This is a genomic window from Fibrobacter sp. UWOV1, from assembly GCF_900142495.1.
GTDB lineage: Bacteria > Fibrobacterota > Fibrobacteria > Fibrobacterales > Fibrobacteraceae > Fibrobacter.
In genome coordinates this window covers 169,670-924,130 of record NZ_FRBA01000001.1, presented here as the reverse complement: position 1 = coordinate 924,130, position 754,461 = coordinate 169,670, and the positions used below count along the sequence as shown (strand labels likewise).

The 754,461-nt window shown below is 50.8% G+C and carries 608 protein-coding genes, 11 tRNA genes, 1 other RNA gene and 8 pseudogenes (1 of these 628 running past the window's edge); 375 read left to right on the top strand and 253 right to left on the bottom strand.

The features are described 5' to 3' along the window. Window positions 1–64: 64 nt before the first annotated feature. Entirely contained in the window at window positions 65–976 is a 912-nt protein-coding gene (gene galE / locus BUC02_RS03830) for a UDP-glucose 4-epimerase GalE (protein WP_083564368.1), read from the bottom strand. Between the two features lie 317 nt (window positions 977–1,293). On the opposite strand from galE, the gene BUC02_RS03825 reads away from it, so the two are divergent. The 11 genes and pseudogenes from BUC02_RS03825 (at window position 1,294) to BUC02_RS03775 (ending at window position 9,463) form a co-directional block, all read left to right on the top strand. After that, window positions 1,294–2,703, top strand: a complete 1,410-nt coding sequence (locus BUC02_RS03825) for an AAA family ATPase (RefSeq protein ID WP_139261003.1) — start codon at window positions 1,294–1,296, stop codon at window positions 2,701–2,703. Window positions 2,704–2,722: 19 nt separating this feature from the next. Then, on the top strand, window positions 2,723–3,403 hold the full coding sequence (locus tag BUC02_RS03820) for a hypothetical protein (RefSeq protein ID WP_073318787.1): 681 nt from the start codon (window positions 2,723–2,725) through the stop codon (window positions 3,401–3,403). 571 nt (window positions 3,404–3,974) lie between these two features. Next, a pseudogene (locus BUC02_RS03815) lies at window positions 3,975–4,199 on the top strand (helix-turn-helix domain-containing protein); the annotation flags it as partial. 41 nt (window positions 4,200–4,240) lie between these two features. Then, window positions 4,241–4,372: pseudogene (locus BUC02_RS16715) on the top strand (hypothetical protein); the annotation flags it as partial. A gap of 480 nt (window positions 4,373–4,852) precedes the next feature. Next, on the top strand, window positions 4,853–5,860 hold the full coding sequence (locus tag BUC02_RS03805) for a virulence RhuM family protein (protein WP_073318781.1): 1,008 nt from the start codon (window positions 4,853–4,855) through the stop codon (window positions 5,858–5,860). Window positions 5,861–5,944: 84 nt separating this feature from the next. Beyond that, complete coding sequence (locus tag BUC02_RS03800) at window positions 5,945–6,235, top strand: DUF3791 domain-containing protein (RefSeq protein ID WP_217653062.1); 291 nt, start codon at window positions 5,945–5,947, stop codon at window positions 6,233–6,235. A gap of 44 nt (window positions 6,236–6,279) precedes the next feature. Beyond that, window positions 6,280–6,531: a DUF3990 domain-containing protein gene (locus BUC02_RS03790; protein WP_073318778.1), complete on the top strand. Its 252-nt coding sequence runs from the start codon at window positions 6,280–6,282 to the stop codon at window positions 6,529–6,531. Beyond that, window positions 6,531–6,749, top strand: coding sequence for a hypothetical protein (locus tag BUC02_RS03785; protein WP_073318775.1), 219 nt, complete (start codon window positions 6,531–6,533; stop codon window positions 6,747–6,749). Before BUC02_RS03790 ends, BUC02_RS03785 begins: the two co-directional genes overlap by 1 nt. Window positions 6,750–7,040: 291 nt before the next feature. Beyond that, complete coding sequence (locus tag BUC02_RS03780) at window positions 7,041–7,454, top strand: hypothetical protein (protein WP_073318771.1); 414 nt, start codon at window positions 7,041–7,043, stop codon at window positions 7,452–7,454. A 191-nt stretch (window positions 7,455–7,645) separates the two neighbouring features. Continuing rightward, on the top strand, window positions 7,646–7,804 hold the full coding sequence (locus tag BUC02_RS16110; protein WP_175549790.1) for a hypothetical protein: 159 nt from the start codon (window positions 7,646–7,648) through the stop codon (window positions 7,802–7,804). A 297-nt stretch (window positions 7,805–8,101) separates the two neighbouring features. Further along, window positions 8,102–9,463 carry an ATP-binding protein gene (locus tag BUC02_RS03775; protein WP_073318769.1) on the top strand — a complete coding sequence of 454 codons (1,362 nt, stop codon included), beginning with the start codon at window positions 8,102–8,104 and terminating at the stop codon, window positions 9,461–9,463. Between the two features lie 53 nt (window positions 9,464–9,516). Here BUC02_RS03775 and BUC02_RS03770 read toward each other — a convergent pair whose 3' ends face one another. Beyond that, window positions 9,517–10,011, bottom strand: coding sequence for a glycoside hydrolase family 3 protein (locus BUC02_RS03770; protein ID WP_073318767.1), 495 nt, complete (start codon window positions 10,009–10,011; stop codon window positions 9,517–9,519). 227 nt (window positions 10,012–10,238) lie between these two features. Further along, window positions 10,239–12,431: an NADP-dependent isocitrate dehydrogenase gene (locus BUC02_RS03765; RefSeq protein ID WP_073318765.1), complete on the bottom strand. Its 2,193-nt coding sequence runs from the start codon at window positions 12,429–12,431 to the stop codon at window positions 10,239–10,241. A gap of 280 nt (window positions 12,432–12,711) precedes the next feature. Between BUC02_RS03765 and pelA the strand changes: the two genes are divergently transcribed. From pelA to BUC02_RS03745, 4 genes are all read left to right on the top strand, one after another. Further along, on the top strand, window positions 12,712–14,448 hold the full coding sequence (pelA, locus tag BUC02_RS03760; protein ID WP_073318762.1) for a pectate lyase: 1,737 nt from the start codon (window positions 12,712–12,714) through the stop codon (window positions 14,446–14,448). A gap of 248 nt (window positions 14,449–14,696) precedes the next feature. After that, window positions 14,697–16,808 (top strand): pectinesterase family protein, encoded by a 2,112-nt coding sequence (locus BUC02_RS03755; RefSeq protein WP_073318760.1) that lies wholly within the window; start codon window positions 14,697–14,699, stop codon window positions 16,806–16,808. Between the two features lie 286 nt (window positions 16,809–17,094). After that, window positions 17,095–18,030 (top strand): hypothetical protein, encoded by a 936-nt coding sequence (locus BUC02_RS03750; protein ID WP_073318757.1) that lies wholly within the window; start codon window positions 17,095–17,097, stop codon window positions 18,028–18,030. Then, complete coding sequence (locus BUC02_RS03745; RefSeq protein ID WP_073318754.1) at window positions 18,030–19,493, top strand: M16 family metallopeptidase; 1,464 nt, start codon at window positions 18,030–18,032, stop codon at window positions 19,491–19,493. Before BUC02_RS03750 ends, BUC02_RS03745 begins: the two co-directional genes overlap by 1 nt. Before the next feature lie 176 nt (window positions 19,494–19,669). Here BUC02_RS03745 and BUC02_RS03740 read toward each other — a convergent pair whose 3' ends face one another. Further along, window positions 19,670–20,569, bottom strand: coding sequence for a cation diffusion facilitator family transporter (locus tag BUC02_RS03740; RefSeq protein WP_073318751.1), 900 nt, complete (start codon window positions 20,567–20,569; stop codon window positions 19,670–19,672). A gap of 165 nt (window positions 20,570–20,734) precedes the next feature. Here BUC02_RS03740 and BUC02_RS03735 point away from each other — a divergent pair, with 165 nt between their 5' ends. The 9 genes from BUC02_RS03735 to rnc all read left to right on the top strand — a co-directional run bounded on the left by BUC02_RS03735 (window position 20,735) and on the right by rnc (window position 29,925). Further along, window positions 20,735–22,078 carry an efflux RND transporter periplasmic adaptor subunit gene (locus BUC02_RS03735; RefSeq protein ID WP_073318749.1) on the top strand — a complete coding sequence of 448 codons (1,344 nt, stop codon included), beginning with the start codon at window positions 20,735–20,737 and terminating at the stop codon, window positions 22,076–22,078. A 70-nt stretch (window positions 22,079–22,148) separates the two neighbouring features. Continuing rightward, the gene (locus tag BUC02_RS03730) at window positions 22,149–22,664 is read left to right on the top strand and encodes a YceD family protein (RefSeq protein ID WP_073056896.1); all 516 of its coding nucleotides are present in this window, start codon (window positions 22,149–22,151) and stop codon (window positions 22,662–22,664) included. Between the two features lie 2 nt (window positions 22,665–22,666). Continuing rightward, window positions 22,667–22,855, top strand: coding sequence for a 50S ribosomal protein L32 (gene rpmF / locus BUC02_RS03725; protein WP_072800982.1), 189 nt, complete (start codon window positions 22,667–22,669; stop codon window positions 22,853–22,855). Window positions 22,856–22,890: 35 nt separating this feature from the next. Continuing rightward, the gene (plsX, locus tag BUC02_RS03720; RefSeq protein ID WP_073318959.1) at window positions 22,891–23,874 is read left to right on the top strand and encodes a phosphate acyltransferase PlsX; all 984 of its coding nucleotides are present in this window, start codon (window positions 22,891–22,893) and stop codon (window positions 23,872–23,874) included. A 316-nt stretch (window positions 23,875–24,190) separates the two neighbouring features. Further along, window positions 24,191–26,635, top strand: a complete 2,445-nt coding sequence (locus tag BUC02_RS03715; RefSeq protein ID WP_073318747.1) for a glycoside hydrolase family 9 protein — start codon at window positions 24,191–24,193, stop codon at window positions 26,633–26,635. A 252-nt stretch (window positions 26,636–26,887) separates the two neighbouring features. Further along, window positions 26,888–27,805, top strand: coding sequence for an ACP S-malonyltransferase (fabD, locus tag BUC02_RS03710; RefSeq protein ID WP_073318745.1), 918 nt, complete (start codon window positions 26,888–26,890; stop codon window positions 27,803–27,805). Between the two features lie 89 nt (window positions 27,806–27,894). Beyond that, entirely contained in the window at window positions 27,895–28,635 is a 741-nt protein-coding gene (gene fabG, locus BUC02_RS03705; protein ID WP_072800985.1) for a 3-oxoacyl-[acyl-carrier-protein] reductase, read from the top strand. A 51-nt stretch (window positions 28,636–28,686) separates the two neighbouring features. After that, complete coding sequence (acpP, locus tag BUC02_RS03700) at window positions 28,687–28,926, top strand: acyl carrier protein (RefSeq protein WP_073056887.1); 240 nt, start codon at window positions 28,687–28,689, stop codon at window positions 28,924–28,926. A 180-nt stretch (window positions 28,927–29,106) separates the two neighbouring features. Further along, entirely contained in the window at window positions 29,107–29,925 is an 819-nt protein-coding gene (rnc, locus tag BUC02_RS03695; RefSeq protein ID WP_073318743.1) for a ribonuclease III, read from the top strand. Here the strand turns inward: rnc and BUC02_RS03690 are convergent. Both BUC02_RS03690 and BUC02_RS03685 read right to left on the bottom strand, forming a co-directional pair. Next, entirely contained in the window at window positions 29,922–31,136 is a 1,215-nt protein-coding gene (locus tag BUC02_RS03690; RefSeq protein WP_073318741.1) for a hypothetical protein, read from the bottom strand. The genes rnc and BUC02_RS03690 overlap by 4 nt on opposite strands. Window positions 31,137–31,139: 3 nt before the next feature. Continuing rightward, a complete protein-coding gene (locus BUC02_RS03685; protein ID WP_073318739.1) occupies window positions 31,140–31,985 on the bottom strand; it encodes a DUF4423 domain-containing protein in 846 nt (281 codons plus the stop codon). Window positions 31,986–32,160: 175 nt separating this feature from the next. Between BUC02_RS03685 and BUC02_RS03680 the strand changes: the two genes are divergently transcribed. After that, window positions 32,161–33,891, top strand: coding sequence for an arabinofuranosidase catalytic domain-containing protein (locus tag BUC02_RS03680; RefSeq protein ID WP_073318737.1), 1,731 nt, complete (start codon window positions 32,161–32,163; stop codon window positions 33,889–33,891). Window positions 33,892–33,966: 75 nt separating this feature from the next. Here the strand turns inward: BUC02_RS03680 and BUC02_RS03675 are convergent, their stop codons facing one another. Further along, window positions 33,967–35,604, bottom strand: a complete 1,638-nt coding sequence (locus BUC02_RS03675) for a fumarate hydratase (protein ID WP_073318735.1) — start codon at window positions 35,602–35,604, stop codon at window positions 33,967–33,969. A gap of 340 nt (window positions 35,605–35,944) precedes the next feature. Here BUC02_RS03675 and BUC02_RS16105 point away from each other — a divergent pair, with 340 nt between their 5' ends. Next, window positions 35,945–36,613, top strand: coding sequence for a hypothetical protein (locus tag BUC02_RS16105; protein ID WP_083564367.1), 669 nt, complete (start codon window positions 35,945–35,947; stop codon window positions 36,611–36,613). Between the two features lie 57 nt (window positions 36,614–36,670). Here BUC02_RS16105 and BUC02_RS03660 read toward each other — a convergent pair whose 3' ends face one another. Beyond that, on the bottom strand, window positions 36,671–37,900 hold the full coding sequence (locus tag BUC02_RS03660; RefSeq protein WP_073318731.1) for an ATP-binding protein: 1,230 nt from the start codon (window positions 37,898–37,900) through the stop codon (window positions 36,671–36,673). A 94-nt stretch (window positions 37,901–37,994) separates the two neighbouring features. Next, a complete protein-coding gene (locus BUC02_RS03655) occupies window positions 37,995–38,246 on the bottom strand; it encodes a hypothetical protein (protein ID WP_073318729.1) in 252 nt (83 codons plus the stop codon). Between the two features lie 34 nt (window positions 38,247–38,280). Between BUC02_RS03655 and BUC02_RS03650 the strand changes: the two genes are divergently transcribed. From BUC02_RS03650 to BUC02_RS03610, 9 genes are all read left to right on the top strand, one after another. Beyond that, window positions 38,281–44,730: a glycoside hydrolase family 9 protein gene (locus tag BUC02_RS03650; RefSeq protein WP_254794080.1), complete on the top strand. Its 6,450-nt coding sequence runs from the start codon at window positions 38,281–38,283 to the stop codon at window positions 44,728–44,730. 69 nt (window positions 44,731–44,799) lie between these two features. Continuing rightward, the gene (locus tag BUC02_RS03645; RefSeq protein WP_073318952.1) at window positions 44,800–50,670 is read left to right on the top strand and encodes a glycoside hydrolase family 9 protein; all 5,871 of its coding nucleotides are present in this window, start codon (window positions 44,800–44,802) and stop codon (window positions 50,668–50,670) included. Between the two features lies 1 nt (window position 50,671). Next, on the top strand, window positions 50,672–53,023 hold the full coding sequence (locus tag BUC02_RS03640; RefSeq protein WP_073318723.1) for a PAS domain-containing sensor histidine kinase: 2,352 nt from the start codon (window positions 50,672–50,674) through the stop codon (window positions 53,021–53,023). Then, window positions 53,023–53,397: a response regulator gene (locus BUC02_RS03635; RefSeq protein WP_073318720.1), complete on the top strand. Its 375-nt coding sequence runs from the start codon at window positions 53,023–53,025 to the stop codon at window positions 53,395–53,397. The genes BUC02_RS03640 and BUC02_RS03635 overlap by 1 nt, the downstream gene beginning before the upstream one ends. Before the next feature lie 9 nt (window positions 53,398–53,406). Further along, window positions 53,407–54,879, top strand: coding sequence for a sigma-54 dependent transcriptional regulator (locus BUC02_RS03630; protein WP_073318717.1), 1,473 nt, complete (start codon window positions 53,407–53,409; stop codon window positions 54,877–54,879). Then, window positions 54,872–56,284: a replicative DNA helicase gene (dnaB, locus tag BUC02_RS03625; protein ID WP_073318949.1), complete on the top strand. Its 1,413-nt coding sequence runs from the start codon at window positions 54,872–54,874 to the stop codon at window positions 56,282–56,284. Before BUC02_RS03630 ends, dnaB begins: the two co-directional genes overlap by 8 nt. A 10-nt stretch (window positions 56,285–56,294) precedes the next feature. Further along, complete coding sequence (locus BUC02_RS03620; RefSeq protein WP_073318714.1) at window positions 56,295–57,077, top strand: MlaE family ABC transporter permease; 783 nt, start codon at window positions 56,295–56,297, stop codon at window positions 57,075–57,077. 9 nt (window positions 57,078–57,086) lie between these two features. Then, complete coding sequence (locus BUC02_RS03615) at window positions 57,087–57,872, top strand: ABC transporter ATP-binding protein (RefSeq protein ID WP_073318712.1); 786 nt, start codon at window positions 57,087–57,089, stop codon at window positions 57,870–57,872. A 162-nt stretch (window positions 57,873–58,034) separates the two neighbouring features. Next, window positions 58,035–59,297, top strand: coding sequence for a hypothetical protein (locus BUC02_RS03610; protein ID WP_073318710.1), 1,263 nt, complete (start codon window positions 58,035–58,037; stop codon window positions 59,295–59,297). Between the two features lie 205 nt (window positions 59,298–59,502). Here the strand turns inward: BUC02_RS03610 and BUC02_RS03605 are convergent, their stop codons facing one another. From BUC02_RS03605 to BUC02_RS03575, 7 genes are all read right to left on the bottom strand, one after another. Beyond that, the gene (locus BUC02_RS03605) at window positions 59,503–60,234 is read right to left on the bottom strand and encodes a DedA family protein (protein ID WP_073318708.1); all 732 of its coding nucleotides are present in this window, start codon (window positions 60,232–60,234) and stop codon (window positions 59,503–59,505) included. A gap of 110 nt (window positions 60,235–60,344) precedes the next feature. Next, a complete protein-coding gene (locus tag BUC02_RS03600; protein WP_073318706.1) occupies window positions 60,345–62,003 on the bottom strand; it encodes a tetratricopeptide repeat protein in 1,659 nt (552 codons plus the stop codon). A gap of 82 nt (window positions 62,004–62,085) precedes the next feature. Then, the gene (locus BUC02_RS03595) at window positions 62,086–63,693 is read right to left on the bottom strand and encodes a peptidase associated/transthyretin-like domain-containing protein (RefSeq protein ID WP_139261002.1); all 1,608 of its coding nucleotides are present in this window, start codon (window positions 63,691–63,693) and stop codon (window positions 62,086–62,088) included. Window positions 63,694–63,699: 6 nt separating this feature from the next. Further along, window positions 63,700–64,317: a hypothetical protein gene (locus BUC02_RS03590; RefSeq protein ID WP_088656407.1), complete on the bottom strand. Its 618-nt coding sequence runs from the start codon at window positions 64,315–64,317 to the stop codon at window positions 63,700–63,702. Beyond that, window positions 64,318–65,688, bottom strand: coding sequence for a hypothetical protein (locus tag BUC02_RS03585; protein WP_073318701.1), 1,371 nt, complete (start codon window positions 65,686–65,688; stop codon window positions 64,318–64,320). Continuing rightward, the gene (locus BUC02_RS03580; protein ID WP_073318698.1) at window positions 65,681–66,958 is read right to left on the bottom strand and encodes a hypothetical protein; all 1,278 of its coding nucleotides are present in this window, start codon (window positions 66,956–66,958) and stop codon (window positions 65,681–65,683) included. Before BUC02_RS03580 ends, BUC02_RS03585 begins: the two co-directional genes overlap by 8 nt. After that, the gene (locus tag BUC02_RS03575) at window positions 66,955–67,659 is read right to left on the bottom strand and encodes a hypothetical protein (protein WP_139261001.1); all 705 of its coding nucleotides are present in this window, start codon (window positions 67,657–67,659) and stop codon (window positions 66,955–66,957) included. Before BUC02_RS03575 ends, BUC02_RS03580 begins: the two co-directional genes overlap by 4 nt. Before the next feature lie 37 nt (window positions 67,660–67,696). Between BUC02_RS03575 and xseB the strand changes: the two genes are divergently transcribed. The 22 genes from xseB to BUC02_RS03465 all read left to right on the top strand — a co-directional run bounded on the left by xseB (window position 67,697) and on the right by BUC02_RS03465 (window position 90,954). Further along, a complete protein-coding gene (gene xseB / locus BUC02_RS03570; RefSeq protein WP_073318946.1) occupies window positions 67,697–67,915 on the top strand; it encodes an exodeoxyribonuclease VII small subunit in 219 nt (72 codons plus the stop codon). A 2-nt stretch (window positions 67,916–67,917) separates the two neighbouring features. After that, window positions 67,918–68,718, top strand: a complete 801-nt coding sequence (locus tag BUC02_RS03565; protein WP_073318691.1) for an ATP-binding cassette domain-containing protein — start codon at window positions 67,918–67,920, stop codon at window positions 68,716–68,718. Window positions 68,719–68,749: 31 nt separating this feature from the next. Then, on the top strand, window positions 68,750–69,373 hold the full coding sequence (gene hisH, locus BUC02_RS03560) for an imidazole glycerol phosphate synthase subunit HisH (protein WP_073318688.1): 624 nt from the start codon (window positions 68,750–68,752) through the stop codon (window positions 69,371–69,373). 34 nt (window positions 69,374–69,407) lie between these two features. Then, window positions 69,408–70,544: a dTDP-glucose 4,6-dehydratase gene (locus BUC02_RS03555; protein ID WP_073318685.1), complete on the top strand. Its 1,137-nt coding sequence runs from the start codon at window positions 69,408–69,410 to the stop codon at window positions 70,542–70,544. 85 nt (window positions 70,545–70,629) lie between these two features. Continuing rightward, window positions 70,630–71,193, top strand: coding sequence for a dTDP-4-dehydrorhamnose 3,5-epimerase (gene rfbC / locus BUC02_RS03550; protein ID WP_073318682.1), 564 nt, complete (start codon window positions 70,630–70,632; stop codon window positions 71,191–71,193). 99 nt (window positions 71,194–71,292) lie between these two features. Then, a complete protein-coding gene (locus tag BUC02_RS03545; protein WP_249268773.1) occupies window positions 71,293–71,742 on the top strand; it encodes a low molecular weight protein-tyrosine-phosphatase in 450 nt (149 codons plus the stop codon). A 21-nt stretch (window positions 71,743–71,763) separates the two neighbouring features. Then, window positions 71,764–72,918: a polysaccharide biosynthesis/export family protein gene (locus tag BUC02_RS03540; protein ID WP_073318679.1), complete on the top strand. Its 1,155-nt coding sequence runs from the start codon at window positions 71,764–71,766 to the stop codon at window positions 72,916–72,918. Between the two features lie 13 nt (window positions 72,919–72,931). Next, complete coding sequence (locus BUC02_RS03535; RefSeq protein WP_073318676.1) at window positions 72,932–74,308, top strand: mannose-1-phosphate guanylyltransferase/mannose-6-phosphate isomerase; 1,377 nt, start codon at window positions 72,932–72,934, stop codon at window positions 74,306–74,308. 320 nt (window positions 74,309–74,628) lie between these two features. After that, window positions 74,629–75,438, top strand: a complete 810-nt coding sequence (locus tag BUC02_RS03530) for an alpha/beta fold hydrolase (protein WP_073318673.1) — start codon at window positions 74,629–74,631, stop codon at window positions 75,436–75,438. A gap of 11 nt (window positions 75,439–75,449) precedes the next feature. Further along, window positions 75,450–76,508 carry an acyltransferase family protein gene (locus tag BUC02_RS03525; RefSeq protein WP_073318670.1) on the top strand — a complete coding sequence of 353 codons (1,059 nt, stop codon included), beginning with the start codon at window positions 75,450–75,452 and terminating at the stop codon, window positions 76,506–76,508. A gap of 168 nt (window positions 76,509–76,676) precedes the next feature. After that, window positions 76,677–77,780, top strand: coding sequence for a vWA domain-containing protein (locus BUC02_RS03520; RefSeq protein WP_073318667.1), 1,104 nt, complete (start codon window positions 76,677–76,679; stop codon window positions 77,778–77,780). Window positions 77,781–77,792: 12 nt separating this feature from the next. Next, a complete protein-coding gene (locus BUC02_RS03515) occupies window positions 77,793–78,821 on the top strand; it encodes a vWA domain-containing protein (RefSeq protein ID WP_073318664.1) in 1,029 nt (342 codons plus the stop codon). 262 nt (window positions 78,822–79,083) lie between these two features. Further along, window positions 79,084–79,767 (top strand): DUF4956 domain-containing protein, encoded by a 684-nt coding sequence (locus BUC02_RS03510; RefSeq protein WP_073318661.1) that lies wholly within the window; start codon window positions 79,084–79,086, stop codon window positions 79,765–79,767. A gap of 10 nt (window positions 79,768–79,777) precedes the next feature. Beyond that, on the top strand, window positions 79,778–80,842 hold the full coding sequence (locus BUC02_RS03505; RefSeq protein WP_073318658.1) for an HlyD family secretion protein: 1,065 nt from the start codon (window positions 79,778–79,780) through the stop codon (window positions 80,840–80,842). Between the two features lie 8 nt (window positions 80,843–80,850). Continuing rightward, a complete protein-coding gene (locus BUC02_RS03500) occupies window positions 80,851–82,242 on the top strand; it encodes a hypothetical protein (protein WP_073318655.1) in 1,392 nt (463 codons plus the stop codon). 1 nt (window position 82,243) lies between these two features. Next, complete coding sequence (locus tag BUC02_RS03495; protein WP_073318652.1) at window positions 82,244–83,074, top strand: polyphosphate polymerase domain-containing protein; 831 nt, start codon at window positions 82,244–82,246, stop codon at window positions 83,072–83,074. Between the two features lie 31 nt (window positions 83,075–83,105). Next, window positions 83,106–84,815, top strand: a complete 1,710-nt coding sequence (locus BUC02_RS03490) for a lamin tail domain-containing protein (protein ID WP_073318649.1) — start codon at window positions 83,106–83,108, stop codon at window positions 84,813–84,815. Between the two features lie 80 nt (window positions 84,816–84,895). Further along, window positions 84,896–86,641, top strand: coding sequence for a TolC family protein (locus BUC02_RS03485; RefSeq protein WP_073318646.1), 1,746 nt, complete (start codon window positions 84,896–84,898; stop codon window positions 86,639–86,641). A 20-nt stretch (window positions 86,642–86,661) separates the two neighbouring features. Then, a complete protein-coding gene (locus tag BUC02_RS03480; protein WP_073318643.1) occupies window positions 86,662–87,660 on the top strand; it encodes an HlyD family secretion protein in 999 nt (332 codons plus the stop codon). Window positions 87,661–87,671: 11 nt separating this feature from the next. Continuing rightward, window positions 87,672–88,937, top strand: coding sequence for an ABC transporter permease (locus BUC02_RS03475; RefSeq protein WP_254794072.1), 1,266 nt, complete (start codon window positions 87,672–87,674; stop codon window positions 88,935–88,937). Continuing rightward, window positions 88,930–90,120, top strand: a complete 1,191-nt coding sequence (locus BUC02_RS03470; protein WP_073318637.1) for an ABC transporter permease — start codon at window positions 88,930–88,932, stop codon at window positions 90,118–90,120. Before BUC02_RS03475 ends, BUC02_RS03470 begins: the two co-directional genes overlap by 8 nt. A gap of 120 nt (window positions 90,121–90,240) precedes the next feature. Further along, entirely contained in the window at window positions 90,241–90,954 is a 714-nt protein-coding gene (locus BUC02_RS03465; RefSeq protein WP_083532327.1) for a zinc metallopeptidase, read from the top strand. Between the two features lie 36 nt (window positions 90,955–90,990). On the opposite strand, the gene BUC02_RS03460 is transcribed toward BUC02_RS03465, so the two are convergent. The 4 genes from BUC02_RS03460 to BUC02_RS03445 all read right to left on the bottom strand — a co-directional run bounded on the left by BUC02_RS03460 (window position 90,991) and on the right by BUC02_RS03445 (window position 95,102). Beyond that, window positions 90,991–92,412 carry a segregation and condensation protein A gene (locus BUC02_RS03460; protein ID WP_073318635.1) on the bottom strand — a complete coding sequence of 474 codons (1,422 nt, stop codon included), beginning with the start codon at window positions 92,410–92,412 and terminating at the stop codon, window positions 90,991–90,993. 74 nt (window positions 92,413–92,486) lie between these two features. Further along, a complete protein-coding gene (locus BUC02_RS03455) occupies window positions 92,487–92,888 on the bottom strand; it encodes an HI0074 family nucleotidyltransferase substrate-binding subunit (RefSeq protein WP_073056783.1) in 402 nt (133 codons plus the stop codon). After that, entirely contained in the window at window positions 92,875–93,159 is a 285-nt protein-coding gene (locus tag BUC02_RS03450) for a nucleotidyltransferase domain-containing protein (RefSeq protein WP_083564379.1), read from the bottom strand. Before BUC02_RS03450 ends, BUC02_RS03455 begins: the two co-directional genes overlap by 14 nt. Window positions 93,160–93,893: 734 nt before the next feature. After that, window positions 93,894–95,102, bottom strand: a complete 1,209-nt coding sequence (locus BUC02_RS03445) for an FISUMP domain-containing protein (protein ID WP_139261000.1) — start codon at window positions 95,100–95,102, stop codon at window positions 93,894–93,896. 206 nt (window positions 95,103–95,308) lie between these two features. On the opposite strand from BUC02_RS03445, the gene BUC02_RS03440 reads away from it, so the two are divergent. After that, window positions 95,309–95,866 (top strand): hypothetical protein, encoded by a 558-nt coding sequence (locus tag BUC02_RS03440; RefSeq protein WP_073056774.1) that lies wholly within the window; start codon window positions 95,309–95,311, stop codon window positions 95,864–95,866. Further along, on the top strand, window positions 95,853–96,041 hold the full coding sequence (locus BUC02_RS03435; protein WP_073318626.1) for a hypothetical protein: 189 nt from the start codon (window positions 95,853–95,855) through the stop codon (window positions 96,039–96,041). Before BUC02_RS03440 ends, BUC02_RS03435 begins: the two co-directional genes overlap by 14 nt. 76 nt (window positions 96,042–96,117) lie before the next feature. On the opposite strand, the gene glmS is transcribed toward BUC02_RS03435, so the two are convergent. Then, a complete protein-coding gene (gene glmS, locus BUC02_RS03430) occupies window positions 96,118–97,944 on the bottom strand; it encodes a glutamine--fructose-6-phosphate transaminase (isomerizing) (protein WP_073318623.1) in 1,827 nt (608 codons plus the stop codon). A gap of 128 nt (window positions 97,945–98,072) precedes the next feature. Between glmS and BUC02_RS03425 the strand changes: the two genes are divergently transcribed. Both BUC02_RS03425 and BUC02_RS03415 read left to right on the top strand, forming a co-directional pair. After that, window positions 98,073–99,062, top strand: a complete 990-nt coding sequence (locus BUC02_RS03425; RefSeq protein ID WP_083564366.1) for an FKBP-type peptidyl-prolyl cis-trans isomerase — start codon at window positions 98,073–98,075, stop codon at window positions 99,060–99,062. A gap of 365 nt (window positions 99,063–99,427) precedes the next feature. Continuing rightward, window positions 99,428–100,741, top strand: coding sequence for a M23 family metallopeptidase (locus BUC02_RS03415; RefSeq protein ID WP_254794071.1), 1,314 nt, complete (start codon window positions 99,428–99,430; stop codon window positions 100,739–100,741). Here BUC02_RS03415 and BUC02_RS03410 read toward each other — a convergent pair whose 3' ends face one another. The 3 genes from BUC02_RS03410 to BUC02_RS03400 all read right to left on the bottom strand — a co-directional run bounded on the left by BUC02_RS03410 (window position 100,742) and on the right by BUC02_RS03400 (window position 104,396). Continuing rightward, the gene (locus tag BUC02_RS03410) at window positions 100,742–102,166 is read right to left on the bottom strand and encodes a S41 family peptidase (RefSeq protein ID WP_073318617.1); all 1,425 of its coding nucleotides are present in this window, start codon (window positions 102,164–102,166) and stop codon (window positions 100,742–100,744) included. Beyond that, window positions 102,166–103,398, bottom strand: coding sequence for a S41 family peptidase (locus tag BUC02_RS03405; RefSeq protein ID WP_073318614.1), 1,233 nt, complete (start codon window positions 103,396–103,398; stop codon window positions 102,166–102,168). The genes BUC02_RS03410 and BUC02_RS03405 overlap by 1 nt, the downstream gene beginning before the upstream one ends. Window positions 103,399–103,643: 245 nt before the next feature. Next, window positions 103,644–104,396 (bottom strand): leucine-rich repeat domain-containing protein, encoded by a 753-nt coding sequence (locus BUC02_RS03400; RefSeq protein ID WP_073318611.1) that lies wholly within the window; start codon window positions 104,394–104,396, stop codon window positions 103,644–103,646. Window positions 104,397–104,661: 265 nt separating this feature from the next. On the opposite strand from BUC02_RS03400, the gene BUC02_RS03395 reads away from it, so the two are divergent. From BUC02_RS03395 to BUC02_RS03360, 8 genes are all read left to right on the top strand, one after another. Further along, window positions 104,662–106,554 carry an AIPR family protein gene (locus BUC02_RS03395; RefSeq protein WP_073318608.1) on the top strand — a complete coding sequence of 631 codons (1,893 nt, stop codon included), beginning with the start codon at window positions 104,662–104,664 and terminating at the stop codon, window positions 106,552–106,554. Window positions 106,555–106,875: 321 nt separating this feature from the next. Beyond that, a complete protein-coding gene (locus BUC02_RS03390; protein WP_139260999.1) occupies window positions 106,876–108,687 on the top strand; it encodes a hypothetical protein in 1,812 nt (603 codons plus the stop codon). A gap of 122 nt (window positions 108,688–108,809) precedes the next feature. Then, window positions 108,810–110,654: a hypothetical protein gene (locus BUC02_RS03385; protein ID WP_217653061.1), complete on the top strand. Its 1,845-nt coding sequence runs from the start codon at window positions 108,810–108,812 to the stop codon at window positions 110,652–110,654. Window positions 110,655–110,788: 134 nt separating this feature from the next. Beyond that, a complete protein-coding gene (locus BUC02_RS03380) occupies window positions 110,789–112,408 on the top strand; it encodes an acyl-CoA carboxylase subunit beta (RefSeq protein ID WP_073056754.1) in 1,620 nt (539 codons plus the stop codon). A 206-nt stretch (window positions 112,409–112,614) separates the two neighbouring features. Further along, entirely contained in the window at window positions 112,615–119,475 is a 6,861-nt protein-coding gene (gene sprA, locus BUC02_RS03375; RefSeq protein ID WP_254794070.1) for a T9SS outer membrane translocon Sov/SprA, read from the top strand. A 76-nt stretch (window positions 119,476–119,551) separates the two neighbouring features. Further along, a complete protein-coding gene (gene mnmA / locus BUC02_RS03370; RefSeq protein ID WP_073318943.1) occupies window positions 119,552–120,649 on the top strand; it encodes a tRNA 2-thiouridine(34) synthase MnmA in 1,098 nt (365 codons plus the stop codon). 126 nt (window positions 120,650–120,775) lie between these two features. Further along, window positions 120,776–122,644 carry a T9SS type A sorting domain-containing protein gene (locus tag BUC02_RS03365; protein ID WP_083564363.1) on the top strand — a complete coding sequence of 623 codons (1,869 nt, stop codon included), beginning with the start codon at window positions 120,776–120,778 and terminating at the stop codon, window positions 122,642–122,644. A 91-nt stretch (window positions 122,645–122,735) separates the two neighbouring features. Then, window positions 122,736–127,742 (top strand): autotransporter outer membrane beta-barrel domain-containing protein, encoded by a 5,007-nt coding sequence (locus BUC02_RS03360; RefSeq protein ID WP_139260998.1) that lies wholly within the window; start codon window positions 122,736–122,738, stop codon window positions 127,740–127,742. Between the two features lie 5 nt (window positions 127,743–127,747). Here BUC02_RS03360 and BUC02_RS03355 read toward each other — a convergent pair whose 3' ends face one another. Beyond that, on the bottom strand, window positions 127,748–128,797 hold the full coding sequence (locus BUC02_RS03355) for a glycoside hydrolase family 16 protein (RefSeq protein ID WP_073318595.1): 1,050 nt from the start codon (window positions 128,795–128,797) through the stop codon (window positions 127,748–127,750). Between the two features lie 135 nt (window positions 128,798–128,932). On the opposite strand from BUC02_RS03355, the gene BUC02_RS03350 reads away from it, so the two are divergent. From BUC02_RS03350 to BUC02_RS03325, 6 genes are all read left to right on the top strand, one after another. After that, window positions 128,933–129,976, top strand: coding sequence for an HD domain-containing phosphohydrolase (locus tag BUC02_RS03350; RefSeq protein WP_073318593.1), 1,044 nt, complete (start codon window positions 128,933–128,935; stop codon window positions 129,974–129,976). A gap of 14 nt (window positions 129,977–129,990) precedes the next feature. Further along, window positions 129,991–132,216, top strand: coding sequence for an ATP-binding protein (locus tag BUC02_RS03345; protein WP_073318591.1), 2,226 nt, complete (start codon window positions 129,991–129,993; stop codon window positions 132,214–132,216). 1 nt (window position 132,217) lies between these two features. Next, a complete protein-coding gene (locus BUC02_RS03340) occupies window positions 132,218–133,318 on the top strand; it encodes a BMP family ABC transporter substrate-binding protein (RefSeq protein WP_073318589.1) in 1,101 nt (366 codons plus the stop codon). Further along, window positions 133,308–134,414 carry a BMP family ABC transporter substrate-binding protein gene (locus tag BUC02_RS03335; protein ID WP_073318587.1) on the top strand — a complete coding sequence of 369 codons (1,107 nt, stop codon included), beginning with the start codon at window positions 133,308–133,310 and terminating at the stop codon, window positions 134,412–134,414. The genes BUC02_RS03340 and BUC02_RS03335 overlap by 11 nt, the downstream gene beginning before the upstream one ends. 71 nt (window positions 134,415–134,485) lie before the next feature. Next, window positions 134,486–136,942, top strand: a complete 2,457-nt coding sequence (locus BUC02_RS03330) for an ATP-binding protein (protein ID WP_175549788.1) — start codon at window positions 134,486–134,488, stop codon at window positions 136,940–136,942. 71 nt (window positions 136,943–137,013) lie between these two features. Then, the gene (locus tag BUC02_RS03325; protein WP_073318583.1) at window positions 137,014–138,015 is read left to right on the top strand and encodes a glycoside hydrolase family 11 protein; all 1,002 of its coding nucleotides are present in this window, start codon (window positions 137,014–137,016) and stop codon (window positions 138,013–138,015) included. Window positions 138,016–138,088: 73 nt separating this feature from the next. Here BUC02_RS03325 and ybaK read toward each other — a convergent pair whose 3' ends face one another. Further along, on the bottom strand, window positions 138,089–138,589 hold the full coding sequence (gene ybaK, locus BUC02_RS03320; RefSeq protein ID WP_073318580.1) for a Cys-tRNA(Pro) deacylase: 501 nt from the start codon (window positions 138,587–138,589) through the stop codon (window positions 138,089–138,091). A 157-nt stretch (window positions 138,590–138,746) separates the two neighbouring features. Then, complete coding sequence (locus BUC02_RS03315) at window positions 138,747–141,221, bottom strand: glycogen/starch/alpha-glucan phosphorylase (RefSeq protein ID WP_073318577.1); 2,475 nt, start codon at window positions 141,219–141,221, stop codon at window positions 138,747–138,749. A 158-nt stretch (window positions 141,222–141,379) separates the two neighbouring features. On the opposite strand from BUC02_RS03315, the gene BUC02_RS03310 reads away from it, so the two are divergent. Next, window positions 141,380–142,459 carry a histidine phosphatase family protein gene (locus BUC02_RS03310; RefSeq protein ID WP_139260997.1) on the top strand — a complete coding sequence of 360 codons (1,080 nt, stop codon included), beginning with the start codon at window positions 141,380–141,382 and terminating at the stop codon, window positions 142,457–142,459. Window positions 142,460–142,466: 7 nt separating this feature from the next. Beyond that, window positions 142,467–143,192, top strand: coding sequence for an NAD(P)H-binding protein (locus BUC02_RS03305; protein ID WP_073318574.1), 726 nt, complete (start codon window positions 142,467–142,469; stop codon window positions 143,190–143,192). A 53-nt stretch (window positions 143,193–143,245) separates the two neighbouring features. Here the strand turns inward: BUC02_RS03305 and BUC02_RS03300 are convergent, their stop codons facing one another. From BUC02_RS03300 to BUC02_RS03290, 3 genes are read right to left on the bottom strand one after another with little or no spacing between them, the layout of a single operon-like run. Further along, window positions 143,246–144,448 (bottom strand): NAD(P)/FAD-dependent oxidoreductase, encoded by a 1,203-nt coding sequence (locus BUC02_RS03300; protein WP_073318571.1) that lies wholly within the window; start codon window positions 144,446–144,448, stop codon window positions 143,246–143,248. Beyond that, window positions 144,441–144,632 carry a 4Fe-4S binding protein gene (locus tag BUC02_RS03295; protein ID WP_073318568.1) on the bottom strand — a complete coding sequence of 64 codons (192 nt, stop codon included), beginning with the start codon at window positions 144,630–144,632 and terminating at the stop codon, window positions 144,441–144,443. Before BUC02_RS03295 ends, BUC02_RS03300 begins: the two co-directional genes overlap by 8 nt. 36 nt (window positions 144,633–144,668) lie before the next feature. Next, window positions 144,669–146,357: a putative bifunctional diguanylate cyclase/phosphodiesterase gene (locus BUC02_RS03290; protein ID WP_073318565.1), complete on the bottom strand. Its 1,689-nt coding sequence runs from the start codon at window positions 146,355–146,357 to the stop codon at window positions 144,669–144,671. Between the two features lie 288 nt (window positions 146,358–146,645). On the opposite strand from BUC02_RS03290, the pseudogene BUC02_RS03285 reads away from it, so the two are divergent. The 19 genes and pseudogenes from BUC02_RS03285 to BUC02_RS03195 form a co-directional block, all read left to right on the top strand. Further along, window positions 146,646–147,146 (top strand): annotated as a pseudogene (locus BUC02_RS03285) (NADH-quinone oxidoreductase subunit B); the annotation flags it as partial. A 134-nt stretch (window positions 147,147–147,280) separates the two neighbouring features. Beyond that, window positions 147,281–147,880: an NADH-quinone oxidoreductase subunit C gene (locus BUC02_RS16395; RefSeq protein ID WP_073318562.1), complete on the top strand. Its 600-nt coding sequence runs from the start codon at window positions 147,281–147,283 to the stop codon at window positions 147,878–147,880. After that, window positions 147,877–149,070, top strand: coding sequence for an NADH-quinone oxidoreductase subunit D (locus BUC02_RS03275; RefSeq protein ID WP_073318559.1), 1,194 nt, complete (start codon window positions 147,877–147,879; stop codon window positions 149,068–149,070). Before BUC02_RS16395 ends, BUC02_RS03275 begins: the two co-directional genes overlap by 4 nt. Further along, on the top strand, window positions 149,067–150,128 hold the full coding sequence (locus BUC02_RS03270) for an NADH-quinone oxidoreductase subunit NuoE family protein (RefSeq protein WP_073318556.1): 1,062 nt from the start codon (window positions 149,067–149,069) through the stop codon (window positions 150,126–150,128). The genes BUC02_RS03275 and BUC02_RS03270 overlap by 4 nt, the downstream gene beginning before the upstream one ends. Window positions 150,129–150,130: 2 nt before the next feature. Further along, window positions 150,131–151,438: an NADH-quinone oxidoreductase subunit NuoF gene (nuoF, locus tag BUC02_RS03265; RefSeq protein ID WP_073318553.1), complete on the top strand. Its 1,308-nt coding sequence runs from the start codon at window positions 150,131–150,133 to the stop codon at window positions 151,436–151,438. A 4-nt stretch (window positions 151,439–151,442) separates the two neighbouring features. After that, window positions 151,443–153,062 (top strand): NADH-quinone oxidoreductase subunit G, encoded by a 1,620-nt coding sequence (locus tag BUC02_RS03260; protein ID WP_073318550.1) that lies wholly within the window; start codon window positions 151,443–151,445, stop codon window positions 153,060–153,062. Then, window positions 153,062–154,417: a complex I subunit 1/NuoH family protein gene (locus BUC02_RS03255; protein WP_073318547.1), complete on the top strand. Its 1,356-nt coding sequence runs from the start codon at window positions 153,062–153,064 to the stop codon at window positions 154,415–154,417. Before BUC02_RS03260 ends, BUC02_RS03255 begins: the two co-directional genes overlap by 1 nt. Beyond that, complete coding sequence (locus BUC02_RS03250) at window positions 154,417–154,989, top strand: NuoI/complex I 23 kDa subunit family protein (protein ID WP_249268777.1); 573 nt, start codon at window positions 154,417–154,419, stop codon at window positions 154,987–154,989. Before BUC02_RS03255 ends, BUC02_RS03250 begins: the two co-directional genes overlap by 1 nt. Then, on the top strand, window positions 154,989–155,534 hold the full coding sequence (locus BUC02_RS03245; protein WP_073318544.1) for an NADH-quinone oxidoreductase subunit J family protein: 546 nt from the start codon (window positions 154,989–154,991) through the stop codon (window positions 155,532–155,534). The genes BUC02_RS03250 and BUC02_RS03245 overlap by 1 nt, the downstream gene beginning before the upstream one ends. Then, a complete protein-coding gene (nuoK, locus tag BUC02_RS03240) occupies window positions 155,534–155,848 on the top strand; it encodes an NADH-quinone oxidoreductase subunit NuoK (protein WP_073318541.1) in 315 nt (104 codons plus the stop codon). Before BUC02_RS03245 ends, nuoK begins: the two co-directional genes overlap by 1 nt. Window positions 155,849–155,851: 3 nt before the next feature. Further along, entirely contained in the window at window positions 155,852–157,807 is a 1,956-nt protein-coding gene (gene nuoL / locus BUC02_RS03235) for an NADH-quinone oxidoreductase subunit L (RefSeq protein ID WP_073318538.1), read from the top strand. Continuing rightward, window positions 157,807–159,540, top strand: coding sequence for a complex I subunit 4 family protein (locus BUC02_RS03230; protein WP_073318535.1), 1,734 nt, complete (start codon window positions 157,807–157,809; stop codon window positions 159,538–159,540). The genes nuoL and BUC02_RS03230 overlap by 1 nt, the downstream gene beginning before the upstream one ends. After that, window positions 159,533–161,005 (top strand): NADH-quinone oxidoreductase subunit N, encoded by a 1,473-nt coding sequence (locus BUC02_RS03225; protein ID WP_073318531.1) that lies wholly within the window; start codon window positions 159,533–159,535, stop codon window positions 161,003–161,005. Before BUC02_RS03230 ends, BUC02_RS03225 begins: the two co-directional genes overlap by 8 nt. A 92-nt stretch (window positions 161,006–161,097) precedes the next feature. After that, window positions 161,098–161,583: a 2-C-methyl-D-erythritol 2,4-cyclodiphosphate synthase gene (gene ispF / locus BUC02_RS03220; RefSeq protein WP_073318528.1), complete on the top strand. Its 486-nt coding sequence runs from the start codon at window positions 161,098–161,100 to the stop codon at window positions 161,581–161,583. A 229-nt stretch (window positions 161,584–161,812) separates the two neighbouring features. After that, window positions 161,813–163,519 (top strand): Na/Pi cotransporter family protein, encoded by a 1,707-nt coding sequence (locus BUC02_RS03215; protein WP_073318525.1) that lies wholly within the window; start codon window positions 161,813–161,815, stop codon window positions 163,517–163,519. 220 nt (window positions 163,520–163,739) lie between these two features. Continuing rightward, window positions 163,740–165,953 (top strand): FISUMP domain-containing protein, encoded by a 2,214-nt coding sequence (locus BUC02_RS03210; RefSeq protein WP_083564359.1) that lies wholly within the window; start codon window positions 163,740–163,742, stop codon window positions 165,951–165,953. Between the two features lie 8 nt (window positions 165,954–165,961). After that, a complete protein-coding gene (locus BUC02_RS15635; RefSeq protein WP_083564358.1) occupies window positions 165,962–167,011 on the top strand; it encodes a fibrobacter succinogenes major paralogous domain-containing protein in 1,050 nt (349 codons plus the stop codon). 88 nt (window positions 167,012–167,099) lie between these two features. Then, a complete protein-coding gene (locus BUC02_RS03200; protein WP_073318520.1) occupies window positions 167,100–167,657 on the top strand; it encodes a ribonuclease domain-containing protein in 558 nt (185 codons plus the stop codon). 4 nt (window positions 167,658–167,661) lie between these two features. After that, window positions 167,662–168,774: an iron-containing alcohol dehydrogenase family protein gene (locus BUC02_RS03195; protein ID WP_073318517.1), complete on the top strand. Its 1,113-nt coding sequence runs from the start codon at window positions 167,662–167,664 to the stop codon at window positions 168,772–168,774. Window positions 168,775–168,828: 54 nt separating this feature from the next. On the opposite strand, the gene BUC02_RS03190 is transcribed toward BUC02_RS03195, so the two are convergent. Together BUC02_RS03190 and pgk are read right to left on the bottom strand one after the other, a co-directional pair. Further along, window positions 168,829–169,176, bottom strand: coding sequence for a hypothetical protein (locus BUC02_RS03190; RefSeq protein WP_073318514.1), 348 nt, complete (start codon window positions 169,174–169,176; stop codon window positions 168,829–168,831). A gap of 469 nt (window positions 169,177–169,645) precedes the next feature. Continuing rightward, window positions 169,646–170,902: a phosphoglycerate kinase gene (gene pgk, locus BUC02_RS03185; protein ID WP_073055898.1), complete on the bottom strand. Its 1,257-nt coding sequence runs from the start codon at window positions 170,900–170,902 to the stop codon at window positions 169,646–169,648. Between the two features lie 228 nt (window positions 170,903–171,130). Between pgk and BUC02_RS03180 the strand changes: the two genes are divergently transcribed. Together BUC02_RS03180 and BUC02_RS03175 are read left to right on the top strand one after the other, a co-directional pair. Further along, the gene (locus BUC02_RS03180) at window positions 171,131–172,168 is read left to right on the top strand and encodes a hypothetical protein (RefSeq protein ID WP_073318511.1); all 1,038 of its coding nucleotides are present in this window, start codon (window positions 171,131–171,133) and stop codon (window positions 172,166–172,168) included. Further along, window positions 172,162–172,527 carry a dihydroneopterin aldolase gene (locus BUC02_RS03175; RefSeq protein ID WP_073318508.1) on the top strand — a complete coding sequence of 122 codons (366 nt, stop codon included), beginning with the start codon at window positions 172,162–172,164 and terminating at the stop codon, window positions 172,525–172,527. The genes BUC02_RS03180 and BUC02_RS03175 overlap by 7 nt, the downstream gene beginning before the upstream one ends. Here BUC02_RS03175 and BUC02_RS03170 read toward each other — a convergent pair. Both BUC02_RS03170 and BUC02_RS03165 read right to left on the bottom strand, forming a co-directional pair. After that, window positions 172,524–174,059 carry a YifB family Mg chelatase-like AAA ATPase gene (locus BUC02_RS03170; protein ID WP_073318506.1) on the bottom strand — a complete coding sequence of 512 codons (1,536 nt, stop codon included), beginning with the start codon at window positions 174,057–174,059 and terminating at the stop codon, window positions 172,524–172,526. The two genes, BUC02_RS03175 and BUC02_RS03170, sit on opposite strands and share 4 nt — an antisense overlap. 8 nt (window positions 174,060–174,067) lie before the next feature. Next, the gene (locus BUC02_RS03165) at window positions 174,068–174,397 is read right to left on the bottom strand and encodes a SpoVG family protein (protein WP_249268779.1); all 330 of its coding nucleotides are present in this window, start codon (window positions 174,395–174,397) and stop codon (window positions 174,068–174,070) included. 201 nt (window positions 174,398–174,598) lie between these two features. Here BUC02_RS03165 and BUC02_RS03160 point away from each other — a divergent pair, with 201 nt between their 5' ends. Further along, the gene (locus BUC02_RS03160) at window positions 174,599–175,129 is read left to right on the top strand and encodes a carbohydrate-binding family 9-like protein (RefSeq protein WP_254794069.1); all 531 of its coding nucleotides are present in this window, start codon (window positions 174,599–174,601) and stop codon (window positions 175,127–175,129) included. 8 nt (window positions 175,130–175,137) lie between these two features. Here the strand turns inward: BUC02_RS03160 and BUC02_RS03155 are convergent, their stop codons facing one another. From BUC02_RS03155 to BUC02_RS03125, 7 genes are all read right to left on the bottom strand, one after another. After that, window positions 175,138–175,893 carry an acyl-[acyl-carrier-protein] thioesterase gene (locus tag BUC02_RS03155; protein ID WP_073318500.1) on the bottom strand — a complete coding sequence of 252 codons (756 nt, stop codon included), beginning with the start codon at window positions 175,891–175,893 and terminating at the stop codon, window positions 175,138–175,140. A gap of 101 nt (window positions 175,894–175,994) precedes the next feature. After that, window positions 175,995–177,725: a maltotransferase domain-containing protein gene (locus tag BUC02_RS03150; protein ID WP_073318497.1), complete on the bottom strand. Its 1,731-nt coding sequence runs from the start codon at window positions 177,723–177,725 to the stop codon at window positions 175,995–175,997. Between the two features lie 114 nt (window positions 177,726–177,839). Next, window positions 177,840–179,222: a carbohydrate binding domain-containing protein gene (locus tag BUC02_RS03145; RefSeq protein WP_073318494.1), complete on the bottom strand. Its 1,383-nt coding sequence runs from the start codon at window positions 179,220–179,222 to the stop codon at window positions 177,840–177,842. Then, window positions 179,222–180,070: a TIGR02147 family protein gene (locus BUC02_RS03140; protein ID WP_073318492.1), complete on the bottom strand. Its 849-nt coding sequence runs from the start codon at window positions 180,068–180,070 to the stop codon at window positions 179,222–179,224. Before BUC02_RS03140 ends, BUC02_RS03145 begins: the two co-directional genes overlap by 1 nt. A gap of 81 nt (window positions 180,071–180,151) precedes the next feature. Then, window positions 180,152–180,766 (bottom strand): GNAT family N-acetyltransferase, encoded by a 615-nt coding sequence (locus BUC02_RS03135; protein ID WP_073318489.1) that lies wholly within the window; start codon window positions 180,764–180,766, stop codon window positions 180,152–180,154. Window positions 180,767–180,930: 164 nt separating this feature from the next. After that, window positions 180,931–181,014, bottom strand: a tRNA-Leu gene (locus BUC02_RS03130). Window positions 181,015–181,059: 45 nt separating this feature from the next. Then, a complete protein-coding gene (locus BUC02_RS03125) occupies window positions 181,060–181,590 on the bottom strand; it encodes a hypothetical protein (protein WP_139260995.1) in 531 nt (176 codons plus the stop codon). 46 nt (window positions 181,591–181,636) lie between these two features. On the opposite strand from BUC02_RS03125, the gene BUC02_RS15825 reads away from it, so the two are divergent. After that, window positions 181,637–181,849 carry a hypothetical protein gene (locus BUC02_RS15825; RefSeq protein WP_088656475.1) on the top strand — a complete coding sequence of 71 codons (213 nt, stop codon included), beginning with the start codon at window positions 181,637–181,639 and terminating at the stop codon, window positions 181,847–181,849. Between the two features lie 17 nt (window positions 181,850–181,866). Here BUC02_RS15825 and BUC02_RS03120 read toward each other — a convergent pair whose 3' ends face one another. Both BUC02_RS03120 and BUC02_RS03115 read right to left on the bottom strand, forming a co-directional pair. Beyond that, entirely contained in the window at window positions 181,867–182,325 is a 459-nt protein-coding gene (locus BUC02_RS03120) for a hypothetical protein (RefSeq protein WP_139260994.1), read from the bottom strand. A gap of 67 nt (window positions 182,326–182,392) precedes the next feature. Next, window positions 182,393–183,196 (bottom strand): hypothetical protein, encoded by an 804-nt coding sequence (locus BUC02_RS03115; protein ID WP_139260993.1) that lies wholly within the window; start codon window positions 183,194–183,196, stop codon window positions 182,393–182,395. Window positions 183,197–183,281: 85 nt separating this feature from the next. Between BUC02_RS03115 and BUC02_RS03110 the strand changes: the two genes are divergently transcribed. Continuing rightward, entirely contained in the window at window positions 183,282–184,583 is a 1,302-nt protein-coding gene (locus BUC02_RS03110) for a toxin-antitoxin system YwqK family antitoxin (RefSeq protein ID WP_175549792.1), read from the top strand. Between the two features lie 147 nt (window positions 184,584–184,730). Here BUC02_RS03110 and BUC02_RS03105 read toward each other — a convergent pair. Further along, window positions 184,731–184,802, bottom strand: a tRNA-Gly gene (locus BUC02_RS03105). 155 nt (window positions 184,803–184,957) lie between these two features. On the opposite strand from BUC02_RS03105, the gene infC reads away from it, so the two are divergent. The 4 genes from infC (at window position 184,958) to BUC02_RS03085 (ending at window position 187,148) form a co-directional block, all read left to right on the top strand. Beyond that, window positions 184,958–185,554 carry a translation initiation factor IF-3 gene (gene infC, locus BUC02_RS03100; protein WP_072976708.1) on the top strand — a complete coding sequence of 199 codons (597 nt, stop codon included), beginning with the start codon at window positions 184,958–184,960 and terminating at the stop codon, window positions 185,552–185,554. 18 nt (window positions 185,555–185,572) lie between these two features. Then, a complete protein-coding gene (rpmI, locus tag BUC02_RS03095) occupies window positions 185,573–185,770 on the top strand; it encodes a 50S ribosomal protein L35 (RefSeq protein WP_072800243.1) in 198 nt (65 codons plus the stop codon). Between the two features lie 11 nt (window positions 185,771–185,781). Beyond that, the gene (gene rplT / locus BUC02_RS03090; RefSeq protein WP_073318484.1) at window positions 185,782–186,132 is read left to right on the top strand and encodes a 50S ribosomal protein L20; all 351 of its coding nucleotides are present in this window, start codon (window positions 185,782–185,784) and stop codon (window positions 186,130–186,132) included. Between the two features lie 131 nt (window positions 186,133–186,263). Next, window positions 186,264–187,148: a hypothetical protein gene (locus tag BUC02_RS03085; protein WP_073318481.1), complete on the top strand. Its 885-nt coding sequence runs from the start codon at window positions 186,264–186,266 to the stop codon at window positions 187,146–187,148. A gap of 423 nt (window positions 187,149–187,571) precedes the next feature. On the opposite strand, the gene BUC02_RS03080 is transcribed toward BUC02_RS03085, so the two are convergent. The 3 genes from BUC02_RS03080 to BUC02_RS03070 all read right to left on the bottom strand — a co-directional run bounded on the left by BUC02_RS03080 (window position 187,572) and on the right by BUC02_RS03070 (window position 188,939). After that, window positions 187,572–187,644: transfer RNA gene (locus BUC02_RS03080), tRNA-Gly, on the bottom strand. 31 nt (window positions 187,645–187,675) lie between these two features. Beyond that, complete coding sequence (locus BUC02_RS03075) at window positions 187,676–188,752, bottom strand: adenylate/guanylate cyclase domain-containing protein (RefSeq protein WP_073318478.1); 1,077 nt, start codon at window positions 188,750–188,752, stop codon at window positions 187,676–187,678. Between the two features lie 7 nt (window positions 188,753–188,759). After that, the gene (locus BUC02_RS03070; protein ID WP_139260992.1) at window positions 188,760–188,939 is read right to left on the bottom strand and encodes a hypothetical protein; all 180 of its coding nucleotides are present in this window, start codon (window positions 188,937–188,939) and stop codon (window positions 188,760–188,762) included. Between the two features lie 66 nt (window positions 188,940–189,005). On the opposite strand from BUC02_RS03070, the gene hemW reads away from it, so the two are divergent. From hemW to BUC02_RS03055, 3 genes are all read left to right on the top strand, one after another. Next, entirely contained in the window at window positions 189,006–190,175 is a 1,170-nt protein-coding gene (gene hemW / locus BUC02_RS03065) for a radical SAM family heme chaperone HemW (protein ID WP_073318472.1), read from the top strand. Between the two features lie 137 nt (window positions 190,176–190,312). Next, the gene (locus BUC02_RS03060) at window positions 190,313–193,018 is read left to right on the top strand and encodes a hypothetical protein (protein WP_139260991.1); all 2,706 of its coding nucleotides are present in this window, start codon (window positions 190,313–190,315) and stop codon (window positions 193,016–193,018) included. A 24-nt stretch (window positions 193,019–193,042) separates the two neighbouring features. After that, the gene (locus BUC02_RS03055; RefSeq protein ID WP_139260990.1) at window positions 193,043–197,251 is read left to right on the top strand and encodes a hypothetical protein; all 4,209 of its coding nucleotides are present in this window, start codon (window positions 193,043–193,045) and stop codon (window positions 197,249–197,251) included. Window positions 197,252–197,478: 227 nt separating this feature from the next. Here the strand turns inward: BUC02_RS03055 and BUC02_RS03050 are convergent, their stop codons facing one another. Beyond that, entirely contained in the window at window positions 197,479–198,291 is an 813-nt protein-coding gene (locus tag BUC02_RS03050) for a sigma-70 family RNA polymerase sigma factor (protein ID WP_072800257.1), read from the bottom strand. A gap of 470 nt (window positions 198,292–198,761) precedes the next feature. Between BUC02_RS03050 and BUC02_RS03045 the strand changes: the two genes are divergently transcribed. The 6 genes from BUC02_RS03045 to BUC02_RS03020 all read left to right on the top strand — a co-directional run bounded on the left by BUC02_RS03045 (window position 198,762) and on the right by BUC02_RS03020 (window position 205,620). Continuing rightward, entirely contained in the window at window positions 198,762–199,541 is a 780-nt protein-coding gene (locus tag BUC02_RS03045; protein WP_073318463.1) for a class I SAM-dependent methyltransferase, read from the top strand. 3 nt (window positions 199,542–199,544) lie between these two features. Continuing rightward, window positions 199,545–200,699: a glycosyltransferase family 4 protein gene (locus BUC02_RS03040; RefSeq protein ID WP_073318460.1), complete on the top strand. Its 1,155-nt coding sequence runs from the start codon at window positions 199,545–199,547 to the stop codon at window positions 200,697–200,699. Beyond that, entirely contained in the window at window positions 200,692–201,714 is a 1,023-nt protein-coding gene (locus tag BUC02_RS03035; RefSeq protein WP_073318457.1) for a lysylphosphatidylglycerol synthase transmembrane domain-containing protein, read from the top strand. The genes BUC02_RS03040 and BUC02_RS03035 overlap by 8 nt, the downstream gene beginning before the upstream one ends. A gap of 98 nt (window positions 201,715–201,812) precedes the next feature. Continuing rightward, a complete protein-coding gene (locus BUC02_RS03030; RefSeq protein WP_073318454.1) occupies window positions 201,813–204,035 on the top strand; it encodes a UvrD-helicase domain-containing protein in 2,223 nt (740 codons plus the stop codon). Next, window positions 204,032–204,841 (top strand): glutamate racemase, encoded by an 810-nt coding sequence (murI, locus tag BUC02_RS03025; protein ID WP_073318451.1) that lies wholly within the window; start codon window positions 204,032–204,034, stop codon window positions 204,839–204,841. The genes BUC02_RS03030 and murI overlap by 4 nt, the downstream gene beginning before the upstream one ends. 140 nt (window positions 204,842–204,981) lie before the next feature. Continuing rightward, the gene (locus BUC02_RS03020) at window positions 204,982–205,620 is read left to right on the top strand and encodes a hypothetical protein (protein WP_073318447.1); all 639 of its coding nucleotides are present in this window, start codon (window positions 204,982–204,984) and stop codon (window positions 205,618–205,620) included. 118 nt (window positions 205,621–205,738) lie between these two features. Here BUC02_RS03020 and BUC02_RS03015 read toward each other — a convergent pair whose 3' ends face one another. The 10 genes from BUC02_RS03015 to BUC02_RS02970 form a co-directional block, all read right to left on the bottom strand. Then, window positions 205,739–207,850 carry a glycoside hydrolase gene (locus BUC02_RS03015; protein WP_073318444.1) on the bottom strand — a complete coding sequence of 704 codons (2,112 nt, stop codon included), beginning with the start codon at window positions 207,848–207,850 and terminating at the stop codon, window positions 205,739–205,741. 154 nt (window positions 207,851–208,004) lie between these two features. After that, window positions 208,005–208,631 (bottom strand): endonuclease III, encoded by a 627-nt coding sequence (gene nth, locus BUC02_RS03010; protein ID WP_073318441.1) that lies wholly within the window; start codon window positions 208,629–208,631, stop codon window positions 208,005–208,007. A 61-nt stretch (window positions 208,632–208,692) separates the two neighbouring features. Further along, window positions 208,693–209,481 (bottom strand): serine O-acetyltransferase, encoded by a 789-nt coding sequence (gene cysE / locus BUC02_RS03005; RefSeq protein ID WP_073318438.1) that lies wholly within the window; start codon window positions 209,479–209,481, stop codon window positions 208,693–208,695. Continuing rightward, window positions 209,478–209,984, bottom strand: coding sequence for a hypothetical protein (locus BUC02_RS03000; RefSeq protein WP_073318435.1), 507 nt, complete (start codon window positions 209,982–209,984; stop codon window positions 209,478–209,480). The genes cysE and BUC02_RS03000 overlap by 4 nt, the downstream gene beginning before the upstream one ends. Then, entirely contained in the window at window positions 209,985–210,530 is a 546-nt protein-coding gene (hpt, locus tag BUC02_RS02995) for a hypoxanthine phosphoribosyltransferase (RefSeq protein WP_073318432.1), read from the bottom strand. A 1-nt stretch (window position 210,531) separates the two neighbouring features. Continuing rightward, a complete protein-coding gene (locus BUC02_RS02990) occupies window positions 210,532–212,946 on the bottom strand; it encodes a DUF3536 domain-containing protein (RefSeq protein WP_073318429.1) in 2,415 nt (804 codons plus the stop codon). A gap of 99 nt (window positions 212,947–213,045) precedes the next feature. Further along, window positions 213,046–214,905: a glycosyl hydrolase gene (locus BUC02_RS02985; RefSeq protein WP_083564354.1), complete on the bottom strand. Its 1,860-nt coding sequence runs from the start codon at window positions 214,903–214,905 to the stop codon at window positions 213,046–213,048. A gap of 130 nt (window positions 214,906–215,035) precedes the next feature. Then, complete coding sequence (locus BUC02_RS02980) at window positions 215,036–216,787, bottom strand: glycosyl hydrolase (protein WP_073318423.1); 1,752 nt, start codon at window positions 216,785–216,787, stop codon at window positions 215,036–215,038. 126 nt (window positions 216,788–216,913) lie between these two features. Then, the gene (locus BUC02_RS02975; protein ID WP_073318420.1) at window positions 216,914–219,220 is read right to left on the bottom strand and encodes a glycosyl hydrolase; all 2,307 of its coding nucleotides are present in this window, start codon (window positions 219,218–219,220) and stop codon (window positions 216,914–216,916) included. A gap of 159 nt (window positions 219,221–219,379) precedes the next feature. Beyond that, the gene (locus BUC02_RS02970; protein WP_073318416.1) at window positions 219,380–220,405 is read right to left on the bottom strand and encodes an aldose 1-epimerase; all 1,026 of its coding nucleotides are present in this window, start codon (window positions 220,403–220,405) and stop codon (window positions 219,380–219,382) included. Window positions 220,406–220,501: 96 nt separating this feature from the next. Between BUC02_RS02970 and mnmE the strand changes: the two genes are divergently transcribed. Both mnmE and BUC02_RS02960 read left to right on the top strand, forming a co-directional pair. After that, a complete protein-coding gene (mnmE, locus tag BUC02_RS02965; RefSeq protein WP_254794066.1) occupies window positions 220,502–221,854 on the top strand; it encodes a tRNA uridine-5-carboxymethylaminomethyl(34) synthesis GTPase MnmE in 1,353 nt (450 codons plus the stop codon). Continuing rightward, window positions 221,844–222,716, top strand: a complete 873-nt coding sequence (locus tag BUC02_RS02960; RefSeq protein ID WP_073318412.1) for a GRP family sugar transporter — start codon at window positions 221,844–221,846, stop codon at window positions 222,714–222,716. The genes mnmE and BUC02_RS02960 overlap by 11 nt, the downstream gene beginning before the upstream one ends. Before the next feature lie 19 nt (window positions 222,717–222,735). On the opposite strand, the gene BUC02_RS02955 is transcribed toward BUC02_RS02960, so the two are convergent. Next, window positions 222,736–224,859 carry a glycoside hydrolase family 9 protein gene (locus BUC02_RS02955; RefSeq protein ID WP_073318409.1) on the bottom strand — a complete coding sequence of 708 codons (2,124 nt, stop codon included), beginning with the start codon at window positions 224,857–224,859 and terminating at the stop codon, window positions 222,736–222,738. Between the two features lie 759 nt (window positions 224,860–225,618). Between BUC02_RS02955 and BUC02_RS02950 the strand changes: the two genes are divergently transcribed. Continuing rightward, window positions 225,619–225,855 carry a hypothetical protein gene (locus BUC02_RS02950; protein ID WP_073318406.1) on the top strand — a complete coding sequence of 79 codons (237 nt, stop codon included), beginning with the start codon at window positions 225,619–225,621 and terminating at the stop codon, window positions 225,853–225,855. Between the two features lie 373 nt (window positions 225,856–226,228). Here BUC02_RS02950 and BUC02_RS02945 read toward each other — a convergent pair whose 3' ends face one another. Beyond that, the gene (locus BUC02_RS02945) at window positions 226,229–227,830 is read right to left on the bottom strand and encodes an FISUMP domain-containing protein (protein ID WP_073318403.1); all 1,602 of its coding nucleotides are present in this window, start codon (window positions 227,828–227,830) and stop codon (window positions 226,229–226,231) included. 390 nt (window positions 227,831–228,220) lie between these two features. On the opposite strand from BUC02_RS02945, the gene BUC02_RS02940 reads away from it, so the two are divergent. From BUC02_RS02940 to rplI, 5 genes are all read left to right on the top strand, one after another. Then, window positions 228,221–229,162 (top strand): aldolase catalytic domain-containing protein, encoded by a 942-nt coding sequence (locus BUC02_RS02940; protein WP_073058176.1) that lies wholly within the window; start codon window positions 228,221–228,223, stop codon window positions 229,160–229,162. Window positions 229,163–229,430: 268 nt separating this feature from the next. Beyond that, on the top strand, window positions 229,431–230,264 hold the full coding sequence (locus BUC02_RS02935; RefSeq protein WP_139260989.1) for a hypothetical protein: 834 nt from the start codon (window positions 229,431–229,433) through the stop codon (window positions 230,262–230,264). A gap of 126 nt (window positions 230,265–230,390) precedes the next feature. Continuing rightward, window positions 230,391–230,762 (top strand): 30S ribosomal protein S6, encoded by a 372-nt coding sequence (rpsF, locus tag BUC02_RS02930; protein WP_073058172.1) that lies wholly within the window; start codon window positions 230,391–230,393, stop codon window positions 230,760–230,762. Further along, window positions 230,762–231,013 carry a 30S ribosomal protein S18 gene (gene rpsR / locus BUC02_RS02925; protein ID WP_072801474.1) on the top strand — a complete coding sequence of 84 codons (252 nt, stop codon included), beginning with the start codon at window positions 230,762–230,764 and terminating at the stop codon, window positions 231,011–231,013. The genes rpsF and rpsR overlap by 1 nt, the downstream gene beginning before the upstream one ends. A 14-nt stretch (window positions 231,014–231,027) precedes the next feature. After that, on the top strand, window positions 231,028–231,477 hold the full coding sequence (rplI, locus tag BUC02_RS02920) for a 50S ribosomal protein L9 (protein ID WP_073318396.1): 450 nt from the start codon (window positions 231,028–231,030) through the stop codon (window positions 231,475–231,477). Window positions 231,478–231,567: 90 nt separating this feature from the next. On the opposite strand, the gene BUC02_RS02915 is transcribed toward rplI, so the two are convergent. Then, window positions 231,568–232,206: a 3'-5' exonuclease gene (locus tag BUC02_RS02915; protein ID WP_254794079.1), complete on the bottom strand. Its 639-nt coding sequence runs from the start codon at window positions 232,204–232,206 to the stop codon at window positions 231,568–231,570. A 54-nt stretch (window positions 232,207–232,260) separates the two neighbouring features. Further along, window positions 232,261–232,773, bottom strand: a complete 513-nt coding sequence (locus tag BUC02_RS02910; RefSeq protein ID WP_073318393.1) for a lysophospholipid acyltransferase family protein — start codon at window positions 232,771–232,773, stop codon at window positions 232,261–232,263. Between the two features lie 82 nt (window positions 232,774–232,855). On the opposite strand from BUC02_RS02910, the gene BUC02_RS02905 reads away from it, so the two are divergent. After that, window positions 232,856–232,928 (top strand) — tRNA-Cys (locus BUC02_RS02905). Window positions 232,929–233,331: 403 nt separating this feature from the next. Here BUC02_RS02905 and BUC02_RS02900 read toward each other — a convergent pair. Further along, a complete protein-coding gene (locus tag BUC02_RS02900; protein ID WP_073318390.1) occupies window positions 233,332–233,994 on the bottom strand; it encodes a hypothetical protein in 663 nt (220 codons plus the stop codon). A gap of 148 nt (window positions 233,995–234,142) precedes the next feature. On the opposite strand from BUC02_RS02900, the gene BUC02_RS02895 reads away from it, so the two are divergent. The 8 genes from BUC02_RS02895 (at window position 234,143) to BUC02_RS02860 (ending at window position 250,561) form a co-directional block, all read left to right on the top strand. Then, entirely contained in the window at window positions 234,143–234,805 is a 663-nt protein-coding gene (locus BUC02_RS02895) for a DNA alkylation repair protein (RefSeq protein WP_073058164.1), read from the top strand. A gap of 117 nt (window positions 234,806–234,922) precedes the next feature. Beyond that, window positions 234,923–236,896 carry a 4-alpha-glucanotransferase gene (locus BUC02_RS02890; RefSeq protein WP_073318387.1) on the top strand — a complete coding sequence of 658 codons (1,974 nt, stop codon included), beginning with the start codon at window positions 234,923–234,925 and terminating at the stop codon, window positions 236,894–236,896. Window positions 236,897–236,967: 71 nt separating this feature from the next. Continuing rightward, the gene (locus tag BUC02_RS02885) at window positions 236,968–238,227 is read left to right on the top strand and encodes a glycoside hydrolase family 13 protein (RefSeq protein WP_073318384.1); all 1,260 of its coding nucleotides are present in this window, start codon (window positions 236,968–236,970) and stop codon (window positions 238,225–238,227) included. A 287-nt stretch (window positions 238,228–238,514) separates the two neighbouring features. After that, window positions 238,515–241,160 (top strand): protein translocase subunit SecDF, encoded by a 2,646-nt coding sequence (locus BUC02_RS02880; RefSeq protein ID WP_073318381.1) that lies wholly within the window; start codon window positions 238,515–238,517, stop codon window positions 241,158–241,160. A 90-nt stretch (window positions 241,161–241,250) separates the two neighbouring features. Next, on the top strand, window positions 241,251–242,186 hold the full coding sequence (locus BUC02_RS02875; protein WP_073318378.1) for a magnesium transporter CorA family protein: 936 nt from the start codon (window positions 241,251–241,253) through the stop codon (window positions 242,184–242,186). Window positions 242,187–242,257: 71 nt separating this feature from the next. Continuing rightward, on the top strand, window positions 242,258–247,570 hold the full coding sequence (gene uvrA / locus BUC02_RS02870; protein ID WP_073318372.1) for an excinuclease ABC subunit UvrA: 5,313 nt from the start codon (window positions 242,258–242,260) through the stop codon (window positions 247,568–247,570). Window positions 247,571–247,640: 70 nt separating this feature from the next. Continuing rightward, the gene (locus BUC02_RS02865) at window positions 247,641–249,998 is read left to right on the top strand and encodes a formylglycine-generating enzyme family protein (RefSeq protein ID WP_073318368.1); all 2,358 of its coding nucleotides are present in this window, start codon (window positions 247,641–247,643) and stop codon (window positions 249,996–249,998) included. Continuing rightward, on the top strand, window positions 249,998–250,561 hold the full coding sequence (locus BUC02_RS02860) for a hypothetical protein (protein WP_073318365.1): 564 nt from the start codon (window positions 249,998–250,000) through the stop codon (window positions 250,559–250,561). The genes BUC02_RS02865 and BUC02_RS02860 overlap by 1 nt, the downstream gene beginning before the upstream one ends. 96 nt (window positions 250,562–250,657) lie before the next feature. On the opposite strand, the gene ychF is transcribed toward BUC02_RS02860, so the two are convergent. Next, window positions 250,658–251,755: a redox-regulated ATPase YchF gene (ychF, locus tag BUC02_RS02855; RefSeq protein ID WP_073318362.1), complete on the bottom strand. Its 1,098-nt coding sequence runs from the start codon at window positions 251,753–251,755 to the stop codon at window positions 250,658–250,660. Between the two features lie 135 nt (window positions 251,756–251,890). On the opposite strand from ychF, the gene BUC02_RS02850 reads away from it, so the two are divergent. Genes BUC02_RS02850 through BUC02_RS02840 form a run of 3 tightly spaced genes read left to right on the top strand, consistent with a single transcriptional unit; the run spans window position 251,891 to window position 255,565 of the window. After that, the gene (locus BUC02_RS02850; protein ID WP_073318359.1) at window positions 251,891–253,240 is read left to right on the top strand and encodes an MATE family efflux transporter; all 1,350 of its coding nucleotides are present in this window, start codon (window positions 251,891–251,893) and stop codon (window positions 253,238–253,240) included. 13 nt (window positions 253,241–253,253) lie between these two features. After that, a complete protein-coding gene (locus BUC02_RS02845; RefSeq protein ID WP_073318357.1) occupies window positions 253,254–254,426 on the top strand; it encodes a hypothetical protein in 1,173 nt (390 codons plus the stop codon). An 8-nt stretch (window positions 254,427–254,434) separates the two neighbouring features. Continuing rightward, a complete protein-coding gene (locus BUC02_RS02840; RefSeq protein WP_073318354.1) occupies window positions 254,435–255,565 on the top strand; it encodes a hypothetical protein in 1,131 nt (376 codons plus the stop codon). Between the two features lie 100 nt (window positions 255,566–255,665). Here the strand turns inward: BUC02_RS02840 and BUC02_RS02835 are convergent, their stop codons facing one another. Beyond that, window positions 255,666–256,571, bottom strand: coding sequence for a tyrosine-type recombinase/integrase (locus BUC02_RS02835; RefSeq protein WP_073318351.1), 906 nt, complete (start codon window positions 256,569–256,571; stop codon window positions 255,666–255,668). Window positions 256,572–256,629: 58 nt separating this feature from the next. Here BUC02_RS02835 and BUC02_RS02830 point away from each other — a divergent pair, with 58 nt between their 5' ends. From BUC02_RS02830 to BUC02_RS02810, 5 genes are all read left to right on the top strand, one after another. Then, complete coding sequence (locus BUC02_RS02830) at window positions 256,630–257,913, top strand: PorV/PorQ family protein (RefSeq protein WP_073318348.1); 1,284 nt, start codon at window positions 256,630–256,632, stop codon at window positions 257,911–257,913. Between the two features lie 137 nt (window positions 257,914–258,050). Further along, window positions 258,051–258,677 carry an STAS domain-containing protein gene (locus tag BUC02_RS02825; protein ID WP_073318345.1) on the top strand — a complete coding sequence of 209 codons (627 nt, stop codon included), beginning with the start codon at window positions 258,051–258,053 and terminating at the stop codon, window positions 258,675–258,677. Between the two features lie 4 nt (window positions 258,678–258,681). After that, window positions 258,682–259,602, top strand: a complete 921-nt coding sequence (locus BUC02_RS02820; RefSeq protein WP_073318342.1) for a M23 family metallopeptidase — start codon at window positions 258,682–258,684, stop codon at window positions 259,600–259,602. A 13-nt stretch (window positions 259,603–259,615) separates the two neighbouring features. Then, complete coding sequence (locus tag BUC02_RS02815) at window positions 259,616–260,734, top strand: hypothetical protein (RefSeq protein ID WP_254794065.1); 1,119 nt, start codon at window positions 259,616–259,618, stop codon at window positions 260,732–260,734. Beyond that, window positions 260,731–261,456 (top strand): NUDIX domain-containing protein, encoded by a 726-nt coding sequence (locus BUC02_RS02810; RefSeq protein WP_073318339.1) that lies wholly within the window; start codon window positions 260,731–260,733, stop codon window positions 261,454–261,456. Before BUC02_RS02815 ends, BUC02_RS02810 begins: the two co-directional genes overlap by 4 nt. 66 nt (window positions 261,457–261,522) lie before the next feature. On the opposite strand, the gene BUC02_RS02805 is transcribed toward BUC02_RS02810, so the two are convergent. After that, on the bottom strand, window positions 261,523–261,735 hold the full coding sequence (locus BUC02_RS02805) for a hypothetical protein (RefSeq protein ID WP_073318336.1): 213 nt from the start codon (window positions 261,733–261,735) through the stop codon (window positions 261,523–261,525). Between the two features lie 238 nt (window positions 261,736–261,973). On the opposite strand from BUC02_RS02805, the gene rimP reads away from it, so the two are divergent. The 9 genes from rimP (at window position 261,974) to BUC02_RS02760 (ending at window position 276,143) form a co-directional block, all read left to right on the top strand. Continuing rightward, on the top strand, window positions 261,974–262,420 hold the full coding sequence (gene rimP / locus BUC02_RS02800; RefSeq protein ID WP_073318334.1) for a ribosome maturation factor RimP: 447 nt from the start codon (window positions 261,974–261,976) through the stop codon (window positions 262,418–262,420). A gap of 15 nt (window positions 262,421–262,435) precedes the next feature. Beyond that, complete coding sequence (gene nusA / locus BUC02_RS02795) at window positions 262,436–263,605, top strand: transcription termination factor NusA (RefSeq protein ID WP_073318331.1); 1,170 nt, start codon at window positions 262,436–262,438, stop codon at window positions 263,603–263,605. Between the two features lie 30 nt (window positions 263,606–263,635). After that, entirely contained in the window at window positions 263,636–266,707 is a 3,072-nt protein-coding gene (gene infB / locus BUC02_RS02790) for a translation initiation factor IF-2 (protein WP_073318329.1), read from the top strand. 105 nt (window positions 266,708–266,812) lie between these two features. After that, complete coding sequence (gene rbfA, locus BUC02_RS02785; RefSeq protein WP_072976600.1) at window positions 266,813–267,166, top strand: 30S ribosome-binding factor RbfA; 354 nt, start codon at window positions 266,813–266,815, stop codon at window positions 267,164–267,166. Continuing rightward, window positions 267,167–268,198 carry a tRNA pseudouridine synthase B gene (locus BUC02_RS16530; protein ID WP_073318326.1) on the top strand — a complete coding sequence of 344 codons (1,032 nt, stop codon included), beginning with the start codon at window positions 267,167–267,169 and terminating at the stop codon, window positions 268,196–268,198. After that, a complete protein-coding gene (ribF, locus tag BUC02_RS02775; protein WP_073318323.1) occupies window positions 268,195–269,097 on the top strand; it encodes a riboflavin biosynthesis protein RibF in 903 nt (300 codons plus the stop codon). The genes BUC02_RS16530 and ribF overlap by 4 nt, the downstream gene beginning before the upstream one ends. Before the next feature lie 67 nt (window positions 269,098–269,164). Beyond that, window positions 269,165–274,090, top strand: coding sequence for an InlB B-repeat-containing protein (locus BUC02_RS02770; protein ID WP_073318320.1), 4,926 nt, complete (start codon window positions 269,165–269,167; stop codon window positions 274,088–274,090). 22 nt (window positions 274,091–274,112) lie between these two features. Next, the gene (locus BUC02_RS02765) at window positions 274,113–275,522 is read left to right on the top strand and encodes a hypothetical protein (RefSeq protein WP_139260988.1); all 1,410 of its coding nucleotides are present in this window, start codon (window positions 274,113–274,115) and stop codon (window positions 275,520–275,522) included. Between the two features lie 3 nt (window positions 275,523–275,525). Then, window positions 275,526–276,143, top strand: a complete 618-nt coding sequence (locus BUC02_RS02760) for a hypothetical protein (RefSeq protein WP_073318315.1) — start codon at window positions 275,526–275,528, stop codon at window positions 276,141–276,143. Window positions 276,144–276,191: 48 nt separating this feature from the next. Here BUC02_RS02760 and BUC02_RS02755 read toward each other — a convergent pair whose 3' ends face one another. Then, window positions 276,192–276,638, bottom strand: coding sequence for a hypothetical protein (locus tag BUC02_RS02755; protein WP_073318923.1), 447 nt, complete (start codon window positions 276,636–276,638; stop codon window positions 276,192–276,194). A gap of 271 nt (window positions 276,639–276,909) precedes the next feature. Between BUC02_RS02755 and BUC02_RS02750 the strand changes: the two genes are divergently transcribed. The 15 genes from BUC02_RS02750 (at window position 276,910) to BUC02_RS02680 (ending at window position 296,739) form a co-directional block, all read left to right on the top strand. Then, a complete protein-coding gene (locus tag BUC02_RS02750) occupies window positions 276,910–277,383 on the top strand; it encodes a division/cell wall cluster transcriptional repressor MraZ (RefSeq protein WP_073318312.1) in 474 nt (157 codons plus the stop codon). After that, window positions 277,373–278,410, top strand: a complete 1,038-nt coding sequence (gene rsmH / locus BUC02_RS02745; RefSeq protein ID WP_073318310.1) for a 16S rRNA (cytosine(1402)-N(4))-methyltransferase RsmH — start codon at window positions 277,373–277,375, stop codon at window positions 278,408–278,410. The genes BUC02_RS02750 and rsmH overlap by 11 nt, the downstream gene beginning before the upstream one ends. Continuing rightward, on the top strand, window positions 278,407–278,715 hold the full coding sequence (locus BUC02_RS02740; RefSeq protein WP_073318308.1) for a hypothetical protein: 309 nt from the start codon (window positions 278,407–278,409) through the stop codon (window positions 278,713–278,715). The genes rsmH and BUC02_RS02740 overlap by 4 nt, the downstream gene beginning before the upstream one ends. After that, entirely contained in the window at window positions 278,712–280,610 is a 1,899-nt protein-coding gene (locus tag BUC02_RS02735) for a penicillin-binding protein (protein ID WP_073318306.1), read from the top strand. Before BUC02_RS02740 ends, BUC02_RS02735 begins: the two co-directional genes overlap by 4 nt. After that, window positions 280,611–282,038, top strand: coding sequence for a UDP-N-acetylmuramoyl-L-alanyl-D-glutamate--2,6-diaminopimelate ligase (locus BUC02_RS02730; RefSeq protein WP_073318304.1), 1,428 nt, complete (start codon window positions 280,611–280,613; stop codon window positions 282,036–282,038). Continuing rightward, window positions 282,031–283,413 carry a UDP-N-acetylmuramoyl-tripeptide--D-alanyl-D-alanine ligase gene (gene murF, locus BUC02_RS02725; RefSeq protein WP_073318302.1) on the top strand — a complete coding sequence of 461 codons (1,383 nt, stop codon included), beginning with the start codon at window positions 282,031–282,033 and terminating at the stop codon, window positions 283,411–283,413. Before BUC02_RS02730 ends, murF begins: the two co-directional genes overlap by 8 nt. Window positions 283,414–283,428: 15 nt before the next feature. Then, window positions 283,429–284,604, top strand: a complete 1,176-nt coding sequence (locus tag BUC02_RS02720) for an FtsW/RodA/SpoVE family cell cycle protein (protein WP_073318300.1) — start codon at window positions 283,429–283,431, stop codon at window positions 284,602–284,604. Further along, a complete protein-coding gene (gene murG, locus BUC02_RS02715) occupies window positions 284,601–285,671 on the top strand; it encodes an undecaprenyldiphospho-muramoylpentapeptide beta-N-acetylglucosaminyltransferase (RefSeq protein ID WP_073318298.1) in 1,071 nt (356 codons plus the stop codon). Before BUC02_RS02720 ends, murG begins: the two co-directional genes overlap by 4 nt. Beyond that, entirely contained in the window at window positions 285,671–287,053 is a 1,383-nt protein-coding gene (gene murC / locus BUC02_RS02710) for a UDP-N-acetylmuramate--L-alanine ligase (RefSeq protein ID WP_073318296.1), read from the top strand. The genes murG and murC overlap by 1 nt, the downstream gene beginning before the upstream one ends. 66 nt (window positions 287,054–287,119) lie before the next feature. Next, window positions 287,120–287,926 (top strand): cell division protein FtsQ/DivIB, encoded by an 807-nt coding sequence (locus BUC02_RS02705; protein ID WP_083564353.1) that lies wholly within the window; start codon window positions 287,120–287,122, stop codon window positions 287,924–287,926. Next, on the top strand, window positions 287,919–289,160 hold the full coding sequence (gene ftsA / locus BUC02_RS02700; RefSeq protein ID WP_073318291.1) for a cell division protein FtsA: 1,242 nt from the start codon (window positions 287,919–287,921) through the stop codon (window positions 289,158–289,160). The genes BUC02_RS02705 and ftsA overlap by 8 nt, the downstream gene beginning before the upstream one ends. Window positions 289,161–289,194: 34 nt before the next feature. Continuing rightward, on the top strand, window positions 289,195–290,841 hold the full coding sequence (ftsZ, locus tag BUC02_RS02695; RefSeq protein WP_073318288.1) for a cell division protein FtsZ: 1,647 nt from the start codon (window positions 289,195–289,197) through the stop codon (window positions 290,839–290,841). 749 nt (window positions 290,842–291,590) lie between these two features. Continuing rightward, window positions 291,591–293,099: a hypothetical protein gene (locus tag BUC02_RS02690; protein ID WP_139260987.1), complete on the top strand. Its 1,509-nt coding sequence runs from the start codon at window positions 291,591–291,593 to the stop codon at window positions 293,097–293,099. An 87-nt stretch (window positions 293,100–293,186) separates the two neighbouring features. Beyond that, the gene (gene purT / locus BUC02_RS02685) at window positions 293,187–294,371 is read left to right on the top strand and encodes a formate-dependent phosphoribosylglycinamide formyltransferase (RefSeq protein WP_072800186.1); all 1,185 of its coding nucleotides are present in this window, start codon (window positions 293,187–293,189) and stop codon (window positions 294,369–294,371) included. A gap of 70 nt (window positions 294,372–294,441) precedes the next feature. Beyond that, complete coding sequence (locus BUC02_RS02680; protein WP_073318282.1) at window positions 294,442–296,739, top strand: hypothetical protein; 2,298 nt, start codon at window positions 294,442–294,444, stop codon at window positions 296,737–296,739. A gap of 46 nt (window positions 296,740–296,785) precedes the next feature. Here BUC02_RS02680 and BUC02_RS02675 read toward each other — a convergent pair whose 3' ends face one another. Further along, window positions 296,786–297,514: an RsmE family RNA methyltransferase gene (locus BUC02_RS02675; RefSeq protein WP_073318279.1), complete on the bottom strand. Its 729-nt coding sequence runs from the start codon at window positions 297,512–297,514 to the stop codon at window positions 296,786–296,788. Between the two features lie 102 nt (window positions 297,515–297,616). Between BUC02_RS02675 and BUC02_RS02670 the strand changes: the two genes are divergently transcribed. Both BUC02_RS02670 and BUC02_RS02665 read left to right on the top strand, forming a co-directional pair. Continuing rightward, window positions 297,617–298,417 carry an HAD-IIA family hydrolase gene (locus BUC02_RS02670; protein WP_073318275.1) on the top strand — a complete coding sequence of 267 codons (801 nt, stop codon included), beginning with the start codon at window positions 297,617–297,619 and terminating at the stop codon, window positions 298,415–298,417. A 20-nt stretch (window positions 298,418–298,437) separates the two neighbouring features. Then, window positions 298,438–299,391: a hypothetical protein gene (locus BUC02_RS02665; protein ID WP_073318272.1), complete on the top strand. Its 954-nt coding sequence runs from the start codon at window positions 298,438–298,440 to the stop codon at window positions 299,389–299,391. Window positions 299,392–299,483: 92 nt separating this feature from the next. On the opposite strand, the gene BUC02_RS02660 is transcribed toward BUC02_RS02665, so the two are convergent. Both BUC02_RS02660 and BUC02_RS02655 read right to left on the bottom strand, forming a co-directional pair. Continuing rightward, complete coding sequence (locus tag BUC02_RS02660; RefSeq protein ID WP_073318268.1) at window positions 299,484–300,188, bottom strand: FISUMP domain-containing protein; 705 nt, start codon at window positions 300,186–300,188, stop codon at window positions 299,484–299,486. Window positions 300,189–300,265: 77 nt separating this feature from the next. Further along, window positions 300,266–301,072: a phosphatase PAP2 family protein gene (locus BUC02_RS02655; RefSeq protein WP_083564352.1), complete on the bottom strand. Its 807-nt coding sequence runs from the start codon at window positions 301,070–301,072 to the stop codon at window positions 300,266–300,268. 55 nt (window positions 301,073–301,127) lie between these two features. Between BUC02_RS02655 and BUC02_RS02650 the strand changes: the two genes are divergently transcribed. The 3 genes from BUC02_RS02650 to BUC02_RS02645 all read left to right on the top strand — a co-directional run bounded on the left by BUC02_RS02650 (window position 301,128) and on the right by BUC02_RS02645 (window position 305,189). Beyond that, window positions 301,128–302,075 (top strand): ArsR/SmtB family transcription factor, encoded by a 948-nt coding sequence (locus BUC02_RS02650; protein WP_249268788.1) that lies wholly within the window; start codon window positions 301,128–301,130, stop codon window positions 302,073–302,075. 67 nt (window positions 302,076–302,142) lie between these two features. Then, complete coding sequence (locus tag BUC02_RS16615) at window positions 302,143–302,265, top strand: hypothetical protein (protein WP_255396653.1); 123 nt, start codon at window positions 302,143–302,145, stop codon at window positions 302,263–302,265. 149 nt (window positions 302,266–302,414) lie between these two features. Then, window positions 302,415–305,189, top strand: a complete 2,775-nt coding sequence (locus tag BUC02_RS02645) for a glycosyltransferase family protein (protein WP_254794064.1) — start codon at window positions 302,415–302,417, stop codon at window positions 305,187–305,189. A gap of 73 nt (window positions 305,190–305,262) precedes the next feature. On the opposite strand, the gene BUC02_RS02640 is transcribed toward BUC02_RS02645, so the two are convergent. Beyond that, the gene (locus BUC02_RS02640; protein ID WP_073053440.1) at window positions 305,263–305,478 is read right to left on the bottom strand and encodes a hypothetical protein; all 216 of its coding nucleotides are present in this window, start codon (window positions 305,476–305,478) and stop codon (window positions 305,263–305,265) included. Window positions 305,479–305,545: 67 nt separating this feature from the next. Between BUC02_RS02640 and BUC02_RS02635 the strand changes: the two genes are divergently transcribed. Further along, a complete protein-coding gene (locus BUC02_RS02635) occupies window positions 305,546–306,919 on the top strand; it encodes a tetratricopeptide repeat protein (protein WP_073318260.1) in 1,374 nt (457 codons plus the stop codon). A gap of 220 nt (window positions 306,920–307,139) precedes the next feature. Next, complete coding sequence (locus BUC02_RS02630) at window positions 307,140–308,684, top strand: family 16 glycosylhydrolase (protein WP_139260986.1); 1,545 nt, start codon at window positions 307,140–307,142, stop codon at window positions 308,682–308,684. A gap of 68 nt (window positions 308,685–308,752) precedes the next feature. On the opposite strand, the gene BUC02_RS02620 is transcribed toward BUC02_RS02630, so the two are convergent. After that, window positions 308,753–309,946 (bottom strand): class I SAM-dependent rRNA methyltransferase, encoded by a 1,194-nt coding sequence (locus BUC02_RS02620; RefSeq protein ID WP_073318257.1) that lies wholly within the window; start codon window positions 309,944–309,946, stop codon window positions 308,753–308,755. 100 nt (window positions 309,947–310,046) lie between these two features. On the opposite strand from BUC02_RS02620, the gene BUC02_RS02615 reads away from it, so the two are divergent. Continuing rightward, complete coding sequence (locus BUC02_RS02615) at window positions 310,047–310,481, top strand: VanZ family protein (RefSeq protein ID WP_073318253.1); 435 nt, start codon at window positions 310,047–310,049, stop codon at window positions 310,479–310,481. Window positions 310,482–310,600: 119 nt separating this feature from the next. Here BUC02_RS02615 and murB read toward each other — a convergent pair whose 3' ends face one another. Further along, complete coding sequence (gene murB, locus BUC02_RS02610) at window positions 310,601–311,539, bottom strand: UDP-N-acetylmuramate dehydrogenase (protein ID WP_073318250.1); 939 nt, start codon at window positions 311,537–311,539, stop codon at window positions 310,601–310,603. Window positions 311,540–311,586: 47 nt separating this feature from the next. Here murB and BUC02_RS02605 point away from each other — a divergent pair, with 47 nt between their 5' ends. The 3 genes from BUC02_RS02605 to BUC02_RS02595 all read left to right on the top strand — a co-directional run bounded on the left by BUC02_RS02605 (window position 311,587) and on the right by BUC02_RS02595 (window position 315,116). Further along, the gene (locus tag BUC02_RS02605) at window positions 311,587–312,708 is read left to right on the top strand and encodes a CHC2 zinc finger domain-containing protein (RefSeq protein ID WP_073318245.1); all 1,122 of its coding nucleotides are present in this window, start codon (window positions 311,587–311,589) and stop codon (window positions 312,706–312,708) included. Then, a complete protein-coding gene (gene mtgA / locus BUC02_RS02600) occupies window positions 312,708–313,763 on the top strand; it encodes a monofunctional biosynthetic peptidoglycan transglycosylase (protein ID WP_073318242.1) in 1,056 nt (351 codons plus the stop codon). Before BUC02_RS02605 ends, mtgA begins: the two co-directional genes overlap by 1 nt. Before the next feature lie 81 nt (window positions 313,764–313,844). After that, window positions 313,845–315,116, top strand: coding sequence for an argininosuccinate synthase (locus tag BUC02_RS02595; protein ID WP_073318239.1), 1,272 nt, complete (start codon window positions 313,845–313,847; stop codon window positions 315,114–315,116). A gap of 171 nt (window positions 315,117–315,287) precedes the next feature. Here BUC02_RS02595 and BUC02_RS02590 read toward each other — a convergent pair whose 3' ends face one another. Then, window positions 315,288–315,791 (bottom strand): hypothetical protein, encoded by a 504-nt coding sequence (locus BUC02_RS02590; RefSeq protein ID WP_073318236.1) that lies wholly within the window; start codon window positions 315,789–315,791, stop codon window positions 315,288–315,290. A gap of 114 nt (window positions 315,792–315,905) precedes the next feature. Here BUC02_RS02590 and BUC02_RS02585 point away from each other — a divergent pair, with 114 nt between their 5' ends. Further along, window positions 315,906–316,778, top strand: a complete 873-nt coding sequence (locus BUC02_RS02585) for a DUF3078 domain-containing protein (RefSeq protein WP_073318233.1) — start codon at window positions 315,906–315,908, stop codon at window positions 316,776–316,778. 183 nt (window positions 316,779–316,961) lie between these two features. On the opposite strand, the gene rdgB is transcribed toward BUC02_RS02585, so the two are convergent. Both rdgB and BUC02_RS02575 read right to left on the bottom strand, forming a co-directional pair. Continuing rightward, the gene (gene rdgB / locus BUC02_RS02580; RefSeq protein WP_073318229.1) at window positions 316,962–317,591 is read right to left on the bottom strand and encodes an RdgB/HAM1 family non-canonical purine NTP pyrophosphatase; all 630 of its coding nucleotides are present in this window, start codon (window positions 317,589–317,591) and stop codon (window positions 316,962–316,964) included. A 75-nt stretch (window positions 317,592–317,666) separates the two neighbouring features. Next, on the bottom strand, window positions 317,667–317,858 hold the full coding sequence (locus BUC02_RS02575) for a TM2 domain-containing protein (protein WP_073053469.1): 192 nt from the start codon (window positions 317,856–317,858) through the stop codon (window positions 317,667–317,669). Window positions 317,859–317,942: 84 nt separating this feature from the next. On the opposite strand from BUC02_RS02575, the gene BUC02_RS02570 reads away from it, so the two are divergent. After that, window positions 317,943–318,587, top strand: a complete 645-nt coding sequence (locus tag BUC02_RS02570; protein WP_073318226.1) for an ABC transporter permease — start codon at window positions 317,943–317,945, stop codon at window positions 318,585–318,587. 5 nt (window positions 318,588–318,592) lie between these two features. On the opposite strand, the gene BUC02_RS02565 is transcribed toward BUC02_RS02570, so the two are convergent. After that, a complete protein-coding gene (locus tag BUC02_RS02565; RefSeq protein WP_139260985.1) occupies window positions 318,593–319,483 on the bottom strand; it encodes a hypothetical protein in 891 nt (296 codons plus the stop codon). Window positions 319,484–319,635: 152 nt separating this feature from the next. On the opposite strand from BUC02_RS02565, the gene BUC02_RS02560 reads away from it, so the two are divergent. The 5 genes from BUC02_RS02560 to BUC02_RS02540 all read left to right on the top strand — a co-directional run bounded on the left by BUC02_RS02560 (window position 319,636) and on the right by BUC02_RS02540 (window position 322,357). Then, the gene (locus BUC02_RS02560; protein ID WP_139260984.1) at window positions 319,636–320,100 is read left to right on the top strand and encodes a hypothetical protein; all 465 of its coding nucleotides are present in this window, start codon (window positions 319,636–319,638) and stop codon (window positions 320,098–320,100) included. Continuing rightward, window positions 320,097–320,693, top strand: coding sequence for a hypothetical protein (locus BUC02_RS02555; protein WP_073318217.1), 597 nt, complete (start codon window positions 320,097–320,099; stop codon window positions 320,691–320,693). The genes BUC02_RS02560 and BUC02_RS02555 overlap by 4 nt, the downstream gene beginning before the upstream one ends. A gap of 121 nt (window positions 320,694–320,814) precedes the next feature. After that, window positions 320,815–321,078 (top strand): type II toxin-antitoxin system RelB/DinJ family antitoxin, encoded by a 264-nt coding sequence (locus BUC02_RS02550; protein WP_073318214.1) that lies wholly within the window; start codon window positions 320,815–320,817, stop codon window positions 321,076–321,078. Between the two features lie 3 nt (window positions 321,079–321,081). After that, window positions 321,082–321,360 (top strand): type II toxin-antitoxin system YafQ family toxin, encoded by a 279-nt coding sequence (locus BUC02_RS02545; RefSeq protein WP_073318211.1) that lies wholly within the window; start codon window positions 321,082–321,084, stop codon window positions 321,358–321,360. Between the two features lie 385 nt (window positions 321,361–321,745). Next, window positions 321,746–322,357, top strand: coding sequence for a uroporphyrinogen-III synthase (locus tag BUC02_RS02540; RefSeq protein ID WP_217653060.1), 612 nt, complete (start codon window positions 321,746–321,748; stop codon window positions 322,355–322,357). A gap of 116 nt (window positions 322,358–322,473) precedes the next feature. On the opposite strand, the gene BUC02_RS02535 is transcribed toward BUC02_RS02540, so the two are convergent. After that, window positions 322,474–325,221, bottom strand: coding sequence for a valine--tRNA ligase (locus tag BUC02_RS02535; protein WP_073318204.1), 2,748 nt, complete (start codon window positions 325,219–325,221; stop codon window positions 322,474–322,476). Between the two features lie 305 nt (window positions 325,222–325,526). Continuing rightward, entirely contained in the window at window positions 325,527–326,387 is an 861-nt protein-coding gene (locus BUC02_RS02530; RefSeq protein WP_073318201.1) for a hypothetical protein, read from the bottom strand. A gap of 191 nt (window positions 326,388–326,578) precedes the next feature. Between BUC02_RS02530 and BUC02_RS02525 the strand changes: the two genes are divergently transcribed. Then, complete coding sequence (locus BUC02_RS02525) at window positions 326,579–327,532, top strand: AbaSI family restriction endonuclease (protein ID WP_073318198.1); 954 nt, start codon at window positions 326,579–326,581, stop codon at window positions 327,530–327,532. Window positions 327,533–327,704: 172 nt separating this feature from the next. After that, window positions 327,705–328,742: an ORF6N domain-containing protein gene (locus tag BUC02_RS02520; RefSeq protein ID WP_073318196.1), complete on the top strand. Its 1,038-nt coding sequence runs from the start codon at window positions 327,705–327,707 to the stop codon at window positions 328,740–328,742. A 14-nt stretch (window positions 328,743–328,756) separates the two neighbouring features. Here BUC02_RS02520 and BUC02_RS02515 read toward each other — a convergent pair whose 3' ends face one another. Further along, window positions 328,757–330,286, bottom strand: coding sequence for a hypothetical protein (locus BUC02_RS02515; RefSeq protein WP_073318193.1), 1,530 nt, complete (start codon window positions 330,284–330,286; stop codon window positions 328,757–328,759). Window positions 330,287–330,363: 77 nt separating this feature from the next. Next, window positions 330,364–331,569, bottom strand: a complete 1,206-nt coding sequence (locus BUC02_RS02510) for a glycoside hydrolase family 18 protein (protein ID WP_073318190.1) — start codon at window positions 331,567–331,569, stop codon at window positions 330,364–330,366. Window positions 331,570–331,707: 138 nt separating this feature from the next. Here BUC02_RS02510 and der point away from each other — a divergent pair, with 138 nt between their 5' ends. The 3 genes from der to BUC02_RS02495 all read left to right on the top strand — a co-directional run bounded on the left by der (window position 331,708) and on the right by BUC02_RS02495 (window position 334,862). Continuing rightward, window positions 331,708–333,153 (top strand): ribosome biogenesis GTPase Der, encoded by a 1,446-nt coding sequence (gene der / locus BUC02_RS02505; RefSeq protein WP_254794062.1) that lies wholly within the window; start codon window positions 331,708–331,710, stop codon window positions 333,151–333,153. Continuing rightward, window positions 333,086–333,721, top strand: a complete 636-nt coding sequence (plsY, locus tag BUC02_RS02500; RefSeq protein WP_175549787.1) for a glycerol-3-phosphate 1-O-acyltransferase PlsY — start codon at window positions 333,086–333,088, stop codon at window positions 333,719–333,721. The genes der and plsY overlap by 68 nt, the downstream gene beginning before the upstream one ends. Before the next feature lie 109 nt (window positions 333,722–333,830). Then, window positions 333,831–334,862: an NAD(P)H-dependent glycerol-3-phosphate dehydrogenase gene (locus BUC02_RS02495; protein ID WP_073318184.1), complete on the top strand. Its 1,032-nt coding sequence runs from the start codon at window positions 333,831–333,833 to the stop codon at window positions 334,860–334,862. An 83-nt stretch (window positions 334,863–334,945) separates the two neighbouring features. Here BUC02_RS02495 and BUC02_RS02490 read toward each other — a convergent pair whose 3' ends face one another. The 3 genes from BUC02_RS02490 to BUC02_RS02480 form a co-directional block, all read right to left on the bottom strand. Next, the gene (locus BUC02_RS02490; RefSeq protein ID WP_073318181.1) at window positions 334,946–336,397 is read right to left on the bottom strand and encodes a hypothetical protein; all 1,452 of its coding nucleotides are present in this window, start codon (window positions 336,395–336,397) and stop codon (window positions 334,946–334,948) included. Window positions 336,398–336,420: 23 nt separating this feature from the next. Beyond that, window positions 336,421–338,256 carry a hypothetical protein gene (locus BUC02_RS02485; protein WP_073318178.1) on the bottom strand — a complete coding sequence of 612 codons (1,836 nt, stop codon included), beginning with the start codon at window positions 338,254–338,256 and terminating at the stop codon, window positions 336,421–336,423. A gap of 65 nt (window positions 338,257–338,321) precedes the next feature. Then, window positions 338,322–339,284, bottom strand: coding sequence for a lysylphosphatidylglycerol synthase transmembrane domain-containing protein (locus tag BUC02_RS02480; protein ID WP_073318174.1), 963 nt, complete (start codon window positions 339,282–339,284; stop codon window positions 338,322–338,324). A gap of 60 nt (window positions 339,285–339,344) precedes the next feature. Here BUC02_RS02480 and BUC02_RS02475 point away from each other — a divergent pair, with 60 nt between their 5' ends. The 5 genes from BUC02_RS02475 (at window position 339,345) to BUC02_RS02455 (ending at window position 348,094) form a co-directional block, all read left to right on the top strand. After that, window positions 339,345–339,968 carry a class I SAM-dependent methyltransferase gene (locus tag BUC02_RS02475; protein WP_073318171.1) on the top strand — a complete coding sequence of 208 codons (624 nt, stop codon included), beginning with the start codon at window positions 339,345–339,347 and terminating at the stop codon, window positions 339,966–339,968. A gap of 87 nt (window positions 339,969–340,055) precedes the next feature. Then, a complete protein-coding gene (locus BUC02_RS02470) occupies window positions 340,056–341,984 on the top strand; it encodes a LamG-like jellyroll fold domain-containing protein (RefSeq protein WP_073318168.1) in 1,929 nt (642 codons plus the stop codon). Between the two features lie 66 nt (window positions 341,985–342,050). Further along, a complete protein-coding gene (locus BUC02_RS02465) occupies window positions 342,051–343,022 on the top strand; it encodes a glycosyltransferase family 2 protein (RefSeq protein WP_073318165.1) in 972 nt (323 codons plus the stop codon). Window positions 343,023–343,084: 62 nt separating this feature from the next. Then, entirely contained in the window at window positions 343,085–346,948 is a 3,864-nt protein-coding gene (dnaE, locus tag BUC02_RS02460) for a DNA polymerase III subunit alpha (protein WP_073318162.1), read from the top strand. 6 nt (window positions 346,949–346,954) lie between these two features. After that, entirely contained in the window at window positions 346,955–348,094 is a 1,140-nt protein-coding gene (locus BUC02_RS02455) for a lipid-A-disaccharide synthase (RefSeq protein WP_073318160.1), read from the top strand. Here BUC02_RS02455 and mutL read toward each other — a convergent pair. Next, entirely contained in the window at window positions 348,047–349,930 is a 1,884-nt protein-coding gene (gene mutL / locus BUC02_RS02450; RefSeq protein ID WP_073318158.1) for a DNA mismatch repair endonuclease MutL, read from the bottom strand. The genes BUC02_RS02455 and mutL overlap by 48 nt on opposite strands. A gap of 111 nt (window positions 349,931–350,041) precedes the next feature. Between mutL and BUC02_RS02445 the strand changes: the two genes are divergently transcribed. Beyond that, window positions 350,042–351,337 carry a hypothetical protein gene (locus BUC02_RS02445; protein ID WP_073318155.1) on the top strand — a complete coding sequence of 432 codons (1,296 nt, stop codon included), beginning with the start codon at window positions 350,042–350,044 and terminating at the stop codon, window positions 351,335–351,337. Between the two features lie 668 nt (window positions 351,338–352,005). On the opposite strand, the gene BUC02_RS02440 is transcribed toward BUC02_RS02445, so the two are convergent. After that, window positions 352,006–354,762 carry a type IA DNA topoisomerase gene (locus BUC02_RS02440; protein ID WP_254794061.1) on the bottom strand — a complete coding sequence of 919 codons (2,757 nt, stop codon included), beginning with the start codon at window positions 354,760–354,762 and terminating at the stop codon, window positions 352,006–352,008. A gap of 50 nt (window positions 354,763–354,812) precedes the next feature. Then, window positions 354,813–355,355, bottom strand: a complete 543-nt coding sequence (locus BUC02_RS02435; RefSeq protein ID WP_139260983.1) for a hypothetical protein — start codon at window positions 355,353–355,355, stop codon at window positions 354,813–354,815. Between the two features lie 280 nt (window positions 355,356–355,635). Here BUC02_RS02435 and BUC02_RS02430 point away from each other — a divergent pair, with 280 nt between their 5' ends. Beyond that, a complete protein-coding gene (locus BUC02_RS02430) occupies window positions 355,636–358,431 on the top strand; it encodes a fibro-slime domain-containing protein (protein WP_083564350.1) in 2,796 nt (931 codons plus the stop codon). A gap of 92 nt (window positions 358,432–358,523) precedes the next feature. On the opposite strand, the gene BUC02_RS02425 is transcribed toward BUC02_RS02430, so the two are convergent. The 11 genes from BUC02_RS02425 to BUC02_RS02375 all read right to left on the bottom strand — a co-directional run bounded on the left by BUC02_RS02425 (window position 358,524) and on the right by BUC02_RS02375 (window position 368,284). Beyond that, window positions 358,524–359,801 carry a tRNA (N(6)-L-threonylcarbamoyladenosine(37)-C(2))-methylthiotransferase gene (locus BUC02_RS02425; protein WP_073318144.1) on the bottom strand — a complete coding sequence of 426 codons (1,278 nt, stop codon included), beginning with the start codon at window positions 359,799–359,801 and terminating at the stop codon, window positions 358,524–358,526. 4 nt (window positions 359,802–359,805) lie between these two features. Continuing rightward, window positions 359,806–361,365, bottom strand: coding sequence for a SpoIID/LytB domain-containing protein (locus BUC02_RS02420; protein ID WP_175549785.1), 1,560 nt, complete (start codon window positions 361,363–361,365; stop codon window positions 359,806–359,808). Between the two features lie 62 nt (window positions 361,366–361,427). Continuing rightward, on the bottom strand, window positions 361,428–361,967 hold the full coding sequence (gene def / locus BUC02_RS02415) for a peptide deformylase (RefSeq protein WP_073318137.1): 540 nt from the start codon (window positions 361,965–361,967) through the stop codon (window positions 361,428–361,430). A gap of 3 nt (window positions 361,968–361,970) precedes the next feature. Continuing rightward, window positions 361,971–362,348 carry a preprotein translocase subunit YajC gene (yajC, locus tag BUC02_RS02410; RefSeq protein ID WP_083564348.1) on the bottom strand — a complete coding sequence of 126 codons (378 nt, stop codon included), beginning with the start codon at window positions 362,346–362,348 and terminating at the stop codon, window positions 361,971–361,973. Window positions 362,349–362,470: 122 nt separating this feature from the next. Further along, entirely contained in the window at window positions 362,471–363,415 is a 945-nt protein-coding gene (locus BUC02_RS02405) for a Crp/Fnr family transcriptional regulator (protein ID WP_073318133.1), read from the bottom strand. Next, the gene (locus tag BUC02_RS02400) at window positions 363,412–364,329 is read right to left on the bottom strand and encodes a cyclic nucleotide-binding domain-containing protein (RefSeq protein ID WP_139260982.1); all 918 of its coding nucleotides are present in this window, start codon (window positions 364,327–364,329) and stop codon (window positions 363,412–363,414) included. The genes BUC02_RS02405 and BUC02_RS02400 overlap by 4 nt, the downstream gene beginning before the upstream one ends. Window positions 364,330–364,350: 21 nt before the next feature. Beyond that, on the bottom strand, window positions 364,351–364,698 hold the full coding sequence (gene rplS, locus BUC02_RS02395) for a 50S ribosomal protein L19 (protein WP_073053577.1): 348 nt from the start codon (window positions 364,696–364,698) through the stop codon (window positions 364,351–364,353). Window positions 364,699–364,713: 15 nt separating this feature from the next. Next, window positions 364,714–365,418 carry a tRNA (guanosine(37)-N1)-methyltransferase TrmD gene (gene trmD / locus BUC02_RS02390; protein ID WP_073318127.1) on the bottom strand — a complete coding sequence of 235 codons (705 nt, stop codon included), beginning with the start codon at window positions 365,416–365,418 and terminating at the stop codon, window positions 364,714–364,716. Further along, on the bottom strand, window positions 365,415–365,972 hold the full coding sequence (rimM, locus tag BUC02_RS02385) for a ribosome maturation factor RimM (protein WP_073318123.1): 558 nt from the start codon (window positions 365,970–365,972) through the stop codon (window positions 365,415–365,417). The genes trmD and rimM overlap by 4 nt, the downstream gene beginning before the upstream one ends. A 123-nt stretch (window positions 365,973–366,095) precedes the next feature. After that, window positions 366,096–366,539, bottom strand: a complete 444-nt coding sequence (rpsP, locus tag BUC02_RS16660) for a 30S ribosomal protein S16 (RefSeq protein WP_073318120.1) — start codon at window positions 366,537–366,539, stop codon at window positions 366,096–366,098. A gap of 269 nt (window positions 366,540–366,808) precedes the next feature. Continuing rightward, a complete protein-coding gene (locus BUC02_RS02375; RefSeq protein ID WP_073318116.1) occupies window positions 366,809–368,284 on the bottom strand; it encodes an amidophosphoribosyltransferase in 1,476 nt (491 codons plus the stop codon). Window positions 368,285–368,566: 282 nt separating this feature from the next. Between BUC02_RS02375 and BUC02_RS02370 the strand changes: the two genes are divergently transcribed. Together BUC02_RS02370 and BUC02_RS02365 are read left to right on the top strand one after the other, a co-directional pair. Then, entirely contained in the window at window positions 368,567–369,943 is a 1,377-nt protein-coding gene (locus BUC02_RS02370; RefSeq protein ID WP_073318910.1) for a GGDEF domain-containing protein, read from the top strand. A 114-nt stretch (window positions 369,944–370,057) separates the two neighbouring features. Then, window positions 370,058–371,542 (top strand): DUF1846 domain-containing protein, encoded by a 1,485-nt coding sequence (locus tag BUC02_RS02365; protein WP_073318112.1) that lies wholly within the window; start codon window positions 370,058–370,060, stop codon window positions 371,540–371,542. A gap of 228 nt (window positions 371,543–371,770) precedes the next feature. Here the strand turns inward: BUC02_RS02365 and BUC02_RS02360 are convergent, their stop codons facing one another. From BUC02_RS02360 to BUC02_RS02350, 3 genes are all read right to left on the bottom strand, one after another. After that, entirely contained in the window at window positions 371,771–372,472 is a 702-nt protein-coding gene (locus BUC02_RS02360) for a hypothetical protein (RefSeq protein ID WP_073318110.1), read from the bottom strand. Window positions 372,473–372,634: 162 nt separating this feature from the next. After that, window positions 372,635–373,591, bottom strand: coding sequence for a 4-hydroxy-tetrahydrodipicolinate synthase (dapA, locus tag BUC02_RS02355; RefSeq protein ID WP_073318108.1), 957 nt, complete (start codon window positions 373,589–373,591; stop codon window positions 372,635–372,637). 127 nt (window positions 373,592–373,718) lie between these two features. After that, complete coding sequence (locus BUC02_RS02350; RefSeq protein WP_073318106.1) at window positions 373,719–374,228, bottom strand: hypothetical protein; 510 nt, start codon at window positions 374,226–374,228, stop codon at window positions 373,719–373,721. A 218-nt stretch (window positions 374,229–374,446) separates the two neighbouring features. Between BUC02_RS02350 and BUC02_RS02345 the strand changes: the two genes are divergently transcribed. From BUC02_RS02345 to BUC02_RS02335, 3 genes are all read left to right on the top strand, one after another. Continuing rightward, window positions 374,447–376,060, top strand: coding sequence for a phosphohexomutase domain-containing protein (locus BUC02_RS02345; protein ID WP_073318104.1), 1,614 nt, complete (start codon window positions 374,447–374,449; stop codon window positions 376,058–376,060). A gap of 24 nt (window positions 376,061–376,084) precedes the next feature. Further along, a complete protein-coding gene (locus tag BUC02_RS02340; RefSeq protein WP_175549784.1) occupies window positions 376,085–376,897 on the top strand; it encodes a hypothetical protein in 813 nt (270 codons plus the stop codon). A 105-nt stretch (window positions 376,898–377,002) separates the two neighbouring features. Then, window positions 377,003–377,746, top strand: coding sequence for a YebC/PmpR family DNA-binding transcriptional regulator (locus BUC02_RS02335; RefSeq protein WP_073318101.1), 744 nt, complete (start codon window positions 377,003–377,005; stop codon window positions 377,744–377,746). A gap of 146 nt (window positions 377,747–377,892) precedes the next feature. On the opposite strand, the gene BUC02_RS02330 is transcribed toward BUC02_RS02335, so the two are convergent. The 9 genes from BUC02_RS02330 to BUC02_RS02290 all read right to left on the bottom strand — a co-directional run bounded on the left by BUC02_RS02330 (window position 377,893) and on the right by BUC02_RS02290 (window position 384,885). Continuing rightward, window positions 377,893–379,053, bottom strand: a complete 1,161-nt coding sequence (locus BUC02_RS02330) for an N-acetylmuramoyl-L-alanine amidase family protein (RefSeq protein WP_073318098.1) — start codon at window positions 379,051–379,053, stop codon at window positions 377,893–377,895. Then, window positions 379,053–379,523 carry an SsrA-binding protein SmpB gene (smpB, locus tag BUC02_RS02325; RefSeq protein WP_073058148.1) on the bottom strand — a complete coding sequence of 157 codons (471 nt, stop codon included), beginning with the start codon at window positions 379,521–379,523 and terminating at the stop codon, window positions 379,053–379,055. The genes BUC02_RS02330 and smpB overlap by 1 nt, the downstream gene beginning before the upstream one ends. 3 nt (window positions 379,524–379,526) lie before the next feature. Continuing rightward, a complete protein-coding gene (gene obgE, locus BUC02_RS02320; protein WP_083564347.1) occupies window positions 379,527–380,666 on the bottom strand; it encodes a GTPase ObgE in 1,140 nt (379 codons plus the stop codon). 30 nt (window positions 380,667–380,696) lie between these two features. Beyond that, window positions 380,697–381,662, bottom strand: a complete 966-nt coding sequence (gene argC / locus BUC02_RS02315; RefSeq protein ID WP_073318095.1) for an N-acetyl-gamma-glutamyl-phosphate reductase — start codon at window positions 381,660–381,662, stop codon at window positions 380,697–380,699. A gap of 122 nt (window positions 381,663–381,784) precedes the next feature. Then, entirely contained in the window at window positions 381,785–382,282 is a 498-nt protein-coding gene (locus BUC02_RS02310; protein WP_073318092.1) for a YchJ family protein, read from the bottom strand. A 182-nt stretch (window positions 382,283–382,464) separates the two neighbouring features. Further along, window positions 382,465–383,085, bottom strand: a complete 621-nt coding sequence (locus BUC02_RS02305; RefSeq protein WP_073318089.1) for a methyltransferase — start codon at window positions 383,083–383,085, stop codon at window positions 382,465–382,467. Beyond that, complete coding sequence (gene rlmN / locus BUC02_RS02300; RefSeq protein ID WP_073318086.1) at window positions 383,085–384,152, bottom strand: dual-specificity RNA methyltransferase RlmN; 1,068 nt, start codon at window positions 384,150–384,152, stop codon at window positions 383,085–383,087. Before rlmN ends, BUC02_RS02305 begins: the two co-directional genes overlap by 1 nt. Before the next feature lie 93 nt (window positions 384,153–384,245). Beyond that, a complete protein-coding gene (locus BUC02_RS02295; RefSeq protein WP_083564346.1) occupies window positions 384,246–384,617 on the bottom strand; it encodes a helix-turn-helix domain-containing protein in 372 nt (123 codons plus the stop codon). A gap of 194 nt (window positions 384,618–384,811) precedes the next feature. Continuing rightward, window positions 384,812–384,885, bottom strand: a tRNA-Arg gene (locus tag BUC02_RS02290). Window positions 384,886–385,070: 185 nt separating this feature from the next. Here BUC02_RS02290 and BUC02_RS02285 point away from each other — a divergent pair. Further along, window positions 385,071–387,383, top strand: coding sequence for a penicillin-binding protein 1A (locus BUC02_RS02285; RefSeq protein ID WP_073318080.1), 2,313 nt, complete (start codon window positions 385,071–385,073; stop codon window positions 387,381–387,383). Window positions 387,384–387,501: 118 nt separating this feature from the next. Here the strand turns inward: BUC02_RS02285 and BUC02_RS02280 are convergent, their stop codons facing one another. Further along, window positions 387,502–388,047, bottom strand: a complete 546-nt coding sequence (locus tag BUC02_RS02280; RefSeq protein ID WP_073058136.1) for a TlpA disulfide reductase family protein — start codon at window positions 388,045–388,047, stop codon at window positions 387,502–387,504. A 105-nt stretch (window positions 388,048–388,152) separates the two neighbouring features. Then, window positions 388,153–389,910: a BamA/TamA family outer membrane protein gene (locus BUC02_RS02275; protein ID WP_073318077.1), complete on the bottom strand. Its 1,758-nt coding sequence runs from the start codon at window positions 389,908–389,910 to the stop codon at window positions 388,153–388,155. Window positions 389,911–390,077: 167 nt separating this feature from the next. Here BUC02_RS02275 and BUC02_RS02270 point away from each other — a divergent pair, with 167 nt between their 5' ends. The 4 genes from BUC02_RS02270 (at window position 390,078) to BUC02_RS02250 (ending at window position 395,388) form a co-directional block, all read left to right on the top strand. Continuing rightward, complete coding sequence (locus BUC02_RS02270) at window positions 390,078–391,016, top strand: PD-(D/E)XK nuclease family transposase (RefSeq protein WP_073318074.1); 939 nt, start codon at window positions 390,078–390,080, stop codon at window positions 391,014–391,016. 110 nt (window positions 391,017–391,126) lie between these two features. Then, window positions 391,127–392,344, top strand: coding sequence for an FISUMP domain-containing protein (locus BUC02_RS15805; protein WP_139260981.1), 1,218 nt, complete (start codon window positions 391,127–391,129; stop codon window positions 392,342–392,344). A 759-nt stretch (window positions 392,345–393,103) separates the two neighbouring features. Continuing rightward, entirely contained in the window at window positions 393,104–394,387 is a 1,284-nt protein-coding gene (gene glyA, locus BUC02_RS02255; RefSeq protein WP_073318062.1) for a serine hydroxymethyltransferase, read from the top strand. A 113-nt stretch (window positions 394,388–394,500) separates the two neighbouring features. Further along, a complete protein-coding gene (locus tag BUC02_RS02250) occupies window positions 394,501–395,388 on the top strand; it encodes an ABC transporter ATP-binding protein (protein WP_254794060.1) in 888 nt (295 codons plus the stop codon). A gap of 75 nt (window positions 395,389–395,463) precedes the next feature. On the opposite strand, the gene BUC02_RS02245 is transcribed toward BUC02_RS02250, so the two are convergent. From BUC02_RS02245 to BUC02_RS02235, 3 genes are all read right to left on the bottom strand, one after another. Beyond that, window positions 395,464–397,374, bottom strand: a complete 1,911-nt coding sequence (locus BUC02_RS02245; protein ID WP_073318058.1) for a BamA/TamA family outer membrane protein — start codon at window positions 397,372–397,374, stop codon at window positions 395,464–395,466. Continuing rightward, a complete protein-coding gene (locus BUC02_RS02240) occupies window positions 397,371–401,255 on the bottom strand; it encodes a translocation/assembly module TamB domain-containing protein (protein WP_073318055.1) in 3,885 nt (1,294 codons plus the stop codon). The genes BUC02_RS02245 and BUC02_RS02240 overlap by 4 nt, the downstream gene beginning before the upstream one ends. Before the next feature lie 152 nt (window positions 401,256–401,407). Beyond that, window positions 401,408–402,964, bottom strand: a complete 1,557-nt coding sequence (locus tag BUC02_RS02235; protein ID WP_073318051.1) for a right-handed parallel beta-helix repeat-containing protein — start codon at window positions 402,962–402,964, stop codon at window positions 401,408–401,410. A gap of 183 nt (window positions 402,965–403,147) precedes the next feature. Between BUC02_RS02235 and BUC02_RS02230 the strand changes: the two genes are divergently transcribed. Both BUC02_RS02230 and radA read left to right on the top strand, forming a co-directional pair. After that, the gene (locus tag BUC02_RS02230; RefSeq protein WP_073318046.1) at window positions 403,148–405,451 is read left to right on the top strand and encodes an ATP-dependent helicase; all 2,304 of its coding nucleotides are present in this window, start codon (window positions 403,148–403,150) and stop codon (window positions 405,449–405,451) included. Between the two features lie 75 nt (window positions 405,452–405,526). After that, window positions 405,527–406,921 (top strand): DNA repair protein RadA, encoded by a 1,395-nt coding sequence (radA, locus tag BUC02_RS02225; RefSeq protein WP_073318043.1) that lies wholly within the window; start codon window positions 405,527–405,529, stop codon window positions 406,919–406,921. Between the two features lie 74 nt (window positions 406,922–406,995). Here the strand turns inward: radA and BUC02_RS02220 are convergent, their stop codons facing one another. Then, window positions 406,996–408,390 (bottom strand): pentapeptide repeat-containing protein, encoded by a 1,395-nt coding sequence (locus BUC02_RS02220; RefSeq protein WP_083564345.1) that lies wholly within the window; start codon window positions 408,388–408,390, stop codon window positions 406,996–406,998. Between the two features lie 119 nt (window positions 408,391–408,509). On the opposite strand from BUC02_RS02220, the gene BUC02_RS02215 reads away from it, so the two are divergent. From BUC02_RS02215 to BUC02_RS16100, 5 genes are all read left to right on the top strand, one after another. Beyond that, the gene (locus BUC02_RS02215) at window positions 408,510–409,703 is read left to right on the top strand and encodes an NAD(P)/FAD-dependent oxidoreductase (protein WP_073318040.1); all 1,194 of its coding nucleotides are present in this window, start codon (window positions 408,510–408,512) and stop codon (window positions 409,701–409,703) included. A gap of 4 nt (window positions 409,704–409,707) precedes the next feature. Further along, entirely contained in the window at window positions 409,708–410,166 is a 459-nt protein-coding gene (locus BUC02_RS02210; RefSeq protein ID WP_249268891.1) for a SufE family protein, read from the top strand. Window positions 410,167–410,187: 21 nt separating this feature from the next. Further along, complete coding sequence (locus BUC02_RS02205) at window positions 410,188–410,778, top strand: hypothetical protein (RefSeq protein WP_073318037.1); 591 nt, start codon at window positions 410,188–410,190, stop codon at window positions 410,776–410,778. Between the two features lie 86 nt (window positions 410,779–410,864). Further along, window positions 410,865–414,485, top strand: a complete 3,621-nt coding sequence (locus BUC02_RS02200; RefSeq protein WP_139260980.1) for an InlB B-repeat-containing protein — start codon at window positions 410,865–410,867, stop codon at window positions 414,483–414,485. Window positions 414,486–414,496: 11 nt separating this feature from the next. After that, entirely contained in the window at window positions 414,497–415,648 is a 1,152-nt protein-coding gene (locus BUC02_RS16100) for a hypothetical protein (RefSeq protein ID WP_175549783.1), read from the top strand. A 9-nt stretch (window positions 415,649–415,657) separates the two neighbouring features. On the opposite strand, the gene tsaE is transcribed toward BUC02_RS16100, so the two are convergent. Together tsaE and nspC are read right to left on the bottom strand one after the other, a co-directional pair. After that, window positions 415,658–416,065 carry a tRNA (adenosine(37)-N6)-threonylcarbamoyltransferase complex ATPase subunit type 1 TsaE gene (gene tsaE, locus BUC02_RS02185; RefSeq protein WP_073318023.1) on the bottom strand — a complete coding sequence of 136 codons (408 nt, stop codon included), beginning with the start codon at window positions 416,063–416,065 and terminating at the stop codon, window positions 415,658–415,660. A 98-nt stretch (window positions 416,066–416,163) separates the two neighbouring features. Continuing rightward, window positions 416,164–417,303: a carboxynorspermidine decarboxylase gene (gene nspC / locus BUC02_RS02180; protein WP_073318020.1), complete on the bottom strand. Its 1,140-nt coding sequence runs from the start codon at window positions 417,301–417,303 to the stop codon at window positions 416,164–416,166. 82 nt (window positions 417,304–417,385) lie between these two features. Here nspC and BUC02_RS02175 point away from each other — a divergent pair, with 82 nt between their 5' ends. From BUC02_RS02175 to BUC02_RS02165, 3 genes are read left to right on the top strand one after another with little or no spacing between them, the layout of a single operon-like run. After that, on the top strand, window positions 417,386–418,174 hold the full coding sequence (locus BUC02_RS02175; protein WP_073318017.1) for a hypothetical protein: 789 nt from the start codon (window positions 417,386–417,388) through the stop codon (window positions 418,172–418,174). Window positions 418,175–418,193: 19 nt separating this feature from the next. Beyond that, on the top strand, window positions 418,194–419,171 hold the full coding sequence (locus BUC02_RS02170) for a FecCD family ABC transporter permease (protein WP_073318014.1): 978 nt from the start codon (window positions 418,194–418,196) through the stop codon (window positions 419,169–419,171). Beyond that, a complete protein-coding gene (locus tag BUC02_RS02165; protein ID WP_073318011.1) occupies window positions 419,168–419,911 on the top strand; it encodes an ABC transporter ATP-binding protein in 744 nt (247 codons plus the stop codon). Before BUC02_RS02170 ends, BUC02_RS02165 begins: the two co-directional genes overlap by 4 nt. 55 nt (window positions 419,912–419,966) lie before the next feature. Here the strand turns inward: BUC02_RS02165 and BUC02_RS02160 are convergent, their stop codons facing one another. The 3 genes from BUC02_RS02160 to rho all read right to left on the bottom strand — a co-directional run bounded on the left by BUC02_RS02160 (window position 419,967) and on the right by rho (window position 424,267). Beyond that, on the bottom strand, window positions 419,967–421,331 hold the full coding sequence (locus BUC02_RS02160; RefSeq protein ID WP_073318008.1) for a sigma-54 interaction domain-containing protein: 1,365 nt from the start codon (window positions 421,329–421,331) through the stop codon (window positions 419,967–419,969). A gap of 86 nt (window positions 421,332–421,417) precedes the next feature. Next, window positions 421,418–422,224, bottom strand: a complete 807-nt coding sequence (proC, locus tag BUC02_RS02155) for a pyrroline-5-carboxylate reductase (protein WP_073318005.1) — start codon at window positions 422,222–422,224, stop codon at window positions 421,418–421,420. Window positions 422,225–422,239: 15 nt separating this feature from the next. Further along, window positions 422,240–424,267, bottom strand: coding sequence for a transcription termination factor Rho (gene rho / locus BUC02_RS02150; RefSeq protein WP_254794059.1), 2,028 nt, complete (start codon window positions 424,265–424,267; stop codon window positions 422,240–422,242). A 243-nt stretch (window positions 424,268–424,510) separates the two neighbouring features. On the opposite strand from rho, the gene folK reads away from it, so the two are divergent. From folK to panC, 3 genes are read left to right on the top strand one after another with little or no spacing between them, the layout of a single operon-like run. Then, complete coding sequence (folK, locus tag BUC02_RS02145; RefSeq protein ID WP_073318002.1) at window positions 424,511–425,020, top strand: 2-amino-4-hydroxy-6-hydroxymethyldihydropteridine diphosphokinase; 510 nt, start codon at window positions 424,511–424,513, stop codon at window positions 425,018–425,020. Window position 425,021: 1 nt separating this feature from the next. Beyond that, the gene (locus tag BUC02_RS02140) at window positions 425,022–425,672 is read left to right on the top strand and encodes a deoxynucleoside kinase (RefSeq protein ID WP_073317999.1); all 651 of its coding nucleotides are present in this window, start codon (window positions 425,022–425,024) and stop codon (window positions 425,670–425,672) included. Then, window positions 425,672–426,523: a pantoate--beta-alanine ligase gene (gene panC, locus BUC02_RS02135; protein ID WP_073317995.1), complete on the top strand. Its 852-nt coding sequence runs from the start codon at window positions 425,672–425,674 to the stop codon at window positions 426,521–426,523. The genes BUC02_RS02140 and panC overlap by 1 nt, the downstream gene beginning before the upstream one ends. Window positions 426,524–426,573: 50 nt before the next feature. Here panC and BUC02_RS02130 read toward each other — a convergent pair whose 3' ends face one another. Then, window positions 426,574–429,723, bottom strand: coding sequence for a CHASE2 domain-containing protein (locus tag BUC02_RS02130; protein WP_254794058.1), 3,150 nt, complete (start codon window positions 429,721–429,723; stop codon window positions 426,574–426,576). A gap of 100 nt (window positions 429,724–429,823) precedes the next feature. Here BUC02_RS02130 and BUC02_RS02125 point away from each other — a divergent pair, with 100 nt between their 5' ends. After that, window positions 429,824–432,865 (top strand): FtsK/SpoIIIE family DNA translocase, encoded by a 3,042-nt coding sequence (locus BUC02_RS02125; RefSeq protein ID WP_073317989.1) that lies wholly within the window; start codon window positions 429,824–429,826, stop codon window positions 432,863–432,865. Window positions 432,866–432,879: 14 nt separating this feature from the next. On the opposite strand, the gene BUC02_RS02120 is transcribed toward BUC02_RS02125, so the two are convergent. Genes BUC02_RS02120 through BUC02_RS02075 form a run of 10 tightly spaced genes read right to left on the bottom strand, consistent with a single transcriptional unit; the run spans window position 432,880 to window position 446,576 of the window. Continuing rightward, complete coding sequence (locus tag BUC02_RS02120; protein WP_073317986.1) at window positions 432,880–434,340, bottom strand: PP2C family protein-serine/threonine phosphatase; 1,461 nt, start codon at window positions 434,338–434,340, stop codon at window positions 432,880–432,882. Between the two features lie 2 nt (window positions 434,341–434,342). Then, the gene (locus BUC02_RS02115) at window positions 434,343–436,064 is read right to left on the bottom strand and encodes an MATE family efflux transporter (RefSeq protein WP_073317983.1); all 1,722 of its coding nucleotides are present in this window, start codon (window positions 436,062–436,064) and stop codon (window positions 434,343–434,345) included. 41 nt (window positions 436,065–436,105) lie between these two features. Further along, window positions 436,106–439,117 (bottom strand): amino acid adenylation domain-containing protein, encoded by a 3,012-nt coding sequence (locus tag BUC02_RS02110; RefSeq protein WP_073317980.1) that lies wholly within the window; start codon window positions 439,115–439,117, stop codon window positions 436,106–436,108. Continuing rightward, complete coding sequence (locus BUC02_RS02105; protein ID WP_073317977.1) at window positions 439,117–440,250, bottom strand: PLP-dependent aminotransferase family protein; 1,134 nt, start codon at window positions 440,248–440,250, stop codon at window positions 439,117–439,119. Before BUC02_RS02105 ends, BUC02_RS02110 begins: the two co-directional genes overlap by 1 nt. Continuing rightward, the gene (locus tag BUC02_RS02100; protein ID WP_073317974.1) at window positions 440,251–440,550 is read right to left on the bottom strand and encodes an STAS domain-containing protein; all 300 of its coding nucleotides are present in this window, start codon (window positions 440,548–440,550) and stop codon (window positions 440,251–440,253) included. 44 nt (window positions 440,551–440,594) lie between these two features. Next, window positions 440,595–441,581: a hypothetical protein gene (locus tag BUC02_RS02095; RefSeq protein WP_073317971.1), complete on the bottom strand. Its 987-nt coding sequence runs from the start codon at window positions 441,579–441,581 to the stop codon at window positions 440,595–440,597. An 18-nt stretch (window positions 441,582–441,599) separates the two neighbouring features. After that, window positions 441,600–442,958, bottom strand: coding sequence for a DUF1302 family protein (locus BUC02_RS02090; protein ID WP_073317968.1), 1,359 nt, complete (start codon window positions 442,956–442,958; stop codon window positions 441,600–441,602). Further along, the gene (locus BUC02_RS02085) at window positions 442,955–445,354 is read right to left on the bottom strand and encodes an efflux RND transporter permease subunit (protein ID WP_073317965.1); all 2,400 of its coding nucleotides are present in this window, start codon (window positions 445,352–445,354) and stop codon (window positions 442,955–442,957) included. Before BUC02_RS02085 ends, BUC02_RS02090 begins: the two co-directional genes overlap by 4 nt. A 2-nt stretch (window positions 445,355–445,356) precedes the next feature. Further along, window positions 445,357–446,145, bottom strand: a complete 789-nt coding sequence (locus BUC02_RS02080) for an outer membrane lipoprotein-sorting protein (protein WP_073317962.1) — start codon at window positions 446,143–446,145, stop codon at window positions 445,357–445,359. A gap of 23 nt (window positions 446,146–446,168) precedes the next feature. Continuing rightward, a complete protein-coding gene (locus tag BUC02_RS02075; RefSeq protein ID WP_073057824.1) occupies window positions 446,169–446,576 on the bottom strand; it encodes a DUF2147 domain-containing protein in 408 nt (135 codons plus the stop codon). Between the two features lie 148 nt (window positions 446,577–446,724). On the opposite strand from BUC02_RS02075, the gene ispE reads away from it, so the two are divergent. The 3 genes from ispE to BUC02_RS02060 all read left to right on the top strand — a co-directional run bounded on the left by ispE (window position 446,725) and on the right by BUC02_RS02060 (window position 448,368). Next, window positions 446,725–447,591 carry a 4-(cytidine 5'-diphospho)-2-C-methyl-D-erythritol kinase gene (gene ispE / locus BUC02_RS02070; protein WP_073318902.1) on the top strand — a complete coding sequence of 289 codons (867 nt, stop codon included), beginning with the start codon at window positions 446,725–446,727 and terminating at the stop codon, window positions 447,589–447,591. A gap of 48 nt (window positions 447,592–447,639) precedes the next feature. Beyond that, window positions 447,640–447,711: transfer RNA gene (locus tag BUC02_RS02065), tRNA-Gln, on the top strand. A gap of 36 nt (window positions 447,712–447,747) precedes the next feature. Next, a complete protein-coding gene (locus BUC02_RS02060) occupies window positions 447,748–448,368 on the top strand; it encodes a 50S ribosomal protein L25 (protein WP_073317958.1) in 621 nt (206 codons plus the stop codon). Window positions 448,369–448,456: 88 nt separating this feature from the next. On the opposite strand, the gene BUC02_RS02055 is transcribed toward BUC02_RS02060, so the two are convergent. The 4 genes from BUC02_RS02055 to BUC02_RS02040 form a co-directional block, all read right to left on the bottom strand. Then, on the bottom strand, window positions 448,457–449,404 hold the full coding sequence (locus BUC02_RS02055; protein WP_073317955.1) for an asparaginase: 948 nt from the start codon (window positions 449,402–449,404) through the stop codon (window positions 448,457–448,459). An 11-nt stretch (window positions 449,405–449,415) separates the two neighbouring features. Beyond that, window positions 449,416–450,402, bottom strand: coding sequence for a tetratricopeptide repeat protein (locus tag BUC02_RS02050; RefSeq protein ID WP_073317951.1), 987 nt, complete (start codon window positions 450,400–450,402; stop codon window positions 449,416–449,418). 103 nt (window positions 450,403–450,505) lie between these two features. Then, window positions 450,506–451,036, bottom strand: coding sequence for a DUF4416 family protein (locus BUC02_RS02045; protein ID WP_073317948.1), 531 nt, complete (start codon window positions 451,034–451,036; stop codon window positions 450,506–450,508). Between the two features lie 4 nt (window positions 451,037–451,040). Next, on the bottom strand, window positions 451,041–452,315 hold the full coding sequence (locus BUC02_RS02040) for a zinc metalloprotease (protein ID WP_073317945.1): 1,275 nt from the start codon (window positions 452,313–452,315) through the stop codon (window positions 451,041–451,043). Between the two features lie 69 nt (window positions 452,316–452,384). Here BUC02_RS02040 and BUC02_RS02035 point away from each other — a divergent pair, with 69 nt between their 5' ends. Beyond that, on the top strand, window positions 452,385–454,757 hold the full coding sequence (locus BUC02_RS02035) for a DNA internalization-related competence protein ComEC/Rec2 (RefSeq protein WP_073317942.1): 2,373 nt from the start codon (window positions 452,385–452,387) through the stop codon (window positions 454,755–454,757). 66 nt (window positions 454,758–454,823) lie between these two features. Here the strand turns inward: BUC02_RS02035 and BUC02_RS02030 are convergent, their stop codons facing one another. Further along, window positions 454,824–455,531, bottom strand: a complete 708-nt coding sequence (locus BUC02_RS02030; protein WP_073317938.1) for a hypothetical protein — start codon at window positions 455,529–455,531, stop codon at window positions 454,824–454,826. Between the two features lie 45 nt (window positions 455,532–455,576). Here BUC02_RS02030 and hisC point away from each other — a divergent pair, with 45 nt between their 5' ends. The 3 genes from hisC to BUC02_RS02015 all read left to right on the top strand — a co-directional run bounded on the left by hisC (window position 455,577) and on the right by BUC02_RS02015 (window position 461,323). Continuing rightward, window positions 455,577–456,668: a histidinol-phosphate transaminase gene (gene hisC, locus BUC02_RS02025; protein ID WP_073317935.1), complete on the top strand. Its 1,092-nt coding sequence runs from the start codon at window positions 455,577–455,579 to the stop codon at window positions 456,666–456,668. A 14-nt stretch (window positions 456,669–456,682) separates the two neighbouring features. After that, on the top strand, window positions 456,683–457,492 hold the full coding sequence (hisN, locus tag BUC02_RS02020; RefSeq protein WP_073317932.1) for a histidinol-phosphatase: 810 nt from the start codon (window positions 456,683–456,685) through the stop codon (window positions 457,490–457,492). A 156-nt stretch (window positions 457,493–457,648) separates the two neighbouring features. Next, complete coding sequence (locus BUC02_RS02015; RefSeq protein WP_073317929.1) at window positions 457,649–461,323, top strand: FlgD immunoglobulin-like domain containing protein; 3,675 nt, start codon at window positions 457,649–457,651, stop codon at window positions 461,321–461,323. A gap of 90 nt (window positions 461,324–461,413) precedes the next feature. Here BUC02_RS02015 and BUC02_RS02010 read toward each other — a convergent pair whose 3' ends face one another. Both BUC02_RS02010 and BUC02_RS02005 read right to left on the bottom strand, forming a co-directional pair. Then, on the bottom strand, window positions 461,414–463,966 hold the full coding sequence (locus BUC02_RS02010) for an ATP-dependent Clp protease ATP-binding subunit (protein WP_073317926.1): 2,553 nt from the start codon (window positions 463,964–463,966) through the stop codon (window positions 461,414–461,416). 359 nt (window positions 463,967–464,325) lie between these two features. Continuing rightward, the gene (locus BUC02_RS02005; protein ID WP_073317923.1) at window positions 464,326–464,898 is read right to left on the bottom strand and encodes a hypothetical protein; all 573 of its coding nucleotides are present in this window, start codon (window positions 464,896–464,898) and stop codon (window positions 464,326–464,328) included. Between the two features lie 49 nt (window positions 464,899–464,947). On the opposite strand from BUC02_RS02005, the gene BUC02_RS02000 reads away from it, so the two are divergent. Beyond that, the gene (locus BUC02_RS02000) at window positions 464,948–465,547 is read left to right on the top strand and encodes a fibrobacter succinogenes major paralogous domain-containing protein (RefSeq protein ID WP_073317919.1); all 600 of its coding nucleotides are present in this window, start codon (window positions 464,948–464,950) and stop codon (window positions 465,545–465,547) included. Here the strand turns inward: BUC02_RS02000 and BUC02_RS01995 are convergent, their stop codons facing one another. The 7 genes and pseudogenes from BUC02_RS01995 to BUC02_RS01975 form a co-directional block, all read right to left on the bottom strand. Next, entirely contained in the window at window positions 465,548–465,850 is a 303-nt protein-coding gene (locus BUC02_RS01995; protein WP_073317916.1) for a type II toxin-antitoxin system YafQ family toxin, read from the bottom strand. Then, the gene (locus BUC02_RS01990; RefSeq protein WP_072977381.1) at window positions 465,847–466,122 is read right to left on the bottom strand and encodes a type II toxin-antitoxin system RelB/DinJ family antitoxin; all 276 of its coding nucleotides are present in this window, start codon (window positions 466,120–466,122) and stop codon (window positions 465,847–465,849) included. The genes BUC02_RS01995 and BUC02_RS01990 overlap by 4 nt, the downstream gene beginning before the upstream one ends. Window positions 466,123–466,391: 269 nt before the next feature. Continuing rightward, window positions 466,392–466,799 (bottom strand): annotated as a pseudogene (locus tag BUC02_RS01985) (PD-(D/E)XK nuclease family transposase); the annotation flags it as partial. Between the two features lie 30 nt (window positions 466,800–466,829). Continuing rightward, the gene (locus BUC02_RS16610; RefSeq protein WP_256375135.1) at window positions 466,830–466,955 is read right to left on the bottom strand and encodes a hypothetical protein; all 126 of its coding nucleotides are present in this window, start codon (window positions 466,953–466,955) and stop codon (window positions 466,830–466,832) included. A 389-nt stretch (window positions 466,956–467,344) separates the two neighbouring features. Then, window positions 467,345–467,449, bottom strand: coding sequence for an LEPR-XLL domain-containing protein (locus BUC02_RS15795; RefSeq protein ID WP_139260977.1), 105 nt, complete (start codon window positions 467,447–467,449; stop codon window positions 467,345–467,347). A 74-nt stretch (window positions 467,450–467,523) separates the two neighbouring features. Beyond that, window positions 467,524–467,916, bottom strand: coding sequence for a fibrobacter succinogenes major paralogous domain-containing protein (locus tag BUC02_RS01980; RefSeq protein WP_139260975.1), 393 nt, complete (start codon window positions 467,914–467,916; stop codon window positions 467,524–467,526). A gap of 45 nt (window positions 467,917–467,961) precedes the next feature. Further along, window positions 467,962–468,675, bottom strand: coding sequence for a hypothetical protein (locus tag BUC02_RS01975; RefSeq protein ID WP_139260973.1), 714 nt, complete (start codon window positions 468,673–468,675; stop codon window positions 467,962–467,964). A gap of 277 nt (window positions 468,676–468,952) precedes the next feature. Between BUC02_RS01975 and BUC02_RS16710 the strand changes: the two genes are divergently transcribed. Together BUC02_RS16710 and BUC02_RS01965 are read left to right on the top strand one after the other, a co-directional pair. Next, the gene (locus tag BUC02_RS16710; RefSeq protein ID WP_217653063.1) at window positions 468,953–469,258 is read left to right on the top strand and encodes a type II toxin-antitoxin system RelE/ParE family toxin; all 306 of its coding nucleotides are present in this window, start codon (window positions 468,953–468,955) and stop codon (window positions 469,256–469,258) included. Window positions 469,259–469,261: 3 nt separating this feature from the next. Then, window positions 469,262–469,588 carry a helix-turn-helix domain-containing protein gene (locus BUC02_RS01965; RefSeq protein WP_073317904.1) on the top strand — a complete coding sequence of 109 codons (327 nt, stop codon included), beginning with the start codon at window positions 469,262–469,264 and terminating at the stop codon, window positions 469,586–469,588. A gap of 377 nt (window positions 469,589–469,965) precedes the next feature. Here BUC02_RS01965 and BUC02_RS01960 read toward each other — a convergent pair. Next, window positions 469,966–470,039, bottom strand: a tRNA-Pro gene (locus tag BUC02_RS01960). A gap of 78 nt (window positions 470,040–470,117) precedes the next feature. Beyond that, window positions 470,118–470,588 carry a Smr/MutS family protein gene (locus tag BUC02_RS01955; RefSeq protein WP_073317901.1) on the bottom strand — a complete coding sequence of 157 codons (471 nt, stop codon included), beginning with the start codon at window positions 470,586–470,588 and terminating at the stop codon, window positions 470,118–470,120. Between the two features lie 257 nt (window positions 470,589–470,845). Between BUC02_RS01955 and BUC02_RS01950 the strand changes: the two genes are divergently transcribed. Next, window positions 470,846–471,577, top strand: coding sequence for a transporter substrate-binding domain-containing protein (locus tag BUC02_RS01950; RefSeq protein ID WP_170930572.1), 732 nt, complete (start codon window positions 470,846–470,848; stop codon window positions 471,575–471,577). Here BUC02_RS01950 and BUC02_RS01945 read toward each other — a convergent pair. Genes BUC02_RS01945 through mraY form a run of 3 tightly spaced genes read right to left on the bottom strand, consistent with a single transcriptional unit; the run spans window position 471,574 to window position 474,932 of the window. Beyond that, window positions 471,574–472,410 carry an LpxL/LpxP family acyltransferase gene (locus tag BUC02_RS01945; RefSeq protein WP_073317895.1) on the bottom strand — a complete coding sequence of 279 codons (837 nt, stop codon included), beginning with the start codon at window positions 472,408–472,410 and terminating at the stop codon, window positions 471,574–471,576. The genes BUC02_RS01950 and BUC02_RS01945 overlap by 4 nt on opposite strands. A 33-nt stretch (window positions 472,411–472,443) precedes the next feature. After that, window positions 472,444–473,778 (bottom strand): UTP--glucose-1-phosphate uridylyltransferase, encoded by a 1,335-nt coding sequence (locus tag BUC02_RS01940; RefSeq protein WP_073317892.1) that lies wholly within the window; start codon window positions 473,776–473,778, stop codon window positions 472,444–472,446. 5 nt (window positions 473,779–473,783) lie between these two features. Continuing rightward, window positions 473,784–474,932 carry a phospho-N-acetylmuramoyl-pentapeptide-transferase gene (mraY, locus tag BUC02_RS01935; protein WP_073317889.1) on the bottom strand — a complete coding sequence of 383 codons (1,149 nt, stop codon included), beginning with the start codon at window positions 474,930–474,932 and terminating at the stop codon, window positions 473,784–473,786. 139 nt (window positions 474,933–475,071) lie between these two features. Between mraY and BUC02_RS01930 the strand changes: the two genes are divergently transcribed. Together BUC02_RS01930 and BUC02_RS01925 are read left to right on the top strand one after the other, a co-directional pair. Then, a complete protein-coding gene (locus BUC02_RS01930) occupies window positions 475,072–475,560 on the top strand; it encodes a zinc ribbon domain-containing protein (RefSeq protein ID WP_073317886.1) in 489 nt (162 codons plus the stop codon). 69 nt (window positions 475,561–475,629) lie between these two features. Then, entirely contained in the window at window positions 475,630–476,256 is a 627-nt protein-coding gene (locus BUC02_RS01925; protein ID WP_073317883.1) for a LysE family translocator, read from the top strand. On the opposite strand, the gene BUC02_RS01920 is transcribed toward BUC02_RS01925, so the two are convergent. Next, window positions 476,253–477,212, bottom strand: coding sequence for a DHH family phosphoesterase (locus BUC02_RS01920; RefSeq protein ID WP_073317880.1), 960 nt, complete (start codon window positions 477,210–477,212; stop codon window positions 476,253–476,255). The genes BUC02_RS01925 and BUC02_RS01920 overlap by 4 nt on opposite strands. Before the next feature lie 121 nt (window positions 477,213–477,333). On the opposite strand from BUC02_RS01920, the gene BUC02_RS01915 reads away from it, so the two are divergent. The 7 genes from BUC02_RS01915 to BUC02_RS01885 all read left to right on the top strand — a co-directional run bounded on the left by BUC02_RS01915 (window position 477,334) and on the right by BUC02_RS01885 (window position 486,244). After that, entirely contained in the window at window positions 477,334–478,161 is an 828-nt protein-coding gene (locus BUC02_RS01915) for an HAD family hydrolase (RefSeq protein ID WP_073318899.1), read from the top strand. 116 nt (window positions 478,162–478,277) lie between these two features. Then, on the top strand, window positions 478,278–479,519 hold the full coding sequence (locus BUC02_RS01910) for an FIST signal transduction protein (protein WP_083564343.1): 1,242 nt from the start codon (window positions 478,278–478,280) through the stop codon (window positions 479,517–479,519). A 24-nt stretch (window positions 479,520–479,543) separates the two neighbouring features. Next, window positions 479,544–480,155, top strand: coding sequence for a GGDEF domain-containing protein (locus BUC02_RS01905; RefSeq protein WP_073317875.1), 612 nt, complete (start codon window positions 479,544–479,546; stop codon window positions 480,153–480,155). After that, window positions 480,145–481,803, top strand: a complete 1,659-nt coding sequence (locus BUC02_RS01900) for a bifunctional diguanylate cyclase/phosphodiesterase (protein ID WP_175549781.1) — start codon at window positions 480,145–480,147, stop codon at window positions 481,801–481,803. The genes BUC02_RS01905 and BUC02_RS01900 overlap by 11 nt, the downstream gene beginning before the upstream one ends. Before the next feature lie 166 nt (window positions 481,804–481,969). Next, window positions 481,970–484,459, top strand: coding sequence for an NPCBM/NEW2 domain-containing protein (locus BUC02_RS01895; RefSeq protein ID WP_073317869.1), 2,490 nt, complete (start codon window positions 481,970–481,972; stop codon window positions 484,457–484,459). Continuing rightward, on the top strand, window positions 484,456–485,541 hold the full coding sequence (locus BUC02_RS01890) for a glycosyltransferase (RefSeq protein WP_073317866.1): 1,086 nt from the start codon (window positions 484,456–484,458) through the stop codon (window positions 485,539–485,541). The genes BUC02_RS01895 and BUC02_RS01890 overlap by 4 nt, the downstream gene beginning before the upstream one ends. 16 nt (window positions 485,542–485,557) lie before the next feature. Then, window positions 485,558–486,244 carry a hypothetical protein gene (locus BUC02_RS01885; RefSeq protein WP_073317863.1) on the top strand — a complete coding sequence of 229 codons (687 nt, stop codon included), beginning with the start codon at window positions 485,558–485,560 and terminating at the stop codon, window positions 486,242–486,244. A gap of 124 nt (window positions 486,245–486,368) precedes the next feature. Here BUC02_RS01885 and BUC02_RS01880 read toward each other — a convergent pair whose 3' ends face one another. Both BUC02_RS01880 and BUC02_RS01875 read right to left on the bottom strand, forming a co-directional pair. Further along, the gene (locus tag BUC02_RS01880) at window positions 486,369–487,253 is read right to left on the bottom strand and encodes a phosphoribosylaminoimidazolesuccinocarboxamide synthase (RefSeq protein ID WP_073055694.1); all 885 of its coding nucleotides are present in this window, start codon (window positions 487,251–487,253) and stop codon (window positions 486,369–486,371) included. A 66-nt stretch (window positions 487,254–487,319) separates the two neighbouring features. Next, window positions 487,320–488,030, bottom strand: a complete 711-nt coding sequence (locus BUC02_RS01875; protein WP_073317860.1) for a polysaccharide deacetylase family protein — start codon at window positions 488,028–488,030, stop codon at window positions 487,320–487,322. Window positions 488,031–488,168: 138 nt separating this feature from the next. Here BUC02_RS01875 and BUC02_RS01870 point away from each other — a divergent pair, with 138 nt between their 5' ends. After that, complete coding sequence (locus BUC02_RS01870; protein ID WP_073317857.1) at window positions 488,169–489,014, top strand: undecaprenyl-diphosphate phosphatase; 846 nt, start codon at window positions 488,169–488,171, stop codon at window positions 489,012–489,014. Between the two features lie 363 nt (window positions 489,015–489,377). Then, window positions 489,378–491,264 carry a molecular chaperone HtpG gene (htpG, locus tag BUC02_RS01865; protein ID WP_083564377.1) on the top strand — a complete coding sequence of 629 codons (1,887 nt, stop codon included), beginning with the start codon at window positions 489,378–489,380 and terminating at the stop codon, window positions 491,262–491,264. Between the two features lie 115 nt (window positions 491,265–491,379). Here the strand turns inward: htpG and BUC02_RS01860 are convergent, their stop codons facing one another. Next, entirely contained in the window at window positions 491,380–492,423 is a 1,044-nt protein-coding gene (locus BUC02_RS01860) for a BamA/TamA family outer membrane protein (RefSeq protein ID WP_073317851.1), read from the bottom strand. Window positions 492,424–492,516: 93 nt separating this feature from the next. Between BUC02_RS01860 and ettA the strand changes: the two genes are divergently transcribed. Continuing rightward, window positions 492,517–494,211, top strand: a complete 1,695-nt coding sequence (ettA, locus tag BUC02_RS01855) for an energy-dependent translational throttle protein EttA (protein ID WP_073317848.1) — start codon at window positions 492,517–492,519, stop codon at window positions 494,209–494,211. 117 nt (window positions 494,212–494,328) lie between these two features. Here the strand turns inward: ettA and mqnE are convergent, their stop codons facing one another. The 4 genes from mqnE to BUC02_RS01835 form a co-directional block, all read right to left on the bottom strand. Continuing rightward, window positions 494,329–495,369, bottom strand: a complete 1,041-nt coding sequence (gene mqnE / locus BUC02_RS01850) for an aminofutalosine synthase MqnE (protein ID WP_073317845.1) — start codon at window positions 495,367–495,369, stop codon at window positions 494,329–494,331. A 1-nt stretch (window position 495,370) separates the two neighbouring features. After that, window positions 495,371–497,410 (bottom strand): M23 family metallopeptidase, encoded by a 2,040-nt coding sequence (locus BUC02_RS01845; protein WP_139260971.1) that lies wholly within the window; start codon window positions 497,408–497,410, stop codon window positions 495,371–495,373. Between the two features lie 111 nt (window positions 497,411–497,521). Beyond that, window positions 497,522–497,594: transfer RNA gene (locus tag BUC02_RS01840), tRNA-Ala, on the bottom strand. 175 nt (window positions 497,595–497,769) lie between these two features. Further along, a complete protein-coding gene (locus BUC02_RS01835) occupies window positions 497,770–498,315 on the bottom strand; it encodes a peptidylprolyl isomerase (protein ID WP_073317843.1) in 546 nt (181 codons plus the stop codon). Between the two features lie 167 nt (window positions 498,316–498,482). Here BUC02_RS01835 and pyrR point away from each other — a divergent pair, with 167 nt between their 5' ends. The 9 genes from pyrR to BUC02_RS01790 all read left to right on the top strand — a co-directional run bounded on the left by pyrR (window position 498,483) and on the right by BUC02_RS01790 (window position 508,343). Next, window positions 498,483–499,043: a bifunctional pyr operon transcriptional regulator/uracil phosphoribosyltransferase PyrR gene (pyrR, locus tag BUC02_RS01830; protein ID WP_073317840.1), complete on the top strand. Its 561-nt coding sequence runs from the start codon at window positions 498,483–498,485 to the stop codon at window positions 499,041–499,043. A 1-nt stretch (window position 499,044) separates the two neighbouring features. Then, a complete protein-coding gene (locus BUC02_RS01825) occupies window positions 499,045–500,004 on the top strand; it encodes an aspartate carbamoyltransferase catalytic subunit (RefSeq protein WP_073317837.1) in 960 nt (319 codons plus the stop codon). After that, window positions 499,991–501,277 carry a dihydroorotase gene (locus BUC02_RS01820; protein WP_073317834.1) on the top strand — a complete coding sequence of 429 codons (1,287 nt, stop codon included), beginning with the start codon at window positions 499,991–499,993 and terminating at the stop codon, window positions 501,275–501,277. The genes BUC02_RS01825 and BUC02_RS01820 overlap by 14 nt, the downstream gene beginning before the upstream one ends. Window positions 501,278–501,470: 193 nt before the next feature. Then, on the top strand, window positions 501,471–502,376 hold the full coding sequence (locus tag BUC02_RS01815) for a PilZ domain-containing protein (protein ID WP_175549780.1): 906 nt from the start codon (window positions 501,471–501,473) through the stop codon (window positions 502,374–502,376). A 98-nt stretch (window positions 502,377–502,474) separates the two neighbouring features. Further along, window positions 502,475–503,620, top strand: coding sequence for a pilus assembly protein PilM (pilM, locus tag BUC02_RS01810; protein ID WP_073317829.1), 1,146 nt, complete (start codon window positions 502,475–502,477; stop codon window positions 503,618–503,620). After that, window positions 503,620–504,243 carry a PilN domain-containing protein gene (locus BUC02_RS01805; RefSeq protein ID WP_073317826.1) on the top strand — a complete coding sequence of 208 codons (624 nt, stop codon included), beginning with the start codon at window positions 503,620–503,622 and terminating at the stop codon, window positions 504,241–504,243. The genes pilM and BUC02_RS01805 overlap by 1 nt, the downstream gene beginning before the upstream one ends. Beyond that, window positions 504,236–504,835, top strand: a complete 600-nt coding sequence (locus BUC02_RS01800) for a type IV pilus inner membrane component PilO (RefSeq protein ID WP_073317822.1) — start codon at window positions 504,236–504,238, stop codon at window positions 504,833–504,835. Before BUC02_RS01805 ends, BUC02_RS01800 begins: the two co-directional genes overlap by 8 nt. Window positions 504,836–504,840: 5 nt before the next feature. After that, window positions 504,841–506,829: a hypothetical protein gene (locus BUC02_RS01795; protein ID WP_254794057.1), complete on the top strand. Its 1,989-nt coding sequence runs from the start codon at window positions 504,841–504,843 to the stop codon at window positions 506,827–506,829. 5 nt (window positions 506,830–506,834) lie between these two features. After that, a complete protein-coding gene (locus BUC02_RS01790) occupies window positions 506,835–508,343 on the top strand; it encodes a secretin N-terminal domain-containing protein (protein ID WP_254794078.1) in 1,509 nt (502 codons plus the stop codon). Between the two features lie 131 nt (window positions 508,344–508,474). On the opposite strand, the gene holA is transcribed toward BUC02_RS01790, so the two are convergent. Next, window positions 508,475–509,452, bottom strand: a complete 978-nt coding sequence (holA, locus tag BUC02_RS01785; RefSeq protein ID WP_073317816.1) for a DNA polymerase III subunit delta — start codon at window positions 509,450–509,452, stop codon at window positions 508,475–508,477. A 3-nt stretch (window positions 509,453–509,455) separates the two neighbouring features. Next, window positions 509,456–509,920, bottom strand: a complete 465-nt coding sequence (gene greA, locus BUC02_RS01780; RefSeq protein WP_073317814.1) for a transcription elongation factor GreA — start codon at window positions 509,918–509,920, stop codon at window positions 509,456–509,458. A gap of 99 nt (window positions 509,921–510,019) precedes the next feature. On the opposite strand from greA, the gene argJ reads away from it, so the two are divergent. From argJ to BUC02_RS01760, 4 genes and pseudogenes are all read left to right on the top strand, one after another. Further along, a complete protein-coding gene (gene argJ / locus BUC02_RS01775; protein ID WP_073317811.1) occupies window positions 510,020–511,237 on the top strand; it encodes a bifunctional glutamate N-acetyltransferase/amino-acid acetyltransferase ArgJ in 1,218 nt (405 codons plus the stop codon). Between the two features lie 148 nt (window positions 511,238–511,385). Then, on the top strand, window positions 511,386–512,561 hold the full coding sequence (locus tag BUC02_RS01770; RefSeq protein WP_073317808.1) for an iron-containing alcohol dehydrogenase: 1,176 nt from the start codon (window positions 511,386–511,388) through the stop codon (window positions 512,559–512,561). A 128-nt stretch (window positions 512,562–512,689) separates the two neighbouring features. Further along, window positions 512,690–513,226: pseudogene (locus tag BUC02_RS01765) on the top strand (NAD-dependent dehydratase); the annotation flags it as partial. Window positions 513,227–513,319: 93 nt separating this feature from the next. Next, window positions 513,320–514,060 carry a hypothetical protein gene (locus BUC02_RS01760; protein ID WP_139260969.1) on the top strand — a complete coding sequence of 247 codons (741 nt, stop codon included), beginning with the start codon at window positions 513,320–513,322 and terminating at the stop codon, window positions 514,058–514,060. Window positions 514,061–514,088: 28 nt separating this feature from the next. Here the strand turns inward: BUC02_RS01760 and BUC02_RS01755 are convergent, their stop codons facing one another. Continuing rightward, window positions 514,089–516,449 carry an excinuclease ABC subunit UvrA gene (locus BUC02_RS01755; RefSeq protein ID WP_073317803.1) on the bottom strand — a complete coding sequence of 787 codons (2,361 nt, stop codon included), beginning with the start codon at window positions 516,447–516,449 and terminating at the stop codon, window positions 514,089–514,091. Between the two features lie 78 nt (window positions 516,450–516,527). Further along, window positions 516,528–517,109, bottom strand: a complete 582-nt coding sequence (locus tag BUC02_RS01750; RefSeq protein ID WP_073317800.1) for a hypothetical protein — start codon at window positions 517,107–517,109, stop codon at window positions 516,528–516,530. A 389-nt stretch (window positions 517,110–517,498) separates the two neighbouring features. Between BUC02_RS01750 and BUC02_RS01745 the strand changes: the two genes are divergently transcribed. Both BUC02_RS01745 and BUC02_RS16605 read left to right on the top strand, forming a co-directional pair. Continuing rightward, window positions 517,499–518,056 carry a hypothetical protein gene (locus tag BUC02_RS01745; protein ID WP_073317797.1) on the top strand — a complete coding sequence of 186 codons (558 nt, stop codon included), beginning with the start codon at window positions 517,499–517,501 and terminating at the stop codon, window positions 518,054–518,056. Between the two features lie 144 nt (window positions 518,057–518,200). Continuing rightward, window positions 518,201–518,329 (top strand): hypothetical protein, encoded by a 129-nt coding sequence (locus BUC02_RS16605; RefSeq protein WP_256375134.1) that lies wholly within the window; start codon window positions 518,201–518,203, stop codon window positions 518,327–518,329. A gap of 58 nt (window positions 518,330–518,387) precedes the next feature. Here BUC02_RS16605 and BUC02_RS01740 read toward each other — a convergent pair whose 3' ends face one another. Further along, window positions 518,388–519,338, bottom strand: coding sequence for a YihY/virulence factor BrkB family protein (locus tag BUC02_RS01740; RefSeq protein ID WP_249268894.1), 951 nt, complete (start codon window positions 519,336–519,338; stop codon window positions 518,388–518,390). A 45-nt stretch (window positions 519,339–519,383) separates the two neighbouring features. Beyond that, the gene (locus BUC02_RS01735) at window positions 519,384–520,442 is read right to left on the bottom strand and encodes a hypothetical protein (RefSeq protein WP_073317791.1); all 1,059 of its coding nucleotides are present in this window, start codon (window positions 520,440–520,442) and stop codon (window positions 519,384–519,386) included. 84 nt (window positions 520,443–520,526) lie between these two features. Between BUC02_RS01735 and BUC02_RS01730 the strand changes: the two genes are divergently transcribed. Continuing rightward, complete coding sequence (locus BUC02_RS01730; RefSeq protein ID WP_254794056.1) at window positions 520,527–521,258, top strand: OmpA family protein; 732 nt, start codon at window positions 520,527–520,529, stop codon at window positions 521,256–521,258. A 64-nt stretch (window positions 521,259–521,322) separates the two neighbouring features. Here the strand turns inward: BUC02_RS01730 and BUC02_RS01725 are convergent, their stop codons facing one another. Further along, window positions 521,323–522,156 (bottom strand): CvfB family protein, encoded by an 834-nt coding sequence (locus BUC02_RS01725; RefSeq protein ID WP_073317788.1) that lies wholly within the window; start codon window positions 522,154–522,156, stop codon window positions 521,323–521,325. A 112-nt stretch (window positions 522,157–522,268) separates the two neighbouring features. Here BUC02_RS01725 and radC point away from each other — a divergent pair, with 112 nt between their 5' ends. The 9 genes from radC (at window position 522,269) to BUC02_RS15790 (ending at window position 532,520) form a co-directional block, all read left to right on the top strand. After that, on the top strand, window positions 522,269–522,973 hold the full coding sequence (gene radC / locus BUC02_RS01720) for a RadC family protein (protein WP_233144339.1): 705 nt from the start codon (window positions 522,269–522,271) through the stop codon (window positions 522,971–522,973). Between the two features lie 163 nt (window positions 522,974–523,136). Further along, the gene (locus BUC02_RS01715; protein ID WP_139260967.1) at window positions 523,137–525,806 is read left to right on the top strand and encodes an OmpA family protein; all 2,670 of its coding nucleotides are present in this window, start codon (window positions 523,137–523,139) and stop codon (window positions 525,804–525,806) included. A gap of 111 nt (window positions 525,807–525,917) precedes the next feature. Beyond that, entirely contained in the window at window positions 525,918–526,157 is a 240-nt protein-coding gene (locus BUC02_RS01710) for a hypothetical protein (protein ID WP_073317782.1), read from the top strand. 87 nt (window positions 526,158–526,244) lie between these two features. Next, a complete protein-coding gene (locus BUC02_RS01705; RefSeq protein ID WP_073317779.1) occupies window positions 526,245–527,057 on the top strand; it encodes a thymidylate synthase in 813 nt (270 codons plus the stop codon). A 20-nt stretch (window positions 527,058–527,077) separates the two neighbouring features. Further along, window positions 527,078–527,563: a dihydrofolate reductase gene (locus tag BUC02_RS01700; RefSeq protein WP_073317776.1), complete on the top strand. Its 486-nt coding sequence runs from the start codon at window positions 527,078–527,080 to the stop codon at window positions 527,561–527,563. Continuing rightward, on the top strand, window positions 527,564–529,279 hold the full coding sequence (locus BUC02_RS01695; protein ID WP_073317773.1) for a sensor domain-containing diguanylate cyclase: 1,716 nt from the start codon (window positions 527,564–527,566) through the stop codon (window positions 529,277–529,279). It begins immediately after the preceding gene. A 69-nt stretch (window positions 529,280–529,348) separates the two neighbouring features. Then, window positions 529,349–530,656, top strand: a complete 1,308-nt coding sequence (locus BUC02_RS01690) for an MgtC/SapB family protein (protein ID WP_073317770.1) — start codon at window positions 529,349–529,351, stop codon at window positions 530,654–530,656. Window positions 530,657–530,669: 13 nt separating this feature from the next. Continuing rightward, window positions 530,670–531,413, top strand: coding sequence for a hydroxymethylpyrimidine/phosphomethylpyrimidine kinase (locus BUC02_RS01685; RefSeq protein ID WP_073317767.1), 744 nt, complete (start codon window positions 530,670–530,672; stop codon window positions 531,411–531,413). A gap of 90 nt (window positions 531,414–531,503) precedes the next feature. Further along, window positions 531,504–532,520, top strand: a complete 1,017-nt coding sequence (locus tag BUC02_RS15790) for a fibrobacter succinogenes major paralogous domain-containing protein (RefSeq protein WP_254794054.1) — start codon at window positions 531,504–531,506, stop codon at window positions 532,518–532,520. Window positions 532,521–532,729: 209 nt separating this feature from the next. Here BUC02_RS15790 and typA read toward each other — a convergent pair whose 3' ends face one another. Beyond that, window positions 532,730–534,562: a translational GTPase TypA gene (typA, locus tag BUC02_RS01675; protein ID WP_073317761.1), complete on the bottom strand. Its 1,833-nt coding sequence runs from the start codon at window positions 534,560–534,562 to the stop codon at window positions 532,730–532,732. Between the two features lie 100 nt (window positions 534,563–534,662). On the opposite strand from typA, the gene BUC02_RS01670 reads away from it, so the two are divergent. After that, window positions 534,663–535,118 (top strand): hypothetical protein, encoded by a 456-nt coding sequence (locus BUC02_RS01670; RefSeq protein ID WP_088657420.1) that lies wholly within the window; start codon window positions 534,663–534,665, stop codon window positions 535,116–535,118. A gap of 107 nt (window positions 535,119–535,225) precedes the next feature. Here the strand turns inward: BUC02_RS01670 and BUC02_RS01665 are convergent, their stop codons facing one another. Both BUC02_RS01665 and BUC02_RS01660 read right to left on the bottom strand, forming a co-directional pair. After that, a complete protein-coding gene (locus tag BUC02_RS01665) occupies window positions 535,226–536,464 on the bottom strand; it encodes a lamin tail domain-containing protein (RefSeq protein WP_073317755.1) in 1,239 nt (412 codons plus the stop codon). A 144-nt stretch (window positions 536,465–536,608) separates the two neighbouring features. Beyond that, a complete protein-coding gene (locus tag BUC02_RS01660; RefSeq protein ID WP_073317752.1) occupies window positions 536,609–537,100 on the bottom strand; it encodes a peptide chain release factor family protein in 492 nt (163 codons plus the stop codon). A 21-nt stretch (window positions 537,101–537,121) separates the two neighbouring features. Here BUC02_RS01660 and BUC02_RS01655 point away from each other — a divergent pair, with 21 nt between their 5' ends. From BUC02_RS01655 to BUC02_RS01640, 4 genes are all read left to right on the top strand, one after another. After that, entirely contained in the window at window positions 537,122–537,811 is a 690-nt protein-coding gene (locus tag BUC02_RS01655) for a hypothetical protein (protein ID WP_254794053.1), read from the top strand. Between the two features lie 62 nt (window positions 537,812–537,873). After that, a complete protein-coding gene (locus BUC02_RS01650; protein ID WP_139260965.1) occupies window positions 537,874–538,710 on the top strand; it encodes a hypothetical protein in 837 nt (278 codons plus the stop codon). Window positions 538,711–538,749: 39 nt separating this feature from the next. Next, window positions 538,750–542,853, top strand: a complete 4,104-nt coding sequence (locus BUC02_RS01645; protein ID WP_073317742.1) for a C25 family cysteine peptidase — start codon at window positions 538,750–538,752, stop codon at window positions 542,851–542,853. Between the two features lie 2 nt (window positions 542,854–542,855). Then, window positions 542,856–543,722: a hypothetical protein gene (locus BUC02_RS01640; protein ID WP_073317739.1), complete on the top strand. Its 867-nt coding sequence runs from the start codon at window positions 542,856–542,858 to the stop codon at window positions 543,720–543,722. A gap of 102 nt (window positions 543,723–543,824) precedes the next feature. On the opposite strand, the gene metK is transcribed toward BUC02_RS01640, so the two are convergent. Beyond that, a complete protein-coding gene (gene metK, locus BUC02_RS01635; protein ID WP_073317737.1) occupies window positions 543,825–545,015 on the bottom strand; it encodes a methionine adenosyltransferase in 1,191 nt (396 codons plus the stop codon). 250 nt (window positions 545,016–545,265) lie between these two features. Between metK and BUC02_RS01630 the strand changes: the two genes are divergently transcribed. The 5 genes from BUC02_RS01630 to BUC02_RS01610 all read left to right on the top strand — a co-directional run bounded on the left by BUC02_RS01630 (window position 545,266) and on the right by BUC02_RS01610 (window position 549,899). Further along, complete coding sequence (locus tag BUC02_RS01630; RefSeq protein WP_139260963.1) at window positions 545,266–547,041, top strand: type II and III secretion system protein; 1,776 nt, start codon at window positions 545,266–545,268, stop codon at window positions 547,039–547,041. Beyond that, entirely contained in the window at window positions 547,038–548,204 is a 1,167-nt protein-coding gene (locus BUC02_RS01625; RefSeq protein ID WP_073317731.1) for a hypothetical protein, read from the top strand. The genes BUC02_RS01630 and BUC02_RS01625 overlap by 4 nt, the downstream gene beginning before the upstream one ends. Then, window positions 548,194–549,114, top strand: a complete 921-nt coding sequence (locus tag BUC02_RS01620) for a hypothetical protein (protein ID WP_073317728.1) — start codon at window positions 548,194–548,196, stop codon at window positions 549,112–549,114. Before BUC02_RS01625 ends, BUC02_RS01620 begins: the two co-directional genes overlap by 11 nt. A gap of 219 nt (window positions 549,115–549,333) precedes the next feature. Further along, window positions 549,334–549,702, top strand: a complete 369-nt coding sequence (locus BUC02_RS01615) for a type II secretion system protein (protein WP_217653058.1) — start codon at window positions 549,334–549,336, stop codon at window positions 549,700–549,702. After that, on the top strand, window positions 549,690–549,899 hold the full coding sequence (locus BUC02_RS01610) for a PilW family protein (RefSeq protein WP_073055610.1): 210 nt from the start codon (window positions 549,690–549,692) through the stop codon (window positions 549,897–549,899). The genes BUC02_RS01615 and BUC02_RS01610 overlap by 13 nt, the downstream gene beginning before the upstream one ends. Here the strand turns inward: BUC02_RS01610 and BUC02_RS01605 are convergent. Then, the gene (locus BUC02_RS01605) at window positions 549,889–551,475 is read right to left on the bottom strand and encodes a glycosyltransferase (protein WP_254794052.1); all 1,587 of its coding nucleotides are present in this window, start codon (window positions 551,473–551,475) and stop codon (window positions 549,889–549,891) included. The genes BUC02_RS01610 and BUC02_RS01605 overlap by 11 nt on opposite strands. Window positions 551,476–551,504: 29 nt before the next feature. Between BUC02_RS01605 and BUC02_RS01600 the strand changes: the two genes are divergently transcribed. The 3 genes from BUC02_RS01600 to BUC02_RS01590 are packed head-to-tail and all read left to right on the top strand — an operon-like array spanning window position 551,505 to window position 553,082. After that, window positions 551,505–552,137 carry a sulfurtransferase TusA family protein gene (locus BUC02_RS01600; RefSeq protein WP_254794050.1) on the top strand — a complete coding sequence of 211 codons (633 nt, stop codon included), beginning with the start codon at window positions 551,505–551,507 and terminating at the stop codon, window positions 552,135–552,137. A 12-nt stretch (window positions 552,138–552,149) separates the two neighbouring features. Next, a complete protein-coding gene (locus tag BUC02_RS01595) occupies window positions 552,150–552,734 on the top strand; it encodes a hypothetical protein (RefSeq protein WP_073055598.1) in 585 nt (194 codons plus the stop codon). Between the two features lie 12 nt (window positions 552,735–552,746). Further along, window positions 552,747–553,082, top strand: coding sequence for a hypothetical protein (locus BUC02_RS01590; RefSeq protein WP_073055596.1), 336 nt, complete (start codon window positions 552,747–552,749; stop codon window positions 553,080–553,082). A gap of 230 nt (window positions 553,083–553,312) precedes the next feature. On the opposite strand, the gene BUC02_RS01585 is transcribed toward BUC02_RS01590, so the two are convergent. From BUC02_RS01585 to BUC02_RS16510, 7 genes and pseudogenes are all read right to left on the bottom strand, one after another. After that, the gene (locus BUC02_RS01585) at window positions 553,313–554,587 is read right to left on the bottom strand and encodes an ammonium transporter (RefSeq protein WP_073317722.1); all 1,275 of its coding nucleotides are present in this window, start codon (window positions 554,585–554,587) and stop codon (window positions 553,313–553,315) included. Between the two features lie 131 nt (window positions 554,588–554,718). Next, window positions 554,719–555,060, bottom strand: coding sequence for a P-II family nitrogen regulator (locus BUC02_RS01580; RefSeq protein WP_073317718.1), 342 nt, complete (start codon window positions 555,058–555,060; stop codon window positions 554,719–554,721). A gap of 189 nt (window positions 555,061–555,249) precedes the next feature. Next, window positions 555,250–555,420 (bottom strand): diguanylate cyclase domain-containing protein, encoded by a 171-nt coding sequence (locus BUC02_RS16520; protein ID WP_254794049.1) that lies wholly within the window; start codon window positions 555,418–555,420, stop codon window positions 555,250–555,252. Window positions 555,421–555,436: 16 nt separating this feature from the next. Next, the gene (locus BUC02_RS16515; protein WP_254794048.1) at window positions 555,437–555,715 is read right to left on the bottom strand and encodes a hypothetical protein; all 279 of its coding nucleotides are present in this window, start codon (window positions 555,713–555,715) and stop codon (window positions 555,437–555,439) included. Window positions 555,716–555,761: 46 nt separating this feature from the next. Further along, a complete protein-coding gene (locus tag BUC02_RS01565; protein ID WP_073317712.1) occupies window positions 555,762–556,250 on the bottom strand; it encodes a GNAT family N-acetyltransferase in 489 nt (162 codons plus the stop codon). Between the two features lie 23 nt (window positions 556,251–556,273). Further along, window positions 556,274–556,936, bottom strand: coding sequence for a LysR family transcriptional regulator substrate-binding protein (locus BUC02_RS01560; RefSeq protein ID WP_254794077.1), 663 nt, complete (start codon window positions 556,934–556,936; stop codon window positions 556,274–556,276). Between the two features lie 45 nt (window positions 556,937–556,981). Further along, a pseudogene (locus BUC02_RS16510) lies at window positions 556,982–557,155 on the bottom strand (LysR family transcriptional regulator); the annotation flags it as partial. Window positions 557,156–557,633: 478 nt separating this feature from the next. Here BUC02_RS16510 and BUC02_RS01555 point away from each other — a divergent pair. From BUC02_RS01555 to BUC02_RS01480, 17 genes and pseudogenes are all read left to right on the top strand, one after another. Continuing rightward, window positions 557,634–559,460 carry an HsdM family class I SAM-dependent methyltransferase gene (locus BUC02_RS01555; protein ID WP_073317706.1) on the top strand — a complete coding sequence of 609 codons (1,827 nt, stop codon included), beginning with the start codon at window positions 557,634–557,636 and terminating at the stop codon, window positions 559,458–559,460. A gap of 2 nt (window positions 559,461–559,462) precedes the next feature. After that, complete coding sequence (locus BUC02_RS01550; RefSeq protein WP_073317703.1) at window positions 559,463–560,413, top strand: restriction endonuclease subunit S; 951 nt, start codon at window positions 559,463–559,465, stop codon at window positions 560,411–560,413. Window positions 560,414–560,432: 19 nt separating this feature from the next. Continuing rightward, a complete protein-coding gene (locus tag BUC02_RS01545; protein WP_217653057.1) occupies window positions 560,433–560,780 on the top strand; it encodes a hypothetical protein in 348 nt (115 codons plus the stop codon). A gap of 139 nt (window positions 560,781–560,919) precedes the next feature. Beyond that, entirely contained in the window at window positions 560,920–561,105 is a 186-nt protein-coding gene (locus BUC02_RS16505) for a hypothetical protein (protein WP_254794047.1), read from the top strand. Window positions 561,106–561,356: 251 nt separating this feature from the next. Beyond that, entirely contained in the window at window positions 561,357–561,518 is a 162-nt protein-coding gene (locus BUC02_RS16500; RefSeq protein WP_254794046.1) for a hypothetical protein, read from the top strand. Between the two features lie 384 nt (window positions 561,519–561,902). Then, window positions 561,903–562,907 (top strand): PDDEXK nuclease domain-containing protein, encoded by a 1,005-nt coding sequence (locus BUC02_RS01535; protein ID WP_073317700.1) that lies wholly within the window; start codon window positions 561,903–561,905, stop codon window positions 562,905–562,907. 139 nt (window positions 562,908–563,046) lie between these two features. Continuing rightward, on the top strand, window positions 563,047–563,586 hold the full coding sequence (locus BUC02_RS01530) for a flavodoxin family protein (protein ID WP_073317697.1): 540 nt from the start codon (window positions 563,047–563,049) through the stop codon (window positions 563,584–563,586). A 71-nt stretch (window positions 563,587–563,657) separates the two neighbouring features. After that, window positions 563,658–564,788, top strand: a complete 1,131-nt coding sequence (locus tag BUC02_RS01525) for an alpha/beta hydrolase (protein ID WP_083564374.1) — start codon at window positions 563,658–563,660, stop codon at window positions 564,786–564,788. Window positions 564,789–564,975: 187 nt separating this feature from the next. After that, the gene (locus BUC02_RS01520) at window positions 564,976–566,094 is read left to right on the top strand and encodes an AAA family ATPase (protein WP_072812999.1); all 1,119 of its coding nucleotides are present in this window, start codon (window positions 564,976–564,978) and stop codon (window positions 566,092–566,094) included. Between the two features lie 3 nt (window positions 566,095–566,097). Continuing rightward, window positions 566,098–567,333, top strand: coding sequence for a YecA family protein (locus BUC02_RS16495; RefSeq protein WP_072813002.1), 1,236 nt, complete (start codon window positions 566,098–566,100; stop codon window positions 567,331–567,333). Between the two features lie 76 nt (window positions 567,334–567,409). After that, window positions 567,410–567,787 carry a hypothetical protein gene (locus BUC02_RS01510; protein ID WP_139260959.1) on the top strand — a complete coding sequence of 126 codons (378 nt, stop codon included), beginning with the start codon at window positions 567,410–567,412 and terminating at the stop codon, window positions 567,785–567,787. Window positions 567,788–567,789: 2 nt separating this feature from the next. Further along, a complete protein-coding gene (locus BUC02_RS01505; RefSeq protein WP_014546385.1) occupies window positions 567,790–568,401 on the top strand; it encodes a GNAT family N-acetyltransferase in 612 nt (203 codons plus the stop codon). Window positions 568,402–568,533: 132 nt separating this feature from the next. Further along, the gene (locus BUC02_RS01500; protein WP_254794045.1) at window positions 568,534–569,034 is read left to right on the top strand and encodes a cyclophilin-like fold protein; all 501 of its coding nucleotides are present in this window, start codon (window positions 568,534–568,536) and stop codon (window positions 569,032–569,034) included. Between the two features lie 155 nt (window positions 569,035–569,189). Continuing rightward, on the top strand, window positions 569,190–569,987 hold the full coding sequence (locus BUC02_RS01495) for a hypothetical protein (RefSeq protein ID WP_073317684.1): 798 nt from the start codon (window positions 569,190–569,192) through the stop codon (window positions 569,985–569,987). A 46-nt stretch (window positions 569,988–570,033) separates the two neighbouring features. Then, window positions 570,034–570,450 (top strand): annotated as a pseudogene (locus tag BUC02_RS01490) (Rrf2 family transcriptional regulator); the annotation flags it as partial. A gap of 31 nt (window positions 570,451–570,481) precedes the next feature. Next, window positions 570,482–571,303, top strand: a complete 822-nt coding sequence (locus tag BUC02_RS01485; RefSeq protein WP_072977149.1) for a protein-ADP-ribose hydrolase — start codon at window positions 570,482–570,484, stop codon at window positions 571,301–571,303. Beyond that, a complete protein-coding gene (locus BUC02_RS01480) occupies window positions 571,272–572,171 on the top strand; it encodes an SIR2 family NAD-dependent protein deacylase (protein ID WP_073317681.1) in 900 nt (299 codons plus the stop codon). Before BUC02_RS01485 ends, BUC02_RS01480 begins: the two co-directional genes overlap by 32 nt. Window positions 572,172–572,187: 16 nt before the next feature. Here the strand turns inward: BUC02_RS01480 and BUC02_RS01475 are convergent, their stop codons facing one another. Next, window positions 572,188–572,652: a GNAT family N-acetyltransferase gene (locus BUC02_RS01475; protein WP_073317676.1), complete on the bottom strand. Its 465-nt coding sequence runs from the start codon at window positions 572,650–572,652 to the stop codon at window positions 572,188–572,190. 119 nt (window positions 572,653–572,771) lie between these two features. Between BUC02_RS01475 and BUC02_RS01470 the strand changes: the two genes are divergently transcribed. From BUC02_RS01470 to BUC02_RS01455, 4 genes are all read left to right on the top strand, one after another. Continuing rightward, window positions 572,772–573,389: a flavodoxin family protein gene (locus BUC02_RS01470; protein WP_073317671.1), complete on the top strand. Its 618-nt coding sequence runs from the start codon at window positions 572,772–572,774 to the stop codon at window positions 573,387–573,389. 52 nt (window positions 573,390–573,441) lie between these two features. Then, window positions 573,442–574,275, top strand: a complete 834-nt coding sequence (locus BUC02_RS01465; RefSeq protein WP_073317669.1) for a phosphatase PAP2 family protein — start codon at window positions 573,442–573,444, stop codon at window positions 574,273–574,275. A gap of 158 nt (window positions 574,276–574,433) precedes the next feature. Continuing rightward, on the top strand, window positions 574,434–575,855 hold the full coding sequence (locus BUC02_RS01460; RefSeq protein ID WP_072813031.1) for an AAA family ATPase: 1,422 nt from the start codon (window positions 574,434–574,436) through the stop codon (window positions 575,853–575,855). Window positions 575,856–576,035: 180 nt separating this feature from the next. Beyond that, window positions 576,036–576,368, top strand: coding sequence for a putative quinol monooxygenase (locus BUC02_RS01455; RefSeq protein ID WP_072813190.1), 333 nt, complete (start codon window positions 576,036–576,038; stop codon window positions 576,366–576,368). Between the two features lie 79 nt (window positions 576,369–576,447). On the opposite strand, the gene BUC02_RS01450 is transcribed toward BUC02_RS01455, so the two are convergent. Further along, a complete protein-coding gene (locus BUC02_RS01450) occupies window positions 576,448–577,203 on the bottom strand; it encodes a class I SAM-dependent methyltransferase (RefSeq protein ID WP_072813192.1) in 756 nt (251 codons plus the stop codon). 186 nt (window positions 577,204–577,389) lie between these two features. Here BUC02_RS01450 and BUC02_RS01445 point away from each other — a divergent pair, with 186 nt between their 5' ends. Next, complete coding sequence (locus tag BUC02_RS01445) at window positions 577,390–578,955, top strand: DUF3943 domain-containing protein (protein ID WP_073317666.1); 1,566 nt, start codon at window positions 577,390–577,392, stop codon at window positions 578,953–578,955. On the opposite strand, the gene BUC02_RS01440 is transcribed toward BUC02_RS01445, so the two are convergent. The 3 genes from BUC02_RS01440 to BUC02_RS01430 form a co-directional block, all read right to left on the bottom strand. After that, a complete protein-coding gene (locus BUC02_RS01440) occupies window positions 578,944–579,756 on the bottom strand; it encodes a LysR family transcriptional regulator (protein ID WP_072813033.1) in 813 nt (270 codons plus the stop codon). The two genes, BUC02_RS01445 and BUC02_RS01440, sit on opposite strands and share 12 nt — an antisense overlap. A 62-nt stretch (window positions 579,757–579,818) precedes the next feature. Further along, window positions 579,819–581,036, bottom strand: coding sequence for an ATP-binding protein (locus tag BUC02_RS01435; protein ID WP_073317663.1), 1,218 nt, complete (start codon window positions 581,034–581,036; stop codon window positions 579,819–579,821). Between the two features lie 109 nt (window positions 581,037–581,145). Then, entirely contained in the window at window positions 581,146–582,084 is a 939-nt protein-coding gene (locus BUC02_RS01430) for an aldo/keto reductase (RefSeq protein ID WP_254794044.1), read from the bottom strand. Window positions 582,085–582,493: 409 nt separating this feature from the next. On the opposite strand from BUC02_RS01430, the gene BUC02_RS01425 reads away from it, so the two are divergent. Then, window positions 582,494–583,441 (top strand): fibrobacter succinogenes major paralogous domain-containing protein, encoded by a 948-nt coding sequence (locus tag BUC02_RS01425; protein ID WP_073317660.1) that lies wholly within the window; start codon window positions 582,494–582,496, stop codon window positions 583,439–583,441. Window positions 583,442–583,600: 159 nt separating this feature from the next. Then, window positions 583,601–585,031: an AAA family ATPase gene (locus BUC02_RS01420; protein ID WP_073317657.1), complete on the top strand. Its 1,431-nt coding sequence runs from the start codon at window positions 583,601–583,603 to the stop codon at window positions 585,029–585,031. 165 nt (window positions 585,032–585,196) lie between these two features. Here the strand turns inward: BUC02_RS01420 and BUC02_RS16090 are convergent, their stop codons facing one another. Continuing rightward, a complete protein-coding gene (locus BUC02_RS16090; RefSeq protein ID WP_073317654.1) occupies window positions 585,197–585,628 on the bottom strand; it encodes a hypothetical protein in 432 nt (143 codons plus the stop codon). Between the two features lie 91 nt (window positions 585,629–585,719). On the opposite strand from BUC02_RS16090, the gene BUC02_RS16085 reads away from it, so the two are divergent. The 6 genes from BUC02_RS16085 to BUC02_RS01385 all read left to right on the top strand — a co-directional run bounded on the left by BUC02_RS16085 (window position 585,720) and on the right by BUC02_RS01385 (window position 590,703). Continuing rightward, window positions 585,720–586,283, top strand: coding sequence for an FISUMP domain-containing protein (locus BUC02_RS16085; protein ID WP_073317651.1), 564 nt, complete (start codon window positions 585,720–585,722; stop codon window positions 586,281–586,283). A 316-nt stretch (window positions 586,284–586,599) separates the two neighbouring features. Next, window positions 586,600–587,790: an FISUMP domain-containing protein gene (locus tag BUC02_RS15615; RefSeq protein ID WP_083564336.1), complete on the top strand. Its 1,191-nt coding sequence runs from the start codon at window positions 586,600–586,602 to the stop codon at window positions 587,788–587,790. A gap of 42 nt (window positions 587,791–587,832) precedes the next feature. Next, window positions 587,833–587,931 carry an LEPR-XLL domain-containing protein gene (locus tag BUC02_RS16705; protein ID WP_139260957.1) on the top strand — a complete coding sequence of 33 codons (99 nt, stop codon included), beginning with the start codon at window positions 587,833–587,835 and terminating at the stop codon, window positions 587,929–587,931. A gap of 285 nt (window positions 587,932–588,216) precedes the next feature. Then, window positions 588,217–589,581, top strand: coding sequence for an ATP-binding protein (locus BUC02_RS01395; RefSeq protein ID WP_073317642.1), 1,365 nt, complete (start codon window positions 588,217–588,219; stop codon window positions 589,579–589,581). A 51-nt stretch (window positions 589,582–589,632) separates the two neighbouring features. After that, complete coding sequence (locus BUC02_RS01390; protein ID WP_073317639.1) at window positions 589,633–589,998, top strand: aldo/keto reductase; 366 nt, start codon at window positions 589,633–589,635, stop codon at window positions 589,996–589,998. 192 nt (window positions 589,999–590,190) lie between these two features. Then, window positions 590,191–590,703, top strand: coding sequence for a flavodoxin (locus BUC02_RS01385; protein WP_073317635.1), 513 nt, complete (start codon window positions 590,191–590,193; stop codon window positions 590,701–590,703). Between the two features lie 12 nt (window positions 590,704–590,715). Here the strand turns inward: BUC02_RS01385 and BUC02_RS01380 are convergent, their stop codons facing one another. The 4 genes from BUC02_RS01380 to BUC02_RS01365 form a co-directional block, all read right to left on the bottom strand. Next, entirely contained in the window at window positions 590,716–591,324 is a 609-nt protein-coding gene (locus tag BUC02_RS01380) for a hypothetical protein (protein ID WP_073317618.1), read from the bottom strand. Next, the gene (locus tag BUC02_RS16080) at window positions 591,324–591,491 is read right to left on the bottom strand and encodes a hypothetical protein (RefSeq protein ID WP_173319863.1); all 168 of its coding nucleotides are present in this window, start codon (window positions 591,489–591,491) and stop codon (window positions 591,324–591,326) included. Before BUC02_RS16080 ends, BUC02_RS01380 begins: the two co-directional genes overlap by 1 nt. Before the next feature lie 249 nt (window positions 591,492–591,740). Then, window positions 591,741–592,604: a nucleotidyl transferase AbiEii/AbiGii toxin family protein gene (locus BUC02_RS01370; protein ID WP_073317615.1), complete on the bottom strand. Its 864-nt coding sequence runs from the start codon at window positions 592,602–592,604 to the stop codon at window positions 591,741–591,743. Window positions 592,605–592,606: 2 nt separating this feature from the next. Beyond that, window positions 592,607–593,122, bottom strand: a complete 516-nt coding sequence (locus BUC02_RS01365; protein ID WP_254793998.1) for a type IV toxin-antitoxin system AbiEi family antitoxin domain-containing protein — start codon at window positions 593,120–593,122, stop codon at window positions 592,607–592,609. A gap of 263 nt (window positions 593,123–593,385) precedes the next feature. Between BUC02_RS01365 and BUC02_RS01360 the strand changes: the two genes are divergently transcribed. Together BUC02_RS01360 and BUC02_RS16490 are read left to right on the top strand one after the other, a co-directional pair. Then, a complete protein-coding gene (locus BUC02_RS01360; protein WP_083564335.1) occupies window positions 593,386–594,144 on the top strand; it encodes a fibrobacter succinogenes major paralogous domain-containing protein in 759 nt (252 codons plus the stop codon). Window positions 594,145–594,162: 18 nt separating this feature from the next. Then, window positions 594,163–595,812, top strand: coding sequence for a fibrobacter succinogenes major paralogous domain-containing protein (locus BUC02_RS16490; protein WP_073317612.1), 1,650 nt, complete (start codon window positions 594,163–594,165; stop codon window positions 595,810–595,812). Between the two features lie 36 nt (window positions 595,813–595,848). Here the strand turns inward: BUC02_RS16490 and BUC02_RS01350 are convergent, their stop codons facing one another. Then, window positions 595,849–596,457, bottom strand: a complete 609-nt coding sequence (locus tag BUC02_RS01350; RefSeq protein WP_073317609.1) for a hypothetical protein — start codon at window positions 596,455–596,457, stop codon at window positions 595,849–595,851. Further along, complete coding sequence (locus tag BUC02_RS16075) at window positions 596,457–596,624, bottom strand: hypothetical protein (protein WP_173347696.1); 168 nt, start codon at window positions 596,622–596,624, stop codon at window positions 596,457–596,459. The genes BUC02_RS01350 and BUC02_RS16075 overlap by 1 nt, the downstream gene beginning before the upstream one ends. Before the next feature lie 286 nt (window positions 596,625–596,910). Here BUC02_RS16075 and BUC02_RS16700 point away from each other — a divergent pair. From BUC02_RS16700 to BUC02_RS01330, 4 genes and pseudogenes are all read left to right on the top strand, one after another. After that, window positions 596,911–597,252, top strand: a pseudogene (locus BUC02_RS16700) (carboxymuconolactone decarboxylase family protein); the annotation flags it as partial. 132 nt (window positions 597,253–597,384) lie between these two features. Further along, complete coding sequence (locus tag BUC02_RS16695) at window positions 597,385–598,140, top strand: carboxymuconolactone decarboxylase family protein (RefSeq protein ID WP_371340934.1); 756 nt, start codon at window positions 597,385–597,387, stop codon at window positions 598,138–598,140. Further along, window positions 598,140–599,576, top strand: coding sequence for a flavodoxin (locus BUC02_RS01335; RefSeq protein ID WP_073317603.1), 1,437 nt, complete (start codon window positions 598,140–598,142; stop codon window positions 599,574–599,576). Before BUC02_RS16695 ends, BUC02_RS01335 begins: the two co-directional genes overlap by 1 nt. 15 nt (window positions 599,577–599,591) lie before the next feature. Then, window positions 599,592–600,275, top strand: coding sequence for a DUF4405 domain-containing protein (locus BUC02_RS01330; protein WP_073317600.1), 684 nt, complete (start codon window positions 599,592–599,594; stop codon window positions 600,273–600,275). On the opposite strand, the gene BUC02_RS01325 is transcribed toward BUC02_RS01330, so the two are convergent. Continuing rightward, window positions 600,235–600,549, bottom strand: a complete 315-nt coding sequence (locus BUC02_RS01325; protein WP_073318870.1) for a DMT family transporter — start codon at window positions 600,547–600,549, stop codon at window positions 600,235–600,237. The two genes, BUC02_RS01330 and BUC02_RS01325, sit on opposite strands and share 41 nt — an antisense overlap. 143 nt (window positions 600,550–600,692) lie before the next feature. On the opposite strand from BUC02_RS01325, the gene BUC02_RS01320 reads away from it, so the two are divergent. Next, entirely contained in the window at window positions 600,693–601,118 is a 426-nt protein-coding gene (locus BUC02_RS01320; protein WP_073317598.1) for a hypothetical protein, read from the top strand. A gap of 93 nt (window positions 601,119–601,211) precedes the next feature. Beyond that, window positions 601,212–601,613, top strand: a complete 402-nt coding sequence (locus BUC02_RS01315; protein ID WP_073317595.1) for a hypothetical protein — start codon at window positions 601,212–601,214, stop codon at window positions 601,611–601,613. Between the two features lie 131 nt (window positions 601,614–601,744). On the opposite strand, the gene tatC is transcribed toward BUC02_RS01315, so the two are convergent. Further along, the gene (gene tatC, locus BUC02_RS01310) at window positions 601,745–602,545 is read right to left on the bottom strand and encodes a twin-arginine translocase subunit TatC (protein WP_073317592.1); all 801 of its coding nucleotides are present in this window, start codon (window positions 602,543–602,545) and stop codon (window positions 601,745–601,747) included. Continuing rightward, window positions 602,545–602,748 carry a twin-arginine translocase TatA/TatE family subunit gene (tatA, locus tag BUC02_RS01305; RefSeq protein WP_073317589.1) on the bottom strand — a complete coding sequence of 68 codons (204 nt, stop codon included), beginning with the start codon at window positions 602,746–602,748 and terminating at the stop codon, window positions 602,545–602,547. Before tatA ends, tatC begins: the two co-directional genes overlap by 1 nt. 74 nt (window positions 602,749–602,822) lie before the next feature. On the opposite strand from tatA, the gene BUC02_RS01300 reads away from it, so the two are divergent. The 6 genes from BUC02_RS01300 (at window position 602,823) to bioD (ending at window position 608,669) form a co-directional block, all read left to right on the top strand. After that, window positions 602,823–603,404: a flavodoxin family protein gene (locus BUC02_RS01300; protein ID WP_073318867.1), complete on the top strand. Its 582-nt coding sequence runs from the start codon at window positions 602,823–602,825 to the stop codon at window positions 603,402–603,404. Window position 603,405: 1 nt separating this feature from the next. Further along, the gene (locus tag BUC02_RS01295; RefSeq protein WP_175549776.1) at window positions 603,406–604,506 is read left to right on the top strand and encodes an MBL fold metallo-hydrolase; all 1,101 of its coding nucleotides are present in this window, start codon (window positions 603,406–603,408) and stop codon (window positions 604,504–604,506) included. Between the two features lie 61 nt (window positions 604,507–604,567). Further along, complete coding sequence (gene bioA / locus BUC02_RS01290) at window positions 604,568–605,878, top strand: adenosylmethionine--8-amino-7-oxononanoate transaminase (RefSeq protein ID WP_073317585.1); 1,311 nt, start codon at window positions 604,568–604,570, stop codon at window positions 605,876–605,878. Between the two features lie 3 nt (window positions 605,879–605,881). Further along, window positions 605,882–606,730, top strand: coding sequence for a 6-carboxyhexanoate--CoA ligase (locus BUC02_RS01285; RefSeq protein ID WP_073317582.1), 849 nt, complete (start codon window positions 605,882–605,884; stop codon window positions 606,728–606,730). A 59-nt stretch (window positions 606,731–606,789) separates the two neighbouring features. Then, on the top strand, window positions 606,790–608,007 hold the full coding sequence (gene bioF, locus BUC02_RS01280) for an 8-amino-7-oxononanoate synthase (RefSeq protein WP_073317579.1): 1,218 nt from the start codon (window positions 606,790–606,792) through the stop codon (window positions 608,005–608,007). Next, window positions 608,004–608,669 carry a dethiobiotin synthase gene (bioD, locus tag BUC02_RS01275; RefSeq protein WP_073317576.1) on the top strand — a complete coding sequence of 222 codons (666 nt, stop codon included), beginning with the start codon at window positions 608,004–608,006 and terminating at the stop codon, window positions 608,667–608,669. Before bioF ends, bioD begins: the two co-directional genes overlap by 4 nt. A 26-nt stretch (window positions 608,670–608,695) precedes the next feature. Here the strand turns inward: bioD and BUC02_RS01270 are convergent, their stop codons facing one another. After that, window positions 608,696–609,808, bottom strand: a complete 1,113-nt coding sequence (locus BUC02_RS01270) for a cation diffusion facilitator family transporter (RefSeq protein ID WP_073317572.1) — start codon at window positions 609,806–609,808, stop codon at window positions 608,696–608,698. A gap of 269 nt (window positions 609,809–610,077) precedes the next feature. Between BUC02_RS01270 and BUC02_RS01265 the strand changes: the two genes are divergently transcribed. Further along, complete coding sequence (locus BUC02_RS01265) at window positions 610,078–611,571, top strand: glycoside hydrolase (RefSeq protein ID WP_073318861.1); 1,494 nt, start codon at window positions 610,078–610,080, stop codon at window positions 611,569–611,571. Window positions 611,572–611,644: 73 nt separating this feature from the next. Here BUC02_RS01265 and BUC02_RS01260 read toward each other — a convergent pair whose 3' ends face one another. Beyond that, window positions 611,645–612,583 carry a PD-(D/E)XK nuclease family transposase gene (locus BUC02_RS01260; protein WP_073317569.1) on the bottom strand — a complete coding sequence of 313 codons (939 nt, stop codon included), beginning with the start codon at window positions 612,581–612,583 and terminating at the stop codon, window positions 611,645–611,647. Window positions 612,584–612,790: 207 nt separating this feature from the next. Between BUC02_RS01260 and BUC02_RS16385 the strand changes: the two genes are divergently transcribed. Further along, the gene (locus tag BUC02_RS16385; protein ID WP_217653065.1) at window positions 612,791–613,231 is read left to right on the top strand and encodes a hypothetical protein; all 441 of its coding nucleotides are present in this window, start codon (window positions 612,791–612,793) and stop codon (window positions 613,229–613,231) included. A 23-nt stretch (window positions 613,232–613,254) separates the two neighbouring features. Here BUC02_RS16385 and BUC02_RS01250 read toward each other — a convergent pair whose 3' ends face one another. The 3 genes from BUC02_RS01250 to BUC02_RS01240 all read right to left on the bottom strand — a co-directional run bounded on the left by BUC02_RS01250 (window position 613,255) and on the right by BUC02_RS01240 (window position 614,370). Continuing rightward, on the bottom strand, window positions 613,255–613,434 hold the full coding sequence (locus BUC02_RS01250; protein WP_073317566.1) for a hypothetical protein: 180 nt from the start codon (window positions 613,432–613,434) through the stop codon (window positions 613,255–613,257). Between the two features lie 334 nt (window positions 613,435–613,768). Then, entirely contained in the window at window positions 613,769–614,146 is a 378-nt protein-coding gene (locus BUC02_RS16690) for a PIN domain-containing protein (protein WP_073317563.1), read from the bottom strand. Then, window positions 614,146–614,370, bottom strand: a complete 225-nt coding sequence (locus BUC02_RS01240) for a hypothetical protein (protein ID WP_073317560.1) — start codon at window positions 614,368–614,370, stop codon at window positions 614,146–614,148. The genes BUC02_RS16690 and BUC02_RS01240 overlap by 1 nt, the downstream gene beginning before the upstream one ends. A 482-nt stretch (window positions 614,371–614,852) precedes the next feature. Between BUC02_RS01240 and BUC02_RS01230 the strand changes: the two genes are divergently transcribed. The 6 genes from BUC02_RS01230 to BUC02_RS01205 are packed head-to-tail and all read left to right on the top strand — an operon-like array spanning window position 614,853 to window position 619,782. After that, window positions 614,853–616,307, top strand: coding sequence for an SPFH domain-containing protein (locus tag BUC02_RS01230; RefSeq protein ID WP_073318858.1), 1,455 nt, complete (start codon window positions 614,853–614,855; stop codon window positions 616,305–616,307). Between the two features lie 9 nt (window positions 616,308–616,316). Continuing rightward, window positions 616,317–616,685: a DUF4339 domain-containing protein gene (locus tag BUC02_RS01225; protein WP_073317554.1), complete on the top strand. Its 369-nt coding sequence runs from the start codon at window positions 616,317–616,319 to the stop codon at window positions 616,683–616,685. Between the two features lie 9 nt (window positions 616,686–616,694). After that, entirely contained in the window at window positions 616,695–617,042 is a 348-nt protein-coding gene (locus tag BUC02_RS01220) for a hypothetical protein (RefSeq protein WP_073317551.1), read from the top strand. Between the two features lie 19 nt (window positions 617,043–617,061). After that, window positions 617,062–618,393: an FISUMP domain-containing protein gene (locus BUC02_RS01215; protein ID WP_073317548.1), complete on the top strand. Its 1,332-nt coding sequence runs from the start codon at window positions 617,062–617,064 to the stop codon at window positions 618,391–618,393. 3 nt (window positions 618,394–618,396) lie between these two features. Beyond that, window positions 618,397–618,732, top strand: a complete 336-nt coding sequence (locus BUC02_RS01210) for a TM2 domain-containing protein (protein ID WP_083564334.1) — start codon at window positions 618,397–618,399, stop codon at window positions 618,730–618,732. A 24-nt stretch (window positions 618,733–618,756) separates the two neighbouring features. Next, window positions 618,757–619,782, top strand: coding sequence for a hypothetical protein (locus BUC02_RS01205; RefSeq protein ID WP_139260953.1), 1,026 nt, complete (start codon window positions 618,757–618,759; stop codon window positions 619,780–619,782). A 206-nt stretch (window positions 619,783–619,988) separates the two neighbouring features. Here the strand turns inward: BUC02_RS01205 and carB are convergent, their stop codons facing one another. The 6 genes from carB to BUC02_RS01175 all read right to left on the bottom strand — a co-directional run bounded on the left by carB (window position 619,989) and on the right by BUC02_RS01175 (window position 630,123). After that, entirely contained in the window at window positions 619,989–623,252 is a 3,264-nt protein-coding gene (gene carB, locus BUC02_RS01200) for a carbamoyl-phosphate synthase large subunit (protein ID WP_073317542.1), read from the bottom strand. Further along, entirely contained in the window at window positions 623,245–624,942 is a 1,698-nt protein-coding gene (locus BUC02_RS01195; protein WP_073317539.1) for a CTP synthase, read from the bottom strand. Before BUC02_RS01195 ends, carB begins: the two co-directional genes overlap by 8 nt. Next, window positions 624,929–626,107: a glutamine-hydrolyzing carbamoyl-phosphate synthase small subunit gene (carA, locus tag BUC02_RS01190; protein ID WP_073317535.1), complete on the bottom strand. Its 1,179-nt coding sequence runs from the start codon at window positions 626,105–626,107 to the stop codon at window positions 624,929–624,931. The genes BUC02_RS01195 and carA overlap by 14 nt, the downstream gene beginning before the upstream one ends. Window positions 626,108–626,119: 12 nt before the next feature. After that, a complete protein-coding gene (locus BUC02_RS01185; RefSeq protein WP_139260951.1) occupies window positions 626,120–626,356 on the bottom strand; it encodes a hypothetical protein in 237 nt (78 codons plus the stop codon). A gap of 252 nt (window positions 626,357–626,608) precedes the next feature. Next, complete coding sequence (locus BUC02_RS01180) at window positions 626,609–628,729, bottom strand: glutamine synthetase III family protein (protein WP_073317528.1); 2,121 nt, start codon at window positions 628,727–628,729, stop codon at window positions 626,609–626,611. Window positions 628,730–628,869: 140 nt separating this feature from the next. Beyond that, the gene (locus tag BUC02_RS01175) at window positions 628,870–630,123 is read right to left on the bottom strand and encodes an FISUMP domain-containing protein (RefSeq protein WP_083564333.1); all 1,254 of its coding nucleotides are present in this window, start codon (window positions 630,121–630,123) and stop codon (window positions 628,870–628,872) included. Between the two features lie 158 nt (window positions 630,124–630,281). Here BUC02_RS01175 and BUC02_RS01170 point away from each other — a divergent pair, with 158 nt between their 5' ends. Next, window positions 630,282–630,848 (top strand): DUF1007 family protein, encoded by a 567-nt coding sequence (locus BUC02_RS01170; RefSeq protein WP_163415708.1) that lies wholly within the window; start codon window positions 630,282–630,284, stop codon window positions 630,846–630,848. 13 nt (window positions 630,849–630,861) lie between these two features. Further along, complete coding sequence (locus BUC02_RS01165; RefSeq protein WP_073317516.1) at window positions 630,862–631,887, top strand: nickel/cobalt transporter; 1,026 nt, start codon at window positions 630,862–630,864, stop codon at window positions 631,885–631,887. 17 nt (window positions 631,888–631,904) lie between these two features. On the opposite strand, the gene BUC02_RS01160 is transcribed toward BUC02_RS01165, so the two are convergent. The 6 genes from BUC02_RS01160 to BUC02_RS01135 form a co-directional block, all read right to left on the bottom strand. Then, entirely contained in the window at window positions 631,905–632,300 is a 396-nt protein-coding gene (locus tag BUC02_RS01160) for an ExbD/TolR family protein (protein ID WP_072809024.1), read from the bottom strand. Next, window positions 632,301–632,882 carry a MotA/TolQ/ExbB proton channel family protein gene (locus BUC02_RS01155; RefSeq protein WP_072799342.1) on the bottom strand — a complete coding sequence of 194 codons (582 nt, stop codon included), beginning with the start codon at window positions 632,880–632,882 and terminating at the stop codon, window positions 632,301–632,303. Window positions 632,883–632,953: 71 nt separating this feature from the next. Continuing rightward, complete coding sequence (locus BUC02_RS01150; protein ID WP_073317513.1) at window positions 632,954–633,664, bottom strand: energy transducer TonB family protein; 711 nt, start codon at window positions 633,662–633,664, stop codon at window positions 632,954–632,956. 9 nt (window positions 633,665–633,673) lie between these two features. After that, the gene (locus tag BUC02_RS01145) at window positions 633,674–634,894 is read right to left on the bottom strand and encodes a DUF1302 family protein (RefSeq protein WP_073317510.1); all 1,221 of its coding nucleotides are present in this window, start codon (window positions 634,892–634,894) and stop codon (window positions 633,674–633,676) included. A gap of 95 nt (window positions 634,895–634,989) precedes the next feature. Next, the gene (locus BUC02_RS01140) at window positions 634,990–635,772 is read right to left on the bottom strand and encodes an outer membrane lipoprotein-sorting protein (protein WP_254794040.1); all 783 of its coding nucleotides are present in this window, start codon (window positions 635,770–635,772) and stop codon (window positions 634,990–634,992) included. Window positions 635,773–635,781: 9 nt separating this feature from the next. Continuing rightward, a complete protein-coding gene (locus tag BUC02_RS01135) occupies window positions 635,782–638,157 on the bottom strand; it encodes an efflux RND transporter permease subunit (protein ID WP_083564332.1) in 2,376 nt (791 codons plus the stop codon). 158 nt (window positions 638,158–638,315) lie between these two features. On the opposite strand from BUC02_RS01135, the gene BUC02_RS01130 reads away from it, so the two are divergent. Further along, window positions 638,316–638,567 carry a FeoA family protein gene (locus BUC02_RS01130; protein ID WP_254794039.1) on the top strand — a complete coding sequence of 84 codons (252 nt, stop codon included), beginning with the start codon at window positions 638,316–638,318 and terminating at the stop codon, window positions 638,565–638,567. Between the two features lie 2 nt (window positions 638,568–638,569). Continuing rightward, window positions 638,570–640,618: a ferrous iron transport protein B gene (gene feoB / locus BUC02_RS01125; protein ID WP_073317504.1), complete on the top strand. Its 2,049-nt coding sequence runs from the start codon at window positions 638,570–638,572 to the stop codon at window positions 640,616–640,618. An 8-nt stretch (window positions 640,619–640,626) separates the two neighbouring features. On the opposite strand, the gene BUC02_RS01120 is transcribed toward feoB (BUC02_RS01125), so the two are convergent. Further along, entirely contained in the window at window positions 640,627–641,415 is a 789-nt protein-coding gene (locus BUC02_RS01120) for a ZIP family metal transporter (protein ID WP_073317501.1), read from the bottom strand. A 228-nt stretch (window positions 641,416–641,643) separates the two neighbouring features. Here BUC02_RS01120 and BUC02_RS01110 point away from each other — a divergent pair, with 228 nt between their 5' ends. Continuing rightward, window positions 641,644–642,486 (top strand): nuclease-related domain-containing protein, encoded by an 843-nt coding sequence (locus BUC02_RS01110; RefSeq protein ID WP_073317494.1) that lies wholly within the window; start codon window positions 641,644–641,646, stop codon window positions 642,484–642,486. A gap of 198 nt (window positions 642,487–642,684) precedes the next feature. Here the strand turns inward: BUC02_RS01110 and BUC02_RS01105 are convergent, their stop codons facing one another. The 8 genes from BUC02_RS01105 to BUC02_RS01070 all read right to left on the bottom strand — a co-directional run bounded on the left by BUC02_RS01105 (window position 642,685) and on the right by BUC02_RS01070 (window position 652,789). Further along, complete coding sequence (locus BUC02_RS01105) at window positions 642,685–645,039, bottom strand: efflux RND transporter permease subunit (protein ID WP_073317491.1); 2,355 nt, start codon at window positions 645,037–645,039, stop codon at window positions 642,685–642,687. Between the two features lie 85 nt (window positions 645,040–645,124). Continuing rightward, window positions 645,125–645,985 carry a tRNA 2-thiocytidine biosynthesis TtcA family protein gene (locus BUC02_RS01100; protein WP_073318846.1) on the bottom strand — a complete coding sequence of 287 codons (861 nt, stop codon included), beginning with the start codon at window positions 645,983–645,985 and terminating at the stop codon, window positions 645,125–645,127. 20 nt (window positions 645,986–646,005) lie between these two features. Further along, window positions 646,006–647,127: a cysteine desulfurase family protein gene (locus tag BUC02_RS01095; RefSeq protein ID WP_073318843.1), complete on the bottom strand. Its 1,122-nt coding sequence runs from the start codon at window positions 647,125–647,127 to the stop codon at window positions 646,006–646,008. Between the two features lie 104 nt (window positions 647,128–647,231). Then, on the bottom strand, window positions 647,232–647,660 hold the full coding sequence (locus BUC02_RS01090) for a flavodoxin (RefSeq protein WP_073317487.1): 429 nt from the start codon (window positions 647,658–647,660) through the stop codon (window positions 647,232–647,234). A 41-nt stretch (window positions 647,661–647,701) separates the two neighbouring features. Further along, the gene (locus BUC02_RS01085; protein ID WP_073317484.1) at window positions 647,702–648,268 is read right to left on the bottom strand and encodes a DUF3793 family protein; all 567 of its coding nucleotides are present in this window, start codon (window positions 648,266–648,268) and stop codon (window positions 647,702–647,704) included. A gap of 91 nt (window positions 648,269–648,359) precedes the next feature. Further along, window positions 648,360–650,090, bottom strand: a complete 1,731-nt coding sequence (locus tag BUC02_RS01080; protein WP_073317481.1) for an ABC transporter ATP-binding protein — start codon at window positions 650,088–650,090, stop codon at window positions 648,360–648,362. Next, window positions 650,083–651,867, bottom strand: coding sequence for an ABC transporter ATP-binding protein (locus BUC02_RS01075; RefSeq protein WP_073317478.1), 1,785 nt, complete (start codon window positions 651,865–651,867; stop codon window positions 650,083–650,085). The genes BUC02_RS01080 and BUC02_RS01075 overlap by 8 nt, the downstream gene beginning before the upstream one ends. An 85-nt stretch (window positions 651,868–651,952) precedes the next feature. After that, a complete protein-coding gene (locus BUC02_RS01070; RefSeq protein WP_073317476.1) occupies window positions 651,953–652,789 on the bottom strand; it encodes a helix-turn-helix domain-containing protein in 837 nt (278 codons plus the stop codon). Window positions 652,790–653,113: 324 nt separating this feature from the next. Between BUC02_RS01070 and BUC02_RS01065 the strand changes: the two genes are divergently transcribed. From BUC02_RS01065 to BUC02_RS16070, 8 genes are all read left to right on the top strand, one after another. Continuing rightward, window positions 653,114–654,433 carry a hypothetical protein gene (locus BUC02_RS01065; RefSeq protein ID WP_139260949.1) on the top strand — a complete coding sequence of 440 codons (1,320 nt, stop codon included), beginning with the start codon at window positions 653,114–653,116 and terminating at the stop codon, window positions 654,431–654,433. Between the two features lie 168 nt (window positions 654,434–654,601). Next, entirely contained in the window at window positions 654,602–656,857 is a 2,256-nt protein-coding gene (locus tag BUC02_RS01060; protein ID WP_254794038.1) for a TonB-dependent receptor, read from the top strand. A gap of 267 nt (window positions 656,858–657,124) precedes the next feature. Beyond that, window positions 657,125–657,349 carry a DUF1490 domain-containing protein gene (locus tag BUC02_RS01055; protein WP_073317470.1) on the top strand — a complete coding sequence of 75 codons (225 nt, stop codon included), beginning with the start codon at window positions 657,125–657,127 and terminating at the stop codon, window positions 657,347–657,349. 3 nt (window positions 657,350–657,352) lie between these two features. Continuing rightward, complete coding sequence (locus tag BUC02_RS01050) at window positions 657,353–659,434, top strand: heavy metal translocating P-type ATPase (protein ID WP_073317467.1); 2,082 nt, start codon at window positions 657,353–657,355, stop codon at window positions 659,432–659,434. Between the two features lie 348 nt (window positions 659,435–659,782). Further along, entirely contained in the window at window positions 659,783–660,220 is a 438-nt protein-coding gene (locus BUC02_RS01045; protein ID WP_073317464.1) for a metal-dependent transcriptional regulator, read from the top strand. Window positions 660,221–660,268: 48 nt separating this feature from the next. Further along, window positions 660,269–660,553: a FeoA family protein gene (locus tag BUC02_RS01040; RefSeq protein ID WP_073317461.1), complete on the top strand. Its 285-nt coding sequence runs from the start codon at window positions 660,269–660,271 to the stop codon at window positions 660,551–660,553. After that, a complete protein-coding gene (gene feoB / locus BUC02_RS01035) occupies window positions 660,553–663,474 on the top strand; it encodes a ferrous iron transport protein B (protein WP_073317458.1) in 2,922 nt (973 codons plus the stop codon). The genes BUC02_RS01040 and feoB (BUC02_RS01035) overlap by 1 nt, the downstream gene beginning before the upstream one ends. 227 nt (window positions 663,475–663,701) lie before the next feature. Continuing rightward, window positions 663,702–665,105, top strand: coding sequence for a hypothetical protein (locus tag BUC02_RS16070; RefSeq protein WP_175549773.1), 1,404 nt, complete (start codon window positions 663,702–663,704; stop codon window positions 665,103–665,105). A 220-nt stretch (window positions 665,106–665,325) separates the two neighbouring features. Here the strand turns inward: BUC02_RS16070 and BUC02_RS01025 are convergent, their stop codons facing one another. The 3 genes from BUC02_RS01025 to BUC02_RS01015 form a co-directional block, all read right to left on the bottom strand. After that, window positions 665,326–665,889, bottom strand: coding sequence for a hypothetical protein (locus BUC02_RS01025; RefSeq protein WP_073317455.1), 564 nt, complete (start codon window positions 665,887–665,889; stop codon window positions 665,326–665,328). A 3-nt stretch (window positions 665,890–665,892) separates the two neighbouring features. Then, window positions 665,893–666,681, bottom strand: coding sequence for a hypothetical protein (locus BUC02_RS01020; RefSeq protein WP_073317452.1), 789 nt, complete (start codon window positions 666,679–666,681; stop codon window positions 665,893–665,895). A gap of 93 nt (window positions 666,682–666,774) precedes the next feature. Continuing rightward, window positions 666,775–670,422: a type IIG restriction enzyme/methyltransferase gene (locus BUC02_RS01015; protein WP_073317449.1), complete on the bottom strand. Its 3,648-nt coding sequence runs from the start codon at window positions 670,420–670,422 to the stop codon at window positions 666,775–666,777. A 471-nt stretch (window positions 670,423–670,893) separates the two neighbouring features. Between BUC02_RS01015 and BUC02_RS01010 the strand changes: the two genes are divergently transcribed. The 5 genes from BUC02_RS01010 to BUC02_RS00990 all read left to right on the top strand — a co-directional run bounded on the left by BUC02_RS01010 (window position 670,894) and on the right by BUC02_RS00990 (window position 680,172). Then, window positions 670,894–671,313, top strand: a complete 420-nt coding sequence (locus tag BUC02_RS01010; protein WP_073317446.1) for a metal-dependent transcriptional regulator — start codon at window positions 670,894–670,896, stop codon at window positions 671,311–671,313. An 11-nt stretch (window positions 671,314–671,324) separates the two neighbouring features. Beyond that, window positions 671,325–671,564, top strand: a complete 240-nt coding sequence (locus BUC02_RS01005) for a FeoA family protein (RefSeq protein ID WP_072799394.1) — start codon at window positions 671,325–671,327, stop codon at window positions 671,562–671,564. Then, the gene (gene feoB, locus BUC02_RS01000) at window positions 671,564–673,885 is read left to right on the top strand and encodes a Fe(2+) transporter permease subunit FeoB (RefSeq protein WP_073317443.1); all 2,322 of its coding nucleotides are present in this window, start codon (window positions 671,564–671,566) and stop codon (window positions 673,883–673,885) included. Before BUC02_RS01005 ends, feoB (BUC02_RS01000) begins: the two co-directional genes overlap by 1 nt. Window positions 673,886–674,255: 370 nt before the next feature. Continuing rightward, the gene (gene gltB, locus BUC02_RS00995; protein ID WP_073317440.1) at window positions 674,256–678,674 is read left to right on the top strand and encodes a glutamate synthase large subunit; all 4,419 of its coding nucleotides are present in this window, start codon (window positions 674,256–674,258) and stop codon (window positions 678,672–678,674) included. 136 nt (window positions 678,675–678,810) lie between these two features. After that, complete coding sequence (locus BUC02_RS00990; RefSeq protein WP_073317437.1) at window positions 678,811–680,172, top strand: glutamate synthase subunit beta; 1,362 nt, start codon at window positions 678,811–678,813, stop codon at window positions 680,170–680,172. A 13-nt stretch (window positions 680,173–680,185) separates the two neighbouring features. Here BUC02_RS00990 and BUC02_RS00985 read toward each other — a convergent pair whose 3' ends face one another. The 3 genes from BUC02_RS00985 to BUC02_RS00975 form a co-directional block, all read right to left on the bottom strand. Continuing rightward, window positions 680,186–681,724 carry a hypothetical protein gene (locus BUC02_RS00985; protein ID WP_073317434.1) on the bottom strand — a complete coding sequence of 513 codons (1,539 nt, stop codon included), beginning with the start codon at window positions 681,722–681,724 and terminating at the stop codon, window positions 680,186–680,188. Next, window positions 681,711–682,547: a TIGR02147 family protein gene (locus tag BUC02_RS00980; RefSeq protein ID WP_073317430.1), complete on the bottom strand. Its 837-nt coding sequence runs from the start codon at window positions 682,545–682,547 to the stop codon at window positions 681,711–681,713. Before BUC02_RS00980 ends, BUC02_RS00985 begins: the two co-directional genes overlap by 14 nt. A gap of 219 nt (window positions 682,548–682,766) precedes the next feature. After that, a complete protein-coding gene (locus BUC02_RS00975) occupies window positions 682,767–684,077 on the bottom strand; it encodes a CobW family GTP-binding protein (RefSeq protein WP_073317427.1) in 1,311 nt (436 codons plus the stop codon). A 326-nt stretch (window positions 684,078–684,403) separates the two neighbouring features. Between BUC02_RS00975 and BUC02_RS00970 the strand changes: the two genes are divergently transcribed. Then, the gene (locus BUC02_RS00970) at window positions 684,404–684,817 is read left to right on the top strand and encodes a hypothetical protein (RefSeq protein WP_073054722.1); all 414 of its coding nucleotides are present in this window, start codon (window positions 684,404–684,406) and stop codon (window positions 684,815–684,817) included. Between the two features lie 139 nt (window positions 684,818–684,956). Here BUC02_RS00970 and BUC02_RS00965 read toward each other — a convergent pair whose 3' ends face one another. The 7 genes from BUC02_RS00965 to BUC02_RS00935 form a co-directional block, all read right to left on the bottom strand. Continuing rightward, on the bottom strand, window positions 684,957–686,039 hold the full coding sequence (locus tag BUC02_RS00965; RefSeq protein WP_073317424.1) for a radical SAM protein: 1,083 nt from the start codon (window positions 686,037–686,039) through the stop codon (window positions 684,957–684,959). Continuing rightward, window positions 686,036–686,722: a hypothetical protein gene (locus BUC02_RS00960; RefSeq protein WP_073317421.1), complete on the bottom strand. Its 687-nt coding sequence runs from the start codon at window positions 686,720–686,722 to the stop codon at window positions 686,036–686,038. Before BUC02_RS00960 ends, BUC02_RS00965 begins: the two co-directional genes overlap by 4 nt. 162 nt (window positions 686,723–686,884) lie before the next feature. Continuing rightward, window positions 686,885–687,382: an acetolactate synthase small subunit gene (gene ilvN / locus BUC02_RS00955; protein WP_072799415.1), complete on the bottom strand. Its 498-nt coding sequence runs from the start codon at window positions 687,380–687,382 to the stop codon at window positions 686,885–686,887. Window positions 687,383–687,393: 11 nt separating this feature from the next. Continuing rightward, window positions 687,394–689,112 carry a biosynthetic-type acetolactate synthase large subunit gene (ilvB, locus tag BUC02_RS00950; RefSeq protein ID WP_073317419.1) on the bottom strand — a complete coding sequence of 573 codons (1,719 nt, stop codon included), beginning with the start codon at window positions 689,110–689,112 and terminating at the stop codon, window positions 687,394–687,396. 353 nt (window positions 689,113–689,465) lie between these two features. Then, window positions 689,466–689,972 carry a RidA family protein gene (locus BUC02_RS00945; protein ID WP_073317417.1) on the bottom strand — a complete coding sequence of 169 codons (507 nt, stop codon included), beginning with the start codon at window positions 689,970–689,972 and terminating at the stop codon, window positions 689,466–689,468. Window positions 689,973–690,076: 104 nt separating this feature from the next. Beyond that, window positions 690,077–693,472, bottom strand: coding sequence for an MFS transporter (locus BUC02_RS00940; protein WP_083564330.1), 3,396 nt, complete (start codon window positions 693,470–693,472; stop codon window positions 690,077–690,079). A 218-nt stretch (window positions 693,473–693,690) separates the two neighbouring features. Beyond that, window positions 693,691–695,340 (bottom strand): SLC5/6 family protein, encoded by a 1,650-nt coding sequence (locus BUC02_RS00935; RefSeq protein ID WP_073317415.1) that lies wholly within the window; start codon window positions 695,338–695,340, stop codon window positions 693,691–693,693. Between the two features lie 213 nt (window positions 695,341–695,553). Between BUC02_RS00935 and BUC02_RS00930 the strand changes: the two genes are divergently transcribed. Further along, on the top strand, window positions 695,554–696,288 hold the full coding sequence (locus tag BUC02_RS00930) for an SDR family NAD(P)-dependent oxidoreductase (RefSeq protein WP_073317413.1): 735 nt from the start codon (window positions 695,554–695,556) through the stop codon (window positions 696,286–696,288). Window positions 696,289–696,499: 211 nt separating this feature from the next. Further along, window positions 696,500–699,220: a CIA30 family protein gene (locus tag BUC02_RS00925; RefSeq protein WP_073317411.1), complete on the top strand. Its 2,721-nt coding sequence runs from the start codon at window positions 696,500–696,502 to the stop codon at window positions 699,218–699,220. A 94-nt stretch (window positions 699,221–699,314) separates the two neighbouring features. Here the strand turns inward: BUC02_RS00925 and tgt are convergent, their stop codons facing one another. Continuing rightward, window positions 699,315–700,451, bottom strand: a complete 1,137-nt coding sequence (gene tgt / locus BUC02_RS00920) for a tRNA guanosine(34) transglycosylase Tgt (RefSeq protein ID WP_073317409.1) — start codon at window positions 700,449–700,451, stop codon at window positions 699,315–699,317. Between the two features lie 181 nt (window positions 700,452–700,632). On the opposite strand from tgt, the gene BUC02_RS00915 reads away from it, so the two are divergent. Next, window positions 700,633–702,846 (top strand): carbohydrate-binding protein, encoded by a 2,214-nt coding sequence (locus BUC02_RS00915; RefSeq protein ID WP_073317407.1) that lies wholly within the window; start codon window positions 700,633–700,635, stop codon window positions 702,844–702,846. A gap of 272 nt (window positions 702,847–703,118) precedes the next feature. On the opposite strand, the gene BUC02_RS00910 is transcribed toward BUC02_RS00915, so the two are convergent. The 7 genes from BUC02_RS00910 to BUC02_RS00880 form a co-directional block, all read right to left on the bottom strand. Continuing rightward, window positions 703,119–703,202, bottom strand: a tRNA-Leu gene (locus tag BUC02_RS00910). Between the two features lie 350 nt (window positions 703,203–703,552). After that, a complete protein-coding gene (gene murD, locus BUC02_RS00905; RefSeq protein ID WP_073317405.1) occupies window positions 703,553–704,905 on the bottom strand; it encodes a UDP-N-acetylmuramoyl-L-alanine--D-glutamate ligase in 1,353 nt (450 codons plus the stop codon). Further along, window positions 704,895–705,170, bottom strand: a complete 276-nt coding sequence (locus BUC02_RS00900) for a hypothetical protein (protein WP_073317403.1) — start codon at window positions 705,168–705,170, stop codon at window positions 704,895–704,897. The genes murD and BUC02_RS00900 overlap by 11 nt, the downstream gene beginning before the upstream one ends. Before the next feature lie 61 nt (window positions 705,171–705,231). Beyond that, a tRNA-Leu gene (locus tag BUC02_RS00895) sits at window positions 705,232–705,315 on the bottom strand. A 39-nt stretch (window positions 705,316–705,354) separates the two neighbouring features. Next, the gene (secG, locus tag BUC02_RS00890) at window positions 705,355–705,783 is read right to left on the bottom strand and encodes a preprotein translocase subunit SecG (protein WP_073317401.1); all 429 of its coding nucleotides are present in this window, start codon (window positions 705,781–705,783) and stop codon (window positions 705,355–705,357) included. Between the two features lie 30 nt (window positions 705,784–705,813). Further along, entirely contained in the window at window positions 705,814–706,575 is a 762-nt protein-coding gene (gene tpiA / locus BUC02_RS00885; RefSeq protein ID WP_073053882.1) for a triose-phosphate isomerase, read from the bottom strand. A 102-nt stretch (window positions 706,576–706,677) separates the two neighbouring features. After that, entirely contained in the window at window positions 706,678–707,118 is a 441-nt protein-coding gene (locus BUC02_RS00880) for a hypothetical protein (RefSeq protein WP_073317399.1), read from the bottom strand. 211 nt (window positions 707,119–707,329) lie between these two features. Here BUC02_RS00880 and BUC02_RS00875 point away from each other — a divergent pair, with 211 nt between their 5' ends. Next, window positions 707,330–708,175, top strand: coding sequence for a hypothetical protein (locus BUC02_RS00875; protein ID WP_139260947.1), 846 nt, complete (start codon window positions 707,330–707,332; stop codon window positions 708,173–708,175). Here BUC02_RS00875 and BUC02_RS00870 read toward each other — a convergent pair. From BUC02_RS00870 to BUC02_RS00860, 3 genes are all read right to left on the bottom strand, one after another. Further along, window positions 708,095–708,880, bottom strand: a complete 786-nt coding sequence (locus tag BUC02_RS00870; RefSeq protein ID WP_073317395.1) for a hypothetical protein — start codon at window positions 708,878–708,880, stop codon at window positions 708,095–708,097. The two genes, BUC02_RS00875 and BUC02_RS00870, sit on opposite strands and share 81 nt — an antisense overlap. A 110-nt stretch (window positions 708,881–708,990) precedes the next feature. After that, complete coding sequence (recA, locus tag BUC02_RS00865; RefSeq protein ID WP_073318834.1) at window positions 708,991–710,091, bottom strand: recombinase RecA; 1,101 nt, start codon at window positions 710,089–710,091, stop codon at window positions 708,991–708,993. Window positions 710,092–710,131: 40 nt separating this feature from the next. Continuing rightward, window positions 710,132–710,650, bottom strand: a complete 519-nt coding sequence (locus BUC02_RS00860; protein WP_073317392.1) for a CinA family protein — start codon at window positions 710,648–710,650, stop codon at window positions 710,132–710,134. A 147-nt stretch (window positions 710,651–710,797) separates the two neighbouring features. Here BUC02_RS00860 and BUC02_RS00855 point away from each other — a divergent pair, with 147 nt between their 5' ends. Continuing rightward, window positions 710,798–711,826, top strand: coding sequence for a DUF5683 domain-containing protein (locus BUC02_RS00855; protein ID WP_073317389.1), 1,029 nt, complete (start codon window positions 710,798–710,800; stop codon window positions 711,824–711,826). Window positions 711,827–711,897: 71 nt separating this feature from the next. On the opposite strand, the gene BUC02_RS00850 is transcribed toward BUC02_RS00855, so the two are convergent. Both BUC02_RS00850 and ffs read right to left on the bottom strand, forming a co-directional pair. Beyond that, on the bottom strand, window positions 711,898–712,515 hold the full coding sequence (locus tag BUC02_RS00850; RefSeq protein WP_073317386.1) for a histidine phosphatase family protein: 618 nt from the start codon (window positions 712,513–712,515) through the stop codon (window positions 711,898–711,900). Window positions 712,516–712,630: 115 nt separating this feature from the next. After that, window positions 712,631–712,727: signal recognition particle sRNA small type (gene ffs / locus BUC02_RS00845), an RNA gene on the bottom strand. A 205-nt stretch (window positions 712,728–712,932) separates the two neighbouring features. On the opposite strand from ffs, the gene BUC02_RS00840 reads away from it, so the two are divergent. The 7 genes from BUC02_RS00840 to BUC02_RS00810 all read left to right on the top strand — a co-directional run bounded on the left by BUC02_RS00840 (window position 712,933) and on the right by BUC02_RS00810 (window position 736,617). Beyond that, window positions 712,933–717,474: a cadherin repeat domain-containing protein gene (locus tag BUC02_RS00840; RefSeq protein ID WP_073317383.1), complete on the top strand. Its 4,542-nt coding sequence runs from the start codon at window positions 712,933–712,935 to the stop codon at window positions 717,472–717,474. Between the two features lie 330 nt (window positions 717,475–717,804). Then, window positions 717,805–725,934 (top strand): cadherin repeat domain-containing protein, encoded by an 8,130-nt coding sequence (locus BUC02_RS00835; protein ID WP_083564329.1) that lies wholly within the window; start codon window positions 717,805–717,807, stop codon window positions 725,932–725,934. A 116-nt stretch (window positions 725,935–726,050) separates the two neighbouring features. Then, entirely contained in the window at window positions 726,051–729,503 is a 3,453-nt protein-coding gene (locus tag BUC02_RS00830) for an MFS transporter (protein ID WP_073317377.1), read from the top strand. Between the two features lie 9 nt (window positions 729,504–729,512). After that, the gene (locus BUC02_RS00825; protein WP_073317374.1) at window positions 729,513–729,842 is read left to right on the top strand and encodes an SUI1 family translation initiation factor; all 330 of its coding nucleotides are present in this window, start codon (window positions 729,513–729,515) and stop codon (window positions 729,840–729,842) included. A gap of 101 nt (window positions 729,843–729,943) precedes the next feature. Continuing rightward, window positions 729,944–731,575, top strand: coding sequence for a FecR family protein (locus BUC02_RS00820; protein ID WP_083564328.1), 1,632 nt, complete (start codon window positions 729,944–729,946; stop codon window positions 731,573–731,575). Next, window positions 731,575–734,688, top strand: a complete 3,114-nt coding sequence (locus tag BUC02_RS00815; protein WP_139260945.1) for a right-handed parallel beta-helix repeat-containing protein — start codon at window positions 731,575–731,577, stop codon at window positions 734,686–734,688. The genes BUC02_RS00820 and BUC02_RS00815 overlap by 1 nt, the downstream gene beginning before the upstream one ends. Window positions 734,689–734,841: 153 nt before the next feature. After that, entirely contained in the window at window positions 734,842–736,617 is a 1,776-nt protein-coding gene (locus tag BUC02_RS00810; protein ID WP_254794037.1) for a glycoside hydrolase family 9 protein, read from the top strand. A 17-nt stretch (window positions 736,618–736,634) separates the two neighbouring features. Here the strand turns inward: BUC02_RS00810 and BUC02_RS00805 are convergent, their stop codons facing one another. From BUC02_RS00805 to BUC02_RS00790, 4 genes are all read right to left on the bottom strand, one after another. Next, complete coding sequence (locus tag BUC02_RS00805) at window positions 736,635–737,549, bottom strand: ElyC/SanA/YdcF family protein (RefSeq protein ID WP_073317364.1); 915 nt, start codon at window positions 737,547–737,549, stop codon at window positions 736,635–736,637. Next, window positions 737,542–737,985, bottom strand: coding sequence for a ribosomal protein S18-alanine N-acetyltransferase (rimI, locus tag BUC02_RS00800; RefSeq protein WP_073317361.1), 444 nt, complete (start codon window positions 737,983–737,985; stop codon window positions 737,542–737,544). The genes BUC02_RS00805 and rimI overlap by 8 nt, the downstream gene beginning before the upstream one ends. Before the next feature lie 29 nt (window positions 737,986–738,014). After that, a complete protein-coding gene (gene tsaB, locus BUC02_RS00795) occupies window positions 738,015–738,647 on the bottom strand; it encodes a tRNA (adenosine(37)-N6)-threonylcarbamoyltransferase complex dimerization subunit type 1 TsaB (protein ID WP_073317358.1) in 633 nt (210 codons plus the stop codon). A 93-nt stretch (window positions 738,648–738,740) separates the two neighbouring features. Further along, on the bottom strand, window positions 738,741–739,775 hold the full coding sequence (locus tag BUC02_RS00790) for a D-alanine--D-alanine ligase family protein (RefSeq protein ID WP_073053903.1): 1,035 nt from the start codon (window positions 739,773–739,775) through the stop codon (window positions 738,741–738,743). Window positions 739,776–739,984: 209 nt separating this feature from the next. Between BUC02_RS00790 and BUC02_RS00785 the strand changes: the two genes are divergently transcribed. Further along, on the top strand, window positions 739,985–740,905 hold the full coding sequence (locus BUC02_RS00785; RefSeq protein WP_073317355.1) for an NAD-dependent epimerase/dehydratase family protein: 921 nt from the start codon (window positions 739,985–739,987) through the stop codon (window positions 740,903–740,905). Here the strand turns inward: BUC02_RS00785 and purF are convergent, their stop codons facing one another. From purF to BUC02_RS00770, 4 genes are all read right to left on the bottom strand, one after another. Further along, the gene (purF, locus tag BUC02_RS00780) at window positions 740,906–742,291 is read right to left on the bottom strand and encodes an amidophosphoribosyltransferase (RefSeq protein WP_073317352.1); all 1,386 of its coding nucleotides are present in this window, start codon (window positions 742,289–742,291) and stop codon (window positions 740,906–740,908) included. A gap of 208 nt (window positions 742,292–742,499) precedes the next feature. Beyond that, on the bottom strand, window positions 742,500–742,649 hold the full coding sequence (locus BUC02_RS16065; RefSeq protein ID WP_175549772.1) for a hypothetical protein: 150 nt from the start codon (window positions 742,647–742,649) through the stop codon (window positions 742,500–742,502). A gap of 10 nt (window positions 742,650–742,659) precedes the next feature. Further along, window positions 742,660–743,922, bottom strand: coding sequence for a hypothetical protein (locus BUC02_RS00775; protein WP_139260941.1), 1,263 nt, complete (start codon window positions 743,920–743,922; stop codon window positions 742,660–742,662). Between the two features lie 593 nt (window positions 743,923–744,515). Beyond that, window positions 744,516–745,388, bottom strand: coding sequence for a geranylgeranylglycerol-phosphate geranylgeranyltransferase (locus BUC02_RS00770; RefSeq protein ID WP_254794036.1), 873 nt, complete (start codon window positions 745,386–745,388; stop codon window positions 744,516–744,518). 174 nt (window positions 745,389–745,562) lie between these two features. On the opposite strand from BUC02_RS00770, the gene BUC02_RS16485 reads away from it, so the two are divergent. The 13 genes from BUC02_RS16485 to BUC02_RS00700 form a co-directional block, all read left to right on the top strand. Continuing rightward, a complete protein-coding gene (locus tag BUC02_RS16485; protein ID WP_073317341.1) occupies window positions 745,563–746,150 on the top strand; it encodes a PD-(D/E)XK nuclease family transposase in 588 nt (195 codons plus the stop codon). 41 nt (window positions 746,151–746,191) lie between these two features. Continuing rightward, entirely contained in the window at window positions 746,192–746,404 is a 213-nt protein-coding gene (locus BUC02_RS16480; RefSeq protein ID WP_254794035.1) for a hypothetical protein, read from the top strand. Window positions 746,405–746,514: 110 nt separating this feature from the next. Then, window positions 746,515–747,696, top strand: a complete 1,182-nt coding sequence (locus tag BUC02_RS00755) for an FISUMP domain-containing protein (protein ID WP_073317335.1) — start codon at window positions 746,515–746,517, stop codon at window positions 747,694–747,696. A 361-nt stretch (window positions 747,697–748,057) separates the two neighbouring features. After that, entirely contained in the window at window positions 748,058–748,342 is a 285-nt protein-coding gene (locus BUC02_RS00750) for a hypothetical protein (protein WP_073317332.1), read from the top strand. Next, window positions 748,342–749,556, top strand: a complete 1,215-nt coding sequence (rsgA, locus tag BUC02_RS00745; RefSeq protein ID WP_073317329.1) for a ribosome small subunit-dependent GTPase A — start codon at window positions 748,342–748,344, stop codon at window positions 749,554–749,556. The genes BUC02_RS00750 and rsgA overlap by 1 nt, the downstream gene beginning before the upstream one ends. Before the next feature lie 2 nt (window positions 749,557–749,558). Continuing rightward, complete coding sequence (locus BUC02_RS00740) at window positions 749,559–749,969, top strand: hypothetical protein (RefSeq protein WP_139260937.1); 411 nt, start codon at window positions 749,559–749,561, stop codon at window positions 749,967–749,969. 7 nt (window positions 749,970–749,976) lie between these two features. Further along, complete coding sequence (locus BUC02_RS00735; protein ID WP_139260935.1) at window positions 749,977–750,585, top strand: hypothetical protein; 609 nt, start codon at window positions 749,977–749,979, stop codon at window positions 750,583–750,585. Window positions 750,586–750,616: 31 nt separating this feature from the next. After that, entirely contained in the window at window positions 750,617–751,252 is a 636-nt protein-coding gene (locus tag BUC02_RS00730; RefSeq protein ID WP_233247809.1) for a nicotinate-nicotinamide nucleotide adenylyltransferase, read from the top strand. A gap of 123 nt (window positions 751,253–751,375) precedes the next feature. Further along, window positions 751,376–752,395, top strand: a complete 1,020-nt coding sequence (locus BUC02_RS00725) for an RluA family pseudouridine synthase (protein WP_254794034.1) — start codon at window positions 751,376–751,378, stop codon at window positions 752,393–752,395. Between the two features lie 133 nt (window positions 752,396–752,528). Then, window positions 752,529–752,601: transfer RNA gene (locus BUC02_RS00720), tRNA-Asn, on the top strand. Between the two features lie 141 nt (window positions 752,602–752,742). Beyond that, a complete protein-coding gene (locus tag BUC02_RS15605) occupies window positions 752,743–753,789 on the top strand; it encodes an FISUMP domain-containing protein (RefSeq protein ID WP_083564327.1) in 1,047 nt (348 codons plus the stop codon). 37 nt (window positions 753,790–753,826) lie between these two features. Continuing rightward, a complete protein-coding gene (locus BUC02_RS00705; RefSeq protein WP_073317313.1) occupies window positions 753,827–754,225 on the top strand; it encodes a hypothetical protein in 399 nt (132 codons plus the stop codon). Between the two features lie 90 nt (window positions 754,226–754,315). Then, window positions 754,316–754,461, top strand: partial view of an MBOAT family O-acyltransferase gene (locus BUC02_RS00700; protein ID WP_073317310.1) — the beginning only. Its footprint extends 1,273 nt past the window's final position; the window shows 146 of its 1,419 coding nt (coding positions 1–146); it begins with the start codon at window positions 754,316–754,318; the stop codon falls past the right edge of the window.

Sequence of the window (754,461 nt, the reverse complement as noted above, 5' to 3'; positions counted from 1 at the left end):
ACTCCTTAAACAACCTCGCTCCAATGGAGTATCGGTTGATGAGAACAGGGTGATTTTGTATACTTTAAACCAGTCCTAAAAATGGGTAGCTGACACCTACACGGCGGGGCTTGATGCTGTAGGGCACCTTGACGCCGTTTACTTTTTCAAAGGCGTTTACCACGTCGAGTACGGAGTAGCCGTGGCCTGTACCCAGGTTGTAAATGGCGAGTCCGCACTTGTTTTCGATGGCCTTGAGGGCGCTCACGTGGCCCGAGGCGAGGTCGCAGACGTGAATGTAGTCACGCACGCCGGTTCCATCGGGGGTGTCGTAGTCGTTGCCGAACACGCCGAGTTCCTTGCGGATGCCCACGGCGGTCTGCGTGATGTAAGGCATTAGGTTGTTCGGAATGCCGTTTGGGTCTTCGCCGATTTTGCCGCTCGGGTGGGCGCCAATCGGGTTGAAGTAGCGCAGCAGCACCACGTTCCATTCGGGGTCTGCCTTCTGCACGTCGATCAGCACTTCTTCGAGCATGGACTTTGTCTGTCCGTAGGGGTTCGTGCATTTGCCCTTGGGGCATTCTTCGGTAATCGGGATCATGACCGGGTTGCCGTATACGGTGGCCGACGATGAAAAGATGAGGTTCTTGCAGCCGTTGTTGCGCATGGCGTTCAGGAGCACGAACGTGGCGTTCATGTTGTTTTCGTAGTATTCGAGCGGCATGGAGACTGATTCGCCTACGGCCTTGAGGCCGGCAAAGTGGATGCAGGCGTCAAAGTGGTTTTCTTTGAAGATCTTGTCCATGGCGGCGGCATCGCGGACGTCTGCCTTGATGAAGGGGATGGGCTGCCCGACAATTTCGGCGACCCTGCGGAGTGATTCCTCGCAAGAGTTCACGAGGTTGTCGACGGCGACAACGGTATGACCCTTTTTGTAGAGTTCAATAATTGTATGCGATGCAATGTATCCGGCTCCACCTGTCAACAAGACTTTCATAACAAATCCTTCTCGAGTTTGTCTTTTGAAGGGTAAATATAACAATAAACCAGCCAATCCAAGTGTATCGCGGGCCGGGGAAGTCCGCCCACCCGCCCCTTTGAGGGCGTATTATGGCGGGGGGGGATTTTGATGCATGTGAAATAATCCGTTAATATCCTGTTTGTAGCTGCAAACAATGTTTTGCAAAATGTAAAACTCATTGCCTGTCCCGTAGAGACGTGAGTTTTTTTCCGCTTATTAGTTATATTTTATCTAAATGTCTCCTAGTAATAAAAGTTGTCTTTGCTATTATTAACGGCGAAGGATATGAAAATATGCAAATCAAACTTGATAATGTTGGAATTGTAAAGAACTCGTCAATAGATATTGACGGATTGACTGTGATTACAGGGGCGAATAACAGTGGAAAGTCTACTGTGGGTAAGGCCGCCTATGCATTAGTTCGTAGTGTCGAAAACTACGAGTTTAAAGCGATGATTGATCGTTTTGATTACGCTGTTACTCATTTGAAAGAAATACCAAATTTTTTCCCGTTAATGGTAAAATCGGCTCTAAAATCATTTGCATCAACCGCAGATATGACGCTTAGGGCTGTTTTTGTAGATTCGAAGTTGTTTAATGATGTTGAGGTTTCTGAAATAGACAATTTTCTGTCGTCCTTTAAAAAGGCTTTGGTTCAAGTAGACTTTAATAATGTGAAAGAAAAGGAGACCTTTTTTTGGGGCTTCATGGACGATCCTACATATTCATCAGAAAAATTTGAGATGGATAAGGGAAAGTCTATAGCTTATGTTGATGAGATTATCCAAAAAATAAACGATGACCCTGAGTTAGAAAATTATATAAAGGAAGCTGTTAGATCACAGCTGGATGTTGAATTCTCTGGTCAAGTTGCCCCTGTCAAAGAACCTTCTTCAAAAGTTTCAATTGAAATTACGTCGGGGGGCCAAAGATGTATGTATGTTGTTTTACAGGATGGGGGGTATCCGGAAGGCTTTCGAAAGGTCCTTGATCGGAAACCATATTCTAATGTATTTTACATAGATGATCCATTTGTTGTTGAAGATGATTATCAGTTCTCAAAGTTTGCTTTATCGGCACAACATAAGGAATCCTTTATTAATTCTAACATAATATTACGCCATAGAGATGATCTGCGTTTTCGGTTAAAAAATATGCAGGAATTAAATGTCTGGGAAAAAGTACAGGCTATGGCGAAGTTCAAACAAATTTCGAACCGAATGAATGCTGTGTTACCTGGTACATTTGTGTCTGAAAACAAGACGAAATTCTATAAAGGTACTGACGGAGCCAAGCTGGATATTTCCAATCTGGCTACTGGTGCAAAAATGTTTTCGATATTAAAAATGCTCATTATGTCGGGAGATCTTTCTGAACGATCATTGCTGATTCTTGATGAGCCAGAATGTCATTTGCACCCGGACTGGCAGAATAAGTTTGCCGAGATGGTTGTTCTTCTTGTAAAGGAAATCGGATGCCATGTGTTGTTGACGACGCATAGTCAGAATTTCTTGTTGGCTTTGGATGCAATGACTCGCCAATATGATATCAAAAATCGCACAAATTTTTATCAAGCTATAAAAAGCGACAATTCTTTTGTTAATTATGTTGATGTCTCGCAAGATTTAAAACCGATTTATGCGGATTTTGTAAAGGGCTTTTCAGAAATGAAAAATCTTTACGATAATATTGTAGGCATGTAACTGCGCTAGGAGTGCTTTTATGGCTGTTGATTTGTTTGGTTCTGCGGAAGAGTACTTAAATACGTCGTGTGGCAAATATAAAAGTACTGTTTCGGCCATATCAAAATCCGATGATGGAAATTTTTTCGTTGAGTCAAATATTGAAGGTTGGAATTTTGATAAGATAAGCGATTCTTTTTTTCCAAAGCAGCATGCATGTTCTGCTGATGGAATTTTTATGCGATCCAAAAGAATCTGTTTTGTGGAATTTAAATCAGGTTTTGAAAAACTGATAAATGAATCTAATTTTAATCCGGCATTGACAATATGTCCCATAATTAAAAATCAGCCATGCAAAGAATATGGAAAATTGCTAAAGGAAAGGGACCGATATAAAAATAAGGGACTTCAGGAAAACATCCAACTTAAAGCAATGGAAAGTTTTCATACGTTTGAAAAAATAATGAGCCCCCAAATTAATGAGCAAAAAAGGTCTACGACGAAATATATGTTGACCTTTTACGCCGTGATTGATGGTGAAAATTCTGAAAACGAAATTTATGAAAAAATTGGCTCAGACATGGGCGGTGTGGATGTGTCTAAAACAAATTATTTTTCAAAATTGCAATCTTGCTTGATTCGCTTCAGAAATTCCAAATTATGGTATGATGAAGTGGAAGTTCTAAGTGCAGATCAGTTTTTGAAAAAAATAAGTTCGTAGTTTCAGCCCGCTATCCATTTTTGTAATTTTCCCTGCGAATGCGGGGAATTGTTTTTATTTTTAGTTTTTCTTTCTTTTTAAAGGTCGAATTGTATGCTTCCCCATAATTGTCTGCTACCCATTTTTAGGACAGATTTAAAGTATACAAAATCACCTTGTTTTTGCCAACCGATGTTGCATCAAGGCGAGATTGTTTAGAGAATCTTGCGGTCTTTGTATGCGAAGAGTCTCAGTTTTGCTCATACAAGCATTAGATGGGCGGCTGGTCTGTGTTTCCATAATTGCTTTTGAACATCCCTGCGTTAGGGATCAAAGCCCGAAGGGCCGGGAGGGCCGCCGGTGTCCCGCGCTCGGCCCTCAGGTCCTTCGGCTTCGCTCAGGATAAACTCGGCCACGAGAGCCCGCCCCTGCGCAGCAGGGAACGCCCGTAGCCCATTGATGTCAACTATAGTTGCATAATGAAAAATTTTCGCCGCGGGTATTGACTAGGACATAATCTTTTTGTATATTGACATAGTGAACAAATGTACATGTATTTTGCAAAATATTTATGAAAAATTTAGAAGACGATATGCTTGAATCAAAGTCGGAGTCGCAGAATGTCGAGTTCAAAAAGAACTGGCGGGACGAATACCTGCAATGGGTATGCGGTTTTGCCAATGCCCAAGGCGGGACTTTGTACGTTGGAGTCGATGACGACGGTAATGTTGTCGGCGTGGAAAAGGCGAAAAATTTGGCTGAGGATATCCCGAATAAGATTATTTCGCTTATGGGGATTGTTCCTGATGTGAATATCCTTAAAACGCCGGTCTTGTTGCACCGTCGATCCAGGCGACTATGGGTGGCATGATGGTCAGCATTTTGAGGCGGGAAAACCCGTATGTAAATCCGTATGAAAATGCGTCTGGGCTTGATGCGCGAATTATATCAGAAATTCAAAGCAATGCAAGAATAACTATCCAAGCGTTAGCGGAAATATGCGGAAAGAATCGCGATACGATAAGGGTTCATCTCAGAATATGCAACAAAAGGGTCTTGTCAAGCGTGTTGGCCCCGACAAGGGCGGTCACTGGGAAGTCGTCAAAAAATAGCTTTTATAATCTAGGCAGTTTCAAGTCGCTAATGCAACAATTGCCTTTCTTGCGATTAAGTTGGGCCTCCAGCCGCTTGCAATAGAGCATCTTTTTTCCCGCTTTCTGCGTTAGGCCTCCAGCCACTTGGCAACTCGTTGCCTTAGTGGCTATGGTCCCCTTTAGGGGAGATCGAAGCCCGAAGGGCCGGGAGGGCCGCTGGTGTCCTTCGCTCGGCCCTCTAGGTGGAAAAATTGCGGCGTGAGGCCGCAATTTTATGCCGCAAGAGCCCGCCCCTGCGCAGCAGGGAACGCCCTTTTTTCAAAAAAAACGAATTTGGGTATTGACTTTTTGATAAAATAGTGTATATTTGTGCAGTATGAAAAGCGAGCTGGAAAATACATTTCTGCTATATCACGATAAAGACGGCAAAACTGACGTTTCGGTGCGTTTTGCCGATGAAGATGTATGGGTGACTCAGGTTCAGCTTGCCGAACTGTATGAGACCACTCAGCAAAATATAAGCTTACACATCGACAACATATACAAGGACGAGGAACTGCCTAAGGAGGCAACTCACAAGGAATTCTTGTTAGTTCAACAAGAAGGAAAACGGCAGGTTCATCGAAAGATTGCTCATTACAATCTCGATGTCATCATCGCCATCGGTTACCGTGTCCAGTCCCCTGTAGCCACAAGATTTAGGCGGTGGGCCACGGCAAGGCTGCATGAATTCATTCAGAAGGGTTTTTCCCTTGACGATGAAAGGCTGAAAAACGGCCGAAACCGTTATTTCAAGGAACTTTTGCAGCGAATCCGCGACATTCGCTCGTCTGAACGCAATTTCTACCAGCAGGTCACGGATATCTATGCGACATCTATTGACTACGACCCCCGCAAAAAAATTACGAAGGATTTCTTTGCTACCGTCCAGAACAAGCTGCATTATGCCGTCCACGAGCATACGGCGGCAGAGCTTATCTACGAGCGTGTTGATAGCGAGAAACCGTTCGTCGGCATGACAAATTTCAAGGGGAACTACATCACGGAAGACGATGTGAAAATCGCCAAGAACTACCTATCGGAAAAGGAACTCCAGCGTTTGAACCTGATGGTGTCGCAATTTCTTGATTTCGCCGAATTGCAGGCCCTTGACGAAAAGCCGATGAAAATGCAGGACTGGGTTGCGGCTCTGGACAGTCAGATTGTCATGAGCCAGCGGAAAATCCTGGAAGGCAAGGGGAAGATAAGCCACGATGAGGCCATGGAGAAGGCGGAGCGAGAATACAGCCTGTTCCGTCAAAAGGAATTGGCCAACCTGAAAAGCGATTTCGATCTATTCTTGGAAGAGACAAAGAAACTGTCCAACGATAAGTCTGCGAAATAAGCCACGGCTTCGTGCCGCGAGAGCCCGCCCCTGCGCAGCAGGGAACGCCTTTTATATGTTTTTGACTCCTTTTTCTGCCCGAAAATGAAAACCTGGCTTGTTTTTAACGACTACATAATCTATATTCAAATTATGGCCGACAAGTACAAAATACCTTACGTGAACATGTGCATCCGTCTTTTTGCGCGGCGTTTCCAAATGACGCTTCAGGGGGCGGCAGATTACCTGTGCAAGTTTAAGGGAATTCGGTTTCTGGATGACTGCTATCCTTCGGAACATCTTCTGCCTGTGGAGATGCCTTGGACGACCTTGTCGCCGTCTGCAAGAATAACGGTGGGGCCATTGGATGATTCTGTATCATGGGACCAATTCTGACTTTTCCCAAATTAATCTGGGGAAGACCAAGCCCTACAAGGATTTTGGAAAAGGTTTGCGTAGAATGGGCGGATTTCATATACAAGAATCGGAGCCGTTCGGCGGGATTTACCCATCAATATGATGTCGTTATAGGGCCCATTGCAGATGACGGAGTTGCCTATTTGTTGAATTTGTACGAAGAGGGCCTGCGGACTCTGGAAGAATTGGCAAAGGAACTTGAATACAAGGACCTGAACAATCAGTTCTGCTTTTTGACGGATCGGGCAATTTCACTTTTGCATCGGGTAAAATAATGACGGCAGCTCAAAGCGAATCTCTCGTATCAAAAATTGTCGAGAAAAACGTTCAGCTTTTGATGAACGAGTTCTCCTTGGATTTGGAATCCGCTTTCGCCTTCATATACAAGACGAAGGTGTTCGAGTCATTGAACGCGCCTGACACGGGATTGCGTGCCCGTAGCGCCGATTACATTTACGAACTTGTGCGCGAAGAATTTTTAGCTAAGCGGTAGTTTTTGCGTTAGGCCTACAGCCACTTGCAGCTCTGCTGCTTAGTGGCTATGGTCCCCTTTAGGGGAGATCGAAGCCCGTAGGGCCGGGAGGGCCGCTCGTATCCCGCGCTCGGCCCTCAGGTCCTTCGGCTTCGCTCAGGATAAACTCGGCCGCGAGAGCCCGCCCCTGCGCAGCAGGGAACGCCCGTATAGATTTTCGTGAAATCCTTTTTTTATAGGCTACATTTTTTGTGCCTATGTTGGGAGGCTTTTTATAACCCGACATGTTAAACAAACAAAAAAGGATTAAACATGAAAAATGAAAATGTGGCCAAGAGTATTACCCCAGAAGTGCTTCAGGAGTTGTTCCTGGATTATGCTCGTGAGCTTTGCGTAGAAGAAATTGAATTAACGAAAAAGGTTTCCCCTTATAAAGAGCATTCGGAGTGGGCTTATGAGGAGTATCGGTGTTGGTTTGATGCCTTGTTTGGGTGGATTGATAATATAAAGACCGGCAAGATTATGCGTGTGTTGAAGTTTGTCGGTGCCTATGATGGTAGAAAAATTGACCATGATCGTCTTTTGACTGCGCTGAGGACACTCTGTTATATAGCCCGCTTTGACGATGGTGTCGATGGGAAACTCTTTGCTTTCGAAGGATGTCGTTATGAAATTCCTTATGATTATATTTATCGCTTAGAACGATTTGTAAGAACCGCTATGTGAAATAAGATTGCCTGAAATTGTGTCCCCGGCCCCGCCGGGGATTTCCGCCCGCCCAACCCACCCTTTTGAGAAATTTTTTTACAAACCTTGCAATCAATAGATTGCACGATTTTTGATTTTAGTGTCTAGATTTGGAGTGTTCCATTATGGTTGTTGTTGCATTTTGGTTGAGTTGATTCTATATTTATACTATGGCACTTGAAATCAGACCTATACCGACCTTGAAGGGGCAAGAAGCCCTTGCGTTCGCCCTGGCGGCCGAACGCGCTACCAAGGTGCGCGGAAAGCAGGACTTTTCCGAGCAAATTCGTAAGGCTGATTTGATTTTGAAAGAGGCCGGATTCATTTGATTCTAGAAAAAGATTTTCTTTTAGCAGAAAGTACCGGAACCAGAAAATCGGCTCGCAAATAATTGATTTTTGAAATTGGTGATTTGTCTGATATTGCTCAATCCTGCAAGCCGGCTGATTTAAATGGATTGCTTGAAATTAACTTTGGGTATTTTTTTCCAGCCCCTGCGCAGCAGGGAACGCCCGCAAGTCACTTTTGTCAACAATAAGTTGCTTAATTAACTTTTTTTGCCGCGGCTATTGACAACCGCCCCGCGTTTGTGTATATTTGATAGTGAACAAATGTGCAGGTTGTAAATGCGGTACGAATCGGTAATCAAGGCTGGCGAATCCTCTACGGTGGAATTCAAATCCTCTTTCAATCAAGAGGTTATCGAGGCTGTGGGCGCGTTTGCCAACAAGCACGGAGGTGTCATCTTTGTTGGGCTGAAGTCGTGCGATAGAGTACTTGGTTTGGAACTTGCCGAGGAATCTTTACAGAAATGGCTTAACGAAATCAAGAGTAAGACGGAACCTGTGCAGGTCCCCGATGTTGAAGTCGTAAAGTACAAAGGGAAGACGCTTGTTGCGATAAATGTCAAGGAAAGCCCGATAAAGCCGGTGGCGGTGCAGGGACGTTACTTTATTCGGCACGAGAACAGTGTTCATGCGATGAACCCGATTGAGATTGGGGATTGCACGTTGCGTACTCAGAATTCTAGCTGGGATTTTGTACTTGACGATTCCGGTTCGATGGACGACATCTCCCTCAAAAAGGTCGTGCAGAGTATTCGGCGTATCAACGAGCGAGGGTATCATATCTCCAAGGATCCCCTTGATTTTTTGCGCAAGAATCGATTGCTGCGGGAAGGAAAGCTTACTTTTGCTGCCGAAATGCTTTTCGCAAAGGATTGGCATGTAAACACGGCTGTGCAGATGGGCTTTTTCCAGTCCCCGACAATAATCAAGGACAGGGGCGAAGCCCATGGCGATTTGGTGAGCCAGGTAGAAGAAATTTATGAGTTCGTGAAAAAGCACATCAATTGTCAGGTCGTCATAAGCGACAAACTTGAAAATGATCTTGTTTGGGATTATCCGCTAAAGGCCATCAGGGAAATAATCTTGAATATGATTGTTCACAGGGATTATCGTTCGGCATCGGAATCGTGCGTCAAAATTTTTGATGATCGTATAGAGTTTTTCAATCCGGGAAAACTGATGGATGGGATGACTCCTGACGATTTGAATTCGGGAAATTACTTGTCCACTCTTCGGAATAAGGCGATTGCAAACCACTTCAATATGTTGGGCGAGATTGAAAAGTACGGTTCCGGTGTTACCCGCGTTATAGGGCTGTTCCAAGAGGCCGGTTTACCTGTTCCCAGGATTGAGGAAATTGGTTGCGGAATACGTGTGACCGTGTGGAAAGCTGTTGACAGGGATACAGAAAAGGATACAGAAAAGGATACAGAAAAAGATACAGAAAATATTACAGAAAATCAAAGGAAGATTCTTTCCGCTATAGAGCAAAACCCCTCTGCGCCGCAGGAGGGAATTGCACAGGTTGTTGGGATTAACCGCGCCAATGTCGCTAAAAACTTGAAAAAACTTGTTGAAATGGGGCTTGTCAAACGTATTGGTCCCGACAGGGGCGGTCACTGGGAAGTCGTCAAGAAATAGCTTTTATAATCTAGGCGTTTTGAAAGAGGCCGGTAAGTTGCTTTAAAATGTAGCTAGTACGTCAGCCCGTAGCCGTACGGGTATAATCCTTTTTTGCCGTCACCGACGTTGATCGGGATTTGCTTGGCGTCTTTGGGCCAGGTGTGGGGGAGTTTGCCGGTGGGCTTTACCTTGCCGTAGAGAACGTCTGCGACGCCTGCGCCTTCGCTGCCGGGGAGCCATGCCACGACAAAGGCGTCGGCGGTCTTGATGAACGAGGTGATGGGGAGCGGGCGGCCGGTATTGTTGGCGTGGCTGCCGGTTACAAAAACTTTGCTGTTGGTATCCAGCGGAAGAACCTTGTCGTTCTTGAGGATGACGAGACTTTTTTGAACGGCTTCGCGGGCGATTTGGCGGTGTTCGTTGCTACCGATGTTCTTGGTGACGCCTACATAGGCGGCGGGGCCGTTGGGGTTGTCGATTCGGCCGGCGCGGATTTTGGCGCGCAATATTCTGCGGCAGGCGTCCTTGATGTGGTCTTCGCTAATGTTCCCTTCGGCAAGATTCATCGACGACGTTGCCCGTAATGGCTGCTTGCGAAAAACCGTAGGCGGCAACGGCGAAAAGAGCGATTTTAGAAAAATTCATAATAATACCTTCCAAGGTAAATTTACATTCAAAAGGTCTTTGGGTGAAAAAGAACTCGTGATTTCGCGTGTACATAAGAAAACGGCCTTATTTCGCGAGGAAATAAGACCGAATTTCGTTTGTGGCGTGCGAATTACAGCGCGTAAAATTACAACGCGTCAATCACCGCATTGAATTCCGCTACCGGGCGCATCCACTTCTTCAGCAGATCGGCCTTCGGCAGGTAATAGCCACCGATGTCGGCGGGTTTGCCCTGCTCGGCGGCAAACGCGGCGACGATTTCGGCTTCGCGGGCCTTCAATGCGTCGGCGACCGGGGCGAACTTCTTGGCAAGTTCCGCGTCGTCCTTCTGGGCGGCAAGAGCCTCGGACCAGTAGAGGGCCAGGTAGAAGTGTGAGCCGCGGTTGTCGAGCTCGCCGATCTTGCGGGCGGGCGTGCGGTTGAATTCGAGAATCTTGCCGTTCGCTTCGTCCAGCGTGTCGGCGAGGACCTTCGCCTTCTTGTTACCGTCCTTGAGGGCGACCTGTTCGAAGGCGGGTACGAGCGCGAAGTATTCGCCGAGGGAATCCCAGCGGAGGTAGTTTTCGGCGAGGAACTGCTGCACCTGCTTGGGGGCGGATCCACCTGCACCTGTTTCGTACAGGCCACCGCCCGCCATGAGCGGCACGATGCTGAGCATCTTGGCGGATGTTCCGACTTCGAGAATCGGGAAGAGGTCGGTGAGGTAGTCGCGCATCACGTTGCCCGTCACGCCGATGGTATCGAGACCGGCTTTCGCGCGCTTCATGGTTTCCACAATCGCCTTGCGCGGGCTCATAATCTTGATGTCGAGGCCGTTCAAGTCGTGTTCCGGCAAGTAGGCTTCCACCTTCTTCTGAATTTCGCGGTCGTGAGCGCGTTCCGGGTCCAGCCAGAAAATCGCGGGCGTGTTGCTGAGGCGGGCGCGCGTCACAGCGAGCTTCACCCAGTCGCGCACCGGAGCGTCTTTCGCCTGACACATGCGGAAAATGTCACCTGCTTCTACATTCTGCTGCAAAAGGACTTCGCCCTTGCTGTTGACGGCGCGGATAACGCCCTTTCCCTTTGCAACGAAAGTCTTGTCGTGGCTGCCGTATTCTTCGGCACCCTGAGCCATGAGGCCCACGTTCGGCACAGTGCCCATCGTCTTCGGGTCGAATGCGCCGTTCTTCTTGCAGAATTCAATCGTCTCGTCGTAAATGCCGGCGTAACAGCGGTCCGGAATGCAGGCGATCGTCTCTTGCAGCTTGCCTTCCTTGTTCCACATGCAGCCGGAATTGCGGATCATCGCAGGCATCGAGGCGTCGATAATCACGTCGCTCGGCACATGCAGATTTGTAACGCCCTTGGCAGAATCCACCATGGCGAGGTCCGGACCCGCAGCGAGAGCGGCGTCAATGGCGGCCTTAACTTCGGCTTCCTTGGCGTTGCCTTCGAGGCGCTTGTACAAATCACCCAGACCGTTGTTGGCATCGATGCCCAGTTCCTTGAACAAGTCGGCGTACTTCGTGAATACATCCTTGAAGAACACGCGCACGAACGCACCGAACAGCACCGGGTCAGAAACCTTCATCATGGTAGCCTTCAGGTGCACCGAGAAGAGAAGACCCTTGGCTTTTGCTTCGGCCATCGCGTTGGCGATAAACTTTTCGAGCGATGCCATGCGCATCACGGTAGCGTCGATGATTTCGCCCTTCAGGAGTGGCTTTGCAGCGCGGAGTTCCGTGACTTCGCCTGCTTCGTTGACAAATTCAATCTTGAATGTGTCGGCATCGGTCATGGTGATGGACTTTTCGTTGCCGTAAAAGTCGTCCGCATCCATGCTCGCCACGTGAGTCTTTACAGAAGTGTTCCAGTTGCCGTTGCTGTGTGGGTTGTTGCGGGCAAAGTTCTTCACTGCCTTGGGGGCGCGGCGGTCGGAGTTGCCCTGGCGAAGCACCGGGTTCACGGCGGAACCCTTCACCTTGTCGTACTTCGCGCGGATTGCCTTTTCTTCGTCGTTCGCCGGAGCGTCCGGATAGTCGGGCACGTCAAAGCCGTTCTTCTGGAGTTCGGCGATGGCGGCCTTGAGCTGCGGCACAGACGCCGAAATGTTCGGGAGCTTGATGATGTTCGCATCCGGTTCAAGCGTAAGCTTACCCAAAAAATCCAGGTCGTCGCTCGCCTTGCCGAAGGCGGCCAGAATGCGACCCGGCAGGGAGATGTTCTTGGTTTCTACATCGATATCGGCGGCCTTTGCAAAACCGCGCACGATGGGGAGCAGGGATTGAGTCGCCAGGAACGGCGATTCGTCTGTGAGGGTATAGTAAATTTTGGTATTCATACGGGGGTAAAGATAGAAATTTCAGGGCAATCCCCGGCTCGCCGGGGCGGGCTGTACTCGCTAATGAAAAATTCTGTTGTTTGCTTAATTGTGGACTACAATTTCTGTAAAATTTTTCTTTAATTTCTTGCGAAAACCTTCATTTTTGTATAAATGTGGACTAAAATACGCGAAAAAGTTGTCTGCAGACTGCGAAAAAATGCTTTTATTTGACCGCAATTTCTATAAATAAGGTAGATTTAAAACGAATGTGCGGGTGTGCCCGCAAAAAGAGGATGCTATGAGTGTTTGGAAGTTGCCTGCGCCGGTCATGAGCGCGTTCGGTTTGGCGTTTGCCGTGTCGTCGTTTGCGGCGGATTATGTTCCCCCTTCGACGGCGGTTTCGAAGGTTAACAGCTACCGCGGTTTTTCGGAGCTTACCACGGCTGCGTCTGGTATGGACATTGACCAGTACACCTACAACATGACCACGTGGCAAATTAGCAACGGCGGTTTTTACAAGGCCATGGCCGACAAGTACAAGAGTGCCTATTCCGGTGGGCAGAAGTCGGAATGGCGAGCTAAAGATGGTGGCGACCTCGGCACTATCGACAACAATGCAACCATCCAAGAAATGCGTTTATTGGCTCTCCGGTATAAGGAGACAACGAATTCCAACTACAAGGCTGCTTTTAAGACAAGCTTTAACAAGGCTCTGAACTTTATTCTCACCATGCAACGCTCCGCGGGCGGGCTTCCGCAGGTGTGGCCCAAGCGCGGTAACTACAGCGACCACGTGACGCTCAACGACAATGCCATGGTGCGCGCTATGGTCACTATGATGGATATCGCTAACAAGACTTCGCCTTTTGATTCCGATATCATTGACGATGCGACACGAAGCAAGATGAAGTCTGCACTCGACAAGGCAATTCAATACTTGCTCAAGGCGCAGATTGTGAACAATGGAAATTTGACGGTTTGGTGCGCCCAGCATGATACCGCAAATTATGCACCGCGACCGGCCCGCGCCTATGAACTGGAATCTAAGTCGGGGAGCGAATCTGCCGGCGTTGTGTGGTTCCTGATGAATTGGCCCGAACAGACCGAAGCGATCCAGAAGGCGGTCAAGGGGGCTATTGCCTGGTATAAGAAGACTAAGGTTACGGGGCTTTACTTTAACAAGAAAGCGGGTACATTTGACAAGCGCGACGGTAATGTTTTGTGGTATCGCTTTTACGAAGTGAACAACGACAACTATTTCTTCTGCGACCGCGACGGTGCCAGCACCAAGACGCAGGACTTTACCAAAATTAGCGAAGAACGTCGCACGGGTTACCAGTGGGCGGGCGACTACGGCAGTGCGCTTCTCTCGACGGAAGCCGCTTATTTAGAAGCGCTTGAAAAGATGTCTGGCACCTACGTTCCGCCTCCACCGCCGGCAGTACTTTGCGGGAGCGATACCTGCAAGACATTCATCGATGGCGTGAACTTTGTAGACATCAAGGGCGTCAAGGAAACGACGAATACGGGCTTTGTGGGCGAGGGCTACGCCAATGTAGACAACGAAACGGGTAGCTACGTGACTTACGGCGTAACCGCAGCGAAGGCGGGCGAATACGATTTGACAATCCGCTTTGCAAATGGTGGCTCGGGCGCTCGCGGCTACGACATATATGTGGGCGATGTGCTTGTTGTTCAAGGCGTGAGCATGGGTTCTACTGGTGGCTGGACCACTTGGGAGGCACAAACCATTAAGGTGCCGCTCGAAAAGGGCTACAGCGAACTCAAGTTTGTGAGCACCTCGAAAGACGGCATGGCAAACATCGATTACGTTGGCTGGATGAGCGCTGACCTGTACGCCGGCGAAAAGGATGTCGGTGGAACGACCGTGATCGGGGACCGCGCCGTGCAGGCTGTTCCGGCAAATGCTGCCGCCCGCTACTATGTAGATTTCGGTCGCGTCGGTGGCGCTAGCGCAGGTGTTTACCTGAAAAAAGCAAACGGCAAGATTTTCCGCGTGAACGGAGCGAGGTGACGAACGTCTTAGTGTGAATGTCTTCCCGGCCTTGAGCCGGGATCTCCTCTAGCAGCCTACAAGAAAAGAATCTTGGAAAGCCGTAAAAGGAGGTGCCACCTTGGTGGCCATGCGCACTAAGCACTTCCCCAAAGAGGATAACTCTACTATGGCAACAAGTTGCCAAGTATCGTATAAAAGTGTTAAGTGCTGTCCGCCCGGGTCAAGCCCGGCATGACAGTGGGAGAGGAACGAAGAAAAGGAATTTTATGAATACGAATACTTGTAAATTTCTTCTGGTAACGACGCTTGCTTTTGCGGTAAGTGCCTCCGCGGTCGAGAAAAAGAAAATCGATTTCGTGGTCGGTGTCGATGGCGACTTTAAGGCGGCTGTTGCGGCAGCGGGCAAGTCGGGTGCGTCTGCCAGCAACCGCTTCGTCATCTTTGTTCCCGATGGCGAATACGACATCACCAAGCTTACGGGCGACAGCCACGGAAAATCGACCGTGAGCGCATCGTACCTCTCGATTATCGGGCAGAGCCTCGAAAAGACGATCATCGCGAACAAAACTGACACCGAAGGCATCAGCCTTACGGCGACAATATACTTCCCGAAGAACAACGAGATGTACATGCAGGATATTACCCTGCAGAACAAGGGCACCTATAATTCTGGCAATGCGGCGCGCCAGGTGGCGCTGCAGCAGAACGAAGGCGACAAGTTTATCTACAAGAACGTGCGCCTTTTAAGCGGCCAGGACACCTACTACACCAAGAAAGGCCGCACTTACTGGGAAGGTGGCGAAATTGACGGAACGGTCGACTTTATCTGCGGTGGCGGCGACGTGTTTTTCGAAGGCACCAAACTCGTGATGACGCGCAACGGCGGGTACATTACCGCATCGCAAAATCCGGGAGACTGGGGCTACGTCTTCAACAACGCGACCATTACCGTGAGCAACAACAGTTTCAACGGCACGTTCTATCTCGGGCGTTCCTGGGGGCACGCGAAGACGGTCTTCCTGAACACGAAAATGATTGCGCAGCCCAAGGGCGAAGGCTGGGGGCCCGACATGAATTCCGCCCCGCAGGTTTTTGGCGAATACAACAGCAAGGACGGCAACGGCAACGCGGTGAACACAAGCCAGCGCAAGACGTATTTCAATGGTGGCAAGGACGCATCGACCGCGACTACGCTCAAGACGGTGTGGAACGCAAGCGATGCTGCGAAGTATACGCTCGCAAACGTGCTCAAGGGTAGCGACAACTGGGATCCGACCAAGTTGACGGCGCAGGTTTCCGCCCCGAAAATCACGCAGGAAGGCGCCGAAATTGTCTGGGCCGACGACAATAATGCCCGCTGCTGGGTGGTGTTCGTAAACGGCAAGTACAAGGCGAATGTAGTCGCTCCGAGTTTTTCGCTCGATGGTGTAGCTACGGGTTCCAAGATTACAGTGCGTGCTGCAAACAGCATGGGTGGCCTCGGCGCGTATTCCAACGAAGTCGCAACAGTCGATGCGAATGTGACTTACTACAAAGTAACGCTTGGCGATGCGATCGGCGGCAAGGTGACGACAAATCTTTCGGGCGACAAGGTGGCCGAGGGCAAGACGGCGACCTTTACCGCAGTCCCGAATGCGGGCTGGGAATTCGCAGGCTGGGGCGGCAAGAACGCAAGCCTGATTGATGCGGGTAAGGCTGCGGTTGAAATCGTTGCGGCAGGCGATATCGAACTCATTCCGAGTTTTACCGCCAAGGGAACGACCGTGTTCCAAGCGGAAGACGGAATCATTACGAACGCCGCAGCCGAAAGCAACAATGCAGGCTTTAACGGAAGTGCCTTCGTGAATTTTGCTGCCGGCGACTTGAGCATGATTCAAGTGCCCGTATACGCTGAAGTCGCGGGCGAGTACGAAGTTATGGTGCGCTATGCCAACGGTAGTGGCAATGCACGTAGCCTGGCGGCCGCGGCCCCGGGCGTGTGCACCGCCGGCATTGACGGCTGCAAAAGTGCCGAGTCGCTGTCCTTTGCGGCGACCACGAATTGGACGACCTGGGAAACGCTTTCGTTCAAGGCGAAACTCGCCGAGGGCGCAGGCTACATGACGTTTGCGACTATGGGCGGTAACGATGGCCCGAACCTGGACCAGGTGGAACTCAAGCTGCTCAAGGCCGATGTAACGACTGCAATTCGCGGGCTTGCAACGCCGAGCCAGCAGTTGGTCCCGACAACTCGCGTGCGCCTGTTTACCTTGACGGGGCAACTGGTTCGCGAATCCGTGGGTTCAAGCGTAAGCACCGAAAATCTGGCGCCGGGCATGTACCTGCTGCAGCGTGGCAACGGCTCCCTACTCCGCCAGCAAATCATCCGCGTGAAGTAGCGGCGGACAGCACTTAGTACTTTTGGTGCTTAGTGCGCATGGCCATCAGGGTGGGGCGTTGCGGGGTGGAACCCCGCTCGATGGGGTAGTGAACAACGAAGTGTGAACGAGGGGCAGACCTGCCCCTTTTTTATATAATCTCACGTTTGTACTTTCGCTACGCTCAAGTACCAAATGCTAAGCTCGGCCATGTTCAAGTAAACTTGACCGCGGCGCTCGCTTTTTGCATTTGTCACATCCCACATCTCACATTTCACATCTAACATCTTTCTATATTGCTTTCTGTATGTTAGGTATTGAGCAGAAAAAAGGAAACGACGATAACCTGTGCGGGCGTATGATTGCCTACGCCAAGATTTTGCCGAACCCCGACGAACGGGATAGCGGCACACCGTTCGATGACATGATCAAGAACGGGCTCTTGGCGCTCGAAGGCGATTTCCGCATGTTCTCGCCGCGCGTACCTAGCAAGAAGGCGATTGACCGTGCTGTCGATGACAAGCTGAACGACATGCTGGAATCGATGCAGGCCGATGGCGTGGAACTCCCGCCCGATATGGATGTGGAACAGATGCGCGAACGCCTGCACGAACTTTCAAGCATGGAAGTCATCCCGATTCCGGCAAAGATCGGCAACTTCACCCGCGAAGAGGACATTCTCGCCGAAGACGCCGACATCTATTACATCGGTGAATTCATTGGCGCGGGGCAGGCTCACTTTTGCCTGACGACGCTCCCGATTTATTACCAGGCAAGGTTCCGCGAACAGGCCCGCAAAAAAGAGATGGACTTTTTGAACGAGGCGCTCACGCAGATCGAATCGGGCGAATTCATGGATGCCGAAGACCTGCAGAACGATACCGAGGAATTGTTCCCGAAGGGGCTCACGTTGAATACCTTCGTGGGCGACTTGGGCAAACTTTTGAACGTGCGCGTGATTCCGTTTTTGCTCGCACTCGAAACGGATGCCCAGTACGACGAACAAATCAAGCTTTTTTATGACTTTATGAAGGGCTACCCGGCAAAGGCCGACATCAAGCTGATTGACTTGGCTATTCGCGATTTGCGCAATCAGAAGGATTCTGCGCTGGCCCGCCGCATTCTGGAACTGGGTTGCCAAAAAATCGATGCCATCTACAACGAAGACACGCAGAAGGCAAACGAAATCGCAGAAGAAATTGTCAAGTTCGCTAAAGATAAAAGTAGCGGGGAGCAGTCGTAATGAATTGGCTCAATAAAATTTCGTGTGGTGTGGCGCTGGCCGCTGCCTTGTTTACGCAGCCTTTTGCACAGGTGAACTTGGTGGTTCACAAAGAAGTCTTGCCGAACGGGCTCACGGTGCTTTTGCACCCGAACAAGCAGGCTCCTACGGTAAGTTGCCGCTTGTTCTACGTGACAGGTTCCGTGCACGAAGTCCCGGGCAAGTCGGGCCTGGCACACATTCTGGAACATGAACTCTTTAAGGGCACCAAGAAGGTGGGCATTACCGACAGCATTGCCGACGCCAAGTTCATGGCGGTGCAAGATAGCCTGCAGGCACTCATCCGTCCGGCGATTTTGGCGGGCGATACCGCGAAGGTGAAAAAGCTTACCGCCGAACACGATTCCGTGGTGAACGAACACCGCAAGATTTTTGTGAAGGACGAACTTTGGAGCGCTTACCAGGCCGCAGGCGGTACGGGGCTCAACGCCTTTACGAGCGACCTCATGACCGCCTACATCGTGACGCTCCCGAAGAATAAAATTGAACTGTTCATGTGGCTGGAAGCCGACCGCATGCAGAACGCCGTGCTCCGCGAATTCTATTCCGAACGCATGGTTGTGCGCGAAGAACGCCGCATGCGCTACGATGATAAACCTACGGGTCGCTATTACGAAACGCTGAATTCCATGATTTACGAGGCGTTCCCGTACCGCGTGCCAACAATCGGCTGGCCAAGTGACATCATGAACTTGACGCGCGAAATGGCCGACGAACATTACCGCAAGTATTACAAGCCGCGCAATGCGATTTTGGTGCTGGCAGGTGACATCGATACCACCGCCACCATGGAAATGGTCAAGAAGTACTTTGGCCCGATTCCTACAGGCGAGGCGTTCCCTCCGCTCACGATTCGCGACCCCGAGCAGGCCGGCGAAAAGCGCCTGACCGTAAAGCGCCCGGACGCTCCGAACCTGTATACGCTCGTGTTCACGACGCCTGCCGTGGGCGACCAGATTCTGTACCCGCTGGACATTGCCGAGGGCGTTTTGAATGGCCGTTCCGGCAGACTCTACAGGCGCCTGATTCAAGAAGAAAAGCTCGCCGTGAGCGTGAAGGCGTCTAATTCGCCCAACAAGTACGTGTCTGAATTCGGTGTGACGGTGAACTTGCGCCCGGATGCCGACCCCGCGAAGGTCGAAAAAATCGTGTGGGAAGAACTGGAACGCCTTAAGACCGAAACGGTGAGCGAACGCGATTTCCAGAAGGTGAAGAACCACGCCTACGCCGGCCTGGTGCGTAGCCTGACCGATATGGAAAACGTGGCCACGATGCTTGCCTGGTACGAAATGTACGGCGACTACCGCATTTTCCTCAACTGGGCGGACGAACTCAATAAGGTCTCTGCCGCCGACGTACAAGCGGCCGCGCAGAAAACCTTCGTCCGCGAAAAGAGCGTCGCCGGCTTCCTGCTGAAGAAGTAGCCCCGATTGTCTTCCCGGATGCTTCCTAATTGTCTTCCTGCACGTAGATGCGGGATCTCCCTTTACGGCTTTCCAAAGCGCTTGCAGTAAAAATGCAAGCGTTTTTTCAAACAACTAGAGGAGATGCCGGGTCAAGCCCGGCATGACATGTGCAATATCCGGGAAGACAGTATGGATTATACTTTATTAGGATCGTACGGGTCGATGTGCACAAGCGCATCGACTACATTTTCTCCCGCCTCGATCATACGGCGCTCTACTTCTTCGGCCAGGTCGTGGGCGGCCAAGAGTGTCATGTCGGCGGGAACGACCACATGCAAATCCACGTGCAAATCGCTGCCCACGTAACGCGTGCGGAACCCGTGAATGCTAATCACGTTCGGGCAGGCGAGTGCCACTTCGCGCAACTTTTGGGCCACCTCGGCGCTCGCGCCTTCGTCGGCCACGCGGTGAATGCCCGGCCATGCAATTTCAAAGCCCGAATGCAAAATGAAAACGGAAACGATAATCGCGCCTACGGAGTCTGCAAACCAGAGTGTGGGGCAAAGAATCCCGAACAAGACCGCGATCAAAACAGGAATAGAACTGTAGGCGTCGCTCCTATGGTGCCAAGCGTTTGCCTCGACGGCCTCGCTGCGGATGGCGCGACCTTTCGCCCGCGTGTAGCGGAAAAGCGCCTCTTTCACGATAATCGAAACCGCCGCCATAATCGCCGCAATCCATTCGGGGTGCGACTGCTCGCCGTTCATGAGCGCTACCACCGCATTGTAGCCGAGCCCGAGACCCACGGCGCAAACCGCAAGCCCGATTCCGACCGAAATCAAGGTCTCGAATCGCCTGTGCCCATACGGGTGTTTCGCGTCGGGTGGCGAATTCCAGAAGCGGGCCCCTACGATAATCGCTATGTCCGTGATAAAATCAGATGCACTGTGAATGGCGTCGGCGATAAGTGCCTGTGATCCGCCAAAATAACCCGCAAAAAACTTGCCAACCGACAAGGCGACGTTCCAGCCGAGCCCCACCCACGTAACGCGGCGGACCTCTGCGGAATCATCTTTTTTAGCAATGCGAGTCATAGGTAGTAGGAAGTAGACGGTAGGAAGTAGACAGTTGTTAGCGATTAATGCTGCATAATATAAAAAAATGGGGATAAACTCTTGCGAATAGGCAACCTTTTGTCGTGTGTGCGCATCTAAATACCCGAAAACGTCGGTAATACTTTTTATTTTTGGGTCTGTTGTATGAAACGATTGCTCAAATTCATCATAAAATTTATCGTGGTGCTTGCCGTATTGGCGGGTATCGGGTTTGGGGTGAAAACCTTTTTCTTTGACGCGAAGACTGAAAATGCTGCAGGTCCGCTCGTGAGCGTGAAGGTTACGCAGACTACGATTTCGACCACCATTTCGGCAACGGGTACGCTTGAACCTGTCGACCAGGTGGAAGTCGGTACTCAGGTGTCGGGCGACATTGCGAAAATCAACGTAGACTTCAATTCCAAAGTCAAAAAGGGCCAGGTCATTGCCGAACTGGACAAGTCCAAGCTCAAGGCCACGCTCACGCAGGCCGAAATCGCCTACAAGTCGGCCGAAAACGATTTCAAGTTCAAGGAATCGACTTACAACCGCGTCAAGAAACTTTCCGAAAGCAATTCCGCGAGCGCCGTGGAACTCGAAACCGCCGAATACAACATGAATTCGGCAAAGCTCGCCGTAGAACGTAGTCAGAACGAAGTCAACCAGGCGCGCCTCAACTTGAGCTACGCCACCATCAAGAGCCCCATCGACGGCGTGGTTTTAAAGCGTGCGGTAGAAGTCGGCCAGACGGTGGCTGCCTCCATGAGCACTCCTACTTTGTTTGTAATCGCAAAGGACTTGAGCCAGATGAAGGTCATGGCCGATGTCGACGAAGCCGATATCGGTCAGGTCAAGCAAGGCCAAAAGGTGACCTTTACGGTCGATGCCTTCCAGAACGATACCTTTAACGGAACGGTACAAGAAGTCCGCCTGAATCCGACGACCACGAGCAACGTGGTGACATACACCGTCGTGATTACCGCCGAGAACCCGGAACAGAAGTTGCTCCCGGGCATGACGGCGACCTGCACCATTGTGACTCAAGAAATCACCGATGCCATCGCGATCCCGGTGAAGGCGCTCAAGTTCACGCCTGCCGACGGTACCCCGATGGCAGAACCGCCTAAGGGCATGCGCCCGCCGCGCCCCGAATCCGGCGACTCCACCTCCGGCGATTTTACTGCCGGCAATTTCCCGAAAGGCGACTTTAAAAAGGGCGATTTCAAGAAGGGCAACTTCCCGCCTCCTGGCAGTTTCCCCAAGTCTTTCAAGAAACGTGCTGACGGCAAAAAGCCGAGCGGCAACCTGGTGTGGGTAAACATCGACGGCAAGGCCGCCCCTCGCCCCGTCAAGACCGGCATTAGCGACGGCGTGAACATCCAGATTCTCAAGGGGCTTTCCGTGGGCGATTCCGTGGTCGTAAGTCAAGAAACGGTGACTGCCACCAAGGAAAAGTCTGCGGCAAGCAGCCCCTTCATGCCCACTCCACCGGGTAAAAAGAAAAAGTAAACGCAAACTTTAACCGGGATACTCGTCAAATATTGACTTGTATCCCTGTTTTTACTAAATTTGGGCTACTTTGAGATTAGATATCGCACAAAAACTTACTGATTCCGAAGACCGCCGGGTGGTCTGGTGCCGTACCGATGCCCCCGAAATCTTCGACGAACTGCACCTCAAGGGCGATCTGGTAGCCGAGGTGCTGGTAAGCCCCGAAGGCGAAAGCAAGTGTCTTGTGACTGGATCAATCTCCGGAGTGCAAACTCTGACCTGCTCCCGTACCTTGGAACCGTTCGACCGCCCCTTTTCGACCGAAATCGTGGCAGAAATAACGCGCACCGGGGTTTCGCAACAGGAACTCGATGAAGACGATGTAGACGTCTTTGCCTACCGAATTCCCCAGGGGCAGAACTTCGTGGACCTTTCCGAGTGCGTCCGACAGCTGGTTATTCTACAAGAACCGCAAGCGCCCGTGAAAAATCCTGACGAAGATTTTATCTTTGTAACAAACAAACCCGCCGACGAGGAGCCTCAAACCGACCCTCGTTGGGACAAACTCAAGGCTCTTAAGAGCAAAATGGAAAATAGGAGTTAAAAATGGCAGTACCTAAAAGAAAAACCTCGACCGCCCGTCGTGACAAGCGCCGCACCCACTGGAAGATGGAAGTGCCCGCTATGGCTACCTGCGATCATTGCGGTTCCGTGAAGCGCCCGCACCGTGTGTGCCCGGTTTGCGGCTACTACAATGGTGTCGAAGTGATTAATATGAAGGATGCCGAAGCCTAATTTGGCGTTGCAATTGAATTTGCAAGGAGATGTGCATGGTTAAAGTTGCTCTTGATGCTCTTGGAGGCGATTTCGCCCCGGACGTAGTGATTGAAGGTGCGGTTAACGCCGTCAACAAGAATGCCAACCTTCACGTGGTTCTGTGCGGACCGGAGGCCGAGGTCAAGGCTAAGCTCCAAAAGCTTGGCTATGCTGGCAACGGTATTTCCGTGGTCGATGCACCGGACCCTGTGGCCATGGACGAACACCCTGTACAGGTCCTCAAGACAAAGCCCCATTCTGGCCTGGTGACTTGCGTTGCCTTGCAGAAGAAGGGCATGGTAGATGCCTCCGTGAGTGCCGGTAACTCCGGCGCCATGATGGCCAGCTGCCTCATGCTCTTGGGCCGTACTACAGACAAATTCAGCCGTCCGCCTATCGGTTGCGTGATTCCGACTGCTGACCGCCCGATCATCTTGGTCGATGCCGGTGCTAACGTCGATGAACGCGCTGCTACTCTGGTGGATTTCGCCATTGCTGGTTCTGCCTTCGCCGAGACCTACTTCGGTTACGAAAACCCGAAGGTTGGTTTGTTGAACATGGGCGAAGAAGAACACAAGGGCCCGGCTGTGCTGCAGGAAGCTCACCAGTTGCTGAAGTCCGCTCCGGTAAACTTTATCGGTAACATCGAAGGCGAAACCCTTATCGAAGGTGTCGCCGACGTAGTCGTGACTTCTGGCTTTACGGGTAACGTGGTTCTGAAGATGCTCGAAGGCTTCTACGAACTGCACAAGAAGATGTTCGGTGTTATCGATACCCCGAACGGCCGCCGCTTCGACGAAATGTGGGACTACCGCATGACGGGTGGCGCTCTTCTTCTCGGCTTGAATGGTACGGGCATTATCGCTCATGGCCGCTCCGATGCTCTCGCAATCGAAAAGGCTGTCGAAGTCGCTGCCAAGTATGCCGAAAAGGGTGTGTCCAAGAATGTGAATGAACGACTGCTCGCAATCAAGGACGATTCCTCCGAAGCAAAGTAACGCTAATTTGTGCGAAAATTTTGAACAGAGCCTGCCTCGCGCGGGCTCTGTTTTTTTTATGGGGCTGCTCGACCCCACTCCCAATCGCTTGCAGACAGAATGTCTTCCCGCACGTAGATGCGGGATCTCCTCTTGTAGCATGAAAAAAGAACACATGCAGTAAGAAATACAAGTGCTCTGGAAAGCCGTAAAAGGAGATCCCGGGTCAGAGCCCGGGAAGACAGCGGGCGGCGTGCAGGAAGACAAGAATTGCTCAAGTCCTCAGCAGACTTTTGTTATATTACGTATTACAGAGAACAAAAGAGAGGAGAAACACATGCGTTTAGCATCCCTTATTCCGTTTATAGCGGTTGGCGCGTTTGCTGTGGAAACCCCGTACGACCTGATTCGCCCGGTTTATCCGATGGAATGGTGCACTGCCGCCGTAGAAGATGGCGGAACGGTCTACGACTTTGCCAATTTCACCGTAAACGAAAAGGATACTTTGGTCGGTACCCCGAAGTCCGGAGCAAAGCCGGCGGACTTCAAGGCGAACGCCTACATTGCGGACACCTTGAACCAGGCCTTCATCGATGCCTTGAACCTCAAGGTCAGCAATATCCGCGTGAACCAGGCCGGTTACTTGCCGGACGACCCTGAAAAGCTGTTTTATTACGTTTCGGATAAATGCGAATCGGCGACCTATTCTGTTGTGGACTTAGAAGGTGAAGAAGTTGCCGCGGGAGGCAAGTTCTCGGCTTTCGGGAAAATTGACCAAACCGTCAGAGTGGTAAAGGCGTATGTCAATTCTCTTGACAAGCGTTACACGGTGGAAAAGACCGCTCCTGAAGCCAAGGTATGCGCAGGCAAACTGGCCGAACTTGCAGCGCTCCCCACAGACAAGCGCCTCCGCATCAAGGTGGGTAAGGAATATTCCTCGACATTCATCGTGAGCGACAAGGTCTATTCCATGGTGCGCGACGCGAACCTCAAGTTCTTTGGCGTGCAGCGCAGTGGTGATTCGGAGTCCTGGTTCCATGGGCCGAGCCATGTACACGACTCCATTCCCGGTGGCTGGTACGATGCAGGTGACTTCTTGAAGATGGCTCCGACGATGGGCTATACCTTCTTGGTGCTTTCGGTACTTTCGGCAGTCCATCCGGAACGCGACGAAGACCATTACGCCTTTAACCACAACGAAATCGTAAAGACAGACGGCATTCCGGACATGTTGCGCGAAGCTCGCCATGGTGCAGAATTTTACCTGCGTTCTTATGAGTACGCCAAGGGCGAAATCAAGGATATGATTGTAAACATTGGTGATGAAACTGATCATAATTATTGGACTCGTGCGGACAGCATGGAATCGATGAACCCGGTGCCTCCAAGACCGGTTATGCACGGCATTGGCCCCGGCATGTCGGCGCAGGTTGCAGCAGGCCTTGCTTTGTTGAGTGTGCGTTATGCAACGTATGATAAAGCCTTTGCGGATAGTTGCCTTAAGGTGGCTGAAAAACTGTATGCCTATGCCAAGGAACACTTTGGTGACCCGGAAGTTTGTGACGAAACTTTGTATGCCTGTGGGGTACAGAAGCCTTATGATGTTCTTGCGATGGCGGCTATCGCGCTCCATTATGCGACCTACGAAAAATCAAAGAAGATGGATTACCTGAACGATGCTGCCGAAGACAAGACGATTAATGACAATATAAATGCCAAGTATAGTTTTGAGTATTTCCCTGCGGGTTGGTTGGGCGCTGATCGTGGCTTTACTTCAGGCGGCTGGACTTCAGATTATGACAATCGCTTTGCAATAACATTGTATGCCTTCTACAAGTTGCTTTTGGCAGACAAGGAAACCGCTGCAAAATATGGCATTAAGGATTCTGTGAGAATCGATTATACTAAAAGATTGGTGAATTCTCTTGTAAGAAGTGTGAGTGATGATTTAGGAAACGGTGATGATGAACACGTGGATTTGCCTGGGAGTCATTATGAGTTCCGTTATGATAAGCCATGGTTTGTAACAAATCATTTTGATTGGCACCCGAATCGTTATGAAACTGGCACGATTTTAAATTTGCTTATTTATGCAGAAGTTGCAAAATCTGCTGAAATCCGTCAGCTAGCCATAAACAAGATGAATTACATTCTGGGTGCAAACCAGTGGGATATCTGTTTTATGACGGGGGTGGGCGACAAGAATGAAGCGCATGTCCACAACCGTACGGCAAACCCGGAAGGTTGGAATGGAATGACTGTTGATGAATATCTTAACTATAAAGATTTTTTGGCGTCGTATAGCTACAGGCCACCGGTTGGAGCTCTTATGGGTGGCTCGATGACGGATTCTTTGATTTCTGACTGGGTAATATTTACTGCAACAGAAACTTACATAGACGCCAACGCGTCGTTCCTTGTGGCAAACGTACTTCTTTCTCCGGAAAAATCTGCTGCTGACACGTCCAAGAAAGATACCACCAAGGCCGACTCCACGAAGGAAGCGATTGTCGAAATTGCGAAAATCGGCGAAGCCCGTCTGGCTGTCGTGAACAACGGTGTGACCCTGGATGTGAACTACACGCTCCCCACGGAACAGAACGTGAAGATTTCGCTGGTGTCTGTGAAGGGCAAGGTCCAGAAACTTTATGCACCGGGCCGTGAATCCGCCGGCAGCCATGCATTGCAGTGGAATGTGGAATCAATCCCCGCTGGCGCATACATCGTGAACTACTCCGCCGGCAGCTTCCGTAAGCACAAACTGGTGACAATTACCCGCTAAAATGTCTTCCCGGCCTTGAGCCGGGATCTCCTTTTACGGCTTTCCAAAGCGCTTGCAATTTTTATTGCAAGTGCTTCTTTCGTTTGGGGAGGGGCTTTGGCGGGGGAGATGTTTTGTTATAAAATTATGTCAAAACTCTTTCATTTACAATTTCTTGTATACAGGGGCAGGCGGTCCGATGACACCGGCCCTTATTTTCTAAATTGTAGCGCGAAACAAAAAATGCGGTCTAGCCGCAGAGGTATATATATAATGTCTAAGACGATTCTTCTTTTCCCCGGCCAGGGTGCTCAGTATGTGGGCATGGGCCAGACGCTCGCTTCTACTTTTGAACCGGCCAAGAAACTCATGATGCAGGCCGACGAAATTCTCGGTTTCTCGCTTTCCAAGCTCATGGCCGAAGGTCCGGAAGACGTGCTCAAGAGCACCGACAACACGCAGCCGGCTCTCTTTACCGTGTCTGCCATGGTGATGGAACTCCTCAAGTCCGAAGGTTTTGCCTTTGATTACGTGGCCGGGCACTCCCTCGGTGAATACTCCGCCATCTACGCTGCCGGCGGTTTCAGCTTCGAAGACGGTCTCCGTCTGGTGCGTACCCGTGGCGAACTTATGGCTAGCGCCGGTTCCAAGAATCCGGGTGCCATGGCCGCCATCATGGGCCAGGACGAAGCCAAGATTCTCGAACTCTGCGAAGCCGTGAAGGATGTCGGTACCGTGGTTCCGGCAAACATCAACTGCCCGGGCCAGATCGTGGTGTCTGGTGCGGTCGCCGGCGTGAACAAGCTGGTTGAAAACTGCGCTGCCGCAGGCATCAAGGCCATTCCGCTTGCCGTGTCGGGCGCCTTCCACAGCCCGCTCATGCAGTTCGCTCAGGCTGGCCTTGCCGAAGCCATTGCAAAGACCAAGTTTAACGATGTCGAAAAGCCGGTCATTGCCAACGTGATTGCCGAACCGGTGACGAAGGGTTCTGAAATTGCCGACCTTCTGGTGCGCCAACTGGTGTCTCCGGTCCGCTGGAACGACTGCATGAACAAGGCCATGTCCCTGGGTGTGACGCAGGGTGTCGAAGTGGGTTCCGGCAAGGTGCTCATGGGCCTCATGCGCAAGATCAGCCGCGACGTGAAGGTCACTCCGGTCGAAACAATCGAGGCTTTTGAGGCACTTAAATAAATAGTAGACAGTAGGAAGTAGACGGTAGACAGTGAATGTTTCCAACTTCCAACTTCCTACTTCCTACTTCTAACTAAGAGGAACACTCTATGGGTAAACTTACTGGTAAAAAGGCAATTGTGACTGGCGCTTCCCGCGGTATCGGTCTTGCCATTGCAACCAAGCTCGCCAGCGAAGGCGCTGACGTCGCTATCCTTTCCACCTCGGTCAAGGAAGAATTGGCCGCCAAACTTTCCGCCGAACTTGGGGTGCAGGTCAAGAGCTATGCCTGCAACGTGGCCGACTCCGAAACGGTGCAGAACGTGTTCAAGCAGATTATTGCTGACATGGGCACGGTCGACATTCTGGTGAACAACGCCGGTATTACCCGCGATGGCCTCTTGATGCGCATGAAGGACGAAGACTTCGACGCCGTGATCGCCACGAACCTGCGTTCCGTGTTCCTTTGCACCCGCGCTGTCGCCCGCACCATGATGGGCAAGCGTACCGGCCGCATCATTAACATTTCGAGCATCAACGCCCTGCACGGCCAGGCCGGTCAGGCCAACTACGCCGCTGCCAAGGCTGGCATTATCGGTATGACCCGCTCGAACGCCATGGAATTTGCCTCTCGCGGCATTACCGTGAACGCCATTGCCCCCGGTTTTATCGGTACCGACATGACCGCCGCCATGGATGAGGCCACCAAGGAAAAGTATGCCGCCCAGATTCCGCTTGGCCGCATCGGAAAACCCGAAGATATTGCTAACGCTGCCGCATTTTTGGCATCGGACGACGCCTGCTACATCACCGGCCAGATTCTTGGCGTCGATGGTGGGTTGAACGCCTAGGCATTTTTTACTAAATTTGAACTCAAACAATCAATCCAAATGGAGATTACAATGAACGAAGAAATTTTCAAGAAGGTCACCGCTGTTATCGTTGACAAGCTCGGCGTTAAGGCTGAAGATGTGAAGCCGGAATCCGAATTCGGTAACGACCTCGGTGCCGACTCTCTCGACCGCGTGGAACTCGTGATGGCCCTCGAAGACGAATTCGAAGTCGAAATCCTCGACTCCGACGCCGAAAAGTTCCAGAAGGTTGCTGACGTGGTCGCCTTCATCGAAGCGAAGAAGGCTTAATTTATTAGCCTCTCTCGATAAGAAACTAGACTGGGTGGCCCGGCTCGGGTTGCCCCTTCTTTATTTAGTTCGGAGTTCGGATTTCAGACTTCTGAATTACAATCAGCTAAGTGATTCATAATTCCGAAATCCGAATTCTGAATTACTTCCAACTTCCTACTCCCTACTCCCTACTATTTAATGTCTGATACAAACCTTCTCCACAAAGTGCTTAAACTCTGGTTTCGCCAGAAGTCCGATGGCGGGCTTGAGGCGAAGCTCGGGTACCGGTTCAAGGATCCTGAACTTTTGGCGCATGCGCTGGTGCACCGCTCGTTCTTGACGGGCACGGACATGCCCTACGAGAGCAACAACGAACGCCTGGAATTTTTGGGCGATTCGGTGCTGAACATGCTCACCACCGAATTCCTTTACAAGACTTACCCCGACGACCCGGAAGGCGAACTTTCCAAGCGCAAGAGCGCGATTGTTTCGGGACATGCCTGCGCGCAGTCGTCCAAGGAATGGAGCCTGAGCGAATACGTGAAGGTGGGCAAGGCCGAAGAAAAGCTCGGCGGCCGCGGCAAAGAAAGCATTCTGGCCGATGCCTACGAAGCGGTTCTTGGCGCCGTCTACCTGGATGGTGGCCTCGACGAGGTCCGCGTGATTCTGAACAAGTTCCACTTTCCGCGGGTGCAAGAGATTATTTCTGCCGAAGATTTCATCAACCACAAGAGCGAACTCCTGGAATACCTGCAGGGCAAGCTCCGCACGGTTCCGGAATACGTGGTGGTCGATGAATCGGGCCCGGAACACCAGAAGCTGTTCACGGTCGAAGTCCATGTGGACGGTCGCGTGTACGGTCGCGGTCAGGGTGGCAACAAGAAGAAGGCCGAGCAGGAGGCTTCTCGCGTGTCGCTTGAAATGCTTTTAGCCGAAGCCGCCAAGGCCGAAGCTGAAAAAGGCTCCGAGCAACCCAAGCCCAAGAAGCAGAAACAGCGCCACGTCGGCCTGCCCTAGCGGGCGGTAAAATCACTCGGTTTGACGCCGTAGAACACGACGTCGTCAATCCAGAATTGCGTGCTGTCGTAGGCGGCGATCGAAATCGTCGTCACCGACTTGCTGATGACTTCCCAGCCGAGGTTGCCGTACAAGTCGTCGCGGGGCTTGAAGTTTTCGGGCTTTATAACTCGGCGCGTCCACTCGTCGCTAGTCTTGAGCGTGTCGTAGGCGAGTGTCTTGCCTTCGGTGTTTGATTCGCCCAAGGTTTCCAGGATAATCGAGATGACGCCTGTGCCGCGAGCGTAGTAAACGATAGAATCGGTTGCGGACAAGTCGCAGGGCGATTCTTCCTTGCAAATCCAGATTCCGTAGAACGACCAGGAACCAGGCTTTGCTGCCGAAGTCTCCCAATAAATAGCGTTCCCTTCGCGGTCTGCGCCCGCTTCGACAATGAAATCCGAGAGGTCTTTGCGGGTTTCGGGAATGATTTCGACTTCGGGAGTCGTCTTGACGCTTGTGTCGGTAGAAGACATGTAGCCCGTTTCGCTGATGCCGAGTTCCTTGATTGTGAATTGGGCGCTTGCCGATTCAAAATCCAGCACCTTGACCGAGTCGGGCTCGAAGGTGCGCACGTTTGCAGAAACATTTTCGCCGGCGTCGATTTTCGCGGACTGTTCGATAATGCTGTCGCCAACGATCACGCGCATGTCGTATTCATACGGCGGCAGGGAATCCATTTCGTAAAAGCCTTCGCTGTCGGTTTTAACCAGACGGTCGGTGCCGTACACTTGCACCCAGGCGTAGTCGACGCTGTCGGGCAAGTAAACCTTGCCGCGCAGGCTGCCCGTTTTTTCGAGGGCGTACTGTACGGAATCGCCTTCTTGAATGTCTTCGGCAGAAATCTTGGTGAACAGGCCTTCGCCGGCGTCCACAATTTCAATCGTCGCGACATCGACGGCGAGGCTGTCAATACGGATTTGCCCCAAGGAATCGGTTTTGAATTCCTCGAAGAAGAATGCCTTTGGAGAATCGTCTTCGATGTTGCGGACAAAGTCCACCGAGCGCATGCGGGCGACAACGCCCACCGCCGGTTTAGAATCTTCACGGACAATCTGAATCAAGAAGGCGTTTTCGGTTTCAACGGTACTAATGCCCGCGACTTCTTTGTCGGAGCAAGCCCAAAAGGCCAGGGGCGCTAAACACGCGAGTAGCAAAAACAGTCGTTTCATGTTTTACCCCTCTTTCTTGGTTCGTGGATCGTTAGAAATGTCGGCCACCGGGTAAAGCGCAAATACAAACTGCATAGCGCGGTTAGGCTTGTTGACCTCGGCCACTCTGCGTTGTACCTGGCGCCTGAACTCCAGAGTCATTTCGTTCAAGTCGGCAAAGCAGTCCTCATCGACTCCCACCAGCAGCGAAGAAATATTGCGCTTGGCAGGTTCCACTGCAATCAGGGAGTTCTGCGCGAGCGCCAAAAGTTGATTCTGGTAGCTGCGGATGGCGGCGGTCTTTGTGGCTGACCCTGCCGATGTAAAGTTAGCAGTTGTTGCGGCGTAGCGTTCCGAGGCAAGCGGCGTAATGAGCTTTAAATCCTTCAAAACGGTTATGGCTTCGCGGACTTGGTCTTCAGAAACCGTCGGCGATATCTGTTTGACCAGGTGCGAAACTTCGGCATGCCCGCCGTTCATTTCAATCAGGGCGCGCACCACGGGAATCCACCACTTGCTTAAGAACAGGTATTCGCTTGCACTCAGCTTGCGCAAGTCCACATCTTGCAAGGCGAGCGCCATCTTGTAAAGCTTGTCCTTTTTGGCGGGGGACTTGGTCTTGGAGGCGGCAACGAGGATTTCGAAAAGTTCGCCCTTGCGGCCCTTCAAGTCGAGTAAGTCTTTTGCCAAGGGAATGCTGCGGTTCGGCAGGTGCAGTTCCTTGTTCAGCACGCGGAAAACCTGACTCGTGTCGAGCCCGAGCTTTTGGCCCATCATTTTATAGGAATACAGCGGCATATCCAGCTTGCGCTGGGTATAGTAATTCTTGAGCAAGTCCCTGTAATCGCTTATTTCGTCAATGTTGAGCATAGGCCAGTTCCCTAAACAGTGATCCATTCAATAAAATAACCTTTTCTCGGGCCGAAAAGCAAAAAAAGAGCGAATCGTTTTTGACAAAAATGCAATAGAAGAATCTCCAAAGGCGTGATTTTGGCCCGTTTTAGAGGTAATTTGATATTGGTTGGTAAAAAAGAGGGATGTTGGGATGAAATACAATTCATTTTTGACAGTGCTGGCGCTTGTGGCACCCACCATGGTCTTGGCCAAAGAAGGCCCCTGTGACATTTACGCAAAGGCAAACACCCCGTGCGTGGCGGCGCATAGTTTGACGCGCGCGCTTTTCGGGGAGTATAATGGCAACCTGTACCAGGTTCGTCGAGCCGATGGAGCCACTAAAGATATTCCGCTCGAAGAAAAGGGCGGGTATGTCAATTCCTCCGTGCAAGATGATTTTTGCGCCGGTTCCAAATGCACCATTTCGATTATTTACGACCAGAGCAGCTACAAAAACGACTTAAAAAAATCCCCACCAGTCTATTGGCTAAAGGATGGAGCCAAGGAAGCAGACGCCAACAGGGCCCCGATTTACATCAGCGGGCGCAGGGCATACGGATTCTATCGCGACGCCTGGTCTGCCACCGGTTACCGCAATAACAATACCAAAGGTGTAGCCACCGGCGACGAAGAAGAATCCATGTACATGGTCGTTGACGGCAGACATTACAACGACTTGTGCTGTTTCAACTACGGAAATGCAGAAACAACCGGTAACGATGACGGCCCTGGAACCATGGAATGCATCTACTTCGGAAGCGACAAGGACTGGGGCGGTCCAGGACAAGGAAACGGTCCGTGGGTTGCCGCCGACTTGGAAGACGGCGTATTCAAGGGAAACGATGCTGGTTGGCAATGGGGCAAGACCCATACAACACCGTGGCCAGACGCACTTTCTATTGAAGCAGACTATGTGACCGCCATGCTCAAAGGACCGAATGACGGAACGTTCAAGCTCAAGGGCGGCAGCGCTCAAAAAGGAACCCTCAACACCATGTGGGACGGACCGCGCAAAAGAGGCTACAGCCCACGCAAGCTGCAAGGCGCCATCGTGCTCGGCAATGGCGGTGACGGCAGCGACGGCGGTGCAGGAACGTTCTTCGAAGGTGTGATGACCATCGGAAACCCGCCCGATTCCGTTGACGATTTGGTACAGGCAAACATCGTTGCCGCCGGTTACGGAAGCAAAATTGACATTTTCAAAAAAGTCGAAATTGAACCGTTCAAAGATACACTTACCATCCCCGGAAAAATCGAAGTCGAGAACTATGATAAAGGCGGCAACGGCCGCGGATTCCTGGACAGCGATATCGAAAACGAAAACAGCCTCTACCGCGATGACAACGCAGGCCTCGACAGCGCAGAAGGCGCCATCATTTACGGCTGGGGTTATGCCGATGACTGGTTACGTTACACGGTAAAAGCGTCCAAGAACGACTCGCTCACGCTCACGGCGCGCGTCGCCTCCCCAAGCGATAGCACATTCTTCTCCGTACTCGTTGACGAGAAAAAAGTCGTCACCGTGATGGTCCCGAATACCGGCGACTGGAAGACGTTTGAAACGGTTGCGGTTTCCGTGCCCGCAATTGCAGAAGGTGCGCATGTGCTAAAAATAAAGATTGACAAGCCGTACTTCAATCTCGACTGGATTGAATTTACAATCGCAAAATCCACCACCCAAATGCCGAGATTCAAAAGCAACTTCACTTCAACACCACAAACGGCTACCGTATATGACGTTCTCGGAAATCGCGTTATCACTTTCCGTGCAGATGAAAAGACGATATATAGAGCATGGGATAAAGTTCGTATGAATCTTCCCAACGGAATTTATGTCATCAAAACGAACAATAAAATTGTCCGAGCAGTAAAGACAAAATAAGACACCTCCACACACCCCAAAAACACCCCGCAGGCTCTAGCTTGCGGGGCGTTTCTATTGAAAGGGTGGTTTCGACTAGATCAGTCCTTCGAAGAAGTTGTTGCCCTTGTCGTCGACCAAGATGAATGCCGGGAAGTCCTTGATGGTAATCTTGCGGATGGCTTCCATGCCGAGTTCCGGGAAGGCCACGATATCGTTGCTGAGGATGTTCTGTTCAGCGAGGATGGCTGCCGGACCGCCAATAGAGCCGAGGAAGAATCCACCGTACTTCTTGCAGGCGTCAGTCACGTCCTGGCTGCGGTTGCCCTTCGCGACCATGATCATCGAAGCGCCCTTGCTCTGGAAGCGCATCACGTACGGGTCCATGCGGTTGGCAGTCGTCGGGCCGAAGCTACCGGTGGGCATGCCTGCCGGAGTCTTGGCCGGGCCGGCGTAGTAAATCGGGTGGTCAGACACGACCTTGAGCACGGTCTTTTCTTCGTCGGTGAGTTCTTCGCCGCGTTCCTGCTTGTCGAAGATTTCGGCAATCTTCGCATGAGCCATGTCGCGGGCCACAATCATCGTGCCCTTGAGGCTGAGGCGCGTCTTCACCGGATACTTGGTGAGGTCGGCGAGCACTTCCTTCATCGGGCGGTCGAGGTCGATTTCCACAGCCGGAGCGAGGTTCACGGCGTTGCCTGCCGGAATATAGTTTTCCGGATGGTGTTCCATCTTTTCGAGCCAGAGACCGTTCTCGTCAATCTTTGCCTTGATGTTGCGGTCGGCAGAGCAGCTGACGCCGATAGAAACCGGGCAGCTTGCAGCGTGGCGCGGAGCGCGAATCACGCGAACATCGTGCACCAGGTACTTGCCGCCGAACTGGGCGCCAATGCCCGTCTTCTGGCAAATGTGCAGAACCTTTTCTTCCATTTCGAGGTCGCGGAAAATGCGGCCGCCTTCGGAACCGCTGGTCGGAATATCGTCGAGGTAGCCGCAGCTAGCGAGCTTTACCATGTGGGTGTTCATTTCGGCAGAGGTACCGCCAATCACAATGGCGAGGTGGTACGGAGGGCAGGCCGCAGTACCCAAGGTCTTCACCTTTTCGGCGAGGAACTTTTCCAAGGACTTCGGGTTGAGGAGCGCCTTGGTCATGGGCCAGTAGTAAGTCTTGTTCGCCGAGCCACCGCCCTTCGCCACAAAGAGGAACTTCATCTCGGCGCCTTCTTCGGCGTGGATGTCGATCTGGGCAGGCAGGTTGCAACCGGTGTTCTTTTCTTCGTACATGGTAAGCGGTGCAATCTGGCTGTAGCGAAGGTTCTTGGTGGTGTAGGCGTTGTAGACACCTTCCGAAATGGCTTCGGCATCGTCAAAGCCCGTCCAGACCTGCTGGCCCTTGTGGGCAACGCAAATAGCCGTACCGGTGTCCTGGCAGAACGGGAGGATGCCCTTGGCGGCAACGCAGGCGTTCTTGAGCATGGTGAGGGCCACGAACTTGTCGTTGTCCGAAGCTTCCGGGTCCTGCAAAATCTTTGCGACCTTGGCCGTGTGGGCCGGGCGCAGGCAGAATTCCACTTCTTCAAAGGCGGCCTGGGCAATCTTGGTCAAAGCTTCCTTAGAAACCTTGAGAATCTTCTTGCCTTCGAATTCGGCGACGGAAACGCCGTCTTTACCGAGGTTCACGTATTCGGTAGTATCTTCACCGTGCTGGACGGTAGCTTCGTATTTGAATGCCATAGTTAATTAGGGGTTAGGGTTAGAATCAAGGGTTAGTGTGTGGTGTGGAATGTGGGCGGCTTGCGCCGCAATGTGGGAAGTGGAATGACTAATTACACATCACACATTACACATTTCACATTGTTTTTATGTGTGTAATTTAAAATTTCTAGCGGTTTTGGTCTAAAATTTTCGACTGAATGGAGCGGTTTAGCCCGCGACGGTGTGCGAAAAATCGCAAAATGCCGATGAAAAGACGAAAATAGCGGACAATTTGAACTTTTTTTATAAAAAACTTGGCGAACGGCCGAAATTTGTACTATTTTTTACATCGTAAAAAGTTTAAACTGAAGAGGATACTATGAAGATCAAGACTCTCATGCTGGCAACCATGCTTGCCTCTGCTGTTGTTTTTGCAGCCCCGGCTGCCAAGAAGGAAGCTGCTCCGGCCGCTAAGCCCGCCGCTGCCGCTCCTGCTGCCGAAGCCGCCAAGCCGGCTCCCGCAGCTGCTCCTGCCGCAGCCCCCGCTGCTCAGCCCGCTGCCGCTGCTGCTCCTGCTGCAGCACCCGCTGCCGAAGCCGCCAAGGCTGAACCGGCTCCCGCCGCCGCACCGGCTGCCGCCGCTGCTCCTGCCGCTGCCGACACCGCCAAGGCTGCCGAAGCTGCCGCTCCGGCTGCTGCTCCTGCTGATTCTGCTGCCGCTGCTGCCGCACCGGCTGACTCCGCCGCCGCTCCGGCCGAAGCCGTAGCCGCCGCCGACACCGCCAAGGCCGATACCGCCAAGACCGAAGTGCTCGAAGCCAAGGCCGAAGAAGCCCCGGTCGACAGCGCCGCTCTCGCCAAGGCCGAAGAAGAAAAGAAGGCTGCCGAAGAAGCTGCCAAGGCCAAGGCCGAAGAACAGGCTGCTCTCGAAAACAGCTCTGCCGGTTCTGCCAAGACCTCTATCATGGAAAACCCGTGGGAATTCCTGATCGTGTCTGCCGCCTTCGTTGCCTCCGTGCTCGTGATTATCTTCACCGGCAAGGACTAATCGAAGCCCTCTAAAACAAGGTTTTGAAAACGGTACCCAGAGCGGGTGCCGTTTTTTCTATATCACCCATGCAGGAACGTAGGAATTTTTCTTGTCGATGGGAATGATGTCGCTGGCGAGGCATACGACTGCTCCTTGCCCGACTTCGGTTTTTATTTCGGTCTCCTGTATTGGATTCAGGACAGAGAAATTCTTTATTGCATCTTTAGGAGTGGTGCTTTTCTTGATTTCGATAGGGTAGGCCGCTCCGTCGCGGTAAATGATAAGGTCGATTTCCTTGCGGTTGGAATCCCTGTAGAAATAGAGTGGGGGGCGTTCGCCCGCATTCAGGAAACTTTTGTAAATCTCCATGACGACCCAGGTCTCGAAAAATTCACCACTCATGGCACTGTTCTCGAGAACTTGCGGGCTGCCCCAGCCCATCAGATGGGCACAGAGGCCCGTGTCCGAAAAATACATTCGTGGTGCCTTGATGACGCGCTTGAGAGCGTTGTTGTAGAACGGCTCGATTAGTGTAACAAGTCCACTGGAAACTAACAGAGAAAGCCATGCTTTGGCGGTCGGCCCAGAAATCCCTGTTTCTGTTGCGAGTGCGTCGTAGTTCAGATTAGTTGCGGTGCGGGCGGCAACGACCTTGACGAATTTCAGGAATGCGGTCTCGTCGCCGACCTGGGCGAGATCCCGGATATCTCTGCTGATGTATGTATCAAGATAAGATTCGAAATAGGTACTCAACCTGACGCGGCTATTTTCGTAAAGGCGGGGCATGGATCCGCGGAAAATTCGCGCAAAAATTTCTGAGACGTTCATCGCCTTGGCGTATTGCAGGCGGGGGAGAAGCTTTTCCGGATCCGTTGAAAAAGCTTCTGGGTGGAACCCGTTTATTTCACTGTTGCTAAGACCTTGTATGGGGATTATACCTGCACGGCCTGCCAATGATTCCGAAACGTTTTTCATAGTCCTGAACATCTGTGAACCGGTTAGCCAGAAGTCCCCGCTTTGTTTGCGGCTATCTACAAGAATCTTGATGAACGGGAAAAGTTCCGGGGCATATTGCACCTCGTCAATAAGCACGGGGGGCGAATACCTTTGCAAAAATAATTCTGGGTCCTTTTGAGCGAGGGCGCGAATGGTTGGGTTGTCCAGGGAGACTCGCTTGCGGTCGGGTTCGGCAAGACTTTCTAGCAGGGTGGATTTGCCAACTTGTCGGGGGCCAGTCAGGAGGACGACAGGGAATGTCTCGCTAGCCTGTAAAATTGTGTTTTTTATGGTGCGCTCAAAAAGCATAAAAACCTCGTTTTCTGCTTAAAATATATAATTTTTTTTTATGCAAAAGTAAAAGCATATTTTAGATTTGCATAAATATTTCTGCAGTCATCCTTCATCCCATATTCCTCATTCCAAATCGACTTCTAGCTTCCATCTTTGTAAACTTTTTTAAGCTTTGTTCTACATAATTCTTACCAAAATCTTTTATACGAAACGGCGTGTTCCAAATCATTGAAAATTGCCGTTTTTGAGAGCAAAAAGCGAACATTTTATGATTTTCACGCAACCGCTTTTTGACCAATAAATCTATTTTTAATTTTGTGTATTTGGGCGTTTGCTTACGGGTGCTGACCGCATCCGCCATTTGGTTGTATACAAAGGAGGCTATTGTGCCTAAAATGAAGTGTCTTGTGTCTGCGATGCTTATCGCGATGTCTGCCGTGGCCGCCATGGCGGCAACTCAGGAACAACCTACTCCTTACGATTTGCTACGTCCGGTTTATCCACTGACTTGGGATACGACTGTCTTTGATCATTACGATACAACGGTGACGGTTAAGCACAACATGGTTCCCAAGAACCGCACTCCGGCCTCTTACGTACCGAACGCTCTTATTCCCGATACCTTGAACCAGGCTTATTTGGATGCGATTAATTACCGCATGTCGCCGATTCGTATTAACCAGGCCGGTTACTTGGAAAGCGACCCCGAAAAGCAGTTCTACTACATTGGAACGGCGAGCTCTTTTGAAGTGGTGGATATCGATGGTAAATCATTGGATCCGAAAGTGACGGGAGAATTTGCCAGTAGCGGTCAGCAAACGTCTTCTGACTGGACTATTATTGCTGGTACAAATGCGGCCACCAATGACCAGAAACGTTATCAGGTGGATATTACCGGTCAGTCCGGCATTATCCAGATTGGTCGTATTCCGGGCAACGTTCCTACGGAAACCCGACTGCGTATCAAGGTGGGCAACGATATTTCCAGTACCTTCATTGTGAGCAATAAGGTGTATTCCATGGTGAAGGACGCTGCCCTGAAGTTCTATGGAATTAACCGTAGCGGTTATGGCGATTCCTGGTTCCATCCGGCAAGCCATACCTTGGATGGCGGAGCTTCTTCTGATTCCGGTGTATATGCTTTTGACCAGTCTCTGGCAGGGACCCTGGAAGGCGGCTATTATGACTGCGGTGACCACTTGAAGGAATCCCAGACTCAGATGTATGCCTTTATGGTGGCAGCGGTTTTGGCGGCAACCAATGCGGATGCCGATGAGGACCACTATGCCTTTAACCATGGCGAAACCGTCAATAGGGATGGTATCCCGGACATGTTGCGCGAAGCAAAGCATGGTGCTGACTTTGTGTTGCGTTCTTACAGACGAGCCAAGGGCGTGATTGACGACATGGCCCTTTCGGTGGGTGATTTCGGTTCGGACCATGGTTGGTGGGGCCGCCCGGAATCTCAGGATAAGTTGCCTTTGGATCCTACTAAGGGTGACCCGGCGCTTCGTAGAGGTGGTCCGCTTTCTAGAACGGTGCGCTTGGGCGAAATCGGTGCCAATATCGGTGGCGAAACGGCTGCAGGTCTGGCTATTCTTGGTAAAATGTACGCCGAATACGATAAACCTTTCGCTGACAGCTGCTTAAAGGTTGCTAGAGAAATGTATAAGTTCGGTAAGGATCTTGCCCAAGGGAAATCTTTCACGCACAACAAGAAGGCGGCAGGATGGTCTAGCCCTGCCTATAACGGTAACAACGAATTCGTGGATGACATGGCTTTGGCTTCTGTGGCCCTCCTTTATGCGACGGGCGAAAAGGAATACGCCGACGACATGATTCGTAACTCGGGAATGTATACAGGCCAGCAGATGCCGGACCAAGATGGTCCCGGTTATTTCAAGGGCGGTTGGTTCGTGTCGCCGGACAAGGGCTTCTTGAAAAATGGCAAGAACACCAGCTGGGCAAATTCTTACGCCTATGCCACCTATGCTCTTTATAAGTTGATTCTTGCTGACGAAAATAAGGCTATCAACGAGTACGGACTTACTGCAGAGGAACGCCTTAACGCAATTGAAGACTGTATCGTGAACATGATTTTCAATTTGGGCGATGTTAGTAAAGGTACCGCGACGATTGTGTTGCCTAAGAGTACTGGCTGGAATGGAATTGGCTGGAAAATGAATGAGGTGAAGTATGACCCGATTTGGTATTCCATGCAGACTGACCAGGACTGGATTTACAACCGTTACCAGGCGGGCAATATCTTTGAAGTCTTGGCCTACGCCGATGTGGCAAAGGATATCGAGAAGCAGAATTTGACACTCCCGAATATGGGTGCTGTGGACTGGAAAGCTGACGAAATGCACCAGTTGGCCATTAACCAGTTGAACTACTTGTTGGGAGTGAACCCGTGGGATGTATCGTACATTCTGGGTATTGGTGACAAGAACGATGCTCACCCGCACCACCGTGCCGCCAACCCCGAAGGCAAGAATATGCCGGGTGCTTCTTACAAGTACAGGCCGCCTGTGGGAGCTCTTTATGGTGGCGTTGTGCCGGGAACGAATAATTCAATGGTTCCTGACAATAAAAGCTGGGAAGACTATCATAAGTCTGAAACCTGTATTGACGCCGCAGCAACGCTCGTGAGCTCGGGTATGCTTGCCTCTGCCAAGTTCGACCGTACGGTCGCTCCTGGTGTGAACGTGGAAATTCGCCATGTGAGTGCGGACTCTGCCATTGTGATGGTCAAGCTTTCTTCTCGCGGTACCGCGACGCTCTACTATGGTACTAGCGAAACGGACATGAGCGTGAATGCGACGACCGACGACGGCAAGGCCGGCGTGCAACATGAAATTATCTTGCGTGGCTTGCAACCGGGAACAGGATACTACTTTTATGTTGTGGGCCAGAACGCCTACGTTCCGGAAAACAAGACCACCAAGTACATGGTCGATAGCACCAAGACTCCGTTCAGCTTTACTACGCTCAATACGGTGGAAAGTGCCCAGATTACCAACGTGACCGTATGTAACCTGTTTGGCGACAGTGCCGAAATCATGTGGTACACCCCGAACGGCGAATATGAATCCAAGATTTACTGGGATACGGTTCCGCATACGAATGCCTCTGATTACGCCTTTAACAGTGGTGCAGGCAATGCCGATGTGTCTGGCATTCCGACCAAGTTCCATTATGTAAGAATCGGTGGCCTTAAGGAACAGACGACTTACTACTACATGGTCGAAAGTAACGGTCAGCGCACCAACGTGAACGACAAGACAGGTGATATGCTCAAGTTCACCACGCCGGTAATGTGGTACGACTTTAGCGTCCGTGCCTACCAGTATATGGACAACGGGCTCGATGCCTTGGACCTCAATATTTACAATAATGAATCACGACCTTTTGATAGTCTTGAATTGCGCTTGTACTTTACGGCTACGCCCGAAGAAGTTGAAAATTGCGCCTTCCTTGTAGATACGGACATTCTGCAGGCTTACGATGAATCCGGCTTTAACCATCCGCTCCTCGACAAGAATGGCAACGATGTGGGCAATACGGTTCGCATGCTTATGAGAGATGCTCAGCCGCAAAAATTGAATGATACCTATGATGCGGCCACAGGCAAGTATTCTTACTACTTCCCTGTACCTCTCGGTCCTACAGAAATGAAGTCCGCTTCTAGAATCCGATTGGATTTCGATTTCTCTTATGGCCTTACAAATGATGGTGTACATTGTGAAACGCTCCGCCAACGCCAAAAGAAAAAGCTAGATGCAAGTACGGGTGACTGGTCCTGGGCTCCGCATGAATTCTTGAAAGACGGTGCCGATTATGCGGGTATGCCGGTCGAAAGCAAGGATTACGGCGACTTCGATACGGATATTCCTATCAACCAGTTCATTACAGTTTACCGTAAGAATGAATTTATTTGGGGCTACAGCCCGTCTCGTCAGGAAATGACCACGAAGCGTGCCCATTACGAAATGGATGTGCATTTTGATGCTCCGTTCAATGTGTCTGACGGTTCTTACGTGCAGATTGACCAGACTAGCAGTACCGTGTACGTGAAGGGTTATGCCCAGGTTTCGGAACAGGGCTACATTACCCGCATCTGGGCGAACGGTCAAGAAATCAAGACGTATATCCAAAGATACGGTGACGAAATCTTCTTGATCGATGCCGAAAACAATGTTGACGTTGCCCACTACAATGTAAAGAGAGGTGATGGTCCCATTGACTCGACGGGCCTTTGGACCTTGAATATTCCTGTGAAGATGAAGATCGGTAGCAACAAGATTGACTTGACGATTTTCGCAGGAGCGAACCCGGAATGCGAAGAATGTGCCGAAAACGGCGGCTGCGCTTTCATTAACCGCAGTTACTACGTGCAGTTCACTCGCGGTAACATGACGCAGTCCTCGCTCACGATCAAGGATGAATCGGGCAACCCGGTGACATCGCCGGCCGACCCGTCCAAGACTCGCTTCTATGTTTACCTGAACGACAAGGACAAGGCCGGTTCTTCTGCTCCGGTCGAAGTCCTGATTGTGAACAACAAGAAGAACGATACCTTAAAGGTGAAGATGGTGGAAGACGCCTCTAACCCGGGTAGCTTCAAGAGCGCATTTGCCATTACGGCAACTTCTATTGCGCCGGAAGCCAGAAACGGCAATCAGATTTCGTTCTTTGCGGGCGACACCATCCAGGTGATTTACGTGGACCCGGACGACGAAGAAGATGTATCGAAGCAGAGCTTCTATGCCGAAGCCAAGTACCCCGAACCCACGAAGGTGCTGGCCCAGGATACCGACTGCGACAACGTGGCCGACAAACTCTTGGTAGAGTTCAGCAACACGCTCATTAGCGACTATAGCTTCGACAGCATTCGCGTGTTCTTGCCTGGCATGGCCGACACGGTGACCTTGAAGGTAGACGCCTCCAAGGCGCTCAACAAGTCCGAGGTACAGGTTGACTTACCGGCAACGCTTGGCATTGCCGAAAATGCGGCGCCCTCTGGAAAGGCTACGGTTTACCTGAAGGCAGAAGGTGCAACCAACGCGACCAAGGTGGCCATTGGCGACGGCATTATGCCGCAGCTGTTGAGCGTGACGATTCTCGAAAACGAAGGTCATGAATATCCGGAAGATACCTTGATGGTCGCCTTTACCGAACCGGTGATCTTGGCGTCTGAAACGGAATGGCCCTTGGAAGTTGTGGGCGCTACGGGTGCTGTCTTTAGCGTGGTGGGTAGAGCTACCACCAGTAACGATGGCAAGAGCTGGATGTTTGCGCTTTCTGGAAACACGAACGGCCAGTTTATCAAGGAAGGCGTGACTGTCACCGTGAAGCCGAATTCCGTGGCCGACAATGCGTACAACTTGCTCGACCCGTCCTTGGCCTGTAAGACAGTCAAGGTGGTCGAAACGCCGAGGCCGGTACCTGTGACGCTTGCCGAAATGCGCGACAACGAAGGCGACGGCTACGCCGACGAACTCTACATGAAGTTTGCCAAGAAACTCCGCGACAAGGACATGCTCGACAGCTTTGTGGTAGAATGGGGCTTGAAGGGCGAAATCAGGAACCTGAAGCCGGAATGGGAACATACGTTCGAATTCGGCGAACGCTGGGAAAAGGTCTCGTCTGTGGATTCTTCGGGCGCAACGCCTGTCGTAAAGATTGATTCTGTGCTCAAGAATGATACGGTGTCTGTCATTACAATCAAGTTCAATACCGTGAATGGATTTGCCCGCGGCGCAACCACAGGCCCGTACGGCACCTACGGCCGTGTGACTCCGCGCCTTGGCCCCGAAGGCGGATTCTTTGACAACTTCTATCCGGTGGTCGACAAGTGCCCGCCGATTATTATGACGGCGGTGTGGCAGGGCTTTGACGTGGACGACGATTCTTACGGTTCTCGCGACTACGTGACCTTGACTATGTCTGAACCGCTCGATACCGTTGCCGGCCACCCGTATGTGGTGGAACGTAGCCGCGACGGTTCTGCGGGTGTGTTCTTCAACCCGAGCCGCAACCCGAATCTCTCGGTAACCTACCTGACCAATTCGACGACGGTAAAGCTGGGCTACAGGCACAAGTATGACGAAGCCATTTGGATTGCTGACTCCGTGCGCCTGATTTCGGATATCGAGACGGGTTACTTCAAGGATATGGCGGGCCAGTATCCTGGCTATGCAACGCCTTGGGTGCCTGTGACCGGTACGGTGTCTAACATCAAGTTCACCATTACGGCGGTCGATGGCGTGACCAAGTCCAGAAACCCCGATTCCATTTACTACGGTGGAATCCCGCTGGATCCGAACGTGAACTTCCGCTTGACGACGCTTAACAAGAACGAAGAAACGATTGTGATTGCCGAAGGCGACAGCAAACTGCACGATGTGTTTAGCGCTCCGATCAGGGGTTACCGCAATGCAGGTCCGACGTTCATGATCGAAATCGCCTTGCCCGATGTGCTCGACAAGACCGAACTCGGCGAAGCCAAGCGCGACTATAAGGTCAACCTCGAAATGGATGTCTTCAGTAACCTTGGTTCTTACATAAACAAGGCGACGTATTCGTTCATGTCTTCGACCATGCAGGAATACATTTCGGCGGCCAGTACCATGACCTTGTATCTGGAATGGTGCGCCCCCGAAGATTACCCTGTAAGTTCGACGGGCAAGAAGATCGGTACTGGGCCTTACATTGCGAAGTTCAATACCGAGGCGAAGAGCGATTATCTGCCGGCGAAGGCTGACGATGGTGACCGCACCGAGGCTCTGAAGGATTCCGACACGTTTACCAGGACGTTTGGTTTCAGAAGGGCTAAAAAATAAAGTGTAGGGGAGAATGAGCCTGGGGAGGCTCTTTCTCTTTTTTAGTATTTTGGGAGGAAGAGTATGATTATGAAAAAAGTGTTAAAGGCTGTATTACTGTTGATGTTCTTTGCCGTGGACTTTGCCGTGGCAAGTGAACTCCCTAATTTGGACCGTACCGACAAGGTACATAGCCGTCGGTATCTTGATTCGCTGAATGCGTTTGCGCGTAGGCCCATTCGAATAAACCAGAGTGGCTTTAGACCGCAGGATTACAAGTACGCCTATGTGGCCGACCCGAAGGCGACAAAGTTCCAGGTGATTGACGCCAATAGCGGTGCCGAGGCCTGGAGCGGTTCGTTAAGCCTGATCAAGCAGAATGTGGTAAAGCCAAACATCTGGATTAACGGCGCTTTTAATTCGATATCGAGTGTGTATGAGTTCGGTAGTCAAGATTCAGTCAGTACTGCAAAGGAAACTCTTTATCGAGCCGACTTTACGGGGCTTGCACCGAGTACGCCGGGTGAATATTTTGTGGTGGTGGGGAACGATACTTCGGCAACGTTCCATATTCACCCTTCTATATTCAATTCGATTCTCGAAATGTCTTTGCAGTTCTTTGGTATTCAGCGTTGCGGTAATACCAAGTCTCACTTTCATGGCGCGTGCCACTTGAAAGACGGTTCCAAGATTGGACATGACTTGACGGGTGGTTGGCATGACTGTGGTGACCACTTTAAAGTGTCCGAAACATTGGGCTATGCCACTTACGTGCTTTCGATGGTGTACCTGACTTACCAAGACAAGGCCGAAGACCGCTACGGAAATTCCTATGCCGATACGGTGTTTACCGATGGTATTCCCGATGTGCTGTACGAAGCAAAAATCGGTGCGGACTATCTTTTAAAACTTTATAGGGCGTCTAAAGCAGATGGCCTGATTGCTCAGGGTGATATGTACCATTCGGTTGGCGTCGATGAAGTGGACCATGCCTTTTGGGATTTGCCGGAACGCCAAGATGCTCAGGCTCCGTCTAAAGGTGGCCCAGACCGTGTAGTGCTTACGGATATCGGTACGAATACGGCAGGCATGTTTGCCGCTGCCATGGCAAACGTGGCGGTGGGCTACAAGGTGTATGATGCTGCTTATTCTGATTCTCTGTTGGAGGCGGCAAAAGATATCTATGAAAATGTGGTGATGAAACAGGTCGATGAATACATTACGGCTGGTTCACCTGGCCGTAATACCGCTTTCCCTGGATTCTATACCGGTGGCGGTCCTCTTTATGATGATGGCGCTGCCGCATCTTTAGCTCTTTGGTATGCGACAAAGGATACCGTTTATCAGTATAACCTTTACAAAAACAAGAATATTTTTGACAACGAAACCAACTACCATTATAACCTGGATTACTTTAGGGCCGGCTTCCTAGGAAATACGAGTGGATTTACGCCGGGTGGTTGGGCTACGGACTACCAGAACATTCATTCGTATGTGCTGTTCGCTTTCCAGAAGATGATTTTAAGTAACCCTACGGTTGCTGCCGAGTATGGGCTTTCTGAAACGGAACGTGATTCGCTTTCGATGCGAACCATGGCAACCTTTAGAAAACTTATTGACAACAGCACGAACGATGGCGACTCTCTGGTGCTCGAAAATCCGGGAGTTGGCTCGGGAGATCCGCACGAAGGCCCGTCTAAACTGCATGTGATAACACCTTACAACTTGGTATGGACCAGCTTTGACTGGGGTGTGATGCGCTACAATATGGGTACTGCGGTGTCCATCTTCTTGATGTATGAGCTTACTGGCGATGAACGCTACTTGAAGGTGGCTCTCGATAACATGTACTTTATTTTGGGTGCCAACCCTTGGGACATTTCGTTCTTGATGGGTGCCGGTGAAAAGAATCCGCAGCATCCGCATAACCGTGCTTCGAACCCTGATGGTTACAACGCGGGTAGTATGCCCTACAAGTACAAGTGCCCGATTGGAGCCTTGATGGGTGCACGCGAACCGACCAAAACTTTGATCGAAGACTGGAACAAATATACCTCGACCGAAACCTGTATCGATTTTACGGCTCAGTTCTTGTTCCCGGCGCAGAGCTTGGCGCAGACACTCCCGATCGATGCCGAAGGCCCCTTGTTCAGTAACATTCAAGGTACCCCGATTACCGAGACGTCTGCTATTGTAAGCTGGGATGCGAACGAAGTTGCCCTAGTGACGGTGTTCTACAATACGACTCCGGATTTGGCCGGCGCAAAGTCGGTGGGACAGACCAAGGCAACCAAGGGCGGCGAAGTCACGCTTGAAGGCCTTGAAATGGGCCAGACCTACTACTTCTTCTTGGAGGGTATGGACACCAAGCGTAACATGACGACGGACGATAACCATGGTCAGTGGTACCAGTTTACCATGACCAATGTGAAGCCTAATATTAGCGGTGTGACGATTTGCCAGGTGGACCACCGCAGTGCCAAGATTTACTGGTGGACCGATGTCCGTTCTAACGGCGTGGTAAAATATGGAACCTCTATGAGCGCCTTGAACGAATCTGCAACTGCAAAGGATGGCGCCGTACTCTTCCACGAAGTGGAATTGACCGATCTTAAGGCAGGAACAACCTACTACTTTAGCGTTTCTTCGGGAATGTCTAGCGACGATAACGGTGGCGCTGGTTACAGCTTTACGACCGAAAGCGAGGCCTCGTATGCGGATCTTGCCATATTCGTGAAACCGAGTTCCTATGGTGACGAGGCTGCTTGCAGTAATTGGGAAGACTGCCATGCGTTTATCGTGTCTATTGCAAACAACGATACTATGCCCTTTGAAGATTTCGAAGTCCGCATGTACTTGAATGATCCTAACCTTGCCGCTTTAGGTAATTGCCATCAGAACTTTGGTGGTGATGGCCAAATGGGTAAGGCCATTAATATCACGTTTGGCAGTGCTCAATCCGACGGCTTGGGTGGATACTATTTGCCTATCAATGTAAAGGGTGTTCTGGAAGTTTCGGGACAGTTGATTATTCAGGTCGTATTCCATGATTATAACCCCAGTGTAAAAACGGTGAAGTATAAGGATATCGAAGGTTCTTGGTCGCTCCGGGCACACACTGCTGAAGACGATCCCGTATACTTTGAAGGGATAGATTTGACCCAGGCGCCTTACTTCAAGGGCTCGGAAACAACCTTCCTAGAATACAATTCCAATAACGAAAAGGTCGTTGCCTTTACAGAAGACCCCTACATTGCAGTTTTCTACCATGGCAAGCATATCTTTGGTTACACTCCGGATTACACTCCCGAAAATGGTCCGCAGGTTCGCCGCACGGTAACGCTCGAATTCGAAAAGCCGTTCAAGACTCCGTTCTATTCTGTAGAAAAAGAAGACTACAAGACAAGTTACGAAGGCTATAGCAAAGTTTCGCCGACGGGTTTCCTGGATGACCTTGAAATGAACGGTAAGCCGCAGAGCTTTATTTACGACAACGGAACCCGTACCGATTCTTACGTGTTCGCCAAGGATACGAACCTTGCTTACGGCAACAACTACATGGAATGGGTCAGCTGGCATAACCATGGCGCTAATAACAAGACCGAAAACAAGTACGACTGCGCCTGCGCCGTGGTGCGTAGCAACGTAGAAATCGATACCATTACGACTCCGCTCGAAAAACGCTATCTCAGCTTCGACAAGAATTCTTACAAGACTTATCAGACGTCTGCGGGCGGTACACCCAAGATGGTCGAAGTCCGTGTGCAATTGCTCGATTCCTTGGCCCAGCTTCTGGATACGGTGAACGTTACGCTCACTTTGGGCACTACCAGCGGAAACGTTCTCTTCTGGAGTTCTGCAACTTCGACGATTCCTATTACGAGCATCCAGTTGGTGAATGGCGAAGCGACGTTCTACGTAAGCTCCGAACAGGTGATGGTGACGACCTTGTTCGCGAAGGTCGGTAACTCGACCCAGTTCGATTACGAGCCTGCAATGGCTGATTTGATTATCGAGGAACTGCCGCCTTGGCCGATTATCGATGTCGCAAAGATGGTCGACACGGATTGCGACAACAAGCCGGATGCCATAAAGATTACGATTTCGAACGAATACCAGGAAAACCAGTCGTTCAACTCGGTGCAGTTCGTTTATAATGGCGACACGCTCAAGACGACCGATGTCATTAGCCAGAACGGCAAGGAAATCGTGGTGAAGGCAAACATCAAGGATACCGCCATCAACACGAATCCGAGCGGTTCCATTACGCTGTATTCTAACGTGGGCGGCAAGGTCGAAAGCCATACGGACTTCTACCAGGACGGCATTGCGCCGACGTTGTTGGCTGTCTCGGTGTTGGAACGCTTGGATACCGCGACAAGTGACCGCGTTTACATGCAGTTTAGCGAACCGATTTCTAGCCCGGGCACCGATTGGCCTACACAGCTGTTCGCAACGAACGGTTCTACAGCGGTCAATGCGCCTACGGTCAAGTTCACGCAGATTTATAACGAATCGATGAACGTCTGGGAATTTGTAATCGGCTTTGACGCCAGCGGCAATTCCATTGTGACCGAAGGCATGTTCGCGCAGCTCCTGTCGAATGCATCCATTAAGGACAAGAGCGGTAACGAAGTGTCGGCCACTTGCGGCCAGCCCAAGCTCCCGATTACCTTGAAGCTGATTCCGGTGCCCATGACGTATGCCTCTATTTCGGATGCCGACGAAGACGGCGTTGCCGAACGCGTTTACATTGAATACGCCCGCGCCATTGACCAGAAGCATTATCCGGACAGTATTTCGGTAATCTTTGGCCGTACCGCTCCCGAAACCCTTTGGGTGGCGGGCACGGTTCCGACTTACGCTGCCGACGGCATGACTTCTGTTCTTGACTTGCCCAAGCCCTTTACCTATGGCATTACCAGCGGTACTTACGAGGGCGCTTCGAAGGGCGTGAATATTACGGGCGCAGGCCTTGTCGCCCAGCACTTGGGCAAGGGCGCTTCTTACGAGACGAATTCCGTGCTCGGCGAAGACCTGGCCGGCCCCGTGATCGTGACGGCGACGATTGACATGTCCAAGTCCGATAAATTCGACATGCTCGACATGGTGCTGAGCGAACCGGTGGCTGTCGTGGATTCTTCGCTGGTGTATTACCGCGAAAAGATTGCCGATGTCGACACCGCCATTTACAAGCGCTCGGTGCAGACGCTCACCATTGCGGCCACCAAGACGAGCATGGCTGCCATTTACGACAAGGATAGCCGCCTCGCCGTGACCGACGGTGACTTTGTCCGCCTGCATCCAAAGGAATTCAGTGCCCTGCGCGATGCGCACGGCAATATGCCGGCAACCAATTCTCCGTGGATTCCGATCTTGAGCAGCGGCAATCCGCAGGTCAAGTTCGTGGTGACCATGCAAGACGTGGTGTCCCGTTCGGGCGGCGAATTGCGTTCGCAGGTGCCGTCGCAAGACAACATGCGCATGTACGTGCTGAACCCCGCTACCCACAAGCTCGACTTGATCCAGAACGGTCAGGTGGTTGCAGCGGGTATCGATTCCGCAAGCGTGCAGGGGGCGGTCTGGAAAATCGAAATGACTGTCCCGAGAGGTTCTTCGGGCAACGAAGAGCCCGCCTGGGATTCCTTGCGGGTCAAGTACAACATGCCGATTTATACCAACCTGGGTAGCTACGTGAACCGCTTGGCTGGCAGGTACAGCGTGCCGTCTGGCGTGTACCTGTCTTCGTCCGGCAAGATCGTGTTCTACGTGGAATGGGCAAATACGGCCGTCGGATTACAGTCTGAACAGGGTAGGGCTGTTGCCACGGGCGCGTATATTTATAAATTGGATATGGAAACGCAGTTCGTCCCGAATGAAAATTCCACGAACGCAGAAAAATTCAGCGGTAAGAACTCTTACGATAAAACATCCACATTTGGTATTAAACGGGTAAAGTAAAATGGCAGAGAGCCTGTATTCCGATTCTCCATACCTTTTGGTGCTTTCGGTACTAGCCCTTCTTGTATCGTTTTACTACCCGGTACTGCTTGAACACAAGATGACGGCACGTCGCTTGCCGAAACCCTTGCGCATGATGGTGATTTCGAACATCGCCTGGAATGCGTGCAGTATTTTGGGGATTCTCTTTTTCAGCGGTACCATCACGCCCGAAATGTCGAACTATTACATAGGCCGCCAGCTTATCTTTGGCTTGCAGGCGCTTTGCTGGGTTCGCGTGGGAGTTGCCCTTTACGACATGGGCGAACTGGTGCTGTTCAGCCACCGCACTCCGTACAAGACGATTTCGGGTTCTGTGGGAATCATGATTGTCATTGCCCTCACGTTCCTGTTCGTGGTCAGTCCCGAGACCATTTCGGGTTTTGACTTTTTCGGAATCTTGCCGTTTGCGTACATGCCGATATTCAAGACGTTCACCGTTGTGTATTTGCTGTTCTTCTTGCCGCCATGCCTGCTGATTGTTTACCAGCTCATGCGCAGTTCGCTACGCTCGCTAGATCCGACGGTGTTGCATACCGGCGCCTACATGGCGGGTAGCCTGAGCGTGTGCCTTGTGGTGGCGGTGCTGTTCGACTTCGTGATTCCGCTGATCAAGGGCTATGGCGCCTGGAATGGCGGTTTCCAGTTCTTTGTGTGGCACCAGTTCCTTACATTGTTCATTGCGGTTCTTTGCGGCCAATACTATACCTCGGCCAGGTTCCGCGATATGGGTGCCTACTGGTTCTTGCAGAAACTGATCAACAAGATCGAAGACGGTATCATCTATTATGACGAAGCCGGAAAAATCAAGGCGGTAAATCACGGCGCAACCAAGTTGCTCGGCCAGTCTTCTATTAGTTTGTGTGGAAGGTCCATCAAGAACGTGCTCCCGCCGAACCTCGACTTTTTCAGGGAGACGGTGTATAGCGATGTGCGCATGAACATCAATGGCGAAACCCATGTGATGAAGATTTATTTCTTCAAGTGCCGCCAGACGTTGATGACGATTGTGAATGTCGCATTTTTCATGGACCAGTCCAAGACGCTTTTGCTGCAGCAGAACCTGAAAACCTTGAACGAGCAGTACGTGGAATACACGCATGACCTGGTGCGCTATCAGGACCGCTTGAACAAGGAAGCGTCTATCAAGGTCGAAAAGGAAAACGTGCTGAACACGCTGATTAACGCCTTGCCGTTTAGAGTGTGGTACAAGAGCGAACTCGGCGTTTACCAGAAGCAGAACCGCTTGGACTTGGAAAAACGCGGCTCGCGCGAGGGCGCCCGCGACAACGACGAAGATATTTCGGTCTACGAAAAGGAAGCCCGCGAAAAGGGCGAAGTCAAGATGTACACCTCGTTCGAGGACAAGGACGGCGCCGAGATTTCGCAGGACGAAGCGAACCGCCTTACGGGTATGGGCGAACTGGTGCAGACCTTCGACAACATGTATATCCCGATTCTGCAGGCGGGCAAGGCTCCTTACAAGACGCTTTGCCTCAAGGTCGACATGACCGAACAGCGCAGGCTCGAATACGAACGGAACATGTTGCGCGAACAGAAGTTCATTCATTCCCGCCTCGAAGAACTGGGTACCATTTGCGGCGCGTTCGCGCACGACTACAACAACATTTTGGGCTCGCAGCTCGGCTTCCTGGAAATTGCTCAGGAAGTGATCGAAGATAAGCAGTCCCAGGTGTACACGTTTATTTCGGAAGCGAAAAAGGCCGCCCAGCGCGGCAAGGATTCGCTCAACGAACTGCTGAACGCCATTCGCGGCAATGCGAACGCGGCAACGCCTGCGATCGTGTTCTCGCCTTACATGATTATCGAAGATGTGGTCCGCAAGATTTCTCTGACCTTGCCGCCTAACGTGAAGGTGCATAGCGAAGAACTCGACAAGAGCCTCAAGATCCGTGGCATTGTGGCCTCTCTCGATCGCATTATCAGTAACCTCGCCAACAACGCCCTGTTCGCCATGAAAGAAACGGGCGGCGGTTCGCTGACCTTCAAACTTTATCCTGAAACCCTCGAATCCCAGCTGGTAACGCCCTACGCTCCGCCGGTACCTGCGGGCAGTTATGCCAAGTTCGAAATCTCCGATACGGGTACGGGCATGGATTCGGGAACGCTTGAACGTATCTTTGCACCGTTTTTCACGACAAAGGCCCCCGGCGAAGGCCTGGGACTTGGTCTATCTTCTGCCTTAAGGCTGTTAAAAGAGGGAAATGCCTACTTTACGGTGCAGACAATTTTGGGCAAAGGAACTACATTTTATCTATATTGGCCTATGGAAACTGAAACGAAGGAGGGCTAGTGCCTACGATCCTGATTATTGATGACGACGAGCAGTTTAATTTGATGCTCAAGTCCGCTCTTGAAATCAAGGGCTACAATGTGGAAACGGCTAAGAACGGTAAGGAAGCCAAGGCTCTTTACCAGAATAAGACCTATGACGTGATCATTACCGACATCATTATGCCGGATGTCGATGGTTACGAAGTGATTTTGGACCTGCGCCGCTTGAACATGAGTGACCGCACTATCGCCGTGAGCGGTGGTGGCCGTACCTCTGCCGAAGACTATCTGATGACTGCCCAGCACTTTGATGCCGCGGCAACCTTCAACAAGCCTGTGGACTTGCAAGCCCTTCGCGCGAAGGTCGAAGAAATCATCAAGAGCCATTCGTAGTAGGTCGCGATGAATATCCTGATCGCGGATTTGGATCAGAAATTTGTCGGCGATATCCAGCACTCTTGGTCGGTTGCGGGGACAACCTTGTTCACCTGCACCCGCGAAAGTGACCTCATGCCCATCGTCAAGAAGAATTCGATAGACCTTGCGTTTATCGAAGTTCCTTTCTTAATGCAAGACAACATGGACATGGTGAGCTTTTTAAAGGAACGCCACCCTGGAATCGAAATCTTTGTGTTGTGCGATGACCGCAACTGGCAAGGGGCCGCCTCTGCAATTACCCGCGGTGCAAACACCTTCCTCAAAAAGCCGATTTCGATATCTCAACTTGAATCGACGGCTCAAAAAGTTCGTGCCCAGCAACTGAACAAGTCCAACAACCAGCTCATGGAATCCCAGGTGCTGGACGGCCTTTTGGGGAATACCCCCGAAATGCGCAAGATTCTAAAGACTGTCTACAAGGTCGCTCCCACGAACAGCACCGTGCTCATTACCGGCGAATCCGGCTCGGGCAAGGAATTCCTCGCTAACGTGATTCACCGCTACAGCAAACGTGCGGGCGAACCGTTTGTGGCGGTAAACTGTGGCGCCATTCCCGAAAACCTGGTCGAAAGCGAACTCTTCGGAAGTAAGAAGGGTGCGTACACGGGGTCTACCGCCGACAAGAAGGGCCTGTTCGAATCCGCAAACGGCGGAACGCTCTTTCTGGACGAAGTCGGCGAACTCTCGGCGGCGACCCAGGTCAAGCTTTTACGTTTTTTACAGAGCCACGAAATCAGGCGTGTGGGCGATACCCAGCCGCAGTACCTGGACGTGCGCGTGCTTGCTGCAACGAACCGCGACCTGCAAGAGGCCATGCAAGAAGGCCGCTTCCGCGAAGACCTTTACTACCGCCTGAATACATTCCATTTGCTTTTGCCCCCGCTCCGCGAACGCAAGCCCGCGCTCCCGAACCTGATCAAGTATTTCATCTTGAAGAACAAGGACGCCCAGGGCAAGGACATTGTGGACCTTGAACCGGCGGCCCTGTATGCGCTGACTAAGTATTCGTACCCGGGCAACATTCGCGAACTCGAAAACATTATCGAGCATGCGACCGTACTTGCCGAAGGCGGCGTGATTCGCCTGGAAGACTTGCCCGAAGAGGTGCAGGCCTGCGCCCGCGAACAGACGATGGCGATTCCGCACATCAAGGGCGACCACAACGCCGACCCCCAGGTGATCGAAGCCGAACCGATCGACTTGCCGGGAATCTCTTTTGAAAGCAGCGCGAAAGCAGAAAAGAAGCCTGCCACCGAAACCGAAGATAACGGCGAACTCTTGTCGCTCGAAGAAATGGAACGCAGGCATATTCTGCGCGCCCTGAGCGTGTGTGGCGGCAACCGCACCGAAGTCTGCAAGCGCTTGGGCATTAGCCGCGCGACCCTGTGGCGTAAATTGAAAGAACTTAAGATTATGATGGATGGCGACGATGCCTGATTTTGAAAATCAACAGAATTCTTACGAAGGCCGCCAGGTCCCGATGGACCTGGATGCTGAACGTTGCCTGCTTGGAAGTATTTTGCGCGATCCTGACGTGATGGGCGAAGCCATCATGATTATCAAGGACGAAAGCTTTTTCTACCTGGAAAAGCATCAGTTGATTTGGACTGCCCTGTGTACGCTCAACCGCAACGTGACGCCGATTGACTTGGTGACGCTTGCAGCCGAGCTCGAGACCATGAACAAGCTTACGCTGGTGGGCGGTCGCGAATACCTGTTCGAACTCATGGAATCGGTGGCCTCTTCGGCCAACGCCAGCTGGCATATTGAACTCTTGCGCAAGAAGGCGACGCTCCGCAAGCTGATCAAATCTTCTTCTGCGGTTATCAAGAATGCCATGGACCCGGCGGCAGTGCCCGACGAGGTCTTGCAAGATGCCGAACGCGATATCTTCGCCATTGCCGACGACCAGATTCGCGATTCTCTGAAGCCGATCCAGAATTTTGTGACGCCTCTTTTGGAACGCCTGAACAACCGCAAGGACGGCATTACAGGCATTCGCACGGGCATTACCGAACTCGACGAACTCACCAACGGCCTGCAAAAGTCCGACTTGATTATTCTCGCGGCACGCCCGGGTGTAGGTAAGACGTCTTTCGCTTTGACGATTGCGGCGAATGCGGCCATCAACTTCCAGCAGAATGTGGCCTTCTTCAGCCTCGAAATGGATGGCGTGCAGTTGGCCCAGCGTCTGCTTTGCTCGCAGGCACAAATCGACCAGAGCAAGCTCCGTAACGGCTACTTGAACAGCGACGAAAAGAAGAAGTTGATTGCCGCCGTGACGCCGATTCAAAAGGCACCGCTCTATGTGGACGATAACGCAGACCTCGGCATCATGGAACTCATGAGCAAGGCCCGCCAGCTCAAACGCAAAGGCAAGCTCGATCTTTTGATTATCGACTACCTGCAGCTCATGAAGACGGGTAAAGAAGAAAACCGTGCCGTCGCTATCGGTGCCATTTCCCGCGGCCTCAAGATTCTTGCAAAGGAGATGCAGATTCCGGTTATCGCGCTCGCACAGCTCAGCCGTAAAGTCGAAGAAAAGGGCCGCGAACGCCCGCAGCTCTCTGACCTTCGAGAATCGGGTTCTATCGAACAGGATGCCGACATGGTGTGGTTCGTGGAACGCAAGTTCGTGCAGACCCACCGCGAAGAAGACAAGCATACCGCAGAACTGATTGTGGCCAAGCACCGTAACGGTTCGGTCAAGGATATTCCCATGACCTTCATTCCGGAATACACCACGTTCTACGATGCCGCCCCCGAAGGCGAAGGCGGTGGCGAAGCCTATGCCTACGACGACGCAAGCGACATGGGCCCGACGGATTTCGGAAGTTACTAAGGGGTTCTAGATGCAGATTCTGATAGCTCCATTTCTCTGGATTGGCGAGGTTATCGTAACCGGTATTTCGGCTATTGGCGAAGTGGTCTGCATTTTTTTGAACACGCTCAAGCAGTTGCGTTTTATCCACAAGAATCCGGTGCTCATCGTAAAGCAGATGATTTCGATTGGCGTGTCGTCGCTTCCGCTTTTGTTCGTGACGTCTATTTTTACGGGCATGGTGGCCACGGTGCAGGCAGAATTCGAATTCCATAACCTGGTGGCCGACAAGTTCGTGGGTACGGCTGCCTGTAAAATGATCCTGATCGAGCTTGGCCCCCTGCTGACGGCGATTGTGCTTTCGGGCCGCGTGGGCTCTGCCGTCGCTGCAGAACTGGGCTCCATGAAAGAAAAAGAGGAACTGGCCGCCTACACGGTGCTGGGCCTTGACCCGTACCGCTATTTGGCGATGCCGCGCTTTGTGGCCTTCTTTACCATGGTGCCTTGCCTTACCGTTATTTCGAATGCGCTGGGTATTATCGGTGGCTGGATTGTTTGCGTGCTCGGCCTCGACATTACTACCTATACTTACGTGACCGGTATGCAGTACCTGTTTGATCCCATGGATTTGTGGTCGGGTACGCTCAAGTCCTTTGTCTTTGGAACCTTGATTTTCTTGCTGGGTTACTACCATGGCGTTAATGCCAAGCCGGGTGCCCGCGGTGTCGGAATTGCGACCATGAGCGTGGTGGTTTCAAGCTGCCTCATGATTTTGATTGCAGACTTTGTTTTGGACGCTATCCTATTCTTCTAAGGTGTCACTATGCCAAACGTAAAAATAGACCCGAACGATATCGCCATCCGTCTTAAGGGATTAAAGAAGTCCTTTGGTCCGCAGGACGTTCTTTGCGACGTGAACCTGGATATTCGCCGTGGCGAGACGATGGTGATTATCGGAAAGTCCGGTGGCGGAAAGTCCGTGATTCTAAAACACATGATTGGGCTTTTGCAGCCCGATGGCGGCGAAGTGACTGTGGACGGCGTGACTATCAGTACGCCCAAGTTCTTCGACACGCACACGATTCGCCGCAAGATGGGCATGCTGTTCCAGATGGGTGCCCTTTTTGACTCCATGGACACGGGCGAAAATATTGCGTTTGCCTTGCGCGAACATCACCCTGAAATGAGCGAAAAAGAAATTCAGGACGTGGTGACTGAAAAGCTCAAGATGATCAACTTGGTGCCGGAATTCCGTACCAAGATGCCGTCTGAACTTTCGGGCGGTATGCGCAAGCGTGTGGCCCTTGCCCGAGCCATCGCCTTGAACCCGGAAATCCTTTTGTACGACGAACCGACTACGGGTTTGGACCCCATTACCAGCGACGTGATCAACGACTTGATTCTCGATATGCAGAGCAAGCTTGGCGTGACGTCCGTGGTGGTGACTCACGACATGGTGAGTGCTTTCAAGGTGGCCGACCGAATTGCCATGCTGTATAATGGTCGTATTATCGAAGTGGGCACAGTTGACGAAATCAAGAACACCAGTAATCCTTACGTACACCAGTTTATTACGGGCCAGCGCAGGATTTCGGTGGACGAAGAATAACCACTTTAAGTTGAACTCGATTTTATTGTAAATTTGACTTTACGTTTGTCAAATGGTCATGGCGAATGTATGCAAAAAATATGTGCTTTTCTGCACGAAATTTAGCACGCCTATAGCGTTTTGATTTTTAAAAATGTATTTTTCCGACAAAGAGGTTTTATTATGAATAAGAAACTATTCGTAGGTATTTCTATGGTGACTGCGGTCAGTGCAGGCTTCTGGGCCTGTGGTGAAGGCACCATCAATGAAATGACCGAAATGGATAACGTTATTTCGATGCAGTATCCCTTGGATCCGACGACTGGCGGCGCTAGCCCGGAAATTAAGACCCTGAGGGATAACGCCAAGAACACTTGTAAAGAAGACATGGGTTGCTACACCCAGTATCAGAGTTACCTCGAAGGTACGGAACCGGTAGATGTTCCCGAATCCTCTTCCTCCGAAGAAAATCAGGGCCCAATCACGAACCCCACGATGTCGTCCTCTTCTCGTGGCGATTTCAACATCGTGACCAAGCCGTCTTCTTCTTCCATGCAGATTATCGATAACCCGGAGCCGACGTCCTCTGCTGGTGGAGAAATCGTTGTCCCGGTGACTGGCCTCGGTTCTTGTGCTCCGGCCTCTACGCCTATCAGCAAGGGCGGTAAGGTCAAGTGGAAGTTCTCTGCAAACATGAACAATTCGACTTACAGGCCCGCTGATTTCGCCAAGGCCCAGTTTGACTGGACTTTCGAGGGCGGTACTCCGGCTACGGGTACTGGTGCTACGACTGGCGACATTACATATAGCGCATCCGGTGCTGTAGGTGCTTCTTTGACCGTGACCATGATGGGTGATGGCGCTTCTGAAACGATTCAGTGCTCTAAGCTCCAGGTGAACGGCGACCCGATTACGGGTTGTAAGTGTGCGCCTGTTGGTGTGACTGGTTCTGTTGACTTCACTGCGACGCCTGACGTGACTTGGTCCGTAGCTGGTTGTACGTCTGCATCTGACATCATCTCTTATACATGGGAAGGCACCGCAGGTGAAACTTCCTTCACCAAGACATTTACTGCTGAAGCCCAGTCGTACGCTCCGACCCTCAAGGTTGGAAATGCTGACAATACGGTGATTGACGTGGCTTGCGATCCTGTTAAGGTTACTGAAGGCGCTGAATATACGATTAAGGCTCCTAACGACGCGGGTACCATTAAGTTGCCCGCAGGCTCTTCGCTGGTTGTGTTGGCTGCAGACGGCTATAACAATACCTTCTTCTGTAAGGTTGAACGTTCTGATTCTCCGACGGGAGCCTTGACTATTACTGTGAATGAGGAATCCCTTGGTGGTGGAGACTATGTCGCTCTGAAGTTGACGAAGACTCAATTGAAGAGTGGTACTTCGCTGTCTGTTACTCTGGATTATCCCGCAACCTGCGGTATCCAGTAGTCGCTAAGATATATCGAATTGATTAAGAAAGGCTCCCTTCGGGGAGCTTTTTTGTTGCCTACGTTTTATGCCTACGAAAAAAGAGACGTCCTAAAAGGACGCCTCATTTTCTTTCCGGTTAGATCCTGTCTCAGCCCATAGCCAACTTCCTGCTTCCAACTTCCTACTTCCAACTTCCTACTTCCAACTTCCTACTTCCAACTTCCTACTTCTTCTTGACCGCGTTCCAGACCATGTAGCCAATGAATAGGGCGCCAAAGGCGAGGAGCGCAATAGCGAGCTCGGAATTGTACTTCTCGATAATATCCTTCTGGCCGTGGGCGAGGTAGCCGAGGCCGGCCAGCACGCAGTTCCAGATGGTGGCTCCCAAGAAGGTGTAAACCGTAAAGGGCAACAGCTTCATGTTGGCGATGCCGGCCGGAATCGAAATCAGCTGGCGGATTACGGTAATCAGGCGGCCCACGAAGGTAGAGATGGCGCCGTGTTCGCGGAAATAGTTCTCGGCCTTTTCGAGTTTCTGCGTGTCGAGCAGCAAGAAATGCCCCAGGCGGCTGTCGGCAAACTTGTAGATAATCGGACGGCCCAGGAACTTGGCCAAGAAATAGTTGATGTAGGCGCCCACGAGTGCGCCGATGCTTGCGGCAACTACGATCAGGGCTATGTTCAGGCCGGACCCGGGTTGCAAGGCCTTGTAGGCGGCCGGCGGCACTACCAGTTCCGACGGGAACGGAATGAAGGAACTTTCGACGGCCATCAGGAGCGCGATGGACCAGTAATTCAGGTGTGCGTTGTACCAATCGATAATTTGCGTGTAGAGTCCGGCGGACTTGGCGGCTGGGGCCGCCTGCGCGATAGAATCGGCGGCTGCGTCGGGGGCGGCAAATGCCACAGTTGCAAACAAAGTAATAATTGCGAGAGCTAGGAGTTTTTTATTCATAGGGGCAAATATAGAATTTGGGAAAGGGGCCGGGGTGACATAGGAGGGGAATGTCGATAAACAAAAAAGTCCAGACGCTGTCTGGACTTTTAAAAATCAGTCAAAAGAGATTATCTCTTTTTCTTCTTGGCGGCGCGAGCCTTCTTGGCTTCGAGCTGCTTCTGTCTAGCCTTCTTCTTGGCTTCCATCTTGGCGGCTCTCTTGTTTGCGGCTGCGCTGTTGTTGTGCTGAACGGCAGGCTGTTCTTCTTCGACAGCTTCTTCTTCGGCCGGCTGTTCCGGTTCGCTGTAGCTTTCGCCAGTCTGGTATTCAATGATAGACTGTTCTTCGGCTGCCGGAGCGGCGCCGCCGTTCTTGGCCTGCTGCAATGCTGCCTTGGCTTCTTCGACGTACTTGCCGTTCGGGAAGCGCTTCAGGTAGATTTCGTAGTCCTTGAGACGGTTGCCGGCCTTCACCAGTTCAAAGATTCCGGCTTCGGCTTCGTCGCGGAAAGCACCGTTCGGATTGTCGTTCAGGTAAGTGAGGTAAGCCTTGAAGGTGTTCTGGGCCTGGATGGCGCGGAACTTGTCGTATTCGCTGAGAGAGCGGAGCTTGGCTTCGACTTCGGCTCTACGCGGAGAGTCGGGGTAGTACAGCAAGAACATTTCGAGCATTTCGGGATCGTTGCTTGCCATGACCTGGTCGAAACGAGAATCTTCCTGCTTGGCCTGGTATTCCTTGATCTGCACCTTGCCGCTGTCGAGCGTGGAGTAGAGTTTTTCCTTGGTGGCGAGGTCTGCCGGGTGGCAGAAGGCGAGGAAGCTTTCAAGCACGTCGGCGAACTGCGTACGGGTGTAGGCTTCGCTCATGTCGGGGAGTTCACCGTTTTCGTCGAGGTAGAAGCGGTAGTCGCGTTCAATGGCCATGCAGTCCCAATCGCTAAGCGTGTCCTTGACTTCGCTGTACTTGCGCAGCACGTCGTCGCGGTCATGCAGGTTGTAGCGCATACGGCGGTCACGGCGGCTTTCACGACCGAAGTCAAGCGAAATTTCCAAGCCTACGCGAACGGGCCACTTGTATTCGATCTTGTCGAACTTGAGGTCGGAGTACGGCGAGGGGCTCGGGTTGTTGTCCTTGTCGCGAGCCTTGACATTTTCGTACGGGAGGAATTCCTTGCGGACATTGATGCCGATCTTGAAGTCGACATCCTGGAAGAGTTCGCCAATGCGGTATTCCAAGGCGCTGGACACAAAGCCTGTCTTGAGCATTTCGGTATGGGACTTGGTGTTGCCGGCATAGTCGTCGTAGAAAGAGAAGAACTGGAAGCCAAAGCCGCCGAGCACGCGCAGGTCGAAGTCGCCACCCAGGTTAAAGGTGAAACCGGCAAGCACGGACGGAGCGTAAGCGAGGAACCAGAGTTCTTCGTCGTTGTGCGGGCTCTTCTTGTTTACTTTACCGGTTTCTTCGTCCTTGAAGGTGTACTTCGGGCTGTCTTCAATCGTTCCAAGCTGAATGGAATTGACTTCGGCACCGAGCCAAAGGGTGAACGGAATGTCCGCTTTCCAAAACGGAGTAATCAGCGGCGACCACAGGAAACCGACCGAGGCCGGAATCGTGAGAAGCTTGGTGTCGATACCATCGTCGAGCAAGGTCTTGTTTTTGTCGGCCTTGAAGTTCAGGAATGCAGGTTCACCCTGCAGGTACAGCTGGTGACGCCAGTTGATTCTTTCAAAATCGGCGGCCTGAGAAGCCGCAGCTAATAAAGTCAGTGCAAGTAACAGTTTACGCATCAGTCTAAATTTAATTTTTACTTTGGGATTGAGTGACAGAAAAAATAAATATTAAGCTTTTTTTAATGATTTTTCGCTCTTTTTAGAAGGTTAAAACGAATCCGACGCCCAATAGGACGATTCCGGTACCTAGCAAGGCGCCTCCGACAGTCATTTTCTTGTCGCCCTTGTCGACCAAATCCTTGTTTTCGGCGGCCCTGGCCTGGAAGTTTTCGCCACCGGCGGCGGGGCGGTCCAGTTCCTGCTTTATCTTGTCAGCATCTTCGTAATCGATGTTTGCAAGGTAAATAAAGAGCGTGCCCAAAAGGATCGGGGCAACGGACGAACCCATCAGCGTGCGTCCGATAAAGTCCTTCTTGCGTTCATGCTGCCATTCCTGCTGCGCCACGAGTTCCTGCTTGTCAGAAATCGGTGTGAGGTTGATTTCGACATTGGTCAGTTCGGTGGGCGGGGTGAACACAGTCAGTACGGTATCGCGGTAGCCGATTTTGCGGATCTGGAAGGTCGAAAGTCCGGGTTCGTAAATGGAGTACTTGTTCGGCGTAGAACCGATAGGTTTCGTTTTCTTGGTTACAGGTGTTGTGCCGCCAAAGATCGATGCGCCTTCGGGAATGGTGTGGATCAGAAGCTCGGGTTTTACGCGCTTGAGCTTCAGCGAAATCTTTGCGGTGTCGCCCGGAATCGGCTTGATGGCGGCCTTTGCGCCCCACATCTGGCGGTCTACACTCCAGTAGGCGTAGACTTCGGTTTTGCTGGAATCGTCAATAATGAATGTGCAGGGGCTCTTGCAAATGTCGTCGTTCCCGCGAGTCATGATGTTTGCACCTTCGGGGTTGGTTTCGACATGCAGGTAGCTCTTGTTGTTTGCCGCATGCTGCACGGGGACGTTTTGAATAGGGACCTTTTCGCCTTGGAGCTGGAGCACGAATCCGCGGAGCTTGTCTTTAGAAAGGGCATCGCTCATGGACTTGATTGCAGACAAGCTTGTTTGGGCGACGTAGTCGGTCTTGGCCGAATCGCTAAACTGGAAATGCGACATCTGGACCATGACCGAGTCCGGGGTTCTCGCCGAGGTAATCCGTCCGATATAGGCTGACGCCGCTCCGTGCTTTTTCAAGAAATCCTTGATGCAGACAGCGTCATTGCAGAAGTCGAATTCCTGGCGGTTGACAAAGATGGCTGGCGTTCCGGATTCCTTGAGCAAGCGGATGATCAAGTTCTCCAGTTGTTCGGCAAGTGCCGATTCGGAATTGCGGCGTTCGAACGAAACAAAGATATGCAGGCCTTCGACTGGAGTCTCGATAGAATGCTCGACAGTGAGAGAATCTGCCTGCGTGGAATCTTGAAGGGTTGAATCCAGGGCGACCGTATCTTGAATGGAGGAATCCTGGATGGCGGGCTCCTGTGCGGCGGAATCTGGGGCGCTTGCCTCCGCGGGGGCGGCCTGGGGCTGATTCAAGAGGTCGTTGCCTTGGTCGTCGACAATGCTCTTGAAGCGGTCCTTGTGAATGCGGATGACAGTGAACTTGCCCTGGATGGTTCCGCCGAGGCTCACGGTGTCGTTCTTGACACCCAGGAATTGGGCGTCCTGCTTGGCGCCGGTCACGAGTTCTACGTGGCTTGGGATTCCTTCTTCGGCCCAAATGACGCTCACCCAAAAGAGTGCAAATGTCAGTAGAATCTTTTTCATAAAGCCCTAGAATGAAAAAATGAATCCAATAGAAAGTAATGAGACACCTGTGATAAACGAGGCGTAGGTAAAGCCCTTCGCGGTTCTTGCCTTGCGCTGGTAACTCCTGAATTCGTCGCGGGCGTCTTGGTTGCGGTCTGATTCGATAGAAGAGTTCTTGATGGCCTTTTTGCTGTCGTCGGCCTTGCTGATTTCGTAATAGGTAATGGCACCAGACAAAAGGCCCAAGGCAAAGGGAACGAGCGAAAGCTTCATGAGGTCCTTGCCTAGCACTCTGCGCTTGCGCTTGGATATGTCGGACTGCTGGGCTTGCAGAAATCCTTCGTCGAGAATCGGCTGCTGCGAAACGATAATGAACGAGGTGTCCTTGGCAGAAAGTCTCACTCGAATCGTGGTGTCCGTAAATCCCGGGTTGAACAAGGATATCAGAACGTCGGAGGCGAGCGAATCGTTTACGTCGATGAATGCCGGCGACACGTAAGCCGGTTCCCTGGAATGGTCGGGGCTCACTTCGTCGATGTAAATGTCGGCGTTGCTCGGAATGGTCGAAACATGCAGGACCTTGGATTCTGCAAAGGCGTAGCCCATCAGGGAACAGAGGAGTATCATGAGTATCTTGTTCATTTAGTACTCCCTGTTCGGGAACGGTCCCGTAATCACCCGGTAGCTGGACATGTTCTCGATGTACCAGTGGACATCGGAGACCTTGTTGCGGGCGTTGTCTTCGCCCAGAAATTCAATTTTGCACCTGCCGAAACAGCGGGTGTGGAACGACAGCACCGGATTGGAATAGGTGGGCTGAATCGTGTCGAAATCCACAATGACCGAAAGCCTAGATTCGTTGATGCCGGAGCCGTCGTCAAAAAGCAGGAATTCGACATCTTCGGCGGCGCCGATAGTGTCGTGGTAAGAGGAAATTTGCGGCGCGACGTTGTCCTTGAGTACAATGGTGTCAGTCGTGAGTACGGTGTAGGCGGGCACGTCTACGATAAGGCTTTCGCTCGCGTATTCCCTGCGGTAAGTTTCTTTCACTAGAACCTTGAGCCCAAGCTGCGGCTTGACCTTGGCGACCAGCGTGTTCGAAATCCGGTCGCCCGTGAGTGTTTCGAGCGTGTCGCCGTTGTTGGCGATCAAGTAGGCGACCGTCTGCAAAATGGAATTGTCGCGGTAGCGGTCGTAAACCAGCGGAATCTTGATGGTCGAAGTCTCGTTCAGAATCTTTGTCGAGAAATGGAAAATCTCGGTGGAGTCGCGGTACTGGCGTCCGCTTACGCTGGTAACCAGCATCTTGGTGCCCCAATACAGCGTGAAGGAACTGTCGTTCAGGTCAATAGCTTTCTGGGCGACGGAGTCGAAATCTTCGACGAGAGAACCCATCAAGGTCCCTTCGGAATTGCAGTCGATGGCTCCGAGCGGAGAAATCCAAACGGAATCCGGATCGTAAGACAGGTAAACTTCGCAACGGGAAGTTTCCCACGGGTCGATTCCCGAAACCGTCCAGCGGAGCGGTAAGGACTGGTCGTCGGTAGGTTCGGCCTGGTTGTAGCCATTGTACGGGAAATCCAGGGAAATGGAGTTGGGCGTGTTCACGTAAATCTTGAAGGTGGAACGCAAGGTGTCGCCGTAGGTGTCGGTGGTTTCGAGTGAACCGTCCATGACTCCGGGCTCATTGAAGGTGTAACGGAAGGAATTCAGGTTGAAGGTGCTTTCGCCGATTTTCCAGAGGATCCCGTTGTAATAGGGTTGCAATGTTTCGTCGGTGTAAATGAGCCCGCCTATGGAATAGCCGGCGTAGAACCGGAGCGTTTGCCCCTGCTCCACGAAAACATCTTCCAGGGGGGCGAAACGGTTGGCAATTTCCGTGTTGTATCCGTCGGGGCCGGCAAAGGCGAATTGCCTGAGGACGTTGGAATCCTTGTCGACGAGGTGCTCGTCTCCGCAGGCGACCAACGCAAAGACTGCGGCCAAAAGCCAAATGTTCAAGAGCTTATTCACTGAATACCTCCGGGAATGTCGCATTGGGGCGGAGGTAGAATGTCCTTTTACTCCTGTTGTAGCTGGCGTCAAAGACGACGACTGTTATCGGCTTGTAAGACCAGCTCTGCATCGCGGCTTCCTTGGTAAACGGGACATAGAGCGTGTCGTTAGAAAGCTTGAAATCGTAGAGGTAGTCGTTTTCGTAGAAGATGTGGATTTTCGATGTCGGAATGTCGCCGCCGAGGTCTTCGATGAAGAATCGCAGCGTGTCGATAATGTTGATTGTGTCGCGGTTCCTGAAGGTTGAAATTCGCGGCGGAATATCGTCGTTCAGGACAATGGTGTCGAGTTCCAGAATCTGGTTTGCGCCCAAGTGGAACGGAATGGATTGTGCCGTAAAGTCGCTTTCCTGGTTGACCGAGACGACGATGCGGTAGTCGCCCTCCGATAAGGGCTTGATGGCAAAATCGACGTCGTGCAGCTTGGAGGTAGTCAGGGTCTTGATCGTGTCATGGGCTTGATCGAGAAGGCTAACCTTGAATTCGAAGGTCCCGAACTCGGTGCTTGTGGTGATTGTCCCAGAAATTGCGTTTTCGCCGTTAAGCCCGTTGGTGTAGAACGACGACAAAAGGACTTCGTTGGATTTTTGGTTGAATTCGTTGTAGGCGGTCACGGTCCAGGTGTATTTCTGCAAGGGCGAAAGTCCCTTGAGATACGTAAAGTAAGCCTGATTCAGGATAGTGTCTACAAGGACGTTCTTTTCGTTGTCCATCAAGATAAAATGCGAATAGATATCCCAAAGGGAATCCGGGTCGTAAAGGTTCCAGGCGAAATTGACTGCGGTGTCGGCGGCGATGTTCTGGGTCTTGTTTGCCGGAATGAAATGCTCTGTGTCTATGGACGGGGGCGAGGCGACGGTTATAGAAAGCGTGTCGCTCAAGGTGTCGCCGAAAAAGTCGACAAAGACGAAGGCTACCTTGTGTTCGCCGGGCGTTTCGATGCTTTTCTTGAAACTGTATTCGCTTGCAAAGGAATTGCCGTCGATGGTCCAGTAGTACTGCTTGTTGCGAATGGACTTAGACGGGTAAACCGTCGTCAAGAAGATGAGCGAGTCGCCCGGCTGGACCGTGTCGGATTTTGCCTTTACGGCATCGACGTCGAAAGACTTGGAAATGGTTGCGGATACTTTTATGTCCTGAACGGGCTGCCCGTTGAACAGGTAGTCGTCAGAGTCGGTACAGGCAACAAACGAGAGAATCAGTAAACCCAGGGCGGCAAGACGCTTCATTTTGCCTCCGGGGTGCCAAAGACGAAAAATTCCTGCTTGTCGGTAGAATCCTTGTCGCCCAAGGAATCTGTGACCAGAATGCGGAAGGTGTGGCGGCCTTCGCTAAAACCGGACTGCATGACTTGTTGCAGTTCTCCCACCTTGTATTGGACGCCATCAATTTCCAGGACGTTTTCTAGCCCTTTACTGCCGTCGCGGTCAAAGGATTGCCAAGAAAACAGGAACGGTGTGTGGCTGTTGCCGTAAAGCGTGTCGCCATTGGCCGGAATCGTTTCGGCTAGAATCTGCGGCGGGTTGTTGACGTTTACGGAGAAGGTGGTTTCGAGCGTGTTGCCCTCGTTGTCTTTAATGAGAAGCCGGTCGGGAATGAAATTACGCGACAAGAAACTGGATGCCATGTAAGTGGTGCTGATGGTGTAGGTCGCGCCGCTGTCCAGGATTTCGTCGCCGTTGTACCAGTAGTACTTGATTCTATTCTTGTACTTGCCGGGGGTGACTTCGGCAATCAGTTCGGCTTGCTCGTTGGAGTTGATTTTGATGGGCTCTTCGATTGCTTCGTCGAATTGCCTTGCGAAGACGCTCACTTCCGAAATTTTTTGGGTGTCGTTTGGAGCGTGAGGAACATCCAGGCATGCAGAAAAAAGGGCTCCTGCCGCAAGTGCAAGGCTGATGGCCAAAAGACACTGATTGTTCTTACTCAATAAACTCACCTTGTTAAAGATAACTATATTCGTAAACATGAGTACCGAAAACTTTGAATATAAAACCGCAATGGAGCGTTTGGAGAATATCCTGGAGCGAATAGACAACTCCGAGATGGAAATCGACGAATTGGCCGGAGCGGTACAGGAAGCGACGGATTTGTTGCGCAAATGCCGCCAGATTTTGCTCGCGACCGAAAAGAACGTGCAAGAAGCCCTTTCGGGGCTCGACGGCGAGACTGAAACCGGGGCGTAAGGATGGCAGATGTTCCTGCAATGGAAGTTTCGGGGCTTACAGTAAAGTTCCCGATTCGCGGCGGAGTGCTCGGCAAGGTCCAGAAGTACTTTACGGCGGTCGAAAACGTGTCGTTTTCGGTGCAGGCCGGGCAAATTCTTTCGATTGTGGGGGAGTCGGGCTGCGGAAAGTCGACTCTGGTGAAGTCGCTGGTGGGGCTTGTCCCCATGGACAGTGGCGAATTCAAGCTTTTTGGCGAAAAAGTGGTAAAGGGCCGGACTGCTTCCGGAAAGCGGGTCTCGGACTTGGTACAGATGATTTTCCAGGACCCGTTCAGCAGCCTGAATCCGCGCCAGACGGTGTCTGAAATTCTGACGGCGCCGCTGGTTGCACGCGGAGTGAAGGTGCTTGACGCCGAGGCGCGTGCAAGAGAACTTTTGGAGCGCGTGTCGTTACCGAAAGAGGCTCTCCAAAAGTTCCCCCACGAATTCTCGGGGGGCCAGCGGCAGCGCCTCTGCATTGCCCGCAGCCTGATGGTCAAGCCCAAGATTCTTTTGTGCGACGAAGTCACCAGCGCTCTGGATGTATCGGTGCAGGCGCAGATTCTGCATTTGCTCGACGACTTGCGGGGCGAATTCGGGCTTTCGATTGTGTTTATCAGTCACGACATGCAGGTTGTCCGCGCTCTGAGCGACGAGGTCTTGGTCATGTACTTTGGGCACGTGGTGGAACGTGGTGCGGCCGATTCTGTGCTCACTGATCCACAACATGAATACACGAAAAAACTGCTGGCGAGCGTCCCGACCATTCGCCGCGACAGGTAATTTCTATCTTTGCGTGCGAAAAAGAGGTTTTATGTCCGCGAATCCGATTATCGTAGTAGATTACAATGCCGGCAACTTGACTTCGGTGATGAATGCTCTTGCCCACATTGGCGCAGAGGCGAAGTCTAGCCGCGATGCCGAAGAAATTGCGAAGGCGACCCGCCTGATTTTCCCGGGCGTAGGAGCTGCTGCTTCTGCCATGGAAACTCTGACCCGCACGGGTATCGGGGAGGCCATCAAGGCTGTCGTCAAGGCCGGAAATCCGGTACTCGGTATATGCATTGGCTGTCAGATTATTCTCGAAGAAAGCGAAGAAGACGGTGGAGTCAAGACTTTGGGCCTTATTCCCGGCAAGGCAGTGCGATTCAAGGATGAACCGGGCCTCAAGATTCCGCACATGGGCTGGAACCAGGTGAACTTTACGCGTGAACACCCGATTATGAAGGGTATCAAGAGCGGAAGCGATTTCTATTACGTGCATTCGTACCATCCGGTGGTGAGCGCCGAATACGCTTTCGCCGAAACGACTTACGGTTCGCAGACATTCCAGGGAATGGTGGGCAAGGACAACTTGATTGCAACCCAGTTCCACCAGGAAAAGAGCGGAGACGTGGGCCTTGCCATGCTCAAGAATTTCTGCGATTGGAAAGTCTAGTATTACTATATTGTCCCCGTAATTGGAGAAAAATATGAAAAGATCCATCGTTATCACCGGCGGCGCAGGCTTCATTGGTAGCCACGTGGTGCGCCTGTTCGTGAACAAGTACCCGGACTACAAGATTATCAATCTTGACAAGCTGACCTACGCTGGCAACCTTGCAAACCTCAAGGACGTCGAAGACAAACCGAACTACAAGTTCGTGAAGATGGACATTTGCGACTTTGACGCTTTCTACAAGCTCATGCAAGACGAGCATGTTGACGGCATCATTCATTTGGCTGCAGAAAGCCACGTGGACCGCTCCATCAAGGATCCGTTCACTTTTGCCAAGACAAATGTGATGGGGACTCTCGCACTTCTCCAGGCTGCCAAGCTCTACTGGGAATCCTTGCCCGAAAAGTACGAAGGCAAGCGCTTCTATCATATTTCGACCGACGAAGTTTATGGCGCCCTCAAGATGAACCACCCCGAAGGCATTACGCCTCCGTTCACGACTACGGCGTCCAGTTCGGAACACCACCTGGCCTATGGCGATGACTTCTTCTACGAAACCACGAAGTACACGCCGCACTCTCCGTATTCCGCTAGTAAGGCCGGTTCCGACCACTTTGTGCGTGCATTCCACGACACCTACGGCATGCCGACGATTGTCACGAACTGCAGCAATAACTACGGTCCGTACCAGTTCCCCGAAAAGTTGATTCCGCTCTTCATCAACAACATCCGCCACAAGAAACCGCTCCCGGTTTACGGCAAGGGCGAAAATGTGCGCGACTGGCTCTTCGTGGAAGACCATGCCCGCGCTATCGACGTGATTTTCCATAACGGCAAAATCGCCGAAACCTACAACATCGGTGGCTTCAACGAATGGAAGAACATCGACATCATCAAGGTCGTCATCAAGACCGTCGACAGGCTCTTGGGTCGAGCGGAAGGCGAGGACATGAACCTCATCACCTATGTCACAGACCGTCTGGGCCACGATGCCCGCTATGCCATCGACTCCACCAAGCTCCAGAAGGAACTGGGCTGGGAACCGTCGTTGCAGTTCGAAGAAGGCATCGAGAAAACCGTGCGCTGGTACCTGGACAACCAGGAATGGCTGGACAACATCACCAGCGGCGACTACGAGAAGTATTACGAAAGTATGTACAAGGGAAAGTAGAACTTAGAATTTAGAACTTAGAACTTAGATTTATTTGTTCGTCTAAGAGCGAAGCGGTCTAAGTTCTGCCAACTACCAACTAAATATGTCCAAATTCAACTTTATCAAAACCTCTATCGAGGGCGTGACAATCATCGAGCCGACGGTCTTTGGCGACCATCGCGGCTATTTTATGGAAACCTACAACAAGGCTGAATTCGACGCAGCCGGCTTAAACATGGTTTTCGTACAAGATAACGAATCCAGAAGCAAGAAGGGCGTGCTTCGCGGGCTCCACTTCCAGAAAAAGAATCCGCAGGGCAAACTTGTCCGCGTCATCGAAGGCGAAGTCTTTGACGTGGCGGTGGACCTGCGCAAGGGAAGCCCCACGTTCGGCAAGTGGGAAGGTGTCGTGCTTTCTGCCGAAAACAAGAAGCAGTTCTACATTCCCGAAGGCTTTGCACACGGTTTCGTGGTTCTTAGCGAAACGGCGACGTTCGTGTACAAGTGCACCCGCCTTTACGATCCGAAGGACGAAGGTGGCCTGATGTGGAATGATCCCGAAATCGGCATTAAGTGGCCGGTAGGCAATGGTTTCGAGCCGCTGCTTTCCGAAAAGGATACCAAGAATCCGACGCTCAAGAATCTGGGATTCGCTTTCGAATTGTAATCCCGCTCTGCAAACGATATTTTGTGCTTAAAGAGTCGTCTTTGGACGGCTCTTTTTATTTTATTCTTGTCCCGGTTGTAATAATTTTTTAATTTTTAGATGATGAAACACATTCTCGTTGTATGTACCGGTAATATTTGCCGTAGCCCCACGGGTGAATATTGCCTAAAGAAAGAATTGGGGCCTGATTTTGAAGTGATGAGTGCTGGGCTTGGCGCCTTGGTGGACCATCCGGCGCACGAGCTCAGCCAAAAAATTGCTCTTGAACATGGTATCGATATGAGCGCACACCGCGCTCGCCAGATTAATCTGGATATTTTGAAGTGGGCCGATCTCATCCTGGTGATGGAAAACGGCCACAAGATGGATTTGTTGCACCGTTATCCGTGGCTTGAAGGCAAGGTTTTCCGTTATGGCGAACCGCAGCGGGTGGATGTCCCCGACCCGTACCGCCGTCCCGAAAACGCTTTCGTGCTGGCGTGGAATTTTATCTCTAAACTGACCCCGTACTGGGTAGAAAAAATCAAACAAAGCGAAGGCCAGGCTTAAGCTGGCCAAAAGGGTTAATTTATGAAGAAAATGAGTTTGGGTCTTGGCCTTATTGTCGCCGCCTTCTTGAGTGGTTGCGCTCTCGGACCTCAGATGCAAATGTCTGTACCAGGAGATTCTGCCGAATACAATGGCATGATGGTACATATTCACGACATTGGCGCCGGCGATTTCGGCACCGCTGTGGCTGCCTCCGGCTCTGACAGTGCCAGTGCTAGTGATTTTGGTGACTTGAAGGAATTGATGGTGGATTCCCTGCCGGAACTGGAATACCGCATTGGACCTCTGGACATGGTTCAGGTCGTGGTGTGGGAACACCCGGAACTGACTTCCCCGATGGGTCAGTACCAGCCGGCCGGCCAGAAGGTGACTACCGATGGTAAGCTTTTCTACCCCTATGCCGGTGAACTCCAGGCTGCAGGTCTTACCGCCCAGGAACTCCGCGCCGAAATTACCAAGCGCCTTTCTGACAAGATTTTGAACGATCCGCAGGTGGATGTCCGCGTGACGGGCTACCATAGCCGCAAGATGTCCGTGTCTGGTGCCGTTTCCAAGCCGGGCTATGTTTCGTTCGATGAACATCCGATGACTCTCCCCGATGCAATTGCCGGCGTTGGCGGTTTCTCCAAGGAAGCTGACCCGTCCGTGATGCAGCTCCGTCGCGGCGACAAGGTCTATACCATTAACTATCTCGATGCCTTCAAGGCCAACCTGCCGCTTGAACGCATTGTGGTGCAGCCCGATGACCAGATCTTTGTGCCGTCGCTTTCTGAAACCCAGAAAGACCAGAAGGCCTACGTGATGGGTGAAGTCGGCAGACCCGGTATCGTGAATATCTATAACGGCAAACTGACTCTGGCCGAAGCCTTGGCTACCGCCGGTGGCCTGCAGGCTCTGAACGCTACCGCCCGCGGAATTTACGTTATCCGTAATACCTCTGACAAGCAAATCGATGTGTTCCAGCTGAATGCAAAGAACGCAATGGCCTTGGCTATGGCCGATCGCTTCCAGTTGAATGCCCGCGATGTCGTCTACGTCGACGCTTCCGAACTCGCAACCTGGAACCGTCTCGTCAGCTTGATTTTCCCGTCTGTTAACATGGTTTACTATGGCGCTTTGGCTGCTCATGAAGTTCATGTGGTCAAGGATGACTATACTCCTGATAACAAGAAATAAGGTTCGATAGACTATGATTAACTTGATTCTTTGTGGTGGTTCGGGCACGCGCCTTTGGCCCGTGAGCCGTTCCCTGATGCCCAAGCAGTTCGCCCCGCTTTTTGACGGACAGTCCCTGTTCCGCAAGACCGTGGTCACGAACTCCGCCGTTTGCGAATCCCAGTTTATTGTTTCTAACGCCGACCAGTTCTTCCTCGCGAAGGACCAGCTCGAGATGGAAGGCATGACCGGAAGCAAGTTCCTCCTGGAACCCGTGGGCCGCAACACCGCCCCCGCGATCGCTCTCGCCTGCCTCACCATGGATCCGGAGACCATCGTGCTCGTTTCCCCGTCGGACCACGTGATCCGCAAGAAGGACGAGTACAAGAAGGTCCTTCTCCGTGCTCAGGAACTCGCCGAGGCGGGCAACCTCGTGACCTTCGGCATCACGCCGACGAGCCCCGAGACCGGCTACGGCTACATCGAGGCCGCAGGCGAAGACGTCAAGCGCTTCGTGGAAAAGCCCGACCTCGCCACCGCCGAGAAGTATCTGCTCTCCGGCAACTTCTACTGGAACAGCGGCATCTTCTGCTTCAAGGCGAAGACCTTCCTCGCCGAGCTCGGCAAGTACTCCCCCAAGATGCTCGCCACCGCCCAGAAGGCGCTCGCGAACGCATCCATCGAGGACGGCGAGCCCATCCGCATTGACCGCGACGACATGATGGCTATCCCGTCGAATTCCATCGACTATGCCGTCATGGAAAAGTCCAACAAGGTGAAGGTGGTTCCCAGCGATATCGGCTGGAGCGACCTCGGCAGCTTCGACAGCCTTTATGGCGAATACCAGCATGATGGAAACGGCAACAACGTGAACCCGCGCCACATTGCCGTGGACTCCAAGAATTCCCTTGTGATGGGCGGTCAGCGTACCATCGCGACGATCGACCTCGACAAGATGCTCATCGTGGACACCCCGGACGCCCTCCTGGTCGCTCCGCTCAGCAGCAGCCAGAAGGTCAAGAAGGTGGTGGAAGAACTCAAGGAACGCGGCTCCGACCTCATTAACGTGCCGCAGACTGTGAGCCGCCCGTGGGGTACGTATTCCGTGTTGGAATCTACCGAGCGCTACAAGATGAAGCGTATCGTGGTAAAACCGGGCAAGCGCCTCAGCCTGCAGAAACACTTGCACCGCTCGGAACACTGGGTGGTCGTAAGCGGGACTGCTACTGTGACCGTAGGCAAGAACGTGTTCTACGTGCGTTCGAACGAATCCACCTATATCCCAGTGGGTGAAGTTCACCGCCTGCAGAACGAAGGCAAGCTCCCGCTGGTTATCGTTGAAGTCCAGGTGGGCGAATACACCGGCGAAGACGACATCATCCGCATGGAAGACGACTTCCACAGAAACTAAACCAGATTCGGAATTCAGAATTCGGATTTCGGAGTTGAGCAATAATTACATGCCGGACAAAGTTCCGGCATTTTTTTTAACCGTCACAGCCCACTGTCAACTTCTAACTTCCTACTGTCTACTTGTACTTTCGCTTCGCTCAAGTACCAAAAGTGTGCAAGGTTATGACGCAGCTGAATACTTGTATTCAGATATGGCATAACCGCAGCCACGAACGCCAACGGCGTTAAATGCTAGCCTCGGTCATGTCCAAGCAAGCTTGATCGCGACACTCGACTTACGCATTTGTCTTACTTCCTACTACTTACTATATTTCTAGCATGAGCGAAAATCTTGTACATACGGTTCGTGCGGGAACCATTGAAATGGAATATGCCCGTATTGGTTCGGGCCCCAAACCCCTGATTGTAATCCCAGGGCTTTCGATCAAGAGCGTCATGAAATCGGCGGCCTCGTTAGAGGGACCGTTCAAGATTTTTAAGGAAAAGTACACGCTCTACTTTTTTGATCGCAAAAAAGACGCCAAGCCCGGTTACTCTTTGCCCGAAATGGCCGACGACCAGGTGGCGGCCCTCAAGGCTTTAGGCATAGAAAAGGCCGATATCTACGGTATGTCGCAGGGCGGCATGATTGCGCAGTATATGGCGGTCCGCAATCCCGAAGTCGTGAACAAGCTGGTGCTCGGTTCCTCGACATCGAAGGCGGAACCGCGACAGATTACGACGATTCAGAATTGGGCGCGCCTTGCGCGGGCCCGCGAAGCCTCGGCGCTTGTAAACAGCTTTATTGACGACTGCTTTAGTGAAAAGTTTGCGGTTCGTTACCGTAGGGCGTTGCTGGCCTTGTACAAGGAAATCTCGGATGAAGAACTGGATCGCTTTGCCTTGTTTGCGGACGCCTGCGATTACGTGAATACTTACGACGAACTCGGCAAAATCAAGAGCCCGGTGCTTGTGCTTGGCGCAGGCAAGGACCTTGTAACGACTCCCGAAGCGTCTGTCAAATTGGCAGAAAAGTTAAAGGCCGAGGGTGTTCCTTGCGAATTCTACATGTACGAAGATTGCGGCCATGCCGTGTTCGATGAATTGCCCGATTACAAGAAACGGATTTTCGATTTCCTGGAAAAGTAATAACGGTATTTATGGAACCTGTGACGCCCACATCTGTTGCAAAGCCGCGCTACGCTTTTGTCGATTTGGCGAAAGGCATTTGCATTATGCTGGTGGTGTGGCATCATGTGGTGAGCACGTGGGGGCTTGAAACCTACCCGCTAAAAGAGGCCGTATCTTCGTTCAGAATGCCTTTGTACTTCTTTTTGTCGGGGCTGTTCTTTAAGGAATATGCGGGCTTTTTCGATTTTTGCAAGCGCAAAATCAACAAGTTGCTGATTCCGTTTGCCTTCTTTTTCGTGACGCTTTCGTGCATATTCCCGTTCGTATTGCATTACCTGCACTTGCGAGGAAATCCCGGCGCCTCCGTTTGGTATTCATTTGTCTGGAAACAGGCTTTCCCGAATATTCCGGTTTGGTTTTTGCTGAGCCTGTTTTGGACGAACTTGATGTTTTACGGGCTGTACTTGGTCGCGAAGAAATTCGTTGCCAAAAAATTCCCGCAGCATGCGACATCATCGCTGGTGGTGCTTTCGATAGCGGTTGGATTGGTCGGATTTTTCCTGGGCCGCTACAATATCAAGCTTCCGCTGTTTTGGGCGTCTTCGATGACGTCGATTCCTTATTTTTGCGCGGGGCATGTGGCTTTTCGCTATACCAAGATTCTAGCGCCGAATCCCATGGATAAGTTCAACATTCCGTTTGCGCTTTTGGGCTTTGGCCTTGTGGTGGCGCTTGCGTGGAATGCTCCCCCTGATTCGGTGAGTTATGTGAGCAACCGTTATTGGTTTCCGATCTGGAGTGTTTACCTGTGCGGCATTCTTGGGACTCTCTCGGTGCTGTTCTTGTCGAAGGCCATCAAGAAAATTCCGTTGGTATCGTATTTTGGTCGTTACTCCATCATGGTGCTTGTGACGCATGGATGGGTGCAGTGGGGTATCATTAAAATTTTGCAGGAAAACCATGTGCATTGGCCGCGGCCCGTGGCGCTCGCCGTTGTTTTTGTGGTGACCATGCTGCTGTATTTGGGCATCATACCGCTCATGAAGCGCTTCTTGCCCCATGTAACTGCACAGAAAGACTTGATATAGAACTTAGAGCTTAGAACTTAGAGCTTTGATTATTCATCTAAGTTCTACCAACTAAGCTCTACCAACTATCTTCTAACAACTGCGGCGAAGCCGCGCTACTCTTTTCTCGCACATTTTTGTATATTCTTCTGCGAAAAGATTTGATTTTTGCGATTTTTCGGAGATTTTATGGATATTGGTGCGCTACATTTTCAGAATCCCGAAGCCTTCTGGCTTTTGCTTTTAGTCCCTGTTTTAGTCGGTTGGTATGTTTATCGTGAACACCGCCGCAAGAGTACGATTAAATTCCCGGCCCTTTCGATTGCAAAGCGTGCGGTTCCGAGCCGTCGCGTTAAATTCCGCCATATTGTGCCGATTTTGCGCCTTGCTGCTCTCGTTTGCTTTGTGGTGGCCCTTGCCCGTCCGCAGAACGCCATGGAAGTCGAATACACCTCGACTGACGGTGTCGATATCATGCTTGCGCTCGATGTTTCGGGTTCTATGGGTACGCTCGATATGCTTACCCGCATGGAGCAGGCGAAGCTCGGCGTGATGAATGCAGAACGCATATTGAAATCCGGCGATTACTGGAAGTATAGCCGCTTGGGTTATGCCCAACAGGTGATTGCTGATTTTATCCAGAAACGCCATAGCGACCGAATCGGTTTGTCCGCTTTCGGAGCCCGTTCCGTTACTCAGTGCCCGCTGACGCTCGATTACGGATCCCTCCTTGAAATCCTGAAAGCGACCGATGACTTGGCCCGCGATTCCATTATGGGGAGTCGTACGGCCATTGGAGACGGCCTTATGAATTCCCTTGCGCGCTTGCAAAAGTCCGAGGCGAAATCCAAGGTGGTGGTACTCTTGACCGATGGCCGCGATAACGCCAGCGTGGTGCCGCCCATGCGTGCTGCCGACGTCGCGCAATCTCTCGGAGTCAAGGTCTATACCGTTGGCGTGGGCAAAAGAAACGGCAAGATTCTTGCCTTTCAGCAAAATCCGTGGACTGGCGATATCTCTTGGGGTGAACGCGATATTACGCCCGAAGAAGGTATCGACGAAGGCGTGTTAAAGTCTGTGGCCCAAAAGACAGGTGGCCGATTCTACCGCGCCGAAAACAAGGAAGAACTCGAAAAGATCTATTCCGAAATCGACGAACTCGAAAAGACCGAAATCGAAACGGTTGCCTATGCCCGCTACGCCGAAAAGTTCTATCCGTGGCTATTGGCGGGTGCACTCTTGATTTTACTTGAATTGTTGCTTGCGAATACGCGCTTTGTGCGCATCCCGTAATGGAGGCTTTAGATGCGATTTGCTGAACCGATGTTCTTGTGGGGCCTTTTAACGCTCCCGTTGTTTGCGCTTCTTTTTGTGTATGCATACCACCGTCGCAAAAAGCTTGCCGCACGCTTTGTTTCGCTTTCGATGTTGCCTAAGCTTTCGACTTCGGTGTCGCCCTGGCGTAGGCTTGCGAAGGTGACCATTTTGTTGTTTGCGATAGCCTTCTTGTTTGTGGCTCTTGCGCGCCCGCAGTGGGGCCGTAAAATGGAACATATCGAACGCCGCGGCCTTGATCTTGTGTTGTTGCAGGACATTTCGCTTTCGATGCTTGCCGAAGACGTCAAGCCGAATCGCTTGACCCGCAGCCGTCATGAAATTTCGGCGTTCTTGGAATCGCTTTCGGGTGACCGTGTGGGGCTTGTGGCGTTCTCGGGCGAAGCCCAGGTGATGGTGCCTCTGACTCTTGATTACGGCACCGTACAGATGATGCTCAGGGAACTGACTCCGGGTTGGCTCATGCCGGGCACGAACCTCGAAAAGGCAATCCGCAAGGGCATGGATTTGTACCGCAATTCCGGAAGTGCGGGGCAATATTCCGTGATGATTTTGATGAGCGATGGCGAAGAGCTTGAAGCCGCTGCCGTAAACGCCGCCAAGGAAGCGGCCGAAATGGGAATCCGCATTTATACAATCGGTATCGGCTCCCGCGAGGGCGTGCCTATTCCGGTGCCCTCCAAGAATGGTGAAGTCGCTTACAAAAAAGACATGCAAGGAAACATTGTGACGACCCGTTTGGAAGACGGAACTTTGCAAGAAATCGCAAGCGTTACCGGTGGGCTTTATTTCTATGCGAATCCGGGCGAATTCCAGTTGCAGAAGGTGCTGACTGAAATTGCAAGCCTCGAAAAAAAGGATCAGGCTACTGACCGCATGGAAAACTATCAGGACCGCTACCAGATTTTTCTGGCTCTTGCAGCCCTCTTGTTCTTGATCGAAGCATTGGTGTCTGAAAGGGGTCGAAAGCGTCGTGTCGGAGCGGGCCGATTCAACTGAAAATCGTAAAAAAAAATTACTGTGATTTGCACGCTATTTGCACACAAGTTTTAGAATGAAAAAATCTTTTTAGGTGTTATTTTTGCCCTTTTTTGCTATTATTCTAACTGGTGTGGTAAAATAGGGTGAATTCGTCCCGAATCGCCTCATTTTTTAGGAACGTTTGGTTTTTGTTCATCCATTTTTACACAGAAATTCGCTATTTTGCGAGTGATTAAAGTAAATTTTGGCTGAAAAATAAAAAGTAAACCACGGAGTCCTTATGCTCGACCTATTAGCCGTCCAATCCGGCACCGCCAACGCCACTCTCATTACGTTGGCGTACACCTTGATTCTCACATTTATCCTTTCTTCGGTGATTGCCTGGACCTACGAAAAAACCTTCCTTGGTTTGTCGTATTCGAGAAACTTTGTGCAGGCCATTGTGCTTAGTGCCGTGGTCGCTGCTACTGTGATGCAGGCTATCGGTGATAACGTGGGTCGCGGTCTTGGCATGATGGGCGCTCTTTCCGTGGTTCGCTTTAGAACGTCTTTTAAGGATCCGCGTGACATTATGTTCGTGTTCGCATCGCTCGGCGCCGGTATCGGTTGCGGTGTGTACGCCTGGGGTGCTGCCGTGGGTGGCACGATTGCCTTTAGCGCGGTTGCTTTCCTCCTTTCCCGTACGGGGCTTGGTACCAAGCATTTCTTTGACGGTATGCTCCGTTTTGCGCTCCCCAACGAAGCCAAGGTCCGTGGTCAGATCGAAGACATCATGAGGTCTAGTCTCAAGACGTTCATCTTGATTACGATGCGTGAAGTTGACGGCGGTGCTCGCCTTGACGTCGCTTACCAGATTCGCCTGCGTGCCACTCATCCGGCTGCAGAAATCCTGAGCGAACTCTCTAAAATCGAAGGCATCTCGGACGTACAGTTCATGATGCAGGACGCCACGACGGAAATGTAAGGGAGGCGGTATGAACAAGCTTAGCGATATGCTCGAAAATTTTTGGAACACGCACAAGTCTAATGCCGGTGTCGCTTATGTCTATGGCCACAAACTTTCTTTGGCCTGGATTCTCTGTGTCATTATCGCCATTATTCTTGGCTACATGTACCAGGGCAAGATTGCAACCTTCCAGGGTATTGCAGAAGCTGCCGAAACAACAATCAGCTTGCCTAGCCCGACCGAAGTGGTCAAGGTGCACGTGATGCCTGGTCAGTCCATTAATGCAGGCGATACCATCGTGGAACTCAACCGTCCGGACCTCACGCTGCGCATTGCCGAAGTGACTCGCGAACTTGATGCTAGCGAAGGCCGTAGCAACCTGTCTGCTGCAGACATCGACCAGAAGGTCGCTGCAGTCAAGGCCGACCTTGCCACGAAGACCCTTACGCTCAAGTCCGAAATCAACAGACTTGAAACCGAATACAAGAAGAACAAAGAAATTGCTGCAAAGCTCAAGAGCCTCAAGGGTTCCAACGCCGACAGCGACGGTAACGACGCTATGGCTATGCAAATCAAGAGCTTGAAGAACGAACTTGCCGTTGCTAACGCCAACGCCAACGAACAGATCAAGCTCCTGCGCAGCAGCAACCGTTTGCAGAAGGATGCTGGCAAGAGCGAAGTCGAAAACCTGCAGAAGGAACTCGAAGAACTCAAGAAGCAGCAAGAAGAGTTGACCCAGATTGCCAAGGAAAGCTGGGTCGTGGGCTCTGTGAACGTTCATGACGGCGAAAAGGTGTCTAGCTTCGCCCCGATCGTTACGCTCACTCACAAGTCTCCGACGCTGGTTCGTGGCTACATCCACGAAAGAATGTACCAGCGCATGGATATTGGCGAAACCGTCAAGGTGAAGTCGCTGGGTGCAACGGGCAAGCCGGTGAAGGGCAAGGTGGTTGGCCTTTCCAGCCGCATTGTGGAATTCCCCGTGCGCATGTGGAAGATGCCCGAAATGCCGATTCACGGCCGCGAAGTCATTATCACGATTCCTGCCGAAAATTCGTTCCTCTTGGGCGAAATGGTGACCATCTCCGAATAGTTTGATTTATGAAAAAATCCGCTCTTGTATCTCTGTTTGTTGCAGCACCGTTGTTTGCCGCCCCGCTGACTTGGGAAACCCTCATCAAGTCTGCTGATGATGACGCCCGTTATCAGGGTTCTCAAAAACGTGTAAACATTGCGACCTCTCGCAACACGAAACTGTGGGACAAGCTTGAGTTGCGTTACAAACTCGATGGCTTCAGCTTTGCACAACATGACTTTGAACTTCGCATGACTCCTAAGGCTTTTGGCGAAGGTTCTGCTGACCGTGCGCATTACGAAGCGCAGATGGCCTATGCGAATGCGAATTTGGCTGAAGACCGCGCCGTTCTTTTGTACGACCGCTACGAACGCGGAATTCATTACCTGATGCGCAAGCGTATCAACGCGCTTAATCAGGAACTCTACCAGATCAACGCTGACCGTATCGAAGTGCTGCACCTCAAGTCGGGTTCTCCCAACTTCAACCCGCAAGACTTGATGTCCGCTCTTGAAAAAGAAGCTTCGATTCGCGCGGCTCTCATCAACGATTCCAACTCGCTCCAGAATTCCGAAAGAAAACTCCGCGTGTGGATTCCTGAATTCGATAGCATTGAACTGGATTCCTCTTGGCTTCCGCCTATGGAAGATATCGAAGCTCAGTTGAAAGACGGCATCGAAGTAAGCGACAAGTTCCCGCAAGTTGCCATGGCCAAGGGCAAGATGGATTCCGAAAAAGCTCGCGCCAAGCAAGATGTAGCTAGCCGCCGCGACTACATTTCGCATATCGGTATCGGCTATTCGCTCAAGATTCCGTCTTTGATGAAAAAGTACAAGGATATGGGCTACGACGATTTGTGCAATACGAATAGCGAATATTACAGCGAAGACGATTGTACCAAGTGGAAGGATAAAGCCTATAACGAAGAAACCGCTCGCTTTGACAACACGTATTCTATCCAGAGACTTGTGGATGACAAGGACAATCGTCGCACTCGTGACAAGTTCTTTGCAAACATTGGCATTAAGCTTCCGTTCTTTGACAGCAACAAGGATGACGATCTGCGTAACCAGGTGGCAGACCTTGAAGCCGAAGGCGATTATATGGAAAAGTTCCGCGACGTGAGCGTGAAGGTGAATCGTCTTGTTGAACAAATTAACGGTTTCCTTGCCCAGTGGAAGGTCCAGAAGGATTTCGCAGACAAGGTAAAGGCCGGTAACATCTTCGAGCAGTTTGCGAAAGACGCCGGATCTGACCCGCTTCTGTTGCTGCGCGCCCGTGAATCCGCTGTCGAAAGCGAACTGAATGCAGCCAAGCTCGAAACCGACATTTACGACCTTTATCTTGAACTGTTGCAGTATGCAGGCCAGCTTTCCAAGGAAGGCGTGCAGAACCATTTAGTCGGGGGGCTCAAGTAGTATGGCCGAAGCCCGCGGATTTAGCCTTCTCGAAAGGTTCGAACTCAAGTACCACATTCCCGTGGAATGGGCGGACCGTATCGGCGCATTCCTTGCTCCGTACTGCGAAGAAGACTATTACTCTAAAATTACGCCGGGCGGATTCTACTGGATTACGAACCTCTACTTGGATTCGCCTTCTTGGACGTTCCTCGGCTGGAAAAAGAAACAGTTGCTGGATCGCTTCAATATGCGCATTCGCACCTATGGTGAACACCCGGCTCAAGACGGAACGTTCCACTTTGAATGCAAGCGCAAGATCAAGAACATTTGCTACAAGAGCCGCGGAACCATCAAGGGCATTAACCCGGGCGAAGTCTGGAACATGAAACCTGAAGATTGGCCGTGCAAGGGCGAAAAGGACCGCATGTACATCAAGGATTTCTTGTACAAGACGGAACTCTACAATGCGCACCCGCGCCTTTTGACCCAGTACAAGCGCCGCGCCTGGTTCGGACTTCGCGAAGAATATTCCCGCGTGACGATCGATACCGGCATGCGCTTCCGCGAAGAAAACGGTTTTGATTATACGGTCGATCCGCATTACATGCATTCGACGGGTCTTCCGAGATTTTTCCAGCCGGCATGCGATGCCGTGCTCGAACTCAAGTGCCCCTGCTCCCAGGTGCCGTACTGGATGTTCGACTTGATCAAGTTCTTGAACTTAAAACACGCTGCCTTCTCCAAATTCGGCAACGCCGCCGCAGAATGGAAACGTGTATACGAAAATCCGCGTCGCTTTAAGACTCCGTACTGGACGAAGCTTGCCGTAGGCGCTGGCGAAAATTATTAAAATAGAAGAAAGTTTTTGCGAGGATACCTCTATGGATATCAAAAAGATTCTTTTGGCTGGTTCGGCAGTGACCGCAATGGTTCTTGCCACCTCTTGTTCCAGTGACTCGTCTACGGAACCGGATCCTGCTGATCCGACCGTTTCTTCGTCTTCGGAAGGTGGTACGAATCCTGCCCCGACTTCGTCTGCGGGCGATACTCCTGCGACGGGTTCTTCGAGCAGCGTTAACGGTGACGTTCCCAAATCTTCGGCTACTGAAGTGGTTGATTCTTCGTACACCCAGATGGCGATTACCGAAATCATGTATAATGCTGACGATGGTTCCGCATTGGAATGGGTCGAAGTGACAATCCAGAGTGGTCCGGATATTAGCAGCATGTTGGCTTCGGGTATGCGTTTGGATGGTGCTCTTTCCTTTACGTTCCCGAATGAAGAACTCAAGAAGGGCGAATACATTGTCGTGACCAACGACAAGGATTTGTTCATGCAGACTTATCCCGAATTCAAGGGCCGTCTCTATGGTCCGTGGGATAATGATCCGAAGACTGGTGCTGTGGCCAAGCTTTCGAACGAAGGCGACGTGATTGACGTGAAGCTGACGGGTGAAGGCGACGTGAGCTGCTCTTACAGCATGGAACCGCCTTGGCCGTCTCTTGCTAACGGCAAGGGCCGTACGCTCGTGTACAAGGGCGGGAACGCTGCCCAGGCAACCTCCTGGGGCGCAAGCAAGATTATGAACGGTAATCCTGGTGTGGGCAACGATGAATGGCTCACGACTTCGAACATTCGTTTGAACGAAATTATGCCGTCTGGTACGGGTACCGATGCCTGGGTAGAACTTTACAATGCGGGCAGCGCCGATGTCGATGTGAGCGGCTGGATTTTTGAATCCAAGATCCGTAAGGAAAAGCTCTCCATTAAGGCCGGCACCGTTCCTGCAAAGGGTTACCTTGTCTTGAATGCCGCGACAGACTTTGTTGATAGCGAAGGTGCCGCCAAGGAACTGATCGTTAGCGATATCGGTGGTTCTTATTACCTGTATGGCGCCACCGAAGGTGATGAATCCAGTTTGCTCTTGCCGTCTAGTAAACTTTCGAGCGGTGTGGTGGACTTGAGTGATGGCTCTACGGCTCAGGGGGCGCTTGTCGAAGCGACTCCGGGGGCTGCAAACTCCAAGCTTTATATTGGTGGCTTGGTCATTAGCGAAATTCACTACCATCCGAACGAAGAAGACCCGAACGACGCTGAATTCCTGGAACTCAAGAATTTGTCTGAAACCGCCATTACGCCGTTTGAAAAGCTTTCAAACGGAAATAGAGGTTGGAAGGTCGAAGGTATTAACTTTGAATTTGCCTCAACTGACGTGATTCCGGCGGGTGGCATTGTAGTGCTGTTCCCTGATTCCTTGCAGACTGCTTTGGGTGCGGATAAACTACGCAAGCGTTTCTCAATTGACGAAGGCGTGTTAATTAGCTTCTATAGCGGTAAACTTTCTAACCGCGGTGAAACGATTGCGGTCAAGAAACCCTACTTCTATCAGAAAGATGCTTCGAACCCGCTTAATGACCAGTGGTACTATGACTGGTCCGATGCAACGCTCTATAGCGATAAGTGGAGCGGCAATGGCATTGACTACAAGCGTGCGGACGGTCACGGCTACAGTTTGCAACGTAAGGACTTTAGCACCATGGGCTACGAAGCGTCCGCCTGGATTGCCGCGGAACCCACTCCCGGTAAGTAAAGTTATATAATTGCTATTATAGCGTAGAAGCCACCTTTAAAGGGTGGCTTTTTTTGTAAAAAATATATATCTTTTAAGGTATGAAAAAGAGTTTGTTTTTGGGTATTGCTGCGAGTGCTGCCGTTTTTGCAGCACCCATTTCGCTATCGGACGCCATTGCGATGGCAAAGGCGAACAATTCGCAGATTAAGGCCGAAAAGGCCAAGGTCGAAATGGCCGAAAGTGGTCAGTCCGAGGCCCGTTCCCGTTTTATGCCCCAGCTTTCGCTGACGGCCAGCGTGACAAAGATAAACGACCCGATCTATATTGATTTGGGTCAAATCCAACAGGGGCTAAGTGGACTTGCAGACGGTCTTGCGACGGTTGGCCCTGCAGGGGTGTATTCCAAAGCTTATATCGATGCCTATAACAAGGCCCAGGCCGGTTACGAGCAGGCATATGCCGGTGCAAGGGCGCAAGGTCTGAGCGAAGCCGAGGCGAATGCCTTTGCCTTGGACAAGGTGGGTGGTTCTGCACAAGAAATCGCTCAACAGACGGCAGACAAGTATGCGGCTGACAGCAAGCAACAGCTTGATGCTGCAAAAGCGAAAATCGACGATGCCGATTTCCGCATGAAGGTGCAGGACGACGTGTTCTTTAATGCGCGCTTGACTGCTATTTGGCCGATTTTTACGGGCCTCAAGATTTATTCCGCCTACGATGCCGCCAAAGAAAACGTGAATGCCAAGAAGGCGGCCTTTGACATGGCGCAAAACACAATCCTCATGGATGTGGCTACCAAGTACTTTACGCTTCGCCTGGCCGAAGAATTGACGGTGCTTCGCGAAAGCACCAAGAAGAACTTGGAAGAACACTTGGCCCGCTCCAAGAAACTGGAAGAAGGTGGCCAGATTAGCAAGGCGGAACGCCTGCGCGCCGAAGTGGCTTTAGCTGAGGCTGAAAACGCGCTTGAAGATTCTTACCGCGACCAAACTCTTGCTCGCTTGGCTCTTGCAAGTCTGTTGCATACGGACACGAACATTACGGCTATCACTCCGGTGCTTGCTCCGGAGCAGACCTTGGCCATGGAAGAATTCAAGCAGCTTGCGATGGATAGACATCCGGGCCTGCGCCAGTTGCGCACCGAACGCAAGCGTAGCCAAGATGCGGTGAGTGCTGCCCGCGCCGATTATTTCCCGACGGTAGCACTCTTTGCCTACAAGGAACTTTATACCCGCGATCTCACGCTCCTGGAGCCCGATTGGGCGGTGGGTGCCAAGATGCAGTGGGACTTGTTCAAGGGCGGCGAGACTCGCTCCAAGGTGAGCAACGCGAAGGCTCTCGATCGTTCGCTTTCGAGCATGGAAGAGCAGACCATGGACAACATCGGACTCCTCGTGGAAAAGCGCTGGCGTGAAATGGAGCATGCCAAGAGCCGCTTGGAAAGCCTGAAGAAGACTCGTGAACTTGCTGAAGAAGCGCACCGCAGCCAGACTTTGGCTTACGAAGCGGGCCTTGCCACGGGCTTGGATGTAGTGGATGCAGAACTTGCGCTTTCGCGCTTGCAGGTGGCTGACTTGAAGGCGCATTACGATGCGGTGGTCGCCTGGCTTGGACTTTTGGAAGCAAGTGGAGAAGTGGTGAATGCAGGTGAAATGCTCAAGAACGTAAAGCCTGTGGAAGAAAAAACGGCTGAGGTGTCGAAGCCCGAAGAACCGAAGCCCGCCGAACCTGTTGCTGTTCCCGCTGCGGCACAGGTTGCCGATTCGGCGAAGGTTGCTGAGCCGGTACCCGCTGATTCTGCAGCGCCTGCGCCGGTTGATACAACGGCTGCTCCCGCAAACTGATTTTAGAAATGGAGAAAAGAATGAACGTCTTGAAAGTGATTGGAAAAACTTTGGTCGTCTTGGCGTTGATTGCCTTGATCGTTCTTGGAATTATCACGTTGCAGAAGTTTGCAACAGAACCCCGCGATGCCTATTTGCAGGGCCAGATGGAAGCTCGCCGCGTGCTTGTGGCGGGTAAAGTGCCTGGTCGCGTGGAACAGCTGTTCTTCCGCGAAGGTGACATGGTCGAAAAGAATGCCATCGTGGCAATTATCAGCAGCCCCGAAATCGAGGCGAAAAAGATGCAGGCCCAAGGTGCTTTAGGTGCTGCTCGCGCCCAGGCAAACAAGGCTAAAAACGGCGCCCGCTCCGAAGACATTACGGCCCTCAAGGCGATGGCCTCGCGCGCGCAGGATGCCGCGAACCTCGCGAAGAACACTTACGACCGTGTGCAAAAGCTTTATAACGAAGGCGTGCTGCCGCTCCAGAAGCGCGACGAAGCTGAAACCCAGATGAAAGCCTCTCAGTCTGCTGCCGACGCAGCCAAGGCCCAGTACGAACAGGCTCTCGCCGGCGCCCGCAGCGAAGACAAGGCTGCCGCAAACGCACTCGTGATGCAGGCGAAGGGCGCCAACGCCGAGGTCGACGCCTACCTCGAAGAAACGAAAATCCGAGCCCCCATCTCAGGCGAAGTCTCCGTGAAGCTGGTCGAAGAGGGCGAAGTCGTGGGCTCCGGCATGCCGGTGGTTGCCATTACCGACCTCGACGATTCCTGGGCGGTATTCCACTTGCGCGAAGACTTGCTCAAGAATGTGTCCAAGGGCAAGACTTTCAGCATGTTCATTCCGGCGCTCGACAAGAATGTTGAAATGGAAGTCAGCTACATTGCGTCTGTAGGCGATTACGCCACCTGGCGCAGCTCCAAGGAAAGCGGCGGCTTTGACCTCAAGAGTTTCGAAGTGCGCCTGCGCCCGAAAACCAAGATTGAAAACCTGCGCCCCGGCATGAGCGTGCTTTTCCCGATGGAACAGGTTCAGTAAGGTCGTGCGCCTTGTTTATCGATTTCTTTAGAGCGATTCGCAAAATCTATATCAGTCACAATATCGTGTTGTGGCTGGTGCTCCTGATTTTGCCGGTGATGACATCGGTCTTTATGGTGAATTTCTTTTCGGCCGAAATCATTCAGCATGTGCCGATTGGCCTTTTAAAGCAAGACCGTTCGCAGCTGGCCGATAAAGTCGAAATGGCATTGCGTGCAGACCCCGTGCTCGAAGTCGCGGTGGAATGCCACGACCGTAGCGAATGCGAACATGCGGTGATTCGCGGTGACTTGCAGGCGTTTATCGTGCTCCCGTACGACATGGAACGCCGCGCGCTCCGGCTTGAAACGCCCGTGATTCCGGTGTATTCCAGCGGCCAGAATTATCTTACGAATACGTTTGCTGTCAAGGAAATCCGCTCGGTGATTTCGGCGATTGGCGCCGACTTGTTTACCAAGCAGATGGATGACCCGATTCATGTGGAACTCAAGTCCGTGAGCAATAATAGCGGTAACTACCAGGGCTTTTTAGGGCTCGGGCTTGTGACGGCGCTTTTCCATTTGGCAGGAATTTTGGCGGCGGTGTACCTGTTCAGTTTTCCGTTCCGCGATCACCGCGTCCGCGAATTCTTACAGGCGGCGGGCGGCTCGCGCGTGGTGCTTGGTGCCGCGACGGTGCTACCGCTCGTTTTAATCCAGTGGATTTCGATGGTGGCGGTGTATGCGTATGCTCGCCGTGCGCTTACCCCGATGACGTTCGATGAATTCGTGGTGGTGTCTGCAGGGCAGCTGGCGATGTTTCTCGCTTGCTCTGGAGCGGGGGCCGCCTTTGTGGGCATTACAGGCAACATGCGTATGTCTTCGAGCGTGGCGGGCGTTATCGCCGGCCCCGCATTTGCCTTTGCGGGTCAGACATTCCCCGTGATGGCGATGCCCTTGGTGGTGCGCGGTTTTGCTTTCCTGCTTCCGCTCACGCATGTTTTAAAGGTGCAGTCTACCATGCTCTTGGGCTCGGTCGGCAAGGCGCATGCCTGGGAATCGATCGTGGTACTTTTGTTCATGGCGTTGTTCTGGCACCTACTCGCCTCAAAATTGTTGTTCTTGCGTTGGAAAGTCGCCGAAGAAAAAGAGGCGGATTGGGAAGCTCGCGAAAAGTTGCACCTGAAGGATAAACTGAAAAATATTGCCGGCGCCGTCTATTCGGATTTGAGTATTCGCAAGGCGGTCGCATCTGAAATTGCCAAAAGAAAATTGCATAAAGGAGGCAAAAATGATTGACCTCTTTAAGCGACTTTTCAAGGTGGCTTTTGCCGAATGGAAGCTTTTTTACACCGACCCTGCGGCGGTGCTGTTGCTGGTGGTGGCGGGCGTGCTTTACGCATTCTATTACCCGACGCCTTACATGAAACAGACGGCTACAGATGTACCTGTGGCGGTGGTGGATCTTGACCATACGGTCATGTCGCGCGAACTCACGCAGATGTCTGCCGCAGCCCAGCAGATTGATGTGCGCTATGTGTTTTCGGATATCCGCGAAGCGGAACAGGCCATGGCCGAAGAAAAAATCTACGGGTTCATGGTAATTCCCAAAGACATGGAAAAGACGCTCCGTAACGGTGGCAAGACGAACGTGAACGTGTTCACGCACGGCGCCTACGTGATGCTCCACGGCAACATCGGAACGGCGTTTACTACATGCGCATTGACTGTTGGGGCAACTACCAAAGTCAAGCGGATTGCTTTAGGTAAAAAGGTTCCTGCAGCCAAGGCGATTGCTATGCGCGACCCGATTCCCATCAGCGTGCAGACCATGTACAACAACACGGGTAGCTATTCGAACTATGTGGTGCCGAGCGTGTTGGTGCTGATTTTGCAGCAGACGCTGGTGATTGGCATTTGCATTCTGGGCGGAGCTCGTGCTCACCGCAAGTTCCGCAAGTTGCAACGCGACAGCTCCGTCGAAAACGAACTGATGCCTTACCGTTACTTTGGCCGTTCGCTCGCGTACTTCTTGCATTACTGCAGCTTTATCCTGTTCTACCACTTTGTAGTGTACAACGTGTTCGATTTTCCGCGCCGTGGTGAAATTTTGCCGATGGTGGCTTTTGCAATCGTGTTCCTGTTCTCGGTTATCAACTTCGGGATGGTGCTTTCGCAGGTGTTCTTGCGCCGCGAAACGAGCATGCAGCTGTTCCTGTACATGAGCATTCCGATTCTGTTCCTTTCGAACTTTAGCTGGCCCACCGAACTGATTCCGACGTGGATGAAGGGTTTCTCTTGCTTGTTGCCCTCGACGTTTGCTATTCCGGCATGGCTTGCCATTGAGCAGCGCGGCGCCGACATTTATGATGCTGCATCGCTGTTGCTGCCGCTCGCTATGCAGGCGGTGTTTTACCTGTTGCTCGGGCTCGTGCTTACCAACCTCCGCGATGGTAGCAAGCTGCAGACTGGGGACATGTAATTAATTCGGAGTTCTGATTTCGGAATAGACATAACCGCTTCCTACTTCCTACCGTCTACTTTTGTATATTATAACAGGAAAAATAAACCCTGTTTACTAAACACCGCACCGGAGGCGCCTATGATGTTCGATCCTTTATACATGATGATTCTCCTGGTGACGCTCGCTTTGTCTGGTAGCGTTTCCTGGATGGTCAAGTCCCGTTTTAACGCTGGCCAGAAGGTCGGCATTTCGAGCGGCCTTACCGGTGCCGATGTGGCGAAGGCAATCCTCATGGATGCAGGCATTACCGACGTGAAGGTGCTGCAGCATCACGGATTCTTGTCGGACCATTACAATCCGCTGAACAAGACTCTGAACTTGTCACCTGAAGTTTATAACGGTCGCAATGCGTCTGCCGCAGGTGTAGCCGCTCACGAAGTGGGCCACGCCATTCAGCATGCGCAGGGGTATTTCCCGCTGTGGCTGCGTTCGTTCATTGTGCCTGCCGCAAACCTCGGCTCGAATCTCGGTCCGTGGCTTGTGATTCTCGGCATCATCCTGATGAGTGCGGGCCGTGCGCTCGGCTATTCGCTCGCCGTGGCGGGTGTGCTGCTGTTCGGTATCGCGACACTCTTTACGCTGGTGACTGTGCCGGTAGAATTCGACGCTTCTTCCCGCGCCAAAAAGGTGCTTGCTCGCCTCGACATCGTGGCGCAAGGCCGTGAATACAATACGGTTTCGGGAGTGCTGTTTGCCGCAGGGCTTACCTATGTGGCAGCCGCCATCGGTTCCATTATGCAGTTGCTTTATTGGGCTTACCGCGCCGGTCTCATTGGCGGTCGGCGAGACTAGTCTTCTATTGTCATCCCGGGCTTGACCCGGGATCTCCTAGTCATTAGTATGAACCTCTATAGACGGGAAATCGTCATCGTCGTCTGAATCAGAATTTTCATTAGCCTGGGAGTCATAGAACGCCTGGGCTTTTTTCATGAACGCTTCGAATTCTTCGTCCGTCATGTTGTCAGCGGGCTGCGGCTCTTCAGAGGAGATTTCTTCTGCAGGCTCGATCGAGGCGTCGACAGGTTCTTCGCTCACGTCATCGCGAGCCTCTGGCGAAGCAATCTCTTCCACCGGCGTTTCTTCAACGACCGGTGCGCTTGTTTCTTCCGCAACCGTTTTAGTTGTCGGCGCGCTTGTTTCGGGCGCAGATTCAATAACCGGCACGGTTCCTTCCGCCGGGGCCTGAGTCCCTTCAGTCGGAGCCTGCGCACCTTCTGTAGGCGCGGCATTTTCCGTCGCCTCGTCTTCCTTCATCATCTCGGCGAACGGGTTTTCCTGCACTTCGCTCAAGTCTTCGCGACCTTCGAGCATGGCGTTCAAATCGTCTTCGCTCACGTTCCGTCCGCGTTCCGTCCACAGCACGGCTTCGCGCATCACCGCGGCCAAGTCGCCCACGGTCTGTTCCTTGGAGCGTGCAATCGCCTGGTTGCGAATCGCTTCTACAAGGCCCGGCTTCACTTCCGGATCCTTGCTGAAGAACACGGTCTCGTGCGCCATTTCTTCGGCGTAGTCGGCGTTATTCTTCTTGCGGTAAATCCAAATTGGGCCGAACAGTTCGCTCTGGCGGAACACGATTTCATCCGTCTTAATCATCTCGAGCATGGCCATGAAGGTCACCGCCGCCACAATCGGGTGTGAATCGTTGTCGAGCAAGTCTTCGAACAGGGCGCGGCCATTCACCGCAAGATAATTGTTGATTGCCTGCTGACGGTCCTGAATGGTCACGTAGTCGAGTTCGATGTGGTGAATCGTTTCCGAAATCTTGGTCTTCAGGCTCTTCTGGTAAGCGCGGAAAAGCTGCCAGATGTTCGCGTCGGCCAAAGTCTCTTCGTCGCTCTGCGTTTTTTCGAGGCGTCCGCGGGAATACGTACCGAAGTTTTCGCTTTCCATTTCCTGGAGGCCGCTCGCGACTTGCTTAAAGCGCTGGTATTCCAGCATTTCCTTCATGAGCTGTTCGCGGTCTTCGTTGTATTCCGCTTCCATCTCGGGGTCACGCTGCTCGGCCGGCAAAAGTTCCTGCACCTTTAAAGCCATCAAGCGGCTCGCCATGTACAAGAAATCACCCGCCTTCGAAAGGTCGGTGCCCTCGTACTCGTTCACCCACTTTAAGAACTGGTCCGCAATTTCGGCAATCGAAATCTGCTCCAGAGGAACTTCCTTCTTCTGGACAAGATACACGAGCAAGTCCATCGGGCCGTTAAACGCCCCAATGCGTACTTCGTATTCTTCCTGTTCTTCGACTTCGGTCATTTACGGTAAATGTAGTTAAAATCATTCGGCCTGAACGCGTTTTCAGAGCGCGAAGGCGAATTCCACTCGGCGATTTAATCTTTCAATTCTTCAATTTTGACGAGCATCTTTTCGGAGAAGTGTTCGAAAGCGTTGATGTAGCTGTCGTAAACTCGATTTAGCACAGCCTCAAACGCTTCTTCGTCATAGACATGTGTTGCGGAGTTTCGGTCTTTTAACATCTGCAACCAGGTTTGCTCATCATCAATGAAATTATACTTGAAACCAGCCTTGAGGATTTCGCGCGGAGAACCGTTCTCGGCTTCGTTAATGGCGTGGGCTCGCATAACTTCTTGTAAAGTTTTCCATGACAACTCAAAAGCGAGACTAAATTGTCCGATAACACCAGTACGATAAATTTCATCGCTTTTTGCCATATCGCGATTGGAGTTTTTCAGCACGTCAAAACATGCAACAAAGTTGTCAAACTTTTGCATAAAGCAGGACTCCCTCGCGCTGGATGTTGTCTTTCAATTTTCTTGAAGCAACTCCGTCCATGTTAATTACATCGAACGAAAGCAAGGTGTCTGCTTTTTCTTCAAGCAGTTCCTCAAAACGGGCCAGATTGCCGCCGGACACCGCGAGGTCAATATCACTGCGTTCGCGGTTTGTACCTCGTGCCCTAGAACCAAATAGAATAACGCGCTCAAGGAAACATTCCTTGGCAAAGGTCTCTATCTGGTGTATTATGTTTATCGGCAAGTTCATTTGATGCTCCATTTACAATATACATTATTTACGGGAAGAATGGGCATGTTTATTGCAAGAAGGGGGCCGTATCCCCCTGGTTCGCACTACGTTGCTCTCCACCCCCTAACCCCCCCAGCTTCAAAAATGCCCACAGCTCCAGAAATGGGCTCGTCTCACTCTTACACGACCGTTCGACTTGCGTCTCACTCTCGCTACAGTCCCAGCTTAACGCATGGGGCTTTAAGCTCACATGGCCTCGGCCTTCGGCCTCTAATGTTCGCTCAACGACACATTTTCTTCCGCCTTAGGGCATTCATTTCCGGTTGTCTTGCCGCACTTGATGCGGCATCTCCTTTCCCCGCCCGCGTCATGCCGATGGAAATCGGCATCAGCTTTTCATGTCCGAAAAAAAAACGCTCCGGCTCAGCCTGCTCCGCACGAGCCCAAAGACTGTTCGTCTTACGCCTCACTCTCGCAAATATGCTTGGTTAATACCAAGCATTTATTGCTCACGGAAATTACAGTCTTCGGCCTTTACTGTCCGCTTAGCGGCCAGTCATTCGCCGTCGCTTTCTTTAGGTGTCCATCATCAGGCGCGGCTCAAGAGATTCGATTTTGTAGTTCTTGCGGTTGGAATTTTTCTTATTATTCTTAATGTTCTTCTTAGACATAATAACCCTCAATGGCATTCCGTACGGAATGCCGATTTTTTTTGATTTTTTGTTTAAAATTTTACAGTTTGAAAGTGATGGTTATTCAACCATTACACAACGGACGGAAAAGCCCTGAGTCTTATACGAATCATCATAAGAATTTCCAGTTGCAGTTCTCCATTGCGAACTTACCTTAGAAGCAATTCCATTATATTGTTCGCTTTCTACAGGATAATGCCAATATGTACCATTTTCTACGTTCGTAAACGAATGATCCCAAAGATACCCCGTGCTAACAAGGCTATAGCCACTATCATCGCTACCGCCAAAGCGACCAGCACGGATTCCCTTTACCCCATCCTCATTGTTATTTGAGTGAATGACGATATAGAGATCATTGTAAGTCAGCAAGCGCCAGCCATCGGGGCAAATTCCCTGGTGGTTCGGCTTAATCGAATCAGCACAACTCTCCGTATTGCAACGGCTCGGCAACTGCATCATTTCTGCCCACTGGTAAAGGCCACCATACTTGTTGCAGTTGGTGGTGTCATCATCATAACAGTAGCGCTCTATTTTCGTATCATCTTCTTGATCTTCAAAGCCATATACTTTTTCACCGACATTCAGGTTTTCGGCCATCACCTTGATTGTGGCAGCCTTACCGGCTGTATCTTCACCTGCTATTTCTATGTAATAATATTCACGGTTGTCGCGGGCATCAACAAATGTTTTGTACTCACCTTTACGCCAAAGCGTTCCCTTAAACGCATCGGTTCTATCGTAAGAACTACTACTCGACAGCTCAGCAACGCTGCTGCTCGAAGCGACTGCCGCAGAAGAGGTTGCCGTACTGCTCGACTCCGGCTTTACGCTTGCCGAAGAACCGTCTACCTTTATGCTGGAAGAGGAAGAGGCAATCTCCACGCTACTGCAGGAATCTTCTTTTTTGACAGAAGAACTGCTCTTGTTGTCGCCAGCAGAACTAGAAGAATTTTTCACGGTTGCAGCTGAAGAACTAGATTCCTTCGCGTTCTTCTCACTAGAAGAAGATTTTTCCTTATCGGAACTCTTTTGAGAAGACGAGGATTGGAGATCCCCGCTCGAGGCGGGGATGACAGAAGACGAAGAATCGTCGCCCGGTTCCGGCGAAACAGAAGAAGAGGATTCATCGCCACATGCTGCAAGCAGGGCTAGGAGAATGGACAGAGCCAATAACATGCGAAGCGAATGCCGCGGCAGGCTGCTTGCAGACTGACATGGCTGAGCTGATGCTGTTATGCGCTTGCGCAATACGTTAAAAATCTTCACAGAAGACCTCCAGTTGTAAAATCCCACCAAACTTTTTTGCGAAATATAATAAAGTAATCAACCGAATTTTTTTTTCAAACCTCTTGACAATCCGATTTCAGCAATTTATATTTAGTGCACGAGTGTGTAGTAAACTGATTTTTGCGCACGAAGCAAAATAATTAAAGCCCCGCCTTTTTTAGCTTGTAGGCGGATTGGAGTAAAAGATGAAGAGCTCGCTGGTAAGCGGTTGTGTTGACATTTGGTTGGACGAAATAGTCCCTTGCCTCAAGGATGTCGAAACCGGAGAAATCAAGGAAACGGTGGTATTCAAGATTGAAAGCCGCTCGTTTTTGAGAAAGTTCAAGGAAAAGGACGGATGGGGAATCAATTGGATTGATGTTCCCAATGATGTCGAGGTGTATGCACTTGCCTTGAAGGAAAATAATGAAATCCAAGGGTTAGTTGGTGTAAAGAATGATGAAAATGCTCAAGCGGCGTATTTGCATTGGGCTTGCACTGCTCCACACAATAATAAACACTTGTTTGGAAAACAGAAATTTAGTGGGGTTGGCGGTCATCTTTTTGCAATTGCAGCAGACCGCTCAATGTTATGGAGTTATAAAGGGTATGTTTATGGATTTGCCCTTAACAAGGATCTGCTAAATCACTATATTAAAGTTGTTGGAGCATCCTTTTTAGGTGTGTTGCATCCGTTTCATTTCATGCTTGACAAGGGCGCTGCGCAAAAACTTTTGGAGGTCTATACCTATGAATGGAATTAGAAAGCCTGCGGTAATTCTGGCGGACTCCATGGAAGAATATATGGCGACGCCGGATCCGTACAAGCCCACTCCGAAAAGTAAGTTGAATATTTTTAAGCTTGGTGAATATGCTGAGCGTGTCGGCAAGAAAATTGAGGAATTGACTGCCGAAGAAATATTGCAGTTTAAGATTTAACAAAATAGCCTCCCGTTAGGGAGGCTTGCTTATAACCTTGCGGCGTAGCCGCGATTATTCCAATAACCAGTGGGGCTTATTCCACGGTCACGCTCTTCGCTAAGTTGCGCGGCTGGTCCACGTCGTTTCCGCGGAGCACGGCGATGTGGTAGGCGAGTAGCTGGAGCGGCACGCATGTCACGATTGGCATGAGCATCGGGATAGTCTTCGGGACTGTAATCAGGTGGTCTGCGATTTCGTCGAGCGGGTGGCAATCTGCGGTCGAGATGGCAATCACCTTGCCTCCGCGGGCCTTGATTTCGCGCACGTTGCTGATCACCTTGTCGAACAGGGCGTCCTTCGGGGCAATCACCACGACCGGCATGTTTTCGTCAATCAAAGCAATGGGCCCATGCTTCATTTCAGCGGCCGGGTAGCCTTCGGCGTGAATGTAGCTGATTTCCTTGAGCTTGAGAGCGCCTTCCATGGCCACCGGGTAGTTGAAGTGACGACCCAGGTACAAGAAGTTGTTTGCCTTCACGTACTTGTTGGCGATACCTGCAATCTGGTCCGAAAGCTTGAGGGTCTGTTCCACCAGTTCCGGGAGTTCCTGCATAGCCTTCACGATGTCGGAACCTGCTTCAAAGGAAAGCCTGCGCTGGCGGCCAAGCAAAAGGGCAATCATCGCAAGCACGGTCACCTGGCTGGTGAACGCCTTGGTGCTGGCTACACCGATTTCGGGGCCTGCATGCAGGTAAACGCCGCCGTCGCTTGTGCGGGCGATGGTTGAACCCACGCCGTTACAGATGGCAAGAGCGGTGGCACCCTTCTGTTGGGCTTCTTTAAGGGCGGCGAGCGTATCGGCGGTTTCGCCGGACTGACTAATGGCAAGCACGAGCGTGCCCGGCTTGATAATCGGGTTACGGTAGCGGAATTCCGAGGCGTATTCCACTTCGACCGGGACGCCGGCCAGGTCTTCGATCATGTATTCGCCGACCATACCGGCGTAGTAGCTGGTGCCGCAGGCGGTAATAATGATACGGTTGATGTTCCTCAGCTCCTTGATGTTGGTGTCGAGACCTGCGAGCTTGGCGTTGCCTTCGGCGTACAGCAGGCGGCCGCGCATGGTGTTGCGGAGCACTTCAGGCTGCTCGAAAATTTCCTTGAGCATAAAGTGCGCAAAGCCGCCCTTCGCAATGGCGTCGGCATCGAATTCCACGTCTTGCACTTCGTGCTGCACCGGCTGGCTGTTCGTATTCAACAGGTTGTAACCGTCTTCCTTGATTTCGACGATGTCATTGTCGTCGAGATAAACGACCTTCTGCGTGTGCATGATGATAGCGGAAACGTCAGAGGCCAAGTAGAATTCGTTCTGGCCGATACCCAAAATAAGCGGAGATCCGCGGCGGGCACCAATCATGGTGTCGGGTTCGTCCTTGCAAATGACGGCAAGGCCAAAAGTTCCTTCGATCTTGGAAATGGCCTTGAGGACGGCTTCCTTGAGGTTGCCCTTGTAGTAGCGGGCAATCAGGTGGGCGACGACTTCGGTGTCGGTTTCGGACTTGAATTCGATGCCTTCGGCCTGGAGTTTCTTCTTAAGAATGGCGTAGTTTTCGATAATGCCGTTGTGCACAATCGAAATCTTGCCGTCGAAGCTCTGGTGGGGGTGAGCGTTCTGTTCGGTCGGAGCACCATGGGTGGCCCAACGGGTGTGGGCAATGCCGACATGGCCGTGGAGAGGCTTTGTCTTGAGCTTGTCTTCGAGGGCTGCAATCTTGCCGGAAGCACGGACCGTTTCAATATTTCCGTCTTCAATCAGGGCAACGCCCGAGCTATCATAGCCGCGGTACTCCAACTTTTTAAGACCGCCAACCAAGATAGGTAGAGCTTCGTTCTGGCCGATATATCCGACAATTCCGCACATATACTAATGATCCTTCTTTTGTTAACGAAACGCAATATACCAATTTCTTTTGGTAAAAATGGGTTACATATGGTCTTTTGACGTAAGATTTTGTTATTTTTCATTTGTCAAACATAAAAGAGGATAAAATGAACAAAAAACTCATTATTGCTGCGGGTGCTCTCGCATTTGCTCTGACTGGCTGTGATCAACTTTGCCAGGGTCCCAAGACCAAGACTGCTTTGGTGACCGATAAGGATAAGTATAGCTACGCTCTCGGTGCCCATTTCGGTAACCAGGCTCGTTTCCAGTTGGTAACCCGCGATTCTATCGACCTCGACCTCGATCTCTTTATCCAGGCTTTCAAGGAACGCTACAACGAAGACTCCGCTCATTTCTTGATGAACGATTCCATCATCTTCCAGACTCTCACCGACCTTTCCCAGGCCCGTCAGGCAGAAAAGAACAAGAAGGATAGCCTCGCTGCCGAAGCCAACAAGGCTGCCGGCGAAGCATTCCTCGCCAAGAACAAGACTGCCGAAGGCGTCGTGATCACCGAATCTGGCCTCCAGTATAAGGTGATTACCGAAGGTACGGGCGCAACTCCGGCTGATGGCGACATCGTTAAGGTTCATTACACCGGTACGCTCCTCGACGGAACCAAGTTCGACAGTTCCATCGACCGTGGCGAACCGCTTGAATTCCCGATCGGCGCCGTAATTCCGGGCTGGACCGAAATGCTCAAGCTCATGAAGGTGGGTGGTAAGGTCACCGCTTGGATCCCGAGCGACCTCGCATACGGTCCGCGTGGCCGTGGCCCGCAGATTCCGGGTAACAGCCTCCTCGTTTTCGAGATGGAACTGATTGATACTCACGCTGCCGATGCTCCGGCTGCTGAAGCCCCGAAGGCCGAAGCTCCGAAGGCTGAAAAGAAGGTTGCTGCTAAGGCCGCTTCCCCGAAGGCTGAAGCAAAGCCTGCTGCTGCCGCCAAGCCTGCCGCTGAAGCCCCGAAGGCCGAGGCCAAGCCTGCTGCTGCCGCAGCCCCGAAGGCTGAAGCTAAGCCTGCTGAAGCTGCAAAGCCGGCTGCTCCTGCCGCCGCACCTGCTGCTGCCCCGGCTGCCGCACCTGCTGCAAAGTAATCGGTTCTGTCACCGTAATTTACGAAAGGTCCCCGCGATACTCGCGGGCCTTTTTGTATATGTAAAGACAAATCGGGGTGAAAAATAATGCGTGTACAGGTTAAAAAAGGGATAAATCTCTTTTTGGCCTGTACAAAAGTTCAATGTGAGCCAATATATTTTGGATTGTACAGGCTTATTTCTTAACAAACAGAGCTGTCGCCCGTACCATGGGTCAAAAAGTGTTGTTAATTTGTGTGTAATTTGCGAAATGTACAGGCTAAACAGGGTAGAAAGCCTGTTTCGGTCTGTACAGTGGCCTCTGGGATAATTCAAATTCCGCGTTTCTTATTCTATATTTGGCTCATTATCATTCTGAGGTTTTCGTGAAATTTATTCTGTCGATTGCGTTGTCTGCGTTTATGGCATTTTCGCTACTTGGCTGTAACGAAGAAAAGAAAATTCAAGGTCTTAAGGATGAAGGCAATCGCCTACGCGCGCAAATCGATTCCCTCACGAATGAAATTGAGCAGGTGCAAATGCAACCAGGCAACTGGATTGTGCATAACGATACCGTCCGAGCTGGCGATGGCCTTTTCCAGGTGCTTGTCCGCATGCAGATTAACGAACGCGAACGTGGTAAGATTGTGCTTGCCCTCCAGGACAGTGCCGAACTTTCCAAGCTCCGCGTGGGCCAAGTCTTTTACGCCGCCATCGATTCTTCGGGTAGCGTCCAGCGATTCCGTTATGCCCCGAATCCGGCAAACATCCATATGCTTAGCCGTACCGAAAACGGTTACGTCTATAGCCTGATTCAAAAGCCGGTAACCCGCCGTCAGTCTGTTTTCGAGGGAGCCCTTACCGAAGGCAGCACCTTGAACGGCACGCTTTTCAAGGTCGGCATTCCCGGCCGTATGGTAGGTATCGTGAGTGGAGTTCTCCAGTGCAAGGTGGCTTTCCCCTTGGCGCGTGCCGGCGACAAGTTCCGCATTCTGCTCGAAGAGACCTTCTACCAGGATTCTATCTGGATTGACGGCCGGGTCGTTTATGCCGAATTTGACGGCCGTATCGTGGGCCATCACGAGGCCTTCCGTTACGAAGACCCGGACCCGAAAAGTTCCTTTAATGCCCACTATACCGAAAAGGGCGAGGCGCTCGTGTTTGATGGCCTGCGTTACCCGCTGGACCGCCTGCATGTTACAAGCCCCTTCGGTAGTCGCATTCACCCCATTACGGGCCAGCGCAAAATGCATGCGGGTATTGACTACGGTAGCCCCACGGGCACGCCGGTTTACGCCGTCGCCGAAGGTGTTGTGACGGTTTCGGGCTTTGATCCCTTCAGTGGCAACAAGATTGCCATTCGCCACCGCGACCGTTCCGAAAGTTGGTACATGCACCTCTCGGTCCGCGGCGTCAAGGTAGGCTCCAAGGTGGCTGCGCGCCAGTGCATCGGCCGCGTGGGCTCCACAGGCCGAAGCACCGGCCCGCACCTGCATCTAGGTTTCAAGAACGAAAAGGGCAAATGGATCAATCCGGCCTCCAAGACCATGATTGCCGCCCCCAAGCTCGAAGGGCAGCGGCTTGCTCGCCTCAAGGAACAGGTGGCCGAAATCCGCAAACAAATTGAGGCGACTCTCGCCGCCCCTGCCGTAAAAGCAAACGACACCACCGACGTGATGGTGCGTATGCGTAACTTGTAATTATTTCGCGATTTTATATCTCAGCTTCAGGTCTTTGGCGGTCGGAATTCTGCCAGAGGCTTCGTGCTCGTGTTCTTTAGAGAAGTGGTTGAGCTTCTGGGAGCCGTAGCCGGCAGAGCGGACAAACTGAGCTTCTTTGGCGAGTTCCACGGCCTTAGCCATCTGTGCGTCCGGATCGTCAATTTCAAAGTCCGGAACAATTCCCAAGTCATGGTAGCTTTCCCAGTTCTTGTCGAAACCTTGCAGGGCCGTTACCAGGGCGAGGCCTTTTCCGACGTCAGTCTGAATCACGAGCTGTCCGATTCCCTTTCCGTAGGTCAGCATGCCCACGACTGGAACTTTGCGGTTTGCCGTCAGAGCCGAGAGCATGGTTTCGGCGCAGCTTGCCGAGCCTGTGTCGGCCATAAAGACATAGTAGCGGTTCTTGCCAATGCCGTCGTGTTCTGCGGTAACGGTAAGGGTGTCGAATATCTGGAAATAATTCATGCCTCGACCATTGGAAATAGAATCGATGGTGGCTTCGATATCGATTACGACGGTGTCGCCTGCAGAAAGCAGTTCTGCGGCCATGTTGGCGCACTGCTCGGTTTCGCCACCGGGGTTTCCGCGCAAGTCGATAATCGTGGAGGTGGCGCCTTCGGTCTTTTTGAGGGCCGTCACGAATTCTCCATAGGAACCGCTGTCGCTGATTGAGGTCACGACAAATTCCTTAATCTGGATTACCGGAATGGAATCCTGGTAAGTGAGCTTGACGGAGGGTTCGTTGTATTCGTCAACAGAGACTTTTACGCTGAGTGGTTCCGAATTGCGGGTGACGACGATGTTGATTGTGTCACCCTTGTTGCCGGTGCACATGTTTTCGAAATTGATTGCCGAGGTAATGTTTAGCCCGTCCACCTGGACTACAATGTCTCCGGCCTTCAAGCCGGCTTTTTCTGCCGGAGAACCCGAATAAACATCCGTTATGAGCAAATAGCGGGATGTAGAATCTAGCTGTTCTTCGACTTCCGCTCCGATACCTACGATAGATTCGGATTCCAGAATGCTGGAATAAATCTGGTCTGCGACAAGGGGGTCGAAGTAGCGGGTGAATGGATCTGCCATCTGGTTGTACATGTAGCACACGTCGTAATAATCGACAGAGCAATAACCCTTGGTGCGGCTGTCTTGGCTTGTGCCCTTGTTCAGGTAAACCTTATAGTCGTCAGCCAGCTCGTTGCGCATGTGGGCGTAAATGTAGAACAGGTCGAGCATTTCATAATTGAAATAAAGTTCGGCTTCGTATTCATTATTGATGTCTCTCATTTCAGGAAACAAGTCTGCCATAATGTCACGTTCGTCCGCCGAGCTGCTTGCGGATTGCGTACACGCCGAAAATAAAAATGCTATGGCGCCAAAAATGGCGAGTGTCTTTATCAGTTTCATTATTCATCTCCTTCTATAATTGCGCCGCCCAAGTCTTTGTAACGGCGTAAAATCTGTGGTTCGCTAACATCGGAACCTGTGGCGCTTTTTTTAAAGGCTTGCTTCTTTGTGCCTTTTTTGCCGAATATGCTTTCGAGCGCGTCGAAGCCGCATTGCAGCGATGCTTCGGAACAAGGGTAGTCGGGAATGATTCCCTTTTTGTGGTAGGAATTTCCTTTGGGAGTCAGGAACTCCAAATTCGTGATGAGCGAAAGGCCTCCGGCCATTGTCTTCCAGGTGCTTTGGCCGATTCCCTTTCCGTAGGAGACCGTCCCTGCGATAGGAATATTTGCGCCTTCCTGGAGGGCGACCGCAAAGATTTCGGCGCAGCTTGCGCTTCCGCCATTCACGAGAGCCACGAAGTTCTTTTTCTCGCCGGCATCGCCGGGCTTGGCAACCACTGTCACCTTGTTGTAAAGGGGACTCCCGTCGCCTGCAAAGCTTCGCCAGGAGCGGGTTGAAATATTTCCCTTCTCCATGAACAAGTCTGCCATTGCGGTGCAATGGTTTACATGGCCGCCCGGATTTCCTCGCAAGTCAATGAGTCGGGGAGCCTTCGAGTTCCTGGTTGATTCCAGATAAGTCGTGAGTTCGCCCAGCGTGCCGTTTTCCTTGTCGACGGTGTTCAGCTTGAATCCGGTAATGGTAATGATTTCGATTCCGTTCAGCGTGTCGACAAATACGGTCGGGGCATAGACGTCTTCCTTGGTCAGCTCGTAGGTAGATGTGTCGCCCGAGTAGGTCACCGTGATCGAGATTTCCTTGTTGTGGGTTAGGATCGAATCGTAGATGTCGAATGCGCGGTCGCCTGTAATTTCGACTCCGTTGACATTCAGAATGTTCCCGTAGCGCTTGATGCCTGCCCGGCCTGCCGGGCTTTCGGCGTATACCCGGTAAATGACAAGCGGATGTTCCATTTGGTTGAACAGCGAGTATTCCATGCCCACATCGCCCGGCACGATGCTCGTGTTGATATGCGATATGGCCGCTTCGCTTTTTGATGGCGGAACGTAGCGGGTGTAGGGGTCGGACAACTTGTTGTAGAGCTCGTTTACCGAATCCCCCTGTTCGTCTAGCAGGGGCAGTTCGTCTTCGAACAGGTATGTCTTTTGCAGTAGCCAGTAATTATAAGAGTATTCTGTGGGGGCAGGAGTGCTGTCTACCGGCTCGAAAAAATCGGAACAAGAAGACATGAGAAATGAAATTAGGACGCAGGAAATAGGAATAAATTTCTTGATTATACAGAATGTGTCATTCTGAGTGACGCCCTTTAGGGCGGAATCGATATACAAGACTAGGGACTTTAGTCCCTTAGTCGCGTTAGATTCGAAGGAGCAGAATCTATAAATATGGTCTTTCATAGTTTAGATCCTTCGACTACGCACTTCGTGCTCCGCTCAGGATGACATGTTCCTAACCACTGCCTACTGTCTACTTCCTACTGGTCTATGCTCAGTCCCTTCTTGTCCAAAAGCACGCGCGGAATTCCGCCTTCCATCGGGTTTTCGACGACGGAAATCGTTTCGAGACTGTCGCATTCGGCAAGACTTTCGGGGAGTGTGGCGAGCTGGTTTGCATCGAGTACCAGTTCCTTGAGCTTTTTCAGGTTCGATAATTCCGAGGGGATTGCGCCCAGGTTGTTGCCCGACACCATCAGGACTTCGAGCGATTCCAGATGGCCGAGGGAGGCCGGAATGCTGGTCAGGTCGTTGTTGTCGAGGTAGAGCTTGCGGAGTTTTTTCAGCTTGCCGAGGGTAGGAGGCACTTCGGAAAGCATGTTGTCGTGCAGGGAAATCTTGGTGACGTTTTCCCACTTGCCGACTTCGAGGGTCAAGTCCAAAAGCTGGTTCTTGGCGATATTCACCGTTTCCAGCTTCTTGAGGTTGCCGACGGAATCCGGAAGTTCGGACAGGCTGTTGTAGCCCAGGTACAGGTGTTCAAGATTTGTAAGTTCGCCAATGGTTTCAGGAAGTTCCATCAGGTCGTTTTCGCTTACGGACAGTTTTTTGAGTTTTTTCAGCTTGCAAATGTCGTCGGGAAGTTCCACGAGCATGTTACGGTCGAGGATTAGCTCTTCGAGGTCTTCCAGTTCGAAAAGTTCCTGAGGAAGAATTCTCAGTTCTTTTTGGGAAAGGTCTAACGAGGTGGCTTTTTCGGCTTTAGCTTTATGAATAATGTCTAACAAGTTCATGGGAACATCTCCTATAGTGTAAATCATAGCATTTTTGTCCCGAAAAGATGAAACATTCTACAAAAAAAGTAAAAAAGTATGGTTTTTACACAAATGTTCACTATAAATAAGGGCACTTTTGAAAAAAAATGAAAAAAATGTATGTTTTTTATCCACAAAGCGGCATTTTGAAACTATTTTTAAGGTGCAAAATACGATATTAAGGGTAAGGTGCCGCAATTGCACCCGACTTTTGCTATTGTAAAATAACAGAACTGAGGAAAAAATGGAACTAACCAAATCGCAGGAACGCCGTCTAGCATTTGTGGCTAGCCTCTTGAGTCTCAATCCCAACGATCCTACTGACCGAATTAAGGCACTCCGGCATCTAAACCTTGATGAAAACGGCTGCTTCCATGGTTTCCAATACTCCCAAGGCTTTATGGAATTCTTCATCTTCCTCGATGAAGATACTCCGCTCGAAAAGGTTGTTTCTCACCTCAATTCCGACCTAAAACAGCTCCAGATTGCTGTTTTCCGTACCAGCGATCCTCCTAATCCGTTCTTCATGTCGTTGCGCGAAGAGGCCGATCCTTGGGCTGTGAACAAGATTTCCGACGACGAAGAAGAGGAAGATTCCGATTCCCCGGCAAGTCGCCCCTACATGGAAACGCTCGAAATTACGGTTCTCCGTACTCGTGCAACCCGCGATATTACCGACTCCGAACTGGAACGTACCCTCAAGGATATGCGTCGCAAGCTCGGCATCTGGAAGAACGAAGTCAAGGCAAAGCTCGAAATTATTGCCGAACATGACGATTTGACCCGCGATTTCCGCAGCGCCGACGACAAGCTTGAAATCGTGATGGATTCCGATCCGTTGCACTTGACCTCCGATCACGGCGAACTCTTCCTCGGTTTCTGCCCGATTCGCACGATTTTTGACTATCACGTGAACCTCGGTAAGCGCCTCAAGACGAAGCACAACATGGCAATCGTCTCGAGCAACATCCGTACTTACCTCGGTAACCTCACTCACACGAACGCAGCCTTGATCGATGCCTTCCAGACTATGGAACGTAACGACGACCAGAACGTGAATGTGGACGACTTCCCGTTCCTGCACAACGGTATGACCCTTACGGGCGATGACCTGCGCCTCAAGGAACGCGACGGCAAGAAGGTTCTCTATATTGAACGTCCGAAGATTATTAACGGTGCCCAGTCCCTGTTCACCTACGAACAGTACGCCAAGAAGAGCAAGAAGCCGGTGAACCCGCAGGTGCTCGTGAAGGTGGTGGTTCCGTACCCCGGTGCCGACAACTTCTTGAACCAGGTGACCATGGCCAACAACCGCCAGAACCCGGTGTTCAGCTACCACCTGCGTGCCGCTGACGACCTGCAGTTCTTCATTTGGCAGCGTTACCAGGAAGAAGGCTTTACCTACGTTTATAAGGATGGCGTGCGCCTCAAGGCACGTACCCGTAAGCTCGAAGTGCGTATGCGCCCCGAACTCGCCAAGACCCTCTTCATGATGGATGGCAAGCTCAGCGAATGCCGCTCCAGCGACTGCATTTTCGACAAGGAAACCCTGTACCAGCGTTGCTTCGGTGCGTTCGTGCGCGTGTCTCCGGATAAGGAACGCGATTTTGTGCGCAAGACCATCGCCTTCACCAAGGCCTGGCAGCTCCTTAGCCGCTTGCCCATCAAGATTCGCCGCGTGACCCCGGGTAAGGGTGTTTCTATCGAAGCCAACGACGATAACCCGCTGACCCGTATCACCTGGAACGGCCGCCTCGAAGACAAGTTTATCTTCCGTAGCGCCGTGAAGGACCTCGTGGTGGCCCTTGCCCTTAAGCATTGGCTCATTTACGGTGACCCGATTCAGGATTTCGAATGGTTAGTTGAAAACGAACTCAACTTCAACGATTCCATTCTCAAGTATGCTTCCAAGATTTACACCGAAGACTTGAAGGGAATCCTGATTTCTGAATTCAAGGATAATCCGGCCTACTACGACACCATCACCACAATCGATAAGGATAGCGGTGAATCTGTGGAACGTCGCCTGTGGAAGGGCTTTGCCAATACCGCAACTTACGACAAGATGATGGATCTTCTGTGCAAGAAGAACCGCACTTGGGAAAAGTGCCGCGGCGGCATCGAAGTATTCCTTTAACCGCTTCGAAAACAATCTTGTAAGACCCTGTGTGACGCAGGGTCTTATTTTTTATGCGACCAAAGAAATATGAGAACTCCAAAAGGAAAAGTAAGTCTTTGGTCGCCCTTCGTCTCAACAATAAGCTAATGCTTATTGCTTCGACTCGGCAAAATGTAAGATGATGTACGACATTGTTTTTGTGTGAGAATTAGGTCTAAGAAAAAGTGCAAAAAGTCGTGACTGGATTAACAGGTTTTTGAACATTTGTCTGTATATAAAACAATTTGTTTTATTTGATTTTATATTTGAGATAGTGAGACAATTAAGGAGGATATCACTATGAGTTCTAAAAAAATGAACATCAGAAAATCTCTTGCATTTGCAACTGTATCGACCTCCCTGGCGATGGTTGCGTGCGATTTCAGTGCCGATACGACAGTCAAGGCTTCGGACGACCCGGTACCCGGTCCGGTGTCAGAATTGCCGGAAGGCGCCTTCTTGCAGGTAAATGTGCTGGAAGACTTGCCGAATTGTACGGTAAGTCGCGAAGGCAAATCGGCCTACGTGAATATCAGCAATTCCGTTTATGTCTGCTCCAATGAACGTTGGACCAAGGCAAGCGTGACTGTCGATCCGATCGTTCCGCCGGAAGAAATTTCTTCGAGCAGCGGTGACATTGTTCCGGAAACATCGAGTAGCGGGCTTGAACCTCCTCCGCCACCTCCGCCGTTTGGTACGTGCTTTACCACCTGGTATGGTGGGTATGGCGAGTATTGGATCGATACGGGCTTTGATAACGATTACGGAAATGCGGGCTATTGGTTCTCCTACGCCGATGACAGCGACGGAGGCATGTCGACAATTGTTTGGCCGGTTCCGAAGGGTAATGAATATTCCGACGATGCGATGGATCCGATTATCGATTACTGCGGCGGCGTTTGCGGAACTTATATTCTGGAAGCGGGAACTCTGGAGTATGACCCGTTCGTAGCAGTTGGTTTCAATTTGGGCGGCTACGATGAAAGTGGTGCGCTCACGGTTGTCGATGCCTCTAGCATGGGTGGTATTCGCGTGACTTATACCTCCGAAGCTCCTGTTATTCTGGAACTCGGCTTGGGCGAAAAGAATGACGCCTACTTGGGTTACGACCTTCCGGTTGTATACCTTCCGAAGGCAATTGCACCGGCTACGATTGCGGTAACCTGGGCTGATTTCAAGCAGCTCGGTTGGGGCACGAACTTTATTACTGGCGAAGATGCTGCAAGAACGCTTGCTACCATCAAGTTCAAGATTCAGGGTAAGAGCGGTTCCAAGGGCTCCTTCAATATTATGGCTGTCGGTGCCTACGATGAATCCTGCTCCGGTTATTTCCCGCCGATTCCGCACTCGTCTTCGAGCTATGTGCCGCCGCAGCCGATGTCTTCGAGCAGCTACATTCCGTATTATGGAGGCTTTGAAACCTGGTACGGTAATGAAGGCGTTTACAAGATCGAGACCGGTCTTGATGCCGGCGGAGATATCTCGGGTTACTGGTATGAATTCAACGATGCTGTTGATGGCGGCGAATCGAAGATTATTTGGCCGGTTCCGAAGGGAAACGAATATTCCGATGAGGCCATGGATGGAATTATCGACTACTGCGGCGGCGTTTGCGGTACCTACCAGCTTGAACAGGGCAAAATGGACTACAACCCGTTTGTCGGTATAGCCTTCGATATTGCTGGCCCGGCAGATTACTGGGATGGCCCCGCTGTCGCGGCTGACGCCTCTGCAATGGGTGGCTTGTGCATCGCCTACACCTCTGACTTTGCTGCAAGCCTTGAATTAGGTCTCTCCGATGACAAGGAAGCAGAAGTCGGTTACGATATTCCGTTTGCATCGCTCCCGAAGGCAACTTCCGTCGTGGTGAAGGATATTCCGTGGAGCAGCTTCAAACAGGCAGGCTGGGGCACGGGGAAGATTACCGGTGAAGAGGCTGCTGCGATGCTGAAGAGCGTTCGCTTCAAGATCCAGGGCAAGGACGGTATGACCGGTAGCTTCAACGTGATGTCTGTGGGTGCGCTTGGTGGCGGTTGTTCTGCAGAACGCTATTTTACCGTTATTCCGACCGTAGATGTTGTTAAGCTTAATGAAAAAAAGATTGACCGTTAATTTTTAGGGATTATCCTTACAGAAGCGGCTCCCGGTTGCGTAAAGAATTTGCATCCGGGAGCTTTTTTGTTTATATTCATGGATGTCAAGTGTAAACAGGAGAAATTCAAATGCGCGGGGATATGCTTTTGATGAAGGCTTTGCCTTTTGCCGTTCTTTCAGCATCGCTTGCCATGGTGGCTTGCGATTCCGGTTCCAATTCCAATGAATCTCGAAATGACAATCCGGTATTGCCGGAAAATCCGGTTGGCGACGGTTCTAATATCGCAGCTGTTGAAACGGCTGAGGACTTGATGAACTGCACCGAAAGCCGTGAAGGCAATATGGCTAAGGTGCTAAGCGAAAATGCCATCTACGAGTGTGTGGATGAACGTTGGAGCAAGGTAACTGTTATTGAGACGTTGCCGAGAGACACCTCGTCAAATGATATTTCATCGAGTAGCGATTCGTCAAGTGAAACTTCTCCGAGCGGAAATTCTTCGGCTGGCGAAACCCAGATGTCAAGTTCCTCGATGAATTCGGACGTTTCGTCTGTAAGATCGCCGCATTGCTTTGAACCTTGGCATGGCAATGAGATGGTTTACCAAATTCTAACCGGCTATGACAATGGTTCTGGAACGTCGGGTTATTGGTATTCCTTTGGCGATGACGCTGATGGAGGCATGTCGACGATTGTTTGGCCTGTTCCGGCTCCGGCAACCGAATCGCCCGATGTATTAGATGCGCTTATTGACTTTTGTGGTGGTGTTTGCGGAACCTTCGAACTTGCCAAGGGTTCTTTAACATACGACCCTTATGCTGGGGTGGGATTTAATATTGCAGGAGTAGATGAGAATGGCTATCCTACAACGGTAGATGCTTCGGCCATGGGCGGAATCATTGTGACTTACTCCTCGAGTATGGGGGCGACCTTGGAACTTGGCTTGGGCGAAGAAATGGATCGCAGTATAGGCTACGACAACCCGTTTGTTGTACTTCCCAAAAACACAAATGGTACTGTGAAAGAGTTTAAATGGTCCGAATTTAAACAGGCGGGCTGGGGAGACGTTGAGATTACCGGTGAAGAGGCTGCAAAAAAACTCGCGTCTATTCGCTTTAGAGTACAAGGCAAAGATGGCTCTAAAGGTGAATTCAATATTAAGGCGATCAAAGCGTATAATCCTAGTGATTGTGCTGCATTTGTGCCTCCCGTCTTTTCGTCAAGTTCCAAGAACGTGAATTCTAGCAGCAGTAAACCTGTCTCTAGTTCCAGCATTGTTCGTTCTAGCAGTAGTGGCGAAAACGCTGTTGGCATCAAGCCGATAGACTCTTTTGAAACCTGGAGCGGAGCCGACGGCATGGAACGAATCAGCACGGGCTTTTTTGCGGAAAAGGAAGATGGAGGCTACTGGTATGAATACAACGATTCCGAAGATGGCGGCAAGTCATCCATTATATGGCCAGAGCCTTTGGGCAATGAATACGATGCGAAGTCCTTTCTGCCTGTAATTGATATTTACGGGGGCGTTTATGGAACCTATCAGTTGAATGCGGGAGACCTGCCGTATAATCCGTATGTGGGTGTAGGATTTGACTTGGCCGGTCACGACGCAAACGGGAACCTTGTTCTTGCTGATGCCTCTAGTATGGAGGGAATATGCGTTGGGTATTATTCGGATGCTCCTATTACAGTTGAAATGGGCTTTGGCGAAACAAAAGACCGGGAACTTGAATATGATGTCCCGCTTGCAAGGCTTCCGAAGAGTACTGCCGGAACTTACAAAGAATTCAAGTGGTCTGATTTTAAACAGGCCGGCTGGGGAAGAGGCGAGAAAGTTTCGGGTGAACAGGCTGCCAAGACGCTCGGCTCGCTCAAGTTCAAAATTCAGGAAAAGGACGGCTCTACGGGAAATTTCAATATCATGGCGGTTGGCTCCTATCGTAATGGCAACTGTAGCGTGTTGTCAATGGTGCCGGTGCTTCCCTAGCGGTAGGGGAACTTCCTACAAACAACTTCCATCTTACTTATTTAAACAAAATTATACAAAAGCCGTTGACTAGCTCAACGGCTTTTTCTAATTTTGGCTACGAAAATCTTACAAGTACAGGAGTTCTTTACATTATGTGGAACGAAAAGTATATCGCTAAGCTGGATAGCTACCTGGCTCAGGCCCAGGCGGCAGGTGGGGCTGCCCGTGTCGATAAGCAGCACCAGTCCGGAAAGTGCACCGCCCGCGAACGCATGGAAATGCTGTTCGACGAAGGTACGTTTGTAGAAGTCGGTGCGCTCCGCAAGTCGAGCAACCGCGTGCTCAAGGAAAGCAAGGTCGTCCTGGGTGACGGCGTCGTGACCGGTTACGGCAAGGTGAATGGCCGTCTGGTGTTCGCCTCTTCTCAGGACTTTACGGTGGGTGGCGGCTCCTTGGGCCAGTGCCATGCCGAAAAGATTTGCCGCGTGATGGACATGGCCGTGGAAGCTGGTGCTCCGTTTGTCGCCATGAACGATAGCGGTGGAGCCCGTATCGACGAAGGCGTGTTCTCGCTCGCCGGTTATAGCGCCATTATGGCCCGCAACGTTTGGGCTTCTGGCGTGATTCCGCAGATTGCCGTGATCATGGGCCCCTGCGCTGGTGGCGCCTGCTATTCTCCGGCTCTCAGCGACTTCATTTTCATGACGCAGAACACGAGCCAGATGTTCCTGACGGGCCCGGCTGTGGTGAAGCAGGTGATGGGCGAAAACATCACTGCCGCTGACCTCGGTGGCGCTCCGGTGCATACTTCCAAGTCCGGTGTGGCTCACTTCATGTACGAAGACGACAAGAAGTGCCTCGAAGGTGTCCGCAAGCTCCTTAGCTACTTGCCGCAGAGCAACCGCAAGGAATCTGCCGAATGCAACTGCAAGATTGCCGAAGCCGCAAAGAACGACGAAGGCTTCTTCAAGAAGCTGTTCTCCAAGTCCGAATCGAACGAAGTGGCCGCTTCCTTCGACAACAGCGCCTCTATCCAGGACATCGTTCCGGATAACTACAAGCAGGCCTACGACGTGAAGTCCGTGATTGCCGCCTTTGCCGATGCAGACAGCTTCTTTGAAGTGCAGAGCGACTGGGGTAAGAACGTGGTAATCGGCTTTGCCCGCTTGAACGGTGAAGCCATCGGTATCGTGGCTAACCAGCCGAAGGTGCTCGCCGGTTCCTTGGACGTAGACGGTTCCGACAAGGCTGGCCGCTTTGTGCGCTTCTGCGACGCGTTCAACATTCCGCTTTTGGCTCTCGCTGACGTTCCGGGCTACATGCCGGGTTCCAAGCAGGAATACTCGGGCATTATCCGCCACGGTGCAAAGCTCCTTTACGCCTTTGCCGAAGCGACCGTGCCGAAGGTGACGCTCATTCTGCGTAAGGCTTTCGGTGGCGCCTACATCGCCATGAATAGCAAGGACGTGGGTGCCGACTACGTGTTCGCGCTCCCGATTGCCCAGGTGGCCGTGATGGGTGCCGAAGGTGCCGTGGAAATCATCAACAAGAAGGAAATCGCTGCGGCTCCGGATCCGGCTGCTGCTCGCGCCCAGTGCATCGCCAAGTACGAAGAAGAACTGATGAACCCCTACGTTGCCGCCTCCATGGGCGTGGTCGACGAAGTGATTCACCCGGCCGATGTTCGTAAGCGCCTGATTGCCGCCTTTGATGCCTTGAAGACCAAGGAACAAAAGCGTCACTGGAAGAAGCACGCCAACATCCCGCTGTAGTTTCAAACCTGCAGTTGTAGATAAATTAACTTTTGTGAAAACGGCTCGCTCTGCGGGCCGTTTTTTGCTTATGTAGCGCAAGGAAAACCGTCCAAATCGTTGAAAAATTGCTAATTTCGCACAAATTGCAGGAAAAACCCATATTATAGGTGGTTTTGCGGTGCGCAAATTCAGTATTTTATGGGGCACCTGTATAGAAGATAATTGTGTTTTTTGAAGGTTTAAAACGCTTGTGGCCGGTGGCGACTGTCGCCCTTGCCGTAGGAATCGCCTGGTCCCAGAGCGACTCTGTTTCGGTTGTGTCTGCAAGCGATGCTGAATCTGTTCCTGATCCGGCCGAGACCGAATGGCAGCCGACTTACCAGTACATTTCGCTTCCGCCTTCTGTAACGCCTTTGAACGGCTTGTTGCCGTTTGGAGGCATAGGGTCTTCGCCTACGCTCATGAGTACGAGCAAGGGGCAGGTCTTTAGTCACGATATCGATGTGTCGACCCGTGAAATGGACGTGAGCGAGAAGCGCGTGAACTCCGTTTCGCGCGATACGACGACTTTGTGGACGGCGCATTATCCCGAACTGGCGGACTACGTGTCGGACATGTACAGCATTGGCCAAAAGAGCCTGTGGCTGAACGATTTGGTCGGTAAGGCTAACGACGGATATGAGACTCCCGAGACCGGTTCGGTGTTCGATATTACGATTCCGGTGACGATGCCTGCTTGGATGCGCGACTTTGGCCTCGATAAGCCGAAGCTGATGCTCCAGGGTACCATGGACATTCGCTTGAAGGGCTACGGTGAAAAGGACGATGCCGAAGGTAGCACGAATACGAGCCTGTGGCCGAGCCCGACTTTGAACTACACGCCGAACTTCATGGTGAAGGGTAAAATCGGTCCTTATATCACGGTTGAAATCAACAACGTGGAAGAAGGCCTCGGTGCCCGCAACCAGGTGCGCGTGGTTTACGAAGAATCTTACAAGGACGAATTCGAAGATTACATTCTGCAGCGCGTAGAAGCCGGTACCACGAACCTTGCTTTGACCGGTACGGAACTCACGGGTTACTCCGAGAACCACCAGGGCCTGTTCGGTATCAAGGCCGACTGGAAGCTTGGTGACTGGCGCCTTACGACTATTGCCTCGCAAGACGGTGGCGATCAGGAAGAATATAGCCTGAAAGCGAGCGAATCGACGACGGAATTCCAGATTCTTGATAAAGGCTTTGTCGCTTACCGTTATTACTTCTTGAACCAAGAGGCTAGGAATACCTACATCAAGGAATATTCGGTTTCAGGTAGAAAGACTTCGACCTATAAGGCGACCAGCCTGAAACTTTACAAGCGCAGTGCGACGAATTCCAAGGAAGTCATTGATAACGTCTATGTCAGGTATGTGACGCCGAACGGAAAGACGATTGTCAAGAAGGTGGAACGCTTGGCCGAAATCAAGAACACCAACAACGACGTGTTCTCTTACGACGAAAAAACGGGCGTGCTCAAGATTAACGGCGTGAACCGCAATACCTTGCTTGCTGCAAGCTGGGCTGAAGACCGCGATGGTAAGACTGCCGTGAAAGAAGGCGATACGATTGCGCTTGTGCAGTGGGACGCCACCCTTTCGGAACTCGTGGACATCGACAAGTTGATGTTGCGTAACGTGTATTCCATCGGTATTTCGGATGCAAGCTCTTCGAGCTTTGTGCTGCGCATGAAAAACAAGGCGGGCATTTCTGGAGACTTCCTCAAGAAACTCGGCCTGGTGGATACCACGACGGGAACCCCCTTGGTGAACGATGCTACAATCTTTAAGAAAGACGCTGCCGGTAATTACACGGGCGAAATGTGGCTGCCTTGTAAATCGAGAGATGACGCTGTTTATGCCGGAAAATCCAACAAGGACGAACTGGCCCGTCAGAACTGCTTGGAACCGTTGCGTAACCTGGACTCTTCGGCGGCCATGGCTCAGCTCTATACGTTGCCGGTCTACAACCTTTCTCGCTATACGAACCGATTCTATTTTGAATCCGTGGGTAAGCGCCGCAGCTCCACCTTGAGCGTGCGCGACCCGAGCTCCAGCTATTCCGTGAGCGGTAATTCCTGTATGGATATTTCGCCGGGAACTGAAAAGGTAACGGCGGGCTCTACGACCCTTATTCGCGGTACCGACTACGAAGTCAACTACGAACTCGGCCAGATTGAACTTTTGAGCGAACGCGCCCTTGACCCGAACAAGGAAATCAAGGTCAGCTACGAATGCGAACCCCTGTTCGAAATCGACAACAAGCTGTTACTTGGTGCCCGCGCGGAACTCCCGCTGGACTTGTACGGCATGGGCGCAGGTTCCGTATTCGGCATTACTGCTTTGTACAAGAGCCAGAGTACGACAGCCCAGACTCCGACGCTTGGAAACGAACCGTATTCCAGTGTGCTGTGGGGCATGAACCTCCGCCTGCAGGATACCGTGCCTGCTCTCACGGAACTGGTGAACTTGATTCCGGGCATTAACACGACTGCCCAGTCCAGCTGGCGCTATGAAGCGGAATTTGCTGCTAGCCGCCACAATGCGAACACGAGCGATGACCAGGCCGCGTTGGTCGAAGATTTCGAAGCGACTGCATCGGGACTTACGTATCCGTTGTCTAGACTTTCTTGGTACCATGCGTCGCCTCCTGGTGGTGTTGAATCGAATGCTTCTACCTATATCAAGAGCCAGGACTACCGTCACCAAGGTGAATTCATTTGGCACAGCAACAATACGGAGCTGTACAAGAATATTTATCCGGCGGTGGGTAACTCCGATGTCGATAACCAGCACTTGACCGTGCTCAAGATGACCCTCAGGGCTAACGATAATCTGTCGGGTAATTCCTGGGGTGGTATCATGCGCCCGAACAGCAGCTATTACCAAGACTTGAGCGACATGAGGTATATCGAAGTCGTGGCGCGCGGTAATGTGGGTTCCATTTACCTTGACCTTGGTTTGATCAGTGAAGACCTTTCGATTAACGGTGATGCGCCGAACGGATACTACGATGGTGAAAACGACCTGGGTACAACAACGGCTTTGCATGACAAGGGTCTTGATAACAGGACCGGTTCCGAAGAAGAGCGCATTGAATGGATTTGCCAAGGCGAAGAATGTAAGATCAAGCAGCGTCACAATACGACGAATACGGATGCTTCTACAACCGATATCGCCCGCGATAACTATGACGACGATTTGGACGATGAAAGCGATCCGCCGGTAAATATTAACGGTACCGAAAAGAACTCGGGTGAACGTACCTACGATACCGAAGATATTAACAAGAACGGTTCTTTGGATAAAGACATTAGCTTTGTCCGTTACCGCATCGACTTGTCCGACACGACGGCTCAACTTGAAAAGCTGAAAAACGGCTGGCGCAAGTGGCGCATTTACCTGGACCAGTACGATACCATTGTTTCGCAGACGGGTAGCGATTACCGGACGATTCTTTCGGAAGCCCAGTACAGCAGACTTTGGCTGGGTAAACTGAATAACGGTGTGGCCGAAGCCAAGGTGCAGATTGTGCAACTTGCCGTGGTCGGTAACGCTTGGGAAGAACGTACGGTCGCTGACTTCTATAAGACCACTTCGTCGGAACATTCGCAGATTGCCGAAGTGAACGGTCTCGAAATGAAGGTGAGCGAAAATGTCGCCTCGAGGGACAATACCTACATCAGCGTTTCGACCATCAACAACCGCGAAGATTCGAACAAATATCACAAGTCGCCCAATACGCGTACTGAACGCGATTCTGATTCTAACGCTCCGCTCAAGGAAACGGCCCTCGTGCTGGATTACCACGATATGAGCCCGGGTCAGGAAGTGGGCGTGACCCGTATTTTTGAAACGGACGTGAAGGATCTTTCTAGCTACCGTTCTCTCAAGATGGAAATCCATTATGCCGATAGCTCGGGATCTGAAAATGTACCGGTTCGCTTTGCAATCCAGTTCGGTGAAGGTTCGCTTGAAGGTTCGAACGATTACTACGAATGGAGTTTCCGCCCGGTCAACTATAACTGCAACAAGGGCAAGGAACGCGAACAGGATTGCCATGAACGCAACTGGCTTGACAACGCCTTTGCCATGGACTTGGTCGACTTTACAAACTTGAAACGTGGCCGCCGTCCGCCTTACATGAATGCGGTCGAAAAAGATCTGGGTGGCGAACGCGAAGAAAAGTTGCGCTTGGTGGGTAATCCCTCGATTACCAGCATTGACTGGATGCGCTTTGTGATTATTGCCGATTCCAATGCTTCGGCAGAAGATATTAAGGGTACGTTCTGGATTGATGACTTGCGCCTTTCGGATATGGATACCGAATGGGGCTATGCCGCCCGTACGAGCGGTCAGGTCAACTTTGCCGACTTTATTTCGCTTTCAGGCGCAATCCGTTACCAGGACGGTAACTTTGCAACGCTTTCGACGTCGAATGGTTCGCCCAAGCCCAAGGCTTCTGTCGCAGCCTCCCAGCTCGATGTAGCGGGCGACTTCACCATGAACTTGAACAAGTTCTTGAATGACAGCTCCGGCTTCCATATTCCGCTTTCTTTGGGTTACCATAGTTCTACCAAGCGCCCCTACATGAAGCCGACTGACGACATGATTCTTGAACGCAGCAGCTTTGTGGACTTGACGGGCGACATGTTCCAGAACAAGCTGGAAGTCGGTTCGAACAAGGAAGAACAGAAATTGCGTGACGAAGCGGAGTCGAAGGGCTATCAGTCTTACGTTCGCGAAAAGTCGTTCGGCATTAGCTACCGCAAGGATTATCACGCTCACGACACCAAACTCGGTGAAGTGATGTCGCAGATCTTCTTGGATCGTCCGGCAATCAGCTATTCTTACAACGAATCCGAAGGCAAGGCGACGACCTCGGCAGACTCGAGCTATTCTTACCACACGGTGCTTGAATATAAGTTGGGTACGTTCAGCATGTTCAAGTTCAGACCACTTGAAGGCTTGTCCAAGTACGAATGGCTTAAGCCTTTGTCCAAGTCGGAATTTGAACCGTGGCCGCAGACTTTCGACCTTACTGTGTTTGACTTGAGCTACATCCGCTATGTGAACCAGAGCCGCGATCCGGATTTTGTGGAACCGCAAGTCGACAAGATTGTGACTTACACGACGGAACTGAATCACAAGTTGAATATGCGTTGGAACATTTTCTCGTTCCTTACCACAAGCTATTCCTTGAACATCAAGCGTGATATGTACGGTGGCGGTGACCGCGAAGCATTCGTGAAGAAGAACTTCTTTACCTCGCGTGATGGTGGCCTGTTTGCTAACGAATACATCTTTGACTACGACCATACCGATAAGCGCGTGTATATTTCGGGCGATAGTGTGGTCGCTATTCCTTACGATACGATCCCGAAGGTTGCCGAAAACGGTGACACGCTCGCTATTGACATGCAGAATCCGGATTCCTACGAAATCCGCTACGATTCGACCACGTTCTACAAGGTGGATAGCGTTGGAAGCAAGACGTATGGTAAGTCTTACGGTATTCTGCGTAACGAACGTTCTCGTTCTCAGCAGTTCAAGATTGGCTTTAACCCGAGACTGATTCCGTTCTTGCCGTTTAGCACGAACTTCAGTTCTGACTTTAACCAGCAAAAGACGATTCCCGACGACTTTGACTTTATGGACGAAACGTCGATCGAGAAAAACTACTGGACGATTTCGCAGACGAACCGCTTTGAATTTGCTCCGTCTTTGAAGGTGCTTGAATTAGCGCGTGCTTTCGGTAAAGAAAACCCGGTGGCAACCGCCTTCGACAAGATCAAGTGGCGTGAAGTGCGTTTCAACTGGACGGCAAGCACCAACACGGTGGGTGAAAACTTTACCTTGGCCCAGTTGTACGAAGACCAGGGTGTGACTCCACTGCAGTATTACCTGTATGGACTCGGTCTCGGAAACGGTTATCGCAACCGCGGATTCTATAACATTGTCACGGGTGATATGGGTCTTGACCACCGCGACGATTTCCAGCGTTTCGCCCAGTACAGAAACCGCCATGTCGATACGTTGGTGTATCAGGGTAACTTTAGACATTCCGTGTCCCGCCAGTTCCAGATTGGTACCGGCGTGACGCTCCCGATTTGGGATATCGGCGTGACGGGCGATTTGCAATGGAAGGAAGACTTCTCGCAGGCCCGCGAATACCCGATGTATATTGACACTACGACGGTGTGGCCGAAGATCGGTATCGGTATTACGGTTCCGAACTTTGCTCAGCGAGTTTCGTTCTTGAACAGCTTCCGCAGCGTGTCTACGTTCCACCGCTTCGATTACTCTTATACGACTACGGTACACCCGTTCCAGAGTGCCGAAGATTCCTGGTCGCATAGCATTAACTTCAACCCGCTTATTCGTATTACGTTCTTGCTGCAGAACAACATGCGAATTGAAAATAGCGTGCGCATGAAGATCGAAGATACGGATAGACGTCCGAAGGAAGAAGTCATTGGCATTACCAGCTGGCCGGATTCTTCGGCGCATGGCCGCGATACCAGTGATTACTTCTGGGATATTCCGTGGATTCACACATCGCTGTATAACGACTTCATGTTCAACATTGGCGATGACTTCACGATTACTTACCCGCTCAAGCTCGATAAGGCCGTGAAGTTCTTCAAGTGGTTCTTCAAGTTCAAGAATTCCATTGATCTGAAGTTCACTGCCGGTTACGACTACAAGAAGACTATCCGTAAGGAATACGATCCGGTGGATGGTTACGACAAATGGAACAAGGAAAGTGGCACGGACGGAGTGTTCAAACAGTGGCACTTTGAAAACCCCTTGTATGAAGATCAGCCCGATAGGGTTTATAGCCCGAAACTGGAACTGACTGACAGAACCGTGCCGTCGCGTACACATGAATGGTTTATTCGCCCGAGTGCTGGCTACCAGTTCAACAAGATAGCCTCGATGAGCAGCTACATTGAATACCGCCAGATTCATGAAAAGCTGGATGACGAAACGCCGCACTTGCGCCAGATTCTGCAATTCGAAATAGCACTTATGCTGAGGTTTGACTAAGTCGGAATTCGGATTTCAGAATTCGGAATTACAGGAGTGTCATCCTGGGCGGATGTGCTACGGAGTCGAAGGATCTATGATTAAAAAGCGCGTGGCTGTTGGCATGAGCGGGGGAGTGGATTCGTCGGTGGCGGCACTCCTGCTCTTGGAACAGGGTTACGATGTTTTCGGCGTGACGCTTCGCGTGTTGCCGCCTCTGGCGAATGCCGGACAAGTTTATGATCCCGAAAAAGACGAAAGTGTTTTGCGCGCCCGCGCGGTCGCGAAGCGCTTGGGTATAGAGCATTATGTGGCCGTGTGTGACGACGCATTCACGGAGCGGGTGCTTAAACGCTGTCACGGGGATTTTGCGGGGGCGCGTACCCCGAATCCTTGCTGCTACTGCAATCGCTACATCAAGTTCGGCTGGATGCTCGACTTTGCGCTTGAGCACGGCGCAGACTTCCTTTCGACAGGGCACTATGTGAACGTGAAGGAGGTCGGTGGCGTGCGCAGGCTTTTCAAGGGGCGCGATGCCGCGAAGGACCAGAGCTATTTTTTGTTCGGGGTGCCCGATTCCGCCATGGCGCATGTGATGACGCCGCTCGGGGGTATGGAAAAGCCCGAAGTTCGCGCGATGGCGGCAAAGCATGGCTTTGAAAACGCCAGTGCCAGCGATAGCCAGGATATTTGTTTTGACATTTACGGCGATGATTATACCGCCTTCTTGCAAGACCGCTTTGGCCCGATGACACGTGCGGGTCGCTTTGTCGATGAAAGTGGCAAGGTGTGGAATACGCATGACGGCTTTCACAAGTACACGGTGGGGCAACGCAAGGGACTTGGCGTTGCGCTGGGTGTCCCTGCATTCGTGCAGAGCGTGAATCCCGAAACGGGCGATATTCTGGTGACCGCCGACAAGTCGGCCGTCTCTGCAAGCGAAGTGCGCATTCAGAACTGCCAGTGGCACGGGGTGAACCCTGCTACAGGTGTTGCCTACGCTGCGGGCGATGCGTTTGAATGCGAAGGCATGGTGCGTTACCGCCAGCGTCCGACTCGTTGCATGGTCAAGATTCTAGAAGACGGCTGCGCACTCGCCAGCTTTGAACAGCCCCAGTTTGCAGTCACCCCTGGCCAGTGCGCCGTATTCTACGACGGCGATATGGTGATTGGCGGCGGCTGGATTGTACGTTAGTTTTTTTTCAGGTGTGGACATTTTCCATGATGAATGTCAACGCCTTGAAATAAAAAATGTTCATTTAGCCCCTCGTTAGTATATCTTTAGGAAGAGCGCCCCTTAAAAAGGTGTTTGAGGAGTATTATGAAAAAAACTGGTTTTAAGGCTTTAAGCGGAGCTTTATTGCTCGGCGGAGCTGTTTCTGCTTTCGCTGCCCCGGGACTTACCGTGAGCGGCACCGATCTCATGTACAACGGCAAGAAGATTTTCTTCTCGGGCACGAACCTCGCCTGGAGTGACTACAATTCCGATGTGGGCGATTCCCCACTGAACGAAAACGCTTGGCGCAAGGCTGTGGAAGGTACCCGTGCCGCAGGCGGTAACGCCATTCGCTGGTGGCTCTTCAACAACATGAGCCAAAGTCCCGAAATCGATCAGAGCACGCATCTGGTTTCGGGCCTCAAGGCGAATACCATCGCCAACATGAAAAAGGCCTTGGACATTGCCGAAGAATACGGCGTGATGGTTTCGATGTGCCTTTTCAGCCACAACCTGATGGAACCGAATCAGTGGGGCCTATACGACGAAAAGCTGGACATTACCGCAAACACGCAGCTTTTTGAAGACGCGGGCACCAAAGCCTTTATCGACAATGCGCTTGTTCCAGTGGTAAAGGCTATCGGTAACCACAATGCGCTTATGACTTGGGAAGTGTTCAACGAACCCGAAGGCATGACAAGTGTAGGCTGGACCACCAAGAAACTCGACAAGGCTGTGCTGCAGAAGTTCACGAACAAGATTGCGGCGGCAATCCATACCACAAACCCGGAACTGCTCGTTTCTACGGGTAGCGTGAATATCCAGTATCAGAGCTGGTGGAACGATTCCGAACTCATTGCTGCCGGTGGTGAAGCGAACGGTACGCTCGACTTTTTCCAGACGCATTACTATCCGTACTACCAGAACGATGCCGTGTCTCCGTTCGTGAATACGGCAGCCCAGATGGCAACAACGTACAAGTACGACAACAAGCCCATGATTATCGGTGAATTCCCGGCAAGCGGCTGGAAGGGCGACACCTATACCGCAAGCATGGCGGCCAAGACCCAGATTTCTACCGAAGAATGCTATCGCAAGGCCTTTGACGGCGGTTACGCAGGCGCACTTGCCTGGCAGTACATTGGCGACAAGACCGAATCGAACTTCGGCGGTTACACCTATACCATTGATCCCGCTCTCGATGCCATGAAGGCCCTTGCCGCTACCGAAGAAGCAAGCATCAAGATCAAGGATGTCGCCATCAGCCAGGAAGGCGGTGACGGCAAGATGTCTGTGACTTACGGCGGCGACAATGCCCAGATTGAATACCAGAAGACTTGGGACTTGAGCAAGGCCAATACGTTTACGTTCGAGGTTACTAATAAGAGCGAAAGCGATGCGCAACTGAACCTGATTTTCAAGCTGACTGATGCGTGGACATGGACCGAAGTGGAAGGCCCCTGCGAAGTAGCCGCGGGCCAGTCCAAGACTTGTTCGTTCGATATTTCCAGCTACGCCGACCGTAACAAGACCTTGAGCGTCGTTATCGCAAACTATGCCGCAGGCTACACCGGTACAATCCTTTACGACAACTTCAAAGCGGGCGACCAGGTTCTCTGGGACTTTAACGAAGACAAGTACGACGCCTTCAGCCGCGGTTTCGAGAACACCGAAGAGATGATTCCCGAAATCAAAATCGTGTTCGAGGATCCTTCGGGAATCTGTATGCGTCCGCACGTTGCAGGTGCCAAGGCTCTACGTGTCGATGGCAATATGCTTAGCCTTTCGATGGGCCGCACACAAGGCGTGACAGCGGAACTCTTCGATGTCACGGGCCACAAGGTTGTAACGCTTCACAAGGGTACGCTTTCTGCAGGCACGCACCAGTTCAAGGTCAATGCGGCTGCGGGTACATACTTTGTGAAGGTCGCAGGCCAGGGAATCAACCTGACTCAGAAAGTGATGCTGAAATAAGAATTATAAACACGAAGTCGTTTACTTTAAGGCTTTATCCTTTGAGATAAGGCCTTTTTTAATTACATTTACCTTGTATAATATAAGGAGGATGATTATGCTTAAAAGGGCGTGTTTGCTTTTGATTGCGCTTTCTTGTGCCGTTTTCGCAGCAGATTTGGGGACTGCCGAAAAACCGTTAACCATCGATAATGAGAACGACCTGGTGCTGCTACGTAATGCGGTGAATGCCGGTAGCGGAACGTTCAAGGGTGTCGACGTTTCTGATGGTGCGACGGATCTGTATTTTAAACTTGTCCGCGATTTGGACTTGAGTACCGTTTGTGGAAAGAATGTCGGAAACTGGACTCCGATTGGAACCTACGAACACCCCTTCAAGGGAAGCTTTGATGGTAATGGCAAAACGGTTGATTATCTCTATATTAATGAACCTCTGCCGGAACGTGGTGATACGGCCATCGGTTATTACGGCTTGTTTGGAGTCGCGTCAACAGAAAACGAATCCAAGACCGTCATTTCTAACTTGACTATTGGCAAGAACTCAAGGATTGTTTCGGAGCGCGATGGCGATGTGGGCGCTATTGTCGGACTCGCCAGGAAGAACGTGCGCATTTCCGATTGCAAGAATAAAGCCTATGTGTCCGGAAGGTCTGCTGTAGGTGGAATTGTTGGCTTTGCCGCAAATGCACCCCTTCCCGATGGTGTGAACATAAAGAACTGCGTGAATGAAGGCTATGTCGATGCTATGCTCAAGGCAGGTGGCATTGTGGGGGCCGTCAATGGATTCGGAGTGCATATCGACAGCTGTACGAATTTGGGCGGAGTGTCTTCTGCCGATACGGCTGCAGGAATTGTCGCCGCGGATTACAGTTCGGTAATGACACCTGCCAAGCTGAATTATTTGATTAACAAGGGAAACGTGAGCTCGGGTAAAATTTCGGGTGGAATTATTGCTGTTACTGCAGACGGCGGGGCTTCCATTGCGAATAGTTTTAATTCTGGTCACGTGCAGGCATCGACTTCGGCTGCAGGCATTGTGGGCCATTGGAAATCGATAACGAACGCGCCGACCATTTTAACATGCGTAAATTCGGGCAGTGTTTTTGCGGGGACTAATGCGGGTGGCATTGCTGGAATTATTGAGGAATCGTCTCCTAGCTATGTAACGGTTTCTCAGTCGCTTAACTTGGGTGTGATTAATGCGGGCGCCTATGCCGGTGGAATTGTCGGAAACATCAATAAAGGCGCGTTTTATGCAGACCATAACATGAATGCTGGTGCAGTCGGTTTTGGGTATGCGGGTGGAATCGCGGGCCGAGTGAAAGCAGGTGCTTCTGAAAATATCGCAGCAAACTTAAGCATTGCCGCTCCCGATACGTTTGCAATCTATGATAGCGTCATGTCGCATTTTGAAGAGGATTGCCAGTATCCAATTGATGCAGCGCACGCCTATGTGACAGACAGCTTGATTTCGGGAAAAACGATTGATGCCTTGGGCGATTCCCTTTGGGTGTACAAGGAAGGCTATTATCCGCAAATCAAGACCCTTGTCGAAAATCCGATGAAAGAAATTCGCGACGCTCAGCTGGTGGCCTCGACTCCGGTGCGCTTGGGCCTTGGCGATGACATCGCACACATCTCGAAAAACATAAGCTATACGACTAAGGATGCCGCAGGGAATGCAGTCGATGTCTATAGTGCTCGTGGAAATATCTCTTTTGTGAACGATTCTGTTGCAATGCCTTATTCCTTGGGTGCAGATACCCTTTATGTGCTTAATGAAAATGCAACGAAAAAAATCATCGTGAATGTTACTGCGACAAGTAATTTGGGAACGGTTGAAAATCCGCTCACGATTTCTTCAGTGGAAGAACTGTTGCAGTTCAGAAAGGCTCTTGCCGATACGACTAAATACAAGGGCGTTCTAATGGATGATGCGGGTGCGCGTCTCGCGTTCAAGATTACCAAAGATCTGGACTTGAGTTCTGTCTGTGGCCCCAGCAAAGGCAACTGGACTCCTATCAAGAATTTCTTGGGTAAACTCAATGGCGCAAATCACAAGATTTCGAATCTCTATATTGATATCGAAGATTCCCTTTCTCAAGTGAATGGAGGTCTATTCGAAACGATTATCGCTGCCGATACGGCCATTGTTGAAAATCTGGTGCTTGAAAATGTCCATATTCGGCTTGCGGGAGGTCGTTCTGCAGGTGCGATTGCCGGTTATATGGGCGGTAATGTGGGCATTATTCGCAACAATACGTCGGACGGAATCGTTTACAGCGATGGAACGGCTGGTGGCCTTGTTGCTTCAACAGGATTAAACGATTTCTTCTTGCAGAACAATTTGGTAGAGGGCTCTGTCGAAGTCGTTCGTGCGGACAGTACCAAGTCTCAAGGGGCCGTCGGTGGAATGATTGGGTTTACGAACGGTTTAAAAGCATCTGTTACAGGTAATGTGAACCGGGCTGATATCAAGGGAACATATGTTGATGCGATGAGCGGTATTCTGGGTGTTGTGTATGCGCAGTCCACTATTGAAAATAATATAAACGAGGGCAATCTAACGGGTGCCGCAGGGTCGCATCTTGGTGGCATCGCTGGCGAAATCACTTCGTCTGTCAGATTCGTAGATAACCATAATAAGGGCGATATCAAGGTCGATAGTTACGCAGAGTATGTTTGTATGGGTGGTACAGTAGGTTTCCTGGCTGAAATCTATTCAAATGATGGTGTGGTAGAAAATAATTCCAATACCGGTAATATTGATGTTAGCTTGTATGCGTACTTGTATGACAAATATGTAGGAGGTGTGTTCGGCAGATATATACATACGAAAGCATCTGACCTTGTGAATAAAGGTCATGTCTCTGCACTGGTTTTAACTGCAAGTACAGTCAAAGTGGGAGGCGTCATCGGAAGCGCAGACTATACGGATTCCGTTTCGCTCGCGTCGATTGTGAATGAAGGCGCCGTCGAAGTGAATATCGATACGTCTGAGGTTGGCGCCTATGCAGGTGGCGTTCTTGGTTATTCCGATTCCAAGTATGTAGAAATTCGGGATGCCTTAAACAAGGGTAGTGTTACTGTCGAAAGGAAAAGCTCTTCTTTAACAATTGTCGGCGGTGTTGCGGGTCTTTTGGCTCACAAGAAAGCTCGTGTCGAAACCAGCTTTAATTACGGAGATGTAGATGTCCGTGGCGGCAACAATTTGAAAGTGGGTGGCATTGCGGGCTATTATGCCTCTTCGGATACCATTGCGGTGATGCAGAAATGCGGTAACGAGGGTAATCTTCATGCTGTCAAGACTGCCAAAAATACAAGTGAAATGAATGTGGGAGGCCTTATTGGAGAAGGCTGGTCCTTGCATATAAGCGATTCCTATAATTCGGGTAATGTCAGTGCTGGGTATAGGATGGATTCTTTGGTGACACCAAATAAGAATTCGACTTCAGATTTCATTGGCGGACTTGTTGGTGATGCGTATGATGGCGTCCCGAAAGGAATGAATTCTTTCTTTGAAATTGAAAGAACGATAAATATTGGTGATGTGTATTACGAATCGAGTGCTGATGTTGTATTCGCTGCCGGAATTGGCGGCATTGTGGGAAGCTCTCAACCTCAGGAGATGACTATAAAAAACGTGGCAAACTATGGCTCTGTTTCTTCGAATAAGTCGGAGACATTGCTTTGGATGGGCGGCGTTGTCGGTTATTCGCTTTATACCTTGACGATGAAAAATATCGTGAATGGAGGCGCCCTTTCTTTTGATGCCGATGTAAAGAATTCTTCTAGCGGAAGCCTTGTTGGATGGAACGCCAGCTCGACTCCTTATTCGGTAAGTTCTGCATTCCTCCATGGTTACGAGCATCTTGAAAATCCGGAGCGCTACCATGCCGAAAATTGGGATAGTACCGTTGTCGATTTGCAGTGGGCTCGCCTTGATACCAATGAAGCGTATACAAGGCGCTTGACTGCAGAACTTACTGCAGATTCTTTACCCTCGGTGTTGAATGCCGAAAACTGGATTCAGGTGGAAGGTTATTATCCGCAGCTGAAGGCACTTGCAGAGTCTCCGGTAGAAGCGATTCGCAAGATTAGCGCACTCGGTGCAACGCCTGCTTATTTAAAAACCGGAAAAGAAGACTACGAACATGCCGATTTAGTCTGGAGTCCGTTTGCAGTTGCTACGAAGAACGCCCTTGGCGAAACGGCAGTTTGGACATCGAACGTGTCGCAGGTAGTGTTGAAAGCCGATACGGTTTCTTTCAAGGCCCTGGATCGTGACACGGTTACGGTGTTGACCGTTACTGCAGATGGCTACAAAAAGTCGGTTTGGGTTTCTTTGATGTCCCTCTTCAAAAAGAACCTGGATTTCTCGAAGGTGAAATGGGACTATACGGCGCCCTTCACTTACGATGGAAAGGCTAAGTCGGTTGCCTTGAAGGGCCTTCCGGAACAGGTAAAGGCAACTTACTGCAACGACAGTGCAACGGTTCCTGGAACATATGTTGCCCGCGTGACATTGCAATACGATACTGCCCTGTACAATGCGCCGGTCTTCACGGATAGCCTAAAGTGGACCATCAACAAGGATACGCTGGATCTTTCCAAGGTTGTGTGGATAAAAACTGTCGAATTCGAATTTGATTCTACGGAACATTCCGTAAAGCTTGAAAACGTTCCGGAACAGGTTGCGGTCGACTATGCCGATGCCTCGCAGACGAAGCCGGGTGAATACCATGCAATGGCGGTGCTCCGTTACGATACCACATTGTATGTGGGCAAGGGCTACAAGGATTCCGTGCTCGTCTGGAAGATTATTGCGGGCCCCACGAAGTTGGTTGCTGCAATTACCGCCCCGAACAGCGTGAGTCTGGTGCGCCACGGCACAGGAACTTGGACACTTGAGTTTACGCAGAATGTTCCTGCAAAAGCCCGTGTCTCTGTAGTTGGTATTGACGGCAAGAAAATTTCGACAAAGATAGTGCGTGGCGCCCAAAGTATTGCCTTGCAGGGTATGCCCGCAAACGGCATCGCCATTATCCGGGTTGCCTACCCGGGAATGTCGAAGACGTTCAAGATAAATCTTCGCTAAGAGATTTATTGCGTCACTCGGATGTAGTCGACGAGCATTTCGTTCGGGAATTGCGAGTCGTCTACTTCGAATCCGGGCCAGTTGCCTGCAACGGCGACATTCAAGATAAAGAAGAACGGCTTGTGGAATTCTTCGGTGTCGCCGGTGTTATTTTCGATTAAAATCTCGTGGTACATGAAGTCATCCACAAACATGCGGATGTACTTTTCGTCCCATGTGAATTTGTAATTGTGGAATTGCGTGACATCGAGTTCAAATTTTTGGTCGCGGTAGCTGCCGGTGTTGTTGCCGTAGGTGGCGTACTCGCTGCCGTTAGCCCAATGGTTGGTGCCGTAGACGATGTTTTCGCTGTTCACCGTTTCGATGATGTCGATTTCGCCGCGGGCGGGCCAGCTTACGGCGTCGATGTTTTGGCCGAGTAGCCAGAAGGCGGGCCAAATGCCCTTGCCCACGGGGAGCGCGATTCTCGCTTCAACGGTGCCGTAGGTAAAGCTGAACTTTCCCTTGGTAATCATGCGGGCCGAGGTGTACTTGGAACCTTCGTAATCTTCCTTGTTGGCACGAATGTGCAAGATGCCGTCTTTAATGTAGGCGTTTTCTTTGCGGTCGGTGTAGTATTCCCATTCGTTGTTGCCCCAGCCGCTGGCACCGGTGCCGATTTCAAAAGTCCATTTTTCGGAGTCGATGTCGCCGTCGAATTCGTCGTGCCAGAGATACGGGGATTTGCCGGGGTTGCTTTCACTCGAAATGTTTTCGCTGGAAGTGATTCCGCTCGAGCTGCTGGCAATGTCATTTGCGCTGCTCTCGGCATCGCGAGAACCGCTCATGTCGGTAGCGGAAGAATTTGCTGTGGATGGATTTTCAGCCTCGCTGGAGATTGCAGGGACATCTGCGGAAGATGAGGTCGGTTCAGTAACCGGGGACTCTCCGGAGGGGGTGGTCTGCTCGCTTATTTCGGCGTTTTCGGCATTGGAAGAGGAATCCGAGGAGCAGGCTGCCGTGAAAAGGGCGACTCCCGTGCAGAGGGAAAAAAGGCTGAAAAAGGGGAATTTCATGTCTTAATTATATAAAAAATCGCCATTTTACGCCAAAATGTGAGCATTTCGTCATATTTGTGGAATATTTTTTTAAGAAATTGTCAAAAAGGCCGTATTCTAATATATATTTACGAAGTGTAAAGAGGATTTAACATGTTGGTTTCGCAAAAAAAGACGGTCTTGATCGTAGACGATGACCGTATGAATTTAAAGTTCGCCGAGCACATGCTCAGTTCGACGTATGACGTCGTGATGGCGAACTCTTACGAGGAAGCGTTGGACTACCTGTCAAAGGAGTTGCCGGCACTAGCCCTTTTGGATGTTCACATGCCGGGCAAGAACGGCTTCGAATTGCTGGCCGAGATTCGTAAGATCAAGCATTGCAACGAGTTACCGGTGGTGTTCTTGACCGCGGACAGCGACCGGGAGACCGAGGTCCGGGTGTTTAGGGAAGGGGCTCTGGACTATATACAGAAGCCTTTGGTGCCCGAAGTGGTGCTTGAACGCATCAAGCGAATTCTCTCGCTTCGCGAATTGCAGGTCAACCTTGAAAGCGAAGTGGAACGCCGTACCGAAGAACTCGAAGAAAGCCGTCGCAAACTTCAAGTTCTTTCTTTGCAGGTGGTCAAGACGCTTGCTTCGGCGATTGATGCCAAGGACCGCTACACGAACGGTCATTCGAGCCGCGTGGCTAAGTACAGCAAGGAAATTGCTCGCCGCGCGGGCAAGCCCGTGGAATTCCAGGACGAAATCTATTTCATTGCCCTGCTGCACGATATCGGGAAAATTGGTATTCCGGACAATATCCTGAACAAGAATTCCAAGCTCACGGACGAAGAATACGAAACGATTAAACAGCACCCGAGTATCGGGGTTGAAATTCTGAAGAATATCACCGAGATGCCCAAAATCGAGATCGGTGCGCATTACCACCATGAACGTTTCGACGGTAAGGGGTACCCGGAAGGGCTTGCCGGTTATGGCATTCCTGAAATTGGCCGCATTATCGCCGTGGCCGACGCTTACGATGCCATGACGAGCCGCCGTAGTTATCGTTCGGCCTTGCCGCAAGAAACGGTACGCAGTGAAATTGTGCGCGGTCGCGGTCAGCAGTTCGATCCGGATTTCGCCGATATCATGCTCCAGATGATTGACGAAGATGTGAATTACACCATGCGTGACGATGGACTTGCCTAATAACGGGGTGGGCGATGCCGACTATAGATTCTAACGACATTTTCGATGAAAATGACCGTCGCGTCTTGCAAACCCTGACGCGCGTGATGCGCTGGCTATGGGCGATGTTTCCGTTAATCTATTTCGGAAATATTATTCATTTGTTTAAAATCGACTATTGCGAACTGACGATTTTGACTGCAATCGCTTTCGTGATTCTGTGGCTCCCGACTTTTATTGAACACATGGGAGCTCCGCTCGTGGTGCGTCGGTATTTTTGTGTGTTGGGTATAGGGAGCATCATCGCGACGCTTGCGACTAATGAAAACATCGGCATTTACATGACTTATTCTCTTGCCATGGTCACAAGCCTTTTATTTTTCAATGCGGCATTTACCCTTAAAATTTCGATATTCAGTTACATATTGATTGTGGTATCCCTTTACTTTAGGGCTCCCGGTGCCAACCATGGCGAATTTTCTTCGGATACGTTCTGGTGGATTTCTCGTTCGGCAGGCTTTTTGATTGAATCGATTACCATGACGCTTTTGTGCATAACCATTGCAAAACTAACGCACCGTTTGCTTGAAAACTTGGATAATGCTCGCAAAGAAGCCCAACATTCCGATGAACTTCGAAAGGCTTGGGCTGAAGCCGAAGAAGCCCGCAAGAATGCGGAATCGGCGAACATGGCCAAGAGCTTTTTCCTTGCCAATATGAGCCACGAAATCCGCACGCCGATCAACGGCATTTTAGGGATGAATGCCATGCTCCTGAAGGAATGCAAGGACAACTCGCTACTGGAATATGCCCAGAACATTCAGAATGCGGGCCACACGCTTTTGTCGTTGGTGAACGACGTCTTGGACATTACCAAGATTGAATCGGGTAAAATGGAACTGTTCGTCGAAGAGTACGATTTGTTCGCGGTGTTGAATGATTGCTACTGCGTTGCCAACCCGCGTGCGCAAAGTAAGGGCCTGGAATTCAATATCAACGTGAATCCGAAAACACCGGCGCTCTTGGAAGGCGACGATGTGCGTCTCCGCCAGATTGTAAATAACTTGCTTTCGAACGCAATCAAGTACACGCCGAAGGGAACAGTGGACTTGCTGGTGGATTTCAAGACGCTGCCAGAGGAGAATGCTGTTAAACGTATTGAACTTGTGATTATCGTGGCCGATACGGGTATTGGCATTCGCTCGGATGATCGCGATAAACTGTTCCAGAGCTTTGAACGAATCGATTTGGAACGCAACAGGAGTATCGAGGGCACGGGCCTTGGGCTGAACCTTACTAAAAAGTTGGTCGAGATGATGAATGGCCGCGTGCTGGTCAAGAGCGTCTATGGCTCCGGTTCGGTATTCGAAGTTCATATTCCGCAGCCAGTCAAGAGCGACGAGACGATTGGTAACTTTGTTGAACGCCACAAGGAATTTATTTCGTTTGACTCTGCAGATAAAAAGTTCAAGGCGAGAAACGCTAGGTTGCTTGTGGTTGACGATGTCGTCATGAACCTGAAGGTGGTTTGCGGACTTCTCAAGGAAACGGAAATAAAGATTGATACAGCGACAAATGGGGAAGATGCGCTTTCGCTTGTAGAAAACAATCATTATGACTTGGTCCTTTTGGACCACATGATGCCTGTCATGGATGGAATCGAAACCTTGCAATGCATGAAAGACATTAAGGGCTTTGATATCCAGAAAACGCCTGTCGTTATGCTTACGGCCAATGCCGTGGTGGGAGCGAAAGATGCTTACATGCAGGCGGGCTTTACCGACTACATTACCAAACCGATTCGTGAAAAAACATTGCTTTCGGTGGTGAAAAAACTTTTGTCGCCTGAGCTTATCGAAGATGTTCACGCTGTCGAAAAGAACCTGGCGAAACAGGCCTCGTCTTCGATGGGTGCGCTATCGGAATTCCTGAATACGGAAACGGGGCTTGGCTACTGCATGAACGACGAATCCTTTTATCGTGAAATGCTTGCCGAATACGTGAAGAACGATCGTCGCGATGAATTGGAAAAATCCTTGGCAAGTAATGACCTTGAATGTTACCGGATTACAATCCATTCCCTGAAAAGTACGTCGTTGACAATCGGGGCGGTCGCCTTGTCGGAATCGGCCAAGGCGCTAGAAACGGCTTGTAAAGAAGGCAACGTGGATTATGTGCGCGCACAGCACGAAAAGTGCATGACTGATTATAAGTTGATTCTAGAAAAGTTGTCCAGTTATCTTGCTGCAGGGGAATCGTAACATGAAACTGGTTTATATTGTTCCCTCGCTAATCCTTGCTGTGATTATAGCAGGATTGCTCACGTTCAATGTTAAAAAGAAAAATACCGACATTACTCGCGAAAAGACAAAGGTTGCGATGATTATGAACGGCTCTATCGAAGACCATAGCTGGGGACAGTCGCATTATGAGGGAATGCGAAAGACCGCTAAGGAGTTGAATCTGGACGTCATGTTCCGCGAAAGGATTCCGGCAGATAGAACTTCTGAAGAAGTGATGGAAGGCCTCATTGCCGCAGGAGCAAAAATCATTGTGGCCAATTCGTTTCAGCTTGGGCCTTATGTCCAGAATGTGGCTGTCAAGCACCCAGACGTAAAATTCTTCCATGCATCTGGCTTGGGCTATTCCAAGAACATGTCGACGTATTTTGGCCGGATTTACCAAATGCGCTATCTTTCGGGCATTGTCGCCGGCATGCAGACGAAATCCGGCAACATCGGTTATGTGGCGGCCTTCGATATTCCCGAGGTGATTCGAGGAATAAACGCTTTTACCTTGGGCGTGAAAAAGGTAAACCCGAATGCGAATGTGATTGTTCGCTGGACAAAATCCTGGAACGAAGACAAAGCGTGCGCGAGGGCGACGCGCGCCCTTTGGGCTCACCATGATTCGATTGACGTGCTCACTTTGCATACGGATAGCCAGGAACCCTTGCGCATTGCGGATTCTCTTGGACTTTGGCTTGTGGGTTACAACTTGGACAATGCAGAAATGTATCCGGAACATTTCTTGACGGCACCTATTTGGCGCTGGGAAAATTTCTATACGCCGCACATCCTCAACGTACTCAAGAAAAAATTTGTGGGTAGGAATTATTGGAGTGGTGCTAATTCGGGAGTTGTTGATCTGGCTCCGCTAACAAACCATGTGGCGCCGGAAACGATTGATCTTGTAAACAGTGAACGCAAAAAAATTCAGAACGGTTCTTTTGATGTTTTTTACGGACCCATCGAAGATGATACCGGAACAATTCGCATTAATGAAGGGGAAAGCATGTCTGACAGCGATATGCTGAATAATTTCAACTGGTTCGTAAAGGGGGTAATCATCGATGAAGAGTAGAGTGACCATTGGAACGTTGACGGCGGTAGTCATCTTTTTTGTGTTGTTATATGTGGTTTTTGCAAAAGTCGACAATGTGGAATCGGTCAAGAAGACCGAATCGCAAAAACTCCGTGTCGGATTTGTCCTTTTAAGCGATACGGCTGACAATGGCTGGAATGAAACCATTTATAAGGGAATCAGGAATGCTTGCGATTCCCTTGGCGTGCAAAGGAACTTGGTGATTGATATTCCCGAGGAACGTATTCCCCTTGCGAATGCGGTGACCGGAATGATTGCCGATAGCTTGAAAGTCATTGTGCTTACGAGCTACAATTATCCGATTTTAATCAAGGATATTATTGAATCGCACCCGGAAGTGACATTCTATGGAATCAACTGGGAATACGATGCTCCCAACTATAAAGCCTATTTTGCCCGTATTTACCAGGCTCGATATCTTGCAGGAATTGTTGCGGGGGCCATGACCAAGACGAACCACGTGGGCTTTGTCGCTGCGATGAAGAATATCCAGGTTTATAGGGGCTTGAATGCGTTCATCTTGGGCGTGCAAAGTGTTAATCCGCGTGCTAAGGTGTTTGTACGTTGGACGAATTCCTGGAACGAAGGCAATATGGAAACCGAAAACGCAAACAAGTTGATTGATAGTTCGGGAATCGATGTTGTCGCGTTCCATCAAGACAGGGCCTTTATTATTGAAGTGGCCGAAAAGCGTGGGCTATATTGCATTGGAAACCATGTGGAAAATAACCGGTTCTCACCTAGAATGCTTACCTCCATCGCTATCAACTGGGGCATTATTTACAAGGACTTTATTCAGGACTATATCCAGAAAAAGGATAACGAAAATATGGATTACTGGGTCGGACTAGAAAAAGATGCCGTAGGGCTTGCATTCTATTCTAGCGAAGTTCCTGATAGCGTGAAGATTCTGGTAAATGCGGCTGCCGAAAAAATCAAGGCAGGCTACAATGTTTTCTCGGGAAGGATTGAGGATGTCGAAGGAAAGATCCGTTCCGAAGAGGGCGAAACGATTAGTGACGAAGTTCTGCACAATGAAATGAATTGGCTTATAAAGGGTGCGATAGAACCATGATAAAAAAGATTGGGGTGCGTCCCTTAGTTGGTATTCTGTTTTTTGTTTTGATACTCCTTTTGGTAGGAGTTTTGCTGCGTGTCAAGTTTTCGAACCTGTTTGATAACTATGTCGAAAAGCAAGTGGCTTACCAAGCCGAAAGCTATGCCGCCGCGGCAGGTGAAAGGCTTGATCTTGAATTGAAATCTCTGGCAGGAATTTCTTCGGGGATTTCTGCGAATATGAGTCATTTTGAGCCGATGCTTGCAACGCTTGAAGACCCGAATGGCAATTATTACTATGGCGTGATAGCCTTGAACGGTAAAATTGTCTATAGTGGCGATACGACTCATATCGATGCTTCGCATTTTAAGGGTATTTCGGAATCGTTCCATGGAGTAAAATCCATAAGCTATTCCAAGGGAATTGGCCTTATGTTTTCGGCTCCTGTGTACAGTGGGAAAAACATCAAGTATGTGCTGTTCCGCATGTACAAAGAAGATGCGGTTGTTAGAATTTTTGGCGTGCAAAGCTATGGTGGCCGAGGCTACGCAACTTTAAGAGATGCGAGAGATTCTATTATCATCAAGTCTTCGAATGATTCGCTTGGAACAGATTTACTGTGGGGAGAAGAAGGGTTCTTGGCGGTTCGCGATAAGCTGAGAGCTGGCTTGAATGTCTCCATTTCTGCAGCGACGCATTTGGATGTTCGTGGTGTGGAATACTATTACTTTATCGCTGAACTCAAGTTGCCGGGAGTTGCCTTGACGGGTGTAGTGCCCGAAAGAGAGGTGGCTTCTGAAAAAGATGATATTTCATTCTTGATTATCTGGGTCTTTGGCCTTTTGATATTTATGTTTACAATTGCCATGCTCTATGTGGTGCTTTCTGAAAAGAAAGCCCGCGAAAACAAGGAATTGCTTCGCGAAAAGGAAAACGCTGAAAGTGCGAGCAAGGCAAAAAGTATATTCCTGGCCAACATGAGTCATGAAATCCGCACGCCGATTAACGGAATTCTAGGTATGGATTCCATGCTCTTGAAGGAATGCAAAGATGAAACCCTGCGGGATTATGCCTTGAATATTCAGAGTGCAGGCCAGACGTTGCTTTCTCTGATTAACGACATTTTGGATATCTCCAAAATCGAATCAGGAAAAATGGAAATTTTGCCTGTTACGTATAGCGTGTTTACCGTGCTGAACGACTGCTACAACATGGTAGCCATTCGCGCTCACGACAAGAATTTGGAATTGGTGATGGATATTTCGCCGGACATTCCAAGATCGCTATTCGGTGACGAAGTTCGTATTAGACAGGTGGTGAACAACTTGCTTTCGAATGCGGTCAAGTATACGAACGAAGGTTCAATTACCTTATCGGTGCGCTCCGAAAAACTAAGTGTTGACCCGATTCAGGGGGGTAATTCGAAACAGGTAAAGCTCTTTATTCAAGTGAAGGACACGGGTATCGGTATCCGCGAAAAGGATCGCGAAAAACTGTTTAACGACTTTGTACGGCTCGATGAAAAACGCAATAGGAACATCGAAGGTACGGGCCTTGGCTTGAATTTGACCAAGCAGCTGCTGGATATGATGGGTGGCTCCATCGAGGTTGAAAGTTCGTACGGCGAGGGGTCTGTCTTTACAGTATGCCTGTTGCAGCAAGTCAGCGATGAAAAACCTCTGGGTGATTTTGAAAAGCTCTATAAGCAACACGTGAATGTGGTGGATGCCGCGCACGAAAGGTTTGAAGCGCCCGAGGCGAAAATCCTGGTGGTTGACGATGTGCAAATGAACCTGAAGGTGTTCGCAGGCCTGTTAAAAGACACCAAGATCCAAATCGATACGGCAATGAATGGCGCCGAGGCTTTGGAACTCATTCAAGGCAAACATTACGATGTCATCTTCCTGGATCACATGATGCCGGTCATGGATGGCGTGGAAGCGTTCCGCCGCATGAAACTGTTGGAGAAAAATCCAAACGCCATTACTCCGGTGGTGATGCTTACTGCTAATGCCGTTTCGGAAGCACGAAATGGTTACATGGATGAAGGTTTCTCGGATTACATGGCAAAACCGATTCGCGAAGAAGTCTTGCTGTCGACACTAAAAAAATTCTTGTCGAAAGACCTGGTCAAGGTTGTGCACGAAAGAGAAGAGAAAACTTGTAACCCTGCAGAAACCGTTTCAGCAATGCCACAGGTAGCGTTGACCGATATGTTGGATATGGCTACAGGCCTTGCCTATTGTATGAATGACAAGAAGTTCTATAAAGAAATGCTTGACGAATATGTAAAAAGTGAAAAGACTGCAGAACTAAAGGAATACTTTGAAAATGGCGACTTGGAGTATTACCGCATTACGGTTCACGCCGTAAAAAGTACCTCTCTTACAATCGGTGCGATTAAAGTTTATGAAGATGCCAAGGCGCTGGAAATGGCCTGCAAAGAAGGCAACCTGGATTTCGTAAAACAGAATCATGAAGCGTTCATGGAAGAATATAAGTCGCTTGTTCGTGGATTTCAGTCGGGCAGCCTCAATTTGGATTAACGAATACGGTTTGCGAACTTGCAAAGACGACTTTGTTGAATTAAATTTCGTCTTACAACAGGAAGGTGTATATGAGAACTATTCTTAAATTTGGCTTAATTGCCACTTGTGTTCTGACTGCAAATGCATTTGCTCAGGATTTCTGTAATACGACAACCCATAGCGGTGAATCCGTGGAAGTGTCTTCGAACAAGGTCGGTACTATTGGCGACGTTGGTTACGAACTCTGGAATGAAGGCGGCAATGGTGGTTCTGCGACGTTCTACGACGACGGTTCCTTCAACTGCAAGATGACAGGTGCCAAGGACTACCTGTGCCGTACGGGTCTTGCATTCAATAGCGACAAGACTCACGAAGAAATCGGTCACATGAAGGCGGACTTCAAGCTGGTCAAGAGCGGTCTTTCAGGAATCGACTATTCCTACATCGGCATTTATGGGTGGACCCGTGAACCTCTGGTAGAATGGTACATTGTGGATAACACTGGTAGCCAGTATATGCCGGGCGACTGGGTTGCCCAGGGAGCTTCTGCAAAGAATCATGGCGTGTTTGAAATCGATGGTGCTCAGTATACGGTTTATGAAGGTGACCGCACCTCTTATTCCATTGATGGCGACAATAAATACTTTAAGCAGTATTTCAGCGTCCGTAAGTCAAAGCGCGATTGCGGTACTATCGACATTACCGCTCACTTCAAGAAGTGGGAAGAACTTGGCATGAAAATGGGCAAGATGCACGAAGCCAAGATTCTCGGCGAAGCCGGAAGCAATAGCGGAGCAAATGCCAAGGGTGAATATGACTTCCCCTATGCCAAGGTTTATATCGAAGGTGCGGAACAGTCCAGCTCTTCTGCTGAACCTGAATCCAGCAGCTCGACGGAGGCTATCAAGGGTATTCGTTCTATGACTGTCGGTAGCAATACATCGCTCGTATTTGACGCCCAGGGCAAGTTCCTCGGTTCTGTCGAAGCTGCTGACGCAGAGTCCCTGAATGCAGCAATCAAGGCCAAGTACAATTCCGGCGTTTACATGGTGAAACAGGGCCGCGCTGTCCGTAGCATCTCGGTGAAGTAGTTCGATTCATAGTGAATTTGAAAAAGCCTCCCCCGCACTGCGGGGGAGGCTTTTTTATGCTTGAAATGCTCGCTTAATCTTGCGGGGCTTCGGGCGGAACTCGCGCAATCACGCCCACGGTGGCGCGTGTCGCCTTCACGAGGTCGGCGGGTGCGACTTTCAGTTGCAAACCGCGCTCGCCTGCACTCACGTAAATGTACGGGAAGTTCATCGCGGTTTCGTGAATGAAAATAGGAAAGTTCTTCTTGAGCCCGAGCGGGCTACAACCGCCGCGGATGTAGCCGGTCAGCGGCGTCAAGTCCTTGAGCGGGACGGTGTCGATTTTCTTGTTGCCGCTCACCTTGGCAGCCCCCTTCAAGTCTACTTCAAGATTTCCCGGTACCACACAAATTAAGTAGCCGATCTTGTCGCCGTGAACAAGAATGGTCTTGAAAACTTGGTTGATGTCTTCGCCGAGGCTGTCGGCCACGTGTTGCGCGCCGAGGTCGTTTTCGTCGACCTTGTAGGGGATGAGTTCGTAAGAAATTTTTTGGCGGTCCAGGATTCTCGCCGCATTTGTCTTCTTGATTTCCATAAAAATGTCCTTTGACTCAAATATAAAAAGCCCGCGACCGTTAAGGTCGCGAACTTTTCAATATTCAAGCTTGGATCCTTCGACTTCGAACCTTGCGGTTCTTCGCTCAGGATGACAGTAGAAAACTTCCTACTGTCTACTTCCTACTGCTTACTAACTACAGCTTGATGCTGCAGCTCTTGGCGTTCCAGATTTCTTCGGCGTACTGCTTGATGGTACGGTCAGAACTGAACTTGCCCATGCGAGCGACGTTGAGGATAGCCTTTTCGGCCCAGGTCTTCTTGTCCTGGTATTCCTCGGCGACTCTCTTCTGCATGTCCACGTAGCTGCGGAAGTCTGCGCAGAGCAGGTAGTTGTCGTTGGTGAGGAGCTTGTCTGCAATGTGCTTGAACAGGTCCGGACGGTCGGGGCTGAAGAAGCCAGAGGCAATCAGGTCGATCACGCGGCGCAGATCGTCGTCGTGTTCGTAGAAGTCGCGCGGACGGTAGCCCTTGGCAAGGAGGTCGGTGACTTCTTCCACGGTGAGGCCGAAGATAAAGATGTTGTCGTCGCCGACTTCTTCCTTCATTTCGACGTTGGCGCCATCGAGCGTGCCGATGGTGAGTGCGCCGTTCAAGGCGAACTTCATGTTACCGGTACCGGAAGCTTCGGTACCTGCGGTGGAAATCTGTTCGGAGAGGTCTGCGGCCGGAATGATCTTTTCGGCGAAAGACACGCGGTAGTTTTCGAGGAACACCATCTTGAGCTTGCCCTTGCAAACCGGGTCGGCATCGATGATGGCGGCAACGGCGTTGGCAAGACGGATGATCTGCTTGGCCATCCAGTAACCCGGAGCGGCCTTACCACCGATCATGATGGTACGCGGCATGATTTCCTTGCCGTCCTTCAGCTGGATGTACAGGTGAATGGCATGCAGAATGTTCAGGAGCTGACGCTTGTATTCGTGGATACGCTTGACCTGCACGTCGAAGAACGTGTTCACGTCGACATCGACGCCCTGCGTTGCCTTGAGGTACTTGGCGAGGCGTTCCTTGTTCTGCTTCTTGACAGCCATGAATTCCTTCTGGAACTTGGCGTCCTTTGCAAACTTTTCGAGCTTCTTGAGTTCGTCGAGATTCTTGACCCAGCCTTCGCCGATCTTGGAGCTGATGAGTTCGGACATAGCCGGGTTAGCCTTGCGGACCCAGCGACGCGGCGTCACGCCGTTCGTCTTGTTGTTGAACTTTTCTGGCCATAGTTCGTAGAAGTCCTTGAAGAGCGTGGTCTTCAAAAGGTCGGAGTGGAGTGCTGCCACACCGTTCACGGCGAACGAACCCACGATGGAGAGGTAAGCCATGCGGACCATCTTGCAGCCGCCTTCTTCGATGAGGCTCATGCGGGCAAGGCGAGCGTTGTCGCCGGGCCACTTGAGGGACACCTGACGGAGGAAGCGGGCGTTGATTTCGTAAATGATCTGGAGGTGACGCGGCAACAGCTTTTCGAAGAGGCTGACCGGCCACTTTTCGAGAGCTTCGGGCATCAAGGTGTGGTTCGTGTAGGCAAACGTGTGCGTCACGATTTCCCAGGCTTCATCCCATTCCAGGTTTTCTTCGTCAAGCAAGATGCGCATCATTTCGGCGATAGAGATTGCCGGGTGCGTGTCGTTCAGCTGGATAGCGACCTTTTCGGGGAACACCTTCCATTCGCCTTCGTGGAGCTTCTTGAAGCGGCGGATGATGTCCTGCAGCGATGCAGAGCAGAGGAAGTACTGCTGCTTGAGGCGCAGTTCCTTACCGTTCATGGAAGCGTCGTTCGGGTAGAGCACCTTGGAAATGGTTTCGGAAAGTTCCATGTCCTGCACGGCGGCGATGTAGTCACCGTTGTTGAAGTAGCTGAGGCCGAAGTCGTCGGTGGACTTCGCGCTCCAGAGGCGCAGGTTGTTCACGGTGTTGTTCTTGTAACCCGGAATCGGAGTGTCGTAGGGGAGTGCGAGCACGTAGTCCTTGGTTTCCCAACGATTGCGGAGCTTGCCCTTTTCGTCCATCCAGCTCACGACGTAGCCGTACATGGGCACCTTGACTTCGTTCGACGGACGGGCGATTTCCCACGGGTTGGTAAGGCGCAGCCAGTTATCCGGCTGTTCTTCCTGTTCGCCGTTCACGATCTTCTGGCTGAACATACCGTATTCATAGCGGATGCCCATACCGGTAGCCGGGAGTTCGAGCGTGGCCATGGAATCGAGGAAGCAAGCGGCCAGGCGGCCGAGACCACCGTTACCGAGACCTGCGTCCACTTCCTGTTCGCGGAGTTCTTCGAGAGTCATGCCGAGTTCGTCAAGAGCTTCGGTGACGGCGCTTTCGACGTCGAGGTTCAGAATGGAGTTGCCGAGGGTACGGCCAATCAAAAATTCGAGGGACAGGTAGTAGACGCGCTTCACGTCTTTCTGGTAGTAGGTTTCCTGGGTCTTGATCCAGCGGTCAACCAAGCGGTCGCGTACAGCGTATGCAACGGCGAGGAACTTTTCGTGGTCGGTCACGGTCGCGCTGTTACGGGCGAGCGTGTGGTGGATGTGGTCGGTAAAGGCCTTACGGAAGGATTCCGCGTCGTTGCCGAGCACGGTCACTTCTTCTGCTTTTTTGAATGTTTTTGCCATAAGACGGTCCTATGGGTTAGGGTTAAAATTTTACACCATTAAGTTTAGAAATATTTACGGGTTTTGTGTGGAGCAAATAGTTAAATTAGGGGAATAGATAATAAACTAGAGGAAAAACGATGAATATGAAAAAATTTATTGCCGGCAAAGCTTTTCCTATGATTTGTGCTGCATTTATTTCAGTTGTTATTGCAGGCTGTGGTGACGATTCTTCTAACTCTTCGCCGACATCTACCACTGTTCCGGAACAAGTAACCCCGACAGATCCTTCGACTCCGACTGATTCTACAACTAATCCTACGACGGATCCGGCAACAAACCCGACTACTGACCCGGCTACCAATCCGACCGATCCGGTAACGAATCCGGAAACTCCGACGGATACGGCGACGACTCCGACTGATCCTGTTACGAACCCTCCGGCAGATACCACTACGACTAATCCGTCTACCCCGACGGACCCCACCATGACGGCCGCCGGTTTCTATCGTAACCCCGCCGCTATCGGACTGGCTGTTTCTCCTGATACCAATGGTTTTTACGATGTGGGTGAAATCTACAAGGCGGCCCCTGCCGACGCAAAGATTGTCTTTGTGTTGCGTCATGCCGAACGTGAATCGGGTTTGGGCAAAGAATCTCCTCTGACCGAAGTCGGCCTTCAGCAGGCACTTGATGTGGGCGCAAAGCTCAAGAGCGATGAATCGTTCTATTACGGCGCTACCGATTTCTTGCGCACCCAAACGACCGCTGCAAAGATTGCAGAGGGCCGTGGCGAAACCACTGAAGTGGTGACGATGGAAGAAATTAATGGTGGGTATTTCTTGACGGTGCCTTCGGATTCCTTGGATGCCATGGTGTCCAAGCGCGGTGGCTCTTTCAAGTATGTGGCCATGTGGGCATACGAACAGCCGTTCCCGACTCTTCTGGTGAACTTGGGCCTTCCGGGTTATTTCTATGACCTCATGGAACGTGGCGACCAGTTCGTGAACGAAGTGGTTCTTGCCAACCTGCCTTACTGGAAGCGCGTGAACGTGTTGATTACCCACGACTTGCTCACGGAACCGTTGGCTGTCTATGCTTCTAACCGTACGGTTGACCTCAAGACGTATGAATCTTATCGCTGGATCAACTACGTAGCGGGTATTACGGTTGTTGTCACCGCAGACGGCAAGGTTGCCGTACTTCCCACTCGCGGTGTAGAACGCGGCTTCTTGAATACCAGAGATATGGTTAAGTAACGGTTCTATGAAGGTTGCTGTTCTCGGTTCAACCGGACTTATCGGCAAAAACGTTTTGAAATTACTCGCACGCCTTCCGCAGGTTGTGCGGGTTTTTTGCCCTGTACGGAATATCCCGGATTTAAAGGATCTTGGAATTCTGGAAGGGGCGTTCAAGCTTGACTTCAAACAAGTGGATTTTGAACAAGATAATGAAGCCTTGCGCCTGTTTTTCTATGCGGGTTTTACCGGTTGCGATGCGGTGGTGTGTTGCCTGGGGACGACCCGAAAGCAGGCAGGGAGTAAGGCCGCTCAAGAAAAGGTCGATCTGAGGATTCCGCTCATGCTTGCAGCGATTGCCAAAAAGGCGGGCGTAAAGAACTTCTTGTGCGTAAGCGCGATGGGCGCCGACAGCCAGTCGCCGTATTTTTACAATCGCCTAAAGGGCCAGCTCGAAGAAGGCCTCGATATGATTGGCTTTGAAACGCTGACGCTAGTGCGTCCGTCTCTTTTACTCGGAAAGCATAAGGACAGGCGCTTTGGCGAAGAACTTTTGCAAAAGACAATCGGCGCGCATCCGGAATGGATTCCTGCGTTCATACGCCCAGTGCATGCAGAAACGGTTGCCGCCCATTTGGTGACATCTATTTTGAAACCGCCTACGGATCACGTATGCGCGACAGACGGAAAAATAGGCAAGCGGATTATTTATAACCGCGTGCTTGCGCAAACGAAAGTAGACGACTTTTTTTGAGCAAAGCTCAAAACAGTGTGAAATACGGCCAACCGCGTTCTGCGAACTGCTAACTATTTAAACTTCCAGAACTTGTACAGGAACTTCGTGGTCTGAAGCGGCGTTTTGAGGAAGGCGCTCTTCTTGTATCCGCTGAGTGCGAATCCTTGCAGTACCTTGTAAAGCCCGATTTGGTCTTCGCGGTTGATCGCGAGCAGGAACCTGCGGAACTTGTATTCGAAGTCGTGCATCTTGCCGAAGTAATCGTAGCAGCGTTTTTCGTATTGCTTCAAGAATTCCTTCGAGAGGTTGCCGGCTTTAAGACCTTGGTCTACGTATTCGGCGCAGAATCTTCCCGCCCTCATCGCGGCAGCGATACCACCACCCGTGAGCGGGTTGGTGTGGTGGGCGGCATCGCCCACGAGGGCGAATCGGTCGAGCGTGTAGTCCTTGAGCGTGCTCGAAACTGGAATCACGCCTCCGACGGTATGATTGATCTTTGCTCCCGGGAAAAGCTTTTCGAGCCATTCCATCGTGACTTCCAGAATATTCGGCCTGCTCTTGTTGCTAATCAAGAATCCTGCGCCGAAATTCGTGACGTTCGATTTCTGCTTCGGGAAACTCCAGATGTAACCGTCGTTAATGTAATCGTGGCCTTGCCAGAAGGTCAGGTAGTCGGGCTTGGTCAAGAGCCCTTGCACCTCGATGTCGACACCGGTGCAGGTCTGCATCATTTTCTGTCCGCAGTCGAGCCCAACCATGCGACCAATACGGCTTTCGACGCCGTCGGCTGCAATCACCATCTTTGCAAAAATTTCCTGGGAGCCCGTTTCGGAGACAGATCCGTTTCCATCGCCTTTTCCGAGTACGACTCGAACCATGCGCTCGTCGCCTTCGACACCGCCTACGAATTCTGCACGGGCGCAAGTCTCTACCTGGGCGCCATCGTCGGCAGCAAGCTTTGCAAGCCAGGGGTCAAAGATTTCGCGGTTGAGCATGATGCCGGTGGCGGGCTTGGGAACTTCGATGTTCACGCCGGCGGGGCCATAAATGTAGAGCCCGTTGATAATGCTTTCGATACAGCTCTCGTCAATCGGACCGTAAGTCTGCAGGTCGGCCAGGTTGGTGCTAGCTTCGCCACAACGTACGGGGTAACCGATTTTTTCTCGTTTCTCGAGCAACAGAACCTTGCGGCCGGCGCGAGCCAAGTTGCGGGCAGCGACAGAGCCGCCCGGACCGGCGCCAATGACAACGACATCGTAATGGGAATCAAGCATCGTCCGCCTCCACGATTTTCAATGCACCAACAGGGCATGTCTTGGAGCAAATGCCGCACTTGATGCATTTTTCGTAATCAATTTGCAAATCGAGGCCGAACATGTCGAGCGCCATCTTGGGGCATGTTCCCACGCAGCCTGCACAGGCAAGGCAAACTTTTCTGTCGTGAACGAGAGTCTTCATTATATGAGAATATAGCAAAAGAAGGCTTTCTCGGAATTAATACATACGGTCGTTTGTCAGTCGCTTCAGGAAATCGTCGCGGACAAGGGGCTTGTCGAACAGGAATCCTTGGGCGTTTTTGCAGTTGATGCCCTTGAGGTAGTCTGCCTGCTCCTGGGTTTCCACACCTTCGGCAATCACGTCCTTGTTGAGTTCCTGGGCCATCTTGACCACATTCCTCAGAACGATTTCGTCGTTGGAGTTGGCCTTTCCGATATTGTTCAATAGGGACTTGTCAATTTTCACGACGTTTATGTTGTAATCTTTGAGCACGTTCAGGGTCGAATAGCCGGTGCCGAAGTCATCGATGGCAACACCGATGCCGTTCTTGCGCATGATGTTGATGAATTTCTGCATGGCGATCGTATCGTCGAAATCGGAAACTTCGGTCAGTTCGATTTCTATGTACTTGCCGTCGATTTCGTACTTGTTCAGGGTGTTGAGAATGCGGTCGGCAAAGTCTTCGTTGCGCAGATGCAGCTTCGAGAAGTTCGAAGAAATGCGCACAGGGGTAATACCGGCCTTGAGCCAATCACTGATGTCGCTACAGGCGGTCTCGAAAACGTAGAAGTCCAGTTCGCAGATGGTGCCTTCGCGTTCCAGAATGGGAATGAAGTCCATGGGCGGGACAATGGTCTTGTGGCGGACCCAGCGTGCCAGTGCTTCGGCACCGTTGATCCGCTTGTCGTCAAGGCTGACCTTGGGCTGGTAGAATACGACCAGTTCGCGGTTGCGCATGGCGTTGTGAAATTCAGTCGAGATTTCCCTCTGGTGGATTGACTGGATTTGCATTTCCTTTGTAAAGTACACCACGTCGCGAGTCCTGATGAATCTTGCGGCCTGCATGGCAGTCGCGCAGTTGTTCAGGGCGTCACCTACAATGACGTTTTCTTCGATGGGGTAGATACCTATGCGCGCCTGCAGGCGAATATTCATGGGCTTTGGCCCCTGGCTTGCGGTCAGTTCGCAAACGGTAAACTTGTCAATGAATTCTTTGTGATGTTTTTTTTTGGTCAGAACAAAGAAGTTGTCACCGCCAAGGCGAGCGATCAGTTCTGTGTTGTCGAGGAACTGGAGAATCTGTTTGACGTACATCTTGAGGGCGAGGTCGCCTACATTGTTGCCCATGGCCTTATTGATGTACTTGAAATTCTTGAGGTTGATAAAGTGGGCGGTGTAGTCCTTGAGGTTGTCGCCAATGAACTGCTGGGTAAACGCGAAGATGCCTGCCAGGTTGTAAGCCCCGGTCATGGGGTCCGAAATGGCCGCCTTGCGAGTGTTGCCCATGAGTCGTGCGCGGCCCGAAAGGATAAAGAAGTCCCAGCTCAGGAGTTGGATGATTTGCCTTTCCTCGTCGGTAAAGGAGTGGCCCTGGATGGGGTGGGCCTGGAAGGTGAACGACCCCTGTTCGCCGGTGGTCATGGTTTCGGAAAAATCCGGGGAGGTGGGTTTTTCGGGCAGTGCCTTCTTGTCGTGGTAGGCGGTAAATTCTCCAGAAAGACCGTTGGGGGCAAACTGGCTAACCGGTGCGTAAAAAAGGCAATTTACAAAGCCGATATTTGTGATTTTGGCGAGAGGGGGCAGGTTCCGGGCTAAAATGGCGAGAACTTCCTCTGTACTAAAGACGGGGCCCAAGAGCTTGGACCTAAAATCAAGATACATACTATTGTACAGCGGAATATCCATTAAATCCTCAACATACCAAAACCGCGCCAAAACTATAAAAAAAATACAATGGCTGCAAGTTTATTCTGGCGGAGAACCGCCAAATTCTGTTGTTTGCTATTCAATATATCTTTTTTTCCAAAGAAAAGTGTTCTATATCACTTGCAAAAATGCAAAAATATGTTAGACTAATCTAACTACTGGCCGATGGGGCGGTAATGAATAAAAAACATTTCAAAATGGCCCATTTGGATATTCATCTCTCTCACTTTTCTATCTTTACGCACGCATTTAAAGAGGTAACCTCCTATGAGTAATGAGGCAGAAAAGCCGAATTTCATTACGACTTCTCTTGACTTTCTGGTCAACTGGGGCCGTACGAACTCCCTGTGGCCGTTCCCTTACGGAACTGCCTGCTGTGCAATCGAATTCATGAGTACCGAAGTGGGCCGTTACGACTTGTCCCGTATCGGGTCTGAATACGTGCGTTTTACGCCGCGTCAGTCCGATGTGCTGCTTGTGGCCGGAACCATTTCCTATAAGCAAGCGCCAATACTCAAGCGCATGTACGAACAGATGGCCGAACCCCGTTGGGTGATCGCCATGGGTGCCTGCGCCAGCTCCGGTGGTTTCTATGACTGCTACTGCACTGTGCCGGGCATTGACCATATCATTCCGGTGGATGTGTATATCGGTGGTTGCCCCTCCCGTCCGGAAGCGTTCTTCGAGGCGATGTTTGACCTCCAGAAGAAGATCAAGGATGAGTCCTACATGAAGCAGCGTGCCGAACGCGTCAAAGACCAGCTCGAAATGATCAAGGCGAAGACCGAACAGGCGAAGGCGGAAGCCCGTGAATTTGCCCGCGAAAAGACTGCTGAGCTCAAGGAATTCGTGACTGAAAAAGAGCAGGAACTTGTCAAGAAAGCCCAGTTCTGGAAGGAGTAATGATGGAATCCGTGATAGACATTCTAGAATCCAAGTTTGGCGCCAAGCGTGATGCGAGTGCCAAGTGGGATGCCTGCGTGGTGGTCCCGAAGGAATACCTGCACAATGCGGTCGAATTTTTGAAGAACGATCCGTCGATGCAGTTCGACATGCTCCTCGACCTCGCCGGTATCGACTACCTGACTTATCCGAACCATGAAGGCCCGCGTTTTGCAATCAGCTACGCTTTCAAGTGCACCAAGAAACCGGGCTTTCGCGTCCGTCTTAAGGTGCTGGTCAGCGAAGCCGACCTGAAGGTTCCGACCGTTACCGATTTGTATGCAAGCGCCAATTGGCTCGAACGTGAAGTCTACGACCAGTTCGGTATCGTGTTCGAAGGTCACCCCGACCTGCGCCGCATTTTGAACCATGTTGAATTTGTGGGCCATCCGCTCCGCAAGGATTACCCTGCCCAGAAGCGCCAGTGGCTCTCGACGACCGACTTCCTGATTCCGGAACTGGAAAAGCGCCTGGAAGACAAGGGTTACAAGGTGATCCAGCGTTCCAAGGAAATCATGCCTGTCGAAGAAGAATACCTTGAAGGGAGTATCAGAGAATGATCGTACTTGACCCGAATGGCGAAAAAATGAACCTGATGGCCCTGAACGTGGGCCCGACGCATCCGGCGACTCACCACTGCGTGCGCCTGCTGGCTGCCCTCGATGGCGAAACCATCGTGGCCGGTGTCCATGAAATCGGCTTTATGCACCGCGGCTTCGAAAAGATGGTCGAACGTGGCACCTGGCAGCAGGTGATTCCGTACACCGACCGCTTGAACTACTGCTCTGCAATGATGAACAACATTGCTTTCTGCCGCGCTGTCGAAAATATGTACGGTATCGAAATCCCGGAACGCACCAAGGTGCTCCGCGTGATTGTGAACGAACTCTCCCGTATCAACGACCACTTTATTTGTGTGGCTGCAGCATTCCAGGACTTGGGCGGTACCACACCGTTCATGTACGCCTTCAACCCGCGTGAAGAGATCATGCTGATTTGGGAAAAGCTCACGGGCGCGCGCCTCACGAACAGCTTTGCCCGCATTGGCGGCCTCTACCGCGACAGCTACGACGGTTTCGAAGACGATGTGCTCGCTGCTTGCAAGTCGGTGGAAAAGGCCCTCAAGGACCTGCACGCCTGCTTGGACCGTAACCGTATCTTCCTTGACCGTACCGTGGGCGTCGGCAAGATTTCTGCCGAACGCGCCATCAGCTACGGCTGGACTGGTCCGTGTCTCCGTGCGACGGGTGTCGAAAGCGACCTCCGCAAGGACGAACCTTACTACGATTACGAAACCTACGACTGGGAAGTCGTGGTGGGAACCCAGGGTGACGCCAACGACCGCCTGCAGGTGCGCCTTGCCGAAATCGAAGAATCTGTGAAGATTGTGCGCCAGGCCCTGAAACGCCTCGCTCCGGGCCCGGTCGACATTGTCGACCCACGCATCCGCGTGCCCGCGCACAAGCTTGCCTACCAGGACATGGAAGCCCTTATCGGCCGTTTCAAGAGTGTGTACGAAGGTGTGCGCGTGCCCGAAGGCGAATACTACTGCGCAAGCGAATGCGCGAACGGCGAACTTGGCTTCACCATCGTGAGCGATGGCAGCGGCCACCCGTACCGCATCAAGGTGCGTTCCCCGTCGTTTGCCCATGTGTCTGCATTTAACGAACTGGTCGAAGGCCTGACTCTTGCCGACTCCATGGCAACGCTGCCTGGCCTCAACATGATTGCTGGAGAACTTGACCGATGACACAACATATTCAAGGTGCAGTTCAGTTTGTATCGAATAACCATTTGAAGTTCAATGGTCCGAGTGAAGCCATTCCGGCTCTTCCGGATCCGGGTCAGACTTTTGGCTACGTGAACAAGCCTGTTCCGCAGCCCGCTCCGAAGGAAGTGCTCGCCAAGCTCGACACTCCCGAAATCAAGGAACGTTGCGCCGACTTGCTCAGCCGTTACCCGGTGGGCCAGGGCGCTCTGCTTGAAGTCCTTTGGCTGGTGCAGGGCGTGTTCGGCTGGGTGCCGACTGAAGGTATCCGCTGGGCGGCAAACGTTTGCGGTTGCGCTCCGGCTCACGCTCTCGGCGTTGCAACCTTCTATACCATGTACAACCACGCTCCCAAGGGCAAGTTCCTGTTGCAGTTCTGCCGCAACATCAGCTGCGCCATCAAGGGTGCCCAGCCGCTGATCAAGTATGTGGAAAACAAGCTTGGCGTTAAGTCCGGCGAAACCACTCCCGATGGCATGTTTACCGTGCTCCAGGTGGAATGCTTGGGTAGCTGCGGCAACGGCCCGATGATGTTGGTGAACGATGACTTCGCCACCGACGTGGTCGACGGTCAGCTCAAGATGAAGCGTGGTACGACTCTGACCGAAGCAAGCATCGATCGCATTATCGACTGGTGCAAGGCCCATGCGAACAATGTGCCGAAGCACGACGTGCTCGGCGGAATCGTGAAGGGCCATGGTGGCCACCCCGGTGCTCCGGGTGCTACGGCCAAGCCGCAGGTCGCTGACTACGCTCCGCCTTCTCCGGTGCTTAACGTGAAGGCCGAAGCCGACGAAAACGGCGCCACTCTCACCTGGAAGGGCGCTCCCGAATTCACGAAGATTGTCGTCGAAAAGAAGAACGGCAATGACTGGGTCGCCGTGGGTGAGCCCGGCGTGAAGGACAAGGCTTTTGTGGATGCTGCCGGCAAGGCGGGCGATGTGTACCGCATGATTGCAACTTCCGGTGAACGTACGGCAAAACCTTCCAAGGAAGCGGTGACTACCCAGAAGCCCGCGCCCGTAGAGGAGGCTAAGTAATTATGGCTGAAGTAGTAAAAGTTTGTACAGGAAATTTTGGCAAGGGCGCCCAGGACATTGAAGTTTATAAGAAGCTGGGCGGCTACGCGAACATTTCGGACCGCTTGTTCAACATGAGCCAGTTCGAAGTGATCGACTACGTGCAGCGTTCCGGCCTGCGTGGCCGTGGCGGTGCAGGCTTCCCGACCGGCATGAAGTGGAGCTTTGTTCCGCGCAATTCTGGCAAGCCTGTGTATATCGTGGTGAACGCTGACGAAGGCGAAGGTGGAACCTTTAAGGATCACTTCCTGATGCTTGAAGATCCGCACCGCTTGATTGAAGGCCTGATTATTGCAGCTTGGGCTCTCGGTAGCCGCGCTGCCTACATTTACTGCCGTGGCGAATTCCTGCCCTGCATCGAAAGCCTGAACAAGGCTTTGAACCAGGCATACGCCGCCGGTTACCTCGGCGAAAACATTTGCGGGACCAAGTTCAGTTTCGATATCTTTGTTCACCGTGGCGCAGGCGCCTACATTTGCGGTGAAGAAACTGCTCTTATCAACTCGCTCGAAGGCCAGAAGGGTCAGCCCCGCCTCAAACCGCCTTTCCCGGCGGTGAGCGGTGCATGGAAGAGCCCGACTTGCGTGAACAACGTCGAGACCATTATGTCTCTCCCGTGGATTTTCCAGCATGAACCCGAAGAATACGCCAAGATGGGTACACCCCGTGCCGGCGGTACCAAGGTGTTCTGCATCTCGGGCGACGTGAAGAACCCGGGTGTGTACGAAGCTCCGCTCGGCACCCCGATGATGACGATGATTAACGAATACGCCGGTGGCGTCGTGGGCGGAAACCTGAAGGCGGTACTTCCGGGTGGTTCCTCTTGCGCTCCGCTGAACGCAGGCGAATGCGCCGTTGCCACTATGGACTACGAATGTCTCGCCTCCATGAAGACGATGTTCGGTTCGGGCGCCATGATCGTGATCAACGATACGCACAACATGGCTGAACTCTTGAACGTGCTCGGCAACTTCTACAGCCACGAATCTTGCGGCCAGTGCACTCCGTGCCGCGAAGGTACGGGACTCTTGCACCGCATTCTGAACCAGATTGTGGAAGGCAAGGGCCACGACGGCGACGTGGAACTCATGCAGAGCCTTTCTGGCGGCTTTGGCGGCGTGACGATTTGTCCGCTGTCTATTTCGCTCGGCGGCCCGGTGGGCTCCTACACGGCGAAGTTCCGCGCAGACTTCGATGAATTAATCGCAAAGAACCCCGAACATGCCAAGCCGCGTGTTCAGGAAAACTATCGTCCTGGAATTTTCTGGTAATAATATGAGTAACTACTACAACATGCCGAAACTCCCGACTGAGAACAGCCCGAAGGTGGAAATCTTCGTGGACGACAAGCCGGTGATGGTTCCGGGCGACACGAACCTCCTCGAAGCCTTGAAGGCTATCGGGATTGAAACTCCTCACGTATGTTACCACCCGTATTTGCCGGTGTCCGGTAACTGCCGCCAGTGCTTGGTGGAGCAAGAAGGCCCCCGCGGTCGCATGCTCGTGATTGCATGCTACACGCCGGTCGCTCCGGGCATGAAGATTTACACGCCCGCATCTAGTGCCCGCGTGAAGAACGCCCGCAAGGCAACGCAGGAATTCATGCTGGTGAACCACCCGCTGGATTGCCCGATTTGCGACAAGGCCGGTGAATGCACCTTGCAGGAAAACTATATGGAAGCGGGCCAGAACGAATCCCGCATGCGCCCCGAATACGGCAAGAACTACCACGGCAATCCCGCGCACCAGTTCATTGATGCGAAGGGCCAGCTCCGTGGCGGTAAGCATGTGGATTTAGGCCCCCGCGTTTTACTTGACGAAGAACGCTGCGTGCAGTGCGACCGTTGCGTGCGCTTTATGCGTACCATTGCCGGTTCCGAACAGTTGCAGCTCGCCGGCCGCGCCGACCACACTTACATTACGACCTTCCCGGGCGAAAAGCTTGACCACGAATACGACTTGTGCGTCACTGATGTTTGCCCGGTGGGAGCCATGACCGCGAAGTACTTCCGCTTCCAGAAGCGCGTATGGCTCCTGAGTCACACGCCGACGGTTTCGATGGATGACTCTCTCGGTGCAAACATTTGGCTGGATCACGCCGACGGTCACATTTACCGCGTGATGCCGCGTTGCAACCCCGAAGTGAACCGCAGCTGGCTTTCTAACACGAGCCGCCTCGCGTTCCAGAACTTCGACAAGAACCGCTTGCCGGCGATGGGCTTCCACGTGATTCAGGAAGCGCTTGCCGAAGTCAAGAAGGTCGGGGGCAAGGTCGCCCTCGTCGCCGGTGGCTCTTGCACCATCGAAGATCTCGCCGCACTCCGCATGCTCAAGGATAGCCTGGGCGACTCCGCCGAACTTTTCGGCGGCACCTTCAAGAAGGTCGGTGCCCCCGACGGAATTGCCATGAGTGGCGATCCGCTCGCTAACCGCGCTGGCTTCAAGCTGCTCGGCATTCCTGACAGCAACCTCGAAGACCTTACGAAGCGCGCTTCTGAATTCAAGGTGCTCTTGACGGTGAATGCAGATCTCTTTGGCGAAGGTGGCTCTGCCGTTTCTTCTCTCGAAAAGATTGCGACCCGTATCGTCTTGTCTGCTTTCAACGACGCTACCGCCAACAAGGCGACGCTTGCTTTCGGTATTCGTCACTGGAGCGAAGTTCAGGGCACTATGGTGAACAGCCTGAATATTCTTCAGAAGCTTTCTGCCTGCCCGGTTTGCCCCGATGAAAAACTTCGCCCGGCTTACGACGTTCTCTCTGAACTCGCCGGCTGCAAGTTCGAAAGCGCATTCGACGCCTTCAAGAAGGCTGGCGAATACGCAAGCGTCTTGGCTGGACTCTCTTACGATACCATCAAGAGCACTGGTAAGTTGCTCGAAGGAGGTAACGCCTAATGGATATTATTGAATCCAAAACTTGGGTGGAATGGATCATTACCATTGCGAAGTTCGGCTTCTGCTTTGTTCCTGTCCTTTACATCCTGTTGTTGATTCCTATGGAACGCCGTGGTGCGGGCTTTATGCAGGACCGTCAGGGCCCGAACCGCTCCTATATCAAGGTTCCGTTCTTCGGTAAGGTTCGCCTGTTTGGCTATGTGCAGAACATGTGCGACGGTACCAAGCTTTTCTTCAAGGAAATGTTTGCTCCGACCGGTTCCAAAAAGTTCCTCTATTACGTGGCTCCTGCCATTCCGTTTGCTATCGTGTTCCTTAGCCCGTGTGTGATTCCGTGGTTTGGCCCGATGGTCTTTGAATGGGGTGGCAAGGTGGTCCGCATTGCGGGGCCGATCGTGGATTCCGAAGTGGGCATCCTGTTGCTTTTCGGTTTCAGTTCGCTTTCTGCTTACGGTGCCGTTCTCGCAGGCCTTAGCTCCCGTTCCAAGTACAGCTACCTCGGTTCTCTGCGTACGACTGCAATGACGATCAGCTACGAAGTCTGCCAGGGCCTTTCCATGATGGGTCTCCTGGTGCTCGCAGGTTCCTTCAGCCTTACCGATATCGTGACTTGGCAAGAAAACCATGTGTGGGGCATTGTCGCCCAGCCGGTGGCTTTCTTCTGCTTCTTGATTGCGACGATTGCCGAAACGGGTCGCGCCCCGTTCGACGTTGCCGAAGGTGAACCGGAACTCGTTGCCGGTTACCACACCGAATATGGCGCCATGCAGTTCGGTCTGTTCTACATGGGCGAATACTCCCACATCTGCATTAGCAGCCTTCTGGTGGCAACCCTCTTCTTGGGGGGCTACTCGGTTCCGTTTGTATCGACTGCAACCATTCAAACCCACATGGGTGGCTCCTTGGCCATTCTCTGCTGGGTGCTTGCATTCCTCGGTCTTGCATTCCTCCACATGATTTACCGCTACTCCCGTAAGCTTGCCGCTTCCAAGCAGAGCAACAAGATGGAAATCCTGCAGGAATACAAGCTCTACAAGACGATTGCATGGGTTGTTACCGCAGCCTTCATTGCCGCCGGCGTTTGCTCCTGGCTCTACTACAACCCGGAATACTCCATGGTTAACGGCGTTGTCGTGAATAGCCTGGGTGCCGCTCTCGGTACTGCCGCAATTCACCTGCTGGTGCTCCTCGCCAAGAGCGTGTTCTTCTGCTGGGTGTGGATTTGGGTCCGCTGGACGCTGCCGCGCTTCCGCTACGACCACGTGATGCATCTTGGCTGGAAGATTATCTTGAACATCGCTATTTTGAACCTCGTCGTGACCGCCGTAGTCGCGAAGTTGGTGGGAGGTAACTAATGGCCCGCGTTATTAGACAGAGACCCATGAACTGGGTGGAACGCCTTTACATCTTCGAGGCGATTCGCGGCTTGTGGACAACGCTCAAACATGCAGCTCGCGGTTTGTTCCGCTACGAAGAACTTCCGACGATTTCTTACCCGGAAGGTCAGCCCGAAGTTCGTAGAACCTACCGCGCCAAGCATCGTCTGATGCTCCGTGCCGACGGCACTCCCCGCTGTGTTGCCTGTGGCATGTGCGCTGCGGCCTGCCCTGCCCATTGTATTTATATCGAAGCGACCGCCAGTGACGATCCGCGCATCGAAAAGAAGGTCAAGCGCTTCGATATCGACCATTTGACTTGCGTGTTCTGCGGCCTTTGCGTTGAAGCCTGTCCGGTCGATGCGCTCCGTATGGATACCAAGGAAATCATCTTTGAACACCGCACCCGTGACGAATTCGTGGCAACCCTCGAAACTCTTACGAGTTGGAATCCGAAGGATTACCCCGATGACGCTCAGAGCCAAGTGGCTCCGGGTGGTACCAAGAATGCCGAGGCCCGCAAGGTCTGGGGAATGGAGGTTAAAAACTGATGCTAGCCTTGATTTACTTTATCATTCTTGCCGTGGTTGCCGTGGGAGCCGCCCTCTGCGTGTTCCTTTCGAAGCATCCGCTTTACGGTGGTCTTTCTCTCGTTTTGACCATGCTTTCGCTCGCGGGCATTTACGGCCTGCTGGGTAGCCCTTTCATTGGGGTGGTGCAGATCATGGTCTATGCGGGTGCCATTATGATGCTCCTCGTGTTCGTAATTTCGGTCTTGAATGCGGCGAAGGACAACAAAACTCCCATGTTTGACGGTGTTTCGATATTTGTGATTCTCGGCGTGCTCGCGCTTGCCGGTCTCGTTGGCTTTGCCCTGGTGCTTTCGCCCATGGGTTTCGATGTCACCACACTCCGCGGCTCTGTCGAAATGACTTCTTCGAACCTGTTCAATACGGCCCAGGACGGCCCCGGTTACTTCGTCTTGTTCGAAGTGCTCGGTCTGTTGCTGCTTTCTTCGATGGGCGCTGCGGTGCTTATGGCCAAGAAGCGCCTGGGTACTGACGAAGCTGTCGCCGAAGATAAGGAGGAAAAGTAATGGAACTCCAACCGATTTACATTCAGATTCTCGCCTTGGTGCTCTTTACCATTGGCCTCATTACGGCTCTTGCTCGCCGTAACGTGTTCTTCGTGCTCATGGGTGTCGAACTTGCCCTGAACGCGGTGAATCTTTCTTTCGTGGGCTTTGCAAAGACGCTTCCTGCCGAATTGAGCGTGGCCGGCCAGATTGTGCCGCTGTTCTCGATTGCGGTTGCCGCTGCCGAAGCTTGCGTGGGCCTTGCACTCGTGATCCTCATTTTCCGCAACAGCGAAAGTGTCGATTCCGACAACTATTCTAACATGAAGGGGTAAGCAATGACAAATTTACCGCTTTGGTTTATACCTCTTTTCCCGCTCCTGGGAACAATCCTGCTTGCAACGATTGCCGTTGTCTCTTCGGGTAGCAAGAAAGGCCCTTCCGAAGGCTTCGTGGGCGCCCTCTCGGTGCTGTTCCCGGTGCTTTCGTTTTTGAGCGTTGTCTTGCTCGCTTTCGGCATGCCTGAAGAAGGTGTCCGCCAGACGCTTTGCAACTGGATCGACATCCCGATGCTCAAGGTCGATATCGGATTCCTGTTCGACGGCCTTTCCCGCGTGATGCTCCTGTTTGTGACAGGAATCGGTTCGCTCATCGCTCTCTACTCGATCGGTTACATGCACGGCGACCGCGGCTTTACCCGCTTCTTTGCCTACATCAACCTGTTCCTGTTCAGCATGGTCGTGCTCGTGCTTTCCGACAGCTTGCTCCTGACCTTCCTCGGTTGGGAAGGCGTGGGTCTCTGCTCTTACTTGCTTATCGGTTTCTGGAACCACGACTTGAACAACTGCAAGGCTGCGAACAAGGCCTTCATTGTGAACCGCGTGGGCGATATCGGATTCCTGCTCGGAATGCTTTGCCTTGCCACTTTGGGTGGCTCCGCTATCCTCAATTACGATGCATTGAACAAGTTCATCGAAATGCTGATTGCCGGTGGCCATGTGGATCTTGCCGCTCCGATCTTGATGATTGCGGGCCTCTTGTTCTTCGTGGGTTGCACGGGTAAGTCTGCCCAGATTCCGCTCCTCACCTGGTTGCCCGATGCCATGGCCGGTCCGACTCCTGTGTCGGCCCTTATCCATGCTGCTACCATGGTGACCTCGGGCGTTTACCTGCTTGCACGCCTCAGTCGCATGTTCTCGGTGATTCCCGAAGCTCTCGTGATTATCTTGATTGTGGGTATGCTGACAGCCTTCTGGGCTGCTGTCGCAGGACTTTTCCAGAACGACATCAAGAAGGTGCTTGCCTACTCGACGATTTCTCAGCTCGGTTACATGTTCATGGCCGCAGGCGCTTTCGCTTTCGACGCTTCTATCTTCCACGTGTTCACCCACGCCTTCTTCAAGGCCGCCCTCTTCCTGGGGGCCGGTGCCGTGATTCACTCCCTTGCGGGTGAACAGGATATGCGTCGCATGGGTGGCCTTATCAAGAAGACTCCGATTACCGCTTGCGTGATGATCTTCTCGTTCCTCGCCATTATCGGTTTCCCGGGCTTTGCAGGTTTCTGGTCCAAGGACCTGATTCTTGAACGCATTTACACGAACGCCCCGTATGGCGAATTCTTCTATGGTGCGGGTCTCCTCACGGCCGTGATTACGGCTGTCTACATGGGACGCCTGATCATCATGACGTTCTTTGGCGAATACCGCGGTTCCAAGGAAAGCGAAGAACACATTCACGAAGCTCCGGCCAGCATGCTTATTCCGATGGTGGTGCTTGCTTTCGGTGCCGTGTTTGCCGGTTACCTGTGGGCCGACTCCATGGGAATCAAGTTCTTTGAACATACGCTTGCGCCGGTGGTGGGCGATGCCCAGAATTACCTGCTCGGCAAGCTTGATGTTGTCCACGTGAACCCGATGACCTTTGCCTGCTTCGGTACGGCTGCCGCAGTGCTCGGTATGATTATCGCTTACGTCGTTTACGGTCTTAAGCGCCAGCCGCGCTTGCATGCCAAGTGGGGGAGCGCTCCCGAAGGTTTCAAGGCCGATTGGACTTTCTTCTTTGACTATATCCACGAAATTTTCATTGTCATGACGAAGGTTGCCGCTTTTGTCGTTGACATGATCGTCGATAAGATTCTGCAGGGAATCCAATGGACCGTCGGTTCCATTGTCGAAATCGTGGGCGACGGAGTAAGTTCCTTCCAGGTGCGCAAGGTGCGTGTGCAGCTTACGCTTAGCTTGGTAGGTGTCGTCGCACTGGTCGCTGTTGTTCTTTTGACCGGAGGTTTGTTCTAATGCTTTTACATCTCCTCGTCTTAGCTCCTTTTGCCGCTGCCATTCTGATGATGGCAACCTCTAAGGAAGATCCCAAGTCTTCTTCTAGACTGGCCTTCTTGTTCGGCTTTACCTTCGTCGCTTTGTCGATTTCCCTGATTGCCGCGGGCAACCAGGCGACCGAAGCCATCGAATGGTTCCGTATTCCGGGTGCGAAGGGCCCCGTTTACTACTACCTGTATAGCCATGGTCTTGGCGCCTGGATGGTGTTCCTTTCTACGGGACTTTCCCTGGTCGCCTTGATTACGGGCCGCAACACCTTCGAAAACAACTACCGCAACTTTGCAATAGCCATCTTTGCGTTGATGGGTGCCATGAACGGGACCTTCCTCGCTGCCGATGCGGTGCTGTTCTTCTTCTTCTTTGAAGCGATGGTGTTCCCCGCAGCCGTGCTTATCGCGGGCTTCGGTGGCGCTGACCGTAAGAAGGCTGCCATGACGTTTGCGATTTATACTCTGGTGGGTTCTGCCCCGATGATGGTTGCCCTTTGGTACTTGCTCACGGTAGCGGACAACTCCTTGGTGCTTTCTTTGGCGGTGGCAATCCAGAATCTGGAACCCTCGATGCAGGTGACGCTCCTGGTTTGCTTCTTACTCGCCTTCTTGGTGAAGACTCCGTTGTTCCCGTTCCACGGCTGGCAGGCGATTACTTACGCCGAAGCGCCGGCTCCGCTTTCGGCTATCCTTACGGGTGCCATGAGTAAGGCTGGCGTGTTCGGATTCATCGCCTGGATTCTTCCGATTTTCCCGCTTTCGATGGAAATTGTCGATAGCATGTTGTGGCTCGGCCTGTTCACGGCGATTTACGGATCGCTCATGGCTCTCCGCGCTACCGACGGCAAGAAACTTTTGGCTTACAGTTCCATGGGCCACTTGGGCCTTGCCGTGGCGGGCGTGTTCAGCTTGTCTGAATCGATGCTTCCGGCTGTGCTCGTGCTCTTGGTCGCTCACGGTCTTAGCGCTGGCGCCCAGTTCTACCTGATGGGTATTGCAGAACGCTTTGCCGGTACCCGCAATATTGAACAGCTCGGCGGTCTTTCTGCCCGCAATCCGGTGTTCAGTTCCCTGTTCGGTTTTGTGGCTGTGCTTTCGCTTGCAGTGCCTGGTACTGCCGGATTCGTGGGTGAATTCACGGTGCTCATGTCCCTATGGGATATGGGTCCGCTTCCGGCCCTTGCCGCAGGTCTTTGCCTGATTCTCTCGGCCGCCTACGTGCTCCGCTTTGTGCAGAAGGTTATCTTCGGTAAGCCGGCCCGCGACTACGAAGATGGCAAGCGTATGACCGCTCTCGAAGGCTCTTCGATCGGTATCATGGGCGTTCTCCTGTTGGTGTTCGGTATGCATCCGGCATTCATCACCAACGCTCTGCAGCTCTTCGATGAAACTGCCGTGCAAGAAATGAACAAGGTGACGCACCAGTCCGATGTTGCCACCGATGCAACCGTTGAAGCTTCTGCCGATTCTCTTGGGGATGCCGTGGTCGACGAAAACATCGCTGCCGTGGCTCAGCCCATGACCGAAGACGATTTGCGTCAGCTGGATTCCAACTTGAAGGCAAACGGCTTTACCGACGAAGAACGCGCTTCGCTGATCGCTCAGCTCAAGTCCATGAGCGAATCCGAAGTCGCCGATGCGGAAAACGCAACTGAATCTAACGAGGCCACAGTAAACGAGGAGGCTTCTGAAAATGAGTAATATCGTGAATCTCTTGCCCGTAATTCTGGTCGCGGTCGGTGCCCTGGTGTCGCTTGCCGCAGAACCGTTCATTAAAGACGAAAACAAGCACAAGATTCTTCCATGGGTGGCTAGTTTCTTTATTGCTCTCGCTGTCGGTGCCTACTACTTGACAACAAACGACACGTTCATGGACTTGTATGCCATGGACCCGATTCGCCGCGTGCTCGGAGTTTCCATTCTCTTGTGCGCGTTCCTTGGCATTTCGAGTCTTCAGTGGACTCTCGGCCATGAAAAGTTCAAGGGTGGTGAAGCTTACGGTCTGTTGATGCTTGCCACTGTCGGTGCGCTTCTAATGACCCAGTCTATCGACTTCTTGGCTCTCTACCTGGGTATGGAACTTTCCAGTTTCCCGATTTATGCCCTGGTGGGACTCCGCCGCAAAGACGTGAATGCGAACGAGGGCGCTTTCAAGTACTTTGTTTCCGGAGCCATCTTTAGCGTCATCTTCCTTTACGGTGTCGCTCTCATTTACGGTGCCACGGGTACTACGCATATCTTTGCCTCCGTTATCGCCGGTCGCGGCCTGCTTTACGGCTTGGGCGTTCTGTTGGCCTTGTTTGCCCTCCTGTTCAAGGCGGGTGCCGCTCCGGTTCATTTCTGGGTGGCCGACGTCTATACGGGCGCCTCTGTGGCAGTGACCGGCTTTATGGCCGCCGTCGTCAAGGTCGGTGCGCTTGCCGCTCTCGGTACGCTTTGGCTGGGCTCGCTGGTGACCCGCATCGGTTCTGCTCCGGCTTGGAACCTTGCCGAACAGGTGACCATCCATAGCGAAAACAAGAGCTTGTTCTACGTGATCGTGGTGGTATCGCTGCTTTCTATGGCTATCGGTGCTTTTGGCGGTCTCGCCCAGAAGTCGATCCGCCGCATTATGGCATACTCTGCCGTGATGAACGCCGGCTTTATCGTAATCGGCCTGCTGCTTCCGGACTATGCTACCGAAGGCACGGTGCAGATGGGTGCCATGTTCTACTTCTTGATCACTTACGCTGTCGGTAGTGCGGGCGCCCTCGCCGGTATCGCTTACCTTGCCGGCAAGGAAGATAAACTGGAAACTCTGGAAGACATTCAGGGCCGTGGCCGTAAGCGCCCCTATGTGGCTGTCGCTACGACCGTTTGCTTGGCTAGCCTTGCGGGCATGCCGCCTGTGGCTGGATTCCTTGCCAAGTTCACGCTCTTTACCGATGCCCTTTCGGGTGGACTCGGCATCATCGCTGCGATAGCCTTTGGTCTTTCGCTGGTGGCTGCTGTGTTCTACCTGCGCATTGCCTTTGTGCTCTTCATGCCGCTCAAGGCTGAGTGCGAATGCAAGTGCTGCTGCGCGAAGAGCACGGTGTATGCTTATCTGCTCCGCTTTGGCGTGACCCTTGCCGCAATCGCCCTGATTGTGGTGGGTATCTTCCCGAAGCTTGCCCTGATTGCATAAGCTTCGGCGAATTTTCGCTATGGCTATTTGAATTGCTCGGCTTAACAGCTGGGCAATTTTTTTATCTTTCCTGTTGAAAAAAGGAACAAGTTATGGATAAGATTTATCGTTCGGGCATCGGTTTTGATGTTCACAAGTTGGTAGAAGGTCGCAAGTGCATTATCGGTGGCGTGGATATTCCTTACGAAAAGGGGCTCCTCGGTCACAGCGATGCCGACGTTTTGCTGCATGCGATTAGCGATGCACTGCTGGGTGCCGCGGGTCTCGGCGATATCGGCACGTACTTTCCGGATACGGACCCAGCCTTCAAGGGAGCCGACAGTCTGGAACTTCTGCGCAAGGTGGGCGAGGAAGTCCGTAAAGCCGGTTACGAGATTATCAACATCGACAGCATCGTGATGTGCGAACGCCCGAAGGTGAACCCGCACAAGGATGCCATGAAGGCAAACATCGCCTGCGTGCTTGGAATCGACGTAAAACAGGTCGGCATCAAGGGAACCACTACCGAAAAACTCGGCTTTACGGGCCGTGGCGAGGGTATTGCCAGCCAGGCTGTTGCCATGGTGCGTAGTGTGTAATAGACGTTTTGTAAACATCCACATTTTTTGAGACAAAGGCCCCCGTCATTTGACGGGGGCCTTGCTGTAATAAATTTTTTCCTTTTTTATAACCTGGCATGGAATATGGGGTGCTGCCACTTTACTATATTTCCACGCAGACTTTACAAAAACAATTCACCGCCATGAGCCCGAACTAGCTGAAAGGCAGCGACGATGATCCGGTAGTGGCGTTCCGTAGGAATGTCCTATGACACTTATGATTCTTAAAATGATCGGTTGCCTTGCGCTCCTCATGTTCGGCATGAAGACCATGAGCGAAGGTTTGCAGAAACTCACGGGCGGTCACTTGCGTGCTGTCCTTGGCACTATGACCAAGCACCGCATTGGAGGCCTTCTCACAGGTACCTTTGTGACGGCCTCGGTGCAGTCTTCTACCGCTACGACCGTACTTACCGTAAGCTTCGTTAACGCTGGCCTGCTCACATTGAGTCAGGCCATTCCTGTTATCATGGGCGCAAACATCGGTACAACGGCCACGGCCTGGATCATGTCCATATTCGGGTTCCAGTTCAACATGAGCTCGGTGGTGTGGCCCTTCTTCGCCCTCGGGATCATCCTTTCTTACACCAAGAAGAACTCGACCAAGAGCCTGGGCGAATTTGTCTTCGGTTTCGCGTTCATGTTCCTCGGCCTTACCACGCTTCGCGAAAATGCGGTGGCTATGGACCTGGCTCACAACCAGACGGTCATCAACTTCTTTGCGACGACTGGCGGTTGGGGAATCTTCAGCACGCTCCTCTTCTTGCTGCTGGGGAGCATCCTTACGATGTGCGTGCAGTCGTCTGCCGCCATCATGGCGATTACGCTCTTGCTCTGCAGTAGCGGCGTGCTCCCGATTTACCAGGGCATTGCGCTCGTGATGGGCGAAAACATCGGTACCACGGTGACGTCGAACCTTGCGGCCCTTTCGGCAAGTACGCAGGCGAGGCGCGCGGCCTTGGCGCACATGCTCTTCAACGTGTTCGGCGTGGTGTGGGTATTGATAGTGTTCCGCCCGTTCGTGAACATGGTGTGCAGCATCGTAGGGTTCGACCCGACGTTCGTGCCGCATACCGAAGAAGAAGTTGCCCAGGCGAGCGTCCGTGTGACCTACGCGCTATCTGCCTTCCATACGGCATTCAACCTCTGCAACGTGCTTATCCTCATCTGGTTCATCAAGCCGATGGAAAAAATCATCTGCAAGATTATCCGCGAGAAGGAAGACGGCGAGGATTTCAAGGTCAAGTTTATCAGCGCGGGCCTCATGAGCACTGCAGAACTTTCGCTTTTCGAAGCCCGCAAGGAAATTAACTTGTTTGCAGCGCGCACGCAGAAAATGTTCCGCATGGTGCCTGAACTGCTCGAGATGAAGGACGAAAACGATTTCGTGAAGCTCTTTGCCCGCATCGAGAAGTACGAAGGCATTAGTGATAACATGGAAATTGAAATTGCCAAATACCTGAACCAGGTGTCCGAAGGCCGCTTGAGCCCCGAAAGTAAGACGAACATCCAGTCGATGCTCCGCGAAATTTCTGAAATTGAAAGTATCGGCGACTCCTGCTACAATATGGCGCGTGCCATTAACCGCAAGTTTAGGAGCACCGACGACTTTACCGAAGAGCAGTACAACCGCATCAAGCACATGATGCAGCTTTGCGACAAGGCGTTAACGAACATGATCGATGTCATTAGCGATGCAGTGACGGCCGACGCGAACCGTACGTTGAATCTCGAAAACGAAATCAACGATTACCGCAAGCTCCTCAAGGAGAAAAATATTACCGACATCGAATCGCAGAAGTACAGCTACCAGATGGGTGTTCACTACATGGATGTGGTGAACGACTGCGAAAAGCTCGGCGACTACGTGGTGAACGTGGTAGAAGCTCATCGCAACAAGAAACTGTCCGGCTAAAATTCACCTATAAACTTCGCCATACGGCGTCATGCGAACTTTTGCCGTGCACTTTGCATGGCTTTGGTTCGCTTTTTTTTTGCGTTTTTAAGGCAGTTTGGGCCTTTTTTGTGACCGATTTCACATAGGTTCTCAAGGGTTATCCTTCTATTTGAAATATTATCGTGATAAAATTATATTTACATTGAATAGTCCCATCAATCTCTCAAACGAGGTCCGAATGAAAATGAAGTTCTCTCTACAGGCAATGGTTGCCTCAAGCGCACTCTTGATCGCTTGCGGCGGAGATTCCACTTCTACCAAGCCCGAAGCAAAAGATACTCTAGCGGACGGATCTAGCGTAGAGACGATTTACGACTTGGGCAAATGTACATCTGATCGTATTGGCGACGTCATTTTTGTCGAAGAGGAAGGCGTCAATTACGAATGCACCAAGAAAGATTGGAAGGATATCGGAGAACCGGAATCCTCTGCATCGAAAGAGGATAAATCTTCCTCTTCAAAGGTAAAGTCTTCAGAATCTAAAGATGATGATTCCTCTTCTTCAAAAGATAAATCATCCGATTCCAAGGATGATGAATCTTCGTCTTCTAAGGACAAGTCGTCCGATTCCAAGGACAGTTCTTCTGAATCTAAAAAGGATGACTCTAGTTCTTCAACGGCGACAAGCTCGAGCAGTGTTCCCGAATCGAGTTCCAGCGTACAGGGTGCAAATGAGACTGTAGAAAATGTTGCTATATCAAAGAAAACCTTTACGGGTGTTGCCGAAAAAGGTCCCTTTGCAAGCGGAACAGCGATTAAACTTTCTGAATTAGACGATGTTCTGGACCCGACTGGAACCACTTTTGAATGGGAAGTTACAAGTGAATTGGGCGAATACACATCGGCTAAGGTGACGCTCAAGAGCCAATATGCATTGATGCAAGCAAATGGCTATTATTACAATGAAAATACCTATAAAAAGAGCGCAGGCCAGTTGACCCTTAAGTCTCTTGTTGATTTGAGTGATCGTAATTCTGCAAATATCAACGTTTTGGGACACCTGGCTCACAAGCGAATCATTAACCTGTTTGCAGAAAGTGGCAAATACAAAAATGTGCCTGCGGCAAAGGCTGCTGCCGAAAAAGAAGTTCTCGCTGCTTTCGGTTGGTCTGGCAACAACCATGCTTTTGAAGACTTGAGCATCTTTGGAAGCTACGAAGATGATGCGAAGCTTCTTGCTGCATCCATTCTTTTGCAGGGGGGCTTGAGCGACGCTGACCTTACCAGCCGATTGACGACTCTTGCAACCGATTTCGAAGATGACGGTCGTTGGAGTGATTCTGCGGCAAAGGTTGCCATGGCTGACTGGGCTATGAAAAATGATTCCAACCTTACTGTTATTCGTACAAAACTGACTGCGATGAATAGCTCTGTTCCGAATTTCGAAAAATATATCAGCATGTTTGTTGGCGAAATTTATGGAATTGGAGTGTGCGATACAAAGCAAGACGGCATGATGATTAAGATGACAAACGCTTACAGCGATAACTTGGGCAAAACTTATGTTTGCGATGGTGACCGTTGGCGTTTGCCCAAGTCTATTGAAAATAGTTTCAAAACCGCTTGCACCAAGGGTAATAACAAGAAGACTTTCACCGATATGAATTCTAGCAGTTCTCCTATTACCTATGTATGCGATGGTGGTAATGGAAATTGGCGCAAGATGGGTGTTTACGATTTTAGTAAGAGCGCTTACTTGAACAGTGAAATGGAATATGGAGAAATCAAGGACAGTCGTGATGGAAAGACCTATAAGACGATAACCATTGGACTTCAGACTTGGATGGCAGAAAACTTGAACTATTACGATGAAGATAATGCAAACCTTGTTGAAAACGCCTGGTGCTACAAAAATGTCAAGGACAATTGTGAGGTTGGTGGAAGACTTTATAGTTGGACTGCCGCTATGAATCTTGATTCGAAATACTTGAAGACTTCGGCTGCTGCACTTATTGAAAGTCCGCATAGAGGCCTTTGCCCTGAAAAGTGGCATGTGCCTGACACTGCGGAATGGAGACAGCTTAAGACTTACGTTGCGAAAATGGAAACGGCTTCAACTATGACAAATGATCATACTGGAAAGTTGAAATCTTCTAGAGGTTGGGTGGGCTACAGTACAATCAGCCAGTCTACCAATGAATATGGTTTCTCTGCCATTCCGACAGGAGCTTATTATGGTATTCATGCTGACCCGACGGACAACTATAGCCGTTACCTTTTTGACGATGCGGGCTACTTTGCCAATTTCTGGAGCGCAAATGAGGCCTCCAAAAGCACTGGTGCTATTTACTGGTTCCTTGACTATCGATACAACTATATCAGCTATTATTATAGCAGCTATAACGAGAAGGATCGCGGATTCTCTCTGCGCTGTGTGAAGGATAAGGAATAAATTACCCGATGCGTTTTCCTCTTGTCGCGTTTTGCCCGTTGGTACTATTACTCGCTTGTGGCGATGAATCAAATACTATTGATTCAAGTGGCCTCTCAACTTCAGATACAAAAGAGGTTGAATCTATTTATGACTTGGGGGCTTGTACCAACAAGCGCAAAGGCGAAGTCGTATTCGTAACCGATGACGATAAGGAATACATTTGTTACTCGAACAAGTGGATTCCTTCTGATGAGATTGACAAATTGGATGAAATTTCATCGTCAAGCGAAGATGCAATCGTTGAAGACGAAAAATCTTCTAGTAGCAAAAAAGAGGAATCCTCGTCTAGTGAGAACAGTATCTCTGAAAACGAAAAGTCCTCTTCGAGCGAAACCTTGTTAGAGGAATCATCTTCAAGTGGAATAGAGTCTTCCTCTAGCAAAGAGGAACCTGGTGAATCTTCGAGCAGCTCGTCTATACAAGAGGAAAAATCGTCTTCTAGTGCAGAGAGTTTGTCGGAATTGACGGATTCTACATTCACGGATTCGCGCGATGGTCAGACATACCGAATTCTCAAGTTGGGAAAGCAAGTCTGGTTTGGCGAAAATTTGAATTATTCCGGTGAAGATGCGGTTGGCTATTGCCATGAGAACGATCCTGAAAAATGTGAAATATACGGCAAGCTATATCGTTGGAACGATGCGATGAAAGCGTGCCCCGAAGGTTGGCATTTGCCGGGTCTTTTGGAATGGATTGACTTGATTAATTATGTCGGCGGACAAGAAATGGCTGGTGTCAAGTTAAAGTCAAAGGCTTACTGGTATATTCAAGAAGAGTTTGCTCAGTATGCAGGTACCGATGATTACGGATTCTCAATTCTTCCGGGAAGCTTTATGTCTGAACAAGGTTCTTTCGGTTCCACGGCCAGGCTTGCAGCCCATTTATGGACTTCGACGGAAGAAACCGATACGAGATCGAATGATGTGTTCCTGATGCATAGTATGGGAAAAGTGGTGCTGGAAGGATCTCCGAGGGATGTCGGGATGTCTGTTCGTTGCCTGAAGGACTCTGACTAGAATCCATTACGTGGATTTTGATTGACGACTTCAAAATTTAATTCCGGTCAGTATTCCTAAATAGGTTTTTATTTGATATATTTAGGATATGCTGAAAAAATATTTTTTCAAAATTAGCTTTGCCTGTGTGGTGACCGCATTCTTTGCAGCCTGCTCTACGCCGACCGTTTCCAGCGATGACGATGAAGACCTTTATAGAAGGTCTTCGGCATCGAAGAAAGGAAAATCATCTTCTAGCGAAGAAGCGACATCATCTTCTAGCGAAACGAAGCAGTCTGTATATGATGCCGTGGTGAAGTCTGGCGTGTATACCACCAAGGATTCCGTGGCCGCATACTTATGCAAGTTCGACAAGCTGCCTGGCAACTATATTACCAAGGACGATGCAATCGCCCTTGTCGAAGAAGAAACGGGTAGGGAATTTACGAAGTGGAATTTCAATCCGTGGACAGCGTTTGACTTTATGGTTGGTGGTGATGTTTACAGCAACAGCGAAGGCCTTTTGCCCAAGGGCTCTTACCACGAAGCCGACGTGGATTACCATGACGACAGCCGCGGAACCAAACGCTTGGTCTATGCGTCGGATTGCGTGATTTACTATACCGCTGACCATTACAAGACTTTCAGCAAGCTGGACATTCGGTAATTATATGCGTTTCTTTGTTCCGACAGATATTTATGTTGAAAAGGACTGCGTGAAAAAGCACGCGAATCAATTGCTTGTTGTCGGGACTCGCTCGCTCATTATGACGGGCCGCCATTCTGCAGTGGCGAATGGCTCCTTGAACGATGTTGAAAGCGTCTTGAATTCCGGCAATATCCCGTTCCAGGTTTTTGACGAAGTCGAAGAAAATCCGTCCACGGATACGGTGCGCAAGGCCGTACAGATGGCGCGGAATTTCAAGGCTGATTTTGTCATTGGTATTGGGGGAGGCTCCGCTATCGATGCTGCCAAGGCGGTGTCGTTGCTCCTGTTGAATCCTGCCGTCGATGCCGATGACCTTCACAAAGCGTCAAGCAGCCCTCTGGATCATGCGCCTGTCGTGGCTGTCCCGACAACGTGTGGAACTGGTTCCGAGGCGACGCCTGTTTCGATCATCACGAATCACGGGATTCAACTCAAGAAAAGCATTCCGCATGTGATTTTCCCGGCGCTTGCGCTTGTTGACGGAAAGTATCTTGCCTCGGCAAAGAAACAGTTGATTGTGAATACCGCTGTCGATGCGCTTTCTCACATGGTCGAAAGCATTCTTAATATCAAGTCGAATGCGTTCAACCGCATGTTCCCGGAATACGGCCTCAAGCTTTGGGGCGAATGCAAAAGCGCGTTGCTCTCCGATGCCGCTATCGATTCGGGCCTCTATGAAAAGCTCATGCTCACCTCGACTATTGCAGGTATGTCCATTGCCCATACAAGTACTTCGGTGCCGCATGGCATGAGCTATGATCTCACACTCCATGCGGGTGTTCCTCACGGACCCGCGGTCGGCTACTTCCTTGCCGCTTACACTGAGATCTGCGCAAAATTTGTGCCCGAGGACGTTCAGAAAATACTTTCTCTTTTAGGGCTTAAGAATATTGAGGAATTTGCGGCGATGCTTCGCAAACTAATCGGGACTTGTACCATCCCGAGTGCTCTGCGCGACCAGTTTGCCGCGGCCATGAAGAAGAACCGCTCTAAACTGGATCTCGTTCCCGGAGCAATCACAGCTGCCGATATCGACTTCATATACGAAAAGTCCTTGGTCGTGGAATCGAACTAAACCGTTTTCGGATTTTTTTTGTTTGCGCCCTTTAGGGGTGGGCGGTTCTAGTTTCTATTTTTCTAAAAAATCCAGTGCTTCGCCGGCGAGTTCCACGCAGCGATTGCAGGGAATAATCTTGTTCGGACGGATTTCGCTGCACTTGGTAAAATTCTGCGCGCCGCGCTTGAAAAAGTCCTCGATGGCATCGGCGTGATCGGGCTGCATCATCTTGGCCGCATAAAGCGCTCCGCATTGACCATTCGGGGCCTTACCTCCACCGAAAGCACGGAACATCTCGGCGGCGTCCACCGCCTCCGCTTCGGATTTGCCTGTGGCTCGAGCATAACCGTATGCCACCGACATTGCACAATTGCCCCGATGCTCTGCGTGAAAGTTCTTTGAAAGTTCAGCGATGGACATAAATGCTCCCTATCGAAATTCCTACGAACCAATATACAATATTTCATAAACTGTAATTCGTCTAGAAATAAAAACTCCGCAAACAATATGCGGAGTTTACAAACCCATGAATTTGCGCAAGCGCAAAATTCTAGGCTCGGAAATGCGAACGCAAGCGTTCGCGCTTCACTCGCGTTACGAATTTTTGTTCAGTTGCGAGCGCAAAAAAAAGAGCCCTCGCGATGAGGACTCCTATAAAATCCAAAATTTGTTCAGAGGCTAGCGAGACCAGGCGAAAACGAATAGTTTTATAACAAAACAGGAATTCGTCTAGAAACGAGCAAAAAAAGAAACTCTCGCGCGAACGAGAGTTTCTATAAAATCCAATTTTTTCTTAGAGGCGAGTGAGACAAGGCGGAGGGACCGAAGCTGTATAAGACATACAGCGAGGGTCCCGACAACGCAGCATCGCGAAGCCTATAAGGAAAAATTACTTATCCGTGAGGAAAGCAACGCCCGGCAGCACCTTGCCTTCGAGCAGTTCGAGGGAAGCGCCACCACCCGTAGAGGTGTGGGTCACCTTCTTGTCTGCGCCGTACTTCTTAGCAGCCGTAGCGGTATCGCCACCACCGATCACGGTGATTGCGCCTGCAGCGGTAGCTTCGACGATAGCGTCGGCCATAGCCTTGGTAGCCTTTTCGAAGGCTTCGAATTCGAACACGCCTGCAGGGCCGTTCCAGACGATGGTCTTGGCGGACTTGATAGCGTTCACGAAGAGCTTGGTGGATTCAGCGCCCACATCGAGGCCCATCCAGCCAGCTGGAATGCCTTCGGCGTCAGAAACAGCCTTCGTGGCAGCGTCGGCAGCGAACTTGTCGGCAGCGATGTAGTCCACCGGGAGGATAATTTCCTTGCCGGCAGCCTTGGCCTTGGCCATCAGATCCGGAACGAGCTTGGCACCTTCTTCGTCAAACAAAGAAGAACCGATTTCGATGTTGTTCAGAACCTTCTTGAAGGTGAAAGCCATGCCACCGCCGATGATGATCTTGTCGGCCTTGTCGAGGAGGTTGTTGATGAGCTGGATCTTGTCAGCGACCTTGGCACCGCCGAGGATGGCGAGGAACGGACGCGGAGGATTGTTGAGCACCTGGTCGAATGCCTTGAGTTCCTTGTTCATGAGGAAACCAGCAGCACGCTGCGGGAGTTCAACACCAGTCATGGAGGAGTGGTCGCGGTGAGCGGTACCGAAAGCGTCGTTCACGTAGACGTCAGCGAGCTTGGTGAGGCTTGCGCGGAATGCCTTCACGGCTTCCTTGTCGGCCTTTTCCTTAGTTTCGGTGCCATCGGCGTTCTTGATCTTCCTCTTGCCTTCTTCTTCGATGTGGAAGCGGAGGTTTTCGAGGAGGATGATTTCACCCGGCTTGATAGCGGCGCAGGCGGCTTCGACTTCCGGACCCACGCAGTCGGAGAGGAACTTCACCGGCTTCTTGATGAGTTCTTCGAGCTTCTTTGCAACCGGAGCGAGCGTGTACTTCATGTTCTTTTCGCCATTCGGACGACCCAGGTGGGAAGCGAGCACGACGGCTGCACCGTGATCGAGAGCGTACTGGATGGTCGGGAGAGCGGCTTCGATACGCTTGGTGTTGGTGATTTCGCCAGTCACCTTGTCCTGCGGAACGTTGAAGTCAACACGGATGAACACGCGCTTGCCGGCGAGTTCGAGATCTTCGATAGAAAGCTTTGCCATTGTAGCAATCCTCTGTTAGGGTTAAAATTTTACGGGCTTAAATATAGTAAAAAAGAAACCCCTTTGAATTGGTGCCGCTTTGTTGCACGGACTATGTAAACATTGTTAAACATTGGGCTGGAGAGAACATTATGTGCACGGCTGTATATTACAAAACAATTATTTTCAGTACCATTATACGCATTTTTTTATATATTTCCATCAAAAATTAGACATTTTGGAGTACAAATGAAACGTTCACTTTTGATGGTCCTTTGCCTGTCTGTCGTATCCGCTTTCGCAAGCATTTACGATATCGATGAATTTACCGCCAAGGATGCTGGTGTACCCGATGACTACATCGTAGCCGAATTCGGTGGCGAACTCAAGGTCGCTCCGGCTGACGAGGTCTCCTCTTTGCAGAGTGGCCGCTTGGTTGTGCGTCAGAAATTTGAAGACCCGTTTGGTGAATCTGAAACCTCTTACCAGCTCTACCAGGGTGGTAAAGGCGACCTTTCTTCCATGACTCCGATGACCGCCGAAGGCGTTGACTACTCCAAGCTTGTTAACGCTAAGCTCTATACTCGCCGCGGTGCCGCTGCCGATAAGGATGTCGAAAAGGTTTACTTCGACGGTAAGGCTGTCTATGCTCCCGGCCTTTCGACCGCAGTGGTGTATATCGATGGCAAGGCTGTTGAATTGAAGGGCGAAGCTCCTGCTGCCGCTGAAGAAGAAGAGGAAGAAGAATCTGTTGCAGCCGCTCCTGCCGTTCCGAGCAGCCAGGCTGAAGAATGTGACGAATACGATCCGGATTGCGAAGACGACGATGATGAAGACTACAGCAAATACAAGACTTCCGCTCCGGTTGAAGACGATCGTGACTACGCTGCAAGCGCTGCTGCAAGTGACGTGGGTGACCGTTTCGGTATTGCTGACGAAGTCCGTTTCTGGACGGCCGTCGGCCTCTCTGCCTTGGCAGTCACTGCCGCCGTGGTTGGAATCATGCAGCACAGCAAGGCTAACGAAGCCAAGGATGCCTACGACAACTTGAGCGGCTTGAACAGCCAGATCCTGAGCGCTTGCCATGATCCGGGTGAAGCCAATCCGGCCAAGTGCGAAGAAATCATGGCGTCGCAGGTAAGGCAAGAAGCCTGGACCCTGCGCGATCTCCAGAGAAGAATGGAAGAAGACAAGAAGACGCAGGATTCTTATACATCTGCCCGTAACATCTGGTTCGGCGTTTCTGCAGCCGCAATCGCAGGTGCTGTCGTACTCTTCGTATGGTAGTCGAAACCGGAAAAATCACGATTCGTGATTTGGAATTCAACTGCATTATTGGAACGCTCCCTTACGAGCGCGAAAATATGCAGCCGGTTGTCCTGAATATTTCGGTGTGGCTTGATTTTACTCTTGCCGCCCGAAATGAAGATCTTGCCCATTCTATCGATTATGTGCAACTAGCTGACGACGTGCAGGATTTTGTCTGCAGGTCGTCTTTCCAGCTAGAAGAAACCTTGGTGCTTGAAACGGCCAAGTATATCTTGAACCACTACCCGAAGACGCTTGCCGCAGAAGTCTCTGTCCGTAAGCCGTTGGCAATCCCGCAAAGCGCAGGAGCCGAATCGAGTATCAAGGTGATTCGTTAGCTTCTGAAGGCGCGGTAGCGCAGGGCTTCAGAAAGGTCTACAATTTCAACGGAATCGGATTTTCGAAGGTCGGCAATCGTTCTGCCGACCTTTAATAGTCTGTAAAAGCCGCGGGCGCTGAGCCCCATTCTGTCGGCGGCGTTGATGGCGAACTGTTCGGTTTCTGCCGAAAGCTTGCAGCTCTTCTTGGCAAAGTCCGAAGTCATTTCGGCGTTCGTCTTGAACGGCGTTCCCTCGAATCGCTTGCGCTGGATTTCCCGGGCGCTACAGATTCGCTTGCGAATCTCGGCCGAAGACTCGGCGGTGCTCTTGCGGCCAAATTGCGAGGCTTCGACGGGCGGGACGCTCACTTGGATGTCTATGCGGTCGAGGAGCGGGCCGGATATTTTTTCTTGATAGCGCTTGCGAGCCTCGGGGAGGCACGTGCAGGCGCGTTTCGGGTCCATGGCGTACCCGCAGGGGCAAGGGTTCATGGCCGCTCCCATCATGAACCTCGCGGGCCAAGTGACGGTCCCGCTAGCGCGACTGATCGAAATTTCACCCTCTTCCATGGGCTCGCGTAAAGCTTCCAGAACGCTGCGGTTGAATTCCGGCAGTTCGTCGAGAAACAGGACTCCGTTATGGGCTAGGCTCGCCTCACCCGGCTTTAGCCGGGTGCCACCCCCCACCAGCGACACCATGGAAGCGCTGTGGTGGGGGGTACGGAATGGGCGAATCATCACGGGCTTGAATTCTTCGGAGTCGCCCGCAGATCTTGCACACGAATGGATTCGGGTCGTTTCGAGAATTTCAAGTTCCGTCATTTCGGGCAGAACGCCCGGCAGGCATTTTGCACACAAAGTCTTGCCCGCTCCGGGCGAGCCAACCATAAGGAAGTTGTGGGCGCCAGCGGCAGCGACTTCAAGCGCCCGCTTTACGCCTTCCATGCCGACCACGTTCTTGAAGTCGGGAATGTCCCGGTCGGCATGCGTTAAATTCATTTGCTCTTTCAATCCGAATGCACGCTGTGCGTAATTCTCGGCTCCGGCTTCAATTTTTTCGATGCATTCCATGAGCGTGTCTGCGCAAACATAGCGGATTCCCTCGACAAGCGAGGCTTCTTGCTCGTTGCCTTTCGGGATTACCAGAATGTCTTTAGACTTTTCGGACAAACTCATTGCAATGGAAAGAACGCCCCGGACAGGCTTCAACAGGCCATCGAGTGAAAGTTCTCCGACAAAAACGAGGTGTTCCAAGTCGGGCGCTTCAATCTCTTCGGCTGCAGTCAAAAGCCCAAAAGCAAGGGGCAAGTCCAGGGCGCTCCCTTCTTTTCGCAAATCCGCGGGCGACAGGTTTACCGTCGTGCGAAAACCGGTCACCACTTTGCCTGCGGAACGAATTGCAGAAACAACTCGTTCCCTAGACTCTCTTACGGCATTGTCTGGCAAACCTACCAAGGTGAATCCAGGCAGTCCCTGCGAAGAGTCGACTTCGACATTGACAGGGACTGCTTTAATTCCAAGCAAGCAATAAGAGCGGATTCTGCGGAACATGCTGGCTCCTATACGATGGCGGCCTGGTACTTCTCAAGGATGCAGTTTTCGATGTGCTCGCGAAGCTGGCGAGTCACCGGATTGCAAATGGAACGGAACGATTCGCCCTTGAAGAACGGATCAACGGGGTAGCCCACGAAGAGTCCGTTTTCGCCATCCATCACGCGCAGCCCGCGGATCATGAACTGGTCGTTCAGCACGATCGACGCAATGCCCTTAGTGTGTCCCATGGAAGGGCCTTCCTGGAAGGGGTAGACTTGTACATTGGTGACGGCGAGGCAGTCGAATGCGGAACTTGCCTCGGATTCTTTTTCGGGCATTTTGTTTTTTGTTGCCATAAAGGTCTCCTGTTTTATTAGAGTTGTTGCTTTTGTAAGCAAACCGCTAAATGCAAATTGCGTGCCAATTATTTGAGGTGGCGAATTCGGCGGAAAATCCCCAATTCCTTAAAAGTACCTATGGCAATTCAAGTGATTAATCACTGCTTAATCATTGATTAATCACTTTACTACTTTTTAACCATGCTCTTGAAACCGAATATGAATTGGGCGGCAAACCAAGGGAAAACGCTCCCGACGGTGCTTGCCGAAGTCGAAATTTCGCCGGATTATTTCACGGTGAATTTTACCGTTGAGGAACCTTCGGACTGTTTCCGTGCCGAAGTAAAAGAAGACAACGGCTCCAGCTGGGAAGATTCCTGCGTCGAAGTCTTCTTGCAGAACCCGGCGAACCCTGCCGAATATTTCAACTTCGAAACGACTTGCCGCGGCTACTTGCTTGCGGCCCACGGACCCGATCGTAATTCGCGAGTCAAACTTTCCCAAGAACAAATTAATTCTGTCGTGCGTACCAAGCAATTGGCAAGTGTCGCAGGCAATCTTGTATGTTGGGGAATGACTGTCCAGATTCCGCCTTCACTCTTTGGTTTGCGGACCTTTGAAGGCGTGACTCTTCGCGGGAATCTTTACAAGTGCGCCGATAAGTCAAAGACGCCCCATTATCTGAGCGCATTCCCAATAGAAACAGAAAAGCCGGATTTTCACCGGCCTGAATTCTTCCAAGAATTTTAATTCGGCGGTTACTTCATCTTGACTTTCATCTCAAAGACCTGGCGTCCTGAATCGTCTTCGATTTTCATATAGGTCGCACCCATCTTGTCGGCGCGGAAAATCGTGACTTCCTGGCCTTCGCGGGTTTCTCCCAAAAAATGCAGCTCGAGCATCGCGGGGATGCATAGTTCCAGGTCGGCGGCGCTGAACACATTCAGACCAAGCTTTACGTATTCGATGTTGTTCATGTGGTGCGACATGTCGATATGCTGCGGCAGCACCTTCTGGCGGTACACTTCCTGATATTCCTCGGGCTCTACGGGGAACTTCGAAAACTTGTTGTCCATAAAGGGTTCAGGGGAACCTTCTGCAGGAAAGTCCACCGCAGAAAGCTTCATGGGGCGATGTGTTTCCAAGTTGAGGCAGCAGGCTTCTTGTACGGCGAGAATGATGGGTTCCCCTTCGACTGTCGTGACGGCAGTATTTTCGTAAGTGCGGATGGGAGCGCTGTCGGCGGGGAACGATGTGGTCACCACCTTGTCGCGCCAATAGGGGCGTTGGAAAAATTTAAACTTCGCTTTGGTGATGGCCCAATAGCCGCCTTTTTCGTTGACGCAGAAGTTGTCCATCTTGAGCGTGCCGAAATTCTCGGTGAAGTTGTCCTGCACCATGAGTACCGTCTGCGCAAGGCCCATCTTGCCCGAAACATCGATGTAGGCCGAGGTAATGGTGCGTTGTTTCTGGAAAACCAGCGGATTTTTAGCAAGCGAATAAATGTCGATCATACTTTGAATATAAATAAAAAAAGGGAAGTTGTTTGCACAACTCCCCATATTTGATGTCTAGCGGTAAGTACTCAGAACTGATAACTCACAACTGATTACTATTAGATTTTCTTCAGCACCAGCAGGTGGCCAGGAGCCTTGGCAGGATCGAGACGCACAAAGTTCTTGTTGCCGCGCCAGACAAAGCTTTCGTCGGTAATCAGGTCCTTCAAGAAGAAGAAGGAATCGTCATTCAGGCCGAGCTTCCTCATGTCAAGTTCCACGATGCCTTCCTGCGCATTGTCCATGTCCATGTTGCACACGCAGAGAATCACGTCTTCGCCAGATTTCTTGGAATAAACCATTAGCTGGTCGTTGGCGCAATAGTGGAAGTCGAGGTTGTCGTATTCCTGAAGGGCGACGTGTTCCTGACGGGCGGTGTTCACGCGGCGAACGAAGTCCTGGATGCCCGGACCATACCAGTTGTGCACCTTGTACTGGTACTTTTCGCTGTCCTGCAGTTCTTCCTTGATGGGGCTCGGGATGTTTTCGCAGAGCTCGTAGCCGTTGTACATGCCCGTAAGGCTAGAAAGCGTACCGGCCAAGAAGTAGCGCTGCTTGAAGGCGTTCGGGCCCTTGTAGGCGAGGTACTTCGGGAAAATGTCCGGAGTCGTCGGGAAGAAGATGCCGCGCATGTATTCCTTGGCATCGCTCTGGGTAAGTTCCTTGAGGTATTGCTCGAATTCCCACTTGGCAGAGCGCCATGCGAAATACGTATAGCTCATGTCGAAACCGGACTTTGCGAGGCGATGCATCATCTTCGGGCGCGTGAACGCTTCGGCGAGGAACACCAGTTCCGGACGCTTTTCCTTGACGTCAGCAATCAGCCATTCCCAGAACGGGAAGGGCTTTGTGTGCGGGTTGTCGATACGGAAAATTTCAATGCCCTTGTCGGCCCAGAACAAGATAATGTTTTCGATTTCTTTCCACAGGGCCTTGTAGTTCTTGTTGTAGTAGTCGAACGGGTAAATGTCTTCGTACTTCTTGGGCGGGTTTTCGGCGAACTTGATGCTGCCATCCGGTTCGTGATAGAACCATTCCGGGTGCGATTTCACATACGGGTGGTCGGGGCTGCAGTTCAGCGCGATATCGAGAGCGAGGCGGAGTCCCTTCTTGCGGGCGGCCTTTGCAAAGTGTTCAAAGTCCTTCATGCTGCCGAGTTCCGGGTCCACGTCGTAGTGGCCGCCGTTCTTGTTGCCTACGGCGTACGGGCAACCCGGTTCCAAGGGCTTCCCCTTCTTGTCGACCTTGGCGTGCAGGGCGTTGTTCGCTCCCTTGCGGTTCGTGACACCAATCGGGTGAATCGGCACCAGGTAAACGGTATCGAAGCCGAGGCCGGCAATGTAGTCGAGCTGTTTTTCGCAATCCTTCCAGGTGGCGCTCTTGGTGGGGTCAGTGCCCTGGCTCTTCGGCCACATTTCGTACCAAGTACCGATGCGGGCGTAAGAGGGGTCCACGCGGAGTTTCATTACCGGGCTTTCGGTCGGGGTGTCCTTGGGCTCCACGGTCCAGGCGCAAATCTTGTATTCGTAGTAGCCGATGTTGTTGACCGTGAAGGTACCTTCCCACTGGTCGTTATCGACAAAGTGCATGGGAGCCTTTTCCCATTTTTTCTTGGAATCGTGGCGGTAGAAAATCGCCGCGTCATATTTTTCGTGGCTGTGGCGGAAAATGTCCGCGGTAAGCGTGACGGTGTCGCCCGGTTCACGCTTGAGCATGAATCGTCCGCCTTCGATCTGGGGACGAATGTTTTCGATAACGAGATTGTCTTTACGGGTAGGAATAGTAGCCATAGTGGCCTAAATGTAGAAAAGTAACTAGAAGGTTACAAGAGGCCGAACTTAGAACTTAGTTGGTAGAGCTTAGAGAGAATGATTATCTAAGTTCTAAGCTCTAAGTTCTTAAACCTATTCTGAAAGCCTTAAGACTTTGACTTCCTTAATCCAGAAGGTGCGTTCGGAGCCGCCGAGGTTCAGTTCAAAGCGGGCGAACGGGTCGCTGACTTCGGGCGTGAACGTGATTCCGACGGATTGGCCTGTGGTCTGCACTTGCACATGTTCCTGGAACCCGATTGTTTCGTAGGTGTTGTACGAACCGATACGGGCCGTAATTTGACCTTCCACATCGGACCAAATGGTGAATACGCACTGGTACTGCACGCCCGCAATCAGGGCCACATTTTCTTGAATCAGCTGCACGCTATAGGAATGCTTGCCGCCATCCGTAACGTTCACCTGCATAATGCGTTCCTTGGACCCCTTTTCGAGCAGCACCGTCGTGTCGGAATGTCCGCCAAACTGGTTCATCAAAATCCAGTCGGTGGTAAAGGGCGAAGAGAAGTTTCCGTTGATAATCGTGTTTTCGCCCTTCTTGGCTGCAATACCCTTCCATATGTCAGCGACATATTCGAAATGTGCATCGCCAGCAACCGTGGTGTAGTCATAACGCAACGGCTGGAAACTTGTCACAAAGCGCTTGTTCATTGCGTTCCACAATTCCGAATTGTACTTGGAATCAATATGAATTACGCTGTCTTCGCCGACTTCGGCGCCCGAGAAATCAATCCCGTCTGTAAACTGCTTGACTCGGAAAACTACAGACAAATTGGCCTTGCCGTTTGCGGTATCAATCTGCGAGTAGTGGTAGCGCAACATGAGCGTCTGGAAGTTCGAAAGACTATAGACGAAGGGATGGTACTTCTTGTCGATGAGAATGCGACCGAATATGGCCATGGTTTCGTCGGGCTTGAATCCGACGCCCATTTCCTTGAGGTAGCCTTCTTCGTTCAAGTCGATATCCTTGAAGGGGTCTTCGATGAGGGAACCCTTGGTAAACGAAATCGCAAGGGATTCGTTGGGGGCGTCTTCGTAAGGCCAGAGCTGGAGTCCGACAACGGGGTCGACAATCAAGGTCGTGTAATAATAGCTAGAGAAGGAACGTACTTCAGTAAGAATCAGGGAGAATGAATCCAGCAGAATCGGTTCGTCTTTGTCCGCTTCCTTGGCGAGAGCCTTGGGATTCACTTCGGAATAGTCGATAGAGAAATCGGCGACCAGCGGAAGGGCAGGCTGTTTCTTGTCGGCGGTGTCCTTGGATGTAGTATCCTTGATAGTCGTGTCCTTGACTGAGGAGTCCTTTGCCGCGGTATCTCTTGCGGTTGTATCGCTGTCCGCAATGCTCGGGTTGCCAATTTCGATTCCAGTCAAAGACTTGTCGTTGGAACAGGCTGCCAGCGACAAATAGAAGACTGCGCAAAAGGCGATCGATGCTATGGACAAAAAGAATTTCATCACACTCCTCGGGTCAAGGGGAAGAGCTGAATGTTGACTTGCACAACATCTTCTGCTTCTCCGGCTTTTGCAGAGAAATCTAGTAGTTCTTTTCGCATTAGTTGTAAATGTTTTTTCAAATTGGGGAAATCTGAGCGCTTTATTCCAAAAGTAAGCGCAGAAACATCCCTTTCGTGGCCCGGAAGGTCTGCAAGCATGGTTGCAGACAGCTTGAGCATCTGGAAATGGTACATCTTGACCATCATATCCTGGACTTCGTCATCGGTCGTAATCAGGGGGTCGCGTTGGCGATAGCCGTTGGCGGTCTTGACCAGGAGGCCCAGTTCCAAGAGCAACTGGAGCGATTCGGTCACCTGTGCGGGAGTCACGAGCCCGCGCAGTTTTTTGGAAATCAAGTCGGGAATGGGGCGGAAATCCTTGAGCCCTACCATCTCAAGAATCACAGAATGATGCCATTCCTGGAAAATACGTAACTGCGCCTTGTCCATCTTGTGCAGCTTTGAACGGGGGCTTGCCTTGATGAGCTGGGCGTAGTAGATTTGCTTGTCGGCGTCGGTTTGTGCCTGGTTAAAGAATACGAGGCTTTCGAAGTATGCGGCGCGCTGGTTTTCAAGGCCCAAGCCATGAATGAGCTTGGTGACCGTGTTTTTGGTGATGTTGCGCTTGCCGTCGATTGCGAGCTTTAAATGGGCATGGCTAGAAAGCCCTGCCTTCTCGGCAAAGAACCGCAAGCTGAACGCGGTCGAGGTTTTCTTTTTATACTCGTAATAATCACGGAGAAATACCCTGTAGTTCGTGTACTGCAGGATATCCGGTTCTACGAGTTTCTGCTTTTCTCCATTTTCCATACTCAAAAAAATAGAAGAATTAACCCCTGAAAGCCATATCTAATTTAAGTTTCCCGTTTACCCGAGTAACCATTGTAACTATTAATATACGTCCCGGGCCAGAAGCGAAAATCGCCTGTGGTCAACGAATTTGCCGTTTATGAGCTCGTAATCGCGGTTTATGCCCTCTTCCATGAACCCGCATCGTGCGGCAACGGCGGCGCTTTTCCCGTTGTATACAGAGACTAAAAGTTCCAGACGGTTGAGCTTGAGGGTTGCAAATGCGAACGCCGAGAGCAACTTTACGGCCTCCGTCATAAGCCCCTGACCCGTAAATTCCTTGCAAAGCCAGTAGCTCAGGGTCGCAGAACGATTCGATAGTTTGACGTCCATCATGATGGCGCCTGCTAACGGGGCTGAATCTCCGGCCGTGATTTCTTCGTCCGCGTTCTTGAAAATCAGCCAGCAACCGCCTTGTCCGAAGCGTTCGTTCAGGATCCAGGAACGGATGCGTTTTTTGATGTCGAAAATATCGGTATCGCGAACCCAGGGGAGGTACTCCGAAAGATGTTCGCGGGATTTTTCGATTGCCTGCATGATCGATTCTGCGGAAATCGGACCCTCGGAATTTTCTCGCAGGCCCTTGAGCGTCACTACGCTATTGGCAAGTGTCGCCGTTTCGAATGTCGCCGTAAAAAAATCTTCGAAGTTATCCATGAGGGGGAATGTAGTAAATAGTTGGAAGTGGGCAGTAGGAAGTAGGCGGTAGACAGTAGGAAGTAGGCAGTAGACAGTAGGAAGTAGGCAGTAGACAGTAGACAGTAGGAAGTGGGCTGTGGGAGAAAATAAAAAACCGCCGAATCGCTTCGACGGTTTTTCAGTGCGGATGAAAGGACTTGAACCTTCATGCCCTTGCAGGCACTAGAACCTGAATCTAGCGTGTCTACCAGTTCCACCACATCCGCGTGGGGTAAGCCAAATTTTGAAAATTTTGCCCTATTTGTCAAGGGTTATTTAGAAAAAATCTCTAAAATCCAGTCTTTGTGCTTGTTTTCCCAATAGCTCCAGTCATGCTCGCCTTGCGGGTCGAATTTGAGGTCACATCCGGTGCCTACGTTTTTGCAGAATTCCTGAATCCAGGGGACGGTCTTGTCGGCGGGGTAGAGCCGGTCGGAGCCGCCCTGAATGAATCTCCAATGCCCGTTTTTGAACGGAGCCTGAGCGGCGACTTGTGCTGCCGGTCCGAGCGATTCTCCGTACGAACTCATGAGAATGCGGTTTTTGATTTTGCGCTTGCCCCACATGGAGTAGGCGATAACTCCCAGGGAGCCGTCCGAAACTCCGATGAGCGAGACTTCGGCAATATCTTTCTTTTGGCGCTTGGCAAGGCTGTCCAGGGCATCGTCTAAAGAATTGATAGTGGAGGGCTCGACCCAATGGTTTTGTTTGCAGGCCGATGCGCTGACTACGGTGTAGTTTGGCATCATTTTAGAAAGTGCTCCGCCGGCAACAAGTCCTTTTTGGCAGTTGTTGCTTGTCATGCCGCCGTGAAACCAAACTATAGTTCCGGCTGTTGGCTTGTTGCCTTTGGCTCGCCAAACTCCCACGGGCATGTTGGGTGATTTGTTCCCGGCCGAAAACATGAACGACGCGTTTTCGAGAGGGTTCCTGTATTTGACAAACAAGGTGTCTAATTGCGGGGTTGCCTGTACAAAGCAGAATGCAACTAACAATAAAATGAGGATGGATTGCTTCGTCACGTTCGTTCCTCGCAATGACGGTTTGCTTGCTGCCAACTAAGCTCTGCCAACTGCTTGCTATTTTCTCTTTTTTACGATCCAAAGGATAAACAGTATAACTGAGACAAGAGCCAAGGCAAGTACAATTGCGCAGCCGATGAAGGCATTGTAGACTTGATAATCTATGACCAAGGTGTCAAAGTCCATCTCGCCATCGGTGGATGCAAGACTATGGACAATGAAGGTCTTGTTATCGATGCGGCTTGCCGAAATTTCAAGCGGAATATCGCCTGCGTCGCGGCTGGCGAAACTGTACCATTCGGCCATGTTGTTCAGCATGTCTTCCGAGGCATACAGAATAAAATTCGCCTGGTCGTCGCCGTTAATCTGGAAGATAGTTTTGTCGAAAAAGGGAATGTTGCTCCCGCCAAAAATGCTCGGGATAGCGGCATGCGAAACCGTTCCGTAGAACAAGTGCTCTTCTTGCATCAAGCCTTTGAGGGCAGGCATGATGTACGAAAAAAGCCATCCTGCCAAAAAAAACAGCAGCAAGGAAAAATTCAAAAGGGCCGGTTTTCTAGAAGTGTAAAATCGCATGAGTTCCTTATTGCTTGGATCTGAAAATAAAGAAGAAGGTAGAAAGCATCAGCACGAGAGTCAAGAAGTAGAATGCCATGGGAATCTTGGATTTGAGCGACATTTCTTCCATGCTCTGGCTCTGGAAAAACTGAATCAGGTCTTCGCTGTACATGGCGGCGAGTTCGCTGTTGAAGCGGCTCCATGCAAGAGTCTGTTCTTCGTTGTCCTGGAGCAGGGCGAATATGGCATCCTTGGTTGAATCGGGAATGGCGTTCACGACGGAGTCGCCGAGGCCTGCAATTCCGACCAGGTAGCCGGCACGCGCGGAATCGAGTGTCCCGCGCAAGGGTATCTGGACGCTTGCAGGGAGGTTTGCCACTTGCTGGTTGACCGTCTGCAGTCTTTCGAGCCACCCATGGCGGCTTGCCGCGTAGCGGCGCATGCTCGAAACCTTGGCCAGGACTTCGCGCTCGAACCGTTCGACGGTCGAATGCGGGGGAGCCTTGACTCCGACCCGGCTGATTTCGTCCATTTCGCGGGTGAACGAAACTGCAATTTCGCGCAGGGTCATGGTCTGTGCCTGGACAAAAACGGTGTCAATGCCAAAACCGATTCGCACGCGTTCCATACCGCGCATGGCGTAAGACTCCTGCAGCTGGTAGTCGGAAAGTGTCTTGATATAGCGCGAATACATGATGATTTGCGGCTTTTGCGAAAAATAGAACAGAACTGTGAGCCCTATAGCAACAGCCAAAACCACCCACGCCCAAGGGGAGCGGATTCTTGCGTTAAAGGTATCGGCAATCGATTTATTCTTTAACTCTGGCACAACTAGAAATTACCTTTTTTCTACTTTAACTGGTATGTGTGCGATTCGTTTTATACCCTTTTTCGGCCTCGTTGCGCCAATTTTGATGCTCGTTTCGGGCTGTACGGTGGAACGTGCCGAAGAAAAAGTGCTTGCCGAACACGCAAATGGGGCGAAAAAGACCTCTATCTGGGTTTACCCCGACGGCGAAATCCTGAAAAGGAACGAATGGTACACCGACGGAATCAAGGAACTTGAGATTCCGTACAAAGACGGCGTTCCGCATGGCGACTTCAAGCGTTGGACTGGCTTTGGCGATGTGGCCCTGCTCGGGCATTACAAGAAAGGCCTCAAAGACGGCAAGTGGACTGCACTGTTTAGCGACAAGAAAGTCGAAGCTTACCTCTATTACGAAAACGATCACCCGGTGGGCGACTGGGAAGGCTGGCATTACAACCGCGAACGTTCTTTTGAGGAGCATTACAATGACGATGGCTTGGCGGTTGGAATCTGGAAAAAATGGTTTGACAACGGCGCCTTGCAACAAGAAGGCAATTGTCACGCCATGTGGGATCCCAAACGCGAAATTGTTTCGGCTTCGGGCGATTCGGCTTACCTGAAACGTTTTTCGAAGGATTGTCACCTGCTCGAAGAATTCACCTGCAGAAACGGGATTCTTGACGGACCGTTTTCGTTGTATTACGAAAGCTTTGGTGAATCGGTTGACACTGCCAATTGTGGTGTGGGCCGCGTGCGTGTACAGGGGGTGCTCGGTAAAGGGGCGGCCGGCAAAGACAGCGCCCTAATCGGGACAGTCACTTATTTTAGGGCCGACGGCACGCGCATGAAACAGGAACATTGGAATAGGGAAGGCAAACGTGATTCCGTATGGCGCTGGTTCGATGAACGCGGTGAACTGGTGCGCGAGGTGGATTTGAGCATGGACGGCGTGATTTATGGTGCCTGCGAAGGTCATATGGCCAAGTTCTGCGCCGAGACCTCGTACGTGGGCGGAGTCAATGGCATTCTTGACAGTAGTAATCTTGCCCAAAGCATTGATTTTGTACAAAGTGTCGGGAAATTCCCTGCCACGGTGCGTTATGTTAAGCCGGGACGTTTGTTGCTTTACGAAGAACTTTGGAAAGATGGTCAAATTGTGGAAAGCCGTAGCTTTTTCCCGGACAGCATGGGCGGCAGACTTGCAAGTGAAACCTTCTGGAAGGACGGCAAGAGAAACGGAATCATGCGGAACTGGTACCGGAGCGGTGTACTCCGCGACAGCCTTACTTTTGTAAATGGAGAGCGCGTGGGCGAACAGTTCAGCTACGACAGCACCGGAAAACTCACGATCCATAAGACAGAGGCCGGCAAGAACCGCCCTGTGATCATGCACTTGCTCGGGGAATAGGGAATAAAAAAAGACCCCATGGAGACCGCTCGACTCATAATCATCTTGGAACTTATGATATCGCCTCGCTCTCGCCAACACGACTCGTTAATACGAGTCGTTTATGGCTCACAAATAAAAAGAAGACCCCTCAGTGAGGGGTCTAAGAGCGGCGGACCGGGATCGAACCGGCAACCATTAGCTTGGAAGGCTAAGGCTCTACCATTGAGCTACCGCCGCGAGCAAGTCCAATTATACAAAAATCCGCCTATTTTCAAAGGGGTTCGTTAAAAAGTTCTTGCATTTTTTATTAAAAAAACTATATTTAGCGCCACAATAACAATTTTACCTAGAGGTAGCTTAACTTGGCGTTACAAAATCCCCGCGACCGTCGCATGCCGAACAGACAGAGTGACGGAACCCGCATTAACGAAGACATTCGCATTTCCCCGATCCGTCTTGTGAAAGACGATGGCGAGGCCGTCATCATGGATACCAAACAGGCTCTCCAGATGGCCAAGGACGCCGGACTGGACCTGGTGGAAGTGTCTCCCAATGCTAAGCCGCCTGTATGCCGTATCATCAACTACGGCAAGTACAAGTTTGAACAGATCAAGAAGGCCAAGGCCGCAAAGGCCAAGCAGCACGTGGTGAAGCTTAAAGAAATCAAGATGCACCCGAAGACTGCCGAGAACGACTACCAGTACAGGATCAAGCAGGCAGCCGAGTTCTTGCAGGATGGCATGAAGGTCAAGCTTATTATGCAGTTCCGTGGGCGCGAAATGGCGCACATGGACTACGGCAAACGCCTAATGGAGCGCGCTAAGGAAGACTTGCTCCAGTACGGCGACTTGGAAATGGATTCGCGAGTCGAAGGCAACACAATGCTCTCGATTTACGGTCCTAAACGCGGTGCAGGCACTGCCAAAAAGCAGCCCCAGGCACCAAAGCCCGTAACCGAGCCCATGGCAGCAGGTGAGGCTTCAACTTAATAACCTAAAGAGGTAAAAATGCCTAAGATGAAAACACACAGCGGTGCTAAGAAGCGCTTCCGCCTGACTGGTTCCGGCCACGTCAAGTTCAAGCGTGCTGGCATGCGCCACATTCTTGCCAAGATGTCCACGAAGCGTAAGCGTAACCTGCGTAAGGGCGCTCTCGTTAAGAAAGTCGATGTTTACCATGTCAAGCGTCTGCTTGTCGTTGCATAAGGAGTGTAAGAATGCCACGCGCTAAAACCAGAGTTCCTTCCCGCGAACGCCGCAAAAAAATCCTTAAGGCCGCCAAGGGCTTCTATGGCCGTCGCAAGTCGAACCTTCGCCTTGCTATCGACGCCGTGTCCCACGCCGGTCAGTATGCCTACGCTCACCGCCGCGACAAGAAGGGTGACTTCCGCTCTCTGTGGATTGTCCGCCTCAATGCCGCTGTTCGTGAACTCGGCATCAGCTACAGCCAGTTCATTTACAAGCTTTCCAAGTCGGGCATCAAGCTGAACCGCAAGGTTCTCGCTGACATGGCCGTCGCCGATCCGGCATCCTTTGCCAAGGTCGTGGAAACTGTGAAGGCTGCCTAATAGCTTCATCTTCACGCGAGAAATTGCACCCTGCTCCTAATCGGGCGGGGTGCTTTTTATGTGGATTTTACAAGTAATTTATTGACGAATAAATTATCAAGTTATATTTTTTTGTTAAATCCTAAAATCAAATGGTTTTTCGTCTGGTTGCTTTTTCTTTCATATTTGTGTCGCTTTGTCATGGCAAAGGGGTTGCTGAATTTTGTGCAGAATTTAATAAGGATTCAAATCAGTACAGTCTTCATTTACAAAAAAATTTGAATTTAGAACCAGATTCTAACTGGATATTTCCCGATAGCGTCATATGTACTACGTATAACAATGAACCCATTTGGGAAATGGGATATAGTTTTGATGCGCCGTTTGATTCTTCGGAAGAGGAATTTTTAGGTGGTTGTGCGTCGTTAGATGTAAGGCCTTCAAGTGAAAACCTTTGCTTGAAACCTAAAATATCCGTCGTAAATCTTGATCCCGTAAATCGAGATGTCCTCCATATTCATAAAAATAATGCAAAGGGGACGCTGCCATTTTACTATGGGAAAAAAATTAAAGGCACGTGGCGTGCGAACCTCGTAGGAACATCTTACGCGTATGAGAAACAATTTGAAGCTGTTATAAGAGGCCCCTGCAATGTGAAGAAAACAATTATAGCAGAATATTGTGTTGATCAGTTTCATAGGCTTGTTTTAGAACAAGAGTTTGATTACATTCCTCGCTATATTTTTGCTTCAGCAACCGAATGCCATGTCTGTAACAAAAAATACAGAGAAAACATATCTACAAGTGTTGCCTTCAAAAAAGGTGAATTTGCGCCTGTTGAGGGGATGCTATATAAAAGTTGTGAGGATTATTCTTTGGAGGAGGCGTTTCTATTGCCCAAAAACGTAAAAATGGAAAAGTCTCTTTATGGGAAGATTCTTCCAATAAGAATAGATGCTGAAATACAAAGTGATAGCATTCATCGCAAAGATTATTATAACACGAATATTCGTATAAGCGGTCCTTGTGGAGAGTAGCTTGACGCTTGATGTTATCGTGATGAAAGCGCAAAAAGAAATTTTTTGTGGGACGAGCGGTTAAAGGGCGTGACTCTTTCCTTCAGAAAAAGGGATTGACAGCTGCGTCAGTCTCCGCTGCGCGGCTGACTTGCTGCCCTGACGGGCTTATCGCTTCGCTCAAAGTCCTAAATTCTTTCCACGGGCTTGCGCCCACGAAAGAATTTAGTGATTCGTCGCTAGTCTCCGGTCTGCGACCGGCTAGCTCCTCACCCTACGGGCCTCCCGCCCTTTAGGGCGGGAGTTCCTAAACAACTCGCAAGCACTTCGTGCGCCTCGTTGTTTAGTCGGCCCCTCGACCCCAAGGGGTCGAGGGTGCCGAACACCATTATCTAGCGATAAAACAAAAAAGAACCACTTTGAAGTGGTTCTTTTTCGTTTTAGAGCGGGAAAAGGGACTCGGACCCTCGACCCCGACCTTGGCAAGGTCGTGCTCTACCAACTGAGCTATTCCCGCGGGGTAGCCCAATTATAGAATAATAAATTCACTATGTCAAGGGCTTATGCAGAGAAAAAATCAAAATTCCGTTCTTTTTTCCGCGTAATTCGAAAAATCCGGCCTTTACGCTCAAAAAACCGTGGGGGAGCGGCAGGGGAAGTCTCATATATAAGTCTTCCGAAATCAAAAAGTCCTGCCCGAGCTTGGAGCAAAGTGTCTGGATTCTTGAAGTGGTGTTCAGCACGTCGCCGTGGTAGGCCATTTCGCTTCCGAAGTTCCCGACTTCGGTAGAGATGACTTTTCCGCAGTGGGCGGCTGCCTTGAATGCGGGAACAATCCCGTAGCGTTTTTTGAATTTGTATGCGGTGCGTTCCAGGCATTCGGCAAAATCGTAAAAGCAATCCAGCGGGCGCGCGGCGCGTTTGCAGTCGCTGGTTTTCCAAGTCAAGAAAACGCCGTCGCCTGCAATTTGGTAAATCTCGCCATGGTTTTCTTCGCAGCAGTTCGAAAGCAGGCGGTAGTAGTCACGAATAAAGTTGCTGTACTTTACGTGTCCGAGTTCTTCGGCAATCTCGGTGGAATGCTTCATGTCAATGAACATGAATATCAAGTCTTCTTCTTTGGGGTCCTGATTCTTGCCGAGCAAGGTGTTCATAAAGACGCGGGTCCCGAACTTCTTGTGTACAGAACGGATAAAGGTAATCAGGTGCCCGAGCATGAACAGTTCGAAAATCAGAATGTGGTTTTTCGGCTGCTTGAAAAAGTTCAGCATGTGTTGCAGGGCGGCTTCATTGATAAGACCTTCACTCTTGTCTATATCCCATATCAGGATACAGAGTGTCAGGTTCGCGCAAATGCTTGCCAAGAAAAAACAGGAACGAATAATCAGGGCTGCCGCAACAGGGCGTTTGTCCATTTCGTCTTGCAAAATAATTACGTCGTAAATAGCGTGCGAAAGTCCTGTCAAAAGAGACAGCTGCAGCATGAACAGCATGCGTGTCGGGTCGAAACCGTTTCCGGCGCCGTACGTCAAAAGGGCCGAGGCACTTAAGGTGAAAATCACCCAACTCAAGATATAGAAAGCGATCGCTTTGCACTTACGCTGCGTTAATCGGGTAATGGCCATAGCACCTTCAGTGGATAAATAGAGGCAACGCCCAAATCATGGCAATAATGATGATATCTTTGTACGATTCGTCTAAAAGGAGGGTCGATGCCAAAAAGAAGATAGCGGTGGACAACGTCAAGAAAATCAGGAGCGGGAGCCGCTTCTTCAATTTTTTCTTGATTTTATTTAGTTGCTTGTTGTCCATATACATTTATATAATCTAAATTTTATAAAAAAGGTTTTTTGTAATAATTTTATTCGTTTGTAAAAGATGTTTTGTGTTTATATTCACGTGCCTTTCTGCAAAAAAGTTTGCGATTATTGCGATTTTCGCGTAATGCCGTCGCAATCGAAAATTTTTGCCGAGTACACGGACTTGTTGTGTAAGCAAATTGTAAGTTTTGAAGAGGGGAACCCGGGGCTGCTGGCCTCGGCTCGAACGCTCTACCTGGGTGGGGGAACCCCGTCGGAACTGCCGGCGGAATTTTTGCACCGGATTTTTGAGTGCCTTGCTTCGGTAGGGCTCGATATATCCAAATTGAACGAAGTTTCCATGGAGTTCAATCCGGAATCGACTAGTCGCCAGTCCGTACAAAATGCCGTGGAACTGGGCGTAAACCGCATCAGTCTTGGGATTCAGACGTTCGACGCTAATTTGTTGAAATTGGTCGGGCGCTCCCATTCGGTAGAGGCTGGGCTCGAGGCCTTGAATTTGCTGACATGCACGTCGAACTTGCAAGTGAATGCGGACTTGATGTTTGATTTGCCGGGGCAGACGGTCGAGGGCTTCTTGGCCGATGTGGACCGCCTTTCGGATTTCCCGCTGAACCATGTGAGCTTTTACGGGTTGAATGTCTCGCCCCGCTCGAGGCTCGGGCATCGTGTGGATCGCGGGGAACTTGCCGTAAACGAAGACCTTTACGAGCCCATGTACATGAGCGGTGTCGAAATCCTGAAACGCAAGGGCTTTGAACGCTACGAGGTATCGAACTTTGCACGGCCCGGTTTTGAAAGCGCCCATAACCAGAATTACTGGAATCGGGGCGAATATGCGGGCTTTGGCCCTGGTGCCCACAGTTATTTGCATGCGGTGCGCTATTATGCTCCCGAAATTTACCCCCGGTGGCGCGACTATGTCAAGTCGGGCTGCCCGGAATCGATGCTTTCGGTTGACCGGCTGAGGCGTGAAGACGAAATTATGGAGCTTTTGTGGCTCTCTCTTCGGCAATCTAGGGGAATTTCGACTGAAGATCTCGAAAAAATGGGAATTGCCCTGGATAAATCAGTGTGCGAACGTTGGATTTCGAAGGGCTTCTTAAAGCACGGAAATCTGTCAAATTTGTTACAAAGTAAATCTTGCTTGCGCCTTGAAGGACGCGGCTGGATTTTTATGGACGATATCGTTACAGACCTTGCAAATACTTATTCCAACTTGGAATAAACAAATTTGAAAATATCTTGCGATTCGTATCACAACGTAAATTTTTGTTGTCCGTTTTCTAAAAAAAAATCATATCTTTGGAGTATATGTTATGCAAAGTTTTCTTTGCGTAAGTGGAGCCAATTGTAGAGGTCATAATGCAGTCTGTAAAAAATCATATTCTTTCGCTGATGTTGTTCGCGTTGCTTTGTCTTGCAGCGGGGGCTTTTGCGCTTGAATCTATTGATTGCATTGACTACAGTGGCAAGCCCGACGTGCGTTGCAAGTATTACCGTATCTCGGAAACCCGAGGCGCCATTCTTTACGTGGTTCCGCCCAAAGCCGACCTTGTCAAGAAAAACGCCATCAAGGGTGCTTCGTTCTTTATCTACGCTCCGCAAGAAAAGGACTATGGTCGCGACACCTTGACTCTTGAACTTTCGGAAGATTCCTCTGTCGTTCACAACATGGAGCCCGTAAAAGCCGATGAGGACTCCGGTCTCGTGAAACTGCGCGTCGGAAGTCGCTATAAGCTTTACAACCTCATGCTCGGTACTGCCGAAGACGAATCGGCAACGGATCCGATCGTAAGCCTGGTCTACAACTTCTACGTGCCGTACCTCAAGTACATTGTGAAGGGCAAGGAAGTGACCGATGCATCCAAGCTCCAGTACGAAGTGGGCGATACCATGCATGTCGATGTCGAAGCGATTGTTCCGATTGGCCCGGCAAAGGGACGAGTCGATTCGACTCTGACGAAAACTTTCTATTTCAAGGCTTTCGGCGAAAGCGAAAACCTGGAGTTCTTGAGCGATGGTGGAGTAAACCTGAAGCTAAGTGACAACACCATTCGCTTAAATATTGAAAACGGCAAGGGCCGGTTCCTGGTGGTTGCGACCAAGGCCATTACCGACGGTTCGACGTTCAGCATGAATGCGTTCCCGGATAGCCTGCGTAACAATGAATTCATTCTGAGCGATCCGTTCCCGGGTGAATACCAGTTCGTGAATCCCGACATGCCGACTCTCGATAACGCCGCCATTTACGATACCGACGGCGATGGTATTGGCGACAGCATTGCAACCTGGTTCGGCGGCAAGACCGATTCCATGGATGTGAAGGATTTCTTCTACAGCTGGCCGAGCGACAAGTCCTTTGAAAAGTACAGTGGCGATGTCAAGCAAGATGGCGATGTCTATGGATTGCCCGATGTCAAGGTTGAAATTCAGGGTGACGATGCGAAGGGTGTCGTAAAGGCTTTTGTGTGCTCGGTGGGTAACCGCTGTGACACGCTCACGACGGCTCTTGCCGATAGCATTGGCGCAGCCATTCAGACGGCCACCTTGGTCAAGGGCAATGACGGGACGGATACCTTGATCGTTCGCTTCAACAAGGATATGGATCCGTCTTGGACAAGCGGTCGCGGATTGAAACTCAATGGCGAATCAATCGACGTGGATGCAATCTCCAAGAAGGGAACCCAGTGGGTATTCACCGTTGAATCAGGCGTTGTGTCTGTGGGTGACATGCTCAAGATTGAAACCATCTGCAGCAGCAAGGAATGCCCCGATGGAATCCTGACTGCCGCCGACGGTGTACCGACAAGCAAGAACAACCAGGAAGTCCCTGTGCAGAATGCTGGCCGCATTTATGTGGACAACGACAAGAACGGATTCTATGACCGCGATGGCGATGGCCGCATGGACTCTACCTCGCTGGGCTTTGAAACCCCGATCACCGAGGAAGACCTCAAGAAGATGGACATTACCTTCTACTGGCTCGACAACGACGGCGAATTGGTGGCCATCAAGCCGAACATTGCCGACCTCGAGATTTCGGAAGGCGGTACGCTGCTTGGCTTTGCTCTTGATCCCGAAGAATACGACATCAAGAAATTGCTGACGGGAATTGACAAGTCCTATTCAAAGGACGGCAAGACAGAATACGGCTATGCCTCGATTACAAACAAGGTTTCTGTCGAAGGCAAGGAATCCGAAGAAGAAATGATGTATGGAATGAACGACTACATGGCTCCGGTCATTTCGTCGACGTTCCTGTATCCGGAATCCTTCCAGATGATGGAACCGGATAAATTCAAGATCAGCTTCTCCGAAGCGATGGACAAGAAAGGCGTGGATCTTTCCGATGACTGCCTCGCTTTCTATGTCGATGGCGCCTGGGTGCATTACAGCCTGAGGTCTTCGGAATGGAGCGAAGACGGTCGCGAATTGATGCTGTACATGGAAGCCGGCGAAGACCTCGCAAGCCGCATGAATCCTGCAGACTCAGTGCGTTTCGATAACTTCACGAGCGGTCTTGTCGACAAGAGCGGCAACAAGGTTTCTGAACTTGCTCCGACTGTCATGGTGGAAGGCGATCCGCGCGTGATTATGAAGACGAATTCGTTTGCGGACTTGAACAAGGCTGAAGAACTCAGTGACCGCGTGAAGCCGTTTACGATTGAACATGTGAAGGATGCCAAGGAAGCCTCTGACCAGTCTTCGCTGGGCGTGCTCATGGATATCGGCTATTCGACCATTATGGGTAAAGATGACAAGGGCCTGGCTGTGCCGAATATGGAAGATATCGGACTCCATTGGGAACTCTACGTGTATACGAATATTGGCAACTACGTTGGAGGCGCTTCGGGCAGTATTGCTTGCGATGACCCGTTCTTCGATGGCAACTGCCTTGAAAATCCGGACAAACTCTATGTTCGCTGGAACATGCGTGCCGACAATGGCCGTAAGGTGGGCGCCGGTATTTATCTTGCAAAGTTCAGAGTAAAGGTTTACGGAGCAAAGGATGACTTTAAGGTTGAAAGAATCTTTAGATGGGGTATCTCTTCTAAGAGGGCTAAATAAGGATTTTTTTTCGAGGGTAAGAACATGAGAAATACGGCAAAATACATTTCAATGCTTTTGTTGTCTGCGGCGGTAAGCTATGCTGCAGATGTAGATTATCCTACCCCGGAAAATCCGGCGACGGGTATTTGGATTCAGCAGATCGGCGATATCGTGCCGCATGCTGCTACCAAGGCTACGCTGTACTATACCAAGTACGAACAGAACGACCGCGTCAAGAGCATCAGCTACCAGTATAATGGTGCGGGTTACTTGCTGATGAAACCTTCTGACAAGAAGACGCTTTGTACAGAAGGCGATAACGTGAAGGGTGCCGATGGTATCGTGCACCATCCTGATGGCGACCTGTTGGTGGCTGGTCAGGGCGAAAAGATTTATAAAGTGAACAAGACCGCCAAGGCCACAGGCTCTGGAAAATGCCTTGTGAAAACCTCGACTCCTGCAACGCAGAAGGGCGGTTTCTGGCATTTGATGATGGATCCCAATCAAAAATGGTTGTGGGCCGCCGGTATTCCGGGCTACTTGTACCGATTCTCGACGGCAATGGATTCGGCTACCAAGAACTTTGCTGACATTGGTCACCAGGTAGAACTTGTGCCTAAGGAACCGGATCGCCATAACGACAAGAAATTAGCTACTGTGATTTGGGATGGCGAAGGTACGGCCTTCTTTACGTATTCTGATTATTTGGGTGGTGGTTGCGAATCGAGCGGTGGTACCAGGGCGTGTTCTGCAGAAAGACGAGGCCAAGAAAATAAAAAGGCCTATTTCGGTGTATTTACCGATACGACTTGGACGACGGTGACTAGAGAAAACCAGTCCCAGATTGGTGGTAAAATTGGCGAAAAGGTCATTACTAAAGTCGGAACGAAATCTTTGATTGACTCCTTGGAAGGTGCACATGGCGGCGCCTACGATACGTATTCCAAGACCATTTTCGTGTTCGGTGGTTCCAAGATTGTGCAGATCAAGCCGTCTTATGAAAACGGTAAAGTCACGGCGAAGAAGATTGCTGAAATTGATTTGCGTACATATTTCTTCGAAGAAAGAAATGAAAACTTGACGGGCCCGAGAACTCCGGGTGTGGGCTGGCGTTTGGACCAGGGAACCACCGATGGCTATGGTCACCTTTTTGTGGCGTCTAATACGGGTCATATGATCTTTGTGGACTATGCGGCAAACCCGAAGAAGATGATTAACGACAACGTGTTGATTCATGTGCAGTGGATCGACAACTACCTTGATGATTTGGCTCCGCTTTCGGGTGTGGGCGTGATTCGTGAAGGCGGTCATACGGGTAGCGATGAAGAAGTTTCTAGCGACTCCCAGAGTAGTTCTTCGCTGGTGGAATACCATGAATCGTCTAGCAGTGCAAAGTCTAGCAGCTCCAATAACGGCTCTAGCTCCGGCAACAATGGCAATTCTAGTAGCGGCACCAACTTGAGCTCTGCAGGCAATGGCAATAGCTCCGGTGGCGATGCTTCTAGCTCTGGCAGCAACGACGGAAGTTCCAATAGTAACGGCGGTAGCTCCAATAGTAATGGAGGCAGTTCCAATAGCAATGGCGGTAGTTCCAATAGCAATGGAAGCAGCTCCGGTAATGACAACGGTAGCAGTGGCAACGACGGTACCAGCAGCGCCGGCGATTCGAACTTGAGCTCTGGTGGAAACGGCGGACATTCCAGCAGCAACAGCAATGGTAACGGTTCTAGCAGTAGCGAACAGGGTAACGGTGAAGATGTTGGCGATAAGTCCTCTTCGAGTCGTACAATCGGAAGTGGAGAAGACGAAGGCGACGGTTCCAGTTCTTCGAGAGTGTATTTCGGTGCTGAAGACTACGATGAGGATCCGGGTACGGGCTTTGACGAATACCCGTCTGCCGATGACTTTGAAAAGGGTGATTCTCTTGTCTCGAAGACGGTGGTCCTTGTTCCCACGGATCCCGATCCGAGCAACCCGAAGGTGGTGGCGATCAATGGCAACCATTACCTGCTGACGAATGACCCCAAGGGAATTCCGATGGATTTGCACTATAATTCCGGCCTGGATTCTGCCAAGGTGGGCGATGTCGTTGCCATTACTTTGGATAAGGACAAGGTCAAGGAATATTTTGACTCTCCGGATTCGCTCCGCTTCGTTTCGAAGACGGGCGTGAAGCTGGTTGACCCGACGGACGGCTCCAAGAACGAATCCCTGGTGGTTAACGCTGACGGCTCCGTGACGATTTTCGTGACGGCAGACGAAGTGGTTCAGGGCGGTTCGATCAAGGTGTATGGTGGCAATGAAATGATCATCATTGACAATATCAACTTCTACGACCCGATTCCAGATACCCGTGTCGGCTACATCAAGGATACTGATGGCGATATGGCTTTGGACTATGTGGAAATCTTGTTGGATGACACCTTGTCGAGCAACTACTACCTGGATGGCGTGAAGTTGGTGATTGGCAAGGACACCTTGGATTGCGTGGATCCGAAGCTCAATTCTGCCCGCGACCGCATTCTGGTGGATGTCTCTAGCCTCGTGCTTCCGTCTGTCGGAGAATTCCCGAAGGATGCCAAGGCCTTGGTGACCTATGGCGACAAGGCTAGCGATGGCGCAACCTATGTGCGCGAGGCCTCGATTGTGGAAGTGGGTAGCAATGTCATTAAGGACGCCTACGCTATTCGCAACGTAAACGGTCTTGACTCGCTGTTCTTGCAGTATAACATTGACCTGTTCCCGGTGGACATCGGTATGCCCGAAATGCTGGTCATGATCAAGCAGAGCGCTGAACGCTACGGCTTCGATGTGGACCAGATCAAGAAGGTCTACATGCCTGCCAAGGATATCGTGATTCTGGTTGGCAAGAACTTCAAGCTGAAGGGTAGTGACAAGGATAGCGTGTCGCTCTATCCGGGGGCAACCTTCACGAATTTGCCGTACATCACCTCTGACGAATACGAACGCGAAGTTCCTGTCCAGGTGGTTGACAGATTCCCGATGATCCAGAATGTGGAATACTGGGATACCGATGGCGATGGCGTTCTCGACCAGGTTGTGGCCGTGTTCGACAAGAAGTTGACAAAGGATGACGTGGACGAATCCTTGTACATGTCGTTCCCGTGGTATAGCTATCGCGGAATGATGATCCAGCTGCAGGCTCAGCCTGAAAACATGAAAATCGACCCGAAGGATCCGACCCGTGTTATTTGGGACGTGTTCTCGACGACGAAACTTGCTTCCGGTGTCACGAGCATCTCTGAGAACCTGCCGCAGGCAACTATCTATACCTACTACAGGATCTTTGGCGAAACCTTCGTGAACGAAGACGTCGCTCCGCTGGTTGACAAGATGGCGCCGGTTGTGGCAAGCGCAACGCTCAGTTATGGCAAGAAGGCCGATACGCTTGAAATCAGATTCTCGGAACCGATTCGCACGAAGAACCTGAAGGGTAAGGATTTCTTCTCTTACATTCATGGCGAAGAAACAATCGAACTGAACCCGACGAGAATAGACTGGTCTCCGGATGGCCTTACTGCAAAGCTTGTCTTTAACGGAAGCGACGGAACGATCATGCCGGGTGACTCCATTGTGGTTCACAAGGGTCTTAAGGATGCGATCAAGGATAACTACGGCAATATCGCTGGCGAAAACCCGCAGGCGGTCATTATCGGAGGTCTCCTGAACCACTTGGTCGAAGCCACTCAGATGGGTACCTTCGATGTCAATGACGACACTCCGAGGGAAGATTCTGACGGCAAGAGCTACACGTTGCAGACCGTAAGCTCGGTGAACCTGCGCTACGTGCCGGGCTCGACCACCAAGGAAGACATGGAAAAAGAAGGGGCGCTTGGACAGTTGGTGCAGTTGGGCGAACGCTTTGTGCCGCAGCTTCTTGACCGCGCCCAGGTTTCTTCTGACGGTACGTACGACCCGTCCGTGCTTGATTCCTTGAAGCCTGAAGATGTGTACATCTCGTTCATCGTGAACTACTTCGATCACTTGGGCCAGTACGTGAACGACACCATTATTACGGTGCCTTGCGAAAGCCCGAAGTTCGGTGGTAACTGCCTTGAAACCGACAAGAAGGTCTTTGTGAACTGGAACTTCAAGGATCACAAGGGACGCTTCGTTGGGACGGGCGTGTACACCGTGCAGTTCAAGATGGTTGTCCGCTACGAAGACAAGAAGATTGTCGAAGAAATCAAGGACAAGTGGGGCGTTCGCCGCAAGAAACACAAGAAGTAGGCGAAAGAACGCTCGCGAGCTCGCTACAGACGAGAGACGAAAGAGTTTTGAGTCTGTGCGTGCTTTCCGAAAAGTTTGATATAAAAAGAAGTCCGGTTTTCAACCGGGCTTTTTAATTGTTGGTTGTTTGCATGACGAAACGAAGTGACCCCTACTTGTTGATTTTAGTCAGCTTGTGGGAAAGGGGTCCAGGGGGCGGAGCCCCATGCGTCATAGGCAGCGATTAATTATTTATTAATCGCTGCGAGGAATGCGTCCTTCTTGTCTTGCAAGAATTCCTTGCTGTTGTACTTGCGGATGCGGCGGAGTGCCTGGTCGCGCAGCTGACGGACGCGTTCGTGGGAGATGTTCATGGATTCGCCCACTTCGCGAAGTGTCTGCGGAGCTTCCTGGTTGATACCGAAGATGCCGGTAATCACCTTGGCTTCGCGTTCCGGAAGCTGTTCCATGAGGTCGCGGGCCAAAGCTTCGACGCTCTGGATTTCGGATTCGTTTTCCGGGTTCGTTGCGGTGCCGTCAGGCAACACTTCGGCGTAGGTCGCCTTGGAGTCTGCCTTGAGCGGGCTGTCGAACGAAACGCCGCGCTGACCGATCTGGATAAGTTCGCGGATTTCTTCGTTGATTTCCTTACCGCGGCTCTGTTCGTGCAAAGCCTTACGCACGCGCAAGTGCTGGTTGGCCGGCAAGCGAATCAGGTTGCCTTGTTCGTTAATGGCGCGGGTAATGTAAGCCTTAATCCACCACACGCCGTAACTAATGAACTTAAGACCACGAGTGTGTTCAAAGGATTCGATAGCACGCACGAGACCCATGGCGCCTTCGCTCACCAAGTCCGGCAGCGGAATCGGGCAACCACGGTATTGAATAGCGACTTTCAAAACGAAACGCATGTTGGCAGAAATAAGCTTCTTACGGGCGATCTTGTCGCCTTCTTTGGCTTTCTGGAACAGAATCTGCTCTTCTTCGCGAGAGAGGGGAGCGGTGCGTCTAATATCTTCGAGGTAACGTTTTAGAGTAGTATCAGTAGAATCAATATGCATTTTATAACCTTACATCCTTAATATCGTATTTTTTTAAGCAAGATGCGTGCCAAAAGTGTAAAAAATTAGCAAAGTGTATCAAATTTCCCGTATATTGTCACATTTTGATGAATTTTGTCTTTAAATTTAGAAAAATTGTTTCAAAAAATCAACTATTGTCGTAAATTTGTGACTAATGTGGGGTTTTAGGGGCGGAGCCCTTAGGCGAGGGGGTAAAGGAGGACTCGGCGATAGCCTGGCCGCTAAGCGAACATTCCGGAACGGCCATGTGAGCGTGCGGAGCAGGCTGAGTCGAGGCCGTATTTAGGGGGAGACTTTCCCCTTTACAGACCGTTCGGCTCTATTTCTAACAAAAAAATGTGATATAGCCTCACTCTCGCCGTCACGACTCGTTTATACGAGTCGCTTTCGGCTCACGGCAAAAATTGAATTCCAAATTTTGAATTCCGAATTAGTATATTTTACACGCTATGTCTATTAAAGAACCTGATCAGTCTGTCTGGAACAGATTTTGGCAACAGAAGAACGATATGGACAAGGTTTACCCTTCGTCTCCGTCTGTGTTGAATACGATTAAGAAGAATTTTAAACTCGAAGGCCTCAAGGTTTTGGAAGTGGGCGCCGGTACCGGTCGCGACAGCGCAGAGCTGGCTCGCTTGGGTGCCGATGTCTATGTGCTCGATTACGCTGAAAACAGTTTGAAGATTGTGGACGCCATTCGCGCGAAGGATAACCTTTACGATAACCTGAAGCTTGTGCGTGGCGATGCCTTCAAGGCTCCGTTCCCGGATTGCACTTTTGATCTTGTGTTCCACCAGGGCCTGGCCGAACATTTTAAGGATTCGCTCCCGCTGATCAAGGAAAACTACCGCATTCTAAAGCATGGCGGCCATTGCCTGTGCGACGTGCCGCAGACCGTTCACCCTTACACCGTAATCAAGCATATTCTGATTGCGATGGACAAATGGTTTGCCGGTTGGGAAAAGCAGTTCACCATGCCGCAGCTGAAAAAGCTCATGACCGATGCGGGCTTTGAATGTGTTTACGATTATGGCGACTGGATGCGCCCGAACCTCTTTTACCGCATTGTGCGTGAAGTGGGCTTCAAGGTGGGAGTCGAACTCCCGAAGTACCCGCTGCAGGGAACGGCTTACCAGAAGGTCAAGGACAAAATTCTTGATGCGCTTGAAAACAATTCGCTTATGCACTACACGCAGTTGTGCATTGGAGTTCTGGGCAGAAAGCCCTAGCCGATGAACATCCTTGTAGTCAATTACCGCGACCGGATGCACCCCGCCGCAGGGGGCGCCGAAAAGCACCTTCACCGTATTTTTTCTCAGATTGTAGAATCGGGGCACAAGGTTGTGCTTCTGACGACGGCGTTTGCCGGCTGCAAGGCCCGCGAAACGGTGGACGGAATCGAGGTGGTTCGCAAGGGGGGCGATCTGCTGTTCCAGCTCACGGTGGCGATGAATATCCGCAAGCTGGACCGTGAATTCAATTTCGATGTGGTGGTCGAGGACTTGAACAAGCTTCCGCTGTTTACGCCGTTCTTGACCAAGAAGCCTGTGGTGGTGCAGATGCACCACTTGTGGCGTAGCTCCATTTTCCATGAGGCGTCGTTCCCGATTGCCTTTATGGTGTGGGCGTTCGAACGCGTTATTCCGTGGTTCTACCGCAAGCAGCCGTTTGTGGTGGTAAGCCCGAGTACCAAGTACGAACTGGAAGAAATTGGAATTGATGAAGACCGCATTTCAGTAATCTATAATGGTTCTGACGAAGCCCATGAGGCTGCTGATGTGGATCCGTCGCAGGTCGAGAAGTCTGAAGAAGTGCCGAGTACGCCGTATTTTTTGTGGCTTTCGCGCGTGCACCGCTACAAGGGAATTTGGACGGCGCTCGAGGCGTTCGAAGAATTTGCCGAGAACCATCCGGATGTAAAGCTCGTGGTGGCAGGTGACGGCCCGCTCCTGAAAAAGATTCCGGCGTGGCTCAAGGAACGTGGACTTACGGAACGCGTCGACCTTTTGGGATTTGTGACGCCGTCGAAGAAACGCGCTTTGCTGCAGAATGCGGTGGCGCTGTTGCAGACGAGCTACAAGGAAGGTTGGGGCCTCACGGTAGTGGAAGCTGCAAGGCTTGGGACGACGACGATTGCAAGCGATGTGCCGGGGCTCCGCGACAGCGTAAGAAACGGTGAAACGGGACTCTTGTTCCCGGTGGGGGATTTTCATACTTGTGCGTCCGAAATGGACAGGCTTTATAGCGACGACGATTTGCGCACGAGACTTTCGGCGGCGGCGAAGAGTTATGCAGGCGAGTTCCGCTGGGACATTGCTGCCGAGAAGACTCTCGATCTTTTGCAGGATGCCGTTATAGAGCGACAAGTGGGGGGAGGAAATGAGTAAAATGAATGGCCGACTCAAATCGGCGTTGATTTTTTGTTTGAAGTTGGTGGTGACGATTGTCCCCGCTTACTTTGTGTACAGAAACATCGTGATGGCTCCTGACTGGAGCGTCGACGATTTGTATCGCCTGTTCAGTGCGCATAGTATTTGGCCCTTGTTTGTTGCGCTTTTGTGCCTTGGCCTTTCGAACTTTACGGCGTGTCTGCAGTGGAAGCTCTTGCTCGAAAAGCAGAACGTGAAAATGGGCTATGGTCATTTGCTCAAGCTTTATTACGTGGGCTTGTTCTTTAACAACTTTATGCCGGGCAATGTGGGTGGCGATGCCAAAAAGGTTTACGACATCCGTATGCAGGGCGGGCAAGATTCCGTTGGCGCTGGGCTGACGGCGACATTTTTTGACCGCCTTTATGGGCTGTTCTTTATTACGCTGTTTGCTCTTGCGATGGGACTTCTGTTCTTTATGCATGACGAAGCGCAGCGTTCGTTCATGTGGCCCTCGGTCTGGATTTTCCTGGGATTCTGTGCCCTATTTGCAGCTCTCTGCAGCCGTAGGCTCGGGCGCCTCTTGTGCAAGGTGCTTACGAAGATTTTCCCGAAGAAGATTAACGAACGCCTGATCCACATGTTCGAACGATTCCAGCAATTCCGTTCGGTAAAGCTTTTGGCGTCTATTAACTTGCTTTCGGCACTGACGCAGGGCCTTCGAATTCTGGTGCATTATTTTTGCGGAATCGCGGTGGGCGTGGACCTCTCGATTTCGTGGTACTTTTACTATATCCCGCTCGTTGCAATCGTGAGTGCGCTTCCGATTTCGATTGGCGGTTTTGGCCCGCGTGAACTTTTGGCGCAGTCGCTGTTTGCACGTGCCGGAGTGCCGGGGCTTGAATCGGTAGTGATTCAGTTGCTTGCTTACTTTGTGAGTCTGGTACTGAGTTTGTTCGGTGCATTCGTGTTCTTGCTCGGCGGAACGCCTGCGGCAAAAGTGCCGGCTAAGACTGAAGGCGAGCCGAAATAATTCGACGGCGCAGGCCTTGGAATACCCTGGGGCGTGCGACGGTTTTTAGATAGCGGTGGCGATTTACATGTACTTCGCCCCATTCCCTACGAGGCGTTATGGACGCCGAAGAAATCCTCAAGGGTTTAAATTCTGACCAGCGTGCAGCGGTGTTGCACGATCATGAACAAGGTGCGCAACTTTTGATTTTGGCGGGGGCCGGCTCGGGCAAGACGTCCGTCTTGACCAAGCGAATCCAGTACAGGATTCTTTGCGGTGTAGAGCCCGAGAAAATCCTGGCGCTGACCTTCACCGCAAAGGCCGCCGCCGAGATGCGGGAACGCGTGCAGAAACTATTCCCGAATGCGGGCGTGCGACTGTGTACATTCCATTCGCTTGCGCTGTACATGCTCAAGTGCAAGATTCCGTGCGGTAAGGCGGGTGCGGGCGGCGGGTGCCCGGCTTACGAACTCTTGGGCTTCAAGAAAATGCCCGTGCCGACAGAAGCGTCGGAACGTGAATTCTCGCAGGCGCTTTCGAAACTCAAGTTGAAAGTCAAGGTGTCTCGGGAAAATTTGTTTTCAGACTGCTATGGCGCGACAGTGTCGGCAAAACTGCAGCCGCTTCGCGATGCGGTGCTGGAATCGGGACAAGTCGTATTTGAAGACCTGATTTATTCGGCGATTCAGTTGCTCGAAACCAACGAGATGGCGCGGAATTACTTTCGCGAACAGTGGCAAGAAATTCTGGTCGACGAGTACCAAGACATCAATCCTTCGCAGTACCGCTTGGTGAAAGGACTGCTCGGCGACCGCAAGCAACTATTCGTGGTAGGCGACGACGACCAGGCCATTTATGGGTTCCGCGGTGCCGACATCGGAAACATCGAACGCTTTTGCGAAGACTTCAAGGAATCCACACAGATTCGCCTGGAATGGAATTACCGTTCGGTTCCGAACGTGCTGTACCTCGCCAATGACATCTTCAAGAACAAACCGATTCACTTGCGCAAGATGCTTAGGGCTGGCAACCTGAATGGCTCCGGTGGAAACCCGCTGTATAAGGAAAATCGCAAACCTGAAATCTGGGTGTCTGATAACCCTGTCGAAGAAATCCAGAAGATTGTCATGTCGATCAAGGAAATTCGCGAAGATTACGATCTAGCCTGGAAAAATTTTGCGATTCTGGTCCGCTACAACCGCCAGCGCCTTTATTACGAACAGGCGCTCCGCGACTATAACATTCCGATTGCAGGCGATGTGGTGACTGAGGCGGGCGAAATGAAAAATGGAGCCGCTGCGCCCGAGGTGACTGTTGAAGACGGTGTGCATATCGAGACGGTTCATGCGTCCAAGGGCCTCCAGTATGCGGTGGTGTATTATGCCGGATTATGTGAGAAACTTACGCCCGGGGAATGTACCGGCGACCGACAAGCGCGAAAACGCCAACTGGATGAGGAACGGAGGCTTTATTATGTGGGGGTGACCCGTGCCGAGGCGTGCCTGTTTTTGTTATATTGCAAGCGTAGATTCTGGAAAGGCAAATTGCGAAGGTTTAGACGTTCAAGGTTCTTGCCTTCTGTAACTCACCAGAATCGAAGTATGGATTTGAGTATGCCTGTATTCTTGTTTAAAGTCTATGTCGCTGTCGCTGTGTTGGGGTATATGCTGATGTATATTCTTGCGCTGCCGTATTTAAAACTGCGCTACAAAAAAAATTTTGAAGCTTGGCTTGAACACAAAATCCAGGATTTTTCAAGATTCTGCATGAAGGTGCTTCGTGTGGATTTGACTATTGAAAACCAGGCTGAGCTTGGCAAAGTCGATTGGAGCCGCCCGGTGTTCGTCGTAGGCAACCACAATTCGTTTGCCGACATTCCGATTGTATTTTTGGCACTCCAGAAGACGGTAGGTTTTGTCGCGAAAAAGTCGCTTGACCGAATTCCGTTCTTGAATTTCTGGATGCACAAGATTGGCTGCGTCTTGGTGAACCGCGAAAAGGGCGGTGCCGCCAAGGCCGTGCGCAAGGCTGTTGCCGAAAGAGGCAACTCTGTTCGCATCTTTATTTTCCCCGAAGGCACGCGCAGCAAGACGGGTGCTCTTGGAACGTTCAAGAGTGGCGTATTCCGCTTCGCTTGCGAAAACGATGCCATTATGCTTCCGCTAGTGATCAAAGGCTCGGGCCCGGTGTGGGAACGCCGCAAAGACACGAAGCGCTGCAAGGTGAGCGTGAAGGTGCTTGCTCCGATTGATGTGCTGGAGTGCCGCAAGGAAAGCGAAAAGTTCGACCCCAAGGTTCACATGCTCCCCATGGTCCACAAGATGATGGAGGAAGCCCTGTGATAGGCGTGTTCGATTCGGGCTTTGGCGGTCTTACGATTTTGAGAAACCTGCAGAAGGCTTTGCCGCAGTACGACTACCTTTACTTGGGTGATAATGCCCGCGCCCCGTATGGCTCGCGCACGTTCGAAACGATTTTCCGCTATACGTTGCAGGCGGTGCGTGAATTGTTCAGCCGCGGTTGCCCCTTGGTGATTCTTGCTTGCAATACGGCGTCGGCCAAGGCGCTCAGGAGTATTCAGCAAGATGTGCTGCCGTATGAATTCCCCGACAAGCGCGTGCTAGGCATTGTGCGACCCACTGCCGAGGAAATCGGCAAGTTCAGTCAGTCGGGCCATATCGGAATTTTCGGGACAGCAGGGACCGTGTCTTCGGGCAGTTACCTGATCGAGATCAAGCATTTTTACCCCGAGCTGCACGTGACGCAACATGCCTGCCCCATGTGGGTACCTCTGGTCGAATACGGCGAAAGGGAATCCGAAGGGGCCCGGTTCTTCGTGAAGAAGGATGTAGACGCCCTGCTCGCCCAAGACCCGGATATCGACACCGTCTTGCTCGCCTGCACCCATTACCCGCTCCTGGAGGGGGCGATCCGTGCAGCGCTCCCCGAGAAGGTGAAACTGGTATTCCAGGGGGATATCGTGTCCGAGAAGACGGTGGACTACCTGAAGCGCCATCCGGAGATGGATGCTCGCCTTACAAAAAATGGAAAAACAAGGTTTTTGACCACCGACACCGCGAAATTCTTCGAAAAAGGGGCGTCGCTCTTTGGAATGGCCGGATTTTCGGCGGAGTCAGTTACCTTTTAGCTTATAAATTTGTATCTTGCATATTGAAAATAAGCAGCGGACTGCCATAAGTAGTCCGATTGTAAGATTTATATAAAAAGGGGACTCCGGACCAAAAATTCGGGGTTCCCAAAGTTTAACCTAACTAGAGTGGATGACAAATGCCTAAAACACAGATCAATCTCGAAGGTTGGCAGGATTACCGCGGCAACGCTGCCGGTAGCTTGCTCTACGTCGAAACCAGCCACCAGTCCGAAATGCCGGTCCGTGACCAGCTGAACGAAAACGGTAAGGGTTTCCTTTATGAACCCAACTACGAAACCAGCACCTATGGTCTGATGAGCTGCTATAACGTGAAGGCGATTAATGCAATCCTCAAGGCAAAGAGCCGTTACATTCTGTTCGGCACCCGTTACGAAGGCCTGAGCGATTCCGAACTCCGCAACAAGTACCTGATTATGGGTTACATGCGTATCGACAAGATCAAGGACGTGCGTACCCGCCACATCCAGCGCTACATGGCCAACCCGGAACTTGAAGAACCGGAATGCATGCAGATGGAACACAACTGGGCTGTCTATGGCCCGATGCGCTTTGTCTCGATGAACGATGCCTTCGTGGTGACCGATGAAATCCTCAAGGAATGGGGCTACCGCGGACATGCCAGCCGTCAGCTCAAGGCTGTGTTCAAGAAGGAACATCTGGAACAGATTCTTTCTTACCTTGATTCCAAGGACGACATGATCGACGAATACATCGCGACGGTCGACGAATACAAGGAAGCTCTCGAAGAAGGGTAATGGACGTTGCTTGCGTAACGAAAAAAAAGCGGGCTTTAAGCCCGCTTTTTTTGTTGAGTAGGAAGTAGACGGCCGACAGTAGAAAGAAAAATACTGTCTACTTCCTACTTCTAACTTCCTACTTTTTTATCGCTTTCACCGTAGCGTTTTTCGTCTTCACGAGGTACATGCCCTGGCGCAGCTCGAGACGGAGTGTGCCGTCGGCGTTGAGGGCCGCTCCCTTGAGGCCGCTCCACACGAGATTGCCGTTCAGGTCGAAGACTTGTGCAGGCATGTTGCGGTCGTTGAACACGAACTTGGGGGCCTTGATGATGCCGGCCGAGCTGCAGCCTGTGGCCACGATCTTTGCGATGTAGATTCCTGTTGCGTCACTGTTGAAGGTGAGGGCGGTAGAGCCGTTATCGCCTTCCTTTTCGAGATCCACAGTGGTTTCGCTCCACTTGCCTGCGGCGGCGGTGCGGCCGTACTGGTAGTCGACCCAGCTGCCACCGTTTGCGGCACCCACGTTCACGTAGGCGTTGGATTTGTCCTGGCTACGCATGGTAATCACCAGTTCGGAGCAGTTTGCCAGTGCGGCGGCACCTTCTTCGCTGATGTTCACGAGCTGGCTCTTGTAACCGCATTCGGCCTGTTCGCAACCGGCGAGCGGAACGTTTACGTAACCGGTAATGCCGTCGAGTTCGCCGGCTTCGTAGGTGACGGCGCCGAGGTCGTCGCTCATGGCCTGCCAGGTGGAAACGTCGGTGGTCTTGGAGTAGTCGAGAATCACAACGTCTGCAGACGGGGTGATGACCGGTTCAGAGTAGTTCGGGTCGGTCGTTTCGTCTTGGCAGGCGGCGACGGTCGGGGCCACGGCGGTCTTGGTGAGAACAAGCGTTGTCACCGAGCGGGCCGGGAGCATATAGCAGCTGGCGATGGTGATGTTCTTGCTCTTGAAGCCGTTTTCCTTGGACTGTACTGCAGTTGCGACGTTCATGCCGCTGATTGCCGGAGCGTCAAGCTGAATGGCGGTCTTGCCAGTGTTGATGACAATTACGGAGATGGAGTCGCCGGAGGCGCTTGCGAAGGCGACCGTCTTGAGGTCGTTTTCGGTGGTGGTGGCAGAAATTGCCTTCCAGCCCGGATTCACGAACTTGGAGTAATGACGCATGGCGTGGTATTCAGGGCCGATGACGATTTCGTCCTTTTTGCAGCTGCCCCAGCCTTCGGTGCAAACGCCGATAAGCTGGCCGCGGCCTTCGCCCCAGAAGAGCTGCCAGGCGATGTAGCCACCGAGCTGACCGTCGGTAAAGCCGACCTGCATAATGTGGGCGAGACCCACCATGTCTTCTTCGCGAGTCTTGTCGAGCATGTTGCAGAACTCGGTCATGATAATCGGCTTGCCTTTGCCGCCGTAAGTGGAACCGATAGCCTTCATGGCCTTGCGGTAGTTTTCGGGAGCGAGGTAGTTGTTGCCGGAGTTGTCGTTGCCGTCACCGGCGTGATACAGGTGGTAGGCGTAGCCGTCCAGCTTGTTGTCGTCGAGTTCCTTGGCGTACTTTTCGAAGTTGCTGTAGCCAATACCGAGCGGCTCGGGGCCCAAAATTTTGGTAGTGCCCTTCACGGCGTCATAGACTGCATTCAAAGCTTCTTTGTAGCCGGCAGCTGTGTCTGTTTCGGTGGGGTTGAACAGGGTTTCTTCGTAGTCGGCATTCATGTCCGGTTCGTTCTGAAGGCTGATGTAGTCCGGTGTGATACCCGCGGCCTTGTAGGTTTCGAGGCTCTTTTTCCACCAGGCGGCAAAGTCACTGTAGGCGTAAGCACCATAGGCGTCGTCACTGACTTTTTTCAGGGAGTTGTCGGCCGAACTTGAACCGTCCTTACCGTTCACGCTGCCGCTCGGCTTGAGGTTGCCCGGTGCAGACCAGCTGGACATTTCGATCTTCACGTGGTTGCCGAGGCGCTGCTTGGCTGCCTGCACGATGGCGATGTCGTCTTGGCTTACCTTGGCGGTATCGGCCTGGAGCCAGTTGCCCACGCGCAAAAGAGAAAGGTTGAGGCCCGTGAAGGCGGTGTCAAAAAGGGCTTCCTTGTTTTTGTCAGCAAGTGCCGTAATCCAGCTCTGGTAATAAACGGAAGCGCCGCCGAAACCGACAATTTCTTGCTTGGTTGCGGTCGGGTCGACGGTGATGTTTGCTGCAGAAGCGATTGTGGCTGCAGCGAGGGCTGCAGTAGTCATTTTTTTCATCATAGACACAACTCCAAATTTTGTGTCAAGATAGCTTTATTTTGTAGTTCTGTTTACCCTAGAATTGTAAAAAAGAAAAAGGAATATAGGGTGCGGTTGTGAACATCCTGATTTAAGGGGGGTATTGTTCCGCAATCTAGGTTTTGGGGTATGTTGGTTACTGCTTGCAGCCGATAACGCTGCAAATGGGACATTGCTCGGGCTTGTGGCCTAACGCTTTGCAGTAAGTGCGACCGAACAAGATGATTTGTAGGTGGCGTTTTTCCCATTCGCTTTCGGGGAATATTTTCTTAAGGTCTTTTTCAGTCTGTTCTACAGAAGAGCCGTCGGAAAGTCCCCAACGTTTTGCGAGGCGGTGAATGTGCGTGTCCACCGGGAAGGCGGGAATCTTGAAAGCGTGAATCATCATGACGCTTGCTGTCTTGTGGCCGACACCGGGGAGCGCCTCGAGTTCTTCGAACGTTTGCGGAACAACGCTGTTGTACTTTTCGACAAGAATCTTGGACAAGTTGAAAATGTTTTTGCCCTTGGTGGTCGAAAGCCCGCAAGGCTTGATAATCTCGGTGATTTTTTCGACGCCGAGCTTGACCATGTCCTTAGGCGTTTTCGCCTTCTTGTAAAGTTCCTTGGTCACCAGGTTTACGCGGAGATCGGTGCATTGCGCACTCAACACGACCGCGACCAGGAGCGTGTAAGGGTCAGAGTAATCCAGTGGAATCGGCGGGTCCGGAAGCAACTCGTCGAGCGTTTCGCTGATGAACTGAACTTTGTCCTTTTTATTCATCCCACATCACACATTACACATTGCACATTGCACATTGCACATTGCACACTGCACACTGCACCTACTCGCAGTCGCGGGTGAAGTCTTGCTGCATGTTGAAGCTGGGCATTTCGTCGTGCGGCTTACCGACTTGTACGGCGGGTACGCCTGCGTAAGTCGTATGCGCCGGAACATCGCTTACCACCACAGCGCCTGCGCCAATCTTTGCGCCATCGCCGATGTGGATGTTGCCGAGCAGCTGCGCATGGGCGCCGAGCATCACTCCGTTTCCGATTTTCGGGTGTCGGTCGCCGACTTCGTTGCCGGTACCGCCGAGGGTCACGCCGTGCAGGAAGCTGACATTGTTGCCAACGACAGCGGTTTCACCGATGACAATGTTTGTGGCGTGGTCAATCAAAAGGCCGTAACCGATTTTGGCGGCCGGGTGAATGTCCATGCCGAACTTGCGGCTAATGATGCTCTGGAGCATTTTGGCGGGGAACGATCTGCCTTCTTGCCATAGGGCATGGGCGGCGCGGTATGCCTGCAGGCCTTGAAATCCCTTGAAGAACAGAAGCGGTTCCAGAAAACTTGTACAAGCCGGATCGCGAAGAACCGTTGCGTACAAGTCCTTGCCTGCGCAAGTGATCAGTTCCGGATACTTGAGGTAAAGAATTCCGAAAACTTTTTCAAGTTCAGCGCGGTCAATCACCTCGCCTGCAAGCTGACAAGAAAGAGTGACCGAAAGCATTGCGGCAAAGTTCTTGCTGTTAAGAATTTGCTCTGTGATCATCAGTACCGAAAGCGGTTCGTCGTGAACCAGTTTCTCGGCTTCGCAGCGGATTTTCTGTTCAATTTCTTCGACGGTCATTTCTTTGCTTTGTCCTTAGCTTCGCCTTCATCTTCGTCCAGAGTCGGAATAACCTTGTTTTCGCGGCATAGATTTTCTTCGCGGATTTTGAAGGTAAAGTCTACGAGGTTGTTTTCAAACATTTTCTGGTAGGGCTTTTTCTTTTGCACGCTTTCGAGGGCGCAAGTGCAGTAGTTGATTCGCTGGATGAGCGACTTTTCGCTGCCAGGAGTTCCCTTGCCGAAAACGCATTCGTGCATGATGGCGTATTCCATGGCGCGGTCATAGCGGTACTTGCACTTGTTCGGCATGTCGGGCTGGGCTGCCACGCGTTCGATAATGCCTTCGTTCGGAATGCTCGTAAATACGCTACAGGTAATGATACCTGCAATAAAGAACAGCAGGCACACGCCAAGGTTGATCAGTAGTCGTTTGCCGCGGCCAATCTTGTTGTAGCTGCGTTCTACAGCTTCGAAGGCTTGGGTGGCATGGAGTCGGACGTCATCTAAATCGTTGTTTGCCATTTAGTTGGTCTCCTGTAGTGTCCAAATGTCCGGTAGGAATCGGTAATCGTTTGCGTAGTCGAGCCCGTAACCTACCACGAATTCGTTTGCTATTTCAAAACCTACAAAATCTGCCGTGATGTTTACTTCGCGACGCTCCTGTTTGTTCAGTAAAACGCAGGTGCGGACCTCTTGGGCGCCCCCTTCCTTGAGCATTTTGCAAATTCCGAGCAATGTGGTTCCCGTGTCGGCGATGTCGTCGACCATCAGAATCCTTTTTCCGCGCAGGTCGATTTTTTCAAGCCCGTGCACATGGAGCTTGCCGCTGGATTCCGTGGAGTCGCCGTAGCTTGATGCCTTGATGAAGGCTATCTTTTTCTGGGGGGCTTTGGCGCCTTCGGCCTTGGCGAGTTCTCGGCTTAGGTCGGCGGTGAACATGTAGGCGCCGGTGAGCGCCGAAATCAGGATGTCGTAATCGTAGACGGCGACAATTTCGCGGGTGAGTGTTGCCACCCGTTCGCGAATTTCGTTTGCACTAATCAGCGGTTTTTCGGACATCCTGTACATGCTATACCTCGAAGTTCAGCCAGCTGAACATGGGCTTGAGGCCCGCAATCTTGCTGGTCGGGTACTTTACGTATTCCTGGTATGCGGGGAATACCTTGTTTTCGAGGCTGGTCTTGTCGATGCCGAGGCCAAGCCAGTCGGCCACCGTAATGAGGCCGGTAATGTGCTTGACTGCGGCCGGGTCAAATTTTTCGAAAACGGAGTCGATCAGCTTCACGAGCTTGGCATGGAACATACGGCCCGTACCGCCGAACGAGAAGTGGGTGTGCAAAGCCTTTGCCTCTTCGATCAAGTCCTTGATTTCGTCGAAGACCTTCTGGTCGTCGGTTTCCATGTAGGCGAGCGCCAGATGGTGAATCTTGGAGTTGATTTCGAGCGAAAGAATCTTGCGCATGGTGTCCGGCAGGGTATGGTCGAGGTCGGCCAGACTGTCGATTGAAAGGCCATGCGAAAGGGCGAAGTTCGAGAACGATTCCGTGAGGCTGTTCAGGTACTTCTTAGTCGAAATCTGGTTGATGCGCTTGATGGAGTCGCTCATCAGGTTACGCATGCGAACCACATAGGCGGTGGGGTAGAGCGCCTGCAGTTCCTGCGTGCTCATATTCGGATTTTCAACAAACTTAAGCCCGTTCTGCTCGTTTTCGCCATCGGCGACGACCAGGTTGATGCGGCCGAGCATGTCGGTGATGGCAAGGACGGTCGAGATGCGGCGTTCGTTGATGTACTTGTCGAAATATTCCGTGCGAACGAGTGTCTGGCGCCTGCGCGAAGCAATCTTTGTGGCGACAATCTTCTTGTTCTTTTCGGAATCGTCTTCCAGGTTCAAGTGGAATATGGCAGCCTGTTCCGCCATTTCCTTCACGACCACCGGAACTTTTTCTTCGGCATAGTTCGTAAACACTTCGGCACCGTTCCACTTGTGTTCGTTACTTGTGGCGCGGGCGAGAATGCTGATGACTTCATTCTTGATGTGGTGACCATAGGGCAGGAACGGTTCCAAAAGTTCCATGGCACGCAGGGCGTAGCGCATGTTCTGCACCGGTTCCAGACCTTCGATGTCGTTGAAGAACCAGCCACAGCTCGTGAAGCTGAACAGGCAGAACTTCTGGATTTCAAGCAGGCGGATGGCTTTCGCGCACATTTCGGCGTCATTCGGGTCTTTGACCGTTTTGTCGAGGAAAGCCTTGATGCGGGATTCGTCTTCGGGGGCGACCAGGACTTCGACAAAGTTGTTGCGAGCTTCCCACGGGTCTACGTCGGATATCTTTTCAAATTCGCGGACGAAAATATCGTCGGCGAGTTTCTTCAAGTGGTTGAAGGCATCGCGCAGCGGACCGCGCCATTTCTGGTTCCAACCCGGCCCACCGCCAGTCGAGCAGCCGCAATCGCGGTACCAGCGGCCAACGCCGTGGGCACAGCTCCAGGCGCAGCCTTCGCTGTAGAAGTTCTTGAGCATCACTTCGTGCTCGGGCGGGAATTCTTCCAAGAACCAGCCGTAGTTCACCGGCACCATGTTGTGTTCCGGTGCGTAGTGGTTGTAGAGCCAGGCGGCGCACATGTCGCCGAACGGTTCGTGGTGACCGTAGCTTTCGCCATCGGTACCGATGCTCACCAGCTGCGGTTCCTTGCGCTTTTCGTCCCAGGCGTCCTTGATGCGGTTGCCGAAGGTTTCCGCATTGCGCAGCAGGTGTTCAAATCCCACGGCCGAAGATAGCCACGGATTGTAGAAGAATACATCCAGGTAGCCGTCGCAAACGAGTACGCCGTCTTTGTTGCGCGGGTAGATGCGGTAGGGGCGAGTCGTATCAATGCTCGTGTTGCTGCAGTCAGTCCAGTTGGAATCTCCAAGCTTGCGGAACTTGTCGGCCTGCGTGGGCGAAAGAATCGTGAACTTGATGCCTGCCTTGATGAGTTCCACTACTGTTTCGAAGTTGATAGCCGTTTCGGCGAGCCACATGGCTTCGGGCGTGCGACCAAAGTGGAACTTGAAATCTTCAATGCCCCAGCGGATTTGCGTCTTTTTGTCTTCGGCGCCTGCGAGCGGCATAATGATATGGTTGTAAACCTGTGCAATCGCGTTACCGTGACCGTTCAGTCGTTCGGCACTACGCTTGTCGGCTTCTTGAATGCGCTTGTAGGTGTCGGGTGCATTCGTGCGGATCCAGCCCATCAGAGTTGGGCCGATATTAAAACTCATGTAATCGTAGTTGTTGACGATGTCAACGATACGTCCTTTAGGGCTCAAAATACGGCTTGCAGAGTTCGGACTATAACATTCACTAGCAATACGGTCGTTCCAGTCATGAAAGGGACGTGCGCTGGGCTGGTTTTCAATGACGCCAGTCCAGGGATTTTCACGAGGCGGCTGGTAAAAGTGACCATGGATCGTAAAATAAAGGGGGTGCTTCTTTTCCATGTTAACAAATATAAAAAATAGTGGGCGAAAGGCAGAGACGAGTAAACAGAAGGACTCGCATGAGCGAGTCCCTGTTTGCTAAAGTCATTTTTGTAGGCTTTATTTAACTCTTATTCTCTGCGCATAGCTTGCGGTGCCGTTCTTGGCGCGTACAATGTAGTTGCCGTTTGCGATTCCGTCGAGGCTGAATTGCAAGGTGCCTGCGGGCAGGTTGCCCTTGGCGAGGCTTGCGACCTTGTGGCCGAGCATGTCAAACAGGGCAATGTTTGTGTGGCCTGTTTGCGGAACGGTAATGCTCAAGTTATTGCCTTGTAGTGTAATGTTTAATTTGTTTGTAATTACGCTGCGAATTGGGGTGGTGCCGGCGTTTACGTTATCCCAGCCGGGCATGTCGTCGAGAGCGATAATGCGTTCGTCGTCCAGGTTACGCTTCCACATGTCGGCAGGAGTCTTTTCCAAGAAGTTTCCGCTCCAGGTCTGGCTCCAGGTCATCCAGTAGCTCCAATAAGCCTTGTCTTCGGCAATGCTGTCGATGTCCGGAATAGCACCGTTTTCGCTCAAGGCAATCATCTTGCTTGTGCCCACGTCGCTCACAATCTTGTTGTAGTAATTGGCTGCAGAATTGTGGTCATTCAGCGGGTCGTAAATATCGACTGCGACAATGTCCACGTATTCATCGCCAGGGTACCAAGCTGCATTCAGGGCGCTGTAGTCGTAACCGAATTTCGGGTCGGTATTGATGTTCCAGACCCAGATTAGGTTGGTGAGCTTGTTGGTCTTGACCATGCGATCGAATACCAGGCGGTACAGCTGCACATAGCATTCGGGGCTTGCGGTACCCCACCAGAACCAGCCACCGCTCGCTTCGTGGAGCGGACGCCATATGACGGCGATTCCCTTGTCTTGCAGCTGTTTGAAGTAGCCCGAAACAATGTCTACGTCGGCGACAATGTCCTTGTATTCCTGCGAGGTCTCGTCAAGTTCCTGGCATTGTTCGCCCTTGAAAGCCTTGGTGTAGTTAAAGCAGGTATTTGTGTTCGAAGTGCCCATGACGCCTTCGGTGCAGCCTGGGTTGTTAAAGCCTGCGGGAGTGCCCTGCGTGTAGAATACGGTGTCTTCGCCGACCTTCCAGTGCCAAGTATAAGTCGGAATGCCGCCCATGTTCCACAAGTCTTCGGTCATGAGCAAGTTGTTTTCGGTGTAGCCCTTGAACCAACCTTCTTCGTGGTGGCCGCCTGCGGCAAACAGCATGTCGAAGCCGCCAATAGCGGGGTAGTGGCCGCTACGCTTGTAGAATTCGGCGATATCGGTCTGGCCCTTCCACGAAACTTCTTCGTCGCTGAACTTGCAAGAGTCCGCGGGTGTGCAGCCGCCAGGCGGAATGAGTCGCATGTTGCCGTAATCGTAGTTGAAATTTTGGTCGCTAATCATCATGCCGCTAACAGTCTTTTTACCGAAGTTTTCGCGCAGGAAGGAGTAGAGTTTCTTGGCGCTTTCGCTGGCGTTCGGCGTGACCGGGCTTGTACTGATTTTGAATTCCGGATCGGGGTGGCGTTCGACGGTAATGTAGTCCACGCCAAGAGCCTGGTTACCTACGGTAATCTTGTTTTCGCCGACCTTCATTTTGGCCGAAGCCGAAACCACGTAACTCGAATCGCAGTTGCGCGGGGTGGTAAGCATGGAGCCTACATCCACACCGTTGACCGCGATTTTAGAGGTGGTCCAGTCGTATTGCTTGATTAAAACCTTGGTGGTAATATCGTAGACGGCGGTTTCTTCGACCTTGACGGTGAACGTGATGCCGCTAGGGTCTGCGGTCTTTGCGTATTTTCCGCCCGAAAATTCGGCGCCTTCGGCAACGCTTGCGCCCGGCAAATCTTCGGCTTCGTACATGGTGGGGGCTGCAAAAGCAGACACCATAGAGAATGCGGACAGCGCCGCGAGTAATTTACATCCCATACAACACTCCTTAATTTATGCCTTAAATATACCTTCGAATGGCCGCGATTTTCATTTTGAAAGCAAAAAAGCGAAAAAGATGTTGTCTTTCCCGCAATAATCGTTTTACGCGCTTTTTAGCGAAATTTGGCTATTTTAGCGTGATTTTGAGGCTCTGAGTCAATCCGTTCGCCTGAATTTTTACTAGGTACGGTCCGCGGGCGAGGCGTGAAAGCGCAATCGTGCCGTTCTGGCTCATTTTTCTTACGAGCACGCGGTTTCCTTGCAAATCGTAAATCGAAATCTGGGTCACGCTGGCGTTCAGGTTCACCTGCAAATCGCGACCGACAAGCCGGACTGCGGGGGAGGCTTTCTTGGAGGTGGCGATTGCGGTCGGCTGCATTTCGTACTTGTCCCAGCCGGGCATGTCTTCGAGCGTGATGATGTAATCGTTGTTCATCACGGTCTTCCAGCTTTCGGCGTTGTTGTCATTGGCCCAACCTTCCATGGCGTAGTCGCCGTACCACGGCATGAACCAGCTCCAGTTCGCGCCATCGGCCTTCATTTCGTCGGGGTAGGGCACGGAGCCGTTTTCGGACAAGGTGACGATCTTTTTAGCGCCGTACATTTCCTTGACTTTTTCGAAGGAACTCACGAGCGAGGCGTGGTTTGCTTCGCGGGGGTAGTAGTAATAGTCGCGGCCTACGACGTCTACGTATTCGTCGCCTGGGTACCAGTCCAGTGCATCGGGGGCTTCGTCGGTGGTCCAGACCCAAATCAGGTTGTGCAGCCCCTTCTTGTTCACGAAGGTGTCGAACATGAGTTTGTACAGGGCGACGCAAGGCTTTGCGCCATCGGTGCCCCACCAGAACCATTTACCGCTCGCTTCATGCAGTGGGCGCCACAGCACGGCAACGCCTTCTTTCTGGAGCGTCAAAAGCGAATCGGCAATCGTTTCCATGTCGCGCATAAGGGCCTTGTATTCGTCGCTGTCGGTTTTCCACTTGCCGGTGGTGGTGTCGTAAGCAAGTCCGATGCTGAATTCGGTAAAAGGCGTGTTGCCGCTAGATTCGGTGTAAAACGCTTCCACGTCGTGCATCGGGTCTTTCCAATGCCAGTTGAATTGCGGAATGCCGCCCTTTTTCCATACGGTCTTTGCCATTTCCAAGGAGGCATGCGTATAGCCTTGATACCACTGCTGGTCAGAACTCTTGCCGGAAGAATGCAAGAAGTCGAAACCGACGAGCACCACGTTCTTGCCGCTCGCTTTGTTGATGTAGCTGAGTTCGGTCTGGGTGTCAAAATCTTGCGGGGTGTACTGCCCGTTGTTTTCGAAGGGGCGTTCGGTCATCACGCCGCTGATGGTGCGCTTGCCAAAATTGCTGAGCAAGAAGTTGTAGAGTTTCAGGGCGCTTTCGGTGGGTTCAGGCGTTACAGGAGTCGGGCTGATGTTCCAGGGGGTCGCCTCGTATTCCGAAACTTCAATGTAGTCAACGGCCACCCATCCCCAGGAATGGACTATCCCGATTGCGTTTTCACCTTTTTTTAGCTTGATTTTACCCGCCGCCTTGAGGACCTTAAAATCATCGGAAACTCCGAAGGTCACCTGACCGGCGGAGCTTCCGTTCAAAGTCAGATTCTGGGTTTTGCTGCCGCGATCGGTGGGGAGCTTGTAGCTTACGTACAGCGTGTAGTAGCCGTCGCTTGGCATGTTGACGGTGAATGCGAGGTCGCCTTCGCCCATTTCGACATATTTGCCGCCCGAGGCTTTTGCGTCGGTCAATGTCTCGATTTTGTGGTCGTCGGCAGGTACGGCGTCTTCGGCTTCGACGCGGATGGCCGCTGCCATGGAGTAGGTCGAAAAAGCGAGCGCTGTCGCGGTCAAAAACTTGTAGGTATTCATACAACCTCCGGTTCCATTTTAAAATACATTATTTTCCCCGAAATTGAAAATTCATTGTTCAAATAGAAGAATCCCCGCGGCAAACTTGCGTCGACCACGGGGATTCTAGGAGTCATGAAGAGAAACTTACTTGATTAATACCGGCTGGGTAGCGGCAATGCCTGCGCCCTTGACGCGCACGATGTAGCGGCCCTTGGGCATGTCGGCGAGGCTGAATGCGCTGGTGCCTGCGGCGAGGTTGCCCTTGTAGAGTGTAGCCACGCGCTTGCCGTTCATGCCGAACACTTCGACGGCAACCATGCCAGCCTTGGTGGTAGTGAGCGAGACGGTCTTGCCCGAGACGCCGAGCTTGGCGGAGGCGCTTGCCTTGGCGACCACCGGCTTGATGGCGGCAGGTGCGCCCGTTTCGTCGACGAGTTCGATCTTTGCGATATGACCCTTGCTCTGGTCGGCAGCGGTGAAGAGTTCGGTCTTCTTGTCGAATGCGGAAATCACCTTGCCGTTGTCGGCGACGAGTTCGTCGAAAATCACGGTTCCTTCGAAGCCTACTGCTGCAACCATGAGCGTTACAGAGAAGAGGTTGTCGAGATCGATCGGATGTTCTACCTTGTCGTCATCTTCGTACTTGGTGATGTCGAATTCGCAAGTAGCAGAGGCTCCGTCGTTAATCCAGCAGCCGGTGGAGGTAGACATTTCCCATGTCCAGGCGTCGTCCTTCATGCCGTTCCTTACAAAGGCGAGACCAACCCAGATGCCATTGTCTGCACCGCCGGAACCGTTATTTGTAATCTTCAACGAAACTGTCGTTGCACCAGTGAGGTTCGGAACCTTTTTGAGTTCGATGTTTGCACCGCTGTCGTTCAAGGCAGTGTAGGTCACGGCCATCATCAGGTTCTTGTAGTCTTCGGGAGTTGCTTCGCCGGCACCGTACTTGGCGTTTTCGGTCGAGGTCGGGCATGCCTTTGTTGCAGAGGCTGCTTCATTATAGTTGTCCCAACCCGGCATTTCGTCGAGCGTGATGATTCGTTCGTCGGCGAGGTTCTTCTTCCATACGCTTTCGGCGGTTTGGCTCACGAAGCCTGCAGACCAGGATTCGTACCACGGCATCCACCAGCTCCAGGGGGCGTTTTCTGCGTACATGTTGTCGACATCGGGAATCGGGCCGTTTTCGCTGAGGGCGATAATCTTGTTGGTGCCGCCCTTGTTGGCAAAGTCGATGAATGCAGCGCTGTTGCTCTGGTGATCGTTTGCCTTGTTGTAAATGTCAACGCTAAGAACGTCGTAGTAGGTTTCGCCCGGAGTCCAGGAAAGCTTGGAGGCGTCTTGCGGGTTAAAGTCCCAAATCAAGTTGTTCACGCCGTTCTTGAACACCATGCGTTCATAGAGCAACTGGTAGAGGGCGATAAACTGCTTGCCCGTATTGATGCTCCACCAGAACCAGTTTCCGCCGGATTCATGCAACGGGCGGAAGATGGCAGCAACGCCTTCTTTCTGGAGGTCCAAGAAAATCTGGGAAACGTGGTCGATATCTCCGACAATTGCCTTGTAAGCGGCAGAAGTCGTGTCCCAAGTGGTGGAACCCTTGATGAATGCTTCGGAGAAGTCGAATTCGGTGTAGGTGTCATGAGCACCCTTCACGTAGAATTCAACTTCGTCACCCGGGCGCCAGTGCCACGTGAAGGCCGGAATGCCGCCCTTCTTCCAGGTGGTTTTTGCGATATCGATAGCCTTTTCGGTGTACTGCTGGAACCAGCCTTCGTCCTTGTTGGCACCGGTTGCGTTCATGAGGTCTGCACCGATGAGTGCCGGGTACTTGCCGCCGGCCTTGTAAACTGCTTGCACGTCTTCGTGCTGGGTGGCATCGCCAATGGTGTAGGCATCCATGTTACCGGTCATGACGCCAGAAATAGTCTTCTTGCCAAAGTTGTTGACCAAGAAGTTGTAAAGCTTGATTGCAGAAGGGGTGGCGTTCTTGGTAACGGGAGCGTTGCAAAGGGTGAATGCCTTGGCTTCGAATTCCTTGACTTCGATGTAGTCTACATCGATCCAGCCCCAGCTATTGGTAATGGCGATCGTGTTTGCGCCTGCTGCAAGTGTAAGGACGGTTTCGACATCGACAAACTTGCCTTTGTCTGTAACCGGGAAGGAAACCTGAGAGGTTGTACTGCCGACACCGACATAGTTGATCTTGTCGCCACCGTAGTTGTTCATGTAGTGGACCACTACGCTGTATTGGCCGGCTTTCTCGACGGTAACAGCGGGGAACGTGATGTCGCCGCCGTTCATCTTGACGTACTTGCCGCCCGATGCTTCGGTATTGGAGGCGACAGCTGCGTCTTTGGTGAGTGTTCCGTCTTCGGCTTCGTACTGCGCCGCACTTGCAGATGCTGCAGCGGCAAGGCCGAATGCGAGAAGGGTTTTAGTAAATTCCATAACAGACTCCTATATTGTCGTCTTCGAAAATAGGTTTTAAAAAACGCAAATCAAAGAATATTTTGAATCGTGTTGAATAAATCGTTGGGTGATTCTCAACAAAAAAATCCGCCATTTTGGCGGATTTCGTAGCATGCAGTTTACAAAAAACTTGCGTTTTTATAACTCGATGCCCGTTTTTTCGTGGAATCGGAACCCGAATGTAAACGTGCGTTCTTCACCAGGCGGAATTACGATGAGGCCGCGGTGATGGTTCAATGCATCGGGCTCTGCAGTCATGGGCTCGATAGCGATGCTCATGCGGTCAGGCGGAGTGTAGATCTGGATTGCATTATATTGCTCGACACCGGCCTTCTGCCAAATATCAAGCGAATAGTTGTCGCTTTCGAGCGATACGTGAGCGTTGTTGATAAAGTCAGAACCGTTGGCCTGCAATTCCGTGACATCTTTTTCAAGGCAGAAACAGTCGTTAATAAATTCGTCGTTAATCTTGCGGCCGCTTTCGAAACGGGAGTCTTCTTTGAATTCGCCGGTCGGAATGTCCGCCTTGTCCAACAGGGCAAGCGAGCAGCTGGGCAATTTCATGGTCAAGTTGTCAATCTTTTCGCCCAAAGTAAAGTACGGGTGCCAGCCTTCGGAATAGGGCATATCGGTGTTGCCGACGTTTTTGACGGTCGAGGTAATCGAAACGCTTTCGCCCGTGAAGGTGATGGTGTTTGTGGCACGGAAGGGGAACGGGAAACCGGCAAATGCACCCGGCCAGTCACAAGTGAATACGGCGGTGCAACTGTCTGCTTCGCTTTCAAAAGATTCGAATTCCCATTCCTTGTTCTGCAAGAATCCGTGCAGGGCATGCGGAGCCCAGCTTACGTTGTTCACAAGTTCGTAAGTCTTGCCCTGCCAGGTGAATTTGGCGTAGGCAGTGCGGCCGGGGAAGGGGGTGAGCCTGCAACCGGCATTTGTGTCAGGAGAAATTTTTCTAAGGGTAGGTTCGTCTTTGTAGCCGTAGAGCAAATCGAGCATTGTCGAGGTTCGGGTATTTTGCTGATTTTCTACGGGGACTCGCCAACCGTTGAGTCCGCAGCCAAAACCGTTCAGAATTTCAAATTCGGCTCCGTCATCGCGTTGAAGCACGAAACAGGGGATGGTGCCCAAGGGGCGGAAAATTAGTTTGAATTGGCTCATAGGTTAATAAATGTACAATAAATAAGGGAAAAATGCCCTATTGCAATAATCAAATAAGAAAATATTAAAATACAATATGTCAATTTTCGTACATAAATGAAGGCCTCGGGTGCTTTTGCTATCTTTGCCGCCATGGATTCCCAGACGATTGTAGCTCCGATGACGCCTACGGGCGTGAGTGCCGTAGCGGCCCTCCGAGTGAGTGGTTCGCAGGTGCGTTTGGTGGTGGAACGCCTGTTTGGAACGAAGACTGCCAAGGCTCTTGTGCCCCGCATGGCAAACCTCGGCACGGCCCGCGACCCGGAATCGGGCAAGGTGCTCGATAGCCTCTTGTTCATTTATTTTGAATCGCCCAATTCTTATACCGGCGAAGACGTGCTGGAACTTTATCCGCACGGAAACCCGCTGATTGTGCGCGACTTGCTGCAGGCGATTCGCCGCATCGAAGGCGTGCGCCTGGCCGAACCGGGCGAATACACGCGCCGTGCCTTCTTGAACGGCAAGATGGACTTGACCCAGGCCGAATCGGTGGCCGACGTGATTCACAGCGCGAACCGTGCGGAACTGGAAAACGCCCACCGCTTGCTGGGCGGCGCACTTTCGAAAAAGATTGCGACGCTCACGGCACAGGTGAAAGACATTTCGGCCCGCCTGGAACTCGATGTGGACTTTGCCGAAGAAGAAGCCGACCCCGATTTTGCAGGCTGGGAGGCGCGCTTTGTCTCTATACGCGAATCTATCCAGCAGATTTTGAACAGCTTCCGCGGAAAGGCCGCGTTGAGTAGGCTCCCGCTGGCAGTTCTCTATGGCGCCCCGAATGCGGGCAAGTCGAGCCTGGTGAATGCACTCCTCGGCGAAGACCGCGTGCTCGTGAGCAATGTGCCGGGCACCACGCGCGACTTTGTCGAAGTGAGACTCTTCTTGGAAGGCGGTGAAATCCGCCTGGTCGATACCGCAGGCATTGCAGAGCATGCCACCGACGAACTCGATGCGCTCAGCATGAAAAAGTCCCGCGAGATTTTGGAAGAAGCCGACCTCAAGATTTTAGTTCTCGATGGTACGGACTCAGGCGAGCCGGTTGTCCAGCCTGATTTTATAGTCCACTCCAAGTGCGATGTGCGCGGAACCCTTCCCGAAACGGGACTCCGTATTTCATCCAAGACAGGTGCGGGCCTTGCCGAACTCAAGAGCGTCATGAATTCCGCCTTGTTCAAAAAATGTGAAAACGAAGAAGACCTCTGGATTACAAGCGAACGCGAAAAGGCATGCCTCGAAGACGCTTATGCCGGCGTGAACCGAGTGCTCGATTTGCTGCATAGAAATCCGGCGGTGGAACTGCTCGCCTTTGAAATGCAACTGGTGCGTCGCGCATTACAAAGTATAACAGGCGAAATTTCGTCCGAAGACATTTTACAATCTATTTTCGCGGGGTTCTGCATTGGAAAGTAGTTATATCGGAGCTTTGCTTGCCATTTTCATGTTCGGCTCCTACATGGTGCCCCTTAAAAAATGGCCGAATTATTCCAGCTGGGCATACCTTTCGATGATGACCTTGGGCGCGCTTTTGAGTGCGCTTGTCGTGGCGTTTTATACGGGCACGTTCAACGTGCACCCGGTGGGCGTGTTTTGCGGTCTCTTGTGGGTCGTGGGCGGAGCCTTCTGTTTTTGGGCGGTGCAAGCCGAGGCTGATCTTGCGGGTGCCGGCGTGCGCTCCATGGGGGTGAGCATTCTGGCCTCGTTCCTTTCGGGCGTGCTCCTGTTCGGCGAACAGTCCAAGTTCTTCCTCTCGATTCCGGCGATTGCATGCTTTTTGATCGGGCTTTCGCGCTTGTCGCCGTCGCATGGTGGTTCCGTATTCAAGAACTGGCGTTCGCTTTTGGGCGGTTTTGCCTTCGGTACATACTTGATTCCCTATAAGCTTGCAGTTCAGTCGGGCCTCTCGATGACCGATGTTGAATTCCTTTGCCCGTTTACCATCGGCATTTTTGTCGGCAGCCAGGCGCTGATTGCCGTGCTTGAAATCCGCCGTAAAAAGATGTTCGAATACAAGCTTGTGCCGAGCGTTGTTACCGTTTTGATGGGTGTGCTCTGGACGATCGGCATGCACGGCTGCTTCTGGGCTATCGATGTGAACGGCGCGCTCGGTTATGCCATCGGTTATCCGCTCACGCAGCTGAACTTGCTGGTGAACCTCGGCTGGGGCGTGTTCGTTTTCGGTGAATACAAAACGGCCCGCGAACGAATCAAGTTGCTTTTGGCGACCTTCATCATTCTCGCGGGCGCTGTTTTGCTGACCCTGTCGAAGGGCTAGCCGGGGCGTTTGCCCTCTTTTATTTTATCACAATCTTCTTTGCTCCAAAGCCGTCAACCTTGACCATGTAGATTCCGCTCTGCACGTTGTTGAGGTTCAGCGTTGCGTGTCCGGCGGTAAGCATTGCGGTCGTAATTTCTGCGCCATTGATTCCCAAGACTTGCACCTTTGCGGTACCGCGGGCGTTTACCGTAAGCGTGCGACCCTGAGTCAGCACCGAGAACTTTGCACTTGCGATGGTCTTAGGCTTGATTGCATCAGGGTTGTATAGCTTAATTGGGTTTTCATCGTAACGGGTGGCAAGTGCCATTAGGTACCAGGTGCTATGCGGTAGCCACTGTTCCACCCAACGCCAGTTGTTCCACGGTTCTTTGGGATCAAAGCCTACGTAGGCAACGCCATCGTCATCCCAGGCGATTCCCGAACCGTCCGTACTCTTGCCGGTAATGCCGTTTGCGATGCCTCCCTTGAGGGTTGCGTCATAGTCGGAGGTGCCGTCGTACTTGGCGGGGTTCTTTTTACCGATGCCGTACATCATGCAGGTGCCGTAGGGGTTCTTGCCCAAAATCCAGTCGAGCTGGTCGGTTGCGTACTTGTTGATGTTAGTGTCGAGGAGGCTTAAATCACTTGCGACAAGCGATGCCGCTGCTGCAAGGCTTGCGATACGGGCGTCTTCGCCTTGCCACCAGTACTTGCTTTCGTTGTCGTGCGGGATAAAGAAACCATCCTTGATGTTTCCGCCAGTTTTGTAAGTCTGACGGGCGTAACCGAACGGGTTTTCGACCTTGTTTGTAATGGAGATGAGCCAGCTCAAGTGCTTGCGAACGGCAGATAGTGCTGTCTTGTAGATGATTTCACCGTTGGTGGCGGAACAGTCAAATTCAGGGGGACAAGGTTCGCGTGCGATTTGCATTTCCGCTTCCAGGAATCGCATCAAGGCAATCAGCGGGAGTCCTGCGTCGCTTGCGTGCCAGAACGGACGAGTCTTCGCGTCGTCGCTCCAGAAATATCCGTCTTCGCTAATGCGGGCGGCGAGGTGTCCAGCGCGGCTTTCCATATCGTCCATGTAGGAGGCTTTTCCCGTAGCGAGGAACAATTCCGTTGCCGCAAGGAGTGCGGTGTAGTCATCAATGATGTTTTCCTTGCCGTCGTCGCAGTAGGCGCAATTGCTACCGATGCTTTGTTTTTCAGAGAGGTGTGCATAAGCTTTCTCGGCTGCAGCGAGGTACTGTTCGCTGGTGAAATCGCCTTTGACTCCAAGTTTTGCCACGCGGGCAAGGCCGGCAATGGCCATGCCGCCGCCTTCGCGGAATGCCGTCTGGTAATTATTGCTCTTGACGCCGTCGGAACCGCTAAAGGCGCAAAGGTAGCGATTTCCCATGCCCCAGTTGTCGAACACAGTCATGTAGAAGAATCCCTGTTCGTCAAGCATGCGTACCAAGAAGTCTGCGCCGTAGGCGGCTTCGTCTGCGGTTTTTGCCTTGGTGCTTGTAGACGCGAGTAGCTCCGGAATGCGCTCCGCTGTAAAAGCGAGTGCCCACACCGTTAGGGGAATCTGTTGCGGATTCAAATAGTTGGCGTAAGATAGATGACTCAGGTACTTGCTCACGTCGCCGCTAGCATCGTACCAGCCGCCGCGAACATCGCGCGTAACGCCCGAACTCCCGTAAACGGAAACCTTCTGGTCCCATTCGGTAATGGGAGCCTTGTCGGCGCGGTCGTCGTAGAAGTAGTCCAGCACCATGCCGAGGGTGCTCTTGGCAAGCTGGTTTCCGCCTACAGAGAATTCCGCTGATGTGGAGGGGCTGCCTGTGACATCGCCGATATAGTACGTTCCTGCGTACATAAAACTGTAGGGAATTTCGATGCGATAGTATTTCCCGCTTTTAGACCAATTGTCGGGATTTTCGCCTTTGCCAAATACGCCCTCTGCTAAAACTTGCGCGGGTAAACCTTGAGTTTGGGGCATGTTGTCGCGATTAAAGTAAAGGCTCCACTTGGTTCCTTCGAGTTCTTCGGTACTTTGTACTACGGCCGAAAATGGCATGCCCAAGTCGTAGCCCGCCTCGTTAAGGAAAAACGTGTTGTCCGCGAATGCGGAAGCCGCAATCGCAAAGGGGAGAAGTTTGCAAACTGTATTCATAGGCTTGAATATAATTTATTGCCCCCCGAATATCAACAACCCGGCGTAAAAGTGTGTTTTCAGTCAAAACAACGCCCCCTAGGAACGTCTTGCGCGAAAAGATATTTTTACGTGACTGTACCCATGGCTTGCGGACAAGCTGTTTTTGTGATGGGGGAGGCTTCCACAGTCCTTGCAAAGAAGGACATCCTTCGCCTAAGGTTTTTGTTCGCTTCGCTCTCTACTCATATATGAAATTCACGGCAGCATAGCTGCCGAGGCTCAGGACCTCGGCAAAGCCTGTAGTCTTTGCCTACCCCCTCGCCTAGGGGCGCAACCCCTAAAACCCCAATGAGCCACACGGATTGTACTATGTACTAAATGCTTGGCTCGAAAATAGGCTTGCAAGCAATCCTGCTTCACTCGCCTTACGCATTTATCGATTTTGCTAACGCAAAATCTGGATATGTAAAAAGTTGCTTCTAATTGTCTTGCCGGGCTTGACCCGGCATCTCCTTTTTCTAGTTGCGTAGAAGCGTTTTTTATTAGTGCAATAACGACTGCATCTGATTTTTTGAAGCTTCTAGCTACCGCTTTCCGAAGATGATATTATACCCTAAGCAGGCTCGTGGTGGTGTTTTCAGAATTTATTTCTGCATGGCCCTGAACGAGTTGAATACGCTCATTCTGTTGTGTGCGAAAATGAAACAATATAAAGAACTTGTTAAACAAGGAGTCATGCGATGAAAAAAGATCAAGTCCTGGATTTCATGGGTTCGCTTGAAAGAGAAGACGAATCCTTCTTACAAGCAACTGCAGAAGATGGCGGAAGCTGTCGGTGGCGATTTGTTTGTGACACCGATGAAAAATATGACCGTCCTGGTCCCATATGACTTGCAGGAATCTGTGCGGAAAATGTCGGCCGACGCAGGCAAAACGACGAACGAATATTTGGAAAGTGTTTTGCGCAACGCTATAGATGATGCCCGCGCGAAAAAATCCAAACGAAGGAAATAAATTTTTTGTTTGGCTATCTAAAATTTCATTACGCCCCTTGCCAGCTTTTTGAATATTAGGTGCATTCATGCCCGACGCGTCATTCCATAGAAAGGAATGATGCGCTTTTGTTTTATTTGGCTTTGCCATCTCAGCAGACGTTCGAGAATATCAAACACATTGATGAAAACGGAGCCGAGTTCTGGTATGCGAGGGGGTTGCAGACGGCTTTGGAATATGCTCAATGGCGGCGCTTTCAGGAATCAATTGAAAGGGCTAAAATAGCTTGCGAGGCCAATGGGTTAATTGTCGGGGATCATTTTGCCGACGTCGGCAAAATGATAAATCTTGCCAAAGGTGCCCGGCGTGAAGTCGCCGACATGAAGCTTTCTCGTTATTCCTTAATGCATCTGACGGGGACGTATTCGCCGTTTTCGCGGGGGTCGACTTTTTCGTAATAAGCGAAGAAGTCGCTGTTCATTGCGTATTCGCCTTCTTCGACCCAGAACAGGTTGTAGCCAGATAGAGTCATGTCCATGCCGTAGGGGTCTACGCCGCCGTTTTTTCTGAGCGACAGGCCGAATTCGTCTGTTACGACTCTGGTGTTACCGGCAATGTGGGTTCCTATCGCGTACAGCTTGGGGTAGTATTTATCCGCTTCGGAGTAAGACATTTCTGTGATGTGGTTCCAGTCTTCTTTGGTGGGTAAGCGCCAGCCGGTGGGGCAAACTTTCTTGATCACGTTGACGGTGTAGAATCGGCTGGCTCCGTCGCAATAGGCGTTTTCGCTGGGGTCGTGCTTTTTGTGTTCTGCGACCTTGGCGCATTTGCTCTGGTTCACGAAAAGAGGATCGTCTCTGTCGTAGTAGTCGATGTCTTGCGCAAGCCAGGTTTTGCCTTCGTACACGGTTGTCTTGTACACATGCCCGTCGCGAGGGTCTTCGAAGGTGCCGTATTCAAAGTCCGGGTTCAAGAAATATTCTGCGGGTAACGATGCCGTGTTCGATATGGCGCGCCAGAAACTGTCGAGGCAGATGTAGGTCATGTCGTTGTTGTCGTTTCCCCTGACGACGACTCGGTCTCCGTTGTTGGTGCAAATCACGCCGTTCTTTTCTTTGCCGAGCATTTCGAGCGTGACCCACGAACCTTCCTCGCATACAAAATGGTCTTTGCCCAAGGTGATCATGGTGTCGCCGACGCTTGCGTTGCAGTAGGGCATGCCGTTGCACTTTCGCCAGATGTTGCGCATGATGGCCAATGGGTTGTTGATTTCGGGCGTGCTGATGAAGCAACCCAAGGGCATAAACAACATTGGGTAACCGTCCAAGGCGGCGTATGGGACTTGGTTGATGCAGTAGTTGTCCGCTTCTAGCGTGCCGTCGGCAAAGTCGTCGACCAAATCTTGATTCAGCGTATTCTCGCTTTTGTTTCCGTAAAGGAAGAATAGCGTGTATTCCAGTTGATATTCCGCGATGTAGGGGTTCTCCTGGAATAGGGTGTCTAGGCCGAGTTCGCGCTGGAGTTCTTCGATGGCGAGGTCTCTCGCGGAGTCGTTGCTTAAACCTTGCTGTACGAGGGTCTCGACTCGTTTCTGGATAAAGGCGTCGACCACGCCGAAGGTTTCGCTTTCTACGGGGGCGGTGGGCCTACAGCCTCTTTCTTGCGGAAAACTGATTCCGCCTGCTGGGCCGGAACCTGATTGCGCGGCGCTTGAAGAAGACTGTGTGCCTGTAACTGTGCCGCTTGACAGCGGAGCGTCCGAAGCGGTGTCGCTAGATTGTGTCTCGGCTGCGGAGCTCGACGACAAGACGCTTTTGTTGGACGATGACGATTCCTTGTCTGGAGTTGCGTTGCTTTCGCTGGAATATGAGATTTCGGATGATGAAATCTCTGAAACCAGTGGTTCGTTTTCGGGTGAGTTGGCGTTACTGCCGGAATCGTTTCCGCAGGCGCACAGAAAGAATGAAACTAATCCCCAAAAAATTTTCTTTTTCATAGTGTATAAAATAACTTTAAATTGCGGGAATGGCTTGGATTTTCTTTGATTTTATATACGCAAAATATGCGTAAAATGAAAATTACGCGAGCAGCCTTCGCCTGCTTGGTTATGAAGATTCTTATTCAAATGTCGGGCGTTTTTCGTTTCTGGAGGTCTGTTTTTCGGTTTTGGGAAATTTCTAACCCATTGATTTTGATAGAATTACAAACTTTTTGTTAAAAATAACGCAAAATATGCGTTGAAAATGTTCTTTTTTGAACGAAATGTTTTAAGGCTCTTGACCGGCTCTTTCGCAGAACCTATCTTTGCCTGCGAAACAATTAACCTTAACCACTAGCCGCTCGTGGCGACGCTCATACCTCAAAGCGAAGCGACCTCATAACCACTATGTACTACGAATCTATCAAAGTTTTGGACTGCACCATCCGCGATGGCGGCCTGGTGAACAAGCACGACTTCTCCCTTGAATTTGTGCGTCGCCTTTACACCCTCCTGTCTGCCGCCGGTGTGGACTATATGGAAATGGGTTACAAGAACTCTCCGGAACTTTTTGACCCCAAGGAATACGGTCCGTGGAAGTTCTGCGACGATGACCTGCTCTGGAAGGTGAAAGACGGTATCGATTCCAAGATCAAGATGGCTGTGATGGCTGACGTGGGCCGCGTGAACATGGACGCCGTGAAGCCCGCGAGCGAAAGCCCGTACCAGATGTTCCGCGTGGCAAGCTATGTGAAAAACATCGACAAGGGTATCGAGATGGTGAACGCCTTCCACGACATGGGTTACGAAACCACCCTGAACATCATGGCTGTGAGCCGTGACCGTGGCCCGGAACTCGACGAAGCCCTGCACCAGGTGAACGAAGAATGCAAGGCCGACGTGCTTTACTTGGTGGACAGCTTCGGTGCCTTCTACCAGGAAGACATCGATAAGGAAATTACCCGTTACCGCGGTATCGTGAAGGGCAAGAAGTTCGGCTTCCATGGCCACAACAACCAGCAGCTGGCTTTCTCCAACACGATTCAGGCAATCATTGACCACGTGGACTACCTCGACGGTTCCGTGTCCGGCATGGGCCGCGGCGCCGGCAACTGCACCACCGAACTCTTGCTCGGATTCCTGAAGAACCCGAAGTACGACCTGCGTCCGGTGCTTGACGCCTACCAGGAACTCTTCCTCCCGCTCAAGGAAAAGTACGAATGGGGCTACATCATTCCGCAGATGATTACGGGTATGCTGAACCGCCACCCGCAAGACGCCATCGCCGTCCGCAAGACCGAAGACCGCGACAACTACACCAAGTTCTATAATCATATGATGAATGACTAGGAGGCGAGCGTCGCAGGAACAAGCTAGCTTGTTCCTATGACCGAGCCGACGAGTCATGGGCTCGCGTAGCGAGACCAACGATTAAAGACCGCTCGCGCCCTTGATTTGAAAAATCAAGGGCCACGACTAATCATGAGTCAAATGCGGCGATAAACTATCCGGGTTTTAGGGCGGAGCCCTAGGAGAAGGGGTAGTGGAAAACGCAGCAGGGCTGCGATTGCAACGAGGGGGATTCTTCCCCCTTTGTTTTTTTTACTAGCTTATACCTGTGCGCTACTTATTCTTGCTGATTGTACTTGTATTTGGGTTGTCTGTCTCGTTTGCGGCAGACGGCGTAGACTCGCTTGAATCAGAGAATAAGTTGTCCGAAATCAGCACGGTTCCCTTGCCGGGGCAGACCGCCTACATGGAACAGGGACTTTCGTTCGGGCTTGGCTTTGGCGTGTACGACCCGCTGGACGAATGCGACTGCATGGGCGCCTGGCAGGCGCAACTCGAATACTTTTATAAAGATTGGATAAGCGGGGGAGTCAGTGCGCTCTTTTTCGGGGGCGACCTCGACCGCGACGCGATGATCGTTTACCAGCGGTACCGCCTGAATGTCAGGTTCCACATGGCGTCCGAAGAGTTCGACTTGTATGCTTCGCCGCTTCTGGGTTTTGAAAATACGAGTATCTCGGCGTTTAGAAAGCAGGTGCGCGGAAAGAAGACTGACTCGGAACAGCGGCAACATTACTGGTGGGATGACGATGCTGAAGACGACAAAGCCGATGCGGATTCCGTAGAAGTCAAAAATGACGACTGCCAAAAACTTTTTACGCTGGACGGTTTTTCTATCGGGCTTGCGCTGGGCGGCGGGTATGACCTGTCGGATTTGTTCGGCCTGACCGGCGAAGTTCATGTGGAATACAACTTTACCAAGGAATTCCTGCTGAACGTGGTTCCGGGGGTTGCCTTTAACCTGCGCGAAGTGTGGCCCTGGGCCAAGCGGACGCTCCGTTCGACCTGGATTTCGTTCGAAGTGGGGGCTCAAAAGGACTTCAACAAGGATATTGACGGGTGGTCGAACACCTTTTTCCTGGGAATTCAGTTCGGGGCGTAGGGTAGACCTGCCTCCGAGGTTTGACACCTAAATCCCGATTTTCTATATTTGGTGCACCGATTTTTATCGGAACCCTCCCGGGGCCAATGTCGGTTTCCCGGGCGATAGACCAAAGGGACTCATTATATGAGACAATACGAAACGATGGTGATCATCGACGCTATGATCTCTGACGACGCTATCAAGGCCGAAATCGAGACTATCGCCGCCAACATCACCAAAGGCAACGGCGAAATCCTCCGCCGCGACGATTGGGGCAAGCGCAAGCTCGCATACTCCATCAAGAAGCGCCAGCATGGCTTTTACGTGATCTTCTACTACAAGGCCGAAGCCGCTACGGTCGCCTCTGTGGAAGCCGCTCTCAAGCTGAACGAAAACGTTCTCCGCTGGATGACTCTCGCTGATTATCCGATGAGCGAAATTGTTTATGACCAAACTCAGACCCAGTCCACCGAAGATATCATCCCGGTTGACGCAGAAGAAGGGGAGGCTGAATAATGGCTTTTGAAGATAAGAAGCAGGCAACCCGTATCCGCCGCAAGAAGACTTGCTGGTTCACGGAAAACAACATCAAGTTCATTGACTATAAGGACGAAAAGACTCTTCGTCGCTTTATCTCTGAACGTGGTAAGATCATTCCTCGCCGCATTTCTGGCACCTCCGCCAAGTATCAGCGTATGCTGAACGAAGCTATCAAGCGTGCCCGTCAGATGGCTATTCTCCCGTTCGTTTCGGACAGTCTGCGCTAAGGAGGAACTAGACTATGGAAATTATTCTTAAGGCCAACGTTCCCCACTTGGGCAAGATGCTTGACGTCGTGAAGGTTAAGGACGGCTATGCCCGTAACTACCTCTTCCCGCGTAAGCTCGCTGTTCGCGCTACCAAGGAAGCCAAGCTCGAAATCGAAAACAACCGCGCTGCTGTCGAAGCTCAGTTCCAGAAGGAACTCGCTGCCGCTGGCGATGTGGCTGCTAAGCTTTCTCAGATTTCTGTTAACCTCGAACGCCGCGTTGTGGAAGGCGAACGTCTGTACGGTTCTGTGACCGCAGCTGACATCGCTGACGCCATCACCAAGCAGGGCGTTAAGGTTACCCGTGCTCAGGTTGCTCTCGAAGAACCGATCAAGCAGCTCGGTGTTTACACCGTGACGATCAAGGTCTTCAGCGACGTTGAAGCTCAGGTCAAGGTTTGGGTGGTTGCGGAAAAGGCATAAGTCTTTTCTAAATCACTAGAAATCTAAAAAGCCGCTCCTTCGGGAGCGGTTTTTTTTGATAAGCGCCGGCGGGCAAGCGCCGGGATTTTTTTACTTGTTGATGAACTGCGGAATGCCCTTGTACTTTTCCATGTTCTTCATGATGCAGGCCATTTCCCAGTCCTTTTCCTTGAAGCGGCGGCGGAGCAGGGCCACGAACACTTCCATGAGCATCAGGCAGTCGTAAACGGCGCGGTGCATTTTGTCGGATTCGATCTTCATGCTGATTTCGTCGCGGCGCTGGAACATGTTGGCCAAGATGCCGAGCTTGTGGGAACTTGCTTCGGGGAGGATTGCCTTGGAAATAGCGAGGGAGTCGATGACGGGGTTGCCGGGCACGAGCTGCGGATTGTTCTTGTAGGCCACGCGCAAAAAGCTTGCGTCGAAGTTTGCGTTGTGGGCGAGCAGAATGGAACTCTGGCCGCAGAATTCGGTGAACTTCTTGATGGCGTCACCCACGGCGGGGGCGTCTTGCACGTCGCTGTCGTAAATGTGGTTCACGGCAGAGGCTTCGGCCGGAATCATCATGTTCGGCTTCACGAAGGTTTCGAGCTCGCCGAGCAGCTTGGGCACGACTTTGCCGTTCTTGGTTTCGACGGTGAACTTGACGGCACCGATTTCGATGATTTCATCTTTCTGGTTGTTAAGACCTGTAGTTTCAAGGTCGAAGGCGACAAATTTCGGGGGCATTAAAATCACGATTCATTCCTTAGTTAATAAGTTATCACCTTGGTATATTTGCAGTCACAAAGATAATTTAATTTCGATGTCAATACGTGTCAGCGGCAGGGGCAAGACAAATTTATCCCATGTTTTTAGCGTGATGTGCGCGCCGTACTTGGCGCTGATTTGCCATAGGGGAGTGTGGCTTGATTTGGAAAGCCAGAGCGAGCCTTTTTTGACTACGCCTGCCGGTCCGCGAGGGCCGTCTAGCGCCATGCCTACAAAGTGGCCTTCGCGGAGCGGTATAAGCAAGTGGCGCACGTTGGTGGCGCCGTGGGTGCTAGAGCCACGTGTGACACTGTAGCCGAGATTTTGGACGATTGCTGCGAAAAGGTCGCCGTCGCTTGATTCCGAAACGAGCGTGTGCACGCCCCAGTTTTTAAAGGCGGCGGCACTCGCGAGTAGATCTTGATGCCATACCCCAAGGATTCCCGGTGCAAACGATTCGGGCGTTTTTAGCCTTATGCGCAGGCTTTTAATCCAGAGGGTTACAAGAAAAGCCTTGAACCTGACCTTGAACGGCGGTTTAGTCATGCCTAAAAGATAAAAAAATGCAAAAAAAGCCCGGTTTGCCCTTGAAAAAGGGAATAAATTTACCTATATTGCGTTTCACTTTGGCGACGTACCCAAGTTGGTAAGGGGCGGCTCTGCAAAAGCCTTATTCATCAGTTCGAGTCTGATCGTTGCCTCTCAAAACTCCTTCTCACCCCGGGAAGGAGTTTTTTTTGGGCTTGCAAGGGAATATCAAAAAAAAGACGGACAAAGTCCGTCTGATTTTATACCAAACCACCAGCCTACCGCCTACAGTCTACAGTCTACTTCCTACTTCCTACTATCTTCTACACAACTAGATTCTGTGAGCAACAAAGCCCCAGGCGTTAAGCTGGGGCGGTTGCGAGAGAGAGGCGATGTCACGTTTAATGAATGTTATAGAGCCGAACGGACTTTCCGTGAGCAACAAACGCCACGTATTGACGAGGCGTGGTTGACGCCTACGGCGTCCGCGGCTTCACTCGGTCATGAAATTATGCAAGCATAATTTCGCGACTCTCGTTTTGCACGCTTTTGCGAGAGCGAGTCGATATCACAATTTTATTTATGCGACAGAGCCGAACGGACTTTTCTAGGTCTTCCGCGGCCGCGCTTTACGGGAGTTCCGTCGGGCATCACGGTTGCTTCCGGGTGCTTGGCCTTAAAGAAATCCTGAATCTTCTTGGCGCGTTCTTCGGCTTTTTGCTTGGCGAGGTCTGCGGCCGATACAATCACGGCCTTGGGCTTGTCGCCGCCTTTAAAGCCGAACGACGCCTTGAGAACGCGGCCCGAGGCGGGCTTCGGAGGTTCCGAAATCATGGACTTGGAGGCGCTGCTCAAAGTCGCTTCTTTCAGCTTGTAGCTCGAAAAGCTCGGGCTTTCTTGCGTGAAGGCGGAACTTAACATCTTCTGCTTTTCGGCCGAAAGTTCGCTGAGCGGGGGGATTCCCGGGAGGGCTGCCTTGGACTTGAAGTACAGGTCGCCCTGCTTGGGTATGGAACCGAAAATCTCGTTCGCAATACTCTGGGCTTCTCGGTATTCCTTTTGCTGCTTTTGGGCGAGGCGGTCTTTCTTGGAGGGTCTGGCGGCCCCGTTCTTGCGTTTCCCGTTAAAATCTTTCTTGATTTTTTCGGAATTCTGGATGATTTCTTCGTCGGTGAGTCCGCGGAGTTCCGGCGGAACTTCGATGATTTGGAGTGCGATGTTAGACAAATTCTGATCCATAAAGCCCGATTTTTAGCCCTTTCGGGCCTTGTCAAGAGTGGAAAAAGTCATTTTATTGTAAAAAATGCGACCCAAATTTAAAAAAAATTGAAAAAAATGCTTGTCAAGACCTAGAAAAAAAATTTTTTTTGGACTATTTTTGTTATACATGCTTCGGTTTACTCAAGAAATATTACTTGCTCTCCGTGCTATCTCTAATGAAGAAGAAGCACATGAAATGTCTAAGAAGGCCCGAGAACAGTTCGATTTCCTTGGAATTCGTCTTGTTCCCCGCCGTGAGGTGACCTACCCCATATTCGACAAGTATCCTCCGAAAGATGGTGACGAATTGGTGGCTAGGGTCGAGGACATGTGGGCACAGCCGTATCGTGAAATCCAGTATGCGGCTTGTGACTACCTGTTCCGCCACAGGGTTCTGCTCGGTGGACAGCACCTTGCCTTCCTTAAAAAGTTAATCAAGACCCGTGCCTGGCGCGATACCGTCGATACGCTCGCCGCTTGCGTCCTGGGTGACTTGGCGCTCCGCTTGCCGGCGCTGCGCTCCAAGATCGCTTCCTGGATTCGCGACCCGAACGTGTGGGTGCGCCGTAGCGCGATCATTTTCCAGATTCAGTACAAGGATCGTACCGACTGGCCGCTGCTCAGGCAGTTCTGCCTGACTTGCGCCAAGGATGATGATTACTACATCCGTAACGGTATCGGTCGTGCCCTTTCGGAATATGCCCGAATCAACCCGACCGAGGTGCGTCGTTTCGTGCAGGACAACACCTTTGCCGAACAGACCGCCCAGGAAATCCTCCGCCTGATTTAAACGAAAAAAATCAAACATTTTAGCGCCTTTTTCGCAAGAACTGCGGAAAAGGCTTTTTATTTCTTAACAGCAGACTACTGTCTTCCGCCTACTTCGGACTTTTTCTAAATTTTAAATATGCGTTACGGTGACATTTCATTTTTCCAGAGCGGCGTGGCCGTTCCCCTCTTTAGCCTTTATAGCAAACAGAGCATCGGTATAGGTGAATTCTTGGACCTGATTCCGTTTGCCCGCTGGACCGCTTTTTGTGATTTCAATATTATTCAGCTTTTGCCGGTGAACGATACGGGGGCCGAATCGAGCCCCTATAGCGCCCGCAGTGCCTTTGCCTTGAACCCGGTGTTCATTAACGTGCAGTCGGTGGAAGGTTCTTCGGAATACGAAGACGAAATCCGGGCGGGCAAGGCTGATTTTAAAAAGTACGGCAAAATCGACTATTACAATATTACGACTTGGAAGCGCATGATTCTGCGCAAGATTTTTGACAATCGTTACGACGACCTGAAAAAAGACAAGGTGTTGCAGCGCTGGATCGATGACAATGCTTGGGCAAAGCCGTATTGCGTGTATTGCACTCTCAAGGCTCAGAACGACGAAAGAAGCTGGAAGGACTGGAAGAATTACCGCGACCCGACCGAAAAGGATATCGAGGCCCTTTGGAAAAAATTCTTGAAGGATAACCTGTACCAGGCCTGGATGCAGTTCGAAGCCGAGAAACAGTTCAGCGCTGCGGTTGCCGAAGTCTCCAAGATGGGAATCCGCATCAAGGGCGACATTCCTATTCTGATTAACGAAGACAGTGCCGACGTGTGGGCCGACCGCAAGTACTTCTCGCTGGATGACCGTGCGGGCGCTCCTCCTGACATGTTCAGCTACACGGGCCAGAACTGGGGATTCCCGACTTACCGCTGGGACGTGATTGAAAAAGACGACTTTGTATGGTGGCGCCGCCGCCTGGCTCAGGCAAGCAAGTTCTACCATGCTTACCGCATTGACCACGTGCTTGGATTCTTCCGCATTTGGTCGATTCCGCAGCAAGAAGTCACGGGCATTCTGGGTTACTTTAACCCGTGCGTGCCGCTCACTTACGACAAGCTCGCTGCCGCTGGCTTTATGCGCGAAACGCTGGAATACCTGCGCCGCCCGAATTACGGCATAGACCAGTTGCACGAATTTTTGGGCGCTGACGCCGACCGTCTTGCTCCGATTTGCTTTACCCAGCTCGAAGGTCACCCGGACCGCTTGATTCTCAAGCCGGAGTACAGTTCCGAAAAGGCTATCCTTGGCATGAACGAACCGCAAGAAGTCAAGGACAAGCTGCTCAAGGTTTACTGGAACCGCGTGTTTGTTCCCTCGGGCGACGAAAACAATTTCTACCCGTATTGGTACTGGTACAATGCGCCGGTGTTCTTTACCTTGCCGGATTACGAACAGGAAAAGTTGCGTAACCTGATCAAGGAAAACGAAAATTCCCAGAATGGCTTGTGGGATGCCAATGCCACCAAGCTCTTGACCGTGCTTTCGCAGGAAACCGATATGCTGGTCTGCGCCGAAGACTTGGGTGCCGTGCCGCCTTGCGTGCCTGCCGTGCTCAAGAAACTCAATATTCTGTCGTTGCGCATTGAACGCTGGGCCCGTAACTGGAATGCCCCGTATTCGCCGTACTACGAAATGGACGAATACCCGCGCCTGTCTGTGTGCACCACCAGCTGCCACGATACCTCTAGCTTGCGTGGACTCTGGAAGGAAAGCGACTTTGACCGCAACCTTTATTGGTCGCATGCACATTTGCCGGGCAACGCCCCTGACGAGGTGACGCCTTCTGTGGCACGCCAGATACTCTTTCACGTGTATACGGCGAACAGCTTGTTCTGCATTTTGCCGGTGCAAGATTACTTTGCTCTATCGGCAAGCCTTAGCAAGTGCGCGCCCGAAGAAGAACGCGTGAATGTGCCGGGTACGGTGGGTGGCTCTAACTGGTGCTACCGCATGCCGTGTTCTGTAGAAGAATTGATGGACTACTCGTCGCTTGCCTCTGAAATCCGCATGCTCGTGGATGTGCGCAAGCGCCGCCCCATGTGGAAGATTTAGTTGATAGAGCTTAGTTGGTAGAACTTAGAGATTGTGTCTAAGTTCTAAGCTCTAAGCTCAAAGTTCTAGTTATGTTCGCTCCTGCTTGGGTTAAAGACGCTATCTTTTATCAGATTTTTCCGGACCGGTTCTGCCGTTCGGAGCGTTATAAGGCCGTAGGCAAGTTTGTCGCGTGGGGGAGCAAGCCTACCCGCGAAAACATGTTCGGCGGGAATCTTGCGGGCATCGAAGACAAGCTTGAATATATTGCGGGCCTCGGCGTCAACGCAATTTACCTGTGCCCGATTTTCAAGAGCAATTCGAATCACCGTTACCATACGGTGGACTACTTCGAGATTGACCCGGTGCTGGGTACGCTCGAAGATTTTGACCGCTTGGTCAAGAAGGCTCACAAGCTAAAGTTGCGCGTGATTTTGGATGGCGTGTTCAACCATTGCTCTCGCGGATTCTTTCAGTTCAATAGCCTGATGGAGTTGGGCGAGCATTCGCCGTATGTGGACTGGTTCCATGTGAAGGGCTGGCCGCTGAACGCCTATACCGATAAGCCCAATTACGAATGCTGGTGGAACTTCCCGGCGCTCCCGAAATTCAATACGGACTGCCCCGATGTGCGCGAGTACCTTTTTAGCGTAGGCGAGTACTGGATGAAGCGCGGCATTGACGGCTGGCGCTTGGATGTCCCGAATGAAATTGACGACGACAGTTTTTGGCAGGAATTCCGTCGCCGCGTGAAAAAGGTGAATCCGGACGCCTACATTGTGGGCGAGATTTGGGATGAGCCTTCTCGCTGGCTCAAGGGCGACCAGTTTGACGGCGTGATGAATTACATGTTCCGCAAGGCGGCGATGCAGTTTCTGTTCGACGAGAATCCGATTTCGATCAAGGAATTCGGTGAACGCCTGCAGAAAGCATTCCCCGAAGGCCGTGGCGACATTCCCATGAATTTGCTCGGGAGCCACGATACCACGCGCCTGATGTCGCAACCCTGCGCAAGCCTCGAACGAATCAAGCTCGCGTATACGATTCTCTTCTTCTTGCCGGGGGCGCCGTGCATTTATTACGGCGAAGAACTTTCGATGAAAGGCGGCAAGGATCCTGACAACCGCCGTAGCGTACCGTGGAGCAAGCTTGCCGAAATGCAGGGGAAGCCACTGTACGAATTTTTAAAGCAGATGATTGCACTCCGCAACAAGAATGCGGTACTGCGCGAAGGAAAACTCGAAATCCGCTCCGCCGACAATGGATTTGCTATTGAGCGTACCCTCGGCAAAAAGACGATGACGCTCGTTGTGCTGCAAGACGGCTCTGAATACAAGTTCAACATTATATAAATAAAAGCCTTGCGGGGTTTTAGGGGTTAAACCCCTAGGCGAAGGGGTGGTGAGCGACGAAGTGCGAACCAGGGGGAGTCTTCCCCCTTGCAGACCGTTCGGCTCTATTTATAGTGAAAATATGTGATTTCGCCTCACTCTCGCCTCCACGACTCGTTTAGACGAGTCGCTTGAGGCTCACAGATGCTTTCTAAACGCATTTCTTGTGACAAATTTTTAATGACTGAAGACTATTTTTCTACATTTGGGCGCAAAACTTAGTGAATAATGCCTTATAGGGATTACAAATGAATAAGAAAAAATTCGGCATGCGAGAACTCATTATTCTCCTCGTCATTGTTTTGTCGGCCTACACGGTATGGCCTTCTATCCAGGTTCACACCAAGAAGGGCGAAGAAAAGCAGACCTTCCTCAAGGAAAACCCGAAGGTGGGCGCAAAGTCCATCAACTTCGGCTTGGACCTTGCCGGCGGTACGGCCATTACGCTCGAAATCGACAAGTCGAACATCAAGGGCGACGATATCAAGGACATTCAGGAACAGTCCCTCGAAATCATCCGCAACCGCGTTGACCAGTACGGTCTTTCTGAACCGCAGATTTCCCCGTCCGGCGACGACCGAATCGTGGTTGAACTGGCAGGCGTGGATGACTCCACTGCAAAGGCTCTCGTGGGTTCGACCGCTAAGCTCGAATTCAAGATTCTGGCCGAAGCTGAAAAGTTTACCCAGGTGGTCGGCCTCATTGACCAGTACCTGACCCGCCAGACGACCGACATCGTGGCTGACTCCGCCGCTACGGATTCCACTGCCAAGGATTCTACGGTCGCCGCTAAGGATTCCGCCAAGGATACAACCAAGACCCTTTCCGATGACGAATTGCTCGGTAAGGCTCCGGCAGCCGAAGTCGCTGCTACCGATTCTGCCAAGGATTCTGCTGCAGTCGAGGCTCAACCGGCATCTGAGGTCGGCGTTGCTCTTTCCGCTTACTACCTGAGTTTTGGTAACGGTGGCTTTATCGCCGAAGAAAATGTGGAAAAGGTCAAGAAGCTCCTCGCTACCGACGGTGTGCAGAAGCTGATTCCGCGCGATGTCGCTTTCGCTTTCGGCAGCGGTCTTGAACCGGTGCAGCGTGATTCCAAGATCAAGGCCAAGCGCCTTTACCTCCTCAAGCGCCGTGCCGAAATGGCCGGTGACGATGTGGTCGATGCTCGCCCCTACCGCGTGTCTGACGGTGTGAGCGCCGGTGAAGTGGCCGTGAGCCTCAAGTTCGGTGGCATTGGTCCTAAGAAGTTCTCTGCCGTGACTGCCGCCAACATCGGCAAGCAGATGGCTATCGTGCTCGACAACCAGGTGATTTCTGCTCCGGTGATCCGCGACCGTATCCCGAACGGCGAAGCCCAGATTACGGGTCTCGACGACATGGCCGAAGCTAACCGCCTCTCCGTGGTGCTCCGCGCCGGTGCCCTCAAGGCTCCGATGAAGATTATTGAAAGCCGCAGCGTGGGTGCAACCCTCGGTGAAGAAAACATTGTGCAGGGTTTCGGTTCCGGTGCTATCGGCCTTATCCTCTGCTTGGTGTTCATGGTTGCCTACTACCGCCTCGGTGGTTTGATTGCAAGCTTCGGTATGGTGATCAACACCTTGGTGACCGCAGCCGTGATGTCTGTGTTTAACGCTACGTTGACCTTGCCGGGTATCGCAGGCTTCATCCTCGTGGTCGGTATGTCTCTCGACGCCAACGTGATTATTTACGAACGTATCCGTGAAGAACTCAAGAACGGCTTGACCGCCCGCGCCGCCGTGGCCAAGGGTTACGAACGCGCCTTCGGTGCCATCTTGGACTCCAACTTGACCACCGTGCTTACCGGCCTTATCCTTTATAAGATTGGTACCGGTTCCGTGAAGGGTTTCGGTCTTACTCTTACGATCGGTATCTTGACTTCCTTGTTCTGCGCTATCACGGTGACTCGCTCTATTCTTGACTGGCGTCTTGCCAAGGCTGATCGTACCACGCTTTCGATTGGTTCCGGCTTCAAGGCTATCAACGAAGCGAACCTCCAGATCATTCCGAACCGCCGTCGTTTCGGTCTTGTTTCCATGATCCTCATTGTGGCATCCATCGCCTTCATCGCTGTCAAGGGCTTCGACTTCAGCATCGACTTCACTGGTGGTCAGGTTTATACCGTGCAGTACCAGGATAGCGACAAGCATGAAAAGGACTTGAGCAAGGCTTTGTCTGCTGCCGGTATCTCTGGCACGAAGGTCCGTACGCTCGGTGGTACTTCTGCTAACTCTTACCAGATTAGCATGCGCGCCTCTGATGACGCCCAGTTCGAACTCAAGATGGCTCAGGCCTTCGAAAAGGCCGGTCAGAAGTGCGAAATCGTCGCTAAGGACAATGTGGGTCCGACCATCGGTAAGGAACTGCGCTTCAACGCTATCCTCTCTGTGATTCTCGCATGGCTCGGCATTTTGATTTACGTGTGGTTCCGCTTCGGTAAGTTCGGTCTCGGCTTCGGTGTCGCGGCCGTGCTCGGCCTGGTACACGATACCGTGATTACGCTTGGCTTCATCTCCGCCTTCGGTCTTTCCTTTGATGGTGCCTTGATTGCCTCGCTCCTCACCATGATCGGTTACTCTGTGAACGACACCATCGTGAACTTCGACCGTATTCGTGAAAACACTGCTGTGTATGGTTCCAGCAACTTCGCCGAAACCATCAACAAGTCCCTGAACCAGTGCTTCAGCCGTACCATGGTGACCTCTCTCACGACTTTGTTCGTGTGCGTGATCCTCGCCGTGATGGGTGGTTCTTCCATCCGCGACTTTGGCTTGGTCCAGTGCTTCGGTATCCTTATCGGTACCTACTCTTCTGTGTGCATCTGCTCTCCCGTGGTTCTGTGGTGGAGCAAGCGCTTCAAGAAGGGTGTGTAATTTAGCACTAAATTCAAAAAAAGCTTTAAAAAACCTCGGTTTTGCCGAGGTTTTTTTTATATTTGAAGCCGTTCGATAAAGGGGGCTCCTATGCTCAAGAAGTACTACAAGATCGAATCGGGTCGCCTCGCTAGTGCCCCGAACGAAGACAGCGCCGACATCGTGATGATGGGTTCCTTGAGCCAAGAGCAACGTAGTGTGCTCGTTAAAGAGTACGAAATCACCGAACATACCATAGCCTCTGCTTTCGACTCGGACGAACTTTCCCGCATCGAATACGATGACGATTTTACGACGATCGTGTTTAAGAAGCCGAAGAACTATTCGGCAAGCGACAACTTCCAGTTCCGCGTGGAATCTTTCGGTATATTCATCTTCAAGGACTGGGTTCTGCTCCTGACGGACTCTGACATTCCTATCATGGATGAAAAGCGCTTTTCGAAGATTGACAGCTTGAACACCTTCGTGCTGCGTGTGTTGAGCTACGCCATCTTCCACTTCAACGAACACTTGAAGATTATCAACCGCATTAACGACGAGTTGGAACAGAAACTGCGCACGGCCATGGAAAACAAGTACCTGCTTAGCATGTTCAGCTTGAACAAGGGCTTGATTTACTACGTGAGCGCCTTGAACAGCAACGATACTCTGCTCAAGAAGTTGCAGATTGGCCGCAGCCTGAACTGGAGCGAAAACGAACGGGAACTGCTGGACGATATCGTGATTGAAAACCGCCAGAGCCTGCAGCAAGCTGAAATCTACGCCAACATTTTGACGTCCATGATGGATGCCCGCGCAAGCGTCATCAGCAACAACGTGAACACGCTGATGAAGAACTTGACGATTGTGACGATTTCTATTTCTCTCCCGACGTTCTTCGCAAGTTTGTTTGGAATGAACGTGAAGTTGCCCTTCGGCATGAACGGAGACGCCACGGTCGGTTCGCCGATGGCCTTCTGGTTGATTATCGCGTTGTGTATCTTGTCGGTGATTGTGTTTACCGCTTTCTGGATGCGTCGGAAATAAAAAACTTGAATTTCTGCACAAATGTTCACTAAAATTAGACGGCTAAGCCGTCTTTTTCTATATTGCGGCACATGACAAAGTCTATTGAAATCCGCGACGCGCACGAACATAACCTCCGCCATGTGAACCTTTCCATTCCCCGCGATTCCATCGTGGTGGTAACTGGCGTTTCCGGTTCGGGCAAGTCGAGCCTCGCCTTCGATACGGTGTTCCAGGAAGGCCAGCGCCGTTTTGTGGAGTCGCTTTCGGCGTACGCGCGCCAGTTCATCGGCCGCATGAAACACCCCGAGGTGGAGAGCGTGCGCGGTATTTCGCCGACGATTTCGATTGACCAGAAGACGGTGAACCGTAACCCGCGTTCGACGGTGGGTACAGTGGTGGAAATTTTGGACCATTACCGTTTGCTTTTTGCGCGCTTGGGCGTGCCGCACTGCCCCGATTGCGGGCGCGTGATTCAGGCGCAGACGGTGGACCAGATTGTCGATAATTTGTATGTGAGCGATGAGGGCAAGCAGATTACGGTGATGGCGCCGATTGTGCAGGAGCGCAAGGGTGAATACCGCAAGGAGTTGGCAGAACTCAAGGAAAACGGCTTTGTGCGTGCCCGCGTGGACGGCACGATTTACAGGCTTGAAGAAGTGCCTGCGCTGGTGCGTTACGAGAAGCACACGATTGAGGCGGTGATTGACCGCTTGACGCTGGAACGCAAGAACATGAGCCGCCTGCGCGAGGCGCTGGAAGGCGCACTGAAATTGACCGACGGAAAGTTGGTGAGCTTCTTGCTGTCGGCGGGCGGTTCTGCAGGTGCGGGGGATGCGTCGCAGACTGGAAATGCGTCGGCCAAGGAAGAATACCGCCTACAGGGTACGCTGCTCGCTTGCCCCAAGTGCGGTATCTCCATCCCGGAACTGGAACCGCGGTTCTTCAGCTTTAACGACCCGAAGGGCCGCTGCCCCGCCTGTAAGGGTATGGGCGAAAGCTTCAAGTTTGATTTGGACTTGATTATCCCGGACAAGACGAAATCGATTAAGGACGGCTGCATCGCGACGATCAAGAAGGATGACGGCACGCTGATTTTCAGCGACTTCGGCCGCCGCAACTTGCGCAACATCGCGAACGAGATGCATTTCTCGCTGGATACGCCGTGGAACAAGCTCAAGAAGGCGCAACAGGATGCCGTCTTGTACGGCACGCCCAGCGGGAGCGAACGGGGAATCATGCCCATCATGGAAGAACTGTGGGACATGTGGCACATTTACCACTTCCGCAAGTACATGCAGATTGGCGTTTGCCCTGAATGCCACGGCACGCGCATCAACCGTACGGCGAATGCGGTCACGTTTCATGGAGTGAATCTGACTGAGATGACGGAATGGTCCGTCGAGAAGTCGGTGGAATTTTTCAACAAGATTGACTTGTCCGAAAAGGAAAAGCGAATCGGCAAGGAAATTCTGAAAGAAATCCGCGGGCGTTTGAGTTTCCTGAATGCGGTGGGGCTGGGGTACTTGACCATCAACCGCAAGGCTTCTACTTTGAGTGGCGGCGAGGCCCAACGCATTCGTTTGGCAAGTGCCGTGGGCGCCGGCCTGCAGGGCGTGCTTTACGTGCTTGACGAGCCGAGCATCGGGCTCCACCCCCGCGATAACGATAAACTGCTCGGGATGTTGGAACATTTGCGTGCGCAGGGCAATTCCCTGATTATCGTGGAACACGACGAAGACACCATGCGCCATGCGGACTGCGTGATTGACGTGGGGCCGGGTGCTGGCGTGGAAGGCGGTCGCGTGATTGCGGCAGGAACCGTCGAGGAGCTGGAGAAGAACAAGGCTTCGCTGACGGGTGCGTACCTGAGCGGCCGCAAGGCCATTGAAATTCCCGAAAAGCGCAAGAAGATTGACAAGAATACGCCCAAACTCAAGATTTGCGGTGCCGCTGAAAACAACCTCAAGAATATCGATGTGGAAATTCCGCTGGACGGCGCGCTCACCGTGGTGACGGGTGTTTCTGGCTCCGGCAAGAGTACGCTGATTAACCAGATTTTGCGCCGCGAACTGGCCCGCGTGTTCTATAACTCCGAAGAACCGGTAGGCAAGTTCGACCATCTGGAAGGCCTCGAAAACATCGACAAGGTGATTGAAATCGACCAGACGCCGATTGGCCGCACGCCGCGAAGCAACCCGGCAACGTACACCAAGATTTGGGACGACGTACGCGACCTTTTCGCGAGCATGGAAGAAAGTAAGATTCGCGGGTACAGCAAGAGTCGTTTCAGCTTCAACGTGAAGGGCGGCCGCTGCGATGCATGCGAAGGCGCGGGCGTGAAAATCGTGGACATGCACATTTTGCCGAGCGTGCAGGTGACCTGCGAAGTCTGCGGTGGCAAGCGCTTTAACGATGCCACGCGCGAAGTTTATTTCAAGGGCAAGAACGTCTCCGAAATTTTGGACATGAGCATTGCCGATGCAGCGGAATTCTTCAAGGATATTCCGAAGATTGCAGAACCGCTGAATTTGCTTGTGGAGGTGGGCCTCGGCTACCTCACTTTGGGCCAGCCTTCGACAACGCTCAGCGGCGGTGAAGCGCAGCGCATTAAAATTGCTTCTGAACTGCGCCGCCCGGGTACCGGCAAGACGCTTTACCTGCTCGACGAACCGACGACGGGCTTGCACTTTGAAGATATCCGCAAGCTCATGGATTGCCTGAATCGCCTGCGTAGCCTCGGCAACAGCGTCGTGATTATCGAACACAACCTGGATGTGATCAAGTGCGCCGACTGGATTATCGATTTGGGCCCGGATGCGGGCATCCACGGCGGGCGAGTGATTGCGACAGGTACGCCGGAACAGATTGCGAAATGCAAAAAATCCGAAACGGGCAAGTACCTCGCGCCGGTGCTCGCGAAAAAGCACGGCGAAAACCATCACTTTGACCGCACACTCAAGGGCGGCGAAGATTTGTCGCTCGATATCGAGGTGCATGGCGCCCGCAAGCATAACCTCAAGAATATCGACGTGACGATTCCGCGTCACAAGCTTACGGTGGTCACAGGCGTTTCGGGCTCTGGCAAGTCGAGCCTTGCTTTCCATACGCTGTTTAGCGAAGGCCAGCGCCGCTTTGTGGAAACCTTGAGCACGTATGCCCGCCGCTTCTTGGGCCGCCCTGACCACGGGAGCATCGATTCGATTTCGGGCTTGGCTCCTGCGATTGCGATTGACCAGAAGAGTGCGAGCAAGAGCCCGCGCAGTACGGTGGCGACCCTCACCGAAATCTATGACTACTTCCGCATTTTCTGGGCGAGGGTCGGCACCCCGCATTGCTTGAAATGCGGGAAGCCAGTGTCTTCGTACAGCGCGGGCGACCTGATGCAATACGCCTTCGATCGCGATTTGAACAAGAAGGTAACCGTCCTTGCCCCGTTCGAAATCAAGGACGTACTGAAGCTTTCGAAAATCCTCACTGAGAAGGGTTACCGCAAGGTTTACCTCGGCAATAAGCTGGTGGAACTTCCGCTTCCGAAAATTCCGACCCGTGAAAAACAGTTGTTCGCCGTCGTCGATACGGTCGTGGTCAAGGAAGAAAACCGCGCTCGCCTAGTGGAAGCGTTTGAGCGCGGCTACCGCGATGGCAATGGAATCCTTTATGTGGAAGACGAAATGGGTGGTCGCTTGGCCTGTTCCGAAAAGCCGGGCTGCCCCGATTGCGGCTGGTACATGGATTCGGCGCTGAACCCGAAACACTTCAGTTTCAATACGCACTGGGGCGCTTGCGAAACCTGCCTTGGCCTCGGTCACTTTAAAGATGGCGAAGTTTGCCCGGACTGCCATGGCGAACGCCTCAAACCCGAATACCTTGCAGTTAAAATTGGCGACAAGAATATCATGGACGTGAACCACATGAGTATCGCCCAGGCGCTCGAATGGTTCAGCAACGAAAACTTCAAGCGCGACAACTTCGGGGGCGACAAAAATCCTGATGGCAAGATGACGGTTGCCGAACCTTTGCTCCGCGAAATTGTCGGGCGTCTCAACTTCCTCAAGGGCGTGGGGCTCGGCTATATTGGCCTCGACCGCGCGGGCGACACGCTCTCCGGCGGTGAATCTCAGAGAATCCGACTCGCAAGCCAGATTGGTAGCGGCCTCGAAGGCGTGCTCTATGTGCTTGACGAACCCACGGTGGGTTTGCACGAAAGCGATACCGCCATGCTCCTCGATACGCTTTACCGCCTGCGCGATTTGGGTAACACGCTCGTGGTGGTGGAACATGACATGAAGATGATGCAGGCGGCGGACCATATTATCGATATGGGCCCGGCAGCGGGCGAGTTCGGTGGCGAGGTTGTCGCCGAAGGCTCTCCGGAGCAACTCTCCAAGCCGTATGCCTTGCAGCAGTTCCCGCGCAGCGAAACGGTCAAGTACCTGACGCACACCATCCCGATGGCGAACGAGATTGCGGCAAAGCCCATTACCGATTCCACGGAATTCTACGAATTCGAAAAGTTGAATCACAACAACCTGAAGAATTTGTCTGTAAAGTTCCCGAAGGGCGCGATTAGCGTTGTCTGCGGCGTGTCTGGCTCGGGCAAGAGTTCCATGGTCATGGACGAAATTTACCCGCGCCTCAAGAAGAAATTCCAGGCCCGCGGTCGCAAAAAACAGAGCGGCGAAGTGTTGCTGGTGGACCAAAGCCCGATTTCGGGGACTCCTCGCAGCACGCCCGCCAGTTTTACGGGCGTGTTTGACGAAATCCGTAGGCTTTTCGCCAAACTGCCGCAAGCCAAGTTGAAGGGCTTCGATTATGGCCGCTTCAGTTACAACTTGGCTCGCGGCCGCTGCGAGGCCTGCGAAGGCCGCGGCGCCATCTCGGTAGAAATGCACTTCCTTTCGGACGTGTGGGAAGTCTGCGATGTCTGCGGCGGCAAGCGTTACAATCAGGAGACTCTCACCGTCACCTTTAAGGGTAAAAATATCGCTGACGTGCTCGACATGCGCGTCGCCGAAGCCTGCGAATTCTTCAAGGACCAGCCTAAAATTCTTCCGAAACTGGAATGCCTGCGCGATGTGGGCCTCCCGTACGTGAAACTCGGCCAGTCCGTCACCACGCTCAGCGGCGGCGAATCGCAACGCCTCAAGTTGGCGGCGGAACTTGCCCGCAAACCCGCCCAAGAAATGGTCTACCTGCTCGATGAACCGACTACAGGGCTCCACCTCAAGGATATTCAAATCCTCTGGAACATGCTCCGCAAACTTTCTGCCCGCGGCGATACGGTCATCGTTATCGAACATCATCCGGACATTATTCGCCTTGCGGATTGGAAGGTGGAGCTTGGCCCTGTCGGTGGTGCCGAAGGAGGTCATTTGCTCAAAATCGGGGCAAATCAGACCTAAAACCACCATCGTTGTGAGCGAAAAAAGAAATGTTTTTATATTTCGTTTAGAAATGTAGACAGGAGAAAATATGTCCCTTACCCGTTTGCTTCCGCTTTTGTTGCTGTTGCCGATTCTGATTTGGGCAGCCGACAGTGACAAGAATTTCAGGGTCGCCCCAACTATGTTCAAGGAAGGCGTTCTGATGGAGCCTGTCGCCAACATGGCGATTGTCAAGAAGGAAAAAATGATCTTGTCGGAATCCCCGATGGTTCCGCTGCGCCCGAACATCATGTTCATGCGCCATAAGAAGGGCCCCAAGGAATACCTTTGGTTCACAGGTCCCGTTGACGTCAAGAACTTTGAAAAACTGCACGCCTTTAGCCTGGCTGACAACTACCTGAGACCTGCCGAAGTGATGCTGTTGCGTTTCTACGGTTCCCAAACCTCCAGGGCATTCCAGGACGAAGCCGATATTTATTTCGATAGGGAATACATCTATTCTCCGCGTGTTCCGAAACTCTATTTTAGAAAGAATGGCCAGTGGCAGATGATCCAGGAAACGGAACGTCCGGGCATTATTTCGATCAAGTCCAATATTAAGGGGCTCGAAGCGATTTCGATTTCTGTTCCCATGAAGGAAGTTCCGTCCTTAGTTTATCCGGTTAACCCGGGCATGTATGCCTTCTCGTTTTCGGCTCCGAATTACCTGCCGTATGTCGATGCCATTTCTGTTCCGGGCGGCTCCATGGTTGAACTTAAACCACAATTGCCGGTTGTAGATACCGCTTCCAGGGTCAAAGCTACGACTACGGTCACTTTGCATGCGGTTACCGTTGCCAAGACCCTTGAAGAAACCGAACACCTGTTTGACGTGCTTACCCGCGATGTCCAGACCTCCATCGAAAAGGTCGATACCAACGAATTTGACAAGATTTACCCGCCGCTTCGCAAGCCTCTGCTTCTTGGCGTGTCTTCCGATGACAGCGTCTATGTCAAGTACCGTAACCGCTACAATGGTAAGCGTGAAGAAGCCAAGCTTTATTGGCGCATGAACAGAATGGGTTCTGCAAGTGCCGTAAATGTTGCCCTCCGCCGTAAAATCGATAGCCTGCAGGCTATTCCTCATAAGGTTTCCCTCGTGCCTACGTCTATTGAAGCGGTTAACGACGAAAAACTCTGCGAAGACGTAATCGATTCTGTTGCCATGCGTGAGCAGGCTAAACAGGATTCCATTGCGAAGGCAAATGCACCCAAGGATACGACGGTCAAGGACTCTACAGCCGCCGCTGCCGTTCCCGCCGAACCCGTAATCAAGACGAAACGTGTGTGCAGAATGGCCGCAGTCCGCATTAACTATGGTAAGAAGGGAGATCGTTATGACGTGTCCTGGGTCGGCAATGCCGAAGGCTATACTGCCGACTCCCTGTTCGCCCTGCTCACGTCGGGTGCATCTTCTCGCGCCTTTATCTCTATCGAAAGAAACAAGCCCGTCTGGATTTACCATGAAGGAGACTTGAAGGGCCGCCATCATTACCGTTACCAAAAACACGAACTGGTTGTGAACGACAAGCCGCTCCAGAGTCACGGTGCTTTTGAACTTCCGCAGTATATCTACGACGAACCCGAAGTTCAGGAATGGCTGAACCGCCCGATTGAGGAAGATGCCCATAAGGTGCAGGAACCCAAGGCGAAGGCGCTCAGGGTGGACGAGAGTGGCGTTGCGCTCGATGTTTCCATGAAGGTTCCGCGCGTCATTCGCGACCGTGACCGTGGTACGGTGGCCTTGATCGATTCCGGTTCCTTCCGTTACAAGGGCAAGGTGGTTTCGCTGTCTCCGTTTGCAATCCACACGACCGAAGTGACTCAGCAGTTCTTCAAGGACGTGATGTCCAAGATTGATTCTACGAAGCGCATCAAGGATCGTTCCTCCTTTACGGGGGCCCGTCATCCGGTGCACAATATCACTTGGAACGATGCTCAGTCCTTCTGTAAGGCTATCGGTGGCGACCTGCCGACCGAAGCCCAATGGGAATTTGCTGGCCGTGCCGACAACAACGAAGGCGCTCTTTGGAACCTTGACGAAAACCCGGATCCTGGGGCATACGCCATTTACAAGGCGAACTCCTATAGTCTGGGCAAGAAGAACCCCGCATACGGTCCGCAGCCGGTAAGCACCAAAAAGTCCAACGCCTGGGGTATCTTCGATATGTCGGGTAACGTTGCCGAATGGACTCGCGACAAGTACTTCATGTTCTCGGTCTGGGTAGAATCTTCTAATCCGACGGGTGCCATGATGGGTTCTTCCAAGGTGTACAAGGGTGGTTCCTGGAAGGACAAAGAAAGTCTGTTGAACCTGACTGAACGTGATGATGAAGATCCGCGTTACTGGTCTGATGCCATCGGTTTCCGTTGCGCATTCCCCAGGGATCTTTTTGAAGGAAAATAATGTTTAAAGGAATGCGTCTATTCAAAAAGCTTACGGCTATCCCGTATCTGCTTGTTATTGTTGCTTTGCTGATGCCTTTGGCTAATGTTTCTTGTGCCGACGACGTAATTGCCGAGCCCACTCTTTACGAGCTTGCGTCGGGCCTCGATTTGCGCCAGGAACTGAAACAGCCTGCCTTGGGTATTCTTGAAAAGATGGAAACGGGTAACCCGAGCGCCATGGAAAAGTTCCGGCAGACCATGCCGCATTTCCCGCAAATGGAACCGGTTCCGTTCCTCTACGTGATTCTTGCGGGTGCCGTGATTGCGGGCTTGTTTGCGTGCTTTACTCCGCTGGGCTCCATTGCAATGGGAATGCTTACGATGGTCTCGCTCTGGTTCTTCCTCTCGAAACTCGGACAGATCAATTCAGCCATGGGGATGTCACTCTTGAAGGTGGAACCCGGCATCGGGATTCATGCGGCATCGTTCATGATTCTGATAGGAACTGCGATGAACCTCGCGACAATCATCCGGCCGATTGTAGAAGAAATCAAGGCAAAACGCGCCGCGAAAAAGAAGTAAAAAAATTCGCCAAAAGAAAAAAACTCGCCACAAGGCGAGTTTTTTAATGTGTAGTGTGAAATGTGTAATGATTAATTCCACATCCCACATTCCACATTATACATTGAATAAGAAGTACATGATGTCGCCATCCTGTACCACGTAGTCCTTGCCTTCAGTGCGGACGAGGCCTGCTTCCTTGGCTGCGTTCCAGCTGCCGTGCTTCAGGAAGTCGCTGTAGCTCAAGGTTTCGGCGCGGATAAAGCCGCGTTCGAAGTCGGTGTGGATGACGCCTGCGCACTGCGGGGCCTTGTAGCCTGCGTGGAACGTCCAGGCGCGGCATTCCTTTTCGCCGGCGGTAAAGAAGGTGCGCAGTCCGAGGATTTCGTAACCCTTGCGAACCACGGCGTCGAGGCCCGATTCCTTCATGCCGAGTTCCTTGAGAAATTCAGCCTTGTCAGCGGGTTCCATAGCGGAAAGTTCTTCTTCGATCTTGCCGCTGATCATGATGACTTCGTGACCGTTTGCTGCGGCGTATTCCTTCAGCTTTTCCACGTAGGCGTTACCGGTCAGGATATCGTCTTCCTTCACGTTGGCGCAGTAGAAGAGCGGCTTTGCTGTCAGCAGCGCCAAGTCCTTCACGATGAGTTCCATTTCTTCGCTGTCGTGCATCACGGTGCGGGCGGCCTTGCCTTCCTGGAAGGCGTCGCGGAGCTTTTCGCAAGCGGCGAGGCGGGCCTTGGCTTCGGCACCACCCATGCGGGCGGCCTTGGCTTCGGTGGCGAGGCGCTTTTCGACCGAGTCGAGGTCCTTCAGAATCAGTTCGGTTTCGATAATTTCGACATCGCGGACCGGATCCACGGAACCGTGCACGTGCACGATGTTTTCGTCGTCGAAGCAGCGGATGACTTCCATGATGGCTTCGCATTCACGAATGTGGGTCAGGAACTGGTTGCCGAGGCCTTCGCCCTGGGCGGCACCCTTTACAAGACCTGCAATATCCACAAATTCTGTAACGGCGGGGACGATGGATTTCGGATTGTAGACCTTGACCAGTTCGTCGAGGCGGCTGTCCGGCACGCTCACCATGCCCACGTTCGGTTCGATGGTGCAGAAGGGGTAGTTGGCCGCTTCGGCGCCGGCGTTGGTGATGGCGTTAAAGATGGTGGACTTGCCCACATTGGGGAGGCCTACGATACCGCATTTAAAACCCATGATAATCTCCAGTTTTGGCGGCTACCTATCTGCCGCTCGTTTTTTTGCGATGTAAAGGTAGAAAAATGCCCTTGGAGGCAGCCCCATGAAAATCTAAATTTACGCCCGTTTTTAAGGTTCACGGTCAAGAAACTTATGGCTAGCCACTCGTCAAAGACGAACATCGATATGCTGAATGGCCCCCTTGGGAGAAAAATCCTGAGGTTTGCCATTCCTATTGCCTTGAGCAGTATTTTCCAGCAGATGTTTAACTTGGCAGATGTCGCCGTGGTGGGGCAGTTTGCGGGTGACAAGGCTTTGGCGGCCGTGGGCGCGAATACCTTCGTCATCAATTTGCTAATCAACTTGTTCGTGGGCATTTCGGTCGGGGCGAATGTGGTGGTAGCCAATTCCATTGGCGAGCAAAGCTACCGTTCTATCACCCGCAGCGTTCATACGTCGGTGATGGTATCGTTCTTTAGTGGGATTTTACTTTCGTTTGTGGGAATCTTTTTTGCAAGGCCGATTCTTGAGTTGATTTCGACTCCGGCAGACATTCTGGACGACGCCGTGCTTTACCTGCAAATCTACTTTGTGGGAATGCCTTTTGCCATGGTCTATAACTTTATCGCGGCGATCCTGCGCGGAAAGGGCGACACCAAGCGCCCGCTCTATGTGCTCATGGTGGCAGGTGCAGTGAATGTGGTGCTGAACCTGATTCTGGTGGCGGGCTTTGGCTTGGGCGTGTCGGGCGTGGCGATTGCGACAGTGTTTGCAAACGCCATCAGTGGCATTACTTTGTTCTATCTCCTGTTGCATGAGGTGGGCCCTTTCAAGTTGGAATTCTGGAAGTTGCGCGTGACACCCTTCTTCTTGAGCCGCATTCTGCGAGTAGGGATTCCGACAGGGCTTCGCGGAGTCGTATTCTCGTTTAGCAATGTGTGCCTGCAGTCGGCTATCAATAGCCTCGGTTCTGCTACGGTGGCGGCTTCGTCGATTGCTCTCAATTACGAATTCGTGGTGTACTATTGGCTGAGTTCTTTTTCGCAGGCGTGCGTGACTTTCGTGGGGCAGAATTACGGCGCGAAGAATATGGAACGCTGCCGCCGTACGGTCCGCTGGTCACTATTGCTGGGGTGCTTTTCTACGGTTATCTTGAGCGCCCTCTGCTGCGTTTTCGCATTCCCGATGCTGTCGGTGTTTACATCGAATACCGAAATCATTGAAATTGCCTCCATTCGCATGTATGTGGTGGTGGGGCTCTTGTTCATCAACGTGTTCCTGGATGTGTTTTCAGGAGCGCTTTCAGGAATGGGCAAGTCCCTGGCGCCTGCGCTTACCTGCATGGTTGGGGTCTGCGGAATCCGCATTCTCTGGGTGATTTTCGTGTTCCCTCGGTACAAATCTTTCGCTTCGCTGATGGTTGTATACCCGATAAGCTGGATTCTTACGATTTCTGTTATCGCGGGAATCTATTTCTACCATGTGAGACGTGTCAAGTTTTAGTATATTTCGGACAATGCGTTATTTAAAATTCGCCTCATTGTCTTTATTATTTGCCCTTTCGGCTTGCGTTTACGAGCCGGAACAGTTTGCGGGTTCTGAAACCTCCAATGAAAAGACTGAAACGGGCTCGATTTTTGCGGTGAACGGTGGCAAGCAAATTTGCAACCCTTCCGTTTCCCAAGATCCTGAAAATTATCCGGCTGCAATGCTTTGGCTGAACTTTGGCGGCAAGCTGAATGTAGAAGCTCCCGATTCCGTGTACACGACTTCGAAGGTGGTGCAGCATGACCGTCTTTCTGTGTCAGACACCTCGGGTAAGGTTCTTTGGTACTTGATGCGCGATACCGAATCGGGCGATTGTCAGTTCCAGGATCCGGAATGGAGTACGCACCCGAACTATATTGTGGCGCTCCGTGCTTACGATACCAAGGGGAACAAGGCTTGCGAAAACCTGGATTATGGCGTTTTTGCGGTCCGTATGTCCGACAAGAAGAAATTCTTCTTCTACGACAAGGACATGAGTGAATTTGCGACTCCGCACTTGTGGGTGAATCCCGATGCCGTGCTTGATTCTTCGGCCGATGATTCCAAGGTTGAAGGATTCTTCGGCACAAGCGATGTGCGTCTGGTTTATGTGAACAAGAAAGACCAGATTGTATTTGTGGACTACGCCAATGGCGGAGCCAAGAAGGCCATTACGCTCAAGAAACCCTCTGGTGTCGATGGCTGGATGATGGATAGCCCCATGATTTCGCCCGATGGCAAGTATGTGGTCTACAACGTGATTAACGCTGCGATGACGGGTTGGCGCTCCTTTATTCAGGAACTTTCGAAGGACGCTTCACCATTTGAAATCGAAAAGAATTCCGGTATGATTTCTGAACCGGTTCAGCCGCACTGGTTCACTTTTGCCGGGCGCCTATTTGTAGTGTGGGCGGAATTTCCGCAGGGTTCACAGTACGTGAACAAGAATGATTTGACCGATGCATCGGTGCAAAACGGTAGCGCAGGTCGCACGATGATGCGCGAAATCAAGTTGGCTGCCAACGCCCCTGCAGACCTTGCGTTTGAATGGGTCGATAACGCCAAAGAAATTGCTTCGGTCCCGATGATTGGTGGCCGTTCGCCGGATGGATTCTTCTTGGCGACTGGTGCGAACAATGGCTATTTGCTGAAGCTCCCGTGAGGTAAACGATGAAGAAGAATTTATTTAGCGGGATTTTGTCTGGCGTTGCCTTGGCTCTTGTGGCAGGTGGTGCGTTTTATGCCGGTTTTAATTCGCCTGTAGATGTCGCTACTCCGTGGGCGTCCATTGGTGGTTGCGGTGCGGGCGGTTCCGGTGGCGGTTCTGGCGATGGTATCAAGTGGATTGGCCAGGGTGTTTCTGGCGGCTACCTTGAAGTCGAAGCATTTACCAAGTACACGGTCGGCCAGAATTTCACGGGTGTCTCGTTCACGCCGCATCTGTCTATCAAGCCGACTTGGTCGACCAAGCTTGGTGTGTCTATTCCGTGGACGAGCCATAGCGGCGAAGTGCAGTACCGCAGTAACCAGATTCCGGCAGACCGCACTACGGGCGGCGTGGGCGATGTGTCCATTGACTTTAGCAAGACAATCGGTAGCGGTGGCGCCGCATCGCTTTCGGCAAGCCTCACCATTCCGACTGGTCAGTACGACATCAAGCGCGGTACCGATTCTGGCAAGGAACTGTTGCCGAGCAGTTTCCAGAAGGGCTCGGGCCTGTATTCGCTTACGCTCGGTTGGGACTACAGCCGCGATACCGACAAGGGAATCTGGCTTTACGGCCTTAGCTACACGCACCCGTTTGCCATGCACCTGATTTCGGGAGAGAACGAATTCAACGATTCTTACTGGAAGGACATGGAACACGAAGGCGACCGCTTTGAATACCGCTTCAAGCCTTATGGCGAAAACGATTTGGGCGCCTACACTCCGCCTTCGGTGGGCGGCTCTATCGCTTACGGTTACCGTGGCCGTCCGGGAATCGTGCAGAGCTTCGGCGTGAATTTCTCTGTGCCGCTCGGTGTCGCCTGGATCAATTCCGAAAAGGTCGGAACTTACGACCCGCGCCCCGACCCCGATCATCAGGCGTGGTCTCTCGCCTTTGCTTATGGCATCGAATTCTCGAATGCGGACTTCCCGGTGTTTCTTGCGGTCTCCTTACCGCTCCACGACAAGAGTAACGCCGCTGACCCCGATGACGAATACGACGAAAGCCCCATGCGCAAGTGGGATGCTCCCGACTGGAGTGACTTTGGCCAGCAGTGGACCATCGCCGTCGGCATCAAGGGAAGCTTTTTCTAATTCGGATTTCGGAATTATGAGTTCAGAATTATTTTTCAACTCCGAACTCTGAACTCGCATTATTTAACTCCGAATTCTGATCTCTGAATTCAGAATTCGCCTACGCTCGCGGGTGTGTTTTCTTGAAAGCTTCTCGCAGGCGTTCTGCATTTACATGAGTATAGACCTGAGTGGTGGAGATGTTCGAATGCCCGAGCATCTCTTTGACGCTCATGATTTCGGCGCCGTTTTCGAGCAGGTGCGTAGCAAAGCTATGGCGGAGCACGTGCGGGCTCGCTTTACCTTCCCAACCGATTTCGCGGAGCAGGTGCTGGATGTCGTTTCGAAGCGTGCGCAGGCCGAAAGGCTTGCCGTCTTCGCTCAGGAATACGTAGCCCGTGGCAGTGGGCATGTGCCCCGCCTGCATTTGTATTTGTCTGTAATTTGCGATGCGGTCAATAAAGCTTTCGGTAAGTGGAACAATGCGTTCCTTGTTACCCTTGCCGAGCACGCGTACGAGTTTGGCGTTAGTGTCGATGCGGTCCCAGGTGAGATTCTGGCATTCCGAAATGCGGAGCCCGGATCCGTAGATGAGCTCGAGCAGAATGCGCGCCCGTACCTGCGGGAGTTTTGCGTCGGCAGGCAGTTCCGGAAATTTTTCTTCGGCCAAGTCCTTTTGTCCAAGAACGTTCACCAAGCGCTTGGGGCGTTTGGGCATGGGGACGTTTTCGGCCGGATTCTTTTCGCAAATTTTGCTCTTGACCAGGTACTTGCCGAAACTCTTTAGGGCGGCCAAGTGTTCGCAAATGCTTGTGGGCGCAAGTTTCTGCTTCATCTTCAAGTCCCACACGAACGTCTTGACGCTCGATTCCGAGAATGCGTTTAGCGGAAATTCGGCTGCGCCTTCGCCGAGATGTTCCAGAAATTTTGTGAGCGACTTGCGGTACGTGTCGATTGTGCGCGGCGAAAAACGTCGCCGGTCCGCGATGTACTGTAAATATTGCTCGATGTGTTCCGAAAGGTTCATCTAAAATACTTTTTCACTGGTCTGCAAACCAAAAATAATCTATCTTGAAGGTCAAAGTATGACATTTGCGAAAAATTCTGTTTGTATTGCTTTAATTGCTGTTGCGAGTTCTTTTGCCGCCGACCGAGTGGTAGGTGCGAATGCGACCTTGGATATTGAACCGGGTGCGCGTTCTGCTGCATTGGGTTCTGCGACAATGGCCGTCGATGGCGATTACCTGGGGCTCATGTCGAACCCCTACCAGCTTGCAAATGTGAATTACGCATGGGCTTCTTTTTCGCATACCGAATACTATGAAGATACAAAGTATGACTACGCCTCGGCGGTGGTGCCGCTCGGGGTGGGTCAGGGCTTAGGTATTTCTTTTTCAAGATTCGGTGCAGACGATATCCCGTACATTAAAGAGGGCGAACCTCTTCCCGAAGGTTCCAACTACAACACGCTTTCTATTGCAGACTGGGTGTTCTCGGCAACCTTCGGCCGTAAGCTCACCAAGCGCCTGGATTTAGGTATCGGGTTCCATGGCCTGTACCGCGAAATGGACCAGAGCGGCTGGGGCTTCCGCGGCGATGCCGGACTTCGCTTTAATGCGGTCGATGAACTTTACTTGTCGGCCCTCTTGAAGGGCTGGACGTCTTCGGCGACCAGTTGGGAATCGGGCGAGTTCGAATACTCTTCTCCGGAGTTGTATGTCGCTGCCAGTTACGGACTTCCGGTGCCTTACCTGTATGGCAAGTTGAACCTGTATTGGCAGGGGGCCGAACTTTTGCACCGTGAAGCTCGCGACCTGGATTACGAAATGGACCAGTCCCGCGGCAAGCGCGTGTGGGAAAATCCGCTGGATTGGCTTTCGGGCGGTCGCGGCGGTATCGAATACACCTTCGACTTTGGCCTTTCGCTCCGTGCGGGCCTTTCGAGCTTTACCACGCTCCAGAGCGTGACCGCGGGTGCGGGTCTAGTTATTGCAAAATTTGTAAAAGTCGACTACGCGTTCGAATCGCACCCGGTACTTTCTCCGGTGCATCGCGTAAGCGTGAGCATCAGTCCGTACTTGTTTAGTCATGCGCCTAGGCCGGGCACGCCGGAGGCAACTCCGGCAGTCAGCAAGAACTTGACTGAAGAACCCGATGAAGACACCTCTTACGAGGATATGGAACGCGAACCTTACGAAGCCTCTCGCTCTACCGAAACGGCGTCCGAGCAGCCTGCTCCGGCGTCTGCATCCGAGCAGGAACAGGGTTCGTCTGCGGCTCAAAACGAAAGTCCGGCTGCCGCTTCGCCGGCCGCTCCCGCTCCGACTAGGAACGCCATCATCGAAACAGACGACGAAGTTTTAGAGTAATTTGGGGTAAAAACCGCGATTTTATCGAGTTTAGGAGCGTTTTTTGGTGATAGGTCGCACACGTTGAACCATAATTAGGCTATATTTTTACCATGCCGCAATTAAAGAATTATCGCGAAGTTGGAATATTTGATTTGATGTCCGCCCCCCTGAATCCGATTGGGGCGTTCGATGCCGAACAGTTTAAGAAAGATGTTCGCGATCTTCTCGCTGAAAAGCCTGACGAAAAGTATTTGGCCGTCGATTTGACGGGTCTCGACTTTGTCTATAGCGACGCCTACAATGCCTTTATCCAGTTCCAGCAGGAAATGGAAGACCGTAAGGGCATTTTTGCCGTCCTTACCAATAACCAGACGATTCTTGTTGGCCTCAAGAAGGCTGGTCTCGACAAGAGCATCATGGTCTTCGCCTACGAAGAAGACTTGATGTCGTTCTCGTTGCAGGCTCAGTCTCCGGCTGCAACTGCCGAACCCGAGATCGAAGTTGTTCACGAAGAACCGGCTCCGGTTGCATCGCAGAACATGGGCTCTACCATGGGCTCTATCGATGTGACACCGTCTCATTTGGATCGCCGTACCGGTCAGCATCGCAGGTTCACCAAGAGCTTCAATGCGATTGCCAAGGAAGAACCGGCTGAAAATTCCAAGAAGAAGGGCCTCGATGTTCCGTTCGACGAAGAACCGTCTTCGGCCAAGACCGTAATCATTGTTGCCTTGCTTATGTTGGCTGCTGTGGGCGGTGCTATCGCGATTTTCAGTCTTTAGTCCGATGCCTGTCGAGTTCCACGAATACACACGTAAGCAAAAAACTTTTAATACTCAACATAAGTTCCCGTTAATCCGACTCGTGCTTGTGGCCGTGGCGGCCTTGACGGCATATTTTTCGGGCTTTGTCTCCAAAATCGCAAACGCGTTGCCGCTTCCGGGCAACGAGGAAGAAAAGCCAATCGAAACTTGGGACTACCGCTGCAAACTTTACGGTGGCAAGCCGTTTGTGCTAAAGAAGGGAATGGCACAGTGCTCGTGGGTGCTGGTTGATTCCATTCCCATTTCGCGCTTGCCGAACCCGTTCTTGCGTTACGTGGGTTCTCTCCGTAAAACTGAAAAGTCCAAGCTCCATTGGATTGCCCCGATTACAGATTTCAGTAATGCATTGCTCGTGATGCACGAAGACAGCGTGCGGTCGGTGTATTTACGTTATATGAAACCGGACTCCAGCTACATTTGGGTTTCCAAGAATACGGGCTGCAAGTTCCCCGGAGTATGTCCGAGGCTTCCGCTGGAATGGTCTGCGCTTTCGATTGACGAAGGCTTTGACTTCGAAGGCCAGGAATCGCTTTTGGCGATGGATGTGTTTAGTGGCGTCGGTGAAGCTCCGATTTATCCGGTGCTTGCAGGGCGCGTGCTCGATGCGGGTCGCGACTCGCTTGGTTACTTTGTTGAAATTGACCACGGCTATAATGTTACGAGTAAAACATTGGGCATGGGAGCACCGAGCGATTCCTTGTCGGTAGGCGATACCGTCGGCGTGCAATCGGTGCTGGGCAGGCTTTCTCCGAAAGACAGCGCGACATTCTTCTTGTCGGTCCGCTTGAATGGACAGTTTGTTCGCTGGAACGATTTTTACGCTTCGACGCATCCTGTCGCACCTGATTCGCTTGCGTCGTTTGAAAAGTTGAACGGTTTTTAATACCTTTGGTCTCATGAACCGCATTCGCTCTAAATACATGGGTCTTGCTTTGCTGTGGATTTTGTCCGCGGTCGTTTTTTTTGCCGGCTGCGAAAAAGACACCGATGGCCCGCTGAATGTTTCGAAAGAAGACTTTAGCTACGATGGCGAAGGGTTCTTTGCCTACGCCCGGCTCGATTCCGGCAAGACAATTCACTTGTCCAAGGACACCCTGTATTTGGACATGGGTAAAATGTGGACGTTCTCGAATTGCGCCTTGAAGTCCATCAATCTGGATTACGACAAGGAAGATTCTGTCCTTTGGATTGCGCCGACGCTTTCGATTCACGCGACTGCCGAAGACTGCGCCGCTCCTTATTACCGCCCCGATACGACTCTCAAGCTTCTGCTTTCGTCGAAGCAGATGTCCGGTATTGGTGTCATCAAGGTGAAAAACGATGCCGACACGTCGCTGGATTCCATTATCCTTCGCCGCGGAAGCCTTTCGAGAGATACTTTTGAAATGTATCTGGATTCCGCTTTTGCTGACGTGCAGGCGTTCCCGCTTCGCACTAAAGACAAAAAGCACGGAAAAAATTACCCGACGGTCATGCGCGTGCTTGATTCCCTTACGCCGCGTGTGTTCTTCTGGCGCACCATGAAGTCTACTTGCACGCACCGTGTGGACATGTGCAAGAATACGGTTTCCGATACAATTTACCCGAGCTCCTGGAATATTAACGACACGAACTTGGTGCCGGTGCATTATGCCTGCGCCGATTCCGATTCGGTGTATTGCATCAATTCCAAATGGGAAAACGATTCAACGGAACTGGGCAAGTTGCAGGAACGCCCCGATACCATTTGGCATTACAGCACTTACTATACCGAAAAGATTCCGGAATGTGGAACGTACAGTCACTTTGCGATCAACTCCTTTGTGATCGGTGGGCAGGCCCGCTTTATTCGCGAGCTGTTTACGCCCGATAAAGACGAATCGTTCTGCGGTCCGAATTCTAAGAAAGATTGGATGGTCTATAACTTGTCGACCAACAAGATGGTGGTTGATTCCGACAGCGTTACGGTGCTAGACTCTCTGTATAAAATCTGGAAGAAGGCGACGGTCGCTCCGGATGCCCCGAAAGAAAAATGATTGAATATTCCTATTCTCCTGAAATTGCCGAGGCGGATCGCCCGATTATCCTTGAATCCCGTATTTACAAGGATTGGCTTGAAAAATCTCAAGAAAAGTTCGTGGTGACCAAGGTCCACTTTTCGTCGGTGGATTTTTTGCGCAAGGGTCGCCAGCCGCTATTCATTAAGCTCGATGCGACGGCGACGCTCCCGGACGGACGCCCGGTGCATGGCATTGTGCTTGTTCGCGGGAATGCCGTTGGCGTTTTGGTAGTGTTGCGTTGCGAAGGCAAAAAGTATTTGTTGCTGGTAAGGCAGCCGCGCTTTGCGATTGGCGAGCAGGCGTCGCTTGAAATTCCGGCAGGGATTTTGGACTGGACTGGCGATTACCGCAAGGTTGCCTTGAGCGAACTTGAAGAAGAAGCGCAAATTAAGGCCGACGATTCCGAACTGATTGATCTCATGGACTTTTGGTACAAGGGTAAAAGCGACGGCTTTGCGGCAAGCTGCGGACTTTTGGATGAACGTATTCGTTTGTATGCAATCGAACGCGACGTGACGCCGGAACAGTTGAAGTCCATGGACGGCAAGGATCAGGAATACACCGAAGAAATCGAATGGATAAAGACGGTGGTGCTCTCTTACGAAGACGCCGCCCACGAGTTTATCGATGGAAAGAACTTGATCGCTCTCTTCTTGTACGAACGCTGGCTTGAGGCTAGAAAAATGTGTAGTGTGTAATGTGTGATGACTAATTATAATTCCGCATCTTACATCTCACATTCCACATCCCACATTAGTCCCTGTTTACCATTTCCCGATGTTGTTGATGGTCAGGCCCAGGAAGAAAATGGTCAGGTAACCGTACCATAGACCTGTGAGGACGTAGTTCAATTTGCGCTTGTAGGCCTTGGGTTCGTTTTTATTCTTTTCGCGAATCACGAGAATGTTCTTGCGCAAAAAGTAGGCGCAACCAGCAAGACCAATTAAAGTAGCGAGAATCAAAAGTACGTAAGCCATGCGCCAAATGTAGTAATTAGAGCTTAGAACTTAGAACTTAGAATTTAGAGTTTCTATCTAAGTTCTACCAACTAAGCTCTACTAACAGGGTTTTTAAGCCTCATTTTCTAAAATCCAGTTGCCTAAGGCTTGAAAAATTTCTCTATTTGGTCTGTCTTGACGTTCGTGGACCCGATTTAGGCTTAAATGAGCAGATTTCGGGGCCGTATGCGAACGCCGTTTATTATACGAGGTCTATTTGGTAGCCCAGAAATTGGATACATTGGTCGCCCAGGCATGCGAAGCCGCCGGCGTTACATTGGTGGAACAGGACATGTTCCGCGCAGGCAAGAGAAAGACGCTGCGCCTATACATAGACAAGCCCGAAGGGGTGACGATTGACGACTGCTCTAACGTGAGCCGCCATTTGTCTGACGCCCTGGATGCCGATCCGGATATTATTGAAGGTGCCTACACTTTGGAAGTGTCGTCGCCGGGGCTAGACCGCCCCCTCAAGTCGGTTGCCGATTTTACCCGCAATATCGGACGTTTTTTGCGGGTGACCCGCAGTACCGGTAAGCCTGTTACGGGCAAGCTCGTTGCTGCAGACGAAGAAAATTTGACGCTCACCCTTAAAGGCAATGCCGGTGACGTGGTCGTGCCCCGCAGCGAAGTGCTGGTGGCAAAAGTGGATGTACAAATATAATAGGAAGGTCATTTTATGAAGAACGAACCGAAAGTTAACTTGCTCGATGTGCTGAAAGATGTGGTCGAAGCCAAGGATATGGATGATTCCATTGTCATCAACGCTTTGAAGGAAGCCTTGGTGACGGCAGCACGCAAGTACTTGCACATCGAAAAGAAGATCGATGTGGATTTCGATACTGAAACCAACGAAGTCCATGTGTTCTTGCGCGTGGCCGTTGTCGATGACTATCCGGACTACGACCCGAACATGACCGCTGCCGAAGTGGAAGAACTCGACAAGGGTTACATGCTGGTCGAAGAAGCTCGCGACTTTAACGAAGACGCTCAGCCGGGTGACTTCCTCGAAATGGAAATTCCTATTTCTGCATTCGGTCGCCAGGCCATTCAGACTGCAAAGCAGCTCCTGAACCAGCAGATCCGCGATGCCGAACGCCAGAAGATCATGGATACCTACCGCAGCCGTATCGGTACCATGGTGAGCGGCGAAGTGCTTCGTCTTGAACAAAGTAACATCATCGTGAAGCTCGGCAAGCAGACTGAGGCCATGATTCCGGCTCGTGAACAGATCCGCCGCGAACGTTGGGCTCAGGGTAACTCCATCAAGGCCGTGATCGCCCGCGTGGAAGAATCTTCCAAGAACGGTGCCCAGGTGGTGCTGTCCCGCGCTAACGGTGACTTCCTCAAGGAACTCTTCCGTCAGGAAGTTCCGGAAATTTACGAAGGTACTGTCGAAATCAAGGGCGTTGCCCGCGAACCGGGTTTCCGCGCCAAGATTGCCGTGTATTCCCGCGACGAAAAAATCGACCCGGTCGGCGCTTGCGTCGGTATGAAGGGTGCCCGCGTGCAGACGATTGTGCGTGAACTCGGTAACGAACGAATCGACATCGTGCAGTGGAATCCGGATCTGGATACCTTCATTACGCGCGCCTTGACTCCGGCTAACGTAATCAAGCTGATTCACGTGCCCGAAACCCGCCGCACCGTGGTGATTATCAGCGACGAAAACCTCGCTTTGGCGATTGGCAAGAACGGCCAGAACGTGAAGCTTGCTGCAGAACTCGTGCAGCGTAACCTCGACGTGTTCGGTGAAAACGAATGGAACCAGAAGGACGACGAAACGAAGGCTAAGATTACCTCTCCGTCCGCTGCCGATTTTAATCAGAACCGTAAGGCTGCTCGCTAATTTTTAAAAAAGGAACATCGGAAGCTATTCATGGCTAATGAAGAACAAATCAAACCAGTAGACTGGGCAAAATCCCACGGCATCAAGGTTGATGTCGTGATGAAGCTGCTTCGCGATGCGGGCGTTGCTGTCCGTACTCAGGTGTCCAAGCTTGATGCTAAGGATTATGAGAAGATCGAAGCGGACGCCGAGGCCGAACGCCAGAAGGCTGAAGCTCGCAACAAGAATCTGAAAAAGGCGTCTTCCGCTGAAACTTCCAATGCTTCTTCTGACAAGAAGAGTGAGTCTGCTTCGGCTGGCGATGGCAAGAAGTTGAAGGCCACGCTCATCAGGACTAAGAAGCCGGCGAAACCCGCTGCCGCTGCTGCCGCACCGGCCGCTGCAAAGCCTGCCGCTACGGTGAAGCCTGCTGCCCCCGCCCCCAAGGCCGAGGCGCCTGCCGCTGTCGAAGCCCCCGCTGCTGCTGCTGTTGCACCGGCCGCTGTAAAGCCTGCCGCACCGGCCGCAGCTCCTGCAGCCCCGAAGGCTGAAGCTGCTCCGGCCGCTCCCGCAGCTCCTAAGGCAGAAACTCCTGTCGCAGAGAAAAAGCCCGCGCCCGCAGCACCTGCTCCGGCACCGGCCGCTCCTGCTGCAGTCAAACCTGCTGCTCCGGCTGTAAAACCTGCCGCTCCGGCCGCCCCCGCAGCCCCCGCTGCTGCCGCACCGGCCGCTGCAAAGCCTGCCATGGTGACCCCGGGCATGGAACTCAAGCAGCCTCCGATGAAGGCCCAGGTGTTCAAACCGGACGAAGCTATTCTCGCTCGTATCAAGAAGTCTCAGCAACAGGCCCAGTCAAACCGCGGCGGTCACCGCAACGGCGGTGGAAACCAGCAGGGCTATACAGGAACTTTCGGTCGCCTCTCGAACAACAATGGCGACAACCGTAACGGCAACCGTCGCAATGACAACCGTAACGGCAATGGCGGCAACAACGGCGGTCGTACCTTTACCGGCCGCACGGGTGGCTTTACCGGCAACTCGATGCAAGACGCCTTTAACGCTTCCAACAATGCTGCCCAGGGCTTTGGTGGCCAGAATCAGGGTGGCAAGGGTGGCAAGCAGCAGAATGGCCGTCATGGTGGCAATGACAAGAATCGTCGCAATAACGGCAAGGACCGCATGGAGCAACAGAAGGAACTCCAGCAGGAAGCCGTACGCCAGAACGTTTCTCGCGTGATGGCCGACCTTTCCAAGAAGCCCGTTAAGAAAGTTTATCGCAAGGAACACAACGACAACAATTCCGGCGAAGAAAAGAAAATCCTCAAGACTTCCGACTTCATTACCGTGGGCGAACTCGCTGGCCTTATGGACCAGATGCCGGCCCGCGTGATTGCGAAGTGCATGGAAATGGGCATGATGGTGACCATCAACGCCCGCTTGGATTTTGAAACCATCCAGCTGTTGGCCGACGAATTCGGTTACGAAGCCCAGCTGATGGAAGAATACGAAGAAGAAGTGCTCGGCGTGGAAGAAGAATCCTCTGAAAACCTGAAGCCGCGTCACCCGGTGGTGACGGTGATGGGCCACGTTGACCACGGTAAAACTTCTTTGCTCGACTGGATTCGTAAGACTCACGTGGTGTCCGGCGAATCGGGCGGTATTACGCAGCACATCGGTGCATACGAAGTCACGACCAAGCAGGGCAAGGTGACCTTCCTCGATACTCCGGGTCACGAAGCGTTTAGTGCTATGCGTGCTCGCGGTTCTCAGGTGACCGACGTCATCGTGCTCGTGGTGGCAGCCGACTCCATGGTGATGCCGCAGACCGTTGAATCGATTGAACTTGCCAAGCGCGAAAAGGTGCCGATGGTTGTTGCCATCACGAAGATCGACTTGCCGACCGCTAACCCCGACAAGATTCGCGCCCAGCTCGCTGAACGCGGCGTGGAAGTGGAACAGTGGGGTGGTTCTACCAGCTGTATCGAAGTTTCTGCACGTACGGGCCAGGGCATGGACGAACTTTTGGAAACGCTCGCCCTCGAAGCCGAAGTGCTCGAACTCAAGGCGAACCCCGATGCTCATGCTCGCGGCGCCGTGGTGGAATCCAAGCTCGACGTGGGTAAGGGTTCTATGGCCACGATCCTCGTGCAGAATGGTACACTCCATGTGGGTGACCCGTTCGTTTGCGGTATTTACGCTGGTCGTGTCCGTGCCATGTTTAACGAACGCGGCGAACAGATGAAGGAAGCTCCTCCGTCTGCTCCGTGCCAGGTGCTCGGCTTTGACGGTACTCCGCAGGCCGGTGATGATTTGATCGTGGTCGAAGACGAAAAGACTGCACGTGAGATTGCCTCCAAGCGCCGTATGGCTGCCCGTGAACGTGACTTGCGTTCCCGTAACGTCAAGACTTTGGAAGATACCTTCAACGATCGTAAGGAAGGCAAACTCTCTGAACTCAACCTTATTGTCAAGGCCGACGTGGGCGGTTCTGCAGAAGCTCTTGCAGCAAGCCTCGAAAAGCTTACCAACAAGGAAGTGCGCGTCAACATTATCCGCAAGGGTGTGGGTACCATTACGGAATCCGATATCCTCTTGGCTACGACCGCACAGGCAATCATTATTTCCTTCCACTTGATGCCGTCGCTTTCTATCCGCGAAATGGCCCAGAAGGAAGGCATCGAAATCCGCAACTACCGCGTGATTTACGACTGTATCGAAGATATCACGAACGCTGTGGAAGGCCTCCTCAAGCCGACTATGCGCGAAGAACTCTCCGGCGAAGCCGAAATCCGTCAGGTGTTCAAGATTCCGAAGATCGGTCTCATCGCAGGCTGTATGGTTACCGACGGCGAAGTCGACCGTACCAGCCATGTGCGCGTGTACCGTAACGGTGTGGAACTCGGTACGACCGTGGTCCAGTCCTTGAAGCGCATGAAGGACGACGTCAAGTCTGTCGCTCGTGGCTTTGAATGCGGTATCGGCCTTAAGGGTTACGAAGACATCAAGGAAGGCGATAGCTTGATCTTCTTCAAGGAAGTCAAGGTTGCCCGTACTTTGAAGGATGTGGCCCGCGAAGAAGCCGAAGAAAAGGCGAAGAAAACTGCGGAAGAGGAAGTTAAGTAGACGGTAGAAAGTAGACTGTAGGAAGGGCTAGTTTGACAGCGAAGCTGTGATTATAAAACTTCTAACTTCCTACTTCCGGCTTCCTACAAAATGCCGAAGGCATAAATGAGTAGAAGAACAGACAGATTGGACGAACAGTTCCGCGAGGAAATCGGCAAGCTCTTGCAGAAGGGCTTGAAGGACCCTCGCGTGAGCAGCCTCGCAAGCATTACGCGCGTGACGATTACCGATGACCTTAGCTACGCAAAGGTGATGGTCTCGGTGATGGGTTCCGACAAGGAAAAGCGTGATTCGCTGATTGGCCTCAAGAATTCCGCCGGGTATATCCGTACGGTTTTGGGTAAGGCTCTCAAGATCCGTAAGATTCCCGAATTGAATTTTGTTCTGGACGAAAACCTGGAACACGCCATGCATATCGAAAGCATTTTGGCTGAACTGAAGCAGAAAGGGGACTTGTAATTGAGCAATTCCGGCTTCGTTCTGTTGGACAAGATTGCTGGTGAAACTTCTTTTAAGGCCCTTTTCCCACTGAAAAGGGTCTTTTCTACGAAGCGAGTAGGCCACGCAGGCACGCTGGATTTGCGCGCCTCGGGCTTGATTATTGCGGCGACTGGCCGCTGCACGCGACTTTTGCCCTTTATCGAAGCCAAGGACAAGTGCTACAGCTTTAGACTGCATTTGGGTTACGAAACCGATACCCTCGAATGGGACGGTGAAGTGGTGGAGCAGGATGAGAGAGAATTCGGAGTTCGGAATTCGGAATTCAGCGTTGACAAAGAAGGTGTCATCCTGAGCGAAACGAAGTGTAGTCTCTTTGACCACTTGGCAACTTGTTGCCTTAGTGGGCATGATCCCCGAATGGGGAGAAGGATCTCTCGTGCTGATGTCGAACGTGTATTGCCGCAGTTTACGGGCGATATCGAGCAGATTCCGCCGAAGTATTGTGCCGTAAAAATCAACGGCGTTCGTGCAAGCGACCTGATGGAACGGGGCCGTAACATTGAGTTGAAACCCCGCAAAATTCACATTAGTGAACTCAAGGTGATTGGCGAGGGCGAAGTGACGGAAGGTTGCTCCGGCAAGGAATTTGCGACCTTCGACTTGGTTTGCGAATGCTCCAAGGGAACTTACATTCGTGCGCTCGGTCGCGATATCGGGCGTGCCCTCGGGACCTACGCCTGCGTATCGCAAATACGCAGACACCGCATCGGCAATGTGACGCTCGATAAGGCGGTGCGTGGCGAGAACCTGACCCGTGAAAACCTGTTGCCGGTCGATGCGGTGCTCGATTTTCCGGTGGTGCGCCTGACGCCGGAACAGGTGGCTGTGATTCGCCAGGGTAATTGGCTCCCTTGGAAAGAGAAAATCGAGGGCGTAGGCCCCGAGGGCCATGTGTTTGCCGCGGACATGCAAGGCGAAGTCTTGAGCCTGTGCTTTTATGAACCGGGGCGAATTAAGCCTAAATTTTATTTGGGTGAGGACGAAAAATGAAGCGTGCAGTGACGATGGGTAATTTTGACGGATGCCACCTGGGACACCAGGCTCTTTTTCGCACGCTCAAGGCCGTTGCCGAAGTGAACGGCTTGACGCCTACCGTCATTAGCTTTGAACCGCATTCCAATTACGTGTTGCACACTCCCGGCGATCCGCTGCTTTTGACGACTACCGAAGAAAAACGCGAATTCATTGAAAGTCTGGGTCTTGAATTTCTGGTGCTCCCGTTTACGCCCGAAGTGGCGAAGCTCCCGTTCGATGTCTTTGTCCGTCAGGAGCTGATTGAAAAACGCGGCGTTTGTTCCATGTTCTTTGGCCACGACCATTGCTTTGGCGCCGGCGGCAAGGGAAACTACGAAACCATTACGGCTGCCTTCCCGGAACTTTCGACAGCCATGCTCTCGATTGTGCTGCATAAGGGCGAACGCGTGAGTTCTTCTGCTGTGCGAAATGCCCTGCTGAATGGTGATGTGGCTCGTGCGCAGACTTATTTGGGCCGTCCGTATCGTTTGTCTGGAACGATTGTCGAAGGCAAGCGCCTCGGGCATACCATCGGTTTTCCGACGGCGAACCTGCAGGTGGAAAAGTACAAGTTCCTGCCCAAGCACGGCGTGTATGTGGCTACCGCTCGCTTGCCCGATGGCAATGGGGGAGAACGTTCTTTCCGAGCGGTGGTAAACATTGGAACACAACCTTCTACGGGTAACCAGCAGCTTGCCATCGAAGCCTACCTGCTCGACTTCAGCGAAGACATTTACGGTCGCCCGATGGTCCTTGACCTGATGGCATACTTGCGCCCCGAACAGAAGTTCCCGAGCTTAGACGATCTGGTGCGCCAGATTGGCATGGATGCCGATACCGCCCGCAATTACAACGGCAATCATTGGGCCGAATAGAGCCTGCTTTAGCAAGAAAAATAAAAAAAAATTACAAAAGCGGTAAGAATATTATATATTTCTTGCCATGAAATTAGGTTGTATACACGCTTTATTCCTTGCTGCATCAGTTTATGCCGCAACATCCATTACCCCTGTAGTACCCAAGCTTTCGGACGGATGCTATCAAATTGGAACTGCCGCAGAACTTTACGGCTTTGCATCCATCGTGAATGGAAGCAACGGAATGACGCAGAATATGGCGGCGTGTGGCAAACTCACTGCAAATATCATAGTCAACAAAAACGTGCTTGCAAACGATACGCTCAACGGCGACGGTTCGGCTTTTATAACCTGGACTCCGATAAAAAAATTCAGCGGTACCTTGGACGGCCAGTACCACACCATTTCGGGCCTTTACATGAGTGGCGACGAAGATGCCGCCCTGATTCTGTCTGTCAAGCCGCCCAAGGACGAAGACACGGTGACTGTCAAAAATCTAGGCATCGAGGATTCTTACTTTTTCAGCCGCGGAAGCGCTTCGGGTGTCATTGGTAACATCGATACTGGCACGGTCGCGATATCCAATGTCTATAGTGTCGCCTTTGTACGCGGTTACTATGGGTCGGCTGGCCTGGTCGGCAATGCGCATAAAGGTCCGCTCTATGTCCGGAATTCATATACGTTACCCCCGAAAACTGTCATCAAGGATGTAGGGCTTATTGTCGGAGCTTATGCGGAAACAATCGATGAGGTCGTCAATAGCTACGAACCTTATGAGCATAACGTCTATTCCAGTACCAACACCATTTCGGTCAAGTCTTCTCAATTCGCCGACGGTACAATCGCACAACGCCTTCACAATTCCCTCGGCGGTAGCGCCTGGGGGCAAAACGTAGGGGCCGATCCGCATCCCGTATTCAGCGGAACGGTAACTGGTTATACAGGTGCAGACTCGGTCTTCAGTCTTTCTTGGCATAACGTGACCATGGATAATGAAATTTATGCCGTCGGCTATATAAAGGGGGCCAGGACTACTTTTCCGATTCCCGTCCGTGATGGTTACGCTTTCCTAGGCTGGTTCAAAAATGCTAAGCTTACCGGGAATCCGATTGCTGGTCTTGATTACAAGACGTCGGGTAATTTAGATTTGTATGCCATGTGGACTCCGCTCCCCAAAAAGAACGGGGACTGTTATGAAATAAGTACAGAAGATGATCTTTATGGTTTTGCCGCCATAGTGAATGGAGCCCCTGGGACTGTTCAGGAGCCTTGCGCCTGTGGTAAGCTTACGGCAGACATTGCTTTGAACGTAGACGCCGAAAAGGAATATAAGCCCTGGTTTCCGATCATGAATTTTTGCGGGACATTCGATGGCAGCGGCAAGAGCATTTCGGGATTGTATCGTAACGATACGTTGAGCAGTATGGGATTTTTCGGATCCGTAAATGAAAAGGTTATCACCTATACGGAACGCTACAGGGCAACCATCAAGAACTTGGAAGTCAAGAAAGTGCATTTCGAAGGCGGTGACTGTATAGGTGTCCTTGTGGGTAATGGATCGGGCGTGAATATCGATAATTGCCATACCAGCGGCAGTGTCGTGTGGGGATCTAGTGCGGGAGGATTTGCGGGGTGCCTGCGTGATGCGTCCATATCGCATTCGTACAACGAAGCCCATGGCTCTGCTAGGGTTTCTGTAGGCGGTTTTGTCGGTAACGTATCCGGTGATTTGCTCGTTACGAATTCCTATAACTTGGGGCGTTTCGAAAATTATAGGGATTGTTGCCAAGATAACAACTTTGCCATGTTTGGTCGAGTCGGTGGTAAGATTACTGCTGAAAACTCATACAACATGCCTATTGTCGATTTCTGGTATAAAAAGGAGCCCCCGTCTGCAACTTTGACCGACGAAGGCGACGTGGATTCCGCTTTTAACGTTTTTTACTACGGAGCGAAAAAAGATTCTAACGGAACCTGGGTGAGTGAACAGGAATTCCGGGATGGAACTGTCGCCAAGTTGCTGCACGACTACAAGAGCGAACGTACTGACGGCTCCATTTGGGGGCAGGACGTATGGGTCGACCCATATCCGACTTTCAAGGACGGTATCATCGTAGCATCGTCCATTACACCCAAGACACCCAAATTGGTTGACGGTTGTTACCAGATCGGTTCCAGGGAGGAACTCTTCGGCTTTGCGAACATCGTAAATACATCCCTTTATAACATCGTTCCCTTCTGTGCAAAACTTACCGACGACATTACCATGAACAAGAATGTCATGGCCTCTGCAGAACATCTCAGGGATGGTAAAAACGACTTTATCCAGTGGACTCCCATAAAAGAATTCGATGGCGAATTCGATGGGCAGGGCCACACGATTTCGGGACTTTATTTCAACGACTCGACAGTTGCAAACGCGGGCCTTTTTGGCTCGGTATTTAGCAAGGATTCGCTTTTCCCCACAAAGATCATAAACGTCGGTATTACGGATTCTTATATACGCAGTAATGAAAATGCAGGTGGCCTGATCGGAAAAATTGACACGCTCAGCAAGAGGGTGATTGTAAAGAATTGCCACAGCGATGCCGTTGCCGATGGCTACTATCATTTTTCCGGGTTGATCGGTGCGCACCTTGACGGTGTTCTTGATGTAAGCGAGTCTTATGCCACGCGTACGACAGACATGGGGGTGGGTAGCCTTGTCGCCTATACAACGGGAAGGTTGAACATTCTCAATTCGTACAGCATCGATGTGGGCGGTAGAGGCCTGGTCGGGTCTACCCCCTCACTTCATTTCATAGGGTCTGATTCCATCGTTGCACACATCAGCATCGAAAATTCCTATGCGCTTTCCAAGAATAAATCTACGGGAGAATGGGACTGGGTTGGCGTAGTCAATGCCCCCTATAATGTTCCGGTTGTTTATAGAAACGCCTACCGCTACGAAAATACTCAAGGGTTTATAGATCCGGATTCAAACAAGGCCCTTTATTTTGAGGTGACAGCAAATCAGATCAAGGATGGTTCTCTTGCAAGCGCCTTGCACATGTACAAGAATAAAAATGTAGATGGTACCGTATGGGGCCAAGAAGTCGGAGTGGACGAATATCCTAAGCTTACGGGGGTCATCAGTGGTGCTGCCACCGTGAAAACGTCTCCGCTGGTCCTATACACCTTTGACGGCGATACTGCCGACTATCCAGATTCCTATGTCAATGGAATTGGATTGTCCCTTCCTGTTCCTGTTCGCGCAGATTATACATTTAGGGGCTGGTACGACAATGCCGAATATTCCGGCAAGCTGTATGAAGTCATTCCTGATACTGCCTCCGGAGAACAAGTCTTTTATGCAAAATGGTGGCATATTCCGCAGGTCACTGGCGGCTGCTACGCAATCGGTGATGCCGGAGAACTTCTCCAGTTCGCAGAAGACTACAACAGGGCTTCCCGCGGCGCGGTTTGCGTAAAATTGACTGCCGATATCGTAATGAACAAAAACGTGACGGTTGATGATCAATTGAATGTGGCTGATACCGCATCCTTCCAAGAATGGACTCCGATCAAGAACTTCCGTGGGACTTTTGATGGTCAGGGGCATACCATATCGGGGCTTTACTATGACAACGGCTACGTGGTCAGCGCAGGGCTTTTTGCTTCCATAGGCGATGAGTACGAATTTTCTACCGTCACTATCAAGAACTTGAACATCAAGGATTCTTATTTCAAGGCCGCCAGCTGGGTTGGAAGCTTGGTCGGTCTTTCCAGGAAGAAAACGGACCTTTTAGTGGAAAATGTTACCAGCGAAAGCATTGTTGAAGCGATGATTTACCAGGGTAACCAAGTCAACGGAACGAAGGTTGGTGGACTTGTCGGTTATTTCTTCGGGGATTCGGATGCGGACGAATGCAGAACCCTAGAAATGGTGAATGTAAACCACAAGGGGCGTTTGTCCAGTACTTCAGAATGTGCTGGCGGACTTGTTGGTGAACTTTTTTCCGCAAGAATACTCATTGTACATGCAAGTCATGAGGGAACTATTTTCGCAAGAGAACATGCTGGTGGACTGATTGGTGTAGCGGACAAAGGATGTCAGGTTGATTTGGCATATGTGTACAACGAGGGCTCTGTGGATGGGCGCTATATCGGGGGCCTGGTGGGGCGCAATAGGACTTCGCTTAACATATACAACGCGTATAATGTTGGCGAATTGAAAACCTCAAAATATCCCGGCGGCATTGTTGGCGATATTTATGAAAAAGTGGATTTGGTCAACTCCTTCAACATGGGCAAGGGAACATCTTCAACGAGTCCTTTCTACGGTTACAAAAGTGAAGGCGCTGTAATTCAGGTCGATAACGCATTCCACTTGGATTCCATCGATGCATTGGATGGTTCTACGCCCGTATCCGAAAAGGAATTTACGGACTTGACCTTGGCGAAGAAACTACATGACTACAGCAAGGGCTGGGTCACGGGCGAAGGCTGGACCCAAAAAGCGGGGGATTCCCATCCTGTATTCGATATAGCTTACTTGAATGAACACTCCGCAGAAATTGTGAAGAGTATTCCGGGGCAGTCTAGCAGTTCTACTGCATCCTCTTCAAGCAAAGAAGAATCTTCTTCGAGCGAAGAAATTTCGTCTTCCGGCGAAGCTGTGTCTTCTTCTAGTGAAGTCGCATCTTCTTCGAGCGAAACGGTCTCCTCTTCGTCTAAAGAATCCAGCTCCAGTTCTGTTGGAAAATCCAGCTCTAGTGAAGCAAAGTCTTCGTCTTCTGAGACGCCGATTGCAATTGCTATAACGGCTGCACCTCGATTCGTGATTCAGACTGTAGGTCGAACAGTCCAAGTCAATGGATCCAAGGCCGGCAAAAAGTACGCCGTGATGGACCTTCAAGGTCGCATAATTACTCTCGGCTATACATTAGAGAATTTCTCCATCGTGATTCCGGCACCTGGAACCTACCTTCTCCGAATCGATGGAGAAATTGCCAAGGTAGATGTTGAGTAGAATAGATATTAAAAAGGTCTGTATGAAACATATCCTTCAAAAATGCTTGATATTGTTCTTGCTCGCTTACGGTTTTTCAGGTGCAAGTTTCTATTACGAACATTCTGGTAACAGTGATGTTGCTGTCGAAAATGCTCAGCCCAAAATCGAACCCCAAAAGGGCGAATGTCGCATGAGCAATGATGAACTTTCGAATGGTAAACGGAAGCTGCTTCAAAAATATAACGAGTGCGTGAACGCCTATTCTGTTAATTCGGTACATGTTCTTTGGTTTAAGGTTTGGGAGGGCGAGTCTGGTGTAGATGAACGTGCGACATGCTTTAGGGAACTCTCTCAGGAAATTATCCGGATGAGTGACTGCGCAGAACAGAGCCTTGACAAAGGGGCTTTAATGTCGCTCGATGAATTTACGGGCTACATGCTGAATTTGGGATTCACGGAATACTTTTTTGGAATTATCCTCAACTATGATTCGTTGAAGTCTTATGAAGCGGAAACCAAAATCGTTGATGAATTCGACATGGAAGATGAAAAGTATTTGTTCAAGGATCGGGATTATTCCGAACTTATTCAAAACATGCCCGTGGATAGAGAAAGCAAGGATGTTGCGTTGCTGTACTTGAATTACCTTAGGTACAAGTATGGCGATTATGGTTGTGAGCAAGTTGCATTCCATTACGAGTGCTCTTTTGATAAAGTTGAAAACGATAAGAAGGCTTTCTTGAACCGTTATTCCGATAGCAAGTATAGTGATTTCGTAAATCAAGTCATCGTTGATTATGAATCAGAACGCTCCCGTATACAAGCTGGAAAACAACATGAAAAAGATTTGAAGACGGCCCAAAGTATTGCGAATGACTTGAAAGAGAGAAAACTCTGGATGGCGTTAAGTTTATTTGGCATGATTGGTTTTCCTCAAACGGATGGTCCAATTTCTATTGATAACGAGTATGATGTCTCTACCATGTATACTTTGGGGCTGAAGTGGCAATACCGGAGATTTTTCCTGCAATACCAGTACTATATGGCTCCCGGGACAACATTTGATGATTCCTTTGCCGAAAACGGATTTTTTGTGATGTTGGGAGGATCTATCGGTACCCTTAAAAGTTGGTCGATCGATTTGTTCCTAGGAGTGAATTCTGTGAACACGCATGGTAAATATCCGAATTTGGAGGATTCTGATTTCGAACCCTTGGTTGGTTTGCAGTATAGCAAAGCGATCCAATTGACGGATTGTATTAGCTTGGTTCTTTCTGCACAGGCCGCGTGGACAGGCTTTTATTACCAAGAGCTCACTGCTGACGATCGACCTAGCGCCCAAGAAGCTGCTACGCAGCTTCACTTGAATTTCGGCGTGGGAGTTCGCTTCTGGACACCGAAACCGCGCTCGATGTATGATGAAAAATATTTGGATTTGATTGAGGAATAGTTTATGCGTCAAATGGGCCTTGCGTTTGCATTTGCGGTGTTGTTCCTTGTGGGGTGTTCCGGTAAACATTCCCTGGTGAACCCGGAATGGAAAAATGCTCCAGATTCATACACAGTGCTTGTGAGCAGACCATTTGTTGGAAATCCTGACGATGTGGCAGATGACCTTCCGGAATACACATCAAATTTTGAAGAGTGGTTTAGCGCAGAAATTGCGACGGCACTTGAAAAAAGAACCGAAAAAAAGCCTTCTGTTAAGGTTGAACTCGATGAGAATTTTAATTTAGTTCCACTGAAATTTGGAAAAGAAGCCTTTTTACAGACTCCGATTCCGAATTTGGATCGTATCAGCGGTCTTCACGGTGTAGTTATTAGTATACACCCAATCAAGTTCAAACGTAAAATGGAAAAACATAACAGTGCAAGTGGAACAACAGTCGATCATTGGTTAGTGGTGAATGGTACATATAGTATTGTTTCTGCAGATGAAGAAAAGATTCTCGCCTATGGATTGTGCTATGGAATATCGAGCTTCAAGTTTGCGATGACCAAGGGGGACTGGGAAAACGTTGTAGATGACCTTGCGAAAACGGTAATTCAAGACACTCCGCTCGAAAAATAGCGATAACAAAACTATCGTTCATTCTGCTATGAAATCGCCTTCGAAAATCTAAAACGTGTAGCGCACGTCTAAAAGCAACGATTTACCCGTAGACGCTCTCTTTGACACCGGATTAAACATCATTCCATTGAGTCCCCAATGTTCATTGAAGTCCCAGTTGAAACCGGCTGCGACTTCGGTCTTGGTGTCTGCGCCCTGGGCCTCGTTAATCAAGGTAAAGCCCGTGAGAAAATGGAAATTGTTGCCGCCCAAGTAAATCAATGCTGGAACACGAAGATACTGCGTGCGAAATCGTTGCCACATCATATCGAATGTCATGTACACGCCGTTTTCTTGACTCAGGCGAACCTTTAAGCCGAGGCCTGCATCCAGTAACCCCGCATGCAAAAAGAAGTGGCATCTGGATTCACTCCTTGCAGATTCAGTTTTTTTTGCGGCAAAGCCAGAGGCCGAAAAAAACATCAAACAAACCAAGACCATCTTTAACTTATTCATCACACCCAAAATAGATAATCTTTCAACAAAGCGTGTTCTAGATTGAAAGACGAGAGATTTCTTATCAAGCGCTTTTTTTGACGACTGTGCTGCGACATTAATGTGTTGCACCTTTTTGTGTAGTGAACTAATGTTCACTATCTATTAGCCGGACCTGGAACCGAAGTATGCTTTTTGTATGCTTTCGGGGTGAAAATGTCAGCTCTATCTTGCCAAAGTGGTAGAAAATGGTAGATTTGTACTGTGTTGTGGTAAAATGTGTCAAACTAGTATGAACTTTACGTCTTTCATAGGTCAAGCCCAAACGGCTATCGATGGAAAGGGAAGGTCTTCCTTCCCCAGGGAATTCCGTCGTCAGCTCGGGCCAACCGAGGGCGAAGAATTCGTGATCACTCGTGGTCCGAATCGTACGCTTCGGTTGTTTACCTTGCCGGAATATGAAAAGTTCATGGCGGACTTGGACTCGAGGTCCGACCGCCGTCAAGCTGACCTAGTTCGGAGAGGCCTCGCGCCCACGGTAGTGGAGCTCGATGGTCAGAACCGCATTTTACTTCCAAAGATCTTGTTGGAGTATGCTGGTCTTAAGGGCGAAGTCCTTTACGTACAAGCTAGCGGAAAAACTCTTGAACTATGGAATCCTGAACGTTATAACGAAAAGTTCGGCTTGCAGACAGAAGATGCAATTGCCGCCTTCGATGCCGCGTTCTATGGAGAAAGCTTGACGGAGGGGTCCGATGTCCATTAATAGCCTCCGCAAGAACGAATTACATACAAATGAAATTTTGAGCGGCCGCGCAGCGGCTGCCCATTCCGAAGCAGCCCTCGCTGGCATCGAAAACGGCGTGTTCTATCACGATCCGGTGATGCTCAAGGAATGCCTTGAAGGTCTGAACATCAAGCCGAACGGTACTTATAGTGATTGCACCCTGGGTGGTGGCGGTCATTCTTACGCTATTGCAAACAAGTTAAATGAAGAAGGAACGCTTCACGCTTTTGACCGCGACGAAGAAGCCGTTGCCTTTGCCACAAAGCGCCTTGCTGGTGTAAAACCCAAGTTCATTGTGCATCCGGTTCGCTTCGGTGAACTGAAGAACGAAATTGCGCCGAATACCTTGGACGGCATTCTCTACGATTTGGGCATTAGCAGCCACCAGGTAGATGCCTCGGACCGCGGCTTTACTTTTGTGGGCGACAATCCGCTGGACTTGCGCATGGACCGCCGCGAAGGTGTTTCTGCACAGGAATGGCTCAAGACGGTAGATGCAGATACGCTCGCCGCTGCACTCCGCAAGAATGCCGATATGGATCGCGGCTTTAAGCTGGCGACTCGCCTGATTGAAATGGCTGCCTCCAAGGGTGACCGGGAAATTTTGCCTTCTGACGTGAAGGCTGTCATAGAATCCGTGTTCCCCGACAAGAGGCGCGAAGTGAACGGCCTTTTGGCCCGCGTGTTCCAGGCGATTCGCATGGAAGTGAACGGCGAACTCAAGGAAATCGAAGATAGTCTGCGTGCTGCCGTGGACTGCCTCAAGGTGGGTGGCCGCCTAGTGGTGATGAGCTACCACTCCGTGGAAGACCGCTGCGTTAAGGAAACGGCCGCTGAATTTGAAAAGGCCTGCATTTGCCCCGAACACTTGCCTGTGTGCACATGCGGTGGCAATCACCAGCGCCTGAAAAAAGTGAATCGCAAGCCGATTCTGCCTTCTAACGAAGAAATTGCAAACAACAGCAGGGCTCGCTCTGCAAAGCTTAGGGTGTACGAACGGGTATGAGCGAAAAAAATCAAAAATCCCTGTTCAACTCTAACCGCACCATTGTGTGGGTGTTTATCTGCGCCGTGCTGGTGGCAGGGCTTTTGCTGATTTTGCCGTTGTATATGCAGAACTGCTTGTCCAAGCTTTACTTGAAGTCCCAGGATCTTTCTTATAAGATCGGGCAGCTGCAGCGTGAAAGAACCCTGCAGGAACTTGAAATCAACAAGTTGTCTTCTCTTGAAAACTTGTCTGTCTTTGCAGACAGTGCCGGTCTTGACTTGAATGGCGTGCCGACCAAGGTTCGCGTAACGGGGGCTCCATGAATATAATCAATATGGACGCTCTTTCGGTTGCGAAGATGATTGTGCTTGGCGCAATCGGTGTTCTGGCATGGCAGACCTTTAATATTCAGGTGCTGAACCGTGAAGTGTACCAGGCCGAAACCAAGAGCATGGTAACCCGTACCAAGAGCATTTATGCCGAACGCGGTGAAATCCTGGACCGTAACGGTGTCGTGTTTGCCAAGAACCTGCGCGACACCGGCAAGGCCGAAGACTACAGCCGAATCTTCTTGCAGGGCAAGCTTGCCTCGCAGATTGTGGGCAAGGTCGGTTACGATGGCGAAGGCAGCATGGGCATGGAGCGCATGTACGACTTGCGCCTGCGCGGTAACGAAGGATTCCGCGTGGGTATCAAGGATGCCAGGGAACGCGAAATTTTGGGACGCTCCGAAAACGTGGCCGAAGCAAAGCCCGGCAAGAATCTGGTGCTCACGATTGACCGCGACATGCAAGAAATCGTGGAAAAGGCCCTGAAGGATGGCGTGATTGAATTCAGCGCCGCCAGCGCCTCTGCCGTAGTTGTGGACCCGTACACGGGCGAAATCCTGGCCATGGCAAGTTACCCGACTTTCGACCCGAACTCCAAAAAGCAGGGTGTGGGCAAAATGGCGAAGAACGACATCGTTGCGATGTCTTATGAACCGGGCTCTACCTTCAAGGTGATTACGGCTGCGGCGGCACTTGAAAACGACGTGGTGCCCGAAGATACCGTGTTTGTGAACGAGGGCAAGTGCTGGAGCTGGAGCGCCCGAGCCGAACGCATTTGCGACACGCACATTTATGGCGATATGGATATGGCCGAGGCAATGGTGCAGTCTTCGAACATTGTCTATGCGAAGGTTGCCGACAAGGTGGGCGCCGAAAAGCTTTACCGTATGGCCCGTAACTTCGGCTTTGGCATGAAGACTTCTGAAAACCTGGCGGGTGAAGAAGCCGGTCGCCTTTACATGCCTTACGAACTGACTCGTGATGACCGTACCCTTAAAACGATGGGCTTTGGCCATGCTGTTTCTGTAACGCCAATCCAGATGGTGATGGCTTATGCGGCTATTGCGAACGGCGGAACTCTGATGGAACCGATGATTGTAAAGGAATGGCGTGATTCCGACGGAAACCTGGTCGAAAAGAAGGACCCGGTAAAAGTGCGTCGCGTGATTTCGGAACGCACGGCGGCCTCGATCCGCAAAATGCTCAATCGCGTGGTGAACAGCGGTACGGCAAAGCGCGTGGCTAGCAAGAAGATTCCGGACGTGATTTTTGGCGGTAAGACCGGTACGGCTGAAAAGTACAACCAGGAAACTGGCAAGTATGACCGCGAACACCAGGTGGCATCTTTCATTGGCCTTGCTCCGGTCGAAGATGTGCGCTACGTGTGCATGGTCCTGGTGGACGACCCGAACGCGGACAAGCTTTATGGTCACACGGGTGGCGCAACGGCAGGCCCGATTTTCCGACGCATTATGGAAGGCATTTACTACCATCCGAAGCTTTCGCCGGTATCGCATGATCTTGAGTTTGTCAAGATGAATACGGCTTGCGAAGGCGACTACGTGGGAATGCTTGGAGAGACAGCAAAGTCTGTGGCAGCAGGCAAGAAATGCCCGGTGACTTTTGAAGGCGAAGGTTCTCGAGTGATTGCCGTTCGCCGCGACAAGACGGATTCTTTGGCGCTGGTGCTCAAACTTGGCGATGTCGACGCTTCGACGATGCCGGACTTGAAGGGCCTTTCGCTGAAAGATGCTCTTGAAATTGCTGGAAACATTCGCATGAATGTGGAATATACCGGAATGGGCCGCGTTGTGTCTCAGACGCCGAAAGTCGGGGAAACGCTCCATAAGGGTCAAATTTGCAAGCTTACGCTCAAGGAGAGGGGCTAAATGATTTCTGAAACGTTGATGCAGAAATTGAATGTACAGGGCCTGTGCGACGACTCCCGCCGCGTGAAGGCTAAAGATTTGTTTTTCTCGATGCCGGGTGAAAAAGCCGATGAATTTGCAAGAACCGCTTTGGCATCGGGTGCTGTGGCCGTGGTGAGCGAAACGGTTGCTCCCGAAGGCTTGACTTCGAAGTGGATTCAAGTGGCCGACGTGAAGGCCGCCCGCCTCGAAGCAGCACAAGTTTTCTACAAGAACCCGTTTGCAAAGCTTAACGCTCATGCCGTGACGGGTACGAACGGAAAGACCACCAGCGCATTCTTGATGGATGCGATGCTTACGGCTGCTGGCCGCAAGGTGGCCCTCCTTGGAACGATCAAGAACAAGATTGGCGATACTTCGGTACCAGCCACCCTAACTACACCGGGACTTTTGGATTTGTATGCCTTTGCCGCGAAGGCGGTGGAGGCCGGTTGTACGGATTTGGTGATGGAAGCGTCTTCGCACTCGCTGGATCAGGGACGTATGGCAGGCGTGCTTTATAAGAGCGCCTTGTTCAGCAACCTTACGCAAGACCATCTCGATTACCACAAGACAATGGATGCCTATTTTGAGGCAAAGAAACTTCTGTTTACGCGTTATCTGGCAGATGACGGCGTTGCTGTTGTCAATATCGATGATGCGTACGGACTGAAACTATACGATTCCCTAGCCGGGATTGGAGCGGACCGGAGGGTGGCTGTCTCGCGTCTAGGGGTCGTTAGTGCTCTTGTGAAGCCCGAAGGGGCTGTGAAGAATACCGAAGACGGACTCAAGATGCTTTTGCCCGCCATTAGCGCTGAGCCGTTTGAAACTCCGTTGTGTGGCGACTTTAACGTAGACAACGTGATGCTGGTGCTTGCTTGGGCAAAGACAATCGGTGTGGCCGAATCTGCCATGCGCAAGGCTCTCTCCGAAGTCCGTGTTCCGGGCCGTTTCGAAAAAGTCTGGAACAAGAATGGCCGCCACGTGATTGTGGACTACGCCCACACTCCCGATGCCCTCGAACGCGTCCTTACGACCGCGCGAAGCCTCTGCCGAGGCAAACTTTCGTGCGTATTCGGCTGTGGCGGTGACCGCGACAAGACCAAGCGCCCGATTATGGGTGCGATTGCCGAACGCATTGCGGACAAGGCTTGGCTCACCTCGGACAATCCGCGTACCGAAAATCCGACCGACATCATCAACGACGTGCGTGCCGGCATGAAGACGGACAAGTTCAGCGTCGTCGAAAAGCGCGAAGAAGCGATTGCCAAGGCTTGTGCCGAACTTAAAGATGGCGACTGGTTGGTGATTGCGGGCAAGGGCCACGAAGACTACCAGATTGTGGGCAAGACCAAACACCACTTTGATGACCGCGAAGAAGCGGTGAAGGCGATGGAAAATGTATAAGCTGGATTTGAAAATCAAGGAACTCTTGGAAATCCTCGAAACCTACTCGGTAGGTGTCGATGGCCGTACCAAGAACCGCAAGGTGAATCTTTGCATGGATTCCCGCGAACCTGCCAAAGGTGTTGTGTTTTGGCCAATCAAGGGCGCCCGTTTTGACGCCCACCAGTTTGTAACACAAATGGAAAAAAATGGAGCATTGATGAGTGTCGTGAATGCAGATGCCGAAGGCATTGAAAACTTCAAGATGTATGCGCCCGTCGACGATACGACGAAAGCGCTCCTCAAGCTCGCCAAGGGCTACCAGAAGAATTTCAAGGTGAAGAAAGTTGCCATTACGGGCAGCAACGGCAAGACCACCACTAAGGAAATGGTGAAGGCCGTTCTTTCGCAGAAGTACAATACGCACGCTACCGCCGGTAATTTCAACAACCACATCGGTGTGCCCATGACGCTGTTCCAGCTCAAGCACAGCCACGAAGCGGCTGTTATCGAAATGGGCACGAGCGGCCCGGATGAAATCCGTCCGCTCTCGCTCGCTGTCGAGCCCGATGTGGCCGTGATAACGAACATTGGCGCCTCTCACCTGGAACGCCTCAAGGATTTGGACGGCGTGTTCGCCGAAAAGAAGACGATTGTCGCGGGCCTCAAGAAGAACGGCGTGCTGATTGTAAACGCCGATGACCCGCGCCTTTGCAAGTGCCGCAGCAATACCAGCTACAAGGTGGTGACCTTTGGCGTAAAGCGAGGCATTATCAAGCCCGAAAAGCTCGAATGGAACGAAGACAACTGTGCCACTTTCTTTGTAGACCGCACCAAGTTCACGCTGAACGTACCGGGTATCCATAACCTTTACAATGCCCTTGCCGCTATTGCCGTGGGGCTCCAGTTCCGCGTGCCCAAGGCCGAAATCGCAAAGGCTCTTGCGAATTTCCGTTCGACCAATATGCGCATGGAAATCAAGAACGCAAATGGCTTCAAGATCGTGTCGGATTGCTACAATGCGAACCCGTCTTCGACCAAGATGGCCTTGCAGACCATTGGCAACATGAAGGTGAACCGCCGTATCGCTGTTCTTGGCGATATGCTGGAACTCGGCGCCCAGACCGACGCCCTGCACCAGGAAATGGGTGCCATGGTGCCCGAAATGAATTTCGATATGCTCCTGACCGTGGGCGAAAAGGCAAAACTTTATGTGAAGGGCGCAAAGGCCAAGGGCATGAAGGCTGCTCACCACTTTGCAAACGTTCAGGAACTGATTGACACCCTCACCGAAATCGTGGCCGAAGGCGATGTGCTCCTGATCAAGGGCAGCCGCGGTATGCACATGGAGACTGTGGTGGATGCCATGCTTAAACTCACGAAGGTCAAGGCTTAAGGATATAACGAAGTAATGGAAAACACAGTTGCAAATACCGGCATGAACAAGCTGCTCCTGGTAGTTGTGTTGCTGCTGATTTGTTTGGGGGTGCCTATCGTGTATACGGCATCGGCCCATTTTGCTGTGTCTCATGGACTTCCTGCAGAATACTACTTGCAGAAGCACCTGATCAAGGCTGTGTTTGGCTTGATTCTGATGCTTGGCCTTGCCCGATTCCTGGATTACGGTCACTGGGTCTGGCTCGGTCGCATTACCTTCTTTGTAGGCGTTGTCCTTACGATTGCGGCTCTTGTGTCGGGCCACGGTGTCAAGGGTGCGAACCGCTGGATTTTGGGCATTCAGCCTTCTGAAATCATGAAGCTCGGCATGCTCATCTGCATTTGCGGAAAGTTCTCGCAGGCAGGCGACAACATCAAGAGTGTCGCTTGCACTATCATTCAGCCGGGAATCTTCTTTGGCATTACGGCGTTTCTCTTGATTATGCAGCCGAACTACTCGATGCTTATGATGCTTTCGATGGTCGTGATTTGCGTGATGCTCACGGCTGGTGTGAATTACAAGTACCTCGCCATTGCGATTGGTGCCGCCATTCCGCCGGGAATTATCATGCTGCTCATGACGGGGCATTCGAGTAAGCGTATTCAGGCGTTTACGGCTGCCGAAGGCGAAATGGTCGCTTCGAACTGGCAGGGTGAACATGCTTTGCTCGCTTTGGGTAACGGCGGATTCTCGGGAACCGGATTCGGCATGGGTGTGCAGAAACTGGGTTACTTGCCCGAAGTTCACAAAGACGTGATTTATGCGGTGGCTGGCGAAGAATTCGGATTCTTGGGAACCTTCTTCTTGCTTGCCTTGTATGCGGTTCTGTTTGCGCAAGGATTCTCGATTGCACGCCAGTCTTCGACCCGATTCGGAAAGTACTTGGCCGTGGCTCTCACGTTCTCGCTTTTCTTCAACTTTTTGGTTCACGTCTGCGTTTGTGTGGGTCTTTTCCCCACGACGGGCCAACCTCTCCCGTTCATAAGCTTTGGCGGAACCAATTTAATTTACAGCTGTGTGGCGGTGGGTATTCTTTTGAACATTTCTAGACCAAATACAGGCAAGATGATCAAGGAACCTTATATGAGCGGAGCTTCGCTCGAAAGCAGTGCCTACAGAAACTATGAATATTCAAGGAGTGGCGTATGAAAAAGTTCCTTTTCGTATGTGGCGGTACCGGTGGCCATATCTTCCCGGCCGTAGCCATTGCAAATAGCCTTAAAAAGATGGGCGTGACCGACATTACTTTTGCGGGCCGTAAAGATTCCATGGAAGAACGCTTGGTGGCAAAAGACTGGCCCTACGAATACATTTCGGCTGTTCCTCTGCACCGTGGCCCGTTCCTCAAGAATTTGGCCTTGCCGTTCAATTTGTCCAAGGCTTTGGTGCGCGCCAAGAGCGTGATTAAGAAGGTAAAGCCCGATGTTGTCGTGGCAACCGGTGGCTATGTGTCGCTCCCGATTGTGCTTGCCGCAGGCACTGCCGGCATCCCGGTTTACCTGCAGGAACAGAATGCGGTGGCAGGTGTCGCCAACAAGGTGGGCGCCCGCTACGCAAAGACCATCTTTGTAACCTCCGAAGAAGCTGCCAAGTTCTTCCCGGTAGAAAAATGCATGATTTTTGGCAACCCGGTTCGTGAATTGCCGATTGGCGATTCCTTGCCGCGTCCGGCAGAATTTGCTCCGGGCAAAAAGGCCGTGTTTATTGTTGGTGGCTCTCAGGGGGCAGTGGGCATCAACAACAAGATTGAAGAAAGCATCAAGACCATTGCCGCCCGCGACGATGTTTCCGTGGTATGGCAGGTGGGTGTCAAGAACGTGGAATCCATCAGTTCTCGCGTGGGTGAAGTCAAGAATGTGGCAGTTCGCGGTTTCCTGGATGGCATTTACGCCTACATGAAACATGCCGACTTGATTATCAGCCGCGCCGGTGCTTCTGCCTTGGCCGAAATCTTGGCCTTCGGTAAGCCTTCGATCCTCTTGCCGTTCCCGCATGCAACTGCGAACCACCAGGAACATAACGCCCGCGTGGTAGAGAAGGCGGGTGCCGCCCTTGTGGAACTTGACGCCGAAGAAAATCACCTGTGGGAAAAGGTGGAACAGCTCTTGGCTGATGAAAACCGTTTGAATTCGATGGCCATCGCGGCGAAAAAGCTCGGAATGCCCGATGCTGCCGACCAGATTGCTCGTGTTATCCTCTCTAAGGAGAATGATTAATGCAGATTAATGATTGTAAGCGTGTCCGTAAGCTTCATTTCGTAGGTATCGGTGGCGCCGGTATGTCCGGTATTGCCGAAGTGCTCCACGACAACGGTTTCGTGGTGAGCGGCTCCGATACCGGTGAAAGCCAGGTGATTGATTACCTGAAGGGCCTTGGCATTAAGGTATTCTCGAAGCACGAAGCTTCTAATGTGGAAGATACTGACCTCGTTGTTTATTCTTCTGCGGTTCCGCACGATAACCCGGAACTTGTTGAAGCCCGCAACCGCCGTATTCCGGTGATTCGCCGAGCAGAAATGCTGGGCGAACTCATGCGCATGAAGTACACGCTTTCGATTGCCGGCACTCACGGCAAGACCACGACCACCTCTATTGTGGGAGCTATTTGGGAAGAAGCCGGCCTTGACCCGACCATTATCGTGGGCGGTGTAGTCAAGGGTAAGGGCAGTGGAGCTAAGGTCGGTAAGGGTGACTACCTGATTGCCGAAAGCGATGAATTTGACCGCAGCTTCCTTTCGATGATGCCGTCTTCTGCAATCATCACAAACATTGACGCTGACCACTTGGATACCTACGAGAACATTGAAGACATCAAGGATGCCTTCGTGCAGTTCGCAAACAAGATTCCGTTCTACGGCCAGGTGATTGTCTGCCTCGACGACCCGAACGTGCAGCAGATTTTGGCCCGCCTCAAGAAGCCTGTGATTACTTACGGCTTTACTCGCCAGGCCAAGTACCGCGTAGATAACCTGCGCTTTGAAAAGGGTTTTCCTGTATTTGAAATTTTGAATGACGGCGAAAGCCTGGGTGAATTCAAACTCCAGATTCCTGGCCGCCACAACGTGCTGAATGCAACCGCTGCCGTAGCCCTCGCCATCGAGGAAGGCATCTCTGCCGATATCGCCCGCAAGGCCTGCGCCGAATTCGAAGGCGTCAAGCGCCGCTTTGAATTCATCGGCGAAAAGAACGATGTCCTGGTCTTTGATGACTACGCCCACCATCCGACCGAAGCAACGGCGACCTTGCTCGGTTTCCGCGACGCCTTCCCGGACCGTCGCATTATCGTTGCATTCCAGCCGCACCTGTTTACACGTACCCGCGACCAGCACGATGCCTTTGGCGGTGCCTTTGCGAACTGCGATGTGCTCTTGGTGACTGACATTTACGCTTCCCGCGAAAAGCCGATTGAAGGCGTGACGGGTGCGCTCGTGTCGAACAGCGCTTCGGACCGCGGCCACCGTGACTCCCGCTTTGTGGGCGACCAGCTGAACTTGCTGCCGATCCTCAAGAAGGAATTGCAGCCGGGCGATGTGGTGGTGCTCATGGGCGCCGGAAACATCTGGAAACTGGGTGAAAGAATTTTAAAGGAATGCCTCTAAGGGAATTGTAGAAAGTACTAGGGATTAGAATTGACTGGACGTAAGACAACATTACTCGGCCGTCGAATGGGCTATAACGAACTGAAGCGCAAGCAAGAGCGCGTCCGCAAGGTAAAGGACGGCGTGTCTTCGGCTTGGCATTGGTTCAAGCGCCGCGGCTGGATTTTCTCCATTATCTTGGTGGTTCTTGCAGTCCTTGCAATTCATAACCGCTTCTACTTGCAGCATTTCAATCCGCTGGAACTGCGCCACTTGCAGTATGTGGAAATCGAAGGCAACCGTATGCTTTCTTGGGAAGACGTGATGCAAGGTGCCCAGGTTGAAACGGGAATGCTCATGTCGGAACTGAATGCCGATTCTGTCGAAGCTTCGCTCATGCAGCTTCCGATGATTCTTTCGGCAAAGGTCGAAAAGAAATTCCCGTCTTCGCTCTACATCAAACTGCACGAAACTTCGCCGGTGCTTACGGTTCTTTCGGAGGGCCGCGCAACGATCTATTCCGAAAAGGGCTATCCGCTCCCGTACTCGGTGGCAACGGCAATGAGGCTCCCGGTAATGGATATGGCGGCAATGGAACACGTGAAGGCTGTAACCCAGTTCCTAGTAGAAATGCGTAAGTACGATGCAGAACTTTATAATCGCGTGTCGCAGGTGACCTGGTCTACGGAAGATGAATGCATGAAGGTCTATTTCAGGGATGTGGGCTTTACCGCGCTCTTTAGGGATCTCAAGTCGAACAAGGACCAGTTTACGCTGTACAAGTCTCTTGAAAATGGGTTTGCAAAGGATTTACTTTGCGCAGGTGAAGTCGATATGCGCTATTCGGGCTTTGCCTATGTAAGAAATTATGATAAGAGGTGCGTCAATGGATGACAATAAACAGGACAAAAGAAAAGACGAATACATCTTTGGCCTTGACATTGGTGAATCGAAGATAAACCTGTTCGTGGGTGTTTCCGAAGGTGAAAACGTTCGCGTTGTGGAATGCGGCGATTTCCCGCTCAAGAATGCCGACGAGTTCGATTCTGTAGTGGAAACATTACAACAGGCTGTCCAAGTCATTGAAAATACGACTCGCGTCGATGTGCACGATGTGTACGTGGGCATTGCCGGTAAGCATGTGCGTTCCTTGGATACCCAGGGAATCGTGACGCTCCCCATGGGCGAAGTTCGTGAAGAAGACATTGACAACGTGACGAAGCAGGCGAGTACCTTGCCCGCCTCGGCCGGTGAAATCATTCATATCTTCCCGGGCGAATACAACCTCGACGACGAACCGCATATCCGTAACCCGAAGGGCCGTTCGGGCCGTCGCTTGGGCGTCGATGTCCAAGTGGTGACCGTGAAGCAGAATGCCTTGCAGAATCTGGCCAAGTGCGTGAACCGCGCAGGCCTCAATGTGGCAGGCTTTGTGCTGGAACCCTTGGCGGCAGCAAGTGCCGTGCTTACCAATGACGAACGCGAATTGGGTGTTGCCCTCGTCGACATTGGCGCCGGTACGGCAGACATCGCCGTGTTCGTGAATGAATCCGTTCGCTTCACCTTCTCTTACGAATATGCCGGCAACTCGATTACGAGCGATATCAGCCGTTGCCTCAACGTGCCTATCGCTCTTTCGAAGGCCGAAGAAATCAAGAAAAAGTTTGGAACTTGCGTCATCAGCAACTTGATCGAAGACGATACCTTCCCGGTTCCGGCCGTGGGTAACCGTGGCGATGTCTCTTGCTCCCGCAAGCTTCTTGCCGAAATTATCACGGCGCGCGTAGGCGAAATCTTCTACAAGCTCAATGAACAGCTCAAGGTTCACCAGCTCGATTCCATTATCAATGGCGGTATCGTGCTTACGGGCGGTTGCTGCGCATTGGAAGGCATCGAAGATGTCGCATGCAAGGTGTTTGGAAAGCCGGTTCGTGTTGGCCGCCCCAAGGGCATGAGCGGTATTCAGGAAGCCTACCAGAATCCGTCTTACGCAACGGGTATTGGCCTCTTGTATTATGCGAACAAGCAGCACCGCGAAAAGAAAAATCGTGAAACGGGAACGCAGATCGCGGTTTCCATGAAGAAAGGATTCCAGCGTGTTCTCGAAATCATCAGGACTTATTTATAACAACATCAACACTCAACATCAGGGAGATAAAAACATGAGTGAAATCGATAACTTCAACTTCGAGGTAAAGTCTCGCGTAATGGGCGAGGAACCATCCTTCAACAATGCCAAGGTCAAGGTGTTCGGCGTCGGCGGAGCCGGCGGCAATACTGTGAACCGCATGAAGCGTATGAATATTGAAGGTGTGGAATACTATTCCATCAATACCGACGCAATGGCGCTTGATTTGAGCCTCGCTGACCACAAGATTCTGATTGGCGAAAAGACCACCAGAAACTTGGGTGCCGGCATGGACCCCGAAGTCGGTCGCAAGGCTGCTGAAGAAAACTTGGACGATATCAAGGAAGCCATGAAGGGCGCTGACATGGTGTTCGTGACTGCCGGTATGGGCGGTGGTACGGGTACAGGGGCTGCTCCGGTGGTGGCAAACATTGCCCGCGAACTCGGTATCCTCACGGTTGCCGTGGTTACCAAGCCGTTCCGCTTCGAAGGTAACGCTCGTTCCACTATTGCACAGGAAGGTATCAACGCCCTCCGTGCCGCTGTTGACACCATCATCGTTGTCGAAAATAAGAAACTTTTGACTCTTCTCCAGGCCTCCAACCAAAAGGCCACTATGGATGAAGCCTTCAAGATGGCTGACGAAATCCTTGGCAACGCAGTGCAGAGCATTTGTGGCATCATGTTCCGTCATGGCCTTGTGCATGTTGACTTTGCCGATATCCGTAAGGTCATGCTCAAGGGTGGCTCGGCTCTCATGGGTACCGGTTATGCTCAGGGCGAAAACCGCGGTATCATGGCTGCTGATATGGCTCTTGCCTCTCCGCTTCTCGAAGACATCAATATCGAAGGCGCTTCTGGCGTGCTCGTGAATGTTGCCCACGGCGAAAACTACTCCTTGCTTGAACATAGCGATGCTATGGATCACATTTACGAAAAGGTCGGCGAAGCAGGTAACCCGAACATCATTATCGGCGATATCACTGACCCGGCTCTCGGTGACAAGGTTTGCATTACCATTATCGCTACTGGTTGCGGTGGCACGGCCGTCAATCAGCCTAAGGTCAATACTACTTCTGCTGGTTTTGGCTTTGGCAACTTCACCGTTCCGCAGCAGACCATTCAGCAGTCTGCTCCGGTTCAGCAGGCTCCTGCCGCTCCGGCTGGCATCCAGCAGGCTACTCCGCGTCCGACCGGTTTCAACGTGTTCGATTTCCAGACCGTTAAGCCCGAATCCACGGAAATGTTTACCCGTCCGCAGTACACGCCCGCTTCTCAGCCGGCTCCTGAAGCTATGACCTCTTCCATTCCGTCTCTGACCGAAACGTCCGTGATGCGTTCTGTGAATGCTGCCATGTTCAGCTCTCCGGAATTCAACGCTGCTGCTCCGGCCGAAGAAGAAGTGGTGTCCCAGGGCTCCGAAACTTCTGAAATGTCTGCTGTTGCCGAAGAAGACCGCATGAACGGTGGTGTTCCGGCTTACGAAGCTCCGTCTTACGAAACTCAGTACGACATGCCTGCTTACGCTCGCAATGCAGCCAATGGCGCTACCGTGACCATGGAACGCCCGGCTGCTACGCGTCAGGAAGTTGTTGAAGAACCGGCTCCTGCCACTCCGGCAACGATCGACTTCAGCCTGCCTGCCTACCTGCGCAACAGAATGAACACGAATAACTTCTAATGAGTCTTGCTGAAAGAATCAGCAAGGTCTGTTCCGCGGCGAAAGCCCCGGTGGGTTTTGCTGAATTCCCCAAGAATTAAACACACACACAACGAGTGCGCGGGTGCGCACTCACCACAACACAAAAGGGTCACCTGGGTCTCCCTGCCTGGGTGATCCTTATTATGTCCGCTCGGCTCTATAGTATTCATGAAAATGTGATATCGCCTCGCTCTCGCCTTCACGACCAACTTACGTTTGGTCGTTCCGGCTCACGTAATCTATATATACCGCAATGCTCTATAGTATTCATGAAAATGTGATATCGCGTTGCTCTCGCCTTCACGACCAACTTACGTTTGGTCGTTCCGGCTCACGTAATCTATATATACCGCAACGCTCTATAGCATTTATGAAAATGTGATATCGCCTCGCTCTCGCCTTCACGACCAACTTACGTTTGGTCGTTCCGGCTCACGTAATCTATATATACCGCAACGCTCTATAGCATTCATGAAAATGTGATATCGCGTTGCTCCCCCCGCAAGGGGGGCCATGTCCACATAAGCACTAAAGTGCTAAGTGGCCAAAGGTCGCCAACACGCCACGCTTACGCTGTGCCGCTTATGGCTCGCGCCCAATCCGCTCGCGTTATGCCGGAAAACCTTAATTTGTCATGCCCGCGGAGGCGGGCTTCTCCTTTTTTACTTAAATTTCTTTCTATGAAATTGAAGTCCTTATTTTTTGGTTTATGTGCTCTTGGAACGGCTTTGGCTTTTGCAGAGTCTTCAGATTCTGCTACGTACAAGGGCTATTTCCAGATTGGTACGGATTTCAACTTCGGTTTTAACGGTGGCCCGACGGATCCGACGTTCGCGGTCGATACGGCTGAATATTACGGCAACAACTGGCGCGGACTTCGCGTACCTCTAGAAAACGCCCGCAGCTACGAAGAACATATCGATCCGTTCTTTACGCTTAGTTTTCGTGCGGGCTATGGCGATTTCCATTTCTTGATGGAAGCGCCGCTGCGCAAAGATATCGAAGCCTGGTACGATAGTAAGCTCAAAACGAATTTTACCTACAAGCCGAGCGAACTGGACATTGGCGTGCCCATTAACGCTTATGCCTTGTGGAACAACCCGGTGGGTTACGTGCAGTTGGGTCGCTTTGACCCCGATCTCAAAGTTTCCCCGAATGATCTCGCTTTGGGAGGAACCCCTTACCATGATGGATTGCACTGGAAGTTCAAGGCCGGTATTTTCCGCTATGATTTCTTGGTGAGTTCGCTGAATGCTTGGCTTTTTGACGATGTCCCGGGCGCTGCGGACGAAACAGGTTGCGTTTACCCGAAGGGCTCCGAAGCGGCTGAACAAAAGTGCCCCGCACACGGCAAGCAGGCGAGTAACCAGCGCGACCGCATTTACGACGACAACGTGAAAAATCTCGTGTACCACCGCATCGGTGTCGAAACGTCGCACTTTTGGACTTACATTATTGAAGAAAGCATGGTGGGCGGCAAGGATTTGGAATTCCGCTCCATGAATCCGTTCATGTTCCTGCACAACAATTTTGCGGGCGGCTACACCAAGGCGGTCACGACTTTTGAACTCGGCTTCACCCCGATTCGAACTTCCAGGTTCTATGGACAAATCAACATGGAAGACATCAACAGCCCCGTGGGCGAAGATGACGACAAGGGCACGAACCGCAGCATGATCAGCTTCATGGCGGGCTACTACCAGGAAATTCCGACGCGCCGTTATGGTACGTTCTCTTGGCGCTTCGATGTGGTTCGCACTGACCCGTTGCATAACAACGGCCGCTTGCCTTTGCTGGAATATTCGAGCCGCCGCCTTTACCGCAGTAATTACCGCGAACAGGACGACCCCGATTACGCCGATATGTACTTTGTCGATTACCCGATTGGTTACCGCCGTGGCTCCGACGCTTTGGATATGTGGCTTGACCTCGGCTGGAAATGGGGGAGACATTCCCTCAAGATGACGCTTGCCTGGCTGCAGCAAGGCGACAAGGAACTTTACACTGACTACGATGTCGCCATTCAAGAAGAAAAGGCCCCGTCTGGCGTAAAGGAATCGCAGGCATTGGTCGATGCGCTTTATTCCATGCAGTATAACAGCTGGTTTGGCTTCTACCTCGGCGGCGGGTTCCGCAGTTACGAGAATTTAGCTCACGACAAGCACGAAGACGGCAAGGATGGCTGGATCCGTTCCGGCATCAAGATGACCTTTAATCCGGTCGATACGAAGTTCTGATTGAAAACAATCCCTTTTTCCCTGTTAACTTCCTACTTCCAACTGTCTACTATATCTATATTTTCCTTGTAAACCAAGGAGTTTAATATGGCAGAAATCGGTACACCTCTAAGTTCTAGTGCCACCAAGGTGCTGTTTTGCGGAGCTGGCGAACTCGGCAAGGAAGTTATCATCGAGATGATGCGTCTCGGCGTCGAAGTGATTGCCGTGGACCGTTATGCCAATGCTCCCGGCATGCAGGTGGCTCACCGCAGCCACGTGATTAACATGCTCGACGGTGCCGAACTCCGCCGTGTGATTGAACTGGAAAAGCCGGACTACATTGTCCCCGAAGTCGAAGCCATTGCGACCGACACGCTCGTGGAACTTGAAAAAGAAGGCTACAACGTCATTCCGACGGCCAAGGCCACCAAGCTTACCATGAACCGCGAAGGCATCCGCCGCCTTGCCGCCGAAGAACTCGGCATCAAGACGAGCCCGTACCGCTTCGCCGACAATTTTGAAGACTTCAAGGCGGCCGTCAAGGAAATCGGCATTCCGTGCGTCATCAAGCCGGTCATGAGTTCCTCGGGCCACGGCCAGAGTGTCATCAAGACCGAAGCCGACATCCAGAAGTCTTGGGACATTTCGCAGCACGAAGGCCGCACGGGCCACGCCAGCCGCGTGATCGTGGAAGGCTTCGTGCCGTTCGATTACGAAATTACATTGCTCACGGTTCGCCATGTGGCGGGCACGAGTTTCCTGGAACCGATTGGTCACCACCAGGTGGGCGGCGACTACCAGGAATCTTGGCAGCCGCAGCCGATGAAGCCGGAACTCCTGGAACAGGCCAAGGTCATTGCGAAAAAGGTGACCGACGCCCTTGGCGGTCGTGGCATCTTCGGCGTGGAACTTTTCGTTTGCAAGGACGAAGTCCTGTTCAGCGAAGTCTCTCCGCGTCCGCACGATACGGGCATGGTGACGCTTATCAGCCAGGATCTTTCTGAATTTGCGCTGCATGCTCGCGCTATCTTGGGCCTGCCTATCCCGAACATCGCGTTCCACGGCCCGAGTGCCTCGAAGGCAATCGTCGTGGACGGCAATTCCGATCATGTGAAGTTCGGTGGCTTGGAAGAAGTCCTTGCAGAACCTGACACGGCACTCCGCCTGTTCGGCAAGCCCGAACTCAAGGGCCACCGCCGCCTGGGCGTGCTGCTTGCCCGCCGCGACACGGTGGAAGAAGCCAAGGCGCAGGTTATGGCCATGCGCGAAAAAGTCAAGGTGACGCTGTAGTTTTTTATTGCGAGGGGAGACCCCCGAGCGAACCATTACATCGTTTGGTGATTATTGAGAAGAGGATTCTATGAAAAAAATCCTATTTCTCGCTTTGACGTCTATGGCGTTCGCGGCCAAGACTGTTACGTCGTCGGTTCCCACGCTTGATACCGACGGTTGTTACGCCATTTCGACAGCCGAAGAACTGTTCGGCTTTGCAGACATTGTGAATGCGTCTGAAACTCACGACGAATGCGGCAAACTCATGAATGATATTGCCGTTAATGAATTTGTCGGTAAAGGTGGTATACTCAGCGTAAAAGGGAATTCGGTTTTGTGGACACCGATCAAGCTTTTTAGCGGTGTGTTTGACGGACAAAATCATACTATTTCGGGCTTGATGAACGAGACGCAGGATTCTTCGGATATAGGGCTGTTTGCAGAACTTCGCGGAAATCTAAGCGATAGCAATGCTCCTGAAAAAAAGGCAGTCGTGAAGAACCTGCGGTTGGTCCAAACGTATTTTTGGGGAGGTGAGGGTTGCGTTGGTGGAATCGCCGGAAAAGCCGAATCCGCTGAAATCCTGAATAGCCGATCTTCCAACTTTGGGACTATAAATTCTCAAAAAATTACCGGTGGCTTGATTGGTTGTGCGAGTGATGTTAAAATAAGCGAATCGTCCAATCATGCCTATGTTTCTACATCGTCACGTGATACGGTTAATTCTGCTTCAGGAGGCTTGGTGGGCTTTAACAGCGGTAGTCTCTCTATTGTGAATTCTTACAATTCTGGCTCTGTCCGCGGTAACGTTGTTGGTGGTTTTGTTGGTTCTTCGGTAGGAAAATTAAATATAGTCAACGCAATTAATTTGTATGCAGTTTCGGGTACCTTTGAGTCAACGCCTATTCGCATTTTAGGTAAGTACAATGAGGCCGAAACCTATGTCGATAATTGCTTTTATTATGGAGATCATGAGCATGAGGCAAATTCTTTTGCGGCTTTGGCAGATGAAGATAATCTCAAAAATGGCGTGATAGCAATGTTGCTGCGTGGCTACAATAAGGATGGTGTAGATGGTTCTGTATGGGGACAACATATTGGAGCGTCCGGTCTAGAATTAAGTGGAAAAATGTTGGTAGAGTATCATATAGATATGTATGATTTTGATTCCCTGGTTGTCAAGACTCCTGCACTTGTTGATGATTGCTACCAAATCGGCTCGACAGAAGAACTTTATGGATTCGCTGTTATCGCGAACATGTATTCGTATAAAAAAGTTCCTGTGTGTGGTAAGTTGACGAAGGATATCGTTGTCAACAAGGATATTCTCAAGAACGATACGTTGAATGGAGATAGGTTCGGTCGAATTCGTTGGTATCCGATAAAAGATTTCAATGGATCATTTGATGGAGCAGGACATACGATATCGGGTCTGTTTTTTGAAAATGATTTTCCTGGCACCGCTGCGGCGGAATTACATATGGGACTATTCGGCTCGGTTAAGGGAACCGATAGCCTTCGCGAAGTAAAAATTGAAAACCTTGGCATCGAAGATTCGTATTTAATGAGTGACAACGTTGCGGGAGCCTTTGTCGCGCTTGTCGATGCTAACCATAAGGGAACTTTGTCCATAAAAAATTGCCATTCTTCATCGTACGTGGGTTCGCTGACTTCGGGTGGACTTGTTGGAAAACTGAACGGAGGAAATCTCGTTATCGAACAGTCCTATGCGACAGGGCGAGTTGACGGTACTTTTAGCGGAGGCTTAATCGGTAATGCGTATGCGAATTTTAAAATTGTCAATTCCTACAGCGTTGCCAGTCTTCAAAATGGAAACGGTGGTGTGTTGATTTCCGGTGTCGGATATAACTCCAAGGGCCATGTTATCAATTCGTATGGACTCGATTTCGGTGCCAAGAAAATGTCACGAGAAGTTTTACCGTTAATCGGTCAAGTCGATGACGGTTCTTCTGTAGAATACGTCAATGCGTTCTCTGATAAAACGCTAGGTGCCGAAAGTTTCTCGGATGGGACTGTGGCCGTACAGCTTCATTACTACAACGCAGACGGCATCAATGGCGATGTATGGGGACAGAATGTGGGAACGGACCTTTATCCGGTCTATAGCAAGACCGTCCCGGATAGCACCGGAAAGACTTCGTTTGTCGTTTCCCGCGCGGCGTCGCCTGTGAATGTTCGTAGCGCTGGCCGCATGGTCGAAATCTCGGGCATGCAAGCGGGCGAGGGCTACGCACTCATGGATATGCAGGGCCGCCTGTTGCAGCGTGGTTTCGCAAGCGGTTCTGTTGTCGCATTGCGCGTGATGCAGCCGGGCCGCTACTTGATCCGGGTCGCGGGTCAAACGAAAGCGGTTACAATCCGGTAAGTGAAAACCCACGTCATTGCGAGGACCGCAGGGACGAAGCAATCTACTAAAGAATTTTTCCGAGTGCAATAATTGCAGCGGTGCGCGCACGCAAGCGCGTATTGCCCAAGTTCAGCAAGTGGACCTTCCCGTTCTGGAAGGTCTTTATGGCTTCTATTTCGCGCGGCGAGAATCCGCCTTCGGGGCCGACGAGTAAGGTGATGGGCGCATCATTCTCATTTGCGCCCGGGCCGTCGCCACTCAAGTTCAGTTGGCGTTCTCCGTCGATGTCGCAGAGAATCAAGTCGCCCTGGTAGCTTGCGAGCCACTTGTCGAATTCGACGGGGCCTTCGATTGCAGTCATCCAGGCCTTTTTGGATTGCTTGAGGCTCACGAGGCTCTTGAGTTCCGCGCGGCGCACGGTCTTCTTAAGGTCGGAATTCTTGGGTTCTTGCGAAAAGTCCGTGCGCAAAAAGATAATCTTGTCTATTTCGGTCTGCGCTGCATGAAAAACAACCTCTTCCAAGGCGTCGTCCTTGAGGCATGCGATTCCAAGCGACACCTTGGGCCGCGCTCTCTCCGATTCAATCACCGTATCCACCCGGACAACGCAAGCCTTGGCGTCGGCCACCTCGATGACTGCGTCAGCGAAGTGCCCCACGCCATCGGACAGCTGCAAGACATCGCCCACGCACGCCCTGCACACGCGCACGGCGTGGCTGCTTTCGTTTTCGTCAAGGGTAATGGTGCCGGCTGTAATCAGCGGGCAATAAAAGCGGCTGTCAGGTGTCTTCATATTATAAAAGATAAAAAAGACTGATTAAAACATCAATTCCTAACCACTAACCACTGCCTACTGTCTACTTCCGACTGTCTACTAATTACTATATTCATTCACATGCCGAAGCATGCTCCCGTAAAAGCAGTCGTATTCGATCTCGATGGTACCTTGTACCTGAGTGGCCGCCCTTACCCCAAAGCGGTAAAGACTGTCTGTCGCGTGGCAAAGCAAGTGCCGGTCTACTACTTGAGTAACAATACCAGCAAGTCGCCGGTCTTCTACGAAAACCGCCTCAAGGTCATGGGCCTCCCGCTCACCGATGATGCAATCATCTCGGCTTTGTACCTTTCGCTCGACGCCATTCACGAAGAAGGCATCAAGAACGTATTCTTCTTTGCAAACCCCGAAGTCACGGAATGGTTTGCCGCGCAAGACCCCACGCTGAACCTGCACCCCGATGTCGCCGACACCGAACTCGTGCTCATCGCTTACCATAACAGTTTCGACTACCGCGAACTTTGCGAACTCTCGTTCCGCGTGCAACGCAAGATTCCGTTCTGGGTCACACATACCGACTTTGTCTGCCCCGATGCAAACGGCCCCGTGCCCGATATCGGAAGCTTCATGGCACTCCTCAAGACCGCTTACGGCGTAGAACCGGAACGCAGCTTCGGCAAGCCGAACCCCGCCATGCTCTCGGGACTTTTAAAGAAGTACAAGCCCGAAGAAATCCTGTTCGTAGGCGACCGACTGTATACCGACTTTGAACTTGCCAAGCGTAGCGGCTGCCGATTCGTGCTCCCGCTCTGTGGCGAAACCAAACAGCAAGATTTGGACAAGCTGACCATTAAGCCCGAATTCGTGGTCGACATGGTGAGCGATATCGATTTTGATTCATTCTTCAAGGGTGAAATCTGATTTTAAAAAACGGAGAAAATATGATTAAGAATGTTGTATTGGCGCTGGTGCCGGCGATTGCCCTGGTTGCTTGCGGCGACGATTCCTCTTCCGGAACATTCAGCATGGAAAAGTCCTTCGAGATGGTTCTCGACAAGGCAAAGTACGACTATAACAAGAAGGATTCCACCTTCAAGCGAATAGAACCGGTCTGTAAAGAAGGCACGCTCGGCAACTTGGTCGGACCTGCCGAAGCGGACATGTGGGATACCCTTAAATACAAAGCCTACGAAAACAAGGGCATTGTGACCATCTTGAAGGGTAAAGATGTTGTAGGAAAGTACAACCTTAGCGATGGCTCTTTCCCGAGGGCTTTCTGGGGCGACGAAGATAATACCTCCAAAAAGATTCAGGGCGGTTACCGCTTGACCAACAAGAACGTGATGAACCATGTGATTCGTTACGACGGCAACTGCTTTATGAAGGATTACTATTCCGTATTCAACAAAGAAGTCAACGCGATCGAAAATATCGACGCCAAGCTCAAGGAATTCTACGGACGCTTCCAGACAAAAGAAGGCCCGGTGGATGACAAGCAGATGCTGGCCGACATTCGCGCTATCGACTGCGATGAACTTTCCCTGTACGACGGTCTCGTAAAGATTCGTGTCCAGGACTTCAAGGAGTCTAAAGGCAGGATCGTTATTTCTTACGACAAGCGCTCCTGCAATGTGGACTTCCACCTGCGTTACGCTTTTGAGCAACAGGATTGCGAAGCCGCCTATGCCGACTACAAGGACAGCAAGAGCAAGGAAACGTTTGATTTCAACGATTTCTTCTTTGATGTCACTTACAGCGGCAATGACGAAGAATACTGCCTTGACTACCTGATTCTCGACCTCAAGAAAGAAAAGGGAATTCCGACCACCAAGTCAATCCAGCCGAAGGAATTCGCACGCGGAATCGTGAATTTGATGATTGGCGGCATGAAGTAAAAAGCGAAACAGTTGATTGGCGCACTTGGTGCGACACATCGCATTAAAAAAGGCTCCCTTGCGGGAGCCTTGATTTTTATACGGGTAAATTCTTATCGGAGGTCGGCCACGCAGCGCACGTAGAGACCTTTAGAGAGGCTTTCGTCGGTGCGGTTGATGCTGTGGGCCATGCTGCGGAATTCCCAGGAACGGGCGGTATTCTTTTTCACCTTGGAGGCAGACCAGTAGTGACCGGTGTTATCGCCTTCGCAGTAGCCGTCCCAGTCCTTGCAGCCGCCCTTGCCCAGGTTGTTCCAGTCAAGCTTGGACTGATCTTTCTGGTAGTCGCGCCATTCGCCGTCGTTGGGGAGGTGCCAGCCGTTGGGGCATGCCTTGGAGGCTTCCTTATGGCTGTAGAAACGTCCGAATTTCTTGCAGTTGCCTTCGTCTTCGAGCAGGCACTGCTTGGGGGTAGAAAGGCTGTAAGAGAGATTGCTCTTCATCCATGCCTTGTCGCCACGAATTTCAACTTTGTAGGTCTTGCCGTCGCGGGTGTCGGTGAGCGTGTTGCCGTCCTTGGAAATGTTCTTGCTTTCAAGGGCAAGCGCAAAAAGTTCTTCTTCGCTCAAATTCTGCTCGGGCTGTTCAAGCTTGGCGGCCTTGTCTTTGTGGACCAGGTTCGTCTTCTTGACAGACACCTTCGTCATCTTGTGCATGCCCATCTTCTTGGGACCGGCAGCAAAGCTTGCGCCGCAGCAAAGGGCGAAAACTGCAGTTGCAGCGACCAGACGATTGAACTTGATTCCAAACATTTCCATACTCCTGAGGCAATTTGTTGCGCCTACACTTTTGAATATATACAGGAGTTTTTGGAAAAGATTCTTACAAATTTATTTCAAAATCGGAGTGTGATGCCGGCAACATTTGGCCCTACCCAAAATGAGTACTTTTCGTCCCGTTTTTTGTGCATTTCCAGAATTCCGAAGCTTACGCCGGTGCCGACAAGCGCTCCGACCAATACATCCGTAAAGTAATGTTTACCGGCGGCGATGCGGAGCACGCTTTCGAGGGTGGCGAGTGAATAGGCGCTAGCCCTCATGATTCCTTTGTAGGGGGAGTTCGGGTAGGCAGTCCTGAACCATTGGTCGGTAAAGGTGGCGACTGTAAAAGCGGCGGTCGCATGCCCCGAAAAGAACGACCCGTAGGCTTCCGATTTGGCGCTTTCGGCCTTTTCACGCCCTTCGCCCGATTCGGCATACATGTAGGGGCGTGGCCAGATTTCAAGCGAGCGCATGGCCACGTTGATTCCGTTTCCTATGCCAATGGCCTGCACAAACATCACGGTAAAGGTGGCGAATTCTTTCCCGGTGGAACTTCCGTCGTGCCAGGCGATGCCGCCGACCACCAGCGGGGCAATGGCAAAAACGGACCCGATGTCGCTTGCCTTGTCGGCAGTTCCGCTGTAGCGACCGGCCAGGGGCTTGTCCCAGGGCAAAAGGTCGTCTTTGTCTTTTAGCGTTTCGGGGGTATCCATGCGGGAATAAAGGAACATGCCGATCCCGAACATGCCGCCCGCGGCCAATGTGACCGGGAGATCTGTTTCAAAGTTCAGCTCGTATGTAGGGAGTTCCACTTCAGAAGCTTGCGCAAAAACCATCAGGAACAGTATACCTACAATCGATGACCTTTTGAAAAATTTCATACAGCCCCTAAGCTAAAAAAATTATATTGCTTTATCGTAAACGAATGGAGCTTTTGTGGCAGATTCTTTAAATACTCGCGAACCGATTGTACCCAGCATGGACCTTTTCGGAGCCATTTCCGACGAAATGCGCCTCAAAATCCTGTTGCTTCTGGACCAGGCGGAATTCACCGTCAACGAAATCAAGGATATTCTTGACATTCACCAGAGTAACGCGAGCCGCCACCTGGCAAAGCTTTCTGCCTGCAATTTGCTCAAGGACCGCCGCGACGGCATCAAGGCCTATTACCGCCTGAGCGAAGAACTGTACCTGAGCACCCGCATGCTTTCGATGATTCGCGATGCCTACGAAGAACTGCCGGACAAGGATATCCTCAAGTGCCGAGCAGAACAGGTGCTCGAAGACCGCACCGACAAGACCAAGGGCCAAATCCACAAGTTGGATCAGGCAGGCGGTAGCCTCAAGGCGCAAATCAGCTTGTTCAGCCAGCTCATGAATCCCTTCGAAAATGCAGTCGATGTGGGCTGTGGCGAAGGCGGCGACCTCACGCTCATGCTTTGCAACCGCTGCAAGCATGTGACTGCCCTTGACTGTGACCCGAAAGTGATTAGCGGACTCCAGAAGATTTTAAAGCAGAAGAACATCCAGAACGTGTCGCCCAAGGTGGCCGATATGGTCAAGACAGGCCTTCCGGATAACTTTGCCGACCTCGTTCTCATGAGCCAGGTGCTTCATCATGCAACAGACCCGCGCCTCGCCCTCAAGGAGGCTGTCCGTATCCTCAAGCGCGGTGGAACGCTTGCCCTGCTTGACTTGGCGCAGCACAAAGAAGAATCTTTCCGCACCACGCACGGTCACATTTGGCTTGGCTTTGACCGCAGTCAGCTCGAATTCTTTGTCAAGGAATTCAACTGCGATGTCGTCTCCAGCGAAATCATCCCGAGTGAAAACGAAGTCGACAAGAAGCTGCCCGTTATCTGCATGATTCTGAAAAAGAAATAAATTTTCTATTGCCTCTAGATAAAAAATTGTATATCTTTTGGTAAAGAGCATTTTATAGGAGAATATTATGGGAAAGATTATCAAGTATGTCGCCATTGCCGCCGCTTGCGTTATTTCGGCATTTGGTGTGTATTGCCTTATTAAGTATTCTTCTGCCGACGACAAACTCGAAAACAAGTCGGAAGAGTAGTTTTGAAACATTTTTTTGATTAAGACGGCCGGATTCCCGGCCGCCCTTTAGTGTTTACTGTTTTTTAGCGGCTCTTGTAGCTTGTATATAATAGTTCCTAATAATTCTGAACTCCGAATTCCGAACTCCGAATTATCTACATTATCCGCATGAATTTCCTAAACAAGAAGCCCGCATTTTTCGTGGCGGTTTCCGCCATTTTCCTTGGAATTTTGCTGATCGTGTTCCGCGACTTTGCGTTCGACAGCAACCAGCTCATGCTCAACAGCGACCAGCTGAACGGTATCGGTAGCCGCATTCTGCGTGCCGAAAGTGCCGTGCTCACGGAATGGGACGATTCCCGCCTGGGAGGCGTGCCGACGATCGACGCCTTGTTCGCCGACGCCTACCATCCGCTGGTGTGGGTGCAGTTCCTGATGGACCCGGCCCGCGCCGTGGGCTTCAAGTTTATCTTGACCTTGTGGGTGGCCTTTATGAGTGCCATGGCTCTCGCCTGGGACCTGACGGGGAACCGCTGGTGGGCGGGCCTCCTCGGCATGCTTTACGCCTTCTCGCCGGAATTCTTTACCTACCTGTACGGCGGCCACGACGGCAAGATGATGGTCTTTGCGATTGCGCCTCTTGCCTTGCTTGCTATTCGCAAGATTGTGCGTTCGGGTAGCATTCCCTATATGATTGTGCTTGCGCTCTCGGTCGCCTGGATGATTTTGGGTTCGCACCTGCAACTTACGTACTTGTTCCTGTGGGGCGCTGGCCTCTATACGCTTTACGAAGTTGCCTTCCATTGCGATGCCCTGAAGACTCGCGGCAAGCGCCTGGGTCTTGCTGCGGTGGGCCTCGGTTTTGGCCTTGCGCTTTCTTGCTTCCAGATTGTGCCGCCTTACATGTACACGACCACGCAGTCGGTGCGCGGCGACGATAGCCACACCAATTACGGCCACGCCGTGAGTTGGTCCTTGCACCAGGAAGAAATGGCGCAGATTCTGTTGCCGGGCTTTGTGGGTGTGGACGTTTACGAACAGAACGAAAAGACGGGTGACCTCGAAGGTTCCTCTTTCGTGAGTTTCTCGATGGACGAATACCGCAAACTGCAGGGCGGTTCGCCGTTCTATTGGGGCCACAATGCGTTCAAGTTGGACCATAACAATGCGGGCGCGCTCCTTACCTTCCTCGGATTCCTTTGCCTGTTCCTCCCTGGCAAGCGTCGCTATGCGGCTTTCTGGGGCTTGGGTGCTGTTGTCGCCTTGAGTTACGGCATGGGCGACCATTCTCCGCTGTTCAAGTTGTGGTACAATGTGCTTCCCGGTGTCAAGAATTTCCGCGCTCCGGGCATGGCGCTGTTCTGGTTGCCGCTCTTGCTGGTGATGATGGCGGGCCCGGTTTTGAAGGCTTTGAGTGCCGAGGGCAAGACTCCTGAAGAAGCCGCCGAAGCCGAAGATAACCGGCGCGCCCTGTTACATGGTTCTGCCATGTATGGTGTGCTCCTGGTGCTTGCCTTGATTGCCCGTTTTGCCTGGACGACCTTTATTGGCCCTGTCGGCTTGGTGGTGATGATTCTTTATGCCGCCCTTTGCCTTGGCGTGATGAGCCTTGATGATCAGAAGAAAAAGTTCACGGTCGCAAACTTGACCGAGGCTTTCCAGAAGGGCCTTCCGGGAACTCCGCGTGCACTGCAGGCTTGCATCTTTATTGGCTTTGCCTACCTCGGCGTGATGCTCATGAGCGGCCAGAAACTTTTGGAAGACCCGATTACGGCTCCTTACTTTAAGCCGCTGAACGAAATCGTGATGAATGCGACTGCCGGCAAGGCCGTTCCTGGTTTTGTGCTGGTGCTGGTGATTGTCGCGGTAACGCTCTTTGTGGCAAAGTGGAAGGCTCCGGTGGCTCACAAGGCGGGCGTTCTTGCGCTTGCCGCAGGTATCGAACTTTTCTTTATCGATGGCGCGTTCGTTCAGAATGTTCCGGCAAACGAATACTTGCAACCGACTAATCCGGTGGTTGCCGCTATCAAGGCTCCGTACAAGGCTGATTCCTTGAATACGCCGCGCGTGCTTTCGCTGTCGCGCAACAAGGCCTTGAGCGGAAACATTTTCTCGCAGTACCACATGCGTAATGCTGACGGTATTCATGATAACGAACTGGCGAGCTACCGCGCTTTCCGCGGCGGTCAGCAGGATGCAAACTACCTGATGAATATCAATGACCCGACGGCAGTGCACCCGTTCCTCGACTTGATGAACGTGGGTGCTATCATTTTCGATAGCCGTCAGGGAACGACCTACATGCCGATTCCGACAGCGATGGGCGAGGCCTACCTCTACGGCGAAGCCGTGGTGATGGATGATTCCGCTGCCATCAAGACTCTCCAGACGCAGGCCGCCATTCGTGAACAGAAAACCGCCGAACCGGTGGCAGAATCCGTTGCAGACTCCGCCGTGGCGACCGCCGATAGCGCTACCGCTGATTCCGCTGTAGCTGTGGCTCCGGCAAAACCAGCTGCCCCTGAATACGGTGATGAACCGGGCAAGTTTTTCTACCGCGAAAAAGTTATTTTGTCCGAAACTCCGGAATTCGACGGCAAGGGCAGCGTGGCTGCCAAGGGTCCGATCCAGGGGTCTGCAAAACTAGTCGCAAGCCCCAAGATGGATACGCAGGTATTCAATGTGACTGCGGACCGCGAAGGCTTCATGGTCGTCGCTGGCAACTATCACCCGTACTGGAAGGCTTATGTGAACGGCAAGGAATCCAAGGTCTACAAGGCCTTTGGAACCTTGCGTGCCGTGCAGATTCCGGCTGGTAACTCCGAAGTCCGCATGGAATACCGCAGCGTTCCGTTCCATAAGACCGTTTGGGTAAGCTTGGTCGCCGCCGTGCTGCTGATAGCTCTCGGCGCAGTGGCTGCCGTGCCCTGCCGCAAGAAGTAAATCAGGAATTGAACGTTGAAATAAATTTTAAAAGGACTGTTGTGAAACAGTCCTTTTTGCTATGCCGGTGTTATTAGCCGATGCGTTCGCCCTTGTTGTTGGTTCCGGGGGGCGTCTTGATAAAGTAGATGACGCACGGGACGATAATGCAGGCAAAGTAGCAGACACTCATGAAATGGTTGAAAGCGTCGTTCATGTAGAGGCTTTCGGGAACGAGAAATTCATTGATGGCCATCAGGATGGCGGCCATGAAGATTCCGACAAAGATACGTGCGATCAGTTTGCTCATGCCTTGAATGTAGTATTTCTTGAGGCCCTAGCGGGAATTCTAAAAATAATTTTGCTAAATTAGGGGCATGAATATCCGAATTTCTGCGATTGCATTGGCATGTTTGGTGGGGCTGTCGTTCAGTGCGGACCCGCGAATGGAACAGGGCGCCCGTTTTGAGGCGAAAGGCGACTTTGAAATGGCGCTCGGTGAATACCGCGCTGTTCTGGCCGAAAACCCGAGAGATGCCGCCGCTTACTATGCCGCCGCGCAAGTTCGCATGAAAATGAAGGATTACAGCGGGGCACTTGCAAACTTCCGCCTCGCCTACAAGTTTGAACCGACCATGAGTGCCGCCTACGAAGGTGCTGCCAAGGTTTACGAGGCTCTCGGTCAAAAGGCGAAGGCGGATGCCGAACGCGCCAAGGATCCGAAAAACAATCCTGTGGTAGAAGAACCGATTGAAGCGGCTTCTGTTGCTGAGCCCGCTCCGGAGCCTGTGAAGGCTGCTGAACCTGCCAAGGTCGCCGAATCCAAGCCGGAACCGAAGCCTGTGGAAGTGGCTAAGCCGGAACCTGTAAAGGCTAGCGCTCCTGCTGTTGCAGAACCTGTAAAGACTGAACCCGCAAAGGTTGATGCCGCCTCGAACGATCCGTTTGAAAAGGGCAAGGCTCTCTATGCCGAGGGCAAGTATAAAGAAGCTGCACCCATGTGGCGCGAAGTCTTGCGCAAGCAACCTGGACACGCCGGTGCATATTTTTATGCGGGCCTGACCCGTTACCAACTCGGCGAAATGGACAAGGCCGAGTTCAACCTGAAGAAAGGTCTTGAATACAAGGAAGAAGGCAACGATGCTAACTACTTCTTGGCCTTGATTGCAAAGAACAACAAGAAACAGGATCAGGAACTCAAGTTCCTGGCTGCCTACATGAAGAAGGCCGCTCCGAGTGCCAAGTACCGCGCCGCTGCCGAAGCCCGCATCGCCGAAATCAAGGCCGAAAAAGAAGCGAAGAATCAGCCTGCCGCTGCTCCGGCAACCGAATCGGTGGCTAAGGCCGATGTGAAGGCAGAATCGAAACCGGTCGAACCCGCTCCGGCAAAGGTAGTGGACGAAACTCCGGTTGCAGAACCGAAGGTGGCCGACATTGCCGATGCTCCGTCTGGCACTCCGACGCTTGCTAACGCAAACTTGCTCTACAGTGCCGGTAGCATTGAATCGGCTGTCAAGATGTACAAGGCCTTGCTCGAAACTGAACAGCAGCCCGAAGAACGCTACTTTACCATGCTCCAGTTGGGCAATGCTTATCGTGAACTCCGCGATTTCCACAGCGCCGTGGTGCGTTACCGCGAAGTCGTGCAGCAGTTTCCGGATTCTGACTGGGCGGCCGAAGCAGAACGTGCGCTTGAAGATGCCGTGTGGCTCGAAAAGCATGCTTCTGAGTTGCCGCGCAGAACTAGATAGTTTGATTGTCTTCCCGGGCGTTAGATCCGGCGGACAGCACTTAGAGCTTTGCTCTTTAGTGCGCATGGCCACCAGGGTGGGGATCTCCTTTTACGGATTCACAAAAATGAACGCTTGCAATCCTTATTGCAAGCGTTTTTTACTTGCTACCGATTTTTTTCTTTGTGAAAAGGCTTTTTAAAAGTATATTTAAGAGGCAAGTGTTGGGTGAGGATTGGATATGAAAAATCTTTTTGTTATATCAAGCATTGTGGCGTTGTCGGCCTCTTTTGTGTTCGCCGACCCGCCGGCGAATTTTAGCGGCTGGGAAAAAGTGTTCGAAGATAACTTCGACGGCACCAGCCTCGACAAGAAAAAGTGGAACCCCACGTACAACTGGGGCCCGACGCATAACCACCGCGCCTACTGCGCCGAAGAGAACGTCATTGTCTCTGACGGCACACTCAAGCTGAAGGGCGAAAAGAAAGTCCACCCGAATGCCAACGGGAAAAAGGCGAAGTTTAACAACAAGGAAATTCCGGTAGACTACACGAGTGGAGCTATTGATACCAAGGGTCACTTCGAAGTCAAGTACGGTTACATTGAAGGCCGTTTTAAGGCCCCGTCGCAAAAGGGAACGTGGCCTGCCTTCTGGACTTTGCAAGACGGCTGGCCTCCGGAAATTGATATTTTGGAAATTCCTGCTTCGCGCAAGCAACACCATTACTACTTGCATTACACGGATCCGAGCTGGTACAATAGTCACGGCTCGGCGTGGGATCATGAAGCGTCTTTCGGCGGCCACAAGGATGACGACGTGGATCGTTCTGCGGGCTTCCACAACTATGCCGTGGAATGGGATGAATCTACTTTAAGCTTCTACTTTGACGATAAGAAATTTGCGAGCTACAATCGCCCGATCGAAATCAAGCAACTCTCGGCGCAGTACATTATCGTGAACTTGGCGATTGGCGGCTGGGCTGGTGACGACATCGCCATCACGGCTGACAAGCCTGCTTATTTTGAAGCGGACTGGGTGCGCGTGTGGCAGGCCAAACCTGCAAAGCCCGATACGGTTCGCATTTTCTCAATGAACTTTGGAACTTGCATGGTTAGAACCGCTGAAGACAAACTTGCTCTCGGCGATTGCAATTCCGATGCGGCCGTCGTCACGATTACTCCGCTTTCTTCGACCACGTACCGGTTCGGCTTTGGCGACTTGTCCATTGACACACCGAACGAGTCGACCGAAGCGGGTATTACCATGGGCCTGTACAAGTGGAACGGTGGTGGACATCAGAAGGTTGTCATGGAGAAACAGTCCGGCTACGAAGGCTCCGTGGTGCGTATGAAGATGCAGCACAGCGGCTTGTACTTGCGTGCAACTACGGACGGCGAACGCGTGGTGCAGAGTTGGGCCGATGACTGGGAATGGAACCAAATGTGGCGTTTGCTTGGCAAGGGCGATGTTGTTCCTTCGAAGGATACGACGAAGAAAGATACGTCTGTTACGGATACCGGCAAGACCGCAATTCCGTACCTAGGCAACTATGCCAGCGTGTACGGGACATCGGTCCATTACGCTGACGGCCAGTTGTTTGTCGAACCGGCAAGTGCGTTTAAGAATGGCGCGACTGTTCGCATTCTGGATTTACAGGGCCGCGAAGTCATGCGTAAACATGCGGAACATTCAGCGGTTCTCAATGTAGAGTCGCTTGCTCCAGGAATGTACCACGTCGTGGTGCAAAATAAGAACCGCACGGAAATCCGGCGGTTCAAGAAGTAAGATAGCAACTTTCGCGAGCCCGCTGTCATGCCCGACTAAGTCGGGCATCTTCTATTTTAAGAGAATGGTTAAACAACCTGTACGAGTAATCCCTTGAGGTACTGACCTTCGGGGAATGCCGTATTCACGGGATGGTCGGCGGGTTGGCCGAAGCGTTCAATGATTTGAACGCGCCGCTTGGCATCGGCGGCGGCATCCGCGATAATCTTCTGGAACAAGTCCATCTCCATGAGGCCCGAGCAGCTAAATGTCGCGAGCATGCCGCCTTCGGCCAAGAGCTTCATGGCAAGCAGGTTGATGTCCTTGTAGCCGCGGGCGCCCTTCTGCAGGTTGTCCTTGCTTTCGACGAACTTGGGCGGGTCCAGCACGATGAGGTCGAAAGTCTCGGCCTTGTCGCGGCACTTGCGCAGGTACTGGAATACGTCGGCTTCCACGTGCGTGGCGTGGGCGGTGCTGAGCTTGTTGCGCATGATGCCTTCCTTGGCGAGCTTGAGAGCGTCCTTGGAAACATCCACCTGATAAACTTTTTCGCAACCGCCGCGGAGAGCGTAGAGCCCGAATCCGCCGGTATAGCAGAAGCAGTTTAGCACCTTCTTGCCCTTGGAAAGTTCTCCGATGCGGCGGCGGGCGTCGCGCTGGTCGAGGTAGTAACCGGTCTTGTGGCCGTTTTTCACGTCGATGGGGAAGAGGATTCCGTTCTCGTTGATGATGACGGGCTCGTCGGGCACTTCGCCGTAAACGCAACCGGTGCGCAGCTGCAGGCCTTCTTTCTTGCGTACATCGGAATCGCAGCGTTCGTAAATGCCACGGCAATGCGTCTTTTCGGCAAGCAGTTCATAAATCGTTTCGCGATGGATTTCGGCGCCGGCGGCCAAGATTTCTACGGAGTAGATGTCGGCGTACTTATCGATGATGCAGCCCGGGATGCCGTCGTTCTCGGCGTTAATCAGGCGGAAAGCGGATTCCTTGTCTTCGATGTCAAAGCCGCGGCTCTTGCGCGCGGCGATCGCGCGGTCCAGTAAGTCACTAAAGAATTCGCGGTCAATGTTAGCCTTTTCGCCGAACGTCCAGAATCGCCCACGGATCTGGGACTTGGGCGAGTACGCCGCAAGACCCAGAAAATCGCTCTTGTAGCTGTAAACTTCAACGGTGTCGCCAAGTTCCGGGTCGCCGATAACTTCGTCAACGGCTCCGCTAAAAATCCAGGGGTGGTAACGCAATGCGGACTTTTCGCGTCCGGCTTTCAGGGTAATCGCTTTCATGGATTCAAATTTAGAAATAATGTAGACTTTTGAAGATGCTCTCTTTTTCTATCTTTGGGCCCATACCTCAAAGCGCCAAAGGCGCGACCTCATACCTAAGATGTTTGAATCGCTATTTGACAAGTACCCCTTCTTTAGAGCCGTGCCTTGCGTGCTCTGCATGGCAATCATTTTTAAGATTTCTTCGCTGACGAATGAACAGCTTGAAGATTTTCCGCATGTTTGGGACAAACTGGCTCACTTTTGCGAATATGCGACTCTTGCCGGTTGTTACGCCATGCTCTGGACTCGGGGCGAATGGTCCAAACGCCAGTGGCTGCGCGTGCTGGTGGTGGGCGTGCTTGCGCTTTTGTACGGTTGCACCGACGAATACCACCAGAGCTTTGTCGAAGGCCGTGACAGTAGCGTGCTCGATTTGGTGGCCGACTTGACAGGTGGCCTCACGGGCGGTGTTGTTTACGCCATCGTTACGCGAATCTTGAATCGCTACGACCCCGTGCCTGAAAAAGAGTTGGAAGTAGACAGTACGAAGTAGACAGTAGACGGTAGACAGTAGGAAGTTGATAGTGATTAGTGGTTAGGGATGTGAAATGTGAGGAGAGTAATGAGGTCGTTCATTCCACATCTCTCATTGTATCGCACTCCACATTAGTTCTAAAATTTTCCTAACAGGATTATTTCTCTCTTCAGTTGAATGCCGAATTTCTCGGCGACTTTTTGCTGAACAAATTCGCTTAACTGCTTGATGTCGGCGGCGGTAGCGCCGCCTGCGTTTACGATGAAGTTTGCGTGCACGGTGCTGACTTCGGCGCCGCCGATGCGGTAACCCTTGAGGCCAGCTTGTTCAATGTAATAGCCCGGCGCGATTTGTTGCGGCATGTCGCCGCTGCCGTGCTCGAGGCGCTTGAAGGTGGAGCCTGCGTTCGGCATGTTCAACGGCTGGCTTGCCTTGCGCTTGGCCATGCATTCAGCGAGTTCCGCTTCGAGGTCGTCGGCAGTCTTGCCTTCTGCGCTTGCGGCGGGCAGCTGGAATGTGGCCGATAAAATTGTTTCAAATGGATTGCTTCGGCTTTTTGCCTCGCAATGACGTAGCGAAAAAATACTTTGTCTATACCCGAAGGCGCAGTCGGCGTTAGAAAGTTCGCGAATGCTTCCGTCGCAGTCAAGTACGGTGACTTGTGTGCAGCAGGGGCCGATTTCTTGACCGTAGGCTCCTGCGTTCATGTAAATCGCGCCACCTAAGGTTCCCGGAATTCCTGCGAGCTTATGGATGCCTGCAAAACCAAGTTTTATGGCGCTGCGGGCGAACCTGCCGAGTGGGGTAGCTGCGCCGACTTTGAACGCTCCGTTCCCCAAGTCCTGAATTTCTGAAAACTCCCCGGCAAGCGTAATGACAACGCCGTCAAAACCCTTGTCCGAGACAAGCAGATTCGTTCCATTACCCAAAATAAAGGAGGAAAGTCCCTTTTCGCATGCCATTTTGAGCGCGCTTTGGAGGTCCTGTATGGTTTCCGCCTTCACGTAATAGCGTGCGGCTCCACCCACCTTAAAAGAGGTGTGCTTGCACATCGGTTCGTTTTCAAGAATTTGCATAGTGATAATATAGCCAATTCTCTCTGATTTTCTATAATTCACCGAACATGACCAACGAAGAACTGAAACAATTCAAGTCGGCGATTTCGATTACCGCCGTCGCGCAGAGCCTAGGAGTAGAAGTATCCCATGGCAAATGCCGTTGTTTCTTTCCGCAGCGTCATTCGCATGGCGACCGAACGCCTTCGGTATCCATTTCCGAAGAACGTGGAACGTTCCGTTGCTGGGTTTGCGACGATGTCCGCGGCGACGTGATTTCGTTGGTGCAGGTTGTAAAGGATTGCAGTTTTACCGAGGCGCTCAACTGGCTTATGGAGCAATACCCGTTCCTGGTGCCTACTTCTGCCCGTAAAGAAATGACGAAGATTGCTGAACGTGCCGCTAGCGCCGCTGCGCGTTCGCATGCGCCGGGTCCGGCTATGGTTCGTATACCCGAAATGGCACCGCCTGAACCCGAAGAGCCTCCTCTCGTTTCCGAAGACGACCGCAAGAAAATCATCCTCTCGTTCCTCAAGCGTTTAAGCCCAGTCGACAACACGACTGCCGGCAAGTGGCTCGCTCGCCGCCGCATCTACAAGCCCGTGTGGGACAAGATGCTTTTGCGTACGATAACCAACTACGAAGAGGTGAACAACAGCCTCAAGGCGGACTTTGGCGAAGAGGTGCTAAAGTACGTGGGTCTCTTTAACGACAAAGGCCACTTGCGCTACTACAAGCACCCGCTGATTTTCCCGTATCTTGACCCGCAACGCAGGGCGTTCTATTTCCAGTCGCGTGCGATTGACAATACGGTAGTCCCCAAGGAACTCAATCTGCGCGGCACGGTGCCGTACCCCTACAATATGGTGGCGCTGGACCAAAAGCCGGGCTGGGTCTACCTGTGCGAAGGTGTCGTGGATACGCTCACTTTTTTAGGACAAAAGATTAACGCGGTCGGAATTCCGGGTGTCCGCAGCTTCAAAGTGGAGTGGTTGAATCTTTTTAGAAACAAAAATGTGGTACTTTGTCTGGACCACGACGAAGCGGGCCGTTCTGGCATGGAATATATAGGCAACTTGTTCACACAAGCGGGCGTTCATAATGTAATTTTAGGCGAAGGAATGGAAAACTTGCCCACGGCCATGAAAGAAGGTGAAGACATCAATGATTGGTTCGGAGGAAAGAAGTAATGGATAAAGTGAAACTGTATTTTGGTAAGGTCAAGGACTTTTTTAAGTGGTTCGTAGGAACTAGGTTTGCGCGGATAACCGGGCTTATACTCAAGTGGCTTTACCGCACGATCAATTTCATAATCCGCCAGGCCTTGTTGATTCTGATTATTTATTCGGCGATTTTCTCGGTGGCGGCCTCTTACGCCTTGTACCGCGCCTTTATTTACGGCTATGATATTTACGACGGTGTGGCGCAACTGAAAGATACTCAGCCCGAAATGAGCAAGTACATGGAAGCTTTGCGCGATTCCAACCCGAATATCGAAATCAAGCATACCTACGTACCACTCGATTCCATCAGTCCGTACCTGCGTAAGGCGGTCATTGCAAGCGAAGATGCAGGCTTCTACTTCCACCCGGGATTTGATATTCGTGCCATTGCCGAAGCCTTGGATGCAAACCAGATGGCGGGCAAAACCAAGTTCGGAGGTTCTACGATTACGCAGCAGCTCGCGAAGAATCTCTTCTTGAGCGGTGAACGCTCTTTCAATCGCAAGTTCAAGGAACTCGCCTACGCCCTGTTGATGGAACATGAACTCGGCAAGGACCGCATTCTGGAACTGTACTTGAATTACGCTCAGTGGGGCAAGGATATCTTTGGCTGCCAGGAAGCCTGCCGCACCTATTACAAGAAGAGCTGCGCCAAGCTCAGCGTAGACCAGGCAATCAACTTGGCCGCCATGCTCGCAAGCCCGGGCAAGCACCACCCGCACATGCGCGAAAGCCAGTTCATGGCCAAGCGCCGCGCCGTGATTTACCAGAACATGTTCCCCAAGAAGGACAGCGTGCTGGTGGATTCTCTGCGCCAGCTGATGGCTCCGATTCCAAAGGACACTTCCGCAAAGAATGCCGCGAAGGGTGATGCTAAGGGTGCTGCGAAGGCATCGGAAAAATCTATGGAAAAGGCCCCGGCTAAAAACCTGGACAAAAAGCCCGAGAAGGCTTCCGCAAAGCCCCACGCAAAGAGTGATTCGAAATCAACGGTAAAGAATTCAGCGAATAAAAAACAGTAAAAATTCTCTCGTCTCTCGTCTTTCGTCTCTTGTCTATTTCTATATTTGACTTGTCTAAAATTTTCTTAAAGGACGCTAAAAATGGCTAAGAAAGAATCCAAGAAGAAGGTTGTCCTCGCTTATAGCGGTGGACTCGATACTTCCATCATCATCCCCTGGCTCAAGGAAAACTACGACTGCGAAGTGATCGCTTTCGCCGCCGACCTCGGTCAGAACGACTTCCCGGACGCTAAGGCCCTCGAAGACAAGGCTTTGAAGACTGGCGCATCCAAGTGCTACGTTCTCGACCTCAAGAAGGAATTCCTCGAAGACTACGTTTGGCCGACCGTTCGCGCCGGTGCCAAGTACGAAGGAACCTACCTCCTGGGTACTTCTTTCGCCCGTCCGCTCATCGCCAAGTACCAGGTGAAGATTGCTGAAAAGGAAGGCGCCTACGCTGTTGCTCACGGTGCTACCGGTAAGGGTAACGACCAGGTCCGTTTCGAACTGACCTACGCTGCACTCAACCCGAAGCTCGAAATCATCGCCCCGTGGAAGGACCCGAAGTGGACGTTCCATAGCCGCGAAGACGCTATCGACTACGCTGCCGCTCACAAGATTCCGCTGAACGGCATCAGCAAGAAGAAGATTTACTCCGAAGACGGTAACCTGTGGCACCTCTCTCACGAAGGTGGCGTCCTGGAATTCCCGGAACAGGAACACAAGTACGAATTCCTCAAGCACACCAACACGTATGAAAAGGCCCCGAACAAGGCTGACCACGTGACGATTACCTTCGATAAGGGTAATCCGGTGGCTATCGACGGCAAGAAGATGGGTGCTGTCGAACTCCTCGAATACCTGAACAAGATTGGCGGCAAGAATGCTTGCGGTCTCCTGGACATCGTCGAAAACCGCCTCGTTGGCCTCAAGAGCCGCGGCGTGTACGAAACTCCGGGTGGCACGCTCCTGTACAAGGCTCACGAATGCCTTGAACAGCTCGTGCTCGACAAGGAAACTTTGTTCGAAGCCCAGAAGATGTCTATGACGTATGCGAACCTCGTGTACAATGGCCAGTGGTTCACTCCGCTCCGCCAGGCTATGGACGCCTTCTTCGCCGAAGTCAACAAGGTTGTTACCGGTGACGTGACCCTCAAGCTTTACAAGGGCAACATCATTCCGGCCGGCATCAAGAGCCCCTACAGCCTCTACGACATGGGCCTCGGCGGATTCACCGATGTGGACATGTACGACCAGAAGGACGCAACGGGCTTCATCCGCTGCTTCGGCCTCCCGCTCAAGACGCGTGCCCTGTTGCTCGGCAACAAGACCAACGTCGACTTCGGCAAGCCGGTCGTGCTCCCGAAAAAATAACAAGACCGCTCGGCTTTATCGCATTCAAGTCAATGTGATATCGCCTCGCTCTCACTGCAAAGGCTCGTTAATACGAGCCTTTTCCGTTCACGGAATTAAGCCACGACATTCGAAAAAAATCCCTCGGTTTAAAACCGGGGGATTTTTTTACTTTCTACTGTCTACTTCCTACTAAAATTCAAACATGTATCCAGCGCCCCACAGGAGCTTTTTTACGTCGTGTTCACGGTAGCGGTTGATTGGCACGCTAATTTGTGTGTACACGCCATAAAGGTGCGTCCATAGTTCAAGCGAAAGCTCTGCCGATTCTTTGTAGTTGTAGGGGAACGTGTAGCGACCTTCGTTTGCCTTGTTGATCGCCTGGTGCATTTTATTCGGGGCTTCGGAGTATTCGTAGCCAATGCCAAGGCCTGCGTCAAAGTGGAAGGGGAGTTCTTTAAAGAAGGTCCAGAGCACGCTGCCGCGGTAGCCACACCAAAAGTGGTTCTCGCCTTTGTTCATACCCATTCCCTGCAGGTAGACCATCAAGTTGTTGTAGCCGACGCCTCCAATCAGAACGACGGGTGTTTGGTTGCGTAGGCCTGCGCCAGCGCTAAAACGCCAGTCTCCGGCATGGCTAAGTACAGCAGTAAAAAGGATTAAAAAAAACAGGGACCTAAAAACAGTGCGAAACATAGCCCAAATATAGACAAAACATACAGTTGTACTCGCAAAAACCTGTTTTTATTCCTATATTGTTTCGCATAAAACTCGGTCCGCCGTAGCGCGGACCACAAAAAAGGAATCAATATGAAGATGAAATCACTTATCAAGGCTTGCGCATTTGCTTGCGCTTTTGCCGCTCCTGCAATGGCTGAAGGTGGCATGTTCGAAGGGGCTCTCCCGGAAAACTGGACTGCCGACGTTGTCGCAGCTGTTCGTTATAACTGGTACAACTTCAGCAACTGGCAGAAGGACGGTACCTCCAACTACACTTGGCTCGTGACCTACGATGCCGACGTGCAGGGGAAGTGGAAGGTCGCCAACTGGCGTAACCTCATCGATATCGATCTCGGTCAGACATGGACTAAGGGCGTGGGTAAGCGCAAGTCCAACGACCGACTCTTCTGGGAATCGATGCTTGACTTCAATTTGAGTGAAGTTCTGAAGCCCTACATTGGTAACCGTTTCGAAACTCAGTTCATGGCTGGCTACGAATACAGCGAAGACGAAGATGGCAACGAAGTCAAGAAGGCAATTTCCAGCTTCATGGATCCGGCCTACGAAACTCAGCTTGCCGGTCTTGCTTACGTTCCGAACGACAACTTCTCTCAGCGTCTCGGCTTTGCTAACCGCATGACCATTTCTAATGGTTACGGCTACGCCGACGACAAGGATACCGAAAAGTTTGAAAAGTTCCGTGACGAACCCGGTCTCGAATCTATCACCGAAGCCAAGTATGCCTTCTCTGACATCGTGAGCTTCAAGACCCGTCTGTGGGCCTTCTGCAACTTCGAAGGTGTCGAAAAGATCGACGGCCTTTGGGAAAACTTGCTCTCTGTGATGATTGCACCGCTTGTTGAACTCCAGGTTGGCTTCGACATGGCCTACGACTGGGATCTCGACGAAGACACGCAGTACAAGAGCATGGTGCTCTTCGGCCTGACCTGGCGCTGGTTCTAATGAGACCGCTCGGCTTTATTGCATAAACAAGAATGTGATATCGCCTCGCTCTCGCAAACGCGACCCGTTAACACCGGGTCGCTTTTTTGCTCACGTGAGACCGCTCGGCTCTATCGCATGAAAAAAGTCCCCGCTCGGGGACTTTTTTGTTTTTGAAGTCGTCAGCATCGGCTTTTTTTATTTCTAGCCCTTGGCTTCTAAATCCGCTTTCATGGCGCGGATGGCGTTTCCGCGGTGGCTGATGCCTTTCTTTTCTGCAAGTTCCATCTGCGCGAAGGTGCGGTCGAATCCGTCGGGAACGAATAGCGGGTCGTAGCCGAATCCCATGTCGCCAACGGGGGCAAAGTTGATTTGTCCACGGCATTCGCCTTCGTAAATCTTGGGCTCGGTCACGGTCCACTTGCCGTCGACTTCGCCGACTTTCTGGTAAGAGAGTGCGCAGAAGTAGCGGGCGGTGCGGTCCTTGACGCCCTCGAGCTTTTGCATGAGCTTGTCGTTGTTTGCCTGGTCGTTGCCATGGTAGCCGCAGTAGCGGGCGCTGTAAATGCCCGGTTCGCCGTTCAAAGCGAATACTTCCAAGCCGGAGTCGTCGGCAAGCACGCTTGCCTCGATATGCTTTTCGCAAAGCCACTTGGCCACTGTACTAGACTTGATGATGGCGTTTGCTTCGAATGAATCGCCATCTTCAACGATATCGTCTGTAAAGCCGATGTCCTTGAGTGTCTTGAATTCCTTGTTCTCGGTTCCAAGGATGTGCGCAAAATCCCTAATCTTTCCAGGATTTCCCGTCGCGATAACGAATAAATGTTTCATGTGTAATTTGATTCCCGATACTTAGTTCTAGAATTTTTAATTCCGAACTCTGAATTCCGAACTCTGAATTCCGAATTAGTAGTGTTCCGGCTTCATCACGATAAGAATCGCGTCGACAACGACGCCCACGCCGCAGAGGCCTCCGGTGCACAGCCAAAGAATTCCGGTCCAGATTTTACCTTCGTAAAAGCGGTGCAGTCCCAGGTATCCGAGCAAAATGCAAAGGGCGAGGGCAATCCACTTGTTATGTTCACCTTGTGCGGGCATAAGACCTCTTTTTGTTTTTTGTGCGACCCAAATATAGAAAAAGCGGACTCTTGAATTTTCTAAATTTATTGATGGATAATTGCTATGTTCCACGTATTCAAACATGAACTTCGACTGATTTTTAGGGATCCGCGCTTCTGGATTCCGTTCATTATCCCGCCGGTGATTCTTGCGGCGAGCCAGGGCATTGCCGTATCGCGTTATGGCGGACAGATTATGCAAGGTATGGAAGGCTACATGATGCTCTTGCTCGGTTGCCTGATGGCGCCCATGGGCTCGCCCCTTGCAGGCGATACCTTTGCGGGCGAACGCGAACGCAATTCCCTTGAACTTTTGCAACTTGCTCCGATCGCTCCTGCAAAACTTTTTTGGGGCAAGCTTTTGGCAATCCTTCCGTTCCCGGTGGTGTTTGCGATTCTGGCACAGCTCGGTTATTGGGCCTCGCACTCCGAAATTTCGACGCAAGTGGCGGTGGCGTCCGTCCTCGGAGCGCTTTCGGCGGTGCTTCTTACGACCTCGTTTGCCTTGATTGTATCGCTACGCGTACGTACGGTGCGTGCGGCGACGCATATTACTTTATTCTTGATAGTGCCGCTGCTCCTTTTGGTGCAACTCGGTCACGAGGCCTTCTTGAGCGGGCTTTTCGTGCCTGTTGTAACGCTTGCCGTGTCGGTGCTGTTGAGCATTTTGGCGACGTTCGCAAGCATGCGCAAGTTTGTGTGCTTGTAACTCGACTAGTCTTTCAAGTAAATGCTTCGCCCGTCGTTCAGCATCAGAATGACGGGCAATTTTTTTGCTGAAAACACGCCGTTATTCAAGATGCCGCTTTCGATCAGTTGACCGTTCAGGCTGAACGCCTTGTACGGGGAGTTGGGCCTAGCGCCTGCAATCTGGTAGCGGTTCTGGCTGAGCTTCGTGAAACTGGCGTTCGCTTGTGAAAACTTCGGGGCGATTGTGGTTGTAATAGTGTCTGCCGCGAACCTGTAATCTGGGCAGAAGTTCAGCGTGTCGAGGAGGAAGGCGTGTATTCCGGCCACAGCCGAGCTTGCTAGCGGTACATCAGCCTTGTCGATATCCTTACCGTCGTTTCTCCGTCTTAATTCGGGCGGATTGAATTCGCAGCCGGAGTAGCCTCCTTCTTTCCAATAGTATCTACCGCAGAGTTCAAAAACATGGTTCACCAGGGAATCCGCCTGTTCCGCCGTGCCCTTGAAAACGCCCGCCTTTTGCAACCGTGCGAACTCGTCTTTGAATACGGCGTCGTGATGCACGCTGAAGAGCGAATCAACGAAGTCGTCTTGGTTGTCGGAATAGGCGACGCGCGCCACCTTGACCACCTTCTCGGAAGCGATTACGATCATGGTTGAGTCCAGCTCGGATCTGTACATCCATATCGTGTCGGTGCCGGAAACGTTCTTTACAGTGGGATCGCGCTGATCCATCTTGGAGAGGTCCAGGTAGCTGCCCTCGAATAGATAGAGAGATACTGCTGGGTATTCAAAATAAGCTCCGGTGCTTCCTGATTCCCTGACGGGGGGCTCGTAGCTGCATTCTGTCGCATGTAGGCTTGTGGCTAAGGTGCATGCGCAAAATGCGCCCGCAAATAGAAATTTGGTGAATTCCATACTCTTTTCTCCTTTTAATCCATCTCTAGAAAATAGTAAAAATAACCCGCAATTTAAGGGGTGCGCAAAAAAGTGTGATTTTGGACGGATTGAAAGCCTCTATTGTTTGGACGTCCCCCGCACGGTCCATGCTATATATATATTTATTTGTGATGAAATTTTTATTGTTGTTGCTTGTTGCTTTGCTTTTTACGGCTTGTACCTATCCAAGCCATTTAATACGTGTTAATGAATCCTTGCCTAAAAATGCCCCGATTGAAAAAGAATCTGTTGTTGCCTACGTTCAAAGAGATTGTTTTAGTGGAGATTGTCCTTTAGAAAATAAAAATGTTCATTGGCACGCTCTGAATTATGATGGAAATACTCGTCAAATAGAATTTTATCGGTATGGGCCAAGGTCTTGTAAGCCTGGCAGTTCTTGGGGTGATAATAGTCGTGATAGATATTTTGTGGTGTGGCACAAAGAGGGTGTTCCATACCGAACCATAAAGATGTTTTGTGATGAGTCGTCTCAAGTTTTTAAGGCGATTCTTCTCTCCGATAATGAATCCAAGGAACTGCCTATTTTGAGAACATCGGGTGATGAATTTGCAGACTGGGTTGTTGAGGTGAAATGAAAATTGTTTTCTTCTTTTTGCTTGCGTTTCTAGTTGCTTGTACGGGAACATCAAATTCTGTGCAGTCGAGTCATTCTGGAATGGCTCCACAAAGGATTGACTTGATGGATACGATTCTTACTGTTGTCGGAAATCTCCCTGATGGAGTTTCTCCCAAAGATTTTCAGGTCGTGGCGTATCAAACAAAGACTGCCAAAAGAATTGTTTCGTATCGCTTTGTCTTGGACCAAGAATATCGTGTTCCGGAAAATGGAATTCGAAAAGAAGGAGAGTTTTTCTCTTACAAAGTATATATTGACGGAAATGCTCCAGCTGATGAAATTGTTTGGTATAATAAGGGAATTGCTTATCAAACCTTGAAAATTGAATATACGATAAAGCATGGTGAAATTGTTTCCATTCAAGCTCTTTGGAATGGAGAACGAAGACTTTGTATGAACGCTTACTTGGATTTCGATGGAAGGAAGTTTATTCATATGCCAGACTATCGAACGCCAGAGGATGAACGACGACCCTGGGCGATCCGATACGCGATTTTTTACGACGACCCCAAGTGCCGTGAAACTGAAAAATTTAAGGAACCTAGTTATTAAAAAGAGTCCGTTGTAATGAAATTTTTGATTGATGCAGTATTGATTTGTCAATACGTTTTTATACAATTTTATTGACTTGTGCTTATGAATAATGTATATTTATGGAAAAAGGAGCTTGATTATGGCTACATTGCAAATGAGGGTCGATGATGACCTGAAAAAGAAGTCGGACGACTTGTTCCAGTCTCTCGGTATGGATACCTCTACGGCTATCCGCATATTCTTGACTTTTGCCATTGAGCGTAAAGGGATTCCTTTTGAAGTCCGTCATACACCCGAGGACTTATCCTTGGAAAAGGCTATTGAAGATACACGTAGTCGCAAGAATCTCCATGGCCCTTACGCCACGGCTGCAGATGCTGTTGCCTCTATGCTGGAGGAATAGCCTTTGTTCCAAATTAAGTACACAAGCCGCATGAAACATGACGTCAAGGTCATGAAAAAGCGCGGCAAAGACTTAAACAAATTAATCGCTGTACTGGATAAGTTGTCGAAAGGTGAACCACTTCCGCCTAACAATCGAGATCATCAGTTGGTTGGAACTTTGTCCGATTTTAGAGAATGTCATATTGAGCCGGATTGGCTTTTGATGTATCAGATATTTAATGACGAATTGATTCTTTCGGCGACTGCGACTGGTTCACATTCGGATTTATTCGGAAAATAGATGAATGCAAAAAGAGGTGCCCTTGTGGGACACCTCTTTTGAATTTGTATGAACGTCATTCCGGCCTCGAGCCGGAATCTGGATTACTTCTGCTCTTTAAGGGTAGCCTCAATCATGTCCAAGTAAGCTTGGTCGCGATACTTGGCTTACTTGTAAGGGCGTTCCCCACTTCGTGGGTCGGGTTATATTTTAGGGGCTGTCGCCTTCGCTTGTCGCCCGCCTCCTAAAACGGAGCCCTGCTACGCAGGTCTCCGCCCAAGGGGTCACTATCCCTAACGCAAAAAAAACATTTTTCTGTTTGCTTTGTAAATTATGGTATATATTTGAAATGTATGAATATGTTGGATAACCAAATCAATAATGAGGTAAAGTTATGAGTATATCAATGGATAAATATCAACTTTTGAAAGAGGAATTTGGATCTCTTGCTAGCTGGGTACTCTGGGATAAAGCTTGCGGAAATCCAAAATCAAGAGAAAATGTTGGCTCTATGAATTGGGCAAAAGATGAGAAAAAGTTGATAAAGAAAATAAAAACAAAATTTGTTTTTGTTGCATTTAACGGGTCTTCGTTGCATGATGGTAAAACTGGTCATAAACAGAATGTTTGTTGGTCAAATTTTCATAGTAGCTACGAGTACGGTAGGGATCACAAGCTTCGCTATGCAATTCTAGGAAGTATTGCTGAAGGGTCTTATATTACAGATTTAATCAAAAATGACAAATCGAAGACGGCTAAGGAAAGGGTGAATAAATACAAGAAAAATAGAACTTTACTTGAAAGACATATTGATACGCTCAAAAGGGAGATTGTGCTTCTTTGTGGGGCGAAAAAGCCATGCTTGATAGCTCTTGGTCGTGATACGGAAAATTTTTTAAAGCAGACTATTGAAAAAGATGGATACAAAGTCTTCTATTTGCCCCACTACTCGGCGACAAAGCCCAAATTTGATGATTATAAAAAATTATTGAAGGAAATATTGGAAAAAAGCAAATAATCAAAATGGAACGCTTAATAACGATAAGTTAATAAAAAAAAGAGGTGTTCCGTTAGGAACACCTCTTTTAAATTGCTTGGGAGATCCCCGCCTTCGCGGGGATGACGAGTGGAGGCTTACTTCAGTTCCTTCAGCGCAGCCTCATTTTTCACAATGATGTCTTGCTGCGTAGCGAGCTTCGTCCTTTCGGCGTTGACTACCGCCTCGGGAGCGCCACTGACGAACTTCTTGTTCGAAAGCTTCTTCTCGATGCTGGCAGCGAATGCCTTGGCCTTTTCGATTTCTTTTTCGAGGCGGGCGATTTCTGCTGCCGGGTCGAGGATTCCTTCCAGCGGGATGTAGAGTTCGCCACCGGGCACCACGGCGCTGGCACTGAACTTCGGCTTCACGGCCTTCACGGCAACACTCAGGTCAGAAAGACCCGAAAGTTCGGTGATGATTGCCATGCAGTCCTTCACGCTTGCTTCCGTTGCGGCGTCGTCCACGCTCACCACGGCGCTGAGCTTGGTGGCGGGGCTCACGTTGTAGCGGCCACGCACGCCACGCACGCTTTCCACCACGGCGAATGCCTGGTCGAATGCGGCTTCGATTTGTTCGTCAATGAGCGATTCGTCGGCCTTGGGCCATGCGCGGCTGATGACCATTTCGCTGCCCTGGAACAGGATGCTGTTGAGCTCTTCGGTAATGAACGGCATCACCGGGTGCAACAGGTCAAGTACGTTCTTCAGCACGTAGCTGAGGATGGCCATGGCGTTCTTCTTCTCGGCGGTGAGCGTCTCGTTGTTGATCACGGCCTTCTTGATTTCCAAGTAGCTGGAGCAGACGTCGTCCCACACGAAACGGTATAGGAACCCGGCGAGTTCGGCGAAATGGTATTCTTCGAGCATGCGGGTCGCGTCCTTGATGGTTGTCTGCAGGCGGCTCAAGATCCACTTGTCTTCCAAGGCGAACAGGCTCTTGTCCATCGGGAGTTCGGCGGCAAGCGCACCGGCCTGTTCGAGCTGCGGGTAAAGGAAGCGGCAGGCGTTCCACAGCTTGTTGCTGAAGTTACGGCCGATTTCGAACTTTTCGCTGGTGTTGATTTCGCGGCCATCCGGCTGCTTTTCTTTCTTCACCGGCAGGCGCACGTCCTGGTTGTCGGTGCAAAGGCTTGCCATCACAAAGCGGAGAGCGTCGGTACCGTACTTCTCTTCGATATCCATCGGGTCCACGCCGTTGCCCTTGGACTTGCTCATGGTCTGGCCATTGCCGTCCAGAATCTTCGGGTGGATGTACACCGTGTGGAACGGGACCGTGCCCATGTTTTCCTGGCTAAAGAGCACCATGCGGGCGACCCACAGCGTAATGATGTCGCGGCTCGTCACGAGCACGCTGGTGGGGTAGTAGCGCTTGAGCGTGTCGGTGTTTTCCGGCCAGCCCATGGTGGAGTGCGGCCAGAGTCCACTGGAAAACCATGTGTCGAGCACGTCTTCTTCCTGCTTGAGTTCGTGACCCGGCACCGCGTCGGGCTTCAGGTCTTCTTCCTGGCTGCACACCAGGTAGCCGCCGTTTTCGGCCTTGTAGAAGTAGATGTCGTCGCGGCCGGCAAATGCGGCCTTCAGTTCGTCTTCGCTAGCGTCGGTATGCCAGATAGGAATGCGGTGGCCCCACCAGAGCTGACGGCTGATGCACCAGTCGCGCTTTTCGGCGAGCCAGTCCAGGTACTTGTTGGCGTAGCGTTCCGGGATAATCTTGATTTCGCCCGACTTCACGGCGTTCATCGCGTTTTCGGCGAGCACGTCCATCTTCACGAACCACTGGTCGCTGAGGTACGGCTCGATCACAGTCTTGGAACGGTCAGAGTGGCCCACATCCATTTCGTGGTCTTCCACCTTGATCAAAAGTCCGAGTTCTTCGAGACCAGCCACCACGGCGTCGCGGGCGGCCTGGCCCTTGAGTCCCTGGAACTTGCCGGCGTTCTCGTTCAGGCTGCCGTCATCGTTCATGATGTTGATCATCGGGAGCTTGTGGCGCAGGCCCGTCGCATAGTCGTTCGGGTCGTGTGCGGGAGTCACCTTCACGGAACCCGTACCGAAGTCCTTGTCCACGAGGATGGCGTCGGCAATCACCGGGATTTCGCGGTCAACGAATGGCACCTTGAGCATCTTGCCGATGTACTGCGCGTAGCGTTCGTCGTTCGGGTGCACGGCGAGGGCGGTATCGCCCATGATGGTTTCCGGACGGGTCGTTGAAACGGGGATGAATCCCGAACCGTCGGCCAGGGGATACTTGAACGTCCAGAAGTGGCCCTTCACGTGTTCGTAGTAGATTTCGTCGTCGGCAACGGCGGTCTGGAGCTTGGTATCCCAGTTCACCAGGCGCTTGCCGCGGTAAATGAGGCCCTTCTTGAACAGGTTGAAGAAGGCGTGGCGCACGGCCTTCGCGCAGACCGGGTCCAGCGTGAAGCGCTGACGGCTCCAGTCGCAGCTGACGCCCAGGCTCTTGAGCTGCTTCGTAATGCGGGCTTCGTATTCGTCCTTCCACTTCCAGATGCGTTCCACCAGCGCGTCGCGGCCGATGTCGTGGCGGGTCTTGTGTTCGTCCTGGAAAAGGCGCTTTTCGACAACTGCCTGCGTGGCGATGCCCGCGTGGTCCGTACCCGGAATCCACAGCGTGTCGCGGCCCGTCTTGCGGCGGTAGCGTACCAAAATGTCCTGGAGCGTATCGTTGAGTGCGTGTCCCAGATGGAGCGCGCCGGTAACGTTCGGGGGCGGAATCACGACCGAGAACGGTTCGCCCTTTCCGCTGGGTGCAAAACTGTTATTCTCTGCCCAGGTCTTATGCCACCGGGCTTCCACATCTTTAGAATTGTAACGAGTTTCCATAGTGGGCACAAAGATAGTATTTAGACGAGAGACGAGAGACGAGAGACGAGAGAAATGCTACCGAAAAACGCCCTTATTGTGTCATTCTGAGCGGAGAACCGCAAGGTTCGGAGTCGAAGAATCTAGTTTTGATTATTTGAAAGGGGAAAGCCTTCCCCTCGCTCCTGCTACGTCGTCATGGCGGGCAGAGCCTGTCCTGAGCGATAGTCGAAGGAACCCGCCATCTAGCCGTATCATCCGCTACCCTTTCGCCTAGGGGCTACGCCCCTAAAACCCCTGAAATTGCAAAAGCTAAGACAATAACCTTACAGTTGAGAAACCAGTGTCAATTGCTTATGTAAGAAGACATCAACAGCATCTATGTGGAAATGAAAGGCTTTGATGGTCGTTTCTCTCAATTCCTCTATGGTTGGTAGGGCTTCTTTAAATTCGGTGAGATTTGCAAGGGTATCATTTGTTTGCGATAGTTCAATTATTTTATTGAGACAATGTATGCATTGTTTGTATTTTATTCCAGCATCCATTGCAGGAAACAAGAACTTTTGCTGAAAACAGGGTTCAGTGATGTAAGACTTTGGGTCTGTTATTTGTGCTTTCTTGCAATAAAGTTCATGAATTTTATAACCCGCTTCTTCAAGTTCTCTAGCGTTTTCGCAAGGAATGTCCCTTGGATTGAGTTGATTGGGGTTGATAGAGTGTGGTTCAGAAACAAAAGTTAGTTGATTTCGCAAAAAACGGATGACTCCATCTATATGCTTGCTAAAATATTGGATTGATGATTGCCTCTGTCTCTCTATGGTAGGAAATGCTCTCTGAAAGCTAGGAAGGTCTGCTAGTTTGTTGTTTTCCTGGGATAGTTGAATGATCCGATTGAGACTATAAATTCCGCTATAGTATCTTCCGCCATCTTCCATGGCAGTGATAAACGATGTGCCTACATGACAAATGTCATTAAAGATTGAATCTAAGTTAGGAATGCTCACTTTTTTACACAAAAAAGACAAAAAATGCATAGCTGCAAGTGATGCTGATTCCGCTCCGTCTCTGGGAATATTTCTTGGGTCAGTTTGATTTGAAGGAACTTTAGCCATTCCCGAGTTTTCTTGGTCTATCGCTTCCTTGGCCAACCTTATAAAGTCTTCGGATGATTTTATGTCGATTTTCATGAAAAACTCGCTATTTCTGCTTTATAATATACATTTCTTATAGTGTCAATAAATGGCAATAAAACGTTTTTTTATAAAAACAAACGTTTTATAAGACAATTATTTGTTTTTTTTCTAAAAATTTAACCTATATTCTCTCTAGATGTTAGTTCAAAAATGTATTTCAGTCTATTTGGCAAAGGAGTTTCAAAATGGATAAACTTGAGTATTTGGCTTTAATGCTTAATCGACGAACAAATGGAAAAAAATACGAAAATTTTGTAATAAATGCGATATATGCCAAAGTTGCTAATCCAGATTTAATTCCAATGACTCAAAAATATGTAAGAAATCCAAATTATCCTAATTCGGATAACAGAAAATATTATTTATTAGATTTGTATTTCCCTCAATTAAATTATGGCATTGAAGTTGACGAGCCCGCACATGAAAAGCAATCAAATCAGGAATTAGATGCCAATAGAGCAAATGATATTCTAGATGCAGTTAATTGCAAAATAGATAGAATAAAAATTGGTAAGGATAAAAAGACATTAAAAACAATCGAAAACGTAAATGCACAGATTGATGACAAGGTCGAAAAAATCAAGAAACTGATTGAAGAATACGAAAAGAGAAATAATAAAAAATTATCCTGGAAAAACGAAGAAACGCGAAAGAAGGAAGTCTTTTCAAAAGGCGTATTTGATGTAAATGATGGTGTTACTTATAAGGGAATAACAGAAATATACAACATTGTTGGTCATTCTGTTACAAATCTTGGCAGGGGCTTCGTCAAGTTAAACAATTCTTATATGTTATGGTGTCCGTATTTGGCTATGCAATTGGACGATGAAACCGTGATAACAAGAAATGGCTGGAAAAATACATTAAACGAAGATGGATCAATCATAGAAGAAATTCCAAAGGAAATGGAAAAATGCAATACCAAAAATATTCCAGATGGACCATGGAATGAAAATAGGGCAAAAAGAATTGTATTTATGCATGTTCGAAATAATTTCGGAATAGACGAAGTTCGTTTCCTCGGTGTTTTTGAGGCAGTCCGTTTGGATACTATCAAAAAAGGACCGGCCAAAGGAATGCAAAAACGAACTTACAAGCGAGTCGAAACTAGCGTTAAAATAGATGATTTAAAACCATAAAATCTTGTAAAATTTAGAGTTTCCGCTCCTAACTGGCGTTAGGGATAGACAAAGTACTTGTTTTCCCGCCCTCCTTTTTGTATATTCCTTGCCAAACACCAGAAAGGGTGGTATTAAGGATCGTTTCCGCATAAGCGGAACGGTCTTTTTTTGTTTTTAAAAGGAACTAAAAATGGCGAAAAAAGAGAAAAATAGGGGACTGGTCGCAGTGGAACCGGGCTTTTCCTTGATAGACGAGAACATGCTTAAGTCACGGATCTACACTATCCGCGGGGTCAAGGTGATGCTTGACGTCGACTTGGCGGAGATTTACGGATATAGCACCGGGGCTTTCAACCAACAGGTAAAAAACAACATTGAAAAGTTTGACGATGATTTCCGCTTTCAGATAACGCAAACGGAATTCGCAGGTTTGATATCAAAATTTTTGATATCAAACCGGGGCGGAACAAGAAAAATGCCCTACGCATTTACCGAGCAGGGCATCTACATGCTCATGACCGTCCTCAAAGGCGAACAGGCGACGATACAGAGCAAGGCGCTCATCCGCCTTTTTAAACTGCTGAAAGATTATGCTGTATCTGAAGGCTTTCTGCTCAATGGATTGGAAGTCACTCCGCTGGCGTTGCAAACAGCCCAGAACACAAGGGATATCGCTGATGTATCGGCTGATGTCAAGGTTCTTTCTGGCGAGGTACATGAAATGCGTGGCGAGTTCAGCAAGATGAATATAGATCTCCAGAAAGTCATGAAAAATTTTGTCGATCCGAGTACCTACAAGCATTTCTTGATTTTGAATGGGCAGCGGCTGGACGCCGACATTGCCTATACGCAGATTTACGGCATGGCGAAGAAATCCATTACGATTATCGATGACTATATCGGCGTGAAGACTCTTGACCTGTTACGCCAAATTGCAAAGGGGGTCTCTGTGACAATCTATAGTGATAATCGCAGTTTTGAAACCCTGACGGAACAGATGAAGAAAGATTTTCTTGCCGCACGCCCCGATGTAAAGTTTGCCATGAACAAGACAAAGGACAAATTTCATGACCGCTACATCTTTCTGGATTACGGACTGAAAAGCGAGAAGCTTTTCCACTGTGGCGCATCTTCAAAAGATGGCGGCAACAAAATCACCACCATTATGCAGATTGAATGCACGCAGGCGTACCACAGCATTATGGCGATGCTGAAAAAGCGTGAATAGTGCCTTGGTTTCGGCTATTTTACTTTTTTCGGATAATACGCCCCGTGTGCGGCCTTGCCCGGTACGCTTCGACCCTTGAGGTCGGTTCGCTTGTCTGTACGGGTCTTGCCGAGGTCGTTTTTGCCGGAATTTAGGTTGCGAGTCCCCGCGATTGCGGTCGGGCCGTCCTCGTCGATAAGCCCTTCGATGACTTCGGCGCTGGCGCTGAGGTTTGCCTTGTAGGGGATGGTCGCGCCTTTCAAAAGCTTGTCGCCGGTGATGGTGAGTTCGGGCGTTTCGCTATCGCCGATTGTGAGGCCCGCGACGGTGAAGGTCGCTTCTTCGCCGGGGAGGAGGCCCTTGAGCGATTTTTCGCTGCGCACGCCGTTCACGGTCACGTAGGCGTTGTGGTAAAGCGGTGCGATGCCGATGTTCTTCACGCGCACGGCTGCAGAAATTTTGTTGACCGCATAGCCCGTGATTTCGAACTTGTAGCCCGCATAGGAACTGGCCTCGTACACACGCTCCTTGGTGGCGTAACTGCCTTCGGGCGCATCGTTGCCTATCACGTAGGTCATGTGGTATTTGGCGGCGGCATCTTCCCAGGTGACTCCGTAAAGGCCTGCCGGGTTCAGGAACTCGCGCTGGTCCTTTTCGGTGTAGTAGCTGATTTCGCCTCCGCCGGGAGCCGTTTTCCAGCGATCCGTACCCAGGTCGCGCCAGTTACGCTCGTTGTCGCCGTTGCCCTGCGAGATATCGTGTTCCTTGTGCATGAAGGAATCGTCGAACAGCCCGAAATTGAGCCCGAGCAAGGTCTTGTTGCCTGCGACGGGCGTGTAGTTGTTGTCTGCCGCATCAATGGAGATGCTCCATGGGGTCTCTTTGAACAAACTATCAAGATGCGTCAGGAATTCGGCCTGGTAATCCTTGGTAGCGAAGTTGACTCCGAAATTGAGCTTGGTGCCGTAGATGTGGTATTCGCCCCAGTGCCCGAAACCCGCCTGCACAAAGGCGATGCGCGGATCCTTGTCGTATTTTGCGGCAAAGTCTGTGTAGAACTGCTTGTAGAACCACAGGAGTTCCTTGTTGCTCCAGTCGGCGTAGTAGGTGGGGCCGTCGCCGCCCGGGTCTTCGGAATACGTCTCGGTGTAGGACTTGTTTGCCTTGATGTAGTTGGGGACTGCGGTGGCGCCCTTTACCTTCTCGGTGCAGCCCGATGCGTTCGTGATGGTTGCGCTCGGGTACTCGATGCGGAAACGCACGATGGCCTGGTGCCCGCGGCTCGCGATATCGTCAAGCATTTTTTCGAAGCTGCTCCAGTCGTAGTTAATCTTGTCGTCGGTCTTGCCCTTCACCACGGCGCAGGGGAGGCAGTACGAGAATTCGAGCGAAATTGATTTTTGAAGGTCCTTCTGGCTCTTGGCCTGGTCGGGCCAGAACACGATACCCTTCATGGGCTCAAGCGTCTCGATTTCTTTGTTGAGGGCAACGGAACGGTCCGCCGCGAATGATGCAGTTACCAAAAAGGCAACCGCGCTACCTGCGATTATCAAGTTTTTCACCATACACACTCCTGTCGGGAATACCCGTTACTCTAAATCTATCGTGTTGAATGGCTTAAGTCAAGTAAAAAATGAATCTTTTAAGGTTCGAAAATACGGATAAACTTCGGTTTGCCTTTCACGCTTTTGCCGAGGGCGTCTACCTGCTTGCCTGAGGTGCCTTGCGCCCGGGGCTGCGATGTGGTGCGGATCTTGCGGGCGTATGGAATTGCGTCGGTGGAACCGTCGCGCAAAACGACCGCGATGCTGTCGAGGATCGGGTTCCCGACCCCTTCGATGTAGTCGTGCGAAACTTCCCACACCATGATGCCCGCGTAGCCGTTATCCTTGACCCAGCGGCTCTTGACGGCAGAAGAATGCGGGTCTTCGAAGGTCACGTATCCGGTACTTGATACGCCGTAAGGTGACACGGAGACGCTGTCGAAAAAGAATTCCCATTCGGAATTCGCGACGATGTCCTTGTACGGGACCTGCTTGGCTGAACCCTTGGTAAAATCGGTGCCGGGGCCCGTTGCGCCCTTGAATTCAAATCCGAACGAGGGGATTCCGAAGACCATCTTTTCGGTGGGGACGCCGCGTTTTTTCCAGTAGTCGCGGGTCTGTTCCCACGACCAGGTGGTGTAGCCGCTGTGCGGGTAGAGCGGCGAATCGAACATGGCTTTTTCGTCCCAGTCGCCGGTGATGTCGTAGGTCATGAACCCGAACCAGTCCAGGTTCTTCACGAGGACTTCGGGCGTGAAGTATTTCCCGTAATATTGTGAGCAGGGGAGCGCAGCTGAGAGCGTTTTGCCTTCGGGAAGTGCGGCGCGGAGCTCTGTGAGCAGTTTGTTGTAGGCGATGGTGTCGGCATCGGGTACGGGGTTGTATTCCCATTCCCAGTCCATGTCGAGGCCGTCCAGGTTGTGGTCGGCAACGAACTTCACGAGGTTCGCGATAAACTTTTGGCGGAGCGCGTCGTCCGATGCGACGGGCACGAAGTTTTCGCTCTGCCCGCCACCGCCGAGCGAGACGATGACTTTCGTCCCTGCGGCATGTCCGAGTGCGACCATTTCGTCGAGGGCGCTCGGGTCGTCTGCGGCATCGCCACGCAGGCTTCCGTCGGTATCGGGCGTGATAAAGCTCCACAGCACGTGAGTCAGCTTTTCGTACGGCACCTTGTCTACGGTGTAGGCGGGCTTGTGCCATTTTCCCCAATCGGGGTAGTAGCCGATGAACAGCGGTTTTGCCCACGCCGTGCAAATTCCGACAACGGTTAAAAATGCTATCCAGAGTTTGTTGTTTCCCATTGGCACTCCTAACGAATGATCTTCAATCCGTCTTTAAAATAATATTTTTTTGTGATTTTAGTCAGCTTAGGAGTATTTCGTGTTGGGATTAGTTGTGTCGTTATCTAGGATTTAAACACTAAATTCCTATATTTGTATATGATGAAATTACCTATCGTATGTATAGTAGGGCGCCCGAACGTGGGCAAGTCCTCGCTCTTTAATCGCATATTGGGGCGTCGCGCCGCTGTCGTGTCTGACCGCGATGGCGTGACCCGCGATCGCCATTACCAGAATGCGAATTACAAGGGCCATGAATTTACGGTGGTCGATACTGGCGGTTTCTTGCCGGACGATTCCATCGATGTGCTCGCCGATAGCGTGCGCACCCAGATTTTTAACGCCGTCGAAGAGGCTGACCTGGTGCTCTTCATGGTCGATGTCCGCGTGGGCATTACCAAACTCGACGAACAGTTTGCGCGCATGGTCCGCAAACTCGACAAGAAGGTGATTCTTGTCGCGAACAAGAGCGAAAACGGTGCCGACCGTCAAGAAAGCTACGAATTCCTGAAGCTTGGTTTTGGGCTTCCGCGTACCATCAGTGCGCTCACGGGCTACGCCTGTCTCTCGCTCATGGACGAAGTCATTGCAGTGCTCCCCACACCTGTGCGTGGTGAACGCCGTGAAGAACGCCCGATTCGCTTTGCCATTCTCGGCCGCCCGAACGCAGGCAAGAGCACGCTCCTGAACCGCTTGCTGAACGAAGACCGCGCCGTGGTGTCCGATATTCCGGGAACGACTCGCGATTCCATTGACTGCGACTTTGCGGTCGACGGTGTCAAGTTCGTGGTGACCGATACGGCAGGTCTTCGCAAGAAGGCGAAGGTCGAAGACGAAGTCGAAATTTTCAGCAACATGCGTACGCTCGAAAGCATTCGCCGCTCCGACGTGTCGGTCTTGATGGTTGACTGCACGCGAGGTCTCGAAGTCCAGGACTTCCGCATCATTACCGAAATCCGCAAGGCCGGTAAGGGCCTGGTGCTTGTGCTCAACAAGTGGGACATTTTCCCGGACAAGACCGAAAAGTCCTTCGACCATATGGTCAAGGAAATGCTCGAACGCGAGCCGATGCTTGAATACGTGCCGATTATTTCGGCGAGCGCCAAGGAAGGCCAGCGCGTGAACCGCATTGTACAGGCCATTCAGACGGTGTATGCCAACTGCCGCCGTGTGCTTGGCCGCGACCGCGTTGCAACCGCCTTTGCTAGCTTCTTGGAAAAGAATCCGGTGCCTAGCCAGAACGCCCGCGTGGTGCAGCTTACTCGCGCCTGCCAGATTATGGTGGAGCCTCCCGTGATTGCTATCGAAACCCGCACGCCGGAACTGGTGGCCGATTCTTACAAGCGTTACTTGCTCAAACAGTTTTACGAAGAATTCCAGCTGCAGGGCGCACCCCTCCGCTTGAACTTCGACCAGAAATTAACCCTTAGAAAGGATGAAGATCTTGAACAGTTTACTGAGTCTTCCAATAGCGTACTTGCTGGGGTCAATCCCGAGCGCGATCTGGATCGCAAAAATCGCAAAGGGAAAGTCGTTCGACATTAGAGATTACGGCTCCAAGAATGCGGGCCTCACCAACACGTTTCGCGTACTCGGTTGGAAACCCGCGCTTCCCGTTGTTTTCCTGGATTTGCTCAAGGGCTTCTTCGGTCCGTGGATTGCCATGAAAATGTGCGAAGCCCAGGTGGCTGCTGGTGGTGCGGATTACTCCCACTGGGTTCCGCTTGTCGCTGGTCTCTTGGTGATTTTGGGCCACAGCTTCACCTGCTTTGCCGGTTTCCGTGGCGGTAAGGGCGTGCTCGCCGCTTTGGGTGTGTTCTTGGCCCTTTGCCCGATTACGGCACTTAGCGCTTTTGGCGTGTGGATCATTTTCACATTTGCATCGAAGTATGTGTCGGTGGGTAGCATTGCAGCGTGTGTGGCTCTCGGCGCCTTTGCCGTGATGGGTTACCTGAAGTTGCCGTTCCCGCCCGACGATATTAACCTTGGTCTGATGATTACCTGCCTTATTGTGGCTGTTTTCGTGATTGTGAAGCACAAATCCAACATTAAGCGCCTTATGAACGGCACTGAGAACGGTTTTGGCAGCAAACGTAAGACTCCCAAGGCGTAATTATTGTAGATTGTTATAAAAGGTCGCTGAAACCTCAAAGCGAAGCGTCCTCAAACCTCAAAGGGAGCCGAAGGCGACCGCGCTCATAGCTTTTATTAGGAACGAAATTATGAAGGTTACAGTTTTAGGTACAGGTGGCTGGGGCTTATCTCTTGGCCAGGTGGTGTACGAGAACAAGAATGAAGTCATGTTCTGGACAAATTCCCAGGCCGAAGTGGACCTGCTTTCTACGGAACACCAGTACAAGGACAAACTTCCGGGCGTGATTTTCCCGGCAGACTTTAAATATACAACCGATATGAATGCGGCCCTTGAAGGTTGCGAAATGGTTCTGATTGTGGTGCCGAGCCAGTTTATGGGCGGTGTCGCCAAGAATCTCGGCAAGTGGACTCCCGCCAAGGGTAAGGAACCGGTGGTGGTTTGCGCTACGAAAGGTATTCTCGAAGGCACGAATCAGCTCATGAGCGAAGTCTTGCTCGAAAACGTTCCTTGGCTCACCGAAGACAAAATGGTCGCCTTTAGCGGTCCGTCGCATGCCGAAGAAGTCAGCCGCCACATTCTCACGGCGATTGTCTCTGCCTGCGTGAACGAAGAATCCGCCAAGCTCGTCCAGAAGACCATGAGCTGCTCTTACCTGCGTGTTTACACCTCTACCGACATCGTGGGCGTGGAACTTTGCGGTTCTGTCAAGAACGTGATTGCTATCGCTTCTGGTGTGCTTTACGGCCTTGAAGCCGGTGGCAAGTACAAGATTGGCGACAATACCCGTGCCGCTATCCTCACTCGCGGTCAGGCCGAAATGTGCCGCCTCGGTAAGGCTCTCGGCGCAAAGCCCGAAACATTCGCTGGCCTTGCCGGCATGGGCGACTTGATTGTGACTTGCCTTTCGCAGCATAGCCGCAACCGCTATGTGGGCGAACACATCGGTAAGGGCGAAACCATCGAACAGGTCCTCGGCGGCATGAAGATGGTGGCCGAAGGCGTTCCGACTTGCAAGAGCACCAAGGCTCTCGCTGACAAGCTCGGTGTCGAAATGCCGATTGTAAACGCCGTTCACGCCCTCTTGTTCGAAGGCAAGAATGTGGACGATGTCATCAAGGAAATGTGGGGTCGCGAACTCAAGACGGAAGTCTGGGAGTAGTATAGAACTTAGAATTTAGAGCTTAGAACTTAGATTATTTTTCTAAGCTCTACCAACTAAGTTCTACCAACTGAGCATCCCGTTTAGAATTTTAATAATAATCTTAAGTGGGTCGCAAATCCGTTACGGAATGCGGCCCCTTTTTCTGTTTCGAGGTCTCCGGATTTTTTCTTGGATTCCTGCTGTACGTCAGAATCCTTGGAATTAGAAGAATTTCCTTTGCCGGAGCCTCCCTGTCCTGAATTGCTGTTGCCGGAATCATTGTTGGCCTTGTCGTCGGGCAAGAATTCCTTGTAGCTGATATATACCGGAATCAATTGCGCAATGCCGTAATCGAGGGCAATAGAGACTCTTCCTTCTCGGCGAAGTTCCAACCCGAGCGAAGCTACACCGCCTGCGCTCTTGAGCTCTCGCGTGTAGATTTCATGCTGCTCGTTGTATGTCACCAAGATAAGCGTTTCGATTTTCTTGTCGACATCGAGGGTGCCGCTCGCATAATACGCTTCAATTCCAGCACTGGGGTTAATGGAATACTTGTTCCCGAAATGCCATTGGTAAAAAGCGCCGCCAAAGATTCCGCTTGCGTCAAGATCGGCGTCAATCCTGAACAATTTCTGTAAAAAGCTGAACGAAAGCGATTTCAAGACGGAGATGGGGAGCGCCCTATTAGGGGCGAGCGATTCGTAAAAGCGGTCTTGGTTGGCGCTTAGTTTGCCTGTAAGGTGGGCGTAATTCAAGTTCGTATTCAGGCTGCCGCGTTTCCACTCCGCTTGAATCAAGTGGAGCCTCGCTTCAAGCGGAAGGTACATAAAGCGCTTGCGGCTTTCTTCCTGCTGGTAAATCCCGTACAGGCGAGCTTCCGCATCGGCAAAAGAATAGCCGAGCTGCAAATGATTCTTGCCGAGGGCGGCGCCGTATTCGCCATGCAGCAAAAGCACGTTAATCGAATCCCTGACGTAGTATTCCTTGTCCGGGTTTCTTGGCGAAGACTGCAAGTATGTCCCTGACAGTCCAAAATGATGGATGTCTGGGTTGAATTCTGCCGAAAGGTTCCGGTAGAACAGGTGCGATTCCCAGCTTACTGAAATCTCGGGAACGATGGTGCTGTAGTCTTCGGACGCCCACTTAATGTCGCCCAAGTCAACAACCCCGCGGCCCATGCTTGTTCCAATGCGGAAGAGCGAGTCGGAGCGGTGTACGGCAATCGTTGATTTTATAAACGGCAGGCTACTGACATCGACTCCGAGGGTAATGTACTTGAATCTATTTTCGAAGCCGACACTTGCAATGTCTAGACTGTTTAGCCCTTTAGCGTCCCAGTGGTCCTTTTTTTCGCTGTAACGTCCTTGATAGGTTATATGGCGCAGGTCGCCATAGACTTTCAGGTTCTCCGCTTCAAAGGAATCGTGAACGCCGCATTGCCTTGCCGAAAACTGCTTGTCGCTCATGTGCAATAAAAACAGTCCGCTGCAATCGGCGAATCCTGCATTACTGAAAGAATGGGCCGCAATATTTGCGACCCCTAATGCAAGCATTATTTTATTGAAGAGTTTCACGATTAGTAATCGTAACCGTAATCAACCGGATAACCCCAATCGTCGTCATCATCGTCGTCATCTTCCGATTCAGTGGCGATGATGTCCCAGAACTTTTCGGCGGTCATGCCCGGGAGTACGCCACCGAAGGTGATATCCGGGAAGATAATGAATTTGCCAAGTTCACGGGGAGTGTAATCAACGAGTTCTCCGTTAACGATATGACCATTTTCAAGACCCTGCATGGAAATGGTCTTTTTACCGCTTGCGTCAGTAAAGTAGAAGAAGTTTTCTGTTTGATGTTGGTAAGCGGTTGCAAACAAGGATGTCCCGTTTTCCACCTTGCAGACTTCGGAACTCAGCTTAACCGGCGAAAGTGTGATGGATAAATCGGTGTCGCCATAGTAATAGCCAGAGCCTTGTTCAGGTTCGGTGAACGAAACGGTACAGTTGTTTACTGCAAGATTAAAGCACTTGTAAGAGTAGTCATCGGCCGTTTCGATGTCCATGCACATTCTTGCAGATGCATTGGATTCATCCGAGCTGTAATAAGGTGAACTAATCCATGCTTCAAAGTCTGTAATCGTCATAGACTTCTTGAGTTCGTTCTTGATTGCAACTCCGAGTTCGTGTTCTGCGTATGAGGTGTAGAAAAGGATATTTGCCCAATCGTAACCTTCATCGGGTTTGTACCATTCGGAAGCTTGGTTAATGTGGTGGTACGGCAGGTAGTCCTGGAAACCGTCGGTGATTTCAAAGAATTTTGCGATATTGACGGTAATCTTGGATCCGCGTGGCAACGTGACTTCAACACCGGTGCGCAGACCCAGACGATAGTATTCCAACGAATCGATTGCTTTTTGGAAATCCTTGGCGCTTACGTCGGACATTTCACCATCGCCTACAATGTAGGGATCGTTCATCTGGGTAGCGGTCCCGTTCTTGGATTCGTCAATTCCGTACTGGAGGCCGAGTTCTACGTAGCTAATGGCGCTGTCCAACAAGTTCGGAATATTCTTGTAGTTTGACTTCCAGTTGTCGTAAACAGTCGAGAAGGAACTCTTTTTGCTGAGGAGTCTTTCAATCTGCTGCATGTTGATTTTGGATGTTTCGTATTCATCCATATTTTCAAGATTGTTCATCCAGTCATAGTTGCCGTTGTCCGAGAAGTCGATGTTCAAGCTTGCACCGAACGTAAGGGCTGCCTTTGCAACAAAAAGGCCTGCAAGTGCCGGTGAAAATTCGCCGCGGTCCAGTTCAAAGGTGCGGTCCTTATAGGTGTACTTGCAAGTGAAGTCCTTGTTGTTGACGATGTTCCTTAGGTAGATGATTGCAGAATCCAGGGAAGGAATCGCTTCTGCCATGGCGGTCTGGGCCACGCTTGTAAGGAGCTTGCCGTCGGTAGTCATAAGGATTCTGTTGTAGTCATTGACGTTCATGTCGACAATTTCTTTCTTGTTGCTCACGGTGTCAATGAATCCCTTGATTTCCTTGTTGTTCACAAGGTCGGTGACAATGCTAAGGGCGTAACCGAGCTGGGCTTCGCAGCTGGAGGGGTACTTGTCCAAAACAGACTTGAATGTCGCCTTGGTTTGGGCGCTGATTTGCTGGGCGTTATGGAAATCGCCTTCGCCCAGGCTCTGCAGAATGTCTACGATAGTTGCCTTGGCCGATTCAAGCTGAGCTTGGGCGTTGGCATCGTTCAATTCGCTGCAGCCAGAAACATTAAAATTCGTGGTCTCGGGAATATCTGCCGCCGGGCTAGTAGGCTTGTCGTCGGAACTACCTTTGCTTCCGCAGCCAGCCAAGAGCATTGTTGCACCAAATGCGCAAACCAAAAGTTTGTTTGAAAATCCCATAAAGGAGGTCCTCCATTTTGTTTGTTCACTAAGATAACAAAAAAAACAGAAGATGTAAAGAAATTTTAATTATTTTTTGGCAAAGTGTTGTTTTTTGCCGCCAAAAGTACAACGGCCCCCTGTAAAGCCTGGAAAAGTAACGGAATGTAGCCCAAAAGTCCGGCCGAAAGCACGACAGGGGCGGGAATTCCGAGAATCCCGGTAAATAGGGCGACTTGAACGCCTTCGCGCACGCCGATTCCGTTCAGCGAAACCGGAAGCATCGAAATGACAATTGTAATACTTGTAAATACAACAAGAATGCTGATGTCGATCGTTAGCCCTACGGCTCTAAAGTAGGCATAGGCCATAAAAAGGGTCAAAAGCTGCAACCATAGGGAGTCCAGAGACGAAAGTAGAACTTGCTTTTTGTATTGCCTATAGATAGAAAGGCTCTTCTGCATTTTGGGAATGAATGTGAGTTTGTTCAGGATTACGTCCGGAACGGGAACTTTGTCCGAAAACAGGCAAAGAACCACGAACACCATGCAGACAAGCATCGCTATAGTCATGGTCATGGTGTAGGCAAAGGGAACTTCGGTCTTGCTCAAGGCGAAGGGGAGTGCAATAAAGAAACACAGGAACATGGCCAATAGTCCTTGGATTCGCGACAGGAGTACCGCCGAAATCGATTGGCTCGTCTGGTTGAATTTCTTGCCGAATGCAAGCGACTTGACGGCATCGCCCCCGAAACCCGTAGGCAGCAAGTTGTTGAAAAAATAGCCCATGGCGGTGTAGGCGTAGTAGGTCTTGAACGGGATTTCGGGCCCTTGCACCGAAAGACCCTTCCAGCGGTTCGCCTGAATCAGCATAATCAAGTTCGCGGCGACAAGCATCAAAAGGATCCAAGGAGTCATCGAAAGGCTCCAATTGTCTACGACGCTTGAAAATGGCACCTTGTAAAAGATATAGGCGAATCCTCCCACGCTTACAATAAGCTGGAATATCCGCTTTGCAAAGAGCTTGGACGCTGTTTTATCGGTTGCCATTGTGCACAATAATAGTATTTTTGATAAAAAAATTTATATTTGCTAAAAAAAAGAGGTTTTATGTACCCGAATAAAATACGTTACGACATTGCCATGCTCGTCCCGAAAGATGCCAAGAGTGTTTTGGAAATTGGTGCCGGCTCTGGCAAGAACTGCGTAATCTACCCGAAGGATTCCTACAAGGTGGCAATCGAACCCGAGAACCGTACCGACTGCCAGACGGCGGAAAATTTTCCGGGCGGATTCAACGAATACCATCATGTGCTTTACGAAGACTATAAAGAGGACCGCAAGTTTGACCTGATAGTCATGTGCGACGTGCTGGAACACGTGAACGATCCGGTAGACCTCATCAATTTCTGCAAGCAGCATTTGACTCCGGAAGGCCATATCCTTCTCTCGCTCCCGAATTTTATTTGCGTCGAAAACATCCTCAAGATTGTCTTGACCAGGGATTTCCGCTATGTCAAGGTGGACCAGGGCGAACGTGCGCTTGGCGTTCTTGATATCAACCACAAGACTTTCTGGACCAAAAAGAGCTTTATCCGCTTCGCCAAGGAAAACGGCCTGGAAGTGGAGCGCATCGTGGGTATCCGCAAACAGCTCAAATTCATGCCCAATATCCTGGCTCATTTGAGTTATATCCCGTTCCAGTACGGATTTTTGACCAAAATCAAAAAGTAGTTTACATTCCTACTTGCTTTCTACGTTGGAAAATATTATTTTCTTACAGTGAATGTTTACCCAGAATAAAGGGGTGAAGGAGACAAAATGAAAAAATGGTATGCAATCCCCGCGCTCGCCTCGATGGCGATAATCGGAATGGTCGGTTGCTCCACCGAGTCGTCATCATCTTCACTGACGGGTTCCGTGAGCGAAGAACAGAACGTGATCCGCGTGAATATCGCAGATGCCCGGACGCACCTCGCCAAGTACAGACGCTCCGTTGTGGAATCCTGGGATCTTTCCGGTCCTACTGCTGATTCTACGGTGACTGTCGATGTAGATACGACTCTGCAGAGTGACAATTTTGCGGTTGATGCTGATGTGCAGGTCGAAGACGATTCTACCTATACCGTTGCATCTGCCGGCGTCGATGGCGACGGTGCCGCTTGGATGATCCAGGTTGAAGGTGGCGCTATCGTGTATTCTTGGCGCAATCACGGCAACGGCGATTGGCACAAGTTTAAGACCGACAAACATATCGAAAAGAAGACTTTGGCCAACGTGCGTATGGAACGCGCTGGTAAGATTGTCGTGTTCTGGGTCAACGGCCAGATTATCGCTGCCTTCAAGGACGATTCCGGCAAGGTGGTCCAGGTGAGCGGCAAGCTTACGATTGGCTTTGATATCCTTGTTCCGGGCCAGTGCCACTGCGGTAACGGGTCCGTGGAACAGATTGGCGTCGAAAATATCGACGAAATCGAAGACACCCCGATTGATTCTGTCCAGGTAATCGATACCGTGGAGACGGTGGTCGACTCGATTGACCTAACCAAGGATTCCGTGATAACTGAATGGGTTGCCGAATGGGACTTCAACGATGCCGCAAATGTGGGCCTCGATGTAACGGGTAACGGACATAATGCCGCTGCTGGCGAAGGTACGGTTTCTTCTGATTCCGGCGTTGCTCGCTTCGATGGCGAATCCGGTCTTAAGGTGTCGCTCGAAAACGACATCAAGATCAACGAATTTGTGGTTGAAGCGCGCGTCAAGCCCACCCAGTTCGGTACCATGCAGAACATTGTCGTGGCCGAGCCTCCTGGACGTGGCGTGGACGGCTGGCAGCTCCGTATTGACGAAGGCGTCTTGACGGTTCACTTGCGTGATACCGACAAGGACGGTGACGACTGGAATATCTTCCCGGGCAAGGAAATGGCGCTCAATGAATGGAGCGATATCCGCCTGGAACGTAGCGCCGACAGCGTCAAGCTGATTCAGAATGGCGAAGTGACCGTTGCTGCCGCTTATAAGGGCGACTTGACCCAGATGGCTTACGACTGGAGCATTGGCTACGATGGCATGAACCAGTCTTTCCATGACCGCTACTTCATCGGCGAAATGGATTATATCCGCTTCGGCGTGTTCAAGGGCTTTACCGTGGGCGCCGTGGTCGAAAAGAGCGAATGGCTGCTTGCTGCATGGGAATTCAACGAACCTACGTTTGTGGGCCTCGATCGCATGGCCAACAATTCTACGAAGGTCGCAGTTGGTAACCCGACCGTTGCAGACACCACCGTTTCTCTCGATGGCAAATCCGGTTTGCCGATCAGCCTTTCCAAGGTGTTCCAGCGCAATACATTCGCAGTAAGCGCCCGCGTCAAGCCGGTCGAATTCGGTGAAATGCAGAACATTATCGCTGCCGAACCTCCTGGACGCTATGGTGACGGCTGGATTGTCCGCGTGGACGAAGGCGTGCTCACGGTTCATTTCCGCGATGCCGACGTCGATGGCACGGAATGGAATGTCCTCAAGGGTAAGGAACTTGCTCTTGGCGAATGGAACGACATCCGTGTGGAACGCACCGCCGACTCCGTGATCGTTTACCAGAACGGTCAGCGCACCGCTTGGGCTGGCGCCTCGGGCGATGTTTCTCAGCTGGGCTACAACATTGGCATTGCGTACGATGCTGTAAATCAGGCCAAGCACGATCGCTACTTTAACGGCGAAATCGACTACATCCGCTTTTACGGATTGTAATACTCGGTTGTAAGTTTAAACTATATTTGAAGGGACCCGCGGGTCCCTTTCTTAATTTAGGTGATTATGAAAATAGATGTCGGTATTATCAATTATAACGGCGGCTCGGAACTTTCGGAGTGCGTCAAGAGCTTACTTGCGCAAACGCAAAGTGTGCGAGTTCTTGTTTATGACAATGCTTCGACCGACAATTCTATCGCCCTTTTAAAGAATTCGGGGCTCGATTGCAAAGTCATTGAAAGCCCCGAGAATTTGGGCTATGCGGGCGCCTGTAACGGGCTCCTCGAAAATATGGATGCCGATATCCAGGTGCTTTGCAACATGGACCTGGAATTTGACCCGACTTGGGCGGAAAATCTTTTGAAGTGTTTCGATCGCCATCCCGAAGCTGGTTCTATCGCAAGCCTCGTGATGGAAAAGAGCGGGGTAGTGAATGCTGTGGGCGTACAATTTGGCCCGGACTTGTTTGCCAAAAACGAAGCGAGCGGTTTGAATATCGCCGATGCCGATGTTCGCGAAAAAGAAGTCTTTGGCTGCTACGGCGCCGTGATGAGTTTCCGAAAGGCGGCTGCTGAAGCGGCTGGCAAAATGGATGCCAGTTTCTTCTTGTTCTTCGAAGAAACAGAATGGTATTTCCGCCACAATCTTGCCGGATTCAAGACTGTCTTTTGCCCCGAGGCAAAGGTTTATCACGAACGCTCGATGACGACGGTGCGTTATTCGCCGCGCAAGTTATTTTATTCGGAACGCAACCGTTTGCGTACGGCGGTCCGCTTGTTGCCGGTAGGCGATATCTTGAAACTTCCGGTTCGCGGATTCGTGCGCTATTTGAATATGGCCAAGGGGGGAGTTCCCGGGCAGTCCGGCGATGGCAAAAAGCTTTCGAAAATTGCCATTTGCGGCGCCTTGGCAAAGGCCTGGCTGCAGGCTCTTGTGATGTTGCCCGATGAACTTGTTGTCCGAAAAAGATATCGTAAAAAATTCGGCGATGTAAGCTTTGCTACAAAGGCGATTCTCAACAAGTATCGAATCGACTGATTGAAAATGGTGAACGGCGTTTGCCACAACGAATCCGCGCGGCAATTTACTAAATTAGACCCATGGCTTTTGTTCACCTGCAAGTTCATTCTGAATTTTCTGTTTTACAGTCTTCCGCCCGTCTAGACGGCATTTTGGCAGCCGCCGCCGACGAAAACGCGCCTGCAGTCGCCCTTACCGACCATGGTGCCATGTTCGGTATTCTTGAAATTCAGACCCGCGGAAAAGACATGAACAAGGCCCGCAAAGAAAAGGGGCTGCCGCCGGTAAAGACGATTTACGGCTGCCATATTTATGTGGACACGCCGAGTGCTAATCAGAAAGATCCGATTACATTTGAACGATTGACGCTTTTGGTCGAAAATGAAGCCGGTTATTACAATTTGCTCCGCATTGTGAGTTACCGCTACGAAGACGGTGACCGCTGGGCAGAAATTCCGTCGGTGCCGCTGTCGGTTATCGAAGAGCATAAAGAAGGCATTATCGCCATTGCTGGTGATTTCTTTAGCAAGTACGGCCAGAGTGTCGCGGCCGGGCGCAATAGCGTTGCCCGCGAATACATGGAAGCCCTCGACAAGATTTTTGACCATGACCATCTGTACATTTCGGTGTGCGACAACGGCGTGCCTCAGCAGAAACTGCTGAACGATTATAACGTTCAGTTGGCTGGAGAATTGGGCCGCGAAATTGTGGCGGTGGCAGACGTTCATTACATTAAGGCCGAAGATGCCGAAGCGCACAAGATTTTGCGTTGCATTGCCTTGAAAGAGACGCTCAATGGTTTCGATGACAAACATTTCCCGGATAACGGTAAATTCTATTTCCGTAGCGAAGCCGAAATGGTGGAACTGTTCGGGCATATTCCGGGCGCCATCGAAAATACGGTGAAAATTGCGGAACGCTGTAATTATACGGTCAAGACCGGTATCGGCGATGAATTCTGGCCGAGGTTCAAGATTCCCGAAGATTTTTTGGCCTCGGATGAATACCAGAGCATCAAGGCGATTATGAAGGCGGAATACGACGCGGAATATCCGGTCGTGCGTGAACGTGAGCTCAAAGGTGTCATCAAGGATAAAAAGAAAAAGGTGACGGCGACCTATTGTGCAGACAAGGGAATTGCCGAAGACGCCCTGACCGATGCAGACAAGGCCGAAATTGAACGCCTGTCGCAGCCGGAATTCTTTGACGAAGATGACAATAAGGCTTGGGACAAGAGTGTGCGCCGTTGGTGTAAACCGGGTGGCGATGCCGATATTTATATTACGCACCTTTGTAATCAGCGTCTCAAGTGGCGATTCCCGAAAGAAGACTTTAAGTTCCCTGCCCACGAAACCGATGTGGGCAAGCGCATGTACAAAGAAATCAACTGTATCCGCAACATGAACGTGGCGGGCTACCTGTTGATTGTGTGGGACTTCATTAACTGGTCTCGTGAACATGGGATTCCCGTGGGCCCGGGCCGTGGTTCTGCCGCTGGTTCTCTGGTCACTTACATTATCGGTATTACCGACATCGACCCGCTCACTTTCGACCTCCTTTTTGAACGATTCCTGAACCCCGAACGTGTGTCGATGCCGGATATCGATACCGACTTTGCGGACCGTGACCGCGGTCGCGTGATTCAGTACGTGACGGACAAGTACGGCAAGGAATGCGTGGGCCAGATTATTACCTATGGTATGCTCAAGTCCAAAGCGGTGATTACCGACGTGGCTCGCGTTTTAGGGCTTCCGCCTGCCGAAGCAAAGCAGATTACCAAGCTGTTCCCGCAGCGCACCTTGAACTTTAGCCTTAAACAGGCTTGGACGGGTAAAGACAAGAAGGGCAACAACCTGGAAGACGGTTACAGCCCCGAACCCCTGCAGGCGATGATTGGTAGCCGCGCCAGTTACCAAAACCTTTGGGATATCGCGAAAAAGCTCGAAGATTTGCCGCGCCAGACGGGTGTGCATGCTTGCGGCGTGGTGATTACGCCGACCCCGATTTATAACCTTGCGCCTTTGTACCGTGCCGCCCCCGAAGATACTCCGGTGGTCATGTACGACAAGCACTACGCCGAAGACATCGGACTTTTGAAGATGGACTTCCTTGGCCTTATCAACTTGTCGATCATTCAAGACACGGTGAACATGGTCAAGAAGAATCGTTCGATTGAACTTGACATGGGTCATATTCCTTTGGATGACAAGGAAACGTTTGACCTGCTCGGCAAGGGCATGACCACGACGGTGTTCCAGTTCGAATCTCCGGGTATGCAGAAGTACCTGCGTGAACTGAAGCCCACCCGAATCTTTGACTTGATCGCTATGAACGCCCTATACCGTCCGGGGCCGATTGACCAGATTCCGCACTTTATTGCCCGTAAGAACGGCCAAGAAGAAATTGACTGCTACCACCCCGACTTGGAACAGGTACTGGGTGAAACCTACGGCGTGATTGTGTACCAGGAACAGGTGATGAAGCTTGCTCAGATTCTGGGCGGGTACACCTTGGGTGGCGCTGACAATATCCGCCGTATCATGGCCAAAAAAATGCCCGAAAAGATGGCAAAACTCGAACCGGAGTTTTTCCAGAAATGCTTGGACAAGGGCTACGACAAGGCCATGATTCAAAAGGTGTGGAATGCGGTGCTTCCGTTCTGCGGATACGCATTCAACAAGAGTCATGCTGCCGCATACGCTTACGTGGCTTACCAGACCGCCTACCTGAAGGCGCATTACGGCCCCGAATACATGGCCGCTTCGATGACCTCGAAAATGGGTAAGACCGAAGACATCGTGACGATTATTCTGGAATGCAAGCGCCTCGATATCGAAGTAGTTTCGCCCAACATTAATGCATCGATGGGCGAATTTGTGGCCAATAAGGAAGGCCAGATTCTGTTTGGATTGGCGGGTATTCGTAATGTGGGTCTCGCTGTCGTCGAAGACATTATTGCCGAAAGAGAACGCCGCGGTAAGTTCAAGGATATTTTTGATTTCTGCAAGCGCGTGACTGAATACCAGGGCGAACAAAAAGAAAAACGTCCGCCCATGAACAAGCGCCTTATCGAAAGTTTGATTATGGCTGGCGCCCTCGACGAATTCCCGGGCAACCGCGCTGTACTCATGGCAACCGTAGACCGCGCCATGGAAGTGGCCGCCCGCAGTCAAGAAGATAAAGACCGCGGACAGATGTCGCTCTTTGACATGGGTGGTGGCGCACCTTCTATGGATAGTTCTGCCGAAGTCCTCGAAGAAGCGGAAGAATGGTCTGCCATGGAAATGCTCAACAAGGAGCGCGACGTGGTGGGCTTGTTCTTGTCGGGTCACCCGCTTGACGAATTCCGCCCGGAATTGCAGGGCTTTACCTCGTGCTCTTTGGACGAAGAAGAACTGACTCGCCACGAAGGCGGTACCGTAATCGTGGGCGGCGTGGTGACCAAGCTCCGCTCGATTGAAACCAAGCGCGGCGATACCATTGGCGCGGGCTCCATTCAAGACTTCCACGGTGACTTGGAAATGTTCTTCAAGAAAGACATGTGGGAAAAGTTCCGCGACACCGTTGCGCTCGACGACCGCGTGCTCGTAAAGGGAAACTTGGAACATCAGCGTATGGGCGACGGTATGCAGCTGGTGGTCGAAGAAGTCATCCAGTTGGATCGTGTGCGTTCGGACATGGTAAGCCACATTCACATGGTGGTTTATTCTTCGATGATCGATGATGACTTCGCCGACAAGTTGCTGACGGCCATGGAAAAGTACGAACCCTTCGAAGGCGAACGCGGTTGCGAAATCGTTTGCCATGTCGAGGCGGAATCCGGCAACGTACATGTGCTTGCCTTGAAAAACAAGAAGGTCGTTTATACTCCGGAATTGCTGCAGTTCTTGCGTAAGGAATTGGGCGCCGCGAAGGTCTGGGTTTCGAATCGTGCCAAGCGGTAAAAGCCTATGGCGTGCGAGCCGTACATTCTGATTTGCGCGGGCGAAGACTCCGGGGATTCCGTTGGCGAACCCTTAGTCAAGAGTCTAGTTTCAAAAAATTTTACCGTGAAAGGTTCAGGCGGCCGCCGCATGCAGGCGGCGGGAATGTTGCCCTTGGTCGACTTCGAAAACTTGCCGGTTTCTGGCTTTGGCGATGTATTGCCCAAGTACTTTAAATTGCGTCAGAGTTTTATTGCACTAAAGACGGCGCTTGAATCGCCGGAATGTCTCGGGCTGATTGCTGTTGATTATCCGGGCTTTAACATGAAACTCGTGGCTCTGGCGGGGGAACTCCGCAAGCCGGCTTTGTATGTGGCGCCTCCACAAGTGTGGGCCTGGAAACGCAAGCGTGCGAAGGTGCTTGCGAAAAATCCGTATGTCAAGCTCGCCGTATTTTTTGATTTTGAGGAATCGGTGTACCGCGAAGCCGGCTGTAATGTCGTTCGTGTGAAACATCCGTTTGCAAATTCGAAACTCGGAATTCGGAATTCGGAGTTGCATTTAGAGAGAAATAAGGCGTCGCATGGAATTGCGGAGACCGAAGCGGTTCCTAGTCCACGTTGTTTGTTGTTGCCTGGGAGTCGAAAGGCGCAGGCGCTCCGCAACTTGCCTATTTATTTGAAAGCGGTGCAGGGGCTTAAAAATGTAGCGGTGGTGGCAGCGCGCCAAGAACTGGTGGATGTTTTTAAGAAGTATAAGATTCCTGTGGTTGTCGCTCCCCAAAGTGCCGCAGAGCGAAAGGCTCTGTATCAAAGTGCGGAATATGCGTTGACCGCCCCCGGAACATCGACCTTGGAACTTGCTTTGTCGGGAGTTCCCTTTACGGTTTGTACCAAGCCCGACTTGTTGACTTATTGTTTAGGTCGCTTGTTTATCAAGACAAAATTTTTCGCATTGCCCAACATTATTCTGAATCGTCTTGTGTTCCCAGAATACATCGTTCCCCCGTGGTTGGGGGCCAATTCTTGGTCATTTGCTAAGGGTAAAAAAGAAAATGTCGCAGAAGAACTTTTGGAAACGCTCTCGGAGAAACTTGCCGTCGGGAGTTCCTTCGACCAACTAGCGCTTGAATTTCTTGGCCAGTTCGTCGAGCGTAAAGCGCAGTAACGTCGGGTGACCGTAGGGCGATTTAAGCGGTTCTTCGGTCAGCATGAGTTGGCTTACGAGAGCGGCCATTTCTTCCGACTTGAGCTTGTCGCCTGCCTGGTAGGCGTTTGTGTTTGCCCAGGCTTTGGCGATAGTGTCTTGCACCTTCACCATGTCGCCTTCGTTTTTGCCTTCGTCACCGATGCTGTCCAAAAAGTCCTTGACCGCCTTGATGGCGCGCGAAAGCGGGAGCGCGCTCGGAATCGCGCGAATTTGGTAGGTCTCGCCGCCGAAATGTTCAATGTAAAAGCCTAAACGCTTGAATTGGTCTTCGACACTCTTTAAAGCCTCGACCTCAAGCTTGGAAAGGTCCAGAAGTTCCGGAAACAACAGTTCCTGGCTGTCCAGGGCGGCTCCATTTCTTAAGGTGTCCAGCGCTTGTTCGTAAAGCACGCGCGAATGGGCCGCATGCTGGTCAATGACCAAGAGGCCATTGGAGTCATCGCCGGCAATGTAGGTGTCTGCAATCTGGAAGAATGTGGGCGGAACCCATTGGGTTACAGGCTCGGGAGTCTCGTTCACCTTGCCTTCCAGCGAAATGACCTTGCCTGCTTCAGGCGTGCTGAACAAGTCCTGGGCCAAATCATTTTGGCGCACAGCTTTGCGGGGCTTTTCAAAAGTGAATCCGGCAGTCGGAAAATTCGACATTTCGGGAATGTCGCCGCTCGATTCCTTTGTGCTAAATTCCCTGGGAGTAAAGCTCGGAGCAGGGGCGACGGCCGGTTTGGAAATCGGTTCTTCGAATCCGTAAGGAACTTCCGGCTTGCTATCTTGGAGGTCGCTCAAGTCGATCAAGGGCGAGTTGGCCTCCATGTCCTTGGTAAAGGCGTCGCGAATGGCGTGTGACACCACCAGAAATACCAAATTCTGGTTGGCAAAGCGAACCTCGCGCTTGGCGGGGTGCACGTTGACGTCGAATTCCATGTCCGGCATGTCTAAAAACAGGACCGAAACAGGCTTGCATTGGGCGCCGTAAGGCTCGTAGGCCTGCTGTACCGCCTTGCTGATCATCTTGCTTTCGATAGGGCGATTGCGGATGAATAAAAACTGGTGGTTGCGCTTGCCGTTGGTTTCGGTGGTGGGGGAGACGTAACCCCAAACGTGTACGCCGGCTTCGGTGTAGTCGACCGGCAAAAGCGCCTTTGCAATTTTAGAGCCGATGGCTTCGGCAATACGGTTGCGCAACTCTCCCGGGACACCTGTAAACAAGGTCTTGTCTCCGACTTTGTAGTCAAAGCGGATTTCGGGGTGTGCAATGGCCGTTTTTAGAACAACATCGAAAATTCGGGTGCTTTCGGCTGTTTCGCTGCTCAAGAAGTTGCGGCGGACGGGGGTGTTGTAAAACAGGTTTTCGACCAGGAAGGTGGTGCCTCGGCTAGCTTGTATGTCTTGTTTTTCGACAACGTTTCCGCCTTCCAGGATAATTCGGCCGCTATCGCCCTCGTCGGTGGCACTGGTAATGGTCAATTTGGACACCGCGGCAATGGAGGCCACGGCTTCGCCTCTAAAACCGTTTGTCTGCAAATGGAACAGGTCGTCTGCATTAAAAAGTTTTGAGGTGGTGTGTCTCAGGTAGCACAAATCCAGATCGGCCCCGTTCATGCCCTTGCCGTTGTCGGTAACCTGGATCTTTTTCTTGCCACCTTCTTCGATCGACACCTGTATACGGGTGGCTCCTGCGTCAATGGCGTTTTCTATCAGCTCTTTAACAGCCGACGCGGGGCGCTCTATGACCTCGCCAGCAGCAATTTTATTGATGATTTCATCCGATAAAACGTGTATTTCAGCCGATTTCATGCCCCAAATATAGCCTTTTGGGGGGTATAATACGTATTTTTTTGCTAAATTAATAGTCCGAAAAGGCTGAGTGGCGTTTTTCAAAATACCATTCAATAGAGTGAGGTAAAAGTGCTTTCTAACCTATTCCTTCAGTTGACTCACATTGAGTTGCTCATCTCGTATCCTGTCAAGGATATCTTGACTCTCATTAAGCGTGACCCTCGTTTCAATGTCAAGTTGCTAAACGACATCTACTTCGAAGATTCGTTCGTGGATGAAAGTGTTCACCGTCTTATGATGAACAATGTGGTAAACTGGCTCTATGAACGTGGCGAAAATCCGGACGAATTCGTACAGCGCATTATGGACCGTTGCGCCACTTTCGAAGCGATTCCCGCTCGTAGCGTGCTTCGTTCTTACCTTCCGTATGTTTCGCAGTTCTATGCAACTGAAGACGTCCGTCAACTCTGTCTTGATATTATTCCGAAGCGTTATCCGCTGCTTTCCAATGCGAAGTTCCTCCGCCGTGAACTGGTCGACGGTTTCCGCAAGGAATACTTCACCTACCGGTTTGACTCCCCGGGTATGCTGATTACGAACCCCATGCGCTGGTTCAACGGCTTGGTGCAGATCGGAGCAATTCTCCTGAATACGCCTCGCTACGAAAAAATTGAATATAAGGCTTGCCAGACCTCTTTTGTCGAAGCTCTTGAAAATCGTGCTACAGCCGAAGTTCGCGATGGCTTTGTGTTTGTGAACGGAAAACAAGTGGGTGAATACAAGACCTTTGGCGATTGCCTTGCCGAATATGGTCTCGAATGGGAATTTGAAGCCGAAAAGAAGATGGCCTGCATTCGTGCCACTGAAGATGTCATTGACGAAAAGGTTGGTGCAGTCCTGATTCAGAAGGGTTGCTATTACGGCGCACCGGCTAGCGTGGTCTACTTTGATTATAAGGCCAATGTGGTGGCTCCGGAACCGTTCAACAAGCTTATGAGTGCGGTCGTCAAGCAGGAATTCGATTCATGGGAACCCATCCAGAAGGCCCAGGAACAGTTGCTTGAAGCCATGAACGACTCCGTGACAATCATCTACTACAAGAGCGACGATTCTATTTCGGTGAACAACAAGCACTTGATGCGTAATGTGCCTGCTCGAATTCTCCGCAACTTGCTGCGCGAATACAGTGCAACTGGTCGTGAAGAGTTTGAAAACCGTGAATTCAAGCGCGATCCGTCTATTTGCATGGACCCGCTGCGTCCGAACTTCGAAAGCCGCTTGAACCGCGTGATTGCTCATATCAACGGCTCCGACGATCCGGAACATCCGTCCGAAGGCGTGAAAAAGTTCTTTGAAATCGAACGCCATCGTCGCGGTGGATTCCGCTTCGTACCGAGGTGCAAGATCATTTTCCGCGAAGAGTAAACGCCTGTTTACTAAATCCCAAATGTAATCGAAACGGATTTAGAAAATAAGCAAATTGGTAGTTCCCGCGGGCAAATAAATGGGTATATTTGGGATTGTGAACGGTAGAAGGGTAAATCCTCAAACGACACTATCATTGCTCCCCTCCTGATAGGTTCAAGGTTCCACATACCGATTCATATTTTCTCCTTCTTAGGAAAGGCTCCTCGTTTGAGGGGCCTTTCTTTTTTCATTGACCGGATGGTCAATGAAAAAAGAAAGGCCTTCGGCTCGGCAATGTCGGCAAACTTGTTTGCCGCCGCTGCGCTCGCCTTACGGCCTTTTCTACGCCTGTTCTGGGGCTCGGCCATGTACAAGCCTTTGGCTTGTCCGCGACTCTCGCCTTACGAGTTAGTCTTTTTACAAGAGTAAGAATCTCGTCTTATGTGTTAGTCTTACAGCAAATTCTTCGGCTCGGCAATGTCGGCAAACTTGTTTGCCGCCGCTGCGCTCGCCTTACGGCCTTTTCTACGCCTGTTCTGGGGCTCGGCCATGTACAAGCCTTTGGCTTGTCCGCGACTCTCGCCTTACGAGTTAGTCTTTTTCAAGAATCTAAAAAGGGACGGCTTGCGAACAAGTCTTTTTATAGCGGCTCGGAAATGGCAATGCAAGCATTGCCGCTTCTCGGTTTATTTTTGATTGATGACTTCGACGGTTAATTTGTTGAAGGCGAGCTTGCCGCCGTCGCGGATTTCAAGTGCTGCACGGAAGGTCGTATCGTTCTTTTTGAACGGCTCGAGGACCGGCGTGAATTTGTTCTTGAGCAATCCTTCGACTTCGTCGTCGGTGAGTTTGCGCTGATAGAATACTTGCGGAATTCCAAAACCACATTGCGGGTTCATGCACACGTAAGCGGCGTGATTCGCTTCGCCATTGCCTTGGTTCGATGTCCCGGTGCGAAAACGCAATTGGTCTCCGCAAACGGGGCAGGGGAGGTTCCTGCGTGCGAATTCAAAAACAGCGCGGCCCTTGTCGGCGCCTTCGCCCCATTTGAGGCGAGCGGCAAAATCAGAGCCTTTCTTGCTCTTGAAATCTTGAATCAGCGGTGTTTCGCCATTGGTAAAGAGTTCGTTTATTTCGGCGACGGTAAGCGTGTGGCCTGCGACGGTCTTGAATAGCGTGAATTTGCAGTCGACGCCATCGGTAGCATTGGTGCAGAATAGGGCGTTCTTGTTTTCTTCGAGGGGCTCGCCGCAGAGCGGGCACTTGTATTCTGTTTTTTGCCCGTGGAACTTGCCGTCGCTTTCGAATTCAAACTGGATGTTGAAATCTTTGTCAACCGAAAGTTTTGCCGAGAATTCGGTGCCTTTCTTGCTCTTGAAACCAGAAAGCGGGCCTACATGGCCTTCGGCAAGCAAGGTCTTCGTTTCAGAATGAGAAAGCATTTTGCCTGCCACAGTGTGCCCGAATCGGAATCCACATTCGGTCTTGGGGCACACGTAGCCCCAGGGGGCTACTTCGAGCGCGCTCCCGCACTTGGGGCATGGAATGCTTTCGGTTGCGGTTTCGCGCTCGAACTGGCAGCCGTATCGCGCGTGTAAGTCTGCGAACAGCTGCTTCACGTATTCAACGATTCCGTCGCGGAATTCGGCAGGCTGAAGCTCACCCTTTTCGACTTGCGAAAGTTTGTATTCCCATTCGCCGGTCATTTCGGGCGACTTGACTTTTTCGTCCATCAAGGCAATTACTTCGCGCCCGCGCTCTGTACTCACCAGGTAATTCTTTTGCGCTTCGATGAATCCGCGCTTCTTGAGAGTCTCGATAATGCCTGCTTGCGTTGCCGGCGTACCTAGGCCGCGGTCCTTCATGGCTTCGGCAAGTTCCTCGTTTTCGATCTGCTTGCCGGCGGTTTTCATTGCGGCCAAAAGAGTCGCTTCGGTGTAGTACTTGGGCTTGCTCTTCTTTTTCTTTTGCAGTTCTACGCTGTCAAAAGGCGCGTGTTCGCCAACAGCCCATTCCGGGAAAACTTCTACCAGGTTCGTGATTTCATCGCTGTCGCCCTTGCCTTCGGCTGCGGTACTCCCTTCTTCCGAACCGGAATCACCTTTCTTCTTTTTCTTTCCTTTTGATTCCTCTTTGACGAGGGCGCGAAAACCGAGATCTTCATTGCGCTTGAGCTTCAATCTGAATAAATCTGGATCCTTCGACTTCGCTGACGCTTCGCTCATGATGACATTGCTTTGCAATGTCACCTCCATTTCATCCCACACGTACGGCTTCAGCCACGCCTGCACAAAGCGTTCCTTGGCCAGGTCGTAAATCTTCTGCTCCATTTCGGGCAAATCGTTCGGAGCTTCGCCGGTGGGGATAATGGCAAAGTGGTCGGTCACCTTGCTCGAATTGATGAAGACGAAATTTTCATCGAAAGAACGGAAAACCTTTTGCTGCTCGGGTGTTGCCAATTTCTGTGCGAGGGCGAATGCCTCTTGCTTCATGGTGTCGGGCAGGTACTGCGAATCGGTACGTGGGTAGGTGAGCAGTTTCTTTTCGTACAGGTTCTGCGCGCAATCCAAAACTTGCTGGGCGCTGTATTTAAAACGCTTGTTGCCCTCTTTCTGGAGTTCGGTCAGGTCAAAAGGCTTCTGCGGAAATTGCTTCTTTTGCTGGTTATCGATTTTTGCTATAGCAGCTTCGGCAGGAGGGACGCATCGCGCTACAACCGCATTCGCTTCCGTTTCTTTTTCAAAAACCGCGACTTTAAGATTTGCTTCGCCTTTGGTGTCTTCTTCGCGTTTGACATATTGTGCCTGGAACCCTTTCCATGTGCCCACGACGCTGTAGTAGAACAGTTCCTTGAATTGTTCTACGATCGTGTCGCGTTCTACAATCAGGTTTAGGGTCGGAGTCTGCACGCGCCCCACCGAAATCATCTTGCCGCGCCCTGCTGTGAGCGTGTAGGCGCGTGTCGCGTTCAGTCCCACCATCCAGTCGGCTCGCTGTCTTAAGCGGGCTGCATAGCTTAAATTCACGCGCTGGGTAGCGTCTTCCAGGTTCTTCCAGGCCTTGTCCAAGTCCTTGGCCACGTAGCTGTTCACCCACAGGCGCTTAATGGTCTTTTGCTTAAAAGAGGGCGTGTAGTCGAGCACCAAGTCAAAAATCAAGTTACCTTCGCGACCGGCATCCGCGCCATTCACCAGCACGTCTGCTTGCTCCATCATCTGCCGCACCACATTCAGCTGTTTCTTGGTGCTCTCGATTTCCATGAGCTTGAACTTTTCAGGGAGCAGGGGCAAATTCGAAAGTCGCCAGCCGCCTTCAAAACCGGGGTAAGCGTCTAACGGCGCAAGGGTAATCAGGTGACCTACGCACCAGGTGATGCAATGGTTCTTGCCAATCAGGCATCCGTCGCCTTGGGTGAATTTTTCCCCTTCCAACCGCTCCAGCATAGGGCGGTAGTGTTGGTTTGCGACAGACGGTTTTTCGGCGACAAGTAGGATCACTGTTCAATATCCACTTGCAAGAGTTCTTTTTCCCAAGATTCCTTGGCGGCACGCAATTTTTTGAGCGATTCGTCGTCTGCTCCGCTTTGGTCACGCAATTCCATGAGGTCGCGGTACCCTTGGGCGAGTACCTTGGCTTTAGGGTAGTCTTGAACTAGGGAGTCCAGTTCGCTTAAAATGGCCCGATCCGAGTAAAGTCTTGCAACGCCTTCGAGCGAATGCAGAATATAGTCCTCAAACCGGTTTTCTTGCTTGGCGAGTTTGGCCTCTTCAAATTCCATGGGCAAAATCTGGTCGATCCATTCGGCCTCTGCGGTAAAGAGTTCGTTGTCTTCGGCAAGGGCGTCCTTTCGGCGGGTCAGTTCCTGCTGCTTTTTGATGAACGGCCTATAAGATTCGATGTCCAATTCGACACCTTGTTTCTGGGAAAACTCTTTCAGATTTTTCAGGTTTGTTTCGGTCGGATTGTTCAAAAGGCATTCTTTCAAGACTGAAAGCTGGTCTTTGGCCGGAAGCTGCTTAAAGGATTCGCTTTTCATGCTCACATCCTTGATTTTTAGCCAAAAAATGCGCGCAAAGATGAGGGCCATTACGATAGTAAATAGGGTCGAAAACGTCATTATGGGCCATTATTTAGAAAAATGTGGAGACCTGTTGCACTTGCAAGTTAAAAATAAGTGTTTTATGGCACGAAGTTACTGCAAACGGCCTGTTTAAACGAATTTTCACAATAAAAAGTTAATAAAATGCAAAAAAAAGGTGTATATTTATGATGGAATATTTTAAACCTATAATTATAGGTAAGGTGATTGGTTTATTATGAAATTGAATTCTGTTAAGCGACTAGCACTTAGTGCGGCGTTGTTTGGACTTGTTGGAGTTGTGACTTCGCAGGCTGTTCCGGTTGATCCTGAAAATCAACGCGAATTGGATATTATCATTCGTGACTTTAGTGTGATTCACCCCGACTTTGAAAACTTCCAAGAAGAAGCTTATAACAGTATCAATCATGGTGGCGAATGTATTGGTAAAAGTTGCGTAGGCGAGTTCCCGAGTACATGGAACATTACTTATTCTGCAGATGCGGAATGGACTACTCGTCGCTCTAATTATCCTCTTTATGGTTGCGGTAACACCCAGACTCCCGAATACGGCATTGCGGTCGGTGTGAACGGTTATCCGCACGATATCAAGAGTCCTTCGGGCGCCGAGTCGACGACGCCTGACTATGTGCGTAGCGTGATTGACCAGACGGGTTACGCTTGGTACGGTGAATTCAAGGATTGCGCTTACGATGCAAAGTTGAACCCGCTTGGCCTTAAGGTGATGCGTGGCTTGGTGGCAGACCTTTGTTCCGATGCGTCGGGCTCTTGGAGTGCCAAAATGAAGGACGACCAGAAGTCTTGCTCTAAGACATGTAAGACTCACTCCTGGTCTCAGATTGTTTATACGACTCCGGGCATGGTGAAACAGAAACTGGTCTTCCCGCCTGATCCGGGTAATTGCAGTGCTGACGATCCGACCAAGTGCGCCCTCGACATGTATGAACCGATTATTGAGAAAAATCGTCCTGCTTGCGATAATGGTTATTTTGAACAGTGGTATTTAGATGTCCCTGGCACAAATATGCGCACCAATACAATCCTGACGTTGGATAAGGATGCTGCTGATCCTGCTTACTTTGAAATTGACAGGAACTGGAACAACGGCGGCTACTTCCCGTTGGATTCCCTGGATGACAACCAGCTTCGCGTCATGAATAATAATGCGCTTGTTTTCCCGTTCATGAAAGAAAATCAGTTCGGCCCGCAGTCGCTGTCTATTTTCTGTCCGCCTTATAGTTACCAGTGGGCAAGCTCCCAGACCGATTACTTGGGTAGCGAAACGTCAGCCCTTTGCGATGCATGGCTTGCCAGTGGTGGCCCGAAGAACCCGGATGCTGCAATTGCTGCCGCATTGAGTGGCGCCGGAAAAAATGGTAACATGGGTCTTCGCCACTTGCGCAATTACGGCTTTACCATGATGGGTTACGCCGCATTCAAGTACAAGAAGGGCAAGAAAGAAGTCTTTAAGTTCACCGGTGACGATGACATGTGGATTTTCGTGGATGGCGTGTTGGTGGTTGACCTGGGTGGTACTCACCTTGCTGCTGCCGGTACGGCCGATATGGACTACCTGTCTCAGATGGGGCATGGCTGTCATGCAGGCGATCCGCTGCTTGACTCTTGCGCCGTTAAGCTTGATGCCGATGGTTCCTGGTTGAACGATTCTTGGCACCACTTGCACTTCTTCTATGCAGACCGTCAGTCTGACGGCTCTAACCTGCGTATCCGCAGCTCCCTTTCTGAACTTGCCCCGTCTCGCTATGGTCAGCCCGCTATCGGTAGCGTGTCTGCAAAGCTTGACTCTGCAGGTAACCAGACTGTGACGATGTTCTTGAATACGACCTTGAATCCTGAAACCGTTCAGAATCTTGCCGCATACGGTTCGACTGTGCCGGCTATTATCGTAATGCGTACAGAGACGGATCCGGCAACGGGAGTTAAGACTGTCAAGACTTACGGCTATTATGTCACTAGCGTCAAGGAAGGCGCGAGCATGGGTTCTGCCGGCGTGCAGTACACCTTTGAAGGTGTCTTGATGGATGAAAACGGCAAGGTGGCCGAGAACCCGATTATTGTGGGTGGCGACAAGATTGCGTTTAACTCTCCCTATGACCAGGAATTTGTGAATAGTGACGAATACGGGATCCAAAAGGCTGACTATGCTGCTCAAGGTATCGATGAGGCTACCTGGAATTCCTTGATTGCTTGGAACAAGAAGATGACCTTCAAGATCACTTCTTCTTCGGGTAAGTCTGTGGTGGGTTATCCGGATACTCCGGAAGATTGGCCGAATGCTGAATTCAGAGCACCGACCGTTATCTCTCCATTCGTGTTGGATTCTGCAATCGTTCGCCCCGACTTTACCAACCAGGCAAACATTCTTACCAATATTGCCGAAAGCCACGATGGCGAACTGCCGCTGGACTACACTGGCGACCTCTTGTTCACCTCGGTGCCGAGTGGCGTGGGTAAGGACAACAACCCGCTGGCCCTCACGAGTGACGAAAAGAAGCTGTTTTCTCAGACAAGTGCCGATGGGTCCATGAACGGTGTGACTAAGGCTTATGTGGGCGGCCAGGAATCCCCAACCTCCATGTGCTATTCTGCAAACGGCACGGAAAGCTGCTTCAGCGTGTCTTATCCGGTGATGGGCCCGTTCCGCATTAACGTTCGCGTGTTCGACCACTTGGGTCACTTTGTGAGCCAGTATCAGAAGAGCATGAACGAAGATCAGTTCCATGCCGCTTTGGGTGCCGCTCAGGGTAGCTGCGACGATGGTTCGAAGTACTATGGTGAAACGGGTGCAGGCTTTATCTCTGTCAAGATGTATCCGGTGTCCCAGAATGGTAGAGCCGTTGCTACGGGTCCCTACATTTACCAGGTGACCTTCATTCAGGAAGCATATCGTCCCTGCATCAAGTCCGGTAACGGTACGTATGCCCAGACGGTTTACTACTCTCGTACCTCTGAAACTTACAGACGCGGTTACAAGCGCGCTAAGAACAAGTAGTAGGCACGTTACATAAAAGATTTAAAGCCTCGGCGAAGCCGGGGCTTTTTCGTATTTGTTCTCGAATAGGCGATGTGCGAGGGGAATGCCGGTTAGTTGATGCGGCCGATTAGGGCGAAGGGTTCGGCGTCCGTGATGGTGACGGTGAACCGTTCGCCGGGTTGTAGCGGCCGGTCGCTAGTGATTGCGACGGGGCGGTAGGCGGCGTTGCGGGCGATGTAGGTGCCCTTGCGGTAGCCTGGCTTTTCGATGACCACGGTTTCGGTTAGGCCAATCCAGCGGGCGTTATTTTCGGTCGCAATCTTCTGGAAGGCTTCGGCAAGGGTTGCCGAGCGCGTGTGCTTGATTTCGTCGGGAACGGCGCCGGCCATATGGTAGGCAGGCGTATTCGGGCGCGCCACAAAGCGCGTGATGTTGCAAACTGTGGGGCGCGTCTTTTCGAGAATGTCGAGTGTGTCGTTGAAGTCCTGTTCCGATTCGCCGGGGAATCCGACAATCAAGTCGGTGCTGAGCGTGAATAGCGGAATCTGGTTGAACGCTTCGGCAAGCATCACGTAGTCGGCGGCGGAATGCTTGCGGTTCATTGCTCTAAGAATGTTTTCGCTACCGCTTTGCACGGGCAAGTGAATGAATTTATAGACGCGGTCGTCTTTAAAGCATTCAATGAGCTTGTCCAGGTATTGCATCATGTGGCGCGGGTTTCCCATGCCAAGGCGCATTTTGTAATTGCCCGGGACTTTGGCTAGAATCTGTTGCACAAGTTCGGCGAGGTTGGTGCCGGTATCGAATCCGTAGCAGCCGCAATCTTGTCCGGTCAACTGGATTTCGATACAGCCGTCGTTTACAAGACGCTTTACTTGCTGGAGAATGTCTGCAGCAGGGTAGCTGCGTAAGCGGCCCTTGACAAGCCTTGTTGAGCAATAGGCGCATGCATCGAGGCAACCTTCCTCGATGTTGACGATTCCTACCGGCGAAGATTCTCGTATAAGCAAGTCACCCTGAACTCGTTTCAGGGTCAGCTTTTCCTGTCTGAGTTCTTTCAAACTTGTGAATACCACCTTGTCGGTGATTTTTGCGACTTCATCTCTAAAGTCTTTCGGGGCGCACCCTGTAATGAAAATCTTGGCTTCGGGAGCAGTACTTAAGGTTTCGCGCAGTAGCTTGAGCGCTCCTGCGTTCCCTTTTACGGTACAAACGTTCAGCACGAATGCCTGGGGTAGTTGCGCCTCGTTTGTTTGGGTTTCGGTCATTCCAAAGACAACGTGGTATTCGTCTGCGAATACCCGCGCAATCTTTTCGCCATCGCCAAAGTTGGCTGCACAACCTTGGCTAATCACGGCAAGTAGCGGCTTTTTGGGGGCGCCTTCCATCGTTTTACCGATCGAATTTTTCCAGAGTGATTCCCTGGTAGTAATGGCTTAAGATTTCTTGGTAGCTTTGCCCGGCCTGGGCACGAGCCCGCACTCCCATTTGGCACATGCCCACGCCGTGCCCAAATCCTGTGCCTGTAACAACCCATTCCTTGCCTTCTTTCTTTACGGTAAAGAAAGAAGACGGCAGAATGGTGCCGGCCTTCTTGAATAGCCAGCGAGTGCGGTCCGTCAGAACGTCAAAATATCCCTTGTCGGTTTCGACTCGGAGCGTCATGATTCGGCCGCTTTTTAACTTGTCTTTAATCTTGATGGATTTGACTTTCTTGAAGTCTTTTCCGTTTGTGCTGCCGAATACAGCCTTTGCTTCGTTGGCGTTCGCCTTGAATAACTTGGCGATTTCCTTGTCGGCAAAGCGGCGCTCCCATTTGATGTAGCTCGATTCATCGCACCAGGGCTTGCCATTCGGGCGCTTGTCCGGGACCGATTTTAGGTACGGAAGGTCTGCGCGATTCCAGGTGGCAAGAGTTTCGGTAACGCCACCGCATGTAGAATGGTAGTAGGCGATAATGAATTCGCCACCGTAAGTCATCACGACACCTGCGGTCGCCTTGACGGCGGCATCGGTCAACGGTGTTGCCGATTCCAGGCCCTTGTAGACCTGGTCCTTGGTGTCGGCGTATACGTCAAAGCCGACGGATTCGCGGCTGTTAAAATGCTTGTACGCGTAAGTGCGTGCGGCCACGGCCTGTGCTTTTAACGCTTCGATGCGGCTGCTGTCCAGCTTGCCGATTTCGTAAGGAATCACTCCACGCAAGTAGTCCTCGACATCGACCGAATTGATTGCGTCGAGTTTGCCGTTTGTATTGCGGAACATGATGCTGCCTGGGTAGCATGCCTTGCCGAGACTTTTCTTGTCGGCGGCGACGGCGAGGCATCCGCCATCTTCGCTGTTGAATTCGTGGGCGATGTCTTCGGTAGAATTGCCGTCGGCTTCAAAACGCACCATGTTGCCGTGCGGTGTGACGCGTACGGTTTCGCCTTGGTATTTCAGGTAGAGTTCCTTGACTCCGGTATAAATCCCTACGCGAAGCGGACGGTCCAATTCTTCGGGAATCAAATGCTCTTTGAATGTGGCAGGCACATCGGTAACGGGCACATCGGTAACGGGCTCATCTGCTACGGGTAAATAGCTATCGACAATAGCCTTTGCTGACCTGTTATTCAGAGGTGTGAGTTTTTTCTTTTCTTTATAAGAAGTGTCGCTCTTTGCAGAGGTTGCAGGAGCGATCTTTCTGGAATTGACATTTTCGGGTCGGTTGCTGGCGGGCGCAGGCTCGCTTGTCGTAGTCTCTTCAATGGGCGCGAAGTTTATAGGTCCTTCAGGAACTTCTTCGGCGCTGGCTGGCACCTCAGCTTTTTGCACGTCATCGGGCAAATCAAAATCGTCGTCTGCAAATGCAAACGATGCGCAGAAAATAAAAATAGGGAAAAAGAAAAAAGGATTGCTTTGTCGCATAGTTTCTAGCATAAATGCAGCTAGGTTATGCTTCTTACAATCCATTTTTTCCCTTTTGAACATTCGACTTGACTACTGAAGAATGATTCCGAACTCCGAATTCAGAATTAATGTTTCTTCAACTTTGCCTGCGTGTCCTTAGCCATTTTGCGCAGTTTTGACTGGTTCATGGTGCGGTCAGCAGTCGAAATCTTGTCTACGAACAGGTCGCCGTTCAGATGGTCCGTTTCGTGCTGAATGCAGCGGCCAAAAAGTCCGTCGCAGTTATGCAGTTCCTGGGGTTCGCCGTTGATGTCGAAAAAGCGTACGCACACTTTGTCGGGGCGAATCACGTTGCAGAAAATATCCGGCACAGAAAGGCAACCTTCATCGTAAGGCACCGGCTTTGCATCGGGTTCAGGTTCCCATTCGGGGTTGAACATGATGTAAGGGCGCGGGTCCTCTTCGCCAGGAATAGCGGTGTCAATCACGACCAAGCGGATGTTCTTGCCGATTTGCGGAGCGGCAAGGCCGCAACCCGGAGCGTCGTACATGGTTTCGAGCATGTCTTTGGCGAGCTGACGCAGTTCGGGCGTAATCTCGGTGATGGGCTCGCACTTTTTGCGAAGTACCGGATCGCCGTAGGTCTTAATTTCGAGAAGAGCCATGGTTTACTTCTTTTCTTCGGTCTTGGCGGTCGGAGCAGTTTCTGCGTTCAGAACGCGGAGAATAGCGGACTTTTCAAAATCGATGATGGTGGTAGAACCCGTGCGCACAGAAACCGTGGTGCCAGTTTCATCGATATTGGTGACGGTGCCGATAATGCCGGCGGTGGTAATCACCTTGTCGCCCTTCTTGAGGGCCTTGCGCATTTCTTCCATCTTCTTCATTTCCTTGTTCTTCGGGCGGATAAAGAAGAGCCACATTACTACGAACAAGAGGATGAGCGGCAAGAAGCTGCCAATGGCGCTCGGCTGCTGTTCGGGAGCGGCATCTTCGGCGAAGGCGGCTATGGAGGAAAGGGTCACGAGAAGTGCGGAAAGTTTCATGTTTATACCTGCTAGGGGGTTAGTTGATTTACGGGGTAAATATAGAAAAATTCGGATTTCAGAGTTCGGAGTACGGAAATCTTGAGTCCATTCTGAAATCTGAATTCCGAATTCTGAACTAGCTATTTCACTAATTTTTTATCAAGCAGCGGGTAAATGCGGTTCAGTTCCATCAAATCAAGGATAGTGTCGAAATCGCCAAAGAAGAACGGAATGGCCTCGATTTCGGGCAAAACGGCTCCGTCTCCAAGCGGAACGGACGCATTCAAAAGCTTGCGTTTCAGGAGCGGGAGCATCGTACGCAAGGTAAGCGTGGCGCCGAACATGGCGCGCTTGCCGACTTTCAGGAGCGATTCGGTGTTGACAGTAAATGCTCCGTTCTTGAGCGGTTCCGTACTTTGCTGGACCGTCTTGATGACGGCATTCAAGACCATCTGTTCGGTCATCGAAAGAATCTGCGGGGGAGTCTTCCTGTAACGCGCGCGGAACCGGATGGATTCGTATAGCAAGTGTACCACGTTGGCGTTCTTTACGTGAATCTCTTCGCCCAAAATTTTAAGGACTTCGAGTTCTTCAAGAATCTTCAGCAAGTCTTCGATGTTGTCTTTCGAAAGGTTGAAAAGCTTTTCGACTCCGTCAATGACCTCGGCGTGTGAGACTTTGGTCTCTTCGTTTGCCTTGACGCGAGACGAAAGCGAATCCAGAATGTAGAGCAGGCTCGGAAGTGCCTTGATCTTGTCGCTTTTGCGTTTATTCTCACCGGCAATCTGCAAACGCCCTGTCAGGAACGAAATAATAGACCTGAACCAGGCGGGTTCCTGTTCCAGTGATTCCTCCAGGGCGTCGGGCGTGATTTCGATCAGCTCGCAGTCTTCAGTCGCGGTAATGGTTTCGGTGTATGGTTCTTTCTTCAAAAAGGCGAGTTCGCCAATTAAAGCGCCCGGACCGTAAGTGTTGATGGCGGTGCCGAGCGTGCTCTTGCCCTGCAGCTCGCCGTCGCGCACCACATAAAGATTTTCGCCTGGGGCGCCTTCGCGGAATAAGATCTGTCCTTCTTCAAGCGTCATAGCACCCCTCGAATGTTGGTCTCGTAGCGTAGCGCTTTCAAGAAATATTGGACTTTGGCTTTATTGATTTTGAAGAGATCGCAATCGGGATTCTTCGGGTCGGTTTTCACGAACCACTGGATTTGCAACAAACTAATCCATTGCGAAACGTCGGCGTCAGGGAACTTCTCGTGAATGTAGCTGATCCAGTCGGGGCCAGTCTTTTCGGGCGAAACTTCCATGGCCGACAAAAACACGAGAATTTTTTTCTGCACAATGCTCAGCCTGTAGGGCGCGAATTCCGTTTCGGTTTCTTGAGCGCGGATGTAGTCCGTGAAAATGTGCAGGAGTTCCGGGTCGACAATCTTGCAGAACACGCGGCCGTTCTTTTGCGAAAGCTTGATCAAGTGCCTGCGTAAAAGCGACTTGAAATCTTCTTGCGCGGCCGTGGTCGAAATCTTGGTCAAGAAAGAAAATTCCCGAAGCAGTTCGGCGAGATTGAATTCTGTGTCGCTGGATTTATGGCTCAAGTATTCGGCGAGACTCTTGAGTGTGTTCCTGACGCGAGTCTCTATAGCGGCGCGCTTCAGCAAATGAGTCTTTGCAGAAAGGCTGCGAATCAGCGCCAACAGCCAAAGCGGGAGCCGCTTGAGTTCGGATTCCATGCACTCTTCGGTCACGAGCGTGATCTTGGAATCCTTGCTGGCCGAAAGTTCATACTTGAATGGTTCTCGTTCAAGGAGGGCGGCCACTCCGACCAGGTCTCCCGGTCGCATTGTGAACACGACGGAATGCGGGGGCGTGACTTCGCGGGCAATCAACTCTCCTTCTTCAAGGATAACGATGCTCCGGTATTCGCTCCCGGGTGAATAAACAACAAAACCCGCCTTCACGCTTTGATGCGTGGGCGGGATTAATTGTTGACGCGAGGTCATGTTCCTCGAGTGTTAAGCTGATTAAGCCTGACGTTCGTCGATACGAGCAGCCTTACCGCGGAGGTCGCGCATGTAGTAGATGCGAGCCTGGCGAACCTTACCGGCGCGGTCGAGCACGATGGAATCGATGCGGGGGGAGTGGAGCGGGAAAATACGTTCCACGGCCACGGAGCCGGACATCTTGCGAACGGTGAGAGTTGCAGAAATACCGGTGTTCTTCTTCTGGATCACAACACCCTTGAACGGCTGGATACGTTCCTTGGTGCCTTCGATCACCTTCACGTTCACGGTGACGGTGTCGCCAGCGCGGAGTTCAGGAAGGTCGGTCTTCAAGTTTTCGTTGTGGATTGCTTCAATGTTCAGGGACATTTGTGTACCTCGTTTTTATTTGATGCCAAATTTAGTATCTTCTTCAAGATTTTTAAAGATGTCTGGGCGTCTTTCTTGCGTTCTTTTTAACGATTCTTGGCGCCTCCAGGCTTTAATGTTCGCGTGATGGCCCGAAAGGAGCACTTCGGGGACCTTTTTTCCTTCAAAAACCTCAGGTCGGGTATAGACCGGCCATCCCAGTACGCCCTGCGCAAAAGAGTCCGTTTCGCCGGATTCCTTGTTGCCGAGCGCCCCGTCCAGGAGTCTAACTACGGCATCCGTCACGAGCATGGCAGGGAGTTCTCCCCCGCTCACGACAAAATCGCCGATAGAAATTTCCAGGTCGACCTCGGACTGGCGGATGCGGTCGTCGATTCCCTTGTAGTGCCCGCAGACAAGCACCAGGTGGCTTTCCTTGGAAAGTTCCTTGGCCATCTTGTGGGTAAAGGGAACCCCGTCAGCAGTCAAGTAGATGACTTTACCGCCGTCTTCCTTGACTCCCGTGCTGCGAATGGCTGCTGCGAGCGGTTCGGGTCTTATGACCATTCCCGGTTCGCCGCCATAGGGCACGTCGTCCACCTGGCCGTAATCGTTGATGGCAAAGTCGCGCAGGTAGACGGTGTTGAATTCCATCAGGCCCTTGCTCTGGGCGCGACCCATGATTGATTGCTTCATGGGGGCAAACATCTCGGGGAAAATGGTGATGCAGTCGATTCTCACCTTTCCTCCGGGCACAGGCTTTTTAGGTAGTCTGCGCTGAATACGATGTTCTTGCCATCTTCGTCCACGTCCAAGACACAGTCGTCTATCCAGGGGGCGAGGATTGTTTTCGCGGAAAATTCGCGTTGGAAGGCTGCGTCGAACTTGACGTGAAACGCATTCACGGTAGGCAGTTCCTCGACTTCAAGAACTTCGCCTATGTCGCGGCCGTCTTCCAGTTTTACGCGGAACCCGATAAGATCGTCCAGGTAATATTCACCTTCGGGGGCGGGGAGCCTCTCCGATTCGGGAATCATTACGTCTGCATTGACGAAATGTACCAGGGATTCCGGCGTGTCATACCCCTTGAACTTTAATAACCACAGATTGTTTGCAAGCCTGGAATCTTCCAGAGTCAATAGGACCTGTTCACCATTGGTCTTCTTTAGCATCACGTCCTTGAGCTTCTCATGACGCGTAAGGTCGTGAGTGAGCGGCATCGCCTTGATGTATCCCTTGACGCCATGCGTGCGCATGAGCTGGCATACGGTGATGTAATCTTCGGACTCAGACATGAAAGACTTAGTGGGGTTTTGAATCAGCGGAAGGTGGTTACCTTGGTTCAAGCGGCTTTAGCTAGACAAAAAAGCCCCGTGCCAATTTGTGTGGTCGGCACGAGGTTTCTTTTCAAGCGAAAATTATGCTTCGGCGGCAGGAGCTTCAGCGGCCGGTGCTTCGGCAGCGGCAGCAGCTTCAGCGGCGGCAGCTTCCTTGGCAGCCTTTTCAGCTTCGATCTTGGCGAGAGCCTTAGGACCGAGCTTGGCCTTCTTGGCCTTTTCTGCACGCGGAGTAGCGGTCTTGCCTTCGATAGAACGGCCAGCGCGGATTTCGTGGAACAGGTCCATGATGCCGACCTTCTTGAGGAGGCTGCGGACGGTGTCAGACGGCTGTGCACCGGTCTGGAGCCACTTGAGCACCTTTTCCTGTTCGAACTTGATTTCCGGAGTCTTGGAATTCGGGTTGTAGAAACCCACCTGTTCGATAAAGCTATCGTCGCGAGCCTTGCGGGAGTCAATCACCACGGCGCGGTAGATGGGGTTGTGACGCTTGCCGAAACGAGCGAGACGGATAACGGTTGCCATTTTAACCTCTTATTTGTTTATTTTCCCTTTTTTCAGGGAAAATGGGGTTTGTTTTTATTGTTTTGTGCCAAAGATAGCAAAAAAAATCTTGTGTGTAAAGGACGGAATGTAAAATTTTTCCGTTCTTTACAAATAAATTAATTGAATTTTAAAGGCGTAAATTCGAAAAAATGCAGTTTTTCGGTAAATTTCGTCAATTTTAGGTCATAAAAAGCAAACGCCCCCAGGGGGTACCCGGGGGCGCTTGAAAGTCCTAATCTAGGGCTGAACTACTCTTTATCCTTGCTTTCGTTGTCTTCGGAATGACAAGGACAATGGTAGCAGTCACCCGTTTCGGCGTAGTCCTTACCGCTCCAGCAGTAGGTGCAGAGCTGTTCGGCAGGGAGCCCGATAGCGTGAATCAGGTCGTCGATGCGCTGGAACGCAAGCGTCGTGAGGTTCAGCTTCTGGCGTATGTATTCCACCATGCCCTTGTAGGCGTCTCCATCCGGGTCGGTGTACTTATCCAAATCGGGATTCTCGCCTTCCTGGTCGCGGATATAGCGACGGGTAATCAGGTCGTATTCGTTCTTGGAACGGGAGAAGTTGATGAACTTGCAGGGGTAAACGAGCGGCGGGCATGCGATACGCATGTGGGTTTCTTTACAGCCGAGCGAATAAAGCTTCTGGGCCTGCTTACCGAGCTGCGTGCCGCGCACGATAGAGTCGTCGCAGAACACAAGGCGGCGGTCCTTGATGAGTCCCGGAATCGGAATCAGCTTCATGGAAGCCACGCGTTCGCGCTGCTTCTGGTCTTGCGGCATAAAGGAGCGGGCCCAAGTCGGCGTGTACTTCACGAACGGGCGGGCGAACTTGATGCCGGCTTCGTGGGCGTAACCGAGGGCGTGAGACGTACCGGAGTCAGGAATGCCGCAGGCGGCGTCGGCTTCGGTGGGGGTGCGCTTTGCGAGTGCGGAACCGCAGCGGTAGCGGGTCATTTCCACATTGCGTCCTTCGTAGCTTGATGCCGGGTAACCGTAGTAAACCCACAGGAACGAACATATTGCCATCTTCTTGCCCGGGGCGACGAGAGTCTTGTCGCCGTCCGGTGTGAGTTCGGCGATTTCGCCCGGACCCATGTCGCGGACGTATTCAAAGCCGAGGTTATGGATAGCGCAGCTTTCTTGCAGGGCGATCATGGCGCCGTCTTTTTTGCCGAGTACGATCGGCGTACGGCCCCACTTGTCGCGGCTTGCGTAGAACTTGCCGGTTTCGTCCATCAAAAGAACAGAGCAGCTACCCTTGATTTTCTCTTGTACGTACTTGAGACCTTCGACAATAGAATCTTGCGTGGCGATCAAGGCGGATACCACTTCGGTCGGTCCGACCATTCCGCTGGTCGTGGAGTACTGGAGCTGCATGCAGTTGTTCTTGAACAGCTCGTTCTTGATTTCTTCGATGTTCGTAATCAAGCCGACGGTCACGATAGCGAACGTGCCGAGCTTGGAGGTCATGACGAGCGGCTGCGGGTCCGTATCCGAGATAACACCGATGCCTACGTTTCCGGCAAAAGAGGGCAGGTCATGCTCAAACTTGCTGCGGAACGGGGTGTTCTGGATGTTGTGGATCGAACGATGGAAATGTCCGTTGGACTTGAGAACCGCCAAACCGCCACGGTGGGTTCCCAGGTGAGAATGGTAGTCGGTTCCGAAGAAGAGGTCGCTTACGCAATCTTCTTTAGAAACAACACCGCAAAAGCCGCCCATAAATACTCCTTGAGTGATTGGGGAAAATTTGCACTCAAAGGTAGAAATTTTGCGAGATATGGTGGAGTAAAATTCCTTATTATTGCTTTCCAAGAAAATTACAATCAAGACATAAATGGGGTTTAGGGCGCTTAAAACGCAATTCGAAGTGAACGCATGTGCATTCTCTTGTCGGAAGGCGGCTTTATCTAGATTTTTTTTGTAGGAAAATTCTATTTGCAATGCCCTCTTGTTAAAATAATGTTATTTTAAAGATATCTTGATTTTGCTTTGGACCTGTTTATGAATTCGCTTTTATCTATTGAAGATGTGTCGCTTGCTCTATCGCTCGATTACGAGTGCGTGTTTTTTGTCGATATCGAAAGTGACAACTATGCCATGTTCGCATTTGGCGGGAATCATAAAAATCTGGAATTGAGTGAAACCAGCAATTTTTGGGCGGATTCCCGAGTAAACCTCGAAACGGTTATTTATAAAGACGACAGGGAATGGTTTGCTCAAAACATGGCCAATAAGGAATCCTTGGTCGCCTCGGTGCAAGACGGTAAAGCCTTTAGTGGAAAGTACCGTATTATGGCAGGGGATAAACCTGTCTGGTATTCCATAAAGGTGGTTCTTGGGCGTGCGGAACAACGCAATTACCTGATTATCGGAGTGACCAATATCGATACCCAGGAACGTGAACGCTTGGCTCTTGAACAAAAAGCGACCAAGAGTGAACTTTATGGCCAAATCGTGATGGCCCTTGCCGAACGCTACGATGCCCTTTATATGGTCGATTTGGATACGAACCATTATGCGCTGTACAAGAGTGAACGGGTGTTCTGCGAATTGAGCGTGGCGCTCGAAGGCGAAGATTTCTTTAACCAGCTGAAAAAGGATGCTTTAAACGTCGTTTACAAAGAAGATATTCCCTTGATTGTGAATGCTTTGGATAGGCGTACGCTTTTAAAGGAACTTGATGATAATGGCGTGTTTTCGTTGACGTACCGCCTGAACACTCCGAAGGGACCTTTGTATGTAAACATGGTGGCGGTTTATGCCGATAAAAAGCATGTTGTTATCAGCGTGACCAATATTGATGCTCAGGTTCGCCGCGAACAAAAAATCAGGGAAGAGGTGAGTGCTGCTTACGAAAAGGCGCGCCGCGACGATTTGACCGGGATTAAGAATAAGACCGCATATGGTGAATTTGAATCTAAACTGAACCAGCAAATCCAGTCGGGCGAAAATGTGAAATTCGCGATTGCCTTGTGCGATGTAAACGGTTTAAAGACGGTGAACGACACGCTGGGGCACATTGCCGGTGACGAATATATTCGCTCGGCCAGTAGGCTTGTGTGCCAGATTTTTGCCCATAGCCCGGTGTTCCGTATTGGTGGCGATGAATTTGTTGCGATTCTGCGTGGTTCCGATTTTGAAAACCGTGAAAAGCTGGAAAAGGAATTTACTGAAGCGATTGAGAAAAACGCTGACAAACATAAGGTTGTGGTTGCTTGTGGAATTTCTGTATTTGACAAGGAACATGACAAGGATGTTTCGTCTGTCTTTGAACGAGCCGATGCGCTCATGTATAAAAACAAAGTGCGCATGAAGAATGGGCATGATGAAATTATCGGAACGATTATTCAATCGATTGGAGCCAAAGTAACTAATTAGAGCCTTGCCGTGCTCTTCATGGTAGATTGCAACGTCATAGCATTACCCGCAATGACGTTCTTTTTTTTATTTTTGTGCAGATAATTTTTATGATTTTTTAGATGGACAAAAAAGATGTTTAAAGTAGGGTTTGATAACGACGCGTACCTGAGGACGCAGTCCGAAAAGATTGCCGAGCGCATTGCGAAGTTCGGCGGAAAACTTTATCTGGAATTTGGCGGAAAACTGTTCGATGACCATCACGCATCCCGCGTGTTGCCTGGCTTTGCGCCCGACAGTAAAATCCGCATGCTTGAAAAGCTCAAGGACAAGGCCGAAGTCATTATCGCCATTAACGCCGGCGATATCGAAAAGAACAAGGTCCGTGGTGACTTGGGCATTACCTACGATCAAGATGTCTTGCGCCTGATTGATGCCTTCCGTGGCTATGGTCTATATGTGAGTTCCGTGGTGCTGACCCGCTGGCAGGAACAGCCGAGTGCTGTTGCCTATCAGAAAAAGCTTGAAGATCTTGGCCTCAAGGTTTATCGTCATTACCCGATTGCGGGTTACCCGAGCAACATTCCGCTGGTAGTGAGCGACGACGGTTACGGCAAGAATGAATTTGTCGAAACCTCTCGCGAACTTGTGGTGGTGACGGCACCGGGTCCTGGAAGTGGAAAGATGGCTGTGTGCCTTTCGCAGATTTACCACGAAAACAAGCGTGGCGTGAAGGCCGGCTACGCCAAGTTCGAAACCTTCCCGATTTGGAACATTCCGCTCAAGCACCCGGTGAACCTCGCATACGAAGCCGCCACCGCCGACTTGAACGACGTGAACATGATTGACCCGTTCCACTTGGAAGCCTACGGACAGACGACTATCAACTACAACCGCGACGTAGAAATCTTCCCGGTGCTGAACGCCCTGTTTACCCGCATTCTCGGTGAATCTCCGTACAAGAGCCCGACGGACATGGGCGTGAACATGGCTGGCAACTGCATTGTCGATGATGATGCCGTTTGCGAAGCGGCCAAGCAAGAAATCATCCGCCGTTACTACAACACGCTTTGCGACGTGCGTAAGGGCAACGCCGACAAGGACCAAGTTTACAAGCAGGAACTGATTATGGAACAGGCCCAGATCAGTACAGCAAACCGCCCCGTGATTGCGGCTGCCGTCAAGAAGGCCGAAGAATCCGAAGGCCCGGCTGTAGCAATCCAACTGAACGATGGCGCTATCATTACGGGTAAAACGTCCTCGCTGCTTGGCGCCTCTTCTGCAATGCTTCTGGATTCTCTCAAGCACTTGGCCGGTATCCCTGACGAAGTGCGTCTGCTTTCGCCGATGGTGATTGAACCGATTCAGAACCTGAAGACCAAGCAGCTCGGCCACAAGAATCCGCGCCTGCACATGGATGAAGTCCTCGTGGCACTCTCTGTTTGCGCCCTCACGGATTATAACGCGAAAATTGCCATGGAAAAGCTCCCGGAACTTCGCCACTGCGAAGTGCATTCCAGCGTGATTCTTTCGCAGGTCGACGTGGGCGTGTTCCGCCGCTTGGGTGTGAACTTGACTACGGAACCTACTTATCAAACGAGTAAGCTTTATCACGGGTAAAAACGCAGATTAATCTGCGCAATACAGCGTTGCTCGTCCCCTCACGTACGTTTTAGTACGCTACGGGGACTCGCGCCTTGTCTTGCTTGATTATTCAGCGTTTTTGATGGATTGATTCGCTAATCCGATTTTTTATAAACGCAGGCTAATTTGTGCTATTGCAAAAAAGGTCGCGACAATGTCGCGGCCTTTTAGCTTGTATGCAAACGCTTTGTTTGCTTGGAAGAATTACTTCTTCTTGGAAGCCTTCTTGCTAGAAGATTTCGGGGGGTGTACCGCAATCTTCTTGACGCTCTTGTCTTCGGCCTTGGCGAGTTCAGCTTCTTCGGCTTCGAAAATAGCCTGAGCCTGGCGGAGGGCGTCGGTCGGGTCGATTTCGATTGCTTCAGAGGCTTCGTCTACGAGTTCGGCGAAGTCGTCGTACCAGTCAGCGAAGATTTCGACTTCGAGGTGGTCAACGCCCGGAACGGTCAGACGTGCGCCGCAGGCTTCGCCCACGCGGTCGAGGTACTTGGCCATCTGCGGCTTGAGGAGAGTGAGGTCGAGACCGTCGAGGTCTTCGGGTTCGAAGTAAACGGCGTCGACATCGCTGTCGTCATCCTTGGCCTTTTTCTTGCTCTTCTTGTCGTCGCACTTGCCGCACTTGCATTCTCCGTTGCAGCATTCTTCGTCACCGTACAGGGCCATGTATTCTTCGTCGTCCATGCCGCTGTCGTAGTAGAATTCGTCTTCTTCGAGGTACAGGGTTTCAACAAAGATTCCCTTGGCGCCGAGAGTCTTGGCGGCGGCAATGAATTCCTTGAGGTCGCCACCGAAGTAGCGGGTCGTTTCCATGTCTTCGTTCAAAGTCTGAACGGGAATGGGGGAGAGTTTCTGCTTCTTGAGGTAGTCGCAGATTTCGTCACTGATGGATTTCTGAATCTTAGCCATTGGATTCTCCTGGAAAAAAAGGTTTGGGCTATGGGCACGCTTCGCTTTGAGGTCGGTCGCCAGAGGCTCCCTTTGGGCAAAACTTCTCGTATTGTATTTTACCTCAGAGCACCCGCAGGGTGCGACCTCATTCCTCAAAGCACCGTAGGTGCGAGCTCATTCCTATACGTGATACTTCTTGAGGCTCGGGGCCTTTTCTTCAATCAACTTCATGATGCGGGCGACAGCGTCTGCACCGTTTGCGGTATCCTTCACGCTCACGAGCGGCTGGAACAGCGGGCTGTTGAACAGCGTGCCCAGCGGAATCGGGTTCTTGCGGCAGAACGTGATGTCGATGAAGTCGCGGGCGTTCTTCTGCAGGTTGTGCGCCTTCTCCTTGTCGCCGGCCTGGAATGCCTTGTACAGGTCCACGAACGTCTTCGTGGCTTCAGGAATGTTGCCCGAAGCGCTGATGAGGCCCGTGCCGCCCATCTCGAGGAGGTCGGCGAACAAGCCGTCTTCACCGCTCATCACGGCGAAGTCCTTGCCCTTGGTTTCCTTGATCACGCGCATCGTGTCTTCGTGGAACTTTTCGCCAAAGCCGAATTCCACAGCCTGCTTGAGGCCGATGATGTTCTTGTCTTCGGCAAGTTCAATCAAGGTGTCGGGGTGCACGTAGCTGGAGGTACGGCCCGGAACGTTGTAAATCACGATCTTGGCGCCCGTTTCGCTGCTGAGCGTGCGGTAGTGCTTCAAAAGACCTTCTTGCGGCGGGTTGTTGTAGTAACCCGTGACGCAGAGGACTGCCACCGGGGCAATCTTCTGGACATTTTCGATCATCTCGATGGATTCGCGAGTGCAGTTGGAACCGGCACCGGCAATCACGGGCACGCGGCCGTCCACATAGTCGAGCGTAAACTTGATGACATCCAGGTGCTGCTGCGGAGAAACCGTCGCACTCTGACCCGTGGTCACGGCAGGGAGCACGCCACTTGCGCCGTTAGCAATCACGTCGTCGATCATCTTGCCCATCTTTTCGTAGTCGATGGAGTTGCGAAGGTTCTTGGGATCGTCGTTCTTGAGCGGGGTGAACAACGCGGGGAAAACACCAGTAAGTTGAGAAGCGTTAGTAATCTGCATAGTGACTAAAATATAGTATTAGAACTTAGCACTTAGAACTTAGAACTTAGAAAATGTACTCTGATTATTGCTCTCAATGCTGTGTTTTACACTTTGCGTCTAAGAAATCTCTTTCGTGCAATTCAATTTAAAAGTTTAGTGCTAATGCTCCGCCGTAAGTTTTGTTTATCGGGTCTATAATCGGGGCGAAACCAACTTTTGTAGTTTGCCGTACGGAGTATTTTTTTCGCCGTATATTGTAATTCGAGTAGTTGCTCTTTCGTATCGCGGCCGCAATTTCAAATCCGCCATAAACAAAGGCAGAGGTGGCCCCGATGCCGCATAATATAAATGTTGTGACTGCCCATGGGTGTGACATGGAAAGCGGACTTTTGTTGTCTTCGGAATATTGTTCGAAAACGTAAAAGGTGATTGAAAATCCTGACACCATCGCCAGTCCTACAGAGACCCCTGCTGTAATCAAGGCTATGTTCGCGGCTTTCTTGTCAAAATTGTACTTGTCCAGATTGTACTGGTACAGTTGTTCGTAGTAGGCGGCAGAATCGACTTCCTGTTTTACTGGGGGCTCGTTTTGGGCAAAACAGAATGTTGAGAGGAAAATCAAGGAAAAGAATACTTTGTATAAAAAATGATTCATGTTCGTAATTTAACAAAATCTGTAATATGATTTTGTGGGGCGTTGCGGGGGGGCCGCTAGAGGGGGTAGGTGGCAATGCAGTGCCGCCGAGGGGGTGACTTCCCCCCTTAAATCCCCAAAACACTCGTCCCGCACCTCTTTTTCTATCGTCAATCGTCAATCGTCAATCGTCTTTTTTTCTAAATTTTCCGCGTAAAAATTTAAACACAGGAACCCTTATGGAAAACATTACGCAGATTTGGAAAAAGATCCAGTCCCCCGAATTCAACCCGGCTACCGATATGGGCCTGGTCGAACAGGTAAAGCAAGTCGCACTGACCTCCCAGGAGCCCGCCAAGGTGAGCTTTGGTACGTCCGGCTGGCGCGGCGAAATCGGTTCTGAATTCACCCTCCGCAATCTGCAGGTGGTGGGTGCCGCAATCGTCCGCCTCTATAAGGAAGCTACACCTGAACTTTTTGAAGCTCTCGGCGTGAAGGATTTTGCCGAACTTCAGAAACGTGGCGTGGTCGTGGGCCACGACAACCGCTTGCTCGGTCACGAATTCTGCGAAGCCGTGGCTGACCAGTTCGCGAAGGCCGGCGTGAAGGTCTATTATGGTGGCGAAATGCCGACTCCGGAATTCAGCGCCTGCATCGAGATGCTCGGTGCCGCCTGCTCCATCAACATGACCCCGAGCCACAACCCGAGCCACTACAACGGTATCAAGTTCAATCCGGCCGACGGCGGTCCTGCAGGTCCGGAAATCACGAACGTCATTACCAAGCTCAGCAACGAAATGATGGCCACCTGGAAGTTTGAACCGGTGGGCAAGGTTGACTGGGAAATCATCGACTCCCTCAAGATTTACAAGGAATTCCTCGTCAAGCAGGGAACCATCAAGTTCGACCGCATCAAGGAATTCATCAAGAAGGGCAGACTCACTCTCGTGTGTGACCACGTGCACGGCTCTACCCGCCGCCGTCCGGCCGCGCTGCTCGACAATCCGGAATGCCTCATCACGCTCCGCAACGAAGACGATTCCCTGTTCGGCGGCATCGCCCCGGAACCGTCCAGCAAGAACCTCGAGAAGGTCCGCAAGGTGCTGGACGAAAGCAAGTCTTGGTTCCGCCTGGGCGCCATTTTTGACCCGGATGGTGACCGTATCCGTTTCTACGACGGCACGCGCGAAATCGACATGAACCAGTTCGGCGCTATCGCTTTCCACTACATGGCTACCTGGCGCAAGGAACAGGGCTGTGTTGCTAAGTCCGTTGCTACCTCTAACTTTGTGAACATCATTGCAGAAAAGCTCGGCGTGCCCGTGATGGAAACTCCGGTGGGCTTCAAGAACTTCCGCCCCTGGCTTTCCCGTAACGCCAAGCAGAAGGCCCTCATCGCTTTCGAGGAATCCGACGGTATCTCTGGCCTCAACAACACGCTCGAAAAGGATGCCCAGTTCGGCCTCCTCATCGCTCTCGAAATCATGGCGGTGACTGGCAAGAACCTCGGCGAATACCTCGACGCCCTCTACGAAGAATATGGCCGCTTCTACCCGACCCGTTCGGGCTTCGAAGTGGACAAGTCTCTCGTGGGTGCCCCGCTGAAGGCCAAGGTCGACGCCATCGCTACCATCGCCCAGCCGGGTGCAAAGATCATGGTCGGCAATAACGAGAAGACCGTGAAACAGCTTTTGACGCTCGACGGCGTGAAGGTCATTTTCGACGACGACTCCTGGATGCTCGTCCGCCCGTCCGGTACCGAACCGAAGGTGCGCATTTATACGGAATGCCGCAACCCGGATGAAAAGGACCCGATGTTTGAGGCAGCCAAGGCTCTGTTCTTCAAGAATTAATAAGCTTTTCAAAGGGAGGTTCCTATGAAAAAACTTATAGTGTTGCTTTGTTTGGTTTTTGCTGCGGTTTGTTCGGCGCAGACGCTGGAGCCTGAGTTCCAGGCTTTTTCGGGTGCGCTGCTCAAGCTGAAAAAGGCCGATAAGGGTTATCACAAGTTCCGCTTGACGGTGGATGTCGCTCCGTGGGCTTTCCAGGCTGACGGTGAAGTGCAGGCCCCGGGCGGTGACGGCGATGCCTTGATCACGGGCCTTTTCGATGGCGATGTCTATGCGATGCTTGCCTATGTTCCGTCTACAGCCGTTGGCTCCGACAACAAGGAATACCAGGTGGGCTTCTTTGACATGATGCTCTACTTTGAAGACGAACCGACCCGAATCCGTAACCTGCGCTTTAAGCTTTTGCCGCCGGCAAATGACGAATGGGCCATGGGCATTTTGAAGGATGCTCTGGAATCCGGTTCGCTTCTTGGTAACGTGTGGGGCGGTAAGTATGACAAGGCCATTACCAGGGCCTCCGCCGACCCGCTCGACAAGGCTAAACTCCGCACTCTGCAGAAAAAGGCTGAAAAGAAGCCCGAGGAAGAGGCTACCATTACCACTCGCAAGCGCCGTGTAGAAGCTAGCGAAGAAGAAGCTGCTCCGAAGAAAAAAAAGAAAAAAAAAGTCGAAGCCGAAGAAGAATCAACGATGAACAAGCGCAAGCGCCGCGTTGATGCTGCTGACGAAGAAACTGCTCCGACCAAGAAGAAAAAAAAGAAAAAAGTTTCAGGCGATGAATGCGACGATCCGAGTCTTAGCGTCAAGGAAAAGCGCCGTTGCCAACTCAAGAACAAGTAAATTCAGAATTCGGAATTATGAATTAGGAGTTGTTAGCTGATAAAAATTCCGAAATCCGAATTCCGAATTAGGTCGATTTTTTAATCTAAAAACTAGAGGTAATCTATGTCCGGTCACTCCAAATGGGCCACCACCAAACGCAAGAAAGCCAAGACTGACGTTGCTCGCGCCAAGGCTTGGAACAAGCTTATCAAGGAAATTTCTATCGCTGCTAAGCTCGGCGGCGGAAACCCCGACGCAAACCCGCGTCTGCGTGCTGCTATTCTTAAGTCCAAGAGCCAGAGCTTGCCGACTAAGAATATCGAAAGCGCCATTGCCAAGGGTACGGGTGCTAACTCCGGTACCGAAATGACGGAACCGCTGTACGAAGGACGCGGCCCGGGTGGCATTGCCATCATGGTGCAGTGCCTGACCGACAACAAGGTTCGTACCGTTGCCGAAATCCGCAACATCTTCAACAAGAACAACGGTTCCATGGGCGAATCCGGTTCCGTTTCTTGGGCTTTCACCTACAAGGGCGTGATTGTCGTCGATGCTGAAAAGTATCCGGAAGACCAGGTGATGGACCTTGTTCTTGAAGCCGGAGCCGAAGACATGTCCACCGAAGACGGCGTGCATGAAATCTCCACCTCTCCGGAAGCTTTCGATGCTGTTTCCAAGGCTCTCGAAGCTGCCGGTATCGAAATGATGAGCGCCGAAATCACCTACGTCGCTAACGACCCGGTGAAGCTCGGCCACGAAGATGCCCAGAAGCTCCTCAAGCTCATCGACAAGTTCGAAGACCACGACGATGTTCAGGACGTTTACCACAACGCCGAAATCGACGAAGCCGACTTGGACGCTGAATAGAGGCTTGAGGTCGGGCTACGCCCTTTGGGGTGTGAGCTCGGTCGCAGGCTCCCTTTGAGTAAAGTTTAAAGCCGATTGCCAAGTGCAGTCGGTTTTTTTTGTGCTTAACGAATACTTTTAACTAGTAACGCTGCGCTATGTGTGGCTTACCGCCCGAGCGTTTCGCGGTAGTTGTGGACGGCTTCCTTGTACATGCTGACGGCTTTTGAAACTCGCTTAGCGATGTCTTCTTGAGCCTTAGTCGTGATCATATAGGCTTCTTCTTCGGGGTTGCTGATGAAGCCGATTTCAAAAAGGACTGCGGGCATTAAGGCGCCTACGAGCACCATGAAGCCTGCACCACCGACGCCACCGCCCTGGCGCTTGATTTTGCCGTCGTCGAAGGCTTTGAGCATTTGTTCGGTGAACATGTAGCTGTTCTGCTTGTACTTTTCCAAGCGGGCTTCGAGCTTGAACCATTCGAGCGGTGAAAGTTCTTCCTTGGCGTTCTTTTCGCCGTAGAGCGTGGCCACCTTGTTTTCGCGGCGGGCAATCGCCTTGTCTTCTTCGCTTTCGGGGGCGCGGAGCACGTAAACGTGGTAGCCCTTGATTTGTTTTTTGCGCTCGGGGCTTGCGTCAATGGCGTTACAGTGCAGGCTAATGAAGAGGTCGCCGTCCCATTGGTTGGCGAGGTTTGCGCGTTCGCCGAGTTCAATGAACACGTCCTTGTCGCGGGTCATTTTGACCTTGAAGCCTTCTTTTTCGAGTTCCTTTTTCAGGAGCTTGCCGACGGCCAAGACGATGTCTTTTTCGTTGGAATTCTTGCCCTGGGCGCCGGTGTCCTTGCCGCCGTGGCCGGGGTCGATGACGATGGTTTTTACTTCGCGGGTGCCGGCGGTTTCGTTTTTCGGAGTCGCTACAGGTGCAACTGTCTTCGCGGACTTTGTAGCCGCGGGCGCGGCGTCGACTTTTACTGAAGACGAAGAGACTTTGGCGGGGGAGCTGCTGCTGGCTGGCGTTGCCGTTTGAGCTTTGCCTGTGTTGAGTAATGCGACAACGTCTGCGGAATCCAAGAGAATATGGCTGCCCGCGATTTCGGGCGCATGCTTGATTTCGACAGATTTGCCGTGTGTATTCACGAACGGTAGCCCAATGGCGAATTTAAGAGTATCGCTTTCGCTTGCGAGCAGGAATGTCTTTTGAACTGGGAACCAGTGGAAGCTGGCCTTGATCTCTTTGGCGAGTTGTTCGGCATCGACTGTGTTTGCGGCCCAGGCAGAGACTGCGAGAGCGAAACAGACAAGTATATGCCAAACAAAAGCCTTCATTACTTGTGTGCCTTTGCCGCGCGGGCCATTTCAAGTTTTGCGTCGCGGTTGATGATATCCTGGCGCTTGTCGCGCTGGTCTTTACCGCGGCAGATTCCCATTTCGAGCTTGGCGCGGCGGTTCTTGAAGTAGAGCTTGAGCGGGATGAGCGTGCAGCCCTTTTGCTCTTTTGCTTTGCGCATCTTGGCGATTTCATGCACATGTGCCAAGAGCTTGCGGCGCCTTGCCGGAAAGTGGTTGAAGCGGTTAGCGAACAGGTATTCGTCGATGTGCGCACCCACGAGCCAGATTTCGTTCTTGGTGTCGTCGATGTCGATCCACGCTTCGCCCAAAGTGCACTTGCCATCGCGGATAGACTTGACTTCCGAACCGATGAGCATGATACCTACTTCGAAGGTTTCGTCTACGAAGTAGAGGTGGTTTGCCTTGCGGTTTACGATGACCGGTGTACTCTGTTCTTTTTTCGCCATTCGTTAAGCCTTCTTCTTGCTGCGGGCTGTTTTTGCACTGGCGGCCTTGGAGCCTGTTTTAGCGGAGCTTTTCGCTGCCGGGCTGGCCTTGCTCTTTGCGATTTTCTTGCCGGTGCCGTCGATGCCGGTGGTGGCGCTGCTGAGTTTCTTGCTTTCCCAGCCGACTTTCTTCTTTTGCACGTGGGGCACCGCTTCGTCTAGAGCCAAGGTGAGTTCCTTGCAGCCGTCGCCCGTTACAGCGGAGGTTACGATGACGGCTTCCTTGTGGGCCTTGAACTGCTTGATCGCTTCGTCGATGCCGAGGTCGCTCTTGTTGAGGGCAATCACGTAAGGCTTCTTGGCAAGCTTCGGGTGGAACGCTTTGAGTTCTTCCTTAAGGACGGTGAACTGTTCGTAAGCGTTTTCGGCAAAGCCGTCGATCACGAACAACAGGGTGTGCGTGCGTTCGATGTGCTTCAGGAACTGGTGGCCGAGGCCCTTGCCTTCGCTTGCACCTTCGAGCAAACCAGGGATGTCTGCGACCACGAAGCTGTGGCCGTTCATCTGCACAATGCCGAGCACCGGTTCGAGGGTGGTAAACGGATAGTCGCCGACTTTCGGGCGACCGCTCGAAATCTTGTTCACGAGGCTCGACTTGCCTGCGTTCGGGAATCCGACGAGGCCCACGTCTGCCATAAGCTTGAGTTCCAAGAAGAGTTCGCGACGTTCGCCTTTTTCGCCGGGCGTGCACTTGCGCGGGGCCTGGTTGGCAGGCGTTGCAAAATGCTGGTTGCCCATGCCGCCCTTGCCGCCGCGGGCTGCAATCCACTTCTGGCCGGGTTCGGTAAGGTCTGCCAAGATGCGACCTTCGGCATCTTTCACGATGGTGCCGCGCGGAACATCTACGATCAGGTCTTCGGCGCTACGGCCGGTGCAGCGCTTGGCGCCACCGGGTTGTCCACTTTGCGCCTTGTACAGGCGAGCGTTGCCCATGTCGAGGAGTGTTGAAAACTGTTCGTTCACCTGCAGAATCACGTGACCGCCGCGACCGCCGTCACCGCCATCGGGACCGCCGAGGGGTACGAACTTTTCGCGGTGGAAACTGCAAATGCCATCGCCGCCCTTGCCGGAGCGAACTTCAATTGATTTTTCGTCTAGGAACATGGGAAGTGGTTCGTGGTTGGTGGTTAGTGGCTAGGAAAGGCTTACGCCTTCATCGATTCCCAGCGCGATATTCATGTTCTGAATAGCGGCACCGCTTGCGCCCTTGCCGAGGTTGTCGATAATAGTCGTCACCTGCATCACGGTTTCGTTGCCGAACACCTGGATGCGGGCGTTGTTCGTATCGTTGCAGACAGTTGCGTCAAGGCGGCCGTTAAAGAGCACGGGGGCAGCTTCATACGGCATGACCTTCACAAAGCGGGATCCTTCGTAATGCTTAGCCAAGATTTCGGTGAGTCCTTCGGGGCCGACCTTCTTGGTGAGTTCATTTGCAAAGATGGCGACGGTGACCGCCATGCCCTTGTAATAAGGGCCAAGCACCGGGTTGAAGAACGGCGTATTTTCAAGTTCGCAGTACTTCTTCATTTCGGGGAGGTGCTTGTGTGCGAGCGCGAGCGCGTACGGGGCGGGCGCCATGATGGCCTTTGATTCGCCGGCCTTATGTTCCATAGAGGCGGCTTCTTCGTATTCGGCGATCAGCTTCTTGCCGCCGCCGGAATAACCGGTAATGCTGTAGGCGGCAAGGTTTGCGCTCTTCGGCAGAATGCCTGCGGCAACCAGCGGGTGAACGCCGAGGATAAAGCCCGAGGCGTGGCAGCCGGGGTTCGCGATGCGCTTGGCCTTTGCAATCGCTTCGCGCTGGGCGGGGCTGAGTTCAGGCATCCCGTAGGTCCAGTCGGGGTTCACGCGGTGCGCTGTGGAGGCGTCAATCACGCGGGTGTTCGGATTTTCGCAGAGGGCGGCACTTTCGACAGCTGCTGCATCGGGCAGGCACAGGAACGTCACGTCGGACTCGTTGATGAGTCGCTTTCGTTCGTTAATGTCTTTGCGGAGTTCGGGAGAAATGCGCAACACTTCGATGTCGGTGCGCTTTGCGAGTCTCTCATAAATCTGCAGGCCTGTGGTCCCTGCTTCACCATCTACGAAAACTTTGAACATTTGCTTAATGATTTAAGGTTGAAGATTATTATTTAGTAGGAAGTAGACGGTAGGAAGTAGGAAGTTCTATAATCGCGGCAAAGCCGCCTAATTAAAACTGTTTACCGTCTACTGTCTACTGTCTACTTATTAGCGCCGCAGCACTTCTTGTACTTCTTGCCGGAACCGCACGGGCACGGATCGTTACGGCCAACGACCGGACCTTCGTGACGGACAGTTTCCTGCTTCACGGCACGACCGTCGTAGAAGAACCATGCGCCGCCCACCTTGTGGAATTCGCCGAGTTCGTGGTGGTTACGGGTGATGTTACCCTGCTTGAAGCGGGCGATGAATTCGACCCAGCCGATGTTCTTTTCTTCTTCGGTCTTGGTCTGCTTGATTTCGATGCCGAGCCATTCGGATTCCTTGCTCCAAGCGGTCACGCTCGGTTCGTCGAAATCACCACGCTGCGTGGGTTCGAGAGATTCCTTGAGCCAGCCGATTTCCTGCTTTACGTAAGCGGTGTAGCGAGAACGCATCAATGCTTCGGGGCTTGCCGCGAGAGCTTTCTGCTTGATAATGGGTTCGCAACATTCTCCGTATTCCTTACCGGAACCGCAGGGGCATAAATCTTTAGCCATAATTCAATCCTTGTGTCTTTGTTGAAGCGGCTTTGCCGCCGTTAAAATTTGATGAAAAAAATAGAAAAAATGAAAGAGAATTGACTCTGCCAAGTTGGTCTTGGTAACGAAAAAGACGAGAGTTTTCTCTCGTCTCTAAACATTCGTCTGTAGCTCGCAAAGCAAGCAATCTTACGTCAAGATTACAGGCACTTCTTGAGGAGCCAGATTTCTTCCTTGCCTTCGCGGCCGGCGATGCTGCCGGTAGGTTTGATGCGTTCGACGACATCGAACACGCCATCGAGACGGGCCATGAGTTCGCCTTCGCTGGTGGCATGCGGCGGACCCTGCAGAGTCTTGCCGTTCATGAGCGGGTACAAGAAGAGAATCAACAAGCCGTCATCCTTCATCATCTTGTAGCAGACTTCGAAGAATTCGTCGCGACGACCCGGGTGGATTGCCGTGAAGCAGCAGTAATCGTAAACAATATCGAAAAGCTGACCGCCGCGCTTGTCGTCCTTGGGAGAAAGTGAGAACAGGTCGAGGTCCAAAGAACGCAGGTTCTTGTGTTTGCGGCTCAAGTGGTCAAGTTCGTCGACGGCAGAGGGGGCAAAGTCGACTGCCAGCACGTCGTGACCGCGCAAAGCCCAAGCTTCGGCGTCGTAGCCAAAGCCAGCACCGGGAACCAGAACGGAGCCCGTGGCGGGACAAGAGGGGTGCTTGAAAAATTCCGTCAGAGCGGGCGTCACCTTCTTGAGATTCCAGTAGTCCTTGCCTTCGGCATAAAGATTATCCCAGAAATCCGGGAGGTTCTGCGTTAACATTATTTACCTTCCTTTTTGTACGCAAGCTGCCCGCAGGCGGCGAGAATGTCGCGGCCGCGCGGGTTGCGGATCGTGATTTGAATTTCGGCTGCCCTAACCATAGCCAAAAAGTCTTCTACCTGTTCCGGCGTAGGGGCGTGTAGTGTGGGGTCGTCGCCGTCGTTTAGGACGATGGCGTTTACCTTCACGCGGCGGGGGGCGCAAATGCGAATGAGCTCCTTGGCCGCCTTCGGGGTGCAGGTGATGTCCTGAATCAGGACAAATTCAAACGTTACATAATTGTCGGTTCTGCGAATGTATTCGTCAACCGCTTCCAAAAGTTTTTCGATGGGCCAGGTCTTGTTTACCGGCATGACAGACGAACGGTATTCGTTATTCGTGCTGTTGAGGCTCACGGCAAGGCAACAGGGGGTATTGCGGTCTACCAGTTCCTTGATTTTGGGGACCACGCCGCTGGTGCTTACGGTCATGCGCTTGGAACCCATGTTGAACAGACTCTGGTTATGGAGCGTACAGCAGACGCGGTGTACGTTTTCCAGGTTGTTCAGGGGTTCGCCCATGCCCATGAAGATGATGTTGGTGACCTGGGCCGTTTTGCCTTCTTCATTCAAAAAGCCGGATTCTTTCAGGTACCAGTTCACGTTGATGATTTCTTCTAGGATTTCGCCGGCTTCCAGGTTTCGGGTAAAGCCCATTTTGGCGGTACGGCAAAAAGCGCAGTTCATGGCGCAGCCGACCTGGGTCGAAACGCATACGGAATAGCGACCGTTTGCGGGAATCATCACCGTTTCGATATGGTGGTCGTCATGGGTCTTGAAAAGCCACTTGACCGTGCCATCTACCGACACCATGCGCTGTTCTTCGGTCAAGGCACGGAGGGTAAACTGTTTGGCCAATTTTTCACGTAGGGCGGGGGAAATGTTCCCCATTTCGTCGTAGCTTTTGACCTGCTGGCAAAAGAGCCATTTTTGAATTTGGCTTGCACGGAACGGCTTCTCGTCCTGCTCGCGGAGCCAAGCCTTAAGCTCGTCCTCCGTTAGCGTTTTTATGTTCTTCGGCCATTCCATCGGGGGGTAAAGATAGCAAAAAAATACATTTTTGTTAAGGGTAAAATACCCCTAAATGCCTTATCTCATTGGCATCTGCCAGTAGATTTGCTATTAGACTTTGGATTTCATTGGCGCTCCGCAATCCTTGCTTTTCTTGGCCGATTCGATGTATTCCGACATCCGTCTTTTTGTTTCGGCGGCGATATCTGCCGAAATTTCAAAGATTGGAGCTGCATTGGCCACAAGGGGGTAAAGGCGGTCAACTTCCTTGAACAGTTCCGAAAGCGACTTGTTGTAGACTCGGGCGAGTGCGCTTAAAGTGGTTATGGAGGGCATCCTTTTACCGACCTCGACCTGTGAAATAAATTGTCGGGTGATATTGGACTGTAGGGATGCTGTGTTTTGGGTGAGGCCGCTTTCGCGGCGGCAATCCAAGAACACTTGGCGGATAGTTTCGTTTAATATATGATCTTCGTATTCCACAAAAAAACACCTCTGAAAAAATGTGGATTACCAAGCACTCTCTGGGGTGAATTTTAGAATTCGTGAGGGTTGTAGCGTGCAAACAATAGATTGCAAACTTTGCAAAATATTGTTAACGGGTTTTACGGATTGTGGAAACGGAAGAATGTATACATGAAACAAGGAAGGTCAATCTTTCGATTGACCTTCCTTTCTGCGGGTGCCAGGACTCGAACCTGGAGCCTTTTGGTTCGTAGCCAAACGCTCTATCCAGTTGGGCTACATCCGCTTGATTGATGGCCCAAAGATAGTTTAAAGTGCGGGTGCTGTCAAGGGTTTTTGTTGAAAAATTTTTAAGAATTTTTGAATTGTAGACGAATCACCCCGCTTTTGCGTGGTTTTAAGGAGCGGTGCGTAATCGGATTGCCATACAATAACTATCTTTTTGGCCAAATTTTTTAACGGTATTGGACCATGGATAAAGTCAAACCCGTATTACTTTCGGTTCTGAATATTTTGAAGGGCTGGTTTACTGACCGCAGGGTGGTCAAGTGGCTGATCATTTTTGCGGTACCCGTGCTTGCGGCCTTTATCGCCGTGCTTGCGGTCTACAATCACTTTTCGCCGGAACTGCCTTCGCTTTCGCAGCTCGAGCAGATCAATCCGAGACTTGTCACGAACATTTACGACATGAACGGAAAGATTGCCCACGAATATTTCGTGGAACGCCGCGAATGGACGAGCTTCGATTCGATTCCCGAAAATGCGATCCACGCCGTGATGGCCACCGAAGATCGAGCCTTTTATAGCCACTGGGGCATGAACGTGTGGGCAATTCCGTCTGCCGTTATGGAAAGCGCCTTGTCGGGCAAAAAACTCCGTGGTGCATCTACCTTGACCCAGCAGCTGACTAAGCTCCTGTTCCTCACGCCGGAACGTACGATTTCGCGTAAGATCAAGGAAATGATGACGGCTATCCGCATCGAACAGACTTATACTAAAGAAGAAATCCTTGAATTCTACATGAACGAAGTGTACCTGGCTGGCGGTAACTACGGTTTCCAGGCGGCAGGTAAGTTCTACTTCGGCCGTCCGCTCGATAGCCTTACGATTCCGGAACTTGCTGTTTTGGCCGGTATGTTGCAGCGCCCGGAAGCTTACCGCCCGGACCGTCACCCCGAAGCCGCATTCGAACGCCGTAATACGGTGCTTTATGCCATGCGCGATGCCGGCTACATTAACGACGACGAATACCACGAATATATCAAGACCCCGATTACGCTTGCCGAAAAGGAAACTTCGAACGAATCGGGCCTGTACTTCTACGAAGAAATCCGCAAGTATATGGAAAAGAAGTACGGCGAAAACTCTCTGTATGCCGACGGTGTCTCGATCAACTCGACGATTGACCCGGACATTCAGGCATTCGCCGATAGCGTTGCCCGTGTGCAGGTCGAAAAGGTCCGCCGCCGCGTCAAGTACCGCGCTACCCGCCGCCTGTACCTGACTAAAAAGTATAACATGCCCGAAGATAGCGTGGTCGCTCACTTCGATAGCGTCTACACGCTCTTTAAGAAGGAATACCTGGCCGACGACTTGAAGCGCCCTGCCGACAAGCGCCGCTTCCCGGATTCTATCCTTTATCACCATCCTGAAATTGCGGCAATCTTGATTGAAAATGAATCGGGTGCAATACGCGCCATGGTGGGCGGTTCCGACTTTAACCAGTCCCGCTGGAACCGTGCGGTGCAGTCCCTGCGTCAGCCCGGCTCGTCGTTCAAGCCGATTGTGTATTCGACAGCCATGGATAACGGCGCAAGCCCTTGCGACTCGGTGAACGACCAGCCGGTGAGCATTCCCGACCCGGACGACAAGGACAAGAACAAGGTTTGGCGCCCGGCGAACTTCGAACACGACTTCGAAGGCATGATGACGCTCCGCCGTGCCCTTTACAAGTCCAAGAACTTGCCGGCTATTTTGACGGGTATGAAGTACGGCCTGAACAACGTGGTGAACTACGCCCGCAAGTTCGGTATCGTTCGCGCCCCGCTCATGGCCGTGCCTAGCCTTGCTCTGGGTTCCGTGGGTGCAACCCTTATGGAAATGACGTCTGCCTATACCGTGTTCCCCAACGGCGGTAACCGAATCGAACCTTACATGATCGAATCCATTGTGGACCGCAACGGCGAAGTCATCGAAAAGAATTCCAAGGTCGAACACGAAGTGTTGCGCCCGGCTTCGGCCTACTTGATGGTCGACATGCTCAAGGACGTGAACATCCGCGGTACGGCCGCCCGCGTGTGGGCGAACGGATTTACGCATCCGAGTGGCGGTAAGACCGGTACCACCAACGACTATACCGACTGCTGGTACATTGGCTTTACCAAGCAATATACGATGGGCGTGTGGGTCGGCTCCGACAGCCCGGGTACTTTAGGTGCTGGCCACACAGGAACCGAAGACGCCTTGCCGGTATGGATTGCGACCATGAAGCAATTGCACAAGGACTTGCCGCGTAAGCCGTTCCCGGTTCCGAGCGGTGTCGTAAGCAAGGGCATTTGCAACCATACGGGTAAGATTGCCGGCGAATTCTGCTCCGAAAAGACCTACTGCCTGTACACGGCGGGCTACGCTCCGACCGAAGTCTGCGACGGTAACCATTTCGAAGTCAAGACCAAGTCTGCCGACGACGCAACGCTCTTCAGCAACAAGGGTGCAAGTACAGCCCCCAAGCCGAGCAGCAGCGGTAATGGCCCCGCCAAGAAGAACACGCGCAAAATGTTCTAAATAATTCGGAATTCGGAATTCGGATTTCGGATTGTTTAGCTAGGCGGCTACGCCGCAATTATATTAGTTGGCGTTAGATTTATAATAACTCTGAATTCTGAACTCTGAATTCAGAATTCTACTTAAACATCTTATTGAGCGTGGCGCGCATGTGGTTCATGTTCGCTTCGTTCAAAGTTTCGTAGCGGTAGAAGGTCCCGTCTTTTTGCACTACGTACACGACCGGAATGTAGCCGGTGCCGTAAGCGGGGCCGAACTTGTAGTCGCTATCCTGGAATACGGGGATTGCTACGTGGAACTGGTCGATAAACAGACGGATGTCGTTTTTCTTGATGCCGCCGCCGAGACCAATGGCGATGCCGGTTAAACCCTTGGGCTCGTATTCCTTGACCAGGTCCTGGATTTCGGAAATGTGGCGCTGGCAGTGCGGGCACTTGGGGCTAAAGTAATAGATCAAAAGAGGCCTGTTTGCAAACTGGCTGAACAGAATCCCCGGATCGCTAATGCCCGAAAGCGGCTTAGAAAAGTCCATCTTCATGGGCTGGTTGGTGGTAGAATCCTGCATCAACTTCACGTCGGCCATCTGGGGTTCCGGAGCAAGCTGCGCAAAAGGCGCAACCGCTGCAATGGCTGCAATACTTAAAATTTTAGAAACGAAATTCATAACCCTTAAAATACGAAAAAATAGGTCGAAAGGACAGGTTTCCATAAAAAAAATGCGATTTTTTGCGAAAAATCACACTTTTGACTGCTGAATAAGGTTGCCTGACTACAGGTTGTAAGTCGTGATGATGGAGTAGTGGGGTTCGCCCTTGCGCACGCCGTTCAGCGGGAAACTCACATCGACTTTGTTCACGAGCCTGCTAATCGACTTGGTCTGCGCAAAACGCATGCCGAAGCCCACGAGGTAAACCAAGTCCTTGCGGTTGATATCCCAAAGGTCCCAGGCGGTTTCGCCGACGCTTTCGAAGATGGCGAATACGGGCATGAGCGTTGCAATTTCAAAGTCGGTAAAGTAGCGCTGTTCCAGGTTCGCGAATACGCGGGCCTGCCCGGCGTAGAATCCGGTGGGGAACCCGGCGAATCCGTTTACGCCGCCTAAGGTTAGCTGCTTGCCGTAGCGGGCGTCTTCGTAAAAGTCTACCAGGCCTGTGAGTGCCATCGAGAATTTTTCGTTCGGGTGGAAAATGTATTCGCCCGAAAGTTTGCCGTAGTAGTCGTGCTGCTCGCCATGGTCCAGGTAGAAGTTCATTTCGGATTTGAGCGTGAGGTGGTGCATGGAGTATCCGAGCATCAGGTCGGCCCAGAAGTCAAGTCGAATATCGTTGTCCGCGGCGCCTAGCTGTTCGTAGTTCTTTGAAATTTGCGCCTTGAGCGAGTAACCTTTTTCGATGTCTTCGGTCCACTTGGCGTTGTGGAAATTCCTGATTTTTTCGTAGCGGATGTTTGAAAACATCAGGTACATGCCGAGACGGGAATCTTTCTGTTCGGGGAGCCATTCGTTGACCGCGGTGGCGGAATCGATGGCATAGGTGGTGTCGCCGTCGGTGAATACGTAGCGGTAAAGCTTGCCTTCGCTTGCGGTGGTGTAGTGGTAGTCGTAGGTGGCGCCCACATAGAGTTTGCGCAAGGTGCCCCCGAACGAACGGCTGATTCTAAAGCTGAGCGAGTCGTCGATAAATTCCTTGACGGTCATGAGTTTTACGGTTTTGTTGCCGTTATACAGCGGGAACGAGTCTTGCAGGGCTTTCTCGTGATTGTAGATGGGTTTGTCTCCGTATTTCTTTTGGGCATCGTACATGGTGGCGCCTGGCGGCAGTTCTCCGCTACCATAAAAATAGGCGTCGCGCTTGTTCTTTAAGCCTTCGATGATGTAGGCCCACTGGTTTTGGCTGCGGCTGAGAAACGGAATGTACATCTTTCCGTAGGCGAGGTAGCCATCGGTATTGTAGCTGTAGAGAAAGTCCAGGTGGTTATAGCGGAACAAAAAGTGCGGATCGCCGTATTCAACCTGCCACATGTCGCGGAACTCGTCGTGCCCGAAGTAGAAACCGAGCTTTTGTCCGAGGCCAAGGAAGTTGCTTTCTTGGACGCCGATGCCCCAGTTCAAATTGTCGTAAGTCCACTGGCTGCCCGAAAAGCCGAAAGTAGTCGGGACGGCGAGCGTCCAGTTGTCGCTGGTTTTTACGGTGGCGATATTCTTGCCGTCTTCGTTCGAAATCTTGATGCTTGCATCCGAAAGGTAGCGCTGCGTGCGCAGGAACCGCTCTGCATCTTGCACCTGGACGTCGGTCACCACGTCGCCTTCGCTAAAAAGGAGCAACTTCTTGACCGTCGATTCGCGGGTTTCAATATGAATCCAGTTTAAAAGGTCAAGCGCCCACTTGTCGTACTTGGTATGGTACCTGGAATCGTCAAAAGCGTCGCCGATATTGTAGCGGATAGAATCAATCTTGAATGCGCCGGGAGTGTCCTGGGCAAAGGCTGCAAGAGGTACAAAAAAGAGAATGAACAAAATAATAGGCATTGCGTGGATAATATAGAAAAAAGAGTTGTTCCCTTCTGTTTGTGCAGATAGGAACCTGCTGTAAACGTAAAAAGAAATAAATTTTTCGGGAAATTGGTATTCGAACGCCCCAAAATGGCGTGTTAGGTAATAGGGAGTGTTCCATAACTTAACACGAAGGGAAACACATGTCAGACAATACCAATCATTCAACAAAAAAATACATCGTCACGAACGAACAGGGCGAAGAATTCCTGCTGCCCAAATACGCGGCAACCTTCCGCATCCTGATGGACGACAAGGACACGATCCGCGATGTGCTCAACAGCCTGCTCCAGCTGGACCATGACCATGAAATCATCGACCTCGAATACGAATTCGAAAAGCCCATCGACATCTTTATGCCCGAAAACGACCCCGCACGCCTCGACGTCTGGGTACACACCAGAGATAATCGCTACATGAATATCGAGATGCAAAACAAGGTTCATGCCTTCTTTTTCGACCGTATGCAACTCTACAATTCGTACCTCACACTGCGCGGCAAGTACGAGTTTAACCGTTCTGACTATTTCCTGGACCTGCCGGAAGAGGAACGCAAGTACCGTTACTACGAGCTTCCGGAAACGGTATCCATTTGGCTTTGCAACAATCCGGTACTCCGGTCGAAGGAAATCTATAAGGACGTATGGTCCACCTATAGCGAATACGAAGTCAAGTCGGGGAACGCCCTTCCCATTTCGCGAAAAAATAGATATATTGTAGTAGACCTGCCCAACTTTTTGCAGTTGCGCAAGGGCGTGAAAACCCGCGAAGATTTCTGGCTCCGGCTCATTTCGAGAGGACCGCTCCAGGTTCCCGAAACGGAAGACCCGATCTTTGCGAATGCACTTGACCGCCTGCGCGTAAGCCGCATGAACCCTGAACTTTTGAAAGCACTGGAGGCAAACATGTTCGACCGTCATGAATACGAAGCTCTCGAAGCCGAAGCCTTCCTGAAGGGCGCGGAACAGGAGCGCGAAAAGAACGATGCTGACAATGCAGCTCGCGACACCAAACGGGCCGACTACTTGCGTTCGCAGAACGTGCCGGATAGCGTGATTGCGGCAATGCTAGCCTTGAAATAGCATTTTATGCTAGGTTAAAAAATCTAAAGCCGATCCATGGGGTCGGTATTTTCAATTCTTGTGACATTTAACTAAATTTGGCAGAAACGTTTGAGGTTACTGGAGGTTCTGTGAAGATTTTTACAAACGTCATTGCGAGCCCTGTAAGGGCGAAGCAATCCATTTTTGGTCGGTTAGTATTTGCGCTTGTCTTTGCGTGTATTTTCATTGCATGTGGCGATGAGTCTGGTAGCTCCGCTCCAGCGCCGGACCCGGCCGACGGTTCTTCGTCTTCTGTTGCGCTCAGTTCGAGGTCTTCTAGCTCTGTAAAGCTTGATTCGAATAGCTCGCAAAAAAAATCATCTTCTTCGGTGCAGCCGAATAGTAGTGAAGGAAAAACGGTCTCGTCAAGTTCTAACAACGGACAAAATGGGTCTAGTAGCTCGTCTCGGTATAAAACTTGTACGAGTGAAAAAGAGGGTGTTGAAGCCTATATTTCGCAGGAACAAAGCTGGTGTATTTGTACCGATGGCTTCTGGATTCCGGTGTCATCTAGTTCCACAGAACCGTCTTCTAGTAGCAAGTATTACGACATGAGCCGTCTTTTTGTAAGCGAGAATGACTACAGCTACGGGGAATTTACGGACCCCCGTGACGGCCAGGTGTACAAGACCATTAGCTATGAGCTCGGTTATGAAATTTTAGATTCCATAACCTATTTTGCTCAGAACTTGAATTATGGCAAGATGATTCCTGGGGGCACCCAGATGACGGATTCTACCAAGTTCTGCTACGATGATGACCCCTGGTATTGTGATAATGGCTTCGGTGGCCTTTATACCTGGGCCGCGGTGATGAACTTTCCTGCGGCTTGTGACAGTTTTGCCATAGGCTCCGCGAAGTGCCCGGTGGAGTATGACCTGATGAAAAGTAAGATTCCTTACTTTCAAAACAAGTTCAACTATGTAATGCATCAGGGAATTTGTCCGGAAGGCTGGCATGTGATGAATGAGGAAGAATGGGCTATGGTTATGAAGGGCAGTGGCTCCAGAGATGGTGCTTCGTATTTGGGTGCAGTTTTGTGGGGGTCCAATCAGCGAGGATTCTCTCTTTTACCGGCAGGAATGCTTAGAACACAAAGGACAAATACTCCAGAGAATTATGTTATGTATACGGATTTTGATGAATATGCGATTCATTGGATTCCGGGAGATTATCATGGCAGTCTAGAGAGAGATTCGACTGCATCATATGGTAATGCTGTTACGGTTGCTTCTGATCGTATGGATAGAAGTGCTGGTTCAAAAAAAATAGACGGTTTGTCCATCCGTTGCACAAAGGATTATTAATCCCTAATTAATCATTCAAAAAAGTTTAACAAATAAACAGGGCTTTGGGGAAAGCGGCGGCGAATGCCTGGCCGCTAAGCGGACAGTAAAGGCCGAAGGCCGTAATTTGTCTGCGTGCGGAGCAGGCTGAGCCGGAGCGCTTTTTTTTGGACATGAAAAGCTGATGCCGATTTCCATCGGCATGACGCGGGCGGGGAAAGGAGGTGCCGCATCAAGTGCGGCAAGACAGTGAGCAATTCATTCCACACGGCTCATTTCTGGAGCCGTGGGCATTTGCAGCCAGGGCGTTACCCCGGAACACGTCCGGGGCAGGCTCTAGCGCGGCGATTGAGCGCCCGTTCGAGGGGGTGCTGGAAGACCCGGCTATGGATTGCTTCGTCGCTTTGCTCCTCGCAATGACGTGCAAGCCGAAGCGAATGTATTTACCAAGCGAATGAGCCACGGAATTTTCCGTCTGTGAGCAATAAGCCCCAAGCGTTAAGCGAGGGCGATTGCGAGAGAGAGGCTGTAAAGCCGATCGGTCGCTCCTTGAGCGGGTAACAACATCGCGAAGGCCGTGCACATATGCCGGGGCTGCAAGCAGGGGGATTCTTCCCCCCAAATAATGCCCCTTTAAGCTTGTTTTAAGAAAAATCTTTCGTCTCCTCATAGAGGATAACTCTACTAAGGTGCTTAAAAAGCACCAAGTATCGTATATCTCGTCTTGGGTCTCTCGTCTAAAAAGCTATATTTGGCGCGTACAAATCAAGGAGTAGCTAAATGCTCAAATCTACACTGCAACAGACCGATCCGGAAATCTACAACATCATCCAGGAAGAAGCCGAACGCCAGGAATATGGCATCGAACTCATCGCTTCCGAAAACTACACCTCCAAGGCCGTCATGGAAGCCATGGGCTCCGTGCTGACCAACAAGTACAGCGAAGGCTACGTGGGCAAGCGCTACTACGGTGGTAACGAAGTGATCGACAAGATGGAAGCATTGGCCATCGAACGTTGCAAGAAGCTCTTTGGTTGCGACCATGTGAACATCCAGCCGCTGTCCGGTTCTCCGGCCAATGCCGCTGTCTATTTCGCCGTCCTCAAACCGGGCGACAAGGTCCTCGGCCTCAAGCTCGACCACGGTGGACACCTTTCTCACGGCCATCCGGTGAACTTCTCCGGCATGCTCTACAACTTCGTGCAGTACGAAGTCGACAAGGAAACGGGCCGCATCGACATGGACAAGGTCCGCGAAATCGCCCTCCGCGAAAAGCCGAAGATGATCCTCGCCGGTTTCTCTGCCTACAGCCGCAACCTCGACTGGAAGCGCTTCAAGGAAATCGCCGACGAAGTGGGCGCGCTCACCATGGCTGACATTTCTCACATTGCCGGTCTCATTGCCGGTAAGGCTATCGAATCTCCGGTGCCGTACTTCGACATCGTGACGACCACGACCCACAAGACTCTCCGTGGCCCGCGTTCCGCTATCATCATGTGCAAGGACCGCACCATCCAGAAGATGGTGAAGGGCGAACTCAAGGAAGTTTCCCTCGCCAAGGAAATCGACAAGGGCGTGTTCCCGGGCATGCAGGGTGGTCCGCACGACCACATCAACGCCGGTAAGGCCGTTGCATTCCTCGAAGCTCTCCAGCCGGAATTCCAGACCTACGCGAAGAACGTCATCAAGAACGCTCAGGCTATGTCCGATGAAATGCAGAAGCTCGGTTACAGGGTTATTAGTGGCGGTACCGACAACCACCTCATCGTGGTGGACATGACCTCCAAGGGCGTTTCCGGTAAGGAAGCCGAAGTGGCCATGGAAAAGGTCGGCATCTCCTGCAGCCGTTCTACCATCCCGTTCGATCCGCGCAAGCCGATGGACCCGTCCGGTGTTCGCCTTGGCACTGCCGCTATCACGACCCGTGGCTTTGACGAAGAAGATACCCGCGAAGTGACCCGCATCATCGACCGCTGCATCAAGGCCAAGGACGACGATGCCGCTCTCGCCAAGATCCGTCAGGAAATTGTCGAACTCTGCAAGAAGCACCCGCTGTACAAGTAATTTTGCGGAGCAAAATTACTTGGGCTATGAGCTCGGTCGCTACGCTTCCTTTGAGGCGTGAGCGCGGACCTTCGGTCCTTTGAGTAAAATAATGGCGCCTTTGGCGCAAGATATTGAAAAAGTGGTTCGCGTGGGCGGGCCACTTTTCGTTTTCTATATTTAGCCTCATGTTTGCGATTAAGGTCCAAGGTGTTTCGTTTACTTATCCCGGCGCGTCGGAAAAGGCGCTTGACTCGGTAAAGCTTGAAATTCCCGAGGGGAGTTTCTTTGCGTTGCTTGGCCCGAATGGGGCGGGAAAGACGACGCTTTTGAGACTCTTGTGCGGGCGATTTGCTGGCTTTTCGGGAATTCTTGAAATTGCAGACACCATGCGCGGCAAGAACGGATTCTTGGATCCTCTTGCTTGCGGAATTTTGCTTGAAAATCCGGGAATTTACCCGAAACTTTCGATTGCGGAATACGTGGATTATTTCGAGGGCTTTTATGCGGCGCGCAACCCTGCGTGGAATGAATCTGCTGCCCGCGAACGCATCAAGTCGCTTTCGCAAAAGCTAGAGTTGCCGGATCCTGCAACCCGCATGGGCAAGCTTTCGCTGGGTAACCGCCAGAAGGTGCAATTGCTGCGTGCCATGGCTCCGAGCCCGCGCCTTTTGATTCTGGATGAACCGGTGGCAAACCTGGATCCGATGGCACGTGAATCCGTGTGGAGTCTGCTTGCTGACTGGCGCAAAAATGAAGGCGGTACCGCTATCGTTTGTTCGCATATTTTGGCCGAAATGGAAGAAGAAGCGACCGATTTTGCCATCATCGACCGCGGGCGAGTCCTTAAGAGCGGTCGAGTGGCGGACCTTGCCGGCGAATCGGCGACTTTCAAAGTGGACTCTGCCGCATCGTTAGAGCAAATCCGCACAGCTCTCGCTGCCGCCGGAATCAAAGCAAATGTCGTGCCCGAAAAAGCGGACCTCGCGAAATTATATCGCGACGTAGTGTCTAGTAAATGACTAATGTGAAATGTGTAATGAGTAATTAAACATTTCTCATCTCACATCCCACATTCCACATCGCGGCTCTGCCGCCTAGAATGTCTGCGACAGGTCGAAGGCGAATCGGCCGGAAGCAAAGTGTTCCAGATTCCAGTTGCTCAAATCTTTCTTGAAGGCGTAATCTAGGCGGAATGTAAGGAACTGCCATCGGTAACGGATGCCGAGTCCCAAACTTTCGTCTTCTTCGGCGGCGTACTTGCCGCTTTCGCTGTCGGTTACGCGGGCCCAATCGTAGAACTGCACAATCTGCCAGCGCTGCCAAGACTTCCACGGGAATGTCCAGCGCACTTCTTGGTTGAATCTAAAGTAGAGCGGCGTAAGGCCCGTGTGAATGTCGGTGACGGATTCTTCTTCGCCGGTTTCTTCGTCGCGCACGGTGTAAGTGCTGTCGTAGCTTGCGTAAATACTGCGGAATCGGTAACCGCGCACAGAACGCGTACCGCCCTGGTAAAAGATTCTAGCATCGTCTTCAAGGGCCTTGGCAAAGAATCTACCGACGCTTCCGCTGACGGCTCCGTAAAAAGTCCAGAATAGCGGGTGGTAAAGGTTAATTGTCATTTCGCCATAGGTGTAGGGGTCGCCCACCATGCCTGGGTTTTGAAGGTCGGCCTTCCAGTTAGAACCCGCACCGAATGTGGGGGCAAGTCGTATACCCTTTGTCGGGTTGAAGTAGTCGTCGGTGTAGTCAAAGGTGAGCGCCGTTTCGCCTTTCAGTTTGAAGAGCTTGTCTTCGTTCTTGTTCACGTAACGGGTATCGAATGTCCCGCGGAAACGAATGCGCTTGGTAATACCGAAGGTCAAGTCTGCGCGGTTGATGATTTCGTAACGTTCTTCCAAACTGTCGGGGTATGCCGGCGGGTTAATTTTTTCGTGGTTTAACGTGATGCGGTCTTCAAATCGGATTGCCGTCGGAATAAAGCTGAAGGAGGTCCCGAACAAGAGCGGGTTTGCGTAACCGACAGAAGCTTCTTGCTTATGCTGTGCAATTTGGGCACTTGTCGAAAATTCGTGGAAATGCCCAAAGAAGTTCTTGTGCTTTGCTGAGGCGAGCGCTCCGAATCCGTAGATTTCTTCGAAGAAGAATCCGTAGCGGGTTTCTCCGGGCATGCGCTCGGTTACGTTCAGGTAAACGTCCGAAAGGCCGTCTTCCCTGAGCGAATCGCTCATCTTGATTTGCGTAAACAGCTGGGTCGAGAAAAGCTTGTTTCTAAAGGTATAGTACTGGTTACCGTCAATGATTTCGCCTTCGGGAATGCGCCAGAGGTTAGAAAGCCATGCCGTATCCGTAAGGCCCGTTTCCGAAATGACAGCATTCGGGTTACGCCTGTCTTTTGTGCGTCGGCTAGAAGAGGCGATATTTCCCATCATGACTTTTGCGCCTGGGTCAACGGTAATCTGCACCAGAATCTTTTTGTGCGTCGTGTCAATCATTTCGATCGAAGAAAGCGTTGAATGCAGGTAGCCTTCGCGGCGGTAAGCCTTTTGAATGTCTTCCAGGTCTTCGGCAATGTCGTCTTGATTGTAAAGATGGTCTTGGGCGATATTCAATTTTGTTTCGTCAATTTCGACCCTGCGATCTTCGGGAACTATCAGCTTGACACCGCTAAAACGGTAACGCTCGCCGTCGCGAATGGTAATAAAGTAGCCGCGAATGCTGCTGTCTGCCGAAATGATGTCGCGCTGGATATCCATCGACAAATCGAGACTGTAATAACCGCGAGAATAGTAGAGCGCCTTGATGTTTTCCAGCGAAAGTCGCATCATGAAGTCTTGCTTGGTCGTATCCATCTTGCCGAATTCTTCGGGAATGTCAAGTTGTTCTTCAAGCTGGAAAGTCGAGAAGGCCTTGTTACCCTTGATATTTACGTACCACGGGTGTTTGTCGTCATCGGCGGCTAGGCATACGAAGGCGAATGCTAAAAGAAGGAATAGGATCTTTTTCATTTTGAATCCTCCTTTTGCTTAGAGGGCGATTCTATGGCTTCGCATCGTCCAAGGCCAAGAATACACGGATTCCAGAATCGGTACATATAGTTGATACCGATGTCTTTTTCGAGTCGGTCGTTGCTTCCGGCGCCGGTATTGGTCAAGTACTGCTTAGAGGTCAGCATGCCGTTCAAGTACAAAGTCGGCGACAGATGGTTTTCGTGCGAGTAAATTTCTTCTTGGAACACGGGCAACGTGTAGTTGATGCCGAATTGGAACGACTGGTCGTAAGTGGGGCTTACGCTTTGGTCTTGCGTGTAACCAAAGATCAAACTCAAGTCCTTAACCCAACGGTCCAGCGAAATCGGAATCTTGAAGTAGCTGGAGTCTTTATCGCCGGTGGTATTGTTTTCAAAGAACATCACCTTCATTTCAATATCGCCAATGTAATCGCCGCCCAAGGTCTTGTTCGCTGTAGTCGAAATCACTTTACCGATTGCCTTGCCTGCAAGCTTGTTCCAGTCGGCTTCTTCGCCGTTGTCGTTTGCGATACAACCAAGCAAAATGTTGTAGTAAATCGATGCTGCCGAGGCGTCGGTACCGCAGTTAGACGACGGTACCGCCTGCAAATTCGAAATGGTTCCCTGCAAGTCTAGGTTAATCGGGCATGTTTCTTTATCGGTCTCGTTTGATTCTGCTGAGCAGTAGGGGAGCTCCTGGCTACTGGTCACGTCGACAACGCCCTTTTGCCAGGGAACATCGTTCCAAGAAATCATGAACGAATTCAGGTCGAATTCATAGATATCCTTGACTCCAATAAATCCACTGTTCGTATTCGTTATGTCACCGCGCAATAGCGGGCGAACCGTGTTACCCAAAACCCAGATGTCGACTGTCAGCGGGAATGTTGCAAACGGTGTCACGATAGCGATAGAATCTCGCTGCGAGTCGCTAATGTGCATTGAAAGGTTGATGGGGCTCGAAACTGATATTTTTTCTTCTTGGGCGCCGCTCTTGCGCATCTTGGCGACAAAGTTGTTGAACATGGTCAGGTACTTGTCGAGAGCTGCCGGCGTAATGTCAATATCGAAATCGCGGTAGAACACCATCTTGTCAATCATGATATTTCCGGTAATGGTGCTGTTCTTGATAATGCCTTCTTGGCGGTGCGGAATTGCAAAGCCGATGTTTCCACGGGCAATGGCTTCGGCGTCGCCGTAAATTATGTTGTTGAACTTGTAAGAAATTTTCGGAATGTTTGCCGTCACCAGCAGTTCTTCTTCGCTGTCGGTCATGGTAGAATTGATGTCTTCAAGTACAAGGTAATGCGATTCGGTCTTGATCGAGTAACGGTCGGAATGCACATTGATAGAATCGATCTTCATGCTGTCGAGGTTGAACTGCAGTGTTCCCGAAATGACTTCGTCGTTTTCGTTCTTGGTTCTCGCTTCGTAAATGTTCAAGAGCCCGTTTTCCACATGGCCGCGCATGTAAATCGGGAACTGCACTTTGGTTCTGGGTGGTTCGTAAACGGTCGAATCCAGACTCATGTCCGCGGTAATTCCGGCAAGGCCCTTCCGCAAGTTGGCTGCAATGTCCACATGCAAGTCGGTATTCTTGATTTCGCTGACCGTTCCCGGAATGAACCAGGAACCGTTTGCGTCTACAGTGCCTTTGAACAACAGGTCGTTGTCGATAAAGCCTTCTGCCCAAACCGTGCCGCCGTTGTCGCTACCGTGCGAGAAACTGACGTGACGCTTGCCGCTAAACACGTTGTTGATAATCACCTGCGTATTGCCTGTCCAGCCGCCGCCGCCAATGTCCAGGTAAGCGTTCAGTTCGACCTTGTCGTTTTCGGCAAACACGTTCAGTTTTCGAATGTTGAACAGGTCGGGCGGAATCTTTCGGAACTTGATGTCTGCAAAGCTTAAGTTTCCAATGAGCTTGTTACCTTGGTTGTAGGTGAGATCACCATTCAGCATGCCCGAAGTGAGTGTGCTGTCGTTAAAGCTTTCAAGCAGTAGCGGAATACTGAAGTCGTGCGATGAAATGTTGGCGAACAACACTTCTACAGGCAAGAAGGTAGTAGGCTTGAAGTCCGGGTTCGAATCGTTAGGCAACACGAATACGGTCGTTGCGGTCACGGAGTTTCGGTTATGGATTGCCCTGAAGTTGTCAATGAATAGCGTGTCGCCGTTTGCACGAATCGATGTTTCAAGTCCAACTTTGAATGCGTCCAGGTCGCCGTCTACGGACACGTCCATGAATCCGAATTGGTTGTCAAAGTCGTGGTGCCATTCGCCGCTCACCTTTCCTCGAATGTTTCGTCCGAGTTTTATGTCAGAGAACGGAATCGTCTCGAAAACCACCTTGTCGGCCTGAACGTCAAGCGCAATCGAATCTCCGATGTGAACGTATGCGCTTGCGCTGCCGCCGTGTTGCTGCCTTACGTTCCAGGAGGTATGCGGGTGTTCGTCGTTCCACTTGACATCGCCGTCGAAATCGAAAGTTTCGTTCGGAGTGTAAATGACACCGTTCGTAAAGTCGATTCCCTTCTTGTTGATGGCGAGCGTCACCTGCAGAGAGTCTGCCGTTATGTGGTAGGCGTTTTCAATCGCATTGACTTTGGCGAGTATTTTCAGGTAATGTCCATCAAACGAACCGTACGCTTTTGTTCGGTCGCCCAAGGTCAGGTTGCCTTGCGTCCAGTCTAATGCCCACGGTTCGTAAGGGGAAATGTCACCGGTAAAGGTGAGTGAAAGCGAATCCTTGAGATGAACTTCTGCGTCGACAAGTGATCCGTGTCGGGTTTCGATTGAAACGGTCAGCTCGTTGTCGATCAGTTCGCCCGATTTGATTTCCATGTCGAGCGGCATCATCTGCGGACCGAACATCGCATTCATGCGGTCGATGCGCCCCGTGAAGAACACGTTCCTTTCTTTATCGACGTTTCCGTTCAGTACGATAGTTCCGCCTTCGTCGTTCCTGAGAACCACATCGGCATCGATGTTTTCCATGTCGCCCGAAAGGTTTACGGTCACGTTTTCGGCAAGCAGCGGCCAGAAGGCTCCGACTCTCGTTTCAATCGTTGCGTCGTAAGAGGTGCGGTTCTTTTGCAGGTCTACGTTTGCGGTTGCGGACACCTTGACCTTGCCGAGTTCGGGCACTGCCGGCGGTAGCTCCACCGGAATCCAGTCTTCGGGATTGGTGATGGTCAGGTCAGTACTTGTCTTGATTTTCCCGAGGTTGTCCTTGGGGGCTTCGACATTCAAGGCGATAGAATCTTTCTTCGTCTTGATCTTGCCGTCAATCTTCAAGTCGTCGCTGCTGAAGTCTGCGTTCAGGTTAACGCTTGCTGGTGCCGAAATGTAGTCGCCGTTGATGTTTCGTGCGCTGAGCGTGAGCGCTTTTTGTCCGCGGCTTTCCACGGAAATATTGCTTGCCTGCCAGCTCTTGCCGTCCGAAAGGTTAACGCGCGCCTCCTTGACATCGATTTGTGCCGGAATGTGAATTTTCAGTTTTTCCGGGAATTTGGGAATGCTGTCGGTTTTCTTCGGCTTCTTCTCGTCTTTATCCTTGGAAACATCGAAGTCTGCAATCACCGAATCCATGGCGAGTCGAATGCCCTTGGGTTCGCCCAGCAGGGTGATTTCCAAATTCGGGTTGGCCACCTTGATATCGGTGCCGTCCATCGAAACGCGGATTGAATCGAAATGGTGGGTCAGCAGGTCGTCCATACGGTGCCCGTGAGGGCTAATCGTAATGCCCGCGATGGTGTGCGGAGTCGACAGGAACCGTTCCGCAAGCGCATGCAGGAACCAGACGCCAAGGGCAATGGCGCCAACAACAGCCGTGGCGAAGGCGGCTGTTCCTAGAAATGTCGTCGGTCTCCTGATCAACTTGATTCCAAGTATAGAAAATACGCAGAATTTGGTCTTGGATTTCTGCGGAATAGAGGGCCTAAATCGTTGTCTGTCAACGAGTTAGAGACTTCTTTTTTGTTTCGGTTTACTTACAAAGGCGTGAAAACGCAATCGGGAGGTGATTTTTGTTACTTTGTTATGAAATAACGGGACGCTTTGCCCGGCTTGAAAGGCCCCAAGTAACGGCCTTGCAAATCGAACATTTTTGCAGGATCGCTTGGCGCTGTAAGCGGTTTCGTTGAATTCCGGAATTTCTTGATGATCGGAGTCGCAGAACCGCTATAATTGAACGCTCCCAAACCTAATTCTAGGGCGCGGCTCCCCTTCTTGAGTTTCAAGAAATCCACATCGGGCAAGCTGCCGTCGGCATTACGCGGGCCCAGGATTCCCGGAATCGTCGAGAGGTCCTTGCCGGTCACGGTCATGCTCGGGTCGTCAAGACTTTCAAAATCGTCGACCGTCAGGTCGAGATTCAGGTTCCAGGTGTTGTTCTCGCCGGCGGGGCATTCCACGTAATGGTCGATGCCCTGGCTCGGTATATACTCCCAGCACTCCCCGACTTGCGAATTCTTGTTCGGGAAGGCAATGTTGTTCTTGAGCACGTGGGCGTTGTCGCCGGTGAGCGGAGCCACCTCGGCAATGCGGTTCCCTTCAGAATCGAAGAGCGTCGATGCCATGGCAAATTCGCGGTCCTTGTTCATGTACGACGTATTGTTGAGCCACTTGCTGCCCACGCCGGTGTAGTTCGCGTAAAAGCCCGTCGTCTTGTTTTTCCAGGCGGCGCAGAACTTGATGGTATGGCGCCCGCCGCCGAGGGTACTTTCGCCCATCTTGATGCCGTGCCCGTTGCCGTTCTTCGGATTGCCAAGTCCGTAGTCGCTGTAGCCGTTCCCCATGGCGTAGCAGTTTTCCAGCACCACGGGGAATTCCTGGTTGATGAAGTCGAAGCCGTCGTCGCTGTTCCACCAGGCGCGGCACCCGATGAACTTCGTGGTATCGCCCTCGCCGGGTTTCTGGTAATGCGCGCCGAAGCCGTCGGCATTTTCGCCGTCGCCCTGCCAGCCCAAAGGATCGTAGTTGTCGTGGGCATCGCAGTTCAAGAAGATGTGTCCGCCGCCGTCTGCCGCGCCGTCGTTCGCGAAGAATCCGGGGCCCGCATTATGGTGGCTATCAATCTGCTCCAAAAAAATGTGCTTGCTCGCGTAAAGGAAAACGCCGGAATTCGAGTTGTGTTTCATGGGCGTGTTGCGCACCTCGAAACCCTTCAGGTGCAGGTACTTTGCCGAAATCACGATGGGCGAGGTGTACATCGCGCCCTCGGGCGTGCCGTCGCTGTGTTCCCCGCCAGCAGCCACGGGGAGGTTCGCGCCGTCAAAAATCGGACGCTCGCCCGGGTAGGCCAGGTAATGGATGCGTTTGTCATCGCTCTCGCCGCTTGCCGTCAGGAGAATTGCCGCAGTCATCTTGTACCGCGCGAAAAAAACGGTATCGTGCAGGTCGTAGATGCCGCCGCGAACCCAGACGGTATCACCCGCGCGCACCACGGTGTTCGCCTTATTGAGCGTCGCGAAAGGCTTGTCCTTTGTGCCTGCCGCATTGTCGCTACCGTCGGTCGCCACATAATACACGGCGCCGAACGCCTGAATCGCCGTTAAGGCGAAAGTCAAAAAGAACCTTGCTCCCATATACACCTTGAGTATTTGCTTAAAATATACTTGAATTTCTAAAAAAAGTGATGTTCTTTTTGATTTTGGCCCTGATTGTAGCTATTTCTTGTGCTTAGATTTCAGGGGGCTATAACACTATTGTTCTAAAAATACTATATTTTTGTGCAGTAAAACAAATGTTCACTATGTAACGAGGTGCACATGGCCCTAGAAAATATGGATTTGGAACAACGACAAGCGGTGGAAACCACCGAGGGCTTTGTGCGCGTGGTGGCGGGGGCTGGGTCCGGCAAGACCCGGACGCTGACCCAGCGTTACCTGTACCTGGTGAAAGAGATGGGCATTTCGCCGTCGAACATCCTTTGTGTCACTTTTACCAACAAGGCTGCGAACGAAATGAAAAAGCGCATCCGTACGGTGTTGGGCGGCGACGACAGCGGCTACATTTCTACGTTTCACGGTTTTTGCGTGCGATTCTTGCGCGAAGAAATCCATGTGCTGAATTACCCGAAAGAATTCATGATTCTGGACGAAGACGACCAGAAGTCCCTTTTGCACAAGGCCTACGCCGATTTAGGCTACTCGCTTAAGGATTTGAAAATCAGCAGCGTCATCGACTACATTGGGGGCCGAAAGGCGGCCGACATCAATTACGTCTCGCTTTTTGCGGAACTGCCGTCAGAGGGCATGACCACTAAAGACCACTTGCTTGCGCTTTCGGATGCTGCCGATGACAAGTGGATGCGGGTTTATTACCGCTACCTTTACGAACAGAAAAAGAATTACGCGCTGGACTTTGACGACCTGATTCTTTCGACGCTGTACATTCTCGAAAATTTTCCGGAACAGCTCGACAAGTGGCGCAAGCGCATGATGTACATCATGGTCGACGAATACCAGGATATCGACGGTCAGCAGTACCAGCTGGCGGATTTGCTGGCGAGCTACCACAAGAACCTTTTTGTGGTGGGTGATCCGGACCAGACTATTTACGGTTGGCGCGGCGCCGATGTCAACCGCATTCTGGAATTTGATAAGACCCACGAAAACACCAAGACGATTTTGCTGCAAAACAATTACCGCTCCACACCCAGCATCTTGAAGGTGCCGGATGCGGTCATCAAGAACAACAAGTTCCGAATTGAAAAAATCTTGAGGCCACAAAGGGTTGGCGGCAAGACGCCAGTCTTTTACCATGCCAAGAACACCCGCGAAGAAGCTAAGTGGATTGTGGAACAAATCCAGAATGCCGTGCAAAGCGCAGGCGGCGTGCATTACAAGGATATCGCGGTACTTTACCGCATGCACTCGCAATCGCGTTCTGTAGAAGAAGCATTGATGGCCGAAAATATTCCTTACAAGGTTTACAGTGGGGTAGGCTTTTACCAGAGGAAAGAAATCAAGGATGTCATTTGCTACTTGCGAATGCTGGTGTACGCCGACGATTTGTCGTTCATACGTACGGTGAATACGCCCAAGCGCCAGTTCGGCCCGAAGAAAATTGCAACCTTGCAGGCCTTTGCCGATGCCCGCGGAGTCGGGCTTTACGAGGCTCTGCTTGAAATTGTCTCGGAAGCGGGCATTTTGAACAATGTGGCGGCCGATGTTTCGTCGCAGGCGGAACTTTCCTCTGTCGGCAACGAAAATCAAAAGATTGATTTCGACAGCAAGGGATTCCTGGCCCGGAGCAATGTGGTCGAATACGTGAAGCTGATTGAAAAGTATCGTTCCCGCTACAAGGACATGTGTGTTTCTGAAGTCCTCGCGAAAATCCTGCGCGAAACCAAGTACGAAGAAATGCTGCGCCTCGATGGCGACGAAGACCGCCTGGACAATTTGGCCGAACTCAAGCAAGGGATTCTTGAATTCGAGAATTACTACGAAGAAGACGCCTCGCTGGATGAATACTTGCAGAACATTGTGCTGTTCACGAATACCGACGAAGATACCGAGGAAAAAGACCGCGTGCAGCTCATGACGATTCACAACGCGAAGGGCTTGGAATTCCCGTACGTATTCGTTTGCGGCTTGAACGAGGGCTTTTTCCCGGTCAAGCGCGTGCAGAATAAAATCCAGCTGGAAGAAGAACGCCGCTTGGCCTATGTGGCATTTACCCGCGCCGAGAATGTACTTTGCTTAAGCGATGCCGAAGACGGCGTTGCAGGCGAAAGCGGAACCCGTTACCCTTCCAGATTCCTGCTTGAAATGGATATGGGCGGTTTGAACATCGCCCGCGGTATTTCAGAAGATTTCCTTGAAGCCGCGAAAGCCTACATCGCAAACATCGATCGCGACCGCGAATTTTTGAGCGACGAAAGCCTTGGGCTTGTAAAGAAGGCGCCTTCGGCCGAGTTTGCCGTAGGCGACCGCGTGGTGCATAAAATCTTTGGTGCAGGAATCGTGAAGGCGGTAGACGAAAAGAACTTCTGTTACGAAATCGCCTTCGAAAAATTTGCGACCCCGCGCTCTATCCAGTTTGACTTTCCTTTGACGAAAATTCCGTAATTACTTTAGTGCTTTTTTGTGCAATTACGTGCGCTTGACATTTTGTGTCAGGCGCATTTTGTTATATTAGTGCACATGGTAGCACTAAACAAATCGAAAGCGAAAAAAGAAATTGAGTTCCTTTGCACCGAATGCGGCAACACCACGCCTAAGTGGGCGGGTAAGTGCCCGTTCTGCGGCGCATGGAGCAGCCTCAAGGAACATGTGGTCGAAAACATTCTTGAGGGCGGTCGTGCCTCTCGTGGCTTGGGAGGCCCGGTGCACAAGGTGGTGCCGCTCAAGGATGTCGCGACCGAAGATACGCGGCGGCTGAGCTCCGCCAATGCCGAATTTGACCGCGTGCTGGGGGGCGGGCTTGCACCAGGTTCCCTGGTGCTCATTGGTGGCGATCCGGGAATCGGTAAGTCCACGCTCGTGCTTTCGACGCTCGCCACCATGACAGCCGCCGGCGTCAAGACTCTTTATGTAAGCGGTGAAGAAAGCGCGGTGCAGGTCAAACTCCGTAGCGAGCGCCTGAATGTCGCGGGCTCCGATATGCTTTTGCTTTGCGAAACCAGCCTCGAAAAAATCTTGCAACAAGCCCAGGAACTCAAGCCGCAAGTGCTCGTGATAGATTCTATTCAGACAGTCTACAAGAGCGACTTGTCGGGCACTCCGGGCTGCGCCACTCAGCTTCGCGAATGCACGCTCGACCTGATGGTCTTTGCCAAGAATACGGGCTGCATCACTATTCTAATCGGGCATGTGACCAAGGACGGCCAGATTGCGGGCCCGCGCATTTTGGAACACATGGTCGACACCGTCGTTTACTTCGAAGGCGACCGAAATCATCAATACCGAATTCTCCGGACTATCAAGAATCGCTTTGGCGCAACTGATGAAATCGGCGTGTTCGAGATGACGGGGCACGGGCTCTCGCCTGTGGAAAACCCGAGCCGCGTGTTCTTGCAAGAAAACGTTCCGCCGACGCCAGGGAGCGTCGTCTGTTGTACACTCGAAGGCACCCGCGCCATGCTTTTTGAAACGCAGGCGCTTGTGAGTTCAACCACGTTCGCCGTGCCCCAGCGTGTGGCTGCCGGAATCGACCCCAAGCGTCTTACGATTATTCTGGCCCTGCTCGAAAAGTTCGGCGGGGTTATCGTTGGAGCCTCCGACGTGTTCGTGTCGATTGCCGGCGGGCTGAAGGTCTCCGACACTTCATCGGACCTCGCCTTAGCGCTTGCCATTGCGAGCAATCACCTCGCAATTCCGCTCGGACGCCAGTGTATTGTGATTGGTGAGCTAGGACTGTCTGGCGAGGTCCGCTCCGTGAGCCTGTTGGAACAACGGCTCAAGGAAGCCCGCCGCCTGGGAATTACCGAGGCGGTCGTGCCTGCGTGCGGCCGTTTGCCCGAAAATACCTCCGGCATGAAAATAGTCCAGGTTCACACCCTCTCCGAGGCTGTGAACTGGCTGATGGATCATAAATAACGCAGCCCGTTGCTAACCCACTAAAAAAGCCCCGGTTCTTCACCGGGGCTTCTTAAATCCGTTAAGGTTCTAGACTACTCTTCGTCGTCAGCGGCTTTTTTTCTTTTCTTCTTCTTGCCCGAAGAACCTGTGCCTTCGACCTTGATGTCGGCTGCCTTTTCACCACGCTTGGTGAAACCATACTGACGCGGGTCAAAGCCTGACGGGAACTGGGTCTTGTTGTCGTAGATTACCTTCTTGGCGGTGAACTTTTCAATCTTGGCGCCTTCGAGGTTTGCTCCAGAGAAGTCCACGTCTTCCATCTTGGTGTCGGCGTCAATCTTGATGCCCTGCATGTTGGCGTTGGTGAAGTTCACCTTTTCGAGCTTGGCACCGGCAAAGCTTACACCGGCGAGCTGGGCGAGAATGAAGTCGGAACGTTCGATGGTGGAATTCGCGAAGTTGGCCTTGGTGAGGTCAGCTTTGTCGAAGATGTTCTTGCGAACGTAGGCGCCGTCGAACACTGCCTTCAGGAGTTCTGCGTTCTGGAAAGCGTTCTTGCTCACTTCGGTATCGTAGAAGGATGCCTTAGAAAGCTTGGCCTTCGTGAACGAGTTCTTTGCGACGGAGCCCTTGTCGAAGATCACGCCGGTCAGGTCCTGGCCGTCGAACTTCATGTTCTTCACGGTGGACTGGGCGAACTTGGCCTTCTGGAGCTGAGTCTTGGAAAGGTCGACGTCATTGAAGGTCGTCAAGGAAAGGTCAGCGTCCTGCAGGTTCACGTTCTTGAATTCTGCACCGCTGAAGTTAGCCTGAGAAAGACCAGCTTTTGCGAAGTTCACGTCAACGAGGTCAACGCCCTTGAAGTTGGCGGCAATCAGGTTACAGGCGGTAAAGTCCGTCTTGACGATGGTGGCCTTGCGGAGGTCGCTGTTAGCCATCAAGGAACGGGAGAAATTTGCACGGGTCAGGTTGGCCTTGCTGAAGTCGGCTGCAGTAAGGTCCACATCCATCACGGACGCCTGGGTGAGGTCGGACTTGCTGAAGTCAGCGTTGTCGGACACCTTCATAGCGTCGAGGCGTGCGTTTTTGAAGTTGACTTTCGGGAAGTTACTGTCGAGAAGCGTTGCACGGTAGAGGTTGGCTTCTTCCATGTTGGCGCCTTCGAACGAAGAGCTGCGGATGTCGGCACCGCTGATGGTCGCCTTAGTAAGGTCTGCACCTTCGAAGTTTGCTCCGCTAATCACTGCATTCTGGAAGGAAACTTCGTTGAGCTTGGCGCCCTGGAAGTTCGGACCTTCACCGGTGGCACGGCGGAAGTCGGTGGTGTGGGCGACGGCTTTCGCATTTTTGAAGTTGAAACCGTCAATACGCTTGTTACTGAAAGATACGTTCAGGTCCTTACCTGCCCAGTTGTCTTGGGCGTAAACGTTGAGGGCAAGTGCGCTCAATAGGCACAGGCCGAACTTTGATACACTCTTCATATTCATATACATTCCCTTTTAAGGATAAACCAAATAACGGATAGCTCTAAAATAACTAAAAAAATTGCCAATTAACAATAAAAAAGAAAAAAACTTTATAAATAAATGCTAATTTGTTCCCCGAAATGGCAAATTTTACCTCAAATCGATACGATGTGGTGGTTTGCGGGGCCGGTCCTGCCGGTCTCATGGCTGCCTGTACCCTTGGTCGCTTGACCTCCGGTACTAGACGGATTTTGCTTTTGGACAAAAAAGAGCCCTGGAAAGAACCCATTTTCTGTGCCGAAGCTGTATCTAAGGATCGCTTGAATTCCCTTTGGCCGGTAGATGATACCTTTGTCCGTGGAACTCTTTCTGGAATTTATTTTACCTCGCCCAAGCGTTACCGTGCTGAATTCTATAGCAAGGACTGCGGCTTGATTCTGGACCGAGCCAAGTTCCACCATTCCATTTCGGATGGCTGTGTATCTGCAGGCGTGGAATGCCACTACGATACGGTTATCAAGAAACTTGAAAAGACCGAAGAGGGCTGGAATGTTACAGTGTCGGTCGGCGGCGAAATCGAAACCTTGTTTGCGGAGGCTGTCATCGACGCGACTGGTCCGAGCTGCAGGCTGACCCGCAATATCGATTGCCTTAAAGGCATTGAATCGGGCGATACCGATTTGGAACCCGCTATTTTCGCGGTGGCCGAAGGCATTGAACATAGCAAGGAACATATCGAGCTCTTCTTTGGTTCCGAGTTTGAGTCGGGCTACGGCTGGATTTTCCCGCGCGACGGTGTCGAGGTGAATATCGGCTTTGTGCTGGGCAAAGAGGTGGACCACAAGGTTCCCCTGCGCCAAAAACTGTTGGACTTTATCGCACGCGATTACCCGAAAGCAAAGGTCAAGGCCGTGTACGGCGGCATGATCGCTTGCGGCCAGTCACAAAAGCCCATGGCCAAGTGCGGACTCTTTAAAGCCGGCGACGCTGCCAGCTGCGTGAACCCCATTAGCCGTTCGGGCATTGTGGAATCGCTTCTGTGTGGTAAGATCGTTGCGGAATCGGTTAAGGAATGGCTCGGCGAACCGAACGAAAGCCGTAGTGCCGTTGAATCCAAGGTTCTTGACCGCTGGATGTCTGCCCTCGGCAAAAAGCATCTGCAGGTGGCCCGCGCCAAGGTCGGTTTCAATAAAATTAGCGACAAGCAGTTTGACCGTGCGGCATTCAAGCTTTCGAAGCTCCCGCGCGAAAAGCAGACGTTGTTCCGTATTTTCTTTAATGTTTTGTGGGCGGCACCTTCCCTAATTTGGAAGATGCGTTCCTTCTTGCGGTAGGTTTATGAGCGCTTCGATCAGTGAACAAATGAATGCGCGTTTAAGCGAAGTTCGCGAAAAGTTTGCAAGCTTTAGCGACCCCGATGACAAGTGGAAATTCCTCTTGGATTTGGCTCGCGCCCACAAGGGGATGGACGCCGCCTTGAAGGCGGAAAAGTTCATTATCCAGGGCTGTGCATCGACTATGTACCTGGTTCCGAGTTTTGACGGTGCTAAAATCCATTTCGAAATGGACGTAGAAGGCGGTACCACGAACCCGCTTATTAGCCGTGGACTCGGTGCTTTGGCACTCAAGGTGTATAACGACATGGCTCCCGCAGACATTCTCGCCGTGGATCCGAAGTTTTTCCAGGATATTGGTCTGAATGTAGGACTTTCGCCGACGCGCTCGAATGGTTTTGCGAGCCTTGTCAAGCAGATTTATTTATATGCACGGGTCTTTGCGGCCCTCACCAAAAAATAGGTATAAAAAAGTAGGTAGAACATGTTCAGTTTCTTGAATGGAAAAAGCCCCTTTGACGAAGCCGAAGAACGCTTGGAAGCGGGCGATACCGTCAACGGAAAGCCGAGACTCCCGTCGGGCCCGATCATGGGCTGGCAAGACGGCGTATTCCTTTTGGTCATTATCGGCCTGATTGTGGGCGGCTATCATTATTATCAGTACGTGAAGCGCAACTGCGCCGAAACGTTTGCCAAGTGCGACGCCTTGTACGCTGCCGCAGCCGAAGACGCTTCCAAGTTCGCCGAAGTGGAATCCTGCTACGAGGCTACCTGGGATCTCGCTTTCGTGAGCGATACCTTGGAGGTGCTCCGTCAGAACCGTCTGGGAGAAATCGAGGACATGCGCAATGTCCAGAAAGATTTGCTCACAAGCGCCAATGACGCTTTGGACAAGGGCGATACCGCCGCTGCCGCAAAGATCGTGACGGAATACAAGGGCGCCATGCTCCTTTACACCGGCGACAAGAGCGAATGGGACGAAATCGTGAAGATTGCCGAAATCCAGGCCGCCAAGGCTGCCGCAACCGCTGCCGCTGCTGAACCGGCTGCCGATTCCGCCGTCGCTAAGAAGTAAAAAACGCTAATTTAAACTTTTTGAAACAATGCCCCTCCCGGTTATCGGGAGGGTTTTCTATCTTGTATTCAATAAACGGAGACAAAATGATGAAAGGGATCGTTTTTTCCAAGAAATCTTGTGCCGCTTTGTTGTTCCTGGTTGCCGGGGCTTGTGCTGCGATTACGCCTGCCTTGCCCTCGACCGATGCAGACGGTTGTTACCTGATATCGAATGCCGAAGAACTGTATGGCTTTGCCGCAGTCGTGAACGGTTCGAACGGCATGACAAGGAATGCCAAAGCATGCGGCAAATTGACCAAAGATATTACTGTCAATAAAGATCTTTGGGAAACAATAGACAATAATGCTACAAATCAGGGCGCGTCAATTTCCTCCTGGACGCCTATAGTGAATTTTGAAGGGTCCTTTGATGGTAATGGTCATTCTATTTCGGGTTTGTATTTAGACTGTTTTTGGAGTACGGACCCAGCTCGTGTAAGTTTTATCGCGAATATTACCGGAACAAATAAAGTTGTCATAAAGAATCTCAATATTAAGGATTCTTTTTTTTCTGGTACCGGTCCAGGATCATTTAATATAGGCGTACTAGTTACGGAAGTTCCTCAAGGATCTTCCGTAAGTATTGAAAATAGTCATGTAGAAGCTAGGGCCATATGTAATACATATACGGGCGGACTTATTGGACTAATGTATGGTTCAGCTTATATAGAGGGTTCTTCCTTTACAGGGGAACTGTCTGGCGCAATAGCTGCAGGAGGTTTGGTGGCCACTGAAATAGGATCCTCAAAACTTACTATAACCAATAGCTTTTCAAAAGGCCTTCATAATTTGGATCCAAAGAGCGCTTACGCGCCGCACGTTGGTGGTCTGATAGGATATGCATCAGGAACTACAACTATCGAGAAATCTCATAGTGAGTTTGCTATTAAAAAAGGAGGACGATCGGGAGGTCTTATTGGATATGCTGTGGGTAAAGTGAACGTAACGGAATGCTATAACACAGCTCCTCTAAAAGGGGAAGTAGTTGGAGGCTTGATTGCTCAAGTAGAGGAATATGTACATCTATTCAATAGTTACAATATAGGTGCTCTTGATGGATCTAGAATTACGGGAGGTATCCTTGGCCATTCAGCTGGGGAAGCTGCAATCGTAAACAGCTTTAATATGGGGAAAAACAGTGAAGGCAATAAGCTCGGCTGCATCATAGACAGTCGAGTTTATAGATACGGTGAGAATAATCTTCTGGTTGAAAATGCCTATTGTCCGGAGGAAGGCGACCCTTATAATGGTGGAATAAATATTGTAGAAAATACGTTCAAATCCGGAAGCCTGGGAAAAAAATTACATGCTTTCCGTGCAGAGGATGTAGATGGTTCTGTGTGGGGGCAGGATGTCGGAAAAGACGACTATCCGGTTCTAACCGGTACAATCAAAAACGCAAAGGAAGATGTATTCCGTAAGTTGTCTTTTGTTACGTTTGAAGGTGATACAACGGCTTATCCAACGCAATACCAGGAAGGCTTTCCTGCGGAAATTCCTGAAATTGTCAATAGCGGTTATGTTTATGCCTGGTATGATAATCCTGAATTTACAGGAAAGAAATACCATGAAATTCCGGCTTCAACTAAGGGTGATTTAACTTTGTATGCTAGATTGCTCAAGATTACACCTCCCGCTAAAGATGGGGAGTGCTATAGCATATCCAATGCCGAGGAACTTTATAGCTTTGCGGCGATTGTCAATGGATCCAGTGGAATGACAAAGGATTCTTTGGCATGTGCAAAGTTGACGGATGATATCGTTTTGAACAAAAGTGTTCTTGGAATGAATGGAACTGTCGATTTTTCCGATACATCTTTTTTCTTCCCATGGACTCCAATGATGGGTTTTGGAGGAACGTTTGATGGGCAGAATCATGTGATTTCCGGTTTGTACGTTGATGATCCTTATGGTGATTGGGCGGGATTCATTGCGTACACAGAAGGAGATGCCGTCATCAAAAACTTAGGCGTTGTAGATTCGTATATTCGTGGTGGTAGTGCTGGTGGGCTCGTTGGATTGTCGAGCTATTATTCGTTGAAAATCTTTAATTGTTTTAACGCTAGCCACATAGTATCTGTTAGCACAAATGCAGGAGGCCTTGTTGGTCGTGGTGGGGACTCTTTGATTGTCCAAGACAGTTACAATTCCGGTTTTGTAGAAAGCGGTCGTTATGCTGGAGGAATAATCGGTGCTGCTGCAGATATTTCCATTATTAAGGGATGTCATAACGTTGGTACCATCAGAGGTTCTGACGCTGGTGGTATTATTGGGGAAGTTGATGGGAAAAAAATTATTTCATGGTGTTACAACGAAGGCTTGATAGAAGGAAGATCTTATTCTGGTGGAATTCTAGGAAGTACGTATCGCGGTTGGACAAGAATTTCTGAATCGTATAACAAGGGAGATGTTGGTTCTAATGATTTGGCTTCAAAACAACAGTATTATCATGCCGGAGGTCTTGTCGGCGGAAAAGCAAATACAGGGTATGCTGATATTGATACACTTTCAATTATAAATAGTTATAACGTGGGGAATGTCTTTGCTGGAGACAAAGACGCCGGAGGCCTAGCGGGTTCCTTGTATTCAAGTATGCATTTGATTGTTAAAAACAGCTATAATATCGGCGAATTCACCGCTTCTGACAGCAAGTATCATAGAGGCGGAATTTTAGGCAATAGTTGGAGACCTATTGAGACTGATTTTGACAACAGTTTCTACCTCGCAGGGGATAGTACGTCATTTGAAGGGCTAGAGATGAGCGCGTCCGATGTTGAAGATGGTTCGTTACTCCAAAAACTCCATAATTATAACAAGGATGAAATCTTCGGTACGGTATGGACTCAAGAAATCGGAAAAGATCTTTATCCGGTTTTGAAGGGGTCTGTTTACAATATTGAATTCATGGTTGCCACAACGACTGTAAAGACGATTTCTGTTTTTGCCGGAACGGATATGTCGTTGGTAAAACTTCCGGAAAAGGAGGGGTATACCTATGTTCCTGTTGAATTGCCGGATGTCATGCCCGAAAAGGACCTGGTTGTTTATGGAAAGTTTGTGGCGAACTCTTATACAATAACGGTATCCGTGAACGATTCGACGATGGGCTCGGTAACGGGATTGAACGAAACGGGCGTATACGTGTATAACGCAACGGTTTCCTTGAAGGCCGTTCCTGCCGAAGGCTACGAGTTCAGCAATTGGGAAGATAATTTGAACGCCCGCGCAAGCCGTACCATCACGGTGAAAAGCGATGCCCAGTATGTGGCCGTTTTCAAGAAGGCCGAATCGAGTTCCTCGTCTGAGGCTAGTTCTTCTTCCGAGACAAGTTCTTCGTCTGCGGAGGAAAAGTCTTCTTCGTCGGAGGCGAAATCTTCGTCTTCGTCCGCGAAGAGTTCCTCCAGCGAAACAAGTAAATCGTCGAGTAGTTCGAAAAAAGATGCTATTGTTGCGCTTCCCGAATCGCACTTTGGCATGATAGCAGAAGGTCGCAGGCTGGTGTTCTGGAATGCGGATGTTGGAGAAAAATTTGCCATTATGGATATGCAGGGGCGAGTAATCCGTGCAGAACGTGTTAATCAGTCTCGATTCGAGGTGTGCCTGCAGACGGCAGGCAGCTACATTGTACGAATCGGTCAATCCATGAAACTAGTTGAAATCAAGTAGGTTTGAAGGAAATGAAAAAAATTTGGCCTATCCTTGTAGCTCTTTTCCTAGTCGCTTGCGGAGACGATTCTGTTTCGTCAAATGCTGATGATTATTCTTCGGCGGAGACGAGTTCCAGTTCCGTTAGTTCTGTTAGCTCGAGTTCTGCGAAATCGAAATCAAGTTCATCTGAAAAAAGTTCCTCTGAAGACAGTTCTTCGAGTGAAAAAAGCTCCAGCTCAGTCGAAACGAGTTCCTCAAGTGAAGAAAGCTCCAGCTCAGTCGAAACGAGTTCCTCAAGTGAAGAAAGCTCCAGTTCGGTTGTCAAAAGTTCTTCTAGTGAAGCTGTGGCAAGCTCCAGCGCTGTAGAATCTAGCTCTGTAGAAGTAAGCTCTTCGAGTGAAGAAAGTTCTTCAAGTGAACTGAGTTCCAGTTCGGTAAGCTCCAGCTCGGTAAGTTCTAGTTCTGTTGTTGAGTCTTCGAGCAGCTATTACTTTGTCATTCCGGAAGGCCCGGCGCAAAATGTCTATACGATAAGCCTGGCCGAAGTCAAGCGGAATATCCAGAATACCTTGGAAGGGGGCCTTTTTGCGACAGATACCTTTGAAATCAAATATACGATGAGAGGCAATGCTTCGGGCATGACTTATGGTGCAGACTACTACTTTGTCTCGAAGGGGAAAGATAAATGTTATTATGAACAATCCATGGATACGGATTATTTAAAAAAGACCCGAATTATAATCAATGGCGACCGCCGGAAGGTAATCTTTTTCGATGGAACGGCGGCAAAGTTCTTGGCTACGGAGCAATCCTATACGGATTCTGTTAGGAAAACTCTTGGCATGCCTTTTAAGAATCCGCTAGATTCCCTGGAATGGAAGGAGCCTGTTCAGGTCGATGATAGTATTTTCCGAGTGACCCGGTATGATGGCGCTGAACTTTACTATAACGCCAACAAGAAAGGCTGGGAACTTTTTGTGGAACAGTATATAAGTGATGATGGCGATATTGTTGATGTGGAATACCGCCTGGAATATGAAAATGGCCTTGTTGCAAAGCAGAACTTTCTCGCTATTATTCATTCAAACAAGCTCGGGAGGGATGTTTCAAGCGCGTTAACGATAACGCCGCTCCTTTTCAGGAGTGCCGATAGTTTCCCGGATAGATTGTTCGAATTATAGAAGTCTTGATTAAAGCTTTTCGACTGTAATATCCCTCTCGGTTTCCGAGAGGATTTTTATTTCGATCTTGTGTGTTAGGCCGGGGTCGTTGTCTTCGAGGCGTTCGGGCCATTCGATCAGGCTGATTCCCTTTTCGAGGTAGTCGGGGTCGAGGCCGACTTCGTTCAAGTCGGCGCCGCCGTCCAGGCGGTAAAGGTCGAAGTGGAAAATCGGCGGGTTGTTGGGGTATTCGTGCAGAATCGTGTAGGTGGGGGAGCAGACAGACCCTTCGAAACCGAGACCTTTGCAGACCCCGCGACTGATCACCGTTTTGCCGGCGCCCAGGTTGCCATAAAGAGCCACCTTGTCGCCCGGTTTCAGGCTACGGCCGAATTCAACCGCCCAGTTATAAGTTTCTTGTTCCGACTTAAAAATCATAATGCAATTAAAAATTCATTGATCATTATTCTCGAAATCTGAATTTTCTTAGTTCTAAGCTCTAAGATCTGAATTCCGAATTCTGAAATCCGAATTAATTACAGCTTCTCCTTGAACTGCTCGTAGGTGAACTTGTGGAGTAAATGGAATTTGCCCTGTTCGTCGAACTTACCAATACTCGGGTGGCGCACGCCATTGAAGAACGTGGTTTTTACCATGGTGTAGTGAATCATGTCTTCGAAGATGATTTTGTCGCCGACCTTGAGCGGCTCGTCGAATGAAAAGTCTCCGAGCTGGTCGCCTGCCAAACAGGAATTTCCTGCTAGTTTGTATGTAAACTTCTTTTCGCCCGGCATTCCGGCGCCCGTCACTGCAGGGCGGTACGGCATTTCGAGGCAGTCCGGCATGTGTGCACTGATCGATACGTTCAGTATGACAATGTCCATTTCGTTATGAACAATGTCCCCGACGGAGGCCACCAGTTCGCCTGTCTGCCACCCGACGGCCTCGCCCGGTTCCATGATGACGGTCAAGTGCGGGTAGCGGTTGTGGAAGTCGTTCAGGAGACGGACCAGTTCTTCGCGGTGGTAATCCTTGCGCGTAATGTGGTGCCCGCCACCGAAATTCACCCACTTCATTTGCGGCAGGTACTTGCCGAAATGCTGCTCGAAGGCCTTCAGTACGCCTTCCAGAGCGTCGACGTCCTGTTCGCAGAGGGCGTGAAAATGGAGTCCTTCGATGCCGTCCAAGAGTTCCGGTTTGAACTCCGCTTCGGTGACGCCCAGTCTCGAGAACTTGCCGCACGGGTTGTACAGGTCGGTCTCGACGGTCGAAAATTGCGGATTTACGCGAATGCCTGCGCTCACACCTGCGGCTAAAGTCTTGTCTTTAAAACGCTGCCACTGGCTAAAACTGTTGAAGGTGATGTGGCCAGCGCAGGCGAGAATCTGGTCGATTTCGTCGTCGTCATAGACGGGGGCGAACACATGGACTTCTTTACCCATTTCCTCTTTGGCGAGCCTAGCCTCGTTCAGACTGGAGGCTGTGGCACCGGCCAGGTACTGCCCGATGAGGGGGAAAGAACGCCAAAAACTGTAACCTTTTAAGGCACAAATGATTTTTACGTTGCCCCGCTTCTGGATATCGTCCAGAATTTCCATATTATGGCGCAGTCTGGCCTCGTCAAGAACAAAACAGGGGGAAGGAACTTGGGAATAATCGAGTGTTTTTTCAAACATAGTCCAAAGATAGCCTTTTTTTGTATGTTATCCTTACCTTTTTTATAACGCTTTAACTACATTTACGATGATGAGTGTATCTATGTATAAGCATATTATTATTTCTTTATTGTCTTTGGCTTTCGTTGGAATGCCTTTGGCGCAGACGGCTCCTGCCGCAACTCAACCTGCAAACCTCGTTAAAGTAGAATCCCAGGTGGTGGCCACACCGCGTGGAGCTACGGCAACGCTCGACGAAATGATTCAGGCTAAGCTTGATTCAATGAACCATGTGGCACCGGCGGTTGGTCCTCGTAACGCGGATAGCCTTGCGAAAGTCCAGGCCGACAGCGTCCGCAAGTTGGTCCAGACGGGTAAGTACGTGCAGCGCGCTCGCTACGACAAGAGCAACTTTGACCACTGGCGCATCGACACTGTGCTCCAGAAGCGCATGAAGGACCAGGTGGTGGGTGTTTGGCGCACTCCGATTATCGCTCACGGTCATGCTTTCCGCGATGCTGAACTCCGCTTCGGCGCAAACGATACGCTAGTCGGTATTACTCGCACTTACTCCGATTCCGGTCGCTACCAGATGACGGGTGAATACACGTTCAAGGCCCGCTACCGTTTCGATTCCGACCAGTCTCTCGTGAGCCGCGAAGTCTTTAAGGAACGTCAGGTGGTTCGTTGGGACTACATCACGTTCGATATCGTGAACGACTCTCTGCGTTACAACTTGAACAAGTTGGAATTCCGTGACCTGAACGATAACTGGCTCAACGCCCTGCAGGGATTCGACAATATTCCGCCTGAACTCTATATCCGCGATCCGAAGCAGACTGCGGAATTGAAGCAGGCTGCAGCGCAGACCCAGAACAAGAAGAAAAAGTAAGTCTTCTTGGGGGCTAGCGATGCGCGGCATCGATCATAGAATCCTTGTTGGATTTGCGCTGCTCATCGCCCTGATTGCCATCCTTTCTTATTTGACTCTATTTTCTGGAGCGGTCGGACTGTCTTGGTCTGACCTTTCTTTTAAGGGCGGCCAATACGATTCCGTGGAAGCCCGCATTTTTTGGCAGATTCGCGTGCCCCGACTAGTGGCGGCGGTTCTCTCCGGAATTTCTTTGGCGGTAGCGGGTCTTTCGCTACAGACTCTGTTTAGGAACCCGCTGGCAGGCCCGTTTGTGCTTGGCATTAGTAGTGGCGCAAGCCTTGGCGTTGCGCTTTCGCTGTTGGCCGGATTCACCTTCGGGCATTTCGGAGTCTTGTCGGGGGCGGCTGCGGGCGCACTTGCTGTGACTTCGGTTGTGATGTTCGTTGCCTCGAGGTTTGAAAACTCGACCATCCTTTTGATTGTGGGACTCTTGATGGGCTACTTTATTGATGCCCTGGTGAGCCTCCTGATTATGGGAAGCGACGCGGAATCTTTGCGCGTGTATGTGTCCTGGGGAATGGGCAGCTTTGGCCGTCTGACCTTCGACGGCATTTGGATTTTTGCACTGTGCACGGTTGTCGGCCTTGTGCTTGTGGCGCTGTCAATCCGGTATTTGAATGCCGCCAGAATGGGCGACGACTTTGCAAAAGGCTTGGGCGTGAATGTACGCCAGGGGCGCGTGATGGTGTTGCTGGGAGCATCGCTTCTGGCGGCTGCATCGACGGCGTTCTGCGGTCCGGTCGCGTTTGTCGGAATCGCGGTTCCGCACCTTTCTTTTATGTTGTTCAAAACAAGCAACCATCGTGTCTTGATGCCGGCGTCGGCTTTGTGTGGCGTGGTGCTTTGTTTGGCTGCGTCGCAGTTTTCGAAATTCCCGCTGAATGCGGTGCTTAGCCTGGTGGGCGTGCCTGTGGTACTCTGGGTGATTGTTCGCGGGGGAGGACTCCGCCGATGAATCTGCCTTTGAATGCGACGCTTCTTCAGTGCGAAAATTTGGTGATCGGCTACAAGCAAGACAAGCGCTCCGATGCGGTCGGGCTTGTGACTCCCGTGGATTTTGAATTGAAGGCGGGCGAGGTGGTTGCCTTGCTCGGTGAAAACGGTTCGGGCAAGAGCACCTTCCTTAAGACTTTATGCGGACTTTTGCAGCCGGTATCGGGATCGGTTTTGCTGCAAGGAAAATCGCAATGGACTGCCCGCGAACGTGCCAAATTCATAACGCTGGTGCGCATGGGTGGTGTGGTATGCGACCGCATGAATGTTCGCGAATTCGTGGGACTTGGCCGTATGCCTTACGCAGGCCTTTTCGATGGGCGTAACCAGGAAGATGAAAACTTTGTGAGTGAAGCGCTGGCCTTGCTTGAAATCGAAAAGTTTAAAGACCGCTGGCTTACGGAACTCAGCGATGGGGAACGGAGCCGCGTGTATTTGGCGCAGGCGGTTGCCCAGCAGGTAAACGTGCTGCTGCTCGACGAACCGAATGCCTTTATGGATATTCCTCGCAGCCGCAAGCTGTTCACGCTTTTGCAAAAGCTTGCGAAAGAGCGAGACATGGGGATTCTAGTGTCAACGCATTCTGTGGAGTACGCCGAAAAGTATTGTGACCGAATCATGGTCATCGAAAAAGGATTCGCCCGTTGCGAGCGGGCAAGCGATGCACGAGCTAGAGGTCTGCTAGACTGGACCGAAGGGTAAATACAATGTTTAATGTGAAGTGTGAGGTGAGAAATCTCATTCCACATTACACATTTTACATCTTTTTTACGTCAACATTCAAATGTTTAAGGCGGTTGTAGAGGGCGGTGCGGAATAGCCCGAGTTTTTGTGCGGCTTCGCGCACGGAACCATTGCATTCGCGGATTTTCTTGATCAAGAAATCGCGCTCCTGTGCCAGTTGCATTTGCCTGAAGTTCTCGTATGCAGAGGTGTTTTCCGGGGTGCTCTCGGAAGAATCGCTTGCTTGAGAGTTGCTTGAATTCGGCTTGATTGCGCTTGCCGAGGTGGTGGGGCTCACGGTATCGATGTGAAGGTCTTCGGGCTGTAGGGCGCCTGCGCTTGTAAAGCAGAGGGCGCGCTGGATGACGTTTTCAAGTTCGCGAATGTTGCCCGGCCAGTCGTATTCCTGGAGCTTACGGAGGGCGGCGCTTGAAAGCGTAAACTTTTCGCCGGAACCCTGGTAAATCTGGATGAAGTAATTCGCCAAATCTTCGATGTCTTCTTTGCGGTCGCGTAGTGGCGAGATTTGCATGGGAATCACGTTCAGACGGTAATAGAGATCTTCGCGGAAACGCTTTTCGGCAATCTCTTGGTGCAGGTTTCTGTTTGTTGCGGCAATGATGCGGACATCGATATGCTTGGTCGTGTTGGATCCGAGCGGGCGGATTTCTTTATTCTGCAAGACTCGCAAGAGCTTGACTTGGGCATGCAAGGGCATATCGCCGATTTCGTCGAGGAATATGGCGCCGCCGTCGGCTGCCTCAAAAAGACCGATGCGTTCGTTTTGAGCACCCGTGAATGCTCCACGGGTGTGTCCGAAAAGTTCGCTTTCGAACAGGTTTTCGGGAATGGCGCTGCAGTTGACCGTGATGAACTTTTCGTACATGCAGCCGACGGCGCGGGCAATTAGCTCTTTACCGACGCCGGTTTCGCCTTCGATAAGAACGGGGCCTGTATGCACGATGGCGCGTTCTACGGTTTTGCGGAGCTGTTGCATGGCCGGGCTTTTGCCAACCAGGTGGCTCATGCGTTCCCTGAAAATCTGGCGCGCGGTATGAATGTCCTTAAGCTTTGCAATTTGAGACATCAAGTGGAGCTTTAGGGATTCCACCGAAAGAATGCTGTCGTAAAGCTTGTTGGATATTTCCCCGAATTGCTCGGGGGCTTCGGCGTAAACAAGAATCAAGGTGTCTGGCGTTTTTTTGCGGAGCGCCTTGAGCATTTCCAAGTTATGCGCAGAAAAAGAATCTAGATCCCAAATGACAAGCGGAACCTGCGGGATCGCGCCCGCTGTCGGAATTTCGCGGAACGTGTCCACCGGATAATCTACCGACGAAAGAACGTCCTGTATAAACGAGGACGTTGCATTTTCTTTCGCAAATAGATTGATGGTCGCCATTGTTAGAACTTAGAACTTAGAAGTTAGAACTTAGAAAAAAATCTCTAAGTTCTGCCAACTAAGTTCTACCGACTGCGGCGAAGCCGCTATTTTCCCAGTTCCTTGCTGCGGTCGGTGCCAGCCACAACAGCCTTGATCAGCGTGCTGCGGAAGGCGCCTTCTTCAAGGGCGTTGATGCCTGCGATAGTGGTGCCTGCGGGTGAGCAAACCATGGCGCACAAGTCGCTTGGGCTCTTGCCGGACTGCTTCACGAGTTCGACGCTGCCTTCGATGGTACCAAGCGCAAGCTTGAGTGCCACATCGCGGGTGAGGCCTGCCTTGACGCCGCCGCGAGTGAGGCCTTCGATGAATTCGAAGACATAGGCGGGGGCGCTGCCCGAAAGTCCGGTCACCGCATCCATCAGGGATTCTGCGACGCGGCAGGTCACGCCGATGTTTCCGAAGATCTTTTCGGCAATGGCGAGCGTTTCTTCAGTAACGCCGTCAGTAGCGAGACCCACGGAACCCTTGCCAACGGTAAGCGGCAAATTCGGCATCACGCGGAGAATCTGGTTCTTTTCGCCTAAAACTTCGATGAGGGCCTTGCGGGTAACGCCGGCCATAATGCTCACGAATGTCTTGACGGCCTTTTCGGCGGCAGCGGCGGCCTTCCATTCGGCGGCAACCAGCTTGAAAATCTGCGGCTTTACGCAAAGGAAGGTGACGTCTGCCTTGTTGAGGCCTTCGGCAAAGCTTGCCACGCGAACGCAGCCGAGAGCAGAAACTTCTGCGGCGGCCTTGTCGGAGGGGTCAAAGAAGAAAATGCTGGAGGCGTCCGTGCCGGCCTTCAAAAGACCGCGGAGGATTGCGCCACCCATGTTTCCAGTACCTGCGAAAAAGATTTTTTCTGACATAGAATATCCTTTTGTTTAGCGAAGGCTGTCCTTTGCTTTTTTCATAAATTCTAGTAATTCGGCATTGGTCTTGTTTTGCTTCATGAGCTTAATGAGCTTGTCCATAATGCCGTTTTCGGTATCGTTCTGGGCACCCTGACGGAATTTCCAGATGATATCCTGTTCGTAAAGGGTAAGAAGGCGGTCTTCTTTACGGGTGCCCGACTTGAATATGTCGATGGCGGGCCAGGTGCGCTTTTCGGCCAGGCGGCGGTCAAGCACCAGTTCCATGTTACCCGTACCCTTGAATTCTTCAAAGATCACTTCGTCCATGCGGCTGCCGGTTTCGATCAAGGCGGTACCGATAATGGTAAGGGAACCGTTCTTCTGGATGATTTCGCGGACCGGTTCGCCGGTAATTGTCTGGACAATCTGGCCGTTGGAATCTTTCTGGAAGTCGCCGAGCTTGTCGGCAATCTTACGGGCGGCACCGAAGAACTTTTTCGGGAACTGCATGGCGTTGGCATCCACACCGCCCGAAAGAATCTTGCCGGAGTGCGGAATCACCACGTTGTTCGCGCGGGCAAAACGGGTAATGGAATCGAGCAAGACGACTACGTCCTTCTGCTGTTCCACAAGGCGCTTGGCCTTTTCGAGCACCATGGTGGCCACGCGGGCGTGATGGTCAGGCGGTTCATCGAAGGTGGAGGCCACCACTTCGGCGCGCAGGTTCGGGTTTGCTTCGACCAGCTTGCCGATGATTTCACGCATTTCGGTCACTTCTTCAGGACGTTCGTCAATCAGAAGCACGATGATGATGATTTCGGGGTGGTTCTTGGCGATAGCGCGAGTCATGTTCTGCAACAGAATCGTCTTACCGGTACGCGGAGGAGCGAGAATAATACTGCGCTGGCCCTTACCGATGGGGGAGAACAAGTCCATGACGCGGGTGCTTAATTCTTCGGGATCCCATTCGAGCTGAATCTTTTCGTTCGGGTGAATCGGGGTTAAGTATTCAAAAGCAACGCGGCGCTTAATCTTTTCAGGGTCTTCGAAATTTACTTTGTCTACGCGGCGAAGCGCATAGTATTTGTCGTTCTGATCGCGCGGCGGACGGGCGAGTCCTGCGACGGTGTCGCCAATTTTGAGTCCGAGCTTGCGGATCAGGTTCTGGCTTACGTAAACGTCGTCCGGGCCCTGCTGGTAGTTGAATTCGGTATTGCGCAGGAATCCGTGGCCTTGCGGAGTAACTTCGAGAAGGCCTTCGGCGTATACGATGTTGTTTTCGTTTTCGAGGCTCTGCAAGAGAAGTCCCAAGGACTGCTTGCGGTAACGCCTGAAGTCTACGTTTTCTTTTTGAGCGGCAAGTTCCTGCAAGTCGCTCATGGTCATCTTGCGGTACTTGCTCCAGCATTCGCGAGCCTTGTTCCATGCTTCGGAATCCGGTTCCGGAAGCGGGGTGGTATCTTCTTCTTCGGGCTGGAATCTCTGGTTTTGACGGTTGTTCTTATCGAAACGGCGGTTGTTCTTGTTGAACTTGTCGAACTTGTCGAAGCGGCGGTTCTGCTGGTTTTGCTGCTGGCCGTTGTTATCGTTTTGGTTGGCGATTTGTTCGCCTTGGTTTGCAGCTTGTTCGACTTGTTCGGCAGGTTTTTCTGCAGATGCGGCTTCTGCATTTTGCACAGGCGTTTCTGCTTGAATTTTTTCAGCAGCAGGAGCTTTGGTTGTCGGGATGTTTGCTGCCGTTTTGTTTGCGGCCTGTTCATTGGCGGCAGGTGCTTCGGCTACGTTGTTTGCAGCTCTTTTTTCAAAAGATTTCTGTTCTTTAGCGTCGACAACTTTTTCTTTTGCGGCGGGCTCTTTTTCTACCTTGGCGTCTTTCACTTCGGCCTTTATTTCTACGGTATCTTCTTTAGCTTTCTTGGGACGTCCGCGGCGCTTGGGGGAAGATTCCTTATCTTCGGTGTTTGAAAAATCCATGTTCAGTTCAGGGGGGATTTCTGCGCCAGTAGGTTCTTGATCTGCCAAATAGGCATTTTTAGAATTCTTTTTTGTTGGAGCCACGATGGTGTCCTATTGAATTAATAAATGAAAATGATGTTGGTTAATATTTTAATGTAGTGAAAAAGCCCTAGTCGAATCGTTTGACCGAAATAATATAGTGGGCTCCGATAAAATAACTAAAAAAATCAAATTTGTCATAAGAAAACGACTTTTTTTTGAAAAATTTTTTTGAATCCGCCTGTGGCGGTTGGGTTTGCGTTTTTCGTCGGAAAAAGGACAATTTGAATATCTATATTTAATTCCGTGGATTCTTTAGAAAGAGTTTTTGTCGCCTTGGGTTCAAACCTCCCCAATCGCTCCAAACATTTGGAGGATGGTCGTGAGATGCTCCGCAAGATTTCTGCGGGCGGGTGGCTAGAAAGTCCCATTTACGAAACTCCACCGGTAGGACCGGCGGGCCAGGGTCCCTATTTCAATCAAGTCGTAAGTTTCTGGTATTCGGGAACGTCGACGCGCCTGCTGCATTATTTGAAAGGTGCTGAATTTGTATTGGGCCGCAAACCCCGGGGTCATTGGAATTCCCGCGAAATCGATTTGGACTTGCTGTACTTCGGCAAGGAAGTCCACCAGGGCAGGCCGAATCTTCCGCACCCCCAGATTGTGAACCGCCAGTTTGTACTGGTGCCCTTGAACGATATTGCTCCAGAATGGGAGGATCCCCAGCTGGGAATGAAGGTGACGGAAATTTATTCCAACCTTTTGCAGAAAGAAGAAAAAATCCCGTTCCGCGTCATTACCTCGGAGGAACCCTAATATGCTGACAGAAAAAGGCGTCCATTTTTTGGCCATCGAAGGGGCTATCGGTGTAGGGAAGACTTCTCTTGCAGAAATTATCGCCAATCGCTGGAAGGCGACTTTGATCGAAGAAAACTTCAGGGAAAACCCGTTCCTTGAAAAATTCTACCAGAACAAAGAAGCGTACGCTTTTCAGACGCAGTTGTTCTTTTTGCTCGACCGTTTAAAGCAGTTGCAGAATTCGGCACTCCAGAGCGACCTTTTCCGCGATTTGCTGATTAGTGACTATACATACGACAAAGACCAGATTTTTGCAGCCCAGAACCTGACCGAAAGCGAATACGCCATGTACGATCAGGTGGCAAAGGCCTTGAATCATGATATCCCGAGGCCTGATTTGGTTGTTTATTTGCAAGCATCGGTTCCGACACTTTTAAAGCGTATTCACGGACGTGGCCGCGCCATGGAAAAGACTATCGAAGGTTCTTACCTGAATGGTCTTCTGGAACGCTTTGACAATTATTTCTGGAACTATCCGTATGCGCCGGTGCTTATCATCAATACGGACCATATCGATTTTGTCCATAACGAAAATCATCTGCAATTGGTGCTCGATGCGATTGCCGCGTGCCCCAAGCAGACGACTTATTTTGTACCAGAAGGTAAATAATGCAAATCGTAACTACTGTTGATTCTCTTCGTCAAGTCATCAAGCCGCTCGCCAAGCAGGGCAAGACTATCGGGCTTGTTCCCACGATGGGTGCTTTGCACGCCGGGCATGGTGCTCTGATCAAGGAATCTGTCAAGGAATGTGATGTGACTGTTGTCAGCGTGTTCCTGAATCCGATCCAGTTTGGTAAAAACGAAGATTTGGATAAGTACCCCAAGCGCCTGGAAGCCGACGCGAAGCTTGCTGAATCGCTGGGTGCCGATTTCGTATTTGCTCCGAGTGTTGCTGAAATGTACCCCGATGGCGACCCGCTGACTATGGTTCGCGACGAAACCTTGGAAGGCATGTATTGCGGAGCCTACCGCCCCGGCCATTTCCGCGGAGTACTCACGGTTGTCTCCAAGTTGTTCCTGATTTCGGGCTGTAATCACGCCTACTTCGGCGAAAAGGATTACCAGCAGGTGTTCCTGATTGAACGCATGGTGAAGGACTTGAATTTTGATATCCAGATTCACCGCGTCAAGATTGTCCGCGAAGATTCTGGCCTTGCCCTTTCGAGCCGCAACGAATACTTGACCGACGAAGAACGCGCAAGCGCCTTGTCCATTAGTGCGGGCCTTAAGCAGGCTAAGGAAGCCTACGAAAAGGGTGAACGCGCCGTGAGCAAGATTCGCGATGTCGTGTTGAAGTCTATTCTGGGTGCACACGGTATTGTGCAGTTTGTCGAACTTGTGAACCAGAAGAATCTTCAGAAGTTCGCCGGAATCCTGGGACCCGAAGACAAGGTCGTGATTCTGGTGGCGGCCTTCTTCGGAAAGACGCGCCTGATCGACAATATCGAGCTGAACTAATTCTGAATTCCGAAATCCGAATTCGTAATTGAAAAATAGCGGCTATGCCGCTATTTTTCTGTAGCGGTGAATACGCCATCCCATACCTCGCCTTCTGCAACAGGCGGGGTAATTTTGTATGCTTCGCAGCGCTTGATGTAAACGTGCGAAGGCGTCGTCCTGCTGCCCGGATCGCGGTCGGGGTGGTGGGGTTCCAGTTCCAGACATTGCTTGAACAGTTCGATGGCGTCGTCCCATTGCATGTTCAGGTAGCAGGCGCGTGCTTTTTCCCAAATGCCCACGAGTTCCTTGAGGGATTCCTGATACTTGCAGTCGGCCTTTTCCAAGATTTCGTAGGTCTTGACCGGTTGGCTCTTGCCAATCACGCGGATGGTGTCCAGGGAACGGTAGATGAAGTCGCCTTTGACCAAATCTTTTTGCGTGTCTTCGCTAATCTGGATGTAGGCGCCGTATTGCTTGGCGGCACTTTCGAGACGGGCGGCGAGGTTCACGGCGTCGCCCATCATGGTGTAGTTTTTACGCATCGAAGAACCCATGTTACCCGTCACGATGTCACCGGAATTGATACCGATGCGCATGTGCATGTTGTGCACGACTGTAGGCCACTTGTCGTCTTCGGTAATCCATTTCTTGCGCAGGGCGATAAGCTTTCGTTGCATTTCGACCGCCGTTTCGCAGGCACTTTGGGCGTGGTTCGGGAGAGGCATCGGCGCGCCGAAGAATGCAATGATGGCGTCGCCTTCGTATTTGTCGAGAGTTCCCTTGTTTTCGAGCAGGGTGTCTGTCATGGCGGTCAGGTATTCATTCAACAAGTCAACGAGTTTACTCGGGTCGCCAATTTTTTCAGAGAAGGTGGAGAAACTTGCAATGTCGGTAAAGTAGGCGGTGATGTACGATTTTTCGCCACCCAGGGTCGGCATAATTTCGTTTTCCACCATGGCGGTAATCAGTTCGGGAGAAATGTACTGTTTGAACGCGTTGTTGATGAAGTTCTTTTCTTTGTTTTCAAAGTAGAACTGTACGACTAGAGCCGTAATACTGGTTAACAACATCGCGAGCAATTGCTTGGACGCACCGATGTAAAGGCCGCCCTGGAAATACTTGTAAGCGATGAAGGTGTAAATGGCCATCAAAATAAGAGATAGTGCCACAGAAATCGAGCTCGTAAAGTAGAGGCCTAGTACCAGGCACAGGAGCGCGAGCAAGATGACAATGATTTCTTGTTTCTTTTCGCTTAAGGTTACCAGGTAGTCGTCGGCCAGAATGTTCTTGATAATGGTGGCGTGGATCAATACGGCGGGGTAGTTTTCTTCGTGCGGGCCAGGCACAAAGTCGAATAGAGCCGCCGCCGCAGAACCGAGAATGAAAATCTTGCCTTGATAGAACAGGTTGTCGACACGTCCTTTGTAGACGTCGTAATAGGACAGGTGCTGGAATCGTCTGTTGTTGATTTCGTTGTAACGGCCTTTGTACTTGACTTGATAACGGCCTGCTTGGTCGATAGGAATGCGCTTGACCTTGCCGAAACGGAGTTCTTCGCCTGGTTTCAAGTTCTTGATGGTTTCTTCACTGGTGGCTTGAATATCGCGGATGACTGCGTCCGAAAGGATTGCCTGGTTTGAATTCCATTTCTTGATTGCTTTGTTGTAATGGATTTGCATGTCAAGCGAAAGAATCATCTTTTGGCCAACAGGCATGCGCTTGAGAGTATCTTTGTAGAAGTCTAAAGTCTTGATGGCGCTTCGGGTAAAGTCAATGGATTCCTGGTCGTCTTCATCCTCTTCTTCCTCTTCTTCCTCTTCTTCTTCATCTTCGCTATTGCTCGTGGCGACGGGCTTTCTTACAATCTGGTAGAATCCGTCTTCGTCTTCGTCCTTGCGGATGATATAGTCTCGGTTGAGCTTTACGGATTCCTGCTCTTCGAGGGCGTCTAGCATGTCGAGGGAAACCATCGTCAAGAGCTTGGACTGGTTTTCGTCGAAAATACTGCTGGTGCCACCGTTCGAAAGTTCCAAGGTGATTTTGCCATTGGCGTTTTTGGAGGCAAAGACTTTGTGCGAAATTTCAAGAATTCCTTCGCTCGCCTTGGACTGGATTTTCTTTTCGGCGAGGGCTTCGCGGAGCAGCAGGAACATATGGTAGCTGAAATTCGGGTAGGTCGTGTGGTAGGTACCGGCCGAATCGCGGTAAATGCCGAAGGGCTTGCCCACATCGATGTATTTACCCATCTTGACCGTGATGTCCTTGGGATCTTTGTGGAATAGGTGCAAAATAGTCATGAGCGACATGGTGGAATACACGTAGTTTTTGTCGCCGCCGCTAATGATTGCTTCGTATATCTGCTTGTAACTCTCGATGGTGGTATCCAAAAGCGAAATAATGTCAAGCGTGGGGTTCGGGAACCGGTAAAGCATCGAAACCTTGCGGACCACGCCGTCGTTGTCGGGGTAAGCGTTTACGGATCCGAATTTGGCTCCGGCCTGCGCAAGTTCTGGGAATATATTGTCCAGCAAGTCCTTGGGTTCGACGTTTTCAATCTTGTCAATCTGGGTCGTGTCCAAAGTGGAGCTGTAGCCAATGGCGTCGGCACGTACCAAGGTGCTCAGGGGAATCCATTGCGAGGGGTGCTTGTACGACTTGCGGTCGTCAAACATGTAGCAGACGATGGCGTTCCCGCTTTCTTTGACGGAGTTCACCAGCATGGAGTCGAAGTTGTAATTGGCGAGTAGCGAGGGGTAGAGGGAATCGACTTTGGCTTCGGGCGCGATTTTCTTGAGCACGCTCGCCGCCTGATCCGTTTTTTGCTTACCGAAGTCGGCGCTCTTGAACAGGATATCGAAACTGATTGCCGCCGCACCGCCTTCGCTCAAGTTCTGGATGACCTTGGCGTGAATGGAACGGTCCCATTCGTTATAGTTGCCGAGTTTGGTCAGGGATGGTTCATCGATATCGACAATGTAAATGTTCTGGTCAAGGCTGTCGCTAATGGATACGCGTTGGTGGGTGTTGTAGTCTTCTTCGTCGGCTCTTGCGGAATGGGTAGAGGTCTTGAAAAATAAATCGTAAAAAATGTTTTCAAGAGCTTCTGCGCCGTTACGCTGGGTCTTTCCGATGATGGACTCCTCGAGGAATTCCGGCAGAAAACTGCTTTGCGTGCTTCCGAAAACAAGAATTAAAAAAACAATAAGGGCTGAAATCAAGAAGCCCGATAAAACTTTCTTAATCTTTTTCGAAAACTTTATTTGCATAATAAAAAGATAATATAATACTATATTTAGGGGGTACTTGCGGAGGCATTTTTTGGCTACTCAAAAGAAATCATCATCAAAAAAATCGGGAAAATCGGCAAAGTCTTCCAAAAAAGACGATTTTGAAACCTCGGAACAGGGATTTGGCGCCATTCTCGGTGGCTGGGCCTTGGTCGGGTTCGGCACTATATTGATGATTGGCTGTATTTGTTCCGCCTATAGTGGCGTACGTGAAAACGTTTTGGGACCGTATCTGGGCAAGATGTTCCCCGATGCGCTGGCATTTGTGTTTGGCAGGGTCGCTTCGCTGTTTGTGTCGTCGGCGCTTGTTTTGTGGGGCGCTGCCTTGGTGTCTGTTTCGAGGCGTACGCGCTTTATCCGCCATGCAGTGGGGCTTACCCTTTTGTCGGTTATTATCTCGTTCCTTTGCTCGCTCAGAAACTATGGTGAAACGAAGGTCGCAAAAGACATGCTGATGCAGGGCGGCGGAGCGTTCGGGCAGTTCTTTAACCAGTTCGTGGCGGTCCCTATTTTTGGCAAGGCTTCTTTGTTGATGCCGCTTACCATTTCGCTGGTGGGAATAGCCTTGATTCTGGTGATTGCGTTTGGCCTTCGCCCGAGACATTTCAAGTTTGTGGTACAGACGACGGCTTGGCTTAAGTCGGTGTTCAAGAAAAAGGAGCCAATCGAAGGTGAAGTCTATGAACCGGTGGATACCCGCCGTGTGCCCCAGGTGCAGACCAATATGGATCTGGGTGGACTTCCGCGCGGTGTGTACATGGACGACAATACCGTGAATATCCAGCCGGACGGTTTCAAGATTCGTCGTAAGAACAAGGTGACGCCTTTCAACGGACGCAGCAACTGGATGGATGACGAGTTCAGCTTGAACGGAACGACGGACGAAGTGCCGAACCTTCCGGACGAAGTCTTGCAGACTGTAACGCCCCGCCGCGCAAAGGAGATGGCTCCACAGCCTGATTCTACGAATAACATGGTTGGCGGCTATAATTTGGACGAAGATCCTGAAATCCGCAGGCTCGAAGATTACTTGCGCCAGAACGGCGGCAAGATGAATGCCCTTGAAATCGTAGAAGTCAAGGAAAAAATTGCGGCCCTCAAGCGCGCACGCGACTTGATTGCTTGGGAAAAGGATCACCGCGGCCGTATGCAGGTGAAGGGCGATGTGCGTCGCGAAGGTTCTCCGGTGACGGGTTCTATGGCGACGCGCACGGTGGCTGCAGGTGCGATGCCGACCGGAACGATGCCTGCTGCAAAGGGTGTAACGCAAAGATCCATGACGCAACTCCCGACTCAAAATGCTGACGAACGCACTGTGATGGCGGGCGAGCCGACTGTTGGTAATGAGGCACCCTTTAATGCCGAGGACTTGCTCGGTGGCGATGGGGCCGAGACGATGGGTGCGCCCGCCTCGGATGATGATACTTTTGTACCGGAAGTTTATGGTGCCGACGATGTGGGCGATGTCCCTGAAATGCCGGATGGAACACTGGGGGCTTCGATTGGGAATGTGCCGAGCGGTACATCAACAGCGGGTATGAAGGCGGCCCCGATTCCGCAGCGTGACCCGACCACGGTTTACGACGAATACAAGGTGCCCGCGATTAGCGACATTCTGGAAGAGCATGAACCGCAGACCGCCGATTACAGCGAAGAGGAACTGAACGCCATCGGCAAGATGCTTGAAGAAAAACTTGAAAACTTCAAGGTGAAAGGCCGCGTGATCGGTTGCGAAACGGGCCCGATGATTACCCGCTTTGAAGTGGAACCGGGCCCGGGCATGAAGGTGAGCCGGTTCTCCGCCTTGCAAGAAGACTTGGCGCTTCCACTCAAGGTTTCTTCGGTGCGTATTCTAGCCCCGATTCCGGGCAAGGCTGCTGTCGGTATCGAAATCCCGAATCGCAAGTTCCAGACGGTGTACTGCCTCGATGTATTCCAGAGCGAAAAGTTCAAGCCCTCGCCTGAAAAGATTCTGGTGGCCCTCGGTAAAGACATTACCGGTGAAGCGTTTACGATGGACTTGGCCAAGGCCCCGCACTTGCTGATTGCAGGCCAGACGGGTTCCGGTAAGTCCGTGTGCATTAACGCCCTCATGGCTTCGATGCTTTTCAGCAAGACTCCTGACGAACTCCGCATGATTCTGGTGGACCCGAAGGCGGTGGAACTCAAGATGTACGAAAACATTCCGCACCTCTTGGCGCCTGTCATTACCAAGCCCGAAATTGCGATTCAGGCGTTGCAGTGGCTGTGCTATGAAATGGATCGCCGTACTGAAGTTCTGGCATCGGCGAAGGTGCGTAACATTGGCGGCTTTAACGCAAAGTTTGAGGCGGGCGAGTTGCCCGATGAAGTGCCCGAAGAAGACCGCAGCCATCGCATGGCGTTCATCGTGGTGATTATCGATGAAATGGCAGACCTCATGATGGTCGCTGGCAAGGAAATCGAAAAGAACGTGGCGCGCCTTGCCGCAAAGGCTCGTGCCGTGGGCATTCACCTGGTGCTTGCAACGCAGCGCCCGTCAGTCAAGGTGATTACGGGTATTATCAAGGCGAACTTGCCGACTCGTATCAGCTTCAAGGTGGCCTCTCAGATTGACGCCCGCACGGTCATGGACCATGCCGGCGCCGAAAAGCTCCTGGGCCGCGGCGACATGCTTTACAAGGCGGTGAACGATCCGGAACCGGTTCGCGTTCATGGAGCCTTCTTAAGCGACGAAGAAGCCGAAAAGCTTGCCGATGCCTGCTCCGACCAGAACGTATTCTACCCGCAGGTAGAATCGTTCGACGTTAGCGACGGCGAAGGCGACGAAGACGGCGAGGGCGGAGGCAAGGACTTGGGCAAGCTTGACAAGCTGCTCTACGATGTGGCCGTTTGGGCTGTCGAATGCCGCGGGCTTTCGACCTCGGCGGTGCAGCGCCACTTTAGCGTGGGTTTCAGCCGAGCCGGTAAAATTGTGGACCAACTTTACAGCCTCGGCGTGTGTGGCCCAGCTAAGGGCAACAGCAAACCCCGCGCCATGCTGCTCGGAATCGAAGAAATCCAGAACATGGAACGCTCCGGAAAATTCGGGTAAGTTTGCGGCTTTGTCTACCTGAGAGAAATGGACAACATGGTAATGTCGTCGAATTGTTCGGCATCACCCACAAAAGCTTGCAGGTCTTCCTTGATTTGAGTCAAGAATGCTTTGCCGCCACGGACATCGGCCGAATTGAGCTTTTTCAGCAGTCTCTCTTCGCCATAAAGTTCCCCTGAGCCGTTGTGCGCTTCGGTTAATCCGTCGGTATAGATTAAAAGGTTGTCGCCATCCTGTAATTGAATCTCGGATTCCTTGTACTGTGTATCGTCCATGCCTGCAAGGAATAACCCATGCTTGTTCTTCAAAAATTCAAAATTTTCGCCCTTTCTTGCAAAACAGGGGGCGTTGTGGCCTGCATTGGTGAATTTTAAAATGCGTGTCTTGGTGTCTAGAATGCCAATCCATGCTGTGGCAAACATTTCTTCGGGGTTGCTTTCACACAGGATTCGGTTGACATCGGTAAAGATCTGAGCCGTGGACAGTTTCATCGAAGCGTGGTCTTTGATCATCGTCTTCACGGTCATCGAGAAGAGGGCCGCGGGAACACCTTTGCCCGAAATATCGGCGATGACAAATGCAATATGCGTGCCATCGATTTCAAAGAAATCGTAAAAATCTCCGCCGACCTCCTTGGCAGTATCCATGGTCGCGTAAATGTTTACGTCGGGGTGGTTGACAAGAACGCCCTCTGCGGAAGGAAGAGAACCTGTTTGAATGTTTGCGGCGAGATTCAGATCGGTTTCGACGGCCACTATTTTCTCGCGATTCTTGACGAACCTATTCGTGTTCACGTTTGTTGTAAAGAAGGTGAGTGCGATGGCGGTTGAAAGGCTGGTTTCTAGATAATTTTCATCAAGATCCAAGACGAATAGTTGAATAAATTCAATTCCTGCAATCAATAAGGAGGTTGTCAAAATACATTGACCATAGAATTTCTTTTCTGCATTTGATTTTCGGCGTCGGATTAAGTAATAGAAGGACTGCAACAATGGTGAACCTGCGTACATGAACGCAATCGGTACCAAACAATAATCAAAGATGATGCCATATTGAATTTCCCCATGTTCGTCGATGGAGTATACTAGACCGGTCCAAGGTGTCGTTAGACATAAAATAACGGTAAGGACGGTGGGTGCGATAAATAGCGCGTGGTGCAATTTTTTTGAACTCATCTTGATTTCAAATTGATTCAACGAAAATCGCGTAAACATCGATGAACCGAGCATCATTGCAATTGCAAAAATATAGGCGCAGGCGTAGTTAAGGATCTTGTATGTAAGATTCCCATCTACAAAATGCCAGATTCCGTCAAAAGCAGACAAGACCGTTGCCGACACAAGCATAATGGAAAGCTTGTCCTTGAAGCTCATCTTGTACAGTACGATGTTGTTGTACAACATGAATGCGGTTAGCAAGGTCGTGAAAACGGATATTTCTACAAACAGGGTATCTGCAATTTGTTCATAGGTCATATTTATGCCTCGAATTTTACCTTGAATGTGTTACGGTTGTAACTCATGGTCGTGAGGTACATCTTGTTATTTTTCATTTTTTCCATGTAGCCCGAAACCATGAACTCGGTTATGGAACCCGCGATTACATCGTCGCTTGATAAGTCAAATAAAATGCCATCGTCCTTGGTGATAATCTGGATTCCATCTTCTCGAATAAAGACGGAACATTCCGCATAGGTTGCCGCGTTCCCGTTTTTCTCAAAAACAAGCATAAAAAGTTCTTCAATGAGCAATTTGACTTTGGCTATGATTTTTTTGTTGATGCCATTTTCCTGAAGGTATCGCTCTATCTGCTTTTGAACATCAATAATCAATTCCGGCTCCAGCTTAAGTTCGTAGAAGCGGTAGTTCAGTCGTTTTTCTTTATCTGCAAGTAGCAACGGGTAGTTTTCTTTGCCGTATTTGGTGCGGATAAATAGTGTCGAGACGATGTAGGCGAAAATACTCGAAAGGGCTATCCCGACAAAGAAACCGTAAATTCCAAATTTTTCGCCGAGAATGAATAGGAGGGGGGCGGCGACAATCACGTCGCGTAATCCGCAGAGAAGTGCCCCAAGAAAAATCTTGTCGATGAGCAGATAATACGAAGAGAGCAAGTAGAGAAGACTGGTTCCGGTGAGCCCAAGTGCAATAATGCGTGCCCCGTTGATGGCCTCCTCTGCGATTTCTGGATTCTCGATGCCATAAATTTTTACGATGAGTGGAGCCGCTGCCGCTATGATGGCGGTCATTAAAACCCCTTCGACAATAGCCGCTTTCTGCGCAAGCTTGTAGCAATTTTTAATGCCGCAGTAGGATTCTTCGCCTAGATAGATGTTGATGAGGGGTGTAATGGCCTCTCCGATGCCGTCAAAAATAATCTGAAACTCTTTTGCAAAGAAAATAACGGAGGCAATAATCAGCATTTCAGAACCGAATGCGAATGTGATGTATTTTTCGACAATCACGGCAAAGCAGGCGAAAAATAGATAGGTGCTCGCATCGATCGTACTGTATTTCGCTATGTGAAAAATTTTTGCAATTGAAAAGTGGAATCCGATTTTTAGCGAGTTTCCTTTCTTGAATAAGTGGAGGCTTGTCACTAAAAGCGCAAGTGCGGTACCGATAAACGAGCCCAGGGCAATTCCTTCGATGCCCATGGATTTTGCCAAGATGATGGAGAGGGCGATGTTGACAACTAGCTGTAAGATGCCTGCGATTGTGCTAATCGTGTCGTCTCCATCTGAAAATACGGCTTCGCACATCAGTAGGAATAAAGGCAAAATCAGAATGGTTAGCTTGTACCAAAAGAAATACTGCTTGGCCTGTTCAAAAACAGCGGGGGTCGCTTCAAAAAAATGGAGATAGGTGTCGCCCAACAGCGTAAAGGCAAAGAACAAGAGTACGCCTATGCTAACAGCAGCGGTCAATCCGACCCTGAAATACTGGGTTGCTTTCGCTTGATCGAATTCTCCCATGGCGCGGTTGTACAAGATAGGAACGCCAATCGAAAGGATTCCGCCAAAAAAAGCGGCTAGGGAATATGCAGGGGTTACAAGGCTGATGCCGGCGACGCTCGTTTCTCCTAAGGCAAGGCCTGCAATCACGGAATCCGACAGCAACAGGATTGGAACGACAATCATGTAGACTGTTCCCGAAACCAGTAGCGAAAGAAACTTTTTAGACAGAAATGTCTTGCTCATTCATTTAAATATAATAATAGGTTGAAAAAATGGTAATTTGATTAGGTACTCATCAAAAGGTTCAAATTCTTTTTTAACAGTTCCGCATACTGTAACGCCTGTTTTGGAGTGTATAGATTTTCCGCATACTCAATAAACAGGGATAGTCCCGAAGGGCTTTCGCGTACCTCTATTTCGAAAGGCATTGCCGCATTGCGGTTCAAACCCACTTCTTCAATTTGAACCTCCGGCGGAATCAGGTTCAGCATGGTGTTTTCATGGACTTGCTTTTGATAGATGATTTCCAAGGTGTATGTGTCCAGTTCGTCATTGTAGAAAATATCACCTAGGCATTCCGAATAGAAAATGCCCTTTAGGATTTGTTCTGAAATCTCGGAAAGAACTTTTGAGGGAGAATCCGTTATTTCAAGATCGATAAAGATGGGTAGATTTTCTTCGAAGCTGCCAATGGTTTCGAGGTACTTGCCTTCTTTTCGGTTGTCGTAAGTCCAGGTGTAGCAGATTTTCTTTTTTCTTGTCATCTCGGAGAGGGCTAGTATTGCCGCCGCAATAGAAAGTTCATTCCTGGATGTAGAACGTCTTTTTTCGGCTTGGTTCATTTGATCTAGGGAGATTCCTAAATCGTAATCCAAATAAGCGCTTCTCCCGAAAGATTTTGTATGGTCATATTCAAGTACGCAGCACCACTTGGAATCGCCCTTTAGGGATTCGTAATATCTTTTTGCCTCAGCATATTTTGTGGACTTCTTGGTGTTTTCTAGGTCTTGTAAGTACGAATAATAAAAGTCATCTCCTGATTTTTCTTGGTAATACTCGTTGAAGGTCTGTACGGCGAATATAAAACACGAGTAATAGTCTCCTAGAGAATGATGGACTTCCACAAAGAGGTACTTGTTTTTCTCTGTTACAATGACTTTGGTTCTATACAGATGTTCTCCGAATAAATTGAATGGACGCTCCGGCTTTTCTTTAAACTTGTTGAATTCTTTTTCGGAGGTATGCCACAATTCTGTTTTTTTCCTCAATTCAGGGCGGTATGAGACGGAATATTTTCCCGTTTCATCATTCGAAAAAACAGACATCATCATCGGATGCTTTTGAAGTGTCTTGTCAACGGCTTCGCATATTTTTTTTTCATCGTATTGATTTCCGAGTGTGACAACGTACGAAAAGTTGTAAACGTAATTACTGCCGGATTTTTGTTCTTCTTCAGATAGGAAAAATTCTTGCTCTGCCTTTATGTCGAATGTTTTTTTTCGGCATTGTTCTTCATATTTTTTATTGTCATCTGTGTTCTTGTTTGATTGTATTTTTTTTGCAATTCGATCGATTGTCTTTCCGTAGTAGATATCTGAAACCGTCAGCGTTAAATGATGCTTTTCTATCTCGATGATTAGCTCAACGGCTGATATAGAGGATCCGCCTAGCTCAAAGAAATTATCTTCTTTGGAAGGGTCTCTTTTTAGATCAAGAACTTTTTTGACCGCTGAACATAAGATGTTTTCGATGCCAATTTCTGAAGAATCTTCATTTAAATGCTTAAACGAAATGTCCATTGTTTTTAGGCTTTGCTTGTCAATTTTCCCGTGTTTATTTAAGGGCATTTTGTCAAGCGTTACAAAAACCGAAGGAATCATATAAGGTGGAAGAATCCTTGATAGTTCTTCCTTGATAGCCTTTGTAGATATGTCTGTGTCTGCAACAATGAACGCGACTAGGAAATTCTCTTTTTCGTTTGTCTTTAAAATAACGGTTGCTTGCTTAATGGCTTCAATTTTTAAAATGGATTGTTCTATTTCCTGGAGTTCGATTCGCTGTCCGTTTAACTTTACCATATCGTCGGTTCGGCCGCAGATCACAATTTCTCCGTTGTCGGTCCTATAGGCAAGATCCCCAGATTTGTATGTCCTTTCGCCTCTGTATTCTATAAAGCTCTTTGCCGTATCATCGGGGCGATTCAAGTAACCGCAAGAAAGCGTCTTGCCCTGTATTAAAAGTTCTCCCTTTTGGTTTGGTCCAAGTTCGTTTCCTTCTTCATCTACGATGAAGACTTTTGTCCGGTATGGAATTCCATTTGTGAAGGAACTTGTTGTATTTTGCAATACCTTGCACACAGCCATGGAGCAAGTTTCTGTTGTACCGTACCCATTGATGATTTTTACGGTAGGGAGTTTGCTGAAGATTTTTGCGGCATGCTCCGGAGAGAGCGGCTCTCCGCCCATGTAAAGGCCTATAATGCTTTCAAATTTTTCTTTGTCAGCCGCAGAAAGTAGAATTTCTATGAATGAAGGTATTCCGATTACGGAATCCAGTTGATACTTCTTAATCTGTTCTGAAAATTTTGTTAAATCTTTAAGTTCATTTTCTTTGTTAAGATAAAATAGGGCCCCTGCATAAATGCAATAAAAGAATCCTGTATAAAAAAGGATGAACGTGAATGGGGATATGTCGGCCAATCGATGAATTTGATATTGGGCAATGGCGATCCATTGTTTTGGAAAGAATTCTTCGTAAATGGCCCTGTGATTAAGCGTGACCCCTTTGGGATTTCCTGTAGAACCTGAGGTGTAAATGCACATTGCCATGTCATCGGGGCTTACATGAACAACTTGTTTTTTTAAATGTTCTTTTTTCGCTTTGGCAAGGAGTTCTTCTAGTGTGAAAATCTTGCAAGTGCATTTGCCTATTTCTAGAAGTTCCGCCTTGATTTTTGCGGTTGTAATGATGGCTTTCGATTTGGAATCGTTGATGCTGTATGCAATTCTTTCAGGAGGCGTGTCGAGTGTAAGCGGGATAAAGGCCGCACCCGTTTTTAAAATGCCCATGATGGCGATATGAATAGAGAAAGACCTGTCCAATACAAGAGTGATGAAATCTCCTTGTCTGATTTCTGGAATCAGGGCGAAAAGCGATGCCGCCAAATAATCTGATTCCTGGTCAAGTTCCTTGTACGAAAGTTCCTTGTCTGCGCAGATAACGGCAATGGCACCGGGCGTCATTTGAGCGTGTTCGGTAAGTTTGTCATGTACGGCGATAAATTTTTCTTTAGCCATTATGCATTCTCGATGAATTTGCCCATGTAGTCAAGAACTGAAATAAGTCCTTTTTCCAAATCAGTCTTGTTCAGGAGCAGGTTGATTCTAAAACAGAACTGTTTGCTTATGTCAAAACCGTGCATAATCCCCGGGAAAATCAAATATCCCTTTTCCTTGATTATTTTTTTTATGGCGAAAATAAAATTTTCGGTTCCTATACACCCGTCAAGAAAGATCATGGCGTAATGACCGGATATATCAGGTGACACATGAGCGAAATGGTAATTTGCTAGAATCTGATGAACTCGTTTGTAATTGTCGCTCCAAAATTGATTGTAAAAACGAAGGCATTCGTCGTAATTTTGGGAGATGAAGTGGCGTGCTCCCAATTCACTTAGATAATTTAGGGAGCCTCCGTAACAATCTTTGAGCCTATCAATTTCGTCAGTGAACTTTTTATGTGTGACAATGATAGAAAATTTAATCCCCTGAATTCCTAGAGCCTTATGTGGGCTATAGATATAAATTAATTTTTTTTGAATTCCTAGTGTTCTTGAAAGTTCCTTCCCGTTTACGCATAAGGCCTCGTCCAATATAACCCATTTTCCTGCATCTAGAAGTTCTTGAATGCCGTTTATGACATTTTGATTGAAATAAACGCTTGTCGAGTTGATGGGAGAGGTGAACCAGAATGCTTCGCAGTCCGAATTTATAAGGGGGCCGATATCAAAATTTTGATTGAAGTCGGGAATGAATTCGTTAAAAACGTGGTAGTCAACTTTTAAATCGTCTAGGCAAGTCTGTGCCGTAAAGTATGCTGGCGCAATGATTCCTGTTTTCAAATTTCTTTGTGAAAGAAATACTGCGATTGTTACAATTGAATGTGTGCTTTGCGAGAAGGCAAAACCCTGAGATTCGTAGAAATCTTCGCTTGAAAAGCCTAATTTGGTTGCAATGTTTTTTTTGATGGATTCAGGAAGATAATATTGATAGTCAAAAATATCCTGTACGGATTCGTATTTGAGGATATCTTTGAGCTGAGCCTTGTATTCGGAGCCGGCATTCCAGTAAGATAGATTTATAGATTGCGTTTCTTTTGACAGGGCTTTTGAAGCTTTGTCAAGTTCCATCTCTATTTCGTAGTTAGTCATTTAAATTAAACCGAAAACGGCGTCGAGCCCGGTTGCGTCCAGGACTTCCCTGAAGTTTTCGCCGATATTGAGAAGTTGCATGTTTCCCTGTTTCTTTTTTAAGACCTTGAATGTTGAAAGTAATACTCGGATCCCTGCCGAGGATACATAATCGCATTCTTTGAAATCCATGATTAGCGAGTTTATCTTTTCGATGTGAGCTGCAATTTCTGCAGCAAGTTTGGGCGAGGTGAGGGTGTTCAGCTCGCCAGAAAGAGCAATTGTCATTTCAGCATCGTTCAAAACAGTTCTAAGTTCCATTCTAGGCTCCGTATTATATTTTAGTAAAAAAATTGTGAAAAGAATTAAAACAGGTGCTTCCACTGGAATCCGAGTGTGTAGAATATCCATTCTCTACCGCTATAGGTCATTAGCGGCTCGTATTCTGCATCTTTGTATTTTTCGCGGAAACTGCGGCGCGACTGGAAATCAAAAAGCACAAAAAGCTTGTCTTTCTTGCTAAAAGTGATTTCGGCCATGGGCCAAATGTCGATGGTCATGAAGTCGCCTTTGTAGCGAGACGAATAGTCGCCGAAATCGCTGGACTCATAATGGCCCGAAAGCGTGGTACCGACGCCGATCATCGAAAGTTTCAAAGGCATTTGGTAGCCTACAAAGTATTCCTGCTCGTACACCCAGCCGCTCGCCAAGCCGTCGGAGGCCTGCCATAGCCAAACATCGCTGTCGGTGCCAGTCAATTTCTGGTAGCCGGCTTTGTAGGTTGCCGTAGCGACAACGTGGTGCCAGTCGCCTTCCCAAAGGGCGGCAAGATCGAACATGAAACATGCGCTTCCCCAGCCGTACAAGTACCAGTGCGCAAAGGGAGTCATGTCCTTGTATTCAGGCTCTGCTGCATTGTATGCAGCCATGCCTTGGAATAAATCGAACGCGTTCCAGCCGGTTCCTGCCGTGCCGCCGACGGCCAGTTCCAAAAAGGCAATGGGAGATACGGTAATTGATGCGACTGGTGCGAGCGTAATGGGCGAAACTTCCAACCCCGCGCTAAATGTCACATGGTTGTCGGCGGTGAATTCGTCGTCGCCACGCAAGAAGGGGAGCGTATAGGCCGCATCAAATTCGGCAACGGCCTCGATGCCGTCGTAAGGACCGCTGATTCCTGTGACGTGGCTTGAACCGCGGTGGTGTTCCACTTCGGGGTAGTAGGCGGCAGATACCGTAGACGAAATTTCCCAAGGGGATTTTTCTTGAGAGGCTTTTTCCGGTGCTTCCTCTGCGAAAATCTGATTACCTACGCAAAGTACGGCTGCGAATGCAAATAATGCTTTTTTCATGCTTTCCCCTCCAGAACGTTAGAATGACATTTTTCCTTTGAAAGTGACACTGCTGAAATCGCGGTATTCGCCGTACAGGCCTTCTTTGCCGTCGGGGCCTTCCAAGTACAGGTCTCCAATCAGGCTAAGCGTAATGGCATCGGTCAGCTTGTAATCCAGTTCCAGTTCGCTTGCCGTAGAAAAATCCCATAAGTCCAATGCACCCGAGGCCATAATGGTGAGCGTTTCGTTCAGGATAGATTTTTCGATGCTCATGGTGGCCTGGTGTTCAAATTTTTTCCGTTCAATGTCGCTATCGTAATCGATTACGGCGTCCGCGACATATTGTGCTGTAATCGTCCAGCCTCCGCTTGGAGTCCAGTCAAGTCCGGCAAGGCCTAAAACTTGATTCTTTCTCTTGCTTGCAGGGCGCGAGTCTTCCGAATACTTAAAGAGTTGACTGTTGACATCTGTTTGGAAGTGCCTCTTTGGGAAATAGGCTCCTTCAAGACGGAATACGAAATCTCCGGCAGGAATCGCTGCATCGGCACCGATCATGTACATGCGTTTGTATTCACCAGTCACATCAATTGAATAGCTGGTGGCAGGCATGTCTTCGCCATCGCCAAAAACAATATTGGGGTTGTATCGGATTAACGGGAGGTCATCCCAACCATAGAATCCGTACAGCGACAAATCTGCGACCGATGTGTAGGTACTAGCGCGCAGGGCGAGTTCGCTCTTCGAAAGTCTTTTTTTAGGGAGTTCGAAGTCGTCGTATTTTTCAGGATAATTGATCCCGATGCCATCCACTTCCTCCGGGAATACGCGCGAGTGTAGCGGATTTCCCTTGGCAAGAGGCAGAATGCTTGGCGTAAAGAACGGAATCCAGTAGGCGTCCACTTGCGTCTTTTCGGTTAACAGGGATAGGCGCACGGCGTCGATTCCCAGCTTAGATTCGTTGTAATCGGAGGCGACTACATTCGTTTCGTCTCGCGGATTCAATACGTCGGTAATCTGGATGTCGTCGGCCTTACCCCACGAAACAATTTGGCGGCCGATACGGAGCGCGATCATTTCGCCCTTCCAGTCAATATAGGCTTCGCGGAGTTTCAAGGCGTATGTTCCGTCGTCAGCCACAAATGCCGATGAGCCGTTTGTCGATTGAGCGCCTAAGGCGTCGTGGACAATCTGGCCGTTTACATAGACCATGGCTTCGTCTAGGTACGATTTGATTGTGCCGTCAAAGATCGTCTGGCCGAGCAGAAAGTCGCCCTTGTTGTGGTGAGCGTTCGGAAGTCCTACCCCGGCCTGCGAGGTTAGGCTCCCCAAGAAGACTGTTTCTTGGGCACAAATGGTTGCAGCAAGGGCTAAGCTGAGTGCGGTAAATCGTTTCATGCTTTCTCCTTTTCTTTGCCATACGGTTTTGACACTTGCAGAAGTGCGGGCGTAATCGTATAGTCGGCGAGCAAGGCGCTTGAAAGGCCGACAATAATCAACAGGCCGAGCACCATCAGGAAACGCAAGGGGCTAAACAGGTAAACGGCGAACATCGCACACAGAATCAACGTGGTCAAAAACATCGATGCCCCGATTTCGCGGAAGGTCGCTTCCATCGCCCTCGATAGAGAACCACATTCTTCGTATCGGACTTTCAAGTGTGTGGTCAAGTGGATTGTGTCGTCTACGGCAATACCCAGCACCAAGGGCATTACGGTGACAGTGCTAAAGTCCAGCGCAAAGTCAAAGTATCCCATGACACCGCCCACCAAAATGACAGGGGCCACGTTCGGAATCATGCCGATAATTCCAAGCTTGAAACTGGAGAATGCAAACATTAGCATGATGGCGATGATGATGAGCGAAAATCCGAAGGATTTTAGACCGCCAAAAACAATGCGATTGCTCATTTCGGAATAGCGAATCATGTCGCCAAGCAGTGTGCATTGGGCGTTCGGGAACAATTCGGCGAGTTTAGCCTTTAAAGCGTTCATGTTTTGGAGCGCTTCTTCGGTAGCGAATTGGGTCATGTCCACGCTGACTTCTGTAATTCTGAATTCTTCGTCCATCGTTTCGCTAAAGTCTTCGCGCATTTCGATAGACGAAAGCTCCATCAGCTGCGCAAGCACGTATTCGTCTTCGGGAACGGCGTAAAGCGAATCTTTGCCTTCGTTCAAGGCGCGATTCATTTCTTTCAAGATGCTTGTCGCCGAGGTCACGCGCGGTTTTCGACCCGACCACTTGGTAAGCGAAAGAGCGCCTACGTAATCTTCGAGTTCCAAAAGTGCTTTCATGTTTTCGGGCTTCTTGAATGCGCCTTCTTCGTCAAAAGAGATCATGATGGAATAGCTGTACTGGTTTCCGAGCTTAGTCTTTAGCATTTTCTTGATTTCTTGCACATAGGGAACCTTGTCGCCCGAAATACTCAGGTAGTCCAGTTGCGCCGTAATCTTGAACATTCCCGGAATAAATGCTGCAATAATCAGGGCTGCAGCCACAATAAAGTGCCATTTTCTTTTATAGACGAGATTGGACCAGGCTGAAAACATCTTGTCCAGTTTTGTAGCGCCGTCATTGCTAGTTGTGTCGGGCACGCCGTTCTTGCCGAACGACAGTAGAATTGGAATCAGGATTGTTACATAGAGGTAAATCGCGAGCACCACAAGGGCTGCGGCTTTACCCATCCATACAAGGGGTTTCATGTCGACAAACAGGAAACTGATAAACGAAGCCATGGTCGTAAGCACTGTAAACAGTACCGGCCAACCACATTCTTCGATGCATTTGATGGCTGATTCTTTACGGATGCCGGTGCGTCTAAATTGCAACTTGAACATGTTTATATAATGCACCGAATAGCCAACGGCTAATGCCATGCCCAGAACGACTGGCAAAGTGACGAGCGTAGAATCTGCCTTTACTCCGAAAAGGGCCATGCCGCCAAATACCGAGGCGATGGCACTGAGGGTAGTGATTGCCGGAACGAAAACGCCAAAGAAATTGCGCAAGAAAAGTGCCAGGAATAAAAGCATCACGCCGACGCTGCATAGTACCCTGATGCCGTATTCGGGAATTTCGTAACGGTCTTCGCAGGCGCTGTCGAACGGGATTCCTCCGCCATACAGTTTATAGTCCTTGTTCTGGAATTCGTCGCTTTCCATAATTTCCATCAGCTTGTAGCCGATAGCCAGGTTGACTTCTTCTACGTCGCCTTCGAATTTTTCTTCAAGTTCCTTGCCTTCGAATGGGTGGAGCGACAAGGATATCCAGGTTTCGCGTCCGTCGTCGCTGACGAGTGCGTTGATGAGAGCGTTCGTTTTTTCGTTCCCGCGCATCACGAGGGCACGTGCCTTGGCGAGTTCTGCGGAGTCCGAGGGAATCCCGTTCTCATAAGGCTTGACGATTTCAAAACCTTCTTCGTTACCTACGGGAATATTGACATTGATAATCGAGGTGAGCCTGTTTGCAAACGGAATTTCGTCTTGTAACCGTGTCCCGATTTTATCGATGACATTCAGGATGTCTTCGCTAAAGACATCGCCATCGCCTTGCTTTACGAGGAGGACTCCGACGCCGTTCAGGTTCCCGAAGACCTGTTCGTATTTTTTCGTATTGATGGTGATTTCGTCGGAATCGCCAAACCAGCCCTCTTCGCCACGCGAAAGAGCGAAATCGGCAAGACCGGAACTACAGATTACGGTAATAACGAGCAGTATGGCTAGAATGGGCCAACGGTAACGAATCTGGGTGGTTCCGACCTTGCGAAAAAAATGATTGATTCTAGAAACTCTCATTTTTACTTGACCTGTTCACGTTCCAACGCACTGACTGTAAAGTAACTTTCGTTTACTTTTTCGTCGTACTTAAGGTTCTTGATTTCGTAGACGGTTTTGTGGTTTGTCTGGACATTGGTCATGGTCATCTTGAGAGAGGTCCAGTAGCCGTTCACCTGCTGAATATTGTCGGCAACGAGTGTCTTTTGCAGACGATTCTGCTTGTCGAAGTATTCGCCCTTGTGGACCACGTAAGTTTTCTTGTTCACCCAGGACACGCGACGGCTGACTTTTGCTTTGGGATCCTTTGCCTTGGCTTCGAGAATCCAACAGTCAATTCCGTTCACCTTCTCTTCGCCGAGAATGGCGAAGTTGTCCTTGGAAAGACTGCGTGTGCCCAGGTCGTCGTAAGTAAAGTCTGTTCCCTGGAAATCGTCGTCCTTGCTGGAACCGGAAACGCGGCGCACCTTTTTCATGGCAGGGAGGTAAATCCAGCTGTCGCTATCGACGGTGGAACCATCGGCCTTGTCGGGGTAGTCGTAGGTGAGGTAGCTGATTCCCGCCACGTCCCTGGGTGTCTTGAAAACAAGGACCGTCTTGTCGGTGGTTCCGTCCTTCATAGTGTAAGATGCGATTTCGCGATTGCGGGTTTTCCCGTTTTTGTCAATCAGGGTAACCGAAATGGTTCCAGACGATGTTTTTCCGGAAGGCAAGTCGTGAACCTTCTTGGCGATTTCGTTTGCCGACTGGGCAAAGGTGGTTGCCGCATACAATAAGCTAGTGCCGAGCACTTTAATAAACAGATTCTTCATATTTTCTCCTTATTCCATCTTTTTTACTTTTTACTGCGTTTCCAATATTCCGTAGCACCCAAAAGTCCCCAGCGGTCAAGCGAGCCTCGCATTTCCAAGCGACCGTCCTTGGTGAGTGAAATCTTGCCGTGGTAGGTCTTGTTTTCTTCGGGGTCGTAAATGGAGCCGCCCTTCAGCATACCGTCATCTTCCTTCATGTCCTTGATGATGATGGTGCCGATGAGCTTTTGGTCGGCCGGGTCGTCGGAATCCAGAATTTCGGTGAGTTTGCCGTAATACAGCCCGTTGCTGCTTTTATAGATGAGTACGGTGGCGTAAGGCTTGTCGGTATCGGGGTCGATGGCGGTCCACGGTCCTAGAATTTTGTCGACCTGGGCTTCCGCCGCCAATGTGGCAAGGCAAAAGAAAATGGTGAAAACGATTTTCTTCATAATTTTCTCTTCTTTTGGTTTTACAAGCTTTGGGCTTATTTAATAGTTAGAAACTATCATCCCTTAATATATATTGTTTTTTTTTTACGGTAATGAAAAGTTTGCCCAAGGTATTCCAAATTGGAATATTTTTGCTAAGTTTAATGGCATGAAAGAATACGCTCCTGCTAAGATTAATTTGTTCTTAGATGTCATCCGCAAGCGTGAAGACGGATATCATGACTTGGGCACGCTGTTCCAGACCATTGACGCAGGCGACACCGTGAGTGCCGAACCGCGCCAGGATGGTCGAATTACGCTTTGCTACAACGAACCGCAGAATTATCCGCTGGAAACGGACTTGGTTTACAAGGCTGCCAAGCTCTTGCAGCAAGAATCGGGTACGACCCTCGGTGCAGATATTTATTTGAACAAAGTAATGCCCCTGGGTGCAGGCCTCGGTGGAGGCTCTGCAGACGCTGCAGCAACGCTCCGCTTGCTGAACCAGCTGTGGAAGCTCAAATTCAAATTTGAAAAGCTCGAAGAAATTGGAGCAAAGCTTGGTGCCGATGTCCCCTTCCTGGTGCGTGGCGGTACCGCCATGGCCGAAGGTATTGGCGAAAAGCTCACTTTTGTGAAACCGCTACAGTTGAACGACGAACAGTACCTGCTGGTGGCCACTCCGCTAGACTCCGTACCGACCAAGGATGCCTACGCTGGCGTTCCCAAGTCTGGCCCGGACCGCTGGGAAACATACAAGTCCAAGTGCATGCGCACGGGCAAGTCCGCATCGATCGACTTTGCACTTGCCAATACCTTCAATGCTTTTGAAGAGTCTGTGTTTCCTAGGCATCCGCTTGTCGAAGAGATGAAAAATGAGTTCAAGCGCCTCGGGGCGAAATCCGTCCTGATGTCGGGGTCGGGGGCGTCTGTTTTCGGCGTTTTCGAAACCCGCAAGCAGGCGAAAGAGGCCGCCGAAGAGCTGAAACCCATCTCTAGATACCAGGTGGTGACCCGCTTTTTTGAGGGTTTTTAGCCCTAACCCTTTGAAAAAGGCGTAAATTTGCTATATTTGCGCCACCATTGGGGTATCGTCAAGTGGTAAGACAACGGATTTTGATTCCGTTATTCGTTGGTTCGAATCCAGCTACCCCAATGAATTTTTTAACCATTTACTAATTGGAGTAAAATTATGGAACTCACAAAGCTCGCAGCAACCTCGAGAGTGCTAGGCAAGAGCCGCGACAACGCCCGCCTTCGCAAGGCTGGCCAGATCCCGGCTGTCTATTATGGTAAGGGTCAGGAGTCCGTGAATATCAGCGTTAGCGCAATTGATGTTCGCAAGGTCCTCGCCCCGGGTAAGCGTTACACGCTTCTCGATTTGGAAATTGATGGCAAGGCCGGCAACGCTGCCGTAATTTACAACTACCAGAAGAATCCGCTGACCCAGGAAATCGAACACATCGACTTCTTGAAGATTGATGACACCACCAAGGTCAAGGTTCGCGTTCCCGTTAAGCTGAACGGCCTTCCGATTGGTGTTAAGACTCAGGGTGGTACTTTTGCTCAGCAGAACCGCTACATCCAGCTCGCCGCTGTGCCGACCAAGATTCCGGCCGTGCTCGAAATGGACATCTCCGAATTCCCGGCTCCGACGACGTTCTACGCCAAGGACCTGAAGCTCGAAGACGGTATCGAACTCGCTTGCAAGCCGCGCACCGTGATCTTCACCATTTCTGCGAAGAGCGGTAAGAAGGCTGACGACGCTGCTGATGCTGCCGCTGCTCCGGCTGCCGCTGCTGAAGCCAAGTAATTTTCAAAAAAGAAAATTTCAAAGAACCTGTCCTGAACAAGGGCAGGTTTTTTGTTTACGGTTCTTACTGTTCGCTGGAACGGGTTGGTTAAAGCGCGAATACCCGCTTGATGTCGTCGGTGCGGCTTGTTTGCGTGAGCACGAGCTTGAGGAGGACTGCGGCCTTTTGAGGCGGCAGTCGTCCGGCGCAAATGCGGCCTGGCGCAAGGGATTCGTTGAGCGTCACGAGCCCGTGGTGAGTACGGCTTGCGATGACGACCGGAATGTCGATGTTTTCGAGGGCGCGGGCCCAGGCGATGCTGAATTCGCCAGCGCCGGCGCCCGCAATCACGAGGCCGTCGGAAACGCAGGCCGCGTATTCCAGAATTTTCGGGTTTGCATCTACGGTAAAGTAGACTACGTTCACTCGCGGCAGGCTTTCAAGCTTGGAAACGTCGAAGAAGTTCTGTTCCTTTAAGGCGTTCCAGTTAGAGCCTTCGCCGGGAGCGCTTACGCCCATCGCGTTAATCGCCGAGGCGCTACACTTTTGAACGCTCCGGGCGTCGAAAAGTTCGCCCGCAAAATACACCCACACCAAATTCGCCGGCGGGTCGTCGTCGACCGCGAAGCCGGCTGCCGCACGCACGGCGCCGAACAAGTTTGCGGGGCCGTCAGGGTCTTTGGCGGTAGCGGGCTTCATGGAGCCTGTAAAAATCACCGCCTTTTCGCACTTGACCGTAAGGCTTACGAAGTAGGCCGTTTCGTCCATGGTGTCGGTGCCGTGAGTGACCACGATGCCGTCCACCGAATCGTCCGCTTGCAAGTCGGCGATGCGGTTCGAAAGCGCAATCCACAGCTTGTCCGTCATGTCGTCGGAATTCACGTTGCAAATCTGCTCGGCCGTGATTTCGGCGTACTCCGAAAGCTCCGGCACGGACGCCACCAAGTCTTCGGCAGAAATCTGCCCGGACACGTAGCCCGTATTTTTTCCGGGCTCACCGACGCCGGCGATAGTGCCGCCCGTCGCAAGAATCACGATGTGTTTTTTCTTCGCCATAGAAACCTCCGCTACCTTACTTCGTCGAGCAACTGTTGCGTGGTGACGCCATAGAACTTTTGCAAGGCAGGCTCGTCGCCCAAAGTGCGCATGCTCTGGATGAATTCTCTGAAGTGCACGAGGCTTGCGTTGCGGGCCAAAAGGCGTTCCACCATGGCCTGCGAATACCAGTAGAGCTTAACGGCTGTGCCGGTGTTGTTCTCGTTCACGAATGGTGTCGTGAGAGCTTCGATGCTGGGGGCGCCACCTTCGGGCCGTTGCATTCCCGTGCGCGAGGCGTCAATCACTTGGGCAATTCCTTCGTTAACCCAAAGCGGAATGTGGTGGCGTGTCATGGCGCGGATGAAGGCGTGCGTGAGTTCGTGGAAGAACATCGGGCGGTAAATTTCGCGGTAGGCCATCACGTTTACAGGAATGCGGAGCTTGCCGTCAAAAACGGCGCCGACCCATTCGGGGCGCGGGCCAACCCCTTGGTATTGCGAGGACTCGTAAAGCACCAGGTGCATCTTGTTTTCGGGGTGAAAGTCGAACAGGTGGCAGAGCGAATCGTAGGCGACTTCCAGCACGGCGAGCGCTTCGGCGATGTCGCTTCTGGCGGGGCGGCCTTCGAATTCCACGCGAAAGTGCATCGAACGCTCCAGCTGCAATTCAGCCATCTCGCGCATCAGCGACTCGGACTTTTCTTTTAAGAAGTCGAGGTCACCATGCTTGAACTTACGTGACTGCACGTAGGCGATGCAGTCTTCGTAGCGTTCCTGCTCGAAAAGGATTCCCGCCAAATGAAGTTGTAAGTTTTGGTCATCGGGCGATTCTTTGAGGAGCGTGCGCACGTTTTTCTCGGCGCAGTTCCATTCGGCCATTTCAAGGCACTCGTTTGTCTCGGCGATTAACGCTTCGTGCTTGTCGAAAGCCTCCTTTGCCGCCGACTGCTGCATAAACCAGCGGACACCAATAAGGAGTACAATAATCAAAAGGACGATGTAAACGATATTCTTCATTGTATTCCTAGTTCGCTACAGTTCATTTCACATTTCACACTCCACATTTCACATTCCACATCTACTGCCTACAGTCTACTGTCTACCGCCTACTTCCTACTGTCTACTGCCTACTCTTCTTAAATTTCTCCCGAATGAGCTGCAAGTCGTGCTGGTACGGATTCCGCTTAAAGTCTTCGAATGCCCACGCTGTCGGGTGGAATTGCCCCTTCGCATAAGTCAAAAGCATGTCAAGCCAAACGCCTTTGCCGGCGTAAAGCTTGAAGGGACCGCGCTTGTAACTGGGGAGCACCACCTTATCCAAGTCCATGTAGCCGATGTCGATGTTCACGCGGCGCGCATCGGGATCGTTCGCCTGCGCCATCGTGAGTTCCAGCGCATTGCTGCGTTCCTTTTCGGCAGCAATCGTTTCGGGCGGAATTTCTTTTTCAAAAGAAACCACGCCGCGGTACAGACCTTCTCCCATTTCGGGGGTGTAATAGGGCGTCTGGTCGAATGCGAAAAGCTTGCCCTTGTGGCGGATTTTGCCCCAAGTGCGTTCCAATGCGTCAATCACTTCGGGCAGCCACTGCTCACCGGGCTGCAAGACGAATGCCAAAAGTTGTGCGTTTTCAGAAAATTGAGAAGACTTCATAAACTTAATGCGGGAAAATCATCAGGTTCTGGCGGATAATGGCCAGCTGTTGTTTGCTAAACGAGAGAGTTTTGTTTTCTACCGTGAGCGGGAACATGTAATTGCCTGCATCCGGGCAGTCCTCGATCTTGAACGAACTGTTGGCAAAAATGCGAATACGCGGCATCAAGCGGTTGATGCGGAAGTCGGTCCTTTGAACTTTGGTAAGGCTTGTCGCCACAAGTGAATTGCAAGAGGGCGTGTCTTCGAGCCCGTCTTCAAGGTTCGAATAATCGCCAAAATCGTAGTCGTCAAAGATGGTTTCGATATCGGCCCTGGTCGCGGTCGTGTGGCGGAGCCCAAAGAAATGTCCGGTTTCGTGTAGAGCCGTTTCAATGATTCCCTGCATGTCAAGCGCTTCTTCGCCAGCCGGAGTCTTGATGTGCGTACCCAGAACGACTGTACTTCCGAGTCCCTTGCCGAGGTTCGCGCTAAACAGGTTCGAATATCCCAGAATCCCTTCTTGGTCAATAAAGTGCACTAGGGTTATATCCAATGCGTTTTCGAGCCCGGGCCAGCCGCCCAGTTCCGAAACCATGATGTCGTCCGAAGATCGGCCCGCAATCCAGGGTTCGTTTGCCGGGTACGTCTTCCCGAGAGTCGGGTGCTCGGCGGCTTGGTTGATATAGAGCGTGTCAATCGTTACAGAAGTATAGAGCTTGCGGTATTCCGCCAAAAGGTTTGTGGCCAGTTCCTTGGCGGTAAATTCTTCGAGTTCGTCTTCGATATTGCCGACCAGAATCAGGTTAATCGAAAAATGGTCGGAGTAGGCACCTTCGCCCGTGAACCGGATGTTGGAAACGCGGCCTTCGTAGTAAGTATTGTTTTGAATCAGGCTTGTTGCCCATAAGGCGTTTTCGCGTTCTTCGCAAACGAAGGAGTATATATAACGGCCGTTTTTGACAACGGGATCCAGGGTGCGGACCGGTTGGGCGTGCAAATCTTCACCATTATCGCTCATGAAAATTCTGAAAAGCTGGAGCTTCGGGGCTTCAAAATTAGGGTCGACATCGAACGACAACTGGTAAGTGGCATTGGGGTGGACGATCAGCGTAATGCCGTGAGCCAGGTTTGCAGCCGAAGAATCGTTTTTGGCGTAGTCATTGGGGAACAGCCCGAAAGCAAGTCCGCTGTCCGGGTAAAGGATAAATTCCTTATCAGGTTCATCACCGCAGCCAGCCAGGAACAGCACCAGGCCTAAAAAGTACAATACACAAAATTTTTTACAAAAATTTTTCATAAAAAAACGTTCCAGTGCCTCAAAAAAAGCGTGTATAGAAGAGGGACTCTTCTGAAGGGCTTTATAATTATGAAATCTAGAAAAAAATATAAAATTCTGACTGATTTATACAACCTGCTGACTCCGCTCATGGGAAAACCGGCCTTGTTGAGCGCCGTCGTGATGACGATTTTTTTTGCAGGCCTCGATGAACCGCTGTACGCTTGTTTTTTGTGGCCCGTTTTATGCCTTGTGACGCATGTCTTTAAAAAGTCGCTGCAATGGGTTGTTCTAGTCAGCATCGTGGTGGCCTTTGTTTGTCATGAATACTCGGTGCGCAAAAACGTAAATGATTTGCCGGAGGCGGGTGCTTTTACAGAGGCTTGCGGGCTAGTTGAGACGACGCAATCCAAAAAGAGCGGCATGGCAATCGTCATTCAAACAAAGAAAACGGTCGCGGGGGAGCCGCTATCGCCTTATCGCGTTCGATTGACTGAAAAACGCTCGTTGCCCGAGTACCCCATGCCTGGGGATTCGCTTTGTTACGAGGCGTCGTACTATCCGGTTTTGCCGCCTACGGTGCCGGGCGCCTTCGATACTCGCGGCTGGCTCAGGTCGCAGGGGCTCTTGGCTTATGGCAAGTTTGTCCATTGGACTGTTTATGGCAAGAACTGGGTGCCGGAGCGCAGCTTTTATCAGTTCCGCAAATGGATTGGCTCGAGGTTTAGCGATTACTTGGATCCGTCAGAAACAGGGCTTTTGCTTGGGCTCTTGGCGGGCGACAGGAGTGGTATTCCCGATGCCTTGCGCAGCGATTTCCAACGCTCGGGGCTTGTGCATGTTTTGGCCATTAGCGGGTTCCATGTGGTGCTCTTGGCCGGAATGCTCATGATTTTTTTGAAGGCGACGGGACTTCCGCATCGAGTGGTGCGAATTGCGGCGATTGTCTTGTTGTTCCTGTACATTCCAGTGACAGGCGGGTCGCCCGCCGTAAGGCGGGCGGTGCTCATGTTCGCCGTGCCGCAGGTCGGCGCATTGTTCCAAAGGACTGCGAATACCCTGAATAGCCTCGGAGTCGCCCTCCTTTTCATTATGATTCCAGAGCCCTCTGTTATTTGGAATCCGGGCTTTCAGCTTTCGGTGGCGGCGACTATGGGAATCTTGATGGGGGGCACCTGGAACCCGCTTAAAAAGCTGCCCGAAGAACTCCAGAAGAATAAATGGTGGGCGCGCCTGCAAGCGCTTGTGGTGGAGCCGACTTATGTGACTTTATGCGCCACGCTATCGACGGCTCCGTTCCTGATACACCATTTCAAGACTCTTTCGCCATTTGCGTGGCTTGGCAATATTGTGGTGGTGCCTGCGATTTCCATGGGCATGCAGGCGGGGCTTTTTGCGCTACTTTCGCCGTTTGATTTTTTGCGGGAGCATTTTTGCTATGCGGCGCGGTTCTTTTTGCGACTAGCGTCGCTTTTGACTCGCTTGCTGTCGGATTCTTCGCAGGCGTCGGTGACTGTCGGGCCGTTCGAGCCTTCCATATTGCTTTTGTGCGGAGTGTTGATTGTCTTGATGCCCGTTGCGGGTAAAAACAGGATTGCCCGGCGTTTTTCACTTTGCTGCATGATTCTTTTTGCAATAACCTTTGCCTACAAAGGCTATTACGCCATTGTCGAGCCGAGCTGGAAATTGACGGCTATCGATATCGGACAGGGCGATAGCCTCTTGCTTACGACGCCTTCGGGCTCCCATATTCTTGTCGATGCCGGCGATATCAAACGGCAAGATTCCGGGAAAGACATCATCGTGCCGTATCTGCACCATATCGGGGTTTCCAAGCTAGACGCCTTGGTCATCACACACCCAGATCAGGACCATTTTGGCGGTGCAGCTTCGATCATCAAAATGTTTCCGGTCAAGGAACTCTGGCTAACAGATTGCGCAAGAATCGACGAAAAAGAAAACTGGCAGCAGGTAATTTCCGAAGCCTACCGGCGCGGCATTCTCATCCGCGACATTTCTCGCGGAGTACTGTACAAAGAAAAATTCTTTGAAATCAAGGTGATTCACCCCGATACCAAGCACTGCGTAGATGCCAACACGCAAAGCATTTCGTTTCGGGTAAAGGGCCTCGGGCGTTCGGCTATCTTGACCGGCGACCTAACCGTGCAAGGCGAAAAAGAAATTATGAAAACGGATGTCTATCTGAAAAGCGACGTGCTTAAACTCGGCCATCACGGCTCAAAGACGTCGAGCAGTCGAAAATTCCTGAATCGGGTCAATCCGGAACTGGCGCTGATTTCGAGCGGCCGCAAGAACCGTTTTCGCCACCCGAGCAAGCAGGTGATTCAAAGGCTTGATTCGCTTAAGATTCCGTATTTGAATACTGCAGAACGCGGAACGATCGATATTATCTTTCGTTCCGATACAATGCTTGTGAATACAATGCTAGAGAGTGGGTTCTGAGTTCTAAGTTGCTGGCTGCTAGATTGTTTTAAAAAAATCTAGTAACTATTAACTGTGTCGTAAGCACTATAATGCGGTCTGTACGTAAAGCCCGATGCTCTTTTGGTCGTTGTTGTCATCCTGCAGAATGCCGATGTCGAATTCCAGGCGCACGCGTGTGCTACCGAAGGCCAGTTCCATTTTCGGAATAATGTCGACCATAAAGTCATCGCGGAAATGTCCGACGCTTCCGCTCGAGGTAATTTCGATCATGCAAAGAAAGCTTCTGCCAAAGTGCAACGTCGGAATGGTGCCGAAAGCGAATTTGACATAGCCGTCATCTCCGGTAACGCCGTCAAAAAAGCCGGCGCGGGCTTCATAGGTATTCGAAAAACTACTTGCAATATAAACTTCTTTGCCGTAGGTCAGCACCATGGCGCTACCATTGTTGCGGTTGAGCCCAAAATAGCCGTCCAATTCGACAAATCGGCCGGCACCCATGCGGTATCTTCCGCCGATGTCGATGGAGGCTTCCATGTTGTCCATCTGGTTGTAGGTGTACATGTCCACCTTGGCGCCTAATTCCCATTCTTTGTTGAGCGCCCCTAGAATGTTCACGGGGAAGAGTACATTGCTTCCAAAGTCAGAACGCAGTCCAAGGCCTGCGGCAAATTTGGGGGAGGGTCTTGCGTCGGGGCCGAGAGTGTAACGCATGTTCCAAATGCGGTCCAAGGCGAAGGCGTTTTGAATGCAAAGGCCTATTAACACAAAAATAATGAAATGGGAAATTTTCATGTGCTCCAATTTAGCTAAATTTTAGGCGCAAAAAAAGAGGATATCATGATTGATCCGCGTCCAGAGCTTTTGAAACTTTCTGATTACGTTCCTGGCAAATCCATAGAAGAAATCCGTGCGAAGTACGGGCTGACCGAAGTTGTTAAACTCGCTTCGAACGAGAACCCGCTCGGTGCTTCCCCGAAGGCGGTCGAAGCTTACCACGAAATCGCGAACTCCTTGCACTTGTACCCGCGCGGTGATGCCCCCAAGCTGATCAACGCCATCGCTGATTTTTACGGCGTGAACACCAACCAGATCGTGATCGGTAACGGCTCCGATGAAATCATTGATATGGTGGGTAAGGCCTTTATCCGTCAGGGCGACAATTGCATCGGCATTACGCCCACGTTCTCGGTCTACAAGTTTACGACGCTTTCGAACGGCGCCGACTTTGTCGGTGTCGGTGTGGGCGACCAGAAGACACCCCTTTCGGAACTCTTGAAGGCAATCAACAACAAGACTCGCGTGATCTTCATTTGCAGCCCGAACAATCCGACTGGCGTTTACTACAACAAGCAGGAATTGCTTGACTTCTTGGATAAGGTTCCGAGCAATGTGCTTGTGTTCCTTGATCAGGCTTATTCTGAATTTGCAACGGCAAGCGATTATCCTGTACTGATTGACATGCTGGACAAGTACAAGAACTTGTTCATCAACCGCACCTTCAGTAAGATTTACGGCCTTGCTGGGCTGCGCATTGGTTATGCCTTCGGTAACGTAGATGTAATCCGCGCCTTGTGGAAAATTAAGCCGCCCTTCGACGTGAACCAGGCCGCACAAGTGGCAGCGATTGCAGCCCTTTCCGACAAGGAACACGTCAAGAAGACTCTCGAACTCAACGCTGCAGGCATCAAGTACTTGACACCGGAATTTGAATCACTTGGTTTCAAGGTGTTGCCGACTCAGGGTAACTTTATCTGCGTGCACATTGGCCCCAAGGCGAAGGACCTCGTGCTGTTCCTCGAAAAGAACGGCATGATTGTTCGCGGGCTTACGAGCTTCGGTCTTCCGGAACACATCCGCGTGACTCTCGGCAAGCGCGAAGAAAATGAACTTCTGGTCAGCCTCGTCAAGAAGTGGAAGGCTGAAAACTAATCGCCGGAGGTGTTATGGCAGCGACAAGCGAAAATCTCGAACTGTTGAAAATCGCGCTCAAGGCCGCAGACCTCGCCCAAGAAAATATCATGAAGTATTTTCAGGCAAGTGTCGGCGTGGAATGGAAAAAGGACAATACGCCTGTTACCATCGCCGACAAGAGCACCGAAGAAATCGCCCGCAAGTTCTGGGAGAAGGAAACTCCGGGCTTCGGCGTGATTGGCGAAGAATTCGGTATCGAAAATCCCGATGCCGAATACCAGTGGGTCATTGACCCCATCGACGGCACCAAGGCGTTTATTCACGGCGTGCCGTTGTTCGGAACATTGATTGCGCTGTATCGCAAGGGCACGCCGCTTGCAAGCCTCATTCGCATTCCTGCGATGAACACGGCGGTCTGGGCGGTCAAAGAGGGCGGAGCCTTCTTAGACGGCAAGCCGGTGAATTGCTCCAAGGTGGCGACATTGTCTGAATCGCTGGTGCTTTCGGGCACGGTGAATACCATGGAAACCGCAGGTTACGGCGAAAAGTACGCGGCCGTGCGTCGCGCAGCCAAGCTGCACCGCGGCTGGGGTGACTGCTACGGCTACTACTTGGTGGCCGCCGGCCGTGCCGAATTGATGATTGACCCTGTGGTATCCCTTTGGGATATCGCCCCATATCCGCTCCTGTTCAAGGAGGTGGGCGGCAAGTTCAGCACCATCGACGGCAAAACCGAACTGTTTGACACAAGCGGCAAGCCGGTCGCACCGATTTACGAAGGCTACACGAGTATGGCCTCGAACGGACTGATTCATGACGAAGTTATTCGTTTCTTTGCGTAAACTCCAAGAAGTTTATTACAAAAAACTTATATAAGCTATTTTTCTTTAATTTAATCCTTTCAAATTTCGTACCAAATTAATATATTTGGTACGTTTTTAAATTTGTCCTAAATAATTTAGTTCAAATTTACAGTATAACATAAATCAGGAGAACAAATGAAACGAGTTTTTAGCTCTGTTTTTTTGGTATGTTCATGCATTTGGGCTCAAAGCGGCCTTACCGTTGAAGCCTTCGATGAACAATCTAATAATAATACACAACTTACGCTGCGCCTGCGCTTAAAAAATAATACTGCAGAAACGCTGAATAATATTCAGGCGAAGTACCTGATTGAAAGGGATGACTCTAGAACGCTTAATGTCTATCCCTACTATATGCCCAATGCGACATACACGCTGGACACCTTGAGCGATTATATCGTCGTTAACATAAATGTAGACGCGGTCGCTTCCGGTTTTTATCCCAACGAAAGCGGAATCAGCCTGGGTATGGTCTATTCCGATGGTGAGGACTTCTATAAGGATTCTGACTATAGTTACCCGGGAAAAGGCAATTTCAAAGCCGCTCCTAATATCGTTGTGATGCAAAATGGTGCATGGCTGACGGGCGAACTTCCGTCTTCGATGGCTGCTGCAAAACTGCGTTTCAAGGCTATTCAGCCTGAAAATTCCGACACCCGTTCGGCATGGGTTGAAATTGAAAACTATGGCAAAGAATCTGTGAATCTGTCTCGATTCGTCCTTAAGAATTCAGAAAGCCATAGCGCCTCTATTGGTGATTTCACCTTGAAGCATGGCGAAAAACTTCGTGTTTGCCAGGACGTTACACTCGAATGTCCTGCAGATGATTTTAGCACGGTTGTTCAGAACCTTACTTTTGGCAATGTGGGAGAAATCAAACTTGCTCTCGGTTCAAAAACTGTTGATTATGTGGCTTGGGGCAAGCAGGGTACTATGGGTGATTCTGAGCCGTTGCCGACGATTGTTCCGGATGTAAACGGCATGTATGAATCTTACTATGTTGGAGCGTTTTTCCGTTATATTGATAATATAGGTTGGAAAATTTTTCGCGCTAATGAAATCGAAAGCGGTGATAATAGTTTGCCCATTGCTCGTGATTATAATATGCCCGATGGGATTGTCGTTTTCTTAAACGCAAATCAAAAACCTCGTTTTTCTTGGGTAAATGTTGAAGGTGCGGAATCATATATTTTGAATGTGTATTCACCTGAAGATAAGTCTCTGATCTATCAGAAACAAACTAATCTTAATTATGCTGAAGTTGATTTGCCTAGTGGTGAATATCTTTGGAATGTGATTTCTGTTAGTGATCGATACGGCATGTCTGTATATGAAATATCTTTTGAAGATGAGAAAACACTTTTGCGTTGTATTTTTAAAAGAGATGAGGAATCTATATTACAAAATATGGTCTATCTCAATGCTCCGATTTTTGGTGCAAGAAAGGATACCCGAATGCTGGCAACAAATTGGGGCAATAAAGCGGCCGCTAACAGATGGAATGAAATTCATAAACTCACAGACCCAATAAATGAAGAAGAGGAATGGCGTTGTTGGGCGGTTGCGTTTAATGTTCTAAACAAACATTATAATGGAAATCTTACCCAAGATGAAATCAAAATTCTTGGTATGAAAGAGTCTCTTAAAAATTATTATCCTTTCACAAAGAAAAATGGTGAATTTGCTCCTTTGATGTATTTCCCGTTGGGAGTATTGGGCGGAGCGGGTGATGAGGTAATACCTGTTTTGTATTCTGAAATATTTAAGATGAATGATGTAAAATTGAATTATTTGAAAAGTGGCGTTATGCCGAAACATTCAGTATATAAAGACGTCATGAAATCGGATGCCGAAAATGAAATTAATGTCACGACATTTAGAAAGCGTCTTGAAGCCAAGAGACCTATTTTGGTTATCACGACTAATTCTAACGGGTCGGGACATATCATGATTATCGACGGATATGCTACGTCTGGCGATGATTTCTGCTATTCTGATGATAAAAGCACTTGCGTTGTAAGAAAGGGGGATCCAGTATTCCATTTTATCAACACCGATAATAATGGATCTCATTATTGGGCGAGTGCAAATTCTTATCGATATAAAGCTTATTATGTTATGGAAAAACCCAGCTTTGTGCTTAATAGAGACCCTCTTTTGAATAATGAAAATAATGATGCCGACAACGATGGTGTCATTGCGTACGATGAAGTAAAACGCTTCAAAACCGATCCTGATAAGTGGGACCATGATGAAGATGGAATTTCTGATTTTAATGAAATTTATGCAATGGTAGATAGATGTACCAATTTGAAGGTGGATCTTGTTGATGAAAATGGAGAAAAGACTGGCGAAAAGGTAGAAGTAGGTTGTACTAACTTTGAATACTATGATTCCGATGGTGATGGTGAACCGACTTATCGCGATCCGGATTCTGATAATGGTGGCGTAAAGGATGGCGCCGAAGATCTCAATGGTAATGGCAAACTTGATCCGGGTGAAACCGATCCTTACCTAAAATCGGATGACAAGAAAATAGAAATTGTCCAAAAATCATATGATCTTCCGGATGGTATTACTATTTTCGGAAGAGAAAGAGTAGCCCTTAACGATGGTGTTGTCTGCTATAATTCCACTAAAACTGATGGGGATTATTGTGATATTGTTAGTTCTTCTCGGGACTCAAAAAGTACAATTATACTTGGCGTATGGGCAAAGGTTCGTAACATTTATACTCGCGGAGGAATGTGGCTTCGTGTTAAATCGGTTGTTGATGGGTTTGTTGCCCCGTACACGCTTCCGTCGTTAAAGCATCCGATTAAAAAAGATATTGATGTGACTATTCGTGGAAAATCGGATGCCCTCAATACCGTAGCCTTCCCCTATTCAGATGAATTTGATACATGGACACTTGACGAGGAACCGAAACTTGAACATGTTGTCAAGGATGGCGAAGTGTTTGAATGGAAGGAGAGCGACAAGTATAAGACGCTTAAAGTAGAAGCTGGTGGTAAACTGGTTCTCAATCCGGGAACGTTTATTGCCAAGGAACTGATTTTGGATAGAAAATCAGCTGTTGAGTTTACAAAACCAGGCGAAGCGACTCAGGTTGTTGCTATGGATTTTCTGAATTGGCGAACCGAAATTATTAACGAGGATCTGCCTTTGGTTGCTCGTGGATTCAAGCTGATTACCTATATGCAGAGCGAGCGTCTGTATACACTCGGCATTAATTGGGCTGGAACATTGTATGCTCCTAAATCATATGTTGTATTCGGACAGGCCTCTAACAAACTGATGTATGGTCGATTCTATGCTGATATCGCAATTGTTCACCAGAGAACCAGTGTTGTCAGAGTGGATTACGATCCGATTGTTCCGGAAGTGGTTCCCGAAGAAGATGAAGAGGAAGAAGAACAGGAACCTGTTGAAGGTGTGGGCCAGGAACCGGTTGTTGCCGAAGATGATCAGGAACCCACTGATGACGACCCCTCTGAAAATGAAGGCGATGCTTTTGCTAAACGTCATTACGGTGACGATATGGTGCAGGAAAGTGTGGTTAGCCCACTTGCTGCAGAATTGAAGGGCTTCAGCAGAAATGGTATTGTGTTCGAGACAAAGTCGGCAGGAATCGTTAAAATCAGCGTCATGTCTGCTAACGGCATTATGGTGAAGAGCTTTTCTGCGGGTAATCTCGAAGCAGGAACGCATTCTGTCGCTTGGAATTCCGACAACGTACCTTCGGGTCGTTACCTCGTAACGCTTTCCCAGAACGGGAAGGTGAGTGGCAAGTTTGTTTCGTTGAAATAAATAGAGCCATCTAAAAAGCAAAAAAAAGAACCCGCTCCAGTTGATCACTGGGGCGGGTCTTTTTGTTAGGAGGAGGGATGATTGGAGAAATTACTTCACCGTGAACGCATTCCCGTCGTAGTCGATGACCACAGGCTTTGCCGCACTCACGGTACCGGCGAGAATTGCGTGGCTCAGCGGGCGTTCCACGTTCCTTTCCAGGTAACGCTGGATCGGCCGCGCGCCGAATTCCGGCTGGTAGGCACCGTCGGCAATGGCATCGAGCGCCTTGTCGGTCAGGGTCAGTTGCAAATCCTGACGGGCGGCGCGTTCGGCGAGTCCCTTGAATTTGAGCCTTACGATGTCCCTGATTTGCGGCTTTGTGAGGCTCTGGAATACCAGCACTTCATCCAGACGGTTCAGGAATTCCGGCCTGAAGAAGCTGCGGAGCTCCGGCTCGATTTCCTTCAGGGTCACGGGCTTTGCATCACCCGCGCGGTTCTGGAAGTGAGCGGCACCCAGGTTCGACGTCATGAGAATCAAGGTGTTCTTGAAGTTCACGGTACGGCCCTTGCCATCGGTCAGACGACCGTCGTCAAGCACCTGCAACAGCGTGTTGAACACGTCGGGGTGAGCCTTCTCGATTTCGTCGAGCAGAATCACGCAGTACGGATGCGTACGCACGGCTTCGGTCAGCTGGCCGCCTTCTTCGTAGCCCACGTATCCCGGAGGCGCACCGATCAAGCGGCTGACGCTGTGCTTTTCCATGTATTCGCTCATGTCGATACGCACCAGCGCGTTCTCGTCGTCGAACAGTTCCACGGCAAGCGCCTTCGCAAGTTCCGTCTTGCCCACACCCGTCGGGCCCAGGAACAAGAAGCTGCCAATCGGCGCATTCTCGCGGCTTAAACCACTACGGTTACGCAAGATTGCTTCGGAAACCGCTTCCACGGCCTCGTCCTGACCAATCACGCGGGCATGCAAGCGTTCATCGAGGTGCAACAACTTGGCCTTCTCGCCTTCGCAAAGCTTGGTCACCGGAATTCCGGTCCAGCGGCTCACCACAAGGGCGATGGTTTCTTCGGTCACCTCTTCGCTCAAGTCGCCGTCGCCGGCGGACTTCTTGATTTCTTCCGTCTTCGCGGCGATTTCCTTTTCAAGGTTCACAATCTTGTTGTACTTGAGTTCGGCAGCGCGGTTCAAGTCGTAGCGGGCTTCAGCCTGCTCCATCTCGTCCTTCGCCTGCTGCAAGGATTTCTTGAGGCCCTGCAATTCGGCGTTTTTCGCGCGCCTCTCCTGCCAACGGTCCTGCATCAGCTTGACTGCAGCATCTGTCGTCGCGAGTTCTTCGCGCAACTCTTTCAGGCGCTTCACGCTGGTGTCGTCGGTTTCCTTCGCCAAGGCCTGCTCCTCGATTTTCATCTGGAGTTCCTTACGCTGCAAGGTGTCCAAGGCTTCCGGCACGGTGTCCATCTGCGTCTTCACAAGGCTTGCGGCTTCATCAATCAGGTCAATGGCCTTGTCCGGCAAGAAACGGTCGCTGATGTAGCGGTTCGAAAGTTTCACCGCCGCCACAAGCGCGTTGTCGTGCAGACGCACGCCGTGGTGCGCGTCAAAGCCATCCTTGATGCCACGCAGAATTGAAATCGATTCTTCTTCGCTGGGTTCGTCAACCTGCACGGGCTGGAAACGGCGTTCCAAGGCGGAATCCTTCTCGATGTACTTGCGGTATTCCTGCGTAGTCGTTGCACCGATGCAATGCAGTTCACCACGGGCGAGTTTCGGCTTGAGCATGTTGCCCAAGTCCATGGAGCCTTCGGTCTTGCCCGCACCCACGATGGTGTGGATTTCATCGATGAACAGCAGCGTGTTGCCGTCTTCTTCAAGGGCGTCGAGCACGGCTTTCAAACGTTCCTCGAAATCGCCACGGTATTTTGCACCCGCCATCAAGGCAGACAAATCGAGCGCAAACAACTTCTTGCCCTTCAAAGCGTCAGGCACGTCGCCGCGGTAAATACGCTCGGCAAGGCCTTCCACAATGGCGGTCTTACCCACGCCCGGTTCACCGACCAGGCACGGGTTGTTTTTCGTCTTACGGCTCAAAATCAAGATGACGCGGCGAATCTCTTCTTCACGGCCAATCACCGGCGAAAGCTTTCCGTCGGCAGCCATTTCCACAAGTTCACGGCCGTAGAGTTTCAGCGGGGACTGTTCCTCGGCATTCGCGGCACCCGCAAACGGATCCGACAGCCACGTTTCCACGACCTCCACGCTGCCCAGCGCATCTTCAAAAACCTTCGCAAGGCCGCGGTCGCCCGAGAACTTCATGAGGGCCACGAGCATATCGCCCGGGGTCACCATACGGTTCACCTGACGCGCTGCCTGCACAGACGCACGCAAAATGCGGTTCAAGTCGTTGTCGGGTTCCACGTCGGGGTTCACACCCTCCATGCGCGGAATCTTCTGCACAAACGGCTCCAGCTTACCGCGGAGCTCATTCGTCTTCGCGCCCTTCGACTTGTAGAGTTTCTTCAAGGTGGCATCAGGGCCTTCGACAAGCCCCACCGCCAAATGCGCCGCACCCAGATAGGAATGCGAGCAACGGTCGCGCAGGCTCTGCGCCTTCGCCAACACCTTTTCTGCATCGTTATTAAAATCGGACATTTTTTCCTCTCTTTTTTTACCGCTTTCTAGATGCAAAACCCGTGCCAACGCCCTGAAAAAAGAAAATTTGGCCGTTTTGGGGCTTTTTTTGTCTAAAAATGGGTCTTTTACAACAATTCCATTGCGGGCTGTTTAATAAAAAAATGCCATTTTTTCAAAAAATTACGCCTTTTTGACTCATTTTGAGACTGAAACGGGGCCTGGGGTGTTGTAAAACACAACAACGCTTTGTGTCTTGCCACTATACCTTTTGCCCCCGTACGAATCTATCTTATAGGTACGAAACCAAACATCCCAAACACCAACTACGGCATCCCTTGGGGGGGATGCCGTTAGTTTTTTATATAGTTTTTTTCAAATTATTTCGAAAGGCACTGCGCCGATTTAAGTATAATATCGATTTCCAGCTTTTTCTGGTCCTCGAAGGCGGTCTTCATCAGGTCGCGCACGCTGTAATCCTTTTTGATCGATTTCAGCACGCATTCGCAGGTGGCCTTGTCCACGTCGCCGGCCTTAAGGCATTCTTTTACGAAGGCGTTGTCCGTTTCGGCGGGGTAGTTCTGGGGAATGCAGGGCTCGATAAAGTCGAATCCCCATTTCTCGAAATCGATGTTGTCACCGTTGATCGAGCTCATAATCTGGTTGATGAACTTGCCGTCTTTAACAAGGCGGTTGTAGGCGCAATTACAGGTCTTGTCGGCCTGGCTTGCACCGAGCCATTCCATGGATTGCACCGTGCAAGACTGTACAAAGTTGTCCTTGAAAAGCGGAGTTTGTAGTAGAGTCTTGAAAATCAGCATTTCTTCTTGCGAAATTGCGGGAGCCTGGGTGCTAGCCTGTGCGGGAGCCTGGGTTTTTGCGGTCGAATCGTTGGCGGCAAAGCAGAACGCTGTGGCGCACACGAAAATGGCGAGTGTTTTAGAAAAGGACATAAGACTCCGTTTTTTTTTCAGAAAATAGAAAATTAGTTATTTTTGGGCCATGAAGTTTTGGCTTGCCTTATTTGTAAGTTTGCTTGTAGCCTATGCCTCGGCGGCACCTAAATCCAAAAAGAAAAACGAGTTCAAGGACCCGCGCGACAAGCAGACGTACCGCACGGTGAAAATTGCCGGCCTCGAATGGCTGGGCGACAACCTGAATTACAAAACCGAGGGCAGTTTCTGCTACAAGGACGAAGATGACCAGTGCATGGTTTTCGGTAGGCTCTACACCTGGGACGCGGCCAAAAAGGCATGCCCCGCCGGATTCCGCTTGCCCACGCATGCCGATTTTGAAAGCCTCTGGACTGCGGCGGGCGCCGACTTTAACGCGGGCTACTTGATCAAGGCCGATTACGGCTGGTCGGGCGACACCAACGGCAACGACACTCTCAAGTTCTCGGCGATGCCCGCCGGCAACCGTTTTGACGACGAAACCTACGGCAACACCGCCAAGTTCGCCTTCTTCTGGAGCGCTGACGATTCCTCCGAAGGCGTTGCTCCCGGCTCTGCCCGCGTGTGGTACCTCACCAGCAAGTCCATGGCGTTCGGCTACATGTCCAAACCCAAGAACTTCGGATTCTCGGTCAGGTGCGTGAGGTGATTATTTCCCGAATAAATCGGCGTGAGAGCCGGTGTCTACAAGTTCTAGAATAAGAATGTTTTCTTCGATCTTGTAGATTAGCAAAAGATCGGGAAGAATGTGGCATTCCCTATGGCCGTTCCATTTTCCGACTAAAGCATGGTCTTTAAATCGAGCTTCAAGAGTTTCCCCTTTTTGCAGAGAATTGACAACATTGCTAATCTTTGTGACGTTGTCTATGTTTCTTTTGGCAATTTGTTTAAGGTGCTTCTTGAAGCGGCTTGTAATCCGTAAATTATACTTGAATCCGTCTTTAGAACTCATTTTTTTATGTCCAGTTCCTCAAGCAGTTCATCGAACGAAGCATAAGTTTTTGCATTAGGATCGTGGGCGAGTTCTTCGCCTTCCTTGATGGCTTCGAGGAGTTCTTTGGACGGAGGTCTTGTAACGGCAAAAGGCAGGCCGTGGTGCAAAATGGCTTGCTTCAGGAAAACCGTAAACGCTTGGGAAAGCGTCAAACCCAAGTCGTTGAATAGTTCGGTTGCCTGAGCCTTGAGCTCTTTGTCGATTCGTATGTTTGTTACCACGGTACTCATACCTCTAAATATACAACAATTAGTTGCGTTTGTAAAGTGTCTGTGGTGTAAATGTTGTAAAGTGGGTGGTCTTGTCATTTTTCGCAATTTCCTTAATTCTTGCCCAAAGATAAAACAAGAAACGTCTAATGCGTGCAATCAATTGATTGCAAAATTGCGATTATTTTTAGGAGGGGGAGGCATCCCCCTAACTCTAGCCACGGCTCAGCCTGCTCCGCACGCCATATATGGAATCGGCGGCCTTTCGACCGCCACGTTTGTTTAAAGATTTACTTCAAGTTGCGAATTTTAGCTTCCGGAAGTCCCGTATAAGAAACAATCTTTTGAAGAGGCTCTTTATTTTCAAGCATTTTCTTCGCAATATCCATTTTCGTCGAATACTCGGCTACAGCCCGGTCGAAATCGCTCATGTCTACAGTCATAAGATACCTCGAACTGAAATTACATAATTTCACCTCGTTTTGCAAGAGCTTGAACACGGGATCGTTCGCAAATTCACTGAAATCGGCTTCGCGATTCAACGTGTCGATGGCGCGGAGCCACTGAGCCAAGCGGCAGTTGTCGCCGACATAGTCCTTCGCGTTCTTGAGAAACTTCGCCACTTCAACCAACGTCACTGTCTGGCGGTCAAAGTAAACCTCCTGTTCCTGATTTTTCAGCTGCACCGTATGGCGATAATTCGGCGATTTCGTGAACGCGTCAAAGAACTATCCGTCGTTGTAGAAATACACGTTCCTGTGTTCGTATTGTTTGACAAATGCGTCAATGTCTTGCCCGTTATCGTTTGCGTTCCTGAGTTTGCCGAGAAATTGAGCAAATTCATTTCTTTCCATTATTTTTTCCTAAACCGGGGAACAGCCCCCGAAAAGCGAATAGAGAGTTGTCCCTATCTTTATATATACACGCTTTTTTAGGCAAAATTGAGACTGAATTCCATGTAAAAAGATGTTTTCACGTTTCCAACGGGCGCTCAGTCGCCCCGCAACGCCCCGGCTTCAAAATGCCCACGGCTCCAGAAATGTGCTCGTCTCACTCACATGGATTCGGCCTTCGGCCTCTAATGTTAGCTCAACGACACATTTTCTTCCGCCTTAGTCTGAATATATTCGTCAGACGAATCTCTAGTCTGTAACGTTTCTACATAGGAATTCTTCCATTCAGCAGAAGCAACCGTTGTCAAATCATTACTAAAGTTAGTTGACGCAATATCAAGTTCATGATTCTAACCATCCATAGACGCATCCATCATCAAGCGAGGTTCAAGAGACTCGATCTTGTAATTTTTGCGATTGTTTTTCTTAGACATCTTGTTGTTCTTCTTGGACATATATAACTCCCATAGGGCTTTTCCCCAAAGCCCTTATTTTTTGTTAAACTTTTTGATAAATAATTAGTAAAGGATTAATAATCCTTTACGCAACGAATATAAGCATGGTTTTGTTTTCCGAGAACATGTTGTTCACCGTAATACACATATTTTTCACCAACATTTATATAAAATACGGCATCAAATTCACGCTCTGTGGGGAAAAAAAAGCTTGCGTGCCCCCAATTCAGTTCATACGCTCTCATTTTGAAAAGAACCGACAAACCAAGCAAATTAGCGCCAGCCATATCCAGCGGAGCCCAGTTCACTTTCGAGGCAAGACTAAGCCCCCCTCTAGACGTAAAATTTTTCCACTCATAACCGTTCATAATATGCCAACCTTCTGGGCAAATTCCCTGATGTATGCGGGTGTAGCCACCAACGGTATCTTTCCAAAGAACGGAATCATATTTGGCAGGCAACCCCATTGCCTCGCTCCAGGCATATTGACCACCCCAGCCATTATTACAAAACTATTCATCATTTAAATCACAGTATTTTTCCACCTTGTTGTCATCGCGTACAAGGACACTAGTATCTATCATCACTCCGTAATTCAAATTTTGTGCAAAGGCCTCAATCACAACACCGTCAACAATATTACCATCATCATCATGCTTATGAAGAATTAAAGTTTTATACTTTTGATGGTCACGGGGATCTTCAAACTCTCCATATTTTGTATACTTTGTATCAAAAAGGCTATCCATATTGGGGTAGACCTTGGGTAAATCAACATAGACAATTGTATCTACAACCCAGTCGTTATTTTCACAACGATAATATTTTATTCCCCAATCCTTTACAACCGTATCCCGATCACCTTCGTTACAAAAAAGATACTCAGAACTACTCGACTCAACCACACTCGAACTACTATTCTTGCCGCTTACGGAACTAGAGGATTTCTCTTCAATCGAGGAAGAAGACTTATCCTTGCCGGAACTCTTTTGAGAAGACGAGGATTGGAGATCCCCGCTCGAGGCGGGGATGACAGAAGACGAAGAATCGTCGCCCGGTTCCGGCGAAACAGAAGAAGAGGATTCATCGCCACATGCTGCAAGCAGGGCTAGGAGAATGGACAGAGCCAATAACATGCGAAGCGAATGCCGCGGCAGGCTGCTTGCAGACTGACATGGCTGAGCTGATGCTGTTATGCGCTTGCGCAATGCGTTAAAAATCTTCACAGAAGACCTCCGGTTATAAAAATCCCACCAAACTTTCATTTTGGGGCAAATATAAATAATCAAATTTATACTTTCTGCAATTCGCGACCGATTTTATGGATTTCGGTGCAATTTATTTCTTTTTGTAAAAAGAAATAAATTTTTCGTGAAATCGGTATTCAAACGTCCCAAAACAGCGTGTATAGTAATAGAGGGTATAAAAATTCACCTTAACCCTTGATATTATGTCAAATCTGATATATATTTTATGAGCCCGAGTCATAAACCATTGGATTGACTGCATGAACAGCCGCAGACACCACCGTTATCTCAAAAAGCGAGGATAGAAACCGGATATCTGTTACGATTACTGCAATCGGGAATGAATCTGTCGCTTCCACAGAGTCGCCCGATGCCGTCGATTGGAGCGCATTGTCATGAACTTCGCATTCGAGATGAAAATAAGATATGGAGATTTTTTTATCGGATTGATGCGGACGCTATAGTCGTGATTCTATGGACTGAAAAGAAAACGAACAAGACGCCTGATGAAATTCTTGAGTTGTGTCGTCAACGATTGAAAACTTATGATGCGGAGGATTAGTTTATGGATAAGTTGAAAAAAGAAAAATTGCAGAAGAAAGGATGGAAAGTCGGGGATGTGGATGAGTTTTTGGAGTTGAGTCCTGCTGAAATGGTAATTGTCGAAATGAAGGTTGCCTTGGCGAAGGCGTTGGTTGCCAAGCGGAAGTCTCTTGGTGAAACTCAGGTTACTGCGGCTGTCATTGCCAAAACAAGCCAGTCTCGTTATGCCAAAGTGGAACATGCGGACTCCAGCGTTTCTCTAGAACTGATGATCAAGATGTTCTTTGCGTTAGGTGCGACCAAAAAGGAATTGCTGAAGACACTTTCGGCGAAGTCGGAAGCGGAATAGCGAGATTAGACAAAGCCTTCACTTCGTTTCAGGCTTTGCCCTTCGGGTTTTGGCTTGCGCCAAAATCTCTAACTTGCCCGATATTCGCTTTGCTCATGGGGCAAGTTAGTCGAACTCACGACTTCGTCGCTCGTTCTCAATCCCGCCAAATCCATATAAGACAAAAAAGACACCCTAGAAGGTGTCTTTTTGTCTTATCGGAATAGCGAGATCGACGCCTTCGGCGTCCGCGGCATCGGCTCGGTCATGACAGCCCGCGAGCGGTCTGTCGCGACGCTCGCCTCGCACGCTTTCGAACTCACTTCGTGAGTTCTCATCTCGCGCTAGTTGCAATAAAAAAACGAAAGGACACCCAAATGGTGTCCTTTTCGTTTTTATCGGAATAGCGAGATTCGAACTCACGACCTCTTGCTCCCGAAGCAAGCGCTCTACCAGGCTGAGCTATATTCCGGTTCGGTGGTCCAATAATAGAAAAAAACTTGAAGAATTTAAAGGGGAAAGGCGCAAAAAAATGAAAAAAGTCGAATTTTTATTTCTTGGCGGGCTTTCTGGTGGTTTTTGCCTGGGCGGGGCGCGGTTTTCCGAGGATCATGATGCTTGAACCGGCGTTGTCGGGCTCGACTTTGTACAGCTGGATGCGGTTGCTCCATTCGGAACGCACCTTGCGGTCGATGATTCGCTTCACGTTGCCGTAGCTGGGGTTTCCGCCGCCGTGGATGACCCTGAGAATCTTGAGGCCTGCTATCATCAGGTCATCGATGCGCCGTTCCACGGCTTCTGCCGCCTCGTCGGAGGTCATGCCGTGGAGGTCGATTTCGTCTTCGGGCACGGGGAGTTCCCAGGCGGCCGGGTTACGGCGCATCTTGCGCCCGCGCGGGGACCGCGCGGGGCGTGCGGCGGCTTGCTCTTCGGCTTCTTTCCGCGCCTGCTCGTCCTTGTCTTCCATGTGGTGGTTGTTGATCCACTGCAGCTGGAATTCTTCTTCTTCGTTTAGCGCCATGATTCTCTCTTTTTGCGGTAAAAATAGATTTTTTTGCCGAAAATGCTGTTTTTGAATCCGTTTTTGCCTTCTAATAGTCAACTATTACAATTTTTTCCATTGAATTTGGACTCTATTTTCTTATATTGTAATAAAAAGTTGAGATTTTTGTAAAAATGAGCCGCTTCTGGAAAATAGCTACTTTTCTCCTGTTTTTGTTGCTTGTGGGTTGCAGTAAAACTGAAATTCCCGAAAACAGGGTGTTTTCTATTGACGACTTGGCGAACAAAAAAGTAGGAGTTCTTGTCGGCACGACCGGCGAAATATACGCTGCCGATTATGGTACAGATTCGACCCGACTCCATGCAGAAAAGTTTGAAACGCTCGCTCAGGCAGTAAATGCCCTGCTCGAAGGCAAAATCGACGCCGTGCTCACAGACGATGCTCCCGCCAAGGTGTTTGTACGCAAAAATCCCTCGCTGCGAATCTTGAACGAAACCTTCAAAGAAGAATCGTATGCAGGCATTGTTGCAAAAGAAAATATAGGCCTGTTGGATTCCGTGAATATCGCCTTGATCCAGATGCGGGCCATGGGCGTTTACGATTCCATTTTCGACAGTTATATCGGGGGGCAGACCAAATACCATGTCTCTCAAGATTCCGCTGTTGGCCCTGTTCTCAGGGTAGCGACCAATGCCGAATTCCCGCCGTTTGAATTCCGTTGCAAAAAACGCGGAATCGTTGGTATCGATATTGAAATCGCCCGCTATGTGGCCAATTACCTGGGGCGCAATCTCGAAATCATCGATATGGATTTTGATGATATTATAGATTCTGTTCGTGCCGGGGCTGCTGACCTCGGACTTGCCGCCTTGTCGGTGACCGAAGAACGCAGCCATATCATTAACTTTACGGATCACTATGCCACGTCCAAAATCGTGGTTGTGGTGCGTAGTGGAGAACAGGAATCGACCTTCCAGCGTATCAAGGATTCGCTGTTGGGGGGCTAGACCCTAAAGTTTCCGTGGTAGTTCCAGCTCCACTGTTCAGGGTGTTCTGATATCCACGTCTCCGTTTCCTTTGCAATGTCTTTGACGAACTTTTCGGGGTCGTATTTGGGCGGATAGACGCTTTCAAAACGGATGACGATTTGTCGCTTTGTGTTGGTCCACGTGCGGAACGTGACGACGGATGCTCCCATCTGGTTCACTTTTTGCGGGAGACGTAAGTAGAGCGTGCTCGCTTTCCCGAAAAGCTGGACTTCGTTGCCTTTGGTATTCTTTCCTTGGTCGAATACCATCGCAAGAATCCCCTTGGTCTTGAACAGGTCGCGGATCAGCTTGCCGGTTTCTTCGGGGTGGTATTCGGTCAGGTGCGGGTCGCTGCGGAGTTCTTTGAGTACTTCGCGGAATGCGTCGTTACCCACGGAATCGGTAATCAGGTGCACGTGCTCGCTGTAGCGGCAAAGGGCGCGGTGCAAAAGCTCGAATGCACCCTGGTGAATGCTGATGCCGGCAACTGGACCATGCTTTACCGCTTCACGGATGATTTCTTCGTTTTCGTAAACGATTCGATTTTCGACACTTTTAAAGCGGGCGAGTCCGCGGTAAGAATCGAGTGCGTTCCAGAAAATGCCTCTGAACATGTCGCGAGCGCTTACGTTTGTTTTCAAATAGGCCTTCGCGTTTTCGAGGTGCATTACCGTGCGGCCGTAAGCGCGCTTGGTATGCAACGCCTTGTAAATCGGAAAAGCGAGCGTGAATAGTACAGCGTAGAATGCGTTTGGAAGGCGGAGCAGAAAGTGGAACGTCGCTTTGTACAGAACGAACCTGAAATTCTTCATTGATCCTTCCTACTTCCAACCGTCTACTGGCTACTATTCATCGAATTCCAGAATGTTTCTTCCGAGTTCGCGTTCGAACACGCGGCGGCTGAGTCCTTCGCCAGCGTAGCTGAGCGTGGGCGACACTTCGTAGAGCTTGTTCGGCTTGACTTCGACATGAGCCTTGCGGAGCCATTCGCGGTGGAGTCTGCCAATCATTTCGCGTGCAGTCTTCGGACTGTCGTTTCCTTCGGCGTTCTTCACTGGGCTGAATTCTTCTTCGCGCACCACGCCAAACGGCATCATCGTGCCCAGCTGCGGGAATGCATCGAACAGGAACTGTTCGAACTTCCAGCATTTTTCGATACCGCAAACGGTCTTGCGGGCCGTATGCCACGGGAGCTTGCTCGTCTGCAACTTACGCAAGCCTTCGGTTTTGAACAAGTGAATGGCGATATTTCCGCCGTCAAAGGTCAGGCTTCCGTCGGCGTTAGTCATGTCGCGGTAGTTCTCGGGCAGGTCGCTGTATTCCACAACGCCGGGCTTGTTGTTTTGCAAGGCAAAAATGCCCACCTTTTCGTTGGGCCCTGCCTTGTGCACCACCTTGGAGGCCGACATGCTGCGGCCTTCGCTTGCGAGTGCCCCGATAAAAGCCGGGTCGCAAATGCGGCAAAGCGCGTTGTCGACGCTGTAAAGGAATACGTAGCGAACGCCTTTTTCAATCAACCAGGCGAGAGTTCCGCTTTGGGCGAGTGCCCTAAAGCACCCGCCATTGCCATCGGGCACCAGGGCCAAACGGTTGTTCTCGTCGACGACGGCTTTTCCGTTCGGGTCAAGCGCGCAAATCGTACCTTGTTCAAAGAAACGGATGTTTTCGCGGGCGTAACCGAAAAAGTTGTGCTCGGTAAAGAAGTTGACGGTCGCTTCGTGATTCAGCGGGCTCGTCATGATGCACCAGGGAATCGCGTGGCCCACTTGTGCGGCCAAGTTCTGCAAGCGTTCTGCCTGCAGCTGGAACAAGCTCTTGTGGCTCGGGAGGCCGATATCGAACATTCCCTTCGGACCATCGAAACCGAGGCGGGAACCTTGACCGCCAGCGACCAGAAATGCGGCCACCTGACCCTTGCCGAGAAGAATTTCGCCAGTCTCTTTCCAGAAGTCGTAGCGCAAGTCGTCGGTTGCAATCTTGAATGGCATCGGCTTCAGATCGCCCGACACGTTGTCATCGAGCGAGGCACTGGATTTTTCGGTGTAAAGAGCCTTCAGTTCTTCCCAGTCCTGGCTTGCGATGTCGTGCTCCAAGTTCTTGCGGGCATCGCCATTCAAAGATTCAAGCTTGGCGACCAGCTCTTGCTGACCCGCCGCATTCAAAGTTTCGATAATGTCCATATATTCTACCTAATGCCGAAGAAAATCACCATGCTTACGATGAGCGCGAAAATGCTGATGAGGTGCATGCGCCACACGATCTTGGAATTCATGAGCGGCTTGCTCGGGAAACGGCCTTCCCACTTCTTTTGGTAGTGGTGGTGGAGAGGCGCGCAAAGGAAGATGCGCTTGCCTTCGCCGGTGGTTTTCTTGGTGAACTTGAACCAGCTAATCTGGAGCAACACGGAGCATGCTTCGGCAATGATGATGATGCAGACGATGGGGAGGAAAAGCCCTGCCTGCACTAGAATGAACATAATACCGATAGCGGCTCCAAAGCCTACGGAGCCGGCGTCACCCATGTAGATTTCGGCCGGAGGGCTGTTGAACCACAAGTAGGCAAGGAGTGCGCCTGCAATCGACATGGCGAGCGGGAATAGTTCGTCGCAGCCGGGCAGGTACGGAACGCTCAGGTACTGGCTAAAGATAAAGTTGCCGCTCACGTAAGCCACGAGGCCCACAAACACCATGCTCGAAAGAATCGGCACGGAGACAAGGCTGTCGAGACCGTCGGTAAAATTGGTCCCGTTGGCTGAGGCGGCGATTACAAAGGTCATGAAACCCACGAAAACCCAATTGGGCAGGTGAATCTGGAACACATCGATGGGGCAGAAGGGTATCGTCAGGTCGGCCTTGAGTTCGGGGATGAACTTGTAGCAGAAAATGGCAACGACCAGGCTAAACAAGAAATAGAGGAAAAGTCTAAGGCTGCTGGAAATACCGTCGGCCTTGTCCATGTAGTCGGCGGCCTTGAGCTTGCCAAGCTTGATCAGGCGCTTGGCCTTGACTTTTGCGATGTCATCGATGGCGCCCACGGCAGAAAACGCGGCAAGCACAATCAGGGTCGAAATGGTATAGCCGTTCATCTTGCATACCAGGAGCGACACGATTTCTACCACAATGACAAGGAGAAGTCCGCCCATAATCGGGGGAGACTTGGATTTGCCGTCTTTATCGAAGTCAGAAGTTGCATCAAGGCTCTGGAGCTTTCGAATGTAGATCGGCATGAAGGTCATGACGAGGATGATAGAGAGCATGGCTGCTGTACCAGCGCGGAACAGACGGCCATCAAAAAGATCGATATTCGTTAAATGATAAAGCCACTGACAAAGCATATAAAAATCGTAATTCGGAATTCAGAATTCGGAATTGTTGGTTGGTTGTTAAACTTTTTCTCTTAAAAAATAATTTTTTGTTTGTTTTTTGGCTTTAGCCAGGTACACGAATGCGCCCGCATTTTCTAAATTAGGGAACATGAGCGAATTTCATATCGACTGCCCGCATTGCGGTACATCTTTCGACGCCCAGATTCAAGGTGATGGCGCCAACATGATGGTGTTTTGCTGCGCCCGCTGCAAGACTCCCTTGATGTATTACCATGGCGAAGTCGCAGAACTGGATCGCGACGAATTTGCCGGACTCCGCAAGAAACTCAGCCGCGCAATCGACGCCGTTGTCAGCAACGGCGGTGCCATGGGTGCTGTCGCCGAAGCCCTCAAGAAGATGGTGGATGCCTCCGAAGCCTTGGCCGAAGAACGTACCGAAAAGGGCGAAAACTTGCCAAGCCCGCGCGAAGGATCCGCTCCTTCGGAATTCGAAAATGTGGCCGAAAAAATCGCTGGCGCCATGGCATCTAACGATGCTGAAAAGGTGCAACCGGCGGTTATTTCGGACGATGTTCTTGCCGATTTGCAAAAAGACCTCGACGAACTCGATGTCGACAGCTTCTTGGATAAGCTATAGAATTAAACCTTCTACAGCCAACTTCCTACTGTCTACTTCCTACTTCCTACTTCCTACCGTCTACTAATCATGCTTGATTTTTTCATCGCAGCGCTTGTCGTGGGGATTGCCCCCGGGCCAGATAATTTATTCGTACTTGCCCAAAGTGCTGCCCACGGCGCCCGAGCCGGTTTTTGCGTGATTTTGGGGCTTTGCACGGGAATCATGGTGCAGACGGGGCTGCTGGTCGCGGGGGTTTCGGCGCTGGTTGCCGCAAGCCCGACGGCGTTCTTTGTGATGCAATGTCTCGGTGCTGCATACCTGCTGTATTTGGCGTACCGGAGTTTTCAAGTTCGCGCCGGAAACGTGGCTATAGATGATGAAAATCATAAGCCCAGCGATGTCGGCCATCCTTCTGCCCGCAAGCTTTATCTTCGCGGCATCATCATGAACCTTTCGAATCCGAAGGTGATTCTCTTTTTGCTGTCGTTTATTCCGCCGGCCGTGCGCCTGGACCGTCCGATTCACCCGAGTTTGCAAATGGCAATCTTTGGTGCCGAATTTATCTTGGCGACCTTCATTGTGTTTGGCTCCATCGCGTTACTTGCGGGCGCTGTTAAGAAGTTCCTGCTGAATAGCCCGAAAGCGAACCGCAACCTCAACTGGTTCAGCGGCTGCGTGTTTGTACTCTTGGCCGTGGCGCTGTTCTTGGTTTAAAGCTGTTTTTCTATCAACTTCAGGATTTTTTCAATCGCGACTTCGGGGGCGTCATTTGTATCGCCGCCGGCGGCACGGGTGTGGCCGCCTCCGCCGAATTCTTTTGCGATGGCGTTTACATCGACTACATAGTTGCTGCGCAGGCTGATTTTGTACTTCCCGTTTACGGGATACAAAAGCAAGGCCACTTCGGTGCCGCCGACTTCGCGGATGGTGTCGATGGTGGTGGAAAGTTCCACGGGCGTGACACCGAAACGTTCCATGTCTTCGGGCGTAATGTAGCTGTAGACGACCTTGCCGCCTAAACCAAGCTTGCTCTGCTGCATGGCATAGCCCGTAATGAGCGTCTGCTTGTAGGTGCGGGTGTAGTAAGTCTCATTCACGATTTTTGCGAAGTCGACGCCAGCTTCAATCAAGTCACCCACCACCTGCATGGTGCGCTTGCCGGTGCAGCTGTACTTGAAGGCTCCCGTATCGTGTACAATGCCGAGGTAAAGGGAACTGGCGGTGTCGCGGCTGATTTTAGCCTTGTCGAGGTTTACGTATAGAACCTCGCTTGCAGAACTTGCTTCGGGCTCCACGAGGTTCAGGGTGCAAAGGTTCAGCGGGTTGCTAATATGGTGGTCGATGTTGATGTTTTTCTTGGCTGACTTGATGCATTCGGCGCCGTTCGCGCCCACGCGTTCAAAGCTCGGGGTGTCCATGAGGAATGCCAGGTCGTAGGGCTTGCCGCTGTTACACTCGGCCGTCCATGTGGAGCGGGCATCGCTTGCCCCGCGCAAAATCTTGTAGCTGTCGGGGAATTCTTCAAGGAACAAGTCCGCCTGAATGGTGGGGTAGTTATCCTTGATGTAGTTGTAGATGCCGGTGGTAGAACCCACGCAATCGCCGTCCGGGCGCACGTGTCCGAAAATGGCTACGGAACTTGCTTCGCTTAAAAAATCATCGATTCTCATACTGGTGAATATAGAAAAAGAGCTTAGAACTTAGAGCTTAGAACAATCCTTTCTTCTCTAGGCTCTACCAATGGTTGTCCCGAATTCTGAAATCCGAATTCTGAATTACTATATTCTACGCATGAAACTTCTTTTCACCGACCTTGACGGTACGCTCCTGACCGACGACAAGCAGATTCTCGATGTGGACATGAAGGCCATCGAAGAAATGCTTGCACGCGGGCACAAGCTGGTGCTCTGCACCGGGCGTCCGCTGACCAGCGCAAAGCAATTGGCGCAAAAGTACGGCTTCGACAAGCCGGGCTTTTTCCTGGTGAGTTTCAACGGCGGCCTCATTTATGACTACGCCACCGAACAGTCCATTTTGACGCGCTACATTCCGGTAGAATCGGTCAAATTCATTATGGATGCGGCCCACAAGGCGGGCATGCACGCGCACACGTACTCGGGCGATCTGGTAGTTTCGGAATACGAAACCGAACAGCTCAAGACGTATTGCCGGCTGATGAAGATGGACTACGTGGTTGTCAAGGATATTCGCGACTACTACGGTGATTTTATCAATGTGGTGGTAAAGCCTCCCATCAAGGTGAATATCATTTCGCCGTTTAATCACGATAGCCTGCTCGATTTTCGCGCCGAGATGCGCAAGACCACGGCGGGCAAGCTCTTTGACGTGTTCAGCAAGCCCGAAATGCTCGAATTTTCGCACATGCAGTCCAACAAGGGCGATGCCGTGCGCTTTATGGCCGATTTTTACAAGGTCCCGCTTTCGGATACCATCGCCGTGGGCGACGAAGAAAACGACTGCCCCATGATCGAGGCCGCAGGTGTAGGAATTGCCATGGCGAACGCTTCCGATGTGGCTAAATCGGTGGCCGACTATGTCACAAAAGCGGACAACAACCACGGCGGAATTGCCGAAATTATCCAAAAATTCGTGATTTAGTCACTTTTACCACAAATATTCCGATTTGGAATAAATAGGGTAACTTTTTTCGAACGTAATGCACTTCTTTGTAGTATCTTCTATATTGATACATATTATAGGGATATCTCAGAGACATGAAACAATTCCAGTTCGATTACCACAGTATCACTACGTTAAAACGCGACCTTGACAAGATTAGTCTCTGGTGTAAATCACGAGTGTTTTCTCATGTGGTATTCCAGATTTATTCGAACTCCATGGATCGTGGGCAGATAGACCTGGTTTGTGACGTCATTTCGCAGAATTTTCCAGATTCCATTTACATGGGTTGTTCCACGGCTGGCAACATTGTGGATGGGCATATATCAAATGCCGAAATTTCCGTTGTCTGTACGATTTTTGAATACCCTACGACTCAGCTAAAATTGCTGCAGTATACGATGGATGCGGACAATGCCGTTGATGTGGTTGGCAGTATTAAAGAAGAAATCAAGGCGAATCCGTGGGTGAAGGCGGTTGAACTGCAGCTGACGACTCTTGGTGTTTCTATGACACCGTTTTGCGATGCGTTCAAGGATGTGGACCCCTCGATTGCGATTTTTGGCGGTGGTGCCATTAATCCGAACTTGACAAGTACGGAAACATGCGTGTTTTCGAATGTGGGCGGGTATTCAGGAAAGGGAGTCCTAGTCCTTTTGATGGGGGGCGAAGACTTCTTTGTCTATACCACCCATGTGATTGGCTGGAAACCCCTTGGCCGTGAATTTGTGGTGACAAAAGCGAAGGGGCCGGTGCTGTATGAACTGAATGGCGAGCCCGCTTATGAAATCTATCACCGCTATTTGAATATTCAGAATGACGAACACTTCATTTACAACACGCTGGAATTCCCGTTGTTCTACAAGCGCAATGGAATTGACATCATGCGTGCTCCGGTAGCCTGTAACGAAGATGGTTCCGTAGTCATGTCGTCGGATATCGAAGAAGGCGTGAAGGTGCGCCTTGCTTATGGCGACCCGTGGACAATTCTTGCAAGTGTCCGAAAAGACGGCCGTAATATAGGGGTGTTTAGCCCTGAAATAATCAAGGCGTTTTCTTGTGTAGTACGTCGAATCTTTTGGGGCAAAGAAGAAATCAGTAGTGAAACGCTCCCGCTGCAGAGCATTGCGTTTACTTCGGGTTTTTATTCCTCTAGCGAATTCTTGCGCACGGGCTGTTGCGTGAACCAGCACAATGCGACTCTTGTGATTGCAGGAATGCGCGAAGGCAAGGGCGGGGAACGTTATGATTTCGAAATGCCCGAGGAGACTTTTTCGGGCAAGGTTTCCATGATTAACCGTCTGGCGACTTTTATCGATGTGACGGCACAGGAATAAGCCGAAACTTACGCGAAACTGCAGTTGACCTCTATTACGGATTCCTTGGCGGAGGTGTTTAACCGTGGCGAAATTCAACGCCGAATTACCCAGTGCGTGACGTCAGGACGACCTGCCTGCCTTGTAATGTTCGATATCGACAATTTTAAACAAATTAACGATACCTGGGGCCACAAGGAAGGTGATAACGTTATTCAAGAAATCAGCCGTCTTTTGAGAAGAGTTGCCGATGAAACCGGAGTATCCGGGGTCGATGCGGCTGGCTTTAATATGACTGATTTTGAAGGCATGTGTGCAAAGGAATACGAACTTCATGGTGGAGACTCTTTACAGCCTGTTCCTGTGATTCTGAATGTAAAATCTCCCATTGGCCGTTGGGGTGGCGAAGAATTCATGGTGCTTTTGCAGGATTCTTCGTTAAAAACGGCTATAGATTTTGCTGATAGGGTGCGTGTCGCGTTCAATGATATTACATTTGAAAAAGCTGGACGTCGTTCCGTGAGTGCAGGTGTAATTGAACTTCGGAAGGGCGAAAGCGCTGATGCCGCAATCGTTCGCGTTGACAAGGCTCTTTATAGAGCCAAGAAAAACGGCAAGAACTGCGTTGTGGTGTCTGAAGGAGAAAATGATGGATAGCGTTGTCAAAGCGAAAATTGATTCCTTGTATGAGGCTTTTTCGGTACTTGCGAATGGGGCATACATCTATGTCACCGATATGAGAACAGATTGGACCCGCTGGTCTAAAGAGGCTGTTCACTATTTTGGCTTACCTGACGAATATATGCAGGGGGTAGCTTATGCCTGGATGGAAAAAATCCACCCGGATGATCGCGCCGCCTATAAAGAAAATATTGACAAGGTCATGTCCGGCCAGATGAACGAACATAATCTTCAGTATCGCGTGTTGACAAAAAGTGGCCGTTACATTGTTTGCACCTGTCGAGGTGTTCTGCTCCGTGACGAACACGGAAACCCGAACTACTTTGGCGGAATGATCAAGAACAATGACACCCTAAGCTATTATGACGATGTTTCCAACATGAGAAGCCTTTATGGTTTTTTGGAAGACATGCAGTCGACGAGTTGGCGTGGTAAAAGCCTGCAGGTGATGATTTTGGGCATTAATGATTTTTCTCGTCTGAATGAAATTTACGGCTACACGTTCGGAAACCGCGTGCTCCAGGAATTTTCAAAGATGATCAAGGTCGAGGCCCATGGCCTGGGTGATTGGTACCGAATGGATGGAACCAAGTTTGCTATTGTCTGCCAGAAAGCCTCTGTTGAAGACCTGAAAAACCTGTACAAACGTATCCAGTACAATTCCCTTCATGATTTTAATGTGGATGGAACTCGCGTAGTTCTTTCGTTTGTCGCAGGAGCCATCAACCTCGAAAAATTCGATGTCAGCGTAGAAACCGTTTATTCTTGCCTGCGCTTTGCCTATTACGAATCCAAGAATAATCACTTGGGTGAGTTGTATATTCTTAAGAACGACGTAAACGACGACAAGCGTTTCGCCATCGAGCGTATCAATGTGATTCGCAATAGCATCGTGAATCATTGCGATGGGTTCTACTTGTGCTACCAGCCGATTGTGGACGCCAACAGCGAAAAGATTATTGGCGCCGAGGCTCTGATCCGTTGGAAAAATGAGGAGTACGGCGTTGTACCTCCGGTAGAATTTGTCGATATTTTGGAACAAGATAATTTGTTCCCGGAACTGGGTAAGTGGATTCTAAGGACTGCAATCAAGGATGCTAAAGTATTCCTTGAATCGAATCCAGGCTTTGTAATCAACGTAAACCTTTCGTACACCCAGCTAGAAAAGCCGAATTTTGTAGAAAGCGTACTTTCTATTCTGGAAGAGGAATCATTCCCGCCGCAGAACCTGTGCCTGGAAATTACGGAGCGTTGCCGCCTTTTGGACATGGCTCTTCTTAAAGACATCTTTACGCGGCTGCGCAATAAGGGGGTCAAGGTGGCGCTCGATGACTTCGGTACCGGCTTCAGCTCTATTGGCGTGTTGCGTGAACTGCCGGTGACTACGGTGAAAATCGACCGCAGCTTTGTCATGAATATCGAACAGGATACTTCTGACCAGAAGACTGTTCGCTTTATTTCGGAACTGGCGGATTCCTTCTCGTCGTCGGTAACTGCAGAAGGTATCGAAACGCCCGAAATGCGAGAATTCCTGCTGCGATTCAAGGTCAAGAGCCTGCAGGGGTTCTACTACTCGAAACCGCTGCCGGTTGACGAGTTCATGGCCAAGTACGTGAATGTGTAGGTGCGGCTGTGCTAGGCGCCGTTCTGAGGTTTGAGGACGCTCGAAAACTCGCTTTGAGGAGTGTGTTTTAAAATTTGGCGCCTGTGGCTCGATTATTATGGCTCAAAGGGGCGAAAGCCCCGAGCTCATACCTGAGACCTCGTAGCCTCTTTCTATATTTCTCGGTATGAATAATATTCTTGAACGTCTGGGCATTGGCCGCAGGCATTTTGTTGTAATTGGAATTACGCTTGCCGTTTTGGTAGCAGCATTCCTTATTTTCAATAATTTATCCGTTTCGTATGCCCGTCGCTGGGATATTGACTGGGGCTATTACTCCATTCTTTCGACCTTCATTTTGCTGGTCGTGGGCATTGTCGTCAATTTCCCTGTTGTCGCGCGGGGCTGGAAAAGCTTTAGGCCTTCGGGCAAGAGCATTTGTGCCTTTGCGGGGATTGCGCTCGTGTTTTCGGTGTTCATGTTCGGAAACATCAGCAACACGCACCGCGTGCTCAGCGATGAAACGAGCTGGGAATCCATGGGTCTCCAGATGTTCTTTGACCACACGGGTGGCGTCTGTAACGAGGGCATTTGGGAAAACGGGGTGCTGGATTGCAAAACCGAAGTGAACAACTTCAAGGGCAAGGCGCTGGGTTTTGTGTATTCGCTTGTGTTCAACTTTATGGAACCCAACCGCGATACAGCCCTGTTGGTCAACTTTCCGTTCTATTTGCTTAGCCTGCTGTTCTTCTTTTTTGCGCTTTCCAAGTGGTTCAAGAACGAATGGGTGGCTCTAGCAGCGACGGCCTTCTTGGGCGGCATGCCGATTTATCTTTTGCAGGCGCGGTCCGCCTCGACCGAAGTGCTGTACATATTCTTGCTTGCGGTTCTCATGGCGTGGTATGCCTTTGTGCCGGCAAACAAGGTGAACTGGAAACATTTCCTCTTGACTGTTCCTCTGCTTGGATTCTTTGCCCAGACTAGGCAAGAAACGGTGTTTGCGTTTATTCCGTTTGCCCTTTACTACTACAAGTATTTCTTTGAAAAACCGCATAGGCTTCCGCTGTTTGTGGCGTCCGTGATTGCCGTGAGCTGGCCTTCGGTGAATACCATGGCTGCTTACCGTGGTTACGATTTCCAGGGGGGCGAACATGCGGCGCATTCGCTTGAAAACTTCTGGTTCAACCTGAAGACGAATATCGAAGTCATGATGAACCTGGACCAGGATCCGTCTTTTGGCGGCATCATGCAGAATCCGTTCTATACCACCTTTACCGTTATTCTGCTAGCCGCTACGGCTTGGCTCCTGTTCCGCTTGATTTATTCCCGCAGGTACTGGCGCGGTGCTTTGCTTGGGATCACGTTCTGCCTGCAGATTTTCGTGATTCTTTTGAACGTGTCGGGTACGTTTACGATCGATATTAACCAGCGTTACGTGCTGGTGGCGCTCCCGCTGTTTGCCTTGATTATGGCGCTTGGCCTTTACGATGCGCTTGAATTTTCGACCAAGATGAAGCCCGAGGCGGCCGGCAAGATTGTTCTGGCTGTCGCAACAGCCCTCTCGGTCGGACTGATGATTTATCATGGAGATAGTTACCGCCATAACATGCTCTATTACAAGAATAAACTGTTGGGCGAAGAAGACTACCTCGACAAGGCTCTTGAAAGCTATCCGAAGAATTCTGTTTTCATTTACGCTCGCCCCTGGCAGATGCTTGCTTCGGGACACAGTTCTTTCAGTGAACGTTCCTTTATGAGCTGGGATAACGAAACCTTTGCCAAGTGGCAGCAGGTTTCGGGCGGAAACATTTACATGGTGCGTGGCCAGGACGGCTATGGCGAACTCAACCGCAAGTCTCGCGTGGTGGGCTTCAAGACGACCGACCAGGTCGATGAAATCTTGAAAGACTACAAGAGCGAACGTGTGTTGATTGAACCCAAGCTGTTCGGTTACCCGCTTGCCATGTACAAGATTACGGCAAAGAAGGGCGTGTCGACTTACTTGCAGAATTTCTTTGTGAGCGACATGGAAAACAATGCCATGGTCGTGAACAAGCGATTCCCCGAAACAATCACTTGCAATTATTCCTTGAATGGCGAACTGCAAGAAGAATTGATGCTTTCGCTGAACACGGATACGCTGTTGTTGGATTCGACAAAGATCATGGCGGGCATGAACTGCGTGACATTCGAATGCCTGATGCCGGATTCTGACACGCTTACGCTCAAGAAGGATTTCTTTGTGGAATCGCCCGAGGTGATGTTGCTGTCGGAACTCAAGATGGAAAGCTTTGAACAGGCCTGGGGACAGCCGCAAAAGAATGCGACAGTCGAACACCGCAAGATTACGATTGACAAGGAAGTGTTCCGTTACGGAATCGGGTCTCATGCGCCGTCGTTCATGAAATTTGCGCTCCCGCGTTCGTTCAACAAGTTCCATGCGACCATTGGTCTCGATGACGAAAGCGTCGGTGGCGATGGGGCTTCGTTCATTGTGTTGGGCGACAACCGCGAGTTGTTCCGCAGCAAGCGCATGTATTCGACCGAAAAGCAGACAATCGTGGTTGATGTCACTGGCGTTCATGTGCTGGAACTCCGCTTGGACGAAGGCGATAAGCATGACAAGGACTTTGACCACGGCGATTGGGCGAATGCTTGGCTGGAGGCGACTCGTTGAAAGTTCTAGTGGCGCCACTTGACTGGGGACTGGGGCATGCGACTCGTTGCGTGCCCGTGATTCGGGAATTTCTGAATCAAGGAGCCGAGGTCGAACTTGCGGTGGTGCGCTCGAACGCAGCCTTGCTGCGAGAATTCTTTCCGAATTTGCGCCAGCGCCTGGCGCCGTCTTATAACATCGTTTACCCCAAGCACGGCTACAATATGGGGCTCTGGCTTGTCAAGAACGGGGTACACCTGCGGACGGTGATGAATTACGAGCACAGCTTTGCCGAAGAGATGGTGAAACGCTACCATTATGATGTTCTGGTATCAGACAACCGTTTTGGTTTTTACAGTCGCGGTGCGAAATCAGTTTACATGACGCACCAGCGTCGCATAGCCTTTCCGAAGGTGCTTTCGGCATTTGAACCGCTCGGTATGCTTTGGCATGCGTCTGTTATGAAGCGCTTTGACGAAGTCTGGGTGCCGGACTTGCCCGAAACTCCGGGGTATGCGGCAGGGCTATCGCACGTGAAAACTTGCCCGGTGCCGGTAAAGTATGTGGGCGCCCTTTCGCGTTTTGAAGGCGAAAACCTGACCGCGAAATCGGATACGCGTTATCGCTTTGTTGCGGTGGTGTCCGGTGTAGAGCCTGCACGTTCGCGCTTTGAAAACGCCTTGCGCAAGACGCTTGTGAAAATTCCCGGTCGCCATGCAATTATTCTGGGAAAGCCCTCGCTTGGTGTAAAAAGTTCCAACGAACAGAACCTGGACCTGTTTACGCATTTGCCTGATCAACAGTTTGCTGCTGTCGTGAATAATGCGGAATGGGTTATTTCGCGTGGCGGTTACAGTACCGTGATGGATATGGCTGTACTCGGAGCCCGTTGTATTTTTGTGCCGACTCCTGGGCAGTATGAACAGGTGATTCTTGGTCGCGACCTTGCTCGCGAAGGTTTTGCCGCGACTATCGATGAATCCAAATTTTCGACAGAAACCTTGCTTGCAACGATTGGTGAAAAAGCCTGCGTGGCCCTCCCGAAACCAAGTGACAACAATCTTTTGAAAAATGCTGTTTGTGAGTTGATCACTAACCACTAACCACTTCCTACTGTCTATGCCTCAATTCATTCTCGCTTTCCCACTCACTAAAGAAATTAATGAACCGCTCGCTTTAACCGAAACCGTGACGCTTGCTGCCGATGCCGCGTCGGCGATTATTCCCGGCTGCAGTGTGATGTTCAAGGTAATCCGCAAAGAACGTGTGGCGGGCCTTGCCGATATTTTCAAGGAACACCAGGATATTCCGGCAGAGACTGCCGCGGCAATTGAAGCACACAAGTCGCTGTTGTTCTTGCTCGGCGAAGTCAAGAATATCGAAGAAGTGACCCAGGTGAACATGGCGATTCTGAAGGTCTTTAACGCGGGTGCCTTGGGCGTGTACATGCAGCAATGTGGCGCCGCCTGGACCGATGCGGGCTTCCGCGAAGAAGTGGGCGATGGCGAATACCCGATGGATCCGTGGATCAATTTCGTAGAAGCGAACGATACAATCTATACGCTCGGGCTTGCAACGTTCGTGCTGCCGGATTTGTGCATTGCAGCCAGTGCCGAAGATCCGCAAGAGGCCTTGCTGATGGCGGCTGATTCCTTGTTCGGCGATGGCATTCCCGCTAAGTCCGGCTCCGAAGTTGACCTCGGCGAAAGCGTGCATTACGTGCTTCGCGCCGAAGCCAAGAATCCCTTCCCGAAAGACAGCCCCGAATACAACAAGCAGGGAATCTTAAGGCTAATTAAAAAGTAGCAGTGAGCGATGAGGTCGCTTCGCTCTTCTGTTTGATAAACAGAAAAAGAACCTAGTTGATACTAGGTTCTTTTTGCTCAAAGCTCATTGCTCAAAGGGCGCATAGCGCCCGAGCTCATTCCTCTTACAGTTCCGGTTGCTTGCCGGTGAGGCGCACGAAGATTTCTTCGTACTTGGCGAGCGTGTTCTTCACGACATCTGCCGGGATTTCCGGACCCGGGTAGGTCTTGCCCCAGTCGAGAGTTTCGAGCCAGTCGCGAACGTACTGCTTGTCGAAGCTTTCCTGGTTCTTGCCCACCTGGTACTTGTCGGCCGGCCAGTAACGGCTGGAGTCTGGCGTGAGCACTTCGTCGATGAGGATGGTTTCGCCATCGATTTCACCGAATTCGAACTTGGTGTCGGCGAGGATGATGCCCTTGCTTGCTGCGTAATCGCGGGCCTTCGTGTAGATGTCCAAAGACATGTCGCGGAGGGTGGTTGCAACCTTTTCGCCCACGATGTCGAAAGTCTGTTCGAAGCTGATGTTTTCGTCGTGGCCAACGTCGGGCTTGGTGCTCGGTGTGTAGAGCGGCTTTTCGAGCTTCTGGCAGAGCTGCAGGCCTTCCGGGAGAACATGACCGCAGATCTTGCCGGTCTTCTGGTAGTCCTTCCAGCCAGAACCCACGATGTAGCCGCGGACGATGCATTCCACGGAATGGCGGTGAGCCTTCTTCACGATCATGGAGCGACCGCGGAGGTAGTCGGCGTGCTTCTTCAAGACGGCCGGATATTCGTTCACGTCGGCGGTGATGAGGTGGTTCTTCATGCCGAGGTGCTGGAACCAGAACAGCGAAAGCTGGTTGAGGATTTTGCCCTTACCAGGGATCGGGGTGGGGAGCACCACGTCAAAAGCGGAAAGACGGTCGCTGGCGACCATCAGGAAGCTGTCGCCCAGGTCGTACATGTCGCGTACTTTGCCCTGGTGGAACAGCGGAACTTCGGTAATGGGGGTTTCGAATTTTAAGCTCATAGTAGCCCAAATATAGGAAAATAGTGGGCTGTTGGCACTATGCAGTCGGCAGTAAAAATGACCGGCTTACAGGTCTTTGTACTGCGAAAGCTTGCGCCCGCTGTTCAAGGCGATGCGGATCAAATCGTGGATTTTGTCGGTCCGGGCAGGGAAATCCACCGGGTGGAGTGCGATGCGGGGGAGTCCGACAGGAACCTTCAGGGCGATGGCGCCGAACTTGAAAGCGGCCTTGATCAAAAAGTCGGGGATACCTGCGAAACTGGCGACAGGGGAGGCGTAGCGCTTGCCTTTGGCGGTCACCAGGGCGAATCGTTCTTCGTAGAGCATTTTTTCGGCGTGCACTTGGCTCGGCAGGAACTTGTTGCTGTACCAAGTCGGCGGGACAAATGCGGTTGGCTTTTCGGTGCTTCCGATCAATTCTTTCCAGGCGTCTAGGCCCGCGTGCAGGAGCCTGCTGGATTCAAATTCGCTGAGGCCTGCAAATTCGGCTTCGCCACCGGTCAGGTTCATTCCGATAAGGCCGGCGTAGCTGCGGCCCTGGCTGAATTCGGCCTGGTGCTTGTAGCCGTGGAGGGCGAGCTCGAATCCGTCTGCTTTAAGTTTCTGGAGCATTTCGCGAAAGCCCTTGACCATGTCGGAGGGGGCCTTTTCGGTATCCGGAATAACGAGCACGCTGAAAGGTCTACCTGCCAGGTCCTTGAGTTCTTCAAGAATCGGGGCGACTTTCTGGTAGTTCCAGACGCTGAAATCGTGAAAGCAGAGGAGGAATTTGCGCATGAAAAAAATTATAGAAAAAAGAAGTAGACAGTAGACGGTAGACAGTAGACAGAAAACAGCTAAAATGTGTCTCAAAATTGCAAAATACTTCCTACTGCCTACTTCCTACTTCTTACTAAAAGCTACATTTACCCTACTATGTTTGAATCTATCATCCTCGGCCTTTTGCAGGGCCTCGCCGAATTCCTCCCCATTTCCAGCTCCGGTCACCTCGTTATCGGACACGAACTTTTAGGCATGAACGAGGCGGGCATGTTCTTCGACATCATGCTCCATGCCGGCACGTTGCTTTCTATCTTCGTGGTGTTCCACAAGAAGATTACCGACATCATCGTGGGTTGCCTCCATCGCGACAAGGACCAGTTGCGTGAAGCGGGTTACATCATTCTGGCAAGCATCCCGACGGCTTTGATCGGCCTCGGCTTCAAGGACGCTCTCGAAGGCCTGTTCGAGAATCCGCGTGCCGTGTGCGTGGCGGAACTCTTTACGGGCTTGTTGCTGTTTACCTCGCAGTGGGGCGCGACCGGTGCCAAGCATCCGGATAACGAAGGCGTTAAGATGAACTGGTGGCGCGCGTTGGTGACGGGCGTTGTTCAGGGCATTGCCTGCATTCCGGGAATCAGCCGCAGCGGTTCTACCATCAGCGCCATGATGTTCATGGGCGTGAACCGCAAGTACGCGGGTGAATTCAGCTTCCTCATGAGCATTCCGGCCGTGGGCGGGGCAGCACTCCTCGACTGCATCAAGTGGATCAAGTGCCAGAGCATGACTCCCGAAAAAGCGCTACTGGACCCGGAAAAGGCATTGAAGTGTGCCGATGCCGGTGGCTTTACCCCCGAACTTCTGGTGGGAATGTTGGTATCCTTCATCTTCGGCATTATTGCCCTCAAGTGGCTCATGACCTTCTTGCAGAAGGGCAAGTTCCAGCACTTCGCCTGGTACGTGTGGGCCGTGGGTATCTTCGGACTGATCTTTATCAAGTAAGGTTGCGAAAGCGGTTTGAATGTCGGGGCTCAATCGAGCCCCTTTTTCTTTTATGCCAAACGGTCTTTTGTGAGCGACAAGCGCCTCGTATTAACGAGGCGTGGTTGCGACCTTTGGACACTTGGCCTTTTTAGGCCTTAGTGTACATGGCCACCTTTAGGTGGGAGTGAGGCGATATCGTATTCTTGTTTATTCGGTAGAGCCGAACGGTCTTTTATTGGCACGGTTCTTGCATCTTCTATAGCGAAAACAAGGCAGGACTGCCATTTTGTTTCATTTTGAAACATTGTGGCGGCCTAGACCGCTTGAAAATTAAACATCAAGGAGATCCCCGCCTTCGCGGGGATGACAAAGGACAGAAAAATGGCAACAGAGAAGATGGAATTCCAGACCGAAGTTCGCGACATGCTGAACTTGATGATCAACTCCCTTTACAGCAACAAGGAAATCTTCCTCCGCGAACTCGTTTCTAACGCGGCGGATGCGCTCGACAAGCGCCGCTTCCTTTCGCTTTCTAACGCCGACTTGCTTCCGCAGGGCACGCAGCTCCGCATCGACATCTCGGTGAACAAGGAAGGCAAGAGAATCGTTGTGGAAGACAACGGTATCGGCATGAACAAGGAAGACTTGATCAACTGCCTGGGCACCATCGCCCGTAGCGGCACCAAGAACTTCATCAAGAATTTGAAGGAAGGCGACAAGGGCAGCGTCGATTTGATCGGTCAGTTCGGCGTGGGCTTCTACTCCGTGTTCATGGTCGCGAAGAAGGTCGAAGTGTTGACCCTTAAGGCCGGCGAAACTCAGGGTTACCTGTGGTCTTCCGAAGGCACGGGCGAATTTGAAATTTCTGAAGCCCCGCGCGACAAGGTGGGTACCAAGATTACTTTGTACCTGAAGGACGACGAGGATGCCGAAGATTTCGCAAGCGAATGGAAGATCAAGGACATTGTTCAGAAGTACAGCGGCTTTGTAAGCTACGGCATCTACTTCCACCCGGAACCGACCAAGAACGACAAGGGCGAACTCGAAGAAAAGCCGGAAGAACGCCTGAACGAAAAACAGGCATTGTGGCGCCAGAGCGAAAAGGAAGTCACCGAAGAACAGTACAAGGATTTCTACAACGTCATCAGCCACGAAGCCGACGAACCGGCCGCTTGGAGCCACAGCCACGCCGAAGGTTCCCAGGAATTCTGGAGCTTGGTCTACATTCCGTCCAAGGCTCCGTTCAACATTTGGCACAACGATGCTTTGCATGGCCTGAAACTCTATGTGAAGAAAGTCTTTATCATGGACGACTGCAAGGACCTGCTGCCGCCTTGGCTGCGCTTTGTGCGCGGCGTGGTCGATAGCGAGGACTTGCCACTGAACGTGTCCCGCGAAATCTTGCAGAACAACAAGATCATCACCAACATCCGTAAGCATGTAATCAAGAAGGTGCTCGACACCTTGCAGAACATGGCCGACAAGGATGCCGCGAAGTACAACGCCTGGTGGCGTGAACTCGGCATGGTCCTTAAGGAAGGCTTCTACATGAACTGGGAACATCTTGACGAACTCAAGAAGTTGCTCCGTTTTGAAAGCACCAAGACTGAAGGCGACGCTCTCGTGGGCCTCGACGAATACGTGAAGCGCATGCCGGAAGGCCAGAAGGAAATCTACTACCTCATCGGCGACAAGAATGCCGTGAAGTCTAACCCGATGCTCGAAGCCTTCAAGGCCAAGGGCTACGAGGTGTTGCTCATGAGCGACGGCATCGATGAATTCATGATGTCTAGCCTCACCGAATTCGGCGACAAGAAGTTCCACGACATCGCTCGCGGCGACGTGGACTTCGAAAAGACCGAAGACGAAAAGAAGGCCGAAGAAGCTAACAAGGGCATCTTCAAGGGACTCTGCGAAAACCTGCAGAAGGTCTTGGACGAAGACATCAAGGAAGTCCGCGTGTCCAGCCGCTTGAAGGATAGTCCCTGCTGCCTCGTCACCAGTGAAGACGCCATGAGCGCCCAGATGGAACGCATGATGAAGGCGATGGGCCAGAAGAACTTGCCGAAGAGCAAGCGCATTCTGGAAATCAACCCGACGCACCCGATTTGCGAAATGCTCAAGAAGAAAGTCGAAGCCAAGGAAGACCTGGGCGATTGGCCGAAGGCCCTCTACGGTCAGGCTCTACTTGCCGAAGGTTCTCCGCTCCCGAACCCCGCTGAATACGTCAGTGCGATTACCAAGCTGTTGACTGCTTCCGTCAAATAGCCGTTTCGGTGTCATTCTGAGCGGAGGCGTGTAACGCCGGAGTCGAAGAATCTATACACTTGCGAAAAAGACCGCGATTCACTCGCGGCCTTTTTTGTATGCATTTTGATAAAAATTAGAACGATTCTCTCAAGTCAATCGTAATGCCGATGTGCTTGCCGTCGACAAGCGAAAGGTCGCCGCGGGCGTGCAGCTTTTCGCTTTTGTTCAAGGCGAGGCGTCCGCCGAAGCCTACGGCGTAATGCACTTGGCGCCTAAAGAGTTCGCTAAAGTAAGGCGCGGATTGCAAGGCTTCACCAAAGATAACGCCTGCGAATCGCCAGAAGAGCGGCCTGCGTAATTCCATTTGCCAGATTAAGGCCTGCGTGTCGTTCCAGATTCCTGATTCTACGCCGCGGAATCGCTTGGTGCCGTCGGGGCCGGCGAGGCAGCCGAGCGGAACATTGTCGCCGCGGCTCTGCTTTGCGTAAAGCCCGAGAGCGATGGAAGTTTCCCAGAATAGGGGAGCGTAGAATCTTGCGTCAAACGTTTCAGTGTGGTAGCTAAAGTCGCCGCCGAAAAAGATTTCTTCGAAGCTTGCGTAGTAGCCTTTGGTGGGCCAGTTGTTGTTGTCTTTTTTATCGAGAACCAAAAGGTAGCCGCCGCCCAAATAAAATCCGTCTTGGTAATTTTTGGGGATGTCGCTTCCGAGTTCGTTGTCGCGGGCTTCACCTTCTAATACAATTCCGTAGCGCAGAGGAATGTTGTTCGAAATGCCGAAGTTCATTTCGAAGGGAATCTTGCCGTAGATAAAGGTGCTCTTGTATTCGTCTATGCGGTCAAAATCTCCGCGGGCGCCTCGTTCAAATAGCGAGTATTGCCACTTGTTCAAGTTGAGTTTTGCCGGAATGTGCAAATGGTCTTGGAAAAGCCACAAGTTCGGGGCATACTGGAATTGGAACTGCCCGCGCGTGGTTCCGCGTGCAATAAAATCCATCGAAGAAATGTTTTCGCCTTCTTGGAATGGCCTGAAGAACAGGACGAATACAGCACCGTACTGAATCTTGGTTTCTTCGGTGTAGGCGCCAAAGGGCAGCAATGAGAATCGCTGGAAGTTGTCTTGTGCATGAGCGCAGATGGCAAAGACCAGACTTGCGATTATGGCGTAAACGAACTTCATGACACAAGTATAGTAAAGGTTTATTTGTTATATTTGATCAAACTTCACATTTCACACTTCACACCTCACATTTCGAAGCGAAGCGAGCTAATTATGGCCGAACAGAATAAAGCAGAAAAATTCGTTTTCTACATGTACAAGATGACCAAGTCCTATCCGCCCAACAAGGAGGTGCTGAAGGATATTTCCCTCAGTTTCTACTATGGCGCAAAGATTGGCATCATCGGCCAGAACGGTGCCGGTAAGTCGACGCTCCTCCGCATTATGGCGGGCATCGACAAGGAATTCCAGGGCGAAGCGTGGATTGAACCGGGCCGCACCGCGGGCTACCTGCCGCAGGAACCGCAGCTGGACCCGAACCTGACCGTCAAGGAAAACGTGATGCAGGCTGTCGCGAAAAAGCAGGCCATTCTGGACCGCTTCAACGAAATATCCATGAAGTTTGCTGAACCGATGGAAGACGACGAGATGAACAAGCTCCTCGACGAACAGGCAAAGCTTCAGGATATCATCGACGCTCAGGATTTGTGGAGCCTCGACCGTAATATCGAAATTGCGATGGACGCACTTCGTTGCCCGCCGGGCGACTGGCCGGTGACGAACCTCTCCGGCGGTGAAAAGCGCCGTGTGGCTCTCTGCCGCTTGCTTCTCGAAGAACCGGATTTGTTGCTCCTTGACGAACCGACGAACCACTTGGATGCCGAAACGGTTGCATGGCTCGAACGCCACCTCCGTGAATACAAGGGCTCCGTGATTTTAGTGACGCATGACCGTTACTTCCTTGACAACGTAACGAACTGGATTTTGGAAATTGACCGCGGTCGCGGCATTCCTTGGGAAGGCAATTACGCCCAGTGGCTTGACCAGAAACTTGAACGCATGAAGAACGAAGAAAAGGGTGAATCTGATCGTCAGAAGCGCCTCGCTCGCGAACAGGAATGGGTGAAGGCTTCTCCGAAGGCACGCCAGGCCAAGAGCAAGGCCCGCTTGAAGGCTTACGAAGACTTGCTCGCCGAAGATTCTCGCGAACAGATCAAGGTGGCGCAGATCCACATTGCAAACGGCAAGCGCCTGGGCGATATCGTGATTCAGGCGGAACACTTGCAGAAGGCCTTTGGCGACAAGGTGCTCTTCGACGATTTGAACTTTAGCTTGCCGCGTTCTGGCATCGTGGGCATTATCGGCCCGAACGGTGCAGGTAAGACAACGTTGTTCAAGATGATTATGGGTCAGGAAAAGCCCGATGGTGGTACGCTCAAGATTGGCGAGACCGTTGAAATCATCAGCATGGAACAGGGCCGCGACAGCCTCGACGATTCCAAGACCGTGTGGGAAGAAATCACCGGCGGTAACGACGAGATCATGGTGGGTGACCGCAAGATGAATGGCCGCGCCTACTGCGGACTCTTCAACTTCACGGGTGCCGCCCAGCAGAAAAAGCTGACGGCCCTTTCGGGTGGTGAACGCAACCGTGTGCTCATGGCGAAGAACCTGCAGAAACCGGGCAACGTACTTTTCCTTGACGAACCGACCAACGATCTCGACATCGAAACGTTGCAGGCTCTGGAACAGGCTATCCTCAAGTTCGCAGGCTGCGCCGTGATTATCTCCCATGACCGCTGGTTCCTGGACCGTATCGCCACGCATATCCTCGCTTACGAAGGCGATTCGAAGGTCGTGTGGTTCGAAGGCAACTGGAGCGAATACGAAGCCGACCGCCGCAAGCGCTTGGGCGAAGATGCCGACAATCCGAAGCCCATCAGGTACAAGACGCTGACGAGACAGTAGTACAATGTGTAATGTGTGGTGTGGAATGAGGAATTAGTCATTCACATTTTGCATTGCGGCGCATGTCGATTTAATCGATTAAGCAAAAAAAGCAGGATTTCATCCTGCTTTTTTGCGTTAAGAAAATCGTTCGTACAGCGCATCGCGCTCCACTGGCACGAGCCCTTCGTTTGTAATCAGGGACTTCATGCGCTCGGGGCTCATGCCCACGGGAACCGTGGCGCCGGCGGCGTGCGTAATCTTTTCTTCGATAATCGTACCGTCCAAATCAGACGCGCCGGCGTGGAGCGCCTTCATTGCGGTCTCGATTCCCATCTGGATCCAGTAGGCCTTGATGTGCGGGAAGTTGTCGAGGAAAATTCTTGCGACGGCGACCGTGCGCAGAATGTCTTCTTCGCTAGTAATGTTCGGAACGATTTTATGCAACGCATTGTGTTCCGGATGGTACACCAGCGGAATGAATGCAAAAAAGCCCGGCGCTTCGTCCTGCAAGTCGCGCAACATCTTCATGTGGGCGATGCGATCTTCAATCTTTTCGATATGTCCGAAAAGCATCGTCGCATTCGTCGGGATTCCAATCTTATGGGCCGCGCGATGAACGTCGAGCCATTCTTCGCCAGTTTCTTTGCCCGGACAAATCTGGTCGCGAACATCCTGCACCAAGATTTCGGCGCCGCCACCGGGCAGTGCATCAAGGCCTGCTTCCTTCAGCGTGGTCATAATCTGTAGCGGAGTCTGTCCCGAAATTTTCGCGAAGTGGCAAATCTCCACAGCGGTAAACGCCTTCAGGTTCACTTTAGGGAATTCCACGCGCAGCTTACGCAACATTTCGATGTAGTAATCGAACGGATGGTCCGGATGCAGCCCGCCTACAATGTGCAGTTCGCGGGCGCCGCCTGCAATGGCTTCGGCGGCCTTGTTGCGAATGGTGCCGTAATCCCAGTCGTAGGCGGTGGGGCTATCCTTCTTGATTTTAGAGAACGCGCAGAACTTGCAGTGCAACACGCACACGTTGGTGTAGTTAATCTGGCGGTTGTTCACCCAATACACAGACTTGCCGTGCCTGCGTTCCTTTTCGGCATTCGCGCGGGCACAGAGTTCGTCGAGCGGGGCGTTTAAAAATAAATCTAGAGCTTCGGCTTCAGTCAGGCGTGCCATGTTACATCTCGGGGATGTCTACGTTATAGCTTGCCTTGTGACCGGCTTCGTCCACGAGCTTGATGGTGAAGGTTCCTTCTTCGGGGAGCTGGGCACCTTCAATCACGATTTCGCGAGGCTCGGAATCGTATTCGGCAGCAACCCATTTCTTGCCGACCTGCACCGTAATGGCGTTGCCGTCAGGAATGCCTGCGTACTTGAACTGTACCGGAACCTTCAGGGCCGGCTGACGTACGCCGCTAATCATCATGTCTGACCAGTAGGGGAATCCGAGTGTCGGCGCTTCGGTGCTTTCGATGTTGGTAATGTCGCGGATTTCGTTCATGGTAGCGCAGCGGTTCTTGCCCTTGGTCTGCTTGCTAAAGTAGAACCAGTTGCGGGTCGTTTCGCCGAGCCAGTAAAGCGGTTGGTTGTTTTCCGGATTGTCGATGCAAACGGTCCAATTACCGAGCTGCATGCCCTTCGGGTGGAATTCAAAGTAATCCAGGCTGTCGGTATGCGTGCGGGTGACAGCCAAAATCTTCTTGGTGGTGTCGCGGCCCGTCGGAATGCCGGTGAGCTTCTGTGTGACGCCCACGTTGCCAAGCTTGGTAGACCAGTTCACGCTTCTCTGGTACTGGTTGAATGCGTAAAGTTCGATGCTTGCATCGGCAGCGACGCCGTCGCCAGTGGACCTAGCGTCAGCGGTGTAGTGGATGCTTGTCATTTCGGGGTAGATTTCAAGGAGGCGGCCGATGGTAATCGGTGCCGGCTTGAGTGCCTTACACATATCTTCTTCAATCACCTTGTCGCCGGTCATGGCGGTAAACTTCATGCCGTTCTTGCAGCGGAACAAATCGAGCATCGGGCGGCTAAGGAACGTGAACAGCGGAGAGGCCTGGTCCTTGTACAACTGCATGGGCTTGTCGCTCTTGCAGCGCGGGTGGAACGTGAACTTCTTGCTCACCTTGTTGCCGCTGTAGTCTTCGGCTTCGATGGTGTAAGTCGAAAGCGGAGCGAGCTTGGCGTTCACAAAGTGCCAGTCGCCTGCAGTGTCGGCTTCTTCGGCCCACAAGAGCTGGTCGCGGATCAGAGCCATCTTGCTGTAACGCAGAGTGTCGAGAATTTCTTCAAAAATCTTTTCGTCGTAGCGCCACACGGTAAGACGGCGTATAGACATCGGATTGTCCTTGGGCTCACGGCTGTAGTCAGCAATCTTAACGGCCATGCTCAAGTTGAATTCGTTTTTCACCGGTGTTTCGACGCAGCCCTTACTGATGGCTTCCGGATTCGTGACGGCGAGGTGGTTGCCCTGCCATACGGCAATGCCAAAAATCTGCGGTGCCAAGGTGTCGGTAATCACGACGCCTGCTTGCACGGGGTTAATAATGCGGTCATTGTCCAGGCGGACTTCCAAGTGCAAGTGCGGGTTGCCAATGCCGGTGCTGCCCGAGAAGGTCAGCGTGTCGCCCTTCTTGTAGCTTGCATTTGTCTTGATGGTGACGTCGTTCTTCTTGGAGGAATACTGTTTCTTGATAATCTGGTCGTCGAGTTTGCCGAAGCTGCTCTGGTGTGCGAATGCCCAGGTCTTTCCGCTTTTACCTTTGAAGAGCATCAGCTTTCCGTAATGGAATGGAGAAACTCTAAGTTCTACAACCTTGCCGTCTTCGGGGGCGTAAATGGGCCAGCCTTCTTCCATCTGGGTGGAATAGTCAAAGCCTGCGTGGTAACGCGTGCCGCGGTTTTCGCCAAAACTCGAGGTCAAGTAAGCGTCACGGTCGAACGGGCGGTAAGTCGGTTCGTCTGCTTTGAGAACTCTCTTTTGCTCCATGCCGTCGGCGTTGTTGACTTTGCTTGCTTCGGCGCTTGCACCGAAGTTGTCGTTAGATACTTTTTCGCCGGACTTGGCCTTGATGCAGTCTTCGTAGGCGAAGGCATCCATGGTCTTTTCGTTGCATTCGGCGGCAAATGCGGAGGGCATCATGGCGAAACTGGCCATTGTACCCAGGAACATTCCCTTACGGGTGATTTTAGCGAGTTTGTTCAAGATTGTAGTATCCATACCACAAAAATACAAAATTATTACAAACTAGCGGACGAGGTTGTTTGTTTTGCAGGATTTATGTGATGTGAAAAAAAGAACCGTTTGCTTATGCAAACGGTTCTTGTCTAGTGGAGCTAAGGAGAGTCGAACTCCTGACCTCCTGCATGCCATGCAGGCGCTCTACCAACTGAGCTATAACCCCGAAGGACGAGCCAAATATAGAAGAACTAATTTGACTTGTCAAGGGACAAAGAGAAAAAAAATGATTTTTTTTCTCTTTAGAGCTTAGAACTTAGAATTTAGAGCTTAGAATAGCGTCATTTCGAGCGAAGCTCGGCAATCTATCTAAGCTCTACCAACTAAGCTCTATCGACTAATTACGCCTTTTCGATAGTCACGGATTCGATGATCACATCTTCGTACGGGGCGTCGCGGCGGTCGGTCTTGACGCCTGCGATTTCGTCGAGGACTTCGAAGCCTTCGTAAAGCTGGCCGAATACGGAGTAGCCGTCAGCGGGGCCGGGGCCAACCTGGTCGTGGTCCAAGAAGTGCACGTTGTCGCCGTGGACAATGAAGAACTGGCTACCGATGGAGTTCGGCATGGCGGTCTTTGCCCAGCTCAGGGCGCCGCGCATGTGGGTGAGGCGCGGGTCGTACTTGTCGCCGATCGTGGTGCCGGGACCCTTGGCGGAGTGGCCACCCGTGCCGTTTCTGCGGGTAAAGTCGCCACCCTGGATCATGAAGTCCTTGATAATGCGGTGGAACGGTGCGCCGTCGTACTTGCCCTGCTTGGCGAGTTCGACGAAGTTCGTGGCGCATTCGCCGACGATATCTTCAAAAATGCGCAGCTTCATGGTGCCGTGGTTGGTCTTCATGATGGCGATCGTTTCGCCTGCTTCGGGTTTGCCAAGCTGATTGAACATGGAATCTCCTGTTAATGTCCCGGCAAGGCTTTACCGGGGTTTGATGTTTCTTTTCTTATATATACAAAAAAATGGGGTCTATTTCTGTACTTAAAGGCGAAAAACCATAAAAAATGCTAGATTAACAGAAAAACATCCTACTTCGAACTTCCTACTGTCTACTATTTATGAAAGACAACTGCAAAAAAATCAGAGAGCTCCTGTCTGCCCAGGCAATGGAATTCGCTCTCGACGAAATGGCGGCAAAGCTTGCCAAAATGCACCCGACTGCCGATGACATGGTGGTGCTCGGCATGGCAAGCCGCGGAATCCCTCTCGCAAAAAAAATCTGCGAACGCTTAAGTCAAAAGTTTAACAAGACTGTGCCGATGGGTAGCCTCGACGCGACCTTCTACCGCGACGACTTCCATTACCGTAAACATGTCGGTACGACCGAAATCCGAGTCACCGAAATGCCGGCCTCGGTTGAGGGCAAGACGGTGATTCTCGTGGATGACGTGCTCTACACGGGCCGCTCGGTGCGTGCTGCCATGCAGGCGATTCTAGACCTCGGACGCCCGGCGGCCATTCGCCTTTGCGTGCTGGTGGACCGTGGTCACCGCGAACTTCCGATTGCGCCCGATTGCGTAGGACTTACGGTCGAGACCGCACAGGACCAGGAAGTCCGCGTGCAAATCGAACCGATTGACAAAGAAAATTCTGTATACCTCGTAGAAGTGGAGGGATAACGTGAGCGCACTTCAGATCAAGCATTTGTTCGGACTCCAGGGAGTTTCCAAGTCCGATATTCGTACTATTTTGGATAACGCCAAGCAGTTCCGCGAAATTTTGGAACGCCCGGTCAAGAAGGTCCCGAGCCTTCGCGGCATGACGGTGGTGAACCTGTTCTTCGAGAACAGTACCCGTACTCGCACGAGTTTTGAACTGGCCGAAAAGCGCCTCTCTGCCGACACGGTGAACTTCGCAAGCTCGAACTCCAGTGTCAAGAAGGGCGAAACTCTGGTCGACACGCTCCGCAATATCGAGTCGATGAAAATCGATATCGTGGTGGTCCGCCACAAGGGGACTGGGGTACCCAAGTTCCTCGCCGAACACAGCGACGCCATTATCGTGAATGCGGGCGACGGCGCCCACGAACACCCGACGCAGTCTCTGTTGGACATGCTCACGGTCGAAGAAAAACTTGGAACACTCGAAGGCAAGAAGGTGGCAATCGTAGGCGATATCCGCCATAGCCGCGTGGCCCGCAGTAATATCTGGGGCATGACTACTATGGGTGCTCACGTGACGCTTTGCGGACCTTCCACCTTGGTGCCGCGCAATACCGAACTTCTGCAGTACAAGGAACTTGCGGGTAGCGTCTCTTGGGAAACCGATGTCTACAAGGCTGTCGAAGACGCCGATGCCGTGATTGCGCTCCGCTTGCAAAAGGAACGTATGGACGACGCGCTCCTCCCGAGCATGCGCGAATACCGCAACTTCTTCGGTATTACCGAGAAGGTCCTTTCTGAAGCCAAGGACAAGGTCATCTTGATGCACCCGGGTCCGATTAACCGCGGTGTGGAACTGGACAGCGATATCGCTGACGGTGAACATTCCGTGATTTTGGATCAGGTGACTAACGGCGTTGCCGTGCGTATGGCAGTGCTTTACCTTTTGGCTGGAGGTCGTGCAAATGAAAATGCATAAGGAATTGAATATCAAGAATCTCGTCCTCAAGAACGCGAAAGTTTGGAACGGCAAGTCTTTTGAAGATCGTAAAGAAGTCGCTTTCGAACAGGGAAAGGGGCTTGCTACAGAAGAATTCGATTGTGGTGGCGCCTTGGTAATGCCAGCCTTGTTTGGCTTGGGTGTTGATTTTATGGAACCGCTCCGCGACGACGTCTACACGTTTGCAGATGGCCTTGATGCCTTGCACCGTGGCGGCTTTTGCGGCGCCCTGTACGAAAGCGCTGCCAATCCGATTGATGATGCGGACAAGCTTTCGGCAATGAAGTTCCGCGTGAACTCGCCTGATTTGGAATACAACTTTGCCAACCGTTTCGATATCAAGTTCCTGGGCGCATACAGCAAGGGCTTCGGTTCCGACAGCCTCGCCGAAATGATGGAACTCGCCGAAGATGACTGCGTTGCCGGCTTTGGTGACGGCAACGAAGCGATTCCTTCGACACGTTTTATCCGTCTTGCCATGGAATACGGCAAAATGACTAACAAGCGATTCTTCTTCCAGCCGCTGGACAAGTCGCTCCGTAAGCATGGCTGTGTGCATGAAGGCGCCTACTCCGACATGCTCGGCATGAAGGGAATCCCGCGCATTGCTGAAACCATTGCCGCCCATACGGTGCTCGAAATGGCCCGATTCTTGCAGGTGCCGGTGCACTTTAAGCAGGTGACTTGTGGCGAAACGCTCGACCTCGTGCGCGAAGCCCGCAAGAAGGGTATCGATGTCACGTGCGATGTCGGCTTGTACCATTTGCTTTTGGACGATTCCTGCCTGGAAACCTTGGATTCTGCATACCACATTCTGCCTCCGATTCGTTCTGCTGCTGACCGCGAGGCCTTGTGGAAAGGTATTGAAGACGGTACGGTGAATGCAATCAGCATGAACCACACGCCGGTGCTTGGCCAGGATACCGAAGTGAACTTCGAAGATTCCGTGCCGGGAGCGCTATCTCTTGAAATCGCACTCCCTGCCATTTGGAAGGAGCTGTGTGCCAGAGTGGGCGAGGCTCGCGCCATTGAACTTCTGTCGCTTGCCCCTGCAAAGTTGGTCGGCGCAAAGTCGGCCTTTGACGAAAACACTCAAAAGATGTCAAACATCGTGATTCTCGATCCGAATAAGCCGCACGAAGTTTCCAAGAAGGATTTTGCAGGCCACGTGAGTAATTCTCCGTTGCTGGGCAAGACGCTTCCGTCTTCGATTCTGGCGACCTTCGTTAGCGGAGTGTGGACGAAACTTTAGTTCGGTCTTCTGAAAAACTATGTCTAATCTGCTGCAACAATTGTCTGATCTGGTTTTGATGTGGCGTGAGCTGCTGACGTGGCCCCCGCATCCCCTTGTTATAGTCTTTGTTGCGTTCATCATCTGTTTATTCTTTGCGTTATTTGCACTGTGGGAAATCCATTGCATTAATAGTCGTCGTGAAAACGAAGAAATGTTTGGAACTCAGCTGTTTGACGAAAAGGTGTCAGAACGTGGTTTTTCGGACAAAGAAAAAAGGACTTTGGACAAAATAATCAGAAAGTCGACTTTTGAAAACAAGGACGCCATTCTGAATTCGTCGGGCCTTTTTGAGCAGGCTGTTACAGCGTTCTATGATGCGCGCAACGTGTTCGATGTCCGCGATGAAACCCTGGAAGCAGTGGAGCGCTTGCGCAACAAGATGAACTTCACGGCCTCGAATCCTTTGTCTGAAATCTATTCGACCAGACAGTTTAATGTTGGCGACCGAATTGACATGATTCCCGACAACGGAACCTTGATTAAGAGATCCGAAATTGTATGGCGTACCGAAAAGGAATGGGCAATCTCTTACGATGGAAGTGACGGTCCGGCCAAGTCTTTTGTCGGACGTGACTTTCGTATTCGTTGGACTCGCCCAGACGATGCCATTTATTCGACCACGGTGTCTATCCGTCGCCTCGATGATTCTGCAAATTTAGTTTTACCTCATTCCTCGTCCCTGGACAAGCGCCAGTTGCGTCGCTGGGTTCGTGAACAGGTCGCCTTCCCTGTAACGGCCGTGTTCGAAAATGGCGAAACATTGTACGGGACTTTGCTTGACCTTTCTGCTGGCGGTATCATGATTGGACTGCCCAAAGAATGCTATCCGGGCCAGCACATGCGTATCCAGTTTGAACTCCCGAGTTTCGGTGACGAAGACGTGGAAATTGAGATTTTGCGCAATTTAGGCCAAAGAAACCAAGAATTTCCTAATTACTATTGCCTTACGGCCTCTTTCCGTGGTAAGTTCGGTTGGACCCAGGAAAGGGTGCTTCAGTACCTGTTTGAGCTGAGCAAGTCAAAAAAAGAGACGAAAAAGTGGGTAAAAGAGGTCTAAGTAGTTCATTTTCAATGACTTAGATGAATTTTTCGCTTGACATTCTCCTTTTATAAAGGTAGAATTAGTAAGGAAATGTTTTACAATCGGAGTTAACTTTGGCTTTAGGATTGATTTCTAAAATCCGTGGCATGCGCGAGACCGTCGGTATTGATGTTGGCCATTACAGCATCAAGTACGTAAAGGTCTTGCATGGCGCGAGCGGAAACAAGATTGTTTTGGATGCCGACCTGGAACGCGTGCCGGATGGATGCATCGTAAACGGTGAAATCCAGGTGCGCGAAGGGGATGCCCCGACTGATCAGGAAGGGAAGCGTGAAAAGGATGGTGCAGAACTGCTTGCCGAAGCGATGGCAAAGCTCTTGATTCGCCATCCGATTGATGATTCCTGCGAAATTGTCGCTTCGGTGAACTGCGGAGCCGGTGCCGGTGGTGTGCTGGTGGATCGCTTGTCCGTTAAGGTCCCGAAAAACGGAAATGAAGCCGCCATTATTCTTCAGACCGCCCAGTCCCGTCCTCCCTTCGATGACCAGGACAACGTGATTGACTACGAAATCTATTCTCGCGAAGGTGACGATGTCAAGGTGAATGTGGTGGCTGCAAAGAGTGCTCTTTTGGACTCTTGGGCTCAGTTCTTTAATCGCCGTGGGCTCAAACTGTCGGCGCTGGATGTCGATATTTTTGGCCTGCTAAATGCTTACGTTGCGACGGTAGAAGACTCCGAAAAGGACAAGACCGTCGCCATCTTCAATATCGGCGAAAAGAAGATGAGCGTTGCTTTTGTTCAGGATGGCCAGTTCCATTCGATGCGTGCCATGGCTGGTGGTTCCCTAGATATGGTCATCAGCAAGACCTGCATGAACTTGGGCATCGATTCTGAAAAATGTCATGAAATTTTAAGCAAGGGTGACCTGTCCATTGTGGATGGATTCTCTGAAGCTGAAGTCGAAGCAGCGCTCCGACTGGCATACGAGGACCTGATGGCGCAGATCGATATCGGTATCCGCTACTTCTCGTCTTCGGAAGATTCTAAACCGCTCGACAAAATCTTGTTGGGCGGAGGCGGAGCCGCCGCCCCTGGTCTAAGGGAATTTGTCGCGGAACACGCTGGCATTGAAACCGATACGGTGAATCCGTTCAGGCTCGTGCCTTGTGATTCCAAGGTTTTCGGCGAAGGCGGACTTTCTATTGCCTTGTCTAATATTTATGCCCCTGCGTTGGGCTTGGCGATGAGGAAATTCTAATGGCGTCTACGAAAAAAGAAACCACAAGAAATGCCTTGGCCATTTCCATTAACTTGCTTCCTCCGGAATACCGCAAGAAGCAGAAAGACTTTACATGGATAACGGACCGGCGCATTATTTGGCCGACAGTTGGACTGATTGTCGCAATTGTCGCCGTGCTCATGTTGCAGACCTATATTAACGAAACCATTAGCGGTCTGAGCACTGAACTGACGCGTGTTCAGGAAGAAGTGGAACGCGAACGTCCGCTGCTTTCCAAGATTTCTGACCTCGAACAGAAACAGGGCGTGATCAACACAAAGATCAACGCACTCAAGTCTATTCAGGTGAGCAAGAAACGCTGGGTTATTTTGTTCGAAAACATCTCGTCGGTGCTTCCGCCTAACATGTGGATTACAAGCATTAACCAGATGGGTGAATTCGATCTTGAAATGCGCGGTGTCACTTACGACTTCTCGGAAGTTGCCGAATACATGGTAAAACTCGAGAAGCAGGTGAGCATCGAGTCGGTTTCGCTGGTGACCATCTCGACCTCGAAACAGGAAGGGAAAGAAGCCTATAATTTCACCATCAAGGTAATCCTCAAGCGGGACCTTGGCCTTGGGGAGGGTGATAATGGGTAAGATAGATCTTAAAGACAAACGAAACGTATACGCCATAATCGTGTGCCTCTTGATTATGGCTGCCGCACATTTAGTGTATAACTACATGTGGGATCCGTTTACCTATCAGCGCGAATCCTTGGAACGCGATCTCCAGTCGGCTCAGGCTGAACTGGATAAGATCAACGCCAAGAAACATCGCGTGGCAGAACTCGAAATGCAATTGGCCCAGGCCGAAAAGGATTTCGAAAAGCTGAAGGAAATGTTCCCCGAAGAAGAAAAGGTGCCGCTGCGCTTGCAGGACCTTTACGCGGTGATTCGTAGTTCCATGGTGCAGATCCAGAAGTTCAATCCTGAAGGTCGCGCCGAAAAGGAACACTATATCGAAAACCGCTACTCGATTGCAGTCAATTCTGGCTACCACATGCTGGGTTACCTGTTTGCAGAAATTGCAAACTTCAATTACCCGACTGCCATTACGAATCTTCGCCTGAACCGTTATTCGGGTATCAAGGCTGAAGTCGAAAAGTCTGAAACTCACGGCTGGACTCCGATTACCATGTCGGTCACGTTCAACCTTACGACGTACACATCCAAGAAGGTGGGCAAATAATGAAAATGAAGATTCTTCTTTTGTTGCTCGCCTTTACGGCTTTTGCAAGTGCCGCCCAGATCAAGGATGTTCGCTTTAATTGTGACGCGAAGGGTTGCCAGGTGGTATTTGCCTTTACGTCCGAAAAGAACTTGCCGACGTTCTTCCAGAAGTACGATGCTTCTTCGAAGAAGTTGACGGTCGGTTTCTCTGAAACGACATTTGCTCTTGGCGAAGGTGACTACGATGTCGATGCCAATTCCAAGTTCGTGAAGTCCATGAAGGTCTTTAAAGATGCCTACAAGGGCTTGCCCTTCTTGAAGATTGAAATGGATGTCGGTGCTGCCATTACCTCTGACAAGAACGAAATCGCTTTGGACAAGTCCAATTTCTTGATCAAGCTCAAGAGCAAGGGCGGTAAATCCTGGACGCTTTCGAAGCTCTATGCCGACCGTAAGAAGGCCGCCGAAAAGCAGGCTGCCCTTGACAAGAAGGCTGCCGAAAAGGCCGCTCTCGAAGAAAAGAAGGCCGCAAAGAAAGCCGCTCTTGAAGAAAAGAAACGCTTGGCCGAAGAGAAGAAGGCTGCCGAAAAGCGCGCTCTCGAAGAAAAGAAAGCTGCTGAAAAACAGGCCATCGAAGACAAGAAAGCTGCTGCAAAGGCGGCCGCTGAAGAGAAGAAGCGTTTAGCCGAAGAAAAGAAGGCTGCTGCCAAGCAGGCTCTCGAAGAAAAGAAAGCCGCTGAACGTGCCGCTCTTGAAGAGAAAAAGCGTTTGGCTGCCGAAAAGAAGGCTGCCGAGAAGGCCGCCCTCGAAGAAAAGAAGCGCCTCGCCGAAGAAAAGAAGGCTGCTGAAAAGGCTGCGCGCGAACAAGAAAAACTCTTGGCTGAACAGCAGAAACAAATCGACAAGGCTATCGCCGAAGGCGGAGCCATTTCGGCTCTGCTCCCGAAGCTTAAAGAAATGACGGTTCTGATTGGTTCTGGCCTGGAACAGTTCCGCATTGTTGCCGATGACAATATTGTAATGCAGAATATTTCTAGCATCGACAAGAACAACACCATTACGATTGGTCTTGCCGGTCCGCAGAAGTCGCCTGTATTCAGAATCGGAGCCGGTTCTATCGTGAAGTCTGTAACTTGGGGCGCTAACGGTCTCAAGGTGCAGTTGAAGAATTCCGTACAGCCTGCAGTTCTTGTGCAAGACGGCGTATTTGTTTTGCAGATTGCCGAAAAGGGAATCAACAGGGACGGCTTTATGTTCTGGTCTGCACAGCCCAAGGGCATCTTCATTCGCGACTGGATGAAGTCTTCAGAAGACAAGCCGAATTTCGATGTCTTTGTCAAGAATCTTGACAAGGGTAGCAAGAAGATTATTTCTGGCTCGCAGACGTTCCACCTGCGTCCGGTTGTTCGCGAACTGATTGTGGTTGCCGACGAAACCGAATTCTATGCCTCTCCTAATGAAAACGCTCAGGTGATGCAGCGTCTTGTATTTGGAGACCGTCTGGTAAGTCTTGATATGAAGGGCTTGTATCGCAAAGTCCAGTTCGGTAACAAGGTCGGCTACGTCGACCGTCGCGCTGTCGGATTCTTTGATGAACTTTCCTCTGTGCAAGAAGAACGCTTGAAACAAGTTGACAAGGAGCGCGGTACGAATCTCACGACAAGTGCTCCGCAGATCGGTAGCCAGCTCGATGGCCTCTACGAAGACCGCGTGACTTATAGTTCCTTTGGCCGACGCGATCCGTTTGTCGAAGTCGATGGCTTAGTCGAAGAAGGTATCAATATTGACCAGGTCGAACTGGTGGGTATCATTTGGGAATCGGATGTGCCGGTTGCAATTCTTGTCGAATCCAAGAATCCGTCTATCTCGTACACCGTCAAAGAAGGCGACAAGATTCTCAACGGAAAAGTTTTAAAAATCACACAAACTGACGTTCTCTTCCTGATTCAGGAATTCGGGGTGAGCCGTCGCTACTCCATGGGTCTTCCCGATAAACTTGGGGGTCAAAAGTGAAAAAGATGACAAAAATCCTTACTGTTCTTCTCTTGGTGGTGGGTCTCACTACTGCATGGAGTGCTCCTGCCGAAGGTACGGTGCAAACCCCCAACAAGAAATTGTATGACTTCAGTTTCGTCGACATGAACTTCGAAGCCGTGTTTAGCTCTATCTCCGTGATTGCCGGTGTGGACATTATCCTTGCTCCCGAAGTCAAGGGTAAGACAAGCCTCAAGGTGACCAAGAAGACTTGGCAGGAAACACTCGACATCGTTTGTAGCATGAACGACTTGACTTGGATCATCGAAGACAAGTACATCTTGATCCAGCGCTCCAGCACTTATCAGGCAAAGCAGAAGAAGATTGCCGATGAAGAAGCCCAGGCCGAACAGAATGCCCCGCTGGTCCGTAAGAATTTCCAGGTTCACCACGCCAAGGCTGAAGAACTGGTGAAGGTGCTTGAAAGCATGAAGTCTAACCGTGGCCGCATTACGACAGTGGAACGTACGAATTCCATTATCGTGTACGATACCGACGGAAAGATCGAACAGATGGAAAAGGCCTTGACCGAACTCGATGTCGAAACGCTCCAGATCATGATTACCGCCAAGCTCGTGGTCGTGAACAGTGAACGCGCTCGCGAACTCGGTGTGGACTGGACCGCAAGAATGGGTACCACGGCTCTGACTCCGGGAACGGTTTCTACTCCGCAGGGTAGCGGTTCTGGCGATACCCGTACCAGCGCTGCAATCCATTCTTTGCCGAACGGTGGTGCTTCTCCGGCTGTGGGCAATGCAACCACTGCTATTACCGCAAGCCTGTTGGACAACAACTTGCAGATTGCCATTTCGAACATCATGGGTGACGCTTCTACTGAAGTGCTCGCTTCTCCGCAAGTCTCTACGCTCGACAATACCGAAGCCCAGGTGTTCATGGGTGACAAGGTTTCTATCCGCGTGATTGACGATAGTGGTGAATCTTCGACGCAGCTCGTGGAAACCGGTATCAAGCTGACTGTGACTCCGCACGTTTCTGGCGACAACCGCATTTTGCTTGACCTGCACCCCGAAAACAACTCCTACGGCTACGACGAAAAGGGCCAGGTGGTGATCAGTACTCAGGAAGCCAAGACCAAGGTCGTGGTGGCTGATGGCGAAACGGTCGTGATCGGCGGCCTTACCCGTAACGAAAATACCGAAAGCGAATCCGGTATTCCGTTCCTCAAGGATATCCCGCTGCTCGGCAACCTCTTCAAGTACAGCCGCAAGGCCGTTACCAAGCGTGACCTGATTATCTTCGTGACTCCGCGTATCATTCGCAACTATGTGGGTTCTGTGGAACTTTCTGAAGTGTCTTCCGACGTCAATGGTGCTCCGAGCGCCAAGAAGACCCAGACGACGACTGAACCGACTGATAGCGAAACGCCGATCGTGGAACCGAAACAGCAGCCCGCCCAGGAAGCTCCGAAGTCCGAATCTGCTGACCAGGCTCCCGAAGCTCCGGCAATCGAAGAAGACGGCGGCTGGAACTAGTTTAATTCAGATTTCGGAATTATGAATTCAGAAAAAAAGACGGACTATGTCCGTCTTTTTTTATAAAGCAAAATCCAGTGTGTTGCAAATTTTGAAATCAGAAATCTGAACTCCGAAATCAGAATTCAGACTTATCTCACTACAAGTGCGGCGAGGGCGAGTTCCTGGCTGGTGACTGTCCAGCTGCTGCTCTTGAATTCGTAATTGAGGTCGGCGAGGCGGCGAATGACGCGGCAAAGGAGCGGCTTGCCCCAACGTCGGCAACATTCGGCGGCATTGCCCTGCTTGCAGAACAAGAAATAGTTCTTGCCCAAGGCCTTGGCTGCGTCTTCGGCGCTCATCTTCTTGGCGGTGAGCGACATGAAGTTCAGCAAGTCTATGGAATGACTGTAGAGCGCATTCACGAGGCTTATCGCGTCGGCGTTCTTGCTGCTATTGTTGTAAAGGAAATCGTGAAGCTTGCGGGTAAAGCCCACGGCGTCTCGCATGCCGAAAAAATTCAGGATTTCGTAAGGCGGGATTTCGCGGCGGGGCATAATCATCGTCTTCACGAGATCGTAGGTGAATTTGGCGCAGTCGGGATCGTAGGTAAGGACCTTTTTCAATTCTTCGCAAACAAGCTTGGTGTCGGTGCCCAGGGCATCGGCCAGGTATTGGCTGGCGGCGGGCTCGATCGGTTTTCCGAAGTGGGCGGGCACATTCGATGCAATCCATTCCTGCATCTTGTACTGCTTGGGTTCTTCGTACTTTTCGATTTTGCCGACTTTTTGCAGAATCTTGTAGAGTTCCGAAGTCGCGCGGAGTTCGTCAAAATCGAGCAGCAGCTTGCAATCGGGGGCGTCTTTGAGCCAGCGGGCGAGTGCCTTGGATTCATCGGCCTTCATGGCGTCTGCATTGCGGACGACCACCGCCTGTTCCGGCGCAAACATCGAAACGGCGCCGCAGCTTTCCATAATGAGCCCGGCTACCGACGGAATGTTCGTATCGGAAGCATACACAATCTGCTTTGAAAGCGGATCGTTCTTACGGTCTCCAAGGGCATCAGTCAGGAACTTGTCGACCTGCTTGTCCTTGGAAAACTGGTCTTTGCCGATGAGGGCTAGAATCATAGCTTACTTGAAGTCGACGATTTCGAAACGGTTCTTGCCCTTGGGGGTCACGACTTCGACAATTTCGCCCTTCTTTTTGCCCATGAATGCGGAACCCATGGGGCTCTTGAAGCTAATTTTGCCGTTCATCGGATCAACGCCTTCGGGGCTTACCAACTGATAGACGACTTCCTTCTTGGTAGCCAGATTCTTTGCGGTAACGGTGGCTCCAAAGCGCACGGTGTCGGAGTTTGCGTCGAATTCAACGATAATTGCATTGGAAATCTGGTCTTCCAGCTTGGGAATTTCCAGGTCGATATGAGCCAGCATTTCCTTGGCGGCGTGGTATTCGGCGTTTTCGCTCAGGTCGCCTTGCTTGCGGGCTTCTTCCATTTCATCTACAACGCGGGGACGTTCGACCTTTTTGAGGAAGGTGTAACGTTCAACCAGCTTGTCGTATGTTTCTTTAGTACAGGGTGTTTTAGCCATGACCTTAAATTAGAATTTTTTTGTGGGGCAGAAGCAGGGGGTGTTCAACATTGTCGCATTTTTCTATAATTTAGGGTGAAAAAAACAATAGGAGATACTATGTACACTGTATTGGAAAAAGGCGGCGTTTGCTCCCCGAAGGGCTTTACCGCGTCTGGAATTTGTGCAGGCATCAAGGCCAGCGGTAACGCTGACATGGCTCTTCTGAAGAGCGAAAAGGCTGCACGTTGCTTTGCCGTGTTTACAACGAACAAGGTGAAGGCTGCTCCGGTGCTTTACGACAAAGCCGCCCTTGAACATGCCCACTTTGCCTCTGCCGTTGTGGTGAACAGCGGTAACGCAAACGCCTGTACCGGCGAACAGGGCCTGCGCGATGCAGAACGCATGGCTGTCCTTACCGAAGAAGCCTTGAAGCTTACTCCGAAGAGCGTGCTCGTTTGCAGCACCGGTGTGATCGGCCACCTGATGCCGATGGACAAGATTGAAGCCGGTATTCCGAAGCTTGTGGAAAAGCTCCATGCTGACGCTTCCGAAGAATTTGGTCGCGCAATCCTCACGACTGACCTTGCTCTCAAGAGCCATGCCGTTGAAATCCAGACCGAAAAGGGTGTGGTGACAATCGGTGGTGCCTGCAAGGGCTCGGGCATGATTCACCCGAACATGGCCACGATGCTTGCCTTTATTACCACTGACCTTGCTTTGCCGATCGATTTCTTTGCTGAATTCCGCGCCGACATCGCAGACTCCTTCAATGCGATAACGGTCGATGGCGATACCAGCACGAACGACACTTGCATTCTTTTGGCAAACGGCATGAGCGGCCTCAAGTACGAAGACTTGACGCTCAGCGAACAGGGTGAATTCCGTGCCGCACTGATGCTTGTGATGAAGGAACTGGCCAAGGATATCGTTCGCGACGGTGAAGGTGCGACCAAGCTGATTGAACTCTGCATCGAAAAGGCCGAAAGCCACGAAGAGGCTTTGCGCATGGCCCGCTTCATTGGTACGTCTAACTTGGCCAAGTGCGCTATGTTCGGCGAAGACCCGAACTGGGGCCGCATTTTGAGCAGCGCGGGTAGTAGCGGCTGCAACATGATCGCCGAACAGACGGACCTTTTCTTTGGCGACGTGCAGGTGCTTTCTAACGGCCGCCCGGTGCAGCTCGACGAAGAACAGACCAAGGCTCTGCGTGCGGTAGTCCGCCAGCGTGAATACAAAGTAACGCTTGTGCTTAACATCGGGCACGCCTCGGCTAGCGCATTTACTTGCGACTTGAGCTACGACTACGTTAAGATCAACGCCGAGTATACAACGTAGTAGGAAGTAGACAGTAGGAAATAGACAGTGGTTGTCTAACAAAGACTATTTACATGGTGTTTTCTAGTGTGAACAACATTTAGTAGAAAATCCTGCTTTTGGGCGGGATTTTCTTGTATTTTTAGGTAAAACTAAAAAAGGACGGAACATGGATAATTTCAACTTCTACAGCCCCACAGAATTCGTATTCGGTATGAACCGCGAAAATGAATGCGGTGAACTCGTCAAAAAGTATGGCGGCACCAAGGTGCTAATTCATTACGGTGGTGGCTCTGCGGTGCGTTCGGGATTGATTGACCGCGTGAAGGCAAGCCTCGATGCGGCTGGTATCCCGCATGTGGAACTCGGCGGCGTGAAGCCGAACCCGCACGATTCGCTCGTGTACAAGGGTATTGAAATTGTCCGTGAAAATGGGATTGATTTTATTTTGGCGGTGGGCGGCGGCTCCACAATTGATAGCTCCAAGGCCATTGCCATGGGTGTTCCTTACAAGGGCGATTTTTGGGATTTTTACGAGGGCAAGGCCTCGGCGACATCTGCGCTCCCGATTGGCGTGGTGCAGACCATTGCGGCGGCCGGTTCCGAAGGTAGTGGCGATTCCGTGGTGACCAAGGAAGACGGCATGCTCAAGCGGGGGGCCAGCAGCGAACATATTCGCCCGAAGTTCGCGGTGCAGAATCCGGCGCTTCTTTGCACGTTGCCCGCCTACCAGACGGCCTGCGGCATTACCGACATCATGGCCCACGTTTTTGAACGCTACTTCACGAATACGCTCGAAGTGGAAATCACCGACCGCCTGTGCGAAGCGGTGCTTTTAACGATGGTGAAGGAGGGCCCGCGCGCCATTGCCGACCCGACCAACTACCAGGTGCGAGCAAACATCATGTGGGCGGGGACGGTAGCCCACAACGGCGTTGTGGGCTGCGGGCGCAGTCAGGACTGGAACAGCCACGCCATCGAACATGAACTTTCGGCGCTTTATGACTGCGCCCATGGCGCGGGGCTTGCGGTCATCATGCCCGCCTGGATGGAATACGTCGTCGACCACAACGTGATGCGTTTTGCGCAGATGGCGACGCGCGTGTTCGGCTGCGAGATGAATTTCGAGAACCCGAAGACCACCGCCCTCGAAGGCATCAAGGCATTCCGTCGCTTCCTGCATTCCATCGGCATGCCGATTAACTTTACAGAACTCGGTGCCAAGGAAGAAGACATCCCGAAAATGGTGGAAAAGCTGAATCCGGGCGACGGCTGGGGATTTGTCCCGCTCAAGGCAAAGGACGTGACCGAGATTTACAAAATTGCGGCCCACGCAACGGTGTAAAAGTAGACAGTAGGAAGTAGTCGGTAGACAGAAACTTCCTACTTCCGACTTCTAACTTCCTACTAAACAATGAACGCACTTTTCATCGGCGGTACGGGAACCATCAGCATGGCCATCACGCGCCTTGCAGCATCCCGCTGGGCGTCCACGGCAAGAACGGCAGCTGGCAGGTGGCAAAGCGCATGCTCGAAGGCAAGCCTGTCATCATTCACGGCGACGGTACGAGCCTTTGGACCATGACCTTCAACACTGATTTTGCCCGCGGCTTTGTGGGCCTGATGGGCAATGTGCACGCTATCGGAGAATCGTTCCAGATTACGAGTGACGAAACGCTCACCTGGAATCAGATTTACAAGGCGGTTGCCGATGCGCTGGGTGTTGAACTCAAGCCCTACTACGTATCTTCGCAATTCCTTGCGGATGTGAGTGACTACGATTTGCTCGGGAGCCTCATCGGCGACAAGGCGAATTCGGTGGTGTTTGACAATTCCAAACTCAAGCGTGCCGTGCCGAATTTTCGCGCCGAAGTTCGCTTTGATGAGGGTATCCGCCGTACCATTGATTATGTGCTTGCACATCCGGAATTCCAGAAAGAAGATCCCGAATTTGATGCCTGGTGCGACAAGGTGATTGCGACGCTGGAAAGCGCGAAGAAATCTTTTTAATCTCGAAACATAAACTACATTTGAACTATGAAAAAACATTTGTTCAAATGCGTTTTTAGTTTTTTTGTTTTAACTGAGTTAATCATTATTTTTGTGGCTTGCGGAGATAATACAAGTTCTGCAAGTTCTAGAGACGATTGCCCTGAAAATTATATTTGCGATACAACCTACACCGATGTGAGTGTCTATAGCTTTGTTTACTATGTGGGCAAAGATTCCCTAGATACGGTAACGGCGACAACGGATAGGATGACTTGTGATATCGAGGATGATAATTTTCATTGTTCCTTGATGTTTATTCATGAGTGCTTTTCCTATAGTTATAGCGTGGCAAGCGCAAATGGTACCGTAAAGGATTCTGCCAAGTATTTAACGGTAAATGTGACGCGAGTCGACACGACCTACATCAATTATGGCAAAAAACGCTTGATTGATTACGTGCCGGCCTATGTTGAAGTTCCCAAGTTGTCGGAAAAGAAATTGCAAGACTTGTTCGACACGTTGATACTCAAGCCCTATGATAGCAAGTATTATTTCTATTATGGGCATACAGATGATTTCTTGAGCAACTATTATATTGATGGCAAAGAATTGCCCGATGGATTTGGAGTTTCTTCTAATACGGGAAGGATTGTAACGCTTTTAGGTTGTGGGGATACCATTTATACGAATTATCCGCTGATACCTAAAGATGTAGAAACTCGTTTGTATATGTTTCTTGAAGAACCGCTAGAAAAGGATACCACGATTACGTGGATGGCATATTACACCGATATGTACGGTGTCGAGGATTCTTTAGAAGTGACGACTTTCGTTACGATGGAAGAGGATTAAATCGCTTTTTTTAGATGGCTTTGACTGCTTATCTTGAAAGTTCCACTACATAATCGGCGGCGTTTACGAAGTCCTGCGCATGCTCGATGGCGATGACGGTGTGGCCCGCTTCGGTGAGGCCGTGAATCAGGTCGAGTAGATGCTGGATGTCCTTTTGATGGAGCCCGCGGGCGGGTTCGTCGAAAAGGAATAGCGTATTCGGCGCCTTGGCTCGGGCGAGCGCAATGGAAAGGCGGAGCCTGGCGCGTTCGCCGCCGGAAAGGTGCGTCGTAGTCTGTCCGAGTTTCAGGTAGTCGAGACCTGTATCCACAAGGGGCTTTAACTTGTCCGCAAAAGGCTTCATGTTGATGAACAGCTTGTAGGCTTCGCCGATTTCCAAATCCAGAATGTCGGCGATGGAAAGCGACTTGAAGCGGACTTCGAGAATTTCGTCCTTGAATCGCCTGCCAAGGCATACGGGACATTCGGATTCTTCGTAGCCCGCGGGGTCGAGGATGACGCCGTCCCCTTTGCAGTTTTCGCAGCGGCCCCCGGGGGCGTGCGTCGCGAACTTGCTGGCGGTGTAGCCGCGGACCTTGCTTTCGGGAAGTTTTGCGAAAAGATCGCGGAGAATCGTGTTCAGGTTGATGGCCGAGGCGACGGTACTGCGTCGGTTCCCGTGGAAGTCACCTGTCGAAAGGATCGATAGCGCCTGGATGCCGAGACTTTCGAATTCGCCCTTGGAGGCTCGTGGGGCGAGGTTCTTGAAGAAAATCGTGGACTTGCCGCTACCGCTTTGGCCTGTGATGACGCTGAACTTTTGAATCGGGAAATGTGCGGTGACCGGCTTCATATCGAACATCGCGAAGTTCTTGATATCAATGGCCGCGGCGTTTTTCTTTGGAACCTTCGGTTTAATTTTCAAATTATTAATTCCGAATTCCGAACTCCGAATTCCTAATTCTCTAATCCAATTCCCCGTGGGTGATGCCGGATTGCCAAGAACTTCTTTTGCGGTTCCTTGCAGCAGAATTTCGCCGCCCTTTTCGCCGGCGCCAGGTCCCATTTCAATAATCCAGTCGGCTTTCTTGATGAGGGCTGGGTTATGGTCGATAAGGACGAGCGTGTTTCCGCGGGATTGTACCTTCTTGAGGACTTTCCAGAGGGCTTCTACATCGCTCTGGTGGAGTCCGCTGGCGGGTTCGTCGAGGACAATCAGAAGGTTGTTCAGGTGGCCGGTGCTGAGGCTCGAAAGCCGAAGTCTTTGGACTTCGCCACCCGATAGGGTGGCGCCTGCACGCCCTGCCGTGAGGTAACCGATATCCAAATCGACAATCGCCTGGATGCGGTCTACGAGCGTGCGGAATGCGGGCTGCTGTTTTACTGTCAGTCGATTGTCGAACAGGGCGTGCAGCCGGCTTTCGAGTTCCGCGAAAGGCGTGCTTAAAATGTCTTGCCAAGTCGTGCTATCGATAACCGCGTTCAAAAAATTCTGTTTGAGTCTAAGTCCTTTGCAATCGGGGCATTCTTCGCTGTTGTCGCCGTCTTCGATGATTCCGGTGCCGCCACATTTTTCGCAAACGCTTGTGCGGGAATACGGCGACAAGTCTTCAGACGTAAGCGGTCTGGAAAGTTGTGCTCCATGTTCAGGGCAGCGCGGCACCGTGCTGAAAAGTTTGCGGCTTCCGTTAACATCCAGAATCAATTCGCCGTGGGTGAGCTTCAAGACTCCATCGACCGCTTCGGCAATGCGGGTGCGTGTATTCTCGCGGACAATCACGCGATCCACCACGATAAAGAATTCCTTCGGGACAATCTTCTTTTCGTTTTCAGTCAAGTCTGCAAGCGAATAGCTGACATCATCTGCCATGGCGCGCGTAAAGCCTTGCGCCAGGAATACCGCTGCCAGCTTGTCGAGACTTGTTCGCTTCTCAACATCAATCCGCGCAAAAAACTGTAACTTACTCCCTTGTGGTAAACTAGCAATCTCGCGAATTATGTCTTCGCGGCTCATGCTTTCCATGGGCTTTCCGCAAACGGGGCAGGCAGGCTTTGCATACGCAGCAAACAAGGCGCGCAATGTCGAATCGCATTCCGAAATGCTCAATGCGTAAGCCTTCGCAGGCGTTTCACCGTGACTCGGGCCTACGGCAAGGCTTGCAGGCAAACCTTCGGCGCTATCCAGCGGAATAATGCGCCGACCGCCGAGCAATTCTGCCGCAAACGGCGAAAGTGTTTCCAAATAGCGGCGCTTGGACTCTCCGTGCAGGGTATCAAGCACAAGTGTCGACTTTCCGCAGCCCGAAGGTCCGCACACCACCGTAATCTTGCCCAGCGGAAACTGGGCGTCCACGTTCTTTAAATTGTGCAGCCTGCAGCCGCGTATGGATATGAAACTTAAACCAGCCACTAGTTACCCAGTTGGTAATGTGCAATGTGGAATGTGAAATGGATAACTTCACATTCCACATTGCACATTTCACATCGTTTATTCTCTAATGGTGAATCTCAGTTCGCCGAACGGGGTGCAGAAATCCAAGTTCTCGAGGCCGTTGGTTTCGATGCCGCTGAACATGCGGTAACCGCCGCCAATCGAGATTTCAAGCATCTTCGTGACGCGGTAGTTAAAATGTACGGCCATGTCGGCGGTAAAGAAGTAGTCTTCGGATTCAAAGGCTTCGTCGTCCGGTTCCATTACATAGAGTGCGCCGCCACCGATTTCGATCGGCACCGAAATGGAAAAGTCGTTGATGCGCACCGGGAACAGTTCCACGAATCCGCCCACGGACATATACTTGATCATCTGCTTTTCAGGCACATTGTAGTTGCGCACGTCGCTCAAAAGTCTGGACACCCACACACCGGTAGAGAGCAGGGGGTTGATATCCAGACCGATGCGGAGGTTCGCGAAAATGGCGCCGTCGTCGGCCACGAGAACGTTACCGCCGCTTACGCCGATGAACGCCTTCAGACCGTCGTTCGACTTTTCTTCGGGAGAATACTTTACGCTCTGCAGTTCTGCGTTTGCGAAGGCCACCAGGGCCACGATGAGCAATAGAATCTTTTTCATAAGCAAATCCTCTGTTTGTCTATAATTTACTAAAAAAAAGGGGTTTTCCTATTGAAGTAAAGGCTGTTAACATCAAAAAAAACTGGTTTTGAAAATTTTACGCACGAAAGGTGTCTTCAGTTGGGTGAAAAAAGCGTGTATATAAGAGGGAGACGCATAAGTTTCCTTAATAACTATAAATTGAAAATAAATGTATATTTGTAACGACGGAAGTTTTTATGACTGATAACATCATAGAAAGATCGCTTAAGGCTATCAAGTCTTTAGACCATTCAAAAGAAGCTGCTCATAAGCGTCTTCTGAGGGCGGGTATTATAACCAAGTCCGGCAAATTAAGCAAAATCTACCGTCCATCCGTAGCAAAGTAATTTTGCGGAAAGGATGATTGTATGCAAAATTTGTATTTGGAACGTCCGAATCTTTATATCGGCTTTCATGGCCGTGAAAAAGAAAATGGTCTTAACTTAGTTAATTGTCCGAAACAGGTCAAAACAAGTTCTACTAATCATGAGTGGCTTGGCGAAGGCTTTTATGTTTGGGAAAATAATCAAGATCGTGCTTGGGATTGGGCTAAGGAGCATAAGCCAAAGCCCTTCAAAGAACCATTTGTAATAGGTGTAGTCTATACTTTGGGTAATTGTCTTGATTTGACCGATTCCCATTTCATAGATCTTTTGAGTGAAGGTTTTAAATCGTTCAATGTAGATTTTGAAGGCCATCGACTGGAAAATAAAAATGGTCTGCATAAACTTGATTGTGCCGTTATAGAATATTTGCATAAAAGTTTTGAGGAATCGGAAGATCCTGTCAGGTTTGATTCTGTTCGCGGAGCATTCTATGAAGGTGATGTTGCTTATGCAGGTACTGATATTAGAAGGAAAAATCACATTCAAATTTGTCTCCGTAACATGAATTGTATTAAGGGATTTTTCTTGCCCCGCTGTTAACTCTCTTTGACATTCTGAGAACTTAAGTGCCGATCCTTTGGGGTCGGTTTTAAGCATTTATTGACGTAGTTGTGTGTGTTTTGTAGATTTATTGCGAATGTTTTAAACTTGTCTAAAAAATTAAAACCAGCACTGGAAAAAATAATGACTGAAAATATCGAACAGAAAAAAGAATACCGTGCACCGGAAATGAAAATTGTTGCTTTGGAGCCCTGCAACTGTCTGAGTCAGGCTTCGCTCCCCACGGAAATCGACGTTGTAGTTGAACCGTAATGAGGAAATAAAAAAATCCCTGGATTTAATCCAGGGATTTTCTGTAATAGAAAGATTTTTACATCCGGTCCTTGGTCATGTTCAGGCCTTCGGCAGGGCTTCCTTCCCAGTTCCATATACGATCTTTGGATTCGGGCCAGGTGCAAATCGTCCACACCACGGAATTTCCGCAGAGGACTATGGTCCAAATGCCGAATACCAAGAAAAGGATGAGAGGAATAAAGGCGAGCGAACCGTAGAAAATAGACATACGGGTCACGAGCATGGTCTGGATAAGCATCAGGATCTTCACGTAGATGATAATGCAAATCCATGCGAGAACGGTAATGCCGATTGAAGAGACTAGCAACTTTTTCTTGGTGTAGTTCTTGGGGTCCGGTCTGGCGGGGAGCGCATACAGGGTCAAGAAAATAACCAGGAGGAATGCTCCATGGAACGTGAGGTACCAGAAGGCATTGATGAGTCTCTTGAGCACCGACGGATCAAAGTGCAAACCATCAACCACAATGACCGAAAGCGCATTTTGGAGGTAGTTCACGAAACCGGCATACAGACCGATAATGCCTGCAAAAATAAGCAGAAGCGGGGTGTAAATGCGAATCTGCTTATGGAGCGGGCGAGACACCTTGTTTTCCCACACCACGTTGAAGTTCGACTCCAGGCTACCGAAGGCGAGAATGAACGTGATGAAAAGACCCATGGCGCCAATGAACCCGAGCTTGCCGATAGGCACGTGTTCGGCGTTCTGCACGATGGTGATAATCGGGTCGACAGGCCAGTCGAGATCCAGGAATGAGAGCAGATGCGGCAGGTAGTCCGAGAAGAAGTTGCCGAATCCGACCGCAAGCGTAATCGATGTCAGCAAAATCAGCAGCGGGACCACGGCCAGGAACGTCGTGTAGGTCAGGGCTGCCGCACGGGTAAGCCCATGAAAGTACAGGAACGACTTGCCCGCGATAATCGCGACCTTCACGGGAGTAACGGAACGTTCGGCAATATAGTCGAACATTCTCTCCCAAGAAAAATTTTTAAACCAATTTGGCATCAAATCAGGTTACTTGATAGTGCTGGTCAGGCGGAAGGCGAGACCCACATCGCTCAGTTCGTTTTCGCTGTAGACGCTGAATTGAATTTTAGACTTGCCAACGTTCTTGACGTAGGCAACAGTCCATGCCCAGTCGTCGTAGGTGCCCTTCGGGGCGCCATAAAGGTTGTCACGCTTGTTGATGTATTCCCATTCCACCATGAGGTGGTTGATGAAGGTGTTTGCCAACTTGTTCTGCGGGGCGAGATCCAGGCCCAGGTAGAACGGCTGGTAATAGATGCCCGGCTGGTAATACTTGGATTCGGGGGCGAGGTAGTTGTCTACGTTCGGGTCGATTTCGTCGTCCTGGGTGTAAACGCAGGCGTATTCGCCGTAGGCACGGAGAATCGGGAGGAATTCATAGCTGGCGTAGGCTGCCACACGGTGGGTGATGTAGGCGGAATTCTGCACTACGTCGACCAGGTTGGCACGGTAGGCGACCTTGACTTCGAGGGGAAAGGTGAACTTCATGTCGTCTTCGACACGCACGTAACCCTGGTTGGCGGTACCGTTCTTGGCGGCGACCATGGCGTTCAGTTGGTTGAGGCCGTGCTTCCAGCCGAGTTCGACGGCGTTATGGCTGTAATCGCGCATCCAGAGGCCGCGCTTGGTCAAGTCCTTGTCGACATAGGTACCGAAGTGTGTTGACTGAGACCAGTCGGTCTTCCAGCGACCGATTTTCAGGTTCAGCTGGTTGTCGTCGTTGAGTGCCCACTTGTAGTTCACCCAGTAGAGGTCTGCCAAAATCTTGTCGTAGCTAGTGGTCTTGCCGTCGCCGTCCTTGATCTTGTTGCCGAATTCCGGGGCAAAGATGCGGAGCATGATGGTTCCGTCGAGGTTGTCGCTCTTGTACTGGCCGCCGATGTTTGCGCGGATCCAGCCGCTGCTGAAGTTGTTGTCTTCGTCGGCGATGGACTTGGTGACCTGGGTCTGGACATTGCCCTTGAGGGTCATGTTGTCAGTGGCGTCTGCTGCAAATGCGGAAATGCTCATGGCGAGCGCCGCCGCTGCGATTTTCCCGAACTTCATGTTTGCTCCTTGGAGGTTTTGATTTTCGTGTCCAAATTTAGAAATATTTTTCTATTTTTCGGCCCGTTTTTCAAGGAGTATTCCGTGAAATTGTTTAGTTTCGGCGTTTTTCCCGTTTTTAGCGCGGTTTTGTGTGTAAATCTTTCTGTTGCAGCTGCATTTGCACGCGACTTATTGCCCAACAAGACGCATGCTGTACTGACCGTGACTTACACCGACGACCAGGATGTGCCGCAGGTGCATAAAAAGCTCTCTTTCGTGGGCCAGAACAATCCCAAGAACAAGTTTACAGTCACGACCGATTCCGAAGGCGAAGCGACGTTCCATATTCCGCGCGAAGATACCTACACGATTTACTGCGAAAGCGTGACGGGCCCTTTTGAATGCGGCACGACTCCTTATGTTTCGCCCACGGCAAGCACGGGCGGCATTACGGTGGTGTTCGACGATACGCGGGTGGAATTGACTGGCGTGAACTTCAAGGCGGGCAGCGCCGAACTAGAAGCGGAATCCATGGCGATTCTGGACAAGGCGGTGGCCGGCATCTTGAAAAATCCGGAAGCCCGTATCGAGATCCAGGGCCACACCAGCTCCGAAGGCGATGAACAGTTTAACCAGACGCTTTCGGAACAGCGCGCCTACACGGTGTTCCTTTACATGGTCGAACACGGTGTTGACCGCGGGCACCTTTCGGCAAGCGGTTACGGCTCCAGCCAGCCCAAGGCTTCGAATGCGACCGAGGCTGGCCGCAAGAAAAACCGCCGCATTGAACTCTGCGTGCTGAACGACAACGAAGTCCCGGTGGAATATAAATAGAATTTAGAGCTTAGAACTTAGAGCTTAGAAAAAAAACTAAGTTCTACCAACTAAGTTCTACCAACTAGTTTTTACGGAAACCGTCGTCGGAAAGGATAATACGCCCTTCGCGGAAAAGCGTTCCTAGAATCTTCTTGAAAGTCTTCTTGGACATACCGAATTCGCGACGGATTTCTTCGGGATCGCTGTGGTCGCCGTAGGGCAGGTAGCCGCCGGCTTCTTCGAGCTTTTGCATAATAGCGGCGGGGCTTTCGCTCTTCATGATTCCCTTGTAGCCCACGGGGGTGAGGTTCAGGGTAATCTTGCCGTCTTCGGTAAAGCGCTGGATATAGCCGGCCATGGTGTCGCCGATGTAAATGCGCGGCGTCCCCTGCGTGACCATGAGGCGGCCCGTGTAGCGGTAATCCACCAGAAAATCGATGTGGTCGCGGGTGACTTCGTAGGCGGCGAGCTGGACTTTTTGACCCAGGTGCAGTTCCGAGGTGTCGGGGTCCAAAAAGCTCTTGATTTTTTCGGTGGCCACAATGCGGTTGCTCTTTTCGTCTTCGAGAATGTAGACGACGCAACGGTCGCCGCGCCTGAGTTCGCCGAGTTGTTGCTTGTAGGGGAGGAACAGGTCCTTGTTCAGGCCCCAATCCAAGAAGGCGCCAACGCGGTTCACGTCCTTGACTTCGAGCACGGCGAATTCGCCGACGGTAGCATAGGGCTTGTCGAGGGTGGCGATGGGGCGGTCTTCGGAATCCATGTAGACAAATACGTCTAGCACTTCGCCTTCCTGGAGCGAGAATTCTTCTTTTTTGCCGGGGAGAAGCACGCGGCCGCCGGTTTCAAGTTCCAGGTAATAGCCCTGGGGCATGATTTCTTCTACTCGGGCGCGATTGTATTTGCCTAATTCCATGGGGACCTTCCGTTCAATTTGAACCAAAATTAGAAAAAATAAGGGGCAAAATCAGACATTTTTTCTGAATTTGGCGTATAGAGAGTATAACCCTCCCAAAAAAGGATACTCCATGAACCGTAACATGATGATGCTGAACGACAGAACTCCCCCCAAGTACTTGCCCCGCGAAAAGATTGAAAAATTCGGGGCGGCAGCCCTCACGAACGAGGAATTGCTGGCCCTGATTCTAGGGAGCGGGAACCAGGATTGCAATGTTTTTGAACTGTCGAGGCGCCTTTCGGACTTTCTTTCGAACCAGACCCAGGTGCCCTCGCTGGCCCAAATCCGTGCAATTCGGGGGCTTGGCAAGGTAAAGGCCTCGCAGGTGCTGGCCTGCCTGGAACTTTCGAGCCGCTACATTCTGAGCGATAAATCGAACCCAATCCAGACGCCCGAAGACCTCTTGGGCAGGCTTTCGTTCCTGAAATACGAATCGCAGGAGCACTTGGTGATTGTGACGCTCAATTCGGTCAATTGCGTGATTCGGGTCCATGAACTGACCACGGGTCTTGTCAACAAGACCCCGGTCCACCCCCGCGAAGCGTTCGCCAAGGCCATCGAAGACCGCGCCGTTTCGGTCGTTTTTGCCCATAATCACCCCTCGGGCTCGCTGGAACCCAGCCAAGAAGACATGGCGATAACCCGTGTGCTCTGTGCGGCGGGGCGAGTGCTCCAAATACCCGTCTTGGACCATATTATTGTGGGCAAAGGGGGGCTTAACAGCATCTGCCGCATGGACCCCGGGATGTTCGAAAAGACGTTTTACCCCGCGTAAAACAGTTTCTTACAAAAATGTTACAAATAGCCCGTTGTGTGATATTCATTAAATTTCAAAAAAAATGCACGTTTTTGGGTTGATTTTTGGACTAATAAGTTATATTTACATTAGTTAAATCGGTAAGCCGTGTTTGGTCGGCTTTCCACTATAAGGAGATGCTATGAATAAGGTAGCGATGGGTCTTGCCCTTGCGTTGGCGGCTTCCGCTTTTGCAGGACATCCCCAGACAATCAACAAGGAAGGCTTTGTGGGTGTGAATAAGACCCAGTCTGCCCAATCCCTTGGTCATTCCAAACTTGTGTTTACCCTTTTGGGTGATGCTACTTTCGGTAACGACATGTTCCCGAATAATGATAATGGCATGGGTGCGTTGTATGAAGCCCAACCTCATTATGTAGAAAATGAACTCGGCGAAGGTGTTTATGCCCCTCTGTTGGCTAATGCCCCTGTGACGGATTTCGTAGGCGGAAGCGCTAATATCGGCTTTGCCATCGGTATCTGGCACTATTTTGACTTGGGTGTGACCCTTCCGGTTTACTATGACCAGTTTACTGCAGAAGGTCACTATCTTGATGGGCTTGGTGGCCAGGCTGTTATTCCGAACACGAAGGTCGGTTATGTGGGTAACCTCAAGATTGACTTGAAGGCTCGTTTCCCGCTGCCCGAAGACCAGGTGTTCGATATCGCCGTGTTCGGCGGTGTGACTGCCGGTACGGCCAATGCCGAAAAGCAGGGTCTCTGGATTCGTGAACCTGAATATATCAATAAGAAGAATGGCGCGGCTCTTCCGTTCGGTACCAAGAACACTACAATCAAGGGTGGCCTTGCCGTTACGATGGACGCAAGCAAGCTCGATGGTGGTGATGGCTTCCCGTTCTTGCTGCATTTGAATGGTGGTTACCGCTACACGACGAATAGCGATTATCTGTCGCTTCCGTTCATGAGTGCCGCTGCCGAAGTCTACTTCATGGATTTCATGTCGGTGTTCGTGGAATACTACTGGGATATCCAGCTGGATGATTTCGAAGCTTGCGCCGAAGTTGACGGTTCTAAGTTGTGTGGCAAGAACGGCGACGGCAAACTGGACATGAACCAGTTGACCGGTGCCTTGGTGTTCCACCTGCCGGTGGGCGTCGACCTGCACATGGGTGCTTCTTACTACCTGGGCGGCGACAAGTACATCACTGCAACGACGCTCCAATCTAGTGGACGCGAAGGTGGTGTTATGGTCGACCGCATTCGCGTGAACCCGGAATACACCGTTTACGGCGGTATCACTTGGAGTGGCTTCCTCTTGGCTCAGGACCGCGATGGCGACGGCGTGACGGATGACGAAGACAAGTGTCCGGATGACTATGGTCATCGTCTCAATCAGGGTTGCCCGCTGGGTAATCCGGATGCTGACGAAGACGGCGTTTGCGATGCCTGGGTTGCTGAAAAGGGATTTGAATCTGAATTTGCTGAAGTTTGCGAAGGCGTTGACCAGTGCCCGAACGAAGCTGGCGAAGGCGACGACGGTTGCCCGCTCGACAATCCGGACCCGGATGGTGACGGCGTTTGCGACGCCTGGGTGTCTCAGAAGAAGTTGCTCAAGAAGTTTGCCAATGTCTGCGAAGGTATCGATGATTGCCCGACCCAGGCTGGTTCTCCGGCATTCAACGGTTGCCCGACCAAGCAGCCGGACCCGGATGGTGACGGTCTCTGCTCTCCGTGGGTGACTGACGAAGGCGTCATGAATGAATTCGCCGACATCTGTAAGGGTTACGATATGTGCCCGGGTGAAGCCGGTTCTGCAGCCAACAAGGGTTGCCCATGGGATGATCCGGATGCCGATAACGACGGCCTCTGCGACCCGTGGGTGACTGAAAAGAAGATGGGCTTCTACTTCGAAAAGGCTGCTGAAGACGAAGCAATGGCTAAGGAATGGTTCATTGACAAGTCTTGTAAGGGTATCGACAAGTGCCCGACCGAATTCGGCCCGGCTAATAACGAAGGCTGCCCGCTCGGCAACCCGGATACCGACAAGGACGGCCTCTGCGATCCTTGGGTGACCGAAAAGAATATGCTCGACCAGTATGACGGTATTTGTAAGGGTGTCGATAAGTGCCCGACCGAAGCCGGCGAAGAATTTGCTCAGGGCTGCCCGATGGAAAGCCCCGACCCGGATGGCGACTCCCTCTGCTCTCCGTGGGTGACCAAGCAGAAGATGCTTGACCAGTTCAAGGAAGTATGCCACGGCTATGACCGTTGCGAACTCGAAGCCGGTCCTGAATGGAACAAGGGGTGCCCGATTGAAGACGATCCGGACCCGGATAAGGACGGCGTCTGCTCTGAATGGGTTGCAACCAAGAAACTCCAGAAGGAATTCGAAAGCGTTTGTACCGGTATCGACCGCTGCCCGGATGAACCGGGTGACGACGGCCATGGCTGCCCGAAGAAGGCTGTCGAAAAGCTCGATGGCGTGACCTTCAAGAGCGGTAAGGCTACCTTGGAATCCAACGCTAAGAAGATCCTCCAGAACGTGGCTAAGAAGCTCGTGAACGAAGACAGCTACAAGGATCTGAAGATCGTGATCCAGGGTCACACCGACAACGTGGGTAAGGAAAAGACCAACCAGAAGCTTTCCGAAAACCGCGCTAAGGAAGTGATGAAGACCCTCACCAAGGCTGGCGTGAAGAAGGATCGTATCAAGGCTATCGGTATGGGCTCTAGCTGCCCGATCGACGACAACAGCACTGCCGAAGGCCGCGAAATGAACCGCCGTATCGAAATGCACTTCGTAACGCCGGATAACGACGGTACCCAGTGCGAAAGCAACCTGGTGCAGTAATCTTCGCTAACCTTTGAATAAAGTCCCTGGCATACCGCCGGGGACTTTTTCTATCTTAATCAAAAATCTCTTCCTACTTCCTACTGTCTACTTCTAACTTCCCACTCCTCTATGACCAAACTCGACGAAATTCTCCAGTCTCTCAATGCTTCGAACCATGACCTCGTGGAAATGCTCCCTGTAAATTTGAACCACAAGATGGTGCAGAAAGCCCGTCTCGGCAAGAAGCCTGTTCCGAAACATACTCAGGACCTGATTCTGCAGGCGCTGAACAAGTATCTGTTGCAGAATGCCGTTACCGAAGACAAAAAGGTGAAACAGTACAAGCGCGTGGAAATATTCGGGGAGTGATTACAATGAGGAATGTGTAATGTGGAATGTGTGGTTATTCATTTCTCATTACACACTTCACATTTCACATTTTATTAAATTGACTGTATGCAACAATATTTAGACCTGCTCAAGGATATTTTGGAAAACGGAGTTGACCGTTCTGACCGTACGGGTACGGGAACGCGCTCCGTGTTTGGCCGCCAGTGCCGATATGACTTGTCCAAGGGATTCCCTTGCCTGACGACGAAAAAGCTTCATCTGCGCTCGATTATTCACGAACTTCTGTGGTTCCTGAAAGGCGATACCAACATCAAGTACCTGCATGACAACAAGGTGACTATTTGGGACGAATGGGCCGACGAAAACGGCGACCTGGGCCCGGTTTATGGACACCAGTGGCGCAGTTGGCCGACCCCCGATGGTGGACACATCGACCAGATCAAGAACTTGGTGAATAGTCTCAAGAACAATCCCGATTCTCGCCGCCACTTGGTGTGTGCATGGAACGTGGCCGAAGTGGACAAAATGGCCTTGCCGCCTTGCCACTGCCTGTTCCAGTTCTACGTGGGCGGTGTAGGTGCCTCCGGCAAGCGCAAGCTCAGTTGCCAGCTGTACCAGCGCAGTGCCGATACATTCCTCGGGGTGCCGTTCAATATCGCCTCTTATGCGCTTTTGACCTTGATGCTTGCACAGGTCTGCGATTATGAACCGGGCGAATTTATTCACACGTTGGGCGATACGCACCTGTACTCGAACCATTTTGAACAGGCCCGTGAACAGCTGACGCGTACTCCGCGCAAGTTGCCGACAATGAAGTTGAATCCGGCGGTCAAGGATCTTTTCGAATTCAAGTTCGAAGATTTTGAACTGGTCGATTACGACCCGTGGCCGACAATTAAGGCGCCGATTGCGGTGTAATCGAAGGAGGAGGCAAAGATATGTTGATTTCTGCAATTGTCGCGATATCTCGGAATAACGTGATCGGGCGTGACGGGCACTTGCCTTGGCATTTGTCTGCCGACCTCAAGCGTTTCAAGGCGATTACGACCGGGCATTCGATTGTGCTTGGCCGCAAGAATTACGACGATATCGGACGACCACTCCCGAACCGCACGAATTACGTGCTCACGCGCAACCCGGCTTTCGAAGCTCCGGGCTGCGTTGTCTGCGGCAATCTTTCTCAGGCTATAGAATCTGCTCGCGCCGCCCATGAAACAGAATGTTTTATTATTGGCGGCGCGGCCGTTTACCGCGAAGCCATGCCTTTAGTGCAAAAACTGTATGTGACGCGCGTGCTTGCCGACGTCGATGGCGACGTCTTGTTCCCTGAATGGGGCGATGGCTGGCACAAGATAAGCGAAGAAAAATTCGAAGCCGACGAAAAGAACGATTACCCGACAGTGTTCGAGGTGTGGGAGCGTTAATTGACAGAACCGGAAAGAATTCATAAGCAATATCTGTGGGTCACGTCGGTTTCGGCTGCCGTGTTACTTTTGCTGTTTGTCTTTTTTTTGATTGCGGTTTGTTCCAATGGAGTTGCCCCGCAAAATGTCCGCCTCGATAAAGGCTGGACCGTTACCTACAAGGGCGAAAAAACCGGAGTGGGGTCCTTGGTTAATTATACGTTCCCCAAGAAACTCATGCGTGGAGATTCGCTGATCCTGGAGAACCGGATTTCGGCAAACCAGCTTGCCCATCCGATATTCAGATTCCGGACGGTCCATAGCGCTGTCGAGGTTTTTGAAAACGGTAAAAGCGTGTATGAGTATGGCGGGGACCGCGATTTTCCGGGATGCGGTTACCATCAAGTCCACTTGAGTCATGGCGAAAATCAAAAGTTGAAATTGGTCCTTGTAAATAAAATAGACAACAGGAAAATTACTATTTCGAAATATGAACTTTTTTCAGAGGAATACGCCGTGAGCGATTATTCCTCGCGCCATATTTTTGCGCTAGTCATCGGAATATTCTTGATTCTTTTTGGCGTGCTTGCTGTTTTGGTCGGCGCCGTCATGCGGATTTACGGTGTCAATTATTTCCGCCTGTCGATGATTGGGGTCTTGTCTTTTACGTTTGGCACTTGGACAATGTGCTATACGAAGCTAATCCAGATTGTGTCTTACAATTTGACACTTAACACGACTCTTGAATATATCTGCCTTTATTTTTCGCCAATTCCGTTTACGTTGTTGCTTTGGAACATGCAGCGGACGCGTCTCAGTCAATCCAAGACTTGGGTCATGAAGTTCCTGGTGGCCTACGAGGTCGCTTACTTGGCTGTCTCTTCGGTTCTTCATTTTACTGGATTGCTGTTCTACCCGCAAATGCTGGTGTTTTTCCATGCGGTCGTATTTGCCGGATTGGTATACTTTGTTTATTCTGGCATTCCCTACAACAAAAAAATGGACGAGTCCGGAAAGATTCTTTCCCGCGGAGTCCTGTTCTTTGTGGTAATGGTGGTAGCGGACATGCTTCGCTATAATTTTGCCCGCCATCTCGCAATCGACAACCCTTTGCTGGAATCGTCCTGGATTCCGTTGGGTACGCTTGGCTTTGTGTTCTCGCTTGTTCAAAGCTATGTCGTTTATTTGGTCTACATTCTGGAAGACCGTGCCGAAAAGGGTGCGCTCGCTACGATGGCTTATCTGGATGCCTTGACGGGACTATTCAATCGAGCCAAGTGTCAGCAGATTTTTGATATTCTGGACAAGAGCTTTGGCGACTACGCCTTTGTGAGTATCGACATGAATGGCCTGAAGATGGTAAATGACAAGTATGGCCATAATGAAGGCGATAAACTCATTAAGATCTTTGCCGGCCTTTTCAAGGAGGCTTTTGCGGGAGTAGGGACCGCTATTCGTGTGGGCGGCGATGAATTCCTGGCGATTGTGCGTAGTGAGCATGTGGCCGACGTGAACGATGCCGTCAAGAAAATGGTCGACTTGCAGAAAGAACGCAGCGAAGATTTGCCGATTCCCCTCGAAGTGGCCTATGGTGTGGCTTTTAAGCATGAATTCTTGAAAAACGGCTTTAGCATGGCCGAAGAAACCCACATTGATGCCGAAAAAGTTTACCACCTGTCCGACGAGCGCATGTACGCCATGAAGGCGAAGATGAAGTCAAAACTCGCCAGGTTCTAAAGCTCACTTTTTGCATATTTTCGCGATTCTCGTGTATCTCGTTGTCAGTCTTTAATATATATTAAAGACATGCTTGACTTTAACGTGTTTTATCGTTTGGCGGCAGCTATAGGCATTGGCCTGATTATTGGCTTGCAGCGCGAACACACTTACTACGACCAGTCGGGGAGGCATCCGGCGGGGGTTCGTACGTTTACTCTTGTGGGGTTAGCGGGTGCCATGGCGGCCCTGCTTTCGGACCAGATGGGGGGTGTGACGCCTTTTGTTACCGGATTTGTTGTCGTGGGCATGCTCTTGATGGCCATGCATGTGTCTTTTGCGATTGGTCACTGTAAGCACGAAGATTCTACCGGGGGACACCTGCCCGGTGGCGACGGCATTACCACGAGTATTGCGGTGGTGATCGTGTACTTGCTCGGTGGAATTTGCTGGTACGGGCGTCTGTTGGAATCTTGCGTGATTGTGGTCGTGATTCTCTGGGTGCTTTCGGCGAAGGAGCAGTTGCATACTTTTGCGCAAAAGCTTTCTAAAGAAGATATTTTGGCGACGGTCAAGTTCGCGGTAATTTCGGCTTTGATTTTGCCGTTCTTGCCGAACCAGGCTTACGGCCCCGCGGGACTCGAAGTTTTGAACCCGCATACGATTTGGCTGTTCGTTGTATTCATTAGCGGTATCGGTTTTGTGGGCTACGTGCTCATTAAGCTTGTGGGGCCGGGCAAAGGCATTTGGCTTACGGGGCTTTTGGGTGGGCTTGCCAGCAGTACGGCTTTGACCTTGAATTTGGCCGGCCGCAGCCGCGAAAACGAGGATTACGCGTCGGATTTTACGCTTGGCATTGTGCTGAGCTGGGCGGTGATGTATGTGCGCCTGTACCTGATATGCATTTTCTTGAGTGGCGCACTTGCGAAACCGCTCGCGTTGCCGCTGTTGTTGCCGGTGGTGCCGGCGCTGGGTTATGCGCTTTACCTTAAGGTGAAGGAATTCCGCAATCACCAGCAGAAATCGGCTGATTTTACGAACCCCTTCAAGCTTTTACCCGCCATCAAGTTCGGCGTCATCTTTACTTGTGTGATGTTCGTGGCCAATGCGGCTCGCGTTTACCTGGGTGCAGGCGCGCTGCTTGCTTGCAGTTTTTTGGGTGGTGCTGCTGAAATGGATGCGGTGGCGTTCTCGGTGATTGACATGAACTTGAAGGCCGGTCTCCCGGTGCGCGAACTGGTGCTGGCGTTGTTGTTTGCAAGCCTCGCCAATACAATCACGAAGGGTGGCTTGGTGTTTTTCTTGGGCGCGAAGTCGATGCGTCGTCCGATATTGCCTGCGGTGGTGCTGATTTGCCTAGTGACGGCCGGCTTGATCGGGTATTACGCGGTCTTATAAAAAAGGATAGGGTATGGGTGAAAAATTGATTCACGCTTTGACGGTAGCGGGTTTTGACGGCTCTGCCGGGGCGGGCTTTATTTCTGATATCAAGACGATGGCGCATTTTGGTGTGTACGGCCAGGCTGTCTGCACGGCGCTCACGCAACAGAACGAAGAAGAATTCGTGGCGCCAGGCTGGGTCATTTGGGACCGCATCGAGGCGCAACTCGAAACGCTCTTTAAAAAGCATAAGTTCAAGTACGTGAAAATCGGGCTTGTGGAAAAGGCCCGCACCTTAAAGCGCATTGTGGAATTTGTCCGTGAAAAGTCGCCGGATGCATTCATTGTGTGGGACCCGATTGCAAGTGCTTCGGCGGGTTTTCACTTTATGCGCGATGCCGAAAAATTCTTGCCGATTATGAAGTCTATTGACTTGGTGACGCCGAACCAAGATGAATTTGCCTACTTGGGCCTGGGGCTTGCGGAATCCCGCGGACAGATTAAGATGGGCCGCGACTTTGCCGTACTCTTGAAAGGTGGCCATGCCCGCGGCAAGGAATCGATCGATACCTTGTGGTATAATGAAGAACAGTTCAAGTTTATTAGCCCGCGGCTCCCCGGCAAAGGCAAGCACGGCACCGGCTGCGTGCTCAGCTCTGCAATCCTTGCAAACATCGCCCTCGGTAAGGACGTTCCTACCGCCTGCGAAATTGCCAAGCAGTACATGAACGAATACCTGCAAAGCGGGGAAGGAAGGCTCGGGTTCTTGGTGTAGGCGAGATTCTTTTAAGGTGCCACACGGATTGGGAAAAGCTAACGTTTTTCTATCTTTTGATATGAGTTACATTTTATGGGGTTAGTATTTATGAGAATTTTTTTAATAGCGTTATTTTTGGTTGCTTTTGGATTTGTTGCTTGCGATGATTCCAGTACGAGTTCTACGGAACAAAATGCTGATACAGAACAAGTATCATCTTCATCTGTCAATTTGACCGTTGAACAAGAATCTTCTTCTAGTGTCGTTCCAAATGACACGAAGCAATCTAGTTCTAGCGAAAAAGATGTAGAGGTTAAATCGTCTTCATCGATCAACTCGGCTGTAGAACCGGAATCTTCGGCGGAAGGTGAGAATAATTCATCTTCTAGCAGTTTAGTCAATCTCGATGGCTGGATTTGGGACAAGGAAACATATCTGAATCCCGAAATTAATTACGGCACCATGATGGACGAGCGTGACGGTAAAATCTATAAGACAGTAAAGATTGGCGACCAAACCTGGATGGCGGAAAATCTGAATTATTCCGATAGTGTAAAAACTCCGAGCCTCAAGGGCAAAAGTTGGTGTTACAAAAATGATGAGAAATATTGCGATGTTGCTGGGCGCCTCTATACCTGGGCTGCTGCAATCGATTCGGTAAAGTTTGCGAACGATGATGATAACCCGCGCGATTGTGGCAATGGTGAAAAGTGTATCTTTTCTGACACGGTGCACGGAATTTGTCCGCCGGGCTGGCATTTACCGGATACAACGGAGTGGGTTGCTCTGTTCATGGCTGTGGGCGGGCAATCTACGGATCATCCTGGGGAATCCACGGCGGGCTATATTATCAAGACTCAGAGGGGCTGGAACGATTATAAGGGAATTTCCGGCAACGGCTCTGATGCATTTGGTTTCTCCGCATTGCCTGCTGGCCACGGGGATGTTGGCTCCAACAAAGTTTACTTTTACGATTATGGTTGTTACACCGATTTTTGGGGGGCCTATGATTACGGAGGTTCTCTCGCCTATCGCATTGCCTTGAGTTTCGCAGCGCCCGATATTGCGTATCTAGGCCACGGCACTAAGCGGCTCGCTTTTTCTGTCCGTTGTGTAAAGGACTAGTGAGACGGATGTCGAACGGTCATGTAAGAGCGAGACGAACTTATACTCATAGAGCATAACTCAACTAAGAAACTGAGGTTTCAAGTTTCGTATATCTCTGGAGCCGTGGTCTGTTTTCTCGGATTGGAGAGGAGGTCCCGGGTCAAGCCCGGGAAGACAATTAAAAAAGGCACTCGGTTGAGTGCCTTAAATTTTTTATGAAGTAAGTATTAGTCTTCTTCGGCAGGGCGCTTGGAGAGCTGCTTACGCTTGATCGGGTCGAGCTCGGTCTTGCGGAGGCGCAGCACTTCCGGCGTGACTTCGATGCATTCGTCTTCGTTGATGAAGGTGACGCATTCTTCCAGAGTCAGGCGGCGGTACGGAGTCAGCTGAATCATGTCGTCGGCAGACTTGGAACGCATGTTGGTAAGGTGCTTACCCTTCGTGACGTTCACGATAATGTCGACGTCGCGGTTGTGTTCACCCACGATCATGCCCGGATAAACTTCGGCACCCGGTCCGATGATGAGGTAGCCGCGGTCTTCCAAGTTGGAAAGGGCATAGCTTGCGGCTTCGCCCGGTTCCTTCGCAATGAGCACGCCGTTTACGCGGGCCGGAATTTCGCCCTTGTACGGTTCGTAGTCCTTGAAGATGGACTGGCTGACGGCATAACCCTTGGAAAGGGAAAGGAGCTTCGGACGGATACCGATAAGGCCACGGCTCGGAACGAGGTATTCGAGAGTGACGCGGTCATTTTCGTCGGTGGTCATGTTGACCATTTCGCCCTTACGGGTGTTGATTTCCTGAATGCAGGCGCCGCTGAATTCGTTCGGCACTTCGACCTTGAATTCTTCGATCGGTTCGAGGAGCTTGCCGTTTTCGTCGGTCTTGAAGATCACCTGTGGAGAACCGATGGTGAATTCATAGAGTTCACGACGCATGTTTTCGACGAGGATGGTGAGGTGGAGAATGCCACGGCCGGACACCTTGAAGGTGGAGGCGCCGTCGACCTTTTCGACCAAGAGGGCGGGGTCTGCCATGTGGGCGCGTTCCAGACGTTCCTGGAGCTGGTTACCCGTCATGAACTTTCCACCGTACTTACCGGCCAGGGGCGAGGTGTTCACGGTGAAGAGCATGGAGATGGTCGGCGGGTCAATGTGAATGCGGGGAAGGTGCACCGGATTGCTCGTCGAAGAAAGGGTATCACCGATGTCGAAGTTGTCGAGACCGGCAATCAAGATGATGTCGCCCGGACCGGCTTCTTCGATCGGCTGCGGGGTCAGGCCTTCGTAGCGCAGAATCTTCTGGATACGGATGTTCTTCACCTTGCCGTCGCTCGTAGCCTGGGCAACGGTCATGTTCGGCTTGAAGGTTCCCTGCTGCACGCGGCCCACGGCCAAGCGGCCAAGGAAGCCCGAGTATTCAAGCGATGCAATCTGCAGAAGCGGTTCTGCAGCCGGATCGCCCTTCGGGGCCGGGATGCGTTCGATAATCTTGTCCATCAAAATGTGGAAGTCGCCATCCGGGTCTTCCATTTCGGCCTTGCAGATGCCCTTACGGCCGGAACCGAACACCTTGTCGAAGTCGAGCTGCTGTTCGTTGGCGTCGAGTTCGCAGAACAAGTCGAACACCTTGTCCAACGCGGCGTGCGGGTTGCAGCCGTCACGGTCGATCTTGTTCACGACCACGATAGGAATAAGTCCCATTTCAAGGGCCTTCTGGGTCACAAAACGGGTCTGAGCCATGGGGCCTTCGAAGGCGTCCACCACCAGAATCACACCGTCCACCGTACCCAGAACGCGTTCCACCTGGCCGCCGAAGTCGGCGTGCCCCGGGGTATCGACGATGTTTACGCGATAGCCCTTGTACATGACGCTCGTGTTCTTGGAAAGGATGGTGATGCCGCGTTCGCGTTCCAGGTTGTCGCTATCCATCACGCGTTCGTTGACTTCCTCGTTTTCGTGGAATGTTCCGCATTGCTTGAGGAGCTGGTCCACCAGGGTAGTTTTACCGTGGTCAACGTGGGCGATAATGGCGACGTTTCTGATTTTAGATGTATCCATAATGGCTCTTTTGATTGACGTTTATTTTTGCGCGCAAATTTAGAAATTCTAGCCGATTATGGCAATGTTTTGGGGGCAAGTTTACTATATTTGGGCTACTATGGCAAAAGAACTCGACAATTTTGACGATGAAGAAATGGACGAAGCCGCCCTCGAGAAGTTCGATTCCGAGGACTCCCTTGCCCAGCCCCCCCAGGTTCGCGACTATAGCGACCGCCGTATCCTGATTTGGGAAGAAGACGATTCCCATCGCGACGCTTGCCTGACCGTGCTGACCGACCTTCTGGTGGGTGCAACCATCAAGGCTGTAAAAACCGAGGCCGAAGCCCAGGAACAGCTCGAAAATGACGACTGGGATACTTTCGTTGTCGATTTCTACACCGAAGGCGTTTCTTCCAGCGACTTCATCAAGAGCGCAAACAACTATCCGGGCTCCATTCTGGTGGCCCTGAACATGGGTCCGCTGACTCTTGCCGAGGAACGCGATCCAGCCCGCACAGAATTACTGCGCAGGCTGTTTGACGTTGAACGCGCTAATACGCAGATTCACGCCTAGTTTATGAGCTGAGCTCATAAACTAATTCGGAATTAGGAGTTCGGAATTCGGAGTTGATTTCCTGAATTAAAATTCTGAAATCAGAATTCTGAAATCCGAAGTTACGTTTAATCGCAGAATGTCACTACGCCCGGAGTGGGGGCCGCAAGGCACCACGACGAGGAATCTGAACGCATGTTCCAGTGGTCAACATTCAGTTGGCCACTTTGATTGTATTTACCTGAGCCTACCGCGGGCACCACATTGGAATGCAGCGAGTCGGGGGCGCTTGCATAATACAGGGAGTCAAGCGTTTCGCCGTCGCACTGCAGTACGACGGCGCCCTTGCTGTTGGACATGGCGCTCCAGCCATCGGTATTGATGTGGAGGGCGGGCGTGTTTTCGGAGGCGGCATCGCCTAACACGAGCACCTGGCCGGGCAAGATTTCGCTGGCGGTGAGGGCGTAGCGCTTGACGCTGGTGGCACTCCCGAGACCAAGCGTGCAATCGTCGAGGATAAGCGTGTCGATGCTTCCGTTGTAGATTTCAACGAATTCATACTGCGTGCTATCCTTGGCGTTGGGCGCTGCGTAGTATTCCGTAATCAGCAAGTCGTCGACCTTGGGTTTGCGGAAAGCGGCGCGGAGGGCAAGCGTGATGGACACATTGCGCTCGTCGGCGGGCTTTACGGAGACTGCGATTTTACTGCGCAACGAGTTCAGCGAGAGGTCGGGCACCGGGCTGTCTTCGGTGAGCAGGAACCTGTCGCTCAAGTCGTAGATGGCGTTGCCGTCTGCATCGAACAGGGAAATCTGTACTTCGTATTCGACACCGAGCTTGAGCATGCCGCTCTTGAAGAGGAGCTTGCCCGTGGATTCCTCCATGGGGATTTCGTAACGTTCGTCTTCGGAAACAAGAGTCATGGTACCGCTTTCGATACCGCTTTCGTTCCTGAGGCCGATAGGCACTTCAACCACCACGAAGCCCACAATGGGGTGCATCTGGATCGGAATGTCTGCGATGGCGCCTGCTTCCAACTTAGTCGAGAGTTCGCCCATTTGCATGAGCGCACCGTTCGCATAAATCTTGGCCTTGAACGTCCAGTTGTCGCTGGGGAACAAGTCCATGCTGAAGAGGCCGCTGTCGGCAGAATGCACGTAGTGCAAGGTGTCTGCGCCGTAACAGTCCAGCACCAGGCTGTCCAAGAGGGGCGGCGTGTTGTACTGCAGGCGGAGCGCGACCGATGCCGTGCCCGACTTGCTGATGGTGGCGCTGGTTTCGTGGGTGTCGCTGCTGCAGTTCCAGAGGGCGAGAGCGCACAGGAATGCGGTAGCGATGTTTGCGTGTTTCGTTTTGATAGGACTCATAATACCTCCATTTGGTTGAGTGGTCCTATTTACTAACACGCCATTTTGGGCAAAAGTGTCTGATTTAACCCCTGTTTTTTAGGGAATTTTATTGTAAAATTTTGTTAACCACAATTGCGGGGGTGGAACGAAGTGCTGGAAACCCTAGAGCTTTAGCGCTTTCTGGCCGTTTTGCTTGCGGTTTCCTTGCAGCTTGGTGGCGCAGGCTTTGTCTTGGCGCAAAATCTTCACGAGCGCACTCGGGGTCAGGTTGAATGCGGCTGCCGCGGCCTTTGTGTCGCCGTTCTTGGTGGCCATAATATCGAATACGTGGGCTACGAACAACGGAAACAAGGGATTGGAAGGTTGGAGGTGACCGTTGCTCCCCGGAAAGGGCATTTCGGGATTTGCGGGTGTTTCGCGGACTTGCAGGGCGAGAGCCATTTGCATTCGGTGTAGCGCATGGACCTTGTTTTCGTGAGCACTCCTGCCTTCGCACGATTTAATTTCTAAATTGAACTCACGTAAACCGAGCAGAACGCCCGTGTTGGTCTTGTTGCGGTGTTGACCGCCGGGGCCTGATCCCTGGAACCCCTTGAGGGTGCAGGCACGGAGCAGTTCGTCCAGAGTCATTTTTAAATAGGTATCGCGATGCATACTATTAAAAATAAAATTGTTATGGCCCTTGCGATTGGGGCATGCGTATTCTTTTCGGCTTGTGCAGGCTCTTCAAAAGACGATGCCGGCCTCGATGCACCGGCCAACGTGAAAAACGAGAAGGTAGTGGTTCAGGAATCTGACAAGCAGGCCATGCTCGAATCCATGTTCAAGAATTTCTTGGTTGCCATTCGTGAAGACACGCCTGCCGACGACCTTTACGCCATGTTGACGGATTCTTCGGAATACTGGCTTGACACTCTGGAACGCCACGCCATGACTTACGGCCCCGCCGAACTCGATACCTGCCAGTTCTACGAGATTTATTCCATTCTGCTTTACCGCCTTTACGAACGCGAACACCTGTGGCAGGTTCCCGAAGACCGCATGCTTTGGCTCTACATGTCCAAGGCGGGAATCATTCATAACTTTACCAAGCTGAAACTGGGCCCCATGAAAATCAAGAACGACCGCGGAAGCATTGGCCTGCAACAGAGCCCCGAAGTGCCGATCATGATTTTTGAATGGGACGACAAGTCCTGGAAACTCGACCTGGTCGAAACGGTTCCCCTGATTACGAAGGGTATCGAAGCTACTGCAGTCAAGAAGAGCTGGAGTAACAAGAAACTGGCTCTCTACTGGCTCGACCGCGAATACCACATGACGTATTCGAGACTCGATGATTCCCTTTGCGAACCCATTGGCTTCTAGTGGTGGGAAATCTAGTGCTGAATATAAACTTTTCGAAGATCGTCCTTGTTGCATTAATTTGTTTGAACTCCGCGCTTTGGGCCGCTCCCAAGGGTAAGCCCTATACGGCGGGCTCTGCCAAGGTAATCGGCGCAGTAGAATCGAAGACCGCTTTTAGTGGCGAACGCCTTTTTGCAACGCTCGATTCCGTGGGCGGTACGGGTACCTGGATGGAATGGGACGTGAATGGTGAGAAAGATCCCTCGCTTATGGGAATTCTGGACCCCATGCTCAAGGGGACGAACAAGCCCGAAATGGTGTGGGTGATTACCGAACGCCCAAAACCGTTGGTTGCCGTGTTGCTGCCCAAGGGAAAAGGCGAAACAATCCTGTTCTATGAATTGCCTTCGCTCGATGCAAAGCCGGTGCCGCTTTCGATTAATCCTGTGCTTCACCCCGAGGTGGTTTTCCGCGACTATAGGCAGGTTTCGGACAAGGAATATGTCCACCGCGATAAGGATAACCTGAAGGTGAAACTTTTGCCGTCGGGCATGCTCTTTACTTACGAAAAGAAGGGCGAAGATCCGTTGTACATGGTGGCTGATTACGCGACCAAGGACCCTGCCGAAAAGAATTCGATTTTGACCGATTACGAGGACTACTTCAAGTACGAATATTCGCTGATGCTCAGGGCCTTTGTGCAGTCGGTCAGGGGAGTGTTCAATTGGCAGCCGTGGCACTGGTATATGCCGGCCTGGAACGCCAAATTCATGATCAAGCGCGCCGAGCTTGAATCTATCCTTGTGCGCGGCGTGGCGCCCTCGTTCTTTAGACTTTTCAAGGCGACAACGCCTGCCGGAGAATCGATTGAATTCCGAACGAATGGAAATGGCTATTCGGAATTAGAAATTCGCAAGTGATCTATAATCAGGGCTTTCGTTATTTGCTATTTTAGACTTGTGAAGCCCAAAGTACTTATTACCCTTTTTGTGGCCTTGGGGGCAATCTGCTCGTTTGCCCGCGTGGTCGAAGATTCCAGGACACGTTACGTTCTGGATGACGCTGTCGTTGAATCTAGTATTCATCCTTGTGATTCTACCGGTTTGCCTGGGGTTAAATTCAAACCCGAAAATGCGACCTACCTGGAAAAGCATGATATGCCCTTTAGGCATTATTGGGTTGCTTTGCCCACGAACAAGAAACCGTCTGTTTCTGTAACCGATACCAAGACTGTTCCGCTGGGAGCTCCCTTGTGTGCAGAACACCGCGATATTCGTACGGATGCTTCTTGGATATATTCGATTGATGTTTCGGAACCTGTGCTCCGCGATGGTCTTTGGATGACCAACATTCGCGTGCCGCTTTACGTTAAGAACGGCTCGTCGGTTTCGCTGCGTAAGAATTTCCGCTTGAAGGTTCAGTTTAACGGCTCTACTAACGGAGTCAATCCGGGTAAACGAGCCCTTTCCAGAGTGCAGAACCCGGCGGCGGCTTCGCGCTTTGGCGTTTCGAAGGCGAAGGCTATCAAGGCCTTGCGTTCCGAGGCTGCAGACGGTGAATTGCCGACGTTCCTTGCCCGCTTTAGCGTGGGCGACCAGAATGTGGCGACCAATAGCGAAGACGGCCTGTATGCGGTGAGCTATACCACGATTCGTAATGCCTTACCCAACCCCAAGGATTTGGACGGCATTCCGGTAGAATGGATTCGCGTTTACGGTGCATCGCCCGATACGCTGGCCGACATGGCTCCTGGCGCAAGCGATCGCATTCCGAACCAGATTTTTGAAATTCCCATTGAAATTCGCGACCATACGCCCGCATCGGAATACGGTTCTGCGAGCAGCGCCCCCGATAACCTGTTCAATAGCGGCGACTCTATTGTGTTCATTGGCTACGGTAGCGCATTCTGGAAGCGTTGCGACCGCGAAGATCAGTTCTTTGTGAACGGCAAGATGGATTACTTCCATTCTTACTCTCCGTATTCGTTCTACCAGAAGTTCTTGTTGGGCTACAAGCAGACCGGCAAGGGCATGCGCTTTAACCAGACGGTTACGGCTCCTGCGGGTAGCGGCAAGGACATTGCCTGGTTGCGCTATGTGCGTGCCGAAAAAGAAATGGATTTGCGCGATACCTATTTCGGTAAGGAACTGGACTGGGAAAAGGCAACCGGTAAGGAATGGTATTGGCTGTGGCATAGCCGTCTCGAGACCACGACGGTTCCGGCTTCTGAACTTGAAATGAAGACTACCAAACAGTTGCCCGGGCTTGTTCCTGGCGGTAAGCAGTATGTGTCGGCTTCGTATTTCCCACATCGCTCGGTGTGGGCGTCTGCTGCAGTGGTGGACCAAGACCAGCGTGCAAACCTGACGCTTTCGTCTGCCGGGTACAAGCAGCGCATGGATTCTATTTATTTTGCGATGGAAATCAACGGTGTTCGTGTGGAATATACCGACGCCGAACTCTTGCCGGGCGGTAACTTTCGTATCGATAATCCGGGCCTTGTTGAAGACGGGAACCAGTATGTACTTGAAATGTTGCCGTCGCCCAGACAGTTTGACCGCTTTGACGGCTATTCAGTTGCGTACCAGTGGACGCCTGCTGTCGATTCCGCCGAATGGCTTTTGCCGGGCGGTGCGGTTTCGGGCGTTATCAACGTGCCTGTTCCGTCTAACACCAAGGTGCTAAAGTTCTCGAACATGCGACCGGTCGGATTCCTGAAGGCTGCCGGTGGCGTTGCCAAGGACAGCGTTACTCTTGGCGAGGACGTGCGCTACATTGCCGTTAAGGAAAACGTGTTCCGCACGGGCTTGAAGGTCGAGGGTATTGCCAACTATGGCGATGGAGTACTCAAGGATCTTTCGAAGCCTAATTCCAAACTTGAATACCTGATTATTACTCCGGCCGAATTCGTGGACCAGGCGAAAAAACTTGCCGAATTCCGTAACGACGGTTCTTCCGTGGGTACGTTTGCGACCTCGGTGGTGGTGGCCGAAGACATTTACAACCGCTATACGGCTGGCCGCATGTCGCCGGTTGCAATCCGCAACTACATCGCCTACGTCTATTCCGTGTGCCCGAATTTCCGTTACGTGTTGCTTGCTGGCGCCGGCCACTTCGACTACCGCGACATCAACAAGAAATACGGTGTTCCGGTGCTTCCGCCGTTCGAAAAGGAAGATGGCGTGATCGAAGACTTCTTCGGTATTCTCGACTCGGGTGAGGTGGCTCCCTACGGTGTTTACGATTTGGACGTCGCCGTCGGTCGACTTCCGGTGGCGACGGCGGCAGAATTTGCAAACTATGTCGAAAAGGCCAAGGACTACGAAAAGAAAGGCGCCATGGACTATTCCGATTGGCGCTCGACTTTGCTGCATACGGCTGACGATGCCCGTAACAGCGGTATGGATGACGCGACCAAGCATACCATGTATCAAGAAAACCTGGTACGAGCTATTGATAGCATGGCTGTGAAAAAGAAGGAACGTTGGAATTTCAAGAAGATTTACTTGCTCGATTATGCTGAAGATGCGGCTGGCCAAAAGAAAGACGCCGCCGAAGACTTCCTGAATATCTTGAATCAGGGAGCCCTGTTTACCACATACTTTGGACACGGTTCCAAGACTGACTGGGCAAGCGAAGGCCTGCTCAAGCCGAGCTACTTGGTGAAGCTTACGAACAAGGGCCGCTATACGATTCTGGGCTCGTTCTCTTGCACGGTGGGCCGCTTTGACGAAGGTAACGCCCGCTCCCTTTCCGAAGAATTCTTGCTGAAGGCAGATGCCGGTTCTATCGTCTCTATCGGTGCGACGCGTGAAACCTTTGCCGAATACAATTCCAACTTTGGAACAAACCTCTTGCTGAATTCCTTGCGTGAAACCGGAGAAACTATTGGAAGCGCCTTCTTGCAAACCAAGCGCTCTGTCAGCATGAAGTATGAACGCCAGCGATTCAACAACGAACGCTATGTGCTTCTGGGTGAACCGGTGATTCGCATGCCGAGTAGCGAATTCAAGTTTTCTCTGGACACTCCGTTGGATTCTGTCAAGGCGCTTGACCACGTGAAACTTTCAGGTTCCGTGGAAGGCCTTGACAATGGTTACGTGGACTTGATTCTGCGCGAAGGCCGCACAAACAAGAAAATGTCTCTCGAAGTGAGCGATGATTCCGTTGACGTGTTCTACGACGGCGGATTGATTTATTCCGAAAAGGTTCCGGTGAAGGGAGGCCGCTTTGCGACCGACTTCGTGACGCCGCGCAAGATTTCGATTGGCGATACGACGGCTGAATTCAGCGCGTGGGCTTATTCCCCGAATGAAAGCGCCGTGGGCCGTTCTTGGCTCAGGAACCTGGTGATTAGCGGTATTTCGGACTACGCCGATTCCCTGAATGACACGCTCCCGCCTTCTATCCAGATTCAGTCTTGCTACGGCGGCGGTGTAGTGACAGACTTTGCCGATGGTGAAACGGTCAAATTGCAGGCTCCAGCTTGCCTGCAGGTGGTTGTAGAAGATTCCACGGCGCTTGACTTTAGAGAACAGGCTGATGAAGGAATCTCGTTTGAAGTCGTGGGCGTGCAGGAACCGTTCCACCCGTGGCCCTATTTGGAACAGACTTCGAAGCGTGCCAGGGTGCGCATGAACTTTAGCGCAGAACAGTATCCTGCCGGCAAGTACGAATTCAAGGTGTTTGCGAAGGACGTTTTGGACAACATCGCCGTCAAGTCCTTGAATCTTGAAATTACGGACGACATGGAATCTGGCCTTGCCGACGTTTTCAATGTGCCGAACCCGATGGGCAAAAAAGGCACAACCTTCTACTTCAAGAATTTGGCTGTGGATCGCGACAGCAAAGTCGACATCTTTATCTACAACCAGAATGGCAAACTGGTCCGCGTGATCAAGAATGCTGTTTCGGGCGTTACGCACTGGAACGGTCATGACAATCACGGGCGCCTGCTTGCTAACGGTCTGTACCACTACGTGGTTCGCAGCACCGTATCTGCTAACGAAAAGTTTGGCAAGAAAACTTGGACTAAAAAACAAAAACTGTTGATTTCGAGGTAATTATGGATTTGCGTGAAAAGCCTGGTAAAGTTCAGACTTTTTTGGAATTGATGTTGCGTTTTCGTTTGATCGCCTTGGTGGTCATGGTCATTGCGACGGTTTCATTTGTGGCGACCGGCTGGCAAGAAATAGTTTCTTTGCCGCTGGGCTCTTCTGAAGCGCTTGGAATGTGGCTTGCCGAAACAGATACGGCGAAGGGCTTGTGGGAATCTGCCCGCTATATTGGCGTGGCGACGATTGCCTGCGTGGTCATGTTTGTCGTATTTGGCGGAGTCCGCGCGGGCATTGCCTCGGTGGTGTCGGCGATGCTTTCTTTTGCGGCGCTGTATGTACTTGGTGGCGCCGAAAGCATGCCGCTCCCGATGTTTGGAATCCTTGCGCTGGTGGCGGTTGTCATGTTCATTTTCGTGAAACTTTCGGTCGCTTGCGCGCTGTTCCCGTTTGTGCTTTCTTGGCTGTTCTTGAGCGGGATTCTTGAAATTATTTCTTCGAAATTCGATGCCGCGGCAAGCCTCATGTGGGGTGCGCATTCCGCATTCGCTTTTGCTTGTGCGATGGCTTTTGCGGTGGTTGCGGGCAAGCACTTGAGCGAAGGCGCTCCGCAGGCGGGTGCGCTTGTGAAATCGGCAAAGCAGTTGCTTGCGCCGGTAGTGATTGGTTCCTTGCTCTTGGTTGCAGCCATGACTTTTGACATGGGTGAACGCAACTGGGTCTATGCAGCGCTCCAGTTTGTGGCGGTCCTCGTGTGGTTCTTCGTTTTCTTCTTCTCGATTTCGAGTTTTGGTCCGTGGGAACGCTTGCGTGCTGGTAGCCGTCGTGTGGAAATGAAGGACAAGAAGAAAAAGGCTCCAGCTAAAAAGAAGAAGTAATTCGCTTTTGAATGCAGAAAAAAATCCTCGACTTTATGTCGAGGATTTTTTGTAAAAGGAGATCCCGGGTCAAGCCCGGGAAGACAATCTTGAGAAAGTCGCTTAGATTTTTGCGAGTTTCTTCAAAGTTGCAGCCTTGTCGGTCTTTTCCCAGGTGAAGCGAGCGCCCGTGCGGCCGAAGTGACCAAGCGCGGCGGTGGACTGGTAGCCCGGTTTCTTCAGGTCGAGCATCTTCACGATGCCGGCCGGAGAAAGGTCGAAGGTCTTCGCGACGAGAGCTTCGATTTCGCGGTCGCTGATCTTGCCCGTGCCGAAGGTGTTCACGAGAACGGACACCGGCTTACTGTAGCCGATGGCGTAGGCGAGCTGCACTTCGCAACGGTAGGCGAGGTCTGCGGCGACAATGTTCTTTGCCACGTAGCGAGCGGCGTAGGCAGCGCTGCGGTCGACTTTACTCGGGTCCTTGCCGCTGAAGGCACCACCACCGTGGCGGCCCATGCCGCCGTAGGTGTCGACGATAATCTTACGACCGGTGAGGCCGCAGTCACCGTGCGGACCGCCGACCACGAACTTGCCGGTGGGGTTCACGAGGTAACGGGTCTTCTTGTCGAGCAACTTGGCCGGAATCACCTTCTTGATGAGCTTTTCGATGATTTCCTTTTCGATGGTCGAATGCTTGAGTTCCTTGCCGTTCACGAATTCGTCGTGCTGGGTAGAAATCACGACGGTGTCCACGCGTACGGGCTTGTCGTTTTCGTCATATTCAACGGTCACCTGGGACTTGGCATCGGGGCGAAGCCACTTGATCTTGCCCTTTTCGCGGAGGTTCTGGATTTCTTCCATGAGCTTGTGGGCGAGGCTGATTGGGAGCGGCATCAGTTCCTTGGTTTCTTTAACGGCGTAACCGAACATCATGCCCTGGTCACCGGCACCCTGCTTGTCATCTTCCTTACCGTCGGCAGCCTTGGCGTCCACGCCCTGGGCGATGTCGGGGGACTGCTTGTCCATAGCGACGAGCACGGAGCAGCCCTTGTAGTCGAAGGCGAGTTCCGGATTCACGTAACCGATGCCCTTGATAGTCTTGCGGGCGATCTGCTGATAGTCGATGACAGCCTTGGTGGTGATTTCGCCGGAAATCACGACGAGTCCCGTGTTCACGAGCGTTTCGCAAGCGACGCGGCTATTCGGGTCTTGCGCAAGGCAAGCGTCGAGGATAGCGTCAGAAATCTGGTCGCAAACTTTGTCCGGGTGTCCCTTGGACACCGATTCAGAAGTAAAGAGATAATGTGCCATGTAGGCTCCTTAATGTTTTCAGCACCAAAAAGAATGTCGCGTTTTTGAGCATTCCCAAGCGCTGAAAAAACGGGGTTTATGTTTTTCTATGCATAAATGTACAAAAATGCATAAACTCTGACAACTCCAAAACGGATTTTTGAGGCCGAATTGGGTTTTGCGCCTCCTTTTTTGTACATTGGGCACGATTCGCCGAATTGGGAATCTTTTTTATATCCCGGGCAGGGTTATTGCCGTTCCCGAGGGATTTTTGCCCCGTACATTGTTGTTTGCGCCCGTTTTGCTGTGGGCTTTATTCTGTTTCGCGCCCGTGCAGGCTGCCGAGCGTGCTAAAATGCATGCCGTCGAGCGCGCCGAAAAACCGGTGACACTGGATTTCGTGGATACGCCTATCGCCGAGGTGGTGCGCCTGATTTCGCTGGCGTACAAGACCCCCGTGCTGGTGGACGACGCCCTCGATTTGAAGGTGACGTTTCACTTGGATGGCGTGGGCGTGCTGGATGCCCTGACGGCGCTCTGTTCGGCCCACGGGCTTGAATTGGTGCAGCAGGAATCCGTGTTCCATGTGCGGCGCGCGAGGGAGCGCGGCGAGCATGAATTTACCCTGCGCGACACGCTTGTAACGCTGTCGGTCAAGGATAAGGAAGTGGGCGAATTCGTGCGCGAGTTTGCCCTGAATTCCGGCCTGAACATTCTGGCAGCGCCCGGGCTTGAAGGCCGCATTACGGGCGAGCTTCGCTCCATGCCCGCCGAGGCGGCATTTCGCTCTATAATGTCTGTACATGGTTTTCGGGTTTGGCGTGAAGGCGCAATCTTGCGGGTGGAAAGCCCGCGGTTGAGTTCTGCGGGTAAGGCATCAAGCGAAGCGAGCGATAAAATCCGGATTTACAAGGACGGCGACTTGTACAGCGCCGAGGTGAACGATGGCGATTTGGCGCAGGCGCTGAATGTACTTGCGGAAGTTGCGGAATTGAACTTGGCGCTGTACGGCGACATCCGCGAAAGCATGCGGCTTAAATTGCATGCGGTGACGCTTGAATGCTTGATTGAGTCGCTGTTCAAGGGGCGTCGTTACAGCTTTGCGCTTGAGGGCAAGACTTTGTACGTGAGCGAGGGCGGCACGCACAAGGCGCTTTCGGCGAGTAAGCTCTACCCGCTGCGGCATGTCCATAGCGAACGTGCGCTTGCGTACTTGGGCAAGTTTGCGCCCAGCCCGAACTTCGTGGCGACCGAAATCAAGGAACAGAATGCGCTCTTGCTGGGCGGTTCGCATTTTGAAATCCAGATGGCGGTGGATTTGCTCAAGCAGATTGATATTCCGGCGCTGCAGGTGACGCTCTCTTGCATCGTGGTGGAATTCAAGCGCGGGCGTGGCTTCGAAATCGGGCTGCATAGCGGTGCCACGCGTAAGACCGCGGAACGCGATCTTGGCGCGCGAGGCTACTTCGATTTTATGGGCAAGGATTTTTCGGCGGCGGGCGCTTTCGGTAAAATCGGGCTTTTGCCCGACCGCTTTGAACTGGAGCTCGCCTCGCTCGAAGAAAACAATCAGGCCGAGGTCCTCGCGCGCCCGCGCTTGACTACGCTCAACGGCAATAAGGCAGAACTCAATGTAACAAATACCGTCTACTACTTGGTGAGCCAAGTGTCTGCCGATGGTTACCCGATTACAGATTACCGCTCGTTCAACGATGGCATTTCGTTGGAACTCACGCCCTCGGTGACGCAAGAGGGGAGAATCACCTTAGAAGTTTCTCCCGAAATAAAGTCGGCCGGGCGCAGCTCCGGCGATGGCCCGCGCGACATTAGTACCCGAAACTTGAAGACGATGGTGGTGCTTGCCGATGGCGAAACGCTTTGCCTGGGCGGCCTGATTCGCAAGAGTAAATCAGAGGTTCGCTCAGCGGTGCCGTTTCTCGGGAGTATTCCTTTGCTTGGGCGTTTGTTCAGCTACACCTCCGAAGAGGAAGAAGAAAATGAACTTGCCATATTCATCACGCCGCACGTAGAAAAGGCGGGACTATGATTTTGAATATGGCTGGTTTGTTATTGCGTTTGCGGTACACGGGGGCAATTCCGGTGGAGGCGAAACTCTTGACTTGGGAATGCATGACGACCTTTGATGAAATCCCGGCGCAGGCGGAACTGGAACGCATGTTTGAAATGGAATTTCCGCGCACGAGCCGCCGCCTGCAGGAATGTGGTGGCTTTTACCGGATTTGGCATTTGGTCTCCTTCAATTCGTCGGAGGGAAGGCGATCCCGATTCCTGGTGGCGCTTGTCGAAAAGCCCGTTGAAAAAAGAACATTTGAAAAAATAACGTTTGAAAAAATCAGCCGGCGAGTGTTGCCCGGACAGATTTGGCTTTCGGCGGCGGCAGACCAGGCGATTCGCAAGTTGCACGAAAGCGATAACGCCGGCAATTACTTGTGCTACGCTCATGCCGAAGGTCGACTGTTCGTGCTTGTATTCTTTGAAGGCCGCCTTTGCCACTGGTCCGAAGATTTTGTAGGGGGGCATGCAAAAATGGAATTGGCCTTGTCTCGGTTCCGGCGTTTTTTGGAAAGCGATGCGCTGTTTTCGCGGGCGGAGCATTTTCATGAAATCGCTCTGCAAGGCGACTTTACGCAAGGAATTATTTCGCAAGATTTTTCTTCGCAGGCGTTGTTCAAGCGCGCTTCGCGAGATTCTTTTTGGCGCTGGCACGATCTGCGCAAGCCCGAAGTGAAAGCGACGACGGGCGTTGCGGAACTTGTGGGTACAATACTTGGACGCAAGACTTGTTGGCTCTTGATTCTTGCGCTCGCCATGTTGCTTGGTAAATTTGGGGAACTTGGCGCGAAATTGAAAAGCGATTTGCTGTCGAATGTGGCAGATGTTGTGCCACCGGAATTATCGGTGCCGGAAATCTCGATGCTGGAGGTTTTGCCGGATTGGAATGCTGTCGTAGAACTGCCGGAATCGAGTGTTCCGCGGGTGCGTAAGCCGATTTGCCTGCTGCCAGAGGTCTTTTTGAAAGGCGTCGTGGGCGAAGAGATTGCGGTCGTCGCGGTGGCGGGGGAGCCTAAAGAAATTACGGCCGGAGATTCTCTAGGCTCGTTTGAAGTCTTAGCAATTGGTCGCGATCAAATTACATTGGCATGCGGCAATTCTACTGTCGTAAAGAAGGTGGGGGCGCATGGACCTTGATTATGGCTTGGGTAAGCGAGGTGCAGTCCTGCAGCTTGTTCTAGGAATTATTTTGGCGGTGACGCTCTTGCTGACGTCGCTTTTGCAAATGCCGGGAGGCCTGCAGCGTGTGGCGTTGCGGCGTGCCCAAATACAACAGCAGATTTATGATGCGGAATCGGCGCTGATTGCGCACTTGGAAGGCTTTCCCGAGGGCTATTTTGCGCTCCCGAAAGTCGAACGCTCGCGGCTTGGCCCTTGGGCCGATCTGTCGGCAAATTTAGCTGTACCGACGGGCGAGTCGCGCCTTCATGTGCTCGCAGGAATCGCTTGCGACAGCGCCTGCAACATGCTCAAGTCGCCCAAGCTTCGGCATGAAATTTATGAGGGTTTCAAACAACAACTGAATCGTGAAATCATGCTGGTCAAGCCCCCTCTCCAGCTCGAAATCAAGTCCGGCAACCGCCGCGTTTTCGGTCGAGATGCCGGGCGCATTCCCTCGAAGGCTTTACAAGTTCTCGATGGCGATTTAACGCTTGATTTGGAGGGCGAAATTTCATCAGGCCGATTCGTCGCCGACGGTTCAATCGAGATTCGCGGAAGTGCAGACTTCGATACTTTGCGCGTATATGCCCGAGGGCCTGTTTACTTGCGCGAATCGCTCCTGCGGGGGGCTGTCAAAATCAAGTGGCTGGAGGCTTTTAGCGAGGACCGAATCGAGATTTCTCGAGGCGTGGAATTCTCGGGCATAGCCATAGCCCGGCACGAGGTTGCCTTCCCGAATGGGGCGGGCGAAGTTCGAATGCTGTATCCTTCTTTTGTGATGGCGGTTGAATCGGCGAACCTGCCGCTAGACTTAAAACTGGATTCCGTCTTGATTCCCGACTTTATTGACGGTGACTTGAAACCCTTCCAATGGAGCTTGCGGTAGGCTTGTCTTCCCGCACGTAGATGACAATAGCCACTTGCAGCTTTGCTGCTTAGTGGATATGATCCTCGGAACGGGGACGGGATCTCCTCTTCAAACCGAGAACAACGCATTTTAGGAAATGAAAATGAATTATAACTATTACGTCTACATTCTTTTTTTTTGCAAACATCAAAGGAGATCCCGGCTCAAGGCCGGGAAGACAAGGGAAAATGCATGCGTATGATGAAAAGAAAATCTGGTTTCACCTTGATGGAGGTTTGCGTGGCGCTGGCGGTGCTTTCTGCGGGCGTTTTTGTGTTCGGGCGGTACTTGGACGGCTTTAACCGCATCCGGACTCTAGAACGCGCGCAGGCCCGCGCGGTGCTTGAAGCCGCCAATGCGGTAGAGTATTTCATTCAAAATCCGCCGGATTGTCGCGATACTTCGTTTGCGTTCAGCGAGGCGCTTGCCTTCACAATCCAGGTTTCCCTCGAAACGATCCCGGGCCTGAGACAAATCGTCTGGCTGAATGCATCCGTTGTCACGCCTCGTGTGCGGACCGACCCTAAAGCACCTGTTTTTCGGAGGCTTGTGCGATGCGTGCGGTGAGAGGCTTTACCCTGATAGAACTCCTGGTTGCAGTCGTGGCCGCTTCGACTTTGTCGCTTGTGGCACTCCAGGTCTACGGGGCCTACCACAATCTTTACTTGCACCTTTATGGCGACTATCAAAAAGAAACCGCCGCAATCCTTGAGGAACTGCGGCGGATAAATCCTTATTGCTTTGGCGCTAGAATTAAGCGGTAGCCTTTTCTGCCTTGGCTGCGGCCTTTTCTGCCTTGGCTGCGGCCTTTTCAGCAGCGCGAGCCTTGTGCATTTCGAAGAGGTTTCCGATGTAGTGCATGAAGGATAGCACGCTCACCGAGAGGAAACCGACGGAATAGAGGGCGAGGAACGGTCCGATAATGAACTTCTGCGCACCGATGTATTCCAAAAGACCGAAGATGCAGTAGATGCCGACGCCGAGTTCAACAACTGCCTGCCACGGGAACTTCTGGGCGTAGTGGCTCTTGGCCTTCTTCTTGGAGCCGCCGCTCTTCGGGGTGCGGACAAAGCTGCCCTTGGCACCGATTATGGCAGAGAACACGGCGCGGGAGTTGCTCACTGCAATGCCGACACCGAGAGCCATGAGGATCGGGAGGCTGAGCAGGCGGATCTTCCAACCGGTGTAGCCGGAGCAGCGCTGTGCCACAAAGTAAAGAACAGAAGGTGCGATTGCGGCGAGGAAGATAAAGCTGAAACCGACGGTGTAGGCCCAGGTCGGCAGGTGCGCGACCGGTTCAAAGAAGGCGAGCAACGGCCAAGCACAGAGGGCGGTAAACAACATGCAAGGGTGAATGGAGTAGTGCGTCGTGTGGAGGATAGCGCCAATCTTTACGCGGAGAGGAACCTTGGCCTTGAGCACGCGCGGCAAAATCTTGATAGCGGTCTGGATAGAACCCTTTGCCCAGCGGAACTGCTGTGCCTTGAAGGCGTTGATGTCGTTGGGGAGTTCGGCCGGAACAATCACGTCGAACACGAACTTCATCTTCCAACCGGCGAGCTGGCTGCGGTAAGAAAGGTCCATGTCTTCGGTCAGGGTGTCGCCTTCCCAGCCGCCACCGCCGTAGATGGCCTGCTTGCGCCACACGCCGGCGGTACCGTTGAAGTTCATGAAGAGCTTACCCCAGCTGCGTGCCGACTGTTCCACCACGAAGTGGCCGTCGATACCGATAGACTGAGCGAGAGTAAGACCGGATTCGGTGCGGTTCAAGTGGCCCCAGCGACCCTGGACCAGACCAATCTGATCGTCCATCACCAGGTAGGGGATCGTCTTGAGTAGGAAGTCCTTCTCGGGCACGAAGTCAGCGTCGAAAATGGCGAGGAATTCGCCCTTGGCCACTTCCATGGCTTCTTTAAGGGCGCCGGCCTTGAATTCGGAGCGGTTCGTGCGGTGAATCAGCTTGATGTCGTAACCCTTGGCGGCGAGTTCTGCAACTTTTTTCTTGGCAACTTCGTAGCATTCGTCGGTAGAGTCGTCGAGAACCTGAATTTCGTGCTTGTTCTTGGGGTAGTCGATAGCGCAGACGGCTTCGAGCAGACGTTCGACACAGTTGGCTTCGTTAAAGACAGGGAGCTGGGTGGTCACCTGCGGCAACTCGTCCATAGAATGTTCGCGGTAGAACTGCAGAATCTTTTTGCGGTCGGAAAGACGTGTGGTGCGGCTGTTCTTCAAGAACAGGTAGATGCTATAGTAACAGCTAAAACCGTAGATGACAAGCCCGATGCCCGCGATAACGTAGACAACGAACATGATGTCGAGTAGGATTGTACTGATTGCCATAAAACCGTATAACCTATATGTAAAACCTTTTGCTCCATTCGGAACTTGCGGCCAAATATAGAAACCTGCACGGAAGTTTGCTACATTGTGGCAGAGATTTTATTGAAAAATTTATCAAATATAAGTGGCCAGTGACTGTAAAAAACGAAAAACATGCTCTTGAAAAGTGGATGGATGCCCAAAAAGGGAATCCAGGCTTCGAAATTGCGCTCAGAAAGCTAATTTCGTTCGCCTGTTCGGAGTGGTACAGACGTGAAAATTTAGTTACGATAGCCCCCGAAGAAGCTCTTGCCCGGGTGCTAGCGGCGAATCTGTCCGACTACCCCCTGGGAATGTGGTTGGACTCGCCTGCGAGGTTTGCCCCCGAAATTGCCGATTTTTGTGAGAGGACCAAGGTGGAACCCCTGCCGGAAACCCTGAAAGGTGGGGTACCGACGCTGTTGGACCTGCGCGGGGTCGTTTGTCCGAACAATGCCATGCGTAGTCGTCTGGTGATGTCCGGGCTCCCTGATGGGGCGGAACTGGAAATCTACCTGGACGAAGGGTCGCCTATCGAGAATGTGCCTGGAGCCCTAGTCGCCGATGGCCATATTGTCAAAAAAAGGCAAAAAAAAGAGGGCTTTTGGTCGATTTCTGTGGTCAAAAGGGCTTCAAGAGTGTAGATTATATATATAATGGAAAACAGGATACTGATTATAGGCGATGAACTTTTGGGAGAACAGGGCGAGGCTGCCAACCGCTTTGCCGAAATACTTCTCTGTCGCGAAGCCAACAGACCTGTCCAGTTTTCTATAAACGCGCCTGCCCCCCAGACATTGCAACAACTTTATGACCGAGCCTCGGCCGACATTATCGGCAAAAAGGCGGGGCGGATTATAGTTGGCCTTGGACTCAAGGAACTCAAGCGCGGTGGCAAGGACTACATGGGCGTCTTTACCGCCTACGAAACGCTTGCGAACGAAATCTTGAGCAAGACGCTTGTGCCCATTCATTTTTTGACCATTCCCGAAGACATGTTCCCGGCGGCGCCCTCCCAGCTGACGGCGTTGAACGACTGCATTCGCGGACTGCAGCAGAAAGATGAAAAACGGGTGAAAATTTTGGATTTTGCCGCCTATGTGGCGGATTTCAAGGAAAAACAGCTGGAACGCGGCAAGTTCGGTCGTAGCCTTTATACCGAAGAAGGCAACCCGACTTCTATATGCAATACGTTTATGGCGTTGTTCCTGTACGACTTTATAAAAAGAGAATTAAAATAAAGGAAGGTAAACATGAGCTTGACAGACGATCATTTCGCACGCAAGATTGCAGCCCAGAGCAAGGCCTGGGAAGATACCAGTGACGCTCCCAAGAAGGAACGCAAGCGTGAACCCGCAGAACCCAAGATGGGTATTTGCGACAAGTGCAAGAAAGAAGCTTTGCTTCGCCCGTACCGCTTTAAGGAAACGAGCGTAAGTAACGGGGCGGCAAGCTTTGGAACGGTGACTAAGCATCTTTGCGAAGACTGCGCACCCAAGTCTCGCGCCCAGAAGGATGCCGAAGTGCCGCAGCTCGACAAGAAGCAGCTGAAGAACCTGATGCGTTCTGCTCGCAAAGCCCTAAGATAACCGCTCGGCTCTATCGCATAAATAAAAATGTGATATCGCCTCGCTACCCCCGCAAGGGGGGCCATATCCACATAAGCACTAAAGTGCTAAGTGGCCAAAGGTCGCGAACACGCCCGGTTAATACCGGTCGTTTTTCGCTCACGGAGATCGCTCGACTCTGTTGTATATGAAAAACGGCCCTGGCAAACGCCAGGGTCGTTTGATGTATCCGTTTTGCTAGAGTGTATGGATTACATGTTGCTGAAGATTTGGAAGCCGCTGTAGGATTCTTGTCCGTGTTCGCTTTGGTCGAGGCCGCGGAGTTCTTGACGCTCGGTAACGCGCAGTCCCATGGTCTTCTTGATAGCGTAGAAGATGAGGCTTGCAGCACCGAAGCAGGGAACCGCGTAAGCGATCACGCCGATGGCCTGGGTGCCGAGGGTGTAGTCGCCAGTGATATCGAAGATACCGACAGCGAGCGTACCCCACACACCGTTCACCAGGTGAACCGAGAGAGCACCGACCGGGTCATCCAAGTGCAGGCGGTCGAACATAAAGACTGCACCGACGACGAGCACACCGGCGATGGCGCCAATAATCCAGGAAGAAAGCGGGGTTACCACGTCTGCACCGGCAGTGATGGCGACGAGGCCTGCAAGGCAGCCGTTGAGGGCCATGGTGGCATCCGGCTTCTTCGATACAATCCAGCTCGTGAGTGTTGCGGTAATGATACCTGCGACAGCGGCGAGGTTCGTGGTCACCAGAATCCAGCTGGTTGCCTTCGGGTCGCCGGAGAGGGCGGAACCGGCGTTGAATCCCCACCAACCGAACCACAGCATGAACACGCCGATGGTAGCAAGCGGAATGTTGTGGGCCGGAATTGCGTGCACCTTGCCGCCGACATACTTGCCGATGCGCGGTCCAAGGATCATGACGCCAGCGAGAGCTGCCCAGCCACCCACGGAGTGGACGAGCGTAGAACCGGCGAGGTCATGGAAACCGGCCTTGCCAATGGTAGAAAGCCAGCCGCCGCCCCATGTCCAGCTACCCACGATGGGGTAGACGAAGGCCACGTAGATGATGGTGAAGACGAGGAAGGAGTTCAGCTTCACGCGTTCGGCGACGGCGCCAGAAACGATGGTTGCTGCGGTTGCTGCGAACATCGCCTGGAACAGCCAGTCGGTGAAGAGGGTGAAGTGGCCGTTGTAGGCGGCGGTGAACTTGGAGGGGTCTGCCCAGTCACCGATACCGAATCCGGCAAATCCAAGTACACCGGAAATCGCGTTGAACGTTCCGGGGTACATGAGGGCAAAGCCGATGGCGGCGTACATCGTGATACCTATGGCGGGAACCGCGATGTTTTTGAAAGCGACGTTGGCCGCGCACTTCGCGCGGACAAGACCCGCTTCGACACAGGCAAAGCCCAGGCCCATGATAAACACCAGCATGGCGCTAATCATGATCCAAATGTTTTCTGTCATAAAGATGGCGTCGCTGACAGGTACGACAGTTGCTGCTTCGTTCATTGGTTTAAATCCTTTTTTAGTTGATAGTTTGCTAACTAAACAAGTAGGCAGTAGGAAGTCGGAAGTTGGAAGTAGAAAATCAATTGTGTGATTCTACTGCCTACCGTCTACTGTCTACTTCCTACTAATACTTATCCAATCGCCTCCGGGCCAGTTTCGCCGGTGCGGATACGGATGCACTGCTCGAGTTCCGTGACGAAAATCTTGCCGTCGCCAATGGCTCCCGTGCGTGCGCCCTTGATGATAGCGTCGATACAGGGCTGCACGAATTCGTCATTTACCGCAATCTTCAAGCAGATCTTTTTGAGCAAATTAACCTCTGTCACCACGCCACGGAAACGTTGGGTGTAACCGCGCTGCTGACCACAGCCAAGCACGTTCGTGACAGACATCTTGTAGATCTTGTTTTCGTAAAGTTCTTGCTTTACGATGTTTAATCGTTCGGGTTGGATATAAGCTGTAACTAGCTTCATGTTCCTATCCTTTGTTGAGGTTGTTTCTTGTTTTGCCCAACCCATTGCAAAAGGCGTGCCAAAATAATCAAAATCGCGAAAATGGCTTAAAAATGATGTTTTTAAACCAAAAAATGTTATAATAACGAAAAAATCGCAGCCTGCTAAGCTGCGATTACAAATTTTGATTTTACAAATTTGGAAAGGGTATCAGAAAATGTAATCTTGCAGTTTGATTTTTTCTGCCTTGGCACGCATCTGTTCAAGTCTGGTTCTCAGCACTTCGTGGCTGATTCCCTTGAACGTGATCAAGAATTCGTCGCCACCGTAACGTACCACGCGGTCCAAGTTTCGAACAGATGAACTCAGTATCGATGCCACGGCGGCAAGGGCTGCATCACCGCACTGGTTCCAGCTTTGTCATTTGCGCGTTCACGTTTTCGACAAGGTACAGGACTCGACGTAGGGGCTTTTCGTTGCCAATGCGGACAAAAATCGCCTTGCTCCAACCGTGAATCTTTCCGTGGAAAATTTCTGAAATAACGTTTGTGTCTTTCAGGCGTTCCTGCAATGTGGAAAGAATCGTAAAATTCTTGATGGTTTCAACACTTTCCGGACATGCAAGATTTACCATGATGTTGGTAAGACTTTCTTGTAGGGTATTGCCGCATTTCATGAACTTATCGATGAATTGTCCATAACGGTTCCCGAAAATAATCGTTTTAAAGTTCAATGTAGTGCGGAATGATGTCTTCGTAGTTTCCGTCCTTGAGCAGGAATCCCTTGGGGATTACGCCTAGCTGCGTAAATCCGAGCTTCTTGTAGAGCTTGAGTGCCGACGTGTTTGTGGCGACAACCGCGTTGAACTGCAAAATCCTGAAGCCGATTTCCTTTGCCTTCGCAAGGCAGTCTTTCACGAGAAATTCGCCGATGTGCTGGCCGCGCTTGTTCTTCTTGATGGCGTAACTAGCGTTGGAAATATGTCCGCAGCGCCCGACATTGTTCGGGTGGAGAATGTAGAGCCCGACCACTTCGCCGGAGTCCGCATCGATAGCGATGCCCGTGAATGACTGCGACTTGAAAAACTCGTCACCCGTCTGCGGGTCAAGCAAATCCATTTGCGGAAACGCGATGCCGTCTTCGACGATGTCGTTCCAGATTTCAATCGCGTCGTTGATATACTTTGTATTATATTGTTCAATTTTAAGCATGAGAATAATCCTCTAATTTCTTTTTATTCCCCCAGCACGTGCCGGAGCGTATCGAGGAAAAGTTCGCCCGCTCGCGTGAACTGCTGGCCCCGCCGCCAAATGATGTACATGTTGGTGGTGAGTTCGGGCATGAGCGGCCTGAAGCACAGGCGCGAACTGCGGCTCGTATCCACAAGGCCGTCGAAAGTGAGCAGGTAGCCCGTGCCCTCTTTGGCAAGCACCGAACCGTTGTACGAAAGATCCAGCCCCACAATCACGTTCAGCTTCGAAATATCGTCGCCGAACCATTTCGGCAAATCCGCCACCATCGCCTGGCGCGACGCCATCAGCGGCTTGTCGAGCAAGTCCTTCGGCTCAATAAAATCCCGCTTGGCCAAAGGGTCGTCGCGTCGCATCACCACGCCCCAGCGGTCCACCGAACGCACCGCAAGGCAGTTGTACTTTTCCAAATCGACGTTGTCTACAACCACCGCGAAATCAAAAATGCCCTTGTCCAGCTTTTCCAGGGCACGCTCGCTATCGCCCGAATATAAGTTGTACTTAATCTTCGGATAGTCGTCCCGGAGAATCCCGATGCACTTCGAAAGAAAATTCACGTTCCGCGATTCCGCGCAGGCAATGGCGATTTCACCCACCACCTCGTCTTCCTTCAGCGACTTGAAATCCTGCACCGTCCTGTCCGCCATCGAAAGGATGTCCTCCGCACGCTCCCGCAAGAGTTCCCCCGCAGGCGTCAGCCGAATCGCGTAATTCGTGCGCTCGAAAAGCTTCTCGCCCAGTTCCTCCTCCAACTCCTTGAGCTGGCGACTCACCGTCGGCTGCGTCACGCAAAGATTATCCGCCGCGCGCGAGACATTCCCCAACCGCGCCGCCTCCAGAAAATACCGCAAAACTCGAAGTTCCATACCCGAAAACTAATAAAATTTAAGCCCCACAGGTATGAATTTGTAAAAATAATGCCCGAAAGGAATAACTGATTGATTTGATGGTGGGGGAGGAGTCCCCCTGGTTCGCACTTCGTTGCTCTCCACCCCCTCGCCTAAGGGGCTCCGCCCCCTAAAACCCCCGGCTTGTCCCGCCCGCCCACCCAAATGTCATGCCCCGCTTGACGGGGCATGTCCTTCCCAATTCTAATTATGTATATTTCAAACGACATATTTTTTTGAGTGATTGCTCTTATTCGTGTAGCTGGAAACTAGACACTTTCAAAACACAAGGGATAAGGCCAATCTGCTCACGCACTCTGTGCGTGGGCCGTTTGTGCGTTTTCTTGTGTTAGGCCTTGTCTAGTGGCTCAGCTACAAAAACCATATTCGGCTCCACGCCTTTTTCTTTTGTGCGAACCGAAAACAATAAGCGTCGTCACTCCTACTGGAGTCCTGTATGGCGAACGAAAGATTGAACGAAGCGATAATCCGAGATCACTTTAAGAGTGATGTTCTTTTTGGTTCTATCAAATTCGAAGAACAAAAATCCACGAATAAGAAGATTTCGGAACTTCTGAAAGGTATGTCCAAGGGTGGTGGAAACGGCGCTGGTTATCCAGAATTCATACTTACATTCCCGACAGATTCCCGTTATCTTATTGTTGTGGAATGTAAGGCGTTGCCATCAATGCATGAGTCTAAGAATAAGGACAAACCCAAAGATTATGCGGTTGATGGCGTTCTGCATTACGCCAAGGCTCTTTCAAAGGAATTTGAGGTTATTGCGATTGCGTCAAGCGGTGAATCTGAAACAGAATTGAAAATTTCGCACTACCTATGGAAATGCGGTGCAAACACCTGCCAGAAACTTACGGATAAAAAACTTCTTTCCTTGAATGATTATCTTAAGATTTTCGACAATGAACGATTTGCAGAGAACCTGCGTAGTGTAGATATCATTTCAAAAGCAATATATCTGAACGAAGAATATAACGATTATTCAATTCCTGAATTGACTCGCAACACCATGGTGAGTGCCATTCTGCTTTCACTCTTGAACAAGCCCTTCCGTGAAAGTTTTATGTCGCAGCCTACAATTCGTAGTCTTGGCGAAGCGATGATGGGAGCGATTAAGACGACTCTTTCTGCAAACAAAGTCCGTAACGAAAACGCCATGATTGGCGAATACAGCAAAATTTTGAACGAGCCAATCTTTCGCGAAAATGCGGTAAAAAATAAAACCACCAAGAAACTCGTGTACAGCCTTGAAGTCATGAAAAACATCATAGACTATCTGTACAAGAACGTATATCCCTTAACGCAAATGGACGATTCAGGATTCGATGTTTTGGGGCGTTTTTATACGGAATTCATTCGCTATGCGGGAAGTGAGCAAAAGCAAGGACTCGTCCTGACCCCGTCGCATGTGACAGATTTGTTCTGCGATTTAGTTGATCTGAATTTGAACGATGTCGCATATGACCCTTGTTGTGGTACGGCTGGTTTCCTTATTGCAGGAATGAAGCGTCTGTTCAGGTTGGCCGGAAATGACAAGCGAAGACATTTGAAAATTCGTTCGTCGCAGCTTGTCGGCGTGGAACTCCGTCCGCAAATGTACACCTACGCTTGTTCAAATATGATGCTCCGAGGCGATGGCCGCTCTAATATCTATTGCGGAGACTGTTTTCAAACCAAAGGAGCTATCGAAACTCATAAACCGACCGTAGCCTTCTTGAATCCTCCCTACGATGTGGGGACAGCCCAACAAATGGAATTCATAGAACATGCTATTGATGTGGTGAAACCTCAGCAAGGTAGAGTTGCTGCTATTGTGCAAATGAGTTGCGGAATCAAGGATGAAAAGAATTTGATTGAGGTAAAGAGAAGAATCCTTGAAAAGGCTCATTTGAAGGCTGTTTTAAGTATGCCTGACGATTTATTCTATCCCGTCGGCGTTGTAACGTGTGTAATGGTTTTTGACACATCTAAGGAAAATGCAGGACTTGAAAGTTGGTTCGGATATTTCAAGGACGATGGATTTGAAAAACGCAAGAACCAAGGACGCATTGATGCTCGTGGTAAATTTGCCGCCATAAAGGACAAATGGCTTGCTGCGTACAAAAATCTCAAAGAAGTTCCAGGCCTTTCCGTGCGCCATGAAGTCCAAGCCGAGGATGAATGGTGTGCCGAAGCCTACATGGAAACGGATTATAGTACACTCAATCAAAAAGATTTTGAAAAGAAAATGAAGGAATACATCTCCTTCAAATTTTTAAGCGAGTAATTATGGTTCCTTTGATTGATATTTTTGATGTATGGTATGGCGTCAATCTAGAGGTTGTCAATAGTGAGGTTGTTTCGGCTGGCATTCCATTTGTTTCAAGGCAATCTGTAAATAATGGTGTTGTATGCCATGTAAAAAAGATGGACGATGTTGAGCCTAATCCTTCACATACATTAAGTATTGCCGTCAGTGGTAGTGTCCTTTCAACATTTTATCACGATTATGAGTATTATAGCGGTCGAGATATCTATGTGGCAAAGCCCAAAATTAAACTGACTAAAGAAGAAATGCTTTATTACTGCTATGTAATTGAGCAAAATAAATACAGATATAATTATGGCCGGGGTGCGAATAAAACGTTTAGAAGTATTTTAGTTCCGTCTAAAGATGAAATTCCAAAATATGTAAGAACAAAAGAAGCTGAGATTCGCTTCTGCAACAAGCCCATTATTTCTAACAAAATCAAATTAAATACGGATAGTTGGAAGTGGTTTCGTTATGATGAAATATTTGAAATCAAGAAAGGAAAGCGACTGACAAAAGCTGATATGCAAGATGGGGATGTTCCCTATATCGGTGCAATAGATTCTAACAATGGAATTTCTGCTTATATTTCAAACGATGAGCATTTACATCAGGGAAATACAATAACGGTTTCTTACAATGGTTCAATCGCAGAAGCGTTTTACCAAACGACAAAATTTTGGGCAACTGACGATGTGAATGTTTTGTATCCAAAATTTGCATTAAATCGATATATCGCAATGTTCTTGATAACGTTGATTCATCGCGAAAAATACAGGTTCAATTATGGTCGTAAATGGGATAAAGAATTGATGGAATCTTCGTTAATCAAGCTCCCTGCGGTAAAAATCGCTCCCAACGAATACGAACCTGATTGGCAATTTATGGAAGATTACATCAAGTCACTTCCGTATTCATCAAGTCTTTAACTCAAACAAGGAGGCGTAAATGTCGATGTTACTTTCTGGGCTAGTGGAAAAAGTCAAAGAACTTTCGTATCGAGAAAAGCTGAAACTGGCTCAAAAGCTAATTCAAATGGCTTGTATTGAAGAAGAACGGCTAAATAGTGCTTCTCAAGCAGAAGAAATGGAAACGATAAAAAAACGTTTGTTGAAATCAAAGCCTACAAAATATGATGCCCTTACAAATTTCATCAAAGCAATGTACAATTTCAATGGTGGCATTGAAGATGCTAAGGTTACAAAAATTATAGAAGACCTTCAAAAAAGTAAATTCATTCGCCTTGATAAAAATAAAGTAGAATACCTTACAATCGAAAAGACTCTTTCTAAGTAAATTTTAAACATAGCCCCCTTGACAACCGCCATCTAGTAATTTATATTGCAGTGCACAAGTGTGTAGAAATTGCTTTTCGCACATGAAGCAAAACAATCAAAGCCCCGCCTTTTTATGCATGTAGGCGGAGGGAGGAAAGATGAAGAATGTCGGTTTGTTGCCGCCGAGTGAAGTTGACGGCGAGAAGAACGAAATCATCGTGTATCAGCCGGAAGGGGGCGAATTTCACATCGAAGTTCGCGTGGATCAGGACACTGTTTGGCTGACGCAGGCGCAAAATCGTGCAAAACGAGTGTCGCAAAATCAAGCTTGCTTGATTTTATGACCGAGTTGCAGCCGATTGCACGTAATGCAAATGGCGGAATTGTTCAATACGGACAGAACTTCAATAAATCGGCATATTCGCAACATTTTTCAGACGCAGGAATTGTATGAAAATTCAACTTGTGCAAAAATTGCACAGGTTCGTTTGGGGGGGTGGACGGTCCATTAAACGAGTTGTCCCGTATTACAATTTGGATATGATTATTTCTGTGGGTTACATGTCAATTCCATTAGCGGCACACGCTTTCGCCAATGGAATTGCGGACGACGCGTGAAGTCCACGACCGGTTCATTGTCGTTGACGAGACTGTTTACCACATCGGAGCTTCGATCAAGGATTTGGGTAATAAACTCACGGCGTTTTCAGTGCTTAGCCTTTTGACCAAGCAGCAACTGTTGGATATGATCAAGTAGCCCCGCCTTTTTATGCATGTAGGCGGAAAAGTAAGGCGAACGAAGCAAAATCAAACTTGTTTGATTTTATTTCTCTTCTGTATACCATTTTGCATTTTTTGCAAATTACAAATTCGGGTAAACCAGTCGGAAATTCCGACAGGTTCAAATCAAGAGTTTCCACAAGGTCTTTGTTGCTCGTAGTATTGAAATACGAATAACCTCAGTGGTTATGTAAAATTTCGTTATACCCCTTGCCAATTTTGGTGGATTTTGATACATTACCGCTGAACGCATCTCGCTGTTTTAAGGCGAGGTGCGTTTTTGCGTTAAATCGGCTTGTCGGTTTTGCAAGAACGCCTCAAACGTTAACTAGCCGTTTTTTTGCGGCTAAATGGAGGCTATATGACTAAAAAATTGGCTAATCATAGGGAAGACGCTCTTTATTCTCAAATTGCGTCGATTCTCGAACAGAACCGTAAGTCTGTTGCTGTTGCCGTTAATACGGCGATGGTGCGCACGTATTACGAAATCGGACGTTCCATTGTTGAAAATGAGCAAAAGGGTAACATCCGCGCAGAATATGGAAAGGAAGTCCTCAAAAATCTTTCTGCCAGGCTTACTGCAAATTACGGTAAGGGGTTTTCTACGACGAATTTGAAGCAGATGCGGGATTTCTATCTGACTTATCAAATTGGTCAGACAGTGTCTGACCAATTCGTCTTGAGCTGGTCCCATTACTTGTTCCTGATGCGTATTGATAATCCCGACGAACGGAAATTCTACGAAATTGAGGCGAAAAACTCGAATTGGAGCTTGCGGGAACTCAAAAGGCAGTTTGATTCCGCGCTTTACGAGCGGCTCGCCGTAAGCAAGGATAAGGAATCGGTGAGGGAACTGTCTAAAAAAGGGTGTATCGTGGAGTCCCCGGCGGACATTGTCAAGGATCCCTACATTTTGGAATTCTTGGGACTGCCAGAACAGTCCGAATATTCGGAAACCGAACTGGAAAGCAAACTCATCGACAAGTTGGAGTCTTTTTTGCTTGAACTGGGTAAGGGGTATACTTTCGTGGGGCGGCAGTCGCGGATTACGCTGGACGAAAAGCATTTCTTTGTGGACCTGGTTCTTTACAACAGGCTGCTGCAGTGCTTTGTGTTGGTGGATCTGAAGATTGGCGAACTCACGCATCAGGATTTGGGCCAAATGCAGATGTATGTGCACTACTATGACCGCTTTGTAAAGCTTCCGCACGAAAATAACACTATCGGCATCGTTCTTTGCAAGAAAAAGTCGGACTCCCTTGTAGAAATCACTTTGCCCGAAGGCAATTCGCAGATTTTTGCCAGCAAGTATCAAACTGTGTTACCCAACAAGGAACAGCTGATAGAATTGATCGAAGAGAAGTAGATGCTAAAAAATGCCCCGCCTTTTTATGCCGTTTAAATCCATGCCTTATAAGCATATCTAGTTATGAAAACAAAGTATTTGCAATATCTGAAAAAAGAGGTATATTTGAACATGTAAAGACTTCAACCGAGAGGAACCTATGAAAAAAGTATTGGTCTTGTCCAGCAGCTTGCGCAAGGGGAGCAACTCCGAAACCTTGGCGCAGGAGTTCGCGAAGGGTGCCGCCGAGGCGGGCAACAAGGTGGAATTCGAGTCGCTGCGCGGCAAGAAGATCGGTTTTTGCATGGGCTGCCTCGCTTGCCAGAAGAAGGGCAAATGCGTTATCAAGGACGACGCTCCCGCCATCACCAAGAAGATGGAATCGGCCGATGTCATCGTGTTCGCCACACCCATTTACTATTACGAGATGAGCGGCCAGCTCAAGACCATGCTCGACCGCGCGAATTCCCTCTATTCCAGCGATTACAAGTTCCGCGAGATTTACCTGCTCACGTCTGCTGCCGACACCGACGCGAAGGCCATGAACATCGCAAAGCGCGGCATTGGCGGGTGGATTGCCTGCTTTGACGGCGTGAAGCTCAAGGGCTCCCTCTGCGCCACGGGTGCCGAAAGCGCCGGCGACGTCAAGAAGAATTCCTCGCTCCTGAAAAAGGCGTTCGCCATGGGAAAGAAAGTTTAACAACAAGGAGATAAGTCATGAAATCCAGATTCTTTAAAGCGGCGCTTGCCGTGGCTTCCGCATGCACCCTGATGGCATGCTCCCCCGAAAAAGAAAACAACGCTGCACAAGGAGCCGCCGCACCGGCAACAGAAGCAGTACAACAGACAAAGGAAGAAAATATGAACAAGCTCACGCTCACCGCCGAATGGGACAAGGTATTCCCCAAGAGCGACAAGGTCGAACATTCCAAGGTCACATTCAAGAACCACTTTGGCATTGAACTCGCCGCCGACATGTTCGTGCCCAAGGACACGAGCCTCAAGGTGAACGGCAAGTTCCCGGCGATTGCAGTCTCGGGCCCGTTCGGTGCCGTCAAGGAACAGTCCAGCGGCCTTTACGCCCAGCAGATGGCGGAACGCGGATTCCTGACCATTGCGTTCGACCCGAGCTTCACCGGCGAATCGGGCGGCGAGCCGCGCTACATGAACAGCCCGGACATCAACACCGAAGACTTCATGGCGTCCGTGGACTTCCTCTCGACCCGCGACAACGTTGACCCGGAACGCATCGGCATCATCGGCATTTGCGGCTGGGGCGGCATGGCGATTAACGCCGCCGGCATCGACACCCGCGTAAAGGCGACGGTTGCCTCGACCATGTACGACATGAGCCGCGTAACCGCGAACGGCTACTTCGATTCTGCAAACAACGCCGACGCCCGCAACGAGGCTCGCAAGGCTCTGATGGCCCAGCGCACCAAGGACTTCAAGAACGGCACCTACGACCTGGCCGGCGGCGTGGTGGACCCGCTCCCGAACGACGCTCCTTACTTTGTCAAGGATTACTACGCCTACTACAAGACCCCGCGCGGCTACCACAAGCGCTCCCTCAACAGCAACAAGGGCTGGGCCGCCTCCGCAGGCACCTCGCTCATGAACACCAAGCTTCTCGCATACGCCGACGAAATCCGTAACCCGGTGCTCATCATCCACGGCGAAAAGGCCCACAGCCGCTACTTCGGCGAAGGCGCATTCGAAAAGATGACCGGCAAGAAGGCGGACGTCCCCGCAAAACTCGACGCCACCAAGAACTGGAGCAAGACCGTCGGCAACAAGGAACTCCTCGTCATCCCCGGAGCCTCCCACGTGGACCTCTACGACAACCTGGAAAAAATCCCCTTCGAAAAGCTGAACGAATTCTTCAAGACGAACTTGAAGTAAGCAAAAGACACAAAACCGCGACGATTCTCGCTGCTGTCCAAGGTCACAAATGTGACCTTGGTTGCTTTTTGTTGAATTTAAGCCAAACGCCTGGTACACAACCTTGTGGACCACAACTTTGTGTACTTTTTGGTGCACAACCTTGTGTATCGATGAAAAATAATGTATATTATAGGCGGAGGTTCCCATGAACGACGCTTTTATATATGGTTATGCGGTTGAGGGCGAAAACTTTACGGATCGCGAAGCTGAGACCAAAAGGCTCAAGGCGAATTTTGAGCATGGGGTAAACACCTTGCTTATCTCTAATCGCCGTATCGGCAAGACCTCCCTGGTTCGCCATGTCGGCCGCTTGGTGAATCCGAAAAAGGCCCTCGTCGTTTATTTAGACATTTTTGACTGTCGCAGCGAATACGATTTCTACAATAAACTTGCGACCGCAGTCTTGCAGCAGACTTCGTCAAAGATTGATTCTATCCTGCAAAATGCAAAGAATTTTTTGAGCCGGGTTTCGCCTAAAATCAGCATGGGGCCGGATCCGACGTCTGAATTTTCGCTTTCGCTGGGTATCACTCCGAAGGAATACGCTCCCGAGCAAATTTTGGAATTGGCCGAAAATATTGCGAAAAAGCAAAAGAAGCGCATCGTTGTTTGCATTGACGAGTTTCAGCAGATAGGCGAGTTTCCGGATTCGCTCTCTGTCCAGAAACGGCTTCGCGGTGCATGGCAGTTGCAGCAGAACGTTTCGTATTGTCTGTTTGGCAGCAAAAAGCACCTGCTCACAAATATCTTCCAGAACAAGAGCATGCCATTCTATCAGTTTGGCGACGCGATTTACCTGGGTGTCATTTCTACCGAAAATTGGGTTCCCTTTATCTGCGATAAGTTCAAGAAGCATGGACTTCGTATCGACAAGGAACTGGCTTCAAGAATTTGTGGCGAAGTGGAAAATTATTCTTCTTACGTGCAACAGCTTGCCTGGCTGGTAATGTTGCACACGGAACGCGAAGTTACTTCTGAAATAATTGATACCGCCATGAATGAACTCATCGCCCAGAATGCGGCGCTCTTTATGCAGCAGACAGAGGGGCTTTCCAGTTACCAGATGAACATGCTTCGAGCGATAGCCGCAGGAATTCATAACGGTTTCCTGTCGCAGGAGGTGCTGGAGACCTATCGCCTCGGGACTAAATCGAATATTCCCCGAATAAAGAAGGCCCTGATAGACCGAGATATAGTGGAACAGCGTGAAACGGGCCTCTATATCAGCGACCCCATATTCAACAAGTGGTTCAGGAGATTTTAAGAAATGAACATCAATTCTCTGCCGAAAGACTACCGTAGCCGTTTACTCCGTGAAACGAACTGCATCCACAAAGAACCGATTCCGTCTAAGACTCTTGCAAAACTTCTGAATGCTTGCCCAAAGGATTCCGTCCAGGATATTCATTTCTGCACGACGCCGGAACTAGAAAAAGACGAGGTTTGCGAAGAACAATTGCGCAAGGCCGAGTACATCGAAATCCTTAAAAAGCGAATTCCTAAAATATTCGAGAGCTTTGTCAAGTATTCCGGAGACTTTGAATTTTCGCTGTTCTTGGACCTTATGTTTAATGAATACGCAGGTGAGTCTCCCTTCAAGGAAATGTTCCCGGAAGGTTATCCTGCAAGATTCAATTTCCCGAACATTGACGAGCGCATTTTCAAGTTCGTAGAACAGAATTTGTCTATTGGGTTTATGTTCCTTTTCGGAACGGATGAAGACAACTTGACATTGGTTGTTCCTGAGGAATTTATTGAAATTGTGGATGGAACAAAACGGTCTATGGCAGGGTTCCATGACTATTGCAAGGTTTACGCCAACCTTTATGGCGTATGCAATCCCGAGACGGTCATCAGCAAGTGGAACATGGACCATGTCGACCGCACCCTGACCAAGAAACAAGGAGTTGCGGCAATCAACGAGTGCAGTTTGTTTACCCGTTATTTTACGAGCTATGGCGTGTGCCTTTGCGCCTGGAGTGTCGAAACATCTGTAGTGATTGAGCACATTATTGAAGAGCGCAAAATCCATCGCCCCTATAGGCCGACCAATGAGGAATTTAACGAGTGGCTTGACTATACGGACGATATCAATGAAAATCTTGCGGAATTCAAGACCATCCGCGATCACTTTAAAAAGTATTCGGATAAACCCGCCTTTGCTGATTTTGATGCTCACTGCCTTCTGGACGATTTGCGCATGGCTATGGAACATCCTGCTGCAATTGTTGAAAGGTATCGTCGGCAACTCGGCTTTACCCGTATCGATATGGACAAGATTACGCCCATTATCAGTGCCATTATGGAATTGAACAACAAGGCTAGACTTTGGGTTACTTACGGAAATGTTCCAGATGAATTGTCTTCGTCTCAAGAAAGTGGCTTTGGAATGAAGCAGAATATCGCCGTTGTTCGCTCGACGCCGAAAGTGGGGCGCAATGATCCTTGCCCTTGTGGTAGCGGCCTCAAGTACAAGAAGTGCTGCGGCAAAATGGTGAATTAGGGTTTGTTGAAACTTATTTTACTGGGATTTGGTTTATTGGCGGCTGTTTTTGTGCTGAAATGACATTATACCGGATTTGGAAACTGCAGATGAAATGTTTTGTCTTCAAGACGAACTTGAAGTAAGCAAAAGACACAAAACCGCGACGATTATCGCTGCTGTTCAAGGTCACAAATGTGACCTTGGTTGCTTTTTGTCATTTTTTGCCATTTTTAAATGCTATTTTAGGGATATGAGCGTAAATGCCATATTGACAATTAGACATTCAAAACCTATTTTTAAGCAGAGGAATAAACCTATGGCTGTGGCAATAAGATCCATACCGACGCTTCAAGGGGAAGACGCTGAACGTTTTCTCAAGGAAGCCGAATACGCCGAAAAGAACGAGCGTAAACAGGATTTTGGTGATAAAATCCTGCTCGTTAGGAATTTCCTCCGCGAACAAGGTTTCTAGACATGACCCTTGCCGATTTTTTGAACCGATGCTCGTTTGCTCGGCTTTCTTCGGAATTGCTGCAAAGTTGCAACCCCTTCAAATGCGGAAATGAAGACCTTGACGAATTTTTCAGAGAGGATTTTCGACTATACGGTGAAAAACTTTTGGGAAAGACTTATGTCTTTCGTCTAAGAGAGCGTCCCGAAAGCATCGTTGCTGCATTTACAATATCAAACGATTCAATTCGAATCAAACAACTTGCTCCTGAAGACAAGGCGAAGATTGAATATGTCACGGAGAATGGCGAGAAGAATCTTCGCCGCTATCCCGGAGTTTTGGTCGGTCGTCTGGGGACGAATATTGAATTTGCCAAACAAGGTTTTGGCTCTGCAGTAATGGACTTCATCAAGGCTTGGTTCCGTAGCGACGAAAACAAGACCGGTTGCCGGTTTATCATCGTTGATGCAATCAATAAACCGGAAGTCATTCATTACTATCAGAAAAACAATTTCAAATTCCTTTATAGTTCCGAAATTAACGAAGCAAGGGCTCTTGGAATAAACGTGAAAATGCTGGGAGAAAAACCTTTGCATACACGTTTGATGTATTTTGATTTGATTGATATTAAATAAAGATGTTTTACTTCGGTGTTTATTTCCGTGAATTCATGCGCAAAAGGCATAGTGAGTCATAGCAAATAAGTATTTTGAATAGCTCGCATAATTATTTATATTGTGTATATGCGAAACTTTGTCCTTGTAGCGTTGTTCTTTCTGGTAGCTTGCAGCGATGCCGCGAGCCATTCGACGCAACCCGAAACCCAGACGCCAAAATCGTCCGCCGGTAAAACGCCCGGCGCAGTACCAACAAGTTCATCTGCCGGTTCAACATCTAAAGCGGGGGAGGCTCCCGTGAAACTCAAAATCCATGTGAACGACACCGCCTTCACGGCAACGTTCGAAGAAAATTCCTCCGCCAAGGCCTTCGCCGAATTCCTCGCGCAGGGCGACCTCACGCTTGACATGCACGACTACGGCAGTTTCGAGAAGGTGGCCGACCTGCCGCGCAGTTTTCCGCGTAACGACAAGCAAATCGACACCGACGCGGGCGACATCATCCTTTACCAGGGCAACTCCATCACCATCTACTACGACAAGAACTCCTGGAACTTCACGCGCCTCGCCCGTATCGACAACGTGAACAAGAAACGCCTCCAGCAGATCCTCGGCAAAGGGAACGTGAAGGCGACATTTTCGGTGGAATAAACAGCGAAAGCTCTAACTAACCCTTGTTTTTTGTAACTAAATTTTTACTTTAAATTTCTAGTTGTTCTATTGACATTACAACGAAAATTGGATATATTTTGTGTTGTAACAATTAAAGAACAACAAAAAACGGGCTTGGCCCAAGGAGATTCAAAATGGAAAAGAACAACTTCAAGACCGTAAATCTTGGCAAGGGCGTCGTGGAAGTCTACGATTTCGGGGCAGTCAAGCTGCATGCCTACAAGACAAACGACCTGATAACCGACGAATGTTTCTTGCTGGAAAAGGGCGGCAAGATGTTCATGGTCGAAACTCCCTGTTTCTTCGACAACATCAAGGAACTGGAGGCCTACATCAAGGGCCTTTCGGTAGAATTCGTGGGAACGGTGATTGCCTACCATGGCGCGGGCGCGACCTTCATGAAGGGGGCTCCTGTGTACAGCACCCGCCATGCCGACGATTACAACCACAACGGGGAAGGTGCGGCCCTGGTCAAGAATTTCACGGCGGCTTTTGGCGATGCGTTCGACGGTTCCATCTACGCGACGACAGACTTTATCGAAGACGAGACTTTGAATCTCGCGGGCATCGACATGCGCATTGTCGCTACCCAGGAGGCATTCGATATCGAATTTCCTGAAATCAACGTGGTCTACACCCACATGATGGGCCACGACGTCCATTCCATCGTGGCAGGGAGCAAGCACGCTGATGCCATCATCGCGCAGCTCACGGATTACATCGACCGCGGAATTTCCCTGATTCTCACGTCACACTACACGGTGGAAAATCTGGAAGATGCCCGTGCAAAAATCCAGTACCTGAAGGTGATGAAGAATATCGCCCTCAAGAACGTGAACCCGGCGGCATTCAAGAGCGCCATGAAGCAGGAATTCGCGAACTACTCCGGCGAAAACTACTTGGACATGACGGCGGGAATGTTCTACAAATAGGCCAAGGCACGCGTGAACGCAGGCAACAATTGTTAAATTGTGGATTATGAAAGTCAGCGTTCGTTTTACGGCGGCGGTCCATACCTTGCTTTGCATCCACTTCTTCGAGGGTGCGGAACGGGTGACCTCGGAATTCATATCGGGTAGCACCGGCGTGAATGCGGTCATCATCCGCAAGGTCCTTTTGCAGCTACAAAAGGCGGGCTTGGTTGAGACGGCTCCTGGCGTAGGGGGCTCTCACCTTGCGCGTCCTGCCGACAAGATAACGCTCCTGGATGTCTACAAGGCCATCAACGATAACGACGAGGAACGGATCGTCTTCAGTTTCCACCCGGAACCGAATCCGCTGTGCCCCGTAGGCAGGAACATCCACCGCCTGCTGGATCCGGCCCTGAATTCGGCGCAGACGGCTCTGGAAATGGAACTGGAGAAGACGACCCTGAAGGGCCTCGCCGCACAACTCAAGACCGCCCCTGAACCGTCCGGGAGGAAACATGAACCAAGCAGAGCGCAGATTATTCCTGATAAAGTATCTATTGGCGGAAAGTCCCAGGTACAGCGGCACGACCATCCCCGCGGACGCCGAAGGACAGAAAATCCTGCTACGTTCCTTGATGAACGTGCGGGAGGCAGCCCCCGCAAGCGATGAATTCTACAGGATTCAGGACGAATACCTACAGGAATCCATCCGTGACCGCGGAATAACGGATGTCGCGGACATCGAAAGTGTTGGCAGGCGGTTCAGTGCGGGTGCGCCAGACCTGTTTGGCGATTCATTGTTCCTGTGGCGCGGCGACATCACCACCCTCAGGGTGGATGCAATCGTGAATGCGGCCAACAGCGGCATGACGGGTTGCTGGCAGCCTTGCCACAGCTGTATCGACAACTGCATCCACACTTTCGCGGGAGTTCGTCTCCGTAGCGCTTGCGACGCCCTGATGAAACGGCAAGGGCACCCCGAACCTACGGGACAGGCGAAAATCACGCCGGCCTACAACCTGCCCTGCAAATACGTGCTGCATACGGTGGGGCCAATCGTGGGCTACGGCCTTACGGAACGGGACTGCGAGTTGCTGGAATCGTGCTACAGGAACTGCCTCGAAGTTGCGGCCCGGAACGGTGTGGAATCTATCGCCTTCTGCTGTATTTCTACAGGCGTATTCCGTTTCCCGCCGGAACGTGCCGCCCAAATCGCGGTGGATACGGTGCTGGAATGGAAACGCCGTACGCAAAACCCCATGAAGGTTGTCTTCAACGTTTTCAGTGAAAAGGACGAAGCCATCTATGCGCGGATTTTCGAAAAAATCAACGGATGATTTTTCTGCCGAAGTATCGAGACTGAAAAAGGCGCTGGCAAGGGCGGATGCCGTCGTCGTGGGCGCGGGCGCCGGACTTTCGACATCGGCGGGATTTACCTATTCCGGGGAACGCTTTGTCAAGTACTTCGCTGACTTTTCTGTAAAGTACGGCTTTTCGGACATGTATTCCGGCGGCTTTTTCCCTTACGGGACACCCGAAGAAATGTGGGCTTTCTGGAGCCGCTATGTCACGATAAACCGCTACATGGCCGCCCCGAAACCAGTCTACGACAACCTCCTGAAAATCCTACGGGATAAGGATTACTTTGTCCTTACCACCAACGTGGACCATTGTTTCCAAAAAGCGGGCTTTGACAAGGAACGGCTCTTTTACACCCAGGGCGATTACGGGCTTTTCCAATGCAGCAAGCCGTGCCACCCCTGCACCTACAACAACGAAAAGCAGATTCGTGCCATGTTCGACGCCCAGGGATTTTCAAAAGAGACGGGCTTGTTCGGCGCCATGACCGTCCCTGCGGAACTGTTGCCCAGGTGCCCCATTTGCGGCCGCCCCATGTCCATGAACTTGCGTTCCGATTCCACCTTCGTAGAAGACGACGGCTGGCATCGTGCTGCAAAACGTTACCGCGAATTTCTCGACAGATGTAACGCCATGCGCGGCGGAAACGTGCTGTTCCTGGAACTGGGCGTAGGCATGAACACCCCCGGAATCATCAAGTACCCGTTCTGGCAAATGACCGCACTGAATTCGAACGCCACCTACGCCTGCATCAACTACGGACAGGCCTACGCTCCCGACGATATCGGAACCCGCTCGATAAGCATCGACAGCGATATCGGCGAGGTGGTGGCGAAACTTCTTTGATGAAGGATTTGACGAATCACTCGAATAATTTCATTTCAAAGGAGATGTCGCCACGGTCGTAGGGGAATTTTTCCTTGTCGACGGGGATTTCCGCAAAGCCGAATTTTTCGTACAAGTGAATTGCATGTGTACACCTGCGGTTGGAAACGAGAACGATGTTTTTCGCCTGTTTTTCGCGGGCGTACTCGATACAGGCCTTGAGGCAGGCGCTGCCCGCACCGGTTCCCGTGTACAAGCCCTTGGCGGCGAATTTCATGATTTCCCATTCCCCTGCACTGCGTGGGGCGACCATGCAGCATGCCATTACGTTGTCGCTGTCGTCAACGGCGAAAAAGATTTCCGCACCTGCCGCGATGGCGGTCTCGATACCTGAAAGTTCGCGTTCGTCTTCGGGTTCCACCTTGAACATGGATGAAATCCACGCCAGGTTCATTTCGACAAAGTCTTTGCGGTACTTGGGGTTGTAAGGAACAATTTTCATGTTGACAATATAAAAAAACGAACCGTAAAACCGTTAATCCCGGCCGTATTTTTACTATTGCGAATCGGTATTTTTTATCTAATTTATATTAAAGAAAGGTAGCCCCAAAGGAACACTCCATGAAAAAACTCGCTAGAATTTACACTCTTGTCTTAACGTTCGCGCTTGCACTGATTTCCTTGGCAGGCTGCGCCGAACGCAACAGGGCTGATCAGAACGCCGATGCGGATTTCTCGAAAAAAGGCGATGTGCTGGTCGTGTATTTCACCTGGTCTGGACACCTGCGGAGCATGGCGCACTGGATTGCCGACGAAGTCGGAGCCGATTACGCCCGCATCTTGCGCAAGGAAGAATACCCTGTTACCTACAACGAGACGGTGGATGTTGCCAAGAAGGAAAAGGACGGAAATATTTATCCCGAGATAAACCTCTCCCTGAGCGACAAAGAAATGAAACGTTACAAGACGGTGTTTGTCGGCTTTCCGGTCTGGTGGTACGACGTGCCGATGCCCGTGATGACATTCCTGAAGCAGGCGAACCTGCAAGGCAAAAATGTCTATGCGTTCTTCTCTCACGAGGGTTCGTCCGATGGTGCAGGGAGCCTTCCTACACTCGAAAAGTTGATGCAGGCGAAGGGTGCTGCATTCGACAAGAAGACCGCCCTTTCTGTGCGCGGAAGCAAGGTCAAGGATTCCGAAAATGTTGTCCGCGAATGGGTGAAGGCGCTCTCGAAATAATAAACTAGGTCAAATCTTGATTTTTCGTCTAGACAAAATAGCGCTTCGTTGGATGGTGGTTTGGGCTCTTGCCTGTGCCACGGGTTCCGCTGCTGTCGAAGCAGATTCCGTAACAACCTCGGCGAATGTCGATAGCGTTCAAAAACTTTCTCCGTTCGACCATCTGGGACACAACATGTTGCTGAGTGCGTTCGGCTGGCCGCTCGGATTTCACATGCTCGGCGGTGCGCTCACGTACAAGTTCTCGATGGAAAATAACGACTTGATGGTGGCGCGTTTTGCGGCCCGTCAGGACCAACTTGTTTACGGCATCGCGTTCACTCCCGGCATGATGATGGGGACGTTTTTCCCGATTCTTGTTCCGGGATACATGTACTTTATCAGCGACAACCGCGCGCTGAACAACACCGGCGCCGTCGCCGTGCAGGCCACCGCCGTAGCGTTCCTCTACAACAATATTCTCAAGGCGATTTCGGCTCGCGAGCACCCTGACGCGGAACTCAACAGCGGCGAGCGTTCCCGCGATTTCAAGTGGGGATTTTTTAGGCGCGGAGTATTTTACGGCTGGCCCTCGGGGCATTCCATGACCAACGCTGCCATGGCTATGAGCATCGCAAGCTACAACCGCGACAAGCCCCTCGTCGTGGCGGGCTGCGCCCTGTATGCGGGCTACATCGCGACAAGCATGGTGCTCGGCGCAAAAGGAGAAGCCCACTGGTTCTCCGACGCCGTCGCGGGCACCTTGATGGGGGCCTCCATCGGCTGGTACATCGGCAGCGTGTTCTACAAGGAAAAAGTCGGCGAAAAACAGACCCCGCCCAAATTCACCATCGCCCCGCTATTCTACGACGACACCAAAGGCGCCGTGCTCAGCGTGAGAATATAAGTCAAACGCCTGGTACACAACCTTGTGTAACGATGAAATTTACTTTTCTTTCGCCAAAACTCATCGTTTGAGCGAGTTTTGGCGAAAATAAAGATGATGTCTCGCCAAAACTTAAATTTTTATTGACTTTTGGCGAAAAATGTTATAAATTTAAGATCATGAGTATAATTGGAAGAAATTCTGAAATCGAACTGCTAGAGCGATATATCGCCTCTAAAAATGCAGAATTCATCGCTTTATACGGTAGGCGCCGCGTAGGGAAAACCTTCCTCGTCAACCAGACCTTCAAAAGCCAATTCGCTTTTTCAATGACCGGAGTCCTGGAAGGTAAAAAGGACGACCAAATAGACGCGTTCCTTGACGCCATGGACATCTTCGGTTACAAGAGCAATGAACGTCCTAAAAATTGGATGGAAGCGTTTTCTCAACTGCGCAAAGCCCTTTCGGACAGAATTTCTAACGGCAACCCCTGTATCGTTTTCATTGACGAAATTCCAAGCCTCGATACACAAGGTTCTGGTTTTACAAAAGCCCTTGGGCATTTTTGGAATAGCTGGGCTTCGACCCAAGACAACTTTAAACTCATCGTATGTGGTTCCGCAACATCCTGGATGATAAAGAACCTCATCGACAGCAGAGGAGGGCTGCACAACAGGATTACACACGAGATAAAGCTTCTGCCTTTTACGCTCAAGGAAACCGAGGAATATCTACTCTCAAAAAACTTCACTTGGTCCAGGCAAATGGTCTTGCAGTCGTACATGTTCACAGGCGGTGTTGCCTACTACCTCAGCCTCTTCGACGAAAGCGAAAGCCTTGCCCAAAACATAGACCGACTTTACTTCTCCGAAAACGGGGAAATGCGGCGCGAATACAAGCGACTTTTCAAGACTCTTTTCAATGCGGCAGAACCATACATGCGTATTGTGGAAACACTCGCTCAAAAAAAACAGGGCATGACCCGCAAGGAAATCATCTCGTCAATGAAGGCTGAAAAAGGCGGAACCCTCTCCGAGCAGATTCAAAATCTCATCGAATGCGGATTTATCCGAAAATACATGGTGCGCGAAAAGAAGGTCGTCAAGGAAAACAGCGGCATTTATCAGCTGGTCGATCCGTTTACCTTATTCCACCTATACTTCAACAGCAAAGCCAAGGGCGACACCCGCTTTTGGGAGAACCACATCAATACCCCCATCGTGAATACTTGGCTTGGGCTCGCTTTCGAAAAAGTCTGCCTGCTCCATACTCAACAAATTAAAGAAGCTCTCAGGATTGATGCGATTTCGACACAGCAGTATTCTTGGCGCAGCAAAGACAAGAAAACACCTGCCCAGATTGACCTGATTATTGACCGGGCCGACGGAATGATAAACCTTTGCGAATTGAAATACTCCGAAATAGATTACACCCTTACCGAATCGGAATTCAACAAGATGGAACGCCGTTTTGCAGCGTTCGTGAGCGAAACCGGAACCCGCAAGGGAATATTCAAAACGCTCATTACGGCAAGTCCTTTGAAAAAGAACCAATATTCAGAATCAATTCCCGTTAAGCTTACTGCGGATTGCTTATATTGAAAAGCATTTGTTTCCATTATGCGTCCCGCGCATACTGAGCATGAAAATTAAGCATTTTGCGCAAGCTCCGAAAAAATTTATATTATATGCGAAACATTTCGGAGTGGCAAAATGAAACTCAAGTTTTTAACGCTATTTTCAATCCTTGCGCTCGCTGCGAGCGTGTTTGCGGAGAGTGCCATGAGCAACATTACGGTAAACCTGCGCTATACGGGTAAGAACGGGGCGGCAAAGAAGTTCGCCGAAGAGATGGTCTCTAGCGGGACGGTGGCGAAAATCCGTGCCGAGAAGGGCAACATCCGCTACGAATATTTCCAGTCGCTGGACGATCCCGAGACCATCTTGCTGATTGACGCGTGGGAAAGCCAGGCCGCCATCGACGTGCACCACGCTTCGCCCATGATGAAGACGATTGCGAAACTCCGCGACAAGTACGACCTGAAAATGACTGTCGAACGCTTCACGCCCGACAACACCATGCCCAAGACCGACGAAAAGTTCATCAGGAAGTAAGTCGCGACCATGTAACGCCCGCGCGCTGTTTGTCGAGAAGGCGTCCAGCGGGAAATAGGTCGACATTTTTCTCGGCACATCAGCCTTTTACAAACAAAAGATTGTTTACATGCTCCGTAATGTAAAGTTCCGTGTCGGTCTCCACCAAGTCGTAACTATCTACAACAGCCTTGTCGTGTTTCTTAAGCACATCCCGATAGCCGGCGACAGTTTCCTTCTTTCTGGCGAAGCGCATGGAACTGTCAAAACAGTCCCGCAGTTTCAAGCCGCAATTGGCGCATTCGCTAATCCATTCTTCCTTTGTATAGAACTTGACGTGTCCGTCTTTTCGGAGTTTCATGTAGTCGTCGACAAAACCGTCTTTGTCGCAGTCGTTTGGGCGGGGGTCCGAAACAAAAAATTGTCCGCCTTGCCTTAATACCCTGCTCACCTCGCCAATGCCGTGCCCAATGTCAGGGAAATGGTGCATCGCGTACCTTGTCACCACGACATCGAACGAACCCGCCTCAAACGGGAAATCGACACCGTCATAACTTACAAACGAGAGGTTCTTGGCTCCTTCGGCCTTTGCCCTTGCGCGGTTTGCTTCGAGTGCGTCGCAGACGATGTCCAGGCCGATGATTTCGCAACCAGGATTGTCTTTCGCTAGCGGAAACGAAAGATAGCCGCTTCCGGTCCCGAGATCAAGAACCCTCATACCTTCAACAATTTTTACGAATTCGGTTATTTTCTCAAGATGCTCGGAATCCTGTGTTTGCCTGTTGTAAAAATCGCCAGTGGCAAAACATTCCTCAAAACCTTTCCGAGTATCATTTATATTTTCTTGAATATCCATGATACCAGTCCTTTCGTTAGCAAAGAAAATATACATTTTTGGAACGACAAATTCTTGAGGCTTAATTTGGGGACTTGAATAATCAAGATGTGCATGTATGTTTAATCTGCAGAATTTGTCGCTCCGTCAGAAAGTTGCGAATATGCCCTTTTTAAACGACGTGATAATTCTTAAAATTGTGCCGTCATGCGCCCGCGTCTTTTTAAAATCCTTGCTTCGCTGTTGCTGTTCTTAAGCGTTTCAGCCTTCTCACAAAAAGCAAATGGTGAAATTCCGCAGATTCCGGATAGCCTCCGCAAGAAAATCGAAAACGAAAATGCTGTTTTCAGTATTCAGGAGGCTCGCGAACTTCGGAACGCTATCCGTGGTGATTCGGCAGACGCAGCCGATGCCATTGAAGCACCGATCATTCCCAAAGACAGCCTGTTTGGCACCCACGTGAATCCGCTTATCGTCGGGACCGAAGTGCTCGGGCTCAACGCCTTTGTGTGGGCATGGGATTACTGGGTCCTGGACAAGAGTTATGCACATACGGGCCCCAGCTATTGGAAACGCAACTTCCGCGAAGGCTGGGAATGGGACCATAACCATTGGGCCATCAACTTTTACGGACACCCGTATCAGGGCTCCATGTATTACGCTACGGCCCGTGCCAGCGGTTACGGTTTTTACGGAAGCATGGCGTTTGCCGCCCTTGGGAGCTCCACCTGGGAAATGTTCTGCGAAACGGAATACCCGGCGCCGAATGACTTAATTTCTACGACAGTAGCTGGCTCCATGTTTGGCGAAGTCCTCTACAGGCTTTCCCGCGCATCGTACAACGGTTCCAAGGTGCCCTGGTACAGGCATCTGCTCGCTTTCGCCCTGGAACCCGCCGGATATGCCCAGCGCAGGGTGTTCGGCAACAGGGATTTTTACACGGGCTGGACACCAATCGAGTTGACGGTTGCCACGGGTATTGGCTCCAGGTTCGGTTCTGACTATCGGTTCGGTGGCGAAGATGCCGACGAGCTGGATGCCGAATGGAACGACCGTCACGGAATGATGGCGGTTTCCCTTGAGTATGGTCGGCCCTACACGAGGGTAAGGCGGCCGTTCGATTACTTCACTTTAAACTTCTTCGGCGAAGGCGGACTTGAAGGGGATGTGTTGCAGATGGATATCATGGGGAAACTTGTGAACAGAGGTATCCACGGGCGAGGCCATTGGCTTGATTTTTCGGTGAATCTGGATTACGATACTTTTTACGGGGACCTTGCCACGGTAAGCACGCTTTCGCTTGGCGGGGCCATGGACATAGCCCTTTGGCTGACTCCCAACTTGCGGTTCCGTGTCATGAACCAGGTTTACTGGATTATGCTTGGCTCTGCCGACATGGGCTACGATGACATTATCCAAGAATTTCACCCGGATTACAAGCCCGACATGGATAGCTACCAGTACAATTCCGGCGTGAAATACAGCCTGATGATAGAAACCCTATACAAGAGGTGGAGAATCTACAACAAGACGACGATAGATGCCATGAAGACCATCGAGGGAACGACTGCGGAATATGGCGTTTCGGGCTGGGATTTCTTGCTCCTCAACAACACCGCGCTGGAATACAGGCTGTTCTCCTGGTTGGATTTGGGCCACAGGCTTGACACCTACGTGAAAATGGCTGCCTATTCCTCGGAATATGCTGAACCCATGTCCAGGCGCATCCACGCCTTTTCGTGGTACCTGAATTTCCACCTGCTAGGGAGTTGACGCCAGCGTCACCTTGAAAAATTCCACGTTCATTTCGCGGTCGGCGAGCGGCACAATTTTGCGGTCCTTGGGAATTTCGTAATCGAACTGGTGGTCCGAAACGAAAGTCAACAGCGAAGACTGCTCGATAAGCTTTGAAATGCCCTTCACGCTGTCGTGCTTGATGAAGGTGGCGTCGGGAATCTTCTTGCGCTTGACCTGCTCCCAGAACCCCACGTTGCTGCGCTGGATGATGGTCTCGCCCTTGAGTTCCCGGAGCCGGATGGACTTGCGCTTCGCAAGCGGGTGCTTCTTGGGGAGTGCAATTGAGAGCCGTTCCTGCATGTATTTTTCGGCACGGTATTTCTTTGCGCGTGGGGCCTTGAGGGTGATGCCGATATCCGCCGAGCCCTCGTTCAGCGCCTTCAGCACGCCCGCCTCGTTGTCGATAATCTTGTAGGTGACCTGTGCCCCCGGGTGCTTTTCTTGCAGTTCCTGCACCATCCGCATGGCGGGGAGAATGGCCACCGACGCGATAGAGAACGTGCGCGCACCCGCTCCCTGCGGGCTCACCTTTTCCATCATCTCGCCTTGCAAATCCATGATGCGCTTCGCGTATTCGGCAACCGTGCGTCCCTTCTCGTTCAGCTCGATGCGGTTCTTTTTGCGCTCGAAGAGCGGAGCACCGATTTCGTCTTCCAACTTTTTGAACGCGCGGCTCACCGCCGGCTGCGAAGTGTAGAGCTTGTCCGCTACGGTAGAAAGGGTCCCGTATTCCAGGAACCCGGCCAGCAATCGCAAAATGTAGGTCTCGACAAACATAAAAAGCCCCTTTTGGGGGAGAATATAATAAATCCGCTATGCGTCAAGTGAATAGTGGATGTTTAAAACTTACCCACAGGCACAACTTTGATGGTGTAGCCTTTTTTTTCAATAGTCCTTTGCTCGTTCCATGTCACAATAGTCAGGTTGTCGCAACCTAGTTCTCCCGCACATTCGACGATGCTGTCCACTTCCCGCTTTATAGTCTTTTCTTTGGACATGTCGTAGCAAACCTGGATAAGTTCCTTGACCTTGTTGCCTTCACGAAGTACAAAGTCGGTTTCCTTGTCGTTTCGGGAATGGTAGTAGAACAAAGTCTTTTCGGTGTCATACCCGCGATGGAGCAACTCCACAAAGACCTGGTTTTCCAGCAGTTTCCCGAGATTATCGCTCAAATTGAAAGCCTTCGACGCAACAAAACCATTGTCAACCACATACACCTTGCGGGGCGCTTTTTTCATCAACTTTAGTTTGTTATTATACCTGTCCAGATAATAAAACAGAAACGGTTCATGCAAGTAATCCATGAACTTTTTTGTCGTGCTGACGCTAGAGAGCCCTAGGTCATCTGCCACGTCATTGTAGCTAAATGTTCCCGTGAAATTGGACAAAAGAAACATGGCTACATTGTTCAAGTCGGTTGCGTTTCTGATCTTATGCCTTCTGACAATATCCTTGTACAGAATGGAGTCGAAAAGGGTCTGTAAATAACTTTGGGTAATAGACCTTTGAGTAAAAGTCTCCGGATAACCGCCGTTTTTCAAGAAATCGTCTTGTATTTTTTCTGCATTACCCAAGCGGTCTGCAAACTGCGATGCCTCGGCAAGGCTAAATGGCAGCATGTTGATTTCAAGGTAGCGGCCAGTTAGTACAGTTGCCATTTCTCCAGAAAGCATTTTGGCGTTACTGCCGGTTATGACCAAATTCACGCCACGTCGATAAAGTTTATTAACCCAGACGTCCCAACCGTCAATGTTCTGCACTTCGTCCAGCAGTAGGTACTCGTAATTCGGATAAATTTCGCCAAGCAACATCTCGGCCTGCTGTTCGTCCCACTTGTTCAATAGTTCGTTATCGTCAAAATTCAGGTAGGCGAAGTTCTTGCCCCGCAACATCAAAAGGGCCTGGGTAGATTTTCCGACACGCCTCGGACCCGTCAAAAGCTTGATGTTCGGGCTTTTCAGCAATTCGTCAAAGTTGTATATGGTTTGACGGGGGATATACGGCAGACTGAGAAGTCTGTCCCGTTCCTTGCGCTGGTTTTGTATGGCTATCTTCATAGGGAAACCGTCCTTCACCCATAAAAATAGCTTTTTTTATTCAATAAATGCGCTGTGTTGGATAAAAAATGCACTTTTTTATCCATTTTGACTAAATTTTTGACGATTTTCACCAGTTCTCGTAGCGGTGGCCCGTATCGAGGGCGGCGATTTGCTTCATTTCGTCGTCTGTCAACTCGAAGTCGAAAATCGATATGTTTTCTGCGATGTGGTCAGGGTTCTTGGAGCCCGGAATGGCAATGTAGCCCGATTGCACATGCCAGCGCAACACCACCTGTGCGGCCGATTTCCCGTGAGCCTTCGCTATCTTTGCGACAACCTTGTTCCCCAAAACATCTTCGGTGTGGCCGCGCCCGCCCAGCGGGTAATAAGATTCCACCACAGCGCCGTATCGTTTTGCGTAATCCTTGAATTCCGTGTTCTGGTAAAACACATGGTTCTCGTTTTGCACCACGGCAGGCTTTATTTCGAAATCGGCAAAAAAGCGCTTCGCCGTCTTTTCGGTGTAGTAATTCGAAATGCCAATGGAACGGATCTTCTTCGCCTTCACAGCACGTTCCATAGCCTTGTATACCGCCTTGTCTTCGGCGTCGCTCCCGTGCTGGTGCAACAGCATCAAATCAATATATTCGAGCCCCAGCTTTTCAAGAGAGTCGTCGATGTCTTCGTCCAAGGAGTTGCTCCACGGCACCAGTTTCGATGTCACGAACAAATCATCGCGCTTCACAAGTCCGTCGTCAATCGCCCGGCGGATTCCCCTACCCACGGCTTCTTCGTTGTCGTAATATTTTGCCGTATCAATCAATCGATACCCGTTCTTGATGGCGACATAGACAGCGTCTTCAGCCACCTTGCCGCGCAAAGTCCAAGTGCCAAGCCCGAGAACCGGCATATCGAAACCCGAATTCAACTTGACCGTTGGGGCCGCCCCTTTGCTATTCTGCACGATTGAATCTCCTTTGTCCGAAACCTTCGGCACCGCCTGCGACGCCGCATCGCTCGAACACGCCATGAACAGGAAAACGAACAAGAAACTGAACCACCTCATGCCCTAAAAATAACCAAATCCCGCCGCAAATCAAAATACTTATTCCGCATAAAAGATATGCTTTGAAGGCATAGGTGGGGGAAGCTTCCCCCTGATTGCAGCCTTGGCCTGTTGTCACCCTGGACCCTGGAGCGAAGCGATAGGGGATAGGGTCCAGGCCAAGTCTTCCATCACCCCCTCGCCTAAGGGCTCCGCCCCTAAGACCCCGCAACCCTTCTCGTCATCCTCGCGAAGGCGAGGATCCGCTATCATCCTCGCCCGTTCGACAGGTTCAGGGCAGTCTCCGGCGAGTTTCCGGTGCCATCCCCCTCCCGATTTGTTGCCTAAATTTTACAATGGGGGGGGGTATGGACTTTGGTCTGGGCATTACCTATATTTAACAGGATAAACTTTAGACGGGGATGTTTTTATGAAGAAGTCTTTCCAGCGTGTCATTGCGACCCTGAACTTGTTTCAGGGGAAGCAATCTCTAACCATCTTCTTGTTCGCGGCATTCTTCGCCCTTTCCGCCTGTGACGACTCTTCGTCGGCTAGTGACGATGGCGGCGAAACATCGACCAAGTCCAGCAACTCCAATTCGTCTGGAAATGGCGCAAAGTCAAGCAATAGTTCTGCGGGTAAGGTGGATTGTTCAGCGCTTCTGGAAGGAAATACGGGCTGGAGTTGGGATGTGCCGAAAGAATGCCGCTTCAATCCTGACATTGACTACGGCTCTATGACTGATGAGCGTGACGGCAATGTCTATAGGACGGTGAAAATTGGTGACCAGGTATGGATGGCAGAGAATCTGAACTACGACCCAGGACAGGGTGGTTTGGGTGAGGATAAATACGATTGGTCTTGGTGCTACGATGACAAAGCCAAGAATTGCGAAGTAGCGGGACGTCTTTACACCTGGGCTGCGGCTATTGATTCGGTGAAACTCGCTAATGATATAGAAAAACCATGTGTTTGTGGTTTTTACAAAGAGTGCACTAACATTGAACCTGTCCAAGGTATTTGTCCTAAAGGTTGGCATTTGCCAAGCAGGAGCGAGTGGGACACTTTATTTATAGTGGTTTACGGCGCGTCCACGGCCGGATATGAACTCAAGGCCCTGAGTGGCTGGAATGGAAAAGGTAACGGCGATGACTCATTCGGATTTACCGCTATTCCTTCTGGCATCCGTACATTCTCTCAGAGATTTGACCAGGTTGGTCACTATGCATATTTTTGGAGTTCTACTGATGCCGGCGGCGCTTACTACGGTAACAGTGCATTTGGTATATACCTGATCGATTATGACAGATCAAGGTACGAAAAGCGATTCGGCAAGGATGGCGGGTACTCCATCCGTTGTCTCAAGGACTCGGAATAACCCGCCGACGGATTATCAAATCCGAATGGCAATGCTGCCTTAAAAACCGCGTTATCTTGCCAAATCTATCATAAAAAAGATACTTTTGGTGAATTATGTCGTATAACTTGCCAAATCCATGTGTTTTTATATATATTTGGTAAAGTATAGGGAGGTCCTATGTCCGAAAAACTGATTGTTGGCAGAAAACGCGAAATATCCCTGTTGAACAGGTTCATCGATAGCGACGAAGCTGAATTTGTCGCTGTCTATGGTCGTAGGCGAGTCGGCAAGACTTATCTCGTGAAGAGCCTTTTCCAAAAAAACTTTTCTTTTTACATGACGGGGTTGGCCAATTCCGATCTCAAAAAGCAATTGCAGAATTTTACGGATGCCTTTTCGCAATATTTTTCAAAGAAGGCAACCGTCAAAAATTGGTTTGACGCGTTCAATCTCTTGCGCGACGAACTATCGAAATTGCGTATAACCAAGAAAATCATTTTCATTGATGAACTGCCGTGGTTCGATACCGCACGGTCTGACTTTGTAAGCGCCCTGGAACATTTCTGGAATTCGTGGGCCTCCGATGACCCGACCATAAAGTTGATTGTCTGTGGTTCTGCCACGTCGTGGATGATGAACAAGCTCATCAACAACAAGGGTGGTCTGCATAACCGCGTAACGCACCAGATAAAACTTTCTCCGTTCACCCTTGGCGAATGCGAAGAATTTTTGAAGGCAAAAAATTTCACCATGGACCGTTTTGAAATCGCTCAGTTCTACATGGTTTTTGGGGGGATTCCGTATTACTTGAAACTCCTGGACAAAGGCGAAAGCCTTGCACAGAATGTGGACAGACTTTTGTTCGGCGAAGATGGCGAACTCCGCAACGAATTTCACAACTTGTATCACGCGTTGTTCCGCAATTCCGAAAAATACATTGCCATCGTAGAAGTTCTTGCTCAAAAGAAAAAGGGGATAACCAGGAACACGTTGATCAAGGAACTTTCGGTCGAAAGTAGCGGGGGCGTGTCCAAGGCCTTGGACGATCTTGAAAATTGCGGATTCATTAGGCGTTATAGTCCCTTTGGCAAGAAGACCAAAGACGAACTGATTCAACTCGTCGATTTCTACACGCTTTTCTATTTCAGGTTCCTCGCGAAACGGGCGAAGGGTCGCCGCAACCAATGGCTGCAAATCCAGGGTAAGCCTGAATACAACAGTTGGTGCGGCTACGCATTCGAAATGCTATGCCTTCAGCATTATCCGCAAATTCTGAATGCACTCGGAATCTCTGGAATAGAAAGTGCCCCATGCAGTTGGACATATACGGGGAAAGACGGCGCACAATTCGACCTTCTGATCGACCGCATCGACAACGTCATCAACATCTGTGAAATGAAGTTTTCGACCAGCCCCTACGAAGTCACGCAGCATTACTTGACGGAACTCCTTGAAAAAGTCAAGCTGTTCAAGGAATCCACTAAGACCCGCAAGTCACCGATGCTTACCTTCGTGACATCGCTCGGTCTAAAACCCAATTCCTGCGCCAGGCAGATTCCAAAATCAATCACTTTGGATGTCTTGTATAATTCGCCAAATCTACCATAAAATGCCTACATTTGGCAAGTTATGACTCCTATATGTCCCAGGTTGAGTCATATAGGAAATTTTTGACGGAAAACCTTGAAAAAAGTTGTTTTTCTGCGTTATTCTGGACTTTTGTCTTGTTTCCTAAATTTTACAATGGGGGGGGTATGGACTTTGGCAGGGGCATTACCTATATTTAACAAGATAAACTATAGACGGGGATGTTTTTATGAAAAATTTCATTGCTCCAAGGTCCCTGAGCTTGCCGAAGGGCCGGCTCATAACCATCTTCTTGTTGGCGGCATTCTTCGCCCTTTCCGCCTGTGACGATTCGTCGTCGGCTAGTTCCGATGAAACAGGTGTTTCCAGTTCGTCTGTAGAGTCGCCTGATTCGAGTGTCACCCTGAGTCCTTCGACAAGTTCAGGACAGGCTCCGGAGTCAGCGGAGTCGAATGGGTCTGGTAACGAAACCAAAGACAAGTCATCTAGTAGTGACATTAAGTCTAGCAGTTCAATAAAAGAAACAAAGAACTCGTCCGACTCCAAGAGTTCAAGTTCTGTGAAGTCGGGCGATTCTTCTAGCAGCAATAAGGATGTGTCTAGTTCGTCTTCGAGCAAAAAGGACGAATCCAGTAGTTGTTCTTCGTCAGTTATTTCGTCAGATGAGTCAAGTAGTAGTTACACCCCATTTGTACACAAGTCACAATTTTTGACAGATAGTTTGAAAACGGGCGCATATAAGTTATTTAAAGATCTGAGAGACCACCGAGAATATTGGTATATAAAAATAAGGGGAAAAAATAGGAGCGGAGCCGTTGATTCCGTTACGGTTTTTGCACATAATTTGAATTATGCGGAAAAAATTGTTGATGGAGAACTGGATCAAACGGATGATGAATTTCACGAAAAGTATTGCTTTGATAATGACACCACGATGTGTGACCGTTATGGTGGATTGTATCAATGGGCTGAAGCAATGAATTTGCCTAGCGAATGTAATGCAAAGGCTTGTGCTTCTCGGATAATGCCTAACCACCAAGGGATTTGCCCCGATGGTTGGCGACTAATGAATTATGATGATTACTATATAATTGTAAAAAGTACGGACCAATATTCTGAAGCGATGCGTTCAGAAGGTGGTTTTTATGGCTCGAATAGGACAGGATTTAGTGGGACGGGGGCTGGATATCGTCAAAGTAGCAAAAAAAATTTGTTGCTCGACTTAGGGTTATGGGCTGGTATTATCCAGGTGAGATGGAGGAAGATGGGGTGATTTATCCCCGTATGGGTACGCTTTCTACAACAAAGGATGGTTGGCAAACAGAGGATGCGGCTGCCAATGATACAAAATTGGATGGATACTCTGTCCGCTGTGTGATGGTAAATCAGGAATAATTGTTTAGAAGGGTAAAGCATGTCCAGGAATAAAAACCGCAAGCAGAGAGAAAATATGAACAAACGTATTGATCAATACAAACTTGAACAACTTGAACCCCGCCTGATGATGGAATTTACGGTATAAATTCCACATTCCATATTTCACATTGCTTGGTTTGTGGGTGGTGAAAATTTTTACAGGAGATAATGGTATGAAGTGTGTCAAGGGTCTTGGTTTCTTGTGGGTGGCGGTGCTCGCGGCATTCTTCGCCCTTTCCGCCTGCGATGATTCGTCATCGGCTAGTTCCGACGAAACCGGTACTTCCAGTTCGTCTGTAGAGTCGCCTGATTCGAGTGTCACCCTGAGCGGAGCGTCAGCGGAGTCGAATGGGTCTAGTAACGAAAATATGGAAAAAGACAAGTCTTCCAGTAGTGTCAAGGGTTCCGAGCCCGCCGAAGTGTCCAGTAGTTCCGCAAAAGAAACAAAGAATTCATCTGACTCCAAGAGCTCAAGTTCTGTGAAGACTGGTGGTTCTTCCAGCAGTAATAAGGACAAATCTAGTTCGTCGGTTAGTTTGTCTTCGAGTGAAATAACCGACTATGTTGGGTTGCCCTGTGAAGGCATACTTTCAGATGGAAATACGGGAAAAATATATTTGTGTGTGGATGGACGATATGTGCTTTATGTGCCTACGGAAAGTTCCAGTTCTGGGCCCTATGAACCGTTCGATCAAACCCTGCCTTTGAAAAAGTTTGAGGAAGAGCGCTACAAGACATTTACTGACTCGCGCAATGACCGTGTCTATTATTACCTGACAATCATGGGCAAAGATGAAGATGGTGTCAAGGATACCATAGACGTTATGGCTCAGAACTTGAATATCGCCGATGTCACCTTGAAGGCAGGCGAAAACATGACCGACGACACGAAAATCGAACGCTACTGCTACAACGACGACACCACCAAGTGCGACCGTTACGGCGGCCTTTACCAGTGGGCAGAGATGATGGGTTTCAACGATAGTTGCAATACCAAGAGTTGCGCCGACCTTATACAGCCAAACCACCAGGGAATTTGTCCAAAAGGCTGGCGTTTGATGACGCGGCATGATTTTGAAGTTGCCCGAAGCAGTACGGAATACGGGGTCCATGGCTTGCGTTCTGAATATATTTTTACAGGAAACAATGAAAGCGGACTTTCTCTTACCGGGGCGGGTGCTTATTTTAATCAAAGAGGTTTCGCGGATTTAGATTCAGCGTTTTACATGTTTTATCCCTCGGAATCTGTTTTCCAAGATAAGGTTTTGGCTCTTGGGCAGGTTATATCGCGTTATACTGATGGATCTGGAACTGCAAGAGGCTCTAAATTTGACGCATTTTCTGTCCGTTGCGTAAAAAAATAAATGGTTAAAAATAATTCACCTTATTTGAAATAATAAATCAAAATGTCTAAATCGAATACTAAATCCAAGTTAAAAAGAACTCCTAATTTTTTCGAGATTGAACCCCTTGAGCCACGCCTGCTCATGGCGGCCGTCAAATAATCATTCCACACCCCACACTTCACATTTCACACCCGCTTCTGCGTTAGGGGGCGTCGCACCGCCACGCGGTGGCGAGACTTGCCGTGGACCCTATCGCTCCGCTCCAGGGTGACAGAGCGGCAAGGCTTGATGAGCCGAGGCACGAGGCGAGCAGCATCCGACCCGGCCCCCCCCCTTCGGCAGGCTCAGGGACCGGGCCGGGGAACGCCCAATAAATGGCTAAATTTCGAAAAATATTTAGTAGGAAAATTATTTTTCTGCTAAATAATTTGTTATATTAGGGGTATGGAATTCCTAGATCGTGAAGAAGAATCGAAAAGGCTGAAGGCGGAACTCTCCCGGAAGGGGGCGTCTTTTGTCGTTGTCTATGGCCGTCGCAGGTTGGGCAAGTCCACCTTGTTAAAGCGCGTCTTGAAGGAAAACGATATCTATTTTATGGCGGACCGTTCGGAAGAATCCGCCCAGCGGCGTTTCCTGGCCATGGCGATTGCAGTCCGGTATGAGGGTTTCGATTCCGTTGCTTACCCCGACTGGGAGTCGCTTCTTAGGGCTTTCAACTACAGGTGCGCGAAGGGTTCTACGCTCTGCCTGGACGAGTTCCCGTATCTTGTGAAGTCGTGCGAGATGTTGCCCTCTACGCTGCAGAAGCTGCTGGACGAAAAGTCCTTGAACTTCAACCTGGTGATTTGCGGCTCGTCGCAACAGATGATGTTCGATGTTGCTCTTGACGAAAAATCGCCATTGTATGGGCGTGCCCATGAAATTCTCCGGTTGAAGCCTATTCCGGTTTCTTACTTGCCTTCTGCGTTGAAAATTTCGGCAAAGGAGGCCGTTTATGAATATGCCGTTTGGGGCGGAGTGCCCCGATATTGGGAATTGCGTGAACGGTATCGGAGTTTCATGTCGGCCCTGAGGGATTTGGCACTCTCTCCCTTGGGCGTCCTTCACGACGAGCCTGTGCATATTTTGCGCGACGACATGCGCGACCTGGTGCAGGCGTCCACACTTCTAGGAATCATCGGGAACGGCGCGAACCGAATTTCGGAGATTGCGGCGCGTGCCGAAAAGAATGCGGCGACTTTGAGCGCCCCTTTAAAAAGGCTCGTGACCATGCAGCTTGTGGATCGGGAAATCCCTTTCGGTGAAAATCCAAAAAACAGCAAGCACGGCATTTACCACTTGTCCGACCCGTTCATTAATTTCTATTACCGGTTTATTAGCCCGTATCGTTCGCTGTTGGAACTGGGGCGTATTGATTACGTGGAAGAAATCGTCCAACAGCATTTCCCTGAATTTGAAGGTTTTTGCTGGGAACGCCTGTGCCGACAGGCGGTTAGCGGGCAGGTTGTCGGTGGCGTGATGTTCAATGTGGCTTCCAGGTGGTGGGGCAATGTCGGCAAGTCAGAGCGGATTGAAATCGATGTCGTTGCCGAAAGCATGGACAAGAAAACGCTACTTGTCGGGGAATGCAAATGGACGAATGGCGAAAATGCGGGGCGCCTGTTTGCTCATCTGAATGAGCAGGCCCAGAAATTGCCGTTCGTCCACAAGTATAGAAAAATCGTCCCGGTTCTTTTTTTGAAAGAAAGACCTCGCGACAAGACGGATGGAATTGTCTTTTTGCCGGAAGATGTCCTTAAAATTATTTAGTAGGAAAATTATTTTTCTGCTGAATAATTTTCGTGATGCCCGTTTTTGTAATTGGATTGCTCGCCTTTTTCTTTTTTACTCCCGGTTCGCGAAAGCCTTGATGCCGCCTTCCATGAGGGTTGCGGCAAGGTCAATCATTTGTTTAAGCGGGATTTTGCGGCCGTCTTGCACCCACTGGCTGCAAAGTACAAGAAGTCGCCCGCGCAGATTATCCTCCGCTGGCACGTGCAGGAAGGCTTCTCCACGATTCCGGGCGCCCGCAACCCGGATTACATCAAGGAAAACATCGAGGTCTATAACTTCAAGCTTTCCGAAGACGACATGAAAAAGATTCGCGGCCTAGACAAGGAAAAGCGGTTCTTTACCTCGACCCTCGCTGAAATCCAGCATTTCAAGGACTGGAACCCCGGCGACTAAGGGCAGTCATTGCCGCCGACCGTTTGTTCACTATGCGCTACACGCATAGTGGGCATAAAAATTACGCATTACGCGGCCGTCCTGAAATTATTTATATTAAAGGCAACCGGTTCAAGGAAATTTTTAACAGAAAAGGCGGATCCCATGAAAAAAATCACCTTGATTCTTTTATCACTTCTTCTAGGAGTCTCTATGGCAGCAGAAAAGAAAATCCTCGTCGTTTACTATTCCCGTGCCGATGAAAACTACACCGTCGGGATCATTTCCAAGGGCAATACCGAAATCATTGCCGAGATGATTGCGAAAAAGACGGGCGGCACGCTCTTGCATGTGGAACCCGCGAAGGAATACCCCAAGGGCTACGACGACTGCATCAACGTGGCCAAGAAGGAACTTGCGCAGGACGCGCGTCCGGCCATCAAACCGGTGAACGTGAACCCCGAAGAATTCGACGAAATTTACGTCGGCTATCCGGTGTGGTGGGGCGAGATGCCCATGCCCATGTTCACCTTCTTCGAGAAGTATAACCTGAAGGGCAAGACAATTCACCCCTTCGTGACCCACGAAGGCAGCGGCCTCTCGGGTGTGCAGCGCCTCAAGAAGGTGACCGGCGCGAGCGTGACTCCCGGCCTTGCCATCTACGGACACGTGGCCCAGAACGAACGCGACAAGGCCCAGAAAGAAGTCGACAAGTGGGTGAAGTAGGCTGATTGCGCCTTAGTTAGAATCGCCAGTCTGCTTTCTTTTCAGTTCAATTAAATCGAAATACATCAGACGGCTGTTCAAGGGCCTGTCTGGACCGAGGCAACGGAATTCGCGTTCCTGTTCTTCGGTGCTGAACAAGAATTTGAACTCATTGTTTTGATAGAACTTGAGGTTCCGTTCCTTGTTGTAGGAATCAACTAGCAGAAAACGGCAACCGGTCTTGTTAAGCGGGTCAACGAACCAAGCCTTTATAAAACTGAGAACGTCGCTTCCCAAATGCTTGCTTTGGAAATTTAGGCTAATTCCGAGACGACCGATCATGACGGCCGGATAGCTGCTGTATATCTTTTCACGGGGAATATTCTTCTCGACTTTCTTCTTGCGTGATCCGGGAATTTTCTTGATGCTGTCATTGGAAAGAGTGAAAACCGCCACCAGTTGTGCCGGGTCATCGACAAGAGAAAAACAATAATTCTTGCAAAGCAACTCTTCGCTCTGCAAAAAGGCGTCCTTTGTGAAGAAATCGTCTAAGTCGTTGTCCCCGCACTTGAATGATTTGCATAGGGCAGCCTTGCCTTGAGTGTAGAACCCAAAGCGGCATTTTTGTTGGAGAAAGTTCATTACTTAAATTCTCTAAAATCGGCCTTGGAGAGAATGTCTCTGGCCTGTTCAATTTGCTTGGAAAAATCAATGGAACCGCGACGCTTTTCGCTTTCTTCCATCATGAGGTCAAACCTGTCCGACGCTTCGCCGGTCAGTATCGGTACCGATGCGATTGCTAGTGCCATGATGACCTCCATTGTTGAATTGAACTATAGTCAATATACATTTTTCCTCGTGCTGGTGCAAGTGGTGAAACTTGGGTCAAATGGCTTATTTGAAGAAAATAAAGCCTTTTGACCGTGCTAGAGCAAAAATATATTTTTAGTGTGTCACAAAATGACAAAATGAAAAAGAAACGAGTTTTTTATAAAGGCCCAAAAAGAAGTCGACAAGTGGGTGAAGTAGGCTGATTGCGCCTTATGGGCGGAACTGACTTATTGTATCCATTCATCGGTGATGGCGCAGAAAAAGTTCTCGCTCCAGAGATTCAGTTTGTCGCTGTCGGCAATGAACGGGCGGACATCCCTTTTCGCTTCCTCGAAATCGACGGAGTGGAAACGTTCCTTTAGTAGATCCTTGAGTCCATCAAAAGTCAAGGTGTCCGCACTTTTCCAGTGCCCAGTCTGTTCCATTCTCTTTTGCAGGTGCGGCAAGTTTACGCCCGTGTTCTGCGAGATATACCATACAAAGTCGTAGAAATCGCGACCCTTGACCCTGTTTTTCCATCCGCGACAAAGTAACGCGTGGAGTTTGCCCGCAAAAAGCGAGGGCTTGTCGTAGAGTCGGACCATGAAAGGCGATGGCAGCAGCCGATACTTGCTTTCATAGGCGGCTGATTCTGGCGGATTCGTGTCCACCTCGAATTTGATTTTCAGGATTTCGTTCCCGGGAACGGGCAAGGGAGAGTGCTTTCCGGGAGCAATTTTAAGCAAGTGCTTGAGCGTGTTGCCCTTGAGAAAGGCCGACTGCACCGGAGATCCGTGCGGCTTGCTTTTCGCTTCGACCGACATCTCCAGGCCGACAGAGTAGAGTTCTTCTTCAAGCACGCCAAAATAACGTGAAAGCTCGAAACCTTCGTCTGGCTTGATCAACGAAAAGTCCAGGTCCTCCGAAAAACGGTCCAGCCCATAGAATATGCGGAGCGCCGTGCCGCCATAGAAGGCGGCCTTGTCAAAGAACCCTCCACGTGAAAGTCCGCACAGGGCGACTTCCTGCGAAATTTCCTTGAGGGCGTTCCTGTAGTCCGAAACATTTTTGCAATTATATTTCGCAAGCATTGAATCAAGTACGTGAGCCATGCCTACCTCATCTTGGATAGAATTTGTAGATTCTTCTTTCTGTACAGGGGGGCAACCTTTTCGATGAAGTCGAAATCCAGGTTCCGAAAATCACCGACTTCGATGCGCAAGTTTTCGAACAGGAACGTTTCCATGGCGCGCTTGCCTGCAATCGGGTGCTCCTTGTAGAGTTTGTCGCAAAGGGCCTTTTCACAGGTGGCCATTGCGTAGGGCCTGTCTTCTGCGTTTTCGATGTTGACTCCGTGCGGAAAGACGTCGGGCGGGACATCGGAATACGAAAACTCGCCGAAGGGCGTCTTGTACAGTTTGGTCTTGTTCTTCTTGAACGATGCGGAAGTAAAGAGGTGCACGGCTTCGGGAATAAGCCCGTGCCTTGAAAGGGCATAATCGAAGGAAAGATACGATGGGCCGTAAATCGCCCCTGCAAGGGCTTCGCCCGGGGTGTTCTTGTCGGTCTCGTACAGCCCGCGGATAACTTGCGTTATTTCGCCGCGCAGGGTCATTTGACGCAACTTCATTTGGGGCTGCCTGTATTTTTGACCAAGGTCTGAAAGAATTTCTGATACGGTTCTTATCACGATTTCCTCCAATAACTATAAAAATAATGTATTAACTGGAGAAAATCAAGTGATTTTCGTGTTTTTCTTTTGCTTAATTGAAACGGAATGGTCTTTTTGCCGGACGGCATTCTTGTTACCTAAATTTTACAATGGGGGGGGTATGGACTTTGGCAGGGGCGTTACCTATATTTAACAGGATAAACTATAGACGGGGATGTTTTATGAAGAAGTCTTTCCAGCGTGTCATTGCGACCCTGAACTTGTTTCAGGGGAAGCAATCTCTAACCATCTTCTTGTTGGCGGCATTCTTCGCCCTGACCGCCTGCGGGGACGACGTTTCCGCGAATGACGATGAAAACGGCGGCACTTCTCCGACCACCATGACGGACGAACGCGACGGCCAGGCCTACAGGATCGTCACCATCGGCTCGCAGACCTGGATGGCGGAGAACCTGAACTTCGACTACAAGGTTGCAGGAGAATCCTATGGCTCGTACTGCTATGACAATAGTGCCGACTCCTGTGCCAAGTACGGACGTCTCTACACCTGGGCCGCGGCGATGGATTCGGCGACGACGGGCTGCGGCTATGGCAAGACCTGCGCGGCGGATTCCGGAAGGGCGCAAGGCGTCTGCCCCACGGGCTGGCATTTGCCGAGTCGCGCGGAATGGGTAGCCCTCTTTATGGCCATCGGCGGCCAGTCTACTGCGGGCACGGCTTTGAAGGCAAGTTCAGGGTGGCATGACAACGGGAGCGGAACAGATGCCTACGGCTTCTCGGTGTTCCCGTCTGGCTACAGGAACGGCGGCGGAGACTACAGCCACGTGGGCAACGGCGCATACTTCTGGTCCGCTTCCGAAGACGACGCAAGCATTGCGTACCATATGTTCCTGGGCTATTCCTATGCGCACGCGTTCTTGGACAGCGGCTACAATAAGTACAACGCCTTCGCAGTGCGCTGCGTGAAGGACTCGGACTAAATCTCAAAAGGTTTCCCTATGAAAAACACATTCGCGAAAATGTTTACGGTCTGTGCCCTTGCGGGGGTGCTCGGTGTTGCGTTTATCGGCTGCGGGGACGACGGGGCGTCTTCGCCGAGCGCAAAGGGGCTCCCCGCCGAAGTGGCCGACATGGAAGAACTCGAGACCTACGGGTGCGGCATGGATGTCATCGGCGAGAAGGTCTATGTGACCGAACTCGAAGAGAACTACGAATGCGACGGCGAAAAGTGGTTCAAGTCCTACGACCAGACAAAGCCGAGTTCGACAGAGTCGTCAAGCAGCCAAAAGACCGACGGCTCCAGCGACTCCAAGACTTTCGAGAAGGAAGGTTCTTCGGGCAACGACAAGGGCGAGGCGAAATCAAGCAGTTCGCGCCCCACGGAAATCCTTGAACCCGAAATCACCGTGAACGAGACCTGCGCCGAGGTGGGAGTCTGTGACGCCATGGTCAAGACCGACATCAGCACGTGGCACTTTGTGCGCAAGGATGGCTTTGACAGGGACATGGAATACATCTATTTCGTGGAAGGCACGCAGCTTATGGTCAAGACGATCGATTACAAGGGGGTCGAAGACATCGACACGCTGAAAGTCTATAGCGACATGACCAATGAAATCAGTCAGGAATACGCCTTCAACGCCGCAAAGTCCACCTGCAAGAACGGCGGCGGGAACGACAACAAAATAAAGAGTTGCGTGAAGGACACGGTAAAGGCGTTGCCAGAATGCAATGCGAGTAGGGAAGGATTTATCGGAAAGAAGGATTCTTCGTCCTATGTTGTCTGTAAAAATGGTTCGTGGGAAAAGGCCAAGGAAATTGACATGGATACTTATGGCAAAACGTGCACCAACGCAGAAGTGGGGACGAGAACAAATGGCGTTGTGACCGAAACTAACAAGTATTATTGCACGGCAAATGGTTGGGTCTCTCTAATGCGTTGGAACTGGAATGTGCCAAAGGAAGCCTACTTTAATCCGAATATTACTTACGGCTCCATGACCGATGAACGCGACGGCAAGGTTTACAGGACGGTGCAGATAGGTGACCAGATATGGATGGCGGAGAACCTGAACTACGCTGACAGCGTCAAGACACCGAGTCTGTTGGAACGCAGTTGGTGCTACGACAATAAAACCGAGAACTGCGACGTGGCGGGCCGCCTTTACACCTGGGCGGCGGCAATAGATTCCGTTGCACTCTATGATAATGGCAATGGTGTGAATTGTGGTGCTGGCGTTAACTGCACTATGCCTAAAAAAGTGCGGGGCATTTGTCCTTCAGGCTGGCACTTGCCTAGATTTGATGGTGGTTATGATGATGAATTCCTTATCTTGTATAATGCAGCGGGCGAAGAAACGTCAGGCAAGGCTCTCAAGTCGCAGATAGGATGGGAATATGTTGGTAATGAATATATCGGCACCGACACCCTCGGTTTTTCAGGGATTCCTGCTGGTTACAGGATCAGCTCCGGCTCATTCACCTCTGCCGGACATCTCGCTTATTTCCATACTACCCTAACCAGTGCTGATTTCTCTCATTACACTACCCATGCTGAGTATTTGTCTTATGGATCCAAACTCATGGGCAAGCAAAGGCTTGAAAAGAGTGACGCCTACTCCGTCCGTTGCATCAAGGACTCCGAGTAGGGGTGTTGCCACCTAGGCTTTCCCTAACGCGAATGTTTATTCTGCTTTGCCTGTCTGTTTCTTTTTCAATTCAATCAGATCGAAATACATCAGACGGCTGTTCAATGGCCTGTCAGGACCGAGGCAACGGAATTCGCGTTCTTGTTCTTCGGTGCTGAACAAGAATTTGAACTCATTGTTCTGGTAGAACTTGAGATTCCGTTCCTTGTTGTAGGAATCTACCAGCAGAAACCGGCAACCGGTCTTGTTAAGTGGATCGACGAACCATGCCTTTATAAAACTCAGGACGTCGCTCCCCAGATGTTTGCTCTGAAAATCAAGGCTTATGCCGAGTCTGCCAATCATGACGGCCGGATAACTGCTGTATATCTTTTCGCGGGGGATGTTTTTCTCGACTTTTTTCTTGCGTGACCCCGGAATTTTCTTGATGCTGTCATTGGAAAGAGTGAAAACCGCCACCAGTTGAGCCGGGTCATCAACAAGGGAAAAACAATAATTCTTGCAAAGCAATTCGTCGCTCTGCAAAAAAGCGTCTTTTGTGAAGAAATCGTCCAAGTCGTTGTCCCCGCACTTGAATGATTTGCATAGGGCGGCCTTGCCTTGAGTGTAGAACCCAAAGCGGCAATTCTGTTGGAGAAAATTCATTACTTATATTCTCTAAAGTCGGCCTTGGAGAGGATGTCTCTAGCCTGTTCAATTTGCTTGGAAAAATCGATGGAACCGCGACGCTTTTCGCTTTCTTCCATCATGAGGTCAAACCTGTCCGACGCTTCGCCGGTCAGTATCGGTACCGATGCGATTGCTAGTGCCATGATGACCTCCATTGTTGAATTGAACTATAGTCAATATACATTTTTCCTCGTGCTGGTGCAAGTGGTGAAACTTGAGTCAATTGGCTTATTTGAGGAAAATGAAACCTTTTGACCAAGCAAGAGCAAAAATATATTTTTAGAGTGTCATAAAATGACAAAATGGAAAAGAAACGGAATTTTGTCGTTTTCACTATGCGTTTCGTGCATACTGAGCATGAAAAAATGGTATTTTGCGGAATTTGCGCATTTATTTATATTAAAGGCATAGAAAGAAAAGGAACAAACCATGAAACTAGGGACGATTATGACGATGCTTGGTATGGGTGCGGTGCTTGCCGCGTGTGATTGCTGCCCGCAGGGCGAGGCAAAGGCGCTTTCGCAGGACAAGGAACTGCGTGCCGTGATGGACAACTTCACGCAGAACGAGGTTCCGGCGGCGACTCCGCTTGTAGAAAAGCGCGAGGTGGAATTGATTCGCCTGGTGTCGCTTGTGACGCAGCAGTCGGGCGCTCTTTTGCAAGAAGAAGTGGCGACGGCGCTTGCGCAGGGGCTTGCTCCCGAAGAAATTCTTGAGGCGATTTACCAGTGCGCCCCCTACACCGGGTTCCCGCGGACGGTGGATGCGGTTGAAATTGCCCGCAGCGTGTTCAAGGCGAAGAACGTGAAGGTGGAGGAAAACCGTGGGACGGTGACGGCGCAGTCCCGCCTGGAGGCGGGTGCAGACGCGCAGGGAACGCTGTTCGGCCAGACTTTCCGCGACATGGCAAAGAACGGAAAGAGCGGTATGCCGACTATCAATTACTTCTTGGCGAGCAACTGCTTTGGCGATTACTACACACGCAAGGGGCTTGACCTGAATACCCGCGAACTTTTGACGATGGCGATTCTCGTGAACCTGGGAACGGAACCGCAACTCAAGGCGCACATCGGCGCGAACCTGAAGATTCGCACGGCCGAATACGTGGAACAGGCGATTTACAACTGCTTGCCGTATTGCGGTTATCCGCGCACGCTGAATGCGTTGCGATTGCTCAAGGAAGCGGTGGCTGAGGCGAAGGCTGGTGGCGCGACGGCTGATGCTGTAAACGCGACGGTCGCAAAAAACATGCCGGGAAAGGACTGGAGTGTGTTCCCGGTGGGTAAGCCGAACGACGCCTATGCCAAGTATTTCGTGGGCAAGAGCTATCTCGACATGATCAGCAAGGAACAGGTGGGCGTCGGGAATGTGACTTTTGAACCGGCGTGCCGCAACAACTGGCATATCCATCATGCAAAGAAGGGCGGTGGCCAGATTCTCATCGCGACGGCGGGCCGCGGCTACTATCAGGAATGGGGCAAGCCGGCGGTGGAACTGAAGCCCGGCGACGTGGTGAACATTCCGGCTGGCGTCAAGCATTGGCACGGGGCAGCTCCGGATTCCTGGTTCCAGCATTTGGCGATTGAAGTTCCCGGCGAAGGAACGAGCAACGAATGGCTTGAGCCCGTGAGCGACGAAGAATACGGGAAGTTGAAATAATGTTTGCCAGAATTCTCGCTTGTGCATTTATTGGCCTTATGACGGCAGGAACTTTTGCGGCGGCACCTGTGCCCGATGGCTTCGTGCTTATCAAGGGCGGGACATTCAACATGGGAAGCCCCGCAAACGAGGACTGGCGCGTCAACGACGAGACGCTCCACAAGGTGAAGGTCTCCGATTTTTATCTAGGCAAATACGAGGTGACGCAAAAGCTTTACCGCGAAGTGACGGGCGAAAATCCCTCCAGTTTTAAGGGTGATGACTTGCCCGTCGAAAACATCACGTGGCTCGAAGCGGCTCGTTTTTGCAACAAGTTAAGCGAACGCGACGGACGCACTCCCGTTTACGCTATCGAAGGCGATGCGGTCAGCTGGAATCGCGAGGCGAACGGCTACAGGCTCCCTACCGAAGCGGAATGGGAATACGCGGCCCGAGGCGGCACGACCACGCCGTTCTACACAAAGAAGGCTCCCGGTGCAGACGACGTGAATTTTTACGGGCATTATCCGTATCAAATCGAACAGAACTATTTCAACGACGAGGTTCTGGAAACACGTCCCGGCGTTTACCGCGGAAATACGCTCCCCGTGGGTAAGTTCAAGCCCAATCCCTTCGGGCTTTACGACATTTACGGGAACGTTGGCGAATGGTGCTTTGACTTTTACGGCGATTACGGTGTTTCTGCGGGCTCGACAAGCGTGACGGTCGACCCGGCGGGCAAACCTTCGGGCACGAGGCGCGTGCATCGCGGTGGCGGCTGGAACGATTTCGGCAAGAACCTCCGCAGCGCCTATCGCGGGGCCATGCAGCAATCCAGCAAGAGTTACAATGTGGGGCTCAGGCTTGCCATGAATGCGGGTGCAGGCGTCAAGGGAACTTTTGTGACCCAGGAAGCGGCGGGCTTTAAGGGCGAAAAGACGCAAGCGGCGGCGAACCCGAAAGGCAGTTCCCGTGCGCTGATCGTTTTCTATTCCTGGAGCGGGAATACCCGTGGCGTGGCCCGCGAAATCAAGAAGCAGACCGGTTTCGACATGGTGGAACTTGAACTCGTGAAGCCCTATTCCGACGACTACAATACCGTCTTGAAGCAGGCGCAGAACGACCAGCACAAACAGGCGCGCCCTGCCCTCAAGAAAAAGCCCGACGCAAAGAAGTGGGCCGACTACGAAACGATTATCATCGGTTACCCCAACTGGTGGGCGAGTATCCCGATGCCTATCGCGACCTTGCTCGAAAGTTACAACTTTACGGGCAAGCGGATTCTGCCGTTCTGCTCCCACGGTGGCGGGCGCTTTGGCCAGAGCATCACCGCGATTGCGAAACTTGCGCCCAACGCAAAAATCGGCGAAGGCCTTTCGGTGCATTATTCCGGCGGTTCGAGCCTCTCGAAAGACGTGGCCAAGTGGCTCGAGAAAAACGGCGTGAAGACGAAATAATGTATATTCCTTGATATGCCTATTTCAGCAAAAATCCGTATGCCGCTTGACATCGCGATGACGGTTGCGACGCTCGTGCTGATGGGCGGCAATTATTTTTTTGAATCGACTGCCGTTCACGAGATTCTGGGCGTGGTGCTGCTTGTTCTGTGGGCGGTGCACATCACGCTGAACCGGCGATTTTTCCTTTTGTTGTTCAAGGGCCGCTACAACGTATTCCGCATCTTGCAGACGGTTGTGAATTGCGGGATTCTTTTGTGCGCGATTTTCTTGATGGTGAGCGGAATCATGCTTTCGAACCATGTGTTCGCCTGGCTCGGGATTGAATCGGGCGCAAGTTTTGCCCGCACGGCACACCTGCTTGCAAGCCACTGGTATTACGTGTTCATGTCGCTCCATATCGGGCTGCATTTGAGCCTGATTGCAAACCGCTTGGGACTTGCGGGCGCTTTCAAGTCAAAGGCGGCGCTTGTCGCAACTCGCATGGTTGCCGCTCTCGTGGCGGGCTACGGAATTTACGCTTTCGCCATTCGCGGACTTTGGAAATACATGTTCCTGCAGCAGCCGTTTTTCTTCTTTGATGCGGAACGTGGCTACGCCCTCTTTTTCGTGGACTATATCACCATTGTCGTGTTGTTTGCCGTCGCGGTGCATCTCTTTAATGCAATAATTTCAAGCCGACAATCCCGGATAAAATAAGCAAAACGCAAATGGCTTTCGGGATAGAGAAATGCTCCTGAAATAGATAAACGCCCAGGGCGAACGTTCCCACCGTGCCTAGTCCTGTCCATATCGCATAGGCGGTGCCGAGCGGCAGTTTCTTTACGGCAAGCGACAAGAATACGGCGCTCAAAAGGAAACCGATTACCGTGATGACAGAAGGGACTGTTTTGGAAAAGCCCTCCGAGTATTTCATGGCGCAGGCCCAAACCACTTCGAGAACGCCCGCCACGGCAAGCATAAACCATTCCATTTCTTTACCTCCAGGAATCTTTATCTTCAAAGACCTAACGATAAAGAATGCGTGTTTCCCTGTTACCCGGTGGCAGCAGGGCGCGGTTCAAATTATGGAACAAAGATAGTTATTCCGCAAAAAAAATTCTATCTTATTCAGCGATGAGGTCCGTTAAACAAAATGTTTCTTCGATGATTGCGGTCGCGTTGTTCGCGATTCTTGCTGCCGTTGTCGAAGGTTCTTTTGTTTACGATTACGGAACCGAAATGGGGCGGGCTTCGGAATATGGCAAGGTCTCCGCCGACAATGTGCATGCCGAAAGTCCGCTGTTCCTGTTGCGGGAATCGACTGCCGAGGCCATGCAGTTTACACGCAGATCGGGCCAGCAGGTGTCCTTGCGTGCATCGCGCGGCAACGGCCTTCAAGGGGACGGCGGACGCAGTTCGGTAACGTTCAAGCAGGCTACTCCATTTCCGACTAGGATCGCGCGGCCAACTGTTTGCGCCCAATGCGGCTTCCCTTTGCCGCTAGTTTATCAGAAATCAAAAGAGTATTACGTTTATACGCTAGAGCGAATGCTCTGTTAGCAAGTTCTTTCTCCGAACACTCTGTCACAGGTAAATTGCCGCGGCCCCAACCGGGGTGCGCGATTACATTCATTTAAAAAAAAGAGAAAGAACATGGAAAACATTTCTAAAATGATGATGGCGAGAGCTGTCTTCAACAAACCCTATATCAAGACCGAAAAGAAGTTTTTCGGTTTCAAAACCAAAGTCACCTACACTAAGACGAATTCGCCCGTTGTGGGAACTTGCCTGGACTACAGCCCCACGGAGGGCCAAAAGGTCAAGGAAATTATCGAGGCTTCTCCAAGCGCCTTGGACGCGGTCGTTCAAAAAAATGGTCATCCGAAAACAGGCGACAACGGGAACTTCCGCCTGAATCTCTGCTATTCGCAGGACCGCGAATTTGCGGCACTGCACCTGCAGCAATTCTCGGGATTCGAGTACCATACCGTAGGTGAAATCCGTTTTGCCGAAGGCGATGAAGCGCATAAACTTCTCGCCGTTTTCGTGAAATAAACGGACATATCGTCAAAAAGGCTCCCTCGGAAAAAACGAGGGGGCCTCGTTGCAGCACCCGCCCCGGCCCCCCTTCGACAGGCTCAGGGACCGGGCCGGGGAACGCCCAAGGAAGGGCTAAATTTCAAAAATTATTTAGTAGGAAAATTATTTTTCTGCTGGATAATTTTCGTAACATCCGTTTTTGTAATTGGTTTGGCTCGATGAGCCGGGGAACGCCCATGAAAGCGCCTGGCCGCCAAGAGTCCTGCTTCAAATAGCAGGTAAGTCGGTGCGCCCAGAAGTAGTTGGCTTATGATGTCGGGTGGAGTAAGGAATGCGGCGAACAGCAGGATTGCCACCACCACGTAGGGGCGCTTGCTGCAGACGGTTTCGTAATTCACGATATCCGCACGGATAAGCGCGTAGGTCACCAACGGGAACTGGAACATACATCCGAATGCAAGCGAAAGCCAAAGTGCGAGTGTTACCAAGTTAGAGATGCCAAATACGGGCTGTAGGGTCGTGCTTGCAAAACTCATGCCGAACTGCACAATCAGCGGGAAGCAGACGATTAGGCAGAACGCGACACCCGCGATAAAGAGCATGCTAGTCAGCGCCACGATGGAGCGGATGAAGCGTTTCTCGTTGTCGTATAGGGCGGGAAGCACGAACTGCCACATGTTCCAGGCGATGTAGGGCGAAAACAGCACGCAGTCCAGCAGTGCAGAAATCTTGAGCTGCAGCAGGAACACTTCCATCGGGGAAAAGTAATGGAGCGTGACGCCGCCCTGCAGGGCAATTTGTTCACAGAACCAGTCCAGAACGTAGGGCGAAACAAGGAAAAGGGGCACGATGCCGATGGCAAGGGCGACAATAGAACGCAAAAGCGCCCGTCGGAGCGCTTCCAGATGCGAAATCAGCGTAGCTTCTTGATCCTGTTTGGAGGACATTAGCCTTTCTTTTCTTCTGCCTCGGCGGCTTTTTCCACAGTCTTCTGCAGGTCTTCGGCTTCTTCCTTCAGGGCGTCTTTCGCCTTCTTGTACTCGTTCTGGGCTTTGCCTAAAGAGCGAGCAAGTTCAGGAATGCGCTTTGCTCCGAACAAAAGGAGCGCCACGACCACAATCAGGATTATTTCTGGAATTCCAATGGACATTTTTTACCTGCCTTTTCCTAGAAATATAACATAATTTCTTTGTATATTTTAGGCAAAAGACAAAGGAGTTTATGATGAAGGTCATTTTATTCAACGGTAGTCGTCGCGAAAAGGGCTGCACCTATACGGCACTGAGCCTCGTGGCCGGCGAACTCAAGGCCGCAGGCATCGAGACGGAAATCTTCTTTGTGGGTGGTCGCGTGCTGAAGGGAGAAACCGACGCCGTGGTTCACGAAGCCAAGGAAATCCTTAAAACAGCCGACGCCGTCGTTTACGGCTCCCCGGTTTATTATGCATCCCCGAGTGGCGAAATGCTGATGTTCCTGGACAGGCTTTACGGCATCGCCGAAGCGGAACTGCTCTTTAAGCCGGCCGCAACGGTTGCCTCTGCCCGCCGTGCCGGCACTACCGCAACGCTCGACGCCCTGAACAAGTACCCCACCTTTGCGCAACAGCCCCTGGTGACATCTCGCTATTGGAACATGGTCCACGGTTCTAGCCCTGAAGATGTGCTGAAGGACGATGAGGGCGTGCAGGTGATGAAGGAACTGGGCCGCAACATGGCGTGGATCCTGAAGAGCATCGAAGCGGGCAAGAAGGCGGGTGTCGTGCAGCCTATTGCCGAAAAGAAAATCTTCACGAACTTTATCCGCTAGAATGGGAACGATGCGCTTGCGTTTTGCAAAGAACAAGAAACTCATGATTACGGCGATTATCTTATCTGTACTTTTTATTTTGGGAGACGTGGGCGTGTTGTTCTTATCGCAGGCGAGCTTCGGCCATATTCCGCAAGGCAAGCGCCTTGAACGCATCAAGCAGTCGCCGAATTACGATGGCAAGCAGTTTGTGAACGAGGTGGAAACTGTCACCATGACGGGAGACAGGAGCGTGTTTGCCGTGTGGAAGGATTTCCTGTTCGGCGACAAGAGTCAGACTGTTCCCGATACCGCAATGAACGTCATCAAGACGGACCTGAAGTCGCTACCGCAGGACCGCGATTGGATTGTGTGGTTCGGGCATTCCTCGTACCTGCTTAATTTATCCGGAAAGAAGGTGCTGGTGGACCCGGTTTTTTACCAGGGCTCGCCGGTGAGTTTCGTGAACAAGATGTTCAAGGGAACGGATGTTTACAAGCCTGCCGACATGCCGGATATTGACTATCTGGTAATTACGCACGACCATTGGGACCACTTGGATTACCAGGTGGTTACGGAACTGGAACCCCGCGTAAAGCGCGTGGTGACTGGCCTCGGCGTGGGCGAGCATTTTGAATACTGGAAGTATCCCGTTGAAAAACTTACGGAACTCGACTGGTGGGAATCTGTTGACCTGGGCGAAGGCTTTAACGTGACGGCGACTCCGGCAAGGCATTTTTCGGGCCGCGATCTTCACCAGAATAAGACTCTGTGGGCGTCTTTCGCGTTCAAGTCTCCTAAGCGCACTATATGGATTGGCGGTGATACGGGTTACGGCCCGCACTTCGAAAAAATCGGAAAGAAATTTACCGACATCGATTTGGCGATTCTTGAAAATGGGCAGTACGATAAGGACTGGTCGCTTATCCACACCATGCCGGAATACCTGGGCAAGGAAATGGTGGAACTGGATGCAAACCGCTACATGACGGTTCACCATTCCAAGTTCTGCCTGAGCAAGCATTCGTACACGGAACCGCTGGAAAATGCGAAACGCGCCGCCCAGGAATCGGGCAAGCCCGTGCTTATGCCGCAAATGGGCGAAGTTGTGTACTTGGAGTAAACCGCATTACCTATGTTAGCGCGTCGATGGCGATATAGTATTTTTCTATATTTGGACGCGGATGAAAAGACTTTTAGATTTTGATAGCGAGCATTTGTGGCATCCATATGCGGCGCTGAAAAATACTCCGGCCAGGTTCTTGGCAAAATCCGCTCATGGAACGACGATTGAAACAGCCGATGGTCTGAAATTAATTGATGCTGTATCGAGTTGGTGGTGCATGGCGCATGGGCATAACGCCCCTGAAATCGTTGAGGCGATTCAGAAGCAAAGCGAAAAGATGTGCCATGTGATGTTTGGCGGTTTTACGCATGAACCCGCGATTGAGTTGGGCGAAAAGTTGGTGAATTTTTTGCCCGAAGGCTTGAACAAGATTTTCTTTGCGGATTCGGGAAGCATTGCCGTGGAATGTGCCGCCAAGATGGCGGTGCAGTACCAGTATTCCCTCGGACATCCGGAACGCTGCAAGTTGGTCGCCTTGAAGGGCGGTTACCATGGAGATACCGCAGGTGCGATGGCGCTTTCTGACCCTGATGGAATGCATACGCTTTTCCGTGGAATCATGCCGCATCATTACTTTGCGGAACGTCCGAACTGCCGCTATGACGAGGCGTGGAATCCGACGGATTTCGCTTCGATGGAGCGCGTTGTCGAGGAACACAAAAGTGAAATCGCTGCCTTAATTTGCGAGCCCGTTTTCCAAGGTGGAAACGGCATGTGGCTTTACAATGCGGGTTACCTGAAATCACTCCGCGAACTTTGCGACCGTTACGGTATCTTGCTTATTTTGGATGAAATCGCTTCGGGCTTTTATCGAACGGGGCCGCGCTTTGCAATGATGCATGTGGGGATAAAGCCGGACATCATGTGCATTGGCAAGGCTCTCACGGGCGGAAGCATTACGATGGCGGCTTGTGTTGCGTCCGAGAAGGTCGCCGAAACGATTACGAACAGCAAGATTCCTGCATTCATGCATGGTCCCACCTACATGGCGAACCCGCTCGCTTGTGCCGCAGGAATTGCTTCGCTTTCGCTGTTCGAAAGTCGCGATTATGCCTCGAGCGTCAAACGGATTGAAAAACGCCTCAAGCAGAATCTGGAACCGCTTCGTTCGCTTGAAAATGCGGCGGACGTGCGTGTTCTCGGCGCTATCGGAGTCTTGGAACTGAAGGCGAAACCTTCCGCAGACGACATTCTGCGCGTGATTCGCGAAACCGGCGTGTGGCTCAGACCTTTCTGCAATTACGTGTATACGATGCCTCCGTTCATTACGACTGATTCTGAAATCGACCGCATCTGCGAAGCCATCAAGATGATTGGCGAATGTGAACCCGCGCCTGTCGTAGAAGGCGAAGACGAATTTCATGAGTAAGTGATGGATTATTATAGTTTAAAAATGCGAGCCTCGCAGCAAGTGGGTGAGGGCGAACAAAAGCGTGAGCAGCACATTTCCGGCGCCGAACGCATTGTAAATCGGGATTCTGTTGAGGCTGTTTGTACGGCGATGGTGCGTCGGGCCATGACGCATTCCAAGGGCGACCCTGATTTTATCAATGTGAAAATCGAAAAGGTTCACGAAAGCGATATCCAGATTTTAAAAGCCTTGCCGGTGACGCGCGTAGATGTTGAAACCTGGCAGGAAGGGCTGGAGAAGGCGTTTGGACTCATAAATAAAACTGTAAGTGATGGATTGCTTCTCCCCAAAGAGGATAACTCTACTAAGGCAACAAGTTGCCAAGTATCGTATAGCTTCGCTCGCAGTGACGAATACGGAGTCCTCATCAAAGATTTTGCCCAAAAACTTCCGGAACTCCTGCGAGCAACTTTCCCGATGCGTGGTGCGATGCTGTACGATATCGCGACGGGCGAGCGCCTGGAACCAGACCACGAACGCGGAGTGCGCGCAACTTATATGGATGCACTGCATTCGAGCGAAGTGGATGGCTGCAAGAATCATTTTAACGAAGCCATAGTGCTTGCGACCAAGGTGGCGAATGCCCCCGGAATGGTTGCGGAATTTTGCGTGAGCGATGACCCGAATTATGTGACGGGCTATGTCGCGAGCAAGGAACTCGGCTATGTACGCATCATGAAGATGAAGGAAATGGGCGACGAAAACGGGGGCCGCATTTTCTTGTTTGATTCGCGCAAGGCAAGTGCCGAAGAATGTATCGAGTACTTGCAGAAAAAGAAAGTGCTCGTAGAAATAGCTGACAGAACTTAGATTGTCATCCTGAGCTGAGAACCAAAGGTTCGAAGTCGAAGGATCTAGGGCAGAATAGCATGAACGAAAGAATCTTAGACTTATTTACGAAAGACGCTTTGGAAACGGCGCGTGCGAACAATACTTACCGCTCGATGCGCTTGATGGAAACGCCGGAATCGTCGTGCGTAAAAATCCGCATGTCCAATGGCGCTTCGCAGGAACAGATCCTGCTGGCTTCCAATTCTTACCTGGACTTGGCGAACGTGGACGAACTCAAGCAGGCGATGGCCCAGGTGGTTTTGGAGTGGGGGACTGGTAGCGGCGGCGCTCGCCTTACGACAGGCAACAAGACTCCGCATCAGGAATTGGAGGAATTTATCGCAAAATTCAAGGGCGAAGAATCCGCTATCACGTTCAATACGGGCTACATGGCGAATGTCGGTACGATTTCGGCTTTGTGCGGCAAGAACGACTTTGTCTTTAGCGATGAACTGAACCACGCGAGCATTATCGACGGAATTAGGTTGTCGCGAGCCAAATGCTTTGTTTACAAGCATAACGATATGGCGGATTTGGTGCGGGTTATTAAAGAGGCCAAGTCGGAACAAGATGCAAAACAAGATGCGCGGACCTTCCGCGGCCTTATCGTGACGGATGCTGTTTTCAGCATGGATGGCGACCTTGCGAATTTGCCGGAACTTCTGCGGATTGCAAAAGAAAATGATTGTCTCTTGATGATTGACGAGGCGCACGCCACGGGCGTGCTCGGCAAGACCGGGCGCGGGCTTGCCGAACACTACGGCTGTGCTCACGCCGATGTAACTATTGGCACTTTGAGCAAAGCCGTTGCCGCCGAAGGCGGCTTCGTGGCGGGTAAGCAGCAGCTGATTGATTTTCTCCGCAACAAGGCCCGCAGCTTTATTTTCACAACAGCGATGGCCCCTGCCGTTGCCGCCGCAGCCTGCAACAACTTGCGCTACATCGATGCGCATCCAGAACGCGTGCAGAACTTGCGCGATAACGTGAAATTTTTCTGCGAAGCCCTGCAACGCGAAGGCGTGAACGTAGAACTGTCTCCTTCGGCGATTGTACCGATTGTTATCGGCGACGAAGCCTGTGCGCTAAAAACATCTGCCGCGCTCCAGGATGCGGGAATACTCATTCCTGCGATTCGTTATCCGACAGTCGCCAAGGGACAAGCCCGCTTGCGCGCAAGCCTAATGGCAACGCACACGCATGAACAACTTCAATATGCCGCGTCTATAATTGCACAGGCGATAAAAGAGGATGTATGAACAAGGGTTATTTCGTTACAGCTACCGGAACTGATGTCGGCAAAACATTCATTACCGCCCTTCTCGTAAAAAAGTGGCGCGATTCCGGCATCGATGCAGGTTACTACAAGGCGGCCCTCAGCGGTGCAGAACTCCGCGACGGCAAATGGGTCGCAGGGGATGCCGATTACGTGAAACGCATTGCAAATCTCCCTGATTCGCAAGAACAACTTGTGAGCTATGTCTATAAAGAAGCGGTCTCGCCGCATCTCGCGGCCCGCAAAGAAGGCAATCCTGTAGAACTTGCGAAAGTTAAAGATGATTTTGATGCGGCCTGCGCTCGTCATGAATTCATTTTCGCCGAAGGCAGCGGCGGAATCATTTGCCCCATCCGCTACGATGACCAGAAAGTATTCCTCGTCGATATCATGAAAACGTTAGGCCTTCCGCTGCTTATTGTTACGACAGCGGCCCTCGGCTCCATTAACGCTTGCGTGCTCACCGTAGAATACGCCCGCAGTTGCGGGCTTTCCATCCGCGGGCTTATCGTGAACCGCTACGGCTCTAGCGGTAACCTCGAAATGGAAGACGACAACATCCGCATGATGCAAGACCTGACGGGGCTTGAAATCCTTGCAAAAGTAAAAAACGGCGACACCGATCTAGGTGTGCAACCGTTTTAAAAACTAAAGAAACAAATCAGTCGGCGCTACGATGCGTCGATGTCGGCAGCGATATGCAAATCAAAATCGGGGTAGGCTTCGCCGATTTCCTTGTGCAGAATGTCTAAGCCTTCTTGCGGCTTGATCTCGAAATTCATGACCACGTCAAAACGCATGATGCGATCTTCAAGGTTCACATAAAAGCCGTGGAGTTGCAACGCCCAAGGGTGCTCCTTTACCAACTTCAGCACGTTGCTGCGAATTTTGGCAGCTTCGTCATTCTTGGTGTTGTGTGAATACACGCCCACGCCCGTGAGAATCACGCCGGTTTCTTTGAGCACGCGCGCCTGTACCCTGCGGGTCAGTACGTCGACTTCTTCGACGGTCATGGTGTCGGGGAGTTCCAAGTGCACGGAACCGAGAAACTTGTTCGGACCGTAATTGTTTAGGATGACATCGTACGCTCCGCGAACTTGCGGCTCTTCGGTGAGCAACGCCTTAATTTTCTTGACCATGTCGCCATCAGCGCGTTTGCCCAGAATGTCGTCCAGGGTTTCAATCAGCATGCCGATGCCCGACTTGATGATGAAAGCGGAAATCACGAGGCCCACGTAGGCTTCAAGTGAAATGCCCGTGAGAATGAAGACGATGGCCGAGGCCAGCACCGAAAGGGAGAGAATGGCGTCGAACAGGGCGTCTGCACCCGATGCCACGAGTGCGCCCGAATTCACGCGCTCGCCCTGGCGTTTCACGAATTTGCCGAGCACGAGTTTTACCACTACCGCCGAGGCGATAATCACCAGCGAGACGGTGGAGTAGTCCGCTGCTTCGGGGTGGATGATTTTCTTGACGGATTCCACCGCCGAGGTACCGCCGGCGTAAAGCACGATTGCCGCAACTACCATTGCACTCAGGTATTCGATTCGACCGTAACCGAGCGGGTGTTTTTTGTCGGGCAACTTGTTCGAAAGTTTTGCGCCCACAATCGTAATGACCGAGGACAAAGCGTCAGAAAGGTTGTTCACAGCATCGAGCGTCACGGCGATGGAGTTGGTTGCAAAGCCGACGAAAGCCTTGAACGTCGACAGCACGATGTTTGCCGCAATGCCGATAATACTTGTCCGGACAATGACCTTTTGGCGATTTTCCGTTTCGTTCATAAAATTGAATCCTTTTTTAGCGGAATGACTTGGGCGATAAGCCAATCGTTCGCTTAAAGAAAATAGAAATAAAAGACATCTGGGACCACAAGGATCCGTGTCAGCAGCAGTCCTGGGTGCCGCAAGCCACATGGGAGTTTTTCGAGAAGTTCTAGCGGATAAATACATCTTTCTGTTGTCAATTTATCAAAACGAATTCGAATAAAGCCCTATATTAAGCGAATTTTTCAACTTATTTTATAGTAAGTAAAGTTCGTATGGGAGGCTTTATGTCGTTTTCAATTAAGGGATTTCCCTCTTTTGCAGGTTTTGTCGCGTTTTTGGGCACCCTCGCCAGTGCGGCAACGATTAACGTAGATATCGGCAAGGAATACCAGCGCATCAGCGGCTTTGGGGCTGCCTCGGCATGGGCCGGTTCCATCACCGACAAGAATGCCGCCTTTCTTTGGGACTCCACCAGTGGCGCCGGGCTTACGCTGCACCGCATCCGTATCGCCCCGGACGGCACCACATCTGAAACGAGTATCGCAAAAAAGGCGAGTGAATACGGCGTCAAAGTCTGGGCAGCCCCGTGGACATCTAGATACACCATAAATTACGACGGTGACAAAAAGCACCTGGATTTCAATCACGCTCAGGACTGGGCCAACACCATCTTGAAGTTTACGCAAGACATGCGGAAGGCTGGCGTTAATCTATATGCAATTTCGTCGCAAAACGAGCCCGACGGCACCGGTGACAACCACTACGAACCCGATGAATTGGCACGTTGGGTCGGCGACTACCTTGGCCCCACCCTCGATACCACGGGCATCAAAATTATTGGCACCGAAGCTATCAACTGGTATGGATTCCCCAATTACAAAAAAGCTTTCTTCAACAACCCTGCCGCCTTGAAATACACCGATATTTTTGGGACGCACGAATACGGCGGAGACCCGGCGGCTTATCCCGAAATCCACGAAGCCGGCAAGGAATTCTGGGAAACCGAAGTCTATGATCTTGGAAGTAACAAGGAAGACGTGGGCATGGGAAGCGCGCTCCGCGTTGCAGGCGTAATCCACGATGCCCTTACTATTGCGAACATGAACGCCTGGCATTTTTGGTGGATTTATTCCTGTAGCGAACCCAGCTGTGGTAATGGAGCGCTTTGGCCGCAAGGACAAGGCAACCCCGATAACGTGGAGCCCTCCAAGCGACTCTGGGTCATGGGAAACTACAGCCGCTTTGCACGACCCGGCTCCTGGAGAATCGACGCCACCAAGAATCCGGAAGCAAACGTAAAGGTCACCGCCTACCGCGACTCCCTCAAGACGAAAATCGCAGTCGTCATTCTCAATTCCAAAAACGAGGAATTCAAGGCGGACTTTGATTTCGGAAACACAAAAATTGGAAGTTTTAAACCCTATGTCACCGACGACAATAGTAACCTCAAGGAAGGTAGCGAAGTCAAGGTTGATGGTACAAAGTGCAGCTTCAGCGTTCCGGCCCGCAGTGCAACGACCATCGAATTCGTTCTGTGGCAGGAGCCAAAGGTTGAACCGCCCGCAGATTCTACAGAGGCTATCGCCTTCGGACTTTCTGCTCCCCAAAGCATTCAAAGCACATATAAGGTGTTTAGCCTGCTTGGAGCATTTGTCGGCGAATTCCAGGCCGGACATATCGGCGAACTCCGCAACGCCATGACAAACGCAGGCTTAAGCCACGGTGTGTATATGGTCAAATGCGGCAATGCGAAAACGCAACATATGGTGTTGAGATAAGCAAAAAAAATTTCAAAATGCAAGAGCTTAGCAATTGCTTTGTGATCTTAAGGTGTGCTTGATTCGGAAAAGATTATGCTGATGTCGTTTCGCTGGCAAGTTCTGCCTGCAATTTGCGAACATCATTCTCGGAAAGCTTGGTCACACGGGCTATTTTCTCGATGGAATCGCCTTCGGCGAGCATAGCGATGGCGACTTCATTGCGTTCGTCATCCTTTCCTTGCAGGTACGAGCCCTGTTTTTCATAAAGCATGTCCGTCATTCCGTCAACCTCGTTCAGAAGGGTTTCGTCCGTGTACCCCTTAAAAGATACATCATTAGCGAAGTCCTTGTCAAGGAGCCGTTTTAGTTTTTCTTCGGGGATATCCTTGTCTTCAAGAATATCGCGGAAAATTCGCAGCATTTCGGCCCTGTCGGACTGTTCGCGTCTCTCGGGCGGGGTGCGATCTTCGATTGCGAAGAATTTCTCCAGTTCGACAAGGAAGATGTCCAACTTGCTGTAGAACAGACGATGGTTCCGCACGAGTTGGGCGTGGTGGAGATAGGTGTCACGCTCCCTCGGGAATTGGTTCTCGGTCAGGATAGAGAGCACGTAGATATGTGGCAGGTTGTAATCTTGAGCCTTCTTGACCGTTCGCGAGATGACGCGGGCGGTGTAGTAGATGAGCCTGTCAACGAAAAGAGTGTTGAAATTCTGTTGGACCTCGATTAGCACGGGCTCGTCGGCCTGCGTGGTTCCGTAGATATCGAAGATGGCAGTCTTGTCGTTAAGTACCCCAGGATTCTCTGGAACTCCCAAGGTATATGTTTTTATGGCTTTGTCTCCAGTAAGTCCGAGCATTGCATTCAGAAATTTCACAGTTCGTTCAGGTTTCGCCTCGTTGGCCATGAGCATCTTGAAAATGCCGTCGCTGAACGGATAAACGTTCTTGTAAATCTTTCTGTAGTCTGCCAGGTGTTCGGGATGTTCGTGTACGTCCTTCGCCATAGCGATGAATTCGCTTCTATTCATATTTACCTCCGGCCGCCTACATGCAAAAAAGACGGCGCTTTTAGCGTTTTTTTTGCAAATATACATTCCTACGATGTCAGAATATGACATTTTGAGACTTTACGGGAAATTTTTATTTGAAACTTGTCCAAAATGACGCAAAAAATGCAAATCAATTAATCTTGAAATCACAAATGTGATTTCAAGTTGGGTTTGGGGAAGATTTTCGTGGAAAAGATAAGTACTAGCCAAATTAGGCCGAAAAATGTTATATTGCCATTAAGCAATATGATGTACCCCTTCATGATATTAGACGATAATGCAGAAATTGTCCATTCCGAAATGGGCAAGGATGGCCGTGTCAAGGTGTACATTGAAAAGCCCGATGCAAAAGACGGCTTTCATCGGGCAACATGCTATTTACCCACATGTACTTGGGAAGACATATTCGGTTTTTCAGATGAGGAAATCGATCGCTACAAGAAGGTGATTGAATCTACGGCTCATTTAATAATGGAATTTTCTCAGAAAGGTGGGTTTAGTAATGCCGCTCAGAAAGTTGAAAACGGCATGGATGCTCTATGGGTTTCTGGTAAGTGGAACAATGAAAAGAATGAAGAAATACTAAAAGAGCATCTGCGAACGCCTTACAAGGGAAAGGTTCCCTGATTTGTGAAACGGAGTCTCTCAAATCATAGAAAGCGAACGTTCTCGCACATCTTTTCAATTTCATCAAAAAAACGTTTGGTGGCGTCTGCATTTGCCTTGCGAGCGTCCTCGGCGGCTTCCCTCATAATTTGGGCAAGCATTTCATCGGTCGGCTCTTCCAAGTCCGTCAATCTGTAAGAATCAATGCTTTTTGTCGTTATCATAGGGGTTCCTTGATGCCGTAATACTCCTAATATAGTTTTTTAGGGGTAAAAACACAAGTTTTTGGTCGTTTTGGTTTTGAAAAGGGGCGTTATAACAGCGCCCAAGGGGAATTGTATGGGCGTTCCCGCACATATATGTGCGGTCGGGCTATATTGCAAGGCGCCCCGTGCGCACCTGTGGCACGCCCGCGTCGCTCTTGCAACGGCGCCACAGCGCCGCCCCAAGGGGTCACTATCTCCCCTAAAGGGGACCATAGCCACTAAGCAGTAAAACTGCAAGTGGCTGGAGGCCTAACGCAAAGGCTTTAGTTAAATCCCGATGCTGTCTAGGTATTCAAGCATCATTGCGGGCGAAAAAATTTGGGGGTAATCTAGATTTGCTTCGAGAAAATCCCTGTCTCCTGTAAGTATTACATCGACATTGTGTGCCATGGCGTCGCTTAACACGGGGTTGTCTTTTGGATTTCGCAGAAGTGCACCTATTGTATCGGAACTTGAACAAAATGAAAATGGCAAAGTTCAATACAATGCGTAAACTTTTGAAGCCTTGTCGGGCCATTTTTTCGTTCAACTTGTCGTGAAATTCCTTGTTGACGTAATCCGAAACCAGAAGTTCGAAATCGGATTCGAACAATTTTTCAAGAAGTTGCCTCGCTTTGCTTTCAAAGACAAAAGCGGATATCAGGACATTTGTGTCAAGCAAGATTTTCATCAGGCGGTTCGGGTTCGTCTGAAGTTGGCCATGTCAGCAAGCATCTCCTGCTCGTTTTTCCAGCCCTTGTCATCGGCAAAAAGTCCCTGAATCTGTTTCAAGGTTGCCTTTGCCGCTTTTTTGCGTGAAGCCGAGAGAAAACGGACATAATCCAAGGCCGAACGCAAATCTTCCTCGGTAAGCGTTTCGATGATTTCAGAAAATTCGGCAGCCATTGCAGCCATAGGGAACCTCTTTCCTTAATATAAAAAAACAAGCTGTAAAAGCAACTTGGAAAAACTACTCCGAAAGGTAGGCCTTGCGAAGAATGTCACGGGCAATCATCGGTTTTATGTAGGTTGCCATATATTGTCCTTTTCTTTCGTAAAGATACTTTTTGTGGGGTGCATTGCGCAAATGGGGGTGGCAAACAATCAAAATTCTAAGAAAATTTTAAGAACAGATGTATTGTTTGCTAATTTTTATGTATATTTTCTTTCGTATGATTTCGATGGGTAAAAGAAAAATGGAAAAAATGGGCTCAAAAGTGGCTCGCTCTAGTTCGTTACCCCCCCCAGCGTAAAATTTAGTTTACAATATAGTTTCGGTAGTGGCGATTTCCAAAGAGGAAACCGCCTTTTGGACGTTTGTATCCCGTCAAGGGTATTACGGACGCAGAAATGTGCGGGGACAACTCTTTTCAGTTCAATTTAACAGCAGGTGTTTTATGGGACTTTTTGGTTTTGGCAATAATGCGTCTAAGGTGAATGAAGGCGGCTTTATGGACGCTATCCGGTGCGACGAACCGTCGTATCTTATTTGGAAGTGGCGTCCTGCGGGGCAGGAAGCGAATACCACAAAAAAAGAGAATGCCATTCGGTATGGTTCCACCGTTCGCGTCAAAGATGGTGAAGTCGCTGTATTTGTATATAATCAAAAAGACGGAACGCAGCAGGATTTTATCGAAGGTCCGTTTGACAAGAAAATTGAAACGGCGAACTTCCCTGTACTTGCAAGTATTGTTGGCTTGGCGTTTGGCGGGGCTTCTCCTTTCCAGGCCGAAGTCTACTATATCAATCTTGCTGGCATCATCCAGATTAAGTTCGCGATTCCGTATTTTGATGTGTTTGATCCGCGTCAACCCGATTTAGGCGTTCCCGTTGCGGTCCGCGGAACGATGAGCTTTAAGATTGCGGACTATCGTGAATTTATCAAGCTGCATCGCCTTGTGAATTTTGATTTGGACGCGTTCCAAAAGCAAATTAAGGATGCTTGCGTTAAGTATGTCAAAGATACCGTTATCAATATCGTTGATAATATTCCGCTCGTTCAAATTGAAAAGAAAATAATGGCAGTGAGTGATGCCATAGAAGAACGCCTCAAGAAGCGTTTGCAGAGTGAATTCGGTGTTGTTGTTTCTTCTGTAGATATTGCTACGATAGAGGTGGATAAGACGAGTGATGCTTATGTGACCCTTAAGAGTGTTACGCAGGATATTCAGATTCAATTTACCAAAACACAGGCGAATGTGAATTTGGATACGATGAAGGCGCAGAGCGCTGTGAATATCCAGAATATGCAGGATATGCAGCGTATCAATGCCGAAAATATGGAGGAATCGCTCCGTATTCAGCGAGAAGAAGCCCAGCGTGCGCAGAAATTGCAGACTGAAGGTGCAAATTTTATGGCTCATCAGCTAAATCAGCAGACCAAGGTTGCTTTGGCTGGCACAGACGCCTTGGGACAACTCGGGGCAAATGGCGGAATGAATATGGGCGGAAACGGCGCTTTCAATCCTGGTGCAATGATGGCTAGCATGGCTGTTGGTGGTGCCGTTGGTCAGAATATGGCGGGAATGATGAATAATATGATGGGTGGAATACAGGGTGTTCCCGGTATGACTCCCAATATGGCTCCTCCGCCTCCGCCCATGCCTCCGCAGATTCAGTTCAATGTGGTTGTCAATGGCCAGTCTGCAGGACCTTTTGATATGAATGCTTTGCAGCAGATGATTGCTGCGGGGACTTTGACCAAGGATACTCTGGTGTGGAAAGTGGGGATGCCTGCTTGGGCTGCGGCCTCAACTGTGCCGGAGCTCGCGTCTTTATTCACACCAGCTGTTCCCCCGGTACCTCCGGTTCCGGGAAATCCCGGCGTGCCGCCTGTTCCGCCTTCATTGTAGGAGAAAAGTATGAGTGACAACAGTTTCTTTTCGATGGATCGTCTTGTAGAGTTTGGTCTTGGTATGGCCGTAGCTCAGCAGATGACGAATGCCATGAATCAGACGCTTTGCCAAATGCAGACTCCGACTGCGTCAATGCCTCAAAATGTGGTGTTGAATTCGGTAAATAACGGTGTCTACTATGTTGTCTTGGATGGAAAACAGGCGGGGCCATTTTCTCAGAGTGAACTTTCTAGACTCATAAATGAGAAAAAGGTGACTAAGGATACCTTGGTGTGGAAACCGGGGATGCGAGAATGGCTGACGGCAGAGAATATTCCAGATGTTCTTAAGTTGGTTGCGTTAATGCCGCCGGAAATTCCGCAAATGGCAAAGTAGGAACGAACTATGAAACCGAACTGGTTTATGATTTTGCTTTCTTTGGGAATGTCCGCTCTTGCCGGATATGGCCTGTATTCCATGAATGCCGATAACGATAATGTATGGTTGATTACCATAATGGGGGGAATAACGATTTATTCTTCCCTTGTGGGCGTTTCTGGCTTTCGTTTTGAAAGGGAAGGGCATTCTGTTAATATTCGGCTTATGTCATCACTCTTTTTGATTGCGTTTATAGTCGATAATCTTGTTTTCTCTATTGTTGGACTCTATGTAGCTCCATACATCGTCTTGACAGGCTTGTTGTTGTTTGTGTACGCAGGCGTTGCTTACAAGATGATTAACACAAAGGTTTAACTCGAAAAAAAGGAAATATATGCCGTTTTGCCAAAAATGCGGAAATAGGTTGGAAGAAGGAATGGCGTTCTGTTCCAAATGTGGAACAGCGACCGAATGGGCTGGCACAGCAAATAAGCCTGAAGAATATGCTAAAAGAGAGCAAGTATTTGTTGGTAAAATAAAGAAATGTCCACAATGTGGATGTCCGCTTTCTAGTGAGGCTGTTGTTTGTCCTGAATGTGGACATGAATTGGGGGTTAATACAATATCGAAGGAATTGACAGAATTCAAAGATAGCATTAGTAAATTGGAAACCCATGCTTTGACAAGCGAAAAAGTTGCGATACTATTAAAAAGTACAATTACAAATTTTTCTGTTCCACATACCAAAGGTGATTTAAGGGACTTATTGGTTTTTGTATCTGGCAAAGTGAAAAATGAGACTACAAATATCGAATGGCTTGCAATTTGGAATGCCAAATTAAAGCAAATTGTTGATGAGGTCAGCCTTCTTTTTGCTAATGATAAAGATTTTCTTGCTCCGTTTCTAAAACAAAAGCAAGATTGCGATGCAATATTTTTTGAAAGACAAAGGTCTGAGAAAAATATTTTGACTAAAATAAAAAAAGTAAAATTGGGAAAGAAAGGAATAATTGGTATTGTATGCTGTATATTATTTCTACCAATATTTATAAAGTCGTGTAACGAGGCTTTTAGACAAGTTGAAGCTGAAGCAAATGCGAAAATAAATGCCCAAACAAAAGAAATTCAAGATAAAGGGCGTGGCGCTCAAGAAGATGGTGCTTCTGAAAAAGATGATGTAGAAAACTATGAGAAAAAAGAATTCAAGTCTGTTAAAATAGGAAAGCAAGTGTGGGCTGCTGAAAATTTGGCTGTAAAAACGGATGAAAGTGGCTGCTATGAAAATAAAATTGAAAACTGCAAAAAATATGGACGCTTATATAGTTGGAAGTCTGCTAGAAAGGCCTGCCCTGAAGGATGGACTTTGCCCACGATGGATGATATTCGTTCATTGACATCCTATATGATGGAGAAAGGGAGTTCGCAAGAATCTCTTGGAACAGATTTGAAAAGTTCGGATGGATGGAATAAAAATAAAGGAACTCCCAAGGGAAATAATAAATACAAATTCAATGCTTTGCCAGGTGGAGAATGTAATATTTTCCATGATTATTCCAAAGATTTAGGTCTTTGCACTCTGTTGGAAGATGTTGCATTGTTTTGGACGGCTACTAGTATTGATGATATGAGGGCTGCTGGAGTACGGCTTGATTATGATAAGACAATATTTAATGGAGATGTTCATTTTAAAGATCATTTACTTGCAGTTCGCTGCATCAAGGAGTAAAGAATGGCTAATTCAATTGATGAAGAATTAAATCGTATTCTACAAGAGGAACAGAAAAAGAAAGAATTGGACAGACTCTCAAATGGAATTGTTAATGCTCCTCCAAAGTCAAGGATGACAGCCTTCGTTTTGTCATTGCTTTTAGGCTGGCTCGGAGTGGATAGATTTTATTTGGGGTATACTGGTTTGGGGCTTTTGAAACTATGTACATTTGGAGGTTTTTGCATATGGTGGTTTATTGACGCCTTGCTAATACTCTTTAACTCTTTGCGTCCTGCGAATGGTGCTCCCTATGTCGAAGATTCTAGTAATAGTCCGTTAAATAAACTTTTTAAATAAGAGAGAGGAAATGTAGAAATGGGAATGCTTGAAGAACTCGAAAAACTCCATAGCTCTATGAAAAAAGCGGCAATGGAAAAGAAAATAAAAGAGAGCGTGTCGCAGATATCTGATGAAAAGTACTATAGTGAAACGATTTCTGGATTTACAGATTTTCTTTCGTCAGATATTGTTGAAACTGCAAGAAAAAAAATTATTGGTGTTTATAATGAGAGGATGGAAATCCTTCAGGAAATCGCAAAGTTAAAGCGTAGAAAAAGGGCTTTCTTTTCTTGTGGTTGCTTATCTATTGGTGTGTTCCTCATAGCTGCATTAGTAAGTTATTTAGCCGAAAGCTTCTACGCTGCGCCTGTTGTTTTGTTTATAGTTTTGGCTCTTGCTAATATAGTGGGGATGATTTTTTCATCAAAAATTAAGGGGCTTCAAGAGGAGTTGCTGGAAAAATACGCAACGATTGATTTAGGAAGGATCCCCGAAGGCTTGTCTTCAAAATTTGGTGAGGTCGCAAAGGCGTGGACAGATGTTAACGCTTCTGATATTATTTATCAGGTGCTGAGTGAAAATGAAATCGAAGATCGTGTTAGAGAAAGAACAAGTGCTGCCGCTAGCATTGACAGGAAAAAATTAAGCAAGGAACCGTTTACTGATCTCTTTGTCAATACGTCATGTTCTCCAATTATTTTCAAATCTGCGGGTAACGGATTTGTCTTTATGTATCCAGGACTAGTTGTAATGGCATATGATAATCCAAATTTTGAATTAAATCGGATTAGGGTTGATTCTTGGAGTGAATGCTCTTTGCATTGGAATACACAAAAATTTATAGAACCTGATTATGTTCCCCAAGATGCTAAGATTATAGATTATACATTTAAGTATGCAAATCTTGATGGTTCAAGAGACTTGCGGTATAAGGATAATGAAATGATTCCTATAGTGAAGTATAACGATGTATCGATTACTGTAGCGAACAATAGCATGACTTATCATATAAGCAATGAAAATCTTGTTCAGCAGTTCTTTGAAAAAGCGAAAGTTTTAGTCGAATGAATTGAAGTTTTGTTCTTGGATTAAGTTAATTGAAAAACAAAAACAGATGCTCTGCTTGGAACATCTGTTTTTTTGCTATAGGAGATTCCCGCCTTCGCGGGAATGACAAATGCATGCCTCGATCCTTCGACTTCGCACCTTACGGTGCTCCGTTGGGTCGCGGGAAGGCCCTTCGGCAGGCTCAGGGACCTTTCCCTAACTACTCATTACTTCTTCACATGCCTGTGGTATTCCTGGAGGCTGCAAACTTCGAAGCGGCCGAAGTCGTGCTTGTCCATGAGACCTTCGACGGTGGAGGTGAGGGCGGCGATGGTCGTGGTGATAGGAATGCCCGAGACGACTGCCTTGGAGCGCATCTGGATTTCGTCGACCATGGCTTCGGCGCCGGTTTCGGTGGTGTTCACGATCCACTGCACTTCCTTATCGTGGATAAGGTCGAGCAGGTTCGGGCGGCCACGGGAGATACGGAACACGGCGCGGGTCTTGATGCCTTCGTTGTAGAGCATGGTGGAGGTGCCGCGGGTCGCGTACAGTTCGTAACCGAGGTTCACGAGCTGGCGGATGAGCGGGACTGCCTTCTGCTTGTCTTCGTCCTTGAGCGAGACGAAAATGTTGCCTTCGCTCGGCACCTTGTTGCCTGCAGCGAGCTGGCTCTTGAGGTAGGCAAGGCCGCGGTCGCGATCGATGCTCATGACTTCGCCGGTGGATTTCATTTCCGGAGAAAGCGTGATATCGACACCCGGGAACTTGACGAACGGGAATACGGCTTCCTTGACGCTCACGTAAGGCACGTGGACTTCTTCGGTGAAGCCGATCTGCTCGAGGGTTTCGCCGAGCATGCAGCGGCTTGCATAACTTGCGAGCGGAACGCCGATGGACTTGGAAACGAACGGCACGGTGCGTGATGCACGCGGGTTCACTTCGATCATGTAGAGTTCGCCATCCTTCACGGCGAGCTGCATGTTCATGAGGCCGCAGACGTGGAGTTCCTTCGCGAATTCCTTGGCGTAGGCGCGAACCTTGTCCTGGATTTCCTTGGAGAGGGTCATCGGCGGGATGACGCTTGCGGAGTCGCCGGAGTGGATGCCTGCGGGTTCAACGTGTTCCATGATGGCACCCACCACGGTGTGCTTGCCGTCGCTGATGCAGTCCACGTCGAGTTCGGTTGCGTCTTCGAGGAAGCGGTCGATAAGAATCGGCTTGCCTTCGCCAATGGCGGCGGCTTCTTCCACGAACTTGCGGAGGTACTTTTCCTTATAGACAATCACCATGCCGCGGCCGCCGAGAACGAAGCTCGGGCGCACGAGAACGGGGTAGCCGATTTTCTCGACGATGGCGAGGGCTTCTTCCACGTTGTGGGCGATGCCGCTTTCGGCCTGCTTGATGCCGACCTTGTCAACCAGCTGCTTGAAGAAGTCGCGGTCTTCGGCGAGGTCGATGTCTTCGGGGCTCGTGCCGACGACGTTTGCACCGGCCTTCTTGAGACGCATGGCGAGGTTCAGCGGAGTCTGGCCACCGAATTGCACGATGACGCCCGCGCACTTTTCGCGTTCGTAAATGCCCATCACGTCTTCGAGCGTGAGCGGTTCAAAGTAGAGCTTGTCCGAAGTGTCGTAGTCGGTAGAAACCGTTTCGGGGTTGGAGTTCACCATGATGACTTCGTAGCCTTCGCGGCGCAGCGTAAAGGCCGCATGGCAGCAGCAGTAGTCGAATTCGATACCCTGACCGATTCTGTTCGGGCCGCCGCCCAGCACCATGATTCTCTTCTTGCCGCGGTTGCCCATAATGGTGCGAACCGGTTCCGTGTGCTCTGCGTAGCAGCTGTAATAGTAAGGCGTAATGGCTTCAAATTCGCCGGCGCAAGTATCTACGGAGTAGTAGCTCGGAATGAGACCGATGGACTTGCGCACTGCCATGACTTCTTCGGGAGTCTTGTGGAACAGATAGCCAATCTGGATATCGCTGAAGCCGAATTCCTTAGCCTGGCGGAACAGGGGCTTGTTCTTGGAGAGGCCTTCTAGGGACTTGGCGGCCTTGATTTCGTCTTCGAAGTAGGCGAGTTCTTCCAAGTGGCGGAGGAAATAGCGGTCGATCTTGGTGGTTTCGTAGAGTTTTTCGATGCTCCAGCCGCGACGGAAGGCTTCGTACACCACGAAGATGCGTTCTGCACTCGGGCGGGCGACTTCCTTGGCCAGCGTTTCGTCGTCGTATTCCTTGAACTTTTCGCACTTGGCGCAGGCACCGAATCCGCCGAATCCCGTTTCGAGGGAACGCAGAGCCTTCTGCATGGCCTGCTTGAAGTTCGTACCGATGGCCATGGCTTCGCCCACGGACTTCATCTGGGTGCCGAGCGTAGAATCGGCCTTCGGGAACTTTTCGAACGTGAAACGCGGAACCTTCACGACAACGTAGTCGAGAGCAGGTTCAAAGCAGCTCGGGGTTGTCTGCGTAATGTCGTTGCGGAGTTCGTCGAGCGTGTAACCCACGGCGAGCAATGCTGCAATCTTTGCGATGGGGAAGCCCGTTGCCTTGGAGGCGAGCGCCGAAGAACGGCTCACGCGGGGGTTCATTTCGATGATGATGCGGCGGCCGGTCTTGGGTTCGATAGCCCACTGCACGTTAGATCCACCGGTTTCCACGCCGATAGCTTCCATGACTTTCAGAGAGTCGTCACGCATGGCCTGGTAAGCGCGGTCATCAAGGCTCTGGATCGGAGCGACCGTGATGGAGTCGCCGGTGTGCACGCCCATGGGGTCGAGGTTTTCGATGGAACACACGATAACGGCATTGCCTTTCTTATCGCGCATGACTTCCATCTCGAATTCTTTCCAGCCGAGGAGCGATTCTTCGATAAGCACTTCGTTGTTGAGCGAGGCGTCAAGACCGCGGTTCACGATGGTTTCGAATTCTTCAGGGTTGTGGGCGATACCGCCACCCGTACCGCCAAGTGTAAAGCCGGGACGGATAATCAGCGGCCAGCTGCCGATGGTGTTAGCGATAGCGGTTGCTTCGCTCATGGAGTGTGCAGAACCGGAGCGGGGGAGGTCAAGTCCGATCTTGAGCATGGCTTCCTTGAACAGGTGACGGTCTTCGGCGCGCTGGATGGATTCGGCCTTTGCACCGATGAGTTCCACCTGGTAGCGGTCCAAAATGCCGCGTTCATTAAGTTCCATGGCGAGGTTCAAAGCGGTCTGACCACCGAGAGTGGGGAGCAATGCATCGGGGCGTTCGCGACGGATGATTTCGTGCAGAATGTCGACGCTCAGCGGTTCGATGTAGGTGCGGTCGGCCATTTCGGGGTCGGTCATGATGGTGGCCGGGTTAGAGTTCACCAGCACCACTTCGTAACCTTCACGGCGGAGCACCTTGCAGGCCTGCACGCCGGAGTAGTCGAATTCGCAGCCCTGGCCAATCACGATCGGGCCAGAACCAATGAGCATAATCTTCTTGATGTCTGTACGCTTAGGCATTCTTTTTGCCTCCATTCAAATTCTTCTGCGCGGCTTTTGCGGTCGCGGTTTTTGTTTTGCCATTTTTCTGTGCAAGAGCGGCTTTTACAAGTCCGCTGAACAGCGGGTGCGGTGCCGTAGGACGGCTCTTGAATTCCGGATGGAACTGGCAGGCTTCGAAGTAGGGGTGGTTCTTGATTTCCACCATTTCTACGAGCTTGCCATCGGGCGATGTACCGGCGATTTTCAGACCTGCCTTTTCGAGTTCCTTGCGGAATTCGCTGTTGTAGTTGAATTCGTAGCGGTGACGATGGCGTTCGCTAATCTTTTCGCTCTTGTAAAGCTTTGCGGCGTTGGAATCCTTCATGAGCTTGCACGGGTAAGCGCCGAGGCGCATGGTGCCGCCCTTTTCGGTGACGTTCTTCTGTTCGTCCATCAGGTCGATGACCGGGTGGGTCGTCTTTTCGTCGAATTCCGTGGAGTTGGCGTCCTTCCAGCCGAGCACGTTGCGGGCAAATTCAATCACGCAGCACTGCATGCCGAGGCAAATGCCGAGCAGCGGAATCTTGTGTTCGCGGGCGTACTTGATGGCGACGCACTTGCCGTTCACGCCGCGGCTACCGAAGCCGCCCGGAATCAAGATGCCGTCGGCATTCTTGATGAGGTTCGGATTCTTTTCAAGCTCTTCGGCCTCGATGCATTCCACCTTTACCTTGGCGTTGTGTTCCATGCCGGCATGCTGCAAGGCTTCGTGCACGGACTTGTAGGCGTCGCGGATGGCGATGTACTTGCCCACCAGCGCGATGGTGCATTCGTACTTGGGCTGGGTAGCCTTCTTGACGAGCTTGTCCCATTCGGAGTGGATAATCGGGTGCACGCTCAAGTGGAGCTGTTCAAGCACGCGGAGGTCGAGTTCCTGCTTGGAAAGTTCGCGAGGTACGGCGTAAACGGAGTCCTTCACGTCCTTTTCTTCGATCACGCATTCGGGCTTCACGTTGCAGAAGAGCGCAAGCTTGTCCAGGTGATCCTGCGGAATCGTCATTTCGGTGCGGCACACCAGAATGTCCGGGAAAATACCGATGTTGCGGAGTTCTGCCACGGAGTGCTGCGAGGGCTTGGTCTTGAGTTCGCCTGCAGCCTTGAGGTAAGGCACGAGAACCAGGTGGACAAAGCAAGTGTTTTCAACGCCGACTTCGAAGCGGAACTGTCTTGCGGCTTCGAGGAAGGGGAGAGATTCAATGTCGCCTGCGACACCACCGATTTCGCAGAGCACGATGTCTGCGCCGCTTTCGGCTGCAGAACGGAATGCGTCCTTGATTTCGTTGGTGATGTGCGGAATGACCTGCACGGTACCGCCCAGGTACTTTCCGGCGCGTTCCTTGGCAAGCACAGAGGAATAAATGCGGCCAGAGGTGTAGCTGGAAGCCTTGGAGCACTGCACGCCTGCGAAACGTTCGTAGTGGCCCAAATCAAGGTCGGTTTCGTAGCCGTCGTCGGTCACGAAAACTTCGCCGTGCTGGTAAGGGCTCATGGTACCCGGGTCCACGTTCAGGTACGGGTCGAGCTTTTGCATGAACACCTTGTAGCCGCGGCTCTTGAGAAGCAGCGCCAGCGAAGCCGAGGTGATTCCCTTACCGAGGGAGCTGACCACGCCGCCGGTAATGAAAATGTACTTGGTCTGTTTTTTTGCGGCAGCTTTAGAGGAGGACATTTTTTACCTCTTTGGGGACTTCAGCGGGCTTGGGGGTGCTGACTTGTTTTGCTTTGAATTCTTCGATCATTTGTCTGAATTCACTAAACAGGTAGAGAGAATCGTTCGGGCCCGGAGCAGATTCCGGGTGGTACTGCACACTGAATGCCGGCAAGGTCGTGTGGCGGATGCCTTCGACTGTGTTGTCGTTCAGGTTGATGTGAGTGACTTCGACTTCTTCGGGGAGCGTGATGGCATCGATAGCGTAGTTGTGGTTCTGGCTCGTGATTTCGACGGCGCCAGTCTTTACGTTCTTGACCGGATGATTGCAGCCGTGGTGGCCGAACTTGAGCTTGGACACGTTTGCGCCAAAGGCGAGGCCGAGCAACTGGTTCCCTAGGCAAATGCCCATCAGAGGAACTTTACCTAAAAGCTGCTTGACAACGGCAACAACCTGCGGAAGGCTGTTCGGGTCGGCAGGACCGTTTGAAAGGAACACGCCGTCGGGGTTCTTTGCCATGATCTGTTCATAGGTGGCGGTAATCGGGAGCACAGTGACCTTCATACCTTGTTTTACCAGGTTTCTAAGAATATTTGTCTTGATGCCGAAATCGAGTGCGACCACGTGCAGGTCGCCTTCGGTGCTGAGTACGTAACCGTTCGGATCGCTCACCTTGCTCGCGTAGTCCTGACCATCTAGACCGACCCATTCCTGAGCCTTCTGGATAGCTTCTTCTTCGCTCATGTCGGTGTCGTCTACATGGAGGTAGGCCTTCTGGGCTCCGTTGTTGCGCAGATGAATTGTGAGGGCGCGGGTGTCGACGCCTGCAATGCCCGGCTTGTTGTGCTTGAGCATGTAGTCGTGCAGGCTTTCTTCATTCAGTTCCTTAGAAACTTCGTCCAACGAGTTCACGACAATTCCGTTCAGGAACACGTCGCGCGATTCGGATTTTTCATGGTTTGCTGCGTAGGCGCCGACTTCGGCGGTGGTGAATACCACGAACTGGCCTGCGTAAGAGGGGTCGGTCAAAATCTGCTTGTAGCCGGCCATACCGGTGTTGAAAACGGCTTCACCGACGGTATCGGTGGTAGAGCCAAAGGCGTAGCCCCTAAAAACGGTTCCGTCTGCCAGTGCCAGAAACGCCTTCTTTTCGCGTTTCGCTTTCCAGTTGAATCTATCTGTCATATATTGCTCGCGTTAAGTGAAAACTTGTTTCGTAATGTCATTCTGGAGCCCTGTAAGGGTGATAGAATCCATATGGACCCTATCGCGCGGCGTGGCCTTGCTCCAGGGTGACAGTAAAAAATAAAGGCAAAAGCCAAATGCTTTTGCCAAATGATAAAGACGATAAAAAATGTGAAAAAAAGAAATTTTGTGAAATCCAGAGAGAGCCGCCTGGTTGCGTTGCGAGATTCCTGCAACGGCGGTACTCATGTGTGCCTCGATGGATTCCGATATTTTCATCGGGCTCAAAATATAGTAAATCTTGACCCAAGGGTGGAAGAGTGTTTTTGAATAATTTTTTTGAGTCACGAGGGGTTAAACTTTTTTAAAAGCAATCCGCCTGCGCGGGGCCGACGAATTGCATTTTGAGGTTCGGATTATTATGAGGTTTTGGAGTACAATTAGTAAATAAATTGGCATTTGGCTGCGCACCTTCGACGCGCAGCCGATGTTATTCATCTACTAATAGATGAACAACATCTCACGATACTTCGGCAGCGGCCACTTTTCGTCGGGCACGATGCTTTCGATCTTGTCCACGATAATGCGGAGGTTTGCCATAGCGTCGAGAATGACTTCGTGCTTTTCGCCTAGGGCGATTTCCATCTGGGCGACTGCGGCTTCAAGTTCCTTGAGCTTGTCGCCGAGTTCGCGAGCGTAACCGTCTATAGCGTAGAAGCCCTGGCCCTTAGCTAACTCGTTGGTCTTCAATGCGTTAGAGTATGCGCAGAGTACCTGCGGGAGCACCACGTTCTTCGCGATGTCGAAAGCGATCTTGCCTTCGATGTGAATCTTCTTGTGGTAATCTTCCATGTTGACTTCGTAGCGGGAGTCGAGTTCGCGCTTGTTGAACACGCCGTACTTTTCGAACAGAGCCACGTTTTCCTTCTTGGCGAGGGCCTGGAGGGCTTCCATGGTGGTGCGAACGTTCGGGAGGCCGCGCTTGGCCGCTTCTTCCACCCATTCGTCGGTATAGCCGTTGCCGTTGAAGATAACACGCTTGTGTTCCTTCACGATCTTCTGCAGCAGGTTCTGCAGTTCTTCGTGGAACTTGTCGGCAGGCACGTTTGCGAGCTTGTCGGCGATGAGGTCGAAGGCTTCGGCGACAATCGTGTTGAGGATGACGTTCGGTTCGGAGCAGCTCTGGCTGGAACCCGGAGCGCGAAATTCGAACTTGTTGCCAGTGAAGGCGAAGGGCGATGTACGGTTACGGTCGGTAGCGTCGCGGGGGAGCGGCGGAAGCGTGTCAGAACCGAGCTTGAGGGCGCCGGCCTGCTTGCTGGACTTCGGATCGCCCTTTTCGAGCTGGTCGATGACGTCGGCGAGCTGGTCGCCCAGGTACATGGAGATGATTGCCGGAGGAGCTTCGTTGGCACCGAGACGGTGGTCGTTACCGGCGCTAGCGACTGCCATGCGGAGTAAGTCGGCGTGGGTGTCGACAGCGTAGATGACAGCGCAGAGCGTGGTGAGGAAGATGGCGTTCTGGTGCGGGTCCTTGCCCGGGTTCAAGAGGTTCGTCTTGCCGTAGTTTACGGACCAGTTGTTGTGCTTACCGGAACCGTTGATGCCGGCGAACGGCTTTTCGTGCAGCAGGCAAACGAGTCCGTGGCGGTCGGCGACCTGGCGGAGTACTTCCATAATCTGCATGTTGTGGTCGCAAGCGAGGTTCACTTCCTCGAACATCGGGGCAAGTTCGAACTGGGCCGGAGCGACTTCGTTGTGGCGGGTCTTCGCCGGAATGCCGAGCTTCCAGAGTTCCTTTTCCACATCGTTCATGAAGTTGATGATGCGTGCCGGAATGCTACCAAAGTAATGGTCTTCCATCTGCTGGTGCTTTGCAGGGGCTGCACCGAACAGCGTTCGGCCGGCCTGGTACAGGTCAGGGCGCTGCAGGTAGAAACGTTTGTCGATCAAGAAATATTCCTGTTCGGCACCGAGAGTGACGGTTACCTTCTGCTGGGCGACGCCGAAGAGACCCATGAGGCGGTCGGCGGACTTCTGGAGAGCCTGAATGGAGCGGAGAAGCGGAGTCTTCTTGTCCAAGGCTTCGCCGGTATAGCTACAGAAAGCGGTCGGGATGCAGAGGGTGGCACCGTTGCCGTGACGCTTGATGAATGCGGGGGAGGTCGGGTCCCAGGCGGTGTAGCCGCGGGCTTCGAAAGTAGAACGAAGGCCGCCGCTCGGGAAAGACGATGCGTCCGGTTCGCCGACGATCAGGTTCTTGCCACTGAAGGCGAGAATGGCCTTGCCGTCTTCGGGTTCGAGGAAGGAGTCGTGCTTTTCGGCGGTGGAACCGGTAAGGGGCTGGAACCAGTGAGTAAAGTGGGTGGCGCCGCGGTCGATAGCCCACTTTTTCATGGCGTGGGCGACTTCGCCGGCGATGCTCGGATCAAGCGGTGCGCCGCCATCGATGGTGGCGAAGAGCTTCTTGCAAATGTCCTTGGGAAGATATGCGCGCATGGCCTCGGCGTTGAATACGTCTTCGCCGTAGAAGTCGATGTTTGCGGGTGCTGCGGGGAGGTTAGCGCCGGCGTTTTCGCTGGCGATTTCCTTGATAGCTTTTAATCTGTATTCGTTGCTCATGGCAATCTCCTATGAATTTTGTTTTCGGTGCCATAAAAGCAAAACGCGTGCCAAAATCAAAAAGTGGCGAATTCTTTGTAGAATCGCCAAATTTCTTTTTTTTACAAAAATTCAATCTTTTTCAAAAATTGAAAATTCGCTTATTCGTTTACGGAATCTGTAAAGCCTGTGTCGGGACTTTCTGAATTTGTATAGGTCGGCGGCGTGTAACCGTCGTCCTTGATGCAGCGGACAAAATGATAGTCTTCGTGGCAGAGCATGGCTTCGCAGTAATCGGTGCCGCCAAAGCGGTAATGCCTTAATTGCTTGACTTCTACATTGCCGTTTTCGTCGGGCCAGAGCGGGATTTCCTTGGAATCTAGGGTCCAGTAAGAGCCGAAAGCGTAAGTTTCGCCCGTTTCTTCGGTGCATTCGCTATCGTAATAGCGGCGGGTGAGAGTCGAAAAGTTCATGCCGTAAGCGTTCGTGGGGTAGAAGAATACTTCGGCGTCGGTAGAATACGATTGTGATCCGCTCAGTTTTCCAATTTGGTGTATAGAATAACGCGGCCTGCGGTAAGCGGTCGAGAATAAGTCGTCGTAAGAGGCCGTAGGCGAAAGATCCGAGAGCAAGTTTGCAAATTCTGTCTGGGTCGGGAGTCGCCAGCCTTCGGGGCAAATATTGTATTCGATGTCGGCGGTGGGGTATTCAAGGCCTGCATCCGTCGGGATTTTTACATTGGGCCTGTTGGCGTCAGTAAAGGGGCGGCTGCCGCTGGTCTTGTAGCGTAAATCCTGGGCCATCCAGATGCGGTCGCCTACGCTAATGGTTCTGTAGGTCTGTCCGTCGCGCACGTCGGTCAATTGCGCAAAGTTGGGCTTGTGCGGCAGTCGGGTGAATCCCCAGAATTTGATTAACGCAATGCATACATCCTGGTAAAGCTTGCCTGGGTAAATATCTTCGATTTCGATGATAATCTTGAATACGTTCTTGAGCGGCTTTTCGAACATGATTACGTCGGCAAGGGGATCTTTGTGCCCGCGCCAATTGGGCTTGGCAAGCGTATGCACCTTGATCAGGTTGTCGGTGGTGTTCTGGTAAATCTTGATGGTCTTTGCGAGGCTGTAATTTGTGTAAGCCGAAGAATCCCGCAAAAAACCGTTATAAAGGGTGATAAGGTCCAAACGCGGGGCCTCTACCAAGAATTCCAAGGTGATGGGCTTATTCTTGTACTTGGCCCCCCAAACCTGAAAAAACGGGTGCACGTGCTTTTTCATGACCATGTTTTCGGGTCTGTACGTGGTTTGTCCAATGTCGGGCAGTGTTGCCGAAGCCTTGATTCCGCTAATCGGGATAGAGGTAATTGCGTGCGATAACGAAGCGGCAACAAGAACGGCAACAAAAAAACGAATCATGCGAGGGCCCAAAGCTAAAGACGAGCGGAAAATATAAAAATAACTAGTTCTATATATATATGGATTTTTTACGAAAAATGAATAAAAAAAGGTAAAAATTTCTTTTATATTTAGATTGAAATTGAGGAAAGATCTTGCGGATGCGATTGTCGTATATATTGCTGTTGCTAGTCGGCTTTGTTGTCATGGCCGAGGCGCACCCGCACGTGTTTGCCGACGTGTCTATTAAGGCTGTATTCAGTCAAGATGCCTTTACAGGGGTCCAGAATCGTTGGACCTTTGACGAGGTATACAGTGCGGCAATGTTTGCTTCTGCAGATGAAAATGGCGATGGTAAAATTACAGGGAACGAAATCGACGAGGTGAAAAGACTCGTGCTTGATCCGTTGCAGCAAAGCGGCTATTTTAACTATGTAACGGTTGAAAGTAAGTTTGCTCCGGCACAGAAAATCGAAGGGTTTTCGGTGGCTATGACAAATGGAAAATTGGTGCTGGATTTTAAGGTGGCTTATTCTATTCCGGCAACATCGGAATACACGATGCTTGTCATTGTTGTCAGTGACCAGACGAATTACATTCAGATGACGACGGATATGGAAAATGCGGATGTCGATGCACCTGATGGACTTGATGTCGAGTTCTTTCCTGACGAAGTTCGTGGATTGACCTTGTTCCGGGCTTTCAGAAGTGATACGGAAGGTCTTTTTTTAAGGTTTAAAAAGTGATTGCTGGGGCTTTATGAAGAAGTCTATTGTGTTTTTGTTTGTTCTTTTGATTGCGGTGGCGGCTTCGGCGGCTGTCAAGAAAAAGCGTTTCGATGTCGGCGGGGGCGAAGCTCCGGCTGCAACGGAAATGGTGGCGCCTGCTGAAGGTGCGTCTGCTGTGCCTGCGGCGGCGCCTGAAAAAACGGCGGAAAAGACGCGGTCTTTTTATACGGTGATTGCGGAGGAACAGAAGGTGCTTCGCGAAAAGTTGACGGCAGCGATTTCGGCGATGAAAAGTGGCGACTGGGATGCCATTTGGAAGTTCCTCGCGATTTGCCTTGTGTACGGTATGTTGCACGCGCTTGGCCCCGGGCATGGTAAGTCGATCGTGGTAGGTTATTTTATAGCGCGTCGTGGTCGATGGCGGCAGGGTGTTGCGCTTGGTGCGGGCATTACTGTGACGCATACCATGAGTGCGGTTCTCTTGCTGCTTGTTTTGTACGCGATTTTCAAGGCGACGGTATTCAATGCGTTCGAGACGGGCCGCGTCGGAATCGAGCGCGCGAGTTATGCGCTCATTATGCTCACGGGTGTGTTGCTTGTGGTGCTTGCAATTCGCGATGTGATTAAGTCGCGTAAGGGCTGTGGATGTGCCGCTCGGCTTGATGCCGCGGAAGGGGCTGCGCAAGATGGTGCGTGCGCGGAATCTGGCTTGGGAAGTGCGCTCCCGCCGGTTGCCCGCTGGCGTGAAATTATCGGAGTTGCCGCCGTTACGGGAATCGTACCTTGCCCGGCTGTGGCGTTGATTGTTCTGTTCTGCCTGCTGAATTCCATGGTGGCGCTTTCACTCTTGGGTGCGCTTGTCATTTGCGTCGGCATGACGATTACGAATGTGGCTTTCGGCATTGCGGCCGTGGCATTCCGCAAGGGAATCGATAAGGGAAGTGCCCATACCCGTATCGCGACAAAAATATACCCCGTCGCGACTCTCGCAGGCGGTGTCATTATCTTTATTTCGGGACTGTTGCTGTTTACGAACCAGTTCGCGGGAAGGGTGTAGCGACGCCGCAAGCGGTCTTATTCCGCGCTTTCCATCTCGTTAATCAGCTGGATATTGTACAGCTTTTGCACCTGTAAAATGTCCAAGATGACGGCGATGCGCTCGTAAGTGGTTCCCTTGTCAATCTTGATGGCGACAGGGGATTTCTTGTTCTGCACCGTTGCCGCCTTTTCGCGGAGTTCGTCGGGCGTGCCACGCTGGCCGTTAAAGGCGAGTTCCGTCTCGGAAAGCTCTATGTACAGGCCCTCGGGCGTGTCGCGCTTGGTTTCGGTCTGTGTTTCGGGCAGAATCAGCTTGAGTACCGATTCGTCTTGCTTGAAGACGGATGTCACCAAGAAGAACACCAGCAGCAAGAAGACGCAGTCGATGAGCGGCGTCATGTCGGGGCGGATTCGGCGGGTGCGCTTGGCCATTTATGCATCCTCGTTTGCGGAATCGGCGCTTTGAGAACGAATGTGGTCCTTTTCCTTGAGAATGCGGCCCAGCTGCAAAAGCACATCGTTTTCTACGTTGTCCTGCTCCGATTCCATGCTTGCATTCAAGTAGTTGAATGCGATGACGTGCGGAATCGCGACCACGAGGCCAATCACTGTCGTAATGAGGGCGAGTTTGATGCCTGTTGCGAATGCGCCTGCGTCAGAAAGGCCCGAAACGGCGATGACACTGAAGGCGTTGAAGATGCCGAATACGGTTCCCAAAAGGCCCAGCAGCGGAGAAATGCTGGCAATGTTTTCAATCGTAGTCATGCCCTTCTGTAACGGCGAGAAAGCGAGCGCGATTTCGGTGCGGATGCTTTCCATGATGATGTGGTGGTCGGTGTTGTGGCTCACCACGCGGTGCAGAATTTTGGAAGGAAGGCGCTTGCGGATGCTCCTGTTAAAGAGAATCAGCGAGATGATTTTCCATACGATGATGGAATAACCGACGAAGTTCATCGCCACGAGTACGTAGGCGATAACGCCGCCCTGTTGAATAAAGTCTAAGATGTAGTTCATTGTGTTCCTGTTTTAGGTTGTATGTAAATGTCTTGTTGCTTTGTCATGCCCGCGAAGGCGGGCATCTCCTTTTAATGCAGATTGTATTTAATCGGTATCTCCATTTTCCAGGTGTCCTTGCCGAGCACCGCTGGAATCGGGTCGAACTTTGGCACGGCTTGCACGGCGGCAAGCGCGCTTTCGTTCAGCGAGGAATACGGGCAAGGCTTTGCGACAACTGCACCGCTGATGCTTCCGTCTTTGGCGACCGTAAACTGTACGCGCACGGTGCCTTCTTGCTTAAGGCGACGGGCTGTAGCGGGGTAGTCCTTCTGCTTTTCAAACGCCTTGGAAAGCCCGATAAGGTAGGCTTTCGTCACCTTCATCAGCGAATCCTTCGAAGGTTTCGGTGGAGGTGGCGGCGGTGGGGGCGGTGCCACTGGCTCAGGCGGTGCTTCGACAACGGGTTCGGCATCCGTAACCACAATCGGTTCCGGCTCTGGCTCCGGTTCAGGTTCCGGCACCGTGTCTTGCACGATGTTCGGGATAATTTTTGCGCGGACCACCTTCTTCACGATTTTCTTGACTTCGGGCGGTGGCGGAGGTGGTTGCAAGAGCAAACGCTCCACATGAATCACTTCGGCGTCTTCGCGAGTGGTAACCACCTGCGTTCGCTTCAGGAATCCCCAGGCGTAAAAGCCCGCATGTAGCAAGACGGCGATAATGATGCCTACACAAAATACACGCCGCATCGTAAACGCGGAATAGGGATTGCGAGTTTCTGTTTCTATTTCAAAATTCATTAGATCTTATTAGAAGTAGTACTTCGCTTTCGCCCAGACTTCGCGGTTTTTCTTGTAGCCAGCGAGTTGTCCGCGTTTGCCGCCAAAGTGGTCGTAGCCCAGCGAAATCATGACTTGGTCGGTAACTGAGTAATCGCCCGAAGCGCGGCCATAGTAGCCGAGGTTATCGATGTCGAATACGCCGTAGAGCGAAAGCTTGAGCGTGTTGTTCAGCAGTTCCTTTGAAATGCGGAAGGTCATTTCGGAGGAATTCTTTTCGGCGGCCAAGTTATGCGAATAGTCGGCGATGTACTTGTGCAAATACTGCACCATGAAAGTCCAGTTGTCGCCGGCGTACCAGTCGATTCCACCAAGCGCATTGAAGGTATTCTTGCGGGCGTAATCGAGATTGCTTGCGTAACCGAGCGCTTCACCGAAGTATTCTGCGATTTCAGCTCGCAGCACGAATTCGCCGATAGGCATAGAGAGGTCGCCACCGATCATGGTCATGGTTTCGTGAATGCCATGAATGACAATGGAATCCTTGACGGGGTCGTAGCCTGCGACCGTAACGGGCGACTGGTTATGCGTATGGAGTGCCGAGATGGAGAAATCTAGATTCGAAAGGAAGAACGAAACTCGCGTTCCGAAGTCGCCGTTCTTGAATTTGGCATCGGGACCTTCCGGGAAATCGATGCTCGCTTTTTCGGGCAATCCAGGACGCCAGGGATTTTCTTCTTGCATGGGCATCTGGAAGTATCGCGGCACGGGCACGTAAACGATTTCGGCATTCACGCGCTCGCCGGGGTACTTGATGCGAAAACCGTCAACGGCCATGCGCATGTCGTCGTAGTCGCTCGACATGAATTCGGTGTAGTCTACAGGCGAAATCAGGTCGGTAACGCGAAGCCCGTCGGCAACGCCCCACACCACAATCTGGCGGCCCGCGCGTATTTCAAGAAAGTCATTCTGGTAGTTGAAATAAGCTTCTTGCAACTGCATTCCGGTGCGGTCTTCGAGAATGCTGTTGTGCACGCCATTCAGGCTAGTGAACAAGTAGGCGTTCTCGTAATCTACGCGAAGTTCTGCGCGCAGGCGCGTCCGCGACGTGGTAAAATCGTGAGGATGCTGCGTCTGGACGGCGTGATACGTATCCACGAACCCGTTAAACTGGAATGGAGATTCTTGGGCGAAGGCAACGCTCGCTACCGTCCCCGCAACAACCATCGTAAAAGCAGCAATCTTATTCATAACTAGATCCTTCGACTTCGTGCTTCGCACTCCGCTCAGGATGACACTCTCTCGTCTTTCGTCTGTAGGACCGAAGGTCCGTTCTTTCGTCTATTTTACAGTCCTCTTTCCAGGCGCGGGACGGTGAATGTCTTCGCATCCAGCGGAATGTTGAACTTGATGTCGCCGAATTCAAGGAGCGTCTTGTGGTTGGTTTGCACGTTTTCCATGCTCATCTTGGCGATAGACCAGAATCCGTCTACCTGAACCACGTTTTCAACTTTCAGCGAGCGGTGCAGTTTGCCGAGCTTGTCGTAGTATTCCACCTTGGCGGCAATCAGGCAGTCCTTGCGGATCCACATGATTTTCTTTGAGAAGATTTCGTCGTTCTTCTTGGGTACGGATTCTACGACCCAGCAGTCTACGCCATCGACCTTTTCTTCGCGCACAAATGTATGGGTGTCTTCGTCAATATTGCGCTGGCCCACATCGTCATAGGTGAAGTCGGAACCCATGAAGTAATCCGTCTTGGAGCTCTTTCCGCTAATGCGGCGAGTCTTTTTCATGGCGGGCAGGTAAAGCCACTTGTCGTCATCCTTGTTGATGTCGTCGTAATCGACCGTCAGGAATCCCGTGCCCTTCACATCGTTGGGGTAGCGGAAGAACATAATCTGTTTGGTGTCCTTGCCTACGTCCATCGCGAACGAGGTAATCTTACGTTCGCGCTTGCTGCCACTCTTGTTCACAAGCGTCATCGAAAGCTCGGAACTACGCGTGTCGCCATCGGGGCGGTCGTGCACCTTTTGCACAATGTCGCGGCCAGTTAATGTTTCTGCGCACACCATGGCGCTCAATGCGACAACAATTGTCGCGGCGGTTTTTGCAATTTTCATGCTCATAAGATACTCCTATTTTCCAAAAATCTTGAATTTCTTGATTAAAAGCGGTGTTACGAACAGGTCGGCGAGCAATGCCGAGACAAGGCCGATAAACACCACGAAACCGAAGTTGAACATCTGCGTTGCTTTCGAGGTGGTAAAGCCGGCGAAGGTCGCTACCATGATGATGGTGGTCATCACGAGTGCAGGGCCCGCCGTGCGGAACACGTTGAGAATCGATTTGCTGTAATCGCGGGTACGGTCAAATTCCACATGCCCGTGGTTGATAAAGTGAATCGTATCGTCAACGGAAAGGCCGATAATCATCGGGATGAGTGTCGCCGTCATCATGTCAAGCGGAATGTCCGTGAGCCCGAGGTAGCCGCCCACGAAAATGCCCGGCGCAATGTTCGGAATCATGCCGATAAGGCCCGTGCGAATGCTACCGAAAACGATCATCAAAAGGACTGCCACGATGACTACAGAAATCAGGAACGACGTCATCTGACCTACTTCCAGGTACTGCTGCATGGCGGTGAATTGCGGCAAGTTTCCTACGGCAGTCACCTTTGCGTTTGGGTAAAGTTTGCGTGCGAAATCTTGCAAGTCCTCGATTTCCTTCTGGAGCTCGTTGGAGTTGTAAATCGATATTTCCACCATCAGGCGGAGCTTTCTATAATCGTAATCCATCCAGTAAGTTGCCTCGCTGCCGCCCGCGTTTTCGTAGAGCAAAAGCAGCTGTGCGACTTCTTCTTCCGTTTCGGGAATGGCGTATTTTTCCTGACGGTTTTCGTTCAGCGTGCGGTCCAAATCCTTGACGATGTCAAGAATCGAGGTGGAACGCTTGGTGAGCGGGTACTTGCCGGCGTAATCCTGCAACTGTTCCAACTTTTTAAGGTTTTCGACTTCCTTGGCCTTGTCGTTTGTATCAAAGTCAATCACCAAATCGTACGAATAGAAACTTCCGATTTCGGATTCGGCCACATAGAGCATCTTGTTCACGTATTCGACCTTGCGGCCCATGGTGCGTTCCACATCAAAGGCGGGTTCTATCTTGGTTAGCCCAAAAACCGAAATTGCTGTCACGACGGCGAATACAATCGCAATCGGCTTGCCGTGCCCGAGAACGAACTTGCCGATAGAATCGAGAATGATTCCCATGCGCGTGTCGCCGCGTTCAAGCACCTTGGCGTTCGGCTTCTTGTCTTTGCCGAAACTCAGGAGAATCGGTGAAACCGTTAGCGCCACGAGAAGAATAAACGCAATCGCAATCGACGAGAGAATGCCCACGGAGCGGATCGGCTTGAGCATCACTGACAGGAACGAAAGCAGCGCCACGATGGTGGTAAGGCCCGAGAACAGCACCGACCAACCCGTTTCACGCATGGCGTAAAGCACCGATTCCTTGCGCTTACCGGTAAGCATCATGTTCTTGCGGAAGAAAGAATTGATGTGGATGTTGTATGCAATCGAGACTGCGAAAGCCAAAATCACCGGCACCATGATGTTGGTTACGTCCATGTAAAGGCCAAGATAACCCACCAGGCCGAAAGTCATAATGACGCCTGCGAAAGTCGTAATCAGCGGCGAGACAATCCCGCGCAGCGAACGCGTCACGATGAACATCACGATGATGGCGCAAAGAATGGTCATGATGAAAATGCGACCCATTTCCTGACCGATGTAAGTCATTTTCTCGAAACTCAGGTAAGGCATGCCCGTAGCGCGCGGGTTGAGCGGGGCGTATTTCTCCTTCGCGATGATAGCCGCTGTTTCGCGACCCGTTTTCATGTCGGGAGCTTCTGCCTTTTCACCCTTCGCTTCGCCTTCGGCCTTCCACACGGAATCTTCGGGGAAGGGACGCAACTTGATGTTGATGAAGGCTTGCTTGCGGTCGCTCGAAATGAGCTTCTTCGCCAGTTCCGGCTTGTCAGCCAGGCGCTTCTCGATTTCAGCGAGGCCCGCTTCGTCTGTCGGGATTTCTTCGGGAACAATCTGCGTGATTTCCATGCCCTCTTCGGTGCCGAGCATGTATTCCAAATCGACAATCGAAGTCGCCTTGCCGTCGGAATACGAGAGGCTATCGCGCAGTTCGTTCGAAAGCTCGCGCAAAAGCTTCAAGTTGTCCGGCGTCAAGATGGAATGGTCGCTCTCGACCAGCACGCCCACGAAGTAGTCGTTACCGAAAGTTTCCTTGAACTTGTCCGTTTCGACAAGCATCGGGTCGCCCTCGATAAAGTAGCTGTCCCAAGACGCCTCGACGTAGATTTTTTTCATGCCCACGATGGAAACCGCAAGCAAAACGACAAACGCCACCAGCAATATGGCGCGGTGATTGAGCAAGAATTCGCCAAAACGGCCGAACTGCTCGTTGATTCTTTCAATGTTAATCTTTGGAAGGCTCATTGTATCCTCTTTTTTTTGCGGTGCAAAAATAGGGATATGGGGCTAAAAATTCTACTCCAAATGGTTTTGCTTAAAACCGAACGGACTGTAAATCGTTCTGGATTCCCCGTAGTCTATTTGGAGCGGTTTTTTGAGCGCTTTTCGGCTACTTTTGGCGCATGAAAAATGCTGATTTTGTTGACCGATTGAGTCTCGCCGAAATGGGCGAAAATCGTTGCGGAACTGTCGCCCAGATCGAGGGCGATTCCCGCTTTATTTCAAGAATTGTTTCCATCGGGCTTACGCCGGGTTCCGCCTTTACGCTCCTCAAGAATGACGGGCGCTCGCCGGTGCTCGTTTTTTGCCGCGACACGGTCATTGCCATTAACCATAAGGAAAGTTCACAGATTTTTGTCAAGGTAGAATCGTAAAAATGAGCGAAATCAAGACTATTGCTTTGCTCGGGCAGCCCAATTCTGGTAAATCGACGCTTTTTAACAACCTTACGGGGCTTCACCAGCGTGTGGGCAACTGGCCCGGCAAAACGGTGGAACAGGCCGAAGGTGAATTTGTTTTTGACGGTACGACGTATAAAGTAATTGACCTTCCGGGCAGTTACGGGCTTTCGGCGAACTCCGAAGAAGAAGTCGTTACCCGCGACTACATTCAGAGCGGCAAGGCCGACCTCGTGTGCATTCTGGTAGATGCGTCGCAGCTGGAACGCAGCCTTTACATGCTGGCGGATTTTGTGGGCATTCGCATGCCCGTGATGCTAGTGCTCAACATGATGGATGTGGCCGAAGCGGCGGGCAAGAAGATTGACGTGAGTGCGATTGAAAAGCGCCTCGGCGTTCCGGTGCTCGGTTTCAGCGCGGCCGAAACGGAGCGTTATCCGGAATTCTTCAAGAAGATGGTTTCGGCAATCAAGACGCCTGTTTGCTTGGATAGCGGGAGCCTGCGCGAGGAACTCGTTGGCGGGGGAGAGCTTGGCGAAAAAAAGGATAGTCTCATTAGCCGCATCGAAGCGGCTTTAGGCGATTTTGAATACGGCGTGTGTGAAAAAATCTGGATTGTGGAAAAGCTCCTTGAAAAAGACAAACTCATTTGTGGTGTCGTGAATGAAATGCTTCCGTTCGCTAGGAAGAATGCGATTGATGCAATCCTCGATAGCGAAGAAGGGCGCGACGGCGGAATTCTCACCGGCGAAGCCAAGTACCGCTGGGTTTCGAAGATCGTGCGTGAATCGGCGACGCCCAAGTCAATCGAGAAGGTCTTTAACAAGTGGGACCGCATCGCCACGCACCACATCAAGGGCAAGTTCTTTGCGTTCGGCATCATGGTTGTCTCGCTGATTGCTTGCATGATTCTCGCTTTCCCGGGCATGGGAATCGGTTTTGGAATGCAGCCTGTATTGCAGTCGCTTGTAGAACGCGCTGGCAATGCGCTTGGCGTTTGGCCTGTGGTGATTTCGTTCATCAATCTGGTGCTTGTCGGTGGAACTTGCATCACGATTTGTATGACGAGTTTCATTTTCTCCATCATTTTCGTATTCCGCATTCTCGAAGAAATCGGCTACATGGCGCGTTTCTCGTATGCGTTCGACAACTGGCTTTCGCGCCTCGGTTTGCAGGGCAAGGCGATTATGCCGCTGTTTTCCGGAATTGGATGCACGGCGGGTGCGGTTTGCGGTACGCGCGTACTCGATACCCGCGGTCAACGCCTGCTTGCGCTCGTTCTGTTGTGGGCGATTCCGTGCGGGAGCAAGGTGGCTGTCGTGCTGTTCCTGGCGTCAACTTTCTTCGGGTCGGCGGCTCCGCTGTTTGGCATCGGTTACGTTGTGCTGATTTTCGCCAGCTTCTACCTGTCTTCGCGCCTGTTCGGCAAAAAGCTTGTCCCGCAGAATGAACGCGTGGGCATGATTATGGAACTCCCGCCGTATCACAAGCCGCACTGGAAGATGATTGCTGCGATGGTGGGGCGCAGCACCTGCGGCATTTTCAAGAAGGCCTTGAAGATGATCCTGATGGTGGCGGCTCTTTTCTGGGCGCTCTCTTACGCAAGCGACGGGAATGTGGAAAATACGCTCCTTTACAAAATTGGCAATGCGATTGAGCCGGTGACGATGTTCTTTGGCATGCGCTGGGAACTGTTTGTCTCTTATTTGGGCGGCATGTTCAGTAAGGAAGCTTCGCTTGGCATTATGAGCACGCTCTTCAACCACACCGGCGAGGCGTTCTCTCTTGTGACCCGCGTGGCTGCAAGCGAAAACTTGGGCGAGGCGCTTGCAAGTACCATCAGCAAGCCCGAAGCACTCGCATTCCTGTTTGCGTCGATGTTCAACGTTCCCTGCGTGCTGGCGATGGGCACCACCTACCGCGAGGCCGGTTCGTTCAAGTGGCTAGCCACCATCATGGGTTACTACTTGGCGCTTTCTCTTGGGCTCGCCTTTATCGGCTACCACATCGGATTGCTGATTTTCTAAGTGAAATTTTATAGCGCGCTGTCGAGCACCATCATGAGCGTGAAGCCCACGGCAAAAAGGATGGTGCCGGCATCAAAATGCTCTCCTTCGCTGACTTCGGGGAGCATTTCTTCGATTACGACATAAATCATGGCGCCTGCCGCAAGCGAGAGCAGGTAGGGCATGAACGGTGAGAGAGCCTCGGCGGCAAGCAGCGTGATTAAGGCCCCTACGGGTTCTACGGCTCCGGAAAGTGCGCCCAGGGCAAAAGCCTTCTTGCGGGAAGCCCCTTCGGCTCGGAGCGGGAGCGAAACCACCGCCCCTTCAGGGAAATTTTGGATGGCGATGCCTATGGCAAGCGCAAACGCCCCCGAAAGCGTGATGGCCACATTCCCCGAAAGCCAGCCCGCAAAAACGATACCGACAGCCATGCCCTCGGGCAAGTTGTGCAATGTTACCGCCAGCGTGAGCATGGTCGTACGCTTGAGTTTAGCCTTGGGGCCTTCGGGCGTGGCGCTACCCAAATGCAAGTGCGGTGTTATTTTGTCTAAAATGTACAGGAACAGGATGCCTGCCCAGAATCCGACCGTCGCCGGAATAAAAGCCAACTTTCCCATCGATTCGCTTGCACTAATCGCAGGCAAAAGCAGGCTCCATACAGAAGCTGCCACCATGACTCCCGCCGCAAAAGAGAGAAGACCCCGCTTGAGATTTTGGCTCATCTGTTTGCGCATAAAGAACACGCATGCGGCCCCCAAGACGGTCCCTAAAAACGGGATGGCAAGACCATGGGCAATTTGTAAAACAGGCTCGTTCATGTTCCAATTATAGTATTAAAATGTGGAGAAATCTACTCCTTTCGGTTGCAGGCCTAAAAAAGAATTGGCGATTTTGTAGATTGAAAACCGCAATTTTTACTAAAAATGCTGATTTGAATCTGCAAAATTTGAAAAATTTGTTGATTTTATTCTGCAAATTGTCGTTATGGGGATTAGTTATATATATTATCCATAACGTCTTTGTGGGCTTGATTTTGAGCGTATAATATGTTGCAGTTGATATTAGGCTTTTTCGTAATACTTATAATAATAGCAGCAGTGCGCTTTCTCGATACTGCCATATCAAAGAATATTCCTAGGCAGTCTCGCTTTGAAGATGACGAAGAAGACGAGATCTTTGCAGATATACCGGACAAGACTAAAAATAATCAAAAATTTTATAAATCTCTAGCTCGCTCCAATAGATTCATTTTAAATGACTTATTCAATATTCATCCAGGAAATTCGAAGTTGGGTGAATATGGAGAATTCCTCACATTTAAAGAGATTGTCAATTTGAGTCAAGGGCTTGACTTCTACTATAAAATTCTTGGCAATATATACATCGGGGTGAAAACGGAAATTGATATGGTTTGGATTCACGAAACTGGAATCTATGTGTTTGAAAGCAAAAATTATTCTGGATGGATTTTTGGTAATTTGAATTCCAAAAACTGGTGCAAAACAATGCCAAGGAAAAAGGAGTTCTTTTATAATCCGGTTAAGCAAAATGAAGGTCATATCAAAGCAATTCAACGTATACTTGGTAATAACTATCCCTATTACTCGATTATTGTATTCAGTGAAAGATGTGAGTTGAAGGATGTCCCTGAGAATTCTTCTGATAGAATTATTTTAAAGCGAAATAGTTTATCTACTGTAATAAGACGAAAAATCAACTCATCTCAAAGAGTACTTTCTCCGGAGCAAATAGATGCACTATATAATAGGTTGAGTTCTTTTAACAATAACTCTGTGTATATTCAACAAAAACACAATGACTATGTTAAAATGAGACAGGAACAAGGTTGGAAACCAACTCTCGTTGATGATGACGACTTGCCTTTTTAAAAAAGGCTTTTTAGAGTATTATGGTGATTTGTTAATTCCATTTTTTTGCGTTAGGGATAGTCACCCGTAAGGGCCGAGACTACAGGCTCGGTGAGCAAAGCGAGTATAGCCCGACCCGGCCCACCCTTCGGCAGGCTCTGGGAACTTGGGCCGGGAAACGCCCTAGATCCTTCGACTATGAACCTTACGGTTCTCCGCTCAGGATGACTCACGACTGTATGGCTTGCACAGGTAAACAAGTGCCGTGGTGAGCGTGTAGTCGGCAAGGAGTGCGGCGCCGAGGCCCACGATGGAGAGCAGGCCCACGTTGTGGAGCGCGCCCATGGGGCTGAAGATGAACACGAAGAACATCGCGCAAAGGATGAAGGTTGTCATGCCCATGGTCTTTCCGATTTCGCGGTAAGAGAGTAGTAGCGCGTGCTTGTAGCTGCCCGTTCGCTCGAATCCGTATTTGATGTGGTTGTTCATGTGGATGGTGTCATCGACGGCGATGCCCAAAATCATTGGCATCACGATCATCGTGATCATGTCGAGCGGCATGCCCGAATAGCCCATGATGCCGCCGATCAGGAGTACCGGCGCGATGTTTGGAATCATCCCGATAAGGCCCGCCTTGATGCTCCCGAATGCGAGAATCATCATGATGGCGATAATCACGAACGACCCGCCGAACGAGCGCAAAAGCCCGCCGACCAGTTTGCCGTTCATTTCGGCGTAGTTCACGACTTCGCCCACGACAGAAACTTTTGCGTCGGGGAAAATCTGTGCGCCGTAGCTTTTGGCCGAATCCAGGTCCTCGACGATTTTGTTGGCGTCGTAGCCCGAAAGTTCTATATGGATGAACGAGGTCTTGTAATCTTCGTCCATATATTCGAAAAGCGCTTCTGGGTCTGAAATCTCATACAGGAAAAGCAATTGCGTGAGCATGTCCTGTGCGTCGGGAATCTTGTAATACTCGATACTGTCGGCGTTCAGCGTGCGGTTCATCTCTTTTACGAGACGCGTCATCGATTGTACGCGCGGCTTGTCGCCCGAAATTTTCGTGAGCTGGAGCGTTCCGAGTTTCTGTTCAAGTTGCTCGATGCGTTTCATGTTGGCGGGGTCCTTGAGCGCGTCCGCGTCATCGAATTCCACCATCACGTTAAAGTCGTAAAGGCTTCCGAGCTTTCCGCTGAGCATGTCCTTGAGCCGCACCACGAAGGGAATCTTTTCACCCATGGTTTCGGTGTAGTCCATGTTCACGTCGATGCGCATCATGCCTGGAACTTGCAACAGCATAATTGCAGCCGAAATCACTGCGACAATAACGCTGTGCCTGCACACCTTGCGCCCGAAGAATTCAAAGAGAATGTCCGCCTTGGTGGCCCCTGCGGACTTTACCTGCGTCGGGTCGGGTTCTGCGTTCTTGCCGAAGCTCATGAGAATCGGAATCAAGATGATGACATACAGATAAACCATCGTGACGATGCCCGCTGAAATCCCGCCAATCCAGCGGATAGGGCGAATGCCTGCGAACAGGAACGAAATCAGCGATGCGACCGTGGTAATGACGGTAAAGAGGATGGGCCAGCCCGTCTCTTCGACGGCGTAAATCACGGATTCGCGGCGGTTGCCCGTGCGCCTAAAGTGCATGCGGAATGAATTGATGTAGTGAATGGAATAGCCCACCGAAAGTGCCATGCCTAAAAGCACCGGGAGTGCGACCATGCTCTCGTCGCCGACAACGCCGAGCCACGCATTAATGCCGAGTACCGAAGCGATGCCCCCCGCGGTAGCGATTGCGGGCACCACCACGCCGCGCAGCGAACGCACGAACAGGATAAGGCACAAAAGCATTACGGCAAAACCGATTCCAATGCGCATTGCGCACTCTCTCGAAACCACCTCGTCTTCTTCCATTTCGGTGTAGCTCATGCCCGTGGGCATCAAGGTGTATCTGTCGCTCTTGAATTCGTCGGAATAGATGACTTCGCGGGCAAATGGCGCAATGCTGTCCTTGCCGAATTCGATGCCGCCCTCGTAAGTTTTGAGCGAAAGAATCACCCAGGTCTCCTTCGCGTCATCGGAGACGATATTGTTCACCAGCGATTCGCGAGTCGTAATCAGTTTGCGTTTTTCGGCCAGCTCCTGCGGGTTATCGGGAATGCCGCCCTCGAACGGATCAATGACCTCGAAGCCTTCGTCGTTTGCGACCGGAATCGACAAATTGCGCGTAAGCGAAACCACGCGGTCGGCGTAGGGCACCTCGCTTTCGAGCCTGCGCGAAAGCCTGTCAATTGCCAGCAACACCTCCGGCGCAAAAACGTCGTCGGCGCGCACCATCACCATGTAGGTATCCTCGCTCCCGAAAATGTCGTTGAAATGCGCCTGGTCGATTTTTACCTGGTCCCAGTCATCGAACCATTCTTCTTCGCTGCTGCTCATCTGCAGTTGCGGGAGCCCGAGGCACGCCAAAACTGTCACGACCAGCGTTATTAGCAGAATTAACCAGCGAAACTTGACCTGAAAACACCCCAATCGGGCAAAAACCTTGTTGACACGAGAAACTTGCATAAAACCCTCAATTTTTGAGGGAAAAATAGAGCCATAGCGCCGTTTTTTCTACTCCAAACGGACGGGCTCAAAAAATACGGCTCGTTTACCCTTTCTGCGGTAAGCGTTCCTCGTAATCGTCCAGGAACGAATGCAGTTCGCCGCCGGCCTTGTAGCCGGGGAATGTCTCGATGCAGACGGAGTGCAGACTGTTGAAGATGCTCTTTTCGATGTTCGGGTTTTCGCGCTTGAGGCGCTTGATGAGCGCTTTGATTTCTTGACGCTTGCTACCGCCACCGCCGTTGTCACAGACGGTGCAACTTTCGGTAAAGCGGCAGGCGCACTGGATAAACTGCAGCCCGTTGTAATTTTTCCAGTTGATAATGTCTTGCTCGTTGATGCAATACATAGGGCGGATGAGTTCCATGCCGCCGAAATTCAGGCTGTGGAGTTTGGGCATCATGCCCTGCAGTTGCGAGCCGTAGAACATCGCCATGACGGTGGTCTCGATGACGTCGGAGAGGTGGTGACCCAGCGCAATCTTGTTGCAGCCTAGGTCTTTTGCCTTGTGGTAGAGGTGGCCGCGGCGCATCTTGGCGCAAACGTAGCAGGGGGAACGTTCGGTGTTGTTTGCCACGTCGAAAATGTTCGTCTCGAAAACGGTGATGGGTATTTCCAGGAGCTTCGCGTTGCTTTCGATTTTCTGGCGGTTTATTTCGTTGTACCCGGGGTCCATCACCAGGTATTCCACGTCGAATTTCACGTCGCTGTGGCGGTGAAGCATCTGGATGAGCTTCGCCATGAGCATGGAATCCTTGCCGCCGGAAATGCAGACGGCGATTTTGTCGCCTTCTTCGATGAGCTTGTAGTTCTTGATGGCGGTAATGAACGGCGTCCAGAGCCTTTCGCGGTAAGTTTTCGAAATGCTCCGTTCTACGCTTTGGACAAATGAAAGTTCTCTTGCCATTTTCATTACCTTTTTTGCGTTTATTTGCAAAGTTCCTTGTAGCAGCTGTCGAATGCGGCCATGAATTCGTCGATTTCTTTTTCGGTGGTGAGGTGCGAAAGGCTTATGCGCCAGGAGTTCAAGGCGTTTTTGCGGTCGCGGCTGACGGCAAAAACGGCGCGGGAGGGGAGCGCATCTACGCTGCAGGCGGACTTGACCGACACGTAAATTCCTTTGTCCGAAAGAGCTTTCTGGAAAATGTTCCCGCGGACTCCCGCGACACTCAGGTTCAAAATGTGCGGAACAGCGTCTGCGGGGGAATTGATGCGGACTTTCGGATAGCCGCAGAGTTTTTCTTGCAAAATCTTTCGCAGCTCCTTGACGCGGGCAAATCGTTCTTCGAAATGCTCCACGGCAAGTGACAGTGCCGTTTCGAGGGATGCGTCCAACGCGAGTGTCGGGGTGCCGCTGCGGTAAATGGTGGTGCTTGCTCCGCCGTAAATGAGCGGTTCCATGGCGATTCCGCTTTTCTTGTACAAAAGCCCGCTGCCCGAAAGCCCGTAGAACTTGTGCGCGCCGATGCTTGCCGTGTCTGCCAAATTCAGGTTTATAGGCGTTTTGCCGATGGCCTGCGTTGCATCCACGTGAAGGCTGCAGCTCGGTAACTCGCGGACAATATTACTGATGGCTTCCAGCGGTTGTACCGTCCCGAGTTCGCTATCGACCGCGTTTACCGTCACAAGCACCGTATCTTTGCGGAGCAGGCTCTTCAAGTCTTCCAGGTCGATTTTTCCATCGGTGCCGATTTTTGCCATCTCGATTTCGTAGCCCGCTTCTTGCAGGGCCGTGAGCGTTGCGCTTACCGAAGAATGTTCCAGCGGGTTCGTGACGATGTGCTTGCCCACATGGCGCTTGGCCTGGACGATGCCGCGGATGGCGGTATTGTTGCTTTCGCTGGCGCCCGAGGTGTAAATGATTTCGTCGGGGTTTACGCCCAAAAGTTTCGCGATGGAATCGGTCACCTGGGCGAGAAATGCTTTTGCTGCATGCCCTGCTTCGTGATTCGAATTGGCGTTGCCGATAAACCTGCGTTCAACTTCGCAGAATCGTTGCAAAGCTTCTTCGCATGCCGGGGTATTTGCCGTGTAGTCGAAGTAGGACATAACTACCAAAAAGATAGAAAAATGGGGAACGGCAAAGCCCCAACGGAATGTTGTTCCGTCGGGGCTGAAGCTAACCAAAACACTATAAAAAAGAAAATGTCATTTTAGGCGGTGGCGAGAGTCTTGCCGAGTTCCTGGCAAGCGGTCTTGCCGGCGTCATCGGGGGCGTTCTCGATGGCGAGCGGATCTGCCACAAGCACGAGCCCAGCGGCTTCGGCGTCAGCCTTCCACGGATTCATCCATTCGCCGCCACCCCAGCCGTAAGAGCCGAACAGGGCGACTTTCTTGCCGTTAAGGGCGGGCTTGACAGCTTCGTAGAAGGGCTGGAATTCGGAATCTTCGAGTTCCTCGGCGCCCATGGCGGGGCAACCCAAAGCATAGCGGGCATATTCAGCCAGCTGATTCTGAGAAAAATCCGAAACGCTGAACACGTCGGCTTCGGCACCTGCTGCTTTGGCACCTTCGGCAACGTATTTTGCCATCATTTCGGTGTTTCCTGTTCCGCTCCAGTAGATTACTGCAATTTTTTCCATTGTGATTCTCCTAGGTGATTTAAAGAGGTTAAGATTATGGGCTACGCTGCGTTTCGGACGGTCAGCATCGGCAGCGAGTAGCCTTTTTCAAATAGTTTGTTGAAGACATCGAAGCATTTGCGAAAGCAGGTGAATCGTTTTTCGCATTCGGTTACATCGCCGTAAACTTTCCAGTAGCCCGTATATTTGCTATTCCTGCCGCCGTTGATAATGAACCCTTTCACGTCTTCTAGGGGGTAGCCCAAGAAAAGTCCGACTTCGTGCGGAAAACAGTGGCATTTGCGGATGCGCGCCGTCATGTATGCGAGTGCACAGTCGGTGCTAAAGTCTGTGTAGCCGTAGGCGGCGAGAAAATGGCGGATTTCCGGCTCGGCAATAAGCTTTTTCAGGGCGTCTTCGCGATAGACGTAGATAAAACTGCGACCGCAGCGTTCTGCGATAACGCGCACGCACACGCCGCGAGGGTTGAGTTCCTTGTTCCAGTGGGCGAGTTGTTTACACAGCGTTTCGCTGGATGAAGATTCAAGGCAGAATAAACTTCCGACCTTGAGTCCGGCGAGTGTTGGCGCGCATTGGCGAACGAGACGGTGGTCTAAAAGGCGATTCATTTTTATTGCAAACTACAAATAAATTGTAAAGTTAGATTTCTCTAACAAATATATAAAAAAAGCCTTGATGTTTGTCAAGGCTAATTTTGTATTAATTTTTGTTCATTTGCAATTCGAGCATCTTGCTGAATAGGCCGCCTTTCGCCTTGAGCTCGGCAGGGGTGCCCGTTTCGGCGATGTGACCGTCTTGCAGCACCACGACCTTGTCGGCGTTTGCGATGGTACGCATGCGGTGCGCGATGATGATGACAGTCTTGCCCTTTACCAGCTGCGAAATGCCGCGCTGGATCTTGGATTCGTTTTCTACGTCGAGGCTTGCGGTCGCCTCGTCGAGCAAGATGATGGGCGCATCTTTCAACAGGGCGCGTGCAATCGAGATGCGCTGGCGTTCACCGCCCGAGAGCGTTTCGCCGTTTTCACCGATGACAGTGTCATAGCCTTGCGGCATCTTCTGTACGAATTCGTCGCATCCCGCGAGTTTTGCGACCTTCAAGATTTCTTCGTCGCTGGCATCGCGCTTGCCGATGCGGATATTGTCCTTGATGCTTGTGTTGAACAGCACCACGTCTTGGAAGACGATGGAGAAATTCTTGAGGAGCGTTTCAGGGTCAATCTTGCTGATGTCCTGCCCGCCGAGGGTCACCTTGCCACCTTGAATGTCCCAGAATCGTGCGGCAATTTTGGCGGCGGTTGTCTTTCCGCTGCCGCTCGGGCCCACAAGTGCGGTGATTTCGCCCTGTTTTGCCGTGAATGAAACCTTTTTCAGAACTTGCTTGTTCTCGTTGTAATTAAAGTCAACATCCTTGAATTCGATGTCGTAATTCTGGGGAACGAATGCCGTTACGCCTTCCTGAGGTTTCATCTGGTTCATTTCGCGGAAACGGCGCAGGCGCACGTTCACGAAGAACAGTTCGGCGAGGTTATTGAATACGAGGAAAACTGGGTTGTAGACAGTCGCCGCGCATACGATGAACACCAGGTAGGTAAACACATCGATTTCGCCCTTGGTCCAAAGCCTTGCGCCTGTAATCAGCACCGTGGCAAGACCCATCTTGAGAATGCCCTGCGCCGAATTCAGGAACATGCCAACCTTGATATCGGAATCCATCTGCGTTTTTTCGTATTTGATGCAGTCCTTGTCGAAATGGTCGAGGTAGGCGGCTTCGCCCGAGTAGGAACGGATTTCCTGCACATTTTCGAGGCCTTCCTGGATGTCTTCCATGATTTCACGACGCGCATTGTAAGAACTCTGGAACCAGCGATCCTGAATTTTCTTGGATAGCGCAATGATCAATGCCGCTGCGGGCACCACCCAGAAAAGTGCGATGGACATTTTCCAGTTGTAGCAGAACAGCATGATGCCAATTATGGTAACGCTTCCGATGGCGGCGAAAAGTTCCGGTACCGCATGCGAGAAAATCATTTCGAGAGCATTGCAGTCGTCCATGATGGTCGATGTCAAATCCGAAAGGTTCTTCTTGCCAAAAAACGAGAGCGGCAGTTTGCGAAGCTTTTCGGCAATCGAGACGCGGCGACGCATGCTTTCGTCATACACGCTACTGTAAGTCGCGCTGTACGAGAACCTGTAAATGACAAGCATCACCACAAACAGAATTACCGCAATGCCCACATAGAACAAGGTTCCGTGCGGAGTTTTGCCTGCAAATTCACCGACGCCCATCTGCTCCATCAAAAAATAAAAGAGCATCATCATCGGGAACATGAGCGAAACAAAGTGCAGGAATGTCCAGACGACGCCACGGACAAACGTGCGCGAGCCTTCTTCCGAAAGAGCAAAAGTATTCTGAACCCACTTATACATTTTCGCCTCCTTCATTATCCTTGGAATTGTCGAGGGTCCATGTGACAGACTGCTGGTATTCGGCCCACATCTTGGCATAAATGCCGTTCTTTTCAAGCAATTCGCTGTGCGTTCCGCGTTCAGCGATTTCGCCTTCTTCAACAACGATGATCTGGTCGGCGTTCACCACGCTTGTAAGCTTGTGGGCAATCATCAGAACGGTCTTGCCTGCGGCCAGTTTGTGCAAAGCTTCTTGAATCAGGCGTTCGTTTTCGGGGTCTGCAAAGGCGGTTGCCTCGTCGAGCACCACGATGGGGGCGTTCTTCAAGATGGCGCGTGCAAGCACCACTCGCTGCTGCTCGCCGCCCGAAAGGTATGTTCCCTTGCTTCCGATAACGGTATTGATGCCAGCGGGCAACTTGTCAATGATTTCGCGGCACTGCGCAAGGTCAAGCGCCTTGTTTACCTGCTCAAGAGTCGCGTCGGGCATGCCGTAACGAACGTTGTCCAGAATGCTCATCTTGAAAAGGCGGGTGTTCTGGAACACGAACGAAACGTTCTTCATCAGTTCCTTCGGGTCAATTTGCTTTACAGAAACACCGCCAATAGTAATCTCGCCGCTATCGACATCGAAGAATCGCGGCAGAAGTTTTGCAATCGTACTCTTGCCACTGCCCGAAGGCCCGACAAGTGCGACTGTGTGACCCGCCGGCACCGAGAACGAAATGTCGCTCAATACCTGTTTGTCTGTATCGGGATAGGTGAAGTTTACATTCCAGAATTCAACATTGAAATGCTCCATAGGGACGGGGTTTTCGCATACTTCCAAATCTTTGGTGCGGGCGATATCGTTGATGCGGTCAATGGCAATGCCCGCCTGGTTCGTGGCATTGCTCAGGTACATGCTGCGCATCACGCACTGCGAGAACAGCGGAGTCACCAGCACGTAAATCATCATGTTTACGATGGTGAGTTTTACATCGCCGTTGTTACCGATGATGAGCGCTGCTGTCGGCACCAGGAACAACACGAATCCGTTCACGAGAATCGTGTAGATGCAGTAAGGGACTTTCCAGTTGTTGGAATAGGCTGTGACCATCTTGTGGTAAGTCACGATGCTGTTGTAGAAACTCTTGAACGAAAAAATCGTCTGCTGGAAAACCTTGACTACAGGAATTCCGCGCACGTATTCCACCGCTTCGGAGTTCATCTCTTCAAGTGCCTGCATGTAGCGTTCCATGAACTTGGTTCCCCTGCGGCCAATGGTGCCCAAAATGAACAAGGCGTAGGCGATAGGCACCAAAGAGGCAAGGCCGAGTCGCCAATCGAAAACGAACATCATCACAAGCGCCACGATGGGAATCAGGATGGTGCCCGAAATATCGGGCATTTCGTGCGCGACGAAGGTGTGCGTAATCGCGGCGTTGTCGTCAATAATCTTGCGGAGTTTGCCGGTCGGATTCTTGTCGAAGAATCCGAGAGGCGCACTCATCAGTTTTTTCATGGCGAATCGACGCAGGTCTCCTTCGAGCCTGAATGCGACCAAGTGCGAGCAGGCGAGGGCCGCAAAGTAGAGCAGAACGCTTGCGACCGAGGCGAGAACCGCTCCGATGGAGTAGTCAAAAATCTTGATGTTCGTCATGTCACCGCCAGAGATAACCTCGCGGACAATCAGCCACATCAGTAAAAACGGCACGAGCCCTGCGATGGCGCTCAATGCCGAGAGAATCAATGCTAGCGGGAACAGCGGTTTTCGCGAACCCATGTAAGCGTAGAGTTTTTTGAAAGTGTTTTTCATGGTTTAATTGAAAATGTTGAATGTGAAATGTGAAATTAGAATGGGCTGTCATTACACATTCCTCATTACACATTGCACATTGTTATCATGCTACATTCGTGAGTCTGTATTTTTTCCTGTATTCCTTGGGGGTCATGCCCATCACATCCTGGAAGGCGTGGGCGAACTTGCTCCCGTTATTGTAGCCGACTTCGCCTGCGATCTCGAGAATCCCGCGGTCGCACTCGCGAAGTTGCTTGGCTGCCAGTTTCATGCGCTCGCGGCGAGCGTAAGTGAATACCGGCAAACCGAACACGTTCTTGAAGCAGAGTTTCATTGCGGTAGGCGGCATGTCAAATTTGTCGGAAAGTTCCTCGATGGTGAAATGACTGTCCATGTTTTCGCAGATAAACGAACGGATGCAGTAGATTTTTTCAATCTGCATCGAAGATAAATTGCATTCGCGACAAATGGATTCTCGTTGCGTGTCTAGGTTTTTCAGGGTGAGCAAAAGCTCCAAAATGGCGAGCCTGCCATATTCCGCCTGCAAGTTCTTAGACTTGTTGTCGACTTTTTCGAAAGCGCTAGCGACTTCTTCCTTGGTGTGGACGATAAACGGTCGGCCCGGTCGGCACATTTTCTGTGCGAGCATCTTGATGTCAATCAGAAAACCAGCAAAATGTTCGCGGATGTACCTTATCGATTCTTCAAAGAACAAAATGCGGTCGCCGCAGTAATCGGCGGAACGCGTTAGCGCTCCCGAAGTCCACGCGTCGTAAACCAGCATTTCTCCTGCCTTCAGCTGATTGCAGGGGAGTGCTCCGCCGGCCCAGCTGATTTGCCCCTTTCGGCAAAATTCAAGAACCAGGAGCGGATCCCTTTCAAGCGTTGTATGGTAGCACCCGACTTTGTGCAACCATTCAATTCCGTTAATATTCAACATATTTCCCTCAAAAATCTCTTTAAACCGGCTTTGTTAGTCTAGTCTTAAAAAGTAAGCCAAATCTAATTAGTAAACAAAACTTTGTCAAGGCTAATTTTGTGACGGCGATAGAAAAATTTTATTGCAAGAATGTCTGAATGGAGTGAAAAATGACTAAATGGAATTAAATGGTGGCCTAACATTGATAAAATGAAGTTTTTGACTTTACAATCCAATTGGATTTTTTCTTTCCTTTTTGGAGTAGAACGTCCCTCAAATCATTTCTAAAATGCTCCGCAAAATTAACAAACGCGGTTTTTCCCGCATCAATTTCAAGGAGTATTTATGAAAAAAAGATTCTTAGCGGCGCTCATTGTGTCGCTTGGTATGCTGGTTGCTTGCGACGATTCTTCTTCGGCAAGCTCTGAAAACGACAAGGAACTTTCCAGTTCTTCGTCCGAAAAGTCTGGTGACAGCGAAAACAAATCTAGCAGCAGCAATGCCAAGTCTAGCGATAGCAAGGATAATTCCAGCAGTTCCAAGAAGGAAGAAAAAGGCGAATACAAACGCGAATTTGCAATTGCGATTGCCTCGGGCGAAACGATGTTCATTGGCACGATGTCGCTGGACCATACAGATGATATCGGCTCCGACTATATCGAAGTCGGAACCCGCGCAGGCGTTGTCTATTACGACAATTCCCTGTTCATTGCCGACCTTGATGTGGGAACCATTGCACGCTACAGTCTCGATGCAAACAACAAGATTGGTAGCAAGACGGCTGAACTTTCGCTTGCTGGCGCATGGGCAAACCACATTTACTTCGTGAATGAAGAAAAAGCCTACTTGGGCGGCATGCTTGACTCGCTGCTCATCATCAACCCGAAGACCATGAAGCGCACGGGCGCGATTGACCTGTCCAAATACAAGAACAAGGACGCTCTCGTGGTGAGCCCGGGTACAGGCGTAATCGTGGACGGTCGGCTCTATGTTGGCCTGTTGCAGAACGTGAGCGACTATGCTACCGGCAATACGGCTCAGGTCGCTATCATTGATATCAAGAAAGACGAGGTTATTGCTGTGGCCGAAGATGACCGCGTCGCGGCTGTGGGCTCCCTGGATGATTCCCAAAACCAGTCGTTCATCGTTGCTGACGGTTACATTTACTGCTACAGCAATGCCTCCTGGGGCTATGCTCCCGGCCAGATTGACGGTTTCCTCCGCATCAAGGTAGGTGAAACCAAGTTCGACAAGGATTATCAGTGGCTCGTAACCAAGGACGTCGCTATCGATGATGTTACCAAGAAAGGTAACTTCAAGTACCTGAGCCCCACTACCTACGCGAATGGAACTAAGGTTTATGCATTCTTGAACGTGATGGTGGACCTGCAGCAGGTTTGGACTGATATGGATAGCTACCACAATAACACTTGCAAGCCGGTGGAAATCGATCTTGCCAAGAAGACCATGAAGGCTCTCCCGATTGGTTACTCTTCTAGCTGGGCTAGCTATGGTAAGTACATTGATGAAGACGGTACCGTGATTTTTGCTGTGTCTACCGAAGAAGACGGCAACGCCTACTTCCGTTATGACCCGAAGACCGGAAAGGCTAAAAAGATTGCTACAGTGGAACCGATTCCGATGTGGATTGTGCCGCTCAAGTAAAATTTCTCCATAAACCCCTAATATCCTCATAAACACAAACTTCCGTTCTTGCTCAAGCAAGGGCGGATTTTTTTTGATTCGCAAAATCAAAATTCAAAAAGCTATTTGGATTTTCTTCAAACCGTTTGGAGTAGATTTTTGACCTAAAAATTGCTCAATTGCGCTGCGATGAAAAAGATGTTTATTTACAAGGCGGCAACGCTTGCCCTTATATTTGCAACGGTTGGTGCGGTTTCGGTCCGTGCCCAAGATGATGAAATTACCTCGATAGACGATTTTCTTGAAGAATCTGCTCCAGAAAACAATGCGACAACTGATAACGCAAATGATATGGCGCGGTCAGAGGCATCTGCTGCAAATGCATCAAGTGTCACGCAGCTGGACGAGCTCTCGGTGGAATCTGAAATAGAAGCGGAACAGGCGAAGCAAGCCAAAAAGGCGGAATCGGTTGCGACGATTGACGCAGCCGAGATGCAGAATACGAGTAAGACCGTTTCGAAGGCGGTCAATTCAGCCTCGGGCGTTAAGGTGCGCAAGTCCGGTGGCATGGGCAGCGAAGGCAAAATCAACATTCGCGGCATGGAAGGCAAGAACATCAAGGTGCTGGTAAATGGCGTCCCCGTAGAGACGCAAGGCAACTTGGGTCTTGACGATATCCCTATTGACCAGATTGCAGACATTGAAGTCTACAAGGGCTATGTTCCGGCACGTTTTGCTACGGACGGTGCGGGCGGTGCCATCAATATCATTACCAAGAAGCGTCCCGCCAATTCGGTGGATGCGTCCTACAGCCTTTCAAGTTTCAATACGCACAAGGCGTCGGTAAGTGCGAGCCATTTAATCGATAGCATTGCGGGTGGTGTTGGCCTAGAAGTGGGTGTTTCGGGCTACTTTAATCATTCCGATAATGATTACAAGTTTACTTCGCCTTACATGAAAAGTTCAACTGGTAAAGATACGACTGTCGTTCGCGATCATGACCGTTACACCTCTTACAATGTGCAGGCTTTCGCAAACCTAATGAACACTTGGTTTGACCAGATTTCGCTGGGTGCCAGCTACGGTGCGTTCGATAAGGAAATTCAGGGCGAAGCGAACCGCATTGTTGAAGCGACTGCCGAAGGGTATAATTTAGGAGCGACTTTCGGATTAGATAAGAAAAATTTGTTTGTAATAGACTTGAATTTCGGTGACCATTTTTCGTTTGGTTACAATGAAAATAAAATTATTGACACGAGTCGTGTCCATTGCCGCAACTGGTATAGTTGCGATACCGCCAAAAAGAATGTGGGCGAAATTTCTTCGATGGGACTTCCGAAATTCCGTACTGTGCAGGCGTACGATTTCAATAATTTACTGAATCTGGATTATCAGTTCTTTAAGAATCAATTTATTTACTGGAATACGCTTTTCCGGTATCACAAGGAAGATCCTGAAGATGACTTGGGTTCCGAAATGGTCGGATTCAATACAGCGGGGTATCCGGGAAAGACGATTTCGGTGACGACGGGGCTTTCGCTTGAAGATAATTTCTTTGATTCGAGACTCCAGAACCTGTTGGGTTTCAAGTTCCATTACATGAAGGCTGAAATTTCCAACACTTCAACAAGTTTGTTGCAACAGGCTTCTGTAGAATCGAATGATTACAATGATTTTAGCTATGATGAAAGCTTGATGTTCCGGATTGTAAAACCGCTTGCGGTCAAGGGCTCTTACCAGCATGCAGTGCGCCTGCCCACGCCTGATGAACTCTTTGGCGATGGAATCCGCGTGAGTGCTGCGACAAACCTCAAGCCCGAAGAAGCGGACAATTTTAACGTAGGTCTCTCCTTGGATTTGCAAGAAATTCCGCTGTTTGCGCGGTTCCGATTTGATGGCGACGTTTTCTATTCCTATTACAAGAACCGCATTCACTATATGAGTGCTTCTCAGATGTCGGTGCCGTATTTTAATATGAATCCGATTCGCGGCTGGGGCTACGAGGGCGATGTGAAACTGGATGTGAATGAATGGGTGTTGCTTGGGACGAACTGGACTTTCCAGGATTTGCGCAATATAGATTACAATGCGAAGCAGGGTATTCTTGAGGATGCGATTATCCCGAATATTCCGCGATTCTTCATGAACTACCTCGCTGAATTCCACATGGGCGATATATTCAATAAGAACGATTTTGTCAAGTTCTGGTGGGCCGCAAACTATACCGATGAATATTACTATGGCTGGAAAATCAGTTCTCGTCAGAGCCGGAAAATAGACGCTTCGTTCACGCAGGATTTGGGTATTGAATATTCCGTGTGGGAAAACAAACTCGCTTGGAGCTTTGAAGTCGATAACTTTATGGACGAAACCGTTTACGACAAGTATGGAGAATCTAAACTGGGACGCACTTTCGCTACAAAGATTCGTTACAGTTTCAGGTAGATATATCTAACTTCGGATAGTTTACGCTAACTAAGTTATTTATATGGAAACTAAGTTGTGTAACGTGAACTAATTTGCAAATTTGCAACAATGTTAGTCACACGGAAGCCATACAGGACTTGGGCTTGAAGTCTGTTTGTTAGTTTGTATGTAGTTTGCGTTTTAAGTGAATTTTAGGTAGATTATTATGCAAAGAACAACAAAGCTTTAATGAAGATCCCCGACCAAGTCGGGGATGACATTAGGGCGGAACAAAAGGAGTAAGCTATGCCCGTATGGAAAAATGAAAAGTTCTGGTGCGTGGTGGCCGGTGTCGTTGGCCCGACTATCATCAAGAAGATTCTCAAGGCTCCCAAAACTCGCGAATATGCCGTCAAGGGACTTGCCGAAGGCATGAAGATTACTGCCGACGCCAAGGCAACCTTCCAAGATATGAAGGACCAGGCTGCAGACATCTGCAACGACGCGAAGAAAGAAGCAGAAGCGAAGTAATCCATGAAATTCAAGATTGTTTACGATCAGCCGGGGCGAATCCGCTTTCGGGCGGGGGCCTACGCATTTGAAAAAATGCATGAACCGCGCATCCACATGGCATGCGTGAGTGAACCTTATGTCCAGAAAGCGGTAGTCCATTCGGAAAACGGCGGTATTCTGCTGGAATACGAAGATGGCTATCGTGAACAGGTGATTGATTTCGTCCGGAATCTGGACGTTGCTAATCTTCCGGAAATTGAACCCGATACCGAATACCAACTGCAGGAACTCGACACGCAATTCAAGAACCGACTCGCGTTCATGATTGCGCGGCGTTACCTGGCCAAGTTGCTGATCCCTGCCCCCATTCGTACGGCACACCTGATTTACAGGGGCCTCAAGTTTGTGGCGAAGGGCTTGAATTGCCTTGGCGAAGGGAAACTTTCTGTCGAGGTGTTGGACGGTGCCGCCATCGGGGCGAGCATCTTGCAGCGCAATTACGAATCGGCAGGGACCATCATGTTCCTGCTGAACGTGAGCAGCCTTCTGGAAGATTACACCAAGGCGCGTACGCGAACCGCCCTTACCGCAAGCCTTGCCGTTAAGGTTGACCGCGTGTGGGTAGTCAAGGACGGCGTCGATGTTCAGGTGCGTATGCAGGACGTTCAGGTGGGCGACCTCGTGCGTGTGCGTTCCGGCTGCATGATTCCGGTGGACGGAACCGTTGCCGAAGGCGATGCCTTTGTGAACGAAGCGACCATGACGGGCGAATCGCAGGCAGTGCACAAGACAGTCGGGAAGTCTGTTTTTGCGGGCACCATTGTGGACGAAGGCTCCATCGTAGTATCTGTCCGAGCCGTGAGCGGCAACACCAAGATTCAGAAAATCATCGAACTCATCGATCGCTCCGAAGACCTGAAGGCCTCTATCCAGAGCCGCGCCGAACGCCTTGCCGACGGAATTGTGCCGTTCAGCTTTATCGGATTCGGGCTCACACTCCTGTTTACGCGTAACATTACCAAGGCGGTTTCGATTCTGATGGTGGACTATTCTTGCGCCATCAAGCTTTCCACCCCGATTTCGGTGATTTCGGCGCTGCGCGAAGCGGCCGACCGCAACATGACCGTGAAGGGCGGCAAGTACCTGGAGGAATTTGCGCTTGCAGACACCATCGTTTTCGACAAGACGGGAACGCTCACCAAGGCGGAACCGAAACTCGAACGCGTGATTCCGTTCGGTAACCGCAGCGAAGAAGAAATCCTCCGCATTGCGGCCTGCATCGAAGAGCATTTCCCGCATAGCATGGCGCGCGCCATTGTGCGCGGTGCCGCCGAACGGGGAATCGACCACGAAGAAGAACATGCTGACGTGAAGTACATCGTGGCGCATGGAATCGCGACGACCCTCGACGGTGAACGCGCCGTTATCGGCAGCAAGCATTTCGTCGTCGAAGACGAAAAAATTGCGGTGGGCGAGGCGGAACAGAAAAAGATCGACGAACTCGCCGGAGCCGCATCCGTGATTTACCTTGCCATTGGCGGGAACCTTGCGGGCGTGCTTTGCATTAGCGATCCTCCGCGAGACGAAGTGGCAGAAGCGATTCGCATGCTCCGTGAACGCGGAATCAAGCATGTGGCGATGATTACCGGCGATAGCCAGAAGGCTGCCGAACGCACGGCGCAACTTTTGGGCATCGACACCTTCTTTGCGCAGGTGCTGCCCGAAGACAAGCACCGCTATGTGGAAAAAATGAAGGCCGAAGGCCGCCGCGTGATTATGGTGGGCGATGGAATCAACGATGCTCCCGCTTTGGCTGCCGCGAACGTGTCGGTTGCCATGAGCGATGCCAGCGACATTGCCCGCGAAACCGCCGATGTGACCCTCCGCAGCGAAGACCTGCGCGATCTCGCCGAACTCCGTACGTTGAGTACGCTGCTTATGGAACGTATCCAGGCGAATTACCGCTTTATCGTTGCCTTCAACACGTCGTTGCTGGCGGCAGGCTTCTTCGGTTTCTTGGCGCCCTCGACCTCGGCCTTGTTGCACAACCTCTCGACCATGGGAATCTGTGCCAAGAGCATGACCCCGCTAAAACGCGCGTAGGGCCGCAACCCTCAAAAATCACCTAAATTATCAAAAAATGCCCCTGCTCAGAGCTACTTGAGCGGGGGCACCTTTATTCCCAAAGAGACACAAAAGAGGGAATTGATTTTTTGATTCAACCTAACAAGCCTGAGTCCGAAAGCTATGGCGACTTTCTGAATTAGACTTGTCTAACTAAAAGTTAGATAAATCTAACTGCAAAAACAAGGGCAAAAAAGCCAAAATAATGTAAATTTTCCGTTTCAAAGTTAGATTTGTCTAAAAAAGTATGGCTATTATAATATTTTTAGTCTTGCCTAATTAGTTTTATTAAACTATATTAGCCGCGTCTAAACAAGGCTGGTTGAAATGGACCATACAAAACTGACTCAAAGCTTAGAAGACTATCTGGAAATGGTGCACATGCTGCGCCTGGCGAACGGGCTTGCCCGCGTCAAGGATATTGCGGCGGCTCTCGGCGTGAAAATGCCGTCGGTTGCAAAGGCCATGGTTGAACTCAAGAAGATGGGCCTTGTTAGGCAGGAACCCTACAGCGGCGTGGAACTCACCGAAGAGGGCGAACGTGTTGCCGCCATGATTTTAAACCGTCATATTCTACTGAAGGGTTTCCTGATTAAGCTGGGCGTGTCCGAAGCGATTGCCGACAAGGATGCTTGCAGTATGGAACATATTCTTTCGGCAGAAACGCTCGGTAAGATTGAAGATTTTGTGAAACCGTCGAATGCGATTGCCTCGGCAAAAGTTTCTTCGGTAAAAAAACTAAGGCTTGTCAAAAACACAAAGTAAACAGGAAGGCTCCGCTCAAGAGTTTTCTCGTTTTTATATGAGGATGATATGAGCTGTAATTGTGGATGCGGCGGAAAGTCGCAAACGAAAAAGTGGAGTACCGAGCCCAAGTTCTCGGATCTCAAGAAGGGCGACAAGGTAGAAATCGTCGGCTATAACGAAGGCGATTCCCGTTACAAGTCCAAGTTGCTTTCGATGGGCCTTGTGCGTGGCGTTCAAATGGAAGTCTTGCAGGTGGCCCCGCTCGGCGACCCGATCGAAGTGGCGGTGCTTTCTTATAGGCTCTCGCTCCGTAAAGAAGAAGCCAATGTTCTCAAGTTGAGGAGGGTATAATGGCTGCCAGAAAACTTTTGACGATTGCAATTGCCGGTAACCCGAACTGCGGTAAGACGGCTCTCTTTAACGCCCTTACGGGTGCACGCCAGCATGTGGGTAACTGGCCCGGCGTGACGGTCGAAAAGAAGGAAGGTTACTTTGAACTGGGCGACCGCCAGATTCGCCTGGTGGACCTTCCGGGTACTTACGCTTTGTTCGCAAATGCCGAAGACGAACGCGCTGCTGTCGATTACTTGCTCAGCCGCGAAGCGAGCCTGATTATCAACATTGTCGATGCGACGAACCTGGAACGCAACCTGTTCCTCACGAGCCAGCTTGCCGACATGAAGATTCCGATGGTGATTGCCGTCAACATGATGGATATCGCTGAAAATCGTGGAATCCAGCTGGATCTCGACGAACTTTCTGACGTTTACGGCGTGCCGTGCATTCCGCTTTCTGCCGTGAGCGAAAAGAGCGTCACCAATTTCATTAGCCAGATGGGCCACGTGCTTGCGAGCCCGATGCCGCTCCCGAAGCAGATGGTTTACGGCGACAAGGTCGAGGAAGCCGTCAAGGTTTTGGAACCGAAGGTGGCTCCGGTCGCAAAGCTCTTGGATGCAGATGCTCGCTGGGTTTCGCTCATGTACTTGGGCAACCAGAAGAGCTATGCAGACAAATTCGCCGAAGCGGGCGTGAAGCTCGACAAGGCCGAAGTCGTGAAGATTCTGGGCGAAGAGCCGGAATTTGCGATGGCCGAAAACCGCTATTCCATTTCTCACGAGGTGGCGGGGAAGGCGATTGTTTCTGCGCGCGCCAAGAAGACGTTCTCGGACAAGCTTGACGCTGTTCTTTTGAACCGCTGGGCGGCTCTCCCGATTTTCCTGGTCATCATGTATCTGGTGTTCTGGATTGCGGTGACGATCGGTTCTGCGTTCATTGATTTCTTTGACGTGCTGTTCGGTGCGATTTTCGTGGATGGCCTCGGCTACCTGCTGGGCGATGTACTCGGCTGCCCCTCCTTTGTCACGGCAATTCTCGCCGACGGTATCGGTGCCGGTATCCAGACGGTTTCGACATTCATCCCGGTCATCTTCTTCATGTTCCTGTGCCTTTCGTTCTTGGAAGACTCGGGTTACATGGCCCGCGCGGCTTTCGTTGCAGACCGTTTCATGCGTTTCCTTGGGCTCCCGGGTCGTGCCTTCGTGCCGATGATGGTGGGCTTCGGTTGCGGCGTGCCGGCCATTATGGGCACCCGCGTGCTGGAATCCAAGCGTGAACGCTTCCTCACCATCTTCTTGGTGCCGTTCATGAGCTGCGGCGCACGCCTCCCGGTGTATGCACTGTTTGCGGCGGCATTCTTCGGCAAGATGGCGGGCACGGTGGTGTTCCTGCTTTACCTCGCCGGTGTGCTGTTCGCTATCGTTTACGGTTTGTTCCTGAAGAGGTCGCTTTTCCAAGGCCAGGCCTCTAACTTTGTGATGGAACTTCCGCCGTATCACTTGCCCAAGTTCAAGTCCTTGATGATTCACTGCTGGCAGCGCCTGCGCGACTACATCTGGCGCGCCGGTAAGGTGATTACGCTTGCCGTTGCTGTGCTCGGGTTCCTCAACAGTTTTGGTATTGTGGAGAAGATGTATGTCGATGTTGACGGCAAGACGACCGAAATCGTCCAGGCCGAAGACGGCTACCAGATGGTCAAGGAAAATGAAGAAGGCGAGACTGAAAATGTTGCTCTCCCCGAAGGTTTCGTTGTTGACGAATCCAAGGTGGTGAAGTCAAACGAGTTCACTGCCGGTAACGGCGACTCCGAAAACAGCTTGCTTTCTATAATCGGTAAGGCCATTACGCCGGTATTCGAACCCTTCGGTGTCGAAAAAGAAAACTGGCCTGCATCCGTGTCGCTGTTCACTGGCCTGTTGGCCAAGGAAGCTGTTATCGGTACCATGAACTCGCTCTATTCCATGGTGGGGGAGAACAATTCGGAATCCGGAATTCAGAATTCGGAAACGAATGAAGATGGCAAGGCTGCGGAACCGGAACAAGTTGCAGTCGCTGATTCTGCCGCTACGGATAGCGTGAAGGCCGATTCGACTGTTGCTGCCGCTGATTCTGCTGCAACCGATAGCGCTGTGGTTGCCGATAGTGCCGCAGCACCTGCTGAACCCGCAGAAGTTGTTGCCGAAGCCGCTCCTGCAGAAGAAAAGCCCCTTATCGCGGGCATTGACGAATGCCCTGCCGAAGAAGAGGAAGAAGGTGGCGCACCCGACATCAAGGGCGCCGTGCTCGAAGCTCTCGGCTCGATTCCTGCTAACCTCGCCGAAGTATTCGGCTCCCTCACCGACCCGCTCGGAACCACCGGTGAATTGGAAGGCCAGGAAGCAGCCGAACTCAAGAAAGAAACTTTGGACAAGATTACCGACGCCAAGGTGCTGACCTGCGAAGAATATGCAGCCATCGAAACCTTCGGCGAAGAAGAAGAGGATGAAAAGACCCGCGAAGCCGTGTTTGCCAAGCTCGCTGCCGCAGGCCTCGAACTCTCCGAAGACGAAATGGGCGCTCTCGAAGAAGGCGACCTCTCCGAGACGATGGATATTTATGCGAACCTCCGCTCCTACTTCCACAACCCGGACAAAAACGGTAACCCGGTGGATGGCTTTAACTGGCAGGTGTTCGCATTCCTCATCTTCATCCTGCTCTACGTGCCGTGCCTTGCAGCCATGGGTGTGGTTGCCCGCGAAATCGGCCTCGGCCTCGCAATCCTCATGGCGACGGTGCAGACGCTCCTTGCCTGGGCTGTGGCGGTACTCCTTTACCAGGTGCCTGTTGGTGGAAACGTGACATGGATTGTCGCTGCCATCGTGGTGCTTGTGGGTACGGGAATCTTCCTCAAGCTCTTCGGCATGAAGGCCAATAAGGAAAAGAGATTCGAAGACTAACCTTTGGAATCAAGAATAGGGCTGGTAGGCCCAAAACCTGCCGGCCCTTAATTAAAAAACTTGAATTAGATTAGTCTAATTTTTGAAACTAAACTAAAACATCTTGGCACGCATTTTGCAACAATAGCACACAGAAGGCGATAGCCAAGCGTTTTTGTAGCACTATTTGTAAAAAACCTGACGGAGTGTTACAAAAACAGAAAATCAATCCGTCAAGGGAGAGAAAAATGAAGAACCGTTTGACGTCTAATCTTGTGTTCGGCCTTGCTGCTGCCTCCGTGTTTGCGATACCCGCATTCGCTCAGGAAGCTGCCCCTGCCGCCGAAGCCCCCGCTGCAGCGCCTGTTGCGGAAGCTCCTGCTGCAGCTCCCGCTGCTGCCCCTGCTGAAACTCAGGCCGCTCCGGCTCCTGCCCAGGAAGCCCCTGCCGCTGCTCCGGCTCAGGAAACTCCTGTCGCTGCCGCTCCTGCCGAAGAAAAAACCGTTGAATCCGCTCCTGCCGAAAACACTAACCCGGGCGAAGTCGCTGACGCCGCCGGTAACGCTCTCGGCATGCTCAAGGCTAGCATGAACGAAGGCACTTCGGAAGCCCAGATGGAAGTCAAGTACAATGGCGAAGTGGAATTTGATGCTTACACAGGCAATGTCTGGGCAGAAGATGACCTGAACCATTCCTACGCTTCTACCTTCGACCTGAATTTTGAAGTCAAGTTCAACGAAAAGTGGTCTGCATTCGTTGGCCTCGAAGCCGACGGTGAAACGACTGATCCGGCCGCCATTTACAACGGCGCCTATATTCAGTACCAGCCGGCCGATTTCTTCTCGGTTAAGCTGGGCGACCTGACTTTCTCGGAAGGTGCATTCGTTGCCTACTATGACTACGACGATCCTGCCGATAACGCCGCCGGTATGAAGGAACACGATATCCGCGGTCTTGAAATTGACCTGGCTGGCTTCATTCTCGGTGTTGGCTTTGGTCGTGGCGATAACGACTGGGCCGACGAAGAAGGTGCCAAGGTTTACGATGTGCACGCCGCCTACGAATTCGATTATGCCGGTCAGCACTTGCGTCCGTATGTAGACTACAAGAGCTTCCAGACCACTCAGCATAACGAACTCCATGCCGGTGTAGAAGCGGGCCTCTCTCTCGGTGGCTTTGGCTTCAGGGCTGTGTATGGCTTCCATGCCGACTACCTGGGTGACGACGGCGATGTCGTGGAAGGTCAGGATTGGACTTCTACCGCTCACGCCTTCTTGGTTGAGCCGACCTTCGAAGTGGGTATGTTCGATATCAAGACGACTGCCTTCTATGCCATTGTTGACAGGGGCGATGCCGCCGAAGATGCAAGCGACCTTGACAACGGCGAAATTCCGGAATACTTCTTCGTGTATGCCGAACCGGCTTTCAAGCTTGCCGAATTCATCAAGTTCGGCATTCCTGTAGAATACCACACGCACACCTTGGATGATGATGACGATACCGCTGCTACGTTCGATGTCGGTGGCCGCATCTACATCACTCCGGTCGAAAACCTGGAAATCACCGCTTTCGGCATGGTGGATGTTGCAGTGCAGGATAACGAAGACGACAATGCTCTGCGTTTCGGTCTTGAAACGGTGTACAGCTTCTAATTACCTCGCATAATGCGCAAAAAGGGGACTGTGGCGTTTTGCCGCGGTCCTTTTTCTGTCTAAATGGAGTAGAAAAAAGTGCATCAAAAAACTCTATTTGGCGTGCATTTGTTTGCTATTGGAGACTTTTATGAGTAATGTAAGATCGATCCTCATTGGCAACTTGTAAATATTCCTTACAAGTTGAGCACTTGTCTAATTTGCCTATTCAACTAGCTATTCAGTCTTTCCCATTTTCAACATTTCCTCTCTTCACGAGTATATTTCCGTTTTCGAGGTCCCAGCGTTTGCCATTGAAATACTCTGAGTTGCTGTCCGACACTGTTTGGGCGAGGGTAGAACAATCGTATTCAAATTCCTGCTTGGTACATTCCCTGTAGCACTTTCCTATGCTTGCAAGCATTGAACCTTGCTGACCTTTTTCGACATGCTCTACCATCCAAGATACATCAAGATCATCTATAATGATGGACGCCGATTGTTCCGAATAATATTTTACATCTCTCAAATATTCTTTAAGTTGATTCTTGAGCTGTTTGATTTCCACATACCTTGCTGAATCACTATTAGCCGCTGCACATAAGCGTTCAAAAGCGAACTTTCTCTCATAGAAGAAATCACCTTTCGGGAGCTCTCGAAACAAGAACTCTTTCAGCAGATAGCAAATGAACACACTTGTATCATCGACTATGCACGAGGGTACCCCCCTGTTTTCAGCTTCTATCTTTGCCCTCACTAGAAGCGTTACATCAAGGAGAACGCGGAATTCCGTAAGTTGAGTCATAGTCTACCTCCTTATGTCTTCGAACTGAATGTGATCGATTTTCATTTCGTTCTCGGGATTTGGGGCCTTGTTGCCAATTTGCTTGAGCATTACTTCAAAGATATACGATCCTGGTGTATAATCATCACTTGTTTCCATGTATTCGTCGTAGGCAGACTCTAGTTGCTCCCTTGTCGCATTGAAAATCAGTTCTTTCGCCCTTGCCAAGAATCCGTTTTGGATTGAGCTTTCGTAGCCTTTTTGGGGAAATACTATGTCATTGAGTCTAATTGCCTTATCGCCTCGATTCAATTCTGCAACAATTTCAACGGCTTTATCAATGGTTTTCTCTCGTACAGTTTTCAAATCTGCTGGTGCTGTCTTAATAGCTTCTTCAAATTCTTTGAGATTTTTGCAAAAATCTGGATAGTCTCCATGGGCGAAACCGACGGGGGTTTTCCATATCCAGTAGCCCCGCGGCTGCGAGTCAAAAACCCTTTGTTCAATATCAGTTTCTAGTAGACAGTATTTGCCGCTGGCATAATAAATCAAGCCTTCGATGTCGCCTGGATCCCAAACATATTTCCAGTTTTTATGGATTAGTTCTTTTAAAAGATCTTTTGCAAATTGTTTGTTTCTCTGTTCTCGTAATTTGCCTCTTTCAGTTTGTTTGGGAGTGATCATAGACAGCTCAATACTCCCATTTTGCTTGTCTATATGGCTAGAAACCTTCCATTTCCAGTCACCAATACTTTTAATCTTCAAATTAGCCAGGATTTCACCAATTAATTCTTCATGCGTAAACCACTTCATAATAGCCCCCTTGATGAAATTTATGGGTGTTGGTGATTCAACTACACTTACAAATATACATTTAAGTAGATGTCAAAATTTGTCAAATATGTTTTATTTTGTCGTCCGTTTCAGGGTTTCTTTTTCTGAAAATGCTTCTACGGTAGCGATTTCGTCTTCTGTTAGTCCGTAGGCCTCATATACACTCTTGTCAGCTTCGTCTTCTAAATGCTTCGTGACTATACCGTTTTTTCTGCCGTTTAAGATTTCATCGGCAATTTCGGAAAGATTGTCAGGCAAAATGCGCGGTATGGGAATGTTTTTGAATTGTTCCCATATGAGCTGCCTACCGCCCTGTATTAATGGACATTTTTTACAAATAAGCCACCAGCCCATTTTAGAATTTAAGATGGTAAGCAAGGACTTGTTTGGCACTGACAAAAGCCACATAGAATTATCACACATTAAATCTTCTTCATTGTATGTAAAACATGCTTTTGTTTGGAAGGTCTGATACATGATTCTTGGTAACGAGAATTTATCATAATAGTTGCAAGCTCTCAACTCCCACCAGAAATCACCTTTGTCGCTTCTTGTTTTGGCTTTTTCGTGTTGGTTAAGCCAGTTGGCAATAGACGGAAATTCTGTTTGAAATGATTCCCACATTTCATTTTCGTTATGATCGCCATATCGATTTTTCGAAAAACCTTTAGGAATTGCAATCAAATACTTGTTTACGCATGGTTCTTCCCATGCAACTTGACCATCACCCTTCATCATCGGCTTGAGTAATTCCGCTGCAGAAGGATGTTCATTAATCAAATTATCTCTTTTTTCCTTGTCGACAAGAAAGGCGCTGACACACCCACACTTGATTCCGTAATAAAAATCATCTCCAATGGTAGACTCTAATGTTGCGCAGTCATCCTCAAGTCTTGCTATTAGCCTATTCTCTGCAATAGATGATACAATCCATGCTTTTTCGGAAAGATAATTTTGAGGAAAATTCTCATATACGGCATTAATCAATTTTTCCGATTCGTCAACATTGGCAATCTTTATCTCATTTTTGTTTTCTTTCCCGTATTTTGAGAAAATGCAGGTGTAGGTTGTCACATTGGGGAATACTTGATAATCGCCAAAATCTATAATCTTATCTATTCCATTCTCTAAAAAGAACTTTCGTAACCCCTTGCCGTAATCAGTGGTCATCCACTTATTGGGCATAATGTAAGACACAATTCCGTTCTTCCCAACTAAAGCATAAGCTCGTTCAACGAAAAGCGTGTAAATGTCTCCACCTTTACAGAACGTGCTGTAGATAGGTTTTTCTTTTAGCTTCATACTTCCGTATTCTTGCGTAGCGTTTTTGATGTTCGCTAAGGGAATGTACGGGGGATTACCTACAATGATGTCGAAACCTACGAATCGTCCTTTTTCATCAATGAGTTCAGGAAACTCAAACATCCATTCCATTGAATGACGGTAGATGTCGTTTCTTACCATTTTTTTGTTTGCTTCTTTCTCTATATTCGTGAGCTCAAGATAGGGTGCTATTTCTCCGCGAATATCTCTTTTCAAATTTTTTATACTTTTTTCTAATTCAATCTTTGTGTCTTTATCATCTGTATTTTTAAAGTTTTTGACAAGATCTTTGTATTCTTTAATTTTTTTATCAGAAATGTTTTTTGCATCTGTAGAAAGTGAGTGTGAAATTTTTACTGCAATTTTGCTTAACAGAGAATCTCCTTGACGTACATTCAAATCTATATTGGGTAGTGTTTGGAGTTCGGTGTATTTGGGTCCTTTATAGTATGCGTTTTTCAGCAATTCAATCCACAGGCGTAGTCTGCATATATTGACAGAGTTCGGATTTAAGTCTACGCCAAACAAATTGTTTTCAAGGAGTTTTTTCTTTTCTTCAAACAATGTTTCTTGTAGCAATTGCGCTTCGCTATCATTGAAATCATATTTCAGTTCTTCTGCGCCACGATAGATTCTTAAAGAGTCATCCTTCAATTCCATTTTAAATCTTCGCAAGTTTCTTTTTTGAGTATCAAAGAAAAGACCAAGATTCCATTTTAGATATAGGAGGTAGTTCAATGCAGAAACAAGGTAATGCCCACTACCCACGGATATATCACACAATGTTACAGAATTAAAGATAGAGACGAGTTCTTCTTTCTTGTCAAAATCCCAACAATCTATTATATTTCGAAGTTCATCAATGCTTCCGACTTGCTTTCGCAATTGTTCGGAAAATTTTGCAAGTATCGCCGCATTTATGGAATCCTTGCACATATAAGCGGTTATGTATCCAGGTGTATAGACGGATCCATCTTTGTAGCCATTGATTTTTTCAAATACTTTTCCTAGAACAGATGCGTTTATCGTGCAATCGCTGTCATCTCCAAATTTATAAGCATTCAGAAATTCAAATAGATATTCGAGGGTGTGAAGATTCTCTTTCTTTCGATTCCTATTTTTCAGGACTGTTTTTGAAAATAAAGGGAGTTCTTTGTCTGCTAAATTGCCGATTACAAGTGCTGTTCTTTCAAGTTTAGAAAGTTCAAAAAGAGAACTATTCAAATAAGGAATTTGAGAAAATTTTTGTTGAAATTCATCCTTGCGACTTTTAAGCGGGACTCCCATCACCTTGAAGAAAAGATTGTAAAGACTCTGGAAGTCTGGTATTGTCGATATATCAAGGAACTTTTTATTTTCTTTTTTATAAGAGATCAAGGAGGTCTCTAATAGTTTTAGGAATAGAATGCGGTTTACCCACATCAAACATAGCTCAACTGCAAGGTTGAATAACTGTTCTTGTTTGCCCTTGCCGTAATCTTCAAGTTCTTCATTTAGGTAAGTCTCTTCAAAAGGATATTTATCATCTAGTTTTTCAATGGCCAGTTCTAATAGAGAACCTTTATCGGGATTTTTCTTTCTTCCTATAACAAGTTTATTATCGTCATCCTTATATTCTTGTAACCCCATTATGTGCAGGAGTTCGTCATAGAATTTTTTGTTTATGTCGTTGGAATCTTTTTCTTTTGTGCCACCGAGAAGAAATTGCTGGGACAGAACATTTTTAACAATCGCCCCATCGCGGCTATTTAAATTAGAAAGATCTACATAGATACAGGGTAATGTTATATCTGTTTTGTCAAGATATGCTTTTGTTGTTTTATAAAACTCATTTGTTGAATCTCCATAATTTGCATTAAGAAATTCCTCATATTTTTTCAAAAAAACGTTGTTTCCAAAAATTTGATAAAAATCTTTTGCCGAAAAAATAAACCATTGAAGACCATTTGTCGCAATTAGAGTCTGTATATTACGATTGTGAATTTCGTCATCAAGAAAAACTTCATTCATAAAATACAGAACTAATTCATGTAGTGCTTTTCGATTACCATCATCTTGTTTGAGCATTTCGTCGTTTGATGGGTGTTTGACCTCTACAATAGAAGCGACATATTTCCCATTACGAGAGTTAATGGAAATATCAGGGGTTCCCTTTTTATCATTACTCTTTTTGCCTAGTACAATATTTTCTTTTGATGATATTTCTGTATCAGCAAAGAAATCCCTAATTCTAGCGCGGACCTCTTCTTCACTAGGTGCGTCATGAACTAATTCAACAAGGGAGTTAACATGTTTCTTGAATTCTGCAGATGAGGCCTTTGTACTTTTCAAGCCGATGCTATTCAGTTTCGCTTTTAATGCTTCGCTATGTATGTCCGTAATGTTCAATGTGAGCATAGAACAAATCCTCATTTTGCGAGATTTGCTCTATTTCGTTAGTTTGGCTCTACAAATAAAAAAGGCGTGGAGCCGAATGTGCCTACCACGACTGAGGGCTACCACACCCTTTTCTACGATAAGCACAAACGACCCACGCCCCAGATGGGACGTGAGCGTTCGTCTTATTCCCGTAGAATTTGAAAGTGGTAGTTTCAGTCGTGAGAACAAGAGACGAATCTCAAAAATTCCGGTCGCTCCGAACCATTCGGTACGGGGCTATGTCAACAACAATTTAAATAAAAATGAGCGTAGTAATATGCAAATTTTGCATATTACCGCTTCATAAAGCAGTTGTCAAGGATTTCTTGACAACTGTCGCAAAAATACCCCCATTTTCCGCAGTTTAGCCTTTACTAATTAGCCGAGGCTTTCTAAATTTAGCGTTGACTAATATATAAGGTGTGTTTTTCGTCTAATCGGAGCCGTCCTATGGAACAAGTAAAGTTAAGCCAGAGCCTTGAAGACTACCTGGAAATGGTGCACATGCTGCGCCTTGCGAACGGGATTGCCCGTGTCCGCGACATTGCGGCGGCGCTCAAGGTCAAGATGCCGTCGGTGGCAAAGGCGGTAATCGAACTCAAGAAGCTGGGCCTTGTGACGCAGGAGCCTTACAGCGGCATCGAACTCACCTCGGAAGGTGCGCTCGTGGCGTCCCAGATTTTGAACCGTCACATTCTGCTGAAGAGCTTTTTGATCAAGCTTGGCGTGTCTGAGGCGATTGCCGACAAGGACGCCTGCTGCATGGAACACATCCTTTCGGCGGAGACTCTCGAGAAAATCGAGGAGTTTGTGAACACGCCCAGTGAATCGGCGAAAAAGCCGAACGCCGCTAAATCTAAGAAAAAGTAAATCGTTGGTGTATGAATAACGAACCGAAGTTTTCGGAGCTTAAAAAAGGCGACAAGGCCGAAATTATTGGATACAACACGGGTGATTCTCAGTACAAGTCCAAGCTTTTATCGATGGGGCTTGTGCGCGGCGTGGTGCTGCAGGTTTTGCAGGTGGCTCCGCTCGGCGACCCGGTAGAGGTGAGCGTGCTTTCGTACAGGCTTTCGCTCCGTAAACAAGAAGCCAACGTGCTCAAGTTGAGGAGAGTCTGATGCCTATCGAGAAAGAAGTTTTCACGATTGCGATTGCAGGCAACCCGAACTGCGGCAAGACTGCACTGTTCAACTCGCTGACCGGCTCAAACCAGATTGTGGGCAACTGGCCGGGCGTGACTGTTGAAAAGAAGGAAGGTCAGTTCAAGCTCGACAACCACACGATTCGCGTGGTGGACCTGCCGGGCATTTATGCGCTGTTCGCGAACTCCGAAGACGAACGCGCCGCTCTCGATTACTTGCTCAAGGGCGAGGCGGACCTGGTCGTGAATATCTTGGATGCGACAAACCTGGAGCGCAACCTGTTCCTCACGAGCCAGCTGATGGAAAAGGGCGTGCCGATGGTCCTGGCGGTGAACATGATGGACATCGCGGCGAGCCGCGGCATCCATGTGGACCTGCACAAGCTCGAAGAAATCCTCGGCGTGACGGCGATTGGCCTCACGGCGGTTTCGCCCAAGAGCTGCGAAGGATTCGTGAACGACTTGCACAAGCTGCTGCACAATAGCCGCGAACTCCCGCTCCCGAAGGCGGTCAAGCATTCCGAAGTCCTGGAAAAGCTGATTGAAGAAATTGCGGTGCCGCTCAAGCCCGTGGCCGACAAACTCGGTGCTAGCCCGCGCTGGACGGCGGTGCAGTACCTGGAACATAGCGGGCGAGTTTTGGAACTTGCCGACGAACTCGGTGTCGAAATCCCGCACGACAAGATTGAAGAAGACTTGGGCGAAGAGGTGGAATTTGCGCTGGCCGATTCCCGCTATTCCTACGCCCGCGATATCGCGAAGGCGGTCATCCGCGACAATACCAATACGAGCACGCGAACTGACAAGCTCGATAAACTTTTCCTGAACCGAATTCTGGGAATACCGCTTTTCCTGATCGCCATGTATCTGGTGTTCTGGTTTGCGGTGAAGGTCGGCAGTGCGTTTATTGATTTCTTTGATATCCTGTTCGGTGGAATCTTTGTCGATGGCATGACGGAACTCCTGACGAAGGTTGGCGCGCCGGGCGTTGTCGTGGCGCTCTTGGCGAACGGCATCGGTACGGGTATCCAGACGGTGTCGACGTTCATTCCGGTCATTTTCTTCATGTTCCTTTGCCTTTCGTTCCTCGAAGATTCCGGCTACATGTCGCGTGCGGCGTTCGTAGCGGATCGCTTTATGCGGTTCCTCGGACTCCCGGGCAAGGCTTTCGTGCCGATGATTGTGGGCTTTGGCTGCTCGGTGCCGGCGCTCATGGGCACGCGTACGCTCGAAAATAAACGCGAACGATTCTTGACGTTGTTTTTGGTGCCGTTTATGAGTTGCGGCGCGCGTCTCCCGGTGTATGCGCTGTTCGGTGCGGCGTTCTTTGGCGAAAGCGCAGGGACGCTCGTGTTCGGAATTTACCTGACGGGCATTGTGATTGCCCTGATTTACGGACTGCTCTTGCGCCACACGGTTTTCATGGGCAAGGAATCGACGTTCATCATGGAACTGCCGCCTTACCATCTGCCCAAGGCGCGTAACCTTTTCCGTCACGCATGGCTCCGCCTCAAAGAATTCGTTTTCCGCGCGGGCAAGGTCGTGCTCATTATGGTGACGGTGCTTGGCTTTATGGGCTCCGTCGGCACGGACGGAAGTTTCGGCAACGACAACAACGAAAAGTCGGTGCTGAGTGCCGTGGGTACGGTGATTACGCCGGTGTTCGAACCCTTTGGCGTCGAACGCGATAACTGGCCCGCTTCTGTGGCGCTCTTTACGGGGCTCTTTGCGAAGGAAGCGATTGTCGGTACGCTCAACTCGCTGTACGCCATTGAGGGCACGGGCGCTGCTAACGCTGCTATTGAAAAAGCAGGGGAGGCTGGCGCGGACGAGACTGCTGCGGACAATGGCTTTAGCCTGAAATCGACGGTGAAAGATGCTCTCGTGAGCGTCCCAGCGAATTTGGTAGAAGTATTTACCTCAATTGCGAACCCGCTGGGCGTCAAGGATGCCATCGATGAATCCGAAAGTGCCGGGAACGAAGGGGCGTACAAGACGATGCTGGCGCATTTCAACCTGGGGCGCTTTCAGGTGCTGGCTTATCTGCTGTTCATCTTGCTCTACGTGCCGTGCCTTGCCGCCATGGGAACCGCCTTCCGCGAACTCGGGCGCTTCTACGGGACACTTATGATGGTGCTTCAGACGGTTATCGGCTGGAGCCTCTCGGTGTTGTTCTTCCAGGTGACCTGCGGACATTCTACCGCATGGATCGTCACCTCGGTGGCACTGCTTGCCGGAGTGGTCGTTGCGCTTATCGCTATCGGCCGCGACCAACGCAAAAAGAAAGTCTTCGAATAAGGCCTTTCGGCAGGCTCAGGGACCTTTGAGAGTTTTCCAGAAAACATGATACGGGGTCTTAGGGGGTGGGCCCCCTAGGCGAAAGGGTAACGGCAGACTTGCCCTAGGACGTTTGTGACGTGTATCAGTTGCTTTGATGATTTTGGGCAAGGCTGGAGTGAGGGAGAGTCTTCTCCCTTCCATTATTTACGAAATTTGTAAAACAAATGCAATTCTTTACATTTTTTGAAATTAAAAATTTTGCTGAATTTCACAACTCGGCTTTCGTTTTACATTTTTGACCGCTTTTTCAATAATTGACGGGTGGTTTTGTCCATTTGGCACGGATTTTGCAAATACGGAGCGCAAAAAGTAATAACAAGGATTTTTTATGAACGCTCAAGCACTTTATGATCCGGCCAACGAACACGACGCCTGCGGTGTCGGTCTGGTTGCCAATATTAATAATGTTGCCTCGCACCAGATAGTGCTGCAGGGTATTACGGTCTTGAAAAGGCTCATGCATCGCGGTGCGGCTGGTGGCGACCCTGAAACGGGTGACGGCGCTGGCCTTTTGCTTTCTATGCCGCATAAGTTCTTCCGCAAGCTTTACCCGACGCTTCCTGCCCGTTATGGCGTGGCGATGTACTTTGTCGAAAATACGCTTGCCGCCGATGCCCTGGATGCCGAAATCAAGCGCGTTGCTGAATCCGAAGGTGTCGATGTCATCCAGTTCCGCGAAGTTCCGGTGAACCCCGCTACGATCGGCCACACCGCTCGCAAAACCTTGCCGCATATTCGCCAGGTGTTCTTTGACGGCTCCAAGTTCAAGACCAACGAAGAATTCGATATCAAGCTTTATGTGGTGCGTCGCCTGATCGAAAAGACCTGCAAGGGTGTGTATGTTTGCAGCTGCAGCCGCAAGAGCATCGTTTACAAGGGCCTGTTGCTTGCAAGCCAGATCGAAGGTTTCTACAAGGACCTGAACGACCTCGATTTCGAAAGCCCCTTGGCTCTCGTTCACCAGCGTTATTCGACCAACACGTTCCCGACTTGGCCGCTCGCTCACCCGTTCCGCTACCTTGCTCACAACGGTGAAATCAACACCCTGCGCGGTAACCTGAACAGCTTGCGTGCCCGCGAACCGCTCCTGAAGAGCGAAGTCATCGGAGACGATTTGCCAAAGCTCTTGCCGCTCATTATGCCGGGCCAGAGCGACTCTGCCAGCCTCGATAACATGTTTGAGCTTCTCGTCGCTGCGGGCCGTAGCCTCCCGCATGCGATGATGATGCTCCTGCCGCAGGCATGGGGGCAAAAGCATTACCTCGGTCGCGACGTGCGTGGCTTCTTTGAATACGAATCCATGCTCATGGAACCGTGGGACGGTCCTGCCGCTGTCGCGTTCAGCGACGGTGTGAATGCCGGTGCAATTCTCGACCGCAACGGCCTTCGTCCGGCACGTTACACTTTGTGTAAAGATGGTCTCTTCGTGATGGCCTCTGAAACGGGTGTGCTTGACCTGCAGGACGACGAAGTCGAAGAAAAGGGCCGTCTCAAGCCCGGTGAAATCATTTACCTCGACCTCGAAAATCACCACATCTTGAAGAACGCCGAAATGAAGGCTTACGTGGCCCGTAGCAAGCCGTACCGCCGCTGGGTGGCCGAAAACAAGATGAGCGTTCGCGGCCTCTTTAGCGAGATCAACCCGGCCGACGTTCCTGACGATATTCTGGTGCAGCAGAAGCGCTTCGGTTACTCTGCCGAAGACCTCTCCATTATTTTGCAGCCCATGGCCAAGAACGGTGCAGAACCTATCGGTTCTATGGGTAACGACGCCGCTCTCGCCGTGCTCTCTGACAAGCCGCAGCCGCTGTTCAACTACTTTAAGCAGCTCTTTGCTCAGGTCACAAACCCGCCGATTGACCCGATTCGTGAAGAACTGGTGATGAGCCTTACGACTTACATCGGTAACCACGGCAACATACTCGAAGAAACTCCGGAGCAGGCGCACCTCATCAAGATTCCGCGCCCGATCGTGACCGAAGACGAAATCCGCCGCTTTGAAAACATCGGCGATAAGGCCTTCAAGGCCAAGGAACTCAAGATGCAGTTCCCGCTCGGTGGTAATGGGGAAGTCTTGGAAGCCGCCTTGCAGAACCTCGCTGGCGATGCCGTGCGTGCCGTGAACGAGGGCTTTGATATCATCGTGCTTACCGACAAGAACGTCGATTGGGGCTACGTGCCTATTCCGTCGCTGCTTGCTACGGCTAGCGTGAACCGCGCCCTTGTAGAAGCGGGAGTGCGTCCTGAAATCGGTCTGGTGGTGCAGTCCGGCGAAGTCCGCGAAGTCATGCACTTTGCCTTGTTGCTCGGTTTCGGTGCTACGGTCATCAACCCGTATTTGGCCTTCCAGAGCATTACCAACATGTGCCACAACGGTGACCTCGATGTAGACCCGGTCACTGCTGCCGCCAACTACGTGAAGGCTGTCGATAAGGGCCTGCTCAAGATTATGTCGAAGATGGGTATTTCTACCCTCCGTAGCTACCGCAGCGCTCAGATTTTTGAAGCGGTCGGCTTGAATCATGAACTTGTCCAAAAGTTCTTGCCGGGTACCGCAAGCCGTATCGAAGGTATCGGTCTCGAAGAAATCGCAGCCGAAGTGGGTGAACGCCAGAAGATTGCCTTTGCCGATGCAAGTAAGGTACTTCAGTCCGGTGGCCAGTACGCTTACCGCAAAGAAGGCGAAAAGCACTTGTGGACTCCGCAGTCCTTGGCTGCATTCCGCCAGGCGGTACAGGGCGGCGACTACGAAAAGTTCAAGGTTTACAGCAAGCTAATCAACGATCAGTCCGAACGTCAGGCAACGCTCCGCGGCCTCTTCAAGTTCAAGGATGCAACTCCGATCGATATTTCCGAAGTCGAAAGCCGTGAATCCATCGTCAAGCACTTTGTGGCGGGCGCCATGAGCCTTGGCTCCTTGAGCCCTGAAGCTCACGAAACCATCGCTATCGCCATGAACCGCATCGGTGCCATGAGCAACTGCGGCGAAGGTGGCGAAGACCCGGATCGCGATACTCCGGCTCCTAACGGTGACATCCGTAGCTCCGCTATCCGCCAGATTGCTTCGGGCCGCTTCGGTGTTACAATCGATTACCTGCGCCACGCCAAGGATTTGCAGATCAAGATGGCTCAGGGTGCAAAGCCCGGTGAAGGAGGCCAGCTGCCGGCCCACAAGGTGAACGAATTCGTGGCCCGCATCCGTCACAGTACGCCGAATGTGTCGCTGATTTCTCCGCCGCCGCACCACGATATTTACTCTATCGAAGACTTGGCCCAGCTCATTTACGACCTGCGTAACTCCAACCCGAAGGCCCGTGTCTCTGTGAAGCTCGTGTCCGAAGTGGGCGTGGGTACGGTTGCCGCGGGTGTCGCCAAGGCCCATGCTGACGTGGTGCTCATTTCTGGCCACGATGGCGGTACGGGTGCATCTCCGCTGACCTCTATCAAGCATGCCGGCCTTCCGTGGGAACTCGGTATTGCCGAAGCGGAACAGACCCTTGTGCTCAATGACTTGCGCGGTCGTATCAAGCTCCAGGTCGATGGCCAGCTCAAGACGGGCCGCGACATTGTGGTGGCCGCCCTCCTCGGTGCCGAAGAATTCGGTTTTGCCACGAACTTGTTGGTTAGCCTTGGTTGCGTGATGGACCGCAAGTGCCATACGAACCAGTGCCCCATGGGTATTGCAACGCAGGATGCTGACTTCCGCAAGCGCTTTGCCGGTAAGCCGGAATATGTGGAAAACTTCCTCTTCTTCATCGCCGACGAAGTCCGCGAAATCCTCGCAAGCCTCGGTCTCCGCTCTCTCGAAGAAGCCTGCGGCCGTAGCGATCTCCTCGAAAAGGATTCCGCCATCGCCTTCTACAAGGCAAAGAACCTCGATTTCTCCAAAATTTTCGAAACCGTCAAGGGTGGCGTCAAGTCCTTCGACAAGAACTATGTCAAGGAAGAACTGGTCAACTTCGACCGCCGCGAACTCTTGCCGTTTGTCAAGGAAACTCTCGAAAAGGGTACGGCTGTGGAACTCAGCGCGATGGTACACAATACCGACCGTACGGTGGGTACGGAACTCTCTGGCGAAGTGGACGAACACTTTGGTGTGAAGGGCCTCCCCGAAGATACCATCCGCATTCACCTTCAGGGGGTCGCGGGCCAGAGCTTCGGCGCCTTCCTTGCTCCGGGTGTCACGCTCGATCTGGAAGGCGAAGCCAACGACTTTATGGGTAAGGGCCTCTCGGGCGGTAAGATTATCGTGCGTCCGCCGCACAACGCCACCTTCAAGGCCGAAGACAACGTCATTGCCGGTAACGTCATCGGTTACGGTGGCACAAGCGGTAAGGTGTTTATTAACGGCCTTGCGGGCGAACGCTTCGGTATCCGTAACTCCGGTATGCTCCTTGTCTCGGAAGGCGTGGGCGACCACGGCTGCGAATACATGACGGGTGGCCGCGTGGTGGTACTCGGTCGCGTGGGCGTGAACTTCGCCGCAGGTATGACAGGTGGCTTTGCTTACGTGTACGACGAAACGGGTCACTTCGACCTGAGCTGCAACGTGGGCTCCGTGGACCTTGAAAGCGTGATTGCCGGTACTGAAAGTGAACGCGAGCTCCTCGACTTCATTGAACAGCACGTTCAGGCAACGGGTAGCGAAAAGGGCAAGCGCATCCTTGAAAACTGGAACAGCGAACGTCCCAAGTTCGTGAAAATCTTCCCGGTCGACTATCGTAACGCATTGGCAAAGAAGGGCTGAATGAAAGTAGACAGTAAACGGTAGGCAGTAGACAGTGATAGTAAGGCGGCTTTGCCGCGATTATAAAACTTCCTACTTCCTACTTCAAACTTCTTACTAAACATTAAAATTTTAACTATAAAAGTTGAAGTCTTTTATGCAGCAAATTAACCGAATCGCAGATATTTACCGCCCTGTCGAAGAGCGAATCAAGGACAACAACGAAGTCGAACGCCGCTTGACTTCACTGGAAATCGTACAGCAGGGTTCACGCTGCCACAGTTGTGGAATCCCGTTCTGTCACGGTGCGGGTTGCCCGCTGGGTAACCTGGTGCCCGAATTCAATGCGGCTGTCGCTGCAGGGAATGCCGAACGTGCCTACAACATCATCAGCAAGACAGCTTTCTTCCCCGAATTTACGGGCCGCGTTTGCCCTGCGCTTTGCGAATCCGCTTGTACGGGCAATGTGCATAACGATCCGGTGATGGTTCGCCAGATTGAAAAGTATATCATCGAAACAGCTTTCGAAGAAGGCCGCGTCACGCTCCCTGCCGCCGAATGGAACGGCAAGACAGCCGCGGTTATCGGCTCGGGCCCTGCAGGGCTCTTTGCTGCCGAAGCGCTCCGCCGCAAGGGCTACGCCGTTACCGTTTACGAAAAGCGCGAAAAGGTGGGCGGTCTTTTACGCTACGGCATTCCGAACTGGAAACTCGACAAGTCGGTTATCGATCGCCGTGTCAAGCTCCTCGAAGAAGCTGGCATCAAGTTTGTCTGCAGCACCGAAATCGGCAAGGACATTTCGGCGGAATACATCCACAAGAATTTTGACGAAGTCTTCCTCGCTATCGGTACGCCGAACGCCCGCGACTTGAAAATTCCGGGCCGCGAAGCCGAAGGAATCTTCCTTGCGCTCGACTTCTTGCACGGCGCAAATAAACCTGGCGAGACGAATCCTGAAAAGTTCAGCGCGAAGGGCCGCAAGGTCCTGGTGATTGGCGGTGGCGATACGGGTAACGACTGCGTGGGCAAGGCCATCCGTGAAGGTTGCGAAAGCGTGCTTCAGGTGGAATTCATGCCCAAACCGCCCGAGGAACGTTCCCCGTCCACTCCGTGGCCGGATTGGCCGTACATGCTGCGTACCAGCTACGCCCAGCACGAAGGTGGCGAACGCCGTTGGAACGTGTCTTCCAAGCAGTTTATCGTGAAAGATGGCCGCGTCGCTGGTGTCGAAGCTGTCCGCGTGGAATGGGAAATGTCCCCACAGGGCCGCCCGCTCAAACCCAACGAAGTCCCGAATTCCACCGAAGTCATTGATACCGACTTGGTGGTGCTCGCCATGGGCTTCACCGGGGTCCCGGCAGAAGGCATCGTGAACGATTTGGGCCTGCAACTCACGCCGCGTACCGCGATCATTCCGGACCCGGCTCGCCACATTTACGCAGTCGGTGACTGCGCAAATGGCGCGTCCCTTGTGGTCCGCGCCATGGCCGATGCTAAACGAGTTGTCGGTTCGCTTTAAGAGATAAAGCGGATTAACAATCGAGACCTTCTCCGCACTCCTGGCAAGTAGAACTGCTTGCGCAGGGGAGCAATTCGTCTTCCTCGAACAAAGGCTTTACACGATCGTCGTCTTTGTACCTCAGGTATTTGACGTTTGTGTATTCCTTGCTGACGGTAAACGTGAGCGCGCTAATCTGGTAGGAGTGTAGGTTTGCTCCGTCAGGGTAGATAACGTCTACGATAATGGTGTCTCCAGAAAGTTCTGTGTAAACATCTTTGATAACGAAGTTGTTTGTGGCATAGTAACCATCATCGCGGATAGAAACGGTTCCGTCGGCATTCTTTACTATCACGACACGCGGGGTTACGGCCATTCCCTGGCGAGGCAGTACCGAGACATTACGTGCCTGGGAATAGGTGCTGTCCGGGCCCGGAGGCGGCAGGTACACCCACTTGTTTTCAATGCACTGGTAACTGCGTCCGTAGAAATAGAGCAATGTGTCGGTATCGCAGGGCTCCAAGTCAATTCTGCGAACTCCGTCAGGAATGCCGTCACCGTCACAGTCGCTGCCCGGTGCGCAAGCTTTTGCGCGTGTCCAATAATTGTCAACACATTTCATTTCTTCGCCGGTTACGCAGTCGATAACAATGCTTGTGTCTTTGTTGCTGTCGCAGTTACCGTTTGCGGTCATTCCGTCGTAATCGGAAATATGCTGGCATGTTTCGATTTCCTTGCTGGAGCTGGATGCCGGATTTTCTGCGGCAGAAGAACTCGGTGTTTCCGAAGAGGAACTCGTGACGATATCCTTCGAGTCAATCACGTTGACCCACTCGTCGTCGGTCTTGCTGGCAGGGCAGTTTTCCTTGGCGATGTCCGACTTTGCCGTGGTGCGTTCAACGACCGGTTCCTCGCTCACGTCGCCGCAGTAGCTGAACAGGAATCGAACAATCTGGTTGCTCGTATTTTCTTCGCAGTTCTTTGCTTCGATATCCACGACCTTCATGGTGTCGGGGGAGACGTATTCCAGCACGTGGCCGGCATACTTTTCGTTGCCGTAGAGGTTGAAGGAGTAGAGCGAGCATTCGTTCGTGCCGTTCTTGGTGGCTTCAACCAGGTCGGCGTACTTGGCGGCGGCCTTCGGGAACAGCGCTTCTATAGCGCCGATGTTCTGCTGTACAAACTTGCTGACACCTTCGCCATCAAATTCTGTGGAATTTGTGGAGCCGTCCATAGCCGGAGTCCTGGAAACCATTTCGCTCTTGTTAAATGCGAGCACGGCCTTGTCGAAACGGTGCTTGGTTTCGAGACCGTATTGCTGCAGGTAGGCTTCCAGCGAACCGTTGTTGCTCGGCGGAGTATGAACGTCTCCGCTTGACGAGGAATTCTGGTTTTGGTCTCCGATGCTGCTAGAGGATTCTACCCCGGGCGTGCCCGAGCTCGAAGACCCCTTGTCGGCGACTTCGTTCAGTTCTTCTGATGTTCCGGTGAGATCCTTGACCCCGTCAGAATCGCTGCAACTGGTGCAGAGGAGGGCGAGTGCGCCCGCGATGCAGATGTTAAGCTTTTTCATTGTTGTTCTCCTTTATGCTTTTGGTAAGCGGGAATAATTGTAAATTCAAACGGTAAACCTGTTCGATGCCTTTGTCTTCGGCGGCAATCGCGATAATCTGTCGGCGGCAATCGTCCAGCGCCTTGACAATGCGGTCATAGCTCTCGCGAGACACTCCCATGGTGACGCCGCTGAAGTTGCGTTCGGTTGCCGGCAACTCAAGAGCCGGAGCGGCAAGCTGTGCCATCTGGCGGTGCATTCCGCGGAGAGCAAGCCTGGTTGCATCAGGGGTGCCGCTCACAGACGTTTCGGACTGCTTGAAGGCGCCGTCCTTTTCTTTCTTGAGGAGTCCGGTCCTAGTCAAAAAATCAAGCGATTCGCGGACTTCCTGAGCCGATGTTTCGGCGTAGCACATCTTGGCCATCTCGCCCGGGGTAGCGCCGGGCATCAGCGGGGCAAGTTCACGCATCATGGGGTTACGCCAAGTGTCGTAATAGGCGAACAAGTCTCCTTCCAACACGCGCACCTTATGTACCTTCGCAATCGCGAGCATGTCGCGGTAGGCAGCCTTCTTGGTTTCTTCGTTTGCGGCCTGGCCGAACTTGACCATCGCGCGGAAATAGTCGAGCTCAAACCCTGTGAGTCCTATTGCCGCGGCAACGCGTTCCACACCAATCTTGCTGAGCTTGCTCTTTCCGTCGCACACCACCTTCATATAAGAAGAAGAGGTGAAGCCTGCGATTTTCGAGAATTCGCGCCACGAGAAAGCGGAAATGCGTTTGCGTTCCTCGTAGTAGTCCAGCAGATACTGGCGAAAGTTTGAATATTCGATAATCGGTTTCATTGTTTTCCATCCTGTTATGCCAAGAATATATCTCTTTTTTATCCCCTTGTCAATAGTTTTATGCAACAAAAATTAGGTTTTTTACAAAAAATCACAATATTTTGTCAATCTTTTTAAAAATATTTTCTATATGCAACATTTGGGCTGTATATGCAACATCCAGCCAAAATAAAAACGCCCCGACATTGTCGGGGCGAAATTATGCGATAGAGCTGTTTTTTACTCGCCTAGGCAAGAATCCATTGCAGCGATAATCTTACCCTTATCCATGTGCTGGCCGATGAAGACGAGGCGAATAATGCGGTCGCCGTACTTTTCGTCCCACACCTTGAGCAAGTCCGGATTTTCGCGCAGAATTCGCTTCTGTTCCGCTTCACTTTCGCTAGCGAACCAAGGTCCGAAATTCTGGGCGGACGCCTGCTTGCCGGCCTGTTCGAACAGGTAGCTGTTGTCGCGTTCATCTTCGAACCACACGAGACCTTTGGTGCGGATAATGCTAGTCGGGTAGTCGTCAAGCAACACTTCAAAGCGTTCACGGATCAACGGGCGGCGGCGTTCGTACACGAACGTGCTGATGCCGTATTCGTCACCATGCGGATGATCCTTGTCGTGGTGGTGGCCACAATGGCACACGCCGTGTTCATGGTCGCAGTGACTGTGGTCTTCATGATCGTGGTCATGGTCGTCATCATCGTGATGGTGGTGATGCTCGTGTTCGTCATGATCGTCATCGTCGTGATGATGGTGATGTTCATGTTCGTCATGGTCATCGTCATCTTCGTCTTCAGGCGACGTTTCCTTCATGAGTTCCTTGGCCCAGGCAGCGGAGTTTCCGACCTTTTCGAAGTCGAATTGCTTGGTGTCCAAGATATCCTTCATGTCGACCTTGCCGTAATTCGTCTCGATCATCTTGGCTTCGGGCTGCAATGCACGCACCACGGCCTTCACGTGTTCCAGATCGGTTTTGGACAAACTATCAACCTTGTTCATCACGATGGTGTTGCAGAATTCGATCTGCTGGATGAGGAGGTTGGCGATGTCTTCTTCTTCGAGATCCTTGGACAAAAGCTTCTGGCCACCGGCGAATTCGTCGGCGAGGCGTGCCACGTCTACCACGGACACGATGTTGTCCAGATGGCAGGGGAGCGGGCGTCCGTCGCGGCTCTGGAGCTGGGCGCCTGCCATGCAGATGGTCTGTGCGATAGGAATCGGTTCGCAGATGCCGCTTGCTTCAATCAAGATATAGTCGAACTTGTTCATTTCCAACAGTTCGGCAATTTGTTCCAAAAGGTCGGTCTTCAGGCTGCAGCAGATGCAACCGTTCGAAAGCGGCACTACCTTGCCGGAGTCTTCCTTGGTGATGTTTCCGCCCTTTTCAATGAGGGTCTGGTCAATGTTCACTTCGCCAATGTCGTTCACGATGACAGCGACGTGGTAACCCTGCTGGTTATTAAGTACAAAGTTGAGGAGGGTGGTTTTTCCGGCTCCGAGGTAGCCGGTGAGCAGCGTAATAGGTACTGACTTTTTCATAGTATTCCAAAATTTAGCTTTTTTTGCTTTTTTCGGCAAAAAACAAAAAAAACTAGCCCAGCAGAGCCGGACTAGTTTTTTGGGGGTTAGGAGGAGAACAAAGAGTTCTGGTACATAAGATATAAAAATTCGGGGGTGCTGACAAGGAAATAACTGAAAATTTTATTACTATTTTCTTATTTCTACATTTTTTATGTGATTTGCAACTACTTTGCGGTACGAAAAGTTCCATTTTGGCTGATTAGGGGTGTATTGGGTTCATTTGGGGTTAGAATTGCTGTTTAATAATTAAAAACGGCTATATTTACTCGAAGAATGGAGATTCTATGAATTGTCGAATACTGATGCGTTTCGTCGGAACTACCGATGAACTTTCCGCCGTTTATGATGCCCTGATGGAGCAGTATCCCGAAATGGACCTGCCTAGCGAAGATTCGGGCGAGTGGTACTCGGTTGACGACGTCATGATGGATGAATACGAATGCCGCTTCGAAGAATTACCCGAAGGCGAACTCTTGGCGATGGACGGTTCTGTACTCATCGAAGATGAACTCCCTGAAGATTTCTTTGCTGACTTGATGGATCGATTTGAACGCGTGTACGGCGCATTCAAATGGTCTTCGTTAGATGTGGGCGTGGGTTGCGGCGTCAGTGATGGCTGGGGCGAATTCAATCCGGACTACGCTGACGATTATTCTGACGAAGCTAACGAAATTTCCGAAGCCGTCCTCGGTTTTTGATTCCCTCGTTGACAATCTTGACGCTCTCTTTGTCTTCCCGGCGAATGCCGGGCGGACAGCACTTAGAGCTTTGCTCTTTAGTGCGCATGGCCACCAAGGTGGGATCCCCTTTTACGGCTTTCCAGAGAACTTGTAATTCTTATTGAAAAATTAATTTGTCGGTGATTTCGGCGAGCATGCGTTCGTGCGTGCAGACTTCAGGCGATACGCCTTCAATAGAACCCGTGCTGTAAAAGCTCGTGCAGGCACATTCATGAGCGCAGCAACGGTAGCGAATGTCGCAACCCTCGCATTCCTTTTTGTCGCTGTCCAGGAACTGTCTAATTTGTTCGCAGGCTTCTTCGTTAAATCCGGTAAAGACGTTGCCTTGTAAGTAAGGCGGATTCTCGTTTGAGGTGATGAACCTGGTGCACGGAAACATGTTGCCGTTTGTCGCGACTCCAATTGCCCCGTTGTATACGTGGCAGGAATATTGCCTGTACCGTAAATTCGCAAGGTATAACTTTACTTTGTCCTGAATTGTACCCAAGAACATCTTGTCGCCTTTGTCGCGGCATTCCTTCCAGTACAAAGCCATCTTTTGGTATTGCAATGCGAGCCTGTCAAAATCTTCGCCGGTCCATTTGCCATCAAAGTCGACGCTTGTGGTAAGGCTCTTGAATCCCTGTTCGTGCAGCCACTTGACGCTGTCGGCAAGCGTTTCTACGTGGGCGCGCGTCACCGTACTTAAGGCGACTGCGCCTAACTTTACGAATCGCGGAATGTATTTCTCGATGTCCTTGAAGCTGCCGTCGTTGTTTATGGTACGGCGTGCTATGTTGTGGTGATGTTCCGGGCCGTCCAGCGAAAGGTAAATGCGGAAATGCTCTCGCTCGCAAAAATCTAAGAAAGCGTCGTCGAAGAGCGTTCCGTTCGTGTTTACGGCAAAGTTGAGCTTGAAGTTGCTGGGAGCTTCGCCTTTGTCTATGGCTTCGGCAAGGAATGCCTTGGCAATGTTCACGCCTTTGAAAATGGCGTCTTTGCGTAGTAATGGTTCGCCACCGAAAAAGGTGATGTTCAAATAGCTCTGCTTGAAAAATAGACTGCGTTCTAGCCCCACGCGGATCGCTTGCTCGAGCGTTTCGTCGTCCATTACGTTATGACGGGCAGATTGCGTGTCCTTGTAATAACAATAGGAACAGCGCAAGTTGCACTGTTCCGTAAGGCATAGAACTAAATTCATCCGGCGGTGTCAAATCGTTCGTAAGTGGATACCATGCTTGCGACCATGCAGCCATCTTCGTTGTTACACATGTGAACCTGGATGCAGAACGGGTCGTTGTCCGGGCATACTTCATGTATATCGACGGACGAACTAGAGGGTTGTTCTACTTCGCTCGAAGAACTTTCTTCTATAATCGGGTCGCCTGGAAGCGGCTCCGGTTCTTCAGCGGAACTGCTTTGCGCATTCACTTCGCTTGAAGAACTGCTTTCGAAGTCGCTTTCATCGGGAGCTTCGATAACGCCTGCTTCAGGAGGCGGATACGGTTCATCGTAAGATGAACTGCTCAGGGGCTTGACTTCGGAAGAAGAACTGGATTCTACGTATTGTTCGTCAGGAAAAATGATTCCAGCTTGAGGCGGAAAATCTGGTTCTGCTGCAGACGACAGCGCTTCGACGGCCGAACTGCTGAGGGTCTCGTGGCTCAGAGGAATATCGACGATGCTAGAGCTGCTGGGAGACTCGGTTTCGGGAGCCCCTGTTTCAGGCTTCTCAAGATCGGTCGGGTCGGGTGCCGCGACGTCGCCACTTTCTTCGCAAGCAGTCAATGCGACTGCTGCAATACCGAACGAGGCTGCAATGGCGCTCTTGGCGGCCAAACTGAGCTTCGCGCTGTTTTTGACGATTTTCTTCTCGATTTTCATAGCAGAACTCCTTCCATCAAATCAAAATATATATAAACTAGCCCCCGATTTCTATAAGAAAAGCTGTTTTGCAAAAACCTGTGACCAAATACAAGAAAATCCGCCCTTTCGGAGCGGATTTCCTGAAATCTTGGCGTGAGAGCCGAGCGTTTTTTTTCCCCGCTACGTCTGTTCTTCGCCGCGGAGCATGATGACCTTACCCGTGCGAATGTATTCGACGATTTCGAACTTTTGCAACAGGCTCTTGAGCGTGTCGACCTTCTGGCTGTTTCCGGTGATCTGGATAATCATCGAAGTAGCGGTCATGTCCACGGTATTGGCGTGGAAGTGGTCGCAAAGCTGCAGAATTTCGGTACGCTGGTCCGGAGTGCAACGCACCTTGATCAGTGCGAGTTCCTTTTCCACTGCGTCGGTATCGGTATGGTCCTTGGCCTGCACCACGTCCACGAGCTTTTCGAGCTGCTTGATAATCTGCATCAAAATCTCGGGGTTACCGTGAGCGATGATGTTCATGCGGCTAAAGTTCGGGTCGAGCGTGGGGGAGACCACCAGGGAGTCGATGTTGTAACCACGGCGGGAGAACACGAGGGCGATGCGCACGAGCACGCCCGGGCGGTTTGCAACTAACAAACTAATAGAATGTGCTTTATCCTTTAACATGGCTTATCTCCTTAGGTCGATCCCGTGGGCTTTTCAAGTTGAGTCTTCGGCTGTTCGGTAATCATGCTCGTGATCGGAGCTCCGGCCGGAATCATCGGGAACACGTTGTCTTCCTTTTCGCATTCGCAGTGGATGAGCACCGGGCCTTCGTTGTATTCCAGAGCCTTCTGGATCACGCGTTCGGCGTCGGCGCTACGCTTGATGCGAAGCCCCAGAATACCGTAAGCTTCAGCGAGCTTCACGAAGTCGGGGTTGCCCTTCATGTCCACGCAGCTGTAACGCTTGTCGTAGAACATGTCCTGCCACTGGCGCACCATGCCCAGGTACTTGTTGTCCATCACGAAAATCTTGATGGGGAGCTTGTGGATGGCGGCCGTTGCAAGTTCTGCTTCGGTCATCTGGAAACCACCGTCACCGCAGAAGGTCACCACCGGCCAACCGGTCGTGTTGCCGAAAGCGGCGCCAATGCAAGACGGGAGGCCAAAGCCCATGGTGCCTGCGCCGCCACTGGAGTGGAGCTGGCGCGGATAATTGGTGTGGAAGAACTGTGCCACCCACATCTGGTGCTGGCCCACGTCGGTCGTGACAATGGCCTTGCCCTGCGTGAGGTCGCTAACAGTCTGAACAATATGCTGCATACGCAGACCGCCCTGCTTCGGGTAGGTCAGCGGGAAACGCTTCTTCCAGGACTGGCAAGTCTTCACCCATTCGGCGGTGTCGAGCTTACCCACGAGCGGCAAGAGCTGTTCCAGAACGAGCTTTGCATCGCCGCACATGAACACATCCGGCTGCAACACCTTGCCTTCTTCGGCGGGGTCGATGTCGATGTGCATCTTGATGGCGTCCTTACAGAAAACGTCAAGCTTACCGGTAATACGGTCGTCCCAGCGGCTACCGATCGAAAGAATCAAGTCGCAATCGAGAACGGCCTTGTTGGCGTACACGGTGCCGTGCATGCCGAGCATACCGAGAGAAAGTTCATGGTCGGTCGGGAAGGTGCCAAGGCCGAGCAAGGTGCAGCACACCGGGGCGTTCAGCTTTTCGGCGAGTTCCTTCACCTGGCGGCTAGCGCCAGAAATCATAGCGCCGTGGCCCACGAGCAGGAGCGGCTTCTTGGACTTCTTCAAGTATTCAGCAGCCTTTTCGATGCTTTCAGTAGAAGCGTAGCTCGGGATCTTGTAACCCGGAAGGTCCATCTTGTCGGTGAACGGAGCGGTGCAGGGGCCTGCAGTCACATCCTTCGGCAAGTCAATAAGCACGGGGCCCGGACGGCCACTGCGTGCAATGTGGAAGGCTTCCTTCATAATGCGCGGCAAATCGTTGGAATCCTTCACCAAGTAAGAATGCTTCACGGCTGCAAAAGTCATACCGCTGGTATCGCATTCCTGGAAGGCGTCCTTACCCAAGTTCGGAGTAGTCGTCTGAGCGGCAAGAACCACAATCGGGCTAGAATCCATAAGGGCGGTGTAGATACCGGTAAAGGTGTTGGTTGCGCCCGGACCAGAAGTGACGAGAGCGACGCCGACCTTGCCGGTCTGGCGAGCGTAACCGTCGGCCATGTGGGTAGCACCCTGTTCGTGGCGGGTCAACACTACTTTAATATTGGAATCCAGAATGGCATCGAACATCGGGATGGCCGATCCACCGGGATAACCGAAAATGGTATCAATTCCTTCGCGCTTGAGGCATTCAATAATCACCTCTGCGCCACTTAATGGAGAATTTGCCATAACTTTTCCTATCTAAATTAGGTTCTTGTTTTAAAAATATGGCTGAAATATAGAACGAATGCCCCCTAGTGGCAAGAGATTTGCTCTAAAATATCTAAAAATTTTTAAGATTTTTTGAAAAGTTGTGACTTTTTGTACGTTGTGTTCTGAAAAGTTTGCTTGTTTTTGACCTGTTTTTGGAAAAGTCTTTGTTTGTGTTGTTGAAAATAGGCGTATTTTTGATGTAAGTTTATTGAATTTTTGATTTTGGATAAAGTAAATCGTATGTTTTTGGACTAAAGTTTGAATAAAAAGACCCTTTCGGAAACCGAAAGGGTCTCGAAAAGGACGTTTTTTACGAAAAATGGACTTTTTTAGCCTTCAATCCAGCCGTAACGGCCATTGAACTTGGCTTCAGCCTTTAAAACTTGGAAAGTGCAGCTGATTTCGACCGCCACGTTCTTGGGCAAATTCGATACGCCCACAGCGGTACGGGCATGCTTTCCGTTTTCACCAAAAATCTTTACGGCAAGTTCGCTGGCGCCATTCAGTACGGCCGGCTGTTCGTGGAATCCGGCGGCAGACTGCACAAAACCCTGCATTTGCACGAGTCGAAGCGTTTCGTCTTCTTCCAGCAGCGTGAGTGCGGCGGCAACGTTGTTCATCAGGCAAATGGCGGCGCCTTCGGCAGCCTTCTCAACAGAAACTTCAGTCGGAACAGAACCGCAGAATGCCGAAAAATCTCCGTTAATCGAAGGTAGCTGGCCTGATACGTAAATCGTTTCGCCATTGCGGGTGGCGGGTACGTAGGCGGCAAGCGGTGCCGGGCATTTGGGGAGTGTTAATCCTAATTCTTGAACCTTTTTAACAATCTGATCCATTTTATTTTTCTCCAGTGAACTTTAATATACAATTTTATCTAAAAAAAGAACAGCAATTTGTATGGGGTTTACAAATTGCTGTGTAATAGTCGTTTTAAATGGGGTTAGGCTTTGTTTTCAACAAGTTCCATGGCCATTTTCTTCATTCCGTTGAAGTCCCATTTGCCAGACCCCAGTTTCGGAATGTTGTCTACCACAAATACGGCACCCGGCTGCATGAGCGGCGGAATGCCTGCCTTGCGGAGGTTGCGCGAAACGTCTTCGGCGTTCACGTTGCCCTTGACCAGGAGCACGATCTTTTCGCCCTTGGCTGAATCGGGCACTGCCGTAACGGCAAATTCGCAGTCTTCCATGACCTTGGATTCTGCAATACGCAGTTCCACGGCCGTGAGCGAAATCATTTCGCCGCCGAGCTTTGCAAAGCGGCTGTAACGACCGAGAATCTGTACGAATCCGTCCGGAGTGAGCTTGCACTTGTCGCCGGTTTTGTACCAGCGGCGTCCGTTGATTTTCAGGATGACGCTGTCTGTTTTTTCTTTGTCTTTGAGGTAGCCCTTCATGACCTGCGGACCGGTCACGACCAGCATGCCTTCTTCGCCGTTGGGCAGGAATTCGTTGGTTTCCGGGTCGATGATCGCGCAGACGGAACCCGGTACGGACATGCCGATGCTTGAATTGTCGCTGCACTTTTCCATGGTCAGGAAGTCGTCCAACAATACGTTCGGGGCGTTGAGCGTTGCAAGCGGTGTAAGCTCGGTGCAACCGTAGCCTTCGTAAACATCCTTGCCGAACTTGAGTTTGAATGTTTCGCGCATTTCGGGGCGCAGCTTTTCGGCACCGGCAATGATGTAACGCAACGAATCCAAACACATCGGGTGGACCCAGCGGTTAATGGCAATGGCGCGCAGGAAAGTCGGAGTCCCCATCATAATCGTGGTCTTGTACTGGGCGCACACGCGGGCGAGCGTTTTGATGTCGGTCGGGTCGGGGCAGAGCACCATGGGCACTCCATCTAAAAGCGGCATCATATATGTCATGGTAAAACCGAACGAATGGAACAGCGGAAGTAACGATGTCATCACGTCGGTACGGCGGAGCTTAATAATGTGGTCTCCCTGCTGGGCGTTCGAGATCACGTTCTTGTGGGTGAGTTCAACACCCTTCGGTGTTCCTTCGGAACCCGAACTGAAGAGGATGACCGCATCATCGTTCAGGTTGGCCGAGGTAAACCATAGATGGCGTAAAACCGCTGCCGGACAGAAATGGATGATAAATGTCGAAACTAGGCGACAGAAGGTCGATATTTTGGCTTCTTCTTCGTCTAGGTAAATCATCTGGCATTTGCCGGCGATTTGTCCGAAGGCGACATTCTTTCCACAGAGCTTGTCGAAGAAGGCGTGGGTAGTAACGACTGTAGAAATGTCTGCCTTTTCGATGCAGCCGAGAATCGTATCGACCGGAGCGGAATAGTTCAGGTTCACCGTCGTCTTGCCGGTACCGAGAATCGACATAATGCCAAGAGCTGCATCGCGGCTAGTCGAAAGCATAAAGCCCACGTTGCGGTCACCCTTCGCGACAGACTTGATGACTTTGCCGAAGTGGTGGCACAATCGAATCATGTCGTAGCCGTTGACATGGTTGCCGGCGGGGTCAATCAGCATCACGCGGGAACGGCGCTTGCGCATAGCCTTGAACCAAAGCGGGACTATCGATGCGGAATGGTCCATGGCGGCATTCCAAATATCGGTGTCCAGAAGTTCCAGGTCGTGGCGGATTTCTTTTTCGGTTGCGTTCGTAGGAAGCGGCTTCGAAAAACCGACGCTAATAATGCGGTTAAAGGACTGCGGACGGTTCACGCATTCGCTGGCGTGGCTGTAACGGCTGCCCCAAAGGCCTTGAATGTAGAATGGAATGATCGGAGTTTCGGTGCCTTCGATTGCCTTGGAGTAATCGAGCGAGAAGGTTGATACGAACGGGGTCTTCGAAACTTCGCCTTCTGGGAAAATCACGACCGCTTCGCCATTCAAGAGAGCCTTGTGGATTTCTTCCATAGCGGGGCCTGGATCGCGGCGGTTAATGCTAATTAGGAAGTTCCCGTGGAAGAACCAACGCTGGTACCAGTCGGCGAATGTGTTGCGGTTGCTTGCAATGCGGAGAGGTCTCGGCGAAGCAATCTGGAGCACCGCCCAGTCGATAAAGCTGAAATGCGGACCCACCAAGAGAACCGGACCGGATTCGGGAATGTTCTGCACACCCATGACCTTGACGCGGTAACGGAATACGAAGGCGAATGCAAAGCGGAGTGTTGCTCGCAAAAGGGCCATCGGGTTGTTCTTGAGGGTTGCAATAAAGCAAAGTGCAAGGATTACCGCTAAAATCATAAAGCAGTAATCGAGCGTAATCGGCGTAAAGATGAGGAGCAATGTTTGGCCGCCCATAATCAGCACGAGTGCAGCCATCTGAATGCAGTTTGCCACTGCGTGAATGCGGCCTGCTGTATCGGGGCGGGTGTAGCTTTGAATGACCGTACGCAAAATCACGAAGGCGCAGCCGGCGCTCCAGCCGATAATGCCGTAAAGGATCGCCTGCAACCAGGCGTTATGTACGAACGGGAGTGCAAACATGGTAATAGCGGAGGCTACTGCTGCAAACGGGATCAGGCCTGTTTCGACAAAGCCCTTGGAAGCCCAACTGGCAGAGAATGCTCCAACCACATAGCCGGCGGTCACGATGAACATGGAAATCGGAATCACGGCTGTGTTCAGCATGTTCGCCAAGTCTTGAATCAAAATCAAGAAAATCTGCGTCACGCCCCAAAAGGCGGCAAGACCAAGAATCGAAAGACGTACAATCGGGTGGCTCCAGGTGGCCGAGAAATTTCGCATGGGGGAACGCATCTTGAGGTTGTCGTGCGTCTCGCCGACCTTGATGCAAAAGCCTGCAATCGTTGTCACGACACTTAAGCCGAGATAAATCCAAAGCGTAAGGTCGATACTGATGGGCGAATCAGGCCTGCCAGAAAGTCCCATGGCGAAGAAAGCCGCTGCAGCAGTACCGAGAACAGAAAGCGCCATATACCAGGAGTTAATTTTAACGAGGTCTTCGCTTTCGACCATTTCCTTCATGATTCCAAGTTTGGCCGGGCTTAGTACCGCAAGGAATATTCCGTACAGCCCGAGGAGTCCGTAGGCGACCCATTCTGCGCCCGCCACGTAACAGACCACGACGGCAATCACGGAGGCAAGCATTCCCACCGAGGACCATGCCATGACGCGACCCTTGTGGAATCGGCCTGCAAAATAGCTGGCTGCCGGGAGCATAAAGATGCTCGGTGCAAAAATGGCAAATTGTAAAAGCATGCTGCGCCACCAGAAGGCGGACCCCTCGAACGAGATGGACAGCCATCTCTGGAAATGGACGAACAGGCCCATCTGCACAAAAATGCTACAGAAAACAAAAATCAGGTACGCAATGGAACTCTGGTACTTGGTCAGTTTCATAAATCCTCAGTTAGAACTTAGATCTTAGAACTTAGAGCTTTGAAGCTAGAATTTAGGGCTTAGATCTTAGAATATTCTCTAAGTTCTACAAGCGAAGCGTCTAAGTTCTACCAACTTATTTCTTCTTGAACACCTTGTAGAAGCAGAAGGTGCACATTCCGATAATACCTGCCCATGAAAGGACCATAAAAATCAGGCCGCTAGTAGAAAATTCCATGTTATGCCTCCTCGTCGGAATTGCCGACGGTCATATTCTGCTTGTGGAGAACGGTGGTCTTTCTGGCCGGGCCGTTCTCCTTCCAGGCGTAGTAGATGGCGATATTCAAGAGTACTACGAGAGCGAGCAGGAATCCGCGGACGCCCCAGGTAAAGCCAATCTGCGAGAATTCGCTGCCGAGGAATGTCACCTTGGCATCGGCCGGAACGTTGCTCAACAGGAGCACGCCCATGCCGTCGTGAATGATCCAGGCGACTAGCACGATTGCCAGGTAAATCGGGCACACGTACATAATGATCGGCCTAAAGAATCGGGGAAGTTTCAATGCGGCGCCGTCGTTCATCAATGCGAAAGCTTCGCATTCCGGCTTGCCGTCTTCGCCAATCACGTCGGATTTGCGGCGGCCGAGTACGAACGAGAAAATGAACGCCTGAATGGTGCCGAGAACCACCAGCAAGAAGCTTCCGCCCCAGAAGTCGAGCTCGTCGACCGCGCCTGCTGCAAGGCCGAAAATACCCACAAGGCCTCCCAGGAAGGTTACTGTACCGGTGGCGGTAATGGAGCCCTTGCGGCTAAATTTCAAGTCATCTTCACAGAAACTAATCAGGGGCTGGATAATCGAAATGGCGCTGGTGACGCCCGCAATAAAGAGCATCGCGAACCACAGCGTCTGGAAGAATCCGCCAAAGGGTAGCTGGCCGAATACGAACGGCATGGTCTGGAAACCGAGGCCGAAGGTACCGAGCTTTGCGCATTCTTCAATATTGTTACCGGCAATGAGTACGGCCATCGGAATCACAATCGTGCCGCCGAGGATGATTTCTGCAAAGCCATTGGTGGCACTTGCCGTTAAAGACGAAAGCACCAGGTCTTCCTTGGGCTTCAGGTAACTGGCGTAGCAGAAAACGATGCCCATACCGAGGCTCATGGTAAAGAAGACCTGACCAGAGGCGGCGAGCCAAACCGTGGGGTTGAGAATTTCGGAAAGGTTCGGGTTCCACACGAAAGCGAGTCCTTTACCGATGTCGGTAATCGTAAGCACGCGCACCACGAGGATAATGCCCATAATCAAAAGAATCGGCATGGTAATCTTGTTCACGCGTTCAATGCCCTTGCGCACGCCGAACGAAAGGAGTCCCATGTTGCAGGCGAAGGTGAGCAAGAAGAAGAGGATCGCGGCAGGAACAGGGCCGACCTTAGTGTTCAGCATGATGTAGTTGCCGAAGAATTCCTTCATCGGTTCGTAACCGCCGGCGACCACTTCCATCAGTTTGCCTGTGGCAGAGTAGTAGGTAAACGCGAGAATCCAAGACTGGATAAAGATATAGTAGAAGCTGATGAACAGCGGAGGCAAGAGCCCGAGCGAACCGAGGTACTTGGCCCAGGGTTTCTTGTTCAGAATGTAGTGGAATCCGCCGGGGGCGGTACCGTGGTGTTTGTTACCGGCAGCGCGGCCAAGCGTCCATTCCATCCAAGAAAGAGGAATGCCCAAAAGCAAGAAGGCAATGAGGTAAGGGATAATGAATGCGCCGCCACCGTTTGTGGCTGCCTGCACCGGGAAACGCAAAAAGTTGCCAAGTCCGACGGCGGAACCCGCGACCGCGAGAATCACACCAAGTTTCGAACCCCAGTTGTCTCTAGAGCTTTTCATTTTTCACATCCTTTCAAATTTTGGAACAAATGTAGAATATACTGCTTTTGTCTTCCCCGCGTAGGCGGGAATCTCCTCTTGTTTTTTTGACGTTATTTACTCTTGTATACAGATTTCTTGAAAAATTCGGTGTTTTTTGTCTCGCTGAAGTCTATCTTTATATTCATAAACCGAGAGGGTGGGGTTACCCTCGCAGAAAATAAAGGATGAATTATGATCGACGTTAAGGGCAAATGGACCTTGATTACGGGCGGCTGCCGCGGAGTGGGCCGTCTCACCGCTATCGAAATGGCGAAACTCGGCGCAAATATCATTCTGCAGGGCCGCGACAAGTCCCATGCTGAACCGGTAATGAACGAAATCAAGAAGTACGGTGTCGAAGTCCGCGCAGTGGGTTGCAACCTCGAACATGCTTGCGAAATCGATGCCGCTCTCGCCGAGATCGATTCCTGGGGCGTGCAGGTCGACATCGTGTTCAACAACGCCGGCCTCATGAGCCACTACTTTACCGATTATCTCACCAATACCATGGAAGACTTCCACCAGGCCATGGCGGTGAACTTCTTTGCACCAATCAAGATCGCTTATCATTTTTTGCCGGGAATGATCAGTCGCGGCTTTGGCCGTATGCAGCTTACCACGAGCGGCATCGCCAACGAACCCGAACTCATGGGTTACGCCTGCGCCAAGGCTGCTCTGACAAAATTTGTCAAGGACTTTGCCTGCAAGCTGAATGGTACCGATGTCATGATGAACGTGATGGATCCGGGCTGGTTGCGCACCGATCTCGGTGGCCCCAACGCTCCTAACGCCCCCGAAAGCGTGATTCCGGGTTCCATGGTGTCTGTCATGCTCGACGACAAGAAGAGTGGCCGTTGGTTCAGCGCTCAGGAATTTACTGGCATGTCCCTTGCCGACGCTGTTGAAAAGGGCAAGTCTGTGGAGTAATTGTAAAATCGAGGTGTTTGAAATTTTACAATGGAGAAAGTCCTGCCTTCGGGTTGGGCTTTCTTTTTGTAAAAAGATGTTTAGAAACGCGTTGGCTATTGGGCTCAAAAAAACTATAAAAAAATATTACAAGGAAATTATTCTTCTCATTACTATTTTTTATGTGGGATTAATAAGGGATTGGTTTTTAACATAAACCAAAAGGTCTAGAATGAAAAAGATTCTTGCGATTATGTCTATGGCTGCGGTGTCCGCCATGGCAATCACGGCAAGCAGGGTCGGCCCTGTTAGCACTTACGGCGAACTTAAGGCCAATGGTGGCAAACTTTCCGGTTCTTGCCCGGAATATGCCAACAAGGCTGTCCAGGTCAAGGGCATGAGCCTTTTCTGGAGCTCGGGCAACACCTATTCTACCGACTTCTACTCTGAAAAGGGTATCAACCGCTTGGTTGATGACATGGGCGTCGAAGTGGTTCGTTTTGCTCTTGGTGCTGCTGACGAAAAGTTTAACAGCTCGGGCCGTTCTTACACGACGGGTGGCGAAGGCTTCCAGAAGGCTTTGCTCAAGTCCGTAGTGAATGCTGCTGTCGATAAGGACATTTACGTCATCATTGACTGGCACATCGAATCTTCTGATGGCTTTACTAACGATGCTGTCAAGTTCTTCGAATATGCAGCCAAGGAATACGGCAAGTACAACAACGTGATTTTCGAAATCTGGAACGAACCGACCGGTAGCATGGATGCCGTGAAGCAGCATGCCGATCAGGTGATTCCGGTTATCCGTAAGTATTCCGACAACCTCATCCTCGTGGGTAGCCCGGGATGGTCCAGCCAGCCGAATGCTTGTGCTTCCGCAGGCATCAACGACAAGAACTATGGTTGTACGCTCCATTTCTATGCTGCAACTCACTATATGGGCGATGGCGGTTACAACAAGGCTGCAGAAACGGCTATGGCTGCAGGCGTGCCTGTGTTCGCTACCGAATGGGGTACCGTCAATGCTAACGGTGATGGCCAGCCGGATGAAGGCTCCAGCAACAAGTGGGTAGAATGGATGGCTCAGAAGGGCGTGTCCTGGACGAACTGGAACGCTTCTGCTATGAATGAAACTTCTGCTGCATTTGCTAACGCCGTGTTCGAAAATGGTTTCACTTACACCAATTCTGGTAAGTATGTGAAGGGCAAGCTCGGTGGCGCTTCTTATAAGGATTGCGGCCTCCAGAATGGTGATGCCGAAGAAGAATCCGGCTTCTCTACGGGCGTTGCTAATGGTGCTACGACTTCCATTCTCGATGACATGGAAGATGGTGACCGTTATGGTTACCTTGGCGGTGCATGGGCTGCTGTCGAAGACCAGGAAAACGGCGGTAAGAGCTCCATTTCTAACGACGTGATTAAAGACGACTTTGGCAACTCGACCTACCAGGTTGTTTACCCGGTCAGCGGCGATAGCAAGAATACTTCCAAGTATATGGCCGCCCTTAAGGACGTGAAGATTGGTAAGGGTACTCTCGATTACGGTCCGTACATCAAGATGTTCCTCACTCTCCTGAAGGAAGAAAAGAAGGATTCTCCGAAGGCTTATGCTGACTTCTCCAAGTGCTCTACGATCAAGTACAAGTACAAGGGTGCAAGCCACAACTTCGCAATCGAAACGACTGACGTTACTGACTATAACTATCACCGCGTGAACAAGGATGCCTCCGAAGGCTGGAAGGAAGTCGAAATCACGACTGACATGCTGAAGCAGGAAACTTGGGGTGACGATTCTCGTTCCAAGCCGATCAACATGGCTCACGCAACTCGTCTTTCTTGGGAAATCAAGGGCCTCGAAAAGGTTCCGGACGATATGAACCAGCCCAAGTATCCGTATCTCTACATCGACGATGTGAAGTGCGATGGCCTCAGCTTCACCGCTGTGAGCGGTGGTGCCGGTGACACTCCGAAGTCTTCTTCTTCTGTGGGTGGCAAGTCCAGTTCCAGCAATGGTCAGAGCGGCAAGTCCAGCTCTAGCAACGGCCAGGGTGGCAAGTCCAGCTCCAGCACGACTCCGACACTCTCTTCTTCTTCTGTCGCTCCGGTGATTACCGACATCAAGGTTATCGATGACTTTGAAGACGGTGATGAAGTTGCCTCTACGACTGGTACCTGGTATGCCTATACCGACAAGGAACCGGGTGGCCTTTCCAAGATTTCCAATGTCTATGACAACACCCTCGGTGGCTATGTCGTGGTGTTCCCGGGTACAGCCGATGCCGCTAACGGCACTAAGGGCTTTGCTGCTTTGACAGAAATCGAATGGAACCAGGGTACTTATAAGGAAGCTCCGTTTGTCGCTCTCGGTCTCAATACGCATGCTGACACCTCTAAGGGTGTTGACCTGAGCGCTTGCTCGGCTTTGAGCTACCGCTACAGAGGTAGTGCTCATACCTTCAAGGTCCAGGATGGTCAGGTGGCTGATTACGCATATCACCAGATCAATTTCGAAGATGCCCTTGAATGGACGACCGTTGTGGCCAGCTGGGATGATATCGCACAGCCGAGCTGGGGCGAACCGGTTGACTTGAACAAGAAGAACATCAAGAAGTTCGCTTGGGAAGTGATTGGCTACAAGAACATTGAATACCAGCCGACAATCAACTTCCTCTTTGTGGATGATTTCAAGTGCGTGGATGCAAGTGTTGGTATTCGCATGGCCAAGGCTGCAAGCCCGCTCAAGCTCAGCGTGAACGGTTCTACTCTCAATGTGACGACCGCCGCTGCAGCCCGCATCCAGGTGTTCGACATGCAGGGTAACATGGTCATGAACCGCCTCGAAAGCGCCGCCGGTAACCACCAGGTGTCTCTCGAAGGCATGAACCGCGGTAACTACGTGGTTCGCGTCAAGACCGTGAAGGCCGCCCAGACCGCCCGCATTAGCATCCGCTAATCCTCAATTGTCATCCCCGCGAAGGCGGGGATCACCTTTAAAAAAACTCCGGTTTAACCGGAGTTTTTTTCATTTAAATTATTGCACATTTAAGCTATTGCAAATCGCGCTGCAGAATTTCGCACTTTTCTTTTTTCCACTCTTCAAAAGTGTCGTCGGCGATGTGCTGCTTGGCCTCTCGCATCAGGTGCAGGTAAAAGTGCAGGTTGTGAATGCTTGCAAGCGTAAATCCGAGCGATTCTCCGGCGTGGTGCAGGTGGCGCAGGTAGGCGCGGCTAAAGTTGCGGCAACAGTAGCAGTCGCAATTCGGGTCGACCGGCTTGTCGAATTCTTCGGCATGGCGGGCGGCCTTGTAGCGCAACACCCCTTCGCTGGTGAATAGCATGCCGTTACGGGCGTTGCGCGTGGGCATGACGCAATCGCACATGTCCACGCCGCGCTCGATGAGTTCCAGCAAATTCCATGGTGTTCCCACACCCATCACGTAGCGGGCGTGGTCCTGCGGCAAAATGTCGGTACAAAAGTCTGCGATTTCGTACATGGTTTCGGTGGGCTCGCCGACCGAAAGTCCGCCCATGGCATAACCGTCGGGGCCAAGTTCGGCAATACGCTCGATAGCCTGCTTGCGCAGGTCCTTATGCATACCACCTTGAATGATTCCGAAGAATTGCTGGTCGTAACCATGAATGGGCGGGTGCTCCTTGAGCCATTGCATGGCCTCGGCGGTCCACTTGAGCGTGAACTTGAGGCTATGCTCGGCTTCCTTGGCGGTACTCGGGAACGGGGTGCATTCGTCGAGCGCCATAATGATATCCGCGCCGATTTCGCGCTGGGCGTTCATGACGCTTGCCGGGCTGAAAAAGTGCTTCGAACCGTCCAGAATGCTTCTGAATTCCACGCCTTCGGGGGTGATTTTGCGTAAATCCTTCAGGCTCCACACCTGAAATCCGCCGCTGTCTGTCAAAACCGGACCGTCCCAGCCCATAAACTTGTGGATCCCGCCCGCTTTTGCAATACGCGGGGTAGTGGGGCGCAGGTACAGGTGGTAGGTGTTTGCAAGGATAATTTCGGCCTTGATGTCCTTAAGCTGCGCAGGAGTGACCGCTTTTACGGTCGCTTCGGTGCCCACAGGCATAAAAATCGGCGTTGTCACGTCGCCATGGTCGGTATGGACCACGCCAAGACGCGCTTTCGATTTTTTGGAGGTCTTTAAAAGCTCAAATCGATTCATTATGCGTAAATTTAGAAATAATTCTAAGTTCTACCAACTAGGTTCTGCCTACTGCGGCTACGCCGCCCCGTTGTCAATTTATCCATAGGAATCCCCTTATAAATGTGTTTTTTGGAGCCAAAAAGGGGTAACTTTAATTTCGGATGGGTCTACGTGTGTAGATTCCTGCATGGAGTGATAAATGGAATACAAAAAGGTGTGGAAAAAGGCTGCTTGCCTTGTGGCTGGCCTTGCCGTATTCGGCTTGGCCGACAACCCCATTTCTTCTTACCACTATCTGGCGGATCCCTCTTGCGCCTCCGACGGTGATACCTTCTACATCTTGACCGATGTGGATGATTATAACAACCAGACAAACTGGAACTACGATATTGTCGGCCTTTACGCCTTCACGTCTGAAGACATGAAGAACTGGACTGATCACGGCATGATTTTCCGCTCCAGGCGTGAATTCGGCAATTACCCGAACAACACTTGGGCTTCGGGCATCGCCGTCAAGAATGGCAAGGTCTATATCGTTTACCCTGATGGCGCGAGCGGCGTGGGCATGATTACGGCGCCCGCGATCGACGGCCCCTATACCGACCCTGTTAAGGAAACTCATGGCGTCAATAGAATTGCAGGTGGCGGTAGCCTTATCGGTGGCTGCGACGGCATTGCGCATTGCTTTGACCCGGGCATCTTGATTGATGACGACGGTAAGGGTTACGTGATTTTCGGTGGTGGCGAAAGTTCCAGCCGCCCGTATGGCAACAACTTCGACATTATCAGTTTTACCGAAAGCAATGGCAAGATTACTTTCGACAAGAATTCTCTTAAGAAGGTTTCTTTGCCGAACTCCTTCGAAGCTCCTTACTTGCACAAGAAGGGTAGCACTTATTACCTGAGTTTCAACAACCGTAGTCAGGTGATTGATTATGGTATGTCTAACAATATCTGGGGCCCCTATACCTTTGTGGGTACGGTCATTCCGGGGATTGGCTCTGTGCCAGACGCTCATGGCGAAGGCGGTAACAACCACCAGGGCTTCGCTCCTTTTAAGGACAAGTGGTATGCCGTGTATCACGATCGCCGCTTGGTGACTTCCGACAACCATCCGGCCGCAACGACGCAACAGGGCGTGCGTTCTGAAAATCCGAACTACGAAAACCACAGAAGCGTGTCCATCGACGAACTCACCTGGAGTGGCGACAAGATGAACAAGCTCACCTTCACCCGCGAAGGCCCGAAGCAGATCAAGAACTTTGACCCGTACAAGACCTACAAGGCAACGACGAGTTCCAAGCAGATGAACATCCGTAGCCGTACCGACTGGACCAAGGGACAGCCGGTGAAGCACGTGCTGCTGCCGCTCACGAGCCGTAGCGAATCCTGGATCCGTGTTTCTGGTGTGGACTTCGGTAACGGTGCCGAGAACCTCCGCATCAAGGCCGCGAACGTTGGCGATGGCAACAAGATTGAAATTCACAAGGGCAGTGCCACCGGAACACTTGCCGGTACCTGCGAACTGGCGAAGACCAGCAACAACATGACTTTCACGGACAATGACTGTGCCATGACGGGCCTTAGCGGCGTTGTGGACCAGCTATTCTTTGTGTTCAAGAATAATGGAAAGGATTCGACCATGGGTATCTTGGAATGGGAATTCCAGGGTACCAAGCGCGAACCTGAACCGCAGCAACCGTTCGGCGGCAAGGCTTGGGCTATTCCGGGTAAAATTGAAATGGAAAACTTCGACGAACCGGGCTATGGCGCAGGCAATGACTCTTACGCTGACAACGATTCTGACGACCACGGCGCCGAAAGCAATGGCGGCAAGAGCTATCGCGAAGGCACCGGCGTTGATATCTACAAGAAGAATAATGGCTATGTCGTGGGTTACAACCAGACCGGCGAATGGCTCGAATATACTGTAGAAGTGGCCGAAGCTGGTGATTACACCATGTTCGCTTCCGTGGCTTCAGCAAATGCAACTTCTGGTTTCCAGCTCGCTATCGACGGCGAAAACATTACCGAAGAAATCGCTGTGCCCAAGAATGACGGCGAAGAAAACTACGATGACTATAACGTCGTTCAGGCAAACGTCAAGCTTGCTGCTGGTAAGCATATCCTCCGCTTCACCGTGACCGGTGACTGGATGGACATTGACTACATCGAGTTTGTTGCAGGCAAGGATGCTGATCCGGGCAAGACCTCTATTGCCGCGCTCAAGCTCCAGAACAAGATCGAAAGGTCTTACAACGTGTTCAGCTTGACTGGTGTCAAGGTCGGTACGGTTGACCTGTCTGGCAAGGCTGCCTCCAAGGCTCTCAATGCCGCAGGCTTTGCCAAGGGCGTGTACATGCTCAAGCAGGTGAATGGCAGCAAGAAGTTCATGGTGAATACCTCCAAGTAATTCTTACATACACCTCCAACGGAGTCTCCTCGGTACTTTGTACCGGGGAGACTTTTTATGACCGTTCGGCTCTGTCGCATACATGAAAATGTGATATCGCCTCACTCTCGCCCTCACGACTCGTTAAGACGAGTCGCTCGGGGCTCACGGAAATTGCTTATGACCGTTCGGCACTGTCGCATGCATGAAAATGTGATATCGCCTCACTCTCGCACTCACCAACACGACTCGTTAAAACGAAGAAAGACTCAGTTTTCACTGAGTCTTTCTTCTGCGGTCGGACAGACTTGAACTGTCATGGGATCGCTCCCACTAGCACCTCAAGCTAGCGTGTCTACCAATTCCACCACGACCGCGTGGTCCTTAGCGGAACAGCCCAAATTTAGTATAATTCGTTACGCTTGTAAAGGGGTAAGGATGAATTTTTTGAAAAAAATCAAAAAAAATTCTTTTAAGAAAACAAGTTCTTTTTTTATATGCGGGAGGGAACCCAGCTCGGAGTTGCGAAGGCCGCACGGTTCCCTCCCTGCACCCTCCTTTACGTTGGCCGACGCTTTATTATCTACACGGTTCGTTATTGTTTCTCTTTATTATTTATCTCGCTACAAGAAAAGCAGTCTAATGAAAGACTGCTTCTCCATATTGTCTTCCCGCACGGGGTGCGGGATCTCCCCTCGTTGTTTGAGGAGGAACATGTTTGTTTGAATTACAAATCAGCAACGAGCTTGTCAAACACTTGGCCGCGGACCTTGTAGTTCTTGAATAGTCCGAAACTTGCGCAGGCGGGGCTCATGATGACGGTGCCGCCTTCGCCGATGGCGAGACTGTCTGCAAACGCTTCTTCCAGTGTGGGGAAGATGTTTGCGGTGACTTTGAGCCCGGCCTGCTGTAAGGATTCTAGCATGCGTTCGGCGGTAGCGCCGATGAGCGCGATTCGCTTGAGGTTCGGACGTTCGTTCACCAGAATCTGCGAAAGTTCGGTAAAGTCTGCATTCTTTTCGGAACCGCCGAGAATCAGCGCGAAGGGGCGCTTCATGCTGGCGGTCGCAGCGATCGTCGCGTCGGGGCGAGTGGCGTAGCTGTCATTGTAGAATTCGATGCCGTTCTTTTCGCCCTTGAATTCCATGCGGAAGGGGAGCGTCTCGTAGCTCTTCAAGGCTTCGAACGCGTCGGCCACCTTGATTCCCAAGGCTTTGCAAGCGAGGGTCGCCGCAGCCATGTTTTCAAGCTGGTAAATACCGCGTACCTTGCAGTCCGACAGGAACAATTTTTCGCCGTCAATTGTGAGCGTGGCGCCTTCAATCACCGCGTCCCCGTCGCCAGCGCTCGGGCCGTCGACAAGGCTCACGGCGTATTTCGTCTTGGCGGGGCTTTCGCTTGCAATCTTTGCCGTCGGGGCAGCGTCCTTCAAATACACGCATGCGCCGTCACGTTTTTGCCAGCGAACCAAGTTCGCCTTGGCGTCGCGATATTCTTCGACGCTCTGGTGCCAGTCGAGGTGCTCCGTGGAAACACGCAGCACCACTGCTACATCCGGCGACACAGACAATGTCATCAGCTGAAAGCTCGAAAGCTCCAGAATGCTCACTCGGTCTGCCGTTTCGTCCTTCAAAAGGTCAAGCGCTGGCACACCGAAGTTGCCGCCAATCTCGTTATTCACACCGCACTTGGTCAGAATGTGGCTGATCATGCTCACGGTAGAGCCCTTGCCGAGCGTGCCCGTAACGCCTACAACCTTCTTTGATTTAGTTTGTTCTAAAAACAGCTGAATCTGGCTAGTCATCATCCCGCCGTTCATCTGGAACTTGAACAATGCGGGGCTCATGGGGTAGACGCCTGCAGAACGTACCACCGTCACGCAGTCCTTGAGGCCATCCAGATAATTTTCGCCGCTGCAAACCTTCACGTTCACGCCGGCGGGAACTTCCGGCAACTTCACCGGGTTCTTGTCCATGACAACGATGTCCTTGACACCGTTACGTACAAGGTAATCGAACGTGCTCTGGCCTTCGACGCCAAAGCCCAAAATGCCAACAGGGGCTATAAGATTAGAATCCATATTCTTCTCGATCTTTACATTTAATTTTCTCTGTGTTTGCACGGCACAGGGAATCGATGTTGAGTAATCTTTCTTGTTGCTGAGTCGCTTGAATCTCTCGTTGCTGAACCTTGCATTTTTCGACGGCGTCTGTGTCTGTGCAAAGACGGCTGTCGCGCTCTTTTTCATTTTCAAAGAACGCTCGTTCTTCTTGGCAATCGTCAGATAAATCCCAGCAAGTGCAGGAACACAAGACAAGACAAAGAATTGTGACAAAATGCTTCATATCAAGAAATCTAACATTTTTACTTAGCGAAAAAAGTCCGCCACAAGGGCGGACTTCGTAATGCGGTCGGACAGACTTGAACTGTCATGGGATCGCTCCCACTAGCACCTCAAGCTAGCGTGTCTACCAATTCCACCACGACCGCAGCATTGCCTGCGCAGCCTAAGCCGCGCGAGACAAAACCTTACTTGGCTTCAGCCGGAGCGGCCGGAGCTTCCGAAGCAGGAGCTTCTGTAGCCGGAGCAACGTCGGCGGCCGGTGCAGCAGCGTTAGCGGGAGTTGCAAAGTCAGCCGGGAGTGCCGGAGCCGGGGCTTGCTGCTGGGCAGCGTTTTCGCGGGTAGCCTTCTGCATCGAAGATTCTTCGACAGCCTGGTCCTGCTTGGCAGTGATCAAGCCGAGGGCGAACACGACGATAAAGAAAATCACGGCCACGACGCGGGTCAACTTCTGGATGAAGGTCGCGGCACCTGCGGTAGAGAATGCAGACTGGGAAGTCATGCCACCGAGACCTGCGAGACCGCCCATCTTGTCATTCTGAACCAGAACGAGCAACATGAGGAAGAGGCACAGGAACACGTGCAGGACGATACCAATCCAAAAGAGTGTTGTCATAGTCGTTTTACCTTGAATTTAAAGTTTTAATTAGCGAGCTTCGGCAGCGTCGATGATTTCCTTGAAGGTGTTAGCCTTGAGGCCTGCACCACCGATCAAACCACCGTCGATGTCCTTCTGGGCGAGGAGGCCGGCAGCGTTGGCGCCCTTCATGGAGCCACCGTACTGGATGCGCATGCCTTCGGCAACGGCTTCACCGTAGATTTCCTTCACAACGGAGCGAGCGTAGGCCTGGGTGTCCTGAGCCTGTTCGTCGGTAGCGGTAACGCCAGTACCGATTGCCCAAACCGGTTCGTAAGCGAGAACGCACTTGGCGGCGTCTTCGGCAGAAACGTCCTTGAAGGCGCCCTTGATCTGGAGGCCGAGGACTTCCTTCAGGATGCCACCGTTGCGCTGGTCGAGGGTTTCGCCAATGCAGATGATCGGCTTCAGACCGGCTTCGAGGGTCTTCTTGACCTTGAGGTTCACGGTTTCTTCCGTTTCGTGGAAGTACTGGCGCTGTTCGGAGTGACCGATGATGATGTATTCGGCACCGATTTCCTTGACCATGTCCACAGAAACCTTACCAGTGTATGCGCCCTGGTCCTTCCAGTGGATGTCCTGGATGGCGAGCTTCACGTTGGAACCCTTGATGACGTCGGCGACCTTGGCGGCGGCGAGGTAAGTCGGGGCGATGACCACTTCGGTCTTCTTCACGTCCTTAACGGCTTCCACGATGTCCTTAGCGAGCTGAATGGATTCGCTAACGGTCTTGTTCATCTTCCAGTTACCAGCAATGATATACTGACGCATAATTAACTCCTTGAGTTGTTTAAAATTTAACGCGCCTAAATTTAGTAAAAAAAGACCGCCCCCGGTAGTCCGAGGGCGAATCTTTCGCATAAAAAACGTCTATTAATAGTTGCTGGAATGTTTGGAAGTCGGAGCCGGAGAACCACCGTAGCGGTCGCCTTCGATCTTTTCCAGGATCCATTCTTCTTCGTAGCCCTTCAAGCGAGCCTGGTCGGGGTGCTTCCAGAAGAGGCGGGTAATGAGTTCGCCTTCGCGGGTGTAGTATTCCCAAATGCTCTGCTTTTCGGTGGTCTTTTCGTGGTCAGGAGGTCCCCACAGGAGGTTCACCATGTCGTTGGTCATGCCTTCTTCGATATAGCCCTGCTTGAACACGTCTTTCAGGCGCTTGTCGATACCCATACTTTCCTTGATGGCAAAGTATTCGCGTTCGTATTCGTTGCGACCTTCACCGCGTTCGATCAAGATGGGGGAGGAATAGCGGTTGGCACAGGCCCAGAACATCAGGGCGCTCACGCCAAGCAAGCAAATATGAGAGAGTTTCATTGTGACTCCTATAAATTAATGCCTACAAAATAAGAATTTATGGCGCAAATGGGGAAATTATTTTAAATTTTATTCCGAAATGACTTATTTTAAGAAATTATTGGCCTTTTCTATAATTTTTTTTACTTGTGACGTCGCGTCTTTTGCCGATGGTTTCAATGAAAATGCGAATTTTGGATTCCGCTACGGGCCAAACCTTTCGTGGACTATCATGGGCAATACGCCGTTTGTGTGGGGCCAGTGGCTACCGCAGGCGACAGGCATGCTCCATTACACTTGGCTCGAACCGCTCGACGAACTTGCTTACGGTGAACGGCTCGAATCCCTCCCGTCTTACTTGCGCATGGATGCCGCCATCGAAGTATCGCCGTTCTATGCGGGTTACCTGGCGGGCATTGGCATTCGCCCCTTCAAGACCAATCCGCAAATCGAAGGCAATATCGTTTACGAAAGCTATATCTACATGCGCTCGAACCTCGAAATGGTGACAGCCGAAGTCGAGGGCGTGGGCCGCATTGCCGACAGTTGGAATGCCGACTACGTGACCGACAATCTTTATGGCGAGGATGCCGCATTCGATTACACGCAGCTGATCGACATGTCTTTGAGCCTCAGCTATTCCTTGCCCAAGGGGTCGGTTCTTGGCGTGAAGTTCCATTACATATTGTCCGATGTCAGTACCGATTTCGATGGTAAAAGTTACGACTACCGCCGCAACATTCCCGTGTTCAGCCGTGATTTCTTGCTAGTGTTTGATATCTACGGCCGTATTCCTCTGACAAACCATTTCGCCGCCATTTTTGAATCCAACTTCTACAAGACCGGTTTCTTGCGCGAAAAGAACACCGTGCGTAAGGAATCGCTCGGTTACGGCAAAGCCATGCTCGGCGCCCATTTCTTCTGGAACGAGGGCTTGCAGAATGTTATTTTGGAAGTGGGTGGCTGGAGGCGTACCGAAGAGCGCTTCTATAACGGATCACTCGCGCAGCAGTTCCTGATTCAGCTTGAGTATCAGGGGTATTTTTCTTTCCCCTTTCACAGGAATTTTTCTAAATAAATCCGGCAGTGGCGGTTTCTGCTTGCCTTCTACGCTGTTCTTGAGCGGGTCGGCCTGCAGTGCCTGCACGGTATAGGCGCTGCGGATCCAGAGTTCGCCGTTATATCTTTCGTTTTCGACCTTCACCAAGGTCGGCAGCATTTCGCCGGAATAATTGCGCCATTGGCGAATCGTGAACACGCGCCGTTCTTTGCGCGGGCCGTTCATGGTCACCCTTGTCGGGTGGGGTAGGCTGTCTGCCACAAGGCTCCACCAGGCCATGGAGAATGCGGTCGAAAGAATGTTCGGCTTCTGGATCGTCGAGTCGCGGCACAGGAACTGGCCGTTTGCGAGCAGTTCCATGTCGTCAAGCTTCAGCGGAGTCTCGCCGATGTGTTCCTTCAAGTGGTGCGTTCCCAGCTGGCGCTTCACCTTGGCGTTCGGGAATTCCATGTAACGGTATTCGCCGGCGGTAATGAAGTTGAACGGCTGGTGGTCGGGCTGGTTCACGAAGAAGGTGTCAAGTGCTTCGGGGTGGTGTCTCCATTCGACATCCAGCGAAACGCGCGACAGTTTCTCGTTAATAAAAAAGCCCTCGATGTTTACGACCATCGGGCTTTCCAGTAAAAAGTGCGGGCAAGAAGTCTGGGCAAGGGCGGCAGTGCATGCAAGGGCAAAGAATGTTGCCGCTGTACGCAAAGTTGCCTTGAGAATTTCTGCCTTCATGTTCGTCAATATAGAAAATTTTAAACAAAGGAAAACCCCGACCCATCCCAATGGCTAAAGGATAGGCCAGGGTTTGTTGCTCTTCAGGAAGAAAATGTTTGGGTAGGGGACTAAGCGTCTTCGCTAACGCTGACTTCGTCGCCGTCGTCAGCTTCGATGGCGTCGCCTTCGTTCAGCTTGAACAGTTCCACGTCCTTCATGCTTTCGCGGATCTTCTGCTCGATTTCGTTGCAGAGGTCTACGTTATCCTTCAGGAACAGGCGGGTGTTTTCACGACCCTGGCCAATTCGTTCGTTGTTGTAGCTGAACCAGGAACCGCTCTTCTGGATAATGTCGAGTTCGGTAGCGAGGTCAAGGATAGAGGCTTCACGAGAAATGCCGCAACCGTAAAGGATGTCGAATTCGCACTGGGTAAACGGGGCTGCCACCTTGTTCTTCACGACCTTCACGCGGGTGCGGTTACCGATGACTTCTTCGCCGTCCTTGATTGCAGCAATGCGGCGGATATCGATACGCTGGGTCGCATAGAACTTCAGGGCGTTTCCGCCGGTGGTGGTTTCGGGGTTGCCGAACATTACGCCAATCTTCATGCGCAACTGGTTGATGAACAGCATGCAGGTATTGGACTTCGAGAGAATGCCGGTGAGCTTGCGGAGCGCCTGGCTCATGAGGCGGGCCTGCAGACCCACATGGTTATCACCCATTTCACCATTGATTTCGGCCTGCGGTACAAGGGCTGCCACGGAGTCGATCACGATGATGTCGATAGCGCCAGAGCGGACGAGCGTTTCGGCGATGTCGAGGGCCTGTTCACCAGTGTCCGGCTGGGAAACGAGGAGCGATTCGATATCGACACCCAACTTGCGGGCGTAGACGGCGTCAAAAGCGTGTTCTGCGTCAATAAAGGCTGCGACCCCGCCAAGTTTCTGGGCTTCGGCAATGGCGTGCAGGGTAAGGGTAGTCTTACCGGAAGATTCAGGTCCGTAAATTTCGATAATGCGGCCGCGCGGGAATCCGCCTACGCCAAGCGCCATGTCGAGCTGGATACAACCCGTAGGAATAACGGGGATATCTTCGACGGGCTGCTGGCCGAGAGCCATGATGGAACCTTTACCATAATTCTTTTCAATCTGGGCGATGGCGGCTTCTACTGCCTTGGCCTTGTCTGCGGAAAGGTTGCTTGTCGGGGTGTTTGTTGTTTTCTTAGCCATGTTGGACTCCATTTTGTTTTTTCGTTTTTAAATATAACATTTAGTGTTCACTTGTGCAAGTGCTTTTTTGGTTATTCAGCAAAAAAAGTAGCTTGCCCAATACACTATACACGCTTTTTTCGCGCACTTCGGTGCGGTTTCCTTCGAAAATTTTACAAAAGGCCTCGTTTTGCAAACTATTGGCGACAGCCATCCATACCGTACCGACGGGTTTGCCGGGTTCTGCCCCGGTAGGGCCTGCGATTCCGGAAGTGGCAATTGCCCATTCGCAACCGAACTTTTGGCGTGCGCCTTCGGCCATGGCTTTTACCGTTTCGGCCGAGACTGCACCCTGATTTTCGAGCACTTGGTGCGGAACACCGAGCAGGGATTCCTTTACCTCGTTCTGGTAGGCGACAATGCCGCCGGCCAGAATGGCGGAACTTCCCGGAATATCGACAATGTGGCTTGCTACGAGTCCTCCCGTGAGCGATTCGGCGGTGGCCATCATTTCGCCGCGAGCCAAAAGCGCTTTCTGGATTTCTTGTGCAAGTTCCTTGATATTCATTTCGTTGTTCATGTTGTTTCCTTTACGTTGTCAAATATACATAAAGTTTGTGTCATATTTTGACAATGGAGTCAATCTGCAAAAAAAGTAGAAAAAAGTGGTGAACGGTGGGCCTTAAAAAGTAGGAAGTGGATCGACTTTTTTCTATATTCGACCCCGATGTTTTTACGCTCGTTTGTTTTTGGCATATTCCTGTCGGTGCTGCTTGCAGTTCCGCTTTTTGCCGACGACAGTGTGGCCGAAAATGCTGTAGAACAGCCCGCGGAAGTCGGGGCTACACCCGATTCCGGTGCAGACCCCTTGCAAAAGGGTAAAACGGGCATTGTCGCTATCGATACGCTTACCGTAAACGAATGGGACATCCCGACCAAGCGCAATTCCTTGCCGCTGACCATGCTGTTTGCGATTTTCCCGGGCGGCGGCCAGTATTATACGGAACATTACGTGCGCGGCGGCTTTATTACAGGTATCGAGCTCCTGCTTTTGTACGAGGTCACAGCTAACAAGAGCTACCAGCACAGGCGTGTACTCGAACAGGCGGAACCCTTCCGCGACTCCGTGGCCTATTTTACCAACAAGATGCTTCGCGAAACGAATCGCGACAGCCTTGCAGCGTACCACACCAAGCGAAACGAATTCATTGCCCGCGTTCACGAAAAGAGCGACAAGAAAATGGAGCAGGAAGACCTGCGCAAGGCAGAAACTGCCTGGTTGTACGGCCTTTACCTGTACAGTTTCTTCGATGCCTTTGGAATCTGGTACAACAACAATTACCGCAGTGTAGAACTCAAGAGCATGAAAAAGGCGCTGCTCTGGTCCATTATTCCCGGATTCGGACAAATGTACAACCGCGAGTTCGGCAAGCAGGGCCTTTTGTACATGGCCTTTATCGGTTCTGCCACCAGTATCTGGACTTCGCAGAACATGGTGGAATACTACCTGGACCGCAAGCATGTCGTAGAGAAAGAAAGCACGACGTCCGAAGAATATGAACGTGTAGATGAACGCGTTACCTATTACCGCAAGAACCGCAACCAGTACATTTGGGCGATTGCGTTACTTTATCTATACTCCATTGGCGATGCCGCTGTCGATGCTCTGTTAAGCGACTTCGACAATCCCATGCACTTGGCCGTACTGCCACGCCTAGGCGGCGGTCTCCAGGCCCTGATGTCGTTTGACTTTTAATTAATGTGTAATGTGGAGTGTGGAATGTGTAATGAAATTTCTCATTTCACATCCCACATCTCACATTGTTTTCATCCAATCTTTAGCGGCGCCATCTGGATGCCGTCGTGAATCTTCGTGAACGTTCCGCGGTAATGCCCTTCGGCGTCACGTTTGAATTCGAATCGGGTTACCATGGCATAGCTGAATGCGCCTTCCACGAATTCCTTGTCGGGCAGTCCGCAGGCAAAGTGCTGCAAGGCGGCGATCACGCCTGCATGCGTAATCCATAAAAACTCGCCGTCGTCAGCGAGCGTGTCCAACAGGGACTGTACTCGTCGGTCGATGTCGTAAAAGCATTCGCCGTCTTTGAACTTGTAGCCGCGCAGGTCGCGTGCCCAGGCGGCCATCTCTTCGCGGGGAACTTCCGTCAGTTTTTGTCCTTCCCAGGTTCCGAAGTTCATCTCGATGATTTCTTCGCGCTTTTCCATGGTTAGCCCTGTTGCCTTTTCAGCCTTCTCGGCGAGCCTCAGGCAGCGGAGAAGGGGACTGGTGAACATGCGCGTGGGCTTGGCGCCTGCACCAAGCAATGCCTTCAAGGCTCCGTCGCTTTCTTCTTCGAAAGTAGGGGAGACGTCAAAGTCCAGTCTGCCGTAGCAGACATCGTTCGGGTTGTAGGGCTTGGTGTGGCGAATCGTCCAAAGAATCATTTTTTTAGTAGACAGTAGGCAGTGGTTAGTAGACAGTAGACTGGCGCAACGTCATCCTGGAGCGTAGCGACGGAATCCATTTTTTATAAAAAAAAGCCCTGTTAAGGGCGAAAAAAAATCCTAGGCGACCTGAGCACATAAAAATTCACAAGTCCGTTGCTGCTTTCGCCCTGGCGAGTTGCCCGCAAATAGTCATTGCGCAGGGCCTAGGAACCCGCAATTTAGCAATATCTCGTGATTTTTGTCAAGGGAAAGCGGCAAAAACAAATTTTCGGAACAAAAGTGGACGATTTGTCCATGAAAAAGGCTAGCTTTGTGAAAAAAAGGTAACCTATGTAAAGTTTTTTTATGTATTTTTGAATCAGGAGTTGAAATCCTGTAATACAACAGGGGTAAAAGATGGTTAGAGTAATCAACATGAAAAACTTTTTAAACAAATTATGGCTCGTGCTGATGGCAGCGGGGGTTGCTTCGGCTGCAGATGTCGCGCCGTTGGTTTTCGATAGCCTTGCAACGTATTACAATGAACTTTCGGATGTAAGTGATCCGAAAACGATGGATGACGCTATAAAAGCGGAACACCAGAAGTATTGGAATAAATTGATGACCTTCAAGATGTGGGGTACTTTTGGTATCTCCATGGGACATGCGAGTGCTCCCGATGTCAACGGTGCCATTGGTACTGCTCATGGTAATATGGAATTGACTAATGGTGACCATAAATTAGGTGGTCCGATTTATATTGGCGGTGAAATTGTTTTCCAAGATGGACCAGATGTTTTTTTAAGTGGCCCAGCACGTGTTAAGGGTGATTTTAATTCGGGTGCAAATGGCAATTCCTTCTACGGAACGCATTGCATCGAGGGTGTTGCTTCCACCAAGAATCAGAATTCAACCATCCAAGCTGAATTTAAAAACGATAAAGATCCTGTAGGTAGGCTTGCTCAAGGGGCTGCCGCCAAGCTTGGTATGTGTTCTTACGACAGTGTTCCTGAAGTCCCGACGTATCTTACAATTCCTGATGTGCCGGCTCTTCCTGCAAGTGCGAACGTTATTTATAGCGATATAACCATTAATAATGGCCAAACCTATAACATTGATGTTCCGCCTAATAGTAATGGCTCGAATATATATGACGTTTATGTTGGTGGAAACATCATTATGGGTGCGAATTCGAGCATAGTTGTTCGTATGGCGAACAACAAGAATTTGGTTCGTCTGTTTATAAGTGGCACAATCGTTGCAAACTCCAGTTCGACAATTCAAGTGGCTTATGTTGATGAAGGTGCTCAGTACTTAGGGGACTCATGGGTAAATGTTACGAATTCTACGTTTGTTGCGAATAAAGACTATGCAGGAAACGTATTGTTCCATTGCAAAGAGGGTATTGACTGGTCTGCAATGAATGGTGGATCTTTCTTCCAGGGTTCGTTCTTGTCAAAGAAAAAGATAAAGGTCGGTCCGAACTTGGTTTTAGCCGGTCAGCTTCTTGCCAACGAACTCGAAATTGGTCATGAATTTGATGGAAGTTCTTTCCGCTATGTGCCGTTCGATCCTCCTGTTTTGAATACTGCAGAAGGCGTAAAGACTTATTTGGTCGAAGGTCACAAGCAAGATACGGTTAAAATCGCTCTGGACAAAGAGGCCACAACTCTTATCGATTTCGAATATTGCTTTGATTTTGGTGGAACCGTAGATGGCAAGGATCCCAATGGTCTTGCCACTCGCGCTGATATCGCTACTGCAGATATTCCATTGTTCGATGGAACGAAATGCGTCAATCCTGGCAAGGCCTATTTTGATATTGATAGCAAGAACCTGAGAGACCCTATCATCTTGACCGCGTTTGACGACAAGATTGATGAAGGTACTGATAGTAAGCCGGGAAGGGAAACCTTTAGAATTATCATTCAGAACCTGAATGCAGCAACGCTGAAGGATGGTTCTCACGATGGTTTCATCACTCTGGAAATCAGCGATCCTGATCTTGATCCGCTCAAGTTTAAAAAGGATACGTTGCATACGATTAACGAAAATCCGCGGAATGATGCCGTGATTGATACCTTGCGCGGTGTTCACGGTATTGTTGGTTGCCCCGCTTGCGTGTATAGCATAAGCGATACCAGCCATTATATTGATTATGTAACTGTAACGGATTCCGGTTATGTTCTGGTCAAGGATTCTACAATCTTTGATTTCGAAAAGATACAGTATATCGATATCCAGGTTCACGTAGAAGATGTTGACAATAAGATGAAGGCCGATACGACGATTATTATTCCGATTGGCAACGTCAACGAAAATCCGATTTTGGAAGAACAGAATTTTGAAATCGATGAACATCTGCCGAAGCAAACTGTCGTCGGAACTCTCGTTTGGGGTGAAAGCGACTCTGTGTCGGTGTTCAGACAAGACATTTTCACCGCAGTGGGTGGCGATACGGCATTCTTCTCCGTTTCTTCTACCGGTGTGATTACGACCAAGAAGGAATTCGATTACGAAACGGAACCGGATTCTTACACAATCCAGGTGAAGTTGGTTGATAAGAACGATTCGACACTTTATGTGATCAAGCCGGTGACGATCAATATCCGTAACGTGAACGAAAATCCGAAGATTACGACGGAATTCATCAATGTTACCGAAAATAGCCCGAAGGGCACCGTGGTCGACACCTTGAAGGCTATCGATTATGACTTGGATGATACTGTCTTGACATGGACGCTTATTAGCGATCAGAGTAAATGCTTTGATTTGTCTACAGACGGCGTTGTTACGCTCAAGTGTTCTGACATTGATTACGAAAAGACTCCGACCATTTCGATTCGAGTCAAGGTCGAAGACCAGCATGGTGGCTCCGATACCAAGGTAATCAGGGTGAATGTCATCGATATCCCGGGCCCGACGGTTGAAATTACCGAAGCCAGCAACGAAGATTCTACCTGGGCTCCGCCTAAGAATCCGATTTATACCAATAAGGACAGCCTGAATGTTTGCTGGGAAGTGAACCACAAGAATAAAACTTGTGCTGACACGAATCTTGTGCCGGGATACAACAAGATTTGCAAGGAAGCTTGTGATATAGACGGCTTTGAAGGCTGTGCCGAAGATTGCTTTATTGCTTACTTTAGCGATGTCTCGCCGAAGGTGGTTGTTGATGCCGGCGGCGACGCTAACCTCGCAAGCAACATCTATACCATTGTGGAGCAGCCGGCCGTAGGCGATACGAACGTGTACGTGAAGGATTCCGTACGCAACATCAACGTGTACATTACGGATTACGACCCGATTATGGGCGAAACCAAGGACACCTTGAAGTTCGAAAAGGTCGATATCACCAAGAAGGTGGCTGTGCCGCAGACTACCTACGATGCCCTTTCGATGGTTGCAAAGCAGACGGTTTCGCTTGACGAACTGAACCCGAATACCACGAGAACCCCGATCAACGGCACGAACGTCCTGAATTCCTACCCGACAAAGATTGCCGGTACCGAAGTCACTGTGAGCTACGTGACCGACACCAAGGGTAATATTGTGAAGCAGGCCGTTGTAAACGAAAAGGGCAAGGTCGATTCTATTGAAGTGATTACGGTGTCTTACCAGACCGAAATCAACGGCCAACTGGTGACTATTTCTTACCAGGCCGACGCGACGACGGGTATGGCTCTGAATGTCGACGGTAACGGCGGCTTTGTGTCTTCCAAGAACTCCGACAGCTCTACCGGTATCTTTAAGGTCTCTTACGAATATCTTGACAGAACGTCCGGCCAGGTGCTTGAACTGACCTACGTTGTCGACAAGAAGGGCAACTTGGTCAAGAATCCGGAAGGTGACCGTGGTTACCAGGTATCGTTCACTTACACCGACAAGTATGGCAACGTGGCCGAACAGTCCGTATTCGTGGTACTCGACCAGACGCTCCCGACGGTGGAAATCCTTTCTCCGCTCGACAACCAGGTGTCTCATGCGAACTACGTGAAGGTTGAATGGACCGTTAACGGCGAAAAGCAGGATACCTTGACCACGCAGGGACTTGTGAAGGGCCCGAACGTTATCGTGCGCTTCTACAAGGACAAGGCGGGTAACATCGCTTCTGATACGGTCCGTGTGTTCATGAAGGAAGGCAAGGACCTAGAAATTGCCGTGGAACGCCCGGTGACAGTGATCGACAAGGACAAGGTTGACGAATATTACGCCGACAATCCGCCCAAGAAGGGTCAGACCTTCGCGGTTAGCGTAAGGAACCCGACGACCAAGGAAGAAGTGGAAACCTTGATCGGTGGCGACTTCAAGACCAAGGAAGGCAGCGGTGAAAAGCCGTATGCGAATACCAAGAGTTCCAAGCACTTGGGCCCGACGCTCATTCTTAACGTGACTCTCCCGACGATTAGCGACGGCAAGAGCGGTTCCGTGAGTGGCCTTGCTACCTTGGACGACTTGATTCTTCCGAACGGTATGATATCTTCTGCCGGTATCGGTGTCGACACCTCCAAGCTCGATGCCGCCGCCAAGAAGGACTACAAGGAATACACGGTCGAAGAATATGTGTCTGAATTCTGCGAAGACGGTACCAAGATCCCCAGCGACTTCAGCCAGTTTAACCTGTATAACTCCAGCCTGAAACTCGATATCTGGGTTTATACGACGCTTGGCAATTTCGTGGGCAAGTACAGCTTTACGCAGGAACTGAATGACCCGAGCTTCGCAAACGAAGCCGGTGTTACGCAGATCTTCTTCGAAATGAAACCGGATAAGGACGGTTACGTACATGCCAAAAACGGTAAGCTTTTGGCTACTGGCGCCTACTTGTACAAGGTGGATGCCAGCCTGCGTAACCATCTGCGTTGCTCTGTCCCGCCGCTCGGTGGCACGACCACCAAGACCAAGGGTGACGTGACGAAGTCCAGCGATGAACTGCTGAAACCCTTCGGTTATAAGCGTCCGGCAAACAAGAAATAAGAGTTCGTACGCAATTTCTTAAACAAAACCCCCGGGCCAAGGCTCGGGGGTAGCTTGTTAGAATTGGCATATAATTTATAAGAAAAATTTCAAAATAGTTTGCTTGTAAACGAAATTTTTCGTTCGAGGGGCGACTGGAGGCGCCGGTTTGGGGTGTCGGACATCACGGAAAAACGTCATTTTTAACTCAGAATACACAAAATGGTAGGTAAAACAACAACTTATTAACATTTTATGCAGTATCACTATTGTAATAATTAAAAAAGTTTTGTATTTTTACGGTGGTGAAATATAGGGGTATATAGTACACTTAATTTTTAGGAGTTTATTATGTGGTTTGGAAAGAGCATAATAGCTAAACTCGGTTTTGTAGTGGCCTTGGCGGTCCCCGCTTTTGCGGGTGCTCCCGTGAAGCCTTTTAGCTTTACTTACATTGGTGCGAGCAACGATGCACTTCAGCAGGATGAATGGAATTACCTGATGAAGTTTAAAATGTTCGGTACCAAAGGCATTGAGTTTGGTAACGAAAGCATTCGTGTGACGGACTCTGTTGGCTGGTTTGGCACGTCAAAGGGTAGTCTTAAAATGGGCATAAACGGTAAGGATACTGTTGGTGGTCCCATTCTTGTTGGTAAGGATCTTTCATTCTATCTTGGTCCTGATGTGTTTACTACAGGGCCGTTGTATGTAGCGGGAGATGTTTCTGTACTTTCAGAAGGATTTAAGGATAATAAAAGTACTTTTGCTGGGGATGTATGTATTGGAGGTACGGTTGCTCAATATTTCAGAGATAAGTTTGTTACTGATGAAGAAAAATCAAGATTGCACATTGGCTCTGGATGTCCTGATACGGTGCCAGTAATAAAAACTAATTTGGAAATTCCTCAAAATACTGCTACGAAATATGATAAAGAACTTGATGGCGCTAATTTAAAAGGTGCTGGCGATGGTAGTGTTTATGAAACGTTTGAAATTGTAGTGCCTGCAACGACGGATGGTTCTGATACGCCGTATGATGTTCATATTAAGAGCATAAGAATGGAAAACTACTCTAAGATTCTTGTAAAGCAGCCGGTTGGTGGTCGACTGACCAGACTATTTATCGATGATTTGGATATCGAGACTACTAAAGGCCGTATTGTTGTTGCATATGAAGATTCTGTTGTTGCTGGCAAGTACAATGAATTGAAAAATGATGAATATTTAGGAACGTTGTTGATTTATACGTCGAGTAATCTGAAAATTAAGACAATGGATAAGGATTATGCTTATTTCCAAGGCTCAATTATTTCTAAAGGAACAATCCATATTGAACAACACTTAATTCTTGCTGGTCAGGTTTTAGCTGATAGTATTTATATTGATACTGACTTTGATGGAAAAAGCTTCATTTATGTTCCCTTTGGATCGCCAGAAATTGACCCTAATCTGTTGAAAGACGGAAAATGGATTGAAAATAGTCGTGATTCGTTGGTTCCCATTTTCTTGGATACAATTCCGGGAACTGATGTGAAGTTCAGTTATTGCTTTGAAGTGGATCCTAATGGTGAACCTGATCCGAAAAAGGATGCCAGCGCAACGCCGAGAAAAGCAGTTCTTGCAGATTTTAAAAAGACGTCGAAATCCAAATTCCCTGTTTGTGCTTTGAATCAATCGGAACGGGTGTTGATTAAAGAGGGTAATCTACAGCCGACAGATGAGACCAAAATCTATATCAATGTGATTTCTGATTCTTATGATGAAGGCGAAGAAATCCTTGTTTTGAAGATTTTTGACCTTGTTGGTGCTGTAATGCCAGGAAATAAGAAAGAAGGTAGGTTTAATCTTGTTGTTACAGATGTTCGTCCTCCTCATTTTGATGATGATGTTAAAAGTTATAATGTCAATGAAAATACGGGCAAGGGGACTGAGTTTGCTACAATCCCAGTTGATGGTGTAGAAATTGCTGCAACTGCTATTGATAAGTTTAAACTTATTGTTGGTGGTACTGATGCTACGCTCGCCAAGACATTATTTGATTTTGAACTGGTGAAATTAGAAAATAGTACTGATCCGTCTCTTTATGATTCCGCTTATGTAAAGATGACTGTTAAGACAGCAGATCTTAACTACGAAGCTTTAACGCAGACTTCGTTCAAACTGACGCTCAGCTTGGAAAATGACGGCAAAATTACTGACGCTTCTGATCGTACTATCAATGTGATTGACGTGAACGAAAAGCCGGGTGTTGACAAGAATTCTTCGTTCAGTGTGAAGGAAGAACAGACGATTGGCACCGAAGTTGGTGAAGTCATTGCTACGGATCCTGATAGCAAGAACGAGGCCTTCCGTCACTTGGAATACACCATCGTTAGTTCGACACCTGTTCCGTTTGAAATCCCGGTTAGCACAAAGGGTGTAATTAAGACTACTGAAAAGCTCGATTACGAATCTTTGAAGGATCAGGATTACAAGTATACCTTTGATGTGAAGGTTAGCAACTGCTTGAAGAATCCTTCTACAGGTAAGTATACTGAAGCATGCCTTGATACCCTCACTCATGTGACGGTTACGGTACTTGATGTTAATGAACCGCCGGTGATCATTGATGATGGCAAGACTTTCGAAATCGATGAAAATACGAAGACCATGCCTGTCATCCCTGATGCTGTCGTCGGTAAGATTGAAGTCAAGGATGTTGATGGCGCTGATGTCGGAACAGAGTTGGTTGTTTCCTATGTTGTAACCGACGATGCTTCCAGCGGCTCGAAGTTTGATGATTTGTTCGTCGTGACTGATCACGCGGTTGCTGATGCAGAAGGAAAATTGTGGCTGGTTGTTTCCGTCAAGGATCCCAATCTTCTGGATTACGAAGCCATAAAGTCTTCTTATAGCATTACCATGACTGTGAAGGATCGTGGTGGTGTCGCTGGTTCCAATGCCGTTACGGTCAAGAAGACGATTGTTATTAACGACGTTAACGAAGCTCCTTCGATTACGGGTGTTCGTGGCGAAAACGATGGCCTTCCGGCTGGTGAAACTAGAGACGCGCTTACTCTGTATCCGGTCGAAAACCTGCCTGTGAACGCCTCGATTGGTGTTGTTCAGGCTTCGGATCCGGACTTCAAGAATCTTGATAAGTTTGGTCATTTGGAATACAGGATTATTGCTGATCCTGCTAATCCGGTTCCGTTCACAATGAAGGGTAATACGGATTCTACCATCTACGTGAGCAACGCTTCGCTGATGAATTACGAAGACCAAATTGTGTACACGTTCGATGTGGAAGTTTCGAACTGCTTGAAGAATGCTACGACGGGCAAGTACACCGAACATTGCTTGGCTGACACCGCCAAAATCACAGTGAAAATCCAGAACGTACCGGAAGGACCGGAAATCAAGTGCTTCGAAAACGATACGATTTGCGACGGTCCGTTCACAGTTGCAGAAAACTCTGCAACAGGAACTATTATCCATGCGTTCCTGGTTGATGACCCGGACCTCGGTCAGGTTGCAACTCTTAAGGCAACTCTTACTGACCTTAGCGGTACCGGAGCTGATTCCCTGTTCGCTGTTAAGATTGTGAAGGATTCCTTGAGGGTGTATGTCAAGGATAAGTCGAAACTGAACTACGAAGCCGTGAGGGACACTCATAAGGTTCGTTTGACGATTAAGGATACCGATAACCTTGGTGATTCCATTGTCCGCGTCATCTACATTGTCGACGTGAACGAAGCTCCGGTGTTTGCAACTAAGGATACGACGATTGAAGTTAAGGAAAATACGCCTAACGGTACTGTCGTTGGCAAGTTGCCTGCTTCTGACCCGGATACCAAGCATGTCAAGGAATTCGGTCACCTGGAATACTTTATCATTGGTAATAACATCCCGTTCACGATGGATTCCAACAAGATTGTCGTGACCAATGTTGATACCTTGGATTATGAATCCTTGAAGCCGGATACCGTGTTCACGTTCAAGGTTCAGGTCGCAAACTGCGAATGGAACAAGACTTCTGGCAAGTACGATGGTGCATGTCTCTACGATACCGCCAAGGTCTCGCTGGCTGTGACGGATGTGCCTGAAAAGACGATTATTATTCCTGATTGTAAGGGTGACAGTTGTACGACATGCACTGGCCCGGATTGCCATGATATTGTGGATTCGCTCTGCAAGGGTCCGAATTGCACTGGCGTTCATACTCATGATTCTGTCTTGACTCTTGCGGTAGAGGAAAATGTTCCGACCGGTTACAAGATTATCGACTACTTAGTTGCTGACGAAGACGTCGGAACTGGCCATAAGGATTCTCTGTACGCATACTTCAAGAATACGAATGCCTCTGGCGCTGATAGCCTGTTCAAGATTGAGATGAAGAAGGTTGGCGGCCAGTGGAGAGTCATTGTGTCCGTAAAGGATAGCAGCAAGCTTGACTACGAAAAGGTCAACGACATTCACAAGCTTACGATTTACGTTAGCGATCCTGAAGATCCGGCTGGTATGGGTGACTCCATCCGCCGTATTATCGAAGTTGTTGACGTGAACGAAGCTCCGAAGGCTAAGGATGCCGACCTGAAGCCCGAAGAAAATCTGCCGAAGGGTACGGTCATTGGCAAGCTGGATGTTTCCGAACCGGATACCAAGCATGTCAAGGAATTTGGCCACTTGGAATACTCCATTATCGGTAAGGACGAAACCTTCGCATTCGTGATGGACTCCAACAAGGTTTTGGTGAACGATCCGACCAAGATGGATTACGAATTGGCTGTTCATAAGTACGTATTCAATGTCTTGATTTCGAACTGCGAACTGAATTCGACTTCTGGCAAGTACGATGGCGCTTGTCTCTATGACACTGCTAAGGTGACGGTTGATATTCAGGATGTCAACGAAAAACCGAAGATTATTGTTGATGGTCCTGTTCCGGATGGCGACGACGATTCTGATCCGAACTGTGTCGCCTTCTGCGATACCACCAGTCGTGGCGTTACGCCGACCGATACGTTGACCGTGGGTGTCAAGGAAAATACTTCGGATAGCACGCTTTCCAAGACGGGCATGGTCCTGTTCACCTACCATGTTGTCGATGAAGATACGGGCCATGTTGCTGGTGCTAAGGTGACTTGGTTCGATGTCCGCACGACTATCCCGAGTGTGAGCACGAAGGGCACAGACCTCTTTAATATTGAATACAAGAATAGCGCCATCACGGTTAGCGTCAAGGATCAGAAGTTGCTTGACTACGAAGCTCTCAGAGATGCAAAGTCTCGTAACGATCCTGATCCGGAATACACTGTGGGCATTGTCGTGACTGACCCGGATGGCTTGTCTGATACGCTCTACCGTACTATTCGCGTGATTGACGTGAACGAAAAGCCGCTCTTCGATGTCTGGCCGCTCGTGATTACCGAAAACAATCATATTAATGATTCCCTTGGCCATGTGGAACACCCGAGTGATATCGACTCGATGTCTAGGAATCCGGAATTTTATGATAACGGCTTCAAGATGACGGGTGGCGATACCGCATTGTTCTGGCTCGACAAGGACTCTACGGACTTAATGCGAGTAATGATTCGTGCAAATGTGGTGCTTGACTGCGAAAACGGTGAGTATATCTGCGGTCAAGATTCCATGTACTGGGTATACATGACCTATGGCGACACAACCCTCAAGACGATCTATACCGACTTGAAGATTCCGGTCAAGCTGATTGACTTGAACGAACCGCCTAAGATTTTGACCGATACCATCGGTGTGGATGAAAACTCGCCGAAGGGTACCGTTGTCGATACCATCAAGTGGGAAGATATTGACCGCTTCGATACCGTGATGACGTTCAAGATTGTGGACGATCCGATCGGCTGCTTCGAAATCGATTCGAAGACTGGCGTTGTGACTGTCAGTGCAGACAAGTGTGCCGGTCTTGACTTCGAAAAGAACCCGACGATTGACCTCAAGGTGTCTATCACTGACATGGTGAATATTCCGGATAGCTTGTACGACGAAAAGTGTAAGTGCCAGTTGATCTCGGCTAAGGATGGCCCGATTACGGTCACGAAGACTGTCAAGGTCAACATTCACGACGTGAACGAACCGCCTTCCATTTCGGACAAGACGATTGCCGTTCCGGAATCTACCACGGTCTGGACCGTTATCGATACGGTGAAGGCTACCGATCCGGATAAGAAGAAGGAATACAGCACGCTGATTTACACGGCTGTGAGCGGCGATACCGCTGTGTTCATGATCGACCCGCACACGGGTGCCGTAATCCTGAAGGATACCTTGGATTACGAATCCAAGAAGAACTACGTGGTCTATGTGCAGGTGGATGACGGTGAGTTCACTGACACTGCCAAGGTCAAGATCAACGTGACGAACGTGATCGAAAAGTCTGAAGTGGTTATTACCAAGTACGACAATGTCGATTCTACTTGGAACTACCCGGATACAGTCTATACGAACAAGAAGAACGGCACGATTACCTGGCGTCAGGACGACGATATCGTTTCGAAGGATACGGTCCTGAAGAAGGGTAAGAATGTCATTGTGATTACCTACAAGGATCCGTCTAAGGATTTGCCGGGTAGTGACACCGTCGTTATCATGTTCAACGACGAAGTGCCTGTTGTCGAAGTGTCCGCCAACCCGACGCATGTCAAGGCCGAAAACGTGTTCACGATTGTTGAAGATATGGGCGATGCCGATACCAACATCTACGTGAACAAGGAACGCGATTCCGTGTACGTGCACGTGAAGGATCCGGCCAACAAGCGCGATACGTCGTTCGCTCTCGAAGTGAACCTCGAACCGGTGAAGGTGCCTGACGCAACGTTCAGAAAGATGAACGAAATCGCAGACAGCAAGCTGATGCTCGACGAAACTCCGACTGGTCCGGTGACCCGTTCACCGGTGAACGGCAACTCTGAAAAGATGTCTTACACGCAGCTTGTCGGCGGCGATACGGTAACCGTATCTTACATTGTCGACAAGGATGGCGAACCGGTCAAGGCCTCGGTGATCAATTCCAAGGGCAAGACCGAATCCGTGGAAATCATTACGGTTACCTACAAGACGATTGTGGATGACCAGGAAGTGGAAGTCTCTTACATTGCTGACGCCTTGACGGGTGAAATCCTCGCCAAGGGCCCGAACGGCGAACTCATGTATCAGGGTGCTTCTTCGAAGGGCTCCAAGTCCGGCAAGGGCAAGGATTCCGAAAAGAACTCCAACGTGAGCGAAGGTATCTTCTCGGTGACTACGGTTAGCATCGATGGCCTGGGTATGCCGACGGTCGTGTCTTACGCTGTCGACGAAAAGGGCAACATGGTCAAGAACGCCGAAGGCGACATTGGCTACGCTGTGACTTACACCTACAAGAACATCTACGGTAACTTTGCTACCGAATCCGTGTTCATCGTGCTTGACCAGACGATTCCGACTGTCGAAATCCTTTCTCCGGTCACGTACTCCATTATTCGCTCGAACTTCGTAGAAGTCAAGTGGACCGTGAACGGTGTGGAACAGGATTCCCTGACGATCCAGGGTCTTGAAAAGGGACCGAATATCATCGTGCGCTTCTACCGCGACAAGGCAGGCAACGAAGCCTCTGATACGGTGTCTGTCATGATGAAGGATTCCAAGAGCGTGAATATCGCTGTGGAACAGCCTGTTACCGAAATTGACAAGGATAAGGTCGAAGAATACTACTCTGTGAACCCGCCGAAGAAGGGTGAAACCTTCGCAGTGAGCATCAAGAACCCCTCTACGGGCAAGGAAGTTGAAACCTTGATCGGTGGCAGCTTCAAGACCAAGGAAGGTAGCGGCGAAGAACCATATCCGGGAATGGATAAGGGTCACTTGGGCCCGACTCTCGCTCTGGATATCAAGTTGCCGGTGATTGTTCCGAAGGAAGGTTACGGTACTGTAAGCGGCCTTGCCACCTTGGATGATATCGTCGTGTCTGACGGTACGATTCCGCTCGAAGGTGTAGATGCCGATAACGCCACCAAGATCTCCGTCGAAGAGTACGTCGAAAAGTACTGCGAAGACGGCGTCAAGATCCCGAGCGATATCAGTGAGTTCAACCTGTACGATTCCAAGTTGCATGCCAAGATCTGGGTGTACACCTCTCTGGGCAACTTCGTGGATTACTTCAACTTCAAGCAGGATTTGAACGACCCGAGCTTTACCGACGAAGCAGGCGTGTTGAACCTGTACTTCGAACAGAAACCGGACAAGAACGGCTTTGTGAAGGCTGATAACGGCAAACTGTACGCTACTGGCGCCTATGTCTACAAGGTCGAAGCCACTATCCGTTCGAAGCTCCGTTGTACGCTCCCGTCTTCTGACTTCAACGCCAAGAAGTACAGGGAAACTGGCGACGGCTTCGGTCCTTCTGCAAAGCGTAAGGGCGACGTCATCAAGAATAGTGACGAACTCCTGAAGTCCTTCGGTTACCGCCGCCCGAAACACTAATCGCGGCAAAAAACCTCTGAAAATCAAGTGTTAAAAAGACCCCGGCTCGGCCGGGGTTTTCTGTTTTTTACATACAAAAAGTGTATCTTTTACCCCATAAATCCAAGGAATTATAAATGGAAAAACATCAAGGTTCATTCGCTTTTTACGGGGTCGTTTTTTCTCAGATTGCTTCGACTACGGCTCTCGTTGCCCTCATGGAATTGGTGCTTAACCGTTTGCATTTGTTCGAATCTAGTGACAGTTCGTTCATTGTTCTGCATCTCTTGATTCTTTTGCCTTGTGTGCTGCTTATAACGCCTGCGGGCTATTTTTCGGACAAGTACCCTAAGGAGCGTGTGTTGCGTATAACGTCGCTGCTCATGGTCCCGGCTGTGGGCGTGTTCGGTGTGGCGGCGTATGTCGGTAGTATGACGTTTGTGTTCGCGGCGGCGGCCCTCTTCTTTGTGCTGCAGGCTATAGCCTCGCCGGCAAAGAGCGGCTACCTCAAGGAACTGGTGGGCGTCCGTATGCTTGCCAATGGGGCCGGCCGGTTTACGATCGTTACCTTTGTAAGCTTGCTTTTGTCGGCAGCGGCGACCGCGGTGGCGTTTGAACAGATTGCTCCGCAGACGCTTGACTTTGCCCACCTGATGCAGGGCGTGCTCCCGATTGTTGCGGGCATAGCCGTCATGGAACTCCTTGGTACCGTGTTTGCTTTTGCGATTCCCTCTGTTGGAGCCTACGATGCCGAAATGAAGTTCCCCTGGAGTCGTTACTACAACTTTGCCTTTACCCGCCGCAAGTTCAAGAAGGCCTGGAAAAACCGTGCGCTCCGCCAGTCGATTATTGGCCTTTCGATGTTCTGGGTCATGATATTCTTGCTGCTGTTCATTGTGCAAGACATGTTCGGTTCGGGTTCGCTGTTCGACAAGGACCTGATGGCGAACTATGCGATTGTGGGGACGATTGTGGGCCTGGTGCTTGGTTCTTACTACGCCATGCGCATGTCCAAGGCCTTTATTGAAATGGGACTTATTCCGCTGGGTACGGCCGGTGCTGCCGCCTTGATTCTGATTATTCCGTTTATTCCGCGTCCTTACAATGCGGTTGCGTTTGCCTTGCTCGGTTTCTGTGGCGGCCTTTATGCGCTTCCGATGTTTGCGATGCTCCTGTACAATACCAAGCCGCGTTCGGCTGGCCACGTGCTTTCGATTAGCAATGCGGTGCAGAACATTTGCATTATCGCTTTTGACGTGCTTTTGATTGTGGCGCTCAAGTACCTGAATTTTGAACGCATGGACTTGTTCTTTATTCTAGGTATTTTCTGCTTGGCTGGCACGGTGTGGGCGCTTTGGGCTATGCCGCATACATTGCTTCGCCAGTTGCTGCGTTCCGCGCTTTCGATCCATTACAAGTTCTTGGTATCGGGCGTGCAGAATATTCCGTGGGAAGGCCCGGTACTGTTGGTGGGGAACCATATCTCGTACATTGACTGGGCGCTGATCCAGATGGCAAGCCCGAGACCCTTGCGCTTTGTGATTACGCGCCGACCGTATGAAAAGTGGTACGTGCGTCTGCTGCTTTCGCAGATGAAGACTATCAACTTGGATATTTCGAACCCGGCTCCTGCAATGGAAAAGGCGCGCCATGCCCTTTTGCGTGGCGAAGCGGTGGTGATGTTCCCCGAAAATGCAATGACTTCGACGGGTAACATGAACCGCTTTAGGCTGGATTATTCGGCGGCGATTCGCGATGTGCCCAAGGTAAAACTGCTGCCGTTCTACGTGCAGGGCCTGTGGGGCAGTTCGTATTCTATGGCTGATGCCGGCTTTAAGGACTTGGTGCATTCGGGCGGACGAATTGTGACGGTTGCTTTCGGTAACGAACTCCCGCTCGAAGCAGACCCGGTAACGATCAAGCGCGCTGTACAGGAACTTTCTATTACCGCTTGGGAGACATACATCCGTAAGCTCCGTCCGGTGGCCTCTGCCTGGATCCGTACGGCAAAGAAGGTGGGGAGTGGTCCTTCGGTGTATAGTCCCGATGGCAAGCATTTGTCTGCCCATACGCTTACGACTGCAGTGCTCTCTTTTGCGAGGGTTATTGATAAATTAACTGTCGGCGAAAAGCAGGTGGGTGTGCTGATTCCGCCTTCGGGCCCGGGCATTATTGCGAACATGGCATGCCTTGTGCGCGGTAAGACGGTTTACAACTTGAACTACACCAATACGCCTGAAACCATGGACTATTGCTGTGGTGTTGCCGATGTCAAGAGCATTATTACGGCCAAGGTCTTTGTCGAGAAATTGAAGCAGAAGGGCATTAACATGGACATTCTGCTTTCGAAGTACAAAGTGTACTATATGGAAGACCTTAAGGAGATGATTCCGAAGAGAGCCATGATTCTCAACTTCTTGAGAGTACTCGTATTGCCGGCCTGGTACCTGGAATTGCGTTTCTTCAAGAAGGTCTCGCTTGACGATGTGGCTACGGTAATCTTTAGTTCGGGCTCCGAAGGTAGGCCGAAGGGTGTGGAACTCACGCATTACAACTTGATGGGTAATATCAAACAGTGCGAAAGCGTTTTGAATCCCTGCGCCGATGACGTGTTCCTGGGTTCGCTCCCGCTGTTCCATGCATTCGGTTTTTCGATTACGACGATGCTTTGCCTTGTGGAAGGCGTGCCGGTGGCCACCTGCCCCGACCCGACCGATGCAAAGCTTGTGTCGCGCATTTGTGCTCAGTTCAAGGTGTCGTTCATGGTGGCGACGGGCACGTTCCTTCGCATGTGGGGCGTGAACCGCGCTGTGCACCCGCTGATGTTCTCGAGCGTGCGCCGCATTTACGCCGGTGCCGAAAAGATTCGCGAGGATGTTCGCCAGCTTTACCGCACCAAATTCAAGCTCGAAATCTTTGAAGGCTTCGGCTGTACCGAAACGACTCCTGTGGCAGCCGTGAATACCAAGGACGTGTTGATGGACGACTACAAGACGGTTCTGGTGGGCAACAAGCCGGGTACCGTGGGTGCACCGCTGCCGGGTACGCAGTTCCGCATTGTGGATCCCGATACCATGGAAGAATTGCCCATTGGCGAAGACGGCCTGATTTTGATCGGTGGCGCCCAGATTATGAAGGGTTACCTCAAGAATCCCGAAAAGACGGCGCAGGCAATTGCGATTATCAATGGCCGCCGCTGGTACAAGACGGGCGACAAGGGCCATGTAGACGAAGACGGTTACTTAACCATTGTGGACCGCTACAGCCGCTTCGCAAAGCTCGGTGGCGAAATGGTGAGCCTTGGTTCCGTGGACTTCAAGATTTCGGAAACGGCGTTCTTTGAAGGTGTGGACCACTTTACGGTGGCCGTGCCCGATGGCTCCAAGGGCGAAAAGATTGCGCTCCTGTTTGCGGGCGACATTTCCGAGGACGAGGCCAAGGACAGGCTCAAGCAAGTGGGACTTCCGCCGCTGATGCTGCCGTCTTATGTGCTCAAACTCGATGATTTGCCCAAATTGGGCTCCGGAAAGTGCGATTTCCAGACCGGCAAGAAGATTGCCATGGAAAAATTGGGCATTAAAAACGACTAGAGGTTTGTAATGGGTATCGAAGAACGTTCTACATTGGTTTATTCTACCGCTTTGGGGGGCCGCGTCAAGCAGGAAAAGCCCAAAGCGGAGCGTCCGCAGGGTGATGGTGTGGTAAGAATCCAGCTCAAGCGCCTTGGGGGTGGAAAAATGGCCAGTGTAGTGACTGGCGTGCCGCTCGACGAAGCCGAACTCAAGGAATTGGGCCGCGAACTCAAGCAAAAGTGCGGGGTAGGCGGCTCGGTCAAGGATTTTGTAATCGAAATCCAGGGCGACAAGCGAAATCTGCTAAAAACCGAACTTGAAAAGCGCGGATACACGGTAAAGCTCGCCGGTGGCTAAAAAAAGCCTGTTTAGGGCTTGATTTATATCACCTTATAAAAAAAAGTAATGCTTTTTGCGTAAAAAAAGAATATCTTTTTACTTGATATAGAAAGGGGCTAATGATGGTCAGAGTTTCCATTTCAAGTAAGACATTTTTACGCTCGATGATGATTCTTGCCGTAATGCCGGCAATGGTATTTTCTGCGACAGCGATCGGTAAAGTCCGTATGGCCTTGGGTGAAGTGGACCGCTGGAAAGCTAAACAGAACGAATGGTTCAAGATTAATTCTGGTGCTAAGGTTTATCAGTCCGACAAGGTGCGTACGGGCGTTGAATCCGAAGTCGTGTTCGGTCTCCCTGACGGCAGCTCCATTATGATTGGCGAAAACACCATCGTCGAAATGGAAAAACTTTTTGAACCCAACGACGAAGGTGGCTTTGAAACTAAGATCGATGTCGAAAAAGGGTTCTTGAATTTTGCCGTTCACAAACTCAAAAACAAGAAATCCAAGTTTATCTTTAAGACCGGAACCGCAACCGCATCGATTCGCGGTACCGAAGGTTATATTGGCGGCGAAGGCGTGTTCTTTGCTGGCCTTAAGACCGGTAAGCTCGAAATTACGCCCGCAGGTTCCGACAAACCGGTGTTTATCGGGGCTGGCGAAACCACGTTCGGAAAGGATTCCCTGGTGGTCGTAAAGCTTGCCTCTTCGGGTGAAGCCCGCTTTGCCAAGCGCTTGAGCAAGATTTTGGCTGACAAGTCCAAGTCGGTTAAGGAATTGCAGGCTGAAGTACAGAAGGCCGACTCTACCTTCCAGCAAGAACTGCGTGAAGATGCCCAGAAGGCTGCCGCAGCGCTTCCGGCCGATGGTTTTATCCTGAGCACGACTTCTCCGGTAGAAATCTGCGAAGGCGGTCTTTCGATTGATGGTTCTTACCGTACCTCTGACGAAAATGCATCGTTGATTTTGAAGGTGGGCAAGGGCTTTACTTCGGAAAACTTGATTCGCGCCGCCGACGGCAAGGCTCACACCTTCTCTGAAAAGATTGCCATTAGCGACGAAAACGGTCTTTGGACAGCAGACAAGGCAACGCTTGAATTCAATGGTGCTGGTCTCACGAATTCCAAGACGATTGACTTGCAGATTAACAAGTCCTGCTCCGGAGTCAATACCAAGGCTCCGACCGCAACGATTTCGTCTTACGACTCCTTGCACTGCGTTGCAAACGTGTCTGTAGGCGACATGAAGAACGATGCCGCCGTGATGTCCATTGAATCGGACGGTAGCCAGATTTCGGAAGAAGCGATTACCAAGAATGCCCAGAAGAGAGTAAAACTCCAGAAGGGCCGCCACGAATACGTAGTCCGTATCGAAGACCAGGCTGCAAACAAAGTTGAACTCACAAAGACCATGGGCTGCTATCCGAACAAGCGATTCCCAATCGAAGTCTTTGGAGGTCCGAAGGAAATCCTGAAGGTCCCGCCTCCGCCGGAAGATATTGAGGACCGTATTACGCGAACGCTGCAGTTTAGAATCCGGATTCCAGAAAACGATCCTGAATACTTGAACAAGGTGACAGTCCGATTTAACGGAAAGATTATCTTGCAGGAATCGTTGACGCAGATTCATACTTTGGATTACCAGATTCCGGTAACACTTTCGCGTGATGCGAAGAACCATATAGATATCGAAGTCGTCCACAAGAGTGGATACACGGCTAGAGCTAAGAAGGATTACGAGGTTCGTTAATGAAAATGAGGGGATGGTTTATATCCACGCTCATTATGGCAGCACTCCACGTGAGTGCTTTTGCCGTTGATGAGGGTGCGCTCAAAAAGAGCATCATAGGCGGTACACTTACCGGATTTTTAAAGAAGGACAACTCGCCGTACCTGGTGAATGAAACGATTGTCGTGCCCGAGGGAAAGGCGCTTGTCGTCGAAGCGGGCACGGCGCTTTATTTTGCCGAAGGTACGGGGCTTGACGTCCGTGGAGGCTCGATTGCCATTATGGGCGAAAAGGGTAATGCGGTGACCATGACTTCTGCCGAAGAAGGCAAGATGTGGAACGGTATTACGGTTACGGGTGCCAAACGCTCTGAAATTCAGGGGACAAATATTGAAAATGCCATGTTCGGCATTGCGGTCGAAAGCGGCTCGCTTGATGTTCGCGACGGTGTTATTTCGCGTGCGGACCGTGCTGGCGTTTTTGTGCGTAACGGCTCTGTGGCGTTGCAGTGGACTCGAGTCGAAGACTGTATGAATGTCGGTGTGTGGGCGACGCACAGTGCCGTGATCGATATTGATGCGTCTACGCTTTCGGGCAACCATGTGGCTCTTGTCGCAGGTGAAAATTCGTCTGTGAACTTGATGCGTACGCAAATCGATGTGAACGAAGTCGGTATTGTCGATTTTGGCGACAATGTGCTGACGCAAAGAAATTCTACAGTCGAAAACAATGAGCTTGCTTTTGTCGCCGACGACATTCCGCCGCAAGATGTCCGCCCGGCTCTGGGGGACAATTCGAAGCTGTTCTCGAGAAACGTGGGTGAATACAAGAGTGTTCTTGGTGAAGAACCGGTGAACCCGTATGCCGACGGCGCCAAGTATGCGGGCTCCTTGAAGGATACACAAGATTCTGCATGGAGTATTTCGGGTAACGTGGGCATTGAACTGGGGTACCACAAGGTGTTGACCCGCCACAATTCTTCGGGCAAAGATTATGTTTCGCAAGAAGACACGGTGAAGCCCGGCGAACGTTACATCAACTATTTCCAGGTTCCGGGATTCTTTACGAACTGGAATGCAAGCCTATTGATGAAATCGCCGACCGGTGCGACATTCGAAGTGGTGACCGATATCTCGAGCGATGCATGGGATCACTTTAAGGTTTACCAGTTCCAGGCCAGCTATACCGACGATATGCAACGCCTGGTGTTGGGTGATTTCTATACCAACGGTGGTGAACTCTACTTGGCCGGATTGCATGCCTTTGGGGCAAGCTACGACGTGAATGTGTTCAAGAATTCGGCCAATGACCCGATGTTCATGGGCTCTGTGTTCATGGGCGAAATGAATGCTCCCAAGACTGTTGGCGAACGCAATTACGACGTTTACCAGGATTACGTGGACGACGGCGAAGCCGAAGCCCAGAGAATGGTGGGTGGCGCAAAAGTCCGTTGGAATATGCACCGCCGCTTTAACGGGACTTTGGGCTTTGTGACAAGCAAGGATTACCTGGAAGATCCGTTCTTGAGAGACGGCATGGACCCGAACACGAATACCGTGAAACCGGTGGTGTCTTCGAGAAACCTGTTCGCTGATGGTAACTGGCTCTTTTATCCGGGCGATATCAAGTTGAACGGTCAGATTGCTGTGGGCGCCGCAGACACGCTGAATGCGGCGAAGATGCGTGCCGTGAACCAGGTGTTCTCGGAAGCGGGACTCGATCCGTCCAATTTTGCTTTGCTCAACAAGCTGATGAGCAATGTGAACGAGGTGAATTCGCTCAGTACAAGAAAGCTGGAACAGATTTTTGGCGAAAATTCGATGAAGACTCCGGCTGAAATGCGCGAAGAATTGAAGTATCTTTTGAATAAGGCTCGTGAAGTCGCCAAGACAATCCACACCGATGACATTGAACCGACGAGTGGTGAATTTTGGGGGCATGAACACTGGGCTTTCTCTGGAGCGTATCAGTGGTCGAATGCGCGTACTTTTGTCGAAGGCTTCTTTAGATACGTGGGCAGCGAGTATTACAGCGCCGGTTCCGAAGACTTGTTGCAGAATTCCCGTATGCTCGGCGGTAACTTCAAGCAAAAAATCTACGACTTCTGGAATTTCGGATTTGGTTATTGCTTGAATGTCGAAAACGCTGCAGGTAAGGGTAACGATTACAATTTGTTCGGAATGGGTGAGGGTACGCAGTGGGGGCTCCCGGGGGCGCATACCAACTGGCTCAAGGAACATGAACAGGACCCTGTGAGAACGCTCTACATTCATGACGGTTACGTGAAGAATGATTTCAAGTTGAACGACAAGATGGGCCTTACGCTCAAGTATGCCTTCAACTACAGAACTCGCAGCACGCCGCAGCGCCTGTATGCCAACTATACTGCCACCTCGGGCGTTTACAATGACCCGTGGTTCGAAGAAATCAAGGGTCGCCCGTCGATGAAGGTTTTCAACGGCATTGATACGATCAAGATTGACTCTGCCCGCTGGGCTGATTACTACGCCTTGGCCGACGAGCCTTATCTGGCAACCCAGTTCACCGAAAAACTGATGAAGCATACCATGGAATTGGGCTGGTCCTACAAGATGCCCGAACATGTGCTGAAAATCGGCGGCGTGTTGGTGGTGTTTACAGACATGTCTGAATTTGAACAGGACCGCCTGCTTTCGCACTTCCAGTTCAAGAACAAGACCTACGGCATTCTCGGCTATTACCTGCATGGCAGCGATTACTTGGAACAGCGCTATCCGATTTCTTTGACGACAACGCTCGAAGGAATTCGCAATACGGTTTCTTTGACTCCCAGGTACAAGATTTACAACCGCAACGACATGAGCGAATTCGAATGGAACTTGATGGACAATCTGGAAATGGAAATCAAGCCGGATTTCTTGGACTTGACGCTGTCGGGTAGCCTTCGCCAGAACTTGTTGAGCTATGAAATCGAAAACAAGGATTACGACGAAATGGAATTTGATCTTGACGCCTCCGCAAAGTTGCGCGTTCATCATTCTCCGGCGTTGTATTCTGATTGGACTGTGGGGACGCTTCTCAACTACCGCCCGGATAACAAGGCCGACCAGTATAAGGATTTCTACATAATCGCAGCCTTGAATTACGAATTCTAGCGAACCCTAACAAAAAATTACGCTTTTTTTAGGGATTTTTTCGAACTATAGCATAGAATTTGCTATAGTTCGTTATCATTAGGGATGGTTTTGGAATATGCGCGGTTGCAGCGGTAAACAGATATGTATACAAGGGAGCTAGAGAATAGTACAATGAATAACTATTCTTGTCATATGAAGATTCCTGTTCGCTACAACCATGTCGGTTACGCTACCGATGCGGCAAAGATTTTCTTTGTGAATCCGCAGGAGTTTAAATCTGCTAATGAAGGTGTGGATTCCTATAAATTCCGTGTCGCAAGACGTGTCCAAAATGAAGACTTGTTAATGGTGTGGGAAGGCTCTCTGGTGGAGGGGTCTTTTGAACATCACGGCGTTTGCGAATATACTGGCGAAACCCTCTGGTCAGGGGACTTTTCGGAAGTGACGCAAATGGGAATCTTTGTTATCCAGATTCGGAAGAAAAACGTTGCCGAAAAAGATTCCCTGGTTTTTGAAACCGAACCTTTTGAAATTTCGACGGAATGGCTTTACCGCCAGTTGCTTGCGAACATCAAGTCGTTTTATTACCAGCGTAGCGGTGTCGATTTGACGCCCGATTTTGCGGGTAAATGGTCGAGGCCGGCTGCACACTTGGACGATTGTATCGGGTTCCACCCGAGCATGAATCGTGAAGGATCATGGAACGCCCATGGCGGTTGGTACGATGCCGGCGACTATGGCAAGTATATTGTGAATGGCGGCGTGTCTGTTGCGACTTTGCTGCTCGCTTGCGAATTGAATGCGGATTCCGTGAGTGAAAACCGTGCCTACAAGGCGATCAATTCGGCCGAGCCTGTGATTGGACCCGATGGCCTCAAGATGTACAGCCTGATGGACGAAGTCCGTTTTGAACTTGAATTTTTCTTGCGCATGCAGGACAACGATGGCGGTGTGTTCTTTAAGGTGACGCCCGAACATTGGGACGGCTTTGTTTCACCTCGCGATTCCGATTTGTTGCAAAAACGCATGATTCTTGGAAAGTCGACAACCTCGACGCTGAATTTTGCTGGTTCGCTGGCCGCAGCTTCGCGCGTGTATCGCAAACGCGATACGGCGTTCGCAGAACGCTGCCTGCAAGCCGCGGTAAAGGCCTACAATTGGGCGACATCGCGACCGTTCGAAGATTGGCCGCATAATACCGAAGGCAGTGGCGGTTACGGCGACGAACATGCCGAAGATGAATTTTTCTGGGCCCGCGCCATGCTTTACCGCGAATTGCTGGCCTGCGGCGAAGCTGTAGAAGGCCTTACCGCCGAAAGCTTGCGCTCGTTGCTCTTGGAAGACATGAAACTCATTCCGCCCAAGTCTTGCTTGGACTGGCGCGACACTCAGAATTTTGGCTGGATTGCGCTCGCCTTGCAGGACCAGGACGAAGAATTCCGCATTGCGGCCCGCACCACTCTTGCCATGACCGCTCGCGAAATCATTGACTTGCAGAGAGTCGACGCTTACGGCATTCCCGTGCGCCGGTTCATTTGGGGCAGCAACGGCGATATTGCAAACCATGCGCTGACGCTTGCGATCGTAAAGCGCTGGGCGCCTAGTCTGGGCGGGATGTCGCTCGATTTCTGGTGCCGCGAATTGGTGAATTACATTTACGGCCGCAATCCGGTGGACGTCAGCTTTGTGACGGGATCCGCGTGGAGCTCGCCGAAAGACCCGCATCATCGTTTGAGCCATTCCGATGGCGTCGATGAACCGATTCCGGGACTTCTGGTGGGTGGCATCAACAGCGATCGCCAGGACAAGCACCGTGCGCCGCATTATCCGGGCGAAAAAACTGGATTCTCGTATACGGATGAACGCTGCTCGTTTGCAAGTAACGAAACGGCCATTAACTGGAATGCGCCGCTTACCGCAGTACTTGCATTGCTTTGCACCTCCTAAATAAAGGTGCCGCTCTATTATTTTTTATTGGAATCCTTCTTGTCTGAATCTTTTTTCGGTTCTGATTTAGTGGAATCTTTCTTTGCAGAATCCTTTTTATCTGCTTCTTTCTTGGTGGTGTCGCTGACGACCGTGTCCTTGGCGACGGTATCCTTGGGAAGTTCCACCGGTTCTTCCAACTTTTCCTTGACCTTCGGAAGCAGCGATTGCAAATCGACTACCGGATTCTTTTCGGCTTCGTATTCCTTGGCCGAAACAATGGGCTTGTAGTAGAAGGAATCGGCTTCGGTGAGGTTGCCTGCCGGGAGCAAATCGAAATAAGAGGCGGCAAGCGATAACCAGTTGCGGAGCCATTCCTTACGGGATTCGCGGCTAGAATACCAGGAATCGGCGTTGTATTGGTAGTGGTGTACGTCGGTTGTCAGATATACCGGGGATTCGCCCGAGAGCACGCTAAAGATACGCTTGACGCGGTGCGTGGCGGCGGCTCCCGTAATGAGCAAGACGGTGTCTGCGTGGTGCAACTTGAGCCAGGGAATAATGGTGTAGGCTTCGCCAATGGTTGAAGGATCGTCGTGTCGGGCGATATAGACTGCGTTGCTGTCAAAACTGCCGAGACGCATGAAATCTTCGAGGTAGAATTCGGCGTTGCTGCGGTTGCGGAGAATGCGGCGGCCGAGAATGAGCACGGAGTCAACCTTTCCGCTGGCCATGAGCTCGGCGGCGAGGTCAATGCGTTCCATGTCGGCGGACTGTCCGTCCAAAACCACGGCCCACTTTACATGGTCGAATTCATCGTCGTCGACAAGCCAATGGCCGCTTCGCGTCATGACCATGTAGAAGACGATAATCAAGAAAACGAAAGCGGCAGCGATTGCGCTTAGAATGATTTTCTTTTTCTGAATCTGTTTTTTGGTAGGTAGCTTAGCCAATTTGAGCTCCTTCGGTGCGGTAAAGCGCCGCGTTTTCGCCATCGGCGTAATATTTTTTTCGGATTCCGAACAAATTAAATCCGTGCTTTTCGTAGAAGTTGCGGGCCTTGATGTTGTTTTCGCGGACTTCTAGAAAGCAGCAGTCCGTTTTGTCTAAATCCAGTTGCGAAAGCCCGGCATGCAAAAGCTTGGAACCGACTCCCTTGCGCTGAGCGCTATTGTTTACGGCAATTGAAAGCAACTCGGAATCTGCGCCCAATAAATGGAATACGGCGTAGCCTTCGATGGTTCCTTCGTTTTCGTAGACAATGGCGTAAGTGTAGGGCGCCTTGAGTTCTTGTTCGTATTGTCGCTCGTTCCAGTCTTGAAACGCAAGTTCGGCCTGAATCCTCAGTACGGCGGGAATGTCGGCGGAATTCATTTTGCGAATGGACATGGCGCGAATCCTTGAGACTATGGACAAACTCAGTGCAATTTTTCGAAGTACGACGGTTGAATGTAGTTTGCTTCTTGCATCAAGCTCGGGGTGACCGAATCAAAGAGCTTGGCCCAATCGCTTAGGGGGCGGCCTTTGTCGAGAATCGTTGCGGCTCCGATTTCTTTGAAAACGGCGGGCAACGTTTCGTCGGCGAGGGCGGCCTCGTCTACGACAACTGTCTTTACCGGATTCGTCTTGAGGGCATCGACCACTTGGACTGTCTCGATAAAGCTTTCTTTTTCGTCTAGGCGCAGGTACCAGTAGCCTTTGCGGGCGCGAATCACGACTGCTGTACTTGCGGACGCGCCGGCAAAGCAGGCGAGGGCTTGCAGCGTAGAAACGCCGTAGAGTTTGCGCTTGCCGCTAAAGCTTAAGCCTTCACAAAAGGCGACTCCCGTGCGCAGTCCGCTGAAAGACCCTGGGCCGAGGGTGACCATGACTCGCGTGACTTGGTCGAGGCTCGCGTGGGCCTTTTCAAGCAATGCGTCGAGCATGGCAGACGCGGTTTCTCCGCGCGCCGATTCGTCTACGGATTCAAAGTAACGGGGGTCGGCGGCGCCCGATTCCAGAAGCGCCATTGAGATTCCCTTGCGCGAAGTATCTACAAATAAGTCGAACATAGTTAGAACTTAGAGCTTAGAGTTTAGAACTTAGAACTTAGAACTTAGAAGAGTTTTTCTTATCTAAGCTCTACCAACTAAGTTCTACCAACTTTATCTTTTGATGTACAGGCTCTTGTCGATGATCATGTCGATCAGCTGGCTGTAGGTAATGCCGATGCTGGCGGCTTCGGCCGGCAAAATCGAAGTCGGAGTCATGCCCGGGAGCGTATTCGTTTCGATAGCGAACAACTGCTTGTCCTTGGTGATACGCACATCGGTACGGCTGTAGCCTGCACCGCCCAAGGCGTAGTGGGCGTTCTTCACGAGTTCCTGGATACGTGCTGTCAGGTCGGGCTCGAATTCGGCCGGAGTGACTTCCTTGCATTCGCCGTTGTACTTGGCTTCAAAGTCAAAGTATTCGCGGGTGGTCATGCGCATTTCGGTCGGCGGGAGCGGCTTTTCGCCTTCGATGTAGCCGCAGCTTGCTTCTTCTCCGGCAATGAACTTTTCGCAGAGCAGACGGTTAGAATCCTTGAACAAATCCTGGGCAATTTTGCCGGCTTCGTCCAAGTCCTTGGCGATACCGATACCGATAGAAGAGCCGCCCAGCGGATCCTTAATCACCAGCGGGAATCCGAGTTCGTCGGAAACGGACACGAGCGTATCGCCAGTAAAATCGTGCTTCCAGATGACGCGATACGGCGGAGTCGGAATGCCATTCGCCTTGTAAATTTCCTTAGTCTTCACCTTGTCCATGGCAAGTGCCGATGCCAAGAGACCGCAACCGGTGTAAGGAATGCCCCAGTTTTCAAGCATGGCCTGGATGTGGCCGTCTTCGCCCCACTTGCCGTGGAGCGCAAGGAATGCGATGTCGGCGTCGGGAAGTTCAGAAAGGGCCGGAGACTTTTTGCAGTTTGCGGCAGAGCCTTCGAGTCCGCGGAAGTAATTGACCGAGAAGTTGTCCTTCTGGTAGGGGGAAAGTTCGCGGGAAGACCAGTGCCAGGTGCCGTCTTTGTCGATGAGCACCGGATGAATGTTGTAACGGTCCGGGTTCATGGCACGAACAACGCCGGTGCCACTGACAACGGAAACATCATGTTCGGTGGACGGGCCACCCATTAAAACGAGTACGCGCATACGAGCCATTATAAACCTCTTTAGAGAAAAAACTTTGTGAATAATGTAGTAAAATAGTAGGAAGTAGGCATTAGGTGGTGGTTAATGTGAAATGTGTGGTGAGGAATGAGTGATTGGACATTTTTTCATTTCACATTCCACATTTCACATTTTTTTGTAAACTAGGTTGCCTGTATGGCAAAAGGTTTGTATTTTGTAGGTATTAGAGAGGTATATGTATGCGAGTATTCGTTACAGGTGGAACAGGATTCATAGGTCACTACGTGGTCAAGGCCCTTCTGGAAAAAGGTCACGAAGTCGTGATTGCGACTAGGCACCCCAACAAGGTCCCGACACTCAAGGCAAATTCCAACGTTTCTTTTGTGGAATGTGCTCTGACAGATTTTGACCTGATGGCCGAAGGACTCCAAGGCTGCGATGCCTGCATTCATATTGCACTCGGCTGGGGCGACACGCCTTCTGCCATGTTAATGAACGACACCAGGGCGACCGTGATGTTGCTTGAGAATGCAGCAAAGGCTGGTTGCAAGAAGTTTATTTACACCAGCAGTACCGCCGCTATGGGCCGCATGCGCCCCACGATGCGCGAAATCACGAGCAACTTGCCGATGGATCTTTACGGTGCCACCAAGGCCGCCGGCGAAGCCTTTGTACTTGGCTTTACGCATGGCTACGGAACTCAGTTCCCCGAAGTCAAGATGACTCGCAACATTATTCGCCCGGGTTATACGTTCGGTAACCCTGCATGGCCCGATGGCTGCTCTCAGCCGGACCGCCGATTCTTCTCGATGGCCCAGGCAGTCAAGGAAAATCGCGACATCAACATCATCAAGAATGACGGTACGCAGTTTATTCACGCAAGCCAACAGGCTCAGCTTTACCTGAGCGTGCTTGAATCTGACAAGAACGAAGAAATCTTCCTCGGCCTTGGCGAAGTCTGGATGAGCTGGAAAGAAATCGCTGAAATGATGGTCTCGATGAAGCCCGGCTGCAAGTCCAAAATCATCGAAACGGACCTCGGCTGGGGTGACGAGCCCATGCTCTTTGACGTAAGCAAGATCCAGGAACAGTTCGGGCTCGCCTTTGATGCTCACGAGTTCATGCTCGATCACGTCAAGTGGACTTATAACCAGATTTAGTTACCCGCACCTTGTTTTGCTAGAATCGCTGCCGATGTAGTCGGGGTAGTCGTTGTCAAAACAGGCGGCGCAGTAGTTTTCGCCTTCTCCGGTACATTCCTTCATACCTTCGACGCTCAAGTAACCGAGGCTTTCGACGCCGAGCATCTTGGCGATTTCGGCAGGTGTCATGGAACTTGCGGCCAGTTCGCCCTGGCTCGGGAAATCCATGCCGAAGAAGCACGGGTGCGCCACGGGTGGCGATGCGATGCGGATGTGAACCTCGAGCGCGCCGGCATCGCGCAGCATCTTGGATAGAATCTTGAGCGTGGTGCCGCGCACAATAGAATCTTCGACCACACAGACGCGCTTGTTCTTGAGCACTCCCTCGATGGGGTTGAACTTGAGCTTGACTTTCTGTTCGCGCACGTTCTGCGTGGGGTCGATGAAGGTGCGGCCTACGTAGTGGTTACGGAGAAGCCCGATTTCGAAGCGGATGCCGCTGGCCTGGGCGTAGCCGAGCGCGGCGGTTGTGGCACTGTCGGGCACTGAAATCACGATGTCGGCGTCGACGGGGCATTCCTTGGCGAGCTGCTTGCCCATCTTGCGGCGGATCTTGTCGCAACTTTGTTCAAAAATTTTTGAGTCGGGGCGGCTGAAGTAGATGTATTCGAAAATGCAGTGGGCCAAGCGGTCCTTTTGCACGAAGCGTTCGGAATGGAGCCCGTTCTTGGTGATGGTCAGGAATTCGCCCGGCTGGATGTCGCGAATGTAGTGGGCGCCCAGCAAGTCGAAGGCGCAAGTTTCACTGGCAACGCACCAGGCTTTTCCCATGCGTGCAAGCGACAGCGGGCGGAATCCGAATCCGTCGCGGGCGATGTACATGGTGTCTTTGCTGATGAATACGAGGCAGAAACTGCCGGTAAATTTGGTGACTGCCTTCTTGATGGCGTCTCCTAAGTCGGTGGCTTCGGTGCGGGCGATTTCGTGCAACAGAATTTCGGAATCGGATGTCGTCTGAAAAATATGGCCGTCGGCTTCCATTTCGGCACGGAGCTCGGCGGCGTTGGTGATATTACCGTTATGGGCGACTGCAATCTGGCCCCATTTACAACTTACGAGAATCGGCTGCGCGTTGGCCAAGGTTGATGCGCCTGTGGTGCTGTAACGCACGTGGCCAATGCCTGCAAATCCGTCAAATTCGTTGATGTCGTGTTCCCGGAGAAGGGTCGATACAAGTCCCATGGACTTGCGGACGCGAATTTTGTCTCCGTCGGTGACCGCGAATCCGGCACTTTCCTGACCGCGGTGCTGCAGGGCGTAAAGCCCCATGGTAATATTCCTTACGACAGTGTCGCCATTGTAAATGCCGATCACTCCGCATTCTTCGTGCAATTCGTCGAGCATAACGCCTCTTTGAAATGTATGTTCCCTCTACCTCGAAGGTCATAGCCCACCCGGACGGGTGCAAGCAAGGAAACAGCCGCCCTTGTTAAGCAAAAAATGTGCCGAATTGACGAAAATGGGCTAAAAACAAAAAAAACTAATTGCAAAATCAAAAGACTTTACAATGAATGTAAAGCCTTTTGATTTAATTTACGTTTTGTGTAAAATGTTATGCTTTGTCAGACTTGTCCAGCGAAGAATCAATCGCCGAAAGCAGGCCAGTGTATGGATTGCTGCTCTGCAGCAGATGAGCCTGGTTCTTGAGCTTGATTTCTTTCAACTCGGGGGCGAAATAGCTTTTTTTCTGTTCTTTGTTCATGGAGTTCTCCTTATTTCTTTAAGACTTTTTTGCCGTAGTAAGCACCGCGGGCCTGGTGCGTGCCATTCAGCTTGCGGCCCTTAAGGTCGTAGTTGCGGTTCATCTTGAATTCGCCGGAACGAGTATTGATGCTCCCGATAACTGTCGTATGTTCGTTGCCGTTGGTACTTTCGACAATGACCACGTCCATGGTGACAGGACGATTCTTTTCCTTGAGTTCTGGAGTGAAAATATCTCTTGTGAATATGAATGCACGGAAGGGGGCGAGTGTGGCTCCGGCACCGACTTTGACAAACTGGCCTGCGGTTTTGAAGGTTTCTGTGACTTGGTCGTTAAATCCATAGGTGTTGCCGCTTTCGAGCATTTCTTGTGTGAAATCCATGTATTCATCGGAGCCATCAATAAACCAGCTGCCACTCTGGTATAAGAAGTCGTGATTAAAAGGAGTCTTTTCTATATCTACAGCACCCTTGATTACGAGGGTTTCAGATTCCATCTGTATGAGGTACGGTCTATAAGCTTCGGTTTTTACTTGGCTGATGTCTTCGGTTCCATCTTTTAAGTTTTTAACTTGCACTTCCATTTTGCCGTTGACTTCTTCGACTCCTCGGAATTTGTAGATATTCTTGACTCCGCTCAGTTGATTCAGGTTGACTGCGAAGGGGAGCATGATTGTGGAGTATCCATTTGCCGAAAGGGGGAACTTTCTTTCGAAGACGACGGAGTCAACTGCTTTGGCTTCGATATCACCGATGGAACCATAGTAGTCGCCATCGATGAATGCTGTTGTTTTCCCGTCTTCGGTTATGTACCGGATAGCGGGGTAGTCCTTTTTCAGCATGAGCGTGTTGTTATAGGCGTATAATTCGTAACCAGTCGCTGTTCCTGAGACATGTCTGAAGATATTATTGATGGCGTCTTTGGTAACGTATTCCGATTTTGTGGAAAGGGCAATCTTCGGATTTTTGTCAGACAAAGGTTCTGCGATGTTCAGGTTGATGATGGCATCGCTTTTTAATTCGCCTACAATATTGATTTTCTTTCCGTTGGACAGGACGATTGCGTCGGTCTTGTAAAAATGAGGATTGCCGGAAATATCGATGTCTTCGAAAGCTTCTACGGCGTAGTTTACATAGATTGACCCGCCGGAAATGGTCACCTTGGAGCCTTTGTTTGCGATGATGCCTCTGTTGTTTGCATCAATTGAACCACCCTTCATGTTGACTTTTGAACCGGTTTGGGCTACAATCCCTATATCACTGGCGTAAATCATTCCTTCGCCTATTTTAAGGTCTCCTTGTACGTTAATGACCGGATCTACATCTTTATTAGATCGGATAAATCCCTTTTGCAGGAACATGGCGCCATTGACTAAAATTGCAGGAGCATTATTTGTATTTGTAACGTAGTCTCCAATTATTCCGCCATTCCGCGACTCATCGTTGTTTTCGATTATTAGTGCGCCGTCGACGACGAAAATTTCTCCTTTTTGTTCATTCGAATGGTTTAGCGAATCGCGTGATAGTCTAAACCCATGAAGGTCTAAGGTGATGAAAGCTCGATTGATATAAAGGCAATGAGATAATGTCACGTCTTTTTTTAATATGTAGTCAGTATCTTCATCTAGCACCCAACAGCCGTCAACGGTATGACGATGTTCAAAATTGTCTTCGCTAGAAACTTCCACCGTTTTAGTCGGTTCTATCGGGGGGTCTAGGGCGAATGCTCCAAGGGGTAAAAACAATAATGCTGGGATTATTTTTGTGATTTTCATATCTCCTCCTTTAAAGTGAAAAGCAAGTGAAAGTTACAAAAAACTTACCGTTTTGGCTCTGGATAAAGTATTTTTTTTGAGTAAGGAGGCTTTTAGCAGCTCACGACAAGGGCGATAAGGCCTGCGAACATGGCGATTTTCACTAGTTTTTGAGCGTTTCGGTAGTTACGCTTGTTTGCAAAAACGAGAATCGCGATGACGGCGGGGGTAAAGGCGATTCCGGTGATAATCAAGAAAAGCATGGGGTAGTAACCCTGCGCGACAGGCAGCGGTAAAATGGCCCAGGTGAAAAGGCAAATGAGGCCGGCGAGGCGCCTTGCGGTGGGGGCGCCTGCAATCAGCGGGAACGTCATGATGCCAGCCTTGAGGTCGCCCGTTTCGTCTTCCAGGTCCTTGTAGATTTCGCGGGCGGTCGTGAGGAGTATTGCGAACAGCATCGCGGGGTAGAGAAGTCCGATTTTGTTCGAAATTCCAAGCGTCGATTCGATGGATTCCTTGAGGCCCGTGGGGTAGAACAGGCAGAGAATCAGGGGTGTTGCGCAAAGGAAGGCAACCGTCATGTTCTTTAAAAGCGGAATGTGCTTGAGCCACTTGTTGTAGGCGACCAGAAGCGCGCCGAGTAGCACAAAGAAAATGCAAGCCGTGAAGTTCGTCTTGGTCATCAGGCTGTCGGCAAGGCCTGCCGCAACTGTGAGCACGAGAAGAAGAATCCACGCCCTCCGCGCCGCCGCCACCGAAACCTTTCCGCTCACCAGCGGACGCTCCGGGCGATTCAGACGATCGCTATCCAGGTCCCAAATATCGTTCTGAATGTTCGCAAAGGCGATGGCAAATGCAAAACCGAGCGCCTGCAAAATAAGCGAAATCCATTCGATACCGCCCGCTGTCGTGGGCAATGCCGAAAGCAGGTAGTAGCCGGTTACGAGCGAGACCATCGCGATGACGATGTTTACGGGTCTGGACATTTTGAATAGCGCTAGTAGCATGGCGTGAATATAGAAATATTTGTAGAAACGAAAGGTTCGTCTTCCTCTGACTGACTGTTTTGAAAATTTTACAATCGAAAATGGTATTCAGACGCCTGAAAAAAGCGTGTTAGGTAATAGGGGGTACCCGTAACTTAACACGAAAGGAAACTCATGTCTGCTAATACCAATCATTCGACAAAAAACTACATCGTCACAAATGAGCGTGGCGAAGAATTCCTGCTGCCCAAATACGCGGCGACCTTCCGCATCCTTATGGACGACAAGGACACGATCCGCGATGTGCTTAACAGCCTGCTCCAGCTGGACCGTGACCATGAAATTGTCGACCTCGAATACGAATTCGAGAAGCCCATCGACATCTTTATGCCCGAAAACGACCCCGCACGTCTTGACGTCTGGGTGCATACCAGAGATAACCGCTACTTGAATGTCGAGATGCAAAACAAGGTTCATGCCTTCTTTTTTGACCGCATGCAGCTCTACAATTCGTACCTCACGCTGCGCGGCAAGTATGAGTTTAACCGATCGGACTATTTCTTGGGCCTGCCGGAAGAGGAACGCAGGTATCGTTACTACGAACTTCCGGAAACGGTATCCATTTGGCTTTGCAACAATCCGGTACTCCGGTCGAAGGATATCTATAAGGATGTCTGGACCACTTACAGCGAACATGAGGTCAAGTCGGGAAACGCCCTTCCCATCTCGCGGAAAAATAGGTATATTAAAATCTGCGCGTAAGCCGCGTGAACCCTGAACTTTTGAAAGCACTGGAGGCAAACATGTTCGACCATCATGAATACGAGGCTCTCGAAGCCGAAGCCTACCTCAAGGGCCAAGCGAGGGGCATGGAAAAGGGTATGGAAAAGGGCGTCCAACAGGAACGCAAAAAGAATGATGCGGACAATGCTGCTCGCGACACCAAACGGGCCGACTACTTGCGTTCGCAGAACGTGCCTGACAACGTGATTGCGGCGATGCTAGCCTTGAAATAGCTTTTTATGCTAGGTTAAAAGATCTAAAGCCGATCCTTGGGGTCGGTATTTTCAATTCTTGTGACATTTAACTAAATTTGGCAAAAACGATTGAAGTTACTGGAGGTTTTGTGAAGATTTTTACAAACGTCATTGCGAGCCCTGTAAGGGCGAAGCAATCCATTTTTGGTCGGTTAGTATTTGCGCTTGTCTTTGCGTGCATTTTCATTGCGTGTGGCGATGAGTCTGGTAGCTCCGCTCCCGATCCAATCGGTGAAATCTCGTCGAGTAGCAATGAGGACCTTGGTTCCAGTTCGAGTGTCGGCGAGAATGGTTCTTCTTCGTCTTTGAAGCCTGATTCGAATGGCTCGCAGAAAAATTCTAGTTCCGCAACAACGGTACGATCTAGCAGTAGCTCGAATGCAAAATCTTCGTCAAGTAAGGTATGGACTTGCTCTGAAGAAGGAAAAATTGTTGAGAAAAAAAATAAAACAACTAATACATGGGAAATATATCAATGTACAAATGGCGTTTATGAAGTGGTTGTGTATTCAAGTTCTTCAGAAAAAGTCTATACATTCAAGGAATTATTTAAAGAAGACAGTGTGTTTAATAAAAATATGGAGTACGGAACTTTTGTGGATTCTCGCGACGGTCAAGAATACAAGACGATTGAGATATACTTCAACTATAAAGAAATTGAGTATTTTACGGTATTTGCTCAAAATCTGAATTATGGCACACAAGTGAAACTTGAAACAACTGCTTTTGACGATGACAAGGTTGAAAAGTTTTGTTATGACGATGACCCTTGGTATTGCGAACACTATTTTGGTGGTTTGTATTCTTGGAGCGAGGCTATGGGACTTCCGAAGGCTTGTGATAGTGTGAAAACGGGTGCAACGCCTGATTGCCCTGATTCTGTTGCACCAGGGATTGTTTATGAGGCTGAATGGAGTGAATTGCAAATACAGGGGATATGCCCTGATGGTTGGCATGTGATGAATGAACGTGAATGGAGAGCTTTGATTCATGGAGATGAGTCCGCTTCTCGTGCGATATCAAAAGCTTCGTATGGAGGCAATGAAAGTGGATTTTCTGCTTTGTTTAATGGAGGGGGGTTTAATGATGAAGATGGCTGTAGATATGATCATATGCAAAAATTGGGCTTTTATTGGTTGCCTAAAGAGCGGACAGATATAGCGGCAGGATATGTTCTTTTAGAGAAAAATCGGTATGATTATTCTGGCTTTCGTAAGAACTATGGTCAATCCATTCGCTGTGTAAAGGATTATTTGTCGAAATCTAGGTGAGCCGGATTTCTTTCTTTAAAAATTATAAACAAAAACAGGGCATTGGGGAAAAGCGTGCTAAGTGAGCGTCGCGACAAAAGGATGCAAGGCGAGATAGCGCAAAAAACTTGTTTTTGCATTATCGAGCCGCAGCTACGGACGTCGTAGACGTCAAAACGCTTGCGTTTTGGCATGACCGAACGACGCCGCGGACGCCGTAGGCGTCAAAACCCTATGGGAGTTATTTATGGCAAAGAAGAAATCACGTTAGTGATTTCGAATTCGTGTGGCTTTTTTTTGTGGCTAGGAAAGGAGATGCCGGAACAGGTCCGGCATGACAATCGGGCAGGAGGCATCCCCCTTTTGTTGCTATATTTGCGGTATGCCGTTTTTTACCAAAAGCAATCTTGTGGACTTGCGGGCGGAAGCCGAGCAGCTTTCGATTTGCGTGGAGCATTTCCTGTATGCGTCGGAGCGCGTGGTCGAGGGCGACTATAAAACGAAGGGCTTTTACGACAATTGCATTGAAAAGTGCAATGGGCGCCTGAAGGCGATTCATTTCTTGATGGAGTCCATTCGCCAGAACAGGCCAGTTTCGGAAGAAGAACTGGAAGAAACTTTGCCGGATTTTCTAAATTGCCAAAAGAACGCTAAAGACAAAAAGTGATGCTTGATAGCGATTTCGAAGAAGAACGCGAACCTAGACGTGTAAGGCCGACCCGCCGCGATCACCGCAGCAGGCGTATCGACGTGATGCGCGAAATGGAGTCCGGCGTTGTCGACGAGCGCCCCGTCAAGGAACGCTTCAGTCGCGAATTCAAGAATCCCCGTATCAAGAAAATCAAGGACCCGCTGGAAAAAATCGACGAAAAGGACTGCGTCGAAGGTTTGGTGGTGGAAGTGCACCGAAGAACATGTGAAGTTCGGTTAGATTCTTCGACTACGCCTAACGGCTTCGCTCAGAAAGACACCCTTCCTACTTCCGACTGTCTACCGTCTACTGTCACGGCCATGTATCGCGCGACGACTTCGAAGGCGTTGGGCGAATTTCCGGCGGTGGGAGACCGCGTGCTTTTGGGACAGGTGAACGAAGACGAGGACAGTGGCGAAGGTGTCGGTTCGCAGAAGTATTGCGTGGTGCGCGTGCTCCCGCGAAAGAGCGAACTCAAACGCCCCGGCCCCCGCGACAGTTTTAGGCGAAAGCTCACCCTGGCAGCAAACATTGACCAGGTGGTGATTGTCGCGAGCGTGACGCAGCCGGAATTCAACTACGGGTTCATGGACCGCTTTTTGCTGGCGGCGAACCTGAACAATCTGCCGTTTGTGCTGGTGCTGACCAAGATGGATTTGCTCCCGAACGGCGAGGCCGACCTGACCGACGATATCCGCGACTTCATGAGTATCGTGGACAAGGTGATTCCCGTGAGCGTGAAGTCGGGGGTGGGCCTGGAACGCCTGCGCGAAGAACTCCTGGGCAAGTCGTCTGTGTTCAGCGGGCAAAGTGGCGTGGGTAAGTCGACGCTGGTGAACGCCCTGGTGCCGGGTGCCGAACTTGAAACCGGCGCCGTGCGCGAACGCGACGGCAAGGGAAGGCACACGACGACTTCTTCGAGCCTGTTCGATTTTCCGGGTGGCGGCTACGTAATTGATACGCCGGGGATCCGGAGCATCGGTCTTGCGAACGGCGAAGACGATATGGATGGCGAAACGTTGGCGAAGATTTTCCCGGGATTTTTCGAGGGCGACTTGTTTACCTGCAAGTACAGCAACTGCAAGCACCTGAAGGAACCGGGCTGCTCGGTGCGCGAGGCGGTAGAATCGGGTAAGCTTTCGCGGGCACGGTACGCGAGTTATTTGAGAATTTTGAATTCTAGGAATTAGGTTTGATGGATATTGCTGTAAAAATTACCTTGGTGGCGTCGATTGTGCTGGTGGGTTACAACCTGCACCAGCTGGTAACGAGTTACGAGGCAATTTGCGAAAAGGTCAAGGAATTCAAGGCGATGGCGCTGGAAAACGATTCGGACGAGAGTGCCGTGCGCCGCTCGAACTTTTTCTTGACGGGCACGCTTTCGGTGCTGTATATTGCGCTTACGTATCTTTCGGAGTTTGCCTACTGGGTGGTGGGAGCCGTATTTGTGAAACTCGCTATTTCGATGTACTTGTCGCATTTGGAAATTTCGCAGATTTTTAAGGAAGAGTCGATCCGCCCCAAATTCTTCAAGATGACCAAGGTCGATGCCGCGGTGAACGTGTTGGTGGGGCTCGGTGTGGCGGTGATAGCCGTATCGTGAGGTGCCTATGAAAAAGATAATTGCCTTGCTCGTGTTTGCGCTGTTTGCCTGCGTTCCGGCCTGGTCGCAGATGGAAGCGGCCATTGACCCGACCACGGGGGCTGCTGCAGGAACATCTGCCGGCCCGTTGCTGAACGGAATCCGCACGCCGTTGATTGTGGGCGGAGCTCTTGGTTTTGGCTCCGGTACGGGCGTTGGCTCTGACCGAGGAATCGGACTCCGCCAGATTGAACCGATGATCGGTATCTGGTACCCGGGACTTGCGCTGTTCCGCGTGGGGTATGGCATGTACGGTTACGAAGAGGATACCGATGACGGAAAGGACTACCAGGTGGACCATTCGGAAATGGATTTCGAATTGGGACTCCACTTGCTGGGCGAAGTCTATTTGCTGGGTTCGTATTCTCGCGTGAAGGAACTGAGCGACCTGGGTGACGTGGCCTGGAACGAATGGGGCGCGGGCTTTGGTTCGCTGTTGTTTATTTTCTCGAAGACGATGCTGTTTGCCGAAGTCGCTTACCGCTGGGTGCTGACGCATTATGACCCGTTTATGGACAAGAAGGTTCATGGCGGGCGCATCCAGATGAATTTGGGATTCTCGGTGTACGTGTTCTAGAAAATGTGGTTGCGTTTTTAAGGAATTTGCTTTGTCTGACTATAAGAAGAATGTTGCTGTTTTAGGGGGAGCGTTCGATCCGGTTCACATGGATCACATTAGGGTGGCAAAGACTTGCCTAGAAAAGAAATTTTGTGACGAAGTCTGGTTTATGCCGAGCCCGGACCGTTGGGACAAGAAACTGAACGCAAGCCCCGAAGACCGCTTTGCCATGCTGGAACTTGCCATGGAAGGCGACCCGCGACTGATTCTTTCGGACTTGGAAATTCAACAGGGTGATTTTCGCGGTTCGTACGTGTTTTTGTGCGGGCTCAAGGAAAAATTCCCGGACATCAATTTTCGCCTGCTGACCGGTGCCGATACCTACGACGGCATTCCGCATTGGCGCGACCCGATGAATTTTTTCGGAACCAACTACAACGGACACCTGCTGCTGCGCGATTTTGAACTGATTGTGTTTGCCCGTAACGGTTACCCGAAGCCGGATATTGTAGAACACAAGGCGAAGGGTTATGCTGACCTTTTGTGGCTTGGGCCGGAGCAAGGGTTTGAAGGCGTGTATTCGAGTACCGCGATCCGCAAGGCGCTGCTGTGTGGCGAAGAACCCAAGGGATTACACCCGAAGGTGTATGAATATATAAAGCAACACAATTTGTATAGAGAATAGATGGATGGTGTGTAATGTGAAGTGTGAAATGTGAAATGAATAATGACTAATCACACATCACACATCACACATCACACATTTGAACCCTGTAGCCTGATTTTTCTTATGCCAGTACCTTCAGATATGTACTTTGAGAGCGTGGTGCAGCCCGAACACGAGGGCTGGCTGCTGCTCGATTCGCTTTGCAAGCGTTTTACCTACCATAGCCGCGAACTGTGGGGCGAAAAAATTGCAGGCGGTTTTGTCGCGGTGAATGGCGAGACGGCGACTCTTGAAACGGTGGCGCACCGCGGCGACAAGGTGGTTTACCACGTAACGAACTATACCGAGCCCGAAGTCCCGACGGATTTTAAGGTCGTGTTCGAAGACGACGAATTCATGCTGGTGGCAAAGCCTGCGGGCGTGCCGGTGCACCACACGGGGCACATATTCTACAATACGTTTACCTCGATTGTGCGCCGTGGGACAGATTACGAGACGGCGACCCCGATGCATCGCCTGGACCGCGACACGGGCGGGCTCATGCTGTTTGCGAAGTATGCCGAGTCGGCGGCGCGGTTCCAGAAGAATCTGGACCGAATCTTGCTGAAGAAATTCTACATGGCGGTTGTGCGCGGGGACTTCGCGGTTGAAGGAACCCCTGCGGGCGAGCCTGTAGATTGCACGATGCCTTTGCGCGAAGACCCCGCGGACCGCTTGCGGCTCCGCATGCACCACTTTGAAGACGGCAAACCTTGCCACACGCGTTTTAGAAAGGTGGGTGTGGGCGAGTTATCGCAACCGGTGGGCGGCGAGACGAAATATTCCGTAGTCGAGGCCGAACTCTTGACGGGCCGCAAGCACCAGATTCGGGCTCACCTCGCAGAACTCGGGTACCCGATTCTGGGTGACCGCCTGTACAGCTTCGATGGCATCTACTACGAGAAAATGTCTCGCTCCTGGTCGCGCGATCCTTCTATCGACAATTCCGAAGAAGGCCTTTCCGCCGAAGACCTAAAGGCCCTCGGCGGCAAATCGCAGATGCTTTATGCGTACAAGGTGGAAATCCAGTTGCCCTACTGGAAAGAATCGCGCGTTTTCGACAGCCAAGACTATCCGGCAGACATGGCAGAACTGGTGGAAAGGGCTAAAAGCGGCGTCTAAAATTGCGAAATGCACTCGAAAACGATTTTTTTCAAAAAAAACGCAAAAAATTCGCCCTTACCCCTTGACGAATTATTCTGAATATCTATATTTGGTGCCGTCGATGAGAGCAATCTCAAAGGCAAAACCAAATTGCTTCATAGCTCAGTTGGTAGAGCCCGCGACTGTTAATCGCGTTGTCCTTGGTTCGAGTCCAAGTGAAGCAGTGAAAAAGGTTCCGATGAAAGTCGGGACCTTTTTCTGTTATGTATACTGGCCAAAATCTATGGGAGCTCCCCAAGGGTGTGTTAAACTAAATTTTTATATTGCGAAGAGAAGGGAACTTTGTTGTAAAGAAGGAGAACGGAATGCGCAAAGTTTTTTTGCGGTACACAATGTTGTTGGCGGCGCTGGCTTTGAGTGCGTGCGGCGGTGACGATAGAATTGTGGAGACGGGTTCTCCGGTTGGATCCCCCGAAGACGATTACTTCGATGAAGATTTGAATTTGGATGAAGCCCCGTACGACATGGGGACATGCACGGGGAATTCTTTCCCCAAGCAGTTTTTGGTGATGAATGATGGCTCGTACTACCGGTGTATAGAGGGCTTGTGGTTCAGGATGGAACGTTCCAGTTCTTCGAAAAAGGCGAAATCTTCGTCGTCTTCCAAGAAGCATGCTTCAAGTTCGTCGGCGGAGGAATCTTCGACGCCTGGAGAATCTTCGTCTTCGGAGGACGTGATTTCAAGTTCTTCGGAATCTTTGCCGGAATCTTCTTCGTCGGAAGAAACCTCGTCTTCGTCGCGCGTGGTCATTGACTTAACGCAGGAATATGATTGCCTGGAATATTCTTGCGTCTATAAAGGTTTTTTGAATAAAAAGATGCTTGGTTCCGGATTGTACGGTCAGTTCTTGGATTCCCGCGATGGCCAGGTTTACCGCACGGTAAAGATTGGCACGCAGACTTGGATGGCTCAAAACTTGAATTACATTTCTGCGAAAAGTAGATGCTACTTGGATGAACCAACCGCTTGCTATACCTACGGCCGCCTTTATTATCAGGAAGAAGCGTTGACGGTTTGCCCCGTGGGCTGGCATTTGCCAAGCGGCAAAGAATGGGATGTCCTTGAAGATTTTGTCGCTCTTGAGCTTGGGGATAGTACCGAGGTGGGCAATAGCTTAAAATCCGTTAGTACCTGGACAGGTGAAATAGGGTCGGATCTTTATGGCTTTTCGGGCCTTTCTAGCCGATATTTTGGAAATGTCCACGTTTGTGGCGGTGCACACGGCGTGTATTGGACCTCAAATGATTACGAATATCGCTGTTTGTTGAATGATCGCGGCGATTTGTATTCCTATTGGGAGGCTTATAGCGTTGATTGGGGAATGTCTGTCCGCTGCATTTTGGACGACTAGGCGGCCGAGATTTTCTATATTAGGCCCCGGAGGCATTATGCTGAAAAAATTGATTGCCATTCTGTTTGCCGCCGCGGTCTTTGCGGTGGCTGATCCTATCGCTGTCGAAGCCCGTCTGACCGAAATTCCGGGCAAGATGCCGAGTAACGACCTGTACAGCTACGTGTACGTGTTCAAGTACAAGGTGCTCAAGGTGGAATCGGGCAAACTGGACGCCAAGGACGTGCTGGTGGGCGTTTACAACCCGCTCATTGCTCGCGGCAAGGTCAAGGACAAAATGGCCGACAAGTCCAAGGGCAATGTGGGTGAATTCAAGGCCAAGGCCAAGCATAAGCTCAAACTGGTGCCGCTCGAAGGCAACTGGGATGGCGCTGTCGAAGACGAATACTTTGACGACGAATCCCCGCGTTACTTGGCTGTTGAGGTGAATGAGTGATTAGAACTTAGAGCTTAGAACTTAGAACTTAGAACTTAGATAATCTCATTTTTCTAAGTTCTACCAACTAAGCTCTACCAACTGATTTCTATGGTCTTCTCCTCCCAGCTATTCCTTTTCTATTTCTTGCCGACCTTCCTGGTCGGTTACTTCGTGTTGTACAAACTGCACGCGAAGCACTCGACGCTGAATTTTTTCATCACGATTTTCAGCTACGTTTTTTACGGTTGGCTTGA

Excerpts from the sequence above, each read along its gene's own strand:
- galE (WP_083564368.1), bottom strand. The coding sequence starts at position 976 with ATGAAAGTCTTGTTGACAGGTGGAGCCGGATACATTGCATCGCATACA.
- BUC02_RS03825 (WP_139261003.1), top strand. The coding sequence starts at position 1,294 with ATGCAAATCAAACTTGATAATGTTGGAATTGTAAAGAACTCGTCAATA.
- BUC02_RS03820 (WP_073318787.1), top strand. The coding sequence starts at position 2,723 with ATGGCTGTTGATTTGTTTGGTTCTGCGGAAGAGTACTTAAATACGTCG.
- BUC02_RS03805 (WP_073318781.1), top strand. The coding sequence starts at position 4,853 with ATGAAAAGCGAGCTGGAAAATACATTTCTGCTATATCACGATAAAGAC.
- BUC02_RS03800 (WP_217653062.1), top strand. The coding sequence starts at position 5,945 with ATGAAAACCTGGCTTGTTTTTAACGACTACATAATCTATATTCAAATT.
- BUC02_RS03785 (WP_073318775.1), top strand. The coding sequence starts at position 6,531 with ATGACGGCAGCTCAAAGCGAATCTCTCGTATCAAAAATTGTCGAGAAA.
- BUC02_RS03780 (WP_073318771.1), top strand. The coding sequence starts at position 7,041 with ATGAAAAATGAAAATGTGGCCAAGAGTATTACCCCAGAAGTGCTTCAG.
- BUC02_RS16110 (WP_175549790.1), top strand. The coding sequence starts at position 7,646 with ATGGCACTTGAAATCAGACCTATACCGACCTTGAAGGGGCAAGAAGCC.
- BUC02_RS03775 (WP_073318769.1), top strand. The coding sequence starts at position 8,102 with ATGCGGTACGAATCGGTAATCAAGGCTGGCGAATCCTCTACGGTGGAA.
- BUC02_RS03770 (WP_073318767.1), bottom strand. The coding sequence starts at position 10,011 with ATGAATCTTGCCGAAGGGAACATTAGCGAAGACCACATCAAGGACGCC.
- BUC02_RS03765 (WP_073318765.1), bottom strand. The coding sequence starts at position 12,431 with ATGAATACCAAAATTTACTATACCCTCACAGACGAATCGCCGTTCCTG.
- pelA (WP_073318762.1), top strand. The coding sequence starts at position 12,712 with ATGAGTGTTTGGAAGTTGCCTGCGCCGGTCATGAGCGCGTTCGGTTTG.
- BUC02_RS03755 (WP_073318760.1), top strand. The coding sequence starts at position 14,697 with ATGAATACGAATACTTGTAAATTTCTTCTGGTAACGACGCTTGCTTTT.
- BUC02_RS03750 (WP_073318757.1), top strand. The coding sequence starts at position 17,095 with ATGTTAGGTATTGAGCAGAAAAAAGGAAACGACGATAACCTGTGCGGG.
- BUC02_RS03745 (WP_073318754.1), top strand. The coding sequence starts at position 18,030 with ATGAATTGGCTCAATAAAATTTCGTGTGGTGTGGCGCTGGCCGCTGCC.
- BUC02_RS03740 (WP_073318751.1), bottom strand. The coding sequence starts at position 20,569 with ATGACTCGCATTGCTAAAAAAGATGATTCCGCAGAGGTCCGCCGCGTT.
- BUC02_RS03735 (WP_073318749.1), top strand. The coding sequence starts at position 20,735 with ATGAAACGATTGCTCAAATTCATCATAAAATTTATCGTGGTGCTTGCC.
- rpmF (WP_072800982.1), top strand. The coding sequence starts at position 22,667 with ATGGCAGTACCTAAAAGAAAAACCTCGACCGCCCGTCGTGACAAGCGC.
- plsX (WP_073318959.1), top strand. The coding sequence starts at position 22,891 with ATGGTTAAAGTTGCTCTTGATGCTCTTGGAGGCGATTTCGCCCCGGAC.
- BUC02_RS03715 (WP_073318747.1), top strand. The coding sequence starts at position 24,191 with ATGCGTTTAGCATCCCTTATTCCGTTTATAGCGGTTGGCGCGTTTGCT.
- fabD (WP_073318745.1), top strand. The coding sequence starts at position 26,888 with ATGTCTAAGACGATTCTTCTTTTCCCCGGCCAGGGTGCTCAGTATGTG.
- fabG (WP_072800985.1), top strand. The coding sequence starts at position 27,895 with ATGGGTAAACTTACTGGTAAAAAGGCAATTGTGACTGGCGCTTCCCGC.
- acpP (WP_073056887.1), top strand. The coding sequence starts at position 28,687 with ATGAACGAAGAAATTTTCAAGAAGGTCACCGCTGTTATCGTTGACAAG.
- rnc (WP_073318743.1), top strand. The coding sequence starts at position 29,107 with ATGTCTGATACAAACCTTCTCCACAAAGTGCTTAAACTCTGGTTTCGC.
- BUC02_RS03690 (WP_073318741.1), bottom strand. The coding sequence starts at position 31,136 with ATGAAACGACTGTTTTTGCTACTCGCGTGTTTAGCGCCCCTGGCCTTT.
- BUC02_RS03685 (WP_073318739.1), bottom strand. The coding sequence starts at position 31,985 with ATGCTCAACATTGACGAAATAAGCGATTACAGGGACTTGCTCAAGAAT.
- BUC02_RS03680 (WP_073318737.1), top strand. The coding sequence starts at position 32,161 with ATGAAATACAATTCATTTTTGACAGTGCTGGCGCTTGTGGCACCCACC.
- BUC02_RS03675 (WP_073318735.1), bottom strand. The coding sequence starts at position 35,604 with ATGGCATTCAAATACGAAGCTACCGTCCAGCACGGTGAAGATACTACC.
- BUC02_RS16105 (WP_083564367.1), top strand. The coding sequence starts at position 35,945 with ATGAAGATCAAGACTCTCATGCTGGCAACCATGCTTGCCTCTGCTGTT.
- BUC02_RS03660 (WP_073318731.1), bottom strand. The coding sequence starts at position 37,900 with ATGCTTTTTGAGCGCACCATAAAAAACACAATTTTACAGGCTAGCGAG.
- BUC02_RS03655 (WP_073318729.1), bottom strand. The coding sequence starts at position 38,246 with ATGGCGGATGCGGTCAGCACCCGTAAGCAAACGCCCAAATACACAAAA.
- BUC02_RS03650 (WP_254794080.1), top strand. The coding sequence starts at position 38,281 with ATGAAGTGTCTTGTGTCTGCGATGCTTATCGCGATGTCTGCCGTGGCC.
- BUC02_RS03645 (WP_073318952.1), top strand. The coding sequence starts at position 44,800 with ATGAAAAAAGTGTTAAAGGCTGTATTACTGTTGATGTTCTTTGCCGTG.
- BUC02_RS03640 (WP_073318723.1), top strand. The coding sequence starts at position 50,672 with ATGGCAGAGAGCCTGTATTCCGATTCTCCATACCTTTTGGTGCTTTCG.
- BUC02_RS03630 (WP_073318717.1), top strand. The coding sequence starts at position 53,407 with ATGAATATCCTGATCGCGGATTTGGATCAGAAATTTGTCGGCGATATC.
- dnaB (WP_073318949.1), top strand. The coding sequence starts at position 54,872 with ATGCCTGATTTTGAAAATCAACAGAATTCTTACGAAGGCCGCCAGGTC.
- BUC02_RS03620 (WP_073318714.1), top strand. The coding sequence starts at position 56,295 with ATGCAGATTCTGATAGCTCCATTTCTCTGGATTGGCGAGGTTATCGTA.
- BUC02_RS03615 (WP_073318712.1), top strand. The coding sequence starts at position 57,087 with ATGCCAAACGTAAAAATAGACCCGAACGATATCGCCATCCGTCTTAAG.
- BUC02_RS03610 (WP_073318710.1), top strand. The coding sequence starts at position 58,035 with ATGAATAAGAAACTATTCGTAGGTATTTCTATGGTGACTGCGGTCAGT.
- BUC02_RS03605 (WP_073318708.1), bottom strand. The coding sequence starts at position 60,234 with ATGAATAAAAAACTCCTAGCTCTCGCAATTATTACTTTGTTTGCAACT.
- BUC02_RS03600 (WP_073318706.1), bottom strand. The coding sequence starts at position 62,003 with ATGCGTAAACTGTTACTTGCACTGACTTTATTAGCTGCGGCTTCTCAG.
- BUC02_RS03595 (WP_139261002.1), bottom strand. The coding sequence starts at position 63,693 with ATGAAAAAGATTCTACTGACATTTGCACTCTTTTGGGTGAGCGTCATT.
- BUC02_RS03590 (WP_088656407.1), bottom strand. The coding sequence starts at position 64,317 with ATGAACAAGATACTCATGATACTCCTCTGTTCCCTGATGGGCTACGCC.
- BUC02_RS03580 (WP_073318698.1), bottom strand. The coding sequence starts at position 66,958 with ATGAAGCGTCTTGCCGCCCTGGGTTTACTGATTCTCTCGTTTGTTGCC.
- xseB (WP_073318946.1), top strand. The coding sequence starts at position 67,697 with ATGAGTACCGAAAACTTTGAATATAAAACCGCAATGGAGCGTTTGGAG.
- BUC02_RS03565 (WP_073318691.1), top strand. The coding sequence starts at position 67,918 with ATGGCAGATGTTCCTGCAATGGAAGTTTCGGGGCTTACAGTAAAGTTC.
- hisH (WP_073318688.1), top strand. The coding sequence starts at position 68,750 with ATGTCCGCGAATCCGATTATCGTAGTAGATTACAATGCCGGCAACTTG.
- BUC02_RS03555 (WP_073318685.1), top strand. The coding sequence starts at position 69,408 with ATGAAAAGATCCATCGTTATCACCGGCGGCGCAGGCTTCATTGGTAGC.
- rfbC (WP_073318682.1), top strand. The coding sequence starts at position 70,630 with ATGTCCAAATTCAACTTTATCAAAACCTCTATCGAGGGCGTGACAATC.
- BUC02_RS03545 (WP_249268773.1), top strand. The coding sequence starts at position 71,293 with ATGATGAAACACATTCTCGTTGTATGTACCGGTAATATTTGCCGTAGC.
- BUC02_RS03540 (WP_073318679.1), top strand. The coding sequence starts at position 71,764 with ATGAAGAAAATGAGTTTGGGTCTTGGCCTTATTGTCGCCGCCTTCTTG.
- BUC02_RS03535 (WP_073318676.1), top strand. The coding sequence starts at position 72,932 with ATGATTAACTTGATTCTTTGTGGTGGTTCGGGCACGCGCCTTTGGCCC.
- BUC02_RS03530 (WP_073318673.1), top strand. The coding sequence starts at position 74,629 with ATGAGCGAAAATCTTGTACATACGGTTCGTGCGGGAACCATTGAAATG.
- BUC02_RS03525 (WP_073318670.1), top strand. The coding sequence starts at position 75,450 with ATGGAACCTGTGACGCCCACATCTGTTGCAAAGCCGCGCTACGCTTTT.
- BUC02_RS03520 (WP_073318667.1), top strand. The coding sequence starts at position 76,677 with ATGGATATTGGTGCGCTACATTTTCAGAATCCCGAAGCCTTCTGGCTT.
- BUC02_RS03515 (WP_073318664.1), top strand. The coding sequence starts at position 77,793 with ATGCGATTTGCTGAACCGATGTTCTTGTGGGGCCTTTTAACGCTCCCG.
- BUC02_RS03510 (WP_073318661.1), top strand. The coding sequence starts at position 79,084 with ATGCTCGACCTATTAGCCGTCCAATCCGGCACCGCCAACGCCACTCTC.
- BUC02_RS03505 (WP_073318658.1), top strand. The coding sequence starts at position 79,778 with ATGAACAAGCTTAGCGATATGCTCGAAAATTTTTGGAACACGCACAAG.
- BUC02_RS03500 (WP_073318655.1), top strand. The coding sequence starts at position 80,851 with ATGAAAAAATCCGCTCTTGTATCTCTGTTTGTTGCAGCACCGTTGTTT.
- BUC02_RS03495 (WP_073318652.1), top strand. The coding sequence starts at position 82,244 with ATGGCCGAAGCCCGCGGATTTAGCCTTCTCGAAAGGTTCGAACTCAAG.
- BUC02_RS03490 (WP_073318649.1), top strand. The coding sequence starts at position 83,106 with ATGGATATCAAAAAGATTCTTTTGGCTGGTTCGGCAGTGACCGCAATG.
- BUC02_RS03485 (WP_073318646.1), top strand. The coding sequence starts at position 84,896 with ATGAAAAAGAGTTTGTTTTTGGGTATTGCTGCGAGTGCTGCCGTTTTT.
- BUC02_RS03480 (WP_073318643.1), top strand. The coding sequence starts at position 86,662 with ATGAACGTCTTGAAAGTGATTGGAAAAACTTTGGTCGTCTTGGCGTTG.
- BUC02_RS03470 (WP_073318637.1), top strand. The coding sequence starts at position 88,930 with ATGATTGACCTCTTTAAGCGACTTTTCAAGGTGGCTTTTGCCGAATGG.
- BUC02_RS03465 (WP_083532327.1), top strand. The coding sequence starts at position 90,241 with ATGATGTTCGATCCTTTATACATGATGATTCTCCTGGTGACGCTCGCT.
- BUC02_RS03460 (WP_073318635.1), bottom strand. The coding sequence starts at position 92,412 with ATGACCGAAGTCGAAGAACAGGAAGAATACGAAGTACGCATTGGGGCG.
- BUC02_RS03455 (WP_073056783.1), bottom strand. The coding sequence starts at position 92,888 with ATGCAAAAGTTTGACAACTTTGTTGCATGTTTTGACGTGCTGAAAAAC.
- BUC02_RS03450 (WP_083564379.1), bottom strand. The coding sequence starts at position 93,159 with ATGAACTTGCCGATAAACATAATACACCAGATAGAGACCTTTGCCAAG.
- BUC02_RS03440 (WP_073056774.1), top strand. The coding sequence starts at position 95,309 with ATGAAGAGCTCGCTGGTAAGCGGTTGTGTTGACATTTGGTTGGACGAA.
- BUC02_RS03435 (WP_073318626.1), top strand. The coding sequence starts at position 95,853 with ATGAATGGAATTAGAAAGCCTGCGGTAATTCTGGCGGACTCCATGGAA.
- glmS (WP_073318623.1), bottom strand. The coding sequence starts at position 97,944 with ATGTGCGGAATTGTCGGATATATCGGCCAGAACGAAGCTCTACCTATC.
- BUC02_RS03425 (WP_083564366.1), top strand. The coding sequence starts at position 98,073 with ATGAACAAAAAACTCATTATTGCTGCGGGTGCTCTCGCATTTGCTCTG.
- BUC02_RS03410 (WP_073318617.1), bottom strand. The coding sequence starts at position 102,166 with ATGAAACTGATAAAGACACTCGCCATTTTTGGCGCCATAGCATTTTTA.
- BUC02_RS03405 (WP_073318614.1), bottom strand. The coding sequence starts at position 103,398 with ATGTCTTCTTGTTCCGATTTTTTCGAGCCGGTAGACAGCACTCCTGCC.
- BUC02_RS03400 (WP_073318611.1), bottom strand. The coding sequence starts at position 104,396 with ATGAACTTGTTAGACATTATTCATAAAGCTAAAGCCGAAAAAGCCACC.
- BUC02_RS03395 (WP_073318608.1), top strand. The coding sequence starts at position 104,662 with ATGGAACTAACCAAATCGCAGGAACGCCGTCTAGCATTTGTGGCTAGC.
- BUC02_RS03390 (WP_139260999.1), top strand. The coding sequence starts at position 106,876 with ATGAGTTCTAAAAAAATGAACATCAGAAAATCTCTTGCATTTGCAACT.
- BUC02_RS03385 (WP_217653061.1), top strand. The coding sequence starts at position 108,810 with ATGCTTTTGATGAAGGCTTTGCCTTTTGCCGTTCTTTCAGCATCGCTT.
- BUC02_RS03380 (WP_073056754.1), top strand. The coding sequence starts at position 110,789 with ATGTGGAACGAAAAGTATATCGCTAAGCTGGATAGCTACCTGGCTCAG.
- mnmA (WP_073318943.1), top strand. The coding sequence starts at position 119,552 with ATGATTAAAAAGCGCGTGGCTGTTGGCATGAGCGGGGGAGTGGATTCG.
- BUC02_RS03365 (WP_083564363.1), top strand. The coding sequence starts at position 120,776 with ATGAAAAAAACTGGTTTTAAGGCTTTAAGCGGAGCTTTATTGCTCGGC.
- BUC02_RS03360 (WP_139260998.1), top strand. The coding sequence starts at position 122,736 with ATGATTATGCTTAAAAGGGCGTGTTTGCTTTTGATTGCGCTTTCTTGT.
- BUC02_RS03355 (WP_073318595.1), bottom strand. The coding sequence starts at position 128,797 with ATGAAATTCCCCTTTTTCAGCCTTTTTTCCCTCTGCACGGGAGTCGCC.
- BUC02_RS03350 (WP_073318593.1), top strand. The coding sequence starts at position 128,933 with ATGTTGGTTTCGCAAAAAAAGACGGTCTTGATCGTAGACGATGACCGT.
- BUC02_RS03345 (WP_073318591.1), top strand. The coding sequence starts at position 129,991 with ATGCCGACTATAGATTCTAACGACATTTTCGATGAAAATGACCGTCGC.
- BUC02_RS03340 (WP_073318589.1), top strand. The coding sequence starts at position 132,218 with ATGAAACTGGTTTATATTGTTCCCTCGCTAATCCTTGCTGTGATTATA.
- BUC02_RS03335 (WP_073318587.1), top strand. The coding sequence starts at position 133,308 with ATGAAGAGTAGAGTGACCATTGGAACGTTGACGGCGGTAGTCATCTTT.
- BUC02_RS03325 (WP_073318583.1), top strand. The coding sequence starts at position 137,014 with ATGAGAACTATTCTTAAATTTGGCTTAATTGCCACTTGTGTTCTGACT.
- ybaK (WP_073318580.1), bottom strand. The coding sequence starts at position 138,589 with ATGGAAATCAAGAAGACAAATGCGGCGAGAATCCTGGACCGCCAAAAA.
- BUC02_RS03315 (WP_073318577.1), bottom strand. The coding sequence starts at position 141,221 with ATGGCAAAAACATTCAAAAAAGCAGAAGAAGTGACCGTGCTCGGCAAC.
- BUC02_RS03310 (WP_139260997.1), top strand. The coding sequence starts at position 141,380 with ATGATTTGTGCTGCATTTATTTCAGTTGTTATTGCAGGCTGTGGTGAC.
- BUC02_RS03305 (WP_073318574.1), top strand. The coding sequence starts at position 142,467 with ATGAAGGTTGCTGTTCTCGGTTCAACCGGACTTATCGGCAAAAACGTT.
- BUC02_RS03300 (WP_073318571.1), bottom strand. The coding sequence starts at position 144,448 with ATGCTTGATTCCCATTACGATGTCGTTGTCATTGGCGCCGGTCCGGGC.
- BUC02_RS03295 (WP_073318568.1), bottom strand. The coding sequence starts at position 144,632 with ATGAAGACTCTCGTTCACGACAGAAAAGTTTGCCTTGCCTGTGCAGGC.
- BUC02_RS03290 (WP_073318565.1), bottom strand. The coding sequence starts at position 146,357 with ATGGATATTCCGCTGTACAATAGTATGTATCTTGATTTTAGGTCCAAG.
- BUC02_RS16395 (WP_073318562.1), top strand. The coding sequence starts at position 147,281 with ATGATGGAATCCGTGATAGACATTCTAGAATCCAAGTTTGGCGCCAAG.
- BUC02_RS03275 (WP_073318559.1), top strand. The coding sequence starts at position 147,877 with ATGATCGTACTTGACCCGAATGGCGAAAAAATGAACCTGATGGCCCTG.
- BUC02_RS03270 (WP_073318556.1), top strand. The coding sequence starts at position 149,067 with ATGACACAACATATTCAAGGTGCAGTTCAGTTTGTATCGAATAACCAT.
- nuoF (WP_073318553.1), top strand. The coding sequence starts at position 150,131 with ATGGCTGAAGTAGTAAAAGTTTGTACAGGAAATTTTGGCAAGGGCGCC.
- BUC02_RS03260 (WP_073318550.1), top strand. The coding sequence starts at position 151,443 with ATGAGTAACTACTACAACATGCCGAAACTCCCGACTGAGAACAGCCCG.
- BUC02_RS03255 (WP_073318547.1), top strand. The coding sequence starts at position 153,062 with ATGGATATTATTGAATCCAAAACTTGGGTGGAATGGATCATTACCATT.
- BUC02_RS03250 (WP_249268777.1), top strand. The coding sequence starts at position 154,417 with ATGGCCCGCGTTATTAGACAGAGACCCATGAACTGGGTGGAACGCCTT.
- BUC02_RS03245 (WP_073318544.1), top strand. The coding sequence starts at position 154,989 with ATGCTAGCCTTGATTTACTTTATCATTCTTGCCGTGGTTGCCGTGGGA.
- nuoK (WP_073318541.1), top strand. The coding sequence starts at position 155,534 with ATGGAACTCCAACCGATTTACATTCAGATTCTCGCCTTGGTGCTCTTT.
- nuoL (WP_073318538.1), top strand. The coding sequence starts at position 155,852 with ATGACAAATTTACCGCTTTGGTTTATACCTCTTTTCCCGCTCCTGGGA.
- BUC02_RS03230 (WP_073318535.1), top strand. The coding sequence starts at position 157,807 with ATGCTTTTACATCTCCTCGTCTTAGCTCCTTTTGCCGCTGCCATTCTG.
- BUC02_RS03225 (WP_073318531.1), top strand. The coding sequence starts at position 159,533 with ATGAGTAATATCGTGAATCTCTTGCCCGTAATTCTGGTCGCGGTCGGT.
- ispF (WP_073318528.1), top strand. The coding sequence starts at position 161,098 with ATGGATAAGATTTATCGTTCGGGCATCGGTTTTGATGTTCACAAGTTG.
- BUC02_RS03215 (WP_073318525.1), top strand. The coding sequence starts at position 161,813 with ATGACACTTATGATTCTTAAAATGATCGGTTGCCTTGCGCTCCTCATG.
- BUC02_RS03210 (WP_083564359.1), top strand. The coding sequence starts at position 163,740 with ATGAAAATGAAGTTCTCTCTACAGGCAATGGTTGCCTCAAGCGCACTC.
- BUC02_RS15635 (WP_083564358.1), top strand. The coding sequence starts at position 165,962 with ATGCGTTTTCCTCTTGTCGCGTTTTGCCCGTTGGTACTATTACTCGCT.
- BUC02_RS03200 (WP_073318520.1), top strand. The coding sequence starts at position 167,100 with ATGCTGAAAAAATATTTTTTCAAAATTAGCTTTGCCTGTGTGGTGACC.
- BUC02_RS03195 (WP_073318517.1), top strand. The coding sequence starts at position 167,662 with ATGCGTTTCTTTGTTCCGACAGATATTTATGTTGAAAAGGACTGCGTG.
- BUC02_RS03190 (WP_073318514.1), bottom strand. The coding sequence starts at position 169,176 with ATGTCCATCGCTGAACTTTCAAAGAACTTTCACGCAGAGCATCGGGGC.
- pgk (WP_073055898.1), bottom strand. The coding sequence starts at position 170,902 with ATGGCAAAGCTTTCTATCGAAGATCTCGAACTCGCCGGCAAGCGCGTG.
- BUC02_RS03180 (WP_073318511.1), top strand. The coding sequence starts at position 171,131 with ATGAAACGTTCACTTTTGATGGTCCTTTGCCTGTCTGTCGTATCCGCT.
- BUC02_RS03175 (WP_073318508.1), top strand. The coding sequence starts at position 172,162 with ATGGTAGTCGAAACCGGAAAAATCACGATTCGTGATTTGGAATTCAAC.
- BUC02_RS03170 (WP_073318506.1), bottom strand. The coding sequence starts at position 174,059 with ATGTTCCGCAGAATCCGCTCTTATTGCTTGCTTGGAATTAAAGCAGTC.
- BUC02_RS03165 (WP_249268779.1), bottom strand. The coding sequence starts at position 174,397 with ATGGCAACAAAAAACAAAATGCCCGAAAAAGAATCCGAGGCAAGTTCC.
- BUC02_RS03160 (WP_254794069.1), top strand. The coding sequence starts at position 174,599 with ATGAATTGGGCGGCAAACCAAGGGAAAACGCTCCCGACGGTGCTTGCC.
- BUC02_RS03155 (WP_073318500.1), bottom strand. The coding sequence starts at position 175,893 with ATGATCGACATTTATTCGCTTGCTAAAAATCCGCTGGTTTTCCAGAAA.
- BUC02_RS03150 (WP_073318497.1), bottom strand. The coding sequence starts at position 177,725 with ATGGCTACTATTCCTACCCGTAAAGACAATCTCGTTATCGAAAACATT.
- BUC02_RS03145 (WP_073318494.1), bottom strand. The coding sequence starts at position 179,222 with ATGAAATTCTTTTTGTCCATAGCATCGATCGCCTTTTGCGCAGTCTTC.
- BUC02_RS03140 (WP_073318492.1), bottom strand. The coding sequence starts at position 180,070 with ATGGAAAATGGAGAAAAGCAGAAACTCGTAGAACCGGATATCCTGCAG.
- BUC02_RS03135 (WP_073318489.1), bottom strand. The coding sequence starts at position 180,766 with ATGGATAACTTCGAAGATTTTTTTACGGCGACATTCGAAACGGCGACA.
- BUC02_RS03125 (WP_139260995.1), bottom strand. The coding sequence starts at position 181,590 with ATGACAAGCAACAACTGCCAAAAAGGACTTGTTGCCGGCGGAGCACTT.
- BUC02_RS03110 (WP_175549792.1), top strand. The coding sequence starts at position 183,282 with ATGCTCGTTTCGGGCTGTACGGTGGAACGTGCCGAAGAAAAAGTGCTT.
- infC (WP_072976708.1), top strand. The coding sequence starts at position 184,958 with ATGCCGAACAGACAGAGTGACGGAACCCGCATTAACGAAGACATTCGC.
- rpmI (WP_072800243.1), top strand. The coding sequence starts at position 185,573 with ATGCCTAAGATGAAAACACACAGCGGTGCTAAGAAGCGCTTCCGCCTG.
- rplT (WP_073318484.1), top strand. The coding sequence starts at position 185,782 with ATGCCACGCGCTAAAACCAGAGTTCCTTCCCGCGAACGCCGCAAAAAA.
- BUC02_RS03085 (WP_073318481.1), top strand. The coding sequence starts at position 186,264 with ATGGTTTTTCGTCTGGTTGCTTTTTCTTTCATATTTGTGTCGCTTTGT.
- BUC02_RS03075 (WP_073318478.1), bottom strand. The coding sequence starts at position 188,752 with ATGGCCATTACCCGATTAACGCAGCGTAAGTGCAAAGCGATCGCTTTC.
- BUC02_RS03070 (WP_139260992.1), bottom strand. The coding sequence starts at position 188,939 with ATGGACAACAAGCAACTAAATAAAATCAAGAAAAAATTGAAGAAGCGG.
- hemW (WP_073318472.1), top strand. The coding sequence starts at position 189,006 with ATGTTTTGTGTTTATATTCACGTGCCTTTCTGCAAAAAAGTTTGCGAT.
- BUC02_RS03060 (WP_139260991.1), top strand. The coding sequence starts at position 190,313 with ATGCAGTCTGTAAAAAATCATATTCTTTCGCTGATGTTGTTCGCGTTG.
- BUC02_RS03055 (WP_139260990.1), top strand. The coding sequence starts at position 193,043 with ATGAGAAATACGGCAAAATACATTTCAATGCTTTTGTTGTCTGCGGCG.
- BUC02_RS03050 (WP_072800257.1), bottom strand. The coding sequence starts at position 198,291 with ATGCATATTGATTCTACTGATACTACTCTAAAACGTTACCTCGAAGAT.
- BUC02_RS03045 (WP_073318463.1), top strand. The coding sequence starts at position 198,762 with ATGTCTATTAAAGAACCTGATCAGTCTGTCTGGAACAGATTTTGGCAA.
- BUC02_RS03040 (WP_073318460.1), top strand. The coding sequence starts at position 199,545 with ATGAACATCCTTGTAGTCAATTACCGCGACCGGATGCACCCCGCCGCA.
- BUC02_RS03035 (WP_073318457.1), top strand. The coding sequence starts at position 200,692 with ATGAGTAAAATGAATGGCCGACTCAAATCGGCGTTGATTTTTTGTTTG.
- BUC02_RS03030 (WP_073318454.1), top strand. The coding sequence starts at position 201,813 with ATGGACGCCGAAGAAATCCTCAAGGGTTTAAATTCTGACCAGCGTGCA.
- BUC02_RS03020 (WP_073318447.1), top strand. The coding sequence starts at position 204,982 with ATGCCTAAAACACAGATCAATCTCGAAGGTTGGCAGGATTACCGCGGC.
- BUC02_RS03015 (WP_073318444.1), bottom strand. The coding sequence starts at position 207,850 with ATGATGAAAAAAATGACTACTGCAGCCCTCGCTGCAGCCACAATCGCT.
- nth (WP_073318441.1), bottom strand. The coding sequence starts at position 208,631 with ATGAATAAAAAGGACAAAGTTCAGTTCATCAGCGAAACGCTCGACGAG.
- cysE (WP_073318438.1), bottom strand. The coding sequence starts at position 209,481 with ATGACCGTCGAAGAAATTGAACAGAAAATCCGCTGCGAAGCCGAGAAA.
- BUC02_RS03000 (WP_073318435.1), bottom strand. The coding sequence starts at position 209,984 with ATGGCAAACAACGATTTAGATGACGTCCGACTCCATGCCACCCAAGCC.
- hpt (WP_073318432.1), bottom strand. The coding sequence starts at position 210,530 with ATGTACAGGATGTCCGAAAAACCGCTGATTAGTGCAAACGAAATTCGC.
- BUC02_RS02990 (WP_073318429.1), bottom strand. The coding sequence starts at position 212,946 with ATGGAAAAGAAGCACCCCCTTTATTTTACGATCCATGGTCACTTTTAC.
- BUC02_RS02985 (WP_083564354.1), bottom strand. The coding sequence starts at position 214,905 with ATGGGATGTAAATTACTCGCGGCGCTGTCCGCATTCTCTATGGTGTCT.
- BUC02_RS02980 (WP_073318423.1), bottom strand. The coding sequence starts at position 216,787 with ATGAATACCTACAAGTTTTTGACCGCGACAGCGCTCGCTTTTTCGACC.
- BUC02_RS02975 (WP_073318420.1), bottom strand. The coding sequence starts at position 219,220 with ATGGAATTTACTAAAACCCTTCTCGCATTCGGCCTTGCCGCTGCAGCA.
- BUC02_RS02970 (WP_073318416.1), bottom strand. The coding sequence starts at position 220,405 with ATGAGCCAATTCAAACTAATTTTCCGCCCCTTGGGCACCATCCCCTGT.
- mnmE (WP_254794066.1), top strand. The coding sequence starts at position 220,502 with ATGAAGGCCTCGGGTGCTTTTGCTATCTTTGCCGCCATGGATTCCCAG.
- BUC02_RS02955 (WP_073318409.1), bottom strand. The coding sequence starts at position 224,859 with ATGAATACAGTTTGCAAACTTCTCCCCTTTGCGATTGCGGCTTCCGCA.
- BUC02_RS02945 (WP_073318403.1), bottom strand. The coding sequence starts at position 227,830 with ATGAAAAAGAAAATTTTTTGGGGATTAGTTTCATTCTTTCTGTGCGCC.
- BUC02_RS02940 (WP_073058176.1), top strand. The coding sequence starts at position 228,221 with ATGTACTACGAATCTATCAAAGTTTTGGACTGCACCATCCGCGATGGC.
- rpsF (WP_073058172.1), top strand. The coding sequence starts at position 230,391 with ATGAGACAATACGAAACGATGGTGATCATCGACGCTATGATCTCTGAC.
- rpsR (WP_072801474.1), top strand. The coding sequence starts at position 230,762 with ATGGCTTTTGAAGATAAGAAGCAGGCAACCCGTATCCGCCGCAAGAAG.
- rplI (WP_073318396.1), top strand. The coding sequence starts at position 231,028 with ATGGAAATTATTCTTAAGGCCAACGTTCCCCACTTGGGCAAGATGCTT.
- BUC02_RS02915 (WP_254794079.1), bottom strand. The coding sequence starts at position 232,206 with ATGCCCCCGAAATTTGTCGCCTTCGACCTTGAAACTACAGGTCTTAAC.
- BUC02_RS02910 (WP_073318393.1), bottom strand. The coding sequence starts at position 232,773 with ATGACTAAACCGCCGTTCAAGGTCAGGTTCAAGGCTTTTCTTGTAACC.
- BUC02_RS02900 (WP_073318390.1), bottom strand. The coding sequence starts at position 233,994 with ATGGATCAGAATTTGTCTAACATCGCACTCCAAATCATCGAAGTTCCG.
- BUC02_RS02895 (WP_073058164.1), top strand. The coding sequence starts at position 234,143 with ATGCTTCGGTTTACTCAAGAAATATTACTTGCTCTCCGTGCTATCTCT.
- BUC02_RS02890 (WP_073318387.1), top strand. The coding sequence starts at position 234,923 with ATGCGTTACGGTGACATTTCATTTTTCCAGAGCGGCGTGGCCGTTCCC.
- BUC02_RS02885 (WP_073318384.1), top strand. The coding sequence starts at position 236,968 with ATGTTCGCTCCTGCTTGGGTTAAAGACGCTATCTTTTATCAGATTTTT.
- BUC02_RS02880 (WP_073318381.1), top strand. The coding sequence starts at position 238,515 with ATGAATAAGAAAAAATTCGGCATGCGAGAACTCATTATTCTCCTCGTC.
- BUC02_RS02875 (WP_073318378.1), top strand. The coding sequence starts at position 241,251 with ATGCTCAAGAAGTACTACAAGATCGAATCGGGTCGCCTCGCTAGTGCC.
- uvrA (WP_073318372.1), top strand. The coding sequence starts at position 242,258 with ATGACAAAGTCTATTGAAATCCGCGACGCGCACGAACATAACCTCCGC.
- BUC02_RS02865 (WP_073318368.1), top strand. The coding sequence starts at position 247,641 with ATGTCCCTTACCCGTTTGCTTCCGCTTTTGTTGCTGTTGCCGATTCTG.
- BUC02_RS02860 (WP_073318365.1), top strand. The coding sequence starts at position 249,998 with ATGTTTAAAGGAATGCGTCTATTCAAAAAGCTTACGGCTATCCCGTAT.
- ychF (WP_073318362.1), bottom strand. The coding sequence starts at position 251,755 with ATGGGTTTTAAATGCGGTATCGTAGGCCTCCCCAATGTGGGCAAGTCC.
- BUC02_RS02850 (WP_073318359.1), top strand. The coding sequence starts at position 251,891 with ATGGCTAGCCACTCGTCAAAGACGAACATCGATATGCTGAATGGCCCC.
- BUC02_RS02845 (WP_073318357.1), top strand. The coding sequence starts at position 253,254 with ATGCGTTATTTAAAATTCGCCTCATTGTCTTTATTATTTGCCCTTTCG.
- BUC02_RS02840 (WP_073318354.1), top strand. The coding sequence starts at position 254,435 with ATGAAGAAGAATTTATTTAGCGGGATTTTGTCTGGCGTTGCCTTGGCT.
- BUC02_RS02835 (WP_073318351.1), bottom strand. The coding sequence starts at position 256,571 with ATGAACCTTTCGGAACACATCGAGCAATATTTACAGTACATCGCGGAC.
- BUC02_RS02830 (WP_073318348.1), top strand. The coding sequence starts at position 256,630 with ATGACATTTGCGAAAAATTCTGTTTGTATTGCTTTAATTGCTGTTGCG.
- BUC02_RS02825 (WP_073318345.1), top strand. The coding sequence starts at position 258,051 with ATGTCCGCCCCCCTGAATCCGATTGGGGCGTTCGATGCCGAACAGTTT.
- BUC02_RS02820 (WP_073318342.1), top strand. The coding sequence starts at position 258,682 with ATGCCTGTCGAGTTCCACGAATACACACGTAAGCAAAAAACTTTTAAT.
- BUC02_RS02815 (WP_254794065.1), top strand. The coding sequence starts at position 259,616 with ATGAACCGCATTCGCTCTAAATACATGGGTCTTGCTTTGCTGTGGATT.
- BUC02_RS02810 (WP_073318339.1), top strand. The coding sequence starts at position 260,731 with ATGATTGAATATTCCTATTCTCCTGAAATTGCCGAGGCGGATCGCCCG.
- BUC02_RS02805 (WP_073318336.1), bottom strand. The coding sequence starts at position 261,735 with ATGGCTTACGTACTTTTGATTCTCGCTACTTTAATTGGTCTTGCTGGT.
- nusA (WP_073318331.1), top strand. The coding sequence starts at position 262,436 with ATGAAGAACGAACCGAAAGTTAACTTGCTCGATGTGCTGAAAGATGTG.
- infB (WP_073318329.1), top strand. The coding sequence starts at position 263,636 with ATGGCTAATGAAGAACAAATCAAACCAGTAGACTGGGCAAAATCCCAC.
- rbfA (WP_072976600.1), top strand. The coding sequence starts at position 266,813 with ATGAGTAGAAGAACAGACAGATTGGACGAACAGTTCCGCGAGGAAATC.
- ribF (WP_073318323.1), top strand. The coding sequence starts at position 268,195 with ATGAAGCGTGCAGTGACGATGGGTAATTTTGACGGATGCCACCTGGGA.
- BUC02_RS02770 (WP_073318320.1), top strand. The coding sequence starts at position 269,165 with ATGAAATTAGGTTGTATACACGCTTTATTCCTTGCTGCATCAGTTTAT.
- BUC02_RS02765 (WP_139260988.1), top strand. The coding sequence starts at position 274,113 with ATGAAACATATCCTTCAAAAATGCTTGATATTGTTCTTGCTCGCTTAC.
- BUC02_RS02760 (WP_073318315.1), top strand. The coding sequence starts at position 275,526 with ATGCGTCAAATGGGCCTTGCGTTTGCATTTGCGGTGTTGTTCCTTGTG.
- BUC02_RS02755 (WP_073318923.1), bottom strand. The coding sequence starts at position 276,638 with ATGAATAAGTTAAAGATGGTCTTGGTTTGTTTGATGTTTTTTTCGGCC.
- BUC02_RS02750 (WP_073318312.1), top strand. The coding sequence starts at position 276,910 with ATGAACTTTACGTCTTTCATAGGTCAAGCCCAAACGGCTATCGATGGA.
- rsmH (WP_073318310.1), top strand. The coding sequence starts at position 277,373 with ATGTCCATTAATAGCCTCCGCAAGAACGAATTACATACAAATGAAATT.
- BUC02_RS02740 (WP_073318308.1), top strand. The coding sequence starts at position 278,407 with ATGAGCGAAAAAAATCAAAAATCCCTGTTCAACTCTAACCGCACCATT.
- BUC02_RS02735 (WP_073318306.1), top strand. The coding sequence starts at position 278,712 with ATGAATATAATCAATATGGACGCTCTTTCGGTTGCGAAGATGATTGTG.
- BUC02_RS02730 (WP_073318304.1), top strand. The coding sequence starts at position 280,611 with ATGATTTCTGAAACGTTGATGCAGAAATTGAATGTACAGGGCCTGTGC.
- murF (WP_073318302.1), top strand. The coding sequence starts at position 282,031 with ATGTATAAGCTGGATTTGAAAATCAAGGAACTCTTGGAAATCCTCGAA.
- BUC02_RS02720 (WP_073318300.1), top strand. The coding sequence starts at position 283,429 with ATGGAAAACACAGTTGCAAATACCGGCATGAACAAGCTGCTCCTGGTA.
- murG (WP_073318298.1), top strand. The coding sequence starts at position 284,601 with ATGAAAAAGTTCCTTTTCGTATGTGGCGGTACCGGTGGCCATATCTTC.
- murC (WP_073318296.1), top strand. The coding sequence starts at position 285,671 with ATGCAGATTAATGATTGTAAGCGTGTCCGTAAGCTTCATTTCGTAGGT.
- BUC02_RS02705 (WP_083564353.1), top strand. The coding sequence starts at position 287,120 with ATGGGCTATAACGAACTGAAGCGCAAGCAAGAGCGCGTCCGCAAGGTA.
- ftsA (WP_073318291.1), top strand. The coding sequence starts at position 287,919 with ATGGATGACAATAAACAGGACAAAAGAAAAGACGAATACATCTTTGGC.
- ftsZ (WP_073318288.1), top strand. The coding sequence starts at position 289,195 with ATGAGTGAAATCGATAACTTCAACTTCGAGGTAAAGTCTCGCGTAATG.
- purT (WP_072800186.1), top strand. The coding sequence starts at position 293,187 with ATGGCAGAAATCGGTACACCTCTAAGTTCTAGTGCCACCAAGGTGCTG.
- BUC02_RS02680 (WP_073318282.1), top strand. The coding sequence starts at position 294,442 with ATGAAAAAAATCCTATTTCTCGCTTTGACGTCTATGGCGTTCGCGGCC.
- BUC02_RS02675 (WP_073318279.1), bottom strand. The coding sequence starts at position 297,514 with ATGAAGACACCTGACAGCCGCTTTTATTGCCCGCTGATTACAGCCGGC.
- BUC02_RS02670 (WP_073318275.1), top strand. The coding sequence starts at position 297,617 with ATGCCGAAGCATGCTCCCGTAAAAGCAGTCGTATTCGATCTCGATGGT.
- BUC02_RS02665 (WP_073318272.1), top strand. The coding sequence starts at position 298,438 with ATGATTAAGAATGTTGTATTGGCGCTGGTGCCGGCGATTGCCCTGGTT.
- BUC02_RS02660 (WP_073318268.1), bottom strand. The coding sequence starts at position 300,188 with ATGGAAATGTTTGGAATCAAGTTCAATCGTCTGGTCGCTGCAACTGCA.
- BUC02_RS02655 (WP_083564352.1), bottom strand. The coding sequence starts at position 301,072 with ATGAAATTTTTCAAAAGGTCATCGATTGTAGGTATACTGTTCCTGATG.
- BUC02_RS16615 (WP_255396653.1), top strand. The coding sequence starts at position 302,143 with ATGGGAAAGATTATCAAGTATGTCGCCATTGCCGCCGCTTGCGTTATT.
- BUC02_RS02645 (WP_254794064.1), top strand. The coding sequence starts at position 302,415 with ATGAATTTCCTAAACAAGAAGCCCGCATTTTTCGTGGCGGTTTCCGCC.
- BUC02_RS02640 (WP_073053440.1), bottom strand. The coding sequence starts at position 305,478 with ATGAGCAAACTGATCGCACGTATCTTTGTCGGAATCTTCATGGCCGCC.
- BUC02_RS02635 (WP_073318260.1), top strand. The coding sequence starts at position 305,546 with ATGAATATCCGAATTTCTGCGATTGCATTGGCATGTTTGGTGGGGCTG.
- BUC02_RS02630 (WP_139260986.1), top strand. The coding sequence starts at position 307,140 with ATGAAAAATCTTTTTGTTATATCAAGCATTGTGGCGTTGTCGGCCTCT.
- BUC02_RS02620 (WP_073318257.1), bottom strand. The coding sequence starts at position 309,946 with ATGAAAGCGATTACCCTGAAAGCCGGACGCGAAAAGTCCGCATTGCGT.
- BUC02_RS02615 (WP_073318253.1), top strand. The coding sequence starts at position 310,047 with ATGTTTGAATCGCTATTTGACAAGTACCCCTTCTTTAGAGCCGTGCCT.
- murB (WP_073318250.1), bottom strand. The coding sequence starts at position 311,539 with ATGCAAATTCTTGAAAACGAACCGATGTGCAAGCACACCTCTTTTAAG.
- BUC02_RS02605 (WP_073318245.1), top strand. The coding sequence starts at position 311,587 with ATGACCAACGAAGAACTGAAACAATTCAAGTCGGCGATTTCGATTACC.
- mtgA (WP_073318242.1), top strand. The coding sequence starts at position 312,708 with ATGGATAAAGTGAAACTGTATTTTGGTAAGGTCAAGGACTTTTTTAAG.
- BUC02_RS02595 (WP_073318239.1), top strand. The coding sequence starts at position 313,845 with ATGGCTAAGAAAGAATCCAAGAAGAAGGTTGTCCTCGCTTATAGCGGT.
- BUC02_RS02590 (WP_073318236.1), bottom strand. The coding sequence starts at position 315,791 with ATGTTTCGCACTGTTTTTAGGTCCCTGTTTTTTTTAATCCTTTTTACT.
- BUC02_RS02585 (WP_073318233.1), top strand. The coding sequence starts at position 315,906 with ATGAAGATGAAATCACTTATCAAGGCTTGCGCATTTGCTTGCGCTTTT.
- rdgB (WP_073318229.1), bottom strand. The coding sequence starts at position 317,591 with ATGAAACATTTATTCGTTATCGCGACGGGAAATCCTGGAAAGATTAGG.
- BUC02_RS02575 (WP_073053469.1), bottom strand. The coding sequence starts at position 317,858 with ATGCCCGCACAAGGTGAACATAACAAGTGGATTGCCCTCGCCCTTTGC.
- BUC02_RS02570 (WP_073318226.1), top strand. The coding sequence starts at position 317,943 with ATGTTCCACGTATTCAAACATGAACTTCGACTGATTTTTAGGGATCCG.
- BUC02_RS02565 (WP_139260985.1), bottom strand. The coding sequence starts at position 319,483 with ATGGAATTCACCAAATTTCTATTTGCGGGCGCATTTTGCGCATGCACC.
- BUC02_RS02560 (WP_139260984.1), top strand. The coding sequence starts at position 319,636 with ATGAAATTTTTATTGTTGTTGCTTGTTGCTTTGCTTTTTACGGCTTGT.
- BUC02_RS02555 (WP_073318217.1), top strand. The coding sequence starts at position 320,097 with ATGAAAATTGTTTTCTTCTTTTTGCTTGCGTTTCTAGTTGCTTGTACG.
- BUC02_RS02550 (WP_073318214.1), top strand. The coding sequence starts at position 320,815 with ATGGCTACATTGCAAATGAGGGTCGATGATGACCTGAAAAAGAAGTCG.
- BUC02_RS02540 (WP_217653060.1), top strand. The coding sequence starts at position 321,746 with ATGGATAAATATCAACTTTTGAAAGAGGAATTTGGATCTCTTGCTAGC.
- BUC02_RS02535 (WP_073318204.1), bottom strand. The coding sequence starts at position 325,221 with ATGGAAACTCGTTACAATTCTAAAGATGTGGAAGCCCGGTGGCATAAG.
- BUC02_RS02530 (WP_073318201.1), bottom strand. The coding sequence starts at position 326,387 with ATGAAAATCGACATAAAATCATCCGAAGACTTTATAAGGTTGGCCAAG.
- BUC02_RS02525 (WP_073318198.1), top strand. The coding sequence starts at position 326,579 with ATGGATAAACTTGAGTATTTGGCTTTAATGCTTAATCGACGAACAAAT.
- BUC02_RS02520 (WP_073318196.1), top strand. The coding sequence starts at position 327,705 with ATGGCGAAAAAAGAGAAAAATAGGGGACTGGTCGCAGTGGAACCGGGC.
- BUC02_RS02515 (WP_073318193.1), bottom strand. The coding sequence starts at position 330,286 with ATGGTGAAAAACTTGATAATCGCAGGTAGCGCGGTTGCCTTTTTGGTA.
- BUC02_RS02510 (WP_073318190.1), bottom strand. The coding sequence starts at position 331,569 with ATGGGAAACAACAAACTCTGGATAGCATTTTTAACCGTTGTCGGAATT.
- der (WP_254794062.1), top strand. The coding sequence starts at position 331,708 with ATGATGAAATTACCTATCGTATGTATAGTAGGGCGCCCGAACGTGGGC.
- BUC02_RS02495 (WP_073318184.1), top strand. The coding sequence starts at position 333,831 with ATGAAGGTTACAGTTTTAGGTACAGGTGGCTGGGGCTTATCTCTTGGC.
- BUC02_RS02490 (WP_073318181.1), bottom strand. The coding sequence starts at position 336,397 with ATGCTTGCATTAGGGGTCGCAAATATTGCGGCCCATTCTTTCAGTAAT.
- BUC02_RS02485 (WP_073318178.1), bottom strand. The coding sequence starts at position 338,256 with ATGGGATTTTCAAACAAACTTTTGGTTTGCGCATTTGGTGCAACAATG.
- BUC02_RS02480 (WP_073318174.1), bottom strand. The coding sequence starts at position 339,284 with ATGGCAACCGATAAAACAGCGTCCAAGCTCTTTGCAAAGCGGATATTC.
- BUC02_RS02475 (WP_073318171.1), top strand. The coding sequence starts at position 339,345 with ATGTACCCGAATAAAATACGTTACGACATTGCCATGCTCGTCCCGAAA.
- BUC02_RS02470 (WP_073318168.1), top strand. The coding sequence starts at position 340,056 with ATGAAAAAATGGTATGCAATCCCCGCGCTCGCCTCGATGGCGATAATC.
- BUC02_RS02465 (WP_073318165.1), top strand. The coding sequence starts at position 342,051 with ATGAAAATAGATGTCGGTATTATCAATTATAACGGCGGCTCGGAACTT.
- dnaE (WP_073318162.1), top strand. The coding sequence starts at position 343,085 with ATGGCTTTTGTTCACCTGCAAGTTCATTCTGAATTTTCTGTTTTACAG.
- BUC02_RS02455 (WP_073318160.1), top strand. The coding sequence starts at position 346,955 with ATGGCGTGCGAGCCGTACATTCTGATTTGCGCGGGCGAAGACTCCGGG.
- mutL (WP_073318158.1), bottom strand. The coding sequence starts at position 349,930 with ATGAAATCGGCTGAAATACACGTTTTATCGGATGAAATCATCAATAAA.
- BUC02_RS02440 (WP_254794061.1), bottom strand. The coding sequence starts at position 354,762 with ATGCTGGAGCGGTTGGAAGGGGAAAAATTCACCCAAGGCGACGGATGC.
- BUC02_RS02435 (WP_139260983.1), bottom strand. The coding sequence starts at position 355,355 with ATGAAAAGCGAATCCTTTAAGCAGCTTCCGGCCAAAGACCAGCTTTCA.
- BUC02_RS02430 (WP_083564350.1), top strand. The coding sequence starts at position 355,636 with ATGAAATTGAATTCTGTTAAGCGACTAGCACTTAGTGCGGCGTTGTTT.
- BUC02_RS02425 (WP_073318144.1), bottom strand. The coding sequence starts at position 359,801 with ATGGAAGGCGCCCCCAAAAAGCCGCTACTTGCCGTGATTAGCCAAGGT.
- BUC02_RS02420 (WP_175549785.1), bottom strand. The coding sequence starts at position 361,365 with ATGGATTGTAAGAAGCATAACCTAGCTGCATTTATGCTAGAAACTATG.
- def (WP_073318137.1), bottom strand. The coding sequence starts at position 361,967 with ATGGCTCTTCTCGAAATTAAGACCTACGGCGATCCGGTACTTCGCAAA.
- yajC (WP_083564348.1), bottom strand. The coding sequence starts at position 362,348 with ATGAAACTTTCCGCACTTCTCGTGACCCTTTCCTCCATAGCCGCCTTC.
- BUC02_RS02405 (WP_073318133.1), bottom strand. The coding sequence starts at position 363,415 with ATGACGCTTGAAGAAGGACAGATCTTATTCCGCGAAGGCGCCCCAGGC.
- BUC02_RS02400 (WP_139260982.1), bottom strand. The coding sequence starts at position 364,329 with ATGACCTCGCGTCAACAATTAATCCCGCCCACGCATCAAAGCGTGAAG.
- rplS (WP_073053577.1), bottom strand. The coding sequence starts at position 364,698 with ATGTCCCTGAACATTGAAGCAATCCACAACGAAAACTTGAAGACCGAC.
- rimM (WP_073318123.1), bottom strand. The coding sequence starts at position 365,972 with ATGTCTGAGTCCGAAGATTACATCACCGTATGCCAGCTCATGCGCACG.
- rpsP (WP_073318120.1), bottom strand. The coding sequence starts at position 366,539 with ATGGCAACCGTTATCCGTCTCGCTCGTTTCGGCAAGCGTCACAACCCC.
- BUC02_RS02375 (WP_073318116.1), bottom strand. The coding sequence starts at position 368,284 with ATGGGCGGCTTTTGCGGTGTTGTTTCTAAAGAAGATTGCGTAAGCGAC.
- BUC02_RS02370 (WP_073318910.1), top strand. The coding sequence starts at position 368,567 with ATGAATTCGCTTTTATCTATTGAAGATGTGTCGCTTGCTCTATCGCTC.
- BUC02_RS02365 (WP_073318112.1), top strand. The coding sequence starts at position 370,058 with ATGTTTAAAGTAGGGTTTGATAACGACGCGTACCTGAGGACGCAGTCC.
- BUC02_RS02360 (WP_073318110.1), bottom strand. The coding sequence starts at position 372,472 with ATGGCTAAGATTCAGAAATCCATCAGTGACGAAATCTGCGACTACCTC.
- dapA (WP_073318108.1), bottom strand. The coding sequence starts at position 373,591 with ATGCAGATTACTAACGCTTCTCAACTTACTGGTGTTTTCCCCGCGTTG.
- BUC02_RS02350 (WP_073318106.1), bottom strand. The coding sequence starts at position 374,228 with ATGAATCATTTTTTATACAAAGTATTCTTTTCCTTGATTTTCCTCTCA.
- BUC02_RS02345 (WP_073318104.1), top strand. The coding sequence starts at position 374,447 with ATGGAAAACATTACGCAGATTTGGAAAAAGATCCAGTCCCCCGAATTC.
- BUC02_RS02340 (WP_175549784.1), top strand. The coding sequence starts at position 376,085 with ATGAAAAAACTTATAGTGTTGCTTTGTTTGGTTTTTGCTGCGGTTTGT.
- BUC02_RS02335 (WP_073318101.1), top strand. The coding sequence starts at position 377,003 with ATGTCCGGTCACTCCAAATGGGCCACCACCAAACGCAAGAAAGCCAAG.
- BUC02_RS02330 (WP_073318098.1), bottom strand. The coding sequence starts at position 379,053 with ATGAAGGCTTTTGTTTGGCATATACTTGTCTGTTTCGCTCTCGCAGTC.
- smpB (WP_073058148.1), bottom strand. The coding sequence starts at position 379,523 with ATGGCGAAAAAAGAACAGAGTACACCGGTCATCGTAAACCGCAAGGCA.
- obgE (WP_083564347.1), bottom strand. The coding sequence starts at position 380,666 with ATGTTCCTAGACGAAAAATCAATTGAAGTTCGCTCCGGCAAGGGCGGC.
- argC (WP_073318095.1), bottom strand. The coding sequence starts at position 381,662 with ATGTTCAAAGTTTTCGTAGATGGTGAAGCAGGGACCACAGGCCTGCAG.
- BUC02_RS02310 (WP_073318092.1), bottom strand. The coding sequence starts at position 382,282 with ATGGCTAAAGATTTATGCCCCTGCGGTTCCGGTAAGGAATACGGAGAA.
- BUC02_RS02305 (WP_073318089.1), bottom strand. The coding sequence starts at position 383,085 with ATGTTAACGCAGAACCTCCCGGATTTCTGGGATAATCTTTATGCCGAA.
- rlmN (WP_073318086.1), bottom strand. The coding sequence starts at position 384,152 with ATGGAATGGCCGAAGAACATAAAAACGCTAACGGAGGACGAGCTTAAG.
- BUC02_RS02285 (WP_073318080.1), top strand. The coding sequence starts at position 385,071 with ATGGATAAAGTCAAACCCGTATTACTTTCGGTTCTGAATATTTTGAAG.
- BUC02_RS02280 (WP_073058136.1), bottom strand. The coding sequence starts at position 388,047 with ATGAATTTCGTTTCTAAAATTTTAAGTATTGCAGCCATTGCAGCGGTT.
- BUC02_RS02275 (WP_073318077.1), bottom strand. The coding sequence starts at position 389,910 with ATGCCTATTATTTTGTTCATTCTCTTTTTTGTACCTCTTGCAGCCTTT.
- BUC02_RS02270 (WP_073318074.1), top strand. The coding sequence starts at position 390,078 with ATGTCAGACAATACCAATCATTCAACAAAAAAATACATCGTCACGAAC.
- glyA (WP_073318062.1), top strand. The coding sequence starts at position 393,104 with ATGCTCAAATCTACACTGCAACAGACCGATCCGGAAATCTACAACATC.
- BUC02_RS02245 (WP_073318058.1), bottom strand. The coding sequence starts at position 397,374 with ATGAAAAAGATCCTATTCCTTCTTTTAGCATTCGCCTTCGTATGCCTA.
- BUC02_RS02235 (WP_073318051.1), bottom strand. The coding sequence starts at position 402,964 with ATGGGAGCAAGGTTCTTTTTGACTTTCGCCTTAACGGCGATTCAGGCG.
- BUC02_RS02230 (WP_073318046.1), top strand. The coding sequence starts at position 403,148 with ATGGCCCTAGAAAATATGGATTTGGAACAACGACAAGCGGTGGAAACC.
- radA (WP_073318043.1), top strand. The coding sequence starts at position 405,527 with ATGGTAGCACTAAACAAATCGAAAGCGAAAAAAGAAATTGAGTTCCTT.
- BUC02_RS02220 (WP_083564345.1), bottom strand. The coding sequence starts at position 408,390 with ATGAATATGAAGAGTGTATCAAAGTTCGGCCTGTGCCTATTGAGCGCA.
- BUC02_RS02215 (WP_073318040.1), top strand. The coding sequence starts at position 408,510 with ATGGCAAATTTTACCTCAAATCGATACGATGTGGTGGTTTGCGGGGCC.
- BUC02_RS02210 (WP_249268891.1), top strand. The coding sequence starts at position 409,708 with ATGAGCGCTTCGATCAGTGAACAAATGAATGCGCGTTTAAGCGAAGTT.
- BUC02_RS02205 (WP_073318037.1), top strand. The coding sequence starts at position 410,188 with ATGTTCAGTTTCTTGAATGGAAAAAGCCCCTTTGACGAAGCCGAAGAA.
- BUC02_RS02200 (WP_139260980.1), top strand. The coding sequence starts at position 410,865 with ATGATGAAAGGGATCGTTTTTTCCAAGAAATCTTGTGCCGCTTTGTTG.
- BUC02_RS16100 (WP_175549783.1), top strand. The coding sequence starts at position 414,497 with ATGAAAAAAATTTGGCCTATCCTTGTAGCTCTTTTCCTAGTCGCTTGC.
- tsaE (WP_073318023.1), bottom strand. The coding sequence starts at position 416,065 with ATGATTTTTAAGTCGGAACAAGAAACTTATAACTGGGCGGTTGAATTC.
- nspC (WP_073318020.1), bottom strand. The coding sequence starts at position 417,303 with ATGTTTGAAAAAACACTCGATTATTCCCAAGTTCCTTCCCCCTGTTTT.
- BUC02_RS02175 (WP_073318017.1), top strand. The coding sequence starts at position 417,386 with ATGTATAAGCATATTATTATTTCTTTATTGTCTTTGGCTTTCGTTGGA.
- BUC02_RS02170 (WP_073318014.1), top strand. The coding sequence starts at position 418,194 with ATGCGCGGCATCGATCATAGAATCCTTGTTGGATTTGCGCTGCTCATC.
- BUC02_RS02165 (WP_073318011.1), top strand. The coding sequence starts at position 419,168 with ATGAATCTGCCTTTGAATGCGACGCTTCTTCAGTGCGAAAATTTGGTG.
- BUC02_RS02160 (WP_073318008.1), bottom strand. The coding sequence starts at position 421,331 with ATGGCGACCATCAATCTATTTGCGAAAGAAAATGCAACGTCCTCGTTT.
- proC (WP_073318005.1), bottom strand. The coding sequence starts at position 422,224 with ATGTCAGAAAAAATCTTTTTCGCAGGTACTGGAAACATGGGTGGCGCA.
- BUC02_RS02140 (WP_073317999.1), top strand. The coding sequence starts at position 425,022 with ATGCTGACAGAAAAAGGCGTCCATTTTTTGGCCATCGAAGGGGCTATC.
- panC (WP_073317995.1), top strand. The coding sequence starts at position 425,672 with ATGCAAATCGTAACTACTGTTGATTCTCTTCGTCAAGTCATCAAGCCG.
- BUC02_RS02120 (WP_073317986.1), bottom strand. The coding sequence starts at position 434,340 with ATGACCTATGAACAAATTGCAGATACCCTGTTTGTAGAAATATCCGTT.
- BUC02_RS02115 (WP_073317983.1), bottom strand. The coding sequence starts at position 436,064 with ATGAGCAAGACATTTCTGTCTAAAAAGTTTCTTTCGCTACTGGTTTCG.
- BUC02_RS02110 (WP_073317980.1), bottom strand. The coding sequence starts at position 439,117 with ATGGCTAAAGAAAAATTTATCGCCGTACATGACAAACTTACCGAACAC.
- BUC02_RS02105 (WP_073317977.1), bottom strand. The coding sequence starts at position 440,250 with ATGACTAACTACGAAATAGAGATGGAACTTGACAAAGCTTCAAAAGCC.
- BUC02_RS02100 (WP_073317974.1), bottom strand. The coding sequence starts at position 440,550 with ATGGAACTTAGAACTGTTTTGAACGATGCTGAAATGACAATTGCTCTT.
- BUC02_RS02095 (WP_073317971.1), bottom strand. The coding sequence starts at position 441,581 with ATGAAAAAAGCATTATTTGCATTCGCAGCCGTACTTTGCGTAGGTAAT.
- BUC02_RS02090 (WP_073317968.1), bottom strand. The coding sequence starts at position 442,958 with ATGAAACGATTTACCGCACTCAGCTTAGCCCTTGCTGCAACCATTTGT.
- BUC02_RS02085 (WP_073317965.1), bottom strand. The coding sequence starts at position 445,354 with ATGAGAGTTTCTAGAATCAATCATTTTTTTCGCAAGGTCGGAACCACC.
- BUC02_RS02080 (WP_073317962.1), bottom strand. The coding sequence starts at position 446,145 with ATGAAGAATCTGTTTATTAAAGTGCTCGGCACTAGCTTATTGTATGCG.
- BUC02_RS02075 (WP_073057824.1), bottom strand. The coding sequence starts at position 446,576 with ATGAAGAAAATCGTTTTCACCATTTTCTTTTGCCTTGCCACATTGGCG.
- ispE (WP_073318902.1), top strand. The coding sequence starts at position 446,725 with ATGAAAGAATACGCTCCTGCTAAGATTAATTTGTTCTTAGATGTCATC.
- BUC02_RS02060 (WP_073317958.1), top strand. The coding sequence starts at position 447,748 with ATGGAACTCACAAAGCTCGCAGCAACCTCGAGAGTGCTAGGCAAGAGC.
- BUC02_RS02055 (WP_073317955.1), bottom strand. The coding sequence starts at position 449,404 with ATGGCGAAGAAAAAACACATCGTGATTCTTGCGACGGGCGGCACTATC.
- BUC02_RS02050 (WP_073317951.1), bottom strand. The coding sequence starts at position 450,402 with ATGAAGAATATCGTTTACATCGTCCTTTTGATTATTGTACTCCTTATT.
- BUC02_RS02045 (WP_073317948.1), bottom strand. The coding sequence starts at position 451,036 with ATGAAGTCTTCTCAATTTTCTGAAAACGCACAACTTTTGGCATTCGTC.
- BUC02_RS02040 (WP_073317945.1), bottom strand. The coding sequence starts at position 452,315 with ATGAAAAATTTTTGTAAAAAATTTTGTGTATTGTACTTTTTAGGCCTG.
- BUC02_RS02035 (WP_073317942.1), top strand. The coding sequence starts at position 452,385 with ATGAAATCTAGAAAAAAATATAAAATTCTGACTGATTTATACAACCTG.
- BUC02_RS02030 (WP_073317938.1), bottom strand. The coding sequence starts at position 455,531 with ATGAAAATTTCCCATTTCATTATTTTTGTGTTAATAGGCCTTTGCATT.
- hisC (WP_073317935.1), top strand. The coding sequence starts at position 455,577 with ATGATTGATCCGCGTCCAGAGCTTTTGAAACTTTCTGATTACGTTCCT.
- hisN (WP_073317932.1), top strand. The coding sequence starts at position 456,683 with ATGGCAGCGACAAGCGAAAATCTCGAACTGTTGAAAATCGCGCTCAAG.
- BUC02_RS02015 (WP_073317929.1), top strand. The coding sequence starts at position 457,649 with ATGAAACGAGTTTTTAGCTCTGTTTTTTTGGTATGTTCATGCATTTGG.
- BUC02_RS02010 (WP_073317926.1), bottom strand. The coding sequence starts at position 463,966 with ATGTCCGATTTTAATAACGATGCAGAAAAGGTGTTGGCGAAGGCGCAG.
- BUC02_RS02005 (WP_073317923.1), bottom strand. The coding sequence starts at position 464,898 with ATGTCCTTTTCTAAAACACTCGCCATTTTCGTGTGCGCCACAGCGTTC.
- BUC02_RS02000 (WP_073317919.1), top strand. The coding sequence starts at position 464,948 with ATGAAGTTTTGGCTTGCCTTATTTGTAAGTTTGCTTGTAGCCTATGCC.
- BUC02_RS01995 (WP_073317916.1), bottom strand. The coding sequence starts at position 465,850 with ATGAGTTCTAAAGACGGATTCAAGTATAATTTACGGATTACAAGCCGC.
- BUC02_RS01990 (WP_072977381.1), bottom strand. The coding sequence starts at position 466,122 with ATGAGTACCGTGGTAACAAACATACGAATCGACAAAGAGCTCAAGGCT.
- BUC02_RS16610 (WP_256375135.1), bottom strand. The coding sequence starts at position 466,955 with ATGGAAAGAAATGAATTTGCTCAATTTCTCGGCAAACTCAGGAACGCA.
- BUC02_RS15795 (WP_139260977.1), bottom strand. The coding sequence starts at position 467,449 with ATGTCCAAGAAGAACAACAAGATGTCTAAGAAAAACAATCGCAAAAAT.
- BUC02_RS01980 (WP_139260975.1), bottom strand. The coding sequence starts at position 467,916 with ATGGGGTTGCCTGCCAAATATGATTCCGTTCTTTGGAAAGATACCGTT.
- BUC02_RS01965 (WP_073317904.1), top strand. The coding sequence starts at position 469,262 with ATGGATAAGTTGAAAAAAGAAAAATTGCAGAAGAAAGGATGGAAAGTC.
- BUC02_RS01955 (WP_073317901.1), bottom strand. The coding sequence starts at position 470,588 with ATGGCGCTAAACGAAGAAGAAGAATTCCAGCTGCAGTGGATCAACAAC.
- BUC02_RS01945 (WP_073317895.1), bottom strand. The coding sequence starts at position 472,410 with ATGAAGAATTTCAGGTTCGTTCTGTACAAAGCGACGTTCCACTTTCTG.
- BUC02_RS01940 (WP_073317892.1), bottom strand. The coding sequence starts at position 473,778 with ATGGACATTATCGAAACTTTGAATGCGGCGGGTCAGCAAGAGCTGGTC.
- mraY (WP_073317889.1), bottom strand. The coding sequence starts at position 474,932 with ATGCTTTGTCAGTGGCTTTATCATTTAACGAATATCGATCTTTTTGAT.
- BUC02_RS01930 (WP_073317886.1), top strand. The coding sequence starts at position 475,072 with ATGAGCGAATTTCATATCGACTGCCCGCATTGCGGTACATCTTTCGAC.
- BUC02_RS01925 (WP_073317883.1), top strand. The coding sequence starts at position 475,630 with ATGCTTGATTTTTTCATCGCAGCGCTTGTCGTGGGGATTGCCCCCGGG.
- BUC02_RS01920 (WP_073317880.1), bottom strand. The coding sequence starts at position 477,212 with ATGAGAATCGATGATTTTTTAAGCGAAGCAAGTTCCGTAGCCATTTTC.
- BUC02_RS01915 (WP_073318899.1), top strand. The coding sequence starts at position 477,334 with ATGAAACTTCTTTTCACCGACCTTGACGGTACGCTCCTGACCGACGAC.
- BUC02_RS01910 (WP_083564343.1), top strand. The coding sequence starts at position 478,278 with ATGAAACAATTCCAGTTCGATTACCACAGTATCACTACGTTAAAACGC.
- BUC02_RS01900 (WP_175549781.1), top strand. The coding sequence starts at position 480,145 with ATGATGGATAGCGTTGTCAAAGCGAAAATTGATTCCTTGTATGAGGCT.
- BUC02_RS01895 (WP_073317869.1), top strand. The coding sequence starts at position 481,970 with ATGAATAATATTCTTGAACGTCTGGGCATTGGCCGCAGGCATTTTGTT.
- BUC02_RS01885 (WP_073317863.1), top strand. The coding sequence starts at position 485,558 with ATGCCTCAATTCATTCTCGCTTTCCCACTCACTAAAGAAATTAATGAA.
- BUC02_RS01880 (WP_073055694.1), bottom strand. The coding sequence starts at position 487,253 with ATGAGCTTAAAATTCGAAACCCCCATTACCGAAGTTCCGCTGTTCCAC.
- BUC02_RS01875 (WP_073317860.1), bottom strand. The coding sequence starts at position 488,030 with ATGCGCAAATTCCTCCTCTGCTTTCACGATTTCAGCGTCTGGAACTAC.
- BUC02_RS01870 (WP_073317857.1), top strand. The coding sequence starts at position 488,169 with ATGTTTGAATCTATCATCCTCGGCCTTTTGCAGGGCCTCGCCGAATTC.
- htpG (WP_083564377.1), top strand. The coding sequence starts at position 489,378 with ATGGCAACAGAGAAGATGGAATTCCAGACCGAAGTTCGCGACATGCTG.
- BUC02_RS01860 (WP_073317851.1), bottom strand. The coding sequence starts at position 492,423 with ATGAAGTTCGTTTACGCCATAATCGCAAGTCTGGTCTTTGCCATCTGC.
- ettA (WP_073317848.1), top strand. The coding sequence starts at position 492,517 with ATGGCCGAACAGAATAAAGCAGAAAAATTCGTTTTCTACATGTACAAG.
- mqnE (WP_073317845.1), bottom strand. The coding sequence starts at position 495,369 with ATGGCACGCCTGACTGAAGCCGAAGCTCTAGATTTATTTTTAAACGCC.
- BUC02_RS01845 (WP_139260971.1), bottom strand. The coding sequence starts at position 497,410 with ATGGATACTACAATCTTGAACAAACTCGCTAAAATCACCCGTAAGGGA.
- BUC02_RS01835 (WP_073317843.1), bottom strand. The coding sequence starts at position 498,315 with ATGTTCAATCAGCTTGGCAAACCCGAAGCAGGCGAAACGATCGCCATC.
- pyrR (WP_073317840.1), top strand. The coding sequence starts at position 498,483 with ATGAAAGACAACTGCAAAAAAATCAGAGAGCTCCTGTCTGCCCAGGCA.
- BUC02_RS01820 (WP_073317834.1), top strand. The coding sequence starts at position 499,991 with ATGAAAATGCATAAGGAATTGAATATCAAGAATCTCGTCCTCAAGAAC.
- BUC02_RS01815 (WP_175549780.1), top strand. The coding sequence starts at position 501,471 with ATGTTTGGAACTCAGCTGTTTGACGAAAAGGTGTCAGAACGTGGTTTT.
- BUC02_RS01805 (WP_073317826.1), top strand. The coding sequence starts at position 503,620 with ATGGCGTCTACGAAAAAAGAAACCACAAGAAATGCCTTGGCCATTTCC.
- BUC02_RS01800 (WP_073317822.1), top strand. The coding sequence starts at position 504,236 with ATGGGTAAGATAGATCTTAAAGACAAACGAAACGTATACGCCATAATC.
- BUC02_RS01795 (WP_254794057.1), top strand. The coding sequence starts at position 504,841 with ATGAAGATTCTTCTTTTGTTGCTCGCCTTTACGGCTTTTGCAAGTGCC.
- BUC02_RS01790 (WP_254794078.1), top strand. The coding sequence starts at position 506,835 with ATGACAAAAATCCTTACTGTTCTTCTCTTGGTGGTGGGTCTCACTACT.
- holA (WP_073317816.1), bottom strand. The coding sequence starts at position 509,452 with ATGATTCTAGCCCTCATCGGCAAAGACCAGTTTTCCAAGGACAAGCAG.
- greA (WP_073317814.1), bottom strand. The coding sequence starts at position 509,920 with ATGGCTAAAACACCCTGTACTAAAGAAACATACGACAAGCTGGTTGAA.
- argJ (WP_073317811.1), top strand. The coding sequence starts at position 510,020 with ATGTACACTGTATTGGAAAAAGGCGGCGTTTGCTCCCCGAAGGGCTTT.
- BUC02_RS01770 (WP_073317808.1), top strand. The coding sequence starts at position 511,386 with ATGGATAATTTCAACTTCTACAGCCCCACAGAATTCGTATTCGGTATG.
- BUC02_RS01750 (WP_073317800.1), bottom strand. The coding sequence starts at position 517,109 with ATGAAAAAGATTCTATTGCTCATCGTGGCCCTGGTGGCCTTCGCAAAC.
- BUC02_RS01745 (WP_073317797.1), top strand. The coding sequence starts at position 517,499 with ATGCAAAATTTGTATTTGGAACGTCCGAATCTTTATATCGGCTTTCAT.
- BUC02_RS16605 (WP_256375134.1), top strand. The coding sequence starts at position 518,201 with ATGACTGAAAATATCGAACAGAAAAAAGAATACCGTGCACCGGAAATG.
- BUC02_RS01740 (WP_249268894.1), bottom strand. The coding sequence starts at position 519,338 with ATGTTCGACTATATTGCCGAACGTTCCGTTACTCCCGTGAAGGTCGCG.
- BUC02_RS01735 (WP_073317791.1), bottom strand. The coding sequence starts at position 520,442 with ATGAAGTTCGGGAAAATCGCAGCGGCGGCGCTCGCCATGAGCATTTCC.
- BUC02_RS01725 (WP_073317788.1), bottom strand. The coding sequence starts at position 522,156 with ATGGAATTAGGCAAATACAATCGCGCCCGAGTAGAAGAAATCATGCCC.
- radC (WP_233144339.1), top strand. The coding sequence starts at position 522,269 with ATGAACCGTAACATGATGATGCTGAACGACAGAACTCCCCCCAAGTAC.
- BUC02_RS01715 (WP_139260967.1), top strand. The coding sequence starts at position 523,137 with ATGAATAAGGTAGCGATGGGTCTTGCCCTTGCGTTGGCGGCTTCCGCT.
- BUC02_RS01710 (WP_073317782.1), top strand. The coding sequence starts at position 525,918 with ATGACCAAACTCGACGAAATTCTCCAGTCTCTCAATGCTTCGAACCAT.
- BUC02_RS01705 (WP_073317779.1), top strand. The coding sequence starts at position 526,245 with ATGCAACAATATTTAGACCTGCTCAAGGATATTTTGGAAAACGGAGTT.
- BUC02_RS01700 (WP_073317776.1), top strand. The coding sequence starts at position 527,078 with ATGTTGATTTCTGCAATTGTCGCGATATCTCGGAATAACGTGATCGGG.
- BUC02_RS01690 (WP_073317770.1), top strand. The coding sequence starts at position 529,349 with ATGCTTGACTTTAACGTGTTTTATCGTTTGGCGGCAGCTATAGGCATT.
- BUC02_RS01685 (WP_073317767.1), top strand. The coding sequence starts at position 530,670 with ATGGGTGAAAAATTGATTCACGCTTTGACGGTAGCGGGTTTTGACGGC.
- BUC02_RS15790 (WP_254794054.1), top strand. The coding sequence starts at position 531,504 with ATGAGAATTTTTTTAATAGCGTTATTTTTGGTTGCTTTTGGATTTGTT.
- typA (WP_073317761.1), bottom strand. The coding sequence starts at position 534,562 with ATGGATACATCTAAAATCAGAAACGTCGCCATTATCGCCCACGTTGAC.
- BUC02_RS01670 (WP_088657420.1), top strand. The coding sequence starts at position 534,663 with ATGGCAAAAGAACTCGACAATTTTGACGATGAAGAAATGGACGAAGCC.
- BUC02_RS01665 (WP_073317755.1), bottom strand. The coding sequence starts at position 536,464 with ATGAGTCCTATCAAAACGAAACACGCAAACATCGCTACCGCATTCCTG.
- BUC02_RS01660 (WP_073317752.1), bottom strand. The coding sequence starts at position 537,100 with ATGCATCGCGATACCTATTTAAAAATGACTCTGGACGAACTGCTCCGT.
- BUC02_RS01655 (WP_254794053.1), top strand. The coding sequence starts at position 537,122 with ATGGCCCTTGCGATTGGGGCATGCGTATTCTTTTCGGCTTGTGCAGGC.
- BUC02_RS01640 (WP_073317739.1), top strand. The coding sequence starts at position 542,856 with ATGGATTTGCGTGAAAAGCCTGGTAAAGTTCAGACTTTTTTGGAATTG.
- metK (WP_073317737.1), bottom strand. The coding sequence starts at position 545,015 with ATGGCACATTATCTCTTTACTTCTGAATCGGTGTCCAAGGGACACCCG.
- BUC02_RS01625 (WP_073317731.1), top strand. The coding sequence starts at position 547,038 with ATGATTTTGAATATGGCTGGTTTGTTATTGCGTTTGCGGTACACGGGG.
- BUC02_RS01620 (WP_073317728.1), top strand. The coding sequence starts at position 548,194 with ATGGACCTTGATTATGGCTTGGGTAAGCGAGGTGCAGTCCTGCAGCTT.
- BUC02_RS01615 (WP_217653058.1), top strand. The coding sequence starts at position 549,334 with ATGATGAAAAGAAAATCTGGTTTCACCTTGATGGAGGTTTGCGTGGCG.
- BUC02_RS01610 (WP_073055610.1), top strand. The coding sequence starts at position 549,690 with ATGCGTGCGGTGAGAGGCTTTACCCTGATAGAACTCCTGGTTGCAGTC.
- BUC02_RS01605 (WP_254794052.1), bottom strand. The coding sequence starts at position 551,475 with ATGGCAATCAGTACAATCCTACTCGACATCATGTTCGTTGTCTACGTT.
- BUC02_RS01595 (WP_073055598.1), top strand. The coding sequence starts at position 552,150 with ATGGAAAACAGGATACTGATTATAGGCGATGAACTTTTGGGAGAACAG.
- BUC02_RS01590 (WP_073055596.1), top strand. The coding sequence starts at position 552,747 with ATGAGCTTGACAGACGATCATTTCGCACGCAAGATTGCAGCCCAGAGC.
- BUC02_RS01585 (WP_073317722.1), bottom strand. The coding sequence starts at position 554,587 with ATGAACGAAGCAGCAACTGTCGTACCTGTCAGCGACGCCATCTTTATG.
- BUC02_RS01580 (WP_073317718.1), bottom strand. The coding sequence starts at position 555,060 with ATGAAGCTAGTTACAGCTTATATCCAACCCGAACGATTAAACATCGTA.
- BUC02_RS16515 (WP_254794048.1), bottom strand. The coding sequence starts at position 555,715 with ATGAAATGCGGCAATACCCTACAAGAAAGTCTTACCAACATCATGGTA.
- BUC02_RS01565 (WP_073317712.1), bottom strand. The coding sequence starts at position 556,250 with ATGCTTAAAATTGAACAATATAATACAAAGTATATCAACGACGCGATT.
- BUC02_RS01560 (WP_254794077.1), bottom strand. The coding sequence starts at position 556,936 with ATGGCGGACAGGACGGTGCAGGATTTCAAGTCGCTGAAGGAAGACGAG.
- BUC02_RS01555 (WP_073317706.1), top strand. The coding sequence starts at position 557,634 with ATGGCGAACGAAAGATTGAACGAAGCGATAATCCGAGATCACTTTAAG.
- BUC02_RS01550 (WP_073317703.1), top strand. The coding sequence starts at position 559,463 with ATGGTTCCTTTGATTGATATTTTTGATGTATGGTATGGCGTCAATCTA.
- BUC02_RS01545 (WP_217653057.1), top strand. The coding sequence starts at position 560,433 with ATGTCGATGTTACTTTCTGGGCTAGTGGAAAAAGTCAAAGAACTTTCG.
- BUC02_RS16505 (WP_254794047.1), top strand. The coding sequence starts at position 560,920 with ATGAAGAATGTCGGTTTGTTGCCGCCGAGTGAAGTTGACGGCGAGAAG.
- BUC02_RS16500 (WP_254794046.1), top strand. The coding sequence starts at position 561,357 with ATGGAATTGCGGACGACGCGTGAAGTCCACGACCGGTTCATTGTCGTT.
- BUC02_RS01535 (WP_073317700.1), top strand. The coding sequence starts at position 561,903 with ATGACTAAAAAATTGGCTAATCATAGGGAAGACGCTCTTTATTCTCAA.
- BUC02_RS01530 (WP_073317697.1), top strand. The coding sequence starts at position 563,047 with ATGAAAAAAGTATTGGTCTTGTCCAGCAGCTTGCGCAAGGGGAGCAAC.
- BUC02_RS01525 (WP_083564374.1), top strand. The coding sequence starts at position 563,658 with ATGGCATGCTCCCCCGAAAAAGAAAACAACGCTGCACAAGGAGCCGCC.
- BUC02_RS01520 (WP_072812999.1), top strand. The coding sequence starts at position 564,976 with ATGAACGACGCTTTTATATATGGTTATGCGGTTGAGGGCGAAAACTTT.
- BUC02_RS16495 (WP_072813002.1), top strand. The coding sequence starts at position 566,098 with ATGAACATCAATTCTCTGCCGAAAGACTACCGTAGCCGTTTACTCCGT.
- BUC02_RS01505 (WP_014546385.1), top strand. The coding sequence starts at position 567,790 with ATGACCCTTGCCGATTTTTTGAACCGATGCTCGTTTGCTCGGCTTTCT.
- BUC02_RS01495 (WP_073317684.1), top strand. The coding sequence starts at position 569,190 with ATGGAAAAGAACAACTTCAAGACCGTAAATCTTGGCAAGGGCGTCGTG.
- BUC02_RS01485 (WP_072977149.1), top strand. The coding sequence starts at position 570,482 with ATGAACCAAGCAGAGCGCAGATTATTCCTGATAAAGTATCTATTGGCG.
- BUC02_RS01480 (WP_073317681.1), top strand. The coding sequence starts at position 571,272 with ATGCGCGGATTTTCGAAAAAATCAACGGATGATTTTTCTGCCGAAGTA.
- BUC02_RS01475 (WP_073317676.1), bottom strand. The coding sequence starts at position 572,652 with ATGAAAATTGTTCCTTACAACCCCAAGTACCGCAAAGACTTTGTCGAA.
- BUC02_RS01470 (WP_073317671.1), top strand. The coding sequence starts at position 572,772 with ATGAAAAAACTCGCTAGAATTTACACTCTTGTCTTAACGTTCGCGCTT.
- BUC02_RS01465 (WP_073317669.1), top strand. The coding sequence starts at position 573,442 with ATGGTGGTTTGGGCTCTTGCCTGTGCCACGGGTTCCGCTGCTGTCGAA.
- BUC02_RS01460 (WP_072813031.1), top strand. The coding sequence starts at position 574,434 with ATGAGTATAATTGGAAGAAATTCTGAAATCGAACTGCTAGAGCGATAT.
- BUC02_RS01455 (WP_072813190.1), top strand. The coding sequence starts at position 576,036 with ATGAGCAACATTACGGTAAACCTGCGCTATACGGGTAAGAACGGGGCG.
- BUC02_RS01450 (WP_072813192.1), bottom strand. The coding sequence starts at position 577,203 with ATGGATATTCAAGAAAATATAAATGATACTCGGAAAGGTTTTGAGGAA.
- BUC02_RS01445 (WP_073317666.1), top strand. The coding sequence starts at position 577,390 with ATGCGCCCGCGTCTTTTTAAAATCCTTGCTTCGCTGTTGCTGTTCTTA.
- BUC02_RS01440 (WP_072813033.1), bottom strand. The coding sequence starts at position 579,756 with ATGTTTGTCGAGACCTACATTTTGCGATTGCTGGCCGGGTTCCTGGAA.
- BUC02_RS01435 (WP_073317663.1), bottom strand. The coding sequence starts at position 581,036 with ATGAAGATAGCCATACAAAACCAGCGCAAGGAACGGGACAGACTTCTC.
- BUC02_RS01430 (WP_254794044.1), bottom strand. The coding sequence starts at position 582,084 with ATGAGGTGGTTCAGTTTCTTGTTCGTTTTCCTGTTCATGGCGTGTTCG.
- BUC02_RS01425 (WP_073317660.1), top strand. The coding sequence starts at position 582,494 with ATGAAGAAGTCTTTCCAGCGTGTCATTGCGACCCTGAACTTGTTTCAG.
- BUC02_RS01420 (WP_073317657.1), top strand. The coding sequence starts at position 583,601 with ATGTCCGAAAAACTGATTGTTGGCAGAAAACGCGAAATATCCCTGTTG.
- BUC02_RS15615 (WP_083564336.1), top strand. The coding sequence starts at position 586,600 with ATGAAGTGTGTCAAGGGTCTTGGTTTCTTGTGGGTGGCGGTGCTCGCG.
- BUC02_RS16705 (WP_139260957.1), top strand. The coding sequence starts at position 587,833 with ATGTCTAAATCGAATACTAAATCCAAGTTAAAAAGAACTCCTAATTTT.
- BUC02_RS01395 (WP_073317642.1), top strand. The coding sequence starts at position 588,217 with ATGGAATTCCTAGATCGTGAAGAAGAATCGAAAAGGCTGAAGGCGGAA.
- BUC02_RS01385 (WP_073317635.1), top strand. The coding sequence starts at position 590,191 with ATGGCAGCAGAAAAGAAAATCCTCGTCGTTTACTATTCCCGTGCCGAT.
- BUC02_RS01380 (WP_073317618.1), bottom strand. The coding sequence starts at position 591,324 with ATGAACTTTCTCCAACAAAAATGCCGCTTTGGGTTCTACACTCAAGGC.
- BUC02_RS16080 (WP_173319863.1), bottom strand. The coding sequence starts at position 591,491 with ATGGCACTAGCAATCGCATCGGTACCGATACTGACCGGCGAAGCGTCG.
- BUC02_RS01370 (WP_073317615.1), bottom strand. The coding sequence starts at position 592,604 with ATGGCTCACGTACTTGATTCAATGCTTGCGAAATATAATTGCAAAAAT.
- BUC02_RS01365 (WP_254793998.1), bottom strand. The coding sequence starts at position 593,122 with ATGAAGTTGCGTCAAATGACCCTGCGCGGCGAAATAACGCAAGTTATC.
- BUC02_RS01360 (WP_083564335.1), top strand. The coding sequence starts at position 593,386 with ATGAAGAAGTCTTTCCAGCGTGTCATTGCGACCCTGAACTTGTTTCAG.
- BUC02_RS16490 (WP_073317612.1), top strand. The coding sequence starts at position 594,163 with ATGAAAAACACATTCGCGAAAATGTTTACGGTCTGTGCCCTTGCGGGG.
- BUC02_RS01350 (WP_073317609.1), bottom strand. The coding sequence starts at position 596,457 with ATGAATTTTCTCCAACAGAATTGCCGCTTTGGGTTCTACACTCAAGGC.
- BUC02_RS16075 (WP_173347696.1), bottom strand. The coding sequence starts at position 596,624 with ATGGCACTAGCAATCGCATCGGTACCGATACTGACCGGCGAAGCGTCG.
- BUC02_RS16695 (WP_371340934.1), top strand. The coding sequence starts at position 597,385 with ATGGCAAAGAACGGAAAGAGCGGTATGCCGACTATCAATTACTTCTTG.
- BUC02_RS01335 (WP_073317603.1), top strand. The coding sequence starts at position 598,140 with ATGTTTGCCAGAATTCTCGCTTGTGCATTTATTGGCCTTATGACGGCA.
- BUC02_RS01330 (WP_073317600.1), top strand. The coding sequence starts at position 599,592 with ATGCCTATTTCAGCAAAAATCCGTATGCCGCTTGACATCGCGATGACG.
- BUC02_RS01325 (WP_073318870.1), bottom strand. The coding sequence starts at position 600,549 with ATGGAATGGTTTATGCTTGCCGTGGCGGGCGTTCTCGAAGTGGTTTGG.
- BUC02_RS01320 (WP_073317598.1), top strand. The coding sequence starts at position 600,693 with ATGAGGTCCGTTAAACAAAATGTTTCTTCGATGATTGCGGTCGCGTTG.
- BUC02_RS01315 (WP_073317595.1), top strand. The coding sequence starts at position 601,212 with ATGGAAAACATTTCTAAAATGATGATGGCGAGAGCTGTCTTCAACAAA.
- tatC (WP_073317592.1), bottom strand. The coding sequence starts at position 602,545 with ATGTCCTCCAAACAGGATCAAGAAGCTACGCTGATTTCGCATCTGGAA.
- tatA (WP_073317589.1), bottom strand. The coding sequence starts at position 602,748 with ATGTCCATTGGAATTCCAGAAATAATCCTGATTGTGGTCGTGGCGCTC.
- BUC02_RS01300 (WP_073318867.1), top strand. The coding sequence starts at position 602,823 with ATGAAGGTCATTTTATTCAACGGTAGTCGTCGCGAAAAGGGCTGCACC.
- BUC02_RS01295 (WP_175549776.1), top strand. The coding sequence starts at position 603,406 with ATGGGAACGATGCGCTTGCGTTTTGCAAAGAACAAGAAACTCATGATT.
- bioA (WP_073317585.1), top strand. The coding sequence starts at position 604,568 with ATGAAAAGACTTTTAGATTTTGATAGCGAGCATTTGTGGCATCCATAT.
- BUC02_RS01285 (WP_073317582.1), top strand. The coding sequence starts at position 605,882 with ATGGATTATTATAGTTTAAAAATGCGAGCCTCGCAGCAAGTGGGTGAG.
- bioF (WP_073317579.1), top strand. The coding sequence starts at position 606,790 with ATGAACGAAAGAATCTTAGACTTATTTACGAAAGACGCTTTGGAAACG.
- bioD (WP_073317576.1), top strand. The coding sequence starts at position 608,004 with ATGAACAAGGGTTATTTCGTTACAGCTACCGGAACTGATGTCGGCAAA.
- BUC02_RS01270 (WP_073317572.1), bottom strand. The coding sequence starts at position 609,808 with ATGAACGAAACGGAAAATCGCCAAAAGGTCATTGTCCGGACAAGTATT.
- BUC02_RS01265 (WP_073318861.1), top strand. The coding sequence starts at position 610,078 with ATGTCGTTTTCAATTAAGGGATTTCCCTCTTTTGCAGGTTTTGTCGCG.
- BUC02_RS01260 (WP_073317569.1), bottom strand. The coding sequence starts at position 612,583 with ATGAATAGAAGCGAATTCATCGCTATGGCGAAGGACGTACACGAACAT.
- BUC02_RS01250 (WP_073317566.1), bottom strand. The coding sequence starts at position 613,434 with ATGATAACGACAAAAAGCATTGATTCTTACAGATTGACGGACTTGGAA.
- BUC02_RS16690 (WP_073317563.1), bottom strand. The coding sequence starts at position 614,146 with ATGAAAATCTTGCTTGACACAAATGTCCTGATATCCGCTTTTGTCTTT.
- BUC02_RS01240 (WP_073317560.1), bottom strand. The coding sequence starts at position 614,370 with ATGGCTGCAATGGCTGCCGAATTTTCTGAAATCATCGAAACGCTTACC.
- BUC02_RS01230 (WP_073318858.1), top strand. The coding sequence starts at position 614,853 with ATGGGACTTTTTGGTTTTGGCAATAATGCGTCTAAGGTGAATGAAGGC.
- BUC02_RS01225 (WP_073317554.1), top strand. The coding sequence starts at position 616,317 with ATGAGTGACAACAGTTTCTTTTCGATGGATCGTCTTGTAGAGTTTGGT.
- BUC02_RS01220 (WP_073317551.1), top strand. The coding sequence starts at position 616,695 with ATGAAACCGAACTGGTTTATGATTTTGCTTTCTTTGGGAATGTCCGCT.
- BUC02_RS01215 (WP_073317548.1), top strand. The coding sequence starts at position 617,062 with ATGCCGTTTTGCCAAAAATGCGGAAATAGGTTGGAAGAAGGAATGGCG.
- BUC02_RS01210 (WP_083564334.1), top strand. The coding sequence starts at position 618,397 with ATGGCTAATTCAATTGATGAAGAATTAAATCGTATTCTACAAGAGGAA.
- BUC02_RS01205 (WP_139260953.1), top strand. The coding sequence starts at position 618,757 with ATGCTTGAAGAACTCGAAAAACTCCATAGCTCTATGAAAAAAGCGGCA.
- carB (WP_073317542.1), bottom strand. The coding sequence starts at position 623,252 with ATGCCTAAGCGTACAGACATCAAGAAGATTATGCTCATTGGTTCTGGC.
- BUC02_RS01195 (WP_073317539.1), bottom strand. The coding sequence starts at position 624,942 with ATGTCCTCCTCTAAAGCTGCCGCAAAAAAACAGACCAAGTACATTTTC.
- carA (WP_073317535.1), bottom strand. The coding sequence starts at position 626,107 with ATGACAGATAGATTCAACTGGAAAGCGAAACGCGAAAAGAAGGCGTTT.
- BUC02_RS01185 (WP_139260951.1), bottom strand. The coding sequence starts at position 626,356 with ATGAGTACCGCCGTTGCAGGAATCTCGCAACGCAACCAGGCGGCTCTC.
- BUC02_RS01180 (WP_073317528.1), bottom strand. The coding sequence starts at position 628,729 with ATGAGCAACGAATACAGATTAAAAGCTATCAAGGAAATCGCCAGCGAA.
- BUC02_RS01175 (WP_083564333.1), bottom strand. The coding sequence starts at position 630,123 with ATGATTCGTTTTTTTGTTGCCGTTCTTGTTGCCGCTTCGTTATCGCAC.
- BUC02_RS01165 (WP_073317516.1), top strand. The coding sequence starts at position 630,862 with ATGAAGAAGTCTATTGTGTTTTTGTTTGTTCTTTTGATTGCGGTGGCG.
- BUC02_RS01160 (WP_072809024.1), bottom strand. The coding sequence starts at position 632,300 with ATGGCCAAGCGCACCCGCCGAATCCGCCCCGACATGACGCCGCTCATC.
- BUC02_RS01155 (WP_072799342.1), bottom strand. The coding sequence starts at position 632,882 with ATGAACTACATCTTAGACTTTATTCAACAGGGCGGCGTTATCGCCTAC.
- BUC02_RS01150 (WP_073317513.1), bottom strand. The coding sequence starts at position 633,664 with ATGAATTTTGAAATAGAAACAGAAACTCGCAATCCCTATTCCGCGTTT.
- BUC02_RS01145 (WP_073317510.1), bottom strand. The coding sequence starts at position 634,894 with ATGAATAAGATTGCTGCTTTTACGATGGTTGTTGCGGGGACGGTAGCG.
- BUC02_RS01140 (WP_254794040.1), bottom strand. The coding sequence starts at position 635,772 with ATGAGCATGAAAATTGCAAAAACCGCCGCGACAATTGTTGTCGCATTG.
- BUC02_RS01135 (WP_083564332.1), bottom strand. The coding sequence starts at position 638,157 with ATGAGCCTTCCAAAGATTAACATTGAAAGAATCAACGAGCAGTTCGGC.
- BUC02_RS01130 (WP_254794039.1), top strand. The coding sequence starts at position 638,316 with ATGAAAAATGCTGATTTTGTTGACCGATTGAGTCTCGCCGAAATGGGC.
- feoB (WP_073317504.1), top strand. The coding sequence starts at position 638,570 with ATGAGCGAAATCAAGACTATTGCTTTGCTCGGGCAGCCCAATTCTGGT.
- BUC02_RS01120 (WP_073317501.1), bottom strand. The coding sequence starts at position 641,415 with ATGAACGAGCCTGTTTTACAAATTGCCCATGGTCTTGCCATCCCGTTT.
- BUC02_RS01110 (WP_073317494.1), top strand. The coding sequence starts at position 641,644 with ATGTTGCAGTTGATATTAGGCTTTTTCGTAATACTTATAATAATAGCA.
- BUC02_RS01105 (WP_073317491.1), bottom strand. The coding sequence starts at position 645,039 with ATGCAAGTTTCTCGTGTCAACAAGGTTTTTGCCCGATTGGGGTGTTTT.
- BUC02_RS01100 (WP_073318846.1), bottom strand. The coding sequence starts at position 645,985 with ATGGCAAGAGAACTTTCATTTGTCCAAAGCGTAGAACGGAGCATTTCG.
- BUC02_RS01095 (WP_073318843.1), bottom strand. The coding sequence starts at position 647,127 with ATGTCCTACTTCGACTACACGGCAAATACCCCGGCATGCGAAGAAGCT.
- BUC02_RS01090 (WP_073317487.1), bottom strand. The coding sequence starts at position 647,660 with ATGGAAAAAATTGCAGTAATCTACTGGAGCGGAACAGGAAACACCGAA.
- BUC02_RS01085 (WP_073317484.1), bottom strand. The coding sequence starts at position 648,268 with ATGAATCGCCTTTTAGACCACCGTCTCGTTCGCCAATGCGCGCCAACA.
- BUC02_RS01080 (WP_073317481.1), bottom strand. The coding sequence starts at position 650,090 with ATGTATAAGTGGGTTCAGAATACTTTTGCTCTTTCGGAAGAAGGCTCG.
- BUC02_RS01075 (WP_073317478.1), bottom strand. The coding sequence starts at position 651,867 with ATGAAAAACACTTTCAAAAAACTCTACGCTTACATGGGTTCGCGAAAA.
- BUC02_RS01070 (WP_073317476.1), bottom strand. The coding sequence starts at position 652,789 with ATGTTGAATATTAACGGAATTGAATGGTTGCACAAAGTCGGGTGCTAC.
- BUC02_RS01065 (WP_139260949.1), top strand. The coding sequence starts at position 653,114 with ATGAAAAAAAGATTCTTAGCGGCGCTCATTGTGTCGCTTGGTATGCTG.
- BUC02_RS01060 (WP_254794038.1), top strand. The coding sequence starts at position 654,602 with ATGAAAAAGATGTTTATTTACAAGGCGGCAACGCTTGCCCTTATATTT.
- BUC02_RS01055 (WP_073317470.1), top strand. The coding sequence starts at position 657,125 with ATGCCCGTATGGAAAAATGAAAAGTTCTGGTGCGTGGTGGCCGGTGTC.
- BUC02_RS01050 (WP_073317467.1), top strand. The coding sequence starts at position 657,353 with ATGAAATTCAAGATTGTTTACGATCAGCCGGGGCGAATCCGCTTTCGG.
- BUC02_RS01045 (WP_073317464.1), top strand. The coding sequence starts at position 659,783 with ATGGACCATACAAAACTGACTCAAAGCTTAGAAGACTATCTGGAAATG.
- BUC02_RS01040 (WP_073317461.1), top strand. The coding sequence starts at position 660,269 with ATGAGCTGTAATTGTGGATGCGGCGGAAAGTCGCAAACGAAAAAGTGG.
- feoB (WP_073317458.1), top strand. The coding sequence starts at position 660,553 with ATGGCTGCCAGAAAACTTTTGACGATTGCAATTGCCGGTAACCCGAAC.
- BUC02_RS16070 (WP_175549773.1), top strand. The coding sequence starts at position 663,702 with ATGAAGAACCGTTTGACGTCTAATCTTGTGTTCGGCCTTGCTGCTGCC.
- BUC02_RS01025 (WP_073317455.1), bottom strand. The coding sequence starts at position 665,889 with ATGACTCAACTTACGGAATTCCGCGTTCTCCTTGATGTAACGCTTCTA.
- BUC02_RS01020 (WP_073317452.1), bottom strand. The coding sequence starts at position 666,681 with ATGAAGTGGTTTACGCATGAAGAATTAATTGGTGAAATCCTGGCTAAT.
- BUC02_RS01015 (WP_073317449.1), bottom strand. The coding sequence starts at position 670,422 with ATGCTCACATTGAACATTACGGACATACATAGCGAAGCATTAAAAGCG.
- BUC02_RS01010 (WP_073317446.1), top strand. The coding sequence starts at position 670,894 with ATGGAACAAGTAAAGTTAAGCCAGAGCCTTGAAGACTACCTGGAAATG.
- BUC02_RS01005 (WP_072799394.1), top strand. The coding sequence starts at position 671,325 with ATGAATAACGAACCGAAGTTTTCGGAGCTTAAAAAAGGCGACAAGGCC.
- feoB (WP_073317443.1), top strand. The coding sequence starts at position 671,564 with ATGCCTATCGAGAAAGAAGTTTTCACGATTGCGATTGCAGGCAACCCG.
- gltB (WP_073317440.1), top strand. The coding sequence starts at position 674,256 with ATGAACGCTCAAGCACTTTATGATCCGGCCAACGAACACGACGCCTGC.
- BUC02_RS00990 (WP_073317437.1), top strand. The coding sequence starts at position 678,811 with ATGCAGCAAATTAACCGAATCGCAGATATTTACCGCCCTGTCGAAGAG.
- BUC02_RS00985 (WP_073317434.1), bottom strand. The coding sequence starts at position 681,724 with ATGAAAAAGCTTAACATCTGCATCGCGGGCGCACTCGCCCTCCTCTGC.
- BUC02_RS00980 (WP_073317430.1), bottom strand. The coding sequence starts at position 682,547 with ATGAAACCGATTATCGAATATTCAAACTTTCGCCAGTATCTGCTGGAC.
- BUC02_RS00975 (WP_073317427.1), bottom strand. The coding sequence starts at position 684,077 with ATGAAAAAGTCAGTACCTATTACGCTGCTCACCGGCTACCTCGGAGCC.
- BUC02_RS00970 (WP_073054722.1), top strand. The coding sequence starts at position 684,404 with ATGAATTGTCGAATACTGATGCGTTTCGTCGGAACTACCGATGAACTT.
- BUC02_RS00965 (WP_073317424.1), bottom strand. The coding sequence starts at position 686,039 with ATGAATTTAGTTCTATGCCTTACGGAACAGTGCAACTTGCGCTGTTCC.
- BUC02_RS00960 (WP_073317421.1), bottom strand. The coding sequence starts at position 686,722 with ATGAAAATCGAGAAGAAAATCGTCAAAAACAGCGCGAAGCTCAGTTTG.
- ilvN (WP_072799415.1), bottom strand. The coding sequence starts at position 687,382 with ATGTTAAAGGATAAAGCACATTCTATTAGTTTGTTAGTTGCAAACCGC.
- ilvB (WP_073317419.1), bottom strand. The coding sequence starts at position 689,112 with ATGGCAAATTCTCCATTAAGTGGCGCAGAGGTGATTATTGAATGCCTC.
- BUC02_RS00945 (WP_073317417.1), bottom strand. The coding sequence starts at position 689,972 with ATGGATCAGATTGTTAAAAAGGTTCAAGAATTAGGATTAACACTCCCC.
- BUC02_RS00940 (WP_083564330.1), bottom strand. The coding sequence starts at position 693,472 with ATGAAACTGACCAAGTACCAGAGTTCCATTGCGTACCTGATTTTTGTT.
- BUC02_RS00935 (WP_073317415.1), bottom strand. The coding sequence starts at position 695,340 with ATGAAAAGCTCTAGAGACAACTGGGGTTCGAAACTTGGTGTGATTCTC.
- BUC02_RS00930 (WP_073317413.1), top strand. The coding sequence starts at position 695,554 with ATGATCGACGTTAAGGGCAAATGGACCTTGATTACGGGCGGCTGCCGC.
- BUC02_RS00925 (WP_073317411.1), top strand. The coding sequence starts at position 696,500 with ATGAAAAAGATTCTTGCGATTATGTCTATGGCTGCGGTGTCCGCCATG.
- tgt (WP_073317409.1), bottom strand. The coding sequence starts at position 700,451 with ATGAATCGATTTGAGCTTTTAAAGACCTCCAAAAAATCGAAAGCGCGT.
- BUC02_RS00915 (WP_073317407.1), top strand. The coding sequence starts at position 700,633 with ATGGAATACAAAAAGGTGTGGAAAAAGGCTGCTTGCCTTGTGGCTGGC.
- murD (WP_073317405.1), bottom strand. The coding sequence starts at position 704,905 with ATGGATTCTAATCTTATAGCCCCTGTTGGCATTTTGGGCTTTGGCGTC.
- BUC02_RS00900 (WP_073317403.1), bottom strand. The coding sequence starts at position 705,170 with ATGAAGCATTTTGTCACAATTCTTTGTCTTGTCTTGTGTTCCTGCACT.
- secG (WP_073317401.1), bottom strand. The coding sequence starts at position 705,783 with ATGACAACACTCTTTTGGATTGGTATCGTCCTGCACGTGTTCCTGTGC.
- tpiA (WP_073053882.1), bottom strand. The coding sequence starts at position 706,575 with ATGCGTCAGTATATCATTGCTGGTAACTGGAAGATGAACAAGACCGTT.
- BUC02_RS00880 (WP_073317399.1), bottom strand. The coding sequence starts at position 707,118 with ATGAAACTCTCTCATATTTGCTTGCTTGGCGTGAGCGCCCTGATGTTC.
- BUC02_RS00875 (WP_139260947.1), top strand. The coding sequence starts at position 707,330 with ATGGGCAATACGCCGTTTGTGTGGGGCCAGTGGCTACCGCAGGCGACA.
- BUC02_RS00870 (WP_073317395.1), bottom strand. The coding sequence starts at position 708,880 with ATGAAGGCAGAAATTCTCAAGGCAACTTTGCGTACAGCGGCAACATTC.
- recA (WP_073318834.1), bottom strand. The coding sequence starts at position 710,091 with ATGGCTAAGAAAACAACAAACACCCCGACAAGCAACCTTTCCGCAGAC.
- BUC02_RS00860 (WP_073317392.1), bottom strand. The coding sequence starts at position 710,650 with ATGAACAACGAAATGAATATCAAGGAACTTGCACAAGAAATCCAGAAA.
- BUC02_RS00855 (WP_073317389.1), top strand. The coding sequence starts at position 710,798 with ATGTTTTTACGCTCGTTTGTTTTTGGCATATTCCTGTCGGTGCTGCTT.
- BUC02_RS00850 (WP_073317386.1), bottom strand. The coding sequence starts at position 712,515 with ATGATTCTTTGGACGATTCGCCACACCAAGCCCTACAACCCGAACGAT.
- BUC02_RS00840 (WP_073317383.1), top strand. The coding sequence starts at position 712,933 with ATGAAAAACTTTTTAAACAAATTATGGCTCGTGCTGATGGCAGCGGGG.
- BUC02_RS00835 (WP_083564329.1), top strand. The coding sequence starts at position 717,805 with ATGTGGTTTGGAAAGAGCATAATAGCTAAACTCGGTTTTGTAGTGGCC.
- BUC02_RS00830 (WP_073317377.1), top strand. The coding sequence starts at position 726,051 with ATGGAAAAACATCAAGGTTCATTCGCTTTTTACGGGGTCGTTTTTTCT.
- BUC02_RS00825 (WP_073317374.1), top strand. The coding sequence starts at position 729,513 with ATGGGTATCGAAGAACGTTCTACATTGGTTTATTCTACCGCTTTGGGG.
- BUC02_RS00820 (WP_083564328.1), top strand. The coding sequence starts at position 729,944 with ATGATGGTCAGAGTTTCCATTTCAAGTAAGACATTTTTACGCTCGATG.
- BUC02_RS00815 (WP_139260945.1), top strand. The coding sequence starts at position 731,575 with ATGAAAATGAGGGGATGGTTTATATCCACGCTCATTATGGCAGCACTC.
- BUC02_RS00810 (WP_254794037.1), top strand. The coding sequence starts at position 734,842 with ATGAATAACTATTCTTGTCATATGAAGATTCCTGTTCGCTACAACCAT.
- rimI (WP_073317361.1), bottom strand. The coding sequence starts at position 737,985 with ATGTCCATTCGCAAAATGAATTCCGCCGACATTCCCGCCGTACTGAGG.
- tsaB (WP_073317358.1), bottom strand. The coding sequence starts at position 738,647 with ATGTTCGACTTATTTGTAGATACTTCGCGCAAGGGAATCTCAATGGCG.
- BUC02_RS00790 (WP_073053903.1), bottom strand. The coding sequence starts at position 739,775 with ATGGCTCGTATGCGCGTACTCGTTTTAATGGGTGGCCCGTCCACCGAA.
- BUC02_RS00785 (WP_073317355.1), top strand. The coding sequence starts at position 739,985 with ATGCGAGTATTCGTTACAGGTGGAACAGGATTCATAGGTCACTACGTG.
- purF (WP_073317352.1), bottom strand. The coding sequence starts at position 742,291 with ATGCTCGACGAATTGCACGAAGAATGCGGAGTGATCGGCATTTACAAT.
- BUC02_RS16065 (WP_175549772.1), bottom strand. The coding sequence starts at position 742,649 with ATGAACAAAGAACAGAAAAAAAGCTATTTCGCCCCCGAGTTGAAAGAA.
- BUC02_RS00775 (WP_139260941.1), bottom strand. The coding sequence starts at position 743,922 with ATGATTTACGCCAGTGATATAGGGATTGTAGCCCAAACCGGTTCAAAA.
- BUC02_RS00770 (WP_254794036.1), bottom strand. The coding sequence starts at position 745,388 with ATGTCCAGACCCGTAAACATCGTCATCGCGATGGTCTCGCTCGTAACC.
- BUC02_RS16485 (WP_073317341.1), top strand. The coding sequence starts at position 745,563 with ATGTCTGCTAATACCAATCATTCGACAAAAAACTACATCGTCACAAAT.
- BUC02_RS16480 (WP_254794035.1), top strand. The coding sequence starts at position 746,192 with ATGTTCGACCATCATGAATACGAGGCTCTCGAAGCCGAAGCCTACCTC.
- BUC02_RS00750 (WP_073317332.1), top strand. The coding sequence starts at position 748,058 with ATGCCGTTTTTTACCAAAAGCAATCTTGTGGACTTGCGGGCGGAAGCC.
- rsgA (WP_073317329.1), top strand. The coding sequence starts at position 748,342 with ATGCTTGATAGCGATTTCGAAGAAGAACGCGAACCTAGACGTGTAAGG.
- BUC02_RS00735 (WP_139260935.1), top strand. The coding sequence starts at position 749,977 with ATGAAAAAGATAATTGCCTTGCTCGTGTTTGCGCTGTTTGCCTGCGTT.
- BUC02_RS00725 (WP_254794034.1), top strand. The coding sequence starts at position 751,376 with ATGTACTTTGAGAGCGTGGTGCAGCCCGAACACGAGGGCTGGCTGCTG.
- BUC02_RS15605 (WP_083564327.1), top strand. The coding sequence starts at position 752,743 with ATGCGCAAAGTTTTTTTGCGGTACACAATGTTGTTGGCGGCGCTGGCT.
- BUC02_RS00705 (WP_073317313.1), top strand. The coding sequence starts at position 753,827 with ATGCTGAAAAAATTGATTGCCATTCTGTTTGCCGCCGCGGTCTTTGCG.